At 41.6% G+C, this 914,525-nt stretch carries 903 protein-coding genes, 5 tRNA genes, 1 other RNA gene, 6 pseudogenes, 6 riboswitches and 2 other annotated features (1 of these 923 running past the window's edge); of the genes and pseudogenes, 650 read left to right on the top strand and 265 right to left on the bottom strand.

Annotated features, from left to right (window positions below):
* The first annotated feature begins 620 nt into the window (after window positions 1-620).
* The 11 genes from rpmH (at window position 621) to MHB79_RS18905 (ending at window position 10,942) form a co-directional block, all read left to right on the top strand.
* The gene (gene rpmH / locus MHB79_RS18955) at window positions 621-755 is read left to right on the top strand and encodes a 50S ribosomal protein L34 (protein WP_008360908.1); all 135 of its coding nucleotides are present in this window, start codon (window positions 621-623) and stop codon (window positions 753-755) included.
* A 78-nt stretch (window positions 756-833) separates the two neighbouring features.
* Complete coding sequence (rnpA, locus tag MHB79_RS18950) at window positions 834-1,193, top strand: ribonuclease P protein component (RefSeq protein ID WP_003214983.1); 360 nt, start codon at window positions 834-836, stop codon at window positions 1,191-1,193.
* A gap of 158 nt (window positions 1,194-1,351) precedes the next feature.
* Window positions 1,352-2,134: a YidC family membrane integrase SpoIIIJ gene (spoIIIJ, locus tag MHB79_RS18945; RefSeq protein WP_095117972.1), complete on the top strand. Its 783-nt coding sequence runs from the start codon at window positions 1,352-1,354 to the stop codon at window positions 2,132-2,134.
* Entirely contained in the window at window positions 2,131-2,754 is a 624-nt protein-coding gene (gene jag / locus MHB79_RS18940) for an RNA-binding cell elongation regulator Jag/EloR (protein ID WP_003215074.1), read from the top strand. The genes spoIIIJ and jag overlap by 4 nt, the downstream gene beginning before the upstream one ends.
* A 402-nt stretch (window positions 2,755-3,156) precedes the next feature.
* Complete coding sequence (mnmE, locus tag MHB79_RS18935) at window positions 3,157-4,536, top strand: tRNA uridine-5-carboxymethylaminomethyl(34) synthesis GTPase MnmE (protein WP_050944676.1); 1,380 nt, start codon at window positions 3,157-3,159, stop codon at window positions 4,534-4,536.
* A 17-nt stretch (window positions 4,537-4,553) separates the two neighbouring features.
* Window positions 4,554-6,440, top strand: a complete 1,887-nt coding sequence (gene mnmG / locus MHB79_RS18930; RefSeq protein ID WP_003215396.1) for a tRNA uridine-5-carboxymethylaminomethyl(34) synthesis enzyme MnmG — start codon at window positions 4,554-4,556, stop codon at window positions 6,438-6,440.
* A gap of 13 nt (window positions 6,441-6,453) precedes the next feature.
* The gene (gene rsmG / locus MHB79_RS18925; RefSeq protein WP_003215161.1) at window positions 6,454-7,173 is read left to right on the top strand and encodes a 16S rRNA (guanine(527)-N(7))-methyltransferase RsmG; all 720 of its coding nucleotides are present in this window, start codon (window positions 6,454-6,456) and stop codon (window positions 7,171-7,173) included.
* A gap of 105 nt (window positions 7,174-7,278) precedes the next feature.
* On the top strand, window positions 7,279-8,154 hold the full coding sequence (noc, locus tag MHB79_RS18920; protein WP_003214896.1) for a nucleoid occlusion protein: 876 nt from the start codon (window positions 7,279-7,281) through the stop codon (window positions 8,152-8,154).
* A 118-nt stretch (window positions 8,155-8,272) separates the two neighbouring features.
* Entirely contained in the window at window positions 8,273-9,097 is an 825-nt protein-coding gene (locus MHB79_RS18915) for an orthopoxovirus pf05708 family protein (protein WP_251190535.1), read from the top strand.
* A gap of 236 nt (window positions 9,098-9,333) precedes the next feature.
* Window positions 9,334-10,095: a sporulation initiation inhibitor protein Soj gene (soj, locus tag MHB79_RS18910; RefSeq protein WP_034620351.1), complete on the top strand. Its 762-nt coding sequence runs from the start codon at window positions 9,334-9,336 to the stop codon at window positions 10,093-10,095.
* Complete coding sequence (locus MHB79_RS18905) at window positions 10,088-10,942, top strand: ParB/RepB/Spo0J family partition protein (RefSeq protein WP_340990544.1); 855 nt, start codon at window positions 10,088-10,090, stop codon at window positions 10,940-10,942. Before soj ends, MHB79_RS18905 begins: the two co-directional genes overlap by 8 nt.
* A gap of 25 nt (window positions 10,943-10,967) precedes the next feature.
* Here the strand turns inward: MHB79_RS18905 and yyaC are convergent, their stop codons facing one another.
* Window positions 10,968-11,594, bottom strand: coding sequence for a spore protease YyaC (gene yyaC, locus MHB79_RS18900; protein WP_003215235.1), 627 nt, complete (start codon window positions 11,592-11,594; stop codon window positions 10,968-10,970).
* 72 nt (window positions 11,595-11,666) lie between these two features.
* On the opposite strand from yyaC, the gene MHB79_RS18895 reads away from it, so the two are divergent.
* Entirely contained in the window at window positions 11,667-12,722 is a 1,056-nt protein-coding gene (locus MHB79_RS18895) for a YkvI family membrane protein (RefSeq protein ID WP_106030161.1), read from the top strand.
* A 25-nt stretch (window positions 12,723-12,747) separates the two neighbouring features.
* On the opposite strand, the gene MHB79_RS18890 is transcribed toward MHB79_RS18895, so the two are convergent.
* Together MHB79_RS18890 and MHB79_RS18885 are read right to left on the bottom strand one after the other, a co-directional pair.
* Window positions 12,748-13,158 carry a hypothetical protein gene (locus tag MHB79_RS18890; protein WP_340990542.1) on the bottom strand — a complete coding sequence of 137 codons (411 nt, stop codon included), beginning with the start codon at window positions 13,156-13,158 and terminating at the stop codon, window positions 12,748-12,750.
* Between the two features lie 15 nt (window positions 13,159-13,173).
* Window positions 13,174-14,493 (bottom strand): hydrolase, encoded by a 1,320-nt coding sequence (locus tag MHB79_RS18885; RefSeq protein ID WP_268459988.1) that lies wholly within the window; start codon window positions 14,491-14,493, stop codon window positions 13,174-13,176.
* A 294-nt stretch (window positions 14,494-14,787) separates the two neighbouring features.
* Between MHB79_RS18885 and MHB79_RS18880 the strand changes: the two genes are divergently transcribed.
* From MHB79_RS18880 to wrbA, 10 genes are all read left to right on the top strand, one after another.
* Window positions 14,788-14,994, top strand: coding sequence for a DUF951 domain-containing protein (locus tag MHB79_RS18880; RefSeq protein ID WP_012011910.1), 207 nt, complete (start codon window positions 14,788-14,790; stop codon window positions 14,992-14,994).
* 216 nt (window positions 14,995-15,210) lie between these two features.
* The gene (gene ychF, locus MHB79_RS18875; RefSeq protein ID WP_003214682.1) at window positions 15,211-16,311 is read left to right on the top strand and encodes a redox-regulated ATPase YchF; all 1,101 of its coding nucleotides are present in this window, start codon (window positions 15,211-15,213) and stop codon (window positions 16,309-16,311) included.
* A 108-nt stretch (window positions 16,312-16,419) separates the two neighbouring features.
* Entirely contained in the window at window positions 16,420-16,707 is a 288-nt protein-coding gene (gene rpsF, locus MHB79_RS18870) for a 30S ribosomal protein S6 (RefSeq protein ID WP_003215073.1), read from the top strand.
* 36 nt (window positions 16,708-16,743) lie between these two features.
* Window positions 16,744-17,289, top strand: coding sequence for a single-stranded DNA-binding protein SsbA (gene ssbA / locus MHB79_RS18865; protein ID WP_003215157.1), 546 nt, complete (start codon window positions 16,744-16,746; stop codon window positions 17,287-17,289).
* A 40-nt stretch (window positions 17,290-17,329) separates the two neighbouring features.
* Complete coding sequence (gene rpsR / locus MHB79_RS18860) at window positions 17,330-17,569, top strand: 30S ribosomal protein S18 (RefSeq protein WP_008347556.1); 240 nt, start codon at window positions 17,330-17,332, stop codon at window positions 17,567-17,569.
* A gap of 210 nt (window positions 17,570-17,779) precedes the next feature.
* Window positions 17,780-18,745, top strand: a complete 966-nt coding sequence (locus MHB79_RS18855) for an ABC transporter ATP-binding protein (RefSeq protein ID WP_340990540.1) — start codon at window positions 17,780-17,782, stop codon at window positions 18,743-18,745.
* Window positions 18,738-20,255 (top strand): ABC transporter permease/substrate-binding protein, encoded by a 1,518-nt coding sequence (locus tag MHB79_RS18850; protein ID WP_226804546.1) that lies wholly within the window; start codon window positions 18,738-18,740, stop codon window positions 20,253-20,255. Before MHB79_RS18855 ends, MHB79_RS18850 begins: the two co-directional genes overlap by 8 nt.
* A gap of 191 nt (window positions 20,256-20,446) precedes the next feature.
* On the top strand, window positions 20,447-21,418 hold the full coding sequence (locus tag MHB79_RS18845) for a ring-cleaving dioxygenase (protein WP_445661258.1): 972 nt from the start codon (window positions 20,447-20,449) through the stop codon (window positions 21,416-21,418).
* Window positions 21,415-22,023, top strand: a complete 609-nt coding sequence (locus MHB79_RS18840; RefSeq protein ID WP_034620304.1) for an alpha/beta hydrolase — start codon at window positions 21,415-21,417, stop codon at window positions 22,021-22,023. Before MHB79_RS18845 ends, MHB79_RS18840 begins: the two co-directional genes overlap by 4 nt.
* 18 nt (window positions 22,024-22,041) lie before the next feature.
* Complete coding sequence (gene wrbA / locus MHB79_RS18835) at window positions 22,042-22,710, top strand: NAD(P)H:quinone oxidoreductase (RefSeq protein ID WP_034620302.1); 669 nt, start codon at window positions 22,042-22,044, stop codon at window positions 22,708-22,710.
* A gap of 48 nt (window positions 22,711-22,758) precedes the next feature.
* On the opposite strand, the gene katX is transcribed toward wrbA, so the two are convergent.
* Complete coding sequence (gene katX, locus MHB79_RS18830) at window positions 22,759-24,258, bottom strand: catalase KatX (protein ID WP_408732769.1); 1,500 nt, start codon at window positions 24,256-24,258, stop codon at window positions 22,759-22,761.
* Window positions 24,259-24,452: 194 nt separating this feature from the next.
* On the opposite strand from katX, the gene MHB79_RS18825 reads away from it, so the two are divergent.
* The 3 genes from MHB79_RS18825 (at window position 24,453) to MHB79_RS18815 (ending at window position 26,610) form a co-directional block, all read left to right on the top strand.
* Entirely contained in the window at window positions 24,453-25,109 is a 657-nt protein-coding gene (locus MHB79_RS18825; RefSeq protein WP_050944667.1) for a hypothetical protein, read from the top strand.
* 148 nt (window positions 25,110-25,257) lie between these two features.
* On the top strand, window positions 25,258-25,752 hold the full coding sequence (locus MHB79_RS18820; protein WP_050944666.1) for an RNA polymerase sigma factor: 495 nt from the start codon (window positions 25,258-25,260) through the stop codon (window positions 25,750-25,752).
* On the top strand, window positions 25,753-26,610 hold the full coding sequence (locus MHB79_RS18815) for a DUF3298 and DUF4163 domain-containing protein (protein WP_050944665.1): 858 nt from the start codon (window positions 25,753-25,755) through the stop codon (window positions 26,608-26,610).
* 44 nt (window positions 26,611-26,654) lie between these two features.
* Here MHB79_RS18815 and MHB79_RS18810 read toward each other — a convergent pair whose 3' ends face one another.
* Window positions 26,655-27,584 (bottom strand): manganese-dependent inorganic pyrophosphatase, encoded by a 930-nt coding sequence (locus tag MHB79_RS18810; RefSeq protein ID WP_050944664.1) that lies wholly within the window; start codon window positions 27,582-27,584, stop codon window positions 26,655-26,657.
* Window positions 27,585-27,886: 302 nt separating this feature from the next.
* Between MHB79_RS18810 and MHB79_RS18805 the strand changes: the two genes are divergently transcribed.
* From MHB79_RS18805 to rplI, 3 genes are read left to right on the top strand one after another with little or no spacing between them, the layout of a single operon-like run.
* The gene (locus tag MHB79_RS18805) at window positions 27,887-28,825 is read left to right on the top strand and encodes a YybS family protein (protein ID WP_226804541.1); all 939 of its coding nucleotides are present in this window, start codon (window positions 27,887-27,889) and stop codon (window positions 28,823-28,825) included.
* 30 nt (window positions 28,826-28,855) lie between these two features.
* Window positions 28,856-30,835, top strand: a complete 1,980-nt coding sequence (locus tag MHB79_RS18800) for a DHH family phosphoesterase (protein WP_003214961.1) — start codon at window positions 28,856-28,858, stop codon at window positions 30,833-30,835.
* On the top strand, window positions 30,832-31,281 hold the full coding sequence (gene rplI / locus MHB79_RS18795; protein WP_044139055.1) for a 50S ribosomal protein L9: 450 nt from the start codon (window positions 30,832-30,834) through the stop codon (window positions 31,279-31,281). Before MHB79_RS18800 ends, rplI begins: the two co-directional genes overlap by 4 nt.
* A 40-nt stretch (window positions 31,282-31,321) precedes the next feature.
* Here the strand turns inward: rplI and MHB79_RS18790 are convergent, their stop codons facing one another.
* From MHB79_RS18790 to MHB79_RS18730, 13 genes are all read right to left on the bottom strand, one after another.
* A complete protein-coding gene (locus tag MHB79_RS18790) occupies window positions 31,322-32,536 on the bottom strand; it encodes a CynX/NimT family MFS transporter (RefSeq protein WP_003214688.1) in 1,215 nt (404 codons plus the stop codon).
* 22 nt (window positions 32,537-32,558) lie between these two features.
* Entirely contained in the window at window positions 32,559-32,705 is a 147-nt protein-coding gene (locus tag MHB79_RS18785; protein WP_003214589.1) for a YycC family protein, read from the bottom strand.
* A 72-nt stretch (window positions 32,706-32,777) separates the two neighbouring features.
* Complete coding sequence (locus MHB79_RS18780; protein WP_137054095.1) at window positions 32,778-33,512, bottom strand: alpha/beta hydrolase; 735 nt, start codon at window positions 33,510-33,512, stop codon at window positions 32,778-32,780.
* A gap of 78 nt (window positions 33,513-33,590) precedes the next feature.
* Window positions 33,591-34,556, bottom strand: coding sequence for an ABC transporter substrate-binding protein (locus MHB79_RS18775; protein ID WP_340990532.1), 966 nt, complete (start codon window positions 34,554-34,556; stop codon window positions 33,591-33,593).
* A 98-nt stretch (window positions 34,557-34,654) separates the two neighbouring features.
* The gene (locus MHB79_RS18770) at window positions 34,655-36,277 is read right to left on the bottom strand and encodes an AraC family transcriptional regulator (protein WP_137054097.1); all 1,623 of its coding nucleotides are present in this window, start codon (window positions 36,275-36,277) and stop codon (window positions 34,655-34,657) included.
* A gap of 124 nt (window positions 36,278-36,401) precedes the next feature.
* The gene (locus tag MHB79_RS18765) at window positions 36,402-36,629 is read right to left on the bottom strand and encodes an MbtH family protein (RefSeq protein WP_003215360.1); all 228 of its coding nucleotides are present in this window, start codon (window positions 36,627-36,629) and stop codon (window positions 36,402-36,404) included.
* 20 nt (window positions 36,630-36,649) lie between these two features.
* A complete protein-coding gene (locus MHB79_RS18760) occupies window positions 36,650-43,798 on the bottom strand; it encodes an amino acid adenylation domain-containing protein (RefSeq protein WP_340990531.1) in 7,149 nt (2,382 codons plus the stop codon).
* Between the two features lie 15 nt (window positions 43,799-43,813).
* Window positions 43,814-44,722 (bottom strand): isochorismatase family protein, encoded by a 909-nt coding sequence (locus tag MHB79_RS18755; protein ID WP_253621954.1) that lies wholly within the window; start codon window positions 44,720-44,722, stop codon window positions 43,814-43,816.
* A gap of 19 nt (window positions 44,723-44,741) precedes the next feature.
* Entirely contained in the window at window positions 44,742-46,361 is a 1,620-nt protein-coding gene (locus MHB79_RS18750) for a (2,3-dihydroxybenzoyl)adenylate synthase (protein WP_251190552.1), read from the bottom strand.
* 24 nt (window positions 46,362-46,385) lie between these two features.
* Window positions 46,386-47,567, bottom strand: coding sequence for an isochorismate synthase DhbC (gene dhbC / locus MHB79_RS18745; RefSeq protein ID WP_003214915.1), 1,182 nt, complete (start codon window positions 47,565-47,567; stop codon window positions 46,386-46,388).
* A 26-nt stretch (window positions 47,568-47,593) separates the two neighbouring features.
* The gene (locus tag MHB79_RS18740) at window positions 47,594-48,379 is read right to left on the bottom strand and encodes a 2,3-dihydro-2,3-dihydroxybenzoate dehydrogenase (RefSeq protein WP_003215196.1); all 786 of its coding nucleotides are present in this window, start codon (window positions 48,377-48,379) and stop codon (window positions 47,594-47,596) included.
* 7 nt (window positions 48,380-48,386) lie between these two features.
* Complete coding sequence (locus MHB79_RS18735) at window positions 48,387-49,265, bottom strand: alpha/beta hydrolase (protein WP_340990528.1); 879 nt, start codon at window positions 49,263-49,265, stop codon at window positions 48,387-48,389.
* Window positions 49,266-49,832: 567 nt separating this feature from the next.
* On the bottom strand, window positions 49,833-50,690 hold the full coding sequence (locus MHB79_RS18730) for a hypothetical protein (protein ID WP_251190555.1): 858 nt from the start codon (window positions 50,688-50,690) through the stop codon (window positions 49,833-49,835).
* 109 nt (window positions 50,691-50,799) lie between these two features.
* Here MHB79_RS18730 and MHB79_RS18725 point away from each other — a divergent pair, with 109 nt between their 5' ends.
* The 3 genes from MHB79_RS18725 (at window position 50,800) to MHB79_RS18715 (ending at window position 53,884) form a co-directional block, all read left to right on the top strand.
* The gene (locus MHB79_RS18725) at window positions 50,800-51,756 is read left to right on the top strand and encodes a DUF4885 family protein (RefSeq protein ID WP_050944654.1); all 957 of its coding nucleotides are present in this window, start codon (window positions 50,800-50,802) and stop codon (window positions 51,754-51,756) included.
* 220 nt (window positions 51,757-51,976) lie between these two features.
* Complete coding sequence (gene dnaB / locus MHB79_RS18720) at window positions 51,977-53,341, top strand: replicative DNA helicase (RefSeq protein WP_003214779.1); 1,365 nt, start codon at window positions 51,977-51,979, stop codon at window positions 53,339-53,341.
* A 129-nt stretch (window positions 53,342-53,470) separates the two neighbouring features.
* The gene (locus MHB79_RS18715) at window positions 53,471-53,884 is read left to right on the top strand and encodes a VOC family protein (RefSeq protein ID WP_003214623.1); all 414 of its coding nucleotides are present in this window, start codon (window positions 53,471-53,473) and stop codon (window positions 53,882-53,884) included.
* Window positions 53,885-53,916: 32 nt separating this feature from the next.
* Here MHB79_RS18715 and MHB79_RS18710 read toward each other — a convergent pair whose 3' ends face one another.
* Window positions 53,917-55,122, bottom strand: a complete 1,206-nt coding sequence (locus MHB79_RS18710) for a cytochrome P450 (protein ID WP_340990525.1) — start codon at window positions 55,120-55,122, stop codon at window positions 53,917-53,919.
* A gap of 106 nt (window positions 55,123-55,228) precedes the next feature.
* Here MHB79_RS18710 and MHB79_RS18705 point away from each other — a divergent pair, with 106 nt between their 5' ends.
* The 4 genes from MHB79_RS18705 to MHB79_RS18690 all read left to right on the top strand — a co-directional run bounded on the left by MHB79_RS18705 (window position 55,229) and on the right by MHB79_RS18690 (window position 58,841).
* Window positions 55,229-55,840: a TetR/AcrR family transcriptional regulator gene (locus MHB79_RS18705; RefSeq protein ID WP_189286556.1), complete on the top strand. Its 612-nt coding sequence runs from the start codon at window positions 55,229-55,231 to the stop codon at window positions 55,838-55,840.
* 216 nt (window positions 55,841-56,056) lie between these two features.
* Window positions 56,057-57,346, top strand: a complete 1,290-nt coding sequence (locus MHB79_RS18700) for an adenylosuccinate synthase (protein ID WP_050944651.1) — start codon at window positions 56,057-56,059, stop codon at window positions 57,344-57,346.
* Between the two features lie 136 nt (window positions 57,347-57,482).
* Window positions 57,483-58,616 (top strand): DUF418 domain-containing protein, encoded by a 1,134-nt coding sequence (locus tag MHB79_RS18695; protein WP_340990522.1) that lies wholly within the window; start codon window positions 57,483-57,485, stop codon window positions 58,614-58,616.
* Window positions 58,617-58,631: 15 nt separating this feature from the next.
* Entirely contained in the window at window positions 58,632-58,841 is a 210-nt protein-coding gene (locus tag MHB79_RS18690) for a hypothetical protein (protein WP_003215098.1), read from the top strand.
* Window positions 58,842-58,870: 29 nt separating this feature from the next.
* On the opposite strand, the gene MHB79_RS18685 is transcribed toward MHB79_RS18690, so the two are convergent.
* Window positions 58,871-59,395, bottom strand: coding sequence for a peroxiredoxin family protein (locus tag MHB79_RS18685; protein ID WP_340990520.1), 525 nt, complete (start codon window positions 59,393-59,395; stop codon window positions 58,871-58,873).
* 342 nt (window positions 59,396-59,737) lie between these two features.
* On the opposite strand from MHB79_RS18685, the gene MHB79_RS18680 reads away from it, so the two are divergent.
* The 11 genes from MHB79_RS18680 (at window position 59,738) to MHB79_RS18630 (ending at window position 67,878) form a co-directional block, all read left to right on the top strand.
* A tRNA-Lys gene (locus tag MHB79_RS18680) sits at window positions 59,738-59,813 on the top strand.
* A gap of 6 nt (window positions 59,814-59,819) precedes the next feature.
* Window positions 59,820-59,891 (top strand) — tRNA-Glu (locus tag MHB79_RS18675).
* Window positions 59,892-59,972: 81 nt separating this feature from the next.
* Window positions 59,973-60,049, top strand: a tRNA-Asp gene (locus tag MHB79_RS18670).
* Window positions 60,050-60,076: 27 nt separating this feature from the next.
* Window positions 60,077-60,149, top strand: a tRNA-Phe gene (locus MHB79_RS18665).
* 350 nt (window positions 60,150-60,499) lie between these two features.
* Window positions 60,500-61,207, top strand: a complete 708-nt coding sequence (yycF, locus tag MHB79_RS18660; RefSeq protein ID WP_003215017.1) for a response regulator YycF — start codon at window positions 60,500-60,502, stop codon at window positions 61,205-61,207.
* Between the two features lie 7 nt (window positions 61,208-61,214).
* A complete protein-coding gene (gene walK / locus MHB79_RS18655) occupies window positions 61,215-63,053 on the top strand; it encodes a cell wall metabolism sensor histidine kinase WalK (RefSeq protein WP_268494287.1) in 1,839 nt (612 codons plus the stop codon).
* Window positions 63,043-64,422 (top strand): two-component system activity regulator YycH, encoded by a 1,380-nt coding sequence (gene yycH / locus MHB79_RS18650; protein WP_106030137.1) that lies wholly within the window; start codon window positions 63,043-63,045, stop codon window positions 64,420-64,422. Before walK ends, yycH begins: the two co-directional genes overlap by 11 nt.
* Window positions 64,409-65,272, top strand: a complete 864-nt coding sequence (locus MHB79_RS18645; protein WP_137054108.1) for a two-component system regulatory protein YycI — start codon at window positions 64,409-64,411, stop codon at window positions 65,270-65,272. The genes yycH and MHB79_RS18645 overlap by 14 nt, the downstream gene beginning before the upstream one ends.
* Before the next feature lie 6 nt (window positions 65,273-65,278).
* A complete protein-coding gene (locus MHB79_RS18640) occupies window positions 65,279-66,073 on the top strand; it encodes an MBL fold metallo-hydrolase (RefSeq protein ID WP_061410151.1) in 795 nt (264 codons plus the stop codon).
* A 78-nt stretch (window positions 66,074-66,151) separates the two neighbouring features.
* Window positions 66,152-67,342: a S1C family serine protease gene (locus MHB79_RS18635; protein WP_445661263.1), complete on the top strand. Its 1,191-nt coding sequence runs from the start codon at window positions 66,152-66,154 to the stop codon at window positions 67,340-67,342.
* A gap of 68 nt (window positions 67,343-67,410) precedes the next feature.
* Window positions 67,411-67,878 (top strand): GNAT family N-acetyltransferase, encoded by a 468-nt coding sequence (locus MHB79_RS18630; RefSeq protein WP_268494283.1) that lies wholly within the window; start codon window positions 67,411-67,413, stop codon window positions 67,876-67,878.
* 36 nt (window positions 67,879-67,914) lie between these two features.
* Here MHB79_RS18630 and MHB79_RS18625 read toward each other — a convergent pair whose 3' ends face one another.
* Both MHB79_RS18625 and MHB79_RS18620 read right to left on the bottom strand, forming a co-directional pair.
* Window positions 67,915-68,796 carry an ABC transporter ATP-binding protein gene (locus tag MHB79_RS18625; protein WP_106030133.1) on the bottom strand — a complete coding sequence of 294 codons (882 nt, stop codon included), beginning with the start codon at window positions 68,794-68,796 and terminating at the stop codon, window positions 67,915-67,917.
* Window positions 68,797-69,483, bottom strand: coding sequence for an ABC transporter permease subunit (locus MHB79_RS18620; protein ID WP_268494277.1), 687 nt, complete (start codon window positions 69,481-69,483; stop codon window positions 68,797-68,799).
* Window positions 69,484-69,675: 192 nt separating this feature from the next.
* Window positions 69,676-69,946 (top strand) — a binding site (T-box leader).
* A 109-nt stretch (window positions 69,947-70,055) separates the two neighbouring features.
* Here MHB79_RS18620 and MHB79_RS18615 point away from each other — a divergent pair.
* From MHB79_RS18615 to MHB79_RS18570, 10 genes are all read left to right on the top strand, one after another.
* On the top strand, window positions 70,056-70,916 hold the full coding sequence (locus MHB79_RS18615; RefSeq protein ID WP_044139077.1) for an SAM hydrolase/SAM-dependent halogenase family protein: 861 nt from the start codon (window positions 70,056-70,058) through the stop codon (window positions 70,914-70,916).
* 14 nt (window positions 70,917-70,930) lie between these two features.
* Complete coding sequence (locus MHB79_RS18610; RefSeq protein ID WP_340990511.1) at window positions 70,931-71,488, top strand: ECF-type riboflavin transporter substrate-binding protein; 558 nt, start codon at window positions 70,931-70,933, stop codon at window positions 71,486-71,488.
* A 19-nt stretch (window positions 71,489-71,507) separates the two neighbouring features.
* Window positions 71,508-73,223 (top strand): ABC transporter ATP-binding protein, encoded by a 1,716-nt coding sequence (locus MHB79_RS18605; protein WP_340990509.1) that lies wholly within the window; start codon window positions 71,508-71,510, stop codon window positions 73,221-73,223.
* Complete coding sequence (locus MHB79_RS18600) at window positions 73,214-74,044, top strand: energy-coupling factor transporter transmembrane component T family protein (protein ID WP_340990508.1); 831 nt, start codon at window positions 73,214-73,216, stop codon at window positions 74,042-74,044. Before MHB79_RS18605 ends, MHB79_RS18600 begins: the two co-directional genes overlap by 10 nt.
* Before the next feature lie 163 nt (window positions 74,045-74,207).
* Window positions 74,208-74,378, top strand: a complete 171-nt coding sequence (locus MHB79_RS18595) for a CxxH/CxxC protein (RefSeq protein ID WP_008360116.1) — start codon at window positions 74,208-74,210, stop codon at window positions 74,376-74,378.
* A gap of 80 nt (window positions 74,379-74,458) precedes the next feature.
* Window positions 74,459-74,938, top strand: a complete 480-nt coding sequence (gene rlmH / locus MHB79_RS18590; protein ID WP_185108194.1) for a 23S rRNA (pseudouridine(1915)-N(3))-methyltransferase RlmH — start codon at window positions 74,459-74,461, stop codon at window positions 74,936-74,938.
* Window positions 74,939-75,181: 243 nt separating this feature from the next.
* On the top strand, window positions 75,182-78,892 hold the full coding sequence (locus MHB79_RS18585) for a hypothetical protein (RefSeq protein WP_340990506.1): 3,711 nt from the start codon (window positions 75,182-75,184) through the stop codon (window positions 78,890-78,892).
* 317 nt (window positions 78,893-79,209) lie between these two features.
* A complete protein-coding gene (locus MHB79_RS18580; protein ID WP_045034889.1) occupies window positions 79,210-79,512 on the top strand; it encodes an ArsR/SmtB family transcription factor in 303 nt (100 codons plus the stop codon).
* A gap of 137 nt (window positions 79,513-79,649) precedes the next feature.
* Window positions 79,650-80,816 (top strand): MFS transporter, encoded by a 1,167-nt coding sequence (locus MHB79_RS18575; RefSeq protein WP_340990502.1) that lies wholly within the window; start codon window positions 79,650-79,652, stop codon window positions 80,814-80,816.
* A gap of 71 nt (window positions 80,817-80,887) precedes the next feature.
* Window positions 80,888-81,745: an MBL fold metallo-hydrolase gene (locus MHB79_RS18570; protein ID WP_340990500.1), complete on the top strand. Its 858-nt coding sequence runs from the start codon at window positions 80,888-80,890 to the stop codon at window positions 81,743-81,745.
* Between the two features lie 52 nt (window positions 81,746-81,797).
* Here MHB79_RS18570 and MHB79_RS18565 read toward each other — a convergent pair whose 3' ends face one another.
* Window positions 81,798-82,040, bottom strand: coding sequence for a hypothetical protein (locus MHB79_RS18565; protein ID WP_339206423.1), 243 nt, complete (start codon window positions 82,038-82,040; stop codon window positions 81,798-81,800).
* A 14-nt stretch (window positions 82,041-82,054) separates the two neighbouring features.
* Window positions 82,055-82,303 (bottom strand): hypothetical protein, encoded by a 249-nt coding sequence (locus tag MHB79_RS18560; protein WP_339160834.1) that lies wholly within the window; start codon window positions 82,301-82,303, stop codon window positions 82,055-82,057.
* A gap of 149 nt (window positions 82,304-82,452) precedes the next feature.
* Here MHB79_RS18560 and MHB79_RS18555 point away from each other — a divergent pair, with 149 nt between their 5' ends.
* Genes MHB79_RS18555 through MHB79_RS18545 form a run of 3 tightly spaced genes read left to right on the top strand, consistent with a single transcriptional unit; the run spans window position 82,453 to window position 84,355 of the window.
* Entirely contained in the window at window positions 82,453-82,959 is a 507-nt protein-coding gene (locus MHB79_RS18555; RefSeq protein ID WP_335356269.1) for an LURP-one-related/scramblase family protein, read from the top strand.
* A 17-nt stretch (window positions 82,960-82,976) separates the two neighbouring features.
* Window positions 82,977-83,486: a hypothetical protein gene (locus tag MHB79_RS18550; protein ID WP_339206416.1), complete on the top strand. Its 510-nt coding sequence runs from the start codon at window positions 82,977-82,979 to the stop codon at window positions 83,484-83,486.
* Entirely contained in the window at window positions 83,483-84,355 is an 873-nt protein-coding gene (locus tag MHB79_RS18545; protein WP_340990497.1) for a LysR family transcriptional regulator, read from the top strand. Before MHB79_RS18550 ends, MHB79_RS18545 begins: the two co-directional genes overlap by 4 nt.
* Before the next feature lie 40 nt (window positions 84,356-84,395).
* Here MHB79_RS18545 and MHB79_RS18540 read toward each other — a convergent pair whose 3' ends face one another.
* Window positions 84,396-85,292, bottom strand: a complete 897-nt coding sequence (locus tag MHB79_RS18540) for a PhzF family phenazine biosynthesis protein (RefSeq protein WP_226804515.1) — start codon at window positions 85,290-85,292, stop codon at window positions 84,396-84,398.
* Window positions 85,293-85,532: 240 nt separating this feature from the next.
* Here MHB79_RS18540 and MHB79_RS18535 point away from each other — a divergent pair, with 240 nt between their 5' ends.
* Window positions 85,533-87,716 (top strand): Ig-like domain-containing protein, encoded by a 2,184-nt coding sequence (locus tag MHB79_RS18535; RefSeq protein WP_340990495.1) that lies wholly within the window; start codon window positions 85,533-85,535, stop codon window positions 87,714-87,716.
* An 82-nt stretch (window positions 87,717-87,798) separates the two neighbouring features.
* A complete protein-coding gene (locus MHB79_RS18530) occupies window positions 87,799-88,809 on the top strand; it encodes a hypothetical protein (protein ID WP_212046697.1) in 1,011 nt (336 codons plus the stop codon).
* A 45-nt stretch (window positions 88,810-88,854) separates the two neighbouring features.
* Here MHB79_RS18530 and MHB79_RS18525 read toward each other — a convergent pair whose 3' ends face one another.
* Window positions 88,855-89,565, bottom strand: a complete 711-nt coding sequence (locus tag MHB79_RS18525) for a GntR family transcriptional regulator (protein WP_050944627.1) — start codon at window positions 89,563-89,565, stop codon at window positions 88,855-88,857.
* 185 nt (window positions 89,566-89,750) lie between these two features.
* Here MHB79_RS18525 and bglA point away from each other — a divergent pair, with 185 nt between their 5' ends.
* On the top strand, window positions 89,751-91,190 hold the full coding sequence (bglA, locus tag MHB79_RS18520; RefSeq protein WP_111913644.1) for a 6-phospho-beta-glucosidase BglA: 1,440 nt from the start codon (window positions 89,751-89,753) through the stop codon (window positions 91,188-91,190).
* 151 nt (window positions 91,191-91,341) lie between these two features.
* The gene (locus MHB79_RS18515; protein ID WP_340990493.1) at window positions 91,342-92,322 is read left to right on the top strand and encodes a restriction endonuclease; all 981 of its coding nucleotides are present in this window, start codon (window positions 91,342-91,344) and stop codon (window positions 92,320-92,322) included.
* Window positions 92,323-92,343: 21 nt separating this feature from the next.
* On the opposite strand, the gene MHB79_RS18510 is transcribed toward MHB79_RS18515, so the two are convergent.
* Window positions 92,344-92,487, bottom strand: coding sequence for a hypothetical protein (locus MHB79_RS18510; RefSeq protein ID WP_340990643.1), 144 nt, complete (start codon window positions 92,485-92,487; stop codon window positions 92,344-92,346).
* A 141-nt stretch (window positions 92,488-92,628) separates the two neighbouring features.
* On the opposite strand from MHB79_RS18510, the pseudogene MHB79_RS18505 reads away from it, so the two are divergent.
* The 6 genes and pseudogenes from MHB79_RS18505 (at window position 92,629) to MHB79_RS18480 (ending at window position 98,616) form a co-directional block, all read left to right on the top strand.
* Window positions 92,629-93,864: pseudogene (locus tag MHB79_RS18505) on the top strand (TerD family protein).
* Window positions 93,865-94,068: 204 nt separating this feature from the next.
* Entirely contained in the window at window positions 94,069-95,751 is a 1,683-nt protein-coding gene (locus tag MHB79_RS18500) for a T7SS effector LXG polymorphic toxin (protein ID WP_445661257.1), read from the top strand.
* A gap of 19 nt (window positions 95,752-95,770) precedes the next feature.
* Window positions 95,771-96,097 (top strand): hypothetical protein, encoded by a 327-nt coding sequence (locus tag MHB79_RS18495; RefSeq protein ID WP_340990491.1) that lies wholly within the window; start codon window positions 95,771-95,773, stop codon window positions 96,095-96,097.
* Window positions 96,098-96,148: 51 nt separating this feature from the next.
* Window positions 96,149-96,479: pseudogene (locus MHB79_RS18490) on the top strand (tRNA-Val4).
* 138 nt (window positions 96,480-96,617) lie between these two features.
* Complete coding sequence (locus MHB79_RS18485; protein ID WP_340990489.1) at window positions 96,618-97,094, top strand: YxiF family protein; 477 nt, start codon at window positions 96,618-96,620, stop codon at window positions 97,092-97,094.
* A 328-nt stretch (window positions 97,095-97,422) separates the two neighbouring features.
* Entirely contained in the window at window positions 97,423-98,616 is a 1,194-nt protein-coding gene (locus MHB79_RS18480) for an MFS transporter (RefSeq protein ID WP_003214696.1), read from the top strand.
* A gap of 243 nt (window positions 98,617-98,859) precedes the next feature.
* On the opposite strand, the gene MHB79_RS18475 is transcribed toward MHB79_RS18480, so the two are convergent.
* From MHB79_RS18475 to MHB79_RS18465, 3 genes are all read right to left on the bottom strand, one after another.
* On the bottom strand, window positions 98,860-99,762 hold the full coding sequence (locus MHB79_RS18475) for a shikimate 5-dehydrogenase (protein ID WP_003215382.1): 903 nt from the start codon (window positions 99,760-99,762) through the stop codon (window positions 98,860-98,862).
* Window positions 99,763-99,780: 18 nt separating this feature from the next.
* On the bottom strand, window positions 99,781-100,962 hold the full coding sequence (locus MHB79_RS18470; RefSeq protein WP_339206405.1) for an MFS transporter: 1,182 nt from the start codon (window positions 100,960-100,962) through the stop codon (window positions 99,781-99,783).
* A 448-nt stretch (window positions 100,963-101,410) separates the two neighbouring features.
* The gene (locus MHB79_RS18465) at window positions 101,411-102,430 is read right to left on the bottom strand and encodes a LacI family DNA-binding transcriptional regulator (RefSeq protein WP_340990488.1); all 1,020 of its coding nucleotides are present in this window, start codon (window positions 102,428-102,430) and stop codon (window positions 101,411-101,413) included.
* A gap of 264 nt (window positions 102,431-102,694) precedes the next feature.
* A riboswitch (glycine riboswitch) is annotated at window positions 102,695-102,774 on the top strand.
* Between the two features lie 162 nt (window positions 102,775-102,936).
* On the opposite strand from MHB79_RS18465, the gene MHB79_RS18460 reads away from it, so the two are divergent.
* On the top strand, window positions 102,937-104,283 hold the full coding sequence (locus tag MHB79_RS18460) for an amino acid permease (protein ID WP_050944619.1): 1,347 nt from the start codon (window positions 102,937-102,939) through the stop codon (window positions 104,281-104,283).
* 46 nt (window positions 104,284-104,329) lie between these two features.
* Here MHB79_RS18460 and MHB79_RS18455 read toward each other — a convergent pair whose 3' ends face one another.
* Together MHB79_RS18455 and MHB79_RS18450 are read right to left on the bottom strand one after the other, a co-directional pair.
* Window positions 104,330-105,010 carry a DUF3169 family protein gene (locus MHB79_RS18455; RefSeq protein WP_340990487.1) on the bottom strand — a complete coding sequence of 227 codons (681 nt, stop codon included), beginning with the start codon at window positions 105,008-105,010 and terminating at the stop codon, window positions 104,330-104,332.
* Window positions 105,007-105,213, bottom strand: a complete 207-nt coding sequence (locus tag MHB79_RS18450; protein ID WP_003215336.1) for a helix-turn-helix transcriptional regulator — start codon at window positions 105,211-105,213, stop codon at window positions 105,007-105,009. Before MHB79_RS18450 ends, MHB79_RS18455 begins: the two co-directional genes overlap by 4 nt.
* Window positions 105,214-105,384: 171 nt before the next feature.
* Between MHB79_RS18450 and MHB79_RS18445 the strand changes: the two genes are divergently transcribed.
* Window positions 105,385-106,008, top strand: coding sequence for an NUDIX hydrolase (locus tag MHB79_RS18445; RefSeq protein WP_340990485.1), 624 nt, complete (start codon window positions 105,385-105,387; stop codon window positions 106,006-106,008).
* Window positions 106,009-106,019: 11 nt separating this feature from the next.
* On the opposite strand, the gene MHB79_RS18440 is transcribed toward MHB79_RS18445, so the two are convergent.
* Together MHB79_RS18440 and MHB79_RS18435 are read right to left on the bottom strand one after the other, a co-directional pair.
* The gene (locus MHB79_RS18440) at window positions 106,020-106,502 is read right to left on the bottom strand and encodes a DUF4188 domain-containing protein (protein WP_340990483.1); all 483 of its coding nucleotides are present in this window, start codon (window positions 106,500-106,502) and stop codon (window positions 106,020-106,022) included.
* Window positions 106,503-106,506: 4 nt separating this feature from the next.
* Window positions 106,507-107,058 (bottom strand): PadR family transcriptional regulator, encoded by a 552-nt coding sequence (locus MHB79_RS18435; RefSeq protein ID WP_340990481.1) that lies wholly within the window; start codon window positions 107,056-107,058, stop codon window positions 106,507-106,509.
* A 175-nt stretch (window positions 107,059-107,233) separates the two neighbouring features.
* Here MHB79_RS18435 and MHB79_RS18430 point away from each other — a divergent pair, with 175 nt between their 5' ends.
* The 4 genes from MHB79_RS18430 (at window position 107,234) to licT (MHB79_RS18415) (ending at window position 112,666) form a co-directional block, all read left to right on the top strand.
* The gene (locus tag MHB79_RS18430; protein ID WP_113387515.1) at window positions 107,234-108,112 is read left to right on the top strand and encodes a hypothetical protein; all 879 of its coding nucleotides are present in this window, start codon (window positions 107,234-107,236) and stop codon (window positions 108,110-108,112) included.
* A 344-nt stretch (window positions 108,113-108,456) separates the two neighbouring features.
* Window positions 108,457-110,316: a beta-glucoside-specific PTS transporter subunit IIABC gene (locus MHB79_RS18425; RefSeq protein WP_212045754.1), complete on the top strand. Its 1,860-nt coding sequence runs from the start codon at window positions 108,457-108,459 to the stop codon at window positions 110,314-110,316.
* Between the two features lie 4 nt (window positions 110,317-110,320).
* A complete protein-coding gene (locus MHB79_RS18420) occupies window positions 110,321-111,787 on the top strand; it encodes a glycoside hydrolase family 1 protein (RefSeq protein ID WP_339206394.1) in 1,467 nt (488 codons plus the stop codon).
* A gap of 30 nt (window positions 111,788-111,817) precedes the next feature.
* A complete protein-coding gene (licT, locus tag MHB79_RS18415; protein ID WP_137054136.1) occupies window positions 111,818-112,666 on the top strand; it encodes a BglG family transcription antiterminator LicT in 849 nt (282 codons plus the stop codon).
* Between the two features lie 100 nt (window positions 112,667-112,766).
* Here the strand turns inward: licT (MHB79_RS18415) and MHB79_RS18410 are convergent, their stop codons facing one another.
* The 5 genes from MHB79_RS18410 to MHB79_RS18390 all read right to left on the bottom strand — a co-directional run bounded on the left by MHB79_RS18410 (window position 112,767) and on the right by MHB79_RS18390 (window position 119,662).
* Entirely contained in the window at window positions 112,767-113,945 is a 1,179-nt protein-coding gene (locus MHB79_RS18410; protein ID WP_226804505.1) for a Rap family tetratricopeptide repeat protein, read from the bottom strand.
* A gap of 641 nt (window positions 113,946-114,586) precedes the next feature.
* The gene (locus tag MHB79_RS18405; protein WP_340990476.1) at window positions 114,587-115,351 is read right to left on the bottom strand and encodes an ABC transporter ATP-binding protein; all 765 of its coding nucleotides are present in this window, start codon (window positions 115,349-115,351) and stop codon (window positions 114,587-114,589) included.
* Window positions 115,352-115,364: 13 nt separating this feature from the next.
* Entirely contained in the window at window positions 115,365-117,692 is a 2,328-nt protein-coding gene (locus MHB79_RS18400) for an ABC transporter permease (protein ID WP_340990474.1), read from the bottom strand.
* Window positions 117,689-118,942, bottom strand: a complete 1,254-nt coding sequence (locus tag MHB79_RS18395; protein WP_340990471.1) for an MFS transporter — start codon at window positions 118,940-118,942, stop codon at window positions 117,689-117,691. The genes MHB79_RS18400 and MHB79_RS18395 overlap by 4 nt, the downstream gene beginning before the upstream one ends.
* Window positions 118,943-119,011: 69 nt before the next feature.
* Window positions 119,012-119,662, bottom strand: coding sequence for a TetR/AcrR family transcriptional regulator (locus tag MHB79_RS18390; RefSeq protein WP_050944607.1), 651 nt, complete (start codon window positions 119,660-119,662; stop codon window positions 119,012-119,014).
* 161 nt (window positions 119,663-119,823) lie between these two features.
* On the opposite strand from MHB79_RS18390, the gene MHB79_RS18385 reads away from it, so the two are divergent.
* The 7 genes from MHB79_RS18385 to MHB79_RS18355 all read left to right on the top strand — a co-directional run bounded on the left by MHB79_RS18385 (window position 119,824) and on the right by MHB79_RS18355 (window position 126,590).
* The gene (locus tag MHB79_RS18385) at window positions 119,824-120,936 is read left to right on the top strand and encodes a CdaR family transcriptional regulator (protein ID WP_335365490.1); all 1,113 of its coding nucleotides are present in this window, start codon (window positions 119,824-119,826) and stop codon (window positions 120,934-120,936) included.
* 117 nt (window positions 120,937-121,053) lie between these two features.
* Window positions 121,054-122,325, top strand: coding sequence for a GntP family permease (locus MHB79_RS18380; RefSeq protein ID WP_106032022.1), 1,272 nt, complete (start codon window positions 121,054-121,056; stop codon window positions 122,323-122,325).
* Between the two features lie 31 nt (window positions 122,326-122,356).
* Entirely contained in the window at window positions 122,357-123,496 is a 1,140-nt protein-coding gene (locus tag MHB79_RS18375; protein WP_335365489.1) for a glycerate kinase, read from the top strand.
* 92 nt (window positions 123,497-123,588) lie between these two features.
* Window positions 123,589-123,927, top strand: a complete 339-nt coding sequence (locus MHB79_RS18370) for a zinc ribbon domain-containing protein YjdM (RefSeq protein WP_003215145.1) — start codon at window positions 123,589-123,591, stop codon at window positions 123,925-123,927.
* 326 nt (window positions 123,928-124,253) lie between these two features.
* A complete protein-coding gene (locus MHB79_RS18365) occupies window positions 124,254-125,183 on the top strand; it encodes an ABC transporter ATP-binding protein (RefSeq protein ID WP_080984767.1) in 930 nt (309 codons plus the stop codon).
* Window positions 125,180-126,133, top strand: coding sequence for an ABC transporter permease (locus MHB79_RS18360; RefSeq protein ID WP_310026387.1), 954 nt, complete (start codon window positions 125,180-125,182; stop codon window positions 126,131-126,133). Before MHB79_RS18365 ends, MHB79_RS18360 begins: the two co-directional genes overlap by 4 nt.
* 28 nt (window positions 126,134-126,161) lie before the next feature.
* On the top strand, window positions 126,162-126,590 hold the full coding sequence (locus tag MHB79_RS18355) for a DUF4064 domain-containing protein (protein WP_003214965.1): 429 nt from the start codon (window positions 126,162-126,164) through the stop codon (window positions 126,588-126,590).
* Between the two features lie 45 nt (window positions 126,591-126,635).
* On the opposite strand, the gene MHB79_RS18350 is transcribed toward MHB79_RS18355, so the two are convergent.
* The 7 genes from MHB79_RS18350 to MHB79_RS18320 form a co-directional block, all read right to left on the bottom strand.
* Complete coding sequence (locus MHB79_RS18350) at window positions 126,636-127,964, bottom strand: CitMHS family transporter (RefSeq protein WP_003214912.1); 1,329 nt, start codon at window positions 127,962-127,964, stop codon at window positions 126,636-126,638.
* A 294-nt stretch (window positions 127,965-128,258) separates the two neighbouring features.
* Entirely contained in the window at window positions 128,259-130,325 is a 2,067-nt protein-coding gene (locus MHB79_RS18345) for a beta-galactosidase (RefSeq protein WP_340990467.1), read from the bottom strand.
* A 23-nt stretch (window positions 130,326-130,348) separates the two neighbouring features.
* Window positions 130,349-131,557, bottom strand: a complete 1,209-nt coding sequence (locus MHB79_RS18340; protein ID WP_340990465.1) for a glycoside hydrolase family 53 protein — start codon at window positions 131,555-131,557, stop codon at window positions 130,349-130,351.
* Between the two features lie 11 nt (window positions 131,558-131,568).
* Window positions 131,569-132,411, bottom strand: coding sequence for a sugar ABC transporter permease (locus MHB79_RS18335; RefSeq protein WP_340990462.1), 843 nt, complete (start codon window positions 132,409-132,411; stop codon window positions 131,569-131,571).
* 1 nt (window position 132,412) lies between these two features.
* Window positions 132,413-133,651 carry a carbohydrate ABC transporter permease gene (locus MHB79_RS18330; protein WP_080984766.1) on the bottom strand — a complete coding sequence of 413 codons (1,239 nt, stop codon included), beginning with the start codon at window positions 133,649-133,651 and terminating at the stop codon, window positions 132,413-132,415.
* 138 nt (window positions 133,652-133,789) lie between these two features.
* Window positions 133,790-135,055: an extracellular solute-binding protein gene (locus tag MHB79_RS18325; protein WP_327839451.1), complete on the bottom strand. Its 1,266-nt coding sequence runs from the start codon at window positions 135,053-135,055 to the stop codon at window positions 133,790-133,792.
* Window positions 135,056-135,227: 172 nt separating this feature from the next.
* Entirely contained in the window at window positions 135,228-136,223 is a 996-nt protein-coding gene (locus tag MHB79_RS18320; RefSeq protein ID WP_310425133.1) for a LacI family DNA-binding transcriptional regulator, read from the bottom strand.
* Window positions 136,224-136,395: 172 nt separating this feature from the next.
* Here MHB79_RS18320 and MHB79_RS18315 point away from each other — a divergent pair, with 172 nt between their 5' ends.
* A complete protein-coding gene (locus MHB79_RS18315; protein ID WP_340990458.1) occupies window positions 136,396-137,295 on the top strand; it encodes a LysR family transcriptional regulator in 900 nt (299 codons plus the stop codon).
* Window positions 137,296-137,517: 222 nt separating this feature from the next.
* On the opposite strand, the gene MHB79_RS18310 is transcribed toward MHB79_RS18315, so the two are convergent.
* The 3 genes from MHB79_RS18310 to MHB79_RS18300 form a co-directional block, all read right to left on the bottom strand.
* Entirely contained in the window at window positions 137,518-139,194 is a 1,677-nt protein-coding gene (locus tag MHB79_RS18310) for a hypothetical protein (protein WP_340990456.1), read from the bottom strand.
* Between the two features lie 82 nt (window positions 139,195-139,276).
* The gene (locus MHB79_RS18305; RefSeq protein WP_226804492.1) at window positions 139,277-139,687 is read right to left on the bottom strand and encodes a hypothetical protein; all 411 of its coding nucleotides are present in this window, start codon (window positions 139,685-139,687) and stop codon (window positions 139,277-139,279) included.
* Window positions 139,688-139,699: 12 nt separating this feature from the next.
* A complete protein-coding gene (locus tag MHB79_RS18300) occupies window positions 139,700-141,178 on the bottom strand; it encodes a lipase family protein (RefSeq protein WP_340990452.1) in 1,479 nt (492 codons plus the stop codon).
* 132 nt (window positions 141,179-141,310) lie between these two features.
* On the opposite strand from MHB79_RS18300, the gene MHB79_RS18295 reads away from it, so the two are divergent.
* From MHB79_RS18295 to MHB79_RS18260, 8 genes are all read left to right on the top strand, one after another.
* Window positions 141,311-141,811: a DUF1433 domain-containing protein gene (locus tag MHB79_RS18295; RefSeq protein ID WP_251190602.1), complete on the top strand. Its 501-nt coding sequence runs from the start codon at window positions 141,311-141,313 to the stop codon at window positions 141,809-141,811.
* A 69-nt stretch (window positions 141,812-141,880) separates the two neighbouring features.
* Window positions 141,881-142,360: a DUF1433 domain-containing protein gene (locus tag MHB79_RS18290; RefSeq protein WP_340990451.1), complete on the top strand. Its 480-nt coding sequence runs from the start codon at window positions 141,881-141,883 to the stop codon at window positions 142,358-142,360.
* Between the two features lie 63 nt (window positions 142,361-142,423).
* Window positions 142,424-142,903 carry a DUF1433 domain-containing protein gene (locus tag MHB79_RS18285; RefSeq protein WP_340866622.1) on the top strand — a complete coding sequence of 160 codons (480 nt, stop codon included), beginning with the start codon at window positions 142,424-142,426 and terminating at the stop codon, window positions 142,901-142,903.
* Window positions 142,904-143,000: 97 nt separating this feature from the next.
* Complete coding sequence (locus MHB79_RS18280) at window positions 143,001-143,936, top strand: nucleoside hydrolase (protein WP_340866621.1); 936 nt, start codon at window positions 143,001-143,003, stop codon at window positions 143,934-143,936.
* A gap of 92 nt (window positions 143,937-144,028) precedes the next feature.
* On the top strand, window positions 144,029-144,886 hold the full coding sequence (locus MHB79_RS18275; RefSeq protein ID WP_044140358.1) for a MurR/RpiR family transcriptional regulator: 858 nt from the start codon (window positions 144,029-144,031) through the stop codon (window positions 144,884-144,886).
* 185 nt (window positions 144,887-145,071) lie between these two features.
* Window positions 145,072-146,616, top strand: a complete 1,545-nt coding sequence (gene gntK, locus MHB79_RS18270) for a gluconokinase (RefSeq protein WP_253622001.1) — start codon at window positions 145,072-145,074, stop codon at window positions 146,614-146,616.
* Between the two features lie 24 nt (window positions 146,617-146,640).
* Window positions 146,641-147,969 carry a GntP family permease gene (locus tag MHB79_RS18265; protein WP_003214692.1) on the top strand — a complete coding sequence of 443 codons (1,329 nt, stop codon included), beginning with the start codon at window positions 146,641-146,643 and terminating at the stop codon, window positions 147,967-147,969.
* Window positions 147,970-148,049: 80 nt separating this feature from the next.
* Window positions 148,050-149,156 (top strand): DNA alkylation repair protein, encoded by a 1,107-nt coding sequence (locus MHB79_RS18260; protein ID WP_322000023.1) that lies wholly within the window; start codon window positions 148,050-148,052, stop codon window positions 149,154-149,156.
* A gap of 31 nt (window positions 149,157-149,187) precedes the next feature.
* Here the strand turns inward: MHB79_RS18260 and MHB79_RS18255 are convergent, their stop codons facing one another.
* Window positions 149,188-150,525, bottom strand: a complete 1,338-nt coding sequence (locus MHB79_RS18255; protein ID WP_050944589.1) for an amino acid permease — start codon at window positions 150,523-150,525, stop codon at window positions 149,188-149,190.
* A gap of 319 nt (window positions 150,526-150,844) precedes the next feature.
* Between MHB79_RS18255 and MHB79_RS18250 the strand changes: the two genes are divergently transcribed.
* Window positions 150,845-152,359, top strand: coding sequence for a methyl-accepting chemotaxis protein (locus MHB79_RS18250; protein WP_137054160.1), 1,515 nt, complete (start codon window positions 150,845-150,847; stop codon window positions 152,357-152,359).
* 42 nt (window positions 152,360-152,401) lie between these two features.
* Here the strand turns inward: MHB79_RS18250 and MHB79_RS18245 are convergent, their stop codons facing one another.
* Both MHB79_RS18245 and MHB79_RS18240 read right to left on the bottom strand, forming a co-directional pair.
* Window positions 152,402-153,385 carry a Gfo/Idh/MocA family protein gene (locus MHB79_RS18245; protein ID WP_322000021.1) on the bottom strand — a complete coding sequence of 328 codons (984 nt, stop codon included), beginning with the start codon at window positions 153,383-153,385 and terminating at the stop codon, window positions 152,402-152,404.
* A 144-nt stretch (window positions 153,386-153,529) separates the two neighbouring features.
* Entirely contained in the window at window positions 153,530-153,889 is a 360-nt protein-coding gene (locus MHB79_RS18240) for a MerR family transcriptional regulator (RefSeq protein WP_003215283.1), read from the bottom strand.
* Between the two features lie 308 nt (window positions 153,890-154,197).
* Between MHB79_RS18240 and yidA the strand changes: the two genes are divergently transcribed.
* Window positions 154,198-155,010 (top strand): sugar-phosphatase, encoded by an 813-nt coding sequence (gene yidA / locus MHB79_RS18235; protein WP_003215147.1) that lies wholly within the window; start codon window positions 154,198-154,200, stop codon window positions 155,008-155,010.
* A 36-nt stretch (window positions 155,011-155,046) separates the two neighbouring features.
* On the opposite strand, the gene MHB79_RS18230 is transcribed toward yidA, so the two are convergent.
* On the bottom strand, window positions 155,047-156,054 hold the full coding sequence (locus MHB79_RS18230) for a helix-turn-helix transcriptional regulator (protein ID WP_212045731.1): 1,008 nt from the start codon (window positions 156,052-156,054) through the stop codon (window positions 155,047-155,049).
* A gap of 129 nt (window positions 156,055-156,183) precedes the next feature.
* Here MHB79_RS18230 and MHB79_RS18225 point away from each other — a divergent pair, with 129 nt between their 5' ends.
* Both MHB79_RS18225 and MHB79_RS18220 read left to right on the top strand, forming a co-directional pair.
* Window positions 156,184-156,891: a class I SAM-dependent methyltransferase gene (locus MHB79_RS18225; protein ID WP_322000017.1), complete on the top strand. Its 708-nt coding sequence runs from the start codon at window positions 156,184-156,186 to the stop codon at window positions 156,889-156,891.
* Entirely contained in the window at window positions 156,888-157,985 is a 1,098-nt protein-coding gene (locus tag MHB79_RS18220; RefSeq protein ID WP_322000016.1) for a saccharopine dehydrogenase family protein, read from the top strand. Before MHB79_RS18225 ends, MHB79_RS18220 begins: the two co-directional genes overlap by 4 nt.
* Window positions 157,986-158,014: 29 nt before the next feature.
* On the opposite strand, the gene MHB79_RS18215 is transcribed toward MHB79_RS18220, so the two are convergent.
* The gene (locus MHB79_RS18215) at window positions 158,015-159,835 is read right to left on the bottom strand and encodes an acyltransferase family protein (protein ID WP_322000014.1); all 1,821 of its coding nucleotides are present in this window, start codon (window positions 159,833-159,835) and stop codon (window positions 158,015-158,017) included.
* Between the two features lie 241 nt (window positions 159,836-160,076).
* Between MHB79_RS18215 and MHB79_RS18210 the strand changes: the two genes are divergently transcribed.
* The 11 genes from MHB79_RS18210 (at window position 160,077) to MHB79_RS18160 (ending at window position 170,394) form a co-directional block, all read left to right on the top strand.
* Window positions 160,077-160,952, top strand: coding sequence for an aldose 1-epimerase family protein (locus MHB79_RS18210; protein ID WP_226804468.1), 876 nt, complete (start codon window positions 160,077-160,079; stop codon window positions 160,950-160,952).
* Window positions 160,953-161,012: 60 nt separating this feature from the next.
* On the top strand, window positions 161,013-161,957 hold the full coding sequence (locus MHB79_RS18205; RefSeq protein WP_003214694.1) for a sugar-binding transcriptional regulator: 945 nt from the start codon (window positions 161,013-161,015) through the stop codon (window positions 161,955-161,957).
* Window positions 161,958-162,040: 83 nt separating this feature from the next.
* Window positions 162,041-162,712 carry a deoxyribose-phosphate aldolase gene (gene deoC, locus MHB79_RS18200; protein ID WP_003215179.1) on the top strand — a complete coding sequence of 224 codons (672 nt, stop codon included), beginning with the start codon at window positions 162,041-162,043 and terminating at the stop codon, window positions 162,710-162,712.
* Between the two features lie 166 nt (window positions 162,713-162,878).
* Window positions 162,879-164,060 carry a NupC/NupG family nucleoside CNT transporter gene (locus tag MHB79_RS18195; protein ID WP_106032035.1) on the top strand — a complete coding sequence of 394 codons (1,182 nt, stop codon included), beginning with the start codon at window positions 162,879-162,881 and terminating at the stop codon, window positions 164,058-164,060.
* Between the two features lie 25 nt (window positions 164,061-164,085).
* Window positions 164,086-165,387, top strand: coding sequence for a pyrimidine-nucleoside phosphorylase (locus MHB79_RS18190; RefSeq protein ID WP_106035751.1), 1,302 nt, complete (start codon window positions 164,086-164,088; stop codon window positions 165,385-165,387).
* A 181-nt stretch (window positions 165,388-165,568) separates the two neighbouring features.
* The gene (locus tag MHB79_RS18185; protein ID WP_003215380.1) at window positions 165,569-166,012 is read left to right on the top strand and encodes a MarR family winged helix-turn-helix transcriptional regulator; all 444 of its coding nucleotides are present in this window, start codon (window positions 165,569-165,571) and stop codon (window positions 166,010-166,012) included.
* A 14-nt stretch (window positions 166,013-166,026) separates the two neighbouring features.
* A complete protein-coding gene (locus MHB79_RS18180) occupies window positions 166,027-166,665 on the top strand; it encodes a nitroreductase family protein (RefSeq protein WP_003214802.1) in 639 nt (212 codons plus the stop codon).
* Between the two features lie 25 nt (window positions 166,666-166,690).
* A complete protein-coding gene (locus MHB79_RS18175) occupies window positions 166,691-166,984 on the top strand; it encodes a putative quinol monooxygenase (protein ID WP_050944578.1) in 294 nt (97 codons plus the stop codon).
* Window positions 166,985-167,173: 189 nt separating this feature from the next.
* On the top strand, window positions 167,174-169,555 hold the full coding sequence (locus MHB79_RS18170; RefSeq protein WP_335355908.1) for an immune inhibitor A domain-containing protein: 2,382 nt from the start codon (window positions 167,174-167,176) through the stop codon (window positions 169,553-169,555).
* A 207-nt stretch (window positions 169,556-169,762) separates the two neighbouring features.
* Window positions 169,763-170,017 carry an ORF6C domain-containing protein gene (locus tag MHB79_RS18165; protein ID WP_012011773.1) on the top strand — a complete coding sequence of 85 codons (255 nt, stop codon included), beginning with the start codon at window positions 169,763-169,765 and terminating at the stop codon, window positions 170,015-170,017.
* A 5-nt stretch (window positions 170,018-170,022) separates the two neighbouring features.
* Window positions 170,023-170,394: a DUF1304 domain-containing protein gene (locus tag MHB79_RS18160; RefSeq protein WP_050944576.1), complete on the top strand. Its 372-nt coding sequence runs from the start codon at window positions 170,023-170,025 to the stop codon at window positions 170,392-170,394.
* A gap of 34 nt (window positions 170,395-170,428) precedes the next feature.
* On the opposite strand, the gene MHB79_RS18155 is transcribed toward MHB79_RS18160, so the two are convergent.
* Window positions 170,429-170,593, bottom strand: a complete 165-nt coding sequence (locus tag MHB79_RS18155) for a hypothetical protein (protein ID WP_003214630.1) — start codon at window positions 170,591-170,593, stop codon at window positions 170,429-170,431.
* Window positions 170,594-170,846: 253 nt separating this feature from the next.
* Between MHB79_RS18155 and MHB79_RS18150 the strand changes: the two genes are divergently transcribed.
* The 11 genes from MHB79_RS18150 (at window position 170,847) to MHB79_RS18100 (ending at window position 183,259) form a co-directional block, all read left to right on the top strand.
* Window positions 170,847-171,503, top strand: a complete 657-nt coding sequence (locus MHB79_RS18150) for a type 1 glutamine amidotransferase domain-containing protein (RefSeq protein WP_251190614.1) — start codon at window positions 170,847-170,849, stop codon at window positions 171,501-171,503.
* 141 nt (window positions 171,504-171,644) lie between these two features.
* The gene (locus tag MHB79_RS18145; RefSeq protein ID WP_284907519.1) at window positions 171,645-172,772 is read left to right on the top strand and encodes a hypothetical protein; all 1,128 of its coding nucleotides are present in this window, start codon (window positions 171,645-171,647) and stop codon (window positions 172,770-172,772) included.
* A 56-nt stretch (window positions 172,773-172,828) separates the two neighbouring features.
* Window positions 172,829-172,932, top strand: a riboswitch (TPP riboswitch).
* Between the two features lie 87 nt (window positions 172,933-173,019).
* A complete protein-coding gene (tenA, locus tag MHB79_RS18140) occupies window positions 173,020-173,706 on the top strand; it encodes a thiaminase II (RefSeq protein ID WP_050944574.1) in 687 nt (228 codons plus the stop codon).
* Window positions 173,703-174,302 carry an ECF transporter S component gene (locus tag MHB79_RS18135; protein ID WP_050944573.1) on the top strand — a complete coding sequence of 200 codons (600 nt, stop codon included), beginning with the start codon at window positions 173,703-173,705 and terminating at the stop codon, window positions 174,300-174,302. The genes tenA and MHB79_RS18135 overlap by 4 nt, the downstream gene beginning before the upstream one ends.
* On the top strand, window positions 174,277-175,875 hold the full coding sequence (locus MHB79_RS18130) for an ABC transporter ATP-binding protein (protein ID WP_226804464.1): 1,599 nt from the start codon (window positions 174,277-174,279) through the stop codon (window positions 175,873-175,875). The genes MHB79_RS18135 and MHB79_RS18130 overlap by 26 nt, the downstream gene beginning before the upstream one ends.
* Window positions 175,865-176,599, top strand: coding sequence for an energy-coupling factor transporter transmembrane component T family protein (locus tag MHB79_RS18125; protein ID WP_253622011.1), 735 nt, complete (start codon window positions 175,865-175,867; stop codon window positions 176,597-176,599). The genes MHB79_RS18130 and MHB79_RS18125 overlap by 11 nt, the downstream gene beginning before the upstream one ends.
* A gap of 149 nt (window positions 176,600-176,748) precedes the next feature.
* Complete coding sequence (locus tag MHB79_RS18120) at window positions 176,749-177,588, top strand: methyl-accepting chemotaxis protein (RefSeq protein ID WP_106032041.1); 840 nt, start codon at window positions 176,749-176,751, stop codon at window positions 177,586-177,588.
* Between the two features lie 172 nt (window positions 177,589-177,760).
* A complete protein-coding gene (locus MHB79_RS18115) occupies window positions 177,761-178,576 on the top strand; it encodes a YwqG family protein (RefSeq protein ID WP_340990442.1) in 816 nt (271 codons plus the stop codon).
* Window positions 178,577-178,800: 224 nt separating this feature from the next.
* Window positions 178,801-179,634, top strand: coding sequence for a BglG family transcription antiterminator LicT (gene licT / locus MHB79_RS18110; protein WP_058013317.1), 834 nt, complete (start codon window positions 178,801-178,803; stop codon window positions 179,632-179,634).
* Window positions 179,635-179,961: 327 nt separating this feature from the next.
* A complete protein-coding gene (locus MHB79_RS18105) occupies window positions 179,962-181,869 on the top strand; it encodes a beta-glucoside-specific PTS transporter subunit IIABC (protein WP_106029439.1) in 1,908 nt (635 codons plus the stop codon).
* Window positions 181,841-183,259 carry a glycoside hydrolase family 1 protein gene (locus MHB79_RS18100; protein ID WP_137054176.1) on the top strand — a complete coding sequence of 473 codons (1,419 nt, stop codon included), beginning with the start codon at window positions 181,841-181,843 and terminating at the stop codon, window positions 183,257-183,259. Before MHB79_RS18105 ends, MHB79_RS18100 begins: the two co-directional genes overlap by 29 nt.
* A 54-nt stretch (window positions 183,260-183,313) precedes the next feature.
* On the opposite strand, the gene MHB79_RS18095 is transcribed toward MHB79_RS18100, so the two are convergent.
* The 5 genes from MHB79_RS18095 to MHB79_RS18075 form a co-directional block, all read right to left on the bottom strand.
* A complete protein-coding gene (locus MHB79_RS18095) occupies window positions 183,314-184,438 on the bottom strand; it encodes a 5-methyltetrahydropteroyltriglutamate--homocysteine S-methyltransferase (RefSeq protein ID WP_253622014.1) in 1,125 nt (374 codons plus the stop codon).
* An 87-nt stretch (window positions 184,439-184,525) separates the two neighbouring features.
* Window positions 184,526-184,638: riboswitch (SAM riboswitch) on the bottom strand.
* Window positions 184,639-184,719: 81 nt separating this feature from the next.
* Window positions 184,720-186,039 carry a gluconate:H+ symporter gene (locus MHB79_RS18090; RefSeq protein ID WP_340990441.1) on the bottom strand — a complete coding sequence of 440 codons (1,320 nt, stop codon included), beginning with the start codon at window positions 186,037-186,039 and terminating at the stop codon, window positions 184,720-184,722.
* A gap of 52 nt (window positions 186,040-186,091) precedes the next feature.
* Window positions 186,092-187,513: a four-carbon acid sugar kinase family protein gene (locus MHB79_RS18085; RefSeq protein WP_284907514.1), complete on the bottom strand. Its 1,422-nt coding sequence runs from the start codon at window positions 187,511-187,513 to the stop codon at window positions 186,092-186,094.
* A 7-nt stretch (window positions 187,514-187,520) separates the two neighbouring features.
* A complete protein-coding gene (gene garR, locus MHB79_RS18080) occupies window positions 187,521-188,414 on the bottom strand; it encodes a 2-hydroxy-3-oxopropionate reductase (RefSeq protein ID WP_003215219.1) in 894 nt (297 codons plus the stop codon).
* Between the two features lie 198 nt (window positions 188,415-188,612).
* Complete coding sequence (locus MHB79_RS18075) at window positions 188,613-189,470, bottom strand: MurR/RpiR family transcriptional regulator (protein ID WP_199852792.1); 858 nt, start codon at window positions 189,468-189,470, stop codon at window positions 188,613-188,615.
* Between the two features lie 161 nt (window positions 189,471-189,631).
* Between MHB79_RS18075 and MHB79_RS18070 the strand changes: the two genes are divergently transcribed.
* Window positions 189,632-190,309, top strand: a complete 678-nt coding sequence (locus MHB79_RS18070) for a DUF3298 and DUF4163 domain-containing protein (protein ID WP_340990438.1) — start codon at window positions 189,632-189,634, stop codon at window positions 190,307-190,309.
* Between the two features lie 81 nt (window positions 190,310-190,390).
* Here the strand turns inward: MHB79_RS18070 and MHB79_RS18065 are convergent, their stop codons facing one another.
* Both MHB79_RS18065 and pepT read right to left on the bottom strand, forming a co-directional pair.
* Window positions 190,391-190,570: a hypothetical protein gene (locus MHB79_RS18065; RefSeq protein ID WP_041816054.1), complete on the bottom strand. Its 180-nt coding sequence runs from the start codon at window positions 190,568-190,570 to the stop codon at window positions 190,391-190,393.
* A 288-nt stretch (window positions 190,571-190,858) separates the two neighbouring features.
* Window positions 190,859-192,091 carry a peptidase T gene (gene pepT, locus MHB79_RS18060; protein WP_340990436.1) on the bottom strand — a complete coding sequence of 411 codons (1,233 nt, stop codon included), beginning with the start codon at window positions 192,089-192,091 and terminating at the stop codon, window positions 190,859-190,861.
* Window positions 192,092-192,317: 226 nt separating this feature from the next.
* Between pepT and MHB79_RS18055 the strand changes: the two genes are divergently transcribed.
* From MHB79_RS18055 to MHB79_RS18035, 5 genes are all read left to right on the top strand, one after another.
* Complete coding sequence (locus MHB79_RS18055; protein ID WP_044140321.1) at window positions 192,318-192,641, top strand: WXG100 family type VII secretion target; 324 nt, start codon at window positions 192,318-192,320, stop codon at window positions 192,639-192,641.
* 4 nt (window positions 192,642-192,645) lie between these two features.
* The gene (locus MHB79_RS18050; protein WP_340990434.1) at window positions 192,646-193,842 is read left to right on the top strand and encodes a DUF6861 domain-containing protein; all 1,197 of its coding nucleotides are present in this window, start codon (window positions 192,646-192,648) and stop codon (window positions 193,840-193,842) included.
* A gap of 12 nt (window positions 193,843-193,854) precedes the next feature.
* Window positions 193,855-194,613, top strand: a complete 759-nt coding sequence (locus MHB79_RS18045) for a hypothetical protein (RefSeq protein ID WP_003215103.1) — start codon at window positions 193,855-193,857, stop codon at window positions 194,611-194,613.
* A 21-nt stretch (window positions 194,614-194,634) separates the two neighbouring features.
* Window positions 194,635-195,162 (top strand): YfjD family protein, encoded by a 528-nt coding sequence (locus MHB79_RS18040; protein ID WP_340990432.1) that lies wholly within the window; start codon window positions 194,635-194,637, stop codon window positions 195,160-195,162.
* A 98-nt stretch (window positions 195,163-195,260) separates the two neighbouring features.
* Window positions 195,261-195,728 (top strand): helix-turn-helix domain-containing protein, encoded by a 468-nt coding sequence (locus MHB79_RS18035; RefSeq protein WP_003214797.1) that lies wholly within the window; start codon window positions 195,261-195,263, stop codon window positions 195,726-195,728.
* A 59-nt stretch (window positions 195,729-195,787) separates the two neighbouring features.
* On the opposite strand, the gene MHB79_RS18030 is transcribed toward MHB79_RS18035, so the two are convergent.
* Window positions 195,788-196,135, bottom strand: a complete 348-nt coding sequence (locus MHB79_RS18030) for a helix-turn-helix domain-containing protein (RefSeq protein ID WP_003214932.1) — start codon at window positions 196,133-196,135, stop codon at window positions 195,788-195,790.
* 207 nt (window positions 196,136-196,342) lie between these two features.
* Between MHB79_RS18030 and MHB79_RS18025 the strand changes: the two genes are divergently transcribed.
* From MHB79_RS18025 to MHB79_RS18000, 6 genes are all read left to right on the top strand, one after another.
* Window positions 196,343-197,332, top strand: coding sequence for an asparaginase (locus tag MHB79_RS18025; protein ID WP_106029444.1), 990 nt, complete (start codon window positions 196,343-196,345; stop codon window positions 197,330-197,332).
* A gap of 28 nt (window positions 197,333-197,360) precedes the next feature.
* Window positions 197,361-198,782: an aspartate ammonia-lyase gene (gene aspA, locus MHB79_RS18020; RefSeq protein WP_137054182.1), complete on the top strand. Its 1,422-nt coding sequence runs from the start codon at window positions 197,361-197,363 to the stop codon at window positions 198,780-198,782.
* Window positions 198,783-198,926: 144 nt separating this feature from the next.
* The gene (gene nhaC / locus MHB79_RS18015) at window positions 198,927-200,333 is read left to right on the top strand and encodes a Na+/H+ antiporter NhaC (protein ID WP_211062708.1); all 1,407 of its coding nucleotides are present in this window, start codon (window positions 198,927-198,929) and stop codon (window positions 200,331-200,333) included.
* Window positions 200,334-200,630: 297 nt separating this feature from the next.
* Complete coding sequence (locus MHB79_RS18010; protein ID WP_050944558.1) at window positions 200,631-201,056, top strand: YwqH-like family protein; 426 nt, start codon at window positions 200,631-200,633, stop codon at window positions 201,054-201,056.
* A gap of 42 nt (window positions 201,057-201,098) precedes the next feature.
* Window positions 201,099-201,362, top strand: a complete 264-nt coding sequence (locus MHB79_RS18005) for a YwqI/YxiC family protein (RefSeq protein ID WP_106050388.1) — start codon at window positions 201,099-201,101, stop codon at window positions 201,360-201,362.
* 281 nt (window positions 201,363-201,643) lie between these two features.
* On the top strand, window positions 201,644-202,069 hold the full coding sequence (locus MHB79_RS18000; protein ID WP_003214784.1) for a YwqH-like family protein: 426 nt from the start codon (window positions 201,644-201,646) through the stop codon (window positions 202,067-202,069).
* A 45-nt stretch (window positions 202,070-202,114) separates the two neighbouring features.
* Here the strand turns inward: MHB79_RS18000 and MHB79_RS17995 are convergent, their stop codons facing one another.
* A complete protein-coding gene (locus MHB79_RS17995) occupies window positions 202,115-202,327 on the bottom strand; it encodes a hypothetical protein (protein WP_223251185.1) in 213 nt (70 codons plus the stop codon).
* A 136-nt stretch (window positions 202,328-202,463) separates the two neighbouring features.
* Between MHB79_RS17995 and MHB79_RS17990 the strand changes: the two genes are divergently transcribed.
* From MHB79_RS17990 to MHB79_RS17960, 7 genes are all read left to right on the top strand, one after another.
* Entirely contained in the window at window positions 202,464-204,422 is a 1,959-nt protein-coding gene (locus MHB79_RS17990; protein WP_340990425.1) for a BglG family transcription antiterminator, read from the top strand.
* 89 nt (window positions 204,423-204,511) lie between these two features.
* On the top strand, window positions 204,512-205,822 hold the full coding sequence (locus tag MHB79_RS17985) for a PTS sugar transporter subunit IIC (protein ID WP_003215076.1): 1,311 nt from the start codon (window positions 204,512-204,514) through the stop codon (window positions 205,820-205,822).
* Window positions 205,823-206,005: 183 nt separating this feature from the next.
* Entirely contained in the window at window positions 206,006-207,439 is a 1,434-nt protein-coding gene (locus MHB79_RS17980) for a glycoside hydrolase family 1 protein (RefSeq protein ID WP_003214840.1), read from the top strand.
* Window positions 207,440-207,451: 12 nt separating this feature from the next.
* A complete protein-coding gene (locus MHB79_RS17975; RefSeq protein WP_003214599.1) occupies window positions 207,452-207,775 on the top strand; it encodes a PTS sugar transporter subunit IIB in 324 nt (107 codons plus the stop codon).
* Window positions 207,776-207,794: 19 nt separating this feature from the next.
* Entirely contained in the window at window positions 207,795-208,124 is a 330-nt protein-coding gene (locus tag MHB79_RS17970; RefSeq protein WP_003215418.1) for a PTS lactose/cellobiose transporter subunit IIA, read from the top strand.
* Window positions 208,125-208,189: 65 nt separating this feature from the next.
* On the top strand, window positions 208,190-209,044 hold the full coding sequence (locus MHB79_RS17965) for a polysaccharide deacetylase family protein (protein WP_340990424.1): 855 nt from the start codon (window positions 208,190-208,192) through the stop codon (window positions 209,042-209,044).
* A 338-nt stretch (window positions 209,045-209,382) separates the two neighbouring features.
* Window positions 209,383-209,751 (top strand): glyoxalase, encoded by a 369-nt coding sequence (locus MHB79_RS17960; RefSeq protein WP_340990422.1) that lies wholly within the window; start codon window positions 209,383-209,385, stop codon window positions 209,749-209,751.
* Between the two features lie 64 nt (window positions 209,752-209,815).
* On the opposite strand, the gene ribD is transcribed toward MHB79_RS17960, so the two are convergent.
* The 3 genes from ribD to MHB79_RS17945 are packed head-to-tail and all read right to left on the bottom strand — an operon-like array spanning window position 209,816 to window position 212,526.
* A complete protein-coding gene (gene ribD / locus MHB79_RS17955; RefSeq protein ID WP_034620282.1) occupies window positions 209,816-210,907 on the bottom strand; it encodes a bifunctional diaminohydroxyphosphoribosylaminopyrimidine deaminase/5-amino-6-(5-phosphoribosylamino)uracil reductase RibD in 1,092 nt (363 codons plus the stop codon).
* Complete coding sequence (locus MHB79_RS17950) at window positions 210,894-211,655, bottom strand: GTP cyclohydrolase II (protein ID WP_003215082.1); 762 nt, start codon at window positions 211,653-211,655, stop codon at window positions 210,894-210,896. The genes ribD and MHB79_RS17950 overlap by 14 nt, the downstream gene beginning before the upstream one ends.
* Window positions 211,633-212,526: a VOC family protein gene (locus MHB79_RS17945; protein ID WP_309216079.1), complete on the bottom strand. Its 894-nt coding sequence runs from the start codon at window positions 212,524-212,526 to the stop codon at window positions 211,633-211,635. Before MHB79_RS17945 ends, MHB79_RS17950 begins: the two co-directional genes overlap by 23 nt.
* Before the next feature lie 176 nt (window positions 212,527-212,702).
* Between MHB79_RS17945 and MHB79_RS17940 the strand changes: the two genes are divergently transcribed.
* The 15 genes from MHB79_RS17940 to cydC all read left to right on the top strand — a co-directional run bounded on the left by MHB79_RS17940 (window position 212,703) and on the right by cydC (window position 229,182).
* The gene (locus MHB79_RS17940; RefSeq protein WP_050944548.1) at window positions 212,703-213,035 is read left to right on the top strand and encodes a winged helix-turn-helix transcriptional regulator; all 333 of its coding nucleotides are present in this window, start codon (window positions 212,703-212,705) and stop codon (window positions 213,033-213,035) included.
* A 370-nt stretch (window positions 213,036-213,405) separates the two neighbouring features.
* On the top strand, window positions 213,406-213,864 hold the full coding sequence (locus tag MHB79_RS17935; RefSeq protein WP_034620280.1) for an NEAT domain-containing protein: 459 nt from the start codon (window positions 213,406-213,408) through the stop codon (window positions 213,862-213,864).
* Window positions 213,865-213,884: 20 nt separating this feature from the next.
* Entirely contained in the window at window positions 213,885-214,538 is a 654-nt protein-coding gene (gene isdC / locus MHB79_RS17930; protein WP_034620342.1) for a heme uptake protein IsdC, read from the top strand.
* A gap of 18 nt (window positions 214,539-214,556) precedes the next feature.
* A complete protein-coding gene (locus MHB79_RS17925; RefSeq protein ID WP_003215039.1) occupies window positions 214,557-216,374 on the top strand; it encodes an NEAT domain-containing protein in 1,818 nt (605 codons plus the stop codon).
* A 75-nt stretch (window positions 216,375-216,449) separates the two neighbouring features.
* Window positions 216,450-217,337, top strand: coding sequence for a heme ABC transporter substrate-binding protein IsdE (isdE, locus tag MHB79_RS17920; protein ID WP_003214804.1), 888 nt, complete (start codon window positions 216,450-216,452; stop codon window positions 217,335-217,337).
* A gap of 33 nt (window positions 217,338-217,370) precedes the next feature.
* Window positions 217,371-218,357 carry a FecCD family ABC transporter permease gene (locus tag MHB79_RS17915; RefSeq protein WP_340990417.1) on the top strand — a complete coding sequence of 329 codons (987 nt, stop codon included), beginning with the start codon at window positions 217,371-217,373 and terminating at the stop codon, window positions 218,355-218,357.
* Window positions 218,344-219,114, top strand: a complete 771-nt coding sequence (locus MHB79_RS17910) for an ABC transporter ATP-binding protein (protein WP_003214769.1) — start codon at window positions 218,344-218,346, stop codon at window positions 219,112-219,114. The genes MHB79_RS17915 and MHB79_RS17910 overlap by 14 nt, the downstream gene beginning before the upstream one ends.
* 26 nt (window positions 219,115-219,140) lie before the next feature.
* On the top strand, window positions 219,141-219,893 hold the full coding sequence (gene srtB, locus MHB79_RS17905) for a class B sortase (RefSeq protein WP_003215377.1): 753 nt from the start codon (window positions 219,141-219,143) through the stop codon (window positions 219,891-219,893).
* Window positions 219,894-219,911: 18 nt separating this feature from the next.
* A complete protein-coding gene (locus tag MHB79_RS17900; protein ID WP_106035737.1) occupies window positions 219,912-220,850 on the top strand; it encodes an ABC transporter substrate-binding protein in 939 nt (312 codons plus the stop codon).
* The gene (locus MHB79_RS17895; protein WP_340990414.1) at window positions 220,847-221,860 is read left to right on the top strand and encodes a FecCD family ABC transporter permease; all 1,014 of its coding nucleotides are present in this window, start codon (window positions 220,847-220,849) and stop codon (window positions 221,858-221,860) included. The genes MHB79_RS17900 and MHB79_RS17895 overlap by 4 nt, the downstream gene beginning before the upstream one ends.
* A 1-nt stretch (window position 221,861) precedes the next feature.
* The gene (isdG, locus tag MHB79_RS17890; protein WP_106029455.1) at window positions 221,862-222,983 is read left to right on the top strand and encodes a heme oxygenase; all 1,122 of its coding nucleotides are present in this window, start codon (window positions 221,862-221,864) and stop codon (window positions 222,981-222,983) included.
* A 321-nt stretch (window positions 222,984-223,304) separates the two neighbouring features.
* Window positions 223,305-224,720 carry a cytochrome ubiquinol oxidase subunit I gene (locus MHB79_RS17885; protein WP_003214979.1) on the top strand — a complete coding sequence of 472 codons (1,416 nt, stop codon included), beginning with the start codon at window positions 223,305-223,307 and terminating at the stop codon, window positions 224,718-224,720.
* Window positions 224,707-225,723 carry a cytochrome d ubiquinol oxidase subunit II gene (gene cydB, locus MHB79_RS17880; protein ID WP_044140290.1) on the top strand — a complete coding sequence of 339 codons (1,017 nt, stop codon included), beginning with the start codon at window positions 224,707-224,709 and terminating at the stop codon, window positions 225,721-225,723. Before MHB79_RS17885 ends, cydB begins: the two co-directional genes overlap by 14 nt.
* On the top strand, window positions 225,723-227,459 hold the full coding sequence (gene cydD, locus MHB79_RS17875; protein WP_340990412.1) for a thiol reductant ABC exporter subunit CydD: 1,737 nt from the start codon (window positions 225,723-225,725) through the stop codon (window positions 227,457-227,459). The genes cydB and cydD overlap by 1 nt, the downstream gene beginning before the upstream one ends.
* A complete protein-coding gene (cydC, locus tag MHB79_RS17870; protein ID WP_340990410.1) occupies window positions 227,449-229,182 on the top strand; it encodes a thiol reductant ABC exporter subunit CydC in 1,734 nt (577 codons plus the stop codon). The genes cydD and cydC overlap by 11 nt, the downstream gene beginning before the upstream one ends.
* A 57-nt stretch (window positions 229,183-229,239) precedes the next feature.
* Here cydC and MHB79_RS17865 read toward each other — a convergent pair whose 3' ends face one another.
* Window positions 229,240-230,277, bottom strand: a complete 1,038-nt coding sequence (locus tag MHB79_RS17865; protein WP_034620341.1) for a pectate lyase family protein — start codon at window positions 230,275-230,277, stop codon at window positions 229,240-229,242.
* A 474-nt stretch (window positions 230,278-230,751) separates the two neighbouring features.
* On the opposite strand from MHB79_RS17865, the gene sigY reads away from it, so the two are divergent.
* The 13 genes from sigY (at window position 230,752) to MHB79_RS17800 (ending at window position 242,045) form a co-directional block, all read left to right on the top strand.
* Complete coding sequence (gene sigY / locus MHB79_RS17860; protein ID WP_003214662.1) at window positions 230,752-231,285, top strand: RNA polymerase sigma factor SigY; 534 nt, start codon at window positions 230,752-230,754, stop codon at window positions 231,283-231,285.
* Window positions 231,282-231,593 carry a YxlC family protein gene (locus MHB79_RS17855; RefSeq protein WP_106029460.1) on the top strand — a complete coding sequence of 104 codons (312 nt, stop codon included), beginning with the start codon at window positions 231,282-231,284 and terminating at the stop codon, window positions 231,591-231,593. Before sigY ends, MHB79_RS17855 begins: the two co-directional genes overlap by 4 nt.
* Window positions 231,590-231,802: a transcriptional regulator gene (locus tag MHB79_RS17850; RefSeq protein ID WP_268459130.1), complete on the top strand. Its 213-nt coding sequence runs from the start codon at window positions 231,590-231,592 to the stop codon at window positions 231,800-231,802. The genes MHB79_RS17855 and MHB79_RS17850 overlap by 4 nt, the downstream gene beginning before the upstream one ends.
* A 312-nt stretch (window positions 231,803-232,114) precedes the next feature.
* Window positions 232,115-233,485, top strand: a complete 1,371-nt coding sequence (gene gdhA, locus MHB79_RS17845; RefSeq protein ID WP_003214886.1) for an NADP-specific glutamate dehydrogenase — start codon at window positions 232,115-232,117, stop codon at window positions 233,483-233,485.
* An 83-nt stretch (window positions 233,486-233,568) separates the two neighbouring features.
* A complete protein-coding gene (locus MHB79_RS17840; RefSeq protein WP_003214702.1) occupies window positions 233,569-233,682 on the top strand; it encodes a hypothetical protein in 114 nt (37 codons plus the stop codon).
* A 125-nt stretch (window positions 233,683-233,807) separates the two neighbouring features.
* Window positions 233,808-235,190: a copper amine oxidase gene (locus tag MHB79_RS17835; protein ID WP_340990406.1), complete on the top strand. Its 1,383-nt coding sequence runs from the start codon at window positions 233,808-233,810 to the stop codon at window positions 235,188-235,190.
* 73 nt (window positions 235,191-235,263) lie between these two features.
* Window positions 235,264-235,878, top strand: a complete 615-nt coding sequence (locus tag MHB79_RS17830; RefSeq protein WP_340990404.1) for a class F sortase — start codon at window positions 235,264-235,266, stop codon at window positions 235,876-235,878.
* Between the two features lie 236 nt (window positions 235,879-236,114).
* Window positions 236,115-238,058: a BglG family transcription antiterminator gene (locus MHB79_RS17825; RefSeq protein WP_251190637.1), complete on the top strand. Its 1,944-nt coding sequence runs from the start codon at window positions 236,115-236,117 to the stop codon at window positions 238,056-238,058.
* A gap of 122 nt (window positions 238,059-238,180) precedes the next feature.
* The gene (locus tag MHB79_RS17820; RefSeq protein ID WP_003214824.1) at window positions 238,181-238,486 is read left to right on the top strand and encodes a PTS sugar transporter subunit IIB; all 306 of its coding nucleotides are present in this window, start codon (window positions 238,181-238,183) and stop codon (window positions 238,484-238,486) included.
* A 14-nt stretch (window positions 238,487-238,500) separates the two neighbouring features.
* On the top strand, window positions 238,501-239,850 hold the full coding sequence (celB, locus tag MHB79_RS17815) for a PTS cellobiose transporter subunit IIC (protein ID WP_340990402.1): 1,350 nt from the start codon (window positions 238,501-238,503) through the stop codon (window positions 239,848-239,850).
* A gap of 26 nt (window positions 239,851-239,876) precedes the next feature.
* Complete coding sequence (locus MHB79_RS17810; RefSeq protein ID WP_003215078.1) at window positions 239,877-240,203, top strand: PTS lactose/cellobiose transporter subunit IIA; 327 nt, start codon at window positions 239,877-239,879, stop codon at window positions 240,201-240,203.
* Complete coding sequence (locus tag MHB79_RS17805) at window positions 240,200-241,528, top strand: 6-phospho-beta-glucosidase (protein ID WP_340990400.1); 1,329 nt, start codon at window positions 240,200-240,202, stop codon at window positions 241,526-241,528. Before MHB79_RS17810 ends, MHB79_RS17805 begins: the two co-directional genes overlap by 4 nt.
* A 118-nt stretch (window positions 241,529-241,646) precedes the next feature.
* Window positions 241,647-242,045, top strand: coding sequence for a hypothetical protein (locus MHB79_RS17800; protein WP_212045700.1), 399 nt, complete (start codon window positions 241,647-241,649; stop codon window positions 242,043-242,045).
* A gap of 317 nt (window positions 242,046-242,362) precedes the next feature.
* Here MHB79_RS17800 and MHB79_RS17795 read toward each other — a convergent pair whose 3' ends face one another.
* On the bottom strand, window positions 242,363-243,454 hold the full coding sequence (locus tag MHB79_RS17795; protein WP_340990398.1) for a branched-chain amino acid aminotransferase: 1,092 nt from the start codon (window positions 243,452-243,454) through the stop codon (window positions 242,363-242,365).
* Window positions 243,455-243,822: 368 nt separating this feature from the next.
* On the opposite strand from MHB79_RS17795, the gene MHB79_RS17790 reads away from it, so the two are divergent.
* The 5 genes from MHB79_RS17790 (at window position 243,823) to MHB79_RS17770 (ending at window position 250,066) form a co-directional block, all read left to right on the top strand.
* Complete coding sequence (locus MHB79_RS17790) at window positions 243,823-245,250, top strand: right-handed parallel beta-helix repeat-containing protein (protein WP_340990397.1); 1,428 nt, start codon at window positions 243,823-243,825, stop codon at window positions 245,248-245,250.
* Between the two features lie 116 nt (window positions 245,251-245,366).
* Window positions 245,367-245,476: riboswitch (SAM riboswitch) on the top strand.
* Window positions 245,477-245,644: 168 nt separating this feature from the next.
* Window positions 245,645-246,763, top strand: coding sequence for a sugar ABC transporter substrate-binding protein (locus tag MHB79_RS17785; protein ID WP_340866603.1), 1,119 nt, complete (start codon window positions 245,645-245,647; stop codon window positions 246,761-246,763).
* A 69-nt stretch (window positions 246,764-246,832) separates the two neighbouring features.
* Complete coding sequence (locus MHB79_RS17780) at window positions 246,833-248,329, top strand: sugar ABC transporter ATP-binding protein (RefSeq protein WP_340990396.1); 1,497 nt, start codon at window positions 246,833-246,835, stop codon at window positions 248,327-248,329.
* Window positions 248,326-249,339: an ABC transporter permease gene (locus MHB79_RS17775; RefSeq protein WP_340990394.1), complete on the top strand. Its 1,014-nt coding sequence runs from the start codon at window positions 248,326-248,328 to the stop codon at window positions 249,337-249,339. Before MHB79_RS17780 ends, MHB79_RS17775 begins: the two co-directional genes overlap by 4 nt.
* Window positions 249,340-249,433: 94 nt before the next feature.
* Entirely contained in the window at window positions 249,434-250,066 is a 633-nt protein-coding gene (locus MHB79_RS17770; RefSeq protein ID WP_050944526.1) for a GTP pyrophosphokinase, read from the top strand.
* 48 nt (window positions 250,067-250,114) lie between these two features.
* Here the strand turns inward: MHB79_RS17770 and MHB79_RS17765 are convergent, their stop codons facing one another.
* Together MHB79_RS17765 and MHB79_RS17760 are read right to left on the bottom strand one after the other, a co-directional pair.
* Window positions 250,115-250,255 (bottom strand): hypothetical protein, encoded by a 141-nt coding sequence (locus tag MHB79_RS17765; protein WP_169901775.1) that lies wholly within the window; start codon window positions 250,253-250,255, stop codon window positions 250,115-250,117.
* A 19-nt stretch (window positions 250,256-250,274) separates the two neighbouring features.
* Window positions 250,275-251,360, bottom strand: a complete 1,086-nt coding sequence (locus tag MHB79_RS17760; RefSeq protein WP_106032064.1) for a Rap family tetratricopeptide repeat protein — start codon at window positions 251,358-251,360, stop codon at window positions 250,275-250,277.
* A gap of 525 nt (window positions 251,361-251,885) precedes the next feature.
* On the opposite strand from MHB79_RS17760, the gene MHB79_RS17755 reads away from it, so the two are divergent.
* From MHB79_RS17755 to MHB79_RS17745, 3 genes are all read left to right on the top strand, one after another.
* Entirely contained in the window at window positions 251,886-252,650 is a 765-nt protein-coding gene (locus MHB79_RS17755) for a transporter substrate-binding domain-containing protein (RefSeq protein ID WP_034620276.1), read from the top strand.
* A 69-nt stretch (window positions 252,651-252,719) separates the two neighbouring features.
* On the top strand, window positions 252,720-253,364 hold the full coding sequence (locus MHB79_RS17750) for an amino acid ABC transporter permease (protein ID WP_003215015.1): 645 nt from the start codon (window positions 252,720-252,722) through the stop codon (window positions 253,362-253,364).
* Window positions 253,361-254,089: an amino acid ABC transporter ATP-binding protein gene (locus MHB79_RS17745; RefSeq protein ID WP_003215369.1), complete on the top strand. Its 729-nt coding sequence runs from the start codon at window positions 253,361-253,363 to the stop codon at window positions 254,087-254,089. Before MHB79_RS17750 ends, MHB79_RS17745 begins: the two co-directional genes overlap by 4 nt.
* 83 nt (window positions 254,090-254,172) lie before the next feature.
* Here MHB79_RS17745 and MHB79_RS17740 read toward each other — a convergent pair whose 3' ends face one another.
* Window positions 254,173-254,556, bottom strand: coding sequence for a VOC family protein (locus tag MHB79_RS17740; RefSeq protein WP_003214664.1), 384 nt, complete (start codon window positions 254,554-254,556; stop codon window positions 254,173-254,175).
* Window positions 254,557-254,675: 119 nt separating this feature from the next.
* On the opposite strand from MHB79_RS17740, the gene MHB79_RS17735 reads away from it, so the two are divergent.
* Window positions 254,676-255,857 carry a class I SAM-dependent rRNA methyltransferase gene (locus MHB79_RS17735; RefSeq protein WP_253622036.1) on the top strand — a complete coding sequence of 394 codons (1,182 nt, stop codon included), beginning with the start codon at window positions 254,676-254,678 and terminating at the stop codon, window positions 255,855-255,857.
* A 37-nt stretch (window positions 255,858-255,894) separates the two neighbouring features.
* On the opposite strand, the gene MHB79_RS17730 is transcribed toward MHB79_RS17735, so the two are convergent.
* Together MHB79_RS17730 and MHB79_RS17725 are read right to left on the bottom strand one after the other, a co-directional pair.
* Window positions 255,895-256,575, bottom strand: coding sequence for a CidB/LrgB family autolysis modulator (locus MHB79_RS17730; protein WP_050944523.1), 681 nt, complete (start codon window positions 256,573-256,575; stop codon window positions 255,895-255,897).
* Complete coding sequence (locus tag MHB79_RS17725) at window positions 256,569-256,952, bottom strand: CidA/LrgA family holin-like protein (RefSeq protein ID WP_003215226.1); 384 nt, start codon at window positions 256,950-256,952, stop codon at window positions 256,569-256,571. Before MHB79_RS17725 ends, MHB79_RS17730 begins: the two co-directional genes overlap by 7 nt.
* Before the next feature lie 165 nt (window positions 256,953-257,117).
* Between MHB79_RS17725 and cidR the strand changes: the two genes are divergently transcribed.
* From cidR to MHB79_RS17705, 4 genes are all read left to right on the top strand, one after another.
* On the top strand, window positions 257,118-258,005 hold the full coding sequence (cidR, locus tag MHB79_RS17720; protein ID WP_003214744.1) for a cidABC operon transcriptional activator CidR: 888 nt from the start codon (window positions 257,118-257,120) through the stop codon (window positions 258,003-258,005).
* A 17-nt stretch (window positions 258,006-258,022) separates the two neighbouring features.
* Window positions 258,023-258,847: a hydroxyethylthiazole kinase gene (gene thiM, locus MHB79_RS17715; protein WP_050944522.1), complete on the top strand. Its 825-nt coding sequence runs from the start codon at window positions 258,023-258,025 to the stop codon at window positions 258,845-258,847.
* Complete coding sequence (thiE, locus tag MHB79_RS17710) at window positions 258,834-259,502, top strand: thiamine phosphate synthase (protein WP_050944521.1); 669 nt, start codon at window positions 258,834-258,836, stop codon at window positions 259,500-259,502. The genes thiM and thiE overlap by 14 nt, the downstream gene beginning before the upstream one ends.
* 133 nt (window positions 259,503-259,635) lie before the next feature.
* Window positions 259,636-260,007 (top strand): nuclear transport factor 2 family protein, encoded by a 372-nt coding sequence (locus MHB79_RS17705; protein WP_253622037.1) that lies wholly within the window; start codon window positions 259,636-259,638, stop codon window positions 260,005-260,007.
* Between the two features lie 25 nt (window positions 260,008-260,032).
* Here MHB79_RS17705 and MHB79_RS17700 read toward each other — a convergent pair whose 3' ends face one another.
* Complete coding sequence (locus tag MHB79_RS17700) at window positions 260,033-260,371, bottom strand: DUF4288 domain-containing protein (RefSeq protein WP_340990386.1); 339 nt, start codon at window positions 260,369-260,371, stop codon at window positions 260,033-260,035.
* Between the two features lie 151 nt (window positions 260,372-260,522).
* On the opposite strand from MHB79_RS17700, the gene MHB79_RS17695 reads away from it, so the two are divergent.
* The gene (locus tag MHB79_RS17695) at window positions 260,523-260,666 is read left to right on the top strand and encodes a hypothetical protein (RefSeq protein ID WP_003215361.1); all 144 of its coding nucleotides are present in this window, start codon (window positions 260,523-260,525) and stop codon (window positions 260,664-260,666) included.
* A gap of 51 nt (window positions 260,667-260,717) precedes the next feature.
* Here the strand turns inward: MHB79_RS17695 and MHB79_RS17690 are convergent, their stop codons facing one another.
* The 5 genes from MHB79_RS17690 to MHB79_RS17670 all read right to left on the bottom strand — a co-directional run bounded on the left by MHB79_RS17690 (window position 260,718) and on the right by MHB79_RS17670 (window position 264,467).
* Window positions 260,718-262,259 carry a solute symporter family protein gene (locus tag MHB79_RS17690; protein WP_003214799.1) on the bottom strand — a complete coding sequence of 514 codons (1,542 nt, stop codon included), beginning with the start codon at window positions 262,257-262,259 and terminating at the stop codon, window positions 260,718-260,720.
* A complete protein-coding gene (locus tag MHB79_RS17685; RefSeq protein ID WP_003215154.1) occupies window positions 262,256-262,570 on the bottom strand; it encodes a DUF485 domain-containing protein in 315 nt (104 codons plus the stop codon). Before MHB79_RS17685 ends, MHB79_RS17690 begins: the two co-directional genes overlap by 4 nt.
* A gap of 107 nt (window positions 262,571-262,677) precedes the next feature.
* A complete protein-coding gene (locus tag MHB79_RS17680; RefSeq protein WP_137054211.1) occupies window positions 262,678-263,346 on the bottom strand; it encodes a glycosyltransferase family protein in 669 nt (222 codons plus the stop codon).
* A complete protein-coding gene (locus tag MHB79_RS17675; RefSeq protein ID WP_050944517.1) occupies window positions 263,339-264,028 on the bottom strand; it encodes a class I SAM-dependent methyltransferase in 690 nt (229 codons plus the stop codon). Before MHB79_RS17675 ends, MHB79_RS17680 begins: the two co-directional genes overlap by 8 nt.
* A gap of 298 nt (window positions 264,029-264,326) precedes the next feature.
* Window positions 264,327-264,467 (bottom strand): anti-repressor SinI family protein, encoded by a 141-nt coding sequence (locus tag MHB79_RS17670; protein WP_003215413.1) that lies wholly within the window; start codon window positions 264,465-264,467, stop codon window positions 264,327-264,329.
* 455 nt (window positions 264,468-264,922) lie between these two features.
* Between MHB79_RS17670 and MHB79_RS17665 the strand changes: the two genes are divergently transcribed.
* Window positions 264,923-265,306: a GtrA family protein gene (locus tag MHB79_RS17665; protein WP_034620336.1), complete on the top strand. Its 384-nt coding sequence runs from the start codon at window positions 264,923-264,925 to the stop codon at window positions 265,304-265,306.
* A 27-nt stretch (window positions 265,307-265,333) separates the two neighbouring features.
* Window positions 265,334-265,591, top strand: a complete 258-nt coding sequence (locus tag MHB79_RS17660; protein ID WP_003215318.1) for a hypothetical protein — start codon at window positions 265,334-265,336, stop codon at window positions 265,589-265,591.
* A 35-nt stretch (window positions 265,592-265,626) separates the two neighbouring features.
* Here MHB79_RS17660 and MHB79_RS17655 read toward each other — a convergent pair whose 3' ends face one another.
* On the bottom strand, window positions 265,627-266,472 hold the full coding sequence (locus MHB79_RS17655; protein WP_003214606.1) for an AraC family transcriptional regulator: 846 nt from the start codon (window positions 266,470-266,472) through the stop codon (window positions 265,627-265,629).
* Between the two features lie 182 nt (window positions 266,473-266,654).
* On the opposite strand from MHB79_RS17655, the gene MHB79_RS17650 reads away from it, so the two are divergent.
* The 8 genes from MHB79_RS17650 (at window position 266,655) to qoxD (ending at window position 275,925) form a co-directional block, all read left to right on the top strand.
* The gene (locus MHB79_RS17650) at window positions 266,655-267,833 is read left to right on the top strand and encodes a galactokinase (protein WP_445661256.1); all 1,179 of its coding nucleotides are present in this window, start codon (window positions 266,655-266,657) and stop codon (window positions 267,831-267,833) included.
* Complete coding sequence (gene galE / locus MHB79_RS17645) at window positions 267,833-268,825, top strand: UDP-glucose 4-epimerase GalE (RefSeq protein WP_340990383.1); 993 nt, start codon at window positions 267,833-267,835, stop codon at window positions 268,823-268,825. Before MHB79_RS17650 ends, galE begins: the two co-directional genes overlap by 1 nt.
* A 34-nt stretch (window positions 268,826-268,859) precedes the next feature.
* A complete protein-coding gene (gene galT, locus MHB79_RS17640; RefSeq protein WP_340990382.1) occupies window positions 268,860-270,380 on the top strand; it encodes a UDP-glucose--hexose-1-phosphate uridylyltransferase in 1,521 nt (506 codons plus the stop codon).
* 4 nt (window positions 270,381-270,384) lie between these two features.
* Window positions 270,385-271,467 (top strand): M24 family metallopeptidase, encoded by a 1,083-nt coding sequence (locus MHB79_RS17635; RefSeq protein ID WP_212045688.1) that lies wholly within the window; start codon window positions 270,385-270,387, stop codon window positions 271,465-271,467.
* A 516-nt stretch (window positions 271,468-271,983) separates the two neighbouring features.
* A complete protein-coding gene (gene qoxA, locus MHB79_RS17630) occupies window positions 271,984-272,940 on the top strand; it encodes a cytochrome aa3 quinol oxidase subunit II (RefSeq protein WP_095117964.1) in 957 nt (318 codons plus the stop codon).
* Window positions 272,941-272,967: 27 nt separating this feature from the next.
* Entirely contained in the window at window positions 272,968-274,926 is a 1,959-nt protein-coding gene (gene qoxB, locus MHB79_RS17625) for a cytochrome aa3 quinol oxidase subunit I (protein ID WP_003215069.1), read from the top strand.
* Window positions 274,926-275,543, top strand: a complete 618-nt coding sequence (gene qoxC, locus MHB79_RS17620) for a cytochrome aa3 quinol oxidase subunit III (protein WP_003214975.1) — start codon at window positions 274,926-274,928, stop codon at window positions 275,541-275,543. Before qoxB ends, qoxC begins: the two co-directional genes overlap by 1 nt.
* A 1-nt stretch (window position 275,544) precedes the next feature.
* The gene (gene qoxD / locus MHB79_RS17615; protein ID WP_003215204.1) at window positions 275,545-275,925 is read left to right on the top strand and encodes a cytochrome aa3 quinol oxidase subunit IV; all 381 of its coding nucleotides are present in this window, start codon (window positions 275,545-275,547) and stop codon (window positions 275,923-275,925) included.
* Window positions 275,926-276,002: 77 nt separating this feature from the next.
* Here the strand turns inward: qoxD and MHB79_RS17610 are convergent, their stop codons facing one another.
* The gene (locus tag MHB79_RS17610; protein WP_003215279.1) at window positions 276,003-276,269 is read right to left on the bottom strand and encodes a spore morphogenesis/germination protein YwcE; all 267 of its coding nucleotides are present in this window, start codon (window positions 276,267-276,269) and stop codon (window positions 276,003-276,005) included.
* Between the two features lie 476 nt (window positions 276,270-276,745).
* On the opposite strand from MHB79_RS17610, the gene MHB79_RS17605 reads away from it, so the two are divergent.
* The 3 genes from MHB79_RS17605 (at window position 276,746) to MHB79_RS17595 (ending at window position 279,875) form a co-directional block, all read left to right on the top strand.
* A complete protein-coding gene (locus MHB79_RS17605) occupies window positions 276,746-277,957 on the top strand; it encodes an FtsW/RodA/SpoVE family cell cycle protein (RefSeq protein WP_003214578.1) in 1,212 nt (403 codons plus the stop codon).
* Between the two features lie 110 nt (window positions 277,958-278,067).
* On the top strand, window positions 278,068-278,817 hold the full coding sequence (gene nfsA, locus MHB79_RS17600) for an oxygen-insensitive NADPH nitroreductase (RefSeq protein WP_340990377.1): 750 nt from the start codon (window positions 278,068-278,070) through the stop codon (window positions 278,815-278,817).
* Between the two features lie 56 nt (window positions 278,818-278,873).
* Window positions 278,874-279,875: an LLM class flavin-dependent oxidoreductase gene (locus MHB79_RS17595; protein WP_340990375.1), complete on the top strand. Its 1,002-nt coding sequence runs from the start codon at window positions 278,874-278,876 to the stop codon at window positions 279,873-279,875.
* A 15-nt stretch (window positions 279,876-279,890) separates the two neighbouring features.
* Here the strand turns inward: MHB79_RS17595 and MHB79_RS17590 are convergent, their stop codons facing one another.
* Both MHB79_RS17590 and MHB79_RS17585 read right to left on the bottom strand, forming a co-directional pair.
* Window positions 279,891-280,118, bottom strand: a complete 228-nt coding sequence (locus MHB79_RS17590) for a hypothetical protein (protein ID WP_340990639.1) — start codon at window positions 280,116-280,118, stop codon at window positions 279,891-279,893.
* 80 nt (window positions 280,119-280,198) lie between these two features.
* Window positions 280,199-282,625, bottom strand: a complete 2,427-nt coding sequence (locus MHB79_RS17585) for a S8 family peptidase (protein ID WP_340990374.1) — start codon at window positions 282,623-282,625, stop codon at window positions 280,199-280,201.
* 500 nt (window positions 282,626-283,125) lie between these two features.
* Between MHB79_RS17585 and MHB79_RS17580 the strand changes: the two genes are divergently transcribed.
* The 6 genes from MHB79_RS17580 (at window position 283,126) to MHB79_RS17555 (ending at window position 289,606) form a co-directional block, all read left to right on the top strand.
* Window positions 283,126-283,404, top strand: a complete 279-nt coding sequence (locus MHB79_RS17580) for a hypothetical protein (protein WP_050944509.1) — start codon at window positions 283,126-283,128, stop codon at window positions 283,402-283,404.
* A gap of 52 nt (window positions 283,405-283,456) precedes the next feature.
* The gene (locus MHB79_RS17575) at window positions 283,457-284,290 is read left to right on the top strand and encodes a PRD domain-containing protein (RefSeq protein ID WP_050944508.1); all 834 of its coding nucleotides are present in this window, start codon (window positions 283,457-283,459) and stop codon (window positions 284,288-284,290) included.
* A 254-nt stretch (window positions 284,291-284,544) separates the two neighbouring features.
* Window positions 284,545-285,933 carry a sucrose-specific PTS transporter subunit IIBC gene (locus MHB79_RS17570; RefSeq protein ID WP_212045684.1) on the top strand — a complete coding sequence of 463 codons (1,389 nt, stop codon included), beginning with the start codon at window positions 284,545-284,547 and terminating at the stop codon, window positions 285,931-285,933.
* A gap of 19 nt (window positions 285,934-285,952) precedes the next feature.
* Window positions 285,953-287,410 carry a sucrose-6-phosphate hydrolase gene (locus MHB79_RS17565; RefSeq protein ID WP_310026247.1) on the top strand — a complete coding sequence of 486 codons (1,458 nt, stop codon included), beginning with the start codon at window positions 285,953-285,955 and terminating at the stop codon, window positions 287,408-287,410.
* Window positions 287,411-287,995: 585 nt separating this feature from the next.
* The gene (locus MHB79_RS17560) at window positions 287,996-288,424 is read left to right on the top strand and encodes a hypothetical protein (RefSeq protein ID WP_340990373.1); all 429 of its coding nucleotides are present in this window, start codon (window positions 287,996-287,998) and stop codon (window positions 288,422-288,424) included.
* A gap of 66 nt (window positions 288,425-288,490) precedes the next feature.
* A complete protein-coding gene (locus MHB79_RS17555; protein ID WP_050944505.1) occupies window positions 288,491-289,606 on the top strand; it encodes a hypothetical protein in 1,116 nt (371 codons plus the stop codon).
* Between the two features lie 329 nt (window positions 289,607-289,935).
* Here MHB79_RS17555 and MHB79_RS17545 read toward each other — a convergent pair whose 3' ends face one another.
* The 3 genes from MHB79_RS17545 to MHB79_RS17535 form a co-directional block, all read right to left on the bottom strand.
* Entirely contained in the window at window positions 289,936-290,208 is a 273-nt protein-coding gene (locus tag MHB79_RS17545; protein ID WP_137054222.1) for a YesK family protein, read from the bottom strand.
* A 144-nt stretch (window positions 290,209-290,352) separates the two neighbouring features.
* A complete protein-coding gene (locus tag MHB79_RS17540; protein WP_170965961.1) occupies window positions 290,353-290,499 on the bottom strand; it encodes a hypothetical protein in 147 nt (48 codons plus the stop codon).
* Complete coding sequence (locus tag MHB79_RS17535) at window positions 290,486-291,652, bottom strand: Rap family tetratricopeptide repeat protein (RefSeq protein WP_340866595.1); 1,167 nt, start codon at window positions 291,650-291,652, stop codon at window positions 290,486-290,488. Before MHB79_RS17535 ends, MHB79_RS17540 begins: the two co-directional genes overlap by 14 nt.
* 873 nt (window positions 291,653-292,525) lie before the next feature.
* Between MHB79_RS17535 and MHB79_RS17530 the strand changes: the two genes are divergently transcribed.
* On the top strand, window positions 292,526-292,780 hold the full coding sequence (locus tag MHB79_RS17530; RefSeq protein ID WP_008359596.1) for a hypothetical protein: 255 nt from the start codon (window positions 292,526-292,528) through the stop codon (window positions 292,778-292,780).
* Between the two features lie 154 nt (window positions 292,781-292,934).
* Complete coding sequence (locus MHB79_RS17525; protein WP_340990371.1) at window positions 292,935-294,008, top strand: chitobiase/beta-hexosaminidase C-terminal domain-containing protein; 1,074 nt, start codon at window positions 292,935-292,937, stop codon at window positions 294,006-294,008.
* A gap of 48 nt (window positions 294,009-294,056) precedes the next feature.
* Here MHB79_RS17525 and MHB79_RS17520 read toward each other — a convergent pair whose 3' ends face one another.
* Both MHB79_RS17520 and MHB79_RS17515 read right to left on the bottom strand, forming a co-directional pair.
* Window positions 294,057-294,866, bottom strand: coding sequence for a bifunctional hydroxymethylpyrimidine kinase/phosphomethylpyrimidine kinase (locus tag MHB79_RS17520; protein ID WP_044140232.1), 810 nt, complete (start codon window positions 294,864-294,866; stop codon window positions 294,057-294,059).
* A 125-nt stretch (window positions 294,867-294,991) separates the two neighbouring features.
* The gene (locus MHB79_RS17515; RefSeq protein WP_137054226.1) at window positions 294,992-295,297 is read right to left on the bottom strand and encodes a general stress protein; all 306 of its coding nucleotides are present in this window, start codon (window positions 295,295-295,297) and stop codon (window positions 294,992-294,994) included.
* A gap of 128 nt (window positions 295,298-295,425) precedes the next feature.
* Here MHB79_RS17515 and MHB79_RS17510 point away from each other — a divergent pair, with 128 nt between their 5' ends.
* On the top strand, window positions 295,426-296,253 hold the full coding sequence (locus MHB79_RS17510) for a glycosyltransferase family 2 protein (protein ID WP_003214726.1): 828 nt from the start codon (window positions 295,426-295,428) through the stop codon (window positions 296,251-296,253).
* Window positions 296,250-296,930, top strand: coding sequence for a uracil-DNA glycosylase (locus tag MHB79_RS17505; protein ID WP_340990370.1), 681 nt, complete (start codon window positions 296,250-296,252; stop codon window positions 296,928-296,930). Before MHB79_RS17510 ends, MHB79_RS17505 begins: the two co-directional genes overlap by 4 nt.
* A 33-nt stretch (window positions 296,931-296,963) precedes the next feature.
* On the opposite strand, the gene MHB79_RS17500 is transcribed toward MHB79_RS17505, so the two are convergent.
* Window positions 296,964-298,322, bottom strand: a complete 1,359-nt coding sequence (locus MHB79_RS17500; protein WP_339206280.1) for an aldehyde dehydrogenase — start codon at window positions 298,320-298,322, stop codon at window positions 296,964-296,966.
* A 170-nt stretch (window positions 298,323-298,492) separates the two neighbouring features.
* Here MHB79_RS17500 and MHB79_RS17495 point away from each other — a divergent pair, with 170 nt between their 5' ends.
* The 3 genes from MHB79_RS17495 (at window position 298,493) to MHB79_RS17485 (ending at window position 300,608) form a co-directional block, all read left to right on the top strand.
* Window positions 298,493-298,825, top strand: coding sequence for a YwdI family protein (locus MHB79_RS17495; RefSeq protein WP_003214846.1), 333 nt, complete (start codon window positions 298,493-298,495; stop codon window positions 298,823-298,825).
* Window positions 298,826-298,858: 33 nt separating this feature from the next.
* Window positions 298,859-300,166, top strand: a complete 1,308-nt coding sequence (locus tag MHB79_RS17490; RefSeq protein WP_340990367.1) for a purine/pyrimidine permease — start codon at window positions 298,859-298,861, stop codon at window positions 300,164-300,166.
* Between the two features lie 70 nt (window positions 300,167-300,236).
* Window positions 300,237-300,608, top strand: a complete 372-nt coding sequence (locus MHB79_RS17485; RefSeq protein ID WP_003215282.1) for a DUF423 domain-containing protein — start codon at window positions 300,237-300,239, stop codon at window positions 300,606-300,608.
* Window positions 300,609-300,649: 41 nt separating this feature from the next.
* Here the strand turns inward: MHB79_RS17485 and MHB79_RS17480 are convergent, their stop codons facing one another.
* The 3 genes from MHB79_RS17480 to MHB79_RS17470 all read right to left on the bottom strand — a co-directional run bounded on the left by MHB79_RS17480 (window position 300,650) and on the right by MHB79_RS17470 (window position 302,794).
* A complete protein-coding gene (locus MHB79_RS17480; RefSeq protein ID WP_050944496.1) occupies window positions 300,650-301,267 on the bottom strand; it encodes a cupin domain-containing protein in 618 nt (205 codons plus the stop codon).
* Between the two features lie 133 nt (window positions 301,268-301,400).
* Window positions 301,401-301,943 (bottom strand): spore coat protein GerQ, encoded by a 543-nt coding sequence (gene gerQ / locus MHB79_RS17475; protein ID WP_003215192.1) that lies wholly within the window; start codon window positions 301,941-301,943, stop codon window positions 301,401-301,403.
* A gap of 185 nt (window positions 301,944-302,128) precedes the next feature.
* A complete protein-coding gene (locus MHB79_RS17470) occupies window positions 302,129-302,794 on the bottom strand; it encodes a YIP1 family protein (protein WP_231953238.1) in 666 nt (221 codons plus the stop codon).
* 184 nt (window positions 302,795-302,978) lie between these two features.
* Between MHB79_RS17470 and MHB79_RS17465 the strand changes: the two genes are divergently transcribed.
* The 12 genes from MHB79_RS17465 (at window position 302,979) to MHB79_RS17410 (ending at window position 314,026) form a co-directional block, all read left to right on the top strand.
* Window positions 302,979-303,749, top strand: a complete 771-nt coding sequence (locus tag MHB79_RS17465) for a glycosyltransferase family 2 protein (protein ID WP_169901773.1) — start codon at window positions 302,979-302,981, stop codon at window positions 303,747-303,749.
* 6 nt (window positions 303,750-303,755) lie between these two features.
* Window positions 303,756-305,168 carry a capsular polysaccharide export protein, LipB/KpsS family gene (locus MHB79_RS17460; RefSeq protein WP_003214910.1) on the top strand — a complete coding sequence of 471 codons (1,413 nt, stop codon included), beginning with the start codon at window positions 303,756-303,758 and terminating at the stop codon, window positions 305,166-305,168.
* Window positions 305,169-305,189: 21 nt separating this feature from the next.
* Window positions 305,190-306,368, top strand: a complete 1,179-nt coding sequence (locus MHB79_RS17455; RefSeq protein ID WP_113387471.1) for a DegT/DnrJ/EryC1/StrS family aminotransferase — start codon at window positions 305,190-305,192, stop codon at window positions 306,366-306,368.
* Complete coding sequence (locus tag MHB79_RS17450) at window positions 306,365-307,240, top strand: GNAT family N-acetyltransferase (protein ID WP_003215248.1); 876 nt, start codon at window positions 306,365-306,367, stop codon at window positions 307,238-307,240. Before MHB79_RS17455 ends, MHB79_RS17450 begins: the two co-directional genes overlap by 4 nt.
* A gap of 1 nt (window position 307,241) precedes the next feature.
* Window positions 307,242-308,366, top strand: a complete 1,125-nt coding sequence (locus MHB79_RS17445) for an N-acetylneuraminate synthase family protein (RefSeq protein ID WP_340990361.1) — start codon at window positions 307,242-307,244, stop codon at window positions 308,364-308,366.
* Window positions 308,356-309,096, top strand: a complete 741-nt coding sequence (locus MHB79_RS17440; RefSeq protein WP_226804375.1) for a glycosyltransferase family protein — start codon at window positions 308,356-308,358, stop codon at window positions 309,094-309,096. Before MHB79_RS17445 ends, MHB79_RS17440 begins: the two co-directional genes overlap by 11 nt.
* Window positions 309,093-310,121 (top strand): PseG/SpsG family protein, encoded by a 1,029-nt coding sequence (locus MHB79_RS17435; RefSeq protein ID WP_106035716.1) that lies wholly within the window; start codon window positions 309,093-309,095, stop codon window positions 310,119-310,121. The genes MHB79_RS17440 and MHB79_RS17435 overlap by 4 nt, the downstream gene beginning before the upstream one ends.
* A 2-nt stretch (window positions 310,122-310,123) precedes the next feature.
* A complete protein-coding gene (locus MHB79_RS17430; RefSeq protein ID WP_050944489.1) occupies window positions 310,124-310,864 on the top strand; it encodes a sugar phosphate nucleotidyltransferase in 741 nt (246 codons plus the stop codon).
* The gene (rfbB, locus tag MHB79_RS17425) at window positions 310,861-311,826 is read left to right on the top strand and encodes a dTDP-glucose 4,6-dehydratase (protein WP_251190664.1); all 966 of its coding nucleotides are present in this window, start codon (window positions 310,861-310,863) and stop codon (window positions 311,824-311,826) included. The genes MHB79_RS17430 and rfbB overlap by 4 nt, the downstream gene beginning before the upstream one ends.
* A 3-nt stretch (window positions 311,827-311,829) precedes the next feature.
* The gene (gene rfbD, locus MHB79_RS17420; RefSeq protein ID WP_340990357.1) at window positions 311,830-312,684 is read left to right on the top strand and encodes a dTDP-4-dehydrorhamnose reductase; all 855 of its coding nucleotides are present in this window, start codon (window positions 311,830-311,832) and stop codon (window positions 312,682-312,684) included.
* Entirely contained in the window at window positions 312,677-313,132 is a 456-nt protein-coding gene (locus MHB79_RS17415; protein ID WP_003215275.1) for a dTDP-4-dehydrorhamnose 3,5-epimerase family protein, read from the top strand. Before rfbD ends, MHB79_RS17415 begins: the two co-directional genes overlap by 8 nt.
* A gap of 102 nt (window positions 313,133-313,234) precedes the next feature.
* On the top strand, window positions 313,235-314,026 hold the full coding sequence (locus MHB79_RS17410) for an SDR family oxidoreductase (protein ID WP_269199666.1): 792 nt from the start codon (window positions 313,235-313,237) through the stop codon (window positions 314,024-314,026).
* A 14-nt stretch (window positions 314,027-314,040) separates the two neighbouring features.
* Here the strand turns inward: MHB79_RS17410 and MHB79_RS17405 are convergent, their stop codons facing one another.
* The 6 genes from MHB79_RS17405 to MHB79_RS17380 all read right to left on the bottom strand — a co-directional run bounded on the left by MHB79_RS17405 (window position 314,041) and on the right by MHB79_RS17380 (window position 320,141).
* The gene (locus MHB79_RS17405; protein WP_340990355.1) at window positions 314,041-315,234 is read right to left on the bottom strand and encodes an aminotransferase class I/II-fold pyridoxal phosphate-dependent enzyme; all 1,194 of its coding nucleotides are present in this window, start codon (window positions 315,232-315,234) and stop codon (window positions 314,041-314,043) included.
* Window positions 315,235-315,252: 18 nt separating this feature from the next.
* Entirely contained in the window at window positions 315,253-316,674 is a 1,422-nt protein-coding gene (locus tag MHB79_RS17400; RefSeq protein ID WP_335365731.1) for an ATP-grasp domain-containing protein, read from the bottom strand.
* A gap of 15 nt (window positions 316,675-316,689) precedes the next feature.
* The gene (locus MHB79_RS17395; RefSeq protein WP_050944484.1) at window positions 316,690-317,451 is read right to left on the bottom strand and encodes an SDR family NAD(P)-dependent oxidoreductase; all 762 of its coding nucleotides are present in this window, start codon (window positions 317,449-317,451) and stop codon (window positions 316,690-316,692) included.
* On the bottom strand, window positions 317,448-318,155 hold the full coding sequence (locus MHB79_RS17390) for a cupin domain-containing protein (protein WP_340990351.1): 708 nt from the start codon (window positions 318,153-318,155) through the stop codon (window positions 317,448-317,450). The genes MHB79_RS17395 and MHB79_RS17390 overlap by 4 nt, the downstream gene beginning before the upstream one ends.
* Window position 318,156: 1 nt before the next feature.
* The gene (locus MHB79_RS17385) at window positions 318,157-318,759 is read right to left on the bottom strand and encodes a hypothetical protein (protein ID WP_003215386.1); all 603 of its coding nucleotides are present in this window, start codon (window positions 318,757-318,759) and stop codon (window positions 318,157-318,159) included.
* Window positions 318,760-318,908: 149 nt separating this feature from the next.
* Window positions 318,909-320,141: an MFS transporter gene (locus MHB79_RS17380; protein ID WP_050944482.1), complete on the bottom strand. Its 1,233-nt coding sequence runs from the start codon at window positions 320,139-320,141 to the stop codon at window positions 318,909-318,911.
* Between the two features lie 145 nt (window positions 320,142-320,286).
* Between MHB79_RS17380 and MHB79_RS17375 the strand changes: the two genes are divergently transcribed.
* Window positions 320,287-320,766 (top strand): Lrp/AsnC family transcriptional regulator, encoded by a 480-nt coding sequence (locus MHB79_RS17375; RefSeq protein ID WP_106029502.1) that lies wholly within the window; start codon window positions 320,287-320,289, stop codon window positions 320,764-320,766.
* A gap of 13 nt (window positions 320,767-320,779) precedes the next feature.
* On the opposite strand, the gene MHB79_RS17370 is transcribed toward MHB79_RS17375, so the two are convergent.
* The gene (locus tag MHB79_RS17370; protein WP_340990348.1) at window positions 320,780-321,940 is read right to left on the bottom strand and encodes an MFS transporter; all 1,161 of its coding nucleotides are present in this window, start codon (window positions 321,938-321,940) and stop codon (window positions 320,780-320,782) included.
* A gap of 67 nt (window positions 321,941-322,007) precedes the next feature.
* Window positions 322,008-322,778, bottom strand: coding sequence for a hydrogen peroxide-dependent heme synthase (hemQ, locus tag MHB79_RS17365; RefSeq protein ID WP_003215092.1), 771 nt, complete (start codon window positions 322,776-322,778; stop codon window positions 322,008-322,010).
* A 240-nt stretch (window positions 322,779-323,018) separates the two neighbouring features.
* On the opposite strand from hemQ, the gene pta reads away from it, so the two are divergent.
* The 14 genes from pta to MHB79_RS17295 all read left to right on the top strand — a co-directional run bounded on the left by pta (window position 323,019) and on the right by MHB79_RS17295 (window position 335,636).
* A complete protein-coding gene (gene pta, locus MHB79_RS17360; RefSeq protein ID WP_003215086.1) occupies window positions 323,019-323,990 on the top strand; it encodes a phosphate acetyltransferase in 972 nt (323 codons plus the stop codon).
* 133 nt (window positions 323,991-324,123) lie between these two features.
* Window positions 324,124-324,975 (top strand): MurR/RpiR family transcriptional regulator, encoded by an 852-nt coding sequence (locus MHB79_RS17355; RefSeq protein WP_113767832.1) that lies wholly within the window; start codon window positions 324,124-324,126, stop codon window positions 324,973-324,975.
* 143 nt (window positions 324,976-325,118) lie between these two features.
* Complete coding sequence (locus MHB79_RS17350) at window positions 325,119-325,790, top strand: RraA family protein (protein WP_335365725.1); 672 nt, start codon at window positions 325,119-325,121, stop codon at window positions 325,788-325,790.
* Window positions 325,791-325,801: 11 nt separating this feature from the next.
* Window positions 325,802-326,677, top strand: a complete 876-nt coding sequence (locus tag MHB79_RS17345; RefSeq protein ID WP_050944478.1) for a prephenate dehydrogenase/arogenate dehydrogenase family protein — start codon at window positions 325,802-325,804, stop codon at window positions 326,675-326,677.
* 45 nt (window positions 326,678-326,722) lie between these two features.
* Window positions 326,723-328,057 (top strand): TRAP transporter large permease subunit, encoded by a 1,335-nt coding sequence (locus MHB79_RS17340; protein ID WP_003214816.1) that lies wholly within the window; start codon window positions 326,723-326,725, stop codon window positions 328,055-328,057.
* A gap of 13 nt (window positions 328,058-328,070) precedes the next feature.
* On the top strand, window positions 328,071-328,337 hold the full coding sequence (locus MHB79_RS17335; RefSeq protein ID WP_003215032.1) for a hypothetical protein: 267 nt from the start codon (window positions 328,071-328,073) through the stop codon (window positions 328,335-328,337).
* A 176-nt stretch (window positions 328,338-328,513) separates the two neighbouring features.
* A complete protein-coding gene (locus tag MHB79_RS17330) occupies window positions 328,514-328,924 on the top strand; it encodes a YwqH-like family protein (RefSeq protein ID WP_309216061.1) in 411 nt (136 codons plus the stop codon).
* On the top strand, window positions 328,917-329,195 hold the full coding sequence (locus tag MHB79_RS17325; protein WP_321999880.1) for a YwqI/YxiC family protein: 279 nt from the start codon (window positions 328,917-328,919) through the stop codon (window positions 329,193-329,195). The genes MHB79_RS17330 and MHB79_RS17325 overlap by 8 nt, the downstream gene beginning before the upstream one ends.
* 11 nt (window positions 329,196-329,206) lie before the next feature.
* A complete protein-coding gene (locus MHB79_RS17320) occupies window positions 329,207-330,994 on the top strand; it encodes a T7SS effector LXG polymorphic toxin (RefSeq protein ID WP_340990345.1) in 1,788 nt (595 codons plus the stop codon).
* A complete protein-coding gene (locus MHB79_RS17315) occupies window positions 330,994-331,437 on the top strand; it encodes an SMI1/KNR4 family protein (RefSeq protein WP_050944474.1) in 444 nt (147 codons plus the stop codon). The genes MHB79_RS17320 and MHB79_RS17315 overlap by 1 nt, the downstream gene beginning before the upstream one ends.
* A 162-nt stretch (window positions 331,438-331,599) precedes the next feature.
* Window positions 331,600-331,992 (top strand): SMI1/KNR4 family protein, encoded by a 393-nt coding sequence (locus MHB79_RS17310; RefSeq protein ID WP_340990343.1) that lies wholly within the window; start codon window positions 331,600-331,602, stop codon window positions 331,990-331,992.
* Window positions 331,993-332,159: 167 nt separating this feature from the next.
* Entirely contained in the window at window positions 332,160-333,005 is an 846-nt protein-coding gene (locus MHB79_RS17305) for a lipoate--protein ligase family protein (protein WP_253622057.1), read from the top strand.
* Between the two features lie 124 nt (window positions 333,006-333,129).
* On the top strand, window positions 333,130-335,406 hold the full coding sequence (locus MHB79_RS17300; protein ID WP_268492351.1) for a glycosyltransferase: 2,277 nt from the start codon (window positions 333,130-333,132) through the stop codon (window positions 335,404-335,406).
* Entirely contained in the window at window positions 335,403-335,636 is a 234-nt protein-coding gene (locus tag MHB79_RS17295; RefSeq protein WP_340990339.1) for a DUF5970 family protein, read from the top strand. Before MHB79_RS17300 ends, MHB79_RS17295 begins: the two co-directional genes overlap by 4 nt.
* A 34-nt stretch (window positions 335,637-335,670) precedes the next feature.
* On the opposite strand, the gene MHB79_RS17290 is transcribed toward MHB79_RS17295, so the two are convergent.
* The gene (locus MHB79_RS17290; protein WP_340990337.1) at window positions 335,671-336,471 is read right to left on the bottom strand and encodes an RsfA family transcriptional regulator; all 801 of its coding nucleotides are present in this window, start codon (window positions 336,469-336,471) and stop codon (window positions 335,671-335,673) included.
* 238 nt (window positions 336,472-336,709) lie between these two features.
* Between MHB79_RS17290 and MHB79_RS17285 the strand changes: the two genes are divergently transcribed.
* The 3 genes from MHB79_RS17285 to MHB79_RS17275 all read left to right on the top strand — a co-directional run bounded on the left by MHB79_RS17285 (window position 336,710) and on the right by MHB79_RS17275 (window position 338,934).
* Window positions 336,710-336,931 (top strand): DUF1450 domain-containing protein, encoded by a 222-nt coding sequence (locus MHB79_RS17285; protein WP_003215259.1) that lies wholly within the window; start codon window positions 336,710-336,712, stop codon window positions 336,929-336,931.
* Window positions 336,932-337,101: 170 nt separating this feature from the next.
* Complete coding sequence (locus MHB79_RS17280; RefSeq protein WP_007497716.1) at window positions 337,102-338,403, top strand: HD domain-containing protein; 1,302 nt, start codon at window positions 337,102-337,104, stop codon at window positions 338,401-338,403.
* Between the two features lie 30 nt (window positions 338,404-338,433).
* On the top strand, window positions 338,434-338,934 hold the full coding sequence (locus MHB79_RS17275; RefSeq protein ID WP_106032095.1) for a YwgA family protein: 501 nt from the start codon (window positions 338,434-338,436) through the stop codon (window positions 338,932-338,934).
* 92 nt (window positions 338,935-339,026) lie between these two features.
* On the opposite strand, the gene MHB79_RS17270 is transcribed toward MHB79_RS17275, so the two are convergent.
* The 8 genes and pseudogenes from MHB79_RS17270 to ssuE all read right to left on the bottom strand — a co-directional run bounded on the left by MHB79_RS17270 (window position 339,027) and on the right by ssuE (window position 344,533).
* Window positions 339,027-339,770, bottom strand: coding sequence for an amino acid ABC transporter ATP-binding protein (locus MHB79_RS17270; RefSeq protein ID WP_226804310.1), 744 nt, complete (start codon window positions 339,768-339,770; stop codon window positions 339,027-339,029).
* Window positions 339,767-340,477, bottom strand: coding sequence for an amino acid ABC transporter permease (locus MHB79_RS17265; RefSeq protein ID WP_212045654.1), 711 nt, complete (start codon window positions 340,475-340,477; stop codon window positions 339,767-339,769). The genes MHB79_RS17270 and MHB79_RS17265 overlap by 4 nt, the downstream gene beginning before the upstream one ends.
* A gap of 16 nt (window positions 340,478-340,493) precedes the next feature.
* Window positions 340,494-341,336 (bottom strand): transporter substrate-binding domain-containing protein, encoded by an 843-nt coding sequence (locus tag MHB79_RS17260; RefSeq protein WP_003215163.1) that lies wholly within the window; start codon window positions 341,334-341,336, stop codon window positions 340,494-340,496.
* Between the two features lie 17 nt (window positions 341,337-341,353).
* On the bottom strand, window positions 341,354-342,115 hold the full coding sequence (locus tag MHB79_RS17255; RefSeq protein WP_340990334.1) for an amino acid ABC transporter permease: 762 nt from the start codon (window positions 342,113-342,115) through the stop codon (window positions 341,354-341,356).
* 13 nt (window positions 342,116-342,128) lie between these two features.
* Window positions 342,129-342,692, bottom strand: a pseudogene (locus MHB79_RS17250) (GNAT family N-acetyltransferase).
* Window positions 342,693-342,718: 26 nt separating this feature from the next.
* Window positions 342,719-342,973 carry a glutaredoxin family protein gene (locus tag MHB79_RS17245; RefSeq protein ID WP_003215313.1) on the bottom strand — a complete coding sequence of 85 codons (255 nt, stop codon included), beginning with the start codon at window positions 342,971-342,973 and terminating at the stop codon, window positions 342,719-342,721.
* A complete protein-coding gene (locus MHB79_RS17240; RefSeq protein ID WP_212045653.1) occupies window positions 342,973-343,998 on the bottom strand; it encodes an LLM class flavin-dependent oxidoreductase in 1,026 nt (341 codons plus the stop codon). The genes MHB79_RS17245 and MHB79_RS17240 overlap by 1 nt, the downstream gene beginning before the upstream one ends.
* Window positions 343,982-344,533 (bottom strand): NADPH-dependent FMN reductase, encoded by a 552-nt coding sequence (ssuE, locus tag MHB79_RS17235; protein ID WP_050944466.1) that lies wholly within the window; start codon window positions 344,531-344,533, stop codon window positions 343,982-343,984. The genes MHB79_RS17240 and ssuE overlap by 17 nt, the downstream gene beginning before the upstream one ends.
* Before the next feature lie 150 nt (window positions 344,534-344,683).
* On the opposite strand from ssuE, the gene MHB79_RS17230 reads away from it, so the two are divergent.
* The gene (locus tag MHB79_RS17230; protein ID WP_003214906.1) at window positions 344,684-345,568 is read left to right on the top strand and encodes a LysR family transcriptional regulator; all 885 of its coding nucleotides are present in this window, start codon (window positions 344,684-344,686) and stop codon (window positions 345,566-345,568) included.
* Window positions 345,569-345,606: 38 nt separating this feature from the next.
* Here MHB79_RS17230 and MHB79_RS17225 read toward each other — a convergent pair whose 3' ends face one another.
* Window positions 345,607-346,935, bottom strand: coding sequence for an LLM class flavin-dependent oxidoreductase (locus tag MHB79_RS17225; protein ID WP_340990332.1), 1,329 nt, complete (start codon window positions 346,933-346,935; stop codon window positions 345,607-345,609).
* Between the two features lie 373 nt (window positions 346,936-347,308).
* On the opposite strand from MHB79_RS17225, the gene MHB79_RS17220 reads away from it, so the two are divergent.
* The gene (locus MHB79_RS17220; protein WP_340990330.1) at window positions 347,309-348,121 is read left to right on the top strand and encodes a zinc-dependent metalloprotease; all 813 of its coding nucleotides are present in this window, start codon (window positions 347,309-347,311) and stop codon (window positions 348,119-348,121) included.
* Between the two features lie 52 nt (window positions 348,122-348,173).
* Here MHB79_RS17220 and MHB79_RS17215 read toward each other — a convergent pair whose 3' ends face one another.
* Window positions 348,174-348,359 carry a 2-hydroxymuconate tautomerase gene (locus tag MHB79_RS17215; RefSeq protein ID WP_003214939.1) on the bottom strand — a complete coding sequence of 62 codons (186 nt, stop codon included), beginning with the start codon at window positions 348,357-348,359 and terminating at the stop codon, window positions 348,174-348,176.
* Window positions 348,360-348,472: 113 nt separating this feature from the next.
* On the opposite strand from MHB79_RS17215, the gene MHB79_RS17210 reads away from it, so the two are divergent.
* Window positions 348,473-349,129, top strand: a complete 657-nt coding sequence (locus MHB79_RS17210) for a site-2 protease family protein (protein WP_340990635.1) — start codon at window positions 348,473-348,475, stop codon at window positions 349,127-349,129.
* 12 nt (window positions 349,130-349,141) lie between these two features.
* Complete coding sequence (locus MHB79_RS17205; protein WP_212045647.1) at window positions 349,142-349,660, top strand: YwhD family protein; 519 nt, start codon at window positions 349,142-349,144, stop codon at window positions 349,658-349,660.
* Window positions 349,661-349,785: 125 nt separating this feature from the next.
* Here the strand turns inward: MHB79_RS17205 and MHB79_RS17200 are convergent, their stop codons facing one another.
* The gene (locus tag MHB79_RS17200) at window positions 349,786-351,855 is read right to left on the bottom strand and encodes a transglycosylase domain-containing protein (RefSeq protein ID WP_340990327.1); all 2,070 of its coding nucleotides are present in this window, start codon (window positions 351,853-351,855) and stop codon (window positions 349,786-349,788) included.
* 190 nt (window positions 351,856-352,045) lie between these two features.
* On the opposite strand from MHB79_RS17200, the gene speE reads away from it, so the two are divergent.
* From speE to argS, 5 genes are all read left to right on the top strand, one after another.
* A complete protein-coding gene (speE, locus tag MHB79_RS17195; RefSeq protein ID WP_003214614.1) occupies window positions 352,046-352,876 on the top strand; it encodes a spermidine synthase in 831 nt (276 codons plus the stop codon).
* Between the two features lie 69 nt (window positions 352,877-352,945).
* Window positions 352,946-353,818: an agmatinase gene (gene speB / locus MHB79_RS17190; protein WP_003214818.1), complete on the top strand. Its 873-nt coding sequence runs from the start codon at window positions 352,946-352,948 to the stop codon at window positions 353,816-353,818.
* Between the two features lie 78 nt (window positions 353,819-353,896).
* Entirely contained in the window at window positions 353,897-354,244 is a 348-nt protein-coding gene (locus MHB79_RS17185; protein ID WP_226804302.1) for a hypothetical protein, read from the top strand.
* A 124-nt stretch (window positions 354,245-354,368) separates the two neighbouring features.
* Window positions 354,369-354,791 carry a DUF1934 domain-containing protein gene (locus tag MHB79_RS17180; RefSeq protein ID WP_340990326.1) on the top strand — a complete coding sequence of 141 codons (423 nt, stop codon included), beginning with the start codon at window positions 354,369-354,371 and terminating at the stop codon, window positions 354,789-354,791.
* Entirely contained in the window at window positions 354,788-356,461 is a 1,674-nt protein-coding gene (gene argS / locus MHB79_RS17175; protein WP_050944459.1) for an arginine--tRNA ligase, read from the top strand. The genes MHB79_RS17180 and argS overlap by 4 nt, the downstream gene beginning before the upstream one ends.
* 51 nt (window positions 356,462-356,512) lie before the next feature.
* Here the strand turns inward: argS and MHB79_RS17170 are convergent, their stop codons facing one another.
* Window positions 356,513-356,830 (bottom strand): hypothetical protein, encoded by a 318-nt coding sequence (locus tag MHB79_RS17170; RefSeq protein ID WP_003215379.1) that lies wholly within the window; start codon window positions 356,828-356,830, stop codon window positions 356,513-356,515.
* Window positions 356,831-357,352: 522 nt separating this feature from the next.
* On the bottom strand, window positions 357,353-358,324 hold the full coding sequence (locus tag MHB79_RS17165) for a S66 family peptidase (RefSeq protein ID WP_226804300.1): 972 nt from the start codon (window positions 358,322-358,324) through the stop codon (window positions 357,353-357,355).
* A gap of 152 nt (window positions 358,325-358,476) precedes the next feature.
* Between MHB79_RS17165 and cls (MHB79_RS17160) the strand changes: the two genes are divergently transcribed.
* The 3 genes from cls (MHB79_RS17160) to MHB79_RS17150 all read left to right on the top strand — a co-directional run bounded on the left by cls (MHB79_RS17160) (window position 358,477) and on the right by MHB79_RS17150 (window position 362,877).
* Window positions 358,477-359,979, top strand: a complete 1,503-nt coding sequence (cls, locus tag MHB79_RS17160; protein ID WP_050944457.1) for a cardiolipin synthase — start codon at window positions 358,477-358,479, stop codon at window positions 359,977-359,979.
* Between the two features lie 105 nt (window positions 359,980-360,084).
* Window positions 360,085-361,800 (top strand): ABC transporter ATP-binding protein, encoded by a 1,716-nt coding sequence (locus MHB79_RS17155; protein ID WP_050944708.1) that lies wholly within the window; start codon window positions 360,085-360,087, stop codon window positions 361,798-361,800.
* A gap of 78 nt (window positions 361,801-361,878) precedes the next feature.
* Window positions 361,879-362,877: a S66 family peptidase gene (locus MHB79_RS17150; RefSeq protein ID WP_340990325.1), complete on the top strand. Its 999-nt coding sequence runs from the start codon at window positions 361,879-361,881 to the stop codon at window positions 362,875-362,877.
* A 29-nt stretch (window positions 362,878-362,906) separates the two neighbouring features.
* Here MHB79_RS17150 and MHB79_RS17145 read toward each other — a convergent pair whose 3' ends face one another.
* From MHB79_RS17145 to cls (MHB79_RS17135), 3 genes are all read right to left on the bottom strand, one after another.
* Window positions 362,907-363,161 carry a hypothetical protein gene (locus MHB79_RS17145; protein ID WP_003215306.1) on the bottom strand — a complete coding sequence of 85 codons (255 nt, stop codon included), beginning with the start codon at window positions 363,159-363,161 and terminating at the stop codon, window positions 362,907-362,909.
* Between the two features lie 73 nt (window positions 363,162-363,234).
* Window positions 363,235-364,197, bottom strand: a complete 963-nt coding sequence (uvsE, locus tag MHB79_RS17140; protein ID WP_340990324.1) for a UV DNA damage repair endonuclease UvsE — start codon at window positions 364,195-364,197, stop codon at window positions 363,235-363,237.
* Window positions 364,198-364,209: 12 nt separating this feature from the next.
* Window positions 364,210-365,406: a cardiolipin synthase gene (gene cls / locus MHB79_RS17135; protein ID WP_335355937.1), complete on the bottom strand. Its 1,197-nt coding sequence runs from the start codon at window positions 365,404-365,406 to the stop codon at window positions 364,210-364,212.
* 143 nt (window positions 365,407-365,549) lie between these two features.
* Between cls (MHB79_RS17135) and MHB79_RS17130 the strand changes: the two genes are divergently transcribed.
* The 14 genes from MHB79_RS17130 to pyrG all read left to right on the top strand — a co-directional run bounded on the left by MHB79_RS17130 (window position 365,550) and on the right by pyrG (window position 380,018).
* A complete protein-coding gene (locus MHB79_RS17130) occupies window positions 365,550-367,661 on the top strand; it encodes a heterodisulfide reductase-related iron-sulfur binding cluster (protein ID WP_340990322.1) in 2,112 nt (703 codons plus the stop codon).
* A gap of 102 nt (window positions 367,662-367,763) precedes the next feature.
* Window positions 367,764-368,939, top strand: a complete 1,176-nt coding sequence (locus MHB79_RS17125; protein WP_335365713.1) for an acetyl-CoA C-acetyltransferase — start codon at window positions 367,764-367,766, stop codon at window positions 368,937-368,939.
* Between the two features lie 19 nt (window positions 368,940-368,958).
* Window positions 368,959-369,822: a 3-hydroxybutyryl-CoA dehydrogenase gene (locus MHB79_RS17120; protein ID WP_340990319.1), complete on the top strand. Its 864-nt coding sequence runs from the start codon at window positions 368,959-368,961 to the stop codon at window positions 369,820-369,822.
* 11 nt (window positions 369,823-369,833) lie between these two features.
* Window positions 369,834-370,946: an acyl-CoA dehydrogenase family protein gene (locus tag MHB79_RS17115; RefSeq protein ID WP_335365711.1), complete on the top strand. Its 1,113-nt coding sequence runs from the start codon at window positions 369,834-369,836 to the stop codon at window positions 370,944-370,946.
* 16 nt (window positions 370,947-370,962) lie between these two features.
* Window positions 370,963-372,105 carry an acyl-CoA dehydrogenase gene (locus tag MHB79_RS17110; RefSeq protein ID WP_335355940.1) on the top strand — a complete coding sequence of 381 codons (1,143 nt, stop codon included), beginning with the start codon at window positions 370,963-370,965 and terminating at the stop codon, window positions 372,103-372,105.
* Between the two features lie 352 nt (window positions 372,106-372,457).
* Window positions 372,458-372,649 carry a hypothetical protein gene (locus MHB79_RS17105; protein WP_310425428.1) on the top strand — a complete coding sequence of 64 codons (192 nt, stop codon included), beginning with the start codon at window positions 372,458-372,460 and terminating at the stop codon, window positions 372,647-372,649.
* Window positions 372,650-373,699: 1,050 nt separating this feature from the next.
* Window positions 373,700-373,990, top strand: coding sequence for an uberolysin/carnocyclin family circular bacteriocin (locus tag MHB79_RS17100; protein ID WP_025093875.1), 291 nt, complete (start codon window positions 373,700-373,702; stop codon window positions 373,988-373,990).
* Between the two features lie 149 nt (window positions 373,991-374,139).
* A complete protein-coding gene (locus tag MHB79_RS17095) occupies window positions 374,140-374,319 on the top strand; it encodes a hypothetical protein (protein ID WP_310425431.1) in 180 nt (59 codons plus the stop codon).
* A gap of 695 nt (window positions 374,320-375,014) precedes the next feature.
* A complete protein-coding gene (locus tag MHB79_RS17090; RefSeq protein WP_310425433.1) occupies window positions 375,015-375,461 on the top strand; it encodes a hypothetical protein in 447 nt (148 codons plus the stop codon).
* Between the two features lie 13 nt (window positions 375,462-375,474).
* Complete coding sequence (locus MHB79_RS17085; RefSeq protein ID WP_340990314.1) at window positions 375,475-376,005, top strand: stage II sporulation protein M; 531 nt, start codon at window positions 375,475-375,477, stop codon at window positions 376,003-376,005.
* Between the two features lie 30 nt (window positions 376,006-376,035).
* Entirely contained in the window at window positions 376,036-376,650 is a 615-nt protein-coding gene (locus MHB79_RS17080; protein WP_340990312.1) for an ATP-binding cassette domain-containing protein, read from the top strand.
* Window positions 376,629-377,132: a hypothetical protein gene (locus MHB79_RS17075; protein ID WP_335365249.1), complete on the top strand. Its 504-nt coding sequence runs from the start codon at window positions 376,629-376,631 to the stop codon at window positions 377,130-377,132. The genes MHB79_RS17080 and MHB79_RS17075 overlap by 22 nt, the downstream gene beginning before the upstream one ends.
* Window positions 377,133-377,632: 500 nt before the next feature.
* Window positions 377,633-378,172, top strand: coding sequence for a DNA-directed RNA polymerase subunit delta (rpoE, locus tag MHB79_RS17070; RefSeq protein ID WP_003214586.1), 540 nt, complete (start codon window positions 377,633-377,635; stop codon window positions 378,170-378,172).
* A 238-nt stretch (window positions 378,173-378,410) separates the two neighbouring features.
* Window positions 378,411-380,018 (top strand): glutamine hydrolyzing CTP synthase, encoded by a 1,608-nt coding sequence (gene pyrG / locus MHB79_RS17065; RefSeq protein ID WP_003215143.1) that lies wholly within the window; start codon window positions 378,411-378,413, stop codon window positions 380,016-380,018.
* Between the two features lie 42 nt (window positions 380,019-380,060).
* Here pyrG and MHB79_RS17060 read toward each other — a convergent pair whose 3' ends face one another.
* Window positions 380,061-380,591: a DUF2529 domain-containing protein gene (locus MHB79_RS17060; RefSeq protein ID WP_268459175.1), complete on the bottom strand. Its 531-nt coding sequence runs from the start codon at window positions 380,589-380,591 to the stop codon at window positions 380,061-380,063.
* Between the two features lie 180 nt (window positions 380,592-380,771).
* On the opposite strand from MHB79_RS17060, the gene MHB79_RS17055 reads away from it, so the two are divergent.
* From MHB79_RS17055 to MHB79_RS17010, 10 genes are all read left to right on the top strand, one after another.
* Window positions 380,772-381,146, top strand: coding sequence for a response regulator (locus tag MHB79_RS17055; RefSeq protein WP_003214681.1), 375 nt, complete (start codon window positions 380,772-380,774; stop codon window positions 381,144-381,146).
* A gap of 178 nt (window positions 381,147-381,324) precedes the next feature.
* Entirely contained in the window at window positions 381,325-382,182 is an 858-nt protein-coding gene (locus tag MHB79_RS17050; protein ID WP_003214879.1) for a class II fructose-bisphosphate aldolase, read from the top strand.
* Window positions 382,183-382,294: 112 nt separating this feature from the next.
* Window positions 382,295-382,933 carry a fructose-6-phosphate aldolase gene (gene fsa, locus MHB79_RS17045; RefSeq protein WP_003215343.1) on the top strand — a complete coding sequence of 213 codons (639 nt, stop codon included), beginning with the start codon at window positions 382,295-382,297 and terminating at the stop codon, window positions 382,931-382,933.
* Between the two features lie 247 nt (window positions 382,934-383,180).
* Window positions 383,181-384,470, top strand: coding sequence for a UDP-N-acetylglucosamine 1-carboxyvinyltransferase (locus tag MHB79_RS17040; RefSeq protein WP_003214820.1), 1,290 nt, complete (start codon window positions 383,181-383,183; stop codon window positions 384,468-384,470).
* Between the two features lie 32 nt (window positions 384,471-384,502).
* Complete coding sequence (gene glpX / locus MHB79_RS17035) at window positions 384,503-385,468, top strand: class II fructose-bisphosphatase (RefSeq protein WP_003214904.1); 966 nt, start codon at window positions 384,503-384,505, stop codon at window positions 385,466-385,468.
* A 364-nt stretch (window positions 385,469-385,832) separates the two neighbouring features.
* On the top strand, window positions 385,833-387,116 hold the full coding sequence (rho, locus tag MHB79_RS17030) for a transcription termination factor Rho (RefSeq protein ID WP_003215202.1): 1,284 nt from the start codon (window positions 385,833-385,835) through the stop codon (window positions 387,114-387,116).
* Between the two features lie 130 nt (window positions 387,117-387,246).
* Complete coding sequence (gene rpmE, locus MHB79_RS17025; protein WP_003215407.1) at window positions 387,247-387,447, top strand: 50S ribosomal protein L31; 201 nt, start codon at window positions 387,247-387,249, stop codon at window positions 387,445-387,447.
* 87 nt (window positions 387,448-387,534) lie between these two features.
* Complete coding sequence (locus MHB79_RS17020) at window positions 387,535-388,137, top strand: thymidine kinase (RefSeq protein WP_003214626.1); 603 nt, start codon at window positions 387,535-387,537, stop codon at window positions 388,135-388,137.
* A 279-nt stretch (window positions 388,138-388,416) separates the two neighbouring features.
* Window positions 388,417-390,117, top strand: a complete 1,701-nt coding sequence (malS, locus tag MHB79_RS17015; protein ID WP_003215037.1) for an oxaloacetate-decarboxylating malate dehydrogenase — start codon at window positions 388,417-388,419, stop codon at window positions 390,115-390,117.
* 88 nt (window positions 390,118-390,205) lie between these two features.
* Entirely contained in the window at window positions 390,206-391,162 is a 957-nt protein-coding gene (locus tag MHB79_RS17010; protein ID WP_003214757.1) for an AEC family transporter, read from the top strand.
* Window positions 391,163-391,197: 35 nt separating this feature from the next.
* Here the strand turns inward: MHB79_RS17010 and racA are convergent, their stop codons facing one another.
* Complete coding sequence (racA, locus tag MHB79_RS17005) at window positions 391,198-391,746, bottom strand: chromosome-anchoring protein RacA (protein WP_340990310.1); 549 nt, start codon at window positions 391,744-391,746, stop codon at window positions 391,198-391,200.
* Between the two features lie 210 nt (window positions 391,747-391,956).
* On the opposite strand from racA, the gene prfA reads away from it, so the two are divergent.
* The 21 genes from prfA to MHB79_RS16900 all read left to right on the top strand — a co-directional run bounded on the left by prfA (window position 391,957) and on the right by MHB79_RS16900 (window position 408,910).
* A complete protein-coding gene (gene prfA / locus MHB79_RS17000; RefSeq protein ID WP_050944445.1) occupies window positions 391,957-393,024 on the top strand; it encodes a peptide chain release factor 1 in 1,068 nt (355 codons plus the stop codon).
* Window positions 393,014-393,898, top strand: a complete 885-nt coding sequence (gene prmC / locus MHB79_RS16995; RefSeq protein WP_268459176.1) for a peptide chain release factor N(5)-glutamine methyltransferase — start codon at window positions 393,014-393,016, stop codon at window positions 393,896-393,898. Before prfA ends, prmC begins: the two co-directional genes overlap by 11 nt.
* Window positions 393,899-394,040: 142 nt before the next feature.
* Complete coding sequence (locus tag MHB79_RS16990; RefSeq protein ID WP_003214608.1) at window positions 394,041-394,520, top strand: hypothetical protein; 480 nt, start codon at window positions 394,041-394,043, stop codon at window positions 394,518-394,520.
* 118 nt (window positions 394,521-394,638) lie between these two features.
* Complete coding sequence (gene spoIIR, locus MHB79_RS16985) at window positions 394,639-395,295, top strand: stage II sporulation protein R (protein ID WP_251190692.1); 657 nt, start codon at window positions 394,639-394,641, stop codon at window positions 395,293-395,295.
* Between the two features lie 63 nt (window positions 395,296-395,358).
* Complete coding sequence (locus MHB79_RS16980) at window positions 395,359-395,802, top strand: GNAT family N-acetyltransferase (protein WP_003215151.1); 444 nt, start codon at window positions 395,359-395,361, stop codon at window positions 395,800-395,802.
* A gap of 161 nt (window positions 395,803-395,963) precedes the next feature.
* Window positions 395,964-397,016, top strand: a complete 1,053-nt coding sequence (locus tag MHB79_RS16975; protein ID WP_268459178.1) for an L-threonylcarbamoyladenylate synthase — start codon at window positions 395,964-395,966, stop codon at window positions 397,014-397,016.
* A 60-nt stretch (window positions 397,017-397,076) separates the two neighbouring features.
* Entirely contained in the window at window positions 397,077-397,631 is a 555-nt protein-coding gene (locus tag MHB79_RS16970) for a manganese efflux pump MntP (RefSeq protein WP_050944441.1), read from the top strand.
* 63 nt (window positions 397,632-397,694) lie between these two features.
* Complete coding sequence (locus MHB79_RS16965) at window positions 397,695-398,153, top strand: low molecular weight protein arginine phosphatase (protein WP_050944440.1); 459 nt, start codon at window positions 397,695-397,697, stop codon at window positions 398,151-398,153.
* Between the two features lie 140 nt (window positions 398,154-398,293).
* Entirely contained in the window at window positions 398,294-398,743 is a 450-nt protein-coding gene (gene rpiB, locus MHB79_RS16960; RefSeq protein ID WP_003214714.1) for a ribose 5-phosphate isomerase B, read from the top strand.
* 12 nt (window positions 398,744-398,755) lie between these two features.
* Entirely contained in the window at window positions 398,756-399,295 is a 540-nt protein-coding gene (locus MHB79_RS16955; RefSeq protein WP_340990306.1) for a TIGR01440 family protein, read from the top strand.
* A 177-nt stretch (window positions 399,296-399,472) separates the two neighbouring features.
* A complete protein-coding gene (gene glyA / locus MHB79_RS16950) occupies window positions 399,473-400,720 on the top strand; it encodes a serine hydroxymethyltransferase (RefSeq protein ID WP_012011552.1) in 1,248 nt (415 codons plus the stop codon).
* A gap of 147 nt (window positions 400,721-400,867) precedes the next feature.
* Window positions 400,868-401,497, top strand: coding sequence for a uracil phosphoribosyltransferase (gene upp / locus MHB79_RS16945; protein ID WP_003214553.1), 630 nt, complete (start codon window positions 400,868-400,870; stop codon window positions 401,495-401,497).
* 496 nt (window positions 401,498-401,993) lie between these two features.
* Window positions 401,994-402,377, top strand: a complete 384-nt coding sequence (locus MHB79_RS16940; RefSeq protein WP_003215321.1) for an ATP synthase subunit I — start codon at window positions 401,994-401,996, stop codon at window positions 402,375-402,377.
* A 7-nt stretch (window positions 402,378-402,384) separates the two neighbouring features.
* Complete coding sequence (gene atpB / locus MHB79_RS16935; RefSeq protein ID WP_003215198.1) at window positions 402,385-403,119, top strand: F0F1 ATP synthase subunit A; 735 nt, start codon at window positions 402,385-402,387, stop codon at window positions 403,117-403,119.
* Window positions 403,120-403,167: 48 nt separating this feature from the next.
* Complete coding sequence (gene atpE, locus MHB79_RS16930) at window positions 403,168-403,380, top strand: F0F1 ATP synthase subunit C (RefSeq protein WP_003214968.1); 213 nt, start codon at window positions 403,168-403,170, stop codon at window positions 403,378-403,380.
* A 120-nt stretch (window positions 403,381-403,500) separates the two neighbouring features.
* The gene (gene atpF / locus MHB79_RS16925; RefSeq protein WP_003214532.1) at window positions 403,501-404,022 is read left to right on the top strand and encodes a F0F1 ATP synthase subunit B; all 522 of its coding nucleotides are present in this window, start codon (window positions 403,501-403,503) and stop codon (window positions 404,020-404,022) included.
* Window positions 404,019-404,564 (top strand): F0F1 ATP synthase subunit delta, encoded by a 546-nt coding sequence (locus MHB79_RS16920; protein WP_012011549.1) that lies wholly within the window; start codon window positions 404,019-404,021, stop codon window positions 404,562-404,564. The genes atpF and MHB79_RS16920 overlap by 4 nt, the downstream gene beginning before the upstream one ends.
* Before the next feature lie 16 nt (window positions 404,565-404,580).
* Window positions 404,581-406,089 carry a F0F1 ATP synthase subunit alpha gene (gene atpA, locus MHB79_RS16915; protein WP_003214775.1) on the top strand — a complete coding sequence of 503 codons (1,509 nt, stop codon included), beginning with the start codon at window positions 404,581-404,583 and terminating at the stop codon, window positions 406,087-406,089.
* Window positions 406,090-406,177: 88 nt separating this feature from the next.
* Entirely contained in the window at window positions 406,178-407,044 is an 867-nt protein-coding gene (locus MHB79_RS16910) for a F0F1 ATP synthase subunit gamma (protein WP_003214656.1), read from the top strand.
* Window positions 407,045-407,068: 24 nt separating this feature from the next.
* A complete protein-coding gene (gene atpD, locus MHB79_RS16905) occupies window positions 407,069-408,490 on the top strand; it encodes a F0F1 ATP synthase subunit beta (protein ID WP_034660283.1) in 1,422 nt (473 codons plus the stop codon).
* 24 nt (window positions 408,491-408,514) lie between these two features.
* Window positions 408,515-408,910, top strand: a complete 396-nt coding sequence (locus MHB79_RS16900; protein ID WP_050944437.1) for a F0F1 ATP synthase subunit epsilon — start codon at window positions 408,515-408,517, stop codon at window positions 408,908-408,910.
* A 42-nt stretch (window positions 408,911-408,952) separates the two neighbouring features.
* Here MHB79_RS16900 and MHB79_RS16895 read toward each other — a convergent pair whose 3' ends face one another.
* A complete protein-coding gene (locus MHB79_RS16895; protein WP_050944706.1) occupies window positions 408,953-409,426 on the bottom strand; it encodes a hypothetical protein in 474 nt (157 codons plus the stop codon).
* A 170-nt stretch (window positions 409,427-409,596) separates the two neighbouring features.
* Here MHB79_RS16895 and MHB79_RS16890 point away from each other — a divergent pair, with 170 nt between their 5' ends.
* From MHB79_RS16890 to MHB79_RS16865, 6 genes are all read left to right on the top strand, one after another.
* On the top strand, window positions 409,597-409,827 hold the full coding sequence (locus tag MHB79_RS16890; RefSeq protein ID WP_003214947.1) for a DUF1146 family protein: 231 nt from the start codon (window positions 409,597-409,599) through the stop codon (window positions 409,825-409,827).
* Between the two features lie 128 nt (window positions 409,828-409,955).
* Window positions 409,956-410,690 carry a YwmB family TATA-box binding protein gene (locus MHB79_RS16885; RefSeq protein WP_340990304.1) on the top strand — a complete coding sequence of 245 codons (735 nt, stop codon included), beginning with the start codon at window positions 409,956-409,958 and terminating at the stop codon, window positions 410,688-410,690.
* A 32-nt stretch (window positions 410,691-410,722) separates the two neighbouring features.
* Window positions 410,723-412,030, top strand: coding sequence for a UDP-N-acetylglucosamine 1-carboxyvinyltransferase (gene murA / locus MHB79_RS16880; protein ID WP_003214862.1), 1,308 nt, complete (start codon window positions 410,723-410,725; stop codon window positions 412,028-412,030).
* Window positions 412,031-412,286: 256 nt separating this feature from the next.
* Window positions 412,287-413,312, top strand: a complete 1,026-nt coding sequence (gene spoIID / locus MHB79_RS16875) for a stage II sporulation protein D (protein WP_212045628.1) — start codon at window positions 412,287-412,289, stop codon at window positions 413,310-413,312.
* A 326-nt stretch (window positions 413,313-413,638) separates the two neighbouring features.
* On the top strand, window positions 413,639-414,337 hold the full coding sequence (locus MHB79_RS16870) for a VWA domain-containing protein (RefSeq protein ID WP_080984771.1): 699 nt from the start codon (window positions 413,639-413,641) through the stop codon (window positions 414,335-414,337).
* Window positions 414,338-414,419: 82 nt separating this feature from the next.
* Complete coding sequence (locus MHB79_RS16865) at window positions 414,420-415,097, top strand: VWA domain-containing protein (RefSeq protein ID WP_340990302.1); 678 nt, start codon at window positions 414,420-414,422, stop codon at window positions 415,095-415,097.
* Window positions 415,098-415,149: 52 nt separating this feature from the next.
* Here the strand turns inward: MHB79_RS16865 and MHB79_RS16860 are convergent, their stop codons facing one another.
* Together MHB79_RS16860 and MHB79_RS16855 are read right to left on the bottom strand one after the other, a co-directional pair.
* On the bottom strand, window positions 415,150-417,498 hold the full coding sequence (locus tag MHB79_RS16860) for an FdhF/YdeP family oxidoreductase (RefSeq protein ID WP_340990300.1): 2,349 nt from the start codon (window positions 417,496-417,498) through the stop codon (window positions 415,150-415,152).
* An 82-nt stretch (window positions 417,499-417,580) separates the two neighbouring features.
* Window positions 417,581-418,846 carry an L-lactate MFS transporter gene (locus tag MHB79_RS16855; protein ID WP_340990298.1) on the bottom strand — a complete coding sequence of 422 codons (1,266 nt, stop codon included), beginning with the start codon at window positions 418,844-418,846 and terminating at the stop codon, window positions 417,581-417,583.
* A gap of 136 nt (window positions 418,847-418,982) precedes the next feature.
* Here MHB79_RS16855 and fdhD point away from each other — a divergent pair, with 136 nt between their 5' ends.
* The gene (gene fdhD, locus MHB79_RS16850; protein ID WP_050944433.1) at window positions 418,983-419,771 is read left to right on the top strand and encodes a formate dehydrogenase accessory sulfurtransferase FdhD; all 789 of its coding nucleotides are present in this window, start codon (window positions 418,983-418,985) and stop codon (window positions 419,769-419,771) included.
* A 10-nt stretch (window positions 419,772-419,781) separates the two neighbouring features.
* Window positions 419,782-420,789, top strand: coding sequence for a GTP 3',8-cyclase MoaA (gene moaA, locus MHB79_RS16845; protein WP_050944432.1), 1,008 nt, complete (start codon window positions 419,782-419,784; stop codon window positions 420,787-420,789).
* 253 nt (window positions 420,790-421,042) lie between these two features.
* Here the strand turns inward: moaA and rpsN are convergent, their stop codons facing one another.
* The 4 genes from rpsN to MHB79_RS16825 all read right to left on the bottom strand — a co-directional run bounded on the left by rpsN (window position 421,043) and on the right by MHB79_RS16825 (window position 423,323).
* Window positions 421,043-421,312, bottom strand: a complete 270-nt coding sequence (rpsN, locus tag MHB79_RS16840; RefSeq protein ID WP_003215208.1) for a 30S ribosomal protein S14 — start codon at window positions 421,310-421,312, stop codon at window positions 421,043-421,045.
* A 16-nt stretch (window positions 421,313-421,328) separates the two neighbouring features.
* Complete coding sequence (locus MHB79_RS16835; RefSeq protein ID WP_310025639.1) at window positions 421,329-422,525, bottom strand: GTP-binding protein; 1,197 nt, start codon at window positions 422,523-422,525, stop codon at window positions 421,329-421,331.
* Between the two features lie 81 nt (window positions 422,526-422,606).
* Window positions 422,607-422,756 carry a 50S ribosomal protein L33 gene (rpmG, locus tag MHB79_RS16830; RefSeq protein WP_003214771.1) on the bottom strand — a complete coding sequence of 50 codons (150 nt, stop codon included), beginning with the start codon at window positions 422,754-422,756 and terminating at the stop codon, window positions 422,607-422,609.
* Window positions 422,757-422,900: 144 nt separating this feature from the next.
* A complete protein-coding gene (locus tag MHB79_RS16825) occupies window positions 422,901-423,323 on the bottom strand; it encodes a DUF5362 family protein (RefSeq protein ID WP_340990296.1) in 423 nt (140 codons plus the stop codon).
* A 298-nt stretch (window positions 423,324-423,621) separates the two neighbouring features.
* Here MHB79_RS16825 and MHB79_RS16820 point away from each other — a divergent pair, with 298 nt between their 5' ends.
* Both MHB79_RS16820 and MHB79_RS16815 read left to right on the top strand, forming a co-directional pair.
* On the top strand, window positions 423,622-423,816 hold the full coding sequence (locus tag MHB79_RS16820) for a hypothetical protein (protein ID WP_003215165.1): 195 nt from the start codon (window positions 423,622-423,624) through the stop codon (window positions 423,814-423,816).
* Between the two features lie 33 nt (window positions 423,817-423,849).
* A complete protein-coding gene (locus MHB79_RS16815) occupies window positions 423,850-424,254 on the top strand; it encodes a hypothetical protein (RefSeq protein WP_340990294.1) in 405 nt (134 codons plus the stop codon).
* A 45-nt stretch (window positions 424,255-424,299) separates the two neighbouring features.
* On the opposite strand, the gene MHB79_RS16810 is transcribed toward MHB79_RS16815, so the two are convergent.
* Entirely contained in the window at window positions 424,300-424,809 is a 510-nt protein-coding gene (locus MHB79_RS16810; RefSeq protein ID WP_340990292.1) for a hypothetical protein, read from the bottom strand.
* A 98-nt stretch (window positions 424,810-424,907) separates the two neighbouring features.
* Between MHB79_RS16810 and MHB79_RS16805 the strand changes: the two genes are divergently transcribed.
* The 3 genes from MHB79_RS16805 to MHB79_RS16795 are packed head-to-tail and all read left to right on the top strand — an operon-like array spanning window position 424,908 to window position 427,793.
* Entirely contained in the window at window positions 424,908-426,707 is a 1,800-nt protein-coding gene (locus MHB79_RS16805; protein WP_106032123.1) for an ABC transporter ATP-binding protein, read from the top strand.
* Between the two features lies 1 nt (window position 426,708).
* The gene (locus MHB79_RS16800) at window positions 426,709-427,266 is read left to right on the top strand and encodes a MauE/DoxX family redox-associated membrane protein (protein WP_335355947.1); all 558 of its coding nucleotides are present in this window, start codon (window positions 426,709-426,711) and stop codon (window positions 427,264-427,266) included.
* Complete coding sequence (locus MHB79_RS16795) at window positions 427,263-427,793, top strand: TlpA family protein disulfide reductase (RefSeq protein WP_106029548.1); 531 nt, start codon at window positions 427,263-427,265, stop codon at window positions 427,791-427,793. Before MHB79_RS16800 ends, MHB79_RS16795 begins: the two co-directional genes overlap by 4 nt.
* Window positions 427,794-428,027: 234 nt before the next feature.
* Here MHB79_RS16795 and MHB79_RS16790 read toward each other — a convergent pair whose 3' ends face one another.
* On the bottom strand, window positions 428,028-428,537 hold the full coding sequence (locus MHB79_RS16790) for a GNAT family N-acetyltransferase (RefSeq protein ID WP_034620260.1): 510 nt from the start codon (window positions 428,535-428,537) through the stop codon (window positions 428,028-428,030).
* A 116-nt stretch (window positions 428,538-428,653) separates the two neighbouring features.
* Between MHB79_RS16790 and MHB79_RS16785 the strand changes: the two genes are divergently transcribed.
* Complete coding sequence (locus MHB79_RS16785) at window positions 428,654-429,550, top strand: peptidoglycan DD-metalloendopeptidase family protein (protein WP_340990288.1); 897 nt, start codon at window positions 428,654-428,656, stop codon at window positions 429,548-429,550.
* 79 nt (window positions 429,551-429,629) lie between these two features.
* On the opposite strand, the gene MHB79_RS16780 is transcribed toward MHB79_RS16785, so the two are convergent.
* From MHB79_RS16780 to MHB79_RS16760, 5 genes are all read right to left on the bottom strand, one after another.
* Window positions 429,630-429,977: a P-II family nitrogen regulator gene (locus MHB79_RS16780; RefSeq protein ID WP_003214763.1), complete on the bottom strand. Its 348-nt coding sequence runs from the start codon at window positions 429,975-429,977 to the stop codon at window positions 429,630-429,632.
* A gap of 18 nt (window positions 429,978-429,995) precedes the next feature.
* Window positions 429,996-431,204, bottom strand: coding sequence for an ammonium transporter (locus MHB79_RS16775; RefSeq protein ID WP_003215412.1), 1,209 nt, complete (start codon window positions 431,202-431,204; stop codon window positions 429,996-429,998).
* 193 nt (window positions 431,205-431,397) lie between these two features.
* Entirely contained in the window at window positions 431,398-432,138 is a 741-nt protein-coding gene (locus tag MHB79_RS16770; RefSeq protein ID WP_050944422.1) for an amino acid ABC transporter ATP-binding protein, read from the bottom strand.
* A 10-nt stretch (window positions 432,139-432,148) separates the two neighbouring features.
* Window positions 432,149-432,826, bottom strand: a complete 678-nt coding sequence (locus MHB79_RS16765; protein ID WP_078061638.1) for an amino acid ABC transporter permease — start codon at window positions 432,824-432,826, stop codon at window positions 432,149-432,151.
* Between the two features lie 40 nt (window positions 432,827-432,866).
* Entirely contained in the window at window positions 432,867-433,754 is an 888-nt protein-coding gene (locus MHB79_RS16760; protein ID WP_340990286.1) for a transporter substrate-binding domain-containing protein, read from the bottom strand.
* 168 nt (window positions 433,755-433,922) lie between these two features.
* On the opposite strand from MHB79_RS16760, the gene MHB79_RS16755 reads away from it, so the two are divergent.
* Window positions 433,923-435,311: an MFS transporter gene (locus tag MHB79_RS16755; RefSeq protein ID WP_340990284.1), complete on the top strand. Its 1,389-nt coding sequence runs from the start codon at window positions 433,923-433,925 to the stop codon at window positions 435,309-435,311.
* A 37-nt stretch (window positions 435,312-435,348) separates the two neighbouring features.
* On the opposite strand, the gene MHB79_RS16750 is transcribed toward MHB79_RS16755, so the two are convergent.
* The 3 genes from MHB79_RS16750 to MHB79_RS16740 all read right to left on the bottom strand — a co-directional run bounded on the left by MHB79_RS16750 (window position 435,349) and on the right by MHB79_RS16740 (window position 437,669).
* The gene (locus MHB79_RS16750; protein ID WP_137054296.1) at window positions 435,349-435,948 is read right to left on the bottom strand and encodes an undecaprenyl-diphosphatase; all 600 of its coding nucleotides are present in this window, start codon (window positions 435,946-435,948) and stop codon (window positions 435,349-435,351) included.
* A gap of 104 nt (window positions 435,949-436,052) precedes the next feature.
* Window positions 436,053-437,240: an MFS transporter gene (locus tag MHB79_RS16745; RefSeq protein ID WP_340990282.1), complete on the bottom strand. Its 1,188-nt coding sequence runs from the start codon at window positions 437,238-437,240 to the stop codon at window positions 436,053-436,055.
* A 15-nt stretch (window positions 437,241-437,255) separates the two neighbouring features.
* A complete protein-coding gene (locus tag MHB79_RS16740; RefSeq protein ID WP_340990280.1) occupies window positions 437,256-437,669 on the bottom strand; it encodes a MarR family winged helix-turn-helix transcriptional regulator in 414 nt (137 codons plus the stop codon).
* 338 nt (window positions 437,670-438,007) lie between these two features.
* Here MHB79_RS16740 and spoIIID point away from each other — a divergent pair, with 338 nt between their 5' ends.
* The 4 genes from spoIIID (at window position 438,008) to MHB79_RS16720 (ending at window position 441,285) form a co-directional block, all read left to right on the top strand.
* Window positions 438,008-438,286 carry a sporulation transcriptional regulator SpoIIID gene (gene spoIIID / locus MHB79_RS16735; RefSeq protein WP_008343327.1) on the top strand — a complete coding sequence of 93 codons (279 nt, stop codon included), beginning with the start codon at window positions 438,008-438,010 and terminating at the stop codon, window positions 438,284-438,286.
* 184 nt (window positions 438,287-438,470) lie between these two features.
* A complete protein-coding gene (gene mbl / locus MHB79_RS16730; protein WP_012011515.1) occupies window positions 438,471-439,472 on the top strand; it encodes a cell shape-determining protein Mbl in 1,002 nt (333 codons plus the stop codon).
* 124 nt (window positions 439,473-439,596) lie between these two features.
* Complete coding sequence (locus tag MHB79_RS16725) at window positions 439,597-440,436, top strand: flagellar hook-basal body protein (RefSeq protein ID WP_003215293.1); 840 nt, start codon at window positions 439,597-439,599, stop codon at window positions 440,434-440,436.
* A gap of 30 nt (window positions 440,437-440,466) precedes the next feature.
* On the top strand, window positions 440,467-441,285 hold the full coding sequence (locus MHB79_RS16720) for a flagellar hook-basal body protein (protein ID WP_003215031.1): 819 nt from the start codon (window positions 440,467-440,469) through the stop codon (window positions 441,283-441,285).
* A 14-nt stretch (window positions 441,286-441,299) separates the two neighbouring features.
* On the opposite strand, the gene MHB79_RS16715 is transcribed toward MHB79_RS16720, so the two are convergent.
* Entirely contained in the window at window positions 441,300-442,355 is a 1,056-nt protein-coding gene (locus MHB79_RS16715) for a tetratricopeptide repeat protein (protein WP_050944418.1), read from the bottom strand.
* A 218-nt stretch (window positions 442,356-442,573) separates the two neighbouring features.
* Here MHB79_RS16715 and fabZ point away from each other — a divergent pair, with 218 nt between their 5' ends.
* Entirely contained in the window at window positions 442,574-443,008 is a 435-nt protein-coding gene (gene fabZ, locus MHB79_RS16710) for a 3-hydroxyacyl-ACP dehydratase FabZ (protein ID WP_034620258.1), read from the top strand.
* 125 nt (window positions 443,009-443,133) lie between these two features.
* A complete protein-coding gene (mscL, locus tag MHB79_RS16705; protein ID WP_003215139.1) occupies window positions 443,134-443,529 on the top strand; it encodes a large conductance mechanosensitive channel protein MscL in 396 nt (131 codons plus the stop codon).
* Between the two features lie 189 nt (window positions 443,530-443,718).
* Here the strand turns inward: mscL and MHB79_RS16700 are convergent, their stop codons facing one another.
* The gene (locus tag MHB79_RS16700) at window positions 443,719-444,129 is read right to left on the bottom strand and encodes a YwpF-like family protein (RefSeq protein ID WP_003215215.1); all 411 of its coding nucleotides are present in this window, start codon (window positions 444,127-444,129) and stop codon (window positions 443,719-443,721) included.
* Between the two features lie 117 nt (window positions 444,130-444,246).
* Here MHB79_RS16700 and MHB79_RS16695 point away from each other — a divergent pair, with 117 nt between their 5' ends.
* The 3 genes from MHB79_RS16695 (at window position 444,247) to MHB79_RS16685 (ending at window position 446,778) form a co-directional block, all read left to right on the top strand.
* Window positions 444,247-444,603, top strand: coding sequence for a hypothetical protein (locus tag MHB79_RS16695; RefSeq protein WP_050944417.1), 357 nt, complete (start codon window positions 444,247-444,249; stop codon window positions 444,601-444,603).
* A gap of 372 nt (window positions 444,604-444,975) precedes the next feature.
* The gene (locus tag MHB79_RS16690) at window positions 444,976-445,836 is read left to right on the top strand and encodes a Cof-type HAD-IIB family hydrolase (protein ID WP_340990633.1); all 861 of its coding nucleotides are present in this window, start codon (window positions 444,976-444,978) and stop codon (window positions 445,834-445,836) included.
* A gap of 153 nt (window positions 445,837-445,989) precedes the next feature.
* Window positions 445,990-446,778: a PAS domain-containing protein gene (locus MHB79_RS16685; protein ID WP_003214597.1), complete on the top strand. Its 789-nt coding sequence runs from the start codon at window positions 445,990-445,992 to the stop codon at window positions 446,776-446,778.
* A gap of 70 nt (window positions 446,779-446,848) precedes the next feature.
* Here MHB79_RS16685 and MHB79_RS16680 read toward each other — a convergent pair whose 3' ends face one another.
* Entirely contained in the window at window positions 446,849-449,632 is a 2,784-nt protein-coding gene (locus MHB79_RS16680; protein ID WP_340990278.1) for a DEAD/DEAH box helicase, read from the bottom strand.
* Window positions 449,619-451,226 carry an SWIM zinc finger family protein gene (locus tag MHB79_RS16675; protein ID WP_340990276.1) on the bottom strand — a complete coding sequence of 536 codons (1,608 nt, stop codon included), beginning with the start codon at window positions 451,224-451,226 and terminating at the stop codon, window positions 449,619-449,621. The genes MHB79_RS16680 and MHB79_RS16675 overlap by 14 nt, the downstream gene beginning before the upstream one ends.
* 186 nt (window positions 451,227-451,412) lie before the next feature.
* Between MHB79_RS16675 and MHB79_RS16670 the strand changes: the two genes are divergently transcribed.
* Window positions 451,413-451,556 (top strand): hypothetical protein, encoded by a 144-nt coding sequence (locus MHB79_RS16670; RefSeq protein ID WP_003214884.1) that lies wholly within the window; start codon window positions 451,413-451,415, stop codon window positions 451,554-451,556.
* Between the two features lie 116 nt (window positions 451,557-451,672).
* The gene (locus tag MHB79_RS16665; RefSeq protein WP_212045618.1) at window positions 451,673-452,992 is read left to right on the top strand and encodes a UDP-glucose dehydrogenase family protein; all 1,320 of its coding nucleotides are present in this window, start codon (window positions 451,673-451,675) and stop codon (window positions 452,990-452,992) included.
* 239 nt (window positions 452,993-453,231) lie between these two features.
* On the opposite strand, the gene MHB79_RS16660 is transcribed toward MHB79_RS16665, so the two are convergent.
* The 5 genes from MHB79_RS16660 to alsS form a co-directional block, all read right to left on the bottom strand.
* Window positions 453,232-453,765: a chromate transporter gene (locus tag MHB79_RS16660; protein WP_034620321.1), complete on the bottom strand. Its 534-nt coding sequence runs from the start codon at window positions 453,763-453,765 to the stop codon at window positions 453,232-453,234.
* Window positions 453,765-454,346, bottom strand: coding sequence for a chromate transporter (locus MHB79_RS16655; RefSeq protein ID WP_137054302.1), 582 nt, complete (start codon window positions 454,344-454,346; stop codon window positions 453,765-453,767). Before MHB79_RS16655 ends, MHB79_RS16660 begins: the two co-directional genes overlap by 1 nt.
* Before the next feature lie 16 nt (window positions 454,347-454,362).
* Window positions 454,363-454,839 carry an Lrp/AsnC family transcriptional regulator gene (locus tag MHB79_RS16650; protein ID WP_003214832.1) on the bottom strand — a complete coding sequence of 159 codons (477 nt, stop codon included), beginning with the start codon at window positions 454,837-454,839 and terminating at the stop codon, window positions 454,363-454,365.
* 153 nt (window positions 454,840-454,992) lie between these two features.
* Window positions 454,993-455,763 carry an acetolactate decarboxylase gene (budA, locus tag MHB79_RS16645; protein ID WP_106030112.1) on the bottom strand — a complete coding sequence of 257 codons (771 nt, stop codon included), beginning with the start codon at window positions 455,761-455,763 and terminating at the stop codon, window positions 454,993-454,995.
* A gap of 38 nt (window positions 455,764-455,801) precedes the next feature.
* A complete protein-coding gene (alsS, locus tag MHB79_RS16640) occupies window positions 455,802-457,499 on the bottom strand; it encodes an acetolactate synthase AlsS (RefSeq protein ID WP_340990272.1) in 1,698 nt (565 codons plus the stop codon).
* Window positions 457,500-457,649: 150 nt separating this feature from the next.
* Between alsS and alsR the strand changes: the two genes are divergently transcribed.
* Both alsR and MHB79_RS16630 read left to right on the top strand, forming a co-directional pair.
* On the top strand, window positions 457,650-458,546 hold the full coding sequence (alsR, locus tag MHB79_RS16635; RefSeq protein WP_065097893.1) for an acetoin biosynthesis transcriptional regulator AlsR: 897 nt from the start codon (window positions 457,650-457,652) through the stop codon (window positions 458,544-458,546).
* A gap of 50 nt (window positions 458,547-458,596) precedes the next feature.
* Complete coding sequence (locus MHB79_RS16630; protein WP_309216259.1) at window positions 458,597-459,214, top strand: flavin reductase family protein; 618 nt, start codon at window positions 458,597-458,599, stop codon at window positions 459,212-459,214.
* Window positions 459,215-459,251: 37 nt separating this feature from the next.
* Here MHB79_RS16630 and rbsB read toward each other — a convergent pair whose 3' ends face one another.
* The 9 genes from rbsB to MHB79_RS16585 all read right to left on the bottom strand — a co-directional run bounded on the left by rbsB (window position 459,252) and on the right by MHB79_RS16585 (window position 468,703).
* Window positions 459,252-460,169: a ribose ABC transporter substrate-binding protein RbsB gene (gene rbsB, locus MHB79_RS16625; RefSeq protein WP_327839553.1), complete on the bottom strand. Its 918-nt coding sequence runs from the start codon at window positions 460,167-460,169 to the stop codon at window positions 459,252-459,254.
* A 13-nt stretch (window positions 460,170-460,182) separates the two neighbouring features.
* Entirely contained in the window at window positions 460,183-461,136 is a 954-nt protein-coding gene (rbsC, locus tag MHB79_RS16620; protein WP_003215300.1) for a ribose ABC transporter permease RbsC, read from the bottom strand.
* A gap of 1 nt (window position 461,137) precedes the next feature.
* A complete protein-coding gene (locus MHB79_RS16615) occupies window positions 461,138-462,619 on the bottom strand; it encodes a sugar ABC transporter ATP-binding protein (protein WP_050944406.1) in 1,482 nt (493 codons plus the stop codon).
* A gap of 15 nt (window positions 462,620-462,634) precedes the next feature.
* Window positions 462,635-463,027, bottom strand: a complete 393-nt coding sequence (rbsD, locus tag MHB79_RS16610; protein WP_137054306.1) for a D-ribose pyranase — start codon at window positions 463,025-463,027, stop codon at window positions 462,635-462,637.
* A complete protein-coding gene (rbsK, locus tag MHB79_RS16605) occupies window positions 463,024-463,902 on the bottom strand; it encodes a ribokinase (RefSeq protein WP_340990269.1) in 879 nt (292 codons plus the stop codon). Before rbsK ends, rbsD begins: the two co-directional genes overlap by 4 nt.
* Window positions 463,899-464,885 carry a LacI family DNA-binding transcriptional regulator gene (locus MHB79_RS16600; RefSeq protein ID WP_310425494.1) on the bottom strand — a complete coding sequence of 329 codons (987 nt, stop codon included), beginning with the start codon at window positions 464,883-464,885 and terminating at the stop codon, window positions 463,899-463,901. The genes rbsK and MHB79_RS16600 overlap by 4 nt, the downstream gene beginning before the upstream one ends.
* A 117-nt stretch (window positions 464,886-465,002) precedes the next feature.
* Window positions 465,003-466,145, bottom strand: coding sequence for a Ger(x)C family spore germination protein (locus MHB79_RS16595; RefSeq protein WP_340866566.1), 1,143 nt, complete (start codon window positions 466,143-466,145; stop codon window positions 465,003-465,005).
* Window positions 466,135-467,232, bottom strand: a complete 1,098-nt coding sequence (locus MHB79_RS16590; RefSeq protein WP_050944400.1) for a GerAB/ArcD/ProY family transporter — start codon at window positions 467,230-467,232, stop codon at window positions 466,135-466,137. Before MHB79_RS16590 ends, MHB79_RS16595 begins: the two co-directional genes overlap by 11 nt.
* On the bottom strand, window positions 467,222-468,703 hold the full coding sequence (locus MHB79_RS16585; RefSeq protein ID WP_137054308.1) for a spore germination protein: 1,482 nt from the start codon (window positions 468,701-468,703) through the stop codon (window positions 467,222-467,224). The genes MHB79_RS16590 and MHB79_RS16585 overlap by 11 nt, the downstream gene beginning before the upstream one ends.
* Window positions 468,704-469,449: 746 nt before the next feature.
* On the opposite strand from MHB79_RS16585, the gene pgsB reads away from it, so the two are divergent.
* The 5 genes from pgsB to MHB79_RS16560 all read left to right on the top strand — a co-directional run bounded on the left by pgsB (window position 469,450) and on the right by MHB79_RS16560 (window position 473,814).
* The gene (gene pgsB, locus MHB79_RS16580; RefSeq protein ID WP_012011489.1) at window positions 469,450-470,631 is read left to right on the top strand and encodes a poly-gamma-glutamate synthase PgsB; all 1,182 of its coding nucleotides are present in this window, start codon (window positions 469,450-469,452) and stop codon (window positions 470,629-470,631) included.
* 15 nt (window positions 470,632-470,646) lie between these two features.
* Window positions 470,647-471,096, top strand: a complete 450-nt coding sequence (gene pgsC, locus MHB79_RS16575) for a poly-gamma-glutamate biosynthesis protein PgsC (RefSeq protein ID WP_003213696.1) — start codon at window positions 470,647-470,649, stop codon at window positions 471,094-471,096.
* A gap of 18 nt (window positions 471,097-471,114) precedes the next feature.
* The gene (locus MHB79_RS16570) at window positions 471,115-472,281 is read left to right on the top strand and encodes a CapA family protein (RefSeq protein ID WP_034620154.1); all 1,167 of its coding nucleotides are present in this window, start codon (window positions 471,115-471,117) and stop codon (window positions 472,279-472,281) included.
* A complete protein-coding gene (locus tag MHB79_RS16565; protein ID WP_003213661.1) occupies window positions 472,278-472,448 on the top strand; it encodes a hypothetical protein in 171 nt (56 codons plus the stop codon). The genes MHB79_RS16570 and MHB79_RS16565 overlap by 4 nt, the downstream gene beginning before the upstream one ends.
* Before the next feature lie 106 nt (window positions 472,449-472,554).
* Window positions 472,555-473,814: a C40 family peptidase gene (locus MHB79_RS16560; RefSeq protein ID WP_340990266.1), complete on the top strand. Its 1,260-nt coding sequence runs from the start codon at window positions 472,555-472,557 to the stop codon at window positions 473,812-473,814.
* Window positions 473,815-473,833: 19 nt separating this feature from the next.
* Here the strand turns inward: MHB79_RS16560 and MHB79_RS16555 are convergent, their stop codons facing one another.
* Both MHB79_RS16555 and MHB79_RS16550 read right to left on the bottom strand, forming a co-directional pair.
* Window positions 473,834-474,715 (bottom strand): Cof-type HAD-IIB family hydrolase, encoded by an 882-nt coding sequence (locus MHB79_RS16555; protein WP_340990265.1) that lies wholly within the window; start codon window positions 474,713-474,715, stop codon window positions 473,834-473,836.
* 200 nt (window positions 474,716-474,915) lie between these two features.
* The gene (locus MHB79_RS16550) at window positions 474,916-475,881 is read right to left on the bottom strand and encodes an LCP family protein (RefSeq protein ID WP_003212964.1); all 966 of its coding nucleotides are present in this window, start codon (window positions 475,879-475,881) and stop codon (window positions 474,916-474,918) included.
* Window positions 475,882-476,152: 271 nt separating this feature from the next.
* Here MHB79_RS16550 and MHB79_RS16545 point away from each other — a divergent pair, with 271 nt between their 5' ends.
* Window positions 476,153-477,517 (top strand): sugar porter family MFS transporter, encoded by a 1,365-nt coding sequence (locus MHB79_RS16545; RefSeq protein ID WP_340990263.1) that lies wholly within the window; start codon window positions 476,153-476,155, stop codon window positions 477,515-477,517.
* A gap of 137 nt (window positions 477,518-477,654) precedes the next feature.
* A complete protein-coding gene (locus MHB79_RS16540; RefSeq protein WP_340990261.1) occupies window positions 477,655-479,052 on the top strand; it encodes a bifunctional glycosyltransferase family 2 protein/class I SAM-dependent methyltransferase in 1,398 nt (465 codons plus the stop codon).
* 13 nt (window positions 479,053-479,065) lie between these two features.
* Here MHB79_RS16540 and MHB79_RS16535 read toward each other — a convergent pair whose 3' ends face one another.
* The 5 genes from MHB79_RS16535 to kduI all read right to left on the bottom strand — a co-directional run bounded on the left by MHB79_RS16535 (window position 479,066) and on the right by kduI (window position 484,489).
* Window positions 479,066-480,211 (bottom strand): Ger(x)C family spore germination protein, encoded by a 1,146-nt coding sequence (locus tag MHB79_RS16535; protein ID WP_340990259.1) that lies wholly within the window; start codon window positions 480,209-480,211, stop codon window positions 479,066-479,068.
* The gene (locus tag MHB79_RS16530) at window positions 480,208-481,308 is read right to left on the bottom strand and encodes a GerAB/ArcD/ProY family transporter (protein ID WP_050944387.1); all 1,101 of its coding nucleotides are present in this window, start codon (window positions 481,306-481,308) and stop codon (window positions 480,208-480,210) included. Before MHB79_RS16530 ends, MHB79_RS16535 begins: the two co-directional genes overlap by 4 nt.
* Before the next feature lie 3 nt (window positions 481,309-481,311).
* Complete coding sequence (locus MHB79_RS16525) at window positions 481,312-482,778, bottom strand: spore germination protein (RefSeq protein ID WP_212045609.1); 1,467 nt, start codon at window positions 482,776-482,778, stop codon at window positions 481,312-481,314.
* 105 nt (window positions 482,779-482,883) lie between these two features.
* Window positions 482,884-483,657, bottom strand: a complete 774-nt coding sequence (kduD, locus tag MHB79_RS16520; RefSeq protein ID WP_137054315.1) for a 2-dehydro-3-deoxy-D-gluconate 5-dehydrogenase KduD — start codon at window positions 483,655-483,657, stop codon at window positions 482,884-482,886.
* A 4-nt stretch (window positions 483,658-483,661) separates the two neighbouring features.
* Window positions 483,662-484,489, bottom strand: a complete 828-nt coding sequence (gene kduI / locus MHB79_RS16515) for a 5-dehydro-4-deoxy-D-glucuronate isomerase (protein ID WP_003212793.1) — start codon at window positions 484,487-484,489, stop codon at window positions 483,662-483,664.
* Window positions 484,490-484,751: 262 nt separating this feature from the next.
* Between kduI and MHB79_RS16510 the strand changes: the two genes are divergently transcribed.
* The 12 genes from MHB79_RS16510 (at window position 484,752) to MHB79_RS16455 (ending at window position 499,188) form a co-directional block, all read left to right on the top strand.
* Window positions 484,752-485,762, top strand: a complete 1,011-nt coding sequence (locus MHB79_RS16510; RefSeq protein ID WP_050944382.1) for a LacI family DNA-binding transcriptional regulator — start codon at window positions 484,752-484,754, stop codon at window positions 485,760-485,762.
* An 83-nt stretch (window positions 485,763-485,845) separates the two neighbouring features.
* Window positions 485,846-486,862, top strand: a complete 1,017-nt coding sequence (locus tag MHB79_RS16505) for a sugar kinase (protein WP_340990257.1) — start codon at window positions 485,846-485,848, stop codon at window positions 486,860-486,862.
* Window positions 486,834-487,433 (top strand): bifunctional 4-hydroxy-2-oxoglutarate aldolase/2-dehydro-3-deoxy-phosphogluconate aldolase, encoded by a 600-nt coding sequence (locus tag MHB79_RS16500; protein ID WP_340990255.1) that lies wholly within the window; start codon window positions 486,834-486,836, stop codon window positions 487,431-487,433. The genes MHB79_RS16505 and MHB79_RS16500 overlap by 29 nt, the downstream gene beginning before the upstream one ends.
* A gap of 118 nt (window positions 487,434-487,551) precedes the next feature.
* Window positions 487,552-488,007: a GNAT family N-acetyltransferase gene (locus MHB79_RS16495; RefSeq protein ID WP_340990253.1), complete on the top strand. Its 456-nt coding sequence runs from the start codon at window positions 487,552-487,554 to the stop codon at window positions 488,005-488,007.
* A gap of 67 nt (window positions 488,008-488,074) precedes the next feature.
* A complete protein-coding gene (locus MHB79_RS16490; RefSeq protein WP_340990251.1) occupies window positions 488,075-489,091 on the top strand; it encodes a sugar-binding protein in 1,017 nt (338 codons plus the stop codon).
* Window positions 489,072-490,514, top strand: a complete 1,443-nt coding sequence (locus MHB79_RS16485; RefSeq protein WP_340990249.1) for a sensor histidine kinase — start codon at window positions 489,072-489,074, stop codon at window positions 490,512-490,514. Before MHB79_RS16490 ends, MHB79_RS16485 begins: the two co-directional genes overlap by 20 nt.
* Window positions 490,508-491,926, top strand: coding sequence for a response regulator (locus tag MHB79_RS16480; protein WP_340990247.1), 1,419 nt, complete (start codon window positions 490,508-490,510; stop codon window positions 491,924-491,926). The genes MHB79_RS16485 and MHB79_RS16480 overlap by 7 nt, the downstream gene beginning before the upstream one ends.
* A 101-nt stretch (window positions 491,927-492,027) precedes the next feature.
* Complete coding sequence (locus MHB79_RS16475) at window positions 492,028-493,293, top strand: ABC transporter substrate-binding protein (protein WP_253622104.1); 1,266 nt, start codon at window positions 492,028-492,030, stop codon at window positions 493,291-493,293.
* A 61-nt stretch (window positions 493,294-493,354) separates the two neighbouring features.
* On the top strand, window positions 493,355-494,320 hold the full coding sequence (locus MHB79_RS16470; RefSeq protein WP_420726663.1) for a carbohydrate ABC transporter permease: 966 nt from the start codon (window positions 493,355-493,357) through the stop codon (window positions 494,318-494,320).
* Window positions 494,317-495,138: a carbohydrate ABC transporter permease gene (locus MHB79_RS16465; protein ID WP_050944374.1), complete on the top strand. Its 822-nt coding sequence runs from the start codon at window positions 494,317-494,319 to the stop codon at window positions 495,136-495,138. The genes MHB79_RS16470 and MHB79_RS16465 overlap by 4 nt, the downstream gene beginning before the upstream one ends.
* Window positions 495,139-495,284: 146 nt before the next feature.
* Window positions 495,285-496,235: a mannose-6-phosphate isomerase, class I gene (gene manA / locus MHB79_RS16460; RefSeq protein ID WP_003212875.1), complete on the top strand. Its 951-nt coding sequence runs from the start codon at window positions 495,285-495,287 to the stop codon at window positions 496,233-496,235.
* 322 nt (window positions 496,236-496,557) lie between these two features.
* Window positions 496,558-499,188, top strand: a complete 2,631-nt coding sequence (locus MHB79_RS16455; RefSeq protein ID WP_340990244.1) for an N-acetylglucosaminidase — start codon at window positions 496,558-496,560, stop codon at window positions 499,186-499,188.
* Between the two features lie 17 nt (window positions 499,189-499,205).
* On the opposite strand, the gene MHB79_RS16450 is transcribed toward MHB79_RS16455, so the two are convergent.
* Together MHB79_RS16450 and MHB79_RS16445 are read right to left on the bottom strand one after the other, a co-directional pair.
* A complete protein-coding gene (locus MHB79_RS16450) occupies window positions 499,206-500,393 on the bottom strand; it encodes a CDP-glycerol glycerophosphotransferase family protein (protein ID WP_277551580.1) in 1,188 nt (395 codons plus the stop codon).
* An 11-nt stretch (window positions 500,394-500,404) separates the two neighbouring features.
* A complete protein-coding gene (locus tag MHB79_RS16445; protein ID WP_003213336.1) occupies window positions 500,405-501,175 on the bottom strand; it encodes a WecB/TagA/CpsF family glycosyltransferase in 771 nt (256 codons plus the stop codon).
* 371 nt (window positions 501,176-501,546) lie between these two features.
* Here MHB79_RS16445 and tagD point away from each other — a divergent pair, with 371 nt between their 5' ends.
* The 6 genes from tagD (at window position 501,547) to tagH (ending at window position 510,982) form a co-directional block, all read left to right on the top strand.
* A complete protein-coding gene (tagD, locus tag MHB79_RS16440) occupies window positions 501,547-501,936 on the top strand; it encodes a glycerol-3-phosphate cytidylyltransferase (protein ID WP_008343212.1) in 390 nt (129 codons plus the stop codon).
* A gap of 96 nt (window positions 501,937-502,032) precedes the next feature.
* The gene (locus MHB79_RS16435) at window positions 502,033-503,499 is read left to right on the top strand and encodes an alpha-glucosyltransferase N-terminal domain-containing protein (protein ID WP_340990242.1); all 1,467 of its coding nucleotides are present in this window, start codon (window positions 502,033-502,035) and stop codon (window positions 503,497-503,499) included.
* A 48-nt stretch (window positions 503,500-503,547) separates the two neighbouring features.
* Window positions 503,548-505,809, top strand: coding sequence for a CDP-glycerol glycerophosphotransferase family protein (locus MHB79_RS16430; protein WP_340990240.1), 2,262 nt, complete (start codon window positions 503,548-503,550; stop codon window positions 505,807-505,809).
* Window positions 505,810-505,991: 182 nt separating this feature from the next.
* Window positions 505,992-508,358 (top strand): CDP-glycerol glycerophosphotransferase family protein, encoded by a 2,367-nt coding sequence (locus MHB79_RS16425; RefSeq protein ID WP_050944367.1) that lies wholly within the window; start codon window positions 505,992-505,994, stop codon window positions 508,356-508,358.
* Between the two features lie 172 nt (window positions 508,359-508,530).
* Window positions 508,531-509,358, top strand: coding sequence for an ABC transporter permease (locus tag MHB79_RS16420; protein ID WP_003213689.1), 828 nt, complete (start codon window positions 508,531-508,533; stop codon window positions 509,356-509,358).
* A 19-nt stretch (window positions 509,359-509,377) separates the two neighbouring features.
* Complete coding sequence (tagH, locus tag MHB79_RS16415) at window positions 509,378-510,982, top strand: teichoic acids export ABC transporter ATP-binding subunit TagH (RefSeq protein WP_340990238.1); 1,605 nt, start codon at window positions 509,378-509,380, stop codon at window positions 510,980-510,982.
* A gap of 223 nt (window positions 510,983-511,205) precedes the next feature.
* On the opposite strand, the gene galU is transcribed toward tagH, so the two are convergent.
* Window positions 511,206-512,087: a UTP--glucose-1-phosphate uridylyltransferase GalU gene (gene galU / locus MHB79_RS16410; RefSeq protein ID WP_034660174.1), complete on the bottom strand. Its 882-nt coding sequence runs from the start codon at window positions 512,085-512,087 to the stop codon at window positions 511,206-511,208.
* A gap of 268 nt (window positions 512,088-512,355) precedes the next feature.
* Here galU and wecB point away from each other — a divergent pair, with 268 nt between their 5' ends.
* Window positions 512,356-513,495 (top strand): non-hydrolyzing UDP-N-acetylglucosamine 2-epimerase, encoded by a 1,140-nt coding sequence (gene wecB, locus MHB79_RS16405; RefSeq protein WP_050944364.1) that lies wholly within the window; start codon window positions 512,356-512,358, stop codon window positions 513,493-513,495.
* Between the two features lie 83 nt (window positions 513,496-513,578).
* On the opposite strand, the gene tagU is transcribed toward wecB, so the two are convergent.
* Window positions 513,579-514,499: a polyisoprenyl-teichoic acid--peptidoglycan teichoic acid transferase TagU gene (gene tagU / locus MHB79_RS16400; RefSeq protein WP_050944362.1), complete on the bottom strand. Its 921-nt coding sequence runs from the start codon at window positions 514,497-514,499 to the stop codon at window positions 513,579-513,581.
* 182 nt (window positions 514,500-514,681) lie between these two features.
* Here tagU and MHB79_RS16395 point away from each other — a divergent pair, with 182 nt between their 5' ends.
* The 14 genes from MHB79_RS16395 (at window position 514,682) to MHB79_RS16330 (ending at window position 530,774) form a co-directional block, all read left to right on the top strand.
* Window positions 514,682-515,005 carry a hypothetical protein gene (locus tag MHB79_RS16395; protein WP_003212891.1) on the top strand — a complete coding sequence of 108 codons (324 nt, stop codon included), beginning with the start codon at window positions 514,682-514,684 and terminating at the stop codon, window positions 515,003-515,005.
* Window positions 515,006-515,029: 24 nt separating this feature from the next.
* A complete protein-coding gene (locus MHB79_RS16390) occupies window positions 515,030-517,138 on the top strand; it encodes a SpoIID/LytB domain-containing protein (protein WP_340990236.1) in 2,109 nt (702 codons plus the stop codon).
* Window positions 517,139-517,161: 23 nt separating this feature from the next.
* Entirely contained in the window at window positions 517,162-518,652 is a 1,491-nt protein-coding gene (locus MHB79_RS16385; protein WP_044140362.1) for an N-acetylmuramoyl-L-alanine amidase, read from the top strand.
* Between the two features lie 222 nt (window positions 518,653-518,874).
* Window positions 518,875-519,462, top strand: a complete 588-nt coding sequence (locus MHB79_RS16380; protein ID WP_223251195.1) for a hypothetical protein — start codon at window positions 518,875-518,877, stop codon at window positions 519,460-519,462.
* A 199-nt stretch (window positions 519,463-519,661) separates the two neighbouring features.
* Window positions 519,662-520,321: a sugar transferase gene (locus tag MHB79_RS16375; protein ID WP_340990234.1), complete on the top strand. Its 660-nt coding sequence runs from the start codon at window positions 519,662-519,664 to the stop codon at window positions 520,319-520,321.
* Window positions 520,322-520,339: 18 nt separating this feature from the next.
* Window positions 520,340-521,791: a teichuronic acid biosynthesis protein TuaB gene (gene tuaB / locus MHB79_RS16370; RefSeq protein ID WP_340990232.1), complete on the top strand. Its 1,452-nt coding sequence runs from the start codon at window positions 520,340-520,342 to the stop codon at window positions 521,789-521,791.
* A complete protein-coding gene (tuaC, locus tag MHB79_RS16365) occupies window positions 521,788-522,972 on the top strand; it encodes a teichuronic acid biosynthesis protein TuaC (protein ID WP_226804206.1) in 1,185 nt (394 codons plus the stop codon). Before tuaB ends, tuaC begins: the two co-directional genes overlap by 4 nt.
* A 75-nt stretch (window positions 522,973-523,047) precedes the next feature.
* Window positions 523,048-524,385, top strand: coding sequence for a UDP-glucose 6-dehydrogenase TuaD (gene tuaD / locus MHB79_RS16360; protein ID WP_137054332.1), 1,338 nt, complete (start codon window positions 523,048-523,050; stop codon window positions 524,383-524,385).
* A 14-nt stretch (window positions 524,386-524,399) separates the two neighbouring features.
* A complete protein-coding gene (locus MHB79_RS16355) occupies window positions 524,400-525,329 on the top strand; it encodes an NAD-dependent epimerase/dehydratase family protein (protein WP_106035662.1) in 930 nt (309 codons plus the stop codon).
* A 39-nt stretch (window positions 525,330-525,368) separates the two neighbouring features.
* The gene (tuaE, locus tag MHB79_RS16350; RefSeq protein WP_212045590.1) at window positions 525,369-526,826 is read left to right on the top strand and encodes a teichuronic acid biosynthesis protein TuaE; all 1,458 of its coding nucleotides are present in this window, start codon (window positions 525,369-525,371) and stop codon (window positions 526,824-526,826) included.
* A 72-nt stretch (window positions 526,827-526,898) separates the two neighbouring features.
* Window positions 526,899-527,576, top strand: coding sequence for a teichuronic acid biosynthesis protein TuaF (tuaF, locus tag MHB79_RS16345; protein ID WP_340990229.1), 678 nt, complete (start codon window positions 526,899-526,901; stop codon window positions 527,574-527,576).
* Between the two features lie 24 nt (window positions 527,577-527,600).
* On the top strand, window positions 527,601-528,356 hold the full coding sequence (gene tuaG, locus MHB79_RS16340) for a teichuronic acid biosynthesis protein TuaG (protein WP_050944347.1): 756 nt from the start codon (window positions 527,601-527,603) through the stop codon (window positions 528,354-528,356).
* A gap of 25 nt (window positions 528,357-528,381) precedes the next feature.
* The gene (tuaH, locus tag MHB79_RS16335) at window positions 528,382-529,572 is read left to right on the top strand and encodes a teichuronic acid biosynthesis protein TuaH (protein ID WP_226805380.1); all 1,191 of its coding nucleotides are present in this window, start codon (window positions 528,382-528,384) and stop codon (window positions 529,570-529,572) included.
* 134 nt (window positions 529,573-529,706) lie between these two features.
* Complete coding sequence (locus MHB79_RS16330; protein ID WP_003212692.1) at window positions 529,707-530,774, top strand: glycosyltransferase family 4 protein; 1,068 nt, start codon at window positions 529,707-529,709, stop codon at window positions 530,772-530,774.
* Between the two features lie 35 nt (window positions 530,775-530,809).
* Here MHB79_RS16330 and MHB79_RS16325 read toward each other — a convergent pair whose 3' ends face one another.
* Window positions 530,810-531,898 (bottom strand): LCP family protein, encoded by a 1,089-nt coding sequence (locus MHB79_RS16325; RefSeq protein ID WP_212045589.1) that lies wholly within the window; start codon window positions 531,896-531,898, stop codon window positions 530,810-530,812.
* A complete protein-coding gene (locus tag MHB79_RS16320) occupies window positions 531,883-532,551 on the bottom strand; it encodes a YigZ family protein (RefSeq protein ID WP_003212936.1) in 669 nt (222 codons plus the stop codon). The genes MHB79_RS16325 and MHB79_RS16320 overlap by 16 nt, the downstream gene beginning before the upstream one ends.
* A 221-nt stretch (window positions 532,552-532,772) precedes the next feature.
* Here MHB79_RS16320 and MHB79_RS16315 point away from each other — a divergent pair, with 221 nt between their 5' ends.
* From MHB79_RS16315 to MHB79_RS16200, 24 genes are all read left to right on the top strand, one after another.
* A complete protein-coding gene (locus tag MHB79_RS16315) occupies window positions 532,773-533,948 on the top strand; it encodes a sensor histidine kinase (protein ID WP_003213166.1) in 1,176 nt (391 codons plus the stop codon).
* A 64-nt stretch (window positions 533,949-534,012) separates the two neighbouring features.
* Window positions 534,013-534,702, top strand: coding sequence for a two-component system response regulator DegU (degU, locus tag MHB79_RS16310; RefSeq protein ID WP_008348273.1), 690 nt, complete (start codon window positions 534,013-534,015; stop codon window positions 534,700-534,702).
* A gap of 217 nt (window positions 534,703-534,919) precedes the next feature.
* The gene (locus MHB79_RS16305; RefSeq protein WP_003213402.1) at window positions 534,920-535,762 is read left to right on the top strand and encodes a DegV family protein; all 843 of its coding nucleotides are present in this window, start codon (window positions 534,920-534,922) and stop codon (window positions 535,760-535,762) included.
* 371 nt (window positions 535,763-536,133) lie between these two features.
* Window positions 536,134-537,261, top strand: a complete 1,128-nt coding sequence (locus MHB79_RS16300; RefSeq protein WP_340990227.1) for a DEAD/DEAH box helicase — start codon at window positions 536,134-536,136, stop codon at window positions 537,259-537,261.
* Between the two features lie 66 nt (window positions 537,262-537,327).
* Window positions 537,328-537,621 (top strand): late competence development ComFB family protein, encoded by a 294-nt coding sequence (locus tag MHB79_RS16295; RefSeq protein ID WP_050944343.1) that lies wholly within the window; start codon window positions 537,328-537,330, stop codon window positions 537,619-537,621.
* Window positions 537,618-538,304, top strand: a complete 687-nt coding sequence (locus MHB79_RS16290) for a ComF family protein (protein ID WP_003212791.1) — start codon at window positions 537,618-537,620, stop codon at window positions 538,302-538,304. The genes MHB79_RS16295 and MHB79_RS16290 overlap by 4 nt, the downstream gene beginning before the upstream one ends.
* Before the next feature lie 56 nt (window positions 538,305-538,360).
* Window positions 538,361-538,780, top strand: a complete 420-nt coding sequence (locus MHB79_RS16285; protein WP_003212865.1) for a TIGR03826 family flagellar region protein — start codon at window positions 538,361-538,363, stop codon at window positions 538,778-538,780.
* Window positions 538,781-538,859: 79 nt separating this feature from the next.
* Window positions 538,860-539,123, top strand: coding sequence for a flagellar biosynthesis anti-sigma factor FlgM (gene flgM / locus MHB79_RS16280; protein WP_003213252.1), 264 nt, complete (start codon window positions 538,860-538,862; stop codon window positions 539,121-539,123).
* A gap of 18 nt (window positions 539,124-539,141) precedes the next feature.
* Entirely contained in the window at window positions 539,142-539,624 is a 483-nt protein-coding gene (locus MHB79_RS16275) for a flagellar protein FlgN (RefSeq protein WP_050944342.1), read from the top strand.
* Between the two features lie 15 nt (window positions 539,625-539,639).
* The gene (gene flgK / locus MHB79_RS16270; RefSeq protein ID WP_003213544.1) at window positions 539,640-541,160 is read left to right on the top strand and encodes a flagellar hook-associated protein FlgK; all 1,521 of its coding nucleotides are present in this window, start codon (window positions 539,640-539,642) and stop codon (window positions 541,158-541,160) included.
* Window positions 541,161-541,169: 9 nt separating this feature from the next.
* Window positions 541,170-542,081, top strand: coding sequence for a flagellar hook-associated protein FlgL (gene flgL / locus MHB79_RS16265; RefSeq protein WP_106030071.1), 912 nt, complete (start codon window positions 541,170-541,172; stop codon window positions 542,079-542,081).
* A 48-nt stretch (window positions 542,082-542,129) separates the two neighbouring features.
* Complete coding sequence (locus MHB79_RS16260) at window positions 542,130-542,708, top strand: DUF6470 family protein (RefSeq protein WP_340990223.1); 579 nt, start codon at window positions 542,130-542,132, stop codon at window positions 542,706-542,708.
* 28 nt (window positions 542,709-542,736) lie between these two features.
* Window positions 542,737-543,171, top strand: a complete 435-nt coding sequence (fliW, locus tag MHB79_RS16255; RefSeq protein ID WP_044139341.1) for a flagellar assembly protein FliW — start codon at window positions 542,737-542,739, stop codon at window positions 543,169-543,171.
* Window positions 543,165-543,389 carry a carbon storage regulator CsrA gene (gene csrA / locus MHB79_RS16250; RefSeq protein ID WP_003212955.1) on the top strand — a complete coding sequence of 75 codons (225 nt, stop codon included), beginning with the start codon at window positions 543,165-543,167 and terminating at the stop codon, window positions 543,387-543,389. The genes fliW and csrA overlap by 7 nt, the downstream gene beginning before the upstream one ends.
* 153 nt (window positions 543,390-543,542) lie before the next feature.
* Window positions 543,543-543,884 (top strand): flagellar protein FlaG, encoded by a 342-nt coding sequence (gene flaG / locus MHB79_RS16245; protein ID WP_003213002.1) that lies wholly within the window; start codon window positions 543,543-543,545, stop codon window positions 543,882-543,884.
* A gap of 20 nt (window positions 543,885-543,904) precedes the next feature.
* Window positions 543,905-545,419, top strand: coding sequence for a flagellar hook-associated protein 2 (locus tag MHB79_RS16240; RefSeq protein WP_226804186.1), 1,515 nt, complete (start codon window positions 543,905-543,907; stop codon window positions 545,417-545,419).
* 17 nt (window positions 545,420-545,436) lie between these two features.
* The gene (gene fliS / locus MHB79_RS16235) at window positions 545,437-545,841 is read left to right on the top strand and encodes a flagellar export chaperone FliS (protein ID WP_003212886.1); all 405 of its coding nucleotides are present in this window, start codon (window positions 545,437-545,439) and stop codon (window positions 545,839-545,841) included.
* Entirely contained in the window at window positions 545,838-546,179 is a 342-nt protein-coding gene (fliT, locus tag MHB79_RS16230) for a flagella biosynthesis regulatory protein FliT (protein ID WP_050944337.1), read from the top strand. Before fliS ends, fliT begins: the two co-directional genes overlap by 4 nt.
* Window positions 546,180-546,192: 13 nt before the next feature.
* Window positions 546,193-546,573 carry a hypothetical protein gene (locus tag MHB79_RS16225; protein WP_003213093.1) on the top strand — a complete coding sequence of 127 codons (381 nt, stop codon included), beginning with the start codon at window positions 546,193-546,195 and terminating at the stop codon, window positions 546,571-546,573.
* 32 nt (window positions 546,574-546,605) lie between these two features.
* Complete coding sequence (locus tag MHB79_RS16220) at window positions 546,606-548,291, top strand: methyl-accepting chemotaxis protein (protein WP_340990221.1); 1,686 nt, start codon at window positions 546,606-546,608, stop codon at window positions 548,289-548,291.
* A 189-nt stretch (window positions 548,292-548,480) separates the two neighbouring features.
* Complete coding sequence (gene hpf, locus MHB79_RS16215) at window positions 548,481-549,044, top strand: ribosome hibernation-promoting factor, HPF/YfiA family (RefSeq protein ID WP_003213481.1); 564 nt, start codon at window positions 548,481-548,483, stop codon at window positions 549,042-549,044.
* Window positions 549,045-549,230: 186 nt separating this feature from the next.
* Window positions 549,231-551,756, top strand: coding sequence for a preprotein translocase subunit SecA (gene secA, locus MHB79_RS16210; RefSeq protein ID WP_106030064.1), 2,526 nt, complete (start codon window positions 549,231-549,233; stop codon window positions 551,754-551,756).
* Window positions 551,757-551,820: 64 nt separating this feature from the next.
* A protein-coding gene (gene prfB / locus MHB79_RS16205; protein ID WP_106030063.1) for a peptide chain release factor 2 occupies window positions 551,821-552,922 on the top strand; the annotation gives its coding sequence in 2 pieces (ribosomal slippage) (window positions 551,821-551,892 and window positions 551,894-552,922; 1,101 coding nt in all).
* A 124-nt stretch (window positions 552,923-553,046) separates the two neighbouring features.
* A complete protein-coding gene (locus MHB79_RS16200; protein ID WP_340990219.1) occupies window positions 553,047-554,840 on the top strand; it encodes a M3 family oligoendopeptidase in 1,794 nt (597 codons plus the stop codon).
* Window positions 554,841-554,898: 58 nt separating this feature from the next.
* Here the strand turns inward: MHB79_RS16200 and MHB79_RS16195 are convergent, their stop codons facing one another.
* Window positions 554,899-555,654, bottom strand: a complete 756-nt coding sequence (locus tag MHB79_RS16195; RefSeq protein ID WP_340990217.1) for an alpha/beta family hydrolase — start codon at window positions 555,652-555,654, stop codon at window positions 554,899-554,901.
* A 189-nt stretch (window positions 555,655-555,843) separates the two neighbouring features.
* Between MHB79_RS16195 and MHB79_RS16190 the strand changes: the two genes are divergently transcribed.
* From MHB79_RS16190 to MHB79_RS16170, 5 genes are all read left to right on the top strand, one after another.
* A complete protein-coding gene (locus tag MHB79_RS16190) occupies window positions 555,844-556,692 on the top strand; it encodes a YitT family protein (protein ID WP_003212797.1) in 849 nt (282 codons plus the stop codon).
* Between the two features lie 48 nt (window positions 556,693-556,740).
* The gene (gene cccB / locus MHB79_RS16185; RefSeq protein ID WP_003212771.1) at window positions 556,741-557,076 is read left to right on the top strand and encodes a cytochrome c551; all 336 of its coding nucleotides are present in this window, start codon (window positions 556,741-556,743) and stop codon (window positions 557,074-557,076) included.
* Window positions 557,077-557,456: 380 nt separating this feature from the next.
* A complete protein-coding gene (gene ftsE, locus MHB79_RS16180) occupies window positions 557,457-558,143 on the top strand; it encodes a cell division ATP-binding protein FtsE (protein ID WP_003213646.1) in 687 nt (228 codons plus the stop codon).
* Entirely contained in the window at window positions 558,136-559,026 is an 891-nt protein-coding gene (gene ftsX, locus MHB79_RS16175) for a permease-like cell division protein FtsX (protein WP_034620145.1), read from the top strand. Before ftsE ends, ftsX begins: the two co-directional genes overlap by 8 nt.
* Window positions 559,027-559,137: 111 nt before the next feature.
* Complete coding sequence (locus MHB79_RS16170) at window positions 559,138-560,403, top strand: murein hydrolase activator EnvC family protein (protein ID WP_226804176.1); 1,266 nt, start codon at window positions 559,138-559,140, stop codon at window positions 560,401-560,403.
* 50 nt (window positions 560,404-560,453) lie between these two features.
* Here MHB79_RS16170 and MHB79_RS16165 read toward each other — a convergent pair whose 3' ends face one another.
* Window positions 560,454-561,194 carry a sulfite exporter TauE/SafE family protein gene (locus tag MHB79_RS16165; RefSeq protein WP_003213751.1) on the bottom strand — a complete coding sequence of 247 codons (741 nt, stop codon included), beginning with the start codon at window positions 561,192-561,194 and terminating at the stop codon, window positions 560,454-560,456.
* 153 nt (window positions 561,195-561,347) lie between these two features.
* Here MHB79_RS16165 and ctpB point away from each other — a divergent pair, with 153 nt between their 5' ends.
* From ctpB to MHB79_RS16150, 3 genes are all read left to right on the top strand, one after another.
* Entirely contained in the window at window positions 561,348-562,796 is a 1,449-nt protein-coding gene (gene ctpB, locus MHB79_RS16160; protein ID WP_212045582.1) for a carboxy-terminal processing protease CtpB, read from the top strand.
* A 344-nt stretch (window positions 562,797-563,140) separates the two neighbouring features.
* Complete coding sequence (locus MHB79_RS16155) at window positions 563,141-563,494, top strand: swarming motility protein SwrAA (RefSeq protein ID WP_007500014.1); 354 nt, start codon at window positions 563,141-563,143, stop codon at window positions 563,492-563,494.
* Between the two features lie 68 nt (window positions 563,495-563,562).
* The gene (locus tag MHB79_RS16150; protein ID WP_226804174.1) at window positions 563,563-564,750 is read left to right on the top strand and encodes a PDZ domain-containing protein; all 1,188 of its coding nucleotides are present in this window, start codon (window positions 563,563-563,565) and stop codon (window positions 564,748-564,750) included.
* Between the two features lie 9 nt (window positions 564,751-564,759).
* Here the strand turns inward: MHB79_RS16150 and MHB79_RS16145 are convergent, their stop codons facing one another.
* Window positions 564,760-565,125: a winged helix-turn-helix transcriptional regulator gene (locus MHB79_RS16145; protein ID WP_050944318.1), complete on the bottom strand. Its 366-nt coding sequence runs from the start codon at window positions 565,123-565,125 to the stop codon at window positions 564,760-564,762.
* A 229-nt stretch (window positions 565,126-565,354) separates the two neighbouring features.
* Here MHB79_RS16145 and MHB79_RS16140 point away from each other — a divergent pair, with 229 nt between their 5' ends.
* Together MHB79_RS16140 and MHB79_RS16135 are read left to right on the top strand one after the other, a co-directional pair.
* Window positions 565,355-566,029, top strand: a complete 675-nt coding sequence (locus tag MHB79_RS16140) for an NAD(P)H-dependent oxidoreductase (protein WP_106032160.1) — start codon at window positions 565,355-565,357, stop codon at window positions 566,027-566,029.
* 90 nt (window positions 566,030-566,119) lie between these two features.
* Window positions 566,120-566,344: a binding site (T-box leader), on the top strand.
* 75 nt (window positions 566,345-566,419) lie between these two features.
* Window positions 566,420-567,769, top strand: a complete 1,350-nt coding sequence (locus tag MHB79_RS16135; RefSeq protein WP_003212968.1) for an amino acid permease — start codon at window positions 566,420-566,422, stop codon at window positions 567,767-567,769.
* Between the two features lie 211 nt (window positions 567,770-567,980).
* Here MHB79_RS16135 and MHB79_RS16130 read toward each other — a convergent pair whose 3' ends face one another.
* From MHB79_RS16130 to MHB79_RS16105, 6 genes are all read right to left on the bottom strand, one after another.
* The gene (locus MHB79_RS16130; protein ID WP_106032161.1) at window positions 567,981-569,396 is read right to left on the bottom strand and encodes a HAMP domain-containing sensor histidine kinase; all 1,416 of its coding nucleotides are present in this window, start codon (window positions 569,394-569,396) and stop codon (window positions 567,981-567,983) included.
* Window positions 569,393-570,079, bottom strand: a complete 687-nt coding sequence (locus tag MHB79_RS16125; protein WP_050944310.1) for a response regulator transcription factor — start codon at window positions 570,077-570,079, stop codon at window positions 569,393-569,395. The genes MHB79_RS16130 and MHB79_RS16125 overlap by 4 nt, the downstream gene beginning before the upstream one ends.
* Window positions 570,076-571,059 (bottom strand): YncE family protein, encoded by a 984-nt coding sequence (locus MHB79_RS16120; RefSeq protein ID WP_335365207.1) that lies wholly within the window; start codon window positions 571,057-571,059, stop codon window positions 570,076-570,078. Before MHB79_RS16120 ends, MHB79_RS16125 begins: the two co-directional genes overlap by 4 nt.
* 276 nt (window positions 571,060-571,335) lie before the next feature.
* Entirely contained in the window at window positions 571,336-572,670 is a 1,335-nt protein-coding gene (locus MHB79_RS16115; RefSeq protein WP_050944306.1) for an MFS transporter, read from the bottom strand.
* A gap of 40 nt (window positions 572,671-572,710) precedes the next feature.
* Window positions 572,711-573,283: a TetR/AcrR family transcriptional regulator gene (locus MHB79_RS16110; protein ID WP_050944304.1), complete on the bottom strand. Its 573-nt coding sequence runs from the start codon at window positions 573,281-573,283 to the stop codon at window positions 572,711-572,713.
* A 90-nt stretch (window positions 573,284-573,373) separates the two neighbouring features.
* Window positions 573,374-575,905 (bottom strand): PEP/pyruvate-binding domain-containing protein, encoded by a 2,532-nt coding sequence (locus tag MHB79_RS16105; RefSeq protein ID WP_310025466.1) that lies wholly within the window; start codon window positions 575,903-575,905, stop codon window positions 573,374-573,376.
* Window positions 575,906-576,189: 284 nt separating this feature from the next.
* Here MHB79_RS16105 and MHB79_RS16100 point away from each other — a divergent pair, with 284 nt between their 5' ends.
* The 3 genes from MHB79_RS16100 to uvrA all read left to right on the top strand — a co-directional run bounded on the left by MHB79_RS16100 (window position 576,190) and on the right by uvrA (window position 581,599).
* A complete protein-coding gene (locus MHB79_RS16100; protein WP_003212837.1) occupies window positions 576,190-576,435 on the top strand; it encodes a CsbA family protein in 246 nt (81 codons plus the stop codon).
* Window positions 576,436-576,729: 294 nt separating this feature from the next.
* Window positions 576,730-578,715, top strand: coding sequence for an excinuclease ABC subunit UvrB (gene uvrB, locus MHB79_RS16095; protein WP_050944300.1), 1,986 nt, complete (start codon window positions 576,730-576,732; stop codon window positions 578,713-578,715).
* Between the two features lie 7 nt (window positions 578,716-578,722).
* A complete protein-coding gene (uvrA, locus tag MHB79_RS16090) occupies window positions 578,723-581,599 on the top strand; it encodes an excinuclease ABC subunit UvrA (protein WP_050944298.1) in 2,877 nt (958 codons plus the stop codon).
* A gap of 29 nt (window positions 581,600-581,628) precedes the next feature.
* Here uvrA and MHB79_RS16085 read toward each other — a convergent pair whose 3' ends face one another.
* Window positions 581,629-581,859 (bottom strand): hypothetical protein, encoded by a 231-nt coding sequence (locus MHB79_RS16085; RefSeq protein WP_003213489.1) that lies wholly within the window; start codon window positions 581,857-581,859, stop codon window positions 581,629-581,631.
* Window positions 581,860-582,056: 197 nt separating this feature from the next.
* On the opposite strand from MHB79_RS16085, the gene MHB79_RS16080 reads away from it, so the two are divergent.
* The 5 genes from MHB79_RS16080 (at window position 582,057) to MHB79_RS16060 (ending at window position 588,037) form a co-directional block, all read left to right on the top strand.
* Complete coding sequence (locus MHB79_RS16080; protein WP_012011387.1) at window positions 582,057-582,392, top strand: hypothetical protein; 336 nt, start codon at window positions 582,057-582,059, stop codon at window positions 582,390-582,392.
* 12 nt (window positions 582,393-582,404) lie between these two features.
* The gene (locus tag MHB79_RS16075) at window positions 582,405-583,496 is read left to right on the top strand and encodes a DUF4097 family beta strand repeat-containing protein (protein ID WP_050944296.1); all 1,092 of its coding nucleotides are present in this window, start codon (window positions 582,405-582,407) and stop codon (window positions 583,494-583,496) included.
* A 6-nt stretch (window positions 583,497-583,502) separates the two neighbouring features.
* Window positions 583,503-583,697 (top strand): PspC domain-containing protein, encoded by a 195-nt coding sequence (locus MHB79_RS16070; protein WP_003213763.1) that lies wholly within the window; start codon window positions 583,503-583,505, stop codon window positions 583,695-583,697.
* Window positions 583,698-584,084, top strand: coding sequence for a phage holin family protein (locus MHB79_RS16065; RefSeq protein ID WP_003213568.1), 387 nt, complete (start codon window positions 583,698-583,700; stop codon window positions 584,082-584,084).
* 95 nt (window positions 584,085-584,179) lie between these two features.
* The gene (locus MHB79_RS16060; RefSeq protein WP_340990212.1) at window positions 584,180-588,037 is read left to right on the top strand and encodes a metallophosphoesterase; all 3,858 of its coding nucleotides are present in this window, start codon (window positions 584,180-584,182) and stop codon (window positions 588,035-588,037) included.
* 29 nt (window positions 588,038-588,066) lie between these two features.
* Here MHB79_RS16060 and MHB79_RS16055 read toward each other — a convergent pair whose 3' ends face one another.
* From MHB79_RS16055 to nagA, 3 genes are read right to left on the bottom strand one after another with little or no spacing between them, the layout of a single operon-like run.
* Window positions 588,067-588,792, bottom strand: a complete 726-nt coding sequence (locus MHB79_RS16055; RefSeq protein WP_050944292.1) for a GntR family transcriptional regulator — start codon at window positions 588,790-588,792, stop codon at window positions 588,067-588,069.
* Window positions 588,793-588,816: 24 nt separating this feature from the next.
* Entirely contained in the window at window positions 588,817-589,542 is a 726-nt protein-coding gene (nagB, locus tag MHB79_RS16050) for a glucosamine-6-phosphate deaminase (RefSeq protein WP_212045574.1), read from the bottom strand.
* Window positions 589,542-590,732: an N-acetylglucosamine-6-phosphate deacetylase gene (nagA, locus tag MHB79_RS16045; protein ID WP_050944289.1), complete on the bottom strand. Its 1,191-nt coding sequence runs from the start codon at window positions 590,730-590,732 to the stop codon at window positions 589,542-589,544. The genes nagB and nagA overlap by 1 nt, the downstream gene beginning before the upstream one ends.
* 177 nt (window positions 590,733-590,909) lie before the next feature.
* Between nagA and hprK the strand changes: the two genes are divergently transcribed.
* From hprK to MHB79_RS16010, 7 genes are all read left to right on the top strand, one after another.
* Window positions 590,910-591,842 (top strand): HPr(Ser) kinase/phosphatase, encoded by a 933-nt coding sequence (gene hprK / locus MHB79_RS16040; protein ID WP_003212943.1) that lies wholly within the window; start codon window positions 590,910-590,912, stop codon window positions 591,840-591,842.
* Between the two features lie 11 nt (window positions 591,843-591,853).
* Window positions 591,854-592,678 (top strand): prolipoprotein diacylglyceryl transferase, encoded by an 825-nt coding sequence (gene lgt / locus MHB79_RS16035; RefSeq protein ID WP_003213250.1) that lies wholly within the window; start codon window positions 591,854-591,856, stop codon window positions 592,676-592,678.
* 19 nt (window positions 592,679-592,697) lie between these two features.
* Complete coding sequence (locus tag MHB79_RS16030) at window positions 592,698-593,642, top strand: nucleoside recognition domain-containing protein (RefSeq protein ID WP_003213258.1); 945 nt, start codon at window positions 592,698-592,700, stop codon at window positions 593,640-593,642.
* Window positions 593,639-594,289 (top strand): pyrophosphatase PpaX, encoded by a 651-nt coding sequence (gene ppaX / locus MHB79_RS16025; RefSeq protein ID WP_050944282.1) that lies wholly within the window; start codon window positions 593,639-593,641, stop codon window positions 594,287-594,289. Before MHB79_RS16030 ends, ppaX begins: the two co-directional genes overlap by 4 nt.
* Before the next feature lies 1 nt (window position 594,290).
* On the top strand, window positions 594,291-594,809 hold the full coding sequence (locus MHB79_RS16020) for an acyltransferase (protein WP_340990208.1): 519 nt from the start codon (window positions 594,291-594,293) through the stop codon (window positions 594,807-594,809).
* A gap of 69 nt (window positions 594,810-594,878) precedes the next feature.
* Window positions 594,879-595,307 carry an Rrf2 family transcriptional regulator gene (locus MHB79_RS16015; RefSeq protein WP_003213266.1) on the top strand — a complete coding sequence of 143 codons (429 nt, stop codon included), beginning with the start codon at window positions 594,879-594,881 and terminating at the stop codon, window positions 595,305-595,307.
* An 86-nt stretch (window positions 595,308-595,393) separates the two neighbouring features.
* Window positions 595,394-596,035: an NAD(P)-dependent oxidoreductase gene (locus MHB79_RS16010; RefSeq protein WP_339160540.1), complete on the top strand. Its 642-nt coding sequence runs from the start codon at window positions 595,394-595,396 to the stop codon at window positions 596,033-596,035.
* Window positions 596,036-596,251: 216 nt separating this feature from the next.
* Here MHB79_RS16010 and MHB79_RS16005 read toward each other — a convergent pair whose 3' ends face one another.
* Window positions 596,252-597,046, bottom strand: a complete 795-nt coding sequence (locus MHB79_RS16005) for a C39 family peptidase (RefSeq protein WP_137054360.1) — start codon at window positions 597,044-597,046, stop codon at window positions 596,252-596,254.
* 233 nt (window positions 597,047-597,279) lie between these two features.
* Here MHB79_RS16005 and MHB79_RS16000 point away from each other — a divergent pair, with 233 nt between their 5' ends.
* From MHB79_RS16000 to MHB79_RS15920, 17 genes are all read left to right on the top strand, one after another.
* Window positions 597,280-598,455: an ATP phosphoribosyltransferase regulatory subunit gene (locus MHB79_RS16000; RefSeq protein WP_339160536.1), complete on the top strand. Its 1,176-nt coding sequence runs from the start codon at window positions 597,280-597,282 to the stop codon at window positions 598,453-598,455.
* On the top strand, window positions 598,448-599,089 hold the full coding sequence (hisG, locus tag MHB79_RS15995; protein ID WP_003213329.1) for an ATP phosphoribosyltransferase: 642 nt from the start codon (window positions 598,448-598,450) through the stop codon (window positions 599,087-599,089). The genes MHB79_RS16000 and hisG overlap by 8 nt, the downstream gene beginning before the upstream one ends.
* Window positions 599,086-600,375 carry a histidinol dehydrogenase gene (gene hisD, locus MHB79_RS15990; RefSeq protein ID WP_340990206.1) on the top strand — a complete coding sequence of 430 codons (1,290 nt, stop codon included), beginning with the start codon at window positions 599,086-599,088 and terminating at the stop codon, window positions 600,373-600,375. The genes hisG and hisD overlap by 4 nt, the downstream gene beginning before the upstream one ends.
* Window positions 600,372-600,956, top strand: coding sequence for an imidazoleglycerol-phosphate dehydratase HisB (gene hisB, locus MHB79_RS15985; RefSeq protein ID WP_309215988.1), 585 nt, complete (start codon window positions 600,372-600,374; stop codon window positions 600,954-600,956). The genes hisD and hisB overlap by 4 nt, the downstream gene beginning before the upstream one ends.
* Window positions 600,956-601,594: an imidazole glycerol phosphate synthase subunit HisH gene (gene hisH / locus MHB79_RS15980; RefSeq protein WP_268459219.1), complete on the top strand. Its 639-nt coding sequence runs from the start codon at window positions 600,956-600,958 to the stop codon at window positions 601,592-601,594. Before hisB ends, hisH begins: the two co-directional genes overlap by 1 nt.
* Complete coding sequence (gene hisA, locus MHB79_RS15975) at window positions 601,591-602,328, top strand: 1-(5-phosphoribosyl)-5-[(5-phosphoribosylamino)methylideneamino]imidazole-4-carboxamide isomerase (RefSeq protein ID WP_050944269.1); 738 nt, start codon at window positions 601,591-601,593, stop codon at window positions 602,326-602,328. Before hisH ends, hisA begins: the two co-directional genes overlap by 4 nt.
* Entirely contained in the window at window positions 602,325-603,083 is a 759-nt protein-coding gene (hisF, locus tag MHB79_RS15970) for an imidazole glycerol phosphate synthase subunit HisF (protein WP_050944267.1), read from the top strand. Before hisA ends, hisF begins: the two co-directional genes overlap by 4 nt.
* Complete coding sequence (gene hisIE, locus MHB79_RS15965; protein WP_137054364.1) at window positions 603,080-603,709, top strand: bifunctional phosphoribosyl-AMP cyclohydrolase/phosphoribosyl-ATP diphosphatase HisIE; 630 nt, start codon at window positions 603,080-603,082, stop codon at window positions 603,707-603,709. Before hisF ends, hisIE begins: the two co-directional genes overlap by 4 nt.
* A gap of 131 nt (window positions 603,710-603,840) precedes the next feature.
* Window positions 603,841-605,298, top strand: coding sequence for a tetratricopeptide repeat protein (locus MHB79_RS15960; RefSeq protein WP_050944263.1), 1,458 nt, complete (start codon window positions 603,841-603,843; stop codon window positions 605,296-605,298).
* Window positions 605,299-605,661: 363 nt separating this feature from the next.
* On the top strand, window positions 605,662-607,050 hold the full coding sequence (locus tag MHB79_RS15955; RefSeq protein ID WP_106029364.1) for a C40 family peptidase: 1,389 nt from the start codon (window positions 605,662-605,664) through the stop codon (window positions 607,048-607,050).
* Between the two features lie 233 nt (window positions 607,051-607,283).
* Entirely contained in the window at window positions 607,284-608,234 is a 951-nt protein-coding gene (gene trxB, locus MHB79_RS15950) for a thioredoxin-disulfide reductase (protein WP_034620189.1), read from the top strand.
* A gap of 357 nt (window positions 608,235-608,591) precedes the next feature.
* Window positions 608,592-609,056, top strand: coding sequence for an 8-oxo-dGTP diphosphatase (locus MHB79_RS15945; protein ID WP_003213484.1), 465 nt, complete (start codon window positions 608,592-608,594; stop codon window positions 609,054-609,056).
* 39 nt (window positions 609,057-609,095) lie between these two features.
* Window positions 609,096-609,983 (top strand): RNase adapter RapZ, encoded by an 888-nt coding sequence (gene rapZ, locus MHB79_RS15940; protein ID WP_044139397.1) that lies wholly within the window; start codon window positions 609,096-609,098, stop codon window positions 609,981-609,983.
* Window positions 609,984-610,943 (top strand): gluconeogenesis factor YvcK family protein, encoded by a 960-nt coding sequence (locus MHB79_RS15935; protein WP_058013616.1) that lies wholly within the window; start codon window positions 609,984-609,986, stop codon window positions 610,941-610,943.
* Between the two features lie 17 nt (window positions 610,944-610,960).
* Window positions 610,961-611,911, top strand: a complete 951-nt coding sequence (gene whiA / locus MHB79_RS15930; RefSeq protein ID WP_003213321.1) for a DNA-binding protein WhiA — start codon at window positions 610,961-610,963, stop codon at window positions 611,909-611,911.
* Between the two features lie 26 nt (window positions 611,912-611,937).
* The gene (locus MHB79_RS15925) at window positions 611,938-612,195 is read left to right on the top strand and encodes an HPr family phosphocarrier protein (RefSeq protein ID WP_003212821.1); all 258 of its coding nucleotides are present in this window, start codon (window positions 611,938-611,940) and stop codon (window positions 612,193-612,195) included.
* A 39-nt stretch (window positions 612,196-612,234) separates the two neighbouring features.
* Window positions 612,235-612,978 carry an arylamine N-acetyltransferase family protein gene (locus MHB79_RS15920; RefSeq protein WP_113387395.1) on the top strand — a complete coding sequence of 248 codons (744 nt, stop codon included), beginning with the start codon at window positions 612,235-612,237 and terminating at the stop codon, window positions 612,976-612,978.
* Window positions 612,979-613,027: 49 nt separating this feature from the next.
* On the opposite strand, the gene MHB79_RS15915 is transcribed toward MHB79_RS15920, so the two are convergent.
* Window positions 613,028-613,468, bottom strand: a complete 441-nt coding sequence (locus MHB79_RS15915; RefSeq protein ID WP_371869438.1) for a ribonuclease — start codon at window positions 613,466-613,468, stop codon at window positions 613,028-613,030.
* A gap of 232 nt (window positions 613,469-613,700) precedes the next feature.
* Window positions 613,701-614,678, bottom strand: a complete 978-nt coding sequence (locus MHB79_RS15910; protein WP_340990200.1) for a 2-hydroxyacid dehydrogenase — start codon at window positions 614,676-614,678, stop codon at window positions 613,701-613,703.
* Window positions 614,679-615,231: 553 nt separating this feature from the next.
* On the opposite strand from MHB79_RS15910, the gene MHB79_RS15905 reads away from it, so the two are divergent.
* Window positions 615,232-615,813, top strand: coding sequence for a beta-class carbonic anhydrase (locus MHB79_RS15905; RefSeq protein WP_003213318.1), 582 nt, complete (start codon window positions 615,232-615,234; stop codon window positions 615,811-615,813).
* A gap of 37 nt (window positions 615,814-615,850) precedes the next feature.
* Window positions 615,851-617,473: a SulP family inorganic anion transporter gene (locus MHB79_RS15900; protein ID WP_310025426.1), complete on the top strand. Its 1,623-nt coding sequence runs from the start codon at window positions 615,851-615,853 to the stop codon at window positions 617,471-617,473.
* 28 nt (window positions 617,474-617,501) lie between these two features.
* Here MHB79_RS15900 and MHB79_RS15895 read toward each other — a convergent pair whose 3' ends face one another.
* Window positions 617,502-617,831, bottom strand: coding sequence for a MazG nucleotide pyrophosphohydrolase domain-containing protein (locus MHB79_RS15895; protein ID WP_003213115.1), 330 nt, complete (start codon window positions 617,829-617,831; stop codon window positions 617,502-617,504).
* Window positions 617,832-617,967: 136 nt separating this feature from the next.
* Here MHB79_RS15895 and MHB79_RS15890 point away from each other — a divergent pair, with 136 nt between their 5' ends.
* A complete protein-coding gene (locus MHB79_RS15890) occupies window positions 617,968-618,546 on the top strand; it encodes an LOG family protein (RefSeq protein ID WP_034620142.1) in 579 nt (192 codons plus the stop codon).
* Window positions 618,547-618,610: 64 nt separating this feature from the next.
* On the opposite strand, the gene clpP is transcribed toward MHB79_RS15890, so the two are convergent.
* Window positions 618,611-619,207, bottom strand: a complete 597-nt coding sequence (gene clpP, locus MHB79_RS15885) for an ATP-dependent Clp endopeptidase proteolytic subunit ClpP (RefSeq protein WP_024719872.1) — start codon at window positions 619,205-619,207, stop codon at window positions 618,611-618,613.
* Window positions 619,208-619,435: 228 nt separating this feature from the next.
* On the opposite strand from clpP, the gene MHB79_RS15880 reads away from it, so the two are divergent.
* Together MHB79_RS15880 and MHB79_RS15875 are read left to right on the top strand one after the other, a co-directional pair.
* Entirely contained in the window at window positions 619,436-619,741 is a 306-nt protein-coding gene (locus MHB79_RS15880) for a TM2 domain-containing protein (protein ID WP_050944247.1), read from the top strand.
* Window positions 619,742-619,858: 117 nt separating this feature from the next.
* A tRNA-Arg gene (locus tag MHB79_RS15875) sits at window positions 619,859-619,934 on the top strand.
* Between the two features lie 229 nt (window positions 619,935-620,163).
* On the opposite strand, the gene MHB79_RS15870 is transcribed toward MHB79_RS15875, so the two are convergent.
* Entirely contained in the window at window positions 620,164-621,339 is a 1,176-nt protein-coding gene (locus MHB79_RS15870) for a multidrug effflux MFS transporter (protein ID WP_340990198.1), read from the bottom strand.
* Window positions 621,340-621,979: 640 nt separating this feature from the next.
* Here MHB79_RS15870 and MHB79_RS15865 point away from each other — a divergent pair.
* Window positions 621,980-623,149 carry a macrolide family glycosyltransferase gene (locus MHB79_RS15865; RefSeq protein ID WP_340990196.1) on the top strand — a complete coding sequence of 390 codons (1,170 nt, stop codon included), beginning with the start codon at window positions 621,980-621,982 and terminating at the stop codon, window positions 623,147-623,149.
* Between the two features lie 491 nt (window positions 623,150-623,640).
* Window positions 623,641-625,200 (top strand): ribosomal protection-like ABC-F family protein, encoded by a 1,560-nt coding sequence (gene abc-f / locus MHB79_RS15860; protein ID WP_340990623.1) that lies wholly within the window; start codon window positions 623,641-623,643, stop codon window positions 625,198-625,200.
* Window positions 625,201-625,215: 15 nt separating this feature from the next.
* Here abc-f and MHB79_RS15855 read toward each other — a convergent pair whose 3' ends face one another.
* On the bottom strand, window positions 625,216-626,625 hold the full coding sequence (locus MHB79_RS15855; RefSeq protein ID WP_050944242.1) for a polysaccharide deacetylase family protein: 1,410 nt from the start codon (window positions 626,623-626,625) through the stop codon (window positions 625,216-625,218).
* A gap of 321 nt (window positions 626,626-626,946) precedes the next feature.
* On the opposite strand from MHB79_RS15855, the gene MHB79_RS15850 reads away from it, so the two are divergent.
* The 4 genes from MHB79_RS15850 (at window position 626,947) to MHB79_RS15835 (ending at window position 630,260) form a co-directional block, all read left to right on the top strand.
* Window positions 626,947-627,975, top strand: a complete 1,029-nt coding sequence (locus MHB79_RS15850; RefSeq protein WP_170965969.1) for a FecCD family ABC transporter permease — start codon at window positions 626,947-626,949, stop codon at window positions 627,973-627,975.
* On the top strand, window positions 627,972-628,973 hold the full coding sequence (locus tag MHB79_RS15845) for a FecCD family ABC transporter permease (protein ID WP_340990194.1): 1,002 nt from the start codon (window positions 627,972-627,974) through the stop codon (window positions 628,971-628,973). Before MHB79_RS15850 ends, MHB79_RS15845 begins: the two co-directional genes overlap by 4 nt.
* Window positions 628,974-628,990: 17 nt before the next feature.
* Window positions 628,991-629,896 carry an iron-hydroxamate ABC transporter substrate-binding protein gene (locus MHB79_RS15840; RefSeq protein WP_170965978.1) on the top strand — a complete coding sequence of 302 codons (906 nt, stop codon included), beginning with the start codon at window positions 628,991-628,993 and terminating at the stop codon, window positions 629,894-629,896.
* Window positions 629,897-630,035: 139 nt separating this feature from the next.
* On the top strand, window positions 630,036-630,260 hold the full coding sequence (locus MHB79_RS15835) for a phage holin (protein WP_340990192.1): 225 nt from the start codon (window positions 630,036-630,038) through the stop codon (window positions 630,258-630,260).
* 88 nt (window positions 630,261-630,348) lie between these two features.
* Here the strand turns inward: MHB79_RS15835 and slrR are convergent, their stop codons facing one another.
* Window positions 630,349-630,819 (bottom strand): HTH-type transcriptional regulator SlrR, encoded by a 471-nt coding sequence (slrR, locus tag MHB79_RS15830; RefSeq protein WP_321999523.1) that lies wholly within the window; start codon window positions 630,817-630,819, stop codon window positions 630,349-630,351.
* Between the two features lie 251 nt (window positions 630,820-631,070).
* Here slrR and MHB79_RS15825 point away from each other — a divergent pair, with 251 nt between their 5' ends.
* The 19 genes from MHB79_RS15825 (at window position 631,071) to MHB79_RS15735 (ending at window position 651,372) form a co-directional block, all read left to right on the top strand.
* Window positions 631,071-631,802, top strand: coding sequence for a YveK family protein (locus MHB79_RS15825; protein WP_003213148.1), 732 nt, complete (start codon window positions 631,071-631,073; stop codon window positions 631,800-631,802).
* Window positions 631,792-632,475 carry a CpsD/CapB family tyrosine-protein kinase gene (locus MHB79_RS15820; protein WP_003212774.1) on the top strand — a complete coding sequence of 228 codons (684 nt, stop codon included), beginning with the start codon at window positions 631,792-631,794 and terminating at the stop codon, window positions 632,473-632,475. The genes MHB79_RS15825 and MHB79_RS15820 overlap by 11 nt, the downstream gene beginning before the upstream one ends.
* A gap of 165 nt (window positions 632,476-632,640) precedes the next feature.
* On the top strand, window positions 632,641-634,515 hold the full coding sequence (locus MHB79_RS15815; protein ID WP_340990188.1) for a polysaccharide biosynthesis protein: 1,875 nt from the start codon (window positions 632,641-632,643) through the stop codon (window positions 634,513-634,515).
* Entirely contained in the window at window positions 634,481-635,620 is a 1,140-nt protein-coding gene (locus tag MHB79_RS15810; RefSeq protein WP_340866537.1) for a glycosyltransferase family 4 protein, read from the top strand. Before MHB79_RS15815 ends, MHB79_RS15810 begins: the two co-directional genes overlap by 35 nt.
* Window positions 635,621-635,622: 2 nt before the next feature.
* Window positions 635,623-636,462 carry a glycosyltransferase family 2 protein gene (locus MHB79_RS15805; RefSeq protein ID WP_340990186.1) on the top strand — a complete coding sequence of 280 codons (840 nt, stop codon included), beginning with the start codon at window positions 635,623-635,625 and terminating at the stop codon, window positions 636,460-636,462.
* On the top strand, window positions 636,455-637,585 hold the full coding sequence (locus tag MHB79_RS15800) for a glycosyltransferase family 1 protein (RefSeq protein WP_321999519.1): 1,131 nt from the start codon (window positions 636,455-636,457) through the stop codon (window positions 637,583-637,585). The genes MHB79_RS15805 and MHB79_RS15800 overlap by 8 nt, the downstream gene beginning before the upstream one ends.
* Window positions 637,586-637,599: 14 nt before the next feature.
* Window positions 637,600-638,703 carry an EpsG family protein gene (locus tag MHB79_RS15795; protein ID WP_003213102.1) on the top strand — a complete coding sequence of 368 codons (1,104 nt, stop codon included), beginning with the start codon at window positions 637,600-637,602 and terminating at the stop codon, window positions 638,701-638,703.
* A gap of 27 nt (window positions 638,704-638,730) precedes the next feature.
* Window positions 638,731-639,753, top strand: a complete 1,023-nt coding sequence (locus MHB79_RS15790) for a glycosyltransferase family 2 protein (RefSeq protein ID WP_310425657.1) — start codon at window positions 638,731-638,733, stop codon at window positions 639,751-639,753.
* 5 nt (window positions 639,754-639,758) lie between these two features.
* On the top strand, window positions 639,759-640,787 hold the full coding sequence (locus MHB79_RS15785) for a polysaccharide pyruvyl transferase family protein (RefSeq protein WP_309215965.1): 1,029 nt from the start codon (window positions 639,759-639,761) through the stop codon (window positions 640,785-640,787).
* Between the two features lie 28 nt (window positions 640,788-640,815).
* Window positions 640,816-642,330, top strand: a complete 1,515-nt coding sequence (locus MHB79_RS15780) for an MATE family efflux transporter (protein ID WP_321999517.1) — start codon at window positions 640,816-640,818, stop codon at window positions 642,328-642,330.
* A 20-nt stretch (window positions 642,331-642,350) separates the two neighbouring features.
* Complete coding sequence (locus tag MHB79_RS15775; protein ID WP_285859615.1) at window positions 642,351-642,944, top strand: sugar transferase; 594 nt, start codon at window positions 642,351-642,353, stop codon at window positions 642,942-642,944.
* A complete protein-coding gene (locus MHB79_RS15770) occupies window positions 642,907-643,593 on the top strand; it encodes an acetyltransferase (protein ID WP_340990184.1) in 687 nt (228 codons plus the stop codon). The genes MHB79_RS15775 and MHB79_RS15770 overlap by 38 nt, the downstream gene beginning before the upstream one ends.
* Entirely contained in the window at window positions 643,593-644,771 is a 1,179-nt protein-coding gene (locus MHB79_RS15765; protein ID WP_340990619.1) for a DegT/DnrJ/EryC1/StrS family aminotransferase, read from the top strand. The genes MHB79_RS15770 and MHB79_RS15765 overlap by 1 nt, the downstream gene beginning before the upstream one ends.
* A 149-nt stretch (window positions 644,772-644,920) precedes the next feature.
* The gene (gene nikA, locus MHB79_RS15760) at window positions 644,921-646,543 is read left to right on the top strand and encodes a nickel ABC transporter substrate-binding protein (RefSeq protein WP_050944217.1); all 1,623 of its coding nucleotides are present in this window, start codon (window positions 644,921-644,923) and stop codon (window positions 646,541-646,543) included.
* An 18-nt stretch (window positions 646,544-646,561) separates the two neighbouring features.
* Entirely contained in the window at window positions 646,562-647,506 is a 945-nt protein-coding gene (gene nikB, locus MHB79_RS15755) for a nickel ABC transporter permease subunit NikB (protein ID WP_050944215.1), read from the top strand.
* Complete coding sequence (gene nikC, locus MHB79_RS15750; RefSeq protein WP_003213255.1) at window positions 647,503-648,336, top strand: nickel ABC transporter permease subunit NikC; 834 nt, start codon at window positions 647,503-647,505, stop codon at window positions 648,334-648,336. The genes nikB and nikC overlap by 4 nt, the downstream gene beginning before the upstream one ends.
* A gap of 4 nt (window positions 648,337-648,340) precedes the next feature.
* Window positions 648,341-649,156, top strand: coding sequence for an ABC transporter ATP-binding protein (locus MHB79_RS15745; RefSeq protein ID WP_201741765.1), 816 nt, complete (start codon window positions 648,341-648,343; stop codon window positions 649,154-649,156).
* A gap of 13 nt (window positions 649,157-649,169) precedes the next feature.
* Window positions 649,170-649,985 (top strand): ABC transporter ATP-binding protein, encoded by an 816-nt coding sequence (locus tag MHB79_RS15740; protein WP_050944212.1) that lies wholly within the window; start codon window positions 649,170-649,172, stop codon window positions 649,983-649,985.
* A 61-nt stretch (window positions 649,986-650,046) separates the two neighbouring features.
* Window positions 650,047-651,372, top strand: a complete 1,326-nt coding sequence (locus MHB79_RS15735; RefSeq protein WP_340990179.1) for an MATE family efflux transporter — start codon at window positions 650,047-650,049, stop codon at window positions 651,370-651,372.
* A gap of 20 nt (window positions 651,373-651,392) precedes the next feature.
* Here the strand turns inward: MHB79_RS15735 and yvfG are convergent, their stop codons facing one another.
* Window positions 651,393-651,608: a protein YvfG gene (gene yvfG, locus MHB79_RS15730; RefSeq protein ID WP_340990177.1), complete on the bottom strand. Its 216-nt coding sequence runs from the start codon at window positions 651,606-651,608 to the stop codon at window positions 651,393-651,395.
* A 70-nt stretch (window positions 651,609-651,678) separates the two neighbouring features.
* Here yvfG and rpoN point away from each other — a divergent pair, with 70 nt between their 5' ends.
* Together rpoN and MHB79_RS15720 are read left to right on the top strand one after the other, a co-directional pair.
* Entirely contained in the window at window positions 651,679-652,977 is a 1,299-nt protein-coding gene (gene rpoN, locus MHB79_RS15725; RefSeq protein WP_340990175.1) for an RNA polymerase factor sigma-54, read from the top strand.
* Window positions 652,978-653,147: 170 nt separating this feature from the next.
* Window positions 653,148-653,885, top strand: coding sequence for a FadR/GntR family transcriptional regulator (locus tag MHB79_RS15720; protein WP_212045555.1), 738 nt, complete (start codon window positions 653,148-653,150; stop codon window positions 653,883-653,885).
* Between the two features lie 27 nt (window positions 653,886-653,912).
* On the opposite strand, the gene MHB79_RS15715 is transcribed toward MHB79_RS15720, so the two are convergent.
* Window positions 653,913-655,355 carry a sigma-54 interaction domain-containing protein gene (locus MHB79_RS15715; RefSeq protein WP_340990173.1) on the bottom strand — a complete coding sequence of 481 codons (1,443 nt, stop codon included), beginning with the start codon at window positions 655,353-655,355 and terminating at the stop codon, window positions 653,913-653,915.
* A 206-nt stretch (window positions 655,356-655,561) separates the two neighbouring features.
* Here MHB79_RS15715 and MHB79_RS15710 point away from each other — a divergent pair, with 206 nt between their 5' ends.
* From MHB79_RS15710 to MHB79_RS15650, 13 genes are all read left to right on the top strand, one after another.
* Window positions 655,562-656,761: an ornithine--oxo-acid transaminase gene (locus MHB79_RS15710; protein WP_417894481.1), complete on the top strand. Its 1,200-nt coding sequence runs from the start codon at window positions 655,562-655,564 to the stop codon at window positions 656,759-656,761.
* A 106-nt stretch (window positions 656,762-656,867) separates the two neighbouring features.
* The gene (locus tag MHB79_RS15705; protein WP_003213035.1) at window positions 656,868-658,283 is read left to right on the top strand and encodes an amino acid permease; all 1,416 of its coding nucleotides are present in this window, start codon (window positions 656,868-656,870) and stop codon (window positions 658,281-658,283) included.
* A gap of 314 nt (window positions 658,284-658,597) precedes the next feature.
* Complete coding sequence (locus MHB79_RS15700; protein ID WP_003212739.1) at window positions 658,598-659,635, top strand: sugar-binding transcriptional regulator; 1,038 nt, start codon at window positions 658,598-658,600, stop codon at window positions 659,633-659,635.
* Window positions 659,636-659,666: 31 nt separating this feature from the next.
* Entirely contained in the window at window positions 659,667-660,674 is a 1,008-nt protein-coding gene (gene gap / locus MHB79_RS15695; RefSeq protein ID WP_003212811.1) for a type I glyceraldehyde-3-phosphate dehydrogenase, read from the top strand.
* Between the two features lie 213 nt (window positions 660,675-660,887).
* Window positions 660,888-662,072 (top strand): phosphoglycerate kinase, encoded by a 1,185-nt coding sequence (locus MHB79_RS15690; RefSeq protein WP_340990171.1) that lies wholly within the window; start codon window positions 660,888-660,890, stop codon window positions 662,070-662,072.
* A gap of 30 nt (window positions 662,073-662,102) precedes the next feature.
* The gene (gene tpiA / locus MHB79_RS15685) at window positions 662,103-662,864 is read left to right on the top strand and encodes a triose-phosphate isomerase (protein ID WP_340990169.1); all 762 of its coding nucleotides are present in this window, start codon (window positions 662,103-662,105) and stop codon (window positions 662,862-662,864) included.
* A complete protein-coding gene (gene gpmI, locus MHB79_RS15680) occupies window positions 662,857-664,392 on the top strand; it encodes a 2,3-bisphosphoglycerate-independent phosphoglycerate mutase (RefSeq protein WP_050944194.1) in 1,536 nt (511 codons plus the stop codon). Before tpiA ends, gpmI begins: the two co-directional genes overlap by 8 nt.
* A gap of 29 nt (window positions 664,393-664,421) precedes the next feature.
* Complete coding sequence (gene eno / locus MHB79_RS15675) at window positions 664,422-665,714, top strand: phosphopyruvate hydratase (protein WP_003212752.1); 1,293 nt, start codon at window positions 664,422-664,424, stop codon at window positions 665,712-665,714.
* Window positions 665,715-665,970: 256 nt separating this feature from the next.
* Window positions 665,971-666,240: a hypothetical protein gene (locus MHB79_RS15670; RefSeq protein WP_034620133.1), complete on the top strand. Its 270-nt coding sequence runs from the start codon at window positions 665,971-665,973 to the stop codon at window positions 666,238-666,240.
* A 58-nt stretch (window positions 666,241-666,298) separates the two neighbouring features.
* A complete protein-coding gene (locus MHB79_RS15665; protein WP_034620132.1) occupies window positions 666,299-667,066 on the top strand; it encodes an ATP-binding cassette domain-containing protein in 768 nt (255 codons plus the stop codon).
* Window positions 667,038-668,435 carry a hypothetical protein gene (locus tag MHB79_RS15660; RefSeq protein WP_253622236.1) on the top strand — a complete coding sequence of 466 codons (1,398 nt, stop codon included), beginning with the start codon at window positions 667,038-667,040 and terminating at the stop codon, window positions 668,433-668,435. Before MHB79_RS15665 ends, MHB79_RS15660 begins: the two co-directional genes overlap by 29 nt.
* On the top strand, window positions 668,432-668,800 hold the full coding sequence (locus MHB79_RS15655; RefSeq protein ID WP_050944185.1) for a hypothetical protein: 369 nt from the start codon (window positions 668,432-668,434) through the stop codon (window positions 668,798-668,800). The genes MHB79_RS15660 and MHB79_RS15655 overlap by 4 nt, the downstream gene beginning before the upstream one ends.
* A complete protein-coding gene (locus tag MHB79_RS15650; protein WP_003213050.1) occupies window positions 668,797-669,078 on the top strand; it encodes a hypothetical protein in 282 nt (93 codons plus the stop codon). Before MHB79_RS15655 ends, MHB79_RS15650 begins: the two co-directional genes overlap by 4 nt.
* A 22-nt stretch (window positions 669,079-669,100) precedes the next feature.
* Here MHB79_RS15650 and MHB79_RS15645 read toward each other — a convergent pair whose 3' ends face one another.
* Both MHB79_RS15645 and MHB79_RS15640 read right to left on the bottom strand, forming a co-directional pair.
* On the bottom strand, window positions 669,101-669,565 hold the full coding sequence (locus MHB79_RS15645) for a GNAT family N-acetyltransferase (protein WP_251190807.1): 465 nt from the start codon (window positions 669,563-669,565) through the stop codon (window positions 669,101-669,103).
* Between the two features lie 15 nt (window positions 669,566-669,580).
* On the bottom strand, window positions 669,581-670,045 hold the full coding sequence (locus MHB79_RS15640; protein WP_268492586.1) for a hypothetical protein: 465 nt from the start codon (window positions 670,043-670,045) through the stop codon (window positions 669,581-669,583).
* Between the two features lie 117 nt (window positions 670,046-670,162).
* Between MHB79_RS15640 and MHB79_RS15635 the strand changes: the two genes are divergently transcribed.
* Complete coding sequence (locus tag MHB79_RS15635; protein WP_003212698.1) at window positions 670,163-670,795, top strand: MarC family protein; 633 nt, start codon at window positions 670,163-670,165, stop codon at window positions 670,793-670,795.
* Window positions 670,796-670,850: 55 nt separating this feature from the next.
* Here the strand turns inward: MHB79_RS15635 and MHB79_RS15630 are convergent, their stop codons facing one another.
* On the bottom strand, window positions 670,851-671,387 hold the full coding sequence (locus MHB79_RS15630; protein WP_212045549.1) for a GbsR/MarR family transcriptional regulator: 537 nt from the start codon (window positions 671,385-671,387) through the stop codon (window positions 670,851-670,853).
* A 269-nt stretch (window positions 671,388-671,656) separates the two neighbouring features.
* On the opposite strand from MHB79_RS15630, the gene MHB79_RS15625 reads away from it, so the two are divergent.
* Genes MHB79_RS15625 through MHB79_RS15610 form a run of 4 tightly spaced genes read left to right on the top strand, consistent with a single transcriptional unit; the run spans window position 671,657 to window position 675,114 of the window.
* On the top strand, window positions 671,657-672,805 hold the full coding sequence (locus MHB79_RS15625; RefSeq protein WP_003212926.1) for a betaine/proline/choline family ABC transporter ATP-binding protein: 1,149 nt from the start codon (window positions 671,657-671,659) through the stop codon (window positions 672,803-672,805).
* Between the two features lie 13 nt (window positions 672,806-672,818).
* Window positions 672,819-673,472 (top strand): ABC transporter permease, encoded by a 654-nt coding sequence (locus tag MHB79_RS15620; protein ID WP_003213477.1) that lies wholly within the window; start codon window positions 672,819-672,821, stop codon window positions 673,470-673,472.
* Between the two features lie 13 nt (window positions 673,473-673,485).
* A complete protein-coding gene (locus tag MHB79_RS15615; RefSeq protein WP_340990162.1) occupies window positions 673,486-674,403 on the top strand; it encodes an osmoprotectant ABC transporter substrate-binding protein in 918 nt (305 codons plus the stop codon).
* Between the two features lie 21 nt (window positions 674,404-674,424).
* The gene (locus MHB79_RS15610; protein WP_003213726.1) at window positions 674,425-675,114 is read left to right on the top strand and encodes an ABC transporter permease; all 690 of its coding nucleotides are present in this window, start codon (window positions 674,425-674,427) and stop codon (window positions 675,112-675,114) included.
* Window positions 675,115-675,194: 80 nt separating this feature from the next.
* On the opposite strand, the gene MHB79_RS15605 is transcribed toward MHB79_RS15610, so the two are convergent.
* The 3 genes from MHB79_RS15605 to MHB79_RS15595 form a co-directional block, all read right to left on the bottom strand.
* Complete coding sequence (locus MHB79_RS15605; protein WP_050944175.1) at window positions 675,195-675,515, bottom strand: winged helix-turn-helix transcriptional regulator; 321 nt, start codon at window positions 675,513-675,515, stop codon at window positions 675,195-675,197.
* A gap of 82 nt (window positions 675,516-675,597) precedes the next feature.
* Window positions 675,598-675,999 (bottom strand): helix-turn-helix domain-containing protein, encoded by a 402-nt coding sequence (locus tag MHB79_RS15600; RefSeq protein ID WP_340990160.1) that lies wholly within the window; start codon window positions 675,997-675,999, stop codon window positions 675,598-675,600.
* A gap of 130 nt (window positions 676,000-676,129) precedes the next feature.
* Window positions 676,130-676,534: a helix-turn-helix domain-containing protein gene (locus MHB79_RS15595; RefSeq protein WP_003213200.1), complete on the bottom strand. Its 405-nt coding sequence runs from the start codon at window positions 676,532-676,534 to the stop codon at window positions 676,130-676,132.
* 153 nt (window positions 676,535-676,687) lie between these two features.
* Between MHB79_RS15595 and MHB79_RS15590 the strand changes: the two genes are divergently transcribed.
* From MHB79_RS15590 to MHB79_RS15545, 10 genes are all read left to right on the top strand, one after another.
* Complete coding sequence (locus tag MHB79_RS15590; RefSeq protein WP_003213379.1) at window positions 676,688-676,921, top strand: helix-turn-helix domain-containing protein; 234 nt, start codon at window positions 676,688-676,690, stop codon at window positions 676,919-676,921.
* A gap of 26 nt (window positions 676,922-676,947) precedes the next feature.
* The gene (locus MHB79_RS15585; RefSeq protein ID WP_003213714.1) at window positions 676,948-677,238 is read left to right on the top strand and encodes an AbrB/MazE/SpoVT family DNA-binding domain-containing protein; all 291 of its coding nucleotides are present in this window, start codon (window positions 676,948-676,950) and stop codon (window positions 677,236-677,238) included.
* A 186-nt stretch (window positions 677,239-677,424) separates the two neighbouring features.
* Complete coding sequence (gene secG / locus MHB79_RS15580; RefSeq protein ID WP_003212746.1) at window positions 677,425-677,658, top strand: preprotein translocase subunit SecG; 234 nt, start codon at window positions 677,425-677,427, stop codon at window positions 677,656-677,658.
* A 124-nt stretch (window positions 677,659-677,782) separates the two neighbouring features.
* Window positions 677,783-678,529, top strand: coding sequence for an alpha/beta hydrolase (locus MHB79_RS15575; protein WP_050944165.1), 747 nt, complete (start codon window positions 677,783-677,785; stop codon window positions 678,527-678,529).
* Between the two features lie 19 nt (window positions 678,530-678,548).
* Window positions 678,549-680,891: a ribonuclease R gene (rnr, locus tag MHB79_RS15570; protein WP_226804071.1), complete on the top strand. Its 2,343-nt coding sequence runs from the start codon at window positions 678,549-678,551 to the stop codon at window positions 680,889-680,891.
* A 139-nt stretch (window positions 680,892-681,030) separates the two neighbouring features.
* A complete protein-coding gene (smpB, locus tag MHB79_RS15565; protein WP_003213153.1) occupies window positions 681,031-681,501 on the top strand; it encodes an SsrA-binding protein SmpB in 471 nt (156 codons plus the stop codon).
* A gap of 176 nt (window positions 681,502-681,677) precedes the next feature.
* Window positions 681,678-682,039: a transfer-messenger RNA gene (gene ssrA / locus MHB79_RS15560) on the top strand.
* 280 nt (window positions 682,040-682,319) lie between these two features.
* Window positions 682,320-684,332, top strand: a complete 2,013-nt coding sequence (locus MHB79_RS15555) for a type I restriction-modification system subunit M (RefSeq protein WP_340990158.1) — start codon at window positions 682,320-682,322, stop codon at window positions 684,330-684,332.
* Window positions 684,329-685,576 carry a restriction endonuclease subunit S gene (locus MHB79_RS15550; RefSeq protein ID WP_340990156.1) on the top strand — a complete coding sequence of 416 codons (1,248 nt, stop codon included), beginning with the start codon at window positions 684,329-684,331 and terminating at the stop codon, window positions 685,574-685,576. Before MHB79_RS15555 ends, MHB79_RS15550 begins: the two co-directional genes overlap by 4 nt.
* 6 nt (window positions 685,577-685,582) lie before the next feature.
* Entirely contained in the window at window positions 685,583-688,573 is a 2,991-nt protein-coding gene (locus MHB79_RS15545; protein ID WP_340990153.1) for a type I restriction endonuclease subunit R, read from the top strand.
* Window positions 688,574-688,904: 331 nt separating this feature from the next.
* On the opposite strand, the gene MHB79_RS15540 is transcribed toward MHB79_RS15545, so the two are convergent.
* Window positions 688,905-689,630 (bottom strand): hypothetical protein, encoded by a 726-nt coding sequence (locus MHB79_RS15540; RefSeq protein WP_340990151.1) that lies wholly within the window; start codon window positions 689,628-689,630, stop codon window positions 688,905-688,907.
* A gap of 312 nt (window positions 689,631-689,942) precedes the next feature.
* On the opposite strand from MHB79_RS15540, the gene MHB79_RS15535 reads away from it, so the two are divergent.
* The 10 genes from MHB79_RS15535 (at window position 689,943) to MHB79_RS15490 (ending at window position 700,878) form a co-directional block, all read left to right on the top strand.
* Window positions 689,943-691,532: a histidine kinase N-terminal 7TM domain-containing diguanylate cyclase gene (locus tag MHB79_RS15535; RefSeq protein ID WP_340990149.1), complete on the top strand. Its 1,590-nt coding sequence runs from the start codon at window positions 689,943-689,945 to the stop codon at window positions 691,530-691,532.
* Window positions 691,533-691,810: 278 nt separating this feature from the next.
* Window positions 691,811-692,266: a DUF6376 family protein gene (locus tag MHB79_RS15530; protein WP_003213149.1), complete on the top strand. Its 456-nt coding sequence runs from the start codon at window positions 691,811-691,813 to the stop codon at window positions 692,264-692,266.
* A gap of 101 nt (window positions 692,267-692,367) precedes the next feature.
* Window positions 692,368-692,673 (top strand): metal-sensing transcriptional repressor, encoded by a 306-nt coding sequence (locus MHB79_RS15525; protein WP_061409635.1) that lies wholly within the window; start codon window positions 692,368-692,370, stop codon window positions 692,671-692,673.
* Window positions 692,674-692,746: 73 nt separating this feature from the next.
* On the top strand, window positions 692,747-692,953 hold the full coding sequence (copZ, locus tag MHB79_RS15520) for a copper chaperone CopZ (RefSeq protein ID WP_012011271.1): 207 nt from the start codon (window positions 692,747-692,749) through the stop codon (window positions 692,951-692,953).
* Window positions 692,954-693,033: 80 nt separating this feature from the next.
* Complete coding sequence (locus MHB79_RS15515; protein ID WP_340990146.1) at window positions 693,034-695,469, top strand: heavy metal translocating P-type ATPase; 2,436 nt, start codon at window positions 693,034-693,036, stop codon at window positions 695,467-695,469.
* Window positions 695,466-695,600 carry a hypothetical protein gene (locus MHB79_RS15510; protein ID WP_267885135.1) on the top strand — a complete coding sequence of 45 codons (135 nt, stop codon included), beginning with the start codon at window positions 695,466-695,468 and terminating at the stop codon, window positions 695,598-695,600. Before MHB79_RS15515 ends, MHB79_RS15510 begins: the two co-directional genes overlap by 4 nt.
* Window positions 695,601-695,776: 176 nt before the next feature.
* Window positions 695,777-697,054 carry a cation:dicarboxylate symporter family transporter gene (locus MHB79_RS15505; RefSeq protein ID WP_003213370.1) on the top strand — a complete coding sequence of 426 codons (1,278 nt, stop codon included), beginning with the start codon at window positions 695,777-695,779 and terminating at the stop codon, window positions 697,052-697,054.
* A gap of 16 nt (window positions 697,055-697,070) precedes the next feature.
* Window positions 697,071-698,516 carry an aspartate ammonia-lyase gene (gene aspA, locus MHB79_RS15500; RefSeq protein WP_050944151.1) on the top strand — a complete coding sequence of 482 codons (1,446 nt, stop codon included), beginning with the start codon at window positions 697,071-697,073 and terminating at the stop codon, window positions 698,514-698,516.
* Between the two features lie 116 nt (window positions 698,517-698,632).
* Window positions 698,633-699,949, top strand: a complete 1,317-nt coding sequence (locus tag MHB79_RS15495) for a sensor histidine kinase (RefSeq protein ID WP_003213283.1) — start codon at window positions 698,633-698,635, stop codon at window positions 699,947-699,949.
* On the top strand, window positions 699,946-700,878 hold the full coding sequence (locus tag MHB79_RS15490) for a response regulator (protein WP_003212842.1): 933 nt from the start codon (window positions 699,946-699,948) through the stop codon (window positions 700,876-700,878). The genes MHB79_RS15495 and MHB79_RS15490 overlap by 4 nt, the downstream gene beginning before the upstream one ends.
* 16 nt (window positions 700,879-700,894) lie before the next feature.
* On the opposite strand, the gene MHB79_RS15485 is transcribed toward MHB79_RS15490, so the two are convergent.
* Window positions 700,895-701,503, bottom strand: coding sequence for a TetR/AcrR family transcriptional regulator (locus MHB79_RS15485; protein WP_050944148.1), 609 nt, complete (start codon window positions 701,501-701,503; stop codon window positions 700,895-700,897).
* An 89-nt stretch (window positions 701,504-701,592) separates the two neighbouring features.
* Here MHB79_RS15485 and MHB79_RS15480 point away from each other — a divergent pair, with 89 nt between their 5' ends.
* The gene (locus tag MHB79_RS15480; RefSeq protein ID WP_003213116.1) at window positions 701,593-702,141 is read left to right on the top strand and encodes a hypothetical protein; all 549 of its coding nucleotides are present in this window, start codon (window positions 701,593-701,595) and stop codon (window positions 702,139-702,141) included.
* Window positions 702,142-702,178: 37 nt separating this feature from the next.
* On the opposite strand, the gene MHB79_RS15475 is transcribed toward MHB79_RS15480, so the two are convergent.
* From MHB79_RS15475 to MHB79_RS15465, 3 genes are read right to left on the bottom strand one after another with little or no spacing between them, the layout of a single operon-like run.
* Window positions 702,179-703,117, bottom strand: coding sequence for a metal ABC transporter substrate-binding protein (locus MHB79_RS15475; protein WP_106032209.1), 939 nt, complete (start codon window positions 703,115-703,117; stop codon window positions 702,179-702,181).
* A gap of 13 nt (window positions 703,118-703,130) precedes the next feature.
* Complete coding sequence (locus MHB79_RS15470) at window positions 703,131-704,003, bottom strand: metal ABC transporter permease (protein ID WP_003212785.1); 873 nt, start codon at window positions 704,001-704,003, stop codon at window positions 703,131-703,133.
* Complete coding sequence (locus tag MHB79_RS15465; RefSeq protein WP_058013687.1) at window positions 704,003-704,746, bottom strand: metal ABC transporter ATP-binding protein; 744 nt, start codon at window positions 704,744-704,746, stop codon at window positions 704,003-704,005. The genes MHB79_RS15470 and MHB79_RS15465 overlap by 1 nt, the downstream gene beginning before the upstream one ends.
* A gap of 431 nt (window positions 704,747-705,177) precedes the next feature.
* On the opposite strand from MHB79_RS15465, the gene MHB79_RS15460 reads away from it, so the two are divergent.
* The 9 genes from MHB79_RS15460 to MHB79_RS15420 all read left to right on the top strand — a co-directional run bounded on the left by MHB79_RS15460 (window position 705,178) and on the right by MHB79_RS15420 (window position 715,414).
* A complete protein-coding gene (locus tag MHB79_RS15460) occupies window positions 705,178-707,277 on the top strand; it encodes a heavy metal translocating P-type ATPase (protein ID WP_285859639.1) in 2,100 nt (699 codons plus the stop codon).
* Window positions 707,278-707,421: 144 nt separating this feature from the next.
* Window positions 707,422-708,108 (top strand): DsbA family protein, encoded by a 687-nt coding sequence (locus tag MHB79_RS15455; protein ID WP_251190820.1) that lies wholly within the window; start codon window positions 707,422-707,424, stop codon window positions 708,106-708,108.
* A complete protein-coding gene (locus tag MHB79_RS15450) occupies window positions 708,105-708,518 on the top strand; it encodes a disulfide oxidoreductase (RefSeq protein ID WP_284907332.1) in 414 nt (137 codons plus the stop codon). Before MHB79_RS15455 ends, MHB79_RS15450 begins: the two co-directional genes overlap by 4 nt.
* Before the next feature lie 146 nt (window positions 708,519-708,664).
* Window positions 708,665-709,276, top strand: a complete 612-nt coding sequence (locus MHB79_RS15445) for a trimeric intracellular cation channel family protein (RefSeq protein ID WP_003212961.1) — start codon at window positions 708,665-708,667, stop codon at window positions 709,274-709,276.
* Between the two features lie 322 nt (window positions 709,277-709,598).
* Entirely contained in the window at window positions 709,599-711,614 is a 2,016-nt protein-coding gene (locus MHB79_RS15440; protein ID WP_003212699.1) for a Na+/H+ antiporter, read from the top strand.
* Window positions 711,615-711,677: 63 nt separating this feature from the next.
* Window positions 711,678-712,547: an ROK family protein gene (locus tag MHB79_RS15435; RefSeq protein ID WP_340990142.1), complete on the top strand. Its 870-nt coding sequence runs from the start codon at window positions 711,678-711,680 to the stop codon at window positions 712,545-712,547.
* Window positions 712,548-712,616: 69 nt separating this feature from the next.
* On the top strand, window positions 712,617-713,462 hold the full coding sequence (locus tag MHB79_RS15430; protein ID WP_012011253.1) for an aldo/keto reductase: 846 nt from the start codon (window positions 712,617-712,619) through the stop codon (window positions 713,460-713,462).
* Between the two features lie 352 nt (window positions 713,463-713,814).
* Entirely contained in the window at window positions 713,815-714,477 is a 663-nt protein-coding gene (locus MHB79_RS15425; protein WP_340990140.1) for an ATP-binding cassette domain-containing protein, read from the top strand.
* Window positions 714,452-715,414, top strand: a complete 963-nt coding sequence (locus MHB79_RS15420; protein WP_340990138.1) for an ABC transporter permease — start codon at window positions 714,452-714,454, stop codon at window positions 715,412-715,414. The genes MHB79_RS15425 and MHB79_RS15420 overlap by 26 nt, the downstream gene beginning before the upstream one ends.
* A gap of 30 nt (window positions 715,415-715,444) precedes the next feature.
* Here the strand turns inward: MHB79_RS15420 and modB are convergent, their stop codons facing one another.
* From modB to MHB79_RS15400, 4 genes are all read right to left on the bottom strand, one after another.
* A complete protein-coding gene (gene modB / locus MHB79_RS15415) occupies window positions 715,445-716,110 on the bottom strand; it encodes a molybdate ABC transporter permease subunit (protein ID WP_212045537.1) in 666 nt (221 codons plus the stop codon).
* Window positions 716,110-716,886 (bottom strand): molybdate ABC transporter substrate-binding protein, encoded by a 777-nt coding sequence (gene modA, locus MHB79_RS15410; protein ID WP_340866525.1) that lies wholly within the window; start codon window positions 716,884-716,886, stop codon window positions 716,110-716,112. Before modA ends, modB begins: the two co-directional genes overlap by 1 nt.
* A gap of 151 nt (window positions 716,887-717,037) precedes the next feature.
* Entirely contained in the window at window positions 717,038-718,888 is a 1,851-nt protein-coding gene (locus MHB79_RS15405; protein WP_340866524.1) for an LTA synthase family protein, read from the bottom strand.
* 124 nt (window positions 718,889-719,012) lie between these two features.
* Window positions 719,013-719,504 (bottom strand): metal-dependent hydrolase, encoded by a 492-nt coding sequence (locus MHB79_RS15400; protein WP_050944121.1) that lies wholly within the window; start codon window positions 719,502-719,504, stop codon window positions 719,013-719,015.
* Window positions 719,505-719,675: 171 nt separating this feature from the next.
* Between MHB79_RS15400 and MHB79_RS15395 the strand changes: the two genes are divergently transcribed.
* The 3 genes from MHB79_RS15395 (at window position 719,676) to MHB79_RS15385 (ending at window position 722,230) form a co-directional block, all read left to right on the top strand.
* Window positions 719,676-720,104 (top strand): MarR family winged helix-turn-helix transcriptional regulator, encoded by a 429-nt coding sequence (locus tag MHB79_RS15395; RefSeq protein ID WP_003213061.1) that lies wholly within the window; start codon window positions 719,676-719,678, stop codon window positions 720,102-720,104.
* A gap of 82 nt (window positions 720,105-720,186) precedes the next feature.
* On the top strand, window positions 720,187-720,330 hold the full coding sequence (sspJ, locus tag MHB79_RS15390) for a small acid-soluble spore protein SspJ (RefSeq protein WP_003213383.1): 144 nt from the start codon (window positions 720,187-720,189) through the stop codon (window positions 720,328-720,330).
* 121 nt (window positions 720,331-720,451) lie between these two features.
* A riboswitch (Lysine riboswitch) is annotated at window positions 720,452-720,630 on the top strand.
* A gap of 193 nt (window positions 720,631-720,823) precedes the next feature.
* A complete protein-coding gene (locus MHB79_RS15385) occupies window positions 720,824-722,230 on the top strand; it encodes an amino acid permease (protein ID WP_050944120.1) in 1,407 nt (468 codons plus the stop codon).
* 35 nt (window positions 722,231-722,265) lie between these two features.
* Here the strand turns inward: MHB79_RS15385 and MHB79_RS15380 are convergent, their stop codons facing one another.
* On the bottom strand, window positions 722,266-723,204 hold the full coding sequence (locus tag MHB79_RS15380; RefSeq protein ID WP_050944119.1) for an iron-hydroxamate ABC transporter substrate-binding protein: 939 nt from the start codon (window positions 723,202-723,204) through the stop codon (window positions 722,266-722,268).
* Window positions 723,205-723,463: 259 nt separating this feature from the next.
* Between MHB79_RS15380 and MHB79_RS15375 the strand changes: the two genes are divergently transcribed.
* From MHB79_RS15375 to MHB79_RS15280, 20 genes are all read left to right on the top strand, one after another.
* Entirely contained in the window at window positions 723,464-724,516 is a 1,053-nt protein-coding gene (locus MHB79_RS15375) for a FecCD family ABC transporter permease (RefSeq protein ID WP_212045534.1), read from the top strand.
* Window positions 724,517-725,539: a FecCD family ABC transporter permease gene (locus MHB79_RS15370; protein WP_340990136.1), complete on the top strand. Its 1,023-nt coding sequence runs from the start codon at window positions 724,517-724,519 to the stop codon at window positions 725,537-725,539.
* 21 nt (window positions 725,540-725,560) lie between these two features.
* The gene (locus tag MHB79_RS15365) at window positions 725,561-726,376 is read left to right on the top strand and encodes an ABC transporter ATP-binding protein (RefSeq protein WP_137054411.1); all 816 of its coding nucleotides are present in this window, start codon (window positions 725,561-725,563) and stop codon (window positions 726,374-726,376) included.
* Between the two features lie 176 nt (window positions 726,377-726,552).
* Window positions 726,553-727,275: a response regulator transcription factor gene (locus MHB79_RS15360; RefSeq protein WP_050944115.1), complete on the top strand. Its 723-nt coding sequence runs from the start codon at window positions 726,553-726,555 to the stop codon at window positions 727,273-727,275.
* Between the two features lie 3 nt (window positions 727,276-727,278).
* Window positions 727,279-729,033, top strand: coding sequence for a HAMP domain-containing sensor histidine kinase (locus tag MHB79_RS15355; RefSeq protein ID WP_251190825.1), 1,755 nt, complete (start codon window positions 727,279-727,281; stop codon window positions 729,031-729,033).
* Between the two features lie 136 nt (window positions 729,034-729,169).
* Window positions 729,170-730,606, top strand: coding sequence for a glucuronate isomerase (gene uxaC, locus MHB79_RS15350; RefSeq protein ID WP_050944113.1), 1,437 nt, complete (start codon window positions 729,170-729,172; stop codon window positions 730,604-730,606).
* Window positions 730,607-730,674: 68 nt separating this feature from the next.
* Complete coding sequence (locus tag MHB79_RS15345) at window positions 730,675-731,685, top strand: LacI family DNA-binding transcriptional regulator (protein WP_003212963.1); 1,011 nt, start codon at window positions 730,675-730,677, stop codon at window positions 731,683-731,685.
* A gap of 59 nt (window positions 731,686-731,744) precedes the next feature.
* The gene (locus MHB79_RS15340; protein WP_003213644.1) at window positions 731,745-733,202 is read left to right on the top strand and encodes a tagaturonate reductase; all 1,458 of its coding nucleotides are present in this window, start codon (window positions 731,745-731,747) and stop codon (window positions 733,200-733,202) included.
* Entirely contained in the window at window positions 733,199-734,692 is a 1,494-nt protein-coding gene (locus tag MHB79_RS15335) for a UxaA family hydrolase (RefSeq protein ID WP_003213206.1), read from the top strand. The genes MHB79_RS15340 and MHB79_RS15335 overlap by 4 nt, the downstream gene beginning before the upstream one ends.
* 20 nt (window positions 734,693-734,712) lie before the next feature.
* Window positions 734,713-736,104, top strand: a complete 1,392-nt coding sequence (locus MHB79_RS15330; protein ID WP_340990131.1) for a glycoside hydrolase family 28 protein — start codon at window positions 734,713-734,715, stop codon at window positions 736,102-736,104.
* Window positions 736,105-736,276: 172 nt separating this feature from the next.
* On the top strand, window positions 736,277-737,227 hold the full coding sequence (locus MHB79_RS15325; protein ID WP_003213757.1) for an ABC transporter substrate-binding protein: 951 nt from the start codon (window positions 736,277-736,279) through the stop codon (window positions 737,225-737,227).
* Window positions 737,193-738,251, top strand: a complete 1,059-nt coding sequence (locus MHB79_RS15320) for a FecCD family ABC transporter permease (RefSeq protein WP_050944108.1) — start codon at window positions 737,193-737,195, stop codon at window positions 738,249-738,251. Before MHB79_RS15325 ends, MHB79_RS15320 begins: the two co-directional genes overlap by 35 nt.
* Window positions 738,248-739,534, top strand: coding sequence for a heme ABC transporter ATP-binding protein (locus tag MHB79_RS15315; RefSeq protein ID WP_340990129.1), 1,287 nt, complete (start codon window positions 738,248-738,250; stop codon window positions 739,532-739,534). Before MHB79_RS15320 ends, MHB79_RS15315 begins: the two co-directional genes overlap by 4 nt.
* Before the next feature lie 117 nt (window positions 739,535-739,651).
* The gene (locus MHB79_RS15310) at window positions 739,652-740,221 is read left to right on the top strand and encodes a cob(I)yrinic acid a,c-diamide adenosyltransferase (RefSeq protein ID WP_335365173.1); all 570 of its coding nucleotides are present in this window, start codon (window positions 739,652-739,654) and stop codon (window positions 740,219-740,221) included.
* 166 nt (window positions 740,222-740,387) lie between these two features.
* On the top strand, window positions 740,388-740,780 hold the full coding sequence (locus tag MHB79_RS15305) for a hypothetical protein (protein WP_050944105.1): 393 nt from the start codon (window positions 740,388-740,390) through the stop codon (window positions 740,778-740,780).
* A gap of 15 nt (window positions 740,781-740,795) precedes the next feature.
* The gene (gene liaH, locus MHB79_RS15300) at window positions 740,796-741,461 is read left to right on the top strand and encodes a stress responsive protein LiaH (RefSeq protein WP_003213665.1); all 666 of its coding nucleotides are present in this window, start codon (window positions 740,796-740,798) and stop codon (window positions 741,459-741,461) included.
* 111 nt (window positions 741,462-741,572) lie between these two features.
* Window positions 741,573-742,442 carry a LiaG family protein gene (gene liaG, locus MHB79_RS15295; RefSeq protein ID WP_050944104.1) on the top strand — a complete coding sequence of 290 codons (870 nt, stop codon included), beginning with the start codon at window positions 741,573-741,575 and terminating at the stop codon, window positions 742,440-742,442.
* A 30-nt stretch (window positions 742,443-742,472) separates the two neighbouring features.
* A complete protein-coding gene (gene liaF / locus MHB79_RS15290) occupies window positions 742,473-743,237 on the top strand; it encodes a cell wall-active antibiotics response protein LiaF (RefSeq protein WP_034620120.1) in 765 nt (254 codons plus the stop codon).
* Entirely contained in the window at window positions 743,234-744,298 is a 1,065-nt protein-coding gene (gene liaS / locus MHB79_RS15285) for a two-component system sensor histidine kinase LiaS (RefSeq protein WP_003212649.1), read from the top strand. Before liaF ends, liaS begins: the two co-directional genes overlap by 4 nt.
* The gene (locus MHB79_RS15280) at window positions 744,295-744,930 is read left to right on the top strand and encodes a response regulator (RefSeq protein WP_003213157.1); all 636 of its coding nucleotides are present in this window, start codon (window positions 744,295-744,297) and stop codon (window positions 744,928-744,930) included. Before liaS ends, MHB79_RS15280 begins: the two co-directional genes overlap by 4 nt.
* A gap of 47 nt (window positions 744,931-744,977) precedes the next feature.
* Here MHB79_RS15280 and MHB79_RS15275 read toward each other — a convergent pair whose 3' ends face one another.
* From MHB79_RS15275 to MHB79_RS15260, 4 genes are read right to left on the bottom strand one after another with little or no spacing between them, the layout of a single operon-like run.
* Window positions 744,978-745,346 (bottom strand): hypothetical protein, encoded by a 369-nt coding sequence (locus MHB79_RS15275; protein WP_003212877.1) that lies wholly within the window; start codon window positions 745,344-745,346, stop codon window positions 744,978-744,980.
* A gap of 37 nt (window positions 745,347-745,383) precedes the next feature.
* Window positions 745,384-746,505 (bottom strand): Ger(x)C family spore germination protein, encoded by a 1,122-nt coding sequence (locus MHB79_RS15270; protein WP_050944103.1) that lies wholly within the window; start codon window positions 746,503-746,505, stop codon window positions 745,384-745,386.
* The gene (locus tag MHB79_RS15265; RefSeq protein ID WP_106029297.1) at window positions 746,502-747,596 is read right to left on the bottom strand and encodes a GerAB/ArcD/ProY family transporter; all 1,095 of its coding nucleotides are present in this window, start codon (window positions 747,594-747,596) and stop codon (window positions 746,502-746,504) included. The genes MHB79_RS15270 and MHB79_RS15265 overlap by 4 nt, the downstream gene beginning before the upstream one ends.
* The gene (locus tag MHB79_RS15260; protein WP_034620118.1) at window positions 747,583-749,007 is read right to left on the bottom strand and encodes a spore germination protein; all 1,425 of its coding nucleotides are present in this window, start codon (window positions 749,005-749,007) and stop codon (window positions 747,583-747,585) included. Before MHB79_RS15260 ends, MHB79_RS15265 begins: the two co-directional genes overlap by 14 nt.
* A gap of 114 nt (window positions 749,008-749,121) precedes the next feature.
* On the opposite strand from MHB79_RS15260, the gene MHB79_RS15255 reads away from it, so the two are divergent.
* Both MHB79_RS15255 and fumC read left to right on the top strand, forming a co-directional pair.
* Entirely contained in the window at window positions 749,122-749,289 is a 168-nt protein-coding gene (locus MHB79_RS15255) for a YvzF family protein (RefSeq protein ID WP_003213147.1), read from the top strand.
* Between the two features lie 88 nt (window positions 749,290-749,377).
* Window positions 749,378-750,772, top strand: a complete 1,395-nt coding sequence (gene fumC, locus MHB79_RS15250) for a class II fumarate hydratase (RefSeq protein WP_137054422.1) — start codon at window positions 749,378-749,380, stop codon at window positions 750,770-750,772.
* 67 nt (window positions 750,773-750,839) lie between these two features.
* Here the strand turns inward: fumC and MHB79_RS15245 are convergent, their stop codons facing one another.
* Window positions 750,840-751,718, bottom strand: coding sequence for a TetR/AcrR family transcriptional regulator (locus tag MHB79_RS15245; protein WP_050944099.1), 879 nt, complete (start codon window positions 751,716-751,718; stop codon window positions 750,840-750,842).
* Window positions 751,719-751,910: 192 nt separating this feature from the next.
* On the opposite strand from MHB79_RS15245, the gene spxO reads away from it, so the two are divergent.
* A complete protein-coding gene (gene spxO / locus MHB79_RS15240; RefSeq protein ID WP_003212782.1) occupies window positions 751,911-752,075 on the top strand; it encodes an anti-adapter protein SpxO in 165 nt (54 codons plus the stop codon).
* A gap of 20 nt (window positions 752,076-752,095) precedes the next feature.
* On the opposite strand, the gene MHB79_RS15235 is transcribed toward spxO, so the two are convergent.
* Both MHB79_RS15235 and MHB79_RS15230 read right to left on the bottom strand, forming a co-directional pair.
* Entirely contained in the window at window positions 752,096-753,427 is a 1,332-nt protein-coding gene (locus MHB79_RS15235) for a sensor histidine kinase (protein WP_003213777.1), read from the bottom strand.
* Window positions 753,424-754,101: a response regulator transcription factor gene (locus MHB79_RS15230; RefSeq protein ID WP_050944097.1), complete on the bottom strand. Its 678-nt coding sequence runs from the start codon at window positions 754,099-754,101 to the stop codon at window positions 753,424-753,426. Before MHB79_RS15230 ends, MHB79_RS15235 begins: the two co-directional genes overlap by 4 nt.
* Window positions 754,102-754,437: 336 nt before the next feature.
* Here MHB79_RS15230 and MHB79_RS15225 point away from each other — a divergent pair, with 336 nt between their 5' ends.
* The gene (locus tag MHB79_RS15225) at window positions 754,438-755,808 is read left to right on the top strand and encodes a S1C family serine protease (RefSeq protein WP_340990117.1); all 1,371 of its coding nucleotides are present in this window, start codon (window positions 754,438-754,440) and stop codon (window positions 755,806-755,808) included.
* A gap of 45 nt (window positions 755,809-755,853) precedes the next feature.
* Here the strand turns inward: MHB79_RS15225 and MHB79_RS15220 are convergent, their stop codons facing one another.
* Window positions 755,854-756,699: an oxidoreductase gene (locus MHB79_RS15220; protein ID WP_340990115.1), complete on the bottom strand. Its 846-nt coding sequence runs from the start codon at window positions 756,697-756,699 to the stop codon at window positions 755,854-755,856.
* Between the two features lie 111 nt (window positions 756,700-756,810).
* Between MHB79_RS15220 and MHB79_RS15215 the strand changes: the two genes are divergently transcribed.
* From MHB79_RS15215 to MHB79_RS15205, 3 genes are all read left to right on the top strand, one after another.
* Complete coding sequence (locus MHB79_RS15215) at window positions 756,811-757,257, top strand: YusW family protein (RefSeq protein WP_170965972.1); 447 nt, start codon at window positions 756,811-756,813, stop codon at window positions 757,255-757,257.
* 148 nt (window positions 757,258-757,405) lie between these two features.
* Window positions 757,406-758,236, top strand: coding sequence for an ABC transporter ATP-binding protein (locus MHB79_RS15210; protein WP_003213584.1), 831 nt, complete (start codon window positions 757,406-757,408; stop codon window positions 758,234-758,236).
* 72 nt (window positions 758,237-758,308) lie between these two features.
* Window positions 758,309-758,560, top strand: a complete 252-nt coding sequence (locus MHB79_RS15205) for a YusU family protein (protein WP_226804016.1) — start codon at window positions 758,309-758,311, stop codon at window positions 758,558-758,560.
* Window positions 758,561-758,593: 33 nt separating this feature from the next.
* Here MHB79_RS15205 and MHB79_RS15200 read toward each other — a convergent pair whose 3' ends face one another.
* From MHB79_RS15200 to MHB79_RS15190, 3 genes are read right to left on the bottom strand one after another with little or no spacing between them, the layout of a single operon-like run.
* Window positions 758,594-758,941, bottom strand: coding sequence for a spore coat protein (locus tag MHB79_RS15200; protein WP_058013724.1), 348 nt, complete (start codon window positions 758,939-758,941; stop codon window positions 758,594-758,596).
* 11 nt (window positions 758,942-758,952) lie between these two features.
* Window positions 758,953-759,186 carry a hypothetical protein gene (locus tag MHB79_RS15195; protein ID WP_223250686.1) on the bottom strand — a complete coding sequence of 78 codons (234 nt, stop codon included), beginning with the start codon at window positions 759,184-759,186 and terminating at the stop codon, window positions 758,953-758,955.
* A 44-nt stretch (window positions 759,187-759,230) separates the two neighbouring features.
* On the bottom strand, window positions 759,231-759,368 hold the full coding sequence (locus MHB79_RS15190; RefSeq protein ID WP_003212904.1) for a YuzL family protein: 138 nt from the start codon (window positions 759,366-759,368) through the stop codon (window positions 759,231-759,233).
* Window positions 759,369-759,567: 199 nt separating this feature from the next.
* Here MHB79_RS15190 and MHB79_RS15185 point away from each other — a divergent pair, with 199 nt between their 5' ends.
* The 19 genes from MHB79_RS15185 (at window position 759,568) to sufB (ending at window position 776,500) form a co-directional block, all read left to right on the top strand.
* Window positions 759,568-761,955, top strand: coding sequence for a 3-hydroxyacyl-CoA dehydrogenase NAD-binding domain-containing protein (locus tag MHB79_RS15185; RefSeq protein WP_340990113.1), 2,388 nt, complete (start codon window positions 759,568-759,570; stop codon window positions 761,953-761,955).
* A gap of 12 nt (window positions 761,956-761,967) precedes the next feature.
* On the top strand, window positions 761,968-763,143 hold the full coding sequence (locus MHB79_RS15180) for an acetyl-CoA C-acetyltransferase (RefSeq protein WP_335343202.1): 1,176 nt from the start codon (window positions 761,968-761,970) through the stop codon (window positions 763,141-763,143).
* 14 nt (window positions 763,144-763,157) lie between these two features.
* Window positions 763,158-764,939, top strand: coding sequence for an acyl-CoA dehydrogenase family protein (locus MHB79_RS15175; protein ID WP_003213312.1), 1,782 nt, complete (start codon window positions 763,158-763,160; stop codon window positions 764,937-764,939).
* A 109-nt stretch (window positions 764,940-765,048) separates the two neighbouring features.
* Window positions 765,049-765,405: an arsenate reductase family protein gene (locus MHB79_RS15170; protein ID WP_003213086.1), complete on the top strand. Its 357-nt coding sequence runs from the start codon at window positions 765,049-765,051 to the stop codon at window positions 765,403-765,405.
* Window positions 765,406-765,471: 66 nt separating this feature from the next.
* On the top strand, window positions 765,472-765,855 hold the full coding sequence (gene gcvH / locus MHB79_RS15165) for a glycine cleavage system protein GcvH (protein WP_003213614.1): 384 nt from the start codon (window positions 765,472-765,474) through the stop codon (window positions 765,853-765,855).
* Window positions 765,856-765,899: 44 nt separating this feature from the next.
* The gene (locus MHB79_RS15160) at window positions 765,900-766,136 is read left to right on the top strand and encodes a YusG family protein (RefSeq protein ID WP_003212882.1); all 237 of its coding nucleotides are present in this window, start codon (window positions 765,900-765,902) and stop codon (window positions 766,134-766,136) included.
* 128 nt (window positions 766,137-766,264) lie between these two features.
* Entirely contained in the window at window positions 766,265-766,609 is a 345-nt protein-coding gene (locus MHB79_RS15155; protein ID WP_003213068.1) for a toprim domain-containing protein, read from the top strand.
* A 12-nt stretch (window positions 766,610-766,621) separates the two neighbouring features.
* Window positions 766,622-766,924 carry a thioredoxin family protein gene (locus MHB79_RS15150; RefSeq protein WP_003213095.1) on the top strand — a complete coding sequence of 101 codons (303 nt, stop codon included), beginning with the start codon at window positions 766,622-766,624 and terminating at the stop codon, window positions 766,922-766,924.
* 120 nt (window positions 766,925-767,044) lie between these two features.
* Window positions 767,045-767,386: an SCP2 sterol-binding domain-containing protein gene (locus tag MHB79_RS15145; protein ID WP_003212918.1), complete on the top strand. Its 342-nt coding sequence runs from the start codon at window positions 767,045-767,047 to the stop codon at window positions 767,384-767,386.
* A gap of 102 nt (window positions 767,387-767,488) precedes the next feature.
* Window positions 767,489-767,597, top strand: a riboswitch (SAM riboswitch).
* Between the two features lie 154 nt (window positions 767,598-767,751).
* Window positions 767,752-768,777 carry a methionine ABC transporter ATP-binding protein gene (locus tag MHB79_RS15140; RefSeq protein ID WP_212045520.1) on the top strand — a complete coding sequence of 342 codons (1,026 nt, stop codon included), beginning with the start codon at window positions 767,752-767,754 and terminating at the stop codon, window positions 768,775-768,777.
* A complete protein-coding gene (locus MHB79_RS15135) occupies window positions 768,770-769,438 on the top strand; it encodes a methionine ABC transporter permease (protein ID WP_024423401.1) in 669 nt (222 codons plus the stop codon). The genes MHB79_RS15140 and MHB79_RS15135 overlap by 8 nt, the downstream gene beginning before the upstream one ends.
* A gap of 14 nt (window positions 769,439-769,452) precedes the next feature.
* Window positions 769,453-770,274, top strand: coding sequence for a methionine ABC transporter substrate-binding lipoprotein MetQ (metQ, locus tag MHB79_RS15130; protein WP_003212678.1), 822 nt, complete (start codon window positions 769,453-769,455; stop codon window positions 770,272-770,274).
* 104 nt (window positions 770,275-770,378) lie between these two features.
* Window positions 770,379-770,747 carry a carboxymuconolactone decarboxylase family protein gene (locus MHB79_RS15125; RefSeq protein WP_003212803.1) on the top strand — a complete coding sequence of 123 codons (369 nt, stop codon included), beginning with the start codon at window positions 770,379-770,381 and terminating at the stop codon, window positions 770,745-770,747.
* A gap of 215 nt (window positions 770,748-770,962) precedes the next feature.
* On the top strand, window positions 770,963-771,100 hold the full coding sequence (locus MHB79_RS15120; RefSeq protein WP_162839378.1) for a hypothetical protein: 138 nt from the start codon (window positions 770,963-770,965) through the stop codon (window positions 771,098-771,100).
* Between the two features lie 211 nt (window positions 771,101-771,311).
* Entirely contained in the window at window positions 771,312-772,097 is a 786-nt protein-coding gene (sufC, locus tag MHB79_RS15115; protein WP_003213654.1) for a Fe-S cluster assembly ATPase SufC, read from the top strand.
* Window positions 772,098-772,115: 18 nt separating this feature from the next.
* Window positions 772,116-773,429 carry a Fe-S cluster assembly protein SufD gene (sufD, locus tag MHB79_RS15110; RefSeq protein WP_050944088.1) on the top strand — a complete coding sequence of 438 codons (1,314 nt, stop codon included), beginning with the start codon at window positions 772,116-772,118 and terminating at the stop codon, window positions 773,427-773,429.
* Window positions 773,429-774,649: a cysteine desulfurase gene (locus MHB79_RS15105; RefSeq protein ID WP_003213010.1), complete on the top strand. Its 1,221-nt coding sequence runs from the start codon at window positions 773,429-773,431 to the stop codon at window positions 774,647-774,649. Before sufD ends, MHB79_RS15105 begins: the two co-directional genes overlap by 1 nt.
* A complete protein-coding gene (gene sufU / locus MHB79_RS15100) occupies window positions 774,639-775,085 on the top strand; it encodes a Fe-S cluster assembly sulfur transfer protein SufU (RefSeq protein WP_003212941.1) in 447 nt (148 codons plus the stop codon). The genes MHB79_RS15105 and sufU overlap by 11 nt, the downstream gene beginning before the upstream one ends.
* Before the next feature lie 17 nt (window positions 775,086-775,102).
* Window positions 775,103-776,500, top strand: coding sequence for a Fe-S cluster assembly protein SufB (gene sufB / locus MHB79_RS15095; protein WP_003213112.1), 1,398 nt, complete (start codon window positions 775,103-775,105; stop codon window positions 776,498-776,500).
* 71 nt (window positions 776,501-776,571) lie between these two features.
* On the opposite strand, the gene MHB79_RS15090 is transcribed toward sufB, so the two are convergent.
* Window positions 776,572-776,718 (bottom strand): recombinase XerC, encoded by a 147-nt coding sequence (locus tag MHB79_RS15090; protein WP_340990617.1) that lies wholly within the window; start codon window positions 776,716-776,718, stop codon window positions 776,572-776,574.
* Between the two features lie 810 nt (window positions 776,719-777,528).
* On the opposite strand from MHB79_RS15090, the gene MHB79_RS15085 reads away from it, so the two are divergent.
* The gene (locus tag MHB79_RS15085) at window positions 777,529-777,741 is read left to right on the top strand and encodes a hypothetical protein (protein ID WP_340990110.1); all 213 of its coding nucleotides are present in this window, start codon (window positions 777,529-777,531) and stop codon (window positions 777,739-777,741) included.
* A 93-nt stretch (window positions 777,742-777,834) separates the two neighbouring features.
* Here MHB79_RS15085 and dcm read toward each other — a convergent pair whose 3' ends face one another.
* Entirely contained in the window at window positions 777,835-779,010 is a 1,176-nt protein-coding gene (gene dcm / locus MHB79_RS15080) for a DNA (cytosine-5-)-methyltransferase (RefSeq protein WP_340990108.1), read from the bottom strand.
* A gap of 162 nt (window positions 779,011-779,172) precedes the next feature.
* On the opposite strand from dcm, the gene MHB79_RS15075 reads away from it, so the two are divergent.
* From MHB79_RS15075 to MHB79_RS15065, 3 genes are all read left to right on the top strand, one after another.
* A complete protein-coding gene (locus tag MHB79_RS15075) occupies window positions 779,173-780,111 on the top strand; it encodes a type II restriction endonuclease (protein ID WP_340990107.1) in 939 nt (312 codons plus the stop codon).
* 246 nt (window positions 780,112-780,357) lie between these two features.
* A complete protein-coding gene (locus MHB79_RS15070) occupies window positions 780,358-781,992 on the top strand; it encodes an AAA family ATPase (RefSeq protein ID WP_340990106.1) in 1,635 nt (544 codons plus the stop codon).
* Window positions 781,993-782,020: 28 nt separating this feature from the next.
* Window positions 782,021-783,340, top strand: a complete 1,320-nt coding sequence (locus MHB79_RS15065) for an LlaJI family restriction endonuclease (RefSeq protein ID WP_340990105.1) — start codon at window positions 782,021-782,023, stop codon at window positions 783,338-783,340.
* Between the two features lie 491 nt (window positions 783,341-783,831).
* On the opposite strand, the gene MHB79_RS15060 is transcribed toward MHB79_RS15065, so the two are convergent.
* A complete protein-coding gene (locus MHB79_RS15060; RefSeq protein WP_340990104.1) occupies window positions 783,832-784,482 on the bottom strand; it encodes an FMN-dependent NADH-azoreductase in 651 nt (216 codons plus the stop codon).
* A gap of 83 nt (window positions 784,483-784,565) precedes the next feature.
* Here MHB79_RS15060 and MHB79_RS15055 point away from each other — a divergent pair, with 83 nt between their 5' ends.
* Complete coding sequence (locus MHB79_RS15055) at window positions 784,566-785,498, top strand: helix-turn-helix transcriptional regulator (RefSeq protein WP_340990102.1); 933 nt, start codon at window positions 784,566-784,568, stop codon at window positions 785,496-785,498.
* A 76-nt stretch (window positions 785,499-785,574) separates the two neighbouring features.
* Here MHB79_RS15055 and MHB79_RS15050 read toward each other — a convergent pair whose 3' ends face one another.
* Window positions 785,575-786,774, bottom strand: coding sequence for a DUF418 domain-containing protein (locus MHB79_RS15050; RefSeq protein WP_340990100.1), 1,200 nt, complete (start codon window positions 786,772-786,774; stop codon window positions 785,575-785,577).
* 252 nt (window positions 786,775-787,026) lie between these two features.
* Between MHB79_RS15050 and MHB79_RS15045 the strand changes: the two genes are divergently transcribed.
* The 10 genes from MHB79_RS15045 (at window position 787,027) to MHB79_RS15000 (ending at window position 796,463) form a co-directional block, all read left to right on the top strand.
* Entirely contained in the window at window positions 787,027-787,722 is a 696-nt protein-coding gene (locus tag MHB79_RS15045; RefSeq protein WP_340990098.1) for a response regulator transcription factor, read from the top strand.
* Entirely contained in the window at window positions 787,709-789,016 is a 1,308-nt protein-coding gene (locus MHB79_RS15040; RefSeq protein ID WP_340990096.1) for a HAMP domain-containing sensor histidine kinase, read from the top strand. The genes MHB79_RS15045 and MHB79_RS15040 overlap by 14 nt, the downstream gene beginning before the upstream one ends.
* A 37-nt stretch (window positions 789,017-789,053) precedes the next feature.
* On the top strand, window positions 789,054-789,482 hold the full coding sequence (gene psiE / locus MHB79_RS15035) for a phosphate-starvation-inducible protein PsiE (RefSeq protein ID WP_003212694.1): 429 nt from the start codon (window positions 789,054-789,056) through the stop codon (window positions 789,480-789,482).
* 228 nt (window positions 789,483-789,710) lie between these two features.
* Window positions 789,711-790,256: a PadR family transcriptional regulator gene (locus tag MHB79_RS15030; protein ID WP_340990095.1), complete on the top strand. Its 546-nt coding sequence runs from the start codon at window positions 789,711-789,713 to the stop codon at window positions 790,254-790,256.
* Complete coding sequence (locus MHB79_RS15025) at window positions 790,249-790,995, top strand: transporter (protein WP_137054435.1); 747 nt, start codon at window positions 790,249-790,251, stop codon at window positions 790,993-790,995. Before MHB79_RS15030 ends, MHB79_RS15025 begins: the two co-directional genes overlap by 8 nt.
* Before the next feature lie 581 nt (window positions 790,996-791,576).
* Complete coding sequence (locus MHB79_RS15020) at window positions 791,577-792,485, top strand: alpha/beta fold hydrolase (RefSeq protein ID WP_340866506.1); 909 nt, start codon at window positions 791,577-791,579, stop codon at window positions 792,483-792,485.
* Window positions 792,486-792,624: 139 nt separating this feature from the next.
* Complete coding sequence (locus MHB79_RS15015; protein WP_226803994.1) at window positions 792,625-793,581, top strand: ABC transporter substrate-binding protein; 957 nt, start codon at window positions 792,625-792,627, stop codon at window positions 793,579-793,581.
* 70 nt (window positions 793,582-793,651) lie between these two features.
* Window positions 793,652-794,668 (top strand): FecCD family ABC transporter permease, encoded by a 1,017-nt coding sequence (locus tag MHB79_RS15010; protein WP_003213394.1) that lies wholly within the window; start codon window positions 793,652-793,654, stop codon window positions 794,666-794,668.
* Window positions 794,661-795,698, top strand: coding sequence for a FecCD family ABC transporter permease (locus MHB79_RS15005; RefSeq protein WP_003212627.1), 1,038 nt, complete (start codon window positions 794,661-794,663; stop codon window positions 795,696-795,698). Before MHB79_RS15010 ends, MHB79_RS15005 begins: the two co-directional genes overlap by 8 nt.
* A 21-nt stretch (window positions 795,699-795,719) precedes the next feature.
* Window positions 795,720-796,463, top strand: coding sequence for an IucA/IucC family C-terminal-domain containing protein (locus MHB79_RS15000; RefSeq protein ID WP_340990093.1), 744 nt, complete (start codon window positions 795,720-795,722; stop codon window positions 796,461-796,463).
* A gap of 15 nt (window positions 796,464-796,478) precedes the next feature.
* Here MHB79_RS15000 and MHB79_RS14995 read toward each other — a convergent pair whose 3' ends face one another.
* Window positions 796,479-797,357 carry an endonuclease I family protein gene (locus tag MHB79_RS14995; protein ID WP_340990091.1) on the bottom strand — a complete coding sequence of 293 codons (879 nt, stop codon included), beginning with the start codon at window positions 797,355-797,357 and terminating at the stop codon, window positions 796,479-796,481.
* A 169-nt stretch (window positions 797,358-797,526) separates the two neighbouring features.
* On the opposite strand from MHB79_RS14995, the gene MHB79_RS14990 reads away from it, so the two are divergent.
* Together MHB79_RS14990 and MHB79_RS14985 are read left to right on the top strand one after the other, a co-directional pair.
* The gene (locus MHB79_RS14990; RefSeq protein WP_340990090.1) at window positions 797,527-798,762 is read left to right on the top strand and encodes a pyridoxal-phosphate-dependent aminotransferase family protein; all 1,236 of its coding nucleotides are present in this window, start codon (window positions 797,527-797,529) and stop codon (window positions 798,760-798,762) included.
* Between the two features lie 159 nt (window positions 798,763-798,921).
* Entirely contained in the window at window positions 798,922-800,112 is a 1,191-nt protein-coding gene (locus tag MHB79_RS14985) for a tetracycline resistance MFS efflux pump (protein WP_003213581.1), read from the top strand.
* 53 nt (window positions 800,113-800,165) lie between these two features.
* Here the strand turns inward: MHB79_RS14985 and MHB79_RS14980 are convergent, their stop codons facing one another.
* Window positions 800,166-801,323, bottom strand: a complete 1,158-nt coding sequence (locus MHB79_RS14980) for an oxalate decarboxylase family bicupin (RefSeq protein WP_340990088.1) — start codon at window positions 801,321-801,323, stop codon at window positions 800,166-800,168.
* A gap of 64 nt (window positions 801,324-801,387) precedes the next feature.
* Window positions 801,388-802,548: a PucR family transcriptional regulator gene (locus MHB79_RS14975; RefSeq protein WP_340990086.1), complete on the bottom strand. Its 1,161-nt coding sequence runs from the start codon at window positions 802,546-802,548 to the stop codon at window positions 801,388-801,390.
* A gap of 320 nt (window positions 802,549-802,868) precedes the next feature.
* Between MHB79_RS14975 and MHB79_RS14970 the strand changes: the two genes are divergently transcribed.
* From MHB79_RS14970 to MHB79_RS14950, 5 genes are all read left to right on the top strand, one after another.
* Window positions 802,869-803,720: a DUF72 domain-containing protein gene (locus tag MHB79_RS14970; RefSeq protein ID WP_003212748.1), complete on the top strand. Its 852-nt coding sequence runs from the start codon at window positions 802,869-802,871 to the stop codon at window positions 803,718-803,720.
* A 63-nt stretch (window positions 803,721-803,783) separates the two neighbouring features.
* Window positions 803,784-805,157 (top strand): bifunctional metallophosphatase/5'-nucleotidase, encoded by a 1,374-nt coding sequence (locus tag MHB79_RS14965; protein ID WP_335343211.1) that lies wholly within the window; start codon window positions 803,784-803,786, stop codon window positions 805,155-805,157.
* Between the two features lie 67 nt (window positions 805,158-805,224).
* A complete protein-coding gene (locus MHB79_RS14960; protein ID WP_050944071.1) occupies window positions 805,225-805,530 on the top strand; it encodes a YunC family protein in 306 nt (101 codons plus the stop codon).
* A 75-nt stretch (window positions 805,531-805,605) separates the two neighbouring features.
* Complete coding sequence (yunB, locus tag MHB79_RS14955) at window positions 805,606-806,370, top strand: sporulation protein YunB (protein WP_044140941.1); 765 nt, start codon at window positions 805,606-805,608, stop codon at window positions 806,368-806,370.
* Between the two features lie 126 nt (window positions 806,371-806,496).
* Window positions 806,497-806,727, top strand: coding sequence for a hypothetical protein (locus MHB79_RS14950; protein ID WP_106029280.1), 231 nt, complete (start codon window positions 806,497-806,499; stop codon window positions 806,725-806,727).
* 60 nt (window positions 806,728-806,787) lie between these two features.
* Here MHB79_RS14950 and MHB79_RS14945 read toward each other — a convergent pair whose 3' ends face one another.
* Complete coding sequence (locus tag MHB79_RS14945; protein WP_249118194.1) at window positions 806,788-807,732, bottom strand: M23 family metallopeptidase; 945 nt, start codon at window positions 807,730-807,732, stop codon at window positions 806,788-806,790.
* Between the two features lie 327 nt (window positions 807,733-808,059).
* Between MHB79_RS14945 and lipA the strand changes: the two genes are divergently transcribed.
* Window positions 808,060-808,956: a lipoyl synthase gene (lipA, locus tag MHB79_RS14940; RefSeq protein WP_034317455.1), complete on the top strand. Its 897-nt coding sequence runs from the start codon at window positions 808,060-808,062 to the stop codon at window positions 808,954-808,956.
* Window positions 808,957-808,994: 38 nt separating this feature from the next.
* On the opposite strand, the gene MHB79_RS14935 is transcribed toward lipA, so the two are convergent.
* Complete coding sequence (locus MHB79_RS14935) at window positions 808,995-809,630, bottom strand: YhcN/YlaJ family sporulation lipoprotein (RefSeq protein WP_050944070.1); 636 nt, start codon at window positions 809,628-809,630, stop codon at window positions 808,995-808,997.
* A gap of 120 nt (window positions 809,631-809,750) precedes the next feature.
* Here MHB79_RS14935 and MHB79_RS14930 point away from each other — a divergent pair, with 120 nt between their 5' ends.
* The 3 genes from MHB79_RS14930 to MHB79_RS14920 are packed head-to-tail and all read left to right on the top strand — an operon-like array spanning window position 809,751 to window position 811,272.
* A complete protein-coding gene (locus MHB79_RS14930; protein ID WP_003213192.1) occupies window positions 809,751-810,026 on the top strand; it encodes a YutD family protein in 276 nt (91 codons plus the stop codon).
* A gap of 19 nt (window positions 810,027-810,045) precedes the next feature.
* The gene (locus MHB79_RS14925; protein ID WP_212045767.1) at window positions 810,046-810,480 is read left to right on the top strand and encodes a DUF86 domain-containing protein; all 435 of its coding nucleotides are present in this window, start codon (window positions 810,046-810,048) and stop codon (window positions 810,478-810,480) included.
* An 18-nt stretch (window positions 810,481-810,498) separates the two neighbouring features.
* The gene (locus tag MHB79_RS14920; RefSeq protein ID WP_113387340.1) at window positions 810,499-811,272 is read left to right on the top strand and encodes a TIGR01457 family HAD-type hydrolase; all 774 of its coding nucleotides are present in this window, start codon (window positions 810,499-810,501) and stop codon (window positions 811,270-811,272) included.
* A gap of 41 nt (window positions 811,273-811,313) precedes the next feature.
* Here MHB79_RS14920 and MHB79_RS14915 read toward each other — a convergent pair whose 3' ends face one another.
* The gene (locus MHB79_RS14915; protein WP_003213652.1) at window positions 811,314-811,814 is read right to left on the bottom strand and encodes a phosphatidylglycerophosphatase A family protein; all 501 of its coding nucleotides are present in this window, start codon (window positions 811,812-811,814) and stop codon (window positions 811,314-811,316) included.
* 132 nt (window positions 811,815-811,946) lie between these two features.
* Here MHB79_RS14915 and yutH point away from each other — a divergent pair, with 132 nt between their 5' ends.
* From yutH to MHB79_RS14885, 6 genes are all read left to right on the top strand, one after another.
* A complete protein-coding gene (yutH, locus tag MHB79_RS14910) occupies window positions 811,947-812,957 on the top strand; it encodes a spore coat putative kinase YutH (protein WP_340990612.1) in 1,011 nt (336 codons plus the stop codon).
* Window positions 812,958-813,042: 85 nt separating this feature from the next.
* Window positions 813,043-814,026, top strand: a complete 984-nt coding sequence (locus tag MHB79_RS14905) for a 2-hydroxyacid dehydrogenase (protein ID WP_050944067.1) — start codon at window positions 813,043-813,045, stop codon at window positions 814,024-814,026.
* Between the two features lie 208 nt (window positions 814,027-814,234).
* The gene (locus MHB79_RS14900) at window positions 814,235-815,536 is read left to right on the top strand and encodes a homoserine dehydrogenase (RefSeq protein WP_003213524.1); all 1,302 of its coding nucleotides are present in this window, start codon (window positions 814,235-814,237) and stop codon (window positions 815,534-815,536) included.
* A complete protein-coding gene (gene thrC, locus MHB79_RS14895; protein WP_044140848.1) occupies window positions 815,536-816,597 on the top strand; it encodes a threonine synthase in 1,062 nt (353 codons plus the stop codon). Before MHB79_RS14900 ends, thrC begins: the two co-directional genes overlap by 1 nt.
* Window positions 816,594-817,526, top strand: a complete 933-nt coding sequence (gene thrB, locus MHB79_RS14890) for a homoserine kinase (protein WP_340990082.1) — start codon at window positions 816,594-816,596, stop codon at window positions 817,524-817,526. Before thrC ends, thrB begins: the two co-directional genes overlap by 4 nt.
* A 301-nt stretch (window positions 817,527-817,827) precedes the next feature.
* Window positions 817,828-819,798, top strand: coding sequence for an alpha/beta hydrolase family protein (locus tag MHB79_RS14885; protein WP_340990080.1), 1,971 nt, complete (start codon window positions 817,828-817,830; stop codon window positions 819,796-819,798).
* A 211-nt stretch (window positions 819,799-820,009) separates the two neighbouring features.
* Here MHB79_RS14885 and MHB79_RS14880 read toward each other — a convergent pair.
* A pseudogene (locus tag MHB79_RS14880) lies at window positions 820,010-820,309 on the bottom strand (NifU family protein).
* Between the two features lie 121 nt (window positions 820,310-820,430).
* Between MHB79_RS14880 and MHB79_RS14875 the strand changes: the two are divergent.
* Together MHB79_RS14875 and MHB79_RS14870 are read left to right on the top strand one after the other, a co-directional pair.
* Window positions 820,431-820,760, top strand: coding sequence for a YuzD family protein (locus MHB79_RS14875; protein WP_340990078.1), 330 nt, complete (start codon window positions 820,431-820,433; stop codon window positions 820,758-820,760).
* A 100-nt stretch (window positions 820,761-820,860) separates the two neighbouring features.
* Window positions 820,861-821,091, top strand: coding sequence for a hypothetical protein (locus tag MHB79_RS14870; protein WP_003213664.1), 231 nt, complete (start codon window positions 820,861-820,863; stop codon window positions 821,089-821,091).
* Window positions 821,092-821,141: 50 nt separating this feature from the next.
* On the opposite strand, the gene MHB79_RS14865 is transcribed toward MHB79_RS14870, so the two are convergent.
* Window positions 821,142-822,209, bottom strand: a complete 1,068-nt coding sequence (locus MHB79_RS14865) for an NAD(P)/FAD-dependent oxidoreductase (protein ID WP_050944064.1) — start codon at window positions 822,207-822,209, stop codon at window positions 821,142-821,144.
* 255 nt (window positions 822,210-822,464) lie between these two features.
* Here MHB79_RS14865 and MHB79_RS14860 point away from each other — a divergent pair, with 255 nt between their 5' ends.
* The 3 genes from MHB79_RS14860 to erpA all read left to right on the top strand — a co-directional run bounded on the left by MHB79_RS14860 (window position 822,465) and on the right by erpA (window position 824,262).
* Entirely contained in the window at window positions 822,465-822,701 is a 237-nt protein-coding gene (locus MHB79_RS14860) for a YuzB family protein (protein ID WP_003213414.1), read from the top strand.
* Window positions 822,702-822,971: 270 nt separating this feature from the next.
* Window positions 822,972-823,826: a diaminopimelate epimerase gene (gene dapF / locus MHB79_RS14855; RefSeq protein ID WP_340990076.1), complete on the top strand. Its 855-nt coding sequence runs from the start codon at window positions 822,972-822,974 to the stop codon at window positions 823,824-823,826.
* 73 nt (window positions 823,827-823,899) lie between these two features.
* On the top strand, window positions 823,900-824,262 hold the full coding sequence (gene erpA, locus MHB79_RS14850; RefSeq protein ID WP_106050845.1) for an iron-sulfur cluster insertion protein ErpA: 363 nt from the start codon (window positions 823,900-823,902) through the stop codon (window positions 824,260-824,262).
* A 151-nt stretch (window positions 824,263-824,413) separates the two neighbouring features.
* Here erpA and MHB79_RS14845 read toward each other — a convergent pair whose 3' ends face one another.
* From MHB79_RS14845 to MHB79_RS14835, 3 genes are all read right to left on the bottom strand, one after another.
* Window positions 824,414-825,310: a DUF2268 domain-containing protein gene (locus MHB79_RS14845; RefSeq protein WP_050944062.1), complete on the bottom strand. Its 897-nt coding sequence runs from the start codon at window positions 825,308-825,310 to the stop codon at window positions 824,414-824,416.
* The gene (locus tag MHB79_RS14840; protein WP_003212704.1) at window positions 825,294-826,061 is read right to left on the bottom strand and encodes a MerR family transcriptional regulator; all 768 of its coding nucleotides are present in this window, start codon (window positions 826,059-826,061) and stop codon (window positions 825,294-825,296) included. Before MHB79_RS14840 ends, MHB79_RS14845 begins: the two co-directional genes overlap by 17 nt.
* Before the next feature lie 234 nt (window positions 826,062-826,295).
* Complete coding sequence (locus MHB79_RS14835; RefSeq protein WP_050944060.1) at window positions 826,296-826,712, bottom strand: hypothetical protein; 417 nt, start codon at window positions 826,710-826,712, stop codon at window positions 826,296-826,298.
* A gap of 195 nt (window positions 826,713-826,907) precedes the next feature.
* On the opposite strand from MHB79_RS14835, the gene MHB79_RS14830 reads away from it, so the two are divergent.
* Entirely contained in the window at window positions 826,908-827,114 is a 207-nt protein-coding gene (locus MHB79_RS14830; RefSeq protein WP_044140840.1) for a hypothetical protein, read from the top strand.
* Window positions 827,115-827,160: 46 nt separating this feature from the next.
* On the opposite strand, the gene yumC is transcribed toward MHB79_RS14830, so the two are convergent.
* The gene (gene yumC, locus MHB79_RS14825; RefSeq protein WP_003212844.1) at window positions 827,161-828,159 is read right to left on the bottom strand and encodes a ferredoxin--NADP reductase 2; all 999 of its coding nucleotides are present in this window, start codon (window positions 828,157-828,159) and stop codon (window positions 827,161-827,163) included.
* A gap of 391 nt (window positions 828,160-828,550) precedes the next feature.
* On the opposite strand from yumC, the gene MHB79_RS14820 reads away from it, so the two are divergent.
* The 4 genes from MHB79_RS14820 to MHB79_RS14805 all read left to right on the top strand — a co-directional run bounded on the left by MHB79_RS14820 (window position 828,551) and on the right by MHB79_RS14805 (window position 831,168).
* Complete coding sequence (locus MHB79_RS14820; protein ID WP_161792789.1) at window positions 828,551-829,768, top strand: NAD(P)/FAD-dependent oxidoreductase; 1,218 nt, start codon at window positions 828,551-828,553, stop codon at window positions 829,766-829,768.
* A 128-nt stretch (window positions 829,769-829,896) separates the two neighbouring features.
* A complete protein-coding gene (locus tag MHB79_RS14815; RefSeq protein ID WP_157957789.1) occupies window positions 829,897-830,022 on the top strand; it encodes a YuiA family protein in 126 nt (41 codons plus the stop codon).
* Between the two features lie 81 nt (window positions 830,023-830,103).
* Window positions 830,104-830,424: a YuiB family protein gene (locus MHB79_RS14810; RefSeq protein WP_003212933.1), complete on the top strand. Its 321-nt coding sequence runs from the start codon at window positions 830,104-830,106 to the stop codon at window positions 830,422-830,424.
* Between the two features lie 99 nt (window positions 830,425-830,523).
* The gene (locus MHB79_RS14805; RefSeq protein ID WP_003212854.1) at window positions 830,524-831,168 is read left to right on the top strand and encodes a 3D domain-containing protein; all 645 of its coding nucleotides are present in this window, start codon (window positions 830,524-830,526) and stop codon (window positions 831,166-831,168) included.
* 42 nt (window positions 831,169-831,210) lie between these two features.
* On the opposite strand, the gene MHB79_RS14800 is transcribed toward MHB79_RS14805, so the two are convergent.
* Window positions 831,211-831,687 (bottom strand): divergent PAP2 family protein, encoded by a 477-nt coding sequence (locus MHB79_RS14800; RefSeq protein WP_003212726.1) that lies wholly within the window; start codon window positions 831,685-831,687, stop codon window positions 831,211-831,213.
* A 325-nt stretch (window positions 831,688-832,012) separates the two neighbouring features.
* On the opposite strand from MHB79_RS14800, the gene MHB79_RS14795 reads away from it, so the two are divergent.
* From MHB79_RS14795 to MHB79_RS14785, 3 genes are all read left to right on the top strand, one after another.
* On the top strand, window positions 832,013-833,503 hold the full coding sequence (locus tag MHB79_RS14795; protein ID WP_050944058.1) for a leucyl aminopeptidase: 1,491 nt from the start codon (window positions 832,013-832,015) through the stop codon (window positions 833,501-833,503).
* 141 nt (window positions 833,504-833,644) lie between these two features.
* Window positions 833,645-834,973, top strand: a complete 1,329-nt coding sequence (locus MHB79_RS14790) for a Na+/H+ antiporter family protein (RefSeq protein WP_003212911.1) — start codon at window positions 833,645-833,647, stop codon at window positions 834,971-834,973.
* A 159-nt stretch (window positions 834,974-835,132) separates the two neighbouring features.
* Window positions 835,133-835,909 (top strand): sporulation protein, encoded by a 777-nt coding sequence (locus MHB79_RS14785; RefSeq protein ID WP_137054456.1) that lies wholly within the window; start codon window positions 835,133-835,135, stop codon window positions 835,907-835,909.
* A gap of 70 nt (window positions 835,910-835,979) precedes the next feature.
* Here the strand turns inward: MHB79_RS14785 and MHB79_RS14780 are convergent, their stop codons facing one another.
* The 3 genes from MHB79_RS14780 to MHB79_RS14770 form a co-directional block, all read right to left on the bottom strand.
* The gene (locus tag MHB79_RS14780) at window positions 835,980-836,576 is read right to left on the bottom strand and encodes a biotin transporter BioY (RefSeq protein ID WP_003212636.1); all 597 of its coding nucleotides are present in this window, start codon (window positions 836,574-836,576) and stop codon (window positions 835,980-835,982) included.
* A gap of 115 nt (window positions 836,577-836,691) precedes the next feature.
* Complete coding sequence (ald, locus tag MHB79_RS14775) at window positions 836,692-837,828, bottom strand: alanine dehydrogenase (RefSeq protein ID WP_340990072.1); 1,137 nt, start codon at window positions 837,826-837,828, stop codon at window positions 836,692-836,694.
* A 110-nt stretch (window positions 837,829-837,938) separates the two neighbouring features.
* Entirely contained in the window at window positions 837,939-839,168 is a 1,230-nt protein-coding gene (locus MHB79_RS14770) for a PucR family transcriptional regulator (protein ID WP_050944054.1), read from the bottom strand.
* A 404-nt stretch (window positions 839,169-839,572) separates the two neighbouring features.
* On the opposite strand from MHB79_RS14770, the gene MHB79_RS14765 reads away from it, so the two are divergent.
* The 8 genes from MHB79_RS14765 to MHB79_RS14730 all read left to right on the top strand — a co-directional run bounded on the left by MHB79_RS14765 (window position 839,573) and on the right by MHB79_RS14730 (window position 850,947).
* Window positions 839,573-839,866, top strand: a complete 294-nt coding sequence (locus tag MHB79_RS14765; protein ID WP_003213769.1) for a WXG100 family type VII secretion target — start codon at window positions 839,573-839,575, stop codon at window positions 839,864-839,866.
* A gap of 95 nt (window positions 839,867-839,961) precedes the next feature.
* Window positions 839,962-840,201, top strand: coding sequence for an EsaB/YukD family protein (locus MHB79_RS14760; protein WP_003213579.1), 240 nt, complete (start codon window positions 839,962-839,964; stop codon window positions 840,199-840,201).
* Window positions 840,202-840,215: 14 nt separating this feature from the next.
* Entirely contained in the window at window positions 840,216-841,529 is a 1,314-nt protein-coding gene (gene essB / locus MHB79_RS14755) for a type VII secretion protein EssB (RefSeq protein WP_003213460.1), read from the top strand.
* Window positions 841,530-841,580: 51 nt separating this feature from the next.
* Window positions 841,581-846,056: a type VII secretion protein EssC gene (gene essC, locus MHB79_RS14750; RefSeq protein WP_340990068.1), complete on the top strand. Its 4,476-nt coding sequence runs from the start codon at window positions 841,581-841,583 to the stop codon at window positions 846,054-846,056.
* On the top strand, window positions 846,053-848,950 hold the full coding sequence (esaA, locus tag MHB79_RS14745) for a type VII secretion protein EsaA (protein ID WP_340990067.1): 2,898 nt from the start codon (window positions 846,053-846,055) through the stop codon (window positions 848,948-848,950). The genes essC and esaA overlap by 4 nt, the downstream gene beginning before the upstream one ends.
* The gene (gene essA / locus MHB79_RS14740) at window positions 848,940-849,425 is read left to right on the top strand and encodes a type VII secretion protein EssA (protein WP_050944050.1); all 486 of its coding nucleotides are present in this window, start codon (window positions 848,940-848,942) and stop codon (window positions 849,423-849,425) included. Before esaA ends, essA begins: the two co-directional genes overlap by 11 nt.
* A 99-nt stretch (window positions 849,426-849,524) precedes the next feature.
* Window positions 849,525-850,268, top strand: coding sequence for a (S)-benzoin forming benzil reductase (locus MHB79_RS14735; protein ID WP_340990610.1), 744 nt, complete (start codon window positions 849,525-849,527; stop codon window positions 850,266-850,268).
* A gap of 145 nt (window positions 850,269-850,413) precedes the next feature.
* Window positions 850,414-850,947, top strand: a complete 534-nt coding sequence (locus MHB79_RS14730) for an HD domain-containing protein (protein ID WP_212045495.1) — start codon at window positions 850,414-850,416, stop codon at window positions 850,945-850,947.
* Here the strand turns inward: MHB79_RS14730 and MHB79_RS14725 are convergent.
* Window positions 850,944-852,428 (bottom strand): esterase/lipase family protein, encoded by a 1,485-nt coding sequence (locus MHB79_RS14725; protein WP_340990065.1) that lies wholly within the window; start codon window positions 852,426-852,428, stop codon window positions 850,944-850,946. The two genes, MHB79_RS14730 and MHB79_RS14725, sit on opposite strands and share 4 nt — an antisense overlap.
* Before the next feature lie 182 nt (window positions 852,429-852,610).
* On the opposite strand from MHB79_RS14725, the gene MHB79_RS14720 reads away from it, so the two are divergent.
* The 9 genes from MHB79_RS14720 (at window position 852,611) to MHB79_RS14680 (ending at window position 858,991) form a co-directional block, all read left to right on the top strand.
* Entirely contained in the window at window positions 852,611-852,847 is a 237-nt protein-coding gene (locus MHB79_RS14720) for a YuzF family protein (protein WP_003213721.1), read from the top strand.
* A 185-nt stretch (window positions 852,848-853,032) separates the two neighbouring features.
* On the top strand, window positions 853,033-854,136 hold the full coding sequence (locus tag MHB79_RS14715; protein ID WP_050944047.1) for an AI-2E family transporter: 1,104 nt from the start codon (window positions 853,033-853,035) through the stop codon (window positions 854,134-854,136).
* 66 nt (window positions 854,137-854,202) lie between these two features.
* A complete protein-coding gene (locus MHB79_RS14710; RefSeq protein WP_106029262.1) occupies window positions 854,203-854,424 on the top strand; it encodes a spore germination protein in 222 nt (73 codons plus the stop codon).
* 99 nt (window positions 854,425-854,523) lie between these two features.
* Window positions 854,524-854,745, top strand: a complete 222-nt coding sequence (locus MHB79_RS14705) for a spore germination protein (RefSeq protein WP_050944046.1) — start codon at window positions 854,524-854,526, stop codon at window positions 854,743-854,745.
* A 96-nt stretch (window positions 854,746-854,841) separates the two neighbouring features.
* Window positions 854,842-855,090 carry a YueH family protein gene (locus MHB79_RS14700; protein ID WP_034660684.1) on the top strand — a complete coding sequence of 83 codons (249 nt, stop codon included), beginning with the start codon at window positions 854,842-854,844 and terminating at the stop codon, window positions 855,088-855,090.
* 27 nt (window positions 855,091-855,117) lie between these two features.
* Complete coding sequence (locus MHB79_RS14695) at window positions 855,118-855,525, top strand: YueI family protein (protein ID WP_050944045.1); 408 nt, start codon at window positions 855,118-855,120, stop codon at window positions 855,523-855,525.
* A gap of 60 nt (window positions 855,526-855,585) precedes the next feature.
* The gene (locus tag MHB79_RS14690) at window positions 855,586-856,137 is read left to right on the top strand and encodes a cysteine hydrolase family protein (RefSeq protein ID WP_003213138.1); all 552 of its coding nucleotides are present in this window, start codon (window positions 855,586-855,588) and stop codon (window positions 856,135-856,137) included.
* Between the two features lie 17 nt (window positions 856,138-856,154).
* Entirely contained in the window at window positions 856,155-857,624 is a 1,470-nt protein-coding gene (locus tag MHB79_RS14685) for a nicotinate phosphoribosyltransferase (RefSeq protein WP_285859960.1), read from the top strand.
* 140 nt (window positions 857,625-857,764) lie between these two features.
* On the top strand, window positions 857,765-858,991 hold the full coding sequence (locus tag MHB79_RS14680) for an EAL and HDOD domain-containing protein (RefSeq protein WP_050944044.1): 1,227 nt from the start codon (window positions 857,765-857,767) through the stop codon (window positions 858,989-858,991).
* Window positions 858,992-859,021: 30 nt separating this feature from the next.
* On the opposite strand, the gene MHB79_RS14675 is transcribed toward MHB79_RS14680, so the two are convergent.
* Window positions 859,022-859,375, bottom strand: coding sequence for a hypothetical protein (locus MHB79_RS14675; RefSeq protein ID WP_050944043.1), 354 nt, complete (start codon window positions 859,373-859,375; stop codon window positions 859,022-859,024).
* Between the two features lie 505 nt (window positions 859,376-859,880).
* Here MHB79_RS14675 and degQ point away from each other — a divergent pair.
* From degQ to MHB79_RS14645, 6 genes are all read left to right on the top strand, one after another.
* On the top strand, window positions 859,881-860,021 hold the full coding sequence (degQ, locus tag MHB79_RS14670) for a degradation enzyme regulation protein DegQ (protein ID WP_003213123.1): 141 nt from the start codon (window positions 859,881-859,883) through the stop codon (window positions 860,019-860,021).
* Between the two features lie 151 nt (window positions 860,022-860,172).
* On the top strand, window positions 860,173-861,087 hold the full coding sequence (locus MHB79_RS14665) for a polyprenyl synthetase family protein (RefSeq protein WP_212045490.1): 915 nt from the start codon (window positions 860,173-860,175) through the stop codon (window positions 861,085-861,087).
* A complete protein-coding gene (gene comX / locus MHB79_RS14660) occupies window positions 861,084-861,254 on the top strand; it encodes a competence pheromone ComX (RefSeq protein ID WP_212045489.1) in 171 nt (56 codons plus the stop codon). Before MHB79_RS14665 ends, comX begins: the two co-directional genes overlap by 4 nt.
* A 54-nt stretch (window positions 861,255-861,308) precedes the next feature.
* Entirely contained in the window at window positions 861,309-863,621 is a 2,313-nt protein-coding gene (locus MHB79_RS14655) for an ATP-binding protein (RefSeq protein WP_340990061.1), read from the top strand.
* Window positions 863,622-863,701: 80 nt separating this feature from the next.
* Complete coding sequence (locus tag MHB79_RS14650; RefSeq protein ID WP_058013793.1) at window positions 863,702-864,343, top strand: response regulator transcription factor; 642 nt, start codon at window positions 863,702-863,704, stop codon at window positions 864,341-864,343.
* A gap of 23 nt (window positions 864,344-864,366) precedes the next feature.
* Window positions 864,367-864,756 carry a hotdog fold thioesterase gene (locus MHB79_RS14645; RefSeq protein WP_003213775.1) on the top strand — a complete coding sequence of 130 codons (390 nt, stop codon included), beginning with the start codon at window positions 864,367-864,369 and terminating at the stop codon, window positions 864,754-864,756.
* Between the two features lie 86 nt (window positions 864,757-864,842).
* Here the strand turns inward: MHB79_RS14645 and mnhG are convergent, their stop codons facing one another.
* Genes mnhG through MHB79_RS14610 form a run of 7 tightly spaced genes read right to left on the bottom strand, consistent with a single transcriptional unit; the run spans window position 864,843 to window position 870,619 of the window.
* Entirely contained in the window at window positions 864,843-865,217 is a 375-nt protein-coding gene (gene mnhG / locus MHB79_RS14640) for a monovalent cation/H(+) antiporter subunit G (RefSeq protein WP_003213369.1), read from the bottom strand.
* Entirely contained in the window at window positions 865,201-865,482 is a 282-nt protein-coding gene (locus MHB79_RS14635; protein ID WP_003213177.1) for a Na(+)/H(+) antiporter subunit F1, read from the bottom strand. Before MHB79_RS14635 ends, mnhG begins: the two co-directional genes overlap by 17 nt.
* Window positions 865,482-865,961 (bottom strand): Na+/H+ antiporter subunit E, encoded by a 480-nt coding sequence (locus MHB79_RS14630; RefSeq protein ID WP_044140819.1) that lies wholly within the window; start codon window positions 865,959-865,961, stop codon window positions 865,482-865,484. The genes MHB79_RS14635 and MHB79_RS14630 overlap by 1 nt, the downstream gene beginning before the upstream one ends.
* Before the next feature lie 6 nt (window positions 865,962-865,967).
* Window positions 865,968-867,446, bottom strand: coding sequence for a Na+/H+ antiporter subunit D (locus tag MHB79_RS14625; protein ID WP_340990059.1), 1,479 nt, complete (start codon window positions 867,444-867,446; stop codon window positions 865,968-865,970).
* On the bottom strand, window positions 867,439-867,780 hold the full coding sequence (locus tag MHB79_RS14620; RefSeq protein ID WP_003213576.1) for a Na(+)/H(+) antiporter subunit C: 342 nt from the start codon (window positions 867,778-867,780) through the stop codon (window positions 867,439-867,441). Before MHB79_RS14620 ends, MHB79_RS14625 begins: the two co-directional genes overlap by 8 nt.
* A complete protein-coding gene (locus tag MHB79_RS14615; protein WP_034620105.1) occupies window positions 867,780-868,211 on the bottom strand; it encodes a Na(+)/H(+) antiporter subunit B in 432 nt (143 codons plus the stop codon). The genes MHB79_RS14620 and MHB79_RS14615 overlap by 1 nt, the downstream gene beginning before the upstream one ends.
* Entirely contained in the window at window positions 868,208-870,619 is a 2,412-nt protein-coding gene (locus tag MHB79_RS14610) for a Na+/H+ antiporter subunit A (protein WP_340990057.1), read from the bottom strand. The genes MHB79_RS14615 and MHB79_RS14610 overlap by 4 nt, the downstream gene beginning before the upstream one ends.
* A gap of 219 nt (window positions 870,620-870,838) precedes the next feature.
* On the opposite strand from MHB79_RS14610, the gene MHB79_RS14605 reads away from it, so the two are divergent.
* A complete protein-coding gene (locus MHB79_RS14605; protein WP_003213300.1) occupies window positions 870,839-871,048 on the top strand; it encodes a hypothetical protein in 210 nt (69 codons plus the stop codon).
* A gap of 74 nt (window positions 871,049-871,122) precedes the next feature.
* Here the strand turns inward: MHB79_RS14605 and MHB79_RS14600 are convergent, their stop codons facing one another.
* From MHB79_RS14600 to malK, 7 genes are all read right to left on the bottom strand, one after another.
* Entirely contained in the window at window positions 871,123-872,460 is a 1,338-nt protein-coding gene (locus MHB79_RS14600) for a 2-hydroxycarboxylate transporter family protein (protein ID WP_003213451.1), read from the bottom strand.
* Window positions 872,461-872,635: 175 nt separating this feature from the next.
* The gene (locus tag MHB79_RS14595) at window positions 872,636-873,595 is read right to left on the bottom strand and encodes an ABC transporter permease (RefSeq protein WP_003213713.1); all 960 of its coding nucleotides are present in this window, start codon (window positions 873,593-873,595) and stop codon (window positions 872,636-872,638) included.
* A complete protein-coding gene (locus tag MHB79_RS14590) occupies window positions 873,596-874,642 on the bottom strand; it encodes an ABC transporter permease (protein ID WP_003212654.1) in 1,047 nt (348 codons plus the stop codon).
* Window positions 874,635-876,170 (bottom strand): ABC transporter ATP-binding protein, encoded by a 1,536-nt coding sequence (locus tag MHB79_RS14585; RefSeq protein WP_003213375.1) that lies wholly within the window; start codon window positions 876,168-876,170, stop codon window positions 874,635-874,637. Before MHB79_RS14585 ends, MHB79_RS14590 begins: the two co-directional genes overlap by 8 nt.
* Before the next feature lie 159 nt (window positions 876,171-876,329).
* Window positions 876,330-877,412 (bottom strand): BMP family lipoprotein, encoded by a 1,083-nt coding sequence (locus MHB79_RS14580; RefSeq protein ID WP_044140813.1) that lies wholly within the window; start codon window positions 877,410-877,412, stop codon window positions 876,330-876,332.
* A gap of 394 nt (window positions 877,413-877,806) precedes the next feature.
* Window positions 877,807-878,514 carry a response regulator gene (locus MHB79_RS14575; protein ID WP_003213073.1) on the bottom strand — a complete coding sequence of 236 codons (708 nt, stop codon included), beginning with the start codon at window positions 878,512-878,514 and terminating at the stop codon, window positions 877,807-877,809.
* A complete protein-coding gene (malK, locus tag MHB79_RS14570) occupies window positions 878,507-880,108 on the bottom strand; it encodes a malate sensor histidine kinase MalK (protein ID WP_340990055.1) in 1,602 nt (533 codons plus the stop codon). The genes MHB79_RS14575 and malK overlap by 8 nt, the downstream gene beginning before the upstream one ends.
* A gap of 185 nt (window positions 880,109-880,293) precedes the next feature.
* Between malK and MHB79_RS14565 the strand changes: the two genes are divergently transcribed.
* Window positions 880,294-880,851, top strand: coding sequence for a YufK family protein (locus MHB79_RS14565; protein ID WP_003212871.1), 558 nt, complete (start codon window positions 880,294-880,296; stop codon window positions 880,849-880,851).
* Between the two features lie 42 nt (window positions 880,852-880,893).
* On the opposite strand, the gene MHB79_RS14560 is transcribed toward MHB79_RS14565, so the two are convergent.
* The 3 genes from MHB79_RS14560 to MHB79_RS14550 all read right to left on the bottom strand — a co-directional run bounded on the left by MHB79_RS14560 (window position 880,894) and on the right by MHB79_RS14550 (window position 884,511).
* A complete protein-coding gene (locus MHB79_RS14560; protein ID WP_003213597.1) occupies window positions 880,894-881,304 on the bottom strand; it encodes a thiol-disulfide oxidoreductase DCC family protein in 411 nt (136 codons plus the stop codon).
* Window positions 881,305-881,322: 18 nt separating this feature from the next.
* Window positions 881,323-883,224, bottom strand: a complete 1,902-nt coding sequence (locus tag MHB79_RS14555; protein ID WP_050944036.1) for a transglycosylase domain-containing protein — start codon at window positions 883,222-883,224, stop codon at window positions 881,323-881,325.
* A 108-nt stretch (window positions 883,225-883,332) separates the two neighbouring features.
* Complete coding sequence (locus MHB79_RS14550; protein WP_309216248.1) at window positions 883,333-884,511, bottom strand: MFS transporter; 1,179 nt, start codon at window positions 884,509-884,511, stop codon at window positions 883,333-883,335.
* 218 nt (window positions 884,512-884,729) lie between these two features.
* Between MHB79_RS14550 and kapD the strand changes: the two genes are divergently transcribed.
* Window positions 884,730-885,347: a 3'-5' exonuclease KapD gene (gene kapD / locus MHB79_RS14545; protein WP_003213730.1), complete on the top strand. Its 618-nt coding sequence runs from the start codon at window positions 884,730-884,732 to the stop codon at window positions 885,345-885,347.
* On the opposite strand, the gene MHB79_RS14540 is transcribed toward kapD, so the two are convergent.
* A complete protein-coding gene (locus MHB79_RS14540) occupies window positions 885,344-885,736 on the bottom strand; it encodes a kinase-associated lipoprotein B (protein ID WP_003213196.1) in 393 nt (130 codons plus the stop codon). The two genes, kapD and MHB79_RS14540, sit on opposite strands and share 4 nt — an antisense overlap.
* A gap of 90 nt (window positions 885,737-885,826) precedes the next feature.
* Between MHB79_RS14540 and MHB79_RS14535 the strand changes: the two genes are divergently transcribed.
* The gene (locus MHB79_RS14535; RefSeq protein WP_003213469.1) at window positions 885,827-886,006 is read left to right on the top strand and encodes a hypothetical protein; all 180 of its coding nucleotides are present in this window, start codon (window positions 885,827-885,829) and stop codon (window positions 886,004-886,006) included.
* Here MHB79_RS14535 and MHB79_RS14530 read toward each other — a convergent pair whose 3' ends face one another.
* Together MHB79_RS14530 and MHB79_RS14525 are read right to left on the bottom strand one after the other, a co-directional pair.
* On the bottom strand, window positions 886,007-887,299 hold the full coding sequence (locus tag MHB79_RS14530; protein WP_095117872.1) for an ATP-binding protein: 1,293 nt from the start codon (window positions 887,297-887,299) through the stop codon (window positions 886,007-886,009).
* 133 nt (window positions 887,300-887,432) lie between these two features.
* Complete coding sequence (locus MHB79_RS14525; RefSeq protein ID WP_340990053.1) at window positions 887,433-888,608, bottom strand: MalY/PatB family protein; 1,176 nt, start codon at window positions 888,606-888,608, stop codon at window positions 887,433-887,435.
* Between the two features lie 83 nt (window positions 888,609-888,691).
* Between MHB79_RS14525 and MHB79_RS14520 the strand changes: the two genes are divergently transcribed.
* Window positions 888,692-888,952 (top strand): YugE family protein, encoded by a 261-nt coding sequence (locus MHB79_RS14520; RefSeq protein WP_003213422.1) that lies wholly within the window; start codon window positions 888,692-888,694, stop codon window positions 888,950-888,952.
* On the opposite strand, the gene MHB79_RS14515 is transcribed toward MHB79_RS14520, so the two are convergent.
* The gene (locus tag MHB79_RS14515) at window positions 888,949-889,773 is read right to left on the bottom strand and encodes an alpha/beta fold hydrolase (RefSeq protein ID WP_137054471.1); all 825 of its coding nucleotides are present in this window, start codon (window positions 889,771-889,773) and stop codon (window positions 888,949-888,951) included. The genes MHB79_RS14520 and MHB79_RS14515 overlap by 4 nt on opposite strands.
* Window positions 889,774-889,947: 174 nt before the next feature.
* Between MHB79_RS14515 and MHB79_RS14510 the strand changes: the two genes are divergently transcribed.
* The 3 genes from MHB79_RS14510 (at window position 889,948) to yugI (ending at window position 892,233) form a co-directional block, all read left to right on the top strand.
* Window positions 889,948-890,448, top strand: a complete 501-nt coding sequence (locus MHB79_RS14510; protein ID WP_003213765.1) for an Lrp/AsnC family transcriptional regulator — start codon at window positions 889,948-889,950, stop codon at window positions 890,446-890,448.
* Window positions 890,449-891,642, top strand: coding sequence for an aminotransferase (locus MHB79_RS14505; RefSeq protein ID WP_003213272.1), 1,194 nt, complete (start codon window positions 890,449-890,451; stop codon window positions 891,640-891,642).
* A 198-nt stretch (window positions 891,643-891,840) separates the two neighbouring features.
* The gene (gene yugI, locus MHB79_RS14500; protein ID WP_003213420.1) at window positions 891,841-892,233 is read left to right on the top strand and encodes a S1 domain-containing post-transcriptional regulator GSP13; all 393 of its coding nucleotides are present in this window, start codon (window positions 891,841-891,843) and stop codon (window positions 892,231-892,233) included.
* Window positions 892,234-892,300: 67 nt separating this feature from the next.
* Here yugI and MHB79_RS14495 read toward each other — a convergent pair whose 3' ends face one another.
* Entirely contained in the window at window positions 892,301-892,537 is a 237-nt protein-coding gene (locus MHB79_RS14495) for a DUF378 domain-containing protein (protein ID WP_003212952.1), read from the bottom strand.
* A 144-nt stretch (window positions 892,538-892,681) separates the two neighbouring features.
* Here MHB79_RS14495 and MHB79_RS14490 point away from each other — a divergent pair, with 144 nt between their 5' ends.
* The 5 genes from MHB79_RS14490 (at window position 892,682) to MHB79_RS14470 (ending at window position 897,514) form a co-directional block, all read left to right on the top strand.
* Window positions 892,682-893,845, top strand: coding sequence for an iron-containing alcohol dehydrogenase (locus MHB79_RS14490; protein ID WP_335355742.1), 1,164 nt, complete (start codon window positions 892,682-892,684; stop codon window positions 893,843-893,845).
* A 121-nt stretch (window positions 893,846-893,966) separates the two neighbouring features.
* Entirely contained in the window at window positions 893,967-895,139 is a 1,173-nt protein-coding gene (locus MHB79_RS14485) for an iron-containing alcohol dehydrogenase (RefSeq protein WP_335355741.1), read from the top strand.
* A 126-nt stretch (window positions 895,140-895,265) separates the two neighbouring features.
* Window positions 895,266-896,621, top strand: coding sequence for a glucose-6-phosphate isomerase (locus tag MHB79_RS14480; protein WP_012011080.1), 1,356 nt, complete (start codon window positions 895,266-895,268; stop codon window positions 896,619-896,621).
* A gap of 240 nt (window positions 896,622-896,861) precedes the next feature.
* A complete protein-coding gene (locus MHB79_RS14475) occupies window positions 896,862-897,080 on the top strand; it encodes a spore germination protein (RefSeq protein WP_003213169.1) in 219 nt (72 codons plus the stop codon).
* Between the two features lie 32 nt (window positions 897,081-897,112).
* Complete coding sequence (locus MHB79_RS14470) at window positions 897,113-897,514, top strand: YugN-like family protein (RefSeq protein WP_003212880.1); 402 nt, start codon at window positions 897,113-897,115, stop codon at window positions 897,512-897,514.
* On the opposite strand, the gene MHB79_RS14465 is transcribed toward MHB79_RS14470, so the two are convergent.
* Window positions 897,511-898,497, bottom strand: coding sequence for a potassium channel family protein (locus tag MHB79_RS14465; RefSeq protein WP_050944029.1), 987 nt, complete (start codon window positions 898,495-898,497; stop codon window positions 897,511-897,513). The two genes, MHB79_RS14470 and MHB79_RS14465, sit on opposite strands and share 4 nt — an antisense overlap.
* Before the next feature lie 118 nt (window positions 898,498-898,615).
* Here MHB79_RS14465 and MHB79_RS14460 point away from each other — a divergent pair, with 118 nt between their 5' ends.
* The 6 genes from MHB79_RS14460 (at window position 898,616) to MHB79_RS14435 (ending at window position 902,795) form a co-directional block, all read left to right on the top strand.
* The gene (locus tag MHB79_RS14460) at window positions 898,616-898,840 is read left to right on the top strand and encodes a hypothetical protein (RefSeq protein ID WP_003213467.1); all 225 of its coding nucleotides are present in this window, start codon (window positions 898,616-898,618) and stop codon (window positions 898,838-898,840) included.
* An 81-nt stretch (window positions 898,841-898,921) separates the two neighbouring features.
* Window positions 898,922-899,596 carry a zinc metallopeptidase gene (locus tag MHB79_RS14455; protein ID WP_041816317.1) on the top strand — a complete coding sequence of 225 codons (675 nt, stop codon included), beginning with the start codon at window positions 898,922-898,924 and terminating at the stop codon, window positions 899,594-899,596.
* Between the two features lie 48 nt (window positions 899,597-899,644).
* Entirely contained in the window at window positions 899,645-900,937 is a 1,293-nt protein-coding gene (locus tag MHB79_RS14450; RefSeq protein ID WP_340990050.1) for a hemolysin family protein, read from the top strand.
* Window positions 900,938-901,072: 135 nt separating this feature from the next.
* Window positions 901,073-901,474 (top strand): secondary thiamine-phosphate synthase enzyme YjbQ, encoded by a 402-nt coding sequence (locus tag MHB79_RS14445; RefSeq protein ID WP_212045479.1) that lies wholly within the window; start codon window positions 901,073-901,075, stop codon window positions 901,472-901,474.
* 16 nt (window positions 901,475-901,490) lie between these two features.
* The gene (locus tag MHB79_RS14440; RefSeq protein WP_310025116.1) at window positions 901,491-902,522 is read left to right on the top strand and encodes a nitronate monooxygenase; all 1,032 of its coding nucleotides are present in this window, start codon (window positions 901,491-901,493) and stop codon (window positions 902,520-902,522) included.
* A gap of 24 nt (window positions 902,523-902,546) precedes the next feature.
* Window positions 902,547-902,795: a hypothetical protein gene (locus MHB79_RS14435; RefSeq protein WP_050944026.1), complete on the top strand. Its 249-nt coding sequence runs from the start codon at window positions 902,547-902,549 to the stop codon at window positions 902,793-902,795.
* A 21-nt stretch (window positions 902,796-902,816) separates the two neighbouring features.
* On the opposite strand, the gene MHB79_RS14430 is transcribed toward MHB79_RS14435, so the two are convergent.
* On the bottom strand, window positions 902,817-903,557 hold the full coding sequence (locus MHB79_RS14430; protein WP_044140789.1) for a protein-glutamine gamma-glutamyltransferase: 741 nt from the start codon (window positions 903,555-903,557) through the stop codon (window positions 902,817-902,819).
* A gap of 156 nt (window positions 903,558-903,713) precedes the next feature.
* On the opposite strand from MHB79_RS14430, the pseudogene MHB79_RS19065 reads away from it, so the two are divergent.
* From MHB79_RS19065 to MHB79_RS14405, 7 genes and pseudogenes are all read left to right on the top strand, one after another.
* Window positions 903,714-904,763 (top strand): annotated as a pseudogene (locus tag MHB79_RS19065) (cache domain-containing protein); the annotation flags it as partial.
* Complete coding sequence (locus MHB79_RS19060) at window positions 904,755-905,705, top strand: methyl-accepting chemotaxis protein (protein WP_372706104.1); 951 nt, start codon at window positions 904,755-904,757, stop codon at window positions 905,703-905,705. The pseudogene MHB79_RS19065 and the gene MHB79_RS19060, both read left to right, overlap by 9 nt.
* Window positions 905,706-905,831: 126 nt before the next feature.
* Window positions 905,832-906,878: pseudogene (locus MHB79_RS19055) on the top strand (cache domain-containing protein); the annotation flags it as partial.
* Window positions 906,873-907,823, top strand: coding sequence for a methyl-accepting chemotaxis protein (locus MHB79_RS19050; RefSeq protein ID WP_436232234.1), 951 nt, complete (start codon window positions 906,873-906,875; stop codon window positions 907,821-907,823). The pseudogene MHB79_RS19055 and the gene MHB79_RS19050, both read left to right, overlap by 6 nt.
* Before the next feature lie 176 nt (window positions 907,824-907,999).
* Window positions 908,000-909,976, top strand: a complete 1,977-nt coding sequence (locus MHB79_RS14415; RefSeq protein ID WP_340990044.1) for a methyl-accepting chemotaxis protein — start codon at window positions 908,000-908,002, stop codon at window positions 909,974-909,976.
* Window positions 909,977-910,141: 165 nt separating this feature from the next.
* Window positions 910,142-912,130, top strand: a complete 1,989-nt coding sequence (tlpB, locus tag MHB79_RS14410; protein WP_339160415.1) for a methyl-accepting chemotaxis protein TlpB — start codon at window positions 910,142-910,144, stop codon at window positions 912,128-912,130.
* A 90-nt stretch (window positions 912,131-912,220) separates the two neighbouring features.
* Complete coding sequence (locus MHB79_RS14405; RefSeq protein WP_340990042.1) at window positions 912,221-912,745, top strand: type 1 glutamine amidotransferase domain-containing protein; 525 nt, start codon at window positions 912,221-912,223, stop codon at window positions 912,743-912,745.
* Between the two features lie 82 nt (window positions 912,746-912,827).
* On the opposite strand, the gene MHB79_RS14400 is transcribed toward MHB79_RS14405, so the two are convergent.
* Window positions 912,828-913,811: a Gfo/Idh/MocA family protein gene (locus MHB79_RS14400; protein WP_003213546.1), complete on the bottom strand. Its 984-nt coding sequence runs from the start codon at window positions 913,809-913,811 to the stop codon at window positions 912,828-912,830.
* Between the two features lie 200 nt (window positions 913,812-914,011).
* Between MHB79_RS14400 and MHB79_RS14395 the strand changes: the two genes are divergently transcribed.
* Both MHB79_RS14395 and MHB79_RS14390 read left to right on the top strand, forming a co-directional pair.
* Entirely contained in the window at window positions 914,012-914,404 is a 393-nt protein-coding gene (locus MHB79_RS14395) for a DoxX family protein (protein WP_050944019.1), read from the top strand.
* 65 nt (window positions 914,405-914,469) lie between these two features.
* A protein-coding gene (locus MHB79_RS14390; RefSeq protein ID WP_050944018.1) for an AI-2E family transporter crosses the window boundary here: on the top strand, window positions 914,470-914,525 show its 5' end (the start). 1,087 nt of this gene lie beyond the right edge of the window; the window shows 56 of its 1,143 coding nt (coding positions 1-56); it begins with the start codon at window positions 914,470-914,472; its stop codon lies beyond the right edge, outside the window.

Raw genomic sequence — 914,525 nt, 5'->3', positions numbered from 1 at the left:
AAGGCTTCTCCCCCCTCCTTTTCTTTTTAAAATGACCAGTATCAAACTGTTATAGAACACGAAAAAGAGCAAATGGTCATCACCATTCGTGCACATACATTGTTGAAAACAAATAATATAGTAGAAAAACGTCTTTTCGACAAATTACACAGCCTGTGGATAAACAATTCAACAACCTGTGTAATATCTTTCCACAGCTTATCCACAGATTGTGGATAACGCAAATAGGTCAGATAAGTAATTAAGAGTTAAAACACAAATATAATATCAAAATAAACGAGATGGTGCAATGGGTGTCACAAACTTATCCACACACTTTACATCCTGTTGAAAAATAATTATCCACATCGGTTATTTGTGTGAAAAAAATGTCGATAATGGATGTGGATAGTCTAAATATGCCGGAAAAATATCCACACCCTTGTTTTGGAGGCTTTTTAGGAGGAAAAAAAGAATAAAATGTTGGAAACTGAAAAAGAAGGTTTCTTCGTTTGATAAATTATGTTATGCTTATAAGGTTGATAATAAGAGTTTTATCATTGATATTGACAATCGATGGGTTACACAAATATAATGAGTTAGACTGTCTTAAACAGCTATTCCTCAGGGAGGTGTCATAAATGAAAAGAACGTTTCAACCAAATAACCGTAAGCGTAGTAAAGTTCATGGCTTCCGCAGCCGTATGAGTTCTAAAAACGGACGTCTAGTTTTAAAGCGACGCCGCAGCAAAGGTAGAAAAAAATTATCAGCTTAGGCCACTGAATAATGTCAGTGGTCTTTTTTACATAAAATCGTAATTGAACTGTCAGTTTTTATCGGAGTGGAAGAAAACATGAAGAAGCGAAACAGGCTAAAAAAAAATGAAGAGTTTCAAAAGGTGTTCAAAAAAGGTCAATCAATGGCGAACCGCCAATTCGTTATTTACCAGCTGGATCAACCAAATCAAGATGAACTGCGTTTAGGATTGTCTGTCAGTAAGAAGATTGGTAATGCAGTGATGAGAAATCGTATTAAACGACTGATCCGCCAGGTGTTTTTAGAGGAAGGTCATAAGTTAAAGCAAGAAAAAGACTACATTGTCATTGCAAGAAAACCAGCAAGTGAATTGACCTTTGAAGAAACAAAGAAGTCTCTCCAACATTTATTTAGAAAATCCGCTGTTTATCAACAACAACCGAAAAAGTCTTCGTAATAGAAACTTTCGTTGAATCAATTTTTAAAAGCGCTTCCTTCATCTAGTGAATTAAAATGAAACCACCACTTTGTAATGAAAAAATGTTACCATACTGATTAGGTGAGTCACTTTCGTAATCAATTCCAACTTAAATAAAGTTTGAAGTAATGGGAGGAATCTTGTTGAAAAGGCGATTATTACTAATATTTAGCTTGATTGGCGCATTGGTTCTATTGGCAGGATGTACACAGATTAATGAACCAATCACATCAGATAGTAAGGGATTCTGGAACTCATATATTGTTTACCCGCTATCTCAATTAATCACGTACATGGCAAATTTGACTGGTGAAAACTACGGGGTTGCGATCATTATTGTGACACTGTTAATCCGTTTGCTCATTTTACCATTAATGATTAAGCAGTTAAGAAGTACAAAAGCAATGCAAGCATTGCAGCCTGAATTGAAAAAACTTCGTGAAAAATATAGCTCTAAAGATCAAAAAACTCAGCAGCAGCTTCAGCAGGAAACAATGGCCCTTTTCCAAAAGAATGGCGTCAATCCATTGGCTGGCTGTTTCCCAATTTTAATTCAGATGCCAATCCTAATCGGTTTTTATCATGCGATTATGAGAACAGCAGAAATTAAAAAGCATACATTCTTATGGTTTGACTTAGGCAGTCCAGATCCATTGTTCCTATTACCGATCATTGCGGGGGTAGCTACTTTCATTCAGCAAAAACTGATGATGGCTGGAAATCCTTCGGACAACCCTCAAATGGCGATCATGCTGTGGGTTATGCCGATTATGATCATTGTATTTGCTATTAGTTTCCCAGCAGCACTTTCATTGTACTGGGTTGTAGGTAACATTTTCATGATCATCCAAACATTAGTGATTAAAACTCCTCAAGTAAAATTAGATACAAAAGAAAAAGCTGGCGGGAATAAAAAATGAAGGAAATAACTGCTGTCGGTCGCACAATCGAAGAAGCAGTAGATTCCGGACTTAAACAAATGCAGCTTCTAAAAGAAGAAGTAGATATCACAATAGTTGATGAAGGAAATAAAGGGTTCTTAGGATTATTTGGCAAAAGACAAGCTGTAGTCAAATTGATAGAAAAGAGAAATGCTCTTAAATTAGCTACACAGTATTTAGATAATATTGTTAAATCAATTGATCCTAAAGCGAAGATTGTTTCCAAACAGGAACCGAAAAAGATTTCTTTCCACATTGATGGAGATAAAACGTCATTAATGATTGGAAAAAGAGGTCAAACTTTGTACTCTTTAGAAACCTTGGTACAGTTAGTGTTTAATCGCTATTCTGATCAGTATCATCATATTACCATTGATATTGGAGATTATAGGAAGAAGCGACAAGAAGCACTTGAACAATATGCCGTCAAGACAGCAAACAAAGTTTTAAAAACGAAGAGAAAGGTTCATTTAGAACCAATGCCTTCGAACGAACGAAAAGTAATTCATGATACGATCGCTGCTTTTTCTAAAGAACTAGCAACGGCATCGGAAGATACAGGCAGCAAGCGTCATGTTGTGGTGCTGTATAAAAAATAACAGAAAGGCTAGAATTCAGCAAAGCTGGATTTTAGTCTTTTTTTATTGAAAAATTGTGTTTCTATAGAAGATTCATCCTTTATTTCTAAAAAGTTAGGGTGTAATTTGAGTGGAAAATGCTATTTTCACAAGTAAACAAAGGCATCGGGGCGTTTAAATTTATTGGGTTTCGGTGTAAGATGTGAAGATGAGTTGAGAACGTCGTTATTCACATGTGGATAAGTTAAGTGTTAAAATAGATAGGATGCCAAGCTGTGGATAATTAGATGGAGGATACTTTCACTTCGCTTTCATTTATGGTATCTTTAAATTTTGGATTAAGCGTTTTTGATATAGAGATGGACAACGTCCATTTAATAGATAAAAGACTGTCTATTAAGTAGAGAAAGAGGTGATTGAGCGATGGATACAATTGCAGCCATTTCGACACCGATGGGTGAAGGAGCAATTGCGATTATTCGTTTAAGTGGGCCTGAAGCGGTACAGATCGCTGATCGGATGTATAAAGGGTCTAAGGAGAAAAAACTTGTATCAGTGGATTCTCATACCATTCATTATGGTCATATCGTGGATTCAAAGACTGATCAAGTAATAGAAGAGGTCATGGTGTCAGTACTTCGAGCGCCAAAAACATTTACGAGAGAAGACGTTATTGAGATTAACTGCCATGGCGGAATTGTAACGGTCAATAAAGTATTGCAGCTTGCTTTAAGAGAAGGAGCAAGATTAGCGGAGCCAGGTGAGTTCACAAAGCGTGCTTTCTTAAATGGAAGAATAGATCTATCGCAAGCAGAGGCTGTCATGGATTTGATTCGGGCAAAGACGGATCGTGCGATGAATGTAGCAATCACTCAAATGGAGGGACGACTCTCCGGTTTGGTTCAGCGACTGCGCGGCGAGATCCTAGAAACACTGGCGCATATTGAAGTCAATATTGACTACCCAGAGTATGACGATGTTGAAGAAATGACACATCGCGTTTTAGTGGAAAAAGCGACATCGGTCAAAAAAGAAATTGAGTCGCTGCTCTCGACCTCTCAGCAGGGGAAAATCCTTCGAGAGGGCTTATCCACTGTAATTATAGGAAGGCCGAATGTTGGTAAGTCTTCCTTGCTGAATAGTCTTGTACAGGAAACAAAGGCGATTGTCACAGATATTCCTGGAACTACGAGAGATGTCATTGAGGAATATGTGAATGTAAGAGGTGTACCCCTCCGTCTAGTCGATACTGCGGGTATACGTGAGACTGAGGACATTGTTGAGCGTATAGGGGTTGAACGATCTAGACAGGTCTTAAAAGAAGCTGACCTGATTTTACTTGTGCTCAATTATAGCGAAGAATTATCAGAAGAAGATATTAAGCTTTTTGAGGCTGTCTCAGGTATGGATATCATCGTAATTGTGAATAAGACAGACCTTGAGCCTAAGCTTGATGTAGAAAAGGTCAAGCAGTTAGCGAAGGATCGTCCGGTGGTCACTACATCATTATTACAAGAAAAGGGCATTGATGAGCTAGAAATGGCGATTCAATCACTGTTCTTCACTGGATCAATTGAAAGTGGAGATTTAACGTATGTAAGTAATACAAGGCATATTGCCTTACTTCAGGCAGCAAAACAGTCAATTGAGGATGCTCTTGAAGGAATTGCAATGGACGTACCGATCGACATTGTTCAAATAGATTTAACACGCTGCTGGGAACAGCTCGGTGAAATTATAGGAGATGCTGTTCATGAAAGCTTGATTGATCAGTTATTCTCTCAATTCTGTTTAGGAAAGTAAAGGGAGGAACATAAGAAATGGGTTATGAAGCTGGCAATTATGACGTCATCGTCGTGGGTGCCGGTCATGCTGGGGTTGAGGCTGCTCTTGCTTCTGCAAGACAGGGCGCCAAAACACTTGTATTGACTATCAACCTCGATATGGTTGCTTTTATGCCATGTAATCCGTCCGTAGGCGGTCCTGCAAAAGGGATTGTCGTTAGAGAAATTGATGCACTGGGCGGAGAAATGGCACGAAATATAGATAAGACGCATATCCAAATGCGTATGCTGAATACGGGGAAAGGACCTGCTGTCCGTGCGTTAAGAGCGCAAGCAGATAAGTTCCAATATCAGCATGAAATGAAAAAAACAATGGAAAATGAACCGAACCTGACAATGCTTCAAGGGATGGTGGATCATTTAATTGTAGAAGATGATGAATGTAAAGGTGTCGTTACCCAAACAGGAGCAAACTATCGTGCGAAGTCTGTTGTATTAACGACTGGGACTTTCTTAAAAGGCCGCATTATTTTAGGGGATCTATCGTATTCAAGTGGTCCAAATAACCAGCAGCCATCCATCAAATTATCGGATCACCTAGCAGAGTTAGGATTCGATTTGGTTCGCTTTAAAACAGGAACACCTCCTCGAGTGAATAGTCACTCGATTGACTATAGTAAAACAGAAATTCAACCAGGTGATGACGTTCCGCGGGCGTTTTCCTATGAAACGGTTGAATATATTACTGATCAACTGCCATGCTGGTTAACTTATACGAGTTTAGAAACACATCAAATTATTGATGAGAATCTTCACCGTTCTCCAATGTATTCAGGTATGATTAAAGGAACTGGTCCTAGATACTGCCCTTCCATTGAAGATAAAGTGGTTCGTTTCAATGACAAACCAAGACATCAAATTTTCTTAGAGCCAGAAGGTCGTAATACGCAGGAAGTGTATGTTCAAGGATTATCTACAAGTCTTCCAGAGGATGTACAGCAGCGCATGCTTTCCACCATCCCAGGGCTCGAAAATGTACAAATGATGAGAGCGGGTTATGCCATTGAGTATGATGCAATTGTGCCTACTCAGTTGTGGCCTACACTTGAGACGAAGAAAATTTCTGGATTATATACAGCCGGCCAAATTAATGGTACGTCAGGCTATGAGGAAGCAGCAGGTCAAGGGATTATGGCTGGTATTAATGCAGGAAGAAAAGCATTGGGTAAAGAAGAAGTCATTTTAAGCCGATCTGATGCATATATCGGTGTTCTCATTGATGACCTTGTCACAAAGGGAACAAATGAACCTTACCGTCTTTTGACATCCCGTGCAGAGTATCGTTTGCTTCTTCGTCATGACAATGCGGATTTAAGATTAACTGAACTTGGCTATCATATTGGATTAATTTCTCAAGAAAGATTCCAGGCATACCAGCAGAAAAAAGAAGCCATTGAAGCAGAGAAAAAACGTTTATATTCTGTCATCATTAAACCCACAGCAGAGACACAAGAATTTATTCGTTCACTTGGTGGAAGTGAGCTGAAGGACGGTATTCGTGCAAGTGATTTGATGAAGCGTCCAGAAATGAACTATGAATCTGTTGTGACGTTAGCTCCTGCTGAAACACAGCTTCCTTCTGATGTGTGTGAGCAGGTAGAGATTCAAATTAAATACGAAGGTTATATTGAAAAGTCACTCCAACAAGTTGAAAAGCTGAAAAAGATGGAGAACAAAAAGATTCCTGATCGTATTGATTATGATGCCATCAAAGGGATTGCAACTGAAGCGAAACAAAAGCTGAAAGAAGTCCGACCGCTTTCTGTTGCACAGGCTTCTCGTATTTCAGGCGTTAACCCTGCTGATATTTCTATCCTTTTAGTATATTTAGAGCAGGGACGTATTGCGAAGATAGCAGAATAGAAAGGATGTCGGCATGAACATTGAACAATTTACAGCAGCACTAGAGGAGAAAGGGATGACTCTTTCTCCTGTGCAGCTTGAACAATTTGAAACTTACTTCCGCATGCTTGTAGAATGGAACGAGAAAATGAATTTGACGTCCATTACTGAAAAGGAAGAAGTGTATTTAAAGCATTTTTATGATTCAATTTCCGCATCATTTTTCATTGATTTTCACAAAGTAACGACGATTTGCGATATAGGAGCTGGTGCTGGTTTCCCAAGCATTCCTCTTAAAATTTGCTTCCCTCATCTACATGTGACCATTGTTGATTCTCTTCAGAAACGAATTACGTTTCTCAATGAGTTAGCAAAAGGGTTAAACTTACAAGATACTACTTTTTATCATGATCGTGCGGAGACGTTTGGACAACGTAAGGAAAAGCGTGAAAGCTATGATCTTGTCACTGCTAGAGCGGTTGCGCGTTTATCCGTCTTGAGCGAACTATGTCTGCCCCTTGTAAAAAAGGAAGGATTGTTTGTGGCATTAAAAGCATCTGCTGCTGATGAAGAAATGCAAGCAGGGAAGAAAGCCGTTACTGTCCTCGGAGGAGAGGTTGTTGAAAAGCATTCCTTTGTCCTTCCTTTAGAAGAAAGCGAACGGAACATCATTGTCATTGAAAAGAAAAAGCAAACACCAAAAAAATATCCTAGAAAACCAGGAACACCTAATAAATCACCAATAGAAGGTTGATCATGTAAAAGGTCGGTTTTTCTTCAATATTTAAGATTTTACAGAAGGAAAAAACATGAGAAAATAGAATTATAAAAAGGTAGTTTTTAAAGGTGGTGTAGGTTCATGAAGCATTCACTCTCACGCTTCTTCGGGCTTGGTGACAAAGAACATCCTGAGCGTGAAACCGAAATAGAGGCAGAGATTGCTGAGCATGATACATTAAAGGAAGAGATACAGGAGCTCCCGGTCGACACAATTATGCCAAACCGTTTTCAGCCACGCACCATTTTTTCAGAAGAAAAGATACATGAGCTGGCCACGACGATTCATACCCATGGCATTATCCAACCTATTGTTGTCAGACCGACAGAAGAAGAAGGAAAATATGAACTGATCGCCGGCGAAAGACGTTGGAGAGCGGTACAGACTCTTCACTGGGAGAAAATCCCCGCTATTATAAAAGATTTTACTGATACGGAAACGGCATCTGTGGCATTGATTGAAAATTTGCAAAGAGAAGAGCTGTCTGCTATTGAAGAGGCTCATGCCTATGCACGTCTTTTAGAGCTTCATGATTTAACACAGGAAGCGCTTGCTCAGCGTCTAGGTAAGGGACAATCAACTGTTGCAAACAAATTAAGACTTTTAAAGTTGCCTGAAGAGGTACAACAGGCCATCCTAGAGAAAAAAATCTCTGAAAGGCATGCACGTTCACTTGTACCCCTAAAGCTTCCAGAATTACAAATCGCGCTATTGCAGGAAATCATCGAAAAGCAGCTGAATGTAAAACAGACTGAAGAGCGTGTAGTGAAAATGCTTGAACAAAAAACAGATCGCAAACCGAAGCCAAAACGTAAGGCGTTTAGTCGTGATACACGAATTGCGATGAATACCATTCGTCAGTCTCTCCATATGGTAGAAGACAGCGGGCTTAAAATAAATACCGAGGAAGAAGAATTTGAGGAATATATCCAATTAACAATTCGGATTCCTAAATAGAAAAAAGCTGATGAGAGCCACTCGTCAGCTTTTTTTATTGGTTCTACTTTATATTTACTTATTATTCACAAATTGGTAAAATATGATTTTCATAGAGGAAAGGAGGTGACATGACTCGATGAAAATGAAAAAGACGAATTTTGTTATTATTTGTTATTTACTATTTTCTTTTTCTCTTTTTACAAATGAAACAACCACATTTGCTGTGAATTCGCCAACGGTTCCTGCAGAAGAAAGTCCGCTGACCAAAAAAGAACTGAACGTCCTGAAGAAACAAGGTGTTGTTTCGAAGGAGATCACTTTAGATCAATTAAATCATGAGCATGAGTCTCAGGACGACACAATTGACCTGATTTCAGCTGGCGATCATTTGAAGGCTTATGGCTTACAACAAAACAAGCAGGATGAGTTTGTGACGGATGAAAAGCCGCACACCATCAAGCGCCTTTTAGGAAAGCCGTATCCTGGTACCGATATTTTGCCTAAAAAAGGGGATATATTGGTGACAAACACTGATGCTTTGAAGGGCATCGTTGGACATGCAGGTATCGTCATTAATGAGAAGAGCTTTGCTTCTATTCCAGGGTTTCGACAGCATCCTCAGCTTGATTCCATTCTTAACTGGTTTCGCTATAATGCCAATACAAAGGTCATTCGTATTAATCAAGAGAAAACAGCAGACCTAGCTGGGGAATGGGCGCGCGATTATGTGAAAGCTCATCCAAAGGCTCGATACTCCATCACCATGTCTATTCAATCACTGGACCCGACTTATTGTTCAAAGATTGTGTGGCAGGCCTATGCCAAAACAGGCGATGCTGTAGGACATGCGACATTTACCATTAAGACCCCCTATGGATTCTTAAAAAAGAGAAACTATAAAACGGTGACCCCTAAGATTATTGTGAACGAAGGCCGTACAATTGGTGGATTACATTTTTGACATGTGCCCCTCACTTTTGATGGAAGTGAGGGTTTTTTATGCATATCTTTTTCTTCAAAAAGATATATTGATATATTTTTTACTGCGTTTAAGTTCGTCTTTTCATGTACGAAAATAGACATTTGCTGACGAATATATAATGGAGAAACAAAAAAAGCAAACGTTTCATACTTTTTTTGATAGAATAGGAAGTATGAATGAATGAGAAACTTGTTAAGTTGAAAGTGGGTGACATCGTGGGAAAAATCATAGCGATTACCAACCAGAAGGGCGGCGTCGGGAAGACGACAACTTCTGTTAATTTGAGTGCGTGTTTAGCATACATAGGTAAACGAGTGTTGTTAGTTGATATTGATCCGCAGGGCAATGCCACGAGTGGTATTGGGATTGAGAAGGCCGACGTAGAGAAGTGCGTGTACGATATTTTAGTTGATGATGCAGATGTTCTTGATGTGATTAAGACGACAGAGGTCGAAAATCTTGATGTCATTCCTGCGACAATACAGCTTGCAGGGGCTGAAATAGAGCTTGTGCCTACGATTTCACGTGAAGTGAGATTGAAGAGAGCACTTGAATCTGTTAAGCAAAATTATGATTATATGATTATTGACTGCCCGCCATCACTCGGATTACTGACGATTAATGCGTTAACAGCATCCGATTCCGTTTTAATCCCGGTACAGTGCGAATATTATGCGCTTGAAGGATTGAGCCAGTTGTTAAACACCGTTCGTCTCGTGCAAAAACATTTAAATACGGATCTCGCCATTGAAGGTGTCTTGCTGACAATGCTTGATGCACGAACAAATCTTGGGATTCAAGTCATCGAAGAAGTGAAGAAATACTTTAGAGATAAAGTCTATCAGACCGTGATTCCGCGAAATGTAAGACTGAGTGAAGCGCCTAGTCATGGGAAACCGATTATCTTGTATGATCCACGTTCAAGAGGTGCAGATGTCTATTTAGACTTAGCAAAGGAAGTGGATGCGAATGGCTAAAGGTCTTGGAAAGGGTATTAATGCACTATTTAACACTGTAGACTCAAATGAAGAAACGGTTGAAGAAATCAAAATAAAGGATTTGCGTCCAAACCCGTATCAGCCAAGAAAAACGTTTGATGAAGATGCATTGTCTGATCTCAAAGAATCCATTCAGCAGCACGGTGTTTTACAGCCAATCATTGTCCGTAAATCGATTAAAGGATATGACATTGTAGCAGGTGAACGTCGTTTCCGTGCAGCACAACAAGCTGGTCTGACAACGATTCCTGCGATCGTCAGAGAATTTTCAGAAACGCTGATGAGAGAGATTGCCCTTTTAGAAAATCTGCAACGCGAGGATTTATCTCCATTAGAAGAAGCGGAAGCCTATGCTTCCTTACTAGATCACTTAAGTGTGACGCAAGAGGAATTAGCGAAGCGATTAGGGAAGAGCAGACCGCATATTGCGAACCATCTCCGTCTTTTGACTTTACCGGATGAAGTACAAAAGCTGATTGCAGATGGAAAGTTATCGATGGGTCATGGAAGAACATTGCTTAGCTTGAAAAACAAAAATAAGCTGGCGCCATTGATAAAGAAAATTGTGGACGAGGGGTTAAACGTCCGTCAGGTTGAGAAACTTGTTCAGCAATTAAACGAAAATGTTCCACGTGAAACAAAGAAAAAAGAAGCACCAAAGGATCGAGTGTTGAAAGAAAGAGAGTCTTTCTTACAAAACTACTTTGGCACTTCAGTGTCGATCAAGAAACAGAAGAAAAAAGGAAAAATAGAGATTGAATTTCTCTCCAACGAAGATTTAGAAAGAATTCTCGAATTGCTTTCTACGAGAGAATCATCAGAGTGACCATCTTGATACGAGATGGTCTTTTTTATATTCTCCCAGTGATATTTTGAATAGGAGCGAAGAGAGAACGGCTTTTTTCTCTTGTCCAATCCATTTGATCAATATGAGATAGACTTTCAGAAAGTGTATTGGCCATAGACATGACAAGATGAAGGCGTGTGTTTTGGAGAACGAAGTATTCCATAAAGCCGCTCACATTGACGATCCCATTAATATGAATATCTCCTACCTCTGGCAGTTCCTTTTGTACACCTGCTCCAGGCTTTAACGGTCCATCTCCAATTTGGAAGGAGCCTACACTTTTCACTCTTCCTAAACAGGCATCAATCGCTACAATAAACGGATGTTTATGAGCTTGTTCAATTTCGGCGAGCTTTTCTTTTAAATTGACCGCATGAACTGGGTCAGAGAGCGTTCCATATACATGAAGCTTTTTCAAATCAAGACCTGAAAGCTTTGTACCAACAAGTGGACCTAGAGAGTCGCCAGTTGAGCGGTCTGTTCCAATACAAACGATGGCAACGGGTCTTTTTCCTGCTTTCTGAAGATGCGAGAATAAAATACTTTTAAGCTGTTGAATGGCGTTTGTATCCGTATGGGACACGTATTCTTTCACCCTATTTCTAAAAAAAAGACCGTTCTTGCTATTCATAGGTCTCACTTCCTTGTCATAGTAGTTAGTAACAGTATACGGAAACAAGCTTAATTCTATACCTATGAGGTGATGATTGTGTGGAAGGCTGGTTCAAGGTGGACGCTTTTAATTTTAGGAAGCTTAATAGGAGCGGGGTATGCTTCCGGCCAAGAAATTTGGCAGTTTTTTGGCATTGATAGTGGACTAGCCATTCTACTGTTTACATTGATGTTTATGCTGTCTACCTATGTGGTGTTGAAAATCAGTTATGAGGTACGTGCCGATCACTTTGTGCCAGTGCTAGAGCGGCTTGTCGGTCCATGGCTGGCTAAAGTGTATGATGTTTTAATTGTCCTTTATTTATTCACGACAACGACAGTCATGATTGCCGGTGGCGGGGTGACACTCGAGATGTATCATGTGCCATTTTGGATTGGCATCGGTGCATTTTGTCTGTTTTCATTTATGATTTTTTTCTGGGATGTGAAAGGGCTTTTATCTGTGAATGCTTTCATTATACCAATTTTGGTGGCGGGGCTCATCTATGCATTTGTTTTTTATTATATGAACCATGATCATATGTGGCGGATTGATTTTGGGCAGCAGTACAATTGGCCTGCCAGCATTGTCTTTGCTTCTTTGAATATATTATCTGTAGTCGCAGTGCTGTCTTCGGTTGGAAAAGAAATGAAGGGGCTTGGCGAGGCAAAAGTGGCGAGTATATTAAGTGGCCTGATTTTTGGGGTCATCTCGTACGTGTATAACGAAATACTGGTTGATATTTCTGGGAGCCTATCAGCAGAAGGCATTCCTTTGTTTACAGTATTAGAAGGAGCGCCGACATCATTGTTTGTGTTTATGACTGTTGTCCTTTGTCTAGCCATTTATACGACGACAGCGGCAGGTTTATTTGGTTTATCGAGCCGAATGCTCTCTTTTGTACCATTGCCCCGCTGGCTGGTTGTGTTCGTGATGCTTCTGTTGATGGCGCCTTTGACATCTCTTGGGTTTGCCGATTTAATTGCTTTCTTGTATCCGATATACAGCTTGCTGAATCTTTATTTGCTTGTCTGTTTAATGCTATATCCGATTTTAAGTAAAAAGATATTTTCTCGCCCTAAAAATTATATTGATAAAATAAAATAAGCACCTCTCTTTGTCAGAGCTGTGCTTATTTTATCCGAATAGAGTCAATGGCGTCTTTGATATCATCATAGACTGGCATTTGCTTGAGACGCTGAAGGCGTTCCTCTAATTCTGAAATGGCTTGTCCCTTTAAATGCTGGAAGATGTGTTGCTTGACAATGGTCGTCTGGTTGATCATGTCTTCGGTTTTAGACAATTGATACTCCAAGTGCACGCGAGTGTTTGCTAATTCGTCATGCAGTCGCATTTTGAGCAGCCGTTTTAGATCTTTTCGCTGTCCTTCTCTTCGTAGGGCCTGAATTGCGGCTATTTCTTCTGGGGACTGCGTTTGCGTTTGTGGTGCCGATTGATTTTCAAATACAGACATGGATCGGCGGGTACTCACATTTTGCAAGAAACGCTGGGCGTCACTAGGAGGTTTATTTTGATTGATCATGCGGCGACTCCTTTCTTAATGAATACCCATTTGCATCGCAAGGCGCCTATCTGCCTTGGCGTAATCATCACCCATTGTGTACATATGTCTTGAAAGGGAAGAAAGTTCTTGTTCGTAATCTCTCAAGGTGTACAGGGCATTCAGTTGTTTTTCGTGTGAATAAAAGGAGGAATGATGTTGTTCCATCCTCACTTCTTCTACCAATGCTTCCACATCACTTGAACTTAATAAATCATAGTGGCCAAAGCCGACGAGTCCTTTGAGCTCTTGTTTTACATGTTGGACGGCGTCTTTTACACTTTCATCGATCCCATCGATTTTATCAAATATAGTGTGTACTTCATGTTCAATCACACTTTGGAGATCGTAGGATGAATTTTTCAGTAAATGGGATTTTATGATAATTTCTAGACCACTTTGTGCATATGCACGTCCAGAATGGATTTCTTGCAACAGCAAGGCTGTAAAACTTGTATTATGATCAAGCTGTTCATCTAAAATCCGGGCAGATCCATCTTTGTGGAATGAATACCCATTTCCTTTTAAACTCCCAGAAATAAGAGCTAAAAAGGCATTTGTATCAAAGGATTCGTTCCATTCTATATTCATAGACGCAAAAGCTGATTTTAAAAAGGTGTCAATTTCTCTTTGTTTATATTTAACGGATTCTTGGGCGTCGCCTTGCTGCCTTGGCGGTACGGTGTACTTCACTTGACCAACTCCATGATCATGGCGATTGAGTAAACCTACATAATGACTAGGTTGAATATATTCAGTCAAGATCCGTTTATATTGACCTTGCTGCGCTTTCTGCTGAATCGAAGGCGCCAGACTGCTCCATATATTTGGGCTATCAAAGGTAACGGCTTTTTTGACAGCTGGCTGTTCTGTCGCAACATAAGCACAAACAGCACCGGCAAGGGCTTGTCCAGTGAGATAGATACCTGCATTGGGATGCTTCTGGCTGACTTGCTCTATGTATTCCTTCCCTTTAAAAAAGACATGATCTTGATTGCTATCAAGGGACTTCCTTTCAATGGGATAGGCATAATCCGTTTTGAGCAATGACTGTACCGCGGTGTGTACATCTTGTGGCGAGGTCACCGGCATTTGCTTTGGCATCGGACAGTGAAAAGCGACGATGAACTCGTCTGATTGTTCAGGCTGCATCGTTAAACCATATAATTGATGATCGACCTTGAGAAAATCATGGACAGTGAGCGTTTGCTGACCTATTTCTATCGTATGGTGCTGCTGGTAATTGTCTATGTTTCCAGCATGATCGGATATGATTTTATATTCTTTATCAGTTAATCTATCCTTTCGATTGACCATCGTACCTGCTCCCTCACATAACATTTATGCAGATATCATAAATCAAAAAATATGGAAAAACCACAGCGTTCTACCAATAAAAACCTTTTGACCTACAGTGTTTGTGACAATATTGAAAAAAAGCGGAGTTTAAGTAACTATTGGTCACAAATAAAATGATCTAAAAGAAGGGTTTTTTCTATAAAAAAGAATAGGATGAACGATTGAAAGAGGGTCTTTGCTTTGTGCATTGCTCTTCATCGCCGTTTTTTTGTACAATAGATTCAATGAAGTGAGCAAGAGAGGTGAAAGCTGATGGCAGACAAAGCGTTTGGGTTACATGACGTCGTTGAAATGAAAAAGCCCCATCCATGTGGTGTCAATCGGTGGAAAGTGATTCGGTTGGGCATGGATATTCGCATTAAATGTGAAGGCTGCGGGCATAGCGTCATGATCCCAAGAAGAGACTTTGAACGAAAAATGAAGAAAATTCTCGTCAAGCATGAGGAGCCAACTGCTTAAGTAGGCCTCATGCTTTTTTGATGAAATTCTTCTTTTGTATAGAAGAATTAGATGCAAATTCCCGTTTTGAAGGATTGATTTATTCTTTTTGGCAATGTTTCTTCTATTGATAATGCATAACGGTTAGCTTGTCTTTTCATGTAAACCTACTTATAATTGCTCTAGGTTCATATTACGCAGTATAACGAGCACGTTTGATATAGAGGAGATGAAAGAATGGCTTTAACAGCTGGTATTGTTGGCTTACCTAACGTCGGGAAGTCAACGCTATTTAATGCAATTACACAGGCTGGAGCGGAGTCTGCTAACTATCCGTTTTGTACCATTGATCCAAACGTCGGAATTGTAGAAGTTCCAGACGAACGTTTGCAAAAACTAACAGAATTGGTGCAGCCGAAAAAGACAGTTCCGACTGCTTTTGAATTCACTGATATTGCTGGTATTGTCAAAGGGGCTTCAAAAGGTGAAGGTTTAGGGAATAAATTCCTTTCTCACATTCGTCAAGTAGATGCGATCTGTCACGTGGTGAGAGCTTTTGCAGATGATAACATCACACACGTATCAGGTAAGGTTGACCCTGTGTCAGATATCGAAACCATTAATTTAGAGTTGATTTTGGCTGATTTAGAAACAGTTGAAAAACGTTTGGCTCGTGTGAGTAAGCTTGCAAAACAAAAGGATAAGGAAGCGGTAGCTGAATTTGATATTTTGTCGAAGCTAATGAACGCATTTGAAGCTGGGAAATCGGCAAGATCTGTAGAATTTACAGATGAGCAGCAAAAGCTTGTGAAACAGCTTCATTTACTCACATCTAAACCAGTTCTTTATGTAGCAAATGTGAGTGAGGATGAAGTAGCAGATCATGACGGCAACGAATATGTGCAGCAAATCCGTGAGTTTGCTTCTAGTGAAAATGCTGAAGTCATCGTCGTATGTGCGAAGATCGAGTCTGAAATTGCAGAGCTTGAAGGAGAAGAGAAGCAGATGTTCCTTGAAGAGCTTGGCATCAAAGAGTCAGGTCTAGATCAGCTGATTCAAGCATCTTATTCACTTCTTGGTTTAGCTACTTATTTCACAGCAGGTGAGCAGGAAGTACGCGCTTGGACGTTTAAAAAGGGAATGAAGGCACCGGAATGTGCTGGAATCATTCATACGGACTTTGAACGTGGGTTTATTCGTGCTGAAACGGTTGCATATGAAGATTTACTTGCTGGTGGAAGCATGTCTGCTGCAAAAGAGGCTGGAAAAGTCCGTCTAGAAGGTAAAGAATATGTAGTGAAAGATGGAGACGTCATTCATTTCCGTTTTAATGTATAGGTTCTTGTCATAGGCCAAGTAATTTGTTATAATATACAATTGTGAGTAATATAATTTATTGCTCCTTGCCCGTATAGGGCCGCTTAGACCAAAAGGAGGTGCAATCAGATGAGAAAGTACGAAGTTATGTACATCATCCGCCCAACAGTTGACGATGAGGCTAAAAAAGCAGTTATCGAGCGTTTCAATAACGTGTTAACTTCAAACGGTGCGGAGATCACTGGAACAAAGGATTGGGGTAAACGTCGTCTTGCATACGAAATCAACGATTTCCGTGAAGGCTTCTACCAAATCGTAAACGTTCAATCTGACGCTGCAGCAGTTCAAGAATTTGACCGCTTAGCTAAGATCAGTGACGATATCATTCGCCACATTGTTGTTAAAGAAGAAGTATAAATCATTGAAATATATATTTAAAGGTGGTCTTTCAATATGCTAAACCGTGTTGTATTGGTCGGAAGACTAACAAAAGACCCTGAGCTTCGCTACACGCCTAATGGTGCGGCTGTAGCCACGTTTACTCTAGCTGTGAATCGTACGTTTACGAATCAATCTGGAGAGCGTGAAGCCGATTTCATTAACTGTGTTACTTGGAGAAGACAAGCCGAGAACGTGGCTAATTTCTTGAAAAAAGGAAGTCTTGCCGGTGTAGACGGTCGTTTGCAGACAAGAAACTATGAAAATCAGCAAGGACAGCGTGTCTTCGTGACAGAAGTTCAAGCTGAGAGTGTTCAATTTCTTGAGCCTAAGAGCGGCGGTGCTGGTTCAGGTGGATACAGCGGCGGTGGCAATAGCGGAGGCCAGTATTATGGCGGTAGCCAAAACGATCAGAATCCATTCGGAAATGAACCAAGTCAAAATCCATATGGCAATCAAAGCAACCAACAAAATCGTAATCAGGGAAATAGCTTCAATGATGACCCATTTGCGAATGATGGTAAACCGATTGACATCTCCGATGATGATTTGCCATTCTAATTGATCTGAAAAATTGACTAAAGGAAAGGTGTGAAAACAAATGGCAGGTGGACGCAGAGGCGGTCGTGCGAAACGTCGTAAGGTATGTTTCTTTACTTCTAACGGTATCACGCACATCGATTACAAAGATGTTGATCTTCTTAGAAAGTTTGTTTCTGAGCGTGGTAAAATTTTACCTCGTCGTGTAACAGGAACTAGCGCTAAGTATCAACGTAAATTGACATTAGCGATCAAAAAATCACGTCAAATGGCATTACTTCCATACGTTACTGGTGAGTAAGTCGTTGACTTAAAAGCGGAGAGCCTCGAGCTCTCCGCTTTTTTTATTGTCTCAAGAAGATCTCATCCGAACTGACTAGAGCTGTTTTTGGCGGGCTCCTTAGGGGAAGTATGTAAAAGAGAGTAAAAGTGACAGTTTGTTCTATACAAATATGGGGTCGATCTGTCATATTGGTAGTCTAGAAAATAATTGCAGTCAGGGCGTGGGAAGATGATTGAATTTAGGAAGGTATCGATGCAATTTTCAGATGAGCGTTATGCCGTTGAATCCGTTGATTTAGAAATTCAGAAAGGTGAGTTTTTTGTTTTCATTGGACCTAGTGGAAGCGGGAAAACGACAACATTGAAAATGATCAATCGTCTCATTTCTTCAACAGAAGGTGAGATTTACATAAAGGGTCAAAAAATAAACGATTATGATATGTATGAACTGCGCTGGGATATTGGGTATGTTCTGCAGCAAATTGCTCTTTTTCCTCATATGACCATTGAAGAAAATATCGCTGTGGTGCCAGAGCTCAAACAATGGAGCCGGTATGAGATCAATAAGCGAGTGGATGAATTGATGCAGATGGTTGGGCTTGATCCAGCTATGTATCGACATCGGAAGCCGTCAGAGCTATCTGGTGGACAGCAGCAGCGTGTCGGTGTGGCACGTGCACTTGCAGCTGATCCTGAGATTGTCCTAATGGATGAACCCTTTAGTGCGTTAGATCCATTAACAAGGGAGAAATTGCAGGATGATCTGCTTGATTTGCAGCGCCGTATTCAAAAGACCATTGTTTTCGTGACGCATGATATGCAGGAGGCGATGAGGCTTGGTGATCGAATTTGTATCATGAAGGAAGGGAAAGTGGTGCAGATTGGTCGTCCAGAGGAATTGGTTCAACACCCAGTCAATGCTTTTGTTCGGGAGTTTGTCTCAGGTGCTGCTCGCCATGTAGGACAACAAGCGTTTGAGCTAGAGGCCATGGCTAGACCAATGCCTCATGAGTCTCTTTTAGGCTATGAAGCGATCACAGCACATGCCACGCTGGATGAGGTCTTATCCCAATTGGCAAAGCATGAGGAATTGGCTGTGGAAAAGGATGGGGAGCGAATTGGACTAGTGAATCGTCAAGCGATGATTCAGTTTTTAGCTGATTCTCCTAGAGAGAGAGGCGAGTCACATGAATGATTGGATCAGTGTGTTATTGGATCGAAAAGAACAATTGGGACACGCCTTGCTTGAGCATATTCAAATTTCGTTTATTGCTTTATTTTTAGCCATTTTGATTGCCATTCCCTTAGGTATCTATTTAACGAGGGTGCCAAAGCTTGCAGAATGGGTGATTGGGGTGACGGCGGTCTTGCAAACAATCCCGTCGCTTGCGCTGCTTGGCTTGCTGATTCCTCTCGTTGGGATTGGGCAAGTGCCTGCGATTATTGCGCTTGTCGTTTATGCCCTACTCCCTATTTTAAGAAATACATATACAGGTATTCAGGAGGTCGATCCTTCCCTGAGGGAAGCGGCGCTTGCCATGGGAATGAATCACCGCAAACGATTATTAAAAGTAGAGCTGCCTCTGGCCATGCCAGTCATCATGGCAGGTATCCGAACCGGGATGGTTCTCATTGTGGGAACTGCCACACTTGCCGCACTGATCGGAGCTGGGGGATTAGGAAGTCTGATTTTGCTGGGAATTGACCGAAATGATATGTCACTCATTGTCATTGGCGCTATACCAGCAGCCTTACTCGCACTCTTATTTGATGTGGTGTTGCGTACGTTTGAGAAAATTTCTTTTAAAAAGACTGTGATTTCTGTGACGGTTTTTGCTGTGATTGCAGGAGCTATTGTCGCGGGCCCAGCACTTTTTCAACAAGAAAAAAAAGAAATCACCATCGGTGGAAAGCTAGGATCAGAGCCTGAAATTCTGATCTCGATGTATAAGCTTTTAATTGAACAGGATACGGATATTCAAGTCAATCTTAAGCCTGGTCTTGGCAAGACGTCTTTTGTTTTTCAAGCTTTACGTTCTGGTGATATTGACATTTATCCTGAGTTTACGGGTACTGCAATTTCTGAGTTCCTTAAACAAACAGCGAAAAGCACAGATAAAGAAAAAGTGTATGAGCAAGCGCGGCGCGGTTTGGAATCATCCTTTCAGCTCCGCCTTCTTGAGCCGATGGCTTACAACAATACGTATGCTTTAGCCGTGCCTCAGTCGCTGGCTGATCAATATGATGTATCCAATATTTCTGATCTAGCTAAAATCAAGAATCGCATAAAGGCTGGATTCACCTTAGAATTTTCTGATCGACAGGACGGGTATCGAGGTATTCAAAAGACCTATCAATTTTCCTTTGATGATGTAGTGACGATGGAACCGAAGCTTCGGTATCGAGCAATTCAAAAAGGAGATATCAATTTAGTCGATGCGTATTCGACAGACAGTGAATTGAGGCAATACAAATTAAAGGTGCTTGATGATGATCAGCATGTTTTCCCGCCATATCAAGGAGCACCGCTGTTAAGGCAGGAGACATTAACGGAGTACCCTGAGATTGAGGCTTCTCTCAATAAGCTCAGTGGTCAAATCACAGACGATGAGATGAGAGAAATGAATTATGAAGTGAATGTGAAAGGTAAGGATGCATTTCAGGTAGCGAAAGCCTATTTAAAAAAGAAAAAATTACTGCAATAATCAAGGAAGAGCAGGTTTGTTATGCAAAAGCAGACCTGCTTTTTTAAAAGGAAAAACAAAAATCGTTGACTTTTATTTAAAAACATCATATCCTTAATTCGAGATAAATATATTTTTTTGGTTTAATATCTCGAATTCGAGATAATATAAAGACGTCAGTAAAGACATAATGAATAGAGGCTTGTTACTTCATGATTAGGAGGTCATTAGAAGTGAAGAAAACAGAAGGAATTCACCATATCACTGCAATTGTAGGGCATCCTCAGGAGAACGTTGATTTTTATGCAGGTGTTTTAGGACTTCGTCTCGTGAAGAAGACCGTGAATTTTGATGATCCAGGCACTTACCATTTATATTTTGGAAATGAAGGAGGATCTCCGGGAACGATTATCACGTTTTTCCCTTGGCCAGGTGCACAAAAGGGACAAATTGGTGCAGGTCAAGTGGGCGTGACGACATATGTCGTACCGCCAGGCGCTTTCTCTTTCTGGAAGGAACGTCTTGAGCAATTTGATATTTCTTATGAAATGGTCGAACGCTTTGATGAAGCCTTTCTCTCACTTGAAGATCCACACGGCTTGTTGATTGAGCTTGTAGAGCGTGCGGAAGGGAAACAAAATGATTGGACATTTAACGGAGTCACATCAGATGTCGCGATCAAAGGATTTGGCGGAGCTGTTTTGTTAACATCACAGCCTGAGCAAACGATGCAGCTGCTCGAACAAACAATGGGTTTTGAACGAGTCGGAGCAGAAGAAGACTATGTGAGATTTCGTTCGTTTGGTGAGATAGGCAATGTCATTGATGTGAACAAGACACCTGTTGCACGCGGACGTATGGGTGTTGGGGTTGTGCATCATATTGCATGGAGAGCGACAGATGATCAGGATCAATTAGATTGGCAAAGACATATTGCGCAAAGCGGGTATCAAGTGACACCTGTGCAAGATCGAAATTACTTCAATGCCATTTATTTTAGAGAGCTTGGCGGCATATTATTTGAAATTGCGACTGATCCTCCAGGGTTTGCACACGACGAATCAGTGGAAACAATGGGTGAAGCATTGAAACTGCCACCGCAATATGAGGCGCAGCGCAGTCAGATTGAACAAATTGTACTGCCTATTGAGGTAAGAGAAATCAAAGGGAAAGGAGATTTATGATGAAACATCTTTTTCGAAAAGGAAAGAATGAACAAAGACCTGTTTTGTTATTACTGCATGGTACTGGCGGGACGGAAGAAGATTTATTGCCGCTTGCCGATTTAGTAGATGCTGACGCATCCGTTCTTAGTGTGAGAGGGAATGTGTTGGAAAACGGTATGCCGCGCTTTTTCAGACGTTTAGCAGAGGGTGTTTTCGATGAGCAGGATTTAATTGAGCGGACAGAGGAACTGTATACATTTATCGGAGAAGCAGCAGATGAATATGGGTTCGATCGTCACAATGTCGTCGCTCTCGGATATTCCAATGGGGCGAACATTGCAGGAAGTCTTTTATTCCATTACGAGGATGCGTTAAAAGGAGCGATTCTGCATCATCCAATGGTTCCAAGACGCGGAGTTTCATTGCCTTCATTGGCGGGGAAACAAGTCTTTATCGCAGCTGGTGAAAATGACCCAATGTGCCGTCCAGAGGAATCACAGGAGCTTGAGCAATTGCTGCAAGGCGCAGGCGCTTCGGTCACACTACATTGGGAAAATCGCGGACATCAGCTAACGAGAGAAGAAGTCGATGCTGCGGCATTATGGTATCGTCGTCAATTTTAATGAAGGTAGGGAATATAGATGGGATTTTTACAGAAGCTTTTTGGGCAAACCAAACAAAAGGAGATGGAACAAATGGAAAACGTAAAATTAGCAATTATTTATTATAGTTCAACAGGTACAAACTATCAGATGGCAAAATGGGCAGAGGCTGGAGCGAAAGAAGCTGGCGCTGAAGTGAAAGTATTAAAGGTTGCTGAATTGGCACCAGAAGCAGTTGTAGCATCAAATCCAGCATGGAAAGCACATTTAGACGAAACAAAGGATGTTCCAGAGGTTCAATTAAGTGATTTAGAGTGGGCAGATGCCATCATCTTTAGCATGCCAACACGTTTTGGTAACCTACCGGCTCAAATGAAGCAATTCTTAGACACAACTGGCGGCTTATGGTTCCAAGGGAAATTGGCAAACAAAGCAGTGAGTGCGATGACCTCTGCACAAAACCCAAATGGCGGGCAGGAGCAGACCATTCTCAGTCTTTACACAACGATGTTCCACTGGGGAGCGATTATTGCCGCTCCTGGATACACAGATGACTCATTATACGGTGCAGGGGGCAACCCTTACGGCGTGAGTGTCACTGTTGACCAAAATGGAAAGATCCAAGAGGACGCAGAAGCTGCTGCAAAACATCAAGCAAAACGTACAGTCAATGTAGCAGAATGGATCAAAAAAGGTCAAAACGCTTAATCAATGAATACAAAAAGAATGCAGCCCAGGCGCTGCATTCTTTTTTATTTAATAAGGATCTGATGGTGTGCTGTTGTTGATCGCTTCGTCTACAGCTTGTGCGGCGCCTGTAGATCCTATAGGTCCGCTTGGCTGCTCTTGTTTAAAAGCTTTTAATCCATCAGCGACACGCCTTCCGTAATCAGGGTCTGCCTTTGTAAAGTTTTCGATCATTTGCTTTTGAATGTCTTTTTGACAGGTCGCAAGGGTGTTGACTAAGTTCTTAATCAATTCCTCACGTTCCCAATCATTGAAGCGGCGATACGTTTCTCCGGCTTGTCCGAAGTTGTTCGGGCGGTCAATGGCTTCCCGTTTGACGTCACCCTCTACAAAAGGCGTATGATCCTTTCCAGCCTGTATGGCTTCTTTTAATCCGCCGAGGATCGATGGTTCATAATTCACATGAGGATTTTGCCCTTTGCCTTGATCGACCTGGTATTCCATTTGCCCATCTCTTTGATTTGTGGCGACATGCTTTTTCGGTGCATTGATCGGCAGCTGTAAATAGTTCGGTCCCACACGATATCGCTGCGTATCAGAGTAAGAGAAGGTGCGCCCTTGAAGCAATTTATCATCTGAGAAATCCAAACCGTCTACGAGAACGCCAGTCCCAAAGGCAACCTGCTCAACTTCTGCGAAATAATTTTCTGGATTTTTATTTAATACCATCCGTCCGATCGGTTTCCATGGATAGTCATCCTTGTACCAAAGCTTTGTCGGATCAAGCGGATCAAAATCGAGATGAGGGTGGGCATCATCTTCCATGATCTGCGCATAGACCTCCCATTCAGGATGATCTCCTTGCTCAATGGCTTCATATAAATCCTGTGTGGCATGATTAAAGTTTTCACCTTGTATCGCTTGAGCCTGTTCTTGCGTCAGGTTGCGAATCCCTTGCTTCGGTTCAAAGTGATATTTGACCAGAACTGCTTTTCCTTCATGGTTCACCCATTTGTACGCATGGACACCTGAGCCTTGCATGTGGCGATAGGTTGCTGGGATGCCCCAAGGTGAGAAGAGAAATGTCACCATATGCGTCGCTTCGGGTGATTGCGAAACGAAATCAAAAATACGCTCACCGTCCTGCCGATTGGTGACAGGATCAGGCTTAAAGGCATGAACCAAATCTGGAAACTTCAAAGCATCTCGGATAAAGAAAATTTTCAGGTTGTTTCCAACGAGGTCCCAGTTGCCTTCTTCTGTATAAAATTTAATCGCAAACCCTCTCGGATCGCGCAACGTTTCTGGCGAATGACCGCCGTGAATGACAGAAGAAAAACGAACGAAAACAGGAGTCTTTTTTCCTTTTTCCTGAAATAATTTCGCTCTTGTATAAGTGGAAATGGGCTCGTCACCGAATGTGCCATAGGCTTCAAAATAACCGTGAGCTCCGGCCCCGCGCGCATGGACGACACGTTCAGGAATACGTTCGCGATCAAAATGACTGATTTTCTCTAGGAAATCGTAGTTTTCAAGCGTAGTGGGCCCTCTATTTCCAACGGTTCTCATATTTTGATTGTCTGTTACGGGATGACCTTGCCGATTTGTTAAAGTGTCTTCTGACTCTGAAGATGGTTTAGGGTGTTGATCTTCTTTCAATTAAATCCCTCCTTCAATATCTCCCTAACAATATGGTCATCTTTCTCCCTATTTCATACAAGGATTGATATAATGATTGAAAACTTTCACGAGGAGCGAACCTGATGATTCGATTACACTGCCTTCATGCCCATCCGTCTAATCAGTCCTATATAGAAGAGGTGTTTGGTGATACCGATGTTGAGCTGCATCACACGGTCGATTCATCATTTATAGAACGTGCTACACAAGATCCCGATTTTAATCCTCACAAGCAGCAAACCTATGCCATCAACAAATTGATGAAAGAAGATGAAGCCGACATCATTCTGCTCACGTGTACACAATACATTGCCGCCTTGGGTGATCAGCAGTATCTCTTTAAGCAACCGATTGTTCCGATTGATGAACCGTTATTTGAACTGATTTGTCAGAGAAAAGGGCCTCTTCAACTTGTGTTTTCAAACCCGGATACAGTGGATGGGACAATGGAGCGGCTTGAATCATATGCAAAAGAGCACGGCAAACAGATTGATGCAGAGGTTATGGTGATGGAGGATATCTTTCACCTTTGCCTAAACGGTGACATGCATGCTTATGAGGAGCAAATTAAAAAGCAGCTCAGAAGATGTATGAAAAAAAGTGGAGACATTTGCGTGATGCAGCTATCGATGGTTTATGCGGCACAGCAGATAGAAAAGGAGACAGGCATTCCGATCATTCATCCGCTTTCCCCACTTAAACAGTTTGTCCATCAAACAATATCCGCTTTGAAGGAGTGAACCTGTCTGGTTCGCTCTTTTTGTATAGAAACGGAAATGGGATGACATGTTAAAAAATAATCGAGCGCAAACTATTTTCAAAAGGTGCGCGTCTATCCATTGTAAGAAATAACCGATGCGCATTTAAGATAAAGGAGCTCTTTGTAAAATGAAGAAACGAAAAATTGAGGATCAATTTGCTGATTACGTAATGGAGCATAAACACAGTTTTTATCGATTGTCCTATAGTTATGTCAAAAACCCAGAAGATGCGATGGATGTCGTTCAAGAGGCGATTCATAAAGCACTCAAATCTGTTCACCGATTAGAGGATGCAACCAAAATGCATAGCTGGTTTTATAAAATCGTGGTGAATGCTGCCCTAGATTTTTTACGAAAGAAGAAGCGGGTGCAGGTGACAGACGATGACACGCTTGAATTCTTATCACAGGGTGAATCAGATGTATATGAAGATCAAGATGTCAGACGAGCCATAGAGGATTTGCCCGACATGTACCGGGTCATCATTATCTTGAGATTCTTTGAAGATTTAAAACTAGAGGACATCGCCCACATTCTCGAAGAAAACGAAAACACCATCAAAACAAGATTATATAAGGCGTTGCGGCTTTTAAAAGTAGAATTATCGCAGGAGGAAATATAAATGGATAAGCATTTGGAACAGTTAAAAGAGGAATATTTAGAAATCCCTATTCCGCCGGAATATGATGCTATGGTTGAACGGACATTAAAACGAAAAAACAAAAAACCTCATTTTCAGCAATGGACGATCGGACTTGTTGCTGCGGCTGCTCTATTTGTCACGACTGTGAATGTCAGTCCACAGGCGGCAAGAGCGATTTCGGAGATACCTGTCATTGGCGAGCTGGTGAAAGTCGTGACATTCACAGAATTTAAAAAGAGCGATCAAGGAACGAATATTGACCTTAAAACACCACACGTTTCAGGGCTTGGGGACGGAAAATTACAAGACAGCCTGAATCAAAAATATTTAGCTGAAAATAAAAAGCTGTATCAAGATTTTGAGAAGGAAACAAAGGGTTATAAAAATGGTCATTTAAGTGTAGAGAGCGGATATGAAGTGAGAACAAACAATGATCAAATTCTTTCACTAGGTCGATACAAGGTGACGACTCAAGCTTCTGCGGCAGAGGAAATGACGTATGATACGGTGGATAAGAAAAATCATGTACTCATTACATTACCAAGCTTGTTTAAAGATGACCGTTATATTGATGTGATTAGTGAAAATATTAAAGACCAAATGAAGAAACAGATGAAAGAGGATTCAAATAAGATTTATTGGATTACCAAGCAAGATACGGTTGATCCGTTTAAGAAGATTCAGCCAGATCAAAGCTTCTATATCAATTCAAAAGGCAAACTGGTGATTTCCTTTAATGAATATGATGTGGCGCCTGGTTACATGGGTGTAGTGGAATTTACGATTCCAACAAGTGTGTTAAAGGATGTCCTTGTAAGTGATATGTACATTCATTAAAAGAAGAAACAAGACTGCTGAACATGTCAGCAGTCTTGTTGTGTTTATGAAGAAAGTGCGTCTGTCAGTGCAGGTACGACTTGTTTCTTTCTTGATACAACACCTTTTAGTAAAGCGGTGTTGTTTTCAAGTGTGACGTTAAATGCTTTTTCTACTTTTGCAGCTTCGGCACCGAGTGCAAGTGCAAGAGAGTCATTTTCTAGGATGTCTGTGATCACTAGAACGAATAGATCAAGACCTTTCGCTGCGATGACTTCATTGATTTTCGCTTCAATATCAGCCTGTCTTGCTGTAACTTCTGCGATATCTACTGTATTGACTTGCGCAATTTCCACTTTGCTATTGCCTAGTGCGAATTCTTTTGCATCAATTGTAATTAGTTCTTGAACCGTTTTTTGGCTTAGGTCAGCGCCAGCTTTTAGCATGTCTAGGCCGTAAACTTCTGGATCTACCCCTGCAATTTCAGCTAGCTCATGCGCAGCATCAATGTCTTGTTGTGTGCATGTTGGTGATTTGAATAGCAAGGAATCAGAAATGATTGCAGATAAAAGCAAACCAGCGATTTCTTTTTCAATCTTCACGTGGTTCTCTTTGTACATTTTGTTTAAGATTGTTGCTGTACAGCCAACAGGCTCAGCACGATAGTATAGAGGTTCACTTGTTTCAAAGTTGGCAATACGGTGATGGTCAATGACCTCAGTCACTTGTACTTGATCAATATCGCTTACACTTTGTTGGAATTCGTTATGATCGACAAGAATGACTTGCTTTGTTTCGTTTGCAGCCGTTTCAATGAAACGAGGTGCTTCTTGTTTAAAGAAATCTAATGCGTATTGTGTTTCTCCATTGATTTCTCCAAGTCTGACCGCTTCTGCTTCGACGCCGATTTTGTTTTTTAGATCAGCGTAAGCGATAGCAGAGCAAATCGTGTCTGTGTCAGGGTTTTTGTGTCCGAATACGAGTGTTTTTCCCATGTGAATTCTCCTTCTTACATTTATTGATGATGCTTCTATTCTAACAGCTTTTGACCTTGAATTCAGGGTTTATAGCTAAGAATAATCTAAAAAATTGTAACATGCTGTTTGAAAAGTTGCATGTACGAATCGAAATCAGTGTTCCACGTGAAACGCTCCTAAGATAGCCTGCATTTTACTTGCGATTTACCGCTATGGTAAAATAAAGGTTGGGGTAAGACATGGTGTAGCTTACATCGTACGTATACATAGAAGGACACATTGAGCAAGATATAGTAAAAGGATTAGATAGAGGTGAAGGTGTGAAACAAACAAAAGCGTTAGTAGAGGGCGCTATCATGATCAGTATTTTCTCTGTCATGACGCTGTTTTATTTGTATGTGCCGCTATTATCCATTATTTTCTTTCTAGCTGCTCCGATTCCGATCATCCTCTATACAATCAGGCACGGCTTGAAAAAAGGAATTGCTGCTGGCGCTATTGGGATAGTGATCAGCTTTTTAATTGGATCTATTAATGGACTCATGACGGCGCCAATTCTGATTGCTGTCGGATTAGGCATGGGTGTTTTCTACAGCAGACGGCAGCCTGGGAATGCCATCATTACAGGTGCGCTGATCTATTTATTTAGTTTTCTTATCTCCTTTGTTGTCAGTGTTCAGCTTTTTCAAGTCGATATCATGGGTATCGCGAAAGAGTCGATTGAGCAAATGATTCCGATGTTAGAGAGTGTCTTAAAGCAATCCGGCGCTTCTGAGCAGGACATTGCGAAGCAGCTGAAGCAGTTCAGAGAGATGCAGGATGCTGCATTGAGTGCTTTACCTGTCGCGCTGTTGATGTTAGTTACGCTGACGGCGTTCGTGAACCACTGGTTTGTGAAGCCTCTGATCAAACGGTTTGTCAAAGACATGCCAGCCTTGAAGAAATTTAAGGATATGCGGCTGCCAAAAAGCATGGTATGGTATTATTTACTCACACTGCTTTTGATGCTGATTCAGACGGAAAAAGGCAGCTTTTTATCGCTCGTTCAAACGAGTGCGTTTCAAATTTTATTTATACTGGTGCTTATTCAGGGATTTTCTTTTATCTTCTATTATTGCCACGAAAAAAGCATCTCAAAAGCGGTGCCCATTTTCGCTATAGTGTTAGGGGTTCTCTATCCGCCAGTCGCTGTGATTGTGCGTATTATAGGGATTGCTGACATAGGCTTTGATTTAAGAGAAAAAGTAAAAAACAAATAATTCACTCTGAATGTTGAGGAGTTGATATCAGTGCCAAGCTTCTATAGAAAACCTGTCATCAAGTATCCGATCATCGCTTTGATTTTCCTTGCGGTGGTCACAGTCCTCCTCAACCTTTATTATAATTGGATCATAGGAGCGGTTGGTCTTTTAGTCCTTGCAGGTGTGCTCTACTTCTTAAAGTGGGCAGATACGCAAGTGCAAAAAGAGATTGATTCATATATTTCAACATTATCCTATCGAGTCAAAAAGGTTGGAGAAGAAGCATTAATGGAAATGCCAATTGGTATTATGCTGTTTAATGACCAGTATTATATCGAATGGACAAATCCATTTCTCGCTTCGTGTTTTCATGAAAGCACGCTTGTCGGCAGATCCTTGTATGATACATTCGAGTCCATTGTGCCTCTTATTAAACAAGAGGTCGAGACAGAAAATGTGACGCTGAATGACCGAAAATTCAAAGTCATTATTAAACGGTCAGAGCGCCTTTTATATTTCTTTGATGTCACAGAACAGGTACAAATTGAAAGACAGTACGAAAATGAACGAACGGTGTTATCTTATATCTTTTTAGACAATTACGATGATGTCACGCAGGGTCTTGACGATCAGGTGCGCAGCACCATTAATAGTGAAGTGACGTCTCTGTTAAACAATTGGGCACAGGAATATGGCATTTTCCTGAAGCGAATTTCGTCCGAACGATTTATGGCGGTTCTAAATGAGAGCATTTTAGCAGAGCTGGAAGCGTCGAAATTCTCTATTCTAGACGAGGTCCGTGAGAAAACAGGAGCGCATAGTGCGACGCTTACCTTGAGTATCGGGATCGGTGCATCCGTACCTTCTTTAAAAGAGCTTGGGGCACTTGCGCAGTCGAGTCTTGATCTTGCCCTCGGACGAGGCGGGGATCAGGTAGCCATTAAGCAGCCGAATGGAAAAGTGAAATTCTACGGCGGGAAAACGAATCCAATGGAGAAACGGACACGTGTACGCGCACGAGTCATTTCTCATGCTTTAAAAGAAATTGTTTCTGAAAGCGGAAATGTCATGATTATGGGGCATAAGTTCCCAGACATGGACTCAATCGGTGCATCCATTGGGATTTTAAAGGTCGCCCAGGCTAATGGGAAAGAAGGCTATATTGTCATTGATGCCAACCAGATTGGGGACAGTGTTCAACGTTTGATTAGTGAAATTAAGAATTATGAAGATCTTTGGTCACGTTTTATCACCCCAGAGGAAGCCATGGAGCTTGCGAAGGATGACACGCTGCTTGTGGTCGTGGATACACATAAACCGTCTCTCGTCATGGAAGAACGACTACTCAATAAAATTGAAAATATCGTGGTCATTGACCATCATAGACGCGGCGAGGAGTTTATCCGTGACCCATTACTTGTCTATATGGAGCCGTATGCTTCATCCACAGCAGAGCTTGTGACAGAGCTTTTAGAGTATCAGCCGAAGAAATTGCGCATTAACATGATTGAAGCTACTGCGCTTCTCGCAGGGATCATCGTTGATACGAAGAGTTTCTCGCTGAGAACGGGATCAAGAACGTTTGATGCAGCATCCTATCTTCGTGCAAAGGGGGCAGATCCTGTCCTTGTGCAAAAATTCCTAAAAGAGACCGTCGATCATTACATCAAACGGGCAAAGCTCATTCAGCATACAGATCTGTATCAAAATCAGGTGGCGATTGCTTCATTACCGTCAGACAGCTCGGAGTATTATGATCAAATCACGATTGCCCAGACGGCAGATTCCCTGTTGTCAATGAGTGAGGTAGAAGCGTCCTTTGCTGTCGCTAGACGAGATGACAACACGGTGTGCATTAGTGCGAGATCATTAGGAGATATCAACGTCCAAATTATCATGGAAGCGTTAGATGGCGGCGGTCATTTAACTAACGCTGCCACCCAAATGTATGGTATAACCATTGAAGAAGCGGTAGAGCAGTTAAAAGCTGCCATTGATGAATATTTCGAAGGAGGGGTTCAAAGATGAAAGTCATCTTTCTAAAAGACGTAAAAGGCAAAGGGAAAAAAGGCGAAGTCAAGAATGTAGCTGACGGATACGCTCACAACTTTCTCATCAAACAAGGGTTAGCAGTTGAAGCAAACCCAACGAACCTAAGCGCATTGGAAGGGCAGAAGAACAAAGAGAAAAAGAATGCCATCCAAGAGCTTGAACAAGCGAAACAATTAAAAGAAACACTTGAGGCGCTAACAGTGGAACTAACAGCAAAATCAGGTGAAGGCGGCCGTCTGTTTGGATCTATTACAAGCAAACAAATTGCTGATAAATTGCAAAAAGATCATCAAATCAAAGTCGATAAGCGCAAAATCGAGCTGAATGACGCCATCCGTGCATTAGGTTACACAAATGTACCGGTGAAGCTTCATCCAGAGGTACAAGCAACATTAAAGGTACACGTGACAGAACAAGCATAAACCGAAAAGAACCCGTCTCATGAGGAGGCGGGTTCTTTTTTTATGATGGATCTGAAATATAGACGCTTCGTCCGGCTCGCATACCGGATATAAACATGAAAAATAGGATGATGATAAAGATGATAATGGATGGCGTCCATGTATGTGTGAGATCAAAAAGGATACCGATCATGAAAGGACCAACGGCGGCTAATAAATAACCGAGAGACTGCGCCATTCCGGAAAGGGCAGCGGCTTGCTCCATATTGGTCGTCCGTAATCCGATAAAAGTGAGCGCCAGACTGATGCTGGCACCTTGTCCAATGCCGATCAATAAAACAGAGATCACAAGAATAGGCGTCGATCCTCCGAGAAGAAGCCCAATCATGCCAAGTAAATACACAAGGACAAGGCCCAAGACAAGCGGTCTTTGTGTTTTTAATTTTTCCGCGAAAACAGGCGTTAAAAAGGTGGATGGCAGCCCAGCAAACTGCATAATGGACAGCATCCAGCCGGCTGTCGACAGGTTCATTCCATGTGATGTTAAAATATCAGGAAACCAGGCGATGCTGCTATAAAAAAGGAATGACTGCAAGCCCATAAAAAAGGTCACCTGCCATGCGACACGCGAACGCCATATCGGCTGCTCTGTGAGCGAAATGCTTTTGACGGCCGCTGTGTTCTGATGAAGAAGCTGCGGCGCCCAGACCATCATCGCGAGAAGTGCAAGGCCAGCCCATACGAGGAATGAAGTATTCCAGCCGCCAGGCATTGCATGGCTGAGCGGAACACTGACACCTGATGCAAGTGCCGCAAAGACGGACATCGAAGTCGTATACACGCTCGTCATCAAACCAGCATGTGCAGGAAATTTATGCTTCACAAGCCCTGGTAAAAGCACATTACATATCGCAATCCCGACACCGACAAGCGCGGTTCCCACCATTAAGAAGGTGATCGAGCCAAACGAGCGAATCACAATCCCAAATAGAAGGACAGCAAGCCCAAGCCAAAGGGTTCGTTCATTGCCAAGACGCTTTCCGATTTTAGGTGCAATTGGAGAAAGCAATGCGAATGAGAGCAGTGGTAAAGTGGTGAGAAAACCCGCAAGTCCATTTGAAAGCTGCAAATCGGAACGAATGGCGCCGATGAGAGGGCCGACGGACGTAATGGCAGGCCGCAGGTTAAATGCAATGAGTAAAATCCCAGCAATCAGCAGGATGGTTTGTCCCTTGCTGCGGGGATGTAATGTTGATTGTTCTAGTTGTTGTTCCATGAATGTAAACTCCTTTATTTCTTTAAGAAGAACGATCTTTCTTCTGTTCAAGTTCTGCTAGTTTAGCGATTAAGATATGCTGCGGCATATGCATGATTTGTTCAATGGGTACATTGAGTGATGCCGCAAGTTTTTGTGCCGTATCGGCTGAGATTTGTAATGGTCTCATACGCAAATCCCTCCTCTTTCAATCTATAGGTTCCAATATATCATATCGGCTTTGTGCCATGCAGATAAAAAATTAGAGTTCTCTTTGATAAAACCACTTTAGGGCTGATAAGAAATTTTTTTGAAATTGTTTCAGATGATGGCCCTCCCCTTGTTCGATGTGATAGTGCAGCTGCCATTCCTGCATCCCTTTCTGTAATAAAAGATCATGTAGTTGTTTATTGAATAAAGACATGTGCTGTTGAGCAGATGTTTTGCCTTTACCTTCTTCACTGCCCACAGACAAATAAATAAGGTGATCCACATACTGAATGCTTTGTTGTTTAGCAAACGGCAGAAAATCTTGATACCAAAATGACCCAGAGATAGATGCGATGTTTTTAAAAAGAGCAGGGTACATCAATAAAGTATAAATTGCAAATAGCCCACCTAATGAAGCACCTATGTGACTATGTTCATGACAGGTCTGTTTGACTGGATATTTTCTTTTGATATATGGGAGCAAGTCATTCGCTAAAAATGACACATACGTCTGTGCCTCGCCTTTAAAGTCAGGAAACCCAGAGTGCAGTGATGACGCCTTCCATGGTGTATACTCGTCAAGTCGATTGAAGGGGTGTATGCCGACAATGATGATTGGAGAGATGGTTTTGGCTTCGATCAGTCTTTCGATCTCTAGCAGGTGTGTTCTAAACAAAGAAGAGCCATCTTGTACAAAGACAGCTGGAACATTAATAGAGGTGTCCTGTGGAACGTAAATATCAAGCTGACGCCCGTTAAACTCGTCATATAGAAACGTTCCGTTCATATGTATTCACTCCTCAAGATTCTCAAATAAGCTGAAAAGAAGACAAAGGGCTAAACATTAACCCTTTGTCTTCTTTTTTTAGTTGTTTTTCTCTAACCATTTGACGGCCTTATCAAGGAAGGTTGTTTTGCTTAGTGCAGTTCCTCCTTGAAGCATAGGATCAACGACATTTTCATTGATGTGCCCATTTTTCACAGCTTTTAGGCTTGTCCAAATTTTATTTTCCTCTAAGTCCTTTAATGCGTTAGGTTTCGATGAGTTTTCCTCTTTAGAGAACTGAACGAAAATATAGTCAGGATTGAGTTCGCCCAGGCGCTCCAATGAAATCAATGCTTGTGCTTTGGCTTTTTTGATATCACTTGGTGCTGTAAATCCTAAGTCCCCATATAAGGTAGAGTTGAAGTATACGTCTTCAGGGTACACGTACAGGTCGCCTTGTCTAATGCGTAAAATGACAGCTGTTTTGTTGCTGCTTTTGTCTTTCAGGGTTTCTTTCGCTTGTTTGAGGTCTTTCTGATAATCAGAAATGATGTTTTTCGCTTCTTCACTTTTTCCAGTAAGTGTACCGAGCAATAAAAGATTGCTTTCCCAGTCAGAAGAGACATGGGATACTGGGATCGTTGTTTGGACTTTATCCAATTTTTTAATTGTTGCAGGTGGAAACTTTGTTGATCCGAGTATCACGTCTGGTTTTAGTTTTAAGATTTTTTCTAGATTCGGTTCCGTTTTTTCACCGATGCCTTCTGTTTTCGCTGTGATGTCTTTAAATAATTCAGGGAATGTGCCGCCTACTGTAGAAGCACCAATAGGCTCGATATTAAGTAATTTGGCATCTTCCATTGATTCTAGGCTTCCAGCAATGACAATTCGTTTCACTGGCGTTTTGAGTTTGTACGTTTGATCTAAGTAATTGATGTTTGTTTCTGCTATTTCAGCTGACTTGCTTTTGGTTGTGTTTGAAGCAGGTTTATTTTCTGCAGCACCACAGGCAGCTGTGATGATCGTCATGATACAAAGGATAAGCAATGCTAACCATTTTTTCATTTGTTTTCTCCTTTAACTGATAATTGTTCTCAATTAAAGATTGTATTAGGCTTTTGTCCTTTTATCCATAGACAATTCTCTGTCAAATGATGGACTTTTTACGGAAAAAAAGATAAAAGGTCCTGAATGACTCGTTTATGACTGGCTGCTGTGTATTCACGCCAAGGGTCAGATGCTAGTGGATAGACTGCTTGTTGCGTCACAGCTTTGAGATTTTGCCAATCTTCCTGTTGCTTTAACTTTTGATAAAAAGCAAGGGTTTTTGGCTCCTTATGCAAGTAGAGGAAGATGGCGTCTGGATCTAGCTGTTGTATGGAGCGAATGGTGATTTTCTTTTCTATTAGCTGTCCATCATTCTGAAAAGCTGGCAGAAGACCAATATCATGAAAAATCACTTCTGACATGGTGCGATTTACAGACAAGTAGAGTTGATCTTGAAAGATACGAAGAGGCAGGACGGTTTTTGGTGGATGATCAAAAAGGCATGTCTTTTTCGCCTGAATGACGAGCTCCTCATAATGAATCAACCATTCTTCTGCTTCCTTCGCTTCGTTTAGGAACATAGCTGTTTGTCTGAATTGAGTGCGCCAATCCAAATGGGTGAATGGAACAAAGTGAACAGGACAGATGGTTTTCAACACTTGTTTTTCTTCCTCTGTCACATGATCATTGGCAATGATCAGCTCAGGTTTTGTTTCCTTTAATTGCTGTAAATTGGCTTCAGCGTGCTCATTGATCCGATGTGCACTCAGGTGAATCGGGATTTCTTCTGCATGATGCTCAAAATCATGTGCTGTCCATTTAGGGTGAAGAGGGGCAGCATACGGGATGATATGAATGGGTGTGAGCTGACCGAGTATGGAATGGCCATAGGCTGCAATTTTCCGCTGACGGCTTTTCATATAAGTAGAAGGGGTCATGCCCGTTTTTTTCTTAAAGATGCGGCTAAAGTAATAGGGATCTTGATAGCCGATTTCCAGTGCAATGTCTTTGAGCTTTGCGTTGCCTTTTGCCATTAGCTGTTTGGCTCTAGCCATCCTTTTCTTGGTGATATAATCAGTGACACTCACATTAAAATGCTTTTTAAATAGCTCACTGTAATGATTGGCGCTGATGCCAGCCATTTGAGATAGACTTGTAAGGCTGAGGGGTTCTTCGGAATGTTGATCAATATATTGTTTTGTTTTGAAAAGGGCATGTGTCGTGTCACAAATATCTTCATTATGCAGTGTGAAAAGCTGCAGGATGAGCTGTTGAAAAAGGGTTTGGCTTCTAAAAAAGCTAACGGATTCATGTCTTTTCCATTCCTCTGTCATTTCGGACAGTAAAGAATGAATTTGTTCAATTGAGCTAATATCGATAAATTGCCATACATTCAGTAAAGACCGGGCATGTTCAGTTGATACTTCTTCTATGTGTTGACCTTGCGGCGTGTACATTTGAAAGCGAAGCAGATAGAGCTCGTGTTTTTGATAAGGCTTTGTTTTTAACATAAATGTCTCATCAGACAGAATTGTATAGAGTGTTAGATTTTTCAATCGCCATTTTTGATCGTTCAGCGTGAGTAAGCCGCTGCTGCTTATGCTAACGAGGAGGCAAAATGTATCTGATAACTGCTGCTCCTTATGCGGAAGCTCTGCATTCTTTATTTTTTCAGCAAATGTCAATCGATAGATGAATTGTTCTGCCTTTGCCATTGTACGTAATTGATTGTTTCCCATAAAACCACCTGATCTCTTATTTGTTGATAAACATTCTCAATTAAATTGTAGCAGAAAGAGTTGGAAAGATGGTGATGTTTATTCTGTCAAAAAAGCACCCTGAGTCAGATCAGGGCGCGATGATTTAGTCTGTTTTTCCATGTGCTAGCGCAGGTTCTTTTGTTAAGCTTAATGGCCGTAAGTCCTGCCAGTGTGTCTGGATATAATCGATGCAGGCATTTCTAGTGTCTTCACCAAAGACCTTTTCCCACCCATCTGGCACTGGTGCAAATGATGGCCAAAGTGAATGCTGTCCTTGTTCATTGACAAGCACAAGAAATACACCGTCTTCACGATCAAAGGGATTTGTCATTTGTCATCTCTCCTTTATTCTTAGTGCTTTTGTTTGACCCGATGCAGAGAGTCGTCTAAGATGACACCAATTTCTGCTAGGGGTTTAGGCTGGCACATGTCTTTGTGCCGGCAATGAATGTCGTGCTGTTCAATGGTTCCGTTGATATAAGGTGCCCATGCTTCGGGATCAATTGGTGTAAACCAATCTGGGATAATGGTAGATCTAAAGAATAATATGTCCCCATGATAAGTTTTTGGCTGATATTCTCCGAGCAATCGTACTGAATTGACATAGGTTTCCTTTAGATTTCTAATGGCATCTTCATTTAAGCTTGCTAGTGCACTGCCGTCTTTCTTCAAGATGTCGACAGCACTTTTCATCGTGAGCGGTTCACCTGTTAAGGTATCTGGATCATAACCCCCGAGTGCAAGAAGAGCGATTAGTGCTTCTTCTTCATCGGGTGCTTCTTTAATCGGTAAGAAATGGTTTGGATAGGCATCTAGCATCGCAACGAGAGCGATTTCTTCACCTTGCTGCTGGAGTTGTGTAGCCATTGCCTGTACAACGTTTCCGCCTAGTGACCAGCCAAGAAGATGATAAGGACCTTTTGGCTGAATCGTTTGGATGTGCTTGATGTAATCCGCAGCCATATCATCTAGTGTGTGCGGGTAGTCATCTTTTCTTGCGATTCCTCTTGCCTGTAATCCATAAATAGGAATGTCTTTCTCTAATGTATTCAAGAGACCTGCATAGCACCAGCTAAGACCACCAGCTGGGTGAACACAGAAGAGAGGATATCTTTCTCCATTTGTTCGTAGCGGCAGCAGGATTTCTAGTGCGTTTTCATCGCTTCCTGTTTCTAGTTTCTCTGCCAAACTTGCAACATTTGGTGCTTCAAACAACGTTCCGATGCTTAGTTTGACACCAAGTGCATCACGAATGCGGCTGATTAAACGAACCGCAAGTAAGGAATGCCCGCCAATGTCAAAAAAGCGATCGTCAATGCTGATTTTTGGCAAATCAAGCACCTCTTCAAAGAGGTGGCATAGAACTTCCTCTTTCGGGTTTCTTGGGCCGCGGCCATCCGTTTGCTGTATATGCAATTGAGGTGCCGGTAGTGATTTTTGATCAAGCTTTCCGTTTGCTGTAAGTGGCATCGTATCAATCTGTACATAAGCCGCAGGCACCATGTAATCAGGAAGACTGGCTGACGCAAAATGGCGAAGGGTCTCTGTATCGAAACGGTCTTCTTCAGTTGTGACGATGTATGCGACTAAGCGTTTGTCACCAGGCTGATCCTCTCGCATAATCACGGCAACTTGTGCAACTGCATCGTGGCGTGATAGAACGGCTTCGATTTCTCCAAGTTCAATTCTAAACCCGCGTATTTTAATTTGATGATCAGCTCTGCCAATGTAATCAAGTGCCCCTTCTTCTGTCCAGCGAGCGAGGTCGCCAGTTCGATACATCCTTGTGCCAGGTGCTCCATAAGGATCGGCAGGGAATCGATCTGATGTCAGGTCAGGCCTGCCTAGATAACCTCTAGCCAAACCAGCTCCAGCTACATACATTTCACCTGTCGTCCCAGGTGGAACAGGCTGTAGGTATTCATCAAGTACGTACACGTGTAAATCAGGAATCGGTTCGCCTATTAAGCTGCTGGATTTCTTTGCGATCATGTCTCGATTGAGTACATTGTACGTAACGTGTACGGTGGTTTCTGTAATGCCGTACATGTTAATTAGCTTTGGCTTGCAGTCTGAGTGACGGCTGTACCAATCTTCTAATCTGCTAAGCTCTAATGCTTCACCGCCAAAGATGACAAAGCGGAGTGATAATGCTTGACCAAGTGTTTGTTGTTCCTTGTCTATCTGCATGAGCTGATAGAAGGCAGAAGGTGTTTGATTAAGCACAGTCACACCTTCATCAACTAGAAGCTGCAGCATCTCTTCTGGAGAACGAGAGATGGTATGAGGAACAATGACAAGCCGACCGCCATATAAAAGGGGCCCCCATATTTCCCAAACTGAAAAGTCAAAGGCATACGAATGGAACATTGTCCAAACATCCTCTTCGTCAAAATGGAACCAATGTTCAGTAGATGTCAGAAGACGGATGACATTTTGGTGTGGGATGACCACTCCTTTTGGTTTCCCTGTAGATCCGGATGTATAAATAATATAGGCCGGATGCAGAGGAGATAGCGGCTCAATTCTGTCTATATCAGCCGGATTGTGATTTGGCGTAATCTGTAATTGATCATTTGTTTCTTTTTCGTCTAACAAAATCAAATCGCAATCAGCAGGGAGATGCAATGCAGCTGCTTTTGTTGTGATGCTGCAAACTGGTTTGGCATCTTGTATCATGTATGCCAGCCTGTCTGCTGGATAATCAGGATCAAGCGGAACATAGGCTGCGCCTGCTTTATGAACGGCTAATAGGCTGACGAGCATATCGATTGATCTAGGCAGGGCAAGTGCAACGAACTGTTCTGGTCCAACGCCTCTTTCTATTAATAAATGAGCAAGACGATTGGCTTTGTTGTTTAACTCTTCATAGGTAAGCTGCCACTTGCCATCCGTTACTGCCACTCGATCAGGATATTGCTGCACCGTTTTTTCAAATAAGGTCGGGAGACGAAGTGCTTGGTCTAACTGAGCGAATGTCTTTTTGTCAGGTAGAAATGTTTGCCGCTCTTTATCTGATAAAATGTTCACTTGACCAATCGGCAGATGTGGGCGCTCAGCTATCTCTGTTAAAAAGCGCTTCATTCTGGCAGCGATTGCTTGAATGGTACTTTGTTTAAATACATCTGTGCTGAATTCAAACAATCCTGTTAATCCTGCTGCTGACCCAGTTTCAGTTCTTTGTTCTGTTAATTCGATGGTCAGATCAAATTTAGCTGATCCTACTGGTTTCACGTAGAGGTCTGAGTCAAGTTGTGTCATCTTCATTTCCGCCTTCGGTGTATTTTGGAAGGCAAGCATGACCTGGAACAATGGATTGCGTGATCTGGAGCGGTTTGGATTTAGAATTTCCACTAGCCGTTCAAATGGCAGATCCTGATGCTCATAGGCTGCTAAGTCAACGTCTCTCACTCGCTTCAATAGCTCACTAAAGGTTGGATTACCAGCTGTATTTGTACGTAATACTAGTGTATTCACAAACAATCCCACAATGTCGTCAAGTGCATCGTCATTCCGCCCAGCAATTGGACTGCCAATAGGGATATCTGTTCCCGCTCCAAGACGTGTCAGTAATGCTGCAAGTGATGCTTGAAGCACCATGAACAAGCTCACCTGATGCTGCTTTGCAAGTTCAAGGAGCAGCTGGTGTAAAGCGGGCTCAATCGTAAAGTCGATCGTAGCACCGTTGAAGCTTCCTTCCTGTGGACGCGGGTAGTCATAGGGAAGCTCCAGTTCTTCAGGCAGGTCATGTAAGGCACCTGTCCAATAGGTAAGCTGCTTGGCAAATAGACTATCCGTCTCTTCCTCACTGCCCAACAGCTTCTGCTGCCAAATAGCATAGTCAGCATATTGAACAGGTTCGGCTGGCAAGGAGATTGATTTTCCTTGTATACGGGCTTCGTAAGCAGCAGCTAAGTCTCGTGTCAATGGTGCAAGTGACCAGCCGTCACCAGCGATATGATGCAGCAATAGAAGCAGCACGGATCGATTTGCATCAAGTATGAATAATTCAGCGCGAAGTGCAGGCTCTTCTTCAATCTTAAAGCTATAGCGAATGGCTTCGTTTAACTGATTATCAATTTGTTGATCACTTGAAGCTGTGACGTGGAGTTCAGGCTGAACACTTTTCGGGTGTAAAATAACCTGTCTTGGCATGCCGTTCTTATTTGGAAAGATGGTTCTAAGGGTTTCATGTTTTTCAGTGATATCTGCTAAAGCACCACTGAGAGCTTTTTGATCTAATGTACCTGTCAGCTGAATGACAAGTGGAATATTATAAGTTGGACTTGGACCTTCAAGGCAATGAAGGAACCAGAGCCGTTTTTGGGCAAAGGATAATGGAATTTCATCTGGCTTTTTTTCTACCTGAAGCGGCGGCCGAATGTCCTTTGCTTTGTCTAAGTGCTGTGCAAGTTCAGCGACTCGAGGTGATTCAAAAATGGTGCTCATGCTTAGGTCTGCACCGAATGTATCGCGTATACGTCTAAGCAGACGAGCGGCAAGTAAAGAATGTCCGCCTAAATCAAAGAAACTATCATCTATGCCAATTTGAGATACGCCAAGGGTTTCTGCAAATAAACTACATAACATGTCTTCTTGGGGTGTTCTAGGTGTACGCTCAGAACTAACTAAAGACATATTTGGCACTGGCAATGCTTTGCGATCGATTTTGCCGTTTGGTGTAAGTGGAAGTTCCGGCAAAAAGACAACAGCAGAAGGCACCATGTAGTCTGGAAGTAACGCAGCCACAAACTGCCTAAGCTCTGAAGGGTGAAGAGAAGAGTCGTCTGTTAGCACAACATACGCACAAAGCAGCTGTTGTCCAGGTTGATCCTCCCGAACGATAACGGATGTATGCTTTATGGCTGGGTGCTGCATAATAACTGTTTCAATTTCACCTAGTTCAATACGGAAGCCGCGAATTTTAATTTGATGATCAGCACGGCTAATATAATCAATCGAGCCATTCTCACGCCACCTGGCTAAATCACCCGTGCGATACATTCTCGTGCCTTTTGTGCCGAATGGATCAGCGACAAATCGTTCAGCCGTTAAGTCATATCGTCCAAGATATCCTCTGGATACTCCTTCACCTGCAATATAAAGTTCACCGATTGATCCTGCTGGGACTGGGTTTAGTCCTTCATCTAAAATGTAAATGCTCGTATTCCAAATGGGTTTGCCAATCGCCGGTCCACTATTCTCTCGATGTGCTGTGACATTTTCCATGGTAGACCAGATCGTCGTTTCTGTAGGTCCGTACAAATTGGTAATGTCGCATTGAAGAGATTGTAATGTGTGCAAAAGGGAGGCAGGGAGTGCTTCTCCTCCAACAAGAACACGCATACCTGTTATCACGTCAGGGTAATCATCTGCTAACGCATGCCACAACGTTGGTGTTGCCTGCATGATTGTGACATGATGAGAACGAATCATGTCTGAAAGCTTTGCTGGTTCTTGTATCGTTTCTTTTTTTGCTAATAATATAGCGGCACCATGTAAAAGCGGGAGGAACATTTCTAGCCCGGAAATATCAAAGGCAATGGTCGTTACCGCTAAAAGCTGGTCCCCTTGATCTAATAAAAATGAATCTTGCATAGACAATATAAAGTTGATCACATTTCGTTTTGTTACAACAACACCCTTAGGCTTCCCTGTCGATCCTGACGTGTAGAGGATGTAAGCCGGATGATGCGGGGAGCCTTCGTTCCAGGTCGGATTGAGATGCGGGCTGCCTGCTATCTCCTGATGAACAATTGAATCATCCAGTTGAACGATGTGCGGATGCTCCAAACCGTCTGCTGTCTCTTTGACTGTGAGCAAGCACGCCGGTTTGGCATCTTCTAGCATATAGGTGACACGATCGTTAGGGTAATCAGGGTCTAGTGGCAGATATGCTGCTCCTGTCTTGATAACGGCTAATAGACTTACGACCATATCGATGGAACGAGGCAGAGCAATTGCGACAAATTGTTCTGGTCCAATGTCGCGCTTTTTCAAATAATGAGCCAATTGATTTGCCCGCTGATTCAACTCTTCGTAGGTCAAAGTGATTTCTTCAAACTGTAATGCTTTTGCTTGTGGTGTTTTGCTGACTTGTTTTTCAAATAGTTCCCGTAAAGATTCTTTTGGTAATTCTCGTTTTGTATCATTCCAGTGCTTGAGAATGTTCTCTTTTTCTTCAGACAAAAGAAGGTTGAATTGACTGATCGTCTGATCTTGCTCTAGTCCGGTTATTTCCTCCAGCAATTGAAGAAAACGCTGCTGATGAGCGTCAATTGTTTGCTCTTTGTAAACGGCAGGGTTTGCATCAAAGTCGATTTGAAATCCGTTCCCATCTGCGCGGTCGTATATGTTGATCGATATATCATCTACGGGTCCTGCTGAAAGATTATGTGCTTGACCAATGCTCTGATCGAACTTGAGATCATAATCAAATGGCATGATATTGATCTGCGGGCCGAATAATCGTTGATTTCTTCCGATGAGTTTAAAGTCTCTCCGCATGTCTTCATGACGATATCTTTGATGAGGACGAATGGCTTTCAGTTCATCAGATACTTGGCGAACAAGTGCTGAGAGCGTCATTTCTGGTTTGCATGTTAAACGAAGCGGAACCAGGTTCATGACCATTCCGGGCGTTTGCAAGGCGCACGATCCAAGGCGCATCATAACAGGTAATCCTAAAACAATATCATGTGCACCAGTCATACGATGCATATATATAGCGGATGCCGCAAGAATCATTTCATGCCACGTACCGCCGAAAAATTGAGCATTTTTTTTCATTTTGCTTACCTTTTCGGCATCGCAGCTAGCCGTTTTACGGATAAAATGATCCGACGTTCTTGGGGCAAGCTCAGCAAGACTGACAATTTCAGGTTGATCAGCAAAGCGATTTTTCCAAAATGCTCGATCATCATCATACCGATTGGACTGTTGATAGGTGATCTCTTCTTGGACTACGTCAAGTAAGGCTCCAAATGTTTGAGGAGGCACAGGTGTCCCTTTCGATAGGGCTGAATAGACCTCAGCAACACGGCGTGCAATGAGCGAAAAGGCGAATCCATCAATGGCAATGTGATGAATGCGCTGATACCAGATAAAACGGTCGTCAGCAAGTTGAAAAAGTACTTCACGGAATAATACATCTTTCTCTAAAGAGACTGGCGTTGAAAGATCTGCCTTCATCCATGCTTTAGCCGCATCAAGCGGCTGTTTTTCATTTTGTAAATTGATAGATTGAAATGGAATCTCTTTCTTAGATATCAACCATTGCTTTGGACCGTCAGTATCCTCAACGAAGCGCATATACAAGGAATCTGCTTCTAAGACAGTCTTTCTAATGGCTGCTTCAAAGTGTACGGGATCAATAGGACCTTTAATATCTATATACTCAGCTGTATTGAAAATAGGGTTAGATGGATCAAGCTGCTGCGCATACCAAATGCCTGATTGGGCACCGGTTAGTGGGAATGAATCGACTGACTGGATCGACAAGGGTCTATACCTCCTTTACAAGTAATCGATATTTGGGATAGATGGCTGTTTTTCTGGGAAAAGAAGAGCTCGCCAAGACGTGAGCGTTGGATTAGCTGCAAGCTCAACGAAATTGACTGTCGCTCCTTGCTGTCTCCATTTTTCCGCTAGACTCATCATTCTAATAGAATCAAGTCCAAGATAGACGAGATTCTCGTCAAACGGTATTTCATTCGGCTCGATTTGGATATACTCAGCTACTTGGTGAACGATAGCATCAAAGGATAGATCATCACCGTCTGCTTCCTGTCCTGTTAAACGACGAATGATTTGGCTTGTCGTTGTGGTTACCGCACAGCGTTCAGCTGCATAGGTCATTGCCATTTTGTGATGCTTAAGTGAAAAGTCAGCGACGGCATCGGCGACAAAAAAGGTTTCAATATCGAGCATGAATGCTTCTGCGGCTGTCAGCATACAGCCAATATGTGCATATACGCCAGTAATGATCAGTTGATCACGCCCGCCTTCGTGAAGAATATCTAAAAAATTGGATTTTTTGAATGCGCTATAACGCCATTTTGTCAGCATTGTATCTGCTTCAGATGGAGCAAGCTGATCAATGATTTTTGTCAATGCTTCATCATCACCAAGTCCAGGCCCCCAAAAATCTGTTAATAAGGCACGATCCTTCGGGTCTTGGTCACCAGGTTGAGCTGTATAGACGACAGGAATGCCAAGTTCTTTGCATGTATCACGTAATTGTTCAATATGCTGCACTAACTCTGTGATCGGTGAAGTATCTTGTTGAAATGCATTTAAAAAATATTGCTGCATGTCATGTATTAGCAGGACAGCACGTTTCGGATCAGGGATCCAGTTCACTTTATTTTCGGGTAAATCTTGTATGCTTGGCATTGGATACGCAGGAATAGTAGGGATTGCCATGGTTTTCACTCCTCTTTTTTTATACGTTGGCAGTATGGATTGAAGCTAATTCTCTTAATGCTTTTTTGCTGACTTTGCCTACACCTGTTTGTGGGAACGCCTCGATCCATTCAATGCGGTCGGGAATTTTATAGGCAGCGAGCCCGCGTTCTCTTAGAAATGACTTTAAGGCGTGTGGTGCTGGCTTGTTGTTTCCTTTCGCAATAACAAAGGCACATGAGCGTTCGCCAAGAAACGGATCTGGCATGGACACCATGGCGGCATCATGAATGTCAGGATGCGCAAGTAAATGATTTTCAACTTCTTCAGCGGCAACCTTTTCGCCGCCACGATTGATTTGATCCTTGTCTCTGCCTTCTACTACCACATTTCCTTCTTTTGTTAATCGCACGATGTCACCTGTTCTGTAAAAGCCATCGGCTGTAAATGCTTTCTTGTTTTGTTCATCGGCTTTATAGTAGCCGCGAATCGTATAAGGTCCTCTTGTTAAAAGGTGTCCAGCCACTTCATTCGGGACGGGCTTGTCCTCATCATCTACCACTAGTACCTCATCATATTCAGACATCGGGCGTCCTTGTGTGTGGATAATGACATGTTCAGGATCATTCAATCTGGTATAGTTGACCAGACCTTCTGCCATGCCAAAAACTTGCTGTAACTTACACCCAAGGGCAGGCATCACTCGTTTTGCTGCCTCGGCGCTTAATTTAGCACCACCGACTTGTAAAACCTCAAGACTCGATAAGTCATCTGATCGATGTGGAGCGGCTTCTAGCCAGATCAATGCAATAGGCGGAACGACTGCGGTAATTGTCGCCCGTTCTTTTTCAATGAGTGGAAAGACGACATCAGGACTTGATCCCGGTGCAAGAACGACTCTTCCACCTGCGTATAACGTCCCAAGGACTCCAGGCGAGCTTAATGGATAGTTGTGCGCAACTGGAAGTGTAGCTAAATACACACTATCTTTTGTGAGCTCGCACACCTCATTGCTTTTCCAAAGACTATACATATAGTCATCATGCGTACGAGGTATGAGCTTAGAAAGGCCTGTGCTACCTCCTGATAACTGAAGAAATGCAATATCACTTGCCTCTACATGAATTTGAGGATCAAGTGCTGGGTCCTTGCGCAGATCATCCAAGTCAAGGAATTCCTCAGCTTTCCCTGCAACAATGACATGAGGTAATGAGGGAAGCTTTTCTTTCACTTGACGTGCGAGTGATCGATAATCAAAGCCATCATGGATATCTGGTATGACATATGCATCTGCTTCGGCAAACTCAATAAAATAAGTGATTTCGCTGCTTCTATGAGATGGCAGTGAGAAGACGGGTAAAGCACCGATTCGAAATAAAGCGAAAATGACTTCAAAAAAAGCAGGAATGTTAGGAAGCTGCACGACAACTCGACTGCCCTTTTGAATTCCAAGCTGGTGGAAACCGGCGGCAAGACTGCTGACGCGCTCATCAAGTTCTTGGTAGCTCATGTGCGTATCAGCGTATGTAATCGCAGTTTTATTCCTTAACGATATGGCGCGTTCACGAAGCATACCGCCAAAGGTTTCTCCACGCCAACAGCCGTTTTCACGGTAGCGTTTTGCAAATTCTTCTGGCCATGTAGGTGGTTGAACAAACATGTTTTTGTCATCTCCTATGTATTTTTATAGCTGGTGGATGCCCATCGCACGAAGCATCGTGTTAAATTTTGCAGATGTTTCGGCTAGCTCTTCTTCTGCCTTAGATCCTTTGACCACTCCTGCACCAGCAAAGAGGCGAAGGGATTGACCCTCAGCTTCTGCACAACGAATGGTGACAATCCAATCACCATCACCATTTGCATCTGCCCAGCCGATCATTCCTGTGAAAAATCCTCGATCGAAGGGTTCAATTGCTTGGATTGCTTCACGTGCATCTGCTGTAGGTGTTCCGCATACTGCGGGTGTTGGATGAAGGCTCAGCGCTAAATCAATTGAGGATACACTGGAATCTGCTAATTCACCTTTTACGACAGTAGATAAATGCCACATCGTTTCTGTTTGTATGACGGATGGTGATACAGGCACATCTAACTTACGACAGTAAGGAGCAAGCGCTTTAGTGACAGCGTCGACAACCACTGCATGCTCGTGTAAATCCTTCGCTGAAGTAAGGAGTTCATCGTGACGGCGCTGATCTTCTACTGGATCTGAACTACGCGGCCGAGAACCAGCGAGTGGATTGGAAATCACAGATGAACCCGTTTTTGAAAGAAGCAGCTCAGGACTTGCCCCAAGAAGTGTGCGCTTTTGGGGAGATTTCGGATCAGCTACATTTGCAGCAAACGTATAGCCAGTCGTATTGTGACGAGCCAGCCGTTCGAGTATTGCTTTCGTATGAATGTCTTGATTTGATTTGAGATGGAGAGATCGAGAAATGACGATTTTGCTAAGCTCTCCTTTTTCAATTTTAGCTAACCCTTCGTTCACACCATTCATGTAGACTTCAGGAGAAGGGACAGGTGTCACCTCATAGGATGGCGATGTCACTTCCGATTCCTCATCACCTTGATGAAATTCGAGTGGATCACTAAACTGTACATGGATTGGCACATTTAAACGAACGGGTTGCGCCGGATCAAACGGAACAGCACCAGCAATAATTGGTGATTGAATACCAGCTTGTTTGGCAGTGTCAAATACGTGCGCTACCCTTGTGGAGAGTTCATTGAGCTGATTGGTTTCAATATGCTGGAAAATCCCTTCTGCAAGTATTGTACGTTTAGGGGAAGCAAGGAAAAAAGCGCCTGGTTGATAGTCTTGAATCAACTGTACTTTTTCTTCTGACGGCAATAATGAATGTTTCATGAAAAGGCCTCCTTTTTGATGAAATGCTAGATTCCGAGTGTTGCGCCACCATCAATCGTGAGATTCTGCATCGTAATATGACTGGATTGTTCAGATGCAAAGAAGATGACTGCATCAGCGATGTTTTGAGGATCAGCGATTTTTTGTAAAGGAATACCGGTTTTATACGTCTCTAATGACCCTTTGATCACATGGTCTGCGCCTTGTTCATCAGACCATAAAGCCCATTGCATAGGTGTTGCGGTAGAGCCAGGAGAGACAACATTGCATCTGATTCCATAGTCTGCCAGCTCTAATCCAAGCGTTTTTGTAAAGGAAGTAGCTGCTGCCTTTGAAGCGGCATAGGCAGCCATATTCATTCTAGGAATGGCACCTGCGTTAGAGCTGACGGTCACAATGACCCCTGCTGATCTTTTCATCATGTATTTGGAGACAGCTTGTGATACATAAAAGACACCATGTGTGTTGACTGCGAAGGTTTGTTGCCAGTCATCTGCACTAAGCTGGTCAATAGAACTGATTCGAAGAATACCTGCTACATTGACTAGTAAATAAATGGGTCCAAGCTGTTTTTCAATTTGATTGATAATGTGCTGAACAGATGCTTGATCGGTAATGTCACCTGGATAGGCAAAGGCACGTAAGCCTTCATCATTCATTTGATGGACGGTGCTTTGAAGCTGATCCTCATTTGCGTCAACTGCTGCAATGATCGCACCTTCGTCGGCTAGTCTTTTTGCGACTGCTTGTCCGATACCTTGCCCTGCGCCTGTGACAAGGGCAATCTTTTGAGATAGACCGCTATGTTTCATACGTTCACTACCTTTCTTTCATGTCTGTGGTTGTAAGATCATCATGATAGAGCGCAAAACGAAAAGCGTAATTCATCAGCACCGGTAAAACGGACGTATGTCCTTCTTCAGGGAACTCGTGATAGGCCGTATGTAAGCCATATGTGGATAAAGGCTGCATACGATTTGCTAGTGACTTTGCATGAGCATTCATTTGACATGGATGATGTTTTTCTAACTCACCTACACCTACAAGCAGCCTGACATTCATAGGCACCTGACGTATGCGGTTGGTGAATTGGTATTCTTTTTCTAGAAATAAATTTTTGTTCCAGTGGATAGAAGGACTGCCTGCAATATATGTCTGATAAGCATCAGGGTGCTCAAATAGTGTGTGTAATACAAAAAGACCGCCAAGAGAATGCCCAAACAGTGTTTGACGACTTAGGTTGATCGGAAAGCGTTGCTCGATATAAGGCTTCACAGTCTTTTCTAAAAAAGAAAAGAAAGCAGAGGCCCCACCATATGTATGGATGGAGAAGTCTTTTCTTTTGCCCCCGATGGAAGCGTCAGGGCTGGTAAGAGTGAGATCATAATGCCTGAGCGGATGATAGGGCGCTTCTGTCTGATAGCCAATTCCAACAATGATGGCAGGTACAACACCTGTTTTTTCAGGTCTTCTTGACTGTAAACGAATGGCTTCGACCATTGTGCCAAAAAGTGAATTCCCATCAAGCACGTACATGACTGGAAAACCAGCCGCTGGAGGAGTAGTATTCGGTTTAAATATAAAAAGTCTGTATGGGTGTGCTGTGATATCTAGTTGCTCCGTCCCGGGTATAAAAAAAGGACGGCTTTCTCCGAAAAATGAATCCTCAGTACCCATTCTTTCAGGGCGTTTGGACATATGTGACAAATCTCCTTCCTCAAATTCGACTCTCATACGATGATAAAAGCAGGCTTGTAGCTATTGGATGAGTGTAGTACTTGAAGAATGGCTTCTCCAAATGAAAATGATTCTCAACTATCCGCAAGCAAAACAAATGATAATGGTTATCAATTATGAAGTCAAATGTTCATCAAGTTGTGTATTTGATTTTTTTATCCTAATTTTCAGAAAATAAAGGACTAACTCACTAACAAATGATTTGAAATAGGGAATATCGGACCTTGTCATTTAAAAATAGGAGAAATGTCAAAAGACCTTGACTGCCTCGGAATTTTTACCATTTTCTTCTGTTTGATACAGGAATAAATATGGGCTTTTCTTCTTGAAATGATTTTGAGGAAAAATAAGTCTATAGACTCATTTGTATTTTTAGGGACATTGAGGAGGATTTCGCGAAAAGTAGGTGATCTCATATCTCAAAACTGATTCAATAGTATGCACAGCTTTTTTAAGAGTGGCGAATAATAACAATTAAAAAAAGTAAGGGATGTACCCTTACTTTTTAATTCTGTAAACACCATTCAATTAGAATCCATCTGTGACATCATATTCGTAACGGATATCGGCTTTGACATTGCTCATAGTAGATCTCGCTGTAGCCTTTGCGTTGTACTTAAAGCTCCATTTTTGCGCGACTTTTAATTGATCTTCAAGAGAAATACGGTAAGAACCACTTGTTGCAGATGAAAAAATGGATTCGTTCCAAATCTTGTTTTCATCAGCCATCAGCTTGTGAGTAACATTTCCTTGGTTAGGTGATTGTGTACTTGTTGTTGAAATCGATTTAACGATTGCATTTATAGGGATAGAAGAATTGCTCGTTAAATCCATTGTAATGATAGAAGAATCAACTCCTAAAAAATTCAAAGAAGTGTTCCCCATGTTGGTAGCGGCTCCCGTAAAATTGAATGTTCCATTTCCAGATTTGATGCGATCTTGAATGGAGACAGTAAAATACATATTCCCCGTATATGTACCACGGGTCACTTTTACAAAATAAGTTTCTGAAGTAGAAGTAACGTCACCAGTATTTGCGAATATAAAGGGTGTTACTGAATCGGGATTAATTACTCTTGATCCTGGCTTAGAACTCTTCGAATTATACACCTCGATTTTCATCCCTGTATATTGCTTATCATATGAACTTCGCACATAAACCCTTTCACCCTTATTGATCGTGAACTGATAATACGCTTCATTTTCACCTTCAGGTAAGATTGTCGTATCTGGACGACTATATTTCCAATATCCCATTGAGCTTGCTGTGTTAGGACTGTTATTCCCCGTAATTGCTGCTTCTGCTGAATTAGGTGCAAAAAAACTAGTAACAAGCACTAATACCAATGCAGGTAATAAAAAACGTTTGAAGATAGTATTTGTCATATTTTAACCCTCCTTGTAATAATTACTATATCGGATCAAAACTAACAAAATTTAACTGAATTGCCGATATATTTAATAATCACTAATTTTTTTAAAAAGGAGAATCAAAATGAATATTAATACGTCATACATGGCAGGTGCTTCAAACAATCAGAACCGAATAGACTATAAGGGTCAATCAGCTATCAAAAGTACAAATGATGTAATGACCGAAGCTGATAGACGAATGAAAATATTAGATGAAAAATACGAAAAAATAAATGAACAAAATAAACGTTTCGAAAATCCCCATGGTCATATACACGATAAGTATCGAAATCCACGCTCTCCTTATTTCAGGAGTGATCTAACTAAAGTAGAAAGAGAAGCTGCATATACGATGGAGATTGGCTGGGCTAATTCTGGAAAAGGAGGGCAATATGACTTTAATGACGCCATCTTCCGTAACGAAAAGCGGTACGATCCCACCCAAGAAAGCGTAGAAAAGAAAATATTCAATCGACAAAAGGTCAACGAACAATTGCAAGATTTATTCTCTAAAAACGGTATAACCATTCCTAAAAACACAAATTTAACTTTTACCATTGACCCAAATCATTTCAAATTAGTGGTGAGTGGATCAACAGATGAATCGCTGACCAAACAAATAGAAGACCTATTAAATACAAGCAACAATACAAGAGAATTGTTTTTCCATATTATGAAAAGTAGAAATGATGATTCTACTCAATTCACGCCTGATTCTCTTGCAAAGTTCCATCTTGTGAATCAAATCAAAACGGTCACAGGCTACAATTTAAAGGATTTAAGCATTGTAAATGGTCAATTTGTAACGGATAAAGGGACGAATATTTTTGATATATACAAAGAAGATCTCCTGAAAAACCCATACACAGCAGAACATGCACGAATTGCCGCTTCACATTACGGAGCACAGCTGTTTGATCTAGCGAAAAACGGGTTTGATTCTATTCCCGATTTGGTGTTATCAATTGGTTATCAAAACGGGTCTTTACATGACATTGGGCAAAAAGAAAATTATGGAGTGAAGAAAACGATCGATTAACAACATGTGAACGGTAACAGATACAAATCCCATTAGCGGCAATGAAGGACTCTATAACAATTGATGTTACAGGGTCTTTTCTATTGAGATGCGTTGGTTGGCTGTTCAACGAAACATCCTCATGGTAATTTTGACTATAGTCGATGTTTTTCACTTTTTTATTGATGAAAATGTTAAAATGATGAGTAGCGTATTTTTTTATGAAAGGACGGTGCTTGGCATGACGGAACTTCTCGATGACCGGCTGCCGCCGCAAAATATAGAAGCCGAGCAGGCCGTATTAGGTGCTGTTTTTTTAGAACCATCTGCGCTCACGCTCGCTTCTGAGGTATTAATTCCAGAGGATTTCTATAGAATGTCGCATCAAAAGATTTACAATGCGATGCTTGTACTTGGTGATAGAGGGGAACCGGTCGATCTTGTTACGGTGACTTCTGAACTGGCCAATACAGATTTACTAGAAGAGGTAGGCGGGATTTCGTATTTAACCGATATTGCGAATTCTGTCCCAACTGCCGCAAACATTGAATACTATGCAAAAATTGTAGAAGAGAAATCAATTTTAAGACGTCTGATCCGCACGGCGACAACCATTGCACAGGATGGGTACACGCGTGAGGATGAAGTAGAGGATCTGTTGAGTGATGCTGAAAAGACCATTATGGAAGTGGCGCAGCGTAAAAACTCAGGAGCCTTCCAAAACATTAAGGACGTGCTTGTTCAGACATATGATAATATTGAACAGCTTCATAACCGAAAAGGCGATATCACAGGGATTCCAACAGGTTTCTCCGAGCTTGACCGGATGACAGCTGGATTCCAGCGAAATGACTTAATTATTGTAGCGGCTCGTCCATCAGTAGGGAAAACAGCCTTCGCATTGAACATCGCACAAAATGTTGCGACCAAAACGGACGAAAGTGTCGCCATCTTTAGTTTAGAGATGGGGGCTGAGCAGCTCGTCATGCGTATGCTTTGTGCAGAGGGGAATATCAATGCACAGAACCTAAGAACCGGTAATCTGACAGAAGAGGACTGGGGCAAGCTGACAATGGCGATGGGCTCGCTATCAAATAGTGGGATTTTCATAGATGATACGCCTGGAATCAGAGTAAGTGAAATTCGTTCGAAATGCCGCCGCTTGAAGCAAGAAAACGGTCTTGGCATGATCCTGATTGACTACTTACAGCTCATTCAAGGGAGCGGACGATCAAGCGATAACCGTCAGCAAGAGGTTTCTGAAATCTCTAGGGCATTAAAATCACTGGCAAGGGAGCTTGAAGTTCCAGTTATTGCTTTGTCTCAGCTTTCACGTGGAGTAGAGCAGCGTCAGGACAAACGTCCGATGATGTCTGATATTCGTGAATCAGGAAGTATTGAGCAGGATGCCGATATCGTGGCATTCCTTTATCGTGATGATTACTACGACAAAGAATCAGAGAATAAGAACATTATTGAAATCATTATTGCCAAACAACGTAACGGTCCAGTTGGTACAGTATCACTGGCGTTCGTCAAAGAATATAACAAATTCGTCAACCTGGAAAGAAGATTTGACGATGCGGGTGTTCCGCCCGGTGCTTAAAGCCCAGCTCAAGAAGCTGGGCTTTTTTTGATGGATCTACATCGAAAGAATGATTGAAAAACGGTCGAAATGAGGAGGAGAGAAAGACAGAGAAATCGTATACTAAAAGGAGAAAAGGAGTGATGACTGATGAAATTTCAACAGTTCGAAGCCGCTCAATTACGCATCGCACGCCCAACCGTCAACATGGAAGAGGTTGTGTCCTTTTATGAAGAAGGCTTAGGGCTCAAACGAATAGGCTCGTTTGATCAGCATGAAGGATATGACGGCGTCATGCTGGGACTTCCTCATCAGCATGTTCATTTAGAAATCACGAAGCATGAAGAAGAAGAAAGTCTGCCCTCCCCGCATCCAGAACAGCTTCTTGTGTTCTATATTCCAAATGCTGAGGAATTTCAGCAAATGAAAGAGAGGTTGATCTCATTTGGCGGACGGCAAGTCACCTCTACAAATCCATATTGGGAACGGGGAGGAGCAACCATTGAAGACCCAGATGGGTATCGCATTGTGCTCATGAACACAGATGGAATCACCCCCGTTTAAAAAAAGACTCCCATGCCCGGGAGTCTTTTCTGTTATGAACGAGGCGTGACGCGCAGTTTCAGCTCTTTCAGTCCATACATGCTGCTGCTTGTCATCGGAACGTAAGAAAGGAGCTCTAACGCCTCATATCGTTCGATTAAAGTCTTTATAGCTGTACATGCTTCAAGACGTGCGAGTGGTGCGCCAAGACAGAAATGGATGCCGTGCCCGAAACCAATATGAGGATTAGGGTGGCGGTGTATATCGTATTCGTGTGCGTTTGAAAATTGACGCTCATCTCGGTTGGCGGAAGCAAGAAACACAATCACATTGTCTCCCTTTTTCAACACTTTGCCTCCAAGCTCTGTATCTTTTGTGACATAACGGACGATCGTAGGAGCTGGTGCACGAAAACGGACGGCCTCCTCCACCGCGCGTGGGATGAGTTCAGGTGATTGGGCGAGCGCTTCATAGGCACCCGGCTGTTCTAACAAGCTGAAAATCATATTGGAGATCAAGTTGGTGGTTGTTTCGTTGCCGGCTAAAAGGAGAAGATTACAGAATGGTATTAGTTCATCCGCTGACAGTTTTTCTCCATTCTCCTCCGCTTGAATGATGAGGGAAATCAAATCATCACCGAGATTGTGACGTTTCTTTTCAATGGTGTCTGCAAAAAACGCCATCATGTCAGCTTCTCCTTTGTCACGTGTTTTCTGCCATTCAGCTACATCCTCCTCATTTTCACTTTTAGGCATGCTGACGAGAATATCTGACCATTCTTTAAAAGATTGTTTATGCTCTGATGGCACACCTAAAAGCTCTGCAATGACAATGACAGGAAGCGGATAAGAAATGTCTTGCACTAGGTCAATCTCTTTTTTTCCTTCAAGTTGTGCCATGAGTTCATCCATTAATTCATGAATACGAGGCTCCCACAATTTCATGACTCGAGGGGTAAAGGCTTTGCTGACAATGGAGCGGATACGAGTGTGATTGGGAGGGTCCATCATCACCATTGTTTTCATCAGTGAATGCTTCCGCTGGTTTTTAGGAGGCTGACTCGAAAAGCTATCTTTATCGATTGTCACACGCTTTGCTTCCTCGTAGGTGAATACACTCCACGTTCGGCTGGCTTCGTCAAAATGAACAGGTGATGTCTGGCGCATGTTGGCATACCAATCAAATGGGTGATACGGGTCCTGCTTGTTCTTTCCTCTTAATAACGTTTTTTGCACGGCACTTGGGGTTGTTGTTTCCATGATCATCACTCCTTATAGGTTGTCAGATGCTTCCTTTTTTTCAATGTGTTAGATTAAAGTTAATTCATCAGCCTGGAGGATTCAACCAACAGAAAAGCGAAATCTGTTGAAGAAAATAGGAAGGGGAGAGCGGCTTGTGGCGGACTGCTACAGAGGGGATAAGCGCGCAACGGAATCAAAGCAGCAATTAAGAAAAGCATTATTTCAGTTATTAAGCGAGAAAGAATGGGGGAAGATTTCTGTACAGGATTTGACGAAAGTGGCGGGCATCCACCGCACGACCTTTTATCAGCATTATGAGGATAAATTTGATCTTGCCCAGCAGGTGATGGATGAGATGTTTGATGTGATGAAATGTGCCATTTTTGCGCCTGTACAAGAAGGTAATTTGGAAAAAGAGCATGCGGCATATGTGTATATTTTTCGATTTTATCAGCATTTGCAAGAACACGAAGAGGAGTATCAAATTCTCTTGAAGCGAGGACGAGAGCTCAATATTCATGGAACGGTTCGTGCTTTTTTTGAAGAAAGCTTTTCTTTGGGGGTAAAGGGGGTTGCAGGCTCAAAGCCTGATCCGCATCTCGTTCCTATCGACATGCAGAAGCAATTCGTCATTTCGGCTTATGTTGGAACAGCTGAATGGTGGCTGAGGACAGGGAGACCGTACTCACCTGATTTTATGGCAAGCTCGATGATTCATTTAATTGAAAATCAATAGAAAGTAAGAATAATCAAAATTGTTGTTTTTACTCAAAATCTCCCTTTTTAAGCGCTGAAGAAGTGATTAAAGCGCTTTTTCTCATATTTAAAACGAACAAAATTTGATTTCGAGATATTAATGTTCGGATTTCGCGTTGACTTTTTCGTTTTGCATTGATAAAATAAATGTGTTTGAAAGAGATAACGTTTTGAAAGGTTAACGGAGGTGCACGATATGTCTTCAGTAGTCGTAGTAGGTACGCAGTGGGGTGACGAAGGGAAAGGGAAAATTACCGATTTCCTTTCAGAAAATGCAGAGGTGATTGCCCGTTATCAAGGGGGAAACAATGCAGGTCACACGATCAAATTTGATGGAGTGACTTACAAGCTACACCTCATTCCGTCCGGTATTTTTTATAAAGAAAAAACTTGTGTCATCGGTAATGGAATGGTGGTTGATCCTAAAGCGTTGGTCACTGAGCTTGCGTATCTTCACGAACGGAATGTGAGTACAGATAACCTCAGAATCAGCAATAGAGCCCATGTGATTTTGCCTTACCATTTAAAATTGGACGAGGTAGAAGAAGAGCGGAAAGGGGCTAACAAGATCGGTACGACGAAAAAAGGAATCGGACCAGCTTATATGGACAAAGCAGCTCGTATCGGTATCCGTGTCGCAGATCTATTAGATCGTGAAGTATTTGAAGAGAAGCTTGCACGTAATCTAGAAGAGAAAAATCGTCTTTTAGAGAAAATGTACGACGCAGAAGGCTTCAAGATTGAAGATATTTTAGACGAGTATTATGACTATGGTCAGCAAGTGAAAAAATATGTCGTGGACACATCTGTTGTCTTGAATGACGCACTAGATGAAGGCCGCCGCGTGCTATTTGAAGGAGCACAAGGTGTGATGCTTGATATCGATCAAGGGACATATCCATTTGTTACGTCATCTAATCCAGTGGCTGGAGGAGTGACGATTGGTTCTGGTGTAGGACCAACGAAAATTCAACATGTGGTCGGCGTGTCAAAAGCGTACACAACACGTGTTGGAGATGGCCCATTCCCGACAGAACTCCATGATGACATTGGCGATCAAATCCGTGAGGTTGGCCGTGAATACGGTACAACAACTGGACGCCCGCGCCGTGTTGGCTGGTTTGACAGTGTTGTTGTCCGACATGCTCGCCGTGTGAGCGGGATTACAGATCTATCTCTTAACTCAATTGATGTATTGACAGGGATTGAAACATTGAAAATCTGTGTCGCTTATAAATTGAACGGAGAAATCACAGAAGAATTCCCAGCAAGTCTAAAGGAACTAGCGAAATGTGAGCCTGTCTACGAAGAAATGCCAGGATGGACAGAGGATATTACAGGCGTGAAGAATTTAAGCGAACTGCCTGAAAATGCCCGTCATTATTTAGAGCGCATTTCACAATTAACAGGTATTCCACTTTCCATTTTCTCAGTTGGACCAGATCGTTCACAAACGAACGTTGTCCGCAGCGTGTACCGTCCATAATTATAGACTGATCAGACACCAGTAAAAGTGCACATTTTACTGGTGTCTTTTTGTTTAAATATTTCTTAATTTCAGTAGAACAGGCTTCCGATCATTACCAAAATATGATAACTGTATAGGGGGAAGGAGCGTTCTAGTGAAAGAAAGAATAAGATTATTAGATATTTTAAGAGGTTTTGCCATATTAGGTACATTGGGAACGAACGTCTGGTTTTTTGCCTATGCAGGGGATACCTTTGCGACAGATCAGATTGCAGATGAATATGAGAATGGCAGTTTTCTAGAAAGCCTTGTTTCCATGTTCGTCTATGGGAAAATGCTCTCGCTGCTCACTATCATGTTCGGTGTAGGGCTAGAGCTCAAATACCAGCAGGCCAAAAGAAAAAACACGCCTTGGCCGGGTACATATTTATGGATTCTTTTATTTTTATTTATCGAAGGCTTTGTCCATTTTGCACTTGTGATGGAATATGATGTGCTCATGAGTTACGCTGTCACCGGTTTGCTTGTGGCATTTATTGTGCGAGGAGGGAGCAAGCGTATCAAAAGAGGCATGATCTTCTCTGGAGTCATTCATCTGCTTGTTCTGTCCTGTCTGATGGTGTTCGCCCTCTCTGAAATGGAAACAGAATCGTATGATCAAAGCAGTGAACCGGCGCTGGAAGAGCAGCTACCAGAGACATGGACCTCACAGGTTCAAGAACGATTACAACACTTTTTCATGTACCGGGGGGAAGCGATCTTTATCATTCCAATGAACACATTTCTGTTTTTATTAGGTGTGCGGATGATGAGAGCCGGTGTTTTTTATGCAAACGAACGCGGGCAATCTCTACGGAAAAGATTATTCCGAATCGGTCTGTGGGTGGGTTTGCCGCTGAATGCACTTGTCTTCGTTCCGAACGAACTAGTGGAATTCGTTGTGCGCTATGCGTTTTCGCCATTCCTCTCTCTTTTCTATATCGCTGTTATTGCGAAGCTCTTGGCTCACACGGAGTCATGGTTCATGTGGAATTGGTTTGAATATGTAGGGAAAATGGCGCTCAGCTGTTACATCCTGCAAAATGTCATCTGCTCGGTTCTTTTTTATAGCTGGGGATTGGGTCTTGGCGGGCAAATCAACGCCCCTCTTATCGTATTGGCATGGCTGCTCATTTCTCTTCTGCAAATCGCCATATCAGCATGTTGTCTAAAGGTTTGGAGAATTGGTCCAATGGAATATATTCGTTCGCAGGCACTTCGCCGGGTGACGAAGAAGAAAGCAGCATAAAGGGGAATCGTTACAATGTTTTTCAAAAAAAGTACGAAAAAAGAACAAGCGAATGCACATAAAGCAGCTGGGCCGGCATTTATCTTTTATCTTCTCGCATTAGGAGGACATTCGCTGTACTCTTATTTCCAGGATGATAAACCACCCGTCACTTTTGTGATTCTCATGTCGGGTCTTCTTGTGTTTTTCGTCGCAGACTGGATATATCATAAAAGGAATTCATAAAAGAAGCCCTCGTCATGAAGGCTTCTTTCTTATTTCACGCTTTTATATTGGCCTTTTAAGTTTTTGCGGATGTACTGAATGATTTTGCGCAGTTCGTTGGCATGCGGTCTGCCAAACGGACTTGTTTGTCTTTGCTGATAGAGAACTTGGCCCTTTTCGTTTAGTAAGAAATAGGCAGGTTCCCCGTGCACTCCGTGATCTTCATAAGGAGCATCTTCTCCGTGATAGTGGACTTCATATGCTTTTAATGAAGTGATGTCCTTGTCAGACATGATTGGGAAGGATAGTCCTTCTTTATCGGCAAATTCCTTCAAGTCATCAGAATGATCCGTTGAAATCGCCATTAAGTGGATATCCTTGTCTTGAAAGTATGACTGCTGCTGTTCGAGCTCTTTCAATTCTTCTACACATACTGGGCACCATGAGCCTCTAAAGAAGACGATGAGGTGCCAGCTTTGATGCTCCTCTAAATGTTTGTGAAAATCAATATGTTCGCCCTGAATGGTTGGAAGTGAAAAATTGGGCATTTTATCTCCTAATTTGAATGAACTCATACTGCTTCCTCCTTTTTCAATCACAATGTCACTTGTTTCATGTATAACCAATTTCGGGCGGTCTAAAACGTTTCTATGTGCTTGAATAGGCAGAGGTCATGAAAAGAGGCAGTGAAAATGAAGGCGGTTGCAAGTAGAAGGGATTTGGCAGGAGATTTCAAATCCGACACTTTTTTTAAAAAAATGTCGAAAAACGTATTGCCATATGTAATTACTCTATGATATTATAAATCTCGTTGTTGCAAAGGTCTCTGAAACTTGTTAGGATGCGATGTTCCAGCTTTTTTAAAGCGATTGGTTTGACGCAATACAACTTCTTCAGAATTACTTTTCACAAACCGAGAGCCATTAGCTCAGTTGGTAGAGCATCTGACTTTTAATCAGAGGGTCGAAGGTTCGAGTCCTTCATGGCTCACCATGTATTGGCCCGTTGGTCAAGCGGTTAAGACACCGCCCTTTCACGGCGGTAACACGGGTTCGAATCCCGTACGGGTCATTGATTTACTTTAGCGTTAAGCTAATTTTTCCTCACTTGCTTGGAAGAGCACCACGATTGCTTTTTCGGGCAAGTTACTGAGGTCCGGTAGTTCAGTTGGTTAGAATGCCTGCCTGTCACGCAGGAGGTCGCGGGTTCGAGTCCCGTCCGGACCGCCATTTATACTTATTCATCTTTTTGATGATGGCTCGGTAGCTCAGTTGGTAGAGCAACGGACTGAAAATCCGTGTGTCGGCGGTTCGATTCCGTCCCGAGCCACTTCCAAACGCATCTGCAATCGCAGGTGCGTTTTTATTTTATGAAAAGAAGGCATAAAAAGGGAGAAGCCGGACCTAGGTAGGGCCCGGCTCCATAAGAAGAAGACGTTACATCTATATAGACGATCAGTGACTGGAAAAGTTTCAATAAAAAAGGAAAAAAACCATCATTTTTTTGAGTATCGTCTTCCTATCCAACGATTGCTAGAAAAGAAAGCCGTTATTATTTTTATCTTTGCCACGTAAAACGTTATAATAGACAGTGAACCTTTTTTGCTCAAATGAAAAAGGTCTGATGAGACATGCAAAAATGGAATGACATAGATGCTAAAAATGCAGGAGGAAATCACAATGGAAAAAAAGATTCTTGTCGTAGATGATGAAAAACCGATTGCTGATATATTGGAGTTTAACTTAAGAAAAGAGGGCTATGAGGTTCATTGTGCATATGACGGCAATGAAGCCCTTGAAATGGTAGAAGAAATCAAACCGGACATTATTCTGCTCGACATTATGCTACCGAACAAAGATGGCGTTGAGGTATGCCGTGAAGTGAGAAAGAAATATGACATGCCGATTATCATGCTGACAGCAAAAGACTCTGAAATTGATAAAGTCATCGGTCTTGAGCTTGGCGCAGATGATTATGTGACGAAGCCATTTAGCACGCGCGAACTGCTTGCCCGTGTGAAAGCGAATTTAAGAAGACAAATTGCTACACCGCAGACAGAGGAAGAATCTGAATCAAATGATATTGAAATTGGATCACTTGTCATTTATCCAGATGCGTATGTGGTGTCTAAGCGCGAGGAAACGATTGAATTGACACACCGTGAGTTCGAATTGCTTCATTACTTAGCGAAACATATCGGACAGGTTATGACACGTGAGCACTTGCTGCAAACCGTATGGGGCTACGATTACTTCGGGGATGTCCGTACAGTAGACGTCACCGTCCGCCGTCTTCGTGAGAAAATTGAAGACAACCCTAGCCACCCAAGCTGGATCGTGACAAGACGAGGCGTCGGCTACTATTTAAGAAACCCAGAGCAGGACTAAGATTCTTATGAATAAAGTAGGTTTTTTTCGCTCGATTCACTTTAAATTGACCTTAATTTACGTGCTGCTGATCATCGTCGCCATGCAGATCATTGGCGTGTACTTTGTGAAGCAGCTAGAGCAGTCCTTAATTAATTCATATGATAATTCCTTGAATCAGCGAATCTACTCGTTATCGTATTACCTAGAACAAGATTCATCGAAAAGCAAGGCAGAATTAAAAGAGGATGCTCAAAAGATATTAAACGACTTTAACAACAAAGATGAGTCTAATGAAATTTCTGAAGTCAGCTATATTGACGGAAGCAGAGAGGTGATTGCCTCTGTGAATAACGGCAGTCAGGAGATTGCCGGCAAGAAAATCACAGATCAAATCATTAGCCGTATTTTCGCAGTAGGCAAAGACTACGAGAAAAAATTCTATGACCCAGAATCGAATAAACGAGTCCGCATATCAGCGACAGCCGTGAAAAATGAGAACCAAGAAACCGTTGGTGTCATTTATGTGGTCTCATCCATGGAAAGTGTTTTTAACCAAATGCGAACCATTAATACGATTTTGGCAACGGGAACGCTGCTCGCCCTTGGGATAACCGCTCTACTTGGTATATTCATATTCAGAACCATTACACACCCAATCTCGGATATGAGAAAGCAAGCGATAGAGCTCGCCAAAGGGAACTTTTCCAGAAAGGTCCGAAAGTATGGACATGATGAGATTGGCCAGCTTGCGACAACCTTTAACCATCTGACGAGAGAGCTGGAGGAAGCGCAGCTGATGACGGAGGGTGAGCGGAAAAAGCTTTCTTCGGTCATTGCCTATATGACGGATGGCGTCATCGCAACGAATCAAAACGGTGCGATTATTCTATTAAACAGCCCCGCATTAGAGCTGTTAAATGTTTCACGTGAAACAGCACTAGAGATGCCGATCACGTCCTTACTGGGCCTCGAGGACACGCATACCTTTGAAGATTTAGTCGAAAATCAAGATTCCATGCTGATAGAAATCGAACGCGAAGATCAGCTGTCTGTTTTGCGTGTGAATTTCTCAGTGATTCAGAAAGAGCACGGGAAGATTGATGGTTTAATTGCGGTCATTTACGACGTCACAGAGCAGGAGAAAATTGATGCAGAACGCCGTGAATTCGTCGCAAACGTATCACATGAACTGCGCACACCGCTGACGACGATGCGAAGCTATCTTGAGGCACTGGCTGAAGGCGCAATTGGTGATAAAGAGCTTGCGCCAAGGTTCCTCAGTGTTACACAAAATGAAACAGAGCGTATGATCCGGCTTGTTAATGACCTGCTGCAGCTGTCTAAGTTCGATAGCAAGGATTATCAATTCAACCGTGAGTGGACGAATTTTATCAAGTTTATCTCATTGGTCATTGATCGTTTTGAAATGACGAAAGAGCAGCATGTCGATTTTATCCGCAATCTTCCGCAGCGTGAAATATATGTGGAAATCGATCAAGATAAAATCACACAGGTGCTCGATAATATCATTTCCAATGCCATGAAATACTCGCCAGAGGGTGGACATATCATGTTTACCGTTGATCTGGATGAGGAGAATGGCCTTGTATTATTCAGCGTCAAAGATGAAGGGATCGGTATTCCGAAGAAGGATATGGATAAAATCTTTGAACGTTTTTATCGAGTGGATAAGGCGAGAACAAGAAAACTTGGCGGAACCGGCCTAGGCCTTGCGATTGCAAAAGAAATGGTTCAGGCTCATGGCGGAGATATTTGGGCTGACAGCATTGAAGGAAAAGGAACAACAGTGACCTTTACCCTTCCGTACAATGAAGAACAAGAGGATGATTGGGATGAAGCGTGAGACCTTTAAAACCATAATATTGACAATCCTAATTGCGATCAGTCTTGTGTTTACGTGGAATATTTGGATGTTCCAGCCCGTCATGCAGGACCAGGCAGATGCCGGCACTCAGGTCGTGGAAACGAAGAAGATATCAAGCGATGAGCCTAGAAGCCTCATTGATGTCGTGAAGCCGCGGGAGATGTTCATCCATTCAAATGGGGAGCATTTTAAAGTGGATCAAAAGGAACTCTTTCAAAACTTCTGGAATGATGTGAGCCTTTGGGATGTGAAAGAGATTTCGGATGTGTCAGATCAATATTCGGAGCAGAAATTTAAGAATTTCTTCTATGGAAGCGGAGGACAGGGGAAGACATTGGATCTTGTGTTCAATGACCCGATTCCGATTGATATTTTCCAAGCGTTGTTTAAATGGCCGAATAAGTCCATTGAATACAATTCGTTTGACCGGATGATTGTGCCGTTCTCCCAGCAGGACAAGGCCAATAAGAAAGTTTATTTGGTTTCATACAGCAAGGAAACGGTGCTTGAGCTGACAATAGAATCCGCTAACTATCGGAATCTCATGGACAGTATCGCAGCCGCTCAAAACGAGATGCCGCACTATGATCTCTATACATTCTCAGCGAATTCGAAACGAGATTTCCTCCTTCCGAGAAAGCAAAAGCAGCTTGAAGCAAAAATGTTCTTTATCGAAACGATAAAGACAAGCAAATTCAAGGACGCTTTGTTTACGGATCCGAGTCTAGTCGGCGAGGAGTCTAATTTAAACCGAACGGTGTACACAGATGGCACAAGCCGCCTTGAAGCCAATCAAAAAGACCACCGCATCCAATATCAACATCGCAATATCAACAGCAGCACCGTTTTCCAAACGGGCGATTTGATCAAGCGAAGTGTGAAGTATTTCAATGATACGGGGAGCTTTACCGATGACTATCAATACTTTGGCATCAATAGCAACCAGCAGCTTTCCTTTAATATGTTTATGGATGGCCTACCGATCGTCAACAGTACAAAGCACCCATTTGGGATGACCTCTCTTGAAGTACAGTGGGCGAATGACGACATCTTGAATTACAAGCGTCCAAACTATATTCTAGGCAACAAAGCGAGTCAGAGCGAACAGGTCAAGCTGATGAATGGGACAGAGTTGAAAGACTTAATCGTCAAGCAGACGAAATATGATGACCTTGAGAAAATTGAACAAATTTTCCCGGCCTATCAAGCTGTTTCCACCGCATCAGATCAAGATCAAGCGATGTTTGTCTGGCTGGAGCCAGTATGGTGCATGAAATACAATGGCAAAACCGTGATTCTATCGCATGATTTGTTGACAGAGGGGAGCGAGAATCATGGAGTGGAATAAGACCAAAACGATCTTTATCCTAGCCTTTCTCGTTCTCGATATCTTTCTAGGTTTTCAATACTTTGAAAAACGATCAACCGATCATTTTGCGATTATCGAAAAAACGGATACGCTGGAAGAAATGAAGGCAGACGGGATCAAATATGGCAATCTATCAGATGAAGCGAAGATTGGCTATCGCATTACAGCTGAAAAGAAGCAATATACGAAAAAGGATGTTGACGAATTAGCTGATCAAAAGGCGAAAAGCACATTCCCGAAAACAGACAAAGATGATCCGGTCACGCTGCTTGAAATGACCTTCACTAAACCAGTGGCCTTGCCGAAAAAAGATATGAAAACAGCGGCGGCAAACCTTGTGAACCAGCGTTTGCTGGATGGGAAGAACTATAAGCTGTGGAGTATTGATGAAGAGACAGGGAAGATCGTCTTTTTCCAAACGTATAAAGGGAAATACATCTTCCAAGAGGGCCTTGATGACTCCGAAACCATCGGAAAAATCACCCTAGATCTAAATGATAAAAACGAGGTCGTATCGTATCAGCAGTCGATGGTGACATCGATTAATGAAGTGAGAAAAGAAACCCTTGTGCCAGCGCTTGAAACCGTGAAGGACTTATATACGCAAAACATGCTGAGCCAAAACACGACCGTGAAAAAGGTAGAGCTGGGCTACTATACGCAATACCCAGGTGCAAGCACGCAGGTCATGGTGCCTGTATGGCGAGTCGAGCTTGAGGGCGTATCAACTGGTTCAAAGAAAAAGACAGAAGAAGAATATTTGATCAATGCCATTGATGGCTCAACACTTGATCATATAGAGAAAGATGACAAATCTTCAATGGAGTGAGAGAACATGAGCTTGCAGTTCAGTGTACTAGCGAGCGGAAGTACGGGGAACGCTTTTTATTTAGAAACAGACGAGCATGCCTTTTTAGTGGATGCTGGTTTAAGCGGCAAACAAATGGTCGAGCTTTTGAGTCAAATCGACCGCAAGCCTGAAGACTTGGACGGCATTTTTGTGACACACGAGCACTCAGATCATATTAAAGGGCTCGGTGTCATGGCAAGAAAGTACAAGCTCCCTGTCTATGCAAATGCGAAAACATGGAAGGCGATGGAGTCTCATATCGGAAAGATTGATACAGAGCAAAAATTCCATTTTGATATGGAAACCGTCCAATCCTTTGGCGGTCTCGATGTTGAGTCCTTTGGCGTCTCACATGATGCGGCCGAGCCCATGTTTTACGTGTTCCATTATGGCGGGCGCAAACTTGCTCTAATGACGGATACAGGCTATGTCAGTGATCGTATGAAAGGCATCATTCAGTCAGCCAATACATTTGTATTTGAGAGCAATCATGATGTTGGTATGCTGCAAATGGGCCGATACCCGTGGAGCATTAAGCGCAGAATTCTGAGTGATGTCGGACATGTTTCAAATGAAGATGCGGCTCTTGCGATGACAGATGTCATTGGAGATGCCACCTCACGCATTTACTTGGCTCATTTGAGTCAGGACAACAACATGAAGGATTTAGCCCGTATGGCGGTCCAGCAGACGCTTGAGATGAAAGGCTTTGTTGTCGGGGATGGCTTTGATTTATATGATACGGACCCGAAAAAAGCAACCCCGCTTTGCGCCGTATGATTTTTACAATCGTATGATTAAGATAAGAGCTTCTTACCAACACTATATACATCATCTATTCACTGAAAGGAAGGAAACATAGTGGATTATCGCGATGTAGAGTGGAAGCCGAGACGAAGCAGAAAAGGATATTTCCTATCTGGTCTGATCGGTGTATTGGTAGGAGCTTTTTTAATGGGATTCTTTTTCCCCTATGTAACAGGACAGAGCGGCAGTCCCTTTGGGTGGCAGCAGAACGGAGATGGGCAAGCAGCACAGGGCCCTTTAAAGACCGTCAATGTGAACGTCAATGATGCCGTCACAAAAGTCGTATCGAATATGTCGGATACGGTTGTCGGCGTTATTAATATCCAAAAGTCGAGCTTTTGGGAAGAAGGCGGAGAGGCAGGCAGCGGGTCAGGTGTGATTTATAAGAAAAAGGGTGACACCTTTTATATTGTGACCAACCATCACGTCATCAAAGGTGCCAACCAGCTTGAAGTGAGTCTTCAGGATGGGACAAGAATTGGCGCCAATCTTGTCGGAAGCGATCAGCTCATGGATTTAGCAGTTCTCACCGTCAAAAGTGATAAGATCAAGCAAACCGCAGCCTTCGGTAATTCAGACCATGTGAAGCCCGGTGAGCCAGTGATCGCCATTGGAAATCCTTTAGGGCTTGAATTCGCAGGCTCTGTCACACAAGGTGTCATTTCTGGAACGGAACGTGCCATTCCTGTGGACTCGAATGGAGACGGACAGGCGGATTGGAATGCGGAAGTACTGCAAACAGATGCCGCCATCAATCCAGGGAACAGCGGTGGAGCCTTGATCAATATGGACGGAAAAGTGATCGGCATCAACTCAATGAAGATTGCAGAATCAGAGGTAGAAGGCATCGGGCTTTCTATCCCGGCGAATCTCGTCATCCCTGTCATAGAGGATTTAGAACGTTACGGAGAAGTGAAGCGTCCGTATCTAGGTGTTGGCATGAAATCTCTAGCAGATATTGCGAGCTATCACTGGGAGGAAACGTTGAAGCTGCCATCTAACGTCACATCAGGAGTTGTCGTGATGAGTGTCGAGTCTTTGTCTCCAGCAGGAAAAGCGGGGCTCAAAGAGCTGGATGTTGTCATCTCCTTTGATGGCAAGAGTGTACAGAATATCGTAGACCTTCGTAAGTATTTATATCAAAAGAAAGTCGGCGACAAAGTAAAGGTGCAGTTTTACCGAAGTGGAAAGAAAAAATCAGTAGAAATCAAACTTTCTCAAACCGACCGATTCGGCGGATAACCAGTTCCTTGATGGGACTGGTTTTTTTTGCATGCTCATCATATGATGGAGGAAAGGGGGCGGTATGATTGGTTACACTACAACCAATGACACAAGCGGATTACGATGCATTGATGGAGAAGTCCATTCAGCGGTACGCAGAAGAAAAGGTACTCGCAGGGACATGGGAAAAGGAAGAATCACTTGCGAACGCAGAAGAACAATTTGGTCGGCTCCTTCCTGAAGGTCTGCAGACAGAGAATCATGAGCTATGGAATCTCTTGAATGGGGAAGAAGCGATTGGCTGGGTTTGGCTTTGTTATGACCCCAATCACCCGCAGCATGAAGGTTTTATTTACAACTTTATTTTATTCGAAGCTTATCGAGGAAAAGGCTTTGCAAAACAGGCCATTGCTGCATTAGAGGAGCAGGCAAAGTCATTAGGCGTGCAGAAACTCTCGCTTCATGTCTTTGCTCATAATCAAATTGCCCGTTCACTGTATGAGAAGACGGGATTTGAAGAAACCGGAATCTATATGAGTAAACCTTTATCATAAAGAAGAAGCACCGTGCGGATCGCATGCGGTGCTTTTTTATGAGGAACTCATGGCATCTTGAGCCGTAACTCTGTATAAATCAACTTTGCATTTCACGAAAGCGCGGATGATCGATGGGACTTGGGCTTCTGAACGAATCAACAATGAGGTCTCGTCATCACTGATCACAAGATCTGTTCCAACAGTTTGTAAGTACTGTGTGAGAACAGGCTTCACCTCATCATCAATCCACGCATGCTTGAAGGTTGCACGTATGTTTGAGGATGTGATGGTTTTCTCTTGAGGATGTGTATGGGGGGACACTAATTTTCCTTCAGAAATAAAAGCAGTTTTTGTACAAATACTATTTGTGAACCTTGGGTGGTCAGCCGTTAATAAGACGGTTTTCCCTTCATGTTTTAACGTGTCAATGACCTGCTGGATGTGCAAGATTGAATCTGCGTCAATATCAGCAAAAGGCTCGTCGAGTAAAATAAATTCGGGGCGATGGGCGATAGCCTGCGCCATGCCGAGCCGTTTCTTCATACCAGGTGTGAACGAACCGACCTTTTCCTGATGATAGCGATCTAAGCCGACAAATTCGAGCAGTTCTTCATAATCACTCGTTTTCTGGCGCGTCCCGGTGATTTTTGATAAGTAGGCAATATGTTCAAGTGCCGTAAGCCCTTCATATAAATCCGTATATTCAGGCAGTACACCGATATGCTGCCTCACCTTTTTTAATGAAGGCATATCCATCATCGTGAACGTTCCAGAGGTTTGCCGGGAAATTCCCGTAATGATATTGAAAAACGTCGTCTTACCAGAACCCTTCGGTCCAATGAGCCCGAAAATATCACCTTGATTGACATCAAGGGTAATGTGATCTATCGCGACTTTTGTCCGGTATTTTTTTGTGAGTTCTTTTGTATGTAGCATTTAGACATCCCTCCTTTGAAATAGGAGTGCTGTTCCAATGAGTAAGATAACGGTCAATGCTGTATTCAAGAGTATATAGGTCAGCGGCTCACTCAAGCGCACATAATAATAAGGCGTCATATATTGGAACCAATGAATCAATCGTTCTGAAGAAAGAACAGATATCATACTGACGATTGGGAAAAGAAAGGAAAACAACATCCCAACAAACATTGATTTCTGTGGGGTTGGAAAGAGCATGGACAAAAATAAAGCACATGAGATACCGACACTGATAAAGGTTAAGATTTTTAACGCATCAGAGAACAGGAAACGATGTGAAATCACCATATTCAGTACGTATGTCGTCATAATACAGCTAAGCCAAAACAGCATCAGTCCAAGATATTTCCCGATAATAATGTTCAAACGGGTGGTTTTACTGACGAGAAAACGAATGGTTTTCAAATGAATTTCTCGGCTTAAAATATCGTGAGACAATAAGAAAATAAGGAAGAAACCAAATAACGACATCACCAGTTCATTCCCAATGGAATAAGGATCCTTTGCCTCCAATTTGTCCTGATGAGCAGCAATAAACGGTAGAGTTGAAACAAAAGTAGATAAAATGAAAATAATAACAATTGTTAAAATGGATTTTGTGCTTTTGAAGAGCTGCTTAAACTCATTCATACAGATGGTCCACACACGCTGTACCTCCCTTCATCTTTATTATACCGCTAGAAAGGAAAGACACCATATCTTGCTCTTTAACATTTGTTTAAATTTTATAAAAAGAAGACTCTTTCAACACCAGTTGACTCACTTTTGAAAATGTTCAGAAAAATATCTTGATTTATTAAAAAACATCATGTATGATAGCTTTAATTCAAGATAGTTAAACAGGCAATGACGAGAGAAAGTACAATCATCAATTTTTCCACAGAGAGCTTCGGCAGCTGAAAAGAAGCAAAAATAATGATTCGAAAAATGGTCTCTGAGCCTCGTGCTGAACATATCTATGATATTAGTAGGACACGACGAGAGTTGGTACTCGTTATCAAAACCACAGTATATGAGCCAGATTGGAGCTTTGTACTTGTAGAGGCTGTTTAGCGCGAGCAAACAGTAAATAAAGGTGGTACCACGAGACAAATACCTCGTCCTTATGATTCAAGATAAGGATGGGGTATTTTTTATTGTCCACTTTTTTCATACAAATGTTCAAATGTTCCACGTGAAACACCACATCCATTTTTTCAAATGAAAGGGAGATTGACATGAGTGAACATGCATTGGTTTTACAATCAGATTTCGGTATTGATGATGGAGCAGTCAGTGCCATGTACGGAGTGGCAAATACGGTCAGCAGCAGCATCCGCCTTTTTGATCTAACACACAATATTCCGCAGTATGACATTTGGGAGGCATCTTACCGCCTGCTCCAAACCGTCACATACTGGCCGGAAGAGACAGTTTTCGTTTCCGTTGTTGATCCAGGCGTAGGATCAGAAAGAAAGAGTCTTGTCGTCAAAACCACAAGCTCGCACTACATCATTACCCCAGATAACGGGACACTCACGCACGTCGCGCAGGATATTGGCATAGTAGAAGCCCGTTATTTAGATGAAACCATTAACCGGCTGCCGAAGTCGGGAAAATCACATACATTCCACGGGAGAGATATTTACGCGTATACAGGGGCGAGAATCGCTTCAGGTGTGATTTCTTTTGAAGAGGTTGGGCCAAAGGCGGATATTGATGATATTATTCACCTTCCAGTCGTACAGGCTTATGCGAAAGAAGAGGTCATCACAGGAACGATTGATATTTTAGATGTGAGGTTCGGAAACCTTTGGACAAACATTCATCATACGCTATTTGAGCAGCTTTCAATCAATTATGGGGATGCAATAGAAGTTACCATTGCCAACGGGCCAAAAAATGTGTATAAAAATATCATGACCTATGGACGATCTTTTGCCGATTTAAAGGTAGGCGAACCACTCGTATATGTCAATTCACTCGATCATTTAGGCGTGGCGATCAATCAAGGGTCATTTGCAAAGGCTTATAACATCGGAACAGGCACAGGCTGGCGCCTTTCGATTCGCAAAGCTCCGCGCATTATATACGAATAAGAGGAGGATACATCATGGCAGGTAAACAACTTTCAACGAAAACTGTCGTTGCCATCGGAATTGGCGCAGCCGTCTTTGTCATTTTAGGACGCTTCGTCTCCATTCCAACTGGGATTCCGAATACACAAATTGAAACATCGTATGCATTCCTTGCATTAATGGCCGTGTTATTTGGTCCTGTTGCAGGCGCACTGATTGGATTTATTGGTCATCTCATTAAAGATGCCACCACATTCGGCCCTTGGTGGAGCTGGATTATCGTTTCAGGTGTTGTTGGGTTATTGATCGGCTTCATTTCGAACCGTTTAAAAGTAGAAGAGGGCGACTTTGGCTGGAAAAAAATCGTGTTCTTCAATGTAGTGCAAATCAGTGTGCAGGCAATTGGCTGGTTTGTTATTGCACCATTACTCGACATAGCAATTTATGCTGAACCAGTAAACAAAGCATTCTTCCAAGGGTTTGTTGCAGGTCTATCGAACATCATCACGATCGGTGTACTAGGAACCATCATCATTGCAGCTTATGCAAAAACGAGAAGCAAAAGCGGCAGTCTATCGAAAGAAACATCATGAAGCAAGGTGGAACACATAAATGAAGAAACCGATGATTCAATTCGAACACTTCGGATTCCAATATCGCAGTCAGGCAGAACCGACATTGAAAGATATCAACCTGACCATCTATGAAGGCGAAAAAGTCCTCATCGCAGGCCCGTCTGGATCGGGAAAAAGCACACTAGCCCATTGCATCAATGGGCTAGTTCCTGCGTCTTATAAAGGTTCTATGGAAGGAAGTCTTCACATCGGCGGGAAAAATGCAGAGAAAGAGAACATTTTCTCCCTTTCACAGCTTGTCGGAACGGTACTTCAGGACCCTGATGGACAATTTATCGGGCTGACCGTTGGAGAAGACATCGCATTTACACTTGAAAATGATCAAGTCACACGCGAAGAAATGAAAACACGTGTCGAGGAAGCAGCAAGATTAACAGAGGTAGACGGCAAGCTGGCATCGTCCGTGCATGAGCTCTCAGGCGGTCAAAAACAACGTGTCGCCATCGCAGGCGTACTTGTCAACGATGTCGACATTTTGCTGTTTGACGAACCACTTGCAAGCCTTGACCCCGCAACAGGTAAAGAAGTGATCGATCTCATTGATCGACTACAAAAACAAACGAAAAAAACCGTCGTGATGGTCGAGCACCGATTAGAGGATGTTCTTTTCCGCCAGGTGGATCGCATCATCGTCGTCAATGACGGCACGATAGCAGCGGACATGACACCAGATGAATTGCTCGCCTCAAATGTATTAGAAGCGGCGTATTTACGTGAGCCTTTATATGTAAAAGCCATGAAATATGCAGGTATTCCGGTTGAAGCAGGAGATCAGATCGCGAATTTACAGCATCTTACCTTAAATGATGAGGAAAAAATGAAAATCGAGCAGTGGATGGAAGCGTCTGAACCATCAGTCGAGCAAAATGCAGCGCAGGATTTACTAGAAGTACGTGAACTGAGCTTTGACTATCCGACAAGACCAAACACGCTGAGCAACATCTCTTTTACCGTCAAAAAAGGAGAAATGATCAGCATCGCTGGAGCCAATGGCGCAGGCAAGACAACACTATCCAAGGTGCTCTGCGCGTTTGAAAAGCCAACAAAAGGGACCATTCATCTAAATGGTGATGACATCACAGGAGACACCATCAAACAGCGCTCCGAACGAATCGGCGTCGTCATGCAAAACCCAAATCAAATGATTTCTAAACAAATGATTTTTGATGAGGTGGCACTCGGTCTCGTTTTAAGAGGGGTAAAGGAAGACGAGATCAAGGAACGGGTGGAGCGGGTCCTGAAAGTGTGCGGACTGTATCCATTTCGGAATTGGCCGGTCTCAGCCCTCAGCTTTGGACAGAAAAAACGTGTCACCATCGCGTCTATTCTTGTTTTAGAGCCAGAAATCCTTATCCTAGACGAACCAACCGCAGGACAGGACTTTAGACATTACACAGAGATGATGACGTTTTTAGAGCAATTAAATCAGCAGGGTGTCACGATTTTCATGATCACCCATGATATGCACTTGATGCTCGAATACACGACAAGAACTATTGTCATTTCTGATGGAGAAAAAATCGCAGATGATACACCTGCTAAAGTGCTGACAGATCAGCTGCTTGTCCAAAAGGCGAGCTTAAAGGAAACGTCGCTGTATGAACTGGCACTGAAAGCAGACTGGCCAAATCCAAATGAACTCGTGGATCGCTTCATTGAGGTTGACAGAAAGGAGCGAATGACATGGCTGTAGACATGCTGTCCTATATCGATCGCCCGTCGCCGATTCATCGGCTGACAGGTGCAACCAAACTCATTTGCTTTATCCTCTGGTCATCCGCAGCGATGCTCACGTACGATACAGGCGTATTATTGTTTATGTTAGTTGCCAGTATCGTGTTCTTTCAGCTATCAAACGTACGATTTCGTGATATCTCTTTCGTAGTGATTGTCTTGGCGATTTTTCTTGTCATCAATAACATCGCCATTTACGTCTTTGCGCCTCAGCAAGGTGTCGCCATCTATGGAGCAAAGCACGAGCTATTTCACATTGCAGGCTGGTACAACGTCACACTTGAACAGCTTTTCTATCAGTTGAACATTACACTGAAATACGTGACCGTAATGCCAGCAGCGCTTTTGTTTATCGTGACAACAAATCCAAGTGAATTCGCCTCATCGCTCAGCCGAATCGGGGTTAGCTACCGAATTTCTTATGCTGTAGCGATTGCTCTGCGCTATATTCCAGATATTCAGCGTGATTTTCGAACGATTGCAATTTCTCAGCAAGCAAGAGGCATTGATTTATCGAAGAATGAAAAACTGGGGAAACGGATTAAAAATGCGCTGTCGATTGTGATGCCGCTGATTTTTTCTAGCCTAGAGCGGATTGAGACCATAAGTAATGCGATGGAGCTGCGCGGATTTGGAAAGCATAAAAAGCGCACATGGTTTAAGGCGAAAGACTTTCAAAAAGCAGATTATGTGGCGTTAATATTTGTTGGAGCGGTACTGATCGTTTCGCTAGTGATTACATTTGTTAGAGGAACGAGATTTTATAATCCGTTTATATAGAAAGAAGCCTTCACACAGGAGTGAAGGCTTCTTTGTTTTGTTTGTGGATAAAAGTTGTGGAAAATGGTAAAAGACTATTAACATGTGAATAAATCGGTTATATTGAACAATGAGCGAAACACTTGTGAATAACGAGACAACATATTGGAGGAATTAGAAACTTATGAACAAATCACTTTATGCTTGCGCAGAACATATAGAAACCGTACTAGACATGTACATAGATGATCACGAAACGCCACCAGAATTCAGAAAAATCGAACATACACACAGTTTATCCACAACCTGTGAATTGTGCGATGAACCTGCAATATATATAGTGGGGAACGAATGATCGGACACAAAATACACAAATTTTATCCACAATTGTTGATAACTTATATGAATAACTTGTTCTTAAGGTGGGGATGACCTGTGAATATATCAATTATCACAGTAGGAAAATTAAAAGAGAAATATTTAAAGCAAGGCATAGCCGAATACACAAAACGATTACAGGCCTATGCGAAACTCGAGATCATTGAGCTCGCAGACGAAAAAGCACCCGAACACCTCAGCGAGCAAGACATGAAAATCATCAAAGACAAAGAAGGCGAACGCATCCTAAGCAAAATCAACCCAGACGCCCACGTCATCGCCCTCGCCATCGAAGGAAAAATGAAAACTTCCGAAGAATTAGCCGATACAATAGATAAGCTGGCAACATACGGAAAAAGCAAAGTATGTTTCGTCATAGGCGGATCCCTTGGATTAAGCGACGCTGTCATGCAGCGTGCGAATGAGAAACTGTCATTTTCGAAAATGACGTTCCCGCATCAGTTGATGAGGCTGGTGCTGGTGGAGCAGATTTATCGGGCGTTTCGGATTGTGCGGGGGGAGCCTTATCATAAGTGAGTTTTCAAAAGTAAATATATATTTGTTATAGTTATATATCACCTCACGAATTATAAATAGCGGTAGACACATATTATCTAAGGATAAGTCTGATGATTTTTGGTGAATGTTTTATATGGTAAAATCTAGTGATTGTAAATTATTTTTAAGGAAACAATTTAATGGCTTGCAAAACGTAGAGTGGTTCTAGAGTTTGCTTTCTAAAATTTTCGACTTATGAAAAATTTAATAGAGGTGTAGACATTGTCAAAAATAAATGAGATCCAAAATAAAATAAATGAGCTAAATGGTGGCGAGTTTCAAAAAATGATGGATATTTATTTTTCTAAGACAATTGATGGGGAAGTCTATTCCATAGGTTCTGTAATAGGAAACAATAATACAAAAACAGGAACACCAGATACACTAATAAAAACACCAGAAAATGAATATATTTTTATTGAATATACAGTTCAAAAAAATAATCTCTATAAGAAGTTTGAAGATGATCTAGATAAGTGTTTAGATGAATCAAAAACGAATATTTTACTCAATGATATAGAAAAAATTATTTGCTGTTGTACAGGGAGGCTATCTACAGAGGAAATTAGTAAATTAGCTTCAAAAGTAAGTAACTATAACATAAGGCTAGAGTTACTTACTATAGATGCTATTTCTTTTAAAATTTACGAGTTTCCATCAATAGCATCCGATTTTTTAAATATAACTTTAGATACAGAACAAATTTTAGATATTGATGACTTTGTAAAAGTCTACAATCGAAGTAAATTAGCAACTACACTAAATACAACTATATATGCCAGAGATTCAGAAATAGAATTAATAATAGATTCAATAAATAGGAATCAAATAACTATATTGTCAGGAAAACCAGGAGTTGGGAAAACAAGATTAGCTTTAGAATGTGTTAAACGATTCAAAGAAACAAACCCAGAATATGAAATTAAATGTCTTAGAAATAATGGTCAAAATTTATATAAGGATTTAAAGTTACACTTTAATAGTCCTGGCAGTTATTTATTATTTATTGACGATGTTAATCACCTAACTCAGTTGAATTTAATATTAGAGTATTTAGGTTTAAAAGATGAAGGAATTGAGTTCAAATTAATTGTTTCCGTAAGAGAGTATGCAGAAAGGAAGATTTTAGATAAAACATCGGGATTCAACATCAATTTAATTAAAATTGATGTTTTAGAAGATAAAGATATAGAAACCTTATGTAAAGAAGAATATGATATAAAAAATTATTTATATATAGAGAGAATATGTAATATTTCCAAGGGGAATGCTAGGTTAGCAATAATGGCATGCGAGACTGCAATAAGAGAAAATACATTAGAGAGTATAGGAAACGTTATAGAGCTATTGGAAGAATACTACAGAGGTGTTAAAACTGACTTCGAAGATGAATTAGAAAATAATGACCTTTTAAAAACTGCAACTATCTATAGCTTTTTAAATGTTGTAAATCTTGGGGATGATGAAAATTTAGGTTTAATGGCTCAATTAACTAATCTAGAAAAAGATGATTTCCTAAGAATTACTGAAAAGCTTCATTCAATGGAAATACTGGATATTTATGAGGGAGAAATCGCCAAAATATCTGACCAAATTTTGAGTACTTATATCTTTTACCTAACTGTTTTTGATAAAAAACTTTTACGGTATTCAGATTTAATAAGAGTATATTTTCCAAAATTAAAAAATAGGATTATAGAAAATCTAAACAGTGTTTTTTCATATTTTTATCAAAAGGAAAATTATGAATTAATAAAAGAGGAAATTACCAAGGGCTACATATACTTAAAAGAAAAGTCAGATGAAAATTTAGATGGTTTCTTACACACTTTTTGGTTCGCACTAGAAATAGAAACACTAATTTATATTGAAGATAAAGTTGATCAGCTACCCAGAGAAGAGGAGCATCAAATAAATTTTGATACTTCTAAGCAAACTTCAAATCGGTCTGAGATTCTTTCTACACTATCTAATTTTAGTCAAACTAAGTATTATAAGGAATCACTTGAATTAATAATAAAATACTTACAAAAAAAACCTACAGAATTTTCTTCTGTCTATTCTGTTTTAACCCAAGGTTTTGGTTTTAAGGAATTTTCTAATAGACATAGTTTTACTATACAAAAAGAAATACTTAATTTGTCAATATCTCAGTATGAAGAGGAAAATTCTACTGTTTTTGAAGTACTGTTAATTAGGCTCATTGAATATTACTTGAAGTTTAGTCATCATATCACTGAAATGTCAGATAGAAAGACTGTCAAATTTTATGACTTAATTTTAGAATATTCTCCAGCTATTCTTGAAATAAGAGAAATTGCTTGGAATAAATTAAAAGACTTATATTTCAAAAATGGTGAAGAAATAAATAAATTACTTTTTAAATTTGGATACCAAGATGTAGAAAAAATAAATAAGGATATTTTAATATATGATATTAAATTTATTTCAGAACTAGTAGAGAGCTTAACAGAGGTAACATTGAAAGAAAGTATTATTTTTAATAAAATAAATAATTTTCTATTAAGGCATGATTTAGAATTAGATACTAGTTTAATAAATAAATTGAGTTCTGAAAAATATAATATCTATAAAATATTAGCAAAAAATGTTTATGGTCATAATTATCGAGAAAGAGAATTAGAAAAAAAGCAGTTATTAGTTGATATGGCAAAAAGGTTTAACACTCAAGAATTTAATGTTGTTTTTCAAGTTATTGATGAAGTTGTAGATAATGATAATGAAATTTTCCAAAATGAAATACATTCAATTTTAAGTAGCTTAAGTACTCTTTTGGAAAATGCTAAAGAGGAACTTTTAATTGATATTATTAGAACTTTTATTTCTCGGAACTACCAAGTACACATGTACCCACTTCCTATTATAAATAAATTAAGAAGTGTGATAGTTGACAATGATATAGAAATGTTATTACGTGAAAAGAAATTCTATGATCAAAATAATTGGCTATATTGTCTTTTTAGAGTTATATCTGAAGAAAAACCTAGCACAGACCTTCTCAATAAGATATATGATTACTTTACTGAAGATGAAGAAAATATTTCTGGGTATTTAATAGACCTTGATTTTTTAAAAAATTATATTCAAATTGATGAAAATGTATATGTAAATGTGACTAAAAGGGTATTGCAACAGAAAGATATTACTATACAAAGGACATTAAGCAATTTATTTAATCCATTCTCTGAAATTAATAAAGAGTTATTTTTCTTATTTCGAAATGATTTAAGTACATTAAAAGATGCTTATTTTAAGATGTTGGAAATTGATTCTAATATAGATGATGAGTTTTTGATCTTAAAACAGTTTACTGATTTTGATTTAACTATAATAGATCAATTTTTGAAACTGATATTAAAAAGTCAAAATAAATCATTTCGGTTAAGGGATGTTGATTTCTCTTTTGTTTGGGAAAAAGATAATTGGGAGGCAATACTCGACAGGATAGTTCTTATAGTCTTTAATCAGTCAAAAAGTAAATTTTATGACAAAGTATCTATATTTGAAAATTTATTTTCTGGTCCTAAGGATAAAAGAATTATTGAAAGACAAGATTCGTGGTTAAGAGAGAGAATTTCTCTATGGAGTTCCGATGAAGAAAATATTACTTTGTTGTTTTATGGGATATCTAATTTGAGTAAAGAAAGTAAGGCGCAGTATTTAATCCATCTATTGAAAAAAAATGATTCGTTTTACTTGTTTTGCAAAATACCATTATCCCCAATCTTTTTTTCTTGGAGTGGAAGTGAGGTTCCGGTTATAGAAGAGCAAATTGAGTTATTAGAATTAATTGATAAGAGCTTAACTGGAATTAAATTTTTGAGACATAGAAGATGGATTCAAGATAAAATTGAAGACTATAAAGAAAGAATAAAGAAAGTTAAAATAAATGAGTTTATGGAGGATTATTAAATAGGGTATTAAACTAAAACGTCATTCAATGTAAATAAACGAAACTAATGTAGGTAATAACCTCATTTAGATACCGCGGAGAACCGTATCATAAGTAAGTGAGGAATGAGAAGGATAAATTTAGATGTATAAGCAGCCTTTCCCATCAAACATCTCCATTGCCAGCAGGAAAACAGAGAAAGGATTTTTCCCACCACTCCCGCAAAAAAACACGATTAAGCCTAAAGCGGCGAGAATAACCTAGGAAAATAGAAAGTTGTAAGGGATCTCAAACAACACATGTTGACATATCGTTATTTATCGATATAATGGGGTGTATGGAGCCAATAGAAGTTTTTAAAGCCTTATCCAATGAATCCAGATTGCAAATTTTACAATGGCTAAAGGAACCTGATCGTCATTTTACACCTCATGAAGGGATTGATATGAATACTACAGGGGTATGTGTTAGTCAAATAACAGATAAATTGAAAATGACGCAATCAACAGCATCTCAATACCTTTCAATTTTACTACGAGCTGGATTAATTACGACAGAGCGTATAGGTAAATACACGTATTATAAAAGAGATGAAAATGCCATAAAAAAAATTGCTAAGATTCTAGAAAAAAATATTTAATAAATGAACTGAATTCATACATCAGAATTCAGTTTCATTTATTAAATACACATCGACTTATCTTAATATGTTTTTTTGTCCATACATATTAACAATTCTAGATATGTAAATGTATTATATATAAGGAGTGATCTACATTGTCAAACACTGTAAAGATTTACATTTTAGCTATTGTAAGTTTTTTAGTTGGTACATCAGAGTATATCATCTCTGGTATTTTGGATAATATTTCTGAATCATTAGGGATTACGATAGCTGCAGCTGGCCAGTTAATTACGATTTTTTCTCTTGTGTATGCCATCTTCACCCCAGTATTAATGGCTTTAACATCGGGAATGAATAAGCGCAAGTTAATGTTATTTTCACTTAGCGTTTTTATTCTAGGTAATATTCTTGCATTTGTCCTCCCTGGGTATCAATTATTTATTGTGTCAAGAATTATTATGGCTCTTGGAGCGGGGATGGTCGTAGTTACTGCATTAACAATAGCTGAAAAAATTGCACCAAAAGGTAAGCAAGGTACAGCTATTGCTACAGTAGTAATGGGATTTACAGCATCATTGATCATTGGAGTTCCACTGGGCAGAATGACTAGTGATTTCTTCGGTTGGAAAGCTGTATTTGGAGGAATAGCCTTACTCGGATTATTAGCTATGGCTATAATTTCTCTTACGATTCCAAAAATTCAAGGGGATAAACCTGTACCTTTAATTCAACAACTCGCTCTTTTTAAAAAACCAAAAGTAGTGTTGGGATTAGCCATCACCTTTTTCTGGCTCGGTGGTTATTCAATTGCCTATACCTATCTATCCCCTTACCTTTTAAACATATCAGGTGTAAGCAGCAAATTGCTGAGTGGAGTTCTTCTCATATTCGGGATTGCTAGTCTAGTTGGGTCAAAGTTTGGTGGATTTAGTACCGATCGATGGGGTGTGAATTTTACTCTGATTAGTGGAATGACATTACATGTCATCATGCTCATATTGCTCTCACTAGTTACGCATTCTTATGTTGGAGTATTGCTCATTTTAATATTCTGGTCATTTGCTGCATGGTCTTCTGGCCCGACTCAACAATATCACTTAGCTACAATGGAGCCAGAGTCATCAGGTATACTATTAGGTCTCAATCAGTCAATGATGCAATTGGCGATGGCTGCAGGTGCAGCTATTGGAGGTATCTTTGTAGAGAAAGTTTCTCTATCTTCCGTTACTTGGGCAGGTGCTTTAGGCGTTGCAATCGCGATCATTGTAACAATATTGGCTTCACGTGCTACTTCGAGTAATGAAATTCGATATACTTAATCATAAACAGCAGAACGATGAGAAAAACTTGATTCAATCTAAAATATAATGACAGAAAGTAGGAAGCTCCAATGCACTCAATCAAAAAAATAGGTCAGAGTTTTAGGTACATCACACCAGTATCACTCACAGACCGCCCTATCCTAGGCATGGTCGTAGGCAATAAAAAAACATTAATGATCGATGCCGGTAACTCAGAAGATCATGCGAAATATTTCATCCCAAAAACTTTAAAACAAGAGAACGCCACGCCCGATCTCGTTGTCCTCACGCATTGGCATTGGGATCATATTTTTGGTCTACCGGCGTTGCCTCAATCGGTTTCAATTGCTTCTGCAAAGACCAGAAAGGAAATGGAGAAGCTTGTTCCGTTTTCTTGGTCAGATGAGGCGATTGATGAGCGGGTGAGGGAAGGAACGGAGATTGAGTTCTGCGCGAAGGCGATAAAAGAAGAATATCAGGATCATCGAGATATTCAGGTGGTTTTACCGGATGTGACGTTTGACCAGCGGATGGAAATTGATCTTGGCGGGGTTACTTGTGTCGTGCAGCATGTTGGAGGCGATCATGCTGCTGATTCCGTGATCGTGTATGTGAAAGAAGAGAAAATCCTGTTTCTTGGTGATTGTATTTATCCGAAAATGTATGCTGAAAAAGTACATTATAAGGTGAAAGAAATCTTGCGTCTTTTAGATGAGTTAGATGCTTTTGATGCAGATACGTATATTCCTTCACACCAAAGACCGTGGACAAAAGAGGAGTTTCGTCAGGAAAGAGACACGCTTAGGGTGATTGCGAAATTCACTGAGCTATGTGGTGGAGATAAGCAGAAAATCACGAATGAATATCAAAAGTACGTGAACAGAGTACTTAAAGAAGATGAAATAGAAACTATAGCTTACTTTGTAAATGGTATTAAGTATAACTAAACAAAAAAGTCTCATTTGGGCTATTTTCCTCAAACGAGACTTTTTTTAATTTCTACGGCAAACCTACAACATCTTCTGCATCACAAACTGTGACGGACATGTTTTTTGCATTAATCATAATGACACAATCCCAAGTCGGCTTCATTTGCAGTTCATTATTCTCATCAATACGGATAATTCCTTTAAATTCAACGGTCTGTTCTAGAAAAACCATTTTCTTTTCTGTATCATCTTTGACTGCTGTTAAATGTTCAGGATAGTGAACCGTCCAATCAAAAAAAGTGGTTTCCTTCATCATTCCTCCTGTTTTCATTCGTACACATCTCCGAATACTTCTTCAGTTTGCCGGATTGTTAGAGATTTGTTGGTTGGATCGATTGTAATGACACAATCCCAAGTAGGTTTGATTTGTAGCTCGTTGTTTTCATCTATCCATATCACACCGTTTAATTCAATGGATGGCTCTAAAATGACCATCTTCTTTTCATTATGATCTGTTATTGCCGTTAAGTTTGCTTGTAATTGAATGGTCCAATCAAAAAACGTGATTTTTTTCATGAGTTCCCCTCTCAATTTTGTTTATATTTCCATTATAACTTGCATGAGTTCTGACATGTTATTTGATCATTCTATTTTTTGGTATAATTAGATGTAATTAAAGAATGGATAAAAGACTGATAAATGTTTAAATTTAATCGGAGGTACGTATGAAGCAACTATATATGAAGCAGAAAGTATTTAGTCTGAGCGGCAGGTTTACGGTAAAGGATCAGCAGGAGAACGATGTGTATGTAGTCGAGGGCAGCTTTATGAAGGTGCCGAAGACGTTCACCATTCTGAATACAGAACGAGAAGAAATTGCTGTGATTACGAAGAAAATGTTTAGCTTTTTACCGAAGTTTTTAGTAGAAGTTGGTGGTCAAGAGGTATTGACGATCAAAAAAGAGTTTACGTTCTTTAAAGCAAAATATTCAATTGATGCTGCGGGTGCAGAAGTGCAGGGTAACTGGTGGGATATGAATTTCCAAGTGCTGCAAAACGGCGAAGTGATCGGCCAGGTGAAGAAGGAATGGTTTACATGGGGAGATAGTTATAAGGTCGATATTTTGAAAGAAGAGATGGAGCCTGTGATGATTGCACTCGTTGTTGCGATTGATTGTGTGAAGGCTGATGAAGCAGCGTCTAGGTCTTCGTCGTCGACAACAACAAATTAATTGGAGGGTTAAATAAATTGAACAATCTCACTCGCATCATAAGATTGAGAAATGCAGAGTTATGGGAGTATGAATTTCTCGATAAAAAAGAAATCATTATTTATTTCTCCATTACAGATTTAAATAGAAAAGCAACGACTCATGATAATCCACTAGCTATCCAAGAAGAATTGGATGAGAGAGATAATTACATTTCTATTGATGTTCATAGTAATGTCGATCTCAAAAAAACACTTGAAGAAGATACCTTTGATGATTTTATCACCACGATCTCTTCTTTAGTAGAGCATATGCACGATTTTCACAATGCTCATGTTTTTACTAAAATGCATGTTCATGACAAAATCGATTTAACTGATTTTCAGTTAGAGACAGATGAAGATTTGCATGGCGATGAAAAAGAACAGGTCTATACATTTAAACGTTTATGGATTCAGCAGTCTTGCTTTGAATTAATAGAACAACAGTTAAATCAAAAAATCAAAGAAATATCTAACAGTAGATTTTGCCAAGATCTAATGAGGTGACCAAACTGATCACATTCCAATACAAAGTATTTCTAACAGTCGTCGAGTGCGGCAGTTTTACAAAAGCCGGGGAGAAGCTTGGACTAACGCAGTCTGGAGTCAGTCATAATATTGCAAAGCTTGAGTCAGAGTTAGGGGTTGTGCTGCTTCGGCGAAATCGAAACGGGTTGTCGTTAACGGATGCAGGTGAGCGGGTGATGCCGCATATTCGGCAAATCATTCATCATGCGTCATTGCTTGAGCAGGAGGCGGCGTTGATTCAAGGGATAGAAGTGGGGAGTATCAAGATCGGAACGTTCTCTAGTTTTTCTTCAAAAATGCTTCCGCAGCTGATTCACCGTTTTACCAAAGTGTATCCCAATATCCAAGTAGAGTTATATGAAGGTGGTTATGAGGAGATTGAGGATTGGATTGCGTCTGGTACGATTGATGTTGGTTTTTTAACGCAGCCATCGAGAGAATTCGAAACCATTCCACTTTTTCAAGATGAATTGGTGGTGCTCCTGCAAGAGGATCATCGCTTCAATACGAAGAAAGTGATAGAAGTTGACTCGTTCCATGATGAAGCATTCATTATGCCAAAAGCGGGCTGTGACCTGCTCATTAAGAAATTATTAAAAGAAAGAGGCGTGAAGCCTCATGTTTTGTTTGAAATAGGAGACAACAATACGCTCATTTCTATGGTTCAAGAGGGACTTGGAGTGACCATTATTCCGACGTTAATTTTGCCGCAGCAGATGTCTCATACCAAAGTGATTCCACTTGAGACAAGCGTATATCGTGAGATCAACTTGGCGTTCAAATCATTCAAAGCAGCATCCCCATCGGCTAGAAGATGGATCGAAGTGGTCAAAGATCATTTCAAGTAAAATCAGCTTGAACGAGATGCCTCCCATTCAAGCTGATGGTTTATAAGGTCAATGCGCCGCGAATAGTGATAACCGCCGCGCCTGCCACTTTGATCACAGGCTTTGATTCATTCGGAATGACCGTGATACGAAGGATGCCAGGTCTGCCGATGGCATCCCCTTGGGCAATGTTCAGATGAGTGATTTCTTGCTGAGAAATGATACCCTCTACATAAAGATAGCCAGCCAATGCTCCGTTTGCTGCCCCCGTCACCGGATCTTCGGGTATCCCAATTCCAGGTGCAAAATCTCTCGTGTAAAGATCACATTCTTTTGTGGTATGAAATGTATAAAGGTGAGTCGTCGTGATATTCTGCTCTTTATTCATTTTCCCTAAAGCCGCTAAGTTCGGTGCCGCTTGATCAATGTCTTCCTGGTGCTTCATCGGAACGAGAAGATGCCAGTTTCCGGTGTTTGCTAATTTGATAGGATAGGATGGATCAATGCGGTCACTGCTGACACCAATCATGTCACTAAGCTCTTCTAAATCGATCATAAAATCTCGCGTTTTCGGCGTCACCTGCGTCATTTCCACATCGATGACCTTGCCATTTTCTTCGTGCCATACAACAGGAACATTGCCAATCTTCGTTTCTAACACGACCCCTGTTTTCTCTTTTGCCAGCCCAAGCTCCGTCGCCAAAAGCCAAGTCAATCCAACAGTCGCATGGCCGCAGAAATTGACCTCTTCCGTCGGTGTGAAGTATTTAACCCGATAATCAGCTTCTTTATCATGTGCAGGCAGCAAGAAGACAGATTCCGGTAAATTCAACTCCTTGGCGATATTCTGCATCTCATCCTCCGTTAAAAGATCACCATCCAACACGACCCCAGCAGCATTTCCTCCAAATTTCTCAGTTGTAAATGCATCGACATGGTACACCCTAATATCTCTCATATAATGAATCCTCCTGTACATTCTTGTTACGTTTATCATAAGTTTGTTCAATGCATTCGTAAAATGAATCTTTTTGATACTTTAAATCGGAAGTTTTCATGTAAGAGTTTGAAATTCACAGTATCTATTAAAATAGTAATTAGATAAGTCTTTAGTCACGATATTAACTCTTGTGCCTACTTTGGATAAAATGTATAATATTTGTATATTAAAACATTAATAGGAAAAGAGGATAACTTTATGAAAATAGTCCTGAAAATAGTAGCTTCTATTCTCTGTATGATGATGTTAACTTTCAATATACAGGAAAATGTGAGTGCCGCAGAGGGTGGAACGAAAACAACGATTGATCGTTATCAATATGGTGATAATTATCTAACAGGTAAAACAGCGCCAAACGCAATCGTTGCATTCGTAGATTGGGGTGTTCCGAGTAACTGGAAATCTAAATATATGCACTACGCAAAAGCAGATAGTAACGGAAACTTTAAGTTGTTTTCTTGGAACATTAGTTCAGGCCAAACGGTGGAGTTAGATACGTATGACCAAAATGGGACAAAGCTTTCTTCAAACAAAGTGTATGTTTTCAAGGAATCTTTTACCTCATTAGATCCGATATATGATACTTCTCAGGAGCTAACTGGGAAAACGGTGAAGAACACAAAAGTAGAGGTCATGAAAGATGGCAAAGTGATTGCTTCAGGCATATTCAATGATGCCATTCATTTAAAGCTACCTGTCCTAAATGCAGGCACATTCCTAACAGTGAAAATGACGACTGGAAGCAATATCGACGTTTACAAAAAAATTGTTAATCCTAAGAAAATCTCACTTATTCCTACGACAAAATGGTCTAAATCAGTGAAAGGCCAAACGGGAATTCCTTATGCAAAGATCGTCTTTAAAAATCAAAAATCAAGTGACATCATTCAATCGATGACTGCAGATGGTGATGGCAACTTTGAATTGAGTGTGGACAAAAACACAATAAAAGCATTGGATCAAAGTAAATTTCAAGTGATGGAACCCTCTTTTGATAATGCTTTATATGAGACCACTTTCCGACTTAGATCAACAGCTCCGACTATTGATCCATTTACTCAGCTTTCAACTTCAGTGGGTGGAACCGCAACTCCTAAAAGTATGATCAATATTTTAGATGGAGAAGGCAGAGTCATTGGGGAAGGTCAGGCAGACTCTAATGGCGTCTATGATGTTCCTGTTTCAAAATTAATCGGTGGTGACTTAATTACAGTCAAGTCGTTCATTGCAGATAACCCAAATGAAACGGATCAATCTCAGGAAGATGTACAGAAAGTTTTTGTGGAAGAAATCGATGATTCAAGTGATACGATTAATGGCATTAGTACGTTTGGTGATCAAGCTGTTGTAGAGGTGCAAACTGATTCAACGAATAACACAATAAGAGCGATGTCGAAACTCAGCTCAAGCATAACGAAAAAGAAATATGGACCATTTGCCATTACACCAGGAAAAAACTTCAAATTAAAAACAGGGAAATTAACGGAAGGATCTAAAGTGACCATCACGTTGCAAAGTGGAAAGAGAAAGGTTGCCCTGCCAGCTGTTACTGTTAAAAAAGTCGTCACATCTCCACTTCTATCATCTCAAGTGAAGGTGACAAACAACAAAGGAAAAAACGATACGGTGACGATAAAAGGAATCAAAAAACAATCCGTCATTAAAATCTTTAAACAAGCTTCTGGTGGAAAAGCAATTGCTCAACAAACTGCATCTAGCTCGAACATGACGATTTCCTTGAAACAATTAGGACAAACAAATGGAACACTTTATATCAGTATGAAAGAGCCTGGTTTAAAAGAGAGCAATCGAGTATCCATTCGTTATCAGGGTGAAAAATCGAATGTTTTAAAAGCCAATCAAGTCAAAATCAATAATCTTAAAAATAAAAAAGACGTCATTACAGTGAGTAAGATCAAGAAAAAAGATGTCATCAAAGTTTACTCAACAAATGGAAAACTACTTGCCACATCAAAACCAGCGAACAGTTCATCTATCAAATTGTACGTTAAACAAGTAGGGACCAAGAGCGGCAAAGTGTTTGTGACGCGTAGTGAAGATAAGATGCTGGAAAGCGGAAAGCAAGCCATTTCTTTTAAAGGCGAACCATCTACTTCGCTAAAAAGCAATCAAATCACAATCGTGAACAACAAGAAGAAAAAAGACGTTGTCACGATCAGTCAATTAGCGAAACAAGATGTTGTCAAAATCTATCATTCATCAGGGAAGCTGATTGGAAAATCAACGGCTTCTAAAGGCAAGGTTGTGAAAGTCACTTTTAAACAACTAGGTGCCAAGGGTGGAAAGCTTTACTTCACCGTCACTGGGAAAGGCATGTCGGAAAGTAATAAGACAATAAAGAAGTTTCAGGCTGAAAAGTAGAGTGTTCAATCGCCATTCATTTAGGGTGGCGATTTTTTAAATAGCTAAATGATACAAATTTCATTGATAGGAGCGTGATTTTTTGAAAAAAATAAAGATTATCATTTCAATGGCTGTCATCTTTTTGTGCAGTATGTGGTCTACTACTGTTCAGGCTCAATCAGGATACTTCAACACGTATACAACGTATTCTGCAATGTCTGGTTCTGGATTTTACACTTCTATGCAAGGGATGGCTGTAGATCGTAATAATAATACGATTTATTCTGCAAAAATAAATACGTCAAACCATCTGACGCAATTGTACGCGATAAAAATGAACACCTCGTCTAGCAAAAGAACTGTTAAGCTCCTTAAAAACTCTGACACCAATAGTACTAGCAATGATTTAGGACATGCGAATGACCTAGCTGTGAAAGCTCAAAAAGGTGATGAACAAGTTAGCTTGTATGTAGCGCCGATGACCGATGGTGTAAAGTATGTAAAAAAGATAGTGAAGTTAAGTGTGAACACGAAGAAAAATACGTACAAAGTGGCTAAATCCTATGTTCTGCAGTACCAAGGGACGAATTTATCAATTAGCGGCATCACATATTCTGTTGGAACCGATAAGTTTATTGTAAGGTCTGGCAATCGCTTTTTTATTGGGAATTTCAATGACAAGAAAGGGCAGTTTGAATATGAGGCAACATTTGCATTAAATTATACAAAAGCTGTCGTAAACCAATCAGTGGTCGATGTGTCCAAATACATTCTTCAAGGAATCTCATTCTACCAAGGAACATTATATGTACCTTTATCTAAACCGGCTACTAACGGAGGAGCTTCTAATGTGAGTGTTATTCTCACATATCCGCTAAATATTAATCAAATGATCAAAGAGCAAAAGGAGACACCTACAAAGGATTTTTCAAAAGAATTGTTTACGAGAAAAGACCTTTCATTCCGAATTACGAGCAGTGCATTTACTCTTTTTGAAATAGAAGCTGTCGATTTTGATGACGGAACATTATATTTTAATACGAATCGTGGAAAGAAAGGAACACAAGAAGATATGATAGCAACGTTTAATGACTATAACTATTACAAATAATATGTCCACTTTAAAAGACCCCTCAGCTATGAGGGGTCTTTTCCATCACCCATAATAATTATTCGCCTGAATAAAAAATTGGGATTGCATGTAGTTATATGTGATTTTCGAGAAATCGAAAGGCTGGCCGTTTGTGAGATGAAAGACGGTTTCGACGCGGAGAGCGGGATCGTCTTGTTTGAGGCCGAGGTGTTTTGCTTCGGTTTCATTCAGTTTGCCCACTTGTAAGTACATATCGGAAAAGCCGACTTTGAGCCCAAGGCCTTCACTGATGAATTTAAAAACAGAATCGGCGGCAATTTCTGTGTTGAGATAGGGAATGATGGTTTTTCTGTAATAGGATTCTTCTAGACATAAGGTTTGTCCATTGATGTAACGGATGCGTTTGAGGTAAAAAACATCCTCATCTTGTTCAATATTCAAATTAAGCGCTGCTTCTTCAGGCGGTTTGATGGTGTCTAGCATTAAAACCTCTGAAGTCAGTTGAAATTCCTCTAAATCTTTTTTAAACCCTTGATTGGATAAAAGGCTGATGTAGCCCTTGCGTCTGTGTCTTCGAACAAAGATGCCGCTGCCCCTCACTTGATAGATAATTCCTTTTCTTTCGAGTAGGTCTAATGATTTGATAATGGTGCTTTTGCTCACAGCAAATTGGCTCATGAGGGTTTCAAGTACAGGAAGCTTGTCCCCTTGCTGCAGCTCATGGGTGACAATATATTTTTCAATATCGCTCGCAATTTGTTGATACTTTAACATAGCCATTCCTCTTTGTTTTCACGATTTATTGTCTTTGATTATAGCACATACCGATTTTTCTTTGATATGTTAATTGAAATGATATATGTATTGATAAATTGTACCGGTATAATTATAATGTGCATATACTAGTGGTGATACAGCCAACGGACGTCATGATCACAATTGTGAAATAGGAGGAATAGATAATGACATTACCAAAAGATTTTCTATGGGGCGGAGCATTAGCTGCACATCAATTCGAAGGTGGATGGAATGAAGCAGGAAAAGGCCCAAGTGTTGTGGATGTAATGACAGCTGGTGCTCACGGAGTACCGAGACAAATTACGGAGACGATAGAAGACAGTAAATTTTATCCGAATCATGAAGCAATCGATTTCTACCATCGTTACAAGGAAGATATCGCGATGTTTGCCGAAATGGGGTTAAAATGCTTGCGTACATCGATCGGCTGGAGCCGAATTTTCCCAAAGGGAGATGAAGCGGAACCGAATGAAGCTGGTTTACAATTCTATGATGATGTATTTGATGAACTGCTCAAGCATGGCATCGAGCCTGTGATTACACTGTCTCACTTTGAGATGCCGCTTCATTTGGCAAGAGAATACGGCGGATTCCGAAGCCGAAAAGTCGCTGAATACTTCGCGAAATTCGCTGAAGTGTGCTTCAATCGTTACAAGGACAAAGTCACATACTGGATGACATTTAATGAAATCAATAACAAAATGGATGTCAACAACCCGCTGTTCCTATGGACAAACTCAGGGGTATCAGTCAAAGAAGGCGAAAATGCCAAAGAAATCATGTATCAAGCAGGACATCATGAATTACTTGCAAGTGCATGGGCAGTAGCAAAAGGCAAAGAAATCAATCCTGCTTTTCAAATTGGTGCAATGGTATCTCACGTACCAATCTATCCGTATTCCTCAAATCCAGAGGATGTCATGCTTGCTGAAGAATATATGAGACAACGCTATTTCTTCCCAGATGTACAAGTTCGGGGCTACTATCCGAGCTATGCACTGAAAGAATTCGAACGCGAAGGCTATCATATTCCGTTTGAAGAAGGCGATGAAGAAAGCTTAAGAAAAGGAAAAGTAGATTATCTTGGCTTTAGCTACTACATGTCGACAACAGTTAAAAGTGATGCAGTGTCTGATAACGACGGAGACATTGTCAACGGAGCCCTTCCGCATGGTGTAGACAATCCTTATATCAAATCAAGTGACTGGGGCTGGTCCATTGACCCGACTGGCTTAAGATATACGTTGAATCGTTTTTACGATCGTTATCAAATCCCGCTCTTCATCGTTGAAAATGGGTTTGGTGCTATAGATCAAGTGGAGGAAGACGGTTCCATTCATGACCCAGAACGAATTCAATATCTCGCTTCTCATATCGAAGCACTGAAAAAAGCCATCGAATACGACGGTGTTGACCTGATTGGCTACACACCTTGGGGGATCATTGACATCGTGTCATTCACAACAGGCGAAATGAAAAAACGCTACGGCATGATCTATGTTGACCGCGACAACGAAGGCAACGGCTCAATGAAGAGACTTAAAAAAGATTCGTTTACTTGGTACCAAAACGTCATTGCCACGAATGGTGAAGAAGTATAATAAAGGAAAAAATAGAAGCCCGGGTGAGCGTGGTATATGCTTGTTCGGGTTTTTGCACTCTTTCGGAAAAATTGGTGTGTATATCCTTTTGTTCACTAGATATAAGTCTTATAATTTAGTAAGAAAGAAGAGTGAAATGGGGAGATTGTAAATGACGAAATGGTGGATGGTTCGTGCAGGTGACCAGAATGATTTAATTCCGATGTGGGAAGAGAAAGGGTTAGCATCAATCGGTTGGCCGAAATTAGGTAATCCAAAACAATATCAAACAAAGCAAGAGATGAATGCCCGAGCTGATGTCATCTTCGCCGAGAGCAAACCTTTTACAAGAAGAAGCTGGGTTAGTCAGGTATGGAGGTTTAGTAGAGAAATTCAAAATGGAGATCGAATTATTACATACATAAAAGAAAGCCGTGAATATCGAGTTGGTACGGTGACTGCTCCACATTTTTTTGATGAAGCAGCAGGGGATAAAATGTATCCAAATCATATTCAAGTCAACTGGGAACCAATCGCAGTGAAACGAGATTCTCTCAGTCAATCAGCTAAAAACAGCCTCGGTTCTATATCAACTGTTTTTCGTGTAGATGATTGGGGGAAAGAAATTGAACACCTACTTAAAAACCCTACTTCTATACCAACATCCGAAGATGAAACCGAAGAAGATGAAATTATTGAAGATTTAGTCAGCAAAGCAACTGTGATGATTGCAGATAAGGTGGATAAATTGGATCCGTGGAAGATGCAAGACTTAGTCGGGGGCTTACTGCAAGCTATGTCATACAATGTTCGTGTGAGTCCAAAAGGTCCTGACGGCGGTGTAGATGTATTAGCTTATAAAGATGCATTTGGATTTGAAAAGCCTATTATTAAAGTACAAGTCAAGCATCGAAAAAATTCAGCCAGTGCACCAGAAGTGCAGCAATTATTAGGAGCCAACCCCATGAATGCAAATAGTTTATTTGTTTCTACTGGCGGATTTACCTCTCATGCAAAAGCTATTGCGAAGCATAATGAAGTTCATCTATTGGACTTAGAAGAACTCGTCAATCTTATTGTACATTGGTATGAGGATATGCCAACAGAGACAAGATCTTTATTACCTTTGAAAAAAATGTATGTGCCTGAGTGATTTTTTGTTGTTTAAGTTTTATTAATGCCTGAATACAAAGAAAAAGAGGGTTATGGCGATAAAATAGTTCATTGAGTTGTGAAAGATCTTAATGTTCAAGGATATTTGAAGAAGAATCCAAAGGCCGAATATTACCATAATAGCAGGAATGATTCTTTTATACACATTGTTTCGAGAGTGGTTTGTTTTTAGGTATCGCAGCAGAGGTTGAAAAGAGATAAAGATATGAATAGGTTTCATTACATGATTTGGTATAATTGATCTATAAAAACGTTAAATGGTAGATGAAGAATAGGAGTTGTTGTAATGAATCACACTCTGCAAATGGGAGCCAATACCGTACTAAACTCTCCAAAGGGACAGGTATCCATCAGCTATGAAGTGTCATCTGAAATTGATATTTCTTTAACGGCGTTTCTTTTAACAGATTCGGATCAGGTTCAAGGAGATCATGGCATTATTTTTTACAATCAACCAGAGAGTGCTACGGGTGTCGCGACACTTTTACCAGCAGAGGTATCAGGTCAGTTGAAAAGGCATCAACTAAATTTTGATATGAGCAAAGTGCCTTCTGGAATCACAAAGATGGCTATTACACTAACAGAGGATCAAGGATCGAGCTTTTCTCAAGTGAAGAATTTACAAGCAGAAATTCGAACAGGTGACGAGGTGCTTTATCTAACACCAGTAAACTTTACAAATGAAAAGGGCATTGTCGTAGTAGAGCTATATATAAGAAATGGTGACACGAAAGCACGCTCAATCTGGCGTGGTTTCGATTCTGGACTGGAAGGGCTATGCAAGCTTTATGGTGTGGAGGTTGAACCTGATGAACAGGATATTTCTACACCTCAATTGGCTCCTGAAAAACAATCAATTGATGACCCTGCTCAAACGAAGACAATGGCTAAAGAGAAAGTTGTTGCACCTATCAGTTTAGAAAAAGTTCAAGGTGAAATTAGTCTAGACAAAGGTCATAAACCGATCATAATAGAGAAAACGCCTGAGATCACAGCGACAGTATCTTGGGAGTCCGGCACCGATTATGATATTTATGCATTGGTCTACACAAAGTCAGGAAAGCAAGTAGATGTGGCTATGTTTGGTGCGAAAGGAATTTCTGCTCTCAAAAGTTAAGGCAACGGAGCTGTTGAGCATATGGGAGATGTCGGTAGAGACCATGAATCAATGAAAACAGAAGTTATTAAACTACGGTTAAATGATGATATCCTTGCTGTCGTTCCGGTTGTTTATTCTGCTCAATCAAACGGGACAGGTTCTTTTTATAGATATAGAGTATCTATGAGTATCGATAATCATCAAGGAACGTCTGTGACGATTCATTCCAAACATGCCAATGACAATGATCGTATTTATTCTTGTGTGCCAGGTATGCTTCAAAATACAAATGATGGTGTGATCATCCGCCCACTTGAGCTTTATAGCAAACCAAACTCTGAGCGGAGACCTAAATTAAAAATGAAGTCTTCTAATGAAATTGAGGTATTGATGGATAAAGGACCTGTCAATGATTATAAATAAAACGGATGTATGGCTAGACAGAGCAAAGTGCTTTGTTTAGCTTATTTTATTTAGCCCGTTAAATAGAGAGTCTATTCCGTTTTTTATGTCAATTAACCTATTTTTCCGTTTTGGTGGACACGGTAAAATAGACTTTATGATCAATAATGGAGGGAGTGACTTCTTCTGAGCAAGATACTTGATGCAAAAGCACTAACAAGTGCCATGGATGCAAGGGCAAAACACTACCAGGAACTCCGTGAACAAATGGTAGATTTAAAAAAGGCACTTCAAGGCGTGGCTAACCTCGGTGATGATTTCACTGGAAAAGGTGCCGATAACATTAAAAGCTTTTATAAAGAACTGGCTGGAAATGTAGATATGTTTATCAGCTTCATTGATAAGCAAAAAGCCTTTCATGAAGGTGTTTCTGGGACACTTGATGATACGAGTTTTGGCGGCGACACCTTTGTAGAAGAACACTTTTTAGACAACGCTGTACATATGGGCATCAAAAATGCCAAAAGCATTGTGAAGGATCAAAAAAAGGCGCTTAAAACGATTTTTCAAGACATCGACGACCTCATTTCTCTAGAAGTATTTGATAGTCAAACCTTTGATGAAAAAATTGCAGATGCGGAAGACGAGCGAAAAAAGACAGTGAAAGACCTAAGAGAGCTTGATCAAAATGTAAAAGATGAATATGCTTTGTCAGAAACGGAGCAGCAAGCTACAATGGCATTGTATACGGAAATGATGAATGCCACAAATGACGGAAAAGCGATTTCGCCTATGAATTTTGACAACAAAGCGTATCAAAATAGTGAAATCTACAAGGCAAAAAGCGATATTGAGAAGCAAACTTCTGAATATCTGAAAATCAAAAAAGAACAAGAAGAGGCCCGTGAGAATGCAAAGGAACAGGAAGCACTCGCCAACCGTCCTTGGTATGAAAAAGCACTTGATTATGGCGGAAATATCGTCAATGAATTGACAGGCGTGAACGATGCAAAACGCGCCGCTACAGGTGTTGACCCGATCACAGGTGAAGAGCTCACCGCAGGACAGCGCGTCGCAGCAGGCGGTATGGCAGCAGCAGGTTATATCCCAATCGTCGGATGGGCAGGTCGTATTTTCAAAGGTGGTAAAGCCGTCTATAAAACAACTCAAGCCACATCAGCCGCAGTCAGAGCAGTCGACATTTACAAGACATCGCAAAAATCCTTTGACGCCTTAAAAACATCTCAAAAAGGTCTATATGGTCTCACCGCCACCAACGGCTTCAGCGAAGCGATTACAGGTAGAGACATGTTTGGAAATAAGGTCTCGAAAGAACAGCAGGAAGCAAGTATGAACGCGGCTCTTGGAATCCTTTTGCCGTTTAGTAAAAAGAGCATCAATGGTAGTCTGAGGATCGGAGAACAAAAAGTTGCTGAGAAAATAATAGCAGAAAGAACCAAAGGATTAGATTTAAGGAAGCACCCTATACAAAGAAAGCAGTTAAGCACTAAGAAGATGAAAGAGCTGAAAGACAAATTTGAGAATAGGACGATTACGAAATTAGAATATGAAAATTATAAATGGAATAAAAAGTTTGCCAAACATAGAAACACTGGTGTGAATGAGTTTTGGTATCAGGAACGTCAAAGAATTTTGAATAAAGAGGATCCAACCAGAAACTGGGATAAGCAGCAATTAAATGATATTCTAAATGGTAAGAAGCCTAAAGTAGATGGAAAAACTGTGCAAGGTCACCATTCTTACAGTGCATCACAATATCCACATTTAGCGAACAAAGGCGAAATTATATATCCAGCTACACCAAATGAACATTTTAATGGTTGGCATGGAGGTAATTGGAAGAATAGTCTACCTGGAGAAAGAATTAAACCTATTGACGATTTCTAATCTATGGAGGAGAAACTAAATGCCTAAAATGAAAATGCGAATAGAGAAAGATGATGATCAAATCAAATATATCTCGATTCTAAGAAAACATACAGATAAAAGTATTTCTGAAATAAAAGAAGCAATAAATAAAAATGATTTTATTTTATCTTATAATTTATTAGATATTGATGAATTGAAAGAGATGAAAAACATTATAAGTTTACTAGAAAAAGCTGAAGCTAAAATGCATATTTATGAAGATAGTCGAGAGGTTAGTGTTGAATTTTTAGATAATCTTATTGAATCTTATTTAGATACAGAAAGGTATCTAGAAGAAGTGGATGAGCAAATAAATGAAGATTAATTTTTGTGGCTTTGAAACAGATGACAAGTTGGACTGTATAAATTAGTCACTATAAACCCTTCATATGAATTTAAGGAAGATCAATTTGGTGACTGACTTAGCAATAATACTCTCAGAAGAAATAAGTATTTTCTCAGATTTTATCCAAGATATTTCAACAGAAGAAGTGGATGAGTATATAGAATATATTCAAAATGTTATAGATGGAGTTTATGAAAACTTTGAAATTACATTGAATGCTACCAGTGCAAGTATCAAAAGAGAAGAGACAATCGTTGAACATCATTATAGAATTGAAGAACCTCATGAAAATAAAATTGAAACAAAAGAATTCATAAGGCTGTTGTTAATTTGGAAAGAGAAAATACCAGAAATATCCTAAGATTAAATATCATATTGACGATTAGAATAATGATTCAGGCACTTGATTAGACCTTTAGGCTACAAGTGCCTTTGTTTAATTAGAGATCTTAAGATGTTTGAATACAAAAAGTAAGGTAACCCTAAAATGGTGATATCTATGAATAACAACAGAAACTCAAAAATCGAAACCTTAAAAAGAAAAAGCAGAAGAAAGCACTTAATGAACGAATTAAGCTATATGACACTTCCAGAAAACGCATTTTTAGATATCGAAGAAAATCAATTGTTTTGTCAAAAGGTTTTTACTTTCCTTCAATCAAGAGAAGAGAAAGTTCAAATATATGGAAACCACTACCGAGAGCATATTGAAAAATCTGAACAAATGTTAAAGGAATTGGTTAAAAAGGTAAAAATAACACCTACACAAGGCAGATTACTATTTTTTCGAGATCGTGAAATTGAAGCCTTTTTAGTGAATGTGGATGAAGTGTTTAGTCATTTAAATCAGCTTCTTGAGCAAACGAAATTTTCAACTGGATATGGTGATTTTCTTTTAGTCGCAGAGGATTTTCGTTTTGGTTTATGCATAGAGCGAACGGAATATTATTATGAGCTAAGTATTTGGGGGTTATAATAATTAACGATGAATAGAGTTGACACATCTTTTAGGGAGTGGAATTAGCCACTCTTTTTTTCTAACGATGGAGTCATACGCTTGATCGATGATTTTCTCTCAAATTTAAGCAATTCACTATCATTACCTTTCACATTCATATAAAATAAGAGCAGTGAAAAATTGAAGAAATGCTTGATACATGAAGGGCATGTAAGCGGTGAGCTGCATGACATGATGAGATGTATGAACGTGAAGGCTGCAAAGCTGTTCTTCCTCACATATGAGATCTTATAAGCGTAACCATTATTTATCACTTCATTGCGATGGTGTTGAGGGGTGTGTCAGGATGAGGAATCCGTATGTGAGAACGGCTTCTAGTCTTTATATCAATTATTTTTTATTAGGGATGGTCAATATTATATTGGCTTCCAATATGCCATTTTTAATCAAACAGTTAGATACCAATAGTGCAGGAATTAGTTATATGATTTCGGCGCTTGGCATTGGCAGGGTGCTTACGTATGGTTTATCGGGCGTGCTGTCAGATCGTTTTGGGCGAAAGCCGGTCATTTTGGTTTCGGGTGTGCTGATGGCGGTGTTCCTCATCGGAATTCCGTTGTCTCCAAATTACCAAATCGCGTTTGCGTTTGCGATTTTGGCAGGGGTCGCAAATTCAGCCATGGATGCAGGGACGTATCCTGCATTAATGGAGGCTTTTCCGCAAAACTCGGGATCTGCGAATGTGATGGTGAAGGCCTTTATATCAATTGGGGCAACCATCTTGCCATTGGCGATTTTCTTTTTAGCAGAGCATGATTTGTTTTATGGAATAGCATTTTTTGTTCCTGCTCTGATCTATCTTGTGAATGTCTTGATGCTGTGGACCTTGCCATTTCCGAATCATCGCAAGGTGGAGCAAGTCCAGGTAACGGAGCATGACGGACTTCCGCGCTTCTCGACAGAGCCTACATTTTGGAGAGAAGGGATCGCACTCATTGTGATCAGCTTTACGTCAAATGGGCTATATGCGTTGCCACAAATTTGGCTTCCTACTTACGGTGAGGCCATATTGGGGATGACATCGGGCAGTGCTGTGAAACTGCTCAGTTACTATAGCATGGGCGGGCTGCTGTCTGTCGTGATGCTCGCATTTCTGTTGCGCCGTTTTGTCCGTCCGGTCACTGTGCTGCTGATCTATCCAATCATTACGCTTGTTTCTATTTGTGTGCTCTTGGTCGTGAAATCCCCAGTCATCGGAACCGTCAATGCTTTTGTATTGGGATTTTCAACAGCAGGAGTTTTTCAGCTGACGTTAACTGTGATGGCTGAATTCTTCTGGAAAAACAAAGGGACGATGACAGGAATTATCTCCACAGCGGGCGGTGTGTCGGCTATCGTCATCCCTGTCGTAACAGGTTTAATTCAGAGTCACTTGTCCATTTTACAAATCTTTATGTTCGATGCAGTGGTGGCTGTTGCGGCCATTATCGGCGCACTGTATATCCTGTATCGATACCGCCAAATCATGGTACATGATTAAAAAAAAAGACGACCTCCGCCGGAAGTCGTCTCAGCGTGTAGACAAACCCTCGCATTCTTTGTCAGGGCTGTGCTCCGGTGCTCACGAATGTCAAATTCGCTCCGCTCCTGTGCTCGCCCTTCCTAGACTGCAAAGGTTTTCTATCACGCTGAAAAGAAGACAAAGGGCTAAAATGAAGATCATTTTAGCCCTTTGTCAATAATGTAAGACGACCTCCGCTTAGGAAGTCGTCTTTCTTTTGTATTAGAAACGGTCGTTTTCAAAAAGAATCTGTTTCACTTGATCAACTGGCATATCTTCACCAGTAAAGAGTTTGTAAGCAAGTGCACCTTGCCATAGCATCATGCCAAGACCGTTAATGGTTTTGGCGCCAGCTTCCTGTGCTTGAGCAAGGAGCTTTGTTTTTTGCGGATTGTATACGACATCTGTCACGATTAAATCTTCACGCAGAACATCAAGCGTATCATCGATGATGCTGAGCTGATCTAGTGGTTTCATGCCAAGGCTTGTCCCGTTTGCTAAGATTGCACTTTCTGCTACTTCACGGCGGAACGCGTCTTTGTCTTCAAGTGGGAAAATGTTCGCTTTGACACCAAATGATTTCATTTCTTCGTTGATGTACGTCACATTTTCTTCAGCTTGAACAAAATATTGATCATTACGAGCAAAAATACTAATTTCACGAATACCAGATTGTGCAAGCTGAATCGCAATCGGAGTAGCGGCACCGCCTGAGCCAACGAGTGTGACCTTTTGTCCAGCTAATTCAACGCCATGCTCAATCAAGTTTCTCACGTAGCCAAGACCATCTGTGTTGTAGCCAATCAGCTTGCCATCCTTGTTTACAACGGTGTTGCTTGCACGTGTGTATCTTGCAGAATCGTCTAGTTCATCTAAGTAATCCAATACTTTCATTTTGTTCGGCATAGAAACGTTAAATCCAGCAGCACCCATTGCTTTCATACCGTATACGGCTGCTTCTAGCTCATCATTCCCTACTTCAAATGCGAGGTAAGCATAGTTGATCCCTGTTAGTGTATAGCCAAGGTTATGCATCCGTGGTGAAAGGCTGTGCCCGATTGGTGTAGCAAGAAGACCGACTAATTTTGTTTTCCCATCAATATTTCGTTCATGTATGTTTGTCATGATTGACATCTCCTTTAATTATCTAAATAATTTTTTCATGCGTCCAAGAACAAAGACCGCTAGCAATACGCTCATAACCGCAATGATCATATCGAAAAATAACGTCATTTTAATATCGTACGTGCTGACCAACCCACTTGTAATGAGCGGCACGAGAATAAACGCGGAGCTTGCCGCAATGTTGACGTAGGATGAAGCCGTTGCTTTGTTTGTCGGGAATAGTTTCATCATGATACTCATCGCCAGCTGGAAGATTCCCGCTGTAAATAGCCCTAAGAAAAAGGTGCTGACAATCACAATGCTGTATGTTTCGATTTGAAATAATGAAAGCATCGCAAGGAATGCTCCAATTGGATAAATAATTGCAACCATAATAGGTGAAATGAATTTATCTAAGACGATCGACAGCAAGAGAACAGACACCAGTGCACCGATACTAAAATAAGATAGAAGCTGTGTGGCTTGTTCTGTGCCAAGTCCGATTAATTTTAACCCGAGCTGCGGAAGCCATGTCTGCCATACGACAAACAATGCAGTCGACGTGAACCCCATGAGCACAACAGCTAAGCCTTCACCAAGCATTTTAGGTTCTTCCTTCATTTGTTCCTGTACTGGAAGGTCATCCTGTGAAGAGACTTGCTTATGGTTCGGGAACGGCATAAAGATTAAGTAAATCCCAACAAGTAAATAAAGAAGCCCTAGTCCAAAGAACGCCCAGCCCCAGAAGATGTCATGTGCAATAAGGAATGCCAGGATAAATGGAAGAACAGTCGCTCCAATTGAAACGGACGCCTTCACTAAAACAGAAGCTGAACTTGCCTTTTTAGGAAACGATTCTGTCAAAGCAGGATATGTTCCCGAATCAAGTAACGAGTTTGCAATCCCAGCAGAAATCGCAAAGATAAATGCTAGTGTATAATTCGTTGTCGTTGGAATACCGATTAAGAATAATAAGTAAAGAAAGTTTCCTGTAATAATGACAGGCTTACGTCCCCAGCGGTCGGCTAACCGGCCTGAGAAAAAGAGAGCAACCAGTTTACCAATTCCGATCGCCGATACAAGCAAGCTGATTTTCGGAATATCCACATGGTAGCGTTCAGATAAGCTGTCCATGTTGGAAGCTACAATAATATTGATCATGCCGAGCATGAAGTAGTTTAAATACATGCCAACAGACGATTTAATATAAGGATTTTTCATGTTCCCACTCCTATATTTGAAACCCTTTAGGGTCAAATTCTTTGTACACCCTTTGTTATTTCCTTAAAAGTAAATAATATGATGCCCATCACAACACCCCTTGTGTAATTGATGAAAAAAATAATGAATATTCATCTGTTCTTCTTCTTCAATTAAGTACATCGTTCTACTGAAATATAAAAAATAATAATAGTCTTAATAAGAAAGTGGATCTTCATGATTTGATCAGAATCAGAAATGATCAATTTAACTGTTGTTGAATGAAAAATAACGAGCTGACGAGATAGGTATAACGATATACTAAAAGAAGCAACGAGATAAATATACTCCTGTGTTTTAAATGTGTCAAGTTTATGACTTTGTGATTTAAAAAAATAAAAATGAAATAAAGAAATGGTTGACTTGATCAATAAAAAAAGAGAATTGCTGCATGCAATTCTCTTTTTCATCATGAGGGAGCGGTTTCTCTAATATGAAGTTGAGGCTTTAAGATCAATCTCTGCAGCTCTTCATCCTGTTCGTTCATTTTATGATATAAAAGGTTCGCTGCTTTTACCCCGATGGATCGGGGGAAGGAGGAAACAGTGGTGAGCGGCGGATGGTACATCTCCGCTTCAGGAACATTATCGAATCCAACCACATCGATATCTTCACCAGGCTTAATGTCACGAGCTGATAGTTCTTGAATGACCCCAAATGCGACTAGATCACTAAAACAAAAAATAGCAGTAGGAGGCTCAGGCTGATCAATCACTCGGGCAAGCGCTTCTTTCCCGCCTTCACGAGTAGGTTCTATGTCAATAATAAGAGAATCATCAATCATCAGATTTTCTTCGTCATGGGCTTTTTTGAAACCTTTCATCCGCTCAATCCAAGTCGATGAGGTCTTGATGCCGCCTAAGAAGGCGATACGCCGATGTCCCTTTTGAAGAAGATGACGAATCGCCATCCAAGCACCTTGTTCATAATCAACGCCGACATAGTCACATTGCACATCTGATAATTCACGATTTGCCAGTACTTTTGGGGTGCGAATTTGATTTAATTGTTTGACCGTTCGTGCAGAGCTTTTTGAAGCTGGGTTTAAAATAATCCCGCCCACTCGGTGCTCTACCATTGTGGAAATGAGCCGCTCCTGTTTATCGACACTGTCAAAGGTCGTACCAAGTAAAACAGTATAGCCTAGTGATTCAAGCGTGGTTTGCACGCCAATTAAAAACTCAGAAATAAAGGTGTTAGAAATATCCGTGACAATCACACCCACGATATTTGAGCTTTTTGACCGCATGTTGGCAGCAACGCGGTCGTATACGTATCCTAAGTCCTCCATGGATTGCAGTACTTTTTTTCGAGTGGCTTCAGAGATTCTAGGATTATTTCGAACAACAAGTGATGCCGTTGAAGTCGAAACACCGGCATGCTTGGCGACTTCCTGTAATGTGACACGCTGTTTGTTCATTTTTTTCATTTGTTTTCACCAACTTCCATGGATTGCCTAACTTTGTTCTTGATCAAGAGGGATTTCTCCAGCAAACGAGCCGAACATCTTTTGATTTATTATACATGAATCAAGAGGGATTGATGAAGTGATGTTATATGGCTACCACCGTCAATCATAAAAGATTTCCATTGACAGCTTTCTTTTAGAGGCGTAAAATATGAAATTATTCAGAAATAGCAACATTTTAATTAAATAACGAAGGCTATGATTGCTGTGGGTCACACTATGGCAGGAGCAGCTTCTGGAGAGACCGCATGAATGTGCGGCGCCGAAGGGTTCACAATCTCAGGCAAAAGGACAGAAGAGTACGAAATATTGTATTTGTAATGCATGGATGACGCCGTGTATTGCTTTTCGCTATTTTGCTATTCTTTTATGACCGAGAGATTGGAGCGCATCCAATCTCTTTTTTTATGGACTTTTTGAGAGTTCATTATTTCAGTATAAGATCGTGTCGTAGGAGGGCGTTAGCATTGGAACAACAAGAATTGAAACGAGATTTATCAAACCGCCATGTTCAGTTGATTGCAATTGGCGGAACCATTGGAACTGGGCTATTTTTAGGCTCTGGAAAGGCCATTCAATTGGCAGGTCCATCGATCATTTTTGCTTATTTAATTGTCGGGATGGCGATCTTTTTTGTCATGAGGGCACTTGGTGAACTGCTCTTATCGAAGACAGGCTATCAGTCATTAACCGATATTGCAGAGGACTACCTTGGTCCGTGGGCATCCTTTGTGACAGGATGGACGTATTGGTTTTGCTGGATTATGACCGCGATGGCGGATGTTATTGCTGTCGGAGTGTATGTGCAGTATTGGTTTGATATCCCGCAATGGATTCCTGCCATCATTTGTTTGTTGATTTTACTAGGATTTAATTTATTAACGGTGAAGCTTTTCGGAGAAATGGAATTTTGGTTCGCACTCATTAAAGTGATTACGATTCTATTATTGATCGGCGTTGGAATTGTCCTTTTAATCATTGGTTTTCAAACAGATACAGGGCCTGTGACGGTAACAAATCTTTGGTCACACGGCGGATTATTCCCTCATGGTGTCACAGGCTTCTTACTGTCATTCCAAATGGTCATCTTTGCGTATGTGGGAGTGGAACTGGTCGGTGTGTCCGCAGCAGAAACAGCCAATCCGCAAAAAAACATCCCGTCTGCGATTAATAAAATTCCATTAAGAATTCTATTTTTCTATGTGGGCGCCATTTTTGTCTTACTATGTATCAACCCATGGACTGAGCTCAGTGCATCAGAAAGTCCTTTTGTAAAAACCTTTGGGCTGATTGGAATTCCAGTAGCAGCGGGACTCATTAATTTTGTTGTCTTGACGTCTGCGGCTTCGGCTTGTAATAGCGGTATGTTCTCGACGAGCCGAATTTTGTATAATCTCAGTCATCAAAAACAGGGCCCATCTTCCTTTGGACGTCTGAATAAGCACGCTGTTCCAAGTAATGCACTATTCGTTTCAACAATTGTGGTATCGGTCGGTGCTCTCTTAAGCAAGTTAATTCCGGAACAAGCCTTTGGTATTGTCACAACCATCAGTGCCATTTGTTTCATTTGGGTATGGAGTATTATTTTAATTTGCCATTTGAAATATAAAAAAACAAAGCCTGAACTGCATGCAGCATCTACTTTTAAAGCACCGTTCACACCTTTTGTAAACATTTGTGTTCTTGTCCTTTTTGCTGCCATTCTTGTGATCATGCTGTTTGCGGATGCAACACGCCCGGCGCTCTTGTTAACACCGGTTTGGTTTGGTTTCTTATTATTGATTTATGCACGAAAGAAACGCCGTGCGTCATAATGGACGGAAAAGCACAGCCTTTGCATTGGGCTGCGCTTTTGTTCATTTAACGATTTCTAATCCTGAACATATAATTTGCATTCAAAATGATTAAAACAAGTCCAATCACGATGATTGAGAAGAGTTGAGAGTGATTGGCTCCAAGGGAATACACAATCAGAATAAACATGGCACTGGTCAATAAGATGTTCATCATTTGATACGTGTGAAACAGTCCGCCAAGCATCACATGCTTTTCACCTTCGTCAGAAATAGCGAGCAGCTTTTTACTATAATCTTTGTCAGACGGGCTTGGGAGATTGCGATTAGGGTAGACAAGTTGTAGAACGGATATCGCTACATAAGAACTGATAATGGTGACGATAAATAAAGCAACATTGACGAGAATCAGCCAAATAGGCTGTTCGGTAACGATAGCCATACCGGTGGCAATTATGGACAAAATGGTACTCACCGTATTGGATAAAGTCGAATCAGTAAAGGTGCGATACTGTTTTGCTTCGAGTTCATCCTCTTCATCTCCAGATACCGAAAAAGATACTCTTTTCTTCATACGTGAAATCCCTGAAAAACAATAAACAATCAATACAATCGTCAATCCACTGATGACAAGTGTCGCTTCAAATGCAATATCAAGAAGTGTCATTTCAAATTCGGCAGCCAGCAGACAGTAAGCGCCGAGAAAGCCAAGGAGAGCACCTGAGAGCAGTTTGTATACAGTTTTCATGATAGTTCATCCTCCTCGAATAGAAAAATACGTTCAATGGGTTCCTGAAAAATTCGTGAAAGCTTAACAGCGAGCAAGAGAGACGGCATTAATTCATCGCGTTCCATTAAGCTGATGGTCTGACGAGAAACCTTTGCACGCTTGGCAAGCTCAGTTTGGTTCAAACCATCACGTGCACGAAGCTCTTTTAGCCGATTTTTCATTCTGTCACCTCAATTTTGATCTGAATCTTTCTTTGATTGTAAAACATGTTATTCAAATTGACAAGTAAAGTTGTCAATTTGATAAAAATAATTGTCAGATAAGATCATCTTTCTTCAAAAGGTGAACCATGATACGCTAAAAGAAAGAGAAACAGAAAATAGGTGATGCCCGTGTTCATTGACCAATTAAAAAATGACTTACATCAATCTCAACCGTTATTTATTGGAGAAGAAACAGCGTTCAAAGCTGCAGTCCTTGTCCCTTTGGTGCAAGTAAACGGAGAATGGCATATTTTATTTGAGGTGCGATCGCTCATCATGAGAAAACAGCCGGGAGATATTAGCTTCCCAGGTGGCAAACTCGACGGCAGCGAAACAGGACAGGAAGCTGCATTGCGAGAAACACATGAAGAGCTGGGCATTCCGCCAGAATCGGTGGAGATTCTTGGACAGCTTAGTCCTTACATTGCGTCTCCATCCTTCGTGGTCTACCCATATGTCGGGATCATTGATGAACAAAAAGTGAAACACTCCTTCAATCAAGAAGAAGTAGAAGAGACCTTTACTGTGCCTCTATCATGGCTAAGTCAATATGAGCCGTACCTACATCATGTATCCGTTCAGCCAACTCCTGCTGAGGATTTCCCTTATGAAAAAATCATGAATGGTGAGAAGTACCGCTGGGGAAGCCGTTCGATAGAGGAATGGTTTTATGATTATGAAAACTACACCATTTGGGGATTAACAGCCCGCATATTAAAGCATTTTGTGACCGTTGCAAAAAGAAATTCCTAGAGATTCGCTCTCTAGGAATTTGTTGTTTTCAGCCGTTCTTTCGCTGTTTGTTTTCCTTTACCAATTGGAATAGGCGCTCTCGCTTGGCTCAGTCCATAGGAAGGCATATTCACATAGACAGATTCATACGAGCCGACTTGAATTTGATAGGTTTCATGATAAATACCCACTGCGTCATTGTTCTGAGCCCTCTGATGGAAGTTCTTCCAAGCCGCCAAATGTTTTTCCATCTTCGCATAAGCCAGAAGGTCATCTGTTGATTTCCAATATTGGATCATCGCTGTCGTACGTAAGCCAAAGTAATTCTCAGTCCCGAGGAAACCAAGCTCATCTTGATGGGTATACAGCTCTCTGATCATGCCAGGCATCGCCATGAACACAGGCATCCATTGATGAACCGCCCAGCGTTTGTTGATCCGCATGCCGATAATAAACACAACAATCGAGTCAGAATTCTCTGTTGTAAACCTGCCAGCACGTATGTCTTTTTTCATTCATTTACCCTTCCTTCTTCATCAAATGGGATGTTTCCACGCACCAATCAATTCCTGCTTGAGCCACTCTTTTTCCGTAATCTAAAGTAAACAGCCAATACTTCGCATCTGCTTCATCTGGATAAAGCTCTTGAATGTTTTCTTCAATGGAAACATAGGTCTCATAACGGATACGAAGCTGTCTTTCATAATCCTGTAGAAGCACCAGCTTTTTCTCAATCGAAAGATATTGACCGAAGAATAACTTTAATAACACTTCATTTCGTTCTGTTGGTAACTGATCAAGAGGCTTTGCCAGCCACTCTCTTAACGTCTTCAGCCCTTTTTCAGTCAGGTGATATTCCCGCTTGTCGGAGCGACCTGACGAAGAAGCAGGTGAAACCTCAGCAAGACCTTCCTCGACTATTAACTTTAAAGCTGGATAAATTTGTCCATAACTAATTTTCCAAAAATGATGCAAGCTTGTATCAATTAATTGCTTCACTTCGTACCCAGACTTACAATCTGTCGTTAAAATACCTAAAATCGCATACGTCGTATCATTGTATTTTTTCATATCAGCACACCTATCTAAAAGATATATCATTTAGATATATAATAATTGATATTCAGTGGAAAATACAAGCAGGTTTTAAAATTTTATAAAGGAGGTGATGAGATAACAGATTTTGTTCATTGTGTTTTGACATGATAATGGAGAAAAAATACACATGTTAACAGAGGAGGTACGTATGAGCAAATTGAAAATGTGGATCGTGTCTATCCTAACAGTGCTAGTCATTGGTGGAGGCAGCTGGACAGCATATCAAGCAATTGCACAAAAAAATTCATTGAACCATTCCTATGCATTTGCGTATAAAACGAAAGATAGAATGAGCTGGTTTAAGGTATCTGAGAGTAAAGGGAAAGTAACGGGGCATTTGAATGAAAAGTATGTAGAAGAAGTGAGATGGGATCCGCATATCTATAAAAAACAATTTGTCTTATCCGGCAGTTCAAAAGAAAACGGGTATGAATTCAAAGTCACACAAGGTAAAGAAACGATCGTATACGAAGTTCATTTTTCAGGTAAAGACCTTTCAGTGAAAAAACAAGGCGAAAAGAAAAGCACGATTTATAAGGCAATCAATCAAAGAAAGCTAGATAAATATCATAAAGATATTCAAAAACGATATGATTATCTATTCGATACCGCGGAAAATAGGTTTTATGATAGTATGAGAAACTTCAAGGAGAAAGTGGCGAAGATCTATGGTTTTCTCTATACGGCAAAGGACAAACAACTATTTTTACAGGTGAAAACGATGCATATTGAGCTTGGATGGACCGGCTCCCTTCTAATAACAACTGTTCCTGAAAAAGAGTGTAAGCCTTATAAAGAAATGAGATTAGAAGTTTCGGGTGAAACGGATGGAAGAAATTTTTTTATGGGCTATGAGCCCTCAATTGAAGATGGAATCATTCAAGGTTCCACTGATCGAGATGTAAAATCAATCAAACTTCCATTTAAAATGACAGGCGGTACCGTAGAGTTAAAAGCGGTCACGAAAAAGGAATATCAAAAACAAGCGAATGCTTTCAAAAAGCAGGCGGAAGAAAGAAAAAAATAGATGGTGGAAACCAGATGAGTAAACTTATCTGGTTTTTTATCATGGAGATAGTTCTTATTGATGATAAAAGGATATCGATGTATAAACAAGCGAGAAAGATTGTTTCAATTAAATTAAAGAAAATCAATTTAGGTATATAGACCTTAATAAATTTCAAAAAAATAAATGTTGACGCTTTCATATAATCGATATATACTAAAAACAAATCCAATATAAATAAATTAGACATGTGACTGGTCATGCAGGCAGGATCTAAAAACGATGAGTTTCTTTAATTTGTCGTTTTAGGTCCTTTTTTTATTGCCAAAATATAGGTCTCATGTATGAGAAAAGGGGGAGAAACAATGGATTACACACAGGTTGCCAAAGACGTTTTAAAGCATGTTGGTGGTAAAGAAAACATTGCGCATCTTGAGCACTGTTCCACAAGACTTCGCTTCACACTAATTGATCAGAAAAAAGCAGATGTACCAGCACTAGAAAAAACACCAGGTGTCATAGCTGTCAGAATGTCAGGACAATGCCAAGTGGTGATTGGGAATGACGTGATTGAAGTGTATCAAGAGGTAACAAGACTAATGGGCAGCAGCTCATCGGGGCAAGTCGTGCCATCTAATCAGCCAAAAGAAAAAAGAAAAATAGGCACAGTTCTGTTAGATTTCATTGTCGGTGTCTTCCAGCCGCTTGTTCCAGCTATCGCAGGCGGAGGGATTTTAAAATCATTTCTTCTCCTTTTCTCTCTATTAGGCTGGATGGATGCAAAGGGTCAAACCTATCAAATATTGAACATGGTAGGGGACGCACCTCTTTACTTCCTGCCTTTACTAGTCGCTGTAACGACGGCGAATAAACTAAAGGTAAACCCATTGGTCGCATTATCAGCAGTCGGTGCGCTTCTTCTTCCGAACATGACGGCTATGCTTACTGAAGGTGCGCAATTGCTGTCATTCGACGTAAAAAATATAGCTTATGCGTATCAAGTGTTCCCAGCAATCCTTTCTGTATTGCTGTACGCTCAAATGGAAAAATTCTTTACACGATTTTCACCAAAACCAATTCGGATTTTCTTTGTTCCAATGATGTCATTAGTCATTACTGTACCAGTTACATTACTTCTATTAGGACCGATTGGTTTTACAGCAGGACAAGGTTTTTCATCCATCATTCTTGCAATGTTTAATACAGTAGGATGGGTAGCTGTCGCGATTTTAGCAGCAGTCCTTCCATTCATGGTCGCATCAGGTATGCACAAAGCGATGGTCCCTTATGCAGTCACAACGATGGGTACCCTTGGGAAAGAAGCACTTTATTTGCCAGCATCACTTGCGCATAATATTGCGGAAAGTGGAGCGTGTTTCGCTGTAGCACTACGCACAAAAGACAAGGTACTCAGATCAACAGCCATTTCGGCAGGGATTTCAGCATTTTTTGGTATCACAGAGCCTGCTTTGTATGGTGTGACACTTCAAAATAAGCGAGTCCTTGGAAGTGTCATGATTGGTTCGTTTGTTGGCGGGATCTTCATTGGATTAGTTGGTATACAAGCCTTTGTACTTGTTGGCCCTGGATTAGCAAGTATGTCGATGTTTATATCAGATGAGCTCCCACGAAATCTAATGTTTGCTGTCATTGGAGCAGTCATTTCCTTTATTGTCGCCTTTATCGCTGCTTTTGTATTAGGTAAGGATAAAACAGTAGAAGAAAAGACAAATGATCAAGCGGCATTTGCTGAACAAATTGGAGCAGGTGAAACATTCAAAAGTCCTGTGATTGGTCAAATGATCTCTCTATCTGAAGTAAAAGATGATATTTTCTCTTCAAAGGTCATGGGAGACGGAATTGCCATTGTCCCTTCAGAAGGAGCGCTTTACGCACCAGTAGATGGTGAGGTGACCATGCTGTTCGAAACAAATCATGCACTTGGTATGAAAACGGACCAAGGGGTTGAAGTACTATTCCACATTGGCATTGATACCGTTCAACTGCAAGGACAGTATTTTCATCCAAAAGTGCAGGCAGGAGAACGTGTTCAAGCAGGAGATTTACTGATTGAATTTGATGTAGAAAAAATCATAGCTGCAGGTTATGATCCAGTTACACTTGCTGTCATCACAAATACAGATCAATATGATATAAAGGTACAGCCATTACAAGAGGTCAATCGTCAAGATACATTGATGGTTGTCACACAATTAGGAGGCTAAACATATGACAACAATTAAAGGTTTTCCAAAAGGGTTTTTATGGGGCGGCGCAATTGCCGCCAACCAGGCAGAAGGCGCCTGGAATATAGATGGAAAGGGACCATCAGTTGCAGATATTGCAATGTATCGTTCCAATTTAAGTGTAGAAGATTATGAAGGACATCTTGTTGTGACTTCTGAAAATATAGAACGTGCAATAAAAGACCCAGATGATAAAAAGTACCCTAAACGCAGAGGGGTTGATTTCTATCATCACTATAAAGAGGATTTGGCTCTATTTGCTGAAATGGGCTTTAAAACACTTCGCATTTCTATTGCGTGGAGTCGGATCTTCCCTACTGGAGAAGAAGCTGAACCAAATGAAAAAGGGCTGCAATTCTATGATCGTGTATTTGCCGAAATGAAAAAACTCAATATAGAACCGATTGTGACACTCTCTCATTATGAAATGCCTTTAGCCCTTAGTGTGAAATATAATGGCTGGGTGGAAAGAAAAGTGGTCGATCTCTTTGTGAAGTTCGCCAATGTTTGTTTCGAACGTTATCAACATGATGTGAAATATTGGCTCACCTTTAATGAAATTGATAGTATTCACCGCCACTCATTTATTACAGCAGGAATTATTCCTGATCGTTGCCCAGAAGGTAAAGTAGAAGAGACGGTGTATCAAGCGCTTCATCATCAATTTGTTGCATCTGCTCTTGTAACAGCTGATTGCCATCGTATTATTCCAGGCAGCCAGGTTGGGTGTATGCTGACAAAATTGACAACGTATCCGCATACGTGTCACCCGAATGATGTGGAACAAGCCTTAAAACAAAACTTAGAAAACTATTTCTATGCAGATGTTCAGGTGTTTGGCGAATATCCGCCACTGATTACACGGATGCTTGAGAGAAAAAATATTCATATTCAAATGGAAGCAGATGATCTCAACATTCTAAAAGAAAACACAGTCGATTTCATCTCATTTAGCTACTATATGTCTTTAACTGAATCAGCTCAAGAAGGGTTAGAACAGACAGAAGGAAATACGATTCGAGGAGTCAAAAACCCTTATCTGCCTTCAACTGACTGGGGCTGGCAAATTGATCCGGTTGGTCTGAAAATTTCTTTAATCGAACTGTATGATCGCTATCAAAAACCTCTTATCATTGTCGAAAATGGAATGGGTGCAAAGGATAAAGTTGAAAGTGATGGCTCTATCCATGACGACTATCGGATTAACTATTTTAAAGAGCATTTCCGTCAGATGAGAGAAGCGATTGAAGAGGGCGTCGATCTCTTTGGATATACGAGTTGGGGCTCCATTGATATTATTAGTGCAGGTACATCACAAATGTCAAAACGCTATGGCTTTATTCACGTAGATCAAGATGATGATGGGAACGGAACATTAAAACGATCTCGAAAAGACTCATTTTATTGGTACCAAAAAGTCATTGAGACAAATGGTGAAGCGCTTGATTGAACACCACAATCATGAAAACAGGTGATGACGATGTTTAAAATCAAAAAAGTTTTAAACTCGAGTGTGGTCCTGGCTGAAGATCAGAACCAACAGGAGATGGTTTTGTTTGGCCGTGGGATTGGCTATGGACAGAAACCGGGTCAAATGATAGAAGAGAAAAAAGCGGACCAAGTCTTTATGTCAGTCGATAACATGAGAGCAAAAGAATTTCTTCAATTGTTAGATTCTATGCCTCAAGAGTTTATCGATTTAACTCAGCGCATCGTCCAATATGCAGAAAAACGGTTAAATTCAAATCTAAATTCAGGCGTTTATTTTACCTTAATGGATCATTTGAATTTTGCTGTTGAACGACATAAAAAGAATATTAATATTACGAATCGCGTGTACTGGGAAATCAAAAATTACTATACTGAAGAATTTGAAGTAGGGAAGTACGCTCTTGAGTTAGTAAATGATACATTGGGCATACAATTACCAAAAGAAGAAGCTGCCAATATCGCCTTTCACCTAATCAATGCATTAGGTGAAGAATCCGATTCAAAAGATAGCATGAAATATGCCAAAATGATCGGGAGCATTGTCAATCTTGTGCGCTATACATTGAATATGAAAATGGACCAAGAGAATATTCATTACAGTCGGTTCATTACACATGTGAAGTTCTTTGTAGAGAGGTTGTATGCAAATAAATTACTGTCGGATCAAGAAAATGAGTTGTTTGAACAAATTGCACACTTGTATCCTCAGGCGATGGATGTTGCTTTTAAAATCAAAGATTATATTAAACAGGTGCATAGTATCGTCATTCCTAATGATGAGCTTACTTATCTTGCGGTACATATACACCGCCTCATATCTTATCAGCAATTAAAATAATGGTGGAACCACTTGCCTTGTGATCAGGCAAGTGGTTCTTTGCTGTGATCAATTTTTATATTAAGTTCCGATAGGTCGTTCTGTTGTGCCAGGATTCGTCTCATTTAACGAATTGAAAGACACTGTTTGTCCGAAAACAACGATGGTTAAAGCAAGGATCAATAAACTCATTTTTTTCATTAGAATTCCTCCATTCAAATATAGGATGGTTCATGTGATAGGCTTCCTTCAAAAAGAGATAGGCTTGATGAATGGCACCTAAATCTTCAAAGTGTTTTGCAGCTAGTGCACTTAATTCACAGGCACCTTCAGCATCCTTTAATTCTTTTAGAATGCTGATTTCCTCGAAACAGGCTTGAGCTTTTTGAGACATATCCTCAGTAAAATATAGATGGTAAAGCAAATTCATTTTTGCTGTATAGATGGGGCATTTCTCTGATTCGTGTTTTTGGTTGACCAATTCGAAGTAATAGAGAGCTTGTGTTCTTTCATCAATAGAGAGCAGCTCTTTGACTAACATAAACATGGTGTGATGGAAATAGCACGATGAGAGGTAGTTTTCATCACTTAGAGCCTTTTCTAGAGCATCGATACATTTTTTCGATTCTCCAGCTTCGGCATACAGAATACTGATATTATGAAAAAGCTGTGAAGTTAGAAAATGATCATTTAGATTGTCAGCGATGTGTAATGCTTTTTTGTAGTAGTTTTCTGCTCTTGTGAAGTCGCCAATATCCATATAATTTGCAGCGGCGATGACAATGGCTGTCGCTAATCTTCTTTCATATCCTTCATGACTTTTGAAAATATCTATAGCATTCTGAATATAGTGAAGAGAAATTAGGCTTTGACGAAGTAGCATATATAAGTTTGCGATTTTCGTATGGAATTCAGCTACTTCTATTTCATCCGGAATGTTTTGCAGTTTTTTCTCGGCAATTTTAAACAGTCCAATGGCTGATGCATAGTCTCTGTTATATGAAGCGTAAAGGGCTTTGTATAGGTAAAAATAGTATTCAATTAAGTCGTTTGTTTTAGAGGGGCAATCTAACTCTGTCTGTTCATTCAGTTTTTTACCTCTTCGTTCATATATCATGAGTTTATACTTGCCTTCTAGCAATGAATAATAAGTCAATACCTCCTGATTCTCTTCCATTTCTTGAAGCAATTGCTTTAATTCTGTGTACATTGCGTTAGCACTTTGTACATCATGTTTGCGAATCGCAATTCGCCAATCATTTAAACGGTTCCCCACCTGTTCAGCAGAAATGATAGCCATGAAATTTCACCTCTTTAAGATCCTTTCACCTGTTTCACTAAAAAACGATATCACAATTTTTGGAAGAATATAATCATTTCTGTGAGGTGATTGCCAAGAGGTAATAAAAAGGACCTATGGTCATGTGATGTACGAAATTGTAATGGTGATTGAATGTTTATACAAATGATTAAAATCTTTTTTTAATCGTCTAAAAAAGAAATATATACAATGGATTTTATGATTATGATCAAAAATATCACTGGTATATTACAAATAAAGAGATTTTAGTTAATAGGTGGGTAAGTTGGAAGGTCGATCTATTAAAGAAAATCAGTTATGATGATGCTAGATCAAATTTGGAATAGAAACGGATAGAAGCAGACAAAAATTAGTCTGTTGGAAAGGATGTTGATATGAAAAAAAGATTTAAAAACTTAGATTGGCAAATCACAGTGATTATGGCGACGCTGTTACTTGTTTTAGTGACTCTGTATATGTCAAAGAGATACTTTTATAGCAAAGAAATCGAATTGCTGACAGAATCTTGTCAACAAGTAGGCGGCAAAATCATACTAGAGACTAATAGTATGTTTATGGATTATTCATTTGAGTGCCAGGAAAAGTAAAACAGGCAGAAAGGCTGCCTGTTTTATTCCAACTTAAAACCCTAAATCTTGAAGCCATTGATTTAATCTGGTCTCCCGTTTCTCGGCAGTTGACTCATCATCATGTCTCCCTAAATGTAAGCTAGCCGTTATTTCTCCGTCATTCATAAACATGATTCTTTCAGAACGAAGAGCAACCTTTGGGTCATGTGTGACAAGCAGTAGTGTCGCTCCTTCAGAATGGATTTTCGAAAATATATTCATCACTTCCTTCGTTGCATGGGAGTTAAGAGCACCTGTTGGTTCATCAGCGAAAAGAATGTCTGGTTCATTCATAAGTGCTCGACAGATAGAGGCTCTTTGAAGCTGACCTCCTGATACTTCTGACAAATATCTATCTGCTAAATGATCAATATCAAGTTTCTCCATTAAATATCTAGCTCGCTCATTCACTTCTTTTCTTGGCTTTTTCTTTGTTAAGTAAGCTGCAGCAATGATGTTATCAAATAGAGTAAGATTTTTTAGTAAGTGGCTGTGTTGAAAGACAAATCCCATATCTGTTAAACGCAGAGCAGTTAACTGTTTATCTGTCATTTCTGATAATAAACTGCCTTTATATTTGATCTCTCCTGTTGAGGCTGATTCTATCCCGCTAAGCTGATAAAGCAAGGAGGTTTTCCCGCATCCGGAAGGTCCCATAATGGTCACAAATTCCCCAGGATTTATCGATAAATAGATATCTTTAAGAATGATTTGTTTCTGTCCTTTTAAAGAATCAATTTGCAAAGACAATCGCTTTGTTTCAATCAAGTGTTCCATGTGAAACATCTCCTTATGAAAGTGTATGACGTGTAGTTTGACTAGTAAAAAACGTCTTCAATAACGAAGCAGTTAAAGCTAAGCTGACAATCAATAGTGTGATTGGGTACACAACTGACACCCATTGTGGTGCTAGCCACTGTAGGCTTGATGCCCCTAAGGATGCGCCACCTACACTCATTAAAGCTGGCCCAATCGTGTGGACAGCGATCGTGCCAATAAATGTGCCCAAAGAGATAACGACTATAAAACTTGTGATATATTGTACTGTTACATCTTTTTTAGAAAATCCAATCGTTCGTAATAAATGGTTTCGGCTTGAATCTTTTGCTTTTAACATGTGCAGAAACATGAATAACATCAAACTGGCGGTTCCAAAAGCAGCTAATGTAGACAAAAATGCAACGACTTTTACTAAAGATGCTGTGCTGCCGATTGTTTGATGAACGTATTCTTTCATATCTGTCACTTTTGCAGGAGATATCTCTTTTTCAAATACTGTCTTTTTCTTCGCAATTTCTACTCCTTGGTTTAGTTGGATTTGAATAGTTTTCCAAAGAGTTGTTTGAGGAAATGGTTGTGATATTGCTTTTGCTGTTTTCCCGCCGTTGGTGACATCCTGATAAATGCCAGTCACAGTTTTTTGAATTTCCTGCCCGTTTGTTACGAGAGTAATTTTTTCTCCAACCTTTTTCTGAAGTGAATCTGAGCTGAGCACTGATAAGGCAATTTCTTTATTCTTTAAAGGCTGTCGCCCTTGTAAATAGGTGAGAGGAAATGCTGAGAGATTACCTGTTTCTAAATAGAGTGTTTCTAATGAATTCTCCTTTGATTTTGCCTGAAGAGAAGTTGTTTCATATATGGCTAATGCATGAATATCTCGATCTTCACGGATCATTGATTCTATTTTATTAGTATTTTCCTCTAGATGATTTCCTTGTCGTATATCAATTCGAAGGTCACTTTGACCAGAGCCAAGATATGTGATGAAATCCGGCGATTGTAAGGTGTACCATAGCTGAATAGGCAGCAGCATCAAAAATGTACAAAGGGCCATAATACAAGTAATCGTTGTGTACAACTTCTTTCGTGATAACAGATCTTTTAAACCAATCCAAATATTGACTGATATGAACCTGTTTTTCTTGAGATGCAAGGGTATTTGTTTTTTATCATTCGTTGAAATGACGCTACCTTGAAGTGCTTGAGCGGCTGATACTCGACCAAACTTTCTTAGGACAGTATAGCTGCAAGAAATGATGATCATTGCCATCACAATAGAAACACAAAGCGGGATGAACCAATAAGTAAAAGAAGGCTGATTCCCCATGTATCGCTGAATATTGGCTGTAAACATATCACCAAATATAAGAGTTAACCCATATCCTGCTATACACCCTATACCAGCAAGGAAGGCATACTTTCCAACGTATAATTGCTTGATTTTTGTTAAAGGAATCCCAAGCACCTTCAATATTCCAATTTCACGTTCGTCCTCTTCTATAGAAGCCGTCATAGCAAGATGAAGAGAGAGAAGAGCTATACCGATGAGCAGCATGCAAACAAGTAGGAGAATGGCAATCACCATTCCATCTGTCAATGCGTTCAGCATACGCAACAAAGGTAATGTGACAGCTGGACCTTGTTGTGGAAGCTGTGATGACTGGTAGATTGCTTGAAAGGCATCTGCCTGCGCGGCATCATGCAGTAAAAATTCAATTAAATATTCCTTTTTATGAAACACTTGATTCATTGCGTCCCAATCCTTGTGATGAAGAAGGAATCTTTTCGAACTAACAAGACTGGGGTTCATTTGTGCATCTCGCAAGAATGCTTTAATACGGAAAGAGAATTGATTAGACCCTTTCCCAATCAGTAACGTTTCTCCTATTTTGAGATGATATCTTTGCTGAAAATAGATAGGGACAGCCACTTCACCTTTACTGACAGTGAGCTTTTGATTTTGTTCATTTAAAAGAAAATCAAAATAACGATTTTGTTTCACAAATAAATGATCCATCACACCTGCTTTGGCGGGTTCGTTTCCGAACTTGATATTTGCATGTTCAATTGGAATCATTGGGACGATTTGATGTGCTTTTACCATGGACTGCTTGCTTGAAAATGCCTCAATATCTTTTTCCTTTAGGCTGCCGTCATGCATTTGGACAAAGTCTGGTGCCTTGGCTGAATGGAGCAAATTAGAAATGGAACCATTCAGTTGTAATGTCATTTGAGCGGCGGTTGTTGCTAGAAATGATGTCATCATAATGCATATGGTTAAACCGATGGAAATGAGACGGTGGCGGGTTAAGTCCTTCTTTATAAACGTCAGTCTCATGAGGCTGATTCTCCTTCATGTTGCAGCATATTTTTTGTTAAATAGGCAAGGGCAAACATGAAAGTACTGACTATTAGTACTGTCACATACATGTTTGCTGAAAACGTATTGAACAAGAATCCATACATCAATTGACCAAGCGGGGCAGCACATTGAGAAACCATTGTCAGATTGGCCATCACTTTTCCTAATTGACTATTTGGCGTTTTCTTTTGAACATGTGAAATCACAACGATTGAAATCATTGTAAGAAGCATAGCAATCGGAAGACATCCTGCTAGAAAGAGAAAATAAGCTGGATAAGTGCCAAATTGAAGAGCTGTATTGGATGTAGAGAATGCCACAGGTAGCAAGATGATCGCGATGACGATCAGCCAGCGATATAAAGTAGGGATGCGCCAATGCTTTGCTACAAGTCCAACTAGCAGAGCTCCTGCGATGACAGCGAACTCAATCAAGCCCATGCCTACACCATACATGATGTCACTGCTTTTCATTGTGACCCTTAAAATGATTGGACCACCTACGATAAAAAAGGGCGTGAGGATGAAATTTAACATTGCAGCAAGCAACATGGCTCTTTTTAAAAATGGCTGACTGCCAATATAGGAAAATCCCTGTTTCATATCTTTTACAAGCACTTTGCCCATAGTTTCCGTTAGGGGGCTAGGTGAGAAGGATATGTTTAACCGTAAAAGCATGCATGCTGATAGAAAAAACACGATGGCACTGGCACCTATAATGGATTGACTTCCAATCAGTCCGTACAGAACCCCGCCGATAATAGGAGCGAGAACACCTGAAAGTGCCTGCACGCCATTGACGATCCCGTTTGCTTGTTCTAATTGTTCCTGTTTTACTAACTGTGGAATGCTGGACATCACAGCGGGAGCATAGAACGTACTCATCACACCAAGAAGCACCATGACCGCTCCGATCATAAAGAGTGAATCATTGCCTGAGAATAACCAAAAATAAAAAGCCAGAATCATGATGCCGGTGAGAACATCAAATAAAATCATCAAGTTCCTTCTGTTAAACCGGTCAGCGATTGCGCCTGCTAAGGGGGAAAGAAGGAGCGGGACATTGGATAAAGCGAACAGTAAGGCATATAAGTCAACACGCTGAGTCATATCCAGCACGTGTAAAGATAGAACAAACCGAATTAAGGAAGACCCAAAAACGGAAATAATCTGTCCAAGCACGAGGTAAATAAAGTGGGTTGAACCTCTTTTAGATAATAAAGCCATGGGTATCACTCTCCTTCTAGACCGACCGTCAGTCTATAGTGTATGCAGGATTGGTATTGAAGTGACCAATCACTGATTATGTTCATCAAGTTCTCCAGATAAACGTTTCAGAAGAAAGGAGAAGCTCCCCTTTTCTGCATGTAATGAGGATTCGAGGATATCGATAAAAGCTAGCGCGCGCTGCATACTCTCTTCGGCTGTCCATTGAAAAAGGCCCTCATCAAATATGACCTGTGCAGAAGCAAGAAGGAATTCCACCGTTTCTTGCGGGTACTTTGTTTTGAATGTCCCTTCTTCCACCCCTTGCTGAATGACATCAGCTAAAACGGGTGATAGTTCTTTAATCGCTTTGATTAAGCTTTTTTGGTGCATCTCAGCATTAGAAGGCTGATGGAATTGTTCAATCATGCCCTGTTTATTGCTTCCTTGCTGAGGCGATTGCGCCATGATAATGCGAAATAGTTTGTCGACGACTGGAAGGTCTGGCTCAGCCGCAATACGCTTCGCCACGATGATATCTGCTTTGATAATCCTGTCAATAATGGCATCCATCACTTCTTCTTTGGATGAAAAGTAATAATAAAAAGTGCCTTTTGCAATGCCAACAGCTTTCAGAATGTCGATAATCGTTGTTTGCTGATAGCCTTTGGTAGAAAAAAGCTCTTCGGCTGCGTTTAAGATGTCATTTTTACGTTCTTCAGGATGTTTAACTGTTCTCATAAAGCCATCCTTTCTTTTGACTAGACTGTCGGTCGGTCTCTTGATTTGATTAAACACTTTTCAATGTATATTTGTCAATGCCTCATTTTTAAACACTTTGCATTTATTGTGCAATGACACTATGATACATTGAATGAAAATACCTTCAGGAGAGATGCCTCATGCAATTTTTAACCACTGAATTGGCACAAGAAATGGTTGAACGTACGATGCGTATTTTAGATAAAAACATCAATGTGATGAATGCGGATGGTGTCATCATTGGTTCTGGTGAACGAAACAGGATTGGTCAGAAACATGATGGTGCACGACTTGTTCTGACAAGCGGGGACAGTGTGGAAATTGACCACGAGGCGTCCTTACACTTAGAAGGAGTGAGACCAGGAATCAATTTGCCTATTTGCTTCCGTGAACAAGTAGTTGGTGTGATTGGCATTACTGGTGAGCCAGAGGACATTCGGCATCATGCCGAGCTGGTGAAAATGGCGGCTGAGCTGGTGTTAGAGCAGTCTTTTCTGCTTGAACGAGTTCAGTGGCGGCAGCGAATAGAGAGTGAAATTGTCAATCAGTTAATTTCTGATTCGGACGTTGGTGATCATCAGCTAAAGAACCGAGCTGCATGGCTGGGAATGGATTTAGATAAACGCCGAATGGCCATCATTTTTCAGCCAGTTCCATCCTCAGAAGACGCTGTGCATAAAATGATTCATGCGATTCAATACGATAAGAATGTGGATGATTTGCTTGGCATGACCTTTCGTCATGAATTGGTTCTTTTAAGGCAGCCGATTTCTGATCATTTTTTAAAGCATGTGGTTGGGCAGCTGCAAAGAACAATGGAAAAAGCAGTAGGAGGCCAGGTGCTGGTGGGGATAGGGACTGTCGCCGCCGACATAAGCCAGCTGTCATTGTCCTTTGAGCACGCAAGAGATTCCTTGAGGTTGGGGAAGGCTCTTGATCCGAAGGAAAGTATTTATTTTTTTGAATCTTATCAGCTGGAAAGGCTATTGATTACTGCAGGAGCTGTTGAAGAAAACAGTAGTTGGGTTGACTTTTACAAGCCAATAATACAAGAAGCGGAGCTTGCCCACACATTAAGAATTTACATTGAAGAAGGCGGTGATTTACAAAGAATTGTTGATCGTTTATTTATTCACAGGAATACATTGCGATATCGTTTAGATAAAATACAAGCTTTGACCGGAAAAGATCCCCGTCATGTGAAACAGTTGATGGAGCTTTATATGGCGCAGTTGATGAGTCAACTATCTTAATTGTGCATATGCACAATTGAATAAAGGAATAAATGAAAAAAGTTCATCTAGATTCACAACCCGATCCCAGTTAGTAAACGCTTACAATTAAAGAAAGACATTTTGGGGGGATCGAAAATGAGTGGAGATGTGACAGTAAGTACACTAGGAGCCATGACGGCACTTGTGGTTGCGATTGTTCTTATTCTAAAAAAAGTATCACCTGCATATGGCATGCTGGCAGGTGCTTTCATAGGCGGCTTGGTAGGCGGTGTAGATATTGTTCAGACCGTCAACGTCATGATGGAAGGCGCTAAGGATATGATTCCAGCTGTCCTCAGAATTATGGCGGCAGGTGTACTGGCTGGCGTTTTAATTGAGTCGGGTGCAGCTTTATCTATCGCCGAGGCGATCGTGAAGAAGCTTGGAGAGGCGAGGGCGTTATTAGCACTTGCACTGGCAACCATGATTTTAACAACAGTGGGTGTTTTTGTAGATGTAGCTGTTATCACGGTAGCGCCTATCGCACTTGCCATTGCGAAACGGGCAAAGCTGTCAAAAACGGGGATTTTACTCGCCATGATTGGAGGCGGGAAGGCAGGGAATATCATGTCACCGAATCCAAATGCCATTGCCGCTTCTGATGCTTTTGGTGTACCGCTTACTTCAATGATGGCTGCGGGTGTCATTCCGGCTGTGTTTGGATTGGCTGTTACATATGTGTTAGCTAAAAAGCTTGCAAAAAAAGGGACACCTGTTCTTGAAGAGGAAACCGCGTTAAGCAAAGTTGAAGTGCCAGCTTTTTTTCAAGCACTTGCGGGTCCGCTTGTCACCATTTTATTGTTGGCTTTAAGACCGCTTTTTCAAATCAATATAGACCCAATGATCGCCTTACCGATCGGAGGCATTATAGGCGCTCTTTTCATGAAAAAAGGGAAGTTTCTCAATGATTATGCGATGTCAGGGCTTCATAAAATGTCGGGTGTAGCGATTATGTTATTAGGGACAGGCACACTAGCAGGAATTGTATCAAATTCTTCCTTAAAAGATGTGTTTATTCAAGCACTCGATGCTTCGGGATTACCACCGTATTTACTTGCACCAGCTTCAGGGATATTTATGTCAGCCGCCACTGCTTCGACAACAGCAGGAACGGCGGTAGCGAGTGGCGTATTTAGCGGTACACTCATTGGGCTTGGTGTATCGGCTCTTTCAGGAGCAGCCATGATTCATGCTGGTGCAACTGTGCTTGATCATATGCCGCATGGGAGCTTTTTTCATGCAACAGCAGGAAGTGTTCAAATGGACATCAAAGAGCGGTTGAAACTCATGCCTTTTGAATCGTTAATTGGTTTGACATTAACTGTCGTATCGACCATTATTTTCGGCGTTTTTCAGTTGTTTGGCTGATGACATTTGATAAGAAACGAGGGGCTTTAGGATGAAAATTGTGATTGCACCAGATTCATTTAAAGAAAGTTTATCTGCATATGAGGTAGCATGTGCCATCGAACGAGGATTTCATGCGATTTTGCCAGACGCTGAATATATTAAACTTCCCATGGCAGATGGAGGAGAGGGAACTGTTCAATCACTAGTTGATGCGACCGGCGGGTACATGATCAATCAAGTAGTCACAGGCCCGCTTGGTGACCCTGTCGATGCCTTTTTTGGCATGTTAGGAGACGGTGAGACGGCCGTTATAGAGATGGCCGCAGCCTCTGGGTTACACCTTGTTCCGCAAGAAAAACGCAATCCGTTACTTACGACATCGAAAGGAACTGGGGAATTAATGCTTGCGGCACTAGATCAAGGAGCAAAGCATGTCATCATTGGGCTTGGCGGAAGTGCAACAAATGATGGCGGCGTTGGGATGATGCAAGGATTAGGTGCGGCTTTTCTTGATCAAGCAGGACAGGAGCTATCGCCAGGCGGTGGAGCCCTTCATCAACTAGCTTCTATTGATCTATCTGGACTTGACCCAAGACTGCAATCCGTTCGGCTGGAGGCAGCCTGTGATGTGGATAATCCTTTAACAGGTAAGAGAGGAGCGTCTGTCGTATTTGGTCCTCAAAAAGGTGCAGATGAAGAAATGGTTCAAGTGTTAGACAAGAATTTAGCTCATTTTGCTCACATAGCAGAAAAGCAGTTTACTGTATCCTTTGAAGATGCAGCGGGGGCAGGAGCGGCAGGAGGACTTGGTGCGAGTTTATTAGGCTTTTTACACGCCGATTTGCAAAGAGGAATTGACATTGTGCTGAAGGCTGTTCAGTTTGATGATGTCATCAAGGAGGCAGACCTAGTCATTACTGGGGAAGGACGAATTGACCAGCAGACCATTTATGGAAAAACCCCAATCGGTGTAGCCAAAGCAGCAAAGCAGTATCACCTGCCTGTGATTGGTATCGCGGGCTCCCTCTCAAAAGACAGTGCTGTCGTACATGAGCATGGCATTGATGCACTTTTTAGTATCGTTCCAGGTGTAACTTCTCTTTCTGAGGCAATGAGAGATGGGGCTATTCATGTAGAAAGAACCGCTCGAAATATTGCGGCTGCTATATCAATTGGAAGAAATAAGTAAACGATGAAAAATGTTTCCTTTTCTATCACATTATTTCTATAGAAATGTGGTAAAATTGTATGAAATGCTATAGAAAGTTGGAGGAAACACAAATGTCTAATCTACCAAATTGTCCTTCATGCAGTTCAACGTATACTTATGAGGATGGCAGTCTGCTGGTTTGTCCTGAATGTGCGCATGAATGGTCACTTGAACAAGAACAAGCGGCAGAGGAGCAGCTTGTGGTCAAAGATGCGAATGGAAATCTATTAAGTGATGGGGATACGGTCACTGTCATTAAAGATTTAAAAGTAAAAGGCTCTTCTTCCGTTTTAAAAATAGGAACGAAGGTCAAAGGCATTCGTTTAGTGGAAGGCGATCATAACATTGATTGTAAAATTCCTAGCTTTGGGGCAATGAAGTTAAAATCAGAGTTTGTGAAAAAGGTATAATAACGAAAGGAGGCTGTCAGTAGAGGCCTCTTTTTCATTTCTTTATTTATAGGTGAAAGGAATAATCTTAAAAAAAATTCCATACATATATACCTGTTGAAAAAGGTTCATTTTAAAAAAATCAAGCCTCTTTTCACATAAAAGATTGTTGTTTTCTTAACCCTACCTTAAAAAAGGCAGAGGATTCTCTAAATTTTCCCTAATCCCCTTCACAACTTTTGGGCATTGCTGTACCATATGGAAGTGTTCTTCTATTTTTAACGGATCATGGTGTTTATCAGGGAATAAGATGATAGATGATACTTAGACAAAGAAGGAGAGGTAACGTGACGAACGTTTTAGAACTGCATAATGTATCTAGGCATATTCACGGGAAAAAGATCGTTCAAGACTTGAGCTTTTCTGTCCAAGCGGGCGAAGTCTTTGGCTTCTTAGGACCAAACGGCGCAGGGAAAACAACAACCATTCGTATGATGGTCGGTCTTTCTCCAATTACATCTGGTGACATTCTGATTAATGGCCATAGTATTCAATCCTCATATCAGCATGCCATCCAAGATGTTGGTGCCATTATTGAAAACCCAGAAATGTATAATCATTTAACGGCAAGACAAAATCTTGTTCACTTTGCCAGAATGAATGGGAAAGTGGATGAAGGGCGAATTGATGAGCTGCTAGAGCTGGTCAGCTTACAGCACGTGAAACATAAGCGTGTCCGAACGTTTTCATTAGGCATGAAGCAGCGTTTAGGCATTGCGCAAGCACTTATACATAGACCGAAACTACTGATATTAGATGAGCCGACCAATGGACTTGATCCAGAGGGAATTCGCATGATACGAGATTACTTGAGAAGGCTTGCAAAGGAAGAAGGGCTAGCTGTCATTGTTTCAAGTCACCTCATGTCAGAAATGGAACTGATGTGTGATCGTTTTGCGATTATCCAAAAAGGAAAGCTGATTGCGATTGAGGATCAGCGTGCAGAGACGAATCAAGACGATTTGGTCAATTACCGAATGAAGGTCGCATCTGGTGAGCTGGCAGAAGCGCAGAAGCTCATCGGCGCATTTGAGGAAGGCACGACTGTAAGAGAAGAGGAGCAGTATTTATTCTTCTCCTTGCCAGAAGAGAAAATGCCGGAATTGATTCGTCATTTGAGCGGCGCGTCCATTCATTTGTACGAAATCAAAATAGAAAAACAAACCTTAGAAGATAAGTTCTTAAGCTTAACAGGTAAAAAGGAGGCAGACGTATGATACGCCTCATTCAAAACGAGTGGATGAAGATCAGTTATCGTGTTGGAACTTGGATTATGGTTGGACTTCTTGTTTTAGGTATGATCGCCACGCTGATCTTTGTAGTGAAAACAAATGACAAAGATCAAGCTTCAGGTGATTGGAAAACCCAGCTAGAAATGATGAATACGGAGAACAAGAAAGAGCTCAAAGAGACAGAGAATGGTTTCTTTAAAAGAAGCCTTGAAAAAGAGATCGCTATTAATGATTATCGAATCAAGCATAACTTGCCGCCAGCTGATCAGTTTAGCCACAGTGTATGGGATTATGTGAAAACAAACGCCAATTTACTTCAGCTAGTAGGTGTGTTTGTGATCATTATTGCTTCCACTATTGTGTCGGCTGAATACAAGCATGGTACAATCAAATTATTATTGATTCGTCCACCATCAAGGCTAAAGATCCTAATATCTAAATATATTACAGTACAGCTGTATGCTCTTTTACTTGTTGTGGTGCTATTTATCTTGTCCTTCATATTGGGTGCTATTTTCTTTGGACTTAGCACTGATTATGTGAATTTGGTGTATCACAATGGTGAAGTGATTGAACGTTCGCAGTTTGCAAATATGATCTATTATTATCTTGCTCATTGTGCAATGTTTGTCGTTTTGGGAACCCTTTCGTTCGCCATTTCTACAGTATTTAGAAGCGAAGCTATCTCCATTGCCATTAGTGTGTTAGCTTATATTGTGGGTGGATCAGTTACAGGTATTTTAATGCTCTTCTTTGATTGGTCAAAATATTTGTTATTTGCAAACGATCCATCCCAATACTTTATGGAACAGGTTACTCTTATCGAAGGTATGTCTCTAGGATTCTCATTAATCGTCCTAGTCATCTATTGGGCTATTTTCTTAGCCATTGCCTTAATTGTCTTCCAAAAACGAGAAGTGAAAACAGGCAGTTAAATTTTAAAAATTTTTAGGAGGTTTACACATGATTAGTCGTAAAGGTGAAAAAATTATGGGGATTATTAGTATTGTCCTCAATGCCATTGGTGTTGGATTTGGAGCATTAATCCTCTCGGTAGGTCCATCATTTTATAATGAAATTAATGAAGTGCTACAAGAGGAAGGCGAAACATTACCGATTGAAACGCTTCAAGCTTCAGTTAATGCATTTGGTACGCAGTTTATGGTCGTTTCTGGAATTGCAGCAGTGCTATCGATTGTCGGTGTTATTCTCTTGAAAACAGACCGCCGTGCCGTGATTTCAGGTGTTCTTTTCTTGGTGTCTGCTGTGACTCTTTTAATTGGAACAATCGGTCTTGCATTCGCTCCAATGGTTCTATTGTTTATCATTGGATTAATGTCTCTTATTAGAAAGCCGAATACAGACATTCACACAAGTGAATATCCTTCATAATACAAAGAAAAAGACATGCGTCGTTGTACGCATGTCTTTCTTTTTTTAAATGATACCGATTAGCATCGCCACGAACAGAAGGATAATACTGAATCCCCACATCCAAAAGAAGGAGTAGCGGATATGCTTCCCCATATCCACCCCTGCCAGGCCTACAGCGAGCCAAACAGCAGGCGCAAGCGGACTGACAAAGGTTCCGATAATATTCCCAATCATCATGGCATATGCCGCTGAAGTACCAGATACGCCAACCTCAGATGTAATGGATTCAACAATTGGCAGAAGGGCGTAATAATAGGCGTCTGTACTAGTCAGCATATCGAGCGGTACCCCAAGCATCCCGACAATAATATGTAAAAATGGCAGTAAGAAAGCTGGTAAAATGTGAATACTGTCGACCGCAATGGCTTTCAGCATCCCTGTACCTTCAAGAATTCCTAAAAATGAACCTGCGGAGAAAATAACAGCCGCCATCATCAGTGCACTAGGTGCGTGCGCCTTGATTCTTTCCATCTGTAAATTTACATTCGGAAAGTTAATCAACAGTGCTAGTGACAGGCCAATCATAAACATATAACTAGCAGGAATTACGTTTAACACGAGAAGTACCACAACACAGACAAATAGAATAAGGTTCACCCAGATGAGATGATAACGCTTTAAAGAAGCGTCACCTGTTTCGCTAATAGACTGAATGGCACGATCCCAATCGGCGCCTTCTAGTTGAACAGCAGCTACTTCGTTTGCAGCAATTTTCACCCGAATTCGTTTTTCTTCCCTCTTTCCTAAAAAGAACGCCATTCCTAACACGAGCACCACCCCAATGAGCTGGATCGGAATAAGCGGCACCCAGAGTTCAGATGGATCCATATTCAAGACGCTTGCTGCCCGTCCAGTCGGACCAGCCCAAGGAATCATATTGGTTAATCCAGCACTCGTCCCAATTAATAACAGCAGCAAGTAAGGACTCATATGTAATTTTTTATAAAGCGGCAGCAGTGCAGGTACAGTTAATAAAAAGGTTGTAGCCCCTGCTCCATCTAAGTGAGCAATGATCCCAATTAAAGCAGTTCCCATTGCAACTGTGACAACATTTCCTTTTGTCAGCTTAATTAATGCTTTAATTACAGGTTCAAAGAACCCTGTATCTTGTAAAATGCCGAAAAATAAAATGGCGAAGATAAACATGGTCGCCACCGGCAATACTTTGATAATTCCTTCTTCAAAAAAGGTTTGAATGTCATTTATCCCAAATCCCGCAATCAGTGCCCCGATTAATGGCACCATGACCATGGCGACAATTGGACTTGCTTTCCCCCAAATCAGCAATACAACAATCGTTAAAATAATCAACAATCCAACAAGCGTTAACATAAGACCCTCCCCCTACAATAAACCGTTTACATTTGTTTGCTCTTTTTATCACAATGCAGTTCCACAGCTGCATTGAAAAAAAGGGTATCAAAAATATGAGCATTAGGCAACCGCTTTCATACCTATACAATGGTAAAAAAGGATGGTGAATCCATTCATGGTGCGGTATCAAACATGTCAAAAAATTTAGATAAAATATAACGCTTCAAATACATTTCTATTAATAAATATAATTATACAGGTATTTAGGATCAATAAAAAAGAAGCGTCCAATGAATGAACACTTCTTTTAAATTATTTTTTCAAGATGACGTACTCGTAAGGGTCAAGCTGAAGCTTCTCTGGCACCTGCTCGGCAGCCAGCATATTTTCATAGTTTTCCGCTGAATCTAGTGATATGTTCTGCTGCTCTTCTGTAAAATTCATCATAAACACATATTCCTGAGTGCCATCTGTTCGTTTTTGTACACTGACTCCCTCTGGAATCACCGCTGATAGGACGGGCTGTATCTCCATTTCTGCGATGAGTTCCTCGTAAAACTCATCATAAAAAATCTGCTCATTTTCGGAAGCCATATAGTATGCTTTTCCATCTCCAAAAGGATGGACAGTCAGGGCTGGCTGTCCTTCGTAGCAGCCGTTCTCAAAATGTCCTAACACAGAGGCCGTTTCAGGATGAATGGATTCGCAATATTGCCCGACATGGTAGGTGCGTCCATTTCCTGTGGTCATTAATACATGTTCATCTGGCATCAATGTGTTGATTTCCTCAGCCCAAATGCCAAGTACATGGCGGAGAGGACCGGGGAAACCGCCGAGGAAACAGAGGTCGTTTTCATCGACCATGCCGCTCCAGTACGTTGCCACAAAAATGCCGCCCTCTTTGACAAATGCTTCGATCTTTTCTGCCACGCCTGGTTTGATCATGTAGAGCATTGGACCAACGAGCACACGATAGGATGAGAAATCCTTTTCCATGCCGACAATGTCAACAGGAATGCCTTTTTTCCAAAAGCTTCGATAGTGAGTTTGACAAGCCTCTACATAGCGTTTGTTTGTATTATTTAAGCCTTGTGCATCATCAATGGCCCAGTGGTTTTCCCAATCGTATATGATGGCGACTTCTGGTTGAACGGATGTCCCCGCGATGGGTTGCAGCTGCTCCAGCTGTTTCCCTAGATCAGCGACCTCTTGAAACACTCGCGTATGTTCATGTCCGGAATGATCGACTACCGCGCCATGGAATTTCTCAGAGGCACCTCGACCCTGTCTCCACTGGAAATAAAGCACTGAGTCTGATCCGTGGGCAATCGCCTGCATAGCAGACAGATGAGCCATTCCTTGATGTTTGACTTTATTCACATCATGCCAATTCACGAGGCTAGGCGTGCTTTCCATCACGAGAAATGGCTGACCGTCCTTTAATGAACGATATAAGTCGTGAACGAAGGCAACGTTTGACGCTAATTCAGCGGTTGTTTCCCTGCCGCTATGCCATGCTGGATAGCTATCCCATGAAATTACGTCGACCTCTTTTGCAAATTGATGATAATCCAGTCCAAGAAATGGGCGCATATGCGGGTAGTCGCCCATAAAGTTGGTGGTCACTGGAATATGGGGTGTCAATTCCCGCAGCGGTTCAATTTCATTTTGATAAAAATTGATCGTTTGCGCTGTGACAAAGCGTTTCCAATCTAGGTTCATCCCGTGAATCATGTGCTCCCCGTGCGGTGCAGGTGACTCGATTTGTGACCAATCACTATACGTGTGGCTCCAAAATCCTGTCCACCATGCTTGATTCAAAGCTTCAAGGTCATGATTGTACTTGTCTTTCAAAAAGTCTCGAAATGCTTCCTGGCAGAGATCACAATGACATTCGCCACCGTACTCATTCGAAATGTGCCACATGATCAGTGCTGGGTGATCCTTGTAGCGTTCAGCGAGCAAACGATTGAGTGTATTCGTTTTTTCTCGATAAACCGTTGAGGTGAAGCAATGATTATGGCGAAGTCCATGTAAGTTACGCTGACGGTTCGCTTCGACGCGCAATACCTCTGGATATGCTTGCGAGAGCCATGCAGGTCGTGCCCCGCTTGGCGTTGCAAGAATGGCGTGTGCCCCCTGTGCTGCCAAGCGGTCCATGATGTCATCCAGCCATGTAAAATCATATTGACCTTCTTTTGGCTCTAGCTTACTCCATGCGAAAATGTTGATGGAGAATGTTTGACAATGTGCAAGCTTCATTAATCGAAAATCTTCGTCAATGATCTCCGGCATATGAAGCCATTGATCTGGATTATAATCGCCACCATGCAAAAAGCCTTTCACATTGGGGTGAACGAGTGGGTAACGCTTTCCCATTTTGTCACGTCCTATCCTTTTAATTACGGTGTCATTTGTTTAAATACGTCTAGAGAAGGCAGTGCTTTTCCGTTGAAATCAAACATCGCTTGATTTTCCCAAGCATTTCCGACCGTACCGGTTGTTTGGATATAAGCCAGCCCATATTGACTTGACCACGGGGCGCCTTTCGCTGGGATCCAAAGCGGCTCCCAATAAAAGAAACCTTTCCCGCGATTGTTTTTCACTTGTGAAATTTTTTCTGATAGATCTCGTATAAAAGATGCCTGGCCTTGAGGTGAAGCTGGGTAGCCGGCAGTATTGACTGAATCTTGGTTAAATGAGTTTTCTAGGTTGTCGCCATTTGCTGTTGTAAAACCGTAGGCGGTTTCTACCACGATGACGTCTTTGTTATAGCGGACGCTAATATCATTCATATTGTTAGTAAGACCGCTAAATCCGCCGTCCCAATACGGGTAATAAGATAGACCGATCGTATCGAATGAGACGCCTCGTTTGTTGATTTCATCAAACCACCAGCGGGAGGCGCCATTGTCCCCACCATGGGCAAGGTGAAGCATGATGTTGATATTTGAATCGACAGAGCGGACTGCATTTGTGCCAGCCTTTAGCAAAGCGGCGAGCCGGTCAAATTCACCGCCGCCTTCACCCCAGCTTTTGCCGTTCGGCCACAGCATGCCTGAGTTCAATTCGTTTCCGACCTGTACCATGTTCGGCAGCGCATTTTGGGCTCTCATCGCTTTGAGTACATCCCCTGTGTAAGTGCCAACCGCTTTTACTAAATCGTTTTGTGAAAGAGATGCCCATGCTTTCGGTTTGAACTGTTTACCAGGATCAGTCCAGAAATCACTGTAGTGAAAATCAAGCAGCACTTTCATATTTTGTGCTTTTGCGCGTTTCGATAAAGCGATCGCTGTATTGAGATCGTTTGTCCCGCCGTTATAGGCACGGCCTTGATTGTCGTATGGGTGGTTCCACAGTCTAATACGCACATAGTTGACGCCTTTTTCCTTTAATAGCTTGAGCGGGTCCACCTGTTTTCCATTTTGGTCGAAGTATCTGCCGCCGCTTCTCTCCACTTCCGCAAGCATGGAGATATCGGCTCCTTTAATGAAATCACCTTGCAGTCCATTGATCGGCTGAACGGAAATGGCATCCGCTTTTGCTTCAGGTAAAATCCCTAATCCCATCAAAAAGAAAACGACAACCGTGACGAGCATCCATTTCTTCATCAAATCTCCCCTTATCCTTTTGTCCCGCCTTGTGTGAGGCCGGACACAAATTGTTTTTGTAACACAAGAAACAATAAAGCGACTGGAATCGCAATGAGTAAAGCCCCGGCTGCAAAGGTCGTGTAGCTGGCCCCCATTTTGTCTGACACAAGATTGTACAGACCGATCGGGAGTGTATACATTTCGGGTGAGCGGACAATGACACTGGAGATGATGAAATCACCCAGTGGTCCTGTAAATGAGTTGATGGCGACAACCGCCAAAATAGGTTTAGCAAGCGGCATAATAATTTGGATGAAAATTCGAAAATGCCCTGCGCCGTCCATTCTGGCTGATTCATCAAGATCCTTCGGAATCGCATCAAGATAGCCTTTCATTAAATACGTATTCATCGGAATTTGTCCGCCTGCATAAATCAAAATCAGTGCAAGATGGCTGTTAATCAGCCCAAGCATTTGAGCCAAAACGAAAATCGCAATCAGCGCTGAAAATTGAGGAATCATTTGCAGCAGTAAAAAGAGCATCAGCCCATTTTTCCGTCCTTTGAAACGGAATCTAGAAAAGGCATAGCCTGTAAAGCTCACAAGAATCAGCGTTAACAACATTGTGGCAATACTGATCTTCATGGAGTTCCAATACCATTTTGCATAAAGTGCTCCCGGGCCAAAGAAGAGCTCGGTAAAGTGACTGAACGTTGGATTCTTCGGAAACATACTTGTGCTCATAAGGCTGTTTCCAGGATTAAAGGAAGCACCGATCGTCCAAAGCAGTGGATATAGAATACAAATGGAGGCAATGAAAAGGATAAAATAAGTAATGCTCAGGCGAATGAGCTTGTTTTGTTTTGATTCCATATCACATCATGTCCTCCTCTTTGAATGAATTCGTTCTCTTAAACTGCCAGAGTGCAATGGCGATGACAAAGATTGAAAGTAAAATCGTGACAGCCGCAGCGAGTGCATATTGAGAGGACTGCATCGTGAGTTTATAAATCCAAGACACCAAGATGTCCGTTCCCCCAGCGGTTGACCCCGCAACAGGCGGTCCCCCGCCATTAAATAAGTAGATGATATTAAAGTTGTTAAAATTAAACGTATATTGTGTGATGAGGATGGGTGCAATGGAATAGAGAACAAGCGGTAACGTGATGGACCGGAATTTCTGAAAAAAATTGGCTCCATCAATGGTCGCAGCCTCATATAAATCCTCGGGAATCGCCTGCAAAACGCCTGTTGTCATAATGAAAACGAAAGGAAATCCAAGCCAAGTCTGCATCGCAATGAGGGCAATTTTGCTCCAAAATGGATCTGTTAGCCATGGTTTTGGATCAATCCCTATCGATGCAAAAAGTGTATTGTTAATGGCCCCAAATGTATCATTGAACAGTCCAGCAAACACCAAAATGGTCACAAAGCCCGGAACAGCCCAAGGGAGAATCAAAATGGTTCTAAAAAACCGTTTTCCCTTTAAATCCTTCTGATTGAGCAGAACCGCTAAAAAGATGCCGAGGGCACATTGAAGGGTCGACGCGGCCAAAGTCCATACGACGGTCCAGCCAAGTACATCAATGAAGGTGTCTCTCCAAATATCAATGGAAAAGATATTTTGAAAGTTCTTGATTCCTACCCAGTCGATCAGATTGGCAGGAGGCGAGTGATATAAATCATAGTTCGTAAAGGCAAGCGCAAAGCTGAACATAATAGGAAAGACAACAGAAAATAGAAGTAAAAAGAAAGCAGGAGTGCTCATTAAGTAAGGAAAGCCTTGATCGATGAGCTGATGATATTGAGCACGGATGGAATGAAGTGGTACCCCTTGATCCCGTTTCTTTCCATTCATAAAAGCATCACGCATCATGAGTACATAAAAGCCGATACCAAAACCAGCTGTTAACAGCGCAATAATCCCCTTTGCTAAAAGAAAAACAGAGTTGTCACGAGGCAGCATTGTCCCAAGTGTGAACAGTCCCCAGAAGCCAATATTGAATAAATCATAAAATACAATCAAAAAAGCGGCGCCGAACAGGAAAAAGAGTGCCCCTTTGCCGTACTGTTTGTTGTATATCTGCCCCATCCCGGGTATAAAGGAGAACATTAGCGCCCGTCTCCGGTGTGTCTTTGATTCCACTATGTGTGTGCGGTCTAGTTCAAGGTTACCCGTCACGTCTAACACCTACTTCATATAAAATTAGATCAACTACGGGCAGTTTGATAGACTACCCGCATTTGATGGTTATTTGGAGTGATTTGCTTTAATTTGAGAGTCGATTTGATTGACCGCATCATCAAGTGCCTTTTTCACATCTGTACGACCAGTTGCAATGAGACCTAATGCACTATCAATCGGCTTCCACACCTCTTCCATTTCAGGATTGTTCGGTGTCAGTGTGGCGTATTTCGTTTGTTTAGAAACAGCATCCGCATTTGCGTTTTCCGTAATGATTGGATCTTTCATCAGTTTTTTCACTGGTGGAATTTCCTCTGTTAATTCAAAGCGCTTCTTTGAATTTTTTTCGTTCGTGATAAATTCAACAAATTTCTCAGCAAGTTCTTTATTTTTAGAATAAGAGGAGACGTTGTAGCTTTTTACACCTAAAAATGAGCTCATATGTTTTCCGTTAGGGAGTGTTGGCAGCTCGGCCACACCATAGTCAATACCCGCCTCTTTATATGGACCAAATGACCAAGGACCAGAAATGACGGCTGCTGCTTTTTTCTCTGTAAATAAGGAGTTGAGGACATTGATTCCTTGTTCACCAATGATGCCTTTCGGGAAAAGTCCTTCGCTAAAGAATTTTTGAATGTATTCTCCGCCTTGGATGGCGCCATCATTGTTCAGACCAATGTCATTGACATCATAAGAGCCATCATTTTTCTGCTTGAAAATATAGCCTCCAGATCCGCCTAAAACACTTTGTGCGTAGTAAATTTCATCCCATTTCGCAACAAAACCGTACTTTCCGTCTTTTGTCAGCTTTTTCGAAAGATCATACCAGCCATCAAGTGTCGTTGGTGCCTTTTTGACAAGATCTTTGTTATAAAAAAGGACAGTGGTTTCAACGGATTTTGGCAGACCATACAGTTTTCCATCTACCGTTTGTGATTGAATCGATTCGTCTGTGAAGGAGTTGATCACTTTTTGATCTGGCTTGATTTCCTGTAATAGCCCCTCAGTGACAGCTGATCCAATTTGATTGTGAGGCATCGTGATGACGTCTGGACCTGTCCCAGCTGCTCCATCTAGACGGAGAGCTTCGATTTGGTCGGCATAAGCTTTTTCGACCACTTTGATTTTCACATCATGTTGTTTTTCGAATTCTTTTACAGCGTCTTGAATCCCCTCAGTTTTTTTGACATCCTCCCACACTAGTAAGGTCTTTGTACCTGTAGATGCTGGCTGTGTTCCGCTTGAATTGTCATCTCCCGGTCCGCAAGCTGAAAGCAGAAGCACAGCAGTCCCAACGACTGCTGATAATGTCGCCCATTTTCCCTTTTTCATTGGTAATCCCCTCTCGTTCTTTTTTCACAGATGATAAGAAAACGCTTTCTTAATGTGAGAATATCAACTTGAGTAAAAAAAGTAAACATATTTTATTAAATTTATTAAGTAAAATTTTTTACTGGTGTAGAGAGAAAAGAAGCCCTCCACATTGGATGGGGCTTCCGGTTGTTTAGATTGTACTTTTTCGAAAGACAGGTTCTGAGGCAATCAGCACAGTTTTCGGTAATGTTCTGCCGTCTACAAGTCTTTCTAACAGTAAATCAACTGCTGTTTCACAAAGTAAAGACGTGTGGATATGATACGTGGTGAGCGGTGGTGACACATATTGAGAAACATGAATATCGTTGATACTAAAGACGCTCACGCGGTTCGGCAGAGAAAATCCGCGCTCGTTTAATGCTTGTAAGCAGCCGATGGCAAGAGGATCACTAGCGACACAAAAAGCGGAAGGCAGGTCATCACCAAGCTCATCAATCGCCTTCATCATCAGCGCATAACCTTCATCTACTGAGAAATGGTGACCGACATAGACAAATCGTTCATCAAGGACATTGTGAGCCATCATATATTCACGGAAAGTCGTTTCTCGAATATCTGGAATATGCATATTCGTATTCAGATCTAGGTCTGTGCCGCCAATGAATCCAATGGATGTGTGTTCTTTTTCAATAAAAGATCCGATGATCTTTTCAACAATTCGTTTCAGGTTTGGCTTTACAGAATCAATACGGTCTTCATCTGGTGACGTATCAATAAAAACGATATGCTGGGTGATCTCATATAATTGGTCAAGCTCTGACGTTTTAAATCGGCCGATGGCAATGATCCCTTCTGTAGAAGGATCAATGGAGTGAAGCCCATCAGATGGATTGTAAGCGGTGACATTTAAACTCCGAGTATTCGTAAGTTCCTCGATGCCCAGACGGATGGATTTAAAATAAATATCTTCAAGCTCTTCCTTTTCGGTCATCCAATAGAGAAAGGCGATTTTTTTTAATGAATGTTTGAATGTTTTCTTTTGATAGGACAAAGCTTCAGCGGCGGCGTATACTTTCTCGCGTGTTTGATCCGTGACAGATAGGTTGGGGTCTTGGTTCAGTACGCGAGATACAGTCGCAATGGATAATCCGGCTTTTTCAGCAATGTCCTTTATTTTAGCTGCCAAATCAGCACCTCCTATAGAAAATATCTCCTTCTAGTATAGAGTCTTTAAAAAAATTAGTAAATATTTTTATTAAATTGTTTTCAGTTAAGCGCTTCTTTACGCACTGGGAAGGAATTAGTAAGATATATATAAGAAAGGTTTTGGATTAAGATTTCTGATAGGAGAGGGACCGATGTATTACGATGCACTGAAGATATTTGTGACAGTTGTGGAAGAGAAAAACTTTACAAAGGCAGCCCAAAAGCTGCGGATTTCTCAGCCGAGTGTCAGTCTTCATATTAAGAACTTGGAGCAGGAATTCCAGACCGTTCTGCTCAATCGTTCGCCAAAGCAATTAACTGTTACACCAACTGGGGATATGCTGTACCATCGATCAAAACAAATCATTCGTTTATATGAACAGGCGAAGCAGGATATTTATGAGCATCATCATCTGGCAAGAGGGAAGCTGACAATCGGGGCGAGTTTTACCATTGGAGAGTACGTGCTGCCGCAAATATTGGCAGAGTTTCATCAGCTCTATCCGCATGTGGACATTGAGGTGGTCATTGATAACACAGAGGCGATCGCCAGTCATGTCCGCTTATTCCATGTCGACATCGGTTTGATCGAAGGACAGACGAATGACAAAGAACTGACAGTAGAAACTTTTCTAGAAGACGAGCTCTATATCGTCGCGCCATTAGATCACCCCTTTGCTAAGAAAAAGGATGTCACGATTGATCAACTGCAAAACGAAACATGGATCACAAGAGAAGAGGGATCAGGTACCGGGGAATACTTACAGCACGTCCTGAAATCAAATGGACTGAAAGCACGGACATTTGTGACGTTTAGCAGCAATCAGGCGATTAAAGAGGCTGTGATTCATGGAATGGGGCTTTCTGTTTTATCTAAATATGTCCTCCAACGAGGCAGCATTGGCGGTGAATTGGCTGTCATTTCTGTGAGGGGAATGGATTTCAAACGTAAATTCTCCTATGTCGAGTCACCCATGACAGGGGGAAATAAAAATAAGGAATTGCTTGTTGAATTGTTAAGGAAAGAGAGAAAAGACGCTTCTCCTCAGTAGGAGAAGCATCTCAGCGTGTAGACAAACCCTCGCATTCGGTGTCAGGTCTTCGCTCCGGTGCTCACGAATGTCCAATTCGCTCCGCTCCGGTACTCGCCCTTCCTAGACTGCAAAGGTTTTCTATCACGCTGAAAAGAAGACAAAGGGCTAAAATCAAGATCATTTTAGCCCTTTGTCAATAATCTGAAAAGATGCTTCTCCTCAGTAGGAGAAGCATCTTTTTTATAACCCTTTAATGTTGATCTCATCAACTGGAAGGAAGATTTCACCCGTATCTGTGTATTTCATGGTGACCTGATCGCCTTCTTTTAAATAAATGACGAGAGGTTCTTTTTCAGATGACATGGTGTAGCTTTTCCCATCGTCTAGCAGGAAGGTAACGGTTGTATAATCACCGGTCTTTTCTTTGTAGACTCGTTTGACTTTCCCTGTCGTTTCTTTCTTTTCCTGCTTAGAGGAACTGTTAACGGTACCGCCGCCTTTTTGCAGAGCTGTCTTATAGGCTCTCAGTGCTTCGTTTGGTGTAGAAGCGTACGCAGCGATTTCAGGATTGGCTGCAGACACGATAAAGTAGTTTTGCAGGAATCCATTTGAATCGAGAACCGGCGTGAGCCAGCTGGCTTCTCCATAGAAATTATACAGAATCGGCATGCGACCTTTCCATTTCTTCTCGATGAAACGTTTCTCGATAATTTGCAGAGCGCCTTGAGAATCCATATAGGACGCTTCAAGATTACCGGTATAATAAGTCGCTTTTCCTGTTCGGGCATTTGTCAGGGCATATCCAAGCATCGAATCAACGCCCTCTTTCGGACTTGTGAAATCTGTGAAGTAGTACATATCTCCTTTTGCATCAAACACCGGACTCACATTGGCTTCTGTTCCTTCATCTGAAGGCAGCTTCACATCTGATTTTCCAAACATACTGTTCCAGAAACCGTGAATATAGTTTCCGAAATAACTGTTTTGCAGACTGACCGCTTCTGGTGAAACAGCCCCATCAATAAAAGTAGGTACTTGATCTAGAGCATATTTCTTCGTTGCACCTGTTTTGGCATCAACAACGACCACACCGGAAGCTTTAAAGCCGTTTCGGGCAGAGATAAAATCGCCATACGTGCGAATGTAATAAGGCTTTCCATCATCATTGATTTCCAGCTGTGTGTCGCCGTAGAAAATCAAATCAGGGTATTGAAGGCGAATATGACGTTCAATTTCTTTGTTGAAATAAGAGGAAGGTGTGTAAACCATCTCTGTTTTCACAAACTTTGGATTGGCAGATGAGTCGGTCGCACTTAATGTAAAGTAACCCGGCGTACTCCCTGAACGAATCCATTTAAAGAAATCCGAGAATTCCACTGGGGCGATGTACACATACTCACCGTTGACCTTCTGGATTTGCAGGCTGCCAAGCTCATAGTAACTTGTGTTCGGAACCTGTCCGAACGATTTCTTCATTTTGTTCCGAGCAAATTGAGGCGGGACACTCGCAGGTGTTTCCGTCTCATCAAACGCTTTGATTTCGACCTTTTGATCCATTTTGGAGACATCAAATTTCTCATTCGCATTGAATAGAAAAGCTGTCGCCATATAAATGCCGAGCAGTAAGAGAATAAGAAACAGCACGCCTTTGATCTTACGCTCCAATCCAACTGATAAAAAGGCGCCTGCTGCTGTCACAACAAGTCCAATCAACCAGAGGGATGAAGGATTACGATCCAAATTGGTCATATAATAGAAAACAAAAATACCGACCATGAACAGCAAAGCAAGGCCTGCAATCCACATTAGCGGAACCTGCTGTTCTGTCCCTTTCTTTCTAACGATCAACTTGAGTGGTGTGAGCAAGAGGGTCAAGACAAGACCGATCACAACCGAAAACAACAAAATATATCCCACAAACAGATCTCCTTTCAAATCAATCACTCTTTTAGTATATACGAGTGAGACGAGGAAAAGATTCATCGGACGGAAGGTTCATCTAAATGCCAATCGAGTCGATGGCGGATTGAACATCTTCTTTCAGTTCGTAAAACTTGAGTCTTTGCTCGATTTTCTCTGTTAAGGCGTCAATGGCTTGTCCTGACATATGCGTATGGATGCGCTTTTGATGTTTATACACTTTGATCTGAAGCTCATCAATTAGATCTAAAATTTTTCCCGCTTCTTGGCGGTCTTCTGCAAATTCATGTTGAAGCTGATGCCGGATGGCTCTGATTAGCGCTGTTTTCTGCTCTTCTTTGATCTTTGCTTTCAAAGCAGCCAGCTCTGCTGGTGTCATGTCTTCAGTGCGAAAGTTTGTTTGAGAAAAGACGGAGCTTGATGTATGCGTATCTGTCATTCGTTGCAAGAAACGGTCTGCATCTGTTGGTTGTTTCTTTGAAAATTCCATTCCTCGTTCTCCTTAAGAAATGCCCATATTCTTTGCCAGGGCTGTATCTGCATCATGGTATTCTTTCCCTAGCTGGCTCATATCATCTGATATTGAGTCCAGCCACCTTTTTATATTCATCGCGCTATCAATCGCTGTATCATACTCTTTGACGGAATAGAACTCATTCTCAAGTCCCTCTGTTTTTAAGTGGCGAATTACAGCATCCACATCTGATGCCGTCAGCTGGTCATACGAACCAAAACCGACAATTTGTTTGTATCTCGAACGAACTCGTTCTACCGATTGATCCACTTTGTCATCGAGTTTCTCGATTTTGCGAATGATTTGCTGCATATGGTGCTCGGCATATGTCGAGAATTTACGACCTGTGTTCATGAGAACATGCGACTTGATTAAAATCGCCACCACACTTTGCGGGTGAACATTCGACTGACTCAATTGATGTAACATGGCGGCAGTGAGAGAAGGGTTTTTTCTCAACATATCATCAATGGTTTCAACGGAGCCATCTGATGAAAAGGCATACCGATCTAAGCCATGGCTGCCAGCAAGGGCTTCAAGGAATAAATTCGCATCCAGTGAAGGATTCACACTCATTGCCCGATTGAGGAGATCTTTCATGAATTGGACGGCTTTGGAGGAGTCCTCGGAGTAATCGACGCCTTCAGGTAAAGCGGCATCATACATCACTTTCACACGACCGATTTCTGTCGTATGTCGATTTAAAAGAGAAAGCCCGTCATTGAGATTGATATATTCTGTTAATCTACTGCGGTAATCACCTTTTAATGCTTTGGCTTGGAGGCCATCCGATAGATTGGGGTAAATATTCGGATTCTCAAAGGTGACCCCGCCTTTAATAAAATCATTTTTAACAAGAACATAGGACGCATTCGACCCGCCAAGTGAATGCCCTGTCACATACATCTTGGCATTTGGCATTTTCTTATGTATTTCTTTCGCATACCGATCTGCTTGAACCATTTGATTCTCTGCGCCATGTTCAAAGGGAATATTTTTAATCAGATACTTTGTATCCGAAACCATCCAATCTTGAACAATTTCATTTGTATAGGTGGTTGTGCCTGTTGTCATCTTAGTCGTCACTTCCTGTGAAGCCTTCGACCGACTAAAAGGAGGCAGCTTTGTCAAAATGGTAGAAAGAAGATCATCTGACTCTTTTTTTCCATGTTTTTTAATGGTATCTTTATATTGGCCTGCGCCAATCGGTTCTGACCCGCGGTAGGCGATGACGGCGTTTTTGATTTTGGTGAGGTCTCTTCCTTCATTTGATCTAATGAATTCTTCTTCAGAAACAAGAGTTAAGGCATTGAGTCCTTTTTCTGTTTCTTTATGGTCAACGACGTACATGAGTCTATCATTATTTAATTTTATTTGTTTAAAATCGTTATAATTCTGTATATCATAAGATTTTGAAGATATATCTTTGAAATCTTTGTCAGTTAAATTAATACCAGATGACTTCATGGGTTATATTTACACTCCTGTTATATTTATCTTTAATCATTATATTATATGGTAGTATAAATATCTATTATTGATGAGAGTTAATATAAAAAATTAAATCTATTATCACAAAAAAGGTGGATATTATTACTAATGAAAAATACAATTAAAATTCTGTGTTTTTTAATTCTCATAATTGTCATAGCAATACTTTTACTTATTTTTCAAAATGAAAAGCAAAAAAAGGAAAATGATTCAGGGGGAGGAAATACCGTGCAAGAAAAAAGCGATCAAGAAAAAGCAGAAGAGTTTGCAGAGAAGATGAAACCAAAAATCGAAGAAGATTTACATAAAATGGACATTCACAACTTTATAAAATCTATTACGTTCGAAAAAGATGTGACTATTAATCCCATGGGGGATATTGTTATTAACGGGTATGTGAATGATGAGCCGGTAAAGTACAATTTTTCAGCATCCCTACAATATAGGTCTAAAAAGATAGGTTCAATGAGTTATTCATACGAGTTATCAATTCGATTCAGGGACTGGGAAAAATATAAAGATGAACCAGAATTAAAAGAAAATTTCCTGAAAAGTCTTCCCAAAAAGGAACGCGAACAATATCTGAAAGATGTTGGTGAAAAAGAGTAAAACAGGTACTAGCTTACCTGTTTTTATTTTGTCAAGGCTGATTAAGTTCACTAAGGGGGTTTGTCTTATATGAGAAACGTAATGAAACTATCTATCATTATTGTGGTTGTCATCATCTCAGTTACTGCCTTTGTTGTTGAGTATATTGATCATAGTGTGTCAGAGGAAATAGCGGAAGAGAAGAACGATCAAGAAATAGCAGAAGATTTTGCAGAGAAGATGAAGCCTAAGGTTGAAGAGCACTTGCACAAAAGAGATATTCATAACTTTATCAAAACCATAACGTTTGAAAAAGATGTGACCATCAATCCTATGGGGGATATTATAATCGATGGCTATATAAATAATGAACCGGAGAAGTACGGATTTTCAGCTTCTTTACAATATAGAGCTAAAAAAATAGGTTCAATGAGTTATGATCCTGAGTTGTCATATCGTTTTAAAGATTGGGATAAATTTAAAGATGAACCAGAATTAAAGGAAAACTATCTTAAAAGACTCTCTGAAAAGGAACGAGAACAGTATCTTAAGGATATTGGAGATAAATAATAAAACAGGTAATCACCTACCTGTTTTTTATTTTTCATTATTAAGAAGGTGGCAATGGTAGACATGAAAAACACAATAAAACTTGTATCTGTTTTGGTCGTTATCAGCATTGTCTCAGTGACTTCGTTAATCACTCAGCACAATAAGCAAAGTAAATCAAATGATGTGGTAAAAGAAAAGAGCGATCAAGAAAAAGCAGAAGAGCTCGCAGAAAAAATGAAGCCTAAAATAGAAGAATTTTTACGCAAAGAAGACATCCATCAATTTATTAAGACCATAACGTTTAAGAAGAGGGTAACTATTGATCCAATGGGCTACATCGTAATTAGAGGATATATAAATGGTGAGCCAGAAAAGTACGAGTTCTCCGCTTCATTAAAGTATAGAACAAAAAAAATCGGTTCAATGAGTTATTCAGCAGAACTAGGAGATCGTTTTGAGAACTGGGATGATTTTAATCCTCAAGTGAAAGAAGACTATCTGAATAGTTTATCTAAAAAAGAACGCGAACAGTATCTCAAAGACATCGGAGAAAAGGAGTAATTACAAGTGTTCAACTTCTGATTATCTCCAAATCGTTGAAAAGGTATATGCTATCATTCCCCTAACAACACTTTCAAATAAGGGAGAGATTTCACCCATGCCAAATACTAAGAAATTGATCTTGGACGTAGATACTGGAATCGATGATGCGATTGGGATTTTGCTGGCGGTGAAAAGTCAGCAGTTTGATATTTTGGGGATTACAACGGTGTGTGGGAATGTGTCTGTCGATGCGGCTACATTGAATACGTGTAAAGTGCTTGAGCTGGTTGAGGCAGATGATATTCCTGTCATCAAAGGTGCAGCAACCCCTCTTTTAAGAGAGCCCCATTATGAACATCGGGTTCACGGAGAGGATGGGATTGGCGGTGCTTTAAAGGATGCTCAGCCTATGAAAAAAGCAGATGCTGGTTTTGCGCCTGATTTTATCATCGACCGGGTGATGCAGTATTCGAAGCAGGTTACGCTTGTGTTGACAGGACCTTTAACGAATTTAGCCCTTGCAGTGAAAAAGTGTCCTGAGCTGATTCATCACGTGAAAGAAGTCATTTTTATGGGTGGTGTCGTTGAGGGTCAGGGGAATGTCACGCCGGTAGCGGAATTTAATACATATGCAGACCCAGAAGCGGCAAAGTTAGTGCTGGATGCAGGGTTCCCTTCATTGACTCAAGTGGGATTAGATGTCACGAGACAGGTCTTGCTTACGGATGAAAGAATTGATGCGATTCAGAATGAAACGTTGGCCCATTATATTAGAGAGAGTACAAGCATTTATCGTCAGCGCTATTTTGAGCGCAATGGTGTGTGGGCGTGTGCCATGCATGATCCGCTTGCTGTCAGTCTTGCCATTGACAAGCAGCTCGTGAGCACACAGGCTTTTCATGTGGACGTCGAGACGAAGAGTGAGTTTTGTGATGGACAGATGATCTGTGATTTTCAGCATCAATGGGAGAAAGAGCGCAACGTTCAAGTGTGTACGGATGTAAATGCTGACGCTTTCTTTGATTTATTGATCAAAACAATGAACGCTTAAAAAAGAAGTCTGTGCAAACAGGCTTCTTTTTTATAAGATGGGAACATGAGGAAATGTATGCGTTCACATGAATAAGGGAGGAGTGAAGTCAATTGGCTTCTGTTAGTTTAAGTAGTATTGAAAAAATACGAGCAGCAAGCAGGGGATTGCCGCCAAAGCTGAAAGCAATTGCAGAGCATATTACGAGTGAGCCCCGCGACATCATCCATTTATCTATTGTCGAGCTTGCGAAAAAAACTGCAAGCTCAGAGGCAACGATTTTTCGTCTTTGTAAAAGGCTTGGATTTGAGGGCTTTCAAGATTTGAAGATTGCTATTGCCCAGGAAATAGACCAAACAAAGCCTAATTATGTAGATGAAGAAATGAGTCTTGATGATGATATGGCTATTTTTATGCAAAAGGTTTTTCAGACGAATATATCCGCTTTAAAGGATAGCTTTCAATTGTTGAATCCAGAGGATGTAGAAAAAGCCATACAAATCATTCATGAAGCAAAACGCTTAGAGTTTTATGGAAGTGGTGGATCTGGGCTCATTGCGACAGACGCTTTTCATAAATTTATGAGGACAGGCATCAACTGTATTGTTCACACAGATTCTCACTTTCAAGCGATGTCTGCTGGTCTTCTTGATCAGCACAGTACAGTGATCGGTATATCTCATTCTGGACGAAATAAAGATTTGCTCGATGCGATGAAAACAGCAAAGAGTAAAGGAGCTAAAACCATCGGTATTACAAGCTATCAGCGCTCACCATTGAGTCAGCTTGCAGATGTCACGTTGTATACTGCGACACAAGAAACGGCTTTTCGAACAGAAGCGATGTCCGCAAGACTTGCGCAGCTGACGGTCATTGACGTTCTATATTTTGCACTTGCTCACTTAAGGCAGCAGGAAACAATAACAAATTTAAAGCAAATGCGAGAAACCATTTCACAAAAAAGGGTGTAATGATTCCAAAAATAAATTTTTCTGATAATGAAAAATGCTGATGTGGTAACGATTGTGAGCTTTTTATTGAAAATAATTTTCTTTTCGGTCGTTGAATGTCGAAAAAAATATTTTTATAATGGGATCTAACAGGCAATTCAAAAACTACATATGTGACTTCAAATCAATGATTGGGCGTGATACAGATGAAGGGGAACCAGGCGGTAATTGGTTTGGATATTGGAACAACAAGTACAAAGGCGGTTCTGTTTGGACCTCAGGGGAAGGTATTAGCGAAGCATTCAGTTCCTTATGAGCTCATTCAGCCCCAGCCAGCATGGGTTGAACAGGATCCTGAAAAGATATTAGAAGCCGTCATTGCGAGTGTAAGAGGTGCATTGACGAAAGCAGCATTTGATGAAGAAAATCTTATAGGCATCGGGATAAGCACAGCGATGCATTCCTTAATTGTGATGGATAAGGATGGAAAAACATTAACGAACAGTATCATTTGGGCAGATAACAGAAGTGCAGAACAAGCGAAACGAATCAAATCAGATATGGATGGCTTCCACATTTATAAAAGGACAGGTACACCGATCCATCCAATGTCACCGCTTTCAAAAATACGTTGGATCAAGGAAATGGCACCTGAAGTCTTCAAGAAGGCAGCAAAATTTATTTCGATCAAAGAATATATTCTTTATCATTTTTTCGGTCAGTATGTCGTCGATTATTCAATCGCTTCAGCAACGGGACTGTTCCAATTGGAAACGCTTCGATGGGATGAGAAGGCGCTTCGTATTGCTGGAATTGAAGCCTGTCAACTATCTGAACTTGTCCCAACGACATATCAACTGAAAGGACTTCAGCCAGAGATTGCACTGCGCATGGGCATTAAAGAAGATACACCATTTGTCATTGGTGCGAATGATGGCGTTCTAGCGAATTTAGGTGTGGGCGCGATTGGCAAAGGAGAGGTGGCTGTTACGATTGGGACAAGCGGTGCTGTCCGTACGGTTGTAGACAAACCAATTACAGATGAGCAATCAAGAACGTTCTGCTATGCCCTGACAGATAAGCATTGGGTTGTAGGAGGACCGACCAATAATGGCGGGATCATGCTGAGATGGCTGAAGGATGAATTCGGGTCATCAGAGGTGGAGGTAGCAAAGCGTCTAGGTGTGGACCCTTACGATCTGATGATGGACATCGCGGAAAAGGTTCCAGCTGGTTCTGAGGGTCTGCTGTTTCTGCCATTTTTATCAGGTGAGCGGGCACCTTATTGGAATCCAAATGCGAGAGGCACCTTCTTTGGAATCGGTCTTCAGCATAAGCGGGAGCATTTTATTAGAGCTGTGTTAGAAGGCGTCATTATGAGTGTTTTCTCGATCGGTGTTGCCTTAAGAGATTTAACCGGTTCAGCAAAGGATGTCAGAGCTTCGGGCGGATTTGCACGATCTCCGCTGTGGCGGCAAATTTTAGCGGATACGATGGGTAGAGAAGTGCTTGTTCCAGAAAGCTACGAGGCGTCAGCACTGGGGGCGGCTGTCCTTGCACTTTATAGTTTAGGTCATATGGAAGAGATAGAAGAGGTTCAAGAGTGGATTCGAATCTCTGCTCGTCATGAACCTAATATGAAGAACAATGAAACTTACATAGAGCTGTTTTATTTATATGAGCGCCTCTACGACAAACTGAAGGATGAATTTGATGTCATTAGTGCGCTGCAATTAAAACAAAATCGTTAAACATCAGGGAAAAGGTGGGAGAACATGCTTTTATTCATCGTGATTGCGGCGATTGTCCTTTTACTCATTCTCATTACAGTCGTTAAGTTGAATCCATTTGTGAGCTTAATTATTACTTCGATGCTAGTGGGCTTTGCAACGGGGATGGATTTGCAGGAAATCATTCAATCGATTAAAACGGGATTAGGCAATACGTTATCATTGCTGGCCATTGTTCTAGCGCTTGGTACCATGCTTGGGAAAATGATGGCTGAATCAGGGGGAGCAGAGCGAATAGCTCAAACTTTAATCGGCCGGTTTGGGACGAAAAATGTGCATTGGGCAATGATGTTTGTTGCTTTTATCGTGGGGATACCTGTCTTTTTCCAGGTCGGTTTCGTTCTTCTCATTCCTTTACTTTTTACAATTGCCATTGAAACAGGCATCTCGCTCGTGACCATTGGGATCTCGTTAATCGCTGGCTTGTCTGTCGTGCATGGGCTAGTCCCGCCTCATCCAGCGGCAATGGCAGCCGTTGGCATCTATCATGCCAACGTGGGGAAAACCATTTTCTTCTCTATTATTGTGGGATTGCCGACAGCGATTATTGCTGGCCCGCTGTACGGTAAGTGGATTGGAAAACGGATACATAAACCCGTTCCGGAGATGCTGAGAAAGCAATTCACTGAACGAAATGAAGATCGAAGGCTCCCCGGCTTTGCGAATACGATGTTTACCATATTGGTGCCGGTGATTCTGATGCTTCTTGCCACATTGGCGGACATTATCTTACCAGAGGACAATATGTGGTTCCAGGTATTCAAGTACATCGGAGATCCAATAACAGCACTGCTGATTGCAACAGTTTATTCATTTTTCAGTCTTGGCTTTATGCAAGGAATGAGCCGTGACCGGGTGCTTTCCTTTAGTAATGAGTGCTTAGGTCCGATCGCTTCCATCTTGCTTGTCATTGGAGCAGGAGGAGCTTTCAATAATGTGCTCATTGATTCAGGTGTCGGTGATTATATTGCAGATTTAGCCAAACACTCGCCGATTTCACCGATTTTGCTTAGCTGGCTGATTGCTGCAGTGATTCGTGTGGCAACAGGATCTGCGACGGTATCCATGATGACGGCAGCAGGTATTGTAGCACCAATTGCTGCAACTATGCCTGATGTGAGCAGGGAGCTGCTTGTGTTAGCAACAGGAGCAGGTTCATTAATTTTATCTCACGTCAATGACTCTGGTTTTTGGCTGATCAAGGAGTATTTTGGTATGACCATTAAAGAGACGTTTTTGACATGGACGGCTATGGAGACGATCATTTCCGTTAGTGCCATTGCATTTATTATGATCATTAATATGTTTATATAGCGAACAACAGCCTAGTTCTTTGGAATTGGGCTCTTTTTAATACCACTTTCTTCAGATTGGGGTAAAATAATGATATTGAAATGTGGGAGGTGGACACGATCGAACCATTAAAACATGTGTACAATGAATTATTTATCCAAGAATTAGCGGAGAAACTTACGCAGGCTTCAACTGTATTTGATGCTGAGCCATTCCAGCGGCTCGTATTTCAAGAGGATTGGCAGCAGCTTGAGTTAAAAGGACGGATGAGACGAGTCACTGAATCGATGCATGCCTGTCTACCAGAGGATTATGAGGAGGCAATTGAGGTACTGCGTCAGGCAGCCCCGCATTTTTCAGGACTTAGTGCGCTCGTATTTCCAGACTACGTCGAGACGTACGGCCTTGCACACTGGGACCTCTCGATCAAGGCGCTCGAATTCTTCACACCCTTTTCCACTTCTGAATTTGCCGTTCGGCCATTTCTGATTCAAGATCAGGACAAAATGCTGGCGCAAATGCTCGTATGGTCTCAGGATCAAGAAGAGCATTTACGGAGGCTGGCTAGTGAAGGCTGCAGACCGCGTCTGCCATGGGGCTTATCTGTCCCTTCGCTTAAAAAGAATCCTTCGGTCACGCTGCCCATTTTGGAAAACTTGAAGGAAGACCCGTCGCGGTATGTGCAAAAAAGTGTAGCGAATCATTTAAATGATATCTCTGCAATTCAGCCAGATCTGATGAAACAGACAGTTCAAAACTGGTATGGAACCAACAAACATACGAACTGGATTGTTAAACATGCATCCCGTACTTTACTCAAAAAAGGAGATCCAGATATTATGGCGTTGTTTGGCTATGGGGACGATCCATCCGTTCAGGTAACGGATTTGAAGATCATACAAAACCCTATTCGGATCGGTGAGAAAATGACATTTCATTTTACCCTACAAGCCGATAAGCCGCTAAAGCTGCGTGTAGAGTATGCCATAGACTACGTCAAAGCTCGGGGGATTCGCAATCAAAAGGTATTTAAAATCACAGAGTTTGAAACAGACGCAACGTTACATAGAGAATTCGTCAGGTCACAGTCTTTTCAAAATATGACGACAAGAAAACACTATGAAGGAACCCATACATTAACAATCATCATCAATGGCATCCAGAAAGCGTCAGTTGATTTTGAAGTGACAGAAGACAGCAGCTCATGAAAAAACCCGCCTCATTGGCGGGTTTTAGCGTTTAAGCCTTCTTTTTCATTAAGAATGAAGCGATGATGGCTGCGACTAAGAAACCGATGCTGATAATCGAGCTAGGCAAGTTTTCTTGTCTGAATAGAAACATCACAAAACTCACACTTAGTACAAGACCTGCAAATAAAGTCAAATACGGAAACAGCCACACCTTAAAATAAGGCTCCTGTGGATATTTTGGGCGAAGTTTCAGATGTGCCATGCAAATGCTAATCCAAATGAGTGAAACAGCAAAACCAGGAATGGCTAGCATATAACTGAAAATTTGCTCTGGGTATAAGTAAGCAAAGAATGTCCCGATGAGAAGAAACAGAACGGTCACCCATAAACTCAAAATGGGTACGCCTCTTTTATTGACCTGTGCCAGTTTTTTCGGACCGCCATCTGATTTAGAGAGAGAATGCATCATTCTCGTCGTGCCATAAATGCCAGAATTGGCCGCCGATAGAACGGCTGTAATCAATACGAAATTAATGAAGTGAGAGGCGCCTTGCATACCGGCTGCTGAAAAGACTTGAACAAATGGGCTGTTATTTGGATCAATTTGATTCCAAGGAATGAGTCCACAGATGATCAAAATCGGCAAAGTGTAAAATAAGATAATACGCCACATCATACTTTTAACAACACCAGGCAAGACCTTTTCGGCATCCTTTGTTTCTGTAATAGTCAGCCCGATCAATTCAGAGCCCCCATAAGAGAAAATAACAACTAATAAAGAGGCAAAGATCGCACCCCATCCGTTCGGGACGAAGTTTTGATAGTTGGTGAGTGCAGATGTGCTTTGTTCGTTCGGAATGATCCCAAATAATAGAGCTGCACCAAGAATAATAAACACAATAATAACGAAAATCTTCATTCCAGCGAACCAAAACTCAATTTCACCAAAGTATTTTACATTATTTAAGTTAATTCCGATGACTAAGAGAGAGCAGAGTAAACATAGTGACCATAGAGGCACGTTCGGTAACCAGTATTGAAGCAGGCTGCCTGCCGCAATAATCTCGATGACACACACAGTGAGCCACATGAAACAGTAAACCCAGCCGACGACAAATGAAAAACGTTGACCAAGCGCAATCTGTATCAGGTCGCGAAGGTTATTTCCTGGATAGACAATCGCCATTTCAGCTAAGGCTGCCATCACGATGAGCAATAATAATCCGGCAAATACATAGGAAAAGATGACCCCAGGACCTGCTAAACCGATTGTATCGGCACTTCCTTTAAAGATTCCTGTACCAATGACCCCGCCCAATGCAATCATGCGAATGTGACGCGGTGATAAAAGCTTTTTTAATTCTTGTTGTTCCTGATTCGCGCTCATGACGTTCTCCTTTTTTAAAAATGCTTATGTTCCATTTTCTTTTTTCGGGACGTCAGTGTCAATATAAAAAAAGAGATTTTTCAGACAAAAAAGTCGGTTGATTCTATCAAATGAGCCGTTTTCTTCCATAAGTCCTTTCTATGACCCATCCCCAAAATCTGAAACTTCGTGAAAAAATGAACATTTGCCTTCATTCTGACATAAACAATTTTCAGTTTTTGTCGATATATCAACTGTATTACTAAAGTCCTAATAAAGAATTGTTTATAACTGTAAAATATTTCAAAAAAGCATGAAGAAATGAAAGGAGTTATGAAAGATGTTTATGAGAAAAGCAAATGATTCATCGTCGGGAACCCTTTTAAATGAGAGCAGTCGATTAGTAGAACGAATTGAGAAGGGAGACCTTTCAGCAAGAATAGATACTGCTGCATTCTCTTCAAGTCAAACGATTGAAGCAGTAGCCCAAATAAATGAAGCTTTGCAAAAGATGCAGGAAGTTAATGAAGATATTCAAATGCGTATGAATTTAGTGACAAAAGCCATTCAAGTTGGTTTATGGGATATGGTCGTGATCGCTGGAGATCCGGTCAATCCAAAAAATGAATTCACATGGACGGATGATTTCCGCAAAATGATCGGCTTTCAAAACGAGCACGATTTTCCGAACGTTTTAGACAGCTGGGCATCTCGAATTCATCCGGATGAACAAGAATATACCCTAAATGCATTCTCTTCGCATTTATCGGATCATTCGGGACGTACACCATATGATATCGAATATCGCTTGAAGTTGAAAAACGGAGATTATCGCTGGTTCAAAGCAACTGGCACGACTATTCGTGATCGAAATGGTGTCCCTCTTCGTGTGGCGGGAGCTCTTTTTGATATTCATGATCAGAAATTAAAAGAAGAAGAACTGCAAGCATTCGTGACGAGATATGATTTGATCAACCGTGCGCTTGTGGAAGCTCCTTGGGACATGGTCGTAGAGGCCGGCGATCCAGTCAATCCATACAATGAGTTCTGGTGGTCCCCGCAGTTCAGAAAAACGCTTGGTTTTACGGACGAAAAGGATTTCCCGAACGTATTAAGCAGCTGGAGCGACCGCCTGCATCCTGAGGATCAAGAAAAAGCTCTCCAAGCCTTTGCAGATCATTTAAATGATCACTCTGGACGCACACCATTTGATATTGATTACAGATTGCAGAGTAAAAATGGCGAGTATCGCTGGTATCATGCCGGTGGTGAAACCATTCGTGATGAAAAAGGTGTTCCTCTTCGTGTGGCTGGAACCATTCGTGACATCACGTTAGAAAAAAACAAAGAGAAAACAGCCGATGAAATGGCTTCACAAGTAGAACAGCTTTCAAGTTCAATCAGCGAAATGGTATCAGGCATTAGCTCTGTGACAAATCAAGCGCAGGAGCTGGCTGTTGCACAAGAACAGTCAACATCTGCTGCCCATCTAGCAAAAAATAGTGCAGATGAGACGAAAAATATTTCTGACTTGATTAAAGAAGTAGCGAACCAAACGAACCTGCTTGGTCTAAATGCTGCGATTGAAGCGGCCAGAGCTGGTGAGCAGGGACGAGGATTCTCGGTCGTTGCAGATGAAGTGCGTAAGCTGGCGCTTCATAGTGCCAATGCAACGGAGAATATCGAATCTAGCTTGACGGAAATGAAAACGCAAATTGATGAAATTCTTGAAAATATCTCGAATATGACAGCTCTTACGCAAACACAGGCTGCTTTAACAGAGCAAGTAAATGCTGCAGTCGATGAAGTGAATCACATGTCTCAGCGTCTTGTGGCGTATTCAAAGAGTATTTAATTGTCAGAAACCGCCCTCTCGTGTAGAAGGCGGTTTTTATCATTAAAATTGATCTGCTGGGAAAACAATACCTGCATCATTTCTTGCAGCATCAAGGACTTTCATCACAGAAAGACTTTCATCAAGCCATACATAGCACTGTTCATGATTATTTGTTTCAATGATGTGCTGAAAAGCCTCTGCTTCATAAAACAGGCGGTTTGAATTTGTTTGTGCATTAAGTGAGATCACCTGGTCATTCACATGAAGCAGCACTTCCTCACAGCCATTCGCCCCATTTTTCACATGAATGAAGCCCTTTTCTCCTTGAATCAATGCAAAATTCATGCTGCTTGTATCCTTACTGCCGACACTTGTCGCAATGAAATCATTGTAGGTGAAAGTCAAAACACCAGATGTATCGATGCCATTGGGATGACGGTTTGCCTGGTAGCGGACCTGCTCCGGTGATCCGAAGAGATTCATGATGAAATGGACATTATAGATATTAATATCCATCAACGCTCCTCCTGAGAATTCAGGGTTAAAGACATTTGGCGTTTCGCCGGCTAGCAGCTGATTGTATTTGCTTGAATATTGACTATAGTTGCATTGAACCAGTTTGATTTTACCTAATTGATGAAGGTGTTTTTTGATTAAATGATAGTTTGGCATATGAACGGTCGTAATGGCTTCAAATAGGAGAAGCTGCTTTTCCTTTGCTAGTGCGATTAAGGCTTCCAGCTCTTTGACATTAGAGGTGAAAGGCTTTTCGCAAATCACATGTTTTCCGTTTCTTAATGCAGCCGTGGCATGCTCGCTATGTAATCGATTCGGTGATGCAATATAAACAGCGTCAATGTTTGGATCTTTCAGCATAGCCGTTAAATCCGTATAAGTCGTTTTTACACCAAATTGGTCTGCGAGCTTCTTTGCCGTTGCTTCCTTTCTTGAATAGACGGCATGACAAGAAGCGCCATCAAGCTGTTCAATCGCTTGCAAGAAGCTTTCCACAATCACACCTGTTCCAATGGTTGCAATGTTCATTCTATTCAAAACCCCTTCCACTCGTTTGATATCAAGTAAAGCTGTCTCTAGTATAACTGATGTTTGAATCGTACGCGCACTTGAGACCTGGGCGTAGAGGGGCGCCAGTGGCAAACACTGGCACATCTTTGGCAACCCTTACAATTAGCTGATGTTCGCTAATGTTTGTTTTGTTAATAATTGAATGGCAGCTTTCCTCTTCTTTAACTCTTGAATGGAGTGTTGAATATCCTCAACTTTTTGTTCGAGCAGCTGTTCAGCTTCTGTCTTTGATTGTTTTTCAAATAGCGATTTAATAATTTCACGAATTTCTTTGAGTGAGAAATCTAGCTTTCTTGCTTCTGTGATAAAGGATAGCATGAGTACATATTTTTTATCATATAAACGATAGCCGTTATGTGCTCTCTTTGGTTCGGGGAGCACACCCTCATTTTCATAAAAACGAATGGTTTCAATATGCACACCAGACATTTTTGACAATTTACCTCTAGTAAACGTAAGCATTCCCTGCACCTCCTTTCTTTGCTATCCATCATACAATTAGATTTGCTAGTTTCAAAATATTCAGTGGTGAACATTTGTCTTCATTTTCCCGTTGGAAAAGGGTAGAAACTCTATTTAAAGCAGGATGAATAGAATACGATATAATAGAGAAGGCTTATGACAATTTTGTTACAGTGAGAACAAGTAGACAGCGTGATGAAAAAACGATAGGCTAAAATAGGTAAATAGTAATGATATAACCTGTCATCATATAGATGATGGCTCAAAATAGTGCAGCACGTTTTTTGCTGAGAAAAGGGGACCAGTGAATGTATAAATTAGTTGCAATTGATATGGATGGTACGTTATTAAATGATCAACATATGGTGCCGGATGAGGTGTTTGAAGCCATTCAACAGGCGAAAGCAGAGGGCGTTAAAATTGTGTTATGTACAGGACGGCCTATTGGCGGAGTGAATCGCTATTTAGATGATCTTCAGCTCAATCAAGAGGGAGATTATGTGATTGCCTATAATGGGGCGCTCGTCCAAAACAGTCACACAAATGAAGTGGTGTCAGAACTGACGTTATCCTATGAGGATTTAACTTCTTTATATAAGCTGAGCCGTGAGCTCGATACACCGATGCATTATTTCGATTCCGCTCATTTGTACACACCGAATCGTGATATTAGTGAGTACACAGTACTTGAATCTTATTTAACAAAGCTGCCGCTTAAATATTTACCTGTTGAAGAGGCAGATCCTTCAATGAGACTTCCGAAAATGATGTATATTGATCAGCCAGAACGGTTGGAAAAGACGATACAAGCCATTCCATCTGAAGTAAAAGACAAGTACATGATGGTGAAAAGTACAGATTTCTTCCTTGAAATCCTGCATCCTGAAGTCAGCAAAGGGAATGCCGTGAAGCTTCTAGCGAAAGAGCTGGGGATTGCTCGTGAAGAGGTCATGGCCATTGGTGACAATGGGAACGACGTATCGATGCTGGAATTTGCGGGCTGTGGTGTTGCCATGGGAAATGCCATTGATGATGTCAAAGCAGTAGCGGATGTTGTGACAAAGTCCAATAATGAAGCCGGCGTTGCACATGTCCTGCATGAGTTAGTTTTAGGGAAATAAACGAAAAAGCGGTCTACCAGTGAGGTAGCCGCTTTTTTATATGTGAGAGAAAAAGTAAACAAGCATCCGTCTGCTGCTCAAATTTGTCTTTTGTAGCATCGCCTTCACATGATCATGGACGGTATGGGTTGAAATAAATAAAGTGCTGGCAATTTCCTTTGTAGACTGTCCTTTTAATAAGCAGTCAAGGACGTTCATCTCTCTTTCTGTCAGCTTGTACGTTTTTGCCGCATAAGGAAGAATATCATTGGTTTGGGCTCTCTTGATGTGAATCATGACAGCCTCTTCCTGACCGGCTGCCTGCGCTAATCGAAATGCTTGAAGAGAGAGGAACAGCCCCGTAGGCAATCTCGTCATGCTTGCCGCTGTTTGGTCGATGCCGCCGTATAAAAGTTTTGCCCCTAATGCTCTAAACGGGCGCGGCATAACCGCCCTGTCATGGATTTGTTCAAAGGCTTGAAACGTCTGAAGCCAATGAAGACCCGTCTCATTTCCATAAAGAAGGTTGTAATCGTGCGAGAGAATGAGGAAGCCTTGCTGCTCCGCCGCCGCGTCCTCTTCGGTATCTCTTTTCCTGAAAAGTTCATCTCTCAGCTTGGCTGCGAGCCTAGGCGTTTGTTCGATGACCGCTCGAATATCTTGTTCTTGAAAAGGTTCCTTGTTCTTTAAACGATAGAGGCTGGCAATGCCCCAGCATTCTCCTTGAATCACAAGAGCTGCCCGCAATTCATCAGACCATCCTTTAGGTAACAAAATGTCTTGGTAGCGCTCACTGCTAAGGTATTCTCCGCTTTGGACTAGGCTCGCAGCATGAACGGGGCCTTTGGCTAGAGACTCATGCTGATGTACGTCCTTTTTTAAGAACTCATTTTGAAACAGTTGGTCATGAATGTCTTCAATCGGTTCATCTGTGAAGGACCCTGTCGAGAGGAGAGTGGCTGGATCAATGGTCGTGATACAGGCGGCATCAAAATCAAGGACGGCAGCAAGCTCGTCCCGAATGTGTTGTCTCAGTTGCTGAAAATGAGTGGCTGGATTGGTCACATGATCTCCTCCTCAAAAATCCCCACTTTTAGGGATCGTGTTTTATGTTGTCTCTTTTTACAATAAAGATGTCATATCGTTAGTGTACAGGAAACGATGTAAAGCGGAAAGGAACTGGAGGAGAAGGACATGAAAGGAAACCAGCATTGGCACGATCCCGTTGCTGAGTCATATGCAGCGACGATTGCTCATAAAGTACCCGGTTATCAGCTATTGCATGAGTTGACAATAGACGTATTAGAAACTGAATTAAAGGGAGCGGCTTCCCGCATCCTGACTGTTGGAGCGGGCGGGGGTGAAGAGATCATCAACATGCTTCAAAGAAAAGAAGACTGGCTCATCACAGGGGTCGATCCGTCACCTTCTATGCTGGACATGGCGAAACGGCGAGTTGCACAGCTTGAGATGGAGGCGCGTGTCACATGGCATGAGACCCCATTAGATAAGATTTCTGCTGAACCTGTTTACGATGCAGCGGTGAGCTTGCTTGTGATTCATTTTATAGAAAAGCGCCAGCTCTTTTTAGAAGAGATTGCCCGCAGGCTTCAACCAGATGCGCCGTTTATGTTGGCATTTATACAGGGAGAGATGAAGTCCCAAGCATTTCAACAGGAGCTTCACATGCTTTCTCTTTTCATGCAGCGGCAAGGTCTAGAAAAAGAAGTGTTTACGTCCTTTAAAGACAGGCTGGGAAGCGCGACACACCCTGTTCCCGAGGAAGAGATAAAAGAGCATTTAATCAAAGCAGGATTTGAAGACATCATACCTTATTTTCAGGCAGGAATGATTAAGGGGCTTGTTTGCAAGCGAGGTCGTAGAGAGGCGGATAAGAAATGAGATCACAGGTGATGGTGATAGGCGGCTATGGACATGTTGGACAGCAAATATGTCTTGAGCTAAGCGAAGTGTATCCCGGACAAATTGTAGCGGCAGGCAGAAGCTATGAGAAAGCTGAGAAATTTTCACGCCAGACAAAAGGGAAAGTTCTTCCCTATCAATTAGATGTCAGTGAGCCGTTATTTTCGGACTGGGTGGATCAAACAAAACTGGTGATCATGTGCCTTGATCAAGAAGATCCGTCATTTGCTGAAACAGTTCTGCGGTCAGGCATTGATTATATAGATATTTCTGCGAAAGGGGCGTACATGGAACAGATGGCAAAACTGGATCACCAGCACACCAGTGCAACGGCTTTACTCAGCGTCGGGCTTGCGCCTGGCCTTACGAATTTATTGGCAGCGAAAGCAGCATCTATGCTCTCATCAGTGAATCAAATAGATATAGGGATTATGCTTGGATTGGGTGATCAGCATGGAAAAGCCGCCATTGAATGGACGCTTGACAATGTCCATACTGACTATGTGGTTACTGAGCATCATCAGCGTAAAAGAGTCAAAAGCTTTACTGGAGGCAAGCGTATAGATTTTGGTGTGAAACTTGGAAAGCGGCAAGCCTATCAGTTCCCCTTCTCTGATCAGCAGACATTGCCTTTGACGCTCAGCGTGCCTTCTGTGACAACAAGGCTTTGTTTTGATTCTCGCGCGGCAACGCGGGCATTTGCTGTCACAAGGAGCCTTGGAATGACGTCCCTTCTCACTGTGCCGAAAATCAAGGAACGAGCCATTTCTATGATTCAATCTGCTCAAATGGGAACAGATCAATATGCAGTGAAAGTGGAGGCGACAGGAATGGAGAGGAACAAGATTCATCATGTAGCACTTGGAATAAAAGGGCATGATGAGTCTCAAGCAACAGCTCAAGTCGCCTCTGCTGCGGCACTGCATTTATTGGGCAGGCGGTTTCAGACAGGTGTGTTTCATATCGAAAAATTATTTTCATTAGCGTATGAGAATGGTGATTTTGCGTTGGTGGATCAAAAAACGAAGGAAAAGCGTGTGTTAGCGCTGAAAGCCAGCCTTTTAACGGCATAAAAAGAAGACTAGCAGGATGCTAGTCTTTTTTATGACGATGACACATCTCCTTTTTTCTTGATGCTAGCTGTAATGAGCTGTGTCAATGTATCAGAGCCTTTTGTTGAAAGGTGAACACCATCAGGCTGAAAATAAGAAGGCTGTCCAGTAGCGGCTGAATGCCAATCGACCAGGGTCACATTGGAATGTTGATCGGCCACTCGCTGAATGACTGCATTCACATCGCTTTCCCAAGACCTTGGGACTCTCGTGTTCACAAGGAAAATGTGCGCCTTTGAAAATTGCTGAATGAATGCTGTCAATGTGTCCTCAGTAAAATAGCCATTCGTGCCAAGCTCAATGATAACAGCGGCATCAGATTGATTAAATGAAGCATACTGAGGAGCGATGCTGACGGCTTCGTTCATTTGTCTGCCAACCTTTGCATCGATGGTGATTTGTGCATATGTCTTTTCAAGATTCGGCGCTATGTCCAGCATGACGGAATCACCAATAGCAAGAATTTGGTGAAACTGCTTCTGATCTGCTGCTTTCTTCTCATGTTTTTCCTTCTTTTTTTTCGTTTTCGATTCCGTAGAGTCTCCTGCTTTTTTTGGTGCCGTCTTAATTTGTGTCACTTCCTTGGCATGTGGAGACGTATGGGACGAACTGGACATGCCAATGGTAAATAAGATTAAAAGAGCTGCAGTGATTCCAAGGAACACTTTATGAGACGTAGACCATTGTTTGAATCCCTTTTTCCAAATAGACCAAGAGGCAAAATATTGTGTGAAGCCAAGCCGGCGAATCGGCTGTTCGATGAAGCGGTAAGAGGCCTCTGCGATAAGTAAAATGGCAATGATCTGCAATGCGACACGTCCCATAGAAGGCTGTCCAATTTCAATGACAGGGGTGGTCAGCACGATGATGGGATAATGCCACAGGTAAATACCATAAGAACGCTTTCCAATCCAGACGAGCGGCTGATAGGAGAGCCATTTTCCCAATAGGCTTGCAGGGTGGCAGATGCACGCAATTAAAATCGCTGCATTAAGACAGAATAAAAGCATGCCGCCTTGATAGAGAAAACCGTCAAATTCGTCCACTGCATAAACACATAGAAGAAAAACCGCAAACGAACCAAAACCAGTGATATGTAAAATACGTCTGCCAACAGGAAGGAGCTTTTTGCTGGACAGTCTTTGCATGGGCCATACAAATGCTAGGCTGCACCCAATCAGAAGCGCAAATGCACGAGTATCTGTTCCATAATAAACCCTGCTTGGGTCCGTATCGGGTGAATAAAGGATTGCCATCCATAAGGCGGAGACAAGTGCAAGGCCAAAGGTGATCATTGGCAGATGGGATCTATTTTTCACCCATTTTAGCCCAGCAATCAATAGTACCGGCCAAATGATATAAAATTGCTCTTCTATCGCCAAAGACCACAAATTTTTCAGTGGAGATACAGCGTTGAAGCTATCAAAATAAGACAGCTGATGGAAAATATACCACCAGTTACTGACATAAAAAAAGGACGATAAGGCATCGCCACGAATGGACAATAGTGCATTCGAACCCGCAATTGCACACCAGCTGACGGTTAAGAAAATCATCACGTAAGCAGCTGGAAGGAGCCTTCTGATTCGGCCCATCCAAAATGGTAAAAGCTCTTGATAACCCAAATCCTGCTTATGTAACAAGATCGTTGTAATCAAGTAACCAGAAATCACAAAAAACAAATCAACGCCAAGAAACCCGCCGCTTGCAGGTCCAATATGTAAGTGATAAGCAATGACCGCCAATACAGCAACGGCTCTTAGCCCATCTAGTCCTAATATATAACGTAAACGATTCTCCTTGCTGCTCATGAAAATGAATCCCCCATTTATGTCAAAACGCTTCTTTTTTGTTGTCACTCCAAAAGAGCAACGATTCTTTTATTTTATATAAGATTAGACGAATCAGCATCACATTTTGTTGGCGAATTTCTGTCTTTTTTTAAAATTTTTATATAAAGATAGAATTGATGGTCAGGAAGGCTGCCTTATTTTTATACTCAAAACCAAAATCCCTGTCATAATAAAAGAAGATGGAAAGGGGATGTGTGAAATGAGAACAATTGAAAATGATCAGTTATTGATTCAGATCAATGAGAGGGGTGCCGAGGTCAGAGAGGTGCTTCATAAGGAAAGTGGACGTCAATATATGTGGTCTGGCGATCCTGCATACTGGGGCAGGGTGTCGCCTGTCTTATTCCCGATTGTTGGACGATTAAAGAATGACCAATACAAGATAGATGATCAAACCTATGAGCTCACGCAGCATGGATTCTTGCGTGATGTTGATTTTGATTTACATGAAGAAACGAAACATACAGTGACCTTTCAATATGAATCAAAAGGCCTCCACATCGAGCAGTATCCCTATGAATTTACCGCCCGTATTCGATACGAGCTGTCGGAAAATGGTCTGATGATTTCCTGGGAAATTGATAATGTCGGAGATGACACGATGTATTTCTCCATCGGAGGTCACCCCGCATTTCAAGTTCCGCTAATTGAAGGAGAGCGCACAGCAGATTATTCCCTGACATTGACGCCTTCTACTGAGCATCTTCCTGTCCAATATGAACTAAAAAATTCACTTGTCAGGGAGAAAGAAAAAAGCATTCAGCTTAAACCAATTCAGCTTCGACCAGAGCTTTTTCAGCATGATGCGATGATCTTTAGTCATATCAATCGAGTGTCATTGGTGTCTCAGGCAGGTCACGGGGTTGAGGTTGATCTCACTGGTTTTCCGTTCGTTGGTATTTGGTCACCTTATCATCAAGAAACGGGCACAATGGCTCCTTTTGTTTGTATTGAGCCTTGGTACGGTATTGCCGATGTTGAAGGGACGAATGGGCAGTACAAGGAAAAGTTCGGTATTCAAACTTTAGAGAAGAATGAGACCTTCCAAGCCGCCTATACTATTTTTTTCAAATGAACATTTGTGCATGATAAGTTGAACAATTTGTTATGATAGAAGAAAAAAGGAGGCGTACGAATGGATCGGGAGAAACAACAACTGAGTATTGAAGCGGCAAGGCTGTATTATTTATCGGATTACAGCCAGCAGGAAATTGCCAAACAGCTCGACCTGTCGAGACCAACTGTATCTCGGCTGCTTCAATATGCGAAGGAGAAGGGGTACGTCCAGATAACGGTAATGGACCCGTTTGAAGACTTGAATGAGCTGTCTTCATTGCTCAAGGAAAAATATGACCTGCTCGAAGCTCATGTGGTGTTTTCGCCCAAAGATGATTATCCAACGATCACTGAATACTTGAGCCAATTTGGTGCTGAGTACTTGCAAAACACAGTAAAAGACGGTGATATCGTTGGTGTGAGCTGGGGAACCACCATGTATCAAATTGCTCAAAAGATGCAACCTAAACAGGTCAAAGGTGTAGAGGTTGTCCAGCTGAAGGGTGGGATTAGCCACTCCCATGTGAATACATATTCTGCGGAAACCATCCAGCTGTTTGCCGAGGCCTTTCAAACAGCACCGCGCTATTTACCGCTTCCTGTTGTATTTGATAGTGCTGCCGTCAAGGAGATGGTTGAACAGGACAGACATATTCAGCGCATCATTGAAATGGGCAAACAGGCGAATATTGCTGTGTTCACTGTTGGAACGGTAAGAGATGAAGCCCTTTTGTTTAGACTTGGTTACTTCCGCGAAGAAGAAAAAGCACTGCTCAAAGCATCCAGTGTTGGGGACATCTGTTCGCGCTTTTATGATCAAGAAGGACGCATTTGCAGTGAAGCGATTAACAACCGTACGATTGGCGTGGAGCTTGATGATTTAAGAACAAAAGAACGCTCTATTCTTGTTGCTGGCGGACATCGCAAGGTTGCTTCTATCCACGGTGCACTAAGAGGAAAATATGCGAACGTATTGATGATTGATCAGCATACAGCAAAGGCTCTTTTAAATGTCACAAAATAGATGAACAAAATTTCATAACTATGTTTACAAATGTTCATCGGTCATATATGATGAAAGTATCATAATTAAAAGGAAGTGTAAGCATGACGATAGCAAATCTTATTGATCATACAGCACTAAAACCAGATACATCGAAAGCTGCAATCATGCAGTTACTTGAAGAAGCAAAGACTCATCAGTTCGCATCTGTTTGTGTGAATCCAACATGGGTGTCTCTTGCGGCGAAAGAACTAGCAGGAACAGGCGTTGATATTTGTACAGTCATCGGTTTCCCGCTAGGTGCAAACACAACAGCAGTAAAAGCATTCGAAACAAAGGATGCAATTGAGAACGGTGCAACCGAAGTGGACATGGTCATCAATATCGCGGCATTGAAAGACGGCGAATATGATGCAGTTGAGCAAGATATTCGTGCAGTTGTAGACGCAGCAAAAGGGAAGGCACTTGTGAAAGTCATTATTGAAGCGTGCTTACTCACAGATGAAGAGAAAGTCAAAGCTTGTGAGCTTTCAGTGAAAGCTGGCGCTGATTTTGTGAAAACATCGACTGGATTTAGTACAGGCGGTGCAACTGCTGAGGACATCGCATTAATGCGTAAAACAGTAGGACCTGACATCGGTGTGAAAGCATCAGGCGGCGTGAGAACAAAAGAAGATGTTGAGGCAATGCTAGCTGCAGGCGCTACCCGAATTGGTGCGAGTGCAGGCGTTTCTATTATCAAAGGGGATCAATCAGCTCCTTCGAAAGACTATTAATTCATACGATCCTATGGTAGGATAACATTCGTGACTCATAAATGATGAAAAAGTCATATGCGGAAGGATCTCACTTCTGGGAATTTCTTCCGCACTTTGTTTGCGAAATAGGGTTTGTTCCATACAAGCGCATTAATGTAAACGAATTCATTCGAGGAGGAAAAACATGAAATACGTGATTGGTATCATCGGTTTGCTGGTGATTCTCGCCATTGCATGGCTGGCTAGTAACGGCAAAAAACGAGTAAAATTCCGTCCAGTAATTGTCATGATTGTACTGCAATTTATTTTAGGTTATATTCTGCTCAATACAGGTGTTGGAAATTTCCTAGTCGGGGGCTTTGCAAGGGGATTCCAAATGCTTCTAGGCTATGCCGGTGAAGGAATCAACTTCGTATTTGGCGGATTAATGAATGATAAGGCGTCAACTTTCTTCATCAATGTCTTACTGCCGATCGTCTTTATTTCGGCATTGATCGGTATCCTGCAGCATTGGCGTATCCTCCCGCTTATCGTACGCGGAATCGGGTATTTGCTTAGTAAAGTAAATGGAATGGGGAAACTAGAATCCTACAACGCAGTAGCGTCTGCGATTTTAGGTCAATCAGAAGTCTTTATTTCCATTAAGAAACAGCTCGGATTATTACCTCAACAACGTCTTTATACATTGTGTGCATCTGCGATGTCAACTGTATCGATGTCCATTGTTGGTGCATACATGCAAATGATTAAACCAGAGTATGTTGTAACAGCACTCGTGTTAAACCTATTTGGTGGATTTATTATTGCGTCTATCATCAATCCTTATGAAGTGGCTAAGGACGAAGACATGATTGAAATTGTAGAAGAAGAAAAGCAATCCTTCTTTGAAATGCTTGGCGAATATATTATGGATGGTTTCAAAGTAGCGATTGTTGTCGCTGCGATGTTGATTGGATTCGTTGCATTAATTGCGATGATTAATGGAATCTTTACAGCTGTCATCGGTGTTTCTTTCCAAGATGTACTTGGTTATGTATTTGCCCCATTTGCTTTTATTGTTGGTGTACCTTGGAGCGAAGCAGTACAAGCAGGAAGCATTATGGCAACGAAAATGGTTTCCAACGAATTTGTGGCAATGCAAATCCTGTCCGGTGATGCTTTCCATTTCACTGCTCGTACAGAAGCGATCATTTCTGTATTCCTTGTATCATTTGCGAACTTCTCTTCTATCGGTATCATTGCTGGCGCAGTCAAAGGCTTAAACGAAAAACAAGGGAACGTTGTCGCACGCTTTGGATTAAAGCTTCTATTTGGTGCAACACTTGTCAGCTTCTTAACAGCAGGCGTTGTCGGTTTGATTTACTAATTTAAGAAAAGGAATGGTGAAAACAATGAGAATGGTAGATATCATTGCGAAAAAACGTGACGGAAAAGAATTATCTTCAGAGGAAATTTCTTTCTTTGTCAAAGAGTATACGGACGGAACAATTCCTGACTACCAAGCAAGTGCCTTGGCTATGGCGATTTTCTTCCAAGATATGACGGATCAAGAACGTGCTGACTTAACGCTCGCTATGGCGAACTCGGGAGACACGATTGACCTCTCTGCCATTGAGGGTATTAAAGTAGACAAGCACTCAACAGGCGGTGTAGGCGATACAACAACGCTTGTACTCGCTCCTCTTGTGGCTGCACTTGATGTACCTGTTGCGAAAATGTCTGGCCGCGGCCTTGGACATACAGGCGGTACAGTGGACAAGCTTGAAGCGGTAAAAGGCTTCCACGTAGAAATTACAAAAGACGAATTCATCGAGCTTGTGAACCGTCATAAAGTAGCGGTCATTGGTCAATCAGGCAACCTGACACCAGCGGATAAAAAGCTTTATGCCCTTCGTGATGTGACAGGAACCGTTAACTCCATCCCGCTCATTGCAAGCTCTATTATGAGTAAGAAAATTGCTGCTGGCGCAGATGCGATCGTACTAGATGTGAAAACAGGTGCAGGTGCTTTCATGAAAACACCTGAAGACTCTGAGAAGCTTGCAAAAGCCATGGTCCGCATTGGAAACAACGTTGGCAGACAAACGATGGCTGTCATCTCTGATATGTCTCAGCCGCTAGGATTAGCGATTGGAAATTCCCTTGAAGTGAAAGAAGCGATTGATACGCTTAAAGGCGAAGGCCCTGAAGACTTAAACGAGCTTGTGCTCACTTTAGGAAGTCAAATGGTCGTTCTTGCGAAAAAAGCAGAAACGCTTGATGAAGCAAGAGAAAAGCTAATTGAAGTCATGAAAAACGGCAAAGCACTTGAGAAATTCAAGGAATTCTTAGAAAATCAAGGTGGGGACGGCTCGATTGTAGATCAGCCGGAAAAACTGCCGCAAGCCCCTTACCAAATCGACGTTCCTGCAAAGGAATCAGGTGTGGTTGCTGAAATCGTCGCAGACGAGATCGGTGTTGCAGCGATGATTCTTGGAGCAGGACGTGCGACAAAAGAGGACGAGATCGACCTATCTGTCGGCATCATGCTGAACAAAAAAGTCGGCGATCGTGTTGAAAAAGGAGATTCACTCGTGACACTTCATGCAAATCGTGAAGATGTTGCGAATGTCGTGGAGAAAATTTATGACAACATCCGCATCGCAGATCATGCTGATGCACCAACTCTCATTCACACTGTGATCACAGAATAAAGAAAAAAGGACAAAAGTGCTTCGCCGCTTTTGTCCTTTTTTTGTTCATTTCTTTTTCTATTGAGATAAAAAATTTCACTTTATGAAACAAACCTCTTGCATTCATTAAATAATGGGTGTATATTAGTTGACGAGTCAATGATTGATATATCAACTAATTGATCTGAATAGAAAAGAGGGGATGGCATTGACTGCATTTTGCTCTGAAGAAGCAGAGGTATTATACCGTTTGCAGTGTGTGAACCGTATGATGGGCGTGAAGTTCGAAGCATGCACGGGCATCAGCCAATCAAGACTAGAGTTGCTATCACTGTTATTCCAAGCAGACGAAATCAGCCAGTCAGATTTGCAGAAAAAAGTAAATATTGATAGTGCGGCTGTGACGCGTCACTTAAAACAGTTAGAAGCAAAAGGAATGGTCACGCGCAGAAGAAAGCCAGAAGATAATCGAGTCACACTTGTTCGTCTGACAGAAGAAGGCAGAACAAGAATCGAAGCTTCTAAAAAAGAAAAAGAACGATTTATCTCAGAAATGCTTGAAAACGTAAGTGACGAAGAACGAAAGCTTCTCACTGATGTGCTCAGCCGAATACAACAAAACATCGAAAAGATTCAAACAACCTAAAGGAGTGTTTCAACATGGCTACAACATTAAAAACTAACGATTTTATGGAAATTTTGAAAGGACGCCGTTCTATTCGTAACTATGACCCAGCTGTGAAAATCAGCAAAGAAGAAATGGCAGAGATTCTAGAAGAAGCAACAACTGCACCATCATCAGTGAATGCACAGCCTTGGCGCTTCATGGTCATTGACAGCCCAGAAGGAAAAGAAAAGCTTGCACCACTTGCAAAATTCAACCAAACTCAAGTGTCAACATCAGCAGCTGTCATTGCAGTATTTGCAGATATGAAAAGCAATGAATACTTAGATGAAATTTATTCAAAAGCAGTAGAGCATGGCTACATGCCGCAAGAAGTGAAAGAAAGACAAATTGCTGCACTAACTGCACACTTTGAGGTACTTCCAGAGCAAGTCAACCGCGAAACAATCTTAATTGACGGTGGAATTGTGTCTATGCAGCTTATGCTTGCAGCACGTGCACACGGCTATGATACAAATCCAATTGGCGGTTTTGATAAAGAAGTCATCGCTGAAACATTTGGCTGGGATAAAGAACGTTATGTACCAGTGATGCTGTTATCAATTGGGAAAGCTGCTGACGAAGGTTATGCTTCTTACCGCTTACCGATTGAACGCATTACAGAGTGGAAATAATATCTTTTAAAAAGGAGACGATTAGATGATTATTATTCATGCAGGGATGACCATTCATCCAGAAAAAGAAAACGTATTTCTAGAAGAAATCAATGCATTAATGAAAGCTTCACAAGCCGAAGAAGGCAATGTATCCTACAAGCTGTTCAAGGATACAGGTAAGGAACATACCTTCTTAATGGTAGAAGTGTGGAAAGATGACGCTGCGGTTCAGAGCCATAATGCGAGTGCACATTTCCAAGCTTTCGTAGCAAAGGCAAAAGAATTCTTAGCCGCTCCACTTGACGTTGTTGCCTTTCAAGGCCAGCAACTTTCATAGTAAAACAACAAACACCCTAGGCGTTTATCGTCTAGGGTTCTTTTATTTTCGACACCTTGTTCCACCCATTTCATTCCCGTATTGTGCATTTTCCACAAAATTTCTGAAAATAAAATGTTTTTCGACTTAAGTATATTGGAATATGCTAGAATGAGATATTATTTATTACCAAATTAGGGAGGAACCAAAATGAAAAAAGGGAAATGGACGAGCATTGCACTAACGGCTGTCCTCGGTTTAGGCACATTGACAGCTTTCAGCACCCCACTATCTGCCCACACTACAGAAAAGTCAACATCCTCAGACGGCGGTCATTATTCAGGTATTCCATTCGATGCAAGTGTTGTGAATGAAGACCGTCTCATCAAAGCCTTGAAAAAACAAGGAAAGATCAAAAAGAATGCCAATGAAGCAGAAACCCAAAAAGCATTAAAGAAATATCTAAAGAAAAAAGAAGAATCTGCTATGAAACAAAGTGCAAGCACCTTAACAGAAGAGCCTGAATTTCTGAAAGAATACAAACAAAAGGTACATAACAAATTAGCCAAAAAGAAAAAGTTAAAGAAGCATAATGGAAAAGAAAGCAATCATGTAAAACCGGTCAAAAAGGAAAAGTATAAAGGCGAAGTTCGCAATGATAAGGTATTGGTTTTATTAGTAGATTTTAAAGATTATAAGCATAATAGTATTAAAAAAGAAGAGACTGATATGTACTATGACAAGTACGATCAGCAGCACTATCAAGACATGCTTTTCGGAAAAAATGGCTACATCGGTCCAGATGGGAAACGAAAAGTATCCATGAAGCAATATTATGAGAAACAGTCTGGCGGCAGTTACACGATCAGTGGAACGGTGGCTGGCTGGTATACAGCGAAGCATGAAGCAGCCTATTATGGCGGGAACGTACCTGATGAATCAGGCAGTGACGGCAGACCGCGTGAATTGGTGAAAGAAGCACTCGAAGCAGCAGCAAAGGACCCGAACATTGATCTCGGTGAATATGATCAATGGGACCGCTATGATATGGATGGCGACGGCGTTTATAACGAACCAGACGGCATCATTGACCATCTGATGGTCGTTCATGCTGGCGTAGGTGAAGAAGCTGGCGGCGGACAACTTGGCTCTAATGCGATTTGGTCGCACCGCTGGTCACTTGGTGATGTATTTGAAATTCCAAACACTGAATCTGAAGTCGGACAAGGCGGAAAGTTAGGCGCGTTAGATTACACCATTGAGCCTGAAGATGGCGCGGCAGGCGTATTCACACATGAATTCGGACATGATCTTGGTCTTCCTGATGAGTACGATACACAGTACACAGGAGGAGGCGAGCCCGTTTCCTACTGGTCGATCATGTCAAGCGGAAGCTGGGCAGGTAAAGTCCCTGGAACGGAACCAACAGGCTTTAGTCCATATGCGAAAGAAATGCTTCAAAACTTACATGGTGGTAACTGGCTTACTGGACAAACCATTGATGGTAAAACATTAAAGAAAAGCAAAACAGTGCTGATTGATGAAGCAGCAACAAAAGGAACGAACCATGATGCGGTTCGGGTAGATTTACCAGATAAAGAGATTGTTGTCACAAAACCTGCTCAAGGACAAAATTCGTACTTCAGCGGAACGGGTGACAATTTAAATGCGACCATGACGACAACAGGTATCGATTTGTCGAAAGGGAGCAAAGCAGAGCTGACATTTAAAGCATGGTACGATATCGAAGAAGATTATGATTATGCGTATGTAGAAGTTCGTGAAACAGGAACTGATCAGTGGAAGACCATTGCTGGTAACATCACGAACGATCGAAATGAAGCTGGAGCGAACGAAGGCAATGGAATTGACGGAAAATCAGACGGATGGGTAGATGCAGCATTTGATCTTTCTGCTTATGCAGGGAAGAAAATTGACCTGCAATTCCGCTATACAACCGATGCAGGCTATTCACTGCCAGGCTTATTTGTAGATGATTTAAACATCACTGCAGATGGGACGAAAGTGTGGTCAGATGATGCCGAGGGCACATCTACTTTCACCTTTAACGGATTCTCGAAATCGAATGGAAAACAATATGCAGCTCAATACTATTTACTAGAGTGGCGCTCATATGCTGACGTCGATAAAGGGTTAAAGCATATCAAACGAGGGGCAAGCCTCATGAGCTATAATAACGGTTTGGTCGTGTGGTATGTCGATCAATCCTACAGTGATAACTGGGTAGGAAAACACCCAGGGAACGGTTTCCTTGGGGTAGTAGATGCAGATCAGCAAGTATTGAAGTGGAGTGACGGCTCCATTGCAGCCACAGGTTTCCAAGTACATGATGCAGCATTTTCTTTGAATCCAAGTACGAAGCTCAATATTGATTATACAGCGACAACTGGCTTAACGTTGGTAGATCGCTATATTCGCCCGACTCGTACATTTAGTGATAAAAAGAATTATGTGAATCCAAATAATCCAGATGCAGGGCGTGATGTCCCAACATACGGTCTATCCTTTAAAGTTGTTGGACAAAGTAAGGATCGTTCTGTTGGAAAGGTATTAATTTCTAAAAGTAACTAAACAGAAAGCCGGATTCTACCATTGAATCCGGCTTTTTGCTATGGTAATAAACTGTTTTTGATGAAAAGGGCGGCTTTTTGGTCGAATGTCTGTTCTTTTTTATTTTGATATCCGAATGAAATCATTATATAATAGAGACTGGAAGGTTTTTCTTTCATACATGGTTCTTTTTAGCTGTTAAAACAAAGGAAAGGATGAGCGTTACCAATGAGTTGTGTCACTGCTAAGCAATTAAAGGTGATTAGAGGGACGATGCAGACTTTTTGCAGCCATTTGGAGTATGATGGTCACGGTAAGCTTCATATCAATACCATCATGGCTTTTATTAAAAAGGAGTTTGGTGTGAGAAAAATGAAAGACATTCCACAAAGCCGCTTTACTGAAGCGCTTGAATTAATACAAGACTTTGATTTATACACGGATAAAATAGAGATTCGTGATCGTCTATCAGAAAGGAATTAACTAAATTGAATATTTTGGCAATAATACTAGTAGGAATTGTCGCATTAGAACACCTTGTCATTATGTTATTAGAAATGTTTTTTATGGAATCAAAGATGGCAAAGAGATCCTTTAAGCTGCCAGAACACTTGCAAAAGGATCCAAATGTAAAAGTGATGTTTGCCAATCAGGGGCTTTATAACGGGTTTTTAGCTGCAGGACTGATTTGGGGGCTCATTCTCGGATCGAATACTGTTGGATATATGATTCAGCTATTTTTCATTATTTGCGTGATCATCGCTGCGGTATTTGGCGGTGTGACCTCTAATAAATCAATCATCGTCAAGCAAGGAGTACCAGCGCTTCTTGCATTAATTGCGCTTATCCTGGCAATTTAACCATAAATAAAGTCGCCCGAGTAAAGGGCGGCTTTTATCTTTTTCGAAGACCCATTAGACGAATAATGGATGTCAGACATAGCGCAACGGCAACAGCCAAAATAATTTTTCCATACATGACCCCTGTTAAGTTCATCAAAAAGACGGCCAATATGATACAGAGCGTGATGATGATCATCACAATCGAATAGGTTTTCATCTCTTTTCCACTCCTTTAAAAGTCCCCTCACATCCGTGAGGTCTATCCATCTTACCTCATATGATATCACTCAATGACAATTTTACATGAAATTCCCTACCAATAGAATGTGACATATTGATTAGATTAATGACATGCCATATTTTTCAGAAAATCGGGTATACCATAAAGAGTTGCACCGAAGTTCAATTGCTTGATATTTAATTGTGCAAAATGTAAAATGAAAACATGATAAATCGAAAGGATGATCAAGGTGAGTAAGAAAGTGTTATTAGTATCGACAAGCAGTTCAGAAATGAACGGACATCCAACAGGCTTATGGCTAGAAGAGTTGGCAGAGCCATTTCATATTTTTAAAGAAAATGAACTAGATGTTCAAATTGTCTCTATTCAAGGTGGAACTGTCCCTATTGATAAAAATTCAATTCCAGAAGGTGTTCCAGCGCAATATGAAGATGTATATGAATTACTTCAAGACACAAAGGCGCTTACAGATGTGAACCCAGCTGATTATGATGGCATCTTCTTTGCGGGAGGACACGGCCCAATGATCGATTTTGCGTCTAATCAACTGGTAGCCGATGCAATCTTAGCTATTTCAAACAAAAATGGTGCAGTTGGAGCTGTTTGTCACGGCGTTTCAGCATTCATTGATGTGAAGGATCAAGATGGCAAATCATTTATCGAAGGTAAAAAAATCACAGGCTTCACAAACGAAGAAGAGGAAGCTGTTCAGCTGACATCAAAAGTTCCATTTTTATTGGAAACAAAACTTCGTGAGCAAGGGGCAGCGTTTGAAAAAGGAGCTGCCTTTGCACCATACGCTGTAGTTGACGGACAAATCATTACTGGACAAAATCCAGGTTCTAGTGCAGAAACAGCACGCCTGTTTGTTAAAACCATTTCATAAAGTGATCAAAAAACCAGTCGTAGCAAATACGGCTGGTTTTTTGTCATAAAGATTTCCTAAAAAAGACCATAACAATGAATGAAATAATGGTAAAATATTCACAGGGTAAAAAACCCAATTGAGGAAAAAGGGGATGTTCCTGTGAGAGCATTATATGGAAAAATCACTGCAGCTTTATTATCCATTCTACTCGTCACAACAGGTTTATTTTCACCAGTATTAAAAGCAGAAGAAGCACCGAAATCAGATGGGAAATTGTCACCACTGACGGAAAAAGCCATTCAGCAAGTGCAAGACTCGTTTTTGAAACAGGATGAAGGAACCGCTATCCAAAAGAAGCAGCTAAAAAAATCTTTTAAAGTAGATAAGAAAAATGGAATCAGTATCAAACGAAAAGCCGCTAAAGATGGTAAGATGCGTACATCTTCCGTTCGCTCCATTGATGGACTAGCCATCAACCAATCGGTTGTCTTATCAGAGGATGACCCAGTCGATTTATGGTTGTTAAGTACGACTTCACCTCAGGCACTCATCAGCCGAATTACCTCTTCAAATCCCGATTATTTCGTACAATTATTTGTTGTTGATTATGAAACTGGACAAGCTTATCCGACGGACTTGATTCAGCCAGCAGGCAGTCTCCTTGGTTTGACCAATTTACCAGCAGGTGACTACGCATTCGGTATCACAAGCGGTGGAAATTTCGGAGACTCTTACACGTTACAAGTGAATGCAAAAAACCCACCCAATTTCACTGGGGCTGTTTCCCTCTCCTCAACCTTGCAATACTTTGTAGCTGAGTATGCGAATGGGGATGTTTTCGCTAATGGTACAAAAGTGTATAACAAACAATCTAAGACCGCCGATTATAAATGGGAGCGTGTATTTTATTTCTCCTATGACGGAAAATATGATCAGAGAACCCATTCTGTTGAAAGTGTGAAAGTGAAAAGTATTTCTGCACCAGTATCGTACTCTGCTCCTTATGCGAGTTCATCTGAGGCCATTCTCGTCTACTTAGATGTGGAGACGTTATTTATGTATCATGAATCATCGTTTGCTAGCGGACAATACTACCATAGTAGCTTTGTTGATACACTTGGAAAGACAACGCCAAGGCGTTTAGATATTGATGATATGACAAATTACGGCGATCATATTTTAGCTGTTGATTTGAAAACGGGAAAACCAATTGATTTCTTCAGTGTCCTTAATTTTTACTATGCTGCAGGGATCGAAAAGCTGCCTACGATCAGAACGTTGAATTAAGAAAGGCGGTTGACAGCAAATCTCTACATGTGTAAAGTAAAGATAATTAAATGACAAAAGTCCACTAGGGGAGTCATGTATGACTGAGACAAGAGAAAATCTTGGACCCTTTGAACCTGATCTAGTTTGTACTAGCGGAGGGAAGTGGAGCTGGACCTCGTCTTATTCATGATTGAATCGATAAGAAGGCCGCTCCATTTGGGGTGGCTTTTTCATTTATTCAACTGAAGAAGAGGAGGCTTTTTTTATGACGTTTTCAGCGCAATTAAGAGAAGAAACAGAACCATTATTTGAAGCCATTTATCAGCATCCGTTTGTCAGAGGGCTGGCAGCAGGAAAGCTGGAAAAGGAACAGATCATTCATTACGTCAAACAAGATGCAGAATATTTACATGCTTTTATTAAAATTTATGCAGCGGCTCTTAGCAGATGTACAGACAAAGGAGATATTGCCTTTTTCCATCAGCAGATTGCGTTTGTACTAGATAGTGAGACACACCCTCATCAAAATCTTTGCCGAGTGGCAGGTGTATCATATGATGAGCTCCAAGGTGCCCCGCTTGCTCCGAGTGCTCATCACTATATTCATCATATGCTGCAAGTTGCCAAGGAAGGCACGCTTGGAGAAATCATCGCTGTCCTGCTTCCATGCCCTTGGACATATTGGGAAATCGGGAAACGAATGCTCGCAGATGTGCAGCCTGACCCATCACATCCTTTTTATGAGTGGATCACATTTTATGGAGGGTTAACCGACTCTATTACAGTAGAGCTTTGCAAGCGGCTCGATCAGCTGGCGGAAGCAGCAAGTGAGAAAGAAAAGGAAAAAATGAAACAGCACTTTATCTTAAGCTGTCAGCTTGAGTACAAGTTTTGGGATATGGCGTTTACGGTGGAAGATTGGCCAGTTCCATTGGAGGTGCATTCATCATGACATGGAAGATGAAAGAAGTTGTCCTTGCTGTCATTTTATCCGTTGCATGTGGTGTCATCTATTTAGGGTGGTCCACACTTTACTTACCCATTACAGCACTTGTTGGCCCAGCAGGAGGCAACATCATGTTTGGCATTTGGGTGATTGCCAGTCCAATCGTCGCGTATATCATCCAAAAGCCGGGAGCTGCCCTGATTGCAGAAACAGCCGCTGCCGCAGTGGAATTACTAACAGGCAGCCACTTCGGTCTTGCAGCCCTGCTGATTGGTGTATGCCAAGGGCTTGGGGCAGAAATTGCTTTTGCTCTTTTTGGTTATAAACGATATCGCATGTGGACACTGATGCTGTCAGGTGCCTTTGCAGCTGTTGGAGCAATGGCTTACAGCCTCGTTGCGAATGGCTTTGGTTATTACACGCCTCAAGTTTTACTCATCACACTGATGACTCAAATCATCAGCGGAATGATACTGGGCGGATGTTTAGCAAAAGTAGTGGTGGACGCATTATCTAAAACTGGTGTATTGAATCAATATGCCATCATGAAAGAAAAACGAAACAAAGGTGAACAGCATGGATTCATTTCTCGCGTGCAATAATCTCACTGTCCGTTTTTATGAACAGCCTCAGCCCGTGTTGCATCAAATCTCTCTTTCCATTCAAAAAGGAGAAAAGGTGCTTATTTTAGGACCAAGCGGCAGCGGTAAATCCACGCTCATCTCCGTTCTGGCTGGCATCATTCCAGAACATTTAGAAGCGGACATGCAGGGCGAAGTGATATTGCAAAGACATACAGGCGTCATGTTTCAGGACCCTGATTCCCAGTTTTGTATGCATCGCGTCAATGAAGAAATTGCCTTTAGCTTAGAGAACCGTTCTGTCCCTCGTGACGAGATGGATGGCATCATTCAGCAGCTCATGCAAAAAGTCCAACTTGATGTCGATCCGAATACAGACATCCACACATTATCTGGCGGCATGAAGCAGCGATTGGCGCTTGCTTGTTTACTAGCGTTAGAGCCAGATGTGCTGTTCTTTGATGAACCGACCGCACAGCTTGATCCAGCAGGAAGAATGGAGATATTTCAGCTTTTACAGCAGCTTGCAGCTGATCAGCGACAAACCATGATTTTTGTAGAGCATGTGCTAGATGGTGTCATTGAATGGATGGACCGGGTGATTTTATTAGACGATCAAGGCAGCATCTTAGCAGATGGGTCTCCAAAAGATGTATTGACGACATATGAAAAAGAAATGAAAGAGGCAGGAATTTGGAGGCCGAAATTATTTCCCGAGAAATGGTCTACGATCCTTCAAGATCCATTTCATCCAATGAGTCACAAGCTTATGCAAACCTTTGAAGCAAGAAAGAAGCAGAATGAAAAAGTGCCGTCGACTAAGCGGGAGACCATCATTCGTTCAGAAGATCTTCAATTAAGCTACGGGAGAAAGAGGATTATGAGTGATCTTCAGCTTGATATCAAAGCAGGGGATTGGGTGGCGATCATTGGGGAAAATGGAAGCGGGAAAAGCACATGTCTTAAACATTTGGTTCGTTTAGAGCCAACGAAAAAAGGCCACATTTTTTTAAAAGAGACACTCCTTAAAAAGTGGTCAGACCGAGAACTATATGAAAAGGCAGGCTTTGTGTTTCAAAATCCGGAGCTTCAATTCATACAAGATACAGTGTTCGATGAAATTGCATTTGGTGGAAGGCAGCGTAATTGGCCAGAATCCGTTGTGCAAGAAAAAACAGTTCAGCTATTGAAAGAGTTCGGTTTAGAAAAGCATGCAAAAGCTCACCCTTTCACTTTAAGCCTAGGTCAAAAAAGAAGATTGAGTGTGGCTACAATGCTCCTTTTTGATCAGGATGTCCTATTGTTAGACGAGCCGACTTTCGGGCAGGATGAAAGAACAGCGAAGGAATTAATCAGGCGCTTGAAAGATCGTCAACGCCAAGGCACCACTATTTTAATGGTCACACATGATATGGACCTTGTCGATGAGTGTGCCAATCAAGTGCTTCTTTTTCATCAAGGAAAGCATGTGTATGATGGCACGCCTTATGATTTGTTTTCAAATCAGGAACTTGTCGATGCTTATCAGCTGAGAGCCCCGCTGCATTATCGCTATGTGGCTGAAAGAAAGGACGTGCTGACGATTGCAAAGTAATCATTCCTTTCTTTCCACTGTGAATCCAGTCATCAAATTACTCGCTCATCTACTTGCGATGTGTTGTCTCATGGCGATATCTGATCCTAAAACAACCTTCATCATCTGGCTGTTTGCACTTTGTGTTGGACTTGTCTTAGGCGGATGGAATTTGAAGTATCTTTTCACAAGACTTGTCCCTTATCTGCTCTTTTTTATTCTCGTGTTCTGGATGATGGCGGCCTTTGGCAAGGGGGATCATACTGTTTGGAAATGGGCATGGTTTCATATGACAGAGGAGAGTTTAAGAAATGGACTCACCATCGCTCTCAGAATGCTTGGCTTTGTGACATTTGGTCTTTTGTTTACGTCCACAACAGATTTGACAGCATTTATGATGAGCCTCATTCATCAGTGCAAAATGTCGCCAAAATGGGCGTATGGAATGCTTGCTGGCTTCCGGTTTATTCCGTTATTTCAAAGTGAATTAAAGCAAATGAAGGCGGCACATAAAATCAGAGGCTATAAGCAAAAAAACAGCTGGAAAGCCTTTATGCGTTATGCACTTCCACTTTTTACACAGGGCGTACGAAAATCAGAACGTTTGGCCATTGCGATGGAAGCAAGAGGCTTCACAGGTGAGAGGGAGCGGACGTATTATCATGTCATCAGCACTTCATGGATCGACTATATGTATCTTTTGCTCATCGTTATCAGTGTCTTGATATGCATGTCCTTTTTTTAAAAACCCCCACATTCTCTTGATAGAATGTGGGCTTTTTATATGTCTTAGGTCATTTGATTGATATTAGTACACATTACAGGCTGTAATAGATCTTATAACGAACCGATAAAGAGGATGTACTGAGAAAAAGAGAGGATGAACGTGAGCGAATGTCACAGAAAATTGATAACATAATAGACGCTTTACCAATCATTGGACTAGCTATGAGAGAGCAACTAACCTTTTCTGTTTTAGGGAAAGAGAAGGTTCTTTATTATCAGCAACATGGAAACATTGACCTAGGGTTTAAAGCTGGAGATATCGTAGCTCCAGGATTCGAAAACTTTTCTATGTTGAAAAATGGGAGAGAGCCATCGTTTATCCAAATTCCGAAAGAAGTATACGGGATTCCAATGGATATTGTAGCCGTTCCAATTAAAGATGAAGCGGGTCAAGTAGTCGCTGCTTTCTGCGTTGCCTATGATCAGACCAATCAACAACGATTAGATGACATCATGACAGAGAGTAACCAAGCTTCCGAAAAACTAGTCGCAATGGTACAGCAAGTTGCTGCACATTCAGAGGAACTACAAGCGACAAGTGAACAAATTCTACAAAACACGAAAACCACTGTAGAAAATTCCTCTAAAATCAATCAAGTGTCCAATCTTATCAAAGGTATCTCTGATCAAACGAACTTACTTGGACTCAACGCATCAATTGAGGCTGCAAGAGTAGGTGAAGCAGGAGCAGGATTCGGAGTGGTCGCAACGGAAGTGAGAAAGCTGTCAACTCACGCCAAACAAGCGACGACTGATATTGAAACAGCGCTAAAAGATGTACAGGGGTCGATTAAAGGAATGGAAGAAGAAATAGCACAAATTGTCGCTTCTTCTGAGCATCAAGCAGAGCTTGTAGGCACGTTCACAAAAATTATTGAAGGTCTTCATGAAACAAATGAAACGATGAAATCACTCGCAGAAGACTTAGTGAATTATCAAGTGAAATAAAAAATAGATTGACCACAACCTCCAGATCAATCGGAGGTTTTTTTCGTTTTAAGGTAAGGAACTTGTTAGGATATTGACCGATTGATCGCTGACAGGCAGTGTACACTTCTGTATGATAGAAAAAGAGATACTACCCTGGTCAGTAGACCTATTCATAAGGAGGAAGACCATCGTGACACAATCAGCGAAGCTACAAGAAATCATAGCACCTTACCGTAAAATGTTAGATCGAACGGAACAGCCAACGATTCAACTAAAGATGAAACAAGGAAAAACAGGACCATACGACAGCAAAATTGCAGGTGATCCTTACTTCCCTAAAAACGATGAATATCCAGTTGATGGTGAAGGACACCCTATGAAGCTTTTGGCACAAATTAATTTTGGCCAGCTGCCGAAGCTGAAGGATTATCCAGAAACAGGACTTCTGCAAATTTTTATTTCTGTGCATGATGATCTTTATGGGATGAATATTGACCAAAAAACAGAGCAAAAAGATTTTCGGATCAAATTTATTGAGGAACCTTTCTTGGCAGAAGAAGAGTTGTTGACTGATTTTTCTTTTGTGAAAATTTCTGATGATTTTTATTTTCCTGTAACGAAGGAAGGCGCCATTACAGGTGAACGATCAAGTGAAACGATTAGTGTAGAAGATTTCCGCTTTGAGAAAATCACAGGTAAGCGAAGCTGGGACCTATTCGAAGATATAGAAGGTATTGATGGAGATGAAGCAGATGCCTTGTTAGATGAATTTTATGAGACAGAGAGTGGCTTTGGTCACAAATTGGGTGGATATCCAGGCTTTACACAAGAGGACCCGCGTACCTACGAAGACCAGGAACATACCGTTCTGTTATTACAAATCGACTCAGATGATGAAGTGGACATGTTGTGGGGAGATTGCGGAATCGCCAACTTTTTTATCAAACCAGAAGACCTCAAACGAAAAAATTTCGAGAATGTCGTCTATAATTGGGATTGCTCCTAATTTTGTAAAAAACACTCTTTATAGAGTGTTTTTGTGTATGTTTTTAGACTTTTTTGCCCCTATTTCGTCATTTTTGAGAGGTAATATGTCATTCTTTCTAGTTGACCGTATCAAAAAAAAATGTAAAATCATCTTAAAGTCCTCTTTTTTGAAAATAATAATAACATGACATATCAATCAACAATGAGATGCTCGAAAAAGCGGAATGTACTGGGGGGTATCAATTGATCATTTCGAAAGTAATCAATAATAATGTGGTCAGTGCGTATGATGACGAGCAGCATGAGCTGGTCATTATGGGCAGAGGGATCGCTTTTCAAAAGAAAAGTGGAGACCCGATTGACGAAGAACGTATTGAGAAAGTATTTTCCATTCAAAATAAAGATATATCAGAAAAATTCAAAACCCTGCTTTATGATATTCCAATCGAGTATATGCAAGTGTGTGAGGCGATTATTGATCATGCGAGAACAACCCTTAATAAAAATTTGAATGACAGCATCTATGTGACACTGACAGATCATATCACCTTTGCTATTGAACGTCATCAAAAAGGAATGGACATCAAAAATGCCCTGCTCTGGGAAATTAAGCGGTTGTACAAAGATGAGTTTATGTGTGGTGTAGAAGCGATTCGGATTATTCAGGACAAGCTCAACATTCATCTTCCTGAGGATGAAGCCGGTTTTATTGCGATGCACATTGTCAATGCAGAGCTCAATGAAGAAATGCCGAACGTGATTCAAATTACCAAACTCATTCAAGATATTTTAAATATCGTCAAGTATCACTTTCAAATTGATTTAGACGAGGAATCATTAAACTATTTCCGTTTTGTCACGCATTTGAAGTTTTTTGGACAGCGTCTGTTTAACGAAACACAAATGGAAAATCAAAATGAATTCCTGTATGAGGTCGTAAAAGAGAAAAACACTGCAGCTTTCCAATGTGCTGAGAAAATTAACGATTATGTTCAAAAAGAACACAACCGAAGTCTCATAGAAGATGAGATGCTATATTTAACTTTGCATATCGACAGAGTGATAAAAAGAAAATAAATTTAAAAAGAAAGCGTTGACATCATAAAATTAACATGATAATTTATAACTATAAACGAAATAACCCACAATCTTTTAGGATTGTTACTGGTCAAGCAGGCAAAACCTAAATCATTGTCCCTATCTTTGATAAGGCATGATTTAGGTTTTTTTATATCCAAAGACTTATAAAAATTAAATAACGATCAATCGCTATGAAGGATTGTTACTGGTTAAGCAGGCAAAACCTAAATATCGATTAATGTCTGAATCGCTATTTTTCGGACATTAATGGATGTTTAGGTTTTTTCTATATCATGATTTAATCAACGATTGGAGGGTAATACAATGAACCACAAACAAACAGCAAAAGAAGTTCTAGAGCTTGTCGGCGGTGAAAAGAATGTTAAGCAAGTCACGCATTGTATGACAAGACTTCGCTTCAACTTATACGATGAAGGCAAAGCGGATAAGGAGAAGCTGCAATCAACAGACGGCGTCATGGGTGTGAATCAAAGCGGAGGTCAATATCATGTTATTATTGGCAATGATGTTTCAAATGTCTATCAAGCGATGATTGCTGACTCAGGCCTGTCAACAGATGTAAAGTCAGGCGGTACAGAAGAAGCATCAAAACAAAATGTGATATCTAAGCTTTTCGATTTTATCTCTGGTGTCTTCACACCGATTCTTCCAGCCATTGCTGGTGCCGGTATGATCAAAGGGATCTTGGCACTCATGCTTACGTTCCAGTGGATATCGGATAAAAGCAGCACATATGCAATTTTAACAGCTATCGGCGACGGAGCCTTTTACTTCTTACCGATTCTGCTTGCTGTAAGCGTAGCCAAAAAAATTGGCACAAATCAGTATATCGCCGCTGCCATTGCAGCCGCCGCACTGCACCCGCAGTTAACGGCTTTACTAGGCGCAGGAAATACAGAATTTCTAGGGCTACCAGTGGTTGCCGTTGTGTACTCTTCATCGGTCATTCCGATTCTACTCACCATCTGGCTCGGCTCATATGTTGAAAGATTCGCGGAAAAATATAGCCCAAAATCATTGAAGATCATCCTTGTTCCAACGGTCACACTTCTTGTCGTAGTACCAATTATGCTTATCGCAGTAGGACCGCTTGGTGGGATTATCGGAAATGGCCTTTCAGGTGGAATTGATTTATTGTTCAAACATGCAGGTATTTTGGCCGGACTCTTGATCGGCGGCTTCATGTCACCATTGATCATTACGGGCATGCACTATGCACTACTTCCAATTATGATCAACAACATTACGTTAAACGGTTTTGACTTCATTCTTCCAATGATGTTTGTAGCAAATATGGCACAAGCAGGCGCAGCATTCGGTGTCTTCTTAAGATCAAAAAACAAAACATTCAAATCATTGGCGATGTCTACAAGTATCACTGCATTAATGGGTATTACTGAACCTGCTATGTATGGTGTGAACATGCGATTGAAAAAACCGTTCCTTGCAGCCCTCATTGGTGCAGCAGCAGGCGGCGTGTTCATGTCAATCTTTAAAGTAAAATCATATGTGATATCTGGATCAGCAGGTCTCCCGGGTCTCCCGACATTCATTGGCCCAACATTTGTCTACTCTATCATCGGCTTAGTAATCGCCTTTGTCGCAGCAACGATCATGACACTTGTTCTAGGATTCAAAGATGTACCAGTGAAAGATGATACAAAAGCAGACAAACCAGAAGAAAAGAAAGACACAGCAGCACTTCAAAATGAAGTGGTACAAAGCCCGCTTGAAGGTCAATTAAAGCCGCTAAATCAAGTAAATGATGCAACATTCTCTAATGAAATCATGGGTAAAGGTACAGCTATTGTCCCAGCAGTTGGACGTGTAGTAGCACCATTCAACGGCAAGGTTGAAACCATTTTTCAAACGAAACATGCCATTGGCTTAAAGAGTGACCAAGGCACTGAGCTTCTCATTCATGTTGGAATTGATACGGTGAAGCTCGGCGGAAAACATTTCACAAGTCATGTAGAGTCAGGCGATCTTGTTCAAGCAGGAGATGTGCTCGTTGAATTTGATATCGAGGGCATTCAGCAAGAAGGCTATGATGTCACCACACCAATTATTGTGACCAACACAAACGATTTTGCACAAGTTGATGCGAAAACAGAAGGCACGATTTCAGTACAAGAGACACTGCTCACAGTCAGTGTAGAAGAAAATGAGGAGGGCATTCAACATGAACAAGTTAGAAAAAACATTTCCTAAAGGTTTCTTATGGGGCGGCGCTGTTGCGGGCAACCAAATTGAAGGTGCTTATAATAAAGATGGAAAAGGCTTATCGACAGCTGATGTATCACCGCACGGTATTATGCATCCATTCGATGAATCAATGAAAGACTTGAACTTATATCATGATGCGATTGACTTCTACCATCGCTATAAAGAAGATATTGCACTCTTTGCAGAAATGGGATTCAAATGCTTCAGACTATCCATTTCTTGGCCACGTATTTTCCCAAATGGCGACGATGCTGAACCAAATGAAGCAGGCCTTGCTTTTTATGACAGAGTATTTGATGAACTGCATAAGCATGGAATTGAACCAGTTGTCACGATTTCTCATTATGAAATGCCGCTTGCACTTGTGAAAAACTACGGCGGTTGGAGAAACCGTAAGCTTGTCGATCTTTATGAAACATACGCGAAAACGTTGTTTACTCGCTATAAAGACAAAGTGAAATATTGGATGACCTTTAATGAAATCAACGTCGTGTTACATGCGCCTTTCACTGGTGGCGGACTTGTATTTGAAGAGGGCGAAGACGAGAAAAGCATTCAATATCAAGCAGCGCATCACCAATTTGTTGCAAGTGCTTTAGCTGTCAAAGCAGGACACGAAATCATTCCTGATGCGAAAATCGGCTGTATGATCGCAGCGATGACAACTTATCCGTACAGCTCAAGACCAGAAGATATGTTTGCAGCGATTGATCAAGATCGTAAAACATTGTTCTTCTCAGATGTACAGGCAAGAGGCTACTACCCAGGTTACATGAAACGATACTTCCGCGAAAATGGAATTCATATTGAGATCCAAGATGGTGATGAAGACATCCTAAGAAACCATACAGTGGACTATATTGGCTTCAGCTATTACATGAGCTTTGTGACAAGTACAGATCCAGAGGTTCTTGGACAAGTGACTGGTGGTAACCTATTTGAAGGCGTGAAAAACCCTTATCTAGAAGCAAGTGATTGGGGATGGCAAATTGATCCAAAAGGACTTCGTACAACACTAAACCAACTATATGACCGCTACCAAAAACCATTGTTTATCGTAGAAAATGGATTGGGAGCTGTCGATCAAGTAGAAGAAGACGGTTCCATTCAAGACGATTACCGAATTGATTACCTCAGAAGCCATTTGCTAGAGGCGAGAGAAGCCATTGCAGACGGAGTAGACTTGATGGGTTATACAAGCTGGGGCCCAATTGACCTTGTCAGCGCATCAACAGCTGAAATGAAAAAACGCTACGGCTTCATTTATGTCGACCGTGATAACGAAGGAAAAGGTACATTAGATAGAAAGAAAAAGAAAAGCTTCGATTGGTATAAACAAGTGATTGCGACAAATGGTAATCATTTAGATGCATAAAAGAAAAAAGACAAACCGTTCATACTGCGGTTTGTCTTTTTTTCGTCAAGGGGACTATGAAGTCCACACTTGATCTGCAATCTCAATCACATGACGAAGCTTTTCCCATTGCTGCTCTTCTGTTAACAAATTGCCTTCCTCCGTTGAGGCGAACCCGCATTGCGGACTCAAGCAAATCTGGTTAATGTCAACGTATTGAGCTGCTTCCTTGATTCGTTTTTTAATCTGTTCAGCAGGCTCAAGCTCACCATATTTTGAAGTGACAAGCCCTAGTACGATTTGGAGGTTTGGGTTCTTCACATAGCGAAGGGGTTCAAAACCGCCAGAACGATCGTCGTCGAATTCTAAAAAGAGACCATCCAGATCTAAGCCGTCAAAAATCGTTTCTGCCGCTGCTTCATAACCGCCTTCAGCTGCCCACGTCGATTTAAAGTTACCACGGCAAATGTGCATAGTGATCACCAAATCCTCTGGACGATCGGCAACTGCTTCATTGATTGTTTTCGCAAATGACTCACGCAGTTCATCTTCTTCTCGGCCAAAGGCTTTGATTTGTTCATGCCCTTTTTCAGAAAAGAACACGGCCCATGCTGTATCATCCAGCTGCAAGTAGCGGCAGCCTGCATCATAAAAAGCACGGATGGCTTTCTTATACGCCTGTGCCACATCATGGTGGAATGCCTCTAGGCTGTCGTATACTCCTTCTTCAAGCTTTCCACGGAAAAAGAGCATATTCGGACTTGGAATCGTCATTTTAGCCGTATGATCCCCAGCGATGCTGTGAAGGAATCGATAATCCTCCAGCATTGGATGATCTGTAAAATCAATCTTGCCCGTTACCTTGATGCCCCGTGCTTTTGTCGTCGTATTGTGGAATTGAATACCTTGATCTGCTTCAAATCCTTCGACCCCATCGAGCCCCTCGAGAAAGTCAAAATGCCACCAAGCACGTCTGAATTCGCCATCTGTGACAACCTCTAATCCAATTTCCTTTTGCTTCTCAACAATACGAGTGATTTCTTCATTTTCAATTTGTCGGAGCTGCTCTGCTGTCAGTGTGCCGTCTGCTTTTTGCTTGCGTGCTTCCTTGATACGTTCTGAACGAAGTAAACTGCCTACTTGATCTGCGCGAAATGGCGGTTTCGTTGTTTTCTTTCCAATGCTTTGTACTTGTGTCATGCTGAATCCCTTCTTTCTACAGGTTAAAAATCAAATAAAAAAGCTCTTCCTTGGATAAGGAAGAGCATCATATACTGAGAGAACTCTGCCTTATCTTCAAACAAGCATCTGCTTGCTTAAGGAATTAGCACCATTCTGTTCCGAGGAACAGCGGTTGCCGGGTTTCACAGGGCCAGTCCCTCCACCACTCTTAATAAGGTTACCTTTTGATTCAATTTTCTTAATAAACATAATTATTCAACTTTTCCGAGTGAAAGTCAATGGTTTTTACAGTTAATTTTCTACATGAACAAATCAGCGACGAGAACACCCGCTAGTCCGACAAGTGAAAGAACGGTCACCATCAATGTCCACGTTTTAAAGGTTTGGGCCATGGACAGGTTAAAGTATTCTTTGTAAATCCAGAAACCCGCATCATTCACGTGAGAGAACGTAATACTGCCAGCACCTGTTGCGATCACCATTAATTCTGGGCTCACACCTGTCAATCCAATCAAAGGAGCAGAAATGCCAGCCGCTGTGAGACCGGCGACGGTGGCTGATCCTAAAGATACACGAAGGACCGCAGCAATCAACCAGGTGAGAAGCAGTGGAGAAAGCGTGCTTCCTTGCATGATTCCTGCAATGTATTGATCAACCCCGCTATCAATGAGCACCTGTTTAAAGGCGCCGCCACCTGCAATAATTAATAAAATCATGGCAATAGAACCGATAGAATCTGTGATCGACTTCATCACATCCTGCATGCTCTTGCCTCTGCCAAGTCCAAACGTGTAGATAGCAAGAAGCACGGAGATTAACAGTGCAATCGCCGGTTCACCTAAAAACTCAGCGGTTGGCAGTAATGGGGAGGACGGGAAGAAAATTTCTAAAACTGCTCTGAATGTCATGAGCAATACAGGCAAAACAGCGGTGAAAATACTAATGCCGAAGCTTGGCATTTCTCCTTCTGTAAATTCCTTTGGATTAAATAAGTTCTTTGGAATATGTGCGTGCAACTGATCTTTTTTAAATAGTTTCGTAAAGAGAAGTCCACCTACTAAAACAGCAGGAATCGCTAAAATAATCCCAACTAATAAGGTTTGTCCCATGTTTGCTTGAAATACATTTGCAATGGCAGTCGGCCCTGGGTGAGGAGGGAGGAAGCCATGTGTGGTGATGAGTGCAGCGACGAGCGGCATACCCACATAAAGCACAGGTAGTCTTGCAGCTTGTGCGATCGTAAAGACTAGTGGAATTAAGATAATGAATCCGGTTTCATAAAATAGAGCAATTCCGATCACAAATCCCGTCAGCATCGTTGCCCATTGAATTTTTCCAATACCGAATCGGTCAATGAGTGTCATCGCAATACGCTGAGCTCCGCCAGAATCAGCCATCAATTTACCAAGCATCGCCCCAAAACCGAGAACGAGTGCGAGGTGACCGAGCGTACTGCCGAGTCCTTTTTCGACGGAAGCAATCGCTTCAAGTGGTGACATTCCTTCTAAAACAGCAACAATTAAAGAAACAATAATCAAAGATATGAAAGCGTTTAACTTAAAGACAACCATGAGTAAAAGCAATAATAAAACGCCAAGTCCGATAAACACTAACGACATGATCTTTCCTCCTTTGTGGTGCATAAGGGAGCGCGAAAACGCCCCCTATGCTTTATCCTTCAAGTATGTCTACAGCTTCTTTTAACGTATCCCTTGAACCAACATTTCCCGGGAAAATCACATAAGACATGAAAGGGAATTTACTATCTTCGCCTGTTTGCCAAACGGGAATGCCTGGTCTGATCTGCCCTGCCACAGTTGCGCGTTTCACGTGAAGTCCTCTAGTTCCAATATCGCTGGAGGTAATGCCACCTTTGGCAATGAGATACTTAGGGCGAATTGTGAGACGCTGGACAATGCTTGTCACAGCATCACTAATTTTTACAGAGAGCTTTAATTCTTCCTCCTGACGATCATCCCCAAGATCAAGCCGTTCTCTTCTTGTATAAACCGCCACAGATTGACCAGATGCTAATAATGCCTCGGTTTGCTGAATCACGCGGTCAATTTCTTGTTGAAATGCTTCAGGCTCCAGCACGAGGTGTGTATTAAATTCAATAAAAGCTACCTCTTTATTTTGTTGAAGCGCTTTTAATTGATCTGTTGTCTTCTTCACATGAGAACCAATCATAATGAGACCACCGTGCGGGCTTTGTTCTTGTATCAAGTCATGTCTTGTTAATAAGGCACGATCCTCTATACCGCCAAGAACTTTTGTAAGTGCCGCCGCACTTCTGAACATGAGTTGCTTTCCTGCTTGAATGGCCTTAATGAGAGCGGTGACAAAGACTTTGACATCGTCATAGTCCACAGCGTTTACAACCACCTTTTTAAAATCGGTCACACTCATGAGCTGTTTTTTTATTTGATCAATTCGTAAAGCCCGTAGATCATCTAACGAAATGTAGGTGGTGTTCTCTTTCGTGAACGAACCGTCTGACTTTTCTTCAATCCATTCTCCGAGATGAGATGACTGAAAGCCGAATGTGCGATCTCGTGCAAATTCTGTTTCACCAGCAGGAATTAATTCGTGTCCTTCTTGGACGTAATGAATATTGTTGATCGTCAAGCGTCCACCTTCTTGGAAAAAAGGAAGAAGGATTTCTCCATCGAATTGGCGTGAGCTTTGTTGTTCAATCGTGGTTCTGAGTACTCCAGTTTCCAGAGGAAAGTGTCCACGAAGAGTGGAATCTCCTCGGCTGACAATAATGAAATTCTGATCAACCCGTTCCGCTACCTTCACAATTGTGGAAGCGATTGTTTCGTGCACAGCAGTCGTTTCCTTCTCTGTCATACTGCGAGAATTGGTCAAAATAAAGAACATGCGGCTGTCTTCAAGAAAACCGGCTTCGATGCTTTCTTCTGACCAATCGGTGAAAACAGAGACGCCATGTACGGTTTGAATCCCTGTTGGATCATCATCTAATACAATGACTTTATGATGAAAGCTGTTCAGTGCTTGTTCGTATGCTGATTGAATGATCTTTGCATCCGCTTTCGGAATGGCATTCAGTATGTCAGTGCTTTTCTTCATGACCATCTCATCCCTTCTTCACTTCGACATGAGCCATTTTTTCGTAATATTGAACGATGCCGCCATGGTCAAGCCCAGATTTTCCGTCCGCTTTGAGGGCGTGGAAGATTTCAAGCAGCTGGCTAGAAAGCGGGAGAGGAACGCCGATATCATGAGCAGTTTCCATCACATTGGTTAAATCCTTTAAGTTGATGTCGATACGTCCGCCTGGTTCAAAGTTTCGTTCTAAGATGAGAGGGACCTTTGCATCGAGAACGGCACTTCCTGCCAGCCCGCCGCGAATGGCTTCATACATTTTGTCAATGGCAATGCCCGATTTAGCGGCAAGAACGAGCGCCTCGGACATAGCGGCAATATTTAAGTTGACGATGATTTGATTGGCGAGCTTCGCTGTTGTTCCGCTTCCATTTGTGCCAACTAATACGACCTCTGTGCCCATCGCAAGCAGGACATCCTTCACTTGCTCAAAGATGGTTTCTTCGCCGCCAGCCATGATGGCAAGTGTTCCGTCTATTGCCTTCGGTTCTCCGCCGCTGACAGGTGCGTCGATAAATTCCACCTGATGCTGTTTTGTAAGAGCAGCTAAAGCTCTAGAAGTAACAGGGGAAATTGAGCTCATATCTACGACAACAGTGCCAGGTTTAGCTGTAGTTAAAATGCCATGATCACCTGCAACAACTGCCTCTACATGCTCTCCTTTAGGAAGCATTGTGATGATGATATCGCTTTCAGAAGCGGCATCAGCTGCTGAAACAGCACCTTTTGCTCCGGCTTCTTGTAACGCTCGAATCGCTTCCTCATTTAGATCGAAAACAGTCACAGTATGACCGGCTTTTAATAGGTTGAGTGCCATAGGCTTTCCCATAATACCTAATCCAATGAATCCAATTTTCTTTGTCACATTGAACGCCTCCTATATAGAAAACCCTTATAAAAAGCGCTTTCTTTTTCTTTTGTTAGTATATATACTATCTTTTTGTTTTAATAGTAGGAAATAAACTATTATTCATTTAATGTACATGACGTGATAGGAACGTGTCAACGGAAAATATGAGAAAAGTCACAAAAAAAGACCGGAATCAGCTCCGGCCTTTTGCGTTCATGTTTTATTTTTAGCTACGGCTAATCGAGATTGTTTCACGTTTTCAATGGCATCTGATCCTAGTTCTAAAACAGCGGCGACGTATAGTACATCAATGATTACAAGCTGGTTAATACGGGAGATCATAGAGTCAGATCGATAGGTTGTCTCCCTGGAAGAACTGAGCAGATGAAAGTCAGATCGCTTTGCGAGCTCTGATTTCGGATAGCTGGTGATAGAGGCAACCTTTGCTCCCTTTTCTTTAGCAAATTGCACGGCATCAAGAATTTCTCTACTCTCTCCTGAATGGGAGATCGCAACGATAAAATCGTGTTCCGTGGCGTGAGTAGCAATCATGTTCATCATATGCGGATCACTGCATAGACTCACTTCAAAACCAATCTGGAGGAACTTATGATAAGCATCTCCAGCAATAAAGCTGGATGCACCGGCTCCAAAGAAGACGGTTTTATGTGCCTGCTTCATTTGTTCAATGAATTGTGTGACGGCTTGGTCTTCTAATATATGCTTCATATCTTGAATAGAGTTTGTTGTTAACTCTATGACCTTATGTTTAATGTCAGCTACACTATCGGATGCCTCGATCTCACCGTATATGGATTGAGGCGTATTGGTTGCAATATCCTGTGCGACATGGACACGAAACACTTGGTACGATTCATAGCCAATTTTTCGTAGAAACCGAAAGATCGTCGTTTCACTAGTATTGCATTCAGCAGCGAGTGCACTAATGGAATGAAGCACAACTTTCTGAGGATTTTCTAAAATGTAATTGGCAATCTTTTTTTGGGTCGGAGACAAACTATGAAACGTCGTCCGAATGTGACTAAAAATATTCTCTTCTATGATAAACACCACACTTCATCTAGCATTCTACATTAAGCATACAGGAACTTATGAAAACGGTAAACAAACCCGAAGTGGGAAAAGAAAGAATAAAATGTAAATACTGCTTTTTTTGGTTCTTTTGTCATGGTATACTCAATTGGTAATAGACAAAAATGGGGGTTTTTACTATGACAATGAAAAAAGGCCTAACGATCAGTCTGATCATTTTTTCACTGATTGTTTCGTTGTTTGCGCCAGTTGGATCTGCGGATGCCAAACAAGCAAAAAAAGCAAAAGTAAGCACACACTATTATAAAAAGAAAAGAACATTCAAATATGCACAGGTGAAAAACCTAAGCAAGGCGCATATGAAAACCATCAATCGTGATTTAAAAGAAGATATCGCATTCTCTTATTCTACGTACTTGTTCTTAAAGGACGAAGCGAAAAAGGAAGGCTTTGGGAAGATCACTTACGAGAGATCGTTTAAAACGAAATTTAACAATGGGAAGAAGCTCAGTATCTTAAACTATGATTACATGAATGATGGTGGAATGCATGGGGATACGATGGTTTCCAGCATGAACTATGTGTTGACAAAGAAAAAGACAAAGCAGCTGTTCTTGACAGACGTTGTGAAAACAAAGAAAAAGCGTACGAAAGTAAGAGATTATATTTATAACTACACAAAGAAACATAAAAGCAAATTCTATGCGAACCTGAAAAAAAGAGACATTGAAATCAACTACAACACGCAGTATTACTTCACGAAAAAGGGAATTGCTGTTGTCTTCCAGCCATACGAGATTTCACCTTACTATGTAGGAATTCCGGTGATTCAAGTTCCTGCGAAGGTGTATAAATAAAAAGAAAAACGACCACTGCATCTGGTCGTTTTTTGCTATTTACTCAATCAAAAAGAGCCCTTGTGAGGCTCTTTTTTAGATTTATACTTGTTTAGGTGCCTCGTTTAGTGGATGACGGCGTTTTCCGTTGTAGTGGCGGCGCATACGAAAGATTTCAAACTCCGAAAGCTCTGCGCTTTTTCGTTTTGGTGTGCGGTTATCTTTTTTGAAAGAGAATAGTAAGTAGCAGCAAAGTGAAGCGATAATCAATAAAATCATCATATGACATTCCTCCAATTCATCCTATTCTTTAAGTGTAGACAGGGTGAGTGATGTTTATAACTGAAAATAAGCAGCAGAATCGGTTTAGTTCTTAAGGTTTAGACGACCTGCTAATTTAGGTCTAAAATACTGGTTGTTTTTAACTATTATATTTCCAGTTATTGCACTCGTCAAGAAGAATTTTTCTGGGGTTGTCTCTATTAGTACGAATAAGTGTCATAAAAGTTTCAGAAAATTGTAAACTTTTATTAAAAAACCGTTCCCGAACAGGAACGGTTGTAAACATATCTATGCTTTTTCTTCAAATAAACGGGCGATTTCAACGATGACTTCTGTTGCTTTCACCATGTTCTCGACAGAAATAAATTCATATTTACCGTGGAAGTTTTCACCGCCAGTAAAGATGTTTGGCGTTGGAAGACCTTTATATGAAAGCTGGGAGCCATCTGTACCGCCGCGGATGGGTTCGATCACAGGTGTCACTGAGCGGTTTTCCATGGCTTCATGGGCAATATCCACAATATGTTTCACCGGCTCAATTTTTTCTCTCATATTATAATATTGATCTTGAATGCTGAGATTTATGCTGTTTTCTCCGTAGATGGCTTTTAAGTCATTTGCTATTTTTTCAAATAGTGCTTTGCGATCGTTAAATTTGTCTTTATCAAAATCACGAATAATATATTGCAGCTCTGCTTCTTCGACTTCTCCTACAAATTTCGTCAGGTGGAAAAATCCTTCGTAGCCTTCTGTGTATTCCGGAGATTCATCAGAAGGAAGCTTGTTGTGGAAGAGCATCCCAATCTTCGCAGCGCTGACCATTTTGTCCTTTGCTGTCCCAGGGTGGACGTTGTTTCCTTTAATGGATACTTTCGCACCTGCTGCGTTGAAGCTTTCATATTGCAGCTCCCCGAGCGGTCCTCCGTCAATTGTATACGCATAGGAAGCGCCAAAGGCATCAACATCAAATTTGTGCGGCCCTCTGCCAATCTCTTCATCTGGTGTAAAGGCGACGCGAATTTTTCCATGCTTGATTTCTGGATTTTCAATTAAGTAATGCATGGCGGTCATAATTTCTGCGATACCTGCTTTGTTATCTGCACCAAGCAAGGTTGTGCCATCTGTAGTGATCAGCGTATGTCCTTGATATTTTTGTAAATTTGGAAACTGTGATGGAGATAAAACGATATGTAGATCTTCATTTAAGGTGATGTCGCCGCCTTGATAGTTTTCATGAAGCTTCGGTTTCACATTCTTGCCGGTGAAGTCAGTAGCTGTGTCGATGTGAGCCAGGAAGCCAATTGTCGGGACGTCTTTGTCTGTGTTAGATGGGATCGTTCCCATGACATAGCCGTTTTCATCCATTGTTACTTCTTGAATCCCGATGGATTTCATTTCTTCAACTAGCTGTCTCGCTAAGTTCAACTGTCCTTCAGTCGATGGGCAACTTTCCTTATCTGCATCCGACTGCGTATCTACCTTCACATAACTTGTGAAACGCTGAATCATTTCCTCTTTCATGTATACGTCACTCCTTTTGTAGAATACGTTCATTTTATCACGTCTTGAATGCGCTTCATAACAAGAAAGGTTTTCTCTGGTAATTAGAGTGGAAAAAGACCTACTTTCATTTGGTGATGTGTTGAATGGTTCTTTAGGGTGATTTTTTCGGGTGTCTTTTTATTTATAATGAGGACATATAAAATCATCCATTTGTACGTTAAATTGGGAGGAAGGGGTGCGAAAGTTGGATTCTAGTCAAACGCTGGCACTCGCTCAAAAGTTTCAGGAAGCAGCTGTTGAGATTCGGCAGTCAAAGCAGCTGCTGGAGAATCGGCTCAAGGCAGTAGGATCAGGCTGGCAGGGAGAAGCAAGGAATAAATTTGATCAAAGCTTTGAGGAAACAACGGCACGCTATGATCAATTCGAAAAGGACTTGCTTGAAACAAGTCAGGAACTGCGCGATGCAGCGGTCAAAATCGAGGAACGGAAAGCTGAAATAGCCAGAATGGAAGAGCTTGAGCGAAAGAGACGAGAAGAACGGAGAGAAAGAAACCGAGAAGGGAGATGATGTGATGGCACGTGACATAGTGGTTGATCCAGATCAGCTGACAGGGCTTGCGAATGATGTTGTAGGCGAACTTTCTGTCATTGAAACGAAGCACCGCGATTTACATAGTGAACTGGATGGTCTCATTTTAGGCTGTGATCCTCGGTATAGAAGCTGTTTTTCAGGCGTCGGGGATGCATGGGGAGCAGGACAAGCATTGATCAGTAAATTGAGCAGTGACGATATTACGATTCGTCATGCAAAAGATAAAATGGTTGAAGCAGACGATATTTTACGGAAATTGTACAGTATCTATGATCAATATGGTACACTCACGAGCTTAGCTGGTATTGTGATGATGCAGGCGAAATACTACGGGCTTGGGATGACGACCTTCATTAAAGACAATGGCCGGTATGCCGCGCAGCATTCAAAGCTTCTGCTTGATCTGACCAGCCGGGTAGAAGGAACGAGATTTGACCGGCTAGCAAGGATTTGGCTGAGTAAAAAAGAATTATTAAGACGATCGAACTGGTCGATGGCAGACTTGGTCCATAAGAAATTCACAAAATTTTATCCTGATGATACGGTTGCATTCACGAACAGTGTCCGTGATTTTACAAAAGGAAGTATCAATTGGAAGGACACGGCTGGAATCAAGTCTGTTCTGAAAAATGGGGCAAGATTTGCGAAAGGAAATGCCATCATTGCAACGGTAGTCACTGGTGCAACGGAAACAGTCGGCTGTGGATTGAAAATTGCCGAGAACTATGCAGAATTCGGTGATCAGCCAGAAGTCCTTAAGCGTGAAAATGCGAAGGCTGTTGGAAATGCAGTGAACAATACGGTCTTTATCGCTGGCGGGTCGGTCGCAGGTGCCGTTGTCGGAGGAGCTCTTGGAAGCTTTGCAGGACCGATTGGAACCGTCGTTGGAGGAGCCATTGGTTCCGCAGTCGGTGGATTTATAGGAGAAAAAGTCGCCAAGCTGACATCAGGCTTTGCTGAGCAGGTTGCAGTGAAATTAAAGGACCCAATTCATGCGGTCGTGGATAAAGGGAAACAAGCATTCGAGCTGGCGGGTCAAGGTGTGAAAGCAGTTAATGACACCATTGATCAGGCAAATCAGGTGATACATAAAGGGATAGAAAAAACAAAAGAAACCGCAGATTCGCTCATAAAAGGTGCAGGCGATTTCTTTAAGGGTGCATTTTCTTTTGGATAAGGAGAGATCAAGTTGGATCAGCTAAGTCTAAGTATTGAGGAACTCATCTTTAGTTTTTACAGTGAAGGCTATTTTGAACAGGGCATGTCCTTGAAGGAAGCCTATTATCCTGATGTAGAGGACGAGCGCCTAGGGTTTTTATTTGAAATTGCATGCCGCTCTTTGCTCGCAAAAGGTGTACTTGAATTTCGAAACAGACAATATCGTTATAAAGCGGAATACCGTCATTTCATCCAGGCGATGAATGATGCATCTCACACCGTCAAGGCATCTCGATTTGGGGATGAAGATGAAGAAGTCAGCACCTCCTTTCACACGACACAGATGGGCGTATATGCGCACCATACACTTTATGATCAACAAGTCCATCAGATTCAAAAACTGAAAGATGACCAGCAGGCAGAGGAGCAAGTGACTGCCTTTTTCAATATACAGATGAGTGATCACCCTGCACCTGTCGTCACCCTGCAAGCAGAGGAATTTGAAAAGCTATTAGAGCAAGCAAGTGAGGCGAAGAATGAGTGGCCCTCCTTCCTTCATCGAGCAGAGAACGAAGAACTCGTGCAGGCATTTGTTTCTGATGTACAGAAGAGAAAAGGAAAGATGGACTCCCTCATGAAGGTCGTCTACGACAAAAATAATACGCCTGATGTGGAATCCATGTTATTTGTCATTCCAGGCGAGAAACAGTCGTGGCTTGTGTCGGGAATAAAAGAAAGTGAATTTCGCGTGGAGACGGCTCATAGAGACGGATTACGTTCTATATTCTAATGGAGAAAAGGAGAATGACGCTTGAATTCAAGTGTAGTAATAGAAGTGAGAAGCAGGGCCTTTTTAAGGGTATGGGCATTCTTAGCAACGGGCGGCTTCGGTATCATTGGTATTTGGTTGTTTTCAGAAGCTCTTACATTTGAATCGAATTATACATTGTTTTTATTTTTAGGCGGACTATTAGGCATTGTCTATGGCTTGATCTCTTTTTTGATGATTCTGCCGGCTTTTACGAAGAGGGGAAATGTGATTTTTCGCATTCAGCGCGGAAAAAATGGTGCTGTACTGTATCGAGAGCGGACGATCCCTTTTCATGACATTCAATCCATTAATATGCGCAGGCATCGGTACAGTGTAAGGGGATTTCTCTTCATGGATGTGCTCATTCGGAAAATGGATGGGAAATTGATCAAGATTCCAGCGTACAGTATTTTAGATGAAGAAGTATTCGAGCAAACCGTCAAACAAGAGATCTATCCATATTTAAATCAGGCAGCCCAAGAGAATTGGAGACAGCAGCATGGTCAGGTCGAAGAGCAGATCGACTAGGAGGTATTTCCCATGATTCCGAAGGATGAGGCGCCACTTTTTCGAAAAAATCGTGTATGATGTCAGTAAAGACTGAACACTCGGAGAGGTGATGAGAGATGGATAAAGAGATGGTAATCGACCTCGTCACAGAACAAATGACACGGATTCGAAAAGAAAAGAATTATACGCAGGACCGCATGGCTGAGGTACTTGGTTTATCGAAACGGCATTTGCATCAGGTTGAAAAAAATAGGCTGCGCCTCAACTGGACGCAAACGGCGGCCGTATGTGCATTATTCAGAGATAGTGACATTTTAAAAGGGACACTAGGGGATGATCCGCTTGAGATTCTGGAAGTCGTGGCACATGATGAATTGCATCTATCGGTGGAACGGACAATCGGCGGAAAGGTTTGGTGGCGGACTTCTATCAAAAAAGGCACATTTCGTCTTCAGCAAAATGTGCTCAGTCAGCATTACCGCATCTTAGATGATGAGAATTATCGCTATTATAGTTCATTTAATAAAGAAGAAGCGAAGCGGCGGTTAGAGGAATTAAGTCAGCTGTCTTCTCCTTATTCTTAAGCAGCTGAAAAAGGAAAGAGAGGCACCCGATTAATAGGGGCCTCTCTTTTCTATGTTTTTTATACTTTTAGGGTGTTTTTCGCCCGAATAAAGGCAACAAGCTGTTTGATTTCTTCATCATTTAGGGGAACGCCGTCTACAAGAATGGTTCCTTCTTTTGCTTCCGTCAGTTCAATTTTGATGTCAGAGATTTTACGTTGTATCTCTGGCTCGTCCGTTCTACCAAGTAAAAAATCAATGGACGTATCATACAAATCAGCCAGGCGCTTCACTGCTTCAAGCGAAGGTCGTCGGTACCCAGATTCGTAACCGGCATAGGTGCTTTTGGCGATACCTAGGCGATCTGCCGTATGCTGGAGAGACCATTTTTTCTTTTTTCTAAGAGTGGTTAAACGATCGAGTATCATTACATGAACGCTCCTTTATATACAACAACAGTATATCATATTTTGTGATAGAATGTACGCGTTATGCGTAATAATTTCTTGATTAATTCGCGTTATGTGACTATAATGGCAATGAAGGTACGCGTAAAGCGTATATTATAGAATAGCACAAGCTAGCTTATAATATGTGTGACAAACGAAGTAATTTTACTGAAAGAGGTGGACCTGTTGAAGAAATTATTGCTTTTAACCACTGGTGGGACGATTGCATCTGTAGAGAGTGAAAATGGTTTGGCTCCAGGTGTTAAAGCTGAGGACCTTTTAAGCTATTTAAACGAAATTAATGCAGAGTACACAATGGACACAAAGTCCCTAATGAGTATAGATAGTACAAATATGCAGCCTGAATACTGGGTGGATATCGCAACAGCCATTTATGAAAATTATGATCAATATGATGGCTTTGTCGTCACGCATGGAACCGATACAATGGCCTATACATCAGCAGCGCTATCTTATATGCTGCAAAATCCGGATAAGCCGATCGTGATTACAGGTTCACAAATCCCGATTACGTTCAAGAAAACAGATGCGAAGAAAAACATCACCGATGCGATTCGCTTTGCATGTGACGGCGTAGGCGGCGTGTATGTTGTCTTTGATGGCAGAGTCATTCAAGGGACACGCGCAATCAAACTAAGAACGAAAAGCTACGATGCATTTGAAAGTATTAACTATCCATATATTGCATCGATTGAAAACCATCAAATTGAATACAATAGCAAAGTAAAAAGATCGTCAATGAAACCGCTTCAATTAGACGCATCCTTAAACACTGACGTTTGTCTCTTGAAATTGCACCCAGGTCTAAAGCCTGAGTTCTTAGATGCAATCAAAGGTGTATACAAAGGAGTCGTCATCGAAAGCTACGGCAGCGGCGGAATTCCTTTCGAAGGAAGAAACCTTTTAGAGAAAATCAACGAATTGCTCGAAGAAGGCATTTCTGTTGTCATCACAACTCAGTGTCTTGAAGAAGGAGAAGACATGAGCGTGTATGAAGTAGGACGTAAAATCAATCAAGAACTAGTGGCACGTTCACGAAACATGAACACAGAGGCCATCGTGCCGAAACTCATGTGGGCACTAGGTAAAACAACAGACCCAAGAGAAGTGAAAAAGATTATGGAAACGCCAATCGCAGAAGATTTAGTGATTTAACTATTCTATAGAAAGCAGGTCATATCAGATGGTTCAAGCAACTTATCGCCATGAGAAGGATTTTCTTGGAGAAAAAGAAATTCCGGCAGACGTGTATTATGGGGTTCAAACCCTTCGTGCAAAAGAAAACTTCCCGATTACTGGATATCGCATGCACGAGGAACTAATTAGAGCCTTTGCCATCGTGAAAAAAGCAGCAGCTCAAGCCAATATGGAAGTTGGACGTTTATATGAAGGAATTGGAAATGCCATCGTACAAGCCTCTGATGAAGTCATTGAAGGCAAGCTGCATGAGTACTTTATTGTAGACCCAATTCAAGGCGGCGCAGGAACGTCGATGAATATGAATGCCAATGAAGTGATTGGAAACAGAGCGCTAGAAATCATGGGACATCAAAAGGGTGAATACATCCATTTAAGCCCAAACACACATGTAAACATGTCACAATCAACGAATGACTCGTTTCCAACATCTATCCATATTGCTGTATTGAAGCAGTTAGACATTCTGCTTGAGACAATGCAAACGATGCAGGACGTATTCAAAAAGAAAGCGAAAGAATTTGATCATGTGATCAAAATGGGACGTACGCACCTACAGGATGCTGTTCCAATTCGTTTAGGACAGGAATTTGAGGCTTACAGCCGCGTGCTCAGCCGTGATATTAAGCGGATCAACCAATCAAAGCAGCATTTATATGAAGTCAATATGGGTGCAACAGCTGTTGGGACAGGCCTAAATGCAGATCCTCGTTATATTGAGATCGTCGTGAAGAAGCTAGCCGATATTTCTGGTCTTCCGCTTGTAGGCGCAGAGCATCTTGTGGATGCAACGCAAAATACAGATGCTTACACAGAAGTGTCTGCTGCATTAAAAGTATGCATGATGAACATGTCTAAGATTGCCAATGACCTTCGCCTAATGGCTTCTGGTCCGCGTGCAGGTCTTGCTGAAATTGCATTGCCAGCTCGTCAGCCAGGATCATCCATTATGCCTGGGAAAGTCAATCCAGTCATGGCAGAGCTCATTAACCAAATCGCATTCCAGGTCATTGGGAATGACCACACCATCTGTCTTGCCTCTGAAGCAGGTCAGCTTGAGTTAAATGTGATGGAGCCTGTTTTGGTCTTTAACTTGCTTCAATCTATTAGTATAATGAATAACGGATTCCGTTCATTCACAGATCATTGCTTAGTGGACATTGAAGCAAATGAAATACGTTTGAAAGAATATGTCGAAAAAAGTGCAGGCGTGATCACTGCTGTGAACCCTCACTTAGGCTATGAAGCCGCGGCTAGAATCGCAAGGGAAGCCATTTTAACAGGACAATCGATCAGAGATCTTTGCTTGCAAAATGATGTGTTAACAGAAGAAGAACTTGATATTATTTTGAATCCATTCGAGATGACAAAGCCTGGCATTGCGGGTGCAGAGCTCCTAGAGCGATAGTAATATCAAAAATTTTATTTTATTAATATGTAGAATTGCCTGTGAAATAGAGAAAAACAGGCAATTCACTTTCTTTCGAATTGACACACTTTTTTCACAATATTTTGAAAACGCTTAACGCACGCACAAAGGGAGGAAACAACATTGAAATCGGTTCGCTTGCCATCTATGGTAGAGATCATCGCTGTACTAGGTTTATTTTTGGCGATTGTCTTATCATTTACTATTTATTTTAACTTAGATATTCAATTGGCTTTATTTATTTCATGGTTTCTAGCTATTGGGCTTGGTCTTCATTTAGGACACGCTTATAAGGATTTACAAAGTGCTATTACAAAGGGGATTTCAAATGGATTAGAAGCCGTTTTGATTTTACTTGCTGTAGGTGCTCTAATTGGAACGTGGATCGCTGGCGGGGTCGTACCGACACTGATCTATTATGGACTTGAATTTATTCATCCAAATATCTTCTTATTGGCCACACTCATTATTTGTGCGATTATGTCTGTCGCTACAGGTACATCATGGGGAACAGTTGGTACTGCTGGTATTGCTATGATTGCCATTGGTGAAGGCTTAGGAATTCCGTTACCAATCGTTGCAGGTGCCGTATTGTCAGGTGCTTATTTTGGGGACAAGCTTTCTCCACTTTCAGATAGTACAGTTCTCGCCTCGTCCTTATCAAAGGTTGAAGTTCTGGCTCATGTAAGAGCGATGATGGTTTTATCAATACCTGCTTTTGTTATTACAGCTATCATGTTTACGGTCACTGGTTTTATCTATGGAGGACGTAATATTGATCAAGAGAAGGTTGAATACTTAAAGAATGCGTTGCTTGATACATTCAACATTAATGTATGGATGCTTATTCCAGCTCTAATTGTTGTGGTTTTACTTGTAATGAAAAAGCCTGCTCTACCGGTTATCGCAATTGGTGCTTTGTTTGGGGCAATCTGGGCCTTTGCTTTTCAGGGTGCGAATCCTAGTGATGCAATCGGTGCAGCATACAATGGATTTTCAATTCAATCAGATGTAGACTTCTTGAATCAACTACTTAATCGTGGTGGAATGGTCAATATGCTTGGCTCTTTGGTAGTGATTATCCTTGGGCTTGGTTTTGGGGGAGTATTGGAACATCTGGGTGTATTGAAAGTCATTGTCTCAACCTTTGAGAAAAAGCTTCACAATGCGGGAAATGTTACTCTTTCCACTATTCTTGTTGCATTCTTTGCCAACGTTTTTGGATGTGCAATGTATGTATCAATTATCCTTACACCGAAAATTATGGAAAAGAGCTATGATAAATTAAAGTTAGACAGACGAGTTTTATCCAGAAACTCAGAGGTCGGTGGTACGCTGACGTCAGGAATGGTTCCTTGGTCAGATAACGGGATTTACATGGCGGGAATTCTAGGCGTATCGACATTCTCTTATTTACCATTTATGTGGTTGAGCTTTGTTGCCATTGCTCTTGCTATTATTTACGGATATACAGGGAAATTCATCTGGTATGTGAAAGATCAACAGCAAAGTGAAGAATCAGCTTCATAAGCCGTTTACAAAAGCCGCTCCTCAACCGAGCGGCTTTTGTTTGTCCTAGGTCTGCATGACTATATGTGACATATAACAAATAATCAGGATTTAAGACCCCCTATAAAAGAGGTCTTAAGGGGTAATGTGAAGCAGAATGAAAGCATATTTATCCCATAAAAAGGGCACAAATCCCTATTCAAACATGAGTCTTTGAACCTTATAATAACAATATTGGAAAAAGTGCTATTCACCTTACGCTCGTTTAGAGGATCTCTAAGCAGCGTTTTTATTTTTTGTCAGGAGGAGGAACCCATAATGAGCTTATCGGATATGCTGTCTGCCCTAAACGGTGGCATTACAAGTAAAAAAGCAGAAATCGAAGAGAAAATCGCTCGACTGAAAAAGGCGAAAAGTAAGGTCGAACGTGAACAAGATGCGGCAGAGACAGACCTGAAGCAAATCAAGCAGCCAAAGCTTGGGACCTCTTGGAAAGGTGAGCGAAGCCAGGATTTCAAATCAGAGCGGAATGAAGCACATGATGCGCTGCAAACGATTGTGAACGACAAGTACCCACGCTACGTGAGCCGCATCGAATTCAAAATCAGTACGTTAGAAGCCGAACAAGCTGCGTTATCCTTTGCCAGTTCCTTAGCAGGAGACGCCGCACGTCTTGCTGAAAAAGGAGAAGACGCAGTAGAGGACGCCAAACGCTTGATCTCAAAAGCATGGAGCAGCTTATAAGCTACCTTACCTTCATGCTGAACAAATCTGGAGGATATCACGATGGGACAAATTAAGTTAAACTACCAAACAGTTATGGATCAACTAGATGAAGTCTCCCAAGCAGTCGAAGCATTAACGATGAAAAAAGCAGCAGATAAAGCAGGTGAAAACAGCCTTGAATTTGTGACCAAGTGGACGGCGCGCGAAGCAGAGGTGAACGAAATGGTTTCAAGTTTTAAAGAAGCCTTAATCAAAAATGTTCAGGACACGCGCTCTAATGTGAAAACTTTAAAAGAACAGGACGAAGCGATTGCGGCAAAATAATGGCAATCATTTTTCTAATGGGTTTCATGGGATGATAAGAAATATAGTTCTAAGGGATCATATATAATTCAGGAATTACGACCTTGTGTTATTCCGTTTTTCTTCCAAACACGTCACTAAAAGGACACCTTTTCCCTATTTAAGACTGAGGCTTTTCACCTTATACTATACTTAATGAAAGCAAAACGATAGAAATGTCAGGTTTGGAAAAATCAAGTGAGTTGATCGTTTCCAAGGCTCTGATCTGTGCTTTCGTATGAGGTCCGATAGAGGTGGATGACATGAGTTTATCCGAGATGCTACACCATCTGCATATGGGAATTGAAAACAGACGTGCAGAATTTGATGACATGATCTCTCGGTTAAAGACAGCCAAAAGCAATATTCGAACAGAACAAGATCTTGCGCAGTCAGACATAAAGGAAATCAAGAAACCTGCTCTAGATTCGTCATGGAAAGGTGAGAGAGGAACCGACTTTCATCGCCATCGAAAAGATGCCTATCATGTAATGCATGACATCGTGAACAATGAGTATGAAAAATATATCGCCGAGATTGATCAAAAAATCTTGCACTTTGAATTAAAAAAAATGGAGCTGGCTGTTGCCAGTAACTTTGCCGGAAGAGCCCAGGACGTGATGGAAAAGGGTGAGGATTTTGCACTCGATGTTAAACATCTGATTGAACGGGGCTGGAAGGCTCTTTAAAATAATAAAAACAGCCATCTCATCAGCGAGCGGCTGTTTTTTTGTTTAGTCACATCCACCACCACTATCCCCGGAATCTCCCCCGCAGGAGGCATCAGAAGCGTGATGAGTATAAGAATCAGTATAGGTACTTGTTGTTGAACTGTGATGTGAAGAACGCTTAGCAGACGTACGTTGATCCTTTGATGTGAATAAATGGGCGATGATTGCTCCTAAAGAAGCCAATATCATAATAACAACAAACATAAAAGAACCCATGATGCATCCCTCCTCTTGTTTCCTATTCATACGAATGAGCCATATCGTGGTTCCCGATTTGAAAGAAAAACTGGGCAAAGAGTTCTACTTTCGTTTATGATGATAGGCAAAAGTAAATGCCAAGGGAGGAGAGCCTATGCTATCTCTACGTCAGGAGGAGCTGCTGAAACGACTGATGCAAGCGGAACAGGAACTGACTAGTGAAGAAATTGCCCGCATGATTGGCGTCACATCAAGAACGATCCGAACAGATATGAAAGCGCTTAAATCTGTTTTGGATGAACATGGAGCCGTACTACATATCAAACGCGGGGCAGGGTATACATTGACCGTAGAGGATTATGGGTCTTTTCGTACATTTTTGAAAAAGTCATTGGGAGAAAAAAACGAAAAAAAGGAGAAGACCATACCCAATCAGCCTGAGGATCGTGTAGCCTATCTATTGAAAAGGCTGCTTCTGTCAGAAGACCATATTAAGTTAGACGCGCTCGCAGAGGAATTATTTGTGAGTGAATCGACAGTGAAAAATGATTTGAAAGCGGTCAGACATTTGTTTTCATTACATGACCTTTCTGTGTCACATCGTCCTAAATATGGACTGCAGCTGACAGGGGATGAAATGAAATTAAGATATTGTATGGCTGAGCATGTGTTTCAGCAAGCGCATGCGAACCCTGCGCTGTTACCTGAAGAAACGTATCAATTGATTCAGGATATCGTGCGTTCACGTACAAAAGTAAGCGGACTTCATCTGTCAGAAATCGGTTTAAGTAATTTAGTCACCCACATCGCCATTGCATGCAAACGAATTGAAGAGAAAAAACTGGTCATGATGCCAGAAACGGAATTAAAAGAGATTCAAGTGCAGCCTGTTTTCCAAGTAGCTCAACAAATGGCAGAGGATATTCGGCATGTCCTAGCGATTGATTTTCCATTATCTGAAATGGCGTATATTGCGATTCACTTGATGGGAGCGAAAATGATGGCATACGGAGATACCGGTCATACGCTATGTCATCTTCTAGACGAAGATCACTTTCGCTTCATCCACCAACTGCTTGCTTATGTAGAGGAGCACATGTCACTTGATATTCAATTTGATAAAGAGTTAATCGTTGGATTAAGTCTTCATTTACGTTCCGCTATTCATCGTTTTAGGTACGGTATGAACATTCGTAACCCTTATTTAACGGACATTAAAAGGTATTATCCCATTGCATTTGAAGCTGGCGTCTATATGGGTAGGTGGCTGAGAGAAAAAGAGGGAATTGAGATTCATGAGGATGAGATTGGGTATTTGGCGCTTCATATCGGTGCTGCAATCGAGCGGACAAAATCACAGCATGTGAGAAAGAGATGTCTGATTGTATGTGCGACGGGTGTCGCCAGCAGTCAGCTCCTTCTTCATAAACTGACAGCGGCTTTTAGCGGAGGGCTAGAGATCGCTGGCACTGCAAGTGTTAGGGAAATTCCTTCGTATGATTTGAGAAGCATTGATTTTATTATTAGTACCATTCCGCTTCAGAACACGTTGCCGGTACCAGTGATTGATGTACATACCATTCTAAGTGACGATGATATTGTGCGGCTGAAACGGTTTGTTCAGGGCGCGCAGGATACAGGGGTTTTGCGGTATGTGAGTCCGGCGCTGACATTTTTTCAGCAAGACCTTCAATCAAGGGAAGAGGTACTGCAATTTTTCGTAAACGTGCTCAAGGAACAGGATCGCATCCCGGAAGAGTTTGAACAATTATTGCTGGAAAGAGAGCAAGTGTCACCGACATCGTTCGGTCATTTGGTTGCGATTCCTCATCCGATGAAGCCGGCAACAGATGACACGTTTTGTGCGATTTGTACGTTGAAAAAACCGGTGCTGTGGGGTGAAAATCGAGTACAAGTCGTTTGTTTGTTAAGTATCCAGAAGACGTATCAAAAAGAATTGCAATCACTTTATCAATTTCTTGTACGGCTGACAGAGCGCAAGGAAGTGGTGGAGCAACTCATCAAGGCCGCTTCATTTGAGGAACTGACGGCGGCGCTTCAAGTATTGGAGCATCCGAATGAAAAAACGGGACACCCATTTCCGCATCTGTGAGGAAAAAGATTAGATGTTAATGAAAGCGCTTTTAAAATAACATCAAAAAGGAGGATGATCACGAGTTTTTGCAAAGGGGGAGACAGATCATGAGCTTCAAGGAGAAAGCGGCAGACGTCATGGGGAATGTGGCTTATCGCATCACGAATCAGAAGTATATTATGGCGATTAAACAGGCATTTGTCACACTGATGCCAATCATCATTACAGGGGCTTTTGCTGTATTGGTGGCAAATATGATCATGAGCCCGGAAACAGGGCTTGCTCATTTTGAGATGTTCAGATTTTTAGCGGAGCTTCAGCCAATTATGAAGGCAATCAATTATGCCACGCTGAACTTTTTAACGATTGGGGCTGTGTTCCTCATCGGGATAGAGCTTGGGAAAATCAACGGGCACAAGTCCCTGTTCCCAGGGCTGATGGCATTGATTTCATTTATATCTGTTATTCCAACGACACTTCTTCTTGAAGTGGATGGATCGATGCGTGAGGTTGTAGATGTACTGGCAAGGCAATTTTCCGATCCAAAAAGCTTATTTTTAGGGATGATCATTGCGATCGTATCTGTGGAAATTTTTTGTAAGCTGACCGAGGTGAAATGGCTGCAAATCAAGATGCCAGATTCAGTTCCATCGAATGTGGCAACATCTTTTTCATCACTTTTTCCTTCGATCATTACGATTACGATCATTAGTTCATTCGGCTTTGCATTTCACCGTTTGACAGGTATTTATTTGCATGAAGCAGTGTATAACGTGGTGCAACGCCCGCTAGAAAGTGTTGTACAGGGTCTACCGGGGATTTTAACGTTGATGTTTGTGGCGCAATTCTTCTGGGTGATCGGCATCCATGGCAACCAGATGATCAAACCGATCCGGGAGCCGCTCTTATTAGGATCAATTGCAGTGAATATGACAGCATTTCAAGAAGGAAAAGAGATTCCGAATATCATCACGATGCCATTTTGGGATGTGTATATGAGCATCGGTGGTTCAGGTGTGACCATTGGGCTTTTAATTGCGATTTTTATTGCTGGAAGAAGGGAAGAGATGCGAAGTATTGCCAAGCTCTCATCTGGTCCGGGTCTCTTCAACATCAATGAACCCGTTATTTTTGGCTTACCTGTCATGTTAAACCCTGTGATGGCAATTCCATTTATCGTCACACCACTTGTGACAGGAACGATTGGTTACATTGCGACAGCTACAGGGTTTGCTGGAAAAGCCGTCGTGATGGTGCCGTGGACGACACCACCGATTGTGAATGCATGGCTGTCCACCGCTGGCAGCATGGGGGCTGTCATCACACAGGTCATCTGTATTGTGGTCGCAGTCTTCATCTATTTGCCATTTGTTCTCTTGTCTAACCGCAAACCAGAAGCGGCACCAGATTCAGAATAAAAGGAGAGGCAGGAATGAATATGCAATTCAGGTGGTACGGAGAGGATGATCCCATTTCACTTGACCGTAAATATACGAAAAAAGGGCAGGAAGTCTCGATATGGGGGCAATTGTGAAGGCTATGTATTTGCAAGGATTTTGGGAAGGACTTCACGTTCAAACGAGGAAAGGGAAGGTGGCGACATGAACAGAATCGAGATTCCAAGAGATTTTATCCTAGGTGCTGCGGCCTCTGCTTGGCAAACGGAGGGATGGAAGGGAAAGCAAGCGCATCAGGACTCGTACATCGATTTATGGTATAAGAACGGGTATCACGTTTGGCACGAAGGATATGGCCCGGCTGGTGCGACGAACTTTTACGAGCGCTATCCAGAAGATGTAGCTCTCATGAAAGAAATCGGTCTGACTCATTATAGGACATCGATCAATTGGTCGAGGTTTCTCATCGATTACGAGAAGGGGATTGTGGATGAAGCATATGCCCGTTACATTGATGATTTGATCAATGAATTAATCGCAGTAGGTGTAGAGCCGATGTTTTGCTTAGAGCATTATGAGCTTCCAGCCGTGCTGCTTGAAAAGTACGACGGATGGTCATCAAAGCATGTCGTCGAGCTGTTTGTTCTCTATGCGGAAAAGGTGTTTGAGCGATATGGAGACAGGGTCAAGCATTGGTTTAGCTTTAATGAACCGATTGTTGTCCAAACACGCGTGTACCTAGATGCTATACGTTATCCCTTTGAGCAAAATACGAAGAAATGGATGCAGTGGAACTATCATAAAGCGCTGGCAACAGCAAAAGTAGTGAAGCTGTTTCGGGAGATGGGATTGAAGGAATCGACAGGTGCAAAAATTGGGGTGATTCTCAATCCAGAAGTGACGTATGCAAGATCCTCTGCCCCACATGATCAAGAAGCGGCACGGATATATGATTTGTTTTTCAATCGAATGTTCTTAGATCCCTCCATCAAAGGAGAGTATCCAGAAGAACTGCTTGATGTGTTAAAAAAGCATGAGATTCTTTTCGATGCGACAGAGGAAGAGCTTCAGGTCATCAAGAATCATACGGTTGATGTCGTTGGGCTCAACTTATACTATCCGCATCGTGTCAAAGCACCGAGTAAGGCGTGGAATGAGATGACACCATTTCACCCGTCTTATTATTACGATATGTTTGAGCTTCCAGGAAGAAAAATGAATCCATTCAGAGGGTGGGAAATCTACCCAGACATTGTCTATGATATGGGCATGAGAATTAAAGCAGAATACGGAAATATTGAGTGGTTTGTGGCCGAAAACGGCATGGGTGTAGAAAAGGAAGAACGGTTTAAAAAAGAAGACGGTATCATTGATGACCAGTATCGCATTTCATTTATCAGCCAGCATTTGAAACGGGCACTTCAAGTGAAAGCAGAAGGCTCAAATTGCACGGGCTATATGCTGTGGGCTTTTACGGATAATGTATCGCCGATGAATGCCTTTAAAAATCGCTACGGATTAGTCGAAATCCAGCTGGAAAATGAACGGAATCGTCAGTTGAAGGCATCAGCGTATTGGTACCAGACATTAATTAAAACAAGGGAACTGAAGGCCCAAACAGAAGTCAACTATCGATAGGAGTGTTGGGATATGAAACGAATCATTCTCGCTTGTGCCGCAGGAATGTCGACATCCATTGTAGTGTCCAAAATGAAGGCAGCCGCAGAAGCGAAGGGGCTGGAATATGAGATATACGCCATACCTGAAGGGGCTATTGCGGATGAATTAGAAGAGCATGGAGAAGATGTGCAGGTGATTTTACTTGGACCGCAAGTAAGCTTTATGAAAAAGGCAGCAGAAAAAACAGCGGCACCTTACCAAATACCTGTTGATGTCATCAATGTGAGATTATACGGAACAGCGAACGGAGAAAAAATACTAGAGCATGCTCTGAAACTAGCAAATGAATCTTAAGTAATTGGAGGAGAAGCAGATGACGGTATTAGAGGAAATGCAGGGAGCAGCCTTTCAAATCATTGCTCATGCAGGCGAGGCAAGAAGTTATTATGTCGAAGCGATTCGTCTAGCAAGAGCTGATGATTTTGAAAAAGCACAGCAGTTGATTGAAAAAGGGGAGGAAGCGTTTCGAAGCATCCACAACCTGCACTTGTCGCTGATCCAAAAAGAGGCGGCAGGTGAGCAGCTTCCCTTTTCTTTACTGCTGATACATGCAGAAGATCAAATGCTCACAACAGAGACCATTCATCTGCTTGCCATCGAAATGATTGAAATGTGTAAAAAAATGAACACCCTGTCAAAATAGATATCAGGTAGTAACCAATTTCTGTTATAATCATTCGATAGATAGAGAGAAAGCAGGATTGGTGAATGAAAAAAACATGTATGTTGATTGCGGTTGGTCTTGTGGCGCTGCTCATTTCGGGTTGTATGGGAACGAAGGAGCAAACGGAAGGAAACCAGCAAGTAGTCAAAGAGGAAAAGGGTCAATTACAAGCAAAAGAAACAAAACAGATTCAGCAGAAAGAAGAGGCAGAGATAGATACACAAAACTGGATTAAGCAAAAGGAACCGGTAGAGCTTCCGATTTTGATGTATCACAGCATCTCCAGCGGTAACTCGCTTCGTGTACCAAAGAGCGAGTTTGCGGCTCATATGAAATGGCTGAAGGACAACGACTATGTCACGCTGTCGCCAGAAGAAGCGTACCACGTCTTCACAACAAATACGAAGCCAAGTGAAAAGTGTGTCCTTATTACATTCGATGATGGATATACCGATAACTATACAAAGGCATTTCCGATTTTAAAGCAGTATGGAATGAAGGCAACGATTTTCATGATTGAGCAATCCATTGGCCGTCCGAACCACTTAACGGATGAACAAATGGATGAAATGATGGCAAATGGGCTATCGATTGAGAGTCATACTATTCATCATTTAGAGCTCAATCGTTTATCAAAGAAGCAGCAGAAAGAGGAATTAAAAGGGTCAAAGGCATTCTTTGATCAACGTTTTTCTCAGCGTACGAGAATGGTCAGCTATCCTGTCGGGCGCTATAACGAAGACACGCTAAAGCTGGCGAAGCAAGCCGGTTATCAAATGGCTGTCACCACTGAACCAGGACATGCGAAGAAGGAACAGGGCATGATGTCCTTGCACCGTGTTCGAGTGTCACCGGGACTTTCACCCGAAAGCTTTGGCAGGCTGGTAGAAGGGAAGTAACTATCAATGTTTCACATGAAACATTTTACGACAAGTTTCACCAAAATGAATCACTACACATGATATGTCTTGGTTTCAAATGTCATTACAAGAGACACTTAGATGGACAGAACTTTCATTACAATGGGAGTTCTGTTTTTGAAAAAATTTTGCACTGTCATTTAGATGAAATCAATCAAACTCTACATCGTATGAAACACCTCACTGAAGGACTCCAAGTATCAAGCCCACCAATGAAGCAAAGAACAAAAATACCCAAGCAAATTTGCTCAGTATCACAAAAACTTAAGAAACACTTCATAGAAAAACCAATTGAGAAAAGAAAGGAAGAGAGGATTATGTCAAATTTTGTTGGAATCGATCATGTTCAATTAGCTGCCCCAAAAGGTAGTGAAGAGAAAGCACGTTTGTTTTTTGGCGGAATTTTAGGAATGGAGGAAATACCCAAGCCTAGTAAGTTAGTTAAACGTGGAGGTGTCTGGTTTCAATGCGGTCATCATCAGCTTCACATTGGAATACAGGATCATTTCCAAGCTGCAAAGAAAGCCCATCCAGCTTTTCTTGTAAAGAGTCTATCGGAATTAAAAAAGGCATTATTGAATCACCACATTAGCATCAGAGAAGATGAGCCATTGGAAGGAGCCATCCGGTTCTATGTAGAAGATCCCTTTGGGAATCGAATTGAATTTTTAGAGAGAACAGACTAAAAAAAACTAGATTTTTAAAAACAAGGCGGCTGTTGAGGAGATCTAAACAGCCGCCTTGTTTTTGTTATTGATAAACGGGATAGCCCGTTATTTTAATATCTTTCCCAAGTGTTTCTACTGAGAGCTGATCCAATTCAATGGCATCACTCATGAGACGTATGCCTTCGCCTCCGAAAAAGGAAGGAGAAAGTCTTCCGCCAATGAGTTTAGGTGCCATATAAATGACCAATTTATCTACAAGCTGCTGTTCTAAAAATGAAGCATTGATCTGGCCGCCGCCTTCAATCATGAGGGAGGAGACATTTCTTTCTCCCAGCATTTGAAGTACTTCTTGCAGGGGCACCCGCGTCTCGCTGTCTGTTACAAAGACGCTGACGCCGGCTGCTTCTAAAGCGGCTCGTTTTTCCTCATCGGCTTGCTTTGTTGTAAAGATCCATGTTGGTGCCATCTGATCAGTGACGATCTTTGCTGTCAGCGGTGTTGAGAGCCTAGAGTCTAAAACAATTCGAATCGGATGATGCCCATTTGGAATCCGTGCAGTTAGTGAAGGATCGTCATGAATAACAGTTTGAGCACCGACCAAAATCGCATCATTGATGCTGCGGATATGATGAGCATCATAACGGGATGTCTCAGATGTAATCCATTTGCTGTCAGACGTAGCAGACGCAATTTTTCCGTCTAAGGTAATACCTGCCTTGAGCGTCACGAAAGGTGTTTTTTTCGTAATAAAATGATTAAACACTTCATTCATGAGAATGGATTCCTGCTCAAGTACGCCTGTAATCACTTGGATGCCAGCATCTTGTAAAATGGCGATTCCGCGGCCAGCGACAAGCGGGTTCGGGTCAAGTGCTGCCACGACAACGGTTTCGACGCCTGCTTTCACAAGTGCCTCCGCACAAGGACCTGTACGGCCATGGTGGGAACAAGGCTCGAGGGTCACATAAATAGTGGCTCCTTTTGCCTTGTCTCCAGCCATTTTAAGTGCATGAATTTCAGCATGTGGTTCACCGGCTTTCATATGAGCACCGACTCCAACAATTTCATTATCGCGCACAATCACAGCCCCGACGAGCGGGTTCGGTGATGTCTGGCCTTTCATTGCCCGTGCATTTTCTAGGGATAGATTCATATATCGCTCATGATGTGGCAATCGTACGCACCTCTTGCTCCGCCTTCATGTGACCTGAGCGGTTGATTTTTGTCTGCAAGTATTTTTCATTAAACTCTGAGACATCACCCCAAAGCGGAATACGTCCAGAAAGAGATAAACCTGCATGGCTGATGGCATCTGTCTTTTTCGGATTATTGGTAATGAGTCTGACTGGCTTTGTACGAAGTGTTTGAAGAACCGCGATGGCTTCTTCATATTGACGCGTGTCATCTTCAAAGCCGAGTGCTTCGTTCGCTTCTACTGTATCGTAGCCGTTTTCTTGAAGGATATAAGCCATGGCTTTCGTGAAAAGTCCAATACCTCGGCCTTCATGGTTGGCTAAATAAAACAGGGCACCTGCACCATTGTCCTCAATCATTCGCATGGACTGCTTCAATTGGAATCCGCAGTCGCAGCGCTTGCTTCCGAAAATATCACCAGTGTGACAAATGGAATGCATGCGGATAAGAGCTTCGTCAGCGTGCTCGAAATCTCCATACACTAGTACGCTTGACTGCTGATGATCGGCAAGCTGGCGGGAGGAGAGGCTTTCAATTAAAGCTTCATCTGACAATGGCTCTAACCCGTCGTCTTTTAACCATGAATACCAGTTGAACATCACCGTTCTGCCGTCTAAATTCACTGGCAATTTAATGGGTCCAGTGATATATATATACCCGTCTTCTTGCTGTACTCGTTTGATTTTATCTTTTAAAATGGCTGTTTTAAGATCTGTGTGTTTGTCCATATTCTGCACCTTCTTTTTTGTCTGTTTCTTCAATCTGTAAACGAACGAGAACGCCAAATGGATCAACAAATTCGTTACTTTTCCCTATTGTTTTCACTTGAGTGCCTGCTTTTGTTAGGCGCTCAACGACGGACTGTCTGTCTGCTTCTTGTGGGAATACAAGTGTATAGCTTCTAATTCCTGAAAAACGTGGATCAATGGCTCCTTTTCGTCCGCGTCCCCATGCATTAAAGGCAAGGTGATGGTGGTATACACCAGCGGCGATAAATACGCTTGCTGGTGGAGCCATTCGGATATGAAAACCGAGCGTATTGACATAAAAGGAATCAGCTTCTTCTGGGTTCAGATGGAAATGTAAGTGTCCCATGACTGTCCCAGCCGGAAGTCCTTCCCACGTCGTATCAGCGGCTTCTTGCAGGAGACCATCTCCATCAAGAGGTGCATTTCCGCCACCTTTCAGTTCTCCATGCTCACCTACCCAAACGTCCTCAGGGCGATCAGCATATATTTCTACGCCAATGCCGTCAGGGTCACTTAAATAAATGGCTTCACTGAAAAAGTGATCGCTTGCTCCAATTAAAGGATAGCCTTTTTTGATCACATGTGCCAGCCATGTGCCCAGGTTTTTTCTGGTAGGTAATAAAACAGCAAAATGATAAAGTCCTGGCTCGTGATCAGGTTTCTCTTTTAGCTGTGCATCTTCTTTTAACAAAAGGATTGGTTCCTTTGCATTGCTGCCAAGTGTCACTGTGGAATCTGTCTTTTCTAATATAGAAAATCCTAAAATATCTGTATAAAAAGGTAAAGAACGCTCAAAGCTGGATACATGTAACTCTGTTACACCCAATCTTAGCTCCTCAATTGTCTTCAAGCTCGGTCATCTCCTTCATGATATATGCATCGGCATGTTTAAATGTTTTTGAAAATATATAAAAATGAATACCTTGTTACTTAAAGTAACTAAACTATATAATAGTTAGTAACTTATTTCAAGTAATTAATTATGTTATAATGAAAAAAAGAGAGAAAAGCGGGAGGGAGTAAGGTATGGCTCAAGTAGATGGCTGCCCAATTACAGATGCCATGGAGATTCTAGGCAAGAAGTGGGTCATTCTCATCATCAATCAGCTTCTGACAGGCCCTAAGCGTTTCTGTCAGCTTGAAAATGAAATGAACATCAGCGGCAGATTATTATCTGAAAGGCTGAAGGATTTAGAGGCTGAAGGACTCGTTGAGAAAAACGTATACCCTGACATTCCAGTACGGATTGAATACGAATTAACAGCGCAAGGGAAGAAAATAGAGCCGATTATTCGTGAAATGTATGCTTGGTCTTTAGAACGTAAAAACAGCAAAAAAGGGGAACATGTTCCTTCCTAATCGATTTCGATCAGTCTGTCTGATCGAAATTTTTTTGTGCGATTTTCCAGAAATCTAAGTCAATAGTATGAAAAATGATGTTGACAATAAATTCACTCATCATATAAGATCAAGAAGAAGAGGGTTCTTTTCCCTGTAATGGAATGGAGGTCATGCCATGGTATCATGAATGGGACAGATTGCCTAAAACACGTGTCAAACCATCATTTAGAAACAGACATCTTTGGCTTTTAGGAAGCAAAGATTTATTTTTTCAACTCAATTGATAATGATTATCATAATCATCTATAAGTGTGATCAAGCGCTTATGAAGGTTATTTTTTTTATTATCCGTTGAGAATAATTATCAATATCATTTAGGAGGGTTCACATGAAAGCCATTCGTTCAACATCACACGTATTATTGTTCTTTAGCTTTGTTCTATTATTTGCTCTAGCCCCGATTAGCTCAGCCTCAGCAGCAGGCTTAGCAGATGGTCAACATTCAGCACAATATGTGGTATGGAAGGCAGATAGCGATTCGACTTCAACAGCGAATACGTATTTTGAAAAACCAGCCAAGCTTGTCGTGAAGGATGGAAAAATCAAAGCACAAGTCACGTTAACGAATAGTTCTTGGATCACTAGCTTTAAAACACTTGAACAAGGTGTCTACAAAGATGCGAAGGTGATCAGTACAAACACAGCTGCGAATAAGAGAACAGTAGAATTCAACGTGAACAGCCTGACAGAAGTCGTACCAGCAAAAGTGAGCGTGACTGTACCGGTCATCGGATATACAGGTAATTACGACATCCGTATCAAGTTTGATGCAGCATCTGTTCAGTAAAAAGGGAGGAAATTCGCTTGATGAAAAAAATGATGAGGCTATCAGTCTTCATGACCGCTTTATTATTGGCACTCATGCTGCCTTTTTCAAACGCACAGGCTGCCACGTTAAAGGATGGTACATACTCCGTCAACTATACTGTGCTCAAGGCTGAAGGAAATGCGGTCTCTATGGCAAATGACTACTGGCTGAAGCCAGCAAAAGTGATTGCAAAAAATGGGAAGCTGACAGTACAAATGACCATTAAAAATAGCAGCTGGGTGACGGAATTTAAAGTCCCCGGAAATGGCGGCTATGTCGATACAACGGTTCTCTCAACCAATAAAAAAGCCAACACAAGGATTGTTCAGTTCCAAGCTCAGAGCTTGTCTAAACCAATCAAATCAAAAATTCATGTCACTGTAAAATCTGCTGATTATGATCATGATTATACCATTCAGCTGAAATTTGATGAGAGCAGCATGAAATCACTTTCGTCTAACAGCACAAACAAATCAGCGGGTGAAGCAGAAAAGCAGCAGCCATCAAAAGAATCAACGAAAACATCTGATTCATCCACGACAAAACAAGAAGAGAATCCTCAAACTGGTGATACAAACCAGACAGGGTGGCTCCTTGTGCTTGCTCTATGCTCAGGCGGATTTTTAGCAAGAAAGTGGATCATTAAGCATTAAGGAAGGAAGTGTCACCATTTGAAACGTCTTTTTCATCTAAAGGCAGCCATTCTGCTCGTTTTATTCAGTTTATTGACTGCATTTCAGATTCCTCAAGGAACGGCTCAAGCTGCATCATTTGTTGATGGTGAATACACGGTCGGATTCACTGTTTTAAAAAATGGCAGCACAGAAGCGTCCATGATGGATACGTATACAGAAAAGCCAGCTAAGCTGATTGTGGAAAATGGCAAGACGACTGCCTATGTCACACTGAAGCAAAGCAAAGAGATTACAGATTTCAAGGTCGAACAAAATGGCGCTCTTGTCACCACTGAAACTGTCAGTGAGGATGCAACTGCCAATACACGTGTGATCAAGTTTGATGTTGCCGACCTATCAGCCAAATTAAACGGCTGGGTGAAAATTTACTGGGATTTAGGCGGCTTTATTTATGACGAAGCATATGACGTACAGCTTGCATTCGATCAAAGCAGCCTAACGCTCGTTACACCTGCAAAGCCAGACGATAACGAAACAAAACCAGATGACCAAAATGGCACAAAGCCAGACGATAACGAAACAAAGCCGGATGACCAAAATGGCACAAAGCCAGACGATAACGAAACAAAGCCGGATGATCAAAATGGCACAAAGCCAGACGATCAGCAGACAACACCAGACAATAACAATGGTACAAAGCCAGTAGATTCCGCGCAAAACCAACTGAAAGATGGCGAGTACCGCATCAATTACAGTGTGCTCAAAGGGGATGAGGACGAGGCATCTCGGATGAACCAATACTTCTCACATCCTGCATCCTTAACCGTCAAAAACGGAAAGCAAACCATTTCCTTTACGGTGAAGGACAATACGTCTGTTGCTTCTTTGAAAATAGAGAAAAACGGCTCTTATCAAGAAGTGAAGACCGTCAGCACAGATCAAGCAAAGAACACAAGAGTGGTGTCATTTGATGTCGCTGATTTGAAAAAAGCGGTCAAAGGAAAAGTTCACATTGTAGTAGCGGCCGCCCACTATGACCAAACTTACGATATTCGTTTTCAATTCGATGCAAAGAGTATCGCGCCACTTAAAGGCGGACAGGTAGAGGAAGAAACACCTGCTGCACCAGAAACACCAAAACCAAACACACCATCACCAGAAACAAATAACGGCGGAGTTGCTCAAGAGACGGCTCAGCTTAAAGATGGTGTATACAAGCTTCCTTTCTCAATGAAGAAAGCAGACAAGGATGAGCTTTCTCGTATGAACGATTACGTCGTGAGCCCTGCGACATTGGTTGTGAAAAATGGCCGCCATTTCGTTTCATATACAGTGAAGAATAGCTCAGCCATCACGTCCTTCCAAGTAGGAACAGGTGGCAAGTTTGAGGAGACGCTTGTTGCAAAAACAGATCAAAAATCAGATACACGAGTGATTCAATACGAAGCCAAAAGCTTAAGCACGGCTCAGGCAGCACGCGTAAAAATTGATATTCCAGCTGCGAATTATCATGAGCAGTACGATGTCAAACTTATCTATGACACAAAAGGAATTGCTCTTGGTGAAGGAAGCGGGATTCGATCGATCATCGGAGACGATGAGAGTATCGGCTTTGTCAAAAATCCAAATGATCGCGATTCTCAATCAAATCAACCAAATCAACTTGAGAATTTAGCGCCAGAGGAAACAGGTGCAGAGCAGCTAACATTTACTCCATCAGATGACCAAACCAAGTCTGAGACTGGACAGCTGAATCCAAAAACAGGAGATACCTCTCTTCTTTGGGTGTATATTCTTTTATTCGGCGGGTCATTATTCGTACTCGTCAGAAAGTATCAAACAAGAACAAGATAGATGGTTTAGTTGAAGTGAGATGCGCCGAGATCATCGACGCATCCACTCTCTTTTTTCGAAAGGGGGCTTCTGTTTTTGAAGCATCGAATGTTATGTACCTTGATCGCTGCCCTTAGTGTGTGCGTGATCTTATCGGGCTGCTCACAGTCAGCTGAAAGCTCAGCAAAAGGCAAAAAAAACGCAGATTCAAATGCGCGCATTGTGGCAACGACTGTAGCTGCTGTGGAGATCATGGATGCCTTAGAGATCGATCTTGTTGGGGTGCCAACAAGCCAAAAATCATTGCCAGCTCGTTATAAAGGACTGCCAGAAGTCGGCAATCCAATGAGCCCAGATATGGAAATCATCCAATCACTTCAACCGACAGATGTCCTGTCCGTTACAACCCTTCAATATGATTTAGAGACACCCTTTCAACAAGCAGGTGTCCCTGCCACATACTTAAATCTCGAGAGCATGGCTAACATGGAGAAGGCGATTACGAAGCTTGGAGCTCAGTATGACAGAAAGAAACAAGCCGAGCGCATTGTGTCTGACTTTGAGCAAAAAAAGAAAGACATACAAGAGAAGACGAAGGGAAAACGAAAGCCATCCGTTCTGATTTTGCTTGGTGTACCAGGCAGTTATTTGGTGGCGACAGAGCATTCATATATTGGTGATCTTGTGCGGATCGCAGGCGGGGAGAATATTGTCAAAGGTGAGAAAATGGAGTACTTGGCTTCCAATACGGAGTATTTACAAAAAGCCAATCCAGATATCATCCTCCGTGCCGCACATGGGATGCCAGATGAAGTCGTCCGCATGTTTGATCAAGAATTTAAAACAAATGACATTTGGAAGCATTTTCATGCAGTCAAGCAAGACCGGGTGTATGACCTCGAAGAAAGCTTATTCGGGACAACGGGCAATTTAAAGGCAGCAGAAGCACTAGATGAACTAACGCGTATGCTGTATCCGTCATAAGCGGCGAATTTGAATGATAAAAGGACGTTTAAGATGAAAAAAACAGGGATTTTATTTCTGACAGTCAGTGTCTTACTGGTGTGCGTGTTTATTTATTCCGCCATTACGGGGAGCATTCATGTCACCCCGATTGAATTATTGGAAGGGCTCATCACCGGTCAACATGCACAGGTAGAAATCATTAAAGATCTCAGAATTCCTCGCATGCTCATTGCCATGTTTACAGGGGCCGCCTTATCAGTCTCCGGTGTACTGCTGCAGTCGGTCATGAGGAATCCATTAGCTGATGCCGGCGTCATTGGGATTTCATCAGGAGCCAGCTTCTTTTCTTTAATGGCAATAACAGCACTTCCTCAATTTTATTTCTACTCTCCTTTATTTTCGGTGTTAGGTGGAGCCATTGCGTGTCTCCTCGTGTATGTTCTGTCTTGGAAGGGTGGATTAAGTCCCATCCGCATGATTTTGGTTGGGATCGCCATCAATGCCATGTTTACTGGAATGGCTGAAGCATTTGTGACCATTTGCAGCTATTTCAATATCACGATCAATCAATCAGGACAGTCGAATCTCACGATGAAAACGTGGGGAGATGTTCGCTTAATCGGAGTCTATGGCGTCGTCGGCCTTGTCGTAGCCCTTTTCTTTAGCAGATGGTGTAACCTCTTGGCTCTTCAGGACAAGACAGCGAAAAATTTAGGATTGCGTGTGACCAGAATGCGCCTTTTGATTTCCATCACAGCTGTATTGCTTGCGGCGGTGACAGCAGCGGTAGCGGGCGTGATTGCCTTTGTCGGTTTGCTTATCCCGCACATTTCAAGAAGACTTGTCGGGTCTGATCACCGGGTACTCATTCCATTTTCTGCGTTAAGCGGGGCTTTGCTGATTCTGACGGCTGATACGCTCGGCAGGACGCTTGTCGCGCCAAATGAAATTCCTGCTTCTACGATCATGGCCGTGATTGGCGGGCCATTTCTGATCTTTTTACTAAGAAGGGGGGACCGTCTCCATGGACATTCGTGAGGTGTCATTCTCATATGACCAGCAGAAGGACATCGTTCAATCGGTCACAACACACATTGAAAAGGGGAAAATCACAACCATTATCGGTCCGAATGGCTCAGGGAAATCTACACTGCTTTCATTGATGGCGAATAACCATGCTCCAAACAAAGGGCAAATTCACTTAGACGGCCAAGCACTGAATGCATTTAAGCCAAAGGAGCTGGCAAAAAAGCTGGCTGTCGTCCATCAGCAAAATGAAGCGCCGCTTGATTTAACGATCGAGAGGGTCGTGGCATTCGGCAGAACGCCGTACCAGACGATGCGAGGTGGAGACAAGGAAGAGGATGAGAGAGCGATAGAGTGGGCACTTTCCAGTACAAAGCTAACGGAAAAACGAAAGGTGCCGCTCGCCTCATTGTCAGGTGGTGAGCGGCAGCGAGTATGGATCGCGATGGCACTTGCGCAAAAAACGTCGATCCTTTTCTTAGATGAACCGACAACCTATTTGGATATCTATTATCAATTTGACATTCTTGAGCTGATCCGTGAGCTCAATGTCGTACATGGACTAACAATCGTTATGGTGCTGCACGACATGAACCAGGCTGTCCGCTACAGCGATGTCATCATTGCGATGAAGAATGGCCGGATTATGAGTGAAGGACAGCCAAACGATGTCTTAACAGAAGAAAATGTGCGGCACATTTATGATGTGTCCGTCACGATTAAACAGGATGCAGAAACAGGGATGTATATCGTGCCTGTTGGGATATAAGCTGTGCAAAAAGCAGGTGAGACAGTGTGAAAAGAGGAAAACGGGTCTGGCAGCGGATGCTGACGATCGTCTGTTTAGGTGTATTCATTTATAGCGGGTCGGCCATTGGCTTAGAGCTGTTCGGCTATTATCAAAATCGTCAGGTGCTTGCAAAGGCTCAGACGATGTATGGACATGAGCAAGGAATGAATGAAAGCCGGGAGCCGGGAACCATTCGTACGTCATTTGATGAACTGCGGAAGGTAAACGATGACATTGTCGGCTGGATCAATATGAAGGACACGATGATTCAGTACCCAATCGTCCAATCTCGCGATAATGCGTTCTACTTAACCCGTAATTACTTAAAAAACGACACCCGGGCAGGCAGTATTTTTATGGATTATCGCAATGACGTCTTGCATGAAAGCCCGAATACTGTGGTGTACGGGCATCGGATGAGGGATGGGTCCATGTTCGCTGGACTCACAAACTATTTAAAAAAGGATTTCTTCGATGAGCATCGGACATTTCAGTACGATACGCTGTATCAAAGCTATGAGGCGGAGATTTTTGCCGTGTATGAAACAACGGTGGACTTCGATTATATTCAAACCGATTTTCGAGATCTTGGCGAATATGCGCACTACTTGCAAGCTGTGCGGAAAAAATCAATCTACCAAACGAAAACAGACGTGTCCACCGATGACCTCATTCTCACTCTATCGACCTGTGATCATGTGCTTGCACCGAAAAATGGGCGTCTCGTGGTACAGGCAAAGCTAAAGAAAGTTTACTAGAAAAGGAGAGACAGACGGTTGAAATTTTCACATGTGATCTTCGTGGGACTTGTCTTGATGCTTCTCCTCAGCGGATGCAGTCAGGCAGCACCTGTAGAGAAAGGGAGCGGTCAAGGTGCACTGAAGATAAAGGACTTTGCCGGCAGAACGCTGTCGTTTGAGGACTCCCCTCAGCGTATTGTCTCATTATCGACTGGAGACATGAGCATCCTATATGCCTTAGGCGGTGAGGTGGTCGGTCGTCCGGACGCCGAATTACCAGAGAGCTTACAACAGGCTACATCAGTCCAAACAATTGGTACCACACATCAATTTGATGTAGAGCTCATCACAAGCTTAAAGCCCGATGTTGTACTTGGGAATGAACAATTAAACAGCAAGGACATCTCTACAATAGAAGGAATTGGTTCACAGCTTCTTTTGACAAGTGCCAATTCAGTGAAGGACATCCAGCGCCAAATTACGTTATTCGGAGATTTGCTAGGGAAGCAGCAAAAGGCAAAAGCGCTTAACAAGCAAATCGATCAGCGGAAAAAGCAGGTCAAACAGCCTCAGAAAAAAGTGAAGACACTCGTTGTATACGGGGCACCAGGCACATATATGGCGGCACTTCCTCAATCCTTAAGCGGAGATTTACTGCACATCGCTGGAGGGACGAACATTGCTGAGAATGAACCGGCACTCGAGAAATTCCCTCAATACGCTCAAATCAATGCAGAAAAGGTCATCGAAGCTGATCCTGATCTTATCCTGCTTATGACCCACAGCAATCCTGAAGATGTGAAAGCGGGCTTTTTGAGTGAAATGAAACAGAATGCCGCATGGCACGATGTATCAGCCGTCAAACATGGACACGTCGAGATTCTGCCTAGTGATCTATTTGGGACGAATCCAGGCGCAGACGTGATGAGAGCGATTGATGAGCTAGAGAAAAGATTGAAGCGATTGTCATCATGAAAATGAAGGCAGAATTAGATTTTCAAAAAAGACAGTCGAGGCGAAGATGGCTGATACCCGGACTATTCATCTCGTTAGTTGTAGGCGCATGCCTAGGGCTTGCATTAGGTTCTGTTCAATTATCACTGCAAGATTTACTCGCTGCTTTGACGGGATCAGGTCAGCCTGTCCATGAGAAAATTGTGATGGATTTACGCCTACCGCGCGTTCTCATCGGTTTCATCGTTGGGGCCTGTCTCGCAGCATCAGGGGCGATTTTACAAGGAGTTGTACGAAATCCACTCGCTGACCCTGGCATCATCGGTGTGACGGCTGGCGGCGGATTGGCTGCTGTGCTTAGCATGATTGTGTTTCCGCAATTCACGTATTTGCTGCCAGCCGCTGCTTTCCTTGGCGCTTTATTAGCGGCACTTGTGGTGTATATGCTCTCATTTGATCAAGGGGTTTCACCGCTGAAGCTGATTTTGGCGGGAGTGGCAGTCAATGCCCTGCTTGGGGCGGTGATGAATGGGTTTATGGTGCTTTATAGTGAGCGTGTGCAGGCTGTTCTGCCCTTTTTATCAGGAGGATTAAATGGACGGAGCTGGCATCATCTAACCTTCGTGTCGCCATATGCGCTTGCTGGGTTGTGCCTTTGTTTTTTTGCCATCAAGCCGGCAAATCTTCTTTTGCTTGGCGATGAATCGGCTCAGCTGCTCGGTCTCAGAGTAGAGCGCACCCGGTTTTTCTTAATTGCACTGGCGGCACTTTTAGCTGGTGCAGCAGTAAGTGTGAGCGGCTTAATTGGATTTGTCGGACTGGTCGTTCCTCATTTTATCCGTCTTTTAATTGGAGATGACTACCGGTATCTGCTGCCGATCTCGATGCTGGGCGGAGGCGTGCTTGTGGTTTTTGCAGATACAGCCGCAAGGGTATGGTTTACGCCAGTTGAACTGCCTGTCGGTATCCTGCTTGCCTGCATCGGTGCACCTTTCTTCCTCTATTTATTAAAAAAGAAAGGGAGGGGTTAAGTTGGATGTGATCGCTATGGATGACGTGAGTCTCAGTCAAGGAGGCTTTCAGCTGTCATCTATTTCAGCAGCTGTTCCTAAAGGAAGCGTGACAGGAATTATTGGACCGAATGGATCAGGGAAGTCGACTTTTATTAAAGCAGCCGCACGTCTTACGTCAATCGAAAGCGGCACGATATACATTCACGATATACCGCAAAAAGAGATGACAGCTCAGGAGATCGCAAAGGAAATCGCCGTTCTCATGCAGTCGAGAACAGCCATTCCATCTATGACCGTACGGGAGCTGGTCGCACTTGGACGCAGTCCGCATCGTTCGATCTGGAAAAAAAGCTCGAAGACAGATCAAGAAGCGATTGAGTGGGCGCTTGATGTGACCAATAGCCGGATCAATGAAAATAGAATGCTGCATACATTGTCTGGTGGAGAAAGGCAAAAAGCGTATATTGCGATGGCGCTCGCTCAGAAGACAGAGACGATTATTCTGGATGAGCCGACAACTTACTTAGATATTGCGCATCAGCTTGATTTACTAGAGCTGCTCAAACAGCTGAATAAGACGCATGGAATCACCATTTTAATGGTTCTTCACGACCTGCAGCAGGCAGCAAAATATTGTGACCGCCTTATTGCGATGAAGCGTGGTCAGATTTATCAAATAGGGACACCAAAAGAAGTATTAACAGAAAGCTTTTTCAAAGAGGTCTTTGGGATTCAGGCTGAGGTTCACTTAGACGGTGAGCATCCGCTTATTATTCCAATCGCTTCGATCCAACAACAAAAGGGAGATGAACAAAACATGATCATTGTCAACAACCAGGTAAGAGTAGAAAAAGGCAGTGCCGACCACCTCGTCAAGCGTTTTAACAAGCAGGGACAAGTAGAATTCATGGAAGGATTTTTAGGCATGGAAGTATGGGTCACACAGCAGACAACCGATTACGATGAAGTGACCATTCATACACGCTGGAATCGAAAAGAAGACTTTGTGAATTGGACAAAATCTCAGGCATTTGGTGATGCGCACGCTCATGGAAAAGCGAAACCTGAAGGTCTATTAAAAAACAAAATTACGTACTATGAAGTGCAAGTCACTAGACCAGCCTTACAGAAAAAAGCCTAAAAAAGAAACACAGCGCTGCAGCTCACGTGCAGCGCTATTTTTTTACTTTCTGTCACATATTTTTGACAAAGTATTCAAACAACTGACACAATACCATCCAGTTTTTAGGTAAAATTTACTTTATTTTTGAAGCGTATGGGTGTAAAGTACAGGTATAAATAACTAACCGAATGAAAAGCAAGAGTAAAATTTCACCGAGTAAATCATTTCAAACAGGCTATTATTTGTGAATCATTGAACAAATAGTGAACATTTTGTGAAATGGTGAGCATAGACATTTCGAATCATTCGGCATGTGAAAGTAAGGGAGGATGTAAGGCTGTGAGTGAGCTGTTTTTAGCAAGATTTCAATTTGCTTCAACGACATTATTTCATTTTATTTTTGTTCCTATGTCAATAGGTTTGGTGTTTATCGTTGCATTGATGCAGACCCTTTATGTCGTCAAGAAAAAAGAGATTTATAAAAAGATGGCGAAGTTTTGGGGTCATCTATTCTTACTCAATTTTGCAGTAGGCGTGGTGACAGGGATTCTCCAGGAATTCCAGTTTGGGATGAACTGGTCAGATTATTCAAGGTTTGTCGGTGATGTATTTGGTGCACCGCTTGCCATTGAAGCACTGCTCGCCTTTTTCCTTGAATCTACATTTATTGGACTTTGGATATTCGGCTGGGATCGTCTGCCGAAGAAGATTCATTTATTGTGTATTTGGCTTGTTTCCCTTGGTACGATCTTTTCGGCGTTTTGGATTTTACTCGCCAACTCATTTATGCAAGAGCCAGTTGGATTTGTCATTAAAAATGGCCGTGCAGAAATGAATGACTTTGGTGCTCTTGTAACGAACCCGCAGCTTTGGGTTGAATTCCCGCACGTTCTGTTTGGTGCGCTGGCTACAGGTGCATTCTTTATTGCAGGAGTTAGTGCCTATAAAATGATCAAAAAACAAGAAATCGCCTTTTTTAAAAAATCCTTCCAGATTGCCATGGTTCTCGCTTTAATTTCTGGCTTAGGTGTGGCGTTCTCTGGACATGATCAAGCGAAGCACTTAATGGAATCACAGCCGATGAAGATGGCAGCAAGTGAAGCCCTTTGGAAGGATAGTGGAGATCCAGCGGCTTGGACACTATTTGCCAATATTGATACAGATAAAAAAGAAAACTCTGCGGAGATCAATATTCCGTTTGCTTTAAGTTACTTGGCTTATTCGAAGTTTAGTGGAGATGTGCCAGGCATGTTGACCCTTCAAAAAGAATATGAAGCAAAGTTTGGTCCTGGAGACTACATTCCGCCAGTAAAAACAACTTTCTGGAGCTTTAGAATCATGGTTGGTGCAGGCATGCTGATGATTTTTGCCAGTATGATTGGATTGTACTTGAGCTTTAGAAAGAAACTCGAAACGAACAAATGGTTTTTACGCTTCATGGTAGGGATGATTGCCTTCCCATTTATTGCGAACTCAGCTGGCTGGATCATGACTGAAATTGGGCGTCAGCCGTGGACGGTCTTTGGTATGATGACGACGGCTCAATCGATTTCGCCAAACGTATCGTATGGCATGCTGTTATTCTCAGTCATTAGCTTTACGACGATGTATCTGATTCTTGCCATCTTGCTTGCCTACCTATTCATTCGAGAAATTAAAAAGGGTGCACATTCGGAAGAGGATACAGATCAAAAGGATGAAACGGACCTGTCTACAGATCCATTTGATGGAGGCGCATATCATGGCATATCTTAACGAGATTTGGTTTATTCTTGTCGCAGTATTATTTGTTGGATTTTTCTTCTTAGAAGGATTTGATTTTGGTGTTGGGATGTCCATGCAGCTGCTTGGAAAGGATGCGCACGAACGCCGCATTTTAATTAACACGATTGGTCCTTTCTGGGATGCGAATGAGGTCTGGCTGATTACAGCTGGGGGCGCTATTTTCGCTGCTTTCCCTAACTGGTATGCCACGATGTTCAGTGGATACTATATACCGTTTGCGGTTCTCCTCTTAGCACTCATCGGGCGCGGAGTCGCCTTTGAATTCCGAGGGAAGGTTGAGAAAGCCTCTTGGATCAAAGCATGGGACTGGGTCATCTTCTTTGGCAGTCTGTTGCCGCCGTTTTTACTCGGTGTGCTATTCACAAGTATTTTACGCGGGATGCCAATTGATCAAGACATGAACATGTACGCTGGTTTTACGGATTTTGTGAATCTTTATTCAGTGATTGGCGGGTTAGCTGTGACGGTTCTTTGCCTTCTGCACGGATTGATTTTCGTCACACTTCGTACAGAGGGTGATTTAAGAGATCGTGCGAGAAAGCTTGGCAAGCGTGTCCTGCTTATTGCGCTGCCAGTTCTTGTCCTATTTGTTGGTGTATCTATCATGGAAACAGACATTTATACGGTACGCCCGATCATCACCATTCCGTTAACTGTCCTCATTGTGGTTTGTTACGTAGCGGCGCTATTCTTTATGAAAAAAGAACGTGATGGCTGGACATTCCTATTCACAGGTGCGGGCATCATGGTGACAGTAACGATGCTGTTCACTGCATTGTTCCCGCGCGTCATGATTAGCTCAATCAACCATACGTTTGATCTGACCATTCAAAACGCTGCATCTGGATCTTATTCACTGACGGTGATGACGATTGTTGCCATTTCTTTGCTGCCCTTTGTGCTTGGGTATCAAATTTGGAGCTATTACGTCTTCCGTAAACGTGTAAGCGGTAAGGAGCCAATGACCTACTAATGGATAAACGTTTGCTTCAATTAAAAGGAATGAGAGGGCTTCTTGCCCTCTTAGGTATTGTGTCACTCATCCAAGGAGCAAGTATTATTTTCCAAGCACAGTGGCTGGCACATGCCGTTACTACGCTGTTTGACGGGAAAAGCCTTTCGCAGGCAACGCCTTATGTCCTGCTGTTTCTTGCTGCCTTTCTGGTGCGGCACGGTCTCACCTTGATTCGGGAGAAGGTCATGTTTACCTACTCTTCCCGAATTGGAGCAGACGTCAGAAAACAGCTGTTAGACCAACTCTTTCGTTTAGGTCCAGCTTTTACAAAGAAAAAGGGTACAGGAAAGCTTGTCACATTAGCGATGGAGGGAATTGCTCAATATCGTCAGTATTTACAGCTATTTTTACCGAAGATGGTGAACATGGCTGTGATACCGGCAATGGTCCTCATCTATGTTTGGACATTAGACGAAACATCTGCCGTCATTTTAATCGTGACGCTGCCGATTTTAATTATCTTTATGATTTTGCTAGGTCTTGTCGCTCAGCGTAAAGCGGCCAAACAATGGAGATCGTATGAGAAATTATCCAATCATTTTACTGACTCTCTCCGCGGCCTTGAAACGCTTCGTTATTTAGGCATTAGCAAAAAACATTCCCGCAATATCGGGGAAGTGTCAAAGCGATATCGAAAGGCGACCATGAGCACGCTGAAGGTCGCATTTCTTTCATCATTTGCGCTTGATTTCTTTTCCATGCTGTCGATTGCAACCGTCGCTGTCTTTCTTGGCTTGCGATTAATTGAAGGAGAGCTTCTGTTATTGCCGGCTTTGACGGCGCTCATGCTGGCACCGGAATATTTCCTGCCAGTACGTGAAGTGGGAAATGATTATCATGCCACGCTAAATGGAAAAGAAGCGAATGAGGCGATGCAGGTCATTTTAGAAGAAAAGGGCTTCCGCGCGCAGGAAACACAATCAGTGAAGTTGAACGAGTGGAATGAACAGTCTGCGCTCACCCTGCAAGATGTGAGTGTCCAGCATGACGAACATGCCCCTTATTCGATTCAGGATGTAGATCTCACTGTGAAAGGGAAGAAAAAAATCGGAATCATTGGTGCCAGTGGTTCAGGGAAATCGACATTAACCGATGTGCTCGGCGGCTTTGTTGAACCGACCTCAGGTCAAATCACACTAAACGGCCAGCCGCTTGTTCATTTACAGATGAAGGAATGGCAAAAAGAAGTCGTCTATATGCCGCAGCACCCTTATTTATTTCACATGACATTAAGAGAAAACATTCGTTTTTATGAACCACATGCAACAGATGAAGAAGTGGAAAGAGCTGCCAGTGAAGCTGGCTTATCTCAGCTCGTGACGCAGCTGCCAAATGGTCTTGATGAGGTCATTGGAGAACAGGGAAGAGGGCTAAGCGGCGGACAGGCACAAAGAATTGCGCTTGCGCGAACGGTGCTGGGCAAGCGGTCTATTATGCTGTTAGATGAACCAACGGCACATCTCGATATTGAGACAGAGTATGAATTGAAGAAAACAATGCTTCCGCTGTTTGAAGATAAACTTGTGTTCTTAGCGACACATAGGCTCCATTGGATGCCGGACATGGATGAGATCATTGTCATGGATCAAGGAACGATTGCGGAAATGGGTACACATGAATCATTGATGCAAAGAAAAGGCGTGTATTATCAATTGGTACAGGAGCAAATGGGGGCGGTCACACATGGTAAGTAAAGGCTGGTTTATACCTTATATCAAGGAGAATCAAAAGCTGTTTGCGCTAGTTTTATTTCTAGGGGCAATTGCAGTATTCTCTGCTTCTATGCTGATGTATACGTCAGGATTTCTCATTTCAAAAGCTGCCACAAGACCTGAGAATATACTTATGGTCTACGTTCCCATTGTAGCTGTCCGTACCTTTGGTATTTCGCGCTCAGCTGCCCGCTATGCAGAAAGATTGGCGAGCCACCAGCTCATTTTGACCATGATTGAAAAAATGCGTGTCCGTCTATATGACATGGCTGAACGAAGTGCGAAACAGACAAAGCTGGGTACAGGTGAAATGCTGGGGCTCTTGTCAGATGATGTTGAAAGACTGCAGGATGCCTATTTAAAAACCATCTTTCCATCTATCGGTGCGCTGCTTTTATATGCCGCATCGATTGGGGCACTTGGTCTATTCTCGTGGCCTTTTGCTGGCTTGATGCTGCTTTATATGGCACTTCTCGTATTTGTTTTCCCATACGTCACCGTGCTAGTGAACCGGGCGAGACAAATTCAAATGAAAAAAGGCAGAAATGAACTGTACAGCCATTTAACAGATGCCGTCATGGGCGTGAGTGACTGGTTGTTTAGCGGTAGGCAGAAAGATTTTGTTGATGAATATGAACAGAAAGAAGCGCAGCTGTTAGCGCTTGAAGCAGCTAAGCACCGATTTATCCGTCTGCGCCAGTTTTTTGCACAGCTTATCATTGGAGGAGCTGTCGTGCTTGTCGTGTATTGGAGCGGTTCCGTTGTTCAGTCAGGCTCGATGTCACACACCCTGATTGCAGCCTTCGTGCTTGTGCTATTTCCGTTAACGGAAGCCTTTCTTCCACTCTCAGATGCAGCAGGTGATATTCCAGTCTATCAGCATGCTGTCAGCAGATTACATCATTATGAAAAGCTTTCGTATGAAGGAGAATCAGAGCGCAAGACAGCGGATCAGTCAGCTGTTTCCCAAAATGACGCTGTTTCTTTTGATCGAGTGTCCTTTGGGTATGATTTGCACCAACACGTGCTAAAGCACCTGTCATTTTCATTGAAGCAAGGAGAATCACTCGCTCTCTTAGGAAAAAGCGGTGCAGGAAAATCGACTATTTTGAAGTTGTTAGAAGGAGCTGTCGTGCCAAACCAAGGAGCTGTCAGTATCCAAGGGAAACCGGTCGAAAGCATTCGAGAGAACGTGTCCACCTATGTGTCAGTACTCAATCAACAGCCGTATTTATTCGATACCTCTGTTTTAAACAATATTCGCTTAGGCTCTCCAAATGCGACAGAGGAGCAAGTAAAAGAAGCAGCGAGACAAGTGCAGCTGCACGATACCATCGAATCTTTGCCAGAGGGCTATCACACCGGTGTGCAGGAGACAGGAATTCGTTTCTCAGGTGGAGAAAGACAACGGATGGCGTTAGCCCGGATTTTGCTGCAAAACACCCCGATTGTTGTATTAGATGAGCCCACCGTCGGACTTGACCCACGCACAGAGCGTGAGCTGCTTGAAACCATTTTTCATGTGTTAAAAGGAAAAACGGTCATTTGGATTACCCATCATCTCACTGGCTGTGAGGCATGTGACCGCATTATGTTTATTGAAGATGGACAAATTGAGATGCAGGGGGAGCATCAGGATTTACTGAAAGAAAACCTGCGCTATCAAAAATTGTATGAGATGGATCGTCCGTTTTCTACAATATAAATAGATGAAATGACAAGAACGTTCGGACAGAGATTTCTGCCCGAACGTTTTGTGGTTTTAAGGATTTACCTTTCCAACACCAGCATTTGATACCACTTCTGATTTGACATTGTTCACGTTAAGCAAGGAGTAGTTATAAGGAGGGTTGTACGTACCTGTAGAAGACGTTGGCAGACTGCCTGAGCTGTTAATATATGAGTTGTTGATGACATGCCATGTACCGACTTGACGGCTGTCCCAGCTGCCAATCGCATTTTTTGTATTTTCAAATACGTTGTGCTCAATTCTCATTTTTGCGCCCATACGAGAGTTAATTGCAGTTGTCAGGATGCCTTTGTAATAGTTGTTATAGACATGTCCTTCCCCAAAGCGCATAGATGGTACACGAGAATTCAGGTTTTCGAAACGGTTGTTGTGGAATGTGATTTTTCGGTTGTAGTTGTCGTTATCAGAGCTGCCCATGAGCATCGTTTTCCAGCTGTCATGAACATAGTTCCATGAGAAGGTAATATAATCGGAGTCATTTTTCACATCGAATAATCCATCATAATCATCTTTACCAGAGTTTAATGTATTGTACAGTTCATTATGATCGACCCATACGTTTTTAGAAGCGCCTTCGATTCCGATGGCATCCTTATCACCGATTTTGCTGTGATGGATTTTCAGGTTGCGGATGATGATGTTATTGGCACGCCATACTTTAATGCCAATTCCATTAAATTCACCTTTTGTGCCTTTGCCGACGATTGAGACATTGTTTGTATCTTTCACATCGATTTTATTGGCAGATGTATTAGAAGGGGTAATCGTCCCGTCGACAACAATTTTTAATTTTTCGTTTGTTCCTTTACTTTTGAGGGCAGCCAATAGCTCATTTCCAGTTTTGACTGTGACGGTTTTACCGCCTTCACCGCCTGTTGTGCCGCCATTTAATGTGGAGAATCCTTGTTGATTAAAATTGGCCATAATAGAAGGGCTTTCGGGATACTTTACTGCCGCCTTTGCCTCCCCATTAGGTGCAAATAATGAAGTCACGAGACCAACCGCTAACACACCAGCTAACATTGGAACTTTTTTCTTCAAAGTCAACATCTCCATTCATTTTTGTTTTAATGTAAACGTTTCCAAAAATAAGCTGCAATTCAACTGCTCCTCCTTTCTTCGCCAGTATTGCCTTTTTCGGAATGTAGGAAGAGCATAGCATGCAAAAAGGTATCATCGGCTAAGAATTGGCGCTTTGTATTCCATGATTTTCTAGAAAACTAAGGCCATGATTATTTTATTTTCATCTAAATGAGACAAGGATCATTGACGATAGGTATTGGGATGACCTAGTGATTATGGGGGAGAGCATCTCCGCTTGATAGAAAATCAGAACGCATCATTTTGTTAGAGATGAAGGAATGTCATAATCATTACATAAGAAAAAACTGGTTATTTAACGCTTCAATTACTGGATCAACAGGGAGAAAAGCAGACAAGCTAAAAAAATAAAATCTATTTTGAACGATATCGTCATACGTGTCGTCTCATGAATAAGAGAAGAAAAAGGAAGGAGGGGTGTGTTTGGAGCAGACAGAAGAGACATTATTGATTCAGCGGGCAAAGCAGGGGGATGATGCTGCATTTACAGCTCTTTATCGCCATCATTATTCCTTTCTTTACCGTTATATAATGAAGCTCACCCTTCAACAAGAGCTTGCAGAAGAAATCATGCAAGAAACGATGCTGAAAGCGTACATGAAACTCTCTTCTTTTAGAGGAGATTCCTTATTTTCAACATGGCTCATATCCATTGCATCTAGACAATTTTTGGATCACCAGAAGAAAAGAAAACGTGAACAATTGAGGGAAGGAAAGGCGAATCAAGAGACGATACGCCGTTTTAAATGGGAGATTCAGCAAAAGGGACATACATGGCATGAGATGTGGGATGCTCTTAACGAATTGAAGGCTCAGGAGAGAGCGCCGATTATTTTGCACTATTATTATGGCTTTACTTACCCAGAGATTGCTTCAATGCTCGGGATGAGAGAAGGCACTGTGAAGTCGAGGGTTCATCATGGATTAAAGAAAATTCGAAAGGAGTGGTCTCAATGAAGGAAGATCAGTTCACCGAACGTTTAAAGGAAGAGTTACAGCAACTAGATGATCAAATCGAAGTGAAAGAGCCAAGTGAACAGGCTGTCATGATGATGCTGAAGCAGGCGAAGGAACAAGAGAAAAGGCGTTTTAAACAAGAAGTACTGGCGTACGTTCTCATCAGTCTGACCATTCTCACACTATTTGTCGCTGCCATCACCCATTTGCCTATCATCTTCATTCTTCTTCAAGTAGTGAGTGTGCCGCTCTGCGTCATTGTCGGCATCAAGGAATATCAACATAGTAAAGGAGGGTCTTCCTTATGAGTCAGTCGGAGATGATCATCTTATTGTGCGCATTGCCGTTACTATTTGCGCAGGGCCTTCTTTTATTTATGGATGCCAAAAAAAGAGGACGTTATAAGTGGTTTTGGGGCATTGTCGGTTTAATTAACTTCCCATCGTCTTCTATTTTATATTGGTTTTGTGTCGTGTACCCTGATCGAAAAAAAGAGAAGGAGATCCGAAAAGATTGAGCAGAGGTCTATAAAACTTTAGGCCTTTTTTCTTGTTGAAGATCAACTAGAAATCATTCATGGTTCATCTAATTGTCAAAGAGTGCGGGATATATAACGTCTAAATCATGATTTCTAGCTCAATAGTCATTCTGTAAGGGATACTTTCTAAAAACGATTGCGGCGGCTGCTTGATCCATCTCAAATCGGCATCATTTTCATCTGTTATCAGTATTGATCAGTTTTTACAAATGGTGTTAAATTAATCTCAATATGCGTTAGAAAATCTAACAGGATAAATGTGTGAAGATATACAAAGGAGGCAGATGAGACATGTTGACCTTAGATCGAGCAGCACAAACAGCACAAAGCTACATCGACCGTGTGTTAGAAGAGGTGGAAAAACGAAATCCTGGTGAGGAGGAATTTCAGCAAGCCGTAAGAGAAATTCTCGAATCACTCGTTCCCGTTTTTGCAAAGCATCCAGAGTATGAAAAACAAGGCATTTTAGAACGACTCATCGAGCCTGAACGGCTTGTGGTATTTCGCGTACCATGGGTAGATGATGAGGGGAAAGTACAAGTTAATCGGGGATTTAGGGTTCAATTCAACAGTGCCATCGGTCCTTATAAAGGAGGCATTCGTTTCCACCCATCTGTCAATGCAAGCATTATTAAGTTTTTAGGATTTGAACAAATCTTTAAAAACGCACTGACTGGTATGCCGATCGGTGGAGGAAAAGGTGGATCAGATTTTGATCCTAAAGGGAAATCGGATGGAGAAATCATGCGTTTCGTTCAAAGCTTTATGAGTGAGCTCAGCCGATATATTGGACCTGATCAAGATGTGCCAGCAGGTGATATTGGCGTAGGGGCACGCGAAATTGGTTATATGTTTGGGCAGTACAAGAAAATGCGTGGTGCTTATGAAGCAGGTGTGCTCACAGGGAAAAGCCCTGGATTTGGAGGCAGCTTAGCGAGAAAAGAAGCGACAGGCTATGGATTGGTGTACTTTATGGAAGAAATGTTAAAAGCGCATGGACTTCAATTTGAAGGACGTTCAGTTGTCGTGTCCGGCTCAGGGAATGTGTCTATTTATGCGATGGAGAAGGTCATAGAGCTAGGTGGTAAGGTCGTTGCGTGCAGTGATTCAAGCGGAGCGATTTATGATCCACAAGGCATTTCACTTGAAACAGTGAAGCAGCTGAAGGAAGTAAGCAATCAACGGATTGGGGCATACATAGACATTCACCCGCATGCTGAATTGATTGAAGATTGCGAACAAATTTGGTCTGTTCCTTGTGACATTGCGCTTCCATGTGCAACGCAAAATGAAATATCTGAGATGCAGGCACAGCAACTCGTGGAAAATGGTGTCATTGCGGTAGGAGAAGGAGCGAATATGCCTTCTACTCTAAAGGCAGTCAAAGTTTTTGAACAGAATGATATTCTATTCGCGCCAGCAAAAGCGGCGAATGCAGGCGGGGTAGGTGTCTCAGCGCTGGAAATGGCGCAAAATAGTGCAAGAATGTCTTGGACATTTGAGGAAGTAGATGATCAGCTGAAACAAATGATGCAGACGATTTATCGTCAGTGTACAGAGACAGCGGACGAATATGGACACTCTGGAAACTTAATAGTAGGAGCAAATATTGCAGGATTTCGCAAAGTGGCAGATGCGATGATCGCACAAGGCGTGATTTAACTCCTGCTCTCCCGCACCTGTTTATTTCATGCCAAGATGGGGAATCTTCCTTGTAAGAATGACAATAAGGAGGCGCGGGAGAAATGAAAAAATGGTTGAAACAAATTTTTAAATGGGCACCTGTGATTTATCCAGTGGTGAGAAAAATATATAAAGAGCGGAAAGCATCTAAACGTCGTAACGTATCAGCCGGATAATCCGGCTTTTTTTATGCAAGCATGACCGATTGTGCGCTAAACAAAAAAAGATGATAGATTTGAATGATCCATTTCATGCTTCTTTCCGTTAAGTACATAACAAACGGAAAGAGGAGGAAAAACAGATGAACATGAAAAAAGCGATTTTAACCATTCCGCTTAGCGCAGCATTACTATTTCCGGCAGCCCATAGCGCAAGTGCACACGAAGGACATATGCATGGAGAGGCAAAGAAGACATCTTCGTCACAAGAGGTGTCAAACAAAGCAACCGATCTTCGAGCAGCACTAGACCAGTTATTTTCGGAGCATGCCTACTTAGCAGTCATCACAATGCAAAAGGGAATTGACGGCAGCAAAGATTTTAAACAAGCAGCGGCAGCGCTAAATGACAACACAAATGACTTATCAGAAGCCATCGCTTCTGTGTACGGAAAAAAAGCTGGGAAACAATTCAAAGACATTTGGTCAAGCCATATCGGCTACTTTGTGGATTATGTACAAGCAACCGCAAAGAAAGATGAGGCAGGTAAAAAGAAAGCAGTCAAGCAGCTTGACCAATATCGTATGAAACAAGCCGACATGCTCGATCAAGCAACAGGCGGGAGGTTGAAAGCAAGTGAGCTTGAAGAAGGCTTGAAGATGCATGTGAACGAACTATTAAAAGCGTTTGACAGCTACACAGAAAAGGATTTTGATACGACCTATGAGACTGTTAGAAAATCCATTCATCATATGTTTGAAGTAGGCAAAGGCGTATCGTGGGCGATCACAGATCAATTTCCTGGGAAATTTGATCATAAATCTGTCGATACACCAGCTGCAGATCTTCGTGAAGATTTAAACTACTTGTTCTCAGAGCATTTGGCACTTGCGGTCGTTGCCATGCAAAAAGGAAATGATGGTAGCAAGGACTTTGATCAAGCAGCAGCAACTTTGAACGAGAATACAAATGATTTATCTAATGCGATTGCATCTGTTTATGGTAAGGATGCAGGAAAACAATTCAAATCCATTTGGTCAAGCCATATTGGTTACTTAGTTGATTATGTCAAAGCGGATGCATCAGGAGACAAAGAAGCGAAAGAAAAAGCTGTGAAAAACTTGGATGCATATCGGATGAAGCAAGCGAAATTTCTAGATCAAGCGACAGATGGCCGTTTAAAGGCGGCGGATTTAGAAGCTGGCTTAAAAATGCATATTGATGAGCTGATCAAAACATATACGGCTTACCATAATGGCGAATATGATCAGCTTTATCCAACAGTGAGAGAGGCGTACGGTCATATGTTCATGGTCGGTCAAGATGTCGCAGCAGCGATTGTTGATCAGCATCCTGAACTGTTCAAATCTAACATGCCTAACGAAATGCCGAAAACAGGTATGGGAGGCACAGCCGGTCCTTTAGGTATGTCATATGAAGCATTTGCGGGATTAATCGCAAGCTTGATCCTAGCAGGCGGTGCAATGGGTGCGTTCTTCCTAATTCGTCGTAAGACATCAAATTAAGCTTATATCAAAACAAAAGGGGGGGAACGTGCACAATCGTGCCGTTCCTTTCTTTCAAAGGAGGCAGACTGACTTGAAAAGGTGGCTGTTTGGTCTTCTGATGCTTCTTGTCATCACGGGCTGTGCATCAAAATCGATGGATGATTCGTCATCCGCTAAAACAACCTCATCTCCTGAAAAAATGACAACAAACCAAGTCACAAAACAGTCTCATTCAAAAGCCATGTTAAAAGACGAACCGTCCGGTATTGTCCCGGCTGAAATTGCGATTCCGGCGATTGATGTCAAAGCAAAAGTAGAGAAAACCACTTTATCAAAGGATGGCAGTATGGGCGTTCCAAAAAATACGGACAACACAGCTTGGTTTAAGGATGGTCCGAAGCCAGGAGATAAAGGAAATGCCGTTATGAATGGTCATGTTGATAATAAGTGGGGACCTTCTGTTTTTTATCGATTGAAGGAGCTGAAAAAGGGAGACAAGGTAATCGTGACATCCATATCAGGTAAAAAGCGAACCTTTGAAGTCGTCAAAGTGCAAAGCTATCCGCGTGAAGAAAAACCAAATGCGTTTTTCGGGTATGCTTTTACACGGAATCTCAATTTAATCACGTGTACAGGGACATTTGATCATGCAGCAGGGACTCATGAAAAAAGATTGGTTGTCTTTACGCAGCTGATTTCTTCATAAAAGGCGATGATACGGAGGTGTATCGCCTTTTTTTCATGGTTTCCCCAGCGGTCCTACCAAAAGATTCATAGGTCATTGGATAGGGTTTGTTGTATAAATAGGGGCGTTTGTCATATAAATGAGATGGCAATTTTTATTTCTTTTCAGTAGAATATGAGTAATGAAGAGAACTGCAAGCGTATACACCTTGTCCAGACAAGGCAGATTCTCCACCCTTACATAAGGAGGCCGATCTGATGCTGAGTAAAAGACTGGCGCACATCTTAAGTCAGCTCATGGCAGCGGAGACCCCGCTCACAAGCGCTGCGCTTTCTGTCAGTTTACAAGTAACAAGCCGCACCATTCGTACAGACATCAAGGAACTGAACGACTGTCTTGCTCCTTATCAAGCGGCTGTAACAGCTGTTCGAGGAGCTGGTTATGAGCTGTTGATCAACGATGAGAATGCCTTTCGCCGTTTTATGAAAGAGGAGGTCGAACAGGAAGAGCCGCTGGCTGTTCTGCCAGAGGAGCGCGTTCGGTTTATTTTAAAAAAGCTGCTTCTCGCAGAATCTTATGTGAAACTGGAAGACTTACAGCAGCTGCTGTTTATTAGTAAATCGACGATGAGTAACGATATGAAATGGGTTAAACGCAAGCTTGAGCCCTTTGATCTGAAGCTGGAAGCGAAGCCGAATAAAGGCTGCCGGATCAAAGGATCGGAGATGAAAATTCGTTATTGTATGTCAGAATATTTATTCAGTGAACGCCGATCCTGCCAAACGATGCTGAACACGGCAGTCACCATTTTGCCAAAACATGAACTGGAATTGATTCAGAAAACAATCATTGATTATATCAATGAAGAACGAATGAATCTATCAGACATTTGCATGAATAATTTAATCGTTCATGTCGCGATTGCCTGCAAACGAATTAGACACGGAAACTATGTATCTGTTTTGCCAGAGGAAATCAATGAGATTCCACGGGCAAAGGAATACGAGGTGGCTAAAAAAATGGTGGAATGCCTTGAAGGACTGCTGGACGTCTCTTTTCCACAAGAAGAGATCGTCTATATCGCCATTCATTTATTAGGAACAGCCAAAATGGTGCAGTCCTTTTCATCGAGCGCTCAAAAACAAATTGTGGATGATGACACGAGCCGTCTTGTCCAGCTGATGCTCCAAGCCGTTGATCAAAAGCTGCAGCTTGATTTAGCCGGTGATGCGGAATTAATGATTGGGCTGAGTCTGCACTTAAAGCCAGCCATGACCCGGTGTAAATATGGGATGAACTTAAGAAATCCAATGCTTGATGAAATAAAGGCGGGGTATCCACTTGCCTTTGAAGCAGGAATTATCGCCAGCAGGGTCCTTGAAGAAGAGGAGGGGCTGAGTATTCATGAGAATGAAATCGGATATATGGCGCTTCATTTTGGTGCGGCTTTAGAACGGAGAAAGATGGAGATTCCACCGAAGCGATGTCTCATCGTCTGTGCGTCTGGTGCAGGGAGTGCAAGGCTGCTTCAGGATCGTTTGCGGTCACAATTTGGGACTAAGCTGACCATTTTAGGAACAGCAGAGCTTTATTCGCTTCCGCATGTCTCTTTACATGCCATGGATTTGATTATTACAACGGTCCCGATTCAGATGGATTTACCGATTCCAGTCATACAAGTGAACACCATTTTGGGAGGCGGCGACTTTTTAAAAATTGAAGAAGCCTTGACGAGTGAAACAAGGGTGACATTGGCCTCTCAATATATGAAAAAGGAATTGGTCTTTACAAAACGCGCCTTTCAAACAAAGGAAGAGGTCATCACTTTTCTCACGAAACAAGTTATCGATATGGGATTAGCACCAGCAGAACTTACACCTTCTGTGATGGAAAGAGAAGAGGCTGCACCGACATCCTTCGGGCATTATACAGCCATTCCGCACCCTATGACGCCGCTGACAGAAGAGACATTTTGGGCGATCTGTTCATTAGAAAAACCGATCATATGGGGAGAGAAAAAAGTTCAATTTGTTTGCTTGCTTTGTGTCGAAAAAGAGAATGCCAAAGATTTAAAAGGGATGTATCGTCTGCTGGGCGAGCTTGTGCACAATGTGAAATTCATTCAGCATCTCATCGCCTGTGATACATTTGAAGACATGCTCGATATCATGTATAAAAAGGCCCCTTCGTACAAGAGCTAACAATGTGATCTTAACTTTTTCCGCTTCCTAAAGGAAAAAGTATAGGTGTTTATGAAAGCGGTTTCATAATATGATGAATGTGTAAAGAAAAGCTACACACTTTCAAAAGGGGGCGTTTACACATGAACATCTTATTGGTTTGTGCAGCAGGTATGTCAACAAGCTTACTAGTCACAAAAATGGAGAAAAGCGCACAAGAACAAGGAAAAGACTATCGTATTTGGGCAGTATCTGGAGATTCAGCAAAAAATCATATTGATCAAGCCGATGTGCTTTTATTAGGACCACAGGTTCGATATTTATTACCACAAATGAAAAAGCTCGGAGAAGAAAAAGGGATTCCAGTCGACGTCATCAATACCGTGCATTACGGCGTATGTAATGGGGCTGAGGTTTTAAAATCTGCTGAACAGTTAGTGAACGGATAAAGGGGGCGGAAGGGATGAATGGATTCAACCGATTTCTAGAAGAGAAGGTCATGCCGTTTGCAGGGAAGATTGCCGCTCAAAGACATTTACAAGCATTGCGTGACGGAATTGTTTTAACCATGCCTCTCATTATTGTCGGTTCACTGTTTCTCATTTTAGCCAACCTTCCGATCCCAGGATACAGCGATTTTATGGCAAGTATCTTCGGAGCAGAATGGGCCACGAAACTATCCTATCCTGTTAATGCGACCTTTGACATTATGGCACTTGTTGCAACCTTCGGGATTGCCTACAGGCTTGCTGAAAAGTATGCAGTGGATGCCCTATCATCTGGTGCGATCGCTGTTGCAGCTTTCCTTTTGGCAACACCATATCAAGTTCCTTTCACACCTGAAGGCTCAACAGAAGCCATCTTAGTAGGTGGGGGAATTCCAGTTACATTGATGGGCAGTAAAGGGTTATTCGTTGCCATGATTATTGCCATGCTTTCAACTGAAATTTACCGATTCATCGTCCAGCGGAATATCGTCATTAGGATGCCTGATGGTGTACCGCCAGCAGTGAGTAAATCGTTTATCGCACTTATTCCAGGTTTTGTGGTCATCACGCTGATCTGGGTCGCTAGACTTTTGATTGAGATGACACCATTTGAGAGTATTCATAATATCATCACGGTCTTAATTGGCACACCGCTTTCCATTCTTGGTGGAAGCTTAGGCGGAAGTATTGTCGCCATTGGTGTGCAAATGCTCCTCTGGGCATGTGGTATTCACGGAGCAACCATTGTCGGCGGCGTCATGGGTCCAATTTGGCTCGGTGCGATGGATGAGAACCGTCTCGCATTCCAAGCAGGAGAAGTGCTGCCAAATATCTTCACAGCGCAGTTCTTTGAAATCTTCATCAATGTCGGCGGAAGCGGTGCAACGCTTGCCTTGGTGCTGACGATGATCTTACGTGCCAGAAGTAAACAAATGAAACAACTTGGCCGACTTGCCATTGGGCCAGCCATCTTTAACATCAACGAACCGATCATCTTTGGAATGCCGATTGTTATGAATCCAATGCTTCTGATTCCGTTTATCCTTACGCCAATCATGATGATCATCACGACATATATCGGAATGAGCACAGGGCTTGTCGCAAAACCGGCGGGGATAGCGGTCCCATGGACGATGCCGCCTATCATTTCAGGCTATCTCGCCACAGGAGGCAAAATCTCAGGTGCTGTCATGCAGCTGATTAACCTAGCGTTGTCATTCGCTTTATACTACCCATTCTTTAGAATGTGGGATAAGCAGAAATTAAAAGAAGAAAATGAACTAGAAACAAATGCAACAACTGATGAAAATGTCGTCAGCATGTAATAGAGGAAACAAGGGGGATGCGGCCGATGGAAATGGAACAAATTGTGTTTCAACTCATCTTACACGGCGGGAATGGCAGAAGCTCTGCGATGGAGGCCATTACATGTGCAAAGCAAGGGAATTTTGATGAGGCGAAGCAAAAATTGCAGGAAGCACAAGACGCGTTAAATGAGGCGCATCACGCACAGACAGAGCTGATCCAAGGAGAAATTAGAGGAGAAAAGACCGATATTAGCCTCTTAATGATCCATGCACAGGATCATCTCATGAACGCAATGACCGTCAAGGAGCTTGCGGCGGAAATCATCGAGCTCCATGAAAAAATGAAGCAACTCGGAGGTGTCAATTCATGAAAGATAGAATCAAAATTGTCACAATAGGCGGAGGATCAAGCTATACGCCTGAGCTTGTCGAAGGATTTATCAAACGATATCATGAATTGCCTATAAAGGAATTATGGCTCGTGGATATTGAAGCGGGTCAGGAAAAGTTAAACATCGTGGGTGCTCTCGCGAAACGCATGGTCGAAAAAGCCGGTCTGCCGATTGAGGTACACCTGACGCTTGACCGCCGGGAAGCCCTGAAGGACGCAGATTTCGTGACAACACAATTTCGTGTAGGACTGCTGGAAGCACGGGCTAAGGATGAGAGAATCCCACTTAAATATGGCGTCATCGGTCAGGAAACGAACGGACCAGGCGGCTTATTTAAAGGCCTTCGAACCATCCCAGTCATTCTAGATATCGTGAAGGATATGGAAGAGCTTTGTCCAGATGCATGGCTTGTGAACTTTACAAATCCGGCGGGCATGGTCACAGAAGCTGTGCTACGCTACACAAATCTAAAAAAAGTAGTCGGTCTATGTAATGTCCCAATTGGGATAAAAATGGGGATTGCCAAGGCGCTTGATGTGGAAGTTGAACGGATCGAGGTACAGTTTGCCGGTCTCAATCACATGGTCTATGGATTAGACGTATATTTAGACGGGGTCAGCATTATGGATCAAGTACTCGATGAATTAGGAAATCCGAATAGTCAGTGGTCTATGAAGAACATTGAAGCGAAAAACTGGGAACCTTCTTTTGTAAAAGGATTAGGAGTGATCCCATGTCCGTATCATCGCTATTACTATAAAACAAAGGATATGCTGGAAGAAGAGCAAAAAGCGGCCCAAGAAAAAGGAACAAGAGCAGAGGTTGTCCAGCAGGTCGAGCACGAATTATTTGAGCTCTATAAAGATCCTGAATTATCGATTAAACCACCACAGCTCGAAAAAAGAGGCGGGGCATATTACAGTGATGCGGCATGTAACTTAATCAGCTCCATCTATAATGATAAGCATGACATCCAACCAGTCAATACAGTGAACAGAGGGGCGATTGCCAGCATTCCGGCTGATTCAGCGGTTGAAGTGAACTGTATCATTACGAAGGACGGACCAAAACCAATCGCGACGGGTGATCTGCCTGTAGCTGTGAGAGGGCTCGTTCAACAAATCAAATCATTCGAGCGTGTGGCAGCAGAAGCGGCAGTCACAGGAGATTACGAGACGGCTCTTGTGGCAATGACGATCAATCCGCTTGTCCCTTCTGACGAAATTGCAAAGCAAATTTTAGATGAAATGCTCGAAGCACATCGTGAATATTTACCGCAATTCTTCAAATCAGTCAAAGCGTAAAACAAAATGGCCCCTTTATGGGGTCGTTTTTTTATCATGGCCCCATATGGAAATTCAAGAAAGAAGTGTATGATATAAAAAACAGCATGTATGGCTTCAAAGAAAGGACGGTTTGAGTATGGTTGCAATTGGTTTAATGCTTTACGGCTTTATCGTTCAACCTCTGTTGAGTTATGGCACAGTGGTCTTGTTTTTGTATGGAATCATCGCTTCATTTATTGGTCTTATTCGTCATAGACAGTATGTGTGGATCTATGTTCTTCGCCTGCTCGTTTGTTTTACCATTCCAGTAACCAACCTGTTGATGTATTTCGCAACGATTGGTGGAGATGAAAGAGACTTTGATTTCCAGCCGATGCCGTTTGTTTATTATCTTGTCTTTATCCTAGAAATCATCATCGTTTTTTTACCAGAGATCTTTCTACTAATCGAAAGAAAGCGGAGCATCAAAGGGAAACAGTGGATATATATAGGGGCGATTGTGGGTGTATCGGTCTTGTTTTGGTGCACGATTTGATGGGAAGGCTGACTGGACATCTAAGTCTATTTCCCCTTCTTGTTGCGTAACCTTTTTCGTCTAACCTTTACAAAAGTAATAGAAAGAGCAAGGATAGAAATTCCGAGAAACTTAAATAGAAACCGGGTGTGGAACGGTGAATCGTCGAAGCCTGTAGCGATGATGATCGATCCGATGCAAATACCAAAGAACGCTAGTAGATAAGTAAAAAACATACCATCACTCCTTATTATACGTGTGATTACCATTATAAGGTATATCAGAGGGGTGAATAAACAAAAAAGAACCCTTCATGATTGAAAGGTTCTTTTACATGCTTAAGCTTGTTTGACGACCGAATCGACTTCTACTGTCCAGCCGAAGATATCTGGTTGTGTTCCTTTTTGAATACCCGTAATGGCTTCATACAATTTCTTCGATACTTCACCTGTTTGACCATCTTGAATCACATATGGCTGATCGTGATAAATTAATTCCCCGACAGGAGAGATGACGGCCGCTGTTCCAGTTCCAAAGATTTCTTCAAGCTCGCCTGATTGATGTGCTTCAATTAACTCATCAATCGAAATTTTACGCTCTGTCACTGGAATTCCCCAGTGTTTTAATAGCTCAAGTACAGAGTTACGTGTGATTCCTTCTAAAATGCTACCGTTCAATTCAGGCGTCACGATTTCTCCATTGATTTTAAAGAAAATATTCATACTCCCGACTTCTTCAATGTACTTTTTCTCAACTCCATCAAGCCAAAGAACTTGTGAAAAACCTTTCGTTTCAGCAACTTGCTGTGCCTTGAGGCTTGAGGCGTAGTTTCCAGCTGTTTTGGCATTTCCTGTTCCGCCTTTAACGGCACGGACAAATTCGTTTTCAACGGCAATTTTGACAGGATGGATGCCTTCTTTATAGTAAGACCCCACTGGAGATAGGATAATGAGCAGCTTATATGTGCTTGACGGCGCAACGCCTAAATACGGCTCAGTGGAAATAATGAATGGACGGATATACAATGAAGTGCCCTCTGCATCAGGTACCCAACCCTTATCAATGCGAATGAGTTCATTTAAGCCCTCTAAAACCGTTTCTGTATCAATTTGTGGGATGCACAGGCGGTCATTGGATCTGTTTAAGCGTTCCATGTTCTTTTCCGGACGGAATAAGAGAATTTTCTGATCCTCAGAAACATAAGCCTTCAAGCCTTCAAAAACAGATTGCCCATAATGGTAGACCATCGAAGCTGGGTCCATTGGAATGGCCTGATAAGGGATAATTCTTGGATCATACCAGCCTTGATCAATGGAATAATCCATCACAAACATGTGATCTGTGAAGATTTTTCCGAATTCAAGTTGATCAGATTGAGGTTTTGGTTTTTTTGTTGAACTAAGTTCAACGCGGATGGGTTGTTTTGGCATCGTAAATCTCCTTGCTGTTTGATTATTTGAAAATTCTAATAATATGAAATAATTATGATTCTATTCTATACCTTCACAAAATATTAGCAATAGGTTTTCTGGAATTCAGACAAGAAAAATCTGTTAAAGCGCTTTCCTTCTCTCTGCCGTCAGTCTGCCTCATGTCACCCCTTTTTAATAAAGAAATAAAATCCAAATACATTATTAACTGATTAATCTGACAATTTAAAAGCGGATAAATTACCTGTAAGATATTCTTTCAACCATACACCTTTTGACTAGTACATTGCAAGGGGCATTGTCATATTTTAATCCTCTTTTTTTTAACCGATAAAGAAAGAAGAGAAGTGAAAGGAGCAAACAACAAGATGAAACGAGCGATACCAAGCATTTTACTCATTTTATTCATGACCGTGATCAGCTTCGGCTGTCAAGCGATGACAGAGGAGGCTGGCGCCAAGCAGGGAACTGCCTATTACGTGGCGACAAACGGAAACGACAAAAACCCAGGAACGAAGCAAAAACCTTTTCGCACGCTGAAAAAAGCGGCAAGTATGGCGAAAGCCGGGGCAACCATTTACGTGAGAGGCGGCACATACAAAGAGAAATTGATTGTCCGCCATTCAGGGACAAAGAAAGCACCTGTTATCTTTCAAGCTTACGGAAAAGAAAAACCTGTCATTAGCGGGGCTTCACTCAAAGGAAATCAAGCAGATGGCGGTCTTGTCTCGATCGATGAAAAAAGTTACATTATCCTCAAAGGTCTGACGGTGGGACATCTCAAGACGAATAAGGAAGATCTGACCCCAGTCGGTATTTTCATCAAAGGAAGCGGGAAAGGCGTCAAACTTCTCAACAACCGAGTGTATGACATTCAGACGACACACACAAATGGGAATGCGCACGGTATTGCGGTCTATGGAACAAAAGCTCCTGCAGCCATTGAAGACATCGAAATCAAAGGAAACACTGTTGAAAAATTAAAACTGGGCTTCAGTGAAGCGCTTGTGCTCAATGGGAACGTCAAAAAGTTCCGTGTGACACATAACACCGTCCGCCACACTGATAATATAGGCATTGATTTAATTGGTTTTGAGAACGTAGCACCTTCTAAAAAGTACGATCAAGTCAGAAATGGTGTCGTATCTAGAAACAAAGTGTATGAGATTACGAGTGTAGGAAATCCAGCCTATGGCAAAGACATCTCCGCTGGCGGAATTTATGTGGATGGCGGGAAGGACATTGTGATTGATCATAACATCACACATCACAATGACCTAGGGATTGAAGTCACAAGTGAACATAAAGGAAAAATGGCAGATCGCATTCGCATCGAACACAATCAAGTGTATTTGAACCGTTATACAGGCATTTCAATTGGCGGCTATGATAAAAAGCGAGGCGGAACAACAAATACGACGATCTCACATAATATTTTATACAAAAATGACACAGCCGGCTTAGAAGGCGGTCAATTGTTGATGCAATATCAAGCTGTGAACAATCGAATCACGAGCAATATCATGACAGCGAGTGCCTCGCATTACTTAGTCGTGAATTTTTATGGAGTAAATCAAAAGAATATCTTCCAGAAGAACGTATATGACGACCGCAAAGGTGCAAAAGCATCACAGTGGGTATGGCGCGGGAAATGGATGGAAGGCTACAAAACGTATCTCTCTAAAAGCGGTCAAGATAAAGGATCAGCACATCTCAATCCACAATTTATGAATGAGAAAAAATATGATTTTCGCCTGAAGAAGTCATCACCTGCTAAGAAAATCATCGGAAATTAAGCAAGTCTGAATCGCAAACTCATTGTTTTAAATTTTCAAAAAAATCATTGACATTGATGTGACATCACATTAAAGTAAAGAAGACATTTCAACGAAAACAAAATTTCATAACGGATCTCTTATCAAGAGAGGCAGAGGGACTGGCCCTATGACGCCCGGCAACCGTTTCTACTATAGAAATTGGTGCTAATTCCTGCAAAGCTGTTACAGCTTTGACAGATAAGAGAGGAAGAATCCCGATACATGTTTCATGCAACGGTGATCAAGCCTCTCTTTCCAAGAGAGGCTTTTTTTCGTCTCTTTTTCAAATGAAAGAACAGTTTACTGGCGTTTTCCCACATTTTTACCTAGTTTTCCGATGTGAAAAATAAAAACAACTTGAGGAGGAACAGCAATGAAGCGTAACTATTTTACATCTTGTCTTATATTATTAACGGTATTGACCGTCCTATTAACAGGCTGCGGCACTGGATCAAGTGCAGGCTCAAAGACAAATGCGAACGAAAAGGTCTCCTTTGACAATGTACCGAAGCGATTTGCAAAGGGACAGGGAGCAAAAATTAAAGTCATTCGTAAAATTGGAGGAGATGATCATACAGCGCAGTTTTTAGCTGGGACGAAGGCAGAAGGTGAAGCGCTTGGCTTTACGGTAGATGTCTACACCGCAAATGGAGATACAGCGAAGTTCCATGACGCGATCTCTCAGGCGCTGGAAGAAAATTATGATGGCTTTATCATCTCTCATGGGGACGACGAGGCGACCGTCGCTGACGTGAAAAAGATCACAGCGAAGGGTATTCCAGTCGTAGCGTTCGATTCAAATCCTAAGCTGAAGGACATCAAAGGAGTCACAGTGACGTCTCAAGATGACGAACAATTAGCGAAAAAATCACTAGACGCACTCGTGTCTGACTTTAAAGGAACAGCAAATATTGCGTACCTCTGGGTAGATGGATTCCCGCCAATGGTGAGACGGAACAAGGTCTATCAAGAAACGCTCAAACAACATGCAGGGATCAAGGAACTTGACCGCTTTGGTATTGCCTCCTCTGATACGTCTGTTCAAACACAAAATGCAGTGGCAGCGATGCTGAATAAATATCCAAAGGGCAAACTTGACGCTATTTTTGCTACGTGGGATGCCTTTGCCATTGGCGCAGCAAGAGCGCTAAAGGAAGCAGGAAGAACAGAAGTGAAGATTTATGGGATTGATGTGTCAAATGCGGATCTTCAAGAAATGACAGCAAAAGACAGTCCATGGAAGTACACAGCAGCGGTTGATCCGAAGCTCATTGGCGCAGTTGACGTGAGAATTCTTGCGAAGAAAATAGCGGGTGAGAAAACCCCGTCTTCCTATGATCTTGAGGCCTCTCTCATCTCACAAAAACAGCTTCAACAATCAGGAAAGGCCATCAATATGGTCAATCTTGCAGACGAAGTGAAGGGGTTCGGCTCATCGACTGCCTTTGAAGAAGATTGGATGAAGACCTTGAAGAAGCATTATACAAAATAAACGCCGTGCACTCTCTTCTATAGAGGGTGTTTCGTTTTTCAGATGATGATCATGAGAAGGAGGACATCTATGACTTCGCCGCTAGTTTGTATGAAACATATTTCGATTGAATTCCCAGGAGTAAAAGCGTTAGATCAAGTGAATTTCACATTAAAAAAAGGGACAGTTCATGCACTGATTGGAGCGAATGGTGCTGGGAAGTCCACGTTAATGAAAGTTCTTTCTGGCGCTCATTCGCACTATGAAGGAAGCATCCAAATCAATGGTCAGGCGGCATCGATTCAAACCCCAAAGGATGCGGCCTCATATGGTGTGCAGACGGTTCATCAAGAAGTGGATACAGCTCTCGTTCCCTACTTAAGTGTTGGTGAGAATATGATGATGCATCAGATTGAGAAAAAAACATTTGTCGACTGGAAAGAGCTGCACCGTAAGGCAGCTCAACGATTAAAAGAACTGGACATCGACATCTCCACAAAACGCCTTGTAAGTGATCTGACCCTTGCGGAAAAACAGATGGTGCTCATCGCCAAAGCCGTTTCAATCAAATGTAGCATTTTAATTTTAGATGAACCAACAGCTCCGCTAAGTCATACAGAAACAAACAAATTATTTTCAATGATTGACCGGCTGAAACAGAATGGAACGGGCATTGTGTTTATCTCTCATCGCATGCCTGAAATTTTCACCATATGTGATGAACTGACAGTGATGCGAAATGGAACCGATGTCGCAGCTCACCTTGTTAAAAATACAAATCCGCAGCAGATCATTGAAGAAATGCTAGGTGCGCCATTAGAGGAGCAATTCCCGCTCCGTACACCGTTGAAGGATGCACCTATTGCCCTTGAAGTGAAGCAGCTAAACGACCAGCATAAATTACGCAATATTCATCTTCATGTGAAAAAGGGTGAAATTCTCGGAATTGCAGGCCTTGTCGGTGCTGGAAAAACGGAATTGTGTAAAGCCCTTTTCGGCGCCTCAGAAAAAACGACAGGGACTGTGAAGCTTCATGGTCAAACCGTTCGCATCACATCGCCTCATCAAGCCGTGAGAGCTGGAATGGCCCTTGTGCCAGAAGAACGGAGAAAGGAAGGGATTCTGACAGAAGAGAGCGTGGGGTGGAACTTAACGGCCGCAAGTCTTCGTTCATTCTCAAGCGTGTTCAGCTTTTTACATCGTTCGAAGGAAAAGCGGAAAGCAAACGAAATCGTCAAACGACTAGGTGTCAAAACCCCATCTCTTGAAGCAAAGGTGAAGCATCTATCCGGTGGAAATCAACAGAAGATTGCCATCGGAAAATGGCTGCTGGCTGAAGCGGATGTCTATCTCTTTGATGAACCAACTAAAGGTGTTGACGTTGGAGCGAAAAAAGATATTTTCACGTTGATTGCAGAGCTTGCCGCCCGCGGGAAATCTGTGATTTATGCGTCAAGTGAGCTGTCGGAGATTGCAGGGATCGCAGACCGAGTCTATGTGCTGTATGATGGCAGCATTGCCCGGGAAATGACTGCCCCAACGACTGAAGAAGAGCTTTTATATCATTCAACAGGAGGACAATCATGAGTGAACAACAAATTCCAGCCCCTGTGCAGCAAACGAAAAAACAGCGGCCATCCTTTCATCTATTTGATTTCTTTTATCGATATGGCACGATCTTAACCATTGCTGTATTGGTTGTGGTATTTGCGGCAGCGAATCCAGCGTTTTTGCAATCAGGGAATATTATCAATATTTTACGGTCTATCTCCATTGTGACCATTATTGCGGTGGGCCTTACCATCTCCTTGGCAGTCAACGGCTTTGATTTATCGGTCGGATCAGTCGCAACGTTATCGAATGCAATTGTGATTTCTATGTTTGTGTGGTTTTCGCAAAACCCGCTGATTGCGATCCTCTCTGCGCTAGCAGCTGCCCTTATTGTTGGTTTACTCAATGCCTTGATGATTGTCAAAATGAAAATTCCAGATATGCTCATGACATTAGCCATGATGTTTATTATTCAAGGGCTGGCTCAGACGTATACGAAAGGGGCGACCATTTCTGAAAACATGGTGCTGCCTGATGGTACATTCTCAACGGGTACAATCCCTGCCTTTTTCAGCAAAATCGGACAGGTGCCATATATCATTCTCTTAATGGCAGTGATTGTGCTATTTGCACATGTTTTCATGACCTACACAAAGCACGGACGATTTATGTACATCATTGGAGGGAATAAGGAAGCAGCTCGATTGTCCGGTATTCATGTGAATAAATATAAAATCGCGGCATATCTGCTTTCGGCTTTATTTGCAGCAATCGGCGGTATTGTGCTGGCATCAAGGGTAATGACAGCGGAAATAAATGCGGGTACACCATATTTAATGGATGGCGTAGCGGCAGCTTTTATCGGTTTTTCCGTCATGGGAGCAGGAAAACCAAATGCATTTGGTACTTTTATTGGGGCTGTGCTCATCGGTATTTTGCAAAATGGACTTGTGATGATGTCTGTCCCTTATTACGCGATGGATATTGTGAAAGGCTCTGTACTCGCGCTTGCGCTGGCGTTGACGTATTACAAACAGCGAGGCTGACGACGTATTTTTTAAAACCTTTCGAGTCCCGTCTCCGTCTAGTAAACGGAAAGCGGTGCTGCCGCCGTTTCCCAAAAGGAGATGACAAAAAGAAATGAATATGTCAGCAACTCATGTAGAAGATTTGAAAAACGTCATGGAAGACTGGAAAAATGAATTATTAGTATATAAATTTGCATTAGATGAAATGGATACGAAGTTTTCAATCATTAGCCAGGAATATAATTTAATCCATGGCCACAATCCAATAGAGCATACAAAATCACGGATCAAATCCTTTGAAAGCATTGTAAATAAATTAGCAAGAAAAGGATGCGACATCACAACACAATGTGCCAAGGAGTATATTCATGATATCGCAGGTGTCCGTATCATCTGCTCCTTTATTCAAGATATCTATAATATTATGGATGTATTGAGGCAAAGAGAGGATCTAAAAATCCTTGAAGTGAAGGATTACATTCAACATCCAAAACCAAATGGCTACAGAAGTGTGCATTTAATTGTGGAAATCCCTGTGTACTTAACGAATCGTGTGGAGCATGTGAAGGTTGAGATTCAGGTGCGGACCATAGCGATGGATTTTTGGGCGAGCCTTGAACATAAAATCTATTATAAACTGCAAAACGATGTCCCTCATCAGCTAACCGATGAATTAAAGGAAGCGGCAGATATCGCCCATTACTTAGATGAAAAAATGCAAAATATTAAACGAGAAATCGATTAACGTATAAAAAAGAGTAGCTGTGATATTCACAGCTACTCTTTTTCTTGTTTAAGGATTGGTGCCGCGGTCTCTCTTTTGAATGATATCTTGAGATTGTGCAGATTGGCTCTCTTTTTGGATAGAAGCGCCAATAGAAACACCTGTTATCAAGAGTGTCAAAATCGCAGTTGTGATAAGCCATTTTTTCATCATACATCACTCCATATTCTTAACAAGTTTTTAAGGACAACGCCTTGTTCCAGAAATAAGTGGATTCTTCATGAAGTCCAATATCTGTTAAGTAAGCAGCTGCATCCTGACAGATGGCTTCAAGATCGACAAGAAAATTCATAGATTCTAATTGATCACAATAAGACTTGATTTGCTCTATCATGTTGTCTTGCTGAAGCATAAGTGTTTCTAAAATAGATAATTTAAGAGAAATGTTTCGTTGTTTTAAATTTTCTGCTTTTTGAAGTGAAAGCTGCACATAATAGTGGAACAAACCAGGCTTTTTCAGCTTGAATAGTGCTTTTGTGTAGGCATACATGGCAAGTAAGTAGCCGCCTGGAGAAGACGTTTCAAATGTCTCGATCAATAAAGCCTTTTCTAGGAGCGGCACAGCTTCACTGTATTCATTTCTAAGACTTTTAATAAAAGCTGCATTGCAATACGCGTGACCAAGTAAATCTGGGTCTTCCATTTGTTCTAGTGAATGAATCACTTCTTCAAATAATGACTCTGCCTCATCATATTTTGATTGATCAGCATAATTCAAAGCGAGCATCATTTGACAGCTGATTGATTTTTTCACATAACATGGATCTGCGTCATAAATAGATGAAGCCATTTTCAAGTGGTGTATGGAGAGGAGCGTGGATCTTATATTATAGTAAAGACACCCTGTTTTATAATGAAATTCTGCTTTTTCAATGTCATCGTGGACGAGATCTAATTTATCCTCTGCCAATTTTAAAAGGTGAAATGCCGTATCCTGATTGCCTCTGCGCATTTCATACATCCCTTTAAAGAAATAGAAATAGTAGCTGAGCATGTCATCTGTACGGATTGCATTTTCATCAACAAAAAGACTGTGATCCAGCGAAGCTGTATCTTCAATGAGATCCTTAAAACGATACTCTAGCAATTGATAGTAAAGTAGGACATCTTGATTCTCTTCCATGCGATCAAACGCTTGAAGAATCTCTTCTTTTAGCTGGATCGCACCTTGTATTTCTCTTTTTTTCATCATGACATACCAGTCATTTAACATATTCGCTACATCAACGGACGACAAAACACCTGTTTCTGCCAATTTATATCCTCCTTTCTTCATCTATCCATCTCGTTCGATTTCCGTTCATCTGAATTCACTTTCCATATTCAGTATCTTCTTATATTTTAAGCGCTCTCTCGCAATTTGTAAAACATGTTTTTTGATGTAAATTCAACCAGTTGTGAAAGAAATAGGGATCATGCGCCTTTTGTATACGCTTACATATTTTTAGGTAAAAAGAGGGTTTTAGAGAAGATATATTACGATATCAATAGAGAGAAGAAGGCCATTCAAGCGTTTGTTTTCGTATGTTAGAAAAAACGGCGGTTTTCAAGGTGGTATCTCGTTTTTTGTGAGATTATCTCACATTATGATTGTGAATCGCTCTTCTTTTAGAATAAAATGAGTTATTCGCAAAAAAGTAAAATTTAAAGAGACTATTGATCTAGAATTGTATGGATCTTTGGTATTGATAAAAAACATCACACACTATAGCTTTAGCGTGGTATAGTATTATTGGTATTGCGAATATTTAGATAAAACTGACAATAGGGGGCGTGTTTTATGAAAAAATCGATGTTACTGATCATGGGACTCATAGTTGTGCTCGTCATGGCAGCCTGTGGATCAAAATCGGACAGCGGTTCGGGAGAAGGCAAAGGCACATATAAAATTGGGATAGATGTAACATATCCGCCATTTGAATTTGAAAAGGGTGGTAAAACTGAAGGAATCGACGTTGATCTGATTAACGCCATCGCGAAAGACCAAGACTTCAAAGTGAAACTTGAAGCGATGGACTTCTCAGGCATTATCCCGGCAATGCAGGCAGGTCAGCTTGATGTAGGGATGGGCGGAATGAGCATTACAGATGAGCGTAAGAAGAAGGTAGATTTCTCAGATCCGTACTTCGACGCTGGATTGACAGTTGTTGTGAAAAAGGACAGTAGCATCAAATCAATTGATGATTTAAAGGGGAAAAAGCTAGCTGTTAAAAATGGGACGACGGGTGCAAAATTTGCATCAGATAACGCAGATAAATATGGGTATGAAGTGGTTCAATTTAATGACAGCCCATCGATGTTCCAAGAAGTTTCAAACGGAAATGCAGATGCCTTAATTGAGGATTATCCTGTCATTACGTATGCAATTGCACAGCAAGATTTAAAATTGAAAACAGTTGGAGACCGATTGAATGGAGACCAGTATGGTATCTCTGTGATGAAGGGGAAAAACCAAGACCTATTGAAAAAGATTAATAAAGGTCTAGAGAACCTAAAGAAAAATGGTGAATATGACAAAATTATTGATAAATATTTGAAGTCATAATACAAGCGAGGCGCGCTCCGAGCGCGCTTTCTTTATGATGCGTCGTATGTGAATTAGGGAGGGAGAAACATGGACACGATTATTAATGCATTTCCGTATTTAATGGATGGTTTGCAAACCACTTTATATATCTTTGTTGTTGCCATCATTTTAGGATTTATCATCGGTTTAATAGTGGCATTATTCCGTCTGTCACCTTTTAAAATCTTAAATTTCATCGCACTTGTCTTTGTCAATGCCATCCGAGGCACACCATTTATCGTACAGCTATTCTTCATTTACTTTGGTTTGAATACACTTGAATTCATATCGCTTGATCGAGTGCCGGCAGGGATTATTACAGTAGCGATTAATGCAGGAGCTTATTTCTCAGAAATTATTCGTGCTGGGATTCAGTCCATTGATAAAGGACAAACAGAAGCTGCGCGTTCCTTAGGTTTTACAGGGGGACAAAACATGCGCTTTATCGTCCTTCCACAGGCATTTCGCCGCATGCTTCCAGCAATTACAAACCAAGCCATCATCAGCTTGAAGGACACGTCTCTCTTATCAATTATCGGAATTGCCGATATTATGCAGCGGGGACAAGTACAGGCATCGGCAACATTTGATCCTTTGAATGTCTGGCTCATTGTCGGTATCATTTATTTCGTGATCATTTATTTACTTTCTCTACTGGCTAGCTACGCAGAAAGGAGATTTGATATCAAATGAGTATGATTACGGTGAAGAATTTAAAGAAATCCTTTGGCGATCACGAAGTGTTAAAGGATATTAATGCAGTCATCGAAGAAAAGGAAGTAGTGTGTGTGATTGGTCCTTCTGGATCAGGCAAAAGCACGTTTCTAAGATGTCTCAATAAATTAGAAGATATTACGGCTGGTGAAGTCGTTGTCCACGGACATACGATTACAGATCCAAAGGTGAATATCAATAAAGTACGACAAGAAGTGGGGATGGTGTTTCAGCACTTTAATTTATTTCCTCATAAAACCGTTTTAGAAAACATCACGATCGCACCGATGAAGGTAAAAGGTACCGACAAGAAGGCGGCAGTCGATAAAGCGATGGACCTGCTTGAAAAGGTCGGCTTAAAAGACAAAGCCAAAAGCTACCCTAACCAATTATCTGGTGGACAAAAACAGCGTGTCGCCATCGCAAGAGCCTTGGCAATGGACCCGAAAGTGTTATTATTCGATGAACCGACATCTGCTCTTGACCCTGAAGTCGTCGGGGATGTATTAGCAGTTATGAAACAATTAGCCGTCGAAGGCATGACAATGATTGTGGTCACACATGAAATGGGCTTTGCGAGAGAGGTAGGAGACCGCGTGATCTTTATGGATGGCGGATATATTGTCGAGGAAGACAAACCGGAGGCTCTCTTTGGAAATCCGCAGCATGAGCGTACAAAATCATTTCTTAGTAAGGTGTTATAAAAAAAGAGTAAGGGCATATGGATGCTCTTACTCTTTTTCTTTTATGGAGCCTAAAGGGAACTGGCCCCATTTCCTAGGAAATATTAGCGCTGGAAGAATTCGATCCATTCTTGGTCTGGCCCTCTGAAAAAGAAGTAGCAGTATCCATTTGGTAGCGTCGTAATTTCTTCATCAATTAATTCGATTTGCAGCTTTTGAATACGATTGAATTCAGCATGAATATTGTCAGTTGTAAAGGCAAGATGGTGAACCTTTCCTTCAGATGGCAGATCGCTGCTGTACCCTTGGATGAGCTCAATTTCCGTTTCTGCCTCATCTTTAAAGCCGAGAAATGCAAGCTCAATGATTCCGTTTGTATGAGTGATGCGATCCTTTAATTTCATGCCCACGACTTTTTCATAAAAATCAATGGACGTATCAATATTTGAAACCATAATACCTGTATGATCTAATCGTAATGTCGTCAAAAAAAAGAGCCTCCTCTATGGTGTGTTGATATTTTTCTCCTCATCTTATCATAATAGAAGTAACGTATACATTCATATGATAGGATAGAGAGAGTCAATTTAGGATAAGGATGACACGAATGAAAAAAATCTCATTAAAACAAACATTTGCAGAACAAGTGAAAAAGGGATACCCGCTCATTTCTAAAGATGCTGTATCGCATGTAAACGGTATGAAAGAAGGCGAGCTGATTGAATGGGTGGATGAGCGAGGCACCTTTTTAGGAAAAGGATATTATGGTGTGCAAAATAAAGGGATCGGCTGGGTACTCACCTTTGATGCCAACGAAAAAATAGACCATGCCTTTTTTGTCTCCAAGCTTGAGCAGGCAGCAAAAAGCAGAACGCATTTATTTCATGATGCACTGACGACTGCTTTCCGTGTGTTCAACGGAGAGGGAGATGGCATTGGTGGGCTCACGATTGATCATTATGACGGCTTCTATCTCATCCAGTGGTATAGCGAAGGAGTTTATACATTCAAGGCGGAAGTATTGGCTGCACTTGAGCATGTATATCCAGACTATAAAGGCATTTATGAAAAGAAACGATTTGATACGTCGGGACAGTATATAGAAGATGATGATTTTGTAAAAGGGGAGAAAGGTCAATTTCCTCTCATCGTGAAAGAAAATGGCATGAACGTAGCGGTTTACTTAAATGATGGTGCGATGACAGGCATTTTTCTTGATCAACGTCATGTGAGAAAAGCAATTCGAGATCGCTATGCAAAAGGAAAGACCGTGCTCAATACATTTTCTTACACAGGTGCTTTCTCCGTGGCAGCAGCGCTTGGCGGAGCGAGCAGGACGACAAGTGTAGATGTCGCAAACCGCAGTTTGAAAAAAACATCTGAACAGTTTGAAGTCAACGATATAGTTGTGGACGGGCAGGATATTAAAGTCATGGACGTCTTTAAGTACTTTCCGTTTGCTGCGAAAAAAGGATGGACCTATGATCTTGTCATCTTAGATCCGCCATCCTTTGCACGCACGAAAAAGCACACATTCAGTGCGGCGAAGGATTATAAGAAGCTATTAAAAGAAGCTATCCAAATCACAGCTGAGAACGGCGTCATTGTGGCATCAACGAATAGCAGTGCATTTGGTATGAAGAAATTCAAAGGATTTATTGCGCAGGCCTTTAAAGAATCAGGACAAACCTATCGTATCCTTGAAGAATATACACTTCCTGAGGATTTCCGTACGACGAAGAATTATCCAGAAGGAAATTATTTAAAGGTTGTCTTCATACAAGCATAAGAAAAAAGCCATTTTCCGATAAAGGAAATGGCTTTTTTTATAAGGCAAACGACATGAGGAGAGGTGCTGCACATAATGTAATGATGGCTGAAAGAATCATCGACACACTTGAGATCGTCCCTGAGACGGAGCTCATTTCAAATGCCTTCGATGTTCCTGCCCCGTGTGCCCCAGTACCAAGCAGGACGCCCATGGCAATGTCATTATCAATACGGAAATAACGAATGATCATTGGACCGATAATTGACCCAAACAGTGCGGTTAAAATGACGAATACTGCCGTAACGGACGGCATCCCGCCAATCATTTCTGACACACTCATCGCCACTGGTGTTGTGACCGACCTTGGAACAAGACTTTCAATAAGGCCTGTATCCAAATGAAACAACTTCGCGATAAATGCCGTAGATAGAATCGCAATGACAGAACCGCAAGCCACATTCAAAATAATTTCCACTGCATGCTTCTTCAGAATGTGAAAATACTTATATAAAGGAATGGCAAAAGCAACAGTCGCAGGCTGAAGCATATTCGTGAGCCATTTCCCGCCTTGATTGTATGCATCGTAAGGAATGTTGACGATTAACAGAAAGACGACAAGGACAAGCGGTGTCACAAGTAATGGTGAGACATAGACCTTCGGATGCCGTTTATACACCGCTTTTGATCCGAGATATAAAAGAACCGTTAAGATCAGAAATAGTGCGCCAACTAACATAGCTTTTTCCGCTCCTTTCTTTTCGCGATCATTTGCGTCATGATACCAGTCGAGAGCATGACGACAAAGGTACTCAGTAAGACGACAAGGACAATACTTGTACCAGATTGAGAAATCAATGTTCCATAATCAATGACACCAACGGCTGATGGGATAAAGAATAGCAGCAGTTCTCCGAGCAGCCATACGGCACCAAGTTCAATCCATTTTAATTGAATGATTTTAAAATGAAGTAATAAGAAAATGACCAGAATGCCTAAAATCGTACCCGGTATTCTTAAATGCAAAAAGGCCGCGAGCACATTCATCAATTTCGCAAAAACAAACAAAGCCATAATCTGAAGGACAGCAATCAGCGGCGTTTTGAGCAATTTCACTTTCTGTTCACTCCTTTTTCTATATAATTTGTTCACTGTTTCACAAAAACATGACAACGTTCCAATTGATTAGCTTACTTTAAAGTGTACAGCACGTTCAGTTATAGGTAAAATACATATATCGAATAATTAGTATTCCTTTTGTCTATAGGAAGGGTGAGTCATGTGGACATTAGACATTTAACATATTTCTTAGAAGTGGCGAGGTTAAAAAGCTTCACAAAAGCATCACAATCTCTTTATGTGTCGCAGCCTACCATTTCCAAGATGGTCAAAAATCTCGAGGATGAGCTGGGGGTGCAGTTGTTTTATCGGAATGGCCGGCAGGTTGAAATGACAGATGCTGGACAAACGATGTATACCCAGGCGAGTGAAATCACACAATCATTTCAAAATTTAACGAGCGAGCTAAATGATCTAATGAATGTCAAAAAAGGGCATATTCGCATCGGGCTGCCGCCGATGATTGGATCGAGTTTTTTCCCGAATGTCATGGGAGAATTTCGTCAGCAGTATCCTGATGTCACATTTCAATTAGTGGAGCACGGCTCTATTAAAGTAGAGGAAGGGGTCGAAGATGGTTCGTTAGATATTGGTGTCATTGTTCTGCCTGCAAATGATAAAATCTTTCATACGTACACCATTATTAAAGAGGACATGAAGCTCGTGACGCATCCATCACATCCGATGGCAGGTCGAGATAAGGTTGATTTAGCTGATTTAAAGGAAGAGTCCTTTATTTTCTTTCGAGAAGACTTTGTTCTGCATAGCCGGATATTGAATGAATGTATGAATGCGGGCTTCCGGCCCAATGTCATTTATGAAACGTCTCAATGGGATTTCATTAGTGAGATGGTAGCCGAGAACTTGGGAATTGGCCTTCTGCCTGAGCGGATCTGCCGTGATCTTGATCCTGAAAAGGTGAAAGTCATTTCCTTAAATACGTCGATCCCATGGCATTTAGGAGTCATTTGGCGAAAGGATCGCTATTTGTCGTTTGCGGCAAGAGAATGGTTAAAGCATACGAAATCCTATGTATGGGGAGCAGAGTAAAAGGGAGGACGATACAGATGAAAACAAGCATCGCATCTCATTTATTGGAAAAGGTTCGAGCGGAAAATCCACTTGTTCATAATATCACCAATCAAGTCGTGACGAACTTTACAGCAAATGGTCTGCTTGCTTTAGGCGCTTCGCCAGTCATGGCAAATGCCAAAGAAGAAGTGGCTGAAATGGCGCAATTAGCCGATGCGCTTGTGCTGAACATTGGCACACTGACCAAGGAGACGGTGGAGGCCATGATTATGGCTGGACAATCTGCCAATAAAAAGGGGATACCTGTTCTATTAGATCCTGTCGGCGTTGGTGCGACGGCGTTTCGAATGAAAGCGGCAAAACAGCTGTTAGAGCAAGTGAACATGACCGTTGTCAGAGGGAACGCTGCAGAAATTGCTCATTTACTTGAAGTGGATGGCTGGGAGTCAAAAGGCGTGGATGCGAAAGCAGCGAACGGAGATGTATCGGCACTAGTCAAACAAGCAGCGAGGACACTTCAGACCGTTGTGGTGATCACTGGGAAAGTCGATGTGGTGTCAGATGGAGAGGACGTGTTGTCTATTCATAATGGACATGAATGGCTCACCAAGGTGACGGGAACCGGCTGTTTACTGACGTCTGTCATCGGGGCATTTTGTGCAGTAGGTGAAAGGCCGCTTCACGCGTCGGCAGCTGCTCTATTATTTTATGGTGTCGCAGCTGAAAAGGCAGCTCAGTACACCCAGAATAAAGGGCCAGGTACGTTTCAAATGGAATTGCTCAATGCACTCTCACACACAACTGGCGATGATGTGTTGTCGATAGGGAAAATAGGGGGAATGTCACATGACAAAGACTGATCAACAGCAAATCAAACAGCAATTATCGGTTTATTTTATTATGGGAACAGCGAATACAAGCCGGCAACCGCTTGATGTTTTGAAAGAGGCGATTCAAGGCGGGATCACCATGTTTCAATTTCGAGAAAAGGGCGAGGGGGCTTTGCAAGGAGAAGAGAAAAAACAATTGGCTCGCCAACTTCAAGTACTTTGCCAAGAAGCGAATGTTCCTTTTATTGTGAATGATGATGTGCAGCTAGCGATAGATCTTGATGCAGATGGTGTTCATGTTGGCCAGGAAGATACAAACGCAAAAGATGTCAGACAAAGGATTGGGAATAAAATATTAGGCGTGTCTACGCATAACCTAGATGAAGTAAAACAAGCCATGAAGGACGGCGCAGATTATGTTGGCATGGGCCCAGTTTATCCAACAGAAACGAAAAAGGATACACGCAGTGTCCAAGGAGTATCATTGATCACTGAAGTGCGTCATCATGGTCTTCATATTCCGATTGTTGGCATTGGGGGTATCACATATGGCAATGCAGCACCAGTCATACAAGCAGGGGCAGATGGTATTAGCATCATCAGCGCCATTAGCCAGAGCGCTGATCCTAAAAAAGCAGCAGAAGAATTGAAAGCACTTGTTGCATCAGAAAAAGTATCTCTTTAATCTGGAGGAGACATGGATTGACTCAATTCATGTCTTTTCTGATTTCGGGGAAAATAGACAGGTGAGAAACAATTGTGTATAATCAAATAGTTCGATCATTATCGAAATGACAGGTAAATACAGGAGAATGAACATGGATGTACTCGATACGTATTTTCGCCGGTATGATGAAGTGGGAAGAGGAGAGGAGCAATTGGAGGAATTGCTGGCATTGTTTTCTGAAGATGTCAAAGTTGTCATAAATGGCGACAACAAATCTGGTATCCAAGGATTCACACAAATTTTAGAAAAATTTTTCCACGTACATGAAGAGATTAAGCATATGTGGGATGGATGGATTAAAAGAGATGGAAAGTATGAAACAAACTGGGCCGTTTGTGGAAAACTATCGGATGGCCGTGTCTATACAGCAGAAGGAATTGATATTGCAGAGCTGGACGACCAAGGGAAGATCGTTTATTTCGAAAACGTTCGGAAAAATCCAGAGTTATTACAGATCTATTAAAAAGCCGGCTGAGCAGCCGGCTTTTTTATTTGTCTAAAGAATATGCCTCAATGGCTTCTTGAACAGATGTTTCTTCATCAAAAATAAGGTGGCGGCTGTACACCTCACTTAAATGCAGTGGTTCTTGATCTAAGTCATCTACAAGATCAAAGACATCTAATATGGCTGCTAATTTTATGGTCGTTTGTCCGCCTTCAGCATTATCAAAGGTTTCTTCTGGAAAGTTTTTTTGGATGATATCCTTTACTTTACAATGGTTTTTTGCTCGTACCAAAATGATTCGTTCTTCAAATATTTTATCGGGCATACTGCTTGGTGATGAGATGGATTCGAATAATAACTTGGCAGAATATATTTGACGCATAAGTAATGTCACTTCTTTCTTGCAGCTTTTTTTGTTCAAATGAGAGTTTCTCAACATGTGAAATGATTTCCAGTATGTGTATAAAATGATAACATATGAATGATGTTGTGTAGGAGGATGTTTGAACACACATAAAAAGGAGGTGATAGGGATGAAAAGTGTGATTGATAATAGAGGAGAAGAGCATGAAATTTTGTTGATCCTCGTCACATGCTGCTCTTTGATCACACGTAGAAGGTTTGCCAGATTAGAGAAGTATAAAAATAAGTTAAAAGGTCAATTTATACCTTACTGAAACTTGTTTTTGAGAAGAACACAAAAAGCCGGCTCATCAGCCGGCTCTTCCTTATGAATCAGTATCCATATGCATCCCTGTATGTGCCTTTACTTGAATTTCTGTAAAGGTATCTTCATCTGCTTTTTCAGAGGAGAAGATCGTGCCTAAGTAAGCGGCAAGGAATCCAAGCGGGATCGAGATAATTCCAGGGTTCGACAGCGGGATGAGTGGGTCTCCTGTAAAGATGGCTGCTCCCGATGGGTCCCAGACGCTTGGGCTGAGCGAGACGATAATCAGTGCGCTCAAAAGTCCTACTAAGCTCCCTGCAATGGCACCCGTAGAATTAAATCGTTTCCAAAAAACAGTGAAGATAATCAATGGTAAATTTGCACTTGCTGCCACTGCGAAGGCAAGTGACACAAGGAAAGCAACGTTTAACGATTGGGCAAATAATGCGAGAATGATAGAAAGAATGGCCACGCCGATGGAAGCAAAGCGTGCCGCTTTTACCTGTTCACGTTCACTCGCTTTCCCTTTGCGGATGATCTGACTATAAAAGTCATGCGCAAAGGCAGACGCGGCGGATAGGACGAGACCAGTTACGACCGCCAAAATGGTCGCAAAGGCTATAGCGGAAACAAAGGCAAATAGCAAATCTCCTCCAAGGGCTTGGGCGAGCAGTGGAGCGGCCATATTTCCGGCTGCATCTGCTGCTGTGATCGCTTCTGTTCCAACAAAGGCAGCAGCACCGAAGCCAAGGAAAACTGTCATTAGATAAAAAATACCGATGATCCACGTAGCGGATAGAACAGATTTACGCGCAGAAATGGCATCCTTCACCGTATAAAACCGGATCAAAATGTGCGGCAAACCTGCTGTCCCAAGCACTAGAGCAAGGTTCAAAGACAGGGTCTCTAAAGGCACATCATATTTATTTCCCGGGTGAAGAAATGCCCCACCGAGCGGGGTCGCTGTTTTCATCTCCTCAAACATCTTCAGCAGGCTAAAATCAAACTTTGCAAATACAAGCAGTGAAATAATCAGTGTCCCAAGCATGAGAAGTACAGCCTTTGTAATCTGTACCCAGCTGGTTGCGATCATGCCACCAAACACGACATAAATGGTCATCAAGACACCGACGATCAGTACCGCAATCCAGTAATCAATGCCAAGAAGCAGCTTGATTAATGCACCTGCCCCAACAAGCTGTGCAATCATATAAAAAGTAGAGACTGTGATTGTGTTAAACGCAGCAACTCCTCGAATGGCAGGACGCTTAAATCGTGCAGCAATCATATCGGCCATCGTATATTTCCCTAGATTTCGAAGCGGTTCGGCTACAACGTAAAGTACGACAAGATACGCCACTAGAAAGCCAATGCTATAGAAAAAGCCATCAAATCCATTTAACGCGATCATTCCAGCGATTCCTAAAAATGATGCGGCAGACATATAGTCCCCGGCGATGGCAAGTCCGTTTTGAAATCCAGTCAGACCTCCACCTGCTGTGTAAAAATCGCTTGCATTGCTCGTTTTTTTCGCAGCAAAATACGTGATGACCAATGTGAGCCCTACGATCGCTATGAATAAAATAAAAGCGGTCATGCTCATTCGTCATCACCTCTCGATTCAATTTTTAAAGCGCTTACATATTTGTCGAACTGAGCTGCTTTCCTCGCATAAAGTCCACATAATACCCAGGTCATCACAAATTGTGTGAGGGCGAATAACCACGCCCATGAAATCGCACCAATTGCCGGCGTGTTCAAAAAGGTGAAGTAGGATGTAGCAACCGGAAGTGAAAAGTAAAAGAGAAAAAAGAAAATCGTCATCGGTACGATAAATCTGCGTTTTTCCTCGAGAAGTTTTCGAAAATCCTCTGAAGCGGCAACCTTCTTATAATGAACTTTTTTGTCTGCCATTGTTTCCTCCTTTGTACGAATTAGGGACAAGGTACTCCAATGCATATGAGACGATCTGGCTGTTTATGACAGTATATCATAAAAAAGGCACCCGAAAAGGGTGCTTTCTATCGATAATTTGCAAGAAATGTTTGTCTCGCTTTTTCATATGCTTCCGCATCAAAATGATCTCCGCATTTGTGGATGCACCAAGGCTCTTCTTGTTTCGCAATGCCAACCTCATAGCCCTGTTGCATGAATTCAAAGGATTGCGAAACATCATAAAAATGAAAGCCATCAAAGAGGTCCTCACGCCACTTCACATCATATTGCGTCGCCATGAAAAGACCATCAATCGCCGAAGCGTTCATATAATCTTGCGCTTCTGCCTGTTGACGACCACTTTCAAACGAAAGCAGCTGATAGGTGTCGTGACGATATTCAATGACTTTCCCCCTGCAATCAGGACTTTCCCACCAGATTCCATTGTCAGGCACGCTTTCTGCACCTATGACCCCAATCATCCCAAGTGATGGATTTTGTAAAAAAAGCGGGATCAACTCAAGCAGCATATGCTGTTTGACAATCAAGGTGTCTTGATGAAGATAAATTTTAAACTGAGCTGGATGAGTGATGGCTTCATTATAAGCAGAGGTCATACTGGATGCATGTCTAATCGGCAAAACCTCCACATGATATCCATGGGGAGCAGGAAGTGAAGCGAGCTGCCGAAAGCAAGCCTGAAACATAGACTCATCATTTACACATAAAACAAACAGGATGGTGGGGTTACTCATGAAGCTGAACCGCCTCAACCACATACTGATAGGCGGTAGCGGCCTCATGAAAATCTGAACGAATGCCATGCTTCATGAGTAATTCATGTAAATCACTCATTACGCTCGCGTAGGTAGGATGCTGTACGCGAATGGTTTCGAGTTCGCGAATACGAAAGCCTGCTGAATGAAACAGTGCATGAATTTCATGAAGAGTGAAGAAACGTAAATGAGTTTGATCCATTAATCCTGCATCTGTATAAGTGAATCTGCCGGCTAATAATTCTAAAACGGTTGATATGTGACCGATATTTGGAATGGATGACAGGATGGCTCCTTCTTTTTTAAGGAAAGGTTTGACCTTCTTTAAAACGGCCCACGGGTCCAATAAATGTTCAAGGACATCTCCGAATATAATGCAGTCAAATTGTTCCTGTTCGTAAGGGAGCGTCATCTGTTCAATATTTCCGCATAGCACATGATCTAGCTCTTGCTCAGCCTCTTTTGCTGCATTCTCAAACGATTCAATTCCATAAATGGTCCGGCCCTTTTGTTTCAGGACTTTTCCAAGCTTGCCTGTGCCGCATCCGATATCCAATAAAGACGTCCATTCCTCACGAATACGGCTGACAATGACCGGGTTCACGCCATGATAATACTGATCCTTTTTTTGGTGATAATAGGAAAGGGAATCTGAACTCACGCTCTACCCACCTTTCTGCTTTCTCATTGTTTTCATGCTTAATATATGGGTGGGGAGCTTGGTTTTATAACGAGAGAAGAACAATTTTTATGAATAGTAGCTAAAAAGGGATCATATAAAGAACGGGAAACGGACTGTCCTCCTAATATAGAAAGACAGAACCCCATGAGTGGAAGGGATTGGTATGAAGGGGTGTTCTACTGTAGCGTATCGTCATGAAAGGATTTTTAAAAGGTCAATTGACAAGTCAGAACTTTTAGCCAAAGCAGTCTGAAAGACAAAGGATAACGGCGTTGATTTACGGTTTGTTTATCATCTTCTGATCACCGTTGGATGTTAAAAAAGCTTGTATTTCTTCGATGGCTAGTCCAATTTTTTTCGCTTCCTGAATCAAATAAACCCACTCTTCGTCAACTCTTCTTTTCACTTGCGTATCCATAATATCCTCCAGTTCAATAAGACATATTCATCTGCAACCAATGACTTGAACAAACCGTCTAGTAACTGTACGTGTGGATGAAAACAGCGCAAAATAGATTTTGTCGAAAAATGATGACATTTAACCTATTTTGTAAAATCTATCACCTACCACGTTCCTAAAAAAATGACTAAAAAACCCATAAATATTGATTTCTTACTTCTAATAATAAACAATTGTAAAGTCAGTTAAAAGATTATAAATTAAAATAATGAAAAAGACCTAAAACATTTGGCTTATATAAACCAATTAGGTGACATATGCCATCGAGTAGAACAAATTTCATCTGTGCAGGACGTACATATTGTTCGTTTGGGAAGTTCTTCTCAAGATGGTATTCTAAAAGAAACAGAAACCACCAAGAAGGAATGAAGAAAGACATGTATAGCCTTTTTCAAAAGTATCAAGAAGTTGTCATGTATCTTGTGATGGGTGTGTGTACAACCATCGTCAACATTGTCAGCTTCTACTTATTCGTTGAGATGTTTTCCATGGATTATAAAACAGCTACAGTTGTTTCATGGGTATTTGCTGTTCTCTTTGCTTATATCACCAATAAGAAGTATGTCTTCAAGCAAAAGGCCCGTGATACGAAAAGCCTTATGCGTGAGCTTTCTTCATTTTTTAGTGTTCGTCTCATGTCTCTAGGTGTAGATCTAGGGCTGATGATTTTATTTGTGACCCAAATGGCGCTCAATGAAACTGTCGCAAAAATTCTTGTCAACTTTGTGATTGTGGTCGTGAATTATGTCGCCAGTAAATGGTTCGTCTTCAAGAAAACAAAAGAAGATGCGATTTAACACATGAAAAAAGATAGGTGATATGAAATGAGCAGCAGGCCAGACGAATTATATGATGTCATATATCAGCAAACAGAAAAGCAGCATGAACAAGTGCTGAGGCTAGTCAAAGAAATGACCGCACATCCAGAAGCGTTTTCGGAACAAGAAAAGGAAAAGATCAACCGAATGGACATTGCGCTTCAAACAGCAACGGACATTTTGGAAAACTTAATGACACCTGACACGCAAATGACCATTGTTTTAAGACAAGGGAGAATTCATGTTGACCTGACGAAAGCGTAAAAGAAGCAGCCAATTGTGAAAGCGGCTGCTTTTTATTATGCATCGCTTGTTTCCCGCAGTTGCTTTGGAGACATGCCGATTTTCTTTCGAAAGACTTTATTCAAGTAATTCGCATTTCTGTAGCCGCACTGTATGGCGATTTCTTCAATCGAGTATTTTGTTGTTTTCAATAACGTTTCCGCCTTTTCTAACCGAATATTGGTTAGATAGTGAATAGGTGTGAAGCCAGTGGCCTTTTTGAATTCCCTCGTAAAATGACTTTTGGATAAACGTGCCGCAGCTGCCATATCGTCCGGGCCAATTTCCTCGTGAAAATGATGGCTGGCAAACAATGCCGCTTGAACGATAGGCTCGGGCCATTTCTCCATTTGTCCCTCAAGCTTTGGCAAATATGAATACAGTTCCATGACAAATTGATAAGCAAGGCTAGACCCCTCAAATGGATTGGTAATCCGTCTTTCACTGGCTTCATCATAAATGGTCTTGAGCAGGCGGATAGGTCTGGAATTCGGATGAAAACGCATGACCTGCTTTCCTTGGTCAATAAATTGGTCAAAGCAAAGATCGCAGGCTTCCCCGTAAAGCGTTAAATAAAGAAATTCCCAATGCTCACTGTCTTCTGGAAAATAATATTGGTAGGCACTTGGGCTTTTCACGAGAAAGGCCTGACCCGGCAATACTTTGAAACGTTTCTCTCCGATTTCAATCATGCCATGTCCAGACAGTGTGAGCTGAAAGATGCACTTGCCCTGATCCTTCCGCTCCACGCCATTCCAGCTATATAACGAAGAAGATTGAACTTCCCAGCCAACAGACCAGATTTGTGCTGGCAATGTCACATCAGAATGGTGAAAACGAAATGCAAATGCTTCTTTCTTCAAATTGGAAACCCTCCTTCACAGCAAAAAACAACCTTTTTCTATTTAGAATCATGTTACACCTCATATCACATCGTACCATTCACAGCAAAAAAAGGGTATTTTTTAACGATTTTTTTACCATTGAACTGATGCTGCTGGGACAACTAAAATAAAAAGTATCAGAAGAGAAAAGGGGAATGGATATGATCGATACGTTACGCGCGGCATTTCACCAGCAATTTGGAGATAGAGAGGAACTTCGCTACTTTTTTGCCCCAGGAAGAGTGAACTTGATTGGTGAACATACAGATTACAATGGAGGACATGTGTTTCCATGCGCGCTTACTCTCGGGACGTATGCTGCTTGTGCGAAGCGGTCAGATGGCCGCGTGAGAATGTATTCCTTGAACTTTGATCGCGATGGTGTGAAAGAATTCAATCTTTTTGAAATCGCTTACGTAGAATCGGACGGCTGGGCAAATTATCCGAAGGGTGTGTTCAAACAGTTTATCGAAGCAGGAATGAAGATAGAAGAAGGCTTTGACATTGTGTACAGTGGCAATATTCCAAATGGTGCAGGCCTGTCTTCCTCTGCCTCCATTGAGCTTGTTACCGCTGTTCTCATCAATGAATGGCATTCATTCAGCGTTTCAAATGTCCAACTTGCCCTCCTTTCACAGCGTGCAGAGAATGAATTTATTGGTGTCAATTGCGGGATCATGGATCAGTTTTCGATTGCCCTTGGAAAAGAAGATCACGCCATTTTGCTCAATTGTGACACCCTTGCCTTTGAATATAGTCCGTTTCGGCAAGAGGGACTTGCGCTTGTCATCGCCAATACAAACAAAAAACGGACACTGGCTGATTCCAAATACAATGAGCGCCGGGCAGAGTGTCAATCCGCTTTAAATGATCTTCAGAAAGAAAACGACATTGCCCACTTATGTGAGCTCACTGCGGATGAATTTGCGAGGGTTGCCCACTTGATTGAAGATGACGTCTGCCGCAAACGAGCAAGACATGTCGTGACGGAAAACGAGCGGACGATGAAAGCAGTAAATTTTCTGAAAGATGATAAAATGGAAGAACTAGGTGGGCTCATGAAGGCTTCTCATCTTTCTTTAAAGAATGATTATGAAGTAACAGGACTTGAACTAGATGCACTGGTTGAAGCAGCTTGGCGGCACCCGGGGACGATTGGCTCCCGTATGACAGGTGCAGGCTTTGGCGGATGTACGATCAGCATCGTGAAAGAAGAGCTGCTAGATTCATTTATAGAAGAAACTGGTGCGATATATCAAGAGAAAACAGGGATTCAAGCCTCTTTTTACACAGCTGGAATTGGAGGCGGCGCAAGAGAACTCACAAAGGGGGAAGTGTGATGACAATTTTAGTTTGTGGAGGAGCAGGGTACATAGGCAGTCATGCAGTGGCGGCTCTTTTAGCGAAAGGCGAACGAGTAGTGGTAGTGGATAATTTGCAGACAGGCCACAAAGAAGCTGTTTTGGAAGGAGCTGTCTTAGAGGAGGGTGATTTACGAGATCACGCCTTTTTAAGACAGGTGTTCAAAACGCATCAAATAGAAGCGGTCATGCACTTTGCGGCAGATTCACTTGTTGGGGAGAGTGTAACAGACCCGCTTAAGTACTATAACAACAACGTCGGCGGAGCAACTACTTTACTACAAGTCATGAATGAATTTGATGTGAAACTCATCGTCTTTTCTTCCACTGCTGCTGCATACGGTGAACCGAAGCGGGTGCCGATCGTTGAAACGGATGAAACGAACCCAACGAATCCTTATGGAGAAACGAAACTAGCCATTGAAAAAATGCTGAAGTGGTCTGAGCAAGCGTATGGAATAGAATACGTAGTACTTCGCTACTTTAATGTAGCTGGTGCCCATACAGAAGGACTTGTCGGAGAGGATCATCAGCCTGAGACGCATCTCATTCCAATTATTCTGCAAGTTGCTTTAGGAAAACGGGATCAAATCATGATTTACGGTGATGATTATGAGACAGAGGATGGCACGTGTATTAGAGATTACATTCATGTGATGGATTTAGTAGAGGCACACATCTTAGCTGTTGACCGGCTGCGTGCTGGAAAAGGCAGTGCGACCTACAATTTAGGGAATGGAACAGGGTTCTCCGTGAAGCAGGTCGTAGAAGCCGTCAGAAAAGTCACGGGGCATGCCATCCCTGCACAAGTGGCAAAAAGGCGCGCGGGAGATCCAGCAAAGCTGATTGCTTCTTCTGAAAAAGCACTGCAAGAATTGGGATGGACACCTCAATATGCTGACATTCACACGATCATTCAGAGTGCGTGGGATTGGTTTCAGAAGCATCCAGATGGCTACCAAAGTGAATAAAACGTAAAGGCAGGCAAGAGAGGGGACAGAGGGAATGGCGATTGATATTTTTGAAAAGCTGGAACAGCTGATTCAATACGGGATGAATAAAGAGCTGATAACATCACTAGATATCGAATATACGAGAAATCGACTGCTTGAGGTGCTCAGACTCGATGAAGCGGAAGCAAGAACAGTCTCAGGAGAAGAAGACCTTGAAGACATCTTAATGCCGATGCTCGATTGGGCAGTAGAAACAGAACTTATTCCTGAGGGGACGGATACGTATCGTGATTTACTAGATGCGAAAATCATGGGCTGCTTGGTGGCACCTCCAAGTGTCATCTATGCGAAGTTTGAGGAAAAACGTCAGCAGGGAGGACCGAAGGCAGCTACGAGCTGGTTCTATGAGATGCAGCAGCATGCACACTACATTCATACAGGCAGGATCGCCAAAAATGTACAGTGGTTTACACGAACAGAAGATGGTGTGCTAGAGATCACCATTAATCTATCGAAGCCGGAAAAGGACCCCAAAGCCATCGCTGAAGCCAAGAAGCTCAGCCAAAAGCAATATCCTCTTTGTCTCCTTTGTAAAGAAAACGTTGGGTTCGAGGGACGGATTAACCATCCAGCGAGACAGAATCATCGGATTATTCCTGTGTCACTCTCAGGTGAATCGTGGTTTCTGCAATTTTCACCTTATGTGTATTACAACGAGCACTGTATAGTGTTCAAAGGCAAACATGAGCCAATGAGCATCACCAAAAAGACCTTTGAACGACTGCTTTCCTTCATATCTATATACCCGCACTATTTCATCGGGTCGAACGCCGACCTTCCGATTGTCGGTGGCAGTATATTAAGTCATGACCATTTTCAGGGCGGTGCACATGAATTTCCGATGGCAAAAGCAGAGATGGAAGAGGTCTTTTCTCTCAATGCCTTTCCAGGTGTGCGAGCTGGTATTGTGAAATGGCCGATGTCTGTGATCCGCCTTCGAAGCAGTGAGCGGCAGTCGCTCGCAGACGCAGCAGACTTTATCTTACATGAGTGGAAACTGTATTCAGATGAAGAGGTGGGGGTCATCGCTCATACAGGAGAGACACCTCACAACACCATTACACCTATTGCGAGGCGCCACGGGGATGACTATGAATTAGATTTAGTGCTTCGTAATAACCGTACAAACAAGCAGCACCCGGACGGCATTTTCCATCCGCACGAAGAAGTCCACCATATTAAAAAAGAGAATATCGGATTAATTGAAGTCATGGGCCTTGCTGTGCTTCCTGGTAGATTAGCAGAGGAAATAAGCCAATTAAAAGAGGCTTTGCTATCCGAAAATCCACTTGAAGAAATCAAAGCCCGTCCTGCTATCATGAAGCACGAGGCTTGGGCGAAGCGGCTGCTTGAAGAGAATTCCTTTACAGAGAACAATACCGAAACCATTTTACAAAAAGAAATTGGCTTTATTTTTTCTCGAATTCTCTCGCAGGCAGGTGTGTTTAAAAGAACTGAGCAAGGGAAAATAGCTTTTAACCGTTTCATTCAAACACTTCAAATAGGCAGGTGATTAGATGATTGAACAAGTAAGAGAACTAATGGAAGTAAAGCAGCTTGAAGGTGTTTTGATTCAAAAGCGAAATAACTTCTCCTGGCTGACAGGCGGAAGAAGGAATCATATTGTGTTAAATACGCCAGAGGGCGTGTGCCAGCTGCTCGTCTTAAAAGACGACCTCGTTCTCATTGTGAATCAAATGGAAGAAAAGCGGATCATTGAAGAGGAAATGGCGTACGTCGATCATCCGTTTCAAGTGGTCACAATGGATTGGTATGAGGATGAGACCCCATACATTCAAGAACTCACAAAAGGTAAACGAATTGGGACGGACATTCAAATGGATGGATTCGAATGGATCGAACCGGATTTGTCGAATATTCGCTCGATCCTAACTGCCTCACAGCTCAGACAATATGAAACGCTCTGTCATGAAACAGCGGTCATTGTAGAAAGTGTCTGTCAAGAAATCGTTCCAGGGCAGACCGAGCACGAGATTGCTTCGCTTGTTGCTCAAAGAGCCATTGCGCAAGGGATGACGATAGAAGTCCTGCTTGTGGCAACGGATGACCGGATCCATCAATATCGTCACCCGATTCCAACAGATAAAGCTCTTCAAAAGCACGCGCTTGTTGTTCTCTGCGCGGAGCGGCACGGGCTCGTTGCAAATGTTACAAGGTCTGTTTACTTTGGTCAGCTTCCGAAGGAGCTTGAAGAGAACAAAGAGCGGCTAGCACGAATTGACACGGTCATGAATGCCGCTACACGTCCTGGGGAAACATTAGGTGATGTTCTGAAAGCAGGTATTGCTCAGTACGAAAAAGAGGGCTTCCCTGATAGCTGGAAAAAGCTTCATCAAGGGGGAAAGACGGGATTTGTATCTAGGGAAATCATTGCTGTTCCCTCATCGAAGGAAGAAATTCAGCTTCATCAAGTGTTTACATGGAACCCTTCATTGCCTGGACTGAAATCAGAGGATACGATTGTTGTAGAAAAAGAGGGCAACCGCTTTTTAACGTATACAGGCAAGTGGACGTACATGGACATTGAACATGAAGGGAAGATCTATAGACGACCTGACATCTTAGTGAGAGATGAATAAATGCAGAGTGCCGGCGCTGAGCCGGTTTTTTGCTGGAAGTCTTTAGCGAGATTCCACTAATTCAGCATCATTACCAATTCTTACAGCGTATACACAGAGGATCGATACTTTCTTTTCTTGTGAACTTGCGTTAAAATGAGTAAGGTTTTTGTTAAATGTGGGGATACCTATTTTGAAATTGTTTACCTAGATAAAATTTCATTAAGTTAAATTGAAATTTGACCAAACTTTTTTATTGTGGTAAACCTAAATTTGACAAAGTTCTTGATTGTTTGTCCTTTGCCTTCAACTCTCAACTTTTCAAAATCCTAGAAATTTATTGTGTGTGCAATAATATAAATTTATGTCGAATTTATGACATTTTAATAGAAATCTGTTGAAAAATAAATGAACTTTTGAAAAAAGGGAAGCTAACTCTAACAGATTTTGATAGCATTACAAAGGGAAGAAAAGTTTTCGAAGGCAGATGGCTTTTCACAATTATTCAGCAATATATACATTATCTAAGGAAGGATGGTGATCTTCTTGTTCAGAGCCATTAAACCTATGCTTTTATTAGCGATGCTCGTGAGTGTTTTTTTATTAGGAGGTTGCAGCAATATCGCTGTTTTAGATCCTAAAGGACCTGTCGCAGCACAACAAAAAGACTTAATCCTTTTATCCATCGGATTCATGCTCTTTATCGTTGGTGCGGTATTTGTACTGTTTACCATCATTTTGGTAAAATACCGTGAGCGTAAGGACGTTGGAAACGCCTCTTATAATCCAGAACTACACGGGAATACGCTTCTAGAAGTTATCTGGACAGTGATCCCAATATTAATCGTTGCTGCCCTTTCAGTTCCAACTGTAAAAACAATTTACTCTTTGGAAGAGGCACCTCAAGCAACAAGCCATAAAGATCCTCTTGTCGTTTATGCTACAGCTGTTGATTGGAAATGGATCTTTAGCTATCCAGAGGAAAATATTGAGACAGTGAACTACTTAAACATTCCAAAAGATCAGCCGGTTTTATTCAAAATCACTTCTGCTGATACAATGGCATCACTATGGATTCCTCAGCTAGGCGGGGAGAAGTATGCGATGGCTGGAATGGAGATGGAACAATATCTTCAAGCTGATCAAGTTGGCACATATGAAGGAAGAAACGCCAACTTCACAGGCGAGGGCTTTGCTCAGCAAAAATTCAAAGTCAATGCGATGAAGCAGTCTGACTATGATAAATGGGTAAGCAAAACGAAAAAAGAAGCACCAAAGTTAACGAAGAAAACGTATGACTACTTGATGCTTCCTGATGCTGCAGATGTGCAGACATTCTCATCAACACATTTATCCTTTGCGAAGCATGGAGAGGATTCTGAATACGCACTCCAAGCACGCAAACGTTTAGGTTACCAATCAGTTTCTCCGCATTCCAAAACAGATCCTTTCGAGAATGTGAAGAACTATAAAAGAAAACTAGATAATGAATAAACTGACTAAGGAAAGGAGGAGGCCGTTATGCATTTGAAATGGGATGAGTTTTTTGTAACTGGAGACCCATTAATTCTTGGTGCGCAAATTTCTATCGCTCTTACTTCCATTGCTATCGTATTTGTTTTAACCTACTTTAAAAAGTGGAAATGGCTTTGGAAAGAATGGCTAACATCAGTTGATCATAAAAAGCTTGGGATCATGTATATCCTTGCTGCTGTGATTATGTTCTTCCGCGGTGGGGTAGACGGACTGATGATGCGCGCACAGCTGGCGCTTCCTAATAATACGTTTTTAGATTCCAACCACTATAATGAAATTTTCACAACGCATGGTACGATCATGATTCTATTCATGGCGATGCCATTTTTAATTGGTTTAATCAACGTCGTTGTACCTCTTCAAATTGGTGCACGTGACGTTGCATTCCCTTATTTGAACAACCTGAGCTTCTGGACATTTATGGTCGGAGCGATGCTGTTCAACATTTCCTTCGTCATTGGAGGATCACCAAGTGCAGGCTGGACGAGTTACATGCCGCTCGCCGGAAATGATTTCTCACCAGGACCTGGACAGAACTATTACTTGCTCGGGCTCCAAATTGCAGGTATTGGTACACTTATGACTGGTATTAACTTCATGGTGACCATCTTAAAAATGCGTACAAAAGGTATGACGCTTATGCGTATGCCAATGTTTACATGGACAACATTGATCACGTCTGTCATCATCGTATTCGCATTCCCTGTACTAACAGTTGCTTTAGCACTTATGACATTTGATCGTTTATTCGGTTCTGCATTCTTTACACTCGAAGCAGGCGGTATGCCAATGCTTTGGGCGAACCTTTTCTGGATTTGGGGACATCCTGAGGTATATATCGTGATCCTGCCGGCTTTCGGTATTTTCTCAGAAATCTTTGCGACGTTCTCAAGAAAACAGTTGTTTGGTTACAAAGCGATGGTTGTATCGATTGTGGCAATCTCTGTTCTTAGTTTCCTTGTGTGGGTTCACCACTTCTTTACAATGGGGAACAGTGCAGCGGTTAACTCATTCTTCTCGATTACAACAATGGCAATTTCTGTACCAACAGGTGTGAAAATCTTTAACTGGCTCTTTACGATGTATCGAGGCCGTATCAGCTTTACTTCACCAATGCTTTGGGCACTTGGTTTCATCCCGAACTTCGTTATCGGTGGTGTCACTGGGGTTATGCTTGCGATGGCAGCTGCGGATTACCAGTACCATAACACGTACTTCCTTGTATCCCACTTCCACTATGTATTAATCGCAGGTACTGTGTTTGCTTGTTTTGCTGGTCTTGTTTTCTGGTATCCAAAAATGTTTGGTTACAAGTTAAACGAAAGAATCGGCAAATGGTTCTTCTGGGTATTCATGATCGGATTTAACATCTGTTTCTTCCCGCAGTACTTCTTAGGACTGCAAGGAATGCCAAGACGTATTTATACGTATGGACCAGAAGATGGCTGGACTGCACTAAACTTTATCTCAACAATTGGTGCATTTATGATGGGTGTCGGATTCATCATCCTTTGCTACAACATTTACTACAGCTGGAGACACGCGAAGCGTGAAGTGTCTGGAGACAGCTGGGGAGAGGGACGTACTCTTGACTGGGCGACATCTTCTGCAATTCCGCCGCATTATAACTTTGCAGCACTTCCAGAAGTGACAACACCAGATGCATTCCATCATTGGAAGCAAAACAATGTAGACGTTCATCCTGAAAAAGAATTCAAGAAAATTCACATGCCGCACAATTCAGGCAGACCGCTTATCATGTCTGCATTCTTCGGACTTGGTGCATTCGGTCTTGTATTTGAATGGTACTGGATTGGCGTTATTGGCTTAATCGGTGTATTTGCAACGATGATTTTACGTTCATTCGAATACGACGATGGCTACTATATTCCTGTTGAAGAAGTGATTGAAACAGAGAAAAAGAATAAGGAGGCGCAGAAGTAATGGGACATAATGATAGCAGCTATGCAAATGCACCGCTTGAATATCAGTCTGAAACGGGACGTTTAAACATCCTTGGTTTCTGGATATTCCTTGGCGCGGAAATCGTGTTATTCTCAACACTTTTTGCGACCTACTTTGTTCTTCATGGCAGAACAGCTGGCGGCGTTTTACCAGCTGAGCTGTTTGATATGAAGCTTGTATTGATCATGACATTCCTGCTATTGGTTAGTTCATTTACATGTGGGATTGCCGTTCATGAAATGCGCCGTGGAAGTACAAAAGGGGTTGTCATTTGGACGATTCTGACACTGCTTCTAGGTGCAGGCTTCGTTGGCTTTGAGATTTTCGAGTTCTTCCATTATGTACATGAGGGCGCGAGCATTCATACAAGTGCGTATTGGTCTGCATTCTTTGTACTCTTAGGAACTCACGGACTACACGTATCCATCGGTATCTTCTGGATTACCGGGGTCTTGTTCCAAATTAAAAAACGTGGATTAACTCCACAAACAGCATCGAAGATTTTTATCTCAAGTCTATACTGGCATTTCCTTGATGTAGTATGGATTTTCATCTTCACAGCTGTTTACTTGATCGGATTAGGGGGGCTTTTGTGATATGGCTGGAAAAACAAATTCCTCAGCAGAGCACGAACACTTCCCTTGGAAACACGTAGTTGGCTTCATCCTATCCATCGTGCTAACGATCTTAGCATTCTGGATTGCCATTGGAGCTGAAATTGGCAGTTCTGCAAAACTTTGGATTATCTTTGGTTTTGCCTTCATTCAAGCGTTCTTGCAGCTATTCATGTTTATGCACATGACAGAAAGCGAGAACGGAACTGTTCAAGTCGGAAATACATTGTTTGGTCTGTTTTGTGCGATTATCTTCGTTATCGGATCTGTTTGGATCTTTGCGGCTCACTACAGCCACGGAGAGAACAGCAAAGACGGTTATTCACCTTCTGCGCCAAAGCAATCGGAGCATTCAGAGAAATAATAAAAAACCACTCATCTCTCAAAGGTGAGTGGTTTTTATCATGATGTTGATAACGTCTCCAATAAGTGGTGCGTTATTTATCTGGTGCTACTGAATCTTTTGCGAATGAATGGAAGTCCATAAATGAGGAACGCTGCAATATGTGCCAAAATGACGTTAATGGCAAAGAATGCGATCATGAAGGTATGTCCTGCTGGAGATAAACTGCTTGTCATGTAAAGACCGAAGAAAATCCACATAATCATAATGGGTGGAATTGAAGCTAGCGCAATTTTTCTGTTTTCAAGCCATAAAAACAGGGGTGTAGCCGTTGCAATACATAGGTACGCAAAGAACATATCCATCGTATCCAACTCCTTTGTAAGTTGATGTTCAATTCAAATGAGAGGTCAGGATGCAATTGTGTCTGTTTTTAGGAGATATTGTGAACATTTTGTTACAAGTATTATACCACAATTGACTTTGAAGTAAACTCAATAATTGGAAAATGGGCCTTATTCCGTAGAAAGTGGCTTTTTCCTTTTCTCTTCATAAAACTTATGCTGACTTGATAATTGCTTGTCATATCGCCACATAGGTCATTGAATTTTCCCCTTAATATCTGTAAAATAATCTTTTTAAAGGACTCGTGATCGGTTGAATGGAAAGAGTATAGAGGAATTTTTTCCTATTGTTAGGATGAAAAGTATTTCATTTTTTGAAAAATGATTGGAACCTTTCGGATGTATCTTCCGTCATATTTAAGGTGAGTTGCTTTTGTGAAAATTTCAATCTAATATAAATAAGGGCTTTTATGTTTTGTAATAAGGGTGGTTAGTTCATGAACAAGCAGAATACATCTCCGTACTATCAAGGGGATTTAATTTTTATATTTTTAGCCTTCTTTGCCATCAGTGTCATTGCGATTTATGCTGCGGGTCAATTTGGGCAGTATGGATCTAATGCATGGACCAGACAGATTATTTATTACATGGTCGGAGTTATATGTATCGTAGCCATAAATTACTTTGATTTGGAGCAATTAGAGAAGCTAAGTCTCTATATTTTTATAGGCGGCATCCTGTTGTTACTCTTTCTGAAAGTCGCTCCTGCACAAATCGGAGGTCATGATTTTGCTCCAATTAAAAATGGTGCAAAAAGCTGGTTTGTGATACCGGGGGTTGGAACACTTCAGCCCTCAGAGTTCATGAAAATTGGTTTGATTATGATGCTCGCATCTGTTATTGGCAAGTCAAGCCCTAGAGGAAAACGGACATTAGAAGATGATATCTTCCTTCTATTAAAAATTGCCGGGGTGGCAGCTGTTCCAGTTGGACTGATTTTCTTACAGGATGCAGGTACGGCAGCTGTCTGTATGTTTATTGTCGTTGTGATGGTGTTTTTATCAGGGGTCAATTGGAAGCTGATTTCTCTCATCGGTTCCGTTGTTGTGCTTTTAGTTGCCGCTGTGTTAGCCGTGATCATACTTTTCCCTGATGTTGCGAAAACAATTGGTATTCAGCAGTATCAGATTAACCGGATTACCGCTTGGCTACCTGATAGTTCAACGTCAACCAACCAAGCGCAGACTCAGGATGCGTCGGGGTCTGATAAATACCAAGTAGACCAGGCCATTATGGCTATTGGTGCTGGACAGATTTTTGGGAATGGGGTTAAAAACTTAAAGGTCTATGTCCCAGAAGCACAAACAGATATGATTTTCTCCATTATAGGAGAAGCCTTTGGGTTTATCGGCTGTGCGTTTGTTGTGATCATGTTCTTCTTCTTGATCTACCGGCTTGTCGTGCTGATTGACCGTATCCATCCTTATAGCCGATTTGCGTCATTCTTTTGTGTGGGATATACAGCACTTATTGTGATCCATACGTTCCAGAACATTGGGATGAACATAGGCGTGATGCCTGTAACAGGAATTCCGCTCCTATTTATCAGCTTCGGAGGAAGCTCTGTTTTATCTGTTCTCATTGGATTCGGGATTGCTTATAATGCAAGTGTTCAATTAACGAAATACCAAAGTTATTTATTTAAATAAAACGGGTAAGGGCAGTCTAAGCATAGACTGTCTTTTTTCATTCGAGTTTTAATTTTTGAAAAGCCATATGGCTTTGCCTTATGATAGTAGAAGTGAAGGAGGTCTTCGAATTGAACAAAACGATAGAAACGATATTAAATCATCGGTCCATCCGTTCGTTTACAGACGAGCGTTTGACCGAAGAAGAGGTGCTGACACTTATTAAAAGTGCACAGGCTGCTTCGACATCAAGCTATGTACAGGCGTACAGTATTATTGGTGTGACAGATCAGGAGAAGAAGGCCAAGCTTGCTGAACTGGCTGGGAATCAGCCATACGTTGAGAAGAATGGGCATTTCTTTGTCTTCTGTGCAGACTTGAAACGCCATGATGATATTGCAAAAAAAGCAGGGAAGAATCATCAGGAGGCGCTTGAGAATACAGAAGCCTTTCTCATTAGCGTCATTGATACAGCGCTCGCTGCGCAAAATATGAGTATAGCCGCAGAATCAATGGGACTTGGGATCTGCTATATAGGCGGTCTGCGTAATCAACTGAGAGAAGTCTCTGATTTGCTTGAAACGCCATCATATGTGCTGCCGTTATTTGGTCTGGTTGTCGGACATCCAGCGAGTCAATCGTCACAAAAGGAACGAATGCCAGTTGAACTCATTTATCATGAAAATTCATATCAGCAAGATGAAGCGCATGTGGATCGTTATTTAAAAGAATACGATGACCGTATTTCATCATATTATGAAGAACGAACAAACGGAGAGAGAACAGATACTTGGTCTAAGCAGATGCTTCGCGGCTTTAGTCAGCCAAAGCGTGCCTTCCTTGGGGAATTTGTGAAAGAGAAGGGCTTTAATCGAAAATAAATAAGAAATCCCCCTTTCGATTGAGAGAGGGGGATTTCTGTAAGAGGTGCAGTAAGATGAAATTAAGTATACTGGATCAATCTCCTTTGATTGGAGATGCAACACCTGCTGAAGCCTTAAAGCAAACGGTTGAATTGGCAAAGCAGGCAGAGAAGTGGGGCTATCACCGTTTTTGGGTATCAGAGCATCACTTTTCAAACCGGCTTGCAGGATCGAGCCCAGAGGTGCTTCTCGGTCATCTATCAGCCGTTACGTCACAAATACGTATTGGCTCAGGCGGTGTGATGCTGCCTCACTATAGCGCCTATAAAGTAGCAGAGAACTTCAGGGTTCTTGAAGCACTCGCTCCTGGCAGAATCGATCTTGGGATTGGACGTGCTCCTGGTGGTATGCCCATTTCCTCCATAGCTCTTCATCATGGTGAACGAAAACGTCTAGGTGATCAATATCCTGAGCAGGTAGAAGAGCTGAAGGTCTATTTACACGACCTAGCAGATGAATTTTATCCACTGCCTCATTTAACCGCTTCTCCGAAGGTAGAGACTGCACCAGAGGTATGGATGCTTGGTTCCTCTGGAGGAAGTGCAAGACTTGCGGCGAAAGCAGGTGCAGGCTATACGTTTGCGCTATTTATCAATGGCGAAGGCGGAGAAGATTCTGTGGAGCAATATATCAACCGGTTCGAACCTTCAGCATTCGGTGATGAGCCGCGCGTTAGTCTGGCGGTCTTCGTTTTATGTGCTGAAACAGAGGAACAGGCAGAAAAACTGGCAGTCAGCTTAGATTTATCCTTACTTGCCAATGAACAGGGGCAAAACCTCGGGGGCTTTCCTTCATATGAAAAGGCACAGGCTTATTCCTATAGTCCATATGAACAAAAACGAGTGGCTGCCAATCGTCAAAGGATGGTGGTTGGAACGCCATCTTCTGTGAAAAAACAGCTGACGGCACTAACGAAGGCTTATCGTACAGATGAAGTGATCGCCGTGACCATCACTCACCGCATGCAAGACCGGCTCACATCTTATCGTTTATTAAAAGAAGCCTTTGATGCATAACGTATGTATGTCTGTTTACCGTCCACGCAGCCGGTAGATAGGGAAGAGGAGCATCATGATGAAAATAAATGTGGCTGTCACCAGCAAACTAAGCGGGTAAATGAAGGACACATAGACCGTCAGCTCGCATGCTTGATGAAAAGGACGAGGATGGTTCGCATATAAAAGGGTGAAAAAATACACCAAGGTGATCGTTAGAAAAAAAGCAATAAAAAAAGAAACGATCCATAGCAATATCAACATCAATCTCTCTTTCCTCCATATATGATCGAAAAGCCTTGATGAGCGATCCACTCATACAAGGCTTTTCTTGTGATTCACATTTATTCAGGATAAATATCGAAAGGTTCCTTCGTTTGAACAGTGTCGGATTTCCCTTTCAAACTTGCATACGCAAGCATTGTATACTCACCAGATTCGAGCTTTTGACCTTGATTAATTGTGCCATTCCATTTTACGCGGTGTTCTCCTTTATCAACATGTTGATAAACACCTGCTTCACCTAAATACTCTCCATCTGTCGAGTAGACGAGGAATGCAAGGTTTTCAGCTCCGCCAGGCAGATAGCTGCTAATGACATAGCTTCCAGCACGGTTATCCGGCTCTACAGAAACCGAAGTGACGCGAGGATAATCAGGCTCTTTTACAATCAATAAAGTCGGAATCTCTGTGACCTTTCTGCCATTTTCGCGAAGGGTAATGCTGCCTTGGTACGTTCCTTTTTTCGTTTTACCATATTTCACTTGTACCGCGGAAGTAAAGGACCCAGTGGAATTCCCTTTGACAGTGATTTTTTTCGTTCCATTTGTGCTGATGCCGCTGCCATCGAATTTGTAATCAATGGTATACGTTTTCGGTGCTTTTGAAAGGTTTTCTACCTTGAATTTCTTTGTTTTGATTTGAACGCCTTTTTCTTTCAAGAAAGTGCCGTAAGAATAACTCGCATCAGAAACGATAGATGACGCTTGGAGTGATTCAATGATTCGAACACTGCCTGTCCCTTGTGTGTTGTGAGGGAATGGGCTGCCGTTTGCGTCAAATAGTTTTTCTGCTGTATTCATGAGTAATGCTTTGATTTGTTCTGTTGAGTAAGATGGTTTTGCTTGCTTCATGATCGCTGCAACCCCTGCCACATGCGGTGAAGCCATGCTTGTCCCTTGCTTTGAGCCATATCCGTAAGGCTGAGAAGGATCATGCGTTGGGATTGTACTCACAATGCTGACGCCTGGCGCTGATAAATCAGGTTTAATCATCCACGTATCCACAACTGGTCCACGAGATGAGAAGTCAGCGACTTGCTCACTAAGTTCTTTGACAAATTGAATGGAGAAAGTCGTTGTATTGTCTCCAGCCTCAATGGCTTTGACAAGCGCCGTTCCTTCAGCTTTTGAAAGCTTAATCGTAGGAAGAGCAAGACTCGGTACATCGACTGGAATTTCTCCATCGGTGTTGTTATACATCACAACGCCGATTGCACCAGCAGCTTTTGCATTGTCGACTTTATCAACAAAGGCAATGGCTCCTCGTTCGATCACGGCAACCTTTCCTTTCACATCGATGTCTTCAAATGCTTTTTCGTCACCGATACCTGCATGGACGAGTGTGACTTGTTTTTGGTCAAGTGCTTTTAAATCACTCTCTTGGTAGTAGCCCATCACTTTTGCAGTAGAATAGTTCGGGAATTTCACATTGTAAAGGCTGTAAGGAAGCTGAGTTGCTCCGACAGATATTGCATCTCTTGACGTGCCGGGAGATCCGACTGTCCAGCTGTTCGGACCGCTGTTTCCATTTGATGTGACAGCGACAACGCCTTCAGACATGGCCCAATCGAGTGCGATGCTTGTAGCATAATCAGGATTATTCACACTATTTCCGAGAGAGAGGTTCATGACATCTGCTCCATCAGTAACAGCACGGTCGATGCCTGCAAGGACGTTTTCAGTCGTCCCAGAACCGCCTGGTCCAAGTACACGGTACGCAAGAAGTGAGGCATCCTTTGCGACACCTTTAATTTGTCCATTGGCAGCAATTGTTCCTGCGACGTGTGTGCCATGGTCTGTCGATTCACCTCTAGGGTCTCCTTTAGGTGTCTCTTGCGGAGAATAATCATTATCAACAAAATCATAGCCTTTGTATAAACCGAAGTTTCCTTTTAAATCAGGGTGGGTATAGTCTACTCCAGTATCAATGACAGCGACTTTTACCCCTTTTCCAGAGTAGCCGGCATCCCAAGCTTTTGGGGCACCGATAAATGGAGCGCTTTTATCCATAAAGGGGGAGACATCTTCGTTTGGAAGCTGGATGCTTTCTTTTTTCACTTCATCTGTTTGATATGTAACATCCGGATAAACGGCTTTTACTCCGTCAACTGCGAGCAGCTTCGGAATTTCGTTTGCAGGAAGTTTCATCGAGAAACCAGAGAAGACTTTTTCGTATTCTTGACGAACACTCGCTTTATCAATTTCTTTGAGTGCTTCATTTTTTACTTTTGTTCGAGATTTTTTGAGGGAGGCCTTTGTTTGAGCTTTGCCTTCTTGCTTTGCTTCAACTAAGGATTTTTCCTTTAATTCAACAATGACAGTGGTGTGTTTTCTAGAATTGACATTGATTTCACCGAAGATTTCTGCTTTTTCCAGTTCCACCTGTTTGTTTGATGGAGCGGCACTAGCCTGTTGACCTGTAAAGAATGTGGATAAAATAAAAATAGTGGAGAACAATAGAACAGAAGAACGAGAGATGACCTTTTTCATTAATTTTCCCCTTTCTAGCTGTGTTTTTAGGGAGATAGCCTTTCTTTTTGTGGATAAATAGGAAAGATTCACTGCCCGTTATTAAGTATTCAATACGATGAAAACAATTCCTTTACTAAAATGGTCTTATTTTACATAGTTATAAAGAACTATTTTGTTTATAAAGTCTCACTTATACACAAACTCCTGTTGATAACTCAATTATTTAGATATATATATGGAAAACAAAAAAATCTCATACACAAAATCTAGTAATGGGGTGTTGATATGTGGATAAACCCTGTTGATAAGGTGTGCTTATCTTTTGGATATAGTGTGTATAAAATTTTTATTCAAACATCCTCGTACATGATGATCTTCTGCACTTTTCAACAAAACTTCTGAAAACTAGTTTGTTTTTTCACCCAGATTGTGACAAACCTCTCTTTTTTCTCGGGATATGATAGGAGCAGTTGTTTTGCTAGAACTGCTAGATTCTAAGAAAAGCGGAGGGATGTTCGGTGAGGAAATTCAGAAACTGGTTGAGTGTATGGTTTGGTTTCATGATGAATGTGCTTGTGAATCCTGGTGTGATGATGAAGCAGCAACGTTTTCAGGCGGCTGCGGTGGATGATCGTTTCTTTCAAGTCGTGAACGAGAGAGAGCTAGAGAAGCTGGCAGAAGAAAAGAACAAGAAGCGCAGGTCAGAGAAACCATTTAAGCAAAGTCTGATGATGCTTGATGAGAAGACGACGAGAGAGGCGCGTGCTGGTCCGCTCTTACCTTTACATGGGAGATGAAACAGGGTAAAATCCCACATAAGAAACGTTATCTAGTGGGAGAGGATACCCCTTGAAGATATATAAGATATTGAATAACAATGCGGTGATTGTAAAGGAGGGTGATCAGGAGAAAATTGTGATGGGGCCCGGAATTGCTTTTCAGAAGGGGAAAAATGACGTCATTCCCGTTCAAAAAATAGAGAAAATCTTTGTTGTGCGTGAAGAAAATGAGAAATTCAAACAAATTCTTGCGACATTGCCCGAAGCGCATATTGAGGTGGCAGAGCATATCATCAGTTATGCAGAGGGTGAACTGATGATGCCGCTTAGTGATCATATCCACATATCACTGACTGACCATTTATCCTTTGCCATTGAGCGCATTCAAAAGGGCATTGTGCTATATAATAAATTGCTTGGTGAGATCAAAGTCTTATATAAGCAGGAATATGAAATTGGAAAGTATGCCATTCGTTATGTAAAGGATCGGCTTGGGGTTGAACTGCCGGACGATGAGGCAGGGTATGTGGCACTCCATATTCATACGGCCAAAATGAATACGGAGTCTATGAAAAAAACCGTGAAATATACAACGATGATCAAAGAAATGATCGAGCATATAGAAAGCTATTTTCAGCATTCAATTGATGAGGATAGTATTTCCTATCAGCGACTTGTGACACATTTGAGGTATGCATTAGGCAGGTTGGAATCAAATGAGGCATTTCAAATCATGGACGATGACATGCTGAGTTTTATCCAAACAAAGTATGATTTGGCTTACCAGTGTGCACGTGGACTCGCTGAATTGTTAAAAAATGAATATGAACTTCATCTCCCTGAATCGGAGATCGGCTACATCACGCTGCATGTCCAGCGTCTGCAGGATGCCGAATTGGTTTAGTGGTTGTGCCTGCATGCAGGCTTTTTTTTATGCACACTACTTTAAATAGTGTATATGGGTCAATAGATTCGAAAAAAGAGGTTGACGCACGTGACGCTCTTATACTATGATGAAAGCGTAATCAAAACTTGATATCGCGGGATTGTGACTGTCAGGCAGGCAAGACCTAAAATTTGCGTAACGAGGGGACGTGTATGTCCTTTTATCGTTAGTGAATTTTAGGTCTTTTTTGTTTTAAAAAAGGAGGAGACAACATGGATTATCAAAAAACAGCCAAAGAATTAACAGAACTATTAGGCGGCAAGAAAAATGTCATCAGTGCCACGCATTGTGCAACAAGACTCAGATTGGTGATGAAAGATGAGGAACTGATTGACAAAGATGCCATTGAGGAACTTGAAGGGGTAAAGGGGGCTTTCTCAAGCTCGGGGCAATTCCAAATCATTTTTGGAACGGGAGCGGTCAACAAAGTATATGAACCATTTGCTCGTGAGACCGGCCTTGAGACAGACGACGAGAAAGAAAAACCTGTCAGCCATGATGAAGCAGTGAAACAAAAAATGAATCCACTTGCACGTTTTGCAAAGACGTTGTCAAATATTTTTGTACCGATCATTCCAGCCATTGTTGCAAGCGGTTTATTAATGGGGCTTTTAGGCATGATGAAAGCCTTCAAATGGGCTGACCCAAGCTCCGCGATCTTCCAAATGCTTGATATGTTCTCAAGTGCAGCCTTTATCATTTTACCGATTTTAATTGGTGTCAGTGCAGCGAAAGAGTTTGGTGGAAATCCGTATTTAGGAGCCGTTATTGGGGGGATTATGATTCACCCGAACCTGCTCAACCCGTGGGGACTGACGGATGCGAAACCAGAGTATATGCATTTATTCAATTTTGATATTGCTCTTCTTGGTTACCAAGGAACAGTCATTCCAGTGTTATTGACTGTGTACATCATGTGCCTTGTTGAAAAGTATTTAAGAAAAGTGGTTCCGAACAGTATTGATTTACTTGTGACCCCATTTGTGACGGTGATTGTGACTGGATTTGTGACGTTTATTGCTGTTGGACCGCTTGGAAGAATGCTCGGTACAGGAATTTCGAATGCACTGACATTTATTTATGATCACGCAGGGTTCTTAGCAGGACTTATTTTCGGAGGAGCCTACTCTCTCATTGTGCTCACAGGGGTTCATCATAGCTTCCATGCGATTGAAGCAGGACTGCTGAATGATATTGGGCGGAACTATTTGCTGCCAATTTGGGCGATGTCCAACGTAGCGCAAGGCGGGGCAGGCTTGGCAGTCTTTTTCTTAGCGAAACGCGCGAAAACAAAAGAAATTGCACTTCCTGCAGCCTTCTCAGCTTTCCTAGGGATTACCGAGCCTGTTATATTCGGTGTCAACCTCCGCTATCGTAAACCGTTTATTGCCGCGATGATCGGAGGCGCATTAGGCGGGGCATTTGTTGTCTTCACAAAGGTAGCCGCCAACGCCTATGGTTTAACGGGGATTCCGATGATTGCTATTGCAGCGCCATTCGGTGTGCAAAATGTGGTGAATTATGTGATTGGTATGTTAATCGCTGTTGCTGTTTCATTTACTCTTACCATCATCTTTAAAGTAAAAGAAGTCGAAAAATAATCAAGGAGTGGTCACAGTCATGACAACAACTGACGCAGTACTTCGTCAAAAGGTAGCAGAACGTATTCGAAACTACGAGCATTTGGTGAAAAAAGATGTGTACCGCCAGCATTTTCATTTAATGCCGCCAGTAGGTCTTTTAAATGACCCGAATGGGTTGATTCAGTGGAAAGGCGTTTACCACGTTTTTTATCAGTGGCAGCCATTCGAAACGGGTCACGGCGCAAAATTTTGGGGCCATTACACATCCACAGATCTAGTAAATTGGCAGCACGAGGAAGCCGCCCTTGCGCCAAGTGATTGGTTTGATCAAAACGGCTGTTATTCTGGCAGTGCAGTCATTGACGATGGACATATGTATGTGATGTACACTGGCAACGTTCGCGATGAACAAGGGAACCGCGAGACGTATCAATGTTTAGCTGTTTCAGAGGATGGCATTCATTTTCAGAAAAAAGGAGTCGTGGCGACGCTGCCAGATGGATTCACCGCCCATTTTCGTGATCCGAAAGTATGGAAGCGAAATGGCCAGTGGTACATGGTTCTAGGTGCACAAAGCCTGAATCTGAAAGGGAATCTCGTCTTGTTTACCTCTGATACTTTAGATAATTGGACGTTTCAAGGCATCATTGCAGGCAGTGGGAAAAATGGATTAGAGGATTTCGGCTATATGTGGGAATGTCCAGATCTATTTGAATTAGATGGCCGGGATGTATTGATTGTGTCGCCGCAGGGGCTCAAGCCGGATGGCTTAAAATATCATAATACACATCAATCAGGCTATTTTGTTGGGAGATTGGATGACCATACTTATCAATATACGCACGGAGCATTTGAGGAGCTGGACCGAGGCTTTGACTTCTATGCGCAGCAAACCTTTCTAGACGAATCAGGCAGACGCCTTCTAATCGGATGGATGGGAGTGCCTGATCAAGGAGAAGAGCATCACCCAACGATTTCGTATCAATGGATACACTGCCTCACCATTCCGAGAGAGCTGCGTTTAGATGATGACGGACATCTGATTCAAAAGCCAGTCACTGAGCTTCAGGCGATGAGAACCAACGAACAAGAGCATATTTTCCATATCAAACGCTCCGTTCAATCGATTCCTGTAGATGATATTACGAGCGCAGAGTTATTCATTGATCAAATTGATACACAAAAAGGGTTTGAATGCTGTATTCGAGCGGCAGCCCGTATCATTTATGATAAAGATGAGGGCAAACTGACACTAGAGCGAGATCGATTTGAAGATCGATCAAAAGAAGTTCGAGAAGTAGCAATAGAGGAATTACACGATCTTCACATCTTTATCGATGCATCGTCGATTGAGATTTTTGTAAACGGAGGCCGGGAAGTATTGACTGCTCGTTACTTTCCTTCCCCGGGAAATAAATCAATCTCGATCAGTGGTAGAAATGAAACAATGCTGAAACTGAAAACATGGCATTTACAAAGAGAAGCAGGTCGTTGAACTGCTCAACAAGTAGGGAAACGTCTACGTCTTCTACAAGTGATGATCAGTATGATGTGAAATTGAATTTTCCGGTTGATAAGTACCAAGAAACAGCGCAATGCTATAAATAAGGGAGCTCTTCAGCCGCCTTCACGTTTGATAGAAAAGGTGCCGATCAAAGATAAGGAATGTCAAACAAGAAAAAAGAGATGAATCATGAGTTTGTATAGGTAGAAATCTACCTGTATGAAATATCACTACTAAAGCTAAAGAAGAGCGAAAAAGAAGCAGGAAGGGATAGCCTGCTTCTTTTTGTTTTGTGCAGTGAGTAAATCTCTATTTTCCTTAAAAGCGCAGAGGAAGTGTTTGTACATGACCAATGAAAGAAATACAATTACAGCGTTCCATTGTTGGAAAAGGAACGGGGAATTGAAGGTTAAACCCAAACCTTTCAAGTAACATATTCTAAAAAGACTAATAGGATAGATGCAACAGGGTGACATTGTCTTGGTTTTCTAAGACAAAAAGAAGCCAGTCCTAGTAATTGTTGTTTCAAGAGAAGAAGTAGAGAAAACAGGTTGCTATTACAAGCGAGTCATCAAGATGTTGGATCGAGTAGACAAAAATAAAGTAATTGGCTTGGGACATGCCGCAATTGTCTCTAATGAAAAAAAACAGACAGTAGAATCTTGGCATAAGCTTTGGAGTCCAATTAAACAGCATGGAGTCAGAAAGTACAATAATACATGGGGTGCTAGAAAGAAGGTATATGGGCTATGGGTGAATAAGTATAATAATAACAAATATGTAAATGTAACTAAGTATGCCGAGAAACAAGCTAAAGATAAGAAGCCATACAATTTGAACTTCTTTGACAAGAAAACTACAAAAAAATTCTATTGCTCTCAATTAGCTTGGAAGGCTTGGAAAAATCAAGGTCATGATATTGACAATAATAAAAAAGATTCAGTTGTGTCACCGATGGAATTAGTTAGCTCTAACAACACGAAGGTCTTTTATCATAAAAAGTAAGTTAATAAGCAGTCGGGGATTTCCCCCGATTGCTTTGCTTGTTTAAAATTGAAAGGAGATGATTGAATGAAATACTTTAAGTTACTTTTATCAGCTTGCGCAATAGCATTAATATGTACAGCATGTTCAAAGAAAGAGGAGGCTGTGGGGGATTCTCCTAAGGGAGAATTGAGCAATATGAAAGATAGTAAATTTGCTATCATTTATTCGCAGGTAATGGATAGAGGATGCGAGGTGGTCAACTATAACAACGAAGGAAAAAAATTGTCGAGTATTAGAATGAAAAACTGTGTGGGATTTACCTCATCTACTCAGAGCGATAATAATATGTACTTTTCATCTAATAGGTCTAATTATCATGTATCTCTAAATAAGAAGACTGGGAAGGTAGAGCCTTTGAATACAAAATCACTTTCAAAGTCTACAGATGACGAGGGTGCATTCTTTATTAACTACTCTAACGGGTATGTTATACACGACATTAACGTTGGCTTTACAGAGGATGGCTTAGTAGGAGAATTAGTATATTGGAATGAAGATGACAACGATAAAAATCAAGTTGAATTAGACGGAGAATTAACAACAGCTATATTTGAAGACAAAAAAATCTATGCCATTCTCAGTAATGATGAAAGTGTCACAGTGTCTTCAATAGACCCTAAAACTCATAAAGAAAAACGAAAAAAGTTAGACGTCGACTCAGTCTTCTTTCCTGACAATAATGAATCTTTGAAGTCATTAAACAATGAAGAATTAATTCTTGCCGTAAACGATGGCGTTGACAGTAAGAAAGAATCGATGTTGGTTGTACTCGACAAAAAAACTCTCGATAAGAAGAGAGAAATAGTAATGGATAAAGGATTCATTATCTACAAGATCAATGTAGACAAGGATAGAGTCACGATAGTTTCCTATGAAGGAGAAGTCAAGACATTCAACAGAGACTTCAAAGAGATATCATCTGAAAAAATTCCACTTAATTTTAAATCAGATGACGAACGTTTAGAAGAGGTCAAGATTTTAGACGGTAAGATTTATGCATTGGTAAGAATGTTTGATAGAGATAAGGATGGAGTTATTGGCAGAATTATTGAATATAATATTGAAAGCAAAGACTCTAAAGAGATATCTCTAAAATCTGATAGAGATTGGGAAATGACAAGCTTGGAAGTTGTAAAATAACTGACGAGGAGCGTGGAGTAAATTAACTTACATTATCTTGAACCCATGTGGCTTGTGTTATTCACATTGCCATTGTTGTATTTGGCTTAGGGGATTATTGGCTATTTAATCTTTAAGAAGGTTCATGTGGTGCTAATTATCACATTTATAACTTCAACCATCTTCATATTTGCCTATACTGGGTTCGACCTGTCGATTATATATTGGGTAGTGGCTATGACCTTTCTATGCATGTGTACCACTGTCATCACAAAAATCATTCGATATATGTATGATCGCTATAAAAGAGCATAATAACCAGCCAAAGCTTGTGTTCCCGAACATGAGCTTTATTTTTGTTTCTTACCACTAAAATAACTCAAACCCAAAATGCTTGTAATAATTAAAGCGATAACTGACGCAATCAGCAAAGAAACGCTGATCGCTCCTAACCCTAAACCTTCCCATCCTCCCACAAAAAAGCTTATGAGCAATAAGATGATACTTACCAGCATTAAAACTGATGGAAATCCATACTGGAAAGATGACTTCTTTTTTTTAAAGATTAAAGAGATACCTAGTATAATAACTGTAAGGATGGTTGTCAGTATCCAGAAAGACATTTGTCTTGCCCCCTTGAAAGAAGAACCCTAATGAATAATTATATGTTTTTCAGTATCGTACCACTGATTTAAGTTGTTTACAAAAGCAGTTAGTTAAAAAAACGGTTCTATGACAATGGATGTCACAGAACCGTTTCTTTGATCTTATATTGTATTTCCAGCTTCTTTCCCTACACTCGATGTAATCACTTTGTCAGCCACTTCATGTGAGACAGCAGCAGAATGAAAAATTGGTAACGCTAATGCTACAGTTACAAGCATGATGGGAACAAAAATTCTACTCTTCAACATTTAACAATTCCCCTCCTTGAATTAACGACTTTGCTTCAAGTGCTCTTTCATAAAAAACGACAGCAATTTCCAACTGCCTACTTTTATTATAGTATTGCGCAGCTTCAAAAGCTAGTTGGTACACATCTTCGTAAAGATTTTTGCTTTGTATATTGTCAAGACAACGTTTTAACTCTGTGATCGCATTTGGTGTCTTAGATTGAAAATAAAGGCAATATAAAAATTTCATTTCTTCTTCATAAATTTTGTCATTCAGTTGTTGGGCTGCCGAGACTCCTTTCTCATATGTTTCGGCTGCTGGAACAACCTGTCCTAATTTCAAGAGGGTGTATAGCTTGTTAAAATAGGCTTTTGGAACATGTGATGTTTCATTCTTTTCAAAAAGTTCACAAGAAGTATCAAAGTGGGACAGGGCATCTGTATATTTTTCTAAGTGGAAATAACACTTGCCTAAGTTAAAGATCGTAGAGGATATAAGGTATTCGTTTTTCGTCTGCTGTGCAAAAGAATGGGATTTTTCAAAGTAAGTAAGTGCATCAGCGTATTGTAGTTTAGACAGATAATTTCCAGCGATGACTGAATAACACCAGGCTATTTTTTCTTGCATTAATGGTTGCTCTGTAAATAGACTCAATGCTTTATGTGCATACATGACAGAAATTTGATACTGATCTATGTGGTAGTACACTTCTGATAATTTGTAGTAAAATTCAGCCTTTTCAGTAGGGTCTTCAATATCCAGGAGAACTTTTTCAGCAGATTTATAAGAACTGATCGCCTCGTCAAATTGCTTTTTCCTAAATTCGTGCATTCCTTTAAAAAACCAAAAATAAAAATCTAACATCTTTTCAATTTGATCTTTGTCTTCGTGAAGTGATTGATCAATCTTATGTTTCTGCTCATTTATCTGAACCATATATTCATCTAACTCTTGGCTAGATAACTTAGGCTTGAGGTAGCTTAGCATTAAGTCATGTCGAAATTCTAGAAGACTAAAATATAATAAAACAGTTTGATTTTCCTCCATACTGTCAAAGAGTCGTTTAACATCCGCTTTTAGAAATTCAGCATCAGTTATTTGATCTTTTTTGATGGCTGAATACCATTCATTCAGTTTGATCGCAACCTCGTCATAAGTGATAGAACCACCCATATATACTCCCCCTTCATATTCCTATAAAACCAATTATATACAATACTTTAACATGTCTAACTATTCTAAAATCGAACAGATGCGCTATTTATGTAAATTTTCGGTATACCGCAAAATCAAGCCGACTCTAAGAGGGAAAATGAGTAATTCATATAACATATGACAAGCTACATATTACTTATTTTTACACAAATGTTGGAAAATAAATCGTCATCTGCGATAATAAGTCTAAATTGTGGTGAATAGAAAGGGGCAGGTAATTAATGAATCACTTTAAAGTTATGATATTGAGCCTTACCTTATTAATGGGGATCACAACTACTGTACATATAAATTCCTCAAATGATTTTCAAACCGCAGAAAACGGATACTTTGGATAAGCATTAGGAGAAGTAGACTCTCCACAAGTTTACTTTTTCTATTGGGCTTTCTAGTGTTAGCAAAAAGGCGTACTGGAATAAAAAGCAACTCCATTAATGATTGATTGAAAAAAGAACAAAGAAAAAGCCCTGTCCACAGGGCTTTTTTGTTCGTCTTTATTCAGTTCGATGTTTCATTTTATGAATTGTTCTATAAGCAGATTCAACGCCAATGAAAACGACAAAGAATATAACTATCCAACTGAACAGGTCAGCCCAAACATTGGACATGTTTAGCTGGGGTTAGCCCATTCCATTATACTGCTCTGGTTTTAATAGTTAAATCAACCTGTATCTTATAGCCTATAACGTGTATATACAAGGTTGGCTGGAAGCGGTTTGATGACGTTTTACATATAGGATATCAAGTGGCATTATGGTATCATTTTAAAATATATACAGCTGAGGCTGACGTTTATCCAAATGCGGTAGGACAAAAAAAGGGGTTGTTTATTTGAATTCAAAACAGCAACCGACGACTAGAAAACGCTTGGAGACAATGGCAGATCATGTTGAAGATAAACGTGAAGAATATAAAGAATTGCTCATTCAAGTCCAATCTATTCTCGGTGAACCTTCTCTAGAGCAGGAAGAATTAAAAGAGAAGCTGTCAGATACGTATAAACAAATGAAAGAATATGCCTTATTTGTTGAATCCATTGAAGCCTTTATTCGAAAAATGGCGAAAGAATCTGATCAGCAAAAGTAGGTATTCATTTATGGATAAAAGAGTGTACTTGCGTGCGAGTGCACTCTTTTATTTCGGTCAGATGATTCAGAAATTGAAATGAAAGCGTTGACATTTCTATTGTCATGATAAATAATAAATAAAAATTCATCTGAGCATGTACAGGAGGAACGATATGAACCATACAACCAAGAAATGCCTGATCACCTTTATCATTGTCCTATTTTCTATGAGTTTTCTTTTTCCTTCCGTTTCTTCTGCCCGAAATCATACGTCGTATTTTGCATCAACTGCTTCAGTCCCATCTGGTCAATATTATCGTTCACAAGAGGTAGCTCTGCATTCTCACGTTCAAAAAGCTTCTCTTTATTACACAACAGATGGCAGCCAGCCGACAACTCAAAGTCAGTTATACAAAAAGCCCATTCATATAGAAACTGATACGACTTTAAAAGTAAGCGCTTACAATAAAAACCATCGCCTTTCCACGTCTACGTACAATTATCGCTTTGTCACACGAGAGGACATTGCATCATCTTTTTTATCTTTCGAATACCAAGGAATGCCTTATCGGCTGTATATTCCAAAAAACCATAAGAGGGGTAAAGCCTATCCTCTAGTCCTGTTCTTACATGGAGGCGGGGAGAGGGGAACAGACAATCAAAAGCAGTTACTTGCGAATGATGGTGCAGTTTTATGGGCTTCCCCTGAAGTCCAAAAGAAACATCCTTCGTACGTACTAGCACCTCAGGCGCGAAATGCTGTCGATGGAGGATTTGCATTAACAAGAAATTTGCAAAATGAAATCGATCTGACAAACGTGTTTCAATTTTCACCAGATTTACACAAAGCTTATGATGTCCTTCAGCATGTGTTAACTTCTTATCAGATTGATCAGAAAAGAATTTATGCGACGGGTTTATCACAAGGTGGATTTGGCACGTACCAGTTGAACATCACATATCCTCGTTTGTTTGCAGCGATGATTCCTATTGCGGGGGGTGCAGATCCAAGCAAGGCAGGAATTTTAGCGCACAAGCCGATATGGGCATTTCATGCAGAAGATGATTCCATTATCCCTATCAGCTATGCGAGAAATACAATTCAAGCTATTCAAAAAGCTGGCGGCCAGCCGCTTTATACGGAGTACGCAAGCAAGTATGGATATGACCATGCATCATGGACGCCTGCTTATGAGACACCAGGCTTAACAGATTGGCTGTTTGCACAGAGACGCAGCTATCGATAAACAAAACCCGATTCACCTTCTAACAAGGCGAATCGGGTTTTTTCTGTTTTATTTGTCAAAACGATGAGCAGAATGCTTTGTTGGTCCGATGTATTCATTTAGCTGGAAAGAGCCTTTGATGGCAGCTGTGATGAATTCTTTTGCTGCATAAATGGCTTCTTTCACGTCTGAGCCGTTTGCCAGTTCAGCTGTGACTGCTGCTGAGAATGTGCAGCCTGCGCCGTGTGTGTATTCTGTGTCGATCTTCTCTGTTTCAAGTCGTTCGAAGGTTTGTCCATCATAAAGCAAATCAATCGCTTTATCTGGGCTTAGCTTACCGCCTCCAGTGATGACCACATACTTGGCACCAAGTTCGTGAATGCGTTTTGCTGCTTCTTCCATTTGTTCGATCGTTTTGATCTCACCGATTCCGCTTAATTGACCTGCTTCGAAAAGGTTAGGCGTGATGACTGTTGCCAGTGGCGTAAGCTTTTCGCGCAGTGCTTCCGCGTGCTCTGGATAAAGGACTTCGTTCGCACCCTTACAAACCATAACAGGATCAATGACGACATTTTTTAGGTCGTATGTTTTGATGGTGTCCGCTGCAAGTTCGATCACGTCGACCGTTGGGAGCATACCCGTTTTCAGCGCATCTACCCCAATACCTTCTACAATGGTAGAGAGCTGCGCACGAATCGTCGCCGTATCAATTGGAAACACCTGATGATCCCAATGGTTATGAGGGTCCATTGCAACGACAACGGTTAAAGCTGTCATCCCGTAGACGTTTTTTTCTTGAAACGTTTTTAAATCTGCTTGGATACCTGCACCGCCGCTTGAATCCGAGCCTGCGATGGTGAGTGCTTTATTCATAGACATAGTTGCTGAACCTCCAATGTGATGTGTAACAGTTACTGTTCTATCCTTATTATAATCAGCTTTTCCATTTATCACAATGAAACGGCATAAAAAAGCGTTCTACCCTAGGAAAAACGCCTTACCCCTTACCTTTTAAAAATCACTAATTTCCCCTTTTTCAGTTCGTCTAAAAGAGTTAAAGCTAATTCCTGATCGGCGCCAACTGACATCATTTTGGCCATGAGCTCGTCATCCCGGGTGCGGATGACATTGGCAATTTGATCTAAAATCCCTTGATCGACCGCTGTCATGCTTTTGGCATTCGTATGCTCTGTGACGGTATCAGAGCGTTCTGGATCGTATGCAAAAACAAAAATATCATCCTTTGCTGAGCGTATTTGTTCAATGGTCTGCTTCGCTTCTTTGCTATTTTCTACTGTGAAATATTCCATCGTGATCACTCCTTTCCATCGAAAATTCCCATTTTCCCGTCACATCAAACCGCCTTTTATATCATGAGAAGAACGTCATTTTATGTTTTAATGGAAAAAGACGAATCTATTAAAGGAGTTAGCTGAATATGAAGATTTCCTTATTAATTGTGACACATAACCGGCTCAGCGCATTGTGTGAGCTGCTTGAATCTATTACGAGACAAACCGTACAGCCTTTTGAAATTGTGGTTGTGAATGATGCAGGAGAGCGCGTCGAGATCATTCAGGAACTCTACCCCGAACTTCCGATCCGCTTGATCCATTTAGATGAGAACGTCCAGCATGTGAATGCTAGAAACGTGGGGGTGCGGGAGCTGACTGGCGATGTCATCATGCTGAGTGACGACGATGATTACTTTACACCTTGTCATATTGAACGTATGAGTAAGGCGCTGGAGGACGCCGATTTTGTCTTTTCTGATGCAGAAATTGTGTCATTTGAAGAAAAAGGCGCGACCCGCTTCCCGGTGTCAAGACGTTTGTTTGCGTATACAGCTGCTATTGAGGATATGCGTGTCTTTTCTACATATGTTCCTTCCGGCAGTATGTATAAACGATGTATACACGATGAGATTGGCTATTTTGATCCAGCGATGCATCATTATTGGGACTGGGACTTCTTTTTGCGTGTATCACAGCATGCCCGGATCAAACGAGTGCCAGCTGCCAGCGTGATCTATGCGTTTTTTGACGGCGGAGGGAATCAGTCTAGTGATCTTGGTGAGACAAGGAAGAACTACTTAGATGATCTAAGTGAAAAGCATGGGCTGGGTGACCTTCCGACAGCGAACTTTGCTGTCTTATTAGAAGAACCAGCAATGAAAAAACGAGAATCAGAGAGTGAGATTGTGTGGGATGGAAAACCGATGATCTCAAGACTAACGCAGCAGACACAAGGAGGAGAACCCCAATGAAGCCATTTTTAAATGATAGCTGGTGGGCTGTGATGAAAAGTGAATTTGAACAGCCATATTATCAGGAATTACGTGAATGGATGAAGGAAGAATATCGCACGCAGACCGTTTTTCCGAAACCAGATGACGTTTATCGTGCGCTTCATTTGACGTCATATGAAGCGGTCAAAGTGGTGATTTTGGGACAAGACCCTTATCATGGCCCAGGTCAGGCACATGGATTAAGCTTTTCTGTTCAGCCTGGTGTGAAGCATCCGCCATCATTGAGAAATATTTTTCAGGAGCTAAAGGATGATATTGGCTGTCCTGTTCCAAATCACGGCTCACTTGTGAGATGGGCAGAGCAAGGTGTGCTGCTCTTAAACACTGTGCTAACCGTGAGAAAGGGCGAGGCGAACTCGCATAAAGGAAAAGGCTGGGAACGTGTGACAGACCGCGTGATTGATGTGCTGAATGAACGTGATCAGCCCGTCGTTTTTGTGCTGTGGGGAAGACATGCTCAAAATAAGAAAGAACGCATTGATCAAAACAAGCATTTCATCATTGAGTCACCTCATCCAAGTCCTTTTTCTGCAAGAAACGGCTTTTTTGGCAGTCGTCCGTTTTCAAAGGTAAACGCGTATTTAAAGCAAATGGGGATTGAAGAAATCAACTGGTGTATCCAAGATATTGAGTAAAAAGAGGACGAGGGGAGAGACCCTTCGTCCTGTTTATTTTAAAAATTTACGAACCAAGTCGAGTCCGTTTTTCGCATTTGGATAACGGAAGGAAAAATCGAAGCGATTGGTTTGGCGCAGGACGCTTTTTTCATGCGTAAACGTAAAGAAGCTTTCTTTCCCGTGATATCGTCCCATGCCGCTTTCACCCACGCCTCCGAATGGCAGGTAAGGAGTAGCGACATGCATGAGCGTGTCATTGATACATCCTCCGCCAAATGAGAGATGGTCTAGAATATAGGCTTCTGTTTCTTTACTTGTTGTGAATAAGTAAAGAGCAAGCGGCTTCGGTCTAGCTTTGATCATATGTGCTGCCTCGTGCAGAGAATCGAAGGTCATGACAGGCAGAATCGGTCCGAAAATTTCCTCCTGCATGACAGGATCTTCCCATGTGATGTGGTCTAATATGGTTGGTGCAATTTTGAGCTCGTCTTCGTTGCGCTGTCCACCTGTAACGATCGTTCCATTTGAGAGAAATTGTGAGAGCCTGTCAAAATGACGCTGGCTGACATTTTTCCCAAAGTGCGGATGTGTTTCCGGTTGTTCGCCATAAAAGTCACGGATACAGGCTGTCATTTCCCGCAAAAGATCGTCTTTAATGGATTCATGAACAAGCAAATAGTCTGGTGCAATACACGTTTGGCCAGCATTGGTAAATTTGCCGAACGTGATTCGCTTTGCCGCTAATTTGATATCTGCATCAGGCGTGACGATGCAAGGGCTTTTTCCGCCAAGCTCAAGTGTGACAGGGGTCAAATGCTTTGCGGCGGCTTCCATGACGACTTTGCCAACTGCCACACTTCCTGTAAAGAAGATATAATCAAAGGGCAGTTTCAACAGCTCTGTACTCACATCTACACCGCCTTCTACGACAGCTACATGGTCTTCTTGAAATACAGGTTCGACCATTGCACTGATTACTTCTGAAACTTGCGGCGTCAGCTCAGACGGTTTTAAAATAACGGCATTACCCGCAGCAATGGCACCAACTAATGGAGAAAGGGCCAATTGGAAAGGATAGTTCCAAGGGGCAATGATGAGCACATTGCCATAAGGTTCCTTCATAATCATGCTTTTCGACCCGATATGAGTGAGGGGCGTTTTCACGCGTGTTGGCTTTGCCCATTTGTGGAGGTGCTTGATGGTATGATTGATTTCCTCATACACCATCCCGATCTCTGTTGTGTAGGCCTCCTGTTCGGATTTATGTAAATCATGGGCCAAGGCTTGTAAAATATCCTTCTCATGCTGTTTGATGGCTGCTTTTAAGTCTTTAAGAAGACGGATGCGTTCTTCCACCGGCGGCTTTTGAAAGACTTTTTGTTTCTGAAAAAGAGTAGTGAGTTTGTCCATTATTCAATCCTTTCATAAACGATGTTGTTTCCTTTATTATGTGTGAAGGGCTATGTCGGGTCAAATAAGAGAGGCGGGAGCAGACTGCTTTGAAAAAATGAACCCATTTCGTTTGTTCATTTGGTAAAATAATGTTGAAAAGAGACTTTTTTAGATTGGAGGGTCTACCCTTGAATATTCATATATCAAGCCTGCTTCAAAAAATGGAGGAAGCGGTTCAAAAGGCGAAACAAAGTGAAAATGATGAAGAGGTGAAACGCCAAGTGGCGGCGATTTCTTCACTATGTGATGTCATTCTCGATGCACCATCACAGGTGCAAATGCCGCAAACGCCGGTTATCTCGCCACCTTCTTCGATACAGACACCGCCCGCGCCGCCCGTATCCTCAGATCAAGCCATGCTTGAGAAACTGATGGGTGCGAGTGGTGCGAAGAAATTTCAGCATCAAGAAGAGGTGCAAAAAGAGAAGGATGGGAACGGCGACTCTATCTTTGATTTTTAATGGTCTTGTCACGACAAAGGGAAGGTGATCGGTTTGAAACTATTTTTGGGCGCCATTCAGTGGATGGCATTTTTTATCGCAGCTTCTATTGCTGTACCAATTGCGATTGCACAAGCATTTGAATTGAACCAAGTGCAGTCAGCGGAGCTGATTCAAAGTACTTTCTTTTCACTTGGTCTTGTGGCGATGGTGCAATGTTTATGCGGCCATATGCTGCCGATCAATGAAAGTCCAGCGGGGCTTTGGTGGGGTGTGTATACCCTTTATGCAGGTATGACAGGAACCATCTTTGCGACGTATCCTGAAACTCTGCAAGCACTACAAGGGGCTTTAATTTTTAGTGCCGCTTTCTTTTTTATTTTTAGTTTATTTAAAATCATTAATTGGCTCGCGTCTTTATTTACGCCAGTCGTCACAGGCATTTACTTGCTATTATTAGTTGTCCAGTTAAGTCAGCCGATCATGAAAGGGCTGATGGGCATCGGCTATCGGGGAAATCAGGTGGACGGGCTTGTCTTTTGCTTATCGATCTTCATTATTTTCCTGACCTTCATGATCAGCCGCTCAAAATGGCATTACTTGAGACAGTTTTCTGTGTTGTTTGCCCTTGCAGGAGGCTGGTTGTTATTCGCTCTACTCGGGTTGGCAAAGCCGGTTCGAATTCCAGAAAAAATCATCGAGTTTCCGAAGCTTTTCCCATTCGGCATGCCAGTCTTTGATAGTGGATTGCTTGTCACGTCCTTTTTCATTACCATATTACTCATTGTGAACATGCTGGCAAGTATTCGAATTGTGGAAAGTTCAGTGAAGGCATTTGGTGAACTGCGTGAGCGGAAGAGAGCTCGTCCGGCTGGTTTTGTCGCAGCATTTGGTCACTTACTGAGCGGATTGATCGGAGCGATTGCGCCTGTACCTATTTCCGGGGCAGCAGGATTTATCCAGACAACGAAAATTCCATCGAGAAAGCCATTTTTCATAGGAAGTCTGCTCATTGTACTCATTAGTTTATTCCCGCTGCTCATGAGCTTTTTCTCCGCATTGCCATCACCTGTGGGGCTTGCTGTAAACTTTGTGGTGTTCTCCTCGATGATTGGAATTGCGATGTCTGAGTTTGATCAGTATGAGAAAGAAGAAATTCCGCGGATTCGCTTTGTCCTAGGGATTGCCGTTTTAGCAGGTGTAGGGGCGATGTTTGTACCGCAGGAAGCCTTGAAAGGCATGCATCCTGTGCTCATTTCATTATTAAGCAATGGACTTGTTCTAGGTACACTCATTGCGATCGCGGTCGATCAAGTTCTGTTACGAAAGAAAAAGAAATCCGACAATCTCGTGTCAACGTAAAGGGAAAGTTGAATATCGTCTGTCACCCGCGCTATGATAAATATAATTGACGAGATAAGGAGAATGACGAATGAAACTATTTTTCATTTTAGGTGCGATTAATGCGATGCTAGCTGTTGGACTCGGAGCCTTCGGTGCGCACGGTCTTGAAGGGAAAATCCCTGAAAAGTATATAGAGATTTGGAACAAAGGGGTTCAATATCAGATGTTCCATGCGATTGGACTATTTATTGTCGCCTTTCTTGCAGATAAGCTGTCAGGTGTTTCTCTAGTCCCAACCGCTGGCTGGGTGATGCTTGCAGGTATCCTTTTCTTCTCAGGAAGCCTTTATGTCCTAGCATTGACTCAGGTGAAGATTCTAGGTGCCATTACCCCAATTGGCGGAGTGGCGTTTATTGCTTCTTGGATCATGCTTGTCATTGCAGCAGCAAAAAATTTATAAGCTAAAAAACCGATGCTCTGAGAGGGGCATCGGTTTTTTTCTTAATTCCAGTAAGGGGCGTAGTTTGGCGGTGCTTGATAATAAGGGATGTAGTGAGACGGAGGGACAGGGTTCGTTTGTGCTTCCTCTTCTCTGTGGCAAAATGGTCCGATAAATACACTTGGCTTCACCGGCTGTGTCGCCTGTTTCCACTGTGTTTCGTTCATGCAATACGTATGTGCCATGATGTGAGCAGGGGTGAGGGTGAGAAGGTCTGAGCCTAGGATCACTTCTGGCGTAGATGCGTTGAAAATGGCTAACAAATGAGTTCTGTCTTGAAGGGCAACTTCATAGTGCCACCAGCCTTGAGGTACGTTTGCTACCTGTCCTGGGGTGATGGTATAGGTGTGAAGTTTTTTTGTAAATGGATTCAGCATCGAGACGGCAGCAGAACCGGCTATACAATAAACAAGCTCTGCGGCATTTTGATGATAATGAGGCTCTACGACTTTGCTTTTACTCAAATATATATCCAGCAGAGATACTTGATCCAACGAGTTTAATTGTTTTTTTCCTAAAACGTTAATCAGGTTATGCTGATCGTATTTCACAAGGGGACTTTGATTCAGATCGTATGAATATTTAACATTTGGTGAAGTATAATCCAGCTCAACAGTCATGAATGTCACCTCTAGGCGTTTGATAAAAACTACTAGGCATCTTATGACGAGCGCCCTAGAGGTGTGACAAAAACCTAATCAAAAGAAAAAAGCAAGGGCGCCTGCTCCTTGCTTTTGCGATATGTGGCGTTATCTACCTCGGAGAATACGTGGACATGGAGTATGGATAGTCGTATTGAATTTCCCCATCAAACGTAATGTAATCAAGATAGATCGTTAATAGTAAGTATCGTGTTCCTGTCTTGTTATCACTAATGATAATGTGGTCACGTCCTGCAGCTTCAATGACGCCTCTGAAAATCTTCGAGTTCCATTCCTTACTTGCCTCAAACGTCATATAAATCGTGGCTACCTTGCCGCGGTTCAATCGTAAAATATTTTCAATATAGGACTGCTCGATTGGCAGCTGACCAGTGACATTCTGCTGATAAATCGGTCCAGAAGGAATTTGATAAGGCTGCCCGCCGCTCTGCGTGCCCTGCCCCCCTGGTGAAGAACCAGTAGACGGCATTGGTGAAAATCCCTGCTGCATTTGTCCTTGCATTTGACCCTGCGTTTGGGGAGGGACTGAATAACCCATCTGCTGCGCAGGATACGGATTTGCTCCATATTGTTGCTGGCGAAAATCTTGACCTTCGAAACCCGAACCTTGCCCAAATTGATTTTTCAATTTCATAACGTTCCTCCTCTTTCCTCATGGTGTTCTAAACAGAAGGCGCTTGAGCACCTGTTGTTTCCATAGCATTCTTTCTCTCTTTCACACTATGAGACAGGAGAGGAGAATATGTACATTGAACGAAAAAAAGGAACTGTGGTGCAGTTCCTTAGGCGCGGGCAAACCCTCGCATTCTTTGTCAGGCCTTACATCATCCAATTTACAGCGCGCTGGACACCAAATAAAAGAGTAATGATAAGAAAACATGCCGCAAGCGGTGTGATCACGATGAGGAAGGCTTGCCATAATTTCAGCTTCATCACAGCGACAATGCCTAAAACAGTCATTCCAAATATCCACGTCTTTGCATAAGCATCAATCAGTGTCAAAAGATCGAGATAATACCATACCTCAAAATGCTGATCTAAATAGGGTGAGATTTTGACAAACGTATACGGACCAAGCATTCCAATCGTGCAAATCCAACTGAGTGCAAATAAAGCGGAAGGGAAAAAGGTCGTCAGCGTGAAGGCTTTGAGTACATCTCGATATGCCGTTTGACTGCCGAAAAAAAGACGCCCTAACCACTTTAGGATGAGTACACCGAAAAATAGACCGAGATTGCCTGCGAGAATACCATATCCCGCACCTTGTAACAAAATAAAAGGAAATGGAATATGATTGCCCATATACTCGCTAAAATACCCTTCGTAGACCCAGCCTGTACCAGCGATACTTGCAAGGAGCATCATCAGCCAAATGGGAATATAGGAATGTTGATATGAGCGAATAATCGTTTTTGTTGCGACAAAAATTTTGAAAAATCGAAAAAAATCTTTTACTTCCTCTTGTTGGGAGTGATCATTCTTCATAGCTTCCAATGTTCTTTACTCCTTTAATACACATAAATGATTACTTATATTACCAAAAAGTTCGCGTTTTTCAAAGATAGATCATTAAAAAAATACAATTTTATAAAAAATAGGTCACTCTACAGTCTCTTTAAGAGGAGACACATATGATAAACATAGTTTGAAAGAGACCGAGGTGAAAACTTTGACAAAAGTAACTGTCATTATGACGAGCTACAACAAGGCGGCTTACGTCGGCAGATCGATTGAAGCGGTTTTGCAGCAGACACTGTCAGACTTTGAACTATTTATCATGGACGATGGTTCAAATGAAAAAACCCTTGCCGCGATTGAGCCCTTTCGCAAAGATCGCCGTGTTCATTTTATCCAAAGCGGTGTCAAATCGCTGGAGGAGAGAACAGCGAAAACCCGATACGCCGTCCTCATTAATCAAGCTTTAGAACTAGCAAAGGGCGAGTATATTTCCTATGCCACAGATGACAATGTCTATGCCCCGGACCGTTTAGAGAAGCTCACACATTATCTAGATGCTCGATCAGGTGAAGATATTGTCTATTCTGCATCGAAAGTAATCTATTTAAATAGCAATAAAGAGCCAGTAAAGGAAACGATTCGACCTGCGCAAACGGTGCAATGGAATGCACCTTGTGCCATTGATCATTGCTCGGTCGTTCATCGTGCTTCTATTTTAACAAAAATTCATGCTGAATTTGGGTCTTACTGGGACGAGAGTCCGCATTTTTATCGAATAGGGGATGCCCGGTTCTTTTTTCGATTAAATCATTTTTATCCGTTCTATCCCTATGATGAAGTGTTAGATACAAATTACATCACAGAACAGTCGATTCACTATCAATTGGCGGAAGAAGAGAAAAGTGCCTTTATTCAAGCACTTCCTGAGCAGTCTACCTGCTGGGAGCTCCGCCATATATTAAAACAAAGACATGGGAGGTGACCTAAAGTGTCGCACTATATTCATCATTATTGGCAGGTGTATTTTGAGTATGTAAATCTCATGAAGGATTTGTCCTATCAACAAATTCCTCTTGGGTTGATCAGCAATTTCTATCAATATATCAGTCCTGAAGTGAGGGAACGTATGGAGGATGAAGCATTCGGTCATGAATTGACAACCGATTGTCCATTGCCGGAAGAGATTCAGCCATTTTTTGATCAACATAAGCAGCAGATCAAGCGTATTGCTTATCGTCCGGCGAATGGAAAGGTTTTGCTTCACTTTGAACATCTGCGTTTTACTGAACAAAATTACACGCGGTTCCATCCGAGTCAAACGGTGGTGCTTGCTCGCTGGAAGAAGGCAGACTATTTCGGTTTACCCGTCATCAGCAAGCCAGAATTAGCAGGAGAGGTTAATAAAGAAGCCCATGCTGAATATATTGAGAAAGCAAATGCTCTCCTTAAACCTTACGCAAAGCACCCCGTCTTTGGCAATGTCTTTTTTAGAGAAAAGCTTCGGAAGGACATTGTGCAATTTATTGATGTGATTGACCAGACAGAAGTGCTATTTCAGATGGAGCCAATTGCAGCCATTATTGTGGGGACAACGGAGGATGCTTACAGCCGCGTACTTGCACTGCAAACTGTGAAACGCCAGCTCACGAGTATCTGTCTTCAGCACGGCGCACTGATGGGAGACGAAGCCTTTTTGCCGATTTTCACGACGTGCCACGGGGTGTTTGGAAAGTATGAAAAAGACTGGTATGTACACAAAGGCTGTCAGCCGGAACAGGTGGAGATCACAGGTCATCCGAGGTTTGATTTGGTGAAGGATCGAACGCCGCTTCAACAGGAAATGGTCTTTCGAAAATTGAACTTCAATCCTGCCAAAAAGACCGTGCTTGTGGCAACGCAGCCGTTTTCAGAAGCCTTCTATGGTGATGTGCTTAAAACGATTGCAAAACGGAAAGACATTCAGTTGATCATGAAGCCGCATCCGTGGGAAATTGCCCGAAACCGATTAAATGAGTATGTGTCCATTGAACGAGCAGGAAATCATGTGAGATTGATTAAAAAAGAAATCGACTTGTATGACCTATTGCCTTATATGGATATGGTCATTACGCTCACATCAACCGTCGGCCTTGAAGCGATGCTGTTTGAAAAGAGTGTGCTGATCGGGAAAATGACAGAAGGCAGAAGATACCCTTATTACGAGTCGCTTGGCAGCTATCATATGGAAAACCCTGTTGAACTGGCTGAGAAAGCCATTCGTATTTTGTCGGATGATCAAGAAATGAAGCTGGCAAAGAGGCAAGGAGCTGAGTTCATTAAACAACATTATCCGCATGCGCGATCGACCGATGTTCTGCTTTCTCTGCTTCAAACAAAAACAGGTGTGGATTTTCAGAGATGAGGATAGGGGTGTGCAAGCGATATGGAAAAAAAGAGAGAACAATTTCTTCCTTATGCCCTGCCGTTGATTGAGCAGGAAGAAATTGACGAAGTCATTGGAACATTAAAATCCGGCTGGCTGTCAACCGGACCAAAAGTCAGACAGTTTGAAGAAGAGTTTCGGCAGCTGACCGGTGCAAAACATGCGATCGCTGTCAATTCATGTACGGCTGCTTTATTTTTAGCCTTAAAAGCAAGAGGGATTGGGAATGGGGATGAGGTGATCACAACGCCTCTGACATTCTGCGCAACAGCCAATACGATCATTCATACAGGGGCAGCTCCTGTATTTGTCGATATTGACCCAGCGACACTCAACCTCGATGCAGAGAAACTAGAAGCGGCGATTACACCACACACAAAAGCGATTGTCCCTGTTCATTTTGCTGGTCAATCGTGCGATATGGAACGGATTTTAGCCATTGCCAAAAAGTACGATTTATTTGTGCTTGAGGATGCCGCTCATGCTCTTTACACAACGTACCACGGTCAGCCCGTTGGTTCGATTGGTGATGCGACTGCCTTTAGTTTTTATGCGACGAAAAATATAGCGACCGGAGAAGGCGGCATGCTGACGACGAATGATGATGCACTTGCCGCTCGGATCAGAAGACTAGCACTCCATGGGATGAGCAAGGGAGCATGGAATCGTTATGGAGAAAAAGGAACGTGGTACTACGAGGTCGAGGAACCTGGCTATAAAATGAACATGTTTGATGTGCAGGCATCGTTAGGGCTTGTTCAGCTAAGCCGTTTAGATGATATGCAGGCACGGAGAGAACAAATTGCGAAAGCATACAATCAAGCATTTCAAAAGGAAGCAGGGCTGATCCTGCCGCCAGTCCATCATGAGGGAAGACATGCATGGCATTTATATGTACTGCAAGTGGACCCGAAAGAAGCATTCATCACACGCAATGAGCTGATTGATCAGCTGCAAAAGGACTATAAAATCGGCACGAGTGTTCACTTTATCCCTGTTCATTTGCATCCATACTATCAACAAACCTATCACTATTCACCAGAGGATTTCCCTGAGTCACTCGCGTACTACAAGCGGACTCTCTCACTGCCTCTTTATCCAAGTATGACAGATGAAGATGTGCAGGATGTCATCACTGCGGTGCTGTCTATTTTAAAAGAACAGAAGGCATCTTCATGAAGGCCGTTCATGCAATAGACGATCAGGTGCTGTCCGCTTGGATTGAGAAATACGGTCCACAAATTGAACAAATGAAAGGCTTCAAACAGTTTGGTCTTGTCAGTGGCGCCCAGCTGAAAGCAGTGCTGTTATACGACTGGTCAAAATGGGAAAGCGGCATATTTGATCAGCATATTTTTCATGTGAAGTTTGCGGAAGCTGAGTCAGCATCTGCTTTTCAGGAATTGATGGAGCGCTTCATCAATTGGATGAGAACAGAAAAATGCGATTTTTTCTTTTTACGTCTTGAAGCGGCGGATGTTGAAAAAAACCGCATCGTCCAAAGGCTGTCACATGTGTACTATGTGGGCGGTCTCACTCGTCTTGAAGCGCCACCTGTTCACATGGAAATGCCATCAACAGGTGAAGATGTGGTCATCAGTCTGCCGGATGAAAAGGAATACGATGAGGCGGTGTCACTCGCTTATCAGGCTTTTGTCAAAAGCCGGTATGCCCTCGATCCATTTTTAGACCAGAATGTCGTCCAGCATTTCTATCAAGAGTGGATGAGAAATAATGTGCTCGGACGTGCAGATATCAATATCGTAGCAAAGGTGAACGATGAAGTCGTGGGCTTGATACAAGGGATGACCAAGGGCGATGAGCTGGCGCTTGAGCTGTTTGCGATTAGACCGGATGTACAAGGAAAAGGGATCGGGAAAAAGCTGTTTATTGAGATGATGAAGGTCTCTTATGAGAGAGGGCATCGTTTTATTTCTGCCGGAACACAGCTGCATAACACAACCGCCATTCAGCTGTATGAAAAGATGGGATTTAGAACAACAAATGCCTTCTTGTATTACCATGTATGGCCGAAAAAAGGAGAGAGATAAGATGGCGCATTTCTACATTGGAGATCGCAAAGTGGGGGATGGCGCGCCTGTCTTTATCATTGCAGAGGCAGGCATTAACCATGATGGAAAGCTGGATCAGGCGCTTGCTTTAATTGATGTGGCAAAAGAAGCAGGTGCCGATGCAGTGAAGTTTCAAATGTTCCAAGCTGATCGGATGTATCAAAAGGAACCGGGTTTATACGAAACAGCCAAGGGAGAAGAGGTGTCCATTTTTTCCTTAGTCGAACAAATGGAGCTGCCGCCAGAATGGCTGCCGGTGTTATTAACCCGCTGTGAGGAAAAAGGGCTAATATTTTTAAGCACAGTGTGTGACGAAGAATCTGCGGATTTATTAAATCAAACCGATCCACCAGCTTTCAAACTGGCATCCTATGAAATCAATCATTTGCCTCTTTTGCGTCACACAGCTTCTTTTCAAAAGCCCATCATTTTCTCAACAGCCGGAGCCACTATTGCAGATGTTCATGAAGCATATGAGGCGGTTACAAGCGTGCAAAACGATCAGGTCGCCATTATGCATTGCGTCGCAAAGTATCCAGCACCTAGAGCTTATACGAATCTTCTTGTGCTCCAAACCTTAGCCGCCGCTTTTCCTGAGGCAGTCATCGGCTTTTCCGATCATAGTGAGCATCCTACTGAAGCTCCTGTTGCTGCTGTGGAGCTTGGGGCAGCCATGATTGAAAAGCATTTTACGATAGATAAGACGCTGCCTGGCGCCGATCATTCCTTTGCACTCGATCCCGGAGAATTAAAGGAAATGGTTCAGCATATTCGAGCGGCAGAAAAGGACCGAAATCAATCAGAAGCAGACGCTCATTCTGTGTCAGAGGAGCTCCTTGGCAGTTCTTTTAAAACGACAACAGCCATTGAAGGGCAGATTCGTGAATTTGCGTATCGAGGGATTTTTACGACAAAAAGGATTGCAAAGGGCGAGACATTGACCGAAGAAAATCTAGCCGTATTACGTCCAGGACAAAAAAGTCAAGGTCTGCATCCGCGGTACATGGAGATTTTACTTGGCGTCAAGGCTGTCAGAGACATTCCAGCCCATACAGGGGTTTCGTGGAAAGATGTGCTCATGCAGGAGTCTACAAATGATCAATGATGTGCTCTTTGTCATACAGGCTAGAATGGGCTCAACAAGACTGCCAAAAAAGGTGATGAAGCCGATCGGAGATATGGCATTGATCGATTTCATCGTTGAACGGGTAAAGCAATCAGATCATTACAATCACAAAACGCAGAACCTCATGATCGCCACAACAGTCGAAGCAGAAGATGATCTATTGGCTCATTATTGTTTATCAAAGGGCTATAAGGTATTTCGTGGCAGTGAGATGGATGTATTGCAGCGATTCGCAAAGATAGCTCAACATTTTGAACCACAAACCATTGTACGTTTAACGGGAGATAATCCATTTATAGATCCGGCGCTTTTGTCGAAAATGCTTGAAGAACATAGACGGAAGAAGGCTGATTATACGTATACGACTGGAACGCCACTCGGTATTTCCGGGGAAATGATCAACGCAACTATTTTATGTGAAATCGACAATTTTCCCCTTACGCAGCCGGAGCGTGAGCATGTCACGCTGTATATCCGAAAGCACCCTGAGCAATTTCAACTGCAATTATTCACACCGCCCAAAGAACTCGCATATCCTGCTTATCGATTCACGATTGATACAGAAGAAGATTATGTATTTGCTACCCGTTTACTTGAGAAAGCCGGTGGATCTATTACTGTGCCTACGGCTGAGCTTATCGTCATTTGTGAACAAGACCCTAATATTGTTCGGTTGAATCAATTTGTGAGACAGAAGGATGCTGAATGAATAAAAAAATCATGATTGTTGTGTACGGTGGTTTTTTAAGAGGGATGGGGCATGTCGTTAGAATGAAACGGCTGGCAAAGGAACTGATTGAAGAAGGAAACGACTTATATTTTTATACAAATGAACAGATTTGTGTAGAAATGCTCTCGCATCCAGCATGGCACGTTCATTTGGTGCAGGAATCAAACGTATTCCTTCAAATGGAGCAGGACATAAAAGAGCTAAATCCTAATCTTCTGCTAATCGATGTCCTTGATTGTGACCTTCAGTTCCTTCGATCGATCAAAGCGTCCTCCAGAAATGCAAAACTGGTCTTATTTGAAGAAGAAAGAACAGAAGCTTGCCAGCTTGCTGATGCTGTCGTAAACGGCATTTATGGTGGACTGGATGAAAAGCACCTGCAAGTAAATGGAACGGACTACTTTTATGGAACACCTTATTTATTGTTAGATCACGAGATCAGCAAATTAAAAGACACATATGAGGTTCGCAAAGAATGTAAGAAGGTGGTGATCAGCCTTGGAGGCAGTGATCCAAGCGGATTATTAACAAAGGCTGTATCAGCACTTCTCGAAGCTTGCCATTTACACATTCTAGCGGTTACAGGAAAAGCCTCTCGCATCGAAGAAGAAATCGAGGCTGCACATATTCAATTCATTCGTCATACGGATCAATTACCTGCCCGTCTTGCAGAAGCCGATCTAGCGATTGTTGCTGGCGGGATGACGTTATATGAGGCCGTTTGTATCGGAGTGCCCAGCATTGTCCTTTCGCAAGTAGACCACCAAGCAGTAACAGCCACTCGTTTTGCACAAAAGGGAGCCTGTCACCATCTTGGATTAGGTCGCCTTGTGGATGAAAAGGATATATGGCGTGCTACTCGCAGACTATCCGGCAGCTACTTTCTCCGCAGGAGCATCCATCTCAATGGACGGTCACTCATTGATGGAAAAGGAACCGAACGAGTGAAATACATTCTTATACACCTCATGAATCATCACCAAAAAGAACATAAGGATGTGTAGATGTGAAGGGAGTTATTTTAGCAGGAGGAAAGGGATCACGACTGGCACCTTTAACAAAGATTTTCAATAAGCATTTATTGCCGGTTGGCCCATATCCGATGATTTATTGGTCATTGTTCAAATTGAAAGAAGCGGGAATATTGGATGTAATGGTCATATCACAAGCAGAACAAATCCCGCTGTTTCAAAAGCTACTTGAAGGCGATCAGGAACTAGGGATGAACATTGTGTATCAGGTCCAGCCTGAAGCTTCTGGAATTTCGGACGGCTTATCCTACGCAAAGCCCTTTGTAGAAGGGGAAAAGTTTGTGCTAATGCTTGGTGATAATGTATTTGAGGATTCGCTAACCCCTTTTGTTGAAGCCTTTCAGCAGCAAGAAAGCGGAGCGAAGGTTCTGTTGAAAGAAGTGGCAGATCCAAAGCGGTTTGGTATTGCAGAAATTGATGCCACCCACCACCGAATTTTATCAATTGAGGAAAAACCGGAGCATCCGCGTTCATCCTACTGCGTCACGGGTATCTATTTTTATGATCAAGAAGTCTTTCAATATATTGAGAAAATCTCGCCGTCAGATCGAGGCGAATTAGAGATTACAGATGTAAACAATCTCTATATCTCAAATAGCCAGCTGACCTATGATATGTTAAAAGGGTGGTGGATTGATGCAGGAACACATGAATCTCTCCACCAAGCATCGACGAAAATGTTTGAAACGATGAAGAAAAAAGAGGGATACGAATGACGAAATCTTATTTAATTACAGGCGGAGCGGGATTTATTGGACTGAATTTTGTGAAGCTGTTGCTTCAGGAAACAGATGTCCGGCTCACTGTTTTTGACAAGTTAACATATGCCAGTCATCCAGAGGAGATGGAGGAATTATTAAAGCTGTCTCATTTTCGTTTTATTCAAGGGGATATCACCCTTCAACATGAGCTAGATCAAGCGTTTGATGAAGTCTATGATGCCATCATTCATTTTGCAGCGGAATCCCATGTTGATCGCAGTATTGAATCGGCAGAGCCTTTTATTCAAACAAATGTCCTCGGTACCTATCGTATGCTTGAAGCGGTCTTAAAAGGAAAGGCGAAAAAACTTATTCATATTTCAACAGACGAAGTATATGGAGATTTAGAGCCAGATGATCCTGCTTTCACAGAACAAACACCACTTTCACCGAATAATCCTTATTCAGCAAGCAAGGCAAGCTCAGACCTGCTTGTAAAATCTTATATTCACACTCACCAATTACCCGCAATGATCACAAGATGTAGCAACAACTATGGACCGCATCAGCATGAAGAGAAATTAATACCGACGATTATTAGAAAAGCAATCAATGGAGAAAAGATCCCGATTTATGGGGACGGCCAGCAGATTCGCGATTGGCTGTATGTAGAGGATCATGCGAGAGCTGTAAAGCAGGTCCTTGAAAACGGAACAGCTGGGCAAGTGTACAATATTGGCGGCGGCAACGAGAAAACGAATCTCGATTTGACCAAAACCATTCTGACACAGCTCGGGATCAGTCATGACCGTATTGCGTTTGTTGAAGACCGTAAAGGACATGACAGACGGTATGCGATTGACGCCAGTAAGCTAAAACGGGAGCTTGGCTGGACGCAGGAGACATCATTTGAAGCAGGTATTGAAAAAACGATCAATTGGTATCATGCCAAATATGATCAGAGCGAAGAAGGGTGACGGATGAAAGTTTTAATCACCGGTGCAGGCGGGCAACTAGGGAAAGAATTGAGCAGACAGCTCAAGGAGAAAGACATCACCGTCATTGCCTTAACGAGGAACATGCTCAATATCGCAGACCAGCAAGCAGTCAGACACGCGATGAGACACTTTCGCCCTAATATTGTTGTCAGTGCAGCAGCATATACCTCTGTAGATCAGTGTGAAACAGAAACGGAAAAGGCGTATCTTGTTAATGGCATTGGCGCCTACTATACAGCGCTGGAGGCTAAGAACATAGGGGCTGATGTGCTACATGTCAGTACAGATTATGTGTTTGACGGGCAAGCAGACACGCCTTACCAAGTCGATGCACAGCCAGATCCTCACACCATTTATGGAAAAAGTAAAAAGCTTGGTGAGGAATTGCTTCATCTTGTATCAGACGAAGTGAAAATTATCCGTACATCGTGGCTATACGGACATGAGGGACATAATTTTGTGAATACCATCCTTCGGCTCGCAGAAACAAAGGATCATTTGCGCATCGTGAATGACCAAATAGGCTCACCTACTTATACAAAAGATGTCGCAGAGGCCATCATTCATTTATTTGATCAACAGGCAGGAATTTATCATGTCAGTAACCGAGAAAGCTGTTCCTGGTTTGACTTTGCGTCAGAAATTGTGACAAAAAGCGGCCTGTCTACGACCATTGAGCCAATTTCCACAGAAGAGTACGGCTTCCAAACACCTCGTCCAGCCTATTCTGTGTTAGACCTTCAAGCGATTGAAGCCACAGGCTGGAAGCCGAGACATTGGAAGGATGCGCTTCACGAATTTTTGCAGAAAGAAGGGAGATGGCATCAGCATGATTGATGGTGTACAAACGAAAAAACTCATGAAACATTGTGATGATCGCGGCTTTTTTGCAGAGCTCATTCGAGATGATGAGCCCATGCTGCAACGTTTTGGGCAGGCATCGTGGTCGAAAAGCTTTCCAGGTGTGATCAAAGCCTTTCATTATCATGAAAAGCAAGATGATGTTTGGTTTTTCCCAGCAGGTCATGCTCAGGTCGTTTTATACGATTTGCGTGAGGACTCTCCTACAAAGGGTCAAACCGATGTGTATTATATGGGGGAAGACAATCCAATGCTCCTCCTCATCCCAAAGGGTGTCGCACATGGCTACCGGGTACTAGGCGAGACGCCGCTGCAAATTGTCTATTTCACGACAGAATCCTATGACCCGAAAAACCCAGATGAAAAGAGAATCGCTTGGAATGACGAGACAATCGGATTTGATTGGGAAACGACATTTAAATAAAGAACAAAGGCCTTTCGCAGGAGAAAGGTCTTTTTTTGTTGAAATACATTCTATAAGTGTTATTTTATGTATTTTTCTAAGTTAAGCAGAAAAGGGATGTGGATGAGTTTGTCTAAAAGAATTGCATTTGTAACAGGGGCAAGTACAGGGATTGGAAAGGCAATCGCCATAAAGCTTGCCGCCCAGGACCATGTAAAGGTCATCATCAATTCTAGAAATCAATCCTTACTAGAAGATGCGCGGCAGCATATTGAGCGTATGGCAGAAACAAAGGAGCCGGTGTCTCTTTTCTGTGGTGATATGTCGCATGAAGGAGTGCGAGCTGAGGCCTTTGCGGCAATAGATCAAGAGTTTGGCAGACTGGATGTGTTGATTAATAACATTCCAGGAGGGAAGCCAGATACTTTTAATTCATGTGAAAGTGAGCAGATGCTGGCAGCATTTTCTCAGAAAGCCCTAGCGTACATTGATATGATGAAACGTGCGGCAGCGATGATGAAAAGACATGAATATGGCCGGATCATTCAAATTGTCGGGAACCTTTGGAAGGAACCTGGTGATCAAATGTTTACGAACAGTATGATGAATGCAGCGATTATCAATGCTAGTAAAAATGCAGCCACACAGCTTGCGCCTTCAGGGATCACAGTGAATTGTTTAAACCCAGGATTTATTGCTACAGATCGATATGAACAGTTTATCGAAAACATGATGCGTGAGCAGTCATTATCACGGGAAGAAGCTGTACAGGCTGTTGCGTCAGGGATCCCGATGCAAAGAGTAGGTTCAGCGAGTGAAATGGCTTCATTGGCGGCATTTATCGCATCAGAGGAAGCCTCCTATGTCACCGGACAGCAAATATCTGTCGATGGTGGTTCGATGAAAAGTATATAAATATGAAAAACCCGCTATATGCGGGTTTTTTGATGAAAACGAATCGGCAGTATATGCAGCCGATCGATAAAAAGGGCAAGCTGTTCAATTGGCGCCACCATTGAGATGCGAACATGATGTCTTCCATGTGTTCCAAACACACCCCCAGGCGTCACGACGACATCTGCATGCTCGAGTAAATAGTCGGCAAATGCATGAGAATCCTCGAAATCATCAGGAATCGGTGCCCACAAATAAAAGGCGCCGGCTGGACGTTCAATGGTCCAGCCAAGCTGCTTCTCGGCTTGACTGATGAAGAAAGCCATTCGTTCAATGTAGACTTCTTTCAATGATTGAATATGACAGTCATCACTTTGTAAAGCGACGGTGGCGGCATGCTGAAATCCACCATACATACTGACAAACACATGATCCTGGAAGGCGTTAATGGCATGAATGATGTCCTCATTGCCTACAGCAAAAGCGACTCTCCATCCTGCCATACTGAATGTTTTGGATAAAGAATATAATTCCACTCCTACGTTTTTCCCAAGAGGAGCCTTTAGAAAGCTCACTGGTTTTTGCTCATAATGAAAGGAACCATAAGCAAAATCATGAATCACATGCAGATCGTGAGCGGACGCAAATTCTGCAGCCTCTTCAAAAAAAGCTTCATTCGCCACAGCACCAGTTGGGTTATTCGGATAATTTAAGAAAAGCACCTTTGCCTTTTTTAACACGTCTGGATCAATTGAAGAGAAATTCGGCAAATAGCCATTTTTCTTTTCAAGCTGGATGCAATGTGGCTTTGCGTCCGCCATCAAGATACCTGAATGATATTCTGGGTATCCCGGATCGGGGACGAGGGCAATGTTCCCTGGATCAAGCAGGCACTGACTCATCACATAAAGGCCTGTTTTTCCTCCATTGAAAAGGGCAATTTCCTTCTTCGGGTCAACCTCAATGCCGAATTCCTTTCTGTAGAAATCTGCAATGGCTTGCTTGAAAAAGTCAAAGCCTCTAAAAGGTGCATATTGCTGAAATTGCAAAGAGCCTGCTGCCTCTTGAAGGGCATTCACAATGTGCGCCGGAGTAGGAAGATCAGGATTTCCCTGACCAAGGTTCACAATGTTCGCTCCGTGTTGTGTTTTATGCGCAATTTTCTCAAATACGGTTCCAAATTTTTGTTCTGGCAGCCGTTCAATCATGTTAGATGGTAAGATCTTCACCACGACATCCTCTCTTTCTTATCCCTTCACTAATTCATCCATTAACTGAATGGCTGCCTGCTTTTGAATGTTACGGATGGAGGCGGCAACATCCTGAGAAGACGACCCTTTTAATTCAAGAGACACGATGCCATTAAATGCTTCAAATAAAGATAGATCTACAAAGGTTCCTTTAGGTGGGACAGATTCGCTGATGATGACAGTATCTCCAACTAAAGTGTCCTGCGGAATATGCACATGATCAATGGTGATGTGTGTGGCCTCAGGCGGAATGTGTCCGCTCTCTTTGAAATGCTGAGGGTATAAATGACAGTCTGCTACATAATGCGTATGTCCAGAAAGTAGTTCTTTTGGCAAATTAGCTTTTTTTCCATCGACTAATACATCAATCAGCAACTTAGCCATATCCACCCCAAAGACCTTTTTGATATTCGGAATCATATTCCAGCCAGCAAATCTAGCTGCTGATTCGATCAGTCCGGTTTCTCGATGTTTCATAAGCTTGATTTCTGTATGAGTGGCACAGTTTTCAAGACCTAATCCTTCATTTGCTTTCCTCGCTGCCTCAATGATGATTTGCTGGGCTTCATTGTCTAGGATCGACGGAGTGATATGAGCCGTTTCTGTAAAGCCGATTTGAGGGGTCTTATCATGAATGACAAAAGGGATATATTCACCCTCAACAACTAATCCTTCTACACTGACATAATCAGAATAGCCGTCGTCTTGATACCAATCCTCGTAAGCGCCCTCTAAGTACGTTTCAACGACAAACGGTGCTTCATACGTCACAGCGTTTGGAACGGGAACGGTTTGCAAATAGGATTGTACGTTTAAAAAGAGATCATCACTGCCGGATCGGTCATGAAAAAGGGTCACGCCAATGGAGCTTGCTAAATATGTAGGCTTTAAAATAAGCGGTGTACCAATATGTTCAATGGCTTGCTGAAAATCAGCTAAAGTCGTGACAGGCTGAGTTTTTACTGCTTTGACCCCAGCCGCGTTGAATGCAGCCCTCATTTGGCTTTTATCACGCGCTAATTCAGCCGCCTTTACCCCAGCGCCGCGCAGCCCAAGTCGCTCAGCGGCTTTTGCCATTGGTGCAATGAATAATTCATTATTGGTGGTGATCGCATCCGCTTTGAAAAAGGAAGCGACGCGAACTAGGTCGTCCACCACCTCTTCCTCGGATTTTAGATAATCATCATGTGCCCAGTAAATCGAATCTGGGTGTTCAAAAGAAGGGTTTTTGTCAAAATAATCTCGATCTTTGATGACCGCAATAGAGTATTTTTCGATTAGCTCAGCGTGTCCCTTTGTAATAGCAAAAGGTCTCGGGATATAAGAAACGATATGATACGATGCAGCCACGCTTTCGTAAAACATATGGGGCGGGCATCCTCCTAGATCAGCAATGACAAGTACGGTTTTTTTACTCAATGAAAGCACTCCTTTTTATCTAGCGGTGTAACCGCCATCTGCTGTGACAACACTTCCAGTCATATAGCTGGATAGATCAGAGGCGAGAAACAGCATGACGCTCGCAATTTCTTCGGGTTTTCCGAGACGAAGTAATGGGTTCACCTTTGCTTTTTCCTTTTTAACAACCTCAAGGCTTTCTGAATGATTGTCTGAAAAGGATTTTTCATTTAATGGTGTATCAATAATGCCTGGGGCGATACAGTTCACTCTGATTTGATGGGCGGCATAGTCGACCGCCATCGATTTGGTGAGCTGGATGACACCGCCCTTTGTTGCGTTATAGGCAGGGATGTCAGGCCAGCCGACAAGACCTCCGACAGATCCAGTATTGATAATACTTCCGCTTTTCTTTTCAAGCATATGCGGCAAAGCATGCTTACTCATGAGAAATACACCCGTCAGGTTGACCTGTACAATGTGATTCCAATCCTCCAGCGTCATCTCGTGAACGGGAGAGACAATTTCAATGCCTGCATTGTTAATCAGCACATCGATTGTCCCAAACTGGGTCAGCACAGACTGAACGGTTTTTTGACAGTCAGACTCATTCGTAATATCTGTTTTGAAAAACGCAACATGCTCGTGCGCCAATGATTCGACGAGCTGTTTGCCGCTTTTTTCATTGATGTCAGCCACTGCGACTTTTGCTCCGTGCTCAAGGAAAAGCTTGACTGCAGCAAGCCCAATTCCCGATGCACCTCCTGTAATCAGGACGACTTTTCCGTCGAGGTTCATTTCTTCACCTTAGACGCTTTTGGCTTCAACCGATTATAGCGGGGAGGGAAGAAGAGGTTAATAGACTTTGAGGCTTCCGGCTTTGGATTTATCGCCCCGTGGTCTTCCCTAGGGTCACAAAAGTAGGTAGTACCAAATTCCATTCTCTCTGTAAAGCCTTCAATCGTCATATCATAACCTCCGCTAATGCAAATGCCGATTTGTTCATTGCGGTGTTTATGAAAAGGCATTTCTCCGCCATTTCCAGGAATGTTGGCAATCATGAGCTCCATCCAGTCCTCAACAAAAAAGGTCACTTCCATGCCAGGGAGTAAATCCCGTGTTTTGAAAATGTCTAAGAAATAAGTAGGAGGCGCCGTATATTCCTCGCCATCTTTTAATCTCTTAATATCAATAGCAATCACTCCTTCATCTGTCAGGTTAGAAGCGCCGTGAGGGACAAAAGGTGGTGCGATATAGGCTGATTCTAAAGGGGTGAGTAATTGGATCGATGGGCCGACTGTCATTTGAAGCTCGCCTTTTAATACGATGCCGATTTGTGCTTCGGGATGCTCGTGAGGTTCAATGATCGTGTGAGGAGGGATGTATGAGATGAGCACTTCCGTATCACCTCTGACCGTGGAATATTGTGTGACACCATTCTCCCATTCTATTTTTTTGGCTTGTGGAAAATATCGTTCTTGCGTTTTTTGTTCAGTTTGCATATTATATCTCTCCTTTTCCGAATATGGACCAGCTCATAGGAATGCTTTTAAACGTTCGAACGAAGGTGAGGCCATATGTGGCTCTGGCTACCTCATTGGTTAAAGCGAAATCAAATTCGCCGTCTCTTACTTTTTGTGCGGCAGTACTTGTCGAATTGACTAGCTCAAATTCAGCATTTTGGTGAATGAAATATTGAATCAAATTGACAGGTGCAGGGTGAGAGACAATTTTTAAATGGTGGAGCATTTGTTCTTGAAATGGAAAATCTGGTCTGACAGCCAAGCCATACATGGGTGTGTCACATCTGAAAATTTGTAAGAGCTGCAGGTCAGGTCTCATGTAGAAGTGTTTGATTCCTTCGTATGCGTGTGGAACGAGAGTGTATTGGAGTGCGTGAGAGAGAGTATGTTCAATGCAAGTTTCGAATGTGTCATAAAGGGATAGTTTCGTATGAGTGCCGAGAGTAGTGGTGGAATGAGAGATGAAGTGTTTTGCTGCGTATTCACTGCTTGTCCCCTTAGGGCCTAGTGTATTGACTGTAAACATCTTAGGTGAAACGATGGGCTCTTCTTTGAAATGAAAAACATCATTCTTTAAGATCATGTTTACCATCCAATCTTTTTCAAATTTTTACTAGATTATAAAAAATAAAATTGGCAATTGTCAACAAAATTTATAAAAAATGTATTTTATGATGATATTAAAAATTGATCTAAAAAACTGCACATACCTAGATGTGCAGTGAATTGAACTTACGTTTCAAATGTGTTTTTATGTTTCTGCTGTAAGGTTCGTTCACGTTTATAGCTGACGAAGCTAATAAGAAAACCAACAAGCGTAACGAGAGCACATACAAGCCCTACCGTATGATAGCCGAAATGGACATAGACAGGTCCCATAAGAGCGGAACCAAGCATAACGGCAAGATTGGACGCAAGGCTGTAAAAAGCCATCACTTTGCCTCGGTGGGTTTGGGAGCAGTCACTTAGAACAGTGCTCAAAAGCGTGACAGATAAACTTTGCATGGCACCCCAAATAAATAGGGCAAAAATCAGCAATGTCCATGAGAAAGGAGCATAAGGAAGTAAGGCGAGAACGAGCGTAATGCCGCCCAGCACAAAGAAAAGAGAACGAGTTTTGCCAAACCAGTCTGCTAATTTCCCTGTAAATACACTCATGGAAAAACCGACACCGTAAGCCATGATCAGAAGTCCTGCCGTCGATTGCCCTCCAGAAAACAAACTTTGTAGATACGCTCCTAAAAACGAGTACATGCCATAAAATCCAAGCATATTACAAAATGTCACGGTCAAATAGGCGGGGACACGATCAATTTTCAAAGCTCCCCATAAAGAGCCAGCTTTCTCCCTAGCTTGAGGTGTTCCTGTATTCGCTGTGGCGGTTTGTTTACGAGATTCAAGGATGACGAGCAGCAGGACAATGAGACTCATGATGGCGAAAATCCAAAAGGTCCATCGCCAGTTTAAACTCTGCCCGATGAAGGCGCCAATTGGTACACCAAGGACAAGAGAAAGAGACCAACTCGACACAATGAGCCCCATCACTTTGCCTCGATATTCATAAGGAACCCGGTCACCCACAAGCGCATAGGCTGTTGGCACAAATACACCGGTCGCCAGCCCAGAAATAGCACGGCCTGCAAAAAATACGGCCAGATTCGGGGCAGCCGCACACATTACGGTGCCAATTAAAAAGAAAGAAAGCCCGATAATCAGGCATAGCTCCCTTGAATACCGGTCCCCTAAAGGAACAAGCAGCGGGGCTCCAACCAGCACAGCTAACCCATAAATGCTGATGGAAAGGGCGAGAATATCAAGAGAGTGCTGAAAAGAGTTTGATAAATCAGGCAGCAGTGGTGAAATCACCAATTCTTCCGATCCCGCCGCAAAGACGCCAAGTGTGAGCGCAATGGCAAGTGTGATGGGAAATGTTTTAGAAGCCTGGCTGTCTAAAGATTCTTTCATCAGGTGATCCCTCCAAACTTGCTTTTTCATTCAATTCCGTTAAAATAAATTCTACCATTATTTAGTTTTATTTTACATTTCGCATCATAAGTATTATCATAAAATACTTTTCAAATGGAACGATTTTTGGATAGGAGAGGTACGAATGAAAATCACCGATGTTGATGTGCATATTTTAAATGAATTGAAAGAAGATGCCCGCTTATCTATGAGGGAATTGTCCAAGCGAGTCAATTTATCCGCACCTGCGGTAGCAGAAAGAGTGCGTAAATTAGAAGATGCAGGGATTATCGAAGGGTATTCGGTTCAGGTTAACTATAAAAAATTAGGGCTTATGATTGACTGCCTGCTGGAAGTCACAGTGCTAAACGGGGAGTATCAACGTTTTGTGGCTTTTATGAATCAGCACCCACGCGCTTTTTTTGCTTATCGAGTGGCAGGGCAGTCATGCTTTTTCATTAAGCTGTCAGTCGCTTCCCTTGAAGAAATTGAAGCCTTTATTCAGGCAGTGTCTGGGTTTACAAAAACAGTATCTCATATCGTCTTATCAGGGCACTCTTTTTCTCATCCCATTCAGGAACGTGTGAAACCAATAGAAGAGCCAGAAATGACCGTGGTGAAGTAAAAAAGGACCTGACTCAGGCCCTTTTTGTTCGTTTATCTGACTGATAGCTCATGATCGTAATGATAAGTCCAATGAAGGTGACAGCTGCAGCAAATAACGGTACAAGCTGTAAATATGTGATTTCGATGGCAAGACCGCCAAGCGCTGCACCGCCGGCATTCCCGATATTAAAGGCAGAATGACTAAGCGTTGATGCGAGTGTCGGTGCTTCATGTGCCATGTTCATCGTGCGGTATTGCAAGGTAGGAACAAGAATAAATGAAATGATTCCCCACACAAAAATGGTCAGCACAGCAGGCACTTTGAATTCGGAAGTGATTGTAAACAATAACAGGACAGCCATTAGCAGGATCAGGGACACGATAATACTCGGCATCAGCTTCCAGTCGGCAAGCTTTCCACCAACTAAATTTCCAATAGTGACCCCAAGTCCGAAGAGAACAAGGATAAGCGTCACTCCATTTTCCTGAAAACCAGTCACTTGGAGCAGGATTGGGCTGATATACGTAAAGGCTGTAAACACACCTGCAAAACCAAAGATCGTCATTGCAAAAGAGACGAGCACTTGTGGTTTTTTCAATACAGACACTTCATTTCGAATATCCAGGACTTCTTCCTTCGATTGATTGGGTACTAAGCTGATGATACCGATTAAGGAAATAAGCCCAATAACGGCAATGACGAGAAACGACATACGCCAGCCAAATTGATTTCCGATGAATGTACCGAACGGCACACCCAGCACATTGGCGACCGTCAGTCCTGTAAACATGAAGCTGATCGCACTTGCACTTTTCTCCTTAGGTACAAGCCGTGCAGCCATGATCGCCCCGACGCCAAAGAAGGTCCCGTGAGCAAATGATGTCAAAATACGTGCGGCCATTAATAGACCATAAGAGGTTGATACAGCAGCAACAGCATTTCCCGCCACGAACAGGATCATTAATAAAATGAGAAGACGTTTCCTCGACATTTTCCCAGTCGATAAAGTTAAAATAGGTCCGCCAACTGCCACACCAAGTGCATATCCAGTAATCAGCTGCCCTGAAGCAGAGATAGATACATGAAGGTCGTTTGCGACGTTTGGCAAAAGTCCCATAATGACAAATTCAGTCATGCCAATTGAAAACGCACCGAGCGTTAATGCAAAAATAGCGATGGGGAAGTTTTTCATGATGTGATCACCCTTCTAAAAAAATACATAAAAAGGCTTCGGAAAGATCCGAAGCCTTAAGAGTTTATCATACATGAAAATAAGACGCCAGCTGCTCGTTTGCTAATCGGTTTCCGACAAAGAAGGAACCAAATTCGCCGTAGCGTGCACTGACTTCATCAAAGCGCATTTCATAAACCAATTTTTTGAATTGAAGCACATCGTCAGAGAAAAGAGTGACGCCCCACTCATAATCATCAAAACCGACGGAGCCTGTAATGATCTGCTTTACTTTACCAGCATAGCTGCGGCCGATTAAGCCATGGCTTCTCATGAGTGATTTACGCTCATCCATAGAGAGCATGTACCAGTTGTCATTGCCGGAACGTCTTTTATCCATTGGATAGAAGCACACGTATTGAGAAGAAGGGAGCTCTGGGTATAGACGTGCACGTACATGCGGGTTCTCGTAAGGATCTCCGCCATCTCCGCCTCCTGCTAAGTAGTTGCTAAGTTCAACAACTGAAACGTACGAATAAGCTGGGATCGTAAACTCTGCTAGTCGTGTCTTGTTGAATTCAAGTTCAATTTCACCCAGTTCTTCCATGGTTGGACGCAAAATCATGAGCATAATATCTGCTTTTTGGCCGACAATACTATAGATTGTTTGGCTTCCAGCCTTATCGTGCTCAGCTGTTTTCCATTTTTCTAATAGACCTGTGAACTCATGAAGAATCGCTTGCCGCTCATCACTTGTCAGCAGCTTCCAAGCTGTCCAGTCAAAGGTTCTAAAATCATGCAGTGCATACCAGCCGTCTAGTGTTTGAGCTGCTTCATTGGTTGTATGTTGTTCGCTCATTTATTTCACTCCTATTTACAGTTTTCCATCTGTTCCAACTATAACATAGTTTGTCCAAATGGAGATGTGATCAAAACTTGAACGACGAAGTCAGCTTTTATGGAAATTGATTAAATTAGTTTGAAAAATATGAATTTAATTTGTAAGCGCTATAATGTAAGTTGGTAGTTTGAATTTATGTAGAAGAAGAGTATGCTTGAAAGAGAACGCTTTTTTTGTAAAATCAAGGAGGGTATATAAGTGGCAGATATTTTTTCAACAGTTCAGGAAAAGGTTGCAGGTAAAGGAGTAAAGATCGTTTTTCCTGAGGGAATGGACGAACGCATTCTAACAGCCGTTCAAAAACTAGCAGATGGCAAAGTCTTGCAGCCAATTGTTGTAGGTAAAACACAAGAAGTTGAAGCAAAAGCAAAAGAATTAGGTCTTACACTTGATGGTGTTGACGTGTATGATCCTCATACATATGAAGGTTTTGAAGAGCTTGTACAAGCTTTCGTAGAAAGACGTAAAGGCAAAGCAACAGAAGAGCAAGCAAGAAAAGCATTACTAGATGAAAACTACTTCGGTACGATGCTTGTGTACAAAGGTCTTGCAGACGGACTTGTGAGCGGTGCAGCACACTCAACTGCTGACACAGTACGCCCAGCACTTCAAATCATTAAAACAAAAGAAGGCGTAAAGAAAACATCTGGCGTCTTCATCATGGCTCGTGGCGAAGAGCAATATGTGTTTGCTGATTGTGCAATCAACATTGCACCAGACAGCCAAGATCTAGCTGAAATTGCGATCGAAAGTGCAAACACAGCCAAAATGTTCGACATCGAACCACGTGTGGCAATGCTTAGCTTCTCTACTAAAGGCTCAGCAAAATCAGATGAAACAGAAAAAGTTTCTGAAGCAGTTCGCATTGCAAAAGAAAAGGCACCTGAGCTTGTACTTGATGGAGAATTCCAATTCGATGCAGCTTTCGTTCCTTCAGTAGCAGCGAAAAAAGCACCAGATTCCGTCATTAAAGGCGATGCTAGCGTATTTGTTTTCCCTAGCCTAGAAGCTGGAAACATCGGCTACAAAATTGCACAGCGCTTAGGTAACTTTGAAGCTGTAGGTCCAATCTTGCAAGGCTTAAACCAACCAGTAAATGACCTTTCAAGAGGCTGTAATGCTGAAGACGTTTACAACCTTGCACTTATCACAGCAGCTCAAGCACTATAAAATAGCATCTCGGCTAAAGCAGTCAGCGCGATAGATTCGTGCTGGCTGTTTTTTTATTTTGGACAAATGTGTACAATATAGAAAGAAAACAATCTGATCGTAGATAAAGCCGATAGGATGGGCAGGTGCTAAAATGGAGGATTTAATACATAAGCTTCAGCATAAGGTCGCTTTTTTAACCGATGCACAGAGGAGAATTGCAGATTATATCGTACAACATCCAATGGAGGTCGCTTTTTTAACTGTCGATAAATTGGCGTCAAAAGTCGGGACGAGTACAGCAACCATCATGCGCTTCTCTGCTGCTGTGGGGTATTCTGGTTTTTCTGAGTTTCAAAAAGAGCTTCAATCAGCGATGAAGCATAAAGCTGACCCTCAAACAAGACTTGAGGCGAATCTCAAGCATTCAAATAAGAGTAAGCTCCTGCATAACCATGTAGAATTGCAATTTCAAAATATCCAGTACGCATTGGACAATATCACGGAAGAAACCTTTCAGCAAATTGTTGGGAAAATAGCCAATGCGCGCCACGTTTTGTGTACAAGTGTCCGAAGTGGAAGACCTGTTGGCGAATACATGTCGTTAGGAATCAATCGGCTATTGGGGAATTGCCAGTATATTGATGCAGATCAAAGTGACTGGGTGGATGATTTGGTTCATTTCAACTCGAGTGATTTCATTATAGCGGTCAGCTATCCGCGTTATGCAAAGCGTATGAAGGATTTGATGGAAGCAGCAAAGTCTTATGGGGTGGAAGTCCTTTTAATTACAGACAGCTACAGCTCTCCACTAACTAAATATGCACAATATGTATTACCGTGTTCCTCAGCAAGTGTAGGCTCTCATAACTCTGTCGTATCTGCTATCTTTATCGTCGATTTCATCTTAAGTGCATTAGCGATGAATGATCCAGAAAGAACAAAACCACGTTTAGATCAAATCAATCATATGTTGACGAAAATGAGTTATCACACAACACAATAGTCGTGTGATAACTCATTTTTTATTTTTTTGAAAGCGCTTTACTAATTAAAAATGAGATGGTATGATCATATCACGAAAGTAATATATATTACTTTAAATTAATTAAATGTAATGAATATAACTAGAAGGGGATGATGAAAACAATGAGTACTGTTCATTTCGTGTCAAATGATCTTATAGCTAGGGCAAGAAAGCTTAACTCAACCTTGTTGTCAGACGTGATGGGATGCACCGGCGCGATGGATCATCAAATCAAACCAGTTGCGAGAGGCATGAATGTAGTCGGCACAGCTTTTACCGTGAGCTTACGGCCAGGAGATAATCTGTTTCTTCACCATGCGATTTATTCTGCACAAGTAGGCGATGTACTCATCGTTGATGGGAAAGATCATAGGGGTCACGCATATTTAGGAGAATTGATGGCCGGTTCAGCAAAAGCTGTTGGAATAGAAGGAATCGTGATCGACGGTCTTGTCCGCGATAAAGTCGCTTTAGAGGAATTAGCTTTTCCAATCTATAGTAAGGGATTCACGCCGAATGGACCTTTTAAGGATGGGCCTGGTGAATTGAATGGAATCATCTCGTGTGGAGGGGTCAAAGTATCACCAGGTGACTTAGTCGTTGCAGATGATGATGGAGTGGTGATTGTTCCGAAGGAGAAAGCAGAAGAGATGCTGTCGTTGGCTGAAGAGAAACAAGCATATGAACATCAAAGATTAAAAACCATTCAACATTATATGAGCGAAGGAAAGCAGGATATCAGTCTCTTAGCGCCTGCATGGTTAGAGGGCAGAATGAAAAAATTCCAGAGATAGGGGAATCTGTGATGAAGATAGGCTTTATCGGTTATGGAGAAGCTGCATATGAGCTGTCAACGGGATTGAAAACAGAAGGATTAGATCATTTTTATGCGTATGATGTACTATTACAGAATGAGAAACTTGCTGGACCAATGAAAGAAAAAGCAGCCCGCACAGGCGTCGAATTAACAAGTAATGTGAGTGAAGTCATTGCAAAATCTGACATTGTCATTGCGGCTGTGCCAGCGAATAAAACCCTAGAAGTGGCTCAATCCGTATTAGGAAGTTTGAAAAAAAATCAAGTATATGTGGATGTGTCGGCATCAACTCCAGATATTAAAAAACAAGTGGCAGACGAAATTAAAAAGCAAGAAGCTCTATTTGTAGATGCCGCCATGCTAGGATCTCTTCCGGTTAACAAACACAAGGTTCCAATCACTGCTAGCGGAAGTGGAACAGATCGATTCATTGAATTAACGAAAGAATACGGTATGAATATTACAAAAATCAGTGATCAGCCTGGAGATGCTTCAGCCTTAAAGCTAATAAGAAGCATTTATATGAAAGGGATCGTCGGTTTACTTGTTGAATTTTTGGAAATTTCTAAAAAATATAATGTCGAAGATCAAGTGATTTCTTCACTAAGCGAAACGCTGGACAGCAAAAGTTTTGAAGAGACGATGAATCGTCTTGTGACAGGGAGTGCATTACATGCAAAAAGACGAGCGGTCGAATTACTTGGCTCTATTGAAATGCTGGATTCAGCTCATATTGATGCGAGCATGTCCCGGGCAGCACAACAGAAGCTAGAGAGATTAGCAGACTTTCAATTCGTTGAACGGTTTAATGGGAAAAAGCCGGTCAGCTGGAAAGAGGTCATTGACGTGATGCAGCAAGGGTGATTTTTGTAAGCGTTTTATTTAAGAAAGGGGAGGCGAAGAAACGACATGGGTTTTATTGCATTGATTGTATTCATAGCCGTCATCATTATATGGAATGTCGTCGTGAAACGAAATATGGGAGAAGCCATGCTGTTAGGCTTTATTGCAACCACTTTGTTTGGCGGAATGGATGCGCTTAGACTGTTCTGGGATGGTTTAAAATTTGCATCCACATATGAGGTGCTTTATGCAGCCGTTGCGTTTGTGTTCATGGCCTATTTAATCGAAAAGCTGGAATTAATTCACGCACTCTTGCGCATCCTGAATTCGGTTGTCGGCAAGCTTCCTGGGGGAGCGGCTTATATGAGTACGTTAGGTTCAGCAGTCTTAGGTGCTCTTTCAGGTTCAAATTCTGCAAACACAGCTGCCACTGGCTCTATTACGGCTTCTTGGATGATTAAATCAGGATGGAGCCGAACCCATACGGCCACGATTCTAGCTGGGAATGGCGGACTTGGAGCCGCGCTACCGCCAAACTCTTCCATGTTTATCATGCTGGGCTTTGCACCAGTTGCAGCCCTTGTCTCTGAAGGTGATTTATATATTGCTCTTTTAATAGGAGGACTGTATCAAGTCGTATACCGGTTTATTTTGGTGTATATTCTGGTGAAAAAGAATAAAATCCAAGCGATGCCGCCAGATGATATTGTTCCCTTTAGAGAAGCTGTGAAACAGGGATGGAAATCGATTTTTATTTTTTTCGGTGCCTTGATCCCTATCATCATCACAATTGGTCCGCTGGCAAACTACTTAAAAAGTAATCCAAACATTGGACCAGAGGCAATGGATCAAATTTCTTTAATTACGTGGATTCCGATTCTCATGATGCTGATTAGCTTAACAATTGGAAGAAAAAAAGCGTCTGCGTTAGATTGGTCTCAGTTTTTCAAGTCGGCAATTCCTAAGTTTACAACGATCGGTGCCTTGATGCTGTTTGCTGTTGCTGCTAGTCAGGTGCTTGCTGAATTAGGACTCGCAGAAGATTTGACGCAAATCACGTCAGTACTTGCCATTCCGAAGTGGCTCATGGTGCTCATTGTTGGTGTTCTTGTCACGCTGGTGGCTGGACCATTATCTTCAACTGCCACATTAACAGCTGTTGGGCTTGTCTCATTTTCAGCTTTAATCTCAGTCGGAGTAGACCCTGTTGTCGCTGTTGTCGCCATTCTTGCTTTTTCATCAACAGAAGGCGCTTCCCCGCCGGCATCTGGGTCAATTTTCATCGCTTCTGGTCTTGCAGGAGCCCGGCCGGAGAAAACATTTATACCGCTCATTCTTTACTATATGCTGCCGATTGTAGGAATTGGCTGGCTCATCGGAATGGGCATACTTCCAGTATAGAAAGGAGAAACACATGAGAGCATTGATGGAATTTTTATTTAAAGTGCTGCTTGTCCTTTTCTTAACGTCAGGTACCCTGTTGGTATTCGGTCAAATACTAGGGATTCTCTTGCAGAATGGAGATTTGATCATAGCAAGTACGAACCTATTTAAAAATCCTACACTGGTATTAAGCGCTTTTTTTAGTCTTGTTGGTTTCTCTCTTCATTATATTTCTGAAAAGAAAGACACGTCATTTAGTGATCAACCATCAGCATCAGCTGGTGATTCGATCAAATAAGCGTCAAAAGCTGGATTCAGTTGGTGAATTCAGCTTTTTTTTGCGCGTGTGAAATAGGTATAAAAACCCAATACGTACGATTCATTTTTCGTTGAATTCGTTTTCAATCATATGCCTCTTGTGCTAGGAAATGGTAACATAACGGAGGACTATTTAAGGAATAGAGGTGTTTGACGATGTCTGGAGCCATCATCGGTTATACAACAGCCTTGTATTCGTTAAAGGCAGACATATCCATAAAAAAAGAACAAATCATAGAACTGAGCATGTGTCGAAAAGAAATAAAAGAAGCAAAATTGTCTCTGGCAGATGCTGGTAAAAAAATCACTCATCCAGATCTGACATCACATACATGGTTTGGCCTTCTTGCAGATACGTTTGATGACATTCGAGACGAGATGGCATCCGCCAGTCAAGAGATAAAAGGTGTACAACTGACCAATCTAGTGAATCGAATTGATGAGAAAATCAGTGACCTAAAATCGGAAATCCATTCGTTAGAACATGAGATCCATTCCGTTGAAAGAAAAATAGAGAGAGAAAAGCAGAAACAATTGGAAGAAAAAAGAGGGAAGTCACATGAGTAGAGAAATCAAAATAGATGCCAGTGAAATCAAACAAGTTTTACAACATACCAAACAATCAGGCGCTCAAATGAATACAAAACTTCCAACAACCATCAAAGGGAGAAACCAGCTCCTAGCAGCAGATACATTAGAAAGAATCAATCAACAGTTGAACGAATTAAGTACATCCTACATAGGCATTCTTCAGAAACAGCTTGTACAAACAGAACAAGCGGTGAACACCATGATTGAAACGGACAAGGCGCTTGCCTCCAGCAATAAAAGAAAATAAAGGAGAACGCAATGAAAACCCTTGACGCCTTTGCGCTAATAAACGGAATTGACCAAACGCTGAATACATTAAAGCAGCAATCACAACAAATCAGCTCCATAGAAAAACAAATCCATCACATCATTTCACTTGATGGCGCACTAAAGGGAGAGGCGGGACAAGCCATCCGCTCCTTTTATACAGAATGTCATATTCCCTTCCTGCAATTCTTTCAGGTCGTCATTGAGGAATACAGCACTGCGCTGAAAAGCACAAAACAGGCGCTTCATGCACTTGAATCAAACGGGCATGACTTTATATCACAAGCATTTATTGAACACGAACTTGATCAAGGTTTAAAAAAAGCTGAACGAATGATTTCTGAAATCGTATCAGAGGTGAACCAAGCCATTGGCAGAGTTGGTCATATTGTTAAATTACCAAATGTAGACGAATCAGCTTTTCAGCAGAACTATCAAAAGGCATGGCTTGAGACATCAAGAACCATTGGTCTGCTTCATGCATTTGACAGAGAGCAGACAAGCGCTTTACATGAAACCACAAGCTCCCTTCAAACAATGAAGCAATACATAAATACCTTAAGTACCATGTTCACCGGCCCAAAAATCGACATCATGAGCTATCAAAAGGGATCTATTTTCAAAGATGGAAAAGAAGAAAAAGTGAACAGCACCATCAGTGGATTGAATGGCAAAATAGACAACCCGAAAGACAACCCGATGATGATCATGCTGAAGAAGCTGAGAGAGAAAGAACAGACGAATGTGGAGACGGTTGTTCTGGATGACACACATAAACACATCAACAAACAAGTCACAGTCAACGACCCATCCCTTACGACATTGCAAAGGGAAGCCGTGAACGGGAAAAACAAGATTCATAGAGACATCAGGGTCATAAATGGTAAACTATACAACGTCAAAGGCATTAAAAAATTAAAAGAATTCGATATCGCAGATGAAGTCGTCACCGATTCATCCGATATTGATTTTATTGGCGGCCGATACACCGTTTACGCCAATAAACAAATCATCCGAACGTATATCGCGAACGGTGAAGTAAGAATAGAAGAAGTAGACAAAATCCCAGAAAGCCGCAGCCGAGGAAACGCGAAACGCATATTAGACGGTGAAGTCGTCTCAACAGCCGAAAACATCATCCTAGAATACAGCGGCATCTACGACGGATATCGAGCCGTTACTGGCAAAGACCCAGAAACCAGCCAAAACATCAGCAGAACAGACCAAGTTCTGTCCGTAGCTTCAATTATCCCAATCGCTAAAATAGTGAAGGTAGGGAAATATGTTTTTAAGATGGATCAAGGGAAGAATGCGGTGAAAAGGGTTACTATTAGTACAGGGAGCAAGATAGATTCTAACACAATAAGAAAATATGTTAGGGATATAGAAGGACGAACAGGAAGAGAGCTACCTAAAAACCAAATAGATAATTTGAAAGCAGCATTAAGAAATAAAGAGTATAACAAAATGTCACCCATAGAAACGGCTAAGCATCGGGCGAAATTTGACAGTTTGAAAAATAAAGTAATCAAAGATTGGGAAAGAAATACTGGACAAAAGTGGCCAGTGTATAATGAAAATATTATTTCGGAAAAAACCGGTAAAGTAATTAGAAAAAAAGGAGATAAGTATGATGCTCACCATATAATTGAAAATACTTTTGGAGGGGAGCATGAATGGTGGAATATGCATCCTGCAAAATTTCCAAATGAGCATCAAGCTGGTATACATGGTGCAGGTTCACCAGCAAATACATTATTTAAAGGAGTTAAAAAATAATGAGATATGAGTTTATTAAGAAAAACGAAGAAAATAGTTTTTTTTTAGTAACTGAAAAAGAAATAATAGATGTTGAAAAGGAACTTGATTTAAAGTTTCCCAAGGAGTTAATTAATTTTTATATAGAGGTAGGTTACGGTTTTATTAATGGGTCTGAGTTTAACATTAATCGTATTATGGACCCTTATTCTGTAAGAGACTTTCGATTAAGGGCTAATGATTTTGAATTCTATCCAGACATTGAAATCTATGATGAATTTGAGAATAACAAATTAATATTTTTTGAAGCAAATGAGACAGCTTTAATGTCAATTGAATTGAATGAAAAGGATAGAAGCGCAATATACTATTATGATATCCAAATCGCTAATTCTTTAGAGGAGTTTTTAACCAATATCCAAGAGGATGATAAATATTATCTAGATTTACTAGTAGACTATTAAAAGCCTTTCAAGATTTACTTTGCCATTGATCAATTAATATATGAGAATTGGACAAGGGGAAATTCATAAATTGGAATATAATTGTGGATTGAGTGACCTGTTAAGTAAATCTAAAGATAAAGCAAAACTTCATAAACATAGCACTTATCTAGGAGGATCCAAATGGTCGATTTATCCCAAATCCCAGGCCTAATCATCAACAATCCAGAAACTGATATAAACATCAAAAAGGCAGAATCCCAACTAAACATGGTGCTACCCGATGCTTATAAAAACTTGCTGAAACAGACAAATGGATGTTCCATTGGTGGCGATGTCCTACTATACGGCACTGAGGACATTACGGAACGAAATGCAACGTGGGAGGTTCAGCGGTATGCAGGAGGCTATATAGCGATTGGCGACGATGGCGGCGGGCGAGTATTTCTCATGCGTCAGGCCGAAGAGGAGAAAAAGGTGTGGATTGTGGATGCTGGTGTAATGGACCCTCAGCATGCAGAGTTGGTGACTGAAAACTTGCTGGAGTGGGTGAGTAGGGGATGTATCATTGAATGATCACAGCCTTCAAATACATGAATCACTGAAAAGTAAAACTGAATCATCCAACTGAACGCTCTGTGACGTCAAATGTCATGGAGCTTTTTTGACGATCTCTCTAATTCTCCCTCCATTCATCCCATGTTATAATAAACACAGTTTATGAACGAGAGGATATGCAGGACATGAAAAATGAACCTATTGAGTTACTGACACAGCCGAAATGGCGAATCATAGATCAATCGAGCCTAGGTCTCTATGTGGACCCGAAGCAATCCTTTGCGATGGATGATACGCTTTGTGCGTCAGTCGGGAAAGGACTCTCACCAGCGACTGCGCGTTCTTGGGTGCATCACAATACAATTGTGCTTGGAATTCAGGATACAAGACTTCCATTTCTCCAAGATGGTGTGAAACTGCTTGAGGAAGAGGGGTATCGCGTCATTGTACGTAACTCAGGCGGTCTTGCTGTGGTGCTGGATGAAGGTGTCTTAAATGTGTCGTTAATCTTTGCGGAACAAAAGAAGGGCATTGATATTGACCGCGGGTATGATGCGATGGTGGAATTGGTCTGCCGGATGCTGTCTAAGTATGAGGTGGACATTGAAGCCTATGAGATTGTCGGCTCTTATTGTCCGGGCAGCTATGATCTAAGCATCAATGGAAAGAAATTTGCAGGCATTTCTCAGCGTAGATTACGCGGTGGAGTCGCTGTGCAAATTTATTTGTGTGCAGATGGAAGCGGGCGGGAACGTGCCGACTTGATCCGCCGTTTTTATGACGCCGCTTTAAAGGACAAACGAGAAGAAGTGAAGGCTGTGTTTCCTGATATACAGCCAAATACGATGGCTTCTTTATCAGAATTAACTGGAGAACCAATTGATTGTGCACTTCTTATGCGTCTTTTACTAGAAGAGCTTCAAACGCTCAGTGATCAGCTGACAGCGTCAGGACTGAACGCAGAAGAACAGCTGGAGTTTGAAAAAAACATGACGCGGATGATTGAGCGGAATGAAAAGGTGTTCTCTTAAAAATCTTGAAAAGTTAGGATAGTCAAATAGAAACGGAGGGGCACTGTAATGAAAGAATCCCTTCCTTCGTTATGAATTTTTTTATGCAATAGTCTTTTATGACATAAGAAAGAAGGAAAATGTATTGTCATTATTCACCACGTATTACCCGCTGTTTATGCTTTGTGTTTTATCTGTGCTGTATGTAATGTATCGTATTCAGCCGGTGGCCACTACTGTTAAAAAAATCATCATTGTGCTCTGTGTGTTAACAAATGCCGCCTATATTTGCTGGCGTCTTTTCTTTACACTGCCGCATGAAGGTATTTTTAATATTGTGATGGGTATTTTGCTTGTTGCCTGTGAATGCATTGGGTTTTTACAGCTGCTTGTGTTTTATACACTTGTTTGGAAGCCTTCCAATCGGAAACAAGTCATGATCAGTGATCTTGACAGGCTGCCAACAGTTGATATTTTCATAGCTACATATAATGAACCGATTGAAGTGCTGAAACGCACTGTTGCAGGTTGTGTGAATCTCTCTTATCCAAAGGACAAAGTCCACATTTATTTATGTGATGATGGCAAGCGGGCGTCTGTAGAGCAGCTTGCTTCTGAGTTTAGTGTTCATTATCTGACAAGAACAGATAACAAGTATGCGAAGGCGGGTAACCTAAACCATGCGATGTCTCAAACGAATGGGGAGCTGATTCTCACACTTGATGCGGATATGGTCCCCCTTCCTTCGTTTTTAGAAAAAACAGTGCCTTACTTTCATGATGGAGCGACGGCGTTTGTTCAAGTTCCACAGGCGTTTTATAACGAAGATCCTTTCCAATATAATATGTTCTCGAAGGATCGAATTCCAAATGAGCAGGACTTCTTCATGCAAACCCTCCAAGCTGGGAAGGATCGGTTTAATGCTGTGATGTATGTCGGAAGTAATACAGTATTTAGAAGAATCGCCTTAGATGAAATTGGCGGATTTGCTACTGGGGTGATTACAGAAGACATGGCGACAGGAATGCTACTCCAAGGAAAGTTCAAATCTGTGTCTGTCGGAGAAGTATTAGCCGTCGGTCTGGCACCTGAAAGCTGGCTGGATTTGTTAAAGCAGAGAGATCGGTGGTCGAGAGGGAACATTCAGTGTGCCCGTAAGTTTAATCCTTTGAAGGTTCGTGGCTTAACGCTGATGCAGCGAGTTCTTTATTTAGATGGTATTGTGTATTGGTTTAACGGTTTGTTTAAAATGATTTACATTCTCACACCGATTTTGTTTTTATTGTTTGGTATTCAAAGTTTCTGGGCAGATTTCCAGTCCATTTTCATGTTCTGGCTACCGGCGTTCTTTAGTTCCTATTTAGCATTTAAACTAGTGTCGAATCAAAAAAGAAGCATGTTTTGGAGTCATATTTATGAAAGCTCTATGGCATTCCACCTGGCTGGTGTGGCTTTAAGTGAGCTGTTTTTCAAAAAGAGAGTGGAATTTCTTGTCACACCAAAGGGAATTCAAACGGACAAAAGACACTTTCATTTGAAAACTATGATTCCCCATTTGATCTTTTTGCTGCTCTCATTGCTTGTCCTAGTGAAAATAGGATACGATGTGAAGGTAAATGGGACGATGAATGCTGATCTCATGTTGATTAATATATTTTGGGTGATGTATAACGGTGCAGGTCTATTCATGGCACTGCTTGTGGCGTTTGACCGTCCGCGTTATCGAAAATCAGAGCGGTTTGTCATTGAAAAAGAGGGACAGCTTCATTCTGATCATCAAGATGAGTCGATTGCTTGTTTTCTACTAGATATGAGTGATTCAGGTGCGCGTCTATCCATTCCATTGGATCAAGCTTCTTCTCTTTATCAAGGACAAACGCAATTGTTCTTTTCAGAGGATGAAAGTGTGGCGTGTGATGTGGTTTGGAGCCATCCAGAGGGAGACAAGCTGATGGTTGGTGTTGCTTTTACTGACACACAAAAATCAGAGTATCTATCACTGATCCGCTTCCTATTCACACGAGAGCATGTATCGATAACGGATCGTGAGAAAAAATCCTATGCTGTTCGGACATTTCTCCGCTTTGTAAGAGAAACGAAGAAGGTACCAAAGGCCTTGCAGCGAAAATGGATGAGAAGGCCTTTGCAAGGTGTGGCAGGCACGCTGTCCTATGAGGGCCGGTTAGAAGAGAAGGTGCCGGTGAACATACATGATATTAGTTTATCTGGATGCAAAATCGAGTCTGAAGCTTCAATTGAATTAAATGAGAAAGTGCTGATCACCATTGACGCAGAATCTCTGACAGATCAGCCGGCAATTGCCGTTTGGACTTCAAAAAGGCGCGGCCGCACAATTGTCGGACTCAAGTTTATTCAACCTGAAATCAAGCAGATAGAAGAAAGAGAGGGAGTGGTTTCTTGAAATCAAAAAACGGCGGTTACCTCTATTTACTATGGCTTCCTGTCATCATGGGAGCCGGCTACGGTATTTCACTAATGGTGCCGTTTCTTCAGCCTGTCCTGACACTTGGTATCGCAGGTCTTTATCTTTTTATATTTGGTGATTTTCAGGTGAGACAAGTCAGGTATATTTTTATGTTCGTCTTTTTGATTAATGTTCTTTTTAGTGTGATGCTATTTTTAGGCATTTAAAAAAGTGCTTCCCGCATATGGGGAGCACTTTTTGTTATTCTGCCATTTTTTCGAGGTTGCCGTTTCGGTCCATTTTAAAGGTTGGAGCGGCAGTGTCGTCCTCTTCAAACAAAACTAGTTTTCTTGCACGGTTCATGATTTTGACGAGTGTTTCATAATCTTCTTGAATCGTGAGCTGATCCTTTTCAAGCTTTTTCACTTCTGCTTCTAGCTGTGTGACTTTATTTGAAAGTTCGTTATTTTCTCGTTTTAACCGGCTGTTTTCCATGCGTAAGGCAGAGGATTGCTGTCCATCGCCTTCATAGCGGCGCAAGAAATCAATGACATCTTCGATGGTTAAATCCTGTTGCTGCCTAAAAGGATTGGCTTCTGGCTTTTTCTCTGCGACATGAGAAGCCTGTGACAATAAATGTGATAAACTAGCTAACTCTTCATTGTAGCTTTGGTCTACAAACTGGAGCTGCTCGGCTGTTTCAGATGCTGGTGCAAACGTTTCTTCCTGCGCTGGTTCCAGCTCCTGTGAGAATTCCTCTTGCATGACCGTTTCTTCTACTTGCGGCTGATAGAGTAATCGTTTCTTTGCAGGCTGACCATTGCCGAGTGCGCGCATCCGTTGTTTCCGCTGCTTTTTGGCAAGGGCTAAAGCTTTTTCATATTGATGCCTCACAACAGCATTCCATCTAAAACCGCATGCCGCTGAGGTGCGATTTAGCTTGTCTCCTACTTCTTCAAACGCATTCAGCTGTGTGCTGCCCTCTCTGACGTGACGTAAGACGGTTTCTGCCAAAAGGAGATCGTCTTCCTCTGACCAAGCATCTTGTCTTTGTTTTGACATGTTTAAACCCCCATATGATTTGATGGTATTAGATTAGCCAAGTTCAAGAAGGTTTATACAAGTTTGCTAAAAGGATAGTGGAAAATACTAGCTTTTTAATGAGCGCGTCTCAGCGTTTACAATGCGTCTTGCAAGTCCAGCCGCTTCGATGTACAATGTTGGGTGGTATATTATGACTCTTGGTTGTCCAACTGTTTCATATAAAATGAAGTTCATCATTGAAAGGAAGCGTAAGACCATGGCTAATGAGTTTCGCGTATGTGACGATTGCGATGCGACGAACCTAAAGACGTTGCTGCCTCGACTCAAATCGGTTGACCCTGATGCAAAAATTGAAATTGGCTGTCAATCCTATTGTGGTCCAGGACGAAAAAAGGCTTTTGCGTTTGTGAACAATCGCCCATTATCCGCACCAACAGAAGATGAGTTACTCGAAAAGGTTCAAAAAAAAGTCAAATAAATGTCACTGAATGTGTTCAGTCGACCTAAAAAGAGGTCCGTCCCTGTCAGGTCGGGCTTTTTACGTCCATGCAATCGTTGAGAACACATTCACGAGCAAATTCAAGGATGTTTTCGGGAAAAGTTACCCGATATAATAGAAACACGTCTTAAAAAAAGAGGGACGAAACGATGGCGTATCCAAAAGGGAAATTATCTGAGGAAAAGGTATTTAAAGATCCTGTGCACCGTTATGTTCATGTACGGGACGCATTAATATGGGATTTAATAGGAACAAGAGAATTTCAGCGCCTGCGCCGAATTAAACAGCTAGGAACCACTTATTTGACGTTTCATGGTGCAGAACACAGCCGTTTCAATCATTCACTCGGTGTATATGAGATTGTGAGACGGATTGTGGATGATGTATTCAAAGGACGGCCGGAATGGGATGAGGGAGAACGCGAGCTTGTCCTGAGTGCGGCTTTGCTTCATGACCTCGGACATGGACCATTTTCTCATTCCTTTGAAAAGGTCTTCCACTTAGATCATGAATCGTTTACAAGAGATATTATTTTAGGGCAAACCGAAGTCAATGAAGTGCTTCGCCGGGTGAGTGATGATTTCCCGAAGCATGTGGCTGAAGTCATTGCCAAAACGTATCAAAACAAACAGGTGGTCAGTTTGATCTCAAGTCAAATTGATGCCGACCGTATGGACTATTTGCAGCGTGATGCCTACTATACAGGCGTCAGCTATGGCCATTTTGATATGGAGCGTATTTTGCGCGTGATGCGTCCGAGAGAAGATCAGATTGTGATGAAGCAGAGCGGGATGCATGCGGTCGAGGATTATATTATGAGCCGCTATCAAATGTATTGGCAAGTCTATTTCCACCCAGTGACACGCAGTGCAGAAGTCATCTTAACGAAAATTCTCCATCGTGCAAAAGAGCTGCATGAAACGGGCTATATTTTCACACATGCCCCTGTTCATTTTTATTCGATTTTTGAAGGGAATGTCACCACAGAGGACTATATTAAACTGGATGAATCCATTGTCTTATTTTATTTTCAGGCGTGGGAAGATGAAGAAGATCACGTGCTGGCTGATTTGTGCCGCCGTTTTATGAACCGCCGATTGTTCCAATATACAGAGTTTAATCCGAATGAAGAAATGACGAAATATTTCAAGCTGACCGCCTTGTTCAAGGAGGCAGGCATTGATCCTGACTATTATTTAGTCGTCGACTCTTCCTCTGACTTGCCATACGACTTCTACAGACCAGGGGAGGAAGAAGAGAGACTGCCGATCCACCTTTTGACGCAAAGCGGTCATATTAAAGAGCTGTCGAGACAGTCAGATATTGTTGATGCCATTTCCGGTAAACGAAGAACCGATCATAAACTTTATTTCCCGATGGACTTAATTGTAGATATGTCGGAAAAAGCTGAAGAAAAGAAGGCGATCATGAAGCTGCTTGGATTGGGATAAGGAAGTACTGAAAAAGGAGATGTCGGGAATTTGTTGAAAGAGCATGCAAAGTTGATGAAGGTATTCTCTGAATCCGGGGAAATCGTTGGACGGAAGAAGCTGCAAAAGATGATTTACATAGCAAAAAAGCTAGATTTGCCTTTTTACGAGAAATACGATTTTCACTTTTATGGCCCCTATTCAGAGGAGTTGACGCTCAGAATTGAAGAGCTGTGCAACCTTGGATTCTTGGATGAAATGAAGGAAAAAAAAGGCGGATACTATCAATATCGCTATTCGCTGACGGACAATGGGAAAGAGTTTCTCGATCAGTGTGAAGTGGACATGCCTGACCTCAAAGTGCTGACGAAGCAGATGAACGAGCAGTCGTCTCGTTTCCTAGAGCTCGTCTCTACGATTTTATACTTTGATGATCTGCCACAAGATGAGGTAAAGGAAAAGGTCTTCACCATTAAAAGCAAGCAGCGCTATACGGACGAAGAATTTGAGGATGCTCTTGCTTATATTGATCAGTTGAAGGAATTGAACTAACGAGAAGAACCAGTGTGTGATGGCTAATGGCTAGAACAGACTGGTTTTTATTTTGCGCAGAAACAAGTCGACCGCATGGATCGACTTGTATTTTATGAATGGTGATAAGAGAATCTCGCTAAAAATTGTTTTGTACGTTCTTCTTTCGTCTGTTCAAAGACTTCTTCCGGCGTACCTGATTCGACGATGACCCCATCCTCCATGAAAATCACCTTGTCGGCAATATCATAGGCAAAGCTCATCTCGTGCGTGACGATTATCATGGTGACCCCGGTTTGCGCTACCTGTTTAATGACATCAAGCGTTTCTCCTACAAGCTCGGGATCTAATGCAGAGGTCGGTTCGTCGAACAAAATGACTTCTGGATTTAAAGCCAGTGCCCGTGCAATGCCAACTCGCTGCTGCTGTCCGCCAGATAATTGATGCGGATAAGCATCCTTTTTCTCTAGCAATCCAACCTTTGTAAGCAATTGAAGAGCTGTGTCATAGGCTTGATCTTTCGGATGTTTACGGGCAATGACTAAACCTTCCATGACGTTTTCAAGTGCTGTTTTATGAAGAAATAGATCGTATTGCTGAAAGACCATGGCGGTTTTTCTTCGAAGTGCGAGAATGGCTTTAGGCTTGGCTTGATTGAACTTGACAGTCGTGTCATCAATGCTAATTTCTCCTTGATCCGCACGCTCAAGAAAATTCAAGCAACGCAGAAAGGTTGATTTCCCAGAACCGCTCGGACCTAATATGACAACCACTTCGCCTTTTTCCACTGATAAATCAATTCCTTTTAGAATCTTGTTCTTGCCGAACGCTTTATGCACCTGTTTTATGTTAATCATGCCAATCGTCTCCTTTTGTTTTTGTGTCCATATTTCTCATATGCGGCTGTGATGGCTTCAATAGAGGCGCACAGTGCCCAGTAAATCAGGGCAACGGCGATGTATGCTTCAAGATAACGATAGTTCACATTGGCTTTGATTAAAGCGCCGTTTAAAATATCGACCACAGACACCATAGAGACGAGAGAAGAGGCTTTGATTAAACTGATCAGCATGTTGTTCAGAAGTGGAAGGGAGATGGGAAAGACTTGTGGAATGATGACCCTTCTTAAGACCTGTTTGCTGGTGAAACCAACGGATAATGCGGCATCGAATTGACCCTTTGGAATAGATGCAAGAGAGCTTCGAAATATTTCGGATAACCCGCTTACGGCATATAAAGTAAGGGCGAAAATGGCAATCCATCGTCTGTCCAAATCACTGAAACGAATCTGAAGAGAAAGAGATGCAGCCAAATGATCTAGCGAGTCTGAAAAAAGAAGATAAGATACGAGCAAAATTAGAACAACAGGAATTGCTTTAAAAATAGCCACAAACCATTTGAACAATTGAGATAATATAGGCACCTGATAAAAACGGATAAGGGCAATACCAAATCCAAAGACAGAGCCAAATATTAGCGGTAGAAAGCCTAACAGCAGAGTTGTTGGCAAATAATGAAGTGCAGCTAGAAAGGCCTGCAGCATAAAGGCAACATCAAAATCCACTCAGATCGCTCCTTTCTTATGATGTAGTAAAGTCTCCGCCCAATATTTTTTTAGACAATTCAGCGAGCTTGCCGTTATCGATCAGCTTTTGTAATGCTTGATCAATGTCTTTTTGAAGTTTTGTATTGTTTTTTTGATAAAGATAGTACGTTTTAGATACATTTACAGGCTTTCCAGATGTCACAAGATTGGCATTGAACTGTTTGTTTAGCTTATTGACGTCATACTTTGTGAGCAAGGCTGCATCGACTGTGCCATTCTGAAGGTTTTTGACTAGAATTTCGTTCCCGCCATCTCCGTAGACAATGTCAATTTTCCGATCGTGCTTTTCGTTATATTGTTCTAGCAGATAAGCGAAATTACTCCCTGTAGAAGTATGTACCTTGTGTCCTGCCAAATCGTCCAGGCTTTGAAAATCATGACCGGATGCTTTATCAACAACCACATAGCTTGTATAGTCTGTGTAGCCAACTTTTCCAAATAGATATTTCTTCTGGCGCTCATCATTGATTTCATATTGATGGGCAGCGAGATCTACTTTACCAGCATCTAAAGCGGGCAGAATATTTTTAAATTCAAAGGATTCATATTTAAACTGATATTGTGGAAGCAGCTGATCGACTTCGTCTAATACAGCCTTCTCATAGCCTGTTAATTTGCCGTTTTCATCTAAGTAAACGAAAGGCTGGTAAGCGTTCCCTGTGCCAACGATGATTTCTTTCGCATCTGGATCATTATTCGTTGCTTCTGCTTTGACTTCATTCGATTGTTCCGTATTTCCGCAGGCAGCAAGCAGCAATGAGCCAAGTGTAAGCAGACCGATGATGGAATGTTTTTTGAATTGTTTGTTATTTTTCATGTGAAATCCTCCTCGTTTTACTTCGCACGCTTTTCGACTGTAAAGGCCGTTTCCGCTCTTTTTAAGGAAACGAACGTTGCTTGACGCTGTTTTCTTGTTTTCGGTGTATTGATCCACTTTTCCAATAGGTCAAACGCTTTTTCTAGCAGCAGACTTAACATTATAAAAATGACGGCAGCAATAAAGTATCCTTCTAATACGCGGTAGTATAATGCCCCTAATGTTTGAACCTTTCCGATAATATCCATTACGCCCAGTGTAAAGGCGAGAGAGGTATTTTGTAATAAGTTGACGATGGCCACACCAATATTCGGTAGTGCGATATTTCCTGCTTGAGGAATGAGTGTCCTTCTATAAATCTGCCATTTTGTCAGCCCAATCGAGGCAGCCGCTTCATATTGAGATGCTGGGACACTTGATAAGGCTGATCGGAATATTTCTGAAAAGTAGGCAGCAGTATTGAGTCCATATGTAATATAAAGAAAGATCAATTTGTTCCACATGGAGATATCAAGGCCAATTGTTGCGAGCACACCTGGTAGGCCATAAAAGACAATAAACATTTGAACAAGGATAGGTGTTCCGCGAATAAATGAGACATAGATTGCACTGAGCTGATGCAGGACAGGAATGCGCTCAATTCGGAAATAAGCAAGGATGAATCCAAGAAAGCTGCCAATCAAAGTGGCAAATAAAACGATCAGCAAGGTGGTCGGAAGGGCTGATAATACTTTAGGGAAGAGTGTGACCACATACTCCCATTTGAAAAACTCACCCATGTTGAATCACCTCCTATGTAGAAGTCGTTTCGACTTTTTCTTCTGCGGGTGGCGCGCCTAATATGGCAGCATCGAACCGTTCTGGGATAAGTACTTTATACATCAAGATACCTAAGTCACCATTTTCGGCTTCACGTTCAATATATTTTGTGTATCCTTTTCGTTCGTACATGTCTAAAAGCCAAGGGTGTTTCCGGCCAGAAGTGCCCAGTGTATATGCAGACGCTTTATATGTTTGCCGGAGCAAGGTGTTTTCCACATAATCGAGCAGCTTGTTTCCAATCCCTTGCCCTGCTAAATCAGGAGCTGTCGCAAACCACCAAACAAATGGATATCCTGAGACCGGTTGCGTACTCTCTCAAGGAAAACGGATGGTGATGGTTGATATGAGCCGCCCGTCTCGTTCTAAAACAACGGCAGCGGACTGTGTAATGTTTTCTATGACCATTTCAAGTGTGGCGTTCGTGGATGGCCAATCAATGCCCATTTCCCCAAGTGGTTTAAATGCACTGGACAGCAATTCTAAAAAGGCTGGCGCATCTTCTTCGGTAGCGATACGAAAAATATCTCGACTCATGACAAACCTCCATTCAAAATGTAATGTCAGATTATTGCTTTTCTTAAAGTCTCGATATCTGGATTCAACAATGCTTGATACACGTGGGGGTCATGACTGATCTCAACTACAGGCACATAGCGGACGCCGTATTTTTCCTCTAAAATGTTTCTGTAATCATCATGTTCAGTGACATCAATCGTTGAATAAGGGATCTGCTGTTCGTTGAAATAGGATTGAATGTCCTTGCAATAACTGCATCCATTTTTGCTCCATAAAATGATTTTTTGACTGTTTGACATTAGACGTTCACCTCGTGATTTATTTTTTTAGCTGCTGTTTGTTCATGGTTAAACGCTTCTTTTAACAATGTGACAGACGCAATTCTTGCCTCAATGTCTACGATCGGAGTTAGTACGATGAATTCATTGATATCGTATGTCTCGGCCAGCTCAGTCAGCCGGTGATGAACAGTTTCTTTTGTGCCAGCGGTATAGCCGGTTTTTTGTACGTGAATGCTGTAGTGTTCTTTTTTCGTTCCTTTCACTAGCTTTTCTGCATCCTCTATTGATGTGACATTGAGCTTTCTTCCATCGGAAAAGGAGACCTTTACTGTTTCCTTTTGTTTGATGTGCAAGAGTGCTTGTTCATGATCTTCGGCTGCGGAAACGGTGATGGCGAGAAGGAACTGCTGGCGAGTGCCCGCTTTTTGATATGTTTGGAAGGTCTCCCTTGCTTCTTTTAATAATGCTTCATCTCCATTAATAAAGAAGGCAAATACAAAGGAGATTCCGAGTTTTGCTGCGAATTTAGCGCTCTCCGTACTTCCCCCTAAAAGGAAGATGTCGGGTGACAAACGTGGGATGGGCTGAGCATTCAATTCATTTGATTGTTCCGTAAGGTAGGTTTTGAGATCTACTAATTTTTGAGAAAAATCTTTCCGTGACGCTTGATAATCCTCCTGAAGTGCTTGTGTCGAGAGGTTCAGCCCTCCTGGTGCTTTCCCAACGCCTAAATCGACTCTGCCAGGCGCTAGTGATGCCAGTACATGAAATGTTTCAGCTACTTTAAATGGGCTATAATGCTGTAGCATGACACCTCCAGAACCAATTCGCAAATTGCTCGTTTTTGCTAATAGATAGCCGGCAAGGGCTTCAGGGGATGAACCTGCTACTTGAGGGTTATTGTGATGTTCAGACACCCAAAACCTGTGATAGCCAAGCTGATCCGCTGCTTCAGCTAATCTGACAGTATGCTGAATGCCCGCCTCTGCGTTCTCGTTTTCACCGACAAGGCTTTGATCAAGAATACTAAGGGTGATCGACATTGGCTGTTCCTCCTATCAGACTTTGATATTGAGATAATGCGAGGTTTAACCTGTTTATGGCATCTGAATCAATTAAATAATTATCTGAACCCTGCTTTTTGACCTGTTGATCCACGACATACACACCAGATTGAACAACTGTTGCACCAAGTTGGTGAATAATCGGTTTAAGAGCATATTCAATGACGAGCAGATGACCATAGGTTCCTCCTAAAACGAACGGAAGGACGGGTTTTCCTTGTAATGCTTTTTGGGGAAGTAAATCTAAAAACGTTTTTAAAATACCGGAAAATGACGCTTTGTAGACAGGCGTTAACACAATGACACCGTCACTCTCATTCACGAGTTCAATGGCCTTGACAATCTCTTCGTTTGAAAAGTCTGCTCCTATTAGTGCGCTGCTAGGCAGCTGGTGAACTTGAATGGTATGTACATCTATTCCATTGAATGTTAACTGCTGCTGAATATGCTGCAGGACACCCGTTAATCGAGATTGGACGGAATGACCTCCTGCTATAATCGTTACTTTCGTCAATTCGTCTCCTCCATTTCTTATAATTCCGTCTAAACAACTTGGAATAGTTGATAATATAAATTATAATAAGGCAAACCAATAGAAAAGTATAATTAGTAATCATAAATACACGATTCAGATATTTAAAATACAGGGAGAAGAGGGGTTTTCATGGAGATTCGAGCGATACGCACTTTTGCCACCATCGTGAAATACGGAAATTTTTTAAAAGCAGCAGCAGCGCTGAATTATTCTCAGCCAACCATTACTTTGCACATCAAACATTTAGAAGAGGAAATTGGAGAGAAGCTTCTAGAAAGAGGGAAGACCTTAAAGTTAACAGCATCAGGACAGCTTTTTTATGAAAGAGCCAATTCTTTACTCAATGAATATGAGAAACTGACGAAAACGCTCCAAGATTTAGAGGTAGGCATTGCGGGGTTCATTCGCATCGGTGTTTCTGAGCCCACAGCCAGCTTAGAGTTCCCATCGCTTCTTGCAGAATTCAAGGAAAGGTTTCCGAATGTAGAATTTTCTGTGCAAGTAGCAGATGCAAATACACTGAGTTCCTTGCTTTCCCATGATGAGATTGATTTTGCAATTTGCGGCGCACCAGAAGCTTCGATGGAAAATAGCTATAAGCCGCTTTTTCAAGATGATATTGTTTTGTTGGTTCCGTCTTCCCATCGATTGGCGGAAAAAGATGCAGCGGAGGTAACAGATTTAGAAAATGAAACCATATTATTCACACCTCACAATTGCCCCATCCGCATCCAAATTGAACAACAAATCGTTAACGTCATTGGGAGCAATTACAATAAGTTAGAGATTACGAGCAGCATGTCCCATAAACACTATGTTCAGGCTGGATTAGGAGTGTCTCTTTTTACTCGAACCGCCCATTCTTTTACACTCCCCGGTACAAAGGTATTAGAAATAAAGGGCATTCAAGTGTCCCCGCCAGTTGGTCTATTGAGGAAAACAAATGATGCGCCTGGAAGAGCTGTACTCCAGTTTATTGATCTCATTGAAAATCGATTGCATCGAACAACATGAAAAAGGGGTTAGCCTTTGTGCTGACCCCTCTTTCATGTTTATTTTACGGTTTGTTTAAGAAACTGATTCTTCTTAATAGGCAGACCCAAATTTTCGCGAAGGGTATGAGCTTGATAATTAGGATCATAATATCCTCTTTCTATCAAAATCGGGATCACATGCTCTGTCCATTCGGATAAACCACTAGCTAGAATCGGAGCGCCAAAAATAAATCCATCTGCGGCATCTTCTTCGATCCATTGAATCAATTTGTCAGCCACTTGTTCGTAAGTGCCGAAAAAGGCACTTTTTGGAGTGGTCACTTGTAAAGCGACTTCTCTTAAGGTCAAATTTTGTTCTTTGGCCATTTTTTTAATGGATTCTGTTGTAGATTGAAAGCTGTTTGAACCAGCGTCACCTATATCAGGAAAAGGTTTATCAAGCGGGAATTGACTGAAGTCCAAATGATCAAAGAATCTGCCGAGGTAATGCAGGGCTTCTTCAATAGAGACTAGATGTTTAATGGCTTCATATTTTTCTTCTGCTTCTTCGACTGTTTTCCCCGTAATCGGGTGGATGCCAGGGAATATTTTGATATCGGATGGTTTTCGACCAAGCGCTTCGGCTCTATTTTTCACGTCACGGTAATAGGCTTTTGCCTTTTCAAGTGAATCGGCATTTGTAAATACAGCGTCTGCTTCTTTTGCGGCTAGATCTTTTCCTGCCTCTGAAGCACCTGCTTGGAAAATCACGGGCTGCCCTTGTTCAGATCGTTCAATATTTAAAGGACCTTTGACAGAAAAGTGTTTCCCATGATGGTTTAATGTGTGCAGTTTATCTCGATCGAAGAAGACACCTGTTAAACGATCTCTTATAAAAGCATCTTCTTCCCATGAACTCCAAAGCCCATTCACTACATGTAAATACTCTTCTGCAATTTCGTATCGAAGGGAGTGGCTAGGATGAGAACGGATGATGTGATTTTCAGCAGAACCTTCTAACGGTGAAGTCACAACATTCCATCCTGCCCGGCCTCTGCTTAACTTATCCAAGGAGGCAAATTGTCTGGCAATGGTAAAGGGCTCACTGTAGGAAGTGGATACGGTCCCCACAAGTCCAATTTGTTTGGTGACTGCAGCAAGAGCGGATAAGATGGTTAATGGTTCAAATCGGTTCAAGAAATGAGGAATCGAATGTTCATGAATATATAAGCCATCTGCGACAAAGACAAAACGGAAACCCGCTGCTTCTGCCTTTTTTGTCATCGCTTGATAGTAATCAATATTAACACTTGCATCTGCTGGAACTGATTCATCCTTCCACGCATTCATGTGACCTCCCGGACCATGTAACATTAATCCAAATTGTATGTGCTTTTTTTCAGACATGCGGATCGTCCCTTCTGTTTTGAAATAGCCATGTTTTATGTTTTTCATCATAAGGTAGAATCGTAAAGAAGTATAATTGGTATCAGTAAAGTATGACTTTATCTTTTCTAATATCATTTTTTGTTTCTTTCAGATGTGTCATTGAGTCCATGACATCATTTCTTAAAACCATGGGAGTTTATTAAGTAAATGACCCAGACCAAAAGCGCTATTTTTCGATGAAATCTGTGTCGGAATATCCGAAAAATTAGTGAATATGACGTATTTCGACTTTCTTCCTGTGTATCTAATTCCCTGTTTTTGACTGAACAGAAGGAAAATGGTGAATTTTCAGTGAATATATAACTTTGTGAAAATCAAAGGAGGGATAGGAATGAAAAAGCGTTCAGTCTTTTTGTCATTTTTATTGGTAGGTAGTTTGTTACCGGGAGTAAGTTCAGCTTCAGCACCAGTCGCGAGTGCTGGTCATGGGCATGATCATGGTCATGCGCCGTTCGAAACACATATTAGTGAGGGGTTGCCAAAGGCAAACGATTTTAAAGATTTGACGAAAGTACCTCCAATTGAACGAGATGTGACAACAAAGGTATTAGATGAGTCTGGTAAGCAGGTGGGCTCTAGAACCTTTAAGGCGAATACAGGAGATTCTATTTCAACAAAGGCAAGTACAGGCAGTCAAAAAGTAACGGTCTATGCTGTAGCAGATGCGCAGTATCGTGCGAAATATAGTGACTGGCAAACACGCATTGTCAGCATCATCGAGCAAGCAGATGTCACGTTTAACCGTGATCATGATGTGGACTTTGTCGTACAAGCAGTAGGATCTTGGACGTCTTCGGGATCAAATGCAGAGCAAATTTTGTCTAACCTTGCGCGCAGCTTTGATGGCAGAGGATACGATTTTGTCACTGGATTTACAGCAAATCCAAACTTTGATGCTGGCGGAATCGCTTATGTCTACAATAGTGCACCAAGCGGAAGTGCATTCGCCGTTAACCTTGACCAAGGAACAGCGAATACAGCAAAAGCGGCTACGCATGAATACGGCCATAACTTTGGCTTACCGCACGACCCTCAAGGAAGCGGCATTGTCTGCTTAATGAATTATGATTATTCCTACACAGTCGATTTCTTCGATGCGGCTCATAAAAATCAGGTGAACCGTAACAAAGCGTGGTACAGATAAGAATGAAGACAAAAGGACAAACACCGGAAAAGTGTTTGTCCTTTTTATATGCTTACAGGTCGCTCATTCGCTTTCCTGCTACGGCATAGTGTTCTTTTTTCATTTCTTCAATAATGACAGAGACTTTTTCTGCCCCTGCGCCTGTTGTTTCAACAACGGCATCAGTGACTTTCTCCACAAGCGCTCTTTTCTGCTCGTCTGTTCTTCCTTCAAGCATTTGTACGGTTACAATCGGCAATGTGAAAACCTCCTTTTTCCTTTCATGCTACGCTTCCCTTTAGTTTAAGGGACTTCTTATAGTATACTGAATGAAGTAAATCATTGTATAGAAAGAAAGAGGGATTCATGCCTTTGAACCAATTTCTTGTGTATCCATTAGAACTCATTCCATATGTCGCCATTACGCTTGTTGTTGCATTTACGATGCACGAGCTGGCGCATGCATATGTTGCGTATCGTTTCGGCGACCCGACAGCTAAGAACCAAGGGAGACTCACATTAAATCCACTGAAGCATCTCGATGTATTTGGGACGATTTTGATCTTTGTCGCCGGGTTTGGCTGGGCGAGACCTGTACCGGTCAATCGTTACCATTTTAAAAACCCGCGCTTAGCAGGAATCTGCGTCTCGATTGCTGGCCCTTTAAGTAACTTAGTGTTGGCGTTTCTAGGCTTTTTCGTGTACGTGCTTCTTCAGAAGTTTGGCGGGGAGTCGCTCATGCGCTTTGAGCCGGGAGTTGATCATTTCTTCCGGATATTTATTAACTTGAACGTCATTTTGTTCCTATTTAACTTATTGCCACTTCCGCCGCTGGATGGGTATCGTATTATTGAGGACGTCGTCATCCCCCGTATCCGTGCGAAAATGACGCAATTCGAACAATATGGGATCATTATTTTTCTCATATTCGTGATCACGCCGCTAGGACAGTTTGTTTTTGGTCCATTGATCGGAATGCGGGATCAAATCATTCAATGGTTTAATCTTATTTTGAAGCCGCTGCTTTAGGAGGTTTAATGAATGGAAGGTAAAAAGAAGAAACCAATTGGTTTTAACATCATTAAAAAAACAGATGCAACCGACGGACACGGAGGCTTTGGAGCTGGTGCGCTCAGCCTAGATAACATTTCGCCGGTGATCATTGACGTAGAGGAAAAGGAAGCTGTCATTGATATTGGTGCGATGCATGCAAGAAGTGCCGTGGAAAAAGGAATTAAATTCTTGAAAAGCAAAGAAGAGGTACCGAACGGAAAGCCGTATTGGCTCGTATGGGTGACCATTGACCGCAGAGAAGAAGGTCCTTATTATGCGGGTGTGACGGCTTGCGAAATGACCGTCGACCGTTCAATCCGCCGCGGGTATAAGTCGCTTCCAGAGCATGTGAATTTCATGGATAAATCAATGAAGCGAAATATCGTCGTCAGTCATATGGATGATGTATCGAAAAAGGTGCTGGCTGATTTCTTGAAGAGTCATAATGAAGCACTATGGGAAGCATCTACAGATGAATTAAAAGAAGGATTGGCTGTCTCTGAATAATTGTGAAATTTTTGTGAAGAATGGCGAATTGCTACCAATTCAAGCTGATTTTTGAGTAAACTGGTGTTAAAGCTAGGACATGGAGAATCCCGAGATGCAAATCTCGGGGTTTTTCATGTCTTTTTTTAACGTTTCAGCCACTTTTCCCACCATTTCTTTGGCTTTTGATCTTGAACTGGATCTTGCTCAGATGATTTATCCTCAGCACCGTAGCACACACCTGTCGGCTCCGTTCCTTCTATAAAATAGGTGAATACCTTTGATTCACATCCTGGGCCTGCGAGATCGCCGGTTTTTGGATTGATATACACACCTTTTACGCCGTCTGGCGGCATGAAGGAGGAGGCTGGCTGTTTGGAGAGGGCTGATTCCATAAAGGATGCCCATATCTTTTTTGCATAGGCTGTTTCTTCGACCGAGTCAATAGTACGCCCTTTATCATAGCCCGTCCACACACCTGTGACGAGCTGGGGAGAGAAGCCGATCATCCAGCTGTCGGCTCCTGTCGTTCCCGATTTTCCTCCGTATGTTCGCGTGAGATCCTTCATAATGGTGCGGCCTGTGACACTCGTATAGCCGTTTAACTGATCATTGAACATTCCTGACATCATGTCGGTGGTGACAAAGGCTACCTTTTCATCTAGGACTTGCTCTCGTTTTTGTTTTTCTTCAAAAAGCACGTTGCCTTTAGCATCCGTTACTTTTGTAATAAAGGTGGGTTTGACTCGTTTTCCGCCATTGACAAGCATTGCGTAAGCATTGGTCATTTCAATTGGTTTGACAGGAGACGTGCCTAGGGCAAGTGATGGCACCTGATCTAGTTTTTCGTTGATGCCAAATGTTTTGCCCGCACGTACAAGCTGTTCCATTCCTAAAAATAGATGGGTTTTCACGGCATAAATATTATCAGACAGCGCCAAGGCTTGAAGCATCGTAATGCCATCATTTGCGTAATAGCCATGGTAATTGCTTGGTGAATAAGCAGCACCGCTTCCTTGATCATCGAGCTCAAAAACCGTTTCTTCACTGCGCATGACGGTTGCAGGTGTAAACCCATTTTGCAAGGCAATGTAATAAAGAAGAGGCTTCATTGTTGAACCGGGCTGTCTTTTCGCTTGTGTCACTCGGTTGAATGGACTTTTCTCATAATCTCTTCCCCCGATGAGGGCGAGTACATGACCTGTTTGGGGATGGATAGCAGTAAAGCCGATTTGGATATCTGATTTCGAATAGATTGTGCTTTTCAACGTCTTCTCAGCCATTTTCTGTAATTCTGGATTTAAAGTCGTTTGGATATGAAGGCCATAAGTTTCGATCTGTTCCTCAGTTAACCCCAAGCTTTGTTTCAACTCACGAATCACATCATCATAAAAATACGGAGCTTGCTTTGCTTGCAGCTGCTTCTTTTGCAAAGGGCGATAGGACAGTTTTTCTTTCGCGGCTTCAGCGGCTGCCTTTTTCGTAAGCATGCCGTCCTCTTGCATGTGCCTCAGAATCATATTCTTTCTTGCGCCGGCTTTCTCTTCATTCACATAAGGGGAGTAGAGAGAAGGGCCCTTTGGGATACCGGCAAGTAAGGCAGATTCAGCGAGGGTTAAATTCTTCGCTTTTTTCCCGAAATACAGACGGGACGCCGCTTCTACGCCATAAGCTCCATGACCATAATAAATGGTGTTCAAGTATCCTTCTAAAATCTCATCTTTTGTATAGTTTTGCTCTAAGCGAATCGTGTAAAAGGCTTCATTCCATTTTCGCTTCCACGTTTTATCATGATCTAAATACAGATTTCGTGCATATTGCTGGGTGATCGTGCTTGCGCCTTGTACCTTAGCCATGGCACGAATATCAGCCACTGCAGCACCCGCCATCCGTTTCACATCAAAGCCATGATGCTCATAAAAGGTTTTATCCTCAACAGCTACAGCTGCCTGCCTGATATGAGGGGACATGTCCTTTAAGGGCACCCAATATCTCTTTTCTCCAAAGCTGGATTCTCCAAGCTTTGAACCATCGGCTGCATAAATCGTCGTAGATTGGGGAACTTGAACAGAAGGGGCGCCTTGCCATTTGGCTATTAAAAGAATCGTCAAAAAGACAGTGCCTGCAAATAGAAAAGCGAGCAAGCCAATAAAAAAACAGGCTCGAATCGTTTTCACGGTCATGCGGATTTTTTTATTACTCATGATTGTGTCCATGCAAAGCCCCCATTTTGACGGTTTTTTATCAGTATGGAACAAAGAAAACCGTTTTAAACAAATGATTGCGGTTCTTTACAATTTGATATGAATCCACTATACTTTTTTCTTGGACAATCGATATAGTCATAGCCGTTAAAGGCGCTAACAATAGATGTTTGTTTATTATTGGATGAGAGGAAGATGGACAATGAGCGAACTTTGGTATACAGAGAAGCAAACGAAGAATTTTGGTATTACTTTGAAGGTGAACAAAACCCTTCACACAGAACAAACAGATTTTCAGCATTTAGAAATGGTGGAAACAGAAGAGTTTGGCAATATGCTGTTTTTAGACGGTATGGTGATGACGTCTGAGAAAGATGAGTTTGTATACCACGAAATGGTGGCACATGTTCCTCTTTTCACTCATCCAAACCCAGAAAATGTTCTTGTCGTAGGTGGAGGAGACGGCGGTGTCATTCGTGAAATCCTGAAGCATCCAAGTGTGAAAAAAGCGACACTTGTTGATATTGATGGCAAAGTCATCGAATACTCGAAAAAATTCCTTCCTTCGATTGCTGGGAAACTAGACGATCCTCGTGTAGATGTCAAAGTTGGAGACGGCTTTATGCATATTGCTGAAGCTGACAATGAGTACGATGTTATCATGGTGGACTCAACTGAACCAGTTGGACCAGCTGTGAACCTGTTCTCTAAAGGATTTTACGCAGGAATTTCAAAAGCACTCAAAGAAGACGGTATTTTCGTGGCACAAACGGACAACCCTTGGTTCACACCTGAGCTGATTACAAATGTACAGCGTGATGTGAAAGAGATTTTCCCAATCACGAAGCTTTACACAGCAAATATTCCAACGTATCCAAGTGGTCTTTGGACATTTACCATCGGTTCAAAAAAATATGATCCACTTGCTGTAGAAGACAGCCGTTTCTTTGATATTGACACGAAATATTACACAAAAGAATTGCACAAAGCAGCATTCGTTCTGCCGAAATTTGTGAGCGACTTAATCAAATAAATGAAGCGAAGAGGAAATGCGCAAATAACAGTTTGCGCATTTTTTGAAGCGTAAAAGGAGGAATCTTGCATGAGATTCGACGAGGCTTATTCAGGAAAAGTGTTTATTGGAAGTCATCCGACATGGGAAGATGCAAAAGTCATTTTATACGGTATGCCGATGGATTGGACCGTCAGTTATAGACCAGGCTCACGTTTTGGTCCAAACCGTATTCGTGAAGTTTCGATTGGATTAGAAGAATACAGTCCTTATTTAGATCGTGAGCTGCACGAAGTACCATTCTTTGATGCCGGTGACATTCCGCTTCCTTTTGGAAATGCTCAGAAAAGCTTGGACTTAATTGAAGAGTATGTCGACAGCATTTTAGAAAAAGGGAAGTTTCCATTAGGAATGGGCGGCGAGCATCTTGTGTCTTGGCCGGTTTTCCGCGCGATGCATAAGAAATATCCTGATTTGGCGATTATCCATATGGACGCACATACGGATCTTCGTGAGGAATACGAGGGTGAGCCTCTGTCTCATTCTACCCCGATTCGTAAAGTAGCAGGACTCATTGGACCTGAGAATGTGTTCTCTTTTGGGATTCGTTCTGGGATGAAGGAAGAATTTGAATGGGCAAAAGAAGCGGGCATGCACATTTCTAAATTTGAAGTGCTGGAGCCGTTGAAGCAAGTATTGCCAAAGCTGAAGGGGCGTCCAGTTTATGTGACGATCGACATTGATGTACTCGACCCAGCTCATGCACCTGGTACAGGCACGGTGGATGCTGGCGGTATTACATCAAAAGAGCTGCTTGCTTCCATTCATGCCATTGCAGGATCTGAGGTTCAAGTAGTCGGTGCAGACCTTGTAGAGGTAGCACCTGTATACGATCATTCCGACCAAACAGCGAATACAGCGAGCAAGCTTTTACGCGAAATGCTGCTTGGATTTGTGAAATAACACCTTGATAGAGGAGCTTGTCATCTCATGTGGACAAGCTCTTTTTTTACATGGATCAAAAAATAAAGGAGGCAGTTCATGTTTTCTTCTATATTGATGGTGCTTCTCGCCTTTTGTGTGTTAGCGGCGGGTTTTCTCACGCTGAAACGAGAGCTCGCAGCTGCGCCGCCCGTTTTTGCTTCGAAAAAAGAAGCAAAGGAAGAGATGTTGGGGCTGTTTCAAGATCGAGGCTTTTTCTATCTGACGGCCATTGCGTTATTCATGCAGGTGATATTTAAGCGAGCACAGATCGTGCCATTTGATTTTTTTCAGGCATTTTTGGCAAGTTCAGGCGTACAAGCTCTTTTTTATTTAATCAAAAGAAAAGACTTGGGCGTAAAGGCTGGATTGGTGGTATTAGTGAGTTTCCTGTTTCTTTTTTTCTAAAGGGATGGTGTAAGATCAAAAACGAAGTTTAATCGCAGTGAAGAAGAGAAATGATGGTATGATAGGCGATCATGAATATGGTATACTATTTTAGTTAAACGGGTCTTAGCAAAGGAAGTGCAAAATGACACAAAACCAAATTTCAATTCATGTAAAGTCAGTGATGAAACCAGAGACGGAGCCGGCTGAAACGATCGAATTCCGCACGACTGGAACGTATCAAGAAAAGAATGACAAAACGTATCTCACTTACCATGAAGAACATGAAATGGGTCAAGTAAAAACCGTTGTGAAAATGAGTGAAAAAGAAATTTTTGTCATGAGATCAGGGGCCATTCAAATGAAGCAGCGCTTTCTCATTGGAGAAACGACCGTCACACATTACACGATGCCATTCGGTACACTACAGCTTGATGTACACACACATGGCATTGATCTCGATGTGGGCAAGGGACTGCTGCACATTACGTACGATATGCTGACAGGGGAAGATCAAAAGCATTTACATACATTATCGATTTCGTATAAGGAGGATTTACGTTCATGAATATCGCAGAACAGGTCAAAGATGCGTTAAAGGAAGAAATTATTGCGGCAGTCGTCAAAGCAGGACTTGCTGATGAAAGCCAGGTACCAGATGTCCTTTTAGAAGTGCCGAAAGATAAAACTCACGGTGATTACTCCACCAACATGGCGATGCAGCTTGCCCGCATTGCAAAAAAAGCACCTCGTCAAATCGCAGAGGACATTGTCAAAGCGTTTGATAAAGGGAAAGCTTCTATTGAAAAACTGGATATCGCAGGTCCAGGGTTCATTAATATTTATATGAACAATCAGTATTTAACAAAGCTGATCCCAGCAGTCCTTGAAGCAAAAGAGGCATATGGTGAAACGAATACAGGCGGCGGCCAAAAGGTGCAAGTTGAATTCGTCTCAGCCAACCCAACAGGTGACCTTCACCTTGGACATGCCCGCGGAGCAGCTGTAGGTGATTCTCTTTGCAACATCCTTGATAAAGCAGGGTTCGAGGTGAGCCGTGAATACTATATCAACGATGCAGGCAATCAGATCAATAACCTCGCTTTATCTGTAGAGGTACGTTACTTTGAGGCGCTCGGTCTTGAAAAAGAGATGCCTGAAGACGGTTATAGAGGAGAAGACATCAAAGGCATCGGGCAAAAGCTGGCAGATGAATTTGGTGACCGTTTCGTGCATGAGCCAGAAGAAGAGCGTATGATGTTCTTCCGTGAATACGGCTTAAAATATGAGTTAGAGAAATTACGTGTAGACCTTGAGAATTTCCGTGTCCCATTTGATGTATGGTATTCAGAAACCTCTTTATATGAAAACGGTAAAATCGAACCAGCGCTGGAAACACTTCGCGCTAAAGGCTATGTCTTTGAAGAAGACGGCGCAACGTGGCTGCGTTCAACTGATTTTGGCGATGACAAGGACCGCGTGCTCATTAAAAAAGACGGCAGCTTCACTTACTTGCTTCCAGATATCGCATATCATAAAGACAAATTAGACAGAGGCTTTGATCAGCTCATTAACATTTGGGGAGCGGACCATCACGGCTATATCCCTCGAATGAAAGCGGCGATTCAAGCACTTGGATATCCTGCTGGCAAGCTTGAAGTAGAAATCATTCAGCTCGTTCACCTATACAAAAACGGTGAAAAGATGAAGATGAGTAAACGTACAGGAAAAGCCGTCACCATGCGTGATCTGATTGAAGAAGTAGGCCTAGATGCCACTCGTTATTTCTTCGCGATGAGAAGTGCGGCGACACATATGGACTTTGACCTAGACTTAGCGATTTCTACGTCTAACGAAAACCCTGTGTACTACGCACAATATGCCCATGCGAGAATTTGCAGCATGCTGCGTCAAGGGGAAGAAAAAGGCTACGAGCCAAACCTTGAAAAAGCAGATTTCTCTCACATTCAATCGGAAAAAGAATACGATCTTCTCAAAATCATTGGTAGCTTCCCAGAAGTTGTAGCAGAAGCAGCTGAAAAGCGTATTCCGCACCGTGTGACAAACTATATTTATGACCTTGCATCAGCCCTTCACAGCTTCTACAATGCCGAGAAGGTCATTGATGTAGAAAACGAAACAAAAACAACAGCACGTCTTTCACTCATGAAAGCAACACAAATTACGCTGGCGAATGCATTAAAACTCATTGGCGTATCGGCACCGGAAAAGATGTAAGAACACGAAGAAACCCGCTCGGAACGAGAGTGGGTTTCTTCGTGTTTTTCATCAATCAGCTTTTAGATCACTTTTATTTCTCTGAAAAATCTCAATTTCATAATCCTCTAATGCTTGTTTAGGAAGTTTCTTTTCTAAGACAGATTGCAAACTTGCCATATCTTTTGAAGTATCGATGCCGATGGAAATTGTGGGATCAGTCTTGATAATTTGATAGTTAAACAATGCATGCTCTTCCCATAATGAGTCCAATACGTGGATGACCTTTTCATCTAATTCCTCTTCAGAAAGGGTGAGAGTTTTTGAAGTGAAGCTTAATCCAACAATACAAAGAGTAATAAAAAACAAACCAATCAAACGTTTTATCATTATATCTCCTTCATATAGTTAATATATTCCTTTAATAGATCATAACATCCAATTGGATTTGTAGAAACAAATTCATAAAAGGTCTTTTGAATTGATGATAATCAAACAAGGTTCCTTATAATTATTTAAATTGACTCCATTCAGAATATGTTAAATAAAAACATCCGCTATCTACTAGAGACAGCGGATGTTGAACATTACCCAAGCGTATTAATAATGTTAGAAATAGAATCAAATAATTGGCTAAGTACATCAGAAAACATAGAGTGCATCCTCCCTTCGGTAAGCATGTAGTTTGTGTGCGTTAATTAGAATTATCCAAGTGTATTAATAATGTTAGAGATAGAATCGAATAATTGGTTAAGTACATCAGAGAACATGTTTTTGCCTCCTCTCTTTTCTTTTTACATCTACTTAACGAAGGAGATGGAGGGTTGGATCACTTTTTCTAAAAAATTTTTAAAAAAGTTGGTGGCATAGAAAAAAGCACCACATATTCGGGTGCTTTTTGGCTTTTATTAGTTATGAATGAATACGCAGCTTCACGTCTCCATTTTCACACGCTAGCTGAACGTTTCCGCCAATCGGTAAGGTGAAGACCGGCTGCGTATGTCCGATATCGACATCGTAGATCACTGGAATGTGTTTGAGCATTGGGTGCTTATCTAGGATAAATCTCAAATGTTCCTCTGTCATCTTGGATTTCTTCTGAAAGCGTCCGATGATCAGCCCTTTAATGGATTCTGCATGCTGTAAGAGGGATGTGAGGTCTCTGGCGAACATTTCAGGGAAAACCAAATCATCATCCTCCACAAATAAGATGGCATCCTTAATATGAGGCATAAACGACGTCCCTTGCAGTAAGTTCAGTGTACAAAGGTTACCGCCATACAAGGTACCTTCGGCTGTTCCTTCCTGATATATTCCCCATTTCGTCGGATGAAACTGCCTGTTCGCTTGATCAAGATACCACGCATCATCACTCCACTTTGTCGAAGGATTCACATTAAAAGACTCACTACCATTCATCAAGCAGGCTTGAAACATAGCGGTCTGCTCCTCTTGTCCCTGTTCCATTTGAAAGCTGGAGAAATGGGGTCCAGAGTATGTCACCATCTCACATTTGGCAGTAATAGCACTTGCGAGTGCGGTAATATCACTGTAGCCGCAAAGAACTTTTGGGTGCTGACGAATCAAGTCGTAATCAATATAAGGCAAGAGCTCATTGCAATTGAAGCCTCCGATTGCTGTCAAAATACCGTCAACTTCATCATCCATGAACGCCTCATGCAGATCAGACAAGCGGTGTTCAATAGATGATGAGGAATGAAGATCACATTCAAATGCGTGCTGTCCAAAGGAGACAGTGAAGCCTAACATCTCTAAACGCTTTTTTGCTTGAGCGATTCCTTCTTTTGATAAAATGCTGGCACTTCGGCTTGGGGCAATGACACGAAGATGACTGTCTTTTTTTAAAGGAGGTGGTGTATGCATAAACAAATCTTCCTTTCCATCACATATTTATCCATTATATCGGATCAAATGGTCCAAGTCTGTAAAAGCTAGAAGAAAGAAGTGGACCGTGCGTTTCATACAAGCTGTGCAAAGGGTATGGAAAAGAAAAAGACAGAATGAGGGCGAAGAATGTGAAAAAGAGGAGACTGGAATTTTTATTTTTATATTTTATGATATTCGGGGCATATGTGGTGTATTGGTGGCCGGTGCCGGCGTGGAGTGTCCAGTTGTACGCAGCAGTTTATATCGCCATTATTTTATTTAGTATCATCTCGCTCATGCTAGAGAACCGTACATCACAGCACACACTCTTATGGATGTATGTGCTAATCTTTTTCCCAATCATTGGCTATATGTTTTATTTGTTCTCGGGACAGCTCTATGTGAAAGGTCATTTATTCAAATCAAAAAGAATGTACAACCGTGAAAAACTACGCAGAATATCTGAGCTTGAGAGCAAGCCGGATGAATCAAGTCTAACCGAAAATCAGCGGACTTTTTTTCATTACACAGAAAAAGCAACAGGCATGCATGTGAACACAAATAGTGATATGGACATTTTAAAAAATGGGGAGGAGACGTTTCCCCGTATTTTTGAAGAATTAAAAAAGGCAAAATCGTTCATCCATATAGAATACTACATGTTCAAATCAGATTTCCTCGGGCACCGGATGATGGAGATTTTGATAGAAAAAGTGAAAGAAGGGGTAGAGGTTCGCTTCATCTATGATGCGGCTGGCAGCATTCGCTTCTCCCGAAAAGATATTAAACGCTTGAAGCAGGCAGGAGTCAAGGTCGCTCCATTTCTGCCTTTAAAATATGGTTTCTTTAATCAAAAAATCAATTTCCGCAATCACCGAAAAATCGTGATCATTGATGGGAAGACAGGATTTGTTGGCGGGTTAAATGTCGGAAAAGAATATGTCGGACGTGATGAAAATATCGGTTTTTGGCGTGATACGCATACGATGTTAAAGGGTGAGGCTGTCCAAACCCTTCACTCTGTGTTTATGCTCGACTGGGAGTATGTTTCAGATGAAGTATTAATTGATGATCCGAAATATCATACGCCGCATCCTGTGACGGGAGAGGATGTCATTCAGGTTGTACCAACTGGACCCGATATGAAAGAAAGTATGAGTGATTTATATGATGCACTCATCTCAAATGCGAAACAATTTGTCTGGATTGCGACACCTTATTTTGTCCCAAATGAATCCCTTCGTACGGCATTGAAAATTGCTGCGACAAGAGGGGTGGATGTCCGGGTGATGGTTCCGGAGATCAATGATGGCTTTCTCACACAATACGCCACACGGTCCTATTTTTCTGAGCTCCTAAAAGAGGGCATCAAGGTGTATCACTACCAAAAGGGCTTCATGCATCAAAAAGTGATGATTGCAGATGGAGAACTTGCCTCTGTCGGTACCGCAAATGTGGATATGAGAAGCTTTCAGCTCAATTTTGAGGTCAATGTCTTTACGGCCGCGAAAAAGCCCATTGAGCAGCTGATGGCACATTATGAAGAAGATATGAAAGAATGTGAGCAAATGGGACCTGTTCATTTTTATAAAAGAGGCTTAAAAGAGCGATTAAAGGAATCATTTGCTCGGTTGTTTTCTGGCGTTCTATGAGGATTTCTAGTCAAAGAAATCATTTCCTAATCTAGTATTTTGAAGAGGATTCCTCTATAATTGAAAATGATTATCAATTATAGAGGAAATGAGGTTCTTTTACATATGTTAAAACGCTTTTTCGCCTATTACAGGCCCTATCGAGGTCTGTTCTTTTTAGATTTCTTTTGCGCTGTCGCCGTTGGATTGATGGAACTGGGTTTCCCGCTTATCGTGAACTACTTCATTGATACATTGTTGCCAACAGGGAACTGGACAGTCATTGTCTGGACGGCACTTGCGCTGTTTGTCATTTATGCCCTCAGCTCGGTTATGCAATTTATTGTGTCGTATTGGGGGCATATGCTTGGCATCAATATTGAAACAGATATGAGGAAAAAGCTGTTTGATCACTTTCAGCGACTATCCTTTAAATTCTTTGACAACAACAAAACGGGGAAGCTCATGTCACGGATGACAAACGACCTCATGTACATTGGAGAAGTGGCGCATCACGGTCCTGAAGATTTGTTTATAGCGATTATGACGATTCTTGGTGCCTTTGCAGTCATGCTGATGATTAACTGGCAGCTGGCCATTTTAACCTTCCTCATCATGCCTGTCATCATTTGGCTCGCCCTACATTTTAATAAAAAGATGACGAAGGCGATTACACAGCTCAACAATGACATTGGAGACTTTCATGCGAGGGTTGAAAACAATATCGGGGGCATTCGTCTTGTTCAAGCTTTTGCCAATGAACATTTCGAGAAAAAGCGTTTTGCGGAAAACAACAACCGTTTTCGTAAGGCGAAGCTTCTTTCTTATAAAATTATGTCGGTCAATGGATCGATCAGCTATATTCTCACACGTCTTGTGACACTGTTTGTCCTTCTCGCAGGTACATGGTTTGTCCTGCAAGGTCAATTAACGGCAGGTGGCTTTATCGCATTTGTTCTGATCACAAATGTTTTATTTAGACCGATTGATAAAATCAACACGGTCATTGAAATGTATCCGAAAGGCATTGCGGGCTTTAAAAGCTATGTCGATTTGCTAGACACAGAGCCGGATGTGAAGGATACAGAGGGAGCACGTGATGTACACGGATTGAAAGGTGAAATTGAATATCGAAACGTAACATTTGGCTACGATGAACACAGTCATGTGTTAAAGAATATCGATTTAAAGATCAAACAAGGAGAGACGGTTGCGTTTGTCGGCCCTTCAGGAGCGGGGAAATCAACAATTTGCAGTCTGCTGCCTCGTTTTTATGATGTGGATGAAGGGGAGATCACGATTGATGGTATAAGCACAAAGTCGATGACATTGTCTTCTTTAAGGCAGCAGATCGGTATTGTGCAGCAGGATGTCTTTTTATTCTCAGGCACCATTCGTGAAAACATTGCGTACGGGAACTTAGAAGCCAGCGACGCAGAGATTTGGGAGGCTGTAAGAAGTGCGCATTTAGAGGAACTCGTTCAGCGTTTCCCAGAAGGGTTAAATACCGTGATAGGTGAGCGCGGCGTCAAACTGTCAGGCGGTCAAAAGCAGCGTCTATCAATTGCACGGATGTTCCTGAAAAACCCGTCCATTCTCATTCTAGATGAAGCCACATCAGCACTTGATACAGAAACAGAAAAAGCCATACAGGATGCACTGAGCGAACTAGCTGTCGGCAGGACGACACTCGTCATTGCCCACCGCCTTGCAACAATTAAACACGCCGATCGTATCATTGTCGTGACAGAGGAAGGTATTGAAGAACAAGGCCGCCACCAAGATTTAATTCAAATGGGCGGCGTATATAGCAGACTGCACGAAGCGCAGTTTGGTCATTAAAAAGAAAGATAAAGCCCTTTTGATAAGGGTCTTTTTTTGTTAGGATAGAAAAAACTCGTGTAGGAAGGATCTGATGGAATGAAGGGGCTTCGGCGATTACAAAAAGGCGATAAGATCGGTATTTTTTCACCTTCAAGTCCTGCATCAGCGACCTCGCCACTTAGGTATGAGCGGGCGAAGGAGTGGCTTGAGCAAAAAGGATTCATTGTGGTACCAGGATCATTAACAGGGAAAGAGGACCACTACCGTTCAGGTACAATTCAAGAACGAGCCAATGAGTTGAATGAGCTAATGGCTCGAGAGGACTTGGCGTGCGTCATGTCAATGATTGGCGGGACAAATTCAAATAGTATGCTGCCTTATCTTGATTTTGAGCTGCTGAAACAACATCCGAAAATCATAATCGGTTATTCAGATGCGACAGCGATTCTTTTAGCCGCTTACGAAAAAACGGGATTGCCTGTATTCTACGGACCGGCGCTTGTTCCATCTTTTGGGGAGTTTGAACCGTTCGTTGCTTATACATATCAGTCGTTCGAAGACATCCTGATGCAGCCTCAATCCATTCCTTATCAGATCAAAAAACCACCCTTTTGGACGGATGAACGAATCAATTGGGAAGAAAAGACACGTGATAAAGGGCAGCGTCCGAACGATTGGCTGTGCGTCATAGAAGGACAGGTAGAAGGCAGGTTGATCGGCGGAAACCTGAATGCAATGTACGGCATATGGGGCAGTGAATTCATGCCAGCGATCCAAACAGGAGACATTCTCCTCATTGAAGATTGCATGAAAACCGCTTCAGTTGTAGAAAAAAACTTCTCTTTATTGAAAGTAAATGGAGTGTTTGAGCGGGTATCAGGGATTCTTTTGGGGAAACATGAGCTGTTTGATGATGAGGGAACGGGCAAAGAACCTTACGAGATTTTACTTGAGGTGCTTGGAGAGACAAAGAAACCGCTCATCGCAGATTTTGACTGTGCCCATACACACCCGATGCTTACGATGCCAATTGGGGCACAAGTGAAAATGGATGCAGCTTCAAAACAAGTGTGGTTAACGAAAGAGTGGATATAACAAAAGAGCGGCCTGATGGCTGCTCTTTTTTATGAAACCTTCTCTTTTTCAAATGGCTGCAAGAGATCTTGCGCTTTTTTTCCCTCTACGACAATTAAGTAGTCAGATTCTAAGTGAGTGAGCCTGAAGGTTTCAAGCTCTACGATGTTCTTGATGTTACACATTGTTTTTTTAGAATACACATATAGACGATGTTGAGCCTGGTGGCATTTTTCATAAAGAGAAATAAGCTTATGTAAATTCAATGCTTTCGCAGCGATTTGGATTGAATAGATCTGAGACATCTTCATATCCTCCTGTTGATTACTTTCTCACAATAGCTTTGTTACCCCTGTTTGCACAGAGATAAACCTTTCTCTATGATTTCCACTCAATGGTTCCTCCGCCGGTTCGCTTGTTGCCTCTTATCGCAGACAGCTCTTCGACAAGTCGGAGCAGTGCCTGATCCTTTAACTTCGCCTCAATCATAAAATCTATATCACGCCCATACGGTTTTAATGCATGAAAAAGCGGTAAGACAAAGGACATATCTACACCATCTGCATGACTGCGTATGGCTTTTTCTGATTTCGGTGAGGATAAATGAATTTTAGGCGGAATACCAGTGCTCGTCCAAGTGCCGAACATTCTTGGCAGGATGTCTTCAAGCGCGGCATCGTCATCTTTATTGGCCACGTGATGATGGTAATCAAAAACAAAGGGAATACCGTGCTTTTCACATACACCAAGCGTTTCTAACGACGTATACGTTTTGTCATCATTCTCAAGCGTCATCCTCGCCTTGATATGCGCTGGTAGCTGTTTGATATTTTCATCAAAACGTTGAAGCGCCGAATCTTTATCACCGTACGCACCGCCCACATGAATGTTCATATAGCCTTCCTTTTCAAGCTTCATCGCCTCAAGCATTTGATAATGGTACGCCATGTCGATCACGGCATTTTCTGTGATTGAAGGCTTGGGGCTAGTAAACAAGGTGAACTGATTGGGGTGAAAGCTCACACGAAGCCCATGCCGTTTCACCAACTCGCCAATTTCAAGAAACTCCTTTTGAAAAGGTGTCACAAAGTCCCATCGTACCTCGGGATGGGTCGCAAGCGGGACGATCGAACTCGAAAAACGGTAAAGCGGGATATCATAAGCAATGGCGAAATAAAGCGTTCTTAATGTATTCACGAGATTGGCCTTTGTTGTTCGTAATAACGCCTCTTTTCCTTCTTCCTTTGAGAGCTTGCTGTATCTTGCAAAGGTCAGCGACTTGGCAGGAGAAGCCTCCCACAAGGTGACGGCATTGGATACATAACCGAATCGATAACGCATAGGTCATCTCCTTTATAAAAAATAAGAGAACATGGCGGCAACCCATTCAAGCGGACGTGACAGAAGCGGACGCTGTGCCAATTTCTCTTCTGTCATAAGCTCAGACACTTCTATGTGCTCGCGAATCCTTTCCTCTACGTGGGCAGTAAAGTCGGTATCATCAATGGCGACGTCTACTTCCTCGTTTAAAAACAAGCTGCGTTTATCAAAGTTTGCCGTACTGATCATACAGCGTTTTTGGTCAATTAGAATGGCTTTCGCATGATAAAATCCTTTATAAAAACGATAAACAAGGCAGCCAGAGGCAATGAGGTCCTTCAAATAATGAAATCCAGCCTCTTTGACGAGGGGATGATCTGCTTTCATTGGGATGATGATTTCAACCGTGACGCCTCGATTTCGTGCATCAAGCAGTGCACTCAGAAGAGGAGCAGATGGAATAAAGTAAGGTGTACAGATGATGATCTGTTTCCTCGCCTGCTGAATATCTTTGAGGAACAAAGCTTCTAAAGAAAAACCAGCAGTCGCACGTGTTGTGCATTGTAGTGCTCCCGGTTCCAAAGCAGGAAAAACCTCATATTGCAGCTGATGAATGCCAGATGTCCGGTATAAATCATTCAAAAACACATGCTGGAGATCTGCGACAACTTGTCCCGTCATGCGCAAATGATAATCCTTCCAAATACCAAACCGACCCTTTTTCCCAACATATTCATCACCAATATTAAACCCGCCAATATAGCCAATCTTTCCATCAATTACCGTGATTTTACGATGATTTCTCATGTTTAACCGATATATCAAAAAAGGGAAACGAGGCTTATTTAAAAAGTAAAATTGGATGCCGCTTTTCTCCAGCATATCAATGGACTTTTGATCAAACGGATAGGACCCTAATCGATCGGTCAGTAAAAAGACGGAAACCCCTTGTTCCGCTTTTGCTTTGAGAGCTTGTAACACCCTTTGACCAATCTTGTCGTTCTTTACAATAAAGAACATCATATGAATAGAAGAAGAGGCGTGCTGAATATCGGTGAGCAGCTGATCAAAAAATGGTTCGCCATCATGATAAAAAACGGCATCACCGCTTGTTTGGTCAAAAGATCGTTCAAAAGCGCGGGTAGAAAAATATTTCTTTCCCATATAAAGGTCTAACAATATGAGACAAACGGTGATAACGAGTACGAGTAGGATGATCAATGCGATCATAAAGCTTCCTCCTTTTTTGCATATTTCAATAGTGTACCCAAACGTGTAAAAAATATTGACTGAATACTCATTCATTATTTATGATAGAGGTACAACATGGAAACGGAACAAAGTGGGTTTTGGGGAATGAAAGGGGGAGCAAGATGAATAGCCTTTTAATCATGAACATGATCGCATTTGCGGCGGTGACCGCTTACGCTGTGTATTTGTTTATTTATCTCATTCGAACACGAGCAGCGTACATTCGTCTTGGCAAAAAAGAAGAGTTCCAACAAGACATGAAAAAACGCTTAGAGCGTGTTTGGGTCAATGTATTTGGGCAAAAGAAGCTGTTAAAGGACAAGAAGAGCGGCATCATTCATGTGCTGTTTTTCTACGGATTTATCCTTGTACAGTTCGGAGCCCTTGATTTTATTATGAAGGGACTCGTTCCAGATAGCGGACTCCCTTTAGGTCCGCTTTACGGTGTCTTTACCTTTTTCCAAGAGGTAGTCACACTTCTCATTTTAGTAGCTGTTGTTTGGGCGTTCCATAGAAGGTATGTGGAGAAGCTTGTCCGTTTAAAGCGTGGCTTTAAATCCGGTCTAGTGCTTTTATTTATTGGCGGCTTGATGCTGACCGTTTTACTTGGGAACGGGATGAATATCATCTGGCATGGACACTCTTTATCACCAACTGAGCCAATCGCATCCAGTGTTGCTTTCTTGCTGGGCGGTATTTCACCTCTTGCGGCAACGGTCGTTTTTTATGTCGCATGGTGGGTGCATCTCCTGATTTTGCTGACATTCTTAGTGTATGTCCCGCAGTCAAAGCATGCTCACCTCATTGCAGGGCCGGTGAACGTATTTGCCAGCAGATTAGACCCGCCAGGCAAGCTGCAAAAAATTGATTTTGAAGATGAGACACAAGAGACCTTCGGTGTGGGAAAAATTGAAGACTTCCGTCAGTCACAGCTGATCGACCTTTACGCCTGTGTGGAATGCGGGCGCTGCACAAATATGTGCCCAGCAACAGGTACAGGGAAAATGCTGTCTCCTATGGATTTGATTTTAAGGTTAAGAGATCATTTAACCAATAAAGGGGCCGCCATTACATCAAAGACGCCTTGGGTTCCGCAGCTTGCCTTCAGGCAGACAACAGGAAATCAACTGGCGCTGCAGGCGAGAGGAGCAGGTGCAGAGGAATCGGCTGCCAGCTCGATGTATCATCCTTCTCTTATTGGTGAAGTCATTACAGAGGAAGAAATTTGGGCATGTACGACGTGCCGAAACTGTGAAGACCAATGCCCTGTCATGAATGAACACGTCGACAAGATTATTGATATGCGCAGATATCTTGTGCTGACCGAAGGGAAAATGGATGCAGATGCACAGCGTGCCATGACAAGTATAGAGCGCCAAGGGAACCCGTGGGGATTGAACCGGAAAGAAAGAGAAAATTGGCGTGAACTGAGAGAAGATGTGCACGTGCCGACAGTAAAAGAGCTGAAAAAAGCAGATCAAACCTTCGATTATTTATTCTGGGTTGGTTCAATGGGGGCATATGACAATCGAAGCCAAAAGATTGCGCTTGCCTTTGCAAAGCTTCTCAACGAAGCAGGAGTCTCCTTTGCCATTCTAGGAAATAAGGAGAAAAACTCTGGCGATACACCAAGAAGGCTTGGAAACGAATTTTTATTTCAAGAGCTTGCTGCAAAAAACATTGAAGAATTCCAAAAAAACGGTGTCACAAAGATCGTTACGATTGATCCGCACGCCTATAATTTATTTAAAAATGAGTATCCAGACTTCGGACTTGAGGCAGAAGTGTACCATCATACAGAATTACTGGCAGAGCTAGTGAAAGAAGAGAAGCTAACGCCTGTACATGAAGTGAATGAGGTCATCACCTTCCACGACTCTTGCTACCTAGGCAGATATAACGAAGTGTATGATCCGCCGAGAGATATTTTAAAAGCCATCCCTGGTGTGACGCTGAGAGAAATGGAACGTCATCGTGAAACTGGTATGTGCTGCGGTGCCGGCGGGGGCTTAATGTGGATGGAAGAAGAGACGGGTACCCGGATTAACACTGCCCGAACGGAGCAGGCGTTACAGGTGCAGCCGTCCATCATTAGCTCAGGGTGTCCTTATTGCTTAACGATGCTGGGAGATGGCACGAAGGCAAAGGAAGTAGAGGATCAGGTAGGTACATTTGATGTCGCAGAGCTTCTTGAAAAATCAGTGTTTGGCGAGGCTGGAAAGCAGGTTTCGTAAACAAAACAGGCCGATGAATAGAATGTTCATCGGCTTATACATGGCGCTGTACATCTGCTGTTTAGACAATATGTAAGCGGTAACAAACTGGAGGGGACATACATGAGTAAGACGGTCATTGTATCTGGAGCAAGAACACCATTTGGAAAACTAGGCGGTGCTTTCAGTGGGTTGAGTGCCGCAGAACTAGGCGGAATGGCCATCAAGGCTGCGCTGGAAAGAGTGCCAGGTTCACATCATGTGGATGAGGTCATCATGGGAAGTGTTTTGCAGGGAGGACAAGGTCAGATTCCTTCAAGGCAAGCAGCAAGACATGCTGATCTTCCGTGGTCCGTTCCGACGCAAACCATCAATAAAGTCTGTGCATCAGGTATGCGCAGTGTGAGCACAGCAGATCAAATCATCCGAGCTGGAGATGCGGAGGTCATCGTAGCGGGCGGTATGGAATCCATGTCAGACGCCCCTTATTTGCTAAAAAAAGCGCGATGGGGCTACAAAATGGGAGATGGTGCGGTACAAGATGCGATGATTTTAGATGGATTAACCTGTTCTTTTACAGGCGTTCATATGGGTGAGTATGGGAGCATGGCTGCGAAGGAGCTCGGTATCACGCGGGAAGAGCAAGATCTTTGGGCATTAAGAAGTCATGAACGGGCGATCGAAGCGCAGAGAAACGGCTTTTTCCAGCATGAAATCACCCCCGTCACCGTCAAGACGAAAACGGGAGAGCGGCTGATCACAGAAGATGAATCCCCGCGGCGTGATACGTCATATGAACGGCTGTCAAAGCTCATGCCTGTTTTTGATCAAACGGGTACCATTACCGCTGGAAATGCACCAGGTGTCAATGATGGAGCAAGTGCGCTTCTTTTAATGAAAGACACATATGCAAAGCAGCATGACCTCAAGCCAATGGCAATCGTGCTTGGTCATACGCAGGTAGCTGTAGAGGCAAAGGATTTTCCGAAAACACCAGCCTTTGCTATCGAGAAAATTTTACAGAAAACAGGCAAGCGTCTAGAGGATATTGATCTATTTGAAATCAATGAGGCCTTCTCAGCTGTGGCGCTGGCATGTGAAAAAATAATCGGGCTGGACCGGCGGAAAATGAATATCAACGGTGGTGCAGTTGCGCTTGGTCATCCCATTGGAGCAAGCGGAACACGGATCATATTGACCTTGATTCATGCATTAAAACAAAGAGGCGGCGGTATTGGCATTGCGGCGATTTGCAGTGGAGGCGGTCAAGGAGATGCCATCATGATAAAGGTAGATTAAAAGGGAGGCGTTCATCGTCATGAGTACAGAAGAAACCGTCATGGTCGTTGGAGCTGGTCAAATGGGATCAGGCATTGCCCAAGTTTTTGCTCAGTCTGGCTACACAGTCCTGCTGCATGATGCATCTGAAAAGCAGATTCATCGAGCCATTTCCTCCATGACCACACAACTGACGAAACGAGCAGAAAAAGGAAAGCTAGCCCATCAGGCAGTCCGAGATATTACGCAGCGGCTTGCCGTATCTACAGATTTAAAGGACGTGCAGCAGGCACGTTTAGTGATTGAAGCTGCATCTGAACAAATGAGTGTGAAAAAACAAATCTTTGAGACACTTGATCAATTTGCAGAGGCGAAGACGATATTTGCAACAAACACATCCTCCTTGTCGATCACAGAATTAGCAGCTGTTACGAGTAGACCGGAGCAAGTGATTGGCATGCATTTTATGAATCCGGTGCCTGTCATGAAACTCGTTGAGGTCATTCGAGCGCTGCAAACGAGTGACGACACGTATCAACTCGTTTGTGAAACAGCAAAGACATTAAACAAAACCCCAATTGAAGTGGAAGACTTCCCAGGGTTTGTATCAAACCGCATATTGATGCCAATGATCAATGAAGCCATTTACACCCTTTATGAAGGCGTGGCAGATGCAGAAAGCATTGACGGTGTCATGACGCTTGGAATGAATCACCCAATGGGGCCACTTCGTCTCGCTGATTTCATCGGACTAGATACATGTTTATTTATTATGAATACCCTTCATGAGGGACTTGGGGATAGCAAATATCGACCTTGTCCTCTTTTGAAAAAATACGTGAATGCAGGCTGGCTGGGCAAAAAGACAAAGAGAGGTTTTTACACATACCACGACCACTCATAGGGGGAGTCAAAATGGATGTTTTGCTTACGGATCAACAGCGACTCTGGAGAGAACAGGCAGCAGAATTTGCAAGACAGCGTATATTCCCTGAAGTGGAAGCCATGGAACAAGGTCAGTTCCCAACAACACTTTTAGCAGAAATGGGACGACAAGGCTTTCTGGGGATTCCAATACCAGCTTCGTATCAAGGCTTAGGAGCAGATTTTACAACGTATATCATCGCCATTCATGAATTATCCAAAGTGAGTGCGACCATCGGTGTCATTGTGTCCGTTCATACATCTGTTGTGACGATGCCTATTTTGGCTTTTGGAACGAATGAGCAAAAAGAATCCTATGTTCCGCTGCTTGCATCCGGGCAGAAGCTGGGAGCATTTTGCCTGACTGAACCGAAGGCAGGATCAGATGCCTCCAGTATTCAGCTAAGGGCAAAGCGGGCGGGCGACCATTATGTGTTAAATGGTACAAAAATGTTTATCACAAGCGGCGGGGAAGCAGAACTGTATCTTGTCTTTGCCGTGACAGATCCTGCTTCTGCGAAAAAAAATATATCGGCATTCATTGTTGAGAAAGATACACCAGGATTTACGATCGGAAAAGATGAGAAAAAGATGGGACTGCACGGGTCAAAAACCGTTACGCTTCATTTTGATGCTGTGCGGATTCCAAAACAGCAGCTGCTCGGTGCAGAAGGAGAGGGCTTTCACATAGCCATGTCTAGTTTAAATGCGGGGAGAATCGGTATCGCGGCTCAAAGCCTCGGCATTGCAGAAGCCGCATTAACTGAGGCAGTGACTTATTTAAAACAGCACTCGGCAGGTCTAGAAACGACCATTCGGCTGGGTGATTTGGCAGCGAAGCTTGAAGCAGCCAAACTATTAGTCTATCAAGCGGCTTCTTATAAAGAGGCGAATCGTCCGGTCACAAAGGAAGCATCCATGGCAAAGCTATTTGCCTCAAGAACGGCAGTTGAGATCAGTACAGAAGTGATCCATTTGCTCGGCATGGATGGTTATACGAATCGCTATCAAGCACAACGTTACTTTCGTGATGCGAAAGTTTGTGAAATCTATGAAGGAACAAGTGAAATTCAAAGGCTGGTCATTTGTAAACAGCTAATATGAAACGAGGTGGCTCATGATGCAGTTTCAATTAAGTGATGAACATGAAATGATTCAAAAAATGGTGAGGGATTTTGCGAAAAATGAAGTAGAGCCAACAGCAGCAGAGCGGGATGAGACAGAAACGTATGATCCAACTATTTTTCGCCAAATGGCGGAGCTCGGTTTAACGGGGATCCCTTGGCCGGAAGAGGTAGGCGGGATCGGTAGTGATTATTTAGCCTACGTCATCGCAGTGGAGGAGCTTTCAAGAGTGTGCGCCTCTACAGGCGTCACCCTCTCCGCCCACACCTCTCTCGCCTCGTGGCCCATCTATACTTTCGGAACAGATGAACAAAAAGAGACCTATTTAAAGCCGCTTGCAGAAGGACAGAAGGTAGGGGCATATGCACTCACTGAGAGCGGTTCGGGTTCAGATGCCGGCGGAATGAAGACAACGGCAGTAAAGGCAGGCAATGAATACGTCCTGAACGGTGCGAAAATCTTTATTACAAATGGAGGCATTGCGGATTATTATATTGTGTTTGCTGTGACAGACCAAGAAGCTGCATCTCGAAATACGACTGCCTTTATTGTAGAAAAAGAGACACCGGGCTTCTCTGTTGGCAAAAAGGAAAGCAAACTGGGCATTCGTTCATCGCCAACGACCGAAATTCGATTTGAAGATTGCCGGATTCATGAAAGGAACCGGCTCGGACAAGAAGGAGAAGGCTTTAAAATAGCGATGATGACCCTCGATGGCGGCAGAAACGGCATTGCTGCACAGGCAGTTGGGATTGCACAAGGCGCTCTTGATGCGGCAGTCGATTATGCGAAGGAGCGCAAGCAATTCGGCAAACCAATCATTCAGCAGCAAGGAATTGCTTTTAAGCTAGCAGATATGGCAACCGCAATTGAAGCCTCCAGGCTGCTCACTTATCAGGCAGCATGGCTCGAAACGAAAGGGCTCCCGTATGGAAAGGAATCAGCAATGTCCAAGCTCTTTGCTGGAGATACAGCCATGAAGGTAACAACAGAAGCCGTCCAAATCTTCGGCGGCTACGGCTATACAAAGGATTACCCAGTCGAACGATACATGCGTGATGCGAAAATCACCCAAATTTATGAAGGCACACAGGAAATCCAGCGCCTAGTCATCTCGCGCAAACTGCTAGATATGTAGAAACAAAGCAAAGACCACCTGATGTGAGGTGGTCTGTTTTGGGTTTGGTTCATGAAGTATTAATCATTAGCATCATCCAAAGTTTTTTTATTTTAGGGTTGTAAAAGGATAGTGTCGGCAACAGGAAACAGCTTTAACGTATGAGTGATTTGTAACTGATGAAGTAGTGAGTATTGGTACATGTGAATTGGCAATATACCTACTAAAGAATTAGACCTCAAGAATAATATAGCGATAACCCACATACAAGGTAATAGTCAGGTTTTCCTGAATTTAAGATGATTTCCAGTATTGAGCCATATTATATTAGCCTTATGTTAAAATTGAGAAAATAAAAATATGGGAGGTTATTATGACCACAACTACTACTATCTTAGCGATTGTAACTTTGGTGATATGGATCATGGTTTCCACAGAACTTTCGAAGTCTTCAAAGAAAGATCAAAATGAAAAAGAAAATAGCCGTAGAAAATTAATTGTTTTAATGTTTGCAGGCATTATATTGACCATAGCAATAGTCATTTCATTAATTCAGAAACTCTAGCTTTAAAATAAACGAAAAAAGTGTATCGTTATGAAAGCTGTTTGAAAATTATATAAAAAAGTTCATCTCATTCACTAATGTGTTTAAACTTTGCAGAATTGTCACAGTTCAGCCTCATTTCTAACGTGTTGGTTATGATTCTTCCTACATAAATAAGCAATTCTTTTTTTGCCCGAATAGCTGAATCTTCTAAAGAAAATACAGAAAAACGAATATACAGAGGATTAATGCAAAAAGCAGCCATTATTTTTCATCATACGTTCAAGGATTTGAATAAAGGGTATCTATTTTGATATCAAACCGAAGTCGAGACAACTCAATATGAGTATCTCGATTTTTTTGGAATTGAGGAAATTGATTCAATTTGACTAGGTAATTTAATCCATTTTCTTCTTTTTTCACTTCAATTAGTAGGGACTTATGTTGTGTTTTAGAAAATAGTATATTTATCACATTTTCTAAATGTTACAATTTTTCAAAAGCTATGATAGGAACTGAAATGTATAAAGATACCTGATATATTTCCAAAAATGAATCACTTTTTCATACAGATACGGTTCTTCGCTCCTTAGGGTCAATGTGTATAACTGTACTTCCCATTCATCACTTCACTTGAATTCAAAATAAAATCAACTCTTTTTTCACATCCATCATGATTATTCAGTTAATTTTTGAACTTGGGCTCTGTCAACGGATGAACTCCGATTGTTCAAGAATATTTCAGTAATAATTGAAGGACTACAACGAGCATCTCTCAAAAAAATTCATCATGAAAGTTTACCTGCCTCTAAAAAAAGCACTGAAGATTTGAAACGAATTGAATTTTGATAGTGTTTATCAGAAATTCTGACTAGATTTGAATGAATCAGAGCATTTTATGCTATTACATAAGTGCCCAGTAAAAATGGAAAATGAACGTAAATCCTGATAAAAACTGATTACAAATACCGTTAATTAAATAAATATTACAAATTTTCCAAAAAAATATTGAAATGTAATTTACTTCTTGCTAGACTAAAGAAGTAGTAAATAATCGAAGGAGGTCATATTATGACGAAAGCAACAGATTCTAAGTTTTATGCTTTATTATCGCTATCACTTCTTGCGGTAACATTAGTAGCTTTAGTGATTGGTAATGGTTCTTTGATTGCAGCAAATCTAGGTGTTAGTACTGCAACTGCGGCAACAGTAGTTAATTTCTTAGATACTTGGTCCTCAGTAGCGACAGTCATTACAATCGTTGGTGTTTTCACTGGCGTAGGCACAATTAGTTCAGGTGTAGCTGCTACTATTTTGGCTATCCTTAAGAAACAAGGAAAAGCGAAAGCTGCTGCTTTTTAAACTAAAAAAAAATCATCTCAATCTTTAATTGAGATGATTTTTTTTCCAAAAGTCAGGTGAAATGGCGCTGATAGACAATGATTTGAAAACTAATTTAACGTTTTATGCCCATGTGGCTTGTAATAAAACATTAATTAGGAGGAAATTTCATGATGAAAGCAAATAAACTTGGCTCATTCTCACTATTGTTATTTGCAGTTACAATGGCATCTTTATTCGTTGGAGATGGTTCTTTGATAGCAGCCAATCTATGTGTTATTACTGTGGCTGCCGCTGCGATTATGGTTGTACATAAAAAACAAGGAGAAGTGAAAGCTGCTGCTTTTTAAGATGACTTATGCATAAAACTAATAAACTATTTAAAATATATGATCAAAGTATAATGGGGTACCTCAATTATATTGGGATGGTTCTTTTTTCTTTCATTGTGATGGGAGCGTTGATTTTATATCGGAGTGAGATTCCCGGCACTTACCTAAACAGCTTTGTTTTTATTTCAATATACATTGTAGCTACAGCTAATATTAATCGTTGTGTATTACCGTATAGAAGACAGCAGCCAGGCTTGGTCTTTGTCTCTAAACAATTGTTGTTGAAACATTTATTCTTTACGATTAAAAAAGGATATTCAGTTCAATTACTTTTGGCTTGTTTCATTGCTTTAACCTTTTTGTTAGTAGAAAATCAATATTTCATTATCATACTAGCACTTATTGTCGTGCTGCTTTCTTTTGCATCTCAATTATTGTCGGGTCTATTCAATATCATAAACAGAATACTTCTTTTGTTGCAATTTTGGTATATCATAACGTCCACTTTTGAAGCAGTTATGATACTGCAAATAGTACAGTTTCTTCTTATTTACATTTACATAAGTAATTCTCATAGGATACCTTTGACAACTGGACTTTCCTTCCTAAAAAGTGCGAATAAGCAATATAGGTCTGGAAATATTCTGTGTTTATTTTTGTCTTATATCGCTAGTAATAAAATATTAATCATTTTAATAGGCGCCTTAGTATCAGTGCTTACTTATTTCGCCCAATCCTTTTTAACGAAAATAGAAAATCTACCTGCGCTCATTTTAGTCTATATAAACTTTATTACGATCTTAGAAATCTTAATAGGGTCGAAAAAGGAAGAGATTGTACTTGATAGGGCAAGAATCGAGACGTTGCAATCCTCTTTGATTGTGAGTCCGTACGAGAGGTTTAAATCCAGTACGATTTATTTACTATGTCTCGTACTGATTTTTGTAAGTATGTGTGGAATAGTCGGAGTAATGATCAACACGTCTGATATCTCAATCATTCTTAAAAATACGTTATCGCTGCCTTTAATCATCTTTATTGGGGTCGTATATTTCAGAAAAACAGAACTATTAATCAACGATTATGAACATAAGTTATTGAAGCTGTCCTTGCCAATTTTATTACTCATATGCATTACAATTTTCACGATTACTTCATGAAAAGAGGAGGAATATGATACATAAAAGATTGAAATATTTTCTGTGGTACTACTCAATCTATTGTATATTGCTGATAGGTACAGGAATTTATCTTGGGAATATAGTCAACAAAGAATTATTTGAAGCAGCACCGCCAACTTCGGGCCAGGAATTTATGTCTGTAGTCCTGACGCATAACCTAACGAACTTTGCAATGTATTTACTGGGTTTCTTGTTGTCGCCATTATTTCAAATAATGGATTTTGGAGGCTCGTCCTTTGTCATTACGATGGGTTTTAGAACGCTAGGAGCACAAGAAGCTTTAGGTAAACTAATTCCTCATGGGCTATTAGAATTTCCAAATATGTTGTTTTATCAAGGGATAAGCCAGTATGTGCTTTTCACTTTAATTTATACGAAATCAATTAAAGCTGCTTTAGGAGTCATGAAAAAAATGATTCCTTATTATCTGCTATCGTTAGTCATCCTAATAATAGCTGCTTTTATTGAAGGATATGATTCATTATTATTTTCTATGATTATCAATCATAGCTGGTTTTATTGAAGACTCTATACGACAGAGAAGGGGATTCAAGTGGGATTAGAATTTGTAGAATGTACGAAGAAGTTCAAAAACAATATCATACTAGATAAAATGAATTTTTCAGTTCCATCAGGTCTCTTTCATTTAGTGGGGCGAAATGGTGCAGGTAAAAGCACTCTCCTTAAAATGATAGCTGGATTAGATAAGAGATACTCTGGAGATATTGAGACAAACAAAGAATCGACTCTTTATTTAAATGTGGACCCTATTGGCATTCATCCATTTACAATTAGAGAAAACCTTGAGATTTTGTGGAATACGTTTCGTATTGTACCAACTGAAGAACAAATGGGTATTGTGAATGATTTTTTTGATGGTAACTTAGATGGTTCGTATAGTAGAGCATCTACGGGTATGAAAGCGAAGGTAGGGTTGTCTTTATTATTCGTAAAAGATTGGAAAACCATCCTAATTGATGAAACCATGTCATCTCTAGATTCAGAGAGTATAGAGATGCTATCTGAGAGGCTAGTGAATCTCTCTATTAAAAAAATTTCAACCATCATATATGTTTCCCATAGCATGGTGAATAAACGATTAAACGATCATTCAAGCATTGTGAGTATAGGGGATGGGAGGCTATTATGGAACAACGTCCAAGAATAACATCACTGATATCATTGGTCATTTTTATTCTGGCCAATTATTATTTCGTTACTTTTGCTATTGAGTTGAATGGCTACATTTCGCAATTAGATGATTTAAGAGCTTTGTTAGAGGATATGTCCTATGAAACGATGCTGAATCTAATTGTTGTCATTACAACAATTCTAACCACCATCAGTCTCTTAGTACAATATCTCATCGCTAAATTCTTATTAATGATCTTTGCTCCGGAGGTTAAGGGCCATTTGTTTTATGCTCTGATTCCTAAGATTATCATTATGTTTATTAATGTAATATGTATGGGGATCTTGCAAATACAAAGCTTATGGCTGTACCTTTTCACGGCACTCATAGGAGCAGTGTTGATCTTGTTCTTTTTTCAATACAAAAAAGCGAACTGGAAAGCATCGATTCTCTTTGCGGCACCATTTATTATAGATGCTTTAATTTCCTTAGGAAAAGAAATAGTCGCTGTACTGTAATGAATAATAAGTAGAGCATGAACTTTCAAGTGAAACAAAGCTTGCGAAAAGAAGTAACGGTATTCGCATAAAAATGAATACAAGGTTATTGAAAAAAGGTTTTATACTTTTTCATTAAAGGTACACGTAAACTTAACCCGTAGACGTGTGCCTTTTTATGATTTTTACAAAAAATGGATGATCACTTTGTTCAAATGATAGCCAAATTTTATTCAATCAACAGTGCTGCCTCTGATTGTTCCAATTTTTTCATTTGGATTGAATAGAGCGGCAAACTAAAAGCATGCCGGACACCAGAACCAGTCCGATTTCACGCAGATAATGGACCAAAAGGTGCTCCCCTTGAGAAAAAATCAAAAATTAACATGATTAAAGGTGGCATAAACTCCCCTAATTTGTTTATAATGAGAGGTATGGTTTGTCGTAAAAATAAGGGATAAACACTTATTATTTCACTGATAAATGGATACATACATGTAATAGAAAGGGAGTGTCTGACCTTGAGTTTGAAAGAATACTCACAGGAGCAGCTCAAGCACATGTCTTTAGTTGAACTTGCTTATGAAATTTTCAGAGACAGCAAAACACCGATTACGTTTTCCGAGTTAATAGATGAAATGGTCCGTTTACAAGGAATACAAAAATCTGATCTTGATGATCGCCTTGCTCAATTTTATACAGACTTAAATATAGATGGCCGCTTTATTTCGTTAGGTGATCAGAGATGGGGACTTCGCAGCTGGTATCCAGTTGATCAAATCGAAGAAGAAGTTCAGCCAGCTGTGAAAACAAAAGCGAAAAAGAAAAAGACAAAAGCAGCTGTCGTTGAAGAAGACTTCGATGAAATTGAAGAGGAAGAGGAAATCGAAGAGCTTGAAGAAGACCTTGATCTTGTTGAAGACGACGATGATCTCGACCTAGACGATGATGAGGAAATTGAGGAAGATATAGAAGAATTCGACGAAGATGATGACGAAGATGATGACGGCTTAACAGAAATTGACGAAGACGATTTAGACGATAAAGAGGAAGAGAAATAACCCTCATAAACCGGTCCTCAAAACAGGACAAAACCGTCTTGACTTTCGAGAGCGAACTATGTAGTATGTATTTTGGGCTCTCTAAAAAGAGTACGTAAAGATACGTTCATTTACGCTCCCTTTCATTTATTTGAAAGGGAGCTTTCTTATTTTTCAAGAGATTTAGGGATACACTCTAAAAAGGATGAAGCTGTGCATGTCTAGTCATGCAAGGGTAAAAAAGAGAGGAGCATACGAAATGACAAAGTATATTTTTGTAACAGGAGGAGTTGTTTCCTCACTTGGAAAAGGGATCACGGCTGCCTCGTTAGGCCGCCTTCTGAAAAATAGAGGGATGGATGTCACCATTCAAAAATTCGATCCATATATCAACGTAGACCCAGGGACGATGAGTCCATATCAGCACGGTGAGGTTTTCGTCACAGATGACGGTGCTGAAACAGACCTTGATTTAGGTCACTATGAGCGCTTCATTGATATTAACTTAAATAAGTACAGCAACGTCACAACAGGTAAAATCTACTCTACTGTTCTGAAGAAAGAGCGCCGCGGTGACTATTTAGGCGGAACTGTACAGGTTATTCCCCATATTACAAATGAAATTAAAGATCGCGTGTACCGTGCCGGAAAAGAAACAGGTGCAGATGTGGTCATCACAGAAATCGGCGGAACAGTAGGAGACATCGAATCCCTTCCATTCCTAGAAGCGATTCGTCAAATGAAGAGTGACATTGGCCGTGAAAACGTCATGTACATTCATTGTACCCTTGTTCCTTACATTCGGGCAGCAGGTGAACTGAAAACAAAACCGACACAGCATAGTGTAAAAGAACTTCGCAGCCTTGGTATTCAGCCAAACGTTATTGTGGTCAGAACTGAAATGCCAATGACCCAGGACATGAAGGACAAAATTGCGTTATTCTGTGATATTGATACAAAAGCTGTTATCGAATGTCAGGATGCAGACACGCTGTACTCTATTCCGCTTGATTTACAAAAACAAGGACTAGACAAGCTTGTATGTGAACATATGAAACTTGATTGCCAAGATGCAGACATGACGGAGTGGACAGCGCTAGTCGATAAAGTGCAAAACCTCTCAAAACAAGTCACAATTGGTCTAGTAGGAAAATATGTTGAATTGCAAGATGCATACATTTCTGTCGTTGAATCACTTCGCCATGCTGGTTATGCATTTGATGCAGACGTTCAAATCAAATGGATCAATGCAGAAGAAGTGACAGCAGAAAATATGGCTGATTTCGCGCAAGATGTCGATGGCATCATCGTTCCTGGAGGCTTCGGAGACCGCGGAGTGGAAGGGAAAATTATTGCTACACAATATGCCCGTGAAAACAAAGTGCCATTCTTCGGAATTTGCTTAGGAATGCAAGTTGCGTCAATCGAATATGCACGAAACGTACTAGGCCTTGAAGGAGCTCATTCAGCGGAAATTGATCCTGAAACAGCATTCCCAATTATTGACCTTCTTCCAGAACAGAAGGATGTAGATGATTTAGGCGGAACACTTCGTCTTGGTCTGTATCCATGTAAATTAAATGAAGACTCCAAAGCATTTGCTGCATACAATGATGAAGTGGTCTACGAACGCCACCGCCATCGCTATGAGTTTAATAATGAATTCAGACAGCAAATGGAAGCGGCAGGATTTGTCTTCTCTGGTACAAGCCCAGACGGACGTCTTGTTGAAATTATCGAGCTGAAGGATCATCCTTGGTTCCTTGCTTCTCAATTCCACCCAGAATTCGTCTCAAGACCGACAAGACCTCAGCCATTATTTAGAGATTTCGTTGGTGCTTCACTGCAAGCATCTGAATCAAAATAAAACAAAAAAACTGCCGAGAATATCATCTTCTCGGCAGTTTTTTTATTCATATTCCTCAACGATTTCTTTCACAGTAAACGATAGAGCGTGGTAGACGTATAAGCATGTCATTAAAGCAGGATAACCGAACCTTGTTCCGTCATCAGCAGGCACAAGCGGTTTCTTGAGCTGAAAATCAATATGGACATCACAATGCTCTTCAATCATGGACGACTCCTTTTGTGCCGGCCCGACACCAACAACGGGCGTCCCTTGCGCGTGCAGTTCTTTTACAAGAGATTGAATCTCCTCGTCTTCTGGGTCTGAATAAAATAGCAGCACTCTATCGCTTGGATGAAGCAAGCTGCGTTCCATTTGATCAAGCGGCAGCACTTTCGCACCTGGAAATGGCTCCTTGCTTTCAGTTGCCTCTAGGGCTACAGCAGCCAGTTCATTCTTCCCGTGAAAATAAACAGCATGTCCACTGACAACGGCTTGTGCAAGAAGGCGTGCACCATCCTCGATTGCTTCAGCCTGCTTTTCTCCAATACGTGAAAAAATACCTGATAACTGGGTCGTGAAAATTTTTAACAAGACTGATTTCCTCCTTCGGTCAGATCATTTTATAATAGAATATAAAGAGAATATTAGGAAAAATGCTCAGAAAATGTCGTAAAGTAAACTATTATAAATAAAGGAAATGTGAAAATCAAACAGAATTATTTAACAACAGCTCTTTTTATGGCGAAAAATGAAAGCAATGGGGTGTAACAGATGAATGAGAAAATTTTAATTGTCGATGATCAATATGGTATTAGAATATTATTGAATGAAGTGTTTCATAAAGAAGGCTATCAAACCTTCCAAGCAGCCAATGGACTTCAGGCGTTAGATATTGTGAAAAATCATAGACCAAATCTTGTGCTGCTTGATATGAAGATTCCCGGAATGGATGGAATTGAAATTTTAAAACGCATGAAATTAATTGATGAAGACATCCGTGTCATCATTATGACAGCCTATGGGGAATTAGACATGATCCAAGAATCCAAAGAACTCGGTGCTTTGACGCATTTTGCGAAACCTTTTGATATTGATGAGATCCGAGATGCTGTCAAAGAATACTTACCGCTCGAAACAAACGGTTAGATGGAAATGATTGAATCGAGTCATTCTGTTGCCGATTTGTCGAATAATTGGTATCCTAGATAAGAAGAAGAAAGCGATCTGACTTTGAAAGTTTACATATGGCGAGAAATTCTGGTCATGCTAGGGTGGAGAGCTTTTTTTAGTAAGCAAATTAGCTACATAGGGAGGATTTTTCATCATGCCTTTAGTTTCAATGACAGAAATGTTGAAAGACGCAAAGGAAAAAGGTTACGCTGTTGGACAGTTTAACTTAAATAATTTAGAATTCACGCAAGCGATTTTACAAGCTGCTGAAGAAGAGAAATCTCCAGTTATCTTAGGAGTATCTGAAGGAGCAGGACGCTACATGGGCGGCTTCAAAACAGTTGTCGCAATGGTTAAAGCGTTAATCGAAGAATATAATGTAACAGTTCCTGTTGCGATTCATTTAGATCACGGTTCAAGCTTTGAATCTTGTGCAAAAGCAATCCATGCAGGATTTACTTCTGTCATGATCGACGCTTCTCACCATCCATTCGATGAGAACGTAGCAACAACTGCAAAAGTAGTTGAGCTTGCACATTTCCACGGTGTATCTGTAGAAGCTGAGCTTGGAACTGTTGGCGGACAAGAAGACGACGTCATCGCTGAGGGCGTTATTTATGCTGATCCAAAAGAGTGCCAAGAGCTTGTAGAACGCACTGGTATTGACTGCCTTGCACCTGCATTAGGTTCAGTACATGGTCCATACAAAGGTGAACCAAACCTTGGTTTCACTGAAATGGAAGAAATTGGTAAAATGACAGGTCTTCCACTTGTTCTTCATGGCGGAACAGGTATCCCAACTGCTGACATCAAGCGCTCAATTTCACTTGGTACAGCTAAAATCAATGTAAACACTGAAAACCAAATTGCTTCTGCGAAAGCAGTACGCGAAACACTTGCTGCAAAAACAGAAGAGTATGATCCACGTAAATATCTTGGACCAGCTCGTGACGCAATTAAAGCGACTGTTATCGGCAAAATGCGTGAATTTGGTTCTTCTAACCAAGCATAATTTGATGAGAACCGAAAGCCGCCTGAGTCACAGGCGGTTTTCTCCATATCTTGAGAAAGCGCAATCAAAATTTACATTTCAGACAATTTATTGATAGGAGAGTGGCACGGTTATGTTATTTTTCGTAGATACAGCGAATATCGCAGACATCAAAGAGGCGCACGAGCTTGGCATTTTAGCAGGCGTCACAACAAACCCTAGTTTAGTAGCGAAAGAAAAGGACGTATCATTCCACGACCGTCTTCGCGAAATCACTGACGTGGTATCAGGTTCTGTCAGTGCGGAAGTCATTTCCCTCAAAGCAGAAGAAATGATTGAAGAAGGAAAAGAGCTTGCTGCCATCGCACCAAATATCACGGTTAAAATTCCAATGACAACAGATGGTCTTAAAGCTGTCAAAGCGTTAACAGACCTTGGAATCAAAACAAACGTTACTTTGATTTTTAGTGCAAACCAGGCACTTCTTGCAGCTAGAGCTGGTGCGACGTATGTCTCTCCATTCCTCGGCCGCTTAGATGACATTGGCCAAAATGGTCTCGATCTCATCAGCGAAGTGAAAACCATTTTTGATGTTCATGGCTTAGATACACAAATCATTGCTGCATCCATTCGTCATCCGCAGCACGTGACAGAAGCTGCACTTAGAGGTGCTCATATCGGCACAATGCCGCTGAAAGTCATCAAGCAGCTGACGAAACACCCATTAACGGATGCGGGCATTGAGCAATTTTTAGCAGACTGGAATAAATAAGTGATTGTGGCAGGCGGGATTGTCTCCTGTTTGCCGCAGTTTTCCTTAAAAACGCTAAGAAATGTTTTGTGCAAAGAAGAGAACATCACAGCCTCGCAAAGCTTCGATTATTTTTCTTCCGACAAATTTCGTTTAACCTGTATTCTTTCTCTTGATATTGGCTAAATTTTGGACAAGACCTTTTAAAGCGCGACATCCACAAACAGTATAACTCCAACAGTGATCTTCTTTAAGAAGGGAGACAAATATGGAAAAGTTAAACATTGCCGGCGGTGACCCCTTACGCGGGACCGTACATATTAGTGGTGCGAAAAATAGTGCAGTGGCACTGATTCCTGCCACGATTCTCGCTGATTCTCCAGTAACGATTGAGGGCCTTCCGCATATTTCAGATATTGACACATTACGAGATCTGTTAGAAGAGATTGGCGGAAAGGTCACGTTTGAAAAAGGTGAAATGGTTGTCAATCCTGCTTCCATGATCAGTATGCCTCTTCCTAATGGGAAAGTGAAGAAACTGCGTGCGTCTTATTATTTAATGGGCGCTATGCTGGGAAGATTCAAGCAGGCTGTCATTGGGCTGCCAGGAGGGTGCCACTTAGGACCTAGGCCGATCGATCAGCATATCAAAGGCTTTGAAGCACTCGGAGCCGAGGTGACAAACGAGCAGGGTGCCATTTATTTGCGCGCTGAAAAATTAGTCGGAGCCCGTATTTACCTTGATGTGGTCAGTGTAGGTGCGACCATCAATATCATGCTGGCAGCCGTACTGGCTGAAGGAAAAACGGTCATTGAAAATGCCGCAAAAGAACCCGAAATTATTGATGTAGCGACACTGCTTGCAAGCATGGGAGCCAAAATCAAAGGTGCGGGTACTGATGTGATTCGAATCGAAGGTGTAGAATCTCTTCATGGCTGTAAGCATTCCATCATCCCTGACCGTATAGAAGCAGGCACATTTTTAATTGCTGGTGCTGCGATGGGAGATGAAGTTGTACTTGATAATGTGATCCCAACTCATTTAGAATCAATTACGGCGAAACTTAGAGAGATGGGGTTCACCATTGAAACGAGCAACGATCAAATGCTGATCGTTGGCAGAAACGAAGGACTCAAGCCTGTCGATATCAAAACCCTTGTGTATCCGGGCTTTCCGACGGACCTTCAGCAGCCGATGACGGCGCTGTTAACAAAGGCGAAAGGCACGAGTGTGGTCACAGATACGATCTACTCAGCCCGCTTTAAGCACATTGACGAATTGCGTCGAATGGGTGCAAACATGAAGGTCGAAGGAAGATCTGCCATTATCACTGGACAAACGCAGCTTCAAGGAGCAAAGGTGAAAGCAAGTGACCTGCGTGCAGGTGCTTGTCTCGTCGTTGCAGGGCTAATGGCAGACGGTGTGACCGAAATCACAGGGCTTGAACATATAGACAGAGGATATAGTTTGCTTGAGAAGAAGCTTGAAGGCTTGGGTGCAACCATCTGGCGTGAAAAGCTGAGTGACCAAGAAATAGAAGAACTTCAAAATTCATAAGGCTTTGACTGTGAGAGGAGATTTGGACAAAAATGGAAAGAAGTTTATCGATGGAACTAGTACGGGTGACAGAAGCAGCCGCATTAAAATCTGCTCGTTGGATGGGAAGAGGATTAAAAGACGAAGCGGATGATGCTGCAACAAGTGCAATGCGTGATGTATTTGATACCATTCCGATGAAAGGAACAGTGGTCATTGGCGAGGGGGAAATGGACGAAGCACCAATGCTTTATATTGGGGAAAAGCTTGGGAACGGATACGGACCTCGCGTGGATGTAGCTGTTGATCCATTAGAAGGAACAAATATTGTGGCAAGTGGCGGCTGGAATGCCTTAGCTGTTATTGCAGTTGCAGATCATGGCAACTTGCTGAATGCACCTGATATGTACATGGATAAGATCGCAGTAGGTCCAGAAGCGGTAGGCTGCATCGACATTGAAGCGCCTGTCATTGACAATCTTCGCGCTGTAGCAAAAGCAAAAAACAAAGATATTGAAGATGTGGTTGCAACGATTTTAAACAGAGATCGACATGAGAAAATCATTGCTGAACTGAGAGAAGCAGGAGCAAGAATCAAACTGATCGATGATGGTGACGTTGCAGGAGCCATTAATACAGCATTTGATCATACAGGTGTTGATATTCTATTTGGTTCAGGCGGAGCGCCCGAAGGTGTCCTTTCTGCTGTTGCGTTAAAGGCACTTGGTGGTGAAATCCACGGAAGGCTTCTTCCTCAAAGTGAAGAAGAATTAAGACGCTGTGAGAAAATGGGGCTAGATGTTGGCAAAGTCCTAAGAATGGAAGACCTCGTGAAAGGCGACGACGCCATTTTTGCAGCGACTGGTGTAACAGACGGTGAGCTATTAAAAGGTGTTCAATTCAAAGGCTCTGTTGGAACAACACATAGCGTTGTTATGCGTGCGAAATCAGGTACAGTTCGTTTCGTAGACGGCAGACATAGCTTAAAGAAAAAACCGAATCTTGTCATTCGTCCGTAATCTGAAAGCGGGTATTTATTACCCGCTTTTCATATAGGTGTCAAATGTATATCATTTTCTTTTTAAAGTTGAATATTCTCTGCAAATGAGGTAAAACTAAAGAGTGCTGCGAAATTTTCTGCGAATTTACTTCTTTTAAGCTTCAACAAGTTTAAATACTGCCGCATCATGACGATATACTCATTATCCTTCTCTATGTTGACAAAGCTCGAGTTCACATTGTTCCTATCTTTACGATAAAACGAGTGGGAGCGTTACCATGAGAGCGAGGTCATTCCAACAAAAACGGAATTAAAAGCTAATCAAATACAATGGTCATGCATTTGTAATGAAATACATTGACTAGAAAAGTGTGGTGTCCATATTGAAAGATGTTTCGATTTCATCTTTGGAAAATATGAAATTAAAAGAGCTGTATGAGCTAGCAAAAAAGTACAAAATCTCTTATTACAGCAAACTAACAAAAAAAGAATTAATCTTTGCCATCTTAAAGGCGAACGCTGAGCAAGAGGATCTCTTATTTATGGAAGGGGTTCTTGAAATTATTCAGTCTGAGGGATTTGGTTTCTTAAGACCAATTAACTACTCCCCAAGTTCTGAAGACATTTATATTTCAGCTTCACAAATCAGACGCTTTGATTTACGAAACGGAGATAAGGTGTCTGGAAAGGTACGACCTCCAAAAGAGAATGAACGCTACTATGGACTCCTTCATGTCGAAGCGGTAAATGGGGACGACCCAGAATCAGCTAAGGAACGTGTTCACTTTCCTGCACTCACGCCGCTATTCCCTGATCGTCAAATGATTCTTGAAACACAGCCTAATCACCTGTCTACTAGAATTATGGATATGATGGCGCCAGTTGGGTTTGGGCAGCGTGGTTTAATTGTTGCACCGCCTAAGGCTGGGAAAACCATTTTGCTCAAAGAAATTGCCAACAGCATTTCTGAAAATCATCCAGAGTCAGAGCTGATTGTCCTTTTAATTGACGAACGCCCAGAGGAAGTAACAGATATCGAACGTTCTGTTGCAGGGGATGTTGTTAGTTCAACCTTTGACGAAGTACCGGAAAACCACATTAAAGTAGCAGAGCTTGTATTAGAGCGTGCCATGCGTCTTGTCGAACATAAGAAAGATGTCATCATCTTAATGGACAGCATCACAAGGCTTGCTCGTGCGTACAACCTTGTCATCCCGCCAAGCGGCCGAACGCTTTCCGGCGGTATTGATCCAGCGGCTTTCCACCGTCCAAAACGCTTCTTTGGTGCTGCGCGTAACATTGAAGAAGGCGGAAGCTTGACGATTTTAGCCACTGCGCTCGTTGATACGGGATCACGTATGGATGATGTGATTTATGAGGAATTTAAGGGAACGGGGAACATGGAGCTTCATTTGGACCGCTCTCTTGCAGAAAGAAGAATTTTCCCAGCAATCGACATTCGTCGTTCTGGTACGAGAAAAGAAGAACTGCTTGTACCAAAAGAGCATCTTGATCGTTTATGGGCGATGAGAAAATCGATGTCAGATACACCTGACTTTGCTGAGAAGTTCATGCGTAAAATGAGAAAAACAAAGACAAACCAAGAATTTTTCGATATTTTAACGCAAGAATGGAAACAAGCGAACATGTCTGCATCAAGAAGATAGCTTGTTGAAAAAATACATTTGCAATCATAGACTCACACTGTTATAATTTCATCATGTGCGTTTCAGAATTTATTCTGAGATATTAACTCTGTTTCCGAATTGGATTCAGGGCGGAAGGAGATGACAGTAGATGAAAACAGGAATTCATCCTAACTACAAAAAAGCTACAGTCAAATGCGCTTGTGGAAATGAGTTTGAAACTGGATCAGTAAAAGAAGAGGTACGCATCGAGATTTGCTCTGAGTGCCATCCTTTCTATACAGGCCGTCAAAAATTCGCTTCTGCTGATGGACGTGTTGACCGCTTTAACAAAAAATACGGTCTTAAGTAATAATAGATACAATAAACAGGCAGGAATCCGTTCTTGCCTGTTTTTTTACGTGGATTGATGGAACTTTAAAACGGGGGAGAAGACCTTATGTATGTGATGAAACAAAGCGGTTGGCTTGAAGTCATCTGCGGAAGTATGTTTTCTGGAAAGTCGGAAGAATTGATTCGGAGAGCCAAAAGGGCCACCTTTGCCAAACAAGAAGTAAAAATATTCAAACCAGCGATTGATAACCGATATAGTACAAGCTCAGTTGTTTCACATAACGGTTCATCGGTCGATGGGATTGCAGTAGCCTCACCAAAAGACATAATAACGCACATATCAGAAAGAACCGATGTCATTGGCATAGATGAGGTGCAATTTTTTGATGAGACAATCATTGACATTGTCACTCAATTGGCTGATAAAGGTTACCGAGTCATTGTTGCAGGCCTTGATCAAGACTTCAGAGGAGAGCCATTTGGTGTTGTTCCGCATTTAATGGCATGTGCAGAGCTTGTAACAAAACTTCAAGCAGTTTGTTCGGTATGCGGCTCCCCAGCGAGTAGAACACAACGCTTGATCGACGGTAAACCCGCATCCTATGATGATCCCATTATTTTAGTAGGTGCGCAGGAATCATACGAAGCACGATGCAGACATCACCATGAAGTACCAAGACTTGACGTTGGTACAACACTTGACAATTAAAAAAATAGCAAATGCCGCTGTGTTTCGTTTTTTGAGATTTTGGCTGAACACCCATCATTTGTACTTAAATAAATTAAATAACGCTACGAAAAAATTATCTAATTTTCAACGCTTGCGTTTTAGTATAAGCAGGCATAAAATGACTAACTGTAGTGTAAAGCATTTTAACGAAAAGTTCGATTTCTTGTCATAATTTTTTTGATTAAGGATTATTCTCCTTAATCGTTCTTTAAATTAATAGTTCACTTTATTTATATTTTAGAAAGAGGGTAGTTTTTGATGAACAACGTGAAGAAAACAAAAGAAGGGTACCTCGAAACCACATTGACAGGTAAAGATGTATTATCGATTCCAACGTTGAACAAAGGCGTTGCTTTTTCTGAAGAAGAAAGACAAGAGCTTGGACTAGAAGGCTTACTTCCTCCAACTGTTCTCACTTTAGAACAACAAGCGGAGAGAGCGTACAAGCAATTCCTAGCACAGCCAGATCGTCTTCGTCAAAACGTATACTTAAGTGATTTGCAAAACCGTAACGAAGTATTGTTCTATAAGCTTATATCAGACAAGCTTCGTGAAATGCTTCCTGTTGTGTACACACCAACTGTTGGTGAAGCGATTCAAGAATACAGCCATGAATACAGAAGACCTCATGGTGTCTATCTTTCAATCGAGAACATTGACGGCATTGAGAAAGCATTTGAAAACTTACATGCAACAGCAGGAGATATCGACTTGATCGTAGCAACTGACTCTGAGAGCATTCTTGGAATTGGTGACTGGGGTGTTGGTGGTATCAACATCGCAATTGGTAAATTAGCTGTTTACACGGCTGCTGCAGGTATTGATCCAAGCCGCGTGATTCCAGTCGTATTAGATGTTGGAACAAACAATGAAAAATTATTGAATGATCCATTATACATCGGAAACCATCACAAACGTGTACAAGGTGAAAAATACGAAGAATTCATTGATGCATATGTAAAAGCAGCGCTTAAATTCTTCCCGAAAGCATTGCTTCACTGGGAAGACCTTGGAAACAAAAATGCGCGTAACATCATGAAAAAATACAATGATAACATCTTAACATTCAATGATGATATTCAAGGTACTGGTGCCATTACTTTAGCGGGTGTTCTTGCAGCTGTCAAGAAAACTGGTACTCAATTGAAAGATCACCGTGTGATGATCTTCGGAGCTGGATCAGCTGGAATCGGAATCGCAGATCAAATGCGTGACACAATGGTTCTTGAAGGTCTAAGTGAAGAAGAAGCAAACAATGCTTTCTGGACTTTAGACTACAGAGGATTACTGACAGATCAATTCGAAGATGAAGTGTTTGATTTCCAAAAACCATACCTTCGTTCTTCTGATGAAGTAGAAGGCTGGGCACGTGATGAAAAAGGGCAAATCTCATTTGCTGAAACTGTTCGCAGGGTGAAGCCAACGATTCTAATTGGTACATCAGGTCAAGGCGGTGCATTCACTGAAGAAATCATTAAAGAAATCGCAGCACATACAGAGCGTCCAGTGATCATGCCAATGTCTAACCCAACACCACTTGCGGAAGCTGTTCCAGAAGATTTATTCAAATGGACAGACGGCCGTGCACTTGTTGCAACAGGAAGCCCATTCGAAAACGTTGAGTATAACGGAATTGAACATGAAATTGGACAATCAAACAATGCGTTCGTTTTCCCTGGACTTGGTCTTGGCTCAATCGTAACGGAATCAAAAATCATCACAAAAGGCATGTTCGTTGCTTCTGCAGATGCGATTGCTGAAATGGTTGATCATGATAAACCAGGTGCTGGTCTTCTTCCAAGCATTGATAAATTGCAAGAAGTTTCTATCAAAGTGGCCATTGAAGTGGCAAAAGCAGCAATTAAAGATGGTGTCGCAAGAAGAACGCCTGACGACATCGAACAAGCTGTGAAAGATGCAATGTGGATTCCTGAATATAAAAAAATTGTAAGAGCATAATAAATTGTGTAACGCGGCATTGTTTAGGGTAATTTAAACAATGCCGCAATAAATAGAAACTTGTAAGGATTTAAGGAGGAAGAGTAAGGTGGACTTTTTAAATATTTTGATCCTCCTAGCACCGATTTTTTTCGTTATCGCGCTGGGTTGGTTCGCAGGACACTTCGGTAGCTATGACGCTAAATCTGCAAAAGGTGTAAGTACACTTGTGACAAAGTATGCTTTGCCAGCGCACTTTATCGCCAGCATTCTGTCAACACCAAAAGATAAATTCTATAGTCAAATTCCATTTTTCGTTGCATTGATTTTAGGAATCGTAGGTTTTTATATCATTATCCTTCTTGTTACGAAATTTGCTTTTAAATACGATTTAACAAATTCATCTATTTTCTCGTTAAACTCAGCTCAACCGACCTTTGCATTTATGGGGATTCCAGTCCTAGGCAGTTTATTTGGGGCTCAAGAAGTTGCAATTCCGATTGCAATTACCGGAATAGTTGTAAATGCAATGCTTGATCCAATTGCGATTATTGTGTCAACTGTCGGTGAAAAAACAAAAGGAAAAGCCAAAGACGGCGAAAGTTTCCTTAAAATGACGACGAAAGCTATTTTGCACGGTTTATCAGAGCCGCTTGCACTTGCACCACTAGCAAGTATCATTCTTGTTCTTTTAGGATTTAAACTGCCTGAAATTGGACATGAAATGCTAGAGGAAATTGGAAGTGTTACGTCAGGGGTTGCGCTATTTGCAGTCGGTGTCACTGTTGGTATCCGTAAAATTAAATTAAGCCTACCAGCATTCAGTATCGCATTGCTAAAAGTAGCTGTACAACCATTGCTTATGTATTTTATCGCCATTTTCATGGGTCTTTCGGCTGATGAAATTACAAAAGCTGTATTACTTGTTGCCTTCCCAGGCTCAGCTGTTGCAGCCATGATCGCAACCCGATTTGAAAAACAAGAAGCAGAAACTGCATCCGCATTTGTGATCAGTGCAATCATGTCATTAATTTCATTACCGATCATTATTGCACTTACCTCATAATAAAGTAGAAAGGCTGCCTCATGAGGCAGCCTTTCTTAGCGAAATGAATGAAACAGAGGGAAGAGCGCACGCTTTTTTTTGATGTCAGTGTGCGTGATTTCCTTTTTTTCTTCTATTTGAGAGGGTTGTTTCAAGCTCGCAGCAAGACGCTCAAGTTTAGTGGTGAGATCTTCAATTTCTCTACGGTGCTGGAGCAGCTGATAGGATACACCTTCATCTGCTTTTTTAGCCAGTTTCCGTTCGAGTTCTTGCAGCCGTTTTTCTACATCAGTGCTGTGCAATTGCTGCTGAATGAGCTGATTCACCTGCTTTTCCAATGCTTCGATCCGCTTTGTGGAGGCAGCAGCTTCTGCAGCAGGCGATAACTGTTGAACGGTTTCCGTGTGGATTGGCAGTCGAATGTCTTGAAGGATCACACCTTCACTCATTTGGTGTTTGACTTCTTTGAGAAGCTGTACAATATCTTCATGAAATTCATAATGTCCAAGTTCATTCCGGGCGACAGGGATGTTGAGCTGTTTAACCCAACGCTGAATCGTTTTTGAAGAAACGCCAATTTCTTTTGCAACCTCATTTGTATTCAAACCAAATGCCCTCCCTTTTTTCAATTATAAGTACCATTCTCTTCAAGAAGGAACTGTTCCTTCACGTTAGACAAAACAAGTAACCAATCGCCAAAGATCGTGTTTTCTAGCGGAAAATTGCAGAAAATCAATTGTTTTGGAAATTTTTTTGACTGTCATACTCCGCTATACTATAATTAGACTGTTACGCACAAAACAGAGGTGAAGACCATGTTAGACCGTTTAAAATCAATTGAAGAACGCTATGAAAAGCTAAATGAATATTTAAGTGACCCTGAAGTGGTGAACGACCCTAAGAAGCTTCGTGAATATTCGAAGGAACAATCTGATATTCAAGAAACTGTTGAGGTATATAGACAATATCGTGCGGCATACGACCAGTTGAGCGAAGCGAAAGCAATGCTGGAAGAAAAGCTGGATGCCGAGATGCGCGACATGGTCAAAGAAGAAATTTCAGAGCTCACAGAGGAAACGGAACGTTTAGAAGACGAGCTGAAAATCTTGCTGATCCCGAAAGATCCGAATGACAACAAAAACGTTATTGTGGAGGTTCGTGGTGCAGCAGGAGGAGAAGAGGCCGCGCTTTTTGCTGGAAACCTTTACCGTATGTACAGCCGTTATGCTGAAATGCAGGGCTGGAAAACAGAAGTAATGGAAGCTAATGTGACTGGAACTGGCGGTTATAAAGAGATTATCTTTATGATTAGCGGGAAAGGCGCATATTCCAAACTAAAGTTTGAAAACGGTGCACACCGCGTGCAGCGTGTTCCGGAAACGGAATCAGGCGGACGGATTCATACATCAACAGCGACGGTTGCTGTCTTGCCCGAGGCTGAAGAAGTTGAAATTGATATCCACGAAAAAGACATCCGTGTAGATACTTTCACATCAAGCGGGCCTGGCGGACAAAGTGTTAACACAACCATGTCTGCTGTTCGATTAACTCACCTTCCAACAGGCGTGGTTGTTTCCTGTCAGGATGAGAAATCACAAATCAAAAACAAAGAAAAAGCCATGAAAGTATTACGTGCGAGAATTTATGATAAATTCCAGCGTGAAGCACAGGCTGAATATGATCAAACGCGTAAATCTGCTGTTGGAACAGGGGATCGTTCAGAGCGTATCCGTACGTACAACTTCCCACAAAACCGTGTAACAGACCACCGCATCGGATTAACGATTCAAAAGCTTGATCAAATTTTAGAAGGAAAACTTGACGAGGTCATAGATGCATTAATTATGGAAGACCAAGCAAGAAAGCTTCAAAATGCAAAATAATCAGCGTACCAACTTTGAAGCCCTTAAATGGGCTTCTTCTTTGTTAACGGAAGCCGGTAGAGACCAAAACGCAGCAGAGCTCCTTTTGATGCATGTACTGGACTTAAGCAGAAGTGAACTTCTTGCACGTTTTCATGATCAGCTGCCAGAGGAGCAAGATCGGTTATTCAGCGAGTTTGTCACGCAGCACAAGAAAGGCGTGCCTGTTCAGCATCTAACAGGTATTGAATTTTTTTACGGCCGTCCCTTCGAGGTGAACAAACATGTTCTCATTCCTCGCCCTGAAACGGAAGAGGTCGTTTTGGCGGCACTGAATTTGATGAGTGACATCTTCCCGCACGATCAGCCGCTCAAAGCAGTAGACGTTGGCACCGGAAGCGGGGCAATTGCGATTACGCTCGCTCTTGAAAAAGAAACACTATCTGTCACAGCAACGGATATTTCACATGAAGCACTTGCGGTAGCAAAGCGGAATCAGCAAGCGCTAGGTGCAGACGTCCATTTTTTACAAGGGAACTTACTCGAACCTATCAAGGATCAGGGCATCAAAGTGGATCTGTTTATTTCCAATCCACCTTATATTGCGGCAGAAGAAATGGACAGCTTGTCAGAGGTGGTTACGAAGCATGAGCCAGTAAATGCGCTGACAGATGGACGTGATGGTCTGTGGTTTTATAAGCGTCTCATTCGTGATCTTCACCATGTACTTCATAAGCAGTCGGTGGTTGTCTTTGAAATTGGATATACGCAAGGGCAAGATGTAAAAGCACTTCTCTTGCAGTCATTTCCCGCGGCAGATGTCCGCATCGTCAAGGATATTAACGAGAAAGACCGAGCTGTTTGCGCACACATTCAAAACGGAAAGTCCGGCTGAATAAAGTCGGACTATTTTATTATGTAAAGATGAAACTTATGGTAAAAGAGAAACGTATATATAGAAGAATGAACATTCTGATCATGATTTTTTTACATAAATTTGTTTTGAAGGAGCGAATGGTGTGAACAGAAGGTATGCGATGGTGTTGGTCATCGTCAGTGTACTATTGATTGTGAGTGCTTGTGGCAAACCGAGCTTTAAAAAAGAAGCAGCAGCATTTGGAGAAAGCTATAAAAAAGCACAATACACAGTGAATCGAACAGATGACCTAACTGACATGAAGGAGAAGCTGAAGTCTTATTTAACCGAGCATGAATATCAAGAATATACACAAGACAGCATGTTCCCGAGCGTGTTAGAAGCAGCAAAGGATCAAGATTGTCAAATTAAGCTGAAGAAAATTACGTTTACGCCTTCAGATGAAAGCGATGACAGAATTGAATTTAACTATGAAATGATGATTCAATTTATTAATCAGAACGGAAAAGTCAAAAAAGAAATCAAGAAAAAAGGAGCAATGACTGTCATCAAAACAGATGCAGGGTTAAAAATCAGCCGAGATTGGGATGGAAGACTGTACCCTTCCGATTACCAATCCTCACTCCAAAGCCGTTCTTAATGGAACGGTTTTTTTCATTTGACTTATAATCTATTAAAAAAATCATTTTTCCTGTTTATGAGATGGGTTTCCTGGACACAATGTTTGTAGCGAAGAGAAAAAGTGGGGGGAACACATCATGTTTAAAAGTAAAATGATGATTTGTCTTTATATGTTTCTATTATTATGCGGTGCTTTTGCAAACCTTGGCAGAGAGGAGACAGCGGCTGCTTCTGCAAATCAGCCTGTTGTGATACCAGAGGAAGCCATTCGATTACGCATTTTAGCAAATAGTGATCGTTCAGCAGATCAGGATGTGAAAAGAAGCATTCGAGACGAAGTCAATGCCAATATGACAGAATGGGTCAAAGACCTTACATCCATTGAAGAAGCAAGACGTGTGATTCGGTCCAAGCTGCCAGAAATCAATCGCATTGCCAAAGCGAAATTGAAGGAGCAGCACATTGATCAATCCGTATCAGTCAGTTTTCAAAAAGCCTCATTTCCAACAAAGCTCTATGGAAATTTCGTCTATCCTGCAGGGAAATATGAAGCCATTTTAATTACGCTTGGAGAAGGGGATGGAGCCAATTGGTGGTGTGTGTTATTCCCGCCGCTCTGCTTTATCGATTTTTCAAATGGAGAAGCCATCGCGTCGCCAGAGGGGGATGAGGATAACGAAGTGGCAGCACAGCAAACAGATGAGTCTGTGAATGAAGTGGTCAAAGAAGAGAAAGAAGAGACGGGTGAAGTGAAATTCTTTTTATTCGAATGGGTCTCTAGTCTTTTCTCCTAAAAAAGGTATAAATCTGTTTTTGCCTCATAGAGTTGAAGTAAGAGATCAAAAAGAGGTGAAAGCATGTTTTATCAATTAAGAATAGCCACAGAAGAAGATGCCCCAGCGATCAATGCTTTTCTTGAAAAAGGACAAGCGAAAGGCGGCGTCACGCTTGCAGAGCGTACGACATTTGTTGTCATGGAAGATGCAGAAGGTCAGCTGGCAGGGTGTTTAGGTCTTGAACAGCTTAGTGAACAAGAGGGCCTGCTGCGGTCTCTTGTCATATCAGATAAACTAGGTCAGGGACACATCGTATCTTTGTTCCAAAGTGTTCAAACGCTCGGAGGGAAAATAGGTGTGGATACGTTTTATGTCGTCGCCAACCATTCCTCCTCACATGACTTTTTGGCATTGATGGGCTTCACGGCTTTAGAGGATATTCCAGAAAGCATGTGGGTATCTGCACATGCAAAAGAGATCTTAGCGAAAGAACAGGCAGTGGTTCTTCAAAAAAAAGCCAGTTAATCACAATATATTGAACTTATACACATACTTATCCACCGTTAAACAAGCGTTATCCACAAATTGTGGACAACGCTTGTTTTATTGGTCATCATCTTTTATACTTTCAAAAGGATAATTGAGATATATCAACAGTTTTATCTTTTTTAAAAGGAGTTTGTATGATGTTAAATACAAGAAGGTGGTCTGTGGATTTAGAAAAGAATTTATCCACATACTATCCACAAATTGAACAGGCAGCGTTGTTATTGCAGCAAAACGAAGTGGTCGCTTTTCCGACAGAGACGGTGTATGGACTAGGGGCTAATGCGAAAGAGACAGAAGCTGTCATGAAAATATATGAAGCGAAAGGGCGTCCAAGTGATAATCCATTGATTGTCCACATTGCGGAAATTGAGCAGCTTCATGAATTTGCGCAAATAGAAAGCGAAAAAGCAAAGGCGTTGATGGATGCCTTTTGGCCGGGTGCATTAACCATTGTTCTTCCGTGTAAGCCGGGCACTTTATCAAAGCAGGTCACGGCAGGTTTATCCACGGTCGGTGTGAGAATGCCTGACCATCCGATTGCGCTTGAGCTCATCCGAACGGCTGGCCTGCCGATTGCCGCACCAAGTGCCAACCGTTCAGGCAAACCATCACCAACACAAGCTGACCATGTAGCGAGTGATCTCGATGGAAGAATCGCTGGAATTGTCGATGGTGGTTCAACTGGTATTGGCGTTGAGTCAACGGTTGTATCCTGTGTCGACGAGATTCCAGTCATCCTAAGGCCGGGCGGGATTACAAAAGAAGCTTTAGAAGAGGTAGTAGGAACGGTTAGTATTGACCCAGGGCTGACAAAAAAGGACGAAGCGCCTGTATCGCCAGGGATGAAATACACACACTACGCCCCTGAAGCTAAGATGTATCTCTTTTTTGGAAGTGATGAAGAGATGCAGCGTCACATTCAAACATACCAGGCGGAAGGTTTCAAAGTTGGCGTGCTGACAACAGAAGAAAAGAAATCGTTGTTTGCGGCAGATGTTGTTTTCAGCTGTGGGTGGAGAGAAAAACCTGAAACGATAGCGGCAAACTTATATTGTGTACTAAGACAATTTGATGAGACAGATGTAGATGTCATTATTTCAGAATCCTTTTCAGAACAGGGGGTTGGTTCAGCAATTATGAACCGTCTGCAAAAAGCGGCAGGAGGGCGCACTCTCTCTTCATTCAAATAGTTCTAACCCTTCTTGGACAAACATAGGTTAAAGGAGAATGCGTGTCCAAGGGGGATTTACATGTACGAACTAGCTGGCGAATTGCTGACGCTCAGCATCATGGCTTTTGCACTGGGGATGGATGCCTTTTCGGTTGGACTTGGCATGGGAATGATTCAGCTGAGGTTCCGCCAGATCATTTATATTGGACTTGTCATTGGAATATTTCATATGTTTATGCCGCTTTTTGGTATGCTAACAGGTCAGCTCCTATCAGGCTGGCTCGGTCTCCTTGCCACCTATATCGGCGGGGCGCTGCTTTTGGTGCTCGGGCTGCAAATGATCATTGCGTCTATTCGGAAAGAAGATAAACCATTTATCGCACCTGTTGGCGCTGGTCTTGTTCTTTTTGCAACAAGTGTCAGCTTAGATAGTTTTTCCGTTGGTTTAAGCCTCGGAATTTACGGTTCTCGCGTATGGATGACCATTTTATTGTTTGGTTTTTTTAGTATGATTCTCACATGGCTTGGATTATTACTCGGTAAACAGGTCCGTTCATGGGTGGGATCATATAGCGGAGCGCTTGGCGGAATCATTTTACTAGCCTTTGGTATCAAATTATTATTTCCGCTCTAGTCAGTCTCCTTACATAACATGTAGAATGAAATGCTATATAATAGAAGAAAAGGAGGGCGAAAGATGAAAATCTTATTTGTTTGTACGGGAAATACATGCAGAAGTCCGATGGCTCAAGCCCTTTTTGCTTCAATTGCACAAGAGAAAGGTTTAGAGGTCACTGTTAAATCAGCGGGCATTTTTGCCTCAGATGCTGGGAAGGCTTCTCCTCAAGCGGTCGAAGCGCTATTTGAGAAAAGCATTCCACTGAATCACTCTTCAGCAAAACTGACAGAGGATCTTCTGCGAGAAGCTGATTACGTCTTCACCATGACCATGCAGCATAAACAGTTGATTGTGGAGCAATATGCACATGCAAAAGACAAGATTTTCACTCTAAAGGAATTCGCGACAGGGACAGAAGGCGATGTATCCGATCCATTTGGAGGAAGCCTGTCTGTTTATCAGGAAACACGTGATGAACTTGAAGCATTGCTCCAGCAGCTGGCTGAGAAATTGAAAAAGGATCAGACATCCTCATAATGGACAACCTGTAAAACCGTTGCATCAACGGTTTTTCTGCTTTTGTTTGCAAATGACTAAGCAGAGGTTAAAATATAACTGTAAATAAAGAATAAATGTAAGACATAACAGATCAACTCACCCTTAGGAGGAATTGCCCGATGAAAGTAGCTATTGCATCCGATCACGGCGGAACGAATATTCGTGAAGAAATCAAACAACTGATGGATGAATTGAAGATTGAATACATTGATATGGGTTGTGAATGTGGATCAGGTTCTGTAGACTACCCAGATTATGCTTTTCCTGTAGCTAACATGGTGGCAAACGGAGAAGTGGACCGCGGCATTTTAATTTGCGGGACAGGCATCGGTATGAGTATCTCAGCAAACAAAGTAAAAGGAATTCGCTGCGCGCTGGCACATGATACATTTAGTGCGAAAGCGACTAGAGAACATAATGATACAAACGTCCTTGCAATGGGAGAACGAGTCATTGGACCTGGATTAGCACGTGAGATTGCACACATTTGGCTGACAACAGAATTTACGGCAGGACGACATGCTGTACGGATTGGTAAGATCGCTGATTACGAAGAAAAGCACCTATAAGGAGCGCTTAACATGAACATTGGTCAAGATTGGCTTGAAATGTTAAAAGAGTTTCATCAAATGGTCGAACTGCGTGCTGGGCAAATCTTAGTGATCGGCTGCAGTACATCAGAAGTGGCTGGTGAGCATATTGGGACAGCAGGAAGTGAGCAAATAGCTGCGTCCATTTATCAAGAATTGGATCAGCTAAGACGAGAGACCGGCATTGAGGTCGCTTTCCAGTGCTGTGAGCATTTGAATCGTGCTCTTGTTGTGGAGGAAGAAGTGGCTTTCCGGCTTAATCTAGAGATTGTGGCGGCAGTACCTGTCCGAAAGGCGGGTGGTTCGATGGCGGCTCATGCGTATCAGCACATGGAACATCCTGTGTTAGTTGAATCCATCGAGGCGCATGCTGGGATCGATATCGGTGATACATTCATTGGGATGCATCTAAAGAGAGTCGTTGTACCTGTTCGCCTTAGTCGTCATCAATTAGGACATGCACATGTGACGTTTGCGAAAACGCGTCCGAAGCTGATTGGCGGAGAACGAGCGGTTTATACAAAATCTTAGCTAAGATATATTTCTAATATAATGTTGAATGATGAAGGCGCTTCACCACTTGAATATTCGGTTTTTCGCAAAAAAAGAAGTCAATTTTCCAAAAAAACTTTTACATTTCACTCAAAAACCGTGTACAATGAGATGGTGAAAACATCGAATGGAAATAGATTGGAGAGGATTTCGCTGATGAAACATTTACCTGAGCAAGACGCACAAGTATTCAAGGCAATTCAACTAGAGCGGAAACGCCAGCAAGACAAAATTGAATTAATTGCATCAGAAAACTTTGTAAGCGAAGCAGTCATGGAAGCGCAGGGCTCTGTATTAACAAACAAATATGCAGAGGGTTACCCTGGTAAACGCTACTATGGCGGTTGTGAACATGTAGACGTTGTAGAAGATATCGCACGTGACCGCGCAAAAGAAATTTTTGGCGCTGAGTATGTGAACGTACAGCCTCACTCAGGTGCTCAAGCGAACATGGCCGTATACTTTACCATTCTTGAGCATGGCGATACAGTGCTAGGTATGAACTTATCACATGGCGGGCATTTAACGCACGGAAGCCCTGTTAACTTTAGTGGTGTACAGTACAACTTTGTAGAATATGGTGTTGATAAAGAAACGCAGCATATCGACTATCAAGATGTACTCGAAAAAGCACGTGAACATAAGCCAAAGCTAATTGTTGCGGGTGCAAGTGCATACCCACGTCAAATTGATTTCAAAAAGTTCCGTGAGATTGCGGATGAAGTCGGTGCTTACTTTATGGTCGACATGGCTCACATTGCAGGTCTTGTTGCAGTAGGTCTTCATCCAAATCCAGTTCCTTATGCAGATTTTGTGACAACGACGACTCACAAAACATTGCGTGGACCTCGCGGCGGAATGATTCTATGCCGTGAAGAGTTTGGTAAAAAGATCGACAAATCGATCTTCCCTGGTATTCAAGGTGGACCACTGATGCATGTCATCTCTGCAAAAGCTGTTTCTTTCGGTGAAGTATTGAACGGAGATTTCAAAACATATGCACAAAACGTCATTGACAATGCAAAGCAGCTAGCTGAAACCCTTTTATCTGAAGATATTCAGCTTGTATCCGGTGGAACGGATAACCATCTTGTTCTCATCGACTTGCGTTCTCTTGGTATCACAGGAAAAATTGCAGAAAATGTTCTTGATGAAATCGGTATTACAGTGAACAAAAATGCGATTCCTTATGATCCAGAAAAACCTTTTGTCACAAGTGGTGTACGTGTTGGCACAGCAGCAGTGACAAGCCGCGGTTTCGATCAAGAGGCAATGAAAGAAGTCGGTTCCATTATTGCGCTTGCTCTAAAACATCATGAAGATGAAGCGAAATTAGAAGAAGCGAAAAAGCGTGTATCTGATCTGACTGCCCGCTTCCCTTTATATAACGAATTAGATTATTAAAAAGCAGACCCATTTGCCTATTTTTGGCATGTGGGTTTTTTTTGTAGGATTTGCGAATCATATTGAAAGATGATGTCTTTTTATGTAGAATTGTAGGAAGTGTGCAAAGTTCACCGGAAGATGACAGAAAAGGAGTTGTAGCAAGCAATGGCAAAGGTTTATGTATTTGATCACCCGCTTATTCAACACAAACTTACATATATTCGTGACGTTCATACAGGAACAAAAGAATTTAGAGAGCTAGTGGATGAAGTCGCAACATTAATGGCATTTGAAATCACAAGAGACTTACCGCTTGAAGAGGTAGATGTAGAAACACCTGTACAAGTAGCGAAATCAAACGTGATCTCAGGGAAGAAACTCGGTGTTGTGCCAATTTTAAGAGCAGGTCTTGGTATGGTGGACGGGATTTTGAAACTCATTCCAGCTGCTAAAGTGGGACATGTCGGTTTATACCGTGATCCGAAAACATTAAAGCCTGTTGAATATTATGTGAAGCTTCCATCTGATGTGGAAGAGCGTGAATTTATCGTAGTAGATCCAATGCTTGCAACTGGCGGTTCAGCAGTCGAAGCATTGAACAGCTTGAAAAAACGCGGAGCGAAAAACATTCGCTTCATGTGTCTGATTGCTGCTCCTGAAGGTGTAGAAGAAATGCAAAAGCACCATCCTGACGTTGATATCTACATTGCAGCATTAGATGAGAAATTGAACGAAAAAGGCTACATTATCCCAGGTCTTGGTGACGCTGGTGACCGTATGTATGGAACGAAATAACATGTTTTAATAAAAGCCCACATGCAAACGTGCATGTGGGCTTTTTGAAATATATGACAAACGGTTGATATCGTTCTTAGAAAAATCAATGTATACTGAACATTAGCTGTTTTTTTCAATGAATGTCACGTGTCTCCTAAAGTTTGATGAAATTGTGAACATTTTGTGTGCTCTATCATTATAGAAAAGTTTTTTAACTTTCAACGGATTGACACATCATAGACGCTATTGTATGCTAAACGAGGGTATTATGGTAAGGTTTTCATAGCCTATAGCACTCTACTAATCCTCATTGTGAACCCTTTAATTATCAGGGTTTGTATCAGCGAATGAAGCAACATCCCATAGATCTTTAGATTTCAAGTCTGATTGTGCAATTAGACCGATGGGTGATTGATTTTTTTCGAACAGGACTGCTTATCATAAGCGTCTTCTACGCAGTTTTCATCACCATTTATTACCTTTTTTACAATATTTTTCATCGGGAGTCAGATGAATGAACGATCCAAACGCGATTTTCCGCAGACAGAGTAAATACATGTTCTATCTATTGGCAATTTTTGTGTTTGGCTATGCCATGCCTGGTTTTAAACCACTGTTTCTTGGTTTGATTATCGGCACAATTTTTGCTTTCTTTAATTTATTCCTACTTATACGGAGAATGCACGCTTTTGATCGAGCGGTTAAAAAAGGAAAATCCATTCGTTCAATGGGAAGTACAGCCAGGTGGGCCAACGCAATTCTCGCAGTAGCGATTGCTTGGCGTTACCCTAATGAAGTTCATCTGGCAGGTGTTGTTATAGGATTAATGACAATATATCCTGTCATTATGATAGATTCCTTCATTCAACTTAAACGTTCTACTATGGAAGAGAGGTGAATACTCTTTGGGTCACAGTTCAAAAACGACAGAATTTTTAGGGTTAACGTTCAACTTATCCAATGTTCTCATGATTACGATTGCTAGTATCATCGTTCTTCTCATAGCGGTGCTGACTACTCGTGTTCTGTCTATTCGTCCGACAAAGGCGCAGAACTTCATGGAATGGATTGTTGATTTTGTTCGAAATATCATAGGTAGTTCGATGGACATGAAAACAGGAGCCCCATTTCTAGCGCTTGGCGTTACATTACTCATGTACATATTTGTTTCAAACATGCTTGGACTGCCATTTTCGATTACGGTCGATCACAACTTGTGGTGGAAATCACCAACAGCAGACCCTGCAATTACAATGACACTAGCGATTATGGTCATGGGATTGACACATTACTACGGTGTCAAGGCAAAAGGAGTCAAGGAATATACGAAAGACTACTTTAGACCAATTCCGCTTTTAGTACCATTGAAACTTATTGAAGAATTTGCAAACACGCTAACACTTGGTTTGCGTCTTTATGGAAACATTTTTGCTGGAGAGATTCTTCTTGGTTTGCTTGCAGGACTTGCGACCAATTTCTACACGCAAAACATTGCGCTTGGTATCGTTGGTACATTAGGTGCCATCGTGCCGATGATTGTATGGCAGGCATTCAGTTTGTTTGTCGGAACAATCCAAGCATTTATCTTCACCATGCTGACAATGGTGTACATTTCTCATAAAGTCAGCGACGAACACTAAAAAATTGAGAGTCCAAAAAGGACGTTATTTTAAAGGAGGAGCTTTTTAATGAATTTAATAGCAGCAGCAATTGCAATCGGTTTGGGAGCACTAGGAGCAGGTATTGGTAACGGTCTAATCGTATCTAAAACAGTTGAAGGAATCGCTCGTCAGCCAGAAGCTGGTAGAGAACTAAGAACTCTTATGTTCATCGGGGTAGCTTTAGTTGAGGCACTTCCAATTATCGCTGTCGTTATCGCATTCTTGGCATTCTTTGGTTAATATGTGAGAAGCGTTCTAATATGAATTTTAATGGCGAAGATCAGATTAGTTCGAAACTTCGCCATTCCTTTATGTTTTGTTTCTTAACATATTATTTAAAGAAGGGAGTTGCCGTACTAAATGTCTCAGTTACCAGTGGTTTTAGGAGCAGGTGGCTTAAGTTTCAACGCCGGGGATATGATATTCCAGCTGATCGCTATGCTCATCTTGCTTGCACTTTTAAAGAAATTTGCGCTTAAGCCTTTATTAGGGATTATGAAACAGCGTGAAGATTATATAGGAAATGAAATTTCAAGTGCTGAACAAAAGCACGTTCAAGCTGAAAAGCTTCTTGAAGAACAACGTGTCTTATTGAAAGAAGCACGCGAAGAATCACATACACTCATCGAAAATGCGAAAAAGATTGGTGAGAAACAAAAAGAAGAGATCATTCAAGCAGCACGTCAAGAGTCAGAGCGCTTGAAAGAGTCTGCTAGAACTGAAATCGTGAAAGAAAAAGAACAAGCTGTGGCTGCACTGCGCGAGCAGGTTGCATCACTATCTGTACTTATTGCATCTAAAGTGATTGAAAGAGAACTTGATGAGCAAGCACAAGAGAAATTGATTCAAGAGTATCTTAAAGAGGCAGGCGAAAGCCGATGAGCGTGACTATTGTCTCTAAGCGTTACGCTTCTGCTCTTTTTGACATCGTTCTTGCTTCTTCGGCAGTAGACGAAACTGAAAAAGAGCTGAATGAGATCAAAAAAGTTCTAAAGGCTGACCAAGAATTGAATGACTTTCTTGTTCATCCAAAGATTACGGCAGACAAAAAGAAACATTTGATTGCAGAAGCTTTCAAAGGTGTTTCGACACATGTATTGCACACAATGTATTTATTGATTGACCGCGGACGCACAAATATTTTCTCTGAAATGACGTCTGAGTTTGTGAAACTGGCAAACCGCACGAAACAAATAGACGATGCGATCGTGTATTCAGTGAAACCGCTGAGCGGTGCTGAAATTCAATCTTTATCTGAAGTATTTGCCAAAAAAGCCGGAGTCACATCACTGCGTGTTGAAAATGTGATTGACAAGGATCTAATAGGCGGAGTGAAAATCCGTATCGGAAACCGCATTTATGACGGCAGTGTCAGCGGAAAGCTTTCCCGCATTGAACGTCAGCTTGCAGGCGAAAATCGTTAGAAGGGGTGAAACCTTAGTGAGTATCAAAGCTGAAGAGATTAGCGCGCTGATAAAGCAGCAAATCCAAAACTATCAATCTGAAATTGAAGTAAAAGATGTCGGTACAGTCATCCAAGTAGGGGACGGTATCGCGCGTGTACATGGCCTTGACAACATTATGGCAGGAGAGCTGGTTGAGTTCTCTAACGGTGTAATGGGTATGGCTCAAAACCTTGAGGAGTCTAACGTAGGTATCGTTATTTTAGGACCTTACAAAGATATCCGCGAAGGTGACGATGTAAAACGTACAGGTCGTATCATGGAGGTTCCAGTTGGTGAAGAGTTAATCGGACGTATTGTGAACCCACTTGGTCAGCCTGTTGATGGACTAGGTCCAATTTTAACAAGCAAAACTCGTCCAATCGAAAGTGAAGCACCAGGCGTTATGGATCGTAAATCTGTTCATGAGCCGCTTCAAACAGGGATTAAAGCAATTGATGCCTTGATTCCAATCGGACGCGGACAGCGTGAATTGATCATTGGTGACCGTCAAACAGGTAAAACATCTGTTGCAATTGATACGATCCTAAACCAAAAAGATCAAGACATGATCTGTATTTATGTAGCAATCGGACAAAAGGAATCAACGGTTCGTGGTGTTGTTGAAACACTTCGTAAGCATGGTGCGCTTGATTACACAATTGTAGTCACAGCTTCTGCATCACAGCCAGCCCCACTTCTTTACCTTGCTCCTTATGCAGGTGTAACGATGGGTGAGGAATTCATGTATAACGGCAAGCACGTACTTGTTGTATATGATGACCTTTCTAAACAAGCGGCAGCTTACCGTGAGCTTTCATTATTGCTTCGTCGTCCTCCAGGTCGTGAGGCATTCCCTGGTGATGTTTTCTATCTTCACTCTCGTTTATTAGAGCGTGCAGCGAAGCTTAGTGACGAAAAGGGTGGCGGTTCTATCACAGCATTGCCTTTCGTAGAAACGCAAGCTGGCGATATCTCTGCATATATCCCAACAAACGTTATTTCAATCACAGATGGACAGATTTTCTTACAATCTGACCTCTTCTTCTCAGGCGTACGTCCAGCAGTAAACGCAGGATTGTCTGTATCCCGTGTAGGTGGTTCTGCACAAATCAAAGCGATGAAAAAGGTAGCAGGTACACTTCGTCTGGATCTTGCTTCTTATCGTGAGCTTGAAGCATTCGCTCAATTTGGATCTGATCTAGACCAAGCGACTCAAGCAAAATTAAACCGTGGTGCTAGAACAGTTGAAGTCTTAAAACAAGACTTGAACAAACCGCTTAAAGTTGAAAAACAAGTAGCGATTCTTTATGCACTTACAAGAGGATATTTAGACGATGTCGCGATTGCTGATGTCAAACGTTTCGAAGCTGAGTTATTCATGTACATTGAAGAAAACCATAAAGGCTTGTTTGACACGATCTCTCAAACAGGAAACATGCCTGCTGATGAAGAGTGGAATACAGCAATCGAAGGCTTTAAACGTACGTTTGCACCAAGCAACTAATTAGTAATCTTTCCGAGAGAAAAAGATTCTCTTTTTCTCTCTTTTCACGTAAATGAACACGGATTCCTGAAAAAAGGTGGTGAAATCTTTGGCCTCATTACGCGATATAAAGTCAAGGATCACGTCAACGAAAAAATCGAGTCAGATCACAAAAGCGATGCAAATGGTATCAGCTGCGAAACTGAATCGTGCTGAAAACAATGCGAAGTCTTTTGTTCCTTACATGGAAAAAATCCAGGAAGTCGTTGCTGCAATCGCAACTGGAACAAGTGCTAAGCACCCAATGCTTCTTTCAAGACCTGTCAAGAAAACAGGGTATCTCGTCATTACATCTGATCGAGGACTTGCAGGACCTTTTAACAGCTCGATTTTGCGTGCCGCTTACCAAACCATTCAATCTCGTCATCAATCTGCTGATGAATATGCGGTGATTGTGATTGGTAAAATCGGACGCGACTTCTTCAAAAAGCGCGGTATTCCAGTTATTTCTGAAGTCACAGGGCTTGGAGACGAAGTAGCGTTTGCTGATATTAAAGAATTAGCAAGCAGTACAGTTCAAATGTTCTCTGATGAAGCGTTTGACGAACTTTACATGTTCTACAACCACTTTGTCAGTGCCATTTCACAAGAAGTAACAGAGAAGAAATTATTGCCGCTAACGGACATTTCGGCCGCAGCGACACCCAATAAACGTTCCGCATCTTATGAGTTTGAGCCTTCTGAAGAAGAAATTCTTGAAGTTCTCCTTCCTCAATATGCAGAGAGTTTGATTTTCGGTGCGCTTCTTGACAGCAAAGCAAGTGAACATGCTGCAAGGATGACAGCAATGAAGAGTGCAACAGACAACGCAAAGGAATTGATCGACGGCCTGACACTCTCTTACAACCGTGCTCGTCAAGCAGCGATTACACAAGAGATTACAGAAATTGTCGGCGGAGCAGCTGCCTTAGAATAGAAATAATTGTCAGGAGGGAATGCAATGAAAACAGGACGCATCAGTCAGATCATGGGACCAGTCGTAGACGTTCATTTTGAAGACGGTCACTTGCCTGAGATTTATAATGCGATCAGAGTTTCGCATAAAGCGGAAAGTGAAAGTGAAGTTACGATCGACTTAACTTTAGAAGTAGCACTACATTTAGGTGATAATACAGTCAGAACCATCGCAATGGCATCAACAGATGGTGTGAAGCGCGGTATGGAAGCTGTAGACCTTGGAAAACCAATTTCAGTACCAGTTGGTAACGTAACACTTGGACGCGTATTCAACGTACTGGGAGATAATATTGACTTAGATGAGCCACTTGGTGTGGAAGCTCAAAGAGATCCAATCCACAGACAAGCGCCTTCTTTTGATCAACTTTCTACAGAAGTTGAAATTCTTGAAACGGGTATTAAAGTTGTTGACCTTCTTGCTCCTTACATCAAGGGCGGAAAGATCGGTCTATTCGGTGGAGCCGGTGTAGGTAAAACCGTTCTGATTCAAGAATTGATCAACAACATCGCACAAGAACACGGCGGTATTTCTGTATTCGCTGGTGTTGGAGAGCGTACACGTGAAGGAAACGACCTTTACTACGAAATGAAAGATTCTGGCGTTATCGAAAAAACAGCCATGGTCTTCGGTCAAATGAACGAGCCACCAGGTGCACGTATGCGTGTTGCCCTAACTGGTTTGACAATGGCAGAGCATTTCCGTGATGAACTAGGTCAAGACGTATTGTTCTTCATCGATAACATCTATCGCTTTACACAAGCAGGTTCTGAAGTATCAGCCCTTCTTGGACGTATGCCTTCAGCGGTAGGTTATCAGCCGACACTTGCAACAGAAATGGGTCAGCTGCAAGAGCGTATCACGTCTACAAACGTAGGATCGGTTACATCGATTCAAGCGATCTATGTACCTGCGGATGACTACACGGATCCAGCTCCAGCAACAACGTTCGCTCACCTTGATGCAACGACAAACCTTGAGCGTAAGCTGACTGAAATGGGTATTTACCCAGCGGTTGATCCTCTTGCTTCAACATCTCGTGCACTTGCACCTGAGATCGTTGGCGAAGAGCACTATGCCATTGCGCGTGAAGTGCAGCAAACATTGCAGCGTTATAAAGAACTACAAGATATCATTGCCATTTTAGGTATGGATGAATTATCAGAGGACGATAAGCTTGTGGTACACAGAGCGCGTCGTGTTCAATTCTTCCTATCTCAAAACTTCCACGTAGCAGAGCAGTTCACTGGCCAAAAAGGTTCTTACGTGCCATTGAAAGAAACTGTTAAAGGCTTCAAGGAAATCTTATCTGGTAAATACGATCACCTTCCAGAAGATGCATTCCGCTTAGTTGGACGCATTGAAGAAGTGGTTGAAAAAGCCAAAGAGATGGGTGTAGAGGCCTAATCTGGTCCTTAGGAGGGTAAAAGCATGAAGACCGTTCAAGTCAATATCGTTACTCCCGACGGCCCAGTGTATCAAGCGGATGTGGAAATGGTCAGTGTCAGAGCAGAAAGCGGTGAGCTTGGTATTTTAGCTGGCCACGTTCCAATGGTTGCTCCGCTAAAAATCGGTGCAGTTCGCTTAAAACATAGTGGATCAACTGAATTGGTTGCAGTCAGTGGCGGATTTGTTGAAGTCCGCCCTGAACAAGTAACCATTCTTGCTCAGGCCGCTGAAACATCAGAAAAAGTTGATGTCGATCGTGCGAAATCAGCGAAACAGCGTGCTGAAGAGCATTTGAACCACCCGAATGAAAGTGATGTACGCCGGGCGGAACTCGCATTAAAACGGGCATTAAACCGTTTAAATGTAGCAGGGAAATAAAACAGAAAATCCTTCTTATCACAATGATAAGAAGGATTTTTTTTAGCATGACATGAGGGATTGGTACATTGACACATACGGGTGAGAATCCTGTTTTTCAAAATATAAGTGCTCGCAAAACTGCGTACTATGCCACGTTTTATTGTGCCGGCGCAAACCCAGCGTATATTGATGCGGAGAGTCCATATAAGGACGTACCACCCAGTCAGCATCAGAATGATGACGGAGGACAACCTCTCCCATATATACACTCATCATCGCTTCTAATGCATCTATTGGCATTTTCCACTCAGCAAACAACTGCTTGGTAAATGCATCAAAGTAAAGTGTTTCTAACTGATACAGGCTCTCCTCAGAATAATCCAAAGAAATGTTATGAAAATGACACAATTGCGCTAATTCTTCTAGCTGTGTCTGTCTATAATCAAAGTAGAAAGCAATGGCCTCCCATTCATGATCAAATGAGGGAACCAGTTCTCCGTACAAATCAACAAAGTCAGGAAAAGAATCTTTCAATATGTTCAGCTCCTTCCACACGCAGTATATCATCTCCTTGGCACCAGGATAAGAGGGGATTTACTCTAAATGTAGCTCTTTTTTCCAAATGATTCATCTTTCCGATTTTCGAGGATATAATGAAAGGGAGTTTTCCTTTACAGAAATAAATATAAGGAGGATTCAACTGTATGGAAGACGTAGGACAACAAGCAATTGTTAGTATTGTGATCCACCTGTTTTTTATTGCGATTACATGGTGGGCATTGCTTGCCGTTAATATTGACCCACTGATTAAAAAAGGGAAAATCATTCAGGCAAGATTGCTGATGATGCTCATTACCATTGCTATTGCATCTGCAGTCAGCAATTTCTTCCTTGATTACTTAAATTTCTCCAAACAAATACCTTATATGTTCTAACATAAAAGGTTTGGTCACTGTCTTATGCGGGAACGTAAAAAGAAGTGTCAAAAGTATGGCCTTTGATGACTTTTCCACGTATGCATAGACCTCCTTGCGGCAACACTTGTAGCAAGGGGGAATGACAAGTGAGAAAGTATGTAAAAGGTTGGCCATTATTTGCGTTTATTCTTTTTTTTGTTCTGATGATTCAAGGTGTTCGTGCGGAAGAATCTTCTCCGCTCGTCCAAATAGCAGAAGGTTTGAAAAGCCAGCAAATTGAAGTAGATGGATGGACTCTTCACGCCAAAACAAATGTAGACATTTCATCCGAACAATTTTCAAAAAAAGTGAAACGTTTGAGAGACGAACTACGACAGTATGAGTGGACCGAAAAAGAAGAAGAACATGTCACCAAAGTCACAGGAATTTACAAAGATGAAAAAAATGATACATTATCGAAAATTTTACTCGTGAAGACCGACACAAAATCCAATCAAAAGTCGTATTTATTATATGAGCAAAAAGGTACTCGCCCACTGAATACCTGGAAGCATACATATGATCAGTTCGTACGTCATGCAAAAAGCATATTACAAGAGAAATTTGTAATTTTTACTTGTCTCGATGGTCATGTAAATGGTATGATGGATGTTGTTTTGCAAAAAAAGGCTGAAATGTTAGCAAATGAATTTCAAGCAAAACCAGTTGAGTATCTCGTTGAGTCTAATTTTGTGTCGCTTTCCGCTTACACAGATAAGTGGGAACAGTTCATTATGACTTCAAATGATAAAATGAATGTTCAAATTGCCATCAGAAGTTCGGAAATGAACGAAAATCATACGATTACGGTTGGCACACCAATCGTAACGACTGAATATTAATATAGAGAATTTGGGACGCGGAGGGGAAGACCTTGGAAAAAATCATCGTCCGCGGCGGTCAAAAGTTAAACGGCACAGTTAAAGTAGAAGGAGCAAAAAATGCCGTTTTACCAGTTATCGCTGCATCTTTGTTAGCAAGTACAGAAAAAAGCGTAATTTGTGATGTACCTACGCTCTCCGATGTATATACAATCAATGAAGTGTTACGTCATTTAGGAGCAGAAGTACATTTTGAAAATAACGAAGTATCAGTGGATGCATCTCATGCACTAGAAACTGAGGCTCCGTTTGAGTATGTCCGTAAAATGCGAGCGTCTGTGCTCGTCATGGGACCACTTTTAGCAAGAACAGGTCATGCAAGAGTTGCATTACCTGGAGGCTGTGCGATTGGTTCAAGACCAATTGACCAGCATTTAAAAGGCTTTGAAGCAATGGGAGCTAAAATTCAAGTAGGAAATGGCTTCATCGAGGCTGAAGTTCAAGGCCGTTTAAAAGGTGCGAAAATCTATTTGGATTTCCCAAGTGTTGGCGCAACTGAAAACATCATTATGGCAGCAGCATTAGCTGAAGGAACAACGATTTTAGAAAACGTAGCAAAAGAACCTGAAATTGTTGATTTGGCAAACTACATCAATGCCATGGGTGGTAAGGTTCGCGGAGCTGGTACTGGTACAATCAAAATCGAAGGTGTGGAAACACTTCACGGTGCAAAACACAACATCATCCCTGACAGAATTGAAGCAGGTACTTTCATGGTGGCAGCAGCCATTACAGAAGGAAATGTTCTTGTGAAAGGCGCAGTGCCGGAGCACATGACATCACTTGTAGCAAAAATGGAAGAAATGGGTATTCAGATCATTGAAGAAGAAGAAGGTTTAAGAGTCATTGGACCATCTGAGCTCAAGCCAATCGATCTAAAAACAATGCCACATCCTGGTTTCCCAACGGATATGCAATCTCAGATGATGGCGCTATTGCTTCGTGCGAACGGAACAAGCATGATCACAGAAACGGTATTTGAAAACCGCTTTATGCATGCAGAAGAATTCCGCCGTATGAATGGTGATATTAAAATTGAGGGTCGCTCTGTCATTATCAACGGGCCGGTTCAACTTCAAGGTGCTGAAGTGTCAGCGACTGATTTAAGAGCAGGAGCAGCACTTGTACTTGCTGGATTAGTAGCAGAAGGTCATACACGTGTCACTGAGTTGAAGCATATCGATCGTGGTTATGTGAACTTCCACCAGAAGCTTGCAGCAATCGGTGCAGATATTGAAAGAGTAAATGATGAAACAGCAGATGTGACACAAGAACAAGTTGTATCAGATCTGAACGCGTAATCATAAAGAAATCAGTGTGTCCATTGGGGCATGCTGATTTTTTTTTAGAATCATAGAATGCTTTATTTTAAAAGCTTATCACTAGTGTATCCAACCATCTTAAATTTTATTCATAAAGACGAACAGTAAAATCAGTTGATAAAGAGCCTCTTATCTTCATCAAAAGACTTGTCCACTGAATGAAAGAAGCTGTCATATTAGCTTGTCCCCGCCCATAGGATAAAAGAGATTCAATGACAAATGGGGGCAGCCAAATATGAAACCAATGATATGGACAATCGCAGGAATATGCATCGTTATTTTAATGATTCCAACTTTACTTGTGTTGCCGACGTTTCAAGGGAAACCGGAGGCAAGCCAGCATGTATCAGCGGAGCCATCAGTTAAAAAAGAAGTGAAGGGTACAGTCAAATTGAAGCAATCACCCGTCGCTATCCCCGTCTATCGTTCAGCTCATCAGCAGGTAGAAAACATCCCCTTAGAAGAGTATGTGATTGGTGTCGTAGCATCTGAAATGCCAGCTGATTTTGAAATGGAAGCACTCAAGGCACAGGCACTCGCCGCAAGAACGTATATCGTCAGACAAATGATCATCGATAAGACCGTCAAATCACCAAAGGGCTCTCTTGTAGATGATACCCAAATGTTCCAAGTGTATAAAAACAAGCAGGAACTCAAGAAAATTTGGGGAAAAGCGTACAATTGGAAGTTAAAAAAAGTCACAGAAGCTGTCGCCAGCACACAAGGAAAAGTGCTTACTTATGACGAGAAACCAATTGATGCCTCATTCTTTTCAACAAGTAACGGGAAAACAGAAAATGCTGAAGCTTATTGGAAAAACGAAATCCCATATTTGAAAAGTGTCTCAAGTAAATGGGACGAAAAATCGCCGAAATTTCAAAACAAGAAAACCATCCCAGTTAGTGAATTTCAGCAAAAATTAGGTGTGACGCTCACTCAACAGGCTCAGGTAGGACAGATAGTAGAGCGGACACCAGGAAATCAAGTAGCAAAAGCCGTAATAAACGGTAAAACACTGACAGGCAGAGACATTCGAGAGTCATTAGGACTTCATTCAGCAGACTTTACATGGGAACGACAGGGCCAGCAAATTATCATTACCACAAAAGGGTATGGCCATGGTGTTGGAATGAGTCAGTACGGTGCGCATTATATGGCACAGTCAGGCAAAAAAGTAGATGCTATCGTGAAACATTATTATAAAGGAATTCAAATTGAATCAGCAGATCGTTTTCTTAACACGTATATGGCTAAAAAATAAAGCAAAGGTGCCTCCAGAATAGGGGCATCTTTTTTGTGTGTTCCAAGAGTTTTGAACAGAATGTGTCAATTTGCGACTTAAGACGCACCTCAGGAAATCTTAAACATTTACGTCCCGACAAGAACCGATGGCCGATACAAAGCCCCTCGAAAGAAGGAGAAAACAAGAGAAAAAATGATGTGTTGGGTGAATGTATCTAGACAACTGACAGATTTTTAGTGATTTTGATGAAAGAGAAAAAGGGACCGAGTCCTATACCATTCCAAGACAGAATATTTTACGATTAAGATGTTTCAATTTAATACATAGGGAGGAAGGAAAAAATGATGTTGAAAAAAGTATTTACACTCGTAACCTTAGCTGTATTGACATTATCTATGTCGATCTCTTCACCTGTATTTGCAAAAGCATCTACAGTCAAAAAACATAACAAAGATGTAAGAGTCACCATCTTACTTGATGCAAGTGGAAGCATGGCAAGAAAAGTAGAGGGAGAACGCAAATTTGACCTCGCAAAACAAGAGGTATTTAAATTTGCTCAGTCACTTCCAAAAGACGCTAAAATTCGTATGAGCTTGTTTGGCTCTGAAGGAAACAACAAAAATTCAGGTAAAGCTCAATCATGTGAAGTCATTAGAGGCGTTTATGGCGTACAGCCTTACGAAAAAGAAAGCTTTGAAAACTCTTTAAACGGACTTGGACCAAATGGCTGGACACCGATTGCTCGTGCTCTTGAACATGCAAAGCAAGCGGATGAGCAGCTTAATAATGGAACAAAACATATTGTGTACCTCATCACTGATGGCGAAGAAACTTGTGGAGGAGATCCAGTAAAAGTAGCAAAAGAATTGCATAACTCAAAAGGTTCGACTGTTGTTAATGTCATTGGATTAGACTTTAATGATGGCTATGAAGGTCAATTAAAGCAAGTAGCCAAAGCTGGTAAAGGCCATTACTACCAAGCAAGCACTGGTAAAGAAATGGGTTCTATCCTGTCAGCAGAATCATTAAAACTACACGAATAACTTGCTGAACAAAAGGGAAACGATTGATGTATGCTTTCGTTTCTCTTTTTCTGTACAAATGTAAAAAGGGAGGTTTTTATGAATGAAACGCAATATCGTATTAACCATTTTGGCTAGTCTTGTCCTGTTTCTTTCTTCACCAGCTCATGCTGTGACAAAAAAACAGGAGCCGGCTCATGTGGTGATATTACTCGATCTAAGCGGCAGCATGGCGCAATCAGTTGAAGGCGAAAAGAAAATCGATATCGCCAAACGTTCTATTCAAAGCTTCGCAAGTATTTTATCAGATGATACACAAGTCCTTCTTCGTGTGTTTGGTCATGAAGGAACCAATAAAAATGCTGGAAAAGCAATTTCTTGTGGAAGCTCTGAAGCCGTTTATGGATTTGGATCATATGAGCCAACAACATTTCAGCAAGCGCTGAATGTGTATAAGCCAACTGGATGGACACCACTTGCAAAAGCATTAACAGATACGAAGCAAGATTTTGAAGATCACCAGGCTGAAGGGAAAAATATTGTCTACGTCGTCAGTGATGGTAAAGAAACTTGTGGAGGAAGCCCTTCACAAGCAGCAAAGGAATTACATGAAGGCGGAATTGACACCATTGTTAATATCATTGGCTTTGACGTGAATGAAAAAGAAGCCAAAAGTCTAAAGTCTGTTGCAAAAGCAGGCGGTGGACAATATCAACCGGCTGCAAATGCCGAAGAATTGAATTACATTCTACAAAATGCAGCGAGCACTTTTAGTCAGTAGGATATGAATGGGAGCTGGGGATTGTTTTCCCCAGCTGTTTTTTAGTTGAAGATCAATTCAAGGTGGTTTCTAATTCATCAATTCGTTTCTCCACGTAGTGCTGGTCTTTTCTTGCATGAAAGGTTTCGGCTTTTTCTAATATGGCCGCCGTATTATATTCGGGAATCTGTGAGTAGCTCTCATACACACCCTTTGGAATTAAAACGTTCCCTTCAGGCCAGTAAACAGCGATATTGCCACGTTTCAACTCCCCAAATTGAGCGACTCCTTGGTAGGATCCATACTGATTAAACAAAACAACTGGATCACCTTCTTTGACATAAAGCTCTTTAGCATCTTCTTCATTCATCAAGATAGAATGACGCTTCCCACCATTAAAGGCATCCTTTTCACTATAGATCATAGAGTTGAATTGCTTTCCTCTTCTTGTCGTAATATTAAAATGTCCCTCGGTTTTTCGGTATTGAGGCAGCTGGGCAGGAAGAAGATGTCCTTTGCCATCCGGTGTTGGACACTCTCCGTTTTCACATAGCCAGGCACCTCCCCATTGGAAAACGTCTCCTTTATGACGTAAATGCTGGATGCCATCATAGTTTCGATTTGCGATCGCAATCTCACGGCGAATGTCTTCAGCCGTTTCGAAATGAATCAGCTCAGCATCTTGTGGACGTACTCTTTTTGCAAGATCCATATAAATATCCCATTCTGCTCTGGCTTCCTCAATCCGAGGTCCTTCAATTTCTGGACTGAAATATACCATGCGTTCCGTACTAGTGGAAGTACCGCCTCCTGGTTGCTCATATCTTGTCATAGCAGGGAGAATAATTACCGTCTCTTCTGCCTCTACAAGTGTAGAGGTATTCAAAATGATATCTTGATGGACACGAAGTTCAAGCCCAGATAAAGCTTTTTCAATCGCATCTGGATTTGGCATCGTTTCTAAAAAGTTCCCGCCACTCGTAAACAGCATTTTGAGTTTTTGCGGATGTTCTTTAGGGAGAGCCATTTTCTCAAATGATTGCCCAATGGTGTCACCATGCCATTTCGGAATGTCAAACCCCCAAATCTTTTCGATTCTTTCAATATTCTCTTCATCAAAATCACTGCCCGGCAAAACAAACGGGTCAGCACCCATTTCACCAGAACCTTGAACACCGCTATGCCCGCGAATTGGCATGACACCACAATGTTTCCTGCCAATAAACCCACGTAACATAGCAAGGTTGGCAACCTGTGATATATTATCAGTTGCAAAGCGGTGCTGAGTAAGACCCATGCTCCAAATGAAAACGCCTGAATTGGCATTGGCAAGAAGGATCGCAAATTCCTTCATTCTTTCTTTTGATAAGCCTGATGATGCTTCAAGGTCTTCCCATTTCAACTGTGCGACATGCTGCTGTAAATCCTGTATGCCGGTAGTATGGGCTTGAATAAATTCATGATCAAGAGCGGAATGGGGCGCGTGCTGCTCCATGTCAAACCAATGTTTGATGACACCATTCATAAACGCAATATCGCCGCCTATATTGACTTGATAGAAATCATCCGCGATTTTTGTGCCGAATAAAGCACTTTCTGGAATAGAGGGAACCCAGTACTTTTCCATGGCAGGCTCTTTGTACGGATTGATGACAATAATTTTGGTTCCTTTCTTTTTCGCCGCATACATATATTTAGTGGAAACGGGCTGATTGTTTGCTGCGACAGATCCCCAAAAAATTAAGACATCTGTTCCGATCCAATCGTTGTAATTACAGCTGGAGGCTCCTATCCCAAGGGATCGCTTAAGAGCGGTTTTGCTCGGTGAATGACAAATGCGAGACGCATTATCAATATGATTTGTCCCGATAAAGCGAGCTGCCTTCGCAGCGGTATAGTAGACTTCATTTGTAATTCCTCTAGCTGTTAAATAGAAAGCGAGCTGCCGTTTATCAATTGATTTGATTTTAGCTGCGATTTGATCTAATGCATCATCCCAGGAAATACGTGTAAAGGCATTGTCACCTTTTTTTCGAATCAGTGGATAAGGGATACGGCCAAGTTTGCGGAGAGTAGTGCTGTCCATTTGTTTGAGCTGTTGAATGTCTTCAAACCATTTTGGATCAATAGCTGGCATTGTATTAAGACGAAGTACATTTAGTCTTGTGGTGCATATATGAGGTCCTGCGAGCGTTTGGTCATATAGCCCTGAAACACCAAGGGCACAGCCGTCACACACGCCTTGCGTTAAAATGCGATATGCATAGGGGAGATTATCCTTGTTCTCCCAAGCCACTTTCATCGTATCTCGAATGTGTTTCGGCTTTACTTTTCCAAGTCCCATAGGCGCAAAAGAGGCCCATAGCTTTGGTGAGGGTTTTTTATTAAGCTTAATAGGCCCCTTATGTTTTGTTTTCCCCATGATATCATCACCCTCCTATTACTTTATAAAGCGTTTTCATATCTAAAAATTACCTTTAGATTGTGATTCTGTCAAATTCAAATTAAGGTCGGGGTGAGACAGAAGCAGCAGCAGTAAGGTTTGTTTCTCTAAGCTGCTGAATATCCTTCCGTATGAGAAGAGATATGATAAAAGCGATGAAAAATAAGCCAGAGAACACCATCAGACTCTGCGTGTAGTTACCTGTTATATCCCGGATAAAGGATGAAAATAAAGGTCCTGCTAAACCAGCAGCTGCCCAGGCTGTCAAAATATAACCGTGTATGGCACCAAGTTGTTTCGTGCCAAATAAATCCCCAATATAGGTTGGAATTGAGGCAAACCCTCCTCCATAGCACGTATAAATGATCGCCATCACGATTGAAAAGACGAGCGGTTCTTTTAAGTAGGGAAGTAAAGGAAAGGCAATGAGCTGGATACTAAAGAAGATTGTATACGTATTCGGCCTTCCGATATAATCTGAGAAGGAAGCCCAGCCAATCCGTCCTAAACCATTAAAAGCACCTAAAATGCCAACAAGGGTAGCTGCAGCACCAGCAGTGAATCCAACACTTTCTTGAGCAAGAGGCGATGCTACTGAAATAATGGCAATTCCGCATGTGATATTAATAAAGAGCATGAGCCACAAATAATAAAAACGTCGTGTTTTGATCGCTTCATTTGCTGTAAGCTGTGATAAATCCTGAGGGATTTTTCTTTGATTTGTTTTTAACACATCAAATTGTTTGACGTCATCAGGTGTTGGTGGTGATAAATAAAGAGATGAAATCACCATGATCATAAAATAGGAAATTCCAAGAATGTAAAAGGTATTTGCGATATCTACTTTTTCAATGAGATATTGGATAATTGGGCTGCAAATAAGAGACGCAAATCCAAAACCCATAATAGCTAAGCCGGTTGCAAGTCCTCTTCGGTCCGGAAACCATTTCACTAAAGTTGATACAGGTGCAATGTAGCCTACCCCTAATCCTATCCCAGCGAGTACACCATAAAATAAATAGAGGAGAGGGAGTGAGGACATGTGTACAGCGAATCCTGACCCTGTCATCCCGATACCGAAGAAAATTGCTGAGAAGAGCCCTGATGCCCTTGGGCCATATCTTTCAACGAAATGCCCCATGAAAGCAGCAGATAATCCTAAAAATAAAATAGCAATACTGAAGGTCAGGCTTATTTCTGTCAATGACCACTGAAAGGCCTGATGTAAAGGATTCGTAAAAACACTCCAAGCATAAACAGACCCAATAGATAAATGAATTCCTACAGCACTTGTTGCGATGAGCCAGCGATTTTTCGATTTATTCATTTTGTTCCCCCCCCATATAAAGCAATCAAAAAGTTTGATAAGATAGAAATATGTTACATTTTTATGACTTTTTAAAATAATATCACAATTCGATTGGTTCATATAACTAAATTTGTGCTGAAAGGAAGATCATACAATGAATCCTTCTGTTAAAAAGAAACGAGTTATACACCAATACCGTGAAGGTCAATTTACTTGCAAAACAGATGAAGTTGTAGAAGAATTTCCTTTAACTGTGATCGTGAATGGAGAGGAATTTGTAACACTTGTTTGTTCACCAGATCATTTGAAAGAATTGGTGATCGGTTTTTTAGCTTCAGAAGGAGTCATTCGATTTGAAAATGAGATTAAAAGGTTTACAATAGATGAAAGTATGGGCTTTGCCTATGTTGATTTAGTTCACTCAAGCCGATTTCAGTCATCAGATTTTACAAAGCGGGTGATTGGTTCTTGCTGCGGGAAAGGGAGACATTTTTATTTTCTCCAAGATGTGAAAACAGCAAAAACAGCCATTGATCGAATCAACATTTCTGCTGATACTTGTATACGCCTAATGAAATGTTTACAAGAAGAAAGTCAATTGTTTCAACATACTGGTGGTGTGCATAATGCTGGACTGTGTGACACAGAAAAACTATTCATCACTAGAACTGATATAGGAAGACATAATGCTTTAGATAAAATCTATGGATACTGTTTACTTCATCGAATTCCGCTTAGAGATAAAATCCTTGTGTTTAGCGGCCGGATATCGTCAGAAGTTCTATTGAAGGCAGCAAAACTAGGAGTGTCGATCGTCATCTCAAAATCAGCACCAACTGAGCTGGCGCTTAATATGGCAGAAGAATTAAATATCACGACAGTTGGATTTGTCAGAGGAGAATCTTTTAATATATACACTCACCATCAGCGTATAACAGAATAGGAGGCAAAGTATGGACAGTATATTGGATAAGAGACATCGACCATTGCGCGATTTAAGAATCTCAGTAACAGATCGCTGTAACTTTAGATGTACGTACTGTATGCCTGCTGAAATTTTTGGACCAGATTATCCTTTTTTGAATAAAGAAGAACTGCTTAGTTTCGAAGAAATTGAACAGCTTGCTACCCTTTTTGCAAAGGACCTAGGTGTGGTGAAAATACGCATCACGGGTGGTGAACCCTTAATGCGAAAAGATTTGCCTATCTTAATAGAAAAGCTCTCGAAAATTCCAGGAATCGAAGATATTGCTATGACAACCAATGGAACGCTTTTACCTGTATATGCTGAAAAGTTAAAGAAAGCAGGTCTTCAAAGAGTCACCATTAGTTTGGATTCATTAAACCCTGACCGTTTTAAGCAAATGAACGGAAGGAATATTTCTATCCAAAAAGTGTTTGATGGGATTGAGGCTGCAAAAAAAGCTGGACTTGCTATTAAGATCAATATGGTTGTTCAAAAAGGTGTGAATGATCAGGATGTCTTACCAATGGCAGCTTACTTTAAAAAAGAAGGACATGTTCTCAGATTTATCGAGTTTATGGATGTCGGAAATACGAACAAATGGAATCTAGAGCATGTCATGACAAAGAAAGAGATTATTGGTCTAATTGATTCAACATTTCCCATCAAACCAGAACCTCCTCAATATCCAGGTGAAGTAGCCAACCGATTCTATTACCAAGATGGTTCAGGAGAGATAGGCATTATTTCTTCTGTTTCAGATGCCTTTTGTGGAACATGTAATAGAGCGAGACTTTCTGCTCGCGGTGAATTGTTTACATGTCTTTTTGCATCATCGGGTTTTGATCTGAAGCGGGTGATTCGCTCAACAAAAGATAATGAAGATATAAAGAACATATTGAAGGAACTATGGTCGAATAGAGATGATCAATATTCAGCTGAGAGAGAGCAGAAGAAAGATCAGAAAAAAGTTGAAATGTCATACATCGGTGGGTAGTGACAACAAAGTATCATGATCATGATTTTTTGAAAAGTAGAGAAAATGTCATAATCATTGTTGAAAATCCTTTTATAGAAATAGGTCTATTCATCTTAGAGTCCTGTCATGATCAAAAACCAGCAGAAACTCTGCTGGTTTTTAAAATGTTATTTTGTGGCTCAAAAAGGTTGAGATATGCTTAGAAAATAGATTTTTCAACATTTTTTACTGCTTTACTTTTATGGGAGCTGTGATAAGATCAACTCAATCTTTACCAGCTCGATTTTTTCACTCCTGGAATTTGGCCCTTATAGGCAAGCTCACGAAAAGCAATTCTAGACATTTTAAATTTTCGTAAGTAACCTCTAGGACGACCGGTTAACTCACAGCGGTTTTTTAAGCGAGTAGGGGAAGAGTCTCTAGGTAATTTTCTTAAAGCTTCATATTCACCTTTTTCTTTCAACTCTTTTCTTAATTCTGCATATTTCAATACAAGCTGCTGCCGCTTTTTTTCTTTAGCAATTTTAGATTTCTTTGCCACTTAAAACCCTCCTGGCTTAATGTTGGATTTTCCATTTAAAGGGGTCTTCAAACGTAGTCCATTCTTGATCAAATTCCTCAGGTGTGAGTAAGCATTGATCAAGTGTGCGAATGATATCTGCTTTAGGTAAATCTACGCCAATAAACACAAGTTTTGTATGCCTGTCACCAAATTCTGCGTCCCACTCATCAAGAAGCTCTGGTTCTTGCTTTAATATCTGTGCTTTTTCTTGCTCAGGCAAGGCAGCAATCCAGTAGGCAATTGGTTCAATCGCAACAGATTTTCCAGCCTGTGAAATTAAAATGGTTAAATCATGATGTGTGGCAAGCCATGTAAATCCTTTAGCGCGAACTATTTGCTCTGGCATCTGATCTAACCAATTATTTAACCTGCCAGTATGGAAGGGAAGTCTTCTTTCATAAACAAAGGATGAGATTTGGTATTCTTCTGTTTCTGGCGTATGCTGAGAATGCCCAGCGTTGATTTCTTTAATCCAGCCAGCAGAAGCACTGGACTTTTCAAAATCGAATAAACCAGTATTTAAAATGTCACTTGGCTTTACTTGCCCTTTTGAGGTTCTGATGATAGATGCTTCTGGTTGAAGTGTGGTCAGCACGTGCTCAAGTCGGTCTAATTCTGAGTTTGATACTAGATCACACTTATTGATAATCAACACATCGCAAAATTCAATTTGATCAATCAGTAAATCGGAAATTTCTCGTTCGTCATCATCGGAAACGGCTTGTTTACGGTCTAATAGACTTTCTCCTGACTGGAAGTCGGTCCAGAAACGGTTCGCATCTACAACAGTGACCATCGTGTCTAGCCGGCAAAAGCGCGTCAAATCTATCCCCATTTCTTCATCAATATAAGAGAAAGTTTGCGCGACTGGAATAGGTTCACTAATACCTGTTGACTCAATGACAATATAATCAATATGACCAGTCTTACATAGGCGCTCTACTTCGATTAACAAATCTTCTCTTAATGTGCAGCAAATACAACCATTAGATAATTCAACTAGCTTCTCATCTGATCGAGAGAGCTCACCGCCTTGTTTGATTAGTTCTGCATCAATATTAATTTCGCTCATGTCATTAACAATAACAGCTACTTTTAACCCTTTACGATTTTGTAGTACATGATTTAATATCGTTGTTTTTCCAGCTCCTAAAAAACCACTTAATACTGTAACGGGTATTCGCTTATTCATTTCCTTCTGTCCCTTTGCCAATGCTCATGTTCATTTCCGCCTCTCTTAAAAAGTAATGATTGCGATTTGAAACCTAAAAAATTATTTTGTTTCTCTATGAAGGGTATATTTCTTTAACCGAGGGGAATATTTTTTTAACTCCAGTCGGTCCGGATTCGTTCTTTTATTCTTTGTTGTGATATAGTTTCTGTCACCAGTTTCAGTACAGGCTAAGGTAATTTTTACACGCATCGGTAATAGGAACCTCCTTTAATTCGTAATGGTTACGATTTGTATTTTAAAATGATCAAGATAGAATGTCAAGCTTAGAAGGGTAAAACGATGCCAAATATCAAACAAAAGGGGTATCAAATGTTCATTGATACCCTCTCTCCATTAATAAAAGTCACCAAGCTCTTCTTCGTATTCACCTTCGTAGTGCTGAATGTCACTAGGAATTTCTTGAAGAAATGCTAGACCGCCTAATACCAGCATCAGGATAATGGCGATGAATGATAGAATGGCTGCGACAATACTTGATATGGAAAATAGTGTCTGCATTTTCATCATCTTAGCATATTGTTCTAATAACTCTTCATAAGAAGTATCAGGAGCTTGAATTAATTGTTCCGCTGCGTTTACAGATTTTTGTACATGGATTCCCATCATAATGAGGAAGACGCCAAGGGCAGCAGGAAGAACAAGCCAAAAACCAATAAGAATAGCTAAGCCACCTGAAATATAGAGAAATATACTACCAACTTTTCCCCACTTTGTGATCGAATGAAGAGATTGAATGATTTTCTCAGTTTGTTGCAATGGTGTTCACTCCTTTATGTATTCACTCTTTATCATACTTGAGCAGGTAGTACTTTAGGAAGAGTGAATGTAGAACAATTTTAAAAATTTCTATCTTCACTTTACTATTTATGGATAAATAAATTATCTTCGAATAAGAAAAAAGTAACATTTACTATGAATTTTAACGACAATTTATGTCATAAATAAGATTAGTAGTTAAAAATAATTAGTAAAATTATCAAAATATGTTGTTAGTTGTCTTGTAATTGGTTATTATTGTGTTGTATTACCATAAAAATTGGAAGGTGGAATTCATATGTTAGATCGTTTCTTAAACAAAATGACCAATGTTCAACCTGCAGCTTCAAGATGTATTTTGCAAAAATTAGTCACTTCATGCAAATCAGCGCCAACTTGTTTCCTTCAAGGTGTTGGAACTTTCCGTTACTACGTGGATCGTGATACAGGTGAGATTTGTACTAGCCAAGAACGCATTAGATGTGGCTGCTAAATTCAAGGATTTTATTTAATAGGATGTGAACGCATGAGCATATCTTCAATTTCATTCTTAACAAATGCTATGCAGAAGTCAAACAGTCGTCAAGCGAGTCAAACATCCAATTCTTTTTTAAACCAAGCAGCGAAAATTGTTCAAGGCGACCATTCTCCAGAAGAGAGAAAGGCATTATTTCAACAACTGACTCTAGTTCAGCAAGGAAAAGATTTAGAGCTTCATGTGTCTAAATTAAAGGAACTAGAGAAAGAGGTTCAAAAAGAATCGTCTTCTTCGTCCGTTACTGTGAATCAGCATGGTGACCAAGTAGATATTTCAAATGAGGCTCGCAGTGAGTTTGAACAAGCTGAGGAACAAGCCACAGCTTCAAGTGAAGCGAGTGAAATCGCCGCAAGGGAAAAGGATCAGGATGTTCAGGCAGATCCAAACCAATAAAAAAATGAGGCGTGTGTTTGTTATCTTCACATGCCTCATTTATGTTTATTTTGCAGAAAACCTTGAATAAAGACCATCCGGAAAAGGGGCTGCATATGAGATTGTTTCATCTTCTTCTACCATGATGTAATATGGAAACTCTTCAATATGAAAGGCGCCTATCATTTGTTTGTCCACTGAGATAATTCGCATGTTGGTTTGGTTATCACGATATAATTCTTGATCCTCTTCTTTCCCATTCTTTAGCAAAATACTAAAAGAAATGTCTAATTGACGCTGCTTTTTCGTTTCTAGGAATTGTTCCAGTGATGGGATGCAATGCGGACATGCTGTGTCAGTGAATACAAGCAGCTGCTGCTTGTGATTGGTTTGCAGTAGATCATTTATTTGAATAGGTGATGGTTTTTCGAGTAGCGGGTGAATAAATTTTTGTCCAACATGCTGGATCGGTAAGATGATTAATTCCATCTGGTGTTTTAAATAGATAATGATTCCGATCGTCAATAAAAGGCTACAAAGAATAAGAGTTAGCTGTAAAAGTAAGATTGAAGTCATCGTATATCGTCCTCTCAGAATGAAGTTACGCAGAGCTATCATAATATAAATATCAAAAATATGTCAATTATACTAAATGGTGTAAGGTGGAGCGTTTGATGAGTACAGTGAACCATTGTTTATATGCAATCTCCTATACTTGGAAAAGAAGTCGATCATATCTTCTGTTAACTCTATTCATCCAAGTGATCGTTGGCTTTATGCCTTTGGCTAGTGTCTGGATTATTCAAACATTGATTAATGAAATTATTTTATTCATGACTTCTTCAGGAGATATTCAAAAGGTCTTAAGGTTATTTGGGTTGCAAATGGTCATTGTGATTTTAGGATATGGGCTTCAATTCATTCTTCAGCTTAGTCAGCAGAAAGCGACAAATCTGATTGGTTTGCATTTGAAGGGTGAATTGCTTCAAAAAGCGATTAAGCTTCCATATATTACATTTGAACACCCGTCTTTTTATAATGAAAGTCAACGTGTGATGAACAGTCATCAGCATGTTCTGAGTATGGTTAGAAGTATTTTTACAATCATGAGCGCATTGATTACTGTTGTATCACTTCTCATTTATATGATTGGTATCCATTGGGGCTTGGCGGTCATTCTGATCTTATGTACTCTGCCTGTCTTGTGGATTGAGCTTTTCTTTGGAGGCGCACGGTATCAATTAAACCGCATGTTAACGGCAAATGATCGAAGAGAAATGTATGTGTCTGATCTTGTTGCGCAGCGAGATTCATTGAAGGAAATCCGTTTATATGGAATAGGAAATTACCTTCTTCAAAAATGGAAAGGCCATTATGTAAAAAGTGCAGATGAAAAATATAAATTACTAAAACGTCAGGTTCGCTGGGAGATGGCAGGTGGATTGCTTATGACATTTGCCTATGTGTGCTGCGGTCTTTTTATTGTCTTTCTTATCTTTCAAAAGAAATTAGCTGCGGGTACGTTTGTCGCTGTGCTCCAAGCTGTGCAAAATATTCAAAGTGGTTTTCAGGATTTGACGAGGGAATGTTCTAGTTTATATGAAACGAGTCTCTATATTGATGAAATGAGAGCTTTTCAAAAGAGAGAAGAAGAAATTGATGAGCAGACAGAGGAAGCGGCATCGCTTCGGAGGATTGAATGTATTCAGTCCATTACGCTAGAAAATCTCTCTTTTACCTATCCGAATATGAAAACGCCTGCTATTGAACATATACATTTTCATATCGATAAAGGTGAACGCATTGCATTGGTGGGGGATAACGGATCAGGTAAGACGACCTTGATTAAATGCTTGACTGGTTTATATGATCCAGATAAGCCGAATATGCAAAAGGTCAATGGTGAATCGATTTCGACCATTTATAAAAAATCATATCATGCGAGAATGGCCGTCCTTTTTCAAGATTTTATGAAGTACGAATTCACTGTGAAAGAAAACATTGGATTTGGCCGTATTGACGAAATAGATGATAAAGAGCGCATGATCTCAGCTGCACGGCAAGCCGGCATAGAGAAAAGAATTCATCAAATGGAAGAAACATACGATGCGCAGCTTGGCCGGTTTTTTGAAGAAGGTCATGAACTGTCTGGCGGACAATGGCAAAAGCTTGCGATGGCGAGAACCTTTTTTAGAGAAAGTGATTTTATCATTTTAGATGAACCGACTTCTGCTCTCGATCCGCTATCGGAGATTTCACTCATTCGAAAGCTATTCGATCATACGCAGGATCAAGGGGTCTTGTTTATCACACACCGTATGGGAGCGGCCCGCTTAGCAGACCGGATTATCGTGATGAAAGATGGTGCTTTCGTTGAAGAGGGGAACCATGAAGAGCTAATGGCGCTAGATGGAGAGTACAAAAGGCTTTACGAGGCACAATCCCAACTATTTCAACAAAAGGAGATGGCGTAAGGTGAGTGTCTTTTATTTTATAGGTGTCTATTTATTAGGAATCATCTTTGCAGGTGCATGGCTTGATAAAGTGAGAAAACAAACGGCGCATATTCAGCAGATGAATGCTTATCGCCTGCTGCCTCCTGCGCTCACGGCGCCCATGTTTTATTTGTTTTTGACTGTTGAATTGGCTTGTACGGGTTTATTGTTCGTGTGGAACATGTCTTTTGTACCTGCGATTGGTCTTACAGCACTTTTATGTATCTATACTGGAGCGGTCACCTTCAATTTATTGAGAGGACATCGTAACATTTCATGCGGCTGTGGAGGTTTGCTTGAAAATGACCATCTTCACTGGGGAATTGTGATTCGTAATGTGTCGATGCTGGCTCTTGTGATTGGGTTGTTTTATGTCCATCCCTATGTAGAAACAATTCCGTGGCCACTTCATATTATTTGTTTTTTGATTGCAGTGGCTGTCTGTCTGATTATAGCGGTTGGGAAAACAATCATGATGTTCAAAAGAAAATGGATGTATCAATTTGAATCGTTTATAGAAGGAGACCAAGTGAAATGACTGATATTCTACTAATTATTGTGTTATTCATTGTCATAGCTCAGCTGGCGGTCGTGTTTTTGCTTGCCCGCTTTATCGGAAAATTTATGAGTAAAATTAAATCCCTTGATGGGATTGAATTAAAGGAAGCGGATGTTGGTGATGGTGCGCCGTTATTTCGAAGCTATACACATTTAGGAGATAAGGTCATTTTAAAGGAGTATTTACAAAACGGAAGAGCCGTGATGCTGTTATTTGTAAATACCACTTGTATGACATGCAAAAGCATTTTGTCTGATATGCGTCAGCACATTTCTAGCGATGATACTCAATTCATGTTCATCAATGGAGATGAACAAGGAGATGATGCATTGCTCCTTCAATTGCTGCCTGATCAAGCTGTGTATATGCGCTCTTCGCAAATCATGGAGCTGTATGGGGTAACTGTTGTTCCGCAAGCGATTCTGATAGATGAACATGGCATCATCCTCCAAAGAAAATCTGTTCAAAATGCGAAACAGTTTGAACAGCTGTTACACGCATCATAAAAAAGCGTCTCTTTGTTGGAGAGACGCTCCAGCATGTAGACAAACCCTCGCATTCGTTGTCAGTCCTGCGTGCTGGTGCTCACGAATGTCAAATTCGCTCCGCTCCAGTACTCGTCCTTCCTTGACTGCAAAGGTTTTCTATCACGCTGAAAAGAAGACAAAGGGCTAAAATCAAGATCATTTTAGCCCTTTGTCAACAATCTGAAGCGTCTCTTTGTTGGAGAGACGCTCATTTTATAATTCTTTTCCTAGAATGTCTAAATCGTACCTGCTGCCGTCCATTTCTGCGATGCGTGGCAGGTGACCCCATGTTTCAAAGCCGTGCTTTTTAAATAATCGAATGCTGGCTTCGTTGTGCCCGAAAATAAAGGCGAGTAATGTTCGAATGCCTAGTGAAGGTGCCAACTCAATGGCCTCTTGTAAAAAAAGTGACCCTAAGCCTTTCCCTCGATCGTCTTGGTTTAAGTAAATACTCATTTCAACGGTCCCGTTGTATGCAGGTCTTCCATAAAACGTTTCAAAGCTGAGCCAGCCGTAAATATGTCCATCCTCATCTGTTTTCACATAGAGAGGTCTTTTCTCTGAATGATTCAAAAACCATTGCCGGCGGTCTTCAACTGAAACTGGTTCTGTATCGGCGGTTACTTCTCTTGAAGCAATAGTCGAATTGTAAATATCAACGATTGCTTTGAGGTCATCTTCTGTTGCTATACGGTTGAAAGTTTTCACATTAAAGTCCCCCATCTTTTTTTCATTCATCATACATATTATTGATGCGATTGCGCAAAATAAAAAGAAAAATGATTTCGTGTGTATATATTTTTTGAAAAGTGTTCAGAATGTTGCTGAGGTGATGAAAAATGAGAGAGGAAGAAAAGAAACGTACTTCCAAAATCACAAAAGTTCAGCAATTTTTCCGTAAGCGCTGGGTATTCCCTGCAATTTACTTGGTCAGCGCAGCGGTCGTGTTAACAGCCGTTCTTTGGTATCAAGCTGTATCAAAAGATGTGAAAGACCAACTATCTGATGGAAATCAAACAGGGCAAGAACAGCGTGATGATGCCGTTGAAGTTGGAAAGCCAATTGAAAATGTTGCCATGCCAGTCCAGAATTCTGATAATGTTTCTGTCGTGAAAAAGTTCTATGAAGCAGATGCTGATCAAAAAGAAAAAGAAGCAGCACTTGTAAACTATAATAACACCTATACCTTGAGCAAAGGTATTGATCTTGCAGATAAAGATGGCAAAGTGTTTGATGTCACAGCTGCTCTTAGTGGAACAGTGGTTCAAGCGAAAAAAGATCCAGTTCTCGGTCATGTCGTTGAAATTGAACATGAAGATGGATTATCGACTGTTTATCAATCGTTGTCACAAGTGAGTGTTAAAGAAGGCGATGAAGTGAAGCAGAATGATGTCATCGGTGCTTCTGGTAAAAATCTTTATGGTGCTGAAAGCGGCAACCATGTGCATTTTGAAATTCGTATGGAAGGTTTAGCGCTTAATCCACTTAGCTTCATTGACAAGCCTGTTTCAACTATTGAAAAGGCCGCGCAAGAAGTGACGGAAGAAGCAAAAGAACCTGCTCAGCCAAAAGCTGATGAAAAAACGAAGGAACCTGCTGCTGAAGATAAGGCCAAAAAGCCTGCTGGAGAAAAATCTGAAGAAAAGTCTGATGAGAAGGGCAAATCCTCTGATCAAGAAAAGTCTTCTGATTCCTCTAAAGACAGCAGTCAATCTGAAGAAACAAAACAATCTTAAGTCTTGAAACCTCTGTATATGAATCATGCAGAGGTTTTTTCTGTCTTTAAAAAATCCCCCGCACTCGGCGGAGGATGGTTTAAAGAGCGGCAGGTCCTTCTTCACCTGTCCGAATGTTGATTGTATTTTCTATCTCATATATAAAAATTTTCCCATCCCCTGGTTCGCCTGTACGAAGTACCTTTTGAGCTGTTTCAACGACCTGTTCGACAGGTACTTCGCTTAGGACGATTTCAATCTTTAATCGTTCGTACACATTACTTTCCTTTTTGACGCCACGGTATAGCTCTGTATGTCCCTTTTGTAAACCGCAGCCGTGTACATTCGAAAAGGTAATGGAAGTGACGCCAATCTTTCCAAGCTCCACCTTTAATGTTTCAAAATTGGCTGGACGTGTGACAATCTCCACTTTATACATTTTGCTCATAGAGACACCCCTTTTTCTTTAATCTTGATAAGCTTTTTCCCCATGCATGGTTAAATCAAGACCCACTGATTCTTCTTCTTCGGTTGCGCGAATCTTAAAGAAGAGATTGACCACTTTGATGATTACGTATGTCACAACAGCTACAAAGGCATAAGTGGCCACAATAGCGACGACTTGCTTCCAAAGTAAGCTGGGATCTCCGTAGAATAATCCATTGGCTCCACCGTCATTGACAGAGGTTGTTGCGAAAAGCCCGGTTGCAATTCCTCCCCAAGTCCCGCCAATTCCGTGAAGACCGAATGCATCTAGTGCATCATCATAGCCAAATTTGGCTTTGAGTGAGAAGACTCCCCAGAAACACACAATCCCGCCAATAATTCCGATGATGATAGAAGCAAAAGGTGTGACAAAACCGGCGGCAGGTGTAATTGCCACAAGACCTGCGATGGCTCCAGAAATCGCGCCGAGCATGGTCGGTTTTTTGTTGATCATCCACTCGACTAACAGCCAGCCGATGATTCCCGCAGCAGCAGCTGTATTGGTGTTAATAAAGGCATACATTGCGACACTGTCTAAGGTAAGGGCACTTCCAACGTTAAAGCCAAACCATCCAAACCAAATGACAGCTCCGCCAAGAAGAGTATAAATCAAATTGTGAGGAGAAGAGCTTGCTGCTTCTTTACGCTTCCCGAGCACAATCGCTACGACTAGACCTGCAACACCTGATGAAATGTGAACCACGTTTCCTCCAGCGAAGTCGAGCGCACCCATTTCGCCAATCCAACCGCCGCCCCATACCCAGTGTGCGACTGGCGCGTATACAAATGTGACCCAAAGGAGTGTAAACACAACGACCGCTGAGTAGCGAATTCGTTCAGCAAAGGCACCTGAGATGATGGCTGTTGTTAAGACGGCAAAGGTCATTTGGAACATCATGAACAATGAATGTGGGATGGTCTCACTGTAGGGACCGGGTTCAAAGCCAACGCCTTTTAATCCAATCCAGTCTAAGCCTCCAATCCATGCATTGCCTGGCGCAAAAGCCAAGGAATAGCCAAACATGATCCATACGATAGAGACGATCGCTAGTGAAGTTAAGCTGTGCATGGTTGTACTTAAGACGTTTTTACTTCTCACGAGTCCTCCGTAGAATAAGGCTAAACCCGGTGTCATTAACCACACGAGTAGTGCGCAGAAGAACATAAATACTGTATCACCCATTTGCATGCTGCATTCCCCCTGAATCATTCAGAATTAATTGATTTCTTAATTCTTCATTATAGAGAGAAAAGTCATATATGACATATTCATGTAAGGTAATCTTACATGGTTTTTGGTTATATTCAATATAAATGGATGAAAAGTTCGTGAAATATGAGAAAAAACGTGCATTGAGCACGAAAAATAAAGGGCGTTTGACCTATAAAATGGAGCTGAGAAACAGCTTGGTTCGTTCCTCTTGAGGGGAATCGAACAATTTTGATGGCGTGCCTTCTTCGACGATACGGCCTTCGTGCATATAGACGACACGATCGGCGACTTCTTTCGCAAAGCCCATTTCATGTGTGACGATGACCATCGTCATGCCTTCTTTTGCGAGACTTTTCATTGTTTGTAGTACCTCGCCTACAAGCTCTGGATCGAGGGCAGACGTAGGTTCGTCAAATAACATGACATCTGGTTTCATGGCGAGAGCTCTTGCAATAGCCACACGCTGCTTTTGACCGCCTGATAGCTTAGAAGGATATACGTTGGCTTTATCCGCAAGTCCGACCTTTTCTAACAGGACATTGGCTTCTGATACAGCTTGAGCCTTTTTTGTTTTTTTCACCATAACAGGCGCTTCGATGATGTTTTCAAGCACAGTTTTATGCGGAAAGAGGTTAAAATGCTGAAACACCATGCCTATTTTTTGCCGCATCTCGTTTAATTGATCGCGTTTTGGGTGAACAGGGCTGCCATCAATGACGATTTCTCCATCATTTTTGATTTCTAAAAAGTTCATACAGCGGAGCAAGGTGCTTTTTCCAGAGCCACTGGCTCCAATTAAGACGACCACATCATTTTCATAAACAGTGAGGTCGATATCCTTTAAAACATGCAGTTCTCCGAAGTGTTTATTGAGTTTTTCAACACGAATGAGTTCCTTTGATTCTGTCATGTTTCTCCTCCTAATGGTCACTGACTGATAGTTTCTTCTCAAAGGTTTGGACAGCGAATGTTAACAGCAGGACAAGAACTAAGTAATAGACGGCTACAACAAGTAAATAGGTCATATTGTCAAAGCTGTTTGAGCCTTGGGTGGTGGCGACGTTAAATAGTTCATTGACGCTAATAAAGGCGGCGAGTGATGAATCTTTTAAGCCAATAATGAACTGGTTGCCAAGAGGGGGGAGGGCACGCCGCATCGCTTGCGGGAGAATAATACGTCTCATTGTTAGAAAACGCCCCATGCCAAGAGAGCGTCCAGCCTCTTTTTGCCCTTGATCGATTGATTGGATGGCACCTCTGAATATTTCTGCTATATACGCTCCATTATGAAAGGCGAGCGCAATGGAAGCGGCCCAGAAGTCGGGGATATTTAATTCTGTCAGTCCAAAATATAGGATGAAAATTTGAACAATCAGTGGTGTGCCGCGTACAAGGAAGATATAGGCGTTGGCGATATAACCGAAGACAGCCACGCGTGATATTTTCAATAAAGCAAAGAAAAGCCCGATGAACATGCCGATGAAGATGCTGATCACAGTGAGCTGTAAGGTGAGCAGCATTCCTTCTAAAAAAATACCTCTTGAATCAATCAGCGTCTGAAAAAAATGTGATAGGGTAGGCAAAACAATCATCTCCATTTGAAGAAAGTGCGCCTAAAAAAGGCGCACAATCGTGGTTTTAATTTTGTTTGACTGTGATGTCTTCATCAAAGTATTTCTCGCTAATTTGTTTTAATGTTCCATCCTTTTTTAATGCGTCAATCGCATCGTTGATCTCTTTTATGAGCTGTTCATTTTCTTTAGATACAGCAATTGCCTGCTCACTTTGTCCGAGTCTTTCCTGCGCTTCGATCTTTAATTTTTTCTTCATGGCTTCTGCACCTGTCGCAAAATCCGTCACGACTGCATCGTGTTTTCCGTTGGCTAGTGCTTCTAAAGCGACGACATCACTGTCGTAATATTTTAGTTCCTGCCCGCTATGTTCCTTTGCAATATCAGCGTAGGACGAGCCTTTTGATACAGCAATTTCTTTGCCTTTTAAATCATCAGCATGTTGAATGTCTGCTCCAGGTCTTGTGAAAATTTGCGGACCAGAGTAGTAGTAGGGCTTAGAAAGAAGGACGTGTTTTTTTCGTTCCTCATTGATGGTATGACTTGCAACTGCCGCATCAAATTTTCCTGATTTCACACCTTCAACGATGCCTGCGAATTTATATTTCTTCTGTATAGGCTCGAGGCCTAGTTTGTCACTAATCGCATTGCCTACATCGATATCAAAGCCTGACATCTGATTTCCATCCATGTAACTGAACGGGTGAAATTCACCTGATGCTGCAAATATAAATTTTCCATCCTCCAAAATTGGCGACCCTTTCGCTGTAGAATTACGTTTATCTCCGTTCCCATTTGTTTCATTTGCACCACACGAAGACAGAAGTAATACTGCAACCGAGAAAAGGGCTGGGACCCAAAACCGTCTTTTCTTAATAATAAGCTTCTCCTCCTTTTCAGCCTTTCTCCATATAAGGAGAAAGTAGGCTTTTAAATATGTGTAGCATCTTACCATTTGTTCCTCATATTCTCAATTTTATATGTGTTTTTCCAACACTCGCCCTTTTTAAAATGTATGTCTTGCTTTTCCAAGAGAGAACTTGAATTGATCAGGGTAAAAAAGGGAAATGAATCTCATAATAACGGAAGGAAACATGTCAGAACACAAAGAGGGGGTCGGTGTATGAAGAAGTGGAGGGACAACCGAAAAGTCTTTTTAACTGCGATTGCCTTTGGGACAATGTTAAATCCGTTAAATTCCTCAATGATTTCTTTGGCCTTGCATCAAATCCAGCATGAATTTGGTTTGTCATTTACGACTGTATCTTGGCTTATTTCGTCTTTTTATTTAGCTAGTGCGGTGACGCAGCCGGTGAGCGGCCGGATTGGGGATCATGTGATGAGCCGGAGAACATTATTTTTATTCGGACTGGGTCTTGTCGCGGTCTCAGCCATCTGTGCGCCGTTTGCCCCGACGTTTGCGGTGCTGATTGTGATCCGGCTATTGCAGGCAATTGGGAGCAGTGCCATTTATCCTTCTGGTGTCGGACTCATTCGGGATCATATTCAAGACAAGCAGGCATCGGCGTTAGCGGTATTGTCCATTTTTGCTTCAGCGATGACGGCGCTTGGACCGACACTTGGCGGCTTTTTAATGACAATCGGCGGCTGGCCGGCTATCTTTTTAGTGAATCTGCCTTTTATTTTAATCAGCTTTTTTCTTGGACTATCTTTGTTTCCAAAGGAGCAGAAAAAGAGAAAGCTGCGTATAGGTGAAACGGTACGGAAGCTCGATCTGCCAGGGATGCTGCTTTTTACAGTTTGTATTGTCCTTCTGCTTTCGTTTTTATTATCACTAGGTCATGGCATTCAATATGTACAGGGGATTCTTTGTCTCTTGAGTGCAGGCGCTTTTATTTGGTGGGAGTATCAGGTGGATGAACCGTTTATTCAAATTCGGATGTTCAGACAGGAGCAGCGACTTTCACTCGTGTATGTGCAATTTATCATTTTAAATATCTTTTTCTATTGTCTTTTCTTTGGTTTGCCGAGCTATTTCCAAGATGAATTAGGCTGGCGTGTGGAAATGACGGGTCTTTTTATGCTTTGCATGTCTGGGGTGAGCATCATTGTCTCTCCGCTGACGGGTAAGTGGGTGGACCTCGGGGATGAACGCCATCCGGTATTAGCCAGTGCGGTATTGATGCTGGCTGGGGCGTCTGCGATGACCTTCTTTTTTATTCCGGCACCATTATGGGGAAAAGGGCTTGTTCTAGCGCTGCTTGGACTTAGTTACGGGATTGGAAATGTTGCGCTGCAAGCTGCGATGCTCAAGGCAAGCCCTCAGCATATGATTGGCACGTCCTCTGGGCTTTTTCAAACATGCCGCTATCTTGGTTCCATTCTGTCATCTGCTGTTCTCGGTATGCTGTTTGGAGATGAAATTGCTGGGCCTCATTTTGAGCAGTTAGGCTGGACGCTGATCATGATTTCCCTTATCGGCATCGGTGTCAGTCTTTATTTTTCGAACAAGGTCAGAGGAGGGCAGACAATAAAAAAAGCGGCGCGATAAGTGGAAGAAGATTCTTCATCACGTTATCGCAAGCCGCTTAAGAGTTAGACAGGTCAGAGCCCTGATCCTTTTGCTTCCTTCTAAATATTTTCCCTACAATTGTCTCATAGAAAGTAACGATGCGATCAATTGGAGAGTCAAAGAATTTCCATAATTTATTCATGATAAAGACGACCACAATCGATACGACCAAGCTGCCTAAAACATCTAATGGATAATGGTGACCGACCCAGATGCGGGAGAATCCTGTGAGTAATCCAAAGACGAGCAAGATGTTGCCAAGCTTTTTATTACGAGATCGAATGGCAAGTGAAAGAGCAAGTGCACCTGTTGTATGGTCACTTGGGAAGGAAGCATCTGCTGAGTGCGGAATGAGTGTGTCGACTTTATGCGCCACAAACGGCCGCTCCTCATAATGAACCAGTGTAATCGCAAAATTGACGATAAGTGCCGCGATGCCCGTTACACCTGAAAAGAAGACATGCTTCTTAAATTTGTGATTACCTAAAAACCAGCAAATCAATAAGACAAGGGCGTACACAAGAATGGCCTTTTTCGTAATAAAAATCATGGCCTGATCTAAAAACTCAGAATGATGAGCCATCCCGTGTATCACTTTAAACAATTCGTAATTCAAAACATCACCTATACCTTCGCTTAATGCAAACTATTTTTCAAATAATCGTCTATTTGAAACATCCTATATTTTAGCATGTTTCCGTTGAAGTTTAAAATAGAATCCTATTCTGATAGGGAGACCTTCTGTGCTTTTGCTTCTTGGGGCTTTCGTTCGCTCCAATAAAAAACAATAATACTGAGCAAGACAACAATACCTGCAATGAGATATACATTTGAAAAGTCTGTGAAGCTGACAAGAAGACCAAATACAAATGAGCCAGCAGCAATACCCGTATCATATAGGGTAAAGAAAGTAGCCGTCGCATAGCCTGTACGGTGAGCTGGTGAGTGCTGAATGGCAAGTGTTTGTAAACATGGTACTAGCGATCCATAGCCAAGTCCAATGACACCACCTGATAGAAGAAGCATTGTAGCTGAATGTGTAGCTGTCAGCATCCATAAACCAATCGCAAAAAGAGCAATCGAAGGATAGATCACAATGTGAGGTCCTACTCGGTCAAAAAGTCTGCCTGTAAATGGACGTGATCCAAGCATCGCTGCCGCAAACACAATAAAGAAATAACTGCTTGCCCCCATCAAGTCAAGGGAATTGGCATAGACTGAAATAAATGAAATGATCGGCGAATAACAGAAGGAAATAATGATGCCGACTGCCGCTGTTTTTAATGCACCTTTTTCAAACAGATGAGAAAAAGTAAATCGGAAGACGACACTACCCCCATCTTCAAGCTCTGGCTGTCTGATCAGCATCGTAAAAGCAGCACCAATGGTAACGATAATGGAAAAAAGAAGGAATAAGGAATGGAATCCTACTTTTCCAACTTGATTCAGTGCGATAAATGGACCGATGACCACAGCGAGGTTCATGGACATGACAAAGTAGCCGAGTCCTTCCCCACGTTTATGTTTTGGAATCATATCTGCCGCAATGGCACTGGTTACTGTCGTCAAAATGCTAAAAAAGATGCCCTGCACGAAACGCAGCATGAGAAGCGTTTGGAATTGATCAATTGGGATGTATAAGTAAGTGAGTAAGGCAAAAGCCGTTGATGAGAAAATCGCCATCTGTTTTTTACCGAATAACTCAATAATCGCTCCTGAAAACGGTCTTGTCACAATGGCAGACAATAAGAAGACCGTCACAAGGAGACCGCCCTGTGATTCTGTTCCATTTAGTTCATCCATTGTGTAAATAGGTAGCAAGGTTAAAAGGGCATAAAAAGAGGTGAACGTAAATAAATTCACCAGGACAATCATGATAAAGTCTCTCGTCCAAATGCGTTCGTTCATGATGTATGTCACTTCCTATTCAGTTGATAATTTGTGTAAAAGTGTATGGAGGAATTGTTTTTCTTCGTGGGTGAAATTTGAAAGACATTCTTCTTCAAATTGTTCCATCGTACGTTTGATTTCTTCAAATCGGGCCTTAGCATCATCTGTCATCACGATCAGATTTTCACGTTTGTCTTTTCCTTGTACACGTTTCACCCAGCCATTTGCTTCTAGACGGGTTACGGTTCGGGTAATGGTTGGGGCTTCGACGTTCAAATATGTCCAAATGTCTTTTTGGGTTTTCGGGCCGAATGTATCCAAACAAAAAAGTACAGTCCATTGGGACATGTACAAGTCATAAGCAGCAAGCGCTTCGTTCGCCTTTTTAGACAGCAACCTGGCGCTTTGGTGTATTTGATGTAAACACTCTCTATTTAACGTATCCATATGATCACCTTTATTCAATATTTAGCTAGGTAAATAAAATCACCTTTTCTATTTTACGTGCTCGACCCATTCTTGTAAAGTGAAAATTTTCGCCACTCGAAATGATTGCATTTTCTGATAAATCCCTTGTCCCATCTTCATTTTTAGCATATTCCCTATGCAATGCTAATACACTGTTACAAACCTGACAAAGAGAGTGTTTGAGGTGAGGGATCGTGTTTGGCATTTACTACCTAATGGATGAGGAATTAAGACGAACAAGCGCCGCTGAAAATGGACAATATTGATACGGATCTCATTTCACACTTCTCACATCCATTTTAGGGAGGTCGAGTGGTGTGCACGATTACATCAAAGAGCGAACAATCAAGATAGGAAAGTATATCGTGGAGACAAAGAAAACCGTTCGTGTAATTGCGAAAGAATTTGGAGTCTCTAAAAGTACTGTACACAAGGATTTAACAGAAAGACTGCCAGAAATTAATCCAGATCTGGCTAATGAAGTGAAGGAGATACTGGATTATCATAAATCAATCCGCCACTTGCGAGGGGGAGAAGCCACTAAATTAAAGTATAAAAAAGAAGAAATTTTAGAAGGCGAGCCTGTGAAACAATAAGATTAGTTCTTTGTTCTTAAACATGATATATATATCTTCCTCATATCGGTAGTTTCTAACCACAAATTTTGTAAAGACTTTTGTAAAGAAATATCTTTTTTTCTGCAAATTATGATAGAATATATAATTAGGGCAGAATGTGGTATTTGCTATGGAAACAGATTTTCAAGGAGGATATATATAGATGTTTGCTAGGGATATTGGAATTGATCTTGGTACTGCCAATGTACTGATTCATGTCAAAGGAAAAGGAATTGTGTTAAATGAACCATCTGTTGTAGCTCTTGACAAAAACAGCGGGAAAGTTTTGGCTGTTGGAGAAGAGGCTAGACGTATGGTTGGACGTACGCCTGGGAATATTGTTGCGATTCGTCCATTAAAAGATGGCGTAATTGCTGATTTTGAAGTAACTGAAGCGATGCTCAAGCATTTTATTAACTCATTAAATGTGAAAGGGCTATTCTCTAAGCCGCGTATGCTCATCTGCTGCCCAACAAACATTACATCTGTTGAGCAGAAGGCGATCAAAGAAGCTGCTGAAAAAAGCGGCGGTAAGCATGTATTTCTTGAAGAAGAGCCAAAAGTAGCAGCTATTGGTGCTGGTATGGATATTTTTCAGCCAAGTGGAAACATGGTCGTAGATATTGGAGGCGGAACGACAGATATCGCTGTCATCTCAATGGGTGACATTGTAACCGCCTCTTCTATTAAAATGGCTGGAGATAAATTTGATCTGGAAATTCTCAACTACATTAAAAAAGAGTACAAGCTGTTGATCGGTGAACGCACGGCTGAGGATATTAAGATCCAAGTTGCAACGGTATTCCCAGACGCACGTCATGAAGAGATTTCAATTCGTGGACGAGACATGGTGACAGGATTACCAAGAACGATTACCGTCACAAGCAAAGAAGTAGAAGAAGCATTGCGTGAATCTGTATCTGCGATTGTTCAGGCTGCGAAGCAAGTTCTTGAGAGAACACCGCCTGAATTATCAGCTGATATTATTGATCGCGGCGTCATCATTACAGGTGGCGGAGCTCTTCTAAACGGGCTTGATCAATTGCTTGCAGAAGAGCTGAAAGTACCAGTTTTCGTGGCTGAGAATCCGATGGATTGTGTAGCTGTTGGTACTGGCGTCATGCTTGATAATATGGACAAGCTGCCAAAGCGTAAACTCAGCTAATGATGTCCCTCATTCTTTTTCGAAAGAATGGGGGATTTTTATTAAAGAACCCTGCAAATATGCCGATATATTTCATAGAAGATTGTGTTTAGGTCATGTGAAAGAATTTTAATGAGGTGAGCACGTGTTAAAAGGACTATATACCGCAACATCTGCCATGATCGCTCAAGAGCGGCGGACAGAAATGCTTTCAAATAATATCGCAAATGCGAATACGCCAGGATATAAAGCGGATGAGGGGACCATGCGGGCATTTCCAGAAATGCTGCTAAGCCGAATGGAGTCAGGCCGTTTCCAAACTTCCTCAGGCAAAGGTTTTAGTGTTCCACAGCAAACGCCGATTGGCGGCATTAATACGGGGACATATATGCAGGAACTGATTCCTCAATTTACACAAGGAACTTTAAAAACAACAGATCAAACAACGGATGTCGCACTAGTCGAAAATAATGTGCCGATCAACCCGGAGACCAATCAGAAATCAGCGCTTTTTTATGCGGTCAATACACCAGAAGGCGTTCGTTATACGAAAAGCAGCTCAATTACAATGAACGCACAAAATCAGTTGACTATCAATGGACGTGCCCTTCTTTCTGTCACAGGTCAGCCAATTACGGTTCAGAGTGAGAATTTCAAAGTGAATGCAGATGGAACTGTGAGTGAAAATGGACAAAATCTCGGGCAAATTGATGTGCGTGTTGCGATGGATACAAGGAACTTAGCGAGAGAAGGAAATGATTTATACCGTACAGCTGATAACCAGCCCCTGCCAAGCGCAGTCAATAACGGTCAAATGTCCTATACGCTAAGTCAAGGTGTATCGGAGCTGTCGAACGTGGATGTGACGAAATCATATACAGAAATGACAACCGCCTATCGAGCATTTGAAACAAACCAAAAAGTGGTTCAGGCGTATGATAAAAGCTTAGAAAAAGCAGTGAATGAAATTGGCAGAGTGTACTAATCAAGAAATGAAAAAGAAAGGAGGATTCTCATGCTTAGAACGATGATCAATGCAGCTGTATCAATGAACGAAGTACAAAAGCAGCTTGATATTATCAGTAATAACATCGCGAACAGTGAAACAACAGGGTACCGTGCGAAAAATACCCGTTTCTCAGAGCTGATCAGACAACAGTTCAACCAAGTGGATGAAAAAAATGCGCAGGTGGCAAACAGTCGTCTGACACCTGATGGGCTAAGGCTTGGTACGGGTACGATGGTGAATGCGTCCATTAACTCGCTGCAAGGCTCGATTAAAGAAACAGGTCGTGATCTTGATGTTGCATTTGGAGCGCCGTCTCAGTATATGCAGGTCAATGTCGGCGGTAATATTCGTTATACAAGAGACGGTTCTCTTTACTTACAGCCAGGCAATAATCGTAATCAAGTGCAGCTTGTCACTAGCGAAGGCCATCCGATTCTTGATGAAAACGGAAATGAAATCGTCTTAAATGCGAATTTCCGTGATATTTCAATTGATAAAAATGGACGTCTAACAGCCATTTCAAGAGATAATCAACCGAATCAGCAAGTGAATCTAGGTGTTGTGCAAGTCAATAACTCTTCAGCACTTGTCTCTGAAGGAGATAATTTATTCTCAGTTGACGGTACTTATCAAGGTGCATTAACAGCACTGAATGGAGCAAACCGCCAAGCGATTCAGCTTCAGCAAGGTGCACTTGAAACGTCGAATGTGGACATGTCTAAAGAATTAACAGATCTCATGACAACACAGCGCTCCTATCAGATGAACTCAAGAACGATTACGATGGGTGATCAAATGCTTGGATTAGTGAATACAATTCGATAATGGGCAGGCTGACATCAGCCTCTCATGATAAAAAAGGCGGCTCGCTCAAAGTCGCCCTTTTTTTTATAAAAATCTGAGACATCGGCAAGCAAATCCTCAAGATCAATCCAAGCTTCTTTTCGTTCAAGGCATGTGACGAGCCTTGCAATCTGCTCATCTGCCTTTGGCGTTTGGCTGTAGAGAAGAAATAAGATTTGGAACTTGATTCTTAATATATCAAATTGTGAAGCAACGGCTTCTTTTAATCCTTTTTGAATATACTTCATACCTTCATCGGTTAAATTTTCTTTATAACAGGAACGCACAGTTTCGTAGAGGCACGATACATAGGAGTGTGCGGACTTCCGGTATGCTGGGAGACGAAGTGCTTTTTTAAAGTATTCCAGCGCTTTCTTGTGACGGTTTTGCCTCGACTGTATAAAGCCAGCGTCATAATAAACGATACCGAGCAGTTCTTGATCATCAATGATTTTCACGTATTCGATGATCTCAATAAAAAGAGCTTCTGCTTCTTCATATTTTTTTTGATCGCTATAATTAAGACCAAGCACAATTTTACAACGATAGAGGCTGTGGTCATCCCCATGCTTTGCAAAGATATCCATGGCTTTTTGAACATGACGAATCGATAGCAACGAATAGCGGTTGTTGTAATAAACACCACTTGTACGGAAATGGAACTCTGCTTCCTCCAGCTCATCGTTAAGGAACGACAGTCGTTCTTCCGCCTTTTCGAGATAGTAGATCGCATCATTTTGATCGCTGTTTAAAGCTTCGTAAAGTCCGAGAAAGAAGTAAAAGTAATAGGCCAGTTCTTCGTTCATATCATCTTTGTGCTGCATCAATTCATGTTTCATTTTTTCTAAGTCCTCTGTCTGATTCATCCAGAGCTGCTGGCGAAAAAGCATCAGCTGATAATGTAAATAGAGTTCCTGTTTTTTTGATATTTTACGTTGATGTTTTAATAGAGTTGTTTTGATTTCTTCAGCCTTCGAAAAATGTCGATGCTTTAGCATTGTATACCACGAATGGAGAAGTTTTTTAATGGATTTATCACTTATAAAATTCATTTTTACCCTCTTATTCAATCAATGATGTAATATATATTACCATATTTGTGAAAAAACAATGAGTGTAGTGTGGATTATATTTGATGACAATAGGTAATAGTAGATTCTATTTTTTACCATATATGTGGAGCGGACGTTGAAAAATACGAGCATTCATAATATACTTCTATAGGAATCAAATGAAGATCATCGATATAGAAAAAAGGAGAGATCAAGATATGCTTGATGCTCAGCAAATTCAAGACATTATTCCACACCGTTATCCATTCTTATTGGTCGACCGTATTTTAGAGGTTGAGGGAGAGAAAAGAGCGGTTGGGATTAAAAATGTCACAGTGAACGAAGAATTTTTTAATGGTCATTTCCCAGGATACCCAGTCATGCCGGGTGTGCTAATTGTAGAAGCACTTGCGCAGGTGTTTGGAGTCATTATGTTAGGCAAAGAAGAAAACAAAGGGAAAATTGGTTTATTTGCAGGAATTGATGGCTGCCGTTTCAAAAGACAGGTGAAGCCTGGCGATCAGCTTCGTTTAGAGGTAGAAGTGACGCGCCTCAAGGGTCCGGTTGCAAAAGGAAAAGCAGTAGCCACAGTAGATGGCGAAGTGGCATGTGAAGCAGAACTTACATTTTCTATCGGTCCTAAAGTATCATGATTTGCCTGGCGGTTCATCAAGGATGAATCGCTTTTTATATGGAAACAACTAGTCTGAACGGATCAGGACTTGCATTTTTGACAAAAAAACGTCATATTAGACAAAAAAGATGAAGGTGATAAAAGATGCTGAAAGAATTTAGAGAATTTGCAGTCAAGGGAAATGTCATTGACTTGGCTGTAGGTGTCATCATTGGGGGAGCATTTGGCAAAATTGTCACTTCTCTTGTGAATGATTTGATCATGCCGCTCGTCGGTATTATTATTGGCGGACATGATTTTAGCGGTCTATCTATTAAGATCGGATCTGCGCAAATTTTATATGGAAGCTTCATACAAACAGTGATTGATTTCTTGATTATCTCGTTTTCCATTTTTATCTTTATTCGTTATTTGAATAAATTAAAACGGAAAAAGGTAGAGGAAGAAGAGGTTGTAGAAACGCCGGATCAAACGGAAGTTTTACTAACTGAAATTAGAGATCTCTTGAAACATCAAAGCCAATCGAAAGATGTGCAATAGAAAAAGAGCGGCTAACCCCGCTCTCAGCGTGTAGGCAAACCCTCGCATTCGTTGTCAGGTCTGTGCTTCGGTGCTCGCCCTTTCTAGACTGCAAAGGTTTTCTATCACGCTGAAAGGAAGACAAAGGGCTAAAATAAGATTCATTTTAGCCCTTTGTCAACTATCTAAGAGCGGCTAATCCCGCTCTTTTTATGTGTTTTGTTTAAATGCATCCAGCAGTTTTTCTCCGGAAAGCCCCTCTTTGACGAGGTCTTTAAGTACTTCTTCGGTTTCTGTTCTGTAACGATTTGTAATCATCTTACCATCGAGCAGCACAGAAATGTTTTCTTCTAAAGCAACAATGTTTTTGACTTGGACAGATAGATGAACAGGGCGGTTGTTTTCTTTTGTGATCGTTACTAGAATCTTCACTTCAGTGTGCTGCTGAAAGAGCACCTCAAACACCTGTCTATGTTTCTTTGGAATGAGTGCCTCGATCATCCAGTGATTTTCACCATCTTCTTTATTAATGATTAAACCGTCACGAAGGGGAATGCTGGACATTTTATCTTGCTTTGGATCAAGTTCGATTTTTAAATCAATCAGCCTAAAGGTTTTCATTTTTTGCACCTCACAAGCGTTCATTATTCGTAAGTAACATTATAGCATACAACATCTGTATAAATGAAACCGCTGCCTGCTTAAAGCGAGCTGCATATGAGTGAAAGGAGATGTTTTATGGAGTCTTATCAATTGCGAAACATACATATTGGCGAGGAGAAGGCAAAGAGCAAAATGCGCGTTTATTCGTGGGGAGACATTCTTTCATTTTGTGATGTGTACATGGAAGAAGGCGAGTCACTCACGTTTCAATACGTCACCGAGGATCAAATGGACTACTTTGAATTTCAATTGTCGATTCATGACGGGCAGCTTTGTTTTTATTGGTTTGCGTGGGACGGATCTGATTATATTCACATGCCTTCTAGTAATTGGATTCATTCAGACGTTTTTTATCAATTTATGAAAAATAAGTTTTTCATCAAACAAAACAAGATGATGTTTTATACTCAAGCGGTAAAAAGCAGAAATTAAAGAGGAAATAGAGAATTTGAGGGGGGATTTTGTCATTTTCATGTTTTGTCATATACAACCTTTCTCGGTAGACTAAGGGCAGTTGAAAGGAAAGGAGGTACGGTCTGAATCAAAAGGTAACGTCTAGCATCTGACAGCCCCCCTCTAGCTAAAGCTGATAGACGCTGCCTTGAGCATAAGAACACTGCGTAATAGAACCATCGCTTCTTTGTATAGGTCATGTGTCCCCTTAAATCCCCTTGTGTGTATCCGGTCATGTAGCGTGGCCGGGTACCCTTTTATTCAATGATAAACCGATCACCTCTTGATGATGGATTTTATCAGCGGTATGATAGCCAAAATGGAGACAAAAAGGAGAGAACGATGACAAACATTCAATTGATTGCAACGGATTTAGACGGAACGTTATTGAATAGTGAACACAAAGTGAGTCAGGAAAATGAGCAGGCATTAAAGGAAGCAGCGGCGAATGGATTGGAAGTTGTCGTTTCTACAGGAAGAGCGTATTTTGATGTGAGGTCTATTTTTGATGAGCTTGGGATGAATACATGGGTGATTAGTGCCAATGGAGCTGTGATTCATGATCCGGCTGGACAAGTATATCATTCAGTTGCTTTACAAGAAGAAAAGGCCAAACGCATATTGTCGTGGCTTGAAGAACGTGATTATTATTATGAAGTTTTTACAAACGAAGCCATTTTCACACCGAATCGTGGTAGAGAGCTTCTTGCGATTGAAATGGATCGCTTAAAAAGTGCAAATCCAGAAGCGGACCTGAGTGTTTTAAAACAAGCGGCAGAAGTGCAATACAGTCAGTCGGGTTTTTCTTATATTGATACATATAAAGAGTTGTTTCGTGAGGATCGAAAGCTTTCATTCTACAACATCTTAGGTTTCTCTTTCTTTGAAGACAGATTGAAGGCAGGATGGGATATGTTTGGTGATGATTCAGATGTCACAATGGTCAGTTCAGCCGATCACAACTTTGAAATTGGTGCTAAGGACGCATCTAAAGGCCAGGCATTAACAAGGCTGGCAGAACGACTTGGTGTTCCTTTAAGCCAGACAGCGGCTGTAGGAGACAGTTTAAATGACGAATCGATGCTTCGAGCAGCTGGTGTTGGGGTTGCGATGGGCAATGCGAGACAGGATATGAAAGAAATCGCTGATCATGTCACGTTAACAAATGATGAACATGGTGTGGCGTATATGATTCGACACCTGTTGAAATAGATGCATCGGATGTCGTTGTATAAATCACATAGGATAAAGCGCATTCTACAAAAGAGGAATTCAGAACTACTTCTATTTACACATGATGTGGAACATCATATAATTTAATTATGAACATAACCCGCTTGTAAGGAAATTAAGGAGAGTAAACGAATGGCGCTGGAATCTTATAAGTCCGAAAATCTGCATTTAATCAAGGAAGCCTTAGACTATACTCAGGTTGGCCTGACGGTGACGGACCCGTCTTTACCTGATAATCCTTTAATATATGTGAACAAGGGCTTTTTAGATATGACAGGCTATCAAGAACCCGAAGTATTGGGGAAGAATTGTCGTTTCCTTCAAGGAAATGAAACAGAGCAAATTGCTCTCCAACAAATTAGAACAGCTATTGAGAACAAAGAGGCTGTCACTGTTCAGCTGAAAAATTATAAAAAATCTGGACAGATGTTTTGGAATGAGTTAAGTGTAGCTCCTCTTTGGATTGACGAAAATGAAGGGAAACGTCTTTATTTCGTTGGTCTGCAAAAGGATGTCACGAAAGAGAAGGAACAGCAGGAGCTTCTTGAGCAATCAATTGATGAAGTGCTGAACATTTCCGTTCCCATTGTTCCTGTGAAAGATGGTATTTCTGTGTTACCGATCATTGGTACGTTAACAGCGCCAAGATTTGATAAGATTATCTCCACAGTCTCCACCTATATCTCTCAATCCAAGGACGATTATTTTATTGTCGATCTGTCTGGTTTATTAGAAGTCGATTCATTTGTGGCAGATGCGATCTTTAAGCTGAACGATTTGATTTTAATGACAGGTACGGAACTCATCGTGACAGGAATTAAACCGAATCTTGCGATGAAAATGGGAGAAATGAGAGAAGACTTCCGTGAATTGAATACGTATATGAACGTGAAATCTGCATTGAAAAAACTGCACATTTAACCTATGTTCATATGAAATGAAAAAAGAGGACTTTTCATCATGTTTGAGAAAAGTCCTCTTTTTGCTTGGATTAAGATGATTGAGCGGCGGCACTTAATGTGAATAAATCTTCTAGTTCGTTTGTCGATAGCTCTGTAATCCAGCTTTCACTTTGGATAATTTGATCATTTAACGTTTGCTTTGTTTCGAGCATTTGATCGATTTTTTCTTCAATCGTGCCCGTTGTGATCATCTTATGGACGTGAACAAATCGTTTTTGTCCGATCCGATAAGCACGGTCGGTCGCTTGGTTTTCCACAGCAGGATTCCACCATCTGTCGTAGTGAATGACATGGTTTGCGGCGGTTAGGTTAAGTCCTGTTCCTCCTGCTTTTAAAGAGAGAATTAAGATGTTGAATTCTTTCTTCTGGAAGCGGTCCACCATTTTATCCCGTTCCTGTTTGGACAGACTGCCATTTAAAAATTGAACTGGTTCTCCAAACATTTTTTCCGCCAGTTGCTTGATCATGTTCCCCATTCCAATATACTGCGTAAAAATGAGGCAGCTTTCTCCTTGCTCATGTATTGCTTTTAACAGCTCTGCGAGTTTATCCATTTTTAATGAACGTTTCAGCAGTTTCACATCGGTTCCACTCTCTTTTAAATAGAGAGCCGGGTGATCGCAAATCTGTTTGAGTCTGCCGAGCATACTTAAAATAATGGCTTTCCGCTGCATTCCTGTTAACGAAGCCATGTGTTCGAATGTATCTTTCACGAGCTGCTCATATAAAGAAGCCTGCTCAGCAGATAGCGGAATGAATTCTTTTTCTTCGAGTTTCTCAGGCAGGTTCAGGGCGACCTCTTCATCTTGCTTTGTTCGTCTTAATAGGAAAGGCTTAATCAGCTGCTGCAGCTGTTCAATTCTTTTTTCATCACGATCTTTTTCAATCGGTAGAACGAATTTCTTATGAAAGCTTGTCAGGCTGCCGAGATATCCTTTGTTGACGAAGTCAAAAATGGACCAAAGCTCTGTCAAACGGTTTTCCATAGGTGTCCCGCTAAGGGCAATGTGATGCTGCCCTTTGAGCTGTCTGATCGCTCTCGATTGTTTCGTATGGGCATTCTTAATGTTTTGGGCTTCGTCTAAACAAATCGTATCCCACTTTGCTGACGTTAATTCATCACGATCAGAATGTGAGAGTCCATAAGACGTCAGGACAATATCTGTTGACTCGTATGCCTTTGTAAAGTGTTCCCCTTGAGGACGCGATGGCCCGTAATGCAAGGCAACATTCAAATGTGGTGCGAAGGTTTCAAGCTCTCGCTGCCAGTTTCCTAAAACAGAGGTCGGCGCAATGATAAGAGATGGAGCGGCATTTTGCTCCTGCTCCTGCTCCTTTAAATATGTGAAATACGCAATCATTTGAATCGTTTTTCCAAGACCCATATCGTCTGCTAAACAAGCCCCAAATCCATGAGATCTTAAGAATAACAGCCAGTTGACACCATGCTGCTGATACGGCCTGAGTGTGCCTTTGAAGGACTCACTCATTTCGTAGGAAGGCAGCTCATGCGTATCATTTAACTGATGGACAAGCCCTTTTAATTGAGACGAAAGTTCAAATTGAATATGTGCAAATGCTGAGCTGTCTAGCAGCTCTGGAATCGATTCAGAGGATGCTTCTTGATCTGCCAGTTCACGTGACAAAATATCAGACATGTGCAGCCCTTCATTTTCGGCACGCTCCATCCATTTTTTCATTTGCTGGATGAAGGTTGGATCGATTTTGATCCATTGTCCACGAATATTGACAAGGCGCCGTTTACTTTGGACAAGCTCGTTGAACTCATCTTCTGTCAGCTCGATGCCGTTTGTAGCGAAGCGCCAATTAAAGTCCATCAAGGCATCCATTCCGACATGCGACTCGCCTCTCGGGGTAGAGGAAATCCTTGCTTTTAGCATCATGGTGCTTTCTTTGACAATTTGCCACCACGATGGAAGCAGGATCTCAATGCCCATATTCACAAGTGTTTCACTTGCTTCAGATAGGAAGAGCCATGCTTCGTCTTCTGACATGAGCGTGGTGCCAGATGTGAAAGAAAGCCAAGGGACAATTTGACCGAATCGCTCCAGCTCTCTTGAGATTTTATCTTGATACGGATGCCAAGACCTTTTCAATGAACGGATGCCTTCAAAAAAGTGAAGGTCGCTGTTTTTCTTATCACGCAAAAACAATTCGATTTTCCAATCATCTCCGTCGAAATCCGGTTCATTTAAACGCAAGCCGACAGTGAAAGGTGTGTCGTCATCAATCCAGCCAATCGTTTCCAAGAAATCCTGCTCATCTAAAAAATGTCCTTGGAAGGATGAGAGCGCAGGCGATTGTTCTGTCATACGGTTCCATTTGTGCTGTAAGGCATCATCATATTGAATATAATCCTGTACGGCAAAGGAGAACCACTCAGCCGTATAGCCATCTAATAGTCCTTCTTTGTCTTTAAAACGAAGCACACCTTTTGTCCATGCCTCGTAATCGGGAATGAAATCTTCATCCTCAATGAATTCATAAATGGTGGAGGCGGTCTTCATCAGTGGTTCCGTTTCATCGGTTAGTGTCACATGACTAAAGGTATTAAACGAATTTTTTCCTAGCAGTTCGACGGTCATCCAAGGGCTTAGCAGGAAGGCAGGTGTGCCAATAAAGCTCACATCTTCTAAAAATGTTCCGTAAAAAGACGATTCGTGCCATTGGAAAAGCTGCCTCTTCATTTCATTAAGCGGAACAGGGTGTCCGTCCTCTGCTTGCGCTGAAATGGTGAAAGAGAAATCTTCTGTTTGTTCTGCATGAATGACAATTTGTTTATGGCGTGTCATCAATTAATTTTCCTTTCTTCATTTCCTCTTGGAACGCACGCAGCCGTTTCGTTGAATCCTGTAGCTGCTTTACATATCTTTCCCAAATCGCAGTTTTTTTCGTTTTATGATAAAGCGTGCGCAGTTTTTTTAGCATTTTCACAGATTCCCGGTAAGCACTTCGATTCTTTTGATCGAGAAGCTGTGAGATTTCACGGTGATATGATGGAATGAGCGCTTCAGGCTCCTCTTTTGCAATTTGTTTGATCAGATCCTTCTCCAGTTCACTGATGGAGAAACCAACAAGGCTGTGAATCTCAATCCATTCTGCATAACGCTGTTGTGCATATAATAGCTGACTATATTCAGTAAACGCATAGGGCATGCAAATCTGGAGGTAGCGTTCATATAAATGATGATCCTTCGTCTGCTTAAAATATGCGTCTAAATAAAAGAAGAAATCACTGACGGCTCTTCGCAGTTCTCTGTAGGAAAGGTCGAGCTGGCAATATTCCTCTAAAATATAGGTGATCTCATGATACCAGAGCTTGAGCCGCTTCCAGTCCTTGCGGTTTGTCAGATCCTTCAGCCAATTGAGCACATTTGGCAGCATATCTGCATTGAGCAGCTTTAATTGCTGAAAGAGGCTATCGTCTTCTTTCATTAAATAATCCATGTGCATCAATCCGATGGTACATTCAACCGTTTGTTCTTGCTGCTGAGCGTTTCTTAGTAATTCTGTTTCTTTTTTAACCCATTTCCCTCTATTTAATATGGTGCCCCAAATCTCCATAAAGACCGCTACTCGTTCATGCTGGAAAGGTCCGTTTATTTGAAGAAGTGTCCGAACGGCAGTTGGTGTGTTTTCAAGAAACGGATCGAGGGAAAAGGAAAGGGCGTATGTCTTCAAGTGATCCACTGAATCGAAAATGGTGTTCATAAGCTGTTCGACATATGGATTCATGGAATAAAAGTCCTTCTCGGCATCAAGCTGGCCAAGGTCGATTAATTCATGAATCCTTAACCACACATCGATTGACGTATGAATCGCATACAAACTCTTGAATTCAGGAGAATGAGGTGCGTGTTTTTTTAGGATCGATAAATAGCCGTAATACAAATGCTGCGGTGTTTGCTGATGCTTTGGTGTCCGTTTCAGCCAGAGGTTAAATTCCTCTTGGAAAAAATTCAGCCAGCTTTGGAGTGATTGTTCGTCTGGGCGCTTCACTTGGAAGTGCTGGCGAATCAATTCTTTGCTGCGCTGTAATTCATCCTTTTCTGACCAATTTTCTGTAAATCCAGTCACACTCTCCACTTGAGCGTATAGCGAAAAGAAGACAGCGAGAATGTGTTTACAAAGTCCATCTGCCGGACATGAGCAGCTGCTTCTCACAGGAAACAGCACATGAAGATGGACTCTTGCTGCCACAACATCATGTACATAAGCTGACCATTCCGTATCAGATTCTTGCTTGAGACGATATACACTGTCCTGTCTATAAGTAATCAATGCTTTTTTGATGAGTTGTTTGTTTTCATCTGTTGCAGGAAGAAGTTCTTTGATCTGTTCGGCTGTTTGTTTGATTTCTTCCTCGTTGATGTTGTGCTGAAGCATTTGATCCGCTCCTAACCAAGTAAAAGATTCCAATTCTTTTATTATAGCTCAATGGTGATTTATAAAAAAGTTTTTCATGAAAATGGTCATAAATTTCAAAAGCTGTCGAATGATGTATTAGAGTATTGCATAAACCAACCTTACAGCATATAATAATGAAATTAGTGGAATCGAAAGGATACAGACATGGATAATAAGGGTTTGAATCAAGAAGAGTTTTTAAAAATTTTGATGTACGCTCATGATATTGGTGAGAATTCAAATGATGTCACCACAAAAGAAATGCTTGAAAATCTGATTGCTCATATTCGAAATGGTCTTGTTTCATAAAAGTGACCCCCTGCTGGTGATGGCAGGGGGTTTTTGTATGCTTTTATGAATGGAACGAAAGCTCCCGGCATACGATGTCATTACAAGCATAAGGCGTATGGGGAGCTGATGGTGTCATGAATATTGCAATTGCAGGCTGTGGATATGTGGGACTGGTCACAGGTGTGTGTTTAGCGGAGGCAGGGCACAATGTGGCGTGTATTGATATTGACCGGAGAAAGGTCATGCAGCTGAAACAGGGACATCCACCTATGTATGAGCCAGGATTAAAAGAACTGCTGAAACGCAATCTTGAGCAAGGACGAATTCAATTTCACATAAATGGAGAGGCAGCCTACTCGCGGGCAGATGTGTTAATGATTGCGGTTGGCACCCCGCAGCAGGCAGATGGCCAAGCTGATTTACAATATGTGTTTCAAGCCGCAAAGGAGATCGGTACAAAAGCGAAATCAGGTGCGGTTCTTGTGGTGAAAAGTACGGTGCCTGTTGGAACGGGTGATCAAATCGAACAGATGATCCATCAAGAATTAGGACGGAATGAGCCATTATCGATTGCATCTAACCCAGAGTTTTTACGAGAAGGCTCTGCCATTTCAGATACATTGAGGGCAGATCGGCTTGTTATTGGGGCTGAAACAAAAGCTGTATTAGACCGGCTCGAGGAGATGTATGCTCATTTCCACCTGCCAGTGGTTAAGACAGACCGAAAAAGTGCAGAAATGATCAAGTATGCATCAAATGCTTTCCTTGCGACCAAAATCAGCTTTATGAATGAGATTGCCTCCATTTGTGAAAAAACAGGTGCTGATGTTGAATGGGTGGCGCAGGGAATGGGGCTCGATCAGCGGATTGGTTCTTCATTTCTCAAGGCGGGGATTGGCTACGGAGGTTCTTGTTTTCCAAAGGATACAAATGCACTTGTCCAAATCGCAGGGCATGTGTCGCATGATTTTGAGCTGTTAAAGGCTGTTATCAAAGTAAACAATGAGCAGCGAGCCGGTTTTATCCGAAGTATTCAGGAGAGACTGGGATCAAATCTTGAAGGAAAGCGAATTGCACTTCTTGGCCTTGCTTTTAAACCGAATACAGACGATATGAGGGAGGCGCCGTCGGTTCCAATTGCTCATGAACTCCATCAATTAGGCGCGGAGCTTGTGGCGTATGATCCTGTTGCCGCACGCCATGCCGCTCGTGAGCTACCTGAAAAAGTCGTGTTTGCTCATACGATTGAAGAAGCGATAAAGGATGTCCATGCAGCTTGTATATTAACAGAGTGGACAGAAATTCAGACGTTCCCGCTTACGTCCTATAAGGAATGGATGAGACAGCCGCTTATTTTCGATGGACGCAACTGCCATACGCTTGAAGCGGCAGAACAAGCAGGAGTCGAGTATCATTCGATTGGGCGCAGACCAGTTTCTCCAATATATATGTAAAAGAAAACCGATAACAGGTCATGTTATCGGTTTTAGCGTGTAGACAAACCCTCGCATTCGTTGTCAGACCTGCGCGCTGGTGCTCACGAATGTCAAATTCGCTCTGCTCCAGTGCTCGCTCTTCCTAGACTTCAAAGGTTTTCTATCACGCTGAAAGGAAGACAAATGGCTAAAATAAAATTCATTTTAGCCATTTGTCAACAATTTGTAACCGATAACAGGTCATGTTATCGGTTTTTTTAATGCGGCAGAATGAATCCGCCATATAAAAAGGCAGCCACAATGAGAAAGGCGGGGTGCATTTTGAATTTAGTCATAAAGAAAAAGGAGATCGCGGCAATGGCGAGCGATTGTGTCCAGCCAATGGCTTTCACTGCATCTCCGCCAATTTCCCATGTTAATAAAAGCATCATCATCGCAATGACAGGCTGGACGGATAAGGTCATGCCTTTGACGACAGGGGATTGGCGAAAACGGTCAATCAGCTTGAGCAATAAAATCAATCCAATGGCTGATGGCAGTACAGTTGCAAGCAGTGCCACAATAAAGCCTGGCCAGCCCATGACGTCATAGCCGACATATGCCGCGATTTTCGTCGCAATTGGTCCTGGCAGTGCATTGGCTAAAGCAAGCATATTGGAAAATCCTTCGTTCGTCATCCAATGAAAATGGTTGACGATTTCTTCATAATTCAGCGGGATGGATGCAGGTCCTCCGCCATATCCTAATAGATTGGACAAGAAGAATGCCCAGAATAAAAAGAAAATCAGCATCATGAAGACACTCCTTTCTCTTTATTTGATCGATTCCAGCGTTGTTTCAGTTTGAAATGAAAAGCGCCATAGCATAAAAAGATGATAACAATGATTCCTGGATGAATGGACAGTACCTGTAGCCCGATAAAGGCAAGAAGGAACAGAGCGATCCCGAAGATCATTCCGAAGCCTTTCAGCGTTTTTTGTCCAAACTCGTATGCCATGATCCCGAGCAGGACGGCAATAACTGGTGTCACGGCGCCAATCATATTTTGAATGATTTGTGAGGAGCTTAAGACGCTGACAAGTGTGACGAGTGCCACCATGGCGAGGCATGTCGGTAAAATATGGGCAGCTGTTGCGACAATTGCGCCGGATACGCCCTTCAATCGATAGCCGAGATATGCTGACATTTTGGTCGCGATCGGACCTGGTAATGCGTTGGCGATGGCGAGTGTTTCTCCAAACTCGTCATCATTGACCCATTGATATTTCACCACCGCTTCATGGCGAATGAGTGGTATGACGGAAGGACCTCCGCCAAAACCGAGAATACCGGTACGCACCATAGCGATGATGAGTTCGATATATGATTGCAAGTGCTTCAACTCCTGTCTACAATTTCATGCCCATTCGGCTTTTGTATCGTTTAATGAGCATTTGGCAGTCCACACTCACGACGCCTTCTAGCGGGTACAGTTTTTTTGTCAGGAATGTCTCCATTTCCTGTTCATTTTGAAAAATGCCATGCATATGCAGCTTGCTTGGCCCTGTCATGTGATAAAGGCTTGTGACAGCTGTTTCCTGCTCAAGCTGAAGGGCGACTGCTTCTAAAAATTTCGGCTCCACTTCTACATTAAAGAAGACAGAAACATGAATGCCGATCTTAGCAGGATTGATGACCGTTGTGAATCGTTCAATGACGCCTGCTTCAATGAGCTGCTGTATACGGGCTTGTACAGCAACACGTGAAAGACCGACTTGTTTCCCGAGATCTGTATAGGACATACGCCCGTCCTCGTGTAATATGGATAAAATTTGTTTATCTCTTTCATCTAATGTTAAGTTCGGAATGCTATAGTCGTTTGACACCGTATGACCACCTTTCTTCTGTTGATATTTTAGCATATTTCATTACGAATAGAATGAGTGAATTTAAATTTACTAACGAAATGAAATGTAATGAAGTGATAAGTATTCTTTTTGCATAAAAAAACACCCCGGAATCACCGGGATGTCTTTATTTTATTGATCTGGACTGCTTTCTGCACTGGCAATTTGCTGTGCGAGGTCAGCTCGATCAATGTCTGCTTGGAAGAATTCTTGCGTATTTGGCAAGTGTAAATTCATATGACGTTTTTGAGAAATTCGGATGGTCACTTGATCAACAGTGTAATCAAAAACGTGTCCGCCGACACTTCGATCGTCATCAATGAAATGAAGATGATATCCACTCACTGCAATACCATGTGCGTACTGCGGTGTACGGAAACCGGCGATCGTTCCTTGAATATCCTCGAAATCGAAGATGGGCTGTGACTTGACTGCTTCCACCATCGGAACGTAAGGTTTTTCCTGTTTTTCGACCGTACGTGTTTGCACCTTTTTGAATGATCCATCAATGCGGATTGCATAAAACACATTCTTACTTGGTAAAATGCGGTCGATTTCTTCTTCTAGCTCTTTGCTCGTCATGGCTGCATCAATTCGATGAACGATATCTGTTTCAAAGAATGCTAAAGAGCAGAAGGGTGAATAGTCTTGATTGGTAACCGGTGTCGCTGTTCCATCCGAGCGCAGTCGGTAGAATGCGCCATCAAAGCCGATCAGCTCTCCATCTAATTGATTGAATGTACCAATACCGAAATCACCGTGCTCGGGAATTTGTGAAAGGGAGAAATCTCCATCATATACGGCTTCCAGCAAAGAGGTCATCGTCGATACTTGATAGACCTCTTGCTGTTTGTCATGTTGTCTTGTGTCGCTGTGTTGATTCATTGGGTGCATCATACCCATATCCGCTCACTCCTTTGGTGTAATGTATGGACATCTTATCAGACGTTCAATGTGCGATTTTCACGAAAGACTTCTGGCCATTTTTGACTGGCGAGGTCTGGGTTGTCTTGATAGTCAATCGGAATATCAATAATAACGGGTCCTTCTATGTTTATACCCTTTTGAAGGACAGTTGAAAGCTCTTCAGGTGAGTTAACCCGTAATCCAGTCGCTCCAAAGCTTTCCGCATACTTCACTAAGTCGATCTGTCCGAATTCAACGCAGGATGTGCGATCATATTTCATTTCCTGCTGAAATGCCACCATGTCGTATGTGCTGTCATTCCAAACAAGGTGAACGAGGTTTGTTTTCATGCGGACGGCTGTTTCTAGCTCCATTGCAGAGAAGAGAAAACCGCCATCACCAGAGACCGAAATGATCTTTTCATCTGGATTCAATATGGAAGCCGCAATGGCCCATGGTAAGGCGACGCCTAATGTTTGCATTCCGTTGCTCACAAGGAATGTGTTCGGCTCATAGACGCGGAAGTGACGCGACATCCAAATCGCGTGAGACCCGATATCACAGGTGACCTTCGTGTTATCAGGAATCAGGCGTCTTAATGTATGAATGACATCCAGCGGGTGAGATAGATGACTTTCTCTTTCTGGTGCTTTTTCAATGTCGCTTAACAGCTCCTGTAATTCAGTGACGAATTCAATTTGTTCTTTGCATAGAGAAAGTGGAACACTGTCATGGGCTAGATGTTTAACGGTTTTAGCTATATTGCCGACAAGCTCAAGCGCTGGCTCATAAAAATGATCAATATCTGCCTGCATGTCATCGACATGGATGATCTGTCGCTGCTTCGGCTGAATATTCCAATGCTTCGGATCATATTCAATTGGATCAAAGCCGATGGTTAAAAGGACATCTGCTTGTTCAATGAGAAGATCCCCCGGCTGATTTCTGAATAAACCGATTCTGCCTACATATTGAGACTCGAGCTCTCTTGAGAGAACCCCGGCTCCTTGGTACGTTTCGACAAATGGAATTCCAAGTGTTTTCAATAATGTTCTTGTAGCCTTTGCAGCAGCTGGACGACTTGCTTTCATTCCCACAATGGCAACAGGTAAGTGTGCATTTTGAATTTTGGCGATAGCCGAGCTGATGAGAGCATCCGGTGCAGGACCTAGTTCTGGAGAAGGGTGAGCAGACACTGGTGTTTGTGTGGTGTGTTCTGTCACGACATCTTGTGGAAAGCTGATAAATGCTGCTCCAGCCTGCCCCTTTTGTGCCGCGCGAAAAGCATTTGTTAAGGCTTCGGGTATATTATGAACGTCTTGTACTTCAACACTGTATTTTGTGACTGGTTTGAATAATGCCGCATTGTCGAGTGATTGATGTGTTCGTTTTAGCCGATCTGCACGAATGACGTTTCCCGCGATTGCGACAACAGGGTCACCTTCTGTATTGGCTGTTAATAGACCTGTTGCTAAATTAGATGCGCCAGGACCTGATGTGACGAGACAAACACCTGGTTTGCCGGTTAAGCGGCCGACAGCAGCTGCCATAAAGGCGGCGTTTTGTTCGTGTCTGCATAGGACAAGCTCTGGACCTCTGTCTTTTAATACATCAAATACGGCGTCAATTTTGGCACCTGGAATTGCAAAAACATGGGTCACACCTTGAGCAATCAGCGTATCAACAATCAATTCTGCTCCTCGTCTTGTTAGGGGTTGTGCTTGAGAATTCATTTACCCCGCACTCCTTTCGGCAAGTAAAATTTTTTATGAAAATATATTTTCATGATATGATTTACTATACATTTCAAAATGGAAAATTTCCAATATCTGTTTAACGTGGTTTTAATATGTTTCACGAATAAGTGTGCGAGGAGTGAAAGGATGGAACTGAGACATTTGCAGTACTTTGTCACAGTAGCGGAGGAGCTGCATTTTGGCAGAGCAGCCGCACGGTTGAATATGACACAGCCGCCACTTAGTCAGCAAATTAAGCAGTTTGAAGAAGAATTGGGGTTTCCTTTGTTTCACCGGTCGAAGCGAGTGGTGGAGCTAACAGCTGCTGGAAAGGTCTTTTTACATGAGGTGCGTGGTGTGCTGCATCAGCTTGATAAAGCCGTTGATCATGCCCGGCATACAGCAAGAGGAGAGCTGGGAAAAATCATCATAGGGTTTGTTGGAACAGCGACGTATGATATTCTGCCGCCAGTTGTACGCGAATTCAGAGAGCTGTATCCCTCTGTCAGTATTGAGCTGGAGCAGCTTTCTGTTCCGCAGCAGCTAGGAGCGCTTTTAAATGGGGAGATTGATATCGGTTTTTTACATCCTACATCTCCTCATGAAGAACTGGTCAGCCGTTTGATGAAGCAAAGTGAATGTATTTTTGCGATTCCAAAAAATCATCCGCTGGCGAAAAAAGAGGCGGTCACGATCGAAGATATTCGTCATGAGCCGATTATTTCTTTATCACAGGAATCATGGCCGTCCCTTTATCAACACTTTGTCCTGCTATGTGAAAAGTACGGGTTTTCTCCGAATATTGTGCAGGAAGCGGCTGAATATCAAATGGTGATTGGCCTTGTCACAGCTGGTATCGGCATTGCGGTCATTCCGAAATCAGCCCGGCGTTTATTTAATCTAGATGTTGTGTATCGGTCCATTGAAGGTGAACAGCTTCTGGCAGAATGGACGATTTCCTATAGACGAGAAAATCATAATCCTGCTTTATTTCATCTTGTCCACCATATCCTGCATCGCACCGAGCCTGAATCAGAGGCATAGAAAAAGAGGTATGGTATGATGTCGATACACCAAAAGGAGGCGTGTCTGAATTGATTACGTTGCAAATGGATCAGCTATCAAGAAAAGAAGCATATAAATTATTATCGGGCTCTATTGTTCCACGACCGATTGCGTTTATTACAAGTCTGTCTAAAGACGATGTTGTCAATGCCGCACCATTTAGTTTCTTTAATGTCATCAGCGGACACCCGCCGCTCCTCGCAGTTTCTATCGGACGACGCGAAGGTCAGATGAAAGACACAGCGCAGCATATGATTGACAGAGGAGAATTTGTAGTCCATGTGAGTGATGAAGCGATAATAGAAGATATTAATGAAACAGCTGCTACGCTGCCACAGGATGAGAGTGAGCTGGATCGAACCGGTCTTCATCAAGTAAAGAGTCATGTCGTGTCAGTGCCGGGCATTCAGGAAGCGCGTATTCGCTTTGAATGTCAGCTTGAAAAGCATCTTACCTTTCAAAATGATGAAGGGGAGATCACGGTCGATCATATCATTGGCCGGGTTGTGTGTGCGCATTTAGATGAGGCTGTGTATGATGCGGAAAAAGGATATGTTTCTACTTCTGAATTGAAGCCAGTCGCACGTTTAGCGGGTAATGATTATGCCCATTTAGGGACGTCATATGTGCTGAAAAGACCAGAATAATAGGAAAAACCCCCGAGAGCTATCGGGGGTTTTGTGTTTATTTTTTCTGTTCTAGTTTCAGTGGAGCTGCGATGTTCTTTTGTACTTTTTTCCCTTTTAAGACGTCGCTTGCAGCACCGACTGCCAGTTTTCCGATCAGCTCTGGCTGCTGGGCGACTGTGGCAGATAGTTTTCCTGCTTTGATCGAGTTGAGTGCATCTTCGTTTCCGTCAAAGCCAACGACGAGAATGTCTTTTCCAGAGCTTTGAATCGCCTCTAGTGCGCCAAGCGCCATTTCATCATTGTGGGCAAAAACGGCTTTGATGTCAGGGTTTCCTTGAAGGAGGTTTTCCATGACGTTCAACCCTTTTGTTCGGTCGAAGTCAGCTGCTTGTTTTGCTGTCACTTTTAGATCTTTATCTGCTATTTGATGGAATCCTTTTCCGCGCTCACGTGTAGCGGAAGCGCCTGGTACACCTTCTAATTCAGCGACTTTAGCGCCTTTTCCAACCTTGTCGATAATAAAGTTGGCTGCCATTTCGCCGCCTTTGACGTTATCTGAAGCAACCAGTGCTTCTACTTTACCGCTTTCAGCTGAACGGTCTAATGTGATGACAGGAATATCTGAAGCATTCGCTGATTCAACAGCAGTTGAGATGGCAGACGAGTCCGCTGGGTTGATAAGCAATGCGTCGACCCCTTGCTGAATTAAATCTTCTACGTCACTTGTTTGTTTTGCTGAATCATTTTGAGCATCTGCAATGACGACTTCGATGCCAAGCTTTTTCGCTTCTTTCGTCACCCCGTTTTTAAGAGAAACGAAGAATGGATTGTTTAAGGTCGAGATCGAGAGACCGATTTTGATGTCTTTTTTCTTCCCATCTTTTGTTGATTTGGCCCACTCTGGCGGTTCTAGCGAGCAGGCAGAAAGCATGAACAATGAGAGAGTCAGAATGAGAATGAGAAATTTTTTCATAGCAGCTGCCTCCTTAAGCAGATTTCTTTCTGTCTAGTAGGACTGCAATCAAGATGACAATCCCTTTCACAACAGATTGATAGAATGATGATACACCAAGTAAGTTCATACCGTTGTTCAGGACACCGATGATAAGCACCCCGATCAGTGTGCCGACAATTCGCCCTCTTCCGCCGGAAAGGCTTGTCCCGCCAAGTACAACGGCAGCAATTGCATCAAGCTCATAGGACGTACCAGCTGTTGGCTGGGCTGAGTTTAGACGAGATGTTAAGATCGCACCTGCTAGAGCAGACATGAACCCTGCTAATGAATAGATCATAATTTTTACGCGCGGTACTTTGATTCCTGAAATGAGCGCAGCTTTTTCATTCCCACCGATTGCATATGTTCTTCTGCCGAAAGGCGTTTTATGAAGCAGCACCCAGAGCACGATAAAGGTGAGAAGCATCGTGATCGCTGGAACAGGAATGCCTAAGAAATACCCGCGTCCGAATAACTGAAAGGCATAGTTAGATCCGAGTCCTGTAATCGGGTTTCCGTCTGTATAAACAAGTGTTAATCCTCTGAAAATCGTCATCGTGGCAAGTGTTGCGATAAAAGGAGCCATTTTTCCTTTTGTGATTAAAAGACCGTTGACCATCCCAAGAATAGCGCCGATGATACAGCCAACGATAATAGCTAAAATCGGGTCCATACCAGACACGATAAATCCGGCAGTCAGCGCACTAGAAAGTGCTAAAATGGCACCGACCGACAAATCAATTCCTCCTGTTAAAATAACAAACGTCATTCCAAAGGCAATGAGGGCATTAATGGAGATTTGTCTCAGTAAGTTTAAGATGTTTAATGGCTCTAAAAAGGCCGGGTTTAAAATAGAAACAATGGCGACAAGGATGATGAGTCCTAAGAATGGCCCAAGCTTTTGCATGATGTTGTCAAATCGTCCATTTGAAGTAAGTGGTTTCATGTTACTTCCCTCCTGTAGCTAGTGTCATAATTCGTTCTTGTGTTGCGTCTGCTTTATTTAATTCTCCGCTGATGGTTCCTTCATGAATGACAAGCACTCGATCGCTCATCCCTAGAATTTCTGGGAGCTCAGAGGAGACCATTAAAATGGCAACACCTCGATCAGTCAGTTCATTCATTAACTGGTAGATTTCTCGTTTCGCTCCGACGTCGACACCTCTTGTCGGTTCATCTAAAATCAAGACCTTCGGCTGGATGCCGATCCATTTGGCGATGACGACTTTTTGCTGATTTCCACCAGAGAGACTTCGAGCAGAGATTTCAGAGGAAGCCGTTTTAATCGTCAATCTTTTGATGAGCAGGTCAACAAAATCCTGTTCGTTTTTCTTATCGATCAGTCCCTTTGGAGAGAAGCTTTCTAAGTTTGGCAGACCAATGTTTTCTCGAATGGATGCATCCAGCATGAGTCCTTCATCTTTGCGATCCTCTGTGATAAAGCCGATGCCGAGCTTGACGGCATCACTTGGTTTTTTAATGATAGCCTTTTTCCCATGAACCCAGATTTCCCCTTGATCAAGAGGATCAAGACCAAACAGTGACCGCATCATTTCGGTCCTGCCAGCGCCCATTAAGCCTGCAACACCGACGATTTCTCCAGCTTTAACGGAGAAATTGATATCTTGAAATTGTCCTTTTCTTGTCGCTTGCTTCACCTCAAGGATAGTATCTCCTAAAGAAGGCGTTCTCTCAGGGTATCGATCTGTTAATTCGCGGCCGACCATTTTTTTGACGACCTCATGGAAATTTGTTTCAGGTATGGCTTTCGTATCGACCGTTTTCCCATCGCGCATGATGGTAATCCGGTCACAGATCGCAAAAATTTCCTCCATACGGTGAGAAATATAGACGATGGATACGCCTTCCTTTTTGAGAGATTCAATGACCTGAAAGAGCTTTTCAATCTCACGGTCTGTAAGAGCTGCTGTTGGCTCATCCATGATGATGACCTTCGCTTCCGTCATTAATGCCTTTGCAATCTCAATCATCTGTTTTTGTCCAACAGAGCAGCTACCTGCCTCTTGATCAAGCGAGAGGTTCACAGACAATCGGTCCAGCTGGCTTTGGGCAAGAACCTTCATTTTCTTTGTGTCTAGCAATCCAAATTTCGTATAGATTTCTTTCCCGATGAATAGGTTTTCCAAGACGGTCATATCTGGCCATATGTTGAGCTCTTGATGAATAAAGGCGATGCCGTGTTGTTCCGCTTCCTTCGGATTTTTGAAAGCGGTTTCTTTCCCGTCGATTTGAATCGTTCCCTGGTCTAATGAATAAAGACCTGTGAGCAGGTTCATTAAAGTTGATTTTCCTGCGCCATTTTCACCCATGAGCGCGTGAACCTCACCTGTGACGAGGTCAAAGGAGACCCCGGAAAGAACGGTGTTTTTTCCAAAGGCCTTATGGATGTTATGCATCTCAATGTTCATATCTGGCTCCTCCTTTTAAAAGATGACACCGGCATGAAGAATGCAGTTTGCGTATGGGGTGGCTTCACCCGTGCGAATGACTGCTTTTGCCTGTTTGGTCATGTCTTTGAACGTCTCGTGGTCTACATCATGTAATGGCTGTGAGAACGCTTTCTTTAAAAATAGATGATCTCGCTCATTGGCTTCTTTGATTTCACTAGCTACAGTCATGTGTTCAACCGCCATTTCTTGAAGAAGGAGGGAGGTGACCTCCTGAAAGGACGGTGTGCCGATTGATAGTGCCAGGTCGATTTTGACTGGACCTTCTGGAATCGGCAGGCCGCAGTCTGCGATGACGATTGTATCTGTATGACCAAGGTCAGCAAGTACCTTGGCGATATGACTGTTTAAGATGCCGTTTTTTTTCATTTTTTTCTCTCCAGTTCTTCTCTTGTTGGCATGCCGCCTTGTGCACCGAACTTGGTGACAGAGATAGATGCGGCTAAGTTGGCAAAGGCAAGTGCGTCGTATAGGGATTTTCCCTCTGCTAGTGCTACAGCTAGAGCACCGTTAAAAGTATCACCAGCGCCTGTAGTGTCAACGGCTTTCACAGGGTAGCCTGGCACCAACACTTCTTTTATTCCGTCAAAGTAACGAACACCATTTTTTCCTTCTGTAATGAGTAATTTGTTTGGATATTGGCGCAAAGCTTCTGCTATGGTGAGTCCATCAAACATAAGAGCTGCTTCGTGTTCGTTTGGAGTAATATAGGCAGCTTGATCTAATATTTGCTGAGAAACTTGACGAGCTGGTGCGGGATTTAAGGTGACCGGAATCCCTTTCTCACTGCAAATGGTGCAGACGGCTTCGACTGTTTCTTCAGGAATTTCTTGCTGAATGAGGACCATTCCAATATCATCTATTGTAGAAAGTGCTTCTCTTACATAGTCAGGAGTGACCTCGTCATTTGCCCCTTTGACCACGACAATGCTGTTATCACCTTCCGCTAAAATGATATGAGCCGTGCCGCTTTCCATTTCGGTAACCGGTTTCATATATGAGGTGCGGACCCCTTGGTCTTGTAGATTGCTGAGAATATCTTGACCATAAGCGTCATCACCGACCCGGCCGACCATGTATACATCAGCACCGAGTCTGGCACTGGCGACTGCTTGATTGGCGCCTTTTCCGCCTGGGACGGTTTTAAATGATTCGCCTAACACTGTTTCACCGGCATTTGGCCGTTTATCCGAAGTGACAACTAAATCCATTGAACAGCTTCCTACTACGACAATATGACTCATTGTGAATCCACCTTTCTTGTGGTCTCTCGTTCAATAAAAGAGACGGGCATTTGAATAACTGGTTGATCTATAGGTTGTTTCTGAATCGCTTTAATTAACAGCTGCGCCGCTTCTTTTCCCATCTCATAGGCAGGCTGCCTAATTGTCGATAGGGAAGGGAAGAGCAGCTCGCTTTGCGGAATATCGTCAAACCCAATGATTTGAACATCCTCTGGAACGGCTTTTCCGATCCGAAGTGCTTCGTGTATGACCGCTGTTGCGACAATGTCATTACTGGCAATGATGCCATCTGTTTCAGGGTACAGCTGAAAAAGAGCCTTGGCACTTTTTCGGGCTTCTTGAAAAGAAAACGAAGCATTAGACATCACATGGAAGTCGACACCCTTTTCGGTCAGTACATCGAGTGCACCCTTGAATCGCTGCCTCGCTGTTTGAAGGTGGGCAGGTCCTTTCAGCAGTGTGATCTGCCGGCTGCCGCGCCTGATTAATTCCATTGCGGCGATTTTCCCGCCAGCTGCAGTATCTGCAGATACAGAAGGTGCATGCGAGACGGTTCGATCTAAGAACACAACCGGCAATTCATCATCATTGTATATATCTGATTCAGGTTCGTTTGTGACAGCGATGACACCGACCACTTGATTTTGTTTAAAGGTTTGTAAATAAGCCAATTCCTTTTCTCGATCTTCATCACTGTTTCCGAATAATAACCGAAAACCTTGCGCATGAATCTCATCCTCTACGCCTCTAGCAAGCTGAGGAAAGAAGGGGTTTGTGATATCAGGCAAGATCAAACCGATTAAGCGGGATTCTCTTTTGAAAAGGGATCTAGCCACTTCATTGGGAAAGTAGTTCAGCTCCTGCATCGCTTGTGTCACGCGGGTTTTCGTATCTGTATGGACATATCCAGTATCGTTAAGCACGCGAGACACAGTGGCAACAGACACTTGTGCAGCTTTTGCAACATCTTTAATGGTAGCCAATGGAGTGCCTCCCTTCGTGAATGTGTAACCGTTTACACAAATAGATTATCATGAAAGCTTTTAAATGACAATCTTAAAAAAATAAAAAAAGAAAAGAAAGATGAACTCTTCCTTTTCTTAACTAATAATCCCTGTTTGGGTAATATTCACTTTGACTTTTGGGATGATTTTTACATTTGGATAATCAGTGACCCAGTTCATCTTCATGAATTCATCATAGTGTCTTACCCGATATTTTCTGCCTAGGCTAAGGACGTCAGAGTTTGCTTCTTGCAGGGAGGCCACGACTTTTTCTGCTTCTTTTGTCAAAATCGCGGAAAGCCTTTTGTTGAGCATTTTAATTTTTTTATCTGTGTCTAGATTATCTTTCGGGTATTCAAGGACAGAGGTCGTGAATTCATACTCAAGAGAAAAGGTTAAGTTTCGATGGTCAGGATTGATAATGTTGATGTCTCTCTTTGAATCTGTCACTTGAATGGTGATGTAATTGTTCTCCTTTGATTTCATATCACTTCTTACTTTTTTAGTGAAGTTCGCATATTTGCCCATATTCTCGTCCATGACAGTGAGAAGAATGGCATCTTGTCCGTACAGCTCACCTTTCTTTTTCTCATTATCAAATAGGGCGACGCCTTTTACACTGATTAATTTCTTCGATTGATCAAAATGGATTAAGGGCAGTGTGAAGTCCTCTCCAGTTTGGAGCATTTTAGATCGAATACTTTGAATGTTTTTAGGTGCTACTTGGGATGAGCGTGATGCGGTTGTGATCAAGTTATTTAAATAGTCACTCACAATGAGCTTTTCCTTCAGCAGCGAGTTAATCACTTCTTCACAGGTCCCCCCTTGAACAACGGCGAGATTTGCGAGGAGGGGGCTTTTCGGATCACGATAAAACATATCTAAGTAGGGAAGAAGACGATTTTGGGCAAATTCATCACCGACCAGCATCACCCGCATTTTCGACATGTCTATTTTTTGATCCACAATCCGGCTGAAGTTGGTTCTTGCTTTCCTTAAAGTAGGTGCTTCCGTTGTGAGAAGAGTGGTTAAAAAGCTGCCTGTATTTCCTTGCTCCATACTTTGAGACTGCTGCACCTTTCGATAAGTAATCGAGTACTTGGCATTGTCATCCTCTCCTTGATCAACAGCAGAGGTTAAAACAAGAGAGATATTCTTTAATAAGTTTTGATCCCAGCAGCCAGGCATGAATATGAGAGACACACACATGAGCAAAGTCAGTATGTACTTATGACGCATGTGATTTCACCTTCCCTTTACGATGTTTGAAAAAGATGATAATTGCCATAAAGATCGGGAGTGTGTAAATAAATGAATATTGCGCAATGGTGGTAAAGTCATTAAAACGTTGAATTCTAAAATTATCGGTTGCAAGATAGCAGCTAGCCGCATAGATCAAAATGGCAAAATAAAAGACGTATTTTTTGTGGTCTTTTTTCTTGAGAATACTTGCTACGCCATTTGCACAAAAGTAAAGATAATTACTGAGTGTGGCAAGAATGATAAATACCCAGAAACTCAGAAAAATCAGATCTGTCCGCTCAATCACACCGAACGAAATGGTTTTTAACAGATAAAGAACAGGATTTGGAATGATTTTAAGCTCAATCGGGCTGAAAAACATAAAACAAATCACTGTGATAAATAGGTAGTAAAGAGTCGTGCATATATTGGCAATGGTCATGACCTTGTATCGCGCTTTAATGGTGCCTTTCATCAGTGGAGAGATGATCAAAATCATTTCAAATCCATTCATAGATAATACAACATCCTTTAATCCAAGCTGAAATTGAGAGAAGTCCGTTTGGAAAAAGGGCATAAGGTAGTCGATATTGGTTCCTTTTAATGAATACAGCATGATGAGAGACAACAAGAGTAAAAAAGGAGTCAGAATAAAGTTGAATCTGACAATCGCTGTAATTTGTTCCTTGGCGATGTAAAGGATGGATATCATGAGTAGTAGGTTGATCACCCAATTGGGTGTAAGTGGTAAAACCCATATACCCAGAATTCTCGTGAAAATAGATAGAACGACAATACAGACTGAGGCGAAATAAATTGTATAAAGAGCCACTAAGATTCGCCCAATCCATTTTCCAAAAACCTCAATTAACGCCTCGAAAAATGATGTCTCAGGATATTTGTGAATGATATATATAAAAATGGTATTGATGATTTGGATAAAAAAACAGGCCAAAATGATAGCCATCCAGCCATCATGCCCCATATCTTTCATAAGCAAATGAGGCAGGGCTAAAATACCGACACCAATTTGAGATTGAATGATAAAAAAGACAGCTTGAGATGGAGATATTTTATTTTTCATCTTGATTTTTCCATCCTCTCAAATTTTCAATTTGCTCTTTCTTTTTTGGATTTAAGTAAACAGGGCGTTTTTTATACATCCACATCGGTAATCGAATCACAGTGTCTTTTAAGTCCTGCCAGTTAAATGGAGTTACTGGAGATAAATACGGGACACCTAGTGATTCAAGGCGGCATAAATTCATCAGGACGATCGACAGGCCGAATGAAATGCCAATAAACCCAAACATCGATGCCATGAACATGAGCGGAAAACGCAGCATCCTGATGGTAGACGTCATTTCAAACGAAGGAAGAACAAAGGAAGCAACAGCGGTCACGGCGACCACAACGATAAGAACATTCGAAATGAGCCCAGCTTTTACTACCGCATCTCCAATGACCAAACCGCCTACGATCCCAATTGTCTGTCCAATTGGTTTTGGCAGACGCACCCCTGCCTCGCGTATGAGCTCAATCGTAATCTCCATCAGCATAGCTTCTATTAAAGGTGGAAAAGGAATTCCAATAATGGAATTTTTCATCGTAATCGCTAATTCATCCGGGACAACCTCATAATGAAAGCCGATGACCGCAATATAAAAAGAAGGCAAAATCACAGCGATGATACAGGCAACATAACGAAGAATACGAATAAACGTAGCTGGAATCCAGCGACTATTGTAGTCATCTGGTGATTGAAAGAAGCTAAAGAACGTAATAGGCAGAATGATAGCCATTGGACTGCCATCCATCAGCACAACAATTCTCCCCTCAAGAATGGCGGATCTCACTTTGTCAGGTCGTTCTGTATCAATGAGCTGCGGGAAGATGGAATATGAATCATCCTCAATCGCTTCTACAATAGAACCGGGGCTGAGCAGCGTGTCTACTTTAATGGAAGAAATTCGTCTGTTGACCTCATCTATCTTTTCTTGATTGGCAATATCAGAAATATAAACTGTCGCAACCTTTGTTTCAGATTTTGTGCCGATCTTATGATACTGGATCGCAAGTTTTCGATCATTTAAGTGTGACCGCAGTAAATATAAATTGGTATCTAAACTCTCAACAAACCCATCATGTGCGCCTGCAATAATACTTTCAGAAGAAGGTTCAGAAATGGAACGCAGCGGCGGCTGTCCAACGGCAAATATTTTGATCTGTGAGGATTTTTCATCAAGGAAAGCAATGCTTCCTGCAATAATGCTGTCGACAATCAGCGTCAAGTCTCCTGTTTCGAGTGTACTAAGTGATTTTGTATAGTTCTGCTCTCCAGGAGGACCGAGCAAGTTGCCGATAATGAAGTCGTTTAATTTGCTTTCTTCAACTCTTGTTTTAATATAAAACAGCACTGATTTCGTTTCATTCACCATTAATTCCCGGTATTCAAAATCGGCGCTTTGCTGAAATGCTTTCTTCAGGATTCGAATCTTTTCCTCAAAACCGCCTGATAAAAAGTGTAAGCGTGTTTGCTCATTCGTATTTGGCATCTTTAGCCTCCTCTCACAGTTTTTTAACCATAGTGTGAGCGGAGAGGCTGATTTTATTCGTCACCTTAGTTGAAAGCATGACATAAGCTGACAACTTTCAACTAAAATCATATTAAAAATGTTAAGAAATGATGAATCTTGATAAAAAGAAATGAATAATGTTTCATTGTTTAGGTCATAAGGAGCGAAATTCGTAATGAGAAGGCATTTCGAAATGATCAATAGTTTACATCTTATCCCAATTTTTCGTGACCTGAAAATAAGCATATGACTTGATTTTTTTAGAGATGACCTTTGTCATAGGTCAACACATAGCATTCTGAGCGATGAGGATGACTTTCTAACCTGTTCCTTCAAAAATCGAAAACATTCCAAAACACGCACTATTCATTTAAAGCACTGATATGACTGAGGTTATAGAGTTTAAAGGGCTTTAAAACATTGATTCAAAATACATCTTAACAATTGTCAAAAAATTTAGGGAGAAAAGGACAAAAGATTTTTCGATGCTTGATGGTAACGCTTACTCTTGATTGAAGGCGAAATTCAGGCTGATTTTTGTCCGTCTTTTGGCCTTTTCATTTAAAGAGGAGCTAGGTCAATACACCTTCTGATTAGAGGAATTTGGCATACGAGGAAGTGAAAGATTATGTTACATAATACCGATTGTGATTTTATGCTGAACCTATATACTGTTGATTGAATTTACATATCACACTCATAAAAAAAGGAGATGTAGATAAGCGATGTGGTTAATCGTTATAGCCTGTGTCATCATGTTAGGGATTGGCTTTATTGAAAAGAAGCGTCACCAGAAAAATATCGATGCCCTACCGGTGCGCGTCAATATTAATGGTATTCGCGGAAAGTCTACCGTTACAAGATTGACAACCGGTATCTTAATGGAGGCAGGTTATAAAACTGTCGGCAAAACAACGGGAACAGATGCAAGAATGATTTATTGGGATACGCCAGAGGAGAAACCGATTAAAAGGAAACCGCAAGGACCGAATATCGGTGAGCAGAAGGAAGTTATGAGAGAAACCGTTGAAAGAGGAGCAAATGCCATCGTCAGTGAATGTATGGCGGTAAATCCAGATTACCAAATCATCTTTCAGGAAGAGCTGCTTCAAGCGAATATTGGCGTGATCGTAAACGTTCTTGAAGATCATATGGACGTCATGGGGCCGACACTTGATGAAATAGCAGAAGCCTTTACAGCGACAATTCCTTACAATGGACACTTGGTTATTACGGATAGTGAATATACGGATTTCTTTAAAGAGATTGCGAAAAAACGCAATACAGAAGTCATTGTTGCAGATAATTCCAAGATTTCTGATGAGTATTTGCGGAAATTTGAGTACATGGTCTTCCCAGATAATGCCTCACTTGCACTTGGTGTTGCACAGGCATTGGGAATTGATGAAGATACGGCATTCCGAGGAATGTTAAATGCGCCGCCTGATCCAGGAGCGATGAGAATTCTTCCATTAATGGATGCGAAAACGCCTGGACACTTTGTAAATGGTTTTGCGGCAAATGACGCATCATCTACATTGAACATTTGGAAGCGTGTGAAAGAAATTGGATATCCAACAGATGAACCGATTATTATCATGAACTGCCGTGCGGATCGTGTAGATCGAACGATCCAGTTTGCGGAGGATGTACTTCCTTATATTGAAGCAAGTGATCTCGTCTTAATTGGTGAAACAACAGATCCAATTGTAAAGGCATATGAGGATGGAAAAATTCCGGCTGACCACTTACACAACCTTGAATATCAATCTACAGAAGAAATTATGAACATGCTTGAGAAAAAGCTTCATAATCGAGTGGTTTATGGAGTCGGCAATATTCATGGTGCCGCTGAACCGTTAATCGAAAAAATTCAAGAATACAAAATTAAGCAGCTTGTCAGCTAGGAGGAAATATAGAAAATGTTCGGATCAGATCTTTATATCTCGTTAATTTTAGGTGTTCTACTTAGTTTAATCTTTGCAGAAAAAACAGGAATCGTACCAGCTGGACTTGTTGTCCCAGGTTATCTGGCGCTTGTATTTAACCAGCCAGTCTTCATTTTAGTTGTCTTATCTGTCAGCTTGCTTACGTATGTCATCGTTCGCTTTGGTCTATCGAAATTTATGATTTTATACGGACGCAGAAAGTTTGCTGCAATGCTGATTACAGGGATTGCCTTAAAGCTAGTCTTTGATTTCTTCTACCCAGTGGTCCCATTTGAAATAGCAGAATTCCGCGGAATCGGTATTATCGTTCCTGGATTGATTGCAAATACGATTCAAAAACAAGGTCTTACGATGACCCTTGGAAGCACGTTACTTCTAAGTGGTGCAACATTTGCCATCATGTATGTTTACTATCTATTTTAAGATAAGGTGTGTCCAATGATGAATAAAAAATTGAGCTTTCAGGAAAAGCTGCTGAAAATCACAAAGAATCAAAAGAAAAAAACGAATAAACACGTGCTGATTGCTTTACCGATCGTCATTGCTTGTACATTTCTATTTACGTTTATCGGGCAAGCAAAAGTGCCAACTGTACAAAAGAATCCAGAAAACATCCTGACCGCTTCGTTTGTCGGTGACATTATGTTTGGAAGAAACGTAGAGAAAGTAACAGACCGTTATGGAAAACAGCATCTCTTTCGCTATGCTAAACCATACTTTGATGTGTCAGATTATGTGACTGGTAACTTTGAGCATCCAGTCGCATCAGACCGGGAACAAGCGGCGCAAAAGAATATTCATTTAAAAACAGATGAGGATTCTGTCAAAGCGTTGAAGGATTTGAATTTCTCTGTATTAAACTTTGCGAATAACCATGCGGCAGACTATGGTGAAAAAGGGCTGAACAAAACGATTGATGCCTTTAAACAAGCTGACATGGATTATACAGGCGCAGGCCTTAACCTTCAGGATGCGAAGCAGAACATTTCGTATAAAGAAGTAAATGGTGTCAAAATCGCTACACTTGGTTTTACAGATGTGTATGGGAAAGATTTTAAAGCAACGAATCGCCAGGCCGGTATCTTGCCAGCCGACCCATCTATCTTTATTCCGATGATTTCGCAGGCTGCTGAAAAGGCAGATGTCGTCGTTGTTCATGCTCACTGGGGACAGGAGTACAACAATGAGGTAAACGATAGACAAAGAGAATTGGCAAGAGCGATGTCTAAGGCTGGTGCTGATATCATTATCGGTGCTCATCCGCACGTTCTTGAGCCAATGGAAGTCTATAACGGCACGGCGATCTTCTATAGCTTAGGAAACTTTATTTTTGACCAAGGCTGGTCAAGAACACGTGATTCTGCACTTGTTCAGTATCATCTGAATGAAGATGGAAAAGCGACATTTGAAGTGGTCCCAATGTACATCAAAGAAGCAACACCTGCTCCGGTTAAAGCAGGATCATTTGAATCAAAATCCATTATCCGTATGCTGACAAATGGTACGAATGCGGATTGGAAAGAAAAAGACGGGCACATTTTCTTTGAAGTAGATCACGCTGATAAAGTTAAACACTTAAAAGAAAACGGAGGGAAAGAGAAGAAATGAAATTTCTAAAAGCAAGCTGGCCGTTTGTTGCGTTAATTTTAGTCTTTGTCTTTATGTCTGCTTTTAAATTTAGTGACAGCCTCACAGATCATGAAAAACAAAAGATCTCGGTTGAAATGCAGAAAATCGAACAACAAAAACAGTCAAAAACGGAAGCAAGTAAATAACTCTAACGAGCATAGAGGGCACGCATTGCGTGCTCTTTTTTGTCGAAAAAAGGTGTAAAAGGTTAGGTGTCATGCCGAAACTATAGAAGAAAGGAGGGGAAAGGTCATGAAGTGGAAAGGAATAGTGATTGGTGGGTGCGCGCTCGTAGGGCTCATGTTCATGAATCAATCAGAAGCAGTTGCTCAAACAGCGTCTCCCTTGCAGCGAGCGGAAAAGCTGATTGGAACACCTTATCATAAAGGAGGAACCGATCCAAAAACGGGCTTTGACGCATCAGGGTTTACGCAATATGTGTACAAGACATCAGGCGCTTTTGATTTGCCGCGGAAGGTAATCGATCAGTATCAGATTGGAAAAAAGGTATCATGGGACAAAGCCCAGCCAGGTGACCTTGTATATTTTCGAAGCCTTGAAGAAACAAAGGATATCCCGACACATGTGGCATTGTACGCTGGTAACAATCAGGTCATCCACATCACGCTTAGTCAAGGTGTGGTGAAAACAGATGTCAGCAAAAGCAAATATTGGACTGATCGATTATATGCGGTTAAACGACTGCCCGGTACACAAGAAATTTCTGATGACCCTCTTGTGAAAGATGCGATGACCTATTTAGGTATTCCTTACGTATTTGGAGGAGCAGATCCAAAGACTGGATTCGATTGCTCAGGATTTTTACAGTATTTATTTGAAAAATCACTTGGGATTTATTTACCTCGAAGTGCTGAACAGCAGTGGGTCGTTGGAGAAAAAGTGGCATTAGGCGATATTCGCCCTGGGGATTTTGTCTTTTTTAGCAACACATATAAGCCCGGAATTTCTCATGTAGGTATGTATATTGGAGGCGACCGCTTTATTCATGCGAGCCGTTCGGAAAGTGTGACGATTTCTTATTTGTCTGAGTCGTATTGGCGCGAAAAATGGACAGGTGCGAAACGATTAACGGAGCTGAAATTAGCAAAAGAAGACCCGATTGTCTCAAAAGCTGCTACGTATATTGGTGAAGTTCCTTATGTTAAAGGTGGGACGAATCCAAAGCAAGGCTTTGACACAGCAGGGTTCACACAGTATGTGTATCGTGAAGTGCTTGGTATTGAGCTGCCTCGTTATGCGTCAGGTCAAGTCAAGGCAGGTACGCCTGTGAAACGGTCGGAGCTGAAGCCGGGAGATCTCGTTTTCTTTAGTGGAACGTCATTGATGCCGGCGATTTATGCAGGGTCAAATCAAGTCATTCATGTGACCGTCTCAAATGGTGTCGTGCTTACGAATATGAAAACAAGTACGTACTGGAAGGATAAGTATGAGACGGCTGTTAGAATCAAAAATAAAGAAAAAGCCCGATCCACGCTCGTATCGGACTTTTAGACTTCTCTTTAGGCGCTGATCAGACAAGCGTCTTTTTTTCGTGGAATTGATTTTGTAAAAGGAGATCAATAAAGTAAGCAACACCGTCTTCATGATTGCCTTTTGTAATGTAGGTGCTCTTGTCTTTAATGACATCAACGGCATTCCCCATTGCAATGCGGTGGCCTGCTTCCTCAAACATGGATAGATCGTTGGGGCTGTCGCCAATCGCATAAATATGTGAGCGGTCTACGCCGTAATGAGCTGCGAGCTTTTTAAGAGCATGTCCTTTTCCAGACTGTTTTGGAAGAACCTCAATGATATGTTTTCCAGAAGAGGTCAATGAAAGCTCAGGCATTTCCGTGAGAAGATCTCGAGCTTCCTGTAGTTTGTTCATATCAAACGAGAAGCAGAGTAATTTATAGGTCGCTTCATTCGACCCAAAAATCTGACGAATATCATCCACTGGTTTGATGCCGAATTGTTTGAATTGAGTCATTGCCCCTTCCCATAAATCAGCTATATCTTCATTTGGATTCGCGCTTTTGATCACATCAAATTCTGCTTTCAGCTTCTCTTTTCCATCAAAAGGAGAGAGGAGCGCATCGTCCGTGTAAACCTCAAAGTAAATGTTTCGTTCTACTAATGCCTGAGCCGCTCGTTTTCCTGCTTCTTGGTCAAGTGTGATACGGCTGAAAAGTTCGTAACCTTCTGTATGAACGGTTCCGCCGTTTGCTGCAATAATAGGGATGTCCAAATCGCCAAGCAGTTCCTTCACGTCAAAAGTCGCCCGCCCTGTACAGATGGTGACAATATATCCCGCTTCCTTCGCGCGGATCAATGCCTCCCTGTTTTGAGCAGATATTTCACTTTTTGTATTTAAAAGTGTACCGTCTAAATCAATCGCAATCATTTTTTTCATCGCTGTCAAATCCTCCTTCATGCATGCAATAGCCTCTTCAAAGTATGTACGATTTCGTTCATTCTCATGAGCAATACGATGCTTGTCCTCTCTATCAAGGCTAAACAAAAATGATCGAATGATCAAGGAAATAAGCCAAAGGGGAAAAATCTGCATCATCGTCAGCAAGTAAAAAAGCGCCCCTTAGGGACGCTTTCTGTTTATGATAATTCAAGCTGCTTCTTCAATTCAGTCTTCACTTCGTTTAGCTGGTTTTGATCCAATTGGTAATAATAAACTCCGTTTGGCTGGTAATCAGAGCCTTTCAGCTGAATGGTATCAACCGATTTCAATGACGTCAGAAGCGGGAAAAGCCCGACTAGCTCTTTCATTGAAAGGTTGGTCGCGACATTATCACCAAGTGTATCAATGATATTGTCATATGACGGAATAGATGTTAACGATTTTGATTTATCAAAAATGGCTTTTAATACTTCCATTTGACGCTGCCCGCGCATTAAATCACTATCTGCTTTTCTTGTTCTCACATATGCAAGAGCTTGATCACCGTCTAGCGTATGAGTTCCTGTTTGAAGCTGTACCTTGCCCTTTGTATCTTTTAGAACCTGTTTGACCACATATTCATCCTTGACGTTAATAGAGACCCCGTTTAGTTCATTGACGATCTCTTTAAATGCTTTGAAATTACTTTGGATCACAAAATCAACCGGAATATCTAGTAAATCTTCGACTGTACTTAAGGTTAAATCTGCACCGCCAAATGCGTGTGCATGTGTAATTTTGTCATAGCCATGCCCTGGAATATTCACGTATGAGTCCCTTGGAATGCTTAATAATTTTACGGTTTTATTTGTACGATTGACGGTTGCTAAGACCATCGCATCGCTTCGTGCTTGTTTCACTGTTTCGCCCGGTCTGCTGTCAATACCAAGCAGCAAGACAGAAAAGCTGTCTTTCCCAGGATCGAATGCTTCAATCCGTTTGACAGATTGTGCGCCGCGATCTAAAGATACTTGTGCTTTTTTTGCAGCGCTTGTCACTTTATAGTAGGCATAGCCTGTGACAGAAGCGGTTGTCAGTAAAAGGATACCGACTATAAATAGAGTGACTTTCACCCATGGTTTTAAACGCTTTTTTCCTTTGCGTTTGCTTCTTGATTGATCCATATATTTTAAACCCTCGCTATGATTTTTATAGTAAAGATGTCCTTCTTTTTGCTTACAAACTAAAACAAATATACCTTAAAACGGGATATAGTGCGACGTTTTTTTCACTAACGCTTAATTGACGTTTCCTTATCGTAAAAAGTTTCAATGATACGCAAATGAAATATATTTGTCATAAAACATCGAAATGTTTGAAGTGACAGAAAGTGAGGAAAATGATTTTTCATAGAGAAACATCCAGTACATACAGAACAAAAGAGGGGTTATGAACATGAAAAATCGGAATGGATGGCTTTATTTTTTCGGCGCACTTGGCGGCGCCTTATATGGCTATGATACAGGTGTCATTTCTGGCGCCATCTTATTTATGAAAGAGGATTTAGGGTTAAACGCATTTACAGAGGGACTTGTTGTCAGCTCGATTTTAATCGGAGCGATGCTCGGTTCCTCTTTATCTGGAAAGCTGACAGATCAATTTGGGCGGAAAAAAGCCATCATCGCCGCAGCGATTTTATTTATTATCGGCGGATTTGGTACAGCCCTTGCTCCGAATACGGAAGTGATGGTCTTATTCCGAATTGTGCTAGGACTTGCTGTCGGGTGCTCGACCACGATTGTTCCATTATATTTATCTGAACTTGCTCCAAAGGAATCGAGAGGTGCACTGTCCTCATTAAACCAGCTCATGATCACATTTGGTATTCTTCTCGCCTATATTGTGAATTACTCTTTAGCGGATGCAGAGGCATGGCGCCTGATGCTTGGAATTGCGGTCGTGCCTTCTGTGTTTTTATTATGTGGGATTATGTTTATGCCAGAAAGCCCCCGCTGGCTGTTTGTCCATGGTCAGGCAGACCGTGCGAAAGAGATATTATCTAAACTCAGAAAAAGTAAGCAAGAAGTGGAAGAAGAAATTTCAGACATTCAACAGGCGGAAAGTGAAGAAAAAGGCGGTTTTAAGGAATTATTTGAGCCATGGGTACGCCCGGCATTAATCGCTGGTGTCGGTCTTGCCTTTCTGCAGCAGTTTATCGGTACCAATACGATTATTTACTATGCACCAAAAACATTCACAAGCGTTGGTTTTGGTAATTCAGCGGCCATTTTAGGAACCGTCGGAATTGGGGCAGTGAATGTTGTCATGACGTTTGTGGCGATTAAAATCATTGACCGTGTAGGGCGTAAAGCGTTGCTCTTATTTGGGAATGCTGGCATGGTCCTTAGTTTAATAGTCCTGTCAGTGGTCAATCGATTTTTCGAGGGGTCAACAGTTGCAGGATGGACGACTATTATTTGTTTAGGGCTCTTTATCGTCATCTTTGCTGTCAGCTGGGGTCCTGTCGTTTGGGTTATGCTTCCTGAGCTGTTTCCGGTACATGTCCGAGGAATCGGTACAGGCGTCTCTACCTTCCTTCTTCATACAGGGAATTTAATCATCTCGCTTACATTCCCAACTTTACTAAGCGCGATGGGTATCAGTAACCTTTTCCTTATTTACGCGGTCATCGGCGTAGGCGCCTTCTTGTTTGTGAAATATATGGTGACTGAAACGAAAGGGAAAAGTCTTGAAGAAATTGAAGAAGATTTAAAAAAGAGGAACCGTTCCGTTACAGGTGACGAAGGAAAAACGGTGTGAACAATGACCGGCTGCCCGCATGCAGCTGGTTTTTCTTTGTTAAACAAACGTTTAATCAAGAAAGGACAATCTCTCATCTTCTGAACGTGCTGCATATGACATACATATGGAATAGGCGGGCGAAAGGTGGAAATGAGATGAAAGGGAAAACGAGCATTGTCATCCTGACATACAATGAACTGCATTTAACGAAAAAATGTATCGACAGCATCAAGCAGCATACCCGAAGTGACCAATATGAACTCATCATCGTTGATAATGCGTCAACCGACGGGACGAAGGAATATGTGAGAGAGCTGAAAGATGTGATTTTCATAGAAAATGCAGAAAATCGAGGCTTTGCAAAGGGCTGTAATCAAGGAGCAAAAAAAGCGACTGGGGATAGCATTCTCTTTTTAAATAACGACACGATCGTCACGGAAAACTGGCTTTCTCCATTAAAAGAGGCGTTATTTGCATCAGAACGTATCGGGATGGTAGGGCCAGTCTCCAATTATGTGAGCGGTCCTCAAATGGTCGAGCCAACGTATACAGATGTAAAGGAGCTACCAGCATTTGCTAAGAATTATACGGCTGTAAAAAAAGGTCAGAGAACTTATGTACATCGGCTTGTGGGGTTTTGTCTGCTTGTGAAAAGAGAGCTTATTGAAGAGGTGGGTTTATTTGATGAGCGGTTCGTGTATGGATCTTTTGAGGATGACGACCTTTGTTTGAGATCCTTGCTGAAGGGATATCAGCTTCAAATCGTTCACGATTCATTTGTGCATCATCACGGTCATGCAACCTTTCGAGCGAATCAAGAAACGAACATCTCTACATTGTTTGCAGAGAACAGGCTTCGGTTTTTAGATAAATGGGGCATTGATCTTAATTTGATGACCCCTCATCCGTACTTTGTGGCTCTGCTGCCTGAAGATGCTGTTTGTGTACTGGATGCGGGATGCGGCGCAGGAGCAACAGGGCTTGAACTAATGAATCGGCAGTCTGTTGACATGTACGGAGTAGAGGCTGATCCATTAAAAGCAGCCATCGCAAAGGCATATTACAAAGAAGTCATCGAGGCAAAAGCGGATGAGTACCCATGGTTAGAGAAAGAGGCTTTTTTTGATGCGGTCATTTTTTCGGATGTTTTAGAGCATGTGTCAGATCCTTGGCACATCATTGAACAAGCGCACGCATCTTTAAAGCCAGGCGGTGTGATCATTTGCTGCCTGCCCAATATGATGCATGCAGAGGTGCTTCTCCCGTTAATGACAGGGGATTTTACGTATCAAGATGTAGGAATTTTAGACCGAGGTCACCTGAGGTTCTTCACACCAAACACAATGCGTGCGCTTTTCCCAGATCATTTGTTTGAACGGGCGATTGAGCAGAGGATCAATGTTCCGATTGATCAAAACGTCCAATTGTTTTTTGACGAGGTGGCAAGAGTAGGAGCGTCACTTGGCTTTCAAACAAAAGCGTTGACTGATCAAGTGACCTTGTATCAGCTTCTCATCGTCGTGCGTAAAAAAGGCGGCTCCCCTTCGGGATAACCGCCTTTTTGCTTTACCATTTAAAGCTTTTTGTTGCACCTTCTGCACCAAAGTTCAAGATGCTGACTTTGACATCGTAATCAATAGCTGCTTCTTGGAAGAGCCTATCCCACTCGGTACCATGCTGATCCCAATAGTCAGGATATTTCATACGGAACTGCTGGTTAAAAAATATGGGATCAACGCCCACTTCTTTTTGCACATGATGGACCGCTTTTTGAATGCGTTCTTTAATTTTATGAGCAAAGATCCGCTCATATCGTTTGATGTACTGCTCATCGAATGAGTTTTCAGGAGGATTTTGATCCTCAGACAATTTTCCATTTGTTTGTATGTTAATTTTAAAGGAAACCTTTCCATCTTTCAGATAGGGCTCGACCTTCGTTTTTGCTTTTTTAATTTCATACGTTATCGGATAACCTTTGTAGGTGGCAGGTACAACGCCGCCTGAGATACGGTCCATCACCCAGTTTAAAGATTGGACATCATTTGCTGGGATAAAATCGATCAACTTTCGCGTTTTCCCATGTATGATACCTGCCCCATCATAAATAAGTTCACTGTCGATCACATCTACACTTTGCACAAGGAAGCTAACGCCCATCTGAAAGTAATCAGACGCCCGGCCAATACGTGTTGGCGGTACGATCTTTCCGTTAAAGCTTCGATTTTTAGATGTTTCGAAGATATGCTCAACTGGGACCTTTTGCTGTGATTTCAATTTTTGGTTGACGACTTTTGACGCATCTCCTCGTGTCACAAGGAGATAGCTGCTGCGCCGAACCTCATCATCTCGAATAAAATGATTGAGTGTTCCTTGAATATCGTGATGCTCCGCCTGAGTTTTACCAAACAAAAAGATTTTCAAGTGATCACTATAGATCGGCGGGTCCTTCAAGGCGACATTACTGACAGCCTCCAGCACATTTTTTCCCTTCGAGACAACATTCACATAGCTGGGAGAATCGGCTTCTTGTGTTCCGCCTGTTTTCGGTACAAGGTTTTGGTAGGTCAGCTTAACGCCATCCTCGTCTTCCTCATCAATACCAACACCGCGTACAAACGATAGTTTTTCAATATCCTTTAAATCCCAGCATCCTGCTGATAGAAGAAAAAGGCAGCAGGAAAAAAAGAATAACAGTACACGCCTTCCTCTCATGCAGAACGACCTCCCCATTTTTTGCGTATCATCAGCAGAACAGCTGTAATAAAAGGAATGGCTAAAACCGCGAACAATGCGTAGCCGAGTAAAGTAGAGTAGTAAAAGACTTCATTGATATTTTTCGGAAATAAAGAGAGGGCAGAGGTAATCAAAAACAGCAGCCAAAGCAGTCTCGTTACATTGGTCGTCTTAAATACTGTGTGGCATCCTTTAATGGCAAATTGGAAAAAGCCAAGCATGCAAATAAACTGCTGGCACGTCCAGATCGTCAGTAAAAAAATATCAAATCTTTCAATGAAGACCCCTTCAAGTTCTAGTGCTTGAATGAGTGAGACAGTGGGCCAGGTGAGGGATTTTGTTTCTCCCACTGTCATGGAGCCAATCACAATAAAAAGTGTGAGCGAGTACACGAGGGTTGTAATTCCAACTCCAATGGCAGCGGCCCATTTCGCCTTCGACCATTTGTCTTTATAAATGAGTGGTACAACAAACAAAATGACCTCAAAGCCTGTAAATTGAATAAATGTTTGAGAGAACAAATTACTGAAATCTTTAAACCCGTGCGCCATGACAGGACGTAAATAATCAAAATCAAATATTTTCAGACAAAACAGCATGAGCCCAATGTAAATGATCAAGGCGATGGGATAAATGTACGTGACCATTTTGACGACTGGAAAGATACCACTTTTCAAATGATAGATCGCCACGAGAAGAAAAATCATCACAATCACTGCCATGGGAGTCGATTCCAGCAGGAAAAATTGGACAACTTCCCCGAGTACACGCGCTTCAAAACCGACAATGCCTAGTAAATAGGCAATCAGCATTAAATTAAAGAACGTGCCAATGATGGCACCGGCTCCTTTTCTATTTGACTCAAAAATAGTATCCGGCGCATTTTTTTCAGCAATCCATCCTAACAAAAAAGCAACGAAAGCAAAGATGACTCCCTGTATTAATACAATGATCCAGCCATCAGGGAATCCTGAATTGGCAGAACTGCGAGGAATGGTTAAAATTCCAGCGCCTATCATTGTAGAGCTGCACAGAATGGTGACTTGTAACAATGATAGCTTCTCAGCTCTGTACATCGTTTAATCTCCTTGTCTTTTGAGATTTTTTATTTTTGCTGTTTTCGGTCTCGATTTAAATAGCCCAATTGGTAAACGTACGTACGTATCCTTTAAATCTGAAAACGGTGAAGACAAAACAGGTGTGAAATAGTCAAAACCAAAGGTCTTTAATTGCATCAGGTGACAAAGCACAAATAAATAACACATGATTAAGCCATATAACCCAAACATCGCTGAACTGAAAATAGCCATAAACCGCAAGATGCGTAGTGGGAAACTAAAGTCATAGGATGGTGCCGTAAAGTCAGCAAGTGCAGTCAGCGACACAATAATCACCATTAAGGCACTGACGATATTGGCTTGGACAGCCGCCTGACCAATGATGACGCCGCCAATGAGCCCAATTGTCTGCCCGATGGCTCTAGGAAGCCGAAGTCCAGCTTCCCGCAGCAGCTCTATCGTAAAAGACATAAGAATCGCCTCAACAACAGGAGGGAACGGAACATTCTGCCGGCTGCCTGCGATGGTGAGTGCCATCCGTGTGGGTAATAAGCCTGGATGATAAGAGACAAGTGCAATGTAAAGCCCAGGTAAAAAAATCGTGAGCAGCACGGCGATATAACGGAGTAAACGTAAAAGAGTCGCGCTAGTCCATCTCTGATAATAATCTTCAGGTGATTGCATCAAGGCTGTAAAGGTCATCGGTAAAATGAGCGCAAAAGGAGTGCCATCGAGTAAAATTGACACTTTTCCTTCAAGCACAGATGCAATCACTCGGTCAGGACGTTCTGTATTTTGAATCTGCGGAAAAATGGAGATGTGGCTGTCCTCAATTAGCTGTTCAATATAGCCGGTTTCAGGGATGTCATCCATTTTGATTTCGGTCATACGTGATAAAACATCTTCTACTAATTTAGGGTCAACAATATCACGAACGTACACAAGGGCTGCGGACTTCTTATTGCGAGTACCTACATTTACCTTTTGAATGACAAGGTTTGGGTCGTTTGCCCGCTCACGGATCAAAGCCGTGTTTTTTTCAAGATTTTCAATAAAACCGATCCGAGGCCCTCTTACAAGGACTTCCGATTGTGGCTCTTCTACTTCTCTAAATTGAAAAAGGTTCGTTTGGAGCGCAAGTGCTTGAGTCGCGCCATCTACAAATAAAATAGCCCTGCCGTTATATAACTGCTCGATGGCAAGGTTCATATCCTCCAGCACGTCATTTTGGATGCCAAAGAACGTTTTAGACAGGGCTGGAAGCGTACTAGAATCAACCTCGGTGATAGCCAGTTCCTTTTGCATGGGTGAAATGATTTGTTTGGAAATCATCTCAAATTCTGTGAGTCCTTCAACGTACATGAGACATGCAGAGATAGCAGAAGGGCCAAATGAAAATGAGTGGAACACGATATCATCACTTTTCCCAGCAAAGCTTTTGACGCGCTTGATGACGGACGCTATATCTTGTTCAATACGACTTTTCATAATACCTCACCCTCATGTCATGTTTTTTATAGAGTGACTCGGATGGTGGAGAATTATGCAAATAGAAAAAAGAGAATCCCTGCAAATAGGAATTCTCTCGTCTGTTTATCTCGCAAGCCAGCCGCCATCAACCGCTAAAATATGACCGTTCATATAATCGGAGGCTGGTGAGCTAAGGAAAACAGCCGCACCGGCTAGATCCTCAGGCTTTCCCCAGCGCCCGGCAGGGATTCGTTTGAGAATCTCTTCATTTCGATTCTCATCGTCCCGAATGGCTTGCGTGTTATTGGTCGAAATGTAACCAGGAGCGATCGCATTCACTTGTATATGCTGGTTCGCCCATTCGTTTGCAAAAGCCTTCGTCAGCCCTGCGACTGCGTGTTTACTTGCTGTATAAGCGGGGACAAAGACGCCGCCTTGAAACGATAGAAGGGAGGCGATATTGACGATTTTCCCTTGCCCATTTTTCAGCATCTGCCGCCCAACCCTTTGGGTGAGGAAAAAGAGACTATTGATATTCACATCCATGACCGTATGCCAATCTTCCTCTGAATAATGAGCGGCCTGCTCTCTTTTAATGGTGCCAGCATTATTGATTAAAATATCGATCGTATGCTTTTGTAACATGGCATCGACAGCCTGCTTTGCAGTTTGAGGGTCGGAAAAGTCAACCTGAACCGCATGAAACGAGCGGCCCGCCTGTTCGACTAGCGCTTTCGTTTCCTCAAGCGGTGTGTGGTGGTATGTGCCAATAATATCTGCGCCTGACCTGGCAAGCGCCACAGCAATGCCCTGCCCAATGCCGGTTCCAGGGCCTGTCACAAGGGCTGTTTTGCCTTCAAGAGAAAAGAGGGACGCTACATAGGATGCTGTCGTCATCACATTACCTCAGCTGGTCCATTGGGACAAAGTCCATATCTTTAAACGTATAGTTCTCGCCCGCCATCGCCCAAATAAATGAATAATTCGCTGTACCCGAGCCTGAATGAATAGACCAGGCAGGAGAAATGACCGCTTCCTCATTGGCCACAACGAGGTGTCTTGTTTCAGATGGCTCCCCCATAAAATGAAAGACACGAGCATCTTCTTCGATATCAAGATATAAGTACACTTCCATACGCCGATCATGAATATGAGCGGGCATCGTATTCCACGTGTTATTGGTTTCCAGCTGAGTGATTCCCATCATGAGCTGACAGCTTTGGATGCCGTTTGCGTGGATGACTTGATACAGGTTTCGTACGTTTGAAGCAGACGCTTCCCCTAAGTGATTCGGTGTTAATTCAGCGATGGCTGCTTTTTGCGTAGGGTACGCTTGATGAGCCGTGGCGGATACAAGATAGAACTTGGCTCCCTCGCCGGATGAACTAGCAAACTGTACATCTTCGTGTCCAAGCCCAATATATAAGAAATCTTTGTGCTCCAGTACAAAGGCTTCACCATCGACAGTGACTGTTCCTTGACCGCCGACATTTACAATGCCGATTTCTCGTCTTTCAAGGAAATATTCCGTACGTAGAAAGTCGCCGGCATCTAATTTGAGCGGCTCTGCAGATGGCATGACTCCGCCAATCACCACGCGGTCCTCATGTGAATAGTAGAGCTTTAATTCACCGCTGACGAATAGTGTAGGAATATGAAAATGACGACGAAGTTCCTCTGTTGTAAAACGTTTGACCTGCTCAGGATGTACAGCATAACGATTTTCCATTTGAAATAAGCCTCCCTTTCCATCTGAAACAAAGTATGGGTATTTTATTTGGTATCGGTTTCAAGGAAAATTTTAGAGGAAAAAGAGCATGCCGTCAACCGTTATTTTGAAATCGCTTTCTTTTTGTTTATTTAAATGGTTTTTTGCCATCTCCAAGCAAAAAAATCTTCTGGAATTCAAGAAATTATGATATGCTCTTTTTAAGTTATTTGAAATCGGTTTCGAAACAAATGAGAAGACATTGATTGTGGGAGTTTTTTGAATGAAAGAGAAAAAGCAAACGAAAGTGACCATCAACGAAGTGGCCGCTTATGCAGGTGTTTCAAAATCAACTGTATCCAGATATATCAATGGCAGAACAAATGAAATTTCTACTGAAAAGGTCAAAAAAATTAAAAAAGCCATTGAGGAACTGCATTATCGTCCGAGTCAGCTCGCACAAGGTTTGAAAGTAAGAAAAAGCAAGGTCATTGGGTTCATTGTAGCCGACATTACGAACCCATTCTCTGTAGCGACACTTCGCGGAGTCGAAGAAATTTGTGATGAATATGGATACAGCATCATGGTATGCAACACAGATAACCGACCAGAAAAAGAACGAGAAATGCTCCTCAAGCTGAATGCACATTATATTGAAGGGCTCATCATCAATACGACAGGTCAGAACAATGACATTCTGCAGGATTTGAAGGAAAACGGTGTGCCGATTGTCCTTGTTGACCGGAAATTACCTGAACTAAAAGTCGACACAGTGACAACGAATAACCGTGATATCACCATCCAGTTGCTTCAACAAATGTATGAGAAAGGCTATGAGCACATCGCCTTCTTTACTGAACCGGTCGATGGAATCAGTCCTCGTGAAGAACGAAAAGAAGCATATGAACAGACAGCCATGAGTAAATATAAGAAGCCGCTCATTGCAGAAATTGATTTGAAACAAAAGGAACAACTGCGAGAAGAGCTTGTCCATTTTGTACAATCAAGCCAGCAAAAAAAAGCGATTTTAGCAGCCAATGGATTACTTATGCTAAAGCTGATCAGTGAGCTTGTAGAACTCGGGTTAAAGATTCCAGAAGATATAGGCATCGCAGGCTTTGATGATACAGAATGGTATAAGCTGATTGGGCCTGGAATCACAACGGTTGCCCAGCCATCTCATGAAATGGGGAAAGCCGCCATGCAAAAAATCAAGACTCGGCTTGAAGGGGATGAAAGTGCGCCCCAAACCATTCAGCTTGATGGAGAAATCATCGTAAGAAAATCCTTATAAACAGACAGAGAAGAGTATACATACGTGCATGCTCTCTCTTTTTCAACTGATTTGAAACCGGTACCAAGAAAGGGGAGAAATGAGTGAAAGCATTGGATTCGGTCACATTTGGGGAATCAATGGCGATGTTTTACGCAAAAGAAGCCGGAGAGCTTCATCAAGTGCATACATTTCAAAAGGCGCTTGCTGGTGCCGAAAGTAACGTGGCAGTCGGTTTGGCGAGGCTAGGTTTTGATGTGGGATGGATGAGCAAAGTCGGAGCAGATTCACTTGGCACATTTATTTTAGAAGAGCTTCAAAAAGAAGGAGTCGATACAAGTGCAGTGATCCGTTCAAATGATGGGTCTCAAACAGGGATTTTACTTAAATCCAAAGTGATGGATGGAGATCCTGACGTCACGTATTATCGCAAAGGCTCTGCTGCGAGCACAATGAGTCCTAGCGACTTTCCCGCGAATTATTTCAAACAGGCAGGACATCTCCATATGACAGGTATTCCACCTGCATTATCCAATGAAATGAGAGCGTTTTCTTTTCATGCTCTTCAGAAGATGAAAGAAGCAGGCAAAACCATTTCATTTGATCCAAACCTTCGGCTGCAGCTATGGGAAGAGGAGGAAGATATGATCCATACAGTGAATCAGATCGCTTTTCAAGTAGATTGGTTTTTTCCGGGGCTTGCAGAAGGGCAAAGGCTCACAGGCTATCACGAGCCGGAAGAGATTGCCGATGTTTATTTGCAAAAAGGCGTCAAGCTTGTGGTCATTAAGCTCGGTGCAGAAGGTGCCTTTTATAAAAGTGCAGCCAGTCAGGGGATTGTGAGCGGCTTTTATGTGCCAAATGTCGTGGATACAGTCGGTGCCGGTGATGGGTTTGCCGTGGGGGTTATCAGCGGTTTACTGGACGGTTTATCATATGAAAAATCTGTGACAAGAGCCAATGCTGTAGGGGCTCTTGCGGTGATGTCTCCAGGCGATAAGGACGGCCTGCCTACTCGGGAAGAGCTTCAGGCCTTTATGAAAGACGCCAAACGATATCAGAGACGGGAATATATGAAGGGGGACGAAGGATATGGGAAAGTCAGCAAGTTTGAGCGTTAAAGAACATCTCGCGGCTTGTAAGCTGATCGCAGTGGTGAGAGCGGGGAGCGAAGCAGAAGGCATTAAGATCATAGAGCGTTTAAAGAAAAAGGGCGTTCGTGCCATTGAAGTGACGTATACCACGCCCAATGCGGAACGCATCATCGCATCCTTTCAGCATGAGCAAGATCTGATTGTTGGAGCGGGCACAATCACCACCCTTCAGCAGGCGCAATCAGCCATTGACGCAGGCTCGCAATTTATTGTCAGTCCAGGATATCTTCCTGTCATTGGAGAGCATCTCTCATTTCACGACACACTCTATGTACCAGGTGTCCTCACCCCAAGTGAAATCATGCAGGCAAAAGCAGCTGGATACTGCTTGCTCAAGCTTTTTCCAAGCGGCTCCTTCGGTTTATCCTATATGAAAAACTTACAAGGCCCATTTCCAGACATTGAATTTATTCCAACGGGTGGGATTCATCCAGCTGATGTGCCAAAATGGCTGAAAGCAGGCGCAGTGGCTGTAGGGGTCGGAAGTCAGCTGGAAAGCAGTACAGCAGAAGAATTACAAGCGGTTCTTTCTTCATAAATAGGCGCTATCAAATGAACAACTGGCAGATGGATGCCGGTTGTTTGTTCGTTTATCTGACATAACAGCAGGTGAATGCTGACTCTTCACGTACAATGATCGTGAAGGAGTGAGAGATGTGTACATTCAACAAGATACACTCACGGATGGACAAATAGAGCAGCTGATTACCGCTCATATAGAAGAAATGAAAGAGCATTCCCCGCCAGAAAGCATTCATGCCCTTCCGTTAGCTGATTTGAAAAAGCAAGATGTCACAGTGTGGAGTGTGCGGGATGGAGAGGAGCTTCTTGGCTGCGGAGCGTTAAAGGAGCTGTCAAGTGATCACGGCGAAATCAAATCCATGAGGACTGCAGCTCTCCATATGCGAAAAGGTGTAGCAAGGTATATGCTGAACCATCTTCTCCAAGAGGCAAAAAGCCGCGGCTATTCACGTATCAGCTTAGAGACAGGTGCGATGTCTTTCTTCGAGCCAGCAAGAAAACTATATGAGAGTGTTGGGTTTTATATTTGTCCGCCTTTCGGTTCATATCAAGAAGATTCAAACAGTTTATTTATGACAAAGGAATTATAGAGGTCGAGAGAGTATGCTTATAAGCAGCTCTTTTTTTATGCGCAATTTTTGAAAGGGGGAGGATGTGGTGAAAGTATCAAAGTGGATCGGGGTGAGCGCCTTTCTCACTTTTTGTGTCGTATCTGTCATTTTTTTAACATCATTAGGTCAAGATTTATTTAGAATTGAAAGCGCTTCCGAAAAAGCGACAACAACCTATCAATATCACTTTGTCCTTGTACCGGAGGAGCTTGATAACGAATATTGGCAGCTAGTACAAAAGGGAGCTGCTGATGCGGCAGCCGCTCATCACGTGTATTTAGAATATTTGGGTCCGAAGCAAGCCGATATAGACGACCATTTGAAAACCATTGATATGGCAATCGCAGGGCATGTCGATGGCATTATGACACAGGGACTTGATGCGAAAAAATACAAACCGCTTTTTCAGAAGGCGAGGGAAAAGGGCATTGATGTTGTCACCGTTGATACGGATGCAGAGGGGAGTAAGCGTCAAGTGTATGTAGGCACGGACAATTATTATTCTGGCTTTATCGCAGGACAGGCACTCATCGCAGATACAAAAGGCGAACAGTATGTAGGAATTGTCACAGGCAGGCTTGATGCTGTTCATCAAAAGCAGCGCGTCAAAGGGTTTCGAGATGCCGTCGCCGCTGAAAAACGCATTCATATTGCTGGAATAGAAGAATCAGCCATTACCAAATCAGGGGCCTCCGGTGCCGCGTATAAACTATTAAACGATCATGCGAAGCTTACCGCATTTTACGGCACGAGTGCATTAGATGGTGCAGGGATTATTCAAGCAACAGCGCAATATCAATCGTCCGCAGATATCTATGTACTCGCATTTGATACGTTGCCAGATACGATTCAGGCGCTCGATGATGGAGAGATTGATGCAGTCGTTGTTCAGCACCCTTATGAAATGGGCTATCAAGCAGTGGAATCGCTTGTGCGTTTGCAAAAAGGTGAAAAAGAAGAACCGCTTCAGTACACAGGAACGAGTGTGATTCGGCGCGAGGATCTGCCGCTGCAGCAAACAGACAGAAGGCAGGGGTGCAGCCGTGAGAAGGATTCGAAGTAAATTGCTACTGGCATTTTTAACCCTTGTATTCCTTGGCAACGTGGCCGCTTTTTTCGTCTATTGGAGCAGCTCGAATATCACATCAGAATATAGCAGAAGCTTTCGTTCTTTTCTCCTGCTTAATGATATATCGACAGAGGCAAAAACGATGTATGAAAAGGTCAATGCGTATGCGATCGAAAAGGATCAGCAGTTTGCCAAAGAATATCTAGCTTCAAAACAAAAAATGAAATCCTACGACCGGGCATTGCGAAAAGATGCCGGGCTTCATGCGGCCATTCCTTCTATCGAAAAATACCAATATATGATGCGGACGCTCATCAATGAAAGTGATGCGACCATGACACATGTAAAAGAAGGGAAAATCAAAGAATATGCAGCAAGTGTGAAGGAAGTAAGAACCGTCTCCTCCTACATACAAGAGCAAACGATGACCCTGCTTGATGATGAATTGTCTGAGTATCAAGTACTTTATCAATCTCTGCAAAAAAGACACCAAACCTATGCGCTCTTTACCCTATGTTTGTTTACGCTGTCCATTGGGGTCGCCTTATGGATGGCGTATATGATTGCTGGCGGGATATCAAGACCGATCGTCCATCTCTCTCGAAGCGTAAAGGAAGTATCAGAAGGAAACTTTGATGGAGCGGACTTGCATGTCACCTCAAAGGATGAAATTTCTGTATTAAATGAGGCTTTTCAGCGAATGCGTCAAGAGATGAAACTGATGATTGAAGAGATGAAACAAAAGGCAGCCTTAGATCAAAAAATCAAAGACATGAAGCTGAAAACGCTGCAAAACCAAATGAACCCACATTTTTTATTTAATACCTTAAACATCGTCTCACGCATGGCTTACTTAGAATCAGCGGATGCCACATCGAGGTTGATCCAATCTGTTTCCACTCTCATGCGTTATTCGCTGTCAGCTCTCAGTGCATCCGTTACGCTCGAACAAGAAGTAAAAGTGGTCAAAGAATATTTTCATATACAAGAAACGAGATTTGCCGATCGTATCACATGCAAAACGATCATAGATGAATCGTGTTTATCTGTACATATCCCAAGTCTCACCTTACAGCCGCTTGTTGAAAATGCCTTTATTCATGGCGTCGAACCAAAGGAGGAAGACGGGCTTGTCGAACTCTCGATCTATCAAGAAGGCGGCTATGTGATGATTCGGATTCGGGACAATGGGATGGGAATCAACGAACAAGAGAAAAGGAGATTGCTATCAGAAAAAGAAGAGGAAGATCCAAACATCTTGAGTAAAGGGCACTCGACAGGGATCGGTCTTCGCAATGTGATGTCAAGGCTGCATTTGTTTTATGGGGTAAAAGATGCCCTGCAAATTGACTCAAAGCCAAACGAAGGCACCACCATTCAATTGGCTATTCCGATGAAGGAGGGACCTGCATGCTGAACGTGCTGATTGTGGATGATGAAAAGATAGAACGGCTAGCGATGCGGAAGTTCATGACGGATTGGCTTCCAGAGTGTCATATCGCAGGAGAAGCTGAAAATGGAAAGAAAGCGGTTGAATTCGTGCGAACTGAGCCCGTTCATCTTGTGCTCATGGATATTCAGATGCCCGGAATGGATGGACTCACAGCGATCAAGCAAATCAAAGCGAGCAGTCCTCATACAAAATTTATTATGCTGACAGCCTACGATACGTTTGATTATGCCAAGCAAGCGATGCAAGAAGGGGTGAAGCAATACCTCGTCAAACCGGCTGACAAAGATGAAACCATCGCCGCCATTCGCACGGTTGCGGCAGAAATTCAGCAGGAGGCGTCTCAGCGGCAGGCGATGGCGGCCGGTCAGCAGTCAAAGTGGCTTGAAGCTCATGTCATAAACGGTCAATCCTATACCTCAACGGAGTTTCAACAACTGTTTCATGAATTCAAAGCAGGTCTTGTCATCGCTGTACAGCGGACAATCGGGGATCAGCTGTTGATTGATTTACAGACATCTTCCCTTTTTCATACGGTGCCGATTCAGGTGAGTGGTGAGCTGTTTACATGTCTTATTTATCGTCACCAAGCGCCTGGTCAGTTAAAGGCAGATGTCCTGCAGGCGATTCGAACTGCCACAACAAACGATCAGCCTTCACCTGTCGTTGGCATAGGACACCCGGTCTCAAATCCGCTTTATCTTCAGAAAAGTGCAGCAGAGGCGAAGCTTGCCTATTATCAGCGGAAAAAGAGCCCCGGCGTTGTTCGTTATGGTTTTTACCAAACAGAAGAACAGTCTCATCCATTGATCCATCTGCCTGAGCTTGCAGACGATATGATGCAGGCAATGGAAGAAGGGAGAAGAGAGGATGCGCTCGCTTTATTCGATGCCTTTGAGCTAGAGGGGGCGACCCTGTCACAACTAAAAGAGCTGCTGATTTTATTTAAATCACGGCTCCGAACAGACTGGCCAATATTAACGATCAGCACCGCTGCTGAATGCCGTCAGTGCTGTGAATATTTATTTGACGTGTACGAAGCAAGAAACCAGACTGTGAATGATATCGAGCGGGCAAAGCGATACATCAAAACGCATTTTTGTGAACAGATCACGCTGGAGCAGACTGCCGCCTATGTTGATTTAAGTCCAACCTATTTCACAAAACGGTTTAAAGACGAGACAGGGCTGACATTTAAAGAATATGTGACCACCTGCCGGCTGGATAAAATCAAAAAGCTTCTCAAAGACAGCTCGCTTAGTTTAAAAGAAATTACCTATAAGGCAGGATATACAGACCCCAATTACGTCAGCCGTGTGTTTAAGAAGATGGTGGGTTGTTCAACGAAGGAATATCGAAAACAGACCGTAAAAAAATGAAGAATTTCATAAAAAAGTGAAGAAGTTTGCCTAAAAAAAGAAAGGATCTGCCATTATACTTATTATGATAACGCTTACAAAATGAGGATGGGGGATCAATCATGAAGGTTAAATTAGGCTTTACGCTGTTAGTGCTCTGTATGCTTATCGTCACTGCCTGTAGTTCATCGACGAGCTCAGATGCGAAAAAAGAGGGCGGAGCAGAGAAGCTCGACATTTTCTCTTGGTGGACTGGAGCAGGTGAGGAGGACGGACTGAAAGCACTCATTCAATTGTTTGAAGAGAAAAATAAAGACATCCCAATTGAAAATGCAGCCGTCGCAGGTGGTGCTGGTACAAATGCAAAGGCTGTTCTGACTAGCCGGATGCAAGGAAATGACCCGCCAGCTACATTCCAAGTACATGGCGGAGCGGAGCTGAATGAGAGCTGGGTCACAGCAGGCAAAATGGAGCCTCTGGATGATCTATATGAAAAAGAAGGCTGGAAGGACAAATTTCCAGAATCACTCATCGACCTTGTCAGCAAAGATGGGAAAATCTATTCAGTACCAGTGAATATTCACAGAGGCAATGTGCTTTGGTATAACAAGAAGGTATTTGACGATGCAGGCTTAGAGCCACCAACGACCTTTGATGAATTTTTCAAAACAGCAGATGCATTAAAGAAAAAAGGCATTACACCGCTCGCACTTGGGGATAAAGAGCCTTGGGCAGCAACACATTTGTTTGAGAGTGTGCTGCTCGGCGTTTTAGGCGCTGACGGTTATCAAAAGCTTTGGGCTGGCGACATGAAAATGGATGACGCAAAAGTGAAGGAAGCGGCAGACATCTTTGGACGTATGCTTGAATACGTCAATGATGACCACAGCTCACGTAACTGGCAGGATGCCTCGCAGCTCGTAGCAAAAGGGGAAGCTGCAATGAATGTCATGGGCGACTGGGCGAAGGGGTACTTTGTGAATGATCTGGATCTGAAGGTGAATAAAGACTTTGGATACGTGGCGACTCCTGGCACAGAGGGAAGCTTTATGGTCATCACCGATACATTTGGACTGCCAAAGGGCGTGAAACAGCCAGAAAACGTGAAGAAATTCTTATCTGTTTTAGGATCTGTGGAAGGACAGGATGCATTTAATCCGCTGAAGGGATCGATTCCAGCACGAGTGGATGCAGATGTTTCTAAATATGATGAATACGGAAAATCGGCGATGAAGGCATTTAAAGAATCAAAGCTGGCGCCGTCTCTCGCACATGGTTCAGCTGCTGAAGAAGGGTTTGTGACAAAAGCGAATCAAGCCGTCAATATCTTCGTCACACAAAAAGACAGCAGCCAGTTTGTTTCATCTTTAAAAGATTCAATGAAATAAAGACGAGGAGGCGGCGACTAAGCACCGCCTCTTTTTTAAAAAGGAGTGTAGCTTCATGCGTATGGATACATCGCCGATCACAAAAGCAGCAACACCCAAAGTCAAACGTGTGCGGAAAAAATGGAGTGGGGATCAGCTGCTTGCGCTTCTATTTTTAGCCCCGTCGGCTGTTTTATTATTCATCTTTGTTTACGGCTTTATTGGCTGGACAGGGTATGTGTCATTATCAAATTGGACCTCGCTTGTTCCTGATTTCTCTTTCGCAGGTCTTCAAAACTATATCATGCTGTTTCAAGATTTCCGCTTTCAGTCAGATCTTCGAAACACGGTCTTTTTCACTCTATTCTTTATTGGAGCCGTTATTGCCTCTGGGCTCGCACTTGCGATTTTACTAGATCAGAAGATCAAGGGTGAATCTCTATTTCGGAATTTATTTTTCTTTCCAATGGCCCTTTCCTTCGTTGTGACAGGGGTCGTCTGGCAATGGATTTTAAACCCGTCCACAGGGGTGAATCTATTTTTAAAGACGCTTGGTATCCAGCCTAAGTGGTACACGGATACGAACATTTTAGCTGGATTTGTCTGGGGGAAAATTGAGTTTGGTGTCCCTGCAGCAATGATTGCAGTCGTGATTGCAGCTGTTTGGCAGATGACTGGATTTTCTCTAGCAATGTATTTGGCGGGTTTGAGAGGCATTCCAGAGGAAGTAAGAGAGGCTGCTAGAATGGATGGCGCAACCGAGTGGCAGATTTACTGGAAGATTATTTTCCCTCTATTAAAACCGATAACTGCAAGTGTCATTATCATCATGGCTCATATTTCATTAAAGATTTTCGATTTGATTTACTCGATGACAGGACCGGGTGCAAACTTTGTCACAGATGTTCCGGGCGTTTACATGTTTGAAATGACCTTTAGAGGAAACCATTATGCAGGCGGTGCCGCCATCGCGATTGTGATGCTGATCTCTGTTGCGGTCTTTATCGTGCCATATCTCCTGTCGAGCCGGAAGGGGGCGTCATCATGACAGCTAGATGGTTTGTCCGTCCAGTCCTTTATGCTTTATTGATTTTGTGCAGTCTGTTTTTTCTGATGCCAGTCTATGTCATGCTCGTCACAAGCTTGAAGCCATTAGGTGAAGTGACCCTTGAGAAAATGTGGGCGCTACCGTCAACACTCGATTTTTCAAGCTATCAAATCGCATTTGAAAAGCTAGCGCCCAATTTAATGAATTCTCTTTATCTAGTCATTCCGGCTACCTTATTGTCAGCTGTCTTAGGGGCGATGAATGGCTATGTCCTATCAAAATGGCGTTTCAAAGGATCAGAAGTGGTCTTTACGCTGATGCTGTTTGGAATGTTTATTCCATATCAAAGTATCCTCATTCCACTCATTCAATTTTTACGTGAAGTCGGATTGTATAATTCGATTCCAGGTTTGGTGCTTGTCCATGTCGTATATGGACTCCCAATCACAACGCTCATGTTTCGAAACTTCTATGTGAGCATTCCTGATGAAATGATTGAATCGGCAAAAATGGACGGTGCAGGGTTTATCGGGATTTTCAGACATATGATTCTTCCGCTTTCGATCACAGGATTTGTTGTAGTCGCCATTTGGCAGTTCACAAATGTGTGGAATGAGTTCTTATTTGCAGTCACGATGACCACTGCGGAGCATCAGCCAGTGATGGTTGCCTTGCAAAATCTATCAGGCAGTCAAATTGTGCAATGGAACGTCCAAATGGCAGGGGCGATATTGGCCGCATTGCCGACACTCTTGGTCTATATTCTGCTCGGAAAATACTTTGTCAAAGGGCTTCTCGCAGGCTCTGTCAAAGGATGAAACATTTTAGTGTTATCGTTTTCATTTGGTGTACTGAAAGGATTGACTTCTCTTTAGATAGCGTCATAATAAAAGTTGAGACTTGCTAGTTTTCATCAAGCTTGGCAAGGATTATCAAAGGGTAGCAAAGGGAGGAGTCATCCTGAATGAAGCAGTCACCAATTTTTTTACTGCCTGAATTGAAGGAGAGAATATGGGGAGGTACAGCCTTAAGAGATCAATTTGGCTATGATATTCCTTCTGATCAAACGGGAGAATGCTGGGCAATTTCTGCTCATCCAAACGGACCAAGTGTCGTGCAAGACGGTCCATATAAAGGGAAAACGCTGATCGAACTATGGGACAATCACAGAGAATTGTTCGGGGGAATAGAAGGCGATCGATTCCCGCTGTTAACCAAAATTTTAGATGCAAACCAGGACTTATCCGTTCAAGTTCATCCAGATGATGATTATGCGGAAAGACATGAAAATGGCGAGCTTGGAAAAACAGAGTGCTGGTATATCATTGACTGCAAAGAAGGAGCAGAAATGATCTATGGGCACAATGCAAGAACAAGAACTGAGCTTGTGACCATGATGAACAGTGGAGATTGGGAAGGTCTTTTGCGTCGTGTGAAGATTAAGCCTGGTGATTTTTATTATGTGCCAAGCGGTACCATTCATGCGCTTTGCGAAGGAACGCTTGTCCTCGAAACGCAGCAAAGCTCAGATACCACCTATCGGGTATATGATTATGAACGAAAAGATCAGAATGGCAATGAACGTGAACTTCATTTTGCGCAAGCCATTGATGTCACAACGGTTCCCCATGTAGACGGGTATGCAGATGAATCAGTTGAAACACGCCGTGGGCTGACCATTCGAACGTTTGTTGAAGCAGAGTATTTCTCTGTGTATAAATGGGAAATTGATCAAGCAGTGGAGCTTTCGCAAGATTATTCATTTTTGCTGTGCAGTGTAATTAGCGGGGAAGGGGCTCTAACGCATGATGGACATACATATCCACTGCCTAAAGGAGCTCATTTTATCCTGCCAGCTGAAACAGGGAGCTTCTCAATTGAAGGAACTTGTGAGCTGATTGTATCGCATATATAAAGAAAAAGAGGACTTCGAAGGGGTCCTCTCAGATTGTTGACAAAGGGCGAAAATGACCTTTATTTTTGCCCTTTGCCTTCTTTTCAGCGTGATAGAAAACCTTTGAAGTCTAGGAAGGACGAGCACCGGAGCGGAGCGAATTTGACATTCGTGAGCACCGAAGCGCAGACCTGACACCGAATGCGAGGGTTTGTCTACACGCTGAGAGGACTTCGAAGGGGTCCTCTATTTTTCTATTGCATAAATAACTTGAAAGAGTACTTGTTTTTGTCGATAAAGAGATTAGTAGACTATTATGCAAAGTAAGAGAGGGACAGTGAACGTGAAAAAAACCATCAAGATTATGTTACTCGCAGCTGCCTTTGGTATGACAATACAGACGGGCAAAGAAGTGCAAGCAGCCTCCTATGTCGATCAATCCATTTATACGATGAACACCTCAAAGGTATTTACAACAGAATCAGAAGTAAAAAAAGCAGTGGAAACATTGAAGAATGACAAAAAGTGGACAGCCACTTATCAAACCTCAGGAAACACGTCGACCTATCAGCTCACTGCCTCAGGATATGAGTCACAAGCAGCAGCGAGTGCAAGTGCAGCTGCATTAAAAAAAGAGACGGGTATGAGCGGTACGGTGTCCCCAGTGGGTGACCGCCTTCCATTACAAAAGGTCGTATCTGACCCCGTCAATGATGAAGCTCAGGCGAAAAAGCTCTCGCTCGAGCTAACGAAAACAACAGGGCTCGGTAGCACCTATGAAGTCATCAATCAAAGCAGACCTTCTTATCAGGTCATTTCAGGAACCATTGATTCTGAAACGAAAGTCAAAAATATTCAAACCGAATTACAAAAGCAGGCCGGTGTCACCAGTACATACCAAACTGAAAACAAAGCTGGCACTGTGTATCAGCTGATTTCAGGCGGTATCGTTGGACAAAGTAAGGCGAATACGATCCTGCAAGGCTTTCAAAAAGAGTCTGGTTTAAAAGCAGTGCTTCAAACGGTGACAGCAGGCAAGCCATATTACATCGTCACATCAGCTACACAAGTGAGCCAGTCAAAAGCACAGACGCTTCTTACCCAGCTCCAAAGAGAAGCGAAGATCAGCGGGAAGATTCAAAAGACAGGCGCTTTAAAAAATGTGTATCGCTTGGAATCAGGCTATTTCAAAGACAACAAACAAGCATCCTCAGCTGCGGCCCAGATTAAGAAACAAACCGGCGCTACAGGGACTGTGCAGCGAGTGGGAAAAACAAAAAATTATATCGTGAAGCTCAATCAACTGAACGATACAGCATACGGAAAAACGGTGGCCTTTTTCAAGAAAAAGAAATGGCGCTACACATCAAAAAAGATCTCTTCTACACAGCCATATCAAGTAGTGACTGGAAACCTATTAGGAGATGATCAAGCGAAAAAAGCAGCAGCTTTCTTCCAAAAGAAAAAGGTATCAGCGACAACGAAAAAAACAGGTAAAGCATCTGACAGCACGTATCGACTTGTCGTCAATCAATCAGCGGAGCAAGCCAAAATAAATAAAGGTGCCGCATATTTAAAAACGCAGAAAGTGACAAGCAGCATTACAACTGGTAAGGGCCAAGCTGTCAGCAAAACGTATAGCCTCAAGACAACACCTGTATATGAGCAAAGTAAAGTCAAGCAGGCTCAAGAGATTATCAAGAAAAATGGCGTTGCCAGCAGTACAAAAACGTTGACAGAAGCGGTTAAACAATACCGGATCACGACAGAGCCGACGGTGAATCAGACTAAACTGAATCAAGCGCTAAGCTATTTAACGAAACAAAAAATGAAAGCAGCTGCTCAAAAAACTGGGACAACAGATTATGCTCAATATCAGATCAAAACAGGTGCCATCTCAACAGCTGCATTGCGCGATCAAGGCATGGCATTTTTCAAAAAACGGAATGAATCAGCTGCCTATCAAACAACAACGAAACCAACCTACAAAATCAACATTACGCAGCAATTCACAGGATTACCAACTGTAAATGCAGCGATTGCTTTTGTGAAAAGTCAATATGGCTGGACAGCTACAGCTGTAAAAATTAAAAATGGCCCAATGGTCATGCAAACGAACTACAACCTCACTGTCAATGAGATGGTGAACAAGCAAATGAAGGTGTCACCACAGACAGATGGTGCAGCCTATGTCTATGCACCATATGTTGACACGGCGACGTCAACTGTGAATACGGACGGCTTAAATGTTCGTTCGACACCTGATTCGGGCTCTGCGAGCAACATCGTGGCGCAGCTGAATAAAGGAGCAAAAGTGAAACAGCTTGGGAAAGAAGGAAACTGGATCAAGATCAGCCTTGGCTGGAGAAATGCAAGCTCAGCAGAGGTGCAAAAATATGTAGACCCAGCCAATATTGCTGAGGGCACTCAATCTTATTTTCAATTTCTGAAACTCTCTGAAGCTGCGAATCTCAATCCGGCAGAAGTCAATTCAAAGATTCTAGCAGGCAAAGGGATTCTAGCAGGTAAAGGACAAGCCTTTATTACGGCAGCGAAAACGTATCATATCAACGAAATTTATCTCATTTCTCACGCGTTGCTTGAAACAGGTAACGGAGGTTCCATTTTAGCGAATGGTACGATGTTTAATGGAAAGAAAGTATATAATATGTATGGCATTGGCGCATACGACAGCAATCCGAATTACCTCGGTGCAAAATATGCGTATGAACAGCAATGGTTCACGCCAGAGGCAGCCATTATTGGCGGGGCAAAATTCATTGGCAACAGCTATATCAACCACGCCACATACAAACAAGATACGATTTATAAAATGCGCTGGTCTAGTTCAGCGACTCATCAATATGCAACAGATATTGGCTGGGCATATAAGCAAGTCACTCGTATGTATAGCTTGTATAACTTACTTGATAACTATACGCTCTATTACGATATCCCGGTTTATAACAAATAAAAAAACGTCCGTGCTTCCTAATGAGAAGCCGGACGTTTTTTGTGTAAGAGCTGCTGTTCAATAAAGAATAAGAGCTGCTCACTGGACCTTCCCTTTGAATATTGATTCCATTCCTCTGCGAAGGTTTTAATTCGTTTTAGTTGATCTGATTCATTTAGATGAAGTAGCTCCTTCAAGAGCATGCTTTGAGTGATACAAGCCTTCCCAGGAATGATGTCCTCATACCGATCGACTAAGCCGCGTTTCTCTCGATAAGTGTCTAAGTCATAAGTGAAGAACAAAACAGGCTTTTCAAGCAGTGCATATTCAAACACAATCGATGAGTAATCTGTGATCAGGACATCGCATGCACAAAGCAATGGATAAAGCGGCTGATCGGACACATCAAATATCCATTCATCGTCTGTTTCCGCCTTCGCTAAATGTTTGACCGCAGGATGAAGCTTGACGAGCAGAATATAATCTCCGTTTAGCTCTGTTTGTAATTGCTCCTTTGAAAAAGGCAGGACAAGACTGTCCATTGCAAAGTCTCGATAGGTCGGTGCATAAAGCAGGATCTTTTTCCCTTTAGGAAAATCATTCGGCTTCAAGGAAGACGGGCGCTGGTCATAGTACACATCCGTCATCGGTACACCTGTTGGTAAAAAACGTTCATCATTCACCCCAAACGAAGACTTAAAAATCTCGCGCATATGATCTGAGCCTGTAACGATATAATCGAAAGACGCATAGACTCGTTTGAACCGTTTGATGTCACGACGGCTTCGTTCCGAATTTGAAGCATCTTCAAGACCGAATTTTTTCAACGCCCCATTGGCATGCCATACTTGAATACAGGTGGTAGAAGGACGTTTTCTGAGTACGCTTGTCATGAGAAAGTAATTATCTGTTACGACAACCTTGCTTTTAAACATCGTATAAATACATTGAATGAGATGGAGAGGATTTTTTTCATGAAAATAGCGAAATGACAGATGAGACTCGTCCTTTTCTATCGCAGAAGCATGCTTCGTATAGAGGACAGTAAGCTTCATCGTCATGTTCGCCTGTTGTTGATAAGTATCAATAAGAGCAGCTGCATTCTCTTGAAATGAAACAAGCAGCGTCACCTGGTTTTCACGCGGTTTCACGCCGCTCATCAGCCATCCAATAAAAGAAACGAAAGCTGCATAGCTTGAAATGATCATTGAGCGTATATTTATCATTGGTCAGTCTCTCACAGCTGCTTCGTCTGATCCTTTACTTGCTCAGGATAGTAACGTTTTTTTCCTTTGTTTTCTTTCAATACGGCAAAAGCGTATTTAGGAATATTCAACATTCGCTTCCATCTCCATGGATTCACAACAAGTCTGTACAGCCATTCTGTATTTGTTTTAATCATCCAGCGTGGTGCACGCTTCACCGTTCCGCTAAATACATCAAAGCTTCCGCCTAAACCGATGCAAACAGCCTGCGGGAATAAATGACGGTATTCATAAATAAAGTTCTCCTGATTTGGGTAACCTAAAGCAACGAACACCATATCTGCTTTCGAGCGAGCGATTTGTTTTGCTACGAAACGTTTATCGGCTTGATAACCGTCACAGCTGCCTGCAATGACCACATTTGGATATTCCGTATCAATTCGCTGTTTAACAGCCTCAAGCACTTCTTTTTTCGCCCCATATAAAAAGATACTTTTAGACTGCTTGTTTGCTAGATCAAGCATAGACATGAAGACATCAAAGCCAGCAATTCTTGACTTCAGCGGACTTTGTGTCAAACGTGACATTAAGACGACGCCTACACCATCCGGCAGCACATAATCCGCAGAAGAGACAACTTGATGATACGTCTGATCCTTCATAACAGCATAGCCAATCTCTGGATTGACAGTCGCAATCATGGCGCCTCTTCTTTGAGAAATATGATGGTGATTCATATAGCTAATAAATTCATCTAGGTCGCCATTTACATAAGAAAGGTTAGAGACCACTTCTGTTTGCATTGTTTAGACCTCCTTTTTCATCTTGTTATCTATGAACGTTCATTGTAAATTCATTCTTCGTCTACTCATCATTTTATCACAGATGCTCCATGAAATATTAACAATAACTTTACAAACCTTTAAATTTCATGACATTTTCATCAATTCATAAGGAGGCTGCTGCGAGAAACATTGATTCTTCGGACTTTCGCTTCTGCGCCCAATAAATTGGAAATAGTTTGTCTTTACATCTGCTTAACGTTTGATGGGCGCTGTGATATAATGAGGTTCCGAAGAGCGAAAAAATACGAACGAAGATCATAGGATTACGGATAAACGTTACTGCATGAAAGCAGTTGAATAAGGAATGAAGAAAGGAGTTCATGTTTGCGATGAAGAAAGTTATTACTTACGGTACATTTGATTTATTACACTGGGGGCATATTAAGCTGCTCGAACGTGCAAAGCAGCTTGGAGATTACTTAGTGGTGGCCATTTCGACAGATGAGTTTAACTTACAAAAATCAAAAAAGGCTTATCATAGCTACGAGCATCGAAAGCTCATTCTTGAAACGATTCGCTATGTAGACGAAGTCATTCCAGAAAACAGCTGGGATCAAAAAGTCCGTGACGTGCAAGAGCACGATATTGATGTGTTTGTCATGGGAGATGACTGGGAAGGTAAATTCGATTTCTTAAAAGAGCATTGCGAAGTCGTGTACTTGAAAAGAACAGAAGGCATCTCGACAACACAAATTAAGGAAGAAATTGCTGGACTTTAATAGATCAAAAAAAGTACTTCTTATCTTTTGGTGAGAAGTGCTTTTTCATGTAAAATACAATGAGCAAGTTATCATTATTTTTAAGGAGAGCTTCCTTTGTTTCAAAATTGGATGAAGAAAAAAGTTGAACACACATTGGATCAACCTGAACAACATGAAACAATGACATCAGTTGACATGCCTGATATGGACTACTACTTTATCATGGGTGATGTACCAAAACAGGATGAGCACTTAACGAAGTCTTTAAAAGCAAGATTAAAGCCATTGGCTGACAAACATAAACGTAATGCCATTTTAACTTTGAATTATGATGCAAATGTGAAAGAACATATTCATAGCTTGGAGGAGACCCTTCTGCACCAAGTTGACATCTTGAATGTATTTGAGCACTATATTCTACCGGAAAGCGGAAGTAAAAGGCGTTACTCGGAATTTATCATCGGTACATCTTTTCAATCGATCAATGAAGCAGTGATGCCAGCAGAAGAATCAACAGTGCAGGTGACGAGATATGAACTGCCATCTTCCCCTATTTGTTATATTGATCAATATAATGAAGAGCAGCAATTAGTAAAGAGGGAAGAGTACAATTGGCAGGGCGTTTTGTGCAGAGTACAAAGCTTTGTTCCTCATACAGGTGCCCTATACTTGGAAGAACTAATCAATGACGATGGCAATATCTATATGGAGATCATCTACCCTGGAGATACAAAAAAGAATCCAGTTCGGCATATTAATTGGTATAAAAAAACAGGAATTCAAACTTTTACAAAGAAGACAGATATAAAGCAACGATGGTTATCTAGTATTCAAACACAAAATGACCGTTTGAAACTGATGATTACAGAAGACCGGGATCAAGACCGTCACCTGTTTAAAATCGATCAGCCCGAAACAACGTATTATGCTGCATTTGTACATGACGCACATTATGAAGAAGATCCGCATCAACTCAATTCTCAATATGAAGAATTATTTAAACAAATAAGAAAACAGCAAGTGGATGCCGTCTTCTTTGGAGATACTAAGCATAAGGTAGATGTTGAGAAGGTATTGGGAGAACAAGCCTATTTTTATCTTGTGCCTTCTGATGAAATGTCTCTTTGGAATACAACGCTACATCATATGCTCGAAAATCGTGAGCGTAAAGATGAACTGAGAAGGATCGTGGACCGCATGAAATGGGTTTTGCGTGATCTAAGCGCTGAACATCATGTTCTTCATCTTCAGCTTGAGCTGAAGGACGAAATGAGTCATGCGGATCATGTGCAAATCGATTTCGCAGGATATGATCGAGTGAATGGAGCTGAAATCATATCTCAAACAATCGATGAAAACCATCAAGTCAGCTTCCCAATTGGGCATTTTCAAACAAAGAAAAACATTGAAACCAATCAAACAAAATACGTTGATTTTTACATTCGTTTTAAAACAGAAGAACTTCAGGAAGTTTTGCAGCGTCTAGAAGTAGAGGAAGAGCTGCTCACCAATAAACCATCGTCAATCGATGGGTGGTCGTATCAAACGAAACAAGGAAACTATTCTTGGAAAGTAAAATAATGTGACAACACAACGGTAAGATTTCTGAACAGAGGAGATTAACGATTAATGATTGAAGAGGGAATTCATAAGAAGAGTGTCGTTGAAGGGTTAAAAAATCATCATGAGAAACTAGAAATGCTTATTCGCATCGACGATGACATGCCATTAACAGATAGAGAATTTTATTTGTTTATGAGGGAAAGGGTATCAAAACAAGAGCTTTTCCTTCCGCTTGTTCATCAAGAAGACAATCTATTCAAATTGGTATTGAGTGAACCATCGCTTCCGCTTGCATTAGAGCAGGGTCAGACATACAACCTGTATGTGACGGACTATCTGAGTGCAAACAAAGAAGAGGATGAGGACGAGCTTGAGGACTCAGCCTATGATTCTGATTCAGAAGAAGAGGAAGAAGAACTAAAAGAAACGGATCATGCCGAAGTAGAAGAGAAGACGCCATACTATAAACGCCGTTTAAAAATGGAAATAGAGAAGCCAGAGCTGACTTATTTAGAAAATAAAGACGCGATGCTGTATGTCATCCCGTATCGTACGGATAAAGGAAATGCATCGTTTAAAATCAAGCGTGAGCTAAAGGTTGTGAAATTCAATCATATCGAGCTCAACAAAGAATGTACGTTATCTTTATCTGGTTATGCAGGCGTTCTCAGTGCAGAGCATCCTTATGAAATCAAGGAAGTAAAGCTTCTAGTGAAGAGAAATGGCGAAGAGCCAATTGAGCATCGCTTTCCGGTAAATATGACCCCAATAAAAGATGAAGTGGTCAAATACCGTGATGATCAACAGGTACCTCAGCTTTATCAATTTCTAGCAGAAGTTCCTTTAGAGGAATTGACCTATTCGTTAAACAAACGTTTTGTATATCGTTTCTATTTTGAATTTATTTGCGATGTAGGTGGAGTAGAGGAGACTTTAACGACCACTTCTTTAGTCCTTGGAGATCGCTCAAACAAACTCAAAGGGCTTGTTCAAATTCATAAAAGAAATGATGTACCGATTCGATATGAGGTGTATCGAAAGAAAAAAAGACAAACGCTTGGCATTCGAATTAATGATTATACAATGAAAACACGTGCGAAGTACTATGTCAAAAGCAAGTGGAAGAAGTTCAAAAAGCAAATCGGTAAAATCAAAAAAGTCCGTAACCGTCTTGTAACAAGGACCTTTAAAACGACCTTTCAGCTGGCGAGCAAGCTGTCTGTGAAAAAGAAAACCGTTATGTTTGAAAGCTTTAATGGAAAACAATTTAGCTGTAACCCACGTGGGATCTATGAGTATATGAAAGAAAATCATCCTGAATATACGTTGATCTGGAGCGTGAAAAAGGGGCACGAAGCACCGTTTAAGGAAAAGGATATTTACTATATCAATCGTCTGTCATTGAAATGGATTTTTGCGATGGCAAGAGCTGAGTATTGGGTCGTCAACAGCCGTTTGCCGCTATGGATTCCAAAACCAGAGCATACAACATACTTGCAGACATGGCACGGTACGCCGTTAAAACGACTGGCGATGGATATGGACGAGGTGCATATGCCTGGAACAAACACGAAAAAATACAAAAAGAATTTCACGAAGGAAGCGTCGAATTGGGACTACCTCATTTCTCCAAATGCTTACTCGACTGAAATCTTCACACGTGCCTTCCAATTTCAAAAGACCATGATTGAGTCAGGATATCCGAGAAATGACTTCCTTCACAATCAAAACAATGAAGAAACGATGAGAGTACTCAAACAAAAAATGAACCTGCCGCTTGATAAAAAATTAATCTTATACGCTCCGACATGGAGAGACGATCAATTTTATAAAAAAGGGCAGTACAAATTTGATTTAGACCTTGATTTGCATGAGCTGAGAGCCGCTATCGGAGACGACTATATCATCATTCTTCGTATGCACTATTTAGTAGCTGAAAACTTTGATTTAGGACCATATGAAGGCTTTGCCTATGACTTTTCTCATTATGAAGACATCAGAGACCTTTATATGATTTCTGATCTGCTCATAACAGATTACTCATCCGTGTTCTTTGATTATGCAAATCTCAAACGTCCGATGCTATTCTATGTGCCAGACATCGAAACATATCGTGACAAGCTGAGAGGCTTCTACTTTGACTTTGAGCAGGAAGCACCTGGACCTCTTGTGAAAGAAACAGCCAGCGTCATTGACTGGGTAAGAGAAACAGAACAGCCAACCTTTACTTTGCCAGCTTCATTCGCACCGTTTTATGAAAAATTCTGCTATTTAGAGAGTGGGGAGTCTTCGAAGCGTGTGGTGGAAGTAGTGTTTTCTGAAAAATAGTTTAAAAAGTACCGTTCTTCCCCTTTTGAACGGTACTTTTTTGTGTTTTTTATTCCAATGTACACATATTTAAAAGTTATGGTAAAAATAAAAAAACATAGAATTTTAACAGTAAACATGCTAAATTTAGATAAGATTATCCGGTAATGTAAATTTGCTGAAAATAATATAGAGGTGCTTCAATGTACAAACTTTATCATAATTTTTTAGAAATTCTTAATTTAGATGAACACAAGTTAGTTATATATATTGATAACATAGAGAAGTTGTGCACTTTTGAATTTGAAGAGCTAAATGTAAATGAATCAAAGTGGATTTGCGAAATTGATGTAAAGGATCAGATGATTTTTGAATCCACAATAGACAATTCTAATGAAATGATCTATCTCTATGCGAAGGATCATCACTTATATATTGTCAAAGAAAGCTCAGACATGGTCCAGCGAGATCAAGTACTTCCCATTGAAATTAATAATCAATTCGAAGATATCTTTGTCAAGCAATTAGGGTTAGATCGCTATGGCTTATACAGCGGCGAAGAGGAACTGTTATTATTTTCAGGGCTACTGAATGTAGATGAGATCAATCGGAATTATAAAATAGATTTGCCCATTAAAGAGGTAGATAGACGATTTGTGGATATCTCCTTTATCGGATACAGTATTTTCCATTTTGTGATTACCTATGATTGTCAGAATAAGGAGCTAAATGTAAGGAAAATTTTGTTTGATGTGATGCAGGAACATAAAGATATTGAAGTGACTGTGAATAATCGTAATCAAATCAAAATATCAAATAAAGTGACGGATCAAAAGAAAATCGTCAACTTTAGACTCGTTCCTAGATATCAGCCGCTAAAAGTTTTTGGTAAAGATACCTTGGAGCAGTTCAAAGATGACAATATTCTCAATATCTTGGTGATTAATAAGCAAAGATATTACATCTATGTCAGAACGAATGGCGTTTACTTAGTGAGAGGAAACCCATATCTCGTTACAAAACATACGTCGAGATTACGCATCTTTAGTATGTTTAATAGTTTTTATGTTTATGGAAGATTGACGCATTATGCGTATAATTCAGACCAAAAATATGAATATCTTTACATTAGAAACTCTGAGCACCAGCTGGCGAAATTTATAAGACCATTTAGAAAGATTAAATTCTTGAAAAGATATGGTTTCTTTAAAATTTCGTTAAACGATCTTGATTTAGATAGCAGAATCCACAATAACTTGTTCGTAGGAAATGATCACCGAATTATCCATAGTTTAAGGTTGAGAAAGAGGGATAAAAAGGTCAAAACATATATCACGAAAAAGAATGGGGACAAGCTGCAAGTCCTAAGAACCAATCTATTTGGAAATGTGACATCAACCATTATTCCTTATTCACAGGAATATTCTTTATTTAGTAAAGTGAAAATAAAAATAGCGAGTATCCTATCATCATTCTATAAAGACAAAAAGTATCGTGTGAATTTGTTTTTTGAGAAAAAGAGTGATAAAGCAGATGAATCAGCTATTAGAGTGTATGACTATGTACAGGAAAATTGTCAAACAGACTCAAAAAATTACTTTATTCTTAATAAGAAATCAAACGCATATCCAGCATTGAAAGCGAAATATGGAAAGGGTATCATACCGAAATACAGTCTCAGACATTATTTAAGTATATTTAATGCCAGTTATTTTATATCAAGTGAATTATCTAACCATGTTCTGAATGATAGGTTGTATATTGACCATCTCAGAGAGAGAATCATGAGTGTCCCACTCGTCTTTTTACAGCATGGCATTATGTTTGCTAAACCGGTTGATAATCCAATGGCCTTTGGATTCCATAAAGACAAGAATCAATACAATATTTATAAATCAGTCATCAGCTCTGAATTAGAGGCCGGTGAATTTTATAAAATGAACTATGATCGTGAGGATTTGATTTTGACAGGTCTGGCAACCTTTGATCATGCCAAATTAGTAGACGGTGCAGATAAGATCGCCTTTATGCCAACTTACCGATATTGGGAAGAGGGACTTATTTATACAAATAGAATTGAAGAAACATCTTACTATAGAGTTCTAATCAAAATCATCAAAAGCTTTGAAGAAGCAGGTCTTCTTGATCGTCTGTTAATTGTACCGCATAACAAATTTTCACAGTACGTTTATCAAAATCTGCCTCAGTATAAACATATTATTTCTGATAACCCATCGGAAGCGCTAAAAGTGTCAAAAGTGTTTATTACTGATTATTCATCTGCTATTTATGATGCACAATATAGAGGTGCCTACCCTATTTTTTATTGGGAAGAAAAAGATTACTTGATTAGACAGTATAAGGCGATTCCTCCTGTAAACGATGAAAATGCACCAGGACCGATAGCATATAATACACAAGAGCTGATTCGAATCGTGAAACATGCGATCGATTGTCAGTATGTTGTGGAAGATGAATATAAAGAAAAATACCTGAAAATCAACAGCTTTAACGATAATCAGAATACGAAAAGAATTACAGATTTCTTAAAAGAACACCAAATTATCTAATATGTGAGGACCCCCTGAATCAACGATTGAAAGGATTCAGGGGGTTTTTGTCTTCTAGTTTGACGTGCATGACTTTTGTTATAAGATGAAATGTGTATCGTTATCTGTTACAATTATGAGCGGTGCTTTTTAAAAAAGTAATCCCAAAAACTTATATCTAAGGAAGATTAGAATGAACGCAATGTTGACGATATTAAAGGAGCAAATCAGCTCATTTCCGCTGATTATGCGACTTGCTGTTTATGAAACAAAATCAAAATATCAGATGAATTATTTAGGTGTTTTATGGCAGTTTTTAAATCCATTGATTCAAATGCTGGCTTACTGGTTTGTTTTTGGTCTGGGAATTCGCGGAGGACAGCCAATTGTCATTGGAGGGATGGAAGTTCCGTTTATCATTTGGATGCTGGCTGGATTAATCCCTTGGTTCTTCATTAGTCCGACGATACTTGATGGATCAAACAGTGTGTTTAAACGTATTAATATGGTATCGAAAATGAATTTCCCGATTAGTGCGCTGCCGTCTGTAGTGATTATGTCCAACTTGTTCAGCTACTTTGTCATGATGGGTGTCTATCTGATTGTGCTGATTTCCTATGGCATATATCCTGATGCGCATTGGCTACAATATATATACTATCTTATTTGTATGATCGCGTTTATGTTTTCGTTTAGTTTGTTTAATTCCACGATTAGCGTACTCGTGAGAGACTATCAATTTCTTTTACAATCAGTGACACGTTTACTTTTCTTTTTGCTGCCGATTTTTTGGAATATCTCAGAGAAGCTCACTGGAGACAAAGCATGGATCGGGGATATACTAAAATTGAATCCTCTTTTCTACATTATTGATGGTTTTAGAAATAGCTTGTTAAAGGGAGAATGGTTCTTCCATGATGTGAAATATACGCTTTATTTTTGGCTGATCACGCTACTTCTTTTAACAGTCGGTTCATTGCTTCATATGAAATTTAGGGATAAATTTGTCGATTTTCTTTAAAAAGTAAGGAGATTATACGATGAAACTAAAGGTTTCGTTTCGAAACGTATCCAAGCAATACGTCCTATATAAAAAGCAGTCAGATAAGATTAAAGGGCTGTTTTTTCCTAATAAAAATGAAAAAGGTTTCTTTGCTGTTCGTGATGTGTCCTTTGATGTATATGAAGGCGAGACGATTGGTTTTGTAGGGATCAACGGATCTGGAAAATCAACGATGTCGAATCTTCTTGCGAAAATCATTCCACCGACAAGTGGTGAAGTTGATATGGACGGTCAGCCTTCGTTAATTGCCATTGCGGCAGGGCTAAACAACCAATTAAGCGGGAAAGACAACATTCGCCTCAAGTGCTTGATGATGGGGCTGACGAATAAAGAGATAGACGAACTATATGAAAAAATCGTAGAGTTTGCGGATATTGGTGACTTTATTGATCAGCCTGTGAAAAGCTATTCAAGCGGAATGAAGTCACGTCTTGGCTTCGCCATTTCAGCGCATATCGATCCAGATATCTTGATTATTGATGAAGCGTTGTCTGTTGGTGACCAAACCTTCTATCAAAAATGCGTGGATCGAATCACAGAATTTAAAGAACAAGGGAAGACGATCTTTTTTGTCAGCCATTCCATTAGCCAAATTCAAAAAATCTGTGACCGAGTGGCTTGGATGCATTATGGTGAGCTTCGTATGTTTGATGAGACGAAGAAGGTCGTGAAAGAGTATAAGGAGTTTGTTGAATGGTTTAACAAGCTTTCTAAAAAAGAAAAAAAAGAATATCAATTGAAACACAAAGAAGGTCGCAAAGGTGTACAAAAAAAGACAGAGAAGGTGTCTCGATATGATGAGAACGGAAAACGACGTTCCTTTTTTGGACCAGCCTTTCAAGTGACGATAATAGCTGCTTTAACGATTTTACTTGCCTTATCGATGTTTTCGGATCGTCCACTTCGTACACTGGCGACGTTTGGCGCCATCCCAGCAGATAAGACAGAATCGCCTCAGTCAAAGAACCAGCTAACAAAAGGGGCGCCTGATATGAAAAAGGTGGATCGACAGACGCTTGTCACAGCAGATCCACTCACGGTGTACAAAGATCAAGCTATGAAAAAGAAGGCAGGTGTCACTTTGCCATTCGGGCAAGAGATACAAGCTGTCGCTGAAAATAAACAAACCGTTCAAATCAAAACAGCATCAGAGACGTATTTTGTCAAACCTGAAGGGCTTCAACCTGCAGAGGAATTAAAGTCTTTATCCATTGGACCTGGACAGTTCAACTCGTATGTATCGCCCGCATCTGCTGGCTCGTATGAGTACTTACTTTCTTTCCTTGGAAAAGAGGAATCTGTGCTTAAGCAAAAAATGCAAACGCTGAGCTCGATCAAAAGTGATCAAGGCGGTACGATTGAGCGATTGACCACAGAGAAAACTGACTATGTCATTCAAAATGGTCAAGCAAATGCTATTGTCTTTCATGAGGTGATGCCGATCTCTCCTTCGACACTTGGACTGACAGAACAGAAGGTTTGGATGAATGAGAAACAAACGAAATTCGCAGTAAAGGGCGAAAGCAATCTGTTTGTCATTGATAATGAACAGCATACACTGACGATTTCAGTGATGAAATAAAAAGCTGCCGATTCCGACAGCTTCAGCGTGTAGACAAACCCTCGCATTCGTTGTCAGGTCTGCGCGCTGGTGCTCACGAATATTCAATTCGCTCCGCGCCAGTGCTCGCCCTTCCTAGACTTCAAAGGTTTTCTATCACGCTGAAAAGAAGACAAAGTGCTAAAATAAAAATCATTTTAGCACTTTGTCAACAATCTAAAGCTGCCGATTCCGGCAGCTTTTTTTAATTCACTTCTTCTTTTTCGAGAAGCTGTTTCATAAATGGAATGAGTTTCTTTTTCAGATCCTCATCTTGAAGGGCAAACTCGAGAGTCGTCTCGATGAAGCCTTGCTTCTCACCAACATCGTATCGTTTTCCTTCAAAATCATAGGCGAATACACGCTGGATATCATTCAGCTTTTGTATGGCATCTGTCAGTTGAATTTCCCCGCCTGCACCAATTTCTTGCTGATCAAGGTACATAAAGATCTCTGGCGTGAAAATGTATCGTCCTAAGATGGCTAGATTGGATGGTGCTGTACCTTGCGGCGGCTTTTCTACAAAGTTTTTCACTTGGTAGCGGCGTCCTTCTTGTGTAAGAGGGTCGATGATCCCGTAGCGATGCGTATCGCTGTCTGCTACCTGCTGAACACCAATCACAGATGAAAGGGTCTTTTCGTATTCATCCATCAGCTGGCGAAGCCCCGGTGTTTCCGCTTGAACAATATCATCACCTAATAAAACGGCGAATGGCTCATCACCGATAAAATTGCGTGCGCACCAAACAGCGTGTCCAAGTCCTTTAGGTTCCTTTTGACGTATGTAATGAATGTCAGCAATGTTAGAGGATTTTCTCACCTTCTCTAGAAGCTCGCTCTTCCCTTTTTCCTCCAGGTTGCGCTCTAGCTCTGGTGCAAAATCAAAATGATCCTCAATGGCTCTTTTTCCTTTTCCAGTGACGATAATAATGTCTTCAATTCCTGATTCAACAGCTTCTTCAATAATATATTGAATGGTTGGTTTATCAACGATTGGCAGCATTTCTTTAGGCATAGCTTTTGTTGCAGGGAGGAAACGTGTCCCAAGACCTGCAGCTGGTATAATGGCTTTACGTACTTTTTTCAATGAACTTTGCACCTTCCTTACATAGATAACCGATTTAATCACTCAATGTTTGTTCGTGGTCGTCTGTTTAAAGTGTAACTTACAAATCATAGGAAAGACAAATGATTTCACTAAAATGAATTTTAGATAATTCATATTTTATATGTTAAATGTAAAGGAAAGAGAAATTTAACGTTAATTCAATGTAAATTCTTTTTTTATACCATTAAATTTATCCTCCAAATTGTGTATAATTGAAAGTACTATACTAGGAAAGAGGATTAAACAAGTGAAAAAACTAAATGTAATGACTATTTTCGGTACTAGACCTGAAGCGATCAAAATGGCACCACTTGTCCTTGAATTAAATAAACATCCACTGATAAATTCGATTGTCACTGTGACAGCCCAGCACAGAGAAATGCTTGATCAAGTTCTTGAGGCTTTTTCAATTACGCCAGATCATGATTTAAACATCATGAAGCAGCGCCAGACATTATCTGAAATCACATCAAATGCACTGTTAAAGCTAGACCAATTATTCCAAGAAGAAAAACCTGATATTGTCCTTGTCCATGGGGATACTACAACAACCTTTGCAGGAAGCTTGGCAGCATTTTATCACCAAATTTCAGTTGGGCACGTCGAAGCAGGATTGAGAACACACAATAAGTATTCGCCGTTCCCAGAGGAATTGAACCGTCAAATGACAGGCACTATTGCCGATATTCATTTCTCTCCTACAGAGGAAGCGAAGCAGAATCTTTTAATTGAAAATAAAAAAGAAGAGACCATTTGTGTGACAGGGAATACAGCGATTGATGCCCTGCAAACTACAGTTACTGAGCATTATCAGCACCCTATTTTAGAGAAAATAGGCACGGATAAAATGATTTTGTTAACGGCCCACCGCAGAGAGAATCTCGGCCAGCCGATGAAAAATATGTTTAGAGCCATTAGACGTGTTGTAGAAGAGTTTGAAGATGTTCAGGTCGTTTATCCTGTTCATTTAAACCCTGCCGTACGTGATGCAGCTCAGACAGAATTTAGCGGTCTCGATCGTGTACACTTAATTGAACCGCTTGAAGTCGTTGATTTCCATAACTTTGCTGCCGCTTCGCACTTTATCTTAACGGATTCTGGCGGTGTACAAGAGGAGGCGCCTTCTCTAGGGAAGCCAGTTTTAGTGCTCCGTGATACAACAGAACGTCCAGAAGGCGTGAAAGCAGGCACACTTAAGCTTGCAGGTACGGATGAAGAGACCATTTACAAAATGGCTAAAGAGCTGCTAGTAGATCAGAAGGAGTATGACAGCATGTCGAAGGCGTCTAACCCTTATGGTGACGGACAAGCATCGAGACGAATTGTCGAGGAGCTCCTCCATCGATTTGGATTAAGTGAAGAAAAACCTGCCCCATTTAAATCATAAAAAAAGAAGACAAAGAGCTAAAATAAAAACCATTTTAGCCCTTTGTCAACAATCTGAGACTACATTCATGTAGTCTTCTTTTTTTACTGCTCCAAACTGTCCTTCAATTCCTTCTTCACTTTAGCCAAACTGCTATCATCAAGCTGATAATAATAGATATTATTGATGCGTGCTCCCGTTCCTTTCAGCTCGTGCTGCTTCACACGCTGTCTTGCGTCACGGTAGTCATTCATCATCGTCCACATATCATCAAATGACATATTAGTCTTCATATTGTTTTCCACGACTTTGAACATATCGCCGAACTTCGTAATAGATGAAATGTTTGCCCCTTTAGCAATGATGCCTTCAATGACTTGACGCTGCCTTTGCTGACGTCCGAAGTCACCCTTTGGATCTTGTTTTCTCATCCTTGTGTAGGCGAGGGCTTGATCGCCATTTAGATTAATTTCTCCTGTACCAAATGAATGACCATCATAGCTGAAAGCAAATGTGCTGTTCACTGTAATGCCGCCAAGTGTATCGACAATATCCTTAAAGCTTTCCATATTGACTTTCACGAAGTAATCAACAGGTACATCAAGCAATTCCTCTACAGTATCAGCTGCCATTTGTGTGCCGCCGAATGCATAGGAGTGGTTGATTTTATCCATTGTGCCTTTTCCGACAATTTTCGTATACGTATCACGCGGGATACTCACCATCTCAGTCGTTTTGGTTTTTGGGTTAACGGTCATGTATATTAATGTATCCGCACGGCCGCGGTCATTTTTTCTTTCATCAACACCCATGACTAAAATAGAAATCGGGTCTTTCTTATTTAAATCGACATCTTTGTCACGCTTATCTGACTTCTTTAAATTCTCCTGAATGCCTGCCACGGTTGATGCTGCTGTATTCCAAAGATGATATGCATATCCGCCAGTTGCTAATACGAATAAGCCAATAATCGATAAAACAATCCAAAGAACCTTTTTCTTCTTTCGTTTTCTTTCAGCTCTCATAATGTCCCTCACCTTTTCTATGATTCTTCCATGATTATAGGTTTACGAATCTTGATAAACAAGTTATTTTTTTACTCTGAACCTAGATATAGACGTTGTAACAAAAAAAAGGTTTCAAAAAACCTTAAATTTACCTTAAAATATTAAGTTATAAGACGATACAAAGACATGAGGTGAAAAAAATGAAGAAAATCGTCGTTTTACCGTTCTTAATACTACTACTTGGTATCGTGCTCACAGCATGTGGAACGGCTGAGCAGTCCTCGGGAGAAAACAACACAAGCAGTTCAACTCCTCAGGTGCTGGAAGAAAAAGCTGAATTTATTGGAATGGCTGATGCACATACAGTCGAAGTGAAAAAAGTGAATACGACCTTAAGCTATGAATTTACGGATAATTTTAAAGATGTGTTAAATGAATTCAAACCAGGAGACAAAGTAGAAATCTCTTACTTTATCAATGACAGTGGTCAAAAGGAAATTCAAAAGATTGAAAAACAGAAGTAAAAAAGATGGGCGGGATGAACAAAATTGAAGAAAACAGGCTTTACACTTATTGTTCTCATGACAATGACTCTACTAATCGCACCCTTTCAGTCTGCCATGGCTAGCTCGACAATTTCAGTGAAATTGTCTAATTATATCGGAAATAAAAAAACGATGGATCTATCCACAGCTGGAGAATACAAGCTGTCAGGATCGAATGTGGCTGTCACGAAAAGATATGATGGCAAAAATCGATACGAAGTTGCCAATAGCATCGCATCTGCCGGCTGGAAGAATCCATCAACAGTTGTCATTGTGAGCCGTGATGCATTTGATCATGCCATTTCTGTATCACCGTTAGCTTACAAACTAGGCGCACCCATTTTGTATACAAACATTGAAAAACTAACAAAAACAACTGAAAACCAGCTGAAGAAAATGAAGCCGGATAACATCCTGATCGTTGGTAACACGAAAAGTATTTCAACAGCTGCTGAGAAATCTATTAAAAAGTATGGGAAAGTCAGACGCATTAGTGGAAAAGACAAGTTTGAAATCTCCCAAAAAATTGCTAAAGAAATGGGTAACTATAAGCAAGCTGTCGTTGTCGGTGGAAACTCATTTATGAATGGGATTGCGATTGCATCCTATGCATCGAGAAAGGGATACCCAATCCTTTTAACAAAAAAAGATTCCATTCCGTCTTACAAGCTGCCAAGCAAAGTCATCATCATCGGTAGTACGAAAAGTACGGGACAAAAAGTAGAGAATCAAATTAAAAAAACGTCACAGGTAACAAGAATCAGTGGTGCCAATCGCTATGAACTCTCTGTGAATATAATGAAGAAATTAAATATCAATGCAGATAAAGTTTATTTGGCAAAAGCCTCTAGCTATATTTATGCTATGCCGCTGTCTCAATTGGCTGCAAAGTCTAATAGTGCTGTTGTGTATGTGAAACCGGATTCTGTCACAGCGTCACTAAAAAAACTGCTGAAAGAAAAGGGTACATATGCTTATCACCTTGCTGGTAGCACAAGTGCGATTAAAGATAGCTTGAAGAACTCATTAGCCAAACAAGTCTATCTGAAAAAAAATCAAAACTACCAATTGAATATTTCTAACGGAAAAATTTCATTAAAAGGCATAAAGACATATAACAATGTAAGAGTTGTTCCTGAGAAATATTCAACGAAAAATATCCTTCAAATTGCAGGGAAGCCTTACCTAGGCAGCGTCAACTTTGCAATTGAATCAGGTTATATCAGGCCGACTCTCGAAAATATTCCATTTGAAGACTATCTAAAAGGCGTGGTACCAAATGAAATGCCTGCAAGCTGGCATGTTGAAGCGCTAAAAGCACAGGCAGTGGCCGCTAGAACGTATTCGGTGAAAAGTATTGGAAAAGTCGTACCTGATACAACTGCCTTCCAAGTATATGGAGGATATAACTGGTACACAAATTCGACAAAAGCTGTCGATGCCACAAAAGGGAAAGTACTGAAATACAACAATCAGCTCATTTCAGCCACCTATTATTCTAGTAATGGCGGATATACAGAGGCAAGTGAAGAAGTGTGGGCAAATGCACTGCCGTACTTAGTGGCCAAAAAGGATACAAAAGATCCGATCAATGCATGGACATTAAAACTCTCTAAAAAACAGCTAGGCACAACATTGACTGCTAGTACAGCAGCATCTCAGTGGTCTAAGGCAAAAGAGACAAATGCAACGGATCTTGCTGGTCTCAAATCATGGCTGCTCAAAAACAAAGAAACAGCTGCATCTGATATGAAGATTGCATCCATCTCAAGCCTGACGTTCTCAGGAAAAACAAAAGGACAACGTGCGAAGACGGTATCAATCAAGCTGACATATCATCTGAAAAATAAAACAGGCACATATGCAGTAAACAAAAGTACAACGGCAAGTATGAAGATGACCGAGTTTAGATCCATCATGGGCGCAACAAAGGTGAAGAGCACATTTGCGTCAGTCAAAAACAATACAAATGACTTTACGATTTCAGGAAAAGGATATGGTCACGGCATTGGCATGAGCCAATACGGTGCCAAAGCTAGAGCAGAATCTGGAAACTCATATTCTTCCATACTTTCGTTCTACTATCCAGGTACAAAACTAACAAACTATTAAAGGGTTAAAGGAGGACATAGATGATGCGCTCAATCATGAAAACAGCCATCCTCAGCCTCATCGCCATTTTCGTTATTGTTCCAACAGCTTCAGCAGATAATTCAGTCTCACGAATTGATGGCGGAAGCAGATATGCTGTAGCAGCAAACGTAGCGAAAAAGGGATGGGGAACTGCAAGTACAGTCGTAATAGTAGGGAAAACTGCGTATGCGGATGCAACAGCAGGGATTCCACTTGCACACCAAAAAAATGGACCAGTTCTTTATACAAACAGTAAGAGTCTTTCAGGTGATACGAAAAAAGCCCTAAAGGCTTTAAAAACAAAGACAGTGATCGTTTTAGGCAGTACATCAAGTGTGTCAAATAACGTAATCAATGAAGTGAAGAAGATGGGCATCTCTACACAACGTATTTCAGGAAAAAATCGATATGAGCTATCTGCAAATATCGCGAAGAAAATGAAAAAGCCAGCAGGCGTCGTTGTCGTTGAAGGTTCCTTCTATGCTCATGGGATTGCAATTGCACCGGTAGCAGCACAAAAAGGTTTCCCGATTCTCTACACAGATAAAAAGGGACTTCGTTCTGAAATCGCATCTGTTGCAAAAGCAAGCAATGTCAAACAAACCATTGTAGTCGGCGGAGAAAATTACGTCACAAAAGCAGCTTATAATCAATTGAAATCTCCAACACGAATTAAAGGCTCCACTCGTTATGACGTTGCCGCTAATATTGTGAAAAAGTATAATATGAGCACGAACAATACCTATGTAGGAAGAGGGTTTGGCTACGCCACTTCATCTTCTGCTGCAGGGATCGCAGCGAAGCAAAACAAAGCATTGCTTCTAACGAATGAAAAAACATTACCAAAAGTAACAAGAGCAACCATTAGCAGTAAAAAAATCACCAAATTTACTGTCGTAGGCAGTGCAAATACGGTGACACCAACTGTTGTGAATCAATTGAAAAACCCTGTTGTCGGGAAAAAAGTATTCATTGATCCAGGTCATGGCGCACATGATTCAGGAGCTGTAGGCTACGGGTTATATGAAAAGAACTTGAATTTAGATGTAGCTAAGCGTTTAAATACGAAATTAAACAACGCGGGTGCACTTGTTACCATGTCAAGAACATCAGACACATTTGACAGTCTTCAAACACGAGTGAGCAAAGGTGCGTCAGCAAATGCAGATATCTTCATTAGTGTCCATGCGAACTCAAATGATAACAGCAGTGCAAACGGAACAGAAACGTATTATGACAAAACATATGCGTCTGCAAACAGCTTGAAGCTTGCGCAAAACATTCAGCCGAAAATGGTCAGTGCACTTGGTACAAGAGACCGTGGGGTGAAAACAGCTGGATTCTACGTGATTAAATATTCTAAAATGCCGAGTGTTCTTTTAGAAACTGGTTTTGTGTCAAGTCCAGTTGATTCAAACATCTTGAAATCGGCTACGTATAAAGATCGTTTAGCGTCAGGTATTTCAAGCGGTGTGTCAGGTTACTTTAGATAAGAAAATACAAACATGAGGGGTGCCTCAGATACTCCTCTTAGGCTGCTCGAGAACGTCTCTCGGCAGCCTTTTTTCAAAAGTCTATGAAGTGATCGGGTCGTCAATAATGTGTCAAGTTAAAAATACATTTCATTTCTAGTTATCTTTGTTATAATTGAAACATAAAAGGTGAATGGTTTACGCATGAATCTAAGCGACAGCCAATCGACAAATCATGAAGAGGTGACAATTTTGAAAAAATTAATCACAATGCCGTTTCTAGTATTGCTTCTAGGTGTACTACTCACAGCATGCGGCACAACAAATCAATCAAGCGACAACAATAAGGATGATAGCAAAAAGGAAACAACCGAAGCAGCTGATCAAAAGAAAGAAAATGCTTCAGAGAAAAAGGAAAAAACAGAAGATCAGTCATCAAATGAAAAAGCAGATGATCAAAGCAAAGAAACAGTTGCTCCAAAAGAAGAGCAATCTGGTCAATCTGATGAAGACGCAAAAGACAGCTCAAGTAAAGAAATCACAAAAGAAGAACCTACTAAGGAACAATCAAAAACTGATTCTAAAACAAAGAAAGAATCAACAACAAATAAGAAAAATGAAGTCACCAAGGAAGGCACATATGTCGGCTTGGCTGATGGACATACCATTGCTGTGAACATTGATGGCAAAGAAGTCGCTATTCAATTCGGAAATACGTTTTCTAAACAAGTGAACAGCTTAAAAGAAGAATCAAAAGTGAAAGTCACTTATACAAAAGATGCAAACGGAACCCTTCGATTAAAAACCATCGAATCCGTTAAAGCAAAATAAAGAAAAGACCCGGAGACCCGCAGAATTGCGGGTCTTTTTTACGTTGAAAAGGGCATAACTTGATATAAGTGCACATTCTTAACACAGTTTTACAAGACTTAACAGCGCATTTACATTTGCTTAATGTTGCTCTGCTAAACTGACTTTCATAGAACATCTCTTTACACAACAACTACTTTGAATGGTGAGGTGCAGGTCAGTGAGTGCAGAGAAAGCGATGAATCTTTATAGAGAATATGAAGTGAGACGAAACCACTCTTTTGCCTTAACAGAACATATGGTTCGTTATTTATTTGCAAAACGTTTCATAGATTTAATGTTCTCGTTCATCGGATTGATGTTGAGTACGCCAATCATTTTGCTGTTTGCTCTTTTGATTAAGCTGGAAACACCGGGACCAGCCTTTTATATGCAGGAGAGGGTCGGGAAAGACGGTGTTTACTTTAAATTATGGAAGCTCAGATCGATGAGAACCGATGCTGAAAGCGGAGGAGCGAAATGGGCACAAAAAAACGACCCACGTATCACCAAAGTGGGAGCCTTCATTCGTAAAACAAGAATCGATGAACTCCCTCAATTCATCAACGTGTTAAAAGGAGAAATGAGTATCGTAGGTCCGCGTCCGGAAAGACCGATGTTTACCGCAGAATTTAATCGGACGATTCCAGGTTTTACGAAAAGATTAACGGTCAAGCCGGGACTGACAGGTCTTGCTCAAGTAAATGGAGGATATGAAATGAGTCCAAGTGAAAAATTAACACATGACTTACAGTATATTCAAAACTTGACATTTTCTCTCGACATGAAGATTATGGTAAAAACGTTAAAAGTCATCATGACGGGTGACGGAGCCAGATAAGTAAAGTAGGGAAGAGAAATGGCAAGTATGAAAAAACACATGCTGGGCGGGGCAAAATGGACAAGCTTGTCCGCATTTATCATTACGATCATCCAAATTGCACAGTTCGCCTTTTTAGGGAACGTGATGTCACTGAAAGAGTTTGGACTCGTTGGCATGATCACAACTGTCACAATATTTACGCAGATTTTACTTGATCTAGGGATCGGGGCAGCGATCATCCAAAAGGAACAAACAACAGAACGTCAATTATCCACATTATATTGGATCAACTTACTCACTGGCATTATCTTATTCTGTTTACTCATTCTAGTAAGCCCAATGATTGCCGCCTTTTATAACCGGCCAGAGCTGGAGGGGTTGCTCAAACTATTATCGATCATGTTTCTGATTGCACCCATTGGCCAGCAATACCAATACATGATGCAAAAGGACTTAGCCTTTAAAACATTAAGTGCCATTGAAGCCATTGCAACTATGATATCGCTGTTTGTTTTACTCGCTTTGGCCTTCTTCATCAATCCGATTGTAGCCTATGTCATTTCTCAAGTGCTTCTGCAATCTGGAAAAGGGCTTATGTATGCCGCAGCTTATTGGAAGAAGTGGCGCCCAGCACCTGTTTTTGCATTAGGAGAAGTGAAAGAATTTTTCTCATTCGGTGCATTCCAGCTCGCATCCAGACTAGTCAATCGAGCAGGATCGAACATAGACATGATTTTAATCGGCCGGTTTCTAGGAGCAGAAGCGTTAGGTATTTATAGCTTGGCGTATCAAATCGTGACGATCCCCGTGCTAAAGATTAACCCAATCGTGACGAGAGTGGCTTTCCCGGTTTTCGCAAAAAGTCAGCGTGATCACTCCATGCTGCGAGAGGGCTTCCTCAGTATGACGAATATGCTCGCATTGATTAGCTTTCCGTTATTAATCGGTCTTGCTGCCGTATCAGATAGCTTTATAGAAGTAGTGTTTGGCGAGAAATGGCTCGTAGCTGTTCCGGTTCTTAATATATTATGCATTGTCGGACTTCTGCGTGTGCTGATGAATCCAAACGGGTCAATACTCCTTGCAAAAGGGAGAGCGGACTTAGCCTTTTATTGGGATACGGGGATGCTTCTTGTGTATGGATGCGCCTTATACGCAGGTGTCAGCACAGGCAGTCTGCTCACAGTAGCTTGGGTTTACTCAGGTGTCAGCCTGCTCAACTTCATTGTCGGCAGATGGCTCATGGCGTATGTCATTCAGCTAGATATGAAGGTTTATTTAAAATCACTTGGCAAGCCTGCTACTATGACGCTATTGATGGCCGCCTGTGCGGTAGCCCTGCATCAAGGCATGAAGCTGACGTCAGCCGACATTTTACTTCAATTAGGATTGACGATTTGTGTCAGCGCAGCATTGTATGGCTTGCTGCTCATCAAAATGTATCCGCAGGTGGCAGGCAAATTATTGAGAAGAGGTCGTTCGTCATGAAGGTGCTGTGGCTGACAAGTGTATATCCTAGTGAAAAACATCCAAGTGAAGGCGTATTCCATGAAACGCAAGTGCAGGAGCTGCTCAAACAAGGAATACAAGTGACGGTCATCTGTCCCAACCCTGTCAATCCACCGGTTTTGCGGATGCTGAAGGCGTCCTATCGGCAGAAAAAGGATCTGCCCGAACAGGAAGTGAGAAACGGAGTGACCGTATACAGGCCGCCCTATACAGCGCTTCCTGGACAGCTGAAATGGGCACAGCCGAGTAAACGAATAGCTTCTACTGTTCTCGGCGCCATGCAGCGTTACCAGCTGTCACCAGATTTTATCCATGCACACTTTGCGATGCCGTCTGGCGGAGCGGCGGCTGTGATTCAGAAAGAAACGCAAATTCCTTATCTTTTGACCTTACATGGCAGTGATGTGAACGTGTATCCGGGCTATAGCAAAGGGGCACATGCAGCCTTTGAAACGGCGGTGAAACAGGCATCTGCTGTTCTGACGGTGAGCGAGGAGCTTGCTAAAAAGACAAATGACATGACAAAGGTAGAAGCGAAATGCCTCCCGCTCGGTATTCCGCTCCAGTCATTTTCTAAAACGGAAGAAGATCAACAATTCATCAGGAAAAAGTTAGGCTTACCCCTTCACGACAAGCTCGTTGTCTTCGTCGGGCGGTTAGTCAAAGAGAAGGGCTTACTTGAATTAGCTGATGCTGTCAGCGGCTTGGATGGTGTGAAAGCAGTTTTTGTTGGAAAAGGCCCCCTTGCAAAGGAGCTCACAGAACGGGCTGGAGCATCTATTCTACTCCCAGGGCAGGTGCCGAATGAGCAGGTGAAAGACTACTTAATCGCATCCGACCTGTTTGCACTTCCTTCTTATAGTGAAGGGATGCCTACCGTCGTCCTAGAGGCGCTCGCTTTAAAAGTACCTGTCATTGCGACACGAGTTGGCGGTCTCCCAACCTTATTTTCTAGCTATCAACACCTGCTCATTGAACCACGTTCGACAAGTCAGCTGAAAGAGGCCATTCACGCCTACCTTTATGAAAACAGATGGAATGAGCAAGTGAAAAGCGATCTTCATCAAATCGTTCATACAGAATACTCATCAGCAAATAATACGAAGCAGCTCATACAGCAATATGAAAAGGTGCTTCATCAATCAAGATCCATCGTTTAAACAAGATGAAATGTGCAAAGAATGATAGATAAACAGCTTGGAACGGACAATATGCTTTTACTGAGAGGATGAAAAATGTTGAAGAAAATTGCTGTGATTGGAACAGGGTATGTCGGGTTAGTATCGGGTACTTGTTTTGCTGATATCGGAAATCGTGTCATCTGCTGTGACATCGATGAATCAAAAATCAACAGCTTAAAAAGTGGTGTCGTTCCCATTTATGAACCGGGTTTAAAGGAATTGATTGAAAAGAATACGGAAGAAGGAAGACTGTTTTTTACAACCAATATTCCTGCTGCTATCCGGGAATCAGAGATTATCTATATTGCTGTAGGGACTCCGATGACAGCACAGGGGGAAGCAGATTTAACGTACGTGAAAGCTGTCGCTCAAACAATTGGTGAACATCTAAATGGCTATAAAATCATCGTCAATAAAAGCACAGTACCCGTTGGAACAGGCCGGCTCGTTCAAGCCATTGTCGAAAAAGCATCGCGCAGTAAATATCCTTTTGATGTCGTATCCAATCCAGAGTTTCTCAGAGAAGGATCTGCCATCCAAGACACGATGAATATGGAGCGGGCAGTAATCGGCTCGACAAGCACCCATGCGTCGACCATCATCAAAAGATTGCATGATCCGTTTCAAACAGAGGTTGTGGAGACCAATTTAGAAAGTGCTGAAATGATTAAGTATGCTGCAAATGCCATGCTTGCCACAAAAATCTCATTCATCAATGACATTGCAAATATTTGCGAGCGGGTGGGCGCTGATGTTGAAAAAGTTAGCGAAGGCGTTGGATTAGACAGCCGTATCGGGCATAAATTTTTAAAAGCGGGCATTGGATTTGGTGGGTCTTGTTTCCCGAAAGACACGATGGCTCTTCTCAAAATTGCCGAAACAGCTGGCTACCGGTTCAAGCTGATCGAGTCCGTGATTGAAACGAACAATCACCAAAGAGCGCACCTTGTCAGCAAATTGATGAGTGTATTCGGTGATATTAGAGGAAAAACCATCTCTGTTTTAGGTCTCGCATTCAAACCGAATACGAATGATATGCGTTCTGCACCTGCATTAGACATTATCCCAATGCTGAGAGAGCTGGGTGCTTTTGTGAAGGCCTATGATCCGGTTGCTTATGTAGAAGCAGAACGAGAGCTTGGCCCGCAGGCTGTCTTCAGTAATGACCTGTATGAAACAGTAAAAGATACGGATGCTTGCCTCATCCTAACAGAATGGGATGACGTACAGAAGATGGATAAAGATCAAATCAAGCAGCTGCTTCGTTCACCGATTGTAATTGATGGAAGGAATTTGTTTGATCCAGCAGAAATGAAAGAGAGAGGATTTATTTACCAGTCTATCGGCCGCCCAGGCGTATGGGAAGCAGAATTGGTATCAAAGGCACAATAACAGGGGGAGCTTGGATGAAGAAAGTATTGGTTACTGGGGGAAGCGGATTTATTGGATCACACACGGTAGAGGCTTTACTAGAAAAAGGCTACGAGCCCATCGTTCTTGATAACTTTTCAACTGGATCTCGGGGAAATATTGCCCACCTTTCCGTTCAATGCATTGAGGCAGATGTCACAAAATCAGAAACGGTCGATTTGATCAAACAAATAAGACCGGATTATATCATTCACCTTGCAGCACAGGTGAGTGTCGCCGTGTCTGTTCAGAATTTCGTTTATGACGAAGAGGTCAATATCAAAGGGTCCCTGCACGTCATGAAAGCAGCGGCTGAAGCAGGGGTGGAGAAGGTGGTATTTGCCTCATCGGCAGCTGTCTATGGAGATCCAGTGTATTTGCCAGTGGATACCGCTCACCGGCTAAAGCCTGGTTCGCCTTATGGTTTATCGAAACTCACAGTAGAGCGATACTTAGAAATGGCAAAATCACTGTATGATGTGGACTATTGTATTCTTCGGTATAGCAATGTTTATGGTCCGCGACAAGATGCACTTGGCGAAGGCGGGGTTGTCTCTATTTTCTCTGATAAGTTTGCAAAGGATGAGGCTCCTTTCATTTTCGGAGACGGAGAACAAACAAGAGATTTCATCTATGTAGGTGATCTAGCAGCGGCTAATGTTGCGGCTTTAACAGCTCAATCAAACGTTTGTTTAAATATCTCGTGTGGTGATTCAATCACTGTGAATGAGCTGTTTCAAACGATGAAGCGAGTAACGAGGTCGCATCTTGAACCAATTTACAAGCCGCAGCGTGCAGGAGATATTGTGCATAGTACATTGGCAAATGAGGAAACGAAACAAGTCTTAGCATGGGAGCCTGTTGTGAGTTTACAGGAAGGTTTGGCTCGTACCATTTCCTACTATGAACAGGAAGTCAAGGCTTAATCCCTCAAATCGGATGGGTTGCTTAGGAGGAAAATGGGTATGAGTGTGAAGCATACAGCATGGCAAATCATGATTGGATGTATATTGTTTGCAGCAGGGATCGGTCTTGTACAAATGGCAGCCGCGCAGCCCGTCGGGTTAAAGAAGATGGTGGCTGTTCCAGTTATACTTCTGATCCTGTCGGCTGCTCTCGTGTTGATGAAGCTGTACATGAATGGTGAGCAAATCTTCATGTCAGTCATCTATCTTTTGATTACATTGACCTTTCTCAACAACGCTTTCTTTTCTATTAGTGCAGGATTCTTTAGTCTTTTTCTCTACCGTATCATGCTCATCGCCGCCTTTGCTTTATTTATATGGCGGATGAGAGATCAGGGGACGTACATATCGCAGTGGCAGCAGATTCGTGTCAAAGGAATTCTTGGTTTTTTCGCTGTATGGTTTCTTTACGGTCTCATCTCACTGCTTTGGGCTCATTCTGTCACAGACGGCCTGAAATATATGTCCCTTCTTGCAATGGGGATGGGATTTGTCTTTCTAGTCGTCATGTATATTCAGCGAATGGATCAAGTGGTGACCTTTTATAGCATTTGGCTGGTCATGACTGTGTTTGTGATGGGGATTGGGTTCTATAATCATTTTACATTGAACCATTTACCGAATACCTCATTGTATCTAGGGCCAGCGTATAAACAGCACTATCCTACATCTGTCTTTTTTAATCAGAATGACTTTGCAACGTTTTTATCGATTAGTTTCTTCTTATATCTAGCATGCATGCGTCAAATGAAAAACGGTTACATCAAAGCGTTTGGATTATTAGGTGCAATCGCCGCGCTGTATCTCATTTTGTTAACCGAATCCCGCGCTAGTCTGCTTGGGATATTTGCAGGAGTGGCGATCTATGTGTGGCTGCTGCTGCCGCGTTTTCTCAAAAAGTGGTCAATCATTGCAGCAAGCGGACTTGTCGTCATCGGTATCGCTGTTTTTTCAGCTAAGATTTATTCGGTCTTTTATGACTTGTTTCTCGCTTCTCAGGTCGCGCATTCTTTTAGTGAACCACTCCCGTCTAACATCGCGAGAGCGAATTTAATCAAAAATGCTTGGCACTTCTTTACGAATTCATACGGATTCGGAGTTGGAGCGGGGAATGTGTCTTACTACTTAGCTCACTTTTCGATCTTTGACACAGACCAGGTCGTAGAAGTGCACAATTGGCTGCTGGAATTGATGACGAACTTCGGATTTGCAGTCATGCTGGGCTATATCTCTGTATACGCCTATCTCATGTTCACACTGTACAAACAATACCAATGGGCTGACACAAGATCGGCAAAAATGATCATTGAGGGGTTGTTTGCAGCCATGCTGAGCTTTCTCGTTTCAAGTATCAGTCCTAGCTCCGTCTCGAATTTATATTTCCATTGGGTATTTTTAGGACTGGTGATCGCAGCGGTGAATATGTTGAAAAACAAACAACGACTCAAGCTATGGTAAACCGTGTGTGATGCTGCGTTTGTATGGCTACACTAGTGAAAGAGCAAATACGTCAATGTTGGGAGAATGAACATGTCTGGTTTCATATCTAGGATAGGGAAGCGAATCAAAAAGTACATCGTATGGCTCATACTGCTGCCTGTCGTATTAGGTGCCTTTGGTTTCTTTTTTGCTAAAGGAACTACGCAGCAATCTAGTTACACAGCTGCTGTTACCCTCACTCTCGGTAAATATGATGATGGGGTGTATAACAACATGGCAGAAGTGACATCTCTATTAAAAAGCGATGCATTTCTAAATGAAGCACTCAGTGATGTGAAAGAAGAAGAAAGACAGGATGTGAAAACTCGTCTCATCCTTACCAATCAATCAGATACACAATTACAGCTGTCTTTCACGGATGCCGATAAGGATCATGCTTTGGCTGTCGTGAAGCAGGTGTCGGATACATTTCTGAAGCAAGATAAAGCATTATTTACAAAAAGGCAGCAGGTGATTGAAAGTAGATTAGCTGCTCTTGAAGACGAATCGGTCAGCAATGATTCCAAAGTCGATAAAGAACGATTCTTATATGAATTGGAGTCAACAAAGCTTGGAATGAAGCAGGCAAAAATTGTTGAACCTGCACAAGTACTTGATGAAGGCAATAAAGGCATGTCAGCTAAAAAACGGGCACTTCTTGGGCTTGTCATTGGCTTTAGCATCTCGCTCATGTTTGTCGTCTTACCCGAAGTGTTCAAAGAATCTTAATAATGAACTGGAGATGAGTCTTAGGTGAACAATCAACCGTTAGTATCCATCATTACACCTGCGTATAATGCGGAACGTTATTTAACGGATACAGTTCATTCCGTCCTTGCCCAAACCTATTCCAATTGGGAGCTGATCATTGCAGATGATTGTTCTACAGATGGAACTCGAAAGCTATTAGGGGATTTAAGTCAAGCGGACGACAGAATCAACGTCATTTATTTAGAGGAAAATGGGGGAGCTGCCATTGCTAGAAACGCAGCCATCAAACAGGCAAAAGGACGCTTTATCGCTTTTTTAGACAGCGATGATATGTGGAAAGAGACGAAGCTTGAAAAACAGGTAGACTTCATGCTGACAAATGATTATGCCTTTACATTTACGGCATATGACATCATTGCAGAAAACGGAGAACCATTAGAAAAAACCGTCACTGCGCCAGCGAGATTGGACTATAATGAAGCCCTGAAAAACACCATTATCGGCTGTTTAACGGTCATGCTTGATCTTCAAAAGGTAGGACATGTGGAAATGCCGAACATTCGCACAAGGCAGGATTTAGCTACATGGCTGTCTATATTAAAAAGAGGATTTACAGCCTATGGTATGAGTGAACCGCTCAGTGAATATCGCATCGTTGGGAACTCCATCTCTAGTAACAAGTGGAAAGCAGCGAAAAAAACGTGGTTTGTCTACAGAGAAATTGAGCAGCTTCATTTTGTCAAAGCGTCTTGGTGTTTTATGCACTATGCGACAAATGCTGTGAAGAAGCGCTTATAAACAGAAGGGAAAAAAGGTGATAAAGGTGAAAGCAGACTCGATCATACATGTTGTCGTAGCGACGGGAGAATGGGGACAGGACGGACTGAGGTACAGACGGCATCGGCTGGCCGAATTTCTAGCATCTGATCCAGAAACAAAAGAGGTCATCTGGGTATGCCCGTCATCATCTCGTCATACAGCTCCCTTTCAGCCCATAACAGATCGAATGAAGCAATTGACCATTCCTGATGTGCTCAAGAGCAAATTATTTCGCTTTGGTCGATATCAAGACATGTTCTATATTCATAAATTATCCCCTCTCCTTGAACATTTGCGGCATGAGGAGAAGAAGGGGATCGCTGTTTGTTTATGGTATACGTTTCCGGGCTTTCCGCTCTTATCTTCTTTATTTGAATGGAAACATATTGTCTATGATTGCAGTGACCTGTGGGGAGAGCCGATAAGCGGCAACCATAACATCCTTTCTTATATGAGGCAGCGTGTCATTGTCAAAGCAGAAAATCGAATCATTAAATACGCACACAGCATTACATGCTCTTCTCAATATTTACACGATCAAATCAAAAAACGTCTTATGGGAGAACCGAAAGATGTGTTTACGGTGGAAAATGGCGTCGAATACGATGTGTTTGCGAAAAGCAATCTTCCGTGCAAAGAAGATGTGCTGGAAGGAAGAGAAGGGACTGTGCTTGGTTTTATCGGAGGAATCAAGCCAAAGCTCGATTTTGACATGATGGCTGAAGCTGCTCGCATGCGGCCTGATTGGACATTTTTATTTGTCGGTCCGGATGGAACGAATGGAGATCCATCTTTTCAGCATGCACTCAAACTGCCTAATGTGATTTGGACAGGTGCTGTTGCTCCAGAAGAAGTGCCTGCTTATATGAAGCTGATTGATGTAGGTATGATGCCATATAAACAATCCCCTTATAATCAAGCGGTGTTCCCTCTCAAGCTTTATGAATTTTTAGCCGCTGGAATACCGGTTGTCGGTTTAAATCTCCCATCAACGGAAAGGCTAAAAGAGAAGGATGTGTATGAATATTTAGAGGGCGACGATCCTGCGCTCTTCGTAGAAGCCTGCCTGAAAGTGATCAGCAAAAAAGACGACACGAGCTATAGACATCTAAGACAAAGCCGAGCGAAGAAAAAAGATTGGCACGCGCTGTTCACAAACATGGTGGAACTAACGAATATTAAAGAAAACGCATAATTCATTCGGGATTGTGCGTTTTTATTTGTTTCTTCCTCACAGGGGGAGCTTGTGATCATCCTCTATTCAATTGTATAATGGAAAGAGCGGCCAATATACAAAATACAGATTTCAATTTAGAAGGAGACTGACCTATGGATTACGAACGCGCCTTATTAGCGTTTTTTGTCTCTCTGGCTACAGTTTTAATTGTGACACCAATCGTCAAAAAGTTTGCAATTAAGATTGGTGCAGTGGACCAGCCGAATAAACGAAAAGTTCATGATAAAGTAATGCCTCGAATGGGTGGTTTGGCAATTTTTATTGGAGTAGCGGCTGGAGCATTAGCAGGCGGGCTGTTTCTACATAATAAAATTACAGCAATTTCAGTAGGTGCCGTACTCATCGTCATTTTAGGTATATTTGATGATAAATATAATTTAAGTGCAAGATTTAAATTTCTCGTACAAGTCCTAGTTGCTTGTTTGATTGTGAGCACGGGCTTAAAAATGGACTTCTTCTCTGTTCCTTTTTTAACAGATCGAATTGAGTTAGGCTGGATGGCATATCCCCTCACCGTGCTATGGATTGTGGGTATCACAAATGCCATTAATTTAATTGACGGCCTTGATGGACTAGCTGCCGGTATTTCTGTCATCGGTTTATCAACGATTGCAGTGATGGCATTTTCTGCTGATAAGATTCTGATTCTTTCTTTATCTCTTGTCGTCATTGGCAGTACGATCGGCTTTCTCTTTTACAACTTCCATCCGGCGAAGATTTTTATGGGAGATACCGGTTCGCTATTTTTAGGCTATATGATTTCGGTGCTGTCACTTTTAGGGTTATACAAAAGTGTCACTTTGTTTAGTGTTGTTGTTCCTGTGATCATTCTAGGTGTTCCTATATTTGATACGACCTTTGCAATCATTAGACGCATATTAAACAAACAGCCCATTTCATCACCGGACAAATCCCATATTCATCATAGACTAATGGCCTTTGGCTTGTCCCATCGCATGGCTGTCATCGTGATTTACATGATTGGCTTAGTCTTTAGCTTAAGTGCGATTTTGCTGACAAGCGCGACCATTTGGTTATCGCTGATCATTATCTTTTTACTGGTGATGTTTATGCAAGTGATTGCGGAAGTCACGGGTTTGGTCAACGAAGAGTTCAAACCATTTACGAAATTCTATAAACGAATGGTGAAAAGACAATAATAAAACAGCCCGTTCCTAGGAACTGGGCTGTTTTATTATTGTCCTGATGTGCTGGAAGGATTAGTTGTATCACTTGATCCTGTTTCACCAGAGGATGGATTGGTTTGTGAATCTGTTTCAGTCGAAGATTCAGTAGGAAGCTTTAAATGCGTCCGTAATGCATTTTGTACGTTAGCTAGATTGGTTTGATCTGGCTCAAAGTAATACGTTCGATTTGGCCCTAAATAAAGATCCGACCCTTTAATAGAAAGTGTTTCTGTGTCGTCTCCCTTAAACCCGCTGTAGATTTGCTGAAGCGCTAGACCTTCTGTGATACGGAAGTTGGTCGTAATATGATCACTGACTTCTTTAGCGATATTATCCACGTTCGCGATGTTATTTGCCTTCGACATTTGATCAATCATTGCACGTAAAATTTGTTTCTGACGATCATTACGTCCAAAATCACCGCGTGGATCTTGTTTTCTCATCCGTGCGTAAGCAAGTGCTTCTTCCCCGTTTAAATGCATATTGCCTTTTTTGAAATAAATCTTTTTCGATTTTTTCACATCACTTTTTTCATTGAAGTCAAATGGAACATCAATATCAATTCCACCGACTTCATCAATGACATCCTTGAATCCGTCAAAATCAACGGTCGCATATTTATCAATCGGAATATTCAAGAATTGTTCGACAGTTTCAATCGTTTCGTCTTTACCGCCTTTAGCATATGCTGCATTGATCTTTTCTTTACTTCCTGTCGTGTCACTTGCAAGCTGTACGCGTGTGTCACGGGGGATACTAACCATTTTCATCGTTTTGTCTTGAGGGTTAATTGTTGCGACAATAAGTGAATCTGAACGGCCATGATCACCATCTGTGGCATAATCCTCAATTCCGACAAATAGTACAGAGAAGGGCTTCTTTTTAATATCAATGACCGCATCACGAAGCTTCGATTTCTCTCCTCGGTTTAGTTCGTCATATGTTTTGTCAGCGGCTTGAAGTGTATTGACTATTTTATAGACTGCAAATCCGCCCATGCAGATGATAAGAAGCAAAAATAAAACCAGGATACGTTTGAAAATTTTCTTCTTCTTACTCTTTTTCTTTCGTACACGCACTTTTACTCGTTGTGCCATTCATCTGTCTCCTTTATCGGACCAATGTCCTTTTCTAAATAAATCAGTTCGCCTTCTTTTGTAACACTCTTTCCATTTGTCAGCTCAGTCATCCATTCAATGAACTGCTCTGTTTGTGTTTCTTCTACATACGTCTCAAAAATAACATCTTCTGCATAATGAATTTCTTTTAGCTGAAAAGATGAGGCTCTAAGCTCATTCTCTACCTTTCCAAGCCATGTATAATCTATTGTTGTGTGCATCGTACGCATTAAACAGCGCTCTACCATCCCAACATGGTTGATGGCTTCTGATACAGATTTTCCGTAGGCACGAATCAATCCACCGGCGCCTAGCTTAATACCGCCGAAATAACGAGTGACTACTACGACTGTATCTTTCAGCTTCCGTTTTTTTAACACTTCAAGCATTGGCACACCTGCTGTACCACTTGGTTCACCATCATCATTCGCTTTTTGAATCAGGTCATGTTCTCCAATGAGATAGGCAGAACAATTATGTGTGGCATTCCAATGTTGTTTTTTAATGGATTGTATAAATGCTTGTGCTTCTTCTTCTGAGACAGCACGCTGTATATGACAAATAAAACGTGATTTTTCAATGACGATCTCATGCTCGCCACGACTTTTTACTGTAAGATAGCGATGCAGCAAAAGACATACCCTCCTGAAAAGCAAATTGTAAGACTAGAGAAAATTTGCATTGATTTTAGAATTTTACAGCGTATTTTGTTATGATGATAGGGGTAGAAAAAGGGTCGTCATAAAAACTTCATGATTTATACGCATTCTTTCATTATAATTCGACATAAAATGCAGATCAATGACATTTATAATAAAAAAAGATGACATCACTGTTACGGGAGGGAAAAGCCATGACAACACCTAAAATGGATCCGAAATTATTGGATTCAATCATCATGAAAATGCTTAGTACAGTTGATGGCAGCAAGGACGAAGTATTTAGGATAGGCGAACAGTCCCGTCAACAATATGAAAGCCTTGTAGAAGAGCTGAAGCAAATCAAGCAGCAAGTAAACGAAGTAATTGATTTTGGGGATAAACTAGAAGTCCATACGAGACATGCTAGAAATCGCTTATCTGAGGTCAGCAGAAACTTCAACAAATTTAGCGAAGAAGAAATACGGGAGGCCTACGAAAAAGCACATAATCTGCAAGTGGAACTCACTATGATCCAGCAGCGCGAAAAGCAACTGAGAGAAAGAAGAGACGATCTGGAAAGACGATTGTTAAGCCTACAAGACGTCATTGAACGCTCTGAAACGCTTGTGAGTCAGATCACAGTTGTTCTCAACTATCTCAATCAGGACTTACGTCAAGTTGGCGTGTTACTTGAAGATGCTCAAGCAAAACAAGATTTTGGACTTAGAATTATTGAAGCCCAAGAAGAAGAACGCAAAAGGGTATCCCGTGAAATTCACGACGGTCCGGCCCAAATGCTGGCAAACGTAATGATGCGTTCCGAATTAATTGAACGGATTTTCAGAGACCGTGGGACAGAAGAAGGCTTTAAAGAAATTAGAAGTCTCAGACAGAATGTGCGAAATGCTCTGTACGAAGTGAGAAGAATCATTTATGATTTAAGACCAATGGCTTTAGATGATTTGGGTCTCATTCCGACGCTTAGAAAATATTTAAACACAATCGAAGAGTATGATGGAAAAACCAAGATCACGTTCCAATGCCTAGGGGATACAGAAAGCGAAAGAATTGCTTCTCAATTTGAAGTGGCACTGTTTAGACTAGCCCAAGAAGCTGTCACAAATTCACTAAAGCATTCCGAAGCTGAAGAAATCTCTGTAAAAGTAGAAGTGACGAAAGACTTTGTTACGTTAATTATCAAAGACGATGGAAAAGGCTTTGATATGAAAGATGTGAAAACAAACAAAAACAAATCCTTCGGTTTACTTGGCATGAAAGAACGCGTAGACTTACTTGAAGGTAAAATGACCATAGACTCAAAAATAGGTCTAGGGACATTCATCATGATTCGCGTGCCATTAACATTGCAAAATAAAATTGTAAAATAGAGACAAAAGACATATTGACCATAAAGTTCAGGTGTAGAACAATAAACATGGGGAGGCGTAGCTTGTGACTAAAGTAAATATTGTAATTATTGATGATCACCAATTATTCCGTGAAGGTGTCAAACGGATTTTAGATTTTGAACCTACTTTTGAAGTAGTTGCAGAAGGAGACGACGGAGACGAAGCTGCACGTATCGTAGAACACTATCATCCGGATGTTGTCATTATGGACATTAATATGCCGAATGTAAATGGTGTAGAGGCTACAAAGCAGCTAGTTGAGCTTTATCCCGAATCAAAAGTCATTATTCTATCTATTCATGACGATGAAAACTATGTGACACATGCATTGAAAACAGGAGCAAGAGGCTACCTGTTAAAAGAAATGGATGCAGACACGCTCATTGAAGCAGTGAAAGTCGTAGCTGACGGAGGATCTTATTTACATCCGAAAGTTACTCATAACTTAGTAAATGAATTCCGACGCCTAGCGACTAGTGGCGTTTCAGCACATCCACAGCATGAAGTATATCCTGAAATTCGCAGACCACTTCATATCTTAACGAGACGTGAGTGCGAAGTACTTCAAATGTTAGCTGACGGAAAGAGCAATAGAGGAATTGGTGAGTCGCTCTTTATTAGTGAGAAAACAGTCAAAAACCACGTGAGTAACATTTTACAAAAAATGAATGTAAACGACCGTACACAAGCTGTTGTTGTAGCAATTAAGAACGGCTGGGTAGAAATGAGATAATATTACGGACAAGTACTCCTTTTTCGCCTGTTTTTGATTCTCTCACATGTTAATTTGAGAGAAATGATAGGTAGATAAGGAGTCTTTTTCGGATATAACGGGCTTGCCTATTGATTAGGCAGGCTTTTTTGATTACTATTATAAATCTAATGAATAACAATGATCATTCTTTGAAAATAAAAAAGAGCAACTTAACGGATAAGGAAGGTATTTAAGAATGAAAATAGCCGTTGTAACAGACAGTACTGCTTATATACCACAAGAGCTGCGTGATAAACATCATATTCATATGATCCCTCTGAATGTCATCTTTGGCAATGAATCATACCGTGAAGAAATAGAAATGGATTGGAAGACATATTATGAAGAAGTCAAAAAGCATAAAGACCTTCCAACCACCTCTCAGCCTGCTTTCGGTGAACTAATAGAATTATATGAAAAACTAAGTGAAACATATGATGCCGTGATTAGTATTCACCTTTCTAGCGGAATTAGTGGAACATATAATAGTGCAGCCTCAGCAAATGACCTAGTTGACGGAATTGACATTTATCCGTTTGATACAGAAACTAGCTGTATGGCACAAGGTTTTTATGTGATAGAAGCTGCTGAGAAAATCCAAGCTGGTGCTTCTCCAGAAGAAGTGTTAGCCCATCTCAATTACCTGAAAGAGAATCAGAGAGCTTATTTTATGGTAGACGATTTAACTCATTTACAAAGAGGCGGCAGATTAAATGGTGCTCAGGCTTTTATTGGGAGCCTCTTAAAGGTAAAGCCTATACTGCATTTTGACAACAAGCTAATTGTCCCTTTTGAGAAGATTCGTACACGGAAAAAAGCCATTTCACGTATGTTTGAACTATTTGATGAAGATGCATCGCGTGGTGTCCCGATGAGAGCAACAGTGATACATGGAAATAGAGAAGAAGAAGTAGACGATTTGATTGCGCACTTATCAGAAAAATATCCTCATGTTGAATTTTATAAAAGTTATTTTGGTGCTGTAATCGGCACTCATCTAGGCGAAGGCTCTTTAGCTCTTGGCTGGCTGATTAGATAAATCCTAAAAACCTCTTTTCTCTTAGAAAAGGGGTTTTGTTTTTCTTTTTTAGCTGTTGGACGAAAGGTCATGTCTTTGCGCATAATAGGCAAACATCAGTTGAAAGGTGTTTGTTGAAATTGAACATGGACAAAGCAATGGAACTAAGGAAGCACCTGGAGTCACGCCACCTGCTTACTGCTGAAACAAGATGCTCACAGTCTGATTTGGATTGGCTGGAGGAGAAAGGGTTAGTTATCCGAACACCTGCTATTGAGAGGAAAGCAAATGGTCTTATTTGCTGCAGATGTGGTGTATCAAAAAATCGGTACTTTGCCCACTCTTCGTGTGACAAGTGTCAAAAAGATTGTGTGTATTGTAGATCATGCATCATGATGGGGAAAACAACGGAATGTGGCTTTCTTTATGAATGGACGGGTCCACAAATGGAAGAAGCATGTCACTCGGAATTAACATGGCAGGGAAACCTGTCTAAAGGACAAAAAAGAGCGTCAGAGAAATTGATCGAAGCGATAAAAAACAAATCTGATCTACTCATCTGGGCAGTTTGCGGGGCAGGGAAAACAGAGGTGCTTTTTCACGGAATAGAATATGCCTTACATCAAGGAATGAGTGTCTGCATTGCGACACCTAGAACTGATGTTGTCCTTGAACTAGAGCCGCGGCTTAAAAAAGCTTTTCAAGGAATGAAAATAGCTGTTCTTTATGGAGGAAGTCCTCAAAGGTTCCAAATAGCACAGTTAGTAATCGCTACAACTCACCAGTTGATGAGATATAAACATGCATTTGATGTGCTCATTATAGATGAAGTCGACGCCTTCCCTTATTCAATCGATGAACGTCTCCAATTTGCTGTTTTAAAGGCAATGAGAAAGAAAGGGGTTAGGGTTTATTTAAGTGCGACGCCGTCTAAGAAAATGATAAGAGATGTATCTCGTGGACAACTAGAAGCCATAAAAATTCCTCTGCGCTTTCACCAACAACCTTTACCGGTCCCATCCTTTCAATGGATTGGACATTGGAAGAAGAAATTAAAAAAGAATCAGCTCCCACCTAAAGTAATGAATTGGATGCAGAAACATATTACAAAAAAGAAAAGGGTTTTACTTTTTGTTCCTTCTATTTCTACTATGAAGAAGGTAACGAAGGTTCTTAGAAAGCACCACTTAAATGTAGAAGGGGTGTCTGCTGATGATCCAGATAGGAAACAGAAGGTCCAGCAATTCAGAGATTACAAATACGATGTACTAGTTACAACCACAATTCTAGAAAGAGGTGTAACCATTTCAAATGTGCAAGTGGGGGTACTAGGTGCAGAATCTACTATCTTTACAGAAAGTGCACTTGTTCAGATTTCTGGTAGAGCAGGTAGACATCCCGATTTTTTTAAAGGAGATGTTTTCTTTTTTCATTTTGGTTTAACGAGAAGTATGAAGCAAGCAAAGAAGCATATTGTAAAAATGAATGATACAGCTGAAAAAGAGTTCTCCGAAAAATAATGTAGGTTCAACTAAATTTCATGGTACAGTTATATTCACAATACACAAATGGCAGGAGAGACAAATATGCTACTCAATGCAAAAGAAACACTACTCAAGGAAATCCTCTATCAATATCTCAACCAGTTAAACATGATTTGTCACTGTGAAAAGTGTATAGAAGATGTATTAGCGATTTCACTAAATCAAGTGAAGCCTCAGTATATAACAGATATCAATAAAATATCTTACAGTAAATCTGAGATGGTGGACAAACAGAAGAATACGGCCATGCTGGTCATTCTGACAGAAGCCGCTTCAAAGGTCTCCACATTTCCAAGATGCGAAAATCGTCTGCCGATAAATAAGGATAACAATTGATCTGCCTCATTTGTGAGGGGCATTTTGTCGCTTCTTTTACATGGAAATCATTACTTCTATTAAATGATGATCGTCTATGTATAGCATGTAAGCATCACCTAGAAAAAATTCAACGCCCGATTTGTCCAGCCTGCGGGAGAGCACAGTCGAACGATCAATTATGTCAAGACTGTTCCATGTGGAAAGAACGCCCTGATTCTACTACAGTACTTGTGAAAAATAGGTCTGTCTATGCTTACAACGATTTGATGAAAGATGTCCTTTCCCGCTTTAAATTTCGAGGTGATACAGCTTTAGCTGAGCTTTTTAAACAAGATGTCCGAGCAGTATTTAAGCGCTCTTTTTCAATGAAAGAACCTGTCCTGATCCCGATTCCTTTAAGTAAAGAAAGACTAAAGGAAAGAGGGTTTAATCAGTCCGTCATACTTGCTTCCTTGATTGGTGAGCCGATCCTTCAGCCACTTGTAAAAATACATCAAAGCAAACAGTCCAAGAAAAAGAAAAATGAACGTTTAGATCAAAAAGGAATGTTTCAAATCACGCAGACAGATGCGATCGTTCAAAGGGAAGTTATCTTAATTGACGACATTTATACAACAGGGGCCACCATTTATGATGCGGCGAGAATTTTAAAAGAAGCAGGTGCCAAAAGTGTTTCCTCTTTTACGTTGATCCGTAGTTAAAATTCAGGATAATTAACCGATAATAAGAAGAGAAAATAACGTAAGGGGTTTTGGTTATGAATCAATTGGCAAACTGCCCGCAATGTAATCAGCTGTTTTTAAAAACGACCATCCAAACGGTTTGTAACAAATGCTTTGAAGAAGAAGAACGTTCTTTTGATATCGTTTATAAATTCTTGCGAAAGCAAAGTAATAGACAATCAACCATTGCTGAAATAGTAGATGCAACAGAAGTTGATGAAGAATTAATCTTGAAATTTATCCGTTTGAAAAGACTTCAAATTAGCCAATTTCCGAATATCAACTATCCTTGTGAAAGATGTGGCCAACCGATCAGAAAAAACAAGCTGTGCAGTCAATGTGAACAGGACATTCAGTCGCAAATGAGTCAAATGAACCAAGAAGAAGAGCGTAAAAGGGAGATTGAATCTAGGAAAAAAGACACCTATTATGCCATTAATCCTAAAAACGATTGATTCCCTAAACTAAGTTGCAGTTTGGTCGATAAAATGGATAGAATCAAGACAGACTGTAACGGAAAGCGAGAGGAATCCCGTGAAAATTAATCGATATGGAACACAACCAGTAAATCCTTACAAGAAAACATATGAGAAACAAACGTTGCAATCAAATCAAGCAAAATCAACTGATAAAGTCGAAATTTCTAAAAAGGCAATCGAAATGCAAAAGGTGCCGAATATCATGAAAGAACGCCAAGATAAAATAGACCAAATTAAAAAAAGCATTGAAGCCGGAACATATCAAGTAGATACAAAGGGCATTGCTGATAAAATGCTGAATTTTTATAAACAACAATAACAAAAGGGAGTAGCGTGAATGTCAGTTAAAATAATCATTGAAGAGCTGCATCGTCTCTATGGATTGCATGAACAGCTTTTGAAGCTGTCGAAAGATAAAACAGAAATGCTGAAAAGTAATGAGATTGATGCTCTTTCAGAGGTTCTGAATTTAGAGCAAAAATATATTCAGGCCATTTCTCAATTAGAAGAAAAAAGAATTGAAGCGACAGTTCAATTTTTACAAAATGATGAACCGCCAACCATCACCGCGTGTATCGAAAAGGCTGAAGGTTCGGATCAAGAAGAGCTCATTTCGTTATATGACAAATTAAAAGACATCATGGTGGAACTGAAAGATGTAAATGAACTGAACAAACAGCTCATTCAGCAGTCGCTTCAATTTATTTCACTGACATTCGATCTCGTTAACCCTAATAAAGAAAATATGAATTACGGACAAAATGGTCTTGAGAGTTCAAAGCCTAAACAGCAGAGGGCTTTGTTTGATTCAAAGGCGTAAACAAGGAGGATACCAATGGGTTCTACATTCATGGGACTAGAAACGGCAAAAAGAGGAATCACAGCCCAGCGTGCAGGGCTTTATGTCACATCAAACAACGTCTCCAATGCAAATACAGATGGCTACTCAAGACAAAGAGTTACCTTTAAAGCAGATAATCCTTATCCAGTCATTTCAGTTTATGACGGCAAGACGTATGGCCAAATGGGGACAGGAGTTCAAGTTGGAACCGTTGAAAGAATTCGAGACAGCTTTTTAGATCTGCAATTCAGAGATCATAACAATAACTTGTCCTACTACTCAACAAAATCTGATGCCCTTTCGCAAATGGAGGGAGTCATGAATGATTTGACGGATGAAGGCTTAAACAGAGCTTTTGATAACCTTTGGAAATCATTGCAGGTCCTATCCGAAACCAAAAATGCTGATACAGCGTCTGCGCGTACAGTTGTTAAAACAAGTGCACAGGCTTTAGTAGATCAATTCCGTCTACTTAATTCTTCTTTAACAACGATACAAAAGAATTTAAAAACAGAACTCGATTCAACAGCCAAAAATGTGAACACGATTTTATCTCAAATAGATGAAGTGAACAAACAGATTGCAGCAGTTGAGCCAAACGGATATCTTCCAAATGATCTATATGATACGCGTGATGCGTTGGTAGATCAATTATCTTCACTTGTTGATATTAAAGTGAGCTACAATCCATCTGGCGGGAATGCACTCAAAATTGCAGAAGGAACTGTCAACATCGACATTATCGGTGCAAATGGACAATCTGCTGGAACGATTTTGAATGGCATTACGAACGAAAAATCTGAACTGCAAATCTCGTATGATAATACAACGGGACTTGTTAACTCACTTCAATTCGGAACAACAACCATTGCAGCAGATCAGCTTCAAGTGAATGGTAAAGTAAAAGCACTTGTTGAGGCTTATGGCTACATGTCAAATGGTGCTGAAAAAGGCATGTATCCAGACATGCTTGCAGAGCTTGATGAAGTAGCACAAGTTTTCATGGATACATTTAATGATGTGCATAAGCAGGGGTACACATTAAATGGCACAAGTGGACAAGACTTTTTTGATATCGAGAATAATAATGATCTGAATAAAGGTTTAGCTGCTCGTATCAAAGTGAGTGATGTTATTTTAGCATCAACAGATAATATTGCAGCATCTCTCAATCAAACAAAAGGTGACGGTTCGAATGCTACGAAATTAGCTGGTATTCAAGACTTAAAGGTACCAATCGGCGGCAATACAACGACGATCCAGGATTACTACCAAAATGTCATTGCTGAGATGGGGATTCAAGGGAAAAAGAACATAACGCTAGAAAGCAGTTCAGCCGCTCTTGTCAATTCAGCCAATGAGCGTAGAATGTCGACGAGTGCTGTTTCCATTGATGAAGAAATGACGAATATGATCCAATTTCAGCATGCATATAATGCAGCTGCGAGAGTTGTGACATTACAAGATGAAATATTGGATAAAGTAATAAACGGCATGGGTGTCGTAGGAAGGTAGGTATAACTGATGCGAGTCACACAAGGTATGATTTCTCAAAACTCACTTCGTAATATTAGTAAAAGTTATGAAAAACTTTCTAAAATAAATGAGCAAGCACAAACAGGGAGACGTTTCACAAAAACGTCTGATGATCCCGTTGCAGCAGTAAAAAGCCTTCAATATAGCACAGCAATGTTTCGAAATGATCAATATCAAAAAAACTTAAATGAAGCACAGAACTGGATTGATACATCTGAAACAAGTGTCACTGAAATCATTGATATTATGTCAAATGTACGAGATAAAGTGCTTGATGCGGCTAATGGAACAAAGCAGCCAGAAGATTTAGCAGCTGTCGGCGTGGAAATTGGTCAGATGAAGAAACAAATCATTGACGCGATGAACACTCAGATGTTAGGTAAGTTCGTATTTAATGGAACAAATACAAATGTCAAACCAGTTGTTGAGAACGCAGATGGTACGTTTACGTTTAACTTTGAAAACTATACAGATGCAAATTCTGTTAAGTCGAACATTTCTGATGGTATCACTTTAAATGTGAACTCGAATCCAATTTCAGCGTTTGGTGGACAGACTGCCAGCGGTCAAAATGTCATTGAAATGCTGACGGATTTAGAAAACTCATTGAAAAATGGAACGTTCGCAAATTCTGATGATGCGTTAGGAAGTATCGATCAGTTTAAAGAAGTGATGAGTGCTGAGCGCTCGGACTTAGGAGCCCGTTCAAATCGTGTTGACTTAGTAGGCAGTCGCTTGACTTCACAATTCGAAGTACTGAAAAATGCCAAATCAGATAATGAAGATGTAGAAAGTGAAAAAGCAATTATTGATCTTCTTCAACAAGAGGTTGTGAATAGAGCTGCTTTAGCAACGACGGCTAAAGTTATTCAGCCATCCCTTGTCGATTTCTTAAGATAATAAAAAGCATCCGTTGGGTGCTTTTTTGCATCATGGAGGTGTACCTATATGCAAATCCCTAGATTGTTAATGCAACAAACCTATGCAAAGCTGCAAATGTCGACAACTCCTTCTCGGCAAGAAGTAGAGCAGCCCAGAGCAGACCTTGAGATTCAGCAGCCCAGAGCCGTCATGAATATGACAAGGACACCGTCAAAGTTAACAATAGATCAAACCGAAGCATTTGCCGATATGGATATCAAGTCGATTTTTAGGCGTTCTGAAGAATGGGCAGCTGAGGGGAAACGTGCTGTTGGAGAGGGAATGGGCCGAAGAGCGGAAGAAGGCAGTGAACTCATCAAGATCGAGAATGGTGGGAATGCAATTGCCGAGTTTGCCAAAATCAATGGCACTCCTCCAGCCAAACAATTCAATATTGGTGTGATCCCTTCATTCTTTAGTGTGAAAATTCACTATCAGCCATCTGAGCTTCAAATTGATGTGGAGCCTCAAAAAGCTATTATAGAGGCAACGCCTCATAAACCAATCGTTAACTACCAGCCAGGTAAGGTCAATATTGATATGTTACAATACCCAGATTTAAAAATAGAAGTTGACGAAACGGGCCAAAATGGTGATAAGGTATAGTTAAGAAAAATGAAAAAGGTCGTGAATTATGATCATTCAAACAAAATACCATGGTGAAGTGACAATCAAAGAGGAGCAAATCATCAACTTCTCTAATGGAATACCAGGATTTCTGGATCAAAAACAGTTTGTCATTTTACCTTTATCAGAAGAGTCTCCATTTTTAGTTCTTCAATCATTGAAAAACGCAGAGTTAGGCTTTATTGTCAGCAGTCCGTTTTTATTCTTCAATCAATATGAATTCGATCTAGACGAAACGGTCGTAGATATTCTAGAAGTAGAAGATGCCAATGATGTGGAAGTCATGGTGATCTTAACAATGGAATCTTCTATTGAAAAAACGACAGCCAATTTAAGAGCGCCTATTATTGTGAACCGGAAAAACATGAAAGCCAAGCAGGTGATTTTGCATGATTCAGCCTATCATACAAAACATTTGTTAGAGGTGGCATCCTCATGTTAGTTCTCTCGCGTAAATTAAACCAGTCGATTCAAATTGGCGATGATATTGAAGTCAAGATTATTTCGATCGAAGGCGATCAAGTGAAAATCGGGATTGAAGCTCCTAAGCACATTGATATTCACAGGAAAGAAGTGTACCTGTCTATTCAAGAAGAGAACAGTCGTGCTGCGAGTTTATCCGTAGATCTCCTCTCTCAATTATCCTCACAAAAAAAGTGAGGATTTTTTTATCTGATTCAGCTATCCATCTCCACGTTTCTGTGTGGATGTTCACCATCTATATGAAACTTTAACAAATCGGTCCATCTATATTTAATTTGAAAATTCCAAGCCGATATAAAAGGTAGATTAAAGCACAGGAGCTGAATAACTATGTCTGTTGGTAAGTTGACATCGCTAGAGCCAATTATCGATGCATTTCAAACCCGTGTTTCTAATAACCAGAATGACAATGCAAACTCTGATTTACAAGCAAATGGCAAGGTCGTTTCAAAAGAAGAAATTGAAAAAACGCTTCAAGGAGCAAACAAGCTGATTGAACCCACTCAATTTCATCTGCAATTTGAATTACATGAAAAACTCAATGAATATTATGTCAAAGTCGTAGATAACCAAACAGAAGAAGTCATTAGAGAAATTCCTTCCAAGGAATGGCTTGATTTCTATGCGGCAATGACAGAAATTGTCGGTTTATTTGTAGATAAAAGAATGTAAGTGAAGGGAGAACATAAAAAATGGTCAATCGAATTACTGGTTTTTCAAATGTGTTTGATATTGATGAAATCGTATCAAAACTAATGAAAACTGAGCAAGCACCACTTGATAAAATGACACGCCAGAAACAAACACTTGAATGGCAAAGAGACAGCTATCGCGAGGTAAATTCGAAAGTTAAAGAATTAGATGATTTGATCAACAGTTTAAACTTAACGCTTCCAAGTACATATGGTGCAAAAAAGGTGACAAGCTCTAATGAATCTGCTGTCACAGCAACTGGATCAACAAATGCTGCCTCTGGCTCAATCCATGTCACCCAATTAGCGACAGCTTCTGTCTTCAAATCGTCTGGTACTTCTGGTTTTACACCTGCAAATGGCACGTTTACATTCGAGGTGACGACACCAGATTCGACAGAACCGAAAACGGTGACGATCAATACTTCTGATACCGATACAATTGATGACATTGTGAAAAAGCTGAACAACTCGCAATTAGGTGTGACAGCTTACAAAGGACAGATCTTTGACGGATCTAACTACGTCGATACGGTCGCTCTCACTTCACGGACAACAGGTGAAGGTGTCAGCATTAAAGCTGCTGATGGTAATTCAGCTTCATTCTTCACTCAATTAGGCTTCCAAGTAGATGGAGATAACAAATTAGTAGCGACCACTCAAGGACAAAAGGCACAATACGAGATTAATGGCTTGAAGATGGAAAATAACAACAATACCTTTACGCAGGCTGATATTACGTACGAGCTTAAAGGAACAACGGATCAGCCTGTCAGCTTAAACGTTTCAACAGATGTCGATACAATCTTTGATAAAATTAAACAATTTGTTGATAAATACAATGAGCTCGTTGAGCAGGCTAATGGTAAAGTCAATGAAAAAAGAAATAGAGACTATCATCCTTTAACAGCAGAAGAGAAAAAAGGGATGTCTGAAAAAGAAGTGGAGCTATGGGAAACAACCGCGAAGTCTGGCTTACTGAGAAGTGATTCCATTTTACGAGCTGGTGCCTCTAAAATAAGAAGTGATTTTTATGCTGATATTACGACAAGTGATGCGAATAAAATCCAACTCACACAAATCGGTATCACGACATCATCCAAGTATAAAGAAGGCGGAAAGCTTGAAATTAATGAAAAGAAACTGAGAGAAACCCTTGAAAAAGACCCGCAGAAGGTCAGTCAAATGTTTATCTCAGGATCGTTAAATGTGGATTCAAAAGATAAAGACAAAGCGCAGCAGCAATATCAAGAACAAGGCATCATTTATCGTGTCAAAAACTCCTTATCAGCCTTCACGAAGAGCATTCAAACAAAGGCGGGAAGCACAACGATGGAATTAAAGGAATACGGACTTGGTAAGGACCTTGATTCTTTGACCAAACGAATGGGTACGTTCCAAGACCGTTTGAAGATGGTTGAAGCCCGTTACTACAAAAAGTTTAACGCCATGGATAGCGCGATTCAAAAGCTAAACAACCAATCGGGCTATCTTTCTCAACTGCTTGGACAATAATTGGAGGTTTATAACATATGGCAATTCAGAACCCTTATGCCGCCTATCAGAAAAATTCTATTGAGACTGCAACACCTGCCGAGTTGACGCTTATGCTTTATGAAGGCTGCTTAAAGTTCATTAGACTCGCGAAGTATGCCATTCAAAAAGAGGATGCAGAAACGAGAAATGTGAACCTGAAAAAGGCTCAAAACATCATTCAAGAATTAAATGTCACCTTAAATCGTTCTTATGACGTATCAAATAGTATGGCAAGTATGTATGATTACATTTATCGCAGATTGATTGAAGCCAATCTTCAAAATGACGAAGAGATGTTGAATGAAGTAGAGCAATACGTAACTGATTTTCGTGATGCGTGGAAGGAAGTTATTCAAACCGATCGAAAAGGGCGCCACCACTCTATCGGGGGATCTCTATGAGTATTGTGGACCAGCTGCATGACCAAACATTAAAAATGGCAGCCGAAATAACGGCAAATCCGCAAAGTGACACCTTGGTTGAAGACTTTGATGCCTTTTTAATTGAGAGAGATGAATTAATGAGAGATATTCAGCATGAGCTGACGGATCAAGAAAAAGAAAAAATCAAAGAAATCATCCAAACAGATCAACAGATGGCGAAGCAATTAACTGTGATCCAAAACGGCATAAGAGCAGATATTCAAGCCATTCAAAAAAAGAAAACGAAACAGCTGAATTATCAAAATCCATACCAGCCTATGACGAGTGACGGCGTATATTACGATAAACGGAAATAATTAGGTGAGACCTGTGGCGTATCGTTCAGATGACTATATTTTATTAACCACATATTATGAACTTCTATTTACGATAGAAGAGAGTCTAAAATATTTAGATGAAATTGAGAAGGATTTTGCTAAAACAGAAGGGGATCGGATCTTTAATGATCTGATCCATGCCTTCTTTCATTTAGAGACAACACATCCCCTTCTGCTTTCAATTATAGAAAATGAGCACTTTGCCAAAACGATTCGTTCGTTTGATCAAATTTTTTTAAGTTTTGATATACTAGCTTTCTATACATTCCCTTCAATACACTTCCAATCATTCCTTAAAGCATATTTTATACCTGAATATAGAAAGTGGATGGATGAAATACATGCCTGTATGAGGCCGTATGTCATTCATTAATTTTTGTTCAATTCAGACTTTCGGAGGAAATTATGAGACTAAAAAATCAATTTTTGTTTGGGCTTATTGTCATATGTGTATTGTTTGTCAGTATTTTAGGATTCTCAAGCTTTATCTATTACAAAACAGATCAATCCTATAAGACGCTTCTTAGCAAAGAAGTAAAGCTTTATCAAACCTCACTAGAATTAGAGGCGCTTTTGCAAAAACAGGAAGCACAAATTAAAACATATGTTGTCGTGCAAGATGCTGAAAATTTACAGAAAATTGAGCAAACATATGAAGAGATTAATAAAAAAACAACGGAAGCTACAAAAATGAGCTCTGTCAAACAAGCAAAAAATCTATTAGATCAAATCTCAGAAAAGAATTATCTCTACTACACCTCAACGAACCGACTATTTAATTCATTGAATATGCAAAATCAAAAAGAATTTAACACACGCCTCAATCAAGAATTACAACCTATCGAACAAGAAATACATACCTTTACAAAAGAATTTGCTCAAACCCAGTTGAAGCAACGTGACCAAAAAATCAATCAGCTCAACCAAGACAGTAATCAATTACTATTTACTCTCATTCTAGTTAGTGCGGTCATTATTGTTGGCTTTTTGTTGATTGGGACAAGATTCGTTTATCGTATGACAAAGCCGATTGTGTCTGTCACAAATGCTGCGAGAAGGATGGCAGATGGTGACCTTACACTTGAAGAGATTGAAGTGACCTCTAAAAATGAGATTGGTCAACTCGGTACTGCTTTTAATCAAATGACAAAGCATTTGCGTCAGCTCATTTTACAGGTGCAACATGGATCAAGACAATTAGCTGATTCTGCTACTCAGTTTGAGGAAACGATTCATCAAACCATATCGGCAAGTGAGCAGACATCTAGCTCGATTGAACAGGTCAGTGAAGCTTCACGTGAACAATCAGACGCGGTCGGAAAAGTAGCTTCTGCCATTCAAGAAGTCTCGACTGGTATGCAAAATGCAGCTGAACACACATCCGATGTTTCGGGTCACTCAATTTCAGTGACTGAAAAGGCTGAAGAGGGTGCAGCGCTTATTCAGCAATTCGTAAAACAAATGAGCTCTATCAAAGCGTCTGTGAACGAGCACCATTCCACAATGGCTCATGTACAAGCCCAGTTTACAGGCATTGAAGATTTGTTAGGTCATATCCATGCCATCGCTGATCAAACGAATTTGCTTGCTTTAAATGCTGCTATTGAAGCGGCAAGAGCAGGAGAGCATGGGAGAGGATTTGCGGTGGTAGCAGATGAAGTGAGGAAACTGGCGGAAGAATCTAGTCAGCTGACAGATCAAATTAGTCAATTGCTCGCGAACGTGAACAAAGATACTGAAAAATCATCACATTCGATGACAAAGGTTGAGCAGGATGTAGCAGAAGGTGTGAAAGTATCGCAATTGTCAGAACAGAGCTTTCATGAAATCCTGGAATCTATTCGTGATATTTCGATGAAAGCAGAGGAACTTTCAGCTACTGCAGAGGAGATTTCAGCTAGTACAGAGGAAATATCTCAGACGGTTGGAGTCATTGAAGAAGGAGCCAAACGCAATTCAGAAGAGACGGAGTACATGTCTGCGGCTGTTGAAGAATCATTGGCAGCAAATGAAGAAATGAAAGCAGCGGCGGAGGACTTAAAAACCTTATCTCAATCGCTGAAAACATCAATATCATCTTTCACCATTTAAATGTGCGCTGGTCTTTTTCAAGAATGAGCCGAATATATATTCATCACCTATCAAGTAACAATTGATGCACCGCAAAATTCGACAAATTTCAATAAAAATTCACATTTTTTTTACGTTTGAGCAGGAGAAAAGGAGGGAAAAGTAGAAATAGGTTTACATATCCTTAATTTTAAAGGAGGCGTTCTTTACATGAATTACAATGTCAGAGGAGAAAACATCGACGTAACACCTGCACTAAGAGATCATGTCGAGAAAAAAATTGGAAAGCTGGAGCGTTATTTTGAGACAGACGTAGATGCTTCAGTCAACGTGAACTTGAAGTTTTACAATGATCAAGAATCTAAAGTTGAGGTTACCATTCCAATGACTGATCTAGCACTTCGAGCTGAGGTGCATAATGAAGATATGTACAATGCAGTAGACCTAGCAGCCAGTAAATTAGAACGTCAAATTCGAAAACACAAAACAAAAGTAAACCGTAAATTCCGCGAGCAAGGTGCCAAAAAGCACTTATTTGCTGGAGGAAATGGGACGGCTGACGTAGCTGTTCAAGATGACGAAGAAATTGATGAAACAGAAATCGTCAGACAAAAACGTTTCAATTTAAAACCGATGGATAGCGAAGAGGCCATCCTTCAAATGAACATGTTAGGTCATAGTTTCTTCGTCTTCACAAATGCTGAGACAAATTTGACCAATGTGGTCTATCGCCGAAATGATGGAAAATATGGACTGATTGAGCCGAACGCTTAATCTGATCTAAAAACAACCTAAAAAAAGTAAACCCGTTCCCTCCATGAGGGGCGGGTTTTTTGTGCGAAATCATTGCAAATTCTTTGGAAATGAAGGAAGGTATGGTATGATAAATGCAGGTAAATATGGACCTGTCAATCTTTTGGACATGCCGAAAAATTGCATGAAATAGAGGAGCGTTATTATATGCTTGGAATCTTAAACAAAGTGTTTGATCCTACGAAACGTACGATCAGCAAATATGAAAAAAAAGCAAATGAAATTGAAGCTCTTGCTCAAGATTTTGAGAAATTATCTGACGAGGCTTTACGAAATAAAACGAACGAATTTAAAGAAAAACTTGAAAAAGGACAATCCGTGGATGACCTGTTGGTTGAAGCATTTGCAACGGTTCGCGAGGCATCACGCCGCGTGACAGGAATGTTCCCATTTAAGGTGCAGCTCATGGGGGGGATCGCGCTTCATGAAGGCAACATTTCTGAGATGAAAACAGGTGAAGGTAAAACGTTGACTTCAACAATGCCTGTTTATTTAAATGCTCTTTCTGGAAAAGGCGTCCACATTGTGACAGTCAACGAATATTTGGCAAGCCGTGATGCAGAGGAAATGGGCAAGATTTTTGAGTTTCTTGGCTTAACGGTTGGCTTAAACTTAAACAGCTTAGACAAAGATGAAAAAAGAGAAGCATATGCTGCTGATATTACGTATTCAACAAACAATGAACTTGGCTTTGACTATTTACGAGATAACATGGTGCTTTACAAAGAGCAAATGGTTCAAAGACCGCTTCATTATGCCGTGATTGATGAGGTTGACTCCATCTTAGTTGATGAAGCGAGAACACCTCTTATTATTTCTGGACAAGCTGCGAAATCTACAAAGCTTTACGTACAAGCCAATGCATTTGTTCGTACATTAAAAATAGAAGATGATTTCACATACGATATTAAAACAAAAAGTGTACAGCTGACAGAAAGTGGAATGACGAAGGCGGAAAAAGCATTCGGCATCGAAAACTTATTTGATGTCAAACATGTCGCACTGAACCATCACATCGCCCAGGCGCTAAAGGCACATGTTGCGATGCAAAAAGATGTGGATTATGTCGTTGAAGAAGGTCAAGTCGTTATTGTTGACTCGTTCACAGGACGTCTAATGAAAGGACGCCGTTATAGTGAAGGTCTGCATCAAGCCATTGAGGCAAAAGAAGGTCTCGAAGTGCAGAACGAAAGTATGACCCTTGCAACGATTACATTCCAGAACTACTTCCGCATGTATGAAAAGCTTTCTGGTATGACGGGTACAGCGAAAACGGAAGAAGAAGAATTCCGTAACATTTACAACATGCAGGTTGTGACAATCCCGACCAATCAACCAGTCGTTCGTGATGACAGACCTGATTTAATTTACCGCACAATGGAAGGTAAATTTAAAGCAGTGGCTGAAGATGTTGCGCAGCGCTATATGACAGGGCAGCCAGTGCTTGTCGGAACAGTAGCGGTTGAGACGTCTGAGCTTATTTCTAAGCTGCTTAAAAATAAAGGGATTCCTCATCAAGTGTTAAATGCGAAAAACCATGAGCGTGAGGCACAAATTATTGAAGAGGCTGGTCAAAAGGGTGCCGTCACCATTGCGACCAACATGGCAGGACGTGGTACGGACATCAAGCTTGGCGAAGGCGTCAAAGAGCTTGGCGGTCTAGCTGTAATTGGGACAGAGCGTCATGAATCACGACGTATTGATAACCAGCTGCGTGGACGTTCTGGTCGTCAAGGAGACCCAGGGATTACCCAATTCTATCTCTCCATGGAAGATGAATTGATGCGCCGATTTGGTGCAGAGCGTACGATGGCCATGCTTGACCGCTTTGGCATGGATGACACTACGCCTATCCAAAGTAAAATGGTGTCTAAAGCCGTTGAATCATCTCAAAAACGCGTTGAGGGGAACAACTTTGATTCCCGTAAACAGCTTCTCCAATATGACGATGTGCTTCGTCAGCAGCGTGAAGTGATTTACAAGCAGCGCTTTGAAGTCATTGATTCTGATAACTTAAAATCGATTGTGATCAATATGATTCAGTCTTCAATTGAGCGCGCTGTTGGTTCTTATACGCCGAAAGAAGAGCTTCCAGAAGAGTGGAAACTAGATGGTCTTGTTGAATTAATCAACACGAACTATTTAGATGAAGGAGCTATTTCGGTCAAGGATATTTACGGTAAAGAAGCAGATGAAATCACCTCCTTCATTATGGATCGTATTAAAGAAAAATACGATGCAAAAGAAGAAACATATGGCGACGAACAAATGCGAGAATTTGAAAAAGTCATCGTTCTTCGTGCGGTGGATTCAAAGTGGATGGATCATATCGATGCAATGGATCAACTGCGTCAAGGGATTCATTTACGTGCGTATGCACAAACAAATCCGCTTCGTGAGTATCAAATGGAAGGATTTGCGATGTTTGAGCACATGGTCGCTTCAATCGAAGATGATGTGGCCAAATATGTTTTGAAATCAGAAATCCAAAACAACTTAGAACGTGAAGAAGTCGTTCAAGGTCAAACAACAGCTCATCAGCCTCAAGAGGGTGATGAGGAGAAGACAGTGAAAAAGAAGCCGGTACGTAAAGTCGTAGACATTGGTCGAAACTCACCATGTCACTGCGGAAGCGGTAAGAAATATAAAAATTGTCATGGGAAGACAGAATAAGTAATGGAAAGAGGTGAAAACCTCTTTCTATTCATGTCAGCCCTACATCTATGAGGTGAAGGATATGGAATTAGTAGAAATTAGACAAGAGCTTGAAAATATGGCTAGCAGGCTAGCTGATTTTAGGGGGTCTCTTTGACCTCGAAACAAAAGAAGCCAAAATTGCAGAACTTGAAGCGACCATGTCAGAGGCTGATTTTTGGAATGATCAGCAAAAGGCACAAGGCGTCATCAATGAAGCCAATGCACTAAAGGATAATGTGAATTCATACCATGAGCTCAGTGAATCTCATGAAGAGCTGCAAATGACACATGACCTATTAAAGGAAGATTATGACGAGGAGCTTCATGTAGAGCTTGAGAAAGAGCTGAAGAACTTAACTAAGCAATTTAACGACTTTGAACTGCAGCTTCTCTTAAGTGAACCATATGATAAAAACAATGCCATCCTTGAGCTTCACCCAGGCGCAGGCGGTACTGAATCACAGGACTGGGGTTCTATGCTTCTGAGAATGTATACTCGCTGGGCAGAGCGCAGAGGCTTTAAGGTTGAAACGCTTGATTACCTTCCTGGTGATGAAGCAGGAATTAAGTCTGTGACATTGCTCATCAAAGGGCATAACGCATATGGATACTTAAAGGCAGAAAAAGGGGTCCATCGTTTGGTTCGTATTTCTCCTTTTGATTCATCTGGCCGTAGACATACGTCGTTCGTTTCCTGTGATGTCATGCCTGAGTTCAATGAAGAAATCGATATTGATATTCGAACAGAAGATATCAAAGTGGATACGTATCGAGCAAGCGGTGCAGGTGGACAGCACGTCAATACGACTGACTCTGCCGTTCGTATCACACACATTCCAACCAATGTCGTGGTGACATGCCAAACAGAAAGATCACAAATCAAAAACAGAGAACGTGCGATGAAAATGCTGAAATCGAAACTTTATCAAAGACGGATCGAAGAACAGCAGGCTGAATTGGATGAAATTAGAGGAGAGCAGAAAGAAATTGGCTGGGGAAGCCAAATTCGCTCTTATGTATTCCATCCGTATTCTCTTGTGAAAGACCATCGAACCAATACGGAGATGGGAAATGTTCAAGCGGTCATGGATGGAGATTTAGATTCATTTATCGATGCTTACTTACGTTCGAAATTATCATAAAAACTCGGCTTCTTGCCGGGTTTTTTTTATTGTGAGAAAATATAATGAATATAAAGGAATACATACGCCATACTGACTCTATATCCTTTGTATGATGAAATTAGCAAATAAAGGGGGAAATATTTTGGGATTAACAACATTACAAGAGACGTGGGATTTAGATGCCTTTTTTAAAGGAGGCAGCGCTTCACCAGAATTTAAAACATACTTGCAACACATTCAGCAGCTATTAGATGAATTACGACAAAAGGTCGATGCCTTTTCAAAAGAAGATACACACATTGAAAGCAAATTAACGTCTGTCCTTGACACGTATGAAACCACATATAAAAAACTGTCTCAAGCAGGTTCATTTGTTTCCTGTCTTCAATCTCAAAATACAAAGGATATGAAGGCTGGCAGTCTTCGAGGTACGATTGCTAAGCTGGAAGCTGATTTAGGTACCATTCTTGCGCTGTTTGATCAGGCGCTTGCTGCCATCTCTCCTGGAAAATGGAAGGATCTCATGAATTCAGAGGCCTTTTCAGATGTTCGCTACATATTAAATGAACGCAGAGAACGCGTGAAGGATCAATTGCCTGTTGAACAAGAAACATTGATTCAAAAGTTAGCCGTAGATGGCTACCATGCGTGGGATGAGCTTTATTCTAGCTTAGTGAATAAGATTACGATTCCGTTTGAACAACATGGTGAAACGCAGATGATCTCTGTCGGCCAAGCGGAAAATGCGATGGATGATTCAGACCGTGAAGTCAGAAAGGCTGTTTATCATAACCTAGAGCATGCATGGACGCAGGACGAACATCTATTTGCAAGTACGCTCAATCATTTGGCAGGTTTTCGTTTGCAAGTATATGAAGCAAGAGGCTGGGATCATATTTTAAAAGAGCCGCTTGATATTTGCCGGATGAAACAAGAAACCCTTGATGCCATGTGGTCTGTGATTGATGAACATAAGCAGCCATTCATTGATTATTTACATCGAAAGGCTGACATGCTTGGAGTGGATAAGCTAAGCTGGTTTGATGTTGGGGCTCCTATTGGCAGTGAGACCAAGACTTATCCGTATCAGGAAGCAGCTGCTTTTATTGTGAAGCATTTCGCTGGATTTGGAGAAGAGCTTGCTGCTTTTACAGAAAAGGCCTTTAATGAGCGTTGGGTAGAAGCTGAGGATCGCCCGAACAAACGAGTAGGCGGTTTTTGTACAAATTTCCCTGACAGCGGAGAGTCCCGCATTTTTATGACCTTCTCAGGCAGTCCATCCAATGTGGCGACACTTGCGCATGAGCTTGGTCATTCGTTCCATCAGGAAGTGATGCAGGATGTTCGCATTCTTAATCGCAAATATGCGATGAATGTAGCTGAAACGGCGTCGACATTCGCAGAAATGATTGTGGCTGATGCTTCATTGAAAGAAGCGGCAAATGAAGAGGAGCGCCTCAGCTTGTTAGAGGATAAGCTGCAGCGGAGTGTAGCATTTTTCATGAACATTCAATCTCGGTTCTTATTTGAACAGCGTTTTTATGAAGAGCGTAAGCAAGGAGAAGTGCCGGCGGATCGGTTGAATGAGCTGATGGTAGAAGCGCAGAAAGAAGCCTTTGGTGACTCTTTAGATGAATACCATCCGCATTTCTGGGCGTCTAAGCTACATTTCCATATCACAGGTGTACCGTTTTATAATTTCCCGTACACATTCGGCTACATGTTCTCACTAGGAATTTATGCAAAGGCCTTGCAGGCTGGTACTTCGTTTGAAGAAAAGTACATTGCATTATTAAAGGACACAGCTTCAATGTCAGTAGAAGATTTGGCCTTTAAGCACTTAGGTGTCGATCTTACCCAAAAAGACTTTTGGGAGGAAGCCATTAGCCTCGCTGTAGAAGACGCTGAAGAGTTTTTAGAAGCGACGAAAAAGTGAAAATGAAAAGCCCCCATTACGGAAGCTTTAGATTGTTGACAAAGGGTTAAAATGATCTTTATTTTAGCCCTTTGTCTTCTTTATGGAGCTTTTTTGCTGGTTTTAGCCATCCAAGCATCGTCTGAACGATATCCTTTTGCTGTGTGAGGGCTGGAATGTCCGCTGGCTGATCACCTTTTTGTTTACCGTACATGCCAAACTGAGCATGGTTCCCGCCTTTTATTTCATGATAAACGGTTTGAGACGGCAAATTTGTTTTCGATTGCTTGATTTTCTCTTGTGTCGCAAGTCCATCCTTTTCACCTGATATAGAGAGGACGTTCAAGGAGGATGATTTTAGCTCATCTGAAGCTGGATAAGACGCGAGAAAAAAAAGACCGTCGAGTTTGCGCTGATTTCTTTCTGCAAACATAGCGGCGGCTGTTCCGCCTAGTGAATGACCGCCAATATACCAGTGTTTGATCGTTTGATGATCTTTTATGATACCTTGTGCTTTATTTGTATTAAAAATCGCAAACGAAAATGGCATGTCAGGGATAAAGACAGAATAGCCTTTTTTCATCAATTCATTCCCAATATAGGCGTACGAAAGTGGTTCTACCTTTGCTCCTGGATAGAGAATGATGCCCGTATCGCTTTTAGTTGATGCAAATGTATATACGTCGTTTTTATGTTCCACTTGCTCGATGTTCACTTGCTTTTTTAAAGCGGCAGATGGTCCGTATGTAAAGCGGCTCCATGTATAGAAAGCACCAAAAGCCAAAATGATCAGTGCAAGTAATGAAATGCCTGTGATCTTCAGTATTTTCTTCATCGCATGTCCCTTCTTTCTCATGTACATATTAAATATACCATCATTTGCTCCTATGCCAAACGGCAAGCACGCTGATCCGTTTGTGTGATAAAGTATTAATCCATTAGCACTGCATTTGGCTGTTATTTACATTCATAATTGGAGGGCTTAAAATAGGTGTGCATTCAGAAGTAACGGAGGAAGACAGACATGAAGCAGGGACATTCACAATTATGGATTGAAGCAAAGAATTACTTGTTCATTTTAATTGGATCAGCCATTGTGGCGATTGGATTTAATACGTTATTATTACCGAATCAGATTGCCGCAGGTGGTGTGAGCGGGATTAGTACGATTATGCAGTCATTCGGCTTTGAGGCGGCATATGTGCAGTGGGGGCTCAACATTCCGCTGTTTATCGCTGGCTTTTATTTATTAGGCGGTACATTTGGCGTGAAAACGCTCGTTGGCTCTATTTTCTTACCTTTGATGGTGTTTGTCACAAGGCATATTGCACCTGTGACACATGAAGCACTCTTAGCAGCTATTTTTGGCGGAGTGGTGATTGGGATCGGCATAGGGCTCGTGTTCCTTGGAAACGGATCAACAGGTGGAACGGCGCTCGCTGCCAAAATCATCAATAAATATACAGGCCTCACGCTTGGTACCTGTTTAGCAATGATGGATGGCCTAATCGTTCTGGCTGCGATGACTGTTTTTGGGATTGAAGAGGGACTGTACGCTGTCATTGGTGTGTTTATTTCAAGTAAAACGATTGATGTCGTACAGGCCGGCTTCAGTCATTCGAAAATGGCGATGATCATTACAGGGCATGAGGATGAAGTCAGACAGGCAGTTTTTGATCAAATTGACCGTGGTGTCACAAAAATCTCAGCAGTCGGAGGATATACCGATCATGACCGTCCAATTCTAATGTGTGTCGTTGGACAGTCACAATTCACAAAGTTGAAACAAGTGGTGAAAGCAATCGATGCATCAGCATTTGTCATCGTAATGGATGCAAAAGAGGTGCTTGGTGAGGGTTTTAAAAGGGCGTAAACAAGGATATAATAGCGTTGACCAAATGATTGTAAGGGAGGGAAATTGATGCAAAAGAGCGGATTAATGATGCTGTTTGCAGCGATGATTCTTGTTCTTGCGGCTTGTGGAGGAAATTCAAGCAGCAGTGACAGTGACAAAGAAGGCAGCAAAAGTGCTTCAACTGTGAGCAGTGGTGAGGAAATTTATCAGCAAAACTGTATTGGCTGTCATGGGAAAGACCTATCTGGCGGAGGCGGACCAAGCCTGAAAGAAGTAGGAAAGAAATATAATGAAAGCCAAATTGCAGATATTGCACAGAATGGTAAAGGCTCTATGCCAAGCGGAATGGTAGATGAGAAGCAAGCAAAAGAAGTAGCAAAATGGCTTGCAGAGAAAAAATAAAACCTTTGTCTAATCGACAAGGTTTTTTTGTTTTTATATGTAGAAAAAGACTTTTGGATAGTATGAAAACGTATTATATTAAGTTTTATTTAAAAAATAAGGGTAAAAAGACATGTTTTTCGGTTTTAAATGTTGTTTTTACCTTTTAACGATAAGTTTTGAAATATAAATGTAATACCATTGCGTCGATTCATGACGTATAATTGGAGTTGTTGAAATTTAGACGATTCAATTTTTTCATCTTTTTGGATGAAAAGGACATAAATTGCTTGTACGTATCGAAGGGTATGTGCGTGACCATACATAACGTTTTTTGACGATAAGTGTCAAAACATCATGATAAGCTGTTAGTCAGCAATAAGAAAAGATTAGGTGATTACATGATTGAAATGAAGGAAGTCTACAAGATCTATTCTAACGGTGTAAAGGCGATCAATGGAATCAATGTCTCTATCCACCCAGGAGAGTTTGTGTATGTTGTTGGTCCCAGTGGTGCTGGTAAATCCACTTTCATCAAAATGATGTATCGTGAAGAGAAGCCAACCAAAGGGAAAATCTTAATTAATAGCAAAGATTTAGGCTCGATTAAGGAAAAAGAAATCCCTTACTTAAGAAGAGAAATTGGCGTAGTATTCCAAGATTTCAAACTGCTTCCAACCCTCACAGTGTTTGAGAACGTGGCATTTGCTCTTGAAGTCATTGGGGAACAGCCTCATATCATTAAGAAAAAAGTGCTGGATGTACTTGATTTGGTACAGCTCAAGCACAAAGCACGACAATTTCCTGACCAGCTGTCTGGCGGTGAGCAGCAGCGTGTATCTATCGCTCGTTCGATCGTGAATAGTCCTGAGGTAGTCATTGCAGACGAGCCGACAGGAAACCTTGATCCAGACACATCTTGGGAAATCATGAAGACACTCGAAGAGATTAATAACCGAGGAACAACAGTCGTCATGGCGACACATAACAAAGAGATTGTAAACAGCATGAAGAAACGCGTCATCGCAATCGAAGATGGAATGATTGTGCGTGACGAAGCAAGAGGGGAGTACGGCATTTATGATTAAAACTCTCTCGCGGCATTTACGTGAGAGCTTCCGTTCACTTGGAAGAAACACGTGGATGACATTTGCATCAATTAGTGCGGTCACTGTCACATTAATTTTAGTTGGGGTTTTTCTTGTGATTATGCTCAACTTGAACAACATGGCATCGAACGCTGAAAAAGAAGTAGAAGTAAAAGTGTTAATCGAATTAACGGCGAATCAAAAGCAGCAGGATGAATTAAAAGCAGAAATTGATAAGATTCCTGAAATCAGTGATGTCAAGTACTCATCTAAAGATGACGAACTAAAAGCGCTGATTAAAAGCTTTGGTGAAAATGGACAATCCATGGGACTTGTTGATCAAGAAAACCCATTAAACGATGCGTTTATTGTGAAAACATCAGATCCACACGATACACCAAAAGTAGCGAAGAAATTAGAAAACCTCAAAGGTACGTATAAAGTAACCTACGGAAAAGAAGAAGTCAGCCGACTCTTTAATGTGGTTGGAGTGGCGCGGAATGTAGGGATTGCGCTCATTATTGGGCTTTTATTTACAGCCATGTTCTTGATCTCTAATACGATCAAAATTACGATTTTTGCTAGACGTAAAGAAATCGAGATTATGAAGCTCGTAGGTGCAACGAACTGGTTTATCCGCTGGCCATTCTTCATTGAAGGATTACTGCTTGGTGTATTTGGTTCCATTATACCGATTGCTCTACTGCTTGGCACATATCAATATGCAGTGGGCTGGGTGGCACCGAGAGTACAAGGCTCATTTATTTCCATGCTTCCATATAACCCGTTTGTCTATCAAGTTTCACTGGTCCTTCTTTTGATCGGTGCAATCATTGGTGTATGGGGAAGCTTGACGTCCATCCGTAAATTCTTAAAAGTATAAATCTATTTTTGATGGCAGCACTCGAGAGTTTGATAGAAGGTGTGACCGGTTGAACCGATTCATCCGGTCGACTCTTCATGCAGGCAGTTGTCATAGGAGGGGAATATCGTTTTGAAAAGAAAGCTGATGATGGCTGGAATGGCAGCGTTTATTGGAACAACGTGGCTATATATTCCAGGGAACGAGAATCGTGCATTCGCATACGAAGACCTAGATCAAAAACGTCAACAAATCGAAGAGAAAACATCAAAGACTGAATCAACTTTGAAGAAAAAGAAATCAGAGCTGGCTAAGCTTGAAAAGAAAGAATCCAAGCTCAAAAAAGAAATTGAAAAGATTGACCACAAGGTAAGTGCTGCAACTGAAAAAGTCGCAGAAAAAGAAAAAGAAGTCAAACAAACGAAGCAAGAGATCAAGAAACTAAAAAAAGACATTCAAGTCATCAATGATCGAATTGAAAAAAGAAAAGCTATTTTCAAAGATCGAATTCGTTCGATGCAAAAAAGCGGCGGTACGATCAACTATTTAGATGTGCTGCTGGGTGCTCGCAGCTTTAGTGATTTTGTCGGTCGTGTTGGAGCTGTTACAACCATTGTTGAAGCAGACAAAGACATGATTACAGAACATGAAAATGATTTAAAGCTGGTGGAGCAAAAAGAAGCAGAGCTAAATAATCAGCTAAGTGGACTTGAAACAACTCTGAAAGAGCTAGAAGAGTTGAAAAAGGATTTGTCTAAACAGCAAAAAGAAAAAGAAAAAATCTTAGGGAATGTAACAGATAAAAAGAACCATGCCCATGATGAATTAGGCAAACTTGAAAATGAACAAGAAATTTTAGCGAACCAAAAAGCGGCTGTGAAGTCTGAGGAAGCACGCCGCCAAAAGGAAGAAGCAAAGAAAGCAGAACAAGCAGCTGCTGAAAAAAGTGCACCTACACCTCAAAGTGGCGGTTCAGATCAAGTATCTGATACACCAGCAAGCAGCTCAGGCTTTATTAAACCAGCTGCTGGCCGATTCTCATCTGGCTTTGGCGGACGTTCTGGCGGAAACCACTTCGGATTAGATATTGCAGCAAAAGGCACAGTATCTGTCGTCGCAGCTGCATCTGGAACAGTCACGAACTCAAGCTACTCATCGAGCTACGGGAATGTGATATTCATTACGCATAATATCAATGGACAGACCTATCAAACGGTATATGCCCACTTATCTACAAGAAGTGTGTCCACAGGGCAGAGAGTCGAGCAAGGACAATTCCTTGGATATATGGGTAATACAGGCCAGTCACATGGTCAGCATCTCCATTTTGAAATTCATAAAGGATTATGGAATGGCGCAAAATCAAATGCAGTCAATCCAGCGCAATATATTCGCTAATCAAAAAGCCGATAACATCATGTTATCGGCTTTTCTTATTCTAAATAAAATTAAAATAACAGCAGTAAACCGGCAATAATAGGTGTTAACAGTACAGCCGATTTCAATAAAAGCTTCGGTGCAAGGCGTGTAAATTTTGCGCCAATATATGCACCTAATACTGTTCCGATTAAAATTTGAATGAGCAAGATAAAATCAACATAGCCCTCTGTAATATATCCAATTCCACCACCGATGGAAATTGGAATAATGACAAGCATCGTCGTACCAACTGCCTGTCGAATGGAAAGCCTCAGTAAAATCAAAAGTCCTACTTGGATAAATGGTGCGGACCCGATACCAAACATACCTGATAGCAATCCGGATACAAGTCCTAAAATAATACCCCTTATGAGCAACTGACGTGAAGAAAGCGGCTGCTGCTCAGCTTCTTCCTTCAGAACAAATAATTTGATCATCATAAACACAGCGGATAAAAAGAGCATGCCAGCTGTTAAATAGTGCAGATTTCCTTCTGGAATAAAAGGAGCAATCTTAGCTCCTGCAAAGGAAGCCACACAAGCCAAAGCTCCGACAATCAAACCAGATTTCAGCTGAATATTCCCTTCCCTGTAGTGGCTGTATGCACCTGATAACGTCGTAAATGCCATTGCGGCTAAAGATGTCCCAAGTGCGGTATGGATAGGGATATCAAAAATTAACGTAAGCAATGCGATGACAAAACCAGCACCGCCTGCTCCTACAAATCCTAATAAAATTCCTAATAATAGCATCGTCAATATAATATACATAGCGAAGACTCCTTCTCGATCATAACAAAATAAAAATTACACCTAATAAAATAATTAGTCAAGCCTTCGCAGCAGAATGTCTTTACATGAAATCCCTTCTTCTGGCATATAATAACTCAGGTCATCAGGAAGAGTTGAAGAAGGAGGCCAAATATGAAAAAACAAATCGCATCTATTATGGCAAGTGTCGTTCTATTAATCAGTGCAGGGGTGATGACGCATAAAGAGGGAACTCATGCGGAGTCACCGCAAGCAGCTGCTGCAATGGCTGGACAAGCTCAATCAAGTGATAAGGCGAAAGAGAATGGGATGGAGAAAATTGAGAAAGCCTATGACCTTATTTCGAATGAATATGTAGAGGAAGTGGATCGCCAAAAGCTGCTTGAAGGCGCCATTCAAGGAATGCTTTCAACTTTAAATGATCCGTATTCAGTATACATGGACAAGCAAACCGCCAAGCAATTTTCTGATTCGCTTGATTCTTCTTTTGAGGGAATTGGGGCAGAAGTGGGGATGGATGAAGGAAAAATCATTATCGTCTCTGCCTTTAAAAAATCCCCTGCAGCAAAAGCAGGTCTAAAGCCGAAAGATGAAATCATCAGCATTGATGGTGAGTCGATGAAAGAAAAAAGCTTAAACGATGCTGTACTGAAAATAAGAGGGAAAAAAGGAACATCCGTCGCTCTGAAAATCAGACGAAATGGGATTGAAAAAGAGTTAACATTCCATATCAAACGAGAAGAAATCCCACTTGAAACCGTGACTTCCTCTGTGAAAGAGGTAAATGGTCATAAAACAGGCTATATCGCGATCTCAAGCTTTTCAGAAGATACTGCGAAGGATTTCACATCAAGCCTGAAACAGCTCGAGAAAAAGGGCATAGAAGGTCTTGTGCTTGATGTGAGAGGAAACCCTGGCGGCTATCTGCAAAGTGTAGAAGACATTTTGAAGCATTTTATTACAAAAGATCAGCCTTATATTCAAATTGCAGAACGGAACGGCGACAGGAAACGCTATTTTTCAAAGCGGAAAGAACAGAAGCCTTACCCAGTTAATGTCTTAATTGATAAAGGCAGTGCATCCGCTTCTGAAATACTCGCTGGTGCTATGAAAGAAGCCGGAAAATATGAAGTCGTCGGTGATGTCTCCTTTGGGAAAGGTACTGTGCAGCAGGCGGTTCCAATGGGTGACGGCAGTAACATTAAATTAACGCTGTATAAATGGCTCACGCCAAAAGGAAATTGGATTCACAAAAAAGGTGTCGTACCGACGATTGCGATTCATCAGCCAGATTACTTTACTGTAGGACCGCTTCAGCTGAAAGAACCACTTCAGCTTGATATGAACAATGAAGAAGTGAGACAAGCACAGACGCTATTAAAGGGCTTGTCATTCGACCCCGGCAGAGTAGACGGCTACTTTGATGAAGAAACGAAAAAGGCGGTATTAGCCTTCCAAAGCACATACAATCTCAACAAATCAGGTGTAATTGATCTGAAGACAGCGAAAATGATGAACAAAATGGTGGATGAAGTGAAATCCTATGAAAAAAATGATCTTCAACTGCAGACTGCACTAAAAGCACTATATCTTAAAAAATAAAGAGGCGAATAAATGCCTCTTTTTTTTGGTTCATAAGTGTCACAAACATGTAATAGTTTATTCTTAAAAATAAATTATATCGAGAAATATATTCATTTATTTTACAAAAAACATAACATTCCTTCGATTTTACCCGATAACATATTTATATAAGAGACTTTCTGTTGATTTAAACATGTCATGAAAATGAAACTTTTGAAAGTTGTATGTTACATAAATAATTCTTACAATATAAAGTAGCACTCATTTTAAATATTTTATTTTTTGCGGATATTCAGCTTGAGCATTAAGCTGTACCGAGGTTTGCGCTTTTCTTAAAAGAACTAGTAAATGGGGGTACACAATTGAAAAGGGCAAGTATTGTGAGAGAGAAAAAATATTACGAGTTGGTAGAGGAGCTTAAGAGTCGTACGAAAGATGTGACGTTTTCCGCTACAAAGGCATTAAGTCTGCTCATGCTGTTAAGCAGGTACTTGGTCAATTACACAACGGTAGAATCAGTCGACGAAATCGATGAAGACTGTGCTGAGATATACTTCAATTATTTAATGGATAATCATAAGAGACTTGGTATAAACTTAACCGACATCAAGAGGTCGATGCAGCTGCTCGGCGGCATACTAGATGTAGATGTCAATCACTACTTAAAAGATTTTTCACTGTCGAATGTCACACTTTGGATGAATCAGGAGAAATAAACCTGGTGTCAAGCATCGATTTATTTGATAGAATAAGAGAAAATGCTTGACTTGGGCGGTGAACGATAATGAGCTCGGAGTGGATGGGAGCTGGATTAAAAGCGGTCGGTCTGTTTTTAATCCACCCTCTTTTTTATTTCATGATATTAATCAGCCTGTTACATGGCTACATCCGCGTAAAGCGGGAGAGAAAAGCGTTTCAAACAAGAATAGAAGATGTATACGATGAACTTAAATTTACATATTCAAAGGGATGGATTCTAGGGATTTGCCTATCCGTCATTTCAGTAGGCTTAGGGATTGCCCTCCCGCCTGGATTCATCGTGCTGATTGCAGCGATGACCATTGTTTGCTCTTTATTCTTTAAGGCGAGTGCGCTTTCGTCTGCATACACACTCGGTTTCAGCTTTATTGCGGCACTTGGACTCATGTATTTCCAAGTGAGCCATTCATGGCTGCCGCAGCTCTCAATGATGAATACATCAGCCGTTGTTATTCTGCTAGGTCTTTTATTAATGACCGAGGGGATTCTAGCCTATCGAACGGCGCATTTACGAACATCGCCTGCAATGGTGATGAGTGCGAGAGGACTTTTGATTGGACAGCAGCGGGCAAACCGTCTGTGGCTTTTACCGCTTGTTTTGCTGATGCCGGCAGGCGAATTTACTTCTTCTCTGCCATGGTGGCCGGTGCTTCAAGTACACGATCAAAGCTTTTCATTTATTTTGATTCCATACATCATCGGTTTCGGGCAGCGGATTCAAGGATCGCTGCCAATTGTCAGCATTCAAATTACGGCACGGCGTATTCTCATGCTTGGACTCGCTGTTGCTTTACTAGGTGCTGCAAGTATTTGGTTTACGCCGATTGCATGGGCAGCTGTATTGATAGCGATTGCCGGAAGAGCTTTCCTTTCATGGAAACAGAGAGTCAACGACAATGCAGCTCCATTCTACTTCTCTAAGCGTAATCAAGGGCTAATGGTGCTGGGAATCATTCCGAATACACCTGCAGCTGATTTAAAGCTTGAGATCGGAGAAGTCATTACAAAGGTGAATGGAATTGAAGTCAAAACCGTTTCGGAATTTTACGAAGCCCTTCAAACCAATCGTGCTCTGACAAAGCTTGAGATCATTGGCTTGAATGGTCAGACAAGGTTTGAGAAACGCGCTTCTTACGAAGGGGAGCATCATCAGCTTGGCATCCTGTTTGTGAAGGATGATCCACAGCAAGAATCAACGGCGATTTCATCATAAAAAAAGCTGCTAGAGATGGCAGCTTTTTTCTTTTGGACGCGCTTCTTTTCCATAGGATTCGCCCCATTCACGCATAGCGAAGATGATAGGCTTTAACGTATCTCCTAAAGAAGTGAGTGAATATTCGACACGAGGAGGGACCTCCTCATAGACTTCTCTGTGAACAACGCCGTCTTGTTCTAGCTCGCGCAATTGCAGCGTAAGAACACGCTGAGAAATCCTTGGCAGAAGCCGGCGTAATTCGTTGTATCGTTTTGGACCGCAAGTCAAATGATAAAGGATCACTCCTTTCCATTTTCCTCCTATTACACTCGTTGTGGTGGAAACGGGACAGCCATGATTGACAATACTGACTGGATTGGATGGTGCACTCATCTTTACACTCCTTTCTAAGGCGAAATGGGTGATAAACGAACATGATTGTACCTAACGAACAAAAATGTGCGTACTTGAATCAAAGGAAGTTTTTCTTTTACCATAGAGGTATCACATCACACATTCGGGTTGTTTGTTTTCTTATCATAACAATTTCTATATGGGAATGGAAAGAAATTGGATTGGTGAAACTTCACACCCTAATCGTTCACTAGAAAGGATGAATACCATGCGAGACAAAGAGCAATTAAAAAAAGAAATCATTGAGGCGTATGAATTCCGTCATGCGACAAAAGAGTTTGACCCGGCGAAAAAGATTCCAGAAGATGACTTTGCGTTCATTTTAGAGACAGGAAGACTTTCGCCAAGCTCTGTCGGATTTGAGCCTTGGAAGTTCCTCGTCGTTCAAAATGAAGCATTTAGAGAGAAATTAAAAGAATATACATGGGGTGCGCAAAAGCAGCTTCCAACTGCCAGCCATTTTGTGATCATTTTGGCAAGAACAGACGCCCGGTACGATTCAGCATATGCAGAATACATCAACAAGGAAATCAAAGGAATGACAGACGAAACGTTTGAGATGGTAAAAGAACGCTACAAACAATTCCAAGAGAATGATCTTCATTTGATGGAAACTAACCGCACGCTCTTCGATTGGGCTTCCAAACAAACGTATATTGCCCTTGGAAATATGATGACAGCCGCAGCACAAATCGGCATCGATTCATGCCCTGTTGAGGGATTCAGCTACGATGAAATTCATCGTATGCTTGAGGAAGAAGGATTACTTGAAGATGGTCAGTACGACATCTCTGTCATGGCTGCCTTTGGGTATCGAGTCATTGAGCCAAAGCGCGGCAAAACGCGTCGTCCAATGGATGAAGTAGCCATTTGGATTCGTTAAAAGAAAATGTCTGAAAAAGGCTGTTGACAATTGTGTGGTTAGTCAGTATATTTAAAAAATAAAATCTTTGATAAATAGACAAATTGACTATAAAACGCTTTGACTTGAGAATAGTAAATGAATATCCGTTTTCTAAGAGAGCTGCGGGTTGGTGCAACGCAGTAAAACGAATCATTGAACTCGCTCAAGGAGCGGCAAGACTGAATGAATAGTAAGTCTTTACGTGTGACCTCCGTTATCGGGTTTCAAGTTGGATTCAGCTATGTCTGAGTCAATAAGAGTGGTAACGCGGTTGCAAGGTCAGTCGTCTCTTCAAGGAGATGACTGGCCTTTTTATATGCTTTTATCTTATATTTGTCTGAAGATTCAAATTTAAAGGAGCTATAGAAAATGGAAAAGGAACATGTGCAATTAAAACGAACAATGACGTCAAGGCATATCATGATGCTCGCACTTGGCGGTGCCATCGGTGCTGGTCTGTTTAAAGGAAGCAGTTCTGCCATTGATATCGCGGGTCCTGCTGTCATTTTGGCATATATGATTGGTGGTCTTATTTTATTATTTATTATGCAAGGACTTGCCGAAATGACAGTTGCACGACCTGGCGCTAGAACATTCCGTGATTTAATTGAACCTGTGTTAGGCAAATACCCCGCCTATTTCTTAGACTGGATCTATTGGAAAATGTGGGTGTTGAACATTGCAGCAGAAGCGATCGTGTCTGCAATCTTTATTCAGTACTGGTTCCCACAAGTACCGATTTGGACACTTGTGTTAATCATTTCACTTGTTGTGACATTGATCAATGTTTGTTCAGTCAAAATGTTTGCTGAAACAGAGTACTGGTTAGCTTCTATTAAAATTGCTGTCATTCTTTTATTTATTATCATTGGGTTAACGATGCTGTTTGTCTCATTCGGACAGCATGCAGCACCGGGATTATCCAACTTAACCGAACACGGAGGATTTTTTCCGAATGGAACAGGCGGCTTAATTGCGGCAATGCTGGTGGTCGTGTATTCATATGGCGGAACTGAAATGATTGGGGTTACATTAGCAGAAACGAAAAACCCTGAAAAAGTCATCCCAAAAGCCATTCAAAGTACATTTGTACGAATCATCGGTTTTTATGTACTTCCGTTCTTCATCATCGTCAGCTTAATTCCTTGGAATCAAGTAAACAATGAACAAGTGAGCCCATTCGTCACGGTGTTTGCAACGATTGGTGTGCCATATGCAAGTGATATCATGAACGGGATTATTCTATTAGCAATCTTGTCTTCTATGAACTCTGGTCTGTATGCTTCTTCAAGGGTACTATTTACACAGGCAATGGATGGCCGTATATGGAAGGGCTTTTCGAAGCTGTCGAAACAGCAGGTGCCAGTCAGAGCGATTCTAGTATGTACATCTACTTTGTATGCAGCCGTATTAATCTCTCTTTTTGTAGGAAGTCAAACCTTTAATTATTTAATGGGATCTTTAAGCTACACGGTCTTATTCATCTGGTTTATTATTGCTGTCGGGCATCTAAAGTCTCGAAGCGTAGCAGCACCAGGAGGATATCGCGTCAAGCTGTATCCTTTCACAACATGGTTTTCTGTCATTGCGATCATTGCCATTTTTATCGGTGTTGTATCAACAACTCCGATTGTCCAAACCTTGGTTACAATGGGTATCTATCTCATCATTACGCTTTCTTTCTTCATCAATAGAAAGCGGTTTGAAACAGCTGTTTAATTTAAAAGCGTGCAGGACTCTTGAAGAAGGTCTCGCACGCTTTTTTAATGTAGTTTTATTGTTTGAACGAAAGCAATCGACTATCCTTTTGAAAGGAATTGATGCATAAAAGTAGATGATCAAAAAGATGCCGAAAATAGCTGTTCAAATTTAGGCGACTGATGCGTATATTTGGATTAAACGAATGACCTTACCTAAAAAATCTAATTGGTTATATCGTTGGCAGGTTTTCAACGACTGGAGTATTTGGCAGCTGGATGATGGCTGTCGTACCGCATCCTGGCTCAGATTGAATATCGAACGTGCCATGATGTTTTTTCATGATTTGATAGACAATAGCTAGTCCAAGACCTGAGCCGCCATCTTTTCTCGTACGTGCCTTATTTACTCGGTAAAATCGCTCAGAAACATGTGGAAGGTCTTCTTTTGGAATGCCGTTGCCCTCATCTGTCACTCTCAATTCAGCTTTATGTTGGTGAACTAGTAATTCAATCGAGACCGATTTTCCAGAGGGAGTGTAATGAATGGCATTGTCCAGTAAATTACGAACCACTTGTTGCAGCCGATCGCTATCGCCATACACAATACAATCCTCATCAAGTGTCCGTTTCAGATAAATGCCCTTTTGATTAGCGATAAATGCCATTTGATCAAGAACGTCATGAATCAGCTGAGCAAAGACGATTGGCTCCATCGTTAGTGGATAAGAATCTCCTTCTAGCTGCGCAAGGTCTAAAAGATCATGCACAAGTCGGCTTAAACGTGCGGCCTCATCCTGGATGATGTGCATTCCTTTTTTTTGATCAATGATCCCTTCTTCAATACCTTCAGCATATCCTTTCATATAACTTAGCGGAGTCCGAAGTTCGTGGGAGACATTCGCAAGAAATTCCCTGCGGTGCTGCTCAACTTTTTCAAGGGTAGAAGACAGTTTGTTAAAAGAGCGGCTCAGCTGGTTTAATTCATCTCCGTTTTTGGTCACAGCCATCCGTTTTGAAAAATCGCCAGATTCCATTTCCATCGCAATTTCTTTCATTTGATTAATTGTCCGAACGACTTTATTGGAGCTCTTATATCCGATAAAGAAAATCAGGAGCAGAATTAACAAAATGGATATGCCAAGTGTCAATCTGATTTGGACAAAGGGTTCATATACATCCGATAAGGGCATGGATAGAAAAATTGTCCCTGATAGCTCATCTTTGCTTGAGAAAACAGGGATGGCGATGCCAAGAATATCTTGATGAAACTGTGAGTGTTCTCTAATCAACACGACGGTTTCCCCCTGAAGGAGCTTTTGGCGTTCCTTGAACGTAATGAGGTTATCATTTGTGTTCGTATCAAAAGGAAGACCACTTGAAAGCTCCATTGGGTCATCTGTAAAAATAATGTTCGCCTGACTCGAGTCGTTAGCCCATTTTACTCTATCGGTAAAATACGTATCTTTCCCGTGTTGATGATAAATTTGTGCCAGCTTTTTACCTTGTAAACTTAAGGAATCAATCTGCTTATCAACATACAAGTGCTGGTATAAGTAATAGGTGAGGGCAAGAGCTGAGGCAGCAACGATTCCGGTCACTACAAGGATTAAGAAGAGCACTTTCTTTTTAATCGATAAAGGCTTCATTCTTCCTCCTCAAACTTATAGCCGACACCCCAAACGGTTTTTATATGCCGTTCCGCTCCCTTTAATTTCAGTCTCAGCGTTTTGATATGTGTATCGACTGTTCGTAAAGAGCCGCTCGTAGAATGTGATTCCCACAATTTTTGATAGAGCTGTTCTCGTGAAAACACTTGGCCTTGATTGAGTAAAAGAAACATGAGCAAATCGAATTCTCTTCTAGTTAAATTGATGGGCTCCTGATGGATATAGACTTGTCTACCATCCTGATCAATCTCCATGTCACCAAACTGTATGCGGCTGCGCTTTAGCGAAAGACCTCTAATTCGTCTCAAAGTTGTTTCAATTCTTGCTGCAAGCTCACGTAGACTGAAAGGCTTCATGATGTAGTCATCAGCACCAATTTCTAGGCCTCTAATTCGATCCTCCTCATAACTTCTAGCTGTTAAGAATAAGATGGGGATTTGAGATGTTTGCCTGATACGCTGGCAGACTTCAAATCCATCCATATCAGGCATCATGATATCTAGTACTACAAGGTCAACGGGTTCCTTTTCAAGCTGACGTAAGGCATCCATTCCATTACTAGCTGTGATGATGTGAAAGCCTTGTCTTTTTAAGAAGGATCCGATTAACTCAAGCATATCGAACTCATCGTCTACAATTAAAATATGCATTTGTTCTTTCATTTCTTTTCCTCCAACACGATAGCATAAGGTCCTGATGGGACATTCAGTCGATTTTTCATCATGAATGTATGTTTATCGATAATTGATACTGAATTGTCATCTAAGTTACTCACATATATTGATGTGGTATCAGCGGTGATATAATTCGGATTTTGACCAGTTTCAACAGAAGCAAGCTGCTTATTCTTCTCTGTATCTACTTTGTATAGCATATGATCTCCATGACAAAGTACATATAAAGTAGAAGAATTTTTCTCTGAAAAGAATGCAACAGGCATAACGCCTAGTTTTATTTCTCGCTGCTTTTTACCTGTTTGAGGGTCGTAAGCAAAAATGCTCTTATTTAAGGTGCCTGGTTTTCCGTGACCACCGATCCAAATGGACTGTCCATCAAAATGAATACCAGATGGTCGTTCAAGTACAGAGAACGTACGTATATGTTTTTCCTTCTCAATATCTATAACAGAGACAGTATGACTTTCTGCATTTAAAACAAATAAAGTACCTGACGGAGAAAGTGTCATAGAAGAAGGTAACTTTCCGGTCTTCACAGTTGCTTTTATTTTTTTACGCTGCGTATCAATAAAATAAACGACATTTTTCTGCGAATCTGCTGCAATTAAGGTGTGAGAAGCTGCATCATATGTAAGCGAAGTCAGCCCTTTATTCACATCCATATAATCTGTTGCTGTACCTTTTTTTAAATTAATTTCGATAAGCGATTCTCCTTCTTTACTAGTTGCGATGATGACGTCTTTGTTGATTTGGATAAGATCAGTGAGCGGATGTTTTAAATCAACGGAAGAGATCATTTTATTCTTTTGTAAATCAACTATTGAAAAGGAGGCTTTTTTTAATTGAGAGATGACCGCGATCGATTGAGAGCTGCCAGGTGGAGTAAATTGCTGGTCTTTTCCACAGCCTGACAGGAATAACAATAGAGCTGATAAATAGATCACAACATATTTTACACGTTCCATTCTTCCGCTCCTTTGCGTCCTCTATTTTCAAAAAGCATACCACAAAAATTGTGAAAAAAAATCGAAGTTATCAATGCTGAAAGAGTTGAAAAACAGATTTTAGGTGGATGAATGAGGACAATTCGATTTAAAGTTCCTTTTTTGTCTAGTCATGTGGCATTTTTTCATCTTTAAAAAAGGATTTTCAATATTTGATTCCTGTGCCAGCTATAGCTTACAGTGATAAAAATAATGAAAACTCCCCCGCTCTAAATCGCCATAGAGCGCAGGGAGTGATTAGGCAGAATGCCCAGATGATGGAGAGGTAGATTTCGTTTTGACGCGTTGGGATAAAAGGAAGCCAAGGATTCCTGCGCCCATTAATACAATAAATAAAGATTGGAAACCACTCATGATACCAATCAATGTCGACGAAATGATACTGCCAAAATATCGAAAGGTTGAGAAAATACCAGATGCCGAACCAGATAAGCTTTGATCAACAGCTGTTAAAGAAGCCATCTGCATACTGGTCATACCAATCCCTGATGAAATTCCACCTGCGACTAGTGTCACGATAAGCAGTGGTAAGGTTGGGTACTGACTCAGTGTAATTAACATGATGCCTGATAAAGTAAGGCAGAGAAATGAAAAGCGAATCATTTTTTTCGCGCCTTTTTTTGGATGGAGTCTTGCGCCTAATAAACCGCTAAGAGACATACAAAGAGAAAATATCGATAGAATCATACCGCTTTGTGTATGAGAAAGCGCAAGTTGTTGTTCCATAAACAGCGGCATAATGAGAAGGATGGCATACATCACAAAATTACTTAGCATGATCGACAGATTCGCATTTGTAAATGAACTGTTTTTAAATAGGGATAAATCGATAATTGGATTCTTTACTTTCCGTACATGTTTAAAGAATAAAGGAATGACAATCAATGCTAGAATGCCATAAATTAAATATTCATTTAGTAGCTGGCTTTTTGAGCATAGAATGATTGTGGCAATGCCTATGGTTAAATACAATGAACCGATCATATCTACCCTTGCATGTATGCGTGTATGCTTTATGTTTGGAATGAGCAAGACGCCGGTGACTAGTGTAAGAAACAGAAATGGAATATTTACTAAGAATATGGAATGCCAATCAAAACTCTGAATGAGAATCGATCCAATAAATGGCCCAAGTGCGGCACCAATACCAGCACCAAATCCAAAGTAACCCATTGTTTTAGATAGCTTTTCGGGTGAGACTGTTGCACGAATCAAAGCAATGCTATTCGGTGTTAAAATAGCCCCGCCAGCTGCTTGAATGGAGCGAAAGATGATGAGAAATGCTAGATTAGGTGCTAAAGCACAGCCAATCGAGCCGATTAAAAAGAGTGTCACTCCGGTTAAATACATGCGGCGGTGTCCATATATATCTCCTAACTTACCAGCGATAGGCTGTGTGACCGCCATGACAATAAGATAAATCGTGACAACCCAAGTAATGTTTGAAATGGATTGATCATAATAAGTTGATATGGATGATAAAGCGACTGCGATCATCGTTGAGTTGACCGGAACTAGTATAGCTCCAAGTAACAAAGAATAGATGATCAAATTCTCTTTTTGCAATTTCAATGTGTATACCACCTTTTGTAAAAAAGAAGAATTCCACCCTTTAAGCGGGAGAAATTCCTCTCATGAAAATGTGTGTGTATGTCTCAATAAAATCATCTTTTTGTGTTAATACGAGCTGGAAGTCTTGCTCAAGCTGCTGAATAAAAAAACCGAAATACGTACTAATGAAAATGTCTGCATAAATGTCTTCTTTTCCTTTTAAGACATGATGCAAAGCACTCATCTTTTTGAAGTATTGTATCAGCATTTCCCTTAGTTCTTGAGGATAAATTTTTTCATGACTGGTCAGATCTTTAAACATAGCCGGTTCTCGCATGCTGATATAAATGAATTCTTTTTTTGAAGTTAAATGTTCAAGGATATAAGAACCGAGAAACTTTAAATCGGTGTATAAATCCCCTTTAAATTCTGCTTCTAAGGTTTTCGTCGGCGTTGATTTCATTTTCATAATGGCAGCAATAACGCCGCGTTTGTTTTTAAAGTTGCGGAAAATTGTTGCTTCACTGACATTCGCTTTTGTGGCTATTTCTTTGGTTGTGGTTTTTTGATAGCCCTTTTCAGTCAATAAATCCATTGTTGCGCGAATGATTCGTTGATTTGTAGATTTTAACAAGCATACTCACCTCAGGTTATGAATGTGTTTGCAACAAAGTAAGTATACCGATAAAACCTATGACCGCCAATATGATCCAAAACGATAAAGTTAGACACGTGCATGCTGTTTTAATATCTGAATGCGTCCATTGCTTCCATCTACTGTCACAAGGTCACCTGATTGAAGTGTTTCAGTCGCTATTCGGGTTCCTAGGACAGCTGGCATCATATACTCTCTAGCGATAATAGCTGAATGAGACAAAATGCCTCCAGCATCGGTGATGACTGCTTTTGCATCTCTAAATAAGCTCGTCCATAAAGGTGTGGTTGTTTTGCAAACTAAAATATCATCCTTTTGAAATTGTGAGAATTCCTCAGCACATGTAATGACTTTTACTCTTCCAGAAACAATGCCGCTAGATGCGCCAATTCCATAGATCATATCGCTTGTATTGTTTTCATTTTCTCTTAATGAACCGAGCATTCTTTCTACTTGCTGCAATTCAGCTTCAGTTGGGGTACCCATATAAGCTGGTGGTTGGATGGCTTCATTATCTTTCATGTCAATTTTTCTTTGTGCGATGACCGTATCAAATGATGTAGAGGTTGTGAGCGCTGTGTGTACCTCCTCATCGTAGAGGTACCATAGATCTTCTGGATGAGGGATCGCTCCTTTTTGTACAAGAAGTTCACCAATCTTTAATAGATATACCCTGGCTTTAGCATCTAACATGGCATCAATATAGAAGTGGTGATCGTCACGGATATTAGCGGCCTGTAGGGCGAATTGGTAAAGAGTCTCAAATTTCGTTTTAAACGCTTCATCCTTCACTTGGCTCATAAAATGTTCATATGTCTCTTGTCTTTTGATGACGGCTTGTGCAAATTCTTCATCAAAATCACTTTGGTGTTGAATATTGTTTCTGATGATATCTAGTATAAACTCAGGGTTTTCCACCCATGTCTCTTCCGTAAGATCATGACTTTTAACAGATCGCCAGCCATAGACTTGAAGAAATTCCTCTAATGTCGAAATGAAGTGTCTGCCTTTTTCCGATTGAGTGAGTGCATCAAGCAGTGCTGGATTCTTTTCATGGTTCATAAATGCTTGATGAAGTTCAGTATCTTGATGGACACTCTTTGCAAAATCAGATAGCTTCTTGTCTGTTTCAAGAGATTTGTTCATCACGCCTATCATCATCTCATGCAGCAGGATCACTTGTGATTGATCACCAGTATACGTCACAAGCATGTCTTCAATCATAGCCGATAAAATGACTTGAGGTATGACAATATCAAAATGATCATCGTATGCTTGTATATAAAAAGTCTTTAATTCTTCGAAGCCGACGATGGCGTCTTCTATGGTCATCGTTTCCTTCATTTTATGATCGAGTTTTTCGTAAAAGGGAAAGAAATTTTTCTCTAAAATCTCATACATACGTTCACTTAAATGCGGAAATAACTCAAATATGCTCTCATCAAAAACTGGTGCAGCTTCTGCACTTGCTTCAGGCAGTGACGGTGATGAATACAGGTGACCTCTATAAAGCTTGATATCTTTAATATTCAGATCAGGCACTTGATATTTTTCACCATTTTTCTTCATACCGCTTTTTAATGCTGGGATGATCAGGCTTGAAAAGAGAGGACTTGTTGGGCCCGGCAGATGATCGTCCATTGAGATCCAGAAATCCTGCAGCTCGTCTGGCTGCATTTGAAAAGAAGCGCCCGCTGTCTCATCTGCTGCTTTTGAGAGGGCAGCGGTAATCGGCCTGGCTTGAAGTAAATAAAATGTGCCATTTGCTATTCCAAATTCGATATCGACGCTATGACCATAAAGTGCTTCTACTTGTTTGGTGATTTGCGTGATTTCTTCTAATTGGTCATCATTCAGGCAAAACTGACCAGCCATTTCTTCCGTTACTGCTTGTTCAATGACACCTTCTTGATAAGGGATAATTTGCAGCTCTTTCGTTCCAAGTGATTTTTCAATAAAAAGTGTCTCTTTGTCTATAACAAATGTGTCAGGCGTCACAAGCCCGGAGACGATTGCTTCTCCTAGTCCGTAGCTTGCTGTGAGCATCATTTCATTTGTTTTTCCTGTTACGGGATTCTCACTAAAGATGACACCGGAGACGTCAGAATGGATCAATCCTTGAACGACAACAGCCATGAGCGGCATCTCTTCCTCGTTTTCATCCATCTCTTCCTTATATTCTGTCACTCTTGCTCCAAAATAAGAAGACCAGCATTCTTTGACAGCCTGTAAGAATTCTTCATTTGTTTTGATATTTAAATAGGTCTCGTACTGTCCTGCAAATGAGGCGCCTTCGAGATCTTCAGCAACAGAAGAGGATCGAACTGCAACTGAGGGATAAGTCTTTCGCAATGATTGAAAGGACGAAAGGAGTTCTGCTTCCATTTGAGAAGGAAACGATGCTTTTTTGATTTTGTCAGCAAGGTTTTGTTCAGTTGGATGCAGGTTGTGATATGAAAGAAAGCTTGAAAAGCTGTTGGTTTTGATAATAAATCCATCTGGGACTGGCAGGCCGTGATTATTTAATTTGATTAAATTCAGGCCTTTTGCCCCTGCGAGTGCTGCGGATTCTTCAGCCGCATGAAATAAAACTGAATACATGGGAATGCCCCCTTATCCAAATAGCCAATGGTTTGTCTGTCTCTCTATCGTTTCTAAAATGATAGTGCGCACTATCATTTTAATCATAGGATTTATTGGATGTTACTGTCAAAGACGGAAAGACCTATCTTTACAAAGGGGACATTCTCACTAATTTCCTTCTATATCTATAACAAAAGTCTCCGAACAGAAAGAAAAATAGGTGAAATTAAAAACTGTGAATTGTTCAATATGCCAATCTTTACTATAATCAAGGGAGTAGACAAAGAAGAGGGAGGGTTTTTGTGATTACAAAAGCCATATTTGCACTTGTTTTTCCTTTCCTGCTCGTTATTTTATTTTCAAAGGTTACTTATAATCATTATGTGGGCATTGCATTAACAGCAGCGCTTTTATTTGCCTCGTACATGAAGGGCTATACAGAAACCTACTTTATTGTGGGATTAGATATCATTTCTTTAGTAGCTGGGGCATTATATATGGCTAAAAAAGAAATTGAAAAGAGAGAAAAGGCTGAAAAAAATCATTGATATCATCATCAAGAGCGTGTTAGGCAGAAAGATGACGTTTTATAAGCTGTGCTTACGAATTCTAGTGAGTGCAGCTTTCTTTTGTTCTCTTTTTCTGCTCATCGAATATCTCTCACCAAAATGTTCCATACTGAAAGGAAGGTTTTCGCAAGAGGGTTATTTGGTATTGAAGAGAGGGTATGACTGTATTGGAAATAAAAATCAAGTAAGAGCCGAACTTTAGTTCGTATTTTTGTGTTCTTTTATGATAATATATTCATTAGATAGATTTCGTAACGAAACGGAGGCTTTGATGTGAGTGACCGCTTTGAATTAGTTTCTAACTATCAGCCCCAAGGAGATCAGCCGAAGGCTATTGAAAAGCTTGTTGAGGGGATCCATCAGGGGAAACAGCATCAAACGCTGTTAGGTGCTACAGGTACGGGAAAGACCTTTACTGTATCCAACCTGATCAAAGAAGTGAACAAACCGACACTTGTCATTGCGCATAACAAGACACTTGCCGGTCAGCTATACAGCGAGTTCAAGGAATTTTTTCCGAATAATGCTGTCGAATATTTTGTGAGTTACTATGATTATTACCAACCAGAGGCGTATGTGCCTCAGACTGATACATTTATTGAAAAGGATGCCAGCATCAATGATGAGATTGATAAGCTGAGACACTCCGCTACGTCCTCGTTATTTGAGCGGAGAGATGTCATCATCATTGCCAGTGTCTCCTGTATTTATGGCTTAGGTTCGCCAGAGGAATACCGAGAGCTTGTGCTGTCTTTACGTACTGAAATGGAGATTGAACGCAATCAGCTTCTTCGTAAGCTGGTGGACATTCAGTATTCTCGTAATGATATAGATTTTCAGCGCGGAACCTTCCGAGTACGAGGAGACGTCGTTGAAATTTTTCCTGCTTCACGTGATGAACATTGTATCAGAGTGGAGTTTTTCGGTGATGAAATTGAACGTATTCGTGAAGTGGATGCACTCACTGGAGAAATACTCGGTGATCGTGAGCATGTGGCTATTTTCCCAGCATCTCACTTCGTCACAAGAGAAGAAAAAATGGAAAAAGCGATTATTAATATTGAACAAGAGCTTGAAGAGCAGCTCGAAAAACTTCGAGATAATGGAAAATTGCTAGAAGCGCAGCGCCTTGAGCAGCGGACAAGATATGACCTTGAGATGATGAGAGAAATGGGCTTTTGTTCAGGAATCGAGAACTACTCAAGGCACCTGACCTTGCGTCCTCCTGGTTCAACACCTTACACATTGCTTGATTATTTCCCGGATGATTTTATGATTGTTGTTGATGAGTCACATGTGACGATCCCGCAAATCCGTGCGATGTACAACGGGGACCAAGCAAGAAAGCAAGTGTTGGTTGATCACGGATTCCGTCTGCCTTCAGCACTTGATAACAGACCGCTCACCTTTGATGAGTTTGAAAAGCATATTAATCATATTGTGCATGTATCTGCCACTCCTGGTCCTTATGAGCTTGAGAAAACACCTGAGGTTGTGGAACAAATTATTCGTCCAACAGGTTTACTTGATCCAATCATTGAAGTGCGTCCGATTGAAGGGCAAATTGATGACTTAATTGGAGAAATTCATGCGCGGGTTGAGAAAAATGAACGTGTGCTTGTGACGACGCTGACGAAGAAAATGTCTGAAGATCTTACAGATTACTTAAAAGAGATCGGAATCAAAGTTAATTATCTGCATTCAGAAATTAAGACCCTTGAGCGGATTGAGATTATTCGCGATTTGCGTCTTGGAAAATATGATGTGCTTGTGGGAATCAACCTTCTTCGTGAAGGACTGGATATTCCAGAGGTCTCGCTCGTGACGATTTTAGATGCAGATAAAGAAGGCTTCTTACGCTCTGAAAGATCCCTCATCCAGACGATAGGCCGTGCCGCGAGAAATTCGGAAGGCCGGGTCATTATGTATGCAGATAAAATGACCAAATCAATGGATATTGCGATTCAAGAAACGAAGCGAAGACGAGAGCAGCAAGAGGCGTATAATGAGAAATATGGAATTACTCCGCAAACCATCCATAAGAAAATTAGAGATGCCATTAAAGCAACAAAGATACATGAAGAATCGGAAGAATATGAAACAAATGCAGCACCAAAGCTGTCAAAAATGAGCAAAAAAGAACGAGAAAAAGTGATCGAAAAGGTCGAGATGGAAATGAAAGATGCAGCAAAAGCGCTTGATTTTGAAAAAGCAGCAGAATTAAGAGATCTATTGCTAGAGCTAAAAGCGGAAGGATGATTGCCTGATGGCTATGGAACGAATAGAGGTGAAAGGTGCTAGAGCCCACAACCTTAAAAATATTGATGTGAATATCCCGCGTGACCAGCTAGTGGTCATCACGGGTTTATCTGGTTCAGGAAAATCGTCTCTTGCCTTTGATACCATTTATGCAGAGGGTCAGCGCAGGTACGTTGAATCTCTTTCAGCGTATGCGCGCCAATTTCTCGGTCAAATGGATAAACCGGATGTAGATGCCATTGAAGGTCTTTCTCCGGCGATTAGTATTGATCAGAAGACGACGAGCCGGAACCCTAGATCAACAGTTGGAACCGTTACTGAAATCTACGATTATTTACGACTCTTGTATGCTCGAGTTGGGAAACCTATTTGTCCGATACATGGGATTGAAATTACGTCCCAAACGATTGAGCAGATGACAGATCGTATTTTAGAATATCCAGAAAGAACGAAATTGCAAGTGCTTGCGCCGGTCGTATCTGGCCGCAAGGGAACACATGTTAAAGTACTTGATCAAATTCGAAAGCAAGGCTATGTGCGAGTAAGAGTCGATGGAGAGATGGAAGATCTATCAGAAGAGATCGAGCTTGAAAAGAACAAGAAGCATTCCATTGAAGTCGTGATTGACCGAATCGTGGTGAAGGAGGGCGTTGCGGCTCGGCTGTCTGACTCCCTTGAAACGGCGCTGCGACTAGGTGAAGGCCGTGTGATGATTGACGTGATTGGACAAGAAGAGCTGTTATTCAGTGAACATCATGCCTGTCCGCACTGCGGATTTTCTATTGGTGAGCTTGAGCCGAGAATGTTTTCATTTAATAGTCCTTTTGGTGCATGTCCGAGCTGTGATGGGCTTGGCTCTAAACTAGAAGTTGACCCTGAGCTTGTCATTCCTAATAAGGATTTGACATTACGACAGCATGCCATTGCCCCTTGGGAGCCGCAGAGCTCACAATACTATCCTCAGCTTCTTGAGGCAGTATGTACACATTACGGCATCGACATGGACATTCCAGTGAAAGATATACCGTCGCATTTATTCGATAAAATTTTATATGGTAGCGGCTCTGAACGGATTTATTTCAAATATGAAAATGATTTTGGTCAGGTACGTGAAAATGAAATTGAATTTGAAGGTGTTCTTCGTAACATTGAACGACGCTATAAAGAAACCAGCTCTGATTATATTCGTGAGCAAATGGAGAAATATATGGCGAACCAGCCATGTCCGACATGTAAAGGATATCGTCTGAAAAAAGAGACGCTTGCGGTTCTGATCAATGGCAAACATATTGGAGAAATCACTGATTTGTCTGTCTCTGATGCCCTTGATTTATATGGTGAAATCGAGTTGTCTGAGAAAGATTTGCAGATTGCTCAGCTCATTTTACGTGAAATCAAAGAGCGCTTGTCCTTCTTAAATAATGTGGGATTAGATTACCTCACATTGAGCCGTTCGGCTGGCACACTATCCGGAGGAGAGGCGCAGCGGATTCGTCTGGCGACTCAAATCGGGTCAAGGCTGACAGGTGTTCTTTATATATTAGATGAACCATCTATTGGTCTGCATCAGCGTGATAATGACCGATTGATCGGGACATTGAAAAACATGCGCGACATCGGGAATACCCTCATTGTCGTAGAGCATGATGAAGATACGATGCTAGCCGCTGATTATTTGATTGATATTGGACCTGGAGCAGGAGTTCATGGAGGAGAAGTGATTTCAGCTGGAACGCCGGAAGAAGTCATGAAGGACAAGAAATCTTTAACAGGACAATATTTATCTGGAGAGAAATTTATCCCGCTGCCGATCGAAAGAAGAAAGCCTGACGGCCGCTATATTGAGATCAAAGGTGCAAAAGAAAACAACCTGAAAAACGTCAATGCGAAGTTCCCTCTAGGCGTCTTTACAGCTGTGACTGGGGTGTCTGGTTCAGGGAAAAGTACGCTTGTGAATGAAATTCTATTAAAATCACTTGCGCAAAAACTGCACAGAGCGAAGGCGAAGCCAGGACAGCACAAAGAAATCAAAGGAATGGATCATTTAGATAAGGTGATTGATATTGATCAATCTCCAATCGGCCGTACGCCAAGATCCAACCCTGCCACGTATACAGGTGTATTTGACGATGTGCGGGATGTGTTTGCACAAACCAATGAAGCAAAGGTACGAGGGTATAAAAAAGGGAGATTCAGCTTTAACGTCAAAGGTGGACGCTGTGAGGCATGTCGCGGAGATGGCATCATTAAAATCGAAATGCACTTTTTACCTGATGTGTATGTGCCTTGTGAGGTGTGCCACGGGAAACGGTATAACCGCGAGACACTTGAGGTCACATATAAAGGGAAGAACATTGCTGATGTGCTTGAAATGACCGTGGAGGACGCACTCCAATTTTTCGAGAACATCCCGAAAATTAAGCGGAAGCTTCAAACGATTTTTGATGTTGGACTAGGGTACATTACACTTGGACAGCCTGCGACGACATTGTCCGGGGGAGAGGCCCAGCGTGTGAAATTGGCATCTGAGCTTCACCGCCGTTCAAACGGAAGGTCTCTTTATATTTTAGACGAGCCGACAACAGGTCTGCATGTGGATGATATTGCCCGTTTATTAAAAGTGCTTCAGCGTTTGGTCGAAAACGGAGATACGGTGCTAGTGATTGAGCATAACCTTGATATTATCAAGGCTGCTGATTACCTCGTTGATCTCGGACCAGAGGGCGGTGCTGGCGGCGGAACGATCATTGCCTCTGGGACTCCTGAGCAAATTGCAAAAGAAAAAGCTTCTTACACTGGTCGATACTTAAAGCCTATTTTAGAGCGTGACCGTAAACGAATGAAACAGTTGGTCAAAGAAACAGAAAGTGTGACTTCATCATAAAAAAACCCCTCGTTAAGAGGGGTTTTCTTTTATTGCGCATCTTCCTTTGGCATTAAATGACTGAGCTGCGTTAAATCCTTTAAAATATGCGTGCTGCTGCTGTCGAGCAGTACTTTTAAATAACGGATATCACCATACTGTGGATGAGACGGATGAATGGTCTCAAGCTCCCTGATCATATCGCTGTTCATGCTTTTTTGTTTCTGTATAAGGTCTAAAAGCGTTTGAGCCGTGTGGTTAGTATTATGATGATCTGTCAAAATAATTACCCCCTATAATGATAATCACCATCTTTTCAACATATTTTAAAGGGTAATCCGTGAAGAATCTACACTTAGGTGCAAAAAGATGTAATTTGTGTCTAAGGTCATATGTAAATTGAATGATTTTGAAACTTTTGATACGCAATAAACGTATGAGTTAGAAAGGAATTTTCATCATGAAGGAGCGAATATATATGAATAGAGATCAGTCGATCATTGCATCAATTTGTTATTTCAGTGTATTTTTTATGCCGTTTATTGTACCGATCGTGGCATATTTTGTAGTCGACCAAAAGGAACCGAAACGGCACGCGTTGCGAGCATTATGGTCACATGTTTTGCCAGTCGCAGCGTGCGTGTTGCTGGTTTTTGGGTCTATCCCATTTTTATTGTCGACACAGGCAAGTGACTCACTTATGCCAGTGATCACGATGCTCATCTTGTCCTTTTTAGTCGCTATTGGCTTTTTGATCTCTGTCATTTGGAATATCATTCAAGGTATTAAAGTACTTCAATCCATCAAATCGTAGGAGGGGCTTTGTATGAATGAAAAAGAACGCATTTTAAAATTAGTAGAAGACGGGACATTATCTGCAAAAGAAGCGATTACGCTGCTTGAAAAACTGGAGGAAAATCCATCTGTTTCATTAGAAAAATCAACGGTTGATCACACCTTTCATGAAGAAAAAGCAGGCACGGAGAGCAAAGGAACTGGTACAGAAAATCTTGGTGCAAAGCTGTTTGGCTGGTTAGATTCTGCGGTGAAAAAGGTGAAAGACGTAGATCTTGATTTGAACTTTGGACAGTCGGTCGACGTTGAGCACATTTTTCAGTTCAAAGACGCCTCGCTATCTCATTTAGATATTCAATTGGCGAACGGCAGTCTCAATGTGATGCCTTGGGACGATGGTGATATTCGAGCAGAATGCCATGCGAAAATCTACCGTGCAGAAGACGGAGAGCAGGCAAGACAGCAATTTCTCAATCAATTGGACTGCGGCCTCGAAGGGGATAAATTTTTTATCCGGACCGAAAAGAAGACGATGAAAGTCAATGTCACTTTATATGTGCCACGTATCCAATACGATAAAATCAAGGTTAAGCTGTTTAATGGTCCGATCCGCGGGGAAAAGCTAAAGACAAAAGAACTTACTGCGAAAACCACCAATGGTGTTGTCTCTTTTGCCTCTTTACAGGCGGAAAAGGTTGGAATTGAAACAGCAAATGGACAAATTAAACTGGCGGATCACGAGTGTGGTATGATTGAAGTAGAAACCATTAATGGGCTTATTGACCTGCGCGGGAAAAGTGAGTCAATTGATGCCCAAAGCTTTAACGGAAACATTGCTGTTCAGCTGTCGGATGAGAAGTGCCGTTCCATTTATGCGAAAACGACAACAGGCAGTGTGGACGTCCAGATCCCGCGTGCTTGTGCAGTGACCGCTGAGCTGAAAAGCAATCTTGGGTCTATTTCTCACGATTTGCTTGATGCAGAGATGATTAAAGAGAAAAATGAGACATTACAAAAAGAGAAAATGATCAAAGCCAACCAACAGGCAGTGAACAGTATATCCATTTTTGCAGAAACAAAAACAGGTTCAATACAAGTAAAGCACCAATCAGACAAGGAGTGATTCTACATGAAGAAGCTTTATCGTTCAGCAACAGATAAAAAAATAGCGGGTGTTGTTGGTGGACTTGCCGAATACTTAAGGGTCGATGCATCTCTGCTTCGCATATTAACGGTCATCATCGGATTTATGACAGCATTTATGCCGATTTTCTTGGTCTACTTCATCTGGTATTTTGTTGTTCCGGAAGAAGGCACTAACTAAATGCTTAGATGGATCGTCAGTATTTTAGTCAATGCATTACTTTTAATCGTCATTGCTGGATATTTTGATTCAGGCATTCTGCCAGGGCTTGGGAGCGTATATATTGAAGGGTTTGGCGCAGCCATTGTGGCAAGTATCATTTTATCCTTGCTCAATATTTTAGTGAAGCCGTTTTTGATCATTTTAACGCTTCCAGTAACCGTTCTTACACTAGGATTGTTCTTATTTGTGATTAATGCCATCACACTTATGATGACATCAAGTTTTATGGGCGATAGTTTTAATATTGATGGGTTTGGAACGGCCATTTGGATGGCTGTCATCTTATCCATTTTCCATCTGTTGATACAAAAAGGAATTGTGGAGCCGTTAGCGAAAAAAAGCTAACGGTTTTTTTTGACCCATTTTGTATCGTTTCTCCGTTTCATCTGACATAAAAACTTCCTTCAGGAGACACAATATCCGAAGGGAGGCGGTGCACGATGGTGAACGTGAGCAGACAAATCATGCTTTTATGTTTTTTTATCATTCTTTTTTGTTTCAATCAGCCTGCTTCAGCAGGGCCTTTTATTCAAACACAGGTCAATATACCGGACAAGCCTTTTTCTCCTTTTATCTTTGATCCCTTTCATGTGGATGTCCGTCCAGTTCTAGGGGAAAAAAGCCGTGATCTCCAGTTTCGTGCGTCGATTACGGATCCGGAACAAATTTTGTCTGCGAACTTGTATTATAAACAAAGTGATGAGCTAGGGTACCGTTTGATCCCAATGGAACGGCTGCCAGGTATGAAGCCAGAATTTACAGCGAAAATTCCGCCAGATCAATTATGGAATTCAACCGTTCGTTACTATACAGAGTTTCTTACGCAAAAGTCCGTGATCAAAACGGCAGAACAATCTGTCCACTTAAATGGATTTGAAGAGGATCTTTCGCGCATTCCGGACTTAGTCATCACAGAAATTGTTGTCAATTCAAAAAATCGCAAAGGCAAAGATGCATTTGAATTTATTGAGGTATATAACACAACACATGAGCCTATCTCTCTTAAACATTATCAGCTTCGCTACCGCAATCCTGCACAAGGAACCGAAATGGATGATGTGTATTCCTTTCACACAAATCCAGTCACTCTTTCACCTGGAAAACCGTATGTTTTCTGGCTGAGGAAAAAAGGACAGGAGCATTTAACTGTAGCGGACTTCAATGCCATGTACAAAAGTCAATTAAAAGAGGGAGAGCATGTATCTGTCATCGAAAGCAAAGGGCTGTCCAACTCTAAATCTCGTCTTGTTTCCATTACAACGAATATAGGGGAGGAGATTTCTTCAGCAGCATTTCGCTTAAAGCCATCATGGTTTAGTGAGCATAAATCTTTGCTGTTCAAATATCCAATGGATGGTACTTCGCAAATGAAGCTGATCTCGAAAATTGAAGAAGAGCCTACGCCTGGCAAAGTGCTAAAAGCACAAATTCCATCTGAGAAAAAAGAAATTTCTCAAGATATCCATAAACCTGTGATTGAAGATATGACAGTGAGGAAACCAGTGAAACCAACTGAAAGCATAGAGATTAAAGCAGATGTACAGGATGATCAGGTCGTCAAAACCGTCAAGCTTCGCTATCGAACAAATCGAAAAGATGATTTTAAGGAAATACTGCTTCAAAAAGATCATAATGACCGATTATTTCATCATATTATTTACTCACCTGAGTTGATTGGTAAAGAACAATTGGAATATCAGCTTGAAGCGTCAGACGGTGAAAATACAGCAATGACGATGAAAAAAATGATTGATGTGGAGCAAGTTAGCAAAGCTCATGGCCTTCGATTCAATGTAGAAGAAGGAGATACGGTTTCAGGATTATTTCCATTAAAAGCAACGTCTGATCAGAAAAAAAGCATTGAATTATTGATAGATGGAAAGCGGAATCAGCAAGTGTTTTCTGCCCTTGAAGCAGATCCATATATTGCATTTGATGTCAAAGGGACAAATTTATATTTTAAAAATGGTGTGTCCATAGGTAAGCACTTACTTTCAATTTTTGATGATTCGACAAAAGTGTATCGTACCTATACAATGCCAATACCAGAAGCAGAAATGAAAAAAGCAGGTCTCCAATCGATCTCCTTCCATGCAGGAACAAAATCTTCTCCAGTTGATCGGTTGCCTGGTGAGAATCACGATGATTTTGAACTAAAAAACGTCCGGATGATTTTATCGAATGGAACTCAAATTCCTCCAATCAATGCAAAGCCGGAAAAAGAATGGAGAATGGGAGACAGCGGTAACGCCAAAAAGGTCAGAACATTTCAATTTGAAATACCAAAAGAAGCTTATGTTTCAACGTTTATGAAGTGGGATACAAGAAGGTTGAAAGAGGGGCCGCACCTGATTGAGGCCAAAACCTCAGACGAGCATGCATCTGTACATGTGATGGTTGATAATACGGGTCCAAAAATTAAAACCAACGTCCAAACAAAGGATGCATATAAAGGAGCCTTTACGTTAAAAGCAAAGGTAACGGATCGTTGGAGTGACATAGAAGAGATGAAAGCATATGTAGATGGCAAGCCAATTTCCTTGCCATACCAGACGTCCTCTAGCGAATTAAACCCGGGGGAGCACACGTTGACAATTAAAGCAAAGGATGCAGCGGGAAACATGTCAACGTTGAAAAAGGAATTCAAGACGGTACATGAACACCCTGAGCCACCAGAGCGTGTAGCAGATAAGACGAAAATGAAATCGTCAAAGCAAACTGTGCTCACCAAGGATCCAACGAATGATAAGCTGGATTATTCCTTTTACCGTGCGTATCAATATACATCGTTGCATCCATCAATGAACATTTTGAAATATGCAGCGGAGACAGAACCGCCAAAGAGCTTTAACGAAAAAGGAGAAATGATCTTTTCTCATGAAGAAAGGAATCGCATTGCATTTGCTGATGGTAAGTCAGTTGAAACGAAGGATTTACATCGTTTTCCCTATCATCGTTTTCAAATCAAGGTTCAACAAGATGTACGTGAAAAGGATGTCGTCGAAGCGATATGGAAAGGGAGTTCATTGACAGGGAGAAAGGTGACCATGTATGCATGGAATCATCAGCAAGAAAAGTGGGATAAAATTACTCATCATTTTGCTAAGGATCAAAAGGAATTTTACCTGAAAGGACTGCTGTCCGTCAGACAGTACATGAAGAATCATACGTTTGATTTGCTTGTACAGGATGAAATCAGTAAAGCGCAAAAGCCATATAAGATGGTTTGGATGTCTGACACACAATATTATGCAAAGAGCTATCCTCATATCTTTAAACAAATGGTCGAGTGGATCAGAGACCAGAGAGGAAAGTTAAACATTCAATATGTGTTCCATACAGGTGACATTGTGGATGATTCAAAAGATAAACAATGGCAACGAGCCGATACGTTTATGCGCGTGTTAGATGAGCATCAGATTCCTTATGGTGTTTTAGCAGGAAATCATGATGTTCGACATAAGGACGGTTTTTATGCGGAATATGGGAAATATTTCGGTGAGAAACGCTTTGCAAATAAACCGTACTATGGTGAATCCTATCAAAACAATCGAGGTCATTATGATCTCATCTCTGCCGGTGGCAATGATTATATGATGGTATACATGGGCTGGGGGATTAAGCAAGATGAAATTGATTGGTTGAACCGTGTGATTTCTGAGCATCCAGACCGTATCGTCATTTTAAATTTCCATGAGTATTTGTTGGTCAGTGGCAACCGCAGTCCGATTGGCGACCTCATCTTCCACCAGGTAGTGAAACGCCATCCCAATATAGTGGCGGTATTTAGCGGTCACTATCACGGAGCGAGCAGGAAAGTAGATGAGCTTGACGATGACAAGGATGGTAAAGTAGACCGGAAAGTATATCAAATACTCGCCGATTATCAGTCAGGGCCTGAAGGTGGACAAGGGTTTATGCGATTGATAACAGCCGATCAAGAAAAAAACCAGCTTCATTTTACGACATACTCACCTTACATGAATCAAGAGCATTTCTACGATCCTAAAACGTATGGAGATCAGGATGAATTTTCAATCGATGTGGATTTGACGCCGAAAATGAAATCTGTCAAAACCAACTATTTTGAACTCAATGTGTACACAAATGTTTTGTTAGGAGAGGCGCGCGGCGTAAAAAGCGGCAAAAAAGCAAGCTTTGAGTGGAAAGGCTTAAAGCCAAACGAAGACTATTATTGGTACACCGTAGCAAAAGATCGTTTTCAAGGAAAAGCGATTTCACCGATATGGAAAATTCATACAAAAAATGATCGTGAAGAAACATTTCTTAGGAAATAAAAACAGTGCTCCTTTTATAAGGGCACTGTTTATCTTTCCATTGTATGAATGAGCTTGTAACGATCTCCTCTATAAACGGAAAGAACATATTCAAACGGAATATCATTCTGAAAATAAGTCGTTCTTGCGATTGAGAGCACGGGATCGCCTGTTGAAATAGACAGCACGTGTGCTTCTTCATTTGAAGCCACATTCGCTTCAAGCTCTTGTTTTGCATGAGCAATTGTAAGGCCTGTTTGAGTCTCTATATATTCATATATAGAGCCAGTTAAATGTTCCCTTGTTAAATCTCCTGCAAATGCTTCAGGGATATAGCTCGTTTCAATCGCCATCGGTTCATCATTTGCGAGGCGTATCCGTTTGAGTTCAAATATAGCATCGCCATTTGACAGTTGTAAGACAGGCAGCAAGTGATCTGGACAGACGGTTTTTGTGAAATCAATCAGCTGGCTTGAAGCTTTAAGACCACGCTGACGCATATCCTCTGTAAAGCTTGTTAAGCCTTGAAGCGGCTGTTCAAATTTTTTTCGGCTCACAAAGGTGCCTTTTCCTTTTTGTCGATACAAATATCCTTCATTCACAAGGTTCGATAAGGCTTGTCTGACAGTCATTCGACTTATACCAAAGCGTTCGGCATATTCTCTTTCAGAAGGAATGAGTGTATCAGGTGCTAATGTTCCATCCTCAATCTGTTTTTTCAAGTTCTCCATAATCTGATGGTACATCGGAATAGGTGACTGCTTATCAATAAACATGTGAAAATCCTCTCGTGTTTAGCTTTAGCGTAGTGACCCAGCTTCTCGATCAATCAAAATCGTCACATCTTCATGAAGTTTCAGAGAAGATGCTGGGAAGTCTGGATGTATCTCAGTCTGTTCTAAATATTGTATCACTTTCGCTTTTGATTTTCCTGATGCAAGAAGGAGAATCTTTTTACTAGAAAGAATGCTCGCAATGCCCATGGTGATGGCATGTGTAGGCACTTCATCAATAGAAGAAAAGTATCTTGCATTGGCCTGCCGGGTATTTTCATCTAGTTGCACGACATGAGTCTTTGAGTTAAACGGAGTACCGGGCTCGTTAAAACCAATATGTCCATTTTGACCGATTCCAAGAAGCTGAAGGTCGATGCCGCCTATGTCTTGAATGAGCTGATCATATCTTAAGCATTCCTTTTCTAAATCAGGTGTAGCGCCATTTGGAAGGAAATACTGATCCTGTGGAAGATCAATATGATCAAATAAATGACGTTTCATATAGGTCATATAACTATTTTCATGATCTGGATCAAGGCCTGCATATTCATCTAAATTGACTGTTTTTGTTTGTTTGAAAGACAATTGTTGTGATTGATGAAGGTGAATTAACTCTTGATACGTATCAAGAGGTGTACCGCCCGTTGCCAGGCCGAGTACGGCATCTGGTTTAGAAGCGATTGTGCGCGCGATCAGGGCTGCTGCTTCTTTTCCTAATTGTTCTTTATCTTCAAATTCAATGATGTTCATTAGTGGTTGGCCTCCTTTTTCTCAAAGACGATTTGTCCATGGCAGATCGTCATCATTAGTTCACCAGACTCATCCCAGATCACAAGGTCTGCTTGTTTTCCAACTTCAATCGAACCAAGCTGCTGATCAAGTCCTAGCTGAATGGCTGCATTAGTTGAGGTCATCTTTGCTATCTCTGTCCATTCGCAATGTGTGATCTGTTTCATCCGTTTGACGCCATCTTTCATTCGCAGAATCGATCCTGCAAGTGTACCATCTGCCAGTAAAGCTTGTTCGCCGCTCACTGTGACTGTTTGACCCCCAAATTCATACGTGCCATTTCCAAGTCCTTTTGCGCGCATCGAGTCTGTGATCATCATTAAACGATCACTTCCTTTTGCCAAATACGCAAGCTTGATGGAAAGTGGGTGGGAGTGTATCCCATCCGTAATCAGCTCAGTATGGAGATCGTCGTTTGTAAGAGCAGCTCCTACAGCGTTTGGTTCACGATGCTGAAACGAACTCAGTGCATTATAAAGATGCGTGACATGGCGTGCACCATGCTTTGCTGCTAATTCAATCATGTCATGATGGGCATTCGTATGTCCAATAGAAGGAATAATGTTTTTTTCTTGCAACAAGGAAAGAAAAGCAAAATCAGGGTCTTCCTCAGGTGCGAACGTGACAATTCGAATAAGCCGTTCAGAAGCATCCAACCATTTTTCAAAAAGAGGGCGATCGGGCTGCTGTATCCATTGAACAGGCTGTGCCCCTGCTTTATCTTTAGAAATAAAAGGACCTTCAAGATGGATACCTAAACATTGTGCCTGAACGCCTGCTTGTTCTTCATTGTATTGTTTCCACTTGGCGACATTTTTAAGTGCTTGCTCTATCTCATGATGGTTTTGAGTGATGGTTGTGGCTAAAAAACTTGTCGTTCCTTCTGACGGTAAGTTGTCAGCGAGTGTATTCATGGCTTCTGATGTCGCATCCATCATATCTGCTCCATATCCGCCATGGATGTGAATATCAATCATTCCGGGAAGTAGATAAAAGTTTTCCCGGGAAATATATACTTTTTCATAATTTCCTGTCGGTGGTGTTGTTGAAATATAGTCAATCTTGCCGTCGCGTAAACCGACAAAACCGTTTGCAATCATTTCAGTCTTTGTCACAATATGAATATTGGAGAGCAATAAAGAGCTGCTCATGGTTGTGCCCCCTTATTCGTTGTCTTTGAATTTAGTTTACCCTTTTTAAGTATAGTTGTCTATACCAGTAAATGAACTGAAACAGGATCAGGATAAAATACTGTTTTGGGATCATCATTGAAAGTGATAAAATAGAGCTGTATTTCTGAATCGCCTGTGATAAAAGGAGGAAGAAGCGTGCCGAAAGTTCGTACGAAGGACATAATGGAACAATTTCATCTTGAACTGGTAAGTGGGGAAGAAGGGATTAATCGTCCCATTACAATCAGTGATCTTTCCAGACCAGGTATTGAAATGGCTGGTTATTTTACATATTACCCAAAAGAAAGAGTTCAACTTTTAGGGAAAACAGAGCTTTCTTTTTTTGAACAGCTCCCAGAACGCGAACGAAAGCAGAGAATGATGTCTCTTTGTACTGATATTACCCCTGCAATTATTTTGTCACGAGATCGTGAAGTGCCGAAGGAATTAATTGAAGCTTCAAATGAAAATGGTGTACCTGTGTTACGTTCAAGCCTAAAAACGACAAGACTTTCGAGTCGTTTGACCAACTTTTTAGAAAGTAAGCTTGCACCAACGACCGCAATTCATGGTGTGCTCGTAGATGTATATGGTGTAGGAGTATTGTTAATTGGAAAAAGCGGAGTAGGAAAAAGTGAAACAGCCTTAGAATTAGTGAAGAGAGGACACAGGCTGGTCGCAGATGATTGCGTGGAAATCCGTCAAGAGGATCAGGATACGCTAGTCGGAAGCGCACCAGAGCTGATTGAACATCTTTTAGAAATCCGCGGGTTAGGCATCATTAATGTGATGACCTTATTTGGAGCTGGCGCTGTCAGAAGCTATAAGAGAATTACGATTGTCATGAACCTTGAGCTTTGGGAACAAGGCAAACAGTACGATCGTTTAGGACTTGAAGAAGAGAAGATGCGAATCATCGATACAGATGTACCGAAGCTGACCATTCCTGTCCGCCCTGGTCGAAACTTAGCGGTTATCATTGAGGTGGCTGCGATGAACTTCAGGTTAAAACGCATGGGACATAATGCGGCGGAACAATTTACAAGTAAACTAGCCGATGTCATTGAAGACAATGGCCAAGATGAATAGGAGTTGTCTATATGAACGAAGCGATTCAGCCAATTGATCCGATTGCTTTTCAGCTCGGACCTCTTTCGGTTCATTGGTATGGTGTGATCATTGGGGTCGGAGCCTTACTAGGACTCTGGCTCGCACTGAGAGAATGTGAGAAAAGAGGAATCAATAAAGATACGTTTATTGATTTAATCTTATTTGCCATTCCAATAGCGATTATTTGTGCACGAATTTATTATGTATCCTTCGAATGGGATTACTATCAGCAGCACCCAAATGAAATCATTAAGATTTGGCATGGCGGAATTGCCATTCATGGCGGGCTGATAGGTGCTGTGCTGACAGCGATCGTCTTCACAAAAGTGAAAAAGGTGTCCTTCTGGAAAATAGCCGATGTAGCAGCACCTAGTATTTTACTAGCGCAGGCCATTGGACGCTGGGGGAATTTTATTAATCAGGAAGCGCATGGTGAGGCTGTTTCAAGAGCCTTTTTAGAGAATTTGCATTTGCCTGAGTTTATCATTAATCAAATGTATATTGATGGGACGTATTATCACCCAACGTTCTTATACGAATCATTATGGAATCTTGCCGGTGTTGTGATCTTGATTTTATTACGTAGAACATCGATGCGCAGAGGCGAAATCTTCTTGTCTTATTTAATTTGGTATTCAATCGGTCGTTTCTTCATAGAAGGTATGAGAACGGACAGTTTGATGCTGACAGAACATCTTCGAATCGCTCAAATGATTTCGATTGCCATTTTTGTAGTGGCTGTTCTGCTGCTGATCTTTAGAAGAATAAAAGGTCACGCATCGATCCCGTATAAAGAGAACAACTCATCGAATTAAAGCAGGGGGGATCAGAAAGATGCAGGAGACATGGAAAAACGGCTTAAAAGCAGGGCTATCGACAACTTGGACACTTGGAAAAGTCATCTTTCCGGTTACCATTCTCGTCAGTATCTTGCAGCATACGCCTGTTATGGATTGGATCATTCAATTCATACGGCCATTTATGGGATTGTTTGGTCTTTCAGGAGAAGCAGCCATTCCGCTTGTGTTAGGAAATGTGCTGAACTTGTATGCGGGCATAGCGGCCATTTTGACTCTAGATCTTCCTGTGAAGGAAGTGTTTATTTTGGCCGTGATGCTGTCCTTTTGTCACAACCTGATCATCGAATCGACTGTGGCAGCAAAGGTTGGACTGAGAGTGTCTGTCATTTTGCTGGTCAGAATCAGTCTTGCTGTTGTTTCGGCTATTGTCATTCATCTCGTTTGGCAGGGAGGCCAGGAGCCGGCACAATATGGACTGCTGACAGCAGCCCAAACGGCTGATGTGCCTTCCAGCTGGTACATGATCGTCCTTGTCGCTTTACAAAAAGCCGTACTCGGTGTGCTCCAGCTCGCCTGTATCGTCATCCCTCTCATGATCATCATTCAATTCATGAGAGATTTAGGATGGCTCCATACGCTGTCTAAGTGGCTGTCTCCATTTACGAGAATGCTTGGAATGAAAGAAAATACGTCGATGACGATGGTCGCTGGGTTAACCATTGGTCTAGCATACGGAGCTGGCGTGATGATGAAGGCAGTGGAAGAGGACGGCGTGAGTAAAAAGGATTTAACCCTTGCTTTCATTTTCCTTGTTGCCTGCCATGCAGTAGTCGAAGACACGCTGATATTTATTCCACTTGGGATTCCTGTGTGGCCGCTTCTTGTCATCCGTCTGATATCTGCTATTTTATTAACAGCTGCCATTAGCTATATTTGGCGAAAGCGCGAGCTCGCAGTTGTTAGAAAGGAAGCCATATGAACGAATCAACTGTTAACACCGTGCTATTTGATTTAGATGGCACATTAATCAATACGAATGAATTAATTATTGCTTCATTTCAACATACGCTTGATCATTATTACCCTGGTCAGTACAGCCGTGAAGAGATCCTCCATTTCATTGGTCCGTCATTATTTGATACATTCTCTGCGATGGACCCTAATCTAACGGATGACATGATTCAGATGTACCGTACGTTTAATCATGAACAGCATGATCTGCTCGTGACTGAATATGAGACTGTTATAGATACATTGAAAGTCTTGCAGGATCGAGGATTTAAGCTTGGAATTGTCACAACAAAGATACGTGACACAGTGTTAATGGGATTGAAGCTGACCGGTTTAGAGCCATTCTTTGAAGTGATTGTGACGCTCGATGATGTCCAAAATGAGAAGCCGCATCCGGAGCCAGTCCAGCTGGCATTATCCAAGCTTGGCAGTGATCCACATGAAGCGGTGATGGTCGGCGATAATTATCACGATATTTTGTCTGGTCAAGCGGCAGGGACAAAAACAGCAGGTGTTGCTTGGTCAATTAAGGGAGAAGAGGCCCTTTTAAAGCATCGCCCTGATTTTATGCTAAAGAAAATGAGTGATCTTCTGGCGATTGTTGGAGCTGATTGAGTTGAGAAAAACAGATCGATATCCTGTAAAAGGGGTCAATTCGTTACGACAAGTCTATCGGACGGTCCCCTTTTTCAAAGTGGTGAAAAACTTTATTTTCATTCAAATCGCACGGTACACGCCTTTTATGGGAATGAAAAATTGGATATACCGAACCTTTCTTCGTATGAAGGTTGGCGAAGATACAGCGTTTGCCTTAATGGTCATGGTGGATCTCATGTTTCCTGAGAAAATCACGGTCGGTCGAAATTCGGTGATTGGCTATAACACAACCATTTTGACCCATGAGTATTTGATTAAAGAATACAGACTTGGGGAAGTCTATATTGGGGATGAAGTCTTAATTGGAGCCAATTCCACCATTTTACCTGGTGTGACCATTGGGGATGGGGCGATCGTGTCGGCTGGTACACTTGTTTATAAGGATGTTCCAGCAGGCTCATTTGTTGGAGGAAATCCAATGCGCATGATTTATACGAAAGAAGAAATGAATGCACGTCAATCTACGTCTGCTGAGTAGCTCGGCAGCCTTTTTTGTTGACAATATGTTATGGTGTAACTATAATGATTACAACAGAGGTGAGAAAACATGAAAATCAGCAGCAGATTTACTGTCGCTGTCCATATTCTGGCCTTGCTATCACTTGAAAAAGGATCATTACAGACATCGGAGGATATCGCGGGAAGTGTAAATACAAACCCAGTGGTCATCCGCCGTATTATGAGTAAATTAAAAAAAGCAGGCCTAATCTCAACGAGTCTTGGCAAAGGCGGTTCTCAGCTGAACCGCAGTGAAGACGATATCACGCTGCTTGATGTGTATAAAGCGGTTGAGGTGGTGGATGAGGGAGAATTGTTTCAAATCCATGAAAGCCCAAATCCTGACTGTCCGATCGGTGCAAATATCCAGGCTGTGCTTGAGTTAATCTTGTGCCGCGCTCAAAGTGCGATGGAGCAAGTGCTTGCTGAGATCAAATTAAGTGAACTAACGCAGGTGTTAATAAAAAAAATTGGATGATCTATTCAATTTTTTTTACCTCTGTTGTAACTAAAATGGTTACACCTTTGTTTATTAAATAAAATCATTTTACAGGAGGAATTCATATGAAAATCGGCATTATTGGCGCTACAGGTAAAGCAGGACAGGAAATTGTAAAAGAGGCTCAATCAAGAGGACATGAGGTAACAGCCATCGTTCGAGATGCGAAAAAAGTGACAGATTCATCCGTAGCTGTTATTGAGAAGGATGTGTTTCATTTACAAGCAGAAGACATCAAAGGCCTTGATGTCTTCGTCAATGCATTTGGCGCACCTGCTGGACAAGAGCACCTTCACGTAGAGGCAGGGAAAAAGCTGATTGATATTTTGAAAGAGGTACCCGGTACCCGTTTAATCGTTGTGGGCGGAGCGGGCAGTCTTTTTGTTGATGAAGCCAAAACAACAAGACTTGTTGATACACCGGAATTTCCAAAGGAGTATGTGCCTACTGCTTCACAGCAAGGTGAAAACTTAAAAGACCTTCAACAAACCGTAGGATTAAAATGGACTTTCCTCAGCCCTGCTGCATTCTTTGATCCAGCTGGCAAACGCACAGGTTCTTATGTGAAAGGGAAAGACCAACTGATTGTCAATTCTAAAGGTGACAGCTATGTGAGCTATGCCGACTACGCCATTGCGCTTGTCGATGAAATTGAGCAGGCTGCCCATGTTGGAGAACGTTTTACCGTTGTATCTGAAGCAGAATAAGCGATTCGTTGCCGCTAAAAACGATGAGTGAGGAGTTTAACGATCAAGAATTATCTCTCATTTTTATTAAAAAAGGTTGAATGCTTCAGTGTAGGCGGAGGAGTAATGACAGCTGAAAAGCTTGAGAACAGTCTGAAAGGAATACTATCATCATGAAAAAACCCATCCTCTATTCGGATAGAGGATGGGTTTTCATGTTTTCAAAGAGAAATTGTTCTATGCTTTAATGATAATCGCCTGCCTGCCCATCTGTTCCCAAGAATCTTCAAACTGATCGCGATCGACTTTTTGATTCTTTTCTCCGTATGGGTTATTTAAGTAGACATGCTCCTTGTCATAGCCTGTGATGACCACGCTATGCATATTAAAGCTTACATCTATTTTGCCATTTGGTGTATTCCAAGTTTCGATGTTATCTATTTTGTCAAAGGTGGATGTGGTAATCACCCAAACAGGATACCCTTTTTCAAGTGATTGATAGATGGCCTTTTTGACAGGTTTTCCGCTTAAGTCGACGACTTGAGCGCCCGCATATTTTTTCGCAAGCTGATAAATAGGTTCATGGTATACACCAAGACCTGGTCCATTCTCCATATCGCCTACAAACCCGTCATGTGGGTCTCCTTTTAAGCCATTTTCATAATTGAGTGGAACACGTTTAATTTCATTTGCCAATGTGTCTTTCGTCACTTGCTCGTAGCCGCTGTAATGAAGAAGCATCGCTAAGCTTGTAACTTCGCATCCATTATAAAGCTTTGGGGCATCCATTTGATTGTAAAGGATGACGTCCATGGCTTTTTTGCTTCCTTTTAAGGAAGAGTAGGTGGTGTCTGTTTTTTTCGTTGATCGTGTTTCTTCAGCTGCGAGTGCCGTATCGTTTTCTTTTTCTTTGGCTGCTTCGTGTGGTGAAGCTGTTTTCTTGACTTGGTCGATTTGTGTCACGTATATAAAGCCGAAATAAACAAGGCATGCGCACAACAAAGTTAAGATTAATGTCTGAATGAACTTCATTGTAATCTCCTGTGTTAATCAATATTTTTAAGTATTATAGCACGTTCTTTTATCAAACATGTAGAAAAGAGATAGGTGTCACTTGAATGTAATAATTCCACAAATTTTTCATGAAAATAGAGAGAAAATAAAAATGATTGATTTAATTACTTTATTTTGTTAGCATATTATCATATTAGCGAACTAAAGGATTCGGAATTTTTTGTTTTAATGTGTTGGAGGTGCAGAAGAACATGTTTATGTTTGAGAAACCATATGGTATGCGGGATTCATTACCAGGATTGTATGAGACGAAGAAAAAAGTGAGACATTCCTTAACAGAGGTCATGAACGGTTGGGGTTACCGGTTGATGGAGACACCAACGCTTGAATTTTACGATACAGTCGGTGTTCAATCGGCGATTACAGATACACAGCTCTTTAAGCTTTTAGATCAGAACGGGCAAACCCTTGTACTCAGACCTGATATGACGGGACCTATTGCGAGAGTGGCAGCATCAAAGCTTCATGAACAGGCGTATCCGCTTCGCGTTGGGTATGCGGCCAATGTGTTCCGGGCACAGGAAAGAGAAGGCGGAAGGCCATCAGAATTTGAGCAGGTCGGAATTGAGTTAATTGGAGACGGTTCGATTAGTGCAGATGCTGAAGTGATCGCGCTTGTCGTATTCGCATTAAAAAATGCTGGGCTCAAATCCTTCAAAATCGCGATTGGGCATGTCGCTTTAGCAGAGACGTTATTTGTAGATGTACTGGGAAATACAGAGCGTGCAAACGTTCTTCGCCAATTTTTATATGAAAAGAATTATGTAGGGTACCGTCAGCATTTGAAGCAATTGCCACTCTCCTCCATCGATAAAACGAGGCTGTTACAGCTTTTAGAGTTAAGAGGCGGCCAGGAAGTCACAGAGCGGGCAGAGGAAATCGTCGTTTCACAAGAAGGAAAAGAGGTGCTTACGCAGTTAAAGTCGCTTTGGGAGACACTTGAAGATTACGGCTGTACAGAATATATCCGTCTAGATTTAAGCATGGTGAGTCATATGAGCTACTACACGGGTATTTTGTTTGAAGTATTTGCAGATCATGTTGGGTCAGTCATCGGAAGTGGCGGCAGATATGACCAATTGCTTGCTCATTTTGATGCACCTGCACCAGCTACAGGATTCGGACTTCGATTAGACCGTCTGCTTGAAGCACTTGATGCAAAAGAAATCAATGAGCCGCAGGAGGCAGTGATTTTTAGTAAAGAACAACGGCTGGAGGCTTTTGCTTTTGCAGAAAAGGAGCGGTCAAAAGGGAAAAAGATCGTGCTGCAAGACTTAGCAGGGATTGAAAATATTGACGCGATGACCAAGGCATTTGAGCAGGTGACTTATTTTATCGGCGCTAGAAAGGGAGAACAAAATGGGTAAAGTGTTGACGATGGCGATGCCAAAGGGCCGAATATTTGAAGAAGCCGCAGGGCTGTTAAGGCAGGCAGGATATCAACTGCCAGAGGAATTCGAGGATTCAAGAAAGTTAATCATCGATGTACCGGAAGAAAACCTCCGCTTTATTTTAGCGAAGCCAATGGATGTGACGACTTATGTAGAGCACGGTGTAGCAGATGTTGGCATTGCAGGAAAGGATGTCATGCTCGAAGAAGCTCGTGATGTGTACGAGGTGCTTGATTTAAACATCAGTAAATGCCATTTAGCGGTTGCCGGATTGCCGGGAGCCAGCTGGGGCGGTGTCGCGCCGCGTGTGGCAACAAAGTACCCAAATGTTGCATCTTCCTATTTTAGAGAGCAAGGGGAGCAGGTGGAGATCATTAAGCTGAATGGTTCCATTGAATTAGCACCGCTCATCGGACTCGCCGATCGTATTGTAGACATTGTCTCTACAGGTCAAACACTCAAGGAAAACGGACTTGTTGAAACGGAGCATATTTGTGATATTACATCACGGTTTATTGTCAATCCTGTGAGCTATCGGATGAAGGATGCGGTGATCGATGAAATGGCGCAGCGCCTTGCAAGAATCATTGAAGGGGAGGAAACATCATGAACATCACCTATATACAAGAAGGTGAGACAGAGACACTCTCGCTCAAACGGACTTTAGATACAGGCACGGAAGAGCAGCGCCTGGCTGTTCAGCGGATTATACAAGAAGTGAGGCTAAATGGTGATCAAGCGGTACAGTCTTTTACAAAGCAATTTGATGGGGTGCTGCTTGAAGATCCGCTTGTCACAGATGAGGAAATGACAAAAGCCTCCGAACGTTTGGACCCAGCCATGATTCATGTGATCCAAACGGCTATCCGTCATATTCGCACATACCATGAGCGTCAGCTGACATCCTCTTGGTTTTATCACCAGCAGGATGGCTCGATGCTCGGACAAAAGGTGACACCACTTGAGGCAGTTGGTGTGTATGTCCCCGGCGGAACAGCTGCTTATCCATCATCTGTTTTGATGAATGTGATTCCGGCGCTTGTCGCTGGTGTTCAGCGAATTGTCCTTGTGACACCCCCAGGGAAAGACGGCTACCTCTCTGACGCTGTACTCGTTGCTGCGAAGGAGCTCGGTATTACAGAGATGTATAAAATGGGCGGTGCACAGGCGATTGCGGCACTTGCCTATGGAACAGAAAGCATCCAGCCTGTTGATAAAATCACAGGTCCAGGCAACATCTATGTCGCACTGGCAAAGCGGGAAGTATTTGGTCAGGTAGACATTGATATGATTGCCGGTCCTAGTGAAATTGCGGTTCTAGCAGATGACACGGCCATAGCACATGAGGTGGCGGCCGATTTACTTTCTCAGGCAGAGCATGATTCGCTGGCATCTAGTATTTTGGTGACCCCATCTAAGACACTTGCTGAAAATGTGCGAGCTGAGGTGCAAGCGCAGCTGGACACCTTGCCAAGAAAATCAATCGCTGCACAATCCATACAACATCATGGCCGTATATACGTGACAGATTCCATGGATCGTGCAGTAGACATCGTCAATCAGTTAGCGCCAGAGCATTTAGAGGTGCTGACAGCATATCCAGAATCATTTCTTGGTCAAATCAAGCATGCAGGGGCGATTTTTTTAGGGCGTTATAGCCCTGAGCCGGTGGGCGATTATTTTGCAGGACCGAATCACGTGCTGCCAACCAACGGAACAGCCAGATTTTCTAGCCCGCTTGGTGTGACCGATTTTCAAAAGAAAACAAGCATTATTTCATATAGTCAAGAAGCCTTTGAGACACACAGGGATAGCATTGCGGCTTTTGCTAGGTTAGAGGGGCTCGAAGCACATGCAAGGTCGATTGAATCGAGAAAGCGGGGGGAATCGTCATGAGACAGGCGGAAACAGCGAGACAAACAAATGAAACGAATATTTCGTTATCGTTAGAGATTGATGGGGAAGGAACAGCGGATATTCAAACAGATGTCCCTTTTATGACACACATGCTCGATCTATTTACGAAGCATGGACACTTTAATTTGACCGTCGATGCGAAAGGAGATACAGATGTTGATGATCACCACACAACAGAAGATATCGGCATCGTGCTTGGGCAAATGTTTAAGGAAGCGTTAGGTGATAAAAAGGGAATCAAGCGATATGGCTCCAGTTTTGTTCCAATGGATGAAACGCTTGCTCAGGTCGTGGTCGATTTAAGCAATCGTCCTCATTTAGAAATGAGAGCGGCCTTTCCAAGTCAAAAGGTCGGTACCTTTGATACAGAGCTCGTACATGAGTTTCTTTGGAAGTTTGCGTTAGAAGCTCGTATAAATCTTCATGTAATTGTTCACTATGGAACCAATACACACCATATAATTGAAGCTATTTTTAAAGCGATGGCACGTGCTTTAGATGAAGCAACAACCATTGATCCACGTGTGAAAGGGATTCCTTCAACAAAGGGGATGCTCTAATGATCGGAGTCATTGATTACGGAATGGGAAATTTGTTCAGCGTATCAAAAGCACTGGAACGAGCAGGTGCCCGTTATATCGTCTCCTCTGATGTGGAGGAGCTCAAAAAGGCAGATGCTTATATTTTGCCTGGGGTCGGTTCGTTTCGTGATGCGATGCAGCTGTTAAAACAGACAGGGCTTGAGGCGTTTATCCACCAAGTAGTGCAGGAAGGAAAGCTGCTATTTGGCATTTGTCTTGGGATGCAGCTGTTATTTGAAGAAAGTGAAGAGGCAGGGCGTACGAAAGGTTTGGGGCTGCTAAAAGGTCGTGTCGTTCTTTTAAAGGATCGTGACCAGAATGGGCAAAGGCTTAAGGTGCCTCATATGGGGTGGAATGAGCTCACATTTCATCAGCCCTCCCCATTGTTTGACGGGGTACCGGAAGGATTTGCGTACTTTGTTCACTCTTACTATGTGAGGGATATGAATCCAGAAGAGCAATTAGCAAGCGCAGACTATGGCGTTCAAGTACCAGCAGTTGTTGGTAAGGGAAATGTGCTAGGCGCACAGTTTCACCCTGAAAAAAGCAGTACAACGGGCATGGCGCTGCTCAAACAATTTATTCAATTAGCAAACGAACAGAGGGTGAACAAATGAGTGAATTTACATTGTATCCAGCGATTGATATGAGAAATGGCAAATGTGTACGGCTCGTGCAAGGAGATTATGATCAAGAAACCATTTATGGAGATTCGCCGCTCGATATGGCGACGCGATTTGCAAATGAAGGAGCAAAGTGGATTCATCTCGTTGACCTAGATGGTGCCAAAGCGGGGAATCGCGTGAATCATGAGCATGTGCTGGCGATTGCTTCATCCTTAGATGTAAATGTACAAATTGGCGGCGGCATTCGGACAGAAGAAGACGTTGCCTTTTATATAAACAATGGTGTAGCTAGAGTCATCCTTGGCAGCTCGGCTGTTTCTAACCCTGCCTTTGTGAAAAAAATGCTTGCGCAATATGGGGAGAAAATAGCGATTGGCATCGATGCGCGAAATGGCTTTGTATCGACTGAGGGGTGGCTTGAAACGTCGAAAGTGAAGGCGGAGGATCTCGGCAAAGAATTGGCAAAGGAAGGCGCGGAGGTCTTTATTTTCACAGATATTCAAATGGACGGCATGCTGGCTGGTCCCAATGTAGAAAGTACAGTTCGCTTAGCAGAAGCTACTGGCAAACAAGTCATTGCTTCAGGCGGTATCAGTTCGGTAGCCGATCTCCAAAAGCTGTCATCACAAAAACAGTCAGGCGTTTCTGGTGCAATCATTGGAAAGGCACTTTATACGGAGCGGTTTACTTTAGCTGAAGCAATTGAAGGGCTTGACCGCGTATGATGACAAAACGAATCATCCCATGTCTCGATGTGAAGGAAGGTCGTGTGGTCAAAGGGGTGCAATTCCTCGGCTTAAAGGATGCTGGTGATCCAGTAGAATTAGCGCAGATATATGATGAGGAAGGGGCGGATGAACTCGTCTTTCTTGATATTTCTGCCTCTCATGAAGGCCGGAAAACGATGGTGGATGTGGTCAAGCAAGTGGCGTCCACTCTTGCCATTCCTTTTACGGTAGGCGGCGGAATTAACCACCTTGATGACATGAAGCGCATATTAAGAGCGGGTGCAGACAAAGTATCTGTGAATACAGCGGCAGTTTTAAGACCAGAACTCATTTCAGAAGGTGCCGATTTTTTTGGTTCCCAGTGCATCGTCGTCGCAATAGATGCAAAGTACGATGAAGAGAAAAAAGCGTACATGGTTTATACACACGGAGGGCGTCGTCAAACGGATATAGAGGTTAGCGATTGGGCAAAAGAAGCCGTGCTGAGGGGGGCAGGAGAGATCTTGCTGACAAGTATGGATGCCGACGGTGAGAAAAAGGGCTTTGATCATCAATTAACAAAGCTTGTGTCAGAAGCTGTCACCGTACCTGTCATTGCTTCAGGAGGCGCTGGCAATGCTCAGCATATGCTGGAGGCATTTACAAAAGGAGAAGCAGATGCAGCTTTAGCAGCTTCCATTTTTCATTATAAAGAGACTTCAATTCAAGAGGTAAAGACATACTTGAGAGAACATGGGGTGAAGGTCAGATGAAACAGGGAAACGAATTATCCTTTAATGAGGCAGGCCTGATACCTGCGATTGTACAGGATGCTCAAAGTAAGGAAGTATTGACATTGGCGTATATGAATCAAGAATCCTATGAAAAAACACTAGAAACAGGAGAAACATGGTTTTACAGCCGGTCAAGAAACGAGCTTTGGCACAAAGGCGCCACATCTGGACATACTCAGCGAGTCGCATCCATTCGATATGACTGTGACAAGGATGCTCTGCTTGTTCTTGTCACACCAAGTGGACCAGCGTGCCACACTGGCAGCTATAGCTGCTTTTCGGAAGAAGGCGTGAAGCGTCAAACGGAAGAGCAGGATCGTTTTGCTATTTTAAATGAACTTGAACAGGTGATTGCGAAACGTCAGGCAGAAATGCCAGAAGGCGCTTATACAACCTATCTATTTGAAAAAGGGGTCGATAAAATCCTGAAAAAGGTAGGGGAAGAAGCGTCAGAGGTCATCATTGCGGCAAAAAACCGGGATCAAGAAGAATTGAAATGGGAAACAGCTGATCTTCTGTATCACCTGCTTGTGTTATTACGTGAACAGCAATTGCCGCTTGATGATGTATTAAAAGTATTAAAAAAACGTCATCAAAGTGAGTGAAAAGCCGGGGGCACCTCCGGCTTTTTATTTCCCAAGTGAAAAACAAATCCTTCCTTTTCTTTTGTTCTATGTGACGACTCTTGAAGTATGTTATACTACACACGGTACACTGTTCGAAATGGAGGGTATCAGTGAGTAAATACACTTCTCAAAATAATCACACACAAGTCGTCCAGCTATTCCAAGATGGGCATTACTTTTTTCATAAAGGTCTAAAAGCTTATAGAGAAAGAAATCTATCTAAAGCGAGTAAGCTCATACAGCGGGCTATCGTACTTGAGCCTGAAAATGTAGAAATGCTGTCACAGCTTGCTATTATTTATACTGAAATGGGTCATTTCCAACAATCAAATGAACTGCTTGATTTCATCCTTGAACATATTGATGAAAATATGTCTGAGTGTCACTATTTTAAAGCCAATAATTATGCGAATCTAGGACTCTTTCAAGAGGCATATAAGTCAGCGACTGCCTATGCTTCATTAGAAGAGAACGGGGAATTTGCAGATGAAAATGATGACCTTCTCGACCTGCTCGATATGAGTGACGAAGAGGACGAAGATTTTCCTTACGATCAGGATGACCTGATTGTGAAGCAGGATCAAGCAAATCACTTACTGGAAAGCGGCAGGCTTGATGAAGCCATTGAGATGCTGGAACAGATGATTGTTGAGTATCCAGAATTTTGGTCAGCGTATAATAATCTCGCATTGGCCTATTTTTATTCTGGTCAAATCCATCAGGCAAAAGAGATGCTGAACCGGGTTCTACATGAAAATCCGGGTAATCTGCATGCCCTTTGCAACCAGCTAGTCTTCTATCATTATGAAAAAGAAGAAGAGAAGGTCAATACGTTAGCAAAGCAATTAACGCACGTGTATCCAATATTAAGTGAACAGCGTTATAAGCTTGGCGCAACATTTGCCCTAGTTGGAGAATTTGAATGGGCCTTTAAATGGCTTTATTCTTTGTACAAAACAGGCTTTCAAGGAGATAGTACATTTTTATACTGGCTCGCAAGCGCAGCTTATTATACAGGTCACAAAACGCTTGCACAGACGGTTTGGGATAAGATGGTCGAAGAAGATATCGATGCAGATGAAATCAAGCCGTGGCAGGATAAACCTGAGGAGACTGAGCCAATGGTCTCCATTGAGGAACGGCTGACGGCGTACTATGTAAGCAAACAAAAAGGGGAACGTGACGTTCTTCAATCTGTCCTTGATGCACGCGCAGCGAAAACAGCTTTTGAACAGCAATTCATTGAACTGCTCTTATACGAAGATGAAATGGAAGAACGGTCTTTTTCAGAAGATGCGGTTTTCGCAAAACAGGCGGCATCCAGCTTGGAAGAAGCTGTTCAGCCTGACAGCCATATGCCTTATTTTTGGTTATTCCATATTATTCAGCAGGCACGTGCTTCTGGCGTAGATAAGAAAAATGCGCCTGCATGGGCAGCAGCATCCTATTATTTATGGATGCAGGAGCAAGAAGAATCTATGAGCAAAAAAGAGATTGCAGCCTCTTTTCAAATCAGTGTTCAAACACTGTCTAAATATGAACAAGTCATTTGTACATTAATTGATTAAATAGGTAAATAGATTTAGAAGATTGCAGCATGGCCGAAAAGGTCATGCTTTTTTCTTGGATAAAAAGGTGGGATTTGCAAGGATTTGGCGAAGTATGACAATCACGACATGTTTTTGAAACATAAATGTAATAAAAATATTAGCTCATTTTGTCGATGTCTCATGTATAATGAAAATCGTGGATTAAAACAAAGACATATATTTAGATATTTTACTATACATAATGAAACACCTAGTGATAGAAACAATCTGGTCAACATCTGACTGATCAATCAGGAAGAAAGACATAGATAGCACAGATTGGTCGCAGAGAATTTGCTGCTTTCTCATGTCGCTTGGAAATTGTCAAAGGAGGAACTATTCGTGAAAAAGTTTATTACTTTCGGTTTAGCTTCGGTCATCGGAGCGAGCAGTTTATTTATCCCATTTACTCATGAAGCAAACGCACAGAACTTTGAACAAAAGAAACAAGAGCTGGACAGCAAGCAATCTGAGGTCAACAAAAACCTTCAAAAGAAAAAAGATGAGCTTTCAAAGCTTGAAGCAAAACAAGAGGCACTTGCACTAAAGCTAAAAGAAATTGACGAGAAAGCTTTAAAAACAAGTGATCAAATCGAAGAAAAACAAAAAGAAAATGAACAAACGAAAAAAGAAATCAATGCACTGAAAAAAGACATTGCTGATACTGAAAAACGTATTGAAGATCGAAACAAATTCTTGAAAAAGCGTGTACGTGCGCTTCAAGAAAGCGGAGGTTCTACGAAATACATAGATGTATTACTAGGAGCGAAAAGCTTTAGTGATTTCATCAGCCGTGCAGGTGCAGTATCTACACTCATCAACGCAGACAGCGAAATCATTAAAGAGCAAGAAAAAGACAAAGCTGAGCTCCAAAAGTCTGAAAACGAATTAAACACAAAGCTTGAAGATGTTCAAAAGACACTTACAAAGCTTGAAACACTTCAAACAGACTTGAATAAACAGCTTGATGAAAAAGACAAGCTATTCAAGCAAGTGAAAAAGCAAAAAGGAAGTGCTTCTTCTCAAATTAGCGAGTTAAACAGTGAGGCTAACAGCATTGCATCTGAAAAAGACGCAACAATCACTGCTCAAAAACAAGCTGAAAAGGAAGCAAGAGAAGCAGCTCAAAAAGCAAAAGAAGAAAAAGTACAAAGACAACAGCAGCGTCAAGCTAGTGTTCAAGCAGAAGACAACAGCTCAACGAACGACAGCAGCTCGTCTTCAAATAACAGTAACAGTGGATCTTCAAACAACAACGATAATAACAACAGCAGTTCACCAAGCAAGAAGCCATCTACTGGCGGTGGATCACCTGTCAGCAGTAACGTAGGCGGAATCGAAGGTGCAATCAGCACAGGTTCTTCCATTGTTGGACAATCTCCATATAAATGGGCTGGTGGCAGATCACAAGCTGATATTGACGCACGTCGTTTTGACTGTTCTTCATTCGTTCGCTGGGCATTTGCATCAGCAGGCATCAACCTTGGACCAGTTGGCGGTACAACAACAGATACGCTTGTAGGTAAAGGAAGAGCTGTAAGTGCATCTGACATGAAACGCGGAGACCTTGTGTTCTTTGATACGTATAAAGTAAATGGACACGTTGGTATTTACTTAGGAAACGGTACATTCTTGAACGATAACAGCTCTCGCGGTGTTTCAGTTGACTCTATGAGCAATGTTTACTGGAAAAAAGCATTCAATGGCGTTGTAAGAAGAGTCGTTGAATAAATCATTACTTACTATATAACCGTAAACAGGCTTCCTTAAACAGCAGTTTAAGGAAGCTTTTTCTTTTTTTGAACATATGAGCAAATGATTCGCTTATTATCCGCAGATTTAATAGGATATGGGTAAGGAATAAAAATAAGAGTGGAATGGATGCTTTCTGTCATGAATGGAAGCATCACCCAAGGGCATTCTAATAAGAAATGCTAGCAGCAATTGAAGAGGGAGTGACAGTTGTGTCAGAAGAAAAAATCTACGATACGATCATCATTGGAGCGGGACCTGCCGGAATGACAGCCGCTGTTTATACATCTCGTGGAAATCTTTCAACATTGATGATTGAAAGAGGGATTCCAGGCGGTCAAATGGCTAATACGGAAGATGTCGAGAACTATCCTGGCTTTGAAAGCATTTTAGGGCCAGAACTTTCAAATAAAATGTTTGACCATGCGAAGAAATTCGGTGCTGAGTATGCATATGGCGATATCAAAGAAATCGTAGACGGTGAAGAGTACAAAATCGTCAAAGCCGGTTCAAAAGAATACAAAGGACGCTCTGTCATTATTGCAGCAGGTGCGGAATACAAAAAAATCGGTGCACCAGGTGAAAAAGAACTTGGTGGTCGAGGCGTCTCTTACTGTGCAGTATGTGACGGTGCTTTCTTTAAAAACAAAGAGCTCGTCGTCATTGGTGGAGGAGACTCTGCGGTAGAAGAGGGTGTGTACCTCACACGCTTTGCGTCAAAAGTAACGATCGTTCATAGACGCGACAAGCTTCGTGCCCAAAGCATTTTACAAGCACGTGCTTTTGATAATGAAAAAATCGACTTCATGTGGAACAAAACCGTTAAACAAATTAATGAAGAAAACGGTAAAGTCGGCAGTGTGACTTTGATTGATACGGTGACTGGTGAAGAAGAAGACTTTAAAACAGATGGCGCCTTTATCTATATCGGAATGCTGCCACTGTCTAAACCATTTGAAAATCTCGGCATTACAAATAAAGAAGGCTACATCGAAACAAACGAAAGAATGGAAACGAGAGTGGAAGGCATTTTCGCCGCTGGTGACATTCGTGAAAAAACACTCCGTCAAATTGTGACAGCAACAGGTGACGGAAGTATTGCCGCACAAAGCGCACAGCATTATGTAGAAGAGCTTGCTGAAAAACTCAAAGCAACGAAATAAAAGGCTGTCGTAAATCCTTAATATAGCGTCATGGGCTTTTAACTGGAATGTAACACGGGTGAAACAATTTTCCGTTATGATAAAACTAGTAATTGACCCCCTTTTATAAGGAATACATGTTTGGCACGGATGAGAATCCGTGTCCTTTTTTTTGCTTAAAATCAGAAATTCATGAGATGTTCACAAATGACGCATGGAGAACCATTGATTGCTGTAAAATAAAGAGTAGAGAAAATGCCCGCCACTCCTTTCAGACGAAATTCGGTCTGATTTCGGTGAAGAAGGGGCATGTTCATTGTGGGAGTCAGGATGAACCTGTATAATAAGTTAAAGACATAAAAGAGTAGGTGACAGCTGATGCAACGAGTAACCAATTGTGTGCTGCATCACGAAGATCAAGTTCTCTTGCTGCAAAAGCCAAGACGAGGCTGGTGGGTAGCGCCGGGCGGAAAAATGGAAAGCGGAGAATCGGTCAAGGATTCAGTCGTTCGAGAGTATAGAGAAGAAACAGGAATTTATATTTTAAATCCACAGTTAAAAGGTGTTTTTACCTTTATCATAAAAGAAGGCGATCAAATCGTTCAAGAGTGGATGATGTTCACCTTTATGGCAGATTCATTTACTGGAAAAAACGTGACAGAGTCAGAGGAAGGCATTTTAAAGTGGCATGAAGTAAAGGATGTGCCGCATTTACCGATGGCACCAGGGGATTCCCATATTCTTGATTTCATGCTAAAGGGAAAAGGACTTCTTCACGGTACTTTTACGTATACACCTGATTTTGAATTGATTGCTTATCGGTTAGATCCTCAAGGAGACTAATACATGAACCGTTTTTATAAAGAAGGAGAGGAAGCAGGCATGAATACACACAAACAAGGAGATATTCAGCTTGTGATTATTACAGGAATGTCAGGTGCGGGGAAAACCGTTGCCATTCAAAGCTTTGAAGATTTAGGTTACTTCTGTGTAGATAACTTGCCGCCATCACTTTTACCAAAGTTCCTAGAACTCATGAAGGATTCGAATTCGAAGATGAGCAAGGTCGCCCTTGTGATGGATTTACGCGGACGAGAATTCTTTGACAGCTTAGTTGCAGCCTTAGATGAAATGAGCGATCTTGGCTGGATCACACCAAGAATATTATTTCTAGATGCAAACGATAAGGTGCTTGTCTCAAGATACAAAGAAACGAGACGTTCGCATCCTCTTGCGACAACAGGTTTGCCGCTCGAAGGAATCGCAATGGAACGCGATCTGTTAGAAGAGTTAAAAGGCCGAGCTCAAATGATTTTTGATACATCGGATTTAAAACCAAAACAGCTTCGAGAAAAAATTGTCGCGCACTTTGCCACGACCCAAGGGCAGGTGTTTACAGTGAATGTGATGTCCTTCGGTTTTAAATACGGTCTGCCGATTGATGCTGATCTTGTATTTGATGTGAGATTTCTGCCGAATCCTTACTATATTGAGAGCATGCGTCCACAGACTGGAAACGATGAAGAAGTGCGTTCCTATGTAATGAAATGGAGCGAGACACAAAAATTCACAGAGAAATTAATTGACCTTCTCAGCTTTATGCTTCCGTCCTATAAACGAGAAGGAAAAAGCCAGCTTGTGATCGCTATTGGCTGTACAGGCGGACAGCACCGATCAGTGACGCTAGCGAACTACTTATCGGAGTATTTTAAAAATGACTACTACACTCATGTCACTCACCGGGACATTGAAAAGAGAAGCAGAAAATAGATGACGACACTTCCAAAGGTGGTCATTCTTGGCGGGGGCACTGGCTTATCTGTTTTGCTCAGAGGGCTAAAAACAAAGCCAGTGGATATTACCGCTATTGTAACGGTTGCTGATGACGGAGGCAGCTCAGGCAGACTGCGGCATGATTTGAATATTCCGCCTCCAGGCGATATTCGAAATGTCCTTGCAGCTCTCTCTGATGTTGAACCGCTTGTAGAAGACTTATTTCAGCACCGTTTTAACAAAGGGAATGACTTAACAGGCCACTCTCTTGGCAACCTCATTCTTGCGGCCATGACAAATATAACCGGTGATTTTTTTCATGCCGTCACAGAAATGAGCAAGGTCTTAAATGTGAGAGGAAAAGTCTTGCCAGCAGCGAATTCAAGTGTTGTTCTACATGCTGAATTAGAAAATGGGCAAGTGGTAACAGGAGAATCAAAAATCCCAACCTATGGTGAGCGAATTAAACGAGTGTTCCTTACACCCGATACGATTGAGCCGCTCCCAGAATCGATTCAAGTCATTCGTGAAGCCGACTTGATCGTCCTTGGACCTGGCAGCTTGTATACAAGTATCTTGCCAAACTTGCTTGTACCGCATATTGGCGAAGAAGTGATTCGTTCTAAGGCGAAAAAAGTGTATATTTGCAATGTCATGACGCAGCCAGGGGAAACGCTTTCCTACAGTGCAGCTGATCATGTGCAGGCATTAAACGATCATATGGTTCGTCCATTTATTGATACCATTTTTGTAAACAATAAAGAAATTCCAGAAGAGATCAAAGCAAAATATGCAGAAGAACAGGCACAGCCTGTACAGTTCGACACAGATGTACTCAAGGCAATGGGACTGGAAGTCATCCCAGGGGAAATCATTACATACGACCAGCATGTGATTCGTCACGACACGCTGAAAGTAGCCGCGCTGCTTGTCGACCTGCTGCATAAGAAAAAATAGGAATGGGGGTGGCAAGGATGTCATTTGCATCCGAAACAAAAAAAGAGCTGACTAATCTGGACGTGAAGGACTGCTGCACAAAAGCAGAGCTTTCTGCCCTCATCCGTATGAACGGTTCATTATCTTTCTCTAATCGAAAATTAATTCTAGATATACAAACAGAGAACGCAGCTATCGCAAGACGGATTTATACGCTGCTAAAAAAGAAATATGATGTCACAGTCGAGCTGCTCGTTCGTAAGAAAATGAGATTAAAAAAGAATAATGTGTATATTGTCAGACTGGTAGAACGAGCGAAAACCATTTTAGAGGATTTGAAAATATTAGGTGAGCAATTTGTATTTGAGCGTAATATTTCAGAAGAGCTTGTAAAGAAAAGATGCTGTAAGCGCTCCTATATGAGAGGTGCTTTTTTAGCAGGCGGTTCTGTAAATAATCCAGAAACGTCTTCCTATCACCTTGAGATTTTTTCACTATATAAAGAACACAATGATGCCCTTTGTGAGCTGATGAACCAATTTCATCTCAACAGTAAAACACTTGAGCGTAAAAAAGGCTACATCACATATATGAAAGAAGCCGAAAAAATCACCGAATTCTTAAGTGTTGTAGGTGCGCATAATTCACTTCTTCGCTTTGAAGACGTTCGGATCGTCCGTGATATGCGGAATTCCGTGAACCGGCTCGTCAATTGTGAAACAGCAAACTTGAATAAAACGATTGGTGCATCCCTGCGCCAGGTCGAGAACATTCAATTCATTGATGAAAAAATTGGACTTGATGCCCTGCCAGATAAGCTGCGAGAAATTGCAAAGCTGCGAGTCGACTATCAAGAGGTCACGCTAAAGGAATTGGGAGAAATGGTGGAAAGCGGCAAGATCAGCAAATCAGGCATTAATCACCGCTTAAGAAAGCTAGATCAAATTGCAGAACAATTACGAAACGGACAAGCTGTTACACTTAAATAGGAGAATGAAAAAGGGAGGCAGATCATATGGTGGAAAAAACGGTCACCATCCAGTTGAAAACAGGCTTGCAGGCACGTCCCGCTGCTTTGTTCGTACAGGAAGCGAATCGCTTTGGGGCTGAAATTTTTCTAGAGAAGGACGGAAAAAGAGTCAATGCGAAGAGCATTATGGGTCTCATGAGCCTTGCGATCAGCTCTGGGATCACTGTCAAACTGATAGCAGATGGTGCGGATGAACAAGAAGCCATTGATGCGTTAACTGATTTTATCAATCAAGAAAACTGAGTCTCTTCACAGACTCAGTTTTTTTAGAAGGGAATGAACATGATGCAATCAGCATTTTTACAAAAGATCGGATACGAAGGCCAGTCCATCACCTTTGATGACCTGCCTGCATTATTAAAAAAGATGGCCTACACCTTTCCATTTGAAAATAGATCTGTGCTGAACAAACAATCCTATGCCTTGAATCAAGAAGGATTGAAAGAGCATCTTCTTGAAGGAGGCAGAGGAGGTCTTTGTTACGATCTCAATCCTCTTTTATATTATGTGTTAAAAGAGGCAGGACTCGCTGTACAGCTCGTTCAAGGGACCGTGTATAACAAGGAAGCGGGCACATGGGCAATTGATGGTACGCACGTAGCCATGACGTTGAATCATCACAACGAACGGTATCTGATTGATGCGGGTTTTGGTGTGAATTTACCTCTTCAGCCTGTACCCTTTACTGAAGAATGGGTGGAAGGAGCGTCTATTCGGTTTCGAGTCAAAGAAGAAGAAACTGAAAAAGGTACGCATCTTCTCCAATTAGATAGAGGAGAAGGCGCTGAAACAGGCTATGCATTTACATTGGAAGAGGTGAGTGAGTCTACATTGGTCCAAATGAGAGAGGAGATTTATGAAAATGAAGCCTCTCCTTTTAACAAAAGACCGCTTGCTTCAAAGCTCACACCAACAGGACGTGTAATCGTCACCGAGAATCATGTCACTATACATGAACATGAAGAAGTGTCGAAAAAACCGCTGTCTCTGCCTTTTGAGGAATACGTGAAAACCCTGCTGCCATAAGTGGCATCAAAAAACAGCCCTGCGTCAAATGGGGCTGTTTTTTGATTGATTATCGAATCCGTGTGAATGTCGCGTAATGGTCTGTTGTTTTGTAAATGAGCCAGTCACTTGAATACACGAGGCGGTCAGCATTGCGGAAGCCTGAGACGTAGTTGATATCTGCCTCACGCCATGTGCGGCCGCTTGCTGAAGGAAGACGTCCCTCCCGGTTAGAGAAAACATCTCCACCGATGCTTTTGCCTGGGGCAACCTCTGCTAGATTTCCCTTTGATGCCACCCATCCAAGAGCACTTGCTTGTGATTTTGTGATGTAGTTATCAGGCAGTCGTTTGTAGCGAATCAAATAATCGGCTACACCATCAAACGTATTAATGACGGCAAGGGTATGAACATCTGATGTCAGTTGAATAGAAGCTGTTTCATTTGTGGCGGTCGGTGTAAGTGGTGTTTCGGCATAGGCTTGCTGCGGAATAAAACCAGAAAACAGAATAGCAGCGATCAGAGCAAACATAGTAAAAACCGAACTGATTTTTTTCATCTTCATCCTCCTATTAAGGAAATCGGAAGCTGTCCTCTTGATGCTTGTCTACCTCATATTATAGCACCCGAATATGAAGGAAATGTAAAGAAACAGGATCTTTGCTAAAATGAGGCTTTTTTCCTGATATCCTTCTATTGAAATAAATAAAAAGACGCAGCTCTGAATCCTGCGTCTTTTCCGATTAAGATGAAGCAAGCTCCTTCACAATATCTACAGGGGCTTTGCCATCAATTCCATGAATCACATTATGAATGGCTCGTTTCAGCATAAGATCCCGTGTTGTTTCAGTAGCGGAACCGATGTGGGGAACAAGGGTGACATTGTTCATTTCTTTGAAAGGATGATTCTCCTGAAGCGGTTCCTGTTCAAACACATCAAGACCTGCGCCTTTGATCCATCCCTCTTGAAGCGCTTGAATGAGGCTTTTTTCGTCCACTGTTTTCCCGCGGGAGATGTTTACAAATAAAGCCGTTTGCTTCATTAACTTCAATTCTCGTTCGCCAATCATATGATACGTTTCATCGGTCAGCGGTGTAATCAACACAATGATATCAGCTTGCTTTAGCAGGTCATCAAGTGTGCAATATAAAGCGCCATATGCTGATTCAGCCTTTTCATTCCGGCTGCGGTTATGATACAGAACATTCATATCAAAACCATGTGCAGCTCGTTTGGCGACTTGCTCTCCGATTCGTCCCATGCCAATAATGCCAAGCATTTGATGATGGACATCGATGCCAAAGATATCCTCTTCCTGTACAAATTTCGTCCATTTCCCCTCACGGATCAAACGATCAAGCTCGGCAATTCTTCGCGCAGAGGAAAGAATGAGTGAAAATGCAAGGTCAGCCACAGTATGGTCGAGTGTATGAGGCGTGTGCGTACCAATTACGCCTCTTTGGCTCATCAATTCTATATCGAAATTGTCATAGCCGACAGAGTTATTGCTCACTACTTTGAGTTTTGGTGCGTGATCTAATAGCTCTTGATCGATTTTCGTCCCAGACGTTAAAAGACCATCAGCATGCTGCAGTTTTTGAAACAAAATATCTTTTGGAATGGGGTCCTTGGATTGCCACACCTCGTATGTACAATGTTCCTTTAGTATTTCCTCAAATGAAGCAGGTAATGGTTTGGCGACAAAAATGTGTGGTTTCATTGTCAACTCGCTCCTTTCACATGATCATCTTGCTCCTTTTATTATAAAGCAACCATTTCGGCTGAACACGTTTGAAGGTTATCTGCTCAATATTTAATATACTAAAATAACGGAAAAGAGAGACATTTTCTTAGTGAAAAAGGGTATTCATATGCCATCTGATGCATTTTTTACTTAGATGAAAATCAGCTAATAGGAGTTGTGACATATGAAAAAGCCGGTTTTTCTGAGAGATTATCTGACAAACTGGAAAATAGATCGAGATTTTTTGATAGAAAAATGATTATATTTGAAACATATTAAACGGGAAGGTCGTTTTCTACTAAACCATTTCATCGTCTTTTGGCGAGTAGAGAACGATAGATTGAAAGGAAGACCGCGTCCCCCTTGCGATGAAGCGTAAATGAGAGAAAATGATCACATTTCTTCTCATCGTTTTCTCATTTTTTTCTTTTTTTTCTATCATTTTTCATCTTTATGCTTGAGAACACACGAAAGAAAAGGAGGACAGGCAGGAGCTTACGTGACTTATAAAAAGATGGGAGATGGCAGGATGGGATCAAAATTAGAACAGATTCTTCAGCACAATTCAAAGTTCGTACAAGAGAGACATTATGAGCCTTACAAAGCGGGGAAATTTCCTGAAAAGAAACTCGTCATATTAACTTGTATGGATACACGTCTTTTGGAATTATTGCCGCAATCCATGGGGCTACGTAACGGTGATGCGAAGATCATTAAAAATGCGGGCGCCATCGTCACACATCCTTTTGGCAGTGTGATGCGGAGTATTCTGCTAGCAATCTATGAGCTAAAGGCAGAAGAGGTATGCATTGTAGGACATCATGAATGCGGAATGGCAGGTCTTGCGGCAGATCCTTTACTTGAAAAGGCGAAAGCGCGTGGCATTGAAGAGAAATGTTTGAGCATTGTGAAAAACTCAGGAGTTGATTTAAAGGGATGGCTGACAGGCTTTGATTCGGTTGAAGAGAGTGTGTCCCAAAGTGTGAAATTGGTTAAAGAGCATCCATTGATGCCAAGTGATGTGGCTGTTCATGGACTTGTCATTCATCCAGCAACGGGAAAGCTGGATGTCGTTGTGAAAGATAATCAGATTGATGCGCAGTATACCTAAATCATCTACACATACTTGAAGGAGGCCAACACATACCATGCGTTTTTATGGAAGATTTGAAGGATATGATTCATCAAAATTTAGACGTGATTTAATCGCTGGGCTTGTCGTGGGCGTTGTGGCAATTCCTTTAGGCATGGCTTTTGCCATTGCATCTGGTGTCGGACCAGAATATGGATTATACACAGTCATCGTTGCCGGCATTTTGATTTCATTGTTTGGTGGTTCAAAGTATCAGATCGGCGGGCCGACTGGGGCGTTTGTTCCGATTTTATTTGGTATCGTCAGCCAATACGGTATCGAAAACTTACTCATTGCCGGTTTTATGGCAGGGTGTATGCTTGTATTATTCGGGATATTCAAACTAGGGAAGCTCATGAAATTTATTCCTCGTCCGGTTATCATCGGCTTTACTGCTGGCATTGCTGTCATTATTTTTTCAGGACAGATTGCCAATTTCCTCGGATTAAAGGGTGTTGAAAAGCATGAAAGCTTTTTCCTCAATATGAGAGAAATTGTGGTCCATCTCGGTACCGCAAACAGTCTTGCCATCATCACAGCTGTTATTGGGCTTATTGTGATTTTGGTGGCACAAAAATACATTCCCAAAATACCTGGTGCTCTATTAGGTCTATTGGCTTCAACGTTTCTAGCTGTTCTCTTTTTCCAAGGACAAGTTGAAACGATCGGCTCGGCATATGGGGAAATTCCTCGTCAGCTGCCAAGCTTTGCTTTTCCTGAATTAACGATTGAAAAAATGATCTACCTCCTCCCTCCAGCGATTGTCATTGCGCTTTTAGGCGGAGTAGAATCGATCTTGTCCGCAATGGTTGCTGATAATATGAAAGGCTCTAAGCATGATAGCAACAAGGAGCTTGTCGGACAAGGGATCGCCAATATGGCGGCACCGCTGTTCGGAGGAATTCCGGCGACTGGGGCGATTGCCCGTACGGCAACAAACATCAAAAATGGCGGAGCAAGCCCGATTTCAGGTGTTGTGCATGGCGTCGTCGTGCTGCTCATCTTAATGCTCTTTGCGCCATATGCGTCGATGATTCCACTTGCTGCGATGGCACCGATTTTAATGTTTGTGGCTTGGAATATGAGTGAGAAAAAAGAGTTTATCAATATTGTAAAAGTGAAAAATGCGGATTCCCTTGTACTTGTTGTGACCTTCCTGCTTACGGTCATCGGTGATTTGATTATTGGCGTCACCGCAGGTCTCATTTTAGCCTTTATCGCTTTCATCAAAAAAATGAGCCAGACGACCAGCATTCATCCAAACGTTGCGGTTCCCCAGATGGAAACAGCAGCTGCTTTAGAAAAACAGACAGACCAGCAAGGCATCAGTATGTACGCCATTGAAGGGCCGCTGTTTTTCGGAACAACAGATTCACTCGAAAATTCGATTCTTGACCATGTTCAGACAAAGCCGAAAACGCTCATTCTGCTCATGAATAAAGTCAACTATATGGACACATCAGCAGAAGCGGTGCTGATGAATATCTCCAATCGGTTAAAGCATCATAATGGCAAGCTGATGATTGTCGGACTTCAATCACAGCCGAAAGAGCTTTTGCACAGAACAGGTCTTTTCCATCATATTGGAAAACAGCATTTCTTTGAACGAACAGATGATATCTCACCACAGCAGCTATAAAGGTGGAAAAAAGCACGTGACGATGTGGTCACGTGCTTTTCAGTTCTGAAAAACGCTTTGTGAGTTTCTGTTGATGAGAGGAGAAAATCTCTTCTACTGTGACATCATAGAGATCGGCTAAAATAAGTAGATTCGCTAACACATCTCCCATTTCTTCAACGAGTTCTTTCTTCAACTCAGATGATTTTTGTTTTTGCTCGTCAGGCCGGTCACGTCCGATCTCGATGGCTCTAACAGCGCGAGCGAGTTCTCCTGTTTCTTCCATCAGGAACCCTAACCGGATAAACGGTCCGTATTCTGTCCAATTTCTCTTTTTGTAAAAATCCTTGATCCATTTCTCCATCTCATTTGTTTGCATTCTCTTTATACAGCTCCTTATATGGTGTGTACCTTTTGATTTTACACTATATATAGATGAAGCGGCTGTTTTTTTAAAAACAATTATAGTAGAATGAGTGGGTGAAGAAATCATAGAGAGAGATGGAGCTGTTTTGATGAAAACGATTTGTGTGTTTGCTGGTTCGAATCCAGGCGTGAAGGACGTCTACAAAGAAAAGGCTGTAGAGCTGGGGACTTATATGGCAGAGCATGACATCCGTCTTGTATACGGCGGTTCACGAATTGGATTGATGGGTGCCATTGCAGATGAGGTCTTAAGACATGGCGGGCAAGTCATTGGAGTTATGCCTAAGGGGCTTTTTAGAGGAGAAGTTGTACATCAAGAGCTGACAGAATTAATCGAGGTAACAGGAATGCATGAACGAAAAGCGAAAATGAGTGAGCTGGCTGATGGATTTATTGCGATGCCAGGCGGCTTTGGTACATATGAAGAATTATTTGAGGTGCTATGCTGGGCACAAATCGGCATTCACCAAAAGCCAATCGGCTTGTATCAAGTGAATGACTATTTCAATCCGCTCATTGACATGGTGAAGTTTAGTGTACAGGAAGGTTTCTCGAATGAATCACACCTCCAATTGTTACATGCCTCCAGCGAACCGGAGGAATTAATCACGCAGATGGCTTCTTATCAAACACCATCTCTTCAGCAGAAATGGACGGAGCTGTCTTAAAGTAAAGCGTATTTCAACCACAAAAAACCGTCTGTTCAAGGAGCAGACGGTTTGTTTTGTCATATTATTTTTGTTCTTCTGAATTACGGGTCAAGACTTTGTCAATGAGTCCGTATTGAAGTGCTTCTTCTGCTGTTTTGAAGTTGTCACGATCTGTATCGCGCTCAATGACTTCGATTGGCTGACCAGTACGTTCAGCAAGTACTTGGTTCAGTTTATCGCGTAAAGAAAGGATTCGTTTTGCCGCAATTTCAATTTCTGTTGCTTGACCTTGGGCACCACCTAGTGGTTGGTGAATCATGACTTCACTGTTTGGAAGAGCATAACGCTTACCTTTTTCACCAGCAGCAAGCAGGAACGCACCCATAGATGCAGCCATACCAATACAAATGGTTGATACCTTTGGTTTAATAAATTGCATCGTATCGTAAATGGCCATACCAGCTGTGATTGAACCGCCAGGGCTGTTAATGTAGATAGAAATATCTTTTTCTGGATCTTCAGCTTCTAAGAAAAGCAGCTGTGACACGATGGAGTTGGCAACATTGTCATCGATCGCAGAACCAAGCATGATAATACGGTCTTTTAAAAGACGAGAATAAATGTCGTAAGCTCTTTCCCCACGATTTGTTTGTTCAATGACTGTAGGTATTAAATTCATAATGTTCCTCCTTCACCTTTTAGGTAAGTATGTAATTCAATGATACATTTTTGGTCAATAAAGGTCAAACAAAACGCAATCAAAAAATTCGACAGCCACATGTTATTTTTCCCAAAATTTATTTTTCTTAAACCATGGAAAAGTTTTAAAAAAATATGGTAAAACTTTCTGTTATGAGGTAATATTACCTATGTTATTATTATATATAGTCAGAAAGAAGGAAGAATAGTGGATAATCTTTTGGAGAAAAGTAGTTTGACTGATCAACAGCGTATTGTTGTATCAACTGAACTTCAAGCCAAAAAAAAGTCGAAATTAGTTGTATTTATTTTGTGGTGGTTCCTTGGAGCTATTGCCGTTCATCGTTTTTATCTTGATGAAAAGAAAGGCTATGCAGTGACCATGCTTCTACTAGGATGGTTGACATTGTTCATTTGGCCATTTATTGATGGGATCATTTGTCTTGTCAAAACAGTGGATGAAGTAAATGAAAACATGGAACGAAAAATTATTGCATCTGTTAAAAGTGCATAAGTCGACATGTCTGCATCTTTTCGGTGCAGGCTTCTTCTTTGAAGTCATCAGAATATCATTGCTTTCTTGCAGCATTTCCCTTATAATTTGATATGCTGACGTTCAAAAACATATCGTGCGCTCGTAGCTCAGTTGGATAGAGCGGTGGTTTCCGGTACCACGTCTGCCGGGGGTTCGAATCCCTCCGAGCGCGTCTATAGTATCCGATAGGATTCGATTTATCATTTGTGAAAAAGCTTGAAAACCCTTTGAAATAAAAGGTTTTCAAGCTTTTTTATGTTTCTTGTGAAGTCAATTTGAATAATTCCTTCTTAGTTTTAAACCCCTTTTCGGATGGGTTTTTGTTTAGCACACTAGTATTCAAGTTTATTGTAGGGGTTTAACATCCGTTTACTACGAGATGCCTAATGCTTATTTTCGATTTATCTTTTTTTAAGCAGCGCGTCTTTTTTATAAAGTAAAGATAAACTTATGAAAAGCATAACAATCCCTAGTGTTAAGACATATAATGGCATTGCAAGGACTGTTCCGTTATGAAAAATGCTCATACCATAGACTGTAGCACTGACGAGTAAGTAATAACCTAAGCTAAATATCGCACCCGCAGAACCAATGACGTCTTGAAAGTCATTAAGCGCTAAGCTTAAACAGTTTGGTAACGCGGTACCTGTACCAAATAAAATAATGAACACACTAACAATCATGGCCGGCATTTGTAATGAAATTGGTAAAAAATGTACCGATGTAGCAAACAATGTACCGATGAGCATAATGACCAACCCGTGTACAATAATCTTCTCAGGTTTTGTATGGCTAACGAGTCTTTTAGATAGCATCGCACCTGCGATAGAAGCTAACGCAACGGTAATGCCTAAAAAGCCATACATCGCACTTGTTAGAGTAAAGTATTGCGTAAAAATAAACGGTGCTTCGGCATAATAACTAAATAATACACCGTAGCGCCATAGACGGGCATTTGTAATCATGCGCTTTACTATAGGTAGTAAAGGCTTCTTTTCTATTGTAGTAAGCGATGTTTCAGGTAAGCGTAGCAACGCATAACAAAATACAATAACGCTCATAGTAACTAACACCAAAAATACAACTTTAAAACCTAAATAATAATCGGTGAAGCCACCGATTAATGGGCCAATTGCAGGTGTGAAGGCAAGAGTAGCTGAAATTTGAGCAAATAGTTTATGACGTTCAACACCAGAAAAACTTTCACGTAAAATCGTTTGTGTCACGATAGAGCCGACACTTATACCAAATGCTTGAATAAAGCGCGCGACTAATAAAACCGCCATTCCATTTGCTATTAAACAAAGTGTGTTACCAACAAAATATAAAATAAGCCCATAAAGCATTGCTTTGCGACGACCGATGTTATCGGATAAACGCCCAAAGAAAAATACCCCGAAGGCAAAAGCGATAAAATACACACTCATCGTAAGCTGTGTATGACTCATAGAAGTTTCAAACGCTTCTGCGATAGAAGGTAATGATGGGCTAAAAATAGTTTCACTAATTTGTGGTACGCCGATTAATACAATTAGTAATAATAGGCTAGGTGTTTTGTTTCCGATGTTTTTTTTCAAATAATCCTCTCCTAGATAATAATAGGTTTGAAAGAAAAACATCGTAGCTCGGGAAATGGTGGCTTCACGAGTTTGATTCTTTCTAAAGCACTCATGAATTCACTTCCTTCCAATTAAAGATACACTGAAGATTATAACATTCAAAAAAATAAAGTGGTGCAACTCTATTATAAACAGCCCTTGTAAGTAGCTTCTAAGAAGTCATCTAATGGCTCTACCAGTTCCAATAAATCCAAAGAAACCAATCAATCATCTAGTCCTAAAAAGTCATATAGTCATGCGTAAGTTCCTATAAAATAACACCAAACGTTCAACTGGTGTGTCCATAATACAAAGCCCTTTATACTATCTCTTTCCGTATCAGTCTTGGTTATTTTTTTGCCATTCATTTCTAAATATCTGTCATGGTTAACCCCGTTGTACATCTAGCATAATGAGCTGCTGCATTCAAAAAAATTGCTGATCAAATCATCATCTAAAAAAGACAAAGCACTTAACAGGAGGCTTTGACTTTTTTTCTTATACCCTCTTAAAATACTAGCCATAAGACTCATTTCTTCCCTTTACAGGCGTATTTGTTGAGCATGCTGGCTGTATATGATTAACATGGAAGAGAATTGACAATGAGGAGGGATTTCTTGTGGCGAAGATTTTATTGATTACATTTCCCGCTGAAGGGCATGTGAATCCTATGTTAGGGATCATCAAAGCATGGTCGGATCGTGGAGATGAAGTACATGCGGTCACAACTGTACATTATGAGGAACGAATCAAACGCTTAGGCGCTCACGTACATAAACATCCAGACTATATTCGGACATTACACGTGGATGAAGGAAATCTCGATTCCATGCAGCCATTCTTTCATGCCATGCTGCAAACATCATTTGATATTTTAGAGGTGGTGGAAACACTTTCTCAGCAGCATTCATTTGATTTTGTCTATTTTGATATGTTTGGGGCAGGGGAACTTGTTCGAGATTATTTACAAATTCCAGGGATCGGTTCAAACCCATCCTTTGTGCTGCAAGAGGCGCATTTTGATACACCGCTATACAGAAAAGATGAGAAAGCCGATCATCTGTTAGAAAGCATACAAGAGCGTTTTGGCGTTCAGCCAACGCGTTTGATGCAATTCATGAAAAATCGCGGAGAACTGAATATCGTGTATACAAGTGAGTATTTTCAGCCGTCTGTCGATGCAGTGAACGATTCATTTGTTTTCATTGGACCGAGCTTTCTAAAAAGGGCAGATCAGCATGATTTCCCGCTGGAAGCACTTGAGCAAGATAAAGTCGTCTTTATTTCGATGGGCACCGTTCTTGGGGATACAGAGGCATTTTTTAATATGTGTATAGATGCCTTTGCCGACTTTGATGGAAAAGTGGTGCTCGCAACAGGTGAAAAAGTGGATCGGTCTCTCTTGAAAGAAGCACCTTCTCATTTTCTGATTGAGCCTTATGTGCCGCAGCTTGAAGTGCTTGAGCTGACAGATGTGTTTGTGACGCATGGCGGAATGAACAGTGTCAATGAAGGCATTCATTATCACGTTCCGATGGTTGTCATTCCGGTCGACAAAGATCAGCCGATGGTCGCACAAAGACTGACCGAGCTATCTGCTGCCCGTGCACTTGATAAAGAACAGCTGACAGCAAAGCAGCTAAGAGAAACCGTGGAATCTGTTCTGGGAAGTAACACGTACCGTGCTGGAATCGAAAAAATTGAAGAAAGCTTCCAAACAGCAGGTGGAACAGATAAAGCATTGCGGACGATTGATCAATGGATGCAGACGAAACAGACTCAATCATGAGTCTGTTAGCGTGTAGGTAAACCCACGCATTTGGTGTCTGACGTGCGTGAAAGTGGAATTCGTTCCGCTTCGGTACCAGTCTTTCCAAGACTTCAAAGGTTTTCTATTACGCTGAATTGAATGGACTCACCTGTGCCATTTCAGCTTGACAAAAAATAACCAATCTTTTATTGTAAACGTAACAAACGACGGAAGGGTGACCCAATGCAATGAAGTACTAATCCTATGACCTGTAAGCAAAATGAAAAAACGAAGGCAGTGAGCAAACGATTGGTTTGCCATGTTTGCTGCGTTTTCATTTTTTAGCTTCGGAATAGGATGGTACAGCTTGGGAATCAAAGAATGAGAAGATTGATACGGGGGATGTGTGTGTTCAGATAGGAACGGCACGTCATCTGGAATTGATCCGCTTATTTTTGTACACCATTTTGCCTCCTATTCTGAGAATGGGAGGCTTTTTCATGTCTCCTGATACGAAAGGAGAGGGTTGGATGTTAGTAAAAGCCAATCAGTTAAAGGTTTTTCGAAAAGATCGATTGTTATTTGATATCGAGGAGCTTGCTATCCATCAAAGTGACCGCATTGGACTTGTCGGGGCAAATGGAAGCGGGAAAACGACGTTATTGCATGTGCTCGCGGGGCAAGAGAAACCAGACAGTGGCACGTTTGCCGCCACAACGACCTGCACACTGCTTCCTCAGCTAAAACAAGCGGATGGCACACAGAGTGGTGGTGAGATGACCCAGACGTATATTGAAAGCGCGTTAAACCGTCCTTCTGCCCTTTTATTAGCAGATGAACCAACGACTCATTTAGATACAGAGCACATTGAGTGGCTGGAAGAGAAGCTGAACAATTATCAAGGAGCCCTCATTGTCGTTTCACATGATCGTGCTTTTTTAGATGCGGTATGTACGGAGATTTGGGAGCTGGATCATGGACAGCTCAATCAATACAAAGGCAACTACACGCAATTTGCACAGCAAAAAGAGCTGGCGCATCGTCAGCAGGTGGAAGCGTACGAAGCTTATACCCAAAAGAAAAAACAGTTAGAGCATGCGCTAGAAAAGAAAAAGAAAAAAGCCGACAAAGCGACAAAGCCATCCCAAAAGCTGAAATCCTCAGGGCCAAAAATTGCAAAGCCCTACTATGCAAATAAGCAAAAAAAGCTGCAAAAAACAGCCAAATCGATTGAAACAAGGATGGAGAAATTAGAAAAGGTTGAGAAAGTAAAAGACATTCAGCCCATTCAAATGACGCAGCACACAATGAAGGAAGTAGCGAGCCGTACCATTTTGCGAGTGAAAAATGTAGATGGCAAGGCGGGCGATCAATTGCTTTGGAAGCAGGCGAATGTGGAAGTGAGAGGCGGGGACAAGGTCGCCATCATTGGCAAGAATGGGAGCGGGAAAACGACATTTCTCCGAATGCTGGTAAATGGACATCTCGGAGTTTCTCGCTCAGAAGTTGTCAAGCTCGGCTATTTTCGTCAGGATCTTTCAGGCTTAAAGGTAGATGAATCGATTTTACAAAATGCGCTGAAAGAGGCAGTTCAAGATGAGACAGTGGTACGAACGGTTTTAGCGAGACTTGGGTTTCGAGGGGATGACGTGTATAAACCTGTCGGGGTGTTAAGCGGAGGAGAACGGGTGAAGACCATGCTGGCGTCCTTGCTTGTCAGCGATGCCAATGTTCTCATGCTGGATGAACCGACGAACTTTCTAGATCTGGCGGCAGTTGAAGCGCTTGAAGGTCTATTGAAGGATTACTCGGGTACGGTTGTGTTCGTTTCCCATGATCGCAGACTGATTGAGAATGTGGCGACTCGCATTTTCCATGTTCATGAAAAGCGTATTGAAGCTTTTTGTGGAACATATGAAGCGTATAAACAAAAAGGCGACAAACCAGCTGTGACCCAAAGAGAAGAGGAGCTTCTGTTAATTGATTTACAGCTGTCTGAAGTGCTCAGCCGGTTAAGTATTGAGCCGTCTCAGGAGCTGGAGGAGACATTTCAAGCATTATTGAAACAAAAGAAATCTTTGGAGTCATAAAGAAAACCCCTGTGTTTATTGCACAGGGGCTTGTTCATGTCGTTCTTTTTTTAATTGATCAAGCTCACTGACGGTGACGAGCTGATAGCCTTGTTTGGTGAGTTCATGAATGATCTTCACGGCTGCTTGAGCTGAGCTGTCATAAATATCGTGCATTAACACCGTTCTGCCATCTGCTGCATGTGAAAGAACGTGGTTTGTGATCTGCTGGCTGTTGCGAATTTTCCAATCCTCAGGATCAACATCCCATAAAGAGACCTTCATCCCAACTGCTTGATTGATGTCTTGATTTGTCCCACCATATGGCGGTCTAAAGTGCGTAGGTGTATACCCGCTCGCTTTCTCAATCAGCTTCTGAGTATCCTTCACTTGTTTTACCGCCTCCTTTAAAGGCAGTCTTGTTAATAAAGGATGACTGTAAGAATGGTTTCCGATTTCATTCCCGCCTTTTAGAATATCGGCAAGCATACTAGGATAATACTGCACCCTGCTGCCTAATACGAAAAAGGTCGCATGTCCTTTATTTTCCTTCAGTGCTTCTAAAATCTTTGAGGTGGTCGCTGGGTTCGGACCATCATCAAATGTGAGGGCGATGGCTTTTTTATTTGGATCAAGCTTTGATTTTTGCGGCAGCTTGACGGCTTTTCTTTTCGGATTTGGTTCTTTCATTTCATTTTGATTTTTGGTTTTATTCATATATTCTGGCTTCATTATATCTTTCAGCAGCGTTTTTTTAATCGCAAGTGTTTGGGGACCAAGATCCTCGCCGGCTACTTGAGATGCTGGGAAATAAAATTCTACATATTTCTCTTTCAAGGCAAATTGACTGAAGTTTTGGGCAGTAGGGGCTGTTCCTTTCTGAAGGAGCGTCTGATCCTTAGATAAGGTTTTGTCCTTTTGAAGCTCTGAATATGTAATGTAGGATAATTTCTTTAAAAAGTTGGTTTTAGGTAGAAATAAATCTTTTGTGTCAAGAAAGGTTTTTTTCTGAAAATCATAGTTGATTGTGAGATGATTGGTGGTCCCATTTTGCTGACCTGTATAGGTATAAGTCGTAAAGCGAATAGCAGCCGACTGCTTCGCATAATGCACCATATCATAATCAATATTCAGTTCAAAGCGTTTGTTTTCATCGACGTCCTTGGCTTCACTAAACGTCTTTTTGAAATGCTCTAAAGCTGAATTTGCGTAGCTTTGAATCTTGTCATCTAGCTCTTTTTGATGAAAAAGAGGATAGTTGACTGCATATCTCATAAATTTCCCGTCATTTACAAGAGTAACGATTTCGACGTTTTTATAGTTCGTATCCTGCTTTACATTTTTCTTCTCGGTCCCACTTGCTTGTTGATTCTGAAAGAAAGCAACGACTCCAATGACGATCGCAAGTGCAAATAGGCCGATACTCCATTTTCCCTTTAATGACACAACGTTCAATTCTCCTCTCAAGACGGGTCATTCTTTATCAGTTTGACATCTGTTTGTAATATTTTTATAACATTTGACTTACTTTTGTCATTTTAGAGGATGTTCAGGCGGAATGTCAACTATTTTCCTATTAAACTATGAGAAAAAATGATAGGCCATTTCAAACGAGCAAAGACACTGTATGACACTGTCACCTGCATACCTTCATTAATTAAAAAATAAGGTGTACATTGATTTTTGAGAGGCAGGCAGATATAATTTTGATGATTATGATTCTCATTTTCAAACAGACTTTTAATGAAGAAAAGGATGACACCGATTTTGCAGGATAAGCGAACACCTCAACAAAAACGATCATCATATATTCTGTTCTTTTTGATATTTTTTCTCGCCGTCCTTAGTTTGGCTGTTGCCATGTTTTTGGCTGTGTCATATGGTGCCAAAACATTGTCTCTGCAAACGGTTTGGACAGCTGTATTTGACTATCAGTCAGATGTCACAGAGCAGCAGATCATCCATGAGTTAAGACTTCCTCGTGTTTTAGGAGCAGCTCTTGTTGGAGCGGCATTTGCCGTAGCGGGTGCGCTCATGCAGGGGATTACAAGAAACCCGCTGGCCGATGCGGGAATTTTGGGCATCAATGGCGGTGCGATGTTTGTGGTCGCTCTTTGCTTTGCTTTTTTCCCAGGCATCCCTTATTCGGCACTTATGTTGTCTTCCTTTTTTGGTGCAGTGCTCAGTACGCTGCTGATCTTTGCGATTGGTGCGGCAGGCGGCGTTTTGACACCGCTGCGCTTAACTGTAGCAGGAGCCGTTGTGGCTGCATTGCTTCATGCACTTAGCTCTGGAATCGCGATTTATTTTGACTTAAGTCAGGATCTTGCGTTTTGGTATGCAGGCGGAGTGGCTGGTGTGAAATGGCCGCAGCTGACAATTCTTGCTCCGGTCATTCTCATAGTGATCGTATGGGCGATGCTATTAGGACGGTCATTGTCGCTACTGTCGCTTGGTGAAGATGTAGCGGCAAATTTAGGGGTGAAAACGCGACAAGTGCGAATACTAGGAATGGTAGCTGCTGTATTATTAGCGGGGGTTTCTGTATCAGCAGTCGGCTCCATTGGGTTTGTCGGTCTTGTCATCCCGCATATCGCACGAAAGCTGGTTGGTGTAAACTATCGTTTCGTCATTCCGATGTCAGCGATATTAGGCGCGGTGCTGCTTGTCTTTGCTGACCTTGCCAGCCGCACCGTTAATCCGCCGCGAGAGCTTGCCATTGGCGTGATGGTGGCACTTGTCGGTGTTCCTTTCTTCTTGTATATTGCCAGAAAAGAAGGGAGGAACCTGTCATGAGAGAGAAACAGCGGGCTCTTGTTGTGACAGTCGTTTTGCTTTGTTTAAGTGTGGCTGTTGTGCTGTATAGCTTAAATACCGGTACGCTGAAACTAAATCCTCTTGTGGTCGTCAAAACGTTATTCGGCTTTGGAGATTTTCAAAGTGAAACGGTGCTGTTTGACTATCGTCTGCCTCGAATCGTGGTAACGATGCTAGCGGGAATTGGTCTTGGTATTGCGGGAGGCATTTTGCAAAGTTTATCTCGTAACCCGCTGGCCGATCCAGGGATTATTGGACTGAATGCAGGCGCCGCATTTGGCTTAATCGTGTTTGTGACGTATTTCCACGCACTAGAAGGCAGTCCCTCTCTTCTGATTCCGCTCTTTACATTTGGCGGAGGGCTTCTTGCGGCAGCGGTCATCGTGCTTTTGGCGTATGACCGGCAGGAAGGGCTCGTTCCCATCCGGCTGATTTTAGTAGGAATTGCAGTTGCAGCGGGATTCAGTGCTTTGACATTATTTTTGTCATTGAAGCTAGATGAAGATACTTACACATTTGCTTCAAGATGGCTTGTCGGAAATGTCTGGGGGAGAGATTGGATTCATGTGTTAGCGCTTCTGCCTTGGATTGTATGCCTTGTGCCGCTTACGCTGATGCAGTCAAGCACGCTCAATGCGTTGACATTAGGAGATGCTGTCGCCTCAAGTGTAGGTGTACGTGTTCAGCGTCAGCGTCTCCTTTTGCTGACCTTAGCTGTTGGTTTGGCGAGTGCAAGTGTTTCGATGACAGGCGGTATTGGTTTTATTGGACTTGTCGCCCCGCATTTGGCAAGGCGGCTTGTCGGCTCGCTTCATCAATACTTTTTACCGGTTAGTGCGCTGCTTGGCTTGTTGATTTTGGTCAGTGCCGATACAATTGGACGTTCCATCTTTGCCCCAAATGCCATACCAGCGGGTGTCGTTGTGGCTTTTATCGGCGCTCCTTATTTTCTCTATTTATTAACAAAAACGAAATAAACAAGAAAGAGGAACTCATCATGAAAAAATTACTTGTGCTTGGTTTAACGCTCTGTTTTATTTTGCTTGCCGCTTGTGGTCAACAGGAAACAAAGAATACAACAACTCAAAATGATCATGGAACACCGAAAATTGCTTCCTTGTCTATTCATTTAACGAATGACTTATTAGCTCTCGGTATCAAGCCAGCAGGCTCTGTTGTAGGAGGGGATTTAAAAGATTTTCTTCCACATGCCAAAAAGCAGCTGAGTGGTACGAAGAAGCTGGGCATCGCAGCCGATCCTGATATGGAGTCGCTGCTTGCATTAAAACCAGATGTTATTTATGTCGATGAAGAACTAGCTGGACAAGATTTATCGAAATATAAGAAAATCGCCAAAACGGAAGTGTTTGATTTAAATAACGGCACTTGGCGTGATCATTTGAAAAAAATCGGCAAGCTCGTCAATAAAGAGAAAGAAGCCGATCAATATATTCAGGATTACAATCAAGAAGCAAAAGAAGTCAAATCGCTCATCAAACAAAAGATTGGAAACGGAAAAGTAATGGCGATCCGTGTGACGGCAAAGGAGCTTCGAGTATTTAGCATGAAGCGCCCAATGGGTCCAATTTTGTACGAGGATTTAGGCCTCACACCTGTCGATGGGGTGAAGAAACTGGACAGCAAACGGCCATTTGAAGTGATTTCTCAAGAGGTTCTTCCTGACTATGATGCAGATGCTATCTTTGTCGTCGTGAACCGTGACGATAAAGCGCAGCAGGCATTCAAGCAATTAGAAAAGACGCCGATTTGGAAGGGTCTAAAAGCTGTGAAGAACAATCAAGTCTATCCGATTGCCGATCAGCCATGGCTCGATTACTCAGCACTAGGCAATAAAATGGCATTGGATGAAGCGAAAGAGATGTTTTCTACATCAAAATAAGATGAAATCAGGCATCATTCCTTATATAGGCATGATGTCTCTTTTTTTGATCCGGTCTTCTATTCTTTCGGTTTTTGCATACATATGAGAGAGAACGAGCCGTACCGCCCGTGAAGGGGAAGAAAGGGAGGGGTTACAGTTGGAAGTTCAAAAAATTAGTGCAGGTACAATCGCAAGGCTTGTGCTGCTTTTGCTCGCGCTTGTCAACAGTGCGCTAACCGCTGCGGGAAAAAGCCCAATACCTATTGATGAAGAAGGTATTCAGCAATTCATCATGTTAGTCTTTCTTGGAATTACATCTCTCTGGGCCTATTGGAAAAACAATGATATAACGAAAAAAGCACGAACAAAAAAAGCAGAATAAGAGGAAAAAGAGCCTTTTCATGATAAAAGGCTCTTTTTCAGCGAAGCGTCAAACGCCTCTCCCCGCAATTTGACTCTTCCTGAAAGGCTTACGCCCGTCGTTCTCCCATGTTGGCGAGGAATGCTTTTACTTCCTCAATGCTTAATCCGATAGCTTTCGCCTCACTCATCAGACGCTTCCACTCTGTTATATTCGAATCCGTCAACTTTCTATGAGTGACATGTAACGTCTTTTCTTCCTGCTCCTTTCGGTACGTTTGGAGCAGCTGATAGAGTTCTTCTTTTGGCATGCCGGATTGGACGGCATTGACGATATGCTTCCGCCATTCGTGTTCACCACTCTCAGACTCATGAAACATCAACGTCTCTGCATCAAATAGCTCTTGTAAATCAATCTCTAGCGAAGAGGATACCTTTTTTAAAAACTGGACAGATGGATTTCTGTGGACACCACGCTCTATCTTACTCAAATACGATTTAGAAACATGGGCATCTTCAGCCAGCTGCTGAATGGAGTATCCCTTCCTCTTTCGGTAAATGCGTATCACCTTTCCTATCATTCGATCATCCCTTCTTCCTGGCGAATCGTACTGCGACCTTTTCGTTCATTATAAGAAATAAATTGTTCTTTATAAAATTCAAAAACGTAAGAATTAGGAAGTAAACAAAAGAAAACGAACGATTTCGTTCTTTAAAAAGAACTATAAGACCTATTATGACATTTTTCTTTGCGGGTATTATCTTTTATAATCCAATCATTAACAAAAAGAAACCATATATAACCTTTTTATGATGAAATCGGGAGGTATCTATGAATGAGAATATAGGTTTTAAGCAGCTGTTTTCTGTCATTAAAGAGAAAATGGCCCTTCTGATCCTGATTGTCCTGATCGTAACGGGCATTTCAGCCTACTATCAGTTCTATGTCTCGACTCCTGTATATCAGGCAACCACTCAAATTCTTGTTCATAAACGCAGCAATGACGCACAAGCGAACTTAAACGATATTCAGATGAACCTTCAATATACACGTACCTTTCAAGTTTTATTAAAAAGTCCGATCGTCATTGAAAAAGTAAAAGAAACACTCAATCTCACAGAATCAGCTGAAGGATTAAAACACAAAATTGCCACAAGTACAGAAAATGAGTCTGAGGTCATCAATATTTCTGTGCAAGATGAGGATCGCGCAAAGGCAGTTGCCATCGCGAATACTGCAACAGAGGTGCTGCAAGAAGAAATCAAAAAAACGATGAATATGGATCGCATTAATGTTTTGTCTGAAGCCAAGCTGTCCAATACGATTCTCATGAATTCAAGAAAATTCGTTCATATCGTACTGGCACTAGGCGCCTCTTTATTAGGGGGGGTAACACTCATTTTCTTAATGAACCTACTCGATGATACTGTAAAACGAACACATCAAATAAGAGAAGAGATCGGATTGCCGTCGCTCGGTAGCGTCTATCAGATGCAGGCAGACAGGAGGGCAAAAAAAGACAAGCAGTCCGTCATAACGGGAGGACAGAACATTGATCTTTAAGAGAAAGAAAAGAGAAAAGAGAGATTTATCCTGTATTTCTGTATTAGATCCTCACTCTGTCATAGCAGAACAATTTCGTACGATCCGAACGAACATCGAATTCACATCAATCCAAACAAGGCTGAAATCCATATTGGTGACATCCTCCTTGCCGAAGGAAGGGAAATCATTTACGGCTGCAAATCTAGCAGCTGTTTTTGCACAGCAGAAAAAGCGGGTGCTGCTAATGGATGCTGATTTGCGAAAGCCGGCTGTTCATGAATATTTTGACCTGAGTCATCACACGGGCTTGACCAATGTGCTATTAAATAATTGCAGCTTGGAGGAAGCTATTTTACCCACACCTATTGAACATTTAGAGCTGCTTCCGAGTGGAACCATTCCGCCGAATCCAGCTGAGCTGCTCTCCTCTTCTGTCATGAAGCAGCTGTTTTATGAAATTGAACAGCAATATGACATGGTGATTGTTGATTCTGCGCCGCTTCTGCCAGTAGCCGATGCAAAGATCCTGGCGAACCGGACAGATGGAAGCATCCTTGTTGTCTTAAGCGGCAAAACCAAGATAGCTGCGGTCAAGAAATCAAAAGAAGTGTTAGACGGGACAACAGGTAAACTGCTTGGGGCTATGCTAAATGGCAAGAAAGAGAAAAAGGGAAGGCTGTATATGTATTAACAAGATTGATAGGTGATGTCTCCTAATCTTTAACAATGGAGGCACTCGATCCTGCTGTGGGCATGACCAATGCCTTAGATGCTCGTCATCAATAGTGGGATGTGAGGACGGGTTTGATGCCCATTTTACGTAAGAATAGTGATGTTTTAAAAAGGGGGAGGAGCGTTGACTTACGCCCAAAGATTATCAATCATCGTGGCACTAGATTCATATCTCATTTTAGTGGCTGTCTTTTTTGGTTTTCAATTTGTCCAAGAAGCGGCGTTAACTGTTTATACATTTGAAATGCTCGTCATTTCTTCGCTCAGTCTACTCATTGGGCACCATTTGTTTTCGTATATTTTTCACGTGTACAAGCAAGTATGGGCTTATACAGGGGTAAGAGAGCTATTTTCTTTAATGAAGACCTTTGTATGTTCTTTTTTATTTTCAATGGCAATGCTGTACCTTTTCGTGCAGACATGGCCCTTCCGTTTTTTATTCATCGTGTGGCTTTTTCACGTATTATTCATCGGCGCATCTCGAATGGCGTCCCGGCTATTACATGATGGGGCAAAGCGGCTGCAGGTAGAAAAGGAGCGGGCCTTAATCATTGGCGCCGGATCAGCTGGAACCATCATCGTTCGTCAGCTTCAGCAATCGAGTGATGTACATATTGAGCCAGTCGCCTTTATAGATGATGACAAGACGAAGCATAGGCTTGAAATCATGGGACTGCCTGTTCTAGGGGGAAAAGAACAGATTCAAACAGCTGTTGTGATGATGGATATTCAAAAGATCATCATCGCCATTCCGTCCAAAAGCAGCCATACGTTAAAAGGGCTGTATAAGGAATGCGTAGCGACTGGGATCAAGACACAGATCATGCCGGAGATGGAGCAGATTTTAAAAGGAACCCATGCGCTGAATCAATTACGAGATGTACAGCCAGAGGATTTATTAGGTAGAGAACCGATTCAATTAGATTCGAGCCGTCTATCTGTCCATTTAAAGGGGAAAACCATCATGGTCACAGGGGCAGGCGGATCGATTGGGTCAGAAATCTGTCGTCAAATTTGTGTGTTTGCTCCTCAAGCGATTGTGCTTGTGGGACATGGAGAATTTAGCATTCATTCTATTTTACTAGAGCTGAAAGAAATCTATGGGGACACCATCAGTCTCTATCCGCAAATTGCGGATATCCAAGATAAACAGAAAATGAGTGAAATCGTTGGTCAGTTTCAGCCGGATATGATTTATCATGCTGCGGCACATAAGCACGTCCCGCTCATGGAGATCAGTCCAAAAGAAGCAGTGAAAAACAATATTATCGGGACAAAAAATGTCGCAGAAGCTGCACATGAGCATGGCATTGAAACATTCGTCCTCATTTCCTCTGACAAAGCGGTCAATCCTGCCAATGTGATGGGCGCCACAAAGCGATTTGCTGAAATGCTGATCATGCAAATGGGGGCAAGCAGTGACACAAAATTTGTCGCGGTTCGGTTTGGAAATGTACTCGGAAGCAGGGGAAGCGTCATTCCAATTTTTAAGAAACAGATCGAACAAGGCGGGCCGGTCACGGTCACGCACCCAGCCATGACAAGATATTTTATGACCATTCCAGAAGCATCGAGACTTGTCATTCAGGCGGGTGCCTTGGCAGAAGGAAGACAGATTTTTGTATTAGATATGGGGGAGCCAGTGAAAATTGTTGACCTCGCAGAAAACCTCATTCACCTCTCAGGCTACACCACAGACCAGATTCCGATTACGTTCACAGGCATTCGCCCTGGGGAGAAAATGTATGAGGAACTACTCAACCAGCATGAAAAAGCACAGGAACAAATTTTCCCGAAAATTCATATCGGCCATGCGCTGGATGGGGATCCATATGTGCTGAACCGCTTTATCCATGAATTCGACATGATGAGTGAAGAGCAAATGAGAGAAGCATTGTTTGCTGCCATCGAATCGCATGATTTGTTGTCTGAACAGATGACAAGAGAGGGGGAAGCACTTGCTGATGAAGAAAAAAATCTTGTTTTGCGCAACGGTTGACTATCATTTTAAGGCATTTCACCTTCCGTATTTCCGGTGGTTTCAAGAACAAGGATGGGAAGTGCATACAGCGGCAAATGGTCAGCTGGAGCTTCCCTATGTGGATCAAGCGCACTCGATTCCGATTCAGCGATCTCCTTTTCATGTGCACAACCGGTTTGCGTATGTGGAGCTGAAGAAGCTGTTAGCGAAAGAGCACTACGACTTTATCCATTGCCACACACCAATGGGAAGTGTGATTGGCAGACTAGCAGCCAAAAGCACGCGCAAAAAAGGGACGAAGGTTCTTTACACAGCACATGGCTTTCACTTTTGGCAAGGAGCACCGCTTCAAAACTGGCTGCTCTATTATCCGATTGAGCGATGGCTCGCCCGCCATACAGACGCTCTGATCACCATTAATGGAGAGGATTTTAAAAGAGCAGATCGTCTATCAAAAGAGCGGGCATCTGTCTACTATGTTCCTGGTATGGGTGTGGATATGAAACGATTTGCACCAGTTACTGCAAAAGAGAAGCAGCGTCTTCGTGCAGTCCATGGCTTTTCTTCAGAAGATTTTATTGTGCTGTGCGCTGGCGAATTAAATGCGAATAAAAACCAAGGGATGCTCATCAAAGCATGTGCCCAGCTATATAGGAAAATACCAAATGTGAAGGTCGTGTTTGCCGGTGAAGGGTCAATGAGGCCGATGTATGAAAAGCTGGTTCACGAGCTCCATCTTGAAAAGCATGTCCACTTTGCTGGTTTTTGCAAACAAATTGAGGAATGGATGCATTTGAGTGATGTATGTGTGTCGACTAGTTTGAGAGAAGGGCTCGGCATGAATCTGCTTGAAGCGATGTCTGCGGAAAAGCCGGTCATTGCAACAGAGAATAGAGGACACTGTGAGTTGATCAGACATGGCGTGAATGGTTTTTTAGTCAAACCGCATGATGTGAATGACTTGGCTGAATATTTGCACCAGCTTTATCACAAAAGAGATCAGCTGCCCCTCATGGGAAAAGCGGGGCGCTCCTTAGCCCATGCATTTGCACAGGAGCAGACGGTGAGTGCTATGGAAGAAATTTATACAACTTATATGGATCAAGCAGAGAAGGTGATGTGAGCATGCATAAGCCAAAGGTGTCTATCATCATGGGCGTCTACAATTGCCAAGACACAGTAGAAGAAAGTATTGAATCCATTCTTCATCAAACATATGAGAACTGGGAGTTCATCATATGTGATGACGCATCAACAGACGGCACCTATGAAAAAGTGCTGTCCTATACAAAACGAGAACCTGAAAGAATTCGCCTTATCCACAATGAGCATAATCAAAGGCTCGCTGCCAGTCTGAATCGCTGTCTAGCTGAAGCGAGGGGAGACTTGATTGCAAGGCAGGATGGCGACGATATATCAGTACTTGATCGTTTAGAAAAACAGGTGCATTTCCTTGAATCACATCCTGAATATGATGTGGTCGGGACGGCGATGACGGTGTTTGATGAATCGGGTACAAAAGGGGTACGTGCACTGATTTCAGAGCCTGATCGAAAAGTGCTGGCAAGAGGGACGCCTTTTTGTCATGGAACCATTATGATGAGGGCTGCTGCGTACAAGGCTTTAAATGGATATCGCTCTGTGAAAACAACGAGGCGGATGGAAGATATTGATCTGTGGATCCGTTTTTTTGCTACGGGGAGAAAAGGCTTTAATTTACAAGAGCCGTTATACCTTGTGAGAGAGGATGAAGCGGCTTTTCAGCGTCGTAAGTTTCAATATTCGATAGACAATGCTTGGCTCGTTTTGAAAGCATGCTGGTTATTAAAATTGCCGCCGGTTCATTATTTGTTTGCGCTAAAGCCGGTGATCCGCGCCTGTTTATCACCGAAGATCATGAAATTTTATCACCAGCGGAAGCTGGAGGCGCCTTTGTTGAAAAGGAGGACGATTCGGGATGAGTGAGCCAAAGCGTGTACTTCATATTGTGGGCGGGATGAACCGCGGCGGAGCTGAAACGATGATCATGAACATCTATCGTGCACTCGATAGAAATGTCCTCCAATTTGACTTTATTACCCACCGGAAGGATGTCTGTGATTATGATGAGGAAATTCAGAGGCTCGGAGGACGTATCTTTTACGTCCCGAGTATTGGGGCATCCTCTCCTTTGGCATTTGTCAGAACATTGACAAAGACGATCAAACGAACAGGACCGTATCAAGCAGTGCATGCACATACAGATTTTCAAACAGGCTTCTCTGCCCTTGCTGCGAAATTGGCGGGTGTAAAGGTGCGGATTTGTCATTCGCATAATACAGCTTGGAAACAGTCGCCAAATTGGGTAGACCATATGATGCTCAAAGGGTTTCGCCGGCTGATTTTTGCATTTTCTACAAAGCTTGTTGCATGCGGTGAGGATGCCGGCTCCTTTTTATTTGGGCAGAAAAAAATGAAGAATAGACAGGTTGAGGTGCTGCCGAATGGGATTGATTTATCTCTTTTCTTTCAGCCTGATCCAGAAGAAAAGGTGAAGATCAAAAAGCAGCTGGGTCTTCAGGAAAAGAGTATGGTGATAGGTCATATTGGTCGTTTTCATGAACAAAAAAATCACGTTTTTTTTATGGAATTGGCACAGACCTTAAAGAAGCAGGGGGTCTCATTTCAGCTTGTCCTTGTAGGGGATGGACCGCTGAGGCAGGTGGTTGAATCATATGCGGAAAAGGCCGGTTTGTTAGACAACATTGTCTTTACAGGCGTTGTATCGGACGTTCCAGACTATATGAAAGCATTTGATGTATTTGTGATGCCTTCCTTGTTTGAAGGCCTTCCACTCGTTTTAGTGGAAGCACAGGCATCTGGATTGCCTTGTGTGATTTCAGATCATATTACAGAGGAAGTAGATTTAGGCTGCGGTCTTGTGAAAAGAATGTCGCTCCGGGATTCCGCGCATGAATGGATGAAGGCGGTGCTTGAAGCGTATCATGCAGAGCCTCCTCTTCAAGAGACCATTACGTACCAGCTTGAACAAAGAGGATTTGATGTCAAACAGAACATCACACGTGTGATGAAAGGATATGGACTGTAAGGAAGGAATGGCAGATGGCGGTATATTTGGTGAACATGATCATGGTCTATTTATGGTCGAGCTTTGCCGCATTTTACGGCAGGCGTGATGATACCATTCAAAGCGGATGGCGGCCTAACAAGATTCTCGTGTTATTTCCGTTTTTGTTTCTTTGTATTGTCGCTGGTATTCGGTACAAAGTAGGAACCGATTTTGTCACATATGGACAGATGTATGAGTTCTCCATCAATTATGAAAAGCCTTGGCACATATTCGGATTTGGTGTGGACAAGGCGGCCACTGACCCAGGATTTACGTTTATTTTATGGATGCTCAATCAACTGTCCCATGATCCGCAAATCATGTATATCTCGGTTGGGGCGATCACTTATTTTTTTATCATCAAGACGCTCATTCAATATGGTCGTCCCTTTGAGCTGAGTATGCTGCTTTTTCTCGGCACCTTTCATTATTACGCTTCGTTTAATGGCATGCGTCAGTATATGGTGGCTGCGGTTCTTTTTTATGCCATCCGTCTTGTGATCAATGGTCAGTGGAAATTGTATTTTCCGCTCGTCCTCGTATGTTCATTGTTTCATTCATCGGCTCTCATCATGATTCCTGTGTATTTTATCGTGAGAACAAAATCGTGGTCTTGGATGATGCTGGTCTTATGCATGATTTTCTTAGGGTTAACCGCTCTTTATGACCGCTTTATTTCCGTGTTTGTCGTAATGCTGCAAGGCAGTTCATATGGGCATTACGAGGAATGGCTCACAACGAATACAAATGGAATGAATGTGACAAAAATCGGTGTATTGATTTTGCCGCTTTTGCTTGCGTTCTTTTATAGAAAACGGCTTCGTGAGCTGACGCCTGAGAGTGATTACGTTGTGAACTTTTGTTTGCTCGGTTTCTTGTTTGGCATCCTTGCCACAAAGGATGTCATTTATGCAAGATTTCATATTTATTTTGGCTTGTATCAGCTTATTTTACTGCCGTATTTCACACGTATTTTTGATCAGCGGTCTAATGTTTTTATCTATGTAGGGATTGCTGTTTGCTATATTCTGTACAGCATCATGCTGATGCCGTTCGATTCATCTGTGTTACCGTACAGGACGATATTTACAAAGTAGATTTTGAGAAAGGTGGGGCATGTTGTAATGCCAGCTATCAGTCTATTGGTCGCAGTCTACAATACGAGTCAGTATGTGGAGCAATGCCTTCAATCAATTGCAGATCAAAGTTTTTCAGATATAGAGGTTATTCTCGTGAATGATGGATCTACAGATCACAGCGGAGAATATCTTGAAGCATTTGCTGCACAAGATCAGCGGTTTCGGGTCATTCATCAAACCAATCAAGGGTTAGGCGCTGTGAGAAACCGGGGCATCGAAGAAGCAAAGGGCACGTATATTGCCTTTATTGATTCAGATGATATTCTCGCGCCTCATTACTGCGAAGCCTTGTATGAAAAAGCTGAAATGACCGGCGCAGATTTAGTCATCAGTGAGTACTGGATTCAATTTGAACAGTCAAAGCGAACCATACCAACGACGCTGTTAGCCGAGCGGTCGGCGGAAAAAACGATTTTAATTGAAGCGTTATTGCACGGAGACATTACGGGGTTCTCATGGAATAAGCTGTATCGGCGTGCCTTTATCGAAGAACACGACATTCGATTTCCGTTGCGGGGAGAACTTGAGAACATAGAAGATCAATATGTGACGCTGCGCTGTTTTTCTTTATCACGCAGTATTGCCTTTGTTCATGAACCACTTTATTACTACCGTGTTCATCTATCTTCTATTGTGCAGCGATATCAGAAGCAGTATTTTCATCATGGACTAACCTTTTATCATGCACAGCGCTTGTTTTTGACAGAATATGATGACATCTCTCTGTATGAGAAGGCACTTGATTTTTTTATTGTCAATCACACTCTTCATTGTATGCTCAACGAATGGAAGAGCCAAAATGCACTCTCTCTTCGGGAAAAGCTTGATCATATGCGGGAAATGGTGACACACGAGGCTTTTCAGCATGCCGTCAAACAAGTGGAACCATCGAAGCTCACCGCGCGGAAGCGAATGATTTTATTCCTTGCGAAGTGCCGGCTGGTCTATCCACTTTCTGCCGCCGCTTCTAGCTATCAAAAATGGATCGAATATCAAACAAGGAAATAGGGGTGATGAGATTGACATTGCAGCAATTGAAGGCGCACGCCGCAGAGTGGCTGCTCTTAAAGGTTAAATATCCGCTTGAATATCGACTGAGCCGCCAAAGCCTGCCAGAGCGGAGTCATCAGAAGAAAATCATTCTCACGCTGCTGCCAGGACATGATAATTTAGGGGATCATGCGATTGCCTATGCGAGTTATTGTTTTTTAAAAGAGCACTTTCCCGCCTATGACATCATGGAAGTGGACATGAAAGAGATCTATCGCCTCGCCCGTCCGTTAAAGCGTATGCGGCACCCGGAAGACATCGTCTGTATCATCGGTGGGGGCAATATGGGAGACTTATACCGTTATGAAGAATGGACGAGACAATTTATCATGAAAACCTTCAAGTCCTATCCGGTGATTCAACTGCCGGCCACTGCCCATTTTACAGAAACAAAGAGAGGAAAAAGAGAGGAACGCCGCGCTATTCAAACATACAAACACCATCCGAGGCTGCTTCTCATGGCAAGAGATCAAACAACCTACACTTGGATGAAGCAGCACTTCCCTGATCAAGATGTGTGGAAACAGCCTGATATGGTGCTGACATTAGATGAATCAACCAAGGAACAAAAACGTGAAGGGGTTTTACTTTGTTTGCGAGAGGATAAGGAAGCGTACCTCACCGAAAAGGAGCGGCGGCAGCTAAAGCAGCAAATTCAAGAGACGTATGATCAAGTCGATTTGATCACAACGACAATTGGCAAACGAGTGGATCGAACGACTCGCTTAGATGAATTATCTGCCTTATGGACAGAGTTAAGTAAGGCGCAGGTGGTCGTGACAGACCGGCTTCACGGTATGATTTTTTGTGCGATTACGCAAACACCGTGTGTTGTCCTCAGGTCGTTTGATCATAAGGTGATGGAAGGGTATGAATGGGTGGCTCATCTTCCGTTTTTGACGCTATTGAAAGAACCGAATGGGGCGTCTGTGAAAGAGGCGATTCATCAGCTGATGAAAACGAGCGGACAAAAGGGAGAGGAAGCTGGATGAAGGCTTTTACACGCTGCGTGAAATCAAAATGAATCGAGCGTTTCTTTACAATGCCAGTGCAAACATCATGACGTTTGTCTTGATGATGCTTATGTCTGTTTGTTTAACACCGTACATCGTTCATACACTTGGAGTCGAAGCATTCGGCTTAATCCATCTGACGCAAAATATGATCAACTATTTATCGGTTATTACGGCGTCATTAAGTGCTGTGGTGGTGCGCTTTTTTTCTGTGGCGGCTCATAAAGGGGAAATGGAGAAGGCGCAGCGCTATCTCTCATCTTATTTCGTCAGTTCCATTTTTTTATCGATTAGCCTTTTTCTGTTTTGTCTATTCATGTCCCGCCAGCTGGTAGAGTGGCTTCATGTGCCTATTTATCTCGCAAAAGACACACAGACCGCCTTTATATTAGGGGGTCTTTTATTTATGCTCAATTTTGTCATGTCCGGCATTGGGGCTGCGCCGTTTTATGCGAATAAGTTATATGTATCAAGTATTGGTCAGGCCATTCAAATGTTTTTGAGGGCACTGATGATTGTGCTGCTGTTTACATGGACGGCACCAGCCATCTGGCATATTCCACTTGCGGCTGTGATAGGAAGCTTGGCGGCTATGGGAATTGGTATCTATTATTTTAAAAAGCTTATTCCTTGGTTTTCGTTTAAGTGGCGGCACGTTTCACTATCTTCTAGTCTCACACTTGTTCGATCAGGGGTCTGGCATTCTTTTGAGCAAATGGGGATTTTACTATTTTTACAGATTGATTTATTGATGACCAATCTGCTCATTGGAGCGGAAGCGACGGGACAGTATGCGGCGATATTACAATTTCCATTATTATTACGCACACTCGCAGGGACATTGGCGGTTGTGTTTGCCCCAACGATTACGAAATTTTACTCGAATCAAGATGAAGACGGTCTCATCCAATATGCAGCCAGTGCCATTAAGTGGAGCGGATTATTTGTCGCGTTTCCGGCCGCTCTGCTAGGAGGACTTGCCGGTCCGCTCATGCTTTTATGGCTTGGACCTGCCTTTGAAGAGCTGAAATGGCTTCTCATGATTCATGCTGCTTATTTATGCTTGACCTTGATGTTTTTACCGCTGACATATGTGCCGACCGCTTTTAATCGATTGAAGGTTCCAGCGGTGGTCACGCTCATATTAGGTGTATCCAATGTGCTTTTTGCCTATGGATTGACTCATACGCTTCAGCTTGGTTTATACGGCATTGCATCAGCGGGAGCGATTGTTTTATTGATCAAAAATATCGTGTTTCTGCCATTTTATACGGCCCGCATCACGAATCAGAAACGCACCATCTTTTACAAACATACGATGGTTCCACTTGCAGGAGCGCTCATGGTTTGGGGCGTCTGTGCAGGAATCCAAGCGATTTATGACGTGACGTCCTGGTGGGAGCTGTTTTGTATTGGCGGTCTTTGTTTCTTTCTCTATATGGGCTACTTGTATCAATTTGCAGGAACAAAACGAGAGCGGCAGCAGCTGGTGCACAAGGTAAAACAAGCTGTTTCCCGCTAGTGAGAAAAGGAGATTTCATGATGAAAAGAATGTTAGATGTGATGGTGGCATTGACGCTGCTCATCGCAGGCAGTCTTCTTTTTCCTCTGCTTTATGGACTGATTCGGTGGAAAATTGGGACGCCTGTGTTGTTTCGGCAGAAGCGGCCTGGTCTGTATGGCCGGCCATTTATGCTATATAAATTTCGGACGATGACCGATGAACGTGACGAGCAAGGGGCGCTCCTGCCAGATCATCTTCGATTAACAAAAACCGGCGCTTTGATTCGCAAGCTCAGTCTTGATGAATTGCCGCAGCTAGTCAATGTCCTAAAAGGAGAGCTCAGTCTCGTTGGACCAAGGCCGCTTCTGATGGAGTATTTGCCGATGTATACAGAGGAGCAAGCAAGGCGCCATCTTGTCAAGCCTGGCATTACTGGATGGGCACAGGTGAATGGAAGGAACACGATCTCCTGGGAGGAGAAATTCACCTATGACCTCTGGTACGTCGAGCATCAATCATTTTGGCTTGATATGAAAATTTTATGGATGACCTTGCTGAAAGTCATCAAAACAGAGGGGGTGCAGCAGCCGCATCATGCCACAGCTGAAAAATTCAAAGGAACTGATATGTAAAGAGCAACCGATTGGTTTAATGGGGGCTGGCGGGCATAGCAAAGTCATTCAAGAAATGATTGCTGCCCATCCCGATTACTCATTATGTGCCGTATTAGATGATCAATTTGAAGAGACGACGACTCAAAGCAGTATCTTGTATGGACCGATCTCCATGAGTCAACAGCTGAGAGAGACAATGCCACATATGAAATGGCTGATTGCGATCGGGCAAAATGAGAGCAGACAGTTAGTAAAGGAACGCCTCTCCTTTGAAAACACGGCATTTGCCACACTCATCCATCCACAGGCGGTCGTAAGTCCATCAGCAGTCATTGGAAGAGGAGCTGTCGTTATGGCAAGGGCAGTAGTTCAAGCAGATGCAGCAATCGGTGAACATGCGATTATCAACACAGGATCTATCGTAGAGCATGACTGTATACTGGAATCGTTTGTCCATCTGTCACCGGGAGCAGTGTTAACTGGCTGTGTGTCTGTACGAATGGGTACACATATTGGAGCAGGTGCTGTTGTGATACCCGGGACATCGATCGGAAGCTGGACACTCATTGGCGCAGGAGCCGCAGTAACAAGAGATATACACGATCAGAAAGTCGCTGTAGGCATTCCTGCAATAGAAATCAAAGATCGGCGAGAGGGTGGGAAATGATGCAAGAAAGGAAACGAATTTACTTATCACCACCGCATATGAGCGGAAAAGAGTATTTGAAAATAGAGGAAGCCTTCAAGAGCAACTGGATTGCACCGCTTGGACCTCTTGTGAATGAATTTGAGCAGGCAGTTGCGCGCTATGCAGGAGTGGATGCAGGAGCGGCTTTATCTTCTGGAACAGCAGCAATTCACCTCGCCTTAAAGCTTATTGGCGTTCAAAAAGGGGACATTGTCTTTTGTTCCACCCTCACATTTGTTGCAACTGCAAATCCGATTTTATATGAACAAGCGACACCCGTTTTTATTGATTCTGAAAGGGATACATGGAATATGTGCCCGATTGCTTTAGAAAAGGCATTTGTGGAATCAAAACGACTTGGAAAAAGACCCCGTGCTGTCATTGTCGTGCATTTATATGGACAAAGCGCAAAAATGGACGAGATTCTGGCGTTGTGTGAAGCATATGATGTACCAGTCATTGAGGATGCGGCTGAATCGTTAGGCTCTCTATATAAAGGAAAAAAAAGCGGCTCAATGGGCAGGTTCGGTGTCTATTCGTTTAATGGAAATAAAATCATTACAACATCAGGCGGCGGAATGCTTGTGAGTGATGATGAAGCTGCGATCGAACGCTGCCGCTTTCTCGCTTCACAGGCTAGAGAACGCGCGATGCATTATGAGCATCAAGAGATAGGTTACAACTATCGCATGAGCAACCTGCTAGCAGGCGTCGGGATTGCTCAAATGGAAATATTGGACGAGCGTGTTGAACAAAAGCGCCGCATTTTCAGGCGTTATCAGGATGCGTTATCTAAAGTAGAGGGTCTTTATTTCATGCCTGAATATCAAGACACCAAGTCCAACCGCTGGCTGACGACATTGACTATTGATCGCGATAAAAATACCTCTCCAGTGGACATTATTGCTGCACTAGAAGAAGAACAGATTGAAGCAAGACGTGTATGGAAGCCGCTGCACGAGCAGCCGCTCTTTCGTGATTGTCCCTTTTATTCAGCGGCGAAAGGCACTCCCGTATCTGAATTGTTATTTGAAACAGGGCTTTGTCTCCCCTCTGGAACAAGTATGACAGACGCTGAACAGGATCGTATCATTGACACACTTCGTCATGCCCTGCGAGAAAAAAACTTCACCTCTTCACAGGCTGCTCACTTGTAAGCAGCCTGCCTCTCTTTTTATCAAATTCATCAACTAATGGAATAATTAGGATTTTTTGTTGTCATATCGTTTTAAATATGTTATTGACAACGGGGTTGTTCCTCCTTAAAATGAAAATGATTATCAGCATCAATTAGGAGGAACATCTTATGTCTATTTGGAGCCAATTTTTTCCGAAAATTAAAATAAATACTGTGTTTACATTTTTACTTATCTTTTTATTAGTAGGCTGCTCTCAAGCAAACAATGGAGCAGATGGAAACAAGGATCATCCTGACATGATCACGATGGCTTGGCCGAGAGATATTGGCGAAATGAATCCGCACGTATACAACCCATCACAATTGTTCGCGCAATCAATGATTTATGAGCCATTGGTCAGCTATCAAAAGAATGGAAAGCTAAAACCTGAATTAGCGAAATCATGGGATGTGTCAAAGGATGGCAAGGTGTACACGTTCCATTTAAGAGACAAAGTGACATTTTCAGATGGATCTGAGTTTAATGCAAACATTGTGAAAAAGAACTTTGATTCCATCTTAAAAAACAAGGATATACATAGCTGGTTAGGTGTGATAAAAAAAATCAAAAAGACAGAAGCAGTAGACAAGAAAACGTTTAAACTCACATTAACAGAGCCATATTATCCAACTGTTCAAGAATTAGCCGTTGTCCGCCCAGTTCGTTTCTTAGGCGAAGCAGGCTTCCCTAAAAACGGAGATACGTCAAAAGGAATTGAAAAACCAGTGGGGACAGGCCCTTGGGTATTAAAAACATATCAAAAAGATGACTATGCCATTTTCGAACGAAATGATCATTATTGGGGAGAAAAACCAAAGGTCAAAGAAATCAAAGTCAAGGTCATCCCAGATGCGGAAACGAGAGTCATGGCATTTGAAAAAGGTGATGTAGACGTCCTTTACGGAGAAGGAACCATTAGCCTTGATGCCTACAAACAGCTAGAGGCGAGCGGTAAGTACGAAACGAAAATGTCAGAGCCAGTTGCAACGAGACAGCTTGTCATGAACACAAAAGTGGATCAGCTGTCAGATGAGAAAGTGCGTCATGCCCTTCAATATGCTATGAATAAGAAATCAATGGTTGAAGGTGTCACCTCTGGCTTAGAGGATGAAGCAGATCACATATTGCCGACCAACATGCCTTACACTTCTGATATTAAGGTGAAGTCGTTCCAATATGATGTAGACAAAGCGAAAGCATTGCTGGATGAAGCAGGCTGGACACTACCAAAAGGAAAAACCGTTCGTGAAAAAGATGGAAAAACGCTTGAATTTAGTATGATGTATGATTCAGCAGAATCGATTCAAAAAGCGATGGCTGAGACCCTTCAAGCAGAATGGGGTGCCATTGGCGTTGGTGTCAAACTTGAAGGTGTGGAGCTGGCAACACAGGTGCAGCGCTTTAAAGCTAATAAGTTTGATATGAACTTCTTTAGCAACTACGGAGCGCCATATGATCCGCATACATTTATGAACGTCGTCTCATCAGATGGTTTTGGATTCAAAGAAGCCATTTCAGCCTATCCAAATAAGGACAAGCTGATCAAAGAAATGAGCGAAATTCCATCAACAACCAATGAAAACAAACGAAAAGCACTTTATTCGTCTGTCTTATCTTCATTACAGGATCAAGGGGCAATTGTGCCAATCTCTTATTTTAAAAAGACAGCCGTTTATCAAAAAAATGTGAAGGACTTTGAGTTCCCAGCAAATCGCGACGAACATCCATTCACAGGTATTAAGCTGAAGTAATAGAAGGAAGGTTAGGAAATGGGCCGCTATATCGTCAAACGCATGCTATCAATCATCCCTGTATTTTTATTAGCCACTCTTTTCACGACTGGTATGATTCACCTTTCGCCAGTCGACCCGGCTGAGGCATATTTAGCAGCGGCTCATATCCAGCCAACGGATGAAATATTAGCGCAAAAACGAAGTGAATTTGGTTTAGACCAACCGTTTTATATGCAGTATCTTCACACCATTGAAAAAGTCATTCATCTTGATTTTGGCAAGTCATATATGTCCAACCAGCCTGTGCTCAATGAGGTAATCTATAGAATACCAGCGACGATTCAATTGGCGCTGACTAGTCTACTGATTGCAATTTGTGTCAGCATTCCACTCGGTTTTTTCAGCGGCATGAGGAAAAATGGCATCGTTGATCATGTGAGCCGGCTCATTTCTTTCTTAGGAGCATCTATCCCGACATTTGTCTTGGGGTATTTGCTCATCTTCTTTTTTTCGGTGAAGCTCGATCTTCTACCGGTTGAAGGTGTTGGAACATGGGAGCATCTCATTCTGCCGTCGGTCACACTGGCAGTCCCTTTAATTGCGATGTATACAAGGCTATTACGATCAAGTGTGAGTGAGGCGCTTCAAGAGCCGTTTGTTCAATATGCGAGAATCAGAGGATTAAAGGAACGGTCGATCATGTTCAAGCATGTATTGAGAATCGCGATATCGCCAATGCTGACAGGGCTTGGGGTGAATCTTGGCAAGCTGCTGACAGGAACCATTATCGTAGAGGCAGTTTTTTCATGGCCAGGGTTTGGACGCTTCTTTATTGAAGCGATCTTTAACCGGGATCTGCCGGTCATTCAATTCTATGTCCTCATGGCAGCATGTATCTTTATCTTGAGCAGCTTGATTGTGGACTTACTTCAGCTGATCATCGACCCCCGTATTTCCAGAAAGGAAGGCCGCCAGTCATGATGACAAAAGGAAAATATCTCTTCTCTCATCAAAAGCTGATCTCGATCTGCGTGGTGCTCCTTGGTCTATTGCTGATTGTGACAATATGTGCACCGTGGATCGCTCCACATGATCCGGCGGCTGTCAATCTAGCGATGAAGCTAAAGGGGTCTTCGTGGGAGTATCCTCTTGGGACAGATCAATTAGGCCGATGCAATTTATCTCGAATTTTATATGGTGCACGTGTTTCACTAGGCTGTGCGTTATTAATCTTTCTCTCTTCTTTATTGATTGGGTTAATCGTTGGTTTGTTGTCAGGTTACAAAGGTGGCTGGATCGATCACGTCTTAATGAGAATCTGCGACGGGATCATGGCATTCCCGAACCTGGTGCTGATCCTCGGATTAGTCGGCATCTTCGGTCCTGGACTTTCTCAAGTAGTGCTTGCCTTGATGCTTGTGCAGTGGGTATACTATGCTCGCGTCTTCCGAGGAATGGTGCTGAGTTTAAAAGAACAGAACTTTATTGCCGCTGCGAAAATCAGCGGGACATCCCACTGGAACATCATGAGAAAGCATATGATTCCAAATGTCCTGCCGCCACTCGCGGTCATTGGCACACTTGAAATGGGCTGGGCGATTATGGACATTTCTGCGATGTCCTTTCTCGGATTAGGCGTTCAGCCTCCTATGCCTGAATGGGGAGCGATGATCCATGAAGGGAAATCGTATATTCAAACAAATCCTCAGTTGATGCTGTATCCAGGTCTTGTCATCATGGCTGTCGTCGTCCTCTTTAATTTACTAGGAGAAGCCCTTTCAGAGAAATATGGTATCAAACGCCGTGTGTAAAGGAATGATCAATGTGCAAGAATCCATTTTACAAATAGAGAACCTGCATGTGCAGACGAAAACGCCTCATGGGACAACCTCTCTTATTCAGGACGTATCGTTTGAAGTAGGGCGAGGCCAAATCGTTGGATTAATAGGTGAGAGCGGCTGCGGGAAAACGGTGACAAGTATGTCGATCTTACATATGCTTGACCGAAAAACAACCGATGTCACTGGTAGCATCACACTTCAAGGACGAGAATTGATCGGTCTGAGTGAAAGGGATATGCGTTCTATTCGGGGCAAGGACATCTCATATATCATGCAAAATCCAATGAACAGCTTTACGCCAGTATGGACGATCGGTCATCAGCTGATTGAAACCATCCGCCGGCATACCGCTGTCAGTAAAAGGAAGGCAAAAGCGAAGGCAGTCGATGCGTTAGCGCAGATGAATCTGCCGCAGCCAGACAAGCTGTTAAACAAGTATCCCTTTGAACTAAGCGGCGGCATGCTGCAGCGTGTCATGATTGCCATGGCTGCCTGTATGCACCCGCCTCTCCTCATAGCAGATGAACCAACAACTGCTTTAGATGTACACACGCAGAAGCTGGTGCTGGAGCATCTGAACCAAATTCGTCATGACTATGGAACTGCCATCTTGCTCATTACTCACGATCTTGGCGTCATTGCAGAAATGGCAGATCAGGTTGTTGTCATGAGACAGGGAGAAATGGTTGAAAAAGCAGAAGTGCTTGAGCTTTTTGAAAACCCCAAGCATGATTATACAAAGAAACTATTAGCAGCTCGTCCATCCATCCCAGCTGTTTGCCCGATTTGAGGTGAGAAGGCCCTTGCATTTATTAGAAGTGAAAGCAGTTAGTCATTCATACAACAGCCGGTCGTTTCTGATGAGAAGAAAAGGCGCAGATCAAGTCTTAAACGGCGTCAATTTAATCATTGAAGAAGGCACGTGCGTCGGATTGCTGGGGCAAAGCGGTGCAGGGAAAAGCACGCTAGGCCGTATCATACTTGGTCTAGAGAAGCCAAAAGCCGGTCAGGTCCTTTTTGAAGGGCAGGATATATATTGTGCAGATCAAAGAACACGCAAACATTATCGCCGGCATGTGCAAGCGGTGTTTCAAGATTCGTACTCGGCGGTAAATCCAAGGTGGACAGTCGAACAAATTTTATCCGAGCCGCTTGAAAACTATGAAACCATGAGCCGAAAAGAACGCAAAAGCGTGCTGATCCATTGGCTGGAAAGAGTCGGGCTCAGTGAAAAGGACTTGTCTAAATATCCGCATCAATTCAGCGGCGGCCAGCTGCAAAGAATCAACATTGCAAGAGCCTTATTGCTGCAGCCAAAGCTCGTCGTACTGGATGAATCCGTCAGCAGCTTAGACATGGTCACACAGGGTGTCATTTTAGATTTATTAGTAGAATTAAAGAAGGAACTAGGTGTCGCTTACTTATTTATTACGCATGATATGACGGCAGCCTATCACTTAAGTGATCAATTGGCGATATTAGATCAAGGTGAACTTGTTGCTCAATTTCGATCAAAGGATGATTTCTTTTCATCAGAAGAGAAAGCGGTGCAAAAGATGAGAGATGCAATGCTCGCAGACCATCCTTTGTCCCGAACAATTGGCAGACCGGTTCGATAAATCTTCATTTCATCAATGCCTCTTTTAGAGAGGCTATTTTTCATGAAAGGCAGGTGGCATCGTGAACCATCGAGCGTATTTAGCTTTAGCCATTCCTTTAACCATCTCAACGATGACCACCCCATTACTTGGAGCTGTTGATACAGCTGTTGTCGGTCAGCTTGCCAATCCCGCGTATATTGGAGGCGTCGCAGTTGGCAGTCTCATTTTCAGTACACTCTATTGGCTCTTTGGTTTTTTGCGGGTGAGTACATCTGCTTTTGCCGCTCAAGCAAACGGGGCGCAAAGTGAAGAGCAGGGTGTACTTGCTTTTCTAAGACCCTTTTTAATCGCTATCATTGTCGGCCTTTGTTTTATTGCCCTGCAATGGCCCATTATTCAATCTGCTTTTCTAGTGATCTCTCCCTCTGCGGATGTTCGGCAATTTGCAGCAGATTATTTTCATATTCGGATTTGGGGTGCGCCGTTTACCTTGATGAATTATGTGATATTAGGCTGGCTGATGGGGATGGCAAAAATGAAAGAAGCCCTCTCTTTACAAATCTTGATCAATGTCATGAATATGGTCCTTGCCCTTCTGCTTGTTCATGTGTTTTCGTTTGCAGTCAAAGGGGTGGCGGCTGCGACATTGATATCTGAATTAACCGCCTTTGTATTAGGCGCATGGATCATCATGAAGCATTCAAAAAACGGGTTCCAGATGCCTTCTATTAAGAAAATCATGGATACACAGGCAGTGCAGAAAATGTTTCATGTGAATAAAGATTTGTTTATTCGGACGATTTGTCTCCTTGTCGTGATTAACATGTTTACAGCAAAAGGTGCTTCTTTTGGAACAGATATGCTTGCGGCCAATGCCATCTTATTTCAAATTCACTACATCATGGCTTATTTGTTCGATGGTTTTGCCAATGCATCCAGCATCCTTGTGGGCAGATCAGTTGGTGCAAATGACCGCACCCTTTATGAGAGAACCTTAACCCTTTCAAGGCAGTGGGCACTTGTCATGGCATGCGTCATTGCGTCGGTTTATTTCCTCTTAAAAGAGCCGATCTTGGGCTTGTTTACAAATCTTCCCCGGCTTCTTGATGTGACATTAGGCTATGCAGACTGGCTCGTTCTCTATCCGTTTGCCGCTTGTTTCGGTTTGGTCATATACGGCGTATTTACAGGTGCGACAGAAATTGCCCCTGTCAGAAATTCGATGCTGTTTGCGATGATCTTGTTTATCGTTGTTCAAGCAGCAGTTACGCCTATTTGGCACAATCACGGATTATGGTTTGCTTTTATCATCTATACTGTAGGACGTTCTGGCTTTTTGATGATGTACAAATCAAGGCTGGATCGGAAGCTTTTTGCAAATGAAAAACACCCTTTGCCATCGTGACAAAGGGTGTTCTTTTTCGTTCATTCGCTTTCTTTTTTCACCTTTTGATACGCCTCATCAAGGTGCTGAATTCGCTTCAAAACCACAGCATTTTTGGTCAGCTGGTCTGGTACAAGCGTTGACACCACTGAGCGGTAATAGGCATTCATGGCATGAATCTTGTCTTCATTTTGATTCATGGCGATGTGTTGTTTCAAGTTGTCAACAAAGTATGGAACGGAAAAAAGTTCAGACATGGGAATCACTCCTATTTCGTATATACGGTCCGTCAATCTTCATGTAAAATGATGAGAGGGAGGGGAGACAATGAGCCTTAATCTGCAACAAGAACAAGTATTAAAGCAGGTGCTCACACCAGAACTCAGGCAGGCCATTACATTGCTCCAGCTGAATAGCACTGAGCTTGGCGAGTATCTTGACCAGTTAGCGCTTGAGAACCCTCTGATTGAGCGGAAAGACACGGACAGCTATCAACCAGTTTATCATAAAAAATCTCAAGATCGAATGACAGAGCCGTATCGAACGCATCAAAAAGAAAGCCTGCAAATGTATTTAAAGAAGCAAGCCATTGATTTAAATCTAAGTGAAAAGAATCAAAGGATCTTTCACTTTATGATTGAGTCCATTGATTCTAATGGCTATTTAAATGAACCGGTTGACGAGATGGCAGCTGTCTTAAAGGTGTCAGCTGAAGAAGTAGAAGCCGTCCTTCATCAGCTTCAATCGCTAGAGCCTGCCGGTATTGGCGCAAGATCTTTACAAGAATGCATCCTGCTTCAGCTGAGAAGAAAAAAGGAGCGCTGGTATGAAGCCGAGCTGATCATTGATGAGCACTTCTTTCTCTTTGCAAGAAAGGCTTGGAAGGAAATCGCGGCGAAAACAGGCATTTCCATGAAAACACTTCAAGCGGTACAAGATGAGGTGTCGCAGCTTGAACCAAGACCCGGCATCCATTTCTCATACGAAGAAGACCATGTGTATATAGAGCCAGATGTAACGATAACTGTCGTGCAGGACCACATCACATTTGAGCTGAATCAGCGCGCTTTCCCAGACGTTGAAATGAATGAAGGATACTTCGCCATGATTCAAGACCGAAAGCGGCATGAAGCATATGCGTATCTAAAGGAAAAAGAGCAGCAGTACAATTGGCTTGTCCAAGCGCTGAAGCAAAGAAAACAAACGATGACCCATGTCGTTCGTGAGATTATCTTACACCAGACAGATTTTTTCCTTACAGGGAAACATAAAATGAAACCGCTTACGATGAAGCGGATCGCAGATATATTGCAAGTGCATGAGTCAACAGTCAGTCGAACGGTGAAAGGGAAAATAGTGCAAACCCCTTATGGCCTCATGGAAATGAAGCAATTTTTCCAAGCAAAGCTAGAAGGACCCTCGCTGGAAGAGGCGTCCAGCTACACAGTCAAGACGTACATCGCAGAGCTGATCCAAACGGAAAATAAGAAAAAACCGTATTCAGATCAGCAAATGATGACGCAGCTACAGCAAACCTTTGGCATCCGAGTGTCGCGCAGAACCATTGCAAAATATCGTGAACAAATGAATCTTCCATCATCTACACAGCGGAAGCGCTATGATTAAAAAGAAGTACTTGCCAGAAACATGGCAGGTGCTTTTTTAGTTGAAAGCGAGGCATACAGAAGATTTTTTGAAAATTAAATCGGGGAGACGTGTGAACGGAAATTTTGGGGTAAAGTATAAGATAGGGCATGAGCCGAAAAGGGTAGACAACAGTGATGAGGTGAGACCAATTGAAATATAAACAAATCAAAACCAAAAAAATATATGAAGAAATTGCGGATGCATTAATCGAATCGATTCGCACTGGTGAGCTTCTTCCGGGAGAAAAATTAGATTCGGTTCAATCGCTCTCAGAAAGCTTTCAAGTCAGCCGTTCCGCTGTGAGAGAGGCGCTGTCTGCTCTCAAAGCGATCGGATTAATAGAGATGAAACAAGGGGAAGGCACATATGTGAAGCAGTTCGATCCTGAACAGCTCGCATTTTCTTTATCTCCTGCATTTTTAATGAAGCAGCATGATGTCAGGCAGCTCCTTGAAGTGAGAACCATTATTGAAACAGGTGCTGTCAAAAAGGCGGCGCTGCTTCGGACGGACGATGACCTACATCAGCTGCGTGATGCACTCGAACAAATGAAGCTGGCAGAAGCCCATGAAGAAATTGGTGAAGAGGCAGACCTTACCTTCCATCTCGCCTTAGCCAAAGCCTCGAAGAATGATGTATTAAAGGTGTTAATGAATCAAGTCTCATCCTTGTTAGTAGAAACGATGCGGGAAACGAGAAAAGTCGTGTTATTCTCAACGAAAGCCTCCATTCGGAAGCTTTACGAAGAACATGAACAAATTTACAAAGCCATCGTTGCAAGGCAGCCAGAAGAAGCAGAGAAAGCGATGCTTACGCATTTGAAAAATGTAGAAAATCTGCTCGGTGATGTGCTGCCAAAACCAGCAGAACAGTCAGATACACAATAAGCTGTGCCGAATGATGGCACAGCTCTATTATTGACGAGAAATATGTAGCTTTTTCATTCGATATTGCAGACTTTGCCTGCTCATGCCCAATAACTTTGCAGTCTGTGAAATATTATCGTCCATTTTTTCTAAGTAATGGACGATGTATTGTTTTTCGAATCGTTCCATTTGGGTTTGGAAATCAGTCGTTTGTTCTGGGCTTGTATACACAAAGGTGTCAGCAGCTGCGGTTTGCTGCAAAGAATTTGTTTGCAATTGCGCCTTAGGACGGGCTTCCCCGTGCTTAAATCTAAAATGATAGGGAAGGTGATGCATGCTTAAGTCGTCTTCATCCATCATCATATTCATCCCCGCCTCAATCACATGCTCAAGTTCTCTTACATTGCCTGGCCAATGATACGCCTTAAAAAGGGCAAGTACCTCTTCATCAGCCGTCTTCACCTTCATTTGAAACAGCTCATTATATTTTTGAATAAAATGATTCACAAACGTAGGAATGTCCTCTTTTCGTTCAGAAAGCGGCGGAATAAATAAGGTGACAATACCGAGACGATAAAATAAATCCTTGCGCATGCGTCCACCTGCGATTGCATCCACAGGGTCCTCATTCATATTGGCAATCACTCTTACATCAACAGCAATTTCCTTTGTGCTTCCTAGCCTTCTCACACGTTTCTCCTGTAAGACGCGCAGTAGTTTTGCTTGAAGATGAGGATTTAGTGAGTTGATCTCATCTAAAAGCAAGGTTCCTCCTTGCGCCTGCTCAAATAAGCCAGGCTGATCAGTTGCTCCCGTAAAAGCCCCTTTTTGTGTACCAAAGAGCAGGCTTTCAATCAAATTATCAGGCAGTGCCGCACAATTTTGAGTAATAAAAGGTCCAGATGACCGGCTGCTGCCGTTATGAATGCTTTGAGCAAACAGCTCTTTCCCAGTCCCGGTTTCGCCAACAATGAGCACATAGGAAGAGGTGCGTGTCGCTCGTTTCGCATGCTCAATCACCTCTAAAAAGGCAGGGCTTTGTCCAATAATAGAATCGAAGGTAAAGCGGGTGCTTCCTTTTTTCTTCATATTGTGATGAATCAGCCGTTCCAGCTTGGTCACATCATTCGAAATTTCAACTGCCCCTTGAATGAGACCATCTCGAACGAGCGGGTATGTATGGTTAATCGTTGTGATTTCTTTTCCGTTGTAATTATGATACGTCTGCTTGGCATGTACGGTTTGTTTCCCGGTACGCAGCGCTTGGACTAGTGTACTGTGCATCTCATCTTGAAAGGCGAAGAAATCGAGTACATTTTTATGGAGAACATCTGAGCGTTTTAAAGACTCGATCTCCATCATTTTTTTATTATAAACAACCGTATGTCCATTCTCATCAATTGCATGAACCCCGACATCAATTAAATCGAGCATTTGTTTATATAAATCAATCTCATTTTCAAGCTTTGCGGCATGCAGATCTTTTTTCAATTGCGCCACCTCCTGACGTTACCTCTATTTTACATGAAAAATTTTGCGGTTTCCTCTAAAAAATTTGGCATATGCAAAGAAATTTTGCGTAATTAATTGAAGTAGACCCCATGATCAAGCGGTCAGAAAGTTGGCACGATCCTTGCATAACATATGGATGAAGATGAACCCAATTGAAAGAAGCTACCTTACAGAAGGAGGAATAGATGATGACGACACAGACAAATGAATTGATTCAACAAACAGAGCAATATGGAGCGGCAAACTATCATCCGCTGCCAATTGTCATTTCAGAGGCTGAGGGAGTGTGGGTGACAGATCCTGAAGGCAATCGATATATGGATATGCTGAGTGCGTATTCCGCAGTGAACCAAGGACATCGCCATCCCCGCATTATTGAAGCGCTCAAAAAACAGGCAGACCGCGTGACGCTCACCTCGAGAGCCTTTCATAATGATCAGCTTGGTCCTTGGTATGAAAAAATTTGCAAACTGACGAATAAAGACATGGCACTGCCAATGAATACAGGTGCTGAGGCTGTAGAAACCGCTGTAAAAGCAGCGAGACGCTGGGGCTATGATGTGAAAGGAATCGAAGAGAATCGTGCAGAAATCATTGCGTGTGTTGGCAATTTCCATGGGAGGACGATGACGGCTGTATCTCTTTCCTCAGAAGCAGAATACCAAAGAGGTTTCGGCCCAATGCTTCCTGGAATTAAGCTAATTCCTTACGGAGATATTGAAGCGTTACGTGAAGCGATCACACCACAGACAGCGGCTTTCCTCATTGAGCCGATTCAAGGAGAAGCTGGGATTGTCATGCCGCCAGAAGGCTTCTTGAAAGAAGCCAAAACGCTTTGTGAGCAAGAAAATGTGCTGTTCATTGCGGATGAGATTCAAGTGGGGTTAGCACGAACAGGTAAGATGTTTGCGTGTGATTGGGAAGACATTGAGCCAGATATGCTGATTCTTGGGAAAGCTTTAGGCGGCGGAGTATTCCCAATCTCGTGTGTTGTAGCAAACCGCGATATTTTAGGCGTGTTTAACCCTGGTTCTCATGGGTCTACCTTTGGAGGAAATCCTCTTGCGTGTGCAGTGTCGCTTGCTGCACTGGATGTTTTAATCGACGAAAAGCTTGCAGCACGCTCTATGGAGCTTGGTGAATACTTCAAAGACAAATTGGCACACATTCAAAGTCCTGTGATTAAAGAAGTGCGCGGCCGCGGACTATTTATAGGCATGGAGCTGACAGAGGCAGCTAGACCTTATTGTGAAAAGCTGAAGCAAGCAGGTTTGTTATGTAAGGAAACTCATGAAACAGTCATCCGTTTTGCACCACCACTGACCATTTCAAAAGCAGATTTAGACTGGGCGATTGGTCATATTGAATCACTGTTTCAAGCTTAAATGGCAAAGGGGGAGGAAGCTTCACTTTCTCCCTTTCTTTTTCAACGAACAGCGAATTTTGTCAAAGGATGCTGAATAGAAGAGGGAAAGTGGGGAAGTGGATTTGATGCAAGAACAGCATAATGAACTAGAGCGTTCCATGAAAAGCAGACATCTCTTTATGATTGCCTTAGGCGGCGTCATCGGTACAGGGCTTTTCCTTGGGTCAGGGTTGATTATCCATCAGGCAGGACCGGGGGGAGCCATTCTATCGTTTATCATTGGCGGATTTTTAATGTATTTGGTCATGCTCTGTCTTGGAGAATTAGCAGTGGCGATGCCAACAGCCGGTTCCTTTCAGGAATATGCAACCAAATATATAGGCCCGTCCACAGGCTTTATGATCGGCTGGCTGTATTGGTTTAGCTGGGCGTGTACGATTGGTCTGGAGTTTACATCAGCAGGCATATTGCTCCAAAGGTGGTTTCCAGATATTCCGGTTTGGCTCTGGTGTCTAGCATTTAGCGTGATATTATTTGCCGTGAATGCCATCTCTGCTCGCAGCTTCGCTGAAACGGAGTTTTGGTTTTCAGCCATCAAGGTTGCGGCCATCCTATTGTTTATTATCATCGGAATTGGCGCAATTTTCGGAATGATTCATTTAAAAGGCGGAGAACCAGCCCCTTTATTTCGTCATTTGACGGATCATGGCGGACTATTTCCTAATGGTGTTTTTGCTATTTTATTAACCATGGTCACGGTCAATTTCTCCTTCCAAGGAACAGAACTTGTAGGGATCGCAGCAGGTGAGAGTGAAAGCCCTGAAAAAACATTGCCTCGATCAATACGGAATATTATTTGGAGAACGATGGTCTTTTTCGTTTTATCAATTGCGGTTCTAGCCGCACTTCTTCCATGGCAGACAGCAGGCGCTGTCGACAGTCCGTTTGTGGTTGTGCTGGACAAGGTCGGCATCCCATATGCTGCAGATATCATGAATTTTATTATCATCACAGCTGTCTTGTCTGTAGCAAACTCTGGATTATATGCATCATCACGTATGCTCTGGTCGCTTTCAAAGGACGGGAAAGGACCTGCCTTTACGAAAAAGCTGTCCAAGCGTAAAATCCCGATCAATGCATTATTGGTGACAATGGGTGTATCCGCTCTATCTCTGCTCACAAGTATTGTGGCACCAAAAACGGTGTATGTGTGGCTTATTTCGATTTCTGGAATGGTTCTTGTTGTGGTGTGGATGTCCATTTGTTTGTCTCAATATTTCTTTAGAAAACAATTCATAAAAGACGGGGGAGATGTAAAGGATCTCGTCTTCCGTACACCGCTCTATCCATTTGTCCCACTAGCAGGCTTCATCGCATTTGGCATCGTGCTCATTAGCTTATTTTTTATCGAGGATCAGCGGATCGGTCTTTATTGCGGAATCCCGTTCATGGCTGCCTGCTACATCATTTATTATCTCAAAATCAAACCGAAGGAAGAGGCAAAGCGTTTCGCCGAAGAGGAAGGAATCCCAAAAACATAAAAGACGACTATATCAAAAAAGTGTGTATGCGGACCTCTTACGCATGCACACTTTCATTGATGAATTCATTCAATATAGAAGAAAATAAAATATTTCGAAAAGAAAAATCATAGCAAGAACCTTGATGACAAGCAGGCTATCGGTGAAAATGTGTCTATTTTTTGTCTAAATGTGTTTGTAATAGTTGAAAATGCAAGATGATCCTGTTAAAATAATTAAAGAAAGCAGGGATTGATTTTTTTTGGCTGTGGCGGGACGTTTTTTGTCACAGTGGGACGTTTTTAGTCCAACGTGAAAAGAAAGGGTCGTTAGCCATGAATCGTTTATTGGAAGCTCAAAAAAAATTATTGCCAGATCTTCTCATCGTTATGCAAAAACGCTACGACATTTTGCAGTACATCAGATTAGCTGAACCAATCGGCCGCAGAAGTCTTGCGACGAGTCTTGGTCTCAGTGAGCGCATCTTAAGAGCTGAAGTTCAGTTTTTAAAAGAACAAAATCTGCTGGATGTCAAAACGAGCGGCATGATGCTGACGAGTGAAGGCCACGCTTTGCTTGAAATGCTTGAAGGAATGATGAAAGACGTTTTAGGTTTAACCTTTTTGGAAAATACATTGAAGAGGAAGTTAGGCCTAGAAGAAGTCGTGATCGTTTCTGGTGACAGTGACGAATCCCCGTGGGTGAAGCAAGAGATGGGAAGAGCTGCTGTCCAATGTATGAAAAAAAGGTTTACTGGAAATAATATCGTCGCCGTCACTGGCGGAACGACGATGGAAGCCGTTGCCGAAATGATGACCCCTGATGCCAAAAACAGAGACATGATGTTTGTCCCTGCGAGAGGCGGTCTTGGGGAGAATGTAAAAAATCAGGCAAACACCATTTGTGCCCACATGGCTGAAAAAGCTTCCGGTACTTACAAACTGCTGTTTGTTCCAGGACAGCTGTCAGAAGGTGCTTACTCTTCCATTATTGAAGAGCCGTCAGTCAAAGAAGTGCTTCAAACGATTAAATCATCCACGATGCTCATTCATGGAATCGGTGAAGCAAAAACAATGGCGATGAGACGAAACACACCAGCTGAAGATTTAAAAAAGATTGATGAGCATGACGCAGTGACAGAGGCCTTTGGCTATTACTTTAATCGTGATGGTGAGGTCGTCCACAAAGTGCACTCCGTCGGCATGCAGCTAGATGATTTAGAAAGCATTCCACACATCATTGCTGTTGCAGGTGGATCATCAAAGGCAGGGGCCATTGAAGCTTATTTCAAAAAACCCCGCCGAACGGTTCTCGTCACAGACGAAGGAGCCGCAAAAGAGTTATTAAGGGAGTCAATTGATCCCTCAATATAAAACATTGTGACCTATAAAAGGAGGAAACATCATGGCAGTAAAAGTCGGTATTAACGGATTTGGACGTATTGGACGTAACGTATTTCGTGCAGCATTAAACAATCCTGAAGTTGAGGTAGTAGCGGTTAACGATCTAACAGACGCTAACATGCTTGCACACCTTTTACAATATGACTCTGTTCACGGAAAACTAGATGCAGAGGTTTCTGTAGACGGTACGAACTTAGTAGTGAACGGTAAAACAATCGAAGTATCAGCTGAGCGTGACCCTGCGAAATTAAGCTGGGGTAAACAAGGCGTAGAAATCGTTGTTGAATCTACTGGATTCTTCACAAAACGTGCAGACGCTGCAAAACACTTAGAAGCTGGCGCTAAAAAAGTCATCATCTCTGCTCCTGCTAACGAAGAAGATATCACAATCGTTATGGGTGTAAACGAAGACAAATACGATGCAGCTAGCCACGATGTCATCTCTAATGCATCTTGTACAACAAACTGCTTAGCTCCATTTGCAAAAGTACTTAACGATAAATTTGGTATCAAACGCGGTATGATGACAACTGTTCACTCATACACAAATGACCAACAAATTCTTGATCTTCCGCACAAAGACTACCGTCGTGCTCGTGCAGCTGCGGAAAACATCATCCCAACTTCTACAGGTGCTGCGAAAGCTGTTTCACTTGTATTGCCTGAACTTAAAGGTAAATTAAACGGTGGCGCTATGCGTGTTCCAACACCTAACGTTTCTTTAGTTGACCTTGTGGCTGAATTAAACCAAGATGTAACTGTTGAAGATGTAAATGCAGCACTTAAAGAAGCAGCTGAAGGAGAACTTAATGGAATCCTTGGCTACAGCGAAGAGCCATTAGTATCTGGTGACTACAATGGTAATGCAAACTCTTCAACAATTGATGCTCTTTCTACAATGGTAATGGAAGGCAGCATGGTGAAAGTCATTTCTTGGTACGATAACGAGAGTGGATATTCTCACCGCGTTGTTGACCTTGCAGCTTACATTGCAAAACAAGGTCTTTAATTTGTCACACTGAAGGAACTCACTTGGTTCTTTCCTATAGACACGATATAATGAAGACGGACAAGGGAAGGGGAAGCATCCCTTTCCCTTTTTCTCTGTTTTTATCCGTTCTGCACGATTTCTCGTTTTGATGAGGGCAAAATGGGAAAAGGATAAAGAGAGACTTGTCCAATGCGTAAGGAAACCAGAATAAAGGAGGATCTCCTGACGAGCATGAATAAGAAATCAGTAAAAGACATTGACGTAAAAGGTAAAGTTGTGTTCTGCCGCGTAGATTTTAACGTTCCAATGAAAGACGGAAAAGTGACGGATGATACTCGTATTCGCGCAGCATTACCAACGATTGAGTATTTAACAGGACAAGGCGCAAAGGTACTACTAGCTAGTCATTTGGGTCGTCCGAAGGGTCAAGTTACTGAAGAACTGCGTCTGACACCTGTAGCGAAACGTCTGCAAGAGCTTCTTGGACAAGAAGTGAAAAAAACGGATGAAGCTTACGGGGACAACGTGAAAAAGCAAATCTCTGACTTAAAAGAAGGAGATGTGCTAGTGCTTGAAAACGTTCGTTTCTATCCTGGTGAAGAAAAGAACGATCCTGAACTATCAAAAGCATTTGCTGATTTAGCCGATGTGTATGTCAATGATGCGTTCGGTGCTGCACACCGTGCACATGCATCCACTGCTGGTATTGCAGCATATCTTCCGGCTGTTTCTGGCTTCCTCATGCAAAAAGAGCTTGAGGTTCTAGGAAAAGCCATTTCAAACCCTGATCGCCCATTTACAGCGATTATCGGTGGCGCAAAAGTAAAGGATAAAATCGGTGTGATTGAAAGTCTTCTTGATAAAGTGGACAACCTCATCATCGGCGGCGGACTTGCTTACACATTTGTGAAAGCACTAGGCCACGAAGTAGGAAAATCTTTATTAGAAGAAGACAAAGTCGATTTAGCGAAATCCTTTATGGACCGTGCAAAAGAAAAAGGCGTGAACTTCCTGATTCCAACAGATGTTCTGGTAGCCGACGACTTTTCAAATGATGCGAATACAAGCATTGTGCCAATCTCTGAAATTCCAAGTGACCTAGAAGCACTTGATATTGGAACAGAGACAATAGGCAAGTACGCTGATGTTATTAAAAACAGCAAGCTTGTTGTTTGGAACGGACCAATGGGTGTATTTGAAATCGACGCATTCGCTAAAGGAACAAAAGCAATCGCAGAAGCACTGGCAGAAGCAAAAGATACATATTCTGTCATTGGCGGTGGAGATTCAGCAGCAGCTGTTGAGAAATTTGGTCTGGCTGATCAGATGAGCCATATTTCTACAGGCGGCGGCGCTTCACTTGAATTTATGGAAGGCAAAGAGCTTCCAGGTGTTACTGCATTAAACGATAAATAAGACCAAAACTGCTATAAGGAAGTGTCAATCATGAGAAAACCAATTATAGCTGGGAACTGGAAAATGAACAAAACACTTGGCGAAGCGGTTAGCTTCGTTGAAGAAGTCAAGTCATCCATTCCATCTCCTGACAAAGTGGAAGCAATTGTCTGTGCGCCAGCTCTTTTCCTTGAAAAGCTAAACAGCCTTTCTAACGGAACAGACCTTAAAATTGGTGCACAAAACATGCACTTTGAAGAAAATGGTGCATTCACTGGTGAAATCAGTCCTGCTGCGCTAAAAGATCTTGGCATTGGCTACTCAGTGATCGGTCATTCAGAGCGCCGTGAATTCTTCGCTGAAACAGATGAAACAGTGAACAAAAAAGCACATGCTGCATTCAAGCATGGCATCGTTCCAATTATCTGTGTAGGTGAAACGCTTGAAGAGCGTGAAGCTGGCAAAACAAATGAACTTGTCGCTGATCAAGTGAAGAAAGCACTAACTGGTTTAACAACTCAGCAAGTTTCTGAATCTGTTATTGCATATGAGCCAATCTGGGCGATCGGTACAGGGAAATCTTCTACAGCGAAAGATGCAAACGACGTTTGTGCGCATATCCGTCAAACGGTTGCAAGCGAATATGGTCAAGAAGCGGCAGACAGCCTTCGCATTCAATATGGCGGAAGCGTGAAACCTGCGAATATTAAAGAATATATGGCAGAATCCGATATTGACGGTGCTTTGGTAGGCGGCGCAAGCTTAGAACCTCAGTCTTTCGTTCAATTATTGGAGGAAGGTCAATATGAGTAAGAAACCAGCTGCATTAATTATCTTAGATGGATTCGGTTTAAGAGGCGAAACAGTTGGTAACGCTGTTGCCCAAGCAAAGAAACCGAACTTCGACCGCTACTGGAACGAATTCCCGCATCAAACCTTAACGGCTTCAGGTGAGGCAGTAGGCCTCCCACAAGGTCAAATGGGGAACTCTGAAGTTGGGCATTTGAACATCGGTGCAGGACGCATTGTGTATCAAAGCTTAACAAGAGTGAATGTTGCCATTCGTGATGGGGAATTTGAGAAAAACGAAACGTTCCTAGAGGCAATGACTTATGCAAAAGAGAATGACAAGGCCCTTCATTTATTCGGTCTCCTGTCAGACGGCGGTGTGCACAGCCACATCCAGCATCTTTTTGCCTTGCTGAAACTAGCGAAAAAAGAAGGCTTAACAAAAGTATACATTCATGGCTTCTTGGACGGACGTGATGTTGGTCAAAAGACAGCCAAAGTGTACTTAAAACAGCTTGAAGAACAAATCAAAGAAATCGGTGTCGGAGAAGTGGCAACACTTTCTGGACGCTATTACTCAATGGACCGTGACAAACGCTGGGATCGTGTGGAGAAAGCATATCGCGCGATGGCGTATGGTGAAGGCCCAAGTTATCAAAACATCTATGATGTCGTTGATGACTCCTATGAAAATGGAATCTACGATGAATTCGTTATTCCATCTGTCATCACGAGAGAAAATGGTGAGCCAGTTGCAAAAGTAAACGACGGCGATTCTGTGATTTTCTATAACTTCCGCCCAGACCGTGCAATCCAAATTTCGAACACCTTCACAAATGAAGATTTCCGCTCGTTTGATCGCGGAGAAGCACATCCGAAGCATTTACACTTCGTCTGCTTCACACACTTCAGTGAAACGGTTGATGGCTATGTTGCCTTCAAACCAGTGAATTTGGATAACACAGTAGGAGAAGTGCTAGCGCAAAATGGATTGAAACAGCTGCGGATTGCTGAAACAGAGAAATATCCTCACGTGACGTTCTTTATGAGCGGTGGACGTGAAGAAGAATTTCCTGGTGAAGACCGCATCTTGATCAATTCGCCAGATGTGGCAACCTATGACCTCAAGCCAGAAATGAGCGCTTATGAGGTAAAGGATGCACTAGTTGCAGACATCAATGCTGACAAGCATGATGCGATCATCCTGAACTTTGCTAACCCGGATATGGTTGGTCATTCAGGTATGCTTGAGCCAACAATCAAAGCCATTGAAGCAGTAGATGAATGCTTAGGAGCTGTTGTCGACGCAATCCTAGCAAAAGGCGGACATGCCATCATCACGGCAGACCACGGTAACGCAGACGTGCTGATTACTGAAGAAGGAAAGCCGCATACTGCACATACGACAAACCCTGTTCCAGTCATCGTAACGAAAAAAGGTGCAACGCTTAGAGAAGGCGGCATTCTAGCCGATCTATCTCCAACGCTTTTAGACTTACTTGGTCTTGAAAAACCAAAAGAGATGACAGGAACATCATTGATTCAGAAATAACAAATTGATTCAAAAGGAGAGAAATAACGATGCCATACATTGTTGACGTATATGCACGCGAAGTATTAGACTCTCGCGGTAACCCAACAGTTGAAGTAGAAGTTTACACAGAATCTGGCGGCTTTGGCCGTGCACTAGTACCAAGTGGTGCCTCTACTGGTGAATATGAAGCAGTAGAACTACGTGACGGAGACAAAGACCGTTACCTTGGAAAAGGTGTTCTGACAGCTGTAAACAACGTAAACGAAATCATTGCACCAGAGCTTTTAGGCTTTGATGTAACTGAACAAGTAGCAATTGACAAAATGTTAATCGAACTTGACGGAACAGAAAACAAAGGGAAATTAGGCGCAAACGCAATCCTTGGCGTATCTATCGCTGTAGCACGTGCGGCTGCTGATTTCTTACAAATTCCACTTTACCAATACCTTGGTGGATTCAACTCCAAAACGCTTCCAGTGCCAATGATGAACATCGTCAACGGCGGAGAGCATGCGGATAACAACGTAGACATTCAAGAATTCATGATTATGCCTGTAGGTGCACCTAACTTCCGTGAAGCACTTCGCATGGGCGCACAAATCTTCCATAGCCTGAAATCTGTATTAAGTGCAAAAGGCTTAAACACAGCTGTAGGTGACGAAGGTGGATTCGCTCCAAACCTTGGTTCTAACGAAGAAGCACTTCAAACAATCGTTGAAGCGATTGAAAAAGCTGGTTTCAAACCAGGTGAAGAAGTGAAACTTGCAATGGATGCTGCATCTTCTGAGTTCTACAACAAAGAAGACGGTAAATATCATTTATCAGGCGAAGGTGTTGTGAAAACATCTGCTGAAATGGTTGACTGGTATGAAGATATGGTATCGAAATACCCAATCATCTCGATCGAAGACGGCCTTGATGAAAACGACTGGGAAGGTCACAAACTATTAACTGAGCGCCTTGGCAGCAAGGTTCAGCTAGTAGGAGATGACTTGTTTGTGACAAACACGAAGAAGCTTTCTGAAGGAATCAAAAACGGCGTTGGTAACTCAATCCTAATCAAAGTAAACCAAATCGGTACATTAACTGAAACATTTGATGCAATCGAAATGGCAAAACGTGCAGGATACACAGCTGTTATCTCTCACCGTTCTGGTGAAACAGAAGACAGCACAATTGCAGACATCGCTGTAGCAACAAACGCTGGACAAATCAAAACAGGTGCTCCGTCTCGTACGGACCGTGTGGCGAAATACAACCAATTACTTCGCATCGAAGATCAATTGGCTGAAACAGCACAATATCATGGCATTGCAACATTCTATAACTTGAATAAATAATGCCAGCAACGCGCTGCGTTCCGCTCTTATAAAAGAGTGGGCGCAGCGTTTTTTTGTGTTGAATGAGATCCCGCAGCTGTTTCAATAGTCACATCCTATTTTTGTAAAAAGTCGTCCTTCAGTCAGAGGGAAAGTGAGAAGATCCACCATTTATAAGCAATAGATCATGAAAAATCGACTAAAAATATGATCTGAAATGAACTTATGCTTTCTGTAAGGGGGTGGTATCATTTTACATATATTAGGGGGTGATGAGATGCTGAATCCTTTTAGCCTTCGTTTTCCAGTAGGTGTGTATATGTATATTCTCCACCTACTGGCGGCATATGATGAAAGGAAGCAACGAATTCTAACTTCTAAGAATGTACAGAAAAACGCATTTTGGATTTATGTCCTTGCCGCTATATTGGGCATTATTTCACTTGGAGCATTGATTTGGGCATGTAAGACCTTTGGACAGGGCTCCAAATTTTTAGGAGAGTTCAAATTATTAGGCATGTACGTTAAAATCCAATGCGGGTTCTAACAGGGATGAGAACAGATGCAAGGTCATCTGTTCCATCTGAAACAAACGGAGGGATATGATGCTGACATTACAATTACAAGAAAAAACGTATAGCCGCACCTTCTCTCTCCGCCATATACAAATGAACGTGGAGAAAGGCCAGATGATGCTTCTTTTAGGGCATAATGGTGCAGGAAAGACAACGATGATTCAAGCTATGTTTGGGCTGACGCCATTTACTGGCTACGTTTCCTTACATGGTGAACAGCTGAACCTTCAATCCTCAGCACATATTTCCCTGTTGAAAAAACATGTTTCCTATATTCCTGACGATCATGCGTTGTTCGATTATTTAACACCGAGGGAATACTTTCAATTACTTCAGCTGCCACATGAGCAAGATGTCACACGTGAAGAGACCTTCACCGATTTGTTTGAGCTGAGTCCGTATATGGATCAGCCAATCGCTCAGCTGTCCCATGGCAATCAAAAGAAAACACAGATCATTTCGCAGCTTCTCAGACCGTGTGATTATTATGTGTTCGACGAGCCAACGAACGGACTTGATCCAGATATGATGATCATCTTAAAAAAGGTGCTCATGAAGCTGAGAGATCAAGGCGCTGGCATCCTGATTTCAACTCATCATTTGAGTTTTGGTGATACATTATATGATCATCTCATGATCTTAAGAAATGGTGACGTCAAGCTGAATATGTCCCGCCAAGAAACGAATGAGACATTTCCTCATCAGGCACTTGAAGAGATTTATAAAGAAGTAAATCGAGATTACTATATGCAGGTGGAGAGGTTACTCAATGATTTGGACACGACACGTTCTTCATAAAATAGAGTGGGGCATGCTGACAACGAAAGGAAAGCAACTTGGAAAAAAGTATCCTTTGCAGCTGCTCTCAGCTGCCGTTTTTCTCTTGCTCATCTATGCGATATACGTTGTCATCAGCCTGCGCTTTTACATGCAGGCAGGTGAAAGTGAGCCAGCTGCGCTATATCTCCAATTTGTCAAAATGTCGCTCTTACTATTAGGAGCAGGGATTGTGTTATCCCGCAATAAACTGAAGCGCCAAGAATATCAATTCTACTTTTTGAACAGTGCGATACAAAGTGTACCCTTTGTCCTTTGTGCGTATTTCTTTCCAGTGCTTTTTTGCTTCCTCATGGCTGGACTGCTTTTTTTACCGATTGTATTAGGTCTTTTTATCACAGGTGTCACCCCATCTCTGTATTGGATCATCGTTGTCTGCATCACATGCGGCATATTGGCACTTTATACGCTCTCTTCATGGATGCTAATGAGGATCGGTGTAAGTTATTTCGTATCAAAAACAAAGGAGCATTTACTGCTACAAACAATCGGCTTTGCGACACTTCAAGTACTCATATTTCTTCTTTTTCAAAAAGCAGTGGAGATGATCCATGTATGGCCGGCTGTCTATCTGACGTTGCTGGTAATTCTTCTAAGCTCTGGCTGGCTATGGGTAAAGGGCTTAGCAGCTTGCTATGTTCATCAAATGTTTTTGCAGCTGAAAACAGAGGTAAAGTCATTTTCTTACCAGAAAATTAGGACGTACTCTTCCTTTCTGACGCATGTGCGGCAGGAAATGGTCTATTTCATCCGATCAACTGTTTTTAAAGAACAAGGCATTTTGTTCCTCTTTCTCGTTTGTTTGACGATTGGGCTGCCATTTGTTTTTACACCGGAAGAAACTGGCTGGCTGTATGCCTTTATTGTGCAGTTTGCGTTAAAGGAAATATTGATCATGCTTCCGCTGATGATTGGCAGAGAATATCATATCAATCAACGGGCCATCTTTATGTTAAATACATCAAAGGGTGCGTATATATTGCCAAGAATTTTATTTTATTACACAATCAATTTACTCATTTATTTTGTGTATATTGGCCTTGCTTATTTGGTGATCGGTATTGAAAGTGAAGGTCATGGCTTGGCGAGTTTGTCCATTTTATTCATGACCGTCATGGCAGCCTGTACGGGGTTTGTCGTGAAAATCAGTGATTTTAATAAACTGTTTGTCATCGTGATGATGATTGCTGTATTCAGCTTCATCGATATGCTTTTATTAGAGTGGCTGTCAGCTCATATGTTTCTTCTTGCCACCGCTTATCTGCTTGGGTCACTTACCTTTTTCAGTTGTATATATGCTGTGATGTTAAAAAGGCCGATATTGCGATGATGGGGCTTGTCATTAGTTTACTAGCGGTTGTGCTCATTCATGAACTCGGTCATATGCTGATGATCATGGTGTGTAACAAAGTCGAAAAAAGGCCGCTCTTTGATTTTGTGGTAACGATTGATTGGAAGCATGTGGCGATCGTCCATGAGACATTTGCCCGGCCGAGCTTTAATCTGATGGTGGCACTTGCAGGTCCGCTGTTTCCGGTACTCTGCTCAATTGTGCTTTTATTAACGTGGAAGCATTCGGTGAGTCATCAGCTGCTGTTTTTTTCTTTACTGAACACTGTGATGCTGCATCCAGCTTGCCCAGACGGGAAAAATATCACAGTCAGTTTAAAAGAGATGAAGGAGAGAAAGAGATGATCAAAGTATTTCATTCGTTTTCTAGCGGCTTAACACTTGCGATGCTGTATATATTTGCTGTGTTTATGACCCCTGTCTTTTTACTACTGCTAGAGGTCAATCATATCGAATCAAGTCCAACGCTGTTTGGTATGCCATTTTATATTATGAAAATTGAAGAGTATCAATTCAGCTCTGAGGCGACGCTTTTTGGATGCGTTGTCTGCTTTTTAGCCGGCGCTGTGCTTTACTTTTTCATTCAATATGTGATTCATGCTATGAAGAAACGAAGAGCATAAAAAAAGCAGGCTGAACAAATAGTCAGTCTGCTTGAAATGTAAGTGACAGCCGTACCATATCTATACACTGAATCCCGTTTTCATAAATTGGTTCATCATAATGCTTAAGGAAGAAATCACGATCGATCGACGTTAGGCGGAAGCCGCATTTTTGATAAAGTGCGAGCTGCTGAATACTCGAGTTGCCTGTGCCGATTTCAATCGTATGAAAACCAGCAGCTTTCGCTTCAGCGATTGCATGGCGGATCAGCTGCTTCCCAATTCCCCTTCCTTGCCATGACTCCTTCACAGCCACATTCATGATTTCCACTGAATGCTGAGAGAGCGATGATAGCACATAGACACCAATCACATCATCTTCATGAAAAGCCGCATAACAAGAACCGGATTGTACATAAGCAAGAACCTTTTCCTTTGAAGGATCAGCTAATAGTAAAAGATCCATTGGGAGAGATTCATCATGAGATAATCGCCGAATCTGTATCACATTTTTTCATCCTTTCTATTCTTTAATATACCCTTGTTTCACGCCCCAATCGTATTGGTCCTGTACCCACTGTGAGGGAGGATGATGAGTGACATTCGGGTCTTTTTTGACAGTTGGTTTCCTTGTAGACTGAGCGGTCTGCTTATTTGCTTGAGCAGTGGCTTTTGCTGCTGCCAGCTCTTTTTGAAGCTGGTCGACTTTTATCTCAAGCGCTTTACGCTGTTTGACCTCTTTTTCATAGGCTTTCTTTTCTTTTTTGAGCTTTTTTGTGACGGTGGCTATTTGCTTTTTTTGTTCATCGTTTTTATGCTTCATATCTGTTTGATCTGATGTTAACTGCGAGAGCTTCAGATCGCTCGTTTTGCTTTCTTGCTGATGTGTTTTCTCTGCTTTTACGATGGTCTGCTGCTGCCCAACAATCCAGCCACCTAAGGCAATAACTGCTACAGAAAGAAGAATGATCGTCATTGTTTTCTTCATGTGTGAACCCCTTTCTTTAAACCATTATTATCATCGGTTAAAGATATACAGGTTTTAACATCACAAGGGAATATTCACATCAGAATGGCAGACACTATGCAAAAAGGAGGGTGTCTGTTGATTTCCTTTATGATTCATGTTGTCGTCTCATTATTTGCTGTATCAAACCCCATAGGAAACGTACCTCTTTTCATCACCTTAACAGAGGGCTATACAGAGAAAGAGCGCTCCCAGACAGCCAAAAAAGCCATCGTGGTCTCTTTTATTATTTTGATTGCCTTTCTATTGGCAGGCAGGCTCATTTTCAAACTGTTTGGAATTGATATTCATGCACTTCGCATCGCTGGCGGTATTTTTATTTTTGGTATCGCTTACAATTTACTGAATGCAAAAGAATCACACGTCCAAAATCCTCATTCGGAGGAAAAGGCAGAAAGCAAAGAGAAGGCAGATATCTCCGTTACGCCGCTCGCCATTCCGATCATCGCTGGTCCCGGTACAATCGCTACAGTGATGAGTTTAACCCCGGGAAGTCAAGGGATGCTCCACATGTTTGCGATTCTAATCGGCATTGTCATCGTTCTTGCCATGACGTATTATGCCTTTCATTATTCAAGTTTTATTATGAGAAAAATGGGGAAAACAGAGATGAATGTCGTGACGCGTTTGATGGGATTAATTCTGGCTGTAGTGGCAGTTGAAATGATCGGCGCAGGCTTAAAAGGGATGTTTCCGATGTTTATGTCATAAGTGTATATAAAAAAGCTGTTTTTTTCTACAATGATGTAAAATAAAACAGCTTTTTTTAAGGTTTCGGCACATGCTTAAATACTTCTTCACTTTCAAAGAACTCAATTAAGCGGCTAATCCAATCATAGTAATCAAGACTTTCCTTGATTTCTGAAAGAAGCAGATTGATTTTATCCTCTGTTTCTTCTGGTAAATCTTTCTGTTCAAGCAGCTCTTGCAATTCCTTGCACGTTTTCTTATGTGCTTTACGGTTTTTACTGACAACACGTGTCCAATTGGCTGCAAACAATGAAATAAACGTTTGGTATTGATCTTGCTCAACGTCATAAAGATCTTTACGTATTCCTTTTTCATAAACCTTTTCCGCAATATTTAAATCGAGCATTTCTCGAACGACTTGACTCATCCTCGTTTTGCTCATGCCGGTCGCCTCTGATAGCTCTTCCAGCGTCATTGGTTTACGGTTCATGTGAATGATACCAAGCACTCTACCCACTGTAGAAGAAAGACCAAAGGCATTCATGTTCTCTGCAGCTTTTTCAATATAATGATCCTGTGCTTTTTGAATGGCGCCTAGCGCTTGCTTGTCCACTCCCCGCTTCATCCCTTCACGACTGACAATTTGTAACACAATATATCATATACCTGTTTGTTGATGAAAACAATAAATATTGAGTAATTGCTAGTAATTTGGAGGAAAAAGGAGAGATATCTAGATATTACGGCGTTAACTGAAAATTTTATATAAATGTTATGCAATACAAACACATCATAAACTTTTTATTTTATAAAGTTTGCACTATAATTAATAAGGTGTAAATTTTCTGAATATATAGATCCAACTAATTGGAGGTGTCTCATTTGCTGAAACTAGAGAATGTATCTAAGACGTATAAAGGCGGAAAAAAAGCTGTCAAAAATATTGATTTAGACATAGCAAAAGGAGAATTTATTTGTTTTATTGGACCGAGTGGCTGTGGTAAGACCACAACCATGAAGATGATCAACCGACTCATCGAACCTTCCTCAGGAAATATTTTTATCGAGGGAGAAAATATCATGAAAAAAGATCCAGTTCAATTAAGAAGAGAAATCGGTTATGTGATTCAGCAAATTGGACTGTTCCCCCATATGACCATCGCGCAAAACATCTCACTTGTGCCGAAGCTCTTAAAATGGCCGGAAGAAAAACGGAAGGAACGAGCACGCGAACTGTTGAAGCTCGTCGACATGGGCCCAGAATTTTTAGAGCGCTATCCTCATGAACTCAGTGGAGGACAGCAGCAGCGCATCGGAGTTCTTCGCGCACTGGCAGCAGAACCCCCTCTGATCCTCATGGATGAACCATTTGGTGCACTTGATCCAATTACACGAGATACATTGCAGGAAGAATTTAAGAAGCTGCAAAAAACGTTAAATAAAACCATCGTATTCGTCACACATGACATGGATGAAGCAATTAAACTGGCTGACCGAATTGTGATTTTAAAAGATGGAGAGATTGTTCAAGTAGGCACACCAGAAGATATTTTGCGTAACCCAGCCAACGAGTTCGTTGAAGAATTCATCGGAAAAGAACGCCTGCTTCAGTCAAATCCGAATATGGAACGTGTAGAACAAATGATGAACACGTCACCAGTCACCATTACAGTCGAACAAACGTTGACTGATGCCATCTATATCATGAGAGAAAAGCGGGTCGATTCCTTGCTTGTAGTAGATGAACATGATGTGTTAAAAGGCTATATCGATATTGAAACAATTGATGCGAACCGCAGAAAAGCGGCTTTCGTTGGTGAGATCTTAAATACAGAGTTCTATACTGTACAAGAAGGCGCACTTCTCAGAGACACCGTTCGGAAAATCTTAATACGCGGTATTAAATATGTACCGGTTGTCGATGCCAAAGGGCATTTAAAAGGCATTGTGACACGGGCAAGTCTTGTAGATGTTGTGTACGACTCCATTTGGGGAGACGATACGCCAGCGTCTGCCATTGAAATGAACTAAGGGAGGTGGACACATGGATCAAATCATCGATTTTCTAGAGAAAAATGGTGGGGAACTCCTCACAAAAATGTGGGAGCATTTATATATTTCCTTAATTGCTGTCGTGCTAGGAATTATCGTTGCCGTTCCTTTAGGCGTCGTTCTCACGCGAATGAAACGAGGCGCAGGTTTTGTCATCGGTGTCGTGAATATCTTTCAAACACTCCCTAGTTTAGCGATTCTTGCATTTTTTATTCCTATTTTGGGGGTTGGGAAAATACCTGCAATCGTTGCTCTCTTTTTCTATTCGGTATTGCCTATTTTGAGAAATACGTATGCCGGCGTCCAAGGTGTGAACAAAAATCTGCTTGAATCCGGTAAAGGGATCGGCATGACGACATGGGAACAAATTCGTCTCGTGGAACTTCCACTTGCTGTACCGATCATTATGGCAGGTGTCCGAACGTCAACGATTTATTTAATTGGCTGGACAACACTTGCTGCTTTTATCGGTGGAGGCGGTCTTGGTGACTACATTTTGATTGGACTTCAGCTATACCAGCCGGAATACATTATTGCAGGTGCCATCCCAGTCACCATTTTAGCGGTCATCATTGACTTTACATTGATGAAGCTGGAGAAAAAAGTAACACCAGAAGGCTTAAAAGGATTGAAGGAAGTTTCATAAGGAGTTGGCTTATGTGAAGAATCGAAAAACAAAATGGATCAGCGCACTGCTTGCTGGATGCTTGCTATTGATAAGCGGCTGTTCACTTCCTGGACTAGCCGGCTCCTCAGGCAATACGCTGCGGGTGGGAGCACAAAACTTTACCGAATCAGAAATCATGGCCTATATGGTTAGCGAGATCATCGAACATTACACTGATAAAAAGACAACCATTGTGAAAAACTTAGGCTCTAATACCGTACAGCAGAAAGCAATGGAAAATGGGGATATCGACATTTCTGCGACAAGATATACAGGGACAGATTTGACGAGTACGCTTGGAATGGATGCGGAAAAAGACCCGGAGCGTGCAATGGAAATCGTCCAAAAAGAATTTAAGAAACGCTATGATTACAAATGGTTTGATTCCTATGGCTTTGACAATACGTATGCCTTTGCCGTGACGCAAAAGATGGCGAAGGAAAACAAGTTAGAAACGGTCTCTGACTTGAAAAAGAATGCGAAGAATTACCGGTTCGGTGTCGATAATATATGGCTCAAAAAGAAAGGCGACGGTTATGAAGGATTCGTGAAAACATACGGAATTGAATTTGGAAGCACGTATCCAATGCAGATTGGTTTAGTGTACGATGCATTAAAAAATGAAAAAATGGATATTGTGCTTGCCTATTCAACAGATGGGCGAATCAAAGCCTATAACCTCAAAATTTTAAAAGATGATAAGCGGTTTTTCCCGCCATATGATGCATCGCCCGTTGTCCCGAAAAAAGTTTTAAAAGAGAACCCAGGGCTTGATAAGGTGATCAACAGACTGATCGGAAAAATTAATACAGAACAAATGCAAGAGCTGAACTATCAAGTCGACGGAGAGCTTCAAGAACCAGCCACCGTTGCGAAGAATTTCCTGAAAAAGCACAATTACTTTGAGTAAGATGGGGAGGTGTCACGGCTGATGGACACACTGCAGCAATTATGGACGTATTATCAGCAGAACGGTTCATATGTGTTAGAAGAATTTTATCGGCATTTTCTCATGTCAGCGTATGGGGTGCTGTTTGCGGCAATAGTCGGAATTCCAGTAGGCATCTTTGTGGCGCATTACCGTAAGCTAAGCAATTGGATCTTCGCCATTACCAACGTCATTCAAACCATACCGGCGTTAGCAATGCTTTCCGTGTTGATGCTCGTGTTAGGACTTGGCGCAAATACAGTCATCATATCACTCTTTCTGTATTCGCTGTTGCCGATCATCCGCAACACGTATACAGGGATTGTCAGCATTGAACATGCTTATTTAGAATCGGGTAAAGCGATGGGCATGACGAAATGGCAAGTGCTGAGAATGGTTGAATTACCGCTTGCTTTATCGGTTATTATGGCTGGTTTAAGAACTGCACTGGTCATCGCTATCGGCATTACAGCGATTGGGACATTTGTTGGCGCGGGAGGTCTAGGTGATATCATCATCAGAGGATCAAACGCCACAAACGGAACAGCCATCATTTTAGCAGGTGCTATTCCAACTGCACTCATGGCCATTATCGCTGACCTAGTCATGGGCTGGCTCGAACGCTATTTAAGCCCAACGAACAAGAAAAAAGAAAGAAAAGCATTAGCTGAAAAAAACATGACATCTGCTTAAGCGGTTGAAAAGACAAAACCTCCCTTACATCTGTAAGGGAGGTAGTTTTATGATGATCAGGCAGTTCACATGCGGGTATTTTATGATTCAAGCGTGATCCATTCAGTAGACCACTTCGAAATTTCCTCAAAAACGGGTGCAAGGGAACGCCCCATATCAGTTAAAGAATACTCAATACGCACGGGTGTTTCAGCAAAAACCTCCCGTTTTACAATGCCTGCTGCTTCCAGCTCTTTTAATCTCTCAGATAATACTCTTCCGCTTAAATTTGTCAGAGCGGCCTCAATTTCACCAAAGCGCTGCGGACTTGAGAGAAGCTGAAAAACAATCAGTGCAACCCAGCGTTTACTCAATAACTCAACTGCTTTTTCAAACCGCGGGCACATGTCAGATTGATTCATCTTTCTTCACTCCAATCTGAACCCATTATACCGTAAATTTGTCATAAATCAGCTCAAAAAGCTTGTTAATGATCAAAACATTCTATGATGACGAACGGCTGTTTAATATAAATAACAGATAGCGGTTAAGATCTTCTATTTCTTTTTTCGAAAGAGTTGACCAAATGTCTCCATCAAATAGCTCGAGATCACCAAGTTCATATTGCGCTGCGGCTTCCTTTATTTTGGATAATGCCGTTTCCTCTTCCTTCAGCTGATGGACAGAAGAGGCTTCCTCAATATAGCCCGCAGCCTGCATCATTTCCTCATAAGGAACCTTTAATGCAACGGCTAGTTTTTTTATCGTAGGAGGCTTCGGAATGCCGCGTTTCCCATTTTCAATACGAGAAATACCAGCAGCACTGACTTCTGAATACATCGCTAATTGGTTCACTGACAGCTTCTTTTCCTCACGTAATGCTCTTAAGTATGCACCAAAGTTCATCAAGGCAAAACCTCACATGGTTATAGATTAGATATATCTATTTTACTTGATTTGTTGACTATTGGCAACAAGTATACCATGAAAATATTGACATTAGTTAATAGTGAATGTATCTTAGGGTTATGCCCCGCTATTTGTTCGTCTTTTTTTGGTTGATGAGCGTGAGAAAGTATTCATTCAGCTGGCTGATGTCTTGTGCGGATAGCCTTTCCCATAGGTCTCCGTCAAAAATGGGAAGATGTTCTACATCCTTTTGAAGCGCCGTTTGATAGATTTTCAACATGGATTCATATTTTGGTTTCATTTCATGAACTTGTTCCTGTTCAATATGACCGGCAAGCAGCATTAAATCCTCATAAGGCACCTTCAAGGCGTGTGCTAATTTTTTTATGGTTAAAGGCTTCGGCACACCACGCTTTCCATTTTCGATTCGAGAAATACCAGCAGCGCTTACACCTGAATACATGGCGAGTTGATTGACAGACATTTTTCTATTTTCTCTTAAAATGCGTAATTGTTCACCAAAGTGATTCATGACATCGAACCTCACATTTCAGTATATGACTTATTTTAGTATGATCATTGACCAAAGGAAATAGCAGAGGGGTAAAAGTGTTGACTTAAGTTAATGAATCTGTTTCATGTGAGCACCTACACGTTGTACATATTGATTCCATAGGAGGTTGTAATGATGGTCGAAAAGATTCAGATCAGGCGGACTTATGTCATGCAGTATATGATCGAAAACGATATGTCTTTAAATCAGCTCGCTGATGAAATTGGCATTTCTCCTGCCACACTCAGCAGGGTATTAAATGGTCATCGGAAACCAGGCCAGCTTGTCATTGGCAAAATGATTCATTACTTTGATAAAAAATTTGAAGATCTATTTTACTATGAAAATGTTGACAAAAGTCAATGAATGAAATGATCAAGGAGGCAATGTCGTTGAAAAGAACTGGGATGGTCAGACATATTGATTCACTAGGCAGAATTGTTCTGCCTTCAGAAATGCGCAAGGTACTCAATATTAAAGAAGAGCAGCTTTTAGAAATTTTCATTGAAGATCAAACTATTATGCTGAAAAAATATGATGCAGATAAGAGCTGCCTGTTAACTGGACAAGTGACGAAGTATAACAAAAGCTATGGAAATGGGAAAGTGATGCTGAGTCCTGAAGGAGCTGAACGTTTGTTAGTAGAATTAAAACAGCTATTGAAAGAAGAAGCAACCCGTTAAAAACGTGTTTTTAACCGAAAATTGCATATAAAAAATGCTGCATACTACTCTTTGGAATGAAATTGAATCAAAATAACGAGTAAAGTCCAGAATTTAGAGGGAATCTTTATTTTGATGTTTCGTGACATGCACCTTGTTTTCATGTAAAATATAGTTATGTGTACCAGTTTGTCTGGAGGTGTTTTCATGCACGCATTTGTTATCACATTACTCGTAATTGTCAGTATCGCACTTATCATCGTTGTATTGTTACAATCTAGTAAAAGTGCTGGACTGTCAGGCGCTATTTCAGGTGGAGCCGAGCAGCTTTTCGGTAAGCAAAAAGCGAGAGGTCTTGACTTGATACTTCACCGTTTAACGGTTATTTTGTCAGTGCTTTTCTTCATCTTAACACTTGCATTGGCATATTTAGGCGTATAAAGCGCGAGTAACAGAAGGTCTGATCTTTTTTCAGACCTTTTTTTATTATCAGCACTCTTTTGTGTTTGTTTCATACATACAAGTGGAAAATATAAACCATATCGGAAGGAAAGGAAGTCACATCATGAAAGTTGTTACACCAAAACCATTTACGTTTAAAGGTGGAGAAAAGGCGGTGCTTCTTCTTCACGGTTTTACTGGGAATACAGCCGATGTTCGAATGCTAGGCCGTTATTTGAACGAAAGAGGGTATACGTGTCATGCACCACAATATAAAGGACACGGCGTGCCGCCAGAAGAGCTTGTCCATTTTGGACCGGATGACTGGTGGAAGGATGTACAAGAAGCCTATCAATTCTTAAAGGATGAAGGCTATGAGGAAATTGCAGTTTGCGGACTATCCCTCGGAGGAGTTTTTTCATTGAAATTAGGTTACACTGTACCTGTAAAGGGAATTGTACCTATGTGTGCACCTATGTACATAAAAAGTGAAGAAGTCATGTACCAGGGTGTACTAGAATATGCCCGTAACTATAAGAAATTCGAGGGTAAGTCAGAGGACCAAATTGAACAGGAAATGGAAGAGTTCAAGAAAACGCCAATGGATACACTGAGGAGCCTGCAAGAACTCATTGCAGATGTCAGAAACAATGTCGACATGATTTATTCACCTACTTTTGTTGTTCAGGCACGTCACGATCATATGATTAATACAGACAGTGCGAATATCATTTACAACGAAGTAGAGACAGATCAAAAGCATTTGAAATGGTATGAAGAATCAGGCCATGCGATCACGCTTGATAAAGAGCGCGAGAAGGTTCATCAGGATGTATATGCATTCTTAGAATCACTTGATTGGTCAGTTTAAATATATAGGGGGTTAGAGTGTGCAAAAAGAAGAATTTATGAATGAATTACTCGCTTTTATGAAAGATGAAGCGTATAAACCGTTAACCGTTCAAGAGCTGGAAGTGATGATGGAGATTACCAATCCAGATGATTATAAAGAGCTCGTCAAAGCACTTGTGATGCTGGAAGATCAAGGACTCATCGTTCGCACGCGCAGCGATCGCTACGGTGTACCGGAAAAAATGAACTTGGTAAAAGGAAAGCTGTCTGCTCATGCAAAAGGCTTTGCATTTGTGACACCAGAAGAGTTTGGACAGGATGATATTTTCATTCCGCCTAATGAGCTAGGCACAGCGATGAATGGTGATACGGTCATGGTTCGTGTCAGCCACAAATCAAACGGCACAAAAAAAGAAGGGACTGTCATCCGAATTCTGGAGCGTAATACTCAGACGGTTGTTGGTACCTATACAGAAACGAAAAGCTTTGGCTTTGTCATTCCTGATGATAAAAAAATCACAACCGATATCTTCATCCCGAAATCCGCTAAAAATGGAGCGGTCGAAGGGCATAAAGTGGTCGTGACGCTGACTAGCTACCCAGAAGGAAGAATGAGTGCAGAGGGCGAAGTCACTGAAATCCTTGGTCATAAAAATGACCCTGGCATTGATATACTATCAATCATTCATAAACACGGCCTGCCAGGTGAGTTCCCAGAAGAAGCGCTCCAGCAGGCAGTAGACACACCTGAAACGATTGATGAAAAAGACCTAGAAGGCAGACGTGACTTACGCAATGAAACGATTGTAACCATTGACGGAGCAGATGCGAAGGACTTAGATGATGCCGTTACGGTGCAAAAGCTGGATGATGGCAAATATAAGCTAGGGGTGCATATTGCAGATGTCTCTCATTATGTCACAGAGAACTCTCCGATTGATCAGGAAGCTTATGAGCGTGGAACGAGTGTATATCTCGTAGACCGCGTCATTCCTATGATCCCGCACCGCCTGTCAAACGGTATTTGCTCGTTGAATCCGAAGGTCGATCGTCTCACGCTGTCTTGTGAAATGGTCATTGATCGAAATGGGAAGGTCGTCAAACATGAGATTTTCCAAAGTGTGATCAAAACGACGGAAAGAATGACCTATACTGATGTGAATAAGATTTTAGTCGATCAAGACGAGGAGCTTATAGACAAATACGAGCCGCTCGTCCCAATGTTCCAAGAGATGGAGAAGCTTGCAGAGATCCTTCGCGAAAAACGGATGGAGCGCGGGGCAGTAGACTTTGACTTCAAGGAAGCAAAAGTACTTGTAGATGATGAAGGCGCAGCAAAAGACGTTGTCGTTCGCGAGCGTTCAGTCGCAGAGAAATTAATTGAAGAATTCATGCTTGTTGCAAACGAAACGGTTGCAGAGCATTTCCACTGGTTGAATGTACCTTTCATTTATCGAATTCACGAAGAACCAAATCCTGAGAAGCTTCAGCGCTTTTTAGAGTTCGTGACAACGTTTGGTTACATTGTGAAAGGAACGTCGACAAACATCCATCCGCGTGCACTTCAAAGTGTACTTGATGCTGTGAGGGATCAACCAGAAGAAGTTGTGATTCAAACTGTCATGCTTCGTTCGATGAAACAGGCGAAATATGATCCAGAAAGCATCGGCCATTTTGGTTTATCAACGGAATTCTATACACATTTCACATCACCGATCCGCCGTTATCCGGATTTAATCGTGCATAGACTGATTAGAACCTATTTGATTCAGAAAAAGACAGACGAAGCAACTCTAGAAAAGTGGGGTCAGCTGCTTCCTGAAATTGCAGATCATGCGTCTACAATGGAGCGCCGCTCAGTTGATGCAGAGCGTGAAACAGATGATCTCAAGAAGGCAGAATTTATGCTTGATAAAATCGGTGAAGAGTTTGATGGCATGATTAGTTCTGTGACAAACTTCGGACTATTTGTTGAACTGCCGAATACAATTGAAGGTCTTGTTCATGTCAGCTACATGACAGACGACTACTATCGCTTTGATGAGCAGCACTTTGCCATGATCGGTGAACGCACAGGAAATGTCTACCGTATCGGTGATGAAATCACAGTCAAAGTGGTGAATGTCAATAAAGATGAGCACTCGATTGATTTTGAAATCGTCGGCATGAAAGGCACCCGCCGTAAATCGCCAAAAGATTTTAAGTTTAAAAAACGGACAGATTCACCAGCGAAAAAAGGGCACGGAAGCCAAAATGCCTCTGGGGATAAAGCCAAAGAGGATAAAGGCGGAAGTGACTGGTTCACAGGCCGTAAGAAGAAGAAAAAGAAAAAACGCGTATTTGATAACGCACCAAAACAAAAGCGTAAAAAGAAAAAGTAACGTGACAAAAAGCAAATAGGGCATCACGCTCTATTTGCTTTTTGACCACATAGCGTCAGCGTTGTCTAAAGCTGGATTGTTTGATAAAATAATCCGTACGATTTGGACCGTGTTTGTGTCAAAAGGAGGGTGTACGCCAATGCCAAAGGGAGAGGGAAAGGTTGTTTCCCAAAACAAAAAAGCAAATCATGACTATTTTATAGAAGAAACGTATGAAGCTGGCCTTGTGTTACAAGGAACTGAAATCAAATCGATTCGTGCAGGAAAAGTGAATTTAAAAGATTCCTTTGCCAAAATTGAGCGAGGAGAAGTGTTTCTTCACAACATGCACGTGAGCCCATACGAGCAGGGGAACCGTTATAACCATGACCCGCTGAGAACGAGAAAGCTGCTACTTCATCGCAAGCAAATCAGTAAATTGATTGGTGCGACAAAGGAAGAGGGCTACTCACTCGTGCCTCTGAAACTCTATTTAAAAAATGGCTTTGCCAAAGTGTTGATCGGAATTGGTAAAGGGAAAAAGAAATACGATAAACGTGAAGATCTTAAGAAAAAAGATGCAAAACGCGAAATCGACCGTGCCTTCCGTGATCGACAAAAGCAATTCTAGCCCGGGACAGATTGCTTGCTGCTAGCATCAATACTATGCTACAATATGATATGCAGTAAACAGCCACCGCTTTTTTTACAGAAACCACCAGTTGTTTCAAGCGATGAGATTGTTATAATAGTTATATACGGAAGCAGTTAAGCTGAACGTTTCCATCCCGTATATCCCTTTTACAAGGGGACGTTACGGATTCGACAGGGGCGGTTCGAGCTTGAGCTGCGAGCCGAGAGGCGATCTCGTTAACACGCACTAAATGTAACTGGCAAAACTAAAAGTTTTAACCAAAACTTAGCACTAGCTGCCTAATAAGTGCAGCGAGCTCTTCCTGACATCGCCTATGTGTCTGTGAGGAGCCCAATGAAGTAGGCTACGCTTACGTTTTCGTCTGAGGACGTAAGAAGAGATCCATCAGACTAGCTCTCCAAGCGCCCGTCAGCAGGCATGAGGATGAGTGAACACCAAATATGTTGACTACGCTCGTAGACGCTTAAGTAATCGATGTCTCTGGACGTGGGTTCGACTCCCACCGTCTCCATACATATGATTTCGAAGGAAATCAATGAGGTCAAAGTCCTTTCATATTAAGGGTTTTGGCTTTTTTCTATTGTCGGTGATTTAAATTTACCATGTGTAGAGCTAATAGTAAGAGTTCTTTATATCAGGTTGGCCTGAAGAGTTACCAATTCCAATGCTTTGGTTAAAGTTTCTATTTTTTGCAGTTACGTTTTGTTGTTGGAACATTTATAATTGAATGTAATATTGCATTATATTTACAAGGATTATTGTCGGGAAAATAAATTTAGAATGAGGTACATAACATGATCAACTTCCAAGATAAAGTAAGCTTCATTTGGTCAATTGCAGAGATTTTACGTGGGCCATATAAGCCAGAAGACTATGGTGAAATTATTTTGCCATTAGCTGTATTACGCCGTTTTGACTGCGTATTAGAAAGCACAAAAGAAGAAGTGTTAGTGAAAGCAGAGCAGTATCCAAATATGACAGATGAAGCACGTGAGCAGATTTTAAATCGTGTTTCTAAGCAAAACTTTCACAACATAAGTAAGTATGATTTTAACAAGCTATTAACAGACGCTGATAATATCGCTGATAACTTACGTGACTATATAAATGGTTTCTCGAAAGTGGCTCGTGATATCATGGAGCACTTCGACTTTGATCGCCAAATCGATAAGCTTGATCAAAATGACTTATTATACTTAACGATTAAACGTTTTAGTGAAATCGATTTACATCCAGAAACAGTTTCAAACATTGAGATGGGTTATGTATTTGAGGAACTAATTCGTCGTTTCAATGAGTATGCAGAAGCAGGGGATCATTACACGCCACGTGAAGTTATTCGCTTAATGACACATTTGTTATTTTTACATGATGATGCGAGTATTTTAACGAAACCAGGTTTAACACAAACGTTGTATGACTGTGCAGCTGGTACAGGTGGTATGGGTTCAGTTGCGCAAGAATATTTACTTAATCAAAATCCAACAGCACATTTAGAATTTTTTGGTCAGGAAATTAACCCTGAATCCTATGCCATTTGTAAGGCAGACTTACTTATTAAAGGTGAAGATGCACGTAATATCCGTTTAGGGAATACGTTATCAAACGATCAATTCCCACATGATACATTCGATTACTTAATTTCAAATCCACCGTACGGAGTGGACTGGAAATCATATGAGAAGGCGATTAAAAACGAACATGATAAACAAGGTTTTGATGGTCGTTTCGGACCTGGTACGCCTCGAACAAGTGATGGGCAGCTATTATTCCTCATGCACTTAATCTCAAAAATGAAACCAGTCACAGCAGAAAATCCTCAAGGCTCTCGATTAGCCATTATTATGAATGGTTCGCCGTTATTTACAGGTGATGCAGGTTCTGGTGAAAGTGAAATTCGAAAGTATGTGCTTGAAAACGACTTAGTAGAAGGGATTGTGGCATTGCCGAACGATCTTTTCTACAACACAGGCATTGCCACGTACATTTGGATTTTAACGAACAATAAAGCACCCCTTCATAAAGGGAAAGTGCGGTTAGTCAATGCTGTAGACTTCTCGAAAAAAATGAAAAAGTCGATGGGTAGCAAGCGTAACGAAATTACGGAAGAGCAAATGAATGAGATTGTTCGTTTATACGGTGATGCACAGCCAAATGAGTACGTGAAGATTTTTGAGAATGAAGACTTTGGTTATTCGAAAATTACAGTAGAACGTCCATTACGTTTAAACTTCCAAGTAAATGAAGAGCGCTTGGCACGTGTTGTAGAGCAAAAAGGCTTTGAGAACTTAGCAATATCGAAGAAAAAAGGCGATGCAGGTCACTTTGAAATTGAAGAAGGTAAGAAGCTACAAACGCAAATTATATATGTGTTACGCACGTTAGAAAGCGATACAGTATATAAAAATCGTGATGTGTTCACGAAAGTACTAAAAGATGCATTGAAGCAAGCGGGTATTACTATCGGCGCTCCTGTATTAAAAGCAATTTTAGCGGGTCTTTCTGAAAAAGATGAAACAGCCGAGGTATGCATGAAAAATAAAACAGACATCGAACCAGATACAGATTTACGTGATACTGAAAACGTACCGTTAAAAGAAAACATTCATGACTACTTTGCACGTGAAGTATTACCACATGTACCAGACGCATGGATTGATGAAACAAAAACAAAAATCGGCTACGAAATTCCATTCACTCGCCAATTCTACAAATACACAGCATTACGCAGCTCAGCAGAAATTATGGACGAGATTCGTACATTAGAAGCGGAGATTGCTGAGCAGTTGAAGAAGGTGATTGGATGAGAATCAAGTTAAAGTATATTTCTCGTATTAACATGGGACAATCACCAGAACAAGAGAGTGTGAATCAAGAAGGCGTAGGGACACCCTTTTTACAGGGGAAGGCAGAGTTTGGTGAATCACACCCCATTCCTGTAAATTATTGTGTTAAAGCAAATAAATTTTCTATGCCTAATGATATTTTAATGTCTGTTCGTGCTCCAGTTGGGTCATTGAATTTGTCAGACCAAAAGTATGTTATAGGGCGAGGTCTTTGTTCGATAACTCCTAAGGATGATGTAGATAGGGACTATTTATTGTATGGATTAATAGAGGCCAATTCTAGATTATTAACATTAGTTAAGGGAAGTACATTTGAGGCAGTCACAACTGAAGATGTAAAAAACTTAGAAATAAAAATCCCCTCAAATTTAGAAGAGCAGCGAATAATATCAAAATTTTTGTCCAAAAAAGATAAAAAAATCAATGATTTAATAATATCTAAAAATAAATTAATAGATTTATTAGAACAACAACGTCAATCAATCATCACAGAAGCTGTTACAAAAGGTTTAAATTCGAATGTGAAAATTAAAAATTCAGGTGTTGAGTGGATTGGTGATATTCCTGAGCATTGGGATCTTAGCAAGGTTGGGTATTTAGGACGTTTGCAAAATGGTATCAGTAAATCTTCTGATGAATTTGGTTTTGGTTCGCCATTTATTAGTTATGGTGATGTATATAAAAATGAAGTTTTACCTAAAGTGGCTAGCGGATTAGTTAATGCTACTGAAAAAGATAAGAAACTTTATTCAGTTGAGTATGGTGACGTATTTTTCACACGTACTTCAGAAACTATCGATGAAATTGGAATAGCTTCAACATGTTTTGAAACAATTAATGAAGCAACATTTGCAGGTTTTTTAATCCGTTTTAGACCGATTACAAATCGTTTAAGTCCAAGATTTGCGAGATTTTATTTTAGAAGTGCATTAGGTAAGCGCTACTTTGTTAAGGAAATGAATCTTGTAACAAGAGCATCATTATCACAGGGCTTATTAAGAAATTTTACTGTTTTACTACCTTCATTAGAGGAACAAGAAGAAATAGCATCTTATTTAAAGAAAAAAACTTTAGCGATTGAAGAAAGTATAACTCTTATTAAAAATCAAATCGAAAAACTAAAAGAATACCGCCAATCCCTGATCTACGAAGCAGTAACAGGCAAAATCGACGTACGTGATATGGAACTTGATGAAGTGAGGTGAATAGTAATGGCTATCGATACTACAGAAACAGGTTTTGAGACAAATATCGAATTAGCATTAATCGCGAATGGCTATAAAAAGCGTGTGTTAGAAGGTGAGGCAAGTAACTTTTTCAAGCAGCATGCAATCGACGTAGAAGAGCTATTTGCATTTTTAGAAGATACGCAGGAAAAGCGGATGCGTACGTTAGAGAAATCGTATGGTCCTACTTATCAAGAACAAGTGTTAAAGCGCATTAAAGATCAGCTACATAAACAAGGTTTGGTTGAATGTTTACGTAAAGGGATTAAAGATCGTGGTGTCACATTACAACTTGCGTATAACCAGCCACCCACCGATATGAATAAAACATTAAATGAGCAGTACAGGAAAAACCGTTTTAATGTTGCTCGCCAAGTGTTTTACAGTGATAAGCATAACAATAGCTTAGATATGGTGCTGTTTTTAAACGGTTTACCACTTGTAGTGATGGAGCTGAAAAATCCATTAACAAACCAAACAGTTGAAGATGCGATGAAACAATTAAAGAATGATCGTGATCCACGTGAGCAGCTATTTAAATTTAATGAGCGTGTTGCTGTCTACTTTGCCGTTGACCCAGATGAAGTGTTTATGACAACAAAGCTTGATAAAGGCAAAACGTACTTCCTCCCATTTAACAAAGGAAATAATGGCGGGAAAGGCAATCCGTTAACTTACGGTGATAACTATCGAACGCATTATTTATGGGAAGACATTTTAGCACCCGATAGCTTACTTGATATTATATATCGCTTCATCTTTATTAAGAAAGACGATATTAAAGATTCAAACGGTGAAACAATAGGTGAGCGTCAAATGCTCATTTTCCCTCGTTTCCATCAGCTTGATGTTGTACGTAAGTTAGAAGCAGATGTTGCACAAAAGCTTGTCGGTCATAATTATTTAATTCAGCACTCTGCGGGATCTGGTAAGACGAACTCGATTTCGTGGCTTGCACACCGTTTAGCTAAGCTACATAACGATGAAAATGAATCGATCTTTAGTAGTGTGATTGTGATTACCGATCGCCGAGTGTTAGATAAGCAATTGCAAGACGCAGTGTATCAGTTAGAGCATAAAGCAGGAATGGTGGAGCCAGTCGATAAAAATTCAGAGCAATTAGCACGTGCTATTAATAGTGAAACACGCATTATTATTACAACGCTCCAAAAGTTCCCGTTTATCTTGGAAAAAGTAGCGGGCTTAGAGCGAAAAAAATATGCAGTTATTATCGATGAAGCGCACTCATCTCAAGGTGGTAAAGCATCTACTGCCTTAACAAATGTTTTATCAGATAAGACGTTAGAAGCAGCATATGAGGAAGACCGGATTGCCGAAGAAAACTTAGTTGATGTAGACGAGAAAATTATAGAAGCCATTTTGAAAAGTGGGAAACAGGATAACGTATCGTTTTTTGCCTTTACAGCGACTCCCAAGCCTAAGACGTTAGAAAAGTTTGGTACAGTTGGTATTGATGGTAAGCCAGAGGCCTTTCATCAATATACAATGTGCCAAGCAATTGAAGAAGGGTTTATTTTAGATGTACTTGAAAATTACACGACATATAAAACGTTCTGGAAAATTGCCAAGACTGTCGATGATGACCCTGAAGTATCGAAGAAGCAAGCCACCAAAAAGCTTGCTCAATACGTTTCATTGCATCCGCACAGCATTGAACAAAAAACAGAAATTATCATTGAACATTATCGGAATTTTGTACAGCGGAAAATTGGTGGACGTGCCAAGGCAATGGTCGTGACAGCAAGCCGTTTACATGCAGTACGTTATAAAATTGCTTTTGATAAGTATATTCATGAAAAGGGATATAACGATTTAAAAACAGTTGTGGCATTCTCAGGTACTGTAAAAGACGGTGGAATAGATTATACAGAGCCGGACATGAACAGTTTCTCTGAAAAAGAGCTACCTGATAAATTCAATTCAGATGAATTCAAAGTATTGCTTGTAGCTGAGAAATATCAAACGGGATTTGATGAACCACTGTTGCATACGATGTATGTAGATAAGCCATTAAGTGGTATTAAAGCGGTGCAAACCCTATCTCGTTTAAATCGTACTTGCCCAGGTAAAGAGGACACATTCGTACTCGATTTTGTAAATGAACCAGAGGTTATGAAAGCTTCGTTCCAACCATATTACGAATCAACAAGTCTATCTGAAATTACGGACCCAAATATCCTTTATGATATGCAGGCTGACATCGAGCCTCATCAAGTATTTAAAGAAGATGAGGTGCAAAGGGTTAATGAACTTGAAGTAACAGGCGGTGTGAAAAAGTCAACTAGGGCGCAAACAGAGTTAAATGCAATTCTTGACAAAGGTGTAGAGCGATATAAAAAGCTTTCAGAAGAAGAACAGGTTGATTTTAAACAAGCTGCAACAAAATTTATTCGTACGTATAGTTTTGTGCTACAAGTTGTAACGTTTATTGATCTAAGCTTACACAAACAATATATTTATTTAACATACTTGTTGCGCAAACTACCTCGTACAACTGGTGATAAGGACGTTTATTTAGCTGATGATATCGCACTTGAATACTATCGAAATCAAAAGGTATTCGAAGGAAGCATCGAGTTGGAAAAAACGGGTGGCATTGAACTTGATCCACAGAAGCATGGTGCTGGTGGTGTAGCTGAAGATGAGAAGGTGCGATTATCAAGCGTGTTAGAAAAGTTAAATGAGCGCTTTGGTACAACATTTACAGAAACAGATTTTCTTTCTCGTGAACAAGTGAAAGAGGATATGTTGAATGATGATGATCTTCGTCAGAAAGCGAAAAACAATACAAAAGAAAACTTCAAATTTGCTTTCGAAAAAACATTTATGAATTTTGTTATCGACAGAATGAGTAGCAATCAGGAATTCTTTATGAAGATTTTAGAGAACGATGAATTTAAGTCGTATATTATGGAAGACATGTTAAATGAGGTATACGGAGAAGTGAATCGATGATGATTCTATCGCAATATCTGTCTAAGTCCTATAAGAAAAAAGATGACGGTCCGTCATCTTTTTTTTGTAGTAATCACTGTTCAGTTTTTTGAGAAGGTTTAAGGAATTGAATAAACAAAGGGCTAACTACGAAAATAGCTATAATGAGTAGAAGTTTATTTGATATAAATTTCATAAACGTTGTATTAATGATATACAATGAAATGAGTAATAAATAACATACTAAGAATAATAAACCAGACTTTCTTTTTTGAAACGGTTTATCTAAAAGAATGAGCATAAATAAACCTGCCATGATAATGATGAAGGTCATTTTTTTACCTCCCTATATTTATTGTGGGAATACACCAGATGGAACTGCTGCATAACCTAATCCAGTAAATCTTATTCTTACGCCATGTCCTTCATGTTCATCTTGAATCATTTGACCAAATCCCACAAGCCCTCCACCAATTACTCCAGCAATAGCACTAGCTAGTTGAGTAGGAGGAACGGGTATGAATCTAGAAATGGCTGCGATTCCACTAGTAGCTCCCCCTCCAGCTTTGAAAGACTGATATAAAGATCTGGTCTCATTGCAATCAAAGTATAAGTTATATCCCCACCAATAAACATTGTGACCGTTCTTCCCGCATCCTTTAGATAATGTTGATACCTTATGATCAAGTGAATTAGTGTTAGATTCGTCTAGCATTTTAATACTAAAATCAGGTTGAATAACAGCTTTTTTTTCAAGTACTAATTGGTTGCTATACTTCAGCCATGTCTTTACTTCTTTAATTATTGTATGATCTAGATTCAAATCAGTATAATCTGGTTTTAAAATAAGTGTTCCTTTTTTAGATAAATATAAATATGACTCTATTTTCTTTATGTCCTTCATACTGACTTTTGCCTTTTTAACATCTTTTTGTTCTGATTGATTTTTTTCAGAGTTGCTATCATCTGATTTTTTCACTTCCGCATAGCTTACATTGGAAAAAAACGTTGTGGATATGATAATTGTTAACAAGCCTATCAATAGTTTAGAAATCTTACTACGATTGTTTTTATTCATTAAGTTTTCCCCTTCCATTTAATGTTGTCATCATTGTACTGTAAAAAAAATCTGGTGTGGTCATTATGATAAAAAAGGGTAAAAAAGTAGGTTTTATATTGAGCTGGAAGTTAATTTTCGGCGAATTTTTAATTAGTTAAAAAGGTGTCTTAAGACCCTTGTGGGGTGTTTTGTAAAAAAAGAAGAATAAACAAATGTCATAAAGATTTTAAAAAACCTCCACCCAAATCAAAATCACATCTTCCCATTTGTGACTTCCTCATATATAGTGAGATTAGACTAGTTCTAAATAACTGAAATTGGGGCGTTTACATGGATTCGATTGTTTTACATTTTATTGTGATCATGAGTGTTTCTGGCATTCTGTCCGTGATATTATCAATCATTGCTCATGCGAACCGCCACCGGTATATTGGCTGTCAATTGTTTATGTACATGTCTGGAGCAACTGCGATTTATATCTTTGGGCACACATTTGAATTATTGGCAAGTACACCTGGGGAGATTATGTTCTGGGTTTGTTTTCAATACATGGGTCTTCCGTTCATCGCGCCATTCAGTCTAATGATTGTGCTGCAATTTACGGGATTCCATCAATATTTCACAAAGCGCCGCGTGCTTCTCATCTTACTGATTCCAACTCTCACCACCATTATGGTGTTCACCAATTCTTTTCATTCACTCTTTTATCGAAGCATCACGATGAATCCGGTAGACGGATTTTTATTGGCTGACTTTACGATTGGCTATTGGTATATCATTCATGGTGTCTATACATTTGGCTGTTCGATGCTCGCTATTTTTATGCTGGTTTGGTTTTTGCGTGTCACAAAAAAAGAATATTTAAAGCAGATTCTAATTTTGCTAGTGGGTATGTTACTGCCAATCACGACATCTTTTATCTATTTATTAGGCGTGACACCTCTTCATATTGACCCTGTCCCTGTGGTGATGTTTTTAACCAATGCACTCTACTTATGGGCGATTATGTCGTTCCAGCTCTTTAAGCTCTCTCCCATTGCGATGGAGCGTGTGTTTGAGCATATGTCTGAGGGGGTTCTCATTTTAGATCGATACCGGACACTCATAGATTACAACCCCGCTGCTGCATCGATCATTCCAGCACTTTCTAATAAAAAGGGGATTGGCTATAAAATAGACGATATTTTCTCAGGGATCATCAAAGATACCGCGTTCTTCCAGTGGCTGCGTTCTCCGCAGGATCATTCGCAATATGATTTAATGTGGAAAAAGGAAGAAGATCAGTCCAGCTATTATCTTCTGACCGCTTCATCGTTATTTAATAGAAGAGGAGAGATCGAGGGCAGGCAAATTGTGATCAGTGATGTAACAGAGCAGCGTTTGCTGCAGGAAGAGCTGGAGCGTCGTGCGTATATTGATGGATTGACGAATATCTTCAATCGGTCTTCATTCATAGAACGAACGCAGATGATCCTAGAAGAGGATGCGCAGGATACGGCTGTTATGCTGTTTGATATTGATTTCTTTAAACAAATCAATGACACGCATGGACATCATATTGGAGACGAGGCACTGCGTCATGTTGTCACCATTTGTCAGCAGCATTTACAAATGGACGATTTATTCGGACGATATGGCGGAGAAGAGTTTGCTATTTGTCTGCCACATCATTCTTTTGAAGAGGCATGTCATATTGCGGAGCGAATTAGACATTCGTTTGAGATGAGTTTCTTTGAGAATGATGAGGAAAAAGTGCGAGTGACAGCGAGCTTTGGAATTGCTCACACAGCTTATGATCCAAATGTATTAGAAACTCTTCTATTTGAAGCGGACCAGGCCTTGTATATGTCAAAACGCCAAGGACGCAACCGGATTTATGCGTCCACTGGAGCGGATTATATGCTTTATGAAGAGAATTGACCTACCGCTTGCTTCTCATTGACGGTTGTCCTGACATTCGATATGATAAACATAACATTTGAACAGTTTCCTAAAGGGGAGTAGCTTTTACGGTTTGGTCGTCATTACAGAAGCAGCGATTGCTTCTCGGCCATTCCGGCATGAACAATGTTAGCCAGACCTTTGCCTATCACACATGAGGCAAAGGTCTGGCTATTTTTAAGGTCTTTTTAAGTCTGTGTGATAGGGAAGCTGAACAAATGATGCTTTTAATCCCACAGATGAAAGGATGATCGATCTTGAAAAAATATGTGATAGCTTTCCTATTTTCCGGAACGCTTGTATTAAGCGGGTGCTCCAGCTTACTTGATCAAGTCAACGATACAACGACATATGTCACTGAGGCAAATGACTATGTCACAGACATTCAGCAATTTACAGAGGACTTTCCAAAGCTCGCTGAAGAAGCTGTCCAAAACGCCGCCAAAAAGGCAGAATTAACGCAGCAGCTTGAATCATTGAAGGCAGACATTCAAGATTTTAATGAGGTCACAGCGCCAAAAATGGCAGAAGACCTGCATGCGCAAATCATTGAAAAAAATAAAGTGCTGTCAGAGGAAATTCAGACGTATTTACAGCAATTGAAAGCAGACAACATCGACGTTGCCGCCATGCTTGAGGACCAGCAAGGATTGATTAAGCAGCTTCAGCAATCCGTCAATCTATTGCAGGACATTGAACAATTAACAAACTAAAGCAAACACTATAGAGTGTATTCAGCATATCTTTGCCTTTTCCGGTGGAGATATGCTTTAATTTAAGGAAAGACAAGTCATAATGGAAAAAAGGTGATCACATGACAGAACATGAAGAAAGACATATGGCTTCGCCTAGAGCCGAGAAGGAAAAAGATCAATTGATTAATCGGCTGAAACGAGTGGAAGGACAAGTGCGCGGAATTCAGCAAATGATTGAAAACGATCGTTACTGTATAGATGTTGTCAATCAAATCTCCGCAATCAATGCGGCTTTGAAAAAGGTCAGCCTTCATTTGATGGAAAAGCATACACATCACTGCGTAGCGGATGCGATTAAGAGCGGCAATGGAGATGAAGCCATTGAAGAGCTAATGACGGTTTTTACGAAACTGACAAAATCGTAGCATTTATATGTTTACAATGATACCCTACTAGGGTATAGTAAATGTAGAAAATGATTGATGGAGGCGATGAGAAGTGGAACAAGCAACACTTCAAGTGCAGGGCATGTCTTGCGGACATTGCGTGAAAGCAGTCGAAGGAAATGTAGGAGAACTAGCAGGTGTTGAATCTGTGAAAGTCCATTTAGACAAAGGAGAGGTGGAAGTTTCATTTCACCCAGATCAAGTCACGTTGCACCGTATCTCTGATGTAATTGAAGAACAGGGATATGATGTCGTATAAATGAACATACGTGCTGCATAACAGCACGTATTTTTTTCAAAATATAATACCCCCATGGTGTATATGGAGAGGTGAGGTCAATGAAGAAGGAAATCGACTTTCAAATTACGGGGATGACCTGTGCTGCCTGTGCAGGACGAATTGAAAAGGGATTGAACAGGCTGGAAGGTGTAGAGGATGCCAATGTGAATTTGGCGCTGGAAACATCTCATATTGTGTATGAAGCAGAACAACTCACACCAGATGATCTCAAGCAAAAAATTCAATCCCTCGGCTACGATGTGGTGATGGAGCAAGCAGAATTTGATATAGAAGGAATGACGTGTGCAGCGTGTGCCAACCGAATCGAGAAAAAAATAAATCGGATGGATGGTGTCGATCACGGATCTGTGAACTTTGCGCTGGAGACCCTTCAGGTCACGTATCACCCAGGCCAAACGTCTACAAGTGATATAAAGCAAGCGGTTCAGTCCATTGGGTATTCTTTAATTGAACCAGCTGCAGATGAAGCAGAGGAAGGAAAAAAAGATCATCGCCAAGCAGCAATAGAGAAGCAGACGGCACGCTTTCTATTCTCAATGATCCTGTCACTGCCACTTCTTTGGGCAATGGTCAGTCATTTTTCTTTCACGTCTTTTATTTGGCTGCCTGAAGCGTTCATGAATCCTTGGGTTCAACTGGCGTTAGCAGCGCCCGTTCAGTTCATTGTCGGATGGCCCTTCTATGTAGGTGCGTATAAAGCGTTACGTAATAAAAGTGCCAACATGGATGTTCTTGTCGCACTTGGGACATCAGCTGCGTTTTTCTATAGTTTATATGAAAGCATTCAGTCAGCGGTTCAAGGCACACATGAGGCAGCCCTCTATTACGAAACAAGTGCTGTACTCATTACGTTGATCGTTCTCGGAAAATTAATGGAAGCAAGAGCAAAAGGGAGATCATCAGAAGCGATTCAAAAGCTAATGGGTCTACAAGCGAAAGAAGCGGTCATCGAGCGAGATGGGAAAGAGATGACTGTTCCTATTTCTGAAGTGAAAGTGAATGATCTTGTGTTTGTCAAACCGGGAGAGAAAGTGCCGGTAGATGGAGAAATCGTGGAGGGAACAACCGCAATTGATGAGTCCATGATTACGGGCGAAAGTCTGCCTGTTGATAAAACGGCTGGTGATGCGGTCATTGGGGCAACCATCAATAAAAATGGGTTTGTGAAAGTGAAAGCGACAAAGGTTGGGAAAGAGACCGCCCTTTCACAGATTATTAAAGTCGTAGAACAAGCACAGGGCTCAAAAGCACCGATTCAAAGGATGGCAGATCAAATTTCAGGGATATTCGTTCCCATTGTTGTAGGAATTGCAGTGCTCACCTTCCTGATCTGGTTTTTCTTTGTTGATCCAGGAAATGTGACAGCAGCACTTGAAACCTTTATAGCGGTCATCGTCATCGCATGTCCGTGTGCGCTCGGCCTTGCCACACCAACCTCGATTATGGCTGGGAGCGGCCGTGCAGCTGAATCAGGTATTTTGTTTAAAGGCGGAGAGCATTTAGAAGTGACTCAATCACTCGACACGGTGGTTTTAGATAAAACAGGAACTGTGACAAAAGGGGAGCCGAGTCTGACAGATGTGCTGGCATATGCCAATTGGACAGAAGATGCGCTGCTACAGCTAGCAGGATCAGCAGAACAGCAGTCGGAACATCCGCTTGCTAGAGCCATCACAGACGGAATGAAGGAACAAGGTCTTGAAGCGGTCGAGATTGAAGCCTTCCAAGCTGACCCAGGTCATGGAATTGAAGCAAAGGCAGCAGGGCGCAAGCTTTTGATTGGGACGCGTAAGCTATTACAGAAACATCATATCCCATATGATCAAGTCGAAGCATCCGTTACAATGCTGGAGCAGCAAGGTAAAACGGCTATGCTTGTCGCGATTGACGGCGAAGTCGCTGGCATTGTCGCGGTCGCAGATACAATCAAATCATCTTCACCTCAAGCGATCAAGCGTCTGAAAAAGCAAGGGATTCACGTCGTGATGATGACAGGTGATAACAAGATGACAGCAGAGGCGATTGCGAAACAGGCGGGCATTGATCATGTCATTGCTGAAGTCCTGCCTGAGGAAAAGGCGGCTCACATCGCGGCGCTTCAGGAACAAGGAAAGAAAGTCGCCATGGTCGGAGATGGTATTAATGATGCCCCGGCCCTTGCGACAGCGAATATTGGGATGGCAGTTGGAACTGGGACAGATGTCGCCATGGAAGCAGCAGATATCACACTCATGACAGGAGACCTCCATGCCATTGCTGATGCGCTTGAATTTAGTCAAAAAACGATGAGAAACATCAAGCAAAATCTATTTTGGGCGCTTGCTTATAATTGTATTGGGATACCGATAGCTGCTTTAGGACTTCTTGCGCCATGGCTTGCAGGAGCAGCAATGGCTTTTAGCTCCGTGTCGGTTGTATTGAATGCGCTCAGATTGCAGCGATTGAAACCGGTTAGAGAGGGAGTGGCACAATGAAGCTGAATGTCAAATGGATTTGGACGATTAGTGCATTGTTCTACGTTGCTCTTGTCCTTATTGGATATGCGATATACGATAGATTTTATCCACAACAAGATACACCAAGTGAACAAATGCAAAATCATTAGGACTTCGCCCAAAAGCGGAGTCTTTTTTTAACAATTTTGTGGAAAAACCCACCTTTTAAAAGATTTTTCATAAAAAATTCACTTCTTTTTGTTCCTTTTTGTCGTTTTTTGTAGGTTCATCGTTAAGATGCGATTAAGCAACAAAGAAAGCGTTATCAAAAAAAGGGGGTTCACGTATGAAAAAGTTAGGGTTAGCTTCACAAATACTCATTGCACTTGTTCTGGGTGTTATCGTGGGAGCGCTGTTTTATCAAAATGAAACCGTTATTAATGTGTTAACGCCGATTGGCGATATATTCATCCATTTAATTAAAATGATCGTTCTTCCAATTGTTATTGCTGCGTTGATTGTAGCAGTAGCTGGTGTAGGGGATATGAAAACCATCGGAAGACTCGGTGGGAAAACGATTCTTTACTTCGAAATTGTGACAACGATTGCATTAGCAGTAGGACTGCTTGCAGCAAACGTCTTCCATCCTGGTACAGGAATTGACATGAGCAACATGGAAAAAGGCGATATCTCTAAATATGAAGAGACATCGAAAGCTTCTTCCGAAAAAGCAAGTTTCTCTGAAACGATTGTGCATCTAGTGCCAACAAACGTTTTCCAATCCATTGCAGAAGGTGATCTATTACCAACGATCTTCTTTACCGTCTTATTCGGATTAGGAATTGCCGCAGTAGGAGACAAAGGGAAACCAGTGTTAGGATTCTTTGAGGGTATACTCGAAGCCATGTTCTGGGTGACCAATAAAGTGATGAAGTTTGCACCATTTGGTGTATTCGCGCTCATCAGTGTGACGGTGATCAAATTCGGGGTCGGAGCGCTTCTCCCGCTAGGTAAGCTGGTACTTGTCGTTTACGGCACAATGGCATTCTTCGTGATTGTCGTACTTGGCATTATCGCAAAATTAGCTGGAACAAGCGTCTTTACACTATTTAGAGTGCTAAAAGAAGAAATCATTCTTGCATTCTCAACAGCAAGTTCAGAAGCTGTACTGCCTAGACTAATGGATAAAATGGAGAAGTTCGGCTGCCCGAAAGCGATCACGTCGTTCGTTATCCCAACAGGCTACACCTTTAACTTAGATGGAAGTGCCATCTATCAATCCATTGCCGCCATATTTGTTGCACAAATGTACGGCATGCCACTTTCCATCTATGAGCAAATTACGTTACTATTAATCTTGATGCTGACATCTAAAGGAATGGCTGGTGTACCAGGTGCATCAATCGTTGTTGTTATCACAACACTTGGTGCAATGGGACTGCCGCTTGAAGGACTTGCCTTCATCGTTGGGATCGACCGTATTCTTGACATGGTTCGTACAACTGTTAACGTATTTGGTAACTCACTTGCAGCCATTGTCATGTCTAAGTGGGAAAAAGTTTTTGATCAAGAGAAATCGAAGAAGTATATTGAGGAATTAAAACAACAAACAAAAGCAGCGTAAAAGGAGATCTTTTCAAATGACGAAGCTACAGGACAAGCAAGTTCGAATCGAACGAGACTTTCTAGGTGAAAAGGAAGTAGACACTCAAGCGTATTATGGAATTCAAACATTACGTGCAGTAGAGAACTTTCCAATTACTGGCTACCATGTTCATGAGGAACTCATCAAAGCATTAGGGATTGTCAAAAAGGCAGCCGCACTTGCAAATATGGATACAAAGCGACTATATTCTGGTCTTGGAGAAAAAATTGTTCAAGCCGCAGATGAGGTTATTGAAGGAAAATGGAACAATCAATTTATTGTCGATCCAATTCAAGGCGGGGCTGGCACTTCAATGAATATGAATGCCAATGAAGTCATTGCAAACAGAGCGCTTGAACTACTAGGAAAGGAAAAAGGCGCTTATACTGAGCTAAGTCCAAACACGCATGTGAACATGTCGCAGTCAACAAACGACGTTTTCCCAACAGCGATTCATATTTCAACATTGAATATGATTGAAAAACTACTTTATACGATGGAAAACATGCATCAAGTTATGACAGAAAAAGCGCAAGAATTCGATCATGTCATCAAAATGGGACGTACGCATCTTCAGGACGCTGTTCCAATCAGACTTGGTCAAGAGTTTAGTGCTTATGCAAAGGTTCTTGCTCGTGATATTAAACGTATCAAGCAGTCTAAACAGCATTTATATGAAGTCAATATGGGTGCAACAGCAGTCGGAACTGGCTTAAATGCTGATCCTAAATATATTCGCCAGGTGGTTGGCTATCTATCTGACATTAGCGGATTACCGTTAGTTGGAGCTGAAGACTTAGTCGATGCCACGCAAAATACGGATGCTTATACAGAAGTATCAGCTGCACTGAAAGTATGTATGATGAATATGTCTAAAATGGCGAACGATATTCGCTTGATGGCATCAGGTCCAAGAGCAGGCTTTGGTGAGCTTCACTTGCCACCAAGACAGCCAGGTTCATCCATCATGCCAGGGAAAGTCAACCCAGTGATGCCAGAGGTCATGAACCAAGTAGCATTCCAAGTCATCGGAAATGACCACACGATCTGTCTTGCATCAGAGGCTGGTCAGCTTGAGCTGAACGTGATGGAACCAGTCCTTGTGTTCAACTTGCTTCAATCTCTCAGCATCATGAAAAATGTCTTTGAGTCCTTCGTAGACAACTGCTTGCGTGACCTAAAAGCAGATGAATCTAGATTAAAAGAATATGTAGAAAAAAGTGCTGGTGTCATGACAGCGGTGAATCCGCATATTGGTTATGAAGCTGCTGCACGAATTGCCAGAGAAGCGATTCTTACAGGCGTATCTGTACGTGAGCTTTGTCTGCAAAATGATGTTTTATCAGAGGAAGAGCTTGATGTCATCTTGAATCCTTTTGAAATGACTAAACCAGGTATTGCTGGCGCATCACTTTTAGAAAAGGATCGTTTAGAAGATTAAGCAGCATCATGAGAAGCGCACACCGACAAAGTTCCGGTGTGCGCTTTTTTATGGATGTTTGTTTTTCTCAAGCCCACATAGTATACTATCGTCAATTATTAGGGATGTGACTGCGTTTGAATCTACTGAAAAAATGGCTAAATACAGAGCCTTATTTAATTGTGATGCTCATTGTACTGACACCGATTGGCGGAGAGTTTAAATTTTATCCATTTGAGGACAGCTTTCGGGTCAGCTTTGGAACCGTTGTCTTTTTCTTTATCCTACTCCAAATGAAAAAATTCCCAGCATGGGCAAGCGGTATCATTGCAGGGGTTTCTGTTTTTGCGTTTCGCGTGCTTCTTGATACAGCCGTCACAGGTCATCTTCCGCTGGAAGAGGCGATTTCTTTAAGATTTCCTTCCCTGCTTTATTACGTCGTCTACGGCACGCTCTTTTATTTATTAAAGGTCAGACGTTTCCGTGATCAGCCTTGGCTGATTGGAGCGACAGGTATCATCATGGAGCTATGCGCGAGCGTTGTTGAAATGATTGCACTTCGTGGCACCATCGATGAAATTTTAACGATGCGGACGCTGTTTCAACTTTTCGTGTTGGCGATTTTCAGAAGCTTTTTCGTGTTGGCTTGTTATACAATGATTCGATTATATGAAGAGCAGGCGAGAGAGCGTCAGATGAAAAAGGAAAAGGAACATCTGCTCATGCTCCTGTCTAATCTTTACACGGAATCTACATACTTTCATAAAACACTTGCACATGCTGAGCACATTACAGCGACATCCTATCAATTGTATCAATCCCTGCATCACGCAAAGGATGCAGAGTCATTGGATTTGAAAAAGCTCGGAAAAACAGCCCTGCAAATCGCAGGAGAGGTGCATGAGATCAAAAAGGATAACCAGCGGATTTTTTCTGCATTATCAAAGCTGATTCATGAAGAAAATTTTCAGGCGTATGCAAGTCCTGCGCATATTGCTGGGCTCGTGATTCGTATTCATGAAAATTACGCAGAATCTCTTAAAAAAAACATTGTCTTTCATTATGATGAAGATGGGCAGCATCCCGTCTATCACGTGTATACCATTCTATCTTTGTTAAATAATATCGTTTCCAATGCTGTCGAAGCCATTCCGGTGGATGGAGAGGTGTCACTCTCTATTTCCCAGAAAGAGAGCCATGTGATCTTTCAAATTAGTGACAACGGGCCTGGCATTAAAGAGCGTAATCATCATGTGATTTTTAAACCCGGTTTTACTTTAAAATACGATCAGGCTGGGAATCCATCAAGCGGTATCGGTCTTTCCTATGTAAAGGATACAGCGGAGAAGCTTGGCGGAAGTGTTGAGATGAAGAGTATCCCAAATAAACAAACGACTTTCACGTTAACGATACCAATGGATCAAGTTAGTAGAAAAGAGGGGATTGGGAGATGAGATTTTTTATTGTGGATGATGATGAAGCCGTGCGTTCTTCACTCGCTCAGCTCATTGAAGATGAAGAGCTTGGCTTCGTCGCGGGAGAAGCAGAGGATGGCGCAGAGTTAACGGCAAGCTACTTAAATGATTTGCACATTGATATCTTATGTATTGATCTATTGATGCCGGAACGAGACGGACTTGAAACGATACGAGCCATTAAGGATGAGTTTCATGGCAAATACTTAATGCTGTCACAGGTAGAAACAAAGGAATTAATCGGCCAGGCGTATACGCTTGGTGTCGAGTATTATGTGACAAAGCCAATCAATCGTGTAGAGGTCTTAAGTGTGCTCCACCTCATGATTGAGCGGCTTCATTTAGAGCATTCAATTGAAAATATTCAGCACTCACTCAAATCCGTCATGCAGTTTCAGCAGCGCGGTCAGACGAAAACGAAGCAGCGTGGGAAAAGTCTTGCAGAGGCAGGCCAGTTCTTGCTTGCAGAGCTTGGAATTGTGGGCGAAAAGGGATCTAAAGATTTATTAGATATGATCCTCTTCACAGATCAGTATTTAGCGCTACATACCGAACATCATGATTCATTTCCTTCTTTAAAGGTCATTTTCACGGGTGTCACCGAGGATAAATTAAATGAGCCTTACACATCGGCAGACATTGCAAGAGAAGCGAAAGCAGCGGAACAGCGGGTGAGGCGTGCGATCAACCAATCCTTGAAACACATCGCTTCACTTGGGTTAACTGATTTTTCTCATCCGACCTTTGAAAATTACGCTTCTAAATTCTTTGATTTCACCATCGTGCGAAAGAAAATGAGTGAATTAACAAAAGAGACGAGCGGTAGAGAAGAACATACCCGTATCAATGTGAAGAAATTTGTACAGGTGCTCTACTACGAAGCAAAACGTATTTTTATGGAAGATTAAAAAAAGACATGCTCCCTCATGAGGGAGACATGTCTTTTTTGGTGATGGATTGCATGTGCATCTGCAGTACGGAGCGTATGAGCTGAGGCGGTAAGCGATGAGGCTGCAAGATTCCATTCAATGCAAGCCCATTGATGACCGCATAAAGCCGCTCAGTTTCGACTAAAAGATCGATATGATCAAGCAAGAGCCCATCCTCTTTTAATTTCATTAAACAATATTGGGTCATTTGGAAAAGCTCGTCATACATCTTTGCATTGAGCGGCTGTAAATCAGGTTCAGTCATCGACTTGACTGTAAAAGCCTGCCACACCTCCATTTCAAATCTTCGTTCTTCATCAAGTGGGAGAACCTGCTCCAATAACGCGAGGACATTTTCTTCCGTTGAACCGTTCAGCTGAAGTCCTGTCATCCGCTCTTTGACTCTTTCCTGAATCAATGTCATAGAGAAAAGAAATAGCTCCTGCTGTGTGGAGAAATAATGACGCATAGAGCCCGCTGAAATGCCAGCTTCTACCGCTACTTTTCGTACAGAAGCGTTTTCCAATCCATCCTGTTTAATCACTCTCATGGCAGCTTGAGCGACTTTTTGTTTTTGTTTATAGTGATCGACGATTTTTGGCATACATTGATTTTAGCACAGCTATTGTTTTTTTAACACAGTTGTGTTATTTTTTATTTAATACAATCGTATTAAAAAGGATGTGGTGAATATTGATCGGGTTATTGATTGTGGCATGTGAAATTGGCTTTTGGCTGTTTATTCTGGTGGGGTTAACACTTCGTTATGTGTTTAGACAGAAAAAGTGGGGCGCCTTCTTCCTCATTTGTACACCGATTTTGGATCTCATACTTCTTGCAGCGACGTATATGGATTTAAGAGAGGGGGCTGTGGCAAGTGTCATTCACGGGCTCGCAGCTGTTTATATTGGGGTGAGTCTCGCTTTTGGACATCAAATGGTGAAATGGGCAGATGTCCGGTTTGCTTATCGATTTGCAGGAGGCCCTAAGCCGAAGGGAAGACCAAAGTACGGGAAGGAACGGTCTGTATATGAAATAGTCGGCTGGACGCGGCATCTCGTCTCTTATGTCATCGGAGCCGGTCTACTATTTGGGTTATCTTATCTCATCCAAGCACCAGAACGAACGGAAGCACTGATGCAACTAGCGAGAGTATGGGGAATGGTCTTAGCCATTGATTTCGTCATTAGCATCAGCTATGTGATCTGGCCGAAAAAACACCCGCAAAATATAGCCAGCTAATAAAAAAGACAGGCGAACTCACTCCGCCTGTCTTTTCTTATGATGAAAGCCCTTTGTAAATGATGTCAATATTCCATTTCATCATCTTATAGTAGCTGTCCCCATCTTCACCTTTCTTTCCAATGGAGTCAGTAAATACTTTTCCTTTAATCGGAACACCAGTTTCTTCAGATAGGCTTTCAAGGCTGCGTGGATCGACACTTGTTTCAAGAAAGAGCGCAGGCACTTGATGATCTTTGACGAAATGAATGATGCGCTTCATTTGTCCAGGTGTTCCTTCATTCTCTGTGTTGATCTCCCAAATGTAGCCTGCCTTTAGTCCATAGGCATCTGCAAAATACTTGAAGGCTCCCTCACTTGTCACAAGACGCTTTTTGTCTTTCGGCAGCTGGTCGAACTTGTCTTTTGCTTCATCATGAAGCGCTTGAAGCTTTTTGATATAGTCTTCTGCATTTTTTTCGTAATCCTCTTGATGCTCAGGGTCCGCTTTAATAAGTGCATCTCTGGCATTTTTAGCATACAGAATCCCATTTTCGACATTTAGCCAAGCATGTGGGTCCTGCTGGCTTTCGAGGCCTTTTGAAGATAAATGTTTTACTTTGACGCCTTTACTCATTTCGGCTACAGGTGCATCATCCCCGTCCTTGCCACTCGATTCGAGCAGCTTTTGAAACCAGCCATTCCCTGTTTCAAGGTTTAAGCCATTATATAGAACAAGGTCTGCATCCGTTGTATGCTGAACATCCTTTGGCAGTGGGTCAAATTCATGTGGGTCTGTACCAATGGGAACAATGCTGTGAATAGAGACATGCTCTCCGCCTACTTCCTTCACAATGTCATAAAGAATGGAGTAGGTCGTGACGACTTTTAATGTGCCGTCATCTTTGCCGGAATTATTTTGTTTTGTAGAACAGCCTGTGATGACCATAAGGGCAATGAATACTGCGGTCAAACGGATTGCAAATACCTTCTTCATATATGTCCTCCTTTTACATAGACGCTTCCTTTTTTAGCTGCGTTCGTTTTCGTTTAGATCTTAATGATCTCCATAGAATTCCTTGCTTTGGTGAAAGGATAAAGGCACTCCCGAATAAAATGGTCGCAACTAGCACGATAGAAGCGCCAGACGACAAGTTATACGTAAAACTAAGCCCAAGACCGGCAACGGCAGAAACTGCCCCGAAAAATGCAGATAAATAAATCATAATCCATAGCCGGTCTGTTAAGAGATACGCAGTGGCTGCCGGCGTAATAAGCATGGCAACGACAAGAATAATCCCAACAGTTTGTAGTGAAGCAACGGTCACAAGGGTCAACAAGGTCATGAGAAAATAATGGATCATTCGATTCGGTAAACCGTAAACCGAAGAAATCACCGGATCAAATGAACTAATGAGCAATTCTTTGTAGAAAATGATGACGGCCAGCAGGATAAAAATGCCGATGCCAAGCGTAATCCACATATCAGATGATCGAACAGCTAGAACGTTTCCAAACAAGATATGATATAAATCACTGGAACTTTTCAAAAATGTGATCAAGATGATCCCGATTGAGAAAAAAGCGGTGAAGACAATGCCAATCGCAGAGTCATTTTTAATGCGGCTGTTTTGACTCACATATCCGATCCCAATCGCTGTTAATACGCCAGTTAAGACGGCTCCGAAGAAAAAGTTAATTCCCAGCATATAAGAGATGGCGACACCTGGCAGCACAGCATGCGATATGGCGTCTCCCATCAAGGCCATGCCCCGTAAAATGATAAAGCAGCCAATGACCCCGCAAATAATGCCTACCATCACGGATGTAAATAATGCTTTTTGTAAAAACGCATATTCAAAGAGTCCGGTTAAAAATTCCATTACACGTCTCCTCCTGCTGATTTTAAGAATGGTAGCTGCGTTTCATATGCCTCCAGCATGACCTCTGGGCGAAGGATATCGTGTACAGGTCCAGCTTTGATGAGTTTTTTATTTAACAGAACGAGATGGCTGAAGTAATCATCGGCTTTACTTAAATCATGATGGACCACCAAAATGGTTTTTCCTTCATCCCGTAATTCCTTCAAAATGCGAATCATCGTTTCTTCACTTGCCATATCAATTCCAACAAATGGTTCATCCAAACAGAAGAGCTGTGCGTTTTGCGCAAGTGCTCTTGCAAGGAAGACACGCTGCTGCTGACCGCCGGATAACTCACCAATTTGTCTTTTGGCAAAGTCCTGCATGCCGACTTTTTCTAAACAGTGGTACGCATATGCCCGGTCTTCTTTTTTCGGACGTTTGATCAGGCCAAGCTTCGGATATGTTCCAAGTAGGACGGTATCCAGCACATGAATAGGAAACGTCCAGTCTAGATCATTTCTTTGTGGTACATAGGCGATCTGTTTTCTAACTTGTTTAAAGGGCTGTTCAAAAAAGCGAATATCCCCTTGATCTTTTTCAATTAAATCCAAGCATGCCTTGAGTAAAGTCGATTTACCGGCACCATTTGGACCTATGATTCCTGTCATCGTTCCTTCCTGTATGGAAAGAGAGATGTTCTCTAAAGCATCCTGCCCGTGATATGAGACATGAAGACGGTCGATTGTTAAAGCATTTGGCATCTCTTGCGGCCCCTTTCGATCATCATTGCACTTCCTAAAGATATATGCATACATTAAATAATTTTGACTAAAGGATGAAATGATTCTCTAACGCTAATTTGTTTCCTTGAGGAAACTTTTATTTCATTCTAAGCGTCTGTCCTTCTTTTGTAAAGAGAAAAAACTGCACTTATTCTGTCAGAGATCAAACGATCGTTTTTATGTTATGTGGTGAGCGGGGGACATGAGCTTGGTTTATTGAAAATCCGTGTGACAGAATGGGACACAAAAAACCAATTATTTCTTCATAAATGATTGACAGAAGATAAGAAATCCTCATATAATAAGGGTAATCCAATATATGAATATATGCTCATATATAAAGTTTTTAATTTTTAATAGGTTGAATCGATCCAGGGAACGTTACTTATCATATAGAAAAAGGTGAGAACATGAAAAAGATGAAGGATGAATACGTATTAAGCGGTCTTGATTGCGGCAACTGTGCACGTAAAATAGAAACAGGTGTCAGCAAAATGGATGGAGTGGAAGCTTGCTCTGTTAACTTTGCGACAGGCACCATGACTGTGACGCATGCAGATAAGCAAGAAACGATGACAAAGCGTATTGAAAAAACTGTTCAGTCCATTGAACCTCATGTGAGTGTATCACCGAAAGAAGAAGGACATCATCACGATCATGATCATGGGACAAAAAATTTAAAAACGATTGTGCTGAAATTAATTGGCGGTGCAGTCATTGGAACAGCCGCTTTCTTTATACCTGAAGATGGTGTATTAAAGTTCCTTATGTTCTTCGCAGCATATTTACTAGTCGGCGGTGATGTGGTTTTTAAAGCGCTGAAAAATATCGTGCGAGGCCAAGTATTTGATGAGAACTTTTTAATGACCATTGCAACAGTTGGCGCTTTTGTGATTCAGCAATATCCAGAGGCACTGGCAGTGATGCTCTTTTACCAAATTGGAGAGCTCTTCCAAGGGGCGGCAGTGAATCGTTCAAGACGTTCAATTAGTGAATTAATGAATATACGTCCAGAATACGCGAATCTAAAAGTTGGAAATGAAACGAAAAAAGTGAATCCAGAAGAAGTAAAAGCCGGTGACCGTATTGTCGTGAAGCCTGGTGAAAAAATTCCGCTGGATGGGCTCGTTATTGAGGGCTTCTCACTTGTTGATACATCCGCATTAACAGGGGAATCGGTGCCGCGGGATGTAGAAGCGGGAAAAGAAGTTCTTGCAGGATTTGTGAATCAAAACGGTATACTTGAAATTGAAGTCCAAAAAGAGTTAAGCGAATCGGCAGTGACGAAAATTTTAGATTTGGTTGAGAATGCAAGCAGTCGAAAAGCACAGACAGAAAATTTCATCACAAAGTTTGCAAAATATTATACACCGGCTGTCGTCGTGCTCGCCTTATTGCTTGCCTTTGTGCCGCCGCTTCTTATTCCATCAGCACAATTGTCTGACTGGGTGTACCGGGCGCTTGTCTTTCTCGTGATCTCTTGTCCTTGTGCTCTTGTTGTATCCATTCCATTAGGGTTTTTCGGGGGAATTGGGGCAGCGTCTAAACGAGGCATCCTTGTCAAAGGCAGTAACTATTTAGAAGCATTGAATTCTGTGAAATATGCGGTATTTGATAAGACGGGCACGCTTACAAAAGGAAACTTTACAGTGACCAATATTGCCACAGTCAGTGACAAGTGGTCAGAAGAAGAGCTGCTTTCTTTTGCAGCACTAGCAGAAGCCCATTCCTCTCACCCTATTGCAGAATCGATTAAAGCGGCATATAGCTCACCGCTTGATGAAAGCCAGATCGAAGCATATGAGGATATCGCGGGACATGGAATTAAAGCGACCATCAGCGGATCTCACGTCTTAGCGGGAAATCATCGCTTGATGGAGCGAGAAGACATTGCGTATGAAAAAGAAAAAAGAAGCGGAACCGTTGTGTACATGGCAATTAACGGTGAGTTTGCCGGATCAATCTTGATCGCAGATGAATTAAAGGACGATGCAATCGAAGCCGTTTCTGCTCTAAAGGCGTCTGGTATTCAAACCGTCATGCTCACTGGTGATGCTAAGCAAGTCGGAACTGCGGTCGCTAAGCAAATTGGCATTGATGAAGTACATGCAGAATTATTACCGCAAGACAAAGTAACGAAATTAGAAGAAATTGATCAGAAAAAAGCGCCTCAAGAAAAGCTATTATTTGTTGGGGACGGCATTAATGATACACCGGTATTAGCAAGAGCGGACATAGGAATTGCAATGGGCGGGCTTGGTTCAGATGCAGCTGTCGAAGCGGCTGATATCGTCATCATGACGGACCAGCCATCAAAGGTAGCAGAAGCCATCGCTGTCGCAAAACGAACAAGAAGGATTGTCTGGCAGAATATCGCATTTGCCCTTGGTGTCAAAGGCGTTTTCCTATTACTCGGAGCATTCGGAATTGCGACGATGTGGGAAGCCGTCTTCTCGGATGTCGGTGTCACCGTACTCGCTGTTTTAAATGCGATGAGGGTCATGAAATAAAATTGTAAGGAAAATTTCATGAATACCATCTTTCATAATGGACCCCCTCTTGTTAAAATAGAAGAAGTTGGATAATGGCATTTTTCTAAGCTATTATCCCTTTTCTTTTTTAAAAGGAATGAAAAAGATAAGGTAGGTGCTTATGTGAGTAAGAAAAATAATCAATCTTCATCCATTAAATTTGCTGTCATTTTAACCATCATCGCAGCTCTTCTCATCGGTATATTTGTTGTGATTGGAAACAAGAACAGCCAAGAAGCACAAACAGTTGACAGTAAGCCTTCGATTAAAGGACAGCCTGTCATAGGAGACAAAGATGCAGCGGTGCAAATTGTCGAGTTTGGGGACTACAAATGTCCGTCATGTAAATCATTCGAAACAGACATTTTCCCAAAACTGAAAGCAGACTACATAGATAAAGGCGATGTATCATTTTCATTTATTAACTTGCCACTGCCTGTTCATGGAGATGGCGCAGTGTTAGCAGCACTAGCTTCTGAAGAAGTATGGAAAGAAGATCCAAAAAACTTCTGGGCATTCCATGAAGCTGTCTATCAAGCACAGCCAGATAGTGAAGCAGAATGGGTTACGCCTGCTAAGCTGACTGAATTAGCGAAAAAGACAACAAAAATTAATACGGACAAACTCAAAGATAACCTATCAAAGAAAACGTATCAGCCGCAGTTGAACACAGACGATCAGCTTGTGAACAAATACAAAGTGAATTCAACACCAACGATTTTCATTAACAATAAACAAGTTCAAAACTTCTATGACTATGATGAAATCAAAGAATTAATTGATCAAGAGCTTAAAGGGAAGAAATCATGAAGAATAAGCTTATTTACTTGTACAGTGCTTGGATTGTCTCGATCGTTGCGACGATGAGCAGCCTGTATTTAAGTGAAATCAAAAAGTTTATTCCATGCGATATGTGCTGGTTCCAGCGTATTTTCATGTACCCGCTCGTGCTTTTACTTGGAATTGCTACGTTCCGGGGTGATGTCAAAGTGAAGTATTACGTACTGCCTTTAGCTGTAATCGGTGCTGGCTTTTCCATCTATCATTATATGGAACAAAAGATCCCAGGCTTTGCGTCGATTCGCCCTTGCCTCAGCGGCATTCCTTGTTCTGTTGATTATTTGAACTGGTTTGGTTTTATCACCATTCCGCTATTAGCACTTATTGCATTTATTCTGATTATCATCAGTATGCTGCTGTTAAATGCAAGAGAAGATTGAGAGATAGCCTGCTTTTTAGCGGGCTATTTTTTATTTTTGCAAAAAGATAAAATTTAAAGAAAATTTGTATTGCTTTTCGCTTATGTCAGATATACATTAAGGGAGTAGTGTTAGATGATCAGATCATGTAAGGAGATAAGCGGAAAATGGCATGGGAAGTCTTAAGTATCATTGGTATTATCGCGTTCGCCATTAGTGGTGCGATAGTGGCAATGGAGGAAGAGTACGATATTCTTGGTGTGTACATTTTAGGGATTGTGACAGCATTTGGCGGTGGAGCGATTCGGAATCTATTAATCGGTCTTCCGGTGTCTGCTTTATGGTCACAGGGCAAGATGTTTACCATTGCTCTTGTATCCATTACGATTGTGTTTCTTTTTCCAAAGCTTTTGCTCAAGCACTGGAGCACATGGGGGAATTTCTCGGATGCGATTGGCTTAGCAGCGTTTGCGATTCAAGGTGCATTATTTGCTGTGCAAAGAGAGCTTCCGCTCAGTGCGGTCATTGTGGCAGCCATTCTGACTGGAAGCGGTGGCGGAATTGTGCGTGATTTATTGGCAGGGCGAAAGCCGCTTGTGCTAAAAGCGGAGATTTACGCAGTCTGGGCAGCACTTGGCGGCTTACTCGTAGGACTCGGTTTAGCACAAGGAGAGATTGCTTTGTATTTGCTGTTTCTCATCCTCGTCGTATGCAGGGTTTGTTCCTACCTATTCAAATGGCGGCTTCCCGCTAGGTCTTATTTTTTAAATAAAGGGTAAAACGAGAAAAGAGCGATTTCGCTCTTTTTTTTGTGTTTGAAACGAGCTGGATGTCAGCAGGTAATGGAGTTTTCGTGTAAAATAAAAGCAGGGTCTTTTTGTTCATCATTGGAACAATACATATGATGAAAATTTTGTCAGCTGGCTGAATATCTGGATTCAGCCTTTTTTTGCCTAGATGGATTGTTATGTGTTGGTTTCACATTTTGCGGAATACTAAAGAAGCTTCTATGATCGGACGGATGAATCAACTCGAAATGAACACATCTTTGCATGTAAGCAAAACTTGACGAAAAAATTAAAATAGGAGGGACACGTACTAGTGGAGATTTTTTTGGCAGTGCTCGTACTACTTGCACTCATTGCATCATCTAATATTATCAATCGTTTTGTCCCCTTTATTCCAGTCCCGTTAATTCAAGTGGGCTTAGGAATACTGGTGGCAGCTTTTCCTTCAGGTTTACATATTTCTTTAAATCCTGAACTATTCTTCGTTTTATTCATTGCACCGCTGTTATTTAATGACGGGAAGCGTACCCCAAGGGACGAGCTGTGGAAATTAAGAGCGCCGATTCTTCTGTTAGCCCTAGGATTAGTCTTTGCGACAGTCATTGTCGCGGGATATACCATCCATTGGATGATCCCAAGCATACCACTTCCAGCCGCATTTGCGCTTGCAGCGATTTTATCACCAACAGATGTGGTAGCAGTCAGTGCTCTTTCCAGCCGTGTGAACATGCCAAAGGGCATCATGAGACTGCTGGAAGGCGAGGGATTGATGAACGATGCATCAGGACTTGTCGCCTTTAAATTTGCCATTGCAGCAACAGTAACTGGCGCTTTTTCAATTGCTGAGGCATCCTTTAGCTTTGTCCTGATTGCCGCAGGTGGTCTATTGACTGGATTTATTCTATCCTTTTTTATCATTCGTTTTCGCTATTTTCTCCGCCGTTTAGGAATGGACGATGTCACGATGCATATCATTCTGCAAATCCTTACACCATTTGTCATCTATTTAGCAGCTGAAGAAATTGGTGTATCCGGTATTTTAGCGGTTGTTGCTGGCGGTGTGACACACGCTATTGAGCAGGATCGAATGGAAGCAAATTTAGCCAAACTGCAAATTGCTTCATCAAACACATGGAATATTATTTTATTTATTTTAAACGGACTTGTTTTCGTTATTCTTGGATTGCAGATTCCGGATGTATCGACAGTGATTTTCCAGGATGAAGCGTTTAATAATATGCAGGTCATCAGCTACATCTTAATCATCACGCTATGTCTCATGATCCTGAGATTCTTATGGGTATGGCTCTTCTGGGCAGGTAACTGGAGTGTAACGAAAAAGCAGAATGTGAAAAAACCGAAGCTGCGTGCTTCGATGCTGATGACATTCTCTGGTGTTCGTGGTGCTGTCACTTTAGCTGGTGCCTTCTCAATCCCATTTACGCTTGCGGACGGATCACCATTCCCCGAGCGGCATTTGATTATTTTCCTCGCAGCAGGCGTCATTTTATGTACACTCATTTTAGCTAGTGTATTATTGCCTCTTTTATCTGAGAAAAAAGACAAACAAATTGCCGTGGATTTGGATACAAAGGTTCAGCATGCGAAACGGAAGCTGCTGAGAAGTGCCATTAAAACCTTAAGAGAAGGAATGAATGAAGACAACAGGGAAGTGTCTCTAGCACTCATTAATGATTACCGAATGAAGCTGCGTAATATCCAGCGTGAGCCGTACCAATTCGGGATGAGAAGACAGGAACGAAAGATCAGATTGCATGGAATTAAAGCAGAACAAATGAAGCTTCAGCAATTAATTGATGAAGAGAAATTAGATAAAGAAGAAGCCTATGAGCTACAGGAGAGATTTCATGAGCTGGAAATGCTGTATTCAAACTCCTTCAAAATTCGTTTTTCAAAAGTGAAGTTCCTGCGCTTGCTTCAGTGGCTTCAATTATGGCGACCGAATCAGCTCGTTTCCAGCGGTATTTTAGAAAACGAAGACTCGTACAAGCAAATCCGTAAGAAAACGGCAGAGGCTGCTGTGGACTCGATCAAACAGCATATGACCGATGAAAATAAACAAACATGTCACCAAGTGATTGGCTTTTACAACCAAGTCATTTATCGATGTGAACACGGTCCAAGCTTCTTTCAGCAAAAAGACCGTTCGTTTGACCGGAAGAAAAAAGAGCTTAACTTCCAAGCTGTACAGACGATTCGAAATGAAATTCAAACTTTGTATGAAAATGGTGAAATCAATCGTGATATTGCCCATCATCTAAGGGAGTATATCAATGATATGGAAGCTGTTCTCCTGACCAATACGTAATGTTGTCATCTTTTTCCCTATGTTTTATGATGAAAAAAGAGAACAAGCAGGGGGAGATCAATGATGGCGTATTATGGAGCAATTGAAGCTGGCGGTACAAAGTTTTGTTGTGCAATCGGCAATGAGCACGGGGATATTCTCAAAGAAATGACGATTCCTACAGAGCACCCAGAAAAAACATTACAAAAGCTCATCCCATTTTTCGAGCAGCATGACATTGAAGCATTAGGGGTCGGCTCCTTTGGACCGATTTGTGTCCAAAAGGACGACCCTTCTTACGGTTATATCATGAACACGCCGAAAGTAGAGTGGAAGCATTACCCGTTCATTCCAGAGCTAGAGAAGCAATTAGAAGTCCCAGTATCTTTTACAACAGATGTAAATGCGGCAGCCTTAGGTGAATTAACAAAAGGAGCAGCCAAAGGGCTGAATAGTTGTTTGTATATCACGGTCGGTACGGGTATCGGTGCTGGCGCTGTTGTAAAAAACGAGCTTCTTCATGGTCATTCGCACCCAGAAATGGGGCACATCCTTGTCAGGCAGCATGAATCAGACGTGTTTGAAGGAGTCTGCCCAGCGCATGGGACGTGTTTAGAAGGACTGGCAGCTGGACCAGCGATTGAGAAAAGATGGGGGAAATCTGCTAAAGAGCTTACGGAGGAAGAATCAGTTTGGGCACTTGAAGCCGATTATTTGGCGCAGGCGCTGATGCAGTACTCCCTCATTTTAAGCCCAGAGCGCATCATTATGGGCGGGGGTGTCATGAAGCAAAAACAACTGTTTCCATTAATTCGAGAGAAGCTTGCTGCTTATCTCAATGATTATGTAGACCTGCCGCCGCTTGATTCATATATTGTCTCTCCTGGACTTGAAGACAAGGCCGGCATGACAGGTGCTTTGCTGTTAGCCATCGAAGCGAAGAAAAACGCCTGATAATAGAGTTTTAATGGACAACGTGAGATAATGAAAAAGATGGAATCTATGAAAAAGGTGGTTGTTAAAATGGTTAAAAGCTTGAATGATACCGTAACACTGAATAACGGAGTGGAAATGCCTTGGTTTGGTTTAGGTGTATTCAAAGTGGAGGACGGCAATCAAGTGGTAGATGCCGTAAAAGCAGCCATACGCAACGGATACCGCAGTATTGATACGGCTGCCGTTTATAAAAATGAGACAGGCGTAGGCAAAGCAATTAAAGAATCTGGCGTGAAACGAGAAGATTTGTTCATTACGTCTAAAGTATGGAATACGGATCAAGGCTATGATAAAGCGCTGGCTGCATTTGACGCAAGCTTGAATCGATTAGGTCTTGATTACTTAGACCTCTATTTGATTCATTGGCCTGGCCCAAATGCAGAAACATTTAAAGACACATGGCGTGCGCTTGAGAAGCTTTACAAGGATGGGAAAGTGAGAGCCATTGGCGTCAGCAACTTCTACATTCAGCATTTAGAAGAGCTATTAAAAGATGCTGAGGTTGTTCCAGCCGTGAACCAAGTTGAATTTCATCCGAAACTGACACTTGTCGAACTACGTCAATACGCAAAAGAAAAAGGCATTCAAATTGAAGCATGGTCTCCGCTCATGCAAGGAAAGCTATTAGATCATGACGTATTAAAGGACATGGCTGCACGCTACAACAAATCTGTTGCACAGGTCATCCTGCGCTGGGATCTGCAAAGCGGTGTCGTGACGATTCCAAAATCAATCAACGAAGAACGCATTAAACAAAATGCAGATATTTTTGATTTCGAACTTTCAAAAGAAGACATGGAAAAAATCGATGCATTAAACAATAACGAGCGTGTCGGCTCGAATCCAGAGACGATGACGGTTGGGTTTGAATAATAATGAAATAGAATAATGATAAAAACACCTTTCGATAGACGTAGGAGTGAGACACTTCTGTGACTAATGGAAAGGTGTTTTTTTATTAATTGAATTAAAAGCTATCTTGAAAGCGAGCATATCTCCTTAAATCCACCTTAAATCACATGAACTTTATGGAATGATAATGGGTTATATGGTAAATTTTGAATATGAATAAAAGGAGGATCATTATATACAAAAAGTCATTCTTGCTTTGTCTTTACCTTTGTGAGTAACTCTTTTACATATCGAGTTTGGGGTAATTTCATAATAATAAACGAGGCGCTTTTAATAACAATCTACAAAAAATACTTAGAGGAGTTTTTGGAAAATGATCCATGTAAAAGGATTGACAAAAACATATCGACATCAGCCTGTATTTGAGGATTTACATATTCAAATAAAACATCAAAAAATAAATTTCATAATGGGGAAGAATGGATCCGGAAAAACAACTTTTATGAAATGCTTACTTCAGCTAGAACACTATGAAGGGGAAATCTTGTATAATCATCAGCCAATTGATCGAGTAAGAAATGAGATTCAGGTGATGTTTGATGATACTCCACTCTATTTAAATCTAAACGGTTATCAAAATATAAGATTATTGTTAAACAGCCCTGTTGATCAAAAAAAGTGTGATGAACTGGCAAGAGAATACCTGCCACATGAGATTCTCAAGAAAAAGATCAAACATTACTCATATGGACAAAAAAAGAAGCTAAGTTTCATATTCATTGCCTTAACAAAACCAACATATGTATTCTTAGATGAGATATCAAATGGTTTAGATTATGGAACAATGATGGAATTAAAAGCAATGATTAAGAAATGGTCTGAAGACATGACGATTATTGCTACAGGTCATCAGTTTGAATTTTATTCATCTATTGTGGATGAATTGTTTATTTTAAAAGACAAATCAATGATTCAAATCCATGACTTTCAGGAAAAAGGAGAGGATTTGGGTGACATCTATCAAACATATCTTTAAATTAATGAAAAAAGAGTTTTTATATCAATATTATGCCAAAGCATTTCTTGTCTTGTTCATTCCATTAATGCTGATTTCGTTATGGAATGTATATGCTCAATATGAAACAACAAAATCCAACTATGCCCAATATGTAAAAACAGAAAGTGAATACAAAGAGCTCGGGATTGATATTAAGAAGGCTTTGACGATGCCAGTCAACATAGAAGAAGGAGAACTAGCCGGAGCTGAGGGGGAAGTTGTAGAAAATGTCTTGAAATATGATTATGAGCAGTTTATTCATTCACTTCATTTGATGGAACCCACTCAAACGATTTCAACAACTTTAGAATGGATGGGATTTATCTTTTATCCTCTCGTATTTGGTTTATATGCTATTTATTTATCAACATATGATGTTAAATATAAAACGCTGAAAATAAAGGCAGTTCGATATGAGTGGAATGATGTATTGTTTTCTAAGCAATTATCTCTGTATGTCATCATTCTATTATTGATTCCTATTCTTTCTCTTATTTCTTATATAGCTAGCCATATCTTTTATTCTGCCATATCAAATGATATATCTGTTCAATTGTTTACATATCAAGATAGTACGGAACATTCTATATTGCTTCAATTCATGTTTGTTATTTGTACTAGTTGGTTATTTAGTACACTTGTTTTTTATTTAGGTAGTTTATGTCGAAGTTTTATTTTATCAGGGGGCATCTATATGGTTTATTTTTTACTGATTCCTAACTTAGGTGTCTTTGATTTAAAAAATATGATCGCCAACTTAGCTATGCACTTTTTTTTGTTTAAAGGAAACTACCAATTATTTGTGCCGATTCCCATGAATATAACCACCATCCTGATCAGTATTTCATTGCTTTTCTATCTGTCATCCCTGATGACTTATACTATGGTAAAACGGCAAAGTAAATATGTAGTCTAAATCCCCCTATTCTCACATAGAGGGATTTTTTTACGTACTACTTCTACGCACAGCCAAAAGCATAATAAAAGATAAGATCACAATACAGATCGTCCACGCCCAAGCAAGCTCCATGCGCCCAGAATCAATCGCCACATAAATAGCGGTTGGGAGTGTTTGGGTTTTTCCTGGGATGTTGCCGGCAAACATTAAGGTCGCTCCGAATTCTCCAAGGGCTCTTGCAAAGCTAAGGATGCTGCCTGACAAGAGGGATGGAAGGGCAAGAGGTACAGTAATATAGGCAAAGACTTGGAATGAATGAGCACCATCTACTTTTGCAGCCCCTTCAATATCTGACTCAATTGTAGAAAAGCCCGCCTTTGCTGATTGATACATGAGCGGGAATGCCACGACTGTCGAAGCAATAACCGCCGCCCACCATGTGAAAATGACCGGCTGATGGAAGATCCATTCAATCGCGCCCCCTATTACACTATGCTTTCCGAATACGACGAGCAATAAAAAGCCAACGACTGTTGGCGGGAGAACGAGCGGCATCATCAGGAGCGTTTCCACAATCATTTTCCCTTTAAAAGTTGTTCGCGCCATCCAGAAGCCAATTGTTGTGCCAAAAACTGTGGCCAACAGCCCGCTGACGATAGCCACTTGCACGGACAGCCAAATGGGTGATAGAAAGTCTTCAGTCAGCATAGGCATTACGACACTTGAAAGCCGTATTTCTTAAAAATGGATGTGGCTTTATCAGATTGAAGAAATTGAAAAAAGGCTTTGGCTTCCGTAAGATGATTTGTCCCTTTGACAATCCCTACTGGATATATAACCGGGGAGTGCATGTCCGAATTTGCTTCAGCTGCAATCTTTACTTTTTTAGAAACGAGGGCGTCTGTTTTATACACAACACCTGCTTCGACATTTCCAGTTTCAACGTAGCTTAAAACTTGCCGTACATCTTTGGCATAGACAGCATTCTTTTTCACTTGATCCCATATATTCAGTTTTGTGAAAATCTCTTTGCCATATGTACCAGCAGGAACCGATTCAGGTGTGCCAAGAGCGATCTTTCCTTTTACGTGCTGGACGTCTTGAAAGCTTTTAATAGAGGAAGAGCCATCTTTTGGCACAATAAGGACTAGCTCGTTTTGTATGGCGTCCTTGAGATATTCTCGGTCAATGTCTCCAGATTGAACAAGTTTATTGAAGGGCTCTTCAGCTGCTGAGAAAAAGAGATCCGCTTTTGCTCCTTGAGCGATTTGCTGCTTCAATGCGCCGGATGATCCGAAGTTATTCGTTAATGTCACATGTGGATGCTGTTTGTGAAAGGAGGCTTCAATTTCCTTTAGTGCATCCTGAAGACTTGCCGCTGCTGAAATTACAAGCTCTGTTTTTTTATTCGAATTAGATGGCTTCATCTCTGTTTGGCATCCACTCAGAAGCAAACATATGGAGATGAAGGCTAAGAATATATACTTCATGTTCACACCTCTTATCATTCAATATCATGTAGTTCCCTTTATTATAAGCAAACTTATTTGAGCATTCATAGGCTTTCAATAAAAAGAGAAAAGAAAAAGCCGCCAAATGGCGACTTTCAGCGTGACGACTAAGGAGATCGTATTATCCTGTTTACTGCTGATAAAAACGCAGCAAATTCCCATTGATCACCTTGTCTGATAAGGAGAGCTCTTTATTGGCTTTTTCGATATAGGGCTGACATACCTCATCCTGCTTCACGGGTTCTTTTGTTTTTTGATCATAGCAGGTGTTCTTTGTATAGAGATAATCATCTGTAATAAAGTTACCGTTTCTCAATACAGCGAAAGGCGTCCGTTCATTTGAAAATAAATCATTGCCGAATTGAATGGAATCCTTCGTTTCAATCCCTAGTAAGTGAAGAAGTGTCGGCTTGACGTCCATTTGACCAGCTGTTTCAGAAATCGTCTGCGGTGCTTGGTCCGTGACACCAGGAATGTAAATCAAAAACGGAACACGCTGCAGTTTGACCGCATCAAACGGTGTGATTTCCTCTTGATCGAGCAGCTGTGCCATTGCCTCATGATGTGCCTCAGAGATGCCATAGTGGTCACCCATGAGGACAAACATCGTATTGTCATACAATCCTTCTTCTTTCATACGGTCAAAAAACAACTTAATCGCTTCATCTTGATAGCGGACGGTCGTCACATAGCGGTTTAAAATGGTACTGGACGAATCATATTCATCAATAAACTGATCCTTCGGGTCAATTTCAAATGGAAAATGATTGGTCAAAGTAATGAACGTACTGTAATAAGGCTGCTTCAACTTTTTTAAATAATCAATGGATTGATCAAAGAAGTCGATATCCTTTAAGCCCCAGCCAGTGGAATTCCGTTCATTGACATGATATGAATCGACATCATAAAAACGATCAATTCCTAGAGATTTATACATTACATCACGATTCCAAAACGTTTTATTATTCGCATGAAATTGGACGGATTGATAGTTTTCCTTTTTCAACTGCTTGTATAACGTATCATATTCATTATCACTCGCTGTGAAAAAGACAGCGCCGCTGCTAGAAGGGTAGAGGGAATTCGCGACAATAAACTCTGAATCGGACGTCTTCCCCTGTTCTGTCTGCTGATAAAATTCATCAAAATAAAAACTCTTTTTAGCCAATTGATTTAAAAAGGGAGTGATAAATTGTCCATTTACCTTTTGATTCATGACAAATTGCTGCGTCGATTCAAGTGAAATGAACACAACGTTCTTGCCTTTAGCAAGTCCGAAGTACTCTTCGTTTGGTGCGCTGTAATCAGCCTTTGTGTAGTTTGCTACAGTAGAAAGCGTATCTTCATCCGCAAAGGCCTTTTGTCCAATGCGTGCCGTTTGGGCAGCACCGTCGTAAAGATGGAATTGGAACAGCCCGAGGTTTCTGACAATGACTTCACGATCATAAGAGCTTGTCAGAAATCGAGGGTGATCCATCATAGCTGAGCTGACATGAAACAATAGGAAGCTGCAGCAGATCGCATAATATGTTTTGATCGTCTTGTATGACGCTTTTGGGGCTAATGGTTTGCGCTTGAGCAGCCAAGCAAGTACGACAAAATCAACGAGCATCAGCACAAAGAGCGGGTGGAATAATTCCGTCATACTGCTGCCCATATCTCCCATGTTCTTCGCTTGGAATAGCACGGGAATGGTAATGAAATCAATGTAAAAACCATAAAAGATCGTATTCGATATAAGAATCGCCGTAAGAATAAAATTTGCAGTCAATAAAAAAACCTTTTGTTTGGTTTCATTTAAAAAAAGAGCTATTCCAAACAAAGGGAGTAGAAAGCTAAGTGGATTGATCAAAAGCAGCCATTCATGAAACAGATTGGCCGTTCGTATGTGAAAACCTAGTTGATAAATGATGTATGTTTTCATCCACATGAAGAGGATGGAATACACTAAAAACCAGTGATTTTTGAAAAACGCTTTCATTTATGTATCTCCTCATCATTCTGTATTCAGCTGCAAGGCAAAAACACTTATCTTAAACCTACTAAAAAAATGAGGAATGATCAATTCATATCTTATCTTTTTCGCAAAACTCTTTTATATTCTGTTAGAACTGGATGGGGATAGATATGCCGCAGATGACGGCGATGTAATAGCAGGTGACGACAGTGAGAGCAGCTAGTACGACTTGTTCTCCTGTGCTGCCTGTTTTGACATAGAAGGGGAGACGCACTTTAATGGAAGCTGGAAATAAAAATTTAATGCCGTTCACTGTTCCAGCATCAAGGATAAGGTGGCTCGCCATTCCAACTAGTAAACCGATACTTAGGCTGTCATTTGGAATGTATGTTGTCGCAAGAAAATAAATGATCAGCAGAAATAATAAACTGTGAGTGAACGTGCGATGACCGAATACGCTGCTGATCAGTGCCGAGAGCAGCGGAAATTTTCTACCGATTTTACTTTTTGTATGGCAAAGATCGGGGATCAAAGCACCTGCTGATCCAGCTGCAGCCATGATGACTGGGTCGAATCCGTAGTAGTAGGCGACGGCTGTTGAGGCGGCGATTCCGCCCATAATGTGTGTTTTTCCTGTCATGATGCGTACTCCTGTTCTGTTTTTTGTTCAAGTCCTCACTATATCAAGGGTGAATTCATTCAGCAAGACTTATTTCTAAAGAAAAAGAGGGCAAAAGGGTTGGCTGATTGGAAAAACATTCTATAATAAGGGGGAAGTCATGTTGATACTAACGATAAGGATGCGATTCGGATGGGTAATGCAGACATTTTAAAAGAAATTGTTCTTGTACATTATGAAGTCAGCCGTAAATTAAACCGCAAGTTACTTGAGTTAGAAAAAGACATCACGCCTCCGCAGATATATGCTCTTTCTATTTTGATACAAGGCAAAGTATCACATGCCGAAGAGCTGAAACAAAGACTCTCTTTAAACCCAGGTGCAGCCTCCATTGCACTCAATAAATTATGTGAGCAGGGCTATATTCAGAGAGAACGGGACAAAGACGACCCCTCGCTCGTCCGATTAGAAGCCACCGAAAAAGGGCAGGTGATTTATGAAAAGCACACACGTCTTTTCGGAAAGGTGATTCAGCATATGATGTCAGACTTCACAAAGGAAGACTTAAAGACCTATTTGACGTATCTGCAAAAAATGAGACAGACCTTTCATGATGATTGAGCCTTTCCACTTTGTATAATGCGGCGCACTGTAGCACAAATTAAACAGGCAACCGCATTTTATGAAAAGGGAGGAAACAGCGATGTCATTTTTCCAAAAGGATAAAAAGGCGAAAAGCGAGAAAGACCACAAGCAAGTAGATCAGCTGTTAGAAGAAGCAAGCAAAGAGCTAGCAGGCGATCCGCTTCAGGAAGCTGTACAAAAGAAGAAAAACAACGATCAATAAACAGGTATAGGGCAGAGAAAAGGATCTCTGCCCTTTTTCTATGTTTTTCCCTTTGACAGAAGTGAGAATGTTTGATAACCTTCGTGTAGTAAAAATGAATAGAAATCCTCACGCTATGTCTCAGTGAGGTAGAGGTTGCGCGGATGATGAGTCACTCATGGGAGAGATGGAATCGAAGAACATGAGAAAAAAGGCATCAGCGCCGAAGTGTAGAGAGAGCTCCAACTTTCTTTATGCTGGGTCTGCATTGAATAAATGCAGGACTGCCACGTCTTTGAAGCGTGGAGGGCTATCCGGAGATCAAGGTGTATGTTTTGAAAAGCATGGACTGTTGTTCAGGCTTTTTTTTATGTTCTGAGTACCGAAGATAAGGGTATGCTGTTAAGAAAGTGGACCCATGAGGAACATAAAGAATACAAGTCATTGCTTCACAAATATATCAATGAAGATACTGCCGGGTCTGGTCCGAAGTGAATATAACGGAGGTACGGAAATGGAACAGACAAAAAAATGGGGTTTTTGGTTATTGACGGCTTTTGTCGTCGGAAATATGGTAGGTTCAGGCATCTTTATGCTGCCAAGTACGCTTGCCCAGCATGCGAGTCCTTTAGGTGTGACGATGGCATGGCTTGTCACAGGTGGCGGTGTGCTGATGATTGCACTTGTTTTTGGGCATTTGTCCATTCATAAGCCGCAGCTAACGGCAGGACCACAAAGTTATGCAAGAGCACTTTTTAACGATCCGAAAAAGGGGAAAGCGGCCGGTTTTACAATGGTTTGGGGATATTGGGTAGCAAGCTGGATTAGTAATGTCGCAATTATTACGAGTCTTGCCGGTTATTTAACGACATTTTTCCCAATTCTCACAGTGAAGACGGAGATTTTCACCTTTGGTAAAGAAGCGATCACACTTGGTCAGCTGACAACGTTTATTGTATGTACCATTCTTCTTTGGGGAACACATACGATCTTAATTACAAGCTTAAGTGCTGCAAGTAAATTAAACTTTATTACGACCTTTTCAAAGGTACTTGGATTCGTCCTTTTTATTGTTGCGGGATTATTTGCATTCCAAACGGCATTATTTGAACATTATTACTTCCCAGTTGCAGCAGAAGGCGAAGGAATGCTCGGACTTGGAGGCCAAATTCATCATGCGGCCATTTCCACTCTATGGGCATTTATTGGCATCGAATCTGCTGTCATTTTATCAGGAAGAGCGTCCTCGCAGCGCGATGTGAAACGTGCAACGATTACAGGTCTTTTAATTGCACTTTCTATCTACATGATTATTACTTTGATTACAATGGGCGTCCTGCCACACGATCAGTTGCAAGGCTCAGATAAACCATTCGTAGACGTGCTTCAGCTTATTATTGGACCGGCTGGTGGAATTGTGATGGCATTGCTTGCGATTATTTGTTTATTTGGCTCGATGCTTGGCTGGATCTTACTTGGTTCAGAAGTACCATACCAAGCAGCAAAGGCTGGCGATTTCCCGGCAGTATTTGCAAAAACAAACAAAAAAGGCAGTCCTGTTTTTGCTTTAACGGTTACAAATATCATGTCACAGCTGTTTATTTTCTCAGTGATGTCTCGTACGATTAATGAAGCTTTTACCTTTTTAACGACATCAGCGACACTTGCGTATCTCATTCCGTATATTGTGTCTTCGATCTATAGCTTTAAAGTCATCATGCAAGGTGACACGTATGATCTTCAAAAAGGGAAGCGAACAAGAGACGGAATCATTGCGCTTGTTGCGATGGGGTATTCCGCTTGGGTGATTATTTCAGGAACAGCTGATTTGAAAACATTTGGACTTGGCATCGGTCTGTTCTTAGTAGGTATTTTGCTTTATCCATTCATGTCAAAAGGATTTGCCAAAGGAACGGAATAAGGGAAACGTTTCTCCACATATGGAGAAACGTTTTTTTATGATGCAGATGTTAATCGGTCCACAATAAACTCAAGCTGTCCTTCTAATGAAACTGGGTCATTAAAGAAGTAACCGACAGGGTCGATTTCAAATACGTGTTTATTTTGTACAGCAGGAAGTGATGCCCAAATGCTGCTTTCATACACCTGGTCTCCTTTACTTTTTGACCCGCTCCATGGACTAGTGAAAATATAGTCGCCTGCGTATTCTGGCAGCTTTTCAAGGGAAATGTTTGCATAGCCGACGCCGCTGTCGATGGCATCTTTTTTAACTGCCTTTGGCGCACGTAATTTCAGCTCATCATAAATAATTTCGCCTCCGCGTGCAAAGGTGTTTCCAAAGATATAGATCCCTTTATCAAAAGGTGACACGATTGAAACGGTTTTACTGCCGACCGCTTTTGTTACTTTAGGCTTTACCTCAGCTATTTTGGTATCCCATTTTGTGATCCATTCTGCTGCTTTTTTCGGTGTACCTGTCATTTTACCGAATTCTTTTAGTTGATCTTTAAAGGAATATTGATTGTATTTAATGGCAACGGTTGGCGCAATTTTTTTGTATTGATCAAATTTCTCGTCTTCTCCCCAAGCAATAATCATATCTGGCTTCAAAGCGGCGACCTTTTCGACAGAAGGGGTTGTTCCAAGGTTTTTGACACCATCCGTTTTGCCTTTATAGAAAGGGTTTTTAAAGATGGGTGCCGTTGCAGCAATTGGCGTCTTGCCAAGTGTCACGAGGTCACCGTAGTAGCTTTCTGCCAGAAGCACAATTCGTTTTGGATCTTTAGGGAGTTTGACTTCACCTTTTACATCCTGATAGGTGATTGTGTCATCCTGGTTGGCACCAGATTTTTTATTTGAAGTGCTGCCGCAAGCAGCTGTAAAAAGCATGAGAATGGCTAAGGATATCAAAAGAAATCCAGATCGGTTTTTCACAAAGATTCTCTCCTATTCACTTTCTTGTGATAATGATTCTCAATTTCAATTGTATCGTAACATGATGGGATGAAAAATGCATCGTCTATTTTAGGGCCTAAAGAAAAATGGTAAATTTCTCACGGTTTTTTGATGAAAATAAAGAAAATGTTCAGAACAATGATTTCAAAAAGAAAAGAAAGTGATATACTAGACTTCGAGATTGATAATCATTATCACTAATGAGGAATAGATTTGAACGGAAAGGAAGAGACTGGTTTTGGGCTCACAATCGAATAAACAGCTGCCGGCCAAAGACAATGCAATGGATATTGTCACGAAACCCTTTGGAACAGCAGTTGTTGTCATCATAGGAATTATCGCTTTAGCATTTGGTCTTTTTTTATCGGTATCATTAGGAGCAGCAAATATTCATCTTCACACGGTATGGGAAGCCATTTTTCAATTTGATCATGAGCAAACTTCACATCAAATCATCCGGGAATTGAGGCTGCCGCGTACAGTTGGGGCTGCACTCGTCGGTGCCTTTTTAGCCGTATCGGGGGCTATTATGCAAGGCATGACAAGAAATGCGCTTGCGTCTCCTGAAATTATGGGTGTGACAAATGGCTCTGCATTTGCGATTGCCATTGCGTTTGCTTTTTTCCCAGGACAATCTTCTTTTACATTAATTCTTTGGTCATTTGTTGGTGCGGCACTCGCTGCCTCTATTGTGTTTGGTGTCGGTACTCTTTCAAAAGGTGGATTGACCCCAGTGAAGCTCGCACTAGCTGGTACGGCTGTTGGGGCACTTTTAAGCTCCATCTCCTCAGCAATTGCCATCCGGTTTGACGTCGCTCAAGACATGAGCTTTTGGTATGCTGGCGGCGTGGCTGGTGTGAATTGGAGCAATATTAAGGTCATCATTCCAGTTGCGGTTGCGGGGCTGATCATCGCAATGATTCTTGCCCGCTCGATCACTGTTCTCAGCTTAGGTGATGAATTGGCAAAAGGGCTTGGACAGTACACGAAAACTGTCAAGGTACTTGGAATATTGGTCGTCATTCTTCTAACAGGTGCTGCTGTCTCAGTGGCCGGTACTATTGGCTTTATCGGGCTTGTGATTCCTCATGTCACTCGTTTCTTGGTCGGAGTTGACTATCGATGGATTATCCCATGCTCAGCTATTTTAGGGGCGGTTCTGTTAATTTATGCAGACATTGCTGCAAGGCTGGTCAATGCCCCATTTGAAACGCCAGTCGGTGCCATTACTGCAATTATAGGCGTTCCTTTCTTCTTATATTTAGCTAGACGTGAAAGGAGCGGGATTTAGATGGAAATGGTGCAGCAGGCAAAGAAAAAGAAATACAAACGAACGATGCTCATGATCTTTTTGGCGATCGTGGCTGTGTTCCTTATTAGTTTAAATACCGGAGAAATTCGCATTTCTCCGATGGATACATTGAAAACATTTTTTGGATTCGGAAGTGAAATGGATGAGCTTGTATTATTCGAGTTCAGACTTCCAAGAATGGTCATCGCTTTACTTGTTGGCGCTTCTATCGCTGTATCAGGAGCGATTTGGCAAGGTGTTTCTCAAAACGGTTTAGCCGATCCAGGCATTCTTGGTGTCAATGCGGGCGCAGGCTTTGCAGTGGTTTTGTTTATTTTTGCTTTCCAAGGTACGATGTCAAACCTAGGTGATTTTACGATCTTTGTACTGCCGCTCTTCGCTTTTGTAGGTGCAGGCTTTGCTGCATTTCTCATCTATGTGTTAGCGTGGAAAAAAGGCATCACACCTGTTCGATTGATTTTAACGGGTATTGGCGTGAATGCTGCGTTTTCAGCAGCAATTGTGGTTATTCAATTAAAAATGAGCCCAAATGATTTTAACCAAGCCATCGTGTGGTTATCAGGAAGCATTTTGGGATCGAGCTGGACGTATGTCCTGGCTGTCCTGCCATGGATGCTGATTTTCCTTGTATTAGCGGTTGTAAGAGCACGCTACTTAAATATCATGAATTTGGGTGACCAGCTTTCCTACGGCTTAGGGATCTCGGTTCATAAAGAAAGAAGCTTTTTTATGCTGATTGCTGTTGCATTAGCAGGTGCTAGTGTCGCTGTTGCAGGTAGTATCTCGTTCTTAGGGTTAGCCGCACCGCACTTGGCGAGAAAGCTTGTTGGACCAAAGCATCAAGGAATGATACCAGCCTCCGCGTTGATTGGCGCACTGTTATTATTACTGGCAGATACACTTGGCCGCGTCATACTTGCACCATCAGAGGTGCCAGTTGGTCTTGTCGTTTCGGCTTTAGGCGCACCTTACTTCATTTACTTATTGATGAAAACGAACTAAGAAGGAAGGAGAGTACAACATATGAAATCGCTCGAAACAGAAAAGCTTTGTATTGGCTATAATGACCGTTTGATTGTAGACGATTTAAATATCAGTATCCCAAAAGGCAAGGTGACAACACTAATCGGACCGAATGGGTGCGGGAAATCAACGATTTTAAAAACAATGTCCCGGATCATGAAGTCCAATCAAGGCGTTGTTTACTTAAATGGTCAGGCTATTCATCAAACGCCTACAAAAGAAATTTCAAAACAAATGGCGATCTTACCGCAAACGCCCGAAGCACCAAGTGGACTGACAGTGTATGAGCTGGTGTCATATGGACGTTTCCCACATCAAAATGGATTTGGGCGCTTATCAAATGAAGATAAACGAATCATCAGATGGGCACTTGAGGAAACGGGCATGATTGCTTTTCATGATCGGCCAATTGAAGCACTTTCTGGTGGACAGCGTCAGCGTGTATGGATTGCAATGGCACTTGCCCAGGAAACAGAACTGCTTCTATTGGATGAGCCGACGACGTATTTGGACCTTGCACATCAGCTCGAAATTCTTCAGCTGTTAGAACGGTTAAACAGAGAGCAGGGACGTACTGTGTTGATGGTCATTCATGATTTGAATCATGCGGCACGTTTTTCTCATTACATGATTGCTCTCAATCAAGGAAAAGTCATCAAAGATGGGACGCCTCATGAGGTCATGACCAAAGAGGTGCTTGGTCAGGTATTCCACATTGATGCAGAAATCGTACTTGACCCTAGAACGAATAAGCCGATCTGTTTAACATATGACTTAATGAATCATGAAAGAAAGCTAGAAGCTGTGAATGGATAATAGAAGTAAAAGGAACTCGGTGGAATAGCCGAGTTTTTTTGTGTCTCTGAAACTTCCTAGTGCTGCCATTTTCTCCAGTTGATATTTTTTCGCTTTTATGCAGAAAAGAGGTACTTTTTTACTTTAGACAATGGTAATATACGGTTAGAGATCATAGCTAGAAAGGAAAGAGATGCGTGGAAACAGCAAAAATATTGATTGCAGATGACGAAGAAGCAATTGTAAAAATGGTTGAACGCGTATTAAAAAAAGAAGGATTCAAGCATATTTATAAAGCCTACCATGCAGATGAAGCATTAGATGTTGTCAAAAACGAGGACATCCACCTTTTACTTCTAGATGTGATGATGCCCGGTAAGTCTGGTTTTGATGTTCTTCCTGAAATGAGAAAATATACGAAAGCGCCCATTTTCTATTTAACCGCAAGAACGTCTGATGTAGATAAACTGACCGGCTTTGCTCAAGGAGCAGATGATTACATCACAAAGCCATTTAACCCGCTAGAGCTAGTGGCTAGAATTAAGGCTCACTTAAACCGAACATATATCTCTTTAAAGGAAGACCACGATGAGGCTCAAAGTCAATACGAATATGCCCATTTCTCTTATCATCCTCATTCAGCCGAATTGAAAGTAAGAGGAGAGGTGACTGCATGCTCAGCTCAGCTGCTTTCCTTGCTGAAGTACTTTTGTGATCATCCGAATGTGGTTCTTTCAAAAGATCAAATCTATGAGAAAGTATGGGGCGTCCCATCATATGGTGATAACAACACCGTGATGGTTCATATCCGAAAGCTGAGAGAAAAGATCGAGCTAGATCCGAGTCAGCCAGAATATATTGTGACGATCCGTGGTATGGGCTATAAATTTATACCGCACCCAGCAAAGGTTCTTAAATAATTTATGAATCTACGAGCAAAACTCTTCTTTCACTTTGTCGGACAAATGTTTATTGTGATTGCCATTTTGATCATCGGAAATACGTTCTCTGATAATTTATATTTAAAAAAATACTACGAGAACATGGCTGAAACCGGTTTAACAAAAGCTGATGGAGATACACTCATGAGCTGGCTTTATTTTAATGAGGATGGAAAAATGGAAGCCGATGATCAGCTGAAACAAGCAGTGAGAAAACGAGACGGATGGCTGCAAGTCATTGATTCAAAAAAGGATAACGTCTATAGCTATCACCGCCCTAAGTCCATTCCAACTTCCTATCAAAAGGATGAAATGATCAAGATCTTTGAAAAAAGACAATTCAAAGATTACAAGATGTACTTCTGGCCCATTGAGATTGATCAAAAAAGCTTTATCGTGTTGTATGGGTTTAAAACAAACAGCACAAAGGTCGCCAATTATCTGAAGCAGCACGAGAAAGACTTGGCTGCATTATCTCAATATTCGGTTGAAACGAAAGAATTCTTGAAGAGAATGAATGGATCGGTGCATCTGTTCAATGATGAAGGGAAATATTTACAAGGTATTCGAGCCAATACCAATTTGAAACATGAGGTAACAGATGTTGAACTGCTCAAGTATCAATCAAAGCCTTGGGAGTTTAGAAGTGATCTGTCTTATATCAGGGTGAATAAAAACCGGTATATCATTATTTCTGTACCAAATAAAGTATACACCCCAGATGGATTATACGATAAAGAAACAGACGCTTTAAATCAATATACGACCATCTTAATTGCAGGTCTTGCGATTACGATTATTATCGTCATGACATTATGGTACTCGTATCGCTATGGACTGCCGATCTATCACATTATCCGCTGGCTGATTTTCTTATCTAGAAATAAATTGCAGGAACCAACAAATAGAAAAGGAATTCCAATCAGTAAAAATAAAAAAGGTCGTATTAAGCGGGAATACCGATTATTTGAGGATATCCTAAAAACAATGGATCAGCTCACGCTTACATTAAAAGAGAATGAAGCAAACCGAAGAAAAATTCAAACCACAAGGGAAGAATGGATTGCAGGATTGTCTCATGATCTGAAAACACCTCTTAGTACGATTTACGGCTACGGGCTCATGCTTGAATCTGATCAATATCAATGGTCCAAGGAAGAAGTCATGGAAATGGGACAGGTGATTCGTGAGAAATCAGAATACATGTCGACCTTGATTGAAGATTTAAACCTCACGTATCGACTAAAAAATGGCGCATTGCCTATTAATCGAAAGCCTGTCGAGCTTGGTGAATTCTTAGCATCCATTATGGACGAGTTTTCAAGGAGCTCATTTTCAGAAGATTTCCCTTCCTCCTTCGAAGATCAAACTGATGGTGTCATGTTTGAGATCGACAAAGCCTGGTTCAGACGAGTGATTGAGAACCTGCTAGCGAATGCAGTCAAGCATAACCAAAAAGGAACTCATATTACAGCTACCTTATCTGAAACAAATGAGGAAGTTCGGATCGAAATGAAAGACAACGGATGCGGAATGGCACAAGAAACGGTCGATCACTTATTTAACCGCTACTATAGAGGGACAAATACGAACGATCCAACGAATGGAACAGGACTCGGGCTGGCGATTGCAAAAGAGCTTGTCTTGCTGCATGACGGTGATATTCAAGTGGAAAGTGAACAAGGTGCTGGAACAGCTATTGCGATTATCCTAAAAAAATCACCTCCTGTAAAATAGCCAAAAAACGATTTTCCTTTCAAAAGGAGATCGTTTTTTCCTGTTTTAGGATTGAAATCAACTTTGTAAACGATTACAATTAAATTGTTAACGTGAACAAAACAATTTCATACGATAAGAGGGATGGGGGAATTTGATGAAAGCCTTTTTAGATGAGCAGTTTTTACTAAACAGTCCAACGGCGGAAAAGTTATACCATGAGTTTGCAAAGGATCTTCCAATCATAGATTACCATTGTCATTTAAGTCCTAAAGACATCTATGAAAATAAAACCTTCCGAAATATTACCGAGGCATGGCTTTATGGAGATCATTACAAATGGCGTGCCATGAGAGCAAACGGCATCCCTGAAACGCACGTCACGGGGGATGCATCTGATGATGATAAATTTTTGGCGTGGGCGAAGACCGTCCCTATGACCATAGGAAATCCGCTCTATCACTGGACTCATCTAGAGCTGAGAAGGTATTTCGGAGTCGAAGACCTATTAAATGAAAAAAATGCAGACATCATTTGGCAGAAAGTCAATGAAAAGCTGCAAGGAGAGGGATTTGGGGCGAGAGACTTCATCATGAAATCAAACGTTGAAACCGTTGTCACAACAGATGATCCGGTCGATTCTCTTCAATATCATCAAAAACTGCGGGAAGAGGGATTCTCTGTACAAGTGCTTCCAGGGTTTCGACCTGATAAAGCACTCGATATAGCGAATGATCTGTTTGAAAAATATGTTCATGAGCTGGCAGAGGCTTCAGCTATCCCAATACAATCCTACCAAGACTTCTTACATGCCCTCCGTGCGAGAATTGATTTTTTTCATGATCACGGCTGCTTGATCTCAGATCATGCCATTAATGAAATGACATATGAAGAAACGACACAAGAAGAAGTGGAGACCATCTTTCATAAAAGAATGTCTGGTCATCCATTGACGGAAAAAGAGAAGATCAAATTTAAAACAGAGACATTCATTATGCTAGGTCAGGCTTACTGTGAGCGTGGCTGGGCAATGCAGCTTCATATCAATGCACTTAGAAACAACAATACGAAAATGTTTGAGAGGCTCGGACCAGATACGGGGTACGATGCGATGAATGACGAAGACATTGCAAAGCCGCTTTGCCGTATATTAGATCGTTTAGAACAAGAAGATGCATTGCCAAACACGATTCTGTATTCTTTAAATCCAAGGGACAATGTAGTGATATCAACATTGGCTGGAAGCTTTCAAGACGGGAAGACACCGGGGAAGATGCAGCACGGCACAGCCTGGTGGTTTAATGATACGAAGCAAGGAATGACAGAGCAGATGATGGCTCTTTCCAGTATCGGACTGATCAGCCGTTTTATCGGGATGCTGACAGATTCACGAAGCTTTTTGTCCTATACAAGGCATGAATATTTCCGAAGACTGCTTTGTGATATCATCGGGGATTGGGTAGAAAAAGGAGAAGTCCCCTACGACCTTGAGCTGTTAGGGGGGATTGTGAAAGGAATCAGCTATGAAAATGCCAAGCAATATTTTCAATTTGACCGGGCAAAGCAGCTCCATCATCAAAGTAAAATCACATGAGGAAAAAGGTAAGAAAATGAAAGCGGTTTTATGATAAGATGGAAAAAAATCATAAAAGGCGGAATAGCATGACAGTCACAATTAAAGACATAGCAAAATTGGCAAATGTCTCTCATACCACAGTATCAAGGGCTTTGAATAACAGTCCTTTTATTAAAGAGAAGACAAAACAAAAGATTTTGTCGATTGCAAAACAGCTGAACTATTCACCAAATGTCCATGCCAGAGGCCTTGTATCACAAAAATCGTTTACAATCGGTCTGTTTTTCACGAGTTTAACAGAAGGCACATCCTCAAGCTTCTTTGTGGATGCGTTAAAAGGTGTCAATAGCGTCATGACAGAGCATTACAATCTGTTTGTTAGGGGTATTGACGATTTTCACGATTACACAACCATTCATAAACAGCGCTACGATGGCATTTTGCTGATGAGCCAAAGCGAGCACGATGAAGCGTTTATCCATCATGTCAAGAAACAGGGCATTCCAATCATTGTGCTGAACCGTCGTGTAGAAAGTAATGAAGTGATGAATATATTAGCAGATGATAGTCAAGGAGCATACCAGGCAGCGCACTATTTCATTCAGCAAGGCCATCAACAAATCGCCATCATTGAAGGAAAAGAAGGCTTTAAATCGACTCAGGAGAGAAAAGCTGGCTTTCTCCAAGCGTTAATTGATCACCATATTCCTATGAAAAAAGAATATATGATCACGGGTGACTACCATATGAAAAGCGGCTATGAATCAATGGAATCTCTGCTGACCCTTGATCATCCGCCAACAGCGCTTTTTTGCTCTAACGATGACATGGCCATTGGTGCGATGAATGCTTTATATGCAAAGGGCAAGACGTGTCCAGGCGATATCTCTATTATTGGTTTTGATGATATTGCATTTTCATCCTATACCACGCCTGCACTGACAACGGTGAAAAAGCCAATCGAAAAAATGTGTGCACTTGGAGCAGAAGCCATCCTATCCGTCATAAACGGTGAAGAGCAGGAAAAAGATCATATGGAAAAAATGTATGTCCACACAGAGCTGATGATCAGAGATTCAGTCAAAAAGGTGCAGTAATCGGCATCTTTTATAGAAGAATGTTCACGTGTGCATAAATTACAGAGAGGGGAATCCATTTGAAACGTTTATCAAAAGCCCTATACCCGGTGCCTGAGTATCCGGAAACGATTTTGCAGATTGGTGAAGGGAATTTTATGCGAGGCTTTATTAATTGGCACATCCAAAAGCTGAACGACTGCACAGATTTTAAAGGAAGAGCTGTTGTTGTTCCCCCGAGAAAAGGATCTGTTGCAGCTTTAAATGAACAAGATGGCTTATACACATTATGTATACAGGGCTATCATGACCAGCAAGAAATGAATGAGCGGATGGTCATTCAATCGATCAGCAGAGGAATCAGTACGTATACGGATTATGATGTTTTTTTACAAGTAGCTGAAAACCCCGATCTCCGCTTTGTCTTCTCCAACACGACAGAGGCAGGGCTTATGTTCAGAAAGGCGGATCGCTTGGAGGATCGACCGCAAGCGAGTTTTCCAGGAAAGCTGACGGCGTTCCTATATCACAGGTTTAAAGCATTTGCTGGAGATGAACAAAAAGGGCTGATCATCCTTCCATGTGAACTGGTCGAACATAACGGTGATCGCTTGAAGGAATATGTGATAGACATGGCAACTGAGTGGGACCTGCCGCTTGCGTTTATCACATGGATCAAGGAAGCCAATACGTTTTGTAATACGCTTGTGGATCGGATCGTTCCTGGGTTTTCTAAGGAAGCAGCTGAAATTGTTCAAAAGGAAGAGGGATATATCGACGAGTTGCTTGTCACGGCAGAATACTATCACCTCTTTGTTATTGAAGCACCTGTCTTCGTACAAAAAGAGCTTCCCTTTCAAGAAGCAGGTTTAAATGTCCTTTTTGTAGAGGATATTGCGCCTTATCGCATGAGCAAGGTACGGATTTTAAACGGTGCCCATACAGCGATGGTGCCAATCGCTTACTCATGCGGGGTAGAAACTGTAAAAGAGGCTGTGGATGATGAGGATGTTGGCCCGTTCATCCGGCGGATGCTGGAGGAGGAAATACTGCCAGGGCTTGAGCTTTCTCGAGGTGAGCTTCTTCTTTATACACAATCGGTTTGGGATCGATTTTGCAATCCATTTGTGAAGCATCAATTGCTGGATATTGCGCTTAATGGTGTATCTAAGTTTCGAACCCGTATTCTTCCGTCATTGCTCGATTATGTTGAGCAAAAGAAACAGCTGCCAATGAAACTCGTGTTTTCACTCAGCAGCCTCATTTATTTTTACAGAGCACATGCAGAAAAGATAAAGGATGATGAGACTGTACTGGCATTCATGAAGGAAGCCTTTGAAGAAGAGAACCAATCTAATGAAGCGATCGCAGCAAAGATTCTATCATGTGAAAAATTATGGGGGAGAAATTTAACGGATATAAATGATTTGGTTCACGCTGTAGCTGATCAGCTTACCCTCATAAAGGAGCAAGGGATGAGAGCGGCTGTTCAACGAATGCTGCAGCATCAATATGAAAGTCAGGGGGAGAAGGCATGAAAGATTTTATTGTGATTCACCCTTCAGATAATGTCGGTATTGCTTTAAAAGTGCTTGAACAAGGGGAGGAGCTACATCATCAAGATCATTCCGTTATTTTAAAAGAGACCATCGCCAAAGGTCATAAGTTTGCATTGGCTGATATCAAGCAAAGAGAGAATATCATGAAATACGGTTACCCCATTGGGCATGCAACGACTGCCATTTCTGCTGGAGAATGGGTGCATACACATAACATCAAAACCAATCTATCAGGCAAGCTCGATTATGAATACGAGCCTTCATTTACAAATAACCCCTATGAAAAAACGAATCTTACATTTAAAGGATATAAACGAAAAAATGGGGAAAGCGGGATTCGCAATGAGCTTTGGATTGTCCCAACCGTTGGATGCGTAAATGGCATCGCCGATCAAATCATTCAAATTTTTACCGCTGAAATGGGCGGAAGCATCCATCCGTTTGAAACAGCTCTTGTATTAAAGCACAATTATGGATGCTCACAGCTTGGGGACGATCATGAGAATACAAAAATCATTTTACAAAATGCCGTGAAGCATCCCAATGCTGGAGGAGTGCTCGTCCTCGGACTTGGTTGTGAAAATAACGACATTGAAGATTTTCAGTCTACATTAGGTGAATATGACCATGAGAGAGTGAAATTTTTAAGAAGCCAAGAAGTAGGAGATGAGATTGAGGTGGGAGTCGCTTTACTCAAGGAAATTTATGAGGCAGCGAAAGAAGATCACCGTGAAGAAATCCCGTTATCTGAGCTGAAAATCGGCTTGAAGTGCGGGGGATCAGATGGATTCTCCGGCATTACCGCAAATCCGCTTTTAGGAAGGCTGTCCGATTTTATTGTTGCTCAAGGCGGCACGACAGTGTTAACAGAAGTGCCCGAAATGTTTGGAGCAGAAACGATTTTAATGGAGAGAGCGGAATCAGAAGCGACTTTCGACAATATTGTGCAAATGATCAATGACTTTAAACAATACTTCATGGATCATCGACAGCCAGTATATGAAAATCCTTCCCCGGGAAATAAAGCAGGTGGAATTTCGACATTAGAGGATAAATCTCTCGGTTGTACACAAAAAGCAGGAACTTCTGACATTCAAGATGTATTGAAATATGGGGAATTGCTGAAGCGAAAGGGTCTAAATTTATTAAGTGCACCAGGAAATGATTTGGTTGCTTCATCTGCTCTTGCCGCTTCTGGCTGTCAGTTGGTTCTTTTTACAACAGGCAGAGGGACACCATTCGGCACGTTTGTCCCAACAATGAAGGTCTCGACGAATACAGCCTTATATGAAACAAAAAAACATTGGATTGACTTTAATGCGGGAGAACTGCTTGAAGATGTACCAGAAGATATTGTGTTAGAAAAATTTATTTCAACTGTCATTGATGTGGCGAGCGGGAAGCTATTGAATCATGAAAAAAACAATTTTAGAGAGCTGGCTATTTTCAAAACAGGTGTCACACTTTAAGGCGACTGGGGGATGAGAATGTGTCTAGAAAACGGGATTTGATGTATATCACAGCAGGAACGGTACTCACAGGAATCGGACTCACTCGTTTAGCAAGGCAAGGGAAGAAAGACAAAGAAGCAAACGGAATCGATCAAGTGTTAAAGCAGATAAAAGCACCACTGTTCCCTGATCGTGAATTTAATGTGGTTCATTATGGGGCAGATGCAAAAGGAACCGAGCTTTCAACAGATGCTATCCAGTCTGCCATTGATGATGCGCACCGTTTGAAAGGGGGACGTGTGCTGATTCCAGAAGGGACGTTTGTGACAGGTGCGCTAGAATTGAAGAGTCATGTAGAGCTGCATTTGCATGAGAAAGCGTATGTGGCATTCAGCCAAAACCGAAAGGATTATCTGCCGCTTGTACTGACAAGATATGAAGGGGTTGAGCTTTATAATTATTCACCTCTCATTTATGCACACCATGCAGAAAACATCGCCATTACAGGAGCTGGAACGCTTGATGGCAGAGGAGATGAGCATCATTGGTGGCCTTGGAAATATGGCACGAATGGCCAGCCTTCTCAAGATCGGGATCGTCAGCTTCTATTTGACATGGCTGAAAAGAGAATACCAGTAGAAGAAAGAGTGTTTGGAGAAGGGCATTATTTAAGATCAAGCTTTATCCAGCCCTACCAATGTCAGCAAGTTCTTATTGAGGGAGTGACAGTGAAGGATTCACCGATGTGGCAAATTCACCCTGTACTAAGTGAACTTGTGATTGTCCGTGGAGTTCATATTATCGGGCATGGACCAAACACAGATGGTGTCAATCCGGAGTCTTGCCGGAATGTGCTCATTGAAGATTGTTATTTTGATAATGGCGACGATTGTATTGCCATCAAATCTGGAAGGAACGAGGACGGACGGAGAATAGGGATTCCATCTGAAAACATTGTTATTCGTAGAAATGAGATGCGTGATGGACACGGCGGAGTGACGATTGGGAGTGAAATCTCTGGCGGGGTAAGGTATATCTATGCAGAGAATAATGTCATGGATAGTCCGAACCTTGACCGGGCACTGCGGATTAAAACCAACTCTGTCAGAGGCGGTACCATTGAACATATTTACTTTAAAAACAACACAGTCAAAAGCTTAAAGCATGAAGTGGTCTGTATCGACATGATGTATGAGGAAGGGGATGCGGGTCCACATCGTCCTGTTGTACGTCATATTCAAGTGGAAGGACTGAAAAGCAGCGGCGGACGATATGGTGTGAAAATAGCCGCCTACTCACATTCCCCCGTGACAAACTTCAACATGAAAAATTGTGTCATAGACCATGTGACGTATCCACTTTCTTTGGAGCATGCAGTAGCGCCTTCTTTTCAGAAAGTTGTCATCAATGGGGAACAAATTAATAAATAGATGGGCGTAAAACAGTCTTATTAGAGGCTGTTTTTCTTTTATCAGAACGAAAAAGACGCTTTTAGAAATCACATATACAACCTAACTGCACTGTAGTATAATATTCCCGAAATTAGAAAAGAATTGACGGAAGAGCTTTCGTCAAGCAGTACATAAATCAGGGGGTTCATTCATGAAAAAGTTAACGGCCATTTGGCTATCGCTATTGCTTGTGATGGGTGTTTTAGCAGGATGTGCAGGTGCTGAAACAGACCATAAAGCAAAGAGTTCACAAAATAACGAAACAGCGGCTGCGGCATTTCCTGTCTCGATTAAAGATGCAGCTGGTAAAACAGTCGAAATCAAAGAACAGCCTAAACGTATTGTCTCATTAATTCCAAGTAATACAGAGGTTGCCTATGCGCTTGGTCTTGGAGATAAAATGGTTGGACGATCTGATTTTGACAATTATCCAAAGGAAGTTGAAAAGGTAGAGAAGATTGGCGGACTTGAATTCAATGTCGAGAAGGTGATTTCCTTAAAGCCTGATCTTGTACTAGCTCATGCCTCGCAGATGGGATCAAAAGAGGGATTTAAACAGCTAGAGGATGCAGGAATTCAAGTACTGACTGTAAATGATGCCACTTCCTTTAAGGATGTGTACAAATCGATCAATACGATCGGTGAAGCAACAGGTGCAAAAGAAGCATCAACAAAGCTTGTAGACGAGATGAAAGCAAAATTGAATCACATCAAGAAACAAGCAGAGGCGATCTCGAAAGACAAACAAAAAACAGTCTTTGTTGAAGTTTCAGGTACGCCTGAAATTTATACAACAGGTACTCATACATTTATGGATGAAATGCTTTCTGTTATCCATGCGAAAAATGCTGCTGGTGATCAAACTGGCTGGGTGCAAATGACAGAAGAATCGATTATCAAACGAAACCCTGACGTAATCGTCACAATTGATGGTTCCAGCTTAGCTGATCTGAAAAAGAGAGACGGCTGGAATGCGATCAAAGCAGTGAAGGAAAAACAAGTCTTTCAATTGAATACGGATCTCGCATCAAGACCGGGGCCGCGATTGGTTGAAGGAGTCGAGGCTCTTGCGAAAAGCATCTATCCTGACACGTTCAAATAAATTCATCATCGCATACACACTAAGTGCTTTACTTCTTGTGATGAGCATTGGAATGGGAATCTCCTTTGGAAGCTTAGGGATTCCCATTCCTTCTATTCTCCGTATATTTGTTCATGAACTATTCGGTGTGCAGATAGGCACAATAGATTCAATTGATCGCAATATTATGATGAATATCCGGCTGCCGAGAGTGATATTAGCGGCATTAGTCGGAGCAGCGCTGGCGTTATCTGGTGCAGCATTTCAAGGTTTATTAAAAAATCCTCTTGCTGACCCATATACACTGGGTGTATCTCAAGGGGCATCAGTTGGAGCCGTCGCGACCCTATTTTTCAGTTTGCAGCTCCCTTTGCTCGGCAGTTTCACACTGCCTTTTTTCAGTATGACAACAGCGCTTGTGACCCTATGTCTCGTCCTCTTTTTTGCGCGTCTTGTCCATCGGGGGATGAGCATCTCCTCTTTAATTTTAACAGGGGTGATTTTCAGTTCTTTTTTGGGCGCGCTTATATCATTGATGATTGCCTTAACGGGTGATGATTTAAAAGAGATTATTCATTGGCTTCTTGGCAGTGTGTCCATGAGGGGCTGGCGCTATATTGTGCTTTTCCTTCCTTTCTTTCTGATTGGGACCTTTGCATTAATGCTGATGGGGCGAGATTTGAATGTCATGACGTATGGCGAGGAGAAGGCAAAGCTATTAGGTGTACATGTGAAAAGGAGCAAATATATCGTGCTGCTTGCTGGATCGATTCTGACTGGTAGTGCAGTAGCAGTGTCAGGGACGATTGGGTTTGTGGGACTTGTGATTCCGCATTTTATTCGCCTCTTAGCGATCACAGACCACCGGCACCTCCTGCCTTTGTCTATGCTGAATGGCGCTTCCTTTCTCGTTTTAGCAGACGTGTTATCACGTACGATCATTGAGCCGACTGAATTACCGATCGGCATCATCACAGCGTTAATTGGTGCCCCTGTATTCGGCATCATCCTCATTCGTAAATACAGAGGAGGGACGCATCTATGATTCAAGTGAAGGAAATCAAAGGTGGATATGGAGAGAAAGAGGTCATACGTGGCATCAGTTTTGAGGTAAATCAAGGGGGATTTCTCGGTATACTTGGTCCAAATGGAAGCGGGAAGTCGACCTTGCTTAAAATGATCTCTGGGTTGCTGGAACCTGATAGTGGTGAAGTACGCCTGAGCGGTCAACTGATTCAATCTTACCGTCCAAAGGCACTTGCGCAAAAAATGGCTGTTCTACCGCAGAAAACGGACCAAGCTTTCTCATTTACAGTGGAAGAAACGGTTCAATTCGGTCGTTATCCATATCAAAAAGGATGGCTGCAATCTGTTACACGAGAAGATATGCAGATCATCAACAAAGTAATGGAACAAACGGATGTTGCACAATTTAAGGATCAATCTATTCATGAGCTAAGCGGGGGAGAACAGCAGCGTGTGTACTTGGCACAGGCATTAGCCCAGCAGCCTGAATATTTATTGCTGGATGAACCAACCAGTTTTCTTGATTTGGCCTATCAAAAGGATTTGCTTGATTTAATTAAAGAAGAGACCACTTCCTCTAGGCTAACGGTGATCGGTGTGTTTCATGATGTGAACATCGCCAGTTTGTATTGTGACCGGCTGCTGCTGCTTGATGAAGGAAAGACGGAAATAGTAGGGCTGCCGCATCACGTCTTGACGCCTGAGCGAATCAACCGTGTGTATGAAACAGATGTAACACCGCTCCAACACCCGCGAAGGGCAAATCCTCAGCTGATCATTGAACCTGCGGGGGCTTCTGTAGCATCAAATGCAAAGTTAGCGGATGGGTGGAAAACGTATGGAGGAGAAGGAATGACGTTTTCCCTCAAACAGCCGCTCCGCATCCTTTCCTCACATCAGAAAAAGGGCGGCTTCTTTTGGAAAAGGTCTCTCGGAACGGGAAGTGACATGCTTCGTGACGAGTTGGATGATCGTGAGGGACTATTGTTTTATAACCTAACGAGTGGACCAAAACAATTTGCTGCTGAAGACACAGACGACAACATGGTGCTTTACGGTATGCGTCATCAAGAAGAGCTGACCATTTGGCTTGTATTGAAAGAGTCTATATCAGACGGATCGTCTGTTCAGCTTATGGGGCAGCTTGTCCACATGATAAAACAGGAGACGAGCATGTCCATTCATCATCTTTGTATCGCTGCTGTGGGTATGCAGGAAACAGAAGATGATGAGCATTTACACGAAAGATTAAAGCAGAAAGTGCACCGTCTTCTTTATTCATTAAATGCCATTCAAAAGTGAACCAAATGGTTCGCTTTTTTGTTTATGATGCGATCACAGTACTTTAGTTAAACAAATACATCCTTTTCACTTCAGGTTATACTAAAAGGACAAAGCAAAAGAAAAGGAGGAATACCAATGAAACTTTATACAAAAACAGGGGATCAAGGTCAAACAGGCTTGATCGGCGGGAGAGCCGATAAGGATGATGTGAGAGTAGAGGCATACGGCACGTTAGATGAGGCGAATAGCTTCATTGGACTCGCACATGCACATTTACGTCAGCATGGCGAATTGTTTCAAGACATTTTGTCAGAGCTGATTGTGATACAGCACGAGCTGTTTGACTGCGGCGGTGATTTGGCAGCAGTCAAACCACCGAAAGAAGGTAAATTAACTGAAGCGTCTGTAGCAGTCCTTGAGCAAAGAATGGATGACTATGTAGAAGAAGCCGCGCCTCTCACGAAGTTTATTTTACCGGGCGGCCAGGAAGGCGCAGCTCTCTTACATGTGGCGCGGACAGTCGTCAGAAGAGCAGAGCGGCATATCGTGACGCTTGCGAAGCAGGAGGAGATTCCAGCAGTTGCGCTCACATATGTAAACCGGCTCTCTGACTATTTATTTGCAGCCGCCCGAATCGTGAATCATCGGCTCGGTGAAGCGGATGTTGAATATGAACGAAGTGCAAACGTATTTCGGTCTAAATAAAGGAAAGCACTCTTCAAATGAGAAGAGTGCTTTTTTATTGGGTTCTACCGCTCAGTCTGAGCGAAGTTACGACTCTGGTCGCAATGAAAGATCAATCTGCGACACGTTTTGCCAGCTTTCTTTTTTGACTATAGTAAAAGCAAGGAGCAAGAAAGGAGGCATGAAGATGAAAATAACAAGTAAAACCATCATCGGTTCGATTTTAATGTTTGTCGGTCTATCCATCTTCTTCGGTGGCTCACTAGGAGGGCTGATCCCAATTCTGATTGGGGCGTGGCTCATCTATGTAGGTGTAAAGAAATATGAAAAAGGCAGTAAAACCTTCGGCGTCATTCTAGCAGTCATTGGTGTCATGATCGTTGTGCAAGCTCTGCCATTTATCCTTGGAATCGCACTAGCTGGGTGGCTTCTCTACTTCGGCTGGACGATGATCAATGGTAAACAGGCAAAAGAATCATCAAGTAGATCATATATGGAGCCAAACACGTCACCGAAAATGGAAGAACCTATGCACACGTCATTTGATCAAGAATGGGAAGACTTTTTAAAGAAAAAATAAGAGGAGGAAATTCAAATGGTATTCAGAAGAATGAGAGATATGTTTGTTGCAACGGTCAATGAGGGCTTAGATAAAATGGAGAATCCACGTGTCATGCTGAATCAGTACGTTCGTGATATGGAGGACGATATTGCCAAAGCGAAACATGCGATCATCAAACAGCAAACGATTCAACAAGGCTTCCTGCGCAAAGCAGAAGAGACGGAAGCATTTGCTGATAAAAGAAAGAAGCAGGCTGAGCTGGCATTTCATGCAGGAGAAGAAGAATTAGCACGAAAAGCGCTCACAGAAATGAAGTATTTTGAAGAAAAGCATCAGGAATATCAGGAAGCTTATCAGCAATCTGTGAAACAATTAAAAGAGCTGAAAGAGCAATTGCAACAGTTAGAAACGAAGCTGCGTGATATTAAAGACAAGAAGCAGGCACTCATAGCAAGAGCAAATGCCGCACAGGCAAAGCAGCATATGAACGAATCTATGAATAAAGTAGATAGTGAAAGTGCATATAAAGAATTTCTTCGAATGGAGAACCGTATCGAAGAAATGGAGACAAAAGCGGGCAGCTATACACAATTTGAGGATCAAGGAGCATATGCTCATCTAGACTATGCTGATGAGGTTGAAAAAGAATGGCAGAAGCTCAAGCTGGAGAAGAAGCCTGAGCAGCAGCAAGCAAACTAAGAAATCAATGGCAGATCGGAAGAAAAGCAGGATTTTTCTTCCGATATTTGATTTCTTTCTGTTTCGCTTTTCCTTATAATGAAAAGGTCAGAAGATAAAGGGATGGTATGAATGAAGCGATTAATTGGTCTAATTTGTATACTCGTAGGTGTCTTTTTAATGATTGGGATGCTTTTCAAAAACGAAAATCTCTTTCATTTGAGTTTCTCCCGTGAAAAACCAGTCACAACAGCTTCAGCGAAAAAAGATGAAATTGATCAATTAGATATTTCTCTTTCTGGATTTCGCGTGAAGGTAAAACCTGAAAATCGTTCCGATATTTCCGTGATGGTCGTAGGTGGAAAAGGTAAAATGTATGCGGAACAAACAGGCAGTACATTTAAAATCCGTGCTGAAAATAAAGGATTCTTGTTTTTCACTTCATTTGAAAAAGGAGAACTCTTAGTCAAAATGCCAACAGATTATCATAAAAATGTGAAGATTACGGGTGGAAGCGGGGTCAGTGAGATGGACGGCGAAGGGAAGCTGGCACTTGAAGATGTGATCCTCAAATCAACAAGCGGAAACCTCAATGCCGAGAATTTCTCAGCAAACAATGTCGAAATCAAAGCGACATCTGGCAGACTCTCTGTGTCTCACATCGATGCGAAAAATAGCGATATTGGAGCAACCTCAGGGCGTGCCGATATTAAAGATGTCAAAGGCGAAATGCAGCTAGAAATGACGAGTGGTAGATTGACGGCAAGCTTTGATACCATTGAATCACCTGTCTCCTTTCACATGACATCAGGCAGCGCAAAATTTAACCTGCCGGATGAAGGAGATTTTAATGTCCAAGTGAAAAAAACAAGTGGAAGTGTCGATCACACCTATCACTTTGATCAAGCAGATAGTGAAGGTCGAGGCTTTACAGGCACGCGGGGAAAAGGGACACACTTAGTCGATATTGAAATGACAAGCGGAAACTTAAAGCTGCGGTAATGAACGAAACAAAGGAAGGAGGCGAGTCAACTGCGTTTTTCAAGGAATCAAATTTTAGGCATCATTGTCGTGATTTTTGGTATTAATCTATTTCTCAAAATTATTGGGATCGGAGCCGATTTGTTTTGGCCTGTGTTTTTTGCGCTTGCGGGCTATTGGCTGCACTCAAGATCCAAACGTTGGCTCGGTTCAGTTTCCTATATTTTTGCCGGCTTTCTCTTTTTAAAATTCCTGCTCAATATTACATTTAGTCTCACAGGATATTTATTTGCGGCCTTTTTGATATATGCCGGCTATCGCTTATTGAAAAACAAACCTGTTTTTGATGTCGATAAAAAGGAAGCACCGGAGAGCGATAAGCCTTCATTGAAAGTCAATCTTGAAAAAGAGGGCGAGCAAAAGAAAACAAAGAGCCAGACAAAGCCGCGCAAGGAGCATGACTTTTTTATCGGTGAAGTCAGGCTGATGAAAAAGCCGTTTCAATTAAGTGATTTGACGATTTCAGGGTTTATCGGGGATGTCAAAATCGACTTATCAAAGGCCATCATCGCAGAAGAAGAGAGCACGATCGTGATAAGCGGGCTCATCGGAGATGTGGATATTTTCGTACCGCAGGATATTGAAGTATGTGTGAGTGCTTCAGCTGCCATTGGTGATATGAAAATTATTGATGAAAAAAGAAGCGGATTCGGCAGTAAAGTGTATGTGATGACAGACAATTACGATGAGAGCAAACGAAAAGTGAAAATCTCCATCTCTTTACTGATCGGAGATGTGGATGTGAGATACTTATGAGGAAACTCCATCTAGGTATCCAGTGGCAATCTATTCGTCTTGGAGTAGGGATCTCGCTTGGTGTTGTCATCATGACGATGCTGCCCATGTTTTTTTATTATCAGCTTGATCCGATGATTCTCCTCTCTACCCGCTGGTTTGGCATCCCGTTTTTTTGTATTTTACTGATCATTAGTCTTGCCATTGGGTTTTCTGCCTCACATGTATTTGGCTATCAGCATAAAAAGCGTCTTGATCAGCTTGTAGAGTCGATTTTAAAGTTTGAAAATGGGAACTTTGCATACAGACTGCCGTCTCTTGGCGACGATGAAATTGGCTTAGCGGCTGATCAATTAAATGAAATGGCGAAACGAGTGGAAGGTCAAGTAGCCTCTTTGCAAAAGCTCTCGAATGAGCGGGCAGAATGGCAGGTGCAAATGAAAAAGTCGGTCGTCTCAGAAGAACGTCAGCGTTTAGCACGAGAACTGCATGATGCGGTTAGCCAGCAGTTATTTGCGATCTCGATGATGACCTCTGCGATTCTTGAAGTCATGAAGGAAAAGGATGAAAAGATTTTAAAGCAAATGCGCCTAGTCGAACGAATGGCTGGCGATGCACAAAATGAAATGCGTGCGCTTTTGCTTCATCTCAGACCGATCACCCTTGAAGGAAAAGACTTGAAAAAGGGCTTGATTGAGCTCCTAAATGAATTTCAAGCAAAACAGCCCATTGATATTGATTGGGAAATAGAAGATGATGTTCCGCTCTCAAAAGGAGTAGAGGATCACCTCTTCCGAATTGTACAGGAAGCCCTGTCAAATGTGTTCAGGCATGCAAAGGCGACAAAGGTGACGGTTCGTCTGCTCATTCGAAATCGGCAGGTGCAACTGAAGATTATCGACAATGGGATCGGCTTTCAAACCGATCATGTGAAGACGGCCTCCTACGGACTGGAATCAATTCGTGAAAGAACAAGTGAAGTAGGCGGTGTCGCAGAGATTATGTCATTTGAGGGAAAAGGAACACAAATTGATGTGAAGGTTCCCATTTTTGATGAAGGAAAAGGAGAGAACGTTCGATGATTCGAGTGCTTTTAATCGACGATCACGAAATGGTGAGAATGGGGCTTGCTGCTTTTTTAGAGGCACAGGCTGATATTGAAGTCATTGGTGAAGCGTCAGATGGACAAAAAGGTGTAGAGCTCGCAGTTGAATTAAGGCCAGATGTCATTTTAATGGATCTTGTCATGGAAGGCATGGATGGCATCGAAGCAACGAAAAGAATTTGTCAGGAAATTGAAGATGCTCGAATTATCGTTCTGACGAGCTTTATTGACGATGATAAAGTTTATCCAGTGATTGAAGCAGGTGCTTTAAGTTATTTATTAAAAACATCCAAGGCAGGAGAAATTGCAGATGCCATTCGGTCTGCAAGTATCGGCGAACCAAGACTAGAATCAAAAGTAGCTGGAAAGGTGATGAATAAACTTCGTCATTCTTCAAATGGATCGATCCTTCATGATGCATTAACAGCAAGGGAAATGGAAATCTTGAAGCTGATTGCCGATGGGAAATCGAATAAGGTCATTGCTGAGGAACTATTTATTACAATTAAAACAGTGAAGACACATATTACAAACATTCTTTCCAAACTCGATGTAGAAGACCGGACGCAAGCGGCTGTGTATGCGCATCGTCATAAGCTGATTCAATAAAATAAAAAAACAGCTTTCAAAAGAAAGCTGCTAGAACATGCGTAAATTTAGTCCTTCTGTCCTGTGATCGGACGTTCGGATAGTTGATGGAGCTCAGGAACTGGAAAAGCCTCCTGCTCCTCGGCCGATTTGTCTTCTAGGGCTTTCTTCATCTCGGATAATAGCTTTACGCTCTCCTTTGCCAATGCTGCCTTTTTCTCTTGCAAACCAATGATCTGTGAAAGTCCGACGAATATACCGCCTCCAACAAGAAGGAGCGCAGGGGTTTGTCCATAATAAATCACGATCAAAAATGTGCTCGAAAAGCTGTCGGCTTCAATGAAGAAATCTTCTTTTGATTGCATGAATACAACGACTAACAGGAGTATTCCTAGAATCAAAAATAGAATGCCGGCCGAAAGTAAAGCTCGTTTCATGATTGACACCCTTTTTTTCTTACCATTTTAACATACTCTATAAGGATTGTGTTGCGCCCTTAGTCCCGAAGTCACGGATTTTCACATTTGCTTTGTAACGAATATCTGATTCACTAAAAATTTCATCCCAATGTTTTGCTTCTTTTCGAAAATCTTTCGGGTAGGCAATACTCGCCTTTTGATAAAATCCGCAAATATCTGCTTTGATCTCGTGCTGTAATTCACCGATGAAATCTTTAACGCTTGTCTCTATTCGACGCTTGACAACGCCTTCGATTTCTCTGAGATACTTTTCATTAAAAGCGTTTTCACGTTCATTCCAATCCTCAGACAATCGTCCATCAAGTTCCACTGACACATCAAATTGATATTTTCCGCTGGCTGATTTATTGGTTTTAATATGGTGCTTGAGTTTGAAAATCTCAAAAGAGTAGATGCTGTGTTCATATTCAAATTCAATGACTCCACCCAGTCCGTCTCCAGTTAACAGATTATATGACTGTACTGCTAACGGAGAGATATTGGTGAGAAATCGCTTATTCTTAATAATAGAGGCTCCATCGATCATTAATTTTCCTTGATCGACGCTGACTTTCGGAATAGCGAAAGATACATTGTTTTGCATGGCAGAAGAAATATCTCCTAATGAGCTAGTCTTAAACATGCGAATGGTCGATTTTCTATTCTCAGAAAGATCGTATAAGGTTGTAGAGGCTGGCTGTCCGTCGTCATTGATTTTCAGCATGTCTCCAGGATTCTTAGAGGTCATAAAGACGAGGCCTCCTCTCCTCGTTTCATTGTCTCGAATGAATTGATTAATGACGAGGTCGAAATCATTCTCATTGATGAGTTCCTCAGAAAACAAAAACACCCGTAGTTGCTGTGCGAAAATGCGATGGCTTTTCAGCGCCGTTGTGCGGAATATTTGATGCACAGAATCCCCGTTTGTTTCAATGATTTTCGTAGGGTCTTTGATGTTTGATTCCTGAGAGATCTTTTGAGGAACGAGGACTTGCATAGATACCTTTAATTTATTCCCTTGGTCCCCTTTGTCTACTGCAAATCCAATCGCCATGTTAAGCTCCTCAATATTTGTGCTATCCCAGCAACCACTTAATAGAACCAGCGTCAAAAGAGCAACAGCTGCTTTTTTTTTCATGTTGTGTTCCGCCTCCTTTTGAAAAACACGATGATAAATAAGAGAAACGGGAGAATGCCGAACAGCAGGAAAAAGAGGTTGTTCACATAGGTTAAATAATTTCGCACTGTATCGACATCCTTTGGAAAAATCGCTGCAAAGTAAATGACAATTCCCATTAAAACAAGGACCACTTTTTTAGGAAACTTGGTCAGTTTAGACACCCCGATTGCAGCAAAAAATGTATATCCGACAAAGCTTGTATAAAGCTGAATCAGCCAAACGATAAGCAAAAAGGAGTCAATGCGTTCAATAAAAATCCCCTGAATATCAAATGATTGAAATAAGGCAATGGTCGGCCAAGTCAAAGTCGCCGTTTCTTTAACAGTCAGCGCACCAATCACCATCATATAAGTGAAAATATAAATAATCGCAGGAATCAAAAAGCCGACTGTCCCATAAGCAAAGGTGTGTTTTTGTGTGTTCAGATAAGCAGGCATAAACAGTATCATTTCAATGCCGACAAACGATATGGCAGATGCATTTAAGGAATTGAAGACAGGGGAGAACCCCTCTCCTAAAACGGGACGGAGGTTATCTAACTTAAATTCTTGGAGACTAAGCCCGTAAGCGACAAATAAGATGATGAGCGTCACAATCAGTATAAAAGGGAAAAGCCGGGCTAAATCACCAATTCCGCCAATCACCAGATAAAACCCAACTACAATAAAGCTGATCATTGTCACGGCTACTGGCGTGTTTTGAAGCAGAAAGAATTTGACCATTTCCGACATCGCGCGTACTTCATAGCTGGCGACGCCAAGAAAATAAATAATAATCAAGAGATTGGCAAGAGCGCCCAGCCATTTCCCAAGCCCTTCGTTCGTATAATCATAATAAGAGGAGAAGGGGACTTTTTTCATCATCAGGACATTTGCAAAAATAAACACTATGTAAATGACACTCATAAGTAAGAGTGCAATCCAGCCGTCAGGTGTAGCCGCAGCCTGAGCCATCGATCTTGGCAGAATCATCATACTTGCGCCTAGTGTTGTATTTGCAATAATGGCACTTGCCTGATAGCTTGATATCGACTCTTTATGATTGACCATCTCGTTCTCCTTTCTGTTGATTTTTTAAGGGCAATCGAATAATGGAATTGTCCTCGTTTTTATAGCTGAACACAAAATCTGGTGAGAAATACGGTGTGCCAAAACTTTTTTGCCGTGTGAGATGAGTAAGGAGTACGAGCATAAACAGCACAATCCCGTATAAACCAAAGGTAGCCGCAGCAAACATGGACACAAAGCGGAGCACACGAAAGGACATGCCCATCCCGTATTGAGGAACAGTAAAGGACGCAAGGGCCATCACGCTGACGATAATCACCATGATCGAGCTCACAATATGAGCCTGAACGGCTGCCTGGCCAATAACAACCCCGCCAACAAGTCCGATCGTTTGACCGAGCGGGTTTGGCAGCCTTAAGCCGGCTTCCCGCAGGAGCTCAATCGTCATCTCCATGATGAGTGCCTCCACAATAGGCGGAAAGGGGACATTTTCTCTTGTACTTGAGATCGAAATAGCCAAAGTTGTTGGTAAAAGTCCTTGATGGAACGACACAAGCGCAATATAAATGGCTGATAAAAATAATGTCAGAAAGATCGAGGTAAACCGCAGCATACGAATGAGAGAGGCGGCGATCCATCTTTCATAATAATCATCAGGTGATTGCATAATCGTCGCGAGCGAAGCAGGTACAATTAACACAAAAGGTGAATGATCGACAAAAATGGCGACCCGGCCATTATTTAAAGCAGACGCGACTTTATCCGGCCGTTCTGTGTTTTGAATTTGCGGGAAAGGAGAGTACACATTGTCTTCAATGAGCTCCTCAAGAACACCAGAGTCCTGTATATCATCAATGGTGACTTGCTTGAGCCGTTTTTTTACCTCTTTTAAAACAGAGGTTTCAACGATACCGTCAATGTACATGATGGTCACTTGGGTGTATTTTTTTTCCCCGATCTTCATGTTTACTGTTTTGAGGTCAGGGTTTTTCAAGCGCTGTCGCACGAGAGCTAAGTTCGTGTTTAAATCTTCAATGAAGCCAACTTTCGGCCCTCTTACGACTGTTTCAGATGTAGAATCCCCTAAACTGCGTTTCTTCGTTCCATGCGTTTCTAAAATATACGCATGCTGAAATCCATTAATCAGCACCACGCAATGCCCTTCAAAAATCGCATCGACCAATTCTTCAGAGGTCTTCACCGAACGTGTCGTCATCATGGATAAATTAGATTCCAACTTCTCTTTTGTAAGAGAGGTATGATCTTGGAGAAGCAGCTTTAAAAAGGTTTGAATCTCCATCTTTTCGTTCATTTCTTTTATGTATAAATAGTAAACAACCTGCCCGTGAGGCAGCGTTTTTTTCTCATGGACCAAATCATCCATTTCCTTTAATTGCGGGAGAATGACGGAGAGATTATCGTATAAGTGTTCTTTCAATGGAGTCTGATTCAAAAGGATCACCCGCCTCAAATAACTTTTTCTTAGCATTACCTGCTTGAAAAAACAATATTCTGTGTTACATTATTTTGTGGTAAAAGAAAGAATGAGGGTTTTGGAGGAAACAAGATGGCACAAATTCGTTTAGCAGGAACAAAAGAGGAGATTGACCGTATTCTACAGTCGTTTGACAAGCATTATGAAGTGACATATACATCAAAGGATTACGGAAAAACGAACCCAAAATACAAATATTCGAAAGATGTCCGCGTTTATATTGAACTAAAATTAAAATAAAGATAAAATTTTAATTGAAAACGCTTAAAGGATTTTGGTTTTTTGTATAGAATAGAGTTGAGTGTATAAAGCTATGGAGGGATACATAATGACAGAATTTAGAATCGAAAAAGATACAATGGGCGAAATCAAGGTGCCAAAGGACAAGTTCTGGGGTGCACAAACACAACGAAGCAAAGAAAATTTCAAAATCGGTTCTGAGAAAATGCCAAAGGAAGTTGTGAATGCGTTTGCAATTTTGAAACGTAGCACAGCGATTGCCAACGAACGTCTTGGCAACCTTGAGAGCGAAAAAGCAGAAGCAATTGCTGCTGTATGTGATGACATCATCAGCGGAAAGTATGACGAGCATTTCCCGCTTGTTGTATGGCAAACAGGTAGCGGGACACAAAGTAACATGAATATGAACGAAGTCGTTGCAAATAGAGCAACTGCTTACTTGAAAGATAAAAATAGTGAGTTCAGCATTCATCCGAATGATGACGTCAATCGTAGCCAAAGCTCAAATGACACATTCCCAACTGCTATGCACGTGGCAGCTGTTTTAGCTGTGTACAAAAAATTATTGCCTGCGATTGATCAATTAAGAGCGACTCTTGATGAGAAGGCAAAAGCATATCAAGAGATTGTTAAAATCGGTCGTACGCATTTGCAAGACGCAACTCCACTGACAGTAGGTCAAGAAATTAGCGGCTGGGTGTACATGCTGGACCGTTCAAAAGAAATGATTCTAGAATCAACTGAAAAAATGAGAGAGCTTGCGATTGGCGGAACAGCTGTTGGTACAGGAATTAACGCACATCCTGAGTTTGGTCAATATGTCGCTGAGGAAATCAGCAAGCTGACAGGTCAAAATTTCAATTCTTCACCAAACAAATTCCATGCGCTGACAAGCCATGATGAAATTACGTATGCACACGGTGCCCTAAAAGCACTTGCAGCTGATTTAATGAAAATTGCCAACGATGTGAGATGGCTGGCAAGTGGTCCTCGCTGCGGAATCGGTGAATTGATCATTCCTGAAAATGAGCCAGGAAGCTCCATTATGCCAGGTAAAGTGAACCCAACTCAAAGTGAAGCTTTAACAATGATTGCAGCACAAATTATGGGGAATGATGCAACGATCGGTTTTGCTGCCAGCCAAGGAAACTTTGAGCTGAACGTATTTAAGCCGGTCATCATCTATAACTTCTTGCAATCAGTTGAATTACTTGCTGACGGCATGAACTCATTCCATGACAAGTGTGCAGTTGGAATCGAACCAAACCTAGAAACAATCGAGAAAAACTTGAACGATTCATTGATGCTTGTGACGGCACTTAACCCGCACATCGGATATGAAAATGCAGCGAAAATTGCAAAACTTGCTCACAAAGAAGGATTAACGTTAAAAGAAGCAGCACTTCAATTAGAGCTGTTAACAGAAGAGCAGTTTGAAGAGTTTGTGAAACCAGAAGAAATGGTGACGCCGAAAGCAAAATAAAAACCAGGGGCGGCTGCCCTTGGTTTTTTTCATTGAACGTGATGTGGACAAAAATGAAACCAAGGTTCTACAAATGATCCTCTTTCAAAATACGCAAAAGTGACTCAGATACGGATTGGAGCGGTGCGAACAATTTCAGTTGATGCAGCATACCTTTCACGATGACTTGTCTAGGTTTTTGTTTGTTTAATTCATTTTCTAGAATGCCGAGTGCTTCAAATAAATCAGGCTCGTCTTTCACTTCATAGTGTGCTTCAGCTTGCTCTCTTAATTCTTTTAAAAGAGATTCTGTCAGCGGGTCGAATGACCGTTCATAAATAGGACCAAACCAATCGCTCGCTTGATCTACAGAGATGAGCGGAAGATCATGTCGCGCCATCATACCGCCCATCAAATCATCGATACGGTGAATCATCGTTGCGGCTAGCTCCTCAGCCTCCAGCTGAAAATCATATAAAATCGCAAGCTCGAAATAAACGTGGCTCATGCCCTCAATTGTCAAACAAAGATCAGCCATATAAGGAATCGCTGCATCTCCATATACCTGCTTAATGTTATCAATGTGAAGCTGAATGGTGGCAAGTCTGATTTGTTTTGCGAGCTGCTGCGTTTCTTCATTCATTGGCAGTGCTCGATCGCTCAGCTGCATTTTAATAAAATCCTTTTGCTGCAAAATATTATCGTAGTAGACAGTAAGCTGCTTGCGGTAGGCTTCCTTTGGTGTGCCGCCCTCTGTTTGAACCTCGTGGATCCGGGTAAATACCTTATCGTAATAGTAATGTAAGATTGAAATGAGCAGTGCTTCCTTTGATTTAAAATAAAGATAAAAAGCACCCTTTGACATGTGGCATTCATCCGCAATTTCCTGAACAGACGTTGTATTGTAGCCTTTACTGGCAAACAATTTCATGCCAGCCTCAATGATCATTTTCTCTTTCTTTTTCAATATGAATGTCATCCTTTCTTACCGAGAGACAAATGTCTTAGGAAACGTGCGCAAAGAGATGTGACTTATCGGTCATAAACGACGAAAGTTTTCAAAAATTAATCAGATTGTAACTTGTTTTTTACAGTGTAATTCTTTATATTATAAAGTAAGGTGACCAACTGGTCAAAAAATGTGAAAGGATGATGTTCCATGAGAGAAATCGATGATATGATAAGACGCTTGCGAACAAAAGGAATTCAAGTAGAAAAAGTCAAAATGCCGAAAGAGACAACCATTGAAAAGAAATGGATGTATCAAGCTGGCAAGAAAATCAAAGCCACATACCGTGATTTCAATGGGTATTCATTCATCTAAAAAAGACTGCGGTCAAAAACCTACAGTCTCTTCTTTGGTACCGTGATCGTATAACGTACACCTAGATCATCATTTTCAATTGATATAGACGCTTGATGCATGGAGAGAATTTTTTTGACAATGCTTAATCCAATACCGAATTCGCCCTTTTTTCCCTTACTAAAAGGTTCGTATAGGCTGGATAGCATATGTTCTTCAATTGGAGGACCGTCATTACGAATGACAATGCGTATTTGTTCCTCTTCCTGTTTCATTTGAATATCAATTTTCCTTTTTGCGTAGCGAAGTTGATTTTCTAGGACATTTTCAAATAATTTGCTCCATTGTTCTGGATCGCCTTCAAGAGCAGCCTCATCATCTAAGTCCACGTTCCACTGTAATTCATTTTTCGACCAGCGTATTCGGTCGACCACTTCCAGCATCGTATTACTGAGTAGGAAGGAAGCATGTGCAGGGTGTTGATTTGATAAATAATCAAGCTTTGTTAAGTACAGCAAATCCTTGATTTTCTTCTCAAGCTTTTCCGCTTCACCTTCAATGACTTCCACTGTTTGTTCAAGATCTCCCTTAGGAAAAATACCATCTTTAATCGACTGCGTATAGCCGCGGATGACCATGACAGGTGTCTTTAAGTCATGTGATATATTTTGCAAAAGAGTCCGTTCTGTTTCATCCTTTTGAATGAGTTTTTGTCTCATTTCTTCAATGGTATGACCAAGCTTTCCAATTTCATCTTGCCGGTCAACGATGACAGGATCGTCCCAGTCCTCTTGTGCAATCCGCTTCACGTGTTTTTCAAACGCAACGATTGGACGGGATAAGTAGCGGGCAAGCCAAATCGATGGAATCCAGCTTAATAAAATAACGGTGCCCAAGATAAAGATCAGCTGTTTAAACAGCGTAAAGGACAGGTCATCTCGATAAGAGTCTGGCGCATAAGACAAAAGAATATATTGTGTATTGCCTGTTGATACTTTTTTGATGACAAAAAAGATGTGCTGGCCATTCACCTCTTCAGAATAGCGTTTCGTTGCGCTTTTTTGTTTTTTCACAAAGGCTTGGATTTTCTCAATAAAGGCGTGTGGGAAAAACTGCCCCATTTGGTTTAATTCATCTGACGGAATCAGAATGTGCTGCACCGAGCGGTTTTCCGGTGTCGACTTTGGCGAGCCGTCTCGGTTCAACGGATATTCTGTGAGCACCTGCTGTTCATTTTCGATATTTTTATAAATCTCATTCGTGAAAAAATTTCGTAATGTATTGGAAAATAGGATGATCAGAACAATCGAGATGGTGAGTAAAATACCAGAGATGACGATCCAAATTTGAAAAGCGAGTGGTTTGTTCTTCATCCTTTTAGCATCCTATAGCCAAATCCATAGATGGTCTCGACCTTTAAGTCGGGCATTTTTTTGCGTAATCGTCTGACAAGGTCATCGACCACACGATCTGTCCCGAAGTAATCGTGTCCCCAAATTTTGATGAGGATATCTTCACGAGAAAAAGCATGTCCTTGATGATGTGTAAATAAAAGCAGCAAGTCAAATTCCTTAGAAGTTAAGTTAATCAGCTGATCTCCTTCATACACCTCTCTTATATCCTCATGAATGACATATGAGGAGACGGGTGTGACACTTTGCTGCTGCGGAGTATCGCTGTTTTTGTACACAAGCTCAAGCAGCTTTTGCACTCGAATGATCAGCTCGCGCGGAAGAAATGGTTTCGCAATATAATCACTGCTTCCCAGCTCTAAACCGAGGACACGATCAATATCAGCGTCGCGTGCTGAAATGAAAATGACCGGTACGTCAGGTGATGCGGCTTTGATTTCTTTAATCAGTGTGTAGCCATCTGTATCAGGCAGCATGATATCTAAAATCCATAGATGCGGCGGCTTATTCATTGCTTCGCGTGCCGCTTCTCCGGTTAAAAAAGAGGAGACATTCCAATTTTCACTTTCTAAATATTTGGTTAAAAGTTCGTTTAAGTTTTGTTCATCTTCCACTAAATAAATGGTGTACGACAAAGTCTTCCACATCCTCTCAACGTCATTATAACGGGATACAAAGGCGGCATGTCAACAATCACATGCTTTTTTCACAATTTCACATATTCTTCTCATTATTATCCCATAATGTTTGTTTATGATAAGCTCAAGGGAAAAAAGGGCATAGACAAAAGGCAGATCAATAGGTGCTTTTCACGAATGTGCGCACCTTGCTTTTTTTCTATGAATAAGTATTATATAATTTGACATATTGTCATGTAGTATTTTCAATGATGTTGCCATTAAGAGGACATGAGTCCGATCTACACATATGAATCAAGCAAGTCATGAACATGATGTAAAGGAGTGTAAGCGATGGATTTCCGAAGAGAAGATGAAGAGAAGAAGTTGAATCAACAAGAAGATGTACATCAAGAGAATGAGAAACAAATAGACGAACCTGAAAAAGAAAAGGAACTCGTTTTTCAACCTCATGAAAACGAAGCTTCTGCCACTCAGGAGAGTGTGACAAACCATTCTCCTCAAATGGAGGATGACCGTGTGTCGAAAAAGGAGAAAAAGCGGAAAGCAGCATGGCTCAGTCCGATCCTTGGAGGAATTATTGGCGGAGGCCTTGTGCTTGGCATTACACCGCTTTTGCCGCAGTCACAGGACACAGCAGCAAACACTCAAACGCAAACAGCGTCAAGTGAACCGGCAGCCTCTGAAAATTTCTCAACAAAACAAATCACCAATGCCACGAATGTTTCTGATATGGTAGAAGATTTAGAGCCAACCATTGTGGGAGTCTCAAACTATCAATCTACCCAAAATTCGTTTGGCCTTAGCGGTGATTCAACAGAAGCTGAAGCTGGAACGGGTTCTGGTGTCATCTTTAAAAAAGATGGCAAAAAAGCGTACATTATTACAAATAACCACGTAGTCGAGGGTGCCAATAAATTGAAGGTCACACTTTATGACGGAAAAACAAAAGACGCGAAGCTTGTCGGCAGTGACGTGATGACAGATTTAGCTGTTGTCGAAATCAATGCAGACGGCATTGATAAAGTGGCGAGCTTTGGTGATTCTTCTAAGCTCCGTGCTGGAGACAAAGTGATTGCAATTGGGAACCCGCTTGGTGCCCAGTTCTCTGGTACTGTGACAGAAGGGATTATTAGTGGTCTTGATCGTACAGTTGAAGCGAACACATCATCTGGTACGGTGGAAATGAATGTACTGCAAACAGATGCAGCGATCAATCCAGGAAACAGCGGTGGACCGCTTATCAATACAGATGGTCAAGTCATTGGTATCAATAGCTTAAAAATTAGCGAAAGCGGTGTGGAATCACTCGGCTTTGCGATTCCAAGTAACGATGTCAAACCGATTGTAGATGAGCTGTTGAAAAACGGAAAGGTTGAACGTCCTTATCTTGGCGTACAAATGATTGACCTTGAGCAAGTGCCTGAAACGTATCAAGAAAATACGCTCGGCCTATTTGATAAACAAATCGGCAAAGGGATTTACGTAAAGGATGTATCAAAAGGATCACCTGCACAAAAAGCAGGCTTGAAGTCTGGAGATGTCATCATCAAGTTTAAAGGGAAAAACGTGGCGAACAGCTCTCAGCTGAAAGAAATTTTGTACAAAGAAACAAAAGTCGGCGATAAAACGACAATGACTGTTATTCGTGAAGGGAAAAACAAGAACCTAGACATTACCCTTGGACAGTCTGAAACAGAATAAATGAAAAAACAGGTGGACGTTAAAAGTCTACCTGTTTTTTTATGCTTATTTTTTTGAAGAGAGTGTACGTAATATGATCTTTTCCCACATGCTCCAAGGCAGGAGCTGCTTTGCTGTGAATGAAAGCCGCACTCCTTTCCCAATCGGATATCTCAGCTTTTTCAGCCGCTTCTTCTCGGCTAATCGAATCACAAGCTCTGCGACTTCACGCGGGTCCCCGTAGTTTGATTTCTGGGCATTGATATGAGCCATCATTTTTTGATAGAGGTGTATGTATTTCGAGCCTTCCTCTGGCTGCAACATGTGCTCGTTCATAGACGTGTTCCAAATATTCGTTTGGAAAGAGCCTGGCTCGATTAAGGCTGCCTGTATACCGAACGATGCCAGTTCAATGCGCAAGCTCTCTGTGTAGCCCTCTAAAGCAAACTTGGAGGATACATAAGGAGAAAGTGCGGGCATTCCCATTAATCCGCTGATGCTGCTCATATTGAATATCTTTGCACCATTTGTCATCAGCGGAAGGACGGCTTGTGTCACTTCCATGACTCCGAAAACATTGACATCAAATTGCTGGCGGTACGTGTCAACAGGAACCTCTTCAGCAAAACCCGCATAGGCTGTTCCAGCATTGTTGACAAGCAAGGTAATGGGGGCGTAAGTATGCAACTTTTTCTGAAATGCTTGAATCGACTGCGTGTCTGTCACATCTAATGCTTCAATATGTATCGCTTCGGCTAACGAGGCTTGCTCGATTTCTTCAGCAAGCTTTTTCGCATTGGCTTCCTGCCTGACACCTGCAATCACTGTATAGCCTTGCTTGGCGAGACCAGTCGTGATGAGCTTGCCAAAGCCGCTATTGGCACCAGTTACAATGGCTGTCTTTTTCATCATCTCGTACCTCCTTTTTGTTTCAATTTACCATAGCCCGCTCTTTTATTGAATAACGAAAAGAAGGATGGAGAAGAATAAAAAGCGATGATAAGAAATAGGAGGAAGCGCATGATGTGTTGGAAGAAGGCGGGACAAATAGGAGTGCTGCTTTTTATGCTGTCTGGCTGCCAATCGATTGAGCCGCTCCAGCAAACAAAGGAAGCGGAAGCAGAGAGTCTCTCAGCGGTTCAAATGAAGGAACTTCCATTTGAGCATCTCCACCTGCATGTTCAATACGGGCAGAAAAGCGAATTATACGAAGCCACCTATCGTCAGGCGAAAGGAAAAGAAGAAGCACTGATTCGTGATCATATGAACGGTGTCCGCTATGAAGGTGAAGAAGCTTTACGCGAGATGAAGATGAAGCTAAATGATATGTCGATTCCTAGTGCGAAGATCAATGAAACGTATGTCAATGAGCTATTAGCTGCTTTTAATTTAGACGATGATTATCAGCGAATTCAGGTCGATATGAAGCTTGAAGATGGGACCAAACGTACATTCCAAAAGAAGAAGTAAAACGGAACTTTCTCATTTTTTAATTGAAAATGATTTTCAAAATCACTTAAATCTGATACACTAAATTGAGATAAGTGATCTTTTGCGTCTATATATAGACGATATTTCATATAAAAAATTTGCATGAGAAAAGGAGCGTTTGAGCGGAATGAGTGCCATTTCTACTGAAGGTTTAAGCTTAGGCTACGGAGAAACAATGATCATAGATGAACTAAATGTATCGATCCCTAAGGGTGAAATCACAGTATTTATTGGCAGCAATGGATGCGGTAAATCCACGCTACTTCGCTCTTTGGCCCGTCTCATGAAGCCAATGGGTGGGTCTGTCCTGCTTGAAGGTCATTCCATTGCCAAATTACCAACAAAGGAAGTAGCGAAACAGCTCGCTATTCTTCCGCAAGGACCAGAAGCGCCAGAAGGATTAACCGTGCATCAGCTAGTGAAGCAAGGCAGATATCCTTATCAAAATTGGCTGAAGCAGTGGTCAAAGCAAGACGAAGAAGCAGTGAATCGTGCACTGAAGTCAACAAAGATGGAAGACCTCGCTGATCGAACGGTCGATTCATTATCAGGTGGACAAAGGCAGCGTGCATGGATTGCGATGACGTTAGCGCAGGAGACGGATATCATTTTGTTAGATGAGCCGACGACGTATTTAGATATGACGCATCAAATTGAAATTCTCGACCTTCTGTTTGACTTAAATGAAAAAGAGCAGCGCACGATTGTCATGGTTCTTCATGACCTGAATCTCGCATGTAGATATGCTCATCACCTTGTAGCGATTAAAGACAAGACGATTTATGCAGAAGGAAGACCAGAAACGGTCATTAATTGTGATCTTGTGAAAAATGTTTTCGATATGAACTGCCAAGTGACAACAGATCCTTTATTCGGAACTCCATTATGTATTCCGCACGGCAGAGGACGCTGTATTGTGCAGCAAGCGCAAGCGGAGACATTTCTCGCTGCAAGATAATTGTATGTCAAAAGCCTGACATCTGTTACGTACAGAGTCAGGCTTTTTTCTGAAAAAAGGAGCGGAAGATCAATGGGAAATGAACTAGACGAAAAGCTGGAAGGCTTGCTTGAGAAATATACTGAGCTGCTGCTTGGCGATTCAACAGACGCACTGAAACAAGATGTGAAACAATGGGTGATCTACTCTCATATCGCAAAAAGCATGCCGCCTCTAGCAAAGCATTTTAATGAATCGTATCCAGAGGCTAAGGAAGAAATCAAAGAAACCATTCAGCGAATCAAACAAATGAACGAAGCTCATCGAGCGAATCAAGATCGTTAAAAAAACTGCCAGCTACATACTGGCAGTTTTTCTTTATGACATCTGTGATGGTCCGTATGGAGATTGTTCTGTCAGTGTTTGCTGAAATTTCTGGTGCGCCTGCTGGAGCTTTTGCTGTTCAGCGGCTTCAACAGAATACCAGCCATATCGGAACATGACATCATATAAATGTCTTTGTGTTTTCTGAGTTTCTAGCGCAATTCGCTGAATATCCTGATAAAGAGATTCATGACTGAATTCATTGAGCGCTGTGTTGTATCCGCTTGTCATATATTTTTCAGTCGACAAGAGATCTGTGACAAAATCACGATCATTCATGTTTGTTGTCGTGGGAACCGGAGTTTGAGGATTCCCGATTTTTTGTTGGTTTTGTTGTTCCATGTTTTTTCCTCCTATTGCATAAAGCCAGTAGACTGGCCTTGCCCTGAGCTGCCTAAATGCTGAAGAATTTGTGTGTAATGCTGATGGTGCATTTGGCCCACTTGATTTAATTCTTGTTTCAATGTTTGATCCTGGCAATGCTCGGCCATAAAGTGAGCCTTTTTCATAGCGATCAAGTTCCAATTCAGCATATCCTCTAAGTACAAGGAATCCTTCACTGAAATGACTTGCGGGGGCATATTCATTTGCTGATTGTTCAAGGTGTGTTCCTCCTTACAATTTTGTTTCCTTACTGGTTTTTTTTATATTGTTGATTTTGACTAGTCTTTTTGCCGCCTAGGTCTGCTTCCTGTGATGGACCTGCATTTCCTTTTACACTTGCAGCACTTACGCCTGCTTTCGATGGGTTTTTCTTCAAACGAGACATGTGGACATCACCTCCATTCTTACAATGCCCTCTCATCTTTAATTCATACGCCGCAAAGTAAGGCACATGAGAATGTGTAAATTTTTGAAATCCGCTCTTGAACTGTTTCGGAAAATCTTTTAAGATAAAGAAAGAGGCATTGCTTTTTTTTGGACAAAAAATGAATGACTGTTCATTCAAAATGTTTAGGGGGATATTTATGGGCAAACATATTCGCAAGGCGGCTGTCATTGGTTCAGGTGTCATGGGCTCAGGCATTGCTGGGCATCTAGCCAATATCGGGATACCAGTAACATTGCTAGATATTGTGCCAAACGAACTGACAAAGGAAGAAACGGCAAAAAAGCGAACGCTTGATCACCCTAGTGTTCGGAATAGATTAAGTCAAGAAGCGATGAAAAAATTGTTAAAGCAAAAGCCAGCACCTCTTACTTCAGCAAAAAACCTATCATACATCACACCGGGAAATCTCACAGATCACCTTTCCTTATTACATGATGCTGACTGGATCATTGAAGTCGTCACTGAAAAGCTCAGCATCAAACAACATGTATTCTCTCTCATCGACGAACACCGCAAAGAAGGCAGTATCGTATCAAGTAACACATCTGGAATTTCGGTTGAAAAAATGGCAGAAGGCCGATCAGAGGATTTTAAACGCCACTTTTTAGGTACACATTTTTTTAACCCAGCTCGTTATTTAAAGCTTTTAGAAATCATTCCTATTCAAGAAACAGATCCAGAAGTACTCCAATTTATGAAAACGTTTGGCGAGGATGTACTTGGTAAAGGCGTCGTTGAAGCGAAAGATACGCCGAACTTTATTGCCAATCGTATTGGTACTTATGGACTCCTTGTGACAGTGCGTGAAATGCTTGAAAACAAATACACCATTGGAGAGGTGGATTCGGTCACAGGACCCCTCATTGGAAGACCGAAAAGTGCGACCTTCCGTACACTTGATGTCGTAGGGCTCGACACGTTTTTCCATGTAGCCCGTAACGTATATGACCAAGTAGAAGGAAAAGAAAAAGATATTTTCCAGTTGCCTGAGTTTATTGAAAGAATGCTTGAAAAGGGATGGATTGGCAGCAAGGCAGGGCAAGGATTTTATCAAAAAAATGGAAAGACCATTTTAGAACTTGATCCTGTGACGCTCACATACGGAGAACGAACGAAGCTGAAAGATCCAGGCATTGAGATGGCGAAGCAGCAAAAGGGAACGAAAGCGAAATTGAAAGCGCTTATTTATCAAGATGGTCGTGCAGGACAATTGCTCTGGAACATGACGGCACCTGTGCTCCTTTACTCAGCTCAGTTAACAGGCGAAATTGCGGATGATATTCAGTCCATCGATAACGCAATGAAGTGGGGATTTGGCTGGCAGCACGGTCCATTTGAGCTCTGGGATGCAATTGGTGTGAAAAAAGCAGTCGAGCGCATGGAAGCAGAAGGTCACAGCATCCCGCAGTGGGTGCAAGACATGCTGTCAGAAGGACACGACACATTCTATCAAGAAAATGCTGATGGAGAGCGTGCGTTTTATCACAATGGGGCTTACGAACAGGAAAAAGGAAACGACAAGAATATTTCCTTAGCGAAATTGAAAAAGAAGAACGGCGTGATTTTTAAAAATGCAGGTGCGAGCTTGATTGATATCGGTGATGATGTCGCCTTGCTCGAATTTCACTCCAAAAGCAATGCCATTGGACTAGATGTCATTGACATGATCAATCGCGCTGTCCATGAGGTGGAACAGAATTATAGAGGGCTTGTCATCGGAAACCAAGGGAAGAACTTCTGTGTTGGTGCCAACCTTGCTCTCATTTTAATGGAGGCTCAGGACGATAATTTCTTTGAAATTGACTTTGTGATCCGCCGCTTCCAGCAGGCAATGATGAAGGTGAAATATAGCGACCGTCCAATCGTTGCTGCGCCGTTTGGTATGACACTTGGAGGCGGAACAGAGGTTTGTCTGCCGGCAGCAGCTATTCAGGCGTCGAGTGAAGCATACATGGGTCTTGTCGAAGCGGGAGTTGGACTGATTCCAGGCGGCGGTGGAAACAAAGAATTATACCTTCGCCATCTGCAAGGATCAGCGAAGCCATCGCAGACCGCTATACAAGACGCCACGATGAAAACATTTGAAACAATTGCAATGGCGAAAGTATCCACTTCGGCAGAGGAAGCGCGGGATATGAACATGCTGCGCGCGAGTGACCGAATCAGTATGAACGGTGATCACCTGATCTATGATGCGAAACAACTTGTGCTCTCTCTTGATGAAGCAGGTTATCGTGCGCCTCTCAAGCAAAAGGTACCCGTCATGGGAGAAACAGGCTATGCAGCGATGATATTGGCGGCTGAAAATATGAGATTATCTGGATACATTTCAGAGCATGACATGACCATTGTTAAAAAATTAGCTCATGTTATTTCCGGCGGAAAACTGCCATTTGGAACAGAGGTAGAGGAGCAATACTTATTAGAGCTTGAAAGAGAAGCCTTTTTAAGTCTTGTAGGAGAAGTGAAATCACAAGCACGCATGCAGCACATGCTCGTCAAAGGAAAACCTTTACGTAACTAAGGGGGAGTCAAAATGAGAGAAGCAGTCATTGTCGCTGGCGCGAGAACACCAGTAGGAAAGGCGAAAAAAGGATCGTTAAAACATGTTCGGCCTGATGATATGGGCGCATTGTGTGTAAAAGAAACATTAAAGCGTGCTGGTGATTACGACGGACAGATAGATGATTTGATCATCGGATGTGCAACACCAGAAGCAGAGCAGGGGTTAAATGTGGCTCGGAATATTGGAGCATTAGCAGGACTTCCGTATACAGTACCTGCCATCACCATCAACCGCTACTGCTCATCTGGTCTTCAGTCAATCGCTTATGCAGGTGAGCGGATTATGCTCGGTCAGGCAGAAACGATCTTAGCTGGAGGAGTCGAATCGATGTCACAGGTGCCGATGATGGGTCATTCCATTCGTCCGAATGCTCAATTGGCAGAACAAGCGCCTGAATACTATATGAGCATGGGGCACACGGCAGAGCAGGTGGCGCAAAAGTATCAGGTCACACGTCAAGAACAGGATGCCTTTGCGGTAAGAAGTCATCAAAAGGCAGCCAAAGCATTACAGGAAGGAAAATTTTCAGATGAAATTGTCTCCGTTGATGTAACAGAGCGGCGGGTAGGGGAGCAATATCAATTAGAAGAACATCAATTTAAGTTTTCACAGGATGAAGGCGTGAGAGCAGGGACAACGGAAGAGATTCTTTCTACTTTGCGTCCGGCTTTCTCGACAAAAGGCACGGTGACCGCAGGAAACTCTTCACAAACAAGTGACGGTGCTGCGTGTGTGATGATGATGGATCGTGAGAAAGCATCCTCACTTTCCCTTCAGCCGCTCGCCAAGTTCCGGGCGTTTGCTGTTGGCGGTGTACCGCCTGAGGTGATGGGAATCGGTCCAATTGAAGCCATTCCGCGTGCGCTGAAAATCGCTGGACTTGAGTTGAAGGATATCGGGCTGTTTGAATTAAACGAAGCGTTTGCCTCTCAGGCCATTCAAGTTATTCGTCATTTAGGGATTGATGAAGAGAAAGTGAATGTCAATGGCGGGGCAATCGCGCTAGGACATCCGCTCGGCTGTACAGGAACGAAACTGACACTGTCACTCATTCATGAAATGAAGCGGCGAAACGAGCAATTTGGCATCGTCACAATGTGTATCGGCGGGGGCATGGGAGCAGCAGGAATTTTTGAATTGATCTAAAGGGGGAAAACAGAATGAAAGCAATGGAAGAGGTAAAAAAGGGTGGAAGCTTCTTAATTGATGAGACGAATTATGAGCATATCTTTACACCAGAGGATTTCTCTGATGAGCATCAAATGATTGGAAAGACAACAGAGGATTATATTTTACAAGACGTTGTTCCATATATAGATCAAATTGAAAACCATGAATTTGAGCATTCCGTCAGGCTTCTCAAAAAGGCTGGAGAGCTTGGGCTGCTAGGAGCTGACGTGCCTGAAGAATTCGGCGGGCTCGGATTAGATAAAATCAGTTCAGCCATTATTACCGAGAAATTCTCCAGAGCAGGGAGCTTCTCGCTTTCCTATGGCGCCCATGTCGGCATTGGGTCTCTGCCCATCGTGCTGTTTGGAAATCAAGCGCAAAAGGAAACATATCTTCCTGGACTCGCTTCTGGAGAAACAATTGCAGCGTACGCCCTCACTGAGCCAGGATCAGGCTCTGACGCCCTTGGAGCAAAGACAACTGCGGTCTTAAATGAAGCCGGAACTCATTATGTGCTGAATGGGGAAAAACAGTGGATCACAAACTCCGCATTTGCCGACGTCTTTGTCGTATATGCGAAAATTGATGGTGAACACTTCTCTGCTTTTATCGTAGAAAAGGATTTTCCAGGTGTCAAAACGGGACCTGAAGAGAAAAAGATGGGCATAAAAGGTTCATCGACAAGAACGTTAATTCTCGAAGATGCTCAAGTGCCGAAGGAGAATTTACTAGGTGAGGCTGGCAGAGGTCATGTCATTGCCTTTAACATTTTGAATATCGGACGCTACAAGCTGGCTGTCGGAACAGTTGGTGCGTCAAAACGTGTCATTCAATTATCGGCAGAATATGCAAACCAACGTAAGCAATTCCAAACGCCAATTTCTCGATTTAGCTTAATTGGTGAAAAAGTAGCCAACATGTCGGCAAAGCTCTATGCGATGGAAAGTGCTGTTTACCGCACAGTCGGATTATTTGAACAGCGCATGGGTCTATTAAGTGAAGAAGAGCAAAAGGATGGCAAACAAATTGCGCAATCCATTGCAGAATATGCGATTGAATGCTCTCTTTGTAAAGTGCTTGGCTCTGAAACTTTAGACTATATTGCGGATGAGGGCGTGCAGATTCACGGCGGATATGGATTCATGCAAGAATACGAGGTCGAAAGAGCCTATCGTGACTCGCGGATTAACCGTATTTTTGAAGGGACAAACGAAATCAACCGTCTGCTTGTACCAGGCACATTCTTGAAGAAAGCGATGAAGGGAGAGCTTCCGCTGCTTCAAAAGGCGCAAACCTTACAGGAAGAGCTCATGATGATGATGCCGGAAGAGCCAGGTGATCAGCCGCTCGATCAAGAAAAATACTTGCTCGCCCATGCGAAAAAGATCGCCTTAATGGTATCTGGAATGGCGGCGATGAAGTATGGAAAAGCATTAGACAAAGAGCAAGAGATTCTTGTGAACATAGCGGATATCGTCAATGAAATTTTTGCTGCTGAATCGGCGATTCTGCGTACTGAAAAGGCAATCGCTGCATCAGGGCTAGATAAGAATACTCAAAAGCTTGCTTACACACAAATTTTCACGCAGGAAGCCTTCTTAAAAATTGAAGCTCATGCAAAAGAATCCTTGATCGCGATGGAAGAAGGAGATGCACTCCGCATGAGTCTGTCAGCTCTTCGCAAACTGACAAGATTCACCCCGATCAATGTCATCGCCAAAAAGCGCGAAGTGGCGAAACGAATCTTTGAAGCAGAGAAATATATCGTATAAGACGGCTGAAAAGGTGCGGGTATCACTCCGCACCTTTTTTAAGCATACATTTAGGTTTTTAAAATATTTTGTGATAAAATGTTCTCACTACTTGCAGGAGGTGAAAATAGTGGCTTTAGATTTTTATGAATACCCATCTTGCGGTACATGCCGAAAAGCAAAAAAATGGCTGGAAGAACACAATAAAGATATCAACAGCATACATATCGTCGAAGAGACGCCTGATAAAGAAACATTAAAAGCGCTTTACGAAAAAAGTGGCTTAGAGCTGAAGAAGTTCTTTAATACAAGCGGACAGAAATACCGAGAGCTACAGCTGAAAGATCAACTTCCTGCAATGTCAGAAGGCGAGCAGCTAGAATTACTCGCATCTAACGGAATGCTGATCAAGCGCCCGATTACAACAGACGGTAAACGAGTCACAGTTGGATTTAATGAAGATACATTTAAAAGCGTCTGGAAATGATGTAACTTTCATTCAGATTGTGGTATCTTCAATATAGATTGAAAGAAAAGACTGGAGGGGTATTGAATGAGCACACCAAAAGATTTACGTTATTCAGAAGAACATGAATGGGTCAAAGTAGAAGGAGATAAGGTGCGTATCGGTATTACGCATTTTGCTCAATCTGAGCTAGGCGATATCGTGTTCGTTGAGCTTCCTGAAGTAGGAGACAAAATTACAGCGGACGAGCCTTTCGGAAGTGTAGAATCAGTGAAAACAGTTTCTGAGCTTTACGCACCGATCAACGGTACAATCGTCGAAGTGAACGATGAGCTGGATGACAGCCCTGAATTCGTCAACGACTCTCCATACGAAAAAGCATGGATGATCGTGGTAGAGCCAGCTGATACATCTGAAATTGAGAACTTGATGACTGCTGAGCAATATGAAGAAATGACAAAAGAAGACTAATTCACGTGAAATTGGACACTCTACCTTTATGGGGGGTGTCCAATTTGTCTTTTCAAAAAGAACATGTGGATATAACAGATCATGTCACTGGACGATTCAAAGAAAGCGGCATGGTGCTGTATCATCAAAATGAAGAGATTGGCACGATGATTAGTGAAAACCAATATGAGTTAAAATCAGGTTATTCCTATGAGCAAAATCGTTTTTATCGTCTGACGGATACATTGACCCACGGAACAGAAAAATATGTAGACTGTGATGATGAAAATGGCTGGTGCTAATCACAGATGAGGCTGCAGTGAGCATAAGCTGCAGTCTTTTTAGTGCAAGCGCCCAATCTTTACAACCTGAATGAAAAATTGTAATCTAAGGGAGAAGTGAACAACGTCAAAAGGGCCGGGTGATCGTGATGAATGTAGAGGTAGAAAAGGTCATCATTGTAGAAGGTAAAACAGACAAACAAAAGCTAAAAGAAGTCATAAGTGAACCTGTTACCATCATTTGCACCAATGGCACGATCAGTACATCGAAGCTGGATCAGCTCGTAGACGAATTATTGGGGAAAGACGTTTACATATTAGCAGACAGTGACGATGCAGGCGACAAACTGCGGAAGCAATTTCGAAAAGAATTCCCTGAAGCATTTCATCTTTTTGTCGACAGAACGTACCGCGAAGTGGCCGCTTCACCGTCAGCCCACATTGCATCTATCCTATTAGCTGCAAACATTGATGTTCATTCGAAATATTTATGAGGGTGGACGTATATGAAAGAGATTGAAGAACACGAATTCAAGGAGATAAAGGACGATTTATTTCTTTTATACTTATATACACCGTTTTGCGGAACATGTCAGCTGGCAAAGAAAATGCTGGCTGTCGTAGACACCATGCAGCCGGATGTACCTTTTTATGAAAATAACTTAAACTACTCACCAGGCTTTGCGAAGGCTTTTGAGATCGAAAGCGTTCCTTGCTTTCTACTGTTTAAAAAAGGTGAGCTGGTGCAAAAAGGCTATGCCTTTCACTCCGTACCATATCTTCATGAAATGATTGAAACCGCTAAATAAAGCGGTTTTTTGTCATATTTCAAGCAATTCATCTGAAAATTTGTCGAGTTATTTATAAAGGACAAGCGAATGTTTGTAGAGAAATGTTATGTATAACCAAATGACAGGGAGGTTATACATGTGGAAAAAGTGAAAACCCATGGAAACACAGGGCAGCGATTATTGCTAAAACCGCTGCTCTCATCATCATCCTTGAAGATTACATTTGAGGCGGAAACAGACTCTTGTACATTGATTGTGGATGAGCGTGGTGAAGTGAAGAAACTACCTGCAATTGAGTTATCGGATCTCATCTTTTATGGTGAGAGAAAAGAAATACTTCAATTATTAGATGGAGATATGTCCTTACAGCAGTTAATTAGCAGGGGACAAGTGAAAGTAAAAGGGTCATTCCGTGCGCTCCTAAGACTAGAGGCGGTACTTTGGCTGACGAACGGTTTTTTTCGAAAAATGATAACTTAGTCGTTTACTTGGAAATTAGCGATTTACAGCGTTGACATATCTCGGGTAGCATGATATTCTACGTTAGTAAAAACATGAACATCACATAAAACAACATATTTTCTCTTATTAAGAGAGGTGGAGGGACGTGCCCTATGAAACCCGGCAACCGTCAGCATAGCTGAAATTGGTGCCAATTCACTCAAAGCCGCAATGCTTTGAAAGATGAGAGAAAGGCGTATTGAACATAAAAGGCCTTTCTGCTTGCATTGCAGTTAGGTCTTTTTTACTGACCTCACGTCAGGCACGAGGCATGGCAGCAGGAAGAATAAATAACGTATGTGATGGCAACCTATAGATTCAGCAAGAAAGCAGGTGAACAGACTGTGATCCATTTACAGAATGTATCAAAAACGTACCACTCAAAAAGCGGAAATGTTGATGCCGTGAAAGACGTCAACTTGGATATTGATAAAGGTGAAATATTCGGAATTATCGGGTATAGCGGTGCCGGAAAAAGCTCGCTTATTCGCCTATTAAACGGTCTGGAGCTGCCAACAGCAGGAATTGTTGAAGTGGCAGGCAACCGGATCAATGAAGTATCGAATGCGAAACTTCGGAAAGCAAGACAAGAAATCAGCATGATTTTCCAGCACTTTAACCTACTTTGGTCAAGAACAGTGAGACAAAATATTATGTTCCCGCTTGAGATCGCAGGTGTACCTACATCGAAACGGAGAGAGCGTGCGAATGAACTGATTAAATTAGTCGGTTTAGAAGGAAAAGAAAATGCGTATCCGTCTCAGCTTAGCGGCGGACAAAAGCAGCGTGTGGGGATTGCGAGAGCATTAGCAAATGATCCAAAGGTTCTTCTTTGTGACGAAGCGACGTCAGCGCTTGATCCGCAAACAACGGATTCTATCCTTGATCTTTTAGCGGATATCAATAAACGTTTAGGGCTGACAATTGTGCTCATCACACACGAAATGCACGTCATTCGCAAAATTTGTCATCGCGTCGCGGTCATGGAAAATGGACGCATTGTCGAAGAAGGCGAAGTATTACGCGTCTTCAGACAGCCGAAGGAAGAGATGACGAAGCGATTTGTACAGCAGCTTGCTGAACCAGAGGAAGCGAAAGAAACAATCGAGCACGTCTTAGAGCGTGTAAAAGAAGGTCAGGTCGTACGGTTGTCCTTTATTGGCGATTCTGCCGAGCAACCGCTGATCACTGAAATCATTCGATCCTTCAATGTCGATGTAAACATCCTTCAAGGAAAGATTTCTCAAACGCAGGAAGGCGCGTTTGGAACACTCTTTATCCATATAAATGGAGAAGAGACCGAGGTAGAAAAAGCCATCGCCTATATCCAAAGCAAACAGGTTGAAATTGAGGTGATGACACATGTTTGAGAAATGGTTTCCGAACGTTGATCTAGACGTCATCTGGAGTGCAACAGGTGAAACAGTGTATATGACACTCATTTCATTGGCATTTGCTTTTGCAATCGGGATTATCCTAGGACTCCTGCTCTTCCTTACAGGAAAAGGCGGTCTTTGGGAAAATAAACCGATCAATGCTGTCATCGGTGCAGTCGTCAACATTTTCAGATCGATTCCTTTTATCATTTTAATTATTCTTTTATTAGGGTTCACGAAATTCTTAATGCATACAATTCTAGGTCCAAATGCAGCACTCCCTGCCCTTGTCATTGGGTCAGCTCCATTCTATGCACGTCTTGTCGAAATTGCACTGCGTGAGGTAGACAAAGGAGTCATTGAAGCAGCACGGTCAATGGGAGCGAAAACGTCGACCATCATTTTCAAAGTATTGCTGCCAGAATCATTGCCAGCCCTCATTTCAGGTATTACCGTAACAGCGATTGCTTTAATTGGCTCAACTGCGATTGCAGGTGCAATTGGAGCAGGCGGACTTGGTGACCTTGCTTATGTGGAAGGATACCAATCTGGTAATACAGATGTTACACTTGTTGCCACTGTGTTTATTCTCATCATCGTCTTTATTATTCAAATAATCGGTGATTTGATTACAAATAAAATTGATAAACGTTAAGGGAGGATTTATTCATGAAGAAATTGATTTTAAGTGCACTATTTCTAGCATTTGCAGGCATCTTAGCTGCATGCGGTTCATCTAATAACGCAAGTGATAGCAAAACCATTACGGTTGCCGCTTCAAAAACACCCCATGCCGAGATTCTTGAAGAAGCAAAACCACTTCTAAAAGAAAAAGGCTACGATCTAAAAGTGAAAGTACTTAGTGATTATAAAATGTACAACAAAGCGTTAGCTGAAAAAGAAGTGGATGCAAACTTTTTCCAACATATCCCTTACTTAAATGAAGAAAATAAATCAAACAAAGATTACAACCTAGTTAGTGCTGGTGCGGTTCACCTTGAGCCTTTCGGTATCTACTCTAAGAAATACAAATCAGTAAAAGATATTCCAAACGGCGGCACGATCATCATGACAAACAACGTAGCTGAACAAGGCCGTATGCTTGCACTATTGCAAAATGCTGGTGTCATTAAGATTGATCCTAAAGTTGATACAATCAACGCAACAGTAAAGAACATCAAAGAAAACCCGAAGAACCTAAAGTTCAAAAAAATCGCTCCTGAACTAACAGCGAAAGCTTATGAAAACAGTGAAGGCGATGCTGTGTTTATTAACGTCAACTATGCGATTCAAAATAAATTGAATCCGAAAAAAGATTCAATTGAACTTGAGCAAACAAAGAACAACCCATATGCAAACATCGTGGCGGTTCGCAAAGGTGAAGAAAAATCAGATAAGATCAAGACATTAATGGAAGTTCTTCACTCTGATAAAATCAAAGAATTCATCGACAAAAAATATGACGGTGCTGTACTACCGGTATCTGAATAACAATGTGTTAACCTCGCTTTCATCAAAGCGAGGTTTTTTTGTGTATTTTTTCAAATCTCGCTCATAATAAAAATGTACAAATGACCTGAAGGGATGGAATGAAGATGAATGAACAGCATATGAGCGGATCCATGCAGCAATCACTGACTGATTATAAAACGGCAATGGGTGAATTTCAGAAGAAAATGCCGGTGTTTGGGAAGAAATTCAATGAATTCACGGAGCAGTGCTTTCAGAGCGATTCATTAACGCAAAAGGAAAAACAAATGATTGCCCTTGGCATCAGTATTCATGCACAGGATGAATACTGCATGATTTATCATACAAAGGGAGCGCTCGACCAAGGCGCGACAGAAGAGAATTTGCTAGAGGTCGTCAGTGTGGCGGCAGCGTTCGGCGGCGGTGCTGCACTAAGTCAAGGCATCACAGTTGTTCAGCAATGTATTGACGAATTTGGAGGACAGACGCATTAAGGGAAGGATAAGATGGCATTTATCCATATCAGGGAGTTGAGTCCTTCTCAGCCGATTGCGTGAGAAAATATGCCAGCATAGCGCGTCATATCCCTTTTGAGTGAAGCCACATGTCTTTGATACAATGAAGCTACACTCAAAGAAGGGAATGGTTTATTATTTGTTCGGACCATAGTACACTGGGATTGGATTATACCGCCGAGATGGAAAAGGCCATGCATAAGGCTCATGGCATGAGCTATGCAGAGTACGAAAGAGACCATGACTTACGGATGAAAGTGGAATATAAACGAGAGCAGTCCTATCGAGATGAGAAAAGACAGCTCGCAAAAATGAATATACGAGGCTATTAAATAGCTAAGGGGCGGGGAGAACAGATTCCCGTCCTTTCTTTATGAAAACAGTCTTTTCGACATAAATCCTTTTATCTACCGGCTTTTTTTGTTAGAATTTTGAGAGCATCCTCTCACGCATATCGTGAATGTGTTGTATTCAGTTTTAATTTGTTATAAAATTAGAATGAGAATAAATTGAGAATAATGATTATTTTGGAGGTATCGATATATGACTGCTTCGACATTAACAATTAAGGACTTGCACGTTGAGATTGAAGGGAAAGAAATCTTAAAGGGTGTAAACCTCGAGATAAAAGGTGGAGAATTCCACGCAGTAATGGGACCAAACGGTACAGGTAAATCAACTTTATCTGCTGCCATTATGGGTCACCCTAAATATGAAGTAACAAAAGGTAGCATTTTGCTTGATGGCGAAGATGTACTTGAAATGGAAGTAGATGAGCGCGCTCAAGCAGGTCTTTTCCTTGCGATGCAATACCCATCTGAAATTAGTGGTGTGACAAATGCGGACTTCCTTCGTTCAGCTATTAACGCTCGCAGAGAAGAAGGCGATGAAATCTCTCTAATGAAATTCATCCGCAAAATGGACGAAAACATGGAGTTCCTTGAAATGGACCCAGACATGGCGCAACGCTACCTAAACGAAGGTTTCTCAGGCGGAGAGAAAAAACGAAATGAAATTCTTCAATTAATGATGATTGAGCCTAAAATTGCGATCCTTGATGAAATCGATTCTGGTCTTGATATCGATGCGTTGAAAGTGGTTTCTAAAGGAATTAACAGAATGCGCGGCGAAAGCTTCGGCTGCTTAATGATCACTCACTATCAGCGTCTACTGAACTACATCACACCAGATCACGTTCATGTCATGATGCAAGGACGTATCGTGAAATCTGGCGGACCAGAGCTTGCACAACGTCTAGAAGCAGAAGGCTATGACTGGATTAAAAAAGAGTTAGGAATTGAAGACGAAACTGTTGGTCAAGAAGCGTAAGCGTTAGGAGGATTATTGATGACATTAGAAACGAAATTATCAGTAGATCAAGATTATGTCAAAAGCTTCTCCGAGAAGCATCAGGAACCGGCATGGATGAGTTCCCTTCGCTTACAGGCTCTTGAAAAAGCAGAAGACCTTCCAATGCCAAAGCCTGACAAAACGAATATTTCTAAATGGAATTTAACCAATTTCAAACAGCATACAGTCGAAAGTGCGCCATTTGGATCATTAGAAGAGCTTCCTGAAGAAGTGAAATCTCTCATTGATTTAGAGGACACGGATAAGACAGTCTACATTCAGCGTGATCAAACGCCAGCATACTTGTCTCTTTCAACGGAAGCGAAAGACAAAGGCGTGATCTTCACTGATCTTCATACAGCGCTTCGCGAACATGGTGATCTAGTGAAGAAATACTTCATGACGGATGCAGTGAAAGTAGATGAGCATAAACTAACAGCTTTACATGCTGCCTTAGTGAATGGCGGAGCTTTCCTCTATGTACCAAAAAATGTAGAACTTGAAGCGCCAATTCAAGCCGTCTACCTGCATGAAAATGACGACACGACTTTGTTCAACCATGTCATCGTCGTAGCAGACGATCATAGTGCAGTGACATATGTAGAAAACTACATTAGTACAGCAAAACCTGAAGAAGCAATCTTCAATATCGTGTCCGAAGTGTTCACGGGAGCTAATGCCCGCGTCACATACGGCGCAGTAGATAACCTTTCAGAAGGTGTCACAGTCTATGTGAACAGACGCGGTATGGCAAATGGCCGTGACAGTAAAATCGAATGGGCGCTTGGCCTTATGAATGATGGAGACGTCGTGTCTGAAAACATCACAAAGCTTATGGGCGACGGGACATTCGGTGATACAAAATCAGTTGTTGTCGGCCGCGGGAATCAAACGGAAAACTTTACAACAAGCATCATCCACTTCGGTAAAAACTCTGAAGGGTATATCTTGAAGCATGGTGTGATGAAGGATCAAGCATCCTCTATCTTTAACGGAATTGGTAAAATCGAGCATGGCGCAACGAAGTCAAATGCCGAGCAGGAATCACGTGTTCTCATGCTGAGTGAAAAAGCACGCGGTGATGCAAACCCAATTCTATTAATTGATGAAGATGATGTAACAGCAGGGCATGCTGCTTCTGTTGGACGTGTCGATCCAATTCAACTCTATTACCTCATGAGCCGCGGGATTTCCAAAGAAGATGCAGAAAGACTTGTGATTTATGGCTTCTTAAATCCAGTCGTCAAAGAACTGCCGATTGAAGGAGTTAAAAAGCAGCTCGTTTCTGTGATTGAAAGGAAAGTAAAATAATGAATATCAAAGACGTTCGTGAGCAATTTCCAATCCTTCATCAGCAAGTGAACGGACATGATTTGGTGTATTTGGACAGTGCAGCGACTTCTCAAAAACCAAGAGTGGTCATTGATGCAATGAATGAGTATTACCGGTCTTACAACTCGAACGTCCACCGGGGTGTTCATACCCTTGGCACAAAAGCAACGGACGCATACGAGGGTGCGAGAGAGAAAGTTCGTGCATTCATCCGTGCTTCATCTGTCCAAGAAATTATTTTTACTAGAGGTACAACAACTGCACTAAACACAGTGGCGATCAGCTATGCTAGAGCAAACCTCAAAGAAGGCGATGAGATTGTCATTACGCACATGGAGCACCATGCAAATATCATCCCTTGGCAGCAAGCAGCAAAAGCAACTGGCGCCACATTGAAATATATTCCGTTACAGGAAGACGGCACGCTATCGCTGGAAGATGTGAAGCAAACAATCACACATCAAACGAAAATCGTCGCTGTCACACATGTTTCAAACGTTTTAGGAACCATCAACCCGATTAAAGAAATCGCCAAAATAGCCCATGATCATGGGGCAATCATTGTCGTCGATGGTGCACAAAGCACGCCGCATATGCAAATTGATGTTCAGGATCTAGATTGTGACTTTTTCGCATTCTCCGGGCATAAAATGTGTGGACCGACTGGCATCGGTGTGCTTTACGGGAAGAAGGACCTTTTGAATAATATGGAGCCTGCTGAGTTTGGCGGTGAAATGATCGACTTTGTGGATCTGTATGATTCTACTTGGAAAGAGCTCCCGTGGAAATTTGAAGCGGGAACACCGATTATTGCCGGAGCAGTTGGACTAGGAAAAGCGATTGATTTCTTAAATGACATTGGTATGGAGGAAGTCAGCCGTTACGAGCATCAGCTTGCCACTTATGCGCTTGAGCGCTTCAAGGAGCTTGAAGGTGCGACTGTTTATGGACCGCAGCACCGAGCTGGGCTTGTGACGTTTAATTTAGATGACGTCCATCCGCATGATGCGTCGACTGTTCTGGATACGGAAGGTGTCGCCATTCGTGCTGGACATCACTGTGCACAGCCGCTCATGAAATGGCTTGGTGTATCAGCGACTGCAAGAGCAAGCTTCTATCTGTACAATACAGAAGAAGAGATTGACGAGCTCATCGCAGCGCTCCGTAAGACAAAGGAGTATTTTACGAATGTCTTTTAATGTAAACTTAGACACACTGTATAGACAAGTGATTATGGATCATTATAAAAATCCGAGAAACAAAGGTGTGTTAAACGACAGCATTGTCGTCGATATGAACAACCCAACGTGTGGTGACCGCATTCGTCTCACGATGAAAATCGAAGACGAAAAAGTCATGGATGCGAAATTTGAAGGAGAAGGATGCTCCATTTCGATGGCATCTGCCTCTATGATGACGCAGGCGATTAAAGGGAAAGATATTGAAACAGCTTTGAAAATGTCTCAGATTTTCTCCGATATGATGCTAGGAAAAGAATACGACGATTCCATTGATCTTGGTGACATTGAGGCGCTGCAGGGAGTGGCAAAATTCCCTGCCCGCATCAAATGTGCAACATTATCCTGGAAGGCGCTTGAAAAAGGCGCATCTGCCGAAGATAACGGCAAATCATAAGATTGGAGTGAAAATGGATGGCTAAAAAAATGCCAGATGTTGGTGAATATAAATACGGCTTTTCTGATAAAGACGTTTCCATTTTCCGTTCAGAGCGCGGACTGACAAAAGAGATCGTTGAAGAAATTTCTCGTATGAAAGAAGAGCCTCAGTGGATGCTCGACTTCCGTTTGAAATCTCTTGAGCTCTTTTACAACATGCCGATGCCACAATGGGGCGGAGATTTAAATGCATTAAACTTTGATGAAATTACGTACTACGTAAAGCCATCAGAGCGCTCTGAGCGTTCTTGGGATGAAGTACCAGAAGAAATCAAAGAAACCTTTGATAAGCTTGGGATCCCTGAAGCAGAGCAAAAGTACTTAGCAGGTGTATCTGCTCAGTATGAATCTGAAGTTGTGTATCACAACATGAAGCAAGACCTTGAAGATCTAGGCATTGTGTTTAAAGATACAGACAGCGCATTAAAAGAGAACGAAGACATCTTCCGTGAGCACTGGGCAAAAGTCATTCCTCCGACTGACAACAAATTTGCTGCGCTTAACTCGGCTGTATGGTCTGGTGGTTCATTTATCTACGTACCAAAGGGCGTCAAAGTAGATACACCACTTCAAGCATACTTCCGTATCAACTCTGAAAACATGGGTCAGTTCGAGCGTACACTTATCATCGTTGATGAAGGCGCACATGTGCATTACGTAGAAGGCTGTACAGCACCAGTTTACACAACAAACTCACTTCACAGTGCGGTTGTTGAAATCGTCGTGAAAAAAGGCGGCTACTGCCGTTATACAACGATTCAAAACTGGGCAAACAACGTCTTCAACCTTGTCACAAAACGTACAGTATGTGAAGAGAATGCGACAATGGAATGGATTGATGGAAACATCGGTTCTAAGCTGACAATGAAATACCCAGCGGTCATCCTAAAAGGTGAGGGCGCTCGTGGTATGACATTAAGTATTGCCCTAGCAGGTAAAGGTCAGCACCAAGATGCAGGTGCAAAAATGATTCACCTTGCACCAAACACATCTTCAACGATCGTATCGAAATCGATTTCCAAACAAGGCGGTAAAGTCACATACCGCGGAATCGTTCACTTCGGACGTAAAGCAGAGGGTGCACGCTCAAACATCGAGTGTGACACACTCATCATGGATAACAAATCAACATCTGATACGATCCCTTACAATGAAATCTTAAACGACAACATTTCATTAGAGCACGAAGCGAAGGTATCAAAAGTATCAGAAGAGCAGCTATTCTACTTGATGAGCCGCGGAATTTCTGAAGAAGAAGCAACAGAAATGATCGTCATGGGCTTCATCGAACCATTCACAAAAGAACTACCAATGGAATACGCCGTTGAAATGAACCGTTTGATTAAGTTTGAGATGGAAGGTTCTATTGGTTAATAAATAAAAACCTTTAAATATCAAGGATTTGAGAGGATTTCATATCGTGCCAGTTTTGTGCCGAGTTGAAATTATCTTTTAGTGTAGGAGGCGAACTTTTTTAGTTCGTCTTCTTCAATTTTTTCAGTAATATCAAGATAAGTGTCGGCAGTTGTTTTGATGGTTTTATGACCCAAACGATTTGATACATATTTAAGGCTTGCACCTGATTCAAGCAGTAGAACGGCATGAGTATGCCTAAAGCCGTGAGTGCCTTTTTAATCAACACCAGCTTTTACAGTAACCCTGCATGGTATCACGAATAGTAGAAGGTGTTAAATAATGACCGTGACAATTATGAAAAATGATACCATCTTCATTTTTGTGAAATCTTTCATTTTCTAAAATTAATTCATTTTGCTTCAATTTGTGTATATGTGGATTCCTTTACATTAGCTTTTTTATATTTGTTCAAGCCAATTTTTCACAAACTCATCAAATAACAAATTTCTATCGTTTATTGTTTGTCCATAATATTTTCTTTCTTCAACTTTATCTGCTTCAATTTCTTCTTTTTTGTTTTAAATGTTCCAAGGCTTACTAATTTTCCACTAGCTAACTTTCTGAAGTTCGCCATGTTTCTTCTTCCCTTTCAATCCTTTAAAACTATTTCTATAACTCTTTTTATTTTTGCATTTTCTTCTTTTGTCAAAAACCTGTCCTGAAAAAATAATTGATTATTAGAATCCAGTAAAAAATCAAGTAGGAAAGGCTCTTGTTCTTGCTCTGATAGTGTTCTTTATCTTCTTTTTCGTTTTTTATTTTCGAAAAATCAATCGGGTCAATATATCCTGATGCCACCATTAAATCTTCGTATGGAACTTCTAAGCTATCTGATAGTTTTTCTAATACTTCAATAGATGGCTTCTGATGTGGAGTGGAAGGAGTTATTTACTGAAACATAGCTTTCATTATCCAGTGACCAAAGTAAAAATGAACAGTAAAAAAACAAAGAGCAACCTCTTTGCTTGGAATGACTAAGGCTCTAGTTGAATTATCTGTTACTTCCAACGGCTGCACCTAACGAAGAAGAATTAGCAGATATATTAGAAGTAATTGAGGATACATCACATGCCTTTAACTTAGATATGGACAAGGTATTAAGAGTAAAAGCCGATAAGTTAGAAAAAACAGGCGGTTTTTATGAAGGTATTATTTTAGAAAAAGTTAATAGAGTTAGAGTAGTTTTAGTGGAGAAATGAAAGAAGCCCTTCTCGAAAAAGAAGGGTTCTTGTCTTTTGAAGAAGCATGGGGAGACAGCTATAAATAACAATTAATCACCAATCCCTAGAATTTTATGCTTGGGTTAGAATGTTATCAGTTACATATCGGAAGCCTACACTATTTTCTATTGCATCCACCATATTTTTTGCTATAGCCTCAACCACTGGAACTGCAACTGAATTTCCAAATTGTCGATATGCCTGAGTATCTGAAACAGGAATTATAAATTCCTTTGGAAACCCTTGTAACCTTGCACATTCTCTTGGTGTTAGTTTTCGGGGGTTTTTCCCTTCCCCTTGATTAATCAGTATTTCACTACCATCTTTATAATAACGGGCACTAATGGTATTTGTATATGGACTATCTTCGGTAAATAATGAAAAGCCGAAACCATTTCCTTTTTTCTTGTGCTCCTCTTTACGACGTAAATGCCCCTCATATAGACGGTCAGAAATAGTATATTTTTCATCTACATGTTCTTCTAAAATGTTCCCAACTCTGGTTGGTTCATCAGTTGGTTTCGGAAATTGAAATGCAATTTCTCTACCTCCTAATGGATTGTAAAATCCAACAATGTAAATACGTTCCCTGTTTTGAGGAACCCCAAAATCTGCTGCCCGTAAAACCCTATAGTCTACAGTATAATCCAAATCTTCTCTTAAAACTCGAAGGATTGTTTCTAAAGTTTTTCCTTTATTGTGTCCCTTAAGCTGCTTCACATTTTCTAATAAGAAAGCTTGTGGCCGTCTTTTTTCTATAATACGAGCAATATCAAAGAAAAGAGTCCCCCTCGTATCCTCAAAGCCCTTTTTAAGTCCTGCTTGTGAAAATGGCTGACAAGGGAATCCACCCAATAAAATGTTATGCTCTGGGATCTGTTCAGTAGGAATTTGTGTAATATCGCCTTCGGGTTCATCTCCATAATTCATTTTGTATGTTTTAGCAGCAAACTTATCCCATTCGGAAGCAAATACAGAGAGCCCACCTTGTTTCTGAAAAGCTAACCGTATTCCACCAATTCCTGCAAATAAATCTATCATCGTAAACTTAGGATTTTCAGGCGGGGGAAATTGAGGCTTTTCTGGGAAATCCATGATGGCTTTGACTTCTATTGAAGAGGGTACGGATTCACCATTTTCCCAACGTCTTAAAGTTCTATCACCATTTCTCCCTAGACCAAGTGCATCTGCTAGTTCTTTTTGTGTAAGTCCTAATCGTTCACGTTTTAATTTAATCTCTTTGTGCATTATAAATCGTGTCTCCTTAGGGACAGGTTGTCCTATTAATGACACAAATTATACCGAACATTCTTTCGTTTGTCTACAGTCATTTGTAATTAGTTCATAAGGCTTAGTTTTCGTTGGAGAATTATGGTATGTTAAAAGAGAAGCGATTAGGAGGTTATTTTATTGAATATCGATCATTTTAAAAATCAAATCAAAAGTAATAGAAATGCTCTTATTCCCAAGCCAAGAGACTTAGTAAAAGTAGCATTACAAAATTCTCCTTACTACCATAAGGACATATTCTTTTTTTTAGAAAATGCCACTGAAATTCTCTATGGACTGAGAGCTGAATGCTGGGATATATACTTAAAGCATGAAAAACAATTTAATATCAAAATGGGGAAAATTTTGGTTCAGAAAGACTCTGATATTGGTAACAGTCAAAATAACAATGCCGAAGAGATTATAGGAACTTTTTTAGAAAAATATAGCGACCATCTTTTTGAGTTATCGAAAAGTAACACGAATTCTAGGCGCGCTCGAGCAGGAAAAGAATTTGAAGCAATTATAGAAGCAATTTTGTTGCGTTCAGGTATCTTTTTCGATGACCAAGGGGTTATAGGGGCAAAATTATTTGAAACTGAACGCTTAGGAAAGCTTGTCGATTGTGTGGTACCTGGTGTTATTGAATATAACTTGGAAAAAAGAAAATGCTCCTTAATTTCAATGAAAACAACATTACGTGAAAGATGGCAGGAAGTACCTGAGGAAATGAAACGGACAGGAGCCCAAGAAATGTTTTTGCTTACACTCGATGACAATATTTCGAAAAATACGATTGAAAGCTTAGCTTCACATAATATTACTTTGGTCGTCCCAGATGAATTAAAATCAAAAAACTATAAAGGATATCTAAGTGTTTATGGTTTAACTCAATTTCTTTATGAATTAATTGATCGGAATCAGTCATGGGTTAAACGTACAGATTTACCAAGAAGTTATTACGAAGATAAACTGAAGACCATTACATTACGTCTTGAAGATATTATCGACCCTTATGAACGTAATATTTTCAAGGAACTAGAAAAATTCTGTCTTCAAAGAATAAATAATAAAATTTGAGTTAGATAATTGTAATTTTATCCAATAGGTAAGTTTCCTTTTAAAAGATCAGGTTAATCTTCTGCATGTGTTACTTGGTCAAAACATATTCAATAATTCAGCCTCCTTTGTTTTCCGATTTGAAATAAAAAGCCAACATTAAAGATATTTGGTAATACTGGATTAATTATTGGAAACTTTTAAAACAAATTATATAATAAGAGTATTCATCTTCATTTTATAAAACAGAAATTGGAGGATATGTTAGTGCTTAAAGACTTATATCAGTTAGCTATTGACTCAAGGGATCATTATCGTAACACATTTGTGAATGAAGATTTTAAGTTGAATAGGGATTTTAAAGAGAGATTTGCACAGGTATTAGAGTCACACAATACAACAATTCAGTATTATGATTACTCTGCGGAAATAACCCCAAGCTCAACTAATAAGATATTTTGCCCAAATCAATGGTTCTATATCGCTACATTCGTTGTAGAATTTTGCTCTGAATTGATTAAGTATAAGGGGATATTAGTAAACCTATCTGAGTCAAATGTTAGTGGTATGAGCAGAAGACAATTTTTTGAAAAAGTTAAAAATCTAAAAGGTAAAAATATTGATGATTTTGCTCCTGATATTAAAGAGGCAATTTTTAAATATTTTAATGAGGACGAAACAAGTGCTGAGTATTTATGTCGTTTTCTAACAGATTATTCTTGGTGGTTTGGTAGTAAAACAATTGACAGACATCAAGATTATTATAATTCGCCAGTACTAAGTTTACTTGGTCTAGTTGCTGTTAGCCAAGGGTATATAGCGGATATTGTTTATCACATGGCCTCTGACCAACAGCTATTGGAGTATTCTCGTAATTTACAAGTGCAAGGCTTCAGGAAATCAACGGATTCACCTGCAGAAAACTTAATAGTTTATGGGGCACCAGGTACAGGGAAAAGTAGGTATTTAGAAGATAATTTTTCAAATATAATGCGAGTTGTTTTCCATTCTGAATACTCTTATTATGACTTTGTAGGTAGCTATAAACCTACCCCTTTATATAAAAACTCTGATGCTTTATTACATAGAATAAACGGAGATGTCTTCGAACTAGGTGAACCATTTATTGATTACCAGTATAACCCGGGTCCGTTTATCAAGATTCTAATTAAAGCTCTTCGAAATCCTAATAACAAATACACATTGCTTATAGAGGAAATAAATAGGGCTAATGCACCCACGGTTTTCGGTGATATCTTCCAACTGTTGGACAGAAAAGGAGATGGAGCAAGTCAGTACAAGATTGAACCAAATGAAGACCTGAAAAATTATATAATGTCACTTTTAGATATTAAACATCTTTTTAAAGATGGCTTATTTATTCCTGAAAATATGAGTATTGTTGCAACTATGAATAGTGGTGACCAAGGAGTGTATGTCCTTGACTCTGCATTTAAACGACGTTGGAAGTTTAAGTATATGCCTATAAAAGAAAGAGGTTTCGTACATGAAAAGAATTCTGTAAATTATGCAGGGGAAACATTTGAGTGGAGAATAATCCTTACTGTTATAAATTCTAAACTTAAAAATTTAGGAATTAACGAAGACCGTTTACTTGGACCATTCTTTATCAGTCCAGAAGAGATAGAGGACTCAAACAGTTTTACTTCAAAGTTATTAATTTACCTTTGGGATGATGTTGTACGATACAAGAGAGAGAATTTTTTTGATCCTGATATAAGGACATACTCTGACTTGGTAACAGGTTTTGTTTCAGGTGTTGATGTAATGAATATTAAAAACGAAATCAATAAAGTTTTAGAGAAGGAACAAGAGTTACAAGCAAATGAAGTCGATGTTGAACAACAGCTTTTAGAAGAAGAAGAGTTAAGTGAAGAATAAAAAGGCAGAATTTTGGTGGGATATTTGAGTGAAACAGGTACCAAATTACACAACTAAAATTGAATATATTGAATATATTAATGATTATCCACAGGAATTTACCGACCAGTTAATAAATAAAGGGATTTGTAGAGTCAGTGAAAACAAAATTAAATTTATAGCGACTGGGGTAATAATCTATAAAAACTCTTTGATCATTATTTTTCCTAAGGCATATAAAGTTCCAACGGAGGATGAATTACTAAAAGAACATATTCAGATTCTTTTTGACGTTTTGTTAAGATACAGAAGGGAAGCAAAACTCACTCCTGAGGAAATGAACTTGCTTGGTGTGGAAAATGGCCAACTTAATGGTAACCTTTTTACTTCGTATCGTCTTATTCAGGATTTCATCCAAAATGGACTATTAATGAAGGAAATAAAGATAAAGGACTCAACAAATTCAGGACACATTGATTGGTCAGCAACAATAAATAAAAAGCAACCTCTGATTTCGAGAGGATCTGTAATTTATGCAGACCCTATCTCTAGAAAAACAATTATTGACCGTCAACATCAATTATTAGTTATACATAAATATTGCGTTTATAAAAGCTTAGAAAAATACGGGTGGCTTTTTGGAGTTACATCAGACGATGCTAATCTTGATGTTACAGAGCTGAATTGTGACATTAATTATGCAATAAGTTTCTTAACTACAGAGCTAAATAGTACCTTTATTGAGAGAGAAATAAATATTATTAAAATGATTATGAACTTTTTATTAGGTATTGAACAAAAAGATCGTGAGGAAAAAATAGAAACATTAGTTACACCTTACTTTCAAAATGTATGGGAACAAGTGTGTAGCACGATCTTTAATAACCAGTATAAGATTCTCAAAAAAATAATACCAAAACTAAAATGGGAAATTGATAGCCCTGCAATAGTCCAGCCTCAAAGACCTGACATAATTATGTTGAGGAGAAGGACGATGTATATTCTTGATGCTAAATATTATAATACTTATGTTAATCTACCAGGATGGCATGATGTAGTAAAGCAACTATTTTACGCCATCACTATTTTTAATAATATTAATTCAAAGGACTTTAGGTTACATGACAAAAAGTTAGAGAAGAAAGTAAAAGAAATTATAAAGGTTGAAAATATATTTCTTTTTCCATCAGAAGAAGAAGAGCCTATAAAATATGTTGGGAAAGTGAATATTGAGAGAAATCAGGATTTTGAAGATATTAGGGCTTATAAATTAAATACTTTTTTTGTAATGAAATGTTATATAGGGAAAGGGAATTACGATTATATAAATTCATTGGAAAAGATAACAGCCTGTCTTAACAAAGAATAAAAACAACTGAAATTTTAATAAGAATTTAAACGTATTAATTCCTAAGCATAATTTAGTGTCTATAAAAACAGTAAAAAGATATAAGAAAAACCGCTTAACTAATTAGTTAACGGTTTTATCATTCTAAATTATATAAAACTAAATGTTTCTTCTCATCATTCAAGCTACTGTATATTAGCAACTTAATATTTAGTTTGGCTTTTTGACCATTTATTAATATTGGCATGATTTGAAAATTTATGAGCGATACCCTAATTTTATACGGCTTTAACCATGCCAAGAAAGTGCCAAGTTGAAATTATAATCCATTTCAAACTATTTGAAGAAATGCCTATATATCAAGGGTTTGAGTTTCTTTTTTCTTATTTTTTCCGTGCCATTTTAGGTACAATTAATCTAGTTTGAAATGGAAGGTTCGATCGGTTAATAATAAAAGACCAAAAACGTGAAATCAAACGTTTTTGGTCTTTTTGTTTTTGAAAAAATCCAATTCACATCTCGCTAGGCGAGTAAAACTCATCAAAGGCTTTAGACAAATCGTCAGCTGCAGATGACAAGATCGTTTCTTCTTCTAAAATCGCTGTTCCTTGTGCTCGGACAATATGAAATTGTTGAAAGCCCATCAAGTTTTGGAATATTTCTTTTAGGTAGTAATGTGAAAATTCCAAAGGTGTATATCGATCGTTATTTGTGAAAATTGAGCCACTTGCTTGAAGCAAAAGTACACGATAATCGTCAGTCATCAGACCAACTGAACCATTTTCTGTATATTTAAACGTTTCTCTAGCAATAAAAATATTATCTATATAATCTTTCATACGTGAAGTCACATTGAAATTATGAACAGGTGACACAATGACGATTCGATGATGTGCTTTGAATTGAGCCAATAAAGCAGATGAAGCAGCAGCGATTTTTTCTTCGGTAGCTGTTAATGTTTGTTCAGATGCTTGCTTATCCCAAATACGTAGCAGTTGGTCTTTTTCGATACGAGGAATTTCTGTTTCATGTAAAGGTAAAATTGTTGGTTCTTCATGAGGGAATCTTTCTTTAAACTGTTCTAAAAATAGTGTTTGCAGTTTGTTTGAATAACTTTCTCGATGAGTGAAATCAGGGTGCGCGTTAATGATTAATGTTTGCATATACATGCTCCTTTTCTTTTGATAAACTGAGTATAAAATATAAAGGTGACAAAACATGTCACCTTTTTTAAAAGGAAATTCAAATGAAAAAATCAGAACGATTAAACCAAGAGCTTATTTTTTTAAGTGATAAATACTCATTTCAGTTAAAGGATTTAGAAACCGAATTTGGCATATCGAAACGTACGGCTTTGAGAGATATGGAAGAGCTAGAGTCCATGGGTTTAGCTTTTTATGTTGAACCTGGCAGACATGGAGGATATCGACTGGTGAAACAATCTCCAATGGTCCCTATTTATTTCAATACCGATGAAGTTCAAGCTATTTTTTTCGCGCTTAAAGCGCTAGACCTGGTGTCAGCAACACCATTTAAAAAGTCCTACTCACAAATTCGGCAAAAGCTGTTTGCCACAATGTCTGATGAGAGAAAACGAATGATCACGGAGACTTTGGATGTGATTCATTACTATAATGTCGCACCAGTTAGTGAACAAAATCATTTGGAATTGATTTTACAGGCGATGATGGAAGATCAAATCGTGAAGATGACGTACACGCAATATGAAAATAAAAGGATCAGGCTGCAATTTCTTGAGTTGTTTTATCGAAATGGGATTTGGTTCACCAAAGCATATGATGTTCAAAATAAAAAGTGGGGCATCTATAGATGTGACTTTATGAAGGACTTGATCATTGAAGAAGAAGGCAGAGGCACCTTTACGAAGGAAGAATTAAAAACACTGCAGCTCGAGTCCGAAAAAACTTATCATGACATCTCATTTAAATGTCGATTAACGGAACAAGGAAAAGAAAAGTTTTTGAAGAATCATTACCCGAATATGAGATTGGAGATCATTGATGATACTCCATATATTATGGGTGGGTACAACCAAGAAGAATTATCGTATATGACCCACTATTTGATCTCATTTGGGAAGCATGTGAAAATTGAATACCCAGATGAATTAAAAGAGAGTTATTTGACTCAATTACAAGAAATGATTGAGCAGTATTGAAAGTGAACGGATTGTCTCTGAATCACAAACTTAACATATTAAAAAAGGCGAACTGTAGCCATTCGCCTTTTTTCTTTTACTTCGCCGCATGAAATGTATTGGTTTTCGATCTGTCATTGACCTTCCCATACGTCAGCTGACGCCAAATAAATTCCATCGGTCCATACTTAAACCTCTTTAACCAAAACGTACTGAAAAGCACAAGGAAGACATACACGCCAATAGCCATGAAGAACGTACCAGCCGGCTGAAGATGATCGACAAGCCCCGCTCCATATTTTAGAAATAGCATGGTTCCAATGATCGAGTGAAGCAAATAACAGGTCAGGGACATCCGTCCGACTTTGGTAAAGACCATCAAAGCACCTCGCAGCTGAGGAACGTGCAGAAACAGCATCGCAAGTGTACTCATATAGAACATACTGCCAGTTAATCCTCCGTTTTGTTCCAGAGCAGTGGCCATGTTCACCCAGAGTGTATGTTCAAAAGGATTGACCGCTGCTATAATCGTACTGCTTTGTGTGATGAGAAAAGCGATGGTACAAATGATCCAAATGCGATTCCAAATCGTTTTTTTCGCCGCCATGTTTTTGAAAAACGCCATTTTCACAAAATAAACACCAAGCAAAAACATGAAGAACATGGAATAGACGATTGAAAATGAGCTGGAAGCCATCGTCACCATATCTGTCCATCGGTCACCAATAGATGCTAAATAAGTCAGACTGTTGTGGCTGGTCAAATCAAAATCGGCAAAGTCCGGCTTGCCCGATGAGCCTGTACTGATGGTATGAAGCAGCATTGTGAAAAAGGGTGTGAGCAATTGAATCATAAAGAGTGTGATCAGCCAGTATCGGATGGTTTTGGCTGTACGTTTGTAAAAGAAAAGCAATAAAAAGCCAGCGACTGCATAATACGCTAAAATATCACCAATCCAAACAAAGGTGACATGCAGAAGGCCAAACCCTAAGAGAATGGTTAATCTGCGGGCAAACAGCTTGTTCGGACTGTCCACCTTCTGAGCAGCGCGGTCCATAAAAATCATAAAACCAACCCCGAATAGGAAGGAGAACAACGTAATAAATTTCCCTGAGGCGAACCAATTCACCAAGTTGTGAAAGACATCATTTGCTTCCATATCGAACCCCTTCGCCGAATCAACGATCAAAAAGTAATTCACCAGAATAATTCCCATTAAGGCAAATCCCCGTACGATGTCTAAGAAATGAACCCGATCCTTCAAACTCATCGCGTGTTCTACTTTGTTTGCATTCATATCCATGCTCCTTTTCTTGTTATGATAAATGTCATTCGGATCAATCCATCGATCCTTACAATGAATCAATATACGTCCCAATTCTTAACAATTTATGAAGATCCAATTTTTTGAAAATTAATGTGACAAATTGATGGAAGATGGTCAAATTCATAAACTGTTAAGATTTCTGCTGTATCTTTTCACATAGCTAGATGATATATAGTAAAGACATAAAAGAAAGTACATCACGTATCATGAGGTGAGAGAAACATGACGCATCGAATATTAGTCGTAGAAGATGATCAGGATATTGGAGACCTTTTGCAGGAATCCCTTACACGTGCTGGATATGAGGTGCAAAGAGCGATGAATGGCGAGCAAGCATTGAAGTTTGCGGACGATTCGCTCGATTTGGTGATTTTGGATGTGATGATGCCAGGCATATCAGGCATCGAAACGTGCCGGCAAATGAGAGCCTCTTCTAACGTCCCGATTCTATTTCTAACAGCTAAATCAAGTACATTCGATAAAACCGAAGGCTTACTTGCCGGCGGGGATGATTATATGACAAAACCCTTTTCACAAGAGGAGCTTCATGCTAGAGTCATTGCACAATTACGCAGGTACACCGTCTATCAGGAAAAGAAGGAACAGGAAGAAACGTTTCTTGTTGGGGGCAAGCTAAGGGTGAGCGAAGAATTTAATGAAGTGTGGAAAGAAAATCAACAAATCAAGCTATCTGATTTAGAATATCGTGTGCTCAAGCTGCTCATGAGCAGGCGAAACAAAATCTTTTCAGCCCAAAATATTTATGAGAGTGTATGGGGACAGCCTTATTTCTATTGTTCCAACAATACGGTGATGGTGCATATTCGAAAGCTGCGTGCCAAAATTGAAGATGATCCTGCACGTCCTGTATATATCAAAACAGAATGGGGAAGAGGATACCGATTTGGCACATCGTAAATATACACTAGCCAAAAAGCTAGCACTATTGATTTTGACAGCTACGGTCGTGAGTGGACTTGTCTTTTTGACGCTGCAAAAGATCACCGATGACCTCATTGACGGATATTTGAGTTCGGACGAGTATTACGAGGCGGAGTCAGCCAGATATATTCAAAAATTCAGCCGCTATGTGTCTGAGAATGAGCTGTCTTCTACAGATCGACAAGCATTTGGTGAGTGGGTGAAAAAAGAGAATTACATTAATTTGACCATCTTCAAGGATGAAGTGCTGCAATATGACTCCATCTATTCGTCTGCTGATGAATCGGCGTATGGAAAAGAAAAGGTGACCCAGTACGCTGAGCATCATTCGTATCCAGTTCAGTTTAGCGATGGTGAAGGCCGGGTTATGGTGGATGGTTTCTATTCGTCTCGTTACCACGATCTCGCCTTTACACTCGAGCTGCTTGGGGCGACGCTTATTTTTCTCCTCATTGTTCTGCTTGGCATTCGCAAAAGTTTACGCTACCTGCAAACGATTCACCAAGACATTCATATTCTTGAAGGCGGCGAGCTGGACTATGAGATGACGGTGAAAGGGCATGATGAATTAGCGATGATTGCCAAAAGTATTGAGGATCTTCGTAAAGCTTTTCTGGACAAGCTCCAAGCCATTGACGAGCTACAAGAAGAGAGTCGCAGCTTGGTTACTGAAATGTCACACGATATGAGAACACCGCTGACATCGCTGATGATGAATTTAGAGTTTGCGAAAAAAGAGGAGGCTGGAGCGGATACACGTAAAGATCAATATATAGCAAGTGCTTATGAAAAAGCACTGCAATTGAAAAATCTATCTGATAATCTGTTTGCCTATTTTCTACTTGATAAAGAACATGAACCTGAGCTTGAGACCGTTGCAGTCAAAGAGGTCATTTACGATCTCTTATCAGATCAGGTGACGATCTTGCAGCAAGAGACATTCAAGGTTCATCTTTTAGGAGAGCTACCTGACAGCTATATCAACGTGAATGTCGAGGAGCTTGGCAGAGTGTTTGATAATCTGATGTCGAACATACTGAAATACGCCGATCCGAAAAAAGACATCAATCTCACGTGTCTATCCGATCAAGAAATCTTTGAGATCCATGTGAGCAATGCGATAAAAGAGACAAATGACACGCAGGAAAGCACTGGACTTGGTGAACGAAGCATTAAACGAATGATGTCCCGCATGCACGGGCAGTTTGAAAAGATGGAAAAAAGCGGTGTTTACTACATCGTGCTGCGATTCTGGCACATCAAAATATAGATGACAAATGAATAACATGGAATGGAGAGACAATCTAATGAAACGATTCAACAACTTCCAAAAAGTACCCGATCTCTTGCAAGGTCTTCTGAATATCTGTCTATTCTTTCTAGCCCTTGCTTTAAGCGTCCTCTTAATTAGTGAAACTTGGTATATTGTCCAATTTGTCTACAAGAATGTGGTCAACAAAGGAGAAAGCTATTATGAAATGCTTGGTGAGCTGCTGATCTTCTTTATGTACTTTGAGTTTATTGCCTTAATTATTAAGTACTTTAAATCAAACTTTCATTTTCCGCTTCGCTATTTTATTTATATTGGCATCACAGCCGTCATCCGTTTGATTATCATCGATCATAAAGAGGCTGTATCGACCTTCTGGTGGGCGCTGACCATTCTAGCCATGACCGTTGCACTCTTTATTGCCAGTAAACGACATGCTGTTCAGGAGCATGAAGAAGTGAAGTGAGGGAAGTGAGGGAAGAAGACGAACGGTTGCCGTTCGTCTTTTTTTGTTTGATCAAGGTGGCTCACTCATCGTATTGCACACCTCTATAAACATCACGCTAACGCTTGCTTACAGGATTTTTTGAGAGCTCTGAAAAAGTGCTTAGCATGAAAGAAAATTTTAATCTAATCTTGAAACAATACTCAATGTTGAGTATTGTGTAAATAGATATTGAATAGGAGGAATCTGATGACGGACTTATATATATTAGGATTAATATCGATGAAACCGATGTCAGGGTATGATGTTGAGCAGAATTTAAAAAATACAATGGTCGATAGATGGGGAGGAATTCTAGTTGGCTCAATCTATTATGCGCTAAATAAATTAGAAAAAGGAAACTATATAAAAGTTTGTGAAACTAGGACAGTAGGGAAAAAGAGTACTAAAATTTACAAGATTACAGAACTTGGAAAAGAACACAAGAAAGAATGTGTGATGAAATGTCTTGTAGAACCTCAAAATACTTATCCAACTCAACTTTTTGCTGGACTAATGTTTGCTGACGAAATTGAAAAACAAGAAGCTGTTAAATCATTAAATATTCAAATTGAAGCGCAAAAAAGACATTTAGCAGAAATAAAAAAGGGTGAAGAAGAAAAAGAGAAACAAATGAATCTACCTCCATTAACAAGACTAACGTTTGATTACATTTATGAAATGGAAGAAATGAAAATGAAGTATCTTTATGAAGCTATTCATTTAATTAAGCCGAGGGAGTTAACCGATGAATAAAATCGATCATATTGTTATCAATGTTGATGAGAAATATCAAAAAGACAAAAAAATGATAGATATGATACAACAAAATGGTTTTCCGTATGCACCTAAAAAAGGTAAAAGAACAAAAGGCTTTAAAATAAGCAATCTTTGGATTGGAAAGGAGTATCTTGAATTAGTGAATATAACACAGAAGGATGGCGGTGGCTGGAAAAAAGATTGGACAGAGTTGTATAATCGAGGTACAAGAGGAGCAATATGCTTAATGATTGATGTATCAGATATTGATTATTTACATCAATCGCTTTTAGACAAAGCATTTGATGTACAAACGCCAGAAAGAATCGAATATAAATTATTTGGACTACTTAAAATTTCATCACGATGGAGAAACATGTACTTACCTTATTTTGAAAAAGAGGCCTTTCAAATTGGATTTCAGCAATTAGATAACGAAGATATTTCTGAAAAATTTCAAAAGAAAATGATCCCCAATAGTATCAGTCATAAGATAATGGGGATGACCAAAATTATAATCAATGGCAAGTGGACTGAATTAGACTACAATATGATTGAGAATACCTTTCGTAATACTCAAAAAGAAGGCAATGCATTAAAAATAAAACTTAATAATGGAAGCGATATAATTTTTGTTAAAAACAATGATTTTTCCCTTTACGTAGAAATGGATAATCACAGTTTGCAATCTAAGTCTATAACAAAAATAGAAAATGTATATTTAGTAAACAATTAGATTCAATACATATAGATAATCATAAAAAAATGATTGTTTTTCTGAAATTCATCAGCATATGGCTTATTGTTGTGACCGCCGGGTGAAATGAACATCATTAACTGGAAAAAAGCATGTTATCATATCTAGTGAAAAAGTATCTCATTCTGCTCAGCGGTCACAATAATATGTATAAAGAGAATGGTGATATTTTTCTTTATTAAAATGCTAAAAAGTCATAGTGGGTAATAATAAATTCATTACTTGCTACTTAAAAGTTGGTATACAATAGGACAATAAATAAGAACGATATCAATGGATTTGTTCATGAAGAATTATCGTTGAATGCGGACTTAGAAATTGATGCTGAAAATTAAAAAAGCTTTATAGAAATATTGTCATTGCACTGCCCAAAAAAGCATGAAAAGCTATGAAATAAATTACGTCTTTCCTATACCCGAAGCATAAAAAGCGTTAAAACAAATTGTTGCCATTATTCAAAACAAGACCTTTCCTTTGCGGGATATTACTTAATAGAATGTAGTCATGAGAATGGCCAGTATCGCTTGCCATTCTCGTTTCTGTTTGAAGGAGCGAAAAAATTGACAGACACGAAGACAGAACCATTTTCATTTACAAGTATGCAGCAGGCAGCTCCTGTTCATATTCCAGAAAGACAATTCATGTCATCACACGACGGCACAAGCCTTGCGTATTATCCGTTTTTAGCAGAAAAAAAGAACGTGGCAAATGTCATCTTGATCCATGGTGGAGGCGCTCACAGCCTAGCTGGTTACGAGCATATCGCCTATACGCTGCAACATGATTTTCATGTGAATACGTTTTTAATCGATTTAAGAGGTCACGGCTATTCTGATGGAAAAAAGGGTGATACACCTAGTGTCACAGATGTGTGGCACGATATTTCGCAGTTTGTGAATATGGTCAAACAGCAGCATAAAGGAGCTGTTTATCTTTGCGGGCATTCATCTGGAGCGGGATTACTGCTAAACTACCTATCTTGGCCGAAAAAAAGAGAAGTAGACGGGTACTTTTTTATTGCCCCTGAATTTGGCTATAAATCAGGCACTGCGAGCCCTAATCAAATCCCATTTGCAACCGTTCAAGTATGGAAATTCGTTCTGTCTGCCATGACAAAAGGATTGCTGATGAGTCATTCTGAAGCCGTTCGTTTTCACTATCCAATATGGGCAGTCGAGCAGGATCCGCTTTTGTTGACAGCCATCACCGTCAATCTAGCACTTGCCTTAACCCCATCTGCACCTAAAAAACAATTTGCGATGATGGATCGGCCATATGCGATGTTAGTAGGAAGTGAGGATGAGCTGTATGATATAGAAAAATTTCCTGCCTATCATGAGCTGCCCGATGAAACGATCAGAAAACAATCAGTCTATGAAGTGATGGATGGACATACCCATTTGTCGGTGTTACTAGAAGCGGGAAAACAGATTGGAAGGACCATCCAAATGTGGAATCGTTCTATTTAGTATGAACAACTAGTCAACACTCTCCCTTTTTCTTAAAAATTTACATTGACACCATCCTTTTCTATGATAAAATCATAGTGTGATAATGAGAATCGTTATCAAACGATATGACTACATATAGAATGGATAGGTGAGGTACATGTTCAAAAAATCTTTTTGGTCGCTATTAGTTGTGCTCTCCATCGTTTTACTTGCAGCTTGCGGCAGCAATAGCAGTGAAGGCAAGTCAGCTAATAAAGAAAAAACAAGAACCGTTGAAAGCGCTATCGGTTCAACTGACAATATTAAGGATAAACCAAAGCGTATTGTGACGCTGTACCAAGGAGCAACAGATGCAGCAGTCGCGATGGGCATTAAACCAGTGGGTGTTGTAGAATCTTGGCTTGAAGCACCTACGTATAAATATTTAAGAGATGATTTAAAGGATGTCAAAATTGTTGGACAGGAAATACAGCCAAACTTAGAGGAAATTGAAAAACTTAACCCAGACTTGATCATTGCATCAAAAGTCCGCCACGAGCAAATTTTTGATCAACTGCAAGAAATCGCTCCAACTGTTGCAACAGAAACAGTGTTCACATTTAAAGATACAGTGAAATTAATGGGTGAAGCGTTAAACCAGCAAGACAAATCAAAAGAATTGCTAACGAAGTGGGATGACCGCGTCGCTGACTTCAAAGAAAAAGCGAAAAAAGACATCAAAAACTGGCCAATGAGTGTGTCTGTAGTGAACTTCCGTGCAGATCATGCTAGAATCTATCAAACTGGATTCGCAGGGTCAATTTTAACAGAGCTAGGCTTTGAAGGACCTAAGAATGTCAAAGATAAAAAGCAAGACATCATTACACTGACAGACAAAGAGAGCATTCCGCAAATGGATGCAGATGTCATCTATTACTTCATGGATGATCAGGATAAAGCCGTTGAAAAAGCTTATAAAGAGTGGACGAGTCATCCTTTATGGAAGCAGCTTGACGCAGTGAAAGCGAAACAAGTGCATAAAGTGGATGAAATCACTTGGAACATGGGCGGCGGTATTATCGCTGCAAACATGATGCTTGATGATATTGATGATCGTCTCGGAATTGATAAATAAGGATAACAGAGGAGAAAATGTGAAAAACCATTTTCTCCTTTTTCCATAACAGATTGAAAGCGGGAATCAGATGAGAAGTTTATTAAAAAAGGATTCGAGCAAGGCGCTGCTGTTTGCTGGATTCGTCGTATTGATGGTGGTCTTTTTTATACTCAGCATTTCTCTTGGGCAAACCTCGATTTCCCTCAAAGCCACCATCCATGCGTTTCTTCATTTTGATGAATCGGATCCAAACAGTGTCATTGTCATGACATCCAGATTATCAAGAGCTTTAATTGCAACAGTTGTTGGATCAAGTCTAGCGATTTCAGGTGCACTGATGCAGGCATTAACGAGAAATCCGCTTGCAGCGCCAGATTTGTTAGGAATTAATGCAGGTGGACTATTTTTTATCGTCATTTCAATTGTTTTCTTTTCAACAGAGTCATTAACAGGCTATATGTGGACAGCCTTTCTAGGTGCGGCAATTGCAGGGATGCTCGTTTTTCTCTTGGGCTCCATTGGAAGAGATGGATTGACACCGGTCAAAATTGTCCTTGCAGGTGCGGCGATATCTGCACTGTTTGCGTCCTTTACACAAGGTCTTTTAATCGTGAATGAACAGTCGATTCAAAGCATCCTGTTTTGGATGGCGGGTTCAGTTTCTGGAAGAAGCATTGATATGCTGCTGCCTGTTTTGCCTTATATTTTAGGTGCGACAGTTGTGGCGCTGCTTCTTGGACGCTCCATCAATGTCCTTTTGTCAGGAGATGATATTGCGAAGGGACTTGGTCAACGTACGCTGGCGCTGAAAATCACGATGGGAGTTCTCGTCGTCTTTTTAGCGGGTGGTTCCGTCGCTGTCGCAGGATCGATTGGATTTGTTGGTTTTCTAGTGCCGCATATTGTGAAAAAGCTTGTCGGACCTGACCACCGCTGGGTACTGCCGTATTGTGCCGTAGTGGGGGCGTCGCTTTTACTTGTCGCAGACCTTGCGGCTCGTTTTCTGATCATGCCGCAGGAAGTACCGATTGGTGTCATGACGGCGGTAGCAGGAGCGCCTCTATTTGTTTATCTCGTGCGCAAGGGGTTGAAGACAGGTGGCTAAAACATATACAGTGCGTTCAAAGGGCGGGCGCATTTCATTTCAATTTTCAAAGCGGACGTTTTTGATTTTACTTTTATTGACGGCCATTGCTTTTGGGTTATTTATTCTCAGTCTCTGTATGGGCAGCCGATTTATTTCGCCTGTGGATGTGCTTCTTCATATAATCGGTCAGGGAGAGGGAAATACCTTTGTGCTCAATACACTGAGGATTCCAAGAACACTGCTGGCTGTCTTAGTAGGGGCCGCACTTGCGGTATCAGGGCTCATTTTGCAAGGATTAATCCGCAATCCGCTTGCATCGCCTGACATCATTGGGATTACGAGTGGTGCTTCGTTCGGTGCGATTATGTTTATTGTCTTTTGGATGGGCACTGTGCCTATTGCATATCAATCCTTATGGGCGATTGCAGGTGCGTTTGCTGTCTCGTGTCTGATTTATTTGCTTTCATGGAAAAAAGGGGTTAAGCCAATTACACTTGTCCTAATGGGCATTGGGATTTCTGCCATCATGAAGGCGTGTGTGACGTTTACTCTTGTTCTTAGTGATACGATGACGACGACAAAATCATATATCTGGCTGACAGGCAGTTTATATGGTTCTACGATGAAGGACGTCACGTCGATGCTTCCTTGGATCATGATCATTTTACCGATTGTCATGGTGTTAGCAAGAACGATGAATGTGAAGGAGCTTGGAGATGATCTTGCAACAGGTCTCGGGGTAAAAGTGCAGGCAAAACGGTTATTCTTTCTGCTGATGAGTGTGACATTGGCAGGGATTGCTGTTGCCTTTGCTGGCGGTATTGAATTTGTTGGACTGATGGCGCCGCATGTTGCACGGATGATCATCGGCCGTTCCTTCATTGCGCTGGTCCCGGCATCTGCGCTTGTTGGAAGTATTCTCGTGATGCTCGCAGATTTAGTCGCTAGAACGGCTTTTCTACCGTTAGATGTACCAGCAGGTGTATTCACAGCTGCAATTGGGGCACCGTTCTTTATTTATTTGTTATACCAGCAGAGAAATCGATAAACGAAAGATGGAGGTTTTGATATGAGGCCAGAGTGGGTTGAGAGAGAATTACTTGATTTCGGGGTACACATCACAAATGGACCAATGACATCTGATCGCACACTTGCTGCGCTTTTTTCAGAAGCATCTGTCCTGCGTTTATTAGAGGCTGAAAAGGAAGCTATGCATGCACCGAATGTGGCGGTAGCAGCGTCGATGTTTTCAAAGCGTTATGCCTACTTAGCGGTCAGTTCCTCTTTGTACATGATGACGCTGTATGACGGTGTTTATCAGTTTCCACCAGAGGCATCTGTCTTTAGAGAGGATCGGAAAATCGAAATTGATGAGTCATTGTGTTCGTTTGTTCCATTAGAAGGAGATCGGAATGAATGGAGAGAGCAGGTTGTGCATGCGCTGTTTACGGAGTGTGTCACACCTCTTTTAGATGTACTGAAGCGTACGTCAAGACTTCCGTATACCATTTTGTGGGAAAATATAGCAGTTCGCATCAATTCTCTTTATCGCAGCATGATGCGAGAGGCTGAAGACCCTGCGGTGAAGCAGCGCGTGCGAGAGGATTATCTGTATCTGAAGCAAGCAACTGGTGATGTATTTGGAGCAAAACAAAATCCATTTCATCACAGCTTAAACTTAGATGACAGTTTACTAGAAACATCCAACCGAAAGACTTGCTGTATGTATTATAAGCTCGAGAAAAAATCTGAGAGTCTCGATTATTGTCTTGTCTGTCCTCTTGATAAAAAGAAAGGCACTGCTTGTTCGTAGCAGTGCCTTTCTTTTTTATTCCCAAATCTCACTTGCCCATTCTGGGTGATCGATAAAGGGATTGCGGTTGTTCTGATACGTTTCATAAATGATCTCGTTGCGGTTTCGTTCGATTTGATCGACAGGATCTTGTTTGTGCCACTTGAGAAGTACGGACATTTTGCCGTGAAGAGGGGCGCTACCATTATTCACTTTGTCGTTTAATTCTAAATCTGGAAAGCGGTCATCGCCCTCGTACCGCACCGCCATATAAAAGAGCATTCTTGCCACATCCCCTTTCACCCGGCTGTGAGGTTCGAATGAGTCGCTATCGTAAAAATTGCCCGGCGCTCCCTTGTATTCATTTCCGCCCAGATCAAAATCTAAATTTCCACGAGTACTATTCGTTTGTACGTCTGTTGCTCGCAGATGATGGAGATCTGTACCTGGGCCCTGGCTTGTCCCAAAATTGCCGTGTGACTTAGCCCAGACATGCTCCCGGTTCCACTGGCCAACATTTCCGCCATTCGATTGCTTTGAGCGAGAGACACCGCTATAGAGCAAGAGCACGTTGTTTGGATTTTTTGGATCTTCATCTGTTTTCTTTAAGGCATCCCAAACTTGGCTGTAGGATAGCTGCTTATGATCATCAATAATATCGTGTAAAGCTTTTTTTAAAGCGGTTCCTGATTTGCCATTAGCAGATTGATAATAGGAATCGATTTGACTTGTAGCGGTTGTTTTCGCTTGTTGTGTAGATGTTTCGTTTTGAAGCTGTAACGGGGAAAATGTGATGGTTTGGCTCGGTTCATTCAAAGTAAAGCTTTGAGCATTCGCAGTTTGCGGCAGCGGGGCGGCTAACGTACCGAATATCATGATTCCGGCAGCCACAGTTCCAAATAAGGTTCTCTTCATTCGATTTCCTCCTTGATAGGGAATGTATTCTCTTTATTTCTATCATAATGTCAGAAAGAAATAAATGGATTTCTCGTAAATTTTATGTAATGAGTTCATAGGAAAAGAGATTGCTATTTTATCAGCATTACTGTATAAGTGGGCATATAGGATGACAGCAAGGGAAAGGATGGATAACGTGAAAGAACTGCAAATACCTTCAAGAACGATTATGACACCAGGACCTGTTGAAGTAGATCCCAGGGTGCTCCGTGTAATGAGTACGCCAATTCTTGGTCAATTTGATCCAGCATTTACACATATCATGAATGAGACGATGACCTTATTGCGGTCCCTTTTCCAAACAGAAAATGAATGGGCTTTTCCAATTGACGGCACGTCTCGTTCAGGGCTTGAAGCTGTGCTTGCCAGTGTCATTGAGCCGGGAGATTCGATGCTTGTGCCTGTCTTTGGCCGGTTCGGTCATCTTCTCATTGAAATAGGACAGCGCTATGGTGCTGAGGTACATACAATGGAATGTGAATGGGGAACCGTTTTTGACCCTAGCGATATCATTCAGAAAATGAAGCAGGTCAAGTCTAAAATCGTTGCGATGGTCCATGGTGAAACATCTACCGGGCGGTTGCAGCCACTTGAGCAAATTGGTGAAGCGTGCCGGGCACTGGATGCATTGTTCATTGTAGACGCTGTAGCAACCATTGGCGGGGTTCAGGTGAAAGTGGATGAATGGAAGATTGATGCGGCGATTGGCGGTACGCAGAAGTGCTTGTCTGTTCCATCAGGCATGTCACCTATCACGTATAATGACCGGGTGGCAGCTGTCGTTGAATCGAGAAAGAAAGTGGAAAAGGGAATTGCGACACAGGATGAATTGCAGGAGCAAATGGATATTTCTCCAATTAAAAGCAATTACTTTGATCTCAGCCAGCTTCAGGATTATTGGAGCCCTAGGCGATTAAATCATCATACAGAAGCGACAACGATGCTCTATGCACTTCGAGAAGGGGTTCGTGTTGTGCTGGAAGAAGGTCTGTCTGAGCGTTTCCAAAGGCACGCATATCACGAGAAGGCCTTGATGAAAGGACTTGAAGCGATGGGACTTGAATTGTTCGGTGATCCACATTGTAAAATGCCGGTTGTGACATGTATTGAGATTCCAAGTGGTATGGATGGAGAAGCGGTACGTGCCGATCTGCTTAAGCATTTTGGTATCGAAATTGCCAGCTCCTTTGGACCGCTAGCCGGACGTATATGGAGAATTGGCACAATGGGCTATAGCTGCCGAAAAGAAAATGTGCTGTTTGTGTTAGCAGGGCTAGAAGCAATTTTAATCAAGCATGGTGCATCCATCCATTGCGGCGCAGGGCTTCAGGCGGCTCTTTCTATCTATGAACAAGGTGAATAAAGTCATAAGGATACTCGCTATTTGCGGGTATTTTTTATTTGGAAAAGAAAACTAAATTTTGAAAAACTAGACTTATAGACAGTGATATCGCTATACTGAAGAAGTTCTGATCATTTTTGTCATCATTTTCATTTATTTTGCAGAAAGAGGTTTTTTGATATGAAGAAAATGGGCAGATTATATATTTTGATGCTCAATATTTTTATTGCCATGCTTGGCTTTGGCCTCATTGTCCCTGTCATGCCAAGTTACATTGAAGCCTTTGGCGCAACAGGAAAAACACTCGGTTTTCTTGTCGCTGCAACAGGTCTTACACAGTTTGCTTTATCGCCGGTCGCAGGCGCATTGACCGATCGATTTGGACGTAGAAAATTGATCATTGCGGGGATTGCCGGCTTTACGATTGCCCAGTTTATTTTTGCATTTGCTGATCAGCTTTGGATGCTGTTTGTGTCACGATTTTTAGGCGGTGCTGCCGGGGCTTTACTCATGCCAGCCATGTTTGCATACATCGCTGATATCACAAGTGAGAAGGATCGAGGGAAAGGAATGGGGCTATTTAGTGCTGCAATGACGTTAGGCTTTGTCATTGGACCAGGCGTAGGCGGCTATTTGGTCGAGTACGGAATCGCTTTTCCTTTTCTCATCGCAGGTTCCTTTGCAGCTCTTTCTACCCTATTGTCCATCCTGTTTTTACCTGAAACATTAACAAAGGAAAAGCAGGAAGAAGCGAGGTTAAACAAAGACATTCATTTCAACCCGTTTGTACAAATGCTGCAAGCTTTAAAGACATCCTACGGTTTTTTGTTTATATTGGCGTTTGTCCTCAATTTTGGCATCATTCATTTTGAATCGATTTTCGGCTTATATGTAGACCAAAAACATGGATTTACACCGAAGGATATTGCGTTTGTGATTACGGTTGCGGGTCTTGCAGGCGTGCTTGTCCAAGGTGCGTTGGTGAATGCCTCTGTGAAACGATTTGGTGAAATGCGCGTCGTGCGTTATGCACTGCTAGGAGCGGCTTTGATGCTCATCGTCTGCCGTGTTGCACCGTCCTTTTGGCTAATCTTTGCAGGCTCTATTTTATTTTTGTCGGCTACATCATTTGTTCGTCCAGCCCTCAATACATTGCTGTCCAAAATGGCAGGTAATCAGCAAGGAGTAGCGGGCGGCCTCAATACATCCTTTATGAGCCTTGCCAATATTGTCGGACCGAGCCTTGCGGGCATTTTATTTGATGTGAATATTGAGTTTCCTTTTATGCTCGGAACACTGGTGCTTTGCATAAGCTTCATTGCATCCATCGTGTGGGGGAAAAAAGTGCAGCATCCTTCGACAGTTTCTTAAAATTTGTTTATAAAAAACCGATCAGTACGGCTTGATCGGTTTTTTGATGCGCATCATCTCTTATATTTCACGACAGGTGATTTTTCTTTATGAAGCGCACGAATCATAGCATCATCTACATGCAAATGCTCTTTCACTAATTGAGGAGGGGTTAAGGCCATCAACTGATTTAACGAAATATCTGCAAAGCGATCACTTTTAAAAATTTCTAAAAACCAAAGGCTCGTTTGGCCGATATTTTGGATGTAATGTCCCATACCAAAAGGAACATATCCGACATCACCTGCTCTGTAATTAAAGGTGCGGGCAGTGCCCCCGGCTCCAAAGACCGTCATTTTGGCTGTACCGGTTAAATAATATTGCCACTCATCATTATTAGGGTGCCAGTGCATTTCTCTCATGCCGCCAGGCTTTACTTCAACAAGCGCAGCTGCAATGGTTTTTGAAACAGGGAAATTCCGTGAATCGACAATGCGGACAGTTCCCCCAGAGGTCGTCAGCGGTTTTTGGCGAAGCAGCTGGTACGTAAATGGCGGCTCGATGCTTCCGTATGGATCAGATACCGTTTGGCTTTCTATTGATGCTGGCGGAGAGCCTTGAAACATGTAGCGCTGCTTATTCGGAATATGGTCAAACAGCTTCTTAGGAACGCCAAAATTGTCGGAGAGAATGTTTTTCGGTGTATGGGCAAACCAGTCTGTGATGGTGAACGTATCAAATTCAGAAAAAGCGCCATCATCAAAGACTAAAAGAAATTCACACCCGTCCTCAAGTCCTTGAATGGAGTGCGGAATACCTGGGGGGAAATACCATAAATCTCCTTCTGCTACATCAGCGATCATATTTCGCCCTTCTGCATCTACAGAGGTGATGCGGGCTTTTCCTAAAATCATATACGCCCATTCAGCCTGCTTATGCCAATGGAGCTCTCGCACTCCGCCTCGAGTCAGCCGCATGTTGACACCCGCAATCGTTGTGGAAACAGGCAGCTCTCGCTTCGTAATTTCTCTCGACCAGCCGCCATGATTTAAATGCATATGTGTATCGGAATATGAAAATTTTAAATTAGGAATGATTCCGGCATCGGTTTTAGGTGGAACAAGCATATCTGGGTTCTCGATATCTCGAAGGACGTCCCGCGGGCCTAGATCGGTGGCACCAGCACCATCCTCTCGAATGGGCTGCGGGATGTGACGCAGCTCATCATCCATTTATCATCCCTCCTCTTGTATCATTTTTCTCCTCCAAACTATATGAAGCTTCGGAAGAAAACATTCACTCAGGATGGGGTGAAAGAAGCATGTGAATACGTAATGCTAAGCGCAGCCTTAATGTGGTTTCAGGGTCTTTTAAGCTGATCCGCAGCAGCTCCTCACACTTCTCCAATCGATAAATGACCGTGTTGCGATGAATAGACAAACGTTTCGCTGTTTCTGAAATGTGGCAATGCGTTTCTAAATAGACAGATAAGGTGTGGAGGAGATTTTGACCGGCTTCATATAACGGGTGAAGGTGCATCTGGTGAAACGTGACTAAATCCTTTCTTGGAATAAGCTTTAATAAATCTGGCACATCCTTTGCCTGATAGAAGTGTATATATTCCGACTGCGCCGAGAGATGTCCGGCTTGAAGCGCTTCTAATGCTTCTCTGTACCCCTCAGACAGGTAATTGATGCGACAACTAGTCAAGCTCGCGCCAAAGGAAATGGTGTGATTCACTTGAAGGCTAACGAGCATCTGCAGCTGCTTCAAAAAAGAAAGGAGTCTTTCACTCATCTCTGACCAACTGCCCGTCTCTTCCATTAATACAATGCCCATATCACCTTTGACAAATAAAAAGGAAGGGAAAGGAGAGCTTGGAAGTGCGCTGTCGAGCAGATCAATGACTTGTTCTAACATCAGTTGCTGCTTGAAAAAATGAGTGGTCTCATGACACTGATCGAGCTGACAGATCATACATAGATAGCTGCTATCTACATTTAATCCAAACGCCTTCGCAATGTTTGCAGCGTCTTGCTGAGAATACGATGAACCCTCTATCCATCTGCGAAATCCTTCATTTCTGGCACGCTTGGCCGTTTGCTGGGCAGAATATTGTCTCATTCGCGCAATCGAGATTTCGTGTACTGCTTGTTCAATGATGACTTGCAGTGTTTCATCCAGCGGAAGGATGAAGGAAGGAATGACCACATACTCACATGTTTGTTCGGTTAGATCAATCGGAAAGACAGAAAAGGTTTGCTTCGTATCTATTATTGAAAAATAATGGGGTGTCCGGCTTTTGAAAAAGGGGAGAATGCGAATCCAATCTGGGCTCGTGATGATGATGTGCGAGTTGCAGAGAAGGCGCCCATGCTGGTTACACAAATAGACAGGCTTGTGAATCCTTTCGGCGATTTTTTGCAATGCTTCAAACTGGTTATCGTCTAAGTTCATATCCACTAAGTCTCCTTTATTGAGAACTTTAGTTCTTGGTGAAGATGAATAAATAAATGGACAATCACTGTTCACTTCTCTGATATGCATTTTATGTTATCAGCTCAAATCATTTAAGATAGAAAGTTGTCAACTAATATCACAAACAAACAGAGTTCATGATAAAATCACGCACCATCAGTCATCTTCATTCAGAATTACGGGCAAATATGATATGTTGTAGACAGAAGAATTTCTTTCAGAAAGATGGGTATGACAAGAGAAAAAGGCTTTCATGTGAGGAAGCCGTCTATACATGAGAGTGGCAAGAGGTGAGAAACATGATTTATATCGGATTAACTGGCTGGGGTGACCATGACAGTCTTTATCCGCCGAAAATCGGCAGCGCGCAAAAGCTGTTTCACTATTCGTCTACGTTTCCCATTGTGGAGCTGGATGCCAGCTTTTATGCAGTTCAGCCTGAACGTAATCATGAAAAGTGGATCAAGGATACGCCAGATACCTTTCAATTTGTCGTGAAAGCATATCAAGGAATGACCGGTCATCAGAGAGGCGAAATTCCGTTTGCTTCGAAGGAAGAGATGTTTGACGCATTTATTCTTTCATTGACTCCGCTTATTCGTGAAGGGAAACTAGCCATGGTTCTATTTCAATTTCCACCATGGTTTGATTGCAAAAAAGAGCACGTCCTTTATTTAAGATGGTGTAAAGAGAAGATGGGGGACATTCCGTGTGCCCTCGAATTCCGTAACCGCACATGGTTCTCAGATGAATTTTATGAGCAGACCTTGTCCTTTATGGAAAAAGAAGGCTGGATTCATTCTGTTTGTGATGAGCCGCAAGTTGGAGAAGGCTCCATTCCGCCAGTCATACAAGCTACGCACCGTGATAAAACATTGGTCCGTTTTCACGGAAGAAATAAACAGGGCTGGCTTCACCCAGCAGACCATGAGAATTGGCGTGAAGTGCGATACTTATATTTATATAATGAAGCTGAATTAAAAGAGTGGAAAAAGAATCTCGACATCCTGCATCAGCAATCAAAAGATGTGTATGTCGTGTTTAATAATAACTCCGGCGGAGATGCAGCGGCGAATGGTCAGCAGATGATTGATTTGCTGGATATTACGTATTCAAGCCTTTCTCCGAAGCAGTTAGATTTATTTAGTTAAATGAGAGCTGCGGCTTTCAACTTAAATGAGACGGTTCAGTGACAACTTGAGGGAGAGATCAACATGCTGCAGAAGCTATGGTTATATCATACAAACGACTTGCACAGCCACTTTGAGAACTGGCCCAAAATCGCAGCTTATATTGAGGAAAAGCGTCAAGTTCACGATCAGATGCTCTTGTTTGATATTGGCGATCATATGGACCGAGTGAACCTTGTGTCAGAAGCTGATTATGGAAAGGTAAACGTCAAGCTTCTCAATCAACTTGGCTATGATGGGGTCACGATTGGGAATAATGAAGGCATTACGCTGCCTCATGATCAGCTCGATCAATTGTACGAGCATGCGCAATTTCCAGTGATCCTGTCTAATTTATTTGAGAAAGGCAAAAGACCATCGTGGGCACAGCCTTATCATATAATCCAAATGGAAAACGGACTGAAAATATGTCTCTTAGGTGTGACCATTGCGTATACACCTGTCTATGAAAAGCTGGGCTGGGAGATTACAGATCCGTTTGACAGCATACGGGACATGCTGCAGGAAGTGAAGGGACAAGCGGATATCATTGTGCTCTTATCCCATCTTGGTATCATCCATGATCGGGAGGTCGCCCGTGATTTTCCTGACATCGATATTATCCTAGGCTCACACACGCATCATTTGTTAGAACAGGGTGAAATGGACAATGGGGTACTGCTTGCATGCGCTGAAAAGTATGGGCATTATATTGGCTGTGTCGAGCTGACCATTGACACAGCGAGCAAAGAGTTAATCGAGAAAAAAGCAACGGTGCAGTCAGTGGAGCAACTGATCAGTGAATCAGATGAAGCGATCACTACCTTACAGCAAGCAGAGAGAAGAGCGAGAGCCCTCATGCAGGAGAAAGTAACTGCGATTGAGTCAAGGCTAGAAACGAAGTGGTTTGATGAATCCCCGCTTCCGCAGCTCTTAACAGATGCCATTAAAGATTGGTGCGGGGCAGATATCGGCATGATGAATGCAGGCATGGTGCTTGATTCATTAGAGGCAGGAATCGTGACTAGAGAAGAAGTCCACCGAATCTGCCCGCATCCCATTAACCCAATTAGGGTGACGCTTTCCGGTCAACAGCTCATCGAAACCGTTCGGCGTGCCTGTGAAGAAAAAATGGAACAGCTACGCATCAAGGGCTTCGGCTTTAGAGGTGAGTTGATGGGGAAAATGCTGTATAGCGGCCTCACCTATACAGTAGAAGAAGGTGAAACCAAACGAGTAAAGGATGTTTTTGTGCATGATCAATTGATCAGAAAAGACGCCTTATATACGGTTGGCACAGTCGATATGTATACATTAGGCTCTCTATTTCCTCATATCCGTGACCATGAACACATTGAATATTTCATGCCGGAATTTTTACGTGATGTGCTTACTTGGCGCCTGAAGGAAGCCACATGAAATCCGCTTTAGCCTAACAACACTCGCCCTCTTGTCACATAGATTGTGATGAGAGGAGTGAAGGGATTTGGTGAATTTAACACCTATTAATATTGATGGACATTCCTTTACAGCCGTCACCGTCAAACTGCCGAAGACGAATTTTATGGCAGTGACAAATGAACATGGGTATATTATGTGCGGTGCACTGGATGTCGGGCTCTTAAATGAAAAGCTTGCAGATAGAGGTATTATCGCAGGGAGAGCAGTTGGTGTGAGAACGATAGAGCAATTGCTTGATGCCCCTTTAGAATCTGTGACATACGCTGCAGAAGCGTTAGGCATTACAGTTGGAACCATTGGAAGAGACGCCTTATTAAAAATGGTGAAATAAAATGAAGAGATGATTCCTATCCCCCCGCCTGTCTGCATACACTTGTAATGGAGAAGGGGGGATTTTTTATTGAGAATGAACCGCCGCTATCGCCCCTATAAAAAGGGCCCTTTGCCATTCCGATACGTCATGCTGCTTGCGATCTTATTCTTTGTACTCTCAACCGTCATAAGTCTATTTTTTATTAACCGCTCCATTAAACCAACCCTTATACACATTGCTGAACTAGAAACAGAGCGTATCGCCAATCATCTGATTCAATATTCCGTCCAAGACTTTGCAGAAGATCAGGAGAATATGAAGGATATGGTGGTCATGAATACAAGTGAGAACGGAAAAGTAACGACCATCGATTTTAATGCGCAAGCAACATCGAAAGCAATGGCTGACCTATCACGTCATCTTCAAAAAAATTTAGAGGACATTGAAAAGGGGAATTTTCAAAAAGAGGCAAAAGAAGCATTAAAGGATCAAACAGATGGACATGACGGCATTATATATAACATTCCGCTTGGGCAAGCGTCCGGAAATGCACTCATCGCCAACCTAGGACCAAAAGTGCCTGTACGGTTTAGTGTCATTGGCGATCCGCATACGGACGTTGAAAAAAACATTAAGCCTTATGGCATCAACAATGCCTTGATTGATATTAGTGTTCTAATTGAGGTCAAGGTGAGAGTCATCATCCCGTTTGCATCTGAAACAATCGTGGTCAAAAATTCAGTTCCCGTCTCCATCCAAGCCGTTCAAGGAGATGTACCAGATTATTACAATGGCAGCGGAACGAACTCAGGCGCCCCATCGATTGTTCTCCCAGAGAAAAAGGAGAAGAAAGAATAACAGCCCAAGGAATGATTGGGCTGTTTTTTGATGTGCAGTCATTGGAAATAAAAACCTCATTCACTACTTGATTCCATATAGATGAATGTGTCATGATCAATTTTAATTGTTATTAGGGGGAGCTTTATGAAGAAACTTTATGTAAGTGGTATTTGCTTTTTGGTTTTTGCTATAGTATTTAGTGCTAAATATATCACAGCATCCATTTTACTGGTCAGAAATGAAAGCTTAAGTATCAATATTTTTAGAGGTATGTTTGACATGATTCCATTGGAAGTAACCGTTGTGTATTTCATTTTTCTCATCATGGGAATTCTATTTTTAATTTTAGGTTTGAAGGAGAAAAATGAGCAGTAACTTGCTTAGTTAGACATGAAAAAGGAGAAGGGTGCGAAAACGCTAAACTTCTCCTTTTCTTTAATGTCGTTTTCGCTCAGCTCTTTCCCATGCCCTTAAATGAGGGTATGGATCAAAAGACCATTCAGTTCTGCCATTGTCTTTATACATGCCATAGTGAAGATGCGGCGGAAATTTTCCTGCTGTGCCTGGAGGGCCATAACCGGAGCTTCCGACAGATCCAATGACCTGTCCAGGTTCAACAATTTGACCTGTTTTGAGTCCTTTTGCAAAGCCATTTAAATGAGCGAAGTAATGATAATGGTTATGAATATCTCGAATCCCAATCCGCCAGCCGCCAAAGCGGTTCCAGCCTTTCATTTCAATCACACCATACGATGTCGCACGAACGGGAAGTCCATAATGGGCAAATAAATCCGTACCCTCATGAATTCTTCTGCCTCCAAATCCTCTTGCATCTCCCCATGTACTCCGGTAGCTGTAGTCAGCTCCGACTGGAAGAGGGAAAGCGTGCTTTCCGAGGTCAAGATGACCATAGTGCTGATATAGCTTCATAAAAGATGAAATGATTCCAACGGTTTGATCTCGTCCATAATAGTCCCATAAAGCAATTTTTAATTGATCAATGCTGTTGCCGTAATGAAGCAAGTATTGAGCAAACGTGAATAATACATCCTCATCGTCATCGCTGTTCGCTTTTCCATCCCCGTTTCCATCAAGTCCAATTCCATCAAACACTTTAATGCTTAAAGGAGAGGTATCCTGCTTATTCGGGTTTTCAGGGCCGATCCACATTTCCCGGGGAATGTAGATGCCAATGACGCCTTTTTGTTTCGGTAAATCTCTTCTGCTTTTTCGAATATTGTGCTCATACTGATCAACCGCAGCAAGTACATACCATGGAACCTGTGTCGTGATGGCGACTTTTTCGTAAAGTGCCATTCGCTGCTTCAGTACATCTGGCTGCTTGCCTTCCCCCTGCGTATGAACAGGTAAAGGAAGCATTGAAAGAGCGATCATGATGGCTAAAACCACTTTCACAAACGTCCATCTCCTTTCATCAAGCATCGTCTTCTACCGTTTAGTGTGGTTAGATCACCCTATTTCATAAGAAGAAAATGTTAGTAATTTTCTTGTGATTTTTTTAGGAGGCTTTTGGGTATTTTTGCAGCTCATTCCCTTGTTGTTCAATCTGTACTATGTTAAAGTGTCTAAAGAAAAGGCTTTAGGCCGAAGATTCAATTTTTTGCAGCTTCTTAGCTGCATCCATCGTATATAGCAGGAAGATTTTTGTAGATGCACCTTTAACGAATTCATATGGAGATGATGGAATTGGCAAAGAAGGAAGAGCACGTAAGAAAACCGGACTGGCTTAAAATTAAGCTGAATACGAATGAAAACTATACCGGTTTGAAAAAAATGATGCGGGAAAACAACCTGAATACCGTTTGTGAGGAAGCAAAATGTCCGAATATTCATGAATGCTGGGCAGTGAGAAGAACCGCTACATTTATGATCCTTGGATCTGTTTGTACGCGCGCATGCCGTTTCTGTGCGGTGAAAACTGGACTTCCAACTGAGCTAGACCTGCAAGAGCCAGAACGCGTGGCAGATTCAGTGGCTTTGATGAACTTAAAGCATGCTGTCATAACAGCGGTTGCAAGGGATGACCAAAAGGATGGCGGAGCAGGTGTGTTTGCTGAAACCGTTCGTGCCATTAGAAGAAAAAGCCCATTTACGACAATTGAAGTTCTCCCTTCAGATATGGGCGGCAATTACGATAATTTGAAGACGTTAATGGACACACGTCCTGACATTTTAAATCACAATATTGAAACAGTTCGCAGATTAACGCCAAGGGTTCGTGCGCGTGCTACATATGATCGTTCATTAGAATTCTTGCGCCGTGCAAAAGAAATGCAGCCCGACATTCCAACGAAATCAAGCATTATGATTGGACTCGGTGAAACGAAGGAAGAAATCATTGAAGTCATGGATGATCTTCTTGCTAACAACGTCGATATTATGGCGATTGGTCAGTATTTACAGCCTTCGAAAAAACATCTAAAAGTTCAAAAATACTATCATCCGGATGAGTTTGCAGAGCTGAAAGAAATTGCGATGTCAAAAGGCTTCAGCCATTGTGAAGCTGGACCGCTTGTGCGCTCTTCCTACCATGCAGATGAACAAGTAAATGAAGCGTCTAAAAAGCGTCAGGCGCAAGCATAACAAGAAAACGCCAGAGCTCTCTGGCGTTTTTTCTCGTATTAATTTTGGCCGTAAGGGGCATTTCTTCTCATGGTACGGTCGGAATTCGTCATACCATTTGCATCTTCTTTCGTAGAAATATCTCCACCTTGAGGGGAATATTTCATTTGTTGAATTGTTTTGGTTAAGATTTGATCAAAATCACGTGAATTGGTTTGAAGACGTGAAAAATTGGCAATGGATTGAAAGTGCTCTGGATTATCAGAGACGTATACATGATAATAACGAGGGAGAACAGAAACCGCCGTTTTCTTTACTTGATCGGCAGATTCATCCCGGTTTTTGTTGCCTGTTCGATACACAATCAGTGCATCCTCATCTGTCACAAGTGTGGCTGCATCTTTGATGTTTGGGAGCTGCACAGTTAAACTTGTAATGACGTGGGCAAGATGCTCGCGATTTAAAGCAGGTGTTCTTTCTTTCTGATCTGTTACTTGCTGGTGCTGATAACGAACATATCCTGCTCTGTTTGTGTCTGCTTCTGGCATGTTGGAATTATTTCCTTCATGACGATCCGACAGACGGATGGTTTTACTTGAAGAATCTTCATCCACTTGCCGGTTCATACCTGATTGAAAGCCGCACCCGCCTAAAAGCATGCTGAGAAGAATCGCGGCTGTCAGTTGTTTCTTCATAAAAGTGACCTCCTTTTTTCTTTAGCTTCGGCTAAATCTGAAAAAACATGCTTTAGCAATTGATGGAGTTCTTCCAATGAATTATCATTAAAGATGGATCGTTTAAAAAGAGGTGAGAAGATGATCGTCATTCAGAATGCTACTTTTGATCTTGTAAGAGATATTAAAGACGGTTTTGATGAAGAAGCGTTTAAAGCAAGGTACTCAGATATTTTAAATAAGTATGATTATATTGTGGGGGACTGGGGCTACAATCAGCTGAGATTGAAGGGGTTCTTTGATGACCAAAACCAAAAGGCCACATTTGATACAAAAATCAGCACACTCGATGAATACATTTATGAATACTGTAATTTTGGCTGTGCCTATTTTGTCTTAAAACGAATCAGAAAATAACGCAAAGGGGAGCGTCATGATGTATTTCGTAGACAGAAAAAAAATTGAAGAGACATTACGTTTTTTCGAGGAGCAATATGAGTTGATGCGTAGTCATCAAACATGGACAAGTCCACTAGAGAAAAAAGCGCTGGAACGAATTGTCCATTTGCTCGTCGAATGTATTCTTGATACGGGAAATGACATGATTGATGGCTTTATTATGCGTGATCCAGGAAGCTATGATGACATCATGGATATTCTTGTTGATGAAAAGGTTGTACCAGAAGAGGAAGGCAGTCAGCTGAAAAAGCTTGTCTCGTGCCGCAAAACACTTGTACAGCAATACCAAGAAGTGGCTCATCACGACTTGCTGCAGGTGATCAGCGAGGTTGAGCATGCGCTACAGGTTTTCCCAAACCGCATCCGTACCTACTTAGAGCAGGAGCTAGGCCCAGTATCAGCGTTTAAATAATCCATTGGAGTTGTGAACATCATGAAATACAAAGGCTATTTAATTGATTTAGATGGAACCATGTATAAAGGAACAGAAAAGATCGAAGAAGCAGGTCAATTTGTTCAAAAGTTAAATGAGCTAAACATTCCCTACTTGTTTGTCACGAATAACTCGTCACGCACGCCAAAGCAGGTAGCAGAAAAACTTGTTTCATTCGATATCCCAGCAACAGAAGAACAAGTCTTTACAACAAGTATGGCAACAGCCAATTATATTGCCGAACAAAAGAAAGACGCGTCTGTTTACGTCATCGGTGAAGAAGGAATCAAGCAGGCCATTGAAGAAAAAGGGCTGACGTTTGGTCAGGAAGACGCTGATTTCGTTGTTGTTGGAATTGATCGCAGCATTACATATGAAAAATTCGCAGTCGGTGCGATTGCCATCCGTCAAGGCGCACAATTTGTCTCAACAAATGGAGACATTGCCATTCCAACCGAAAGAGGGCTTTTGCCAGGCAACGGCTCGTTAACATCTGTATTAACCGTCACCACTACAGTCCAGCCAACATTTATCGGAAAACCAGAATCCATCATCATGGAACAAGCCATGCGAGTGCTCGGGACGGATGTGTCTGAGACGCTCATGGTAGGCGATAACTATGATACGGATATTATGGCAGGGATGAATGCAGGAATGGACACATTGCTCGTTCATACAGGCGTGACAACAAAAGAGCTGCTTCACAAATATGACAAACAGCCAACCTATGTCATTGATTCATTATCTGAGTGGATTGAACGATTATCATAAAAAAAGAGGACAAGCGTTATGCGCGCGTCCTCTTTTTTGCTTTATTCCACATTTCTCGCACTATGTGCCAGCCTGCTTGATGCTGCAGCAGCAATGGCGCCGACAATGTCATCTAAAAAGGTGTGGCACTCCCCTGTGGATTTATCGTTGAGTATCCCGAGAATTCCTGGTTTTTCTTTATCGATATATCCGTAATTCGTAAAGCCGATCGAACCATAAATATTGACGATAGCAAACGATAAAATTTCATCAACACCATACAGGCTTTCGTCTGTTTCTAGAATGGATTGAAGCGGCTCGGTCAGTTTTTTTTGCTCGGCGAGTACGTCTAGTTCGACGCCAGTTAATATCGCATTTTGGACTTCTCGTTTTGCGATGACACGCTCCACATTGTGGATGCATTCTGTCATGTCTAAGCCAGGATGATATTTTTCCTGTAAAAAGTAGACAAGGTCTGCTATATCTTGAATGGATACGCCTCGTTCTTGTAAACGGCGTCTTGCTGTTTTTTCTACTTCGTTCATCTCATGATGATGTGGCATATATTCCTCACCCAATCCTCGTAATTTGTCCACAACGTGTAAAAAGCTTCGGATAGTAAATAGTATTCATAAATCCCTCAACCTGCGACTACGATATGATAAGAGATCGATCATATGAACGCAGGTGAAAACATGAAAGAAACCATTTATCACACATTTGGTATTGATGTGCGTCAACTTATGCCATATGGCAGTTATCAGAGCTTTCAAACGTCGGAGGCTCTCTTTATCATTGTTCCTGTGTCTCATTTGCGAGAAGAAGAACTCACAGAGCTGTTTCATATCAGTCAGTATTTACTGAATGCCGGAGACCCATACGTCGCTGTGTTTGAATTAACAAATGAAGAGAAGTCCATCTTTACTCATGGAAAGGAGCTGTATGCTTTATTAAAGGCAGCACCGCCGATCTCGAGCCGCTCGTTTCAACAGGCGTCAGAGCTGGCGGCCTTTCATGTCAGGGGAAGAGGTTTTCCATATGAGGTGTCTGAAACAAAACGTGTGGGAGCGTGGAAGGAATTATGGGCAAAACGGCTAGATCAGCTTGAAGGCTTTTGGATGCAGCAAATGCACCAAAAACCACTGGAACGGTTTGAAAAAAAATTCATCGAATCCTTTCCGTATTATCTTGGATTAACGGAAAACGCCATTCAATATTTAGTGGATACTGAGCTGGATGATGAACCGAAAGAATGTGATTCAGGCACTGTCTGCCACCAGCGTTTTTCGCGAAGGACATGGCCGCATGAGCAGCCGCTTCGTTTACCTGTAGATTGGGTCTTTGATCATCCAACCCGGGATATTGCCGAATACTTAAGAGAAACCTTTGTCCAGCATAAGGAAGATTTAATTGAGGAGGGCTTCTCATTTCTACAGCAATATGAGCAGGTGACACCACTTTCTTCCTTTTCTAAGCGTTTGTTATACAGCCGCCTGTTGTTCCCGCTTCATTACTTTGAAATTGTGGAAGGCTACTACATGTCGGGAGAAAATGAAAAATCATATTATGAAGAACGGCTAGATTACGTCTTAAATGATGCCAATCGCTATGAATACTTTCTAAAGGTCTTTCAAGAAATGAGTGCCATGCGAAGCGGCGGGAGCCTCATTCCACCTGTTGGCTGGATCACAGGTCCACTGATTTGAAGTTTCAGTGAACAGATGAAACGTCTCTTTTCTCTTGAGGCGTTTTTCGTTATGCTTAAAGAAATCAATCAAAGGAGTGTTCTTCTTGCCGAAACCTTATGTCTATATCACAAGAAAGCTGGATGAAGCATCACTTACACCACTAAAAGAAGTCGCTCATATCGAGATGTGGCCAAGCGAAGATGAGCCATGTCCACGAGAAGAATTAGAAAAACAAGCAGCGAAAGCGGATGCGCTTCTCACCATGCTGTCAGATCAAGTAGATGAAGCCCTTTTATCAAAGGCTCCACATGTTAAGGTGATCGCAAACCTTGCTGTGGGTTATGACAATATTGATCTTGAAGCCGCTAATAAGCGCAACATTACCATTTGTCATACGCCTGATGTATTAACGGAATCCACGGCTGATTTAGCCTTTGCCCTTCTGATGGCGTCAGCTAGACGGATTGTCGAGGCGAGTGATTGGATTAAGGAAGGAAATTGGACAGGCTGGGGACCGCTTCTTCTTGCAGGAGCTGATGTTCATCACAAAACCCTTGGAATTGTCGGCATGGGCAGTATCGGAACAGCGCTTGCCAAGCGGGCAGCAGGCTTTGACATGAAGGTGCTGTACCATAACCGGTCAAGAAAGCCAGAGGCAGAAGCGCAGCTCGGCGTGACCTATGCGGCTTTTGAGGACTTGCTCACGCAGTCTGATTTCATCGTCTGCCTGACGCCGTTAACCCCAGAAACGAAAGACATGTTTAATGAAAAGGCATTTGATCTGATGAAGAACTCTGCTTATTTTATTAACGTATCAAGAGGACAGACTGTGGATGAGGATGCTTTATATGAGGCAGTCACGACAGGAAAAATTGCCGGCGCTGGTCTGGATGTATTTAGACAGGAGCCTGTCAGCCCATCTCATCCGTTAACAACATTACGTAACGTCACGGTTCTCCCTCATATTGGAAGTGCAAGTGTCGAAACGAGAAAAACGATGATGCGTTTATGTGCTGAGAATATTGCGCTTGTCCTACAAGGTCAGCAAGCCAAAACGCCAGTTCGTTCATCATTTCAGGCTCCCTGAGTTTCGGGAGCTTTTCTGACAAAAATATTTTGAAAATATAGAATCTTGATATAAATAGCTGTTAAGCGGTTTCATTCTAACAATCTCATATTTTATTACCTTGTCAAAATGAGGATACCCCTTTATAATGTGTGTACATTGAATGTCTGTGTTAGGTTAACAAATGTCTTTTTAGAGAGGACATTGACGGAGAAAGGTGGAATTTCAGGTGAAGGCAATTCGAGTTGGACTATTAGGATTAGGAACAGTGGGAAGCGGTGTCGTCAAGATTATCCAAGATCATCAGGATAAATTAATGCACCAGATCGGCTGTCCGGTATTAATACAAAAAGTGCTTGTGAGCAATCCCGATAAAAAGAGAGATGTGGATGTGGCAAGAGAAGTCTTCACAACTGAAGTATACGATGTGATTAGAGATCCAGAGGTCGACGTCATTATTGAAGTGATGGGCGGCATTGAAGAGACAAAACAATATTTAATAGATGCGTTAAATGAAAAGAAGCATGTCATTACTGCCAATAAAGATTTAATGGCACTTTACGGAACAGAGCTTTTACATGTGGCGAAAGAAAATGGCTGTGATCTTTATTATGAAGCAAGTGTCGCCGGAGGAATTCCGATTCTGCGTACGCTGGAGGAAGGATTGGCATCTGACCGAATTACGAAAATGATGGGAATTGTGAACGGCACAACCAATTTTATATTAACGAAAATGAACGTCGATAAAAGCGCATATGAGGATGTCTTAAAAGAAGCGCAGGATCTTGGCTTTGCAGAAGCAGACCCGACAGCTGATGTAGAAGGACTGGATGCAGCAAGGAAAATGGCGATTCTTGCAAGACTCGGTTTTTCCATGAATGTGGAATTAGACGATGTGAAGGTCAGAGGCATCTCTGACGTTTCTGATGAAGACATTAATTTCAGTAAACGATTTGGCTACACAATGAAGCTGATCGGAATTGCCCAGCGGGACGGAGAGAAAGTGGAAGTCAGTGTCCAGCCAACCTTACTCCCTGATCACCATCCGTTATCATCAGTCAACAATGAATTCAATGCGGTGTATGTCTATGGGAGTGCTGTAGGGGAAACGATGTTTTACGGACCTGGAGCTGGAAGTCTGCCAACGGCAACCGCTGTGGTATCAGACTTAGTCGCAGTCATGAAAAACATGCGCCTTGGCGTGAACGGAAGCGGATTTATCGCACCGGAGTTTGAGAAAAAGATCAAATCACCGTCGGAAGTATTTGCTCAGCAATTTTTAAGAATTCATGTTAGAGATCAAGTCGGGGCATTCTCCCGCATTACATCTATTTTTTCTGAAAGAGGCATCAGCTTTGAAAAGATCCTTCAGCTTCCTGTGAAAGGGCATGATGAGCTGGCTGAAATTGTGATTATTACACACCGGACCTCAGAAGAAGATTTCTCAAATATCCTGCAAAAATTAAACGATCTCGACGTGGTGGTTCAAGTGAAGAGCACGTACCGAGTAGAAGGGAACGGTTTAAGCTGATGAAGTGGAATGGACTTATTGAAGAATTCCAGGAATTCTTACCAGTAAACGAATCAACACCAAAACTAACATTAAATGAAGGGAATACACCGCTGATCCACCTTGCCAAGCTTTCGGAAAAGCTAGGGATTGAGCTTCATGTGAAAACAGAAGGCGTCAATCCAACAGGCTCTTTCAAGGACCGCGGGATGGTCATGGCTGTTGCAAAGGCAAAAGAAGAAGGCAATGATACGGTCATGTGTGCTTCGACAGGGAATACTTCTGCAGCGGCAGCGGCTTATGCTGCCCGTGCTGATATGAAATGTATCGTCATCATTCCAGACGGAAAAATTGCCTTTGGCAAGCTTGCACAGGCTGTGATGTACGGAGCAGAGATCATTGCAATTGACGGTAACTTTGATGATGCACTGAAAATCGTCCGCAGCATCTGTGAAAAATCGCCGATTGCCCTTGTTAACTCTGTCAATCCGTACCGAATTGAAGGACAAAAAACGGCGGCATTTGAAATCTGTGAGCAGCTAGGCTCGGCCCCGGACGTACTGGCGATTCCTGTTGGAAATGCGGGGAATATTACCGCCTACTGGAAAGGCTTCAAGGAATACCATGAGAAAAAAGGAACTGGACTGCCTGTTATGCGCGGCTTTGAAGCAGAAGGCGCAGCAGCGATCGTGCGAAATGAAGTGATTGAACAGCCAGAAACAGTGGCAACTGCCATCCGTATCGGAAATCCTGCAAGCTGGAAACAAGCTGTGGCAGCGGCAGATGAATCAAACGGAAAGATTGATGAAGTGACAGACGAAGAAATTCTCCATGCATATCAATTGATTGCTCGTGAAGAAGGTGTGTTTGCAGAGCCAGGCTCATGTGCGTCTATCGCAGGTGTGCTAAAGCAGGTGAAATCCGGAGAAATCAAGCCAGGCAGTAAAGTTGTTGCGGTATTAACAGGCAACGGATTGAAAGATCCGAATACGGCCATTGATATTTCACAAATTAAGCCGGTCACACTTGATGCAGATGAAGATCAAATTCTTGAACACTTAGAAAAGGCCGCGCGCGTATGAGTAAAGCCTCCATGCTTTTTTCAATCACAGTACCGGGAAGCACTGCCAATTTAGGACCAGGCTTTGATTCAGTTGGAATGGCGCTCAGCCGCTATTTAAAGCTATCGGTCTATGACCATGATAGCTGGCTGTTTGAAGCAGAATCAGATGTCGTGTCTGGAATTCCATCAGGCACCGACAACCTCATTTATCAAACAGCCAAAAAGGTCGCAGATCACTTTGGAAAAACACTCCCGCCTGTTTATGTCAAAGTGTGGAGTGATATTCCATTGGCACGGGGGCTGGGCAGCAGTGCTGCTGCAATTGTGGCAGCCATTGAGCTAGCCAATCAGCTTCTCGAATTAAATATGCCGGATGATCAAAAGCTCTTTTTTGCAAGTGAGGTAGAAGGTCATCCAGATAATGCGGGTGCTTCTTTATTCGGAGGTTTACTGATTGGTCTTCATGAAGAAGACAAGACACATGCTGTCAAAGTGAAGCATGTGGATATAGATGTTGTTGTCGTGATTCCTTTTTATGAAGTACTGACAAAGGATGCCCGTGATGTCCTGCCAGAGGATTTTTCCTATAAACATGCTGTCAGTGCGAGTGCTGTGAGCAACGTGCTTGTTGCCGCCTTAATGACGCAAAACTGGCCGCTTGTTGGAGAAATGATGAATAAGGATTTATTTCATCAGCCTTACCGCACAATGCTCGTCCCAGAGCTGTCGAAGGTAGAGCATGTCGCTTCGCTAAAAGGAGCGTATGGAACGGCATTAAGCGGTGCTGGTCCGACAATCTTAACTTTAGTTGAAAAAGGGAAGGGAGAAGCGCTGAAAAAGCAGCTTGCCCAAAACTTCCCGCATTGCGAAGTAGATTTGCTGACAGTACCAGTAGAAGGTGTTGTCGTGGAGCATGATACAGTCAATCAAGTAAAGAACGTGCTGTAAAAATGCACGTTCCAGCGTGTAGGCAAACCCTCGATTCGGTGTCAGTCCTGCGTGCTGGTGCTCACGAATATTAATTCGCTCCGCTCCAGTACTCGTCCTTCCTAGACTGCAAAGGTTTTCTATCACGCTGAAAAGAAGAAAAAGAGCTAAAATAAAGATCATTTTAGCCCTTTTTCAATAACCTGAGAACGTGCTGTAAAAATGCACGTTCTTTTTTTATTCTTGTTTTTATAAAATGAAGCAGGGATTATTATTTAGAGGATCGAACTATTTTTTATGCATAAAAGGAGGAGATACATTCATGAAGAAATTGATGACAGCAGAAGATTTAACGAAGATTGTTTCTGTTTCTCATCCGGTTTATTCACCAGATGGAAAAAAGGCGGTTTTTACAAAGGTCACGGTGAATGACAAAAAGGACGATTACAACATCCATTTATGGGTTCGAGATGAAGAGACAGAGGAGCTGTCACAATGGACATTTGAGGATGGAAAGCATCATCAGCCAGTGTGGTCAAAAGACAGCAAGCAGCTCGCGTTTATTTTGCAAAAACCAAAGGAAGCTCCTCAGCTTGCACTGATTCAGAGCGTGGGAGGCGGTGTGCGCACTTTAACGGCGGTTCCTTACGGGGTATCTCATCCTGTCTTTTCACTAGATGGAGCTTTCATTTATGCGGCTGTGTCATTGAAACCATCAGAATCTGTTCATGATGAAAAGAAGGAAGAGCGAGATGAGTTCGCTCCTGCGGTATATGATGATTTGACCTATAAAGCAGATGGCAGAGGTTTTTTAGATGGGCGTTTTACGCAGATCATTCAAGTGGATGTTCATTCAGGAGAGATCGAGGCAGTTACGAGCGGACAGCATCATCATGTGAATCACACGCTCTCTCCGTGCGGGAAATGGCTTGCCTATATTCAATCAAATCCTCAGAAACCTTACATAAGTGACGTGTGCCTCCGATCATTAGAGGAAGGTACGACAAAGAAAATCACACAATCATCAGGCGCTTATTCCACCGTGTCTTTTGCTCCTAATGGAGAAAGCCTCGTGTATATCGGACATGAGCGAGAATTTAAAAATGCTACTTTCCCAGCATTATGGCTGTATGATCTGAAGGAGGGAAACGTCGTTCAGCTGTCAGAAATGCTCGATATGTATGTGGGCAACTGTATGGCAGGGGATAGTGTTATGGGCGAAGCCAATCAGCTTCCGCAGTGGACAAAGGATAGCCAAGGGTTTTATGCGCTTGTTTCTGATCAAGGCAGTACAGGGATTTATTATTTCTCTGTTGAAGGCTTAGCCTATCCTGTTCGATTAGAGGCAGAGCATATCACAAACTTCAGCCTTCATCCGAATGAATCCAAATTGCTGCTGAGCCGGCTGTCTTCCGTTTCTCCAAGTGAGCTGTATGAGCTGACATTAGGGGAGGCGGATCTAAAGCGAATCACGTTCGAGCATGATGAATTCCTCAAGGAGCATGTCCTATCGGTACCAGAGCCATTTTCGTTTCAGTCAAAAGAAGGCGACGAGGTGCATGGCTGGTTTATGAAGCCATCCCAATTGGAAGAGGGGAAGACTTATCCGCTTATTTTAGAAATTCATGGCGGACCGCATGCCATGTATGGTTATACGTATTTTCATGAATTTCAAATGCTCGCCGCGGAAGGCTATGCCATCGTATATATCAATCCTCATGGCAGTCATGGATACGGACAAATGTTTACCGACCGTGTGAGAGGGAGTTATGGTGACGTTGATTATGAGGATGTCATGCAGGCTGTTGATCATGTGCTGAAAGCCTATGATTTCCTTGATGAAACAAGACTTGGAGTGACAGGCGGCAGCTATGGCGGTTTTATGACCAACTGGATTGTCGGACAGACCGACCGTTTTCGCGCAGCCGTCACACAGCGGTCCATTTCAAACTGGATTAGCTTTTATGGCATCAGTGATATCGGTTATTATTTCACAAGGTGGCAGATGGATGGGGATATTTATGATTCAGCCGATAAGCTATGGGATCGTTCGCCGCTAAAGTATGTGAAGCAGGTAAATACGCCGCTTCTCATCCTACACAGCGACGAAGACTATCGCTGCCCAGTCGATCAAGCAGAACAGCTTTTTGTAGCACTGAAGGAGCTTGGGAAAGACACAAGGCTCGTCAAATTCCCGAAAGCATCTCATGATTTATCCAGAAGCGGTCATCCGGGGCAGCGTATTCAAAGACTAACCTTTATAAAGGATTGGTTTAGAGAGAAGTTAAGCTAATAATAAAAAAACGACCCAAATCGGGTCGTTTCAGCGTGATGACAAACCCTCGCATTCCGTGTCAGTCCTGCGTGCTGGTGCTCACGAATATCAATTCGCTCCGCGCCAGTACTCGTCCTTCCTAGAATTCAAGGGTTTTCATATCACGCTGAAAAAGGCTAATACTGAAAAAAACGACCCGAATTTGGGTCGTTTTCATGTCATATATGAATTAGAAAACCTGTTCAACTTCTACAACGCCAGGCACTTCTTCTAATAATGCGCGCTCAATACCGGCTTTCAATGTAATGGTTGAACTTGGGCAGCTGCCGCATGCACCAAGAAGACGCAATTTGACAATGCCATCTTCAATGTCTACAAGCTCACAGTCTCCACCATCACGTAATAGAAATGGACGAAGTTTGTCTAGTACTTCCTGTACTTGGTCTTTCATTTCGACTTCAGTCATTAGATACAATCGCTCCTTTCACAACATATCACCATTATATTCATCTGGACGATAAAAATCTATTGATTGGTTTCAAAGTTTCCTTCTCATTATAGCACAATCTCATCTTGAAACAAAAAGTGATTTTGACTTTTTTCATACAGAAAATTCAGCTAAAATAAAGAAAGAATAGGGGGCTTGTCAAATGAATCAAACCGTCGATCTTTATGTATATGGAAGAGATGTACTTTGCGCTAGCTGCGTGAATCTGCCTTCATCAAAAGACACATTTGAGTGGTTAGATGCAGCGTTAAAACGAAAATATCCAAATCAGCCGTTTCGCATCACATATATTGATATTGAGCACCCACCAGAAAACGAACACCAAAAGGAACTGTCCGAACGAATTCTTGATGATGAATTCTTTTATCCGCTTGTCTTAGTGGAGGATCAAATTGTCGGAGAGGGCAATCCAAAATTAAAAGACATTTATCAAGAAATGGAGAAATACGGTTACACGGGGAGCAGTGAATAAACTGTTCTTTTTTTGAGAAAATAAACAGAACAAACGTTCCTTTTCGGGTTGAAAAAGAACGTTTGTTCGATTATAATGAAAGGAAAGGAGCGTGAGCATCATGAATTATTTACTGAAACAATCTCTTCAACAGCAAATACCAATTGAGATGATTTATATGAAGAAAAACGGAGAGTGCACGAAGCGTAAAATCATTGTCCACCGTCAAACAGACCAGCTCATCCAAGCGTATTGTTTATCGAAAAAGACGATGAGAACGTTTCGTAAAGACTGCATCCTTGCCCTTGCTCCGATCAAATGGACCCGTTCATCGGCACATGCCGTTTCATAGAAAAAAGCTCCCTCGACGAGAAGGAGCTTTGAGATAAAATTCACATGATGTTAGCCATTGTGATGCTTATACATCCAAAGGAGTCCGGATTTTAGAAGTCTTGGTACACGGCCAATAAGTGGACGATCTGCTACTAAGCCAAAGCCGGCTTTTTTCCCTAAAGAGCCTAAGACACCTTTTAGCTTAAACTGAGGATAAGCCTCAGGAAGCGGCTCGTTTTTCCAGCGTTTTTGCAGAGATTGGACAATTTGTTCTGCCTGCGCCTCGGCAAGCTGTGCACTTGGGGCATGCGGAAGACTTGCGCAATCACCCACGACATAGACGTGCTCATTTTCAGGGAGATTGTGATGAGGTGTTAATACGACGCGGCCTTGTACGTCTTTTTCAACATCCATCTCCCGTACCACTTTGCTTGGCTGAATGCCTGCTGTCCATACGATGACCTCTGCTTCAATGGCGTCATCATGGTTGTAAACAACACCTTCTTCAACCTTCGTAATATTGGCACAGTTAATGATCTTTACGTCATTTTCTTCAAACCACTTTTGCACATATAAACTTAATCTTTTTGGGAAGCTTGATAGAATCAGCTCTCCGCGGTCAAAAAGAATAATGTTTAAATCAGCACGGCTTTCTCTTAATTCACTGGCTAGCTCTACCCCGCTAAGTCCAGCACCGACGATACCGACCGTTGCACCTGCACCCAAATTGTTTAATTTGTTATACGTATGTCTTGACTGATCAATGGTTTGAATGCTGTATGTATGTTCTTTCGCACCAGGGACATTATGATACTTGTCCTCACAGCCGAGTCCAATCACCGTGTCGTCATAAGGAATGGGTTCACGGTCGCTGAATAAGATCTGTTTGTTTTCAATATCAATTTTTTCTACTTCCCCATATTGAATATCCAGCTTCGGATGCTCTGGAAAAGATACTCGAATGTGATGATCAGAGATCGTTCCAGCAGCGAGTGCATAATATTCTGTTTTTAAACAGTGGTAAGGATTTCGATCAATTAATGTGATAGTAACATCATCAGGTAATTGATTTGGCAATAAGCGGTGGAGAACCCGCATATTCCCGTAACCTCCGCCGATCAAGACTAAATTTTTCATGACGATTCTCCTTTTCCCCGTAGACATTGAAAAACACTTATACTAAAAAACTTTAAGTTAAAATACCAAATAAAATTATATCGAATTTACTGTGAAACCACAATAATTGTTTCAAAATAACCTACATATTCATTAGTTAGTCCTAAATAGTAAAACATTTTACGAGGAATAGGCGTAACGATACAGGTGAAGCTCATGTTTTGACTAATAGAAGGAATTTCGGTAGGATGGTAAAGCAATGTGAGGTGAAGCAAAGTGTTCCCACTGATCGAATTTTGTGTAAGTAATCTTGCACAAGGGTCTCAAGAAGCAAAAGAGAAGCTTGATAAAGACCCAAACCTAGACGTTATGGAATACGGCTGTTTAAGCTACTGCGGCAAATGTATGGACTCCCCATTTGCACTCGTGAATGGAGAATTTGTTTCCGGAGAAAATGCAGAGCAGCTAGTTGAGCGTATTTATGCTTTTATAGAGGAAAATGAGATGTTTTAAATGCACCACATGGGTCATGAGGTGCATTTTTTTCATATTTTAAGTTTCCATTTTTAAGGAGAATGAATAGAAAGCGCATCCAATATGTTATGCTAATAAAATATCATTAAAATGAAGCATCACACGAGAGAAAATGAGGCATATGCATAATAAAAGCCCCTTGCCATGGCAGCAAAGAGCTTTTATGTATGAAAAACGGGGGATGATAAGATTGTCTCCTGAATCGACTCCTTTTATACTATAAAGAAACAACATTTTTGGAGGAAGCTCATGACATCATTTCAATTCACGAAAATGCACGGATTAGGAAATAATTATATATACGTCAATCAGATGAGGGAACAGCTTCCAGAAGAGCAGCTATCAGAGATAGCGATCCAGGTTTCTTCTGTTTATACAGGAATCGGTTCAGACGGAATGATCCTTATTTGTCCATCAGATGTTGCACCTGTGAAAATGCGCATTTTCAACAATGATGGATCAGAGGGAAAAAACTGCGGCAACGGTCTGCGCTGCGTCGCAAAATATGTGTATGAGCATCAAATCGTCACAGACACAACGTTCCAGATTGAGACATTGTCAGGACTCGTTGAAGCGACCGTTCATGTACAGGATGGTCACGTACATTTAGTGACAGTAGATATGGGAAAGCCTCGTTTTGAAAAAGAAGCGATGCCGATGCTAGGTGAACCAGCAAGCACAACGATTAATGAACCGCTTGATTTTGGCACGACGACCTTAAATGGAACGGCCGTTTCAATGGGAAATCCGCACATCGTGTTTTATTTAGAGGACATTGAAAAGGCACCGCTTGATACAACTGGGCCAATCATCGAAAAACACGACATGTTCCCAGAAGGCGTCAATGTAGAATTTGTAGAAGTGGTTAGTGAAACAGAACTGCATTTTCGTGTGTGGGAAAGAGGATCTGGCATTACTCAAGCCTGCGGAACGGGAGCTTGCGCGGCTGCCGTATCCACGATTGTGAATGGACAGGCGAAAAAAGAAACGGACATGACGGTTCACTTAGCAGGCGGAGATCTCATCATTCGCTGGAAAGACAACGACCATGTGCTCATGACAGGGCCTGCTGAAACGATTTGTGACGGCACATTTTATCTGTAAACCATTTATTTGAGAAAAGGCACCATCACGTTTATAATTGAAAAGAAACATCCAGTCAAAAGGAGGGATGATCATGAGTACACCAGTAACCATTACAGAAGCTGCTGCACTGCAGATTAAAGATATGATGAAAGAACATGAAGAAGAAAATGCGTTCCTACGAGTTGGCGTAAAAGGCGGCGGCTGTAGCGGTCTTTCATACGGAATGGGCTTTGACCATGAAGTTTCAGAGAAAGACACGCAGTTCGAACAGCAAGGCATCCAGGTCCTTGTCGACTCCGAAAGCCTTGATATCATGAACGGCACTATCATTGATTTCAAACAATCACTAATGGGCGGCGGTTTCACTATTGATAATCCGAACGCGATTGCTTCATGCGGATGCGGTTCTTCTTTCAGAACAGCGACAAATACCGGTTCGCCGGAAGAGTGTTAAGGTTAGTAACAATTAATTTTGTAAATCCATATTGAATATTTAAAACCTCCTCAAATTGGTTATGATTCGAGGAGGTTTTTTTGTATTGTATTAAAGATGTGAAAAGGGGAGATAACTTAAATCACTCAGCACCGTCTTTTTTGTATGGTATTTAAGTATAAAAAAGTTCGCAATTTCTTAATATTTCATCTGTACCAAGTAAGGTGGCTTCTTCTATTCCTATATTATTTTTTCTCATAAAAGATTGTACAGCTTGATAGCCTACTGCATAGCCTGCAAAGGGTGATAATCCGACAGGCTGAAAGCCTTGTTCTTTTGCAATGATATCACCAAACATATAACTGCTGACCTCAGCAAACCCTTTTGTATGTAAAGCCTCTTTTATCACTTCTTTTGAATAGTCTAATTCCTCTTTATCAAAAGAAGTGACCCAAGGTCCTAACACATGTTCACCATAAAGCTCTTTTACAAATGATTCAGCTAAACCCTCTATAATTAAATAATCTCCAACCGTGACATTTCCGTAATCCCATTCAAAATGTGAAAAACGGATATTATGATGGAATTCATGTGCAATGAGAGCAGGAATTCTAGGGATATTATATGAATTTGGATATAGTGATACTTGAATAAATCCAGGAATTCCCCCAAAGCCACAATATCCTTTTTGCAGTTCAAGCTTTTTCGGATCAGCTATATATAGACCAAATCTCAACTCATCAGCATTTATTTGAAGGTTGTGCTTTTCTATGAAATCCATACAATGGTTTAAGGTGATATCTGCTGTTTGAAGAGCCTGAATTTCTCGTAGTCTCTTCAATGCCTGTTGTCCAGTTTGTGTATCTGTTACATCAAGATAGCCAAGCATCTTGGTTGCCATTATTACATCATATCCATTTTGCTGTTTAGCTTTTAGCGGAACGTTAATCATATTCCACATCTTTTCAAAAGGTTTCATCATGGTGTGTTGGAAAAAACGTTCTTTATTGTGTTTCGTTGAGAATAATTTTTCGTATTGATCGATTGTATTCTCAATCATAATTTTCATAGCTGTTCCCTCTTTTATGAAGAGTAGTAAAGACTTTCATCGCTTCGCTCATAAATGATGCCAAGCCCTCACCATATTGATCTATATTCTTTGTGAAACGTTCATCTTGAATATAGAGTTGGCCTAAACCGTAAAAAGCATCAAGAGAGTAATAACTAAAGTTTTCGTTTAAAAAGTCGTACCATTGTTTGATTACGATTTGCACCTCTTTGGATTTAAGGGAATGATTGCGAAGAGAGGCTAGTTTATTAAATATGCTATCCCAGCTATCAGATAATTCAATTTGTTCATCTTTAGACAAATGATTTAGTTTTGAGCTGACTTGATCAACAGTTTCATTTCCCCAACGGTGACGAGCTTCTTCTCCATATTGACTAAATTTCATATTCATATTCTCGAACCTTTCTTTATGGGTGTAGAGAGATTCTCCCATCAAATGCTGTAGCGTCTTATCAATATTTTCGATCATTTTATCAAATTTATCTCGTTTCTCTATTAACATTTTTCTTTGTAAAATAAATGCTTCTTTCTTCTCAAATGAAGGATTATGCATCATCTTTTTTATTTCCTTCAATGGAAATCCAAGTTCTCTGAAAAATAATATCTGCTGTAATGTTTCAAGGTTTTCTTCTGAATAGAGTCGATAACGATTATCTGTGACTTCTTTCGGAATCAATAAGCCAATCTGATCGTAATGATGAAGTGTCCGAATACTAATACCAAACAATTCAGCTACTTCTTTTACTTTCATTTCAATTCACCTCTCTTGATATCACTATAAAATATGACGTTACGTGAGGGTCAATAGAAAAAGGATTGATGAATGGAAAATTTGTTATTAAAATAACCTGATTAATTTTGGGGATTTCACTTAATCTAAGCCTATTAAAATAATGACATGATTGGAAATGACTAAGTGGAACAGCATGTGATGTTAAAGGTGGAGAAGAAATTTTTAAAAAAACACTCATCCAGTATCTCTTTCTCATATTGCTTCTTCTATTTTCAACAGCTCTTTATCCAAGACATCCACCAGCTCTTGGGTGCTAAACATATAGATCACCATTTCTTTATTGCCATCTTCCACATGGACTTCAATCACAATTTTAATATTTGCTGGTTTTTCATGATACATTACTTCAAAAGTACCCACTTTTTTCGTTTCATTGTTTTTATTCATTTTTTGGACTTTAGAGAGTATCTGTTTGATTTCTTGATCACTCAAACCAGAATCTAAAATGGAAGTGGACACACGCTTTAAAAAAGGTTCTAGCTGATCAACATCAATATTCAGTCCTGCTGCGAACTGCGCATAATGTTTGTTATAGTCTTTTGCAAACAGCTCAACTGAGCCACCAATCATCAGTAACAAGATCAAACTGATCATGAAACGCTTTAACATTTTTCCACCTATCCTTCATTATGATCTTCTTCTTTTCCTATATCGGTTGATCAGATAAAAACTTCATTCTCTCTTCAACAATTTATAAATCGCTCAATTTTGTTACAGCTTGCTCTCACAACTGGCTATTTCCACCCGAAAAGAGTATCATGAGAACCAAACATAAACTGTAGGTAGAAAAGAGGTTGCTGAGGTTTGAGTGAACAAATCAATTGCAGGAACTGTCATGAACTGATTCCGTATCGTTCTAAAACGTGTCCAGCTTGCGGGATTGAGAAGCCGCTTCCGAAAAAGGAACGTGTAAAAGATCGGGTGATTTTGGTTGTGGCAGGGATTGTTGTGGTGCTGCTTGCTGCAATGGTACTTGGAATGGCGAATGCCTATATTGGGATTTTTAAATAAACGAAAAAGGAGTTCCGCTAGTGGGAACTCCTTTTTTTGATTTCGCTTATTTGTTTTCAAATAAGCTTGTGGAATGAAGAGGCTGTACACGGGCTTTCGGGTCCATGTAGGCTTTCGCATTGTTGACAGCCGTTGGTGCTTCACCAAATCCGCTGGCAATCAATTTGACTTTTCCTTCATACGTACAAATGTCTCCTGCCGCATAGAAGCCTTCAATGTTTGTTTCCATTGTGGATTTCACGACGATCGAGTTCTTTTCGATTTCAAGACCCCATTGCTTAATTGGTCCAAGAGAGGAAACAAAACCGAAGTTGACGATCACGTCGTCCACATCAAGCACTTGTTTTTTGTCGCCTTTGACTTCTTCTAGCACAATCTGTTCAATGCGGTCTTCACCAATGAGCTCGGTTGGGACAAATGGCGTCACGACATTGACTTTCGAATTGTGCAGGTTTTCTACACTGTGCTCATGTGCACGGAATTTATCGCGGCGGTGAATAATGGAAACCTCTTTTGCGATAGGTTCAAGCATCAGTGCCCAGTCCACCGCAGAGTCTCCGCCGCCAAGAACAGCGACACGTCTGCCAGCAAATTGATTCAAATCATTAATGAAGTAATGCAGGTTGCTTCCTTCAAATGATTCTGCTGCATCTAGTTCAAGCTTTCTCGGTTGGAATGCACCGTTACCAGCTGTGATGATGATCGTTTTAGAATAATGAACCTCTTGATTTGTCACAAGTTTAAAGATACCATCTGCCTGTTTTTCAACTGTTTCAACTGCTTGCTCTAAGCAAATGGTTTGATCAAATTTATCCATTTGTTCCTTTAAGTTATCAATTAATTCTTGTGCGCGGATTTTTGGAAAACCAGCCACATCATAAATGTATTTTTCAGGGTAAAGAGCGGATAATTGACCGCCGAGCTGAGGAAGGCTTTCAATGATTTTCACACTTGCCTGTCTCATGCCACCGTAAAACGCAGTAAACAATCCTACTGGGCCGCCCCCGATAACGGTAATGTCATATACCTTAGAATCTTCTTGCATTCCTTTAATCCTCCCAAATGAAAATTGTTATCACTATATCATATCATACCACACATCGTCGTTTGACTTGTTTTGAAAAACTTGTCGTTTTTTGATGTCGAAGCTTTGAAAAAGAGGAAAAAGTGAGAAAGACCGTTTATCATAAGGATTTTCAGTTTAAAGCCTTGAAAATTGGATCAGAACTCGCTATTATTGTTAAGGGAACTAAATATTAATTTTTTATGAATTTTTGTCGGATACGGTCAAATGCTTTCGTTTTATGTAGGTGAAAGTTCAGATTTTCACATACTTATTTTTTTGTTTAAATTTCATAAAATGCCGCAAAGCGGTTGAGAATAACGATATGTAATTCTTTATCCGTTTTACAGCAAATTTAAAAAAGGTGGATGTGATTCCAGTGAATAAACCGAAAATCGTTGTATTAGGTGCAGGTTATGGCGGATTAATGACTGTAACAAGATTAACAAAACAGCTTGGCACAAATGATGCGGACATTACTCTTGTGAACAAGCATAATTATCATTACGAAACAACATGGTTACATGAAGCAAGTGCAGGTACACTTCATCATGACCGCTGTCGTTATCAAATCAAAGATGTGATTAACAGTTCCCGTGTCAACTTTGTACAAGCAACAGTTGAAAGCATTAATAAGGAAGAGAAGAAAGTCGTGACATCAGATGGCGAACTTTCTTACGACTACCTTGTTGTTGCGCTTGGTGCTGTTCCTGAAACATTTGGTATTGCAGGACTGAAAGAATATGCATTCTCAATCTCTAACATCAACTCTGCTCGTCAGCTTCGTGAGCATATTGAGCTTCAATTTGCGACGTATAATACGGAAGCTGAAAAACGTCCAGAGCGCTTGACAATCGTTGTCGGCGGTGCGGGCTTCACAGGTATTGAGTTCCTTGGTGAGCTTGGAAACCGTGTGCCTGAGCTTTGCAAAGAGTATGATATTGATCAAAAAGATGTGCGCATCATCTGTGTAGAAGCTGCACCAACAGCTCTTCCAGGATTCGATCCTGCATTGATCGACTATGCAATGAACTACCTTCAAGGTAAAGGCGTTGAGTTTAAAATTGGTACAGCGATCAAAGAATGTACGCCTGAAGGCATCATTGTTGGAAAAGACGATGATACTGAAGAAATCAAAGCTGAAACTGTTGTTTGGGCTGCTGGTGTACGCGGTAACCCAATCGTTGAAGAAGCTGGATTTGAAAACATGCGCGGCCGCGTAAAAGTATCTCCAGATCTTCGTGTACCAGAAAATGATGATGTATTCATCATCGGTGACTGTTCATTGATCATCAATGAAGAAATCAACCGTCCATACCCACCAACTGCACAAATCGCTATGCAGCAAGGTGAAACAGTAGCGAAAAACCTTGCAGCACTAGTGAAAGGTGGTTCTCTTGAAAGCTTTAAGCCAGACATCAAAGGAACAGTTGCTTCACTTGGTGAACACGACGCTGTAGGTGTTGCGTTTGGTAAAAAACTTCAAGGAACAAAAGCTTCAGCAATGAAGAAAATCATCGACAACCGTTCTTTATTCATGGTTGGCGGACCAGGACTTGTTCTGAAAAAAGGAAAATTCAAGTTCTTCTAAACCGATATAGACAAAAACGTGTATCTCCGTGATACACGTTTTTTTTGACATATTTTCTTACTTGGTTATCGGCAGTAAAGTATGGTATGATAAATTATCAGAAAATTTAGATTAAGGGAGTGAGCAATATGAATGCACATACAAAAGAAAAGAAGTCCACCTGTCAATATTGTTCGGGGAAAGGATATTTTCAGCTATTGCTCGGCGGATCTGAAACATGTGAGGAATGTAAAGGGACAGGAAAGAAGCTTTAATCCATCTGCTTTTTCCATTGATTGACTTCATCTCTATTTCCAAGTTAAACTAATGATGGGATATTTGGGGGTGGAGATGAAGTGATCAGTTTACCAGTCGTTATTATTTCCGTTATTTTATTTTTCGTGTTATTCTTCGGCATTGGCTTTTTGCTCAATATGCTGCTGAGAATGTCATGGATTATGGCTATTTTATATCCAATTGTATGCCTTTTCATTATCAACAATCAAAAGATGATTGCTTATGTCAGAGAACCGGGCATCGCTTTTTCAGGAATAGGGGACCGCATTGTCTCTCTCGCAGCGGCTGATATCATTATTTTGTTAAGCGGTCTGATTGGTGCAATTGCATCAGGTTTTGTCATTAATGCACTTCGAAAAAGAGGGTATCAAATGTTTTAACTCACTTGTAGATAGGCAAGTGGGTTTTTTTGTTTCTCCTTTGCATAGTTTCCATTTTGTTTGGAAACAAATAGATGGGTAGAGGAGTGACAAATAAAGATGAAAACATGGATGAAACGATTGTTCATGACAGCCCTTTTTATGCTTGCTCTTTTGACAAGCTTTACGGGCATATCTGGAGTCGAACCAAGTGATGTAGCTGCCTGGGTGAAAGAGACTGATCCTGGCAAGCAAGTATCTTCTTTTTTCCAACAGCAAAAAAGAGAAACGATGGCACTCAAAAGTGATGACTTGCGGGCTATTTCTCTCGAAGAAGCGTTCAATTGGAACGATTACCCGAAGCAAAAGGTTGTCGCCACAGGCTATACAGCAGGTGTGGAATCAACAGGTAAAACGAAGGAACACCATGCATATGGCATTACATATTCAGGCGTCAAAGTGAAACGTGATCTATATTCAACTGTGGCTGCGGACCCATCAGTCTTTCCGATTGGAACAGTGCTCTTTATCCCAAACTATGGCTACGGAGTGGTCGCAGATACTGGAAAAGCCATTAAAGGTCATAAGCTTGATTTATACTATGAAACCGTAGATGATGTGTATAGAGAATGGGGTAAAAAAGTGCTCGATGTGTATATCATCAAAAAGGGCGAAGGAACGTTAACGGAAAAAGACTTAAACCAGCTTAATGAAGCAAAATCAATGCAAGTATTCCGTCAGCAGTTTCAAGCCAATAAAGAATAAAAAAGCTTTGGACAAGTTTGAGGTCCAAAGCTTTTTTCGCTTCTACATGAAGTAATAATCTAAGATAAGTGTCAGCAAGATCCCTGTTAAGCCGCCAAAGAAGACTTCAATCGGCTTATGACCAAGAAGCTCTTTCAATTTCTTTTGCTTTTCTTTTTCTTCCGCACTCGGGAAATTCTTTGCTTCAGAAACAAATCGGTTAAAATCTGTTACCAGCTTGTTCAGTACAGTTGCCTGTTCTCCTGCCTGTCTGCGCACACCTGTCGCATCGAACATGGTAATAATCGCAAAGATGGCGGAAATCGCAAAGATTGATGTATTTAGCCCGTGCTCTAAAGCCACTGCTGTTGAGAGTGCTGTTACGGCTGCGGAGTGTGAACTTGGCATTCCGCCTGTGCTTGTAATGAGCGACCAATCTAGTCGTCTAGAAATGATAAATTGAATCGGTACTTTTACAAATTGAGCAAAAAAGATGGCTGCAAGGCTGGCAAGCAGCGGAAAATTCGTCAGTACGCTCATGAACAAGAAACATCCTCTCTGTAAGAAAAAATATCGTGCAAAATGGTGGACTGTGTACCCTAGTATGATGAAAAAATGATAGCAGATTCAAATGCTGCCAAGTCCATGTTCAATTATAACATTAAAGAAAGTAGATGTGGAACGAGGAGACGCGGACGGGCTGTACAAGTTTTCATCGCTTTTTCATGATGCCCTTCCGCGTGTGAAAATATAAATGTTCATCAAGTAAAGACAGACTGGCAATGATCGTATAGACCCGCAAATTTTGATATAATAGAAGTTCCAATGTGAAAAATGGAGTTCATTGAAGGAGCGTGTGATAAATATGTTTTTCTCGACAAATGAATGGCAACATAAAGATACACTGGCGATCGGACTTTTTCAAAAGAGCCAATTATCAGGAAAAGCAAAAGAAATGGATGAATTACTTGAAGGACGAATCACTGAATTATTAAAAGAAGGCGATATTTCATCTAAACGAAATCAGCTTTCGAAGTTTTTCCCATCCCCTGAAACAGGCATCAAACGCATTTATTTTGTCGGACTTGGGAAGGAATCAGATTACACGTTTGAAGAGGCAAAAGAAGGGTTTGCCCATTTATTTAAAAAGCTTCATCAAGATAAAAAGCAAGCGGTTTCGGTCTTACTGGATACGTTTATTGGAAAGGATCTGCCTGCCCAAGATGCAGCCCATGCCCTTTCTGAAAGCTGCCTTTTAGCTACATATGAATTACAAGATTTTAAACATAAAACAAATGAGCCGGATCGCTTCATCGAATTTGTTTATGCAATGACGGATCATGATACGACTGAAATTCAGGCAAGTCTGAAAGTGGGCGAGGTCTACGGACAGTCCGTCAATTCGGCTCGTACCCTTGTGAATATGCCGCCGAATATGCTCACATCCTCTGATCTGGCTTCGTACGCGGCAGAGCTTGCGTATAAATACGAATTTGAGATTGAAATTTTAGATAAAGAACAAATGGAAGAGCTCGGGATGGGCGGGATTCTAGCTGTCAATAGAGGCTCAACAGAACCACCAAAGCTCATCGTTCTGAAATATCAAGGCAAGGAAGAATGGACGGACGTGATTGGGCTTGTCGGTAAAGGCATCACATATGATACTGGTGGCTATTCGTTAAAGCCAAGAGCCAGTATGGTTGGGATGAAAACTGATATGGGCGGCTCAGCCTCTGTTTTAGGCGCTATGGAAATCATCGGTGAACTGCGCCCAGAGCAAAATGTCATTGCTGTTATTGCTTCGACAGACAATATGATCTCGGCTGACGCGATGAAACCGGATGACGTCATTGTGTCGCTTAGCGGTAAAACAATCGAAGTGCTGAATACGGATGCAGAAGGCCGTCTTGTTTTAGCAGATGGTGTGACATATGCGAAGCAGCACGGTGCCTCTGTTCTTGTAGACGTGGCGACATTAACAGGCGGAGTCATTGTGGCACTTGGAAATGAGACAACAGGCGTCATGACAAATAACGATGAACTGTATGCCCAGTTTAAAGAGGCATCAGAAGAATGCGGTGAAATGATTTGGCAGCTACCAATCACTGAAAAAGATAAAAAGCGCGTACGAAACAGCAAAATGGCTGATCTCAATAACTCACCAGGCCGCGATGGTCATGCGATCATGGCAGGAGCTTTCATCGGTGAGTTTGCTGAGGATACGCCTTGGGTTCACTTGGATATTGCAGGAACAGCCACAACAGAAAAGCCTTCATGCTTTGGACCAACGGGGGCGACAGGTGTGATGGTACGGTCATTGGCCACATTTGTGGAACGATTTGAAGGAAAGAAATAAAGGATGAGGCTCTGCCAAATGGCAGGGCCTTTTTTATGTAGGTCAAACGCCATTTGACGTAGTATTTTTTCTATGGTAACATACGTTGGTACTTTAATTATCTACTACATTAGTAAACTAAAGGATTTCGGGGGTTTCACCATGAATGCAGTTGTTTTAGCGGTTGTTTTAATGTTGATATTAAGCTTGCTGCGGGTCAATGTGGTCATTGCCCTCGCACTTGGTGCTTTAGCTGGCGGACTTGCAGGTGGATTAGGCCTGGGAGGAACAGTGGAAGCCTTTACTGACGGGCTCGGAGGAAATGCGACAGTGGCGATTAGTTATGCGCTTTTAGGGGCATTTGCTGCGGCGCTGACAAAAACGGGTCTTCCAGATGCCATGGTTGAAGGAGCAGTGAAGCTTTTAGGAAAAGAAGGCGACTCAAGAAGAAAAACATTATCAAAAGTACTGATCATTCTTGTGATTTTGATCGTATCTTGTTTTTCACAAAACGTCGTTCCTGTTCACATTGCCTTTATTCCGGTCTTAATTCCGCCATTATTAAAAGTGTTTAACGAGCTTCAAATTGACCGTAGACTGCTAGCGTGTGTCATGACCTTCGGACTCACTGCACCATATATTTTACTTCCAGTCGGTTTTGGACAGATTTTCCACGGAATGCTCCGTGACAATATGAAGGATGCAGGTCTAGCTGTGAATTTAGCAGATATTCCATATGCCATGCTGATCCCTGTTGGTGGGATGGTACTAGGATTGATCGTCTCTCTATTCATGTATCGTAAGCCAAAAGTATATGAGGATCGCGATATTACAGATGTAGAGAAATCAGCGTATACGACAAAAAGTCTATTCTTTGCCGGTCTTGCCATTCTCGTGTCATTGATTGTCCAGCTTTATCTGTCTCAAAGCCTTGGCGTGGAAGGGATGATCTTCGGTGCACTCGCAGGACTGCTTGTCTTGTTTGTGACCGGAATGATGAAACGCGATGAAGCAGATCAACTGATTACATCAGGAATGAACATGATGGCATTTATCGGTTTTGTCATGCTTGTTGCGGCTGGATTTGCCAACGTTTTAACCAAAACAGGAGACATTGAAACGCTTGTTAAAGCATCTTCACAATTTATCGGCAACAGCCAAAGTCTCGCGGCCATTTTAATGCTGCTTGTGGGTCTGCTTGTGACAATGGGGATCGGATCATCATTTGCCACGATTCCAATTATTACGACCATCTTTGTTCCACTTTGTTTACACCTTGGATTTAGTCCAATGGCGACCATTGCCATTATTGGTTCAGCTGCGGCTGTTGGTGATGCAGGTTCACCTGCAAGTGACAGTACGCTTGGACCGACATCTGGATTGAACATGGATGGACAGCATCACCACATTTGGGGTACATGTGTCCCGACTTTTATCTATTATAATATCCCGCTTGTTCTATTCGGCTGGCTTGCAGCGATTATCCTGTAAGATGAAAAGCTTGTAGAGAAAACGATGATGTTTTTTCTATAAGCTTTTTTGTTGTTCACAAGCGAAAAAATAATTAGGACTAAAGTATGAATTAAATGAATCTTTCTTCCTCTATCTTACGTATATATGCTGATAAAAACGAAAAGGGGAAGATGAGAGATGTCATTTTTTAAAAAGCTAGCGGCAAGTGCAGGGATTGGTGCGGCAAAGGTAGATACCATTTTGGAGAAAAACACTTATTATCCTGGACAAGAGGTAAGGGGAACTGTCCATGCAAAAGGCGGGAAAATCTCTCAGGACATCCGCTATATCAATGTCAAGATTCAAACACAGTATGTGATTGTGAAAGATGATGAAGAGCATAGAAAATATGTGAATATCTTTACTTTACGGGTGACGGATTCTTTTATCATCCAGCCTGGAGAAAAGCATGAATTTCCGTTTTCATTTATTCTTCCTATCGATACCCCGATGACGATCGGAAAAGTAGAAATTGCAGTAATGACAGACCTTGATATCCAAGGAGGAATCGATAAATCTGACTATGACCGCATTTTCGTTGAAGCACATCCTTGGGTGAGAAATGTACTGGAGGCCACTAGAAATCTTGGCTTCCACCTGAACGAAGCGGACTGTGAACAAGCACCTTACTTCCAGCGTCGTCTGCCATTTGTTCAAGAATTCGAGTTTATTCCGACATCAGATGACTATCGTTATATGCTTGATGAATTAGAGCTGATTTTTCTGATAGATGAAGGCGGATTAGACATTGTTTTCGAAGTTGACCGCAGAGCAAGAGGACTCAGAGGGTGGCTTGAGGAGATGTATCATGATGGAGAACAGCTTGTGCGCTACCGCTTCAGTCCATCAGACCTTGAAGATGTAGAAGTGCTTGAAGGGATGCTAGAAGGAATCATCGACCAATACGCTGAATAAATGATGAAAAAAGAGCCTAAATGAAGATAGGCTCTTTTCTCTATGTTCAACTTGTAGATGATGTCTGCACTTATGATGCGGCTTGTTGTTTTCGAAAGGACGTAGCTTTTGAAACAGAGCGATAAATTTTAGGTGCCAGCATCGCAAGTAATATCGTCAATGCGTAATCTTTCACCATAAACCAGATCATAAAGAACCACGTGGTTTGATAAGAAATCGGGGCATTCAGCCACACATTTAATGCGAGGTACGTATAAGTCGTTCCGATCACATACATGACGGTCGTACCTGCAATAGCTGCAAGTAAAAAGCGGCCAAATCCAGGATTTTTTCTTTTTTCTAAAATGAATCCAGCTAGCCAGGCAGCAGGAATATACGATAAGACAAAACCACCGCTTTTGCCTAAAATCACCCCAAAGCCTGCTGAAAACTGTGCGAATACAGGTGCGCCAGCAATTCCGACCAAGGCATATACAATCATCGCTAAAGCACCAAGCCGTCTGCCGAGCAAAAGACCAGCAAGTACACAAAAAAATGGCTGCATCGTAAGTGGAATTCCGCCGACCTGTAAAAACGGCACAATGGATGTGATATTCGCTCCAATCGCCATGAGTGCAGCAAACATTCCGACTAGCACAAAATCAGCGGTTCTTGTTTTCTGTTGCATGATGTTTCCCCCTGTCTTATCTGTACAAATAGATTAAGGGGATGAAGGTTATTTGTCAACCTGTTTTTAATATTGGTTAACAATAAAACCCGCCCATCAAAAGGGCGGGTCTGTATTAAGCTTCTGTCATAGAGGACGCATCGATCGCTTGATGAACAGGTACATAATCATAGCCGAGATCACGAGCGACGGCTTCATATGTGATATGTCCGTTCATGACATTGACACCTTCTGCGATGGCTTTGTTTTCTTGAATGGCTTTTGCAGCGCCTTTATTAGCAATTTGCAGTGCGTAGGGAACGGTGACATTTGTTAAAGCAACAGTCGATGTCCGTGGAACTGCTCCAGGCATATTGGCGACAGCATAATGTAAAATACCGTGTTTTTCATAAGTAGGTTGATCATGTGTTGTGATATGATCTATGGTTTCGACAATGCCGCCTTGGTCAATGGCTACGTCTACGATGACGGAACCGGGCTTCATTTGCTTCACCATTTTTTCCGTCACAAGCGTTGGTGCTTTGGCACCTGGGATCAGCACCGCACAAATGAGAAGGTCCGCCTCACTGACTGAATCGGCGATATTGACAGGGTTAGACATTAACGTTTTCATTTGATGCCCAAATTGATCGTCCAGCTGACGTAATCGTTCTGCGTTTACGTCAATAAGAGTGACATCTGCGCCAAGTCCAATCGCCATTTTCGCTGCGTTTGTTCCAACAACACCGCCGCCTATAATCGTGACCTTCCCTCTTGATACCCCTGGTACGCCTGCGAGCAAGATGCCTTTACCGCCTTTTGGCTTTTCTAAAAATTGTGCACCGATTTGGGCGGCCATTCTGCCTGCCACTTCAGACATAGGTGTTAAGAGAGGGAGTGATTTTCCGTCCGTTACTGTTTCATAAGCAATAGCTGTGACGCCTTTTTGTTTTAAAGCTTCAGCCAAGGAGGGCTCTGCAGCAAGATGCAGGTACGTAAATAAGATGAGTCCTTCTCTGAAAAATGAATATTCCTCAGGTAATGGTTCTTTTACCTTCATGATCATATCAGAAGAAGCCCACACATCTTTCGCTTGATCAAGAATTTCTGCACCAACAGATACATAATCGTCATCAGTGAATCCGCTTCCAAAACCAGCGTTTGTTTCAATCAAAATCTGATGTCCAGCTGAAAGTAATTGAGAAGCTGCTCCTGGTGTTAATGCCACTCGGTTTTCATTGTTCTTAATCTCTTTCGGAATGCCGATGATCATGTTTATTCCTCCCATGCTTATCTATTCATATTGTATGTCTAGTGTATCCTGAATGTTTAAAAAATGCTTCGGTTGAAATAAAAAATAAAAAAACGCCTCTTTGTGAAATTTCACAAATGGACGTTTTTTAGCTTCATATCAAGGTATATGGTCATTTTCTCATTCATGTTTTTTAAATCGATTTCTGCAATGTCCGTAATGCGTTTTAATCTGTAATTCAATGTATTGATGTGGATGTTTAATTGCTTTGCGGCAATATTGGCATTGCTGTCACAGTCAATAAACCGTTCAAGGGTTTCGACTAGGTTGGAATGATGCCTCAGGTCGTAATCTTCCAGCTTTGATAAAGAGTAACTGGAGTAAGATGAACCCCTTCGTTTTTCAGCGAGGACATCTAAATATTGATAAATACCAAGTTCAGAAAAACTGTGTAAACGTTCGGTTTCAACAGGGAAGCGCTCTTTTGTTTTTAATACAGCCAGTGCTTCTTTATAGGATGGCTGAATATGAGAGATGTTATCGTAAATTCCACCAATCGCTGCTTGAACGTGATGGATATGATAACGATCAGACAGCTGCTGCAGCATGCCGCTTGTGAATTGTTTAATATCCTGCAGTGGGTGCTCTGTTTTTGGTGAGACAAGAATAATGAATTCGTGAAAATCAACAGTCGTTAACAGCACTTGGACTTGCTGTGTTGTTTCAAGCAGATAAGATAGCTTTTTTTCTGTGTCCTCTGTGAGTTCGTCACGAAGTCGGAAGATGATGATGGCATACGTGTCTGGACATCTGATGCCGAGTCTTAAAAATAGGTCGAGCATCTCATCCTTTTCATGAATATGACCTGTGAGCATCTTCCAAAAAAGCTCCTGATTGCGTTCTTCTGTTTTCGTTTTGCGAATTTGTAAGTTAAGTAATTTGTTTTTAACAGCATGTGCTGCCATCTTCAGAAGGTCCATTTCTTCTTCTGAAAAAGGCTGTGCGGATTCAATTGCCCAGATAAATCCGAGTACTTCTTTGTCCTTCCAGATTGAAATGGCAACCCTGCTAGATAAACCCACCTCTGCAATTTGAGGGACACGAAGCGGTTCGTCTGTTTTAAGGAGTGTAGGAATGATGCCGTCTTTCCAAAGCCGATTAATGACCTTTTCCGGTACACGGCGGGAGATAATGGTTGAAGTTCTGGCGGGATCAGTAAAATCATTATGTGTGCTATAAGCGAGCAATCGATGATGCGTATCTTCTATAGTAATAGGGCAATTGAGCACATCACTAATTTGGTCTGCCACATCCTCTAAACGATCAAGACTATACTTAAATGGATCTGTCTTTTTTGTCATAAAAACCCCTGCTTTTTCGAATATTTCACGTACTTACATTATGAAGAGAAAGCGGTACGTAAATCAATAACAAAATGCCATAAATTTAAAAAAGAGATCGCTATGAGAAGCGAGCGTATCATGCTGAAAGAAGGCGAAAAAGAAATAGTACAATAATAACGTAGTAATAAATCAATAGGCGGAAAGATTCAGTGAAGTGTGTCTACACTTATTAAGAATATATGACCAAAAAAATGTTAAATACTAGATAAAAAGCGAAAATACAGTAATTCTATAGACTCATTTTGTAAAATAAAAACAGATTTGTTTGACTGTGTATCATTTCTGTTTTTATAATAATAACGTCAAAAAATAAGTGGATTAGCCCATTATATGGCGGCTATGCACGGGAGGTAATGAGGAATATGTCAGGAATTATTCGCGTAACCCCAGAAGAACTAAGAGCGACCGCTAAGCAATATGGTGTTGAAAGTCAAGAAGTGTTAAACCAAGTTGATCGTCTAAATAGAATGATCTCAGATTTAAAAGGAATGTGGGAAGGTGCTTCTAGTGAAGCATTTGCTGATCAATACGAGCAGTTAAAGCCTTCATTCATCAAAATGTCTGATCTATTAACAGATGTCAGCAATCAGCTTGATCAAACGGCAAATACACTTGAAAGCACTGACCAAGACATCGCTAGCCAAATCCGCGGCTAATCAAAGGGATTTCCTTTCTAAGTGTGAAAAGCAGAAAAAGCGCCGAGTCTGTCAATGGATGCCGGCGCTCTTTCTATTTTGTGAGGTGGAAATTTGTGTATATCGATATTACCATCGACTTAAAAAATTATGATGGCAGTGTGTTTGATTTGAGACTATCAAATTATTTACATATTAAACAAGTCATCCATATCGCCTGGCAGGCAAAACAAATCTCACTTCCTAAGCGAGAAGGCGGCTGGGTGCGAGTAGTCAATAAGAAAGCTGTGTTTTCAGGCGAATATAAGCTGTCAGACTGTGGAATCACCACAGGAGACAGGCTGGAAATACTATGAAAGGACTTTTGTAAATGGCAGATAAAAAGAGTTCCTATTTAGAAGAACAATTAGAAGCAGTGATGAAAAAAGAGGGCGTAACCTACAGCTTCATTTTTCAAAGAGAGACCATTAAACTCTTAGACGGTTTAGAAGCGGCACCGATCAAAGACATCAACCCTTCATTCAAAAAAGAGATTCAATTAACTGAAGATGAGGTCATTATTTCTATTCAACCGCCTCCTGCCTATCAGGAATTTCGTTTCATCCATGCGAAGGATGAAAAAAGCAAATGGATTTTTTCATACCAGCTTGTCGATGCAGTGTGCAAACACGACGTGAAGCGGCTGCATCCTATTGTTTCTCCTGAAAACATTGTTTTTCATCAAGGCTTAGCTCCTGCATTTTTGCATTACGGCGTCAAAGAAAGCATCCCGCCATATGAAACGGATGAGCATCGTCTGTTAAAAGAGGTCAAAGCCGTCATTCTTCGAGTGGTGGACCATGAATATCAGTTTCAAGAATATGTGGCTTACAGCGAGACACTGAAATTATCTGAACTGGCAAAAGAGATCAGCGAAACGCAGTCTCTGGAAGAATTGTCTGCCCTGATTCAGCAAAAGATCGAAGCGATTGAAACGAAAGAGAAAACGCTATTGACCATTCCGAAAAAGAAATGGAAGGTCGAACGATATATCGGACTAGGTCTGCTTGTCCTATTAATCCCTGCATTGGTGTACACCATTTACACCTTCTTTTTTGCGATGCCGAAACAAGAAGCGTATGTCGAGGCAAACAAATATTATCTCAACAAACAGTACAGCCAAGTGGTGGATACGTTAGAAAAATATTCAGCCAATCAAATGCCGGTCTCTCTTCAATATGAACTGGCCATTTCGTATGTACAAACAAATCAAGGCAACCTGTTACTCGATCAGCATAAAAAAGAAATCACAGATACATACACATTACAGACTGATCCGCAATATTTCCTTTTCTGGATTCATATTGGACAAGGCAATAGCAAGGAAGCACTTGATATTGCACGGGTACTTGGAGACGACCGGTACATATTTACGGCACTCGTCGCCTACCGCAACGACATTCAAAACGATGACAGTCTTTCTGCGGAAGAAAAACAAAAACAGCTAGATCCGATCATTAAGGAAATGGCGAAATATGAAGAAAAAGAAACAACGGAGACAAGCACCAATGACTCCTCGGGCGCAAGTCAAACAGATGAAACAGCTGAACAAAAAGAGCAGTCAAAAGCCGATCAAGAGAAAAAAGAGAAAGAATCTGAAGCGAAAAAGAAAACCTCTCAGACGAAAAAAGATGAGAAAAAATAATTCTTTCGATACAACTGACAGTTGGTGCTGTCCCATGAGGAGGTGGAGCGTTTGAGTCTTCTTTGGGTTTTTTATGAGGAGGATTATCAAACCGTCCGTTTAGACGAGCAGTTCAATCGAGAAGCTGTGATTGGACCTGAAATAGAGCATACGGTGACAATCCCTTCACTTTCGTTTGATGAAGGGGTCATCCGTTTAACTCCTGATGAACCGAATGATGGCTTTTCCATTTATCAGGGTGAAGAGAAGAAAGGCACATTACTTCCACATGAACCATATAAGCTTGGTACACTGACACTTGTTTTAATGGAAGCACATCATGATCAACACATTTATTACCTAGGAAATAGAGTCGAGCTGTCTTTTTCACGTGAGAACAAAGATGATATCGATGTGTGGAAAGAACAAGCGCATTCCATGTTTCAAGATGCGAGCCAATTTACTTTGGAGAAAATCGAAGGAACTTGGTATGTCATGCCTCAGGACGAAACGATTTATGTGAACGGGCAAAAAATTCACGGTCCAGAGACAATTGATGCTGGAGATGAGCTGTTCTGGAACTTCCTAACGGTGACATTGAAAGAGGATGATTTATTGCAGGTGACTGCATATGAACCATTTCAAACACGTTTGGAAAAAACAAGAGCACCAAGCACAGAAACAAAACAAAAATATCCTTTATATAGACGAACACCGCGTTTAATTTATGATCTGCCAGATGACCGGGTTTCCTTTAGCTTTCCTTCGCAGGAGAGTGAAAATAACAGCAGAGGGCTTTGGCTTGTTGTCCTCCCGCCGCTTGTGATGCTTCTTGTGATGGGAATTGTCGCTCTTGTCCAGCCGCGCGGGATCTTTATTGTCGTGTCGATGGCGATGTTTATCATGACGTTAATCACATCGTCTGTTCAATACTTTAAAGAGAAATCACAACGCAAAAGAAGGGAAGAGAAACGGCAGCGAGTCTATTCTCTTTACTTAGAAAATAAACGAAAAGAGCTGCAAGAGCTCTACGACCGCCAGCAATATATTTTGACGTATCATTATCCGTCATTTGAACAAATGAAGTATTTAACGTCAGAAATTAGCGGCCGAATTTGGGAAAAAACACTGATGAGTGATGATTTCTTGCAGCTGCGTCTTGGGACGGGCGCAGTCCCGTCAAGCTATGAACTATCGATGAGCGGCGGCGATATGGCCAATCGTGATATCGATGAATTAATGGAACAAACGCAGCACATGCAACAGGTCTATCGTGAAGTAAAGGATGTACCCATCACATTCGGTCTTGCCGATGGCCCAACTGGATTGATTGGAAAGCCAGCCATTGTGAAAAAGGAGCTTCATCAGCTTGTCGGACAGCTTGCTTTCTCGCACAGCTATCATGATTTAAGATTTGTCTTTATTTTTCATGAGCAGGAGTATGAGAAGTGGGAATGGATGAAATGGCTTCCGCATTTCCAGCTGCCTCATACATACGGCAAAGGGTTCATTTACAACGAACAAACACGTGATCAGCTGTTGTCCTCCATTTATGAAATTTTACGTGAGCGTGATCTAGAAGAAGAAAAAGAGAAGAAGATCTTTACGCCTCACTTTGTGTTTATCGTGACAAATCATGAGCTCATTGCGGAACATGTGATTTTAGAATATTTAGAAGGCAGCCGAACGGACCTTGGCATCTCCATTATTTTTGCTGCTGAAACAAAGGAAAGCTTAGCTGAAAATATCTCGACGCTTGTCCGTTATATTAACGAGGAAGAAGGAGATATTCTCATTCAGCACAAGAAAGCCGTCCGAATTCCATTTCAGCTTGATACACATGAGCGCGGGGACAATGAGCTGTTTGCCAGAACGCTGAGAACATTAGATCATCAAGTTGGCATGACCAATTCGATTCCTGAAACGGTCTCCTTCCTTGATCTTTTTCATGCCAAACAGGTAGACGAGATTGGTATTCGTGAAAAGTGGCTCACATCAGAAACGGCCAAATCACTCTCTGTGCCAATCGGTTATAAAGGGAAAAATGACATTGTGGATCTGAACCTGCACGAAAAAGCACATGGCCCGCACGGCCTGTTGGCGGGAACAACAGGATCAGGGAAAAGTGAATTTTTACAGACGTACATTTTATCGCTCGCTGTACACTTTCATCCGCATGAAGTCGCATTTCTATTGATTGACTATAAAGGAGGCGGAATGGCGCAGCCGTTCCGGAATATTCCTCATTTACTTGGCACGATCACCAATATTGAAGGCAGTAAGAACTTTAGTGAAAGGGCGCTTGCCTCAATTAAAAGTGAGTTGAAGAAAAGACAACGCTTGTTTGATCAATATCATGTGAATCACATCAATGATTATACGAAGCTCTATAAGGAGAAAAAGGCTGAACAGGCAATGCCTCATTTATTCTTAATCTCTGATGAGTTCGCTGAATTAAAAAGTGAAGAGCCCGACTTTATTAGAGAGCTTGTCAGTGCGGCACGTATCGGCCGAAGCCTCGGCGTTCATCTCATTTTGGCTACCCAAAAGCCAGGCGGGGTCATTGATGATCAGATTTGGAGTAACTCCCGCTTTAAGGTCGCATTAAAAGTACAAGATGCGTCAGACAGTAAGGAGATATTGAAAAATAGTGATGCGGCGTCTATTACCGTTACAGGCCGTGGCTACTTACAAGTAGGAAACAATGAAATCTATGAATTGTTCCAATCAGCTTGGAGCGGTGCGCCTTATATGGAAGATGGCTACGGATCAGAAGATGACATTGCCATTGTGACTGATACTGGACTTATTCCGTTATCAGGGGTAAGCACAGAGCCGGCTGTGAAAAAAGAGACAGTGTCGGAGATTTCTGCTGTTGTGGATGAAATTGAACGTATGCAGCAGGAGCTTGGGATTGAGAAGCTCCCAAGTCCTTGGCTTCCACCGCTCGAAGAACGGATTCCAAAATCACGTTACGCGTCGAGTGAAGAGCATGTCTTCCATTTTGCGCTTGTCGATGAGCCAGATCAGCAAAGCCAGCATCCACTTTCTTATCAAATGATGGAGGATGGGAACATTGGGATCTTTGGTTCCTCTGGCTACGGAAAATCACTTGCTGCAACAACACTACTCATGAGCTTTGCGGAGAGATATTCACCTGAAGAATGGCATGCGTATATTTATGACTTCGGAAATGGAACATTGCTTCCGTTGGCCAAGCTGCCGCACACGGCGGATTATTTCTTAATGGATCAAATGAGAAAGATTCAAAAGTCGATGACGCGTCTGCGGGAAGAGGTTGAATACCGCAAGCGTTTATTCAGGCAGCAAGAAATGAGTCATATCAAAATGTACAACGCCTTAAATGAGAAAAAGCTCCCATTCATTTTCATCGTGATCGACAACTTTGACATTGTCAAAGACGAAATGCATGAACTTGAATCTGAATTTATCCAGCTGAGCCGTGATGGACAATCATTAGGAATTTACTTCTTAATTACAGCGACTCGGGTAAACGCAGTCCGTCAATCTCTTATGAACAACTTGAAAACAAAGGTCGTCCATTACTTAATGGATCAAGGAGAGGCGTACTCGATTATTGGCAGACCGAAATTTAGCTTAGAGCCGATTCCAGGACGAGTTATTATCAACAAAGAAGAGCTTTACTTTGCACAAATGTTCCTACCAGTTGAAGGAGATAACGACCTCGAGCTGTTTGAGCATTTGAAACAAGAGATCCAGCTTCTTCATGATCGCTTTGCATCAGCTGAAAAACCAAAACCTGTACCAATGCTTCCTGATAAACTAACCATTTTGGAGCTAGAAAGTCGCTTAGAAGAACAAAAACAGCCGTATGACATTCCAGTCGGACTAGATGAGGAATCTGTTGCTCCTGTTTACTTTGACTTGAAGAAGAATAAACACTGCCTCATCATCGGTCAAACGCAGCGAGGGAAAACAAATGTGACAAAACTGATGCTTGATCAGCTATTAGCAGCAAAACCTGAGAAGCTAGCCGTCTTTGATTCGATTGATCGGGGTCTCTCTCATTATGCAAAAGAAGAGAACATTGATTACCTTGAAACAAAAGGTGATATCACCGAATGGGCTGAGGAAATAGACCGTTTATTCAAGGTGCGTGAAGAGATGTACGTCGAAGCTGTGCGCCGGGGAGAGACTGATCAGTTGTCGTTCTCTCAAATTGTGCTTGTGATTGATGGCATTACGCGTTTTCAGCAGACAATCGACCCGCGTCTTCAAGATCAATTGGCTGATTTCATGAAGTCATATGCACACCTAGGCTTTAGCCTGATCGCATCAGGAAATCATACCGAATTCAGTAAAGGCTATGATGCACTCACAAACGAAATCAAACAAGTTCGTCATGCCATGTTACTCATGAAAAAATCAGAGCAAAACATCATACCGCTTCCGTATGCAAGACAAGAACCAGATATTCAGCCAGGCTTCGGGTATTTGGTTGAAAACGGGAAAGAGAAGAAAATCCAGGTTCCTTTATGTGCGGTAGAAAGGAAGAGTGTTCAATGACAGAGCAGCAAAAAAGCTCCATCAAAATCGTATCGACCATGATATTGATTCTGGTTCTGCCGGTTTTATTTTTCCACCTTATTGGAGATGATCCGGCAAAACAGAAAAAGAATGCCACACGTAATATTGCTGTGGTCAATGAGGATATGGGAGCGAGCGAAAGTGAAAACACCGCTCGTTTCGGACAGGATGTCGTCGCCGCATTATCAGAGCGTCCAGATTATACATGGACCGTAGTGAACCGCAGTGCGGCGGAAAATGGACTGAAAAGCAGAAAGTATGACGCTGTCCTCTATATTCCGTCTGATTTCTCTAAAAATGTGCTGAGCTATGATAAAGATCATCCTGAAAAGGCATCCATTCAATTTTCCATTCAAGATCAGCTCAATTCAGTCAATAAAGAGAAAGTGCAAAGAGAGCTGGAAAATGCGCAAAAGAAAATGAATGAACAGATGTCGACTTTATACTGGAGCTTTGTATCACAGGAAATCGGCAATGTCAGAGAAGAGTTTGAGCATATTGTCGGCAAAGAAGTCGAATTCCAAAACACGATGTATAACTTCTATAAGCCGAACTCAAACAAACTATCAGACGCTGTTCAGCAGCAGAAGAAACAAATAGAAGAATTAAAAAATGCGATGACCGACTCGCAGAAACAATATAAAGATGGTCTGAGTACAACAGAAGAAGCAAAGAACCAGTTAAAGGACTTTGTGAAAGTAGTCGATCAATACCAGCAGTATCAAGACAAACAAAAGGACCTCTTGATCAAAGCGCAATCGACAAATCAAAAACAAATCCAGCAGGGGCTCAAACAGCTCGCTGATATCCAAAACCAAAATGCCCGCAGCTTTAGTGATCAAATGGGTGGACTCAAAACAGACATCAACGGCGTACAAAGTCAGCTAAACACAACGGACAGCGCCATCCAATCTGTTCAAAAGTCAAGAGAGGACGCTATTCCTAAGCAATCAACGGGATTAACTAAGCTTGTTCAGGAGTCTCAGGAAGAACTGATTAAAAAGTATGAAGAGCGTTACTTAGAAGACTATCGAAATAAGATATCAGCCTTGCAGACAAAGCTATTGGCTAAACGGCAAGAGTTGATGGATGAGCCTGAGCCGCCAGTTGATTCTGAAGATGACGGGCCATCAGATCAAGATAATGAAAACCCAGAAGAGATTGGGATTAACCTAGATGAAGAAACAAATGAGCTCTCGCAAATTTCAATAGAAATGAACGACCTTGCGGATCAATTAGGAGAACAAGAGACACCGCCTTCGACCGGAGATGGGGAAGAAGGTGAAGCGGGCGAAAATCCTGCTCAGCCAGATTCCGGCAACAAGAATTCATCGCAGGATGACCTAAAAGCACTCTCAACCCGCTTAGATGAAGTGAAAAAGAAAATTCAAGAAAAAGCTTCCGCTCATAATGACGAATTGAAAGACAAAGTGAGTCAAATGAGTAAAGAGCTTGAGAAACTTACGAAAAAAGTAGAAAAGCTTGAAAAGATGTTCCTATGGTTACAAGATCGATATAATGTGATTCCAAATGAAATCAAAAATCAGGAATCCGCTATTTTAAGCAAAGTAAATGAGCTGAAGCGCAGTAACTCACCGATTGGTAAAGCATTTAATGATAATCTTTTTGAGAGAAAGTTTGATACAAAATCAACAAACACTAAAAAATTAATGGAGTATTCCAATCAACTCTCCCAGCTAGAGATGATGATTGCAAATGTCTATCTACCATCTAATAACTCTTCTTTACTAGACACAAAAGAAGAGAATATCCAGTCCATCCTCTCCATCAAAAAAGAGGAAACAGAAAACTGGGATACGCTTAAAAAACAAATGCTGACGTCAAACGATGATGTGTCTACTTTTATTGATGAGATGCAGAAGTTTTCAGATGGCTATGCAGAATACATTTCGACTCAGCAGGCAAGCATGGAACAGGAATTAAACACAATTTCTGAAAGTGCGGACAATGTTGCGGAGCAAATGGCTGATCAAGGAGATGCAGTGTATACGGCAGACCTTGCAGGCAGTTCTATTGTTGTCAGTGCACAGGATTCAATTGGTCAGGAAGTGCTTCGACTTTCTGAAAATATGAGTTCGTTAACCGACCGCCAAAAAGGGGTGGCGGATTATACGAATAACATTGAAGAGAGTGTGACAACGGTCCAAGAAAAAGCGGATACGCTGAATGAAAACTGGAGCAAGAATGTTCATTCCACGAAGCTTGTTCAGCAAGATTTGAAGGGTATTTTAGGAAACACATTAAGCGATCAAGGCAACAGCAACTATGTGTATAATCACTTAGCCAATCCGCTGAAAATTAGCGGTGATGTACCAGAAGAAAAAACGCAGACTGTACCGCCAGTGGTCATTTTGGTCATTGTGATGATCAGTAGTTTGTTAATTGGCTTTTTCAGCTCGTATTATGCGGCAGCTCCGATGCTGGTTAAAGGTGCACTGTTTGGCATCTTAAATCTATTAGTCGGACTCATGATCAGCTTGTTCGGACTGAACATTTACAAGCTTGCAGATGATCAAGCGATTCAGTGGTCCATTTTCACGATTTTACTATTAGTGGCTTGTTCCGCCTTTATTCGCACGGCGTTCCTTTTCGGCTCTATTGCCGGATGGATGGCAGCAACGGCGCTTATTTTCTTCTTTGTCGCACCATTAATTGATTTGGTGATGCCGAATTTCCATTTCACAAATCCAGTGACAGACGTGTACCTGTCCATCCAATATGGAAATGGAGATCACTTTGGAATGGGGGTTATAGGATTAGTGATTTTAACTGTCCTCTTCATGGCCATCCCGCTTGTGACAAAGCTATGGAAAGATAAAACGGAGGAACGTGATGTGACTCATGAGGCTTAATCTGTTCGTGAAAGGGATGGCACTTGGTGTCATGTCCCTTTTTCTCCTCATTCCTGCTGCTTTCGCTGCTGGTGAAGATACGGATACAAATGTCAAGCCGAATGAATATCAAGAAAAAGAACTCAATATTAACTCAAGTATATTGAGGGATCAAACGAAATACGAACAAAGCAAAAAGACATCAACAGTTAAAACAGACATTCATTTTGCTGAACCGCCTAAAACTCCGGGAGGGTCTCTTTCTCCGCAGCTTTTCAGTGATCTAAAAGAGAATCCGCCCAAAACATCAGCTCACATGATGGAAGAGATGAATATCTCTTTTCGTGATGCCGCTGTATCGGCACCTTCTGGAGATGATTATGAGAAGCAGTCATCCGCACTGCTTCCGATCATCTTTGGTTTCTTAATCGTCTTTGGCATCGTTGTGATGGTCATTCTAATTCCAAAGGTGAATGTGAAGGCTGAGAAGAAATAGCCTGTCTCTTTAAAAAGAGGCAGGTTTTTCTTTGTGCAGATTGCTTGAAGTCGTACCGTTTCCCTACGTAAAATAGAGTTATCGAGGGAGGAGATTGTCATTCGAGTTTCAATCGTTACAGGCGGATCAAAAGGATTTGGCCTAGCACTTGTGAACCGGCTGCTTTCAAGCGGAGATCATGTGTACACGGCAGCAAGAAGTGCATCACCAATTTCTCATCCGAAGCTTACACATACACAGGTCGACCTGACAGATGAGCAAGCAGCAGCCAAATGGCTTCGAGATTGTCTCACGCCGCAAACACTGACAGCAGCTGATGACATCTTATTCGTCAATAATGCAGGCATGGTGACACCTATCAAGCGTGTGGGGCAAGGCGGACAGGATACGCTTCATCAGCATTATACGCTGAATCTTGTGATTCCTGTTTTGCTGAGCCATGTGTTTGTTAAGCAGACTCAATCATTTAATGGAAAGAAAACGATTGTTCACCTTTCTTCTGGAGCGGCGAAAAATCCATATAAAGGCTGGAGTGCGTATTGCAGCTCAAAGGCAGGACTTGATATGTTTATGAGGACTTTGCATGAGGAACAGCAGGACGAGGAATATCCAATCAACACGTTTTCATTTTCCCCAGGCACGATTGATACAGATATGCAAGGAGAGATTCGGAAATCATCAAAACAGGACTTCGAACAAATTGATCGTTTTCAGCAATTATATGAAACAGGCACACTGAAGAGTCCAGATGAAGTCGCAGGTATTTTGCTCGATCTTTTAGCGGGTGATCCAGCTGGCGGCTGTGTATACGATGCACGTGAGCATGTGAAAAAGCAGTCATAACGACTGCTTTTTTCCGTCTTGTACAAGCAAAACCGGCCAATTTGACATAAGCTAATCTTGAGACTCATAGAAAATATAACAGAACATTTGAGTTTCTTTTCAGAATATGTTAGGATGCTAAAAATATAGATAAGGAGGGGTCTCCATGAGAAAGGTTACATTAATGGATGTTTACACCCATCCAGTTGCTCAAAAATATTTAAATCGTTCAGGAAAAGCCCATGCGATTGCTTGTGCTTATCACGCATTCAAGCTGGCGATGAATGCAGGGATTAACCCAGATCTGGCTGTGAAAGCAGCGCTCTTACATGACATTGGCCATTATGAATGGTATACAGCCGGCGGAGAATGGGATTACGAGACATATAGACGAAATGATATTCATGCCATTAAAGGTGCGGAGCGGGCACATAAACTGCTCATACGGCTCGGGGAGGAACCAAAAGCAGCCAAAGATATTGCACTTGCGATTCTGCTTCATACAGATTCCTATTTGCCAGAGGGCGACCTTCATAAGGACACACTCCAACAAATTGTGAAGAAAGCAGATGAAATGGATGAAGAGCCTGGCGGACACCACCATTACAGACAAATAGACGAATCACTCGCAATGAAAAAAATTGCTGATTTGGATCAGAAAGTGCAGCAGGCACTTCAGCCCATGAAACGCTCTGTTTAATATGGAATGTCACCATGAATCGTTCCGTGCTGATCGACATACAATGTGCGAATAACGGTACGGTTAAACGCAGATGTCCCTGACGCAGTGAGTCCAGTGTAATTTACCGTGACAGAATAAGCACCTTCTTTTTTCAATTGAACGGCTGATGAGGTACTTGTTTTCAATGGATGATCTTTTTTTGCATCTTGAAAGTAAGTGGTTTCCACCGTTCTGCTTAACCGTTTAATCAGACCGCTTGAATGGGTCGATGCATCTCCTGACTTCGAAGCAGCTTCTTTAATTTCTTCATTTAATGGTGAATCAAAGGTTACAAGCAGCAGATAAGGAGCTCTTTTTCCTGAGTTCGATTGAATCGTCCATTTTCCAGGAACGGGTTTATTGATTTTCACATGGTGTGAATATGCGCCTTCATATGGGAAAGATGCTTCCGATGTCTTAAGGTTTGTTAAGACATCTCCATTTGGGGCAATGATTTCGGGCTGCGTCTCCTGCCTTTCATTTAACCACTGGATCGATAAGCCATTCGTTCCTTCCTCTACATAGAACGCTTCTGTTTTATCCTTTTCACTTTCTCCACCTTTCACATAAACATCTGTATTGAGCTCAGCAGAAACGGGCTCTTGTTCCTCTTTATGTTTATTTTCAGCGCTCGCGGCATTTGCCAGCAGCTGATGCTGGAACACAGGAAACATACTTGTGCCGTTTTTGATTGAATAGTGATCCCATTTTCCTGTTAAAATATTGTTTGCATATGATAGTTTTGTGCTGTTTACCGTGACGGCACCATCATTTGTACCAAAGCTCTTTAAATACATGCCACCTAAATACAGCGCACCGCCAAATGTTCCCCATTCCGAACCAGAGTAGGTGACATATTTATTGGGGAACGCCTCTAGCTGGTCCGTTTCACTTCGAAAAGCCGTCATTAGACCGGTTTGCAAAGAATAAAGCGCGTCGCTTTTTTGTCCAAGAATTTCCGCCAGCCAGCTTCCGCCCTTGCTATACGCTAGATCCGCAAGCGGTGTCCCGTTATGAGGAGAGCCGAGAGTAATGACCTTTTCCACATAGGGATGGGCTTTGAAATACACCAGGGCGGACTGTGTATCGACCCCGCCTTTACTATGACCAATCACAATGAGTTTTCTACCAAACGAATCATAGATTTCTTTGAGCTTTTCCGCTAATAGCTTGCCGTTCTTTTTCATGTCCTGATCTGGGTGCAAATCTATGAATGCGCTTTCGTATCCGTTCAAAACAGCCTGCTTTGCCATATCGTTTCGATTGGACCAAGTGGAGGAGGAGCTGTTAATGCCATGAACAAAAACAAGTGGTGGTTTTGATCCGTCTTTTTGAACGGGCTCTTCGCCTTTAAACCACTTTCCTGGCGTCCCTGGTGGGTCTCCAATTGTCCCTGCATGCGCATAACATGCAGAGGATAGAAAGAGCATGACAGCAACAATACAGATGAGTTTTTTCAAGACAATTCACCTCTTCAAATGTTTTAAATGGTTGGCAGCACCAATCTATTATACTTCTAAAAAATGTAAAAACGTACCAATTGTTAAAATATGGTATTAATGTTGTGGGATTGCCCTGAGTGACATTCACATGGGTTCATGCATACGCTGTGGGTAAATACACAAGTAAAGGGGCGGGTAGTATGGCACAACAAGGAAGTCCACAGCTTGTTTCATTAGTTGATCCATATGTTTATCAAACATTGCAGAAAGTGGTCGGTATGAGATTAATTGTGCAAACAGTGAAAGATACGGTCCGTGGGAAATTGAAGGAAGTCATGCCGGATCATATTGTCATAGAAGCGGGGGCGAAATCAGTTTTTTATGTGCGGATCCAGCAAATCGTGTCGGTGATGCCTGATCACAGTGAAAGAGTGTAACAAGCAGACGCATAGGTGTCTGCTTTTTTTCATGCTTATAGAATGTATATCTAGAAAAAGTGCATGATATACCAATTGTTCTTTTTTTTTCAAAAAATGAGGTTCTAAAAACAAGAAGCAGTTGACAGATGGTGGGTTGAATAGTAGTTTTTTAATAAGATCAATACGTAACAGGAGGAGCATCTTTGTTAAAATCTAAAGTTCATTTTTGGACATTCCAAATATTACTTGTTTTACTCATTGTGTATGTATCAACAAAGGTTTCGTTTTTATTTCAGCCGATTATTTTATTTGCATCAACACTGTTTGTCCCCATTTTGCTGGCGGGTATTCTCTTTTTCATCTTTAATCCAATTGTTCAATTTTTGTCCAAGAAAATGCCTAGGACACTCGCTATCCTGATCATTTATCTCCTGTTCATCGGACTCATCACAATCATCGTCAATGCTGCCGGACCTGTCATTGTCACGCAGTTAGGCGGACTTGTCAAAAGCTTCCCTGGATATGTGACGGACATGCAGAAATTTATCAATGACTTTTCGCATTCTAAAACATTTACTTGGATGATGAGCCAAGATTATGTGTCTGTCTCAAAGTTTGAACAGACGGTCGTTTCGACATTAAAGGCATTACCGGAAAACATTGCTTCAAGCATGTCTGCGGTGTTTGGCGTGATTGCGAATATTGCTTTAGCCGTCATCACAGTTCCATTTATTTTATTTTATATGCTGAAAGACGGGCATAAGTTTCCGGACAAGCTCGTTCAGTTCTTACCAATGCCTTACCGCAAGGAAGGGCTGAAGATCTTCAAAGAATTAAACGACACGCTCGCAGCTTACATACAGGGGCAGATTATTGTCTGTTTGTTTGTCGGAGTCGCTTGTTTTATTGGATACTTATTAATTGGTGTGAAATATGCGCTTATTCTCGGTATTATCATTGCGGTCACAAATGTGATTCCATACCTTGGACCATATCTTGGCGCGGCACCAGCTGTGCTGATTGCCTTTCTTGATTCGCCTGGAAAAGCAGTGGTGACAGTGATTGTGATTCTTGTCGTGCAGCAAATTGACGGAAATGTTATTTCTCCATTGATCATTGGGAAACGCCTTAATACACATCCTTTGACCATTATCCTGTTATTAATTGGGGCAGGAAGCTTTGGCGGTATCCTTGGCATGATCTTTGCGGTTCCTGTCTATGCACTGCTCAAAGCCATCACCCTGAATATTGTCAGATTGGTTCAGCTGCGTCAGCGGTCTCGTAAAGAACAACATTTAAACGTATAGGACAAATGCACAACTTTTCCCTTTTTGCATAAGATGATTGACATAAGCAGATAGGGGGAGATTTTGATGCCTGCAATCGTTGGACCTATTCATATCGAGTCATTAGGAGGAAACGGTGCAGCTACTTTCGGTGATGTACTGGCCATTGCCCCTTTAGCTGTAGACCACTCTACTGGCGGGGCGGGAGCCTTTAATGCCGGTGATTATATGTCTCTTACAAGTGATCCAAATGCGACGATGCTTTGGGACTTCACATTGTTTGGCCAGCCTCAATCATTTAATGCATAGAAAGACAGCTGGTGATCAAATATCAGCTGTCTTTTTTTATTTGTGATACACGTATTGTTGAGCTGGGCATATGATGTGGATAGAAAAGGTGGTGGAGCAATGCCAGCGATTGTTGGACCTATTCATATAGATCGTGTGTACGGAAATGGGGCGGCACATTTCGGTGATGTTTTTGCTATTTCACCAAAAAGTGTTGATCACTCCGCCGGTGGTTCAGGTACCTATAATGCAGGGGACCTCGTCCAATTTTTTAACAGTCCAAACGTCACATTTGTTTGGGATTCTAATCTTATTAGTCAGCAAAAGAGCTTCAATGCGTAGCCAGCTTTGAAAGGGTATTCCTTTTCAGAAGCTGTCTTTTTTTATGGTACAATGGATATGGAAGTAAGAAGAAAAAAGAGGTGTGAACAGAGTTAAATGAAAATTAGAAAAGCACACATCACAAGCCGGCAGCCAAAGACCTACAATGTATATTTACATGAAAATAAAAAAGAATATAAAACGCTTGTTGCCGTACCTGATATTGAATGGAGTATTTCCATTGCGTACGAGGACGAAAAAGAGCAGCTGATCCATACGCTTGAGCAATCCTTAATGGAAAGAGCAGAAACAGACGAAGCCCGTGAACTTGCACTAAAGATTGTGCACTGGGTCACAGAAATGTAAATTTTAAAACCAGGAGTGAAAACAGCGATGAAAGAAGAATCCGTAGACTTTTATTTGCAGCAAGGGATATTTGGACATGCTGAAACAAAACCCGATGAACGAAGAATGTTTCTCGGTTCATTAAGGGAACGAGCGCTTCTTGCCCTGACAAAGGGACAGGTATCACGAAATAAACCGTATCAAGAGGTCGAACAAATATTAAAGGCCAACCGTCAGGCCACTGTTCTTTTAAATGGTGAGTTGTCCTATGCTTCTTATTCTCAATATGTGAAAATGGCTAATGCCGCTGGATGTTCCTTTAAAGTGGTGAATCATCATGAGGCACATTCTCCTTTTGGTCTTGTGATAGAGCTGCCGAATGCGGTCAATCAAGAGCACATCTATATCGAAGATGAGCTGTTTCAAAAGGCTTTTTCTCACGAATCTGTTGAATAGGTTTCCCTAGTGAAATGAATAAGCTATAATGAGTCAAAAGAGCATATGGGAGAGATGCGGATGGGCAAAGCATTGATTTGTATTGATTATACCGTTGATTTTGTTGCAGACGATGGAAAATTGACATGCGGAAAGCCTGGACAGGCGATAGAGCCTAAGATCACAGAGATCACTTCTTCGTTTATTGATGAAGGGCACTTTGTCGTCTTTGCAGTCGATCATCATGAGGAGCAAGACCTTTATCATCCAGAGACAAAGTTATTTCCGCCCCATAATATTCGCGGGACAAAGGGAATTGAACTTTATGGAAAACTAAGTTCACTATTTCACACGTCAAAGCATTTAAAACATGTCTACTATATGGAAAAAACAAGATACTCTGCTTTTGCAGGCACTCAATTAGAAATGAAACTGCGTGAGCGTGGCATCACTGAACTTCATTTAGCCGGCGTATGTACCGATATTTGTGTACTTCATACAGCTGTTGATGCGTACAATAAAGGCTTCGAACTTGTGATTCACGAGAATGCTGTAGCGAGTTTTAATGAAGCGGGGCACGAGTGGGCACTTTCTCACTTTGAGCAGTCGCTTGGTGCGAAAGTGGTTAAGTAAGGGAAGGAGAATGGAAGTTGGAGCATCGGTTTATTGACGACAGTTTATCACTACATACAGACCTTTATCAAATTAACATGGCAGAAACGTATTGGAGAGACGGCATTCATGAGAAGAAGGCAGTGTTTGAACTCTTCTTCAGAAAGCTTCCATTTGACAATGGCTTCGCTGTATTTGCTGGTTTAGAGAAAGCGATTGAGTATTTATCGGACTTCTCCTTTACCGAAAGTGATCTAGCGTATTTAAAAGACGAACTCGGTTATAAAAGCGATTTCATTGATTATTTAAGCGGGTTATCCTTTACAGGCTCCCTTCATTCAATGCGGGAAGGCGAAATTGTCTTTGCAAATGAACCAATTATGCGTATCGAGGCAACGCTTGTCGAAGCGCAGCTAATCGAAACCGCCTTGCTGAATATTGTGAACTTCCAGACGTTGATTGCAACAAAGGCAGCTCGGATTAAAGGAATCATTGAAGACGAGACAGCACTAGAATTTGGAACAAGACGTGCACATGAAATGGATGCAGCAATGTGGGGAGCAAGGGCGGCACTCATCGGCGGCTTTCAGGCGACAAGTAATGTTCGTGCTGGGAAGCGCTTCAACATCCCAGTGTCAGGAACACATGCTCACGCACTTGTACAAGCATACCGTGATGAATATACGGCATTTAAAAAATACGCTGAAACCCATACAGACTGTGTCTTTTTAGTCGATACGTATGATACCGTGAGATCCGGTATTCCGAATGCCATTAAGGTAGCGAAAGAATTCGGAGACAAGATCAACTTTATTGGTGTCAGACTTGATAGTGGTGACCTTGCCTACTTGTCTAAAAAAGCTAGAACGATGCTGGATGAAGCTGGATTCCATGACGCAAAAATCATTGCATCAAGTGATCTCGATGAACATACCATCATGAATTTAAAAGCACAGGGTGCCAAAATTGATGTGTGGGGTGTTGGAACAAAACTGATCACAGCATTTGATCAGCCAGCTCTCGGTGCAGTGTATAAGCTTGTGTCCATTGAAGAAAACGGCAAAATGAATGATACCATCAAAATTTCGTCCAACCCAGAGAAAGTGACAACACCAGGACGTAAACGTGTGTACCGCATTATCAACCAATTGAATCATCACTCAGAGGGTGACTACATTGCGCTCGAAGAGGAAGATGTTCATAGTGAGGATAAGCTAAAAATGTTCCACCCTGTGCATACATTTATCAGCAAATTTGTCACAAACTTTATGGCGAAGGATCTACATGTCCCGATTTTCGAACAAGGAAAACTTGTATATGACAATCCGGATATTCAAACGATTCAAGCCTATGTGCAGGATAGCCTCGGACTTTTCTGGGAGGAATATAAACGAATCAGCAAACCAGAAGAATATCCAGTCGATTTGAGTCAAAAATGCTGGGATAACAAGATGCAGTTTATCCATGACGTGAAAAATAAAATTAAACTAGAGCTTTATGAAAGCTAACGTTGGAAGAAAAGGAGATCATCCAGTCAGGTGATCTCTTTTTTTATTTTTTCACCGATTCAAATTGAACCATAAGCGCAATCATTTGGTATACTGAAAGCACATCTTGTTTGTCATTGCATAAAGGAGGATTGGAGCAGTTGAGGGTGTTTGTTGCGAGACAGCCTATTTTTAACAGAAAAGAACAAGTCGTATCATACGAGCTACTTTATAGAGATAGTGAAACCAATACATATAGCGCTGAAGATGGTGACAAAGCGACAACGGACCTCATTATTAACAGTTTTTTAAATATCGGCATCGAAACATTGACAGAAGGCAAAAGATGCTACATTAATTTCACCGAAAGCTTACTTTCGTCTGATCTGCTCACCTATTTTGATCCGCATCAGCTTGTGATCGAGATATTAGAAAATGTCCCGATTACCCCGGCTCTTATTATGAGATGTAAGGAGTTAAAAAAATGGGGATATACGATTGCACTTGATGATTTTTTTCTAAGCGGATCACATTTCAGTGACAAGTTGCTTGACGAACTCCTCTATTGCATTGATATTTTAAAAATTGACTTTCTAAAGACTACATCGAAAGAACGTAGAAATATTCTACATACCTATAAAAAATATCGACTTCGCTTCCTTGCAGAAAAGGTGGAAACGCGAAGAGAATATGAAGAAGCGCTAGAAGCCGGCTTCCATTTGTTTCAAGGGTATTTCTTTAGTGAGCCGCATGTTATATCAGGACGAGCATTATCAACCAGCTTCCATGCGTACCACCAGCTATTAAATGAGCTGAGCAAGGAACAGCCGAATATCCAGGTCGTGACCCATTTTATTGAAAGTGACCTTTCGCTATCATACCAATTATTAAAAATGCTCAATTCAGGCGGCATGAGACGTCTTTATCAAATCAAAAGTATCCGGCAGGCGATTATTCTGCTCGGGTTTAATGAAATTCGGCGCTGGATCTTTATTCTTTCATTTAAAGAATTGAATGTTCAAGCCAATTCAAGCCAAAAAGAAATTATCAAAATGTCCTTCATTCGGGCGAAAACGTGTGAACTGATTGCGAGTCGTACCGAACGAGAGCACCCAGCCTCTTATATGCTGACAGGCATGTTTTCTCTCATCGATACACTTGTCAGGGCAGATATCACAGAACTTGTGAAAGAGCTGCCGCTTTCTGATGAAGTTGGCGAGGCACTGCTTGGCTATGAAAATGATTATTCATTTGTACTCGGTGTAGCCAAACGGATTGAACGAAATGAATGGGATCATGAGATGTTAGATGGGAATCTCCCGAAGCAAGAAGCCTACGGATGTTATATAGAAGCCATTGAATGGTGTCATAAAATGTTTGAATCGTAAAAGCCGCTCACGTCAGAGCGGCTTTTTTTGTTATGCCCACTGTAAAAGGAGAAAAAGTCTGCTAGAGGCGAGAGACAAGTAGATACGAATGCCTTCTGGACTAAAGCGGATGTCAATACCACTTTTCACACCGATTTGCTTCAGCATTCGGATGACACTTGCCGAATCAGAGCGCTCAGCAGCCTCCATGATGCGCTGTGCAAACGAAAGCGAGCTGGAAATCTGCTGTGTAATAAGTGAAGCATCAGCAACAAGTCGGGCTGATTCCTTTGCGGCTCGTTGAAACGAGTGGGCATCTACTGGAGGAAAAGTCATAGGCGTGCGCGAATATGCACGGCTCATTGCGGGACCTTGCAAAGCAGGATAAGGAACATAGTAAAACACGTGGTCACCTCTTCTCTCATTGACGTGAAATTGGACGGATATCTGTTCTAAATGTATGTAGAAAATCAGAATAAAGAATCAAAATGATCTTTCTATCTTTATAAATCCAACATAAAAATAGGTACTTTTGCGGTCAATTTCGGTGAATGTCGCCAAAAAATTGCGGTGTCCACAATGGGGTCTGTCGTCTGACCTATAACACGCAAAATCGAGGTTATAGAAGGGATCGTATGTTCTATTGTGAGAGAAGTGTGACGAATGATGCCTATTCTTGTTGCATTAGTGACACAATTCCTTTGAAATTAAGATAAAAGTATGATTTGAAAAGTCAGAAAATGATGAAAAAAGACCTATTGAATTTTGCGGTATCACGCACACATTTTGTGCATACTTTTCGGTGAAAAAATACTCAATTACATTTACACTGTTAGTAATAGATCAAATACTTATGACCCAATCACCATACACAAATACATTGATCTTCCAAAAAAGGAGAGTGGAATCGATGGAAAAGTATGAAATCGAAGAACTTAAACAATTATTATGGAAACTTGAAAACGAAATTAGAGAAACAACGGCTTCTCTTCATAACATTAACAAAAGCATTGATCAATACGACAAATATGAATATGTGAAAATTTCTTAAAGACTTGATAATCATCAAGTCTTTTTTTTATCCAAATACATACAAAAAAAGGATATATTATTATATAATTGTTAAATAGTGATGTCAGTGGACATTTGCTCATGTCTTTTTAGTAAAATAAAAGGCGGAAGGGTGAGGGACAAGACCGAGTATGCTAAACTATCTAGAGAATACAAAAATCAAGCAGAATATGTCTGATTTTATTCAACATGCAGTCAGGCAGAAAGATTTACAACAACTGCTTCTAGAATTTACAGATATAAAGAATGAATTTCCCTTTGGGCAATTGGCTTACAAGCATTATGAGGCATTTGGCGGACAAGACAAGCAAGCGATTACACAATTGGCAGCAGGGATTGAACTTCTCATCTTATCAGCCGATATATTAGATGATATTGAAGATCAGGATAAAGATTCGTATCCTTGGATGAACGTCAACCAAGGAGTGGCCATCAATGCTTCTACGTATTTGTATACGCTGAGTATCCAACTCATCACAACAATATGTGAAAATGATTCTCAACTAATTGAGAAACTGTTCCAACTCATCAAATGGTCAATGGAAGGACAGCATGAGGATTTGCGTCATATGCATGGAACAGAAGAAGAGTGTGTAGAGGTTTTAAGGAAAAAATCAGGATCATTAACAGCTCTTGCTAGTGTACTGGGTGTTTATTTAGCGACAGGAAAAATCAACTCAACTGTGGAATCATATTCCATATGTTATGGTGTTGCTGAACAAATCAGTAACGATTTTTTTGCGTTATTTTCGAAAACCAACGGAGATTTTCTAAAAAAACAAACGCTGGCATTTAGCTATTTACAAAGAGGCTTTAACGATGCCAGTCAAGAGATTCTTATGTTCTTATCTAATCGTTTAGATGAGTCAGAACAAAAGTCATTTCAACTGAAGCAGAAATTACTTGAAGCAGGTTTGACTCAGTACATGGTATCAATGAGAGAGATTATGCTGTTACAAATGAGGCAAGGGATTGACCAACTTGATTTACCTAAAACAAAGAGGGAACAATTGTATGCATTTATGACAAAGGAGGGCAATGATTGAACATTCAAAATGTTATTGCATATTTAATGGAAAATCCTGGAGTTGTGAATGAGTTGGATTTAGGGAATGCAAGTTTAATTCACACAGATGAGCAAACCATGAAAGCAATCATTCAAGGCATTAAAAAAGGGCAAATGTCTGCAGAATATATATGGTACTATAAATGATGCTATTTCATTTATAAATGATTTAAAAGTTCTCCAGTTAAGGATGTTTTATACATGAAGATAACTTATACGAAACTATCTGCTTTTTTCGTTTTTCTGTCTTTTTTATTTGTGATCTATGTTTCATATATTTATGTATTTGATATTTTTAATGGAGCACGTGTAGCGGAGAACAAGAACGGTCAAGCAGAAGTTGTCAAAGTTGAATATCTTTCTTTAGCCTACACATCAGGATTAGAAGAAGGAGATATTATACTTAAAATCAATGGGGAACCTGCTAACAACAAAGATCATATGATCAATGGTGAGCTTAGGAATGTGCAAAGAATTGATATTCAAAGAGGCAACCAAATGATCACCCTTAAAAATAAGACATTGATTGGTCAAGAAAGTTTATTTGTCTATTTAATTCCTCTAATCCTGTATTCAATATGTTTATTTTGTATCTTCTTTATCATTAGAATTAACAAAGAGGCCCAACGGAAATCAGCATTTCTATTAGTTTTATTTTTATTAACGATTTGTATCGGGTATCTTAGTGCAGGTACTTCAGGTATTGGTGAAAGATTTAGCCATTATGTGATCGTATTTTGTTTATCAAGTGTATTTATCTTTTATATTCATTTCATTTATCAGTATTTTAAAGAGTTTAACTTGCATATAACAAATCAAAAAACAATTCGCCTTTTATATAGTCTTCCAGTAATTAATCTATTGATAGAGCTAGCAGTTCCAATAGATTCAGCGATAGCAAGATACATGCCAAGTTTAAATCTTTTATTCTTTTTCGCTTCTATTATCATGTCATTCAAAGTGATTATCAATGGAATGCGGAAATATAAAGAGACAGAGCAGGGGTCTGTTTTAAAGTTTTTTGTCATGATTAATATCATAGCATTCTGTCCATTTATATTTTTATTTGCAATACCATATGTTTTGTTTCGTATTTATGTAGTAGATCCCTTTTTCTTGACTTCTTTTGTCTTGCTTATTCCTTTTTCTCTAGTGTACCAATTCATGACGAACAAACTATACAATATGGACTTTTTGATTAGTAGACTGAAATACTATGGCTTTTTAGCCATTACACCGACCATTTTTGTTATTGTCACGTTTTACATTCTGCAAAAACCAGAAGATTTGAAGTATACATTGAAACTCGCATTAATCACCTATACACTCATGCTTGCTGTCTTTTATTTTAAAGAAATTCTAGATTTCCGCTTCCGGCTGAAACGTTTTTCAGAGAAGCATAATTACCAGGACAGTGTGTTTAAATTTACGCAGCTCATCCGTGAGGCGTCATCACTTCACCAAGTGCTTTATCATTTGAAATACACCATTTTAGAAGTGCTGGTTGTTAATAAAGCCTTTGTGCTTGAAGTGAAGCCAGATGGGCAGATTGAAGAGATTGATGAATCTTCAGGTGATAGTAATCTATGGAAAGAGTATGTGGATCAATTTCAGGATATTTTAGGGGAAGTCGGGAAAATCATTGGGCTTGATAAAGGGTTCATGATGAAAATTGGCGAGCGGGGTGGTCACTCGTTTGTGATTTGCTGCTTATCCAATTTACAGACACCTAAATTGACGCGTGATGAGATTTCTTGGCTGAAAACATTGGCATTTTATACAAGTGTCAGTTTAGAAAATGTCGTCAAGATTGAAGAATTGATGGAGCATCTTGAAGATTTGAAGCAGCGTGAAGCGAACCCTGCTTGGCTGAAAAAAGTCATGTTTGCGATGGAGGAAAAGCAACGCTCCGATTTAGCAAGGGATCTCCATGATTCCGTGCTACAGGATTTGATATCGCTGAAAAGACAGTCAGAGATGTTTTTAACGAATTTCCAAAACGATCAATGCCCAACGTCTATTGAACAATCGCTTATCTCATGGAATGAACAAATGTCTAAGGTGATTCAAACGACGAGAGAAACGTGTCATGAACTTCGGCCGCAGCTGCTGTACGATTTAGGTTTAGTGAAGGCGATATCGAAGCTGACTTCTCAAATTCAGGAGGAAGCACCGTTTCATATTCGGCTGAATACGACACGCTTTGATAAGGAGATGGACATTGATATTGACTCCCAGCTTAATATTTACCGGATTGTTCAGGAATTGTTATCCAATGCCTTGAAACATTCTCAAGCCAACCAAGTGCTCGTAATGCTGATTTGTATTAAAGATCAGGTTGTTCTTCACTACGAGGATGATGGAGTTGGTTTTGACGCAAGCCATCTTGATCAGCACACCATGAGCATGGGCCTCTCTGGAATCAGAGAACGAGTCAAGGCGTTAAATGGGAAGCTTCACATTCATACCGCACCTGAAAAAGGGTTGAAGGTGAAAATTGAAATGGAATTGTAACGATTTATTAAGGAATAAGACTTGGCATCTGCCAAGTTTTTTATATAAAATGGAAGTGAGTGATTTAAAGGGAGGAAGACATGAAGAAGATATTGGTCATTGATGATCATCCGGCTGTCATGGAAGGGACAAAAAGCATATTAGAATCAGATCAGCAGCTATCAGTCGATTGTTTAAGTCCTGATGCAGAAGCCGCCTTTTTAAAGACGCATGACTTTTCCATCTATGATGTGATTTTGATGGATTTAAATCTCGGGGATATCAATGGAATGGACATTGCGAAACAAATTCTAGAAACCAACCAACAAGTGAAAATCATCATTTATACAGGGTATGAAGTAGATGATTATTTTGAAGAGGCCATTCGGGCTGGATTGCACGGTGCAATTAGTAAAACAGAGACAAAAGACAAAATTATCGAATACATACACCGCACATTGCAAGGAGAAGTTGTCATTCAGCTATCCTATTTAAAGAAATTAATTTCACAGCAGCAAGAAAAGCCAGAACAGGCGCAGCAGACCGATCACGAGCTGTTAACAGAGCGAGAGTGTTTGATCCTGAGAGAAGTGGAAAAAGGATACACGAACCAAGAGATTGCCGATGTGCTGCATTTGAGCAAACGCTCGATTGAATACAGCTTGACGTCCATCTTTAATAAGCTGAATGTTGGCTCTCGAACCGAAGCGGTGTTAATTGCAAAATCTGAAAGTGTGCTGTAAACGTGTGAAGGGAGAGAACACTGATGGAAGTGAGTGGATCAAATACACTGCTTGAGGCACTGGGGATTGAGATTGTAGAGTGTAATGAGTCTCGATGCGTAGCGACAATGCCAGTTGATCACAGAACAAAACAGCCATTTGGACTGCTGCACGGAGGAGCTTCTGCTGCTCTAGCAGAAACAGTGGCAAGCATGGGAGCTGCGGCTCATTTAGACTTAACTCAGCAAGTTTGCTCAGGGATTGAAATCAATGCCAATCACTTAAAATCTGTACGTGATGGAGTAGTGACAGCGACGGCTGTTCCTGTACATGTCGGGCGCCGTACAATGGTATTTCAAATTGATATTAAAGATGATCGAGACCGGCACATCTGTACGTCAAGATGCACACTTGCTGTCATTGATCGCATATAAAAAAAGCTCCCGGTGCAGCGGAAGCTTTTTTAGGTTGGATTGATCCATAAAAAGCAGATCCCCACATGAGAGGATCTGCTTTCGGTTTATAAGTACGAGTCTTCTTTGCGTTTAATCACGAAGTTACGAAAACCGCCATAATCATCCTGTACACTTCGTTTGTCCATCTTGACCCCCGTATTGTAGGCGGCTCTTCCGATCAAGTGTGCGCCGACTGGAGCTGTTAAAAAGATAAAGACAATCCCAAGTAGGATCTTCGCAGAAATAATCCCTGCAAGAAACCATTCGTGAAAGAACACCCCAACTAATATGAGGACAACCCCAAGTGTCGATGCTTTTGATGCAGCATGCATACGTGTATAAACATCCGGCAGGCGAAGAACGCCAATGGCTGAAATGAGACAAAGGATGGCGCCAAGCAGGATAAAGAAAATGACAATAGCTTTAGCGATGACGATCATTTTCAATCACTTCCCCTTTCTCAAGGAATTTGGAAAAAGCGACAGTGCCGATAAAGGCAAGGATACCGAGCAGTAAAATAATTTCAAAGAACGTTGTCGTTTTCAGCAAAATAGAAACGATAGCTGTCATCCCAATTAAATTGATTCCTATCGCATCAAGCGCACTTACACGATCAGGAATAGAGGGCCCTTTGATAACCCGTATCACAAAAAGAAAGGTGGACAGCGCAAGAATGCCAAGTGAAATTTGTAATATGAGCTCCATTACTTACCGCTCACCTCCTGAATCGCTTTTTCAAATGAAACCCGGATATCGTGAATGGCTTTTTCTGCATCTTCAATATCCATCGCGTGAATGTATAAAATGGAACGATCATCAGAAATATCAATGACGAGTGTACCTGGTGTCAATGTAATCATATTAGCCAGTATGGTGATTTCCCAATCCGTTTTCAAATCTGTACGAAAGGCGAAAATACCGGGCTTAATGGTGAGCTTTGGAGATAATACGGTCTTTAATACACTTAAATTGGCAAGAAGCAGCTCCCGAATAAAAATCAATACGAGCTTGAAAATCGCAAACAGAGCATAGCCGTAAAAACGCTGCGGGAAAAACCGCCGAAGCATAAAAATGGCGACCATCCCTAGTACAAAGCCTGATACAAAGTCTGCGGCTCTGTATGTATCATTCATAAACATCCATGTAAAGGCGAGGAGAGCGTTTAGTAATATTTGAAAGGCCATGTTCATCTACTCCTTCAGCACAGCTTGAATATATTTTTCTGGTGTTGAGAGCATTTCCGCTGCTTGATTGATATAAGGGGCAATGAACTCTGTCCCTAACCCAATGGCAAGCGACAAGATCACAAGCAGTACGCCAGGGTACACCATTCCTTTAATCGACGGTTTCCTTCTTCGCATATCTTGATCCTCGCCCCAAAATGCGAGTATGAAGATCCTCATAATCGAATACAGGACAAGAAGGCTGGACATTAAGACAAGGATAGAAAAGGTCATGTGTCCAGCAGAAAATCCACCTTCTACAATCTTTAGCTTTCCAACAAACCCACTCAGAGGAGGAATTCCTGCTAGGGATAAAGCCGAAATGAAAAACATCCACCCTAGTAAAGGCTGAGATTGAATCAGTCCGCCCATCTTTTTCAAGTGATTGGTGCCAGCATACACAAAGAGTGCACCTGCCAGCATAAATAAAGCGCCTTTAATCACCATGTCATGAATGAGATAATAAATGGCCCCTTGGAGTGAGGCAGGTGTATTGGCTGCAATCCCATACAAAATGACCCCAACTGCTGTGACAATGTTATAGATGACGATCTTTTGCACATCAGAATAGGCAATAGAGCCAATCACACCGAATATCACCGTTAGTGCGGCAAACCAAGCCATGAGTGTATGTGTAAACCCTGTATCATGTATAAAAATTAACGTAAAGACTCTGGCAATCGCATATATGCCAACCTTTGTCAGCAGTGCACCAAATAGAGCAGAAATAGCCGCTGGCGGTGCATGATATGATCCTGGCAGCCAGAAATAAAGAGGGAAGATCCCAGCTTTTAAGCCAAATACAATGAGGAACAGAATAGAAATGACAGTGATTAATCCTGTTTGCCCTGATTCAGCTATTTTCACGCTTAAATCAGCCATATTCAAAGTGCCCGTGACTGCATATAAGCAAGCGACACCGACAATAAATAATGCCGACGAGATGATATTAAATACAATATATTTGAGTGATTCTCGAAGCTGAGGTTTTGATCCGCCTAACACAATGAGCATATAAGACGCCATTAGCAGCAACTCAAAAAAGACAAACAGGTTAAAAATATCGCCTGTTAAAAAGGCCCCACTTACGCCAGCTAACAAAAATTGTACGCCAGAGTAATAGAAAAGCCGCTCCTTTTCCTTCCCAATTGTTTGAAAGGAGAATAGAACTGTCACTAGCCCAACAACGGAAGCGGTGAGCACAAGGAGCGCAGCAAACTGATCGGCCACAAGGGCAATCCCAAATGGTGCTTTCCAGCCTCCTAAATAGAGAGTTTGAATCCCATTAGTAAAGATGGTTTGGACTAAATACACATTACAGACAATGGCTAAGAGCGAAGCAAACACACTAAAGCCTCTCGACAGCATGATGTTCTTATTCATAAAGATCAATAGTGTAGCAGCTAATAATGGAATTAAAATTGGCAGGATCACGAGATTATTCATGCTGATCATTTCCTCTCATTTGATCCATGTCATCTGTTCGCAGCTCTTGGAAGGCACGGAAGGCCATGACAAGTAAAAAGGATGTCACACCAAAAGCAATGACAATGGCTGTTAAAATTAATGCTTGTGGTAATGGATCTACATAGGATGTGAGCCCCTCTTTTAAAATAGGTGGAGCTCCTTTTTTTAAGCCGCCCATTGTCAAAAGAAGCAAATGGACGCCGTGACTTAAAACAGCAGTACCGACGATGACCCGTAGAAGGCTTTTTGAAAGCATTAAATAGGTCGCCGCCATAAAAATAATACCGACGATAATAGACATTAGAAATTCCATTATTCCTTCTCTCCAATCGTTTGAATAATGGTCATGGTGACACCGACAACAACTAAATATACACCGATATCAAACAGTACGGCTGTCGCCAGTTCTGTTTTCCCTAAAAACGGCAGTTGAAAATAATCAAATGCATGGGATAGAAAAGGTGCACCGAATAGAAAGGATCCCATACCCGTCAGGATCGCGACGAGCAGCCCGGTCGCTGCAACATAAATAAAGTTAAAAGGCAGAATGCGTCTAACTGTCTTCAGATCGTAGGCTAAGAGCAGAAGGACGACAGCACTGGCACTCATCAGGCCGCCAATGAACCCCCCGCCAGGATTATTATGTCCCGCAAGAAATAAGTGAAGGGAAAAAAGCAAGATGATGAATGCTGTGATTTTTGTTGTGACTTGTAAGAGCATATCATTCGTATCAATTTTCCTCATCGCCGCACACCTCTCTTCCGTTTTCCTTGTGCCTGTGCCTTTAATAATCCATAAATACCAAGTGCCGCAATCGCCAGCACGGTAATTTCAAACAGTGTATCAAAGCCCCTGAAATCTACAAGAATGACATTGACAATGTTGTCGCCGCCAGCAAGTTTATAGCTGTTTTCAATAAAGTAAGTTGAAATGGACTCAAGTGACTGCTGACTTGTGGAAGCAAAAGCAAGACAAGTGACAGTGAGACCAACACCTATTGAAATGATCAAATTGGTTAATTTGAATTTTCTCGTTTTTTGCTTCAAGCTCAGCTTCGGCAAATGATAGAAGCAAAGCAAAAACAGTGCGACAGAAATCGTTTCAATAATCAGTTGTGTCAGGGCAAGGTCAGGTGCTCTGAAAATCACGAAGAATAATGACAGCGTGTATCCCATGACACCTAGAGCAATAATGGCAGTTAAGCGTGAGCGGGCGAATACAGTCGTGACCGTCGCCGCCACCATCACAAGTGAAAGAATGGCTTCATACGTGCCAATTGGCGCAGCTTTTTCTGTTTCAAATGAGAAAGCTTGCTGATAGAACATCACGCTGCCAAGTACGATAATCATGAATCCAAACACATAGACAAGGTAATCACGAAGGAAACCGGTCATATAGCTGTTTGTCAGGCGGTATGAACCTTTTTCTAAACCGATTAGAGAACGATCGTATAACGTGTTAAATGACCATTTTTCCTTAAATATATTGTACATTGGACGCCATTTTGACAACGTCAAATATCCGATGATTCCTAAAGCGACAACACCCATTGTCATATAGAGCTCTGGCTTAAAGCCGTGCCATGCTTCAATTTTGACAACAATGCGTTTTCCAGGATCAATCGCATCAGGGATAATGGCTGCAATTGCAGGTTCAATGACAGAATAAGCTAGAATATTTGGGAAAAAGAAGAAAGTGACCACAAGTGCAGCGAGAATGATTGGCGGAATGAGCATGCCAATCGGTGCTTCATGCGGTTTTTTCTCTAATTGATCTAACTGAAGATTGCCTCTAAATGTTTTAAAGAGAAGCATCATACTGTAAATGAACGTAAAGACACTAGCGAGCCAAGCAATTGCTGGAAAAATAGCGCCCCATGTCGAAATATCTGTAAAGTTGATCTCAGAAATACGTAACATACTTGTGAAAAACAGCTCTTTACTTAAGAAGCCGTTAAATGGCGGTAGTCCAGCCATTGAAAATGTACCGATTAGCGTAATCGTAAAGGTAATCGGCATGATGGTCATTAAACCACCTAATTTCCGAATGTCACGAGTACCTGTTTCGTGATCGATAATACCTGCTGCCATAAAGAGACTGCCTTTAAACGTAGCATGGTTAATGAGGTGAAAAATAGCAGCAAGAACGGCTGCGCCAAAAAAGGCAGGGTTGTTTTCATGAATCGCAGCTGCGCCGACGCCAAGCATGAGCATAATCATGCCGAGCTGACTAACTGTCGAGTAGGCCAGAATGGCTTTCAAATCATTTTGCCGGACGGCATGGAATGATCCCCAGAATAATGTGATAAGTCCGACAATGGATATGGTCCAGAACCACACCTCTGATATAGCAAAGATCGGACTGAAGCGGGCAACAAGATAAATACCAGCTTTCACCATCGTAGCAGAATGCAGATAACTGCTCACAGGGGTAGGTGCTTCCATTGCATCAGGCAGCCAGATATAGAATGGGAATTGCGCTGATTTCGTAAAGGCACCTAGTAAGATCAGGATCATGGCAGGGATAAAGTAAGGTGATGCCATAATGAGCTGAAGCTGATTGACTGCTTCACGAATACTGAATGAATCAGTGATCAGGTAGATGAGGATGAAGCCACCAAGCATAGCTAATCCGCCAAAAACAGTAATAAGCAGTGATTTGGTTGCACCATATCTAGAGCGCTCCCGCTTATACCAATACCCAATTAAGAGGAAGGAAGAAATACTCGTTAGCTCCCAAAACAAGTACAGAACCACCATATTGTCAGAGAGAACCACACCAAGCATAGCGGTCATAAACATTAACAAATACGTATAGAAAGAGCCAAGCTGTTCTTTTTCTTTTGATAAGTAGAAAATACTGTACAAGACCACAAGTGCGCCAATACCTGTAATTAATAATGCAAATAACAAGCTAAGGCCATCAACATATACAGTAAAATTCATCCCTAAAGATGGAATCCATTCAGCTTGTGAGAAAAGCGTTCGTCCATTCGAGGTAATGTGTAACATTTGGATGAAATAGGTGAATAAAATAATCGGCAAGATGAGAACAAACCACCCTGTATGTATACGCCTTACATATTTAAAAAGGAAAGGTACAACAAAGGCGAGTAAAAAAGGTGATAGGATGGCGAAGTGAATAAGCTGCAAGAAAATGAACCTCCTTTGATCAATATAAATTCACGTTCTAAAGAACTGGTAATTAAAATTATATCTTAAATACAGCCATAGTGCATTGGTTTGAAACGATTTCGAGCAAACTGTATTTGTTTTGGGTTCTTTTGACCACAAAAATAATTTTATCAAAAATGAAACTCATTGTATATTGTTTTGTTTTTCGTACATGCTTTTCTTAAAGGAGCTGATTAAATGAAACGAAAGATCGCCATCAGCTTAAGCATATTCTGCACGATTTTAGGAGGAGCATTCTTGATTGACCGAAATGATCAAAAAAGGTGGCAGGACGGCAGTGAATGGCCGCTATTTTCTGAGCACCTTTTCCGCATGAGCTATCAGGAAACTAAGCTGTATCCTTTTCAGCCTAGGGAATATTTACGAATTGTATTAGCTGATGAATAAAATCATATAGGATAAAAGAAATATAAAAAAGCATGTGCCTATGAGAGGGCACATGCTTTTGATGTTTCAATGTTTTAAGTAAACATTCTAAGTAAGATTGTTGCGCAGATCACAGTTGCTGCTCCGCCAAGACGTGTAGATACTTGTGCGAAAGGCATGAGACCCATTCTTCCAGAAGCTGAAAGGATCGCAACGTCACCAGTACCGCCAAGTCCGCTGTGACAGCCTGTCACAATCGCAGATTCTACTGGGTACATGTTCATCAATTTCCCAACGAAGTAACCAGAACCCACCATTCCAAGAACGACAGCGATACATACACAAACGAATGGAATAGAAATCACTGTTGCTACATCATCAAGTGGAATGTATAGAATCCCTAAACCGACCATAAGTGGCCATGTAAAGCTTCTTGATACAAACTTGTAGAACTGCTGTGAGCCATCTTGCAGATGCTGAGGCATTACGTTTAAGTATTTGATTAAAGCGGCAAGAACAATCATTAAGATTGGACCTGGAATATGAACAAAGCTTTCTAATAAACCACCAAAAATGAACGTTGTACAAGCCACGAGTACACCAGCACCCATTAACCCAAAATCAACTTTTGGATCCATATCAGGCTGTTCAAAAATTTCATTTGCTTCTTTAGATTTTACAAGACGACCATTCCCGTTTAGTTCAGGACGTTTTTCACCAAGCTTCTTCATTGCGCCAGCACAGATAATGGCAATGACGTTCCCAATGACGGCAGCAGGAATTAATTGAGAGATTAATGACTCTGCTGATACACCAAGAATTTGTGAATAAGCAATAGATAATGGCAAAATCCCTTCTCCAACACCACCAGCAATAATCGGAACAATAATAAAGAAGAACGAATGATGCGGTGTGTAACCAACTAAAAGACCAACAAGAATTCCGGCAGTCACAGCTGCAATTGTACCTGCAACAAGAGGAACAAACATACGAATAAGGCCTTGTACTAAAACAGTTCGCTGCATCCCAAGAATACTACCTACTACAAGAGCAGAAATATAGAAGTAAAGGAAGTTCGACGTCTTCATAAGAGACGTAACCGCTTCCAACGAGTTCGGATTCAGAACATGAAAAAAGACCAGGAACGATGGTACGAATAAAGAAAGAATCGCCGGTCCACCAATATCTTTTAATATCGGAATACGTTGTCCTATATCTCCAAGGAAAATCCCCAAAATCATAATAACAGCGAAGCCACCAAGCATATTTGCTGGAATTTTATTAAAATAAGCGGCAGTTAAAATAATCGCTGCAAGTACTAAATACACAGGTAAGTCAATAACACCAATTTTCCAAGACATGATCTTACGGAAAACGCTTTTATTATTGTCAGAATCGTCTGTAATCGATTTCAATTGTTGTGTATTAGCCACATAAACACCCCCAAATGCTATTTGTCTCAATTGTAGAAGATTCTGTGACACTCATCTATTTATTAAACTAAATTAAGTGTAATAAAAGTAAAATAAACAGGAGTTTTTATGTTTTTATCATACAAAAATCCCCTGAAGGTAGTTTATCCTTCAGGGGATTGATCATACATCGTTATTATCGTTTTCCTTTTAAATAAGGTGTCCCAAGTGCTTTCGGTGCATCTGCTCGGCCGATGAAGCCAGTGAGTGCTAAGATGGTCAGCACATATGGTGCAATGAGCATATACACGTTCGGTATATCTTGGAAGAGCGGCAGGAGAGAGCCTATAATGCTTAAACTTTGAGCAAATCCAAAGAATAAAGCAGCGCCCATTGCGCCGAATGGGTGCCATTTACCGAAGACAAGTGCAGCTAGTGCGATGAAGCCTTGTCCAGTTATGGTCGCATGTGAGAAATCAAGTGCGATGGTTGAGGCATAAACAGCTCCGCCAAGACCACCAAACAGTCCACTAATAAAGACGCCGATATAGCGCATCCGGTACACTTTGATTCCCATTGTATCAGCAGCCATTGGATGTTCTCCGACTGCACGAAGACGAAGACCAAACGGCATTTTAAATAAAACAAACCAAGCTACAACCGCAAGCGCTAATGCGAGTATGGACGTATAATAAACATCTTTAAAGAAGATATCGCCAATTATCGGAATGTCACTTAAAAGGGGAATATCCCCTTTATAGAAAGGCTCTGTAATTTTATCTGTTTGAGCTTTCCCGTAAATGAGTTTCACGACAAACAGCGTAGCGCCAAGTGCCAGCATGTTAATCGCAACACCACTGACCGTTTGATCTGCACGGAATGTAATGGTCGCAACTGCATGAATGAGAGAGAACAATCCGCCAATCGCCATTCCGACGAGGAGCCCAAGCCACGGGGTCAAGGCCCCGAATGTATCAGCAAAAAACAAGTTAAAGATAATACTGGAAAATGCTCCGACGACCATCAAACCTTCAAGACCGATATTCACAACACCTGATCTTTCTGAAAAGACGCCTCCAAGAGCGGTTAAAATAAGTGGTGCAGCATAGACAAGTGTTGCTGGGACGATGATTTCAAGAATTTGCAGAAATCCCACTTATTTTCCCCCCTTTTTCTTCATTTGGTTCATCACAAGACGGATAATATAGCTTGAGGCGACGAAAAGAATAATGATCGCAATGACAATATCAACGACCTCAGTCGGTACGCCAGATTCAAGTGGCATATTTAAAGCGCCGACCTTCAATCCACCAAGCAGCAGTGCAGCAAGAACAACACCAACAGCAGTATTTCCACCTAATAAAGCGACGGCGATTCCGTCAAAACCTACACCGGTAAACGAGCCTTTAATTGATGCATATTCAAATGTACCAAGACCTTCCATTGCGCCTGCAAGACCTGCAAAAGCACCTGAAATGAGCATCGCATAAATGATATTGCGGCGAACATTCATACCGGCATAATGGGATGCCTGCTGGTTCATTCCAACAGCCCGCAATTCAAAGCCTTTAGAGGTTTTTTGAATAATGACCCACATCACGACCGCAGCTATAATGGCAACAAAAATACCATTATGCATCCGGGAGAAATCGGTGATTTGTTCAAAGAAACCAGAGCGAAGCGAGGCAGTGGCATCGATTTTTTCTGTTTTATCTTTATTATTTGTTAAGACATTTGAAATCAAATAGTTCGTCACATGAAGGGCAATGTAGTTCATCATGATCGTGACAATCACTTCATGAACATAAAAACGAGCCTTTAAAAACCCAGGAATAAAGCCCCATAATGCACCAGCAGCAGCTGCGGTGATGAGTGCAAGTGGCAGATGGATGTACATAGGTGCATGGACAGTTGTACCGATCCATACAGCAGCTACCCAGCCAATCAGCATTTGACCTTCTACACCGATATTAAAGAGACCTGTCCGAAATGCAAAAGCAACAGCAAGCCCTGATAAAATGTAAGGTGTCACTTGTCTGATGGTTTCTCCCATATAATAGGTTTCACCGAAGACGCCATTCCAAAGGGCGCCATAGCCTTCGATGACACTATAACCGCTTGCCAGCATAATAATGGCCCCAACAAAAAGACCAAGTACAATGGCTATAAGCGGAATGAGCAGATTTGTTAAGCGATTAGACATTTGCTTCTTTCCCCACTTCCTGTTGCGTACTTCCAGCCATTAATAGACCAAGCTCTTGCTCTGTTGTTTCTTTTGGATCAACGATGGCAATAATGCTGCCTTCGAATATAACAGCAATCTTATCACTGACATTCATAATTTCATCAAGCTCAAATGAGATGAGGAGGACGGCTTTGCCTGTGTCCCTTTGCTCAATGAGGCGCTTATGAACAAATTCAATCGCACCAACATCAAGTCCACGTGTCGGCTGAGCGGCAATTAATAAATCGGGATTGCGGTCAACTTCACGGCCAATAATGGCTTTTTGCTGATTCCCGCCTGACAGGGCGCGTGCCTCTGTATATTCACTCGGTGTTCTTACGTCATACTCGGCAATGATTTGCTTTGCCTTTTGGTATATATTTTTCATATTCATCAAGCCAAATTTTGAGTATGGACGCTGGTAATACGTTTGTAACGAAATATTCTCTCCTATTGAAAAATCAAGCACTAGTCCGTGTTTATGACGGTCTTGAGGAATGTGTCCAATTCCAGATTCGGTCACCTTACGAGGCGGAAGATTTTGAATGGCTTTCCCGTTTAGCATGATCGTGCCAGATTCTGATTTTTTTAGACCGGTAATGGCTTCAATCAATTCAGATTGACCATTGCCATCGACTCCAGCAATACCAACAATTTCTCCAGCCTTTACTGAGAGGTTGAGATGTTTGACCGCTTCAATTCCTCGTGCGTCTTTTACCGTAAGATCCTGAATTTGAAGTACTTCCTCAGCAGGAGAGGCGTCTTTTTTGTCTGTCTTAAATGAAACTTCACGACCGACCATGAGGCTTGCAAGCTCATCTTTGTTTGTGCTTTCCACATCAAGTGTACGAATGCCTTGGCCTTTTCGGATAATGGTGACGCGGTGACATGCATCCATAATTTCTTTCAGCTTATGGGTAATTAAAATAATGGATTTGCCTTCATTGATTAAGTTTTTCATAATTTGTATGAGTTCTTTAATTTCTTGAGGTGTTAAAACGGCTGTTGGTTCGTCGAAGATCAAAATATCAGCGCCGCGGTAAAGAGTTTTTAAAATTTCTGCACGCTGCTGCATGCCGACAGAGATGTCAGATACTTTTGCGGCAGGGTCTATTTTTAAACCATAGCGGTCAGAAAGCTCTTGTACTTGCTGTATGGCTTGTTCTTTGTCGATCTTTCCAAATTTCTTGGGCTCTTTTCCTAAAATGATGTTTTCAGCGACGGTGAAGGTATCGACAAGCATAAAGTGCTGATGCACCATACCGATGCCTAAATCACTTGCATCATTCGGGCTAGAGATGGTCACAGGTTTTCCGTGAACCTTGATTTCACCTTTTTCAGGCTGGTACAGTCCGAAAAGCACGTTCATGAGCGTTGATTTTCCAGCGCCGTTTTCACCAAGCAGCGCATGAATTTCGCCCTTTTTTAGCTGCAGCGTAATGTTATCGTTTGCTACAATGCCAGGGAATTCTTTGCGTATATTCAACATTTCAATGACATAATCCACAGGTTTAACCGCTCCTTTTTTAGGGTGCTGATGAAGATAAAAACTAGCAAAAGAAAAGCTGCAAAACGAGGCTGCAGCTTTTCTTTTACCACCTTTTACGAATAAAGAGGAGGTAAAGGAGAAACAAGGGGATAAGGCGCGCTTATCCCGATGTTCAAATTAAGCTTTAAAATCTTTTAGTTCATCACGTGTTGCAGGGATTTTAATTTCGCCCTTGATGATTTTTTGTTTCCATTCTTCTACTTTCTTCAATACATCTTTATTAAGGTTGTCCTGAGATGGAGAAATGTCAAGAGCGCCTTCTTTCAGACCATATGTGATCACTTCGCCGCCAGGGAACTTACCTTCTTTTGCTTTCGTTGTTAAGTCTTGTACCGCTTTGTCTACTTTCTTAACCATAGAAGTAAGGGTGACACTTTGTTTTGTTCCAGGTACTTTTCCTTCGTCATACTGGTCTTTATCTACACCGATGACCCAAACTTTGCGGTTAGGATCCGCTTTTTTCAGGTTTTTCGCTTCTGTGAAGACACCAGTTCCAGTGCCGCCAGCAGCATGATAAATGATGTCGACGCCGGATTTGTACATGCTTTCAGCTGTTGCTTTCCCGATGTCTGCCTTATCGAATGCACCAGCATATTTCACTTCAACTTTTGCTTTCGGGTTAGCTGCTTCAACGCCTGCACGGAAACCAACTTCGAATTTTCTGACTAATTCAGAATCAACGCCGCCAACAAAACCAATTTTATTTGATTTTGTAGAAAGAGCAGCCGCAACACCCACAAGGAATGATCCTTCATTTTCGTTGAACACAATGCTGGCTACGTTGTCTTTTTTCACGACAGCATCAACGATGGCAAAGTGGTTTTTCTTACGCTGATCTGCAATTTCACTAATAGAATCTTGCATTAAGAAACCAATTCCGTAAATCAGGTCGAATTTCTCACGAGCAAGTGTGTTTAAGTTTGTTGTATAGTCAGCGTCTGATTTAGATTGTAAGTAATCAAAGCCGTTTTTACCTTTTTTTAGATTGTTGTCTTTTCCAAATGCTTGTAAACCTTCCCAAGCTGATTGGTTAAACGATTTGTCATCGACACCACCGACATCAGTTACCATTGCAACAGTGAATTGATCTTTATCTTTTTTGCTTTCACCGCTGTTTGAGCCAGAGTTGCCGCATGCTCCAAGGATGGTTCCTGCTGCTACGACTAAGGACAATGCTAGTCCAATTTTGCGCTTCTTCAAAACATAACCCCCTATAAAATTTAAAAGTTTCAGAAAAGTCTCGCGAAAAAAGACCGACCTATCTCTTCTCACCCTTCTGAATAGGGTATTTTATCCTGCTTTCTCCTGAAATTTATGGAGGACAGGAGAGAAGATGTAAGACATCAGACTTATATCTCGTTGAACTAATCAATCATAATTTATCATTTCCAATCGAATAAATAAATAGAAATTTGTTTTATTTTAAAAAAAATGTTAAAAGGCTAAATTCGATGTCTTTTTATGTGCTGAAATATGATATAATGCTGCTTTTGTGATGTGATCTACTACAGTGGAACCACTGATATCAAGGGGTTTGTCACATCGTGTTCCATAAAAAAACATCTGGCCTCTGTATAAGGTCAGATGTGTCAAATTATAGATATTGCTGAATTAAATTCATATTTGTTGTACTGAGTTTATATTGGAAAACAGGGCGTCCAATTGTCCCGTATGCCATTTCAACATCAACTACTTCGATGTCCTCAAGGAATTTCAAGTATTTTCTAATAGAGACTTGAGAGATTTCTGTATGATTCGCTAGGTCTTCGGTCGTGAAAGCCTGATGACCGAATGATTGAATACTTGTCCAGATGAGTTTGAGTGTGCTTTTGGTCAGGCCTTTTGGCAGAAGGACTTTTTCCGTCTCTGCTTTTTTATGAAAGAGCTTCGCATCTAAATCATTTTGCGAGATGCTGTTCATCGTTTGGTACAAGGCGTGTTTTCGTTTATATTCTGAGAGCGCTGATTGGAAACGTTCAAATTCAAACGGCTTGATCAAATAATCAACAGCCCCGTTTCGCATCGTTTGCTGGATCACGTCGACTTCATTGGCAGCTGAAATGACAATGACATCAACCGAATGATTTTGTTTGCGAATTTCTGATAATAATGCCAGGCCATTTTGTCCAGGCATATAAATATCGAGCAGTACAAGGTGAATGGCTTCTGTTTTTAAGATGTCCAGTGCCTGCTGAAAAGAGGTGGCAATCCCTTTTAATTCAAAGCCGTCGATTTGGGTCAGGTAGCGTTTGTTCAGCTCCCCAACCATTGGGTCGTCTTCTACTATTAACACATTAATCATGTGAATCCTCCTTTTGTTTATACGGAATACGGAGACTAAAGGTCGCTCCTTCTCCTTTTTCACTCGTGACAATCAGATGACCGTTCAATTTTTTGATGCTTTGATCAACGAAGTAGAGACCGAATCCTCTGTCTTCTCCTTTAGTTGAAAAGCCTTGATCAAACATGATGTCTTGTTCTTTTTTTGTGAGACCAACACCTGTGTCTGTAATTTCAATATGAAGCTGCTCCTGAACGTATCGGAATGAGATCGAGATGTTTTTCGTCTCAGTATGAGAAACAGCATCGAGTGCGTTATTTAACAGGTTGCCAATGACGGTAATGAGATCATGCGTCACTGCCGGGTCCTCTGAATTTGGGACTTGTGTGCTGCATATGACTTCTAAGGTCGCGCCTTGTTCCCTGATATAGCTTTGTTTTCCTAGTAAAAATCCTGCTAAAACAGAGTTTTTCACATGGTTGATGATTTCATTTGTTTCCGTCTGCTGATAGATCGCAATATCTTTGATATAAGTGCCAAGGTCATCGTAGTTTTTGAGCTGAACCAATCCTAAAATGACATGAAGCTTGTTCATAAATTCATGTGACTGGGCACGGAGGGCATTTGCATACATTTTGACTCCGCTCAGCTGCTCAGCCAAGTGTTTGACTTCTGTTTTGTCACGGAAGGTGGCGATTGCTCCAACGATCTCGCCCTTTACCGTAATCGGGACTTCGTTAAATACGAGCTCCAGTCCGTTCATTCTCACGTCGCGGTCAAGCAGCGGCTTGCGTGTTTCAATGACTTGCTTTAGACCGCTTGAAGGGAGGAGCACCTGAACACCTTGTTCTCTAGGATCAACCATAATGCCCATAATATGAAAGAGCCGTTTCGCTTCAGCATTGGCGAGCTTGATTTTACCGTGCTGATCGACGGCAAGAATCCCTTCTTTTGTTGATTCTAGCATGGCGCTTCGTTCTTTTAATAATGTAGCAATCTCATCTGGCTCTAGTCCAAACATAATTTTCTTCACTTTTCTTGCCACAATGAGTGCTCCAATGATACCAGAAAGAAGACTGAGCGATATGACGAAGTAGAGTGGAAGTAAGCTTTGATGAATAATCAAGTCAATTTCCTTTAACGTAATCCCTACTGCCACAGCCCCGAGCTGCTTCCCATTTTGATCATAAACCGGAACAAAAGCACGCATGGATCTGCCAAGTGTTCCAGAAGCCGTACTAATATGCTCTTTACCCTGTAATGCTAGTTTTTCATCACCGCCAGCAAACCGCTTCCCGATCTTCTGCGGATTTGGATGGGTTTTGCGAATGCCGTTCATATCCATCACGACAACGAATTCGGTTTTGGTGATACGCTGAACACTTGTTGTATATTGACGGAGTGCTGAATACGATCGATTTTCTTCTAATGATTTCGCTGTGATCGGAGCCTCTGCGACCATTTTGGCAGTGGAGAGGGCGATGTCACGTTCCTGCTGATGAATGTTTTTAGCTGTTTCTGACCAGATCGTAAAGAAAGTGATACAAAGGGAGATCAGGACAACGATACAAACAAAAATCGTCAGTCGTGTTTGCAATCTTAATGTTTTTTTCACGAGTATACCCCTAACGCACGATTTTTTCGTAATAGTAATACTTTAACGGGAAAATGTAAGTTTGTGAAGGAATGTACGTGCAAAATCACAAATTTGATTTTGCTACCAGTTTACTTTGAAAGCATCTTGTCAATCCGTTTTAAGTGAGCCATAATAAATGTGAGCTTATGAGAAAGGATCTATTTATGAAAAATACATATTTGACTGGATATTTTCCGCTGATTTCGATTTTACTATTCAGCTCTGCTTTTTCGATTTTCACAGTAGGGATTATGACTGATTTCTTGACTCAAGCAGGTATTTTAAAAGGAATGCTGGAATTCTTCTCGGAACAGGGCATTCGGCTTGCTCTTTTTGCTGCTTTTGCACTTGTTTATTTTATGATTTTATCTGCCTTGAAACTGATTGCAGATACGGTGTTAGAGCTGGCGCTACTCTTTTTCGCGAAAGATCCTGAAGGAGAGAACTTAAAGAAAATTCGGATTGCATCCGTTGTTTATTTATTTGCCAGCTTGCTTGCATTTCTGCTGACGCAGCAGCTGATTTTGCTTGTCGGACTATTTGTTTTAGCAGGTCTTGTCTATTTTATCTGGGTTGTGGTCCGCATTTATCAATCGCTTTCCATGCTGAATTTAATTGGATTTATGATGTTTATTTTGCTGTTTTGGGCCACGTTTTTAATCGGCATTTTGTACTTATTTATTAAGCTTTATAACAGTGTTATGGCAAGTCTGCCTTCATAAACAGACAAAGAAAGCATCCTCCGATAGTGGAGGATGCTTTTTTTATGATAGAAATCGTTTTTGAATATCAGGTGTAGGCATCATACAAGATGTTTTTTGACCGAACCATTTGTAGCGATTTTTCGCTATCCGCTCATAAAACCAATCACGGATAGGGCGCGGAATGGCAAGGAATAAATAACTCCATCTGTAGATTCCTTTTAAATGCCGCGTGGCTTTTAAGATGCCTGTCGACTTCGTATAAAGGGTGCCTTTTTCAATATAAATGAATGAATTAAACTCATCTAAAGGCAAACCGTTTTCTTTTAAAATGCGCTGCCCCGTCTCTGATTGTAATGAAGCAAACATCATTCGCTCATTTGGATCACGCTTAATCACAAACTGAACAGCGCCGCTGCACACGTTGCAGACACCATCAAATAAAATTAAATGGGATGGATGTGTTGAATGCATTGCAATCAAACCTCCTGTTTATCTGGCGTATTGCATCGTATTTTTCCAAATACGTAAGTGCGGACTTGAGCTGTAAATAGATTCAACCGTTCCTCTATCTCTTCCAACCCATACACCCATTGTATATTGATCTGTCAGTCCAACAAACCAAATGTCTTTGTAGTCATTGGATGTTCCTGTTTTACCACCAATGTAAGGGGAACTGAAATTCGCTTTTTTCCCTGTTCCGCTTTTTACAACGGAGGCAAGCAGTTTACGCATGGTGTCATTTGTCCGCTGAGAATACACTTGCTTCGGTGACTCTTTCCACTTGTAAAGTGTCTTGCCGTTTAAGTCTGTCACCTTTGTGATCGAATGATTTTGCGTGTAAGCACCTTGGTTGCCAAAGACGGTATACGCATCTGTTATTTCTAGCGGCGAGAAGCCCTTCGTAAATCCGCCAAGTGCAGAAGGAAGGCGGTAATCATCCGCTACGATATGCTCGAATGAGAATTTCTCTAAATAGCTAAAGCCCTTTTTGACACCGACTGTATCTAGCATTCGGATTGCAGGTGTATTGTAAGAGTTCTTAAAGGCTGTTTCAAGTGTGACGGTTCCATACGTTTTATGATTATAGTTCTGCGGACAGTATCCGCTGCTACAAAACTTGCCGGCACTAATTTTGCTTGAAGCTGTTGCACCGGTTTGGTCGATGTAAGGACCATAGTCTAAAAGCGGCTTAATCGCAGAACCAGGCTGTCTTTGCGCTTGATAGGCGTAGTTGAAATCAAACTTTTTATAGTTCTTCCCGCCAGCAAGTGCGACAATTTGATGCGTTTCATGATTAATGACCGCTGATCCGCCTTCTACACCTTGGTAAGGTAGCTGCGCATTGAGCTGATAGACGGCTCGTTGCTGTAAGGAAGGATCAAGTGCCGTATAAATTTTGACCCCATCCTGAAGCAGGGCACTGACCTTTTCAGATAATTCTTTTTGAATGGCTTTTTTTGCTCCATCTGTTTTGGCCTTCTTCAAGCGTTTTGTAAAGCCTTCCTGATCTGACACAAGATCGGTAAATTCCTCATTGGCATATGTCACATAGTCAGGGTAAAGGTTTTTCTTTTCACTCAAGGACAGGCTGATTTTTTGTTTGACGGCTTTTTTGTATTGCTTTTTGGTGATGACGCCGTCTTTCTTTAAAATGCCAAGCAGTCGTTCTTGGCGTTTCTTTGTGTGTTTGAATTGCTTCAATGGGTCATACAGTGTTGGGTTGTTTGGAATCGCAGAGATAAATGCCATCTGTGCAAGCGTTAAAGAACTAAGTGGCTTATCAAAATAGTAATTAGCCGCAGAACCGACACCGTAAACACCATTACTGAAATAAATCGTATTTAAATAGCTTTCGAGTATTTCATCTTTTGAGAATTTCCGCTCTAATTCATAGGAATAGAGCAGCTCTGTAAACTTTCGGGTGAACGAACGTTCATGGCTTAAATATAAATTACGAGATAATTGCTGTGTGATCGTACTTGCGCCTTGGCTGATGCCATGGTTTTTCACATTTGAGGCAAGGGCACGAACAACTCCCATAAAGTCAATGCCTTTATGGTCATAAAAGTTACGGTCCTCTGAGCGGAGGAACAGCTCCTTCACATGATCAGGAATTTTATCATACGTGACGAACACTCGGTTTTCATCGTTTGAAACGATCTCTGAGATGAGAGAGCCATCCCGGTCATACATATAACTGTTTTGGGAAAAATCTATCTTTTCCAGCTTGATTTTTTGATCAAGCACTTCGTTCACAGGCTTCACACTTGCAGCTTCTTCCTTTGATAGATAAAAAGTCAGAACAAATAATGGAATGAGGGCAGCAAGTAATAACCAACCAATCATTGCACGAAACATGAGGTCACTCACTTTCTTCAATTTTCTAGCCATATCGTACCATTCTTTTGCGAATACGAGAAGGTTATTTTTAGAAAAGAATGGGCTTGAAGTCTAGTGAATAAGGCTTCTACACAAGAAAAAAGAGTATCTGATGCTGGATCAGACACTCCCTTCTTTTGCCTTCGACTGTGAGCGGACTGCCCATAAAAATAATGCGCCAAATAGAAAAATGCCGGCGGTGACATAAAAGACAGCTGGAATCCCGTAATGACTCGCCACAATGCCGCCAATTACCGGACCGACAACATTCCCAAGAAAACGGAAGCTGACATTGTATCCAAGCACTTCCCCTTGCATAGAGGCAGGTGCTTTGATCCGAATATACGCCGTCGTACATGGAATAATCCCGCCAAGTGCCATCCCGTATAGAAAACGGAAAAGTACTAACATCGCATAGGAATCCGCCATTGCTTGCGGGATGAATAAAATAGAGGAGAGGATGAGAAGGGCAAGCAGCACCTTGTCGTGACCAATTCGATCTCCGAGATCTCCCCATTTTCGTGTAAAGAGCAGGTTGCCAAGTCCAGTTGCAGAGAACGCAAGACCTGCATAAAATGCGAGATTAACAGGACCGTGTAAATCATGAATGTATAAAGCCAAAAGTGGCTGAATGCTAAAGTTCCCTACTTGTGTAATAAACGTTAAAAGCATCGTGACGACAAGCAAAGGCTGTTTGAAAATATGAACGAGCACATCCTTCCGTGAGTAAGAAACGCGCCTCGCTTCTTTTGAACGGATGGGATGTTCTTTCACTCCGAAAATAATCACAATTGCTGACACATAAATGACAGCCGCTGTGAGGAAAAACGTATAAATAAATCCGACGCTGTCTGCCATGAATCCGCCCATTAATGGACCAAACAATCCTCCGGCGACATTACTCATCTGCATCGTTCCAAGGGTTTTACCTGCAGTTGCCTTTTCCGTCTGTGCAGAGATGAGTGCCATTGAAGTCGAGATAAAACCTGTGACAAGCCCCATGAAGAGCCGCAGGGCGAATAGCTGATAAACGGTTTGCACAAGCCCCATTAATAGAATACTTGTTGCGATCCCAATCCCGTTAATGAGCAAAATCTTTTTATAGCCATGCCGATCTCCAATCCGTCCCCAAATCGGAGAAATCAGAAAGGCCGTTAAAAACGTGACGCCAAAGACATAGCCGCTCCATCTTTGGACAAATTCATTTGAATAACTGCTATCAAGAGATTCTATGTAAAGTGATAAAAAAGGGACGATCATTGTAATGCTGGCAGATACAAAAAAGTTCACAAACCACATGATGTACAAGTTTTTCTTCCTGTTTGTGATAGAGACCACCTTCTTTATTTATTTCGTGTTCCTTAATAATTATAAAGGAAACTAAACGATCTTTCATCTGATGAATAGGTTGGGCATAGTGAATCTGCATTATTTTCAAGAAAATGAAGTGATTTCAAGGTCCGTCTTAATATAATGGTATCAGAATGAAAAACTGATGAAAAAGTGAGGTGAGACTGGTGGAACAGAAGACGGTGCTTGTGGTCGATTTTGAATTTACGATGCCTGATGGAAAGTATCATCCGCAAAATTTTTTTCCTGAAATTATTGAAGCTGGGGTAGTGAAAGCGGCAAGTGAAACGATCATAGACACGTTCTCTAGCTACGTCAAACCGAAAAAGTTCCCGAAGCTGACGAAGCGCTGTAAATCGTTCCTCGGTATTACGCAGCAGGATGTAGAGAGCGGAATTTCCTTTGAGGCATTTATCGAGAAGCTTGTGTCGCTAGATGGGGGAGAGGATTGTGAGATTATTACATGGGGCAATATGGACATGAAAGTGCTGAAGCAAAACTGTATGCTCAATCACATTGCCTTTCCTTTTAAGGGGAAGCTGAGGGACCTTGCCTTTGAATATAAAACCTTTTTTGGTGATCGCACACTGACAGGGCTTCGCAAGGCGGCAAAGGAATACGGCAGTGAAGGAGCTGGTAAGCATCATAAAGCACTAGATGATGCCATGACGACTTATCAGCTGTTAACCCTTTTTGAAAAAGACAGAGCCTATGTGGAAAATCCGCAAACAACCAAAATTGGTGAGCTGATCGATTTCTCACATTTTTTTGATTCGGCTGATTAGCGGGCGTCTTCTGGAAAATAATCTTTTTCGAGAGAAGATAGGCATGCTCTTGATTTTTCCGCCCATTTGGATTCATCCGCATGGAGCGCTTGTTTTAATTTTTCTACAGCTTCTTTTAGTGATACTTGATAATCTGGTATAACGCCATCATAAGGCTTCACCATATGATGAGGGATATTCGTCTGTTCACGATAGGCCAAAGCCCGTCTTTCTTGGAAAAAAGGCACGTCTGCTTCTTTTGGGTGATGCAGGTCGCCTTGAGTGGGATGTGTCAGAACGGCTTTTACTTGAACGAGATAGGCCGATGGTTTCACTGCTGTCACTTCCCCAATGTAAACACCTGTTTTATAAAATCCTTTCACAACTTGTCCAATTTGAATGTCTGTCATGTGAAATTCCTCCATTTCCTTCTCGTAGGAAGGTATTTCATTTCTTTTAGCCAATATAGTGAAGTAAACGAGCAAAAGGGGGAATGGCGAATGTTGTCGTTCATCGCACTCTTTCTACTGTATTTTCCTGAAGATAAAAGGGAGTACATCCCAGCGGCAATCACCACTGTGATTTTCTTTATGGCTGCATTTATTTGCTTTCGTCTGATCGTTCGTGCGTCTAAGAAGCAGGAGCGGATAGATGAAAAAAAGACAAAAAAAATGGATTGATCATTTTCTTCTTGTATCTTCAGGAAATTTCACGGTAACGGTTGTACCAGACTGCAGCGAGCTTTTGAAACGAATGGTTCCATGGTGATTTTCAATGATAGAAAATGTCACGGTCAGCCCAAGTCCAGTCCCTTTATTTTTCAATGTGTAATAGGGTTCGCCAAGCTTTTTCATTTGGCTTTCTGTCATTCCTACACCGTTATCCACGAAAAAAAGGCATATTTTATGATTTTCTTTTGAAGCATAAAGCTCAATTTTCCCTTCGTGTTCTGGGGCTGCTTCAATCGCATTTTTGATTAAATTAATCATGACTTGCTTGATCTTCGTTTCATCACCTTGAATGTATAAGTCAGGTTCAATGGATTGATGAATCGTGACCGATTTGAAATTCGCATAGGATGTCATCAGTGATGCACATTCCTCGAGTAATTTAGATAGGTTGAGAGATTCAATTTGATAATAATTTTGTTTCGCAATGTCAAGATAACTCGTAATAATATCCTGCGCCCTGTCTAACTCGGACAAAACGAGATTTTTATAATCTTTATTGGTTGATGTCTCTTTTGTATTGTCACTAGAAAAGAGCAATTGGATAAAGCCTCTCACCACTGTCAGCGGATTGCGTACTTCATGGGCAACGCTTGCAGCGAGTTCACTTACAATGGTCAGCTTTTCTGATTGGACAAGCTGTGTTCTCATTTGCGCATTTTCTTTGACGAATTCAATGGAATAGATACTTAGCACGAGAAAGAATATGTAGTAAAGAGTTGAGAAAAATAACTCAAGTAACTTCTGCTGCATAATAAAGGCCGGGCTGTATTCCATTAAGCTGACCGCAAATAGTCCAATGTAAATAAAGAATCCTTTGGATAAACCGATAAGCACTCCATACATCAGCTTTTTCAGCTTCGAATATTGACGCCATTTCCGGTAGAACAGAAATGGGATGAAAAAGTAAATCGGTACGACAATGAGTCCAACCCATAAAAAAGAGCCATACATCACGAATTTGACCATGGAACTTATCAAGATGGCGACGATCCCAGCTGTGTAGCCTCCATATAAAATGGCAAGTACAAGAGGGATGGATTGAAGGCCAGTCTGCAAGTCTAAAATCGAACCAACTGGATACATAATACATAGTGCTGAAGAGATGGATGCGAATACTGTGATGAGCAGTTTATTCGTTTTTGGGAAATGAGCAGGGGTCCGGCTTAGCCATAGCGCGTGATATAAAAAGATTGGAAATAGAATAAAAGATACATGGAGCAGAAAATCCTTGAACATTTCCATTTAAATGCTCTCCTCGTAAATAATAGTAATTCCTCTCATTATATCATTTCATGTACAAAGTAGATATGATAAAAGGAGGGTTTTTTTCTTTAAAAAGAACACCCGTGAGGATGTTCTTTTGATCATATAGGTCTTAATCAGATGATTGCGTAAACGCTTGATGAAGGCGTTTCAATCCTTCTTTGACTGTTGAAGTAGGACAGCCGAGATTCATCCGAATAAAGCCGTCTCCTTCGAGTCCGTACACGTGACCAATCTCTAGGATCACTTTGCCCTTTTTTAGCAAATTGCGTTTCAATTCCGCTTGACTGAATTGATAATCCCGAATGTCTAGCCACAATAAATAAGAAGCATCTGGTTTCATATAACGCATGTTTGGAAGATGTTCGTCAATATAGTCCATTGCCATTTTCATATTGCTTTCGAGATAAAGAACAAGTGCATCAAGCCACTCGTCGCCATGGCGGTAGGCTGCTTCCATCGCAGGGATCGCAAAAGCATTCAGTTTGGCCAGTCCGTTTCTTTGCATTTCATTGTTGAAAAGGGTTCTTTTTTCTTCATCGGAAATGATAATGGCAGATGCTTGGAGGCCAGCTAAATTAAATGTTTTACTTGGTGCAATGCACGTCACTGTGATATGTGCTATGTCGTCAGAAAGACTAGCAAATGGTACATGCGGCTTTCCGTATAGCATCAAATCAGAATGAATCTCATCTGAAACGACTGTGACACCGTGCTTGATACAGAGGTCTCCTACTCGCTTTAACTCTTCTTTTGACCACGCTCTTCCGGACGGATTATGCGGATGACAGAGGAACATGAGCTTCGCTTCAGGTCTGCTTAATTTTTTCTCTAAATCATCAAAATCCATGACATAGCGGTTGTTTTCTATTTTTAAAGGATTGGTTGAGACTGTTCGTCCATTTTGTTCAATCATTTGATAAAAAGGTGTATACACAGGGGACTGTATGACGACTTCGTCACTTGGTTTTGTATAGGCTTGGACTGCAAAACTAAGCGCCGTGACAATTCCAGGTGTGAAGGTGACAGCTTCTGTCTGGATCGACCATCCATGCCTTCTTTTGAGCCATTCAGCTACTGCCTGCTGCGTATCCTGATCTTGAAAGGCATAGCCAAATACACCGTGATCCAATCGCTTTTTTAATGCATCAAGGACGACCTGCGGCGCTTTAAAATCCATATCGGCTACCCACATTGGCAGCGCATCTGTAGTAAGGAATAAAGACTCTGCTTGATCCCATTTCACTGATTTTGAACCTTTACGTATGATCTGTTCGTCGAAATTCATGAAACCCACCTCTAGCCGTTTTTCAACCATTGTTGGTTGTGCTAAAATAAACATCACAAAATTTATTATAAGCGGTGATACCGATGAAAGATAGTCAAGCTGTAGAAGAGATGATTCAACTCATTAAGGCATGGGACCCTTTTCAATATGGGGAGGACTTTTATGAAACGGAGCCTGCTGACGTCATCAGTGCATTATACGACGCAGAAGACTCTTTATCTTTAGCAAAAGACATTCAAGCCATTTATCATCACTCATTTGAGCAGCTCCTGCCTTTTGAGAGCTGTCAACATATAGCGAATCAGCTTTTCGTCATACGAGACAGCAGCTCCTGCACACGCTAAGACAGGCTGAAATGTCCGATTTGATCAGACACAAAGACCGGATTTTCCTCAGGAACGAGGTGCCCGGTTTTTTTTAATGCGTGCAAGGTCGAGTTTGGCAGATCCTTGTGTAGCCTCTCTCCTATTTGGATGGGGACGATTCGATCTTCCTCACCCCAAATGAGCAGCACGGGTGTCTCCATTTTCTTTAGGACATCCGAGGTCAAATCCCCTTCCCGGTGCCGAATCAAGCGGAAAATCCCTCGGAAAATTTGATCATCAGAAAAAGGCTTTAAATATCCATCCACCATCTCTTGATCAATGATGGAATGATCATGCACAACAGCCGTTAAATTTTTCATGATGCCTTGCTTCAAGAGCTTTCTTTTAAGATAGAGATAAAAATAAGGAATATATGTGCTGTAAACAACTGATCTCTTTGATTTATTTAAATATCCTGAGCTGCACAAAAGGACCGCCTTTTCAAATAGGTCTGGCCGTTCAGATGTGGCATATAAAGCAATTTGGCCGCCCATCGAATGACCCACAAGGATCGCATGCTGAATCTGTAAGTAACCAGCTAGCTCGATAATGATCTTTGCCATGTTGCGATAGCTGTAAATAAACGTATTCGACTTCTCGGACTGTCCAAATGGCGGCAGATCGATCGCGATTAAATTGAAGTCTTGTTTCAGAAGCGGGATGAGCTTTCGATAGCTGAAGGTAGAAGAGAAAAGACCATGAATTAAGATCAATGTTTTCTTCCCCTGATTTGGATAGTGCTCGTAATAGATGTCTAAACCGAATTTACTTTTCATATAAGCTGGCTGAACAATGTCCATACTCATCACTCCGATACTTGATACTCTCTGTTAGGTGACTGTATTGTACCCTAAAAAGTGGATTTTAAGCTATGGTTAGCATCTTTTCCCTGCTTAGCATAATGGGAAAAACGTGCTATAATGTTCAGAAGATTTTTTAAAACTAGCTTTTTACAATCTGAGGTGTGAAATCAAATGAAACTAACAGAAAAAGAAACTGAAATATTAGAGATTTTAGATGAAAACAGCCGTGCCGATTTAAATACAATTGCAAAAATGGCAGGCGTGACAACAGAAGAAGCAGAAGCGATTATTCAAAAACTTGAAGATCAAAAAGTCATTATTGATTACTCAACCATGATTGACTGGCGTAAAGTAGATGGTCATGAAGGCGTCACAGCCATGATTGATGTCAAAGTGACACCAAAAAGAGGCGTCGGATTTGATGAAATTGCTGAACGTATTTATCGCTTTCAGGAAGTGGAGTCTGTCTATCTCATGTCAGGTGTTTACGATCTATCTGTTGTGATCCGCGGAAGATCTATGTCTGATATTGCCCGCTTCGTGTCTGAAAAATTATCTACACTTGATTCCGTTGTTTCAACAACTACCCACTTTATTTTGAAGAGATATAAACATGATGGGAAAGTGTTTGAAACAGGAGACGATGACAAAAGAATCGTGGTGTCACCTTAAATGAAAAAGTCTTATTTATCTGAAACGGTACAAAGCATTCAGCCGTCAGGTATTCGGAAATTCTTTGATTTGGCAGCCACAATGGAAGGGGTCATTTCCCTTGGTGTCGGCGAGCCAGATTTCGTGACAGCTTGGAATGTCAGAGAAGCAAGTATTATGTCATTAGAACAAGGGCTTACCTCTTATACGGCGAATGCAGGGTTATTATCTTTGCGAAAAGAATTGAGCAACTATTTATATAAGCGGTTTCACATTGACTACAGTCCTGAAGAAGAACTGATTATCACAGTTGGCGGAAGCCAGGCACTTGATTTGGCGTTTCGTGCGATTTTAAACAGCGGGGATGAAGTGATCATTCCAGAGCCTTGTTTCGTAGCATATGGGGCCCTTACGACACTTGCGGGCGGAGTACCTGTTTATTTAAGTACATCGGCTGAAAAAGATTTCAAAGCAGACTCTACGGATCTTCGCACGAAGCTGACGCCTAAGACAAAAGCGATCCTGCTTTGCTCACCGTCAAATCCAACTGGTTCTGTCTATTCAAAGGAAGAGCTTGAAGATATTGCTCAATTTGCAAAAGAGCATGACCTTCTCATTATCACAGATGAGATTTACGCAGAGCTGACGTACGATGAAGCTTTTACAAGCGTTGCGGCAATTCAAGATATGAAGGAAAGAACGATCCTCATTTCAGGCTTTTCAAAAGGGTTTGCTATGACTGGCTGGCGCTTAGGATATGTGGCAGCACCACCTGTACTGCGCGATGCCATGCTGAAAATACACCAATATTCTATGATGTGCGCGCCCTCAATGGCACAATATGCAGCAGAAGAAGCCTTGAAAAATGGGCTTGAAGATGTAGAGAAAATGAAGAAAAGCTACAGAAGGCGGCGAAATTTGTTTGTCGGCTCTTTGAATGAACTGGGGCTCACATGTCACCAGCCAAACGGCGCATTTTACGCTTTCCCGTCCATTAAAACGACGGGCATGACGTCAGAACAATTTGCTGAGGAGCTGCTCCTAAGTGAAAAAGTAGCCGTAGTCCCTGGTAATGTCTTCGGACCGAGTGGTGAAGGTCATATTCGTTGTTCATATGCTTCGTCTCTTGACCATCTTCAGGAATCACTTTCAAGAATCCAGCGCTTTTTGCAGGAACGACAAGTGAAAGAAGAAGCACCTGCCATCATCAAATAAAAAAAGGCATCAATCCATTAGGACTCATGCCTCTCAAATTAGGGGGGAATACTAGAAAGCATTCTTGTTTTCAGGTATTCCCCCTTTTGAACTGATCTAAACCCAATTAAAAAATATTTTGCGTAAAAGACCGTTCTGTGATATAGTTTTTAATTGCGTATAAACGAATATTAAAACATTTATTTAGGAGTTGTTATCATGGCGACAAAGTTTGAAGTAGGCAGTGTTTACACTGGTAAAGTAACAGGATTACAAGCGTATGGTGCGTTTGTTGCATTAGATGAAGAAACTCAAGGACTTGTGCATATTTCTGAAGTAACACATGGTTTCGTAAAAGACATCAACGAGCATCTTTCAATTGGTGACGAAGTTCAAGTGAAAGTTCTTTCTGTTGATGAAAAAGCTGGTAAAATCAGCCTTTCTATCCGTGCTACACAAGAAGCACCTGAAAGAAAAGAAAGCAAACCAAAGAAACAAAGACCACAGCAAGTGAAAGAAGAAGCTGCTACACCACAAGGTTTCAATACACTTAAAGATAAACTTGAAGAGTGGATTGAGCAATCTAACCGTAAAGATTTGATCAAGAAATAAAAAAAGCACCGCTTCAAACGGTGCCTTTGGCTGCCTCGTATAGGCGGCCTTTTTTATGTCTTTTTGTTTAGCGAACCTCTGGATTCGGCTCGTCACGGCGAACAGCTTCTTCGCTTGGCTTGAACAATAGACCAAGGTTAACAAGACCTGCAATTCCAACAAGACCATAAATAATACGTGATAATGCAGAGCCTTGTCCGCCAAATATCGCTGCTACTAAGTCAAATTGAAAAAAGCCGATTAGTCCCCAGTTAATAGCACCGATAATCGTGAGCACGAGGGCAATACGCTGAATAGCACTCATCGTGATTCCTCCTTTCGCTACAGCATCAATACATTTATATTTTGCAGATTTTTAGCCAAACTATGCGTAAGAAAATGGATTAAAGCAAATTACTTTACTTTTGGAATGATTGAGGCGCATAATGTAGCGCGAGGAGGAGATCAAATGGATCGATTTACTTATTGGAACCCAACGAAATTAATATTTGGAAAGGGAGAAGTTTCAGCCCTTTCAGATGAACTCAAACACTACGGAAAAAACGTATTACTTGTATATGGTGGAGGCAGTATTAAACGAAACGGCCTTTATGACCAAGTTGTCAGCATCCTAAAAGAATCAGGAGCTGCAATCACTGAACTTGCTGGTGTTGAGCCAAACCCGCGCTTAACAACGGTAAGAAAAGGGGTTGAGCTTTGCAAAGAGAACAACGTTGACTTTATTTTGGCAGTTGGCGGCGGCAGTGTTATTGATGCAACGAAAGCGATCGCAGCCGGAGCGAAGTACAATGGAGATGCTTGGGATATCGTGACGCGTAAGCATGTCCCAATGGAAGCAATTCCGTTCGGTACGGTGTTAACCCTTGCTGCAACAGGCTCTGAAATGAACTCTGGATCAGTGATCACAAACTGGGAAACAAATGAGAAATATGGCTGGGGAAGTCCAGCAGTTTTCCCTAAATTCTCTATTCTTGATCCAGTGAACACGTTCACTGTGCCAAAAAACCATACGATTTATGGCATGGTTGATATGATGTCTCACGTGTTCGAACAATATTTCCATCACACGGAAAATACACCTTACCAAGACCGTATGTGTGAAGGGCTTCTTCGTACGGTCATTGAAACAGCTCCGAAGCTGATCAACGATCTTGAGAACTATGAGCTGCGTGAAACGATCTTATTCACTGGTACCATTGCGCTCAATGGTATGCTGTCAATGGGAGCACGCGGTGACTGGGCATCTCACAACATCGAGCATGCGGTATCTGCTATCTATGATATCCCTCATGCAGGCGGACTTGCGATCTTGTTCCCGAACTGGATGAAGCATGTCATTCAGGAAAACCCAGGCCGCTTTAAACAATTAGCGGTACGCGTATTCGATGTGGACCCTGCGGGCAAAACAGACGAAGAAGTAGGCTTAGAAGGAATCGACAAATTGTCAGCTTTCTGGACAAGTCTTGGCGCACCGAACCGTTTAGCGGACTATGATATCAACGATGAGAAAATTGATTTAATCGCAGATCGTGCAATGGCACGCGGTGAATTTGGTCAATTTAAAAAGCTAAACAAAGAAGATGTTCTAGCTATTTTGAATGCTTCTTTATAATCAAACAATGAAAAGATAATTGCTTTCGAGCAGTTATCTTTTTTTGAGTTCGACGTGTACATATGTTAAAGTAGTCTTTCATGTTTTTGGATATATACGCTGTAAGGAGATGTATCAACAGATGGAAAATTTTATTTATTATAATCCAACGAAATTAATGTTTGGAAAAGAACAACTAGACGGACTAAAAAGCGAACTCGCTCGTTATGGAAAACGAGTGTTACTTGTATATGGTGGAGGCAGCATTAAGAAAAATGGTCTTTATGATAATGTGATCAGCGCGTTAAATGAAGCAGAAGCTGACGTATTTGAGCTGTCAGGTGTTGAACCAAACCCGCGCCTCACCACAGTGAAAAAAGGAATCGACATCTGCCAAAATGAAAAAATTGATTTCCTATTAGCTGTTGGCGGCGGCAGTGTGATCGACTGTACAAAAGCGATTGCAGCCGGAGCGGAATATGACGGAGATGTGTGGGACATTATCTCAAAGAAAACAACCGCTCAAAAAGCATTGCCGTTTGGCACAGTGCTCACACTTGCGGCAACTGGTTCAGAAATGAATCCAGACTCTGTCATCACAAACTGGGAAACAAATGAAAAATATGTGTGGGGCAGTTCAGTCACTCATCCTGCTTTTTCAATTTTAGACCCTGAGCATACTTATTCAGTGCCAGAAAACCAGACGGTGTACGGCATGGTCGATATGATGAGCCACGTCTTCGAGCAATACTTCCATAATGTGAAAAACACGCCGCTACAGGATCGAATGTGTTTTGCTGTTCTTCAAACAGTCATTGAGACAGCACCAAAACTGCTTGAAGACTTACAAAACTATGAGCACCGTGAAACGATCCTTTACGCAGGAACGATCGCTTTAAATGGAACGCTGCAAATGGGTTACTTTGGCGACTGGGCGTCCCATACGATTGAGCATGCAGTATCGGCTGTCTATGACATTCCGCATGCAGGCGGACTTGCGATCCTCTTCCCAAATTGGATGCGTCATACACTCGATCACAATGTGGATCGCTTTAAAAATCTCATGCTAAACATGTTTGACATCGAGACAGAGGGAAAATCTGATCGTGATATCGCATTAGAAGGAATCGACAAGCTGTCAGCCTTCTGGACAAGCCTCGGTGCACCAAGCCGTCTAGCAGATTATGACATTGGTGAAGATCAGCTGGACAAAATTGCCGACATTGCGGCGAAAGAAATGGAATACGGTGGTTTTGGTAACTTTATGAAACTTGATCGTGATGACATTCTTTCTATTTTGAAAGCTTCTTTATAATCCTTCGTGCCGTTTCTCTCTATGAGAAACGGCTTTTTGCTATGGGAGTGACGATCACTTGATTTCAATAGCTAGTTCCGCTAAAGTGAAAGGGATAGAACTAACGTAATGGAGGGCTTACAAGCGATGACACATATTCAATTTGACTACTCAAAAGCGTTACCTTTCTTTCAAGAGCATGAGCTTACATATTTAAAAGATTTTGTGAAGGTGGCCCATCATAATATTCATGAACAAACGGGTACAGGCAGTGATTATTTAGGCTGGGTTGACTTGCCGAAGCAATATGATCGCGAAGAATTTGCCCGCATTAAAAAAAGTGCAGATAAAATTAAGTCAGACTCTGATGTCTTGCTTGTTGTCGGAATCGGCGGTTCGTATCTCGGCGCACGTGCGGCGATTGAATTTTTGAACCACTCTTTCTATAACACGCTACCAAAAGGCAAACGCAAGACGCCGCAAATCATCTTTATTGGAAACAACATCAGTTCTTCTTATTTAACAGATGTGATGGATCTATTGGAAGACGCAGATTTCTCTATTAACGTCATTTCAAAATCTGGTACAACAACAGAGCCAGCGATTGCGTTCCGCATCTTTAAAAAGCTCCTCATTGAAAAATACGGTGCCGAAGAAGCGAAAAAACGTATTTATGCAACAACGGACAAGGCACGCGGTGCATTGAAAACATTAGCAACAGAAGAAGGCTACGAATCATTTATCATCCCTGATGATGTAGGTGGACGTTATTCAGTCTTAACAGCAGTGGGTCTATTGCCAATCGCTGTGAGCGGTGCAGACATTGATCAGATGATGGAAGGTGCGGCAAAAGCAAGCGAAGACTTCGCTTCATCTGAGCTTTCTGAGAATGCGGCATACCAATATGCTGTCGTCCGTAATGTCCTTTACAATAAAGGCAGAACGATTGAAATGCTGATTAACTATGAGCCAGGATTGCAATACTTTGCAGAATGGTGGAAACAATTATTCGGTGAAAGTGAAGGGAAAGATGAAAAAGGAATCTACCCTTCATCTGCGAACTTCTCAACAGATCTTCATTCACTTGGTCAATATGTTCAAGAAGGAAGAAGAGACTTGTTTGAAACAATCGTTAATGTAGACAAGCCTCGTCATGAGCTTGTCATCGAAGCAGAAGAACAAGACCTTGATGGCTTGAACTATCTAGCAGGAAAAACGGTTGATTTCGTTAATAAAAAAGCATTTGAAGGAACGATGCTTGCTCATACAGATGGAAAAGTACCGAATTTGATCGTCACAATTCCTGAGATGGATGCTTATACATTCGGATATCTCGTTTACTTCTTTGAGAAAGCATGCGCGATGTCTGGATATCTACTAGGCGTTAATCCATTTGACCAGCCTGGCGTAGAAGCTTATAAAGTGAATATGTTTGCTTTATTAGGAAAACCAGGCTTCGAAGAGAAAAAAGCCGAGCTTGAAAGCCGCCTGAAACAATCGTAAGAATGAAAAGCACACCTTTCAGCGTGATAGAAAACCTTTGAAGTCTAGGAAGGGCGAGCACTGGCGCGGAGCGAATTTAACATTCGTGAGCACCAAGCGCGCAGATCTGACAACGAATGCAAGGGTTTGTCTACACGCTGAGCACACCTTTGAAGGGTGTGCCTTTTTTATTTTCGCACGGTTCCTGTGCAAGCCTCCTTTCGCTCTGTACATAGAATAATGAGTAGAGGAGGGTGAAACATGAGAACGAATCATATTTACATTCACGATATTTCTGGCCAGGCAATCGTCAACTTTGGCAATGTCGGACGCATTTGTCCTATGAGTGCTACGAAGGAAACATCAGGGTCCGGCAGTGCGAACGAGACGAATCAATCATCCAATCAAAGCTTATTTGATGCCACTTTTTCAAACAATGTACAAATCACGAGAGATAGATGTATGAATTCCTCTCTTTAACGAAACCTATTAGACAAAAAGGAGGGTTTCGTATGATTCATGTACCATCCAGGCTGACTGGTGAAAGCTTTTCACTTTACCATTTAGAAGAGACGATGAAGCCGCTCGGCTATGTTATTAATGGTAACTGGGATTACGATCACGGATACTTTGATTATAAAATTGATAATCGTGATGGCTATACCTTTCTCAGAGTTCCTTTTACAGCCGAAAAGGGCCAGCTGGATCAGCCAGGCGTTGTGGTGAAACTGGGAGATCCATTTCTCTTAAAGCATGTCTATCAAGATAAGTTAGATGATCATGCGATGGTTGGAAATGTGGGAGCATCCTTTAATCAATTCCAAGAACCAAAAGAGAAAGATGGAGATGTATCAAAAGCTTATACTGAGATTGGCTTTTCGCTCGTCAAGGAATTAGAAGACGCACTGCTTTAAAGGCTGATCAGTTCATCCTCAGGATGAAGCTCATAATCAAAGGGAGGATTCATCATGGGTCCTTCTTTTTTTTGTACACCGACAATGATCACATGATGCTCTAAAAAATGATGGAGCGCTGTTAAGAATGTTTCTCCGGCTAACGAAGCTGGAACCGGTATGATGGTGATCTGTTTATGCAAGGTCATATGACGTTTTTTCTTTAACGCTTTGAACTGTTCCTTTAAAAGAAAATGCTCGACCATTAAATGATTGACTGCATCAGAGGTATGAATGACTTGATTGGCGCCAGCCCGCTCGGCATTTTTCACGTAACGATCTGTTAAAATTTCAATTAAACAGTAGAGTGAAGGGTTTAATCCTTTTGCTGCAAGTAATGTTAAAACACTCTGCATATCAGCTGTCACTTCATTCTCGTGCTGATCTGCGGTAATCATCAGTGCATCTGCACCTGAAATATTGGCTTTGCGAAGTGTGCCATCTTCGGTGCCATGCCCTTTAATAAAATGAACATTCTCTAGAAGCGGCCCTTCCTTCAAGGAATCATCAATTAGCACAATCGGCATAGCTGGATCAATCGTTTGAAATGACTGAAGCAATTTGTTCGTTTTTTCATTCCAACCGACGATAATGAGATGTCCTTTTCCTTTAAACGCGACCTTCCCTTCTACATAATGGTGCTGCTTGCTGAACACAGCGGCAGCGAGTGTGGCAAAATAAGCCGTGACAAAGCTTGCCCCGATCAGAATCAGCGCCATACCTGCGATTTGTCCGGGAATGGTTTGCGGCACAAAATCACCATAGCCGACCGTCGCGACTGTAATGAGAGCCCACCAGATCCCATCAAAGATCGTATGATACTGCTTCGGTTCAAGCAAGACGATTAATTGTCCAAAAAAAAGAAGCAAGAAACAGATGATGATGGCAATTCGAAGATAGAGAGGCCACCTTAGCCAAGCAATAAAGATACGGTTTGATTTCATTGGACTCTTCCTTTCAGGAGACTGCTAATGTCAGTATGCCCGATTGAGGAAACATTTTTTCATCTTCGTCATGTAGATCCCATATCTTAAAATAAGAGAGAAGAAGGAGGGAATGCGAATGTCGTTCGTTCAAAAGACCGTACTTCTTTTTATCGGCGCTCACTTTTTATCATCAGCTATGATCTTACTTGTGTTTGACTTAAATGCGGTGAATCATTTTATGAATGATTTTTCATGGCTGCACTTTTTTCAAAACCTATACGGAACGGTGACCTTTTATACAGCATGCTTAGGTGTGTTCTTCTTTTTCATTGGCGTGGTGATCCCCCTTAAAAAGACCTAGTGCTTTTTTCTGTACACGTTACATAAAAGTCATTAAAATTGTAAATAAATATATAAAATAAAAAGGAAGCTGATGAGCATGCTGTTTTTTTATTTTTTAACTTTTGCCGCATTGGGATTATCATTTTGGGCACAATTTAAAGTAAAGAATAATTTTGAAAAGTATTCAAAGGTTGAAGCATCCAGTATGAAAACAGGTGCGGAAACCGCTCGACATATTTTAGATCGCAACGGGTTATACGACGTGCCTGTTGAACCGGTAAGAGGAACTTTGACTGATCATTACGACCCGACGCAGCGTGTGGTTCGCTTATCTGAACCTGTGTACTACGGCCATTCCATTTCGGCCATTTCAGTCGCATCACACGAGGTTGGACATGCCTTGCAGCATCAGGAATCCTATGGTGCGCTTGTCTTGAGACATAAGATTTTTCCTGTCGTGAACTTTGCATCTGGCGTTGCCCCGCTTCTTTTCCTTGGTGGAATCTTACTTGGCAGCCTTAACTTAATCGGGCTTGGGATCATTTTGTTCTCAGCGGCTGTGTTCTTTCAGCTTGTGACATTGCCTGTCGAGTTTAATGCAAGTTCTCGTGCGAAAGATATCATTGTTTCAGAAGGAATCATTAGAAGCAGTGAAGAAAGAGGCGTGAACAAGGTGTTAAATGCTGCCGCTCTTACGTACGTCGCAGCAGCCCTTGTCTCCTTGTTTGAATTGCTCCGTTTTGTAATGATCTTCCTAAATGGCCGTAATGATTAATTGATGCCAGAGGAGGTGAGCCCTTACCGTTGTTAGGTAAGGGTTTTTTTGTATATTTTAAACGTATTTTTAGTCATATTACTCATTGCTGCGACAGCGTTTTTTGTTGTCACTGAATTTGCGATTGTGAAAATTAGAGGCTCTAAAATCAATCAGCTGATTGAAAGCGGTGATAAGAGAGCCATTCACGTACAAAAGCTCATATCAAATCTCGATGAATATTTATCCGCCTGTCAACTCGGCATTACCATTACCGCTTTAGGCTTAGGGTGGCTGGGCGAGCCGACGGTGGAGCATTTTCTGCATCCGCTGTTTGAGGAATTAGGGCTTCATTCCGCATTAACCGACATCCTATCGTTTATCATCGCATTTGTGATCATTACGTTTTTACATGTCGTTGTGGGAGAACTGGCGCCTAAAACGATTGCCATTCAAAAGGCAGAGGCGGTCAGCCTTGTGACAGCAAAGCCACTCATCTTTTTCTATAGAGTCATGTACCCGTTTATTAAAGCATTAAATGGGGCGGCACGAGGCATTGTGAAATTATTCGGTTTTCATTCTGTCAAAGAACATGAAGTGGCGATCAGTGAGGAAGAATTGCGTCTCATTTTATCTGAAAGCTATGAAAAGGGTGAGATTAACCAGTCTGAGTACAAATATGTGAATAAAATTTTTGAATTTGATAACCGAGTGGCGAGAGAGATCATGATTCCTCGTACAGAAATTTCAGCCATAGAGATTGAACAGACGCTTGAAGACGTGACACATTATATGTTGAACGAAAGATACACACGCTACCCCGTCATTAAAGAAGACAAAGATCATGTGATTGGTGTCATCAATAGCAAAGATGTGTTTAAGGCGAGTTTCCTGAATCAAGATGTGACGATTGAAGACTTAATGCGTCCTGTGATACGAGTGATTGAAAGTACGCCTGTTCAAGAATTGCTCATTTTGATGCAAAAGGAACGAATTCATATGTCAGTGCTCGTAGACGAATATGGAGGAACAGCCGGACTTGTCACAGTAGAGGACATATTAGAGGAAATCGTGGGCGAAATTCGAGATGAATATGATCAGGATGAAACACCTCATATCGTCAAAAAAGGTGACTTCCACTATGTAATGGATGGGAAAGCCTTGATTGATGAAGTAAATGATTTATTGGATTTAGCCATTGAGAATGATGATGTTGATACAATTGCTGGCTGGATGATGACACATAAATTTGATATTGAGATTGGAGATAAGATTGAAGCAGAAGGCTGTGAATTTACCATCATAGATGCAGAAGACCATCATATTCGGACCATTGACATCAAAAAGGTCCACTTTTCCTAAAAACCTCGTAACACTTGACGAGGTTTTTTTACTTGGTAAACTTTAGGTGAGATAATGCCTTCTACCGATAAACAGTGATTGACTTCACATAATAAGGGTATGGTTTGATAGAAATGACAAAAAGGAGCCGCTCATATGAAAAAAATTAATGTACAAACAAATAGACGCGATGAGATGATCGACGTGACGAACGAGGTCCATCAATATATCAAGGAAACAGGTATTCAAAACGGAACCGTCATCGTCTACTGTCCTCATACGACAGCAGGGATGACCATTAATGAAAATGCGGACCCAGATGTGAAACGAGATATGCTCCGCCGGCTTGACGAAGTCTTTCCGTGGGAACATCCGAAGGACCGCCATATGGAAGGAAATACAGCCGCACATATGAAAGCGAGCTTTATGGGTGCTACGCAGCATATTCTCATTAATCATGGTGATCCTGTCCTTGGCACATGGCAGGGAATTTATTTCTGTGAGTTTGACGGGCCGAGACATCGCCATTTTTATATACAGGTATCATCAAACGAGTAAGAGATGGGGGAAATAAATGGGGGATATCACGAAATTACTGCAAATCAAATATGGGATTATTCAAGCGCCAATGGCAGGAGGTGCCGTGACACCTCAGCTGGCAGCCGCTGTTTCGCAATGCGGAGGACTTGGCAGTTTGGCAAGTGGATATGTGCAGCCTGACCATTTGAGGCAGCAGATCAGACAGGTCAAACAACTGACAACTCGCCTGTTTCAGGTCAATGTATTTGTACCAGAGCCAATTCCTGAAGTCAAAAAAGAGGATGTGGCATTTTGGGAGAAGAGACTGCCAGCACGACCAGTAGCCGATAGACTGCCGAGCGAAGAGGAATTGTGGAATGATTTTGAACAGAAAATCAACATTCTTTTGGATGAGGACGTACCGGTCGTTTCCTTTACCTTCGCTTGTCCAAACGAACAAACGATACACCGCTTAAAACAAAAGGGGATCTTTTTAATTGGAACCGCCACAACAAAAGAGGAAGCACTGCTTTTAGAGGAAAAAGGGATGGATGCCATTGTTCTGCAAGGAAGTGAAGCAGGGGGTCACCGAGGTACCTTTTTACCTGCAAAAGGAGATGCCCTGATGGGACTCTTTAGCCTGATCTCTGACGTCAAGCCGCTTTGTCATGTGCCATTGATCGCCGCAGGCGGGATTACAGATCGAGCAGGTGTGGAAGCCGCTCTAGCACTTGGAGCGGATGCGGTGCAAATCGGCACACGATTTTTAGCCAGTCAGGAAAGTGCTGCGGCAGACATATACAAAAAGGCGATTTTACAGGCAGCAAGCAGTGAAACAAAGATCACGAAGCTTTTTTCTGGAAAAAGAGCAAGAGGTATTGTGAATCAGTGGATGGAGGAAGAAAGACAGAATGAAGATAGGGTTCTTCCTTATCCGGTTCAGCATGTATGGACGACACCGATGCGAAAAGCAGCTGCGGCGGCGGGAAACCCTGATCAAATGGCTCTTTGGGCAGGACAGGGCGTTGGCCGTATTCACTCGATTTTAACCGTTGAGGAGATCATGCATGAACTAACGCACATATAAAATCATGTTGGGGGGTGTGAAAGGGTGGACATCTTAAAACATTCATACCGAAAAAAAGGACAAATTGAATTTTGGTTTGATGAATTTCCGCACTCTCCTGCCGTCCTTACGCCCATTCGTCATTACTATTTTGTTCGTTATGTAAAATGGAGCCGGCACGATCCGCCGGTCACAAGAAAAGACTTAGAAAAAATGGAGCTCCTTGCGAACACGATGCTTGGCACGCTGCAAGATTATCGAAAGCGCAAGGCATACAAAAGCCCCTTGTCATAACCACTAGACAAGAGGCTTTTTTTAGCTGCCGAACATTTGCCTGAGATAAATCACATCCATCCGGGTGGTCTGCGGCAATAGATAAGCAGATTGAACAGCACCTGGCCGCCTTCTCTTATTCAATTTGTCGATAATTTCTGCCGCTGTTAAAATCCCAAGTCCATGTCCGTAATATTGATCTTCTCCTAAGTAAATCACATTTTCCCCGCGCCACTGTGACTGCTGATAGCTAAATTCTGGATTCTCGAAATATAAGCAATCCCCATAGATAAAGTCATTCCCGCGCTCTGTATAAATCGACAATGTATCATAATGCCAGTCATACAGAGTTAGACTGCGAAGCCTTCGGTTAAACTTCTCGTCTCCTACCGTTTGCAAGACGCCCATATAAAACACGATGACAATGGCGGTGGCACATTCAAATGCATATTGTGAGCCATTTTCAAAAATGTCTTTAATGCCTCTAGATGGTTCGACTTGATAGCGCAGCTCTAGTGCTCCTGCTTCAGATACGCGCCAAAAGGCGTCATTTGCACGAGACCTTTGAAAGATGGCAAATGAGGCACCACTTTTATGCAAATCTCTTGCAGCATTCATAATGTTCGATCTCAATGTAACCTCAAATAACAAATCAGATGCTTGCCTGTAGCGGAACGTATCATTTGAGGCTTGTAACTGCATCAAAATGATCCGCTTTTGTCCCTCTAGCTGAAATGAAGCCAGCTGCTCATTTGTCACTGGCTGTCCTGAAAGGATAATCATATGAAAAGCGCCCCCTTTTGTATTAGCGTATGCAGGGTGCTTGGGCAAGGAATCAATTTGTGTAAATAAACAAAAAAGCATCCTTTTTATTTGAAAAACATGAAAATAATATGAAGCTGTCCGATATATAACATATCGTTTAAAAGGAGGAAAAACATGAAAAATGCAATAAAATGGTTGAAAAAACCATCGATTTCTAAGAGACTGATTATTTCATTCACTCTCGTCCTTGTCTTGCCAATTATTACACTCAGTACGATTTCATATCAGATTGCCAAAGAAGAATTAGATCATGAAATCATGTACGGAGCAAAAGCAAGAGTCAATGAACTGAATGACATGATCCAGCAAAAGCTGATGAATAAGGAAAACGCAGTAAAACTCTTTACTGAAACAGCTACTGCTGCAGACTTTAAAAAGAACAACCAGGACAAGCTGTATGAGCATTTTGAGATATACAGCAAAATCAATGAAGATGATGTGGTTGGGTTTTATGCAGCAAGTAAAAAGCGTGACTTCATTCAGTTTCCTAAAGTAGATATGCCAAAAGGCTATGATCCAACAACGCGCGATTGGTATCAACTAGCTATGCAGGATGAGAGTGGTAATCCAGTTGTCACCAATCCATACATTTCTGCCACAACAAACGGCATGGTTGTCACGATTGCCCAGCGCCTGAAGGACGGGGCGGGAGTGATCGGAATCGACATTGATGTACAAGACATTGTCGATAAAATAAAAGAGATTAAAATTGGACGAGAAGGATACCCAATTATTGCGAATAAAAACAAGCAAATTGTGGCCCATCTAGAAGAAAAATCAGGATCTAAGGTTACTGAAAATATTTCATCTATCCTTTACAGCGGAAAAGAAGGAACATCAACTTATGAGAATAAAGGAGAACAAAAACGTCTCGTTTTTGTGACAAATGATTTAACAGGTTGGAAAATTGCTGGAACGATGTTTGTATCAGAAACAGAAGAAGCAGCACAGCCAGTTTGGAATTCTGCCATTATTCTTTTAATTTCTTCCTTTATCCTTGGCGGTATTGCGATCTTCTTTATCGTTCGCTCCATCACAATTGGACTTCGAAAGCTTGTTGATTTCTCAGAAAAGGTGAGTGATGGTGATTTAACCGAAACCCTTGAAACCAAATCGAAGGATGAAATTGGAGATCTCACAAGAAGCTTTAGCAAAATGAGTGAATCCCTTCGTGACGTCATTCGAGCGGTACAGCAATCTGTCGACAATGTGGCTTCCGCTTCCGAGGAGCTGACGGCAAGTGCCAGCCAAACAAGTCAAGCAACTGAGCATATCACGATGTCGATTGAACAATTTTCAAATGGAAATGAAGCACAAAACGAGAAAGTCGAATCTAGTACGAATCAGCTTGTGGCAATGAATGAAGGATTACAAGGCATGTCACAAACGTCATCAGAAGTGGCTACTGTCTCACTTCAATCGACAGAGGCAGCTGGTCAAGGCGGCCGAATAGTTGAAAGCACAGCGAGCCAAATGAAACATATTGATACATCTGTACAAGAAGCAGAACAAGTCATGAAGCAATTAGAATATAAGTCTAAAGATATTACGAGCATTTTAAATGTCATTAACGGCATTGCAGATCAAACGAATCTTCTTGCGTTAAATGCAGCCATCGAAGCAGCAAGAGCAGGCGAATCAGGACGCGGCTTCTCTGTCGTGGCAGAAGAAGTGAGAAAATTAGCTGTCCAATCGGCAGACTCAGCGAAAGAAATAGAAAAGCTCATTCAAGAAATTGTGTTAGAAATTGCTAAATCTCAAGATATGTTCAAAACGGTCAATCGAGAAGTACATGCAGGACTTGGTATGACAGAAGAAGCAAAAGAAAGCTTCCAGAACATTTATGAGGCGGCAGAAGGAATGTCGAAAAAACTGACGCAATTAAACGATACAGCCATTGATCTATCGAGCGGTTCGAAGCTAGTTTCACAAGCTATGCAGGAGATGCGTCAAGTCTCTAGAGAAAGTGCTGCAAACATTCAGGACATTGCGGCTTCTGCTGAAGAGCAACTGGCATCTATGGAAGAAATATCATCTTCTTCAGTGACACTTTCTAACATGGCAGAGGAACTAAAAGAGCTCACAAGTCAATTTAAAATTGATTAAATAATGATAAAAAAATACCCAGAATTGTCTGGGTATTTTTTTTATATTTTAAACATCGTTTTCAGCCTGTAAAAATAAACCTTTCATCCGATAATAACTTTAGAGAAGTAAAGGGGGAAAGAGAAAATGGGGAAAATGATTCAATGGTTAAAAAAACCATCCATTTCAAAAAAATTAATTATTGCCTTTTTGGTAGTCCTTATCCTGCCAACCACTGCACTGACAATTAGTGCGTTTTTTACATCAAAGACAGAGCTAGACAAACAGATTATGGGCAGTGCGATGAGTCAAGTCAATGCATTTGATACTTTAATCAATGAGAATATAGGAAACAAAGCAGACGCTGTGGCTCTGTTTACAGACTCACTCAAAGCGTCTAATCTTCAAGAAAAAAATAGAAATGCGACCATCAAAGCATTGCAGCAATTTGGAAAAATTAATGAAAAAGATGTTTCTGCTATCTATGCAGGCTCCGAAAAGGGATTGTTTATGCAATATCCAGTTCAAAAGATGCCTGATGGCTACGATCCAAGAGAGCGTCCATGGTATCAAGAAGCGCTCAATGCAGAGAACGGTAAACAAGTCATCACAAAACCATACGTAGCAGCCTCCACAGGCAAAATGGTCATCACGATTACTCAAAAAATGAAAGATGGGTCAGGTGTTATTGGACTTGATATGGAAATTGACACCCTGATTCAAAAGTTAAAAGAAATCAAAATTGGGCAAAAAGGCTATGCCTTCATCATGGAGAAAGATAAAACAGTTTTAGCAGATCCGACCCAAAAGCCAGGAAGTCAGGTCAATGAGAATCTAGCAAATATTATTTATCAAAACAAAGAAGGAAACGGCAGCTACACACTCAAAGGAATAGATAAAAAGGTTGCGTATGTGACCAACGAATTAACCGGCTGGAAAATCGGTGGAACGATGCTCGTATCAGAAGTAGAAGATGCAGCAAAGCCCGTTTTCAATACAGCCCTTATTGTGTTCAGTGTGACACTTATCGTAGCAGGTACCCTCATCTTCTTTATCGTCCGCTCTATATCTAAAAGATTATCCAACCTTGCCCGCTTCTCGAAAAAAGTCAGCGAAGGTGATTTGCGCGATAAGCTTCAGATCCAATCAGATGACGAAATTGGCCAAGTTGGGAAAGGCTTTAATACAATGATTGACTCATTAAGAACCCTCATTGGTGCCGTCCAAACCTCAGTCGAAAATGTCGCTTCTTCATCAGAAGAACTGACCGCCAGCGCAGGGCAAACAAGTAAAGCAACAGAGCATATTACACTAGCCATTGAACAATTTTCCAATGGAAATGAAAGTCAAAATGACAAAGTCGAATCCAGCTCAGAAGAGTTAGATGAAATGAACCGTGGCCTTCAGCACATGAATGAGTCGGCTGAATCCATTACTGCTTCATCGATCAAATCAACAGATATCGCAGGGGAAGGCGGACAGCTTGTCGAAAAAACCGCTTCTCAAATGAATGTCATTGATCAGTCCGTGAAAAAAGCAGAGAATGTCATCAGCGCTCTTGAAAGTAAATCAAAAGACATTACACAAATTCTAGGTGTCATCAATGGTATCGCCGACCAAACGAATCTACTTGCGCTAAATGCAGCAATTGAGGCAGCAAGAGCTGGGGAATCTGGCAGAGGCTTCTCCGTTGTAGCAGAAGAAGTAAGAAAACTGGCTGTTCAATCAGCCAATTCGGCGAAAGAAATCGAGAATTTGATTAAAGAAATCGTTCAAGACATCGATGTATCACAGGAAGTATTCACTGCAGTGAATCGAGAAGTTCAATCAGGCCTAAGCTTCACTGAACAAACAAGAGTCAGCTTCCACAATATTTTCGAAATGACAAAAGAAATTTCTGACCAGCTGCAAACGATGAATCAAACGGTTATCCAGCTTTCAAATGGCTCTGCACATGTGTCAGAGGCTGTCCGTGAGATTGCAGACGTCTCTCGTGAAAGCTCCGCAAACATTCAAGACATTGCGGCTTCAGCGGAAGAACAGCTCGCATCTATGGAAGAAATCAGCTCCTCCTCTGCTACGCTTTCATCAATGGCAGAAGAATTGCGTGATTTGATCAGCAAATTTAAAGTCGAATAGACAAAATGAAAAGAGCCCTTCAGTTAAAGGGCTCTTTTTCAATCGAATAAATCAAAAGAAATAGGTAAATTTACTCATTTTAATTAGATTTCGAACATTACCCCTTGAAAAATAATTCATATTACCTAAGAATAGAAGGGAAATACCACAAATTATAATTCAAAAGGAGTAGAGTCATGAAAAAAATCAACTTTTTTAAGCATTTTACAATGTCCAAGAAATTAATTACTGCATTCTTAGCGATTCTCCTAGTGCCAATTCTCGTATTGGCAGCATTTTCTTATGAAGTGGCATCAAAGTCTCTCAATAATGAGATTATGTCTAGTGCTGCAAATGGTGTTCAGCAATTAAACGAACTCATTAATAAAGATGTACAGCCTAAAATTGATATCGTTTCTTATTTATCGAAATCGGTGAAAAAGAGTGAATTGACTTCTAAAAATAAGGATTTACTCAAGGTGAAATTAAAGCAATTATCGGAAACAGACGAAGATGTTGTGGAAGTATTCATTGCAGATCAAAATGGTAAACTAACCGAATATTCCGAGATTCATAAAGGTAGTGAAGCGAGTGCAAAAAACGAACCGTGGTTTCAACAATCGATGAGAGATGAGAAACTCATCATTTCAGATCCTTTTGCCGACAAGTCATCAGATGACCTGCTCATCAGAATATCGGAACAGCTAGCAGATGGTTCTGGTGTGATTGGAATCAATGTGCGCTTGAACACGATCGTGAAAGATACAAACAGCATCAAAATAGGCAAAGAAGGCTATGCGTTTGTCGCGACTTCAGATCAGCATTATATTGCCCATAAAACAGACAAGCCTGGGGCGAAATTGACAGGTGATTTCATCACGAAATTGTACGCTAAAAAACAAGGCAGTTTCAAATATGAATACAATGGACAGCCGAAGCAAATGTTCTTTGACACAAATGAAGCAACAGGCTGGAAGCTTGCTGGAACCATGTATGTGGACGAAGTCAAAGAAGCTGCACAACCAGTGCTCGACTTAACAATGATCATACTGGCAGTTGCGATTGCCATAGGCGGAATCGCGATTTATTTTATTATTAAATCGATCCGAAAGCCACTGATAGCGCTCTCTGAATCGGCTGAGAAAATCAGTCAGGGTGATCTGACCCAGCACATTGAAGTTCGTACGCACGATGAAATCGGCAAGCTTGCGCAGAGCTTTAACGAGATGTCAGCTAAGCTGAAACAAGTCATTCAAGCTGTTCAAAATTCCATCGAAAATGTGGCCGCCTCTTCTGAAGAATTAACAGCAAGTGCGGGACAGACCGCTCAAGCGACTGAGCATATCACATCATCTATTGAACAGTTCTCAAACAGCAATGAACATCAAAATGATATGATCGAAAAAAGCTCAATTCAGTTGAACGAAATGGATCGCAGCTTGTCCCATATGGTCGATACGACCTCTCATATGATGGAATCGTCGATTGATTCAAGCAAAACGGCTCAGGCTGGTGGAGAGCTTGTTCAAAAAACAGCAGGGCAAATGCAAACCATCGAGCAGGCAGTAAAAGAAGCAGAGCTTGTGATTCAAGGCTTAGAGCAGAAATCAAAAGATATTACGAACATTCTGGGTGTCATTAACGGCATTGCCGACCAGACCAATCTCCTAGCTTTAAATGCTGCGATAGAAGCCGCTCGGGCAGGAGAAGCAGGCAGAGGCTTCTCTGTTGTTGCAGAAGAAGTTCGTAAGCTGGCAGAGCAATCCGGAAGCTCTTCAAAGGAAATTGAAAGCTTGACGAACGAGATTGTAGAGGAAATTGAAAAATCACAGAACATGTTTAAACAAGTAGCAGGTGAAGTACAATCTGGATTAAACATTACAGATGAAACGAAAATCAGCTTTGAGAAAATTTCCGATAAAACATCAGAAATGACAGAACAAATGAAACAAATGAACGGAACGGCTAAAGAACTCTCGCACGGCTCAAATGATATTTCACATGCGGTGAATCAAATTAAAGAGCTTTCACGAGAAAGCTCCGCAGGCTTCCAAGATATCGCAGCATCCGCAGAAGAACAGCTGGCATCGATGGAAGAGATCAGTTCCTCCTCTGCTACGTTATCTCAGATGGCAGAAGAGCTAAGAGAGCTCATTAAACAATTTAAAATATAAGAATATAGGGAAGCACCTGACGTTTTGGCGTCAGGTGTTTTTTCCATTCAATACATATAATTTGGGTATTTTGGTCTTATTTAGACTTTAATAAGTTAAAAAAGTAAAGAACATAGTAGTACTTCCGATATATATACTATCTTACTAAAAGGAGTTTTCTTTTTTATGAAATTCATACAGTATTTCAGGAAGCCATCTATTTCAAAAAAGCTCGTATTCTCTTTCTTATTTATTCTCTTATGCCCAATCATTGTGTTGGCATTCTCTTCATATCATACGGCGAGTACTTCTTTGAATGATCAAATCATGCAAAGTGCAAAGGAGAACGTCGAGCAGCTAGATAAAAATATTACGAAGGTTGTGAAAGTGAAAACAGACGCAGCCGATTTCTTTAGCAAATGGATCACGGAGAAAAAGCTTAAGCAAAAAGGCACGACAGATATTCAAGGACGGTTTGAGCAGTTCATGAGTATGAATGATGACACAGAAGGCATTTTTGTCGCTTCAAGTGATGGCAAAGTGTTTTCAAGATATCCTAATAAAAAAATGCCTGCTGACTATGTCGCAACGGAGCGGGATTGGTATAAAGACGGCTGGGAGAAAAACGGAGAGCTGTCTGTTTCAGCACCGTATCCAACAGCTTCCACAGGTACGCTTGTGGTCACCATCTCTAAAAAGTTAGAAGACGGATCAGGAGTCATTGCAATGAACCTAGACATTGCGAATCTAGTAAAAGAATCAAATAGCATAAACATTGGGAAACAGGGTTATGCCTTTATCGGAAGTCCGGATCGTACCTTTGTTGCCCATCCTACGAAAAAAGCGGGAACAAAATTATCTGGTGAATGGCTAGAAAAGCTTTATTCACAAGATGAAGGTTCTATGAGTTATATGTTTGAAGGAAAAGAAAAGCAAATGGAATTCACCACAAACAAAGCGACTGGCTGGAAAATTGTCGGTACGATGTTTGTGACAGAAGTAGAAGAAGCTGCACAGCCAGTCTTTAACATGGCCGCTATCATTTTAGCTGGCGCGCTCATCATTGGCGGGATTCTGATCTTCTTGATCATCCGTTCCATTACAAAACCACTATCTATACTTGTCTCTTCTTCAAAGAAAATCAGTGAGGGAGATTTAACAGAAAAAATTGATGTCCGGTCAAAAGATGAAATTGGACAGCTAGGCACAAGCTTTAATGAAATGAGTGAATCATTAAGAGATGTCATCCAAGCTGTACAAACATCTGTAGAAAACGTGGCTTCTTCATCTGAAGAACTGACAGCAAGCGCAGGTCAAACAACAAAAGCAACCGAACATATTACATCATCTATTGAAACATTCTCAAACGGCAACGAAAATCAAAGCGAAATGGTGGAGCAAAGTGCGGCTCATTTAAAACAAATGAATGAAGGTCTGAACGAGGTCGCAGAAACATCTGATGTCATCGCAGCATCATCTATTCAATCAAGAACAGTCGCGGAATCAGGCGGGCAGCTTGTGGAGCAAACCGTTGGCCAAATGAAGACGATCGACCATTCAGTGAAAGAAGCTGAAGGGGTGATCAACGGGCTAGAGCATAAATCAAAAGACATCACAAACATCCTGGGCGTGATTAACGGCATTGCCGATCAAACGAATTTACTTGCACTCAATGCAGCTATTGAAGCAGCACGTGCAGGTGAGTCAGGCAGAGGCTTCTCTGTTGTCGCAGAGGAAGTACGTAAACTTGCAGTTCAATCATCAGATTCAGCAAAAGAGATTGAAAAGCTTGTGAAAGAAATTGTATCTGAAATCGAAACATCTCAAAATATGTTTAAATCAGTGAATGAAGAAGTGAAGAATGGTCTTTCCATTACAGATCAAACGAAAGAAAGCTTCTCACAAATTAATCAGCAAACAGCGGAAATCGCTACAAGAATGAATGAAATGAATACAACAGTACGCGAGCTTTCAAAAGGATCTGAGCAAATTTCTAAAGCAGTGTATGAAATTGCAGATGTATCACGAGAGAGTTCAGCAAGTATCCAAGATATCGCTGCATCTGCTGAAGAGCAACTTGCTTCTATGGAAGAGATTAGTTCTTCCTCTACGACTCTTTCCCAAATGGCGGAAGAATTACGTGATTTAATTAAAAAATTCAAGATCAGCGAATAAGATCAAGTGGTTCTCCTCAAGGGGAACCGCTTTTCTTTTTAAGCGGTCATCTCGTACAATAGAGGAAATCGAAAGAATAGGAGAGATGTTATGCGTTTATCAAATAAGAAGGTCATTGCGTTTGTCAGTGATGATTTTGAAGATTTAGAGCTATGGTATCCGGTTCTGCGTTTACGAGAAGAAGGGGCAACTGTGCATCTTGTAGGAGAAAAAGCAAATCATGAGTACACTGGGAAGTATGGTGTGCCGGCTGTATCTGATGCAGATTTTTATTCCATTCAAGCGGAAGAATATGATGCTGTGCTTGTCCCTGGAGGATGGGCACCAGATAAACTGCGCCGTTATCCAGAAGTATTAGACATTGTCCGTACGTTTGATGAAAAGGCGAAACCAATCGGGCAAATTTGCCATGCTGGCTGGGTGCTCATTTCAGCGGGCATCCTGCAAGGCAAAAAAGTAACAAGTACACCTGGTATTAAAGATGATATGACAAATGCTGGAGCAGACTGGTTTGATGAAGCAGTCGTCACAGATGGTCATCTCGTCTCGAGCAGACGTCCACCGGATCTTCCTCCCTATGTGAAAGCATTTGCGGATGTATTAGCGGCAACATAAACAATGGACCCAAAATAAAAAAACAAAGGGCGAACTTGCACATCATGTTCGCCCCTTGTTTATCATTTCATGCCCATTCATTTTATCTATCGGCAGGAAACCTCACGCCCATTTGTTTTCTCGCCTCGTCCATGACGGACATGGTTTGAACAGATAAGGCAAATGTATTGACCGGAGACTGCCTCATTCCTTGCTGAATACACTCAATAAAATGACAGATTTCATAATACATGGCTGGCTGATCATCTTCGAGAGAGATGTCGGTATGGTGTCCTTGCCGATCATGGATCGTGATATGCGAAGGACGGTGGAATTGATCAATCACCATCGTCGCATCCTCTCCTTGAATTTCCGCAGATAAATGAGACGTTGAAATTTTAGAATGAAAAAGAAGTGCTTGATGCCCGTCATATTGCATAAGGACAGAGCCGCTCCCATCTACACCAGAAGAAAGCTTATAGCCTCTCGCGGTGATTTGATTCGGCAGACCAAATAAATAGAGCGCCGGGTAGACGAGATACACACCGATATCCATTAAAGAACCATTGGATAATTCAGGCTTAAAAGCATTTGGAATTTCGCCATTTCGGTAGGCATCGTATCTTGAGGAATATTTACAGTAATGAGCGACCACTTGCCGAATGGGTCCAAGCTGATCAAGATGCTGTTTGATTTGAAGGAAGTTGGGCAGAAATGTCGTTTTCATCGCTTCCATCAAACACACTTGATGTTTCTTCGCTGCAGCAATCATTTCTTCTACTTCTTTTCGGTGAGAGGCAAATGGTTTTTCGCATAATACGTGCTTTTGGTGCTCCATCATCAACATGGCCTGCTCTTTATGAAGGGCATTTGGACTCGCAATATACACGGCATCAAACGCATCACTTTCCGCCATTTGATGTAAGTTCGTAAAAACTGTATCAATACCGTATTTTTCGGCAAATGCCTGGCCTTTTTCAGCGGACCGTGAATAGACGGCTGTACATGTAAAATCAGCTACTCCTTCACCGGCCTGTAAGAATCGATCTGTAATCCAGTTCGTTCCGATGACAGCAAATCGAATCATGTCGTTCCCTCCTTCTACTTTCTCTGATTATACATCCTTTGAAAGCGTTTGTAAGAAAGAACATTCTTTTTATTGAAAAGCGGATGAAACCTTTATATAGGCTGATGCGTCTTACATAAAGGATATAAATGTACGAGAAGTGGGTAGTTTCTTCCTTCATTCGGGTAATACTCTGATAGAAGGGAGAGGAGGAAACGACCATGAAGCGCGTCCTGCATATAGGAAGTACATACGTCTTTGCGCTTTTATTCATAGCAGCCGGTATTTTTCATGTGATAGAGCCGAGTGGCTTTGCCCGTATGATGCCAGGCTGGCCATTTCCATATGGTATGGTCTATGCGACGGCATGCCTAGAATGGCTGCTTGCTGTCTTGCTGCTTTTGCCAAATGTCAGGATCGCAGCAGCAAAAATCATTGCTGTCTATCTTGTCCTCATTTTCCCTGCAAACTTATTTGCTGCACGAGAGGGAATTCCATTTCCAGGTCAAGAAAGCACAGAGCAGTCTTTGCTATGGATAAGACTGATAGGACAGCCCATTCTGATTGTATGGGTGATGTCCATTGCGAAATGGGAAAAAAAGCTGAAACAATGACCACCATATCATGATCAGGTAGTGTACAATTTATTCATAAAATAGCCCGAGTTTGGAGGAACGATATGAATTCTATGCAAATGTGGAGCAGTCGATTTAGAAAATTTTTTCTTGATAACAA

The organism is Bacillus sp. FSL M7-0558, assembly GCF_038003245.1.
GTDB classification, from domain to species: Bacteria; Bacillota; Bacilli; order Bacillales; family Bacillaceae; genus Bacillus; species Bacillus pumilus.
The sequence above is the reverse complement of the archived record's forward strand: the minus strand, read 5'-3'. Positions and strand labels throughout refer to the sequence as shown.

Excerpts from the sequence above, each read along its gene's own strand:
- rpmH (WP_008360908.1), top strand. The coding sequence starts at position 621 with ATGAAAAGAACGTTTCAACCAAATAACCGTAAGCGTAGTAAAGTTCAT.
- rnpA (WP_003214983.1), top strand. The coding sequence starts at position 834 with ATGAAGAAGCGAAACAGGCTAAAAAAAAATGAAGAGTTTCAAAAGGTG.
- jag (WP_003215074.1), top strand. The coding sequence starts at position 2,131 with ATGAAGGAAATAACTGCTGTCGGTCGCACAATCGAAGAAGCAGTAGAT.
- mnmE (WP_050944676.1), top strand. The coding sequence starts at position 3,157 with ATGGATACAATTGCAGCCATTTCGACACCGATGGGTGAAGGAGCAATT.
- mnmG (WP_003215396.1), top strand. The coding sequence starts at position 4,554 with ATGGGTTATGAAGCTGGCAATTATGACGTCATCGTCGTGGGTGCCGGT.
- rsmG (WP_003215161.1), top strand. The coding sequence starts at position 6,454 with ATGAACATTGAACAATTTACAGCAGCACTAGAGGAGAAAGGGATGACT.
- noc (WP_003214896.1), top strand. The coding sequence starts at position 7,279 with ATGAAGCATTCACTCTCACGCTTCTTCGGGCTTGGTGACAAAGAACAT.
- MHB79_RS18915 (WP_251190535.1), top strand. The coding sequence starts at position 8,273 with ATGAAAATGAAAAAGACGAATTTTGTTATTATTTGTTATTTACTATTT.
- MHB79_RS18905 (WP_340990544.1), top strand. The coding sequence starts at position 10,088 with ATGGCTAAAGGTCTTGGAAAGGGTATTAATGCACTATTTAACACTGTA.
- yyaC (WP_003215235.1), bottom strand. The coding sequence starts at position 11,594 with ATGAATAGCAAGAACGGTCTTTTTTTTAGAAATAGGGTGAAAGAATAC.
- MHB79_RS18895 (WP_106030161.1), top strand. The coding sequence starts at position 11,667 with ATGATTGTGTGGAAGGCTGGTTCAAGGTGGACGCTTTTAATTTTAGGA.
- MHB79_RS18890 (WP_340990542.1), bottom strand. The coding sequence starts at position 13,158 with ATGATCAATCAAAATAAACCTCCTAGTGACGCCCAGCGTTTCTTGCAA.
- MHB79_RS18885 (WP_268459988.1), bottom strand. The coding sequence starts at position 14,493 with ATGGTCAATCGAAAGGATAGATTAACTGATAAAGAATATAAAATCATA.
- MHB79_RS18880 (WP_012011910.1), top strand. The coding sequence starts at position 14,788 with ATGGCAGACAAAGCGTTTGGGTTACATGACGTCGTTGAAATGAAAAAG.
- ychF (WP_003214682.1), top strand. The coding sequence starts at position 15,211 with ATGGCTTTAACAGCTGGTATTGTTGGCTTACCTAACGTCGGGAAGTCA.
- rpsF (WP_003215073.1), top strand. The coding sequence starts at position 16,420 with ATGAGAAAGTACGAAGTTATGTACATCATCCGCCCAACAGTTGACGAT.
- ssbA (WP_003215157.1), top strand. The coding sequence starts at position 16,744 with ATGCTAAACCGTGTTGTATTGGTCGGAAGACTAACAAAAGACCCTGAG.
- rpsR (WP_008347556.1), top strand. The coding sequence starts at position 17,330 with ATGGCAGGTGGACGCAGAGGCGGTCGTGCGAAACGTCGTAAGGTATGT.
- MHB79_RS18855 (WP_340990540.1), top strand. The coding sequence starts at position 17,780 with ATGATTGAATTTAGGAAGGTATCGATGCAATTTTCAGATGAGCGTTAT.
- MHB79_RS18850 (WP_226804546.1), top strand. The coding sequence starts at position 18,738 with ATGAATGATTGGATCAGTGTGTTATTGGATCGAAAAGAACAATTGGGA.
- MHB79_RS18845 (WP_445661258.1), top strand. The coding sequence starts at position 20,447 with ATGATTAGGAGGTCATTAGAAGTGAAGAAAACAGAAGGAATTCACCAT.
- MHB79_RS18840 (WP_034620304.1), top strand. The coding sequence starts at position 21,415 with ATGATGAAACATCTTTTTCGAAAAGGAAAGAATGAACAAAGACCTGTT.
- wrbA (WP_034620302.1), top strand. The coding sequence starts at position 22,042 with ATGGGATTTTTACAGAAGCTTTTTGGGCAAACCAAACAAAAGGAGATG.
- katX (WP_408732769.1), bottom strand. The coding sequence starts at position 24,258 with ATGAGAACCGTTGGAAATAGAGGGCCCACTACGCTTGAAAACTACGAT.
- MHB79_RS18825 (WP_050944667.1), top strand. The coding sequence starts at position 24,453 with ATGATTCGATTACACTGCCTTCATGCCCATCCGTCTAATCAGTCCTAT.
- MHB79_RS18820 (WP_050944666.1), top strand. The coding sequence starts at position 25,258 with ATGAAGAAACGAAAAATTGAGGATCAATTTGCTGATTACGTAATGGAG.
- MHB79_RS18815 (WP_050944665.1), top strand. The coding sequence starts at position 25,753 with ATGGATAAGCATTTGGAACAGTTAAAAGAGGAATATTTAGAAATCCCT.
- MHB79_RS18810 (WP_050944664.1), bottom strand. The coding sequence starts at position 27,584 with ATGGGAAAAACACTCGTATTCGGACACAAAAACCCTGACACAGACACG.
- rplI (WP_044139055.1), top strand. The coding sequence starts at position 30,832 with ATGAAAGTCATCTTTCTAAAAGACGTAAAAGGCAAAGGGAAAAAAGGC.
- MHB79_RS18790 (WP_003214688.1), bottom strand. The coding sequence starts at position 32,536 with ATGGAACAACAACTAGAACAATCAACATTACATCCCCGCAGCAAGGGA.
- MHB79_RS18785 (WP_003214589.1), bottom strand. The coding sequence starts at position 32,705 with ATGAGACCATTACAAATCTCAGCCGATACGGCACAAAAACTTGCGGCA.
- MHB79_RS18780 (WP_137054095.1), bottom strand. The coding sequence starts at position 33,512 with ATGAACGGAACGTTTCTATATGACGAGTTTAACGGGCGTCAGCTTGAT.
- MHB79_RS18775 (WP_340990532.1), bottom strand. The coding sequence starts at position 34,556 with ATGAAAAAATGGTTAGCATTGCTTATCCTTTGTATCATGACGATCATC.
- MHB79_RS18770 (WP_137054097.1), bottom strand. The coding sequence starts at position 36,277 with ATGGGAAACAATCAATTACGTACAATGGCAAAGGCAGAACAATTCATC.
- MHB79_RS18765 (WP_003215360.1), bottom strand. The coding sequence starts at position 36,629 with ATGACAAATCCCTTTGATCGTGAAGACGGTGTATTTCTTGTGCTTGTC.
- MHB79_RS18755 (WP_253621954.1), bottom strand. The coding sequence starts at position 44,722 with ATGGCAATCCCTACTATTCCTGCGTATCCAATGCCAAGCATACAAGAT.
- MHB79_RS18750 (WP_251190552.1), bottom strand. The coding sequence starts at position 46,361 with ATGTTTGTTCAACCACCTACATGGCCAGAAGAATTTGCAAAACGCTAC.
- dhbC (WP_003214915.1), bottom strand. The coding sequence starts at position 47,567 with ATGAAACATTCATTATTGCCGTCAGAAGAAAAAGTACAGTTGATTCAA.
- MHB79_RS18740 (WP_003215196.1), bottom strand. The coding sequence starts at position 48,379 with ATGAAACATAGCGGTCTATCTCAAAAGATTGCCCTTGTCACAGGCGCA.
- MHB79_RS18735 (WP_340990528.1), bottom strand. The coding sequence starts at position 49,265 with ATGTCCAAACGCCCTGAAAGAATGGGTACTGAGGATTCATTTTTCGGA.
- MHB79_RS18730 (WP_251190555.1), bottom strand. The coding sequence starts at position 50,690 with ATGACAAATACTATCTTCAAACGTTTTTTATTACCTGCATTGGTATTA.
- MHB79_RS18725 (WP_050944654.1), top strand. The coding sequence starts at position 50,800 with ATGAATATTAATACGTCATACATGGCAGGTGCTTCAAACAATCAGAAC.
- dnaB (WP_003214779.1), top strand. The coding sequence starts at position 51,977 with ATGACGGAACTTCTCGATGACCGGCTGCCGCCGCAAAATATAGAAGCC.
- MHB79_RS18715 (WP_003214623.1), top strand. The coding sequence starts at position 53,471 with ATGAAATTTCAACAGTTCGAAGCCGCTCAATTACGCATCGCACGCCCA.
- MHB79_RS18710 (WP_340990525.1), bottom strand. The coding sequence starts at position 55,122 with ATGGAAACAACAACCCCAAGTGCCGTGCAAAAAACGTTATTAAGAGGA.
- MHB79_RS18700 (WP_050944651.1), top strand. The coding sequence starts at position 56,057 with ATGTCTTCAGTAGTCGTAGTAGGTACGCAGTGGGGTGACGAAGGGAAA.
- MHB79_RS18690 (WP_003215098.1), top strand. The coding sequence starts at position 58,632 with ATGTTTTTCAAAAAAAGTACGAAAAAAGAACAAGCGAATGCACATAAA.
- MHB79_RS18685 (WP_340990520.1), bottom strand. The coding sequence starts at position 59,395 with ATGAGTTCATTCAAATTAGGAGATAAAATGCCCAATTTTTCACTTCCA.
- yycF (WP_003215017.1), top strand. The coding sequence starts at position 60,500 with ATGGAAAAAAAGATTCTTGTCGTAGATGATGAAAAACCGATTGCTGAT.
- walK (WP_268494287.1), top strand. The coding sequence starts at position 61,215 with ATGAATAAAGTAGGTTTTTTTCGCTCGATTCACTTTAAATTGACCTTA.
- yycH (WP_106030137.1), top strand. The coding sequence starts at position 63,043 with ATGAAGCGTGAGACCTTTAAAACCATAATATTGACAATCCTAATTGCG.
- MHB79_RS18645 (WP_137054108.1), top strand. The coding sequence starts at position 64,409 with ATGGAGTGGAATAAGACCAAAACGATCTTTATCCTAGCCTTTCTCGTT.
- MHB79_RS18640 (WP_061410151.1), top strand. The coding sequence starts at position 65,279 with ATGAGCTTGCAGTTCAGTGTACTAGCGAGCGGAAGTACGGGGAACGCT.
- MHB79_RS18625 (WP_106030133.1), bottom strand. The coding sequence starts at position 68,796 with ATGCTACATACAAAAGAACTCACAAAAAAATACCGGACAAAAGTCGCG.
- MHB79_RS18615 (WP_044139077.1), top strand. The coding sequence starts at position 70,056 with ATGAGTGAACATGCATTGGTTTTACAATCAGATTTCGGTATTGATGAT.
- MHB79_RS18610 (WP_340990511.1), top strand. The coding sequence starts at position 70,931 with ATGGCAGGTAAACAACTTTCAACGAAAACTGTCGTTGCCATCGGAATT.
- MHB79_RS18605 (WP_340990509.1), top strand. The coding sequence starts at position 71,508 with ATGAAGAAACCGATGATTCAATTCGAACACTTCGGATTCCAATATCGC.
- MHB79_RS18600 (WP_340990508.1), top strand. The coding sequence starts at position 73,214 with ATGGCTGTAGACATGCTGTCCTATATCGATCGCCCGTCGCCGATTCAT.
- MHB79_RS18595 (WP_008360116.1), top strand. The coding sequence starts at position 74,208 with ATGAACAAATCACTTTATGCTTGCGCAGAACATATAGAAACCGTACTA.
- MHB79_RS18580 (WP_045034889.1), top strand. The coding sequence starts at position 79,210 with ATGGAGCCAATAGAAGTTTTTAAAGCCTTATCCAATGAATCCAGATTG.
- MHB79_RS18570 (WP_340990500.1), top strand. The coding sequence starts at position 80,888 with ATGCACTCAATCAAAAAAATAGGTCAGAGTTTTAGGTACATCACACCA.
- MHB79_RS18565 (WP_339206423.1), bottom strand. The coding sequence starts at position 82,040 with ATGAAGGAAACCACTTTTTTTGATTGGACGGTTCACTATCCTGAACAT.
- MHB79_RS18560 (WP_339160834.1), bottom strand. The coding sequence starts at position 82,303 with ATGAAAAAAATCACGTTTTTTGATTGGACCATTCAATTACAAGCAAAC.
- MHB79_RS18555 (WP_335356269.1), top strand. The coding sequence starts at position 82,453 with ATGAAGCAACTATATATGAAGCAGAAAGTATTTAGTCTGAGCGGCAGG.
- MHB79_RS18540 (WP_226804515.1), bottom strand. The coding sequence starts at position 85,292 with ATGAGAGATATTAGGGTGTACCATGTCGATGCATTTACAACTGAGAAA.
- MHB79_RS18535 (WP_340990495.1), top strand. The coding sequence starts at position 85,533 with ATGAAAATAGTCCTGAAAATAGTAGCTTCTATTCTCTGTATGATGATG.
- MHB79_RS18525 (WP_050944627.1), bottom strand. The coding sequence starts at position 89,565 with ATGTTAAAGTATCAACAAATTGCGAGCGATATTGAAAAATATATTGTC.
- MHB79_RS18515 (WP_340990493.1), top strand. The coding sequence starts at position 91,342 with ATGACGAAATGGTGGATGGTTCGTGCAGGTGACCAGAATGATTTAATT.
- MHB79_RS18500 (WP_445661257.1), top strand. The coding sequence starts at position 94,069 with ATGGATGCAAGGGCAAAACACTACCAGGAACTCCGTGAACAAATGGTA.
- MHB79_RS18495 (WP_340990491.1), top strand. The coding sequence starts at position 95,771 with ATGCCTAAAATGAAAATGCGAATAGAGAAAGATGATGATCAAATCAAA.
- MHB79_RS18485 (WP_340990489.1), top strand. The coding sequence starts at position 96,618 with ATGAATAACAACAGAAACTCAAAAATCGAAACCTTAAAAAGAAAAAGC.
- MHB79_RS18480 (WP_003214696.1), top strand. The coding sequence starts at position 97,423 with ATGAGGAATCCGTATGTGAGAACGGCTTCTAGTCTTTATATCAATTAT.
- MHB79_RS18475 (WP_003215382.1), bottom strand. The coding sequence starts at position 99,762 with ATGACAAACATACATGAACGAAATATTGATGGGAAAACAAAATTAGTC.
- MHB79_RS18470 (WP_339206405.1), bottom strand. The coding sequence starts at position 100,962 with ATGAAAAATCCTTATATTAAATCGTCTGTTGGCATGTATTTAAACTAC.
- MHB79_RS18465 (WP_340990488.1), bottom strand. The coding sequence starts at position 102,430 with ATGAAAAAAATGAACAAACAGCGTGTCACATTACAGGAAGTCGCCAAG.
- MHB79_RS18455 (WP_340990487.1), bottom strand. The coding sequence starts at position 105,010 with ATGAAAACTGTATACAAACTGCTCTCAGGTGCTCTCCTTGGCTTTCTC.
- MHB79_RS18450 (WP_003215336.1), bottom strand. The coding sequence starts at position 105,213 with ATGAAAAATCGGCTAAAAGAGCTTCGTGCACGTGATGGTTTGAACCAA.
- MHB79_RS18440 (WP_340990483.1), bottom strand. The coding sequence starts at position 106,502 with ATGAAAAAAGACATACGTGCTGGCAGGTTTACAACAGAGAATTCTGAC.
- MHB79_RS18435 (WP_340990481.1), bottom strand. The coding sequence starts at position 107,058 with ATGAAAAAATACAATGATACGACGTATGCGATTTTAGGTATTTTAACG.
- MHB79_RS18430 (WP_113387515.1), top strand. The coding sequence starts at position 107,234 with ATGAGCAAATTGAAAATGTGGATCGTGTCTATCCTAACAGTGCTAGTC.
- MHB79_RS18425 (WP_212045754.1), top strand. The coding sequence starts at position 108,457 with ATGGATTACACACAGGTTGCCAAAGACGTTTTAAAGCATGTTGGTGGT.
- MHB79_RS18420 (WP_339206394.1), top strand. The coding sequence starts at position 110,321 with ATGACAACAATTAAAGGTTTTCCAAAAGGGTTTTTATGGGGCGGCGCA.
- licT (WP_137054136.1), top strand. The coding sequence starts at position 111,818 with ATGTTTAAAATCAAAAAAGTTTTAAACTCGAGTGTGGTCCTGGCTGAA.
- MHB79_RS18410 (WP_226804505.1), bottom strand. The coding sequence starts at position 113,945 with ATGGCTATCATTTCTGCTGAACAGGTGGGGAACCGTTTAAATGATTGG.
- MHB79_RS18405 (WP_340990476.1), bottom strand. The coding sequence starts at position 115,351 with ATGGAACACTTGATTGAAACAAAGCGATTGTCTTTGCAAATTGATTCT.
- MHB79_RS18400 (WP_340990474.1), bottom strand. The coding sequence starts at position 117,692 with ATGAGACTGACGTTTATAAAGAAGGACTTAACCCGCCACCGTCTCATT.
- MHB79_RS18395 (WP_340990471.1), bottom strand. The coding sequence starts at position 118,942 with ATGGCTTTATTATCTAAAAGAGGTTCAACCCACTTTATTTACCTCGTG.
- MHB79_RS18390 (WP_050944607.1), bottom strand. The coding sequence starts at position 119,662 with ATGAGAACAGTTAAACATCCTGAAGAACGTAAAAATGACATCTTAAAC.
- MHB79_RS18385 (WP_335365490.1), top strand. The coding sequence starts at position 119,824 with ATGCAATTTTTAACCACTGAATTGGCACAAGAAATGGTTGAACGTACG.
- MHB79_RS18380 (WP_106032022.1), top strand. The coding sequence starts at position 121,054 with ATGAGTGGAGATGTGACAGTAAGTACACTAGGAGCCATGACGGCACTT.
- MHB79_RS18375 (WP_335365489.1), top strand. The coding sequence starts at position 122,357 with ATGAAAATTGTGATTGCACCAGATTCATTTAAAGAAAGTTTATCTGCA.
- MHB79_RS18370 (WP_003215145.1), top strand. The coding sequence starts at position 123,589 with ATGTCTAATCTACCAAATTGTCCTTCATGCAGTTCAACGTATACTTAT.
- MHB79_RS18360 (WP_310026387.1), top strand. The coding sequence starts at position 125,180 with ATGATACGCCTCATTCAAAACGAGTGGATGAAGATCAGTTATCGTGTT.
- MHB79_RS18355 (WP_003214965.1), top strand. The coding sequence starts at position 126,162 with ATGATTAGTCGTAAAGGTGAAAAAATTATGGGGATTATTAGTATTGTC.
- MHB79_RS18350 (WP_003214912.1), bottom strand. The coding sequence starts at position 127,964 with ATGTTAACGCTTGTTGGATTGTTGATTATTTTAACGATTGTTGTATTG.
- MHB79_RS18345 (WP_340990467.1), bottom strand. The coding sequence starts at position 130,325 with ATGGGAAAGCGTTACCCACTCGTTCACCCCAATGTGAAAGGCTTTTTG.
- MHB79_RS18340 (WP_340990465.1), bottom strand. The coding sequence starts at position 131,557 with ATGAAGAAATGGATGCTCGTCACGGTTGTCGTTTTCTTTTTGATGGGA.
- MHB79_RS18335 (WP_340990462.1), bottom strand. The coding sequence starts at position 132,411 with ATGGAATCAAAACAAAACAAGCTCATTCGCCTGAGCATTACTTATTTT.
- MHB79_RS18330 (WP_080984766.1), bottom strand. The coding sequence starts at position 133,651 with ATGTTCTCCTTTATACCCGGGATGGGGCAGATATACAACAAACAGTAC.
- MHB79_RS18325 (WP_327839451.1), bottom strand. The coding sequence starts at position 135,055 with ATGAAAAAGGGAAAATGGGCGACATTATCAGCAGTCGTTGGGACTGCT.
- MHB79_RS18315 (WP_340990458.1), top strand. The coding sequence starts at position 136,396 with ATGTATTACGATGCACTGAAGATATTTGTGACAGTTGTGGAAGAGAAA.
- MHB79_RS18305 (WP_226804492.1), bottom strand. The coding sequence starts at position 139,687 with ATGGAATTTTCAAAGAAACAACCAACAGATGCAGACCGTTTCTTGCAA.
- MHB79_RS18300 (WP_340990452.1), bottom strand. The coding sequence starts at position 141,178 with ATGAAGTCATCTGGTATTAATTTAACTGACAAAGATTTCAAAGATATA.
- MHB79_RS18295 (WP_251190602.1), top strand. The coding sequence starts at position 141,311 with ATGAAAAATACAATTAAAATTCTGTGTTTTTTAATTCTCATAATTGTC.
- MHB79_RS18290 (WP_340990451.1), top strand. The coding sequence starts at position 141,881 with ATGAGAAACGTAATGAAACTATCTATCATTATTGTGGTTGTCATCATC.
- MHB79_RS18285 (WP_340866622.1), top strand. The coding sequence starts at position 142,424 with ATGAAAAACACAATAAAACTTGTATCTGTTTTGGTCGTTATCAGCATT.
- MHB79_RS18280 (WP_340866621.1), top strand. The coding sequence starts at position 143,001 with ATGCCAAATACTAAGAAATTGATCTTGGACGTAGATACTGGAATCGAT.
- gntK (WP_253622001.1), top strand. The coding sequence starts at position 145,072 with ATGAAGGGGAACCAGGCGGTAATTGGTTTGGATATTGGAACAACAAGT.
- MHB79_RS18265 (WP_003214692.1), top strand. The coding sequence starts at position 146,641 with ATGCTTTTATTCATCGTGATTGCGGCGATTGTCCTTTTACTCATTCTC.
- MHB79_RS18260 (WP_322000023.1), top strand. The coding sequence starts at position 148,050 with ATGTGGGAGGTGGACACGATCGAACCATTAAAACATGTGTACAATGAA.
- MHB79_RS18255 (WP_050944589.1), bottom strand. The coding sequence starts at position 150,525 with ATGAGCGCGAATCAGGAACAACAAGAATTAAAAAAGCTTTTATCACCG.
- MHB79_RS18250 (WP_137054160.1), top strand. The coding sequence starts at position 150,845 with ATGTTTATGAGAAAAGCAAATGATTCATCGTCGGGAACCCTTTTAAAT.
- MHB79_RS18245 (WP_322000021.1), bottom strand. The coding sequence starts at position 153,385 with ATGAACATTGCAACCATTGGAACAGGTGTGATTGTGGAAAGCTTCTTG.
- MHB79_RS18240 (WP_003215283.1), bottom strand. The coding sequence starts at position 153,889 with ATGCTTACGTTTACTAGAGGTAAATTGTCAAAAATGTCTGGTGTGCAT.
- yidA (WP_003215147.1), top strand. The coding sequence starts at position 154,198 with ATGTATAAATTAGTTGCAATTGATATGGATGGTACGTTATTAAATGAT.
- MHB79_RS18225 (WP_322000017.1), top strand. The coding sequence starts at position 156,184 with ATGAAAGGAAACCAGCATTGGCACGATCCCGTTGCTGAGTCATATGCA.
- MHB79_RS18220 (WP_322000016.1), top strand. The coding sequence starts at position 156,888 with ATGAGATCACAGGTGATGGTGATAGGCGGCTATGGACATGTTGGACAG.
- MHB79_RS18215 (WP_322000014.1), bottom strand. The coding sequence starts at position 159,835 with ATGAGCAGCAAGGAGAATCGTTTACGTTATATATTAGGACTAGATGGG.
- MHB79_RS18210 (WP_226804468.1), top strand. The coding sequence starts at position 160,077 with ATGAGAACAATTGAAAATGATCAGTTATTGATTCAGATCAATGAGAGG.
- MHB79_RS18205 (WP_003214694.1), top strand. The coding sequence starts at position 161,013 with ATGGATCGGGAGAAACAACAACTGAGTATTGAAGCGGCAAGGCTGTAT.
- deoC (WP_003215179.1), top strand. The coding sequence starts at position 162,041 with ATGACGATAGCAAATCTTATTGATCATACAGCACTAAAACCAGATACA.
- MHB79_RS18195 (WP_106032035.1), top strand. The coding sequence starts at position 162,879 with ATGAAATACGTGATTGGTATCATCGGTTTGCTGGTGATTCTCGCCATT.
- MHB79_RS18190 (WP_106035751.1), top strand. The coding sequence starts at position 164,086 with ATGAGAATGGTAGATATCATTGCGAAAAAACGTGACGGAAAAGAATTA.
- MHB79_RS18185 (WP_003215380.1), top strand. The coding sequence starts at position 165,569 with ATGGCATTGACTGCATTTTGCTCTGAAGAAGCAGAGGTATTATACCGT.
- MHB79_RS18180 (WP_003214802.1), top strand. The coding sequence starts at position 166,027 with ATGGCTACAACATTAAAAACTAACGATTTTATGGAAATTTTGAAAGGA.
- MHB79_RS18175 (WP_050944578.1), top strand. The coding sequence starts at position 166,691 with ATGATTATTATTCATGCAGGGATGACCATTCATCCAGAAAAAGAAAAC.
- MHB79_RS18170 (WP_335355908.1), top strand. The coding sequence starts at position 167,174 with ATGAAAAAAGGGAAATGGACGAGCATTGCACTAACGGCTGTCCTCGGT.
- MHB79_RS18165 (WP_012011773.1), top strand. The coding sequence starts at position 169,763 with ATGAGTTGTGTCACTGCTAAGCAATTAAAGGTGATTAGAGGGACGATG.
- MHB79_RS18155 (WP_003214630.1), bottom strand. The coding sequence starts at position 170,593 with ATGAAAACCTATTCGATTGTGATGATCATCATCACGCTCTGTATCATA.
- tenA (WP_050944574.1), top strand. The coding sequence starts at position 173,020 with ATGACGTTTTCAGCGCAATTAAGAGAAGAAACAGAACCATTATTTGAA.
- MHB79_RS18135 (WP_050944573.1), top strand. The coding sequence starts at position 173,703 with ATGACATGGAAGATGAAAGAAGTTGTCCTTGCTGTCATTTTATCCGTT.
- MHB79_RS18130 (WP_226804464.1), top strand. The coding sequence starts at position 174,277 with ATGGATTCATTTCTCGCGTGCAATAATCTCACTGTCCGTTTTTATGAA.
- MHB79_RS18120 (WP_106032041.1), top strand. The coding sequence starts at position 176,749 with ATGTCACAGAAAATTGATAACATAATAGACGCTTTACCAATCATTGGA.
- MHB79_RS18105 (WP_106029439.1), top strand. The coding sequence starts at position 179,962 with ATGAACCACAAACAAACAGCAAAAGAAGTTCTAGAGCTTGTCGGCGGT.
- MHB79_RS18100 (WP_137054176.1), top strand. The coding sequence starts at position 181,841 with ATGAACAAGTTAGAAAAAACATTTCCTAAAGGTTTCTTATGGGGCGGC.
- MHB79_RS18095 (WP_253622014.1), bottom strand. The coding sequence starts at position 184,438 with ATGACACAAGTACAAAGCATTGGAAAGAAAACAACGAAACCGCCATTT.
- MHB79_RS18090 (WP_340990441.1), bottom strand. The coding sequence starts at position 186,039 with ATGTCGTTAGTGTTTATCGGACTTGGCGTTTTATTATTGCTTTTACTC.
- MHB79_RS18085 (WP_284907514.1), bottom strand. The coding sequence starts at position 187,513 with ATGAAGAAAAGCACTGACATACTGAATGCCATTCCGAAAGCGGATGCA.
- MHB79_RS18070 (WP_340990438.1), top strand. The coding sequence starts at position 189,632 with ATGACAATGAAAAAAGGCCTAACGATCAGTCTGATCATTTTTTCACTG.
- MHB79_RS18065 (WP_041816054.1), bottom strand. The coding sequence starts at position 190,570 with ATGATGATTTTATTGATTATCGCTTCACTTTGCTGCTACTTACTATTC.
- pepT (WP_340990436.1), bottom strand. The coding sequence starts at position 192,091 with ATGAAAGAGGAAATGATTCAGCGTTTCACAAGTTATGTGAAGGTAGAT.
- MHB79_RS18050 (WP_340990434.1), top strand. The coding sequence starts at position 192,646 with ATGGCACGTGACATAGTGGTTGATCCAGATCAGCTGACAGGGCTTGCG.
- MHB79_RS18035 (WP_003214797.1), top strand. The coding sequence starts at position 195,261 with ATGGATAAAGAGATGGTAATCGACCTCGTCACAGAACAAATGACACGG.
- MHB79_RS18030 (WP_003214932.1), bottom strand. The coding sequence starts at position 196,135 with ATGATACTCGATCGTTTAACCACTCTTAGAAAAAAGAAAAAATGGTCT.
- aspA (WP_137054182.1), top strand. The coding sequence starts at position 197,361 with ATGGTTCAAGCAACTTATCGCCATGAGAAGGATTTTCTTGGAGAAAAA.
- MHB79_RS18010 (WP_050944558.1), top strand. The coding sequence starts at position 200,631 with ATGAGCTTATCGGATATGCTGTCTGCCCTAAACGGTGGCATTACAAGT.
- MHB79_RS18005 (WP_106050388.1), top strand. The coding sequence starts at position 201,099 with ATGGGACAAATTAAGTTAAACTACCAAACAGTTATGGATCAACTAGAT.
- MHB79_RS18000 (WP_003214784.1), top strand. The coding sequence starts at position 201,644 with ATGAGTTTATCCGAGATGCTACACCATCTGCATATGGGAATTGAAAAC.
- MHB79_RS17995 (WP_223251185.1), bottom strand. The coding sequence starts at position 202,327 with ATGGGTTCTTTTATGTTTGTTGTTATTATGATATTGGCTTCTTTAGGA.
- MHB79_RS17990 (WP_340990425.1), top strand. The coding sequence starts at position 202,464 with ATGCTATCTCTACGTCAGGAGGAGCTGCTGAAACGACTGATGCAAGCG.
- MHB79_RS17985 (WP_003215076.1), top strand. The coding sequence starts at position 204,512 with ATGAGCTTCAAGGAGAAAGCGGCAGACGTCATGGGGAATGTGGCTTAT.
- MHB79_RS17980 (WP_003214840.1), top strand. The coding sequence starts at position 206,006 with ATGAACAGAATCGAGATTCCAAGAGATTTTATCCTAGGTGCTGCGGCC.
- MHB79_RS17975 (WP_003214599.1), top strand. The coding sequence starts at position 207,452 with ATGAAACGAATCATTCTCGCTTGTGCCGCAGGAATGTCGACATCCATT.
- MHB79_RS17970 (WP_003215418.1), top strand. The coding sequence starts at position 207,795 with ATGACGGTATTAGAGGAAATGCAGGGAGCAGCCTTTCAAATCATTGCT.
- MHB79_RS17965 (WP_340990424.1), top strand. The coding sequence starts at position 208,190 with ATGAAAAAAACATGTATGTTGATTGCGGTTGGTCTTGTGGCGCTGCTC.
- MHB79_RS17960 (WP_340990422.1), top strand. The coding sequence starts at position 209,383 with ATGTCAAATTTTGTTGGAATCGATCATGTTCAATTAGCTGCCCCAAAA.
- MHB79_RS17950 (WP_003215082.1), bottom strand. The coding sequence starts at position 211,655 with ATGGACAAACACACAGATCTTAAAACAGCCATTTTAAAAGATAAAATC.
- MHB79_RS17940 (WP_050944548.1), top strand. The coding sequence starts at position 212,703 with ATGGCTCAAGTAGATGGCTGCCCAATTACAGATGCCATGGAGATTCTA.
- MHB79_RS17935 (WP_034620280.1), top strand. The coding sequence starts at position 213,406 with ATGAAAGCCATTCGTTCAACATCACACGTATTATTGTTCTTTAGCTTT.
- isdC (WP_034620342.1), top strand. The coding sequence starts at position 213,885 with ATGAAAAAAATGATGAGGCTATCAGTCTTCATGACCGCTTTATTATTG.
- MHB79_RS17915 (WP_340990417.1), top strand. The coding sequence starts at position 217,371 with ATGAAAAAAACAGGGATTTTATTTCTGACAGTCAGTGTCTTACTGGTG.
- MHB79_RS17910 (WP_003214769.1), top strand. The coding sequence starts at position 218,344 with ATGGACATTCGTGAGGTGTCATTCTCATATGACCAGCAGAAGGACATC.
- MHB79_RS17895 (WP_340990414.1), top strand. The coding sequence starts at position 220,847 with ATGAAAATGAAGGCAGAATTAGATTTTCAAAAAAGACAGTCGAGGCGA.
- cydB (WP_044140290.1), top strand. The coding sequence starts at position 224,707 with ATGGCATATCTTAACGAGATTTGGTTTATTCTTGTCGCAGTATTATTT.
- cydD (WP_340990412.1), top strand. The coding sequence starts at position 225,723 with ATGGATAAACGTTTGCTTCAATTAAAAGGAATGAGAGGGCTTCTTGCC.
- cydC (WP_340990410.1), top strand. The coding sequence starts at position 227,449 with ATGGTAAGTAAAGGCTGGTTTATACCTTATATCAAGGAGAATCAAAAG.
- MHB79_RS17865 (WP_034620341.1), bottom strand. The coding sequence starts at position 230,277 with ATGTTGACTTTGAAGAAAAAAGTTCCAATGTTAGCTGGTGTGTTAGCG.
- MHB79_RS17855 (WP_106029460.1), top strand. The coding sequence starts at position 231,282 with ATGAAGGAAGATCAGTTCACCGAACGTTTAAAGGAAGAGTTACAGCAA.
- MHB79_RS17850 (WP_268459130.1), top strand. The coding sequence starts at position 231,590 with ATGAGTCAGTCGGAGATGATCATCTTATTGTGCGCATTGCCGTTACTA.
- gdhA (WP_003214886.1), top strand. The coding sequence starts at position 232,115 with ATGTTGACCTTAGATCGAGCAGCACAAACAGCACAAAGCTACATCGAC.
- MHB79_RS17840 (WP_003214702.1), top strand. The coding sequence starts at position 233,569 with ATGAAAAAATGGTTGAAACAAATTTTTAAATGGGCACCTGTGATTTAT.
- MHB79_RS17835 (WP_340990406.1), top strand. The coding sequence starts at position 233,808 with ATGAACATGAAAAAAGCGATTTTAACCATTCCGCTTAGCGCAGCATTA.
- MHB79_RS17825 (WP_251190637.1), top strand. The coding sequence starts at position 236,115 with ATGCTGAGTAAAAGACTGGCGCACATCTTAAGTCAGCTCATGGCAGCG.
- MHB79_RS17820 (WP_003214824.1), top strand. The coding sequence starts at position 238,181 with ATGAACATCTTATTGGTTTGTGCAGCAGGTATGTCAACAAGCTTACTA.
- celB (WP_340990402.1), top strand. The coding sequence starts at position 238,501 with ATGAATGGATTCAACCGATTTCTAGAAGAGAAGGTCATGCCGTTTGCA.
- MHB79_RS17810 (WP_003215078.1), top strand. The coding sequence starts at position 239,877 with ATGGAAATGGAACAAATTGTGTTTCAACTCATCTTACACGGCGGGAAT.
- MHB79_RS17805 (WP_340990400.1), top strand. The coding sequence starts at position 240,200 with ATGAAAGATAGAATCAAAATTGTCACAATAGGCGGAGGATCAAGCTAT.
- MHB79_RS17800 (WP_212045700.1), top strand. The coding sequence starts at position 241,647 with ATGGTTGCAATTGGTTTAATGCTTTACGGCTTTATCGTTCAACCTCTG.
- MHB79_RS17795 (WP_340990398.1), bottom strand. The coding sequence starts at position 243,454 with ATGCCAAAACAACCCATCCGCGTTGAACTTAGTTCAACAAAAAAACCA.
- MHB79_RS17790 (WP_340990397.1), top strand. The coding sequence starts at position 243,823 with ATGAAACGAGCGATACCAAGCATTTTACTCATTTTATTCATGACCGTG.
- MHB79_RS17785 (WP_340866603.1), top strand. The coding sequence starts at position 245,645 with ATGAAGCGTAACTATTTTACATCTTGTCTTATATTATTAACGGTATTG.
- MHB79_RS17780 (WP_340990396.1), top strand. The coding sequence starts at position 246,833 with ATGACTTCGCCGCTAGTTTGTATGAAACATATTTCGATTGAATTCCCA.
- MHB79_RS17775 (WP_340990394.1), top strand. The coding sequence starts at position 248,326 with ATGAGTGAACAACAAATTCCAGCCCCTGTGCAGCAAACGAAAAAACAG.
- MHB79_RS17770 (WP_050944526.1), top strand. The coding sequence starts at position 249,434 with ATGAATATGTCAGCAACTCATGTAGAAGATTTGAAAAACGTCATGGAA.
- MHB79_RS17765 (WP_169901775.1), bottom strand. The coding sequence starts at position 250,255 with ATGAAAAAATGGCTTATCACAACTGCGATTTTGACACTCTTGATAACA.
- MHB79_RS17755 (WP_034620276.1), top strand. The coding sequence starts at position 251,886 with ATGAAAAAATCGATGTTACTGATCATGGGACTCATAGTTGTGCTCGTC.
- MHB79_RS17750 (WP_003215015.1), top strand. The coding sequence starts at position 252,720 with ATGGACACGATTATTAATGCATTTCCGTATTTAATGGATGGTTTGCAA.
- MHB79_RS17745 (WP_003215369.1), top strand. The coding sequence starts at position 253,361 with ATGAGTATGATTACGGTGAAGAATTTAAAGAAATCCTTTGGCGATCAC.
- MHB79_RS17735 (WP_253622036.1), top strand. The coding sequence starts at position 254,676 with ATGAAAAAAATCTCATTAAAACAAACATTTGCAGAACAAGTGAAAAAG.
- MHB79_RS17730 (WP_050944523.1), bottom strand. The coding sequence starts at position 256,575 with ATGTTAGTTGGCGCACTATTTCTGATCTTAACGGTTCTTTTATATCTC.
- thiM (WP_050944522.1), top strand. The coding sequence starts at position 258,023 with ATGAAAACAAGCATCGCATCTCATTTATTGGAAAAGGTTCGAGCGGAA.
- thiE (WP_050944521.1), top strand. The coding sequence starts at position 258,834 with ATGACAAAGACTGATCAACAGCAAATCAAACAGCAATTATCGGTTTAT.
- MHB79_RS17705 (WP_253622037.1), top strand. The coding sequence starts at position 259,636 with ATGGATGTACTCGATACGTATTTTCGCCGGTATGATGAAGTGGGAAGA.
- MHB79_RS17700 (WP_340990386.1), bottom strand. The coding sequence starts at position 260,371 with ATGCGTCAAATATATTCTGCCAAGTTATTATTCGAATCCATCTCATCA.
- MHB79_RS17695 (WP_003215361.1), top strand. The coding sequence starts at position 260,523 with ATGAAAAGTGTGATTGATAATAGAGGAGAAGAGCATGAAATTTTGTTG.
- MHB79_RS17690 (WP_003214799.1), bottom strand. The coding sequence starts at position 262,259 with ATGAGCATGACCGCTTTTATTTTATTCATAGCGATCGTAGGGCTCACA.
- MHB79_RS17685 (WP_003215154.1), bottom strand. The coding sequence starts at position 262,570 with ATGGCAGACAAAAAAGTTCATTATAAGAAGGTTGCCGCTTCAGAGGAT.
- MHB79_RS17680 (WP_137054211.1), bottom strand. The coding sequence starts at position 263,346 with ATGAGTAACCCCACCATCCTGTTTGTTTTATGTGTAAATGATGAGTCT.
- MHB79_RS17670 (WP_003215413.1), bottom strand. The coding sequence starts at position 264,467 with ATGGATACGCAAGTGAAAAGAAGAGTTGACGAAGAGTGGGTTTATTTG.
- MHB79_RS17665 (WP_034620336.1), top strand. The coding sequence starts at position 264,923 with ATGTATCTTGTGATGGGTGTGTGTACAACCATCGTCAACATTGTCAGC.
- MHB79_RS17660 (WP_003215318.1), top strand. The coding sequence starts at position 265,334 with ATGAGCAGCAGGCCAGACGAATTATATGATGTCATATATCAGCAAACA.
- MHB79_RS17650 (WP_445661256.1), top strand. The coding sequence starts at position 266,655 with ATGATCGATACGTTACGCGCGGCATTTCACCAGCAATTTGGAGATAGA.
- galE (WP_340990383.1), top strand. The coding sequence starts at position 267,833 with ATGACAATTTTAGTTTGTGGAGGAGCAGGGTACATAGGCAGTCATGCA.
- galT (WP_340990382.1), top strand. The coding sequence starts at position 268,860 with ATGGCGATTGATATTTTTGAAAAGCTGGAACAGCTGATTCAATACGGG.
- MHB79_RS17635 (WP_212045688.1), top strand. The coding sequence starts at position 270,385 with ATGATTGAACAAGTAAGAGAACTAATGGAAGTAAAGCAGCTTGAAGGT.
- qoxB (WP_003215069.1), top strand. The coding sequence starts at position 272,968 with ATGCATTTGAAATGGGATGAGTTTTTTGTAACTGGAGACCCATTAATT.
- qoxC (WP_003214975.1), top strand. The coding sequence starts at position 274,926 with ATGGGACATAATGATAGCAGCTATGCAAATGCACCGCTTGAATATCAG.
- qoxD (WP_003215204.1), top strand. The coding sequence starts at position 275,545 with ATGGCTGGAAAAACAAATTCCTCAGCAGAGCACGAACACTTCCCTTGG.
- MHB79_RS17610 (WP_003215279.1), bottom strand. The coding sequence starts at position 276,269 with ATGGATATGTTCTTTGCGTACCTATGTATTGCAACGGCTACACCCCTG.
- MHB79_RS17605 (WP_003214578.1), top strand. The coding sequence starts at position 276,746 with ATGAACAAGCAGAATACATCTCCGTACTATCAAGGGGATTTAATTTTT.
- MHB79_RS17595 (WP_340990375.1), top strand. The coding sequence starts at position 278,874 with ATGAAATTAAGTATACTGGATCAATCTCCTTTGATTGGAGATGCAACA.
- MHB79_RS17590 (WP_340990639.1), bottom strand. The coding sequence starts at position 280,118 with ATGTTGATATTGCTATGGATCGTTTCTTTTTTTATTGCTTTTTTTCTA.
- MHB79_RS17585 (WP_340990374.1), bottom strand. The coding sequence starts at position 282,625 with ATGAAAAAGGTCATCTCTCGTTCTTCTGTTCTATTGTTCTCCACTATT.
- MHB79_RS17570 (WP_212045684.1), top strand. The coding sequence starts at position 284,545 with ATGGATTATCAAAAAACAGCCAAAGAATTAACAGAACTATTAGGCGGC.
- MHB79_RS17565 (WP_310026247.1), top strand. The coding sequence starts at position 285,953 with ATGACAACAACTGACGCAGTACTTCGTCAAAAGGTAGCAGAACGTATT.
- MHB79_RS17560 (WP_340990373.1), top strand. The coding sequence starts at position 287,996 with ATGTTGGATCGAGTAGACAAAAATAAAGTAATTGGCTTGGGACATGCC.
- MHB79_RS17555 (WP_050944505.1), top strand. The coding sequence starts at position 288,491 with ATGAAATACTTTAAGTTACTTTTATCAGCTTGCGCAATAGCATTAATA.
- MHB79_RS17545 (WP_137054222.1), bottom strand. The coding sequence starts at position 290,208 with ATGTCTTTCTGGATACTGACAACCATCCTTACAGTTATTATACTAGGT.
- MHB79_RS17540 (WP_170965961.1), bottom strand. The coding sequence starts at position 290,499 with ATGTTGAAGAGTAGAATTTTTGTTCCCATCATGCTTGTAACTGTAGCA.
- MHB79_RS17535 (WP_340866595.1), bottom strand. The coding sequence starts at position 291,652 with ATGGGTGGTTCTATCACTTATGACGAGGTTGCGATCAAACTGAATGAA.
- MHB79_RS17525 (WP_340990371.1), top strand. The coding sequence starts at position 292,935 with ATGAACCATACAACCAAGAAATGCCTGATCACCTTTATCATTGTCCTA.
- MHB79_RS17520 (WP_044140232.1), bottom strand. The coding sequence starts at position 294,866 with ATGTCTATGAATAAAGCACTCACCATCGCAGGCTCGGATTCAAGCGGC.
- MHB79_RS17515 (WP_137054226.1), bottom strand. The coding sequence starts at position 295,297 with ATGGAATATTTCACAGTAGAAAATAGCAAAGAAGCGAAGCAGACCATT.
- MHB79_RS17510 (WP_003214726.1), top strand. The coding sequence starts at position 295,426 with ATGAAGATTTCCTTATTAATTGTGACACATAACCGGCTCAGCGCATTG.
- MHB79_RS17505 (WP_340990370.1), top strand. The coding sequence starts at position 296,250 with ATGAAGCCATTTTTAAATGATAGCTGGTGGGCTGTGATGAAAAGTGAA.
- MHB79_RS17500 (WP_339206280.1), bottom strand. The coding sequence starts at position 298,322 with ATGGACAAACTCACTACTCTTTTTCAGAAACAAAAAGTCTTTCAAAAG.
- MHB79_RS17485 (WP_003215282.1), top strand. The coding sequence starts at position 300,237 with ATGAAACTATTTTTCATTTTAGGTGCGATTAATGCGATGCTAGCTGTT.
- MHB79_RS17480 (WP_050944496.1), bottom strand. The coding sequence starts at position 301,267 with ATGACTGTTGAGCTGGATTATACTTCACCAAATGTTAAATATTCATAC.
- gerQ (WP_003215192.1), bottom strand. The coding sequence starts at position 301,943 with ATGAAATTGAAAAATCAATTTGGGCAAGGTTCGGGTTTCGAAGGTCAA.
- MHB79_RS17470 (WP_231953238.1), bottom strand. The coding sequence starts at position 302,794 with ATGAAGAATGATCACTCCCAACAAGAGGAAGTAAAAGATTTTTTTCGA.
- MHB79_RS17455 (WP_113387471.1), top strand. The coding sequence starts at position 305,190 with ATGGAAAAAAAGAGAGAACAATTTCTTCCTTATGCCCTGCCGTTGATT.
- MHB79_RS17450 (WP_003215248.1), top strand. The coding sequence starts at position 306,365 with ATGAAGGCCGTTCATGCAATAGACGATCAGGTGCTGTCCGCTTGGATT.
- MHB79_RS17445 (WP_340990361.1), top strand. The coding sequence starts at position 307,242 with ATGGCGCATTTCTACATTGGAGATCGCAAAGTGGGGGATGGCGCGCCT.
- MHB79_RS17440 (WP_226804375.1), top strand. The coding sequence starts at position 308,356 with ATGATCAATGATGTGCTCTTTGTCATACAGGCTAGAATGGGCTCAACA.
- MHB79_RS17435 (WP_106035716.1), top strand. The coding sequence starts at position 309,093 with ATGAATAAAAAAATCATGATTGTTGTGTACGGTGGTTTTTTAAGAGGG.
- rfbB (WP_251190664.1), top strand. The coding sequence starts at position 310,861 with ATGACGAAATCTTATTTAATTACAGGCGGAGCGGGATTTATTGGACTG.
- rfbD (WP_340990357.1), top strand. The coding sequence starts at position 311,830 with ATGAAAGTTTTAATCACCGGTGCAGGCGGGCAACTAGGGAAAGAATTG.
- MHB79_RS17415 (WP_003215275.1), top strand. The coding sequence starts at position 312,677 with ATGATTGATGGTGTACAAACGAAAAAACTCATGAAACATTGTGATGAT.
- MHB79_RS17410 (WP_269199666.1), top strand. The coding sequence starts at position 313,235 with ATGAGTTTGTCTAAAAGAATTGCATTTGTAACAGGGGCAAGTACAGGG.
- MHB79_RS17395 (WP_050944484.1), bottom strand. The coding sequence starts at position 317,451 with ATGAACCTCGACGGAAAAGTCGTCCTGATTACAGGAGGTGCATCGGGA.
- MHB79_RS17390 (WP_340990351.1), bottom strand. The coding sequence starts at position 318,155 with ATGCAAACTGAACAAAAAACGCAAGAACGATATTTTCCACAAGCCAAA.
- MHB79_RS17385 (WP_003215386.1), bottom strand. The coding sequence starts at position 318,759 with ATGATCTTAAAGAATGATGTTTTTCATTTCAAAGAAGAGCCCATCGTT.
- MHB79_RS17380 (WP_050944482.1), bottom strand. The coding sequence starts at position 320,141 with ATGAAAGAATCTTTAGACAGCCAGGCTTCTAAAACATTTCCCATCACA.
- MHB79_RS17375 (WP_106029502.1), top strand. The coding sequence starts at position 320,287 with ATGAAAATCACCGATGTTGATGTGCATATTTTAAATGAATTGAAAGAA.
- MHB79_RS17370 (WP_340990348.1), bottom strand. The coding sequence starts at position 321,940 with ATGAAAAACTTCCCCATCGCTATTTTTGCATTAACGCTCGGTGCGTTT.
- hemQ (WP_003215092.1), bottom strand. The coding sequence starts at position 322,778 with ATGAGCGAACAACATACAACCAATGAAGCAGCTCAAACACTAGACGGC.
- MHB79_RS17355 (WP_113767832.1), top strand. The coding sequence starts at position 324,124 with ATGGAGGATTTAATACATAAGCTTCAGCATAAGGTCGCTTTTTTAACC.
- MHB79_RS17350 (WP_335365725.1), top strand. The coding sequence starts at position 325,119 with ATGAGTACTGTTCATTTCGTGTCAAATGATCTTATAGCTAGGGCAAGA.
- MHB79_RS17345 (WP_050944478.1), top strand. The coding sequence starts at position 325,802 with ATGAAGATAGGCTTTATCGGTTATGGAGAAGCTGCATATGAGCTGTCA.
- MHB79_RS17340 (WP_003214816.1), top strand. The coding sequence starts at position 326,723 with ATGGGTTTTATTGCATTGATTGTATTCATAGCCGTCATCATTATATGG.
- MHB79_RS17335 (WP_003215032.1), top strand. The coding sequence starts at position 328,071 with ATGAGAGCATTGATGGAATTTTTATTTAAAGTGCTGCTTGTCCTTTTC.
- MHB79_RS17330 (WP_309216061.1), top strand. The coding sequence starts at position 328,514 with ATGTCTGGAGCCATCATCGGTTATACAACAGCCTTGTATTCGTTAAAG.
- MHB79_RS17325 (WP_321999880.1), top strand. The coding sequence starts at position 328,917 with ATGAGTAGAGAAATCAAAATAGATGCCAGTGAAATCAAACAAGTTTTA.
- MHB79_RS17320 (WP_340990345.1), top strand. The coding sequence starts at position 329,207 with ATGAAAACCCTTGACGCCTTTGCGCTAATAAACGGAATTGACCAAACG.
- MHB79_RS17315 (WP_050944474.1), top strand. The coding sequence starts at position 330,994 with ATGAGATATGAGTTTATTAAGAAAAACGAAGAAAATAGTTTTTTTTTA.
- MHB79_RS17310 (WP_340990343.1), top strand. The coding sequence starts at position 331,600 with ATGGTCGATTTATCCCAAATCCCAGGCCTAATCATCAACAATCCAGAA.
- MHB79_RS17305 (WP_253622057.1), top strand. The coding sequence starts at position 332,160 with ATGAAAAATGAACCTATTGAGTTACTGACACAGCCGAAATGGCGAATC.
- MHB79_RS17290 (WP_340990337.1), bottom strand. The coding sequence starts at position 336,471 with ATGTCAAAACAAAGACAAGATGCTTGGTCAGAGGAAGACGATCTCCTT.
- MHB79_RS17285 (WP_003215259.1), top strand. The coding sequence starts at position 336,710 with ATGGCTAATGAGTTTCGCGTATGTGACGATTGCGATGCGACGAACCTA.
- MHB79_RS17280 (WP_007497716.1), top strand. The coding sequence starts at position 337,102 with ATGGCGTATCCAAAAGGGAAATTATCTGAGGAAAAGGTATTTAAAGAT.
- MHB79_RS17270 (WP_226804310.1), bottom strand. The coding sequence starts at position 339,770 with ATGATTAACATAAAACAGGTGCATAAAGCGTTCGGCAAGAACAAGATT.
- MHB79_RS17260 (WP_003215163.1), bottom strand. The coding sequence starts at position 341,336 with ATGAAAAATAACAAACAATTCAAAAAACATTCCATCATCGGTCTGCTT.
- MHB79_RS17255 (WP_340990334.1), bottom strand. The coding sequence starts at position 342,115 with ATGGGTGAGTTTTTCAAATGGGAGTATGTGGTCACACTCTTCCCTAAA.
- MHB79_RS17245 (WP_003215313.1), bottom strand. The coding sequence starts at position 342,973 with ATGTCAAACAGTCAAAAAATCATTTTATGGAGCAAAAATGGATGCAGT.
- MHB79_RS17240 (WP_212045653.1), bottom strand. The coding sequence starts at position 343,998 with ATGTCGATCACCCTTAGTATTCTTGATCAAAGCCTTGTCGGTGAAAAC.
- MHB79_RS17230 (WP_003214906.1), top strand. The coding sequence starts at position 344,684 with ATGGAGATTCGAGCGATACGCACTTTTGCCACCATCGTGAAATACGGA.
- MHB79_RS17225 (WP_340990332.1), bottom strand. The coding sequence starts at position 346,935 with ATGTCTGAAAAAAAGCACATACAATTTGGATTAATGTTACATGGTCCG.
- MHB79_RS17220 (WP_340990330.1), top strand. The coding sequence starts at position 347,309 with ATGAAAAAGCGTTCAGTCTTTTTGTCATTTTTATTGGTAGGTAGTTTG.
- MHB79_RS17205 (WP_212045647.1), top strand. The coding sequence starts at position 349,142 with ATGGAAGGTAAAAAGAAGAAACCAATTGGTTTTAACATCATTAAAAAA.
- MHB79_RS17200 (WP_340990327.1), bottom strand. The coding sequence starts at position 351,855 with ATGGACACAATCATGAGTAATAAAAAAATCCGCATGACCGTGAAAACG.
- speE (WP_003214614.1), top strand. The coding sequence starts at position 352,046 with ATGAGCGAACTTTGGTATACAGAGAAGCAAACGAAGAATTTTGGTATT.
- speB (WP_003214818.1), top strand. The coding sequence starts at position 352,946 with ATGAGATTCGACGAGGCTTATTCAGGAAAAGTGTTTATTGGAAGTCAT.
- MHB79_RS17185 (WP_226804302.1), top strand. The coding sequence starts at position 353,897 with ATGTTTTCTTCTATATTGATGGTGCTTCTCGCCTTTTGTGTGTTAGCG.
- MHB79_RS17180 (WP_340990326.1), top strand. The coding sequence starts at position 354,369 with ATGACACAAAACCAAATTTCAATTCATGTAAAGTCAGTGATGAAACCA.
- argS (WP_050944459.1), top strand. The coding sequence starts at position 354,788 with ATGAATATCGCAGAACAGGTCAAAGATGCGTTAAAGGAAGAAATTATT.
- MHB79_RS17170 (WP_003215379.1), bottom strand. The coding sequence starts at position 356,830 with ATGATAAAACGTTTGATTGGTTTGTTTTTTATTACTCTTTGTATTGTT.
- MHB79_RS17165 (WP_226804300.1), bottom strand. The coding sequence starts at position 358,324 with ATGCATACACCACCTCCTTTAAAAAAAGACAGTCATCTTCGTGTCATT.
- MHB79_RS17155 (WP_050944708.1), top strand. The coding sequence starts at position 360,085 with ATGTTAAAACGCTTTTTCGCCTATTACAGGCCCTATCGAGGTCTGTTC.
- MHB79_RS17150 (WP_340990325.1), top strand. The coding sequence starts at position 361,879 with ATGAAGGGGCTTCGGCGATTACAAAAAGGCGATAAGATCGGTATTTTT.
- MHB79_RS17145 (WP_003215306.1), bottom strand. The coding sequence starts at position 363,161 with ATGTCTCAGATCTATTCAATCCAAATCGCTGCGAAAGCATTGAATTTA.
- uvsE (WP_340990324.1), bottom strand. The coding sequence starts at position 364,197 with ATGCGTTATCGATTCGGTTATGTATCCAATGCCGTCACCTTGTGGGAG.
- cls (WP_335355937.1), bottom strand. The coding sequence starts at position 365,406 with ATGATCGCATTGATCATCCTACTCGTACTCGTTATCACCGTTTGTCTC.
- MHB79_RS17130 (WP_340990322.1), top strand. The coding sequence starts at position 365,550 with ATGAATAGCCTTTTAATCATGAACATGATCGCATTTGCGGCGGTGACC.
- MHB79_RS17125 (WP_335365713.1), top strand. The coding sequence starts at position 367,764 with ATGAGTAAGACGGTCATTGTATCTGGAGCAAGAACACCATTTGGAAAA.
- MHB79_RS17120 (WP_340990319.1), top strand. The coding sequence starts at position 368,959 with ATGAGTACAGAAGAAACCGTCATGGTCGTTGGAGCTGGTCAAATGGGA.
- MHB79_RS17115 (WP_335365711.1), top strand. The coding sequence starts at position 369,834 with ATGGATGTTTTGCTTACGGATCAACAGCGACTCTGGAGAGAACAGGCA.
- MHB79_RS17110 (WP_335355940.1), top strand. The coding sequence starts at position 370,963 with ATGCAGTTTCAATTAAGTGATGAACATGAAATGATTCAAAAAATGGTG.
- MHB79_RS17105 (WP_310425428.1), top strand. The coding sequence starts at position 372,458 with ATGACCACAACTACTACTATCTTAGCGATTGTAACTTTGGTGATATGG.
- MHB79_RS17100 (WP_025093875.1), top strand. The coding sequence starts at position 373,700 with ATGACGAAAGCAACAGATTCTAAGTTTTATGCTTTATTATCGCTATCA.
- MHB79_RS17095 (WP_310425431.1), top strand. The coding sequence starts at position 374,140 with ATGATGAAAGCAAATAAACTTGGCTCATTCTCACTATTGTTATTTGCA.
- MHB79_RS17085 (WP_340990314.1), top strand. The coding sequence starts at position 375,475 with ATGATACATAAAAGATTGAAATATTTTCTGTGGTACTACTCAATCTAT.
- MHB79_RS17075 (WP_335365249.1), top strand. The coding sequence starts at position 376,629 with ATGGAACAACGTCCAAGAATAACATCACTGATATCATTGGTCATTTTT.
- pyrG (WP_003215143.1), top strand. The coding sequence starts at position 378,411 with ATGACAAAGTATATTTTTGTAACAGGAGGAGTTGTTTCCTCACTTGGA.
- MHB79_RS17055 (WP_003214681.1), top strand. The coding sequence starts at position 380,772 with ATGAATGAGAAAATTTTAATTGTCGATGATCAATATGGTATTAGAATA.
- MHB79_RS17050 (WP_003214879.1), top strand. The coding sequence starts at position 381,325 with ATGCCTTTAGTTTCAATGACAGAAATGTTGAAAGACGCAAAGGAAAAA.
- fsa (WP_003215343.1), top strand. The coding sequence starts at position 382,295 with ATGTTATTTTTCGTAGATACAGCGAATATCGCAGACATCAAAGAGGCG.
- MHB79_RS17040 (WP_003214820.1), top strand. The coding sequence starts at position 383,181 with ATGGAAAAGTTAAACATTGCCGGCGGTGACCCCTTACGCGGGACCGTA.
- glpX (WP_003214904.1), top strand. The coding sequence starts at position 384,503 with ATGGAAAGAAGTTTATCGATGGAACTAGTACGGGTGACAGAAGCAGCC.
- rpmE (WP_003215407.1), top strand. The coding sequence starts at position 387,247 with ATGAAAACAGGAATTCATCCTAACTACAAAAAAGCTACAGTCAAATGC.
- MHB79_RS17020 (WP_003214626.1), top strand. The coding sequence starts at position 387,535 with ATGTATGTGATGAAACAAAGCGGTTGGCTTGAAGTCATCTGCGGAAGT.
- malS (WP_003215037.1), top strand. The coding sequence starts at position 388,417 with ATGAACAACGTGAAGAAAACAAAAGAAGGGTACCTCGAAACCACATTG.
- prfA (WP_050944445.1), top strand. The coding sequence starts at position 391,957 with ATGTTAGACCGTTTAAAATCAATTGAAGAACGCTATGAAAAGCTAAAT.
- prmC (WP_268459176.1), top strand. The coding sequence starts at position 393,014 with ATGCAAAATAATCAGCGTACCAACTTTGAAGCCCTTAAATGGGCTTCT.
- MHB79_RS16990 (WP_003214608.1), top strand. The coding sequence starts at position 394,041 with ATGGTGTTGGTCATCGTCAGTGTACTATTGATTGTGAGTGCTTGTGGC.
- spoIIR (WP_251190692.1), top strand. The coding sequence starts at position 394,639 with ATGTTTAAAAGTAAAATGATGATTTGTCTTTATATGTTTCTATTATTA.
- MHB79_RS16980 (WP_003215151.1), top strand. The coding sequence starts at position 395,359 with ATGTTTTATCAATTAAGAATAGCCACAGAAGAAGATGCCCCAGCGATC.
- MHB79_RS16975 (WP_268459178.1), top strand. The coding sequence starts at position 395,964 with ATGTTAAATACAAGAAGGTGGTCTGTGGATTTAGAAAAGAATTTATCC.
- MHB79_RS16970 (WP_050944441.1), top strand. The coding sequence starts at position 397,077 with ATGTACGAACTAGCTGGCGAATTGCTGACGCTCAGCATCATGGCTTTT.
- MHB79_RS16965 (WP_050944440.1), top strand. The coding sequence starts at position 397,695 with ATGAAAATCTTATTTGTTTGTACGGGAAATACATGCAGAAGTCCGATG.
- rpiB (WP_003214714.1), top strand. The coding sequence starts at position 398,294 with ATGAAAGTAGCTATTGCATCCGATCACGGCGGAACGAATATTCGTGAA.
- MHB79_RS16955 (WP_340990306.1), top strand. The coding sequence starts at position 398,756 with ATGAACATTGGTCAAGATTGGCTTGAAATGTTAAAAGAGTTTCATCAA.
- glyA (WP_012011552.1), top strand. The coding sequence starts at position 399,473 with ATGAAACATTTACCTGAGCAAGACGCACAAGTATTCAAGGCAATTCAA.
- upp (WP_003214553.1), top strand. The coding sequence starts at position 400,868 with ATGGCAAAGGTTTATGTATTTGATCACCCGCTTATTCAACACAAACTT.
- MHB79_RS16940 (WP_003215321.1), top strand. The coding sequence starts at position 401,994 with ATGAACGATCCAAACGCGATTTTCCGCAGACAGAGTAAATACATGTTC.
- atpE (WP_003214968.1), top strand. The coding sequence starts at position 403,168 with ATGAATTTAATAGCAGCAGCAATTGCAATCGGTTTGGGAGCACTAGGA.
- atpF (WP_003214532.1), top strand. The coding sequence starts at position 403,501 with ATGTCTCAGTTACCAGTGGTTTTAGGAGCAGGTGGCTTAAGTTTCAAC.
- MHB79_RS16920 (WP_012011549.1), top strand. The coding sequence starts at position 404,019 with ATGAGCGTGACTATTGTCTCTAAGCGTTACGCTTCTGCTCTTTTTGAC.
- atpD (WP_034660283.1), top strand. The coding sequence starts at position 407,069 with ATGAAAACAGGACGCATCAGTCAGATCATGGGACCAGTCGTAGACGTT.
- MHB79_RS16900 (WP_050944437.1), top strand. The coding sequence starts at position 408,515 with ATGAAGACCGTTCAAGTCAATATCGTTACTCCCGACGGCCCAGTGTAT.
- MHB79_RS16890 (WP_003214947.1), top strand. The coding sequence starts at position 409,597 with ATGGAAGACGTAGGACAACAAGCAATTGTTAGTATTGTGATCCACCTG.
- spoIID (WP_212045628.1), top strand. The coding sequence starts at position 412,287 with ATGAAACCAATGATATGGACAATCGCAGGAATATGCATCGTTATTTTA.
- MHB79_RS16870 (WP_080984771.1), top strand. The coding sequence starts at position 413,639 with ATGTTGAAAAAAGTATTTACACTCGTAACCTTAGCTGTATTGACATTA.
- MHB79_RS16865 (WP_340990302.1), top strand. The coding sequence starts at position 414,420 with ATGAAACGCAATATCGTATTAACCATTTTGGCTAGTCTTGTCCTGTTT.
- MHB79_RS16860 (WP_340990300.1), bottom strand. The coding sequence starts at position 417,498 with ATGGGGAAAACAAAACATAAGGGGCCTATTAAGCTTAATAAAAAACCC.
- MHB79_RS16855 (WP_340990298.1), bottom strand. The coding sequence starts at position 418,846 with ATGAATAAATCGAAAAATCGCTGGCTCATCGCAACAAGTGCTGTAGGA.
- fdhD (WP_050944433.1), top strand. The coding sequence starts at position 418,983 with ATGAATCCTTCTGTTAAAAAGAAACGAGTTATACACCAATACCGTGAA.
- moaA (WP_050944432.1), top strand. The coding sequence starts at position 419,782 with ATGGACAGTATATTGGATAAGAGACATCGACCATTGCGCGATTTAAGA.
- MHB79_RS16835 (WP_310025639.1), bottom strand. The coding sequence starts at position 422,525 with ATGAATAAGCGAATACCCGTTACAGTATTAAGTGGTTTTTTAGGAGCT.
- rpmG (WP_003214771.1), bottom strand. The coding sequence starts at position 422,756 with ATGCGTGTAAAAATTACCTTAGCCTGTACTGAAACTGGTGACAGAAAC.
- MHB79_RS16820 (WP_003215165.1), top strand. The coding sequence starts at position 423,622 with ATGTTAGATCGTTTCTTAAACAAAATGACCAATGTTCAACCTGCAGCT.
- MHB79_RS16815 (WP_340990294.1), top strand. The coding sequence starts at position 423,850 with ATGAGCATATCTTCAATTTCATTCTTAACAAATGCTATGCAGAAGTCA.
- MHB79_RS16810 (WP_340990292.1), bottom strand. The coding sequence starts at position 424,809 with ATGACTTCAATCTTACTTTTACAGCTAACTCTTATTCTTTGTAGCCTT.
- MHB79_RS16805 (WP_106032123.1), top strand. The coding sequence starts at position 424,908 with ATGAGTACAGTGAACCATTGTTTATATGCAATCTCCTATACTTGGAAA.
- MHB79_RS16795 (WP_106029548.1), top strand. The coding sequence starts at position 427,263 with ATGACTGATATTCTACTAATTATTGTGTTATTCATTGTCATAGCTCAG.
- MHB79_RS16790 (WP_034620260.1), bottom strand. The coding sequence starts at position 428,537 with ATGGGGGACTTTAATGTGAAAACTTTCAACCGTATAGCAACAGAAGAT.
- MHB79_RS16785 (WP_340990288.1), top strand. The coding sequence starts at position 428,654 with ATGAGAGAGGAAGAAAAGAAACGTACTTCCAAAATCACAAAAGTTCAG.
- MHB79_RS16780 (WP_003214763.1), bottom strand. The coding sequence starts at position 429,977 with ATGAGCAAAATGTATAAAGTGGAGATTGTCACACGTCCAGCCAATTTT.
- MHB79_RS16775 (WP_003215412.1), bottom strand. The coding sequence starts at position 431,204 with ATGCAAATGGGTGATACAGTATTTATGTTCTTCTGCGCACTACTCGTG.
- MHB79_RS16770 (WP_050944422.1), bottom strand. The coding sequence starts at position 432,138 with ATGACAGAATCAAAGGAACTCATTCGTGTTGAAAAACTCAATAAACAC.
- MHB79_RS16765 (WP_078061638.1), bottom strand. The coding sequence starts at position 432,826 with ATGGAGATGATTGTTTTGCCTACCCTATCACATTTTTTTCAGACGCTG.
- MHB79_RS16760 (WP_340990286.1), bottom strand. The coding sequence starts at position 433,754 with ATGGTAAGATGCTACACATATTTAAAAGCCTACTTTCTCCTTATATGG.
- MHB79_RS16755 (WP_340990284.1), top strand. The coding sequence starts at position 433,923 with ATGAAGAAGTGGAGGGACAACCGAAAAGTCTTTTTAACTGCGATTGCC.
- MHB79_RS16745 (WP_340990282.1), bottom strand. The coding sequence starts at position 437,240 with ATGAACGAACGCATTTGGACGAGAGACTTTATCATGATTGTCCTGGTG.
- MHB79_RS16740 (WP_340990280.1), bottom strand. The coding sequence starts at position 437,669 with ATGGATACGTTAAATAGAGAGTGTTTACATCAAATACACCAAAGCGCC.
- mbl (WP_012011515.1), top strand. The coding sequence starts at position 438,471 with ATGTTTGCTAGGGATATTGGAATTGATCTTGGTACTGCCAATGTACTG.
- MHB79_RS16720 (WP_003215031.1), top strand. The coding sequence starts at position 440,467 with ATGCTTAGAACGATGATCAATGCAGCTGTATCAATGAACGAAGTACAA.
- MHB79_RS16715 (WP_050944418.1), bottom strand. The coding sequence starts at position 442,355 with ATGAATTTTATAAGTGATAAATCCATTAAAAAACTTCTCCATTCGTGG.
- fabZ (WP_034620258.1), top strand. The coding sequence starts at position 442,574 with ATGCTTGATGCTCAGCAAATTCAAGACATTATTCCACACCGTTATCCA.
- mscL (WP_003215139.1), top strand. The coding sequence starts at position 443,134 with ATGCTGAAAGAATTTAGAGAATTTGCAGTCAAGGGAAATGTCATTGAC.
- MHB79_RS16700 (WP_003215215.1), bottom strand. The coding sequence starts at position 444,129 with ATGAAAACCTTTAGGCTGATTGATTTAAAAATCGAACTTGATCCAAAG.
- MHB79_RS16695 (WP_050944417.1), top strand. The coding sequence starts at position 444,247 with ATGGAGTCTTATCAATTGCGAAACATACATATTGGCGAGGAGAAGGCA.
- MHB79_RS16685 (WP_003214597.1), top strand. The coding sequence starts at position 445,990 with ATGGCGCTGGAATCTTATAAGTCCGAAAATCTGCATTTAATCAAGGAA.
- MHB79_RS16680 (WP_340990278.1), bottom strand. The coding sequence starts at position 449,632 with ATGACACGCCATAAACAAATTGTCATTCATGCAGAACAAACAGAAGAT.
- MHB79_RS16675 (WP_340990276.1), bottom strand. The coding sequence starts at position 451,226 with ATGCTTCAGCACAACATCAACGAGGAAGAAATCAAACAAACAGCCGAA.
- MHB79_RS16670 (WP_003214884.1), top strand. The coding sequence starts at position 451,413 with ATGGATAATAAGGGTTTGAATCAAGAAGAGTTTTTAAAAATTTTGATG.
- MHB79_RS16665 (WP_212045618.1), top strand. The coding sequence starts at position 451,673 with ATGAATATTGCAATTGCAGGCTGTGGATATGTGGGACTGGTCACAGGT.
- MHB79_RS16660 (WP_034620321.1), bottom strand. The coding sequence starts at position 453,765 with ATGCTGATTTTCTTTTTATTCTGGGCATTCTTCTTGTCCAATCTATTA.
- budA (WP_106030112.1), bottom strand. The coding sequence starts at position 455,763 with ATGGGTATGATGCACCCAATGAATCAACACAGCGACACAAGACAACAT.
- alsS (WP_340990272.1), bottom strand. The coding sequence starts at position 457,499 with ATGAATTCTCAAGCACAACCCCTAACAAGACGAGGAGCAGAATTGATT.
- alsR (WP_065097893.1), top strand. The coding sequence starts at position 457,650 with ATGGAACTGAGACATTTGCAGTACTTTGTCACAGTAGCGGAGGAGCTG.
- rbsB (WP_327839553.1), bottom strand. The coding sequence starts at position 460,169 with ATGAAAAAATTTCTCATTCTCATTCTGACTCTCTCATTGTTCATGCTT.
- rbsC (WP_003215300.1), bottom strand. The coding sequence starts at position 461,136 with ATGAAACCACTTACTTCAAATGGACGATTTGACAACATCATGCAAAAG.
- MHB79_RS16615 (WP_050944406.1), bottom strand. The coding sequence starts at position 462,619 with ATGAACATTGAGATGCATAACATCCATAAGGCCTTTGGAAAAAACACC.
- rbsD (WP_137054306.1), bottom strand. The coding sequence starts at position 463,027 with ATGAAAAAAAACGGCATCTTAAACAGTCATATCGCCAAGGTACTTGCT.
- rbsK (WP_340990269.1), bottom strand. The coding sequence starts at position 463,902 with ATGAGTCATATTGTCGTAGTAGGAAGCTGTTCAATGGATTTAGTTGTC.
- MHB79_RS16595 (WP_340866566.1), bottom strand. The coding sequence starts at position 466,145 with ATGCGTCATAAGTACATACTGACTTTGCTCATGTGTGTGTCTCTCATA.
- MHB79_RS16590 (WP_050944400.1), bottom strand. The coding sequence starts at position 467,232 with ATGAAAAATAAAATATCTCCATCTCAAGCTGTCTTTTTTATCATTCAA.
- MHB79_RS16585 (WP_137054308.1), bottom strand. The coding sequence starts at position 468,703 with ATGCCAAATACGAATGAGCAAACACGCTTACACTTTTTATCAGGCGGT.
- pgsB (WP_012011489.1), top strand. The coding sequence starts at position 469,450 with ATGTGGTTAATCGTTATAGCCTGTGTCATCATGTTAGGGATTGGCTTT.
- pgsC (WP_003213696.1), top strand. The coding sequence starts at position 470,647 with ATGTTCGGATCAGATCTTTATATCTCGTTAATTTTAGGTGTTCTACTT.
- MHB79_RS16570 (WP_034620154.1), top strand. The coding sequence starts at position 471,115 with ATGAATAAAAAATTGAGCTTTCAGGAAAAGCTGCTGAAAATCACAAAG.
- MHB79_RS16565 (WP_003213661.1), top strand. The coding sequence starts at position 472,278 with ATGAAATTTCTAAAAGCAAGCTGGCCGTTTGTTGCGTTAATTTTAGTC.
- MHB79_RS16560 (WP_340990266.1), top strand. The coding sequence starts at position 472,555 with ATGAAGTGGAAAGGAATAGTGATTGGTGGGTGCGCGCTCGTAGGGCTC.
- MHB79_RS16555 (WP_340990265.1), bottom strand. The coding sequence starts at position 474,715 with ATGAAAAAAATGATTGCGATTGATTTAGACGGTACACTTTTAAATACA.
- MHB79_RS16550 (WP_003212964.1), bottom strand. The coding sequence starts at position 475,881 with ATGGATCAATCAAGAAGCAAACGCAAAGGAAAAAAGCGTTTAAAACCA.
- MHB79_RS16545 (WP_340990263.1), top strand. The coding sequence starts at position 476,153 with ATGAAAAATCGGAATGGATGGCTTTATTTTTTCGGCGCACTTGGCGGC.
- MHB79_RS16540 (WP_340990261.1), top strand. The coding sequence starts at position 477,655 with ATGAAAGGGAAAACGAGCATTGTCATCCTGACATACAATGAACTGCAT.
- MHB79_RS16535 (WP_340990259.1), bottom strand. The coding sequence starts at position 480,211 with ATGAGAGGAAGGCGTGTACTGTTATTCTTTTTTTCCTGCTGCCTTTTT.
- MHB79_RS16530 (WP_050944387.1), bottom strand. The coding sequence starts at position 481,308 with ATGTACAGAGCTGAGAAGCTATCATTGTTACAAGTCACCATTCTGTGC.
- MHB79_RS16525 (WP_212045609.1), bottom strand. The coding sequence starts at position 482,778 with ATGAAAAGTCGTATTGAACAAGATATAGCGTCCGTCATCAAGCGCGTC.
- kduD (WP_137054315.1), bottom strand. The coding sequence starts at position 483,657 with ATGACGACAGCATCCTATGTAGCGTCCCTCTTTTCTCTTGAAGGCAAA.
- kduI (WP_003212793.1), bottom strand. The coding sequence starts at position 484,489 with ATGGAAAATCGTTATGCTGTACATCCTGAGCAGGTCAAACGTTTTACA.
- MHB79_RS16510 (WP_050944382.1), top strand. The coding sequence starts at position 484,752 with ATGAAAGAGAAAAAGCAAACGAAAGTGACCATCAACGAAGTGGCCGCT.
- MHB79_RS16500 (WP_340990255.1), top strand. The coding sequence starts at position 486,834 with ATGGGAAAGTCAGCAAGTTTGAGCGTTAAAGAACATCTCGCGGCTTGT.
- MHB79_RS16480 (WP_340990247.1), top strand. The coding sequence starts at position 490,508 with ATGCTGAACGTGCTGATTGTGGATGATGAAAAGATAGAACGGCTAGCG.
- MHB79_RS16475 (WP_253622104.1), top strand. The coding sequence starts at position 492,028 with ATGAAGGTTAAATTAGGCTTTACGCTGTTAGTGCTCTGTATGCTTATC.
- MHB79_RS16470 (WP_420726663.1), top strand. The coding sequence starts at position 493,355 with ATGGATACATCGCCGATCACAAAAGCAGCAACACCCAAAGTCAAACGT.
- MHB79_RS16465 (WP_050944374.1), top strand. The coding sequence starts at position 494,317 with ATGACAGCTAGATGGTTTGTCCGTCCAGTCCTTTATGCTTTATTGATT.
- manA (WP_003212875.1), top strand. The coding sequence starts at position 495,285 with ATGAAGCAGTCACCAATTTTTTTACTGCCTGAATTGAAGGAGAGAATA.
- MHB79_RS16450 (WP_277551580.1), bottom strand. The coding sequence starts at position 500,393 with ATGATAAATATACGCTCAATGATCATTTCAAGCTATGCAGCTTTCGTT.
- MHB79_RS16445 (WP_003213336.1), bottom strand. The coding sequence starts at position 501,175 with ATGCAAACAGAAGTGGTCTCTAACCTTTCTTATGTAAATGGCGACCTA.
- tagD (WP_008343212.1), top strand. The coding sequence starts at position 501,547 with ATGAAGAAAGTTATTACTTACGGTACATTTGATTTATTACACTGGGGG.
- MHB79_RS16430 (WP_340990240.1), top strand. The coding sequence starts at position 503,548 with ATGATTGAAGAGGGAATTCATAAGAAGAGTGTCGTTGAAGGGTTAAAA.
- MHB79_RS16425 (WP_050944367.1), top strand. The coding sequence starts at position 505,992 with ATGTACAAACTTTATCATAATTTTTTAGAAATTCTTAATTTAGATGAA.
- MHB79_RS16420 (WP_003213689.1), top strand. The coding sequence starts at position 508,531 with ATGAACGCAATGTTGACGATATTAAAGGAGCAAATCAGCTCATTTCCG.
- tagH (WP_340990238.1), top strand. The coding sequence starts at position 509,378 with ATGAAACTAAAGGTTTCGTTTCGAAACGTATCCAAGCAATACGTCCTA.
- tagU (WP_050944362.1), bottom strand. The coding sequence starts at position 514,499 with ATGAGAGCTGAAAGAAAACGAAAGAAGAAAAAGGTTCTTTGGATTGTT.
- MHB79_RS16395 (WP_003212891.1), top strand. The coding sequence starts at position 514,682 with ATGAAGAAAATCGTCGTTTTACCGTTCTTAATACTACTACTTGGTATC.
- MHB79_RS16385 (WP_044140362.1), top strand. The coding sequence starts at position 517,162 with ATGCGCTCAATCATGAAAACAGCCATCCTCAGCCTCATCGCCATTTTC.
- tuaB (WP_340990232.1), top strand. The coding sequence starts at position 520,340 with ATGGCAAGTATGAAAAAACACATGCTGGGCGGGGCAAAATGGACAAGC.
- tuaC (WP_226804206.1), top strand. The coding sequence starts at position 521,788 with ATGAAGGTGCTGTGGCTGACAAGTGTATATCCTAGTGAAAAACATCCA.
- tuaD (WP_137054332.1), top strand. The coding sequence starts at position 523,048 with ATGTTGAAGAAAATTGCTGTGATTGGAACAGGGTATGTCGGGTTAGTA.
- MHB79_RS16355 (WP_106035662.1), top strand. The coding sequence starts at position 524,400 with ATGAAGAAAGTATTGGTTACTGGGGGAAGCGGATTTATTGGATCACAC.
- tuaE (WP_212045590.1), top strand. The coding sequence starts at position 525,369 with ATGAGTGTGAAGCATACAGCATGGCAAATCATGATTGGATGTATATTG.
- tuaF (WP_340990229.1), top strand. The coding sequence starts at position 526,899 with ATGTCTGGTTTCATATCTAGGATAGGGAAGCGAATCAAAAAGTACATC.
- MHB79_RS16330 (WP_003212692.1), top strand. The coding sequence starts at position 529,707 with ATGGATTACGAACGCGCCTTATTAGCGTTTTTTGTCTCTCTGGCTACA.
- MHB79_RS16325 (WP_212045589.1), bottom strand. The coding sequence starts at position 531,898 with ATGGCACAACGAGTAAAAGTGCGTGTACGAAAGAAAAAGAGTAAGAAG.
- MHB79_RS16315 (WP_003213166.1), top strand. The coding sequence starts at position 532,773 with ATGACAACACCTAAAATGGATCCGAAATTATTGGATTCAATCATCATG.
- MHB79_RS16305 (WP_003213402.1), top strand. The coding sequence starts at position 534,920 with ATGAAAATAGCCGTTGTAACAGACAGTACTGCTTATATACCACAAGAG.
- MHB79_RS16300 (WP_340990227.1), top strand. The coding sequence starts at position 536,134 with ATGATGGGGAAAACAACGGAATGTGGCTTTCTTTATGAATGGACGGGT.
- MHB79_RS16295 (WP_050944343.1), top strand. The coding sequence starts at position 537,328 with ATGCTACTCAATGCAAAAGAAACACTACTCAAGGAAATCCTCTATCAA.
- MHB79_RS16285 (WP_003212865.1), top strand. The coding sequence starts at position 538,361 with ATGAATCAATTGGCAAACTGCCCGCAATGTAATCAGCTGTTTTTAAAA.
- MHB79_RS16275 (WP_050944342.1), top strand. The coding sequence starts at position 539,142 with ATGTCAGTTAAAATAATCATTGAAGAGCTGCATCGTCTCTATGGATTG.
- flgK (WP_003213544.1), top strand. The coding sequence starts at position 539,640 with ATGGGTTCTACATTCATGGGACTAGAAACGGCAAAAAGAGGAATCACA.
- flgL (WP_106030071.1), top strand. The coding sequence starts at position 541,170 with ATGCGAGTCACACAAGGTATGATTTCTCAAAACTCACTTCGTAATATT.
- MHB79_RS16260 (WP_340990223.1), top strand. The coding sequence starts at position 542,130 with ATGCAAATCCCTAGATTGTTAATGCAACAAACCTATGCAAAGCTGCAA.
- fliW (WP_044139341.1), top strand. The coding sequence starts at position 542,737 with ATGATCATTCAAACAAAATACCATGGTGAAGTGACAATCAAAGAGGAG.
- csrA (WP_003212955.1), top strand. The coding sequence starts at position 543,165 with ATGTTAGTTCTCTCGCGTAAATTAAACCAGTCGATTCAAATTGGCGAT.
- flaG (WP_003213002.1), top strand. The coding sequence starts at position 543,543 with ATGTCTGTTGGTAAGTTGACATCGCTAGAGCCAATTATCGATGCATTT.
- MHB79_RS16240 (WP_226804186.1), top strand. The coding sequence starts at position 543,905 with ATGGTCAATCGAATTACTGGTTTTTCAAATGTGTTTGATATTGATGAA.
- fliS (WP_003212886.1), top strand. The coding sequence starts at position 545,437 with ATGGCAATTCAGAACCCTTATGCCGCCTATCAGAAAAATTCTATTGAG.
- fliT (WP_050944337.1), top strand. The coding sequence starts at position 545,838 with ATGAGTATTGTGGACCAGCTGCATGACCAAACATTAAAAATGGCAGCC.
- MHB79_RS16220 (WP_340990221.1), top strand. The coding sequence starts at position 546,606 with ATGAGACTAAAAAATCAATTTTTGTTTGGGCTTATTGTCATATGTGTA.
- hpf (WP_003213481.1), top strand. The coding sequence starts at position 548,481 with ATGAATTACAATGTCAGAGGAGAAAACATCGACGTAACACCTGCACTA.
- secA (WP_106030064.1), top strand. The coding sequence starts at position 549,231 with ATGCTTGGAATCTTAAACAAAGTGTTTGATCCTACGAAACGTACGATC.
- MHB79_RS16195 (WP_340990217.1), bottom strand. The coding sequence starts at position 555,654 with ATGAAGAAAATACTGAAGATCACAGGCATTTCATTACTTGCACTGATC.
- MHB79_RS16190 (WP_003212797.1), top strand. The coding sequence starts at position 555,844 with ATGAAGCAGGGACATTCACAATTATGGATTGAAGCAAAGAATTACTTG.
- cccB (WP_003212771.1), top strand. The coding sequence starts at position 556,741 with ATGCAAAAGAGCGGATTAATGATGCTGTTTGCAGCGATGATTCTTGTT.
- ftsE (WP_003213646.1), top strand. The coding sequence starts at position 557,457 with ATGATTGAAATGAAGGAAGTCTACAAGATCTATTCTAACGGTGTAAAG.
- ftsX (WP_034620145.1), top strand. The coding sequence starts at position 558,136 with ATGATTAAAACTCTCTCGCGGCATTTACGTGAGAGCTTCCGTTCACTT.
- MHB79_RS16165 (WP_003213751.1), bottom strand. The coding sequence starts at position 561,194 with ATGTATATTATATTGACGATGCTATTATTAGGAATTTTATTAGGATTT.
- ctpB (WP_212045582.1), top strand. The coding sequence starts at position 561,348 with ATGAAAAAACAAATCGCATCTATTATGGCAAGTGTCGTTCTATTAATC.
- MHB79_RS16150 (WP_226804174.1), top strand. The coding sequence starts at position 563,563 with ATGAGCTCGGAGTGGATGGGAGCTGGATTAAAAGCGGTCGGTCTGTTT.
- MHB79_RS16145 (WP_050944318.1), bottom strand. The coding sequence starts at position 565,125 with ATGAGTGCACCATCCAATCCAGTCAGTATTGTCAATCATGGCTGTCCC.
- MHB79_RS16140 (WP_106032160.1), top strand. The coding sequence starts at position 565,355 with ATGCGAGACAAAGAGCAATTAAAAAAAGAAATCATTGAGGCGTATGAA.
- MHB79_RS16135 (WP_003212968.1), top strand. The coding sequence starts at position 566,420 with ATGGAAAAGGAACATGTGCAATTAAAACGAACAATGACGTCAAGGCAT.
- MHB79_RS16130 (WP_106032161.1), bottom strand. The coding sequence starts at position 569,396 with ATGAAGCCTTTATCGATTAAAAAGAAAGTGCTCTTCTTAATCCTTGTA.
- MHB79_RS16125 (WP_050944310.1), bottom strand. The coding sequence starts at position 570,079 with ATGAAAGAACAAATGCATATTTTAATTGTAGACGATGAGTTCGATATG.
- MHB79_RS16120 (WP_335365207.1), bottom strand. The coding sequence starts at position 571,059 with ATGGAACGTGTAAAATATGTTGTGATCTATTTATCAGCTCTATTGTTA.
- MHB79_RS16105 (WP_310025466.1), bottom strand. The coding sequence starts at position 575,905 with ATGTATTCAGTTTTATTTCATGCGGCTGAAGAATCCGCAGCACTCGCA.
- uvrA (WP_050944298.1), top strand. The coding sequence starts at position 578,723 with ATGGCTATGGAACGAATAGAGGTGAAAGGTGCTAGAGCCCACAACCTT.
- MHB79_RS16080 (WP_012011387.1), top strand. The coding sequence starts at position 582,057 with ATGAATAGAGATCAGTCGATCATTGCATCAATTTGTTATTTCAGTGTA.
- MHB79_RS16075 (WP_050944296.1), top strand. The coding sequence starts at position 582,405 with ATGAATGAAAAAGAACGCATTTTAAAATTAGTAGAAGACGGGACATTA.
- MHB79_RS16070 (WP_003213763.1), top strand. The coding sequence starts at position 583,503 with ATGAAGAAGCTTTATCGTTCAGCAACAGATAAAAAAATAGCGGGTGTT.
- MHB79_RS16065 (WP_003213568.1), top strand. The coding sequence starts at position 583,698 with ATGCTTAGATGGATCGTCAGTATTTTAGTCAATGCATTACTTTTAATC.
- MHB79_RS16060 (WP_340990212.1), top strand. The coding sequence starts at position 584,180 with ATGGTGAACGTGAGCAGACAAATCATGCTTTTATGTTTTTTTATCATT.
- MHB79_RS16055 (WP_050944292.1), bottom strand. The coding sequence starts at position 588,792 with ATGTTTATTGATAAGCAGTCACCTATTCCGATGTACCATCAGATTATG.
- nagB (WP_212045574.1), bottom strand. The coding sequence starts at position 589,542 with ATGAACATCATTGAATTTGAAGATAAAGAACAATTAGGAAAAGAAGCA.
- nagA (WP_050944289.1), bottom strand. The coding sequence starts at position 590,732 with ATGAGCAGCTCTTTATTGCTCTCCAATATTCATATTGTGACAAAGACT.
- lgt (WP_003213250.1), top strand. The coding sequence starts at position 591,854 with ATGAACGAAGCGATTCAGCCAATTGATCCGATTGCTTTTCAGCTCGGA.
- MHB79_RS16030 (WP_003213258.1), top strand. The coding sequence starts at position 592,698 with ATGCAGGAGACATGGAAAAACGGCTTAAAAGCAGGGCTATCGACAACT.
- ppaX (WP_050944282.1), top strand. The coding sequence starts at position 593,639 with ATGAACGAATCAACTGTTAACACCGTGCTATTTGATTTAGATGGCACA.
- MHB79_RS16015 (WP_003213266.1), top strand. The coding sequence starts at position 594,879 with ATGAAAATCAGCAGCAGATTTACTGTCGCTGTCCATATTCTGGCCTTG.
- MHB79_RS16010 (WP_339160540.1), top strand. The coding sequence starts at position 595,394 with ATGAAAATCGGCATTATTGGCGCTACAGGTAAAGCAGGACAGGAAATT.
- MHB79_RS16005 (WP_137054360.1), bottom strand. The coding sequence starts at position 597,046 with ATGAAGTTCATTCAGACATTAATCTTAACTTTGTTGTGCGCATGCCTT.
- MHB79_RS16000 (WP_339160536.1), top strand. The coding sequence starts at position 597,280 with ATGTTTATGTTTGAGAAACCATATGGTATGCGGGATTCATTACCAGGA.
- hisG (WP_003213329.1), top strand. The coding sequence starts at position 598,448 with ATGGGTAAAGTGTTGACGATGGCGATGCCAAAGGGCCGAATATTTGAA.
- hisD (WP_340990206.1), top strand. The coding sequence starts at position 599,086 with ATGAACATCACCTATATACAAGAAGGTGAGACAGAGACACTCTCGCTC.
- hisB (WP_309215988.1), top strand. The coding sequence starts at position 600,372 with ATGAGACAGGCGGAAACAGCGAGACAAACAAATGAAACGAATATTTCG.
- hisH (WP_268459219.1), top strand. The coding sequence starts at position 600,956 with ATGATCGGAGTCATTGATTACGGAATGGGAAATTTGTTCAGCGTATCA.
- hisA (WP_050944269.1), top strand. The coding sequence starts at position 601,591 with ATGAGTGAATTTACATTGTATCCAGCGATTGATATGAGAAATGGCAAA.
- hisF (WP_050944267.1), top strand. The coding sequence starts at position 602,325 with ATGATGACAAAACGAATCATCCCATGTCTCGATGTGAAGGAAGGTCGT.
- hisIE (WP_137054364.1), top strand. The coding sequence starts at position 603,080 with ATGAAACAGGGAAACGAATTATCCTTTAATGAGGCAGGCCTGATACCT.
- MHB79_RS15945 (WP_003213484.1), top strand. The coding sequence starts at position 608,592 with ATGCAACGAGTAACCAATTGTGTGCTGCATCACGAAGATCAAGTTCTC.
- rapZ (WP_044139397.1), top strand. The coding sequence starts at position 609,096 with ATGAATACACACAAACAAGGAGATATTCAGCTTGTGATTATTACAGGA.
- MHB79_RS15935 (WP_058013616.1), top strand. The coding sequence starts at position 609,984 with ATGACGACACTTCCAAAGGTGGTCATTCTTGGCGGGGGCACTGGCTTA.
- whiA (WP_003213321.1), top strand. The coding sequence starts at position 610,961 with ATGTCATTTGCATCCGAAACAAAAAAAGAGCTGACTAATCTGGACGTG.
- MHB79_RS15925 (WP_003212821.1), top strand. The coding sequence starts at position 611,938 with ATGGTGGAAAAAACGGTCACCATCCAGTTGAAAACAGGCTTGCAGGCA.
- MHB79_RS15920 (WP_113387395.1), top strand. The coding sequence starts at position 612,235 with ATGATGCAATCAGCATTTTTACAAAAGATCGGATACGAAGGCCAGTCC.
- MHB79_RS15910 (WP_340990200.1), bottom strand. The coding sequence starts at position 614,678 with ATGAAACCACACATTTTTGTCGCCAAACCATTACCTGCTTCATTTGAG.
- MHB79_RS15905 (WP_003213318.1), top strand. The coding sequence starts at position 615,232 with ATGGGATCAAAATTAGAACAGATTCTTCAGCACAATTCAAAGTTCGTA.
- MHB79_RS15900 (WP_310025426.1), top strand. The coding sequence starts at position 615,851 with ATGCGTTTTTATGGAAGATTTGAAGGATATGATTCATCAAAATTTAGA.
- MHB79_RS15895 (WP_003213115.1), bottom strand. The coding sequence starts at position 617,831 with ATGCAAACAAATGAGATGGAGAAATGGATCAAGGATTTTTACAAAAAG.
- MHB79_RS15890 (WP_034620142.1), top strand. The coding sequence starts at position 617,968 with ATGAAAACGATTTGTGTGTTTGCTGGTTCGAATCCAGGCGTGAAGGAC.
- clpP (WP_024719872.1), bottom strand. The coding sequence starts at position 619,207 with ATGAATTTAATACCTACAGTCATTGAACAAACAAATCGTGGGGAAAGA.
- abc-f (WP_340990623.1), top strand. The coding sequence starts at position 623,641 with ATGTTAGTAAAAGCCAATCAGTTAAAGGTTTTTCGAAAAGATCGATTG.
- MHB79_RS15845 (WP_340990194.1), top strand. The coding sequence starts at position 627,972 with ATGAGAGAGAAACAGCGGGCTCTTGTTGTGACAGTCGTTTTGCTTTGT.
- slrR (WP_321999523.1), bottom strand. The coding sequence starts at position 630,819 with ATGATAGGAAAGGTGATACGCATTTACCGAAAGAGGAAGGGATACTCC.
- MHB79_RS15825 (WP_003213148.1), top strand. The coding sequence starts at position 631,071 with ATGAATGAGAATATAGGTTTTAAGCAGCTGTTTTCTGTCATTAAAGAG.
- MHB79_RS15810 (WP_340866537.1), top strand. The coding sequence starts at position 634,481 with ATGAAGAAAAAAATCTTGTTTTGCGCAACGGTTGACTATCATTTTAAG.
- MHB79_RS15805 (WP_340990186.1), top strand. The coding sequence starts at position 635,623 with ATGCATAAGCCAAAGGTGTCTATCATCATGGGCGTCTACAATTGCCAA.
- MHB79_RS15800 (WP_321999519.1), top strand. The coding sequence starts at position 636,455 with ATGAGTGAGCCAAAGCGTGTACTTCATATTGTGGGCGGGATGAACCGC.
- MHB79_RS15795 (WP_003213102.1), top strand. The coding sequence starts at position 637,600 with ATGGCGGTATATTTGGTGAACATGATCATGGTCTATTTATGGTCGAGC.
- MHB79_RS15790 (WP_310425657.1), top strand. The coding sequence starts at position 638,731 with ATGCCAGCTATCAGTCTATTGGTCGCAGTCTACAATACGAGTCAGTAT.
- MHB79_RS15785 (WP_309215965.1), top strand. The coding sequence starts at position 639,759 with ATGAGATTGACATTGCAGCAATTGAAGGCGCACGCCGCAGAGTGGCTG.
- MHB79_RS15780 (WP_321999517.1), top strand. The coding sequence starts at position 640,816 with ATGAATCGAGCGTTTCTTTACAATGCCAGTGCAAACATCATGACGTTT.
- MHB79_RS15775 (WP_285859615.1), top strand. The coding sequence starts at position 642,351 with ATGAAAAGAATGTTAGATGTGATGGTGGCATTGACGCTGCTCATCGCA.
- MHB79_RS15770 (WP_340990184.1), top strand. The coding sequence starts at position 642,907 with ATGCCACAGCTGAAAAATTCAAAGGAACTGATATGTAAAGAGCAACCG.
- MHB79_RS15765 (WP_340990619.1), top strand. The coding sequence starts at position 643,593 with ATGCAAGAAAGGAAACGAATTTACTTATCACCACCGCATATGAGCGGA.
- nikA (WP_050944217.1), top strand. The coding sequence starts at position 644,921 with ATGTCTATTTGGAGCCAATTTTTTCCGAAAATTAAAATAAATACTGTG.
- nikB (WP_050944215.1), top strand. The coding sequence starts at position 646,562 with ATGGGCCGCTATATCGTCAAACGCATGCTATCAATCATCCCTGTATTT.
- nikC (WP_003213255.1), top strand. The coding sequence starts at position 647,503 with ATGATGACAAAAGGAAAATATCTCTTCTCTCATCAAAAGCTGATCTCG.
- MHB79_RS15745 (WP_201741765.1), top strand. The coding sequence starts at position 648,341 with ATGATCAATGTGCAAGAATCCATTTTACAAATAGAGAACCTGCATGTG.
- yvfG (WP_340990177.1), bottom strand. The coding sequence starts at position 651,608 with ATGTCTGAACTTTTTTCCGTTCCATACTTTGTTGACAACTTGAAACAA.
- rpoN (WP_340990175.1), top strand. The coding sequence starts at position 651,679 with ATGAGCCTTAATCTGCAACAAGAACAAGTATTAAAGCAGGTGCTCACA.
- MHB79_RS15710 (WP_417894481.1), top strand. The coding sequence starts at position 655,562 with ATGATGACGACACAGACAAATGAATTGATTCAACAAACAGAGCAATAT.
- MHB79_RS15705 (WP_003213035.1), top strand. The coding sequence starts at position 656,868 with ATGCAAGAACAGCATAATGAACTAGAGCGTTCCATGAAAAGCAGACAT.
- MHB79_RS15700 (WP_003212739.1), top strand. The coding sequence starts at position 658,598 with ATGAATCGTTTATTGGAAGCTCAAAAAAAATTATTGCCAGATCTTCTC.
- gap (WP_003212811.1), top strand. The coding sequence starts at position 659,667 with ATGGCAGTAAAAGTCGGTATTAACGGATTTGGACGTATTGGACGTAAC.
- MHB79_RS15690 (WP_340990171.1), top strand. The coding sequence starts at position 660,888 with ATGAATAAGAAATCAGTAAAAGACATTGACGTAAAAGGTAAAGTTGTG.
- tpiA (WP_340990169.1), top strand. The coding sequence starts at position 662,103 with ATGAGAAAACCAATTATAGCTGGGAACTGGAAAATGAACAAAACACTT.
- gpmI (WP_050944194.1), top strand. The coding sequence starts at position 662,857 with ATGAGTAAGAAACCAGCTGCATTAATTATCTTAGATGGATTCGGTTTA.
- eno (WP_003212752.1), top strand. The coding sequence starts at position 664,422 with ATGCCATACATTGTTGACGTATATGCACGCGAAGTATTAGACTCTCGC.
- MHB79_RS15670 (WP_034620133.1), top strand. The coding sequence starts at position 665,971 with ATGCTGAATCCTTTTAGCCTTCGTTTTCCAGTAGGTGTGTATATGTAT.
- MHB79_RS15665 (WP_034620132.1), top strand. The coding sequence starts at position 666,299 with ATGCTGACATTACAATTACAAGAAAAAACGTATAGCCGCACCTTCTCT.
- MHB79_RS15660 (WP_253622236.1), top strand. The coding sequence starts at position 667,038 with ATGATTTGGACACGACACGTTCTTCATAAAATAGAGTGGGGCATGCTG.
- MHB79_RS15655 (WP_050944185.1), top strand. The coding sequence starts at position 668,432 with ATGATGGGGCTTGTCATTAGTTTACTAGCGGTTGTGCTCATTCATGAA.
- MHB79_RS15650 (WP_003213050.1), top strand. The coding sequence starts at position 668,797 with ATGATCAAAGTATTTCATTCGTTTTCTAGCGGCTTAACACTTGCGATG.
- MHB79_RS15640 (WP_268492586.1), bottom strand. The coding sequence starts at position 670,045 with ATGAAGAAAACAATGACGATCATTCTTCTTTCTGTAGCAGTTATTGCC.
- MHB79_RS15620 (WP_003213477.1), top strand. The coding sequence starts at position 672,819 with ATGGATCAAATCATCGATTTTCTAGAGAAAAATGGTGGGGAACTCCTC.
- MHB79_RS15610 (WP_003213726.1), top strand. The coding sequence starts at position 674,425 with ATGGACACACTGCAGCAATTATGGACGTATTATCAGCAGAACGGTTCA.
- MHB79_RS15605 (WP_050944175.1), bottom strand. The coding sequence starts at position 675,515 with ATGAATCAATCTGACATGTGCCCGCGGTTTGAAAAAGCAGTTGAGTTA.
- MHB79_RS15600 (WP_340990160.1), bottom strand. The coding sequence starts at position 675,999 with ATGAACTTTGGTGCATACTTAAGAGCATTACGTGAGGAAAAGAAGCTG.
- MHB79_RS15595 (WP_003213200.1), bottom strand. The coding sequence starts at position 676,534 with ATGAATCACTTTGGTGAACAATTACGCATTTTAAGAGAAAATAGAAAA.
- MHB79_RS15590 (WP_003213379.1), top strand. The coding sequence starts at position 676,688 with ATGATGGTCGAAAAGATTCAGATCAGGCGGACTTATGTCATGCAGTAT.
- secG (WP_003212746.1), top strand. The coding sequence starts at position 677,425 with ATGCACGCATTTGTTATCACATTACTCGTAATTGTCAGTATCGCACTT.
- MHB79_RS15575 (WP_050944165.1), top strand. The coding sequence starts at position 677,783 with ATGAAAGTTGTTACACCAAAACCATTTACGTTTAAAGGTGGAGAAAAG.
- smpB (WP_003213153.1), top strand. The coding sequence starts at position 681,031 with ATGCCAAAGGGAGAGGGAAAGGTTGTTTCCCAAAACAAAAAAGCAAAT.
- MHB79_RS15555 (WP_340990158.1), top strand. The coding sequence starts at position 682,320 with ATGATCAACTTCCAAGATAAAGTAAGCTTCATTTGGTCAATTGCAGAG.
- MHB79_RS15550 (WP_340990156.1), top strand. The coding sequence starts at position 684,329 with ATGAGAATCAAGTTAAAGTATATTTCTCGTATTAACATGGGACAATCA.
- MHB79_RS15545 (WP_340990153.1), top strand. The coding sequence starts at position 685,583 with ATGGCTATCGATACTACAGAAACAGGTTTTGAGACAAATATCGAATTA.
- MHB79_RS15540 (WP_340990151.1), bottom strand. The coding sequence starts at position 689,630 with ATGAATAAAAACAATCGTAGTAAGATTTCTAAACTATTGATAGGCTTG.
- MHB79_RS15535 (WP_340990149.1), top strand. The coding sequence starts at position 689,943 with ATGGATTCGATTGTTTTACATTTTATTGTGATCATGAGTGTTTCTGGC.
- MHB79_RS15525 (WP_061409635.1), top strand. The coding sequence starts at position 692,368 with ATGACAGAACATGAAGAAAGACATATGGCTTCGCCTAGAGCCGAGAAG.
- MHB79_RS15515 (WP_340990146.1), top strand. The coding sequence starts at position 693,034 with ATGAAGAAGGAAATCGACTTTCAAATTACGGGGATGACCTGTGCTGCC.
- MHB79_RS15510 (WP_267885135.1), top strand. The coding sequence starts at position 695,466 with ATGAAGCTGAATGTCAAATGGATTTGGACGATTAGTGCATTGTTCTAC.
- MHB79_RS15505 (WP_003213370.1), top strand. The coding sequence starts at position 695,777 with ATGAAAAAGTTAGGGTTAGCTTCACAAATACTCATTGCACTTGTTCTG.
- aspA (WP_050944151.1), top strand. The coding sequence starts at position 697,071 with ATGACGAAGCTACAGGACAAGCAAGTTCGAATCGAACGAGACTTTCTA.
- MHB79_RS15490 (WP_003212842.1), top strand. The coding sequence starts at position 699,946 with ATGAGATTTTTTATTGTGGATGATGATGAAGCCGTGCGTTCTTCACTC.
- MHB79_RS15485 (WP_050944148.1), bottom strand. The coding sequence starts at position 701,503 with ATGCCAAAAATCGTCGATCACTATAAACAAAAACAAAAAGTCGCTCAA.
- MHB79_RS15475 (WP_106032209.1), bottom strand. The coding sequence starts at position 703,117 with ATGAAGAAGGTATTTGCAATCCGTTTGACCGCAGTATTCATTGCCCTT.
- MHB79_RS15470 (WP_003212785.1), bottom strand. The coding sequence starts at position 704,003 with ATGGAATTTTTAACCGGACTCTTTGAATATGCGTTTTTACAAAAAGCA.
- MHB79_RS15465 (WP_058013687.1), bottom strand. The coding sequence starts at position 704,746 with ATGCCAAATGCTTTAACAATCGACCGTCTTCATGTCTCATATCACGGG.
- MHB79_RS15460 (WP_285859639.1), top strand. The coding sequence starts at position 705,178 with ATGAAAAAGATGAAGGATGAATACGTATTAAGCGGTCTTGATTGCGGC.
- MHB79_RS15450 (WP_284907332.1), top strand. The coding sequence starts at position 708,105 with ATGAAGAATAAGCTTATTTACTTGTACAGTGCTTGGATTGTCTCGATC.
- MHB79_RS15445 (WP_003212961.1), top strand. The coding sequence starts at position 708,665 with ATGGCATGGGAAGTCTTAAGTATCATTGGTATTATCGCGTTCGCCATT.
- MHB79_RS15435 (WP_340990142.1), top strand. The coding sequence starts at position 711,678 with ATGGCGTATTATGGAGCAATTGAAGCTGGCGGTACAAAGTTTTGTTGT.
- MHB79_RS15430 (WP_012011253.1), top strand. The coding sequence starts at position 712,617 with ATGGTTAAAAGCTTGAATGATACCGTAACACTGAATAACGGAGTGGAA.
- MHB79_RS15425 (WP_340990140.1), top strand. The coding sequence starts at position 713,815 with ATGATCCATGTAAAAGGATTGACAAAAACATATCGACATCAGCCTGTA.
- modB (WP_212045537.1), bottom strand. The coding sequence starts at position 716,110 with ATGCCTATGCTGACTGAAGACTTTCTATCACCCATTTGGCTGTCCGTG.
- modA (WP_340866525.1), bottom strand. The coding sequence starts at position 716,886 with ATGAAGTATATATTCTTAGCCTTCATCTCCATATGTTTGCTTCTGAGT.
- MHB79_RS15405 (WP_340866524.1), bottom strand. The coding sequence starts at position 718,888 with ATGAAAGCGTTTTTCAAAAATCACTGGTTTTTAGTGTATTCCATCCTC.
- MHB79_RS15400 (WP_050944121.1), bottom strand. The coding sequence starts at position 719,504 with ATGACAGGAAAAACACACATTATGGGCGGAATCGCCGCCTCAACAGCC.
- MHB79_RS15395 (WP_003213061.1), top strand. The coding sequence starts at position 719,676 with ATGGGTAATGCAGACATTTTAAAAGAAATTGTTCTTGTACATTATGAA.
- sspJ (WP_003213383.1), top strand. The coding sequence starts at position 720,187 with ATGTCATTTTTCCAAAAGGATAAAAAGGCGAAAAGCGAGAAAGACCAC.
- MHB79_RS15385 (WP_050944120.1), top strand. The coding sequence starts at position 720,824 with ATGGAACAGACAAAAAAATGGGGTTTTTGGTTATTGACGGCTTTTGTC.
- MHB79_RS15370 (WP_340990136.1), top strand. The coding sequence starts at position 724,517 with ATGGAAATGGTGCAGCAGGCAAAGAAAAAGAAATACAAACGAACGATG.
- MHB79_RS15365 (WP_137054411.1), top strand. The coding sequence starts at position 725,561 with ATGAAATCGCTCGAAACAGAAAAGCTTTGTATTGGCTATAATGACCGT.
- MHB79_RS15355 (WP_251190825.1), top strand. The coding sequence starts at position 727,279 with ATGAATCTACGAGCAAAACTCTTCTTTCACTTTGTCGGACAAATGTTT.
- uxaC (WP_050944113.1), top strand. The coding sequence starts at position 729,170 with ATGAAAGCCTTTTTAGATGAGCAGTTTTTACTAAACAGTCCAACGGCG.
- MHB79_RS15345 (WP_003212963.1), top strand. The coding sequence starts at position 730,675 with ATGACAGTCACAATTAAAGACATAGCAAAATTGGCAAATGTCTCTCAT.
- MHB79_RS15335 (WP_003213206.1), top strand. The coding sequence starts at position 733,199 with ATGAAAGATTTTATTGTGATTCACCCTTCAGATAATGTCGGTATTGCT.
- MHB79_RS15325 (WP_003213757.1), top strand. The coding sequence starts at position 736,277 with ATGAAAAAGTTAACGGCCATTTGGCTATCGCTATTGCTTGTGATGGGT.
- MHB79_RS15315 (WP_340990129.1), top strand. The coding sequence starts at position 738,248 with ATGATTCAAGTGAAGGAAATCAAAGGTGGATATGGAGAGAAAGAGGTC.
- MHB79_RS15310 (WP_335365173.1), top strand. The coding sequence starts at position 739,652 with ATGAAACTTTATACAAAAACAGGGGATCAAGGTCAAACAGGCTTGATC.
- MHB79_RS15305 (WP_050944105.1), top strand. The coding sequence starts at position 740,388 with ATGAAAATAACAAGTAAAACCATCATCGGTTCGATTTTAATGTTTGTC.
- liaH (WP_003213665.1), top strand. The coding sequence starts at position 740,796 with ATGGTATTCAGAAGAATGAGAGATATGTTTGTTGCAACGGTCAATGAG.
- liaG (WP_050944104.1), top strand. The coding sequence starts at position 741,573 with ATGAAGCGATTAATTGGTCTAATTTGTATACTCGTAGGTGTCTTTTTA.
- liaS (WP_003212649.1), top strand. The coding sequence starts at position 743,234 with ATGAGGAAACTCCATCTAGGTATCCAGTGGCAATCTATTCGTCTTGGA.
- MHB79_RS15280 (WP_003213157.1), top strand. The coding sequence starts at position 744,295 with ATGATTCGAGTGCTTTTAATCGACGATCACGAAATGGTGAGAATGGGG.
- MHB79_RS15275 (WP_003212877.1), bottom strand. The coding sequence starts at position 745,346 with ATGAAACGAGCTTTACTTTCGGCCGGCATTCTATTTTTGATTCTAGGA.
- MHB79_RS15270 (WP_050944103.1), bottom strand. The coding sequence starts at position 746,505 with ATGAAAAAAAAAGCAGCTGTTGCTCTTTTGACGCTGGTTCTATTAAGT.
- MHB79_RS15265 (WP_106029297.1), bottom strand. The coding sequence starts at position 747,596 with ATGGTCAATCATAAAGAGTCGATATCAAGCTATCAGGCAAGTGCCATT.
- MHB79_RS15255 (WP_003213147.1), top strand. The coding sequence starts at position 749,122 with ATGGCACAAATTCGTTTAGCAGGAACAAAAGAGGAGATTGACCGTATT.
- fumC (WP_137054422.1), top strand. The coding sequence starts at position 749,378 with ATGACAGAATTTAGAATCGAAAAAGATACAATGGGCGAAATCAAGGTG.
- spxO (WP_003212782.1), top strand. The coding sequence starts at position 751,911 with ATGAGAGAAATCGATGATATGATAAGACGCTTGCGAACAAAAGGAATT.
- MHB79_RS15235 (WP_003213777.1), bottom strand. The coding sequence starts at position 753,427 with ATGAAGAACAAACCACTCGCTTTTCAAATTTGGATCGTCATCTCTGGT.
- MHB79_RS15225 (WP_340990117.1), top strand. The coding sequence starts at position 754,438 with ATGGATTTCCGAAGAGAAGATGAAGAGAAGAAGTTGAATCAACAAGAA.
- MHB79_RS15220 (WP_340990115.1), bottom strand. The coding sequence starts at position 756,699 with ATGATGAAAAAGACAGCCATTGTAACTGGTGCCAATAGCGGCTTTGGC.
- MHB79_RS15215 (WP_170965972.1), top strand. The coding sequence starts at position 756,811 with ATGTGTTGGAAGAAGGCGGGACAAATAGGAGTGCTGCTTTTTATGCTG.
- MHB79_RS15210 (WP_003213584.1), top strand. The coding sequence starts at position 757,406 with ATGAGTGCCATTTCTACTGAAGGTTTAAGCTTAGGCTACGGAGAAACA.
- MHB79_RS15205 (WP_226804016.1), top strand. The coding sequence starts at position 758,309 with ATGGGAAATGAACTAGACGAAAAGCTGGAAGGCTTGCTTGAGAAATAT.
- MHB79_RS15200 (WP_058013724.1), bottom strand. The coding sequence starts at position 758,941 with ATGGAACAACAAAACCAACAAAAAATCGGGAATCCTCAAACTCCGGTT.
- MHB79_RS15195 (WP_223250686.1), bottom strand. The coding sequence starts at position 759,186 with ATGAATATGCCCCCGCAAGTCATTTCAGTGAAGGATTCCTTGTACTTA.
- MHB79_RS15190 (WP_003212904.1), bottom strand. The coding sequence starts at position 759,368 with ATGTCTCGTTTGAAGAAAAACCCATCGAAAGCAGGCGTAAGTGCTGCA.
- MHB79_RS15185 (WP_340990113.1), top strand. The coding sequence starts at position 759,568 with ATGGGCAAACATATTCGCAAGGCGGCTGTCATTGGTTCAGGTGTCATG.
- MHB79_RS15180 (WP_335343202.1), top strand. The coding sequence starts at position 761,968 with ATGAGAGAAGCAGTCATTGTCGCTGGCGCGAGAACACCAGTAGGAAAG.
- MHB79_RS15175 (WP_003213312.1), top strand. The coding sequence starts at position 763,158 with ATGAAAGCAATGGAAGAGGTAAAAAAGGGTGGAAGCTTCTTAATTGAT.
- gcvH (WP_003213614.1), top strand. The coding sequence starts at position 765,472 with ATGAGCACACCAAAAGATTTACGTTATTCAGAAGAACATGAATGGGTC.
- MHB79_RS15155 (WP_003213068.1), top strand. The coding sequence starts at position 766,265 with ATGAATGTAGAGGTAGAAAAGGTCATCATTGTAGAAGGTAAAACAGAC.
- MHB79_RS15150 (WP_003213095.1), top strand. The coding sequence starts at position 766,622 with ATGAAAGAGATTGAAGAACACGAATTCAAGGAGATAAAGGACGATTTA.
- MHB79_RS15135 (WP_024423401.1), top strand. The coding sequence starts at position 768,770 with ATGTTTGAGAAATGGTTTCCGAACGTTGATCTAGACGTCATCTGGAGT.
- metQ (WP_003212678.1), top strand. The coding sequence starts at position 769,453 with ATGAAGAAATTGATTTTAAGTGCACTATTTCTAGCATTTGCAGGCATC.
- MHB79_RS15125 (WP_003212803.1), top strand. The coding sequence starts at position 770,379 with ATGAATGAACAGCATATGAGCGGATCCATGCAGCAATCACTGACTGAT.
- MHB79_RS15120 (WP_162839378.1), top strand. The coding sequence starts at position 770,963 with ATGCATAAGGCTCATGGCATGAGCTATGCAGAGTACGAAAGAGACCAT.
- sufC (WP_003213654.1), top strand. The coding sequence starts at position 771,312 with ATGACTGCTTCGACATTAACAATTAAGGACTTGCACGTTGAGATTGAA.
- sufD (WP_050944088.1), top strand. The coding sequence starts at position 772,116 with ATGACATTAGAAACGAAATTATCAGTAGATCAAGATTATGTCAAAAGC.
- MHB79_RS15105 (WP_003213010.1), top strand. The coding sequence starts at position 773,429 with ATGAATATCAAAGACGTTCGTGAGCAATTTCCAATCCTTCATCAGCAA.
- sufU (WP_003212941.1), top strand. The coding sequence starts at position 774,639 with ATGTCTTTTAATGTAAACTTAGACACACTGTATAGACAAGTGATTATG.
- sufB (WP_003213112.1), top strand. The coding sequence starts at position 775,103 with ATGGCTAAAAAAATGCCAGATGTTGGTGAATATAAATACGGCTTTTCT.
- dcm (WP_340990108.1), bottom strand. The coding sequence starts at position 779,010 with ATGCACAAAGAGATTAAATTAAAACGTGAACGATTAGGACTTACACAA.
- MHB79_RS15060 (WP_340990104.1), bottom strand. The coding sequence starts at position 784,482 with ATGCAAACATTAATCATTAACGCGCACCCTGATTTCACTCATCGAGAA.
- MHB79_RS15055 (WP_340990102.1), top strand. The coding sequence starts at position 784,566 with ATGAAAAAATCAGAACGATTAAACCAAGAGCTTATTTTTTTAAGTGAT.
- MHB79_RS15050 (WP_340990100.1), bottom strand. The coding sequence starts at position 786,774 with ATGAATGCAAACAAAGTAGAACACGCGATGAGTTTGAAGGATCGGGTT.
- MHB79_RS15045 (WP_340990098.1), top strand. The coding sequence starts at position 787,027 with ATGACGCATCGAATATTAGTCGTAGAAGATGATCAGGATATTGGAGAC.
- psiE (WP_003212694.1), top strand. The coding sequence starts at position 789,054 with ATGAAACGATTCAACAACTTCCAAAAAGTACCCGATCTCTTGCAAGGT.
- MHB79_RS15030 (WP_340990095.1), top strand. The coding sequence starts at position 789,711 with ATGACGGACTTATATATATTAGGATTAATATCGATGAAACCGATGTCA.
- MHB79_RS15025 (WP_137054435.1), top strand. The coding sequence starts at position 790,249 with ATGAATAAAATCGATCATATTGTTATCAATGTTGATGAGAAATATCAA.
- MHB79_RS15015 (WP_226803994.1), top strand. The coding sequence starts at position 792,625 with ATGTTCAAAAAATCTTTTTGGTCGCTATTAGTTGTGCTCTCCATCGTT.
- MHB79_RS15010 (WP_003213394.1), top strand. The coding sequence starts at position 793,652 with ATGAGAAGTTTATTAAAAAAGGATTCGAGCAAGGCGCTGCTGTTTGCT.
- MHB79_RS15000 (WP_340990093.1), top strand. The coding sequence starts at position 795,720 with ATGAGGCCAGAGTGGGTTGAGAGAGAATTACTTGATTTCGGGGTACAC.
- MHB79_RS14995 (WP_340990091.1), bottom strand. The coding sequence starts at position 797,357 with ATGAAGAGAACCTTATTTGGAACTGTGGCTGCCGGAATCATGATATTC.
- MHB79_RS14990 (WP_340990090.1), top strand. The coding sequence starts at position 797,527 with ATGGATAACGTGAAAGAACTGCAAATACCTTCAAGAACGATTATGACA.
- MHB79_RS14985 (WP_003213581.1), top strand. The coding sequence starts at position 798,922 with ATGAAGAAAATGGGCAGATTATATATTTTGATGCTCAATATTTTTATT.
- MHB79_RS14980 (WP_340990088.1), bottom strand. The coding sequence starts at position 801,323 with ATGGATGATGAGCTGCGTCACATCCCGCAGCCCATTCGAGAGGATGGT.
- MHB79_RS14975 (WP_340990086.1), bottom strand. The coding sequence starts at position 802,548 with ATGAACTTAGACGATAACCAGTTTGAAGCATTGCAAAAAATCGCCGAA.
- MHB79_RS14970 (WP_003212748.1), top strand. The coding sequence starts at position 802,869 with ATGATTTATATCGGATTAACTGGCTGGGGTGACCATGACAGTCTTTAT.
- MHB79_RS14965 (WP_335343211.1), top strand. The coding sequence starts at position 803,784 with ATGCTGCAGAAGCTATGGTTATATCATACAAACGACTTGCACAGCCAC.
- yunB (WP_044140941.1), top strand. The coding sequence starts at position 805,606 with ATGAACCGCCGCTATCGCCCCTATAAAAAGGGCCCTTTGCCATTCCGA.
- MHB79_RS14950 (WP_106029280.1), top strand. The coding sequence starts at position 806,497 with ATGAAGAAACTTTATGTAAGTGGTATTTGCTTTTTGGTTTTTGCTATA.
- MHB79_RS14945 (WP_249118194.1), bottom strand. The coding sequence starts at position 807,732 with ATGCTTCCTTTACCTGTTCATACGCAGGGGGAAGGCAAGCAGCCAGAT.
- MHB79_RS14935 (WP_050944070.1), bottom strand. The coding sequence starts at position 809,630 with ATGAAGAAACAACTGACAGCCGCGATTCTTCTCAGCATGCTTTTAGGC.
- MHB79_RS14930 (WP_003213192.1), top strand. The coding sequence starts at position 809,751 with ATGATCGTCATTCAGAATGCTACTTTTGATCTTGTAAGAGATATTAAA.
- MHB79_RS14925 (WP_212045767.1), top strand. The coding sequence starts at position 810,046 with ATGTATTTCGTAGACAGAAAAAAAATTGAAGAGACATTACGTTTTTTC.
- MHB79_RS14915 (WP_003213652.1), bottom strand. The coding sequence starts at position 811,814 with ATGCCACATCATCATGAGATGAACGAAGTAGAAAAAACAGCAAGACGC.
- yutH (WP_340990612.1), top strand. The coding sequence starts at position 811,947 with ATGAAAGAAACCATTTATCACACATTTGGTATTGATGTGCGTCAACTT.
- thrC (WP_044140848.1), top strand. The coding sequence starts at position 815,536 with ATGAAGTGGAATGGACTTATTGAAGAATTCCAGGAATTCTTACCAGTA.
- thrB (WP_340990082.1), top strand. The coding sequence starts at position 816,594 with ATGAGTAAAGCCTCCATGCTTTTTTCAATCACAGTACCGGGAAGCACT.
- MHB79_RS14885 (WP_340990080.1), top strand. The coding sequence starts at position 817,828 with ATGAAGAAATTGATGACAGCAGAAGATTTAACGAAGATTGTTTCTGTT.
- MHB79_RS14875 (WP_340990078.1), top strand. The coding sequence starts at position 820,431 with ATGAATCAAACCGTCGATCTTTATGTATATGGAAGAGATGTACTTTGC.
- MHB79_RS14870 (WP_003213664.1), top strand. The coding sequence starts at position 820,861 with ATGAATTATTTACTGAAACAATCTCTTCAACAGCAAATACCAATTGAG.
- MHB79_RS14865 (WP_050944064.1), bottom strand. The coding sequence starts at position 822,209 with ATGAAAAATTTAGTCTTGATCGGCGGAGGTTACGGGAATATGCGGGTT.
- dapF (WP_340990076.1), top strand. The coding sequence starts at position 822,972 with ATGACATCATTTCAATTCACGAAAATGCACGGATTAGGAAATAATTAT.
- erpA (WP_106050845.1), top strand. The coding sequence starts at position 823,900 with ATGAGTACACCAGTAACCATTACAGAAGCTGCTGCACTGCAGATTAAA.
- MHB79_RS14845 (WP_050944062.1), bottom strand. The coding sequence starts at position 825,310 with ATGAAAATTATGATTGAGAATACAATCGATCAATACGAAAAATTATTC.
- MHB79_RS14840 (WP_003212704.1), bottom strand. The coding sequence starts at position 826,061 with ATGAAAGTAAAAGAAGTAGCTGAATTGTTTGGTATTAGTATTCGGACA.
- MHB79_RS14835 (WP_050944060.1), bottom strand. The coding sequence starts at position 826,712 with ATGTTAAAGCGTTTCATGATCAGTTTGATCTTGTTACTGATGATTGGT.
- yumC (WP_003212844.1), bottom strand. The coding sequence starts at position 828,159 with ATGCAAGAAGATTCTAAGGTATATGACATTACCGTTATCGGGGGCGGC.
- MHB79_RS14815 (WP_157957789.1), top strand. The coding sequence starts at position 829,897 with ATGAATGCACATACAAAAGAAAAGAAGTCCACCTGTCAATATTGTTCG.
- MHB79_RS14805 (WP_003212854.1), top strand. The coding sequence starts at position 830,524 with ATGAAAACATGGATGAAACGATTGTTCATGACAGCCCTTTTTATGCTT.
- MHB79_RS14800 (WP_003212726.1), bottom strand. The coding sequence starts at position 831,687 with ATGAGCGTACTGACGAATTTTCCGCTGCTTGCCAGCCTTGCAGCCATC.
- MHB79_RS14795 (WP_050944058.1), top strand. The coding sequence starts at position 832,013 with ATGTTTTTCTCGACAAATGAATGGCAACATAAAGATACACTGGCGATC.
- MHB79_RS14790 (WP_003212911.1), top strand. The coding sequence starts at position 833,645 with ATGAATGCAGTTGTTTTAGCGGTTGTTTTAATGTTGATATTAAGCTTG.
- MHB79_RS14785 (WP_137054456.1), top strand. The coding sequence starts at position 835,133 with ATGTCATTTTTTAAAAAGCTAGCGGCAAGTGCAGGGATTGGTGCGGCA.
- MHB79_RS14780 (WP_003212636.1), bottom strand. The coding sequence starts at position 836,576 with ATGCAACAGAAAACAAGAACCGCTGATTTTGTGCTAGTCGGAATGTTT.
- ald (WP_340990072.1), bottom strand. The coding sequence starts at position 837,828 with ATGATCATCGGCATTCCGAAAGAGATTAAGAACAATGAAAACCGAGTG.
- MHB79_RS14770 (WP_050944054.1), bottom strand. The coding sequence starts at position 839,168 with ATGACAAAAAAGACAGATCCATTTAAGTATAGTCTTGATCGTTTAGAG.
- MHB79_RS14765 (WP_003213769.1), top strand. The coding sequence starts at position 839,573 with ATGTCAGGAATTATTCGCGTAACCCCAGAAGAACTAAGAGCGACCGCT.
- essB (WP_003213460.1), top strand. The coding sequence starts at position 840,216 with ATGGCAGATAAAAAGAGTTCCTATTTAGAAGAACAATTAGAAGCAGTG.
- esaA (WP_340990067.1), top strand. The coding sequence starts at position 846,053 with ATGACAGAGCAGCAAAAAAGCTCCATCAAAATCGTATCGACCATGATA.
- essA (WP_050944050.1), top strand. The coding sequence starts at position 848,940 with ATGAGGCTTAATCTGTTCGTGAAAGGGATGGCACTTGGTGTCATGTCC.
- MHB79_RS14730 (WP_212045495.1), top strand. The coding sequence starts at position 850,414 with ATGAGAAAGGTTACATTAATGGATGTTTACACCCATCCAGTTGCTCAA.
- MHB79_RS14720 (WP_003213721.1), top strand. The coding sequence starts at position 852,611 with ATGGCACAACAAGGAAGTCCACAGCTTGTTTCATTAGTTGATCCATAT.
- MHB79_RS14710 (WP_106029262.1), top strand. The coding sequence starts at position 854,203 with ATGCCTGCAATCGTTGGACCTATTCATATCGAGTCATTAGGAGGAAAC.
- MHB79_RS14705 (WP_050944046.1), top strand. The coding sequence starts at position 854,524 with ATGCCAGCGATTGTTGGACCTATTCATATAGATCGTGTGTACGGAAAT.
- MHB79_RS14700 (WP_034660684.1), top strand. The coding sequence starts at position 854,842 with ATGAAAATTAGAAAAGCACACATCACAAGCCGGCAGCCAAAGACCTAC.
- MHB79_RS14695 (WP_050944045.1), top strand. The coding sequence starts at position 855,118 with ATGAAAGAAGAATCCGTAGACTTTTATTTGCAGCAAGGGATATTTGGA.
- MHB79_RS14690 (WP_003213138.1), top strand. The coding sequence starts at position 855,586 with ATGGGCAAAGCATTGATTTGTATTGATTATACCGTTGATTTTGTTGCA.
- degQ (WP_003213123.1), top strand. The coding sequence starts at position 859,881 with ATGGAAAAGTATGAAATCGAAGAACTTAAACAATTATTATGGAAACTT.
- MHB79_RS14665 (WP_212045490.1), top strand. The coding sequence starts at position 860,173 with ATGCTAAACTATCTAGAGAATACAAAAATCAAGCAGAATATGTCTGAT.
- MHB79_RS14655 (WP_340990061.1), top strand. The coding sequence starts at position 861,309 with ATGAAGATAACTTATACGAAACTATCTGCTTTTTTCGTTTTTCTGTCT.
- MHB79_RS14650 (WP_058013793.1), top strand. The coding sequence starts at position 863,702 with ATGAAGAAGATATTGGTCATTGATGATCATCCGGCTGTCATGGAAGGG.
- MHB79_RS14645 (WP_003213775.1), top strand. The coding sequence starts at position 864,367 with ATGGAAGTGAGTGGATCAAATACACTGCTTGAGGCACTGGGGATTGAG.
- mnhG (WP_003213369.1), bottom strand. The coding sequence starts at position 865,217 with ATGATCGTCATCGCTAAAGCTATTGTCATTTTCTTTATCCTGCTTGGC.
- MHB79_RS14635 (WP_003213177.1), bottom strand. The coding sequence starts at position 865,482 with ATGGAGCTCATATTACAAATTTCACTTGGCATTCTTGCGCTGTCCACC.
- MHB79_RS14630 (WP_044140819.1), bottom strand. The coding sequence starts at position 865,961 with ATGGCCTTTCAAATATTACTAAACGCTCTCCTCGCCTTTACATGGATG.
- MHB79_RS14625 (WP_340990059.1), bottom strand. The coding sequence starts at position 867,446 with ATGAATAATCTCGTGATCCTGCCAATTTTAATTCCATTATTAGCTGCT.
- MHB79_RS14620 (WP_003213576.1), bottom strand. The coding sequence starts at position 867,780 with ATGGAATTTCTAATGTCTATTATCGTCGGTATTATTTTTATGGCGGCG.
- MHB79_RS14615 (WP_034620105.1), bottom strand. The coding sequence starts at position 868,211 with ATGAGGAAAATTGATACGAATGATATGCTCTTACAAGTCACAACAAAA.
- MHB79_RS14605 (WP_003213300.1), top strand. The coding sequence starts at position 870,839 with ATGAAACGAAAGATCGCCATCAGCTTAAGCATATTCTGCACGATTTTA.
- MHB79_RS14590 (WP_003212654.1), bottom strand. The coding sequence starts at position 874,642 with ATGTCTAATCGCTTAACAAATCTGCTCATTCCGCTTATAGCCATTGTA.
- MHB79_RS14575 (WP_003213073.1), bottom strand. The coding sequence starts at position 878,514 with ATGATTAATGTGTTAATAGTAGAAGACGACCCAATGGTTGGGGAGCTG.
- MHB79_RS14565 (WP_003212871.1), top strand. The coding sequence starts at position 880,294 with ATGAAAAATACATATTTGACTGGATATTTTCCGCTGATTTCGATTTTA.
- MHB79_RS14560 (WP_003213597.1), bottom strand. The coding sequence starts at position 881,304 with ATGCATTCAACACATCCATCCCATTTAATTTTATTTGATGGTGTCTGC.
- MHB79_RS14555 (WP_050944036.1), bottom strand. The coding sequence starts at position 883,224 with ATGGCTAGAAAATTGAAGAAAGTGAGTGACCTCATGTTTCGTGCAATG.
- MHB79_RS14550 (WP_309216248.1), bottom strand. The coding sequence starts at position 884,511 with ATGTGGTTTGTGAACTTTTTTGTATCTGCCAGCATTACAATGATCGTC.
- MHB79_RS14540 (WP_003213196.1), bottom strand. The coding sequence starts at position 885,736 with ATGACAGACATTCAAATTGGACAAGTTGTGAAAGGATTTTATAAAACA.
- MHB79_RS14535 (WP_003213469.1), top strand. The coding sequence starts at position 885,827 with ATGTTGTCGTTCATCGCACTCTTTCTACTGTATTTTCCTGAAGATAAA.
- MHB79_RS14530 (WP_095117872.1), bottom strand. The coding sequence starts at position 887,299 with ATGGAAATGTTCAAGGATTTTCTGCTCCATGTATCTTTTATTCTATTT.
- MHB79_RS14525 (WP_340990053.1), bottom strand. The coding sequence starts at position 888,608 with ATGAATTTCGACGAACAGATCATACGTAAAGGTTCAAAATCAGTGAAA.
- MHB79_RS14520 (WP_003213422.1), top strand. The coding sequence starts at position 888,692 with ATGAAAGATAGTCAAGCTGTAGAAGAGATGATTCAACTCATTAAGGCA.
- MHB79_RS14515 (WP_137054471.1), bottom strand. The coding sequence starts at position 889,773 with ATGGACATTGTTCAGCCAGCTTATATGAAAAGTAAATTCGGTTTAGAC.
- MHB79_RS14510 (WP_003213765.1), top strand. The coding sequence starts at position 889,948 with ATGAAACTAACAGAAAAAGAAACTGAAATATTAGAGATTTTAGATGAA.
- MHB79_RS14505 (WP_003213272.1), top strand. The coding sequence starts at position 890,449 with ATGAAAAAGTCTTATTTATCTGAAACGGTACAAAGCATTCAGCCGTCA.
- yugI (WP_003213420.1), top strand. The coding sequence starts at position 891,841 with ATGGCGACAAAGTTTGAAGTAGGCAGTGTTTACACTGGTAAAGTAACA.
- MHB79_RS14495 (WP_003212952.1), bottom strand. The coding sequence starts at position 892,537 with ATGAGTGCTATTCAGCGTATTGCCCTCGTGCTCACGATTATCGGTGCT.
- MHB79_RS14490 (WP_335355742.1), top strand. The coding sequence starts at position 892,682 with ATGGATCGATTTACTTATTGGAACCCAACGAAATTAATATTTGGAAAG.
- MHB79_RS14485 (WP_335355741.1), top strand. The coding sequence starts at position 893,967 with ATGGAAAATTTTATTTATTATAATCCAACGAAATTAATGTTTGGAAAA.
- MHB79_RS14480 (WP_012011080.1), top strand. The coding sequence starts at position 895,266 with ATGACACATATTCAATTTGACTACTCAAAAGCGTTACCTTTCTTTCAA.
- MHB79_RS14475 (WP_003213169.1), top strand. The coding sequence starts at position 896,862 with ATGAGAACGAATCATATTTACATTCACGATATTTCTGGCCAGGCAATC.
- MHB79_RS14470 (WP_003212880.1), top strand. The coding sequence starts at position 897,113 with ATGATTCATGTACCATCCAGGCTGACTGGTGAAAGCTTTTCACTTTAC.
- MHB79_RS14465 (WP_050944029.1), bottom strand. The coding sequence starts at position 898,497 with ATGAAATCAAACCGTATCTTTATTGCTTGGCTAAGGTGGCCTCTCTAT.
- MHB79_RS14460 (WP_003213467.1), top strand. The coding sequence starts at position 898,616 with ATGTCGTTCGTTCAAAAGACCGTACTTCTTTTTATCGGCGCTCACTTT.
- MHB79_RS14445 (WP_212045479.1), top strand. The coding sequence starts at position 901,073 with ATGAAAAAAATTAATGTACAAACAAATAGACGCGATGAGATGATCGAC.
- MHB79_RS14440 (WP_310025116.1), top strand. The coding sequence starts at position 901,491 with ATGGGGGATATCACGAAATTACTGCAAATCAAATATGGGATTATTCAA.
- MHB79_RS14430 (WP_044140789.1), bottom strand. The coding sequence starts at position 903,557 with ATGATTATCCTTTCAGGACAGCCAGTGACAAATGAGCAGCTGGCTTCA.
- MHB79_RS19060 (WP_372706104.1), top strand. The coding sequence starts at position 904,755 with ATGAGTGAATCCCTTCGTGACGTCATTCGAGCGGTACAGCAATCTGTC.
- MHB79_RS19050 (WP_436232234.1), top strand. The coding sequence starts at position 906,873 with ATGATTGACTCATTAAGAACCCTCATTGGTGCCGTCCAAACCTCAGTC.
- MHB79_RS14415 (WP_340990044.1), top strand. The coding sequence starts at position 908,000 with ATGAAAAAAATCAACTTTTTTAAGCATTTTACAATGTCCAAGAAATTA.
- tlpB (WP_339160415.1), top strand. The coding sequence starts at position 910,142 with ATGAAATTCATACAGTATTTCAGGAAGCCATCTATTTCAAAAAAGCTC.
- MHB79_RS14405 (WP_340990042.1), top strand. The coding sequence starts at position 912,221 with ATGCGTTTATCAAATAAGAAGGTCATTGCGTTTGTCAGTGATGATTTT.
- MHB79_RS14400 (WP_003213546.1), bottom strand. The coding sequence starts at position 913,811 with ATGATTCGATTTGCTGTCATCGGAACGAACTGGATTACAGATCGATTC.
- MHB79_RS14395 (WP_050944019.1), top strand. The coding sequence starts at position 914,012 with ATGAAGCGCGTCCTGCATATAGGAAGTACATACGTCTTTGCGCTTTTA.